At 52.3% G+C, this 922,746-nt stretch carries 826 protein-coding genes, 19 tRNA genes, 3 rRNA genes, 2 other RNA genes, 12 pseudogenes, 1 CRISPR repeat array and 1 other annotated feature (2 of these 864 running past the window's edge); of the genes and pseudogenes, 518 read left to right on the forward strand and 344 right to left on the reverse strand.

Annotated elements, in window-relative coordinates:
- From HV314_RS04705 to HV314_RS04745, 9 genes are all read left to right on the forward strand, one after another.
- Window positions 1–568, forward strand: the 3' portion of a protein-coding gene (locus HV314_RS04705; RefSeq protein WP_016807931.1) for a DUF3085 domain-containing protein. The gene continues 35 nt to the left of window position 1, outside the view; 568 of the gene's 603 nt are visible here — the last part of the coding sequence; the start codon falls outside the window, past its left edge; it ends in the stop codon at window positions 566–568.
- Window positions 569–635: 67 nt separating this feature from the next.
- Window positions 636–983, forward strand: coding sequence for a hypothetical protein (locus HV314_RS04710; RefSeq protein WP_016807930.1), 348 nt, complete (start codon window positions 636–638; stop codon window positions 981–983).
- A gap of 81 nt (window positions 984–1,064) precedes the next feature.
- On the forward strand, window positions 1,065–2,051 hold the full coding sequence (locus HV314_RS04715) for an ArdC family protein (protein ID WP_016807929.1): 987 nt from the start codon (window positions 1,065–1,067) through the stop codon (window positions 2,049–2,051).
- A 105-nt stretch (window positions 2,052–2,156) separates the two neighbouring features.
- On the forward strand, window positions 2,157–3,089 hold the full coding sequence (locus tag HV314_RS04720) for a DUF1281 domain-containing protein (protein ID WP_016807928.1): 933 nt from the start codon (window positions 2,157–2,159) through the stop codon (window positions 3,087–3,089).
- Between the two features lie 338 nt (window positions 3,090–3,427).
- The gene (locus tag HV314_RS04725; protein ID WP_016807927.1) at window positions 3,428–5,986 is read left to right on the forward strand and encodes an AAA family ATPase; all 2,559 of its coding nucleotides are present in this window, start codon (window positions 3,428–3,430) and stop codon (window positions 5,984–5,986) included.
- Window positions 5,987–5,997: 11 nt separating this feature from the next.
- A complete protein-coding gene (locus HV314_RS04730; protein WP_029591439.1) occupies window positions 5,998–7,854 on the forward strand; it encodes a DUF2357 domain-containing protein in 1,857 nt (618 codons plus the stop codon).
- 310 nt (window positions 7,855–8,164) lie between these two features.
- Entirely contained in the window at window positions 8,165–9,673 is a 1,509-nt protein-coding gene (locus tag HV314_RS04735; protein WP_029591438.1) for a UvrD-helicase domain-containing protein, read from the forward strand.
- Between the two features lie 66 nt (window positions 9,674–9,739).
- Window positions 9,740–11,359 (forward strand): TraI domain-containing protein, encoded by a 1,620-nt coding sequence (locus HV314_RS04740; RefSeq protein WP_016807924.1) that lies wholly within the window; start codon window positions 9,740–9,742, stop codon window positions 11,357–11,359.
- A 60-nt stretch (window positions 11,360–11,419) separates the two neighbouring features.
- Window positions 11,420–12,451: a tyrosine-type recombinase/integrase gene (locus HV314_RS04745; RefSeq protein WP_016807923.1), complete on the forward strand. Its 1,032-nt coding sequence runs from the start codon at window positions 11,420–11,422 to the stop codon at window positions 12,449–12,451.
- Between the two features lie 195 nt (window positions 12,452–12,646).
- On the opposite strand, the gene HV314_RS04750 is transcribed toward HV314_RS04745, so the two are convergent.
- A tRNA-Phe gene (locus tag HV314_RS04750) sits at window positions 12,647–12,722 on the reverse strand.
- Between the two features lie 105 nt (window positions 12,723–12,827).
- Complete coding sequence (locus HV314_RS04755; RefSeq protein ID WP_181547455.1) at window positions 12,828–13,535, reverse strand: DUF554 domain-containing protein; 708 nt, start codon at window positions 13,533–13,535, stop codon at window positions 12,828–12,830.
- A gap of 468 nt (window positions 13,536–14,003) precedes the next feature.
- Here HV314_RS04755 and HV314_RS04760 point away from each other — a divergent pair, with 468 nt between their 5' ends.
- The gene (locus HV314_RS04760) at window positions 14,004–16,139 is read left to right on the forward strand and encodes an ornithine decarboxylase (RefSeq protein ID WP_181547457.1); all 2,136 of its coding nucleotides are present in this window, start codon (window positions 14,004–14,006) and stop codon (window positions 16,137–16,139) included.
- A 55-nt stretch (window positions 16,140–16,194) separates the two neighbouring features.
- Here the strand turns inward: HV314_RS04760 and HV314_RS04765 are convergent, their stop codons facing one another.
- The 4 genes from HV314_RS04765 to mutY form a co-directional block, all read right to left on the reverse strand.
- Window positions 16,195–17,451, reverse strand: coding sequence for a nucleoside permease (locus tag HV314_RS04765; RefSeq protein WP_016154411.1), 1,257 nt, complete (start codon window positions 17,449–17,451; stop codon window positions 16,195–16,197).
- Between the two features lie 210 nt (window positions 17,452–17,661).
- Complete coding sequence (gene mltC / locus HV314_RS04770) at window positions 17,662–18,747, reverse strand: membrane-bound lytic murein transglycosylase MltC (RefSeq protein WP_016154410.1); 1,086 nt, start codon at window positions 18,745–18,747, stop codon at window positions 17,662–17,664.
- Between the two features lie 94 nt (window positions 18,748–18,841).
- Window positions 18,842–19,117, reverse strand: a complete 276-nt coding sequence (locus HV314_RS04775; protein ID WP_016154409.1) for an oxidative damage protection protein — start codon at window positions 19,115–19,117, stop codon at window positions 18,842–18,844.
- 27 nt (window positions 19,118–19,144) lie between these two features.
- A complete protein-coding gene (mutY, locus tag HV314_RS04780) occupies window positions 19,145–20,197 on the reverse strand; it encodes an A/G-specific adenine glycosylase (RefSeq protein ID WP_103928601.1) in 1,053 nt (350 codons plus the stop codon).
- A gap of 160 nt (window positions 20,198–20,357) precedes the next feature.
- On the opposite strand from mutY, the gene trmB reads away from it, so the two are divergent.
- The 5 genes and pseudogenes from trmB to HV314_RS27545 form a co-directional block, all read left to right on the forward strand.
- On the forward strand, window positions 20,358–21,077 hold the full coding sequence (trmB, locus tag HV314_RS04785; protein WP_016154407.1) for a tRNA (guanosine(46)-N7)-methyltransferase TrmB: 720 nt from the start codon (window positions 20,358–20,360) through the stop codon (window positions 21,075–21,077).
- A complete protein-coding gene (locus HV314_RS04790; RefSeq protein ID WP_016154406.1) occupies window positions 21,077–21,403 on the forward strand; it encodes a YggL family protein in 327 nt (108 codons plus the stop codon). The genes trmB and HV314_RS04790 overlap by 1 nt, the downstream gene beginning before the upstream one ends.
- A 49-nt stretch (window positions 21,404–21,452) precedes the next feature.
- Window positions 21,453–22,172 (forward strand): DUF2884 domain-containing protein, encoded by a 720-nt coding sequence (locus HV314_RS04795; RefSeq protein ID WP_016157447.1) that lies wholly within the window; start codon window positions 21,453–21,455, stop codon window positions 22,170–22,172.
- A gap of 188 nt (window positions 22,173–22,360) precedes the next feature.
- The gene (gene ansB / locus HV314_RS04800; RefSeq protein ID WP_016154404.1) at window positions 22,361–23,407 is read left to right on the forward strand and encodes an L-asparaginase 2; all 1,047 of its coding nucleotides are present in this window, start codon (window positions 22,361–22,363) and stop codon (window positions 23,405–23,407) included.
- Between the two features lie 119 nt (window positions 23,408–23,526).
- A pseudogene (locus HV314_RS27545) lies at window positions 23,527–23,639 on the forward strand (DUF1202 family protein); the annotation flags it as partial.
- Window positions 23,640–23,664: 25 nt separating this feature from the next.
- Here HV314_RS27545 and hemW read toward each other — a convergent pair.
- From hemW to HV314_RS04830, 5 genes are read right to left on the reverse strand one after another with little or no spacing between them, the layout of a single operon-like run.
- Window positions 23,665–24,801, reverse strand: coding sequence for a radical SAM family heme chaperone HemW (hemW, locus tag HV314_RS04810; protein WP_181547459.1), 1,137 nt, complete (start codon window positions 24,799–24,801; stop codon window positions 23,665–23,667).
- Entirely contained in the window at window positions 24,794–25,387 is a 594-nt protein-coding gene (locus HV314_RS04815; RefSeq protein WP_016154402.1) for an XTP/dITP diphosphatase, read from the reverse strand. Before HV314_RS04815 ends, hemW begins: the two co-directional genes overlap by 8 nt.
- Before the next feature lie 7 nt (window positions 25,388–25,394).
- Entirely contained in the window at window positions 25,395–25,685 is a 291-nt protein-coding gene (yggU, locus tag HV314_RS04820) for a DUF167 family protein YggU (protein WP_005123286.1), read from the reverse strand.
- On the reverse strand, window positions 25,682–26,248 hold the full coding sequence (locus tag HV314_RS04825; RefSeq protein WP_016154401.1) for a YggT family protein: 567 nt from the start codon (window positions 26,246–26,248) through the stop codon (window positions 25,682–25,684). Before HV314_RS04825 ends, yggU begins: the two co-directional genes overlap by 4 nt.
- A gap of 18 nt (window positions 26,249–26,266) precedes the next feature.
- Window positions 26,267–26,971: a YggS family pyridoxal phosphate-dependent enzyme gene (locus HV314_RS04830; protein WP_016154400.1), complete on the reverse strand. Its 705-nt coding sequence runs from the start codon at window positions 26,969–26,971 to the stop codon at window positions 26,267–26,269.
- Window positions 26,972–26,988: 17 nt separating this feature from the next.
- Here HV314_RS04830 and HV314_RS04835 point away from each other — a divergent pair, with 17 nt between their 5' ends.
- Complete coding sequence (locus HV314_RS04835) at window positions 26,989–27,969, forward strand: type IV pilus twitching motility protein PilT (RefSeq protein WP_016154397.1); 981 nt, start codon at window positions 26,989–26,991, stop codon at window positions 27,967–27,969.
- Here HV314_RS04835 and ruvX read toward each other — a convergent pair.
- From ruvX to metK, 8 genes are all read right to left on the reverse strand, one after another.
- Window positions 27,966–28,382, reverse strand: a complete 417-nt coding sequence (gene ruvX, locus HV314_RS04840; RefSeq protein WP_003825428.1) for a Holliday junction resolvase RuvX — start codon at window positions 28,380–28,382, stop codon at window positions 27,966–27,968. The two genes, HV314_RS04835 and ruvX, sit on opposite strands and share 4 nt — an antisense overlap.
- Window positions 28,382–28,945 carry a YqgE/AlgH family protein gene (locus tag HV314_RS04845; RefSeq protein ID WP_016154395.1) on the reverse strand — a complete coding sequence of 188 codons (564 nt, stop codon included), beginning with the start codon at window positions 28,943–28,945 and terminating at the stop codon, window positions 28,382–28,384. Before HV314_RS04845 ends, ruvX begins: the two co-directional genes overlap by 1 nt.
- A gap of 176 nt (window positions 28,946–29,121) precedes the next feature.
- Window positions 29,122–30,069, reverse strand: a complete 948-nt coding sequence (gene gshB / locus HV314_RS04850; protein WP_016154394.1) for a glutathione synthase — start codon at window positions 30,067–30,069, stop codon at window positions 29,122–29,124.
- 12 nt (window positions 30,070–30,081) lie between these two features.
- Window positions 30,082–30,813, reverse strand: coding sequence for a 16S rRNA (uracil(1498)-N(3))-methyltransferase (rsmE, locus tag HV314_RS04855; RefSeq protein ID WP_016154393.1), 732 nt, complete (start codon window positions 30,811–30,813; stop codon window positions 30,082–30,084).
- Window positions 30,814–30,888: 75 nt separating this feature from the next.
- Window positions 30,889–31,596: a deoxyribonuclease I gene (endA, locus tag HV314_RS04860; RefSeq protein ID WP_016154392.1), complete on the reverse strand. Its 708-nt coding sequence runs from the start codon at window positions 31,594–31,596 to the stop codon at window positions 30,889–30,891.
- Between the two features lie 94 nt (window positions 31,597–31,690).
- The gene (locus HV314_RS04865; protein WP_016157438.1) at window positions 31,691–32,188 is read right to left on the reverse strand and encodes a SprT family zinc-dependent metalloprotease; all 498 of its coding nucleotides are present in this window, start codon (window positions 32,186–32,188) and stop codon (window positions 31,691–31,693) included.
- A gap of 77 nt (window positions 32,189–32,265) precedes the next feature.
- The gene (gene galP, locus HV314_RS04870; protein WP_016154390.1) at window positions 32,266–33,660 is read right to left on the reverse strand and encodes a galactose/proton symporter; all 1,395 of its coding nucleotides are present in this window, start codon (window positions 33,658–33,660) and stop codon (window positions 32,266–32,268) included.
- Between the two features lie 397 nt (window positions 33,661–34,057).
- A complete protein-coding gene (gene metK, locus HV314_RS04875) occupies window positions 34,058–35,212 on the reverse strand; it encodes a methionine adenosyltransferase (RefSeq protein ID WP_003027071.1) in 1,155 nt (384 codons plus the stop codon).
- A 538-nt stretch (window positions 35,213–35,750) separates the two neighbouring features.
- On the opposite strand from metK, the gene HV314_RS27295 reads away from it, so the two are divergent.
- The 4 genes from HV314_RS27295 to speB all read left to right on the forward strand — a co-directional run bounded on the left by HV314_RS27295 (window position 35,751) and on the right by speB (window position 39,159).
- Window positions 35,751–35,888 (forward strand): hypothetical protein, encoded by a 138-nt coding sequence (locus HV314_RS27295; RefSeq protein ID WP_269149342.1) that lies wholly within the window; start codon window positions 35,751–35,753, stop codon window positions 35,886–35,888.
- Between the two features lie 91 nt (window positions 35,889–35,979).
- Entirely contained in the window at window positions 35,980–36,111 is a 132-nt protein-coding gene (gene yqgB / locus HV314_RS04885) for an acid stress response protein YqgB (protein ID WP_049041971.1), read from the forward strand.
- 8 nt (window positions 36,112–36,119) lie between these two features.
- Window positions 36,120–38,096, forward strand: coding sequence for a biosynthetic arginine decarboxylase (gene speA, locus HV314_RS04890; protein ID WP_016154389.1), 1,977 nt, complete (start codon window positions 36,120–36,122; stop codon window positions 38,094–38,096).
- 142 nt (window positions 38,097–38,238) lie between these two features.
- A complete protein-coding gene (speB, locus tag HV314_RS04895) occupies window positions 38,239–39,159 on the forward strand; it encodes an agmatinase (protein ID WP_049282160.1) in 921 nt (306 codons plus the stop codon).
- 111 nt (window positions 39,160–39,270) lie between these two features.
- Here speB and HV314_RS04900 read toward each other — a convergent pair whose 3' ends face one another.
- Window positions 39,271–40,029 (reverse strand): M48 family metallopeptidase, encoded by a 759-nt coding sequence (locus tag HV314_RS04900; protein WP_016157437.1) that lies wholly within the window; start codon window positions 40,027–40,029, stop codon window positions 39,271–39,273.
- Between the two features lie 279 nt (window positions 40,030–40,308).
- Here HV314_RS04900 and tkt (HV314_RS04905) point away from each other — a divergent pair, with 279 nt between their 5' ends.
- The 11 genes from tkt (HV314_RS04905) to HV314_RS04955 all read left to right on the forward strand — a co-directional run bounded on the left by tkt (HV314_RS04905) (window position 40,309) and on the right by HV314_RS04955 (window position 52,708).
- Window positions 40,309–42,300 (forward strand): transketolase, encoded by a 1,992-nt coding sequence (gene tkt / locus HV314_RS04905; RefSeq protein WP_016154386.1) that lies wholly within the window; start codon window positions 40,309–40,311, stop codon window positions 42,298–42,300.
- A 316-nt stretch (window positions 42,301–42,616) separates the two neighbouring features.
- Entirely contained in the window at window positions 42,617–43,060 is a 444-nt protein-coding gene (gene cmtB, locus HV314_RS04910; RefSeq protein ID WP_181547461.1) for a PTS mannitol transporter subunit IIA, read from the forward strand.
- A gap of 27 nt (window positions 43,061–43,087) precedes the next feature.
- Window positions 43,088–44,467, forward strand: a complete 1,380-nt coding sequence (locus HV314_RS04915) for a PTS mannitol transporter subunit IICB (protein ID WP_016157435.1) — start codon at window positions 43,088–43,090, stop codon at window positions 44,465–44,467.
- A gap of 24 nt (window positions 44,468–44,491) precedes the next feature.
- Complete coding sequence (locus HV314_RS04920) at window positions 44,492–45,769, forward strand: zinc-binding dehydrogenase (RefSeq protein ID WP_181547463.1); 1,278 nt, start codon at window positions 44,492–44,494, stop codon at window positions 45,767–45,769.
- Window positions 45,766–46,737, forward strand: coding sequence for a class II fructose-bisphosphatase (glpX, locus tag HV314_RS04925; RefSeq protein WP_131346837.1), 972 nt, complete (start codon window positions 45,766–45,768; stop codon window positions 46,735–46,737). The genes HV314_RS04920 and glpX overlap by 4 nt, the downstream gene beginning before the upstream one ends.
- A 15-nt stretch (window positions 46,738–46,752) precedes the next feature.
- Window positions 46,753–47,262 carry an MltR family transcriptional regulator gene (locus HV314_RS04930; RefSeq protein WP_016154381.1) on the forward strand — a complete coding sequence of 170 codons (510 nt, stop codon included), beginning with the start codon at window positions 46,753–46,755 and terminating at the stop codon, window positions 47,260–47,262.
- On the forward strand, window positions 47,259–47,969 hold the full coding sequence (locus HV314_RS04935; protein ID WP_181547465.1) for a nucleoside/nucleotide kinase family protein: 711 nt from the start codon (window positions 47,259–47,261) through the stop codon (window positions 47,967–47,969). The genes HV314_RS04930 and HV314_RS04935 overlap by 4 nt, the downstream gene beginning before the upstream one ends.
- 287 nt (window positions 47,970–48,256) lie before the next feature.
- Window positions 48,257–49,285, forward strand: coding sequence for an erythrose-4-phosphate dehydrogenase (epd, locus tag HV314_RS04940; protein ID WP_016154379.1), 1,029 nt, complete (start codon window positions 48,257–48,259; stop codon window positions 49,283–49,285).
- A 39-nt stretch (window positions 49,286–49,324) separates the two neighbouring features.
- Window positions 49,325–50,488: a phosphoglycerate kinase gene (gene pgk, locus HV314_RS04945; RefSeq protein WP_003027032.1), complete on the forward strand. Its 1,164-nt coding sequence runs from the start codon at window positions 49,325–49,327 to the stop codon at window positions 50,486–50,488.
- 88 nt (window positions 50,489–50,576) lie between these two features.
- A complete protein-coding gene (fbaA, locus tag HV314_RS04950) occupies window positions 50,577–51,656 on the forward strand; it encodes a class II fructose-bisphosphate aldolase (protein WP_003027029.1) in 1,080 nt (359 codons plus the stop codon).
- Window positions 51,657–51,847: 191 nt separating this feature from the next.
- Window positions 51,848–52,708 carry a small-conductance mechanosensitive channel MscS gene (locus HV314_RS04955; RefSeq protein ID WP_016154372.1) on the forward strand — a complete coding sequence of 287 codons (861 nt, stop codon included), beginning with the start codon at window positions 51,848–51,850 and terminating at the stop codon, window positions 52,706–52,708.
- 41 nt (window positions 52,709–52,749) lie between these two features.
- Here HV314_RS04955 and dctP read toward each other — a convergent pair whose 3' ends face one another.
- The gene (gene dctP / locus HV314_RS04960; RefSeq protein ID WP_181547467.1) at window positions 52,750–53,796 is read right to left on the reverse strand and encodes a TRAP transporter substrate-binding protein DctP; all 1,047 of its coding nucleotides are present in this window, start codon (window positions 53,794–53,796) and stop codon (window positions 52,750–52,752) included.
- A gap of 200 nt (window positions 53,797–53,996) precedes the next feature.
- Here dctP and argO point away from each other — a divergent pair, with 200 nt between their 5' ends.
- The 3 genes from argO (at window position 53,997) to srsR (ending at window position 56,531) form a co-directional block, all read left to right on the forward strand.
- Window positions 53,997–54,632, forward strand: coding sequence for an arginine exporter ArgO (gene argO, locus HV314_RS04965; protein ID WP_016157426.1), 636 nt, complete (start codon window positions 53,997–53,999; stop codon window positions 54,630–54,632).
- Between the two features lie 93 nt (window positions 54,633–54,725).
- Window positions 54,726–55,448: an oxidative stress defense protein gene (locus HV314_RS04970; protein ID WP_029139653.1), complete on the forward strand. Its 723-nt coding sequence runs from the start codon at window positions 54,726–54,728 to the stop codon at window positions 55,446–55,448.
- 186 nt (window positions 55,449–55,634) lie between these two features.
- Entirely contained in the window at window positions 55,635–56,531 is an 897-nt protein-coding gene (srsR, locus tag HV314_RS04975) for a LysR family transcriptional regulator SrsR (protein ID WP_016154369.1), read from the forward strand.
- On the opposite strand, the gene HV314_RS04980 is transcribed toward srsR, so the two are convergent.
- The 5 genes from HV314_RS04980 to argP all read right to left on the reverse strand — a co-directional run bounded on the left by HV314_RS04980 (window position 56,528) and on the right by argP (window position 63,067).
- A complete protein-coding gene (locus tag HV314_RS04980) occupies window positions 56,528–57,994 on the reverse strand; it encodes an acetyl-CoA hydrolase/transferase family protein (protein ID WP_181547469.1) in 1,467 nt (488 codons plus the stop codon). The genes srsR and HV314_RS04980 overlap by 4 nt on opposite strands.
- A 24-nt stretch (window positions 57,995–58,018) precedes the next feature.
- A complete protein-coding gene (scpB, locus tag HV314_RS04985; RefSeq protein WP_016154367.1) occupies window positions 58,019–58,804 on the reverse strand; it encodes a methylmalonyl-CoA decarboxylase in 786 nt (261 codons plus the stop codon).
- A gap of 10 nt (window positions 58,805–58,814) precedes the next feature.
- Window positions 58,815–59,810, reverse strand: coding sequence for a methylmalonyl Co-A mutase-associated GTPase MeaB (gene meaB, locus HV314_RS04990; protein WP_181547471.1), 996 nt, complete (start codon window positions 59,808–59,810; stop codon window positions 58,815–58,817).
- Complete coding sequence (scpA, locus tag HV314_RS04995) at window positions 59,803–61,947, reverse strand: methylmalonyl-CoA mutase (protein ID WP_181547473.1); 2,145 nt, start codon at window positions 61,945–61,947, stop codon at window positions 59,803–59,805. Before scpA ends, meaB begins: the two co-directional genes overlap by 8 nt.
- Window positions 61,948–62,173: 226 nt before the next feature.
- Window positions 62,174–63,067, reverse strand: coding sequence for a DNA-binding transcriptional regulator ArgP (gene argP, locus HV314_RS05000; protein ID WP_003825477.1), 894 nt, complete (start codon window positions 63,065–63,067; stop codon window positions 62,174–62,176).
- 170 nt (window positions 63,068–63,237) lie between these two features.
- On the opposite strand from argP, the gene rpiA reads away from it, so the two are divergent.
- Both rpiA and serA read left to right on the forward strand, forming a co-directional pair.
- Entirely contained in the window at window positions 63,238–63,897 is a 660-nt protein-coding gene (gene rpiA, locus HV314_RS05005; protein WP_016154364.1) for a ribose-5-phosphate isomerase RpiA, read from the forward strand.
- A gap of 270 nt (window positions 63,898–64,167) precedes the next feature.
- The gene (gene serA, locus HV314_RS05010) at window positions 64,168–65,400 is read left to right on the forward strand and encodes a phosphoglycerate dehydrogenase (RefSeq protein WP_016154363.1); all 1,233 of its coding nucleotides are present in this window, start codon (window positions 64,168–64,170) and stop codon (window positions 65,398–65,400) included.
- 382 nt (window positions 65,401–65,782) lie between these two features.
- Here serA and HV314_RS05015 read toward each other — a convergent pair whose 3' ends face one another.
- The 3 genes from HV314_RS05015 to zapA form a co-directional block, all read right to left on the reverse strand.
- Window positions 65,783–66,379, reverse strand: coding sequence for a 5-formyltetrahydrofolate cyclo-ligase (locus tag HV314_RS05015; RefSeq protein ID WP_016154362.1), 597 nt, complete (start codon window positions 66,377–66,379; stop codon window positions 65,783–65,785).
- A gap of 19 nt (window positions 66,380–66,398) precedes the next feature.
- A non-coding RNA gene (ssrS, locus tag HV314_RS05020) (6S RNA) lies at window positions 66,399–66,582 on the reverse strand.
- 41 nt (window positions 66,583–66,623) lie between these two features.
- The gene (zapA, locus tag HV314_RS05025) at window positions 66,624–66,953 is read right to left on the reverse strand and encodes a cell division protein ZapA (RefSeq protein ID WP_003026980.1); all 330 of its coding nucleotides are present in this window, start codon (window positions 66,951–66,953) and stop codon (window positions 66,624–66,626) included.
- 167 nt (window positions 66,954–67,120) lie between these two features.
- On the opposite strand from zapA, the gene HV314_RS05030 reads away from it, so the two are divergent.
- The 8 genes from HV314_RS05030 (at window position 67,121) to HV314_RS05065 (ending at window position 77,382) form a co-directional block, all read left to right on the forward strand.
- Complete coding sequence (locus tag HV314_RS05030; protein ID WP_016157420.1) at window positions 67,121–67,699, forward strand: YecA/YgfB family protein; 579 nt, start codon at window positions 67,121–67,123, stop codon at window positions 67,697–67,699.
- A gap of 24 nt (window positions 67,700–67,723) precedes the next feature.
- Entirely contained in the window at window positions 67,724–69,049 is a 1,326-nt protein-coding gene (gene pepP / locus HV314_RS05035; RefSeq protein WP_181547475.1) for a Xaa-Pro aminopeptidase, read from the forward strand.
- Window positions 69,046–70,224, forward strand: a complete 1,179-nt coding sequence (gene ubiH / locus HV314_RS05040; protein WP_019077635.1) for a 2-octaprenyl-6-methoxyphenyl hydroxylase — start codon at window positions 69,046–69,048, stop codon at window positions 70,222–70,224. The genes pepP and ubiH overlap by 4 nt, the downstream gene beginning before the upstream one ends.
- Window positions 70,225–70,363: 139 nt before the next feature.
- Complete coding sequence (ubiI, locus tag HV314_RS05045; RefSeq protein WP_181547476.1) at window positions 70,364–71,566, forward strand: FAD-dependent 2-octaprenylphenol hydroxylase; 1,203 nt, start codon at window positions 70,364–70,366, stop codon at window positions 71,564–71,566.
- A gap of 451 nt (window positions 71,567–72,017) precedes the next feature.
- The gene (gene gcvT, locus HV314_RS05050) at window positions 72,018–73,112 is read left to right on the forward strand and encodes a glycine cleavage system aminomethyltransferase GcvT (protein ID WP_153646916.1); all 1,095 of its coding nucleotides are present in this window, start codon (window positions 72,018–72,020) and stop codon (window positions 73,110–73,112) included.
- A 25-nt stretch (window positions 73,113–73,137) separates the two neighbouring features.
- Window positions 73,138–73,527 (forward strand): glycine cleavage system protein GcvH, encoded by a 390-nt coding sequence (gene gcvH / locus HV314_RS05055; protein ID WP_003026965.1) that lies wholly within the window; start codon window positions 73,138–73,140, stop codon window positions 73,525–73,527.
- Window positions 73,528–73,703: 176 nt separating this feature from the next.
- Complete coding sequence (gcvP, locus tag HV314_RS05060) at window positions 73,704–76,577, forward strand: aminomethyl-transferring glycine dehydrogenase (protein ID WP_019077632.1); 2,874 nt, start codon at window positions 73,704–73,706, stop codon at window positions 76,575–76,577.
- Between the two features lie 61 nt (window positions 76,578–76,638).
- On the forward strand, window positions 76,639–77,382 hold the full coding sequence (locus tag HV314_RS05065) for an SDR family oxidoreductase (RefSeq protein WP_016154354.1): 744 nt from the start codon (window positions 76,639–76,641) through the stop codon (window positions 77,380–77,382).
- A gap of 94 nt (window positions 77,383–77,476) precedes the next feature.
- Here HV314_RS05065 and bglA read toward each other — a convergent pair whose 3' ends face one another.
- Both bglA and HV314_RS05075 read right to left on the reverse strand, forming a co-directional pair.
- Window positions 77,477–78,910, reverse strand: coding sequence for a 6-phospho-beta-glucosidase BglA (gene bglA, locus HV314_RS05070; RefSeq protein WP_181547477.1), 1,434 nt, complete (start codon window positions 78,908–78,910; stop codon window positions 77,477–77,479).
- A 120-nt stretch (window positions 78,911–79,030) separates the two neighbouring features.
- Complete coding sequence (locus HV314_RS05075; RefSeq protein WP_003838265.1) at window positions 79,031–79,759, reverse strand: MurR/RpiR family transcriptional regulator; 729 nt, start codon at window positions 79,757–79,759, stop codon at window positions 79,031–79,033.
- 52 nt (window positions 79,760–79,811) lie between these two features.
- On the opposite strand from HV314_RS05075, the gene yqfB reads away from it, so the two are divergent.
- Together yqfB and trhA are read left to right on the forward strand one after the other, a co-directional pair.
- A complete protein-coding gene (yqfB, locus tag HV314_RS05080) occupies window positions 79,812–80,123 on the forward strand; it encodes a N(4)-acetylcytidine aminohydrolase (protein WP_016154352.1) in 312 nt (103 codons plus the stop codon).
- Between the two features lie 163 nt (window positions 80,124–80,286).
- Window positions 80,287–80,946: a PAQR family membrane homeostasis protein TrhA gene (gene trhA / locus HV314_RS05085; RefSeq protein WP_049282171.1), complete on the forward strand. Its 660-nt coding sequence runs from the start codon at window positions 80,287–80,289 to the stop codon at window positions 80,944–80,946.
- 79 nt (window positions 80,947–81,025) lie between these two features.
- Here the strand turns inward: trhA and ygfZ are convergent, their stop codons facing one another.
- The gene (gene ygfZ / locus HV314_RS05090) at window positions 81,026–82,006 is read right to left on the reverse strand and encodes a tRNA-modifying protein YgfZ (protein ID WP_103928567.1); all 981 of its coding nucleotides are present in this window, start codon (window positions 82,004–82,006) and stop codon (window positions 81,026–81,028) included.
- A 257-nt stretch (window positions 82,007–82,263) separates the two neighbouring features.
- Between ygfZ and sdhE the strand changes: the two genes are divergently transcribed.
- Together sdhE and HV314_RS05100 are read left to right on the forward strand one after the other, a co-directional pair.
- On the forward strand, window positions 82,264–82,530 hold the full coding sequence (gene sdhE / locus HV314_RS05095; protein WP_016154349.1) for an FAD assembly factor SdhE: 267 nt from the start codon (window positions 82,264–82,266) through the stop codon (window positions 82,528–82,530).
- Window positions 82,511–82,918 (forward strand): protein YgfX, encoded by a 408-nt coding sequence (locus tag HV314_RS05100; protein ID WP_016154348.1) that lies wholly within the window; start codon window positions 82,511–82,513, stop codon window positions 82,916–82,918. Before sdhE ends, HV314_RS05100 begins: the two co-directional genes overlap by 20 nt.
- Window positions 82,919–83,018: 100 nt before the next feature.
- Here HV314_RS05100 and fldB read toward each other — a convergent pair whose 3' ends face one another.
- Window positions 83,019–83,540, reverse strand: coding sequence for a flavodoxin FldB (fldB, locus tag HV314_RS05105; protein WP_016154347.1), 522 nt, complete (start codon window positions 83,538–83,540; stop codon window positions 83,019–83,021).
- A 113-nt stretch (window positions 83,541–83,653) separates the two neighbouring features.
- Between fldB and xerD the strand changes: the two genes are divergently transcribed.
- From xerD to lysS, 5 genes are all read left to right on the forward strand, one after another.
- A complete protein-coding gene (gene xerD, locus HV314_RS05110) occupies window positions 83,654–84,550 on the forward strand; it encodes a site-specific tyrosine recombinase XerD (RefSeq protein ID WP_016154346.1) in 897 nt (298 codons plus the stop codon).
- A gap of 23 nt (window positions 84,551–84,573) precedes the next feature.
- Window positions 84,574–85,287: a bifunctional protein-disulfide isomerase/oxidoreductase DsbC gene (gene dsbC / locus HV314_RS05115; protein WP_016154345.1), complete on the forward strand. Its 714-nt coding sequence runs from the start codon at window positions 84,574–84,576 to the stop codon at window positions 85,285–85,287.
- A gap of 5 nt (window positions 85,288–85,292) precedes the next feature.
- Window positions 85,293–87,026 (forward strand): single-stranded-DNA-specific exonuclease RecJ, encoded by a 1,734-nt coding sequence (gene recJ / locus HV314_RS05120; RefSeq protein ID WP_016157413.1) that lies wholly within the window; start codon window positions 85,293–85,295, stop codon window positions 87,024–87,026.
- A 217-nt stretch (window positions 87,027–87,243) separates the two neighbouring features.
- Window positions 87,244–88,342, forward strand: a protein-coding gene (gene prfB / locus HV314_RS05125) for a peptide chain release factor 2 (RefSeq protein ID WP_100250065.1) whose coding sequence is annotated in 2 segments (ribosomal slippage) — window positions 87,244–87,318 and window positions 87,320–88,342 — 1,098 coding nt in all. Because the reading frame shifts where the segments join, the coding sequence is not laid out codon by codon here.
- Window positions 88,343–88,351: 9 nt separating this feature from the next.
- Window positions 88,352–89,869, forward strand: coding sequence for a lysine--tRNA ligase (gene lysS / locus HV314_RS05130; RefSeq protein WP_181547478.1), 1,518 nt, complete (start codon window positions 88,352–88,354; stop codon window positions 89,867–89,869).
- Between the two features lie 85 nt (window positions 89,870–89,954).
- Here the strand turns inward: lysS and idi are convergent, their stop codons facing one another.
- Window positions 89,955–90,503, reverse strand: coding sequence for an isopentenyl-diphosphate Delta-isomerase (gene idi / locus HV314_RS05135; RefSeq protein WP_181547479.1), 549 nt, complete (start codon window positions 90,501–90,503; stop codon window positions 89,955–89,957).
- A gap of 166 nt (window positions 90,504–90,669) precedes the next feature.
- Between idi and actS the strand changes: the two genes are divergently transcribed.
- From actS to vexE, 12 genes are all read left to right on the forward strand, one after another.
- Window positions 90,670–91,428: an amidase activator ActS gene (actS, locus tag HV314_RS05140; RefSeq protein ID WP_046274955.1), complete on the forward strand. Its 759-nt coding sequence runs from the start codon at window positions 90,670–90,672 to the stop codon at window positions 91,426–91,428.
- Window positions 91,429–91,507: 79 nt separating this feature from the next.
- Window positions 91,508–91,581: transfer RNA gene (locus HV314_RS05145), tRNA-Gly, on the forward strand.
- 1,259 nt (window positions 91,582–92,840) lie between these two features.
- Window positions 92,841–93,368 (forward strand): Vi polysaccharide biosynthesis protein TviA, encoded by a 528-nt coding sequence (locus tag HV314_RS05150; RefSeq protein WP_047499323.1) that lies wholly within the window; start codon window positions 92,841–92,843, stop codon window positions 93,366–93,368.
- 257 nt (window positions 93,369–93,625) lie between these two features.
- Entirely contained in the window at window positions 93,626–94,903 is a 1,278-nt protein-coding gene (gene tviB / locus HV314_RS05155) for a Vi polysaccharide biosynthesis UDP-N-acetylglucosamine C-6 dehydrogenase TviB (protein WP_181547480.1), read from the forward strand.
- Window positions 94,904–94,905: 2 nt separating this feature from the next.
- Window positions 94,906–95,946 carry a Vi polysaccharide biosynthesis UDP-N-acetylglucosaminuronic acid C-4 epimerase TviC gene (gene tviC, locus HV314_RS05160; RefSeq protein WP_181547481.1) on the forward strand — a complete coding sequence of 347 codons (1,041 nt, stop codon included), beginning with the start codon at window positions 94,906–94,908 and terminating at the stop codon, window positions 95,944–95,946.
- Window positions 95,947–95,975: 29 nt separating this feature from the next.
- Window positions 95,976–98,471, forward strand: a complete 2,496-nt coding sequence (gene tviD / locus HV314_RS05165; RefSeq protein WP_181547482.1) for a Vi polysaccharide biosynthesis protein TviD — start codon at window positions 95,976–95,978, stop codon at window positions 98,469–98,471.
- On the forward strand, window positions 98,471–100,207 hold the full coding sequence (tviE, locus tag HV314_RS05170) for a Vi polysaccharide biosynthesis glycosyltransferase TviE (RefSeq protein WP_181547483.1): 1,737 nt from the start codon (window positions 98,471–98,473) through the stop codon (window positions 100,205–100,207). The genes tviD and tviE overlap by 1 nt, the downstream gene beginning before the upstream one ends.
- Before the next feature lie 45 nt (window positions 100,208–100,252).
- Window positions 100,253–101,320, forward strand: coding sequence for a Vi polysaccharide ABC transporter protein VexA (vexA, locus tag HV314_RS05175; RefSeq protein WP_016157405.1), 1,068 nt, complete (start codon window positions 100,253–100,255; stop codon window positions 101,318–101,320).
- Between the two features lie 9 nt (window positions 101,321–101,329).
- The gene (gene vexB / locus HV314_RS05180) at window positions 101,330–102,124 is read left to right on the forward strand and encodes a Vi polysaccharide ABC transporter inner membrane protein VexB (RefSeq protein WP_181547484.1); all 795 of its coding nucleotides are present in this window, start codon (window positions 101,330–101,332) and stop codon (window positions 102,122–102,124) included.
- A 25-nt stretch (window positions 102,125–102,149) separates the two neighbouring features.
- On the forward strand, window positions 102,150–102,845 hold the full coding sequence (gene vexC, locus HV314_RS05185) for a Vi polysaccharide ABC transporter ATP-binding protein VexC (RefSeq protein WP_181547485.1): 696 nt from the start codon (window positions 102,150–102,152) through the stop codon (window positions 102,843–102,845).
- Between the two features lie 22 nt (window positions 102,846–102,867).
- Entirely contained in the window at window positions 102,868–104,172 is a 1,305-nt protein-coding gene (gene vexD / locus HV314_RS05190; RefSeq protein ID WP_115190269.1) for a Vi polysaccharide ABC transporter inner membrane protein VexD, read from the forward strand.
- Between the two features lie 19 nt (window positions 104,173–104,191).
- Complete coding sequence (gene vexE / locus HV314_RS05195) at window positions 104,192–106,174, forward strand: Vi polysaccharide transport protein VexE (RefSeq protein WP_181547486.1); 1,983 nt, start codon at window positions 104,192–104,194, stop codon at window positions 106,172–106,174.
- Window positions 106,175–106,402: 228 nt separating this feature from the next.
- Here vexE and HV314_RS05200 read toward each other — a convergent pair whose 3' ends face one another.
- Complete coding sequence (locus HV314_RS05200) at window positions 106,403–106,939, reverse strand: GNAT family N-acetyltransferase (RefSeq protein ID WP_181547487.1); 537 nt, start codon at window positions 106,937–106,939, stop codon at window positions 106,403–106,405.
- A 962-nt stretch (window positions 106,940–107,901) separates the two neighbouring features.
- Here HV314_RS05200 and pgaA point away from each other — a divergent pair.
- From pgaA to HV314_RS05230, 6 genes are all read left to right on the forward strand, one after another.
- The gene (gene pgaA, locus HV314_RS05205) at window positions 107,902–110,364 is read left to right on the forward strand and encodes a poly-beta-1,6 N-acetyl-D-glucosamine export porin PgaA (RefSeq protein ID WP_181547488.1); all 2,463 of its coding nucleotides are present in this window, start codon (window positions 107,902–107,904) and stop codon (window positions 110,362–110,364) included.
- Between the two features lie 9 nt (window positions 110,365–110,373).
- Window positions 110,374–112,395 carry a poly-beta-1,6-N-acetyl-D-glucosamine N-deacetylase PgaB gene (pgaB, locus tag HV314_RS05210; protein WP_016157399.1) on the forward strand — a complete coding sequence of 674 codons (2,022 nt, stop codon included), beginning with the start codon at window positions 110,374–110,376 and terminating at the stop codon, window positions 112,393–112,395.
- Window positions 112,392–113,726, forward strand: a complete 1,335-nt coding sequence (pgaC, locus tag HV314_RS05215; protein ID WP_075847468.1) for a poly-beta-1,6-N-acetyl-D-glucosamine synthase — start codon at window positions 112,392–112,394, stop codon at window positions 113,724–113,726. The genes pgaB and pgaC overlap by 4 nt, the downstream gene beginning before the upstream one ends.
- Window positions 113,723–114,229 carry a poly-beta-1,6-N-acetyl-D-glucosamine biosynthesis protein PgaD gene (gene pgaD / locus HV314_RS05220; protein WP_049041934.1) on the forward strand — a complete coding sequence of 169 codons (507 nt, stop codon included), beginning with the start codon at window positions 113,723–113,725 and terminating at the stop codon, window positions 114,227–114,229. Before pgaC ends, pgaD begins: the two co-directional genes overlap by 4 nt.
- An 82-nt stretch (window positions 114,230–114,311) precedes the next feature.
- Window positions 114,312–114,542, forward strand: a complete 231-nt coding sequence (gene yjdI, locus HV314_RS05225; protein WP_016154303.1) for a 4Fe-4S mono-cluster protein YjdI — start codon at window positions 114,312–114,314, stop codon at window positions 114,540–114,542.
- Between the two features lie 11 nt (window positions 114,543–114,553).
- On the forward strand, window positions 114,554–114,826 hold the full coding sequence (locus HV314_RS05230) for a GNAT family N-acetyltransferase (RefSeq protein ID WP_016157396.1): 273 nt from the start codon (window positions 114,554–114,556) through the stop codon (window positions 114,824–114,826).
- 42 nt (window positions 114,827–114,868) lie between these two features.
- Here HV314_RS05230 and HV314_RS05235 read toward each other — a convergent pair whose 3' ends face one another.
- The gene (locus HV314_RS05235; RefSeq protein ID WP_046276120.1) at window positions 114,869–115,798 is read right to left on the reverse strand and encodes a LysR substrate-binding domain-containing protein; all 930 of its coding nucleotides are present in this window, start codon (window positions 115,796–115,798) and stop codon (window positions 114,869–114,871) included.
- Window positions 115,799–116,189: 391 nt separating this feature from the next.
- Here HV314_RS05235 and HV314_RS05240 point away from each other — a divergent pair, with 391 nt between their 5' ends.
- The 7 genes from HV314_RS05240 to HV314_RS05270 all read left to right on the forward strand — a co-directional run bounded on the left by HV314_RS05240 (window position 116,190) and on the right by HV314_RS05270 (window position 124,693).
- Window positions 116,190–116,795: an ankyrin repeat domain-containing protein gene (locus HV314_RS05240; RefSeq protein ID WP_181547490.1), complete on the forward strand. Its 606-nt coding sequence runs from the start codon at window positions 116,190–116,192 to the stop codon at window positions 116,793–116,795.
- A 126-nt stretch (window positions 116,796–116,921) separates the two neighbouring features.
- Window positions 116,922–117,710, forward strand: a complete 789-nt coding sequence (locus HV314_RS05245; protein ID WP_181547492.1) for a DUF2877 domain-containing protein — start codon at window positions 116,922–116,924, stop codon at window positions 117,708–117,710.
- Window positions 117,688–119,235, forward strand: coding sequence for an acyl-CoA synthetase FdrA (gene fdrA / locus HV314_RS05250; RefSeq protein ID WP_016157393.1), 1,548 nt, complete (start codon window positions 117,688–117,690; stop codon window positions 119,233–119,235). The genes HV314_RS05245 and fdrA overlap by 23 nt, the downstream gene beginning before the upstream one ends.
- Window positions 119,235–120,653 (forward strand): DUF1116 domain-containing protein, encoded by a 1,419-nt coding sequence (locus tag HV314_RS05255; RefSeq protein WP_016154297.1) that lies wholly within the window; start codon window positions 119,235–119,237, stop codon window positions 120,651–120,653. Before fdrA ends, HV314_RS05255 begins: the two co-directional genes overlap by 1 nt.
- A 117-nt stretch (window positions 120,654–120,770) precedes the next feature.
- A complete protein-coding gene (locus HV314_RS05260) occupies window positions 120,771–122,321 on the forward strand; it encodes a xanthine permease (protein WP_181547493.1) in 1,551 nt (516 codons plus the stop codon).
- Window positions 122,322–122,347: 26 nt separating this feature from the next.
- Entirely contained in the window at window positions 122,348–123,298 is a 951-nt protein-coding gene (locus tag HV314_RS05265; RefSeq protein WP_047499340.1) for a carbamate kinase family protein, read from the forward strand.
- A gap of 12 nt (window positions 123,299–123,310) precedes the next feature.
- Window positions 123,311–124,693: an amidohydrolase family protein gene (locus HV314_RS05270; protein WP_181547495.1), complete on the forward strand. Its 1,383-nt coding sequence runs from the start codon at window positions 123,311–123,313 to the stop codon at window positions 124,691–124,693.
- Window positions 124,694–124,738: 45 nt separating this feature from the next.
- On the opposite strand, the gene HV314_RS05275 is transcribed toward HV314_RS05270, so the two are convergent.
- A complete protein-coding gene (locus tag HV314_RS05275) occupies window positions 124,739–125,620 on the reverse strand; it encodes a nickel/cobalt efflux protein RcnA (protein WP_142418179.1) in 882 nt (293 codons plus the stop codon).
- A 120-nt stretch (window positions 125,621–125,740) separates the two neighbouring features.
- On the opposite strand from HV314_RS05275, the gene rcnR reads away from it, so the two are divergent.
- Window positions 125,741–126,013: a Ni(II)/Co(II)-binding transcriptional repressor RcnR gene (rcnR, locus tag HV314_RS05280; protein WP_016154292.1), complete on the forward strand. Its 273-nt coding sequence runs from the start codon at window positions 125,741–125,743 to the stop codon at window positions 126,011–126,013.
- A 53-nt stretch (window positions 126,014–126,066) separates the two neighbouring features.
- On the opposite strand, the gene HV314_RS05285 is transcribed toward rcnR, so the two are convergent.
- A complete protein-coding gene (locus tag HV314_RS05285) occupies window positions 126,067–127,296 on the reverse strand; it encodes an amino acid permease (protein ID WP_029139645.1) in 1,230 nt (409 codons plus the stop codon).
- Window positions 127,297–127,438: 142 nt separating this feature from the next.
- A complete protein-coding gene (locus HV314_RS05290) occupies window positions 127,439–127,894 on the reverse strand; it encodes a multidrug/biocide efflux PACE transporter (protein WP_016154290.1) in 456 nt (151 codons plus the stop codon).
- A gap of 101 nt (window positions 127,895–127,995) precedes the next feature.
- On the opposite strand from HV314_RS05290, the gene HV314_RS05295 reads away from it, so the two are divergent.
- From HV314_RS05295 to kduD, 4 genes are all read left to right on the forward strand, one after another.
- Entirely contained in the window at window positions 127,996–128,880 is an 885-nt protein-coding gene (locus tag HV314_RS05295; RefSeq protein WP_016154289.1) for a LysR family transcriptional regulator, read from the forward strand.
- Between the two features lie 102 nt (window positions 128,881–128,982).
- A complete protein-coding gene (locus HV314_RS05300; protein ID WP_016157388.1) occupies window positions 128,983–130,161 on the forward strand; it encodes an acetyl-CoA C-acetyltransferase in 1,179 nt (392 codons plus the stop codon).
- A 484-nt stretch (window positions 130,162–130,645) separates the two neighbouring features.
- Window positions 130,646–131,482: a 5-dehydro-4-deoxy-D-glucuronate isomerase gene (gene kduI / locus HV314_RS05305; RefSeq protein WP_103284181.1), complete on the forward strand. Its 837-nt coding sequence runs from the start codon at window positions 130,646–130,648 to the stop codon at window positions 131,480–131,482.
- A gap of 57 nt (window positions 131,483–131,539) precedes the next feature.
- Window positions 131,540–132,301 carry a 2-dehydro-3-deoxy-D-gluconate 5-dehydrogenase KduD gene (kduD, locus tag HV314_RS05310; RefSeq protein WP_016154286.1) on the forward strand — a complete coding sequence of 254 codons (762 nt, stop codon included), beginning with the start codon at window positions 131,540–131,542 and terminating at the stop codon, window positions 132,299–132,301.
- Between the two features lie 144 nt (window positions 132,302–132,445).
- Here kduD and HV314_RS05315 read toward each other — a convergent pair whose 3' ends face one another.
- Window positions 132,446–132,772, reverse strand: a complete 327-nt coding sequence (locus tag HV314_RS05315; protein WP_016154285.1) for a cupin domain-containing protein — start codon at window positions 132,770–132,772, stop codon at window positions 132,446–132,448.
- 137 nt (window positions 132,773–132,909) lie between these two features.
- Here HV314_RS05315 and HV314_RS05320 point away from each other — a divergent pair, with 137 nt between their 5' ends.
- Window positions 132,910–133,617, forward strand: coding sequence for an aspartate/glutamate racemase (locus HV314_RS05320; RefSeq protein WP_016154284.1), 708 nt, complete (start codon window positions 132,910–132,912; stop codon window positions 133,615–133,617).
- Here the strand turns inward: HV314_RS05320 and HV314_RS05325 are convergent.
- Window positions 133,589–134,524 carry a LysR family transcriptional regulator gene (locus tag HV314_RS05325; protein WP_181547497.1) on the reverse strand — a complete coding sequence of 312 codons (936 nt, stop codon included), beginning with the start codon at window positions 134,522–134,524 and terminating at the stop codon, window positions 133,589–133,591. The two genes, HV314_RS05320 and HV314_RS05325, sit on opposite strands and share 29 nt — an antisense overlap.
- 118 nt (window positions 134,525–134,642) lie before the next feature.
- Here HV314_RS05325 and lysA point away from each other — a divergent pair, with 118 nt between their 5' ends.
- On the forward strand, window positions 134,643–135,899 hold the full coding sequence (gene lysA, locus HV314_RS05330) for a diaminopimelate decarboxylase (protein ID WP_016154282.1): 1,257 nt from the start codon (window positions 134,643–134,645) through the stop codon (window positions 135,897–135,899).
- 51 nt (window positions 135,900–135,950) lie between these two features.
- Here lysA and HV314_RS05335 read toward each other — a convergent pair whose 3' ends face one another.
- The gene (locus HV314_RS05335) at window positions 135,951–136,961 is read right to left on the reverse strand and encodes a LacI family DNA-binding transcriptional regulator (protein ID WP_131379997.1); all 1,011 of its coding nucleotides are present in this window, start codon (window positions 136,959–136,961) and stop codon (window positions 135,951–135,953) included.
- 13 nt (window positions 136,962–136,974) lie between these two features.
- Complete coding sequence (gene galR / locus HV314_RS05340; RefSeq protein ID WP_016157382.1) at window positions 136,975–138,003, reverse strand: HTH-type transcriptional regulator GalR; 1,029 nt, start codon at window positions 138,001–138,003, stop codon at window positions 136,975–136,977.
- Window positions 138,004–138,601: 598 nt separating this feature from the next.
- Between galR and aas the strand changes: the two genes are divergently transcribed.
- Complete coding sequence (gene aas, locus HV314_RS05345; RefSeq protein WP_016154280.1) at window positions 138,602–140,761, forward strand: bifunctional acyl-ACP--phospholipid O-acyltransferase/long-chain-fatty-acid--ACP ligase; 2,160 nt, start codon at window positions 138,602–138,604, stop codon at window positions 140,759–140,761.
- A complete protein-coding gene (lplT, locus tag HV314_RS05350) occupies window positions 140,754–141,959 on the forward strand; it encodes a lysophospholipid transporter LplT (RefSeq protein ID WP_181547499.1) in 1,206 nt (401 codons plus the stop codon). The genes aas and lplT overlap by 8 nt, the downstream gene beginning before the upstream one ends.
- Before the next feature lie 100 nt (window positions 141,960–142,059).
- Here the strand turns inward: lplT and HV314_RS05355 are convergent, their stop codons facing one another.
- The 4 genes from HV314_RS05355 to mutH form a co-directional block, all read right to left on the reverse strand.
- Entirely contained in the window at window positions 142,060–143,100 is a 1,041-nt protein-coding gene (locus HV314_RS05355) for an NADP(H)-dependent aldo-keto reductase (RefSeq protein WP_181547501.1), read from the reverse strand.
- A 106-nt stretch (window positions 143,101–143,206) separates the two neighbouring features.
- Entirely contained in the window at window positions 143,207–143,425 is a 219-nt protein-coding gene (ygdR, locus tag HV314_RS05360; protein ID WP_000758660.1) for a lipoprotein YgdR, read from the reverse strand.
- Window positions 143,426–143,569: 144 nt separating this feature from the next.
- Complete coding sequence (locus tag HV314_RS05365; RefSeq protein WP_016154277.1) at window positions 143,570–144,283, reverse strand: TerC family protein; 714 nt, start codon at window positions 144,281–144,283, stop codon at window positions 143,570–143,572.
- A gap of 75 nt (window positions 144,284–144,358) precedes the next feature.
- Window positions 144,359–145,054 carry a DNA mismatch repair endonuclease MutH gene (gene mutH, locus HV314_RS05370; RefSeq protein WP_181547504.1) on the reverse strand — a complete coding sequence of 232 codons (696 nt, stop codon included), beginning with the start codon at window positions 145,052–145,054 and terminating at the stop codon, window positions 144,359–144,361.
- 684 nt (window positions 145,055–145,738) lie between these two features.
- Here mutH and rppH point away from each other — a divergent pair.
- The 12 genes from rppH to recD all read left to right on the forward strand — a co-directional run bounded on the left by rppH (window position 145,739) and on the right by recD (window position 164,108).
- Window positions 145,739–146,269 carry an RNA pyrophosphohydrolase gene (rppH, locus tag HV314_RS05375; protein ID WP_003825602.1) on the forward strand — a complete coding sequence of 177 codons (531 nt, stop codon included), beginning with the start codon at window positions 145,739–145,741 and terminating at the stop codon, window positions 146,267–146,269.
- Between the two features lie 12 nt (window positions 146,270–146,281).
- Entirely contained in the window at window positions 146,282–148,528 is a 2,247-nt protein-coding gene (gene ptsP / locus HV314_RS05380) for a phosphoenolpyruvate--protein phosphotransferase (protein WP_016157379.1), read from the forward strand.
- Between the two features lie 164 nt (window positions 148,529–148,692).
- Window positions 148,693–149,568 (forward strand): prolipoprotein diacylglyceryl transferase, encoded by an 876-nt coding sequence (lgt, locus tag HV314_RS05385; RefSeq protein ID WP_003825606.1) that lies wholly within the window; start codon window positions 148,693–148,695, stop codon window positions 149,566–149,568.
- Between the two features lie 6 nt (window positions 149,569–149,574).
- Window positions 149,575–150,369 (forward strand): thymidylate synthase, encoded by a 795-nt coding sequence (gene thyA / locus HV314_RS05390; protein WP_003033990.1) that lies wholly within the window; start codon window positions 149,575–149,577, stop codon window positions 150,367–150,369.
- 183 nt (window positions 150,370–150,552) lie between these two features.
- Window positions 150,553–151,038 (forward strand): prepilin peptidase-dependent protein, encoded by a 486-nt coding sequence (locus HV314_RS05395; RefSeq protein ID WP_181547506.1) that lies wholly within the window; start codon window positions 150,553–150,555, stop codon window positions 151,036–151,038.
- Window positions 151,029–151,592: a prepilin peptidase-dependent protein gene (locus HV314_RS05400; protein ID WP_181547508.1), complete on the forward strand. Its 564-nt coding sequence runs from the start codon at window positions 151,029–151,031 to the stop codon at window positions 151,590–151,592. Before HV314_RS05395 ends, HV314_RS05400 begins: the two co-directional genes overlap by 10 nt.
- Complete coding sequence (locus HV314_RS05405; protein WP_016154272.1) at window positions 151,589–151,996, forward strand: DUF2509 family protein; 408 nt, start codon at window positions 151,589–151,591, stop codon at window positions 151,994–151,996. The genes HV314_RS05400 and HV314_RS05405 overlap by 4 nt, the downstream gene beginning before the upstream one ends.
- Window positions 151,981–152,304: a prepilin-type N-terminal cleavage/methylation domain-containing protein gene (locus HV314_RS05410; protein ID WP_181547510.1), complete on the forward strand. Its 324-nt coding sequence runs from the start codon at window positions 151,981–151,983 to the stop codon at window positions 152,302–152,304. Before HV314_RS05405 ends, HV314_RS05410 begins: the two co-directional genes overlap by 16 nt.
- A gap of 12 nt (window positions 152,305–152,316) precedes the next feature.
- A complete protein-coding gene (gene recC, locus HV314_RS05415; protein ID WP_181547512.1) occupies window positions 152,317–155,685 on the forward strand; it encodes an exodeoxyribonuclease V subunit gamma in 3,369 nt (1,122 codons plus the stop codon).
- 179 nt (window positions 155,686–155,864) lie between these two features.
- A complete protein-coding gene (ptrA, locus tag HV314_RS05420; protein ID WP_016157372.1) occupies window positions 155,865–158,753 on the forward strand; it encodes a pitrilysin in 2,889 nt (962 codons plus the stop codon).
- Entirely contained in the window at window positions 158,746–162,291 is a 3,546-nt protein-coding gene (gene recB / locus HV314_RS05425; protein ID WP_181547514.1) for an exodeoxyribonuclease V subunit beta, read from the forward strand. The genes ptrA and recB overlap by 8 nt, the downstream gene beginning before the upstream one ends.
- Complete coding sequence (gene recD, locus HV314_RS05430) at window positions 162,288–164,108, forward strand: exodeoxyribonuclease V subunit alpha (RefSeq protein ID WP_181547516.1); 1,821 nt, start codon at window positions 162,288–162,290, stop codon at window positions 164,106–164,108. The genes recB and recD overlap by 4 nt, the downstream gene beginning before the upstream one ends.
- Window positions 164,109–164,154: 46 nt before the next feature.
- On the opposite strand, the gene argA is transcribed toward recD, so the two are convergent.
- Window positions 164,155–165,486 carry an amino-acid N-acetyltransferase gene (argA, locus tag HV314_RS05435; protein ID WP_181547518.1) on the reverse strand — a complete coding sequence of 444 codons (1,332 nt, stop codon included), beginning with the start codon at window positions 165,484–165,486 and terminating at the stop codon, window positions 164,155–164,157.
- 235 nt (window positions 165,487–165,721) lie between these two features.
- Between argA and amiC the strand changes: the two genes are divergently transcribed.
- Entirely contained in the window at window positions 165,722–166,975 is a 1,254-nt protein-coding gene (gene amiC / locus HV314_RS05440; protein WP_016154266.1) for an N-acetylmuramoyl-L-alanine amidase AmiC, read from the forward strand.
- Between the two features lie 74 nt (window positions 166,976–167,049).
- Here amiC and HV314_RS05445 read toward each other — a convergent pair.
- The 3 genes from HV314_RS05445 to HV314_RS05455 form a co-directional block, all read right to left on the reverse strand.
- Window positions 167,050–167,126 (reverse strand) — tRNA-Met (locus HV314_RS05445).
- A 34-nt stretch (window positions 167,127–167,160) separates the two neighbouring features.
- Window positions 167,161–167,237: transfer RNA gene (locus tag HV314_RS05450), tRNA-Met, on the reverse strand.
- A 34-nt stretch (window positions 167,238–167,271) separates the two neighbouring features.
- Window positions 167,272–167,348 (reverse strand) — tRNA-Met (locus tag HV314_RS05455).
- A gap of 205 nt (window positions 167,349–167,553) precedes the next feature.
- Here HV314_RS05455 and mltA point away from each other — a divergent pair.
- Both mltA and tcdA read left to right on the forward strand, forming a co-directional pair.
- Entirely contained in the window at window positions 167,554–168,651 is a 1,098-nt protein-coding gene (gene mltA / locus HV314_RS05460; RefSeq protein WP_019077597.1) for a murein transglycosylase A, read from the forward strand.
- A 39-nt stretch (window positions 168,652–168,690) separates the two neighbouring features.
- Window positions 168,691–169,497 (forward strand): tRNA cyclic N6-threonylcarbamoyladenosine(37) synthase TcdA, encoded by an 807-nt coding sequence (tcdA, locus tag HV314_RS05465; protein ID WP_019077596.1) that lies wholly within the window; start codon window positions 168,691–168,693, stop codon window positions 169,495–169,497.
- Window positions 169,498–169,544: 47 nt separating this feature from the next.
- Here the strand turns inward: tcdA and csdE are convergent, their stop codons facing one another.
- Together csdE and csdA are read right to left on the reverse strand one after the other, a co-directional pair.
- Window positions 169,545–169,988: a cysteine desulfurase sulfur acceptor subunit CsdE gene (gene csdE, locus HV314_RS05470; protein ID WP_181547520.1), complete on the reverse strand. Its 444-nt coding sequence runs from the start codon at window positions 169,986–169,988 to the stop codon at window positions 169,545–169,547.
- Complete coding sequence (csdA, locus tag HV314_RS05475; protein WP_181547522.1) at window positions 169,988–171,193, reverse strand: cysteine desulfurase CsdA; 1,206 nt, start codon at window positions 171,191–171,193, stop codon at window positions 169,988–169,990. Before csdA ends, csdE begins: the two co-directional genes overlap by 1 nt.
- Before the next feature lie 192 nt (window positions 171,194–171,385).
- Between csdA and HV314_RS05480 the strand changes: the two genes are divergently transcribed.
- The 4 genes from HV314_RS05480 to rlmM all read left to right on the forward strand — a co-directional run bounded on the left by HV314_RS05480 (window position 171,386) and on the right by rlmM (window position 174,401).
- The gene (locus HV314_RS05480; RefSeq protein WP_016154261.1) at window positions 171,386–171,613 is read left to right on the forward strand and encodes a YgdI/YgdR family lipoprotein; all 228 of its coding nucleotides are present in this window, start codon (window positions 171,386–171,388) and stop codon (window positions 171,611–171,613) included.
- 363 nt (window positions 171,614–171,976) lie between these two features.
- The gene (gcvA, locus tag HV314_RS05485) at window positions 171,977–172,894 is read left to right on the forward strand and encodes a glycine cleavage system transcriptional regulator GcvA (protein WP_016154260.1); all 918 of its coding nucleotides are present in this window, start codon (window positions 171,977–171,979) and stop codon (window positions 172,892–172,894) included.
- 18 nt (window positions 172,895–172,912) lie between these two features.
- On the forward strand, window positions 172,913–173,308 hold the full coding sequence (locus HV314_RS05490) for a DUF423 domain-containing protein (RefSeq protein ID WP_003034037.1): 396 nt from the start codon (window positions 172,913–172,915) through the stop codon (window positions 173,306–173,308).
- Window positions 173,301–174,401 (forward strand): 23S rRNA (cytidine(2498)-2'-O)-methyltransferase RlmM, encoded by a 1,101-nt coding sequence (gene rlmM, locus HV314_RS05495; RefSeq protein WP_003034040.1) that lies wholly within the window; start codon window positions 173,301–173,303, stop codon window positions 174,399–174,401. The genes HV314_RS05490 and rlmM overlap by 8 nt, the downstream gene beginning before the upstream one ends.
- Before the next feature lie 35 nt (window positions 174,402–174,436).
- Here the strand turns inward: rlmM and fucR are convergent, their stop codons facing one another.
- From fucR to fucI, 4 genes are all read right to left on the reverse strand, one after another.
- Complete coding sequence (fucR, locus tag HV314_RS05500) at window positions 174,437–175,165, reverse strand: L-fucose operon activator (RefSeq protein WP_137352548.1); 729 nt, start codon at window positions 175,163–175,165, stop codon at window positions 174,437–174,439.
- A gap of 57 nt (window positions 175,166–175,222) precedes the next feature.
- Complete coding sequence (gene fucU / locus HV314_RS05505) at window positions 175,223–175,645, reverse strand: L-fucose mutarotase (RefSeq protein ID WP_019077593.1); 423 nt, start codon at window positions 175,643–175,645, stop codon at window positions 175,223–175,225.
- Between the two features lies 1 nt (window position 175,646).
- On the reverse strand, window positions 175,647–177,065 hold the full coding sequence (gene fucK / locus HV314_RS05510) for an L-fuculokinase (RefSeq protein WP_151222360.1): 1,419 nt from the start codon (window positions 177,063–177,065) through the stop codon (window positions 175,647–175,649).
- 99 nt (window positions 177,066–177,164) lie between these two features.
- Window positions 177,165–178,940 (reverse strand): L-fucose isomerase, encoded by a 1,776-nt coding sequence (gene fucI / locus HV314_RS05515; protein WP_047357907.1) that lies wholly within the window; start codon window positions 178,938–178,940, stop codon window positions 177,165–177,167.
- Between the two features lie 463 nt (window positions 178,941–179,403).
- Here fucI and HV314_RS05520 point away from each other — a divergent pair, with 463 nt between their 5' ends.
- The 7 genes from HV314_RS05520 to fucO all read left to right on the forward strand — a co-directional run bounded on the left by HV314_RS05520 (window position 179,404) and on the right by fucO (window position 187,578).
- The gene (locus HV314_RS05520; protein ID WP_019077590.1) at window positions 179,404–180,903 is read left to right on the forward strand and encodes a sugar ABC transporter ATP-binding protein; all 1,500 of its coding nucleotides are present in this window, start codon (window positions 179,404–179,406) and stop codon (window positions 180,901–180,903) included.
- 3 nt (window positions 180,904–180,906) lie between these two features.
- Window positions 180,907–181,890: an ABC transporter permease gene (locus HV314_RS05525; protein ID WP_003034055.1), complete on the forward strand. Its 984-nt coding sequence runs from the start codon at window positions 180,907–180,909 to the stop codon at window positions 181,888–181,890.
- A gap of 73 nt (window positions 181,891–181,963) precedes the next feature.
- Entirely contained in the window at window positions 181,964–182,914 is a 951-nt protein-coding gene (locus HV314_RS05530; protein ID WP_016157361.1) for an ABC transporter substrate-binding protein, read from the forward strand.
- A 53-nt stretch (window positions 182,915–182,967) separates the two neighbouring features.
- On the forward strand, window positions 182,968–184,548 hold the full coding sequence (locus HV314_RS05535) for an FGGY-family carbohydrate kinase (RefSeq protein ID WP_047414355.1): 1,581 nt from the start codon (window positions 182,968–182,970) through the stop codon (window positions 184,546–184,548).
- A gap of 66 nt (window positions 184,549–184,614) precedes the next feature.
- Window positions 184,615–185,613, forward strand: a complete 999-nt coding sequence (locus tag HV314_RS05540) for a LacI family DNA-binding transcriptional regulator (protein ID WP_016154251.1) — start codon at window positions 184,615–184,617, stop codon at window positions 185,611–185,613.
- A gap of 141 nt (window positions 185,614–185,754) precedes the next feature.
- Window positions 185,755–186,402 (forward strand): L-fuculose-phosphate aldolase, encoded by a 648-nt coding sequence (fucA, locus tag HV314_RS05545; RefSeq protein ID WP_003034062.1) that lies wholly within the window; start codon window positions 185,755–185,757, stop codon window positions 186,400–186,402.
- A 27-nt stretch (window positions 186,403–186,429) separates the two neighbouring features.
- Window positions 186,430–187,578 (forward strand): lactaldehyde reductase, encoded by a 1,149-nt coding sequence (gene fucO / locus HV314_RS05550; protein WP_016154250.1) that lies wholly within the window; start codon window positions 186,430–186,432, stop codon window positions 187,576–187,578.
- Window positions 187,579–187,669: 91 nt separating this feature from the next.
- On the opposite strand, the gene xni is transcribed toward fucO, so the two are convergent.
- The 5 genes from xni to queF all read right to left on the reverse strand — a co-directional run bounded on the left by xni (window position 187,670) and on the right by queF (window position 194,162).
- Window positions 187,670–188,425 carry a flap endonuclease Xni gene (xni, locus tag HV314_RS05555; protein WP_016154249.1) on the reverse strand — a complete coding sequence of 252 codons (756 nt, stop codon included), beginning with the start codon at window positions 188,423–188,425 and terminating at the stop codon, window positions 187,670–187,672.
- A gap of 137 nt (window positions 188,426–188,562) precedes the next feature.
- Window positions 188,563–189,930 (reverse strand): L-serine ammonia-lyase, encoded by a 1,368-nt coding sequence (locus HV314_RS05560; protein ID WP_016154248.1) that lies wholly within the window; start codon window positions 189,928–189,930, stop codon window positions 188,563–188,565.
- Window positions 189,931–189,983: 53 nt separating this feature from the next.
- Complete coding sequence (locus tag HV314_RS05565) at window positions 189,984–191,273, reverse strand: HAAAP family serine/threonine permease (RefSeq protein ID WP_016154247.1); 1,290 nt, start codon at window positions 191,271–191,273, stop codon at window positions 189,984–189,986.
- Between the two features lie 562 nt (window positions 191,274–191,835).
- Window positions 191,836–193,200, reverse strand: coding sequence for a nucleotide 5'-monophosphate nucleosidase PpnN (gene ppnN, locus HV314_RS05570; protein WP_003840366.1), 1,365 nt, complete (start codon window positions 193,198–193,200; stop codon window positions 191,836–191,838).
- Window positions 193,201–193,313: 113 nt separating this feature from the next.
- On the reverse strand, window positions 193,314–194,162 hold the full coding sequence (queF, locus tag HV314_RS05575) for an NADPH-dependent 7-cyano-7-deazaguanine reductase QueF (protein ID WP_016154246.1): 849 nt from the start codon (window positions 194,160–194,162) through the stop codon (window positions 193,314–193,316).
- Window positions 194,163–194,230: 68 nt separating this feature from the next.
- Here queF and syd point away from each other — a divergent pair, with 68 nt between their 5' ends.
- The 8 genes from syd to HV314_RS05615 all read left to right on the forward strand — a co-directional run bounded on the left by syd (window position 194,231) and on the right by HV314_RS05615 (window position 202,634).
- Window positions 194,231–194,776, forward strand: a complete 546-nt coding sequence (gene syd, locus HV314_RS05580; protein WP_016157357.1) for a SecY-interacting protein — start codon at window positions 194,231–194,233, stop codon at window positions 194,774–194,776.
- A 631-nt stretch (window positions 194,777–195,407) separates the two neighbouring features.
- Window positions 195,408–195,737, forward strand: coding sequence for a YqcC family protein (locus tag HV314_RS05585; RefSeq protein ID WP_016154244.1), 330 nt, complete (start codon window positions 195,408–195,410; stop codon window positions 195,735–195,737).
- Entirely contained in the window at window positions 195,737–196,519 is a 783-nt protein-coding gene (gene truC / locus HV314_RS05590; RefSeq protein ID WP_003825671.1) for a tRNA pseudouridine(65) synthase TruC, read from the forward strand. The genes HV314_RS05585 and truC overlap by 1 nt, the downstream gene beginning before the upstream one ends.
- A gap of 19 nt (window positions 196,520–196,538) precedes the next feature.
- Window positions 196,539–196,988: a flavodoxin gene (locus HV314_RS05595; protein WP_016154242.1), complete on the forward strand. Its 450-nt coding sequence runs from the start codon at window positions 196,539–196,541 to the stop codon at window positions 196,986–196,988.
- Window positions 196,989–197,353: 365 nt separating this feature from the next.
- Window positions 197,354–198,706, forward strand: a complete 1,353-nt coding sequence (gene gudP, locus HV314_RS05600) for a galactarate/glucarate/glycerate transporter GudP (protein ID WP_016154241.1) — start codon at window positions 197,354–197,356, stop codon at window positions 198,704–198,706.
- A gap of 2 nt (window positions 198,707–198,708) precedes the next feature.
- Window positions 198,709–200,049: an enolase C-terminal domain-like protein gene (locus HV314_RS05605; protein ID WP_029139643.1), complete on the forward strand. Its 1,341-nt coding sequence runs from the start codon at window positions 198,709–198,711 to the stop codon at window positions 200,047–200,049.
- 20 nt (window positions 200,050–200,069) lie between these two features.
- Complete coding sequence (gudD, locus tag HV314_RS05610; protein ID WP_181547524.1) at window positions 200,070–201,410, forward strand: glucarate dehydratase; 1,341 nt, start codon at window positions 200,070–200,072, stop codon at window positions 201,408–201,410.
- Between the two features lie 81 nt (window positions 201,411–201,491).
- Window positions 201,492–202,634, forward strand: coding sequence for a glycerate kinase (locus HV314_RS05615; RefSeq protein WP_016154238.1), 1,143 nt, complete (start codon window positions 201,492–201,494; stop codon window positions 202,632–202,634).
- Between the two features lie 59 nt (window positions 202,635–202,693).
- Here the strand turns inward: HV314_RS05615 and barA are convergent, their stop codons facing one another.
- Window positions 202,694–205,441, reverse strand: a complete 2,748-nt coding sequence (gene barA, locus HV314_RS05620; protein WP_181547526.1) for a two-component sensor histidine kinase BarA — start codon at window positions 205,439–205,441, stop codon at window positions 202,694–202,696.
- Window positions 205,442–205,498: 57 nt separating this feature from the next.
- On the opposite strand from barA, the gene rlmD reads away from it, so the two are divergent.
- The 5 genes from rlmD (at window position 205,499) to eno (ending at window position 213,302) form a co-directional block, all read left to right on the forward strand.
- Entirely contained in the window at window positions 205,499–206,797 is a 1,299-nt protein-coding gene (rlmD, locus tag HV314_RS05625) for a 23S rRNA (uracil(1939)-C(5))-methyltransferase RlmD (RefSeq protein WP_181547528.1), read from the forward strand.
- Window positions 206,798–206,897: 100 nt separating this feature from the next.
- The gene (gene relA / locus HV314_RS05630; protein ID WP_047357898.1) at window positions 206,898–209,132 is read left to right on the forward strand and encodes a GTP diphosphokinase; all 2,235 of its coding nucleotides are present in this window, start codon (window positions 206,898–206,900) and stop codon (window positions 209,130–209,132) included.
- A 130-nt stretch (window positions 209,133–209,262) separates the two neighbouring features.
- The gene (gene mazG / locus HV314_RS05635) at window positions 209,263–210,054 is read left to right on the forward strand and encodes a nucleoside triphosphate pyrophosphohydrolase (protein WP_016154234.1); all 792 of its coding nucleotides are present in this window, start codon (window positions 209,263–209,265) and stop codon (window positions 210,052–210,054) included.
- A gap of 224 nt (window positions 210,055–210,278) precedes the next feature.
- On the forward strand, window positions 210,279–211,916 hold the full coding sequence (gene pyrG / locus HV314_RS05640; protein ID WP_016154233.1) for a glutamine hydrolyzing CTP synthase: 1,638 nt from the start codon (window positions 210,279–210,281) through the stop codon (window positions 211,914–211,916).
- Window positions 211,917–212,003: 87 nt separating this feature from the next.
- On the forward strand, window positions 212,004–213,302 hold the full coding sequence (gene eno, locus HV314_RS05645) for a phosphopyruvate hydratase (protein WP_003034129.1): 1,299 nt from the start codon (window positions 212,004–212,006) through the stop codon (window positions 213,300–213,302).
- 55 nt (window positions 213,303–213,357) lie between these two features.
- Here eno and HV314_RS05650 read toward each other — a convergent pair whose 3' ends face one another.
- A complete protein-coding gene (locus HV314_RS05650; protein ID WP_103928539.1) occupies window positions 213,358–214,182 on the reverse strand; it encodes a MurR/RpiR family transcriptional regulator in 825 nt (274 codons plus the stop codon).
- A 165-nt stretch (window positions 214,183–214,347) separates the two neighbouring features.
- On the opposite strand from HV314_RS05650, the gene HV314_RS05655 reads away from it, so the two are divergent.
- From HV314_RS05655 to queE, 3 genes are all read left to right on the forward strand, one after another.
- Window positions 214,348–215,904 (forward strand): maltose/glucose-specific PTS transporter subunit IIC, encoded by a 1,557-nt coding sequence (locus HV314_RS05655; protein ID WP_181547530.1) that lies wholly within the window; start codon window positions 214,348–214,350, stop codon window positions 215,902–215,904.
- Window positions 215,904–216,593, forward strand: a complete 690-nt coding sequence (locus HV314_RS05660) for an N-acetylmannosamine-6-phosphate 2-epimerase (protein WP_016154230.1) — start codon at window positions 215,904–215,906, stop codon at window positions 216,591–216,593. Before HV314_RS05655 ends, HV314_RS05660 begins: the two co-directional genes overlap by 1 nt.
- A 71-nt stretch (window positions 216,594–216,664) precedes the next feature.
- Window positions 216,665–217,336 carry a 7-carboxy-7-deazaguanine synthase QueE gene (queE, locus tag HV314_RS05665; RefSeq protein ID WP_043017395.1) on the forward strand — a complete coding sequence of 224 codons (672 nt, stop codon included), beginning with the start codon at window positions 216,665–216,667 and terminating at the stop codon, window positions 217,334–217,336.
- Between the two features lie 52 nt (window positions 217,337–217,388).
- Here the strand turns inward: queE and HV314_RS27300 are convergent.
- The 3 genes and pseudogenes from HV314_RS27300 to queD form a co-directional block, all read right to left on the reverse strand.
- Window positions 217,389–217,514 (reverse strand): annotated as a pseudogene (locus HV314_RS27300) (hypothetical protein); the annotation flags it as partial.
- Between the two features lie 96 nt (window positions 217,515–217,610).
- Window positions 217,611–217,688: pseudogene (locus HV314_RS05670) on the reverse strand (hypothetical protein); the annotation flags it as partial.
- An 81-nt stretch (window positions 217,689–217,769) separates the two neighbouring features.
- Complete coding sequence (queD, locus tag HV314_RS05675; protein ID WP_016154218.1) at window positions 217,770–218,132, reverse strand: 6-carboxytetrahydropterin synthase QueD; 363 nt, start codon at window positions 218,130–218,132, stop codon at window positions 217,770–217,772.
- A gap of 305 nt (window positions 218,133–218,437) precedes the next feature.
- On the opposite strand from queD, the gene cysJ reads away from it, so the two are divergent.
- The 11 genes from cysJ to cas2e all read left to right on the forward strand — a co-directional run bounded on the left by cysJ (window position 218,438) and on the right by cas2e (window position 231,485).
- Window positions 218,438–220,237: an NADPH-dependent assimilatory sulfite reductase flavoprotein subunit gene (gene cysJ, locus HV314_RS05680; protein WP_115190297.1), complete on the forward strand. Its 1,800-nt coding sequence runs from the start codon at window positions 218,438–218,440 to the stop codon at window positions 220,235–220,237.
- Entirely contained in the window at window positions 220,237–221,949 is a 1,713-nt protein-coding gene (gene cysI, locus HV314_RS05685) for an assimilatory sulfite reductase (NADPH) hemoprotein subunit (RefSeq protein ID WP_016154216.1), read from the forward strand. The genes cysJ and cysI overlap by 1 nt, the downstream gene beginning before the upstream one ends.
- 83 nt (window positions 221,950–222,032) lie before the next feature.
- On the forward strand, window positions 222,033–222,767 hold the full coding sequence (cysH, locus tag HV314_RS05690) for a phosphoadenosine phosphosulfate reductase (RefSeq protein ID WP_053389702.1): 735 nt from the start codon (window positions 222,033–222,035) through the stop codon (window positions 222,765–222,767).
- A 191-nt stretch (window positions 222,768–222,958) separates the two neighbouring features.
- Window positions 222,959–225,646, forward strand: coding sequence for a CRISPR-associated helicase Cas3' (cas3, locus tag HV314_RS05695; protein ID WP_181547532.1), 2,688 nt, complete (start codon window positions 222,959–222,961; stop codon window positions 225,644–225,646).
- A gap of 18 nt (window positions 225,647–225,664) precedes the next feature.
- Window positions 225,665–227,227 (forward strand): type I-E CRISPR-associated protein Cse1/CasA, encoded by a 1,563-nt coding sequence (gene casA, locus HV314_RS05700; RefSeq protein WP_181547534.1) that lies wholly within the window; start codon window positions 225,665–225,667, stop codon window positions 227,225–227,227.
- Complete coding sequence (gene casB, locus HV314_RS05705; protein ID WP_104651262.1) at window positions 227,220–227,825, forward strand: type I-E CRISPR-associated protein Cse2/CasB; 606 nt, start codon at window positions 227,220–227,222, stop codon at window positions 227,823–227,825. Before casA ends, casB begins: the two co-directional genes overlap by 8 nt.
- 14 nt (window positions 227,826–227,839) lie before the next feature.
- Window positions 227,840–228,898 (forward strand): type I-E CRISPR-associated protein Cas7/Cse4/CasC, encoded by a 1,059-nt coding sequence (gene cas7e / locus HV314_RS05710; protein ID WP_181547536.1) that lies wholly within the window; start codon window positions 227,840–227,842, stop codon window positions 228,896–228,898.
- Window positions 228,899–228,907: 9 nt separating this feature from the next.
- Window positions 228,908–229,627, forward strand: a complete 720-nt coding sequence (gene cas5e / locus HV314_RS05715; RefSeq protein ID WP_181547538.1) for a type I-E CRISPR-associated protein Cas5/CasD — start codon at window positions 228,908–228,910, stop codon at window positions 229,625–229,627.
- Window positions 229,627–230,283: a type I-E CRISPR-associated protein Cas6/Cse3/CasE gene (gene cas6e / locus HV314_RS05720; RefSeq protein ID WP_181547540.1), complete on the forward strand. Its 657-nt coding sequence runs from the start codon at window positions 229,627–229,629 to the stop codon at window positions 230,281–230,283. The genes cas5e and cas6e overlap by 1 nt, the downstream gene beginning before the upstream one ends.
- Window positions 230,283–231,197, forward strand: a complete 915-nt coding sequence (gene cas1e / locus HV314_RS05725) for a type I-E CRISPR-associated endonuclease Cas1e (RefSeq protein WP_181547544.1) — start codon at window positions 230,283–230,285, stop codon at window positions 231,195–231,197. Before cas6e ends, cas1e begins: the two co-directional genes overlap by 1 nt.
- A gap of 3 nt (window positions 231,198–231,200) precedes the next feature.
- Window positions 231,201–231,485 carry a type I-E CRISPR-associated endoribonuclease Cas2e gene (gene cas2e / locus HV314_RS05730; RefSeq protein ID WP_046274804.1) on the forward strand — a complete coding sequence of 95 codons (285 nt, stop codon included), beginning with the start codon at window positions 231,201–231,203 and terminating at the stop codon, window positions 231,483–231,485.
- Between the two features lie 93 nt (window positions 231,486–231,578).
- Window positions 231,579–233,501: direct repeats of the CRISPR family, unit length 29 nt; unit sequence GTGTTCCCCGCGCCAGCGGGGATAAACCG.
- Window positions 233,502–233,535: 34 nt separating this feature from the next.
- On the opposite strand, the gene HV314_RS05735 is transcribed toward cas2e, so the two are convergent.
- Window positions 233,536–234,582: an aminopeptidase gene (locus tag HV314_RS05735; protein ID WP_049282616.1), complete on the reverse strand. Its 1,047-nt coding sequence runs from the start codon at window positions 234,580–234,582 to the stop codon at window positions 233,536–233,538.
- A 254-nt stretch (window positions 234,583–234,836) separates the two neighbouring features.
- On the opposite strand from HV314_RS05735, the gene cysD reads away from it, so the two are divergent.
- From cysD to HV314_RS05785, 10 genes are all read left to right on the forward strand, one after another.
- Complete coding sequence (cysD, locus tag HV314_RS05740) at window positions 234,837–235,745, forward strand: sulfate adenylyltransferase subunit CysD (RefSeq protein WP_003034152.1); 909 nt, start codon at window positions 234,837–234,839, stop codon at window positions 235,743–235,745.
- A 9-nt stretch (window positions 235,746–235,754) separates the two neighbouring features.
- The gene (cysN, locus tag HV314_RS05745; protein WP_016154213.1) at window positions 235,755–237,182 is read left to right on the forward strand and encodes a sulfate adenylyltransferase subunit CysN; all 1,428 of its coding nucleotides are present in this window, start codon (window positions 235,755–235,757) and stop codon (window positions 237,180–237,182) included.
- Window positions 237,182–237,787 (forward strand): adenylyl-sulfate kinase, encoded by a 606-nt coding sequence (cysC, locus tag HV314_RS05750; RefSeq protein ID WP_019077557.1) that lies wholly within the window; start codon window positions 237,182–237,184, stop codon window positions 237,785–237,787. The genes cysN and cysC overlap by 1 nt, the downstream gene beginning before the upstream one ends.
- A gap of 47 nt (window positions 237,788–237,834) precedes the next feature.
- Window positions 237,835–238,158: a DUF3561 family protein gene (locus HV314_RS05755; RefSeq protein WP_016154211.1), complete on the forward strand. Its 324-nt coding sequence runs from the start codon at window positions 237,835–237,837 to the stop codon at window positions 238,156–238,158.
- A 215-nt stretch (window positions 238,159–238,373) separates the two neighbouring features.
- A complete protein-coding gene (ftsB, locus tag HV314_RS05760) occupies window positions 238,374–238,685 on the forward strand; it encodes a cell division protein FtsB (RefSeq protein WP_003034163.1) in 312 nt (103 codons plus the stop codon).
- 18 nt (window positions 238,686–238,703) lie between these two features.
- The gene (gene ispD / locus HV314_RS05765; protein WP_181547546.1) at window positions 238,704–239,414 is read left to right on the forward strand and encodes a 2-C-methyl-D-erythritol 4-phosphate cytidylyltransferase; all 711 of its coding nucleotides are present in this window, start codon (window positions 238,704–238,706) and stop codon (window positions 239,412–239,414) included.
- Window positions 239,414–239,893, forward strand: coding sequence for a 2-C-methyl-D-erythritol 2,4-cyclodiphosphate synthase (gene ispF / locus HV314_RS05770; protein ID WP_016154209.1), 480 nt, complete (start codon window positions 239,414–239,416; stop codon window positions 239,891–239,893). Before ispD ends, ispF begins: the two co-directional genes overlap by 1 nt.
- Complete coding sequence (truD, locus tag HV314_RS05775) at window positions 239,890–240,939, forward strand: tRNA pseudouridine(13) synthase TruD (RefSeq protein ID WP_016154208.1); 1,050 nt, start codon at window positions 239,890–239,892, stop codon at window positions 240,937–240,939. The genes ispF and truD overlap by 4 nt, the downstream gene beginning before the upstream one ends.
- Entirely contained in the window at window positions 240,920–241,681 is a 762-nt protein-coding gene (gene surE, locus HV314_RS05780) for a 5'/3'-nucleotidase SurE (protein ID WP_181547548.1), read from the forward strand. The genes truD and surE overlap by 20 nt, the downstream gene beginning before the upstream one ends.
- A complete protein-coding gene (locus tag HV314_RS05785) occupies window positions 241,675–242,301 on the forward strand; it encodes a protein-L-isoaspartate(D-aspartate) O-methyltransferase (RefSeq protein WP_003034172.1) in 627 nt (208 codons plus the stop codon). Before surE ends, HV314_RS05785 begins: the two co-directional genes overlap by 7 nt.
- A 32-nt stretch (window positions 242,302–242,333) precedes the next feature.
- On the opposite strand, the gene HV314_RS27305 is transcribed toward HV314_RS05785, so the two are convergent.
- The gene (locus tag HV314_RS27305; protein ID WP_223307949.1) at window positions 242,334–242,561 is read right to left on the reverse strand and encodes a hypothetical protein; all 228 of its coding nucleotides are present in this window, start codon (window positions 242,559–242,561) and stop codon (window positions 242,334–242,336) included.
- Between HV314_RS27305 and nlpD the strand changes: the two genes are divergently transcribed.
- Window positions 242,464–243,546, forward strand: coding sequence for a murein hydrolase activator NlpD (nlpD, locus tag HV314_RS05790; protein ID WP_230330220.1), 1,083 nt, complete (start codon window positions 242,464–242,466; stop codon window positions 243,544–243,546). The genes HV314_RS27305 and nlpD overlap by 98 nt on opposite strands.
- A 62-nt stretch (window positions 243,547–243,608) precedes the next feature.
- The gene (gene rpoS / locus HV314_RS05795) at window positions 243,609–244,601 is read left to right on the forward strand and encodes an RNA polymerase sigma factor RpoS (protein WP_000081498.1); all 993 of its coding nucleotides are present in this window, start codon (window positions 243,609–243,611) and stop codon (window positions 244,599–244,601) included.
- Between the two features lie 79 nt (window positions 244,602–244,680).
- On the opposite strand, the gene mutS is transcribed toward rpoS, so the two are convergent.
- The 10 genes from mutS to HV314_RS05845 all read right to left on the reverse strand — a co-directional run bounded on the left by mutS (window position 244,681) and on the right by HV314_RS05845 (window position 258,664).
- Entirely contained in the window at window positions 244,681–247,242 is a 2,562-nt protein-coding gene (gene mutS / locus HV314_RS05800) for a DNA mismatch repair protein MutS (RefSeq protein WP_080859142.1), read from the reverse strand.
- Between the two features lie 410 nt (window positions 247,243–247,652).
- On the reverse strand, window positions 247,653–248,258 hold the full coding sequence (locus HV314_RS05805) for a hypothetical protein (RefSeq protein ID WP_181547035.1): 606 nt from the start codon (window positions 248,256–248,258) through the stop codon (window positions 247,653–247,655).
- 136 nt (window positions 248,259–248,394) lie between these two features.
- Window positions 248,395–249,045, reverse strand: a complete 651-nt coding sequence (locus HV314_RS05810; RefSeq protein ID WP_181547550.1) for a Crp/Fnr family transcriptional regulator — start codon at window positions 249,043–249,045, stop codon at window positions 248,395–248,397.
- The gene (locus HV314_RS05815; RefSeq protein WP_000019441.1) at window positions 249,027–250,007 is read right to left on the reverse strand and encodes an IS5-like element ISKpn26 family transposase; all 981 of its coding nucleotides are present in this window, start codon (window positions 250,005–250,007) and stop codon (window positions 249,027–249,029) included. The genes HV314_RS05810 and HV314_RS05815 overlap by 19 nt, the downstream gene beginning before the upstream one ends.
- Before the next feature lie 138 nt (window positions 250,008–250,145).
- Window positions 250,146–250,811 (reverse strand): fimbrial biogenesis chaperone, encoded by a 666-nt coding sequence (locus HV314_RS05820; RefSeq protein WP_223949822.1) that lies wholly within the window; start codon window positions 250,809–250,811, stop codon window positions 250,146–250,148.
- Between the two features lie 83 nt (window positions 250,812–250,894).
- Window positions 250,895–251,455, reverse strand: a complete 561-nt coding sequence (locus tag HV314_RS05825) for a fimbrial protein (protein WP_094760812.1) — start codon at window positions 251,453–251,455, stop codon at window positions 250,895–250,897.
- 931 nt (window positions 251,456–252,386) lie between these two features.
- Window positions 252,387–252,941: a LuxR C-terminal-related transcriptional regulator gene (locus tag HV314_RS05830; RefSeq protein ID WP_165500013.1), complete on the reverse strand. Its 555-nt coding sequence runs from the start codon at window positions 252,939–252,941 to the stop codon at window positions 252,387–252,389.
- A 60-nt stretch (window positions 252,942–253,001) separates the two neighbouring features.
- Window positions 253,002–256,448, reverse strand: a complete 3,447-nt coding sequence (locus tag HV314_RS05835) for an autotransporter outer membrane beta-barrel domain-containing protein (RefSeq protein ID WP_181547552.1) — start codon at window positions 256,446–256,448, stop codon at window positions 253,002–253,004.
- A gap of 11 nt (window positions 256,449–256,459) precedes the next feature.
- Window positions 256,460–257,629 carry an autotransporter strand-loop-strand O-heptosyltransferase gene (locus HV314_RS05840; protein ID WP_094760809.1) on the reverse strand — a complete coding sequence of 390 codons (1,170 nt, stop codon included), beginning with the start codon at window positions 257,627–257,629 and terminating at the stop codon, window positions 256,460–256,462.
- Window positions 257,630–257,866: 237 nt separating this feature from the next.
- Entirely contained in the window at window positions 257,867–258,664 is a 798-nt protein-coding gene (locus HV314_RS05845) for an EAL domain-containing protein (RefSeq protein ID WP_181547554.1), read from the reverse strand.
- A gap of 282 nt (window positions 258,665–258,946) precedes the next feature.
- Here HV314_RS05845 and HV314_RS05850 point away from each other — a divergent pair, with 282 nt between their 5' ends.
- Both HV314_RS05850 and HV314_RS05855 read left to right on the forward strand, forming a co-directional pair.
- The gene (locus tag HV314_RS05850; protein ID WP_326928839.1) at window positions 258,947–259,354 is read left to right on the forward strand and encodes a winged helix-turn-helix domain-containing protein; all 408 of its coding nucleotides are present in this window, start codon (window positions 258,947–258,949) and stop codon (window positions 259,352–259,354) included.
- Between the two features lie 40 nt (window positions 259,355–259,394).
- Window positions 259,395–260,027 carry a DUF6904 family protein gene (locus HV314_RS05855; RefSeq protein WP_001567369.1) on the forward strand — a complete coding sequence of 211 codons (633 nt, stop codon included), beginning with the start codon at window positions 259,395–259,397 and terminating at the stop codon, window positions 260,025–260,027.
- 28 nt (window positions 260,028–260,055) lie between these two features.
- Here the strand turns inward: HV314_RS05855 and HV314_RS05860 are convergent, their stop codons facing one another.
- Entirely contained in the window at window positions 260,056–261,459 is a 1,404-nt protein-coding gene (locus tag HV314_RS05860; RefSeq protein WP_001567368.1) for an ISNCY-like element ISKpn21 family transposase, read from the reverse strand.
- 151 nt (window positions 261,460–261,610) lie between these two features.
- Between HV314_RS05860 and HV314_RS05865 the strand changes: the two genes are divergently transcribed.
- Both HV314_RS05865 and HV314_RS05870 read left to right on the forward strand, forming a co-directional pair.
- Window positions 261,611–262,087 carry a hypothetical protein gene (locus tag HV314_RS05865; RefSeq protein ID WP_181547556.1) on the forward strand — a complete coding sequence of 159 codons (477 nt, stop codon included), beginning with the start codon at window positions 261,611–261,613 and terminating at the stop codon, window positions 262,085–262,087.
- Window positions 262,074–262,565 carry a hypothetical protein gene (locus HV314_RS05870; protein WP_181547558.1) on the forward strand — a complete coding sequence of 164 codons (492 nt, stop codon included), beginning with the start codon at window positions 262,074–262,076 and terminating at the stop codon, window positions 262,563–262,565. Before HV314_RS05865 ends, HV314_RS05870 begins: the two co-directional genes overlap by 14 nt.
- A gap of 75 nt (window positions 262,566–262,640) precedes the next feature.
- Here the strand turns inward: HV314_RS05870 and HV314_RS27550 are convergent.
- The 3 genes and pseudogenes from HV314_RS27550 to HV314_RS05880 all read right to left on the reverse strand — a co-directional run.
- Window positions 262,641–262,758, reverse strand: a pseudogene (locus tag HV314_RS27550) (VapC toxin family PIN domain ribonuclease); the annotation flags it as partial.
- Between the two features lie 409 nt (window positions 262,759–263,167).
- Entirely contained in the window at window positions 263,168–263,680 is a 513-nt protein-coding gene (locus tag HV314_RS05875) for a hypothetical protein (RefSeq protein ID WP_016154204.1), read from the reverse strand.
- On the reverse strand, window positions 263,680–264,579 hold the full coding sequence (locus HV314_RS05880) for a winged helix-turn-helix domain-containing protein (RefSeq protein WP_326928840.1): 900 nt from the start codon (window positions 264,577–264,579) through the stop codon (window positions 263,680–263,682). The genes HV314_RS05875 and HV314_RS05880 overlap by 1 nt, the downstream gene beginning before the upstream one ends.
- A 342-nt stretch (window positions 264,580–264,921) precedes the next feature.
- Between HV314_RS05880 and HV314_RS05885 the strand changes: the two genes are divergently transcribed.
- Window positions 264,922–265,524 carry a helix-turn-helix domain-containing protein gene (locus HV314_RS05885; RefSeq protein ID WP_181547560.1) on the forward strand — a complete coding sequence of 201 codons (603 nt, stop codon included), beginning with the start codon at window positions 264,922–264,924 and terminating at the stop codon, window positions 265,522–265,524.
- A gap of 228 nt (window positions 265,525–265,752) precedes the next feature.
- Window positions 265,753–266,550: an EAL domain-containing protein gene (locus HV314_RS05890; protein ID WP_019077553.1), complete on the forward strand. Its 798-nt coding sequence runs from the start codon at window positions 265,753–265,755 to the stop codon at window positions 266,548–266,550.
- Window positions 266,551–266,658: 108 nt separating this feature from the next.
- Here HV314_RS05890 and sitD read toward each other — a convergent pair whose 3' ends face one another.
- From sitD to HV314_RS05910, 4 genes are read right to left on the reverse strand one after another with little or no spacing between them, the layout of a single operon-like run.
- On the reverse strand, window positions 266,659–267,510 hold the full coding sequence (sitD, locus tag HV314_RS05895; protein ID WP_016154200.1) for an iron/manganese ABC transporter permease subunit SitD: 852 nt from the start codon (window positions 267,508–267,510) through the stop codon (window positions 266,659–266,661).
- Window positions 267,507–268,364 (reverse strand): iron/manganese ABC transporter permease subunit SitC, encoded by an 858-nt coding sequence (gene sitC, locus HV314_RS05900; RefSeq protein ID WP_016154199.1) that lies wholly within the window; start codon window positions 268,362–268,364, stop codon window positions 267,507–267,509. The genes sitD and sitC overlap by 4 nt, the downstream gene beginning before the upstream one ends.
- 2 nt (window positions 268,365–268,366) lie before the next feature.
- Window positions 268,367–269,182: an iron/manganese ABC transporter ATP-binding protein SitB gene (sitB, locus tag HV314_RS05905; RefSeq protein WP_019077551.1), complete on the reverse strand. Its 816-nt coding sequence runs from the start codon at window positions 269,180–269,182 to the stop codon at window positions 268,367–268,369.
- Complete coding sequence (locus HV314_RS05910) at window positions 269,179–270,096, reverse strand: metal ABC transporter substrate-binding protein (RefSeq protein ID WP_019077550.1); 918 nt, start codon at window positions 270,094–270,096, stop codon at window positions 269,179–269,181. The genes sitB and HV314_RS05910 overlap by 4 nt, the downstream gene beginning before the upstream one ends.
- A gap of 188 nt (window positions 270,097–270,284) precedes the next feature.
- On the opposite strand from HV314_RS05910, the gene HV314_RS05915 reads away from it, so the two are divergent.
- A complete protein-coding gene (locus HV314_RS05915) occupies window positions 270,285–270,629 on the forward strand; it encodes a nitrous oxide-stimulated promoter family protein (RefSeq protein WP_003825888.1) in 345 nt (114 codons plus the stop codon).
- Window positions 270,630–270,754: 125 nt separating this feature from the next.
- Here HV314_RS05915 and HV314_RS05920 read toward each other — a convergent pair whose 3' ends face one another.
- Window positions 270,755–271,183 carry a TOBE domain-containing protein gene (locus tag HV314_RS05920; RefSeq protein ID WP_016154196.1) on the reverse strand — a complete coding sequence of 143 codons (429 nt, stop codon included), beginning with the start codon at window positions 271,181–271,183 and terminating at the stop codon, window positions 270,755–270,757.
- 44 nt (window positions 271,184–271,227) lie between these two features.
- Window positions 271,228–272,643, reverse strand: a pseudogene (gene flhA / locus HV314_RS05925) (formate hydrogenlyase transcriptional activator FlhA); the annotation flags it as partial.
- A gap of 60 nt (window positions 272,644–272,703) precedes the next feature.
- Here flhA and HV314_RS05930 point away from each other — a divergent pair.
- Window positions 272,704–273,866, forward strand: a protein-coding gene (locus HV314_RS05930; RefSeq protein WP_085947771.1) for an IS3-like element IS3 family transposase whose coding sequence is annotated in 2 segments (ribosomal slippage) — window positions 272,704–272,965 and window positions 272,965–273,866 — 1,164 coding nt in all. Because the reading frame shifts where the segments join, the coding sequence is not laid out codon by codon here.
- Between the two features lie 30 nt (window positions 273,867–273,896).
- Here the strand turns inward: HV314_RS05930 and HV314_RS05935 are convergent.
- The 6 genes and pseudogenes from HV314_RS05935 to hypA all read right to left on the reverse strand — a co-directional run.
- Window positions 273,897–274,568 (reverse strand): annotated as a pseudogene (locus tag HV314_RS05935) (formate hydrogenlyase transcriptional activator FlhA); the annotation flags it as partial.
- Window positions 274,569–274,774: 206 nt separating this feature from the next.
- On the reverse strand, window positions 274,775–275,785 hold the full coding sequence (hypE, locus tag HV314_RS05940) for a hydrogenase maturation carbamoyl dehydratase HypE (RefSeq protein ID WP_016157324.1): 1,011 nt from the start codon (window positions 275,783–275,785) through the stop codon (window positions 274,775–274,777).
- The gene (gene hypD / locus HV314_RS05945) at window positions 275,782–276,903 is read right to left on the reverse strand and encodes a hydrogenase formation protein HypD (protein ID WP_181547562.1); all 1,122 of its coding nucleotides are present in this window, start codon (window positions 276,901–276,903) and stop codon (window positions 275,782–275,784) included. Before hypD ends, hypE begins: the two co-directional genes overlap by 4 nt.
- Complete coding sequence (hypC, locus tag HV314_RS05950) at window positions 276,903–277,175, reverse strand: hydrogenase 3 maturation protein HypC (protein ID WP_003037411.1); 273 nt, start codon at window positions 277,173–277,175, stop codon at window positions 276,903–276,905. The genes hypD and hypC overlap by 1 nt, the downstream gene beginning before the upstream one ends.
- Entirely contained in the window at window positions 277,166–278,038 is an 873-nt protein-coding gene (hypB, locus tag HV314_RS05955) for a hydrogenase nickel incorporation protein HypB (RefSeq protein ID WP_016154192.1), read from the reverse strand. Before hypB ends, hypC begins: the two co-directional genes overlap by 10 nt.
- A 52-nt stretch (window positions 278,039–278,090) precedes the next feature.
- Window positions 278,091–278,462, reverse strand: a complete 372-nt coding sequence (gene hypA / locus HV314_RS05960) for a hydrogenase maturation nickel metallochaperone HypA (protein ID WP_016154191.1) — start codon at window positions 278,460–278,462, stop codon at window positions 278,091–278,093.
- A gap of 198 nt (window positions 278,463–278,660) precedes the next feature.
- Here hypA and hycA point away from each other — a divergent pair, with 198 nt between their 5' ends.
- The 9 genes from hycA to hycI all read left to right on the forward strand — a co-directional run bounded on the left by hycA (window position 278,661) and on the right by hycI (window position 286,537).
- Window positions 278,661–279,119: a formate hydrogenlyase regulator HycA gene (gene hycA, locus HV314_RS05965; protein ID WP_016154190.1), complete on the forward strand. Its 459-nt coding sequence runs from the start codon at window positions 278,661–278,663 to the stop codon at window positions 279,117–279,119.
- Window positions 279,120–279,260: 141 nt separating this feature from the next.
- Window positions 279,261–279,872 (forward strand): formate hydrogenlyase subunit HycB, encoded by a 612-nt coding sequence (gene hycB, locus HV314_RS05970; RefSeq protein WP_016154189.1) that lies wholly within the window; start codon window positions 279,261–279,263, stop codon window positions 279,870–279,872.
- Window positions 279,869–281,695 (forward strand): formate hydrogenlyase subunit 3, encoded by a 1,827-nt coding sequence (gene hycC / locus HV314_RS05975; protein ID WP_016154188.1) that lies wholly within the window; start codon window positions 279,869–279,871, stop codon window positions 281,693–281,695. Before hycB ends, hycC begins: the two co-directional genes overlap by 4 nt.
- A gap of 2 nt (window positions 281,696–281,697) precedes the next feature.
- The gene (locus HV314_RS05980; RefSeq protein ID WP_046274832.1) at window positions 281,698–282,621 is read left to right on the forward strand and encodes a respiratory chain complex I subunit 1 family protein; all 924 of its coding nucleotides are present in this window, start codon (window positions 281,698–281,700) and stop codon (window positions 282,619–282,621) included.
- Window positions 282,622–282,638: 17 nt separating this feature from the next.
- Window positions 282,639–284,348, forward strand: a complete 1,710-nt coding sequence (gene hycE, locus HV314_RS05985) for a formate hydrogenlyase subunit HycE (RefSeq protein WP_181547564.1) — start codon at window positions 282,639–282,641, stop codon at window positions 284,346–284,348.
- 9 nt (window positions 284,349–284,357) lie between these two features.
- Window positions 284,358–284,900, forward strand: a complete 543-nt coding sequence (hycF, locus tag HV314_RS05990; RefSeq protein ID WP_016154185.1) for a formate hydrogenlyase subunit HycF — start codon at window positions 284,358–284,360, stop codon at window positions 284,898–284,900.
- Window positions 284,900–285,667 carry a formate hydrogenlyase subunit HycG gene (gene hycG / locus HV314_RS05995; RefSeq protein WP_003037388.1) on the forward strand — a complete coding sequence of 256 codons (768 nt, stop codon included), beginning with the start codon at window positions 284,900–284,902 and terminating at the stop codon, window positions 285,665–285,667. The genes hycF and hycG overlap by 1 nt, the downstream gene beginning before the upstream one ends.
- Window positions 285,664–286,074 carry a formate hydrogenlyase maturation HycH family protein gene (locus HV314_RS06000; protein ID WP_003037385.1) on the forward strand — a complete coding sequence of 137 codons (411 nt, stop codon included), beginning with the start codon at window positions 285,664–285,666 and terminating at the stop codon, window positions 286,072–286,074. Before hycG ends, HV314_RS06000 begins: the two co-directional genes overlap by 4 nt.
- Complete coding sequence (hycI, locus tag HV314_RS06005) at window positions 286,067–286,537, forward strand: hydrogenase maturation peptidase HycI (protein WP_181547566.1); 471 nt, start codon at window positions 286,067–286,069, stop codon at window positions 286,535–286,537. The genes HV314_RS06000 and hycI overlap by 8 nt, the downstream gene beginning before the upstream one ends.
- A gap of 74 nt (window positions 286,538–286,611) precedes the next feature.
- On the opposite strand, the gene HV314_RS06010 is transcribed toward hycI, so the two are convergent.
- Window positions 286,612–286,851: a SymE family type I addiction module toxin gene (locus tag HV314_RS06010; RefSeq protein ID WP_016154182.1), complete on the reverse strand. Its 240-nt coding sequence runs from the start codon at window positions 286,849–286,851 to the stop codon at window positions 286,612–286,614.
- A gap of 272 nt (window positions 286,852–287,123) precedes the next feature.
- Between HV314_RS06010 and HV314_RS06015 the strand changes: the two genes are divergently transcribed.
- Window positions 287,124–287,588: an OB-fold putative lipoprotein gene (locus tag HV314_RS06015; RefSeq protein ID WP_181547568.1), complete on the forward strand. Its 465-nt coding sequence runs from the start codon at window positions 287,124–287,126 to the stop codon at window positions 287,586–287,588.
- A gap of 76 nt (window positions 287,589–287,664) precedes the next feature.
- On the opposite strand, the gene HV314_RS06020 is transcribed toward HV314_RS06015, so the two are convergent.
- Together HV314_RS06020 and ascF are read right to left on the reverse strand one after the other, a co-directional pair.
- Complete coding sequence (locus HV314_RS06020) at window positions 287,665–289,089, reverse strand: 6-phospho-beta-glucosidase (RefSeq protein ID WP_181547570.1); 1,425 nt, start codon at window positions 289,087–289,089, stop codon at window positions 287,665–287,667.
- Between the two features lie 22 nt (window positions 289,090–289,111).
- Window positions 289,112–290,566 carry a PTS cellobiose/arbutin/salicin transporter subunit IIBC gene (ascF, locus tag HV314_RS06025; protein ID WP_046274835.1) on the reverse strand — a complete coding sequence of 485 codons (1,455 nt, stop codon included), beginning with the start codon at window positions 290,564–290,566 and terminating at the stop codon, window positions 289,112–289,114.
- Between the two features lie 264 nt (window positions 290,567–290,830).
- Between ascF and HV314_RS06030 the strand changes: the two genes are divergently transcribed.
- The 3 genes from HV314_RS06030 (at window position 290,831) to hypF (ending at window position 294,870) form a co-directional block, all read left to right on the forward strand.
- Window positions 290,831–291,844 carry a LacI family DNA-binding transcriptional regulator gene (locus HV314_RS06030; protein WP_181547573.1) on the forward strand — a complete coding sequence of 338 codons (1,014 nt, stop codon included), beginning with the start codon at window positions 290,831–290,833 and terminating at the stop codon, window positions 291,842–291,844.
- Window positions 291,845–291,989: 145 nt separating this feature from the next.
- Window positions 291,990–292,535 (forward strand): electron transport protein HydN, encoded by a 546-nt coding sequence (gene hydN, locus HV314_RS06035; protein WP_003037366.1) that lies wholly within the window; start codon window positions 291,990–291,992, stop codon window positions 292,533–292,535.
- Between the two features lie 94 nt (window positions 292,536–292,629).
- On the forward strand, window positions 292,630–294,870 hold the full coding sequence (gene hypF, locus HV314_RS06040; RefSeq protein WP_181547575.1) for a carbamoyltransferase HypF: 2,241 nt from the start codon (window positions 292,630–292,632) through the stop codon (window positions 294,868–294,870).
- 109 nt (window positions 294,871–294,979) lie between these two features.
- Here hypF and norW read toward each other — a convergent pair whose 3' ends face one another.
- Window positions 294,980–296,113 (reverse strand): NADH:flavorubredoxin reductase NorW, encoded by a 1,134-nt coding sequence (gene norW / locus HV314_RS06045; RefSeq protein ID WP_115190308.1) that lies wholly within the window; start codon window positions 296,111–296,113, stop codon window positions 294,980–294,982.
- Window positions 296,110–297,558: an anaerobic nitric oxide reductase flavorubredoxin gene (gene norV / locus HV314_RS06050; protein WP_016154175.1), complete on the reverse strand. Its 1,449-nt coding sequence runs from the start codon at window positions 297,556–297,558 to the stop codon at window positions 296,110–296,112. The genes norW and norV overlap by 4 nt, the downstream gene beginning before the upstream one ends.
- A gap of 190 nt (window positions 297,559–297,748) precedes the next feature.
- Between norV and norR the strand changes: the two genes are divergently transcribed.
- Window positions 297,749–299,266 carry a nitric oxide reductase transcriptional regulator NorR gene (gene norR, locus HV314_RS06055; protein WP_181547577.1) on the forward strand — a complete coding sequence of 506 codons (1,518 nt, stop codon included), beginning with the start codon at window positions 297,749–297,751 and terminating at the stop codon, window positions 299,264–299,266.
- Here the strand turns inward: norR and gutQ are convergent.
- The 7 genes from gutQ to srlA all read right to left on the reverse strand — a co-directional run bounded on the left by gutQ (window position 299,263) and on the right by srlA (window position 304,227).
- Window positions 299,263–300,228, reverse strand: a complete 966-nt coding sequence (gene gutQ, locus HV314_RS06060) for an arabinose-5-phosphate isomerase GutQ (RefSeq protein WP_016157311.1) — start codon at window positions 300,226–300,228, stop codon at window positions 299,263–299,265. The genes norR and gutQ overlap by 4 nt on opposite strands.
- The gene (srlR, locus tag HV314_RS06065) at window positions 300,221–300,994 is read right to left on the reverse strand and encodes a glucitol operon DNA-binding transcriptional repressor SrlR (RefSeq protein ID WP_003037350.1); all 774 of its coding nucleotides are present in this window, start codon (window positions 300,992–300,994) and stop codon (window positions 300,221–300,223) included. Before srlR ends, gutQ begins: the two co-directional genes overlap by 8 nt.
- 70 nt (window positions 300,995–301,064) lie before the next feature.
- Entirely contained in the window at window positions 301,065–301,424 is a 360-nt protein-coding gene (gutM, locus tag HV314_RS06070) for a transcriptional regulator GutM (RefSeq protein ID WP_016154172.1), read from the reverse strand.
- A gap of 98 nt (window positions 301,425–301,522) precedes the next feature.
- Complete coding sequence (gene srlD / locus HV314_RS06075) at window positions 301,523–302,302, reverse strand: sorbitol-6-phosphate dehydrogenase (protein WP_003037345.1); 780 nt, start codon at window positions 302,300–302,302, stop codon at window positions 301,523–301,525.
- Between the two features lie 17 nt (window positions 302,303–302,319).
- Window positions 302,320–302,682, reverse strand: a complete 363-nt coding sequence (gene srlB / locus HV314_RS06080) for a PTS glucitol/sorbitol transporter subunit IIA (protein WP_016157310.1) — start codon at window positions 302,680–302,682, stop codon at window positions 302,320–302,322.
- Window positions 302,683–302,695: 13 nt separating this feature from the next.
- Window positions 302,696–303,667 (reverse strand): PTS glucitol/sorbitol transporter subunit IIB, encoded by a 972-nt coding sequence (gene srlE / locus HV314_RS06085; protein ID WP_016154170.1) that lies wholly within the window; start codon window positions 303,665–303,667, stop codon window positions 302,696–302,698.
- Window positions 303,664–304,227, reverse strand: coding sequence for a PTS glucitol/sorbitol transporter subunit IIC (gene srlA, locus HV314_RS06090; protein WP_016154169.1), 564 nt, complete (start codon window positions 304,225–304,227; stop codon window positions 303,664–303,666). Before srlA ends, srlE begins: the two co-directional genes overlap by 4 nt.
- A gap of 264 nt (window positions 304,228–304,491) precedes the next feature.
- Here srlA and mltB point away from each other — a divergent pair, with 264 nt between their 5' ends.
- The 15 genes from mltB (at window position 304,492) to luxS (ending at window position 315,892) form a co-directional block, all read left to right on the forward strand.
- On the forward strand, window positions 304,492–305,571 hold the full coding sequence (gene mltB, locus HV314_RS06095) for a lytic murein transglycosylase B (RefSeq protein WP_181547579.1): 1,080 nt from the start codon (window positions 304,492–304,494) through the stop codon (window positions 305,569–305,571).
- A 191-nt stretch (window positions 305,572–305,762) separates the two neighbouring features.
- Window positions 305,763–306,260: a nicotinamide-nucleotide amidase gene (gene pncC, locus HV314_RS06100; protein ID WP_016154167.1), complete on the forward strand. Its 498-nt coding sequence runs from the start codon at window positions 305,763–305,765 to the stop codon at window positions 306,258–306,260.
- A 92-nt stretch (window positions 306,261–306,352) separates the two neighbouring features.
- Window positions 306,353–307,417, forward strand: a complete 1,065-nt coding sequence (recA, locus tag HV314_RS06105) for a recombinase RecA (protein ID WP_016154166.1) — start codon at window positions 306,353–306,355, stop codon at window positions 307,415–307,417.
- Window positions 307,418–307,486: 69 nt separating this feature from the next.
- Window positions 307,487–307,987: a recombination regulator RecX gene (recX, locus tag HV314_RS06110; protein ID WP_016154165.1), complete on the forward strand. Its 501-nt coding sequence runs from the start codon at window positions 307,487–307,489 to the stop codon at window positions 307,985–307,987.
- A gap of 128 nt (window positions 307,988–308,115) precedes the next feature.
- Complete coding sequence (alaS, locus tag HV314_RS06115; RefSeq protein ID WP_047357857.1) at window positions 308,116–310,743, forward strand: alanine--tRNA ligase; 2,628 nt, start codon at window positions 308,116–308,118, stop codon at window positions 310,741–310,743.
- A 238-nt stretch (window positions 310,744–310,981) separates the two neighbouring features.
- Window positions 310,982–311,167 carry a carbon storage regulator CsrA gene (csrA, locus tag HV314_RS06120; protein WP_000906486.1) on the forward strand — a complete coding sequence of 62 codons (186 nt, stop codon included), beginning with the start codon at window positions 310,982–310,984 and terminating at the stop codon, window positions 311,165–311,167.
- 336 nt (window positions 311,168–311,503) lie between these two features.
- A tRNA-Ser gene (locus HV314_RS06125) sits at window positions 311,504–311,596 on the forward strand.
- Between the two features lie 3 nt (window positions 311,597–311,599).
- Window positions 311,600–311,676 (forward strand) — tRNA-Arg (locus tag HV314_RS06130).
- 60 nt (window positions 311,677–311,736) lie between these two features.
- Window positions 311,737–311,813: transfer RNA gene (locus HV314_RS06135), tRNA-Arg, on the forward strand.
- 192 nt (window positions 311,814–312,005) lie between these two features.
- Window positions 312,006–312,082, forward strand: a tRNA-Arg gene (locus HV314_RS06140).
- Between the two features lie 192 nt (window positions 312,083–312,274).
- Window positions 312,275–312,351 (forward strand) — tRNA-Arg (locus HV314_RS06145).
- A 250-nt stretch (window positions 312,352–312,601) separates the two neighbouring features.
- Entirely contained in the window at window positions 312,602–313,168 is a 567-nt protein-coding gene (yqaB, locus tag HV314_RS06150) for a fructose-1-phosphate/6-phosphogluconate phosphatase (protein ID WP_049270940.1), read from the forward strand.
- The gene (locus tag HV314_RS06155) at window positions 313,165–313,593 is read left to right on the forward strand and encodes a YqaA family protein (RefSeq protein ID WP_047358814.1); all 429 of its coding nucleotides are present in this window, start codon (window positions 313,165–313,167) and stop codon (window positions 313,591–313,593) included. The genes yqaB and HV314_RS06155 overlap by 4 nt, the downstream gene beginning before the upstream one ends.
- A 77-nt stretch (window positions 313,594–313,670) precedes the next feature.
- Window positions 313,671–315,227, forward strand: a complete 1,557-nt coding sequence (gshA, locus tag HV314_RS06160) for a glutamate--cysteine ligase (protein ID WP_016154161.1) — start codon at window positions 313,671–313,673, stop codon at window positions 315,225–315,227.
- 149 nt (window positions 315,228–315,376) lie between these two features.
- Entirely contained in the window at window positions 315,377–315,892 is a 516-nt protein-coding gene (gene luxS / locus HV314_RS06165; protein ID WP_016154160.1) for an S-ribosylhomocysteine lyase, read from the forward strand.
- Window positions 315,893–316,033: 141 nt separating this feature from the next.
- Here the strand turns inward: luxS and emrB are convergent, their stop codons facing one another.
- From emrB to HV314_RS06235, 14 genes are all read right to left on the reverse strand, one after another.
- Window positions 316,034–317,572 carry a multidrug efflux MFS transporter permease subunit EmrB gene (emrB, locus tag HV314_RS06170; protein WP_016154159.1) on the reverse strand — a complete coding sequence of 513 codons (1,539 nt, stop codon included), beginning with the start codon at window positions 317,570–317,572 and terminating at the stop codon, window positions 316,034–316,036.
- Between the two features lie 16 nt (window positions 317,573–317,588).
- Window positions 317,589–318,761 (reverse strand): multidrug efflux MFS transporter periplasmic adaptor subunit EmrA, encoded by a 1,173-nt coding sequence (gene emrA, locus HV314_RS06175; RefSeq protein ID WP_016154158.1) that lies wholly within the window; start codon window positions 318,759–318,761, stop codon window positions 317,589–317,591.
- Between the two features lie 130 nt (window positions 318,762–318,891).
- Complete coding sequence (gene emrR / locus HV314_RS06180; protein WP_003037300.1) at window positions 318,892–319,422, reverse strand: multidrug efflux transporter EmrAB transcriptional repressor EmrR; 531 nt, start codon at window positions 319,420–319,422, stop codon at window positions 318,892–318,894.
- Between the two features lie 90 nt (window positions 319,423–319,512).
- A complete protein-coding gene (ygaH, locus tag HV314_RS06185; RefSeq protein WP_016154157.1) occupies window positions 319,513–319,848 on the reverse strand; it encodes an L-valine transporter subunit YgaH in 336 nt (111 codons plus the stop codon).
- Window positions 319,838–320,575, reverse strand: a complete 738-nt coding sequence (locus HV314_RS06190; protein WP_019077531.1) for an AzlC family ABC transporter permease — start codon at window positions 320,573–320,575, stop codon at window positions 319,838–319,840. Before HV314_RS06190 ends, ygaH begins: the two co-directional genes overlap by 11 nt.
- 122 nt (window positions 320,576–320,697) lie before the next feature.
- Entirely contained in the window at window positions 320,698–321,882 is a 1,185-nt protein-coding gene (locus tag HV314_RS06195; RefSeq protein WP_047358817.1) for an MFS transporter, read from the reverse strand.
- A gap of 179 nt (window positions 321,883–322,061) precedes the next feature.
- Window positions 322,062–323,057 carry a glycine betaine/L-proline ABC transporter substrate-binding protein ProX gene (gene proX, locus HV314_RS06200; protein ID WP_016154154.1) on the reverse strand — a complete coding sequence of 332 codons (996 nt, stop codon included), beginning with the start codon at window positions 323,055–323,057 and terminating at the stop codon, window positions 322,062–322,064.
- Window positions 323,058–323,125: 68 nt separating this feature from the next.
- Entirely contained in the window at window positions 323,126–324,190 is a 1,065-nt protein-coding gene (gene proW / locus HV314_RS06205) for a glycine betaine/L-proline ABC transporter permease ProW (protein WP_016157302.1), read from the reverse strand.
- Window positions 324,183–325,385 (reverse strand): glycine betaine/L-proline ABC transporter ATP-binding protein ProV, encoded by a 1,203-nt coding sequence (proV, locus tag HV314_RS06210; RefSeq protein ID WP_016157301.1) that lies wholly within the window; start codon window positions 325,383–325,385, stop codon window positions 324,183–324,185. The genes proW and proV overlap by 8 nt, the downstream gene beginning before the upstream one ends.
- 354 nt (window positions 325,386–325,739) lie before the next feature.
- A complete protein-coding gene (gene nrdF, locus HV314_RS06215) occupies window positions 325,740–326,699 on the reverse strand; it encodes a class 1b ribonucleoside-diphosphate reductase subunit beta (RefSeq protein ID WP_181547581.1) in 960 nt (319 codons plus the stop codon).
- A gap of 10 nt (window positions 326,700–326,709) precedes the next feature.
- Window positions 326,710–328,854 (reverse strand): class 1b ribonucleoside-diphosphate reductase subunit alpha, encoded by a 2,145-nt coding sequence (nrdE, locus tag HV314_RS06220; protein WP_181547583.1) that lies wholly within the window; start codon window positions 328,852–328,854, stop codon window positions 326,710–326,712.
- Window positions 328,827–329,237, reverse strand: a complete 411-nt coding sequence (gene nrdI, locus HV314_RS06225; protein WP_016157298.1) for a class Ib ribonucleoside-diphosphate reductase assembly flavoprotein NrdI — start codon at window positions 329,235–329,237, stop codon at window positions 328,827–328,829. The genes nrdE and nrdI overlap by 28 nt, the downstream gene beginning before the upstream one ends.
- Complete coding sequence (nrdH, locus tag HV314_RS06230; RefSeq protein ID WP_016157297.1) at window positions 329,234–329,479, reverse strand: glutaredoxin-like protein NrdH; 246 nt, start codon at window positions 329,477–329,479, stop codon at window positions 329,234–329,236. The genes nrdI and nrdH overlap by 4 nt, the downstream gene beginning before the upstream one ends.
- Before the next feature lie 225 nt (window positions 329,480–329,704).
- Window positions 329,705–330,136 (reverse strand): carboxymuconolactone decarboxylase family protein, encoded by a 432-nt coding sequence (locus HV314_RS06235; RefSeq protein WP_016154147.1) that lies wholly within the window; start codon window positions 330,134–330,136, stop codon window positions 329,705–329,707.
- Between the two features lie 90 nt (window positions 330,137–330,226).
- On the opposite strand from HV314_RS06235, the gene pdxR reads away from it, so the two are divergent.
- Together pdxR and HV314_RS06245 are read left to right on the forward strand one after the other, a co-directional pair.
- A complete protein-coding gene (gene pdxR, locus HV314_RS06240; RefSeq protein WP_046274850.1) occupies window positions 330,227–331,561 on the forward strand; it encodes a MocR-like pyridoxine biosynthesis transcription factor PdxR in 1,335 nt (444 codons plus the stop codon).
- Window positions 331,562–331,685: 124 nt separating this feature from the next.
- Window positions 331,686–332,036 carry a DUF2002 family protein gene (locus HV314_RS06245; protein WP_016154145.1) on the forward strand — a complete coding sequence of 117 codons (351 nt, stop codon included), beginning with the start codon at window positions 331,686–331,688 and terminating at the stop codon, window positions 332,034–332,036.
- Window positions 332,037–332,072: 36 nt separating this feature from the next.
- Here HV314_RS06245 and alaE read toward each other — a convergent pair whose 3' ends face one another.
- Window positions 332,073–332,522: an L-alanine exporter AlaE gene (gene alaE / locus HV314_RS06250; protein ID WP_181547585.1), complete on the reverse strand. Its 450-nt coding sequence runs from the start codon at window positions 332,520–332,522 to the stop codon at window positions 332,073–332,075.
- A 557-nt stretch (window positions 332,523–333,079) separates the two neighbouring features.
- On the opposite strand from alaE, the gene stpA reads away from it, so the two are divergent.
- A complete protein-coding gene (gene stpA, locus HV314_RS06255) occupies window positions 333,080–333,481 on the forward strand; it encodes a DNA-binding protein StpA (RefSeq protein ID WP_019077523.1) in 402 nt (133 codons plus the stop codon).
- Window positions 333,482–333,517: 36 nt separating this feature from the next.
- Here the strand turns inward: stpA and HV314_RS06260 are convergent, their stop codons facing one another.
- The 3 genes from HV314_RS06260 to HV314_RS06270 all read right to left on the reverse strand — a co-directional run bounded on the left by HV314_RS06260 (window position 333,518) and on the right by HV314_RS06270 (window position 334,614).
- Window positions 333,518–333,697, reverse strand: coding sequence for a hypothetical protein (locus HV314_RS06260; protein ID WP_016154141.1), 180 nt, complete (start codon window positions 333,695–333,697; stop codon window positions 333,518–333,520).
- An 80-nt stretch (window positions 333,698–333,777) separates the two neighbouring features.
- Window positions 333,778–334,305: a rhodanese family protein gene (locus HV314_RS06265; protein ID WP_181547587.1), complete on the reverse strand. Its 528-nt coding sequence runs from the start codon at window positions 334,303–334,305 to the stop codon at window positions 333,778–333,780.
- A 9-nt stretch (window positions 334,306–334,314) separates the two neighbouring features.
- Window positions 334,315–334,614 carry an ArsR/SmtB family transcription factor gene (locus HV314_RS06270; protein ID WP_016154139.1) on the reverse strand — a complete coding sequence of 100 codons (300 nt, stop codon included), beginning with the start codon at window positions 334,612–334,614 and terminating at the stop codon, window positions 334,315–334,317.
- 184 nt (window positions 334,615–334,798) lie between these two features.
- On the opposite strand from HV314_RS06270, the gene HV314_RS06275 reads away from it, so the two are divergent.
- Window positions 334,799–334,957, forward strand: a complete 159-nt coding sequence (locus HV314_RS06275) for a YqaE/Pmp3 family membrane protein (protein WP_003037242.1) — start codon at window positions 334,799–334,801, stop codon at window positions 334,955–334,957.
- Between the two features lie 96 nt (window positions 334,958–335,053).
- Window positions 335,054–335,503 (forward strand): peptidoglycan-binding protein LysM, encoded by a 450-nt coding sequence (gene lysM, locus HV314_RS06280; protein ID WP_016154138.1) that lies wholly within the window; start codon window positions 335,054–335,056, stop codon window positions 335,501–335,503.
- Between the two features lie 12 nt (window positions 335,504–335,515).
- Here lysM and csiR read toward each other — a convergent pair whose 3' ends face one another.
- The 9 genes from csiR to HV314_RS06325 form a co-directional block, all read right to left on the reverse strand.
- Window positions 335,516–336,202: a DNA-binding transcriptional regulator CsiR gene (gene csiR, locus HV314_RS06285; protein ID WP_047358821.1), complete on the reverse strand. Its 687-nt coding sequence runs from the start codon at window positions 336,200–336,202 to the stop codon at window positions 335,516–335,518.
- Between the two features lie 45 nt (window positions 336,203–336,247).
- Window positions 336,248–337,648, reverse strand: coding sequence for a GABA permease (gabP, locus tag HV314_RS06290; RefSeq protein ID WP_181547589.1), 1,401 nt, complete (start codon window positions 337,646–337,648; stop codon window positions 336,248–336,250).
- Window positions 337,649–337,801: 153 nt separating this feature from the next.
- Window positions 337,802–339,085 carry a 4-aminobutyrate--2-oxoglutarate transaminase gene (gene gabT, locus HV314_RS06295; protein WP_019077521.1) on the reverse strand — a complete coding sequence of 428 codons (1,284 nt, stop codon included), beginning with the start codon at window positions 339,083–339,085 and terminating at the stop codon, window positions 337,802–337,804.
- Between the two features lie 25 nt (window positions 339,086–339,110).
- On the reverse strand, window positions 339,111–340,559 hold the full coding sequence (gene gabD, locus HV314_RS06300) for an NADP-dependent succinate-semialdehyde dehydrogenase (RefSeq protein WP_016154134.1): 1,449 nt from the start codon (window positions 340,557–340,559) through the stop codon (window positions 339,111–339,113).
- A gap of 23 nt (window positions 340,560–340,582) precedes the next feature.
- Entirely contained in the window at window positions 340,583–341,851 is a 1,269-nt protein-coding gene (gene lhgO, locus HV314_RS06305; RefSeq protein ID WP_016157289.1) for an L-2-hydroxyglutarate oxidase, read from the reverse strand.
- 19 nt (window positions 341,852–341,870) lie between these two features.
- Window positions 341,871–342,848 carry a glutarate dioxygenase GlaH gene (gene glaH, locus HV314_RS06310; protein WP_016154132.1) on the reverse strand — a complete coding sequence of 326 codons (978 nt, stop codon included), beginning with the start codon at window positions 342,846–342,848 and terminating at the stop codon, window positions 341,871–341,873.
- 240 nt (window positions 342,849–343,088) lie between these two features.
- The gene (locus HV314_RS06315; protein WP_016157288.1) at window positions 343,089–343,802 is read right to left on the reverse strand and encodes an MgtC/SapB family protein; all 714 of its coding nucleotides are present in this window, start codon (window positions 343,800–343,802) and stop codon (window positions 343,089–343,091) included.
- A gap of 31 nt (window positions 343,803–343,833) precedes the next feature.
- Window positions 343,834–345,069 carry an MFS transporter gene (locus HV314_RS06320; RefSeq protein ID WP_181547591.1) on the reverse strand — a complete coding sequence of 412 codons (1,236 nt, stop codon included), beginning with the start codon at window positions 345,067–345,069 and terminating at the stop codon, window positions 343,834–343,836.
- 11 nt (window positions 345,070–345,080) lie between these two features.
- Complete coding sequence (locus HV314_RS06325; protein WP_016157286.1) at window positions 345,081–345,905, reverse strand: MBL fold metallo-hydrolase; 825 nt, start codon at window positions 345,903–345,905, stop codon at window positions 345,081–345,083.
- A 337-nt stretch (window positions 345,906–346,242) separates the two neighbouring features.
- Here HV314_RS06325 and HV314_RS06330 point away from each other — a divergent pair, with 337 nt between their 5' ends.
- Window positions 346,243–348,417 carry an extracellular solute-binding protein gene (locus tag HV314_RS06330; RefSeq protein ID WP_016157285.1) on the forward strand — a complete coding sequence of 725 codons (2,175 nt, stop codon included), beginning with the start codon at window positions 346,243–346,245 and terminating at the stop codon, window positions 348,415–348,417.
- Window positions 348,418–348,473: 56 nt separating this feature from the next.
- Here the strand turns inward: HV314_RS06330 and HV314_RS06335 are convergent, their stop codons facing one another.
- Complete coding sequence (locus HV314_RS06335; RefSeq protein WP_047414795.1) at window positions 348,474–349,076, reverse strand: short chain dehydrogenase; 603 nt, start codon at window positions 349,074–349,076, stop codon at window positions 348,474–348,476.
- A 98-nt stretch (window positions 349,077–349,174) separates the two neighbouring features.
- Here HV314_RS06335 and HV314_RS06340 point away from each other — a divergent pair, with 98 nt between their 5' ends.
- Window positions 349,175–350,065 (forward strand): LysR family transcriptional regulator, encoded by an 891-nt coding sequence (locus HV314_RS06340; protein WP_016157283.1) that lies wholly within the window; start codon window positions 349,175–349,177, stop codon window positions 350,063–350,065.
- A 43-nt stretch (window positions 350,066–350,108) separates the two neighbouring features.
- Here HV314_RS06340 and HV314_RS06345 read toward each other — a convergent pair whose 3' ends face one another.
- Genes HV314_RS06345 through HV314_RS06355 form a run of 3 tightly spaced genes read right to left on the reverse strand, consistent with a single transcriptional unit; the run spans window position 350,109 to window position 353,060 of the window.
- Window positions 350,109–351,623 (reverse strand): tripartite tricarboxylate transporter permease, encoded by a 1,515-nt coding sequence (locus tag HV314_RS06345; protein ID WP_181547593.1) that lies wholly within the window; start codon window positions 351,621–351,623, stop codon window positions 350,109–350,111.
- 10 nt (window positions 351,624–351,633) lie between these two features.
- Window positions 351,634–352,068, reverse strand: coding sequence for a tripartite tricarboxylate transporter TctB family protein (locus HV314_RS06350; RefSeq protein ID WP_087050849.1), 435 nt, complete (start codon window positions 352,066–352,068; stop codon window positions 351,634–351,636).
- Between the two features lie 14 nt (window positions 352,069–352,082).
- On the reverse strand, window positions 352,083–353,060 hold the full coding sequence (locus HV314_RS06355; RefSeq protein ID WP_080859118.1) for a Bug family tripartite tricarboxylate transporter substrate binding protein: 978 nt from the start codon (window positions 353,058–353,060) through the stop codon (window positions 352,083–352,085).
- Window positions 353,061–353,213: 153 nt separating this feature from the next.
- Here HV314_RS06355 and tctD point away from each other — a divergent pair, with 153 nt between their 5' ends.
- Together tctD and HV314_RS06365 are read left to right on the forward strand one after the other, a co-directional pair.
- Window positions 353,214–353,888: a transcriptional regulator TctD gene (gene tctD / locus HV314_RS06360; RefSeq protein ID WP_016157281.1), complete on the forward strand. Its 675-nt coding sequence runs from the start codon at window positions 353,214–353,216 to the stop codon at window positions 353,886–353,888.
- Window positions 353,875–355,326 carry a sensor histidine kinase gene (locus tag HV314_RS06365; protein WP_181547071.1) on the forward strand — a complete coding sequence of 484 codons (1,452 nt, stop codon included), beginning with the start codon at window positions 353,875–353,877 and terminating at the stop codon, window positions 355,324–355,326. Before tctD ends, HV314_RS06365 begins: the two co-directional genes overlap by 14 nt.
- Here HV314_RS06365 and HV314_RS06370 read toward each other — a convergent pair.
- The 4 genes from HV314_RS06370 to HV314_RS06385 are packed head-to-tail and all read right to left on the reverse strand — an operon-like array spanning window position 355,319 to window position 360,288.
- Window positions 355,319–356,401, reverse strand: coding sequence for a fimbrial protein (locus HV314_RS06370; RefSeq protein ID WP_181547596.1), 1,083 nt, complete (start codon window positions 356,399–356,401; stop codon window positions 355,319–355,321). The genes HV314_RS06365 and HV314_RS06370 overlap by 8 nt on opposite strands.
- Before the next feature lie 10 nt (window positions 356,402–356,411).
- Window positions 356,412–358,964, reverse strand: coding sequence for a fimbria/pilus outer membrane usher protein (locus tag HV314_RS06375; RefSeq protein WP_181547599.1), 2,553 nt, complete (start codon window positions 358,962–358,964; stop codon window positions 356,412–356,414).
- Between the two features lie 13 nt (window positions 358,965–358,977).
- Entirely contained in the window at window positions 358,978–359,649 is a 672-nt protein-coding gene (locus HV314_RS06380; protein WP_181547601.1) for a fimbrial biogenesis chaperone, read from the reverse strand.
- Window positions 359,650–359,703: 54 nt separating this feature from the next.
- Window positions 359,704–360,288, reverse strand: a complete 585-nt coding sequence (locus HV314_RS06385; RefSeq protein WP_181548090.1) for a fimbrial protein — start codon at window positions 360,286–360,288, stop codon at window positions 359,704–359,706.
- A gap of 1,050 nt (window positions 360,289–361,338) precedes the next feature.
- On the opposite strand from HV314_RS06385, the gene HV314_RS06390 reads away from it, so the two are divergent.
- From HV314_RS06390 to HV314_RS06440, 11 genes are read left to right on the forward strand one after another with little or no spacing between them, the layout of a single operon-like run.
- Window positions 361,339–362,754 carry an undecaprenyl-phosphate glucose phosphotransferase gene (locus HV314_RS06390; protein ID WP_181547603.1) on the forward strand — a complete coding sequence of 472 codons (1,416 nt, stop codon included), beginning with the start codon at window positions 361,339–361,341 and terminating at the stop codon, window positions 362,752–362,754.
- On the forward strand, window positions 362,744–364,030 hold the full coding sequence (locus tag HV314_RS06395; protein WP_181547605.1) for an outer membrane beta-barrel protein: 1,287 nt from the start codon (window positions 362,744–362,746) through the stop codon (window positions 364,028–364,030). The genes HV314_RS06390 and HV314_RS06395 overlap by 11 nt, the downstream gene beginning before the upstream one ends.
- A 1-nt stretch (window position 364,031) precedes the next feature.
- Window positions 364,032–364,589, forward strand: coding sequence for a polysaccharide biosynthesis/export family protein (locus HV314_RS06400; RefSeq protein ID WP_016154118.1), 558 nt, complete (start codon window positions 364,032–364,034; stop codon window positions 364,587–364,589).
- A gap of 2 nt (window positions 364,590–364,591) precedes the next feature.
- Complete coding sequence (locus HV314_RS06405; protein WP_181547607.1) at window positions 364,592–366,721, forward strand: GumC family protein; 2,130 nt, start codon at window positions 364,592–364,594, stop codon at window positions 366,719–366,721.
- On the forward strand, window positions 366,718–367,929 hold the full coding sequence (locus HV314_RS06410) for a lipopolysaccharide biosynthesis protein (RefSeq protein WP_094762191.1): 1,212 nt from the start codon (window positions 366,718–366,720) through the stop codon (window positions 367,927–367,929). The genes HV314_RS06405 and HV314_RS06410 overlap by 4 nt, the downstream gene beginning before the upstream one ends.
- Window positions 367,926–369,296: a capsular biosynthesis protein gene (locus HV314_RS06415; RefSeq protein ID WP_181547609.1), complete on the forward strand. Its 1,371-nt coding sequence runs from the start codon at window positions 367,926–367,928 to the stop codon at window positions 369,294–369,296. The genes HV314_RS06410 and HV314_RS06415 overlap by 4 nt, the downstream gene beginning before the upstream one ends.
- 4 nt (window positions 369,297–369,300) lie before the next feature.
- Window positions 369,301–370,290: a glycosyltransferase gene (locus HV314_RS06420; RefSeq protein WP_181547611.1), complete on the forward strand. Its 990-nt coding sequence runs from the start codon at window positions 369,301–369,303 to the stop codon at window positions 370,288–370,290.
- Between the two features lie 14 nt (window positions 370,291–370,304).
- Window positions 370,305–371,516, forward strand: coding sequence for a glycosyltransferase family 4 protein (locus HV314_RS06425; RefSeq protein ID WP_131379894.1), 1,212 nt, complete (start codon window positions 370,305–370,307; stop codon window positions 371,514–371,516).
- Between the two features lies 1 nt (window position 371,517).
- Window positions 371,518–372,630, forward strand: a complete 1,113-nt coding sequence (locus HV314_RS06430; RefSeq protein ID WP_016157268.1) for a glycosyltransferase family 4 protein — start codon at window positions 371,518–371,520, stop codon at window positions 372,628–372,630.
- 2 nt (window positions 372,631–372,632) lie between these two features.
- Entirely contained in the window at window positions 372,633–373,040 is a 408-nt protein-coding gene (locus HV314_RS06435) for a hypothetical protein (protein WP_016154111.1), read from the forward strand.
- A gap of 31 nt (window positions 373,041–373,071) precedes the next feature.
- Entirely contained in the window at window positions 373,072–374,463 is a 1,392-nt protein-coding gene (locus HV314_RS06440) for a DUF4832 domain-containing protein (protein ID WP_181547612.1), read from the forward strand.
- Between the two features lie 40 nt (window positions 374,464–374,503).
- Here the strand turns inward: HV314_RS06440 and galE are convergent, their stop codons facing one another.
- The 6 genes from galE to melR all read right to left on the reverse strand — a co-directional run bounded on the left by galE (window position 374,504) and on the right by melR (window position 381,457).
- Window positions 374,504–375,520: a UDP-glucose 4-epimerase GalE gene (galE, locus tag HV314_RS06445; protein WP_094762195.1), complete on the reverse strand. Its 1,017-nt coding sequence runs from the start codon at window positions 375,518–375,520 to the stop codon at window positions 374,504–374,506.
- Window positions 375,521–375,580: 60 nt separating this feature from the next.
- Complete coding sequence (locus HV314_RS06450) at window positions 375,581–376,519, reverse strand: glucosamine inositolphosphorylceramide transferase family protein (RefSeq protein ID WP_181547614.1); 939 nt, start codon at window positions 376,517–376,519, stop codon at window positions 375,581–375,583.
- 258 nt (window positions 376,520–376,777) lie between these two features.
- The gene (locus HV314_RS06455) at window positions 376,778–377,413 is read right to left on the reverse strand and encodes a carbonic anhydrase (RefSeq protein ID WP_016154107.1); all 636 of its coding nucleotides are present in this window, start codon (window positions 377,411–377,413) and stop codon (window positions 376,778–376,780) included.
- 154 nt (window positions 377,414–377,567) lie between these two features.
- On the reverse strand, window positions 377,568–378,740 hold the full coding sequence (locus HV314_RS06460) for a MalY/PatB family protein (protein WP_181547616.1): 1,173 nt from the start codon (window positions 378,738–378,740) through the stop codon (window positions 377,568–377,570).
- A gap of 124 nt (window positions 378,741–378,864) precedes the next feature.
- Window positions 378,865–380,325, reverse strand: a complete 1,461-nt coding sequence (gene nhaC / locus HV314_RS06465; protein WP_181547618.1) for a Na+/H+ antiporter NhaC — start codon at window positions 380,323–380,325, stop codon at window positions 378,865–378,867.
- Between the two features lie 193 nt (window positions 380,326–380,518).
- Complete coding sequence (gene melR, locus HV314_RS06470; RefSeq protein WP_016154104.1) at window positions 380,519–381,457, reverse strand: transcriptional regulator MelR; 939 nt, start codon at window positions 381,455–381,457, stop codon at window positions 380,519–380,521.
- Between the two features lie 309 nt (window positions 381,458–381,766).
- On the opposite strand from melR, the gene HV314_RS06475 reads away from it, so the two are divergent.
- Complete coding sequence (locus HV314_RS06475) at window positions 381,767–382,267, forward strand: anti-virulence regulator CigR family protein (RefSeq protein WP_094762066.1); 501 nt, start codon at window positions 381,767–381,769, stop codon at window positions 382,265–382,267.
- Between the two features lie 79 nt (window positions 382,268–382,346).
- Here HV314_RS06475 and HV314_RS06480 read toward each other — a convergent pair whose 3' ends face one another.
- Window positions 382,347–384,095 (reverse strand): sigma-54 interaction domain-containing protein, encoded by a 1,749-nt coding sequence (locus HV314_RS06480; RefSeq protein ID WP_181547620.1) that lies wholly within the window; start codon window positions 384,093–384,095, stop codon window positions 382,347–382,349.
- 376 nt (window positions 384,096–384,471) lie between these two features.
- Here HV314_RS06480 and dpaL point away from each other — a divergent pair, with 376 nt between their 5' ends.
- The 6 genes from dpaL (at window position 384,472) to HV314_RS06510 (ending at window position 394,263) form a co-directional block, all read left to right on the forward strand.
- Complete coding sequence (gene dpaL / locus HV314_RS06485; RefSeq protein ID WP_425594250.1) at window positions 384,472–385,686, forward strand: diaminopropionate ammonia-lyase; 1,215 nt, start codon at window positions 384,472–384,474, stop codon at window positions 385,684–385,686.
- Between the two features lie 36 nt (window positions 385,687–385,722).
- Window positions 385,723–386,907, forward strand: coding sequence for a YgeY family selenium metabolism-linked hydrolase (locus tag HV314_RS06490; protein WP_047499508.1), 1,185 nt, complete (start codon window positions 385,723–385,725; stop codon window positions 386,905–386,907).
- 67 nt (window positions 386,908–386,974) lie between these two features.
- Entirely contained in the window at window positions 386,975–388,567 is a 1,593-nt protein-coding gene (locus HV314_RS06495; protein WP_080859110.1) for an N-acyl-D-amino-acid deacylase family protein, read from the forward strand.
- Window positions 388,568–388,645: 78 nt separating this feature from the next.
- Window positions 388,646–389,932, forward strand: coding sequence for an MFS transporter (locus HV314_RS06500; protein ID WP_016157257.1), 1,287 nt, complete (start codon window positions 388,646–388,648; stop codon window positions 389,930–389,932).
- Between the two features lie 469 nt (window positions 389,933–390,401).
- Complete coding sequence (gene evgA / locus HV314_RS06505) at window positions 390,402–391,016, forward strand: acid-sensing system DNA-binding response regulator EvgA (RefSeq protein WP_016157256.1); 615 nt, start codon at window positions 390,402–390,404, stop codon at window positions 391,014–391,016.
- A 4-nt stretch (window positions 391,017–391,020) separates the two neighbouring features.
- Window positions 391,021–394,263, forward strand: a complete 3,243-nt coding sequence (locus HV314_RS06510; protein WP_181547622.1) for an ATP-binding protein — start codon at window positions 391,021–391,023, stop codon at window positions 394,261–394,263.
- A gap of 74 nt (window positions 394,264–394,337) precedes the next feature.
- Here the strand turns inward: HV314_RS06510 and HV314_RS06515 are convergent.
- Window positions 394,338–394,964, reverse strand: a pseudogene (locus HV314_RS06515) (YfdX family protein).
- A 280-nt stretch (window positions 394,965–395,244) separates the two neighbouring features.
- On the opposite strand from HV314_RS06515, the gene HV314_RS06520 reads away from it, so the two are divergent.
- The gene (locus HV314_RS06520; protein ID WP_049040331.1) at window positions 395,245–395,841 is read left to right on the forward strand and encodes a DUF308 domain-containing protein; all 597 of its coding nucleotides are present in this window, start codon (window positions 395,245–395,247) and stop codon (window positions 395,839–395,841) included.
- Window positions 395,841–396,188: an HdeA/HdeB family chaperone gene (locus HV314_RS06525; RefSeq protein WP_016157253.1), complete on the forward strand. Its 348-nt coding sequence runs from the start codon at window positions 395,841–395,843 to the stop codon at window positions 396,186–396,188. The genes HV314_RS06520 and HV314_RS06525 overlap by 1 nt, the downstream gene beginning before the upstream one ends.
- Window positions 396,189–396,549: 361 nt before the next feature.
- Here HV314_RS06525 and HV314_RS06530 read toward each other — a convergent pair whose 3' ends face one another.
- From HV314_RS06530 to HV314_RS06545, 4 genes are all read right to left on the reverse strand, one after another.
- Window positions 396,550–399,666 carry an efflux RND transporter permease subunit gene (locus HV314_RS06530; RefSeq protein WP_181547624.1) on the reverse strand — a complete coding sequence of 1,039 codons (3,117 nt, stop codon included), beginning with the start codon at window positions 399,664–399,666 and terminating at the stop codon, window positions 396,550–396,552.
- A gap of 28 nt (window positions 399,667–399,694) precedes the next feature.
- The gene (locus HV314_RS06535; protein WP_016157251.1) at window positions 399,695–400,852 is read right to left on the reverse strand and encodes an efflux RND transporter periplasmic adaptor subunit; all 1,158 of its coding nucleotides are present in this window, start codon (window positions 400,850–400,852) and stop codon (window positions 399,695–399,697) included.
- A gap of 278 nt (window positions 400,853–401,130) precedes the next feature.
- On the reverse strand, window positions 401,131–401,697 hold the full coding sequence (locus tag HV314_RS06540) for a Slp family lipoprotein (RefSeq protein ID WP_181547626.1): 567 nt from the start codon (window positions 401,695–401,697) through the stop codon (window positions 401,131–401,133).
- A 285-nt stretch (window positions 401,698–401,982) separates the two neighbouring features.
- Window positions 401,983–402,339 carry a hypothetical protein gene (locus HV314_RS06545; RefSeq protein WP_080859106.1) on the reverse strand — a complete coding sequence of 119 codons (357 nt, stop codon included), beginning with the start codon at window positions 402,337–402,339 and terminating at the stop codon, window positions 401,983–401,985.
- A gap of 308 nt (window positions 402,340–402,647) precedes the next feature.
- Here HV314_RS06545 and HV314_RS27310 point away from each other — a divergent pair.
- The 5 genes and pseudogenes from HV314_RS27310 to HV314_RS27560 all read left to right on the forward strand — a co-directional run.
- Window positions 402,648–402,740, forward strand: a pseudogene (locus tag HV314_RS27310) (phage tail protein); the annotation flags it as partial.
- A pseudogene (locus HV314_RS27315) lies at window positions 402,727–403,046 on the forward strand (hypothetical protein); the annotation flags it as partial. The pseudogenes HV314_RS27310 and HV314_RS27315, both read left to right, overlap by 14 nt.
- A 15-nt stretch (window positions 403,047–403,061) precedes the next feature.
- Window positions 403,062–403,619 (forward strand): annotated as a pseudogene (locus tag HV314_RS06550) (phage tail protein); the annotation flags it as partial.
- Window positions 403,619–403,957: a hypothetical protein gene (locus HV314_RS27555; protein WP_373369326.1), complete on the forward strand. Its 339-nt coding sequence runs from the start codon at window positions 403,619–403,621 to the stop codon at window positions 403,955–403,957. The pseudogene HV314_RS06550 and the gene HV314_RS27555, both read left to right, overlap by 1 nt.
- Window positions 403,958–403,960: 3 nt before the next feature.
- On the forward strand, window positions 403,961–404,200 hold the full coding sequence (locus tag HV314_RS27560) for a tail fiber assembly protein (RefSeq protein ID WP_373369327.1): 240 nt from the start codon (window positions 403,961–403,963) through the stop codon (window positions 404,198–404,200).
- Window positions 404,201–404,282: 82 nt separating this feature from the next.
- Here the strand turns inward: HV314_RS27560 and waaZ are convergent, their stop codons facing one another.
- From waaZ to rdrA, 16 genes are all read right to left on the reverse strand, one after another.
- Window positions 404,283–405,044, reverse strand: a complete 762-nt coding sequence (gene waaZ / locus HV314_RS06560; RefSeq protein WP_181547628.1) for a 3-deoxy-D-manno-oct-2-ulosonate III transferase WaaZ — start codon at window positions 405,042–405,044, stop codon at window positions 404,283–404,285.
- Between the two features lie 39 nt (window positions 405,045–405,083).
- Complete coding sequence (locus HV314_RS06565; RefSeq protein ID WP_181547630.1) at window positions 405,084–405,344, reverse strand: helix-turn-helix domain-containing protein; 261 nt, start codon at window positions 405,342–405,344, stop codon at window positions 405,084–405,086.
- Between the two features lie 654 nt (window positions 405,345–405,998).
- Window positions 405,999–406,328, reverse strand: a complete 330-nt coding sequence (locus HV314_RS06570) for a TA system toxin CbtA family protein (protein ID WP_181547632.1) — start codon at window positions 406,326–406,328, stop codon at window positions 405,999–406,001.
- A gap of 20 nt (window positions 406,329–406,348) precedes the next feature.
- Window positions 406,349–406,666 carry a type IV toxin-antitoxin system YeeU family antitoxin gene (locus HV314_RS06575; RefSeq protein ID WP_063844051.1) on the reverse strand — a complete coding sequence of 106 codons (318 nt, stop codon included), beginning with the start codon at window positions 406,664–406,666 and terminating at the stop codon, window positions 406,349–406,351.
- A gap of 18 nt (window positions 406,667–406,684) precedes the next feature.
- Window positions 406,685–406,906, reverse strand: a complete 222-nt coding sequence (locus HV314_RS06580) for a DUF987 domain-containing protein (protein WP_181547634.1) — start codon at window positions 406,904–406,906, stop codon at window positions 406,685–406,687.
- A gap of 8 nt (window positions 406,907–406,914) precedes the next feature.
- Entirely contained in the window at window positions 406,915–407,397 is a 483-nt protein-coding gene (locus HV314_RS06585; protein ID WP_181547636.1) for a JAB domain-containing protein, read from the reverse strand.
- An 8-nt stretch (window positions 407,398–407,405) separates the two neighbouring features.
- Window positions 407,406–407,864 (reverse strand): antirestriction protein, encoded by a 459-nt coding sequence (locus HV314_RS06590; RefSeq protein ID WP_181547638.1) that lies wholly within the window; start codon window positions 407,862–407,864, stop codon window positions 407,406–407,408.
- Window positions 407,865–407,949: 85 nt separating this feature from the next.
- Window positions 407,950–408,186 carry a DUF905 domain-containing protein gene (locus HV314_RS06595; protein WP_181547640.1) on the reverse strand — a complete coding sequence of 79 codons (237 nt, stop codon included), beginning with the start codon at window positions 408,184–408,186 and terminating at the stop codon, window positions 407,950–407,952.
- Window positions 408,187–408,263: 77 nt separating this feature from the next.
- Complete coding sequence (locus HV314_RS06600; RefSeq protein WP_181547642.1) at window positions 408,264–408,674, reverse strand: hypothetical protein; 411 nt, start codon at window positions 408,672–408,674, stop codon at window positions 408,264–408,266.
- Window positions 408,675–408,740: 66 nt separating this feature from the next.
- Window positions 408,741–409,178, reverse strand: coding sequence for a hypothetical protein (locus tag HV314_RS06605; protein WP_038434461.1), 438 nt, complete (start codon window positions 409,176–409,178; stop codon window positions 408,741–408,743).
- 41 nt (window positions 409,179–409,219) lie between these two features.
- Window positions 409,220–409,756, reverse strand: coding sequence for a DUF4339 domain-containing protein (locus tag HV314_RS06610; RefSeq protein WP_181547644.1), 537 nt, complete (start codon window positions 409,754–409,756; stop codon window positions 409,220–409,222).
- 25 nt (window positions 409,757–409,781) lie between these two features.
- Window positions 409,782–410,492, reverse strand: a complete 711-nt coding sequence (locus tag HV314_RS06615) for a DeoR family transcriptional regulator (protein ID WP_181547646.1) — start codon at window positions 410,490–410,492, stop codon at window positions 409,782–409,784.
- Between the two features lie 208 nt (window positions 410,493–410,700).
- Complete coding sequence (locus HV314_RS06620; protein WP_181547648.1) at window positions 410,701–411,525, reverse strand: DUF932 domain-containing protein; 825 nt, start codon at window positions 411,523–411,525, stop codon at window positions 410,701–410,703.
- Window positions 411,526–411,621: 96 nt separating this feature from the next.
- The gene (locus HV314_RS06625) at window positions 411,622–412,485 is read right to left on the reverse strand and encodes a GTPase family protein (protein WP_047358927.1); all 864 of its coding nucleotides are present in this window, start codon (window positions 412,483–412,485) and stop codon (window positions 411,622–411,624) included.
- 217 nt (window positions 412,486–412,702) lie between these two features.
- Complete coding sequence (gene rdrB, locus HV314_RS06630; RefSeq protein ID WP_047358926.1) at window positions 412,703–415,372, reverse strand: antiviral RADAR system adenosine deaminase RdrB; 2,670 nt, start codon at window positions 415,370–415,372, stop codon at window positions 412,703–412,705.
- Window positions 415,372–418,059, reverse strand: coding sequence for an antiviral RADAR system adenosine triphosphatase RdrA (gene rdrA, locus HV314_RS06635; RefSeq protein ID WP_047358925.1), 2,688 nt, complete (start codon window positions 418,057–418,059; stop codon window positions 415,372–415,374). Before rdrA ends, rdrB begins: the two co-directional genes overlap by 1 nt.
- A gap of 636 nt (window positions 418,060–418,695) precedes the next feature.
- Here rdrA and HV314_RS06640 point away from each other — a divergent pair.
- From HV314_RS06640 to HV314_RS06650, 3 genes are read left to right on the forward strand one after another with little or no spacing between them, the layout of a single operon-like run.
- A complete protein-coding gene (locus HV314_RS06640) occupies window positions 418,696–421,005 on the forward strand; it encodes a tellurite resistance TerB family protein (protein WP_181547650.1) in 2,310 nt (769 codons plus the stop codon).
- A 3-nt stretch (window positions 421,006–421,008) separates the two neighbouring features.
- Entirely contained in the window at window positions 421,009–422,325 is a 1,317-nt protein-coding gene (locus HV314_RS06645) for an ATP-binding protein (RefSeq protein WP_047359257.1), read from the forward strand.
- On the forward strand, window positions 422,322–424,517 hold the full coding sequence (locus tag HV314_RS06650; protein ID WP_047359258.1) for a DEAD/DEAH box helicase: 2,196 nt from the start codon (window positions 422,322–422,324) through the stop codon (window positions 424,515–424,517). The genes HV314_RS06645 and HV314_RS06650 overlap by 4 nt, the downstream gene beginning before the upstream one ends.
- A 372-nt stretch (window positions 424,518–424,889) precedes the next feature.
- On the opposite strand, the gene HV314_RS06655 is transcribed toward HV314_RS06650, so the two are convergent.
- Both HV314_RS06655 and HV314_RS06660 read right to left on the reverse strand, forming a co-directional pair.
- Complete coding sequence (locus HV314_RS06655; RefSeq protein WP_181547652.1) at window positions 424,890–427,826, reverse strand: DEAD/DEAH box helicase; 2,937 nt, start codon at window positions 427,824–427,826, stop codon at window positions 424,890–424,892.
- A 565-nt stretch (window positions 427,827–428,391) separates the two neighbouring features.
- Entirely contained in the window at window positions 428,392–430,143 is a 1,752-nt protein-coding gene (locus HV314_RS06660; RefSeq protein ID WP_117380723.1) for a hypothetical protein, read from the reverse strand.
- Window positions 430,144–430,241: 98 nt separating this feature from the next.
- Between HV314_RS06660 and HV314_RS06665 the strand changes: the two genes are divergently transcribed.
- The 3 genes from HV314_RS06665 (at window position 430,242) to HV314_RS06675 (ending at window position 432,975) form a co-directional block, all read left to right on the forward strand.
- Window positions 430,242–430,463 carry an AlpA family phage regulatory protein gene (locus tag HV314_RS06665; RefSeq protein WP_047358995.1) on the forward strand — a complete coding sequence of 74 codons (222 nt, stop codon included), beginning with the start codon at window positions 430,242–430,244 and terminating at the stop codon, window positions 430,461–430,463.
- 29 nt (window positions 430,464–430,492) lie between these two features.
- Complete coding sequence (locus HV314_RS06670; RefSeq protein WP_181547654.1) at window positions 430,493–432,001, forward strand: DUF3987 domain-containing protein; 1,509 nt, start codon at window positions 430,493–430,495, stop codon at window positions 431,999–432,001.
- A gap of 296 nt (window positions 432,002–432,297) precedes the next feature.
- On the forward strand, window positions 432,298–432,975 hold the full coding sequence (locus tag HV314_RS06675; protein ID WP_032733614.1) for an inovirus Gp2 family protein: 678 nt from the start codon (window positions 432,298–432,300) through the stop codon (window positions 432,973–432,975).
- 88 nt (window positions 432,976–433,063) lie between these two features.
- Here HV314_RS06675 and HV314_RS06680 read toward each other — a convergent pair whose 3' ends face one another.
- The 8 genes from HV314_RS06680 to smpB all read right to left on the reverse strand — a co-directional run bounded on the left by HV314_RS06680 (window position 433,064) and on the right by smpB (window position 452,820).
- Window positions 433,064–433,537: a hypothetical protein gene (locus tag HV314_RS06680; RefSeq protein WP_032724395.1), complete on the reverse strand. Its 474-nt coding sequence runs from the start codon at window positions 433,535–433,537 to the stop codon at window positions 433,064–433,066.
- Window positions 433,538–433,736: 199 nt separating this feature from the next.
- Complete coding sequence (locus tag HV314_RS06685; RefSeq protein ID WP_047358992.1) at window positions 433,737–434,978, reverse strand: integrase; 1,242 nt, start codon at window positions 434,976–434,978, stop codon at window positions 433,737–433,739.
- A 204-nt stretch (window positions 434,979–435,182) separates the two neighbouring features.
- Window positions 435,183–435,546: a transfer-messenger RNA gene (ssrA, locus tag HV314_RS06690) on the reverse strand.
- 72 nt (window positions 435,547–435,618) lie between these two features.
- A complete protein-coding gene (locus HV314_RS06695; protein ID WP_085951071.1) occupies window positions 435,619–436,782 on the reverse strand; it encodes an HlyD family efflux transporter periplasmic adaptor subunit in 1,164 nt (387 codons plus the stop codon).
- Between the two features lie 7 nt (window positions 436,783–436,789).
- On the reverse strand, window positions 436,790–438,976 hold the full coding sequence (locus HV314_RS06700; protein ID WP_181547655.1) for a type I secretion system permease/ATPase: 2,187 nt from the start codon (window positions 438,974–438,976) through the stop codon (window positions 436,790–436,792).
- On the reverse strand, window positions 438,973–440,382 hold the full coding sequence (locus HV314_RS06705; protein WP_047358991.1) for a TolC family outer membrane protein: 1,410 nt from the start codon (window positions 440,380–440,382) through the stop codon (window positions 438,973–438,975). The genes HV314_RS06700 and HV314_RS06705 overlap by 4 nt, the downstream gene beginning before the upstream one ends.
- A gap of 100 nt (window positions 440,383–440,482) precedes the next feature.
- Window positions 440,483–451,756: a BapA/Bap/LapF family large adhesin gene (locus HV314_RS06710; RefSeq protein ID WP_181547657.1), complete on the reverse strand. Its 11,274-nt coding sequence runs from the start codon at window positions 451,754–451,756 to the stop codon at window positions 440,483–440,485.
- Between the two features lie 581 nt (window positions 451,757–452,337).
- The gene (gene smpB, locus HV314_RS06715; RefSeq protein ID WP_003031211.1) at window positions 452,338–452,820 is read right to left on the reverse strand and encodes an SsrA-binding protein SmpB; all 483 of its coding nucleotides are present in this window, start codon (window positions 452,818–452,820) and stop codon (window positions 452,338–452,340) included.
- Between the two features lie 154 nt (window positions 452,821–452,974).
- Here smpB and ratA point away from each other — a divergent pair, with 154 nt between their 5' ends.
- A complete protein-coding gene (ratA, locus tag HV314_RS06720) occupies window positions 452,975–453,418 on the forward strand; it encodes a type II toxin-antitoxin system toxin RatA (RefSeq protein WP_196406178.1) in 444 nt (147 codons plus the stop codon).
- On the forward strand, window positions 453,402–453,698 hold the full coding sequence (locus HV314_RS06725) for an RnfH family protein (protein ID WP_181547659.1): 297 nt from the start codon (window positions 453,402–453,404) through the stop codon (window positions 453,696–453,698). The genes ratA and HV314_RS06725 overlap by 17 nt, the downstream gene beginning before the upstream one ends.
- 50 nt (window positions 453,699–453,748) lie before the next feature.
- Here the strand turns inward: HV314_RS06725 and bamE are convergent, their stop codons facing one another.
- The 3 genes from bamE to nadK all read right to left on the reverse strand — a co-directional run bounded on the left by bamE (window position 453,749) and on the right by nadK (window position 456,868).
- The gene (gene bamE, locus HV314_RS06730) at window positions 453,749–454,093 is read right to left on the reverse strand and encodes an outer membrane protein assembly factor BamE (protein WP_003826401.1); all 345 of its coding nucleotides are present in this window, start codon (window positions 454,091–454,093) and stop codon (window positions 453,749–453,751) included.
- Window positions 454,094–454,242: 149 nt separating this feature from the next.
- Window positions 454,243–455,904 carry a DNA repair protein RecN gene (recN, locus tag HV314_RS06735; protein WP_094169247.1) on the reverse strand — a complete coding sequence of 554 codons (1,662 nt, stop codon included), beginning with the start codon at window positions 455,902–455,904 and terminating at the stop codon, window positions 454,243–454,245.
- Between the two features lie 85 nt (window positions 455,905–455,989).
- Complete coding sequence (nadK, locus tag HV314_RS06740) at window positions 455,990–456,868, reverse strand: NAD(+) kinase (protein WP_016154073.1); 879 nt, start codon at window positions 456,866–456,868, stop codon at window positions 455,990–455,992.
- Window positions 456,869–456,990: 122 nt separating this feature from the next.
- Between nadK and grpE the strand changes: the two genes are divergently transcribed.
- Window positions 456,991–457,584, forward strand: a complete 594-nt coding sequence (grpE, locus tag HV314_RS06745) for a nucleotide exchange factor GrpE (protein ID WP_003031221.1) — start codon at window positions 456,991–456,993, stop codon at window positions 457,582–457,584.
- 50 nt (window positions 457,585–457,634) lie between these two features.
- On the opposite strand, the gene HV314_RS06750 is transcribed toward grpE, so the two are convergent.
- Window positions 457,635–458,924 (reverse strand): HlyC/CorC family transporter, encoded by a 1,290-nt coding sequence (locus tag HV314_RS06750; protein WP_008785520.1) that lies wholly within the window; start codon window positions 458,922–458,924, stop codon window positions 457,635–457,637.
- A gap of 18 nt (window positions 458,925–458,942) precedes the next feature.
- Window positions 458,943–459,734, reverse strand: a complete 792-nt coding sequence (locus HV314_RS06755) for a cytochrome C assembly family protein (RefSeq protein WP_003031224.1) — start codon at window positions 459,732–459,734, stop codon at window positions 458,943–458,945.
- A 165-nt stretch (window positions 459,735–459,899) separates the two neighbouring features.
- On the opposite strand from HV314_RS06755, the gene ffh reads away from it, so the two are divergent.
- The 5 genes from ffh (at window position 459,900) to rplS (ending at window position 463,531) form a co-directional block, all read left to right on the forward strand.
- Window positions 459,900–461,261 carry a signal recognition particle protein gene (gene ffh / locus HV314_RS06760; RefSeq protein ID WP_003031226.1) on the forward strand — a complete coding sequence of 454 codons (1,362 nt, stop codon included), beginning with the start codon at window positions 459,900–459,902 and terminating at the stop codon, window positions 461,259–461,261.
- Between the two features lie 253 nt (window positions 461,262–461,514).
- A complete protein-coding gene (gene rpsP / locus HV314_RS06765; protein WP_003031228.1) occupies window positions 461,515–461,763 on the forward strand; it encodes a 30S ribosomal protein S16 in 249 nt (82 codons plus the stop codon).
- A gap of 18 nt (window positions 461,764–461,781) precedes the next feature.
- Window positions 461,782–462,330, forward strand: coding sequence for a ribosome maturation factor RimM (gene rimM, locus HV314_RS06770; RefSeq protein WP_003031230.1), 549 nt, complete (start codon window positions 461,782–461,784; stop codon window positions 462,328–462,330).
- 44 nt (window positions 462,331–462,374) lie between these two features.
- Window positions 462,375–463,142 carry a tRNA (guanosine(37)-N1)-methyltransferase TrmD gene (trmD, locus tag HV314_RS06775; RefSeq protein ID WP_016157187.1) on the forward strand — a complete coding sequence of 256 codons (768 nt, stop codon included), beginning with the start codon at window positions 462,375–462,377 and terminating at the stop codon, window positions 463,140–463,142.
- A gap of 41 nt (window positions 463,143–463,183) precedes the next feature.
- Window positions 463,184–463,531, forward strand: a complete 348-nt coding sequence (gene rplS, locus HV314_RS06780) for a 50S ribosomal protein L19 (protein ID WP_002914145.1) — start codon at window positions 463,184–463,186, stop codon at window positions 463,529–463,531.
- Window positions 463,532–463,658: 127 nt separating this feature from the next.
- Here rplS and HV314_RS06785 read toward each other — a convergent pair whose 3' ends face one another.
- The 4 genes from HV314_RS06785 to HV314_RS06800 form a co-directional block, all read right to left on the reverse strand.
- Complete coding sequence (locus HV314_RS06785; protein ID WP_047358988.1) at window positions 463,659–464,141, reverse strand: OmpA family protein; 483 nt, start codon at window positions 464,139–464,141, stop codon at window positions 463,659–463,661.
- 10 nt (window positions 464,142–464,151) lie between these two features.
- Window positions 464,152–465,378: a diguanylate cyclase DgcN gene (gene dgcN, locus HV314_RS06790; RefSeq protein ID WP_181547661.1), complete on the reverse strand. Its 1,227-nt coding sequence runs from the start codon at window positions 465,376–465,378 to the stop codon at window positions 464,152–464,154.
- Entirely contained in the window at window positions 465,371–465,889 is a 519-nt protein-coding gene (locus tag HV314_RS06795) for a YfiR family protein (protein WP_016157185.1), read from the reverse strand. The genes dgcN and HV314_RS06795 overlap by 8 nt, the downstream gene beginning before the upstream one ends.
- A 158-nt stretch (window positions 465,890–466,047) precedes the next feature.
- Window positions 466,048–466,422 carry a DUF2799 domain-containing protein gene (locus tag HV314_RS06800; RefSeq protein ID WP_047358987.1) on the reverse strand — a complete coding sequence of 125 codons (375 nt, stop codon included), beginning with the start codon at window positions 466,420–466,422 and terminating at the stop codon, window positions 466,048–466,050.
- 215 nt (window positions 466,423–466,637) lie between these two features.
- Here HV314_RS06800 and aroF point away from each other — a divergent pair, with 215 nt between their 5' ends.
- The gene (gene aroF, locus HV314_RS06805; RefSeq protein ID WP_016154067.1) at window positions 466,638–467,708 is read left to right on the forward strand and encodes a 3-deoxy-7-phosphoheptulonate synthase AroF; all 1,071 of its coding nucleotides are present in this window, start codon (window positions 466,638–466,640) and stop codon (window positions 467,706–467,708) included.
- A 10-nt stretch (window positions 467,709–467,718) separates the two neighbouring features.
- Entirely contained in the window at window positions 467,719–468,840 is a 1,122-nt protein-coding gene (gene tyrA / locus HV314_RS06810) for a bifunctional chorismate mutase/prephenate dehydrogenase (RefSeq protein WP_016154066.1), read from the forward strand.
- A gap of 101 nt (window positions 468,841–468,941) precedes the next feature.
- Here the strand turns inward: tyrA and pheA are convergent, their stop codons facing one another.
- The 4 genes from pheA to bamD form a co-directional block, all read right to left on the reverse strand.
- Window positions 468,942–470,102, reverse strand: a complete 1,161-nt coding sequence (pheA, locus tag HV314_RS06815) for a bifunctional chorismate mutase/prephenate dehydratase (protein ID WP_016154065.1) — start codon at window positions 470,100–470,102, stop codon at window positions 468,942–468,944.
- A 22-nt stretch (window positions 470,103–470,124) separates the two neighbouring features.
- Window positions 470,125–470,250, reverse strand: a sequence feature (Phe leader region).
- Window positions 470,202–470,249 carry a pheA operon leader peptide PheL gene (gene pheL / locus HV314_RS06820; protein WP_100250063.1) on the reverse strand — a complete coding sequence of 16 codons (48 nt, stop codon included), beginning with the start codon at window positions 470,247–470,249 and terminating at the stop codon, window positions 470,202–470,204. It overlaps the preceding feature by 48 nt.
- A 102-nt stretch (window positions 470,251–470,352) precedes the next feature.
- On the reverse strand, window positions 470,353–470,691 hold the full coding sequence (gene raiA / locus HV314_RS06825; protein ID WP_003031244.1) for a ribosome-associated translation inhibitor RaiA: 339 nt from the start codon (window positions 470,689–470,691) through the stop codon (window positions 470,353–470,355).
- 268 nt (window positions 470,692–470,959) lie between these two features.
- On the reverse strand, window positions 470,960–471,697 hold the full coding sequence (bamD, locus tag HV314_RS06830; protein ID WP_016154064.1) for an outer membrane protein assembly factor BamD: 738 nt from the start codon (window positions 471,695–471,697) through the stop codon (window positions 470,960–470,962).
- Window positions 471,698–471,828: 131 nt separating this feature from the next.
- On the opposite strand from bamD, the gene rluD reads away from it, so the two are divergent.
- The 8 genes from rluD to HV314_RS06870 all read left to right on the forward strand — a co-directional run bounded on the left by rluD (window position 471,829) and on the right by HV314_RS06870 (window position 483,448).
- The gene (gene rluD / locus HV314_RS06835; protein WP_181547663.1) at window positions 471,829–472,809 is read left to right on the forward strand and encodes a 23S rRNA pseudouridine(1911/1915/1917) synthase RluD; all 981 of its coding nucleotides are present in this window, start codon (window positions 471,829–471,831) and stop codon (window positions 472,807–472,809) included.
- Window positions 472,806–473,537, forward strand: coding sequence for a purine nucleoside phosphorylase YfiH (yfiH, locus tag HV314_RS06840; RefSeq protein ID WP_181547665.1), 732 nt, complete (start codon window positions 472,806–472,808; stop codon window positions 473,535–473,537). The genes rluD and yfiH overlap by 4 nt, the downstream gene beginning before the upstream one ends.
- Window positions 473,538–473,666: 129 nt before the next feature.
- Window positions 473,667–476,240 (forward strand): ATP-dependent chaperone ClpB, encoded by a 2,574-nt coding sequence (clpB, locus tag HV314_RS06845; protein ID WP_047499529.1) that lies wholly within the window; start codon window positions 473,667–473,669, stop codon window positions 476,238–476,240.
- 416 nt (window positions 476,241–476,656) lie between these two features.
- Window positions 476,657–478,198, forward strand: a 16S ribosomal RNA gene (locus HV314_RS06850).
- An 85-nt stretch (window positions 478,199–478,283) separates the two neighbouring features.
- Window positions 478,284–478,359: transfer RNA gene (locus tag HV314_RS06855), tRNA-Glu, on the forward strand.
- Window positions 478,360–478,578: 219 nt separating this feature from the next.
- Window positions 478,579–481,485, forward strand: a 23S ribosomal RNA gene (locus HV314_RS06860).
- 96 nt (window positions 481,486–481,581) lie between these two features.
- Window positions 481,582–481,697 (forward strand): 5S ribosomal RNA (gene rrf / locus HV314_RS06865).
- The 16S, 23S and 5S rRNA genes sit together here with 1 tRNA gene alongside, the layout of an rRNA operon.
- Window positions 481,698–482,149: 452 nt before the next feature.
- Entirely contained in the window at window positions 482,150–483,448 is a 1,299-nt protein-coding gene (locus HV314_RS06870) for an MFS transporter (protein WP_016154060.1), read from the forward strand.
- On the opposite strand, the gene HV314_RS06875 is transcribed toward HV314_RS06870, so the two are convergent.
- The 5 genes from HV314_RS06875 to trxC all read right to left on the reverse strand — a co-directional run bounded on the left by HV314_RS06875 (window position 483,445) and on the right by trxC (window position 489,167).
- Window positions 483,445–483,717, reverse strand: a complete 273-nt coding sequence (locus tag HV314_RS06875) for a YfiM family lipoprotein (protein ID WP_231040545.1) — start codon at window positions 483,715–483,717, stop codon at window positions 483,445–483,447. The two genes, HV314_RS06870 and HV314_RS06875, sit on opposite strands and share 4 nt — an antisense overlap.
- 95 nt (window positions 483,718–483,812) lie before the next feature.
- Entirely contained in the window at window positions 483,813–485,168 is a 1,356-nt protein-coding gene (gene pssA / locus HV314_RS06880) for a CDP-diacylglycerol--serine O-phosphatidyltransferase (protein ID WP_131346585.1), read from the reverse strand.
- A gap of 114 nt (window positions 485,169–485,282) precedes the next feature.
- Entirely contained in the window at window positions 485,283–487,943 is a 2,661-nt protein-coding gene (locus tag HV314_RS06885) for a bifunctional acetate--CoA ligase family protein/GNAT family N-acetyltransferase (RefSeq protein ID WP_181547667.1), read from the reverse strand.
- Between the two features lie 36 nt (window positions 487,944–487,979).
- Window positions 487,980–488,678, reverse strand: a complete 699-nt coding sequence (tapT, locus tag HV314_RS06890; RefSeq protein WP_181547669.1) for a tRNA-uridine aminocarboxypropyltransferase — start codon at window positions 488,676–488,678, stop codon at window positions 487,980–487,982.
- Between the two features lie 69 nt (window positions 488,679–488,747).
- Window positions 488,748–489,167: a thioredoxin TrxC gene (trxC, locus tag HV314_RS06895; RefSeq protein ID WP_003037559.1), complete on the reverse strand. Its 420-nt coding sequence runs from the start codon at window positions 489,165–489,167 to the stop codon at window positions 488,748–488,750.
- Between the two features lie 207 nt (window positions 489,168–489,374).
- Between trxC and HV314_RS06900 the strand changes: the two genes are divergently transcribed.
- Complete coding sequence (locus HV314_RS06900; protein ID WP_016157178.1) at window positions 489,375–490,454, forward strand: tRNA/rRNA methyltransferase; 1,080 nt, start codon at window positions 489,375–489,377, stop codon at window positions 490,452–490,454.
- A 33-nt stretch (window positions 490,455–490,487) separates the two neighbouring features.
- Here HV314_RS06900 and ung read toward each other — a convergent pair whose 3' ends face one another.
- A complete protein-coding gene (gene ung / locus HV314_RS06905; protein WP_016154055.1) occupies window positions 490,488–491,177 on the reverse strand; it encodes a uracil-DNA glycosylase in 690 nt (229 codons plus the stop codon).
- A 317-nt stretch (window positions 491,178–491,494) separates the two neighbouring features.
- On the opposite strand from ung, the gene grcA reads away from it, so the two are divergent.
- Window positions 491,495–491,878 carry an autonomous glycyl radical cofactor GrcA gene (gene grcA / locus HV314_RS06910; protein WP_003037563.1) on the forward strand — a complete coding sequence of 128 codons (384 nt, stop codon included), beginning with the start codon at window positions 491,495–491,497 and terminating at the stop codon, window positions 491,876–491,878.
- A 112-nt stretch (window positions 491,879–491,990) separates the two neighbouring features.
- Here the strand turns inward: grcA and srmB are convergent, their stop codons facing one another.
- Window positions 491,991–493,319 carry an ATP-dependent RNA helicase SrmB gene (gene srmB, locus HV314_RS06915; protein ID WP_181547102.1) on the reverse strand — a complete coding sequence of 443 codons (1,329 nt, stop codon included), beginning with the start codon at window positions 493,317–493,319 and terminating at the stop codon, window positions 491,991–491,993.
- Between the two features lie 130 nt (window positions 493,320–493,449).
- Between srmB and trmN the strand changes: the two genes are divergently transcribed.
- Complete coding sequence (gene trmN, locus HV314_RS06920) at window positions 493,450–494,187, forward strand: tRNA(1)(Val) (adenine(37)-N(6))-methyltransferase TrmN (protein ID WP_016154053.1); 738 nt, start codon at window positions 493,450–493,452, stop codon at window positions 494,185–494,187.
- Here trmN and nadB read toward each other — a convergent pair.
- Window positions 494,172–495,794, reverse strand: a complete 1,623-nt coding sequence (gene nadB / locus HV314_RS06925) for an L-aspartate oxidase (RefSeq protein ID WP_047358259.1) — start codon at window positions 495,792–495,794, stop codon at window positions 494,172–494,174. The two genes, trmN and nadB, sit on opposite strands and share 16 nt — an antisense overlap.
- 305 nt (window positions 495,795–496,099) lie before the next feature.
- Between nadB and rseD the strand changes: the two genes are divergently transcribed.
- The 12 genes from rseD to acpS all read left to right on the forward strand — a co-directional run bounded on the left by rseD (window position 496,100) and on the right by acpS (window position 505,738).
- Window positions 496,100–496,222 (forward strand): rpoE leader peptide RseD, encoded by a 123-nt coding sequence (rseD, locus tag HV314_RS06930; RefSeq protein WP_223306697.1) that lies wholly within the window; start codon window positions 496,100–496,102, stop codon window positions 496,220–496,222.
- The gene (gene rpoE, locus HV314_RS06935; RefSeq protein ID WP_003037573.1) at window positions 496,219–496,794 is read left to right on the forward strand and encodes an RNA polymerase sigma factor RpoE; all 576 of its coding nucleotides are present in this window, start codon (window positions 496,219–496,221) and stop codon (window positions 496,792–496,794) included. Before rseD ends, rpoE begins: the two co-directional genes overlap by 4 nt.
- A 31-nt stretch (window positions 496,795–496,825) precedes the next feature.
- A complete protein-coding gene (rseA, locus tag HV314_RS06940; RefSeq protein WP_019077408.1) occupies window positions 496,826–497,476 on the forward strand; it encodes an anti-sigma-E factor RseA in 651 nt (216 codons plus the stop codon).
- Entirely contained in the window at window positions 497,476–498,432 is a 957-nt protein-coding gene (rseB, locus tag HV314_RS06945) for a sigma-E factor regulatory protein RseB (RefSeq protein WP_016154050.1), read from the forward strand. Before rseA ends, rseB begins: the two co-directional genes overlap by 1 nt.
- Window positions 498,429–498,893, forward strand: coding sequence for a SoxR-reducing system protein RseC (gene rseC / locus HV314_RS06950; RefSeq protein ID WP_094761041.1), 465 nt, complete (start codon window positions 498,429–498,431; stop codon window positions 498,891–498,893). Before rseB ends, rseC begins: the two co-directional genes overlap by 4 nt.
- Before the next feature lie 215 nt (window positions 498,894–499,108).
- Window positions 499,109–500,908, forward strand: coding sequence for a translation elongation factor 4 (gene lepA / locus HV314_RS06955; protein ID WP_003037577.1), 1,800 nt, complete (start codon window positions 499,109–499,111; stop codon window positions 500,906–500,908).
- A gap of 15 nt (window positions 500,909–500,923) precedes the next feature.
- Window positions 500,924–501,898 (forward strand): signal peptidase I, encoded by a 975-nt coding sequence (gene lepB, locus HV314_RS06960; RefSeq protein WP_016154048.1) that lies wholly within the window; start codon window positions 500,924–500,926, stop codon window positions 501,896–501,898.
- Between the two features lie 269 nt (window positions 501,899–502,167).
- A complete protein-coding gene (rnc, locus tag HV314_RS06965; RefSeq protein WP_003037579.1) occupies window positions 502,168–502,848 on the forward strand; it encodes a ribonuclease III in 681 nt (226 codons plus the stop codon).
- On the forward strand, window positions 502,845–503,750 hold the full coding sequence (gene era, locus HV314_RS06970; RefSeq protein ID WP_003037581.1) for a GTPase Era: 906 nt from the start codon (window positions 502,845–502,847) through the stop codon (window positions 503,748–503,750). Before rnc ends, era begins: the two co-directional genes overlap by 4 nt.
- 132 nt (window positions 503,751–503,882) lie before the next feature.
- On the forward strand, window positions 503,883–504,611 hold the full coding sequence (gene recO / locus HV314_RS06975) for a DNA repair protein RecO (RefSeq protein WP_016154047.1): 729 nt from the start codon (window positions 503,883–503,885) through the stop codon (window positions 504,609–504,611).
- Window positions 504,612–504,626: 15 nt separating this feature from the next.
- Window positions 504,627–505,358 (forward strand): pyridoxine 5'-phosphate synthase, encoded by a 732-nt coding sequence (gene pdxJ / locus HV314_RS06980; RefSeq protein ID WP_181547672.1) that lies wholly within the window; start codon window positions 504,627–504,629, stop codon window positions 505,356–505,358.
- The gene (gene acpS, locus HV314_RS06985; protein WP_003037588.1) at window positions 505,358–505,738 is read left to right on the forward strand and encodes a holo-ACP synthase; all 381 of its coding nucleotides are present in this window, start codon (window positions 505,358–505,360) and stop codon (window positions 505,736–505,738) included. Before pdxJ ends, acpS begins: the two co-directional genes overlap by 1 nt.
- Before the next feature lie 40 nt (window positions 505,739–505,778).
- Here acpS and HV314_RS06990 read toward each other — a convergent pair whose 3' ends face one another.
- Together HV314_RS06990 and HV314_RS06995 are read right to left on the reverse strand one after the other, a co-directional pair.
- On the reverse strand, window positions 505,779–506,039 hold the full coding sequence (locus HV314_RS06990; protein WP_003037590.1) for a YfhL family 4Fe-4S dicluster ferredoxin: 261 nt from the start codon (window positions 506,037–506,039) through the stop codon (window positions 505,779–505,781).
- A 55-nt stretch (window positions 506,040–506,094) separates the two neighbouring features.
- Entirely contained in the window at window positions 506,095–506,943 is an 849-nt protein-coding gene (locus HV314_RS06995; RefSeq protein WP_016154045.1) for a MurR/RpiR family transcriptional regulator, read from the reverse strand.
- Window positions 506,944–507,060: 117 nt separating this feature from the next.
- Between HV314_RS06995 and murQ the strand changes: the two genes are divergently transcribed.
- The 4 genes from murQ to tadA are packed head-to-tail and all read left to right on the forward strand — an operon-like array spanning window position 507,061 to window position 510,522.
- Complete coding sequence (murQ, locus tag HV314_RS07000; protein ID WP_016154044.1) at window positions 507,061–507,954, forward strand: N-acetylmuramic acid 6-phosphate etherase; 894 nt, start codon at window positions 507,061–507,063, stop codon at window positions 507,952–507,954.
- Window positions 507,955–507,963: 9 nt separating this feature from the next.
- Window positions 507,964–509,328 (forward strand): PTS transporter subunit EIIC, encoded by a 1,365-nt coding sequence (locus HV314_RS07005; protein WP_181547674.1) that lies wholly within the window; start codon window positions 507,964–507,966, stop codon window positions 509,326–509,328.
- Between the two features lie 3 nt (window positions 509,329–509,331).
- On the forward strand, window positions 509,332–509,967 hold the full coding sequence (gene yfhb, locus HV314_RS07010) for a phosphatidylglycerophosphatase C (RefSeq protein WP_016157167.1): 636 nt from the start codon (window positions 509,332–509,334) through the stop codon (window positions 509,965–509,967).
- A 57-nt stretch (window positions 509,968–510,024) separates the two neighbouring features.
- Window positions 510,025–510,522, forward strand: coding sequence for a tRNA adenosine(34) deaminase TadA (tadA, locus tag HV314_RS07015; RefSeq protein WP_046275235.1), 498 nt, complete (start codon window positions 510,025–510,027; stop codon window positions 510,520–510,522).
- Between the two features lie 48 nt (window positions 510,523–510,570).
- On the opposite strand, the gene mltF is transcribed toward tadA, so the two are convergent.
- Window positions 510,571–512,121 (reverse strand): membrane-bound lytic murein transglycosylase MltF, encoded by a 1,551-nt coding sequence (gene mltF / locus HV314_RS07020; protein WP_016154040.1) that lies wholly within the window; start codon window positions 512,119–512,121, stop codon window positions 510,571–510,573.
- Between the two features lie 257 nt (window positions 512,122–512,378).
- Between mltF and purL the strand changes: the two genes are divergently transcribed.
- The 5 genes from purL (at window position 512,379) to glnB (ending at window position 520,756) form a co-directional block, all read left to right on the forward strand.
- A complete protein-coding gene (purL, locus tag HV314_RS07025) occupies window positions 512,379–516,266 on the forward strand; it encodes a phosphoribosylformylglycinamidine synthase (RefSeq protein WP_181547676.1) in 3,888 nt (1,295 codons plus the stop codon).
- Between the two features lie 560 nt (window positions 516,267–516,826).
- Window positions 516,827–518,257 (forward strand): two component system sensor histidine kinase QseE/GlrK, encoded by a 1,431-nt coding sequence (gene qseE / locus HV314_RS07030; RefSeq protein WP_181548091.1) that lies wholly within the window; start codon window positions 516,827–516,829, stop codon window positions 518,255–518,257.
- A 22-nt stretch (window positions 518,258–518,279) separates the two neighbouring features.
- Window positions 518,280–519,023: a two-component system QseEF-associated lipoprotein QseG gene (gene qseG / locus HV314_RS07035; RefSeq protein WP_181547678.1), complete on the forward strand. Its 744-nt coding sequence runs from the start codon at window positions 518,280–518,282 to the stop codon at window positions 519,021–519,023.
- Complete coding sequence (glrR, locus tag HV314_RS07040) at window positions 519,023–520,357, forward strand: two-component system response regulator GlrR (protein WP_304412487.1); 1,335 nt, start codon at window positions 519,023–519,025, stop codon at window positions 520,355–520,357. The genes qseG and glrR overlap by 1 nt, the downstream gene beginning before the upstream one ends.
- 60 nt (window positions 520,358–520,417) lie before the next feature.
- The gene (gene glnB, locus HV314_RS07045) at window positions 520,418–520,756 is read left to right on the forward strand and encodes a nitrogen regulatory protein P-II (protein ID WP_002914032.1); all 339 of its coding nucleotides are present in this window, start codon (window positions 520,418–520,420) and stop codon (window positions 520,754–520,756) included.
- Here the strand turns inward: glnB and HV314_RS27565 are convergent.
- Together HV314_RS27565 and hmpA are read right to left on the reverse strand one after the other, a co-directional pair.
- Window positions 520,753–520,848 (reverse strand): annotated as a pseudogene (locus tag HV314_RS27565) (hypothetical protein); the annotation flags it as partial. The gene glnB and the pseudogene HV314_RS27565 sit on opposite strands and share 4 nt — an antisense overlap.
- A gap of 3 nt (window positions 520,849–520,851) precedes the next feature.
- A complete protein-coding gene (gene hmpA, locus HV314_RS07050) occupies window positions 520,852–522,042 on the reverse strand; it encodes an NO-inducible flavohemoprotein (RefSeq protein WP_181547680.1) in 1,191 nt (396 codons plus the stop codon).
- A gap of 326 nt (window positions 522,043–522,368) precedes the next feature.
- Between hmpA and glyA the strand changes: the two genes are divergently transcribed.
- Entirely contained in the window at window positions 522,369–523,622 is a 1,254-nt protein-coding gene (gene glyA / locus HV314_RS07055) for a serine hydroxymethyltransferase (RefSeq protein ID WP_003835277.1), read from the forward strand.
- A gap of 78 nt (window positions 523,623–523,700) precedes the next feature.
- Here the strand turns inward: glyA and hcaD are convergent, their stop codons facing one another.
- From hcaD to hcaE, 5 genes are read right to left on the reverse strand one after another with little or no spacing between them, the layout of a single operon-like run.
- Complete coding sequence (gene hcaD / locus HV314_RS07060) at window positions 523,701–524,903, reverse strand: phenylpropionate dioxygenase ferredoxin reductase subunit (protein WP_181547682.1); 1,203 nt, start codon at window positions 524,901–524,903, stop codon at window positions 523,701–523,703.
- Between the two features lie 9 nt (window positions 524,904–524,912).
- Entirely contained in the window at window positions 524,913–525,725 is an 813-nt protein-coding gene (gene hcaB, locus HV314_RS07065) for a 3-phenylpropionate-dihydrodiol/cinnamic acid-dihydrodiol dehydrogenase (protein ID WP_019077395.1), read from the reverse strand.
- The gene (gene hcaC / locus HV314_RS07070) at window positions 525,722–526,042 is read right to left on the reverse strand and encodes a 3-phenylpropionate/cinnamic acid dioxygenase ferredoxin subunit (protein WP_016154025.1); all 321 of its coding nucleotides are present in this window, start codon (window positions 526,040–526,042) and stop codon (window positions 525,722–525,724) included. Before hcaC ends, hcaB begins: the two co-directional genes overlap by 4 nt.
- A complete protein-coding gene (gene hcaF / locus HV314_RS07075) occupies window positions 526,042–526,560 on the reverse strand; it encodes a 3-phenylpropionate/cinnamic acid dioxygenase subunit beta (protein ID WP_016154024.1) in 519 nt (172 codons plus the stop codon). Before hcaF ends, hcaC begins: the two co-directional genes overlap by 1 nt.
- Entirely contained in the window at window positions 526,557–527,918 is a 1,362-nt protein-coding gene (gene hcaE, locus HV314_RS07080; protein ID WP_047416457.1) for a 3-phenylpropionate/cinnamic acid dioxygenase subunit alpha, read from the reverse strand. Before hcaE ends, hcaF begins: the two co-directional genes overlap by 4 nt.
- Window positions 527,919–528,053: 135 nt before the next feature.
- On the opposite strand from hcaE, the gene hcaR reads away from it, so the two are divergent.
- The gene (hcaR, locus tag HV314_RS07085) at window positions 528,054–528,947 is read left to right on the forward strand and encodes a DNA-binding transcriptional regulator HcaR (RefSeq protein WP_046275228.1); all 894 of its coding nucleotides are present in this window, start codon (window positions 528,054–528,056) and stop codon (window positions 528,945–528,947) included.
- A 3-nt stretch (window positions 528,948–528,950) separates the two neighbouring features.
- Here the strand turns inward: hcaR and HV314_RS07090 are convergent, their stop codons facing one another.
- The gene (locus HV314_RS07090; RefSeq protein WP_046275227.1) at window positions 528,951–530,144 is read right to left on the reverse strand and encodes an ROK family transcriptional regulator; all 1,194 of its coding nucleotides are present in this window, start codon (window positions 530,142–530,144) and stop codon (window positions 528,951–528,953) included.
- 114 nt (window positions 530,145–530,258) lie between these two features.
- On the opposite strand from HV314_RS07090, the gene HV314_RS07095 reads away from it, so the two are divergent.
- The 4 genes from HV314_RS07095 (at window position 530,259) to HV314_RS07110 (ending at window position 537,115) form a co-directional block, all read left to right on the forward strand.
- On the forward strand, window positions 530,259–533,525 hold the full coding sequence (locus tag HV314_RS07095) for a DUF5107 domain-containing protein (protein WP_181547684.1): 3,267 nt from the start codon (window positions 530,259–530,261) through the stop codon (window positions 533,523–533,525).
- A gap of 72 nt (window positions 533,526–533,597) precedes the next feature.
- On the forward strand, window positions 533,598–535,037 hold the full coding sequence (locus tag HV314_RS07100; RefSeq protein WP_046275225.1) for a sugar porter family MFS transporter: 1,440 nt from the start codon (window positions 533,598–533,600) through the stop codon (window positions 535,035–535,037).
- Window positions 535,037–535,879, forward strand: coding sequence for an aldose 1-epimerase (locus HV314_RS07105; protein WP_046275224.1), 843 nt, complete (start codon window positions 535,037–535,039; stop codon window positions 535,877–535,879). The genes HV314_RS07100 and HV314_RS07105 overlap by 1 nt, the downstream gene beginning before the upstream one ends.
- Before the next feature lie 87 nt (window positions 535,880–535,966).
- A complete protein-coding gene (locus HV314_RS07110; RefSeq protein ID WP_181547686.1) occupies window positions 535,967–537,115 on the forward strand; it encodes a 3-phenylpropionate MFS transporter in 1,149 nt (382 codons plus the stop codon).
- Here the strand turns inward: HV314_RS07110 and csiE are convergent.
- The 7 genes from csiE to HV314_RS07145 form a co-directional block, all read right to left on the reverse strand.
- Window positions 537,110–538,387, reverse strand: coding sequence for a stationary phase inducible protein CsiE (csiE, locus tag HV314_RS07115; protein WP_181547689.1), 1,278 nt, complete (start codon window positions 538,385–538,387; stop codon window positions 537,110–537,112). The two genes, HV314_RS07110 and csiE, sit on opposite strands and share 6 nt — an antisense overlap.
- 247 nt (window positions 538,388–538,634) lie before the next feature.
- Complete coding sequence (locus HV314_RS07120) at window positions 538,635–539,234, reverse strand: KpsF/GutQ family sugar-phosphate isomerase (protein WP_181547691.1); 600 nt, start codon at window positions 539,232–539,234, stop codon at window positions 538,635–538,637.
- Window positions 539,231–540,868, reverse strand: a complete 1,638-nt coding sequence (locus tag HV314_RS07125; protein ID WP_003847100.1) for an FGGY-family carbohydrate kinase — start codon at window positions 540,866–540,868, stop codon at window positions 539,231–539,233. Before HV314_RS07125 ends, HV314_RS07120 begins: the two co-directional genes overlap by 4 nt.
- Before the next feature lie 17 nt (window positions 540,869–540,885).
- Window positions 540,886–541,839: an ABC transporter permease gene (locus HV314_RS07130; protein WP_003037658.1), complete on the reverse strand. Its 954-nt coding sequence runs from the start codon at window positions 541,837–541,839 to the stop codon at window positions 540,886–540,888.
- Window position 541,840: 1 nt separating this feature from the next.
- Window positions 541,841–542,830, reverse strand: a complete 990-nt coding sequence (locus HV314_RS07135; protein WP_008785467.1) for an ABC transporter permease — start codon at window positions 542,828–542,830, stop codon at window positions 541,841–541,843.
- Window positions 542,823–544,331, reverse strand: coding sequence for a sugar ABC transporter ATP-binding protein (locus HV314_RS07140; protein WP_016154014.1), 1,509 nt, complete (start codon window positions 544,329–544,331; stop codon window positions 542,823–542,825). The genes HV314_RS07135 and HV314_RS07140 overlap by 8 nt, the downstream gene beginning before the upstream one ends.
- 103 nt (window positions 544,332–544,434) lie before the next feature.
- Window positions 544,435–545,418 carry an autoinducer 2 ABC transporter substrate-binding protein gene (locus HV314_RS07145; RefSeq protein ID WP_003037665.1) on the reverse strand — a complete coding sequence of 328 codons (984 nt, stop codon included), beginning with the start codon at window positions 545,416–545,418 and terminating at the stop codon, window positions 544,435–544,437.
- A 420-nt stretch (window positions 545,419–545,838) separates the two neighbouring features.
- Between HV314_RS07145 and HV314_RS07150 the strand changes: the two genes are divergently transcribed.
- Together HV314_RS07150 and HV314_RS07155 are read left to right on the forward strand one after the other, a co-directional pair.
- Entirely contained in the window at window positions 545,839–546,477 is a 639-nt protein-coding gene (locus HV314_RS07150; protein WP_181547120.1) for a DUF1007 family protein, read from the forward strand.
- The gene (locus HV314_RS07155; protein ID WP_016157141.1) at window positions 546,468–547,448 is read left to right on the forward strand and encodes a nickel/cobalt transporter; all 981 of its coding nucleotides are present in this window, start codon (window positions 546,468–546,470) and stop codon (window positions 547,446–547,448) included. The genes HV314_RS07150 and HV314_RS07155 overlap by 10 nt, the downstream gene beginning before the upstream one ends.
- A gap of 84 nt (window positions 547,449–547,532) precedes the next feature.
- Here HV314_RS07155 and suhB read toward each other — a convergent pair whose 3' ends face one another.
- Complete coding sequence (gene suhB, locus HV314_RS07160; RefSeq protein ID WP_181547694.1) at window positions 547,533–548,336, reverse strand: inositol-1-monophosphatase; 804 nt, start codon at window positions 548,334–548,336, stop codon at window positions 547,533–547,535.
- Window positions 548,337–548,454: 118 nt separating this feature from the next.
- Between suhB and trmJ the strand changes: the two genes are divergently transcribed.
- The 11 genes from trmJ (at window position 548,455) to sseB (ending at window position 557,263) form a co-directional block, all read left to right on the forward strand.
- Window positions 548,455–549,186: a tRNA (cytosine(32)/uridine(32)-2'-O)-methyltransferase TrmJ gene (trmJ, locus tag HV314_RS07165; RefSeq protein WP_016157139.1), complete on the forward strand. Its 732-nt coding sequence runs from the start codon at window positions 548,455–548,457 to the stop codon at window positions 549,184–549,186.
- 217 nt (window positions 549,187–549,403) lie between these two features.
- Window positions 549,404–549,895, forward strand: a complete 492-nt coding sequence (gene iscR, locus HV314_RS07170; protein ID WP_005120405.1) for a Fe-S cluster assembly transcriptional regulator IscR — start codon at window positions 549,404–549,406, stop codon at window positions 549,893–549,895.
- Window positions 549,896–550,062: 167 nt separating this feature from the next.
- Complete coding sequence (iscS, locus tag HV314_RS07175) at window positions 550,063–551,277, forward strand: cysteine desulfurase (protein ID WP_016154009.1); 1,215 nt, start codon at window positions 550,063–550,065, stop codon at window positions 551,275–551,277.
- Between the two features lie 25 nt (window positions 551,278–551,302).
- Window positions 551,303–551,689, forward strand: coding sequence for a Fe-S cluster assembly scaffold IscU (gene iscU, locus HV314_RS07180; RefSeq protein ID WP_002913991.1), 387 nt, complete (start codon window positions 551,303–551,305; stop codon window positions 551,687–551,689).
- Between the two features lie 20 nt (window positions 551,690–551,709).
- Window positions 551,710–552,033 carry an iron-sulfur cluster assembly protein IscA gene (gene iscA / locus HV314_RS07185; protein ID WP_181547696.1) on the forward strand — a complete coding sequence of 108 codons (324 nt, stop codon included), beginning with the start codon at window positions 551,710–551,712 and terminating at the stop codon, window positions 552,031–552,033.
- Window positions 552,034–552,141: 108 nt separating this feature from the next.
- The gene (hscB, locus tag HV314_RS07190; RefSeq protein ID WP_016154008.1) at window positions 552,142–552,657 is read left to right on the forward strand and encodes a co-chaperone HscB; all 516 of its coding nucleotides are present in this window, start codon (window positions 552,142–552,144) and stop codon (window positions 552,655–552,657) included.
- Between the two features lie 15 nt (window positions 552,658–552,672).
- A complete protein-coding gene (hscA, locus tag HV314_RS07195) occupies window positions 552,673–554,523 on the forward strand; it encodes a Fe-S protein assembly chaperone HscA (protein WP_047416438.1) in 1,851 nt (616 codons plus the stop codon).
- A gap of 1 nt (window position 554,524) precedes the next feature.
- The gene (gene fdx / locus HV314_RS07200; RefSeq protein WP_003037690.1) at window positions 554,525–554,860 is read left to right on the forward strand and encodes an ISC system 2Fe-2S type ferredoxin; all 336 of its coding nucleotides are present in this window, start codon (window positions 554,525–554,527) and stop codon (window positions 554,858–554,860) included.
- 11 nt (window positions 554,861–554,871) lie between these two features.
- Window positions 554,872–555,072: a Fe-S cluster assembly protein IscX gene (gene iscX, locus HV314_RS07205; protein WP_003037694.1), complete on the forward strand. Its 201-nt coding sequence runs from the start codon at window positions 554,872–554,874 to the stop codon at window positions 555,070–555,072.
- A gap of 60 nt (window positions 555,073–555,132) precedes the next feature.
- Window positions 555,133–556,416 carry an aminopeptidase PepB gene (gene pepB / locus HV314_RS07210; protein WP_181547698.1) on the forward strand — a complete coding sequence of 428 codons (1,284 nt, stop codon included), beginning with the start codon at window positions 555,133–555,135 and terminating at the stop codon, window positions 556,414–556,416.
- A 70-nt stretch (window positions 556,417–556,486) separates the two neighbouring features.
- Entirely contained in the window at window positions 556,487–557,263 is a 777-nt protein-coding gene (gene sseB, locus HV314_RS07215) for an enhanced serine sensitivity protein SseB (RefSeq protein WP_049270026.1), read from the forward strand.
- 222 nt (window positions 557,264–557,485) lie between these two features.
- Here sseB and sseA read toward each other — a convergent pair whose 3' ends face one another.
- Complete coding sequence (gene sseA / locus HV314_RS07220) at window positions 557,486–558,337, reverse strand: 3-mercaptopyruvate sulfurtransferase (RefSeq protein WP_016154005.1); 852 nt, start codon at window positions 558,335–558,337, stop codon at window positions 557,486–557,488.
- 207 nt (window positions 558,338–558,544) lie between these two features.
- Between sseA and HV314_RS07225 the strand changes: the two genes are divergently transcribed.
- The 13 genes from HV314_RS07225 (at window position 558,545) to HV314_RS07285 (ending at window position 578,256) form a co-directional block, all read left to right on the forward strand.
- The gene (locus HV314_RS07225) at window positions 558,545–563,479 is read left to right on the forward strand and encodes an alpha-2-macroglobulin family protein (protein WP_181547700.1); all 4,935 of its coding nucleotides are present in this window, start codon (window positions 558,545–558,547) and stop codon (window positions 563,477–563,479) included.
- Window positions 563,480–565,792, forward strand: a complete 2,313-nt coding sequence (pbpC, locus tag HV314_RS07230) for a peptidoglycan glycosyltransferase PbpC (RefSeq protein WP_181547702.1) — start codon at window positions 563,480–563,482, stop codon at window positions 565,790–565,792.
- A gap of 136 nt (window positions 565,793–565,928) precedes the next feature.
- Window positions 565,929–566,360 (forward strand): nucleoside-diphosphate kinase, encoded by a 432-nt coding sequence (gene ndk, locus HV314_RS07235; protein WP_003037710.1) that lies wholly within the window; start codon window positions 565,929–565,931, stop codon window positions 566,358–566,360.
- 256 nt (window positions 566,361–566,616) lie between these two features.
- A complete protein-coding gene (locus tag HV314_RS07240) occupies window positions 566,617–567,783 on the forward strand; it encodes a bifunctional tRNA (adenosine(37)-C2)-methyltransferase TrmG/ribosomal RNA large subunit methyltransferase RlmN (RefSeq protein ID WP_016154002.1) in 1,167 nt (388 codons plus the stop codon).
- Window positions 567,784–568,067: 284 nt separating this feature from the next.
- Entirely contained in the window at window positions 568,068–569,057 is a 990-nt protein-coding gene (gene rodZ, locus HV314_RS07245) for a cytoskeleton protein RodZ (RefSeq protein WP_047358237.1), read from the forward strand.
- A gap of 26 nt (window positions 569,058–569,083) precedes the next feature.
- Complete coding sequence (gene ispG / locus HV314_RS07250) at window positions 569,084–570,202, forward strand: flavodoxin-dependent (E)-4-hydroxy-3-methylbut-2-enyl-diphosphate synthase (protein WP_016154000.1); 1,119 nt, start codon at window positions 569,084–569,086, stop codon at window positions 570,200–570,202.
- A 110-nt stretch (window positions 570,203–570,312) separates the two neighbouring features.
- The gene (hisS, locus tag HV314_RS07255; protein ID WP_019077380.1) at window positions 570,313–571,587 is read left to right on the forward strand and encodes a histidine--tRNA ligase; all 1,275 of its coding nucleotides are present in this window, start codon (window positions 570,313–570,315) and stop codon (window positions 571,585–571,587) included.
- Between the two features lie 13 nt (window positions 571,588–571,600).
- Window positions 571,601–572,221, forward strand: a complete 621-nt coding sequence (locus tag HV314_RS07260) for a YfgM family protein (protein ID WP_016157128.1) — start codon at window positions 571,601–571,603, stop codon at window positions 572,219–572,221.
- A gap of 10 nt (window positions 572,222–572,231) precedes the next feature.
- On the forward strand, window positions 572,232–573,410 hold the full coding sequence (gene bamB, locus HV314_RS07265; RefSeq protein ID WP_016153997.1) for an outer membrane protein assembly factor BamB: 1,179 nt from the start codon (window positions 572,232–572,234) through the stop codon (window positions 573,408–573,410).
- 118 nt (window positions 573,411–573,528) lie between these two features.
- Window positions 573,529–575,001: a ribosome biogenesis GTPase Der gene (gene der / locus HV314_RS07270; protein ID WP_181547704.1), complete on the forward strand. Its 1,473-nt coding sequence runs from the start codon at window positions 573,529–573,531 to the stop codon at window positions 574,999–575,001.
- A 300-nt stretch (window positions 575,002–575,301) separates the two neighbouring features.
- Window positions 575,302–576,843, forward strand: coding sequence for a peptide MFS transporter (locus HV314_RS07275; protein WP_047358235.1), 1,542 nt, complete (start codon window positions 575,302–575,304; stop codon window positions 576,841–576,843).
- A 63-nt stretch (window positions 576,844–576,906) separates the two neighbouring features.
- Window positions 576,907–577,989, forward strand: a complete 1,083-nt coding sequence (locus HV314_RS07280; protein WP_181547706.1) for a Gfo/Idh/MocA family oxidoreductase — start codon at window positions 576,907–576,909, stop codon at window positions 577,987–577,989.
- A 51-nt stretch (window positions 577,990–578,040) separates the two neighbouring features.
- Window positions 578,041–578,256: a zinc ribbon domain-containing protein gene (locus HV314_RS07285; protein WP_016157125.1), complete on the forward strand. Its 216-nt coding sequence runs from the start codon at window positions 578,041–578,043 to the stop codon at window positions 578,254–578,256.
- Here HV314_RS07285 and xseA read toward each other — a convergent pair.
- On the reverse strand, window positions 578,253–579,626 hold the full coding sequence (xseA, locus tag HV314_RS07290) for an exodeoxyribonuclease VII large subunit (protein ID WP_181547708.1): 1,374 nt from the start codon (window positions 579,624–579,626) through the stop codon (window positions 578,253–578,255). The two genes, HV314_RS07285 and xseA, sit on opposite strands and share 4 nt — an antisense overlap.
- A 160-nt stretch (window positions 579,627–579,786) precedes the next feature.
- Here xseA and guaB point away from each other — a divergent pair, with 160 nt between their 5' ends.
- From guaB to HV314_RS07305, 3 genes are all read left to right on the forward strand, one after another.
- Window positions 579,787–581,253: an IMP dehydrogenase gene (gene guaB / locus HV314_RS07295; protein ID WP_181547710.1), complete on the forward strand. Its 1,467-nt coding sequence runs from the start codon at window positions 579,787–579,789 to the stop codon at window positions 581,251–581,253.
- A gap of 63 nt (window positions 581,254–581,316) precedes the next feature.
- Window positions 581,317–582,894 (forward strand): glutamine-hydrolyzing GMP synthase, encoded by a 1,578-nt coding sequence (guaA, locus tag HV314_RS07300; RefSeq protein ID WP_016153990.1) that lies wholly within the window; start codon window positions 581,317–581,319, stop codon window positions 582,892–582,894.
- Window positions 582,895–583,085: 191 nt separating this feature from the next.
- Complete coding sequence (locus tag HV314_RS07305; RefSeq protein ID WP_181547712.1) at window positions 583,086–584,339, forward strand: tyrosine-type recombinase/integrase; 1,254 nt, start codon at window positions 583,086–583,088, stop codon at window positions 584,337–584,339.
- On the opposite strand, the gene HV314_RS07310 is transcribed toward HV314_RS07305, so the two are convergent.
- The 12 genes from HV314_RS07310 to HV314_RS07365 all read right to left on the reverse strand — a co-directional run bounded on the left by HV314_RS07310 (window position 584,336) and on the right by HV314_RS07365 (window position 590,386).
- Complete coding sequence (locus HV314_RS07310) at window positions 584,336–584,509, reverse strand: hypothetical protein (RefSeq protein WP_247868342.1); 174 nt, start codon at window positions 584,507–584,509, stop codon at window positions 584,336–584,338. The two genes, HV314_RS07305 and HV314_RS07310, sit on opposite strands and share 4 nt — an antisense overlap.
- A gap of 2 nt (window positions 584,510–584,511) precedes the next feature.
- Window positions 584,512–584,913 (reverse strand): chromosome partitioning protein ParB, encoded by a 402-nt coding sequence (locus HV314_RS07315; protein WP_124326212.1) that lies wholly within the window; start codon window positions 584,911–584,913, stop codon window positions 584,512–584,514.
- On the reverse strand, window positions 584,910–585,503 hold the full coding sequence (locus tag HV314_RS07320) for an MT-A70 family methyltransferase (protein WP_181547714.1): 594 nt from the start codon (window positions 585,501–585,503) through the stop codon (window positions 584,910–584,912). The genes HV314_RS07315 and HV314_RS07320 overlap by 4 nt, the downstream gene beginning before the upstream one ends.
- Window positions 585,500–585,679, reverse strand: coding sequence for a DUF1317 family protein (locus HV314_RS07325; RefSeq protein ID WP_080860053.1), 180 nt, complete (start codon window positions 585,677–585,679; stop codon window positions 585,500–585,502). The genes HV314_RS07320 and HV314_RS07325 overlap by 4 nt, the downstream gene beginning before the upstream one ends.
- On the reverse strand, window positions 585,672–585,971 hold the full coding sequence (locus HV314_RS07330) for a PerC family transcriptional regulator (protein ID WP_000041116.1): 300 nt from the start codon (window positions 585,969–585,971) through the stop codon (window positions 585,672–585,674). Before HV314_RS07330 ends, HV314_RS07325 begins: the two co-directional genes overlap by 8 nt.
- Window positions 585,972–586,080: 109 nt before the next feature.
- Window positions 586,081–586,329: a helix-turn-helix transcriptional regulator gene (locus HV314_RS07335; RefSeq protein WP_000816432.1), complete on the reverse strand. Its 249-nt coding sequence runs from the start codon at window positions 586,327–586,329 to the stop codon at window positions 586,081–586,083.
- Window positions 586,330–586,375: 46 nt separating this feature from the next.
- On the reverse strand, window positions 586,376–587,317 hold the full coding sequence (locus HV314_RS07340; RefSeq protein WP_181547716.1) for a RecT family recombinase: 942 nt from the start codon (window positions 587,315–587,317) through the stop codon (window positions 586,376–586,378).
- On the reverse strand, window positions 587,314–588,135 hold the full coding sequence (locus HV314_RS07345; RefSeq protein ID WP_181547718.1) for a PD-(D/E)XK nuclease-like domain-containing protein: 822 nt from the start codon (window positions 588,133–588,135) through the stop codon (window positions 587,314–587,316). Before HV314_RS07345 ends, HV314_RS07340 begins: the two co-directional genes overlap by 4 nt.
- Window positions 588,132–588,434 carry a hypothetical protein gene (locus HV314_RS07350; RefSeq protein WP_136397552.1) on the reverse strand — a complete coding sequence of 101 codons (303 nt, stop codon included), beginning with the start codon at window positions 588,432–588,434 and terminating at the stop codon, window positions 588,132–588,134. The genes HV314_RS07345 and HV314_RS07350 overlap by 4 nt, the downstream gene beginning before the upstream one ends.
- Window positions 588,435–588,441: 7 nt before the next feature.
- Window positions 588,442–589,419, reverse strand: coding sequence for a hypothetical protein (locus HV314_RS07355; RefSeq protein ID WP_181547719.1), 978 nt, complete (start codon window positions 589,417–589,419; stop codon window positions 588,442–588,444).
- Window positions 589,416–589,565 carry a hypothetical protein gene (locus HV314_RS07360; protein ID WP_168733105.1) on the reverse strand — a complete coding sequence of 50 codons (150 nt, stop codon included), beginning with the start codon at window positions 589,563–589,565 and terminating at the stop codon, window positions 589,416–589,418. The genes HV314_RS07355 and HV314_RS07360 overlap by 4 nt, the downstream gene beginning before the upstream one ends.
- A gap of 224 nt (window positions 589,566–589,789) precedes the next feature.
- Window positions 589,790–590,386: a helix-turn-helix domain-containing protein gene (locus tag HV314_RS07365; protein ID WP_181547721.1), complete on the reverse strand. Its 597-nt coding sequence runs from the start codon at window positions 590,384–590,386 to the stop codon at window positions 589,790–589,792.
- A 155-nt stretch (window positions 590,387–590,541) separates the two neighbouring features.
- On the opposite strand from HV314_RS07365, the gene HV314_RS07370 reads away from it, so the two are divergent.
- The 14 genes from HV314_RS07370 to HV314_RS07430 all read left to right on the forward strand — a co-directional run bounded on the left by HV314_RS07370 (window position 590,542) and on the right by HV314_RS07430 (window position 598,347).
- On the forward strand, window positions 590,542–590,775 hold the full coding sequence (locus HV314_RS07370) for a hypothetical protein (protein WP_003037808.1): 234 nt from the start codon (window positions 590,542–590,544) through the stop codon (window positions 590,773–590,775).
- 147 nt (window positions 590,776–590,922) lie between these two features.
- Window positions 590,923–591,123 carry a hypothetical protein gene (locus tag HV314_RS07375; RefSeq protein WP_052930708.1) on the forward strand — a complete coding sequence of 67 codons (201 nt, stop codon included), beginning with the start codon at window positions 590,923–590,925 and terminating at the stop codon, window positions 591,121–591,123.
- A gap of 15 nt (window positions 591,124–591,138) precedes the next feature.
- On the forward strand, window positions 591,139–591,909 hold the full coding sequence (locus tag HV314_RS07380) for a DnaT-like ssDNA-binding domain-containing protein (RefSeq protein WP_181547722.1): 771 nt from the start codon (window positions 591,139–591,141) through the stop codon (window positions 591,907–591,909).
- A complete protein-coding gene (locus HV314_RS07385; RefSeq protein WP_181548092.1) occupies window positions 591,906–592,691 on the forward strand; it encodes a replication protein P in 786 nt (261 codons plus the stop codon). Before HV314_RS07380 ends, HV314_RS07385 begins: the two co-directional genes overlap by 4 nt.
- 117 nt (window positions 592,692–592,808) lie before the next feature.
- Window positions 592,809–593,153 (forward strand): DUF1064 domain-containing protein, encoded by a 345-nt coding sequence (locus HV314_RS07390; RefSeq protein WP_181547723.1) that lies wholly within the window; start codon window positions 592,809–592,811, stop codon window positions 593,151–593,153.
- Between the two features lie 61 nt (window positions 593,154–593,214).
- Complete coding sequence (locus tag HV314_RS07395) at window positions 593,215–593,763, forward strand: hypothetical protein (RefSeq protein WP_181547724.1); 549 nt, start codon at window positions 593,215–593,217, stop codon at window positions 593,761–593,763.
- Window positions 593,760–594,041, forward strand: a complete 282-nt coding sequence (locus HV314_RS07400; protein ID WP_086550266.1) for an antitoxin — start codon at window positions 593,760–593,762, stop codon at window positions 594,039–594,041. Before HV314_RS07395 ends, HV314_RS07400 begins: the two co-directional genes overlap by 4 nt.
- Entirely contained in the window at window positions 594,038–594,640 is a 603-nt protein-coding gene (locus tag HV314_RS07405; RefSeq protein ID WP_181546034.1) for an ead/Ea22-like family protein, read from the forward strand. The genes HV314_RS07400 and HV314_RS07405 overlap by 4 nt, the downstream gene beginning before the upstream one ends.
- A 1-nt stretch (window position 594,641) precedes the next feature.
- Complete coding sequence (locus HV314_RS07410) at window positions 594,642–594,917, forward strand: hypothetical protein (RefSeq protein WP_181546032.1); 276 nt, start codon at window positions 594,642–594,644, stop codon at window positions 594,915–594,917.
- 10 nt (window positions 594,918–594,927) lie between these two features.
- Entirely contained in the window at window positions 594,928–595,725 is a 798-nt protein-coding gene (locus HV314_RS07415) for a DUF551 domain-containing protein (protein ID WP_181547725.1), read from the forward strand.
- Entirely contained in the window at window positions 595,725–595,847 is a 123-nt protein-coding gene (locus tag HV314_RS27320) for a hypothetical protein (protein ID WP_000030836.1), read from the forward strand. The genes HV314_RS07415 and HV314_RS27320 overlap by 1 nt, the downstream gene beginning before the upstream one ends.
- Window positions 595,840–596,178, forward strand: a complete 339-nt coding sequence (locus HV314_RS07420) for a hypothetical protein (RefSeq protein WP_181547727.1) — start codon at window positions 595,840–595,842, stop codon at window positions 596,176–596,178. The genes HV314_RS27320 and HV314_RS07420 overlap by 8 nt, the downstream gene beginning before the upstream one ends.
- 22 nt (window positions 596,179–596,200) lie before the next feature.
- Entirely contained in the window at window positions 596,201–596,875 is a 675-nt protein-coding gene (locus tag HV314_RS07425) for a terminase small subunit (RefSeq protein ID WP_181548093.1), read from the forward strand.
- Entirely contained in the window at window positions 596,872–598,347 is a 1,476-nt protein-coding gene (locus HV314_RS07430) for a terminase (RefSeq protein WP_181547729.1), read from the forward strand. Before HV314_RS07425 ends, HV314_RS07430 begins: the two co-directional genes overlap by 4 nt.
- 35 nt (window positions 598,348–598,382) lie before the next feature.
- Here HV314_RS07430 and HV314_RS07435 read toward each other — a convergent pair whose 3' ends face one another.
- Window positions 598,383–598,658, reverse strand: coding sequence for a hypothetical protein (locus tag HV314_RS07435; protein ID WP_181547731.1), 276 nt, complete (start codon window positions 598,656–598,658; stop codon window positions 598,383–598,385).
- A 60-nt stretch (window positions 598,659–598,718) separates the two neighbouring features.
- Here HV314_RS07435 and HV314_RS07440 point away from each other — a divergent pair, with 60 nt between their 5' ends.
- The 15 genes from HV314_RS07440 to HV314_RS07510 all read left to right on the forward strand — a co-directional run bounded on the left by HV314_RS07440 (window position 598,719) and on the right by HV314_RS07510 (window position 614,485).
- The gene (locus HV314_RS07440; protein ID WP_181547733.1) at window positions 598,719–599,078 is read left to right on the forward strand and encodes a hypothetical protein; all 360 of its coding nucleotides are present in this window, start codon (window positions 598,719–598,721) and stop codon (window positions 599,076–599,078) included.
- A gap of 526 nt (window positions 599,079–599,604) precedes the next feature.
- The gene (locus tag HV314_RS07445; RefSeq protein WP_000334867.1) at window positions 599,605–599,811 is read left to right on the forward strand and encodes a hypothetical protein; all 207 of its coding nucleotides are present in this window, start codon (window positions 599,605–599,607) and stop codon (window positions 599,809–599,811) included.
- Between the two features lie 14 nt (window positions 599,812–599,825).
- Window positions 599,826–601,496: a portal protein gene (locus HV314_RS07450; protein ID WP_181547735.1), complete on the forward strand. Its 1,671-nt coding sequence runs from the start codon at window positions 599,826–599,828 to the stop codon at window positions 601,494–601,496.
- Window positions 601,493–601,789: a Bbp19 family protein gene (locus HV314_RS07455; RefSeq protein WP_181547737.1), complete on the forward strand. Its 297-nt coding sequence runs from the start codon at window positions 601,493–601,495 to the stop codon at window positions 601,787–601,789. The genes HV314_RS07450 and HV314_RS07455 overlap by 4 nt, the downstream gene beginning before the upstream one ends.
- 2 nt (window positions 601,790–601,791) lie before the next feature.
- Window positions 601,792–602,502 carry a peptidase gene (locus HV314_RS07460; RefSeq protein WP_181547739.1) on the forward strand — a complete coding sequence of 237 codons (711 nt, stop codon included), beginning with the start codon at window positions 601,792–601,794 and terminating at the stop codon, window positions 602,500–602,502.
- 14 nt (window positions 602,503–602,516) lie between these two features.
- Window positions 602,517–603,503 carry a major capsid protein gene (locus HV314_RS07465; protein ID WP_181547741.1) on the forward strand — a complete coding sequence of 329 codons (987 nt, stop codon included), beginning with the start codon at window positions 602,517–602,519 and terminating at the stop codon, window positions 603,501–603,503.
- Between the two features lie 51 nt (window positions 603,504–603,554).
- Window positions 603,555–603,995, forward strand: coding sequence for a Bbp16 family capsid cement protein (locus HV314_RS07470; RefSeq protein WP_080160427.1), 441 nt, complete (start codon window positions 603,555–603,557; stop codon window positions 603,993–603,995).
- Window positions 603,996–604,005: 10 nt separating this feature from the next.
- Window positions 604,006–604,431: a hypothetical protein gene (locus HV314_RS07475; RefSeq protein WP_181547743.1), complete on the forward strand. Its 426-nt coding sequence runs from the start codon at window positions 604,006–604,008 to the stop codon at window positions 604,429–604,431.
- A gap of 51 nt (window positions 604,432–604,482) precedes the next feature.
- Window positions 604,483–604,806: a capsid staple protein gene (gp10, locus tag HV314_RS07480; RefSeq protein WP_003037867.1), complete on the forward strand. Its 324-nt coding sequence runs from the start codon at window positions 604,483–604,485 to the stop codon at window positions 604,804–604,806.
- On the forward strand, window positions 604,806–605,411 hold the full coding sequence (locus tag HV314_RS07485) for a hypothetical protein (protein ID WP_181547745.1): 606 nt from the start codon (window positions 604,806–604,808) through the stop codon (window positions 605,409–605,411). The genes gp10 and HV314_RS07485 overlap by 1 nt, the downstream gene beginning before the upstream one ends.
- Complete coding sequence (locus HV314_RS07490) at window positions 605,411–607,888, forward strand: hypothetical protein (RefSeq protein ID WP_181547747.1); 2,478 nt, start codon at window positions 605,411–605,413, stop codon at window positions 607,886–607,888. The genes HV314_RS07485 and HV314_RS07490 overlap by 1 nt, the downstream gene beginning before the upstream one ends.
- A complete protein-coding gene (locus tag HV314_RS07495) occupies window positions 607,888–608,352 on the forward strand; it encodes a hypothetical protein (protein ID WP_181547756.1) in 465 nt (154 codons plus the stop codon). Before HV314_RS07490 ends, HV314_RS07495 begins: the two co-directional genes overlap by 1 nt.
- A complete protein-coding gene (locus HV314_RS07500; RefSeq protein WP_057520420.1) occupies window positions 608,352–608,894 on the forward strand; it encodes a virion core protein, T7 gp14 family in 543 nt (180 codons plus the stop codon). The genes HV314_RS07495 and HV314_RS07500 overlap by 1 nt, the downstream gene beginning before the upstream one ends.
- A 12-nt stretch (window positions 608,895–608,906) precedes the next feature.
- Window positions 608,907–611,597 carry a transglycosylase SLT domain-containing protein gene (locus HV314_RS07505; protein ID WP_181547757.1) on the forward strand — a complete coding sequence of 897 codons (2,691 nt, stop codon included), beginning with the start codon at window positions 608,907–608,909 and terminating at the stop codon, window positions 611,595–611,597.
- The gene (locus HV314_RS07510; RefSeq protein ID WP_181547758.1) at window positions 611,597–614,485 is read left to right on the forward strand and encodes a hypothetical protein; all 2,889 of its coding nucleotides are present in this window, start codon (window positions 611,597–611,599) and stop codon (window positions 614,483–614,485) included. Before HV314_RS07505 ends, HV314_RS07510 begins: the two co-directional genes overlap by 1 nt.
- Before the next feature lie 52 nt (window positions 614,486–614,537).
- Here HV314_RS07510 and HV314_RS07515 read toward each other — a convergent pair whose 3' ends face one another.
- The 3 genes from HV314_RS07515 to HV314_RS07525 form a co-directional block, all read right to left on the reverse strand.
- Entirely contained in the window at window positions 614,538–615,080 is a 543-nt protein-coding gene (locus HV314_RS07515) for a DUF2335 domain-containing protein (RefSeq protein ID WP_149911320.1), read from the reverse strand.
- 497 nt (window positions 615,081–615,577) lie between these two features.
- Window positions 615,578–615,943: a hypothetical protein gene (locus tag HV314_RS07520; RefSeq protein ID WP_181547759.1), complete on the reverse strand. Its 366-nt coding sequence runs from the start codon at window positions 615,941–615,943 to the stop codon at window positions 615,578–615,580.
- Complete coding sequence (locus HV314_RS07525; RefSeq protein ID WP_181547760.1) at window positions 615,940–616,284, reverse strand: Arc family DNA-binding protein; 345 nt, start codon at window positions 616,282–616,284, stop codon at window positions 615,940–615,942. The genes HV314_RS07520 and HV314_RS07525 overlap by 4 nt, the downstream gene beginning before the upstream one ends.
- Window positions 616,285–616,394: 110 nt before the next feature.
- On the opposite strand from HV314_RS07525, the gene HV314_RS07530 reads away from it, so the two are divergent.
- The 3 genes from HV314_RS07530 (at window position 616,395) to HV314_RS07540 (ending at window position 618,024) form a co-directional block, all read left to right on the forward strand.
- The gene (locus HV314_RS07530) at window positions 616,395–616,556 is read left to right on the forward strand and encodes an Arc family DNA-binding protein (RefSeq protein ID WP_181547762.1); all 162 of its coding nucleotides are present in this window, start codon (window positions 616,395–616,397) and stop codon (window positions 616,554–616,556) included.
- 70 nt (window positions 616,557–616,626) lie between these two features.
- Window positions 616,627–617,574, forward strand: a complete 948-nt coding sequence (locus HV314_RS07535) for a phage antirepressor N-terminal domain-containing protein (protein WP_181547764.1) — start codon at window positions 616,627–616,629, stop codon at window positions 617,572–617,574.
- Window positions 617,575–617,622: 48 nt separating this feature from the next.
- Complete coding sequence (locus HV314_RS07540; protein WP_181548094.1) at window positions 617,623–618,024, forward strand: hypothetical protein; 402 nt, start codon at window positions 617,623–617,625, stop codon at window positions 618,022–618,024.
- 28 nt (window positions 618,025–618,052) lie between these two features.
- On the opposite strand, the gene HV314_RS07545 is transcribed toward HV314_RS07540, so the two are convergent.
- A complete protein-coding gene (locus tag HV314_RS07545) occupies window positions 618,053–618,313 on the reverse strand; it encodes a hypothetical protein (protein ID WP_181547766.1) in 261 nt (86 codons plus the stop codon).
- Between the two features lie 195 nt (window positions 618,314–618,508).
- Here HV314_RS07545 and HV314_RS27325 point away from each other — a divergent pair, with 195 nt between their 5' ends.
- From HV314_RS27325 to HV314_RS07570, 5 genes are all read left to right on the forward strand, one after another.
- Window positions 618,509–621,040 carry a hypothetical protein gene (locus HV314_RS27325; RefSeq protein ID WP_326928842.1) on the forward strand — a complete coding sequence of 844 codons (2,532 nt, stop codon included), beginning with the start codon at window positions 618,509–618,511 and terminating at the stop codon, window positions 621,038–621,040.
- A gap of 373 nt (window positions 621,041–621,413) precedes the next feature.
- A complete protein-coding gene (locus HV314_RS07555; RefSeq protein WP_001275998.1) occupies window positions 621,414–621,818 on the forward strand; it encodes a putative holin in 405 nt (134 codons plus the stop codon).
- Complete coding sequence (locus HV314_RS07560) at window positions 621,805–622,113, forward strand: phage holin family protein (RefSeq protein ID WP_016046623.1); 309 nt, start codon at window positions 621,805–621,807, stop codon at window positions 622,111–622,113. The genes HV314_RS07555 and HV314_RS07560 overlap by 14 nt, the downstream gene beginning before the upstream one ends.
- Complete coding sequence (locus HV314_RS07565; RefSeq protein ID WP_181547768.1) at window positions 622,103–622,729, forward strand: glycoside hydrolase family 19 protein; 627 nt, start codon at window positions 622,103–622,105, stop codon at window positions 622,727–622,729. The genes HV314_RS07560 and HV314_RS07565 overlap by 11 nt, the downstream gene beginning before the upstream one ends.
- Window positions 622,726–623,214 (forward strand): DUF2514 family protein, encoded by a 489-nt coding sequence (locus tag HV314_RS07570; RefSeq protein ID WP_181547770.1) that lies wholly within the window; start codon window positions 622,726–622,728, stop codon window positions 623,212–623,214. The genes HV314_RS07565 and HV314_RS07570 overlap by 4 nt, the downstream gene beginning before the upstream one ends.
- 672 nt (window positions 623,215–623,886) lie before the next feature.
- On the opposite strand, the gene HV314_RS07575 is transcribed toward HV314_RS07570, so the two are convergent.
- Window positions 623,887–624,090 carry a YfgG family protein gene (locus HV314_RS07575; protein WP_047416419.1) on the reverse strand — a complete coding sequence of 68 codons (204 nt, stop codon included), beginning with the start codon at window positions 624,088–624,090 and terminating at the stop codon, window positions 623,887–623,889.
- Between the two features lie 350 nt (window positions 624,091–624,440).
- Between HV314_RS07575 and HV314_RS07580 the strand changes: the two genes are divergently transcribed.
- Window positions 624,441–626,711, forward strand: coding sequence for a bifunctional diguanylate cyclase/phosphodiesterase (locus tag HV314_RS07580; RefSeq protein ID WP_181547772.1), 2,271 nt, complete (start codon window positions 624,441–624,443; stop codon window positions 626,709–626,711).
- Here the strand turns inward: HV314_RS07580 and ppx are convergent.
- From ppx to purM, 4 genes are all read right to left on the reverse strand, one after another.
- Window positions 626,691–628,232: an exopolyphosphatase gene (gene ppx / locus HV314_RS07585; RefSeq protein WP_016153985.1), complete on the reverse strand. Its 1,542-nt coding sequence runs from the start codon at window positions 628,230–628,232 to the stop codon at window positions 626,691–626,693. The two genes, HV314_RS07580 and ppx, sit on opposite strands and share 21 nt — an antisense overlap.
- Before the next feature lie 4 nt (window positions 628,233–628,236).
- On the reverse strand, window positions 628,237–630,303 hold the full coding sequence (gene ppk1 / locus HV314_RS07590; RefSeq protein ID WP_003835119.1) for a polyphosphate kinase 1: 2,067 nt from the start codon (window positions 630,301–630,303) through the stop codon (window positions 628,237–628,239).
- A gap of 211 nt (window positions 630,304–630,514) precedes the next feature.
- The gene (purN, locus tag HV314_RS07595; RefSeq protein WP_047501589.1) at window positions 630,515–631,159 is read right to left on the reverse strand and encodes a phosphoribosylglycinamide formyltransferase; all 645 of its coding nucleotides are present in this window, start codon (window positions 631,157–631,159) and stop codon (window positions 630,515–630,517) included.
- Window positions 631,156–632,193: a phosphoribosylformylglycinamidine cyclo-ligase gene (purM, locus tag HV314_RS07600; protein ID WP_019077369.1), complete on the reverse strand. Its 1,038-nt coding sequence runs from the start codon at window positions 632,191–632,193 to the stop codon at window positions 631,156–631,158. Before purM ends, purN begins: the two co-directional genes overlap by 4 nt.
- Window positions 632,194–632,488: 295 nt before the next feature.
- Here purM and HV314_RS07605 point away from each other — a divergent pair, with 295 nt between their 5' ends.
- From HV314_RS07605 to HV314_RS07620, 4 genes are all read left to right on the forward strand, one after another.
- Window positions 632,489–633,919 carry a 6-phospho-beta-glucosidase gene (locus tag HV314_RS07605; RefSeq protein ID WP_109018231.1) on the forward strand — a complete coding sequence of 477 codons (1,431 nt, stop codon included), beginning with the start codon at window positions 632,489–632,491 and terminating at the stop codon, window positions 633,917–633,919.
- Between the two features lie 184 nt (window positions 633,920–634,103).
- A complete protein-coding gene (upp, locus tag HV314_RS07610; protein WP_003835110.1) occupies window positions 634,104–634,730 on the forward strand; it encodes a uracil phosphoribosyltransferase in 627 nt (208 codons plus the stop codon).
- Between the two features lie 95 nt (window positions 634,731–634,825).
- Window positions 634,826–636,115, forward strand: a complete 1,290-nt coding sequence (gene uraA, locus HV314_RS07615; RefSeq protein ID WP_016157119.1) for a uracil permease — start codon at window positions 634,826–634,828, stop codon at window positions 636,113–636,115.
- Between the two features lie 95 nt (window positions 636,116–636,210).
- Window positions 636,211–636,912 (forward strand): DnaA inactivator Hda, encoded by a 702-nt coding sequence (locus HV314_RS07620; RefSeq protein WP_200049399.1) that lies wholly within the window; start codon window positions 636,211–636,213, stop codon window positions 636,910–636,912.
- A gap of 35 nt (window positions 636,913–636,947) precedes the next feature.
- On the opposite strand, the gene arsC is transcribed toward HV314_RS07620, so the two are convergent.
- Together arsC and bepA are read right to left on the reverse strand one after the other, a co-directional pair.
- Window positions 636,948–637,307, reverse strand: a complete 360-nt coding sequence (gene arsC, locus HV314_RS07625) for an arsenate reductase (glutaredoxin) (RefSeq protein WP_046275209.1) — start codon at window positions 637,305–637,307, stop codon at window positions 636,948–636,950.
- Between the two features lie 86 nt (window positions 637,308–637,393).
- Window positions 637,394–638,857: a beta-barrel assembly-enhancing protease gene (gene bepA, locus HV314_RS07630; RefSeq protein ID WP_047501595.1), complete on the reverse strand. Its 1,464-nt coding sequence runs from the start codon at window positions 638,855–638,857 to the stop codon at window positions 637,394–637,396.
- A 226-nt stretch (window positions 638,858–639,083) separates the two neighbouring features.
- Here bepA and HV314_RS07635 point away from each other — a divergent pair, with 226 nt between their 5' ends.
- From HV314_RS07635 to iadA, 4 genes are all read left to right on the forward strand, one after another.
- The gene (locus HV314_RS07635) at window positions 639,084–640,148 is read left to right on the forward strand and encodes an AI-2E family transporter (protein ID WP_016153975.1); all 1,065 of its coding nucleotides are present in this window, start codon (window positions 639,084–639,086) and stop codon (window positions 640,146–640,148) included.
- A 166-nt stretch (window positions 640,149–640,314) separates the two neighbouring features.
- Window positions 640,315–640,974: a nucleoside recognition domain-containing protein gene (locus HV314_RS07640; RefSeq protein ID WP_181547774.1), complete on the forward strand. Its 660-nt coding sequence runs from the start codon at window positions 640,315–640,317 to the stop codon at window positions 640,972–640,974.
- 1 nt (window position 640,975) lies between these two features.
- Complete coding sequence (locus HV314_RS07645; RefSeq protein WP_181547775.1) at window positions 640,976–641,437, forward strand: YjiG family protein; 462 nt, start codon at window positions 640,976–640,978, stop codon at window positions 641,435–641,437.
- An 11-nt stretch (window positions 641,438–641,448) separates the two neighbouring features.
- On the forward strand, window positions 641,449–642,612 hold the full coding sequence (iadA, locus tag HV314_RS07650) for a beta-aspartyl-peptidase (protein ID WP_181547777.1): 1,164 nt from the start codon (window positions 641,449–641,451) through the stop codon (window positions 642,610–642,612).
- 115 nt (window positions 642,613–642,727) lie between these two features.
- Here the strand turns inward: iadA and bcp are convergent, their stop codons facing one another.
- Together bcp and HV314_RS07660 are read right to left on the reverse strand one after the other, a co-directional pair.
- A complete protein-coding gene (gene bcp / locus HV314_RS07655; protein WP_003835095.1) occupies window positions 642,728–643,198 on the reverse strand; it encodes a thioredoxin-dependent thiol peroxidase in 471 nt (156 codons plus the stop codon).
- On the reverse strand, window positions 643,198–643,770 hold the full coding sequence (locus HV314_RS07660) for a glycine cleavage system transcriptional repressor (RefSeq protein WP_019077363.1): 573 nt from the start codon (window positions 643,768–643,770) through the stop codon (window positions 643,198–643,200). The genes bcp and HV314_RS07660 overlap by 1 nt, the downstream gene beginning before the upstream one ends.
- Window positions 643,771–643,915: 145 nt before the next feature.
- On the opposite strand from HV314_RS07660, the gene dapA reads away from it, so the two are divergent.
- From dapA to ypfH, 6 genes are all read left to right on the forward strand, one after another.
- On the forward strand, window positions 643,916–644,794 hold the full coding sequence (gene dapA / locus HV314_RS07665; protein ID WP_016153972.1) for a 4-hydroxy-tetrahydrodipicolinate synthase: 879 nt from the start codon (window positions 643,916–643,918) through the stop codon (window positions 644,792–644,794).
- A 16-nt stretch (window positions 644,795–644,810) separates the two neighbouring features.
- Window positions 644,811–645,845, forward strand: a complete 1,035-nt coding sequence (gene bamC, locus HV314_RS07670; protein ID WP_016153971.1) for an outer membrane protein assembly factor BamC — start codon at window positions 644,811–644,813, stop codon at window positions 645,843–645,845.
- 111 nt (window positions 645,846–645,956) lie between these two features.
- Window positions 645,957–646,670, forward strand: a complete 714-nt coding sequence (gene purC, locus HV314_RS07675; RefSeq protein ID WP_003835086.1) for a phosphoribosylaminoimidazolesuccinocarboxamide synthase — start codon at window positions 645,957–645,959, stop codon at window positions 646,668–646,670.
- Window positions 646,671–646,798: 128 nt separating this feature from the next.
- The gene (gene ypfJ / locus HV314_RS07680; RefSeq protein ID WP_016153970.1) at window positions 646,799–647,665 is read left to right on the forward strand and encodes a KPN_02809 family neutral zinc metallopeptidase; all 867 of its coding nucleotides are present in this window, start codon (window positions 646,799–646,801) and stop codon (window positions 647,663–647,665) included.
- A 15-nt stretch (window positions 647,666–647,680) separates the two neighbouring features.
- Window positions 647,681–649,696, forward strand: coding sequence for a tRNA(Met) cytidine acetyltransferase TmcA (locus HV314_RS07685; protein ID WP_181547779.1), 2,016 nt, complete (start codon window positions 647,681–647,683; stop codon window positions 649,694–649,696).
- Between the two features lie 73 nt (window positions 649,697–649,769).
- The gene (gene ypfH, locus HV314_RS07690) at window positions 649,770–650,468 is read left to right on the forward strand and encodes an esterase (protein ID WP_181547781.1); all 699 of its coding nucleotides are present in this window, start codon (window positions 649,770–649,772) and stop codon (window positions 650,466–650,468) included.
- Window positions 650,469–650,516: 48 nt separating this feature from the next.
- Here ypfH and HV314_RS07695 read toward each other — a convergent pair whose 3' ends face one another.
- From HV314_RS07695 to HV314_RS07705, 3 genes are read right to left on the reverse strand one after another with little or no spacing between them, the layout of a single operon-like run.
- A complete protein-coding gene (locus HV314_RS07695) occupies window positions 650,517–650,717 on the reverse strand; it encodes a YpfN family protein (protein WP_003835080.1) in 201 nt (66 codons plus the stop codon).
- A gap of 27 nt (window positions 650,718–650,744) precedes the next feature.
- Window positions 650,745–651,872 carry a succinyl-diaminopimelate desuccinylase gene (dapE, locus tag HV314_RS07700; protein WP_016153967.1) on the reverse strand — a complete coding sequence of 376 codons (1,128 nt, stop codon included), beginning with the start codon at window positions 651,870–651,872 and terminating at the stop codon, window positions 650,745–650,747.
- Window positions 651,873–651,875: 3 nt separating this feature from the next.
- Window positions 651,876–652,232 carry an ArsC family reductase gene (locus HV314_RS07705; RefSeq protein WP_016153966.1) on the reverse strand — a complete coding sequence of 119 codons (357 nt, stop codon included), beginning with the start codon at window positions 652,230–652,232 and terminating at the stop codon, window positions 651,876–651,878.
- A gap of 389 nt (window positions 652,233–652,621) precedes the next feature.
- Here HV314_RS07705 and ypfM point away from each other — a divergent pair, with 389 nt between their 5' ends.
- Window positions 652,622–652,681 carry a protein YpfM gene (ypfM, locus tag HV314_RS07710; RefSeq protein WP_001386977.1) on the forward strand — a complete coding sequence of 20 codons (60 nt, stop codon included), beginning with the start codon at window positions 652,622–652,624 and terminating at the stop codon, window positions 652,679–652,681.
- A gap of 75 nt (window positions 652,682–652,756) precedes the next feature.
- Here the strand turns inward: ypfM and acrD are convergent, their stop codons facing one another.
- Entirely contained in the window at window positions 652,757–655,870 is a 3,114-nt protein-coding gene (acrD, locus tag HV314_RS07715; protein ID WP_047501604.1) for a multidrug efflux RND transporter permease AcrD, read from the reverse strand.
- Window positions 655,871–656,054: 184 nt separating this feature from the next.
- Window positions 656,055–657,752 (reverse strand): nitrate/nitrite two-component system sensor histidine kinase NarQ, encoded by a 1,698-nt coding sequence (gene narQ / locus HV314_RS07720; protein ID WP_181547783.1) that lies wholly within the window; start codon window positions 657,750–657,752, stop codon window positions 656,055–656,057.
- Between the two features lie 263 nt (window positions 657,753–658,015).
- Here narQ and aegA point away from each other — a divergent pair, with 263 nt between their 5' ends.
- The 3 genes from aegA (at window position 658,016) to HV314_RS07735 (ending at window position 661,895) form a co-directional block, all read left to right on the forward strand.
- Window positions 658,016–659,995, forward strand: coding sequence for a formate-dependent uric acid utilization protein AegA (gene aegA, locus HV314_RS07725; RefSeq protein WP_181547785.1), 1,980 nt, complete (start codon window positions 658,016–658,018; stop codon window positions 659,993–659,995).
- 157 nt (window positions 659,996–660,152) lie between these two features.
- Window positions 660,153–660,728 (forward strand): GDP-mannose pyrophosphatase NudK, encoded by a 576-nt coding sequence (gene nudK, locus HV314_RS07730; RefSeq protein WP_016157107.1) that lies wholly within the window; start codon window positions 660,153–660,155, stop codon window positions 660,726–660,728.
- Between the two features lie 123 nt (window positions 660,729–660,851).
- On the forward strand, window positions 660,852–661,895 hold the full coding sequence (locus HV314_RS07735; protein ID WP_016153961.1) for a DUF1176 domain-containing protein: 1,044 nt from the start codon (window positions 660,852–660,854) through the stop codon (window positions 661,893–661,895).
- Here the strand turns inward: HV314_RS07735 and tkt (HV314_RS07740) are convergent.
- Window positions 661,885–663,879 carry a transketolase gene (gene tkt / locus HV314_RS07740; RefSeq protein ID WP_181547786.1) on the reverse strand — a complete coding sequence of 665 codons (1,995 nt, stop codon included), beginning with the start codon at window positions 663,877–663,879 and terminating at the stop codon, window positions 661,885–661,887. The genes HV314_RS07735 and tkt (HV314_RS07740) overlap by 11 nt on opposite strands.
- A gap of 280 nt (window positions 663,880–664,159) precedes the next feature.
- Between tkt (HV314_RS07740) and maeB the strand changes: the two genes are divergently transcribed.
- The 18 genes from maeB to eutR all read left to right on the forward strand — a co-directional run bounded on the left by maeB (window position 664,160) and on the right by eutR (window position 681,373).
- Window positions 664,160–666,439: an NADP-dependent oxaloacetate-decarboxylating malate dehydrogenase gene (maeB, locus tag HV314_RS07745; RefSeq protein WP_016153959.1), complete on the forward strand. Its 2,280-nt coding sequence runs from the start codon at window positions 664,160–664,162 to the stop codon at window positions 666,437–666,439.
- Window positions 666,440–666,599: 160 nt separating this feature from the next.
- Window positions 666,600–666,935, forward strand: coding sequence for an ethanolamine utilization microcompartment protein EutS (gene eutS, locus HV314_RS07750; RefSeq protein WP_003037995.1), 336 nt, complete (start codon window positions 666,600–666,602; stop codon window positions 666,933–666,935).
- Window positions 666,936–666,947: 12 nt separating this feature from the next.
- The gene (eutP, locus tag HV314_RS07755; RefSeq protein WP_016153958.1) at window positions 666,948–667,427 is read left to right on the forward strand and encodes an ethanolamine utilization acetate kinase EutP; all 480 of its coding nucleotides are present in this window, start codon (window positions 666,948–666,950) and stop codon (window positions 667,425–667,427) included.
- The gene (gene eutQ, locus HV314_RS07760) at window positions 667,405–668,109 is read left to right on the forward strand and encodes an ethanolamine utilization acetate kinase EutQ (RefSeq protein ID WP_137351741.1); all 705 of its coding nucleotides are present in this window, start codon (window positions 667,405–667,407) and stop codon (window positions 668,107–668,109) included. Before eutP ends, eutQ begins: the two co-directional genes overlap by 23 nt.
- A 9-nt stretch (window positions 668,110–668,118) precedes the next feature.
- Window positions 668,119–668,922, forward strand: coding sequence for an ethanolamine utilization cob(I)yrinic acid a,c-diamide adenosyltransferase EutT (eutT, locus tag HV314_RS07765; RefSeq protein WP_019077358.1), 804 nt, complete (start codon window positions 668,119–668,121; stop codon window positions 668,920–668,922).
- Complete coding sequence (gene pta, locus HV314_RS07770; protein ID WP_016153955.1) at window positions 668,919–669,935, forward strand: phosphate acetyltransferase; 1,017 nt, start codon at window positions 668,919–668,921, stop codon at window positions 669,933–669,935. Before eutT ends, pta (HV314_RS07770) begins: the two co-directional genes overlap by 4 nt.
- A 36-nt stretch (window positions 669,936–669,971) precedes the next feature.
- Window positions 669,972–670,265 carry an ethanolamine utilization microcompartment protein EutM gene (gene eutM, locus HV314_RS07775; RefSeq protein WP_003835054.1) on the forward strand — a complete coding sequence of 98 codons (294 nt, stop codon included), beginning with the start codon at window positions 669,972–669,974 and terminating at the stop codon, window positions 670,263–670,265.
- A 114-nt stretch (window positions 670,266–670,379) separates the two neighbouring features.
- Window positions 670,380–670,667: an ethanolamine utilization microcompartment protein EutN gene (gene eutN, locus HV314_RS07780; RefSeq protein WP_016153954.1), complete on the forward strand. Its 288-nt coding sequence runs from the start codon at window positions 670,380–670,382 to the stop codon at window positions 670,665–670,667.
- An 11-nt stretch (window positions 670,668–670,678) separates the two neighbouring features.
- Window positions 670,679–672,082: an aldehyde dehydrogenase family protein gene (locus HV314_RS07785; protein ID WP_016153953.1), complete on the forward strand. Its 1,404-nt coding sequence runs from the start codon at window positions 670,679–670,681 to the stop codon at window positions 672,080–672,082.
- A 12-nt stretch (window positions 672,083–672,094) separates the two neighbouring features.
- On the forward strand, window positions 672,095–672,934 hold the full coding sequence (eutJ, locus tag HV314_RS07790; RefSeq protein WP_016153952.1) for an ethanolamine utilization protein EutJ: 840 nt from the start codon (window positions 672,095–672,097) through the stop codon (window positions 672,932–672,934).
- A complete protein-coding gene (gene eutG / locus HV314_RS07795; RefSeq protein WP_181547788.1) occupies window positions 672,924–674,111 on the forward strand; it encodes an ethanolamine utilization ethanol dehydrogenase EutG in 1,188 nt (395 codons plus the stop codon). The genes eutJ and eutG overlap by 11 nt, the downstream gene beginning before the upstream one ends.
- Window positions 674,112–674,138: 27 nt before the next feature.
- Complete coding sequence (gene eutH, locus HV314_RS07800) at window positions 674,139–675,371, forward strand: ethanolamine utilization protein EutH (RefSeq protein ID WP_016153950.1); 1,233 nt, start codon at window positions 674,139–674,141, stop codon at window positions 675,369–675,371.
- Window positions 675,368–676,771 carry an ethanolamine ammonia-lyase reactivating factor EutA gene (gene eutA, locus HV314_RS07805; protein ID WP_046275198.1) on the forward strand — a complete coding sequence of 468 codons (1,404 nt, stop codon included), beginning with the start codon at window positions 675,368–675,370 and terminating at the stop codon, window positions 676,769–676,771. The genes eutH and eutA overlap by 4 nt, the downstream gene beginning before the upstream one ends.
- An 11-nt stretch (window positions 676,772–676,782) precedes the next feature.
- Window positions 676,783–678,144 carry an ethanolamine ammonia-lyase subunit alpha gene (gene eutB, locus HV314_RS07810; protein ID WP_003038029.1) on the forward strand — a complete coding sequence of 454 codons (1,362 nt, stop codon included), beginning with the start codon at window positions 676,783–676,785 and terminating at the stop codon, window positions 678,142–678,144.
- Between the two features lie 20 nt (window positions 678,145–678,164).
- Entirely contained in the window at window positions 678,165–679,061 is an 897-nt protein-coding gene (gene eutC / locus HV314_RS07815) for an ethanolamine ammonia-lyase subunit EutC (protein ID WP_181547790.1), read from the forward strand.
- Between the two features lie 9 nt (window positions 679,062–679,070).
- The gene (gene eutL / locus HV314_RS07820; protein ID WP_181547792.1) at window positions 679,071–679,730 is read left to right on the forward strand and encodes an ethanolamine utilization microcompartment protein EutL; all 660 of its coding nucleotides are present in this window, start codon (window positions 679,071–679,073) and stop codon (window positions 679,728–679,730) included.
- Window positions 679,731–679,741: 11 nt separating this feature from the next.
- Complete coding sequence (eutK, locus tag HV314_RS07825; RefSeq protein ID WP_016157100.1) at window positions 679,742–680,272, forward strand: ethanolamine utilization microcompartment protein EutK; 531 nt, start codon at window positions 679,742–679,744, stop codon at window positions 680,270–680,272.
- A gap of 48 nt (window positions 680,273–680,320) precedes the next feature.
- Entirely contained in the window at window positions 680,321–681,373 is a 1,053-nt protein-coding gene (gene eutR, locus HV314_RS07830; protein ID WP_016153944.1) for an HTH-type transcriptional regulator EutR, read from the forward strand.
- Between the two features lie 67 nt (window positions 681,374–681,440).
- Here the strand turns inward: eutR and hemF are convergent, their stop codons facing one another.
- Complete coding sequence (gene hemF / locus HV314_RS07835; protein WP_019077353.1) at window positions 681,441–682,340, reverse strand: oxygen-dependent coproporphyrinogen oxidase; 900 nt, start codon at window positions 682,338–682,340, stop codon at window positions 681,441–681,443.
- A gap of 2 nt (window positions 682,341–682,342) precedes the next feature.
- A complete protein-coding gene (amiA, locus tag HV314_RS07840; protein ID WP_016153942.1) occupies window positions 682,343–683,212 on the reverse strand; it encodes an N-acetylmuramoyl-L-alanine amidase AmiA in 870 nt (289 codons plus the stop codon).
- A 211-nt stretch (window positions 683,213–683,423) separates the two neighbouring features.
- Between amiA and HV314_RS07845 the strand changes: the two genes are divergently transcribed.
- The 6 genes from HV314_RS07845 to HV314_RS07870 all read left to right on the forward strand — a co-directional run bounded on the left by HV314_RS07845 (window position 683,424) and on the right by HV314_RS07870 (window position 689,126).
- Window positions 683,424–683,849, forward strand: coding sequence for a GNAT family acetyltransferase (locus HV314_RS07845; protein ID WP_047501622.1), 426 nt, complete (start codon window positions 683,424–683,426; stop codon window positions 683,847–683,849).
- The gene (locus HV314_RS07850; RefSeq protein WP_181547794.1) at window positions 683,836–684,285 is read left to right on the forward strand and encodes a DUF2919 domain-containing protein; all 450 of its coding nucleotides are present in this window, start codon (window positions 683,836–683,838) and stop codon (window positions 684,283–684,285) included. Before HV314_RS07845 ends, HV314_RS07850 begins: the two co-directional genes overlap by 14 nt.
- A gap of 59 nt (window positions 684,286–684,344) precedes the next feature.
- On the forward strand, window positions 684,345–684,920 hold the full coding sequence (locus tag HV314_RS07855) for an RpoE-regulated lipoprotein (RefSeq protein ID WP_016153940.1): 576 nt from the start codon (window positions 684,345–684,347) through the stop codon (window positions 684,918–684,920).
- Between the two features lie 94 nt (window positions 684,921–685,014).
- Complete coding sequence (gene yfeX / locus HV314_RS07860; protein ID WP_181547796.1) at window positions 685,015–685,914, forward strand: porphyrinogen peroxidase; 900 nt, start codon at window positions 685,015–685,017, stop codon at window positions 685,912–685,914.
- A 456-nt stretch (window positions 685,915–686,370) separates the two neighbouring features.
- The gene (gene argH / locus HV314_RS07865; RefSeq protein ID WP_019077352.1) at window positions 686,371–687,747 is read left to right on the forward strand and encodes an argininosuccinate lyase; all 1,377 of its coding nucleotides are present in this window, start codon (window positions 686,371–686,373) and stop codon (window positions 687,745–687,747) included.
- Between the two features lie 62 nt (window positions 687,748–687,809).
- Complete coding sequence (locus HV314_RS07870) at window positions 687,810–689,126, forward strand: anaerobic C4-dicarboxylate transporter family protein (protein WP_016153937.1); 1,317 nt, start codon at window positions 687,810–687,812, stop codon at window positions 689,124–689,126.
- A 121-nt stretch (window positions 689,127–689,247) separates the two neighbouring features.
- On the opposite strand, the gene HV314_RS07875 is transcribed toward HV314_RS07870, so the two are convergent.
- Window positions 689,248–690,564, reverse strand: a complete 1,317-nt coding sequence (locus HV314_RS07875) for an anaerobic C4-dicarboxylate transporter family protein (protein WP_181547798.1) — start codon at window positions 690,562–690,564, stop codon at window positions 689,248–689,250.
- Between the two features lie 144 nt (window positions 690,565–690,708).
- Here HV314_RS07875 and HV314_RS07880 point away from each other — a divergent pair, with 144 nt between their 5' ends.
- The 7 genes from HV314_RS07880 (at window position 690,709) to cysM (ending at window position 697,330) form a co-directional block, all read left to right on the forward strand.
- A complete protein-coding gene (locus HV314_RS07880) occupies window positions 690,709–691,365 on the forward strand; it encodes a FadR/GntR family transcriptional regulator (RefSeq protein WP_181547800.1) in 657 nt (218 codons plus the stop codon).
- 174 nt (window positions 691,366–691,539) lie between these two features.
- Window positions 691,540–692,331, forward strand: coding sequence for an SDR family oxidoreductase UcpA (gene ucpA, locus HV314_RS07885; RefSeq protein WP_016153934.1), 792 nt, complete (start codon window positions 691,540–691,542; stop codon window positions 692,329–692,331).
- A 156-nt stretch (window positions 692,332–692,487) separates the two neighbouring features.
- Window positions 692,488–693,504 (forward strand): sulfate ABC transporter substrate-binding protein, encoded by a 1,017-nt coding sequence (locus HV314_RS07890; RefSeq protein ID WP_016153933.1) that lies wholly within the window; start codon window positions 692,488–692,490, stop codon window positions 693,502–693,504.
- Window positions 693,505–694,338 carry a sulfate/thiosulfate ABC transporter permease CysT gene (cysT, locus tag HV314_RS07895; protein ID WP_003038061.1) on the forward strand — a complete coding sequence of 278 codons (834 nt, stop codon included), beginning with the start codon at window positions 693,505–693,507 and terminating at the stop codon, window positions 694,336–694,338.
- Complete coding sequence (gene cysW, locus HV314_RS07900) at window positions 694,338–695,213, forward strand: sulfate/thiosulfate ABC transporter permease CysW (protein WP_181547802.1); 876 nt, start codon at window positions 694,338–694,340, stop codon at window positions 695,211–695,213. The genes cysT and cysW overlap by 1 nt, the downstream gene beginning before the upstream one ends.
- The gene (gene cysA / locus HV314_RS07905; protein ID WP_016153931.1) at window positions 695,203–696,300 is read left to right on the forward strand and encodes a sulfate/thiosulfate ABC transporter ATP-binding protein CysA; all 1,098 of its coding nucleotides are present in this window, start codon (window positions 695,203–695,205) and stop codon (window positions 696,298–696,300) included. Before cysW ends, cysA begins: the two co-directional genes overlap by 11 nt.
- Before the next feature lie 118 nt (window positions 696,301–696,418).
- Window positions 696,419–697,330 carry a cysteine synthase CysM gene (gene cysM / locus HV314_RS07910; protein ID WP_049270092.1) on the forward strand — a complete coding sequence of 304 codons (912 nt, stop codon included), beginning with the start codon at window positions 696,419–696,421 and terminating at the stop codon, window positions 697,328–697,330.
- A gap of 91 nt (window positions 697,331–697,421) precedes the next feature.
- On the opposite strand, the gene HV314_RS07915 is transcribed toward cysM, so the two are convergent.
- Both HV314_RS07915 and ptsJ read right to left on the reverse strand, forming a co-directional pair.
- A complete protein-coding gene (locus HV314_RS07915; protein ID WP_016157091.1) occupies window positions 697,422–698,138 on the reverse strand; it encodes a type 1 glutamine amidotransferase in 717 nt (238 codons plus the stop codon).
- A 13-nt stretch (window positions 698,139–698,151) separates the two neighbouring features.
- Complete coding sequence (gene ptsJ, locus HV314_RS07920) at window positions 698,152–699,444, reverse strand: MocR-like B6 salvage transcription factor PtsJ (protein ID WP_131351107.1); 1,293 nt, start codon at window positions 699,442–699,444, stop codon at window positions 698,152–698,154.
- 82 nt (window positions 699,445–699,526) lie between these two features.
- Between ptsJ and pdxK the strand changes: the two genes are divergently transcribed.
- Window positions 699,527–700,393, forward strand: a complete 867-nt coding sequence (gene pdxK / locus HV314_RS07925; protein WP_047499829.1) for a pyridoxine/pyridoxal/pyridoxamine kinase — start codon at window positions 699,527–699,529, stop codon at window positions 700,391–700,393.
- Complete coding sequence (locus HV314_RS07930; protein WP_016153926.1) at window positions 700,390–700,629, forward strand: hypothetical protein; 240 nt, start codon at window positions 700,390–700,392, stop codon at window positions 700,627–700,629. Before pdxK ends, HV314_RS07930 begins: the two co-directional genes overlap by 4 nt.
- Before the next feature lie 76 nt (window positions 700,630–700,705).
- Here HV314_RS07930 and crr read toward each other — a convergent pair whose 3' ends face one another.
- From crr to cysZ, 5 genes are all read right to left on the reverse strand, one after another.
- Window positions 700,706–701,215, reverse strand: coding sequence for a PTS glucose transporter subunit IIA (crr, locus tag HV314_RS07935; RefSeq protein WP_000522253.1), 510 nt, complete (start codon window positions 701,213–701,215; stop codon window positions 700,706–700,708).
- Window positions 701,216–701,255: 40 nt separating this feature from the next.
- Window positions 701,256–702,983 (reverse strand): phosphoenolpyruvate-protein phosphotransferase PtsI, encoded by a 1,728-nt coding sequence (gene ptsI / locus HV314_RS07940; RefSeq protein ID WP_016153925.1) that lies wholly within the window; start codon window positions 702,981–702,983, stop codon window positions 701,256–701,258.
- Between the two features lie 45 nt (window positions 702,984–703,028).
- Entirely contained in the window at window positions 703,029–703,286 is a 258-nt protein-coding gene (gene ptsH / locus HV314_RS07945; RefSeq protein ID WP_002913505.1) for a phosphocarrier protein Hpr, read from the reverse strand.
- Window positions 703,287–703,669: 383 nt separating this feature from the next.
- Window positions 703,670–704,641 carry a cysteine synthase A gene (gene cysK / locus HV314_RS07950; RefSeq protein WP_005121957.1) on the reverse strand — a complete coding sequence of 324 codons (972 nt, stop codon included), beginning with the start codon at window positions 704,639–704,641 and terminating at the stop codon, window positions 703,670–703,672.
- Between the two features lie 163 nt (window positions 704,642–704,804).
- Window positions 704,805–705,566, reverse strand: a complete 762-nt coding sequence (cysZ, locus tag HV314_RS07955; protein WP_016153924.1) for a sulfate transporter CysZ — start codon at window positions 705,564–705,566, stop codon at window positions 704,805–704,807.
- 230 nt (window positions 705,567–705,796) lie between these two features.
- Here cysZ and zipA point away from each other — a divergent pair, with 230 nt between their 5' ends.
- From zipA to HV314_RS07970, 3 genes are all read left to right on the forward strand, one after another.
- Window positions 705,797–706,765 (forward strand): cell division protein ZipA, encoded by a 969-nt coding sequence (zipA, locus tag HV314_RS07960; protein WP_181547804.1) that lies wholly within the window; start codon window positions 705,797–705,799, stop codon window positions 706,763–706,765.
- A 71-nt stretch (window positions 706,766–706,836) separates the two neighbouring features.
- Window positions 706,837–708,852, forward strand: coding sequence for an NAD-dependent DNA ligase LigA (gene ligA, locus HV314_RS07965; RefSeq protein ID WP_016153922.1), 2,016 nt, complete (start codon window positions 706,837–706,839; stop codon window positions 708,850–708,852).
- A 1-nt stretch (window position 708,853) separates the two neighbouring features.
- Entirely contained in the window at window positions 708,854–709,072 is a 219-nt protein-coding gene (locus tag HV314_RS07970) for a DUF3820 family protein (RefSeq protein WP_003038102.1), read from the forward strand.
- Here HV314_RS07970 and HV314_RS07975 read toward each other — a convergent pair.
- Window positions 709,069–710,067 carry a bile acid:sodium symporter family protein gene (locus HV314_RS07975; protein WP_016153920.1) on the reverse strand — a complete coding sequence of 333 codons (999 nt, stop codon included), beginning with the start codon at window positions 710,065–710,067 and terminating at the stop codon, window positions 709,069–709,071. The genes HV314_RS07970 and HV314_RS07975 overlap by 4 nt on opposite strands.
- A gap of 89 nt (window positions 710,068–710,156) precedes the next feature.
- Here HV314_RS07975 and HV314_RS07980 point away from each other — a divergent pair, with 89 nt between their 5' ends.
- Window positions 710,157–711,083 (forward strand): LysR family transcriptional regulator, encoded by a 927-nt coding sequence (locus tag HV314_RS07980; RefSeq protein ID WP_046274444.1) that lies wholly within the window; start codon window positions 710,157–710,159, stop codon window positions 711,081–711,083.
- A gap of 25 nt (window positions 711,084–711,108) precedes the next feature.
- On the opposite strand, the gene HV314_RS07985 is transcribed toward HV314_RS07980, so the two are convergent.
- Window positions 711,109–711,870, reverse strand: a complete 762-nt coding sequence (locus HV314_RS07985) for a nucleoside-specific channel-forming Tsx family protein (protein WP_181547806.1) — start codon at window positions 711,868–711,870, stop codon at window positions 711,109–711,111.
- Between the two features lie 256 nt (window positions 711,871–712,126).
- Here HV314_RS07985 and xapA point away from each other — a divergent pair, with 256 nt between their 5' ends.
- From xapA to HV314_RS08005, 4 genes are read left to right on the forward strand one after another with little or no spacing between them, the layout of a single operon-like run.
- Window positions 712,127–712,960: a xanthosine phosphorylase gene (gene xapA / locus HV314_RS07990; protein ID WP_131379735.1), complete on the forward strand. Its 834-nt coding sequence runs from the start codon at window positions 712,127–712,129 to the stop codon at window positions 712,958–712,960.
- A 56-nt stretch (window positions 712,961–713,016) separates the two neighbouring features.
- Window positions 713,017–714,273: a nucleoside permease gene (locus tag HV314_RS07995; protein WP_181547158.1), complete on the forward strand. Its 1,257-nt coding sequence runs from the start codon at window positions 713,017–713,019 to the stop codon at window positions 714,271–714,273.
- A 56-nt stretch (window positions 714,274–714,329) separates the two neighbouring features.
- Window positions 714,330–714,488: a XapX domain-containing protein gene (locus tag HV314_RS08000; protein ID WP_181547160.1), complete on the forward strand. Its 159-nt coding sequence runs from the start codon at window positions 714,330–714,332 to the stop codon at window positions 714,486–714,488.
- 51 nt (window positions 714,489–714,539) lie between these two features.
- Window positions 714,540–715,424 carry a LysR family transcriptional regulator gene (locus tag HV314_RS08005; protein WP_016153915.1) on the forward strand — a complete coding sequence of 295 codons (885 nt, stop codon included), beginning with the start codon at window positions 714,540–714,542 and terminating at the stop codon, window positions 715,422–715,424.
- Between the two features lie 95 nt (window positions 715,425–715,519).
- Here HV314_RS08005 and HV314_RS08010 read toward each other — a convergent pair.
- From HV314_RS08010 to HV314_RS08025, 4 genes are all read right to left on the reverse strand, one after another.
- Window positions 715,520–715,595, reverse strand: a tRNA-Lys gene (locus HV314_RS08010).
- A 4-nt stretch (window positions 715,596–715,599) separates the two neighbouring features.
- Window positions 715,600–715,675 (reverse strand) — tRNA-Val (locus HV314_RS08015).
- Window positions 715,676–715,721: 46 nt separating this feature from the next.
- Window positions 715,722–715,797 (reverse strand) — tRNA-Val (locus HV314_RS08020).
- A gap of 46 nt (window positions 715,798–715,843) precedes the next feature.
- Window positions 715,844–715,919, reverse strand: a tRNA-Val gene (locus HV314_RS08025).
- Window positions 715,920–716,177: 258 nt separating this feature from the next.
- Here HV314_RS08025 and gltX point away from each other — a divergent pair.
- A complete protein-coding gene (gltX, locus tag HV314_RS08030) occupies window positions 716,178–717,593 on the forward strand; it encodes a glutamate--tRNA ligase (RefSeq protein ID WP_005130009.1) in 1,416 nt (471 codons plus the stop codon).
- 56 nt (window positions 717,594–717,649) lie between these two features.
- Here gltX and HV314_RS08035 read toward each other — a convergent pair whose 3' ends face one another.
- Both HV314_RS08035 and HV314_RS08040 read right to left on the reverse strand, forming a co-directional pair.
- On the reverse strand, window positions 717,650–718,042 hold the full coding sequence (locus HV314_RS08035) for a MerR family transcriptional regulator (protein ID WP_016153914.1): 393 nt from the start codon (window positions 718,040–718,042) through the stop codon (window positions 717,650–717,652).
- 1 nt (window position 718,043) lies between these two features.
- Entirely contained in the window at window positions 718,044–718,406 is a 363-nt protein-coding gene (locus HV314_RS08040; protein WP_016153913.1) for a YfeC-like transcriptional regulator, read from the reverse strand.
- A 221-nt stretch (window positions 718,407–718,627) separates the two neighbouring features.
- Between HV314_RS08040 and HV314_RS08045 the strand changes: the two genes are divergently transcribed.
- Both HV314_RS08045 and HV314_RS08050 read left to right on the forward strand, forming a co-directional pair.
- Window positions 718,628–718,703, forward strand: a tRNA-Ala gene (locus tag HV314_RS08045).
- Window positions 718,704–718,745: 42 nt separating this feature from the next.
- Window positions 718,746–718,821: transfer RNA gene (locus HV314_RS08050), tRNA-Ala, on the forward strand.
- Window positions 718,822–718,974: 153 nt separating this feature from the next.
- On the opposite strand, the gene nupC is transcribed toward HV314_RS08050, so the two are convergent.
- Entirely contained in the window at window positions 718,975–720,177 is a 1,203-nt protein-coding gene (gene nupC, locus HV314_RS08055; RefSeq protein ID WP_016153912.1) for a nucleoside permease NupC, read from the reverse strand.
- 273 nt (window positions 720,178–720,450) lie between these two features.
- On the opposite strand from nupC, the gene HV314_RS27570 reads away from it, so the two are divergent.
- The 3 genes from HV314_RS27570 (at window position 720,451) to HV314_RS08065 (ending at window position 723,391) form a co-directional block, all read left to right on the forward strand.
- The gene (locus HV314_RS27570) at window positions 720,451–720,525 is read left to right on the forward strand and encodes a hypothetical protein (RefSeq protein WP_418135078.1); all 75 of its coding nucleotides are present in this window, start codon (window positions 720,451–720,453) and stop codon (window positions 720,523–720,525) included.
- On the forward strand, window positions 720,522–721,760 hold the full coding sequence (locus HV314_RS08060) for an Nramp family divalent metal transporter (RefSeq protein WP_016153911.1): 1,239 nt from the start codon (window positions 720,522–720,524) through the stop codon (window positions 721,758–721,760). The genes HV314_RS27570 and HV314_RS08060 overlap by 4 nt, the downstream gene beginning before the upstream one ends.
- Before the next feature lie 83 nt (window positions 721,761–721,843).
- Entirely contained in the window at window positions 721,844–723,391 is a 1,548-nt protein-coding gene (locus HV314_RS08065; protein ID WP_181547808.1) for a hypothetical protein, read from the forward strand.
- On the opposite strand, the gene HV314_RS08070 is transcribed toward HV314_RS08065, so the two are convergent.
- From HV314_RS08070 to mgrA, 5 genes are all read right to left on the reverse strand, one after another.
- Window positions 723,384–724,595, reverse strand: coding sequence for an N-acetylglucosamine-6-phosphate deacetylase (locus tag HV314_RS08070; RefSeq protein WP_047358786.1), 1,212 nt, complete (start codon window positions 724,593–724,595; stop codon window positions 723,384–723,386). The two genes, HV314_RS08065 and HV314_RS08070, sit on opposite strands and share 8 nt — an antisense overlap.
- Window positions 724,588–725,940: a class-II fumarase/aspartase family protein gene (locus tag HV314_RS08075; protein WP_181547810.1), complete on the reverse strand. Its 1,353-nt coding sequence runs from the start codon at window positions 725,938–725,940 to the stop codon at window positions 724,588–724,590. Before HV314_RS08075 ends, HV314_RS08070 begins: the two co-directional genes overlap by 8 nt.
- A 16-nt stretch (window positions 725,941–725,956) precedes the next feature.
- Window positions 725,957–727,516 carry a PTS transporter subunit EIIC gene (locus tag HV314_RS08080; RefSeq protein WP_019077337.1) on the reverse strand — a complete coding sequence of 520 codons (1,560 nt, stop codon included), beginning with the start codon at window positions 727,514–727,516 and terminating at the stop codon, window positions 725,957–725,959.
- Window positions 727,517–727,917: 401 nt separating this feature from the next.
- Window positions 727,918–728,247 (reverse strand): DUF2502 domain-containing protein YpeC, encoded by a 330-nt coding sequence (gene ypeC, locus HV314_RS08085; RefSeq protein ID WP_016153906.1) that lies wholly within the window; start codon window positions 728,245–728,247, stop codon window positions 727,918–727,920.
- Window positions 728,248–728,375: 128 nt separating this feature from the next.
- Window positions 728,376–729,374, reverse strand: coding sequence for an L-glyceraldehyde 3-phosphate reductase (gene mgrA, locus HV314_RS08090; RefSeq protein ID WP_016153905.1), 999 nt, complete (start codon window positions 729,372–729,374; stop codon window positions 728,376–728,378).
- 182 nt (window positions 729,375–729,556) lie between these two features.
- On the opposite strand from mgrA, the gene HV314_RS08095 reads away from it, so the two are divergent.
- Window positions 729,557–731,209, forward strand: coding sequence for an alpha-keto acid decarboxylase family protein (locus HV314_RS08095; protein ID WP_181547812.1), 1,653 nt, complete (start codon window positions 729,557–729,559; stop codon window positions 731,207–731,209).
- On the opposite strand, the gene HV314_RS08100 is transcribed toward HV314_RS08095, so the two are convergent.
- Window positions 731,210–732,445, reverse strand: a complete 1,236-nt coding sequence (locus HV314_RS08100) for an ion channel protein (RefSeq protein WP_047416352.1) — start codon at window positions 732,443–732,445, stop codon at window positions 731,210–731,212.
- Between the two features lie 204 nt (window positions 732,446–732,649).
- Between HV314_RS08100 and glk the strand changes: the two genes are divergently transcribed.
- The 6 genes from glk (at window position 732,650) to ptsP (HV314_RS08130) (ending at window position 740,093) form a co-directional block, all read left to right on the forward strand.
- Entirely contained in the window at window positions 732,650–733,615 is a 966-nt protein-coding gene (gene glk / locus HV314_RS08105; protein WP_016153902.1) for a glucokinase, read from the forward strand.
- A gap of 221 nt (window positions 733,616–733,836) precedes the next feature.
- Window positions 733,837–734,163 carry a PTS fructose transporter subunit IIB gene (locus tag HV314_RS08110; RefSeq protein WP_003028254.1) on the forward strand — a complete coding sequence of 109 codons (327 nt, stop codon included), beginning with the start codon at window positions 733,837–733,839 and terminating at the stop codon, window positions 734,161–734,163.
- Window positions 734,164–734,183: 20 nt separating this feature from the next.
- On the forward strand, window positions 734,184–735,431 hold the full coding sequence (locus tag HV314_RS08115) for a PTS fructose transporter subunit IIC (protein WP_047416349.1): 1,248 nt from the start codon (window positions 734,184–734,186) through the stop codon (window positions 735,429–735,431).
- Between the two features lie 17 nt (window positions 735,432–735,448).
- Complete coding sequence (gene ypdF / locus HV314_RS08120) at window positions 735,449–736,534, forward strand: aminopeptidase (RefSeq protein ID WP_104651190.1); 1,086 nt, start codon at window positions 735,449–735,451, stop codon at window positions 736,532–736,534.
- Window positions 736,534–737,574 (forward strand): aminopeptidase, encoded by a 1,041-nt coding sequence (gene ypdE, locus HV314_RS08125; RefSeq protein ID WP_181547813.1) that lies wholly within the window; start codon window positions 736,534–736,536, stop codon window positions 737,572–737,574. Before ypdF ends, ypdE begins: the two co-directional genes overlap by 1 nt.
- A gap of 23 nt (window positions 737,575–737,597) precedes the next feature.
- The gene (gene ptsP, locus HV314_RS08130; protein WP_181547815.1) at window positions 737,598–740,093 is read left to right on the forward strand and encodes a phosphoenolpyruvate--protein phosphotransferase; all 2,496 of its coding nucleotides are present in this window, start codon (window positions 737,598–737,600) and stop codon (window positions 740,091–740,093) included.
- A 77-nt stretch (window positions 740,094–740,170) separates the two neighbouring features.
- Here the strand turns inward: ptsP (HV314_RS08130) and HV314_RS08135 are convergent, their stop codons facing one another.
- From HV314_RS08135 to HV314_RS08150, 4 genes are all read right to left on the reverse strand, one after another.
- Window positions 740,171–740,359: a hypothetical protein gene (locus HV314_RS08135; protein WP_032931709.1), complete on the reverse strand. Its 189-nt coding sequence runs from the start codon at window positions 740,357–740,359 to the stop codon at window positions 740,171–740,173.
- Between the two features lie 99 nt (window positions 740,360–740,458).
- The gene (locus HV314_RS08140; RefSeq protein WP_181547817.1) at window positions 740,459–741,322 is read right to left on the reverse strand and encodes an AraC family transcriptional regulator; all 864 of its coding nucleotides are present in this window, start codon (window positions 741,320–741,322) and stop codon (window positions 740,459–740,461) included.
- A gap of 15 nt (window positions 741,323–741,337) precedes the next feature.
- Window positions 741,338–742,072: a two-component system response regulator YpdB gene (gene ypdB, locus HV314_RS08145; RefSeq protein ID WP_016153896.1), complete on the reverse strand. Its 735-nt coding sequence runs from the start codon at window positions 742,070–742,072 to the stop codon at window positions 741,338–741,340.
- A 14-nt stretch (window positions 742,073–742,086) separates the two neighbouring features.
- On the reverse strand, window positions 742,087–743,784 hold the full coding sequence (locus tag HV314_RS08150; protein WP_029139619.1) for a sensor histidine kinase: 1,698 nt from the start codon (window positions 743,782–743,784) through the stop codon (window positions 742,087–742,089).
- A 387-nt stretch (window positions 743,785–744,171) separates the two neighbouring features.
- On the opposite strand from HV314_RS08150, the gene alaC reads away from it, so the two are divergent.
- Window positions 744,172–745,410 (forward strand): alanine transaminase, encoded by a 1,239-nt coding sequence (gene alaC, locus HV314_RS08155; RefSeq protein WP_016153894.1) that lies wholly within the window; start codon window positions 744,172–744,174, stop codon window positions 745,408–745,410.
- 65 nt (window positions 745,411–745,475) lie between these two features.
- Here alaC and ypdK read toward each other — a convergent pair whose 3' ends face one another.
- Window positions 745,476–745,547, reverse strand: coding sequence for a membrane protein YpdK (gene ypdK, locus HV314_RS08160; RefSeq protein WP_010723117.1), 72 nt, complete (start codon window positions 745,545–745,547; stop codon window positions 745,476–745,478).
- Window positions 745,548–745,890: 343 nt separating this feature from the next.
- On the opposite strand from ypdK, the gene HV314_RS08165 reads away from it, so the two are divergent.
- Window positions 745,891–746,505 (forward strand): lysozyme inhibitor LprI family protein, encoded by a 615-nt coding sequence (locus tag HV314_RS08165; RefSeq protein ID WP_104651192.1) that lies wholly within the window; start codon window positions 745,891–745,893, stop codon window positions 746,503–746,505.
- Window positions 746,506–746,546: 41 nt separating this feature from the next.
- On the opposite strand, the gene lpxP is transcribed toward HV314_RS08165, so the two are convergent.
- Entirely contained in the window at window positions 746,547–747,467 is a 921-nt protein-coding gene (gene lpxP, locus HV314_RS08170) for a kdo(2)-lipid IV(A) palmitoleoyltransferase (RefSeq protein WP_019077327.1), read from the reverse strand.
- Between the two features lie 442 nt (window positions 747,468–747,909).
- Here lpxP and HV314_RS08175 point away from each other — a divergent pair, with 442 nt between their 5' ends.
- Window positions 747,910–748,152 (forward strand): DUF2545 family protein, encoded by a 243-nt coding sequence (locus tag HV314_RS08175; protein WP_016153891.1) that lies wholly within the window; start codon window positions 747,910–747,912, stop codon window positions 748,150–748,152.
- An 83-nt stretch (window positions 748,153–748,235) separates the two neighbouring features.
- Here HV314_RS08175 and pgtP read toward each other — a convergent pair whose 3' ends face one another.
- Window positions 748,236–749,627 (reverse strand): phosphoglycerate transporter PgtP, encoded by a 1,392-nt coding sequence (gene pgtP / locus HV314_RS08180; protein WP_016153890.1) that lies wholly within the window; start codon window positions 749,625–749,627, stop codon window positions 748,236–748,238.
- 421 nt (window positions 749,628–750,048) lie between these two features.
- On the opposite strand from pgtP, the gene pgtC reads away from it, so the two are divergent.
- From pgtC to pgtA, 3 genes are read left to right on the forward strand one after another with little or no spacing between them, the layout of a single operon-like run.
- On the forward strand, window positions 750,049–751,242 hold the full coding sequence (gene pgtC, locus HV314_RS08185) for a phosphoglycerate transport regulator PgtC (protein ID WP_423064588.1): 1,194 nt from the start codon (window positions 750,049–750,051) through the stop codon (window positions 751,240–751,242).
- Between the two features lie 11 nt (window positions 751,243–751,253).
- Window positions 751,254–753,248, forward strand: a complete 1,995-nt coding sequence (gene pgtB, locus HV314_RS08190; protein ID WP_181548096.1) for a two-component system sensor histidine kinase PgtB — start codon at window positions 751,254–751,256, stop codon at window positions 753,246–753,248.
- Window positions 753,238–754,485, forward strand: a complete 1,248-nt coding sequence (gene pgtA / locus HV314_RS08195) for a two-component system response regulator PgtA (protein WP_181547819.1) — start codon at window positions 753,238–753,240, stop codon at window positions 754,483–754,485. The genes pgtB and pgtA overlap by 11 nt, the downstream gene beginning before the upstream one ends.
- Before the next feature lie 104 nt (window positions 754,486–754,589).
- Here pgtA and HV314_RS08200 read toward each other — a convergent pair whose 3' ends face one another.
- Window positions 754,590–755,129 carry a DUF2058 domain-containing protein gene (locus HV314_RS08200; RefSeq protein ID WP_016157066.1) on the reverse strand — a complete coding sequence of 180 codons (540 nt, stop codon included), beginning with the start codon at window positions 755,127–755,129 and terminating at the stop codon, window positions 754,590–754,592.
- A gap of 374 nt (window positions 755,130–755,503) precedes the next feature.
- Here HV314_RS08200 and HV314_RS08205 point away from each other — a divergent pair, with 374 nt between their 5' ends.
- A complete protein-coding gene (locus HV314_RS08205) occupies window positions 755,504–757,402 on the forward strand; it encodes a methyl-accepting chemotaxis protein (RefSeq protein WP_016153885.1) in 1,899 nt (632 codons plus the stop codon).
- Window positions 757,403–757,468: 66 nt separating this feature from the next.
- On the opposite strand, the gene HV314_RS08210 is transcribed toward HV314_RS08205, so the two are convergent.
- Entirely contained in the window at window positions 757,469–758,500 is a 1,032-nt protein-coding gene (locus HV314_RS08210; protein WP_019077319.1) for an isoaspartyl peptidase/L-asparaginase family protein, read from the reverse strand.
- Window positions 758,501–758,817: 317 nt separating this feature from the next.
- On the opposite strand from HV314_RS08210, the gene HV314_RS08215 reads away from it, so the two are divergent.
- Window positions 758,818–759,444: a DNA-binding protein gene (locus HV314_RS08215; protein WP_181547821.1), complete on the forward strand. Its 627-nt coding sequence runs from the start codon at window positions 758,818–758,820 to the stop codon at window positions 759,442–759,444.
- 53 nt (window positions 759,445–759,497) lie between these two features.
- On the opposite strand, the gene HV314_RS08220 is transcribed toward HV314_RS08215, so the two are convergent.
- Window positions 759,498–759,569 (reverse strand) — tRNA-Arg (locus HV314_RS08220).
- Window positions 759,570–759,644: 75 nt separating this feature from the next.
- Window positions 759,645–760,586: a formate/nitrite transporter family protein gene (locus HV314_RS08225; RefSeq protein ID WP_181547823.1), complete on the reverse strand. Its 942-nt coding sequence runs from the start codon at window positions 760,584–760,586 to the stop codon at window positions 759,645–759,647.
- Window positions 760,587–760,874: 288 nt separating this feature from the next.
- Between HV314_RS08225 and mlaA the strand changes: the two genes are divergently transcribed.
- Entirely contained in the window at window positions 760,875–761,630 is a 756-nt protein-coding gene (gene mlaA, locus HV314_RS08230; protein WP_003028190.1) for a phospholipid-binding lipoprotein MlaA, read from the forward strand.
- Between the two features lie 59 nt (window positions 761,631–761,689).
- Here mlaA and fadL read toward each other — a convergent pair whose 3' ends face one another.
- The gene (gene fadL, locus HV314_RS08235) at window positions 761,690–762,970 is read right to left on the reverse strand and encodes a long-chain fatty acid transporter FadL (RefSeq protein WP_094761655.1); all 1,281 of its coding nucleotides are present in this window, start codon (window positions 762,968–762,970) and stop codon (window positions 761,690–761,692) included.
- 371 nt (window positions 762,971–763,341) lie between these two features.
- On the opposite strand from fadL, the gene HV314_RS08240 reads away from it, so the two are divergent.
- From HV314_RS08240 to sixA, 4 genes are all read left to right on the forward strand, one after another.
- On the forward strand, window positions 763,342–763,626 hold the full coding sequence (locus HV314_RS08240) for a YfcZ/YiiS family protein (protein WP_003834838.1): 285 nt from the start codon (window positions 763,342–763,344) through the stop codon (window positions 763,624–763,626).
- Between the two features lie 176 nt (window positions 763,627–763,802).
- Window positions 763,803–765,113, forward strand: coding sequence for an acetyl-CoA C-acyltransferase FadI (gene fadI, locus HV314_RS08245; protein ID WP_181547825.1), 1,311 nt, complete (start codon window positions 763,803–763,805; stop codon window positions 765,111–765,113).
- Window positions 765,113–767,260, forward strand: a complete 2,148-nt coding sequence (gene fadJ / locus HV314_RS08250) for a fatty acid oxidation complex subunit alpha FadJ (RefSeq protein WP_181547827.1) — start codon at window positions 765,113–765,115, stop codon at window positions 767,258–767,260. The genes fadI and fadJ overlap by 1 nt, the downstream gene beginning before the upstream one ends.
- Window positions 767,261–767,468: 208 nt before the next feature.
- Window positions 767,469–767,954 carry a phosphohistidine phosphatase SixA gene (gene sixA, locus HV314_RS08255; protein ID WP_003028179.1) on the forward strand — a complete coding sequence of 162 codons (486 nt, stop codon included), beginning with the start codon at window positions 767,469–767,471 and terminating at the stop codon, window positions 767,952–767,954.
- Window positions 767,955–768,034: 80 nt separating this feature from the next.
- Here sixA and smrB read toward each other — a convergent pair whose 3' ends face one another.
- Window positions 768,035–768,586, reverse strand: a complete 552-nt coding sequence (gene smrB / locus HV314_RS08260) for an endonuclease SmrB (RefSeq protein WP_181547829.1) — start codon at window positions 768,584–768,586, stop codon at window positions 768,035–768,037.
- 166 nt (window positions 768,587–768,752) lie between these two features.
- On the opposite strand from smrB, the gene prmB reads away from it, so the two are divergent.
- From prmB to HV314_RS08290, 6 genes are read left to right on the forward strand one after another with little or no spacing between them, the layout of a single operon-like run.
- Entirely contained in the window at window positions 768,753–769,685 is a 933-nt protein-coding gene (gene prmB / locus HV314_RS08265) for a 50S ribosomal protein L3 N(5)-glutamine methyltransferase (RefSeq protein WP_016157058.1), read from the forward strand.
- Between the two features lie 39 nt (window positions 769,686–769,724).
- Window positions 769,725–770,810, forward strand: a complete 1,086-nt coding sequence (aroC, locus tag HV314_RS08270) for a chorismate synthase (RefSeq protein ID WP_003028170.1) — start codon at window positions 769,725–769,727, stop codon at window positions 770,808–770,810.
- A 3-nt stretch (window positions 770,811–770,813) separates the two neighbouring features.
- Window positions 770,814–771,638: a penicillin-insensitive murein endopeptidase gene (mepA, locus tag HV314_RS08275; RefSeq protein WP_181547831.1), complete on the forward strand. Its 825-nt coding sequence runs from the start codon at window positions 770,814–770,816 to the stop codon at window positions 771,636–771,638.
- Window positions 771,638–772,447, forward strand: a complete 810-nt coding sequence (locus HV314_RS08280; RefSeq protein ID WP_016153874.1) for a sulfite exporter TauE/SafE family protein — start codon at window positions 771,638–771,640, stop codon at window positions 772,445–772,447. Before mepA ends, HV314_RS08280 begins: the two co-directional genes overlap by 1 nt.
- Window positions 772,447–772,995 (forward strand): elongation factor P hydroxylase, encoded by a 549-nt coding sequence (locus HV314_RS08285; RefSeq protein WP_047358771.1) that lies wholly within the window; start codon window positions 772,447–772,449, stop codon window positions 772,993–772,995. Before HV314_RS08280 ends, HV314_RS08285 begins: the two co-directional genes overlap by 1 nt.
- Before the next feature lie 32 nt (window positions 772,996–773,027).
- A complete protein-coding gene (locus HV314_RS08290; protein ID WP_016157057.1) occupies window positions 773,028–773,306 on the forward strand; it encodes a YfcL family protein in 279 nt (92 codons plus the stop codon).
- Between the two features lie 122 nt (window positions 773,307–773,428).
- Here the strand turns inward: HV314_RS08290 and mnmC are convergent, their stop codons facing one another.
- Window positions 773,429–775,429: a bifunctional tRNA (5-methylaminomethyl-2-thiouridine)(34)-methyltransferase MnmD/FAD-dependent 5-carboxymethylaminomethyl-2-thiouridine(34) oxidoreductase MnmC gene (gene mnmC, locus HV314_RS08295; protein WP_181547833.1), complete on the reverse strand. Its 2,001-nt coding sequence runs from the start codon at window positions 775,427–775,429 to the stop codon at window positions 773,429–773,431.
- Window positions 775,430–775,588: 159 nt separating this feature from the next.
- Between mnmC and fabB the strand changes: the two genes are divergently transcribed.
- Window positions 775,589–776,809, forward strand: coding sequence for a beta-ketoacyl-ACP synthase I (gene fabB / locus HV314_RS08300; protein ID WP_016157055.1), 1,221 nt, complete (start codon window positions 775,589–775,591; stop codon window positions 776,807–776,809).
- A 53-nt stretch (window positions 776,810–776,862) separates the two neighbouring features.
- Here the strand turns inward: fabB and HV314_RS08305 are convergent, their stop codons facing one another.
- Together HV314_RS08305 and HV314_RS08310 are read right to left on the reverse strand one after the other, a co-directional pair.
- Window positions 776,863–777,387, reverse strand: a complete 525-nt coding sequence (locus tag HV314_RS08305; RefSeq protein ID WP_181547835.1) for a YbjP/YqhG family protein — start codon at window positions 777,385–777,387, stop codon at window positions 776,863–776,865.
- 274 nt (window positions 777,388–777,661) lie between these two features.
- A pseudogene (locus tag HV314_RS08310) lies at window positions 777,662–777,912 on the reverse strand (helix-turn-helix domain-containing protein).
- A gap of 400 nt (window positions 777,913–778,312) precedes the next feature.
- Between HV314_RS08310 and HV314_RS08315 the strand changes: the two are divergent.
- Window positions 778,313–779,491 (forward strand): MFS transporter, encoded by a 1,179-nt coding sequence (locus HV314_RS08315; RefSeq protein ID WP_016153865.1) that lies wholly within the window; start codon window positions 778,313–778,315, stop codon window positions 779,489–779,491.
- Here HV314_RS08315 and flk read toward each other — a convergent pair.
- Entirely contained in the window at window positions 779,488–780,489 is a 1,002-nt protein-coding gene (flk, locus tag HV314_RS08320; RefSeq protein WP_016153864.1) for a flagella biosynthesis regulator Flk, read from the reverse strand. The two genes, HV314_RS08315 and flk, sit on opposite strands and share 4 nt — an antisense overlap.
- 108 nt (window positions 780,490–780,597) lie before the next feature.
- Here flk and pdxB point away from each other — a divergent pair, with 108 nt between their 5' ends.
- From pdxB to hisP, 15 genes are all read left to right on the forward strand, one after another.
- Entirely contained in the window at window positions 780,598–781,734 is a 1,137-nt protein-coding gene (gene pdxB / locus HV314_RS08325; protein ID WP_046275568.1) for a 4-phosphoerythronate dehydrogenase PdxB, read from the forward strand.
- Window positions 781,735–781,801: 67 nt separating this feature from the next.
- On the forward strand, window positions 781,802–782,815 hold the full coding sequence (locus HV314_RS08330) for an aspartate-semialdehyde dehydrogenase (RefSeq protein ID WP_046275569.1): 1,014 nt from the start codon (window positions 781,802–781,804) through the stop codon (window positions 782,813–782,815).
- Window positions 782,815–783,627: a tRNA pseudouridine(38-40) synthase TruA gene (truA, locus tag HV314_RS08335; RefSeq protein ID WP_047358767.1), complete on the forward strand. Its 813-nt coding sequence runs from the start codon at window positions 782,815–782,817 to the stop codon at window positions 783,625–783,627. The genes HV314_RS08330 and truA overlap by 1 nt, the downstream gene beginning before the upstream one ends.
- 24 nt (window positions 783,628–783,651) lie before the next feature.
- The gene (locus HV314_RS08340; protein ID WP_016153860.1) at window positions 783,652–784,311 is read left to right on the forward strand and encodes a DedA family protein; all 660 of its coding nucleotides are present in this window, start codon (window positions 783,652–783,654) and stop codon (window positions 784,309–784,311) included.
- Between the two features lie 149 nt (window positions 784,312–784,460).
- Window positions 784,461–785,375 carry an acetyl-CoA carboxylase, carboxyltransferase subunit beta gene (accD, locus tag HV314_RS08345; RefSeq protein ID WP_016153859.1) on the forward strand — a complete coding sequence of 305 codons (915 nt, stop codon included), beginning with the start codon at window positions 784,461–784,463 and terminating at the stop codon, window positions 785,373–785,375.
- A gap of 192 nt (window positions 785,376–785,567) precedes the next feature.
- Window positions 785,568–786,836, forward strand: coding sequence for a bifunctional tetrahydrofolate synthase/dihydrofolate synthase (gene folC / locus HV314_RS08350; protein ID WP_032931705.1), 1,269 nt, complete (start codon window positions 785,568–785,570; stop codon window positions 786,834–786,836).
- Complete coding sequence (dedD, locus tag HV314_RS08355; protein ID WP_016153857.1) at window positions 786,826–787,488, forward strand: cell division protein DedD; 663 nt, start codon at window positions 786,826–786,828, stop codon at window positions 787,486–787,488. Before folC ends, dedD begins: the two co-directional genes overlap by 11 nt.
- 221 nt (window positions 787,489–787,709) lie before the next feature.
- A complete protein-coding gene (gene cvpA / locus HV314_RS08360; protein ID WP_005129678.1) occupies window positions 787,710–788,198 on the forward strand; it encodes a colicin V production protein in 489 nt (162 codons plus the stop codon).
- A 33-nt stretch (window positions 788,199–788,231) separates the two neighbouring features.
- A complete protein-coding gene (gene purF / locus HV314_RS08365) occupies window positions 788,232–789,749 on the forward strand; it encodes an amidophosphoribosyltransferase (protein WP_005129677.1) in 1,518 nt (505 codons plus the stop codon).
- Window positions 789,750–789,844: 95 nt separating this feature from the next.
- The gene (locus HV314_RS08370) at window positions 789,845–790,414 is read left to right on the forward strand and encodes a UbiX family flavin prenyltransferase (RefSeq protein WP_049042592.1); all 570 of its coding nucleotides are present in this window, start codon (window positions 789,845–789,847) and stop codon (window positions 790,412–790,414) included.
- Window positions 790,415–790,702: 288 nt separating this feature from the next.
- Window positions 790,703–791,485, forward strand: coding sequence for a lysine/arginine/ornithine ABC transporter substrate-binding protein ArgT (argT, locus tag HV314_RS08375; RefSeq protein WP_006683634.1), 783 nt, complete (start codon window positions 790,703–790,705; stop codon window positions 791,483–791,485).
- Between the two features lie 247 nt (window positions 791,486–791,732).
- Window positions 791,733–792,515 carry a histidine ABC transporter substrate-binding protein HisJ gene (gene hisJ, locus HV314_RS08380; RefSeq protein ID WP_181547837.1) on the forward strand — a complete coding sequence of 261 codons (783 nt, stop codon included), beginning with the start codon at window positions 791,733–791,735 and terminating at the stop codon, window positions 792,513–792,515.
- A 186-nt stretch (window positions 792,516–792,701) separates the two neighbouring features.
- A complete protein-coding gene (locus HV314_RS08385; protein WP_016153853.1) occupies window positions 792,702–793,388 on the forward strand; it encodes a histidine ABC transporter permease HisQ in 687 nt (228 codons plus the stop codon).
- Window positions 793,385–794,092, forward strand: coding sequence for a histidine ABC transporter permease HisM (gene hisM / locus HV314_RS08390; RefSeq protein WP_003028116.1), 708 nt, complete (start codon window positions 793,385–793,387; stop codon window positions 794,090–794,092). Before HV314_RS08385 ends, hisM begins: the two co-directional genes overlap by 4 nt.
- 13 nt (window positions 794,093–794,105) lie before the next feature.
- Window positions 794,106–794,879 carry a histidine ABC transporter ATP-binding protein HisP gene (hisP, locus tag HV314_RS08395; protein ID WP_043017062.1) on the forward strand — a complete coding sequence of 258 codons (774 nt, stop codon included), beginning with the start codon at window positions 794,106–794,108 and terminating at the stop codon, window positions 794,877–794,879.
- A gap of 18 nt (window positions 794,880–794,897) precedes the next feature.
- On the opposite strand, the gene HV314_RS08400 is transcribed toward hisP, so the two are convergent.
- The 4 genes from HV314_RS08400 to yfcG all read right to left on the reverse strand — a co-directional run bounded on the left by HV314_RS08400 (window position 794,898) and on the right by yfcG (window position 797,465).
- Window positions 794,898–795,428: a GNAT family N-acetyltransferase gene (locus HV314_RS08400; protein ID WP_016157046.1), complete on the reverse strand. Its 531-nt coding sequence runs from the start codon at window positions 795,426–795,428 to the stop codon at window positions 794,898–794,900.
- A 71-nt stretch (window positions 795,429–795,499) separates the two neighbouring features.
- The gene (locus HV314_RS08405; protein WP_016153850.1) at window positions 795,500–796,393 is read right to left on the reverse strand and encodes a TIGR01777 family oxidoreductase; all 894 of its coding nucleotides are present in this window, start codon (window positions 796,391–796,393) and stop codon (window positions 795,500–795,502) included.
- A 19-nt stretch (window positions 796,394–796,412) separates the two neighbouring features.
- Window positions 796,413–796,775 (reverse strand): dihydroneopterin triphosphate 2'-epimerase, encoded by a 363-nt coding sequence (gene folX, locus HV314_RS08410; RefSeq protein WP_016153849.1) that lies wholly within the window; start codon window positions 796,773–796,775, stop codon window positions 796,413–796,415.
- 54 nt (window positions 796,776–796,829) lie between these two features.
- Window positions 796,830–797,465: a GSH-dependent disulfide bond oxidoreductase gene (gene yfcG / locus HV314_RS08415; protein WP_016153848.1), complete on the reverse strand. Its 636-nt coding sequence runs from the start codon at window positions 797,463–797,465 to the stop codon at window positions 796,830–796,832.
- Window positions 797,466–797,599: 134 nt separating this feature from the next.
- On the opposite strand from yfcG, the gene yfcF reads away from it, so the two are divergent.
- The 3 genes from yfcF to yfcD are packed head-to-tail and all read left to right on the forward strand — an operon-like array spanning window position 797,600 to window position 799,462.
- Complete coding sequence (gene yfcF, locus HV314_RS08420; RefSeq protein ID WP_016153847.1) at window positions 797,600–798,244, forward strand: glutathione transferase; 645 nt, start codon at window positions 797,600–797,602, stop codon at window positions 798,242–798,244.
- Window positions 798,245–798,299: 55 nt separating this feature from the next.
- Window positions 798,300–798,851 carry a phosphodiesterase gene (yfcE, locus tag HV314_RS08425; RefSeq protein WP_016153846.1) on the forward strand — a complete coding sequence of 184 codons (552 nt, stop codon included), beginning with the start codon at window positions 798,300–798,302 and terminating at the stop codon, window positions 798,849–798,851.
- A 56-nt stretch (window positions 798,852–798,907) separates the two neighbouring features.
- Window positions 798,908–799,462, forward strand: a complete 555-nt coding sequence (gene yfcD / locus HV314_RS08430; RefSeq protein ID WP_006683645.1) for an NUDIX hydrolase YfcD — start codon at window positions 798,908–798,910, stop codon at window positions 799,460–799,462.
- A gap of 56 nt (window positions 799,463–799,518) precedes the next feature.
- Here the strand turns inward: yfcD and yfcC are convergent, their stop codons facing one another.
- The 3 genes from yfcC to ackA form a co-directional block, all read right to left on the reverse strand.
- Window positions 799,519–801,039 (reverse strand): putative basic amino acid antiporter YfcC, encoded by a 1,521-nt coding sequence (gene yfcC, locus HV314_RS08435; protein ID WP_181547839.1) that lies wholly within the window; start codon window positions 801,037–801,039, stop codon window positions 799,519–799,521.
- Between the two features lie 200 nt (window positions 801,040–801,239).
- The gene (gene pta, locus HV314_RS08440) at window positions 801,240–803,384 is read right to left on the reverse strand and encodes a phosphate acetyltransferase (protein WP_016153844.1); all 2,145 of its coding nucleotides are present in this window, start codon (window positions 803,382–803,384) and stop codon (window positions 801,240–801,242) included.
- A gap of 75 nt (window positions 803,385–803,459) precedes the next feature.
- Complete coding sequence (gene ackA / locus HV314_RS08445; RefSeq protein WP_016153843.1) at window positions 803,460–804,662, reverse strand: acetate kinase; 1,203 nt, start codon at window positions 804,660–804,662, stop codon at window positions 803,460–803,462.
- A 339-nt stretch (window positions 804,663–805,001) separates the two neighbouring features.
- Between ackA and yfbV the strand changes: the two genes are divergently transcribed.
- The 4 genes from yfbV (at window position 805,002) to HV314_RS08465 (ending at window position 808,615) form a co-directional block, all read left to right on the forward strand.
- Complete coding sequence (yfbV, locus tag HV314_RS08450) at window positions 805,002–805,457, forward strand: terminus macrodomain insulation protein YfbV (RefSeq protein WP_016153842.1); 456 nt, start codon at window positions 805,002–805,004, stop codon at window positions 805,455–805,457.
- Window positions 805,458–805,540: 83 nt separating this feature from the next.
- Window positions 805,541–806,035 (forward strand): YfbU family protein, encoded by a 495-nt coding sequence (locus tag HV314_RS08455; RefSeq protein ID WP_016153841.1) that lies wholly within the window; start codon window positions 805,541–805,543, stop codon window positions 806,033–806,035.
- Window positions 806,028–806,705, forward strand: a complete 678-nt coding sequence (locus HV314_RS08460) for a sugar phosphatase (protein ID WP_085951065.1) — start codon at window positions 806,028–806,030, stop codon at window positions 806,703–806,705. Before HV314_RS08455 ends, HV314_RS08460 begins: the two co-directional genes overlap by 8 nt.
- A gap of 77 nt (window positions 806,706–806,782) precedes the next feature.
- Window positions 806,783–808,615 (forward strand): SLC13 family permease, encoded by a 1,833-nt coding sequence (locus tag HV314_RS08465; protein ID WP_019077293.1) that lies wholly within the window; start codon window positions 806,783–806,785, stop codon window positions 808,613–808,615.
- A 52-nt stretch (window positions 808,616–808,667) separates the two neighbouring features.
- Here the strand turns inward: HV314_RS08465 and yfbR are convergent, their stop codons facing one another.
- Entirely contained in the window at window positions 808,668–809,267 is a 600-nt protein-coding gene (yfbR, locus tag HV314_RS08470; protein WP_003028083.1) for a 5'-deoxynucleotidase, read from the reverse strand.
- A gap of 95 nt (window positions 809,268–809,362) precedes the next feature.
- Entirely contained in the window at window positions 809,363–810,580 is a 1,218-nt protein-coding gene (alaA, locus tag HV314_RS08475; protein ID WP_005129483.1) for an alanine transaminase AlaA, read from the reverse strand.
- 928 nt (window positions 810,581–811,508) lie between these two features.
- Here alaA and lrhA point away from each other — a divergent pair.
- The 14 genes from lrhA to nuoN all read left to right on the forward strand — a co-directional run bounded on the left by lrhA (window position 811,509) and on the right by nuoN (window position 828,032).
- Window positions 811,509–812,447 (forward strand): transcriptional regulator LrhA, encoded by a 939-nt coding sequence (gene lrhA / locus HV314_RS08480; protein ID WP_016153838.1) that lies wholly within the window; start codon window positions 811,509–811,511, stop codon window positions 812,445–812,447.
- Window positions 812,448–813,074: 627 nt separating this feature from the next.
- On the forward strand, window positions 813,075–813,518 hold the full coding sequence (gene nuoA / locus HV314_RS08485; protein WP_003028077.1) for an NADH-quinone oxidoreductase subunit NuoA: 444 nt from the start codon (window positions 813,075–813,077) through the stop codon (window positions 813,516–813,518).
- A 15-nt stretch (window positions 813,519–813,533) separates the two neighbouring features.
- Entirely contained in the window at window positions 813,534–814,196 is a 663-nt protein-coding gene (nuoB, locus tag HV314_RS08490) for an NADH-quinone oxidoreductase subunit NuoB (RefSeq protein ID WP_003028075.1), read from the forward strand.
- A gap of 85 nt (window positions 814,197–814,281) precedes the next feature.
- The gene (nuoC, locus tag HV314_RS08495; protein ID WP_016153837.1) at window positions 814,282–816,084 is read left to right on the forward strand and encodes an NADH-quinone oxidoreductase subunit C/D; all 1,803 of its coding nucleotides are present in this window, start codon (window positions 814,282–814,284) and stop codon (window positions 816,082–816,084) included.
- Between the two features lie 2 nt (window positions 816,085–816,086).
- Window positions 816,087–816,587 (forward strand): NADH-quinone oxidoreductase subunit NuoE, encoded by a 501-nt coding sequence (gene nuoE / locus HV314_RS08500; protein WP_003028069.1) that lies wholly within the window; start codon window positions 816,087–816,089, stop codon window positions 816,585–816,587.
- Window positions 816,584–817,921 (forward strand): NADH-quinone oxidoreductase subunit NuoF, encoded by a 1,338-nt coding sequence (gene nuoF / locus HV314_RS08505; RefSeq protein WP_016153836.1) that lies wholly within the window; start codon window positions 816,584–816,586, stop codon window positions 817,919–817,921. Before nuoE ends, nuoF begins: the two co-directional genes overlap by 4 nt.
- A gap of 80 nt (window positions 817,922–818,001) precedes the next feature.
- Window positions 818,002–820,728 (forward strand): NADH-quinone oxidoreductase subunit NuoG, encoded by a 2,727-nt coding sequence (gene nuoG, locus HV314_RS08510; RefSeq protein ID WP_032931989.1) that lies wholly within the window; start codon window positions 818,002–818,004, stop codon window positions 820,726–820,728.
- Window positions 820,725–821,702, forward strand: coding sequence for an NADH-quinone oxidoreductase subunit NuoH (gene nuoH / locus HV314_RS08515; RefSeq protein WP_181547841.1), 978 nt, complete (start codon window positions 820,725–820,727; stop codon window positions 821,700–821,702). The genes nuoG and nuoH overlap by 4 nt, the downstream gene beginning before the upstream one ends.
- Window positions 821,703–821,716: 14 nt before the next feature.
- Window positions 821,717–822,259, forward strand: coding sequence for an NADH-quinone oxidoreductase subunit NuoI (gene nuoI / locus HV314_RS08520; protein WP_005129470.1), 543 nt, complete (start codon window positions 821,717–821,719; stop codon window positions 822,257–822,259).
- A gap of 11 nt (window positions 822,260–822,270) precedes the next feature.
- Window positions 822,271–822,825, forward strand: coding sequence for an NADH-quinone oxidoreductase subunit J (nuoJ, locus tag HV314_RS08525; protein ID WP_016153833.1), 555 nt, complete (start codon window positions 822,271–822,273; stop codon window positions 822,823–822,825).
- Window positions 822,822–823,124 carry an NADH-quinone oxidoreductase subunit NuoK gene (nuoK, locus tag HV314_RS08530; protein WP_006683663.1) on the forward strand — a complete coding sequence of 101 codons (303 nt, stop codon included), beginning with the start codon at window positions 822,822–822,824 and terminating at the stop codon, window positions 823,122–823,124. The genes nuoJ and nuoK overlap by 4 nt, the downstream gene beginning before the upstream one ends.
- Complete coding sequence (gene nuoL / locus HV314_RS08535) at window positions 823,121–824,962, forward strand: NADH-quinone oxidoreductase subunit L (protein ID WP_016153832.1); 1,842 nt, start codon at window positions 823,121–823,123, stop codon at window positions 824,960–824,962. Before nuoK ends, nuoL begins: the two co-directional genes overlap by 4 nt.
- Before the next feature lie 76 nt (window positions 824,963–825,038).
- Window positions 825,039–826,568 carry an NADH-quinone oxidoreductase subunit M gene (gene nuoM / locus HV314_RS08540; RefSeq protein WP_016153831.1) on the forward strand — a complete coding sequence of 510 codons (1,530 nt, stop codon included), beginning with the start codon at window positions 825,039–825,041 and terminating at the stop codon, window positions 826,566–826,568.
- Window positions 826,569–826,574: 6 nt separating this feature from the next.
- Window positions 826,575–828,032: an NADH-quinone oxidoreductase subunit NuoN gene (gene nuoN / locus HV314_RS08545; RefSeq protein WP_016153830.1), complete on the forward strand. Its 1,458-nt coding sequence runs from the start codon at window positions 826,575–826,577 to the stop codon at window positions 828,030–828,032.
- A 92-nt stretch (window positions 828,033–828,124) separates the two neighbouring features.
- On the opposite strand, the gene HV314_RS08550 is transcribed toward nuoN, so the two are convergent.
- Complete coding sequence (locus tag HV314_RS08550) at window positions 828,125–829,129, reverse strand: chemotaxis protein (protein ID WP_016157041.1); 1,005 nt, start codon at window positions 829,127–829,129, stop codon at window positions 828,125–828,127.
- A gap of 64 nt (window positions 829,130–829,193) precedes the next feature.
- The gene (rbn, locus tag HV314_RS08555) at window positions 829,194–830,111 is read right to left on the reverse strand and encodes a ribonuclease BN (protein WP_181547843.1); all 918 of its coding nucleotides are present in this window, start codon (window positions 830,109–830,111) and stop codon (window positions 829,194–829,196) included.
- A gap of 67 nt (window positions 830,112–830,178) precedes the next feature.
- Between rbn and HV314_RS08560 the strand changes: the two genes are divergently transcribed.
- From HV314_RS08560 to pmrD, 9 genes are all read left to right on the forward strand, one after another.
- Window positions 830,179–830,640, forward strand: a complete 462-nt coding sequence (locus HV314_RS08560; protein ID WP_016153827.1) for a GNAT family N-acetyltransferase — start codon at window positions 830,179–830,181, stop codon at window positions 830,638–830,640.
- A 63-nt stretch (window positions 830,641–830,703) separates the two neighbouring features.
- A complete protein-coding gene (elaB, locus tag HV314_RS08565) occupies window positions 830,704–831,009 on the forward strand; it encodes a stress response protein ElaB (protein ID WP_003027683.1) in 306 nt (101 codons plus the stop codon).
- A 104-nt stretch (window positions 831,010–831,113) separates the two neighbouring features.
- Entirely contained in the window at window positions 831,114–832,412 is a 1,299-nt protein-coding gene (menF, locus tag HV314_RS08570) for an isochorismate synthase MenF (protein WP_181547845.1), read from the forward strand.
- Between the two features lie 84 nt (window positions 832,413–832,496).
- Window positions 832,497–834,167: a 2-succinyl-5-enolpyruvyl-6-hydroxy-3-cyclohexene-1-carboxylic-acid synthase gene (gene menD, locus HV314_RS08575; protein WP_049042370.1), complete on the forward strand. Its 1,671-nt coding sequence runs from the start codon at window positions 832,497–832,499 to the stop codon at window positions 834,165–834,167.
- Window positions 834,164–834,922: a 2-succinyl-6-hydroxy-2,4-cyclohexadiene-1-carboxylate synthase gene (gene menH / locus HV314_RS08580; RefSeq protein ID WP_181547847.1), complete on the forward strand. Its 759-nt coding sequence runs from the start codon at window positions 834,164–834,166 to the stop codon at window positions 834,920–834,922. The genes menD and menH overlap by 4 nt, the downstream gene beginning before the upstream one ends.
- 14 nt (window positions 834,923–834,936) lie before the next feature.
- On the forward strand, window positions 834,937–835,794 hold the full coding sequence (gene menB / locus HV314_RS08585) for a 1,4-dihydroxy-2-naphthoyl-CoA synthase (RefSeq protein ID WP_053389241.1): 858 nt from the start codon (window positions 834,937–834,939) through the stop codon (window positions 835,792–835,794).
- Window positions 835,794–836,756, forward strand: a complete 963-nt coding sequence (menC, locus tag HV314_RS08590) for an o-succinylbenzoate synthase (protein WP_181547848.1) — start codon at window positions 835,794–835,796, stop codon at window positions 836,754–836,756. Before menB ends, menC begins: the two co-directional genes overlap by 1 nt.
- Window positions 836,753–838,177 carry an o-succinylbenzoate--CoA ligase gene (gene menE / locus HV314_RS08595; protein ID WP_181547850.1) on the forward strand — a complete coding sequence of 475 codons (1,425 nt, stop codon included), beginning with the start codon at window positions 836,753–836,755 and terminating at the stop codon, window positions 838,175–838,177. The genes menC and menE overlap by 4 nt, the downstream gene beginning before the upstream one ends.
- Before the next feature lie 95 nt (window positions 838,178–838,272).
- Window positions 838,273–838,536: a signal transduction protein PmrD gene (pmrD, locus tag HV314_RS08600; RefSeq protein ID WP_181547852.1), complete on the forward strand. Its 264-nt coding sequence runs from the start codon at window positions 838,273–838,275 to the stop codon at window positions 838,534–838,536.
- 2 nt (window positions 838,537–838,538) lie between these two features.
- Here the strand turns inward: pmrD and arnF are convergent, their stop codons facing one another.
- From arnF to nudI, 8 genes are all read right to left on the reverse strand, one after another.
- Window positions 838,539–838,925 carry a 4-amino-4-deoxy-L-arabinose-phosphoundecaprenol flippase subunit ArnF gene (arnF, locus tag HV314_RS08605; RefSeq protein ID WP_016153820.1) on the reverse strand — a complete coding sequence of 129 codons (387 nt, stop codon included), beginning with the start codon at window positions 838,923–838,925 and terminating at the stop codon, window positions 838,539–838,541.
- Window positions 838,925–839,260: a 4-amino-4-deoxy-L-arabinose-phosphoundecaprenol flippase subunit ArnE gene (arnE, locus tag HV314_RS08610; protein ID WP_181547854.1), complete on the reverse strand. Its 336-nt coding sequence runs from the start codon at window positions 839,258–839,260 to the stop codon at window positions 838,925–838,927. The genes arnF and arnE overlap by 1 nt, the downstream gene beginning before the upstream one ends.
- Window positions 839,257–840,915 carry a lipid IV(A) 4-amino-4-deoxy-L-arabinosyltransferase gene (gene arnT, locus HV314_RS08615; RefSeq protein WP_181547855.1) on the reverse strand — a complete coding sequence of 553 codons (1,659 nt, stop codon included), beginning with the start codon at window positions 840,913–840,915 and terminating at the stop codon, window positions 839,257–839,259. The genes arnE and arnT overlap by 4 nt, the downstream gene beginning before the upstream one ends.
- The gene (gene arnD / locus HV314_RS08620) at window positions 840,912–841,814 is read right to left on the reverse strand and encodes a 4-deoxy-4-formamido-L-arabinose-phosphoundecaprenol deformylase (protein ID WP_047359217.1); all 903 of its coding nucleotides are present in this window, start codon (window positions 841,812–841,814) and stop codon (window positions 840,912–840,914) included. The genes arnT and arnD overlap by 4 nt, the downstream gene beginning before the upstream one ends.
- A complete protein-coding gene (gene arnA / locus HV314_RS08625; RefSeq protein ID WP_181547856.1) occupies window positions 841,811–843,793 on the reverse strand; it encodes a bifunctional UDP-4-amino-4-deoxy-L-arabinose formyltransferase/UDP-glucuronic acid oxidase ArnA in 1,983 nt (660 codons plus the stop codon). The genes arnD and arnA overlap by 4 nt, the downstream gene beginning before the upstream one ends.
- Window positions 843,790–844,773 carry an undecaprenyl-phosphate 4-deoxy-4-formamido-L-arabinose transferase gene (gene arnC, locus HV314_RS08630; protein WP_181547857.1) on the reverse strand — a complete coding sequence of 328 codons (984 nt, stop codon included), beginning with the start codon at window positions 844,771–844,773 and terminating at the stop codon, window positions 843,790–843,792. The genes arnA and arnC overlap by 4 nt, the downstream gene beginning before the upstream one ends.
- Before the next feature lie 2 nt (window positions 844,774–844,775).
- Window positions 844,776–845,915: a UDP-4-amino-4-deoxy-L-arabinose aminotransferase gene (gene arnB, locus HV314_RS08635; RefSeq protein WP_181548097.1), complete on the reverse strand. Its 1,140-nt coding sequence runs from the start codon at window positions 845,913–845,915 to the stop codon at window positions 844,776–844,778.
- Window positions 845,916–846,180: 265 nt separating this feature from the next.
- Window positions 846,181–846,606: a nucleoside triphosphatase NudI gene (gene nudI, locus HV314_RS08640; RefSeq protein ID WP_016153813.1), complete on the reverse strand. Its 426-nt coding sequence runs from the start codon at window positions 846,604–846,606 to the stop codon at window positions 846,181–846,183.
- 318 nt (window positions 846,607–846,924) lie between these two features.
- Here nudI and HV314_RS08645 point away from each other — a divergent pair, with 318 nt between their 5' ends.
- The 6 genes from HV314_RS08645 to yfaU all read left to right on the forward strand — a co-directional run bounded on the left by HV314_RS08645 (window position 846,925) and on the right by yfaU (window position 853,144).
- Complete coding sequence (locus HV314_RS08645) at window positions 846,925–847,467, forward strand: YfaZ family outer membrane protein (protein WP_016153812.1); 543 nt, start codon at window positions 846,925–846,927, stop codon at window positions 847,465–847,467.
- Window positions 847,468–847,546: 79 nt separating this feature from the next.
- On the forward strand, window positions 847,547–848,749 hold the full coding sequence (locus tag HV314_RS08650; protein ID WP_181547858.1) for a nicotinamide mononucleotide deamidase-related protein YfaY: 1,203 nt from the start codon (window positions 847,547–847,549) through the stop codon (window positions 848,747–848,749).
- A gap of 218 nt (window positions 848,750–848,967) precedes the next feature.
- The gene (locus HV314_RS08655) at window positions 848,968–849,750 is read left to right on the forward strand and encodes an IclR family transcriptional regulator (RefSeq protein WP_131346457.1); all 783 of its coding nucleotides are present in this window, start codon (window positions 848,968–848,970) and stop codon (window positions 849,748–849,750) included.
- A gap of 13 nt (window positions 849,751–849,763) precedes the next feature.
- Window positions 849,764–850,969 carry an L-rhamnonate dehydratase gene (rhmD, locus tag HV314_RS08660; RefSeq protein ID WP_016153809.1) on the forward strand — a complete coding sequence of 402 codons (1,206 nt, stop codon included), beginning with the start codon at window positions 849,764–849,766 and terminating at the stop codon, window positions 850,967–850,969.
- Window positions 850,970–851,025: 56 nt separating this feature from the next.
- Complete coding sequence (locus tag HV314_RS08665; RefSeq protein ID WP_019077274.1) at window positions 851,026–852,315, forward strand: MFS transporter; 1,290 nt, start codon at window positions 851,026–851,028, stop codon at window positions 852,313–852,315.
- 25 nt (window positions 852,316–852,340) lie between these two features.
- A complete protein-coding gene (yfaU, locus tag HV314_RS08670) occupies window positions 852,341–853,144 on the forward strand; it encodes a 2-keto-3-deoxy-L-rhamnonate aldolase (protein ID WP_181547859.1) in 804 nt (267 codons plus the stop codon).
- Window positions 853,145–853,187: 43 nt separating this feature from the next.
- Here the strand turns inward: yfaU and HV314_RS08675 are convergent, their stop codons facing one another.
- The 4 genes from HV314_RS08675 to glpA form a co-directional block, all read right to left on the reverse strand.
- Window positions 853,188–854,102, reverse strand: a complete 915-nt coding sequence (locus HV314_RS08675) for an Rpn family recombination-promoting nuclease/putative transposase (protein ID WP_016153806.1) — start codon at window positions 854,100–854,102, stop codon at window positions 853,188–853,190.
- A gap of 183 nt (window positions 854,103–854,285) precedes the next feature.
- Window positions 854,286–855,476, reverse strand: a complete 1,191-nt coding sequence (gene glpC, locus HV314_RS08680; RefSeq protein ID WP_181547860.1) for an anaerobic glycerol-3-phosphate dehydrogenase subunit GlpC — start codon at window positions 855,474–855,476, stop codon at window positions 854,286–854,288.
- Window positions 855,473–856,732, reverse strand: a complete 1,260-nt coding sequence (glpB, locus tag HV314_RS08685; RefSeq protein WP_046275944.1) for a glycerol-3-phosphate dehydrogenase subunit GlpB — start codon at window positions 856,730–856,732, stop codon at window positions 855,473–855,475. The genes glpC and glpB overlap by 4 nt, the downstream gene beginning before the upstream one ends.
- A complete protein-coding gene (gene glpA, locus HV314_RS08690) occupies window positions 856,722–858,350 on the reverse strand; it encodes an anaerobic glycerol-3-phosphate dehydrogenase subunit A (RefSeq protein WP_016157025.1) in 1,629 nt (542 codons plus the stop codon). The genes glpB and glpA overlap by 11 nt, the downstream gene beginning before the upstream one ends.
- Window positions 858,351–858,620: 270 nt before the next feature.
- Here glpA and glpT point away from each other — a divergent pair, with 270 nt between their 5' ends.
- Window positions 858,621–859,979 carry a glycerol-3-phosphate transporter gene (glpT, locus tag HV314_RS08695; RefSeq protein ID WP_016153802.1) on the forward strand — a complete coding sequence of 453 codons (1,359 nt, stop codon included), beginning with the start codon at window positions 858,621–858,623 and terminating at the stop codon, window positions 859,977–859,979.
- Window positions 859,980–859,982: 3 nt separating this feature from the next.
- A complete protein-coding gene (gene glpQ, locus HV314_RS08700; protein WP_016157024.1) occupies window positions 859,983–861,050 on the forward strand; it encodes a glycerophosphodiester phosphodiesterase in 1,068 nt (355 codons plus the stop codon).
- A gap of 172 nt (window positions 861,051–861,222) precedes the next feature.
- Here glpQ and yfaE read toward each other — a convergent pair whose 3' ends face one another.
- The 4 genes from yfaE to ubiG form a co-directional block, all read right to left on the reverse strand.
- Entirely contained in the window at window positions 861,223–861,477 is a 255-nt protein-coding gene (gene yfaE / locus HV314_RS08705; RefSeq protein WP_016153800.1) for a ferredoxin-like diferric-tyrosyl radical cofactor maintenance protein YfaE, read from the reverse strand.
- Window positions 861,477–862,607, reverse strand: coding sequence for a class Ia ribonucleoside-diphosphate reductase subunit beta (gene nrdB, locus HV314_RS08710; protein ID WP_016153799.1), 1,131 nt, complete (start codon window positions 862,605–862,607; stop codon window positions 861,477–861,479). Before nrdB ends, yfaE begins: the two co-directional genes overlap by 1 nt.
- A gap of 112 nt (window positions 862,608–862,719) precedes the next feature.
- A complete protein-coding gene (gene nrdA, locus HV314_RS08715) occupies window positions 862,720–865,005 on the reverse strand; it encodes a class 1a ribonucleoside-diphosphate reductase subunit alpha (protein WP_016153798.1) in 2,286 nt (761 codons plus the stop codon).
- Between the two features lie 443 nt (window positions 865,006–865,448).
- A complete protein-coding gene (gene ubiG / locus HV314_RS08720) occupies window positions 865,449–866,177 on the reverse strand; it encodes a bifunctional 2-polyprenyl-6-hydroxyphenol methylase/3-demethylubiquinol 3-O-methyltransferase UbiG (RefSeq protein ID WP_016157023.1) in 729 nt (242 codons plus the stop codon).
- 158 nt (window positions 866,178–866,335) lie between these two features.
- Here ubiG and gyrA point away from each other — a divergent pair, with 158 nt between their 5' ends.
- Window positions 866,336–868,972, forward strand: a complete 2,637-nt coding sequence (gyrA, locus tag HV314_RS08725) for a DNA topoisomerase (ATP-hydrolyzing) subunit A (RefSeq protein WP_049281471.1) — start codon at window positions 866,336–866,338, stop codon at window positions 868,970–868,972.
- A 43-nt stretch (window positions 868,973–869,015) separates the two neighbouring features.
- Here the strand turns inward: gyrA and HV314_RS08730 are convergent, their stop codons facing one another.
- The 6 genes from HV314_RS08730 to atoS all read right to left on the reverse strand — a co-directional run bounded on the left by HV314_RS08730 (window position 869,016) and on the right by atoS (window position 876,282).
- On the reverse strand, window positions 869,016–870,200 hold the full coding sequence (locus tag HV314_RS08730) for an acetyl-CoA C-acetyltransferase (protein ID WP_181547861.1): 1,185 nt from the start codon (window positions 870,198–870,200) through the stop codon (window positions 869,016–869,018).
- A 30-nt stretch (window positions 870,201–870,230) separates the two neighbouring features.
- A complete protein-coding gene (locus tag HV314_RS08735; protein ID WP_016153794.1) occupies window positions 870,231–871,553 on the reverse strand; it encodes a TIGR00366 family protein in 1,323 nt (440 codons plus the stop codon).
- The gene (locus HV314_RS08740) at window positions 871,550–872,200 is read right to left on the reverse strand and encodes a 3-oxoacid CoA-transferase subunit B (RefSeq protein WP_016157021.1); all 651 of its coding nucleotides are present in this window, start codon (window positions 872,198–872,200) and stop codon (window positions 871,550–871,552) included. The genes HV314_RS08735 and HV314_RS08740 overlap by 4 nt, the downstream gene beginning before the upstream one ends.
- Window positions 872,201–872,202: 2 nt before the next feature.
- Window positions 872,203–872,862 (reverse strand): acetate CoA-transferase subunit alpha, encoded by a 660-nt coding sequence (gene atoD, locus HV314_RS08745; RefSeq protein WP_019077263.1) that lies wholly within the window; start codon window positions 872,860–872,862, stop codon window positions 872,203–872,205.
- 199 nt (window positions 872,863–873,061) lie between these two features.
- Window positions 873,062–874,447: an acetoacetate metabolism transcriptional regulator AtoC gene (gene atoC, locus HV314_RS08750; protein WP_019077262.1), complete on the reverse strand. Its 1,386-nt coding sequence runs from the start codon at window positions 874,445–874,447 to the stop codon at window positions 873,062–873,064.
- The gene (gene atoS, locus HV314_RS08755) at window positions 874,444–876,282 is read right to left on the reverse strand and encodes a two-component system sensor histidine kinase AtoS (RefSeq protein WP_181547862.1); all 1,839 of its coding nucleotides are present in this window, start codon (window positions 876,280–876,282) and stop codon (window positions 874,444–874,446) included. Before atoS ends, atoC begins: the two co-directional genes overlap by 4 nt.
- 168 nt (window positions 876,283–876,450) lie before the next feature.
- Here atoS and rcsC point away from each other — a divergent pair, with 168 nt between their 5' ends.
- Entirely contained in the window at window positions 876,451–879,297 is a 2,847-nt protein-coding gene (gene rcsC / locus HV314_RS08760; RefSeq protein ID WP_181547863.1) for a two-component system sensor histidine kinase RcsC, read from the forward strand.
- 111 nt (window positions 879,298–879,408) lie between these two features.
- Here rcsC and rcsB read toward each other — a convergent pair whose 3' ends face one another.
- Both rcsB and rcsD read right to left on the reverse strand, forming a co-directional pair.
- Complete coding sequence (gene rcsB, locus HV314_RS08765; protein ID WP_003027592.1) at window positions 879,409–880,059, reverse strand: response regulator transcription factor RcsB; 651 nt, start codon at window positions 880,057–880,059, stop codon at window positions 879,409–879,411.
- Window positions 880,060–880,075: 16 nt separating this feature from the next.
- A complete protein-coding gene (rcsD, locus tag HV314_RS08770; protein ID WP_047359202.1) occupies window positions 880,076–882,745 on the reverse strand; it encodes a phosphotransferase RcsD in 2,670 nt (889 codons plus the stop codon).
- Between the two features lie 738 nt (window positions 882,746–883,483).
- Here rcsD and HV314_RS08775 point away from each other — a divergent pair.
- The 6 genes from HV314_RS08775 to mgtE all read left to right on the forward strand — a co-directional run bounded on the left by HV314_RS08775 (window position 883,484) and on the right by mgtE (window position 890,807).
- Window positions 883,484–884,584, forward strand: a complete 1,101-nt coding sequence (locus tag HV314_RS08775; RefSeq protein WP_016153787.1) for a porin OmpC — start codon at window positions 883,484–883,486, stop codon at window positions 884,582–884,584.
- A gap of 115 nt (window positions 884,585–884,699) precedes the next feature.
- Complete coding sequence (gene apbE / locus HV314_RS08780) at window positions 884,700–885,752, forward strand: FAD:protein FMN transferase ApbE (RefSeq protein ID WP_016153786.1); 1,053 nt, start codon at window positions 884,700–884,702, stop codon at window positions 885,750–885,752.
- 79 nt (window positions 885,753–885,831) lie between these two features.
- Window positions 885,832–886,896 (forward strand): bifunctional DNA-binding transcriptional regulator/O6-methylguanine-DNA methyltransferase Ada, encoded by a 1,065-nt coding sequence (gene ada / locus HV314_RS08785; RefSeq protein ID WP_181547864.1) that lies wholly within the window; start codon window positions 885,832–885,834, stop codon window positions 886,894–886,896.
- Window positions 886,896–887,546 carry a DNA oxidative demethylase AlkB gene (gene alkB, locus HV314_RS08790; RefSeq protein WP_016153784.1) on the forward strand — a complete coding sequence of 217 codons (651 nt, stop codon included), beginning with the start codon at window positions 886,896–886,898 and terminating at the stop codon, window positions 887,544–887,546. Before ada ends, alkB begins: the two co-directional genes overlap by 1 nt.
- A gap of 75 nt (window positions 887,547–887,621) precedes the next feature.
- Window positions 887,622–889,265, forward strand: coding sequence for a multidrug ABC transporter permease/ATP-binding protein (locus tag HV314_RS08795; RefSeq protein ID WP_181547865.1), 1,644 nt, complete (start codon window positions 887,622–887,624; stop codon window positions 889,263–889,265).
- A 105-nt stretch (window positions 889,266–889,370) separates the two neighbouring features.
- On the forward strand, window positions 889,371–890,807 hold the full coding sequence (mgtE, locus tag HV314_RS08800; RefSeq protein WP_016153782.1) for a magnesium transporter: 1,437 nt from the start codon (window positions 889,371–889,373) through the stop codon (window positions 890,805–890,807).
- Here the strand turns inward: mgtE and HV314_RS08805 are convergent.
- Complete coding sequence (locus HV314_RS08805) at window positions 890,770–892,017, reverse strand: SulP family inorganic anion transporter (protein ID WP_181547866.1); 1,248 nt, start codon at window positions 892,015–892,017, stop codon at window positions 890,770–890,772. The two genes, mgtE and HV314_RS08805, sit on opposite strands and share 38 nt — an antisense overlap.
- Window positions 892,018–892,295: 278 nt before the next feature.
- Between HV314_RS08805 and mqo the strand changes: the two genes are divergently transcribed.
- A complete protein-coding gene (mqo, locus tag HV314_RS08810; protein WP_016153779.1) occupies window positions 892,296–893,957 on the forward strand; it encodes a malate dehydrogenase (quinone) in 1,662 nt (553 codons plus the stop codon).
- Between the two features lie 47 nt (window positions 893,958–894,004).
- On the opposite strand, the gene eco is transcribed toward mqo, so the two are convergent.
- On the reverse strand, window positions 894,005–894,502 hold the full coding sequence (eco, locus tag HV314_RS08815; RefSeq protein ID WP_029139607.1) for a serine protease inhibitor ecotin: 498 nt from the start codon (window positions 894,500–894,502) through the stop codon (window positions 894,005–894,007).
- Between the two features lie 413 nt (window positions 894,503–894,915).
- On the opposite strand from eco, the gene napF reads away from it, so the two are divergent.
- From napF to HV314_RS08890, 15 genes are all read left to right on the forward strand, one after another.
- Window positions 894,916–895,407 carry a ferredoxin-type protein NapF gene (gene napF / locus HV314_RS08820; RefSeq protein WP_131405173.1) on the forward strand — a complete coding sequence of 164 codons (492 nt, stop codon included), beginning with the start codon at window positions 894,916–894,918 and terminating at the stop codon, window positions 895,405–895,407.
- Window positions 895,397–895,660, forward strand: coding sequence for a chaperone NapD (gene napD, locus HV314_RS08825; RefSeq protein WP_016153776.1), 264 nt, complete (start codon window positions 895,397–895,399; stop codon window positions 895,658–895,660). The genes napF and napD overlap by 11 nt, the downstream gene beginning before the upstream one ends.
- Window positions 895,657–898,143: a nitrate reductase catalytic subunit NapA gene (gene napA, locus HV314_RS08830; protein WP_016153775.1), complete on the forward strand. Its 2,487-nt coding sequence runs from the start codon at window positions 895,657–895,659 to the stop codon at window positions 898,141–898,143. Before napD ends, napA begins: the two co-directional genes overlap by 4 nt.
- 6 nt (window positions 898,144–898,149) lie before the next feature.
- The gene (napG, locus tag HV314_RS08835; RefSeq protein ID WP_016153774.1) at window positions 898,150–898,845 is read left to right on the forward strand and encodes a ferredoxin-type protein NapG; all 696 of its coding nucleotides are present in this window, start codon (window positions 898,150–898,152) and stop codon (window positions 898,843–898,845) included.
- Window positions 898,832–899,695 carry a quinol dehydrogenase ferredoxin subunit NapH gene (gene napH, locus HV314_RS08840; protein ID WP_016153773.1) on the forward strand — a complete coding sequence of 288 codons (864 nt, stop codon included), beginning with the start codon at window positions 898,832–898,834 and terminating at the stop codon, window positions 899,693–899,695. The genes napG and napH overlap by 14 nt, the downstream gene beginning before the upstream one ends.
- Window positions 899,692–900,141, forward strand: coding sequence for a nitrate reductase cytochrome c-type subunit (napB, locus tag HV314_RS08845; protein WP_016153772.1), 450 nt, complete (start codon window positions 899,692–899,694; stop codon window positions 900,139–900,141). The genes napH and napB overlap by 4 nt, the downstream gene beginning before the upstream one ends.
- A 9-nt stretch (window positions 900,142–900,150) precedes the next feature.
- The gene (gene napC / locus HV314_RS08850; protein WP_003027548.1) at window positions 900,151–900,753 is read left to right on the forward strand and encodes a cytochrome c-type protein NapC; all 603 of its coding nucleotides are present in this window, start codon (window positions 900,151–900,153) and stop codon (window positions 900,751–900,753) included.
- A 20-nt stretch (window positions 900,754–900,773) separates the two neighbouring features.
- Window positions 900,774–901,394 carry a cytochrome c biogenesis heme-transporting ATPase CcmA gene (gene ccmA, locus HV314_RS08855; RefSeq protein WP_016153771.1) on the forward strand — a complete coding sequence of 207 codons (621 nt, stop codon included), beginning with the start codon at window positions 900,774–900,776 and terminating at the stop codon, window positions 901,392–901,394.
- Window positions 901,391–902,050 carry a heme exporter protein CcmB gene (ccmB, locus tag HV314_RS08860; RefSeq protein ID WP_181547867.1) on the forward strand — a complete coding sequence of 220 codons (660 nt, stop codon included), beginning with the start codon at window positions 901,391–901,393 and terminating at the stop codon, window positions 902,048–902,050. The genes ccmA and ccmB overlap by 4 nt, the downstream gene beginning before the upstream one ends.
- Before the next feature lie 76 nt (window positions 902,051–902,126).
- Window positions 902,127–902,864 (forward strand): heme ABC transporter permease, encoded by a 738-nt coding sequence (locus HV314_RS08865; protein WP_016153769.1) that lies wholly within the window; start codon window positions 902,127–902,129, stop codon window positions 902,862–902,864.
- A complete protein-coding gene (ccmD, locus tag HV314_RS08870) occupies window positions 902,861–903,073 on the forward strand; it encodes a heme exporter protein CcmD (protein ID WP_016153768.1) in 213 nt (70 codons plus the stop codon). Before HV314_RS08865 ends, ccmD begins: the two co-directional genes overlap by 4 nt.
- Window positions 903,070–903,549, forward strand: coding sequence for a cytochrome c maturation protein CcmE (gene ccmE, locus HV314_RS08875; protein ID WP_016153767.1), 480 nt, complete (start codon window positions 903,070–903,072; stop codon window positions 903,547–903,549). The genes ccmD and ccmE overlap by 4 nt, the downstream gene beginning before the upstream one ends.
- On the forward strand, window positions 903,546–905,501 hold the full coding sequence (locus tag HV314_RS08880; protein ID WP_016153766.1) for a heme lyase CcmF/NrfE family subunit: 1,956 nt from the start codon (window positions 903,546–903,548) through the stop codon (window positions 905,499–905,501). Before ccmE ends, HV314_RS08880 begins: the two co-directional genes overlap by 4 nt.
- Entirely contained in the window at window positions 905,498–906,055 is a 558-nt protein-coding gene (dsbE, locus tag HV314_RS08885) for a thiol:disulfide interchange protein DsbE (RefSeq protein WP_003834613.1), read from the forward strand. The genes HV314_RS08880 and dsbE overlap by 4 nt, the downstream gene beginning before the upstream one ends.
- Window positions 906,052–907,101: a cytochrome c-type biogenesis protein CcmH gene (locus HV314_RS08890; protein ID WP_181547868.1), complete on the forward strand. Its 1,050-nt coding sequence runs from the start codon at window positions 906,052–906,054 to the stop codon at window positions 907,099–907,101. The genes dsbE and HV314_RS08890 overlap by 4 nt, the downstream gene beginning before the upstream one ends.
- A gap of 59 nt (window positions 907,102–907,160) precedes the next feature.
- On the opposite strand, the gene narP is transcribed toward HV314_RS08890, so the two are convergent.
- The 4 genes from narP to HV314_RS08910 all read right to left on the reverse strand — a co-directional run bounded on the left by narP (window position 907,161) and on the right by HV314_RS08910 (window position 910,186).
- Window positions 907,161–907,808: a nitrate/nitrite response regulator protein NarP gene (narP, locus tag HV314_RS08895; RefSeq protein ID WP_016153764.1), complete on the reverse strand. Its 648-nt coding sequence runs from the start codon at window positions 907,806–907,808 to the stop codon at window positions 907,161–907,163.
- Between the two features lie 207 nt (window positions 907,809–908,015).
- Window positions 908,016–908,092: transfer RNA gene (locus tag HV314_RS08900), tRNA-Pro, on the reverse strand.
- A gap of 74 nt (window positions 908,093–908,166) precedes the next feature.
- On the reverse strand, window positions 908,167–909,927 hold the full coding sequence (yejM, locus tag HV314_RS08905; RefSeq protein ID WP_016153760.1) for an LPS biosynthesis-modulating metalloenzyme YejM: 1,761 nt from the start codon (window positions 909,925–909,927) through the stop codon (window positions 908,167–908,169).
- A gap of 31 nt (window positions 909,928–909,958) precedes the next feature.
- A complete protein-coding gene (locus HV314_RS08910) occupies window positions 909,959–910,186 on the reverse strand; it encodes a YejL family protein (RefSeq protein ID WP_003027506.1) in 228 nt (75 codons plus the stop codon).
- A 134-nt stretch (window positions 910,187–910,320) separates the two neighbouring features.
- Here HV314_RS08910 and yejK point away from each other — a divergent pair, with 134 nt between their 5' ends.
- Entirely contained in the window at window positions 910,321–911,328 is a 1,008-nt protein-coding gene (gene yejK / locus HV314_RS08915; RefSeq protein WP_016157002.1) for a nucleoid-associated protein YejK, read from the forward strand.
- 121 nt (window positions 911,329–911,449) lie between these two features.
- On the opposite strand, the gene rplY is transcribed toward yejK, so the two are convergent.
- Window positions 911,450–911,734: a 50S ribosomal protein L25 gene (rplY, locus tag HV314_RS08920; protein ID WP_016153758.1), complete on the reverse strand. Its 285-nt coding sequence runs from the start codon at window positions 911,732–911,734 to the stop codon at window positions 911,450–911,452.
- Window positions 911,735–911,858: 124 nt separating this feature from the next.
- Window positions 911,859–913,619: a DEAD/DEAH box helicase gene (locus HV314_RS08925; RefSeq protein ID WP_181547869.1), complete on the reverse strand. Its 1,761-nt coding sequence runs from the start codon at window positions 913,617–913,619 to the stop codon at window positions 911,859–911,861.
- A 150-nt stretch (window positions 913,620–913,769) separates the two neighbouring features.
- Here HV314_RS08925 and rsuA point away from each other — a divergent pair, with 150 nt between their 5' ends.
- The 3 genes from rsuA to HV314_RS08940 all read left to right on the forward strand — a co-directional run bounded on the left by rsuA (window position 913,770) and on the right by HV314_RS08940 (window position 916,361).
- Entirely contained in the window at window positions 913,770–914,477 is a 708-nt protein-coding gene (gene rsuA / locus HV314_RS08930; RefSeq protein ID WP_016153756.1) for a 16S rRNA pseudouridine(516) synthase RsuA, read from the forward strand.
- 15 nt (window positions 914,478–914,492) lie between these two features.
- Entirely contained in the window at window positions 914,493–915,683 is a 1,191-nt protein-coding gene (locus tag HV314_RS08935; protein ID WP_016157000.1) for a Bcr/CflA family multidrug efflux MFS transporter, read from the forward strand.
- 333 nt (window positions 915,684–916,016) lie between these two features.
- Window positions 916,017–916,361, forward strand: a complete 345-nt coding sequence (locus HV314_RS08940) for a YejG family protein (RefSeq protein ID WP_029139605.1) — start codon at window positions 916,017–916,019, stop codon at window positions 916,359–916,361.
- A gap of 3 nt (window positions 916,362–916,364) precedes the next feature.
- On the opposite strand, the gene yejF is transcribed toward HV314_RS08940, so the two are convergent.
- The 5 genes from yejF to HV314_RS08965 form a co-directional block, all read right to left on the reverse strand.
- The gene (yejF, locus tag HV314_RS08945) at window positions 916,365–917,954 is read right to left on the reverse strand and encodes a microcin C ABC transporter ATP-binding protein YejF (protein ID WP_181547870.1); all 1,590 of its coding nucleotides are present in this window, start codon (window positions 917,952–917,954) and stop codon (window positions 916,365–916,367) included.
- A 1-nt stretch (window position 917,955) separates the two neighbouring features.
- The gene (locus HV314_RS08950) at window positions 917,956–918,981 is read right to left on the reverse strand and encodes an ABC transporter permease (protein WP_016153752.1); all 1,026 of its coding nucleotides are present in this window, start codon (window positions 918,979–918,981) and stop codon (window positions 917,956–917,958) included.
- Entirely contained in the window at window positions 918,981–920,075 is a 1,095-nt protein-coding gene (locus tag HV314_RS08955) for a microcin C ABC transporter permease YejB (protein ID WP_016153751.1), read from the reverse strand. The genes HV314_RS08950 and HV314_RS08955 overlap by 1 nt, the downstream gene beginning before the upstream one ends.
- Window positions 920,076–921,890, reverse strand: a complete 1,815-nt coding sequence (locus tag HV314_RS08960; RefSeq protein WP_181547871.1) for an extracellular solute-binding protein — start codon at window positions 921,888–921,890, stop codon at window positions 920,076–920,078.
- Window positions 921,891–921,989: 99 nt separating this feature from the next.
- On the reverse strand, window positions 921,990–922,746 hold the end of the coding sequence (locus HV314_RS08965; protein WP_181547872.1) for a cyclic di-GMP phosphodiesterase. It continues 803 nt past the right edge of the window; the window shows 757 of its 1,560 coding nt (coding positions 804–1,560); the start codon falls outside the window, past its right edge — the gene reads right to left on this strand; its stop codon occupies window positions 921,990–921,992.

The following is a 922,746-nucleotide window of genomic DNA, read 5'->3' on the forward strand; positions in this document are numbered from 1 at the left end:
CCTGCTAACCGCCCGTATGCAGGGAGGCCAGCTTCACCTGGCAAAGGATGAGGGTGTTTATCTTATGCCGGCCACCGGTGCCTGGCAGGGCAACGATCCGGTGCCGCGTATTGCGTATGCCGCAGGGTGTCACCCTCAGAAAAATGAGGACTGGTACGACACGGCACGCCTGCTTGCCGGCGGCGATGATTTCATTGAATCACTGTCGATAAGCGACGCGGTAGCCACCTCTGTACTGTCCGGCAGGACGGACCTGAGGCTCCTGATTACCGACACACAGATACAGGTGCTCACCGCTGCGACTGACCGGGTGAAAGTGGCGCAGTATCGCCAGAAGGCCGATCAGCTTTTGGCGAGTGCAGTCTGTCACTTCAGTGCCTGTGTCGGGCCTGATGAACTCTGCCGCTGGCGTGAAAACGCCGTGCGTCTGCTGACGCAGGCGGCCTTCATCAGCTGTAAGCGGGCGAAGCCTGAAGATCATCAAACTTTTCTGAACGCCTGTGGCAGGCTGCAGGCCAGGTTATCGCAGGTGACCCCGCAGGGGGCGCTGCGAATAACCGGACGTTAATTCACCCCGGCAGGGACTTTTCCTGCCGGAAAGATTCCTGCCTCTTTCTGAACCGAAGGAGGCCCGTATGGGACTGGATATTTTTCTCTACAGCCAGCACCGGCAGATCGTCGCAGTACCGGCACCGTATCATCCGGTGTGTGAACTGAGCCGCGATTTTTCACTGATTACCTGGCTGGATAAGCACGTCGGTGAGGTGGAAAACGCGACCTGTCTGGAACTGTCACGCGAGCATATTCAGCAACTGAAAGAGAGGCTGGACTGTGCGATTGCGACATTTACAGAGGGGAATGAGGATAATCCGCTTCTTCAGCGCCGGCTGCAGTACGTTTTCACCCTGCGTGACAGGCTGGAAAGCCTGCTCAGTGATTTTGACTTTGAACATGAATACCTGTGGTTTTATGCCGCATGGTAACTGACCTCTGAATTTCCCGTCGACGGGCGTATCTCTGCGCTCGCCGGCGCAGGGGTATGCCTCTGATTAAAGGTATATCTCATGAAAAAAACGACTTCACGCAAGGCGGCTCGCCGTCCGGCAAAACCGACTGACCTTTATCGCCAGATCACCGACCGCATTGTTGTCGCGCTGGAAAACGGCGTAGCGCCCTGGCGTAAGCCGTGGCGCGCGGCTGCCGGCAGCGGTCTGGCCGGTCTGCCCCTGAATGCCACAACCGGACGTCACTACAGCGGCGTGAATGTCCTGCTTCTCTGGATGTCAGCGGAAGAGCAGGGTTTTCGCAATAACCGCTGGATGACTTACCGGCAGGCGCAGCAGGCTGGCGGGCAGGTGCGTAAGGGTGAGAAAGCCACCCTGGCGGTGGTTTATAAGGACTGGACGAAGCAGGCAGAGGATCGCGAAGGCAACCGCCTTTATGACAGTGACGGTAAACCGCTGATGGAAACCGTGCCGATGCTCAAACCCCTGCAGCTGTTCAACGCTGAGCAGTGTGAGGGGTTGCCGGCAGAGGTTGCGGCTTCACCTGAGCAACCACCGACGGTGGATGAGGACGGCATACTCTGTCCGGACGTGATGAACAGGGTGATCCGGATGTTTAACGCCACTGGGGTTAAAAACCGGATGCTGCCTCAGAACCGGGCATATTACCGCCCGCTGACGGATGAAATTGTGATGCCGATGGCTGAGCAGTTTTTTACGGAAGCGGACTGCTGGTCCACGCTGTTGCATGAGCTTGTACACAGTACCGGTCATGCGAAGCGACTTAACCGGGAGGGGATAACCTCCTCATCCCGGCAGTTCGGGGACCCGGTGTATGCCTTTGAGGAGCTCATCGCCGAAATGGGCAGCGCGTTTTTGTGTGCTCAGCTCGGCGTGTTCGGTGAGGTTCAGCACGACAGCTATGTGGACCACTGGCTGAAGGTGCTGAAATCTGACAAAAAGGCCCTGTTCCGCGCCTGCCGGCATGCCCGGGAAGCGTCGGAATATCTGCTGGCACTGCCTGAAAGTCAGGCTGTGGCGGCGTAATTAACTTATCCGGTGACGGTTATTCCGTAACTGTCGCCGTCCCGTGAGGACACCGCTCCTCACGGGGCTGTGTCCTCTTTTTTTTATGAAAGAGGAGTATTCACTATGTCCGAATGGTGTCATAACCGCCTGGAAATCACCGGTAAATCAGTCTGCATCGATGTCATGCTGCAGTGGATAAACGGCACTGACGTACCGCGTCACCGCCACGCAGTGCAGCAGAGCATACAGCTGTTTCTGGCTGGCGCGGCGGGGATACTCAAGCCGGTGCGGACCACGTCGTATCCGCCCTGTCAGGGGCTGGTCCGTGCAGGCACCGGGCTTTCCACTGCGGCCAATCAGGCGTTTGAAAGCTGGCTGGCGCTCCTGCTGAAGGATGCCATCCTCGATGCGGAAACCATCAGAGCCGTGGACCGGCTTTATCACCAGTCAGGTCTGGGCGCGCTGAAATGGGAGAATATTCCCGACCCGGCACGTGAGGTTATGGCGGAGCTGATTGCCAGACAGTATACCGACTGGTTTGGTCTGGTCAGCGCCGGCGATGAGTCTCATGCTGCAACTGCCTGGGAGCGGCTCAGCCAGTATCCTGAACGCTCCCAGCCCTGCGATATGCTGGCCGTCATACCTACGCGGCTGGCAGCAGAGCTGAACGGCTCCGGGGGGCTGATGTCCGGTGTGTCGACCACAACCAGCCTCTACTGCCGGCAGTACGGCATGGAGTGGCCGGCCGGGCACAACGTCAACTGGCAGCGCCATACGCCTAACAGTCTTACGCTGCAGATGGATATGCCCTGGCTCCCGCCGTCAGGTGAGGTTGTCGGGGAAATCTCAGCGGTGTTTGACTGCGAGGTGCGTCACAGCTACAGCGAGCCCGTGAGCGGGCTCAGCGGTTACGACTGCTATGACGGCGGTGAGCATGTTGACGGACACAAAGGCGCGTCCGGCGCGCCTCAACCCGGACAGGTGCTTTATCTCGTCAGCGATGAGCCCGCTTCACCGGCTCAGGAACCTGCATCATATCGTGAGGTCCGGGGGTAAAAGCCTGTTCCTCCGTTGACTCAGCCACGGCTCTGCCGTGGCATTTTTTTCTCAGCCGACGGCCAGTTGACCAGGATATGTATTCCTTTTTATTGTGGCTTCAAACGGAATAATTAACCATTTGAATTTAATGATAATTCTTTTTGGCGAGCTAAGGAGTTCAAATCAATACCTGCCACTTACCAAAAACAAGAAGTTTTCAACTACCATCCATTGCTAAATGTTTCAAGTCGTTCTATAAGGAATGCTCATAATTAAGCTAATTCTTAATAATGATTTCAACATGTTAATAGTAGCATATTAATATTAACGTTTCTTATGGTTTCGAATGAGGTTCTATGAACAGGTTATTGGTTATAAAGGAAGAAAATCATACAGTTAACCCTGATATGGGGCTTGTGATTCCTGTTGCTTATCTTGATGAAAATGGAAATTATGAAAAAATTGATCCTAGCGATTTTCCTAATGGAGGAATATTTATTTCCAAAGGATTTTTGAATATAAGCCAGCAGTTTGGATATGATGAATTATTTATTCTTAATGAATATTACGAAAGCAATGATGATGACTGGAAAATTAATACAAGACATCAAAAGCATTTTGGACTTGGAAGTAAAGTAGAAAGGCTCGATAAAAGCTACTTTATTCCAATTATAAAATCTGCTCTCCCCGATATAAAAACAGGTTTCCTTGGTCATGATATTGACGCCCCTAGCGCTCAATTCTTTATTGAGAATGAGGGCTATGTATATGGACCGTTTAAAGCCTCCAAACAAGATAACAATTGGCAATTATCTCCTTTATCTACACCGTCACCCTTACAGCTTAAACAAGACCATATAGCAAGGTTTGATTTAAAGGAAATTATAGCTAATGATTTTTCTTATGAGTTAATTATTAAAGGTGAAGTTAGAAAATATATTAAAAATTTGAAAGACCTCTCCAGTTTATTGTTTGAGCAAAAAGATTACATTTCAGATACAAGGCTTGTTTCTTACTTCACCAAAAATGGATTTGGAAATGGATTTTCGAAAAATAAATCTCCTTTAGGAAAAAGTGAAGCGCAAAAGTTGTCGCAAGGGATTGATGAGTATGTTAAGAAGAATAAAGTATTAGAGAATAGCGAGCGTCTTAAAAGACTTAAGGAGCTACTTGGAGAATTTTTAGATTCAAGTCCATTCGGCCAAGAGATTGTTCAAGAGTTTTTAGCAGAAAGTAGGGATGGCAGGCTTTATTTAGATGATTATTTCAGCAAAAATAAAGACCTGCTGGTTAAGCAAAAGTCTAAAGAACTAGAGGAAGTTACTCGAGTACAGAAGAGTAAATTAAATAAAGAGATAAGTGATTTAGAAAGGCTAATAACAAATAAAAAAGCAGAATTAGATTCTGAATTAAAAAATGTTGAATATGAAAAGGTCAGGGCTAGAGAAGAACTTGAGAGAATAAAAAAACAGTCTGCTGAAGATGCTCATGACCTTCTCCTTCAAAAACAGCAGGCTTTGACGGAAAAAAATGCTGAGTTAGAAGAAAACATTAAAAATGCAAGCATTAAGCTTGAACAATTCTACTCAATGGAGTCTAGGGTAAATGATTATAATTCTCTGAATGAAGAAATAAATTATCTGAAAAGGCTTAAAGAGGATATTGAAAAAGACAAAGAATCAGCTGAGAAAGCACTTAAACTTAAAAAAGCAACTTTGAACTCTCCACAGCTTCTGGAAAAAACTGTAGAGATACAAACAATACAAAACCTCAAAACTCTCTTGAATGGTGGCAGGGCAAGAGAAAGCACGCCGAAAATATATAAAACAAAGATAAATCCATCAACTATCGAACTGAATAAAGAAAACAGAAAAGAATACATTAATTACTTAGTTGATTCATTTAGCAACGATAATGGAAGGAATTTTTCATTTGATGAAATGGCGAATTTAATTATATGCTTGAATCAATCATTCATGACAATTTTATCAGGCCCTCCGGGAACAGGAAAAACCTCCACGGCTATTAGATTAGCTCAAAATATGGGCTTGACTAATGGTGAGAATACATACAATACTAGTAACTTTATTAATATTCCAGTCGGAAGAGCTTGGGTATCAAGCCGAGACATCTTAGGATTTTATAATTCCTTAAAAGACGTTTACCAGCCAGCCCGTACAGGTCTTTATGAGTTTTTGAAGAGTGATCATAATCCAGATTATTTGAAAATAATTCTACTTGATGAGGCCAACCTGTCTAGCGTCGAACACTATTGGTCAGACTTTCTAGGTATGTGTGATCCCGAAGGAAGAAATAGAAAAATTGATTCTGGCATTCCATCTGAAGACGAAAGATATATTACCGTGGCTGATGGTGTGCGTTTTATAGCAACTATTAACAATGATGCGTCAACTGAACGTTTATCGCCAAGGTTAATCGACCGGGTACCCGTAATAGGTTTAAATCACAACGCAGAATTTAAATCGAACGTTATAAGATCTTTAGCATTTGAAGGCGCTGTGAAAAACGAATGGTTGGAAAGTTGTTTTGATGTGAGCTTATATGAGTCTTCTTTTACGACGGAAGAGGAGAACTTACTTGATGAAATAATAGAAATATTAAAAGCTCCTCTTACCAGAACTACTTCTGTTAGAGTCAGTCAAAGAAAATATAATGCAATGAAGAGGTATTGCTATATTGCTAATGAAATCGAAGGGTTACAAGTTCAGCCTCTAGATTTTGCAATAAATCAGCACGTTTTGCCATTGATTGAGGGGTACGGTGCAGGTTTCAAAGAAAGATTGCACAATCTTGAGCAAAAGCTTGTGGAGTTTGATCTTCATATTTCTAAAGCAACACTTAGAAATATAATAAATAATGGTGATATTTATAGCGAATCTTACTCTTATTTTTAGGATTGTTGATTATGAAAATTAAGGTTTCAATTTTAGGGGGGAAGCGTCAGGGAGATGCTTTTGAACTGAAGTTAATCGATGAAAAAATCAACTCATCATTATTCATTCTTGAAGATGAAGCTATAGAAATAGCCTTTACGAGTGAAAACTATTACGAAAAGATTTCTTTGTTATTATACGAAAATGAAGTGGAACCTACTTTAATCGAACGTGTAGGCGAGCTTTGGACTTACAGATGGCTTCCCAAAAGGCTAGGGCGTTTTTCATATGAATGTTTTTTCCATAATTACTATGGAATAGCCGAATTAGTACTTGAAGCTCAATACGGTGAAAGGACTGAACTTTTTAGTTTTCAATCGATAGAAGTTCTGGCAAAAAAGTTAAATGCAGAGCGAGTTGATAAGATGCTGAACTATATAGCAAAAATCGATAGTAATGCTCTTTGTGCTTTTTTCAGAGTAACTCGGCGGAAAGCAGGTTTCAAAAATGGGGATACTCCTGCTGAAATTTTACTAGAACAAATTGAAAGCATTGTCGAAATAACGACAACCCTGATAAGAAAAATAATACAAAGACCTATTTCTAAATTAACAAGTCGGGAGAAATATGTTTATCCGAGTGACAACACAAATATTGATGATTTGACGCTGTCATGGCTATGTAGCAACACTGATGAGCTATTTGAAACAGATTCATATGAAAGTGCAATTTTGGAGTTTAACGATGAGCTTTATGGGGCGAGAAAGCTTATTGAGCACCAGGCAGTAGAAGATTCTGACGTTTATGAAAATCAAGTTTTGCATGGTTTTGTTATGACTTTAATTCAAACCACTTCTTCTCTTCTTTCAGGCTTCAAAAACCCTGATAAGTATCCAAATAGAATAAATGGAAGCCCTTTAGGGTATGTTAGTTTTTTCTCTCAAATACAAAAATTTCAGAAGAGTATTAATGGGCGAAAAATTTTAAAATGCAAATCAATATTATCAGATTTACATTCTCTTAAAAGGATAATGGCAGAGGTGATGCCTGCAAAAAAACATATAATCGGAGTGCCCACGTTTACAATGAAAGCCAAAAAGGATCCTTTATACCTTTCTGTTTTCAAAAAGATCGTTGACTGGTACCGATTTGGGAAACCTGATTGGAGTGTTCAAGAAGAGTTATTATCCATACAAAGCATTCCAAAATTGTTTGAATACTATTCTCTTTTCTATATAAGAGAGATATTAGGACAGCATATAGGCTCTAAATCCGCGCCCGAACCAGTTAATGAATCAATATCATTTGTTTTTAATCTTAGAAAAGGGGCTACTCTAAAATTACTATATGAGCCAAAATATTGGATGGCCACCCATCCCATGGCAGACCTAAGAGGTTTGGTTAACAGTGAAGGATGGACAACTTACAATGGTATGGTGACTCATCGTTCTTCCTCAGGGAGATTTTCTAATCGATCTCCCGACTTTGTAATACATATTAGCAATGGGAATGGTATTGACAAGTATCTCATTCTTGATGCGAAGTATACTTCTACTGATAAAGCCTTTTTACATTATTTACCTGAGTTAACGCTTAAATATCTTCATGGACTTCATTCTATTTCAGATGCAAATAGTTCCATCATTGGTTTGATTATTTTAAATCCTGATGAGAAACTACTCATTAGAGATTTCCATAATTCATCATTTGATATTTATTCGGATAGGCCAGCTATGCCATTTTTATTATGCGCTACCATTTCTCCTGGGGAAGAGTATATAAGTAATAATTGTTTCCAACATTCTCTTTTAAAGATGGTAACTCTTATGGAGCAACGTGTTAACACAGAAGGTCAAGGTCGCTACTTAATGAACGTTTTAAGTGCTTAGGGGGATTGTAAAGTTTTACATTAAATATCTCCTGAAGAATTCTATAGATAAAAATAGTGCGTGAATAGCGGAGAGAGTGAATGAAAGACCAATTAAGATAATTGATAGCGATTATTGTTAACGTCAGCGCAAGTTTGTGGATGTTGCTAACTTGTCATGTATACGTAGTATAAAAAAATAAGATCATCATTTTTACGCTCCCGCTCGGGGGCGTTTTTTATCTTTGAAAAAAGGGATCTGGTTTTTTCTCGAAGTGCACGCTTCCCGCTGTCAGGCTGTTTTTTTACATCTGCTGCTGCGGGAGAACACAGTGACCTGGAAAACAACAGCCGAACAAAACGCCATCATCGAGTGGAAGGGCAATCATCTCGTGGTGAATGCCTTTGCCGGTACAGGTAAAACCTCCACTTTAGTGAGTTACGCTGAAGCCAACCCGGAAAGTAAAATGCTTTACCTCGCCTATAATCGCGCTGTGCGGGATGAGGCTGAACGCAAATTCCCCTATAACGTAGAGTGTAAAACGTCGCATCAGCTTGCATGGGCCCGTTTCGGCAAACATTTCCGTGACCGGCTGACAGCCAGTCTGCGCATTACGGATGTGGCCAGAAAGCTCAATACCCGCCACTGGGCGCTGGCGCGGCTGGCGCTCAGCGGGCTGAACATGTTCCTCTGCAGTGCTGACCCCGAGCCGGGGCTGATACATCTGCCGTCTGAGGATGATCGCCACGGTCTCGATGCCGGTAAAATTCTGGGGGCAATACAAATCCTCTGGTATGAAATGAGCCGTACTGATTCAGTCTTTCCCGTCACGCACGACACCTACCTTAAACTGTTCCAGCTCTCTCATCCTGACCTGTCAAAACGCTGGGACACCATCCTCTTCGACGAGGCACAGGACGCCAATCCGGTGACCAGTGCATTTGTACTGAATCAGCCCTGCCGGGTCATTCTGGTCGGCGACCGTTACCAGCAGATATACCGGTTTCGGGGGGCAGATAATGCACTGAGAGCCCCGCAGCTGGTGCAGGCAGACCGGTTGTGGCTGACAGCGAGTTTTCGGTTTGGCCCTGAGGTCGCGCGGATGGCCAACATCCTGCTTGAACGTGCCGGAGAGGAAAAGCGCGTGACAGGTAACGGGGGGCAGGATGCTGTCGTCAGCAGCCTTCCGGCAGGGGCTGAGCATATTGCTGTACTGAGCCGGACGGTATCCGGCGTGATCGGCAGTGCCCTGACGGCGAGCCTTATGGAGAAAAATGTCTTCTGGGTCGGGGGGATTGAAGGCTACAAAACAGAGGAGCTGGAAAACCTGTACTGGTTCTCCGCCGATATGCCTGAAAAGATGCAGTCCCCGCGCCTCAGCCGGGACTACCGGGATTTTGATGAATACTGCTCAATAGCAAAAGCCACACAGGACGTGGAGATGAACCAGGCCATTCGTCTTCTCGATGACTTTTTCCCACTACCGCAAAAGCTGGCCATCATGCGCCGTCAGGTGGTAACCCATGAGAAAGACGCTCAGGTCACGGTTTCAACCGCACACCGCAGCAAAGGGCTGGAATGGCCGGTGGTAATGCTGAGTGAGGATTTTACTGACATTACCGACCCGCTTCTTTCGCAGGATGAGCGGCAGGATGAGACTAACCTGCTGTACGTGGCTGTCACCCGGGCCAGAAGAACGCTTGTGCTTAACGAACTGATGCGCTGGCTGAGTGATGAAGGCGGGAAAAACCGCGAGACGACGCACGAAACCGTACCGTCCGGAAATGGAGAGAGCGCCGACAGGCACGAAGAAACGGGAAAAACTTCTGAGAGTGAGTAACTGGTTTTTTATGGTGAAGCGCGGGGAGTGTCACAACACTGGGCAGCCCTATACCAGGAGAAAATCATGCGCGACAGAATCAGGACCCTTAGGTTTCTGTTTTCAAAAGGTGAACCGGAACCAGCACATCATGTATCCGCTGTCACACCTGCCGGCTACCACACTCCGCGTACGGTCGATACGCTGTGCTGTAGTCCGTTGAGAAAAACCTGCCTGCAACAAATATGGGAAAACAGCTCACTTCCGGCGGATGTTTATCACCGGTTTTATATAACGCCACTGCATGGCTTACTGGCCAGGGTACAGAATGTGCCGGCAACACAGCAGGGAAGGTGGTCGCAGTCAGACGGCTTCGGGGACCTTACGCTGCAGTTCACAACCTGTGCGGTCAGACTGGCCAAAGGATACATGTTTCCACCCGGAGCTGCGCCAGAAGAGCAGGCAGAGCAAAACGTGATGTGGAATGCAGTCATTTTCTGGTCTGCACTGTTCTGGCATTTGCCGCTCCTGGCGTCTCTGGAGGGTGAGCTGCTTGATGGTAAAAGCTGGCTTCCGGGAATAACCGTTCCGGACTCACCTTATCGATTTCGCTTCCGGGAAGCTGACAACTCCTCAGCTTTTGCAGCGCTGGCAGCAGGACAACTTGTGCCAGCAGAGGCGACAGGATGGCTGGCAGAAAATCCCGAAGCTCTGGGCAATCTTACCGGGGCCTTATGGAACCAGCATCCGGCGATGCCACTTATTAGAAGCTTAATGAAGCAAGCTGCTGAAAAGGTGGAATCGCCTTCGCTGGAGGTATCCGGGGCAAATGAGAAAGTTAACACCCTCATAGAGCCGGCCCTTTCAGTTACGCAAACGCCGTCTGATCAAGAGATTGAATCAGAACCGTCAGTAGAAGCAAAACTTAAAACTGCATCGCCAGAAGTTCCAGATTTGCAGGGTATTCAACTCGCATCTTCTATTGCACCGGTGCCGATGGCTGATGACAGCAATCTCGTCAGCAATGAAAAGGCAGGCGAGATTACGGAATGTGATCCAAACGAAACAGAGAAGGCTGATACAGAGATGCTGCTAAGTCTGTTCAGTGCAATTGCAGAGCCTGATATGACCGGGACTGAAGCATGTGATGAAGAGCCTTCAATCAGTACGAGAGCAGAAAGTGTGCCAGAATTTTCCCCCCTTAATGAACTAAGTCCCGAAGCTGATAAGCCTGAGATAAATCAGACAGTAGCAGAAGACTCTTTCCCTGAACGCGCTGTAGAGGATAACATCCCTTTACACAGCATTAACATTGACGCACAAAAAACAGTGATAAAAAAACAGACTGGCACTGAATTTGTCAGGTGGCTTTCTGAAGGACTTAAGAGCAAGCGAATTGATATTAATCAGCCTGATTCGAGGGCGCATGCAGTTGCAGGGTTCATCTTTCTCAGGGTTCCGGACATATTTTATCTTTACATCAGAGAAAGCGGAGCAGAGCTAAGCAGGGATTCCATACAAATTGAATTTGAGAAGCTGCATATTCACAGGGTGCGCAGGGGAGAGCGTTTTATTAAAGCAAAACTGTACCACTCGCCTGGCAAAGAAGGCACGTTTAAACCTGTAAGTGGATATCTTGTCAAGACTACACACCTTTTCAGAGGGGCGTCTTCCCCTGAAGACAGCGGACTTCTGTCTTTCCTGTGAAGGAGGGGCAGTCCATGAGGGCCCTTAAGGGCAGCTTGATTTAGAAAAAGGAAATGCTGTATGTCTGACAAAAACCATTATACGACATGGGAAGAATTGCTTGAGGAGTACTTCTTCGCCCGAAACCTGCGAGCTGCAACAGAATGGAGCTACGCAAAGGTTGTAAAGGGATTCCTGAAATTTACGGGGGCAGACATAACCCCATCAATGGTTACACATCATGAAGTACTCAGATGGCGGCGACATGTACTCAGAGAAAAGCAACAATCGGCGCAGACCTGGAACAATAAAATTGCACATCTCAGGGCCCTCTATAACTATGCTATGGAAAGTGGTTTATTGCCTGCGGGCAAAAACCCTTTTAACAATTGCACTGTACAGCGGGACAGAAAGAAAAAGCGGACTTTAAACCGCTCTCAGCTAACCCGCCTTTATCTGATAATGCAGCAGGCTGAAATTGAATCCAACCGGAAAATTTTCGCACGTGGCGGTCGGAGTGCGCTTTACCCGGCCTGGTTCTGGATAACCGTCCTGGATACGCTCAGATATACGGGAATGAGGCAAAATCAACTGCTGCATATTCAGCTCAGGGACGTCAATCTGACAGAAGGTTATATAGATCTGCGCCTTGAGGGGAGTAAAACGCACAGGGAATGGCGCGTTCCCGTTGTTAAGCAGCTGCGTTTGCGGCTACAGCTTCTTCTTACACGGGCAACGGAGGCTGGAGCCGGGCCAAAAGATAACCTCTTCGATGTCAGTTTTTACATTGCCGGGAAAAAGGCAAAATTTGATAGGAATGATGTGACAGTGATGCATCAAAAGATCCGCTCCTTTTTTCGCCGTCTGTCAAAGGAATGTGGTTTTGCCGTTTCGCCGCACCGTTTCAGACATACCCTGGCTACAGAACTGATGAAAGCACCGGAAAGGAATCTTCAGTTGGTTAAAGATTTACTGGGTCATCGTAGCGTAAGCACAACAATGGAATATGTGGAACTCAATATGGACATTGTGGGAAAAACACTGGAAGAAGAATTGTCGCTGCACACAGATCTCTGTGTAGAAAGGGAATTACAACTATTGACACAAAACTGATTGACTGGGATTATTGCCAGTGATCGAGAACAGGGAGCCTGCGGACACAGGCTCCCTGACTTGAGGGACTGATTCAGAAACGTTAACCAGTGCAGATACGCCTACACCGGAGGACATTCCGTAATGACCGGCCCCTGTATTAACCGCCCGTTAAGGTTCTCATCTCTTAACCAGCGTGCTTTGATGCAAAATTAGTGGTGCCCGGACTCGGAATCGAACCAAGGACACGGGGATTTTCAATCCCCTGCTCTACCGACTGAGCTATCCGGGCAACGAGGCGCATTAAACCCGATTCGCTTCGCTTCGTCAACGAAATTTCTTCAAATCAATGCAGACTGCACAATCTATCACCACATTGCTGCTAATGCACGCATTCTCAGGCAAAAAATGCCGTCCAGGCGGCGGAAAGCGGCATTGCCAGCAGCAGGGCAGGAAGCATATTCACAACCGCAAACATTTTGATGCCGCAAATACGCAAACCGGTTGCCAGCAGCAATAGACCGCCTACGGCGCTGAAATCGGCCATCATAGCTGGCGTCGTCAGGGGTAAAATCAGTGCTGCACAGGTGGCAAGCGTTAGCTGGATTGCCAGCATCGGCATGCAAATGGCGGATACCGCGATTCCTAATGAGCAGGCAAAAATGATGGCCGTGAAGAAATCCAAAAATGACTTGGCGATTAAAATATTCGGGTCGCCGGTCATCCCTTCATGTATCGCACCGAAGATCCCGGTACCGCTGGCGCAAAACAGCACAATGATAGCCACATAGCTTTGAATAAAGGATTCGTGCGTTACGTTGGCGTCCGAGCGGGTGAAAAGCTGCTGCGCTTTGGCTACCGCAGCATTGATCCCTTTTTCCAGATGACAAAACTCGCCAATTAACGCGCCGACCAGCGTTGCCAGAACCATCACCGGTAGATTGGCGCATTTGATAACCAGCAAGATACCAATCCCTAACGAGGCCAGCCCGAAATTAGAGGTCATGGAGACCCGAATACGTTCTGGTATATGCTGGCTGAGCAGCGCGCCGAGAATGCCACCAAATAAAATGGCGCTGGCATTAATAAAGGGTCCGATTACCACATTTGCTCCTGCATACCCATCATCGTCTTGATACTAAAGGCAATTAGCTGGGTGAAATTATGTTTCAGATTGCATTATTATGCCGCAACTTTCGGACGAAATGCTTGCTTATCTGTAAGGTTTTCGCACAGGATTTTATCTTGCGCCTGTAAGTGAAAGGTGCCATGATTGCGCGAATTTTCTTCTGTCTGAATGGGGCTGCCTGGGATGATATTACTCCCCCTACATCGCCTTCAACATCGCCTTTTTGCGCGACGTTTGCCCCTTCCCGCGACTTATCTTTACGCTCCCACCATGCGGTGAGGGCAGCGCACGCTCACTGCAGGATAACAGTAAAATCAGAGGCTATCTGCTTTTACTGATGTCTGGCGGTCGGGGCTGGTAACCAGTTTGACCTGTCATTTCGTGGGCAAAGCCATGCGGCGTTGTCCGGGACTTTTGATTTTCCCGAAACGGGTTATTGCGCTTATGAAATCAATGAAAATTGCCGCCAGTAGTGAACTGGTTTCTCGTCTGTCCAGCCATCGTCAGGTGGTGTCGCTGGACAGTACCGATTTTACTGACGTTGCGGCAGTCGTCATTACCGTTGCGGACAGCCGCAGTGGGATCCTGGCTTTGCTGAAACGCACCGGTTTTCATCTACCTGTGTTTCTGTTCGCAGAGTCTGATGTTGATGTGCCTGCGGGCGTTAATGCGGTAATTCGCGGTCAGGCTCAGGACTGGCTGGAGCTGGAATCTACTGCCTGTCAGTATGAGGAAGAGCTGCTGCCGCCGTTCTATGACACGCTTACCCAGTATGTCGAAATGGGGAACAGCACGTTTGCCTGCCCGGGACACCAACACGGTGAGTTTTTTAAGAAGCATCCTGCGGGCCGACATTTCTATGAGTTCTTTGGTGAGAATCTGTTTCGCGCGGATATGTGCAACGCTGACGTTAAGCTTGGCGATCTGTTGATTCATGAAGGGTCAGCGAAACATGCGCAGAAATTTGCTGCGAAAGTTTTCCACGCGGATAAAACCTACTTTGTGCTGAATGGGACCTCTTCGGCCAATAAAGTGGTCACCAATGCGCTGCTGACGCGCGGCGATCTGGTGCTGTTTGATCGCAACAATCATAAATCGAACCACCACGGGGCGCTGATCCAGGCGGGCGCTACGCCGGTTTACCTGGAAGCGGCGCGTAATCCGTTTGGCTTTATTGGCGGCATTGATGAGCACTGCTTTGATGAGGAGTATCTGCGCCAGCAACTTCGAGAAGTTGCGCCGCAAAAGGCTGATCAACCGCGCCCGTTCCGTCTGGCGATCATTCAGTTGGGTACCTATGACGGTACGATCTATAACGCCCGGCAGGTGATCGACAAGATCGGTCACCTGTGCGATTACATCCTGTTTGATTCCGCATGGGTCGGTTACGAGCAATTTATCCCGATGATGGCCGATGGGTCGCCGCTGCTGCTAGAGCTCAATGCTAACGATCCGGGGATCTTTGTCACTCAGTCGGTACACAAACAGCAGGCCGGATTCTCGCAAACCTCGCAGATCCATAAAAAGGATAACCATATTCGCGGCCAGGCGCGCTTCTGCCCGCATAAGCGTCTGAACAATGCGTTTATGCTGCATGCTTCCACCAGCCCGTTTTACCCGCTGTTTGCGGCGCTGGACGTAAACGCCAAAATCCATGAAGGCGAGAGCGGCCGTCGGCTATGGGCGGAATGTGTGACGCTGGGGATCGAGGCCCGCAAAGCGATTATTACCCGCTGTAAGCTGCTTCAACCGTTTATTCCTCCGGTAGTAGATGGCAAACCGTGGGAAAGCTATCCGACACAGGTGATTGCCAGCGAGCGTCGCTTCTTTAGCTTTGAACCTGGTGCTAAATGGCATGGTTTTTCTGGATATGCACGCGACCAGTATTTTGTCGATCCCTGCAAACTGCTGTTAACCACTCCGGGCATTGATGCGCAAACCGGGCAATATACTGAGTTTGGTATTCCGGCGACGATTTTGGCGCATTATCTGCGTGAAAACGGTATCGTGCCGGAGAAATGCGACCTTAACTCGATTCTGTTCCTGCTGACCCCAGCAGAAAGCGCTGAGAAACTGGCGCAACTGGTCGCGATGCTGGCGCAGTTTGAACAGCATATTGAAGACGATACGCCGCTGGCAAACGTACTGCCCACCATCTTCAATAAGTATCCGGTACGTTACCGGGATTACACGCTGCGTGAACTGTGTCAGGAGATGCACTCACTGTACGTCAGCTTTGATGTGAAAGATCTGCAAAAAGCGATGTTCCGTCAGGAGAGTTTGCCTGCCGTGGCGATGAACCCGCAGGATGCTAACAGCGCCTTTATCCGCGGTGATGTTGAACTGGTGCGTATTTGTGATGCCGCTGGTCGCATTGCGGCAGAAGGCGCGCTGCCTTATCCTCCGGGCGTACTGTGCGTGGTACCGGGCGAAGTATGGGGCGGGGCGGTGCAACGTTACTTCCTGGCATTGGAAGAGGGCATAAACCTGCTGCCGGGCTTCTCGCCGGAGCTGCAAGGGGTTTACAGTGAAACGGATGCAGACGGCATTAAACGTCTGTATGGATATGTTCTGAAGTAAGCGTCATCTGACCAAATAGGGCCACCATCAGGTGACCCTATTTAATCAATAAAGATTAGTGCGCGATAGTCTGGGCACCTGCCGGAACGCGTACGTGTTTGTATTTAAACAGCGCAACGAAGGCAAAAGCCAGAACCAGCGAGTAACCTGCGAAGATCAGCCACACGGTCTGCCAATCGGTAATACCGTTCAGCGTATAGTGTTCAACTACTTTACCGCTCACCAGACCGCCCAGAATACAACCGAAGCCGTTGGTCATCATCAGGAACATGCCTTGTGCGCTGGCGCGGATTTCAGGGCGAACTTCTTTCTCTACAAACACGGAGCCAGAGATATTGAAGAAGTCGAAGGCACAGCCGTAAACAATCATCGACAGAACCAGCAGCACGGTACCAAACGGTGTTGGATCGCCGTAGGCAAACAGGCCGAAGCGCAGCATCCACGCCACAATACTGATAAGCATCACGTTCTTAATACCGTAACGGCTTAAGAAGAACGGGATGGTCAGGATAAACAGCGTCTCGGAGATCTGCGAAATCGACATCATCACCGACGCGTGTTCAACGATGAAGCTGCCGGAGAACAGCGGATTGTTATCGAAGCTGTGCAGGAAGGTATTACCGAACATATTGGTAATTTGCAGCTCTGCGCCCAGCATCATAGAGAAGATGAAGAAAATCGCCATCCGCTTGTTTTTAAACAGCGCGAAGGCATCCAGGCCCAGCATGGAAGACCAGCTCTGGTTTTTCTGCTGATTGGCGACCGGGATATGCGGCAGCGTCAGGGTGAACAGCGCCAATACGACGGACAGCGTCGCGCCGATATACAGCTGCATATGGCTCAGTTCAAAGCCGGAGAAGCTTACCGCCCACATCGCCAGAATAAAGCCGATGGTGCCCCAGATACGGATTGGCGGGAAGTCTGTAACAATATCCATCCCGGCTGATTGCAGGCGATAGTAAGAGATGGTGTTGATTAACCCCAACGTTGGCATATAGGCCAGGGAGTTAAGCAAGATCACAAAGAACATGGCGCCTGGCGTGGTGACTTCGGCTGCGGCGAACAGCGTTGCTGCGCCGACCAGGTGACAAATGGCGTACACCCATTTTGCACTGATCCATTTGTCAGCCACGATCCCTAACAGCGTAGGCATAAACACGGCGGCGATCCCCAGCGAGCTGTACACCGCGCCAATGGATGCACCATCAAATTTAAGGGTGACAAACATATAGGAGCCGAGGGTAGTGAGCCAACTACCCCATAAGCAGAACTGCAGAAACGAGAGAACTTTCAGCTGCAGCTTAAGATTCATGTTAATTTCCTCACACCGTAATGCGGATGAATGTTTTAAAAGGCACATTTGCCGTGGCTATATGATGTGATTCTATCAACGAGAGGCACTCTTTTTTTGTTACCTGTGACAAATATTTGCAAACAATTTCGGATTGCAAAGCAAAAGAGTGATGGAGTTAACGTTTTTCCCTCTTTAGGCCCCCGTTTTAGGGGGCAAGAGAGGGATACATTAGCGGCGACGATATGATTTTTGTGCGGAATTGACCTTGTAAAGATATCGGCGTGATTCAGCAGATGGGTGTCGGGTGGTCAGCGTTTGATAAACGTCTCCAGGGGACATGCTGTTAATGATGTTTGCGGCCTGAATTTTATCGTTCGAGAACACGCGCAGCACGCTGCCCGCTCCGCCGTTATACGCGGTGATCACCGCATAGCGACGCGAGGTCGGATTATCAATGCCGCCCAAATAGACATTATTCAGCATTGCCAGATAGGCAGTACCGGTATCAATGTTGCTGGCCGGGTCAAACAAGAAGCTACGGCTTGGCGTGCCTGAGCGCCCCTGGGAACGGAACACATCTTTTCCGGCGCTGTGTTGTACCACCTGCATGAGTCCCAGCGCATCGGCATGGCTGACCGCATACGGGTTAAACGAGGATTCGGTTTGCATGATGGCCAGAATCAGCGACTCGTCGACGCCATACTTACGTGAAGCCTGACGTACCATGCCGACGTATTTATGCGCGCGCTTATCAAGGTGATTTGGGACCAGATTGATCGTCACGCTATAGATGATACGCAAGCCATTGCTGCGCTTTTTCAGTCGCGTTTGTAGCAGGTAGTTGGCAAAGTTGGTTGCACGTCCCTCCCAACGAATAGGCTGGCCGGTATTATCGACTACCTGCCCGTACAGGAACGGCTCTTTGGAAATCTTAATGTCGTCGACATCGGAATAGAGGTCGATAGAACCCGGATCATCGCCCATCAGCAACGTCTTGATAATCGCTAGACGCAGATGTCCGGCTGGATCTGTCCCGGCAATGGTCTCGACGGTTATCGTACCGTCATCAAAATTGATATGGCTGCGGGTTTGATACTGATCGGTATACTTTACGTAGTCCTTCGGACCCGCAATCAGCACTTCCTTAAATCCCCACAGATTCTCAATGTTATGGGCAAATTGCCCCATCAGAATATCAAAACCGTTGGTATCCTTGACCCAGGCTTCGTTATAGGAATCGCCTTTTTTGGTCGAACTGGAACAGGAGATGAGCAACGGCGCGATAACGGCAAGCGCGAGAAATTTTTTCATCATTCCGGGAGTGCGTGTTGTGTTTGTTGTTGTATCGTTTTGCCGGATGGCGGTGCAAGCACCCTATCCGGCCTACGAGATTGCCAGCAAGCGATGCTTATTTTTTTTCTTCAGGCGTATAGCCTTCAATATGCACATCCTTACCTTCAAACAGGAAGTTAATCATCTCCTGTTCCAGTAACTTACGGTGTTCAACGTTCATCATATTGAGTTTCTTCTCGTTAATCAGCATGGTTTGTTTATGCTGCCATTGCGCCCATGCTTCTTTAGAAATCTCGTTATAGATGCGTTTTCCCAGATCGCCCGGGTACAGCTGAAAATCCTGTCCTTCTGCTTCGCGTTGCAGGAAAGTGCAAAAAATCGTTCTGCTCATAAAAAATCCTCTTTATCGACCGGTACGTTAAACCTGTGTGCCGACACGTAATTGCTGTAACAAACGCTCCACGGGGGCCGCCAGTCCGACCGACGGCGGTTGCGCTAAGTTATACCAGAGCGCGTTGCCTTCATCCATGCATGAGGTGAATGAGGACACGGGAAGCCACATAGGCACAATATCTAAGTGGAAATGGCTAAAGGTATGGCGAAACGCATTAAGTTGGGTCAGATTATCTGCGTTAATTTGCCGTTGCGCCAGCCAGTCGCGTAGCCCATCCTCATCATCAAACTGCGGAAAACAGTATAAGCCACCCCATAAGCCGCTGGGTGGTCGCTGCGCGAGCAACACCTCGTTTTCATGCTGCATCAGTAAAAAATAGCCCGTCCGTTCTGGTAATGTCTGTTTGGGTTTTTTACCCGGGTACAGCGCCCAGCTTGCATTGGCGCTCGCCACACAGCCATTTTCCAACGGACACAGGGAACATTTGGGTTTTGAGCGCGTACAGACCATGGCGCCTAAATCCATCATCGCCTGATTAAACCGCTCAACCCCATGGGCTGGCGTAACCTGCTCGCTCAACTCCCACAGTTTCTTTTCGACCTCTTTTTTACCCGGCCAGCCGCTTACAGCATAACAGCGAGCCAGCACACGTTTGACGTTACCGTCAAGAATCGGAAAATGCTGACCCAGGGAGAGCGAAAGGATCGCGCCTGCAGTTGAACGTCCGACGCCTGGCAGGGCGGCCACTTCATCAAAGGTTTGCGGGAATGAGCCGCCGTGCAGCGTCACAACCTGTTGCGCGGCTTTATGCAGATTACGCGCTCGAGCGTAATAGCCCAGCCCGGTCCATAAATGCAGGACTTCATCCAGCGGCGCATGGGCTAAATCCGTTACCGTTGGGAAGCGCGCCATAAAGCGCTCAAAGTAGGGGATAACGGTCGCAACCTGAGTTTGTTGCAGCATCACCTCAGAGAGCCATACTTTGTAAGGCGTCTTATCAATTTGCCAGGGCAGCGTTTTCCGCCCGTATTTGTCGTACCAGCTCAAAACCTGAGCCGAGAATTGAGACGCTTGCATGATTACCGTTTCATTATTGCCGGGGGCAAGATTGCAGCACAGCGGCAACGGGGTGTAAACCGGAACTTTCCGCTGCTCACTTTCTTCCTTTACTTGCATCCGGCAACTAACTTTGGATAATGCCCGTTTTCAGAACTCAAACACAGCAGACTAAACTTTTATGAAGAACGACGTCATTTCACCGGAATTTGATGAAAACGGCCGCCCGCTGCGCCGGATTCGTAGTTTTGTTCGTCGCCAGGGGCGACTGACGAAAGGGCAGGAACACGCGCTGGAAAACTACTGGCCGGTGATGGGCGTTGAGTTCAGCGAAGAACCTGTGGATTTCGCTGCGCTGTTTGGTCGCGATGCGCCAGTCACGCTTGAAATTGGTTTTGGTATGGGGGCTTCGCTGGTGGCGATGGCGAAAGCGCGTCCGGAGCAAAATTTCCTCGGCATTGAGGTTCACTCACCGGGCGTTGGCGCGTGTCTGGCTTCAGCTCATGAAGAGGGCGTCGAGAACCTGCGTGTCATGTGCCATGATGCCGTCGAAGTCCTGCATAAAATGATTCCTGACAATTCTTTATCTATGGTTCAGCTGTTTTTCCCTGACCCGTGGCATAAAGCACGTCATAATAAACGCCGTATCGTTCAGGTACCGTTTGCTGAGCATATCTTAAGCAAGCTGAAGCTGGGCGGCGTGTTCCACATGGCAACCGACTGGGAAGCCTATGCGGAGCACATGCTTGAAGTGATGTCCTCGATTGACGGGTATAAAAACCAGTCAGAGAGTAACGATTACGTACCGCGCCCGGAATCGCGCCCGGTAACCAAATTTGAACAACGTGGTCATCGTCTTGGCCACGGCGTATGGGACTTAATGTTCGAGAGGGTGAAATAATGGCAAAGAACCGTAGCCGTCGTCTGCGTAAAAAAATGCACATCGACGAATTCCAGGAAGTAGGATTTTCGGTTGCATGGCGTTTCCCGGAAGGTACATCTGGAGAGCAGGTCGATCAAATCGTTGATGATTTTATCAATGAAGTTATCGAACCGAACAAGCTGGCCTTTGACGGCAGCGGCTATCTGGCCTGGGAAGGTCTGATCTGTCTGCAGGAAATCGGCAAATGCACCGAAGAACATCAGGCTATCGTGCGTAAGTGGCTGGAAGAGCACAAACTCGAAGAAGTGCGCACCAGCGAACTTTTCGATATTTGGTGGGACTAAGTAGCAAAGGGTCGGCAAATGCCGGCCCAATTTGTATTGAGGGAAAGATATGATGCGCAAAACGCTGCTGGCGGCAGTCCTAACGTTCACGGCGATGGCCGCACATGCTGATTATCAGTGCAGCGTCACCCCGCGTGACGATGTGATTTTGAGTCCACAAACGGTACAGGTGAAGGGTGAGAACGGCAACCTGGTCATTACCCAGGCCGGTGATGTCACCTTTAACGGTAAACAGTACAACCTGAACGCCGCGCAGCGTGAACAGGCCAAAGATTATCAGGCGGCGTTGCGTAGCAGCCTGCCGTGGATTGACGAAGGTGCCAGAGCGCGCGTGGAGAAAGGTCGCGTGGCGCTGGATAAAATCATCGCCAAAGAGGTCGGCGAAAGCAGCAACATGCGTGGCCGCTTAACTAAGCTGGATGCGCAATTGAAAGAGCAGATGAACCGCATTATTGAACATCGCACTGACGGCCTGACCTTCCATTATAAGGCGATTGATCAGGTTCGCGCGGATGGACAACAGCTGGTCAATCAGGCGATGGGCGGTATTTTGCAGGACAGCATCAACGAGATGGGGGCGAAAGCCGTGCTCAAAGGCGGTGGTAATCCGCTGCAGGGCGTGCTCGGAAGCCTCGGAGGTTTGCAAACCTCAATTCAGAACGAATGGAAGAATCAGGAACAAGACTTCCAGCAGTTTGGCAAAGATGTTTGTGCCCGCGTCGTGACGCTGGAAAACGATCGTAAAACGCTGGTTAGCACTCTGAAATAATCTTCACCTCTTTTTAACGGCACAGAAACATTCTGTGCCGTTTTATTTTGTATTTTTCTGTTTTTTTGATATCCATCTCTAAGAATAACAATTTGATGGAGATATAAATCTGGTTAATTGGATGGCGTCACATTATTCATCTGTAAGATAGACATAATGCTGCAAATTCAAGTAACTGGAGAAATAACATGGAGTTTTTCAAGAGAACGGCACTTGCCGCACTGGTTATGGGTTTCAGCGGCGCGGCGCTTGCACTGCCAAACATCACTATTTTAGCTACCGGCGGGACGATTGCCGGCGGTGGTGACTCTGCAACAAAATCTAACTACACGGCAGGCAAAGTCGGCGTAGAAAATTTGGTTGATGCCGTACCTCAGTTGAAAGATATCGCCGTTGTGAAAGGCGAGCAGGTGGTAAACATCGGCTCCCAGGATATGAATGACGAAGTCTGGCTAACGCTGGCGAAAAAGATTAATACCGAGTGTGATAAAACTGACGGCTTCGTGGTAACACATGGTACGGATACCATGGAAGAAACCGCCTATTTCCTCGATCTCACCGTCAAGTGCAACAAGCCGGTGGTGCTGGTCGGCGCAATGCGTCCGTCTACGGGTATGAGCGCTGATGGCCCGTTCAACCTGTATAACGCCGTGGTAACCGCCGCAGACAAAGCCTCTGCCAACCGTGGTGTGCTGGTGGTGATGAACGACACCGTTATGGATGGTCGCGACGTGACCAAAACTAACACTACGGATGTCGCTACTTTCAAATCCGTTAACTATGGTCCGCTGGGGTATATCCATAACGGTAAAATCGACTACCAGCGTACGCCTGCGCGTAAGCACACCACATCCACGCCGTTCGATGTATCTAAGCTGACCGAGCTGCCGAAAGTTGGGATTGTTTACAACTACGCTAACGCCTCCGATCTGCCAGCCAAAGCATTGGTCGACGCGGGTTATGCCGGGATCGTCAGTGCGGGTGTAGGTAACGGTAATCTGTATAAAACCATTTTCGATACGCTGGCCACTGCCGCGCATAAAGGTACCGTTGTGGTGCGTTCATCCCGTGTACCAACGGGCGCCACCACCCAGGATGCTGAAGTTGATGATGCGAAATACGGATTTGTGGCGTCAGGCTCTCTGAACCCGCAAAAAGCGCGTGTTCTGCTGCAACTGGCTCTGACCCAAACCAAGGATCCTAAGCAGATCCAGGAAATGTTTAATCAGTATTAATCACTCCGGCCCCGGTCATCCGACTGGGGCGTTTTCTCAAAATCTTCTGAATATGCGTAACGATCAATTCGCTCATCATTTTTGTGGTTATGATGATTGCCGATCGTTATTTTGCATATTTATACACCTTAGTGGGATTGGTCGGGGATTATACATTTTTTGAAAGACCTAGACGAAAGACCATCCTGTAAAGTTTTCCGCCATGCTGACCACTAAAGGCACACCTGTCAATAATGCGCCCGTGGGCGCATCGAGCATCACTCCGCCAGAAACAGCTCCAGCAGCGAATTCAAAAATAGCTTACCGTGTTGGGTAATCTGCCAGTATTCATCGCATTCACTCAGATAGCCCTGGGCAATGGCCTCATCGATCTGTCGACGAATAACGTCTTCGGTAAGCCCGGTATATTGCGTGAACTCCGCGCGAGGCGCGGCTTCCAGCAGCCGGAAACGGTTCATAAAGAACTCAAACGGCTTATCGGCCTCGGCGACATCTCGCTGGCTTTCCAGATAACGTCCTTGCATGTATCCGCGCGGATGTCGCGTTTTGGTAGTGCGCAGGATGCGACCGTCAGGGAAAGTGACTTTGCCGTGCGCGCCGCAGCCAATGCCTAGATAGTCGCCAAAACGCCAGTAATTTAGGTTGTGCTGACACTGATAACCCGGTCTGGCGTAGGCTGAGGTTTCGTACTGCTGATACCCCGCGGCGGTCAGCAATTGGTGGCCTTGCTCAAAAATATCCCACAGCGCGTCGTCGTCCGGTAATACCGGTGGTCGGGACCCGAACAGCGTATTCGGTTCGATGGTCAACTGATACCAGGAAAGATGCGGCGGGTTGAGCGCGATGGCCTGCTGTAAATCGCCCAGTGCCTCTTCCAGCGTCTGATCCGGTAAACCGTGCATCAGGTCGAGGTTAAAGCTGCGTAGTCCCAGACCGCTCGCCAGGTGCGCTGCACGTTTGGCTTCTTCCGGCCCGTGAATACGTCCCAGACGTTCGAGTTTGGCGGAGCTAAAGCTCTGTACACCAATGGAGATACGGTTTACGCCAGCACGTTGATAATCCACAAAGCGATCGGCTTCCACCGTACCGGGATTCGCCTCCATCGTGATTTCTGCATCTGCGGCGAGATTCAGCCGTGCGCGCACGCCGTCGAGCAGCGTTTGCATTGCCGGGCCAGAAAGCAGGCTCGGCGTACCACCACCGATAAAAATCGTCTTTACCTCGCGGCCCTGGGCGTGGGCCACCTCAGAATCCAGATCGCTCAGCAGATGCTGCACATAGTCGTCATGAGGGACTTCGCCTTTAAGCGCATGCGAGTTGAAGTCGCAGTACGGGCATTTCTGCACGCACCACGGGATGTGTATGTAAAGACTTATCGGTGGAAGCTTAACCATTACGCAGGGCATCCAGCAGCAGCTTCAGCGCTTGTCCGCGGTGAGAAATCGCACTCTTTTCTTCGCGGGTCAGTTCGGCGGCGGTTTTCCCTTCAGAGGGCACAAAGAAGATTGGGTCGTAGCCAAAACCACCGTTTCCGGCAGGTTCACGGGCAATAACGCCCGGCCAGCGTCCGTGGCAAACCACAGGTGTTGGATCGTCTGCATGGCGCATATACACCAGCACGCAGTGGAATTGTGCCTGGCGCTTGTCATCAGGAACATCCTGCAGGGTGTGGAGCAGTTTTTCCAGGTTCTGCTGATCGGTTGCATCTTCGCCGGAATAGCGGGCTGAATAGATGCCCGGCGCGCCGCCAAGGGCATTTACCGCCAGACCGGAGTCATCAGCAATGGCGGGTAAACCGGTAATTTGCGCGGCATGACGTGCCTTCAGAATGGCGTTCTCAATAAACGTCAGCCCGGTTTCTTCTGCAGAATCAACACCCAGATCCGTTTGGGCAACAACATCAAGACCGAAATCACTCAGAAGAGAGGCGAGTTCACGCACTTTACCGGCGTTGCCGGTCGCGAGGACAACTTTTTGCATGGGATACCTAATCAGTTAGCGCCGCAATTTCGGGCGGGATCTGTTGCGGATGAATGATTTTAACCTGTTTGTGACGACCAAGCTCGCCCTTCTCAATGACGACCTGGCTTTTTGCCACACGGAACTGTTTGCCGAGAAACTTCACCAGATGGCTATTGGCTTGCCCATCAACCGGTGGGGCGGTAATGGCGACTTTTAGTTCGTCGCCATGTAAACCTACAATACTGTCACGGCTGGCTTTAGGCTGAATGTAGAGCCGTAAAACCAGACCGTCATCGCAGGGGGTAACGGCACTCATAGCGCCATCCACAGCCCCGGCAGCAGCATGTTACCTGTCGCCTGTAACACTTCTGCGATGCCCATGTTAATGACATACAGCAGCAGAACCAGGATCATTGGCGAGAAATCGATCCCGCCCATGCCTGGAAGTAAGCGACGAATAGGACGCAGCAGCGGATCCGCCAGTTGAATCAGCACGTACTCCACAGGGCTGCGGCCCTGGCTGACCCAGCTCATAATCGCCATCACCAGCAGAACCCAGAAAATCAGCAGTCCGATAGTCTTCAGGACAATCAGCACGGCGGCGATCCAGATGATCGGCTGGAACGTAACCACCTTAAACAGCACGATGGCCTTGATAAAGCTCAGAACGAGCGCAACTAATGCCGATGCGCTGTCAATTGGCCCCATCGGGGGAATGATACGGCGTAACGGCCCAATAATGGGCTGAGTGATTTTCACAATAAACTGCGAGAACGGGTTGTAGAAATCGCAGCGAGACCATTGCATCCACACGCGCAGCAGCAGCGCCATGGTATACAGCTCAATTACCGTTGAGAGCAGGAAGGTCAACGTATTCATGGTGTTCCTTAGTTTTCCTTATTTTTTAGTGTAATCACGAGCACCAAAAATGGCAGTGCCGATGCGCACCATCGTGCTACCCGCCGCAATGGCGGCATCCATATCATCAGACATCCCCAGTGAGAGCGTGTCGATACTTGGGTAACGTGTTTTCAACCCGGCAAATGCTACCGCCATTTGCTGTGCAACTTCAAACTGCCTTACATAATCTGACTCTGGCGCCGGAATCGCCATCAGACCACGCAGGGTAATGCGTGGCAGCGCGGCGACTTCAGCGGCCAGTGCGTCAAGCTCTGCAAGCGGAATACCTGACTTACTGTTCTCATCGCTGATATTAATCTGAATCAACACATTGAGCGGCGGCAGTTCCGCAGGGCGCTGTTCGCTCAGACGGGCAGCGATACGCAGACGATCAATCGTATGGCACCAGTCAAAATGTTCAGCGACCAGACGACTTTTGTTCGACTGCAGCGGGCCGATAAAGTGCCACTGCAGATCGTTAACGCCTTTTTCCTGAAAGTAGCGGATCTTATCCACCCCTTCCTGGACATAGTTTTCACCGAAGGCACGCTGCCCTGCGGTCATGGCTTCTTCGATGGCGCTCGCAGGTTTGGTTTTGCTGACTGCAAGCAACATAACTTCTTCTGAAGACCGCCCGCAACGCGTCGCGGCGGCTGAGATTTTGTCCCGGACATGTGCCAGGTTATGCGCGATATCGTTCATTTTCCGAGGATGTTCATATGAATATGGAAGAAATAGTGGCCCTTAGTGTAAAGCATAACGTGTCGGATCTACACCTGTGCAATGCATGGCCTGCGCGCTGGCGCATACGTGGAAAAGTCGAAATAGCACCATTTACTCCCCCTGACGTGGAGAATCTGCTGATGTGCTGGCTCAGTGAGCAACAACAGGTACAGTGGCGGGAACAGGGGCAGATTGATTTTGCCCTTACGTTGGCGGACTCCCGGCGTCTACGCGCCAGCGCATTTGCTCATCAACAGGGAACCTCGCTGGCGCTAAGATTGCTACCGCTTGAATGTCCTCGTTTAGACGATCTCCAGACCCCGGAGGCCATACCTGAACTGCTGCACGGTGAAAATGGATTAGTTCTGGTCACTGGAGCCACCGGCAGCGGTAAATCAACCACCCTGGCGGCGATGGTGGAGTACCTTAATCAACATATTGCGGGGCATATTCTGACGCTGGAAGATCCGATTGAATATCGCTACACCAGCCAGCGTTGTCTTATTCAACAGCGGGAGGTGGGCGTACACTGCGCTTCTTTTGCTGCCGGTTTGCGCGGCGCGTTACGCGAAGATCCCGACGTCATTTTGCTGGGCGAGCTGCGCGACGTGGAAACTATTCGTTTGGCCTTAACGGCAGCGGAGACCGGGCATCTGGTGTTGGCAACCTTACATACGCGAGGGGCGGCGCAGGCCATCGCGCGGCTGGTGGACACCTTTCCCGCACAGGAGAAAGATCCGGTGCGTAACCAGCTTGCAGACAGCCTGCGGGCGGTACTTTCGCAAAAGCTGGAGGAAGATAAGCAGGGAGGACGCGTGGCGCTATTCGAACTGCTCGTCAACACGCCCGCCGTGGGCAATTTGATCCGCGAAGGGAAAACGCATCAGCTACCCGGTGTGATTCAAACCGGGCAGCAGACAGGTATGCAGACGTTTGCACAAAGTCAGCAGCAGCGCCAGGCGCAGGGGCGACTTTAGTAGCCCTGCTCGAAATAGCTTTCAAGGATAATAACGGCAGAAGCGGAATCTACTTTGCCTTTATTCAACGCCCGGTATCCGCCTTGCTCAAACAGGCCTGAGCGGGCTTCGACGGTGCTCAAACGTTCATCGTGTAGCGTTACGGTTACGCCAAAGCGACCGTGAATACGGTTAGCGAATTTGCGCGCGCGCGCAGTAAGGGGTTGTTCGGTGCCATCCATGTTGAGCGGCAGGCCGACAATGATTTCGTCCGGCTGCCACTCTTTTAGCAGGCGTTCAATCAAACTCCAGTCTGGCGTACCGTCCTGTGCTTTGATGGCGGGCAAGGGTCTCGCCGTACCGGTAATGCGTTGACCAACCGCGACGCCGATACTTTTCGTACCAAAATCAAAAGAGAGTAATGTTCCGCTCATCAGGCGTGTCCCGCCACGCCAGGCATGGTCTGAATATCTATCCCGATAAGCTTCGCCGCATCGCGCCAGCGGTCGGCAATCGGTGTTTTAAATAAGATGTTGAGGTCTGCGGGAGCAGTGAGCCAGGCGTTATCCAGTAGCTCTTGTTCCAGTTGACCTTTTTCCCATGATGAATAGCCCAGCGCAACCAGCACTTCGGATGGCTGCTCCTGCGTACCCAGGGTTTCAAGTACATCGCGGGAGGTGGTGATGATAGTGTTATCTGAAATGCGAATACTGGAGGCAAAGCGTGACGGCGGGGTGTGTAGAATAAATCCACGGTCTTCCGCCAGCGGGCCGCCGAGCATCACCGGTTTGTCCAGACGAATGGCAGGATCGCGTGCTTCTGGAGTAATCTTCAGCTTTTCCAGAATCCCTTCAATTTGTAAGTTTTCCAGAGGTTTATTGACGATAATCCCCATTGCTCCGTTCTCATTGTGTTCACAGATATACACCACGGAACGGCGGAAAATCGGATCCTGGAGAGCAGGCATGGCAATTAGAAAGTGATGCTGTAAATTCATTGTCAGAGGTTCTGTTTCCTGGTTCAAAAAAGCAACAGAGCCCAGTATGTGGGCAAAGCGCGAAGATGTCACCCTCTGAAGATAGCTTTGCCGGATGGCGGCTTTGCCTTATCCGGCCTACGGGGTGCAAATGTAGGCCGGATAAGACGCGAAGGCATCGCCATCCGGCAACTTATTTATTTCTGCAAACGTGCCTCGATGGCGTCCATCAGCATACCGGTAATCGAAACCGGGAACTCCGCTTCAATTTCACGAATACAGGTTGGGCTGGTGACGTTAATTTCCGTCAGACGGTCGCCAATGATATCCAGACCGACAAAAATCAAACCTTTTGCTTTCAGCGTTGGCCCAATGCGACGTGCAATTTCCCAGTCGCTGTCGGTTAATGGACGCGGCTCGCCACGACCGCCGGCTGCCAGGTTGCCACGGGTTTCGCCGCCTTGTGGAATACGCGCCAGGCAGTACGGAACGGGTTCGCCATCGACCACCAGCACGCGTTTATCGCCGTCTTTAATTGCCGGCAGATAGTTCTGCGCCATGCAATAACGGGTACCGTGCTCGGTCAGTGTTTCGGCAATAACGCCAAGGTTCGGATCGCCTTCCTTCACGCGGAAAATAGATGCGCCGCCCATGCCGTCCAGCGGTTTGAGAATGATGTCGCTGTGTTTTTGCCAGAAGGCTTTCAGCTGCGCTTTGTTACGCGTGACCAGCGTTTCCGGCGTCAGGTCGGCAAACCATGCGGTGAACAGCTTCTCGTTACAATCGCGCAGGCTCTGCGGTTTGTTGACGATTAGCGTCCCTTTCTCCTCTGCACGTTCCAGAATATAGGTTGCGTAGATGAACTCGGTATCAAACGGCGGATCCTTACGCATCAGAATGACGTCCAGATCTGCCAGCGGGAGATCCTGCTCGCTATTGAACTCATACCATTTGTCGTAGTTCTGCTCTACGCTCAGGGTACGCGTACGGGCGCGGGCTTCACCGTTGATAAGATAGAGATCGGCCATTTCCATATAATGAATTTCGTAACCGCGACGTTGCGCTTCCAGCAGCATAGCGAAGCTGGAATCTTTCTTGATGTTGATGCTTGCGATGGGATCCATCACGATGCCGAGCTTGATCATTGTTCTTCTCCGTTAGCCCAGATCGCCAAAACGCACCTGTAGCGCGGTGATGGCGGTGAGCGCAGTTGTCTCAGTACGCAGAACGCGAGGTCCTAACAGAATATCAGTAAATTGATATCGTGCGGTCATGGCAATTTCATCTGCCGACAGCCCACCTTCGGGGCCAATCAGCAAGCGGATGCGTTCCACCGGGAGCGGCAGCGTATTGATGCTGGCGCTGGCGCGGGGATGCAGGTTCAGTTTCAGACCTTCATCTTGTTCGGCGCACCACGCTTCCAGATCCATCGCCGGGCGAATTTCAGGCACCCGATTACGACCGCACTGTTCGCAGGCGGCAATGGCGATTTTCTGCCACTGCTGGAGCTTCTTGTTCAGGCGTTCGCTGTCCAGTTTAACGCCGCAGCGCTCAGAAAAAAGTGGCGTAATGAGGCTTACACCCAGTTCAATCGATTTTTGGATAGTAAATTCCATTTTTTCACCCCGCGACATCACCTGGCCCAGGTGGATGTGCAGCGGCGATTCTCGATCGTCGAGTTCAGCGTTAAGCACCTTCACGTCCACGCTTTTCTTACTGGCGTGGGTGATTTCGGCGTCGAATACCTGATTGCTGCCATCAAACAGCTGTAGCGCCTGGCCTGGCCCCATACGCAGTACGCGGCCGATATGGTTGGCTGCATCTTCACACAGTGAAATTTGGCTGCCGGAAGTGAGTGGCTCAGGGTGATAAATGCGAGGAATGCGCATAGTTAAACATCCGCGTCATGGCCCTGGGCTGCAAAAGGCCAGGGCATGGTTAAAAAATATTGCTGCTAGTGTAGGTTAGCTCTTTTGCGCCTGGCAAGCGCGTTGCACATAGGGGTTATGGTTCCCCTGTACCTTCGCAATGCGTTCGTCGCGCTCACACTCCCAATCGGTGACCGGATACTGCTTATTCCAGGCATTAAAAAGCTGAGTTTGCTGGCGGGAGAGCGTCAGGTTGTATTGGTCGCGCATGTAAAAATAGGTACGCGCGATGGCGCCACGGGCGCGGGCTGGCGGCTCGGCAACTTTCTCTTTGAAGTCAACCTTCATGGTGCATTGTCCATATTGGCCTTCACCACCGTTCCACTGGCTGTACATAAAGTTTGCGCGATCGCCATTGACCTCACCCACCGCGGGCTGCAGGTTATGCATATCGCTTTCCATTTTGCGATAGACCGGATCTTTAGCGCAGTTTTTACGCCCTCCGTCCTGCCAGCACTGGCGCTGATGACCAAATTGCCAGGCGGGGACAACGTGTTCCCATTCAATTCGACTGGCGCGGTTTTCATTTTTTCGCACTTTATAGCCGCAGGATTCGAGGTCAACGACCCCTTTTTTTCCTTGCCAGTTAATTTTACATCCGCAATAGAAATCGCCTGGCGCATCGGCGTTAACTTTAACGCCTGCTGCTTTTGCCTGAGAAAAACTGTTGATGCCTTCGGCTAAAACCGAGCCTGAAAACGCAGCGGCTAACAGGGCCGCAGCAAAAGAAAGATTACGGTACATCACGAACTCCGTGTCAAAACGAGCCCGCAACGTAGCGAAAGTCATTCCTGTATGCAATCAGTTAGATCAGAAAAGTTCCTGATAATTCTGAAGATTATTCTGCAACCAGCGGTTCACCGCAGTGAACGCAGCGGTAGGTGGCTTCGCCGCGTACAACGCGGTTATGGCGGCGGACGGTCAGTTGGTGCTCCTGACACTTACAGCGGTATGTAAAGGTCTTACGCTGCACGGATTGCAGCTCAAACTGATGCGTGCGCCGGGCCGGTACGCCCAGCACGCTCTCCATCATCCATTTCCACTCTTTCCCGTGCGGCGGTACGCGGCCAAAGTGTTTCCACACCAGTAGATGCGCCAGTTCATGGGGCACCACTTCGTTAACGAACGCGTCAACATTCTCCATCAGCAAAACTGGATTAAGACGAATTTCGTAGGTTTGTAGCCACGCGGTACCCGCGGCGGTTCCGCGCTGTTGGTAAACCAGCTTTGGTTCCGGGTATTGGCGTTCGAGCTTGAGATTGGCCTGAGCGAGTTTTTCCCGCAGGCTGCGCATAACGGCTTGCTGGATGGCGATCGGGAGACGGGAGGTTTTCATAACGCCAGAGGATAGTGCGACAGGGAAGGGACTGCAAGAGGAAGGCTCCCTCCCACGGGGGAGGAAGCCTAACGAGATTAGTCGTGTGCGCCAATTTCGCGCAGTTTACGACCTTTCATCAGGTTACGTTCAATGTGTTCCAGAGAGACGTTTTTAGTTTCAGGGATCAGCCACAGGGTCAGGAAGATGAACAGTACGTTCAGGCCACCGTAGACCCAGAAGGTGTTGGCGCTGCCCAGCGAGTTCAGCATCGTCAGGAAGGTTGCGCCGACAATCATGTTGGCAATCCAGTTAGTTGCGGTAGAGCAGGTGATGCCGAAATCGCGACCTTTCAGCGGCTGGATTTCAGAGCACAGTACCCAAATCAGCGGACCGGCGCTCATCGCAAAGCCAACGATAAACATTAGCAGCATCAGGACAGCGAAGTATTGTGCGGCTGGCGAGTGAATACCCACGTGCATCATTGTACCCAGCACGCCCATACCGACGGCCATGACGATAAAGCCGAGGATCAGCGTAGGTTTTCGGCCCCAGCGGTCAACCAGGCCAATGGCGATAAAGGTTGCCAGCACGTTGGTCAGACCGACAATAACGGTCCCCCACATCTGTTCGGTGGTGTTGGTGTAACCCGCCAGCTCAAAGATTTTTGGCGCGTAATACATAATGACGTTCATCCCGGTGAACTGCTGCATCACCTGTAATAGAACGCCAAGGAAAACTGCGCGGCGGAAGTTGCTGTTTTCTTTAAACAGCGCCCAGCCGCTCTGCTTCACTTGCAGGCTTTCACGAATTTCATCCAGCTCGCGTTTGGCTTCAGCGCTGGTGTCACGCAGACGCAACAGAACGCGTTCGGCATCGACAAAACGACGTTTAGCCGCAAACCAACGCGGGCTGTCCGGCAGGAAGATGACGCCAACCAGCAGTAACAGGGCAGGGATGATGATCACGCCCAGCATCCAGCGCCATGCGCCGCTGTAGCTAAATGCCGTATCGGAAAGATACGCACCTAAAATACCGATGGTGATCATTAACTGATACATAGAAATCATGCTGCCGCGAATTTTTTCCGGGGCGATTTCGGACAAGTACAACGGTGCGGTATAAGACGCAACGCCGACTGCCAGGCCGAGCAGCACGCGGGAAACCAGCAGCACTTCAACGTTTGGCGCTGCGGCGGAGAACAGCGAACCGGCAACAAACAGGATTGCGCCGATCATCAGGCTTTTTTTACGCCCCAGCTTAAAGGAGAGCCAACCGCTGCCGACGGCGCCCACTGCCGCACCAAACATCATGGAACTCACCACCCATTCCTGAGTGTGTGGGGTAATTTGGAACTCGTCGGTGATGAATGGTAAAGCACCGGCAATAACACCGATATCCAGGCCAAAAAGTAATCCAGCCAGGGCTGCCAGGAAGCAGACAAAAAATGTCATGGCTTTGTTGGAATGCCCCGTTTTTTTATTGTCAGGCATGATGCCCTCCGTTGGGTAGCTAGTTTTGTTGATGTTAAGGGTAGGTGAGTACGGGGTAAAAAAATGCGAATCACATCACATTAGTGTAATCGGTTACACTGGCATTCATGTGGATTATTGTTTAATGAGTTGAAAGTTAACATTATTTATTATTATAGAATAAAGTTGATTGGCTGATTTTAAGACATTGCTGAAATATGATGTAACAGTGATGCAATGCTGGTAACGAAGAGATGTGAATTCAAGGTAGATAGAAATACTGTGCTATGTAATCGCTTTCATTTGTTATTGAAGCAAATGAAATTAGCGTGGTTATAGCGATGGGGGATGGGAGAGCAAATGACATAAAAAAGACCAGCATGAGGCTGGTCTTCATAAGCATTGAGCCGTCGGGGAATTACTTCAGACCGGCAGCTTCACGCAGCAGGGCGGCTTTGTCGGTTTTTTCCCATGGGAAATGTTCGCGACCAAAGTGACCGTAAGCGGCGGTTTCTTTGTAAATTGGGTGCAGCAGATCCAGCATCTGAATCAGGCCATACGGGCGCAGGTCGAAGAACTCACGCACCAGCAGGGTCAGCTGTTCTGAAGGCACTTTTTCAGTACCGAACGTTTCCACCATGATAGAGGTCGGTTCAGCCACGCCGATTGCGTAGGAAACCTGAATCTCACAACGGTCAGCCAGGCCAGCGGCAACGATGTTTTTCGCTACGTAGCGGGCTGCATAAGCTGCGGAACGGTCAACTTTAGACGGATCCTTACCAGAGAATGCGCCGCCGCCGTGACGGGCCATGCCGCCGTAGGTATCAACGATGATTTTACGACCCGTCAGACCGCAGTCACCCATTGGACCGCCGATAACGAAACGACCAGTTGGGTTGATGAAGAACTTGGTTGAAGCTGTCAGCCATTCAGTCGGCAGTACCGGCTTGATGATCTCTTCCATAACGGCTTCTTGCAGCGATTTCTGATCGATATCTTCAGAGTGCTGAGTCGACAGAACAACCGCATCGATACCGACGATTTTACCGTCGTCATACTGGAAGGTTACCTGGCTTTTTGCATCCGGGCGCAGCCAGGATAAGGTGCCGTTTTTACGCACTTCAGCCTGACGCTGCACCAGACGGTGAGCATAGGTAATCGGGGCTGGCATCAGCACGTCGGTTTCGTTGGTTGCATAACCAAACATCAGACCCTGGTCGCCTGCGCCCTGTTCCAGCGGATCCGCACGGTCAACACCCTGGTTGATGTCCGGAGACTGTTTACCAATCGCGCTCAGTACCGCACAAGAGTTGGCATCAAAGCCCATGTCGGAATGCACATAGCCAATTTCGCGAACCGTGTTACGGGTGATCTCTTCGATATCAACCCATGCGCTGGTGGTGATCTCACCGCCAACTAAAACCATACCGGTTTTGACGTAGGTTTCGCAGGCAACGCGTGCTTTCGGATCCTGCTCCAGGATTGCATCCAGCACGGCATCAGAGATTTGGTCAGCGATTTTGTCAGGATGCCCTTCTGATACGGACTCGGACGTAAAAAGGTGTTTTGCCATATTTAATTTCACCTAAGGAGAATGTAGTTAGCTCAAACTGTCGAGTGGAATAGCCATGTGTAGAAGATTCTACCATGAGTCTGCAGATGACGGACACTGGCAGTCTGAGTGTTAATCGGTATAGATGGATTAACATCTGGACGGCTATTTTAAGGCGGTTCTGCGCCTGATTTCCAGCTTTTTTTGATTGAGCTCGCATTGTACTGAAAATGTAACTGGAAATTTTTCCTGACGGTGCTGGCAATGCGCGTATTTATCTTTTGCTTTTTCGTACTGTTGTCGGTATAAAACGCGGCGCGCGGCTCATATCCGTCATACTTCAAGTTGCATGTGCGTTGGCAATACTCGCCCAGTCACTTACTCCTGTAAGCGCCCGGGGATTCACTGCGTTGCCGCCTTCCCGCAACTCGATTTATTGAGGATAGACAAAAAAGCACACGACGTTTTCATCGTGTTGCCACTTCCAGCCGGGTTAAAACTTTAGCTTTGGCTTGTGGGTTCGTTCCGTCAGGAGCAACCGTGGAGGTGATACGAGATAATGAACCGTTGTATTCTGCTGAATCTGTCGCACCGTTCTGGTGTACATATGTCCCCCGCAATCTGCATCTTGCATACCTGCCGATGTTATACCCATCTCGGCGCTTCTCAGGACTCCAGGGCCGGCAACGGTCACTAAGAACTGAACAAGGGCGCTCTTGGTAAACAAGAGTTTTCTCGTGGTTTCGCCGAACCGTCAGCATTAAGTTCGGTTACGTGTTTACATTGATATGAAAAAGAAACCGGTCGCACAGTCGGAGCGTCAGCACTATCTGCTGGAAATTCTGCCTGTATTTGGGTTGTTATCGCGTCTTCGGATTGCGATAGTAGTCAACTGTTTTACACTTGTTAATAAAATTTGAGGTTCGCTATGTCTGACGACATTTCTTTGGGTTCGCCTTCGTCAGCAGGCGAACACGGTGTACTACGCTCCATGCAGGAGGTTGCAATGAGTTCCCAGGAAGCCAGCAAGATGCTGCGTACTTACAATATTGCCTGGTGGGGTAATAACTACTATGACGTCAATGAACTGGGCCACATCAGCGTGTGCCCGGATCCCGACGTACCAGAAGCGCGCGTTGACCTTGCTGAGTTGGTGAAAGCCCGTGAAGCGCAGGGCCAGCGTTTGCCTGCATTGTTCTGCTTCCCGCAGATCCTGCAACACCGTCTGCGTTCGATTAACGCCGCGTTTAAGCGCGCCCGTGAGTCTTACGGCTACAACGGTGACTATTTCCTCGTTTACCCGATCAAGGTTAACCAGCACCGTCGCGTGATTGAATCGCTGATCCACTCCGGCGAACCGCTGGGGCTGGAAGCCGGTTCTAAAGCTGAACTGATGGCCGTTCTGGCTCATGCCGGAATGACCCGCAGCGTGATCGTGTGTAACGGCTATAAAGACCGCGAATACATCCGCCTGGCGCTAATTGGCGAAAAGATGGGCCATAAGATCTATCTGGTCATCGAGAAGATGTCTGAAATCGCTATCGTGCTGGATGAAGCTGAACGACTGAATGTTGTTCCGCGTCTGGGCGTGCGTGCGCGTCTGGCGTCGCAAGGGTCCGGCAAATGGCAGTCCTCCGGCGGAGAGAAATCGAAATTCGGCCTGGCGGCAAACCAGGTGCTGCAACTGGTAGAAATGCTGCGCGAGCGCGGTCGTCTGGACAGTATTCAGTTGCTGCACTTCCACCTCGGCTCACAGATGGCGAACATTCGTGATATTGCCACCGGCGTACGTGAGTCGGCGCGTTTCTACGTTGAGCTGCACAAGCTTGGCGTAAATATCCAGTGCTTCGACGTGGGCGGTGGCCTGGGCGTGGACTACGAAGGTACCCGTTCGCAGTCTGACTGCTCCGTAAACTACGGCCTGAACGAATACGCGAACAACATCATCTGGGCCATTGGCGACGCCTGTGAAGAGCACGGTCTGCCGCACCCGACGGTAATTACCGAATCCGGTCGGGCTGTTACCGCGCATCATACCGTGCTGGTGTCTAACATTATCGGCGTTGAGCGTAGCGAGCATACCGAAGCAACGCCTCCGGCTGACGATGCGCCGCGTGCCCTGCAAAGCATGTGGGAAACCTGGCAAGAGATGCATGAGCCGGGAACCCGTCGTTCGCTGCGTGAATGGCTGCACGACAGCCAGATGGATCTGCACGATATTCACGTTGGGTACTCTTCAGGCACCTTTAGCCTGCAGGAACGCGCGTGGGCAGAACAGCTCTATCTGAACATGTGTCACGATGTGCAAAAACAACTCGACCCGAGCAACCGCGCGCACCGTCCGATTATCGACGAGTTGCAGGAGCGTATGGCGGATAAGATTTACGTCAACTTCTCACTGTTCCAGTCGATGCCGGATGCGTGGGGGATCGATCAGCTGTTCCCGGTGATGCCGCTGGAAGGGCTGAACAAGGCTCCTGAGCGCCGTGCGGTGCTGCTGGATATCACCTGTGACTCTGATGGCGCTATCGACCACTATGTTGATGGTGACGGCATTGCGACCACCATGCCGATGCCGGAATACGACCCTGAGAACCCGCCGATGCTGGGCTTCTTTATGGTGGGTGCGTACCAGGAGATCCTTGGCAACATGCACAACCTGTTCGGTGATACTGAAGCGGTTGACGTGTTCGTCTTCCCTGACGGCAGCGTGGAAGTTGAGCTGTCTGACGAAGGGGATACCGTGGCGGATATGCTGCAATACGTGCAGTTGGATCCGAACACCCTGCTAACTCAGTTCCGTGACCAGGTGAAAAACACCGATCTGGATACCGAGTTGCAGCAGCAGTTCCTCGAAGAGTTTGAGGCAGGTCTGTACGGATATACCTATCTCGAAGACGAGTAATGCTGTTGGGGTTCGCTTGAACCTGAGCAAATTAACGGCGATAATTCGCCTATACAAGTAGTCACGTAAATCAATCCCTTCCTCGTCGGGCTTAACGACGCGGAGGGGATTTTTTTTCACCGATTTTAAAAGAGGTCAGTACATGAGCACCTTAGGTCATCAATACGACAACTCCCTGGTTTCTAACGCCTTTGGTTTTTTGCGTCTGCCGATGAACTTCATGCCGTACGACAGCGACGCCGATTGGGTGATCACCGGCGTACCGTTTGATATGGCAACGTCTGGCCGCGCGGGCGGTCGTCATGGTCCGGCTGCGATCCGTCAGGTTTCCACTAACCTGGCGTGGGAACACAATCGCTTCCCGTGGGACTTCGATATGCGCGAGCGCCTGAACGTGGTGGACTGCGGCGATCTGGTTTATGCGTTCGGTGATGCCCGTGAAATGAGTGAAAAACTGCAGGCGCATGCTGAGAAGTTGCTTTCTGCTGGTAAGCGCATGCTCTCTTTCGGCGGTGACCACTTCGTCACGCTGCCGCTCCTGCGCGCGCACGCTAAACACTTTGGTAAAATGGCGCTGGTGCACTTTGATGCCCACACCGACACCTACGCTAACGGCTGTGAATTCGACCACGGTACCATGTTCTACACTGCGCCGAACGAAGGTCTGATCGATCCGAATCACTCTGTGCAGATCGGTATTCGTACCGAGTTCGACAAAGATAACGGCTTTACCGTGCTGGATGCTTGCCAGGTGAACGATCGCGGCGTAGATGACGTCATCGCCCAGGTTAAGCAGATTGTTGGTGATATGCCGGTGTATCTGACCTTTGATATCGACTGCCTCGATCCGGCGTTTGCTCCAGGAACCGGTACGCCCGTGATCGGCGGTCTGACTTCCGATCGCGCGATCAAGCTGGTACGTGGTCTGAAAGATCTGAATATCGTCGGGATGGATGTGGTGGAAGTGGCTCCGGCCTACGATCAGTCAGAGATCACCGCGCTGGCGGCGGCTACGCTGGCACTGGAAATGCTGTATATCCAGGCGGCGAAGAAAGGCGAATAACGGGTTTCGGACTATTTTGCCGGATGTCGCTGACGCTAGTCCGGCCTACATTATTGCTGAATTTGTAGGCCGGGTAAGGCGTTCACGCCGCCATCCGGCACTGTTCGAGGATTATTTTATCCCGTCTGCGCTCATGCGATCGCGAATGTGTTGCGCACGTTCTGCAGATGCCGGGTGATCGTCAAACATTGAGCTTTGGCGTCCTGCTTCCAGTTTAGCCAGTTTCTCAAAGCTGGTGGCCAGGCCTGCCGGATTGATCCCACGTTTGCGCAACAAATCATACGAGTAATCATCCGCTTCGGATTCCTGACGCTGGGAGAACTGCGAGTTCACCAGTTTCTCGCCAAGATCGCCCAATTGCGACTGCGACAGGCTGCCGACAATGCCGCCAGCGGAAGCCGCTGCTGCACGTACGGCGTTAGTGCCCAGCGCGACCTGCATGCCTTTTTTCACGTGACCCAGCGCGACGTGGCCCATTTCGTGGCCGATCACCGCTTCGACTTCGTTATCGGTCATCATGTCCATCAGGCCGCTGTACACGCGGATACAACCGTTCGCCATGGCAAAGGCATTCACATCTTTCGCCATATAGACTTTGTAGTTCACCGGCTGGCCGTTAATGTTGTCGCCAAGCGCGGCGGCGATTTTGCCAAGACGCGTTGTGTACTCGCTGCTGGCAGGGGCGATAGTAGCCTTGCTGTCCATATCTTTACAGGCCTGATCGCTCAGCGCTTTTACCTGAGTATCGCTCAGACTATAGGCCTGAAAAGCCTCTGCGCCAGAAGAAAGCAGTCCGTTTGAGTCCATGTTCTGGCAGCCGGTCAATGCCGCCGCCATGCTCGTAGCAAGCAGTAAAGCGCGAATTTTCATTTTTTCTCTTCCGCACAAAGTCAGGATTTTTCTAAAAAATGCGTCGTTTGCAGGTAAACCGACGCTCGGCCTTAGTATAAAGAAAAGAACATTCAGCGGGCGAGAAGATTGCGCAACTTGCGCGCATGATCCAGAGATTTCTGAAGCGGTAAAAGGATGCTCCATGTACATGACACGCGGCTTGGGTTACATTGTTGGCACTTTTTTCCGGCGTAGCCCAAAACGCGCTGTCGTCAAGTCGTTAAGGGCTCAGCCTTCATTATCCGATCTGGAGTCAAAATGTCCTCACGTAAAGAGCTTGCCAATGCTATTCGTGCGCTGAGCATGGACGCAGTACAGAAAGCCAAATCCGGTCACCCGGGTGCCCCGATGGGTATGGCTGACATTGCCGAAGTCCTGTGGCGTGATTTCCTGAACCACAACCCGACTAACCCGTCCTGGGCTGACCGTGACCGCTTCGTGCTGTCCAACGGCCACGGCTCCATGCTGATTTACAGCCTGCTGCACCTCACCGGCTACGATCTGCCGATGTCCGAGCTGCAGAACTTCCGTCAGCTGCATTCCAAAACGCCGGGTCACCCGGAAGTGGGTTACACCGCGGGTGTTGAAACCACTACCGGTCCTCTGGGTCAGGGCATTGCGAATGCTGTGGGTATGGCTATCGCCGAAAAAACGCTGGCGGCGCAGTTTAACCGTCCTGGTCACGACATCGTTGACCACTTCACCTATGCTTTCATGGGCGACGGCTGCATGATGGAAGGTATCTCTCACGAGGTATGTTCCCTGGCCGGTACGCTGAAGCTGGGTAAACTGGTAGCGTTCTACGATGACAACGGCATCTCTATCGATGGCCACGTTGAAGGCTGGTTCACCGATGACACCGCTAAGCGTTTCGAAGCTTACGGCTGGCACGTGGTTCGTGGCGTTGATGGTCACGATGCTGACGCGATTAAGCGCGCAGTTGAAGAAGCTCGCGCTGTGACCGACAAACCGTCCCTGCTGATGTGCAAAACCATCATCGGTTTCGGTTCCCCGAATAAAGCTGGTACCCACGACTCTCACGGTGCGCCGCTGGGTGATGCAGAAATCGCACTGACCCGCGAACAGCTGGGCTGGAAATACGCGCCGTTTGAAATTCCGTCTGAAATCTACGCGCAGTGGGATGCGAAAGAAGCAGGCCAGGCAAAAGAAGCTGCATGGAACGAGAAGTTCGCTGCTTATGCGAAAGCCTTCCCGCAGGAAGCCGCTGAATTCACCCGTCGTATGAAAGGTGAAATGCCGTCTGACTTCGACGCAAAAGCGAACGAGTTCATCGCTAAGCTACAGGCTAACCCGGCGAAAATCGCCAGCCGTAAAGCGTCTCAGAACGCGATTGAAGCGTTTGGTCCTCTGCTGCCTGAATTCCTCGGTGGCTCCGCTGACCTGGCACCAAGTAACCTGACTCTGTGGTCTGGTTCTAAAGCTATCAACGAAGATACTGCCGGTAACTACATCCATTACGGTGTACGTGAATTCGGTATGACCGCTATCGCTAACGGTATCTCCCTGCACGGTGGCTTCCTGCCGTACACCTCCACCTTCCTGATGTTTGTGGAATATGCCCGTAACGCGGTGCGTATGGCTGCGCTGATGAAACAGCGTCAGGTGATGGTCTATACCCACGACTCCATCGGTCTGGGCGAAGATGGCCCGACTCACCAGCCGGTAGAGCAGGTAGCTTCGCTGCGTGTGACCCCGAACATGAGCACCTGGCGTCCGTGTGACCAGGTTGAATCTGCCGTTGCATGGAAATACGGTGTAGAGCGTCAGGACGGTCCGACCGCGCTGATCCTCTCCCGCCAGAACCTGGCACAGCAGGAACGTACCGAAGAGCAGCTGGCGAACATCGCGCGCGGTGGTTACGTGCTGAAAGATTGCGCCGGTCAGCCGGAACTGATCTTCATCGCTACCGGTTCTGAAGTTGAGCTGGCTGTGGCTGCCTGGGACAAACTGACCGCTGAAGGCGTTAAAGCGCGCGTGGTTTCCATGCCGTCTACCGACGCGTTCGACAAACAGGATGCCGCTTATCGCGAGTCCGTACTGCCGAAAGCTGTTTCCGCACGTGTTGCAGTGGAAGCGGGTATCGCAGACTACTGGTTCAAATATGTGGGCCTGAACGGCGCTATCGTTGGTATGACTACCTTTGGTGAGTCTGCACCGGCTGAGCTGCTGTTTGAAGAGTTTGGCTTCACTGTCGACAACGTTGTCGCGAAAGCAAAAGAACTGCTGTAATTTTGATTACAGGTGAAAACGGGTCGCTTATGCGGCCCGTTTTTTTAAAGTAAGTAAATTTATTTGGTCGTGCGCAACCTGAAAATGTAGATTTGCATCACAAATATGATATTTAGCGATGTTTTATATTTGTAACTTGAGTCACATTATTTCTGTTGACTTTTATATTTCTTTTCTCAATTCATTGTTTTTAAAGGCATCATCAAAAAACATTCTGCGCTGTATGTAGTTTTCTCCTCGATTGATTTCATTTCGCCGTGCGCGTATTTTATTTTTAACGCTAACTCGTACCCTAAAAATAAAATAAGGAAAATGTATGCGGCTGATTGATTACTTTCCCGAATCATCTATCTCAATAAAAAATTCAGCAAAGAACTGGCAGGAGGCAATTGACTTTTCTATGTCATCCTTACTTGCCAATCATTATGTCAATTCAGATTATATTCAGGCCATTAAAGACTCAACGATTAACAATGGTCCTTATTATATTTTAGCGCCAGGTGTCGCCATGCCGCACGCTCGACCGGAGTGTGGCGCGTTAAAAACCGGTATGTCATTAACGCTTCTCAAACAGGAAGTGAAATTTGCCGAAGATGATGAAGGTGTCAGATTATTAATCGGATTGTCGGCGGCTAATGCTGATTCACACATTGGCGCTATTCAGGCCTTAAGCGAATTATTATGTGAAGAGGAAGCACTAACCGCTTTGTTAGCGGCTAAATCAGAAAAACAATTGGCGGATATTATCGCTCAAGCATAATTAACGGTTTCCTTTCAGGACATTATTATGGAAAACAAGTCTGCTCGTGCCAAAGTCCAGGCTTTTGGTGGGTTTTTGACTGCAATGGTCATTCCTAACATCGGCGCATTTATTGCCTGGGGTTTTATTACCGCATTATTTATTCCTACTGGTTGGATGCCGAATGAGCATTTCGCCAAAATTGTCGGTCCGATGATTACCTATTTACTGCCCGTCATGATTGGCTCCACTGGGGGACATCTGGTTGGCGGGAAACGCGGTGCGGTGATGGGGGGCATTGGTTCTATTGGCGTTATTGTGGGCGCGGATATCCCGATGTTCCTTGGCGCGATGGTAATGGGGCCGCTTGGCGGTTGGGTGATTAAGCATATCGACCGTCTGCTGGAAAAACGCATTCCTGCAGGCTTCGAGATGGTTATCAATAATTTCTCTCTTGGTATTGCGGGAATGCTTTTATGCTTGCTGGGGTTTGAAGTTATCGGCCCGGCGGTTCTCATTGCCAATAATTTCGTGAAGGAGTGTATTGAAGCGTTGGTTCATGCGGGCTATCTGCCGTTGCTATCCGTAATCAATGAGCCGGCAAAAATCCTCTTTCTGAACAATGCCATCGATCAGGGGGTGTATTATCCGCTGGGGATGCAGCAAGCTTCTGAAACGGGAAAATCAATTTTCTTCATGGTGGCATCTAACCCAGGGCCGGGATTAGGTTTGTTACTCGGCTTTGCTATCTTTGGCAAAGGGATGAGTAAAAAGTCTGCGCCAGGCGCCATGATTATCCACTTCCTAGGTGGTATTCATGAACTGTATTTCCCGTATGTGCTGATGAAGCCTCTGACCCTGATCGCGATGATTGCCGGGGGAATGACCGGGACGTGGGTATTCCACCTGCTGGACGGTGGGTTAGTTGCGGGGCCAAGCCCAGGATCTATATTCGCCTATCTGGCATTAACGCCGAAAGGTTCTTTCCTCGCGACCATTGCAGGAGTCACTGCGGGAACCGTTGTTACTTTTGTTATTACCTCTGTCATCCTGAAAATGGAAAAGAACGTTGAAACAGAAAGTGAAGATGACTTTGCTGAATCAGCCAGAGCCGTCAAAGCAATGAAGCAGGAAGGGAAATTCTCTTATAAAAACATTAAACGTGTCGCTTTTGTCTGTGATGCAGGAATGGGTTCCAGTGCTATGGGGGCAACCACGTTTCGTAAGCGTCTGGAGAAAGCGGGATTGAATATTACTGTGACGCATTATGCTATCGAAAACGTTCCGCAAGATGCCGATATTATTGTCACCCATGCCAGTCTTGAAGGTCGTGTTAAACGTGTAAGTGAAAAGCCATTAGTGCTGATTAAGAACTATATTGGTGACCCATTGTTGGATGATTTATTTAAACGCATTACTGCGAACTAGCCTTCTTCTATTTTTGGAGTGAATATGAAAACGAAAGTTGCTGCCATATATGGCAAGCAGGATATTCGTATCCGTGAGTTTGAACTGCCTGCAATTACAGATAATGAATTGTTAGTAAGCGTAATATCCGATAGCGTTTGTTTGTCCACCTGGAAAGCAGCAGCATTGGGGAGCGATCATAAACGCGTACCGGACGATCTGGGAAATCATCCGGTTATTACCGGACATGAATGTGCAGGTATCATTGTTGAGGTGGGGAAAAACCTGACGGATAAATATAAGAAAGATCAGCGTTTTGTGTTGCAACCCGCGATGGGATTGCCAAGTGGATATTCAGCGGGATACAGCTACGAATATTTTGGCGGCAATGCGACATATATGATTATCCCGGAAGTGGCGATTAACCTGGGATGCGTTTTGCCTTACCACGGCTCTTATTTTGCCGCCGCCTCATTGGCAGAACCGATGTGCTGCATTATTGGCGCGTATAACGCGAATTTTCATACCACGCCTTACGTTTATGAGCATCGCATGGGGATTAAGCCAGGGGGGAACATTGCGCTTCTGGCCTGCGCCGGGCCGATGGGTATTGGTGCAATAGATTATGCCATTAACGGAAGTATTCAGCCGTCACGCGTGGTGGTGGTCGACATTGACGAAGCACGACTGGCGCAGGCTAAAAAACTGTTGCCCGTTGAGCTGGCGGCAGAAAAGGGGATTGAGCTCATCTATGTGAATACTACTGGCATGGATTCTCCGACAGCGATGCTGCGAGCGTTAACTCATGACGCAGGTTTTGATGATGTCTTTGTGTATGCGGCAGTGCCTGCAGTTGTTGAGATGGCTGATGATTTACTCGCGGAAGATGGTTGCCTGAATTTTTTTGCCGGTCCTACGGACAGTAACTTCAAAGTGCCGTTTAATTTTTATAACGTGCACTACAACAGCACTCACGTTGTCGGGACATCCGGTGGTTCAACGGATGATATGAAAGAGGCTATTGCGCTCAGTGCAACTGGCCAACTGCAACCGTCGTTTATGGTGACGCACATTGGCGGCCTTGATGCAGTTCCGGAAACTGTATTGAATTTACCGGCGATCCCCGGCGGTAAGAAGCTGATATATAACGGCGTTACCATGCCACTAACCGCCATTGCTGATTTTGCCGAGAAAGGGAAAACTGACCCATTATTCAAAGAACTGGCGCTGCTGGTGGAGGAGACGCACGGTATCTGGAATGAAAAGGCAGAAAAATACCTTTTGGCACACTTTGGCGTTGATATCGGGGAGGCGGCGATATGATGTCGCTGGCATGGCCGCTATTTCGTATCACGGAGCAGGCTGCACTGGCAGCCTGGCCGCAAACCGGGTGCGGCGATAAAAACAAGATTGATGGTCTGGCTGTGACGGCAATGCGGGAAGCATTGAACAGTATTGCCATTCGCGGACGCATCGTTATTGGCGAAGGGGAGATTGATCAAGCCCCGATGCTGTGGATTGGTGAAGAAGTGGGAACCGGCAGCGGACCTGAGGTAGATATCGCCGTTGATCCTATCGAAGGAACCCGAATGGTGGCTATGGGGCAAAGCAATGCGCTGGCCGTCATGGCGTTTGCCCCTCGCGGTAGTTTGTTACACGCTCCTGATATGTACATGAAAAAACTGGTTGTTAATCGGTTTGCGAAAGGGGCGATTAATCTGGCGCTGCCGTTGGCAGATAATTTGCGTAATGTGGCAGAGGCATTGGGTAAACCGCTGGAGCGACTGCGGATGGTGACGCTGGATAAACCGCGCCTTCAACCAGCGATTGCCGAGGCGACACGGCTTGGCGTCAAGGTCTTTGCTCTGCCCGATGGTGACGTGGCCGCCAGCGTGCTGGCCTGTATGCAGGAGAATCCTTATGATCTGATGTATACCATTGGCGGCGCGCCTGAAGGGGTTATTTCAGCCTGTGCGGTTAAAGCGCTGGGGGGCGATATGCAGGCTGAACTGATTGATTTTTGTGAAGCGAAAGGAAATAACGCAGATAATCGTCTGATTGCGGCACAGGAACATCAGCGCTGCGCGGAAATGGGCGTTGAGATCAACCGGATCTACGCGTTGGACGAACTGGTAGGGGGAAATAAGATCCTCTTTAGCGCGACAGGGGTCACGGGCGGAGATCTTGTGAAAGGGATCCAACAGGTTGCGAATGGTGTGCGCACGCAAACTTTACTGATCGGCGGCGCGGATCGAACGTGTAATATAATAGACTCTCTGCATTCATGGTGATTTATCGAGAAACGAATGACGACGCTGACAGAAGACGATGTGCTTGAGCAACTGGATGCTCAAAATAATTTACTCTCGTTTATGACGACGGCACATAACATTTTGCTCCAGGGCATTAAGCGCTTTCTACCGTCGCTGTTCGTTAATAACGATGAAGAGATCGTGGAATATGCAGTGAAGCCGTTACTCGCCCAGAGTGGACCGCTTGACGATATCGACGTTGCGTTACGTCTGATTTATGCGTTGGGAAAAATGGATAAATGGCTTTATGCCGACATCACCCATTTCTCTCAGTTTTATCAGTACCTGAACGAGCAGGATAATATCCCCGGTTTTGCCGATGACATTACCTGGGATTTTGTCAGCAACGTGAACAGTATCACCCGCAACGCAACGCTCTACGGTGCGCTGGAGTCGATGAAATTTGCCGACTTTGCTGCGTGGTCCGAAGTGCGCTTTAGCGCAATGGTCAAGACGGCAATGACGCTGGCAGTGACGGCGATTTTAAAGGAATTAACGCCGTGAAAATCAAACTAACGGTGAATGGGCTACAGGTTGAAGCACATTACCGTGATGATGAGATAGAGAACGTCCACAAACCGTTATTACAACAGCTGGCAAAAATACACGCCACTCACCCGCAGCGACGAACGATCGTTTTTCTCAGCGCACCGCCTGGTACGGGTAAATCGACGCTGACCACCTTCTGGGAATATCTCTCCCGTCAGGATCCTGGCCTGCCGGAGATCCAGACGCTGCCGATGGATGGCTTCCATCACTACAACACCTGGCTGGATGCTCATAACCTGCGAGCATACAAAGGTGCGCCGGAAACCTTTGATGTGGATAAACTTGCACAGAATCTACGTCTGATAAGGGAAGGGGAGGGCTCCTGGCCACAGTACGACCGGCAAAAACACGATCCGGTAGAAGCGGCTATAACAGTGATCGCGCCGATTGTGATTGTGGAAGGAAACTGGTTATTACGCGATGATGAAAGGTGGCGGGCGTTAGCTGAGTTTTGTGATTATTCGCTGTTTATTCGTGCTCCTGCCAACGCGCTCCGTACACGATTGGTAGGCCGTAAACTGGCGGGCGGACTATCACAAGCTGACGCTGAGGCGTTTTATGAGCGTACCGACGGACCGAATGTTCGTCGGGTACTGGAAGCGAGTCTGCCTGGTGACCTGACGCTGGAGATGCTGGAATCTGGTGAATATCGGATTGCGTGAAGGCCAATTATTCCTGTTAAGCCGTAATGATTATTACGGCTTACTGGAATAATTTCCCCCGGTCTCAGCGGGAAAAATGTGATGTACGTCAGATAACTGTTTTCTTTGGCTGGACAATCATTCCTTTTATTCCGCGTTTCGCTTATTCTAGCTGAAGCGTTTCAGTCGATTAAATGTTCGACAATTAACCAATTAGTCGCAGTTTGCGACAGGTAAGGTTTCCCTGAGCGATTTGCTGCATTACTCTGTCTGCCACATCGTTTCTGAGAAATCCTTGCAGGAGACCTATGACCGTACGCGTAGCGATTAATGGTTTCGGTCGCATCGGACGCAACGTGGTTCGTGCTTTGTATGAATCCGGGCGTCGGGCGGAAATCACCGTGGTGGCAATCAACGAACTGGCGGATGCTGCAGGCATGGCGCATTTGTTGAAATATGACACCAGCCATGGACGTTTTGCCTGGGATGTTCGTCAGGAACGTGACCAGCTCATCGTTGGCGATGACGCGATCCGCATTCTGCATGAGCGAACGCTCGATGCGCTTCCCTGGCGCGAACTGAGTGTCGACGTTGTGCTGGATTGTACGGGGGTCTTCGGCAACCGCGAACACGGCGAGGCGCATATTGCCGCTGGTGCAAAAAAAGTGCTCTTTTCACATCCTGGTAGTCACGACATCGACGCAACCGTTGTGTATGGCGTTAATCAGGATCAGCTGCGCGCTGAACACCGGATCGTTTCCAACGCCTCCTGCACCACGAATTGCATAATACCCGTCATTAAATTGCTGGATGATGCTTACGGCATTGAGTCTGGTACCGTCACCACGATCCACTCCGCGATGCACGATCAGCAGGTTATTGATGCCTATCATCCTGACCTGCGTCGCACGCGAGCGGCCAGCCAGTCTATTATTCCGGTTGATACCAAACTGGCGGCGGGCATCACGCGAATTTTCCCGCAGTTTAACGATCGTTTTGAAGCGATTGCGGTGCGTGTACCGACCATAAATGTGACGGCGATCGACTTAAGCGTGACGGTGAAAAAACCAGTAAAAGCCAGTGAAGTCAACCAGTTGCTGCAAAAAGCAGCACAAGGTGCATTTCATGGTATAGTTGACTATACGGAATTACCGTTGGTCTCTGTAGATTTTAACCACGACCCGCACAGCGCCATCGTTGATGGTACGCAAACGCGCGTGAGTGGCGCTCACCTGATCAAAACGCTGGTCTGGTGTGATAATGAATGGGGCTTTGCTAACCGTATGCTCGACACAACGTTAGCGATGGCTGCTATTGGTTTCAGGCTCGACGCTTGAGCGTCGACAAAACTTTATGAATCAACGAGAGGATTCACCATGTCTGTAATTAAGATGACCGATCTGGATCTGGCTGGTAAACGCGTTTTTATCCGTGCGGACCTGAACGTACCAGTTAAAGAAGGGAAAGTAACCAGCGATGCGCGTATCCGTGCTTCCCTGCCGACCATCGAACTGGCCCTGAAACAGGGTGCTAAAGTGATGGTAACTTCCCACCTGGGTCGTCCTACCGAAGGCGAGTACAACGAAGAATTCTCTCTGCTGCCGGTTGTTAACTACCTGAAAGACAAACTGTCTGCTCCGGTTCGCCTGGTAAAAGATTACCTGGACGGCGTTGAAGTCGCTGCCGGTGAACTGGTTGTTCTGGAAAACGTTCGCTTCAACAAAGGCGAGAAGAAAGACGACGAAGCACTGTCCAAAAAATACGCTGCGCTTTGCGACGTATTCGTAATGGACGCTTTCGGTACCGCTCACCGTGCGCAGGCTTCTACCCACGGTATCGGTAAATTCGCCGACGTAGCTTGCGCTGGTCCGCTGCTGGCTGCTGAACTGGACGCGCTGGGTAAAGCGCTGAAAGAACCTGCTCGTCCGATGGTGGCTATCGTTGGTGGTTCTAAAGTTTCTACCAAACTGACCGTTCTGGACTCTCTGTCAAAAATCGCTGACCAGCTGATCGTTGGTGGTGGTATCGCGAACACCTTCGTTGCTGCTCAAGGCCACAACGTCGGCAAATCCCTGTACGAAGCTGACCTGGTTGATGAAGCTAAGCGTCTGCTGACGACTTGTGATATCCCGGTCCCGACTGACGTTCGCGTAGCGACTGAATTCTCTGAAACTGCACCGGCTACGCTTAAATCCGTTAGCGATGTAAAAGAAGACGAGCAGATCCTGGATATCGGCGACGCTTCTGCACAGCAGCTGGCTGACATTCTGAAGAATGCGAAAACCATTCTGTGGAACGGCCCGGTTGGCGTGTTCGAATTCCCGAACTTCCGCAAAGGTACTGAAATCGTTGCTAATGCTATCGCAGACAGCGAAGCATTCTCTATCGCAGGCGGCGGTGACACCCTGGCAGCAATCGACCTGTTCGGCATTGCTGACAAAATCTCCTACATCTCTACTGGCGGCGGCGCATTCCTCGAATTCGTGGAAGGCAAAGTACTGCCAGCAGTAGCCATGCTCGAAGAGCGTGCTAAAAAGTAAGACATTGATGGGCAGGGAAACCTGCCCAATTATTAGCGCGCTGTCGAGCGCGCCCCCTTTCCAAGGCCGAAGATACAGGACTCGCAACATGTCTAAAATTTTTGATTTCGTAAAACCAGGCGTAATCACTGGTGATGACGTACAGAAAGTTTTCCAGGTAGCTAAAGAAAACAACTTTGCTCTGCCAGCTGTTAACTGCGTTGGTACCGACTCCATCAACGCCGTTCTGGAAACCGCTGCAAAAGTTAAAGCGCCGGTAATCGTCCAGTTCTCCAACGGTGGTGCTTCTTTCATCGCGGGTAAAGGCGTGAAGTCTGACGTTCCTCAGGGCGCTGCAATCCTGGGTGCGATCTCTGGTGCGCATCACGTTCACCAGATGGCTGAACACTATGGTGTTCCGGTTATCCTGCACACTGACCACTGCGCGAAGAAACTGCTGCCGTGGATCGACGGTCTGCTGGACGCGGGTGAAAAACACTTCGCAGCAACAGGCAAACCGCTGTTCTCTTCTCACATGATCGACCTGTCTGAAGAGTCTCTGGAAGAGAACATCGAAATCTGCTCCAAATACCTGGCGCGCATGTCCAAAATGGGCATGACTCTGGAAATCGAACTGGGTTGCACCGGTGGTGAAGAAGACGGCGTGGACAACAGCCACATGGACGCTTCTGCACTGTACACCCAACCGGAAGACGTTGACTACGCATACACCGAGCTGAGCAAAATCAGCCCGCGTTTCACCATCGCAGCGTCCTTCGGTAACGTACACGGCGTTTACAAGCCGGGTAACGTAGTTCTGACCCCGACCATCCTGCGCGACTCTCAGGACTATGTTTCTAAGAAACATAACCTGCCGCATAACAGCCTGAACTTCGTCTTCCACGGCGGTTCCGGTTCTACTGCTCAGGAAATCAAAGATTCCGTAAGCTACGGCGTAGTGAAAATGAACATCGACACCGATACCCAATGGGCTACCTGGGAAGGCGTTCTGAACTACTACAAAGCAAACGAAGCTTACCTGCAGGGTCAGTTGGGTAACCCGAAAGGCGAAGATCAGCCGAACAAGAAATACTACGATCCGCGCGTATGGCTGCGTGCTGGTCAGGCAACCATGATCACCCGTCTGGAACAGGCTTTCAAAGAACTGAACGCGGTTGACGTTCTGTAATTTACGCCGTCCAACGTGACATGAGGCCCGCAAATGCGGGCCTTTTTTATTGCCATTTCAATGTGCTGCTGACAGAGAATTCTGTGATCTGTTTGGCAAAATATGAGTTTATTGTTTACCCTTGTCAGGTTGCCAGTCCCGTTAGGGCGGCTTTATTTCTCCCGTTTGGGTAAGCAAAAAAGGAATATTGAATGGAAGATTTGAATGTTGTCGACAGCATAAACGGTGCGGGCACCTGGCTGGTCCGCAATCAGGAACTACTGTTGAGCTATGCCGTCAACATCGTTGCGGCCATCGCGATTGTCATTATCGGTATGATCGTGGCGCGTATCGTATCAAACACCGTTAATCGCCTGATGCTGGCGCGTAAAATTGATGCCACCGTTGCCGACTTTCTTTCTGCACTGGTGCGCTACGGTATTATCGCTTTCACGCTGATTGCCGCGCTGGGTCGCGTTGGGGTGCAAACTGCCTCCGTGATCGCCGTTCTCGGTGCCGCAGGTTTAGCTGTCGGTCTGGCACTGCAAGGGTCGCTGTCCAACCTCGCCGCAGGCGTGCTGCTGGTGATGTTCCGTCCGTTCCGCGCGGGTGAATATGTAGACCTTGGCGGCGTTGCGGGAACCGTGCTTAACGTGCAGATTTTCTCCACAACTATGCGTACCGTAGACGGTAAGATTGTGGTGATCCCAAACGGTAAAATCATTGCCGGGAACATCATTAACTTCTCTCGCGAGCCGGTCCGTCGTAACGAATTTATTATCGGCGTGGCCTACGACTCCGATATCGATCAGGTGAAAAAAATCCTCACTGATATCATCCAGTCTGAAGATCGCATCCTAAAAGACCGTGAAATGACGGTGCGCCTGAATGAGCTGGGCGCTTCCTCGATTAATTTCGTCGTACGTGTCTGGAGCAACAGCAGCGATCTGCAAAGCGTCTACTGGGATGTACTGGAGCGTATTAAGCGCGAGTTTGACGCCAACGGTATCAGCTTCCCGTACCCGCAGATGGATGTGAACTTTAAACGCGTGAAAGAGAACGCGACCGAGTAACTTCAGCTAAAAACGCCCGCCAGAGAGAGGCGGGCGTTGATTTATCTCGTCTTGTTAAGAATTGCGCTGACACCCTGCATCAGCTCGCCAACATCGTTTATTCCTTTACTTTCCTGTTGGGCAATCCATTCGGCCTGAACGTGCTGATACCCGGTAGCGGCTTGCCACGCATTCAGCTCGCTGTTGGTCAGGTAATGAACGTGTGCACCCTCTTTTGCCATCTTTTTCGCCATTGCGGTCAGGCTTGCGTCCTGCACTGCGCCAATACGCTTTTGCGTCATGGCGGCGGCCCGATTGATGGCTGCGCGATCTTTCACGTCCAGGCTATCCCAGACGTCTTTATTCATCACCAGAAGATAAACGTGTCCGAGCCAGAGCGAAGGGGAGAGCTGAATATAGGGGGCCGCCCGCTGGGCATGGATATCATCTCCGCTGTCGAGGTTAACCATCAGGCCGTCAAGCTGTCCGGTCTGAAGCGCATCGGTAATTTTTTCATTCCATGGCATGCTGACCGGCACGCCGCCCGCGTTGCGTAAAAATGATTGATGCCAAAAGCTGGCGGTCCGCCATTGGCTTGCATTCAGCTGTGCCAAATTGACGTTCGGTTTGGTAGTAAAAAATCCAACCGGATAGCCGAGGAAAAACTGAAGATTCACCAGATTGTTGTTTTCCAGCTCGCGACCAAACTGGCGATACTCGCGGAAAATCCGCTGAAAGGCGTTAACCTGCGCTTCACCACGACCCGGTCCGAGGGGGAAGCTCTTAAAAATCTGGTGTCGCGGCAGTTGTTCGGGCGTGTACTCAGGGACCACGATCCCCATATCCGCCACGCTGCCCTGGCCGATAGTTTTTAAGGCGTCATAGCTGGTGGACAGCTCGCCGTTCCAGTGAGCGTCGATTTTCAAACGTCCAAGCGACTCTTGTTCGATCGCGCGAAAAAAAGTCTCTTTTATGAGCCGGGTACGCATGTTGCCATATGGCTCGTGATCGGTATAGCGCAGCGTTCTGTCTGCGCTGGCGACAGTGGGCCACAAACTGGTAACTATCAGCGAGGCACAGAAGAGAAAAATGTTCGCGTTATGCTTCATACCCATTCCTTTGGTATAGACAGATTTATCTTTCAGCATACCTCGGGTAACGCACAATCGCTATTGTCAGAGACTGAATATGGAGGGGAGTGTGCGCGGTATTATTAATAATGCTAATTACTGATTAATATTATCCATTTCCTCTAATGAATCCCGCGCAGTATAGTCTGCCCACAAGACAATTATGTGAGATGTTTTACATGTTATCCTACTATTTTCAAGGGCTTGCGCTTGGTGCAGCCATGATACTTCCGCTTGGTCCACAAAATGCCTTCGTGATGAATCAGGGGATCCGTCGTCAGTATCACATCATGATTGCTTTACTCTGCGCCATCAGCGATTTAGTGCTGATTTGCGCGGGTATCTTCGGCGGTAGCGCCTTGCTGATGCAGTCGCCATGGCTGATGGCGCTGGTCACCTGGGGCGGGGTCGCATTTTTACTCTGGTACGGATTCGGTGCGCTAAAAACGGCGATGAGTAGTAATCTGGAACTGGCCAGCGCCGAGGTGATGAAGCAGGGGCGCTGGAAAATTATCGCCACTATGCTGGCGGTGACATGGCTCAACCCACATGTTTACCTGGATACCTTTGTGGTGCTCGGGAGTCTGGGGGGACAACTGGATGTTGAGCCTAAACGCTGGTTTGCACTGGGAACCGTCAGCGCTTCGTTCCTGTGGTTCTTCGGTCTGGCATTGCTGGCGGCCTGGCTGGCACCGCGTCTGCGAACTGCGAAAGCACAGCGCATCATCAATACGCTGGTAGGATTAGTGATGTGGTTTATCGCTTTTCAGCTGGCAAAAGAAGGTGTTGCGCACGTTCAAGCGCTGTTCAACTAAGTGTTGTCTGATGGACAACGCAGCGAGATCGGCTAAGCTTGCCTGCATGTGCCCTGAGTTTTGGGGTAATTAATGAAACATGGAGGAACGACCGTGAAGTTCAAAATAATGGCCCTGGCGGCATTAGTCGGATTCAGCGCACTATCGGTACAGGCAAATGAGTTGCCAAATGGACCACACATCGTGACTTCCGGAACGGCAAGCGTAGATGCAACACCAGACATCGCCACCCTGGCGATTGAAGTGAACGTTGCTGCAAAGGATGCGGCTTCCGCGAAGAAGCAGGCCGATGAGCGCGTGGCGCAATATCTGTCCTTCCTTGAACAGAACCAGATAGCGAAGAAAGACATTAGCGCTGCAAACTTGCGTACGCAGCCGGACTACGACTACCAGAACGGCAAAAGCATTCTCAAAGGCTATCGTGCGGTGCGCACCGTTGAAGTCACGCTGCGTCAGTTAGACAAACTCAACGCTCTGCTTGATGGCGCGCTGAAGGCCGGTCTGAATGAGATTCGTTCGGTATCGCTGGGCGTTGCCCAGCCGGATGCTTACAAAGACAAAGCGCGTAAAGCGGCGATTGATGATGCGGTTCATCAGGCTGAACAGCTGGCCGCGGGCTTTAATAGCAAACTGGGTCCCGTTTACAGCGTGCGTTACCACGTTTCCAATTATCAACCAAGCCCGATGGTACGGATGATGAAAGCAGATGCAGCGCCTGCAACCTCCGCTCAGGAAACCTACGAACAGCCGGTTATTCAGTTTGACGATCAGGTTGATGTCGTCTTCCAGATTGAGCCTACAGTAACCAATAAGTAGTCTTGATAAGGCGTAAGTCGCCATCCGGCAAGATTTTAGCCTGATGGCGATGCTTACGCGTCTCATCAGGCCGACAAAACATTCCAGCCGGTTTTTTCTGTGAGCAACTGTAAAAATGAGACCTCACATTCAGTCTTTTTTTTCGTGGTAATGAGGATAGGCCATAGCGATTTTTAAGGGGACGCTATGGATATTTTTATCTCGAAAAAGATGCGTAATTTCATTCTGCTGGCGCAAACCAATAACATCGCCAGAGCGGCAGAAAAAATACATATGACCGCATCGCCTTTCGGTAAAAGCATTGCTGCACTGGAAGATCAAATCGGCTATACGCTGTTTACCCGTAAAGATAACAACATCAGCCTGAATAAAGCCGGACAGGAGCTCTATCAGAAGCTGTTTCCCGTCTATCAGCGCCTCTCTGCCATTGATAACGAAATTCATAACGCCTCTTGTCGCTCGCGGGAAATCGTCATCGGTATCGATAATACTTATCCAACGATTATTTTTGACCAGTTGATTAGCCTTGGCGATAAATATGACGGCGTGACGGCCCAGGCCGTTGAATTCAGTGAGAATGGGGTGATTGATAATCTGTTCGACCGCAAACTGGATTTCATTATCTCGCCACAGCACGTTTCTCCCCGCGTACAAGAGTTGGAAAATCTGGCGATCAGCGAACTGTCTCCGCTGCGTCTGGGGTTTCTCGTTTCCCGGCGCTACGAAGAGAAACAGCCGCAGGATCTGCTGCGCGAGCTACCCTGGCTGCAAATGCGCTTCCAGAATCGCGCCAACTTTGAGGCGATGCTGGATGCTTATATGCGGCCCTGTGGGATCAATCCGACGATTATCTACCGTCCATACAGCTTTATGGCCAAGATTAGTGCGGTGGAGCGCGGGCAGTTTTTGACGGTGATTCCTCATTTTGCCTGGCGGCTGGTGAATCCGTCGACGCTAAAGTATTTCGACGCGCCCGGCAGCCCCATGTATATGCAGGAGTTTCTCTATTCGCTGAAAAATCATCGCTATACCGGCACCATGCTCCAGCATATTGCTGAAGATCGTGACGGTACGGCAAGTTAACCGAGCATCGATCCTGTCTCGAGAAGGTTGCGATGCAGATCGAACGCATGGCTGAGATCGTGATGGATATGCCCGCCGGGCGCTTTTTCCAGATAGCGGTGCAGGTAGTCCCGGTAAAGGGGATGCGCACAGTTATCGATAATCGTGTGCGCCCGCTGCATCGGAGATAACCCACGCAGATCGGCAATCCCTCGTTCGGTCACGATCACTTTAACGCTATGTTCGCTGTGGTCGACATGGCTGCACATCGGCACGATGGTTGAGATTTTCCCGCCTTTGGCAATCGACGGCGCCATAAAGATAGACAGGTAGGCGTTGCGCTCGAAATCCCCGCTGCCGCCGATCCCGTTCATCAGGTTCACGCCCGCAACGTGCGTGGAATTGGCATGGCCGTAGATATCAAACTCAAGCCCAACGTTGAGCGCAATGACCCCCAGCCGACGGATGATTTCCGGGTTATTGGAGATCTCCTGCGGGCGCAGCACAATTCGGCTGGCGAAGAAGTCCATGTTGTCGTAAATCTTCTGTAGCGACGGGGCTGAGATGGTCAGGCTGGAGGCGCTGGCACCGGTGATCTTGCCCGTTTCCAGCAGATGCACCACCGATTCCTGTAACACCTCTGAATACATCATAAAGGGCGGAATATCCGGATTCTCCCCCAGTCGCGCCATTACCGCGTTGTTGATATTGCCCACGCCGCTTTGTAAGGGCAGAAACTCTGCTGGAATGCGTTTGTGCGCCATTTCTGCCAGTAGGAAAGTGACGACGTTATCGGCAATTTGTTGGCTGACCGGATTGGTTTTATCCGACGCATTCCCGGCATCGGGCAGCTCGGTATCCACCACCGCTACCACTTTCCTGGGGTCTATCTGCACGCACTGACTGCCCACGCGATCCATGGTATGAAATATGGGTACGCTGTTACGCCGCGGCGGTGCGCCGGGTATTACGATGTCGGCAAACTCAGCCACGCGCGGATTATGGTAATGATTCAGCTCGATAATCACCTTTTTCGCCCGCAGCAGCCAGGTAGGCGCATTGCCAATACCGCTGGAAAGCCAAATCCGGCCATCCGGCGCAATGGCGGAAGCTTCAATGACGGCAACATCGATATCGCCAAAAAAGCCGTAATTAACCATCTGCGCGACTTCGCTCAAATGGAGATCGACAAACCTCACCTGGCCCTGGTTAATTTTCTCGCGCAGGCCAGATGAGGTTTGATAAGGCGCACGCCAGGAAACGGCATCCGCCGCGGATAATGCATCATCAGCGGCGGCGCCAATTGACGCCCCGGTCAGCAGGCGGATCTGAAAAGGCTGCCCGTCCTGATGCCGTTCGCAGGCGCGTTGGGCAATTGCGGTGGGTAACGCTTTTGGCGAACCCGCGGGGGTAAAGCCGCTGAACGCCACCATATCATCGTGCTGGATAATTTCTGCCGCCTGTTCGGCGCTCATCCGTTTCATGGCCGTCTCCTTCGTCGGACGTGATTAATGGCCAACAAAATTAGGTTTACGTTTTTCCATAAACGCGTTCATCCCTTCCTGATAATCCTCGCTGTCATACACCGCGCGGCGCATGCCCTGAATGCGCTCGAATTCGTCAGAGTTCATGGTGTGTGCTTCGCCCAACACGCGCAGTTCTTCTTTGATGACGGCGATTGCCAGCGGCGCTTTTTCCGAGATGTGATGCGCCATTTGCAGGGTGAAATCTTCCAGTTCCTCGGTTGGAACGACATGGTTGAGGATCCCGACCGCCATAGCGCGTTGAGCGGTGATGGGCGAGGCGGTAAAAATCAGCTCCTTAACGATGTGAAAACCAGCGTCGCGGGTCAGGTTGTGGATGCCCACCAGGTTATAGGGCACGCCGAGGTTGACCGGGGTCATGGAGAAGGTAGACGTACTGGCTGCGATGATCAGATCGGAACTCATGATCATCTCAAACGCGCCGCCCCAGACGCTGCCTTCAACCATGGAGATCACCGGCTTCGGATATTTTTGGATCATACGAGTTATCTGACGCAGCGGATCGTCATAAGAGAGCGGATCGCGACGTCCGGTGGGGAGTTCATGAATATCATGCCCGGCAGAGAACACTTTGGCCCCGCTCGGGGCGCGCAGAATGATGCAGCGAATGTCCGGACGATTGAGGTCGTTCAGCGCCTGCATCAGATCGTCAATAAACACTTTGCTCAGGGCATTGAGCTTGCGGGCGTAATTGAACTCAATGACCGCGACTTTCTGGATGATGACCACGTTGACGTATTGATAAGACATAATGTTCTCTTTATTGAAAGTAATGATGCTGGATAAATTCGCTGATGTGCCGCAGGCCGGTGCGCGGCGAAAGATCATTGTTTTTGACGGCCAGCAGCGTCTGCTGGAAATACCGGTCGAAATCATCCCGGGCAAACAGCAGATGCAGGGCTTCTTCTTCAGCCTGCTTGTGTAGCCATTCCACCGCCTGCTGCTGGCGGACTTTTTCCAGTCGACCGCTGGCGGTAAGGCACGTTTTAAAGTCGGTTATCGCCTGCCAAACCTCCTCAATGCCGCGTTTTTCCAAGGCACTACAGGTCAGAACCTGCGGCTGCCACTCGTCATATTTGCGGCGCAGAATATGCAGGGCGGATTCGTACATATGGCGGGCGATGGCAACGCTGGTACGGTTATCACCGTCGTCCTTGTTGATGACGACCAGATCCGCCATCTCCATCAGGCCTTTTTTGATGCCCTGCAAATCGTCGCCACCGCCGGCGATTTGCAGTGAGAGAAAGCAATCCACCATGCCTGCGACTTCGGTTTCTGACTGCCCAACGCCGACGGTTTCCACAATCACCACGTTGAAGCCAGCCGCCTCGCACAGCAGCATTAATTCGCGGGCGCGCTGGCTGGCGCCGCCTAAATGACCGCTGGAAGGAACCGGACGTATAAACGCAGATTCTGCGCGAGCCAGTTCCGTCATGCGGGTTTTATCACCCAGAATGCTGCCGCCGCTGACCGGGCTGCTGGGATCGACGGCGATCACCGCTACCCGTAACCCGCGGCGAATTAACAGCATGCCGAATACTTCCAGAAAGGTGCTTTTACCCGCGCCCGGCGTGCCGGTGATCCCCAGACGCAGGGCGTTACCGGTGAACGGCATAATCGCGTCCAGCAATTGCGTACTCAGCGGCTGGTGGCGCGGGTGATTGCTTTCGACCAGCGTCATCGCCTGGGCGAGCGTAGCACGTTCACCGAGTCGCAAGCGGCGGACGGTATCCTCAAGCGTGGCGGCGTTAATCATGATGCTGACTGATACGGGTTAACACATCGCGGACGCTGTCGAGCATTGGCGTGCCTGGGCCATAAATGGCTGCCACGCCATGTTCGTGTAGAAAAGCGTAATCCTGTGGCGGAATAACCCCGCCGGCGACGACGCAAATGTCTTCGCGTCCCCAGCCTTTGAGCGCGGTGACCAGCTCCGGGATCAATGTCTTATGACCCGCCGCCAGTGATGATGCGCCAACGACATGCACATCGTTTTCTACCGCCAGACGGGCAATTTCCTCCGGTGTGGAGAACATCGGGCTGAGATCGACATCAAAGCCGAGATCGGAGTAGGCGCTGGCGATCACTTTTGCGCCGCGATCGTGGCCGTCCTGACCCATCTTGGCGATCAAAATACGCGGGCGGCGGCCATTTTCTGCGAGGAATTGTTCAGTTTGCGCAACAATGGCATCGAACTCATCGGCGGATTTGTCGGACTGGTGATAGCTTTGCGCAATCACCCCAGTAACACACTGGCTGGGAACCAGATAACGGTCAAAGGCGGCCTCGAGCGCATCGGATATTTCGCCTAGCGTGGCGCGAACGCGGGCGGCGTTGACGGCGGCTGCCAGCAGATTTTCATTCTGCTGCGCGGCGTGGGTCAGCGCGGATAGCGCGGTTTTAACCGCATCATTGTCGCGGGTGGCGCGGATATGCTGCAGTGAGGCAATCTGCTCGTTGCGCACCTTCACGTTGTCGATCTCCAGCACCGACGTGTCGTCTTCTTTATCCAGCTTGTATTTGTTCACCCCGACGATAACGCGCTTACCCTGGTCGATCAGCGACTGTTCGCGCGCGGACGCTTCTTCGATCATCCGTTTAGGAAGTCCGGCTTCAATCGCCTTCGCCATGCCGCCTGCCTCATCAATCTGCTTGATGATCGTGCGCGCCTGCTTCACGATTTGATCGGTGAGTGATTCGACGTAATACGATCCGGCCAGCGGATCGACGGTGCGGCAGATCTCTGATTCTTCCTGAATGATGATCTGCGTATTACGCGCAATACGGGCTGAGAAATCGGTGGGCAGACCGAGCGCTTCATCAAAAGCGTTGGTATGCAGAGACTGAGTGCCGCCAAGCGTAGCGCCGAGCGCTTCAATGGTGGTACGTACCACGTTGTTGTACGGGTCCTGCTCGGTCAGGCTCCAGCCTGAGGTCTGGCAGTGGGTACGCAGAGCGAGAGATTTCGGGTTGGTCGCGCCAAAACTGCTGACCGCTTCGCTCCACAGATACCGTGCAGCGCGCAGCATGGCGACGTTCATAAACAGATCCATGCCGATGCCGAAGAAGAATGACAGGCGCGGGGCGAAGTCATCAATTTTCAGTCCGGCGGAAAGCGCGGCCTTGATGTAATCAATACCGTCTGCCAGCGTAAACGCCACCTGCTGTACGCAGTTTGCCCCGGCTTCACCCATGTGATAGCCGCTGATGCTGATGGTATTAAAGCGCGGCATGTTGCCTGAGCACCAGGCGATGATGTCGGCGATAATGCGCATGGAGGGTTTTGGCGGATAAATGTAGGTGTTGCGGCACAGGTACTCTTTCAGAATATCGTTCTGAATGGTCCCGGTGAGCTGTTCCGACATCACGCCTTGCTCCTGCGCCGCGACGATATAAAACGCCAGTACCGGCAGCACCGCGCCGTTCATGGTCATCGAAACGGACATCTTATCCAGCGGGATCTGGTCGAACAGCACCTTCATATCTTCGACGGTATCGATCGCCACGCCGGCTTTGCCGACGTCGCCCGCTACGCGCGGGTTGTCTGAGTCATAGCCACGATGAGTGGCAAGGTCAAAGGCAACGGAAAGCCCTTTTTGCCCAGCGGCGAGGTTACGGCGGTAAAAGGCGTTGGACTCTTTGGCGGTAGAGAAACCGGCGTATTGGCGAATCGTCCACGGCTGCGCGGTATACATAGTGGCGCGCGGGCCACGCACGTAAGGCGGCAGACCGGGCAGGGTGCCCGTGACTTCCAGATTATCGAGATCCGCTTCGGTGTACAGCGGCTTGATGGCAATCCCTTCCGCCGTTTGTCTTTCCAGCGACTCAACGGTTTTTTCCCGTCGACTGAGTTCTTTATTGGCGAGTGTTTGCCACTCCTGCACGTTTGCCATTTTTTGCTCCGTATTACGCAATAAGTTGAATCTTTGCGAATACGGTGTGCTTTTTCATTTGGCTTGTCGCCAGCAAAAAATAGCCAACAGGACGTCGTTTTTTGCCGTGTGGCGTGTTTTATTTTGTGATGTATTTCAAAGACGTGGCGGGAATAGCATGAAATGAGGGGAAAGGCTTGTAGGCCGGATAAAGCGTTACGCCGCTATCCGGCCTCTGTTCGAGGAATTAATCCTGACGCAGTACGTTGTGGCCATAGGCCAGCAGCGCGTCGGTGACGTTGCGCATCATGCGGCTTTCTGGCGCAAAGCGGTGCCAGTATAGCATCCGACGCTGGAACAGGCCTGGCGTTAAGTCGATAAGCTCACCGCTTTCCAGCTCTTTCTCAATCTGTAAGTGTGGGATCATGCAGCAGGTTGTTCCCTGACGGGCTAACTGGACGAAGGCTTCAGACGAGTTAACGATATGGCACGGTACGCTGCCCGGCGGCAGGTCGAAGTTTTGTTGCAGGAACGCCTGGTGCATATCATCAAGATGGTCAAACGCGACCGCCGGGGCTTTCAGCAGGGCGGAACGGGTGACGCCGTTTGGGAAATAACGCTCGGCGAAAGGTTTAGAGCCAACAAACAGGTAGTCCAACGCGCCCAATTTATCCACCAGACAGCTTGGCAGCGCCTGATGTTGAATACTCACCGCGCCGACTACTTCACCCCGACGCAGACGTTCCTGGGTTCGGGTTTCATCTTCAACCTGCAGGTTCAGTCGAATCGGTGAATTAGCCAGTACCGGGGCCAGCGCCGGAAGTAACCAGGTCGCCAGACTGTCGGCGTTCACCGCCAGCGAAAGCAGAAGCGGCGTCGAGCCGGTTTGTTCATCGCCCAGCCACTCGTCTTCCAGCAGTTCAACCTGGCGCAGAAGCGCCAGTAGTTTCTGTCCCTGTTCCGTTGGGCGCGGCGGTACGGTGCGCACCAGCAGCGGTTGTCCGAACATATTCTCAAGCTGTTTTATGCGCTGTGAAACCGCGGATTGCGTGATGCACAGCTTTTGCGCCGCGCGCTCAAATCCTCGTTCACGAATAACCGCATCCAGTGCTTGTAGTGTTCTGTAGTCCGGACGTTTCATTGCTTTGACGCACTCCTGAAATTTTTGCTTGTTCTGCACTATGACACAATTTTTGATTGGGTAAAGACGAAATCCGCCGCTTGCGAGCGGGTGTGGGGACATTTTTCTGCACAATGTTCTATAATGCGCGTGAATTTTCCCACCATATTCACACCACAGGCGAAACGATCATGACGCAGGATGAACTGAAAAAAGCAGTAGGATGGGCGGCACTTCAGTATGTACAGCCCGGCACCATTGTGGGCGTAGGTACAGGTTCAACAGCCGCACACTTTATTGATGCGCTGGGCACAATGAAAGGTCAGATTGAAGGTGCGGTATCCAGTTCGGACGCATCGACTGAAAAACTCAAAAGCCTTGGCATCCACGTGTTCGATCTTAACGAAGTGGACAGCCTCGGCGTATACGTTGACGGCGCGGATGAAATCAACGGTCACATGCAGATGATCAAGGGCGGCGGCGCAGCGTTGACCCGTGAAAAAATCATTGCTTCCGTGGCGAAGAAATTTATCTGCATCGCGGATGCGTCTAAAGAAGTCGATATTCTCGGTAACTTCCCGCTGCCGGTCGAAGTGATCCCAATGGCGCGCAGCGCTGTGGCTCGCCAGTTGGTGAAGCTAGGCGGTCGTCCTGAATATCGTCAGGGCGTCGTGACGGACAACGGCAACGTGATCCTCGATGTGCACGGTCTGGAGATCCTCGACGCCATCGCGCTGGAGAATGCCATCAATGCGATTCCAGGTGTGGTAACCGTCGGCCTGTTTGCCAACCGTGGTGCGGATGTCGCGCTGATCGGTACTCCTGACGGCGTGAAAACTATCGTAAAATGATCTGACGGGAGCGTCTTCTCCCGTTAAAAAAATTTTGGCAGGGCAAATTTGGTGACTTGTGTCACGTTTATAATATTGTCCTGCCGATCTCTCCAAAGAAAAAGTTATCGCCAGTATTTTCCTCTGACATTTCCCGTTGAATGACATTTCTTCAGCACGGCGACGCAAACGTTCATATTGCCGCAATATTATTTTTTGATATGTTGAAGAGACGGATGAAAATCCCACACACAACACATCAGTTTGAACAAAAAAGACAGGGTCGGGGAAATGGCAAAGGTATCACTGGAGAAAGATAAGATTAAATTTCTGCTGGTTGAAGGCGTGCACCAAAAAGCACTCGAAAGCCTTCGTGCAGCAGGTTATACCAACATCGAGTTTCACAAAGGTGCTCTGGACACTGAACAACTGAAAGAGTCCATCCGTGATGCCCACTTCATTGGCCTGCGATCCCGTACCCATCTGACTGAAGATGTGATTGACGCCGCAGAGAAACTGGTCGCGATTGGCTGCTTCTGCATTGGCACCAACCAGGTTGATCTAAGTGCAGCGGCAAAGCGCGGGATCCCTGTGTTTAACGCACCATTCTCTAACACACGTTCCGTTGCTGAGCTGGTGATTGGCGAACTGCTGCTACTGCTACGTGGTGTACCCGAAGCGAACGCCAAAGCGCACCGTGGCGTGTGGAATAAACTGGCTACCGGCTCTTTTGAAGCGCGTGGGAAAAAACTGGGGATCATCGGCTACGGCCACATTGGTACTCAGTTGGGCATTCTGGCGGAATCGCTCGGGATGCATGTCTTTTTCTATGATATTGAAAATAAACTCCCGCTTGGCAATGCCACGCAGGTACAGCATCTTTCCGACCTGCTCAATATGAGCGACGTGGTCAGTCTGCACGTGCCGGAAAATGCCTCCACCAAAAACCTGATGGGCGCGCGTGAAATTTCGCTGATGAAGCCGGGGGCGCTGCTGATTAACGCCGCACGCGGTACGGTTGTTGATATTCCTGCGTTGTGCGACGCATTAGCGACTAAACATCTGGCGGGGGCTGCAATCGACGTATTCCCAACCGAGCCGGCAACTAACAGCGATCCTTTCACTTCGCCGCTGTGTGATTTCGATAACGTGATCCTGACGCCGCACATTGGTGGTTCAACGCTGGAAGCGCAGGAAAACATCGGTCTGGAAGTAGCTGGGAAACTGACCAAGTATTCCGACAACGGGTCTACGCTGTCTGCGGTAAACTTCCCGGAAGTTTCGCTGCCGCTGCACGGTGGTCGTCGTCTGATGCACATTCACGAAAACCGTCCGGGCGTACTGACGGCACTGAACCAGATTTTTGCCGAGCAGGGCGTCAACATTGCCGCGCAGTATCTGCAGACTTCCGCGCAGGTAGGTTATGTGGTTATTGATATTGAAGCGGATGAAGATGTGGCGGAGAAAGCGCTGCTGGCGATGAAAGCCCTTCCGGGAACCATTCGCGCTCGTCTGCTGTACTGATTTCCTCTACATGGGCAGGCGGTTGACCTGCCCATCTTTCCTCTGATTTCCCTGCCTCAAAATCTCTTTCTGTAACGCATACATTCTGTTTTTCGAGCTTTGCCGCAGTTGGCAACTAAAGGCAGCGTTGCGTGTTGTACAGCAATAAAAGGAATTTACGATAGGGGCGCAGCATAGCGCTGAAACGGGAAAGCCCCTACCGAAGCAGGGGCTCTAAAAAGGAAAGGGACGATGATGAGATACGTCATCATGCTGCTGATCCTGTTAATCATCGCTTGGCCAGCATATTAACAGAGAGTACGCAGGAGGGAGGTTCGCCTCCCTCACCCTTCACCGAGGAATTTAGGTCAAAAAAACGGCGCTGTCAATCGGCAAAAAACGGCTACCACTCCCAGATTTTGGATGGCGTCACCACCGCTGGCAGCGGGATATCCCACTCTTCAACCGGCAATTTTTCTACTAACTGGCAGTCATGCGCGTAGCCCACGGGTTGGATCTTATGCTGCTGCCAGTTTTGTAGCGTGCGGTCGTAAAATCCACCGCCCATGCCCAGGCGTTGCCCGTCCTCATCAAATGCCACTAACGGCGTAATCAGTACGTCCAGCTTTGACAGTGGCAATACGTCGCGTACATCAAGCCGTGGTTCCTGGATCTTTAAGCGATTGGTCACCAGGTCGCTGCGCGGATGATAGTGCAGGAACAGTAAATTACCGGGACTGAAGGGATGAAGAACCGGAAGGTAAACGCGCTTGCCCGCTCGCCACAGCTGATCTATCAGCGGCTGGGTATCGAGTTCACCATCGAACGAGAGAAATACCGCCACAGTATGCGCGAGTACAACAGGGGGAAAACTGAGCATTCGGGTCGCGGCTTGCTGACCGTATTGTCGTTGCTGTTCAGAGGTCAACGCGCGACGACGCTGTCGAATCAGTTGACGAATTTCTTGCCGGGATAAAGGGAGTTCAGAAAGTAGTGTCATGGCTGTTGCCAGGTAGAAGGGAATCTCCGAGATGCCGCCGCAGGCTGTAACCCTTGAACCCTTGGTTCAAGGTGAATGCGTCGTCACAGTTTTAAGGCTTCTCGGACGGGCCGAGCATGCTCACCAACCATGGAGCGCCACATTCTTGTGGTATGAAATATCGGCTCAGGGGACTGGCCCGCTTGCAAACATCTCAGAGAAATTTTGTCTTCACGGTCACTCTACCACAGTAAACCGAAAAGTGTTATTCAAAGTTTTGGCCCGTTTTTTCGGTTATGCGACCCTGATCAAGCAACGCCTGTTCGATGGTCTGTTGTAGCATCCGAATACGTTGTTCCATGCTCGCCGCGTACTCACGCGTCTTCGCTTTTTCCTGAGTTAATTCATAGCTGATGTTCAACGCGGCGATGAAAACCAACTGCTCAGTATTTGTGACTCTAGTGCGAACTTTCAGATCTTGCAATCGCTGATTGAGATCGTCCGCAGCCTGATTCAACGCATCCCTTTGTTCAGGCGGGCAATTCACTCGCAGTGAACGGCCAAATATTTGGATATCGACGGGTTGTGCAGACATGCCACCTTCCTGCTGATTGACTGCGCTGCCTTCGTCTCCAGACCTTGGGTCCGCGAAGGGGCGACACTATAGCTACCCTGGTATCAAGATACAAGCCCTTTTCTGGTCCACCAGGGCCCAAAGTGGTAGCATACCATGAATATTCCTCCCTTTGATGACGAATGCTTATGTCTATACAGAACGAAATGCCTGGCTACAACGACGTTAGCCAGTTTTTGAACCAACAAGGGGCTGGATTAACCCCGGCCGAAATGCACGGCTTGATCAGCGGGATGATTTGCGGCGGCAACAACGACAGCTCATGGCAGCCGCTGCTGCACGACCTGACGAACGAAGGTCTGGCCTTCGGTCACGAGCTGGCTCAGGCACTGATGAAAATGCACTCTGCCACCAGCGATGCCCTCGAGGACGACGGCTTCCTTTTTCAGCTTTATCTGCCTGAAGGCGACGACGTTAGCGTGTTTGATCGTGCCGATGCGCTGGCGGGGTGGGTAAACCACTTTTTGCTGGGCCTTGGCGTTACGCAGCCAAAGCTCGACAAAGTGACCGGTGAAACCGGTGAAGCGATTGACGACCTGCGCAATATCGCTCAGTTGGGATATGACGAAGACGAAGATCAGGAAGAGCTGGAAATGTCGCTCGAAGAGATTATCGAATACGTGCGCGTAGCCGCCTTGCTGTGTCATGACACGTTTACGCGTCAGCAGCCGACCGCGCCGGAAGTCCGTAAACCGACTCTGCACTAAGAACGAAACGCAAAGGAGAGTGTGATGAGCGAGATATCTCAGCAAGAATTCCAGCGTCGTCGCCAGGCTTTACTGGCACAAATGCAGCCCGGCAGCGCCGCGCTGATTTTTGCCGCGCCTGAAGCGACGCGCAGCGCGGACAGTGAATACCCGTACCGCCAAAGCAGTGATTTCTGGTACTTCACCGGTTTTAACGAACCGGAAGCCGTGCTGGTGCTGATTAAAAGTGATGACACTCATAACCACAGCGTTTTGTTTAATCGGGTTCGCGATCTGACGGCGGAGATCTGGTTTGGCCGCCGTCTGGGCCAGGATGCCGCACCGGCAAAACTCGGCGTTGACCGGGCGCTGGCCTTCAGTGAAATCAACCAACAACTGCACCTGTTGCTCAATGGCCTGGACGCGGTGTACCACGCACAGGGCGAATATGCCTGGGCAGACGAGATTGTGTGCACGGCGTTGGATAAACTGCGTAAAGGCTCCAGACAAAATCTGCACGCACCCGCCGCGATCATCGACTGGCGTCCAATGGTCCATGAAATGCGCCTGTTCAAATCACCAGAAGAAATTGCGGTCATGCGCCGTGCCGGAGAGATCAGTGCGCTGGCGCATATCCGCGCGATGGAAAAATGCCGTCCGGGAATGTTTGAATACCAGTTGGAAGGGGAGATTCACCACGAGTTTACTCGCCATGGCGCGCGTTACCCATCCTATAACACGATTGTCGGCAGCGGCGAAAACGGCTGTATTCTCCATTACACCGAAAATGAAAGTGCAATGCGCGATGGCGATCTGGTGTTAATTGACGCCGGGTGTGAATACAAAGGTTATGCGGGCGACATTACGCGTACCTTCCCGGTAAACGGCAAATTTTCCCCTGCTCAGCGTGAAATCTACGACATCGTACTGGAGTCATTAGAGACCAGCCTGCGCCTGTATCGCCCGGGGACGTCCATCCAGGAAGTCACCGGCGAAGTGGTGCGCATCATGATTACGGGTCTGGTGAAGCTTGGCATTTTGCACGGCGAGATCGACCAACTGATTACCGAAAATGCGCATCGCCCATTCTTTATGCATGGTCTTAGCCATTGGCTGGGACTGGATGTGCACGACGTTGGCGTTTATGGTCAGGACCGCTCACGTATTCTCGAGCCAGGAATGGTGCTCACCGTCGAACCGGGGCTGTATATCGCACCGGACGCCGATGTGCCGCTTGCTTATCGTGGTATCGGCATTCGTATTGAAGATGACATCCTCATCACCGAGGACGGCAATGAGAACCTGACCGCCAGCGTGGTGAAGAAAGCGGATGACATTGAAGCCTTAATGGCTGCGGCGCGACTGCAATGAGCGTGATTATCGTTGGCGGTGGTATGGTCGGTGCGACGCTGGCGCTGGCCATTTCTCAGCTCAGCCACGGGACTCTGCCTGTTCACCTGATAGAAGCGAGCGAACCTGAAACTGACCGCCATCCAGGGTTTGACGCCCGGGCGATCGCGCTGGCGGCAGGGACCTGCCAACAGCTGGCGCGAATTGGCGTATGGCAGGCGATTGCCGATTGCGCAACGGCGATCAAAACGGTTCACGTCAGCGATCGCGGCCATGCCGGATTTGTGACGCTGGATGCGCAGGAATACCGTATTCCGGCGCTGGGCCAGGTGGTAGAACTGCACGATGTCGGGCTGCGTTTGTTTGCGCTGCTGCGTAAAGCGCCGGGCATCACGCTGCACTGCCCCGACCGTGTAGCCAGCGTGTCACGCACGCAGGAACGCGTTGAGGTTACGCTGGAAAATGGCGAGATGATTAATGGTCGCCTGTTGGTGGCCGCCGATGGCACGCGCTCCGCGCTGGCTACCGCCTGCGGCGTTGACTGGCAGCAACAACCCTATGAACAACTGGCGGTGATTGCCAACGTGACGACCTCCGTTGCGCATGACGGGCGAGCGTTCGAACGTTTCACGCAATATGGTCCGCTGGCAATGCTACCGATGTCTGATGGTCGCTGCTCGCTGGTGTGGTGCCATCCGCTGGAGCGGCGTGATGAGATTATGGCCTGGTCCGACGAACAATTTTGCCGCGAACTGCAAACTGCGTTTGGCTGGCGGTTGGGGCGTATTACCCAGGCCGGTAAACGCAACGCCTATCCGCTTTCATTAACCTCGGCGCAAAAAGCCATTACCCATCGTACTGTGCTGGTGGGGAACGCAGCACAGACGCTGCATCCCATTGCCGGACAAGGTTTCAACCTTGGTCTGCGCGATGTGATGAGCCTGGCCGAGACGTTGACGCAGGCGCAAAACTGCGCGGAAGATATCGGTGATTATGCGGTGCTGGCACACTATCAGCAGCGCCGCGAACGCGATCGCGAAACGACGATTGGTGTGACCAACAATTTGGTGTATTTGTTTGCCAATCGCTGGGCCCCGCTGGTCGTTGGGCGTAATGTCGGGCTGATGGCGATGGAATTATTCACGCCTGCGCGCGATGCGTTGGCGGAGCGGACCCTCGGTTGGGTTGCGCGATAGATATAACCTGTAGGCCGAATTAAAAAAGCAGGCCTGATTAGCGCAGCGCCATCAGGCAATGTCGCGGAAGTAATGCCGGATGGCGGCTTTGCCTTATCCGGCCTACGGTTTTTGATTGTCCTATTTTCAGGAGCAAACAGTGCAAAGTGTTGATGTAGCAATTGTTGGTGGCGGCATGGTGGGACTGGCGGTTGCCTGCGGCTTGCAGGGCAGCGGGTTGCGCGTTGCGGTGTTAGAACAACATGTTCCGCAGCCTTTGGCGGCGGATGCACCTCCTCAGCTTCGCGTATCGGCCATTAATGCCGCCAGTGAAAAACTGCTTAGCCGACTGGGCGTCTGGTCCGACATTGTTGCCCGTCGCGCTTGTTGCTACCACGGCATGGAAGTCTGGGACAAAGACAGCTTTGGGCGTATTGCGTTTGATGACCAGAGCATGGGCTACAGCCATTTAGGCCACATCGTTGAAAACTCAGAGATCCATTACGTACTCTGGCAAAAAGCGCAGCGTTCAGCGGATATTACGCTGATGGCGCCCGCTGAGTTACAGCAGGTAGCCTGGGGTGAGAATGAGGCATTTCTGTCCCTGAAAGATGGCGCAATGCTGACAGCTCGCCTGGTAGTCGGCGCCGATGGCGCTAACTCCTGGCTGCGCAACAAAGCGGATATTCCGCTCACTTTCTGGGATTACCGTCATCATGCGCTGGTGGCGACTATCCGTACGCAGGAAGCTCACGGCGCGGTTGCGCGGCAGGCGTTTCACGGTGAGGGGATCCTGGCGTTCCTGCCTCTCAGTGACCCGCACCTATGCTCTATCGTCTGGTCGCTCTCGCCGCAGGAAGCAGAACGCATGCGGCTGGCAAGCGTTGATGAGTTTAATCAGGCGCTGAATATCGCTTTTGATAATCGCCTGGGGCTATGCAGCCTTGAAAGCGAGCGTCAGGCGTTTCCGCTGACGGGACGCTATGCCCGTCAGTTCGCTGCTCATCGTCTGGCGCTGGTGGGGGATGCGGCGCATACCATCCACCCGCTGGCGGGTCAGGGGGTTAACCTTGGCTTTATGGATGCGGCGGAGCTGATCGATGAGCTGAAGCGGCTCCAGCGTCAGGGCAAAGATATTGGTCAGTATCTCTATTTGCGGCGCTACGAGCGCAGCCGTAAGCACAGCGCAGCGATGATGCTGGCCGGTATGCAGGGCTTTCGTGAACTGTTTGCAGGCGAGAATCCGGCGAAAAAACTGCTGCGTGATATTGGTCTGAAACTGGCCGATACCCTGCCAGGCGTAAAACCACAGCTCATCCGCCAGGCGATGGGACTGAACGATCTTCCTGAGTGGTTACGCTAGCGTCCGTAAGGACAATCTTAAGAGTTTGAGACCCGTCACACTTTCCACTCCCGGCCTGCGCGCCGGGGTGCTTCTCTCATTTGAAATAATCTAATTCCACGCCTTTTTCGCATTAGTTTTTTTAATATTACGTTTTTTTCATAACGCCATTTTTGACAATTTTTCCACATTTAATGTTGGTTGGTGCTATTAATTCCAGCTTGTATTTATTTTTTATTCTGATTATTTGCCGTGTGGATGGGGTTTTGTTCTGTCGGTGATTTTGCTGTTTTTGGCCATAAGCTAATGTGATGGTTAATTTTGCCTTATGGTTTAGCGTCTGTTTCGGTGGTAAGTTCAGGACAAAGAGAACGTTTGCGTCGTGGCCCCTGGAGCGGCTGCGGTGCTGGGTTTCGTGGCGAAAATTTCACCGCGAAAGAGTTGGTAGCCCCGCTTATTCAACGAGGAAAAGATGGCTCAACAGACTCCTTTGTACGAACAACACACGCTATGTGGCGCGCGCATGGTAGATTTCCATGGCTGGATGATGCCACTGCATTACGGTTCTCAGCTTGATGAACACCATGCTGTTCGCACCGATGCCGGAATGTTTGATGTGTCACATATGACCATCGTCGACCTGCGCGGTAGCCGCACCCGGGAGTTCTTGCGTTATCTGCTGGCAAACGACGTCGCGAAGCTAACGAAGACGGGTAAAGCCCTCTATTCCGGTATGCTCAACGCTTCGGGCGGCGTGATAGATGACCTGATTGTCTACTACTTCACTGAAGATTTCTTCCGCCTCGTTGTAAACTCCGCCACCCGCGAAAAAGACCTCTCCTGGATTACCCAACACGCTGAACCTTACGCCATCGACATCACCGTTCGAGACGATCTGTCGCTGATTGCGGTGCAGGGCCCAAACGCGCAGGCAAAAGCAGCCACATTGTTTACTGACGAGCAGCGTCAGGCGGTAGAAGGCATGAAGCCGTTCTTCGGCGTTCAGGCGGGTGATTTGTTTATCGCAACCACCGGTTATACCGGCGAAGCAGGCTATGAAATTGCCATGCCGAGTGAAAAGGCGGCAGACTTCTGGCGTGCGCTGGTACAAGCAGGTGTCAAACCTTGCGGTCTTGGCGCGCGCGACACGCTGCGTCTGGAAGCCGGCATGAACCTGTACGGTCAGGAGATGGACGAAGCCATTTCTCCGCTGGCGGCCAACATGGGCTGGACCATCGCGTGGGAACCGACTGACCGCGACTTTATCGGTCGGGAAGCGCTGGAAATGCAGCGTGAAAAAGGCCACGAACAGTTGGTTGGACTGGTGATGACCGAGAAAGGCGTACTGCGTAATGAACTGCCGGTGCGTTTCACCGATGCTTCCGGCAATCAGCAGGAAGGCATTATCACCAGCGGGACATTCTCCCCAACCCTGGGTTACAGCATCGCGCTGGCGCGTGTCCCTGCGGGTATTGGTGAGAACGCGATCGTACAGATCCGTAACCGCGAAATGCCGGTAAAAGTGACTAAACCTGTTTTTGTGCGTAACGGCAAAGCCGTCGCGTAATTCATCCTTTTTTGGAGATTGATTGATGAGCAACGTACCTGCAGAACTGAAATACAGCAAAGAACACGAATGGCTGCGCAAAGAAGCTGACGGCTCTTACACCGTTGGGATCACCGAACATGCTCAGGAGCTGTTAGGTGACATGGTTTTCGTTGACCTGCCCGAAGTTGGCGCAACCGTCAGCGCGGGCGATGACTGCGCCGTTGCGGAATCCGTAAAAGCGGCATCCGATATTTATGCGCCAGTAGGCGGTGAGATTGTTGCGGTTAACGACGCGCTCAGCGACTCCCCGGAACTGGTCAACAGCGAGCCGTATGCAGGGGGCTGGATCTTCAAAATCAAAGCCAGCGATGAAAGCGAAATTGAATCGCTGCTGGATGCGACTGCATATGAAGCTTTGTTAGAAGACGAATAAATACGCTTCATTCTTCACGTTGCAGGTGTGTTGGCTTTCTTGCACACCTCAGTTACTTACTGATGTAAGCTCCTGGGGATGTGCTGCGTCGCCGCCTTCCTGCAACGCGAATTTTTTGCGTATTCAGGTAAGTAGAGACACCTACGATTCACTGCACGTTTCAGGAACCATCGCCCATGACACAGACGTTAAGCCAGCTTGAAAATAGCGGCGCTTTCATTGAACGCCACATCGGACCGGACGCCGCGCAGCAGCAAGAGATGCTGAATGCGGTTGGCGCCGAGTCGTTAAACGCGCTGATCGGCCAGATTGTGCCGAAAGACATTCAGCTCGCAACCCCGCCACAGGTGGGCGAGGCGGCGACCGAATACGCTGCGCTGGCTGAATTAAAAGCCATCGCCGGGCGTAACAAGCGCTTCACGTCCTACATTGGCATGGGCTACACCGCCGTGCAGCTGCCACCGGTTATCCTGCGTAACATGCTGGAAAACCCGGGTTGGTACACCGCCTACACCCCGTATCAACCGGAAGTCTCCCAGGGCCGTCTGGAAGCATTGCTGAACTTCCAGCAGGTGACGCTGGACCTGACCGGCCTGGACATGGCTTCCGCTTCTCTGCTGGATGAAGCTACTGCTGCAGCTGAAGCCATGGCGATGGCCAAACGCGTCAGCAAACTGAAAAATGCCAACCGTTTCTTTGTGGCGGCTGATGTTCATCCGCAAACGCTTGACGTAGTGCGTACTCGTGCGCAAACTTTTGGTTTTGACGTCATTGTTGATGACGCGGCAAAAGCATTGGATCATCAGGATGTGTTCGGCGTGCTGTTGCAGCAGGTGGGCACCACCGGTGAAGTGCACGACTACAGCGCCCTGATGGCTGAGCTGAAATCCCGTAAAATAGTGGTCAGCGTCGCTGCCGACTTTATGGCGCTGGTACTGCTGACTGCACCGGGCAAACAGGGCGCGGATATCGTTTTCGGCTCTGCGCAACGCTTCGGCGTACCGATGGGCTACGGCGGCCCGCACGCGGCATTCTTTGCCGCTAAAGACGAATTCAAACGCTCCATGCCAGGCCGTATTATCGGCGTCTCCAAAGATGCAGCGGGTAATACCGCCCTGCGCATGGCGATGCAGACTCGCGAACAGCATATCCGCCGCGAGAAAGCGAACTCCAACATTTGTACCTCGCAGGTTCTGCTGGCCAACATCGCCAGCCTGTATGCCGTTTATCATGGCCCGGTTGGCCTGAAACGCATCGCTAATCGCATCCATCGTCTGACCGATATTCTGGCAGCCGGTCTGCAACAAAAAGGATTAAAGCTGCGTCATGCGCACTACTTTGACACTTTGTGTGTTGAAGTGGCCGATAAGGCTGCGGTACTGGCGCGTGCTGAAGCGGCAGAAATCAACCTGCGTAGCGATATCCATAACGCGGTAGGTATTACGCTCGATGAAACCACCACCCGTGAAAACGTGGTGCAGTTGTTCAATGTTCTGCTGGGAGACAGCCACGGTCTGAACATCGAAACGCTGGACAAAGACGTGGCGCTCGACAGCCGTTCCATTCAGGACAGCATGCTGCGTGATGATGCGATCCTCAGCCATCCGGTGTTTAATCGCTATCACAGCGAAACCGAGATGATGCGTTACATGCACTCGCTGGAGCGCAAAGATCTGGCCCTGAACCAGGCAATGATCCCGCTGGGATCTTGCACCATGAAGCTGAACGCTGCCGCCGAGATGATCCCTATCACTTGGCCGGAATTCGCTGAACTGCATCCGTTCTGCCCGCCAGAGCAGGCAGAAGGTTATCACCAGATGATCGGCCAGCTTTCCGAATGGCTGGTAAAACTGACCGGTTATGACGCAGTCTGCATGCAGCCGAACTCCGGCGCGCAGGGCGAGTATGCGGGTCTGCTGGCGATTCGCCATTATCACGAAAGCCGTAACGAAGGCCATCGCGATATCTGTCTGATCCCGGCCTCTGCCCACGGTACCAACCCGGCCTCCGCACAGATGGCGGGTATGCAGGTAGTGGTTGTCGCCTGTGATAAAAACGGCAACATCGATCTTGGCGATCTGCGTGAAAAAGCGGCGCAGGCGGGTGAAAACCTCTCCTGCATCATGGTGACCTATCCCTCTACTCATGGCGTGTATGAAGAAACGATCCGTGAAGTGTGCGACGTTGTGCACCAGTTTGGCGGCCAGGTTTATCTTGATGGCGCGAACATGAATGCTCAGGTTGGGATCACCACACCGGGCTTTATCGGTGCCGATGTCTCTCACCTTAACCTGCATAAAACATTCTGCATTCCGCACGGCGGCGGTGGCCCAGGTATGGGACCAATCGGTGTTAAATCGCATCTGGCGCCGTTCGTGCCGGGTCATAGCGTAGTACAGATTGAAGGGATGCTCACCCGTCAGGGCGCGGTTTCTGCGGCACCGTTCGGTAGCGCATCCATTCTGCCGATCAGCTGGATGTACATCCGTATGATGGGCGCAGAAGGTCTGAAGCAGGCAAGCCAGGTGGCGATCCTGAACGCTAACTACATTGCCAGCCGTCTGAAAGATGCCTATCCGGTGCTGTATACCGGTCGCGATGGTCGCGTGGCACATGAATGTATTCTCGACATTCGCCCACTGAAAGAAGAGACCGGCATCAGCGAACTGGATATTGCCAAGCGTCTGATCGATTACGGTTTCCATGCGCCGACCATGTCGTTCCCGGTAGCGGGTACGCTGATGGTGGAACCGACTGAATCGGAAAGCAAAGTGGAACTGGATCGCTTTATCAATGCGATGCTGGCAATCCGCGCAGAGATCGATCGCGTGAAAGCCGGTGAATGGTCGCTTACAGATAACCCGCTGGTTAACTCCCCGCACACGCAAAATGAGCTGGTCGCAGAGTGGAATCACGGTTACAGCCGCGAAATCGCCGTCTTCCCGGCGGGCGTAGCGAACAAATACTGGCCGACCGTGAAACGCCTTGATGACGTTTACGGTGACCGTAACCTGTTCTGCTCCTGCGTGCCGCTGAGCGATTATCAGTAATCGACTGATTCAGCTATCTTTTAAAGGCGCTTCGGCGCCTTTATTTTTGGGGAGAATAGTGATGGCTATAGCACTGGTTACGGGGGGCAGTCGCGGCATTGGTCGAGCAACCGCGCTGCAGTTAGCGCTAGAGGGTTACACGGTCGCCGTTAACTTTCATCACAATATTCGTGCGGCAACGGAGGTGGTGAACAATATCGCCGCTGCGGGAGGAAAGGCGTTTGCTCTGCGGGCAGATATCAGCGATGAAAGCCAGGTCGGGGCGATGTTTGAGTCCATTGACCGCGAGGGCGAGCCGCTGACTGCTCTGGTGAACAATGCCGGGATTTTGTTTGAACAGAGCACGGTGGAAAGTCTAACCGCTGAGCGTATTAATCGCGTCCTGGCGACTAATGTTACCGGCTATTTTCTGTGTTGTCGGGAAGCGGTAAAGCGCATGTCGTTTAAGCACGGCGGTCAGGGCGGGGCGATTGTGAATGTCTCTTCGGCGGCGTCACGGCTTGGTGCCCCGTTCGAATATGTTGATTATGCAGCCTCAAAAGGTGCGGTGGACACGCTCACCACCGGCCTCGCGCTGGAGGTTGCGGCGCAGGGGATACGCGTGAACTGCGTGAGACCCGGTCTTATCTACACGGAAATGCATGCGTCAGGCGGTGAGCCGGGAAGGGTGGATCGCGTGAAATCCATGTTGCCTATGCAGCGCGGCGGACAGCCGGAAGAGGTCGCGCAGGCGATTACCTGGCTGCTGAGTGAGAAGGCGTCTTACGTCACGGGTAGTTTTTTGGAGCTGGCCGGCGGGAAGTAATGCGTTGCTTGCCGGATGGCGGCGTAAATGTCTGCTCTGGTCTACAGGTTCAGTTCCCGTAAACCCGATAAGCGCAGCGCCATCCGGCTAAAAATTACAGATTCTCGCCGTTGCTGGCAATCACCGCTTTATACCACTCAAAACTTTTCTTACGCGAACGCGACATATCGCCAGTGCCGTCGTCGTGTTTGTTCACGTAGATAAAACCGTAGCGTTTGCTGTACTGGCCGGTGGTGAACGAGACGCAGTCGATGCAGCCCCACGGCGTGTAGCCCATCAGATCTACGCCGTCATACGTTACCGCTTTCATCATCTCTTCGACGTGGGCGCGCAGATAGTCGATGCGGTAGTCATCGTGGATGCTGCCGTCTTCTTCAACTTTGTCGTAAGCGCCAAATCCGTTTTCAACGATAAACAATGGCTTCTGATAACGCTCGTACAGTTCGCACAAGGCGTAACGCAGGCCGACCGGATCAATCTGCCAGCCCCAGTCGGATGCTTTGACGTGCGGGTTCGGCACGCTGCCCTCAAAACCGGAAATAGCATCGCCGCTACCGCCTTCCGCTTTTACCGCGTTGGTCATGTAGTAACTAAATCCGAGATAGTCGCAGGTGCCTTCACGCAGGATTTGTTCATCGCCAGCTTCCATTCGAATATTGAATTCGCGGCGCTCCCACTCGTTCAGTACATAAGATGGATAGTAGCCGCGCAGTTGAACGTCGGTGAATACATAGCGTTCACGCATCGATTCCTGCGCGAACATCACATCTTCAGGCTTACAGGAGAACGGGTATAGCGGGACCATTGCCAGCATGCAGCCGACTTTCATTTCAGGGTTGATGCGACGTGCGGCTTTCACCGCCAGAGCGCTGGCCACGAACTGGTGGTGCAGCACCTGGTACATAGTCTCTTCCGGGTTTTCATGCTCGGTATACACCACGCCGGAGCAGCAATAGCCAAACAGCGGTGCACGCCAGTTACGCTGGTTGTTGATCTCGTTGAAGGTCATCCAGTATTTGACTTTGTGCTTGTAGCGCTCAAGGACCACTTCAGCAAAACGGACAAAGAAATCAACGACTTTACGATTGGTCCAGCTACCGTACTGTTGAACCAGGTGTAGCGGCATTTCGAAGTGGGAAAGGGTGATGACCGGTTCGATATTGTACTTCAGCAGTTCATCAAACATGTCGTCGTAGAATTTTAGCCCTTCTTCGTTTGGCTGGGTTTCGTCCCCTTTAGGGAAGATACGGGTCCAGGCAATTGACGTACGGAAGCATTTGAAGCCCATCTCGGCAAACAGCTTAATGTCTTCTTTGTAATGACCGTAAAAATCGACGGCTTCGTGGTTGGGGTAGTACTTACCTGGCACGACGTCCTGAGTGATTTCTCGCGGAACGCCGTGTGCCCCCCCGGTCAGTACGTCGCAAATGCTGGGCCCTTTGCCACCTTTATTCCAGCCGCCTTCAACCTGATGCGCCGCAACCGCGCCGCCCCATAAAAAATCGTTTGGTAAGGTAAGTTTTTTCATCTGCGCTCAGTCTCAAATTAATACAATCTGATTTTGAGTCTAACAAAGGAAAGATAAATGTCACGATATAACAAAATAGCGTTAATGTGATTTGTTACATCAAAAAAACATATTGTTTTTTTACGCTATTCTTTTCGCCAGCTTGCGACCGAGTGATTCCAGAATATAAATAACGGGGATCTGCGTGGTTATATCGTATACCCCGGCAATGCGTGTCTGTGGAACGTGCCAGGAGAGATTAAAGTCGGCAAGTTTCGCGAGGCGCGAATGTTCATGGCTGGTGACCGACAGAACCTTACAGTTATGCAGACTGAACTGGCTGGCAAAGCGTAGGATCTCTTCGGTTTCTCCAGAAACTGAAAGTACGATCGCCAGCGCGTTTCTGGCCATATCATTAGTTACCGGGAAATAAGGGTCATCGATGTGGTTACTGAATTTTCCGACGTTTGAGAAAAAACGTGCGCCATATTTTGCCAGGGCTCCGGATGTTCCCGCCCCGACGAATATAATACGCTCGGAAGATAATATAATATCAACAGCCTGATCGAGTAGTTTGTCGAACTCGTCGTTATTGACGCCTTTAAAGAAGCTGATAATTTCGCTGGCACCGAAATTAGCCTGTTGCGGTTCATTCTGCTCTAAATATAATTTGAAGCGTACGCGAAATTCTGAGTAACCTTCACACTTAAGCTTGCGGCAAAAGCGCAGTACGGTGGTGGTGGAAACGCCCACGGCATCCGCCAGTTCGCGAATGGTCATGTACATGACTTTGTCACGGTTTTTGATGACATAGTTGTAGACCAGCATCTCAAGATTGTTGAGACTGGCGATGGCAGCGTGGGAGAACATACTCACAATGGCAAAACTCACTCATCAGACTTCATCTACAGGGAATAATAACATGCAGCCAAATGACATCACTTTTTTTCAGCGTTTCCAGGATGACATTCTGGCCGGACGCAAAACCATTACGATTCGTGACGAGTCCGAATCACACTTCAAAGCCGGTGACATTCTACGGGTTGGGCGCTTCGAAGATGAGGGGTACTTCTGCACGATTGAGGTTGTTGGCACCTCAACCGTCACGCTGGATACGCTGACGGAGAAACATGCTCGCCAGGAAAACATGACGCTAGAAGAACTTAAACACGTGATTGCCGAGATTTACCCGGATCAAACACAATTTTATGTGATTGATTTTAAATGCCTTTGATTTTAACGGTACGCCTGTTAGCTGAATATTAAAATATAATATCATGATTTTTATGGATTATTATTTAGTTGGCAAATATTTTAGCTAACAGGTGTTCACTGGAACCATTCTCAGTTACGCTAGAGGAGCAATCACGATAGTGTTCGTTTCTCGGGAGTAAAATATGGTTCAGAAGCCATTAATTGCGCAGGGATATTCGCTGGCAGAGGAAATAGCCAATAGCATCAGTCACGGTATCGGGCTGGTGTTTGGGATTGTCGGACTGGTATTGTTGCTGGTTCAGGCAGTGGATACCAACGCCAGCGCCATGGCGATAACCAGCTATAGCCTGTATGGCGGCAGCATGATCCTGCTGTTCCTCGCCTCAACTTTATATCACGCGATCCCCCATCAAAGAGCGAAAGTCTGGCTGAAAAAGTTCGACCACTGCGCGATTTATCTGCTGATTGCCGGGACCTACACGCCATTTCTGCTGGTGGGGCTGGATTCGCCGCTGGCACATGGACTGATGATTGTTATCTGGAGCCTGGCGCTGCTCGGTATTTTATTCAAACTGACCATTGCGCACCGGTTTAAGGTTCTGTCGCTGGTAACCTACCTGGCGATGGGCTGGCTATCGCTGATTGTGGTGTATCAACTGGCGGTTAAGCTGGCGGTGGGTGGTGTGACGTTGCTGGCAGTTGGTGGTGTGGTGTATTCGCTGGGCGTTATTTTCTACGTCTGTAAGCGCATTCCATACAACCATGCGATCTGGCACGGCTTTGTGCTGGGTGGCAGCGTTTGCCATTTCCTGGCGATCTACCTGTACGTGGGGCAGGCGTAATTATCATTACCCAGCAGTGCTGTGCTTACCGGGTCTTTAAAACGCGCGACCCGGTAAGATAAAGTCACCACCCGGCGATTTACTCTTCCAGCGAATACGGCAGCGGTACGATATGCAGCGTTTTCGCGTCGTCACGAACGCGGAACACGCTGTCGGCTTCCATGTCGTTATTCATCACAACCTGCACCAGTACCTGTCCATCCGCCAGTTGCACCGCGGCGAGTACGGTGCCGGTACGACGCCAGTTCTCACCCATTTTCAGCTCCAGGTCTTCACCTGCTTCTGGTACCCGACTGGCCGCACCTGCCAGCGTCCACATGGCACGTTTGTTGGCTCCGCGAAATTTTGCGCGAGCAACCATTTCCTGACCGGTATAGCAGCCTTTTTTAAAGCTGATTCCGCCCAGAGCCTGCAGATTGGTGGCTTGCGGAATAAACTGCGCGCTGTTGGCAGTATCAATCACCGGAATACCTGCTTCGATATCCAGCGCCAGCCACTGTTGGCTGTTATTTAACTCCGCTTCACCGCGCAGCTTCTCTACCAGGGTTTCCGCCGTTGCAATATCAACGATCAGCAGGAAACGCTCAGCGGGATGTTCGAACCACAATATGGTGGAAGAACCTTCAGTAATGACCTGCTTATCGCTGTTTGGTAATTCGCTAAAGAGATTGGCCAGCGCTGCGCGCGCCTGGAATCCCGCGACGCCCAGCAGTACGCGCTCGTCGTCCGGGGCAATCGCCACTTTCGAGAAGACCGCATATTTTTTCAGTTCGGTGAGCTGCGCATCGCGCAGATTACGTCGCTCAAGCCATGCAAAACCGTCACCCTGGCGGAACAGACGCAGGGGGCTCCACATTTTACCTTTAGCGTCACAATGTGCTGCCAACACGTGCTGATGCTCGGTCATCTGGCTGACATCTGCTGTGACCTGACCCTGAATATACTTCTCACTGTCGACACCGGTGATGGTGGCGAGCGCCCATTCATCGAGCGTCATTAGCGTCAGAGGCAAGCGCGTTGACGCGAAAGGCTGGCGAGGAGGAAAAGATATAAAAGCCATAATTAATGTCCTGATTTGCTTAACGCAGTGATAATGACTAATGGTAAAAGAGCTATGGCCCATTGCAAGCGGTTTAAACAGGCTATTTGTGCCATATATTAAGCTTTGCGAGGAGACATCCAAAAATGCTGAATCCTTTGACTTAATGTGGTTTTATTTAGCGAGCACGCTTCCGTTTGCTGATATTCCCGTAAATATGAGGGAAAAACACGTTACAATAGCGGGATACTTCGTTTTCGCGAGACAGGAAGAAGAACATGGATATTAACAACAAAGCACGTATTCATTGGGCATGCCGTCGCGGTATGCGTGAGCTGGACATCTCGATCATGCCGTTTTTCGAACATGAATATGACAGCTTAAGTGATGAAGAAAAACGTATCTTTATCCGTCTGCTAGAATGTGATGATCCAGACTTATTTAACTGGTTGATGAATCATGGGAAACCGGCTGATGCTCAGCTAGAGCAGATGGTGCGACTTATCCAGACACGGAATCGGGAACGTGGTCCAGTGGCAATCTGATTTACGCGTTTCATGGCGCGCGCAATGGCTTTCGTTGCTCATTCATGGGCTGGTCGCGGTATTTATTTTATTGATGCCCTGGCCATTGAGCTACACCCCATTATGGCTGGTTCTGCTCTCTCTGGTGGTGTTCGATAGCGTCCGTAGCCAGCGCCGAATCAATGCCTGTCAGGGCGAGATTCGGCTGTTGATGGACGGTCGTCTGCGCTGGCAAGGGCAAGAGTGGACTATTGCTAGCGCACCCTGGATGGTCAAAACAGGCATGATGCTGCGTTTACGTTCCGATGCCGGAAAACGTCAGCATTTGTGGCTGGCGGCAGACAGTATGGATGACGCGGAGTGGCGGGATTTGCGGCGGTTAATACTGCAACAGGCGAAGCAGGGATAATGCTGATGAATGCCTGATGGCGTGCAGCGTTAAGGTCTACGGTTCGGTGCGGCATGTAGGCCGGATATGGCGTTTACGCCTACATCCGGCAAAATGGTTATCAGGACCAGTGTTCGGCCATTTCACCAAGGATTTGCTCGCACCAGGCCTGAATGCGTTCATCGCTGAGATCGTACTGGTTTGTTTCATCCAGCGCCAGGCCAACAAACAGCTGTCCATCGGCAATGACGGGCTTATCGCTGGTAAATTCATACCCTTCGGTTGGCCAGTAACCAACAAATTTTACGCCTTTGGTGACCAGTTTATCGTGCAGCATACCCAGCGCATCCAGGAACCATTCACCGTATCCCAACTGATCGCCCATACCGTAAAGCGCAACAATTTTGCCTTCCAGGTTGAGGTCGTCCAGTTGCTCCCAGACCGCTTCCCAGTCCTCTTGGATTTCACCGAAATCCCAGGTTGGGATGCCTAAAATGAGCACGTCATACTGCTCCATTAAGGTCGGGGAATCATCTTTGAGGTTGTGCAGTGTCACCAGTTCGGGACCCAGGATATCGCGGATTTTTTCTGCTGCCATTTCGGTATAGCAGGTGCTGGAACCGTAAAAAAGACCCATGTTCATGACGTAAACATCTCAATTCTGCTGTAGCGTTGCGGGTAGTGTAACAGAATCGCCGCATTCTCGGCACAATGAGGCATAATGCATCAAAAATGAGAGTGAAATAAGGGGCGCGAGTGGAACAGGATCTGGCACGCATCGAGCAGTTTCTTGATGCCCTGTGGCTGGAACGAAATCTGGCGGAAAACACGCTAAGTGCGTATCGTCGCGATCTGACCATGCTTGTCGAATGGCTACATCACCGCGGCGCCTCGCTTGCGACCGCGCAGAGTGATGACCTGCAAGCATTGCTGGCTGAGCGGATGGATGGGGGATATAAAGCCACCAGTTCCGCACGCTTGCTCAGTGCAATGCGGCGTTTTTTTCAGCATCTGTACCGTGAAAAATATCGCGAAGATGACCCCAGCGCCTCGCTTGCATCACCTAAACTTCCGCAGCGTCTGCCCAAAGATCTCAGCGAAGCACAGGTCGAACGACTTCTGCAGGCGCCGCTGATAGAACAACCGCTGGAACTTCGCGACAAAGCCATGCTGGAAGTATTGTATGCCACAGGCCTGCGCGTGTCTGAACTGGTGGGGCTGACGATGAGTGACGTCAGCCTGCGTCAGGGCGTGGTTCGGGTGATCGGTAAAGGTAATAAAGAGCGCCTTGTCCCGTTAGGTGAGGAGGCGGTGTACTGGCTGGAAACGTACCTGGAGCATGGGCGTCCGTGGTTGCTTAACGGTGTATCAATAGATGTGCTGTTTCCCAGCCAGCGGGCGCAACAGATGACTCGTCAAACCTTCTGGCATCGTATCAAACACTATGCTGTGTTGGCTGGAATCGACAGCGAAAAGCTGTCCCCGCACGTCCTGCGGCATGCGTTTGCCACGCATCTGCTCAACCATGGCGCTGATCTGCGCGTGGTGCAGATGCTACTGGGGCATAGCGACCTCTCGACAACGCAGATTTATACTCATGTCGCAACGGAGCGCTTGCGGCAACTACATCAACAGCATCACCCGCGAGCGTGAGTGCTGACAGGAAAGGATAGGTTATGAAAAAACGTTTTATGATGTTCACCCTGCTGGCGACGGCGTTTTCCGGCATGGTACATGCAGACGATGCGGCGATTCGCCAGTCATTAGCGAAGCTGGGTGTTCAGAGTACCGAGATTCAGTCTGCTCCGGTTGCGGGCATGAAAACTGTACTGACCAATAGCGGCGTGCTGTACGTTACCGAAGACGGTAAACATATTATTCAGGGACCGATGTATGACGTGAGCGGTGCAAGCCCGGTAAACGTCACCAACCAACTGCTGATGAAGCATTTGAACGCGCTGGAAAACGAGATGATCGTCTACAAAGCGCCGCAGGAAAAACACGTCATTACCGTTTTCACCGACATCACCTGTGGCTACTGCCACAAGCTGCATGAAGAGATGAAAGACTACAATGCGTTAGGGATTACCGTACGCTATCTGGCCTTCCCTCGTCAGGGACTGGAAAGCCAGGCCGAGCAGGATATGAAATCTATCTGGTGTGCGAAGGACAAAAACAAAGCCTTTGACGACGCCATGGCTGGCAAAGATGTGAAGCCTGCGACCTGTAATGTGGACATCGCTAACCACTACGCGCTGGGCGTACAGTTTGGCGTCAGCGGTACGCCGGCGATTGTGCTGAGCAATGGCTATGTAGTGCCAGGCTATCAGGGCCCGAAAGAGATGAAAGAATTCCTCGACGCACATGCAAAACAAACCAGCGGTAAATAATTCGCGTGAAACAACAGATACAACTTCGTCGGCGTGAAGCCGACGAGACCGCCGAGCTACCTGCCGACTTGCCGCCATTACTGCGCCGTTTATACGCCAGCCGTGGCGTGCGCAGCGCGCAGGAGCTTGAGCGTAGTGTGAAAGGCATGCTGCCGTGGCAGCATTTGAACGGTGTCGAAAAAGCGGTTGAAATCCTCTATAACGCTTTTCGCGAAGGAACCCGAATCATCGTGGTCGGCGATTTTGACGCCGATGGCGCGACCAGCACCGCGCTCAGCATTCTGGCGATGCGCGCGTTGGGCTGCAGTAACGTGGACTACCTGGTGCCTAATCGTTTTGAAGACGGTTATGGCTTAAGCCCGGAAGTCGTTGATCAGGCCCATGCCCGGGGCGCTCAGTTGATTGTCACCGTCGACAACGGCATCTCGTCCCACGCGGGTGTTGAACATGCCAGAACGCTGGGGATCCCGGTCGTTGTGACCGATCACCATCTGCCTGGGGACACGCTGCCGGGCGCTGAAGCGATCATCAATCCTAACCTGCACGATTGTGAATTCCCGTCTAAATCGCTGGCTGGCGTTGGCGTGGCCTTCTATCTGATGCTGGCGCTGCGCACCTTCCTGCGTGACAAAGGCTGGTTTGATGAACGAGGAATTGCGCCGCCGAACCTGGCGGATTTGCTCGATCTGGTTGCGCTTGGTACGGTGGCCGACGTGGTCCCGCTGGATGCCAATAACCGCATTCTGACGTGGCAAGGCTTAAGCCGTATTCGTGCCGGAAAGTGCCGCCCTGGTATAAAAGCGCTGCTGGAGATTTCCAATCGCGACCCACTCAAATTGGCTGCCAGTGATTTAGGTTTTGCCCTCGGGCCACGGCTGAATGCAGCGGGGCGTCTGGACGATATGTCCGTTGGCGTGGCGCTGTTGCTGTGCGACAACATTGGTGAAGCACGTGTGCTGGCCAATGAGCTGGACGCACTCAACCAGACGCGTAAAGAGATCGAGCAGGGTATGCAGGCGGAAGCGCTGACTCTGTGTGAAAAGCTGGAGCGCAGTAGCGATACGCTACCGGGCGGTCTGGCGATGTATCATCCCGAGTGGCATCAAGGAGTGGTGGGGATTCTGGCATCGCGTATTAAAGAGCGCTTTCACCGTCCGGTAATTGCGTTTGCCCCGGCCGGTGACGGTACGCTGAAAGGCTCCGGGCGCTCGATTCAGGGGCTGCACATGCGCGATGCGCTGGAGCGCCTGGACACTCTTCATCCAGGTATGATCCTCAAGTTTGGCGGTCACGCTATGGCGGCGGGTTTGTCGCTGGAAGAGGCGCAGTTTGAGCGTTTCCAGCAGCGTTTCGGTGAACTGGTAACCGAGTGGCTGGACCCTGCCTTACTGCAGGGCGAAGTGGTGTCAGACGGTGCTCTGAGCGCGGCGGAGATGACCATGGAGGTCGCGCAAATGCTGCGTGATGCCGGACCGTGGGGACAAATGTTCCCGGAACCACTGTTTGACGGGCATTTCCGTCTGCTCCAGCAGCGTCTGGTCGGTGAGCGTCATCTGAAGGTGATGGTGGAGCCCGTCGGTGGTGGACCGTTGCTGGACGGTATTGCGTTTAACGTTGATACCACCTGCTGGCCGGATAACGGTGTTCGCGAAGTTCAGCTTGCCTACAAACTGGATATCAATGAGTTTCGCGGCAACCGCAGCCTGCAGATTATAATCGATAATATCTGGCCACTTTAGCGTCACTTTACACAAAATCATTCAAGCTGCATCGAGGCGGCAAGTGGATGAGTCTCCATGAGCGTACGAGTAGTACGTGACCGGGGAGAAATCGCGCAGCCAACAAAGAGGCAGCTTGAAGGATGATGTGTATATTCGCTATAAAAAAGGGTGTGGATTAGTTACAATCCCGCTCTTATAACCGCATTTTGACTAGTCCAATAAAAGAAATCAGACAATGTTTGAAATTAATCCGGTAAATAACCGCATTCAGGACCTCACGGAGCGCTCTAACGTTCTTAGGGGGTATCTTTGACTATGATGCCAAGAAAGAGCGTCTGGAAGAAGTAAACGCCGAGCTGGAACAGCCGGACGTATGGAACGAACCCGAACGCGCGCAGGCGCTGGGTAAAGAGCGTTCCTCCCTTGAGGCCATCGTTGATACGCTTGATCAGATGAGCCAGGGCCTGGAAGATGTCTCCGGCCTGCTGGAACTGGCTGTAGAAGCCGACGACGAAGAAACCTTTAACGAAGCCGTAGCAGAACTTGATACGCTGGAAGATAAGCTGGCCCAGCTGGAATTCCGTCGTATGTTCTCCGGTGAATATGATAGCGCAGATTGCTATCTCGATATTCAGGCTGGCTCAGGCGGTACGGAAGCACAGGACTGGGCAAGCATGCTGATGCGTATGTACCTGCGTTGGGCTGAAGCGCGCGGCTTTAAGACTGAAATTATTGAAGAATCTGAAGGTGAAGTGGCGGGTATTAAATCCGTGACCATCAGAATTGCTGGCGAATATGCTTACGGTTGGCTGCGTACCGAAACCGGTGTACATCGCCTGGTGCGTAAAAGCCCATTCGACTCCGGCGGTCGTCGCCATACGTCGTTCAGCTCTGCGTTTGTCTACCCGGAAGTTGACGATGATATTGATATCGATATCAACCCGGCGGACCTGCGTATTGACGTTTACCGCGCTTCTGGTGCGGGCGGTCAGCACGTTAACCGTACCGAATCTGCGGTGCGTATCACCCACATCCCGACCGGGATTGTGACGCAGTGTCAGAATGACCGTTCCCAGCACAAGAACAAAGACCAGGCCATGAAGCAGATGAAAGCGAAGCTTTATGAACTGGAAATGCAGAAGAAGAATGCCGAGAAACAGGCGATGGAAGATACTAAATCAGATATCGGCTGGGGTAGCCAGATTCGTTCTTATGTCCTTGATGACTCCCGCATCAAAGATCTGCGTACCGGGGTTGAAACCCGCAACACGCAGGCGGTGCTGGATGGCAGCCTGGATCAATTTATCGAAGCAAGTTTGAAAGCAGGGTTATGAGGAACCAACATGTCTGAACAACACGTACAGGGCGCTGACGCGGTAGCCGACCTTAACAATGAACTGAAAACGCGCCGTGAGAAGCTGGCGAGCCTGCGCGAGCAGGGGATCCCCTTCCCGAACGATTTCCGTCGCGATCATACCTCAGACCAACTGCATGCTGACTTCGATGCAAAAGAAAACGAAGAGCTGGAAGCGCTGAACATTGAGGTTTCCGTTGCTGGCCGTATGATGACCCGCCGTATTATGGGTAAAGCATCATTCGTTACGCTGCAGGATGTTGGCGGCCGCATTCAGCTGTACGTTGCTCGCGACGATCTGCCGGAAGGCGTCTACAACGAGCAGTTCAAAAAATGGGATCTGGGCGATATCCTCGGCGCGAAAGGTAAGTTGTTCAAGACCAAGACCGGTGAGCTGTCTATCCACTGCACCGAGCTGCGTCTGCTGACGAAAGCGTTGCGCCCATTGCCGGATAAATTCCACGGTCTGCAGGATCAGGAAGCGCGCTATCGTCAACGCTACCTGGACCTCATCTCTAACGATGAATCCCGCAATACCTTTAAAGTGCGTTCACAGATTATGGCTGGTATCCGTCAGTTCATGGTTGGTCGTGGCTTTATGGAAGTAGAAACCCCGATGATGCAGGTGATCCCTGGCGGGGCGGCAGCGCGTCCGTTTATCACCCATCATAACGCGCTGGATCTGGACATGTACCTGCGTATCGCACCGGAACTGTACCTCAAGCGCCTGGTGGTTGGCGGCTTCGAACGCGTATTCGAAATTAACCGTAACTTCCGTAACGAAGGCATCTCTGTTCGCCATAATCCAGAGTTCACTATGATGGAACTCTACATGGCTTATGCGGACTACAAAGATCTGATCGAACTGACCGAATCGCTGTTCCGTACACTGGCGCAGAACGTTCTGGGAACGACTGAAGTGCCTTACGGCGAAGAAATCTTTGACTTTGGTAAGCCGTTCGAAAAACTGACGATGCGCGAAGCGATTCAGAAATACCGTCCGGAAACCAACATGGCCGATCTGGATAACTTCGATTCTGCAAAAGCGATTGCGGAATCTATCGGCATCAAAGTTGAGAAGAGCTGGGGTCTGGGCCGTATCGTGACCGAAATCTTTGAAGAAGTTGCAGAAGCGCACCTGATTCAACCGACCTTCATTACCGAGTACCCGGCAGAAGTTTCTCCGCTGGCGCGTCGTAATGATGAAAATCCGGAAATCACCGATCGCTTCGAATTCTTCATTGGCGGACGTGAAATCGGTAACGGCTTCAGCGAGCTGAACGATGCAGAAGATCAGGCGCAGCGTTTCCAGGATCAGGTTAACGCCAAAGATGCAGGTGACGACGAAGCGATGTTCTACGACGAAGACTATGTTACCGCTCTGGAACACGGTCTGCCGCCGACTGCGGGCCTGGGCATTGGTATCGACCGTATGGTTATGCTGTTCACAAACAGCCATACTATCCGCGACGTAATCCTGTTCCCGGCAATGCGCCCGGTTAAGTAAGATGTGAAATGCCGGATGGCGGCTGATGCCTTATCAGGCCTACGATGCGTTATGTAGGCTTGATGGGCGTAGCCCCGTTAGGCAATCAATTCCCGTTGGCAAACTTGCGCAGTAACTCTCGCGCCTTAACATCTGAAACCTGCATTACCATCCACGGGCTAAAAGCCCACGGCGTCGCGTCAATCCCGCTTAAAACATCCTCAAGATTGCTCCACTGGGAATCCATCACTTCATCTGGGTTTAGCTGTAGCTCACTGACGATATGTGCGGCATAAACCGGGCATACTTCGTTTTCCACTATTCCACTCGGATCCGTGGCGCAATAACGAAAATCAGCATACACGGGGCTGAGCGAGTCGATGTCTGCACCCAGTTCGAAGCAAGCCCGGCGGATAATAGCGGCTTCGGTGGTTTCACCCAACTGCGGGTGACCGCAGACAGAGTTGGTCCAGACGCCTGGCCAGGCTTTTTTGTGCAGCGAACGGCGGGTGACCAGCAGTTGACCCTGCTCGTTAAATATCCAGCATGAGAAAGCAGAGTGCAGGGGGGTTGTGGCGGTATGCGCCGCATACTTTTCCAGTGCCCCACAGGGCTGGCCCTGCTCATTCAATAAAATGACATGTTCCTGTCGCATAGCGTCCACCATCAATCTTAAGCATTCACATTATATGCTGTATTAAGTCAGAATGATTAACAGAGGGTGTGAAATGCCAGAGTCGACGCTTCGTTGCGCGATATGATTTGGCATCCGGTTTCTGGCTGCTATGATAAAGCGTCTGAAAATGTTGCGAGGTATTGTTTTGAGTGCAGGACGCCTGAAGAAAAATGGCCTGAGTATCGCGATGCTGCTGTGTGTCGGTCTGCTGTTAGCAGGCTGTTCCGGGAGCAAGTCGTCTGATACAGGAAGTTATTCCGGCTCCGTGTATACCGTGAAGCGGGGAGATACGCTATACCGTATTTCGCGCGCCACCGGGACTAGCGTAAAAGAGCTTGCACGCCTGAATAATATTTCACCGCCCTATACCATTGAAGTGGGGCAAAAGCTGAAGGTCAGCGGCGGCGCGAAAACCAGTTCAGGCTCTGGCAAAACAACGACGAAATCCTCAACCAAAACGGCAGCGGTCAGACCATCTTCGTCCGTACCGCAATCCTCCTGGCCTCCGGTAGGGCAGCGCTGCTGGCAGTGGCCTGCCAGCGGTAAAGTGATTCTGCCTTATTCAACCGCGGACGGCGGCAATAAAGGCATTGATATCTCAGCTGCGCGCGGTACGCCGATTTATGCCGCCGGAGCCGGGAAGGTGGTTTATGTCGGTAATCAGCTACGGGGTTACGGTAATCTCATTATGATTAAGCACAGTGAGGACTACATCACTGCGTATGCGCATAATGACACCATGTTGGTGAACAACGGTCAAAACGTGAAAGCCGGGCAGAAGATCGCGACGATGGGCAGCTCGGATGCGACCACGGTGCGGCTGCATTTCCAGATCCGCTATCGGGCGACGGCTATCGATCCGCTTCGTTATTTGCCACCAAAGGGCAGTAAGCCAAAATGCTGACGGTGAATTAATCGCCAGTCAGTCAGTTAGTCCCTTGCCAAGAAGAGCGTAAGGTTTATAATCCCTTACGCACTCCAATGCGGGCGTAGTTCAATGGTAGAACGAGAGCTTCCCAAGCTCTATACGAGGGTTCGATTCCCTTCGCCCGCTCCACGACTTACTTCTCACAGACTCTCCTGATTCAATTATTCTTCGTAATCTCAATGTGTTTCTTTGTTTAACGGTCATACGGACTCAATGCACGACTATGCAGGCTAAAGCGATTGTGGGAGACGATAGGCTCCCCTGGCGGGAGATACCTCAGATACCTCAGATACCTCATATGAAACTAACTATCCACAGGGGCCAAAGAGAAATCTTTGACGCTCTCGGATAGTAGAGCTTTGTATATGCTGGTTAATCCTTTCAATTCGCGATACTGGTGTCTTAAATATCGCATTTCTCCCGTGGTACAAAAAATCAACTATCAATCAATTGAATTTATTTAAGAAATTTTAAGGAGTATGTTTGATTGTCTGTCTGAAAATATATCAACGCTAATATAGGTCACGTAGTTAATTGTTAGATTATAATTCAATAGTTATCTTTTTTGAACACGATATAAGATTGGTCATTCTTCATAAATAAGTAATGTATTCTTTTTGTAGGTCAATTTTCTCTAATCGGCAGTAACAGGTTTTAAATGGTTTAGACTTGGTATGATTTTACCTGGATAAAAATGGTGGACATCTATTTTGTTAAAAATATCTTCAGGAGTTTTATTATTAGTGATAATTCCACGAGGCGACTAGTTTTGTTCTCATTATCCTGTCACGAAATTATGTAGATACACAAAAATATACGAGTTAGTTTAGTACTTTGTACCATTTTGAATGCTTGCTATGCCGGGGGGCTCGTTAGCCTTGTGTATATTCTGGCATTGTTGTTGAAAAATATAGCAAATATAGTTAGATAGACTTCAGTTGTACTGATTAAAATCTCACACGGTATAGCTAAGAATTTAAAGGTAGAGATATGGGTGACAATTCAGTCAGGCTACCTTTAACCACAGTATGTATGCTGGTAATTTGTAAGAAAATGTTTCATTTTGTTTTGAGAATTTTCTCATTTTGAATAAAAGATGAAAGTGCGGTTTCACAGGTGGTGCTAATAATACAACCAATAATCGTATTGAAATGCCGGTATCCATTAGTAATTCAAATCTAAGAATGAGTGATTGATAGTTTTTAGCTATGAATGGCGAGGGGTTGATATCACATCCTTGTTGTGTAAAAGTTCATCTCATGTATTTAGCAATATTAATAAAATCAATTACTCGATTGTTAGGTATTTTTTAGAGGGTCGGTGTGCTTAAAAGTACATACTTACCTTTCCATGGATGAAATAGAGTTTTTTGAGGTTATGGAGGCTTCATGAAGTATCAACATTTCTGGCCACCTAATGATATTTACTTTGGGGGTGGTGCCGCTAGTGTTATTGATGAAATGTCACTGATTACAAACGAAAGAAATTATTTATTCGTGAATCTTAATCAATATAGCTTACGTAGCACCTTGGTTTTTTTCTCACGGAATAAAAATATCAATAAAATCATAATCATCATTTCCAGCTCACGGTTGATGCCTTTGGCTCTTTTTTGGTTGGATAATATCAAAAATGTTATTGCTGTTTTCGATACCTCAACATCTGTGTCGGAGATGATTAAGAAAATAAGCCTATATCGACGAAATGGTGACAAGATAACGGCAGGGCGAAGGGAATGTAACTTTAAGATTAGCAACAAAGATATCATGAAGATGAAGTACTTCTTAACCGAAAGCGGTATGGAGGAGCTTCAGGATAGATTTATGAACTCGCCGTCAACATTGTATCGTTGGAGAAAAGAGATCGCCCTTAAATTCGGCGTGCGAGACCCTCGATATCTTCTATTGCCAGAATAAAATGCTATGCGTTTTCTCATTAAGAATTACAATTAAAGATCCGATCTTTAATTGTTGTTTTAGAACGGATACTGCATACGACCTCCATTTAACTAAAATTAGGAAATATAAAATTTCTAGCCTTGCTTAGACTAGAAACTGTCGTGATTTCGATAAGAATAGATACGCTGGCTAAGAACGTCAGGGGCGGTAGCGTTCCAGAAAACATCTGGGATTTATTTAAAGTTAATAATTATTAAATAAGGGACTTATCAGTAATGATCAGCAAAGATGATGTAAAAATTGCCATTATTGGACTCGGGTATGTTGGCTTACCATTGGCTGCTGAATTTGGGAAAATTCGTCAGGTGGTTGGTTTTGATGTTAATCATAAACGTATACTCGAGCTAAAAGAAGGGATCGATGTCAATCTCGAAACCACAGAAGAAGAGCTACGTGATGCTCGCCATCTGACGTTTACCTCATCAATTGATGAGATCAGAGAATGCAATTTTTACATCATTACCGTCCCGACGCCGATCAACGATTATAAGCAACCAGATCTCACCCCTTTGATTATGGCAAGTGAAACTGTTGGCAAAGTACTGAGGTCGGGGGATATCGTGGTGTATGAATCTACGGTATATCCAGGGTGTACTGAAGAAGAATGCGTGCCGATCCTTGAGCGTATGTCAGCGATGACATTTAACAAAGACTTCTTTGTCGGATATAGCCCAGAGCGCATCAATCCCGGCGATAAAAAATATCGTCTGACAACTATCAAGAAAATTACCTCAGGTTCAACTGCAGAAACGGCCTGTCTGGTTGATGAGATCTATCGACAGATCATCACGGCAGGAACGTACAAAACGGAAAGCATTAAGATCGCGGAAGCGGCAAAGGTGATTGAAAATACCCAACGCGATCTCAATATCGCGCTGGTAAATGAATTGGCGATTATCTTTAACCGATTAGAGATTGACACTGAAGCCGTACTGCGAGCAGCGGGAAGTAAATGGAACTTCCTGCCATTCCGTCCTGGACTGGTTGGTGGTCACTGCATTGGCGTCGATCCCTATTATCTGACTCATAAATCTCAGGGCATCGGTTACTATCCGGAAATTATCCTCGCGGGTCGTCGACTGAACGATAATATGGGTAACTATGTTTCGGGACAGTTGATCAAAGCCATGATCAAAAAAGGGATTAATGTTGAGGGTTCTAACGTTCTGATTCTGGGTTTCACCTTTAAAGAAAACTGCCCGGATATCAGGAATACCCGCATTATCGATGTTGTAAAAGAGTTGGGCAATTACAGCTGTAATGTTGATATTTTTGACCCTTGGGTGGATGCTGAGGAAGTCGAAGAGGAATACGGGATTATACCTGTATCGGAAATCAAGGCGGCTTCTTATGATGCCATTATTGTTGCCGTTGGCCATGAGCAGTTTAAGAAGATGGGGAGTACTGATATTCGTGGCTTTGGAAAAGATAAACATGTGCTTTATGATTTGAAGTATATCCTTTCGCCTGAGCAGTCAGATGTGAGGTTATAATCATGACAGCCTATGATGAATTAAAAATACAACTCGTTCTTGAACCAAAACGTTGGCTTATTACTGGCGTAGCAGGTTTTATCGGCTCTGGATTATTAGAAGAACTACTCTATTTAAATCAAACAGTAATTGGGTTGGATAACTTTTCAACTGGCTATCAACATAATTTAGAGGATGTGCGTGCCGCTGTCAGTGAAGAACAATGGTCGCGGTTTACCTTTGTTCATGGGGATATCCGGTCGTTTGCCGATTGTCAGGCTGTTTGTGAGAATGTCGATTACGTTTTACATCAGGCCGCTCTGGGAAGCGTACCACGTTCCTTGCAGGATCCTATCACGACAAATAGCGCTAACATTGATGGTTTTTTAAATATGTTGACGGCGGCGAGAGATGCACATGTATCTGGTTTCACCTATGCCGCAAGCAGTAGTACTTATGGTGACCATCCCGATTTGCCTAAAATTGAGGAACGGATCGGCCGGCCATTAAGCCCGTATGCGGTTACAAAATACGTCAATGAATTGTACGCCGAGGTGTTTGCTCGCAGCTATGATTTTAACACTATTGGCCTACGCTACTTTAATGTATTTGGCCGTCGCCAAAACCCTAACGGAGCATACTCTGCAGTCATTCCTCGCTGGATACTATCGCTTCTTAAAGATGAACCAATTTATATCAATGGCGATGGTTCAACAAGCCGGGATTTTTGCTATATAGAAAATGTGATTCAGGCCAATTTATTATCAGCAACGACTAATGATTTAGTCTCAAAAAATAAAGTCTATAATGTGGCTGTTGGAGACAGAACTTCGCTAAATGAGCTTTATTATCTCATCCGCGATGGGTTGAATTTATGGCGGGACGAACATATTAGTGCTGAACCAATTTATAAAGATTTTCGTGACGGTGACGTTAAGCATAGTCAGGCAGATATTACCAAAATAAAAACATTTCTTTCATATGAGCCTGAGTTTGATATCAAAGAAGGACTTAAGCAGACTCTAAAATGGTATATCGATAAAAAGACTGCTTTGTATTCCTGAGTAAAACTACTCACTTTCCTTTCACGTGGATGAATTTAATGAAATCGTCAGGGATGTTTACGCTTACAGCCATTGGTAGTTGCCGTATTGTGAGTCCGGTAAAACGAGCTCAGCCTTATTTTAATTTCAAGGCTAATTTTAAAAGGATATATGGTTTTACGCATACGAGCAGCGAGGCATTACAGCAGGTTCGTTTTATTTTAGGCTTGATAGATATTCCTGAAAAGGTCCGGCCTTTTATTTTTAGACCTGCCGTAAATTATTCAAATACCGACGTTCATAGTCGTTCTGATTTCTATATCGTTGAGATTTCAAGTCAGAAGAAGATTATGGCCTATGGGTTCTGCTTACAAATAAATTATTTAACTCGTCATTTCTATGAGTTTTTTAGCCAAACAGAGCGGGCGCGTGTGTACTGGTCGCTGGCCACGCAAGGAAATCAACACAAACTGCTGGCCTATCTCAAAGACGATCCCTGTTTTGCCGGAATGTCGGAAGACGATCGTGCCTTATTAAGCAATATCAATGTCGAGCAGATGGATGAGCATGCTATCGAACAGGATATGATGGAAATCGTTCAGCTGCTTGGTCGCGATCGCGTTATGTTTATGACCCATGTTGATGCCGTGACTCGTGCTGGAACCGTCATTCAGTCCCGCAGTCGGTTGATTAAAAATGTCGAGACCATCGCCACCAGGATGGATATTCCCTGCGTTAATCCGACAAATTTGATGGAAAAGTGGGGGCAGAAACGAGCCCTGGAAAAAAATGGCGACGATCTTACTCATTATACCGACATGTTTGGTGATGCGATCGTTGCGGCTATTTTTAAGGGAGTGATCAATAATACTAATCATCATCTTGATGAGGGGCGACAAGAGAAACAGGACCAAATACGTGAGATTACCCTGTCGATCACTAAGCTGCTTGCCGATGGCGACATTATTGCTGCATCACAGCAACTTTTTGCCGCATTAAGAAATCAGCAGCAAGAGCCCGTTCTAATCCAACTTCGGTCCGTAATCTTCAGCCGTTTAGGTTATTATGAACAGGCTTATCAGGATATTAGTGATGTTGAGAAAATTATCGGTACGACGGACAGTACATTACGTTGTCGGCTGAGGTCTCTACATGGATTAGCGCGTTGGCGGGAAGCCTTATCGACGGCCGAGATGATGCTTTCCAATGAAATTGAAGATGAAGAAGTCCTTACCGTTGCCGCCGGCTCAGCCGATGCTTTACAGCTGTTTGATAAGTCATATCAATACTGGAAACGTGTACTGTTATTGAATCCTGAAACCCAAAGCGGATGGGTTAATTTCCTGAGCAGCACGCAATATTTCAATGATGGCAACGCATTCTCCGAAGCTTTCCATGCCGGCATTCAATCGCAGCGCCTAAATGATGCGTTTATGGAAACAGCGTTATCTTTGGCAATCAAATTCAGTGATGAATTGATTTTCATGCATGCGCTCGAGCAGCTACTCCGCCATGAGTCAGAATTTGCGCTGACGGTATTGTCGACGATTCATGATACCGGTCTCGTTATCCGCACAGCTTTCTGCATCAAGAATATGAGCTATCATCAGGCGCTTAGCACCTCGTATAAAGATAAACTCCACGACGTTTTTGAGGCATGGAACAATACTGCGCTGTCGCTACATTCGGTTGATGATTTTGTCTCACTGAGTACTTCGCTGGTCTACAGCTACTCTGCATTTATGGTTTATCCCCATGCACGTATTTCTCGCTTTAATAATGAAGTTAAAATGGCATGGCGCGAGAAATTAAGAGAAATGTATGAGCGTGAGGATTATGAAAATATCCTGGCAGGGGCGAAAATAGTGTGGCCACTTCTGGAGTTCGATCCCGTTAGCACCGTATATTGTGCAAGAACGCTGGTGAATCTTGGTGCCTGGAAAGACGCGTGCACGTTGGCCCATATGACCTTGATTCGTAATTCGAATATTACCAGCCTGCAGTCGATTATGTTACGCAGTATACGTCATATTAACGACATTCCGTTCCTCATTGATTTGATTGCTAACGTCATGAGCATTTCTCCATCATTCCAGAATGCCTCGATGAACGAGTTGTTTGAGAAAGAGTGTCGCAATGTTGCAACCAGAGCCCTTAAATATGTACGCCAGAAGAAAACGGAAGGGCGTCTGGATGAAGCATTGTCTGTATTGATTAGCTTGAAACGAATTGATCCTGATGTTTCTCGCCTGATGCGTGAATATAAGCAAATTATCAGATTATTTAATGAGTCACTGAAGGATGGCGGTAGCACTATCGCGTCTTATGAACATCTAGATTATGCGAAAAAATTACTCGTTTTTGATAGTGAAAATGCCTATGCCTTGAAATATGCCGCATTAAACGCAATGCATTTACGCGACTACACCCAGGCTTTGCAGTATTGGCAGCGACTGGAGAAAGTGAATGGACCAACGGAGCCGGTGACAAGGCAGATCTCGACCTGCATAACCGCATTACAAAAAAATACATCAGGGAAGTCGTAATGATTACGCAGGAAGAAAAGTTAGCTGCGCTAGGGAAAACGCTTTTAACATTGAAACAAGAGAAGAAGCTTGCGCAAGCTGTTGCGTTAATTGACAGCGAATTACCGGCTGAGGCTTTAACTTCATTAGCGATGCTAAAAAAAGCAGAATTTCTTCATGATTTCAATGAAACGGCGCGTGCATACGCTCTCTACGAAACGCTGATTGCACAAAACAATGACGAAGCACGTTATGAGTATGCGCGTCGTTTATATAATACGGGGCTAGCCAAAGATGCGCAGCTAATTCTTAAAAAGGTTAGCACCGGCGTGCAGAAAAAATATAACAATTATTTAGGCAAAATAAATAAGATCTGCGATTTGCTTGAACGCCTTGAAGGGGAAGCGATCCCTGTGGGGACCAACACCCGTATTATTGCAATGAAGCATGCCATCTTGTTCTATCGAAATCGTCAGCCGCGGCAGCTTCCCGTCGGATCTTTTGGTCGCCTTGCGCTCTGTACAGGCTCGCTAGGTAGCGGCGGTGCAGAGCGTCAGATTTCTAGGCTGGCTATTGAGATCGCCAGAAAATATCGGCAACAGGGGAAAATTGGCGGCCTGAAAGTAGAAGAGCCGGTAGAGCTCATTATTCGCTCCCTGGCACCGGAACTCAGGCAAGACTTTTTCCTGAAAGAAGTGCTGGAAGAACAGGTCGAGGTGCTTGAAATCGCGAAGGTTACCGGAAACTTCTTTGACGATACGACAATAGAATCTCCGGAGTTGCGCTTATTGCTCTCTCATCTGCCGCCGGTGTGTAACTACGGTATCAAGCATCTGGTCCCCCACTTATGCGAGCGCAAGCTGGATTATCTCTCCGTTTGGCAGGATGGCGCTTGTCTGATGATTGCGCTTGCAGCGCTGATTGCTGGCGTGCCCAGAATTCAACTGGGATTACGTGGCTTACCGCCGGTGGTGAGAAAGCGTCTGTTCAAGCCGGAATATGAGCCTCTCTACCAGGCGCTGGCGGTCGTGCCTGGCGTTGATTTTATGAGTAACAACCATTGTGTGACCCGCCATTATGCCGACTGGCTAAAGTTGGAGGCGAAGCACTTCCAGGTTGTATATAACGGCGTCTTACCGCCATCTACCGAACCCTCTTCTGAGGTGCCACATAAAATCTGGCAGCAGTTTACGCAAAAAACACAGGATGCGGACACGACTATTGGTGGCGTTTTCCGCTTTGTAGGCGATAAGAACCCTTTTGCATGGATTGATTTTGCAGCACGCTATTTACAGCACCACCCCGCCACACGCTTTGTGCTGGTAGGCGATGGTGATTTGCGCGCTGAAGCGCAGAAACGCGCCGAACAGTTGGGGATTCTGGAGAGAATACTATTCGTTGGCGTCTCGCGTGACGTGGGGTATTGGCTGCAAAAAATGGACGTATTCATTTTGTTTTCGCGTTATGAAGGGCTACCCAATGTGCTCATTGAAGCACAAATGGTCGGGGTGCCGGTGATTTCAACCCCTGCAGGTGGATCGGCAGAATGCTTTATTGAGGGTGTTTCGGGTTTCATTCTTGATGATGCACAGACGGTCAATCTTGACCAGGCTTGTCGCTATGCAGAACAGTTGGTCAATTTATGGCGCAGCAGAACCGGTATTTGCCAACAGACGCAGTCATTTTTACAAGAACGCTTCACCGTGGAACATATGGTGGGAACGTTTGTACAAACCATTGCCTCTCAGCCTCGTTAATTAATGGGCAGCATTTTTTCAGCTATTTCATTTATAAAATAAGTTATGAAAAAAATTATTATATTATTAACGACGTTTTTTCTGCTTTCGGGATGCACTATTCCCAGGGCGGTATTTAAATCCAGCCTGATTAATCAGGACGATCCTCATTATCATCTGGTCGAAGTCACGCCGACATTAAAACTGAGTGATGCCGATACTGTGCCGAAAACTATTGTCGATCCGGTCTTTGCCCAAAATAATTGGCACTGGACCTCTTTGGCTAAAGGCGATGTGCTGCATATCACTATTTTATCCTCGGGCGGGGCGGGGTATTTATCCAATAACGCGAGCGGCGACCGGGCGGATTTTGAAAATATTCTTGTGACTGACGGTAATATCGTTCAGGTGCCTTATGCCGGGATCATTCCGGTTACCGGGCTGGATGTGACACAACTGGCTGAAGAGATCAGAAAGCGACTTTCGCGCGTTGTCCTGAATCCTCAGGTGCTGGTGACGCTTACCGCCCGCACCGGAGCCATGGTGACGGTCGAGGGCAGCGGGAAAACGGGTCGCTACCCTCTCGAACAGAGTATGAATCGTCTTAGTCATTTTTTGGCAACGGCGGCGGCAGTAGAAAATACCAGCGCAGAGATGATGGAAGTTCACGTGACGCGCCAGCAGCATTATTTCAATGCGCGACTGTCAGATATTTATCAGTATCCCGGGCTGGATATTGTCTTACAGCCGGATGACCGTATCACTCTGCGTCAAGTGACCGAGTATGTTAATGTGCTCGGCGCGGCGGGTGTTCAGGGAAAACATGCTCTGGTTCAGCGTCATTCCAGCGTAGTGGATGCTTTGGCGCTGGCGAAAGGATTAAACGACAATCTTGCCGATCCGCAGGCGGTTTTTCTGTACAAGCATGACGAAGCGGAGCAAGCGAAACAGCAGATGCGTAAGCTGAATATCTATCATGTCGATATGAGCCAACCTGACTCGGTGTTTTTAGCACAGGCCATGCGGGTGGAGGACGGCGATGTTATCTATATCTCGAACGCCTCTTTGACTGATTTCGCTAAGGTGAAAGCCGCATTCGATAGCTTTTTGATCCGCGGCTCTAATTCTTTCTAACGTCGCCATATGAATATTTTGAAAAATAATACTTATTATTTTATGAAACTCATTACCGTCTATGAGTTAATCATTTTGTTAATGTCACGCGATATCAAAACACGCTATAACGGTAATTTGCTAAACTATATGATGGTGCTGGCCGTACCATTGGTATGGATAACCATTACCGTTATTTCTTTTCAATATTTAAATCGCACCGTGCCAATATTCACTGACGATATCAGCTTTGTTATTGCGGGTATATTACCGTATCTGTTATTTCGTTATACCATTACCGCAACCATGCGCACCCGTTCATTCTTTACATCGTTGGCGGTTGTCTCGCAGGTTAAGAAAAGACATGTGATTTTTGCTCTTGCCGCAGTCGAATTTGTTAATGCGGTTATCATTTATATTATTGTTTCATTAATTAACTTTCTTATCTTCTCCCGTTGGGAAGCCCAGAAACCGATCCTGATTTTTGAAGGGATGGTTATCGCATGGCTTCTGGGGTTATCGTTTGGTTACTTTTGTGACGCACTGTCTGAACGGTTTCCGCTGGTCTACAAAGCCGTTCCTGTAGTGCTAAGACCGATGTTTTTGATTTCAGCTGTCTTTTATACGGCGAATGAATTGCCCTATTCATTATTAAGCATATTCAGCTGGAACCCTCTACTTCATGCTAATGAGATAGTCAGAGAAGGAATGTTTGAGGGGTATGACTCCTTGTACCTTGAACCTCTTTACCCTCTGGCATTTTCCGCAACGTTATTCCTCGCGGGCATCATTTTTCACCTGATTTGTGACACTGAAAATCACTGACCTTAGCTTCAGGAGAGACGCGTTCGTGTTCGGTTTATTAGGTTGTACACGCTATTTTGAGTCTGATAAGGGCCCGCGGGTGGTCCTTGATAAAACAGATTTTATCATGGATTACCATGAGCATATCGGTATTCTGGCGGCCCCTGGTTCAGGCAAAACGACGCTAACCCGATTGCTGTGCGGTATAGATGCTCCTGATGAAGGGGATTTTATTGGGCTACGGGGTGATGCGCTCCCACTGGGGGCAAATGCTTTTGTTCTGCCGGGGTTAACCGGCGAAGAGAATGCGCGCATGATGGCCAGTCTTTATGGCCTGGATGGCGATGAGTTTTCACATTTCTGCTATCAATTGACCCAGCTTGAACGGCGCTATACCGACAGGGTGAGTGAATATTCTGTCACGATGAAAGCGCATCTGGCATTTGCCATTAATTTACTGCTTCCCTGCCGCCTTTATATTGCCGATGACAAGCTGTACACCGGGGATAATGCCACACAGTTGCGTATGCAGGCGGCACTAGCTTATGAGCTGCAACAGAAAGGGTTGATTGTGCTAACGCGCAACCCTCGGCTTATTAAAGAACACTGTCATGCGTTTGGCGTACTGCTGCATGGAAAAATTACGATGTGTGAAGATTTAGCACAAGCATCTGCGCTTTTTGAACAATATCAGTCAAATCAGGCGACGATTCAAACTGATGATTATTCCTTTGATATATAATTAGAAAATATACGGATAGAGTGTGGAAAATTCAGAACGTATTAAAAAATGGAAAGAGGAAAGGGCGAAGGTAGCAGAAGAAAGCCGAGCCTCGCGACTACAACAAAAAGAGGATGAACGCGCCCTTCGCCAGACGGAAAAAACGGCCGATGCGAAAAGTCATCATCGCCCAGACGCCGGGTGGTCCGCGACGGATGCTGATTCCGTCCGTAGAGCGTCATTGGTTATTAAAGAGCGGCGTGTTCAGCAAGCCAAACAATCGCTACGTCGGCTCTTTCTTTATATTGCTTTGCCGCTGCTGGTTATTATGCTTATGTCGTGGCTATTAACTTCGCGTTTTTATAGCGCGGATGCCACCTTTATTGTGCAAACTGATGCCAGCCAGGATAATTTTTCTGGAACAGCTTTCTTTGGTGCAGGCAATGAGATGTCGGAGGGCTTTCAGGTTCGCGAGTTTATACTTTCGAAAGAAATGATGGAGCGGATGGAAAAAGAGCTCGGTTTTTTATCTTATTTCGCGCAAGACGATATCGCATTATTTTCCCGCTACCACGCACCGCTGGGTATTAATGATGATCCTTATCGTTACTATTTATCGAAAGTCTCGGTTGCTGTCGATATTCAACAGGGCATGCTGCGTTTAAACGTCAAGGCGCGGAGTGCGAAACAGGCTGAGTTTTTTGCCCAGCGCATTCTGGCTTTTGCTGAACAGCACGTTAATACCGTTTCAGCGCGGATGCAGCAGGAACGGATTTTATGGCTGGAAAACGATGTTAAATCGGCCCAGGAGAATCTGGGGGCCGCTCGGCTTGAATTGCTAAAAATACAGCATATACAAAAAGATATTGAACCGCAGGAAACCGTGACCGCGATTTATCAATTAATTGCTGGCTTTGAAACGCAGTTGGCGGAGGCGAAAGCGGAATACGCGCAATTAATGGCTAATGGTTTGGATCAGAACCCCCTTATTCCTCGCCTGTCGGCCAAAATCAAGGTCCTGGAAAAGCAGATCGGCGAACAACGTAACCGCCTGTCAAATAAGTTAGGGTCGCAAGGTTCTTCAGAAAGTCTGTCCCTGTTTGAAGATCTTCGCCTGCAGAGTGAGATCGCCAAAACACGCTGGGAATCTGCCTTACAGACCTTACAGCAAGGGAAGCTTCAAGCGCTACGTGAGAGACGGTATTTGCTGATCATTTCTCAACCGATGGTGGTGTCTGACACCACTCGCTATGCCGATGGAACAAAGTGGTTACTGTTCTTCGTGTTGCTGGGCATCGCGTACCTGGTGACTTCTCTCCTGATAACCATCAGGCGGATGCGTGAATAAGGCGGAGTAAGGAAATACGATGAGCTTGCACTCTACATGTAAAAAAATATCGCCAACCACCCTGCTCAAACAAGAGGATTGGGAGGGGCTATGTCACTATTTCGGTCAGCATCCCGAAAAAGTACGAGATAGTGCTGGAAATGAGCAAAACATTCTTCTCTTCGCTATCGCGTGTTTGCGTAAAGATGAAACAGATGCCGCGCTGACTTTGTTGTCAGACCGTGTGCTGACGGCAAAGAATAGCCGTGATTTATTGCGACGCTGGGTTATTTCGCCGCTGGCATCACATCATCGGGACGCTGTACTACAGGTGGTTAACAAACTGCTGGCGGTGAATGTGTGCCAGCCGGAGGATGTCCTGCTGGTCGCAAGTGTGCTGCTTAAGAGTAAACAATATGCGACTGTTGCTGACTTAGCCGAGCGGGCATGGCTCGCTTTTTCGGGCAATAGCAAAATTTTTGCCCTCCATCTGCGCAGCCTGACGCTGGTGGATAAAGAGTTACAGGCAATCTCGTTGGCCAGAACACAGGCGCAGGAAGCTCCCCCGCGGGGAGATATGATTGAGACCTGCCTCCGTTTCTTAAATAAAAGCCGCCTACCAGAAGATCATGACTTGGCCCGCGCATTGCTCCCTTTCTTCGCGTTAGAAAGCCAGGAGTCGGCGGGGCTGGCGGTTGATACGCTGTGCGCTGTCGGTAAATATCAGGAAGCCATTCAGACTGGGGAGTCCGCATTAGGCCGTGGGTTGGATGGTGCGGCGCTGCGTCGTAGCCTGGGGCTTGCCTACTATCAATCCGGTCGCAGCCGGGAAGCGAAGCTTCAGGCCGCTGAGCATTGGCGTCATGCCCTGGATTTTAACCCTGATAATTTACGGATCGTGACCCTGTATGCCGATGCCTTAATCAGAACGGGTCAGAATGAGAAAGCCATTCCGTTACTGCAGCAGTCGCTCGCGACTCATCCTGATCTTCCTTATGTCAGAGCCATGTATGCCCGAGCACTGCGCCAGGTTGGGCAATACGCTGCTGCCAGCGATGAGTTTGTACAACTGGCAAGGGAAAAAGGGGCGACCAGTAAATGGAACCGTTATGCCGCGGCGGCGTTGTTACAGGCGGGGAAAACAAGCGAAGCGGAAAGCGTCTTTGAGCACTATATTCAGGCCAGAGCAAGCCATCTGCCTCAGTCATTCGAAGAGGGGCTGCTGGCGCTTGATGGGCAAATATCTGCCGTTAATCTACCGCCTGAGCGCCTTGACTGGGCATGGGAAGTTGCCGGCAGACAGTCCGGTATCGAGCGCGATGAATGGGAACGCCGGGCGAAGTGGGGGTATCTTGCCGATAATTATCTCCTCGACTGGCTTGAATGCCGTGGAGAGCAGGCCGACGAACCGATGTATCGGTTGGCCGATATATCGCATGTCGAGCAGTTTTTCCAACGGCTGCAGCTCGATAAGCGTGGTTGCATTGTTGTATCGGCTCATATGGGCGCAATGTATGCCGGGCCGATGATCCTCTCCTTGCTGGAAATGAACAGTAAATGGGTGGCTTCCACGCCTGGCGTGCTCAAAGGGGGCTACGGTGAGCGGTTGATTTCGGTTAGTGACAAAAGCGAAGCGGACGTGGTCAGGGCCTGCATACAGACCTTACATAGTGGGCAGTCGCTTGTTGTGGCGATCGACGGCGCGCTGAATTTGAGCGCGCCGACTATCGACTTTTTCGGCCAGCAGATTACCTACTCCACCTTTTGCTCTCGACTTGCCTGGAAAATGCACCTACCCACCGTATTTGGTGTTCCGGTGTGGCGAGACGGGCGCATCCATTTTGTTTTGGAGAAAATGGTCGATCCGCAGAGGTTCGAAAGCCAGTCTTCTTTTATTGAGCGCTGGAAAGACAATTACCTGAAATGTGTAACCCAAATCCTGAATAGCGGGCCGGAAAATCTGAGACTGTCGGGAGGGATTTGGCGAAATATCACGCGCAGGGATGAATCATCTTCGGGCTGAAAAGATGTTTGCCCCGCGATGCCTTTGGCGCACCAGGCGGGGCCGCCCGCTAAGTAAAACTGAGTTATTCGATTTAGAAAGCATCCGTTCATTAACGTTCGGGTGCTTTTTTCGTTCTAACGAGCTGAAAAACGGAGAATTATATAATAGCTACGTTATACCTGATTGTGGTTCTGTTTGTCTGAGGGTTACCAGAAGACAGTATCCTGAAGTCATCCCTTAGCGATGTTAAATAGCGGCATCGAAATCCGCTGGTAGCGTACTGTTACCTGTACCCAGGCTGCGTTGCATTAATACCGTATTAAGCCAGAGCCCATGCTTGAATCCAATGTTCGTCAGCGTGCCTATTTTCGTAAATCCGGCCTGCTGATGGACTTTCAGCGATCCCTGATTATTGCTGTCGCCGACGATAGCGATCAACTGCCGATAACCCTGCGTTTCAGCCCACTCAATTACATGGCGTAGCAACGCTTTTCCCACCCCCTGACGCTGTGCCGTCGGGTCAATATAAATCGAATCTTCGAGGGTATAGCGATAGGCATAACGCTCGCGGTAGCGGGTGAGATAGCAATACCCGATGACCTTATCTTCTTGCAATGCGACAACCCACGGCAGTTCCAGACTGCGGATTTTTTCCAGACGAGCTTGCATCTCGCGGGTATCCGGTGGGTCAGTTTCAAAGCTGCCGGTACCGTGAATAACATGATGGGCGTAGATATCGCGTATGGCGGGGATGTGTTTTTTTTCAGCGTTAACGATTTTCATTGACCAGCTCCCATTGGCATCTTTGTCCAAATTACCTCAAAGGCTGGAGGGAAGGTAAGTGCAAAAAATTATGCGTCTATACCCGCCATTCTTTAAGATGCATATGCGTTGGCTACGCTAGCTCACTTCAGTCACATAGTTCGCTATGCTCCTGGGGATTTACTCACTTGCCGCCTTCATGTAACTCGAATTATTTAGGGTATATAAATTATTTCCAATGTAAATAAGCTTTCAAATTGTAAGGGTAAAGTGAGTGGGGTTGATACTGTCAATAATACGCAAGGTTGGTAAATACATTAGCGAGTTGAGCAATGCACAATTCTTCGCGCACGTATTATGGCGGATACCAAAATACCAATTTTGGTAGATTGCAATGATAGGCTCAGGAAGTTGTTTGATTCTATTAAGTTTTTACTGTTTTTTTTACTGTACTTAGTTCTGCTTATGACTGTACCTTTAATTTCATTTTATCGACCCTGTTCGAAACTTAAAATTAGGTTATATTATTTACATTGTTATCTTTGTTGTTATCAGGGGCATTATTATCAGAACTTTCTCTATCCGCACACAATAGTTACCATGCAAACAGTTGCGCGGTGTAGCTATGCCAACTAGCAATAGTTATCATCGTCACAAGGTTTCGTCATGCAAACTTAATCTAAATCCAGAATTCAATCCCAAGAGTATTAGGATTATTTAGTCTAAAATACTTTTTTGTCTAAGAGTTTTCGTATCGCATAGCCACGAACTACGCTGAGTGATAAAATTTTCGAGTTTACGCCTGCTTTCCCACGATTAGAGGGCTAGGCGCGGGTAGTCAATAAGACGAAAGAGTTAATTGCTTCATAACCCTATTGCAAAATAAGCGGCAGTGCATCTTACATGGTCGGGTATCGTAAGTAACCGACTGTAATATATTGAAAACGCTTATTTTTACTCTGATGTAAGTTATAAGGGCAGATATGTTAAGTATGCGTCGACATGCCAACTTCATTAAACGTTTTAAGTCTTTAAGCTGTTTATTTACGGCAAGCGTTCTTTTCCCTATGCAAATCTCTGCAGCGACATCAGATTATGACGCTTTGGTTATTGAAGCGCGGGGTGGTAATAGTGCACCGTTATTGCGTTATCTAGAGGATCAGGGAAAGCAAAGCGCGCTAACGCCAAATCAGGTTGCCGACTGGCTGCAAGTTTCCAGTTGGGTTGATAACAACGATAAAGCCACTATTGAAATTTGGCAGCGCTATCGTGGGCAGATGGATGTGCCTGCACGCGGCAAAGTCGCCGCTGCACGTGCGTACCGTAACCAGAAAAACTGGAATGATTCATTGGCGGTATGGGAAAGCGTTTTACAGGAAGAGCCTGACAACGTTGACGTACGCACCGGCTGGATAATGACGTTGGCAGATGCTCGCTACAATCAGCAAGCCCTTACTGAAGCGAATAAATGGGCACAGGCACATCCGGGGGCTGACTCCGATGCGCTACTTGCCTACGTATATCATTCTCAGGGAAAAAACTGGGACGCGCTGTTGGTTGCCAGCCAGGCGGATGACGTTGATCCTGGCAACAAAAATGCAAAATCTACGCTGCTGTCTGCTCTGTCAGCAAACCGTGTTTCCGGGCCCGCCTTAAATATGGCGGAGGTAGTGCCTACGGCAGATCCTGTGAAGCGCCGCCTTGAGCTTGATGCGGCCGCCGAAATGGTACGTTCCTCCTATACGTCTGCACGTAATGAAGAAGAGCGGTTTATCGTGGCGGATAAAGCGCTGGCCCGTTATGACCAGTTGCTGGCTGCCTGGAAGGATGAGCCGTCCGCGCAGAATGATGTCCGTCGGGCGAGAATTGACCGCATGGGCGCTTTGCTGGTTCGTAAGCGAACGTCTGAAGTGATTAAGGAATACGAATCGCTTTCTGCGAGCGGCGAAGTGCCAAACTACGCAAAACGCTGGGTAGCATCGGCATGGTTAAGCGAACGCCAGCCAGAAAAAACCGAAGCGATGCTGATGAGCATCTACTACCCGAATGGACCGATTCCCGTTACGCCGCTTGGTCCTGAGGATCAACAGGATCTGTTCTACGCGCATATCGATAATGAAAACTTTGATGCCGCTAAAAAACAGGCCGAAAACCTAATCAAAGAGAGTCCGTACCTGAGGCGCATCTATGGTTCGCCAACGCCACAGCCTAACGATAACTGGCTGCTCGGACAGTCGATGCTGACGCAATATTATATTGCTGCCAATGAACTACCTGAGGCTGAAAATCTCGCAGAGCATCTGGCGCGAACAGGTTCAGGTAACCAGGGGCTGCGCATATCTTATGCCTCCGTTCTTGAAGCGCGTGGCTTGCCGCATGCGGCGGAGAAAGAGCTGAAGCTGGCGGAAGTGATTGAGCCAAGTAACCTGGAACTGGAGCGTCAGCAGGCTTATGTTGCGTTGGATCTCCAGGAATGGAGGCAGGCCGATGAACTGACGGATGACGTCATCGCTCGTAGCCCAGATGATGAAGCGACGCTGCGCCTCGCGCGTATTCGTGATGTCCACAAAATGTCGGAAGTGCGCATTAGCGGCACACAAGGGCTCTCGTCCGATAGCCCGGTCAGCGGTAAGAATGACTTCAACATCAATACTGCCATTTACAGTCCGCCAATTAACGACAACTGGCGATTGTTTACTGGATTCAACTTTGCTACTGGCGAATTTGAGGAAGGTAAAGGCATCAGCCGCGATCTGGCGGCGGGGGGGGAATGGACTTCCCGCGACTACTGGGCAGAAATGGAAGTCTCTGGCCGAAATTATGGCGATGGTCAGAAAATTGGCGGTCGTCTTTCCGGCTGGCATGACTTCAATGACAACTGGCGCGTAGGCGGTTCGGCCGAGCGCTTGTCGCGTAATACGCCACTGCGCGCGCTGCGTAGCGGCGTGTATGCCAACGGCGGCGATATGTTTGTTCGCTGGTATCAAAACGAACGACGTGAATATCAACTGTCGTTTGCCGCATCACATTTCTCAGATGGTAACGATCGCATCGAATACGGACTCAGCGGAAAAGAGCGCATGTGGACAACGCCGCGCTTCACCCTAGACTTTACCCCGGGCATCGGCGGGAGCACCAACACCAAAGAGAATGTGCCGTATTACAACCCGAAGAGTGATTTTTCCGTGGTACCTGGTCTGAGCGCGGAGCAGGTTCTTTACCGCCATTATGACACCGTGTGGACGCAGCAAGGTCTGGCTGGCGTAGGTGGCTATTGGCAGCAAGGCCAGGACGCTGGTGCCATCGTTCAGGTGGGATACGGACAACGGCTCAAATGGAACAACGTCGTAGATGGCGGGGTGATGCTGATTTGGGATAAACGCCCCTACGACGGTAAACGTGAGCGGAATATCTCCCTCGCTTTCGATTTAAATGTCAGGTTTTAAGGATTGTTCATGCTGAAAAGATGCCTGTGGCTTAGCGCATTAATCGCTGGCTGGTTGATGATTACCGCGTGCAGTAGCGCGCACAATACAACGCCTCGCTACGTTCCTCCCGCAGAGAGAACGCCGCTGACGGCGGATCATCCGTGGCCGAAAAATAGCTTCCTGGTGCTCGGTTACCACGATGTCGAGGATGGTGCCGCCGACCAACGCTATCTTTCTGTGCGCACCAGCGCGTTGAGCGACCAAATGGCCTGGCTGCGTGATAATGGCTATAACCCGATCAGCGTGCAGCAAATCCTGGACGCCCATGACGGTAAAATCGTGTTGCCGGAAAAAGCGGTATTACTCACCTTTGATGACGGATATAGCAGTTTTTATACCCGCGTCTGGCCGCTGCTGAAAGCCTATAACTGGCCTGCGCTCTGGGCGCCGGTAGGGAGTTGGGTTGATGCTCCCGCCAACAAAAAAGTCGATTTTGGCGGCTTAATGACGGCGCGAGATAAATTCGCCACCTGGAAAATGGTCGAAGAGATGGGCAAATCACCGTTGGTGGAAGTCGGTGCGCACACCTGGAATTCGCATTTCGGTGCACAAGCCAACCCGCAGGGAAGTAAAGAACCGGCGGTGGCGAACCGCCTGTATGATAAGAAAACCGGCACTTACGAAACGGATGAACAGTACACGCGCCGTATAAACGCGGATATCTCTCTCATCACCAACAAGATCAAATCGGTGACCGGGAAATCACCGCGCGCGTGGGTCTGGCCTTACGGGGCAGCCAACGGCACAACGTTAAACCTGGCTAAAGAGCATGGCTATAAGATGGCCTTCACGCTCAACGAAGGGTTGGCGAATGCCGCGTTTCTTGATGACATCCCGCGCGTGCTAATCTCTGATAACCCCTCTCTTAAGCGCTTTGCCAGCCAGGTCGCTCAGGTACGTGAACCGCAGACGATGCGCGTGATGCATGTCGATCTGGATTACGTGTATGACAAGGACCCGGCTCAGCAGAAGCGAAACATCGACAAACTTATCCAGCGCGTTTATGACATGCGTATTTCTCATGTCTTCCTGCAGGCCTACGCCGATCCGCAGGGTGACGGAAATATTCGCGAGCTCTATTTCCCTAACCGCTGGCTGCCGATGCGTGCCGACCTTTTTAACTATATCTCCTGGCAGTTACAAACGCGGGCAGGGGTGACGGTGTATGCCTGGATGCCGGTTCTGGCTTTCGATCTCGACGCTTCCATCCCACGCGTAACCGCCTGGGATCCGAAAACGGGACGTACAGCGATCAACCGCGAGAACTATGTCCGTCTGTCCCCCTGGAGCAGCGAAGCGCGTCAGCGCATCACTGAAATCTATGAAGACCTGGCCAAACACGCCAGCTTCAAAGGGATTTTATTCCATGACGATGCTTTCCTGACGGACTTTGAAGACGCGTCACCGGAGGCATTGGCTGCCTACCGCGCCGCAGGGCTTCCCGGAAGCATTGAGCAAATCCGTAGCAATCCCCAGGCGTTCGAGCGCTGGACGCGACTGAAAAGTAAGGTGCTGATCGACTTCACCAAACAACTGACCCAGGCGGTGCGTAATATTCGCGGTCCGCAGGTGCAAACGGCGCGCAATATTTACGCCATGCCGGTACTGGAGCCGGAGAGTGAAGCCTGGTTTGCGCAGAACCTGAATGATTTCCTCAATACCTATGACTGGACGGCACCAATGGCGATGCCTTTCATGGAGCAGATCCCGGCTAATGATGCCAACGCCTGGCTCGACAGATTAGTGAATGCCGTTGCACAAACGCCCGGCGCGCTGGACAAAACCGTGTTTGAACTACAGGCACGAGACTGGCGTAAATCCGGGGACGAGGCTGAAATCAGCGGAAAACAAATAGCCGAATGGATGCGCCAGCTGAAATTAAGCGGTGCAGGTAACTACGGCTATTACCCGGATGATTTCATCAGCGACAAACCTGAGATGTCAGAGATTCGCTCGACGTTCTCCTCATACTGGTACCCGCAAAAATGACCGATCGCATAATTGCTTTCCTGATACTTTGCCTGATGTTCAGCCTGCCGTTTGGCGTGGCGGTCATCTTTACAGGTGAAGTGATGTTGAACTTCGTCTTCTTCTGGCCCTTGTTTATGTCTGCTTTGTGGATAAGCGGCGGGGTCTATTTCTGGTTCTACCGTGAGCGTCACTGGAAATGGGGAGATGACACACCGCCACCGACGCTGGAGGGGAATCCGCTGGTTTCCATTCTGATCCCCTGTTTTAACGAAGGGATCAATGCGCGCGAAACCATTGAGGCCGCGCTGGCGCAGCGATATAAAAATATTGAAGTGATTGCCATCAACGATGGTTCAACGGATGACACCCACGACGTGTTGGAACAACTGGCGGTGGAATACCCCAGTCTGCGGGTGATTCATCTGGCTGAAAACCAGGGCAAAGCGCTGGCGCTCAAGACCGGGGCAGCAGCGGCGCGCAGTGATTACCTGGTGTGTATTGATGGCGATGCGTTACTGGACCGTGATGCCGTTGCCTATATTGTGGCGCCGCTGATCCAGTTCCCGCGCGTCGGTGCGGTGACCGGGAACCCACGTATTCGAACCCGCTCCACCTTAATCGGTCGGGTGCAGGTCGGGGAGTTTTCTTCCATTATCGGCTTGATTAAGCGTACTCAGCGAGTTTACGGGCAGATCTTTACCGTTTCCGGCGTGGTTGCTGCGTTTCGTCGTCGCGCGCTGGCCGAGGTCGGTTACTGGAGCCCGGACATGATCACCGAAGACATCGATATCAGTTGGAAGCTGCAATTGCGCCACTGGTCGATATTTTTTGAGCCGCGCGCACTGTGCTGGATCCTGATGCCTGAAACGTTAAGAGGGTTATGGAAACAACGACTGCGCTGGGCGCAAGGCGGTGCGGAGGTGTTTATCGTGAATATGCGCCGCCTGTGGTCATGGGAATATCGCCGTATGTGGCCGCTGTTTTTTGAGTTCTGTTTTTCTACCAGCTGGGCGTTTGCCTATGCGATCAGTATCGTGCTGTTCCTGTTAGGGCTGATGATCCCGATGCCGGACTCGCTGTATGTACAACATCTGTTCCCGCCTGCCTTTACTGGGCTAATCCTCGGCGTGGTGTGCTTGCTGCAGTTTGCGGTGAGTCTGATGATTGAGCGGCGCTATGAAAAAGGCATTGGCGCGTCGTTGTTCTGGATTATCTGGTTCCCGGTGGTGTACTGGATGTTAAGCCTGTTCACCACGCTGGTCGCTTTCCCGAAAGTAATGCTTAAACGCAAACGCGGCAGGGCGCGTTGGGTGAGTCCCGATCGTGGAATTGGGAGGATCGAATCATGAGCCAGCCGCTGATCTTTACGGAGCAGCGTTTGCTGCCGCGCATCATTGACGTGCTGTTAACGCTTTTTGCCTGGGTTGGCTTTTTATATTTGATCTATAAAGGGCTGATCACCGCTCTGGCGCACTCACCTTATATAGGCGTGCGACCCTTTTTCACCACGCTGGATACGGTCACGTTTTACATCCTTGTCGCGCTGGTCAACGGACTGGTGCTGATTGGTTGGGCGAAGTACAACCAGTTTCGTTTTCGGGTGGAACGTCGCAGTCGCAGGCCCGGACTGGAAGATCATGAGCTGGCGGAAAGTTTACGTATTACCCGGGAACTGGTGACAGAGCTGAACAAAGCGCGGGTGCTGACGGTTCACCATCATGAAAGTGGTGAAATCAGTCATATCGATGTGGACAGGGATATCGCCGATAACCGTCTACCGCCGCCGACGCCTGCGATGCTGGAGTATTTGCCGCCTGAGCCGCAGCCGTCGTGGCAGAAAAGGCCTGAGTGATATTTCTACTTTCAGCTGCTTCCTTCAGCCTCGCACAGGTCTATGATTAGACCCAGACAATAAAAAAATGCGAGGCAATGTCGTGGATAAGGAACTACTGGATGCCGGTTACCGGGCCTATACCGGCGAGAAGATTGACGTCTACTTCAATACGGCGATATGTCAACATTCGGGCAACTGCGTGCGGGGAAGCGCAGCGCTTTTTAACCTGAAGCGTAAACCGTGGATCATTCCGGATGAAGTGGATGTCGCGACGGTCATTAAAGTGATTGATACCTGTCCGAGCGGTGCGCTGAAATATCGCCAGAAATGAGTGAGGGGACCATGGAAATTCTTGCAGGCCACAACAAATTTTATGTTAACGATGCCGAAGGCAATCAGGTTGCCGAGATTGTCTTCGTGCCGACGGGTGAGCATCTGAGCATCATTGAACATACCGATGTCGACCCCAGCCTGAAAGGCCAGGGGGTCGGTAAACTGCTGGTGGCGAAGGTGGTGGAGAAAATGCGCGCCGAAAACCGCAAAGTTATTCCGCTGTGCCCGTTTGCCAAACATGAGTTTGATAAAACCCGCGAGTATGACGATATTCGCGCCTGATAATCTTACGTACGCCGGAAGGCATGACCGCCGTCCGGCGCATCACTCCCGATGCAGCAAATCCTGATAAATTCCCGTCAATACACCTTGTGGGCCAAACTCTTTTTTAATCCACTGGGTTACACGACCGGTGGCCGAATGCTGGGTCGCCAGCAGCATCCTTGAATCCTGACGCGGGTTGTGGATCTGCCGCGTGACCAGCAACGACTTTTCCATCGCCTCGCGTACCATATAGTCCGGCAGAAAACCGATGCCCTCACCCAGGATCTGGCACTGGCATTTGGTATTAAAATCAGGAACCAGAATCGACTCCTGTCCGTGTAACAGCCAGCCGACCTTCTTGTTGATGGTGTGCGCGGTGTCTTCCACCATGATGTTCGGGTACAGGCGCAGCTGGCTCTCAGAAATCGGTTCAGGCATAAAAGCCAGCGGATGATCCGGGGCAATCGCAAACGACCAACGGATCGCGCCGATCTCGGTGTAATCAATCCCCCCGCCGTCCAGTAACGTATCCGGCGCGCCGATAGCGATGTTGGCGAGGTTGTTAATGATCGAATCCCAGACGCCGTTATACACCTCGGTGGTGACGGTTATCTGGCAGGTTGGAAACTGTTTCTTGAGTACCTGCAGCAGTCGTGCCGTATGTTGAGGGGTATACAACAGTTGATTAATACAGATGCGTACCCGGGCTTCAATGCCCTGAGCAATGGTATCAATACTGCGCTTGATGGCGTGGAAATCGTTGAGCAGGTCGGTCGCCTTGCGAAACAGATAGCGTCCGGACTCGGTCAGCTCAATGCTGCGGGTACTGCGGGTAAACAGCACCACGTCGAGCCCCACCTCCATGCGCTTAATGGTGTAACTAATTGCTGATGTGGTTAAGCCAAGTTCCTCAGCCGCCTTGCTGAAGCTGCTGTAGCGGGCTGCCATCGTAAATGCCAGCAGGTTTTCCTCGGTAAAAATTGAATTCATCTTCCTCCCCTCCGGCGACAAACGCGCATCTGCGACGCGATGATTGTTGAATGTATTTGTAATCCTTATGCAGAGCAATCAGTTTTGAACAGAATTTAACACTAGTTTTACAATTGATTTGAAGGCAATCACACTTCTGTATATTAATTGCAGGCCGCTATCCGTGTAGCATCACGCCTGATTTTCCTGACAACTGATTAATGGCTAAAAGCGGCTCTGTCATAAGGAAAAGATTGCACTACAGCACGTTTTGTTCTCATTGTTAAATTTGATTCAATAATCGACACGCTTACGATGAATGAAATTTAAGCGGATATTATTCTCTGCACTCTGTTGCTATTCTCAGCTTATCGGATATTTAAAAAGTCTAAAAAACTGCAGGAGAGCGATTATGTCAGAGAAAGAACTCATTACTGAATTTCTGCTGGCGGCAGAGCAGGGTGATGCCGATGGATTAAAATCCTGCCTGGCAAAAAATGTGGATATTAATGCCACTAACCGCCAGGGGCGCACTGCCATAATTATTGCCAGCCTGAATAAACATTATGACTGTGTTTCTTTATTGATTGCTGCCGGTGCCGATATTAATAAACAGGATCAAACCTGTTTTAATCCATTCCTGATTAGCTGTCTGACTAACGATTTAACGCTGCTGCGTACCGTATTACCGGCCAACCCCGATCTTAATTGCCTGAGCCGTTTTGGCGGCGTCGGTATTACGCCTGCCAGCGAAAAAGGTCATGTAGAGATCGTACGCGAACTGCTGCTGCGTACCGATATCAATGTTAATCATACCAACTTTGTCGGCTGGACGCCGTTACTGGAAGCCATCGTGCTTAATGACGGCGGTGCGAAACAGCAGGAAATCGTCAAGCTGCTGCTCGAGTATGGCGCAAACCCGCACATGACGGATAAATACGGTAAAACCCCGCTGGAGCTGGCGCGGGAGAAAGGATACCACGAAATTTCCGAGCTGCTGATTGCGGCCGGAGCCTGACAGAGGAGCGCCACTATCGCTACGCCATCACGGCGATGCGTACGGGCGCTAACCGCAGACGGCGCGTTTCTCGCTTTCCGGGGAACGGGACGGGTTGAACAGGTTTTTTCCCGCGCGGTAAACCTGTTGATACCTGAACAGCAGCGGTTGCTGACGTTACTGAGTGAAGGTTGTGATAACGCGCCTAACAGCTGTCGGCTGGCGCTGACGCATTGTGAAGAGCTGTTTCACCCCGGTGAGAGAGTCAGTTTTACCGAATCGGGGATAGCCGTTGGCAACGATAAATGGATAGAAACTTCCGGTTGTCTGCCGTGGCGCATACCACAGTGGAGGCCTGATGCAATAAGCTTTGCTGCAATCCGCTGGCTGCGCTGGGAAGAGGTTATCCGCCAACAGCTAAGAAGCGCTGACACATTATTTCTGTACCAGGGTGATAACCCGTTTTATCTGGAAATCACCCGCCAATTACTGAGTCGCCGGCAAACATTACTGGCGGCGTTGCAGACAGGAGAAAATATCTCTACAGCGGTCAGCCATTTAATTGGTCTGGGGATTGGTCTGACGCCTTCATCTGATGATTATTTAGTGGGCTTAAGCACTATTTTATTTATTCCTGGACATCCACTGGGGAAATATCGTGATGAATTTTTAGCAGCCTTACAATGTGCCGGAAATAATACCACGCTACTCAGCAAAATAACGCTAGAGGAAGCCTTTCATCAACGTTATCGGGAAAGCGTCGGACGGCTGCTGAACCATATTATTACTGAGCAACAACCCGTTTCTACGCAATATATTACTGACATTAAAAATATCGGCTCAAGTTCTGGCTGCGACATGCTGTATGGCATGGCGGACGCCTGCGCCCTGAGCCACAGGTCCGGAGGGAATTATGTCGATCAGGATAGTTGTTAAAAAGAACACGTATTTTGATTCTGTCTCACTGATGTCTATCTCCACACGCGCAAATAAGCTCGATGGCGTTGAACAGGCGTTCGTGGCTATGGCGACAGAAATGAATAAGGGCGTACTGAAGAATCTCGGTCTGCTCACGCCTGAACTTGAAGAGGCGAAAAGTGGCGACCTGATGATTGTCATTAAAGGTGCCAGCGAGGCGGCGAACGATCAGACGCTGGTGGCGATTGAAGACTTGTTTACGCATAAAGAGCAAGGGGGGCAGCATGAAGCGCGCTATGCCACGCTTGCCAGTGCGAAGAAGCATGTTCCTGACAGCAACCTGGCGGTGATCTCGGTCAATGGTCTGTTTGCCGCGCGTGAAGCGCGTCAGGCGCTGCAAAATAACCTCAACGTGATGCTGTTTTCTGACAACGTCTCTCTTGAAGACGAACTGGCGCTCAAGCAGCTGGCGCATGAAAAAGGGCTGCTGATGATGGGGCCCGATTGCGGAACCGCCATTATTAACGGCGCGGCGCTGTGTTTTGGCAATGCGGTGCGTCGCGGCAACATCGGAATTGTTGGCGCCTCCGGTACCGGTAGCCAGGAGCTGAGCGTACGCATTCACGAGTTTGGCGGCGGGATTTCCCAACTGATTGGCACCGGTGGACGCGATCTGAGCGAAAAGATTGGCGGCCTGATGATGCTTGACGCGATTGGTATGCTGGAGGCCGATCCGCAAACCGAGATCATCGCGCTTATCTCCAAACCTCCTGCGCCAACAGTGGCGCGCAAAGTGCTGGAACGTGCGCGCGCCTGCCATAAGCCCGTCGTGGTGTGTTTCCTCGGACGTGAAGCCGCGCCTGCGGATGAAAACGGTCTGCTGTTTGCACGCGGCACTAAAGAGGCGGCGCTGAAAGCGGTACTGCTGACTGGCGTGAAAAAAGAGAGTCTGGATCTGCATCCGCTCAACTGGCCGCTGATTGAAGAGGTCCGCGCCCGCCTGACCCCGCAGCAAAAGTACATTCGCGGCTTGTTCTGTGGCGGCACGCTTTGCGATGAGGCGATGTTTGCTGCCATGGAAAAACATGCAGAAGTTTACAGCAACATTCATCCGGATCCGGCTTTTCGCCTGACAGATCTCAACCGCAGCGTGGGACATACCTTCCTTGATTTCGGAGATGACGATTTTACCAACGGTAAACCGCACCCGATGATCGATCCAACCAACCGCATTAGTCGTCTGTTGCAGGAAGCACGCGATCCTGAAGTCGGCGTGATCGTTATGGACTTCGTTCTTGGATATGGATCACATGAAGATCCGGTTGGCGTGATGATCGAGGCGATCGTCGAAGCCAAAGCGATCGCCGCCGCAGAGGGGCGTCCGCTTGAGATCCTCGGCTACGTGCTGGGAACCGATCTCGATACGCCGTCGCTGGAAAAACAGTGCCAGATGCTGACCGATGCAGGCGTGATCTGGGCGAGCAGTAGCACCAATACCGGATTGCTGGCGCGTGAATTTATCTGTAAAGGGGAGGAAGCCTGATGAGCCAGACACTGTTTAACCAGCCGCTGAACGTGATTAATGTCGGCATCGCGATGTTCAGCGATGACCTGAAAAAGCAGAATGTTCCCGTGACCCAGCTCGACTGGACGCCGCCGGGCCAGGGCAACATGCAGGTCGTGGCCGCACTGGACGAAATTGCCGATTCGCCGCTGGCTGACAAAATCGCTGCCGCTAACCAGCAGGCGCTGGAACGCATTATCCAGTCGCATCCGGTGCTGATTGGCTATGACCAGGCGATCAACGTCGTGCCGGGCATGACCCGCAACACCATCCTGCACGCCGGACCGCCCATCTGCTGGGAAAAAATGTGCGGCGCAATGAAGGGCGCGGTCACCGGGGCTTTGGTGTTTGAAGGGCTGGCGAAAGATCTGGATGAAGCCGCCGACCTGGCCGCCTCGGGTGAAATCATCTTCTCACCGTGCCACGAGCATGACTGTGTCGGTTCGATGGCGGGTGTAACGTCGGCGTCGATGTTTATGCACATCGTCGAGAACAAAACCTACGGCAACCGCGCATACACCAATATGAGCGAGCAGATGGCGAAGATCCTGCGCATGGGCGCGAACGATCAGAGCGTTATCGATCGCCTGAACTGGATGCGCGATGTGATGGGACCGATGCTGCGCGACGCCATGAAGCTGGCGGGCGAAATCGATCTGCGCCTGATGCTGGCGCAGGCGCTGCACATGGGCGATGAGTGTCATAACCGCAATAACGCCGGGACGGCGCTACTGATACAGGCACTGACGCCGTGGATTATTCAGACCGGCTATCCGGTTGAGCAGCAGCGTGAGGTATTCGAGTTCGTCCTCAGCAGCGATTACTTCTCCGGACCGACCTGGATGGCGATGTGTAAAGCCGCAATGGACGCCGCACACGGGATCGAATACAGCACTGTAGTCACGACGATGGCGCGTAACGGCGTTGAATTCGGTCTGCGCATCAGCGGCTTACCGGGTCAGTGGTTTACCGGTCCGGCGCAGCAGGTGATTGGCCCAATGTTTGCGGGCTATAAGCCCGAAGATTCCGGACGTGATATCGGTGATAGCGCAATTACCGAAACCTACGGCATCGGCGGTTTTGCCATGGCCACGGCACCGGCCATCGTGGCGCTGGTGGGCGGTACGGTTGAAGAGGCGGTCGATTTCTCTCGCCAGATGCGTGAAATCACTCTCGGCGAAAACCCCAACGTTACCATTCCGTTACTTGGTTTTATGGGCGTACCGACCGCTATCGACATTACGCGCGTGGGTAGCACCGGCATTCTGCCGGTGATTAACACCGCAATTGCGCACAAAGATGCGGGGATCGGCATGATCGGCGCCGGAATAGTCCATCCGCCGTTCGCCTGTTTTGAAAAGGCGATCCTCAACTGGCGCGACCGCTACTGCCAATAACAACAATCGGGGCTAACGCTGTTAGCCCCACAGTAGCGAAGCGAAAAACGTTGCTTACCTGCAGGGCTGGGCGATCCACGGGATCGCAAACGATGCTTAACCTGTTAAGGATATTCCATGAACAGCATAAAACTAGAATGGAAACGTGGTGACTGGGCTGCTTACTTTGGGCTGATGACCAACAACCTGACTAACCTGCTGACAATGATGGGGCTGCTCATTTTTGTCGTCGGGATCCCTACCGAAATTGTCTATGGTCGCATTGCGCCTGCCTTTGGTCTGGCGGTGCTGGTGGCCAGCGTCTGCTACGCCTGGTTTGGCCTGCAGATGGCAAAGCACACCGGGCGTAAAGATGTGACAGCGCTGCCGTCTGGGCCGAGCGCACCGTCAATTTTTACCGTGACCTTCCTGGTGCTAATGCCGGTATATCAGCAAACCAAAGATGCCAACTTTGCTATCCAGATAGCTCTGGTGTGGTGCTTTGTCGAAGCGTTGATCCTGGTCGGCTGCTCCTTCCTGGGCGAGACCATCCGCAAGATGATCCCGCGTACGGTATTACTTTCTTGTCTGTCCGGTCTGGGACTGTTGCTGCTGGCGATGAACCCGATGCTGCAGGCATTTGAAGCGCCGACCGTCTCTTTCATCGTCTTGTTGTTGATCTTCATTAACTGGTTCGGTAAGAAGCCGATTTTTGCCCGCATCCCCACCGGTTTGCTGCTGCTGATTGCCGGTACAGCGTTGGCGTGGATCTCCGGTTTGCAAAGCCCGGAAGCCATTAAATCTTCGATGTCTTCCTTTGGCTTCAACCCGCCGGAAATCCATGTCGACAGCGTCCTGCAGGGTTTGCCGCACGCGCTGCCGTACCTGGCTTCTGCGGTTCCTCTGGGTCTGGCGAACTACATTTTTGACCTTGAGAATATTGAAAGTGCGCATGCGGCGGGTGATGAGTACAACACCCGTAAAGTCATGATGGCGAACGGTTTTGCCTCCATGCTCGGCTGCATGCTGGGCAACCCATTCCCGGTGACCGTATATGTTGGGCATGCGGGCTGGAAAGCGATGGGGGCCAGCATCGGTTATACCCTCGCTTCAGGCATCACCATGTTCCTGGTACCGCTGTTTGGGCTGGGGGCGTTTATGCTCGCGATTATTCCGATGACTGCGATAGTGCCGATTCTGGTGTTTATCGGCGTGGTGACCGCCAACCAGGTGGTGCGAGAGACGCCCAAAGTCGAGGTTCCCGTTATCTTTATCTGCTTGTTCCCGTGGATCGCTAACTGGGCGTTGACCATCGTCAACAGCGTGATGGGCGCCGCCGGAACATCCGCGGGGAAACTGGGCAGCGACCTGCTGCACAGCAAAGGTGTCTATTACGATGGGCTGGTGCATCTGGGAAGCGGCGCGCCGCTGGCCAGTATGCTGTGGGGCTGCGTCGCTATCTTCGCCATTATGAATAAGCCGCTGCGTGGGGCGATTGCCGCAGCTTTTGGCGCGCTGTTATCGCTGTTTGGTGTGATCCACTCTCCGGCGGTTGGCTTTGCAGAAGGCAGTTCGATGATGTTTGTTGTGGCCTACCTGATGATGAGCGGCATGTTTGTCCTCAAGCATGTTCTTGATAGCCGTGAAGCGGTGACTGCCCCTGAGCAGGAACCGACGAAAACGACCTGAATCGCCTGTAAGCGGAAGATAACACTATGAAAGAACTTGTGGTCGTTGCCATTGGCGGCAACAGCATTATCAAAGATAACGCCAGCCAGTCGATTGAGCACCAGGCTGAAGCGGTGAAAGCGGTGGCGGACACGGTGCTGGAGATGTTGGCATCGGACTACAACATTGTGCTGACGCACGGAAACGGGCCGCAGGTGGGGCTGGATCTACGGCGTGCGGAAATCGCGCATGAGCGTGAAGGGTTGCCGCTCACCCCGCTGGCAAACTGCGTCGCCGATACGCAGGGCGGGATCGGCTATCTGATCCAACAGGCGCTGAACAACCGCCTGGCGCGGCGCGGTGAACAGAAGGCGGTTACGGTGGTCACGCAGGTGGAGGTCGACAAAAACGATCCGGGCTTCGCTAACCCGACCAAGCCTATCGGCGCGTTCTTTAGCGAAGCGCAGCGCGATGAACTGCAGCGGGTCAATCCGGGCTGGCGCTTTGTTGAAGATTCGGGACGCGGCTACCGCCGGGTCGTCGCCTCTCCGGAACCGAAGCGTATTGTCGAGGCTGAGGCGATCAAAACGCTGACCCAGCAAGGTTTTGTGGTGATTGGCGCGGGGGGCGGCGGGATCCCGGTGGTGCGTAGCGATCAGGGGGATTATCAGAGCGTGGATGCGGTTATTGATAAAGATCTCTCCACGGCTCTGCTGGCGCAGGAAATCCGCGCTGACATTCTGGTGATCACCACCGGCGTCGAACAGGTCTGTATTCATTTTGGCAAACCCAACCAGCAGGCGCTGGATACGGTGGATGTCGCAACGATGACCCGTTACATGCAGGAGGGACATTTCCCGCCGGGGAGCATGTTACCCAAAATCGTTGCCAGTCTGGCGTTCCTGGCGCGTGGCGGTAAGCGAGTGATCATCACCACGCCGGAATGCCTGCCGGCCGCACTGCGCGGCGAAACGGGCACCCATATTGTCCATTCCTGAGAGGAAATGTGAATGAAGGAAAGTAACAGCCGCCGTGAATTTTTAAGTCAGAGCGGAAAAATGGTGACCGCTGCCGCGCTGTTTGGCGCAGTGGCTCCAGTCGCGTATGCTGCTAATCCTGTCGGGAACACCTGCGGGGCGAAGAGCACAATGACGATTAACGATAAGCACTATTACCTGGATAACGTCCTGCTGGAAGCGGGGTTTGATTACGAAAACTCGGTGGTGGTGCATACCCGTACCGCGCTGCAAACCGTTGAAATTCAGGACGGGAAAATTGTTGCACTGCGTGAGAATAAGCAGCATCCGGATGCGATGCTGCCGCACTACGATGCGGGTGGAAAGCTGATGCTGCCCGCCATGCGCGACATGCACATCCATCTGGATAAAACCTTTTACGGCGGTCCCTGGCGTTCGCTGAATCGCCCGGCTGGCACCACCATTCAGGATATGATCCGCCTGGAGCAAAAGCTGCTGCCTGAACTCCAGCCTTACACGCAGGAGCGCGCGGAAAAGCTCATCGATCTGCTGCAATCAAAAGGCACCTCGATTGCCCGCAGCCACTGCAATATCGAACCGGTTTCCGGGCTGAAAAACCTGGAAAATCTGCAGGCGGTGCTGGCGCGTCGCCAGCCGGGTTTTGCCTGTGAAATCGTGGCGTTTCCGCAGCATGGCCTGCTGTTATCGAAGTCTGAACCGTTGATGCGTGAAGCAATGCAGGCGGGGGCGCATTACGTCGGCGGTCTGGACCCAACCAGCGTGGATGGGGCGATGGAAAAATCCCTCGACACCATGTTCCAGATTGCGCTGGATTACGATAAAGGCGTGGATATCCATCTGCATGAAACCAGCCCGGCGGGCGTTGCGGCGGTGAATTACATGGTGGAAACGGTGGAGAAAACGCCGCAGTTGAAGGGCAAACTGACCATCAGTCACGCATTTGCGCTGGCAACCCTGAACGAACAACAGGTGGATGCGCTGGCGAGCCGCATGGCGGCGCAGCAGATTACCATTGCCTCGACGGTGCCGATCGGTACCTTGCATATGCCGCTCAAGCAGTTGCGTGACAAAGGCGTGGAAGTGATTACCGGGACCGACAGTGTGATTGACCATTGGTCGCCGTACGGGCTTGGAGACATGCTGGAGAAGGCGAATCTGTACGCGCAGCTGTATATTCGTCCCAATGAACTCAACCTGTCGCGAGCGCTGTTCCTCGCCACCGGCGATGTGCTGCCGCTTAACGATAAAGGTGAGCGCGTCTGGCCGAAGGCGCAGGATGAAGCCAGCTTTGTACTGGTGGATGCCTCCTGCTCAGCGGAAGCGGTCGCGCGAATCTCCCCACGCACCGCGACCTTCCACAAAGGCCAACTGGTGTGGGGGAACGTCGCAAGCTAGCCTGGTTTGATGCGCAGCGGCAATCGCTGCTGCGCTCTCTGCTCGTTAACCGACGATCCCCATATAGCCGTGAATCCCCATATATAAGCCGACCATCGCGATAAGCGCGCTGGAAAAATAGGGCGCTTTGCGTGCCAGTGTGTTAAATCCGCTCCAGCGTTTGGCCGCCTGCTGCACGCTGATTGCCGCTCCCACGCCCACCGTTACAAGCGTTAGCGCCAGCCCGAGGCTGAAGCACAGCACCATGGTGGCACCCAGCGTGAAGGCTTTGAGCTGGATGCAAATCAGCAGTACCGTAATGGCGGCAGGGCAGGGGATCAACCCGCCGGTCAGACCAAACAATAATATTTGGCCGTTGGTGACCTCTTTGCCTGCAAAGCGGCGCTGAATATCGGTAGCATGTGCCCGCTCGTGGGCGTCCTGATACGCTTTTGAATCTTCGCTCAGTCCGGCCAGGGCGCTATGGTGATGATCATGTTCGTGATGATGGTGGTGAGCTTCACCGTGGTTATGATGGTGGTGATGGTCATCATGATCATGGTGATGCTCATGATCGTGGTCATGATGCGTCTGGGTCAGCCAGTTCTGTTCTCCCTGCCAGGTTCGCCAGAACATCCAGAATGCGGTCCCGAGAATAATAATCGCCGAGACAAACTGCAGCCAGGGCTCAACGGCCTGGGCAGTAAACGCTTTGCTGATATACATCCCGCCGAGCGCAATCAGCCATACCACTGCGGTATGCGACAGCGTTGCCGCCAGCCCCAGCATCACCGCCTGTTTGATGGTTCCCTTAATGGCAATAATAAAGGCCGCCATCATCGTCTTGGAATGCCCCGGTTCCAGACCGTGTAACACTCCTAATAGAATCGCGCTGGGAATGAAAAACCAGGCGTTGCCTTGCTGAAGAAGCGTAGAAAACTCACCCATGAGAATGATTCTTAGTTGTTTAATTTTGCCAGATTCTACTCCCCCCCAGTATTAAATACTACCCCCCAGTAGAATGACGATGGTATTGTCGCTCCAGCCAGACGTTGAAAAGGTATTGCTATGTCACATACGATCCGCGACAAACAAAAGCTGAAAGCCCGAGCCAGTAAGATTCAGGGGCAGGTAGCGGCGTTGAAAACCATGCTGGATGAACCGCATGAATGCGCGGCGGTATTGCAGCAAATAGCGGCGATCCGCGGTGCGGTAAACGGGTTAATGCGCGAGGTGATTAAAGGTCATCTGACCGAGCACATTGTGCATCAGGGCGATGAAATTAAGCGCGAAGAAGATTTGGATGTGGTTTTGAAGGTACTCGATTCGTACATCAAATAAGTCAGTTTAACGGCTCATCCACATACTGATGAATGAGCCGTTAAAAACACGTTCTAGCCAAAAAACATCACAGATACGCACAGCAGACCGACAATCAGGGTGATCAGATTTCCCACTGAACGGTACGGCTTTAGCGCCGGGATCAGATAGGTAGATAATGTCGGCATGATAAACAGAATCATGGCAATCAGCGGCCCGCTAATCGCGTAAATCATTGAAATTGCATTAGGGTTAATGCAGCAAATGATAAACGTAATGGTCGAAACCAGCATAATGGACAGGGCGCGGTTAAAGGCCCGGCTTTTCTTCACTCCCACCTGATGCAACGATGTTTTTACCACCTCGGTTGCCCCTTCAATCACGCCAAAGTAGGTGCCGAGGAACGATTTTGACATCGCCACGACGGCGACAATGATCCCAGAAATCGACAGCCATGCTGGTGCGTTTGGCATCATCGATAGCGCTGACAGAATGGTCACCCCTTCATTTTTCGCGTCCTCGATATAGTTTGTCGGAATCGAAAGCAAACAGCTGAAGACGAAAAACAGCACGCTCAGGCAGATGATGACGTAGGCTACCTTCATGATTTTTTTGCATTTACCCATGGCCTGCTCGCCATATTTCTCACGTCGGTCGATGGCGAACGTCGAGATAATTGGCGTATGGCTAAAAGCAAAAACCATCACGGGAATAGATATCCAAACCTGATGAAGCGTGTGCTGATCGAAAGACATCTGGCCGGTGAGTAGCGTTGGCTGCCAGCTTCCGGTCAGGTAGAGCGAAAGGAACAAAAAGTACGCGATGAGCGGGAACACCAGAAAACCCATTACCCGAATGGTTGCTTGTCGGCCCATCAGAAAAATCAAGTTCAGCACCAGCACCACGCCAAGACTGACCAGCATGCGAACACGCAGATCGATGGCGATATGTTTTGCCAGTTGTTCAGTGAGTGAATTAGTTATCGCCACGGCGTAGATCAGCACCACCACAAAGAAGGCAATAAAATAGAGGGTCGTGATCAGGCTGCCTATCTTTTTGCCGTAGTAGTGCGTAACTGCACCAGTGATCCCTTCACCTGCCGAGGTTTTTGAGGACAGGATAAACTGGCACAGCGCCTTGTGCGGCCAGTAGGTTAAAGGCCAGGCGACGAGTGCGGTGATAAACAGTACCACCGCGCCTGCAGAACCCAGCTGTATGGGGAGGAAGAGGGTTCCTGCGCCGACGGCAGTCCCATATAGTGCGAAGCTCCAGAGAGTCTCTTCTTTTGACCAAAATTTCGACATTATTTGAACGTATCAACTATAAAATAAACAAAAAGAAGCGCAATTTACCACAAATGGCAGGGGCTGGGGGAGGTGTCAACAAGCGGGCGAGTGAATGGATCAAAAGCCGGAACCGAGAAGATTCCGGCTATTGTTTGAATTATTAGGCAGTAACGCGCTGCTGGCGACGCTTCATAACGCGCTCGCGTAAAGTGTCATAAGCCCAGTTATAGAACATGGTGTATGGCAGGAAGAACAGGAAGAAACCTATTTCCAGCGTGAATGCCTGGAGCAGGCTGACGTTCAGCACATACGCCACGATGCTCACCCCGATGACAATAAAACCGCTCTCGAAGCCTAAGGCGTGGAATGCCCGCACTTTAGCCGTACGTTTTACCAGGTGCGACGGCCACAGTCGGTCAAACAGGGCGTTATAAATGATATTCCAGATCATCGCCGTCGTGGCGAGAAGAATGGTCAGTCCGCCCATTTCCAGCACCGAGCGCTGCATCAACCATGCGGTGGTTGGTGCGAGGATCGCGGTGGCAATGCCTTCAAAGCAGACGGCATGAAAAATTCGCTCCAGTAACGAGCGGCGTTGGACTGTATCGTGTTGCATAATCTAAAACCTTCTTTGATGCCCGGATAACGGAATGGTGGCAATTTTATCGTTTTATGTGATATCTAAAAGATAGTATCCATCGATAAAGTAGATAGTTCATGCGTTACTCTCCTGAAGCGTTAACGGCATTTGTGGAGACCGTTTCCTGCGGCTCATTTTCTGCTGCGGCCCGGCGGCTGCGTAAAAGTCAGTCCACCATCAGCACGGCCATTGCGCATCTGGAAGCCGATCTCGGTTTTGCGCTGTTTGACCGCTCATCACGTCAGCCGACGCTAACCGAAGAAGGTAAGCGGGTGCTGGGCTATGTGCAGGCAATTTTGACGGCCAGCGAACGTCTTGATGAGGCAGCAATTTCGCTGTCGGGTGAAACGGAAGCGCGTCTGACCTTCGTTTTGTCTGACACGCTGCATCCGGATGTGCTGGAAGAATTGATGGTGCAGTTTGACCACAAGTTTCCCCATACCGAGTTTGAATGTCTGATTGGCGAAGATGAAGACGTGATCGATCTGCTGCAAAAAGGACGTGCTCAGGTTGGGTTGATCGAAGCGCGGGAGGATTACCCGACCGACATGGGCGTCACGCGTCTGCCGATGCAAACCTGGATGGGATTATACGTTGCGGCATCACATCCACTGGCGACTCAAGAAAAACTGCAGTGGGAACAGCTACATACCTGGCGAGAGCTGCGGCTGAATACCTATCTGGAAAGCGGCACCAACGTGGCGCGCGGCCCCGTCTGGTCGGCGCCTAACTATTTGTTGCTGCTGAGTATGGCGGTGCAGGGATTCGGCTGGTGCGCGCTCCCTTGTGCGCTGGTGGAGGAGTTTGCGGCAGAAAAACCGCTGGTCCAATTGATGCTGCCCGGCTGGCCAAAGGCTATCTCAATCGATCTGCTGTGGAATAAGAAATCACCGCCTGGCGTGGCGGGAAGTTGGCTGCGCGACCATTTACAGCAGAGTGGCGTTCAGATGACCAATAAATGATACGAATTTCCTTTGTGATAAAAATCACCGTTTTTAAACAACCTTGATAACTCTTTTTAACAATCATCTACTATTGCGGTGTTATTTTGCGCTGAGGTGGTGATGAAAGAGGTTGTGATAGTCGGGGCGTTACGGACACCGATCGGCTGCTTCCAGGGGACGCTGGCGCGCCACTCTGCCGTTGAATTAGGTAGCATGGTAGTCAGGGCGTTACTGGAGCGCACGGGCGTGGATGTTCACGCTGTGGATGAAGTGATCCTCGGACAGGTGCTTACCGCTGGTGCCGGGCAAAACCCGGCGCGTCAGTCCGCCATCAATGGTGGGCTACCCAATACCGTCTCCGCCATCACCATTAACGATGTCTGCGGCTCGGGTCTGAAAGCGCTGCATCTGGCGACCCAGGCTATCCAGTGCGGCGAAGCCGACATTGTGATTGCGGGCGGACAAGAGAATATGAGCCGTGCGCCGCATGTCCTTACTGATAGCCGTACCGGCGCACAGTTGGGCAACAGTCAACTGGTCGACAGCCTGGTGCATGACGGCCTGTGGGACGCTTTCAACGATTACCATATGGGCGTTACCGCGGAAAATCTGGCGCGGGAATATGGCATCAGCCGTGAACTGCAGGATGCCTACGCACTGCATTCGCAGCACAAGGCGCGGATGGCAATTGACGCAGGGCGCTTTAAAGATGAAATCGTGCCGGTGGTAACGCAGCGTAATGGGCAATCGTTCGTGGTGGATACCGACGAACAGCCGCGCACCGATGCCAGCGCAGAAGGGCTGGCGCGTCTGGATCCTACCTTCGACAGGCTCGGTTCAGTAACCGCGGGCAACGCGTCATCCATCAATGATGGCGCCGCTGCGGTGATGATGATGAGCGAGGCCAAGGCCCTGGAGCTGAATTTGCCGGTGCTGGCCCGCATTCGTGCCTTTGCCAGCGTCGGGGTCGATCCCGCGCTCATGGGAATTGCGCCGGTGTACGCGACGCGCCGTTGCCTTGAGCGTGTGGGCTGGCAACTGGCTGATGTTGATCTTATCGAGGCCAACGAAGCCTTTGCCGCACAGGCATTGTCCGTTGGAAAAATGCTGGAGTGGGATGAACGGCGAGTGAATGTGAACGGCGGAGCCATTGCGCTTGGTCATCCGATTGGCGCATCTGGCTGCCGTATTCTGGTTTCACTGGTGCATGAAATGGTGAAGCGTCGGGCGCACAAGGGCCTGGCAACGTTATGTATCGGCGGTGGTCAGGGCGTGGCGCTCGCTATCGAGCGAGATTAACCACCCGAAGTTTTCTCTGCTTAAACGCCTTTCCCGCTGTATATCCCCTGCATCTATAAAAAAGCCCTCCAACAGGAGGGCAAGGCCAGTTACAGAAACATACACTCTAAACTCTGCTAACGTATCAAAACGGCGTTTCATTTCATGTGATTAACAGCGCACTTTGTTAGAAAAGGTGTGTGAACGACATGTGAGGCTGGCTGTATTTTCAATGTCTTATTCCTACCCCTCATGAACTACTCTTGTTTATTTTTATCTATCTAATTGTTTTAAATGATTTTATTGAAATCATGCCCGCGATTTATATGCGCTAGCGTGATCGCAATTACACTTTTGATAATAAGATGCAGAAAAAGTGAAACGCTGTTTTATTTGTAATTGAAAACCCATTCCGGGAGGGATATCATGAGCGCATAAGATAAAACGGAACAGCGTTTTGCTATTCGTTTAAGCATTCACGGTCAATTTATCACTGGAGGTAAATGTGGACGTAAGACAAAGCATCCATAGTGCGCATGCGAAAACCCTGGACACTCAGGAGCTGCGTAATGAGTTTTTGGTCGAAGAAGTGTTTGTCGCAGATGAATACACCATGGTCTACAGCCACATTGACCGCATCATTGTTGGCGGCATTATGCCAGTGGCCAAAACCGTCTCTGTGGGTGGCGAAGTCGGCAAACAGCTGGGCGTAGCCTACTTCCTCGAACGTCGTGAGCTGGGTGTGATTAACATCGGTGGCCCGGGCACGATTACCGTTGACGGCCAGTGCTATGAAATTGGTCATCGTGACGCGCTGTACGTCGGGAAAGGGGCCAAAGAAGTGGTATTCGCCAGCATCGATACGGCGAAACCAGCGAAGTTTTACTACAACTGCGCGCCGGCCCACACGACTTATCCAACCAAAAAAGTCACGCCAGCAGACGTTGCGCCAGTGACGCTGGGCGATGACCTCACCAGTAACCGTCGTACCATCAACAAATATTTTGTGCCGGATGTGCTGGAAACCTGCCAGTTGAGCATGGGTCTGACCGAACTGGCGCCGGGTAACCTGTGGAACACCATGCCGTGTCATACCCATGAACGTCGTATGGAAGTCTATTTCTATTTCAATATGGAAGAAGATACCTGCGTCTTCCACATGATGGGGCAGCCTCAGGAAACGCGTCATATTGTGATGCACAACGAGCAGGCGGTGATTTCGCCGAGCTGGTCAATTCACTCCGGCGTTGGCACAAAAGCTTATACGTTCATTTGGGGCATGGTCGGCGAAAACCAGGTCTTTGATGATATGGACCATGTAGCGGTCAAAGATCTGCGCTAGTTGCGGGCGATAGCCGTGCCTGCTGCGGCGGGCATTATAAAAAATTAAGGATTTACAATGATTTTGAATGCATTCTCTCTTGAAGGTAAGGTCGCCGTTGTGACCGGTTGTGACACTGGCCTGGGTCAGGGTATGGCGTTGGGTTTGGCTGAAGCGGGCTGCGATATCGTGGGGATCAACATCGTTGAACCGACGGAAACTATCGAACGCGTGACCGCGCTGGGGCGCCGTTTTTTAAGTTTAACCGCCGACTTGCGTCAAATTGACGGTATTCCGGCGCTGCTGGAGCGCGCAGTGGCAGAATTCGGTCATATCGATATTCTGGTCAACAACGCAGGTCTTATCCGTCGTGACGATGCGATCGACTTCAGCGAAAAAGACTGGGACGACGTGATGAACCTGAACATTAAGAGCGTGTTCTTTATGTCTCAGGCCGCGGCGAAGCACTTTATCGCTCAGGGTAACGGCGGCAAAATTATCAACATCGCCTCTATGCTTTCTTTCCAGGGCGGGATCCGCGTGCCGTCTTACACCGCGTCTAAAAGCGGCGTAATGGGCGTCACCCGCCTGATGGCGAACGAGTGGGCCAAACATAACATCAACGTCAACGCAATTGCGCCGGGTTACATGGCGACGAACAACACTCAACAGCTGCGCGCTGATGAGCAGCGTAGCGCAGAAATTCTCGATCGTATCCCGGCGGGTCGTTGGGGTCTGCCGAGTGACCTGATGGGGCCGATTGTGTTCCTGGCATCCAGCGCATCTGACTATATCAACGGCTATACCGTTGCGGTAGACGGCGGCTGGCTGGCGCGTTAATCCGCTTTCCAGAACCGACAAACCCTGCCCTTTGGCAGGTTTTGTCGGTTAAACATAAGGTGAATGTAGCAATACACCGGAGGCGACATATTCATTCCCTCTGGAACAACATTATGCCGCCAGGCAGATTACGAACAGATAAAATTACGCAGGCAGAAAATCTTCGCGCATGGGCGTAAAGGTATCGAGTAGCGTTCCCGGTTTTAAACAGACGCAGCCATGCATAATGTTGGGCTGTTTATATAGGGTATCGCCTGCCCTAACGACATGCTTTTCTTCGCCGATGGTAAATTCAAACTCCCCAGACAAAACGTAAGTCAGCTGCTCATGCGGATGATTGTGCATCGGGCCAATCGCGCCTTGCTCGAAGTTCACCTCAACCGCCATCATTTTACCGTCGTGAGCAAGAATACGTCGGGTAACGCCATTGCCCAGATCTTCAAGGGTGGTCTCTTTATGAAAAATAAACATCCGGTATTCCTGTAATTAAAACAATGTTTCATTAAACCTATATCAGAAATTTAAAAAAAGAAATGCACGCCAACAGATGTGGAAAGTTGATCACATCTTTGGTTCACTGGAGAGATAACAACAAATCAGGGGAAATGATGAAAACGATCGGTCTGTTAGGCGGTATGAGCTGGGAATCCACCATTCCTTATTATCGACTCATTAATGAAGGGGTAAAACAGCGTCTGGGTGGCCTGCACTCGGCACAGATTCTGTTGCACAGCGTAGATTTTCACGAGATCGAAGCCTGTCAGTCTGGCGGTGACTGGCAGCGGGCTGGGGAGATCCTCGCGCAGGCCGCCGCAGGGCTTCAGCAAGCTGGAGCGGAAGGGATTGTGCTGTGTACCAACACCATGCACAAAGTTGCTGAGGCGATTGAAACCGCCTGTGACGTGCCGTTCCTGCATATTGCCGATGCGACGGGTCGGGCCATACAAAAACAGCAGATGAGCAACGTGGCGCTACTGGGTACGCGCTACACCATGGAGCAGGATTTTTACCGCGGGCGCCTACAGACTGAATTTGGTATTAGCACGCTTATTCCTGAGGCTGATGATCGTCAGAAAATAAACCAGATTATTTTTGACGAGCTGTGCCTCGGTGAGTTTAGCAACGCTTCCCGCGACTACTACCTGAGCGTAATTGATCAGTTGGCTAAACAGGGCGCTCAAGGGGTTATCTTTGGCTGTACCGAGATTGGTCTGCTGGTTCCAGCCGAGCTAAGTCCATTACCGGTTTTCGACACCGCGGCAATCCATGCGCAAGATGCGGTGGCGTTTATGCTTTCGTCTGTGGATACAAAATAACCTCCAGCGGATCGATAAGTCTCGGGAGATGGGCTTGCAGATGCGCCGTAAAAGCATCGACCAGCGCCGAGGCAGGGCGATGAAGTGGGTGGATCAGGCTGACCGTAAAGGGTACCGAAATACTGAAGCGGCGGATAACCACTCCGCTGCTGGCATAATCCAGCGCGGTCAGTGGGTTTACCACCGAGATCCCCACGCCCGCCCGCACCATTGCACAAATTGAAGCGGCGCTGTGGGTTTCAATCACCATGCGGCGCTTCACCTGATGTTCGTTAAACAGGGTGTCCAGTAGCTGACGGTAACTGTCGGTCCGCGACAGGCTGATATAGTTCTCTCCCTGAAAATCCTGCGGCGTTAATACCGCTTTCTCGGTCAGCGGATGCCCCTGCGGCAGTACACACACTTCATCCAGCGCCAGCAATTCGGTGCGTTTCGTTCCGGCTGGCGTATGCAGCGTTTCCGTTAACCCCAGATCGTGGCGCTGCGCCGACAGCCACTCTTCCAACAGTGGTGACTCCTGCGGCACGATCTGAATGTTGACCTGCGGATAGCGCGCGAGAAATGGCTGCAGCAGCGGCGGTAAAAAGGACTGTGAAAATACCGGCAGGCAAACAATCGACAATTCACCTTGACGAAATTCGCGCAGGCTTTCGGCGGCGCTCACAATTCTGTCCAGGCCGTACCACGAACGTTGTACCTCTTCAAACAGACGTAAGCCTTGCACGGTTGGATGCAGTCGGCCACGCGTGCGTTCAAACAGCGTTAATCCCAGGACTTTTTCGAATCGGGCCAGTTCCCGGCTGACGGTGGGCTGCGAGGTATGTAGCATGCGCGCGGCTTCCGTCAGATTACCAGCGGTCATGATGGCGTGAAAAATTTCAATGTGACGCAGGTTAACCGCGGGCATAAGCAATCCTCGAATGAGCTGATCCATATCATTTTTGCATAGACTCAAGATAAAACGATATTTTTTATTCTTTTTGAGCTGTGGCGTAATCATAAAAAAGCCAATACCGGAGCACGCCATGCCACGCCCACTCAACAACACAGACACTGACCTGACCGCCGACAACCTGTTGCGCCTGCCTGCCGAATTCGGCTGCCCGGTGTGGGTCTATGATGCGCAGATTATTCGCGCGCAGATTGCCAAACTGAGTCAGTTTGACGTGGTGCGTTTTGCCCAGAAGGCATGTTCGAATATTCATATTTTGCGCCTGATGCGCGAGCAGGGCGTGAAGGTCGATTCCGTCTCGCTTGGCGAAATTGAACGCGCGCTGGCGGCAGGTTTTGTACCGGGCAAAGATGAGATTGTCTTTACCGCCGATATGATTGATGAAGCGACGCTCGCCCGGGTGCATGAATTGAGCATTCCGGTAAATGCCGGGTCGGTCGATATGCTGGAACAACTGGGCCAGCTCTCGCCGGGCCATCGCGTGTGGCTCCGCGTAAACCCTGGCTTTGGGCATGGACACAGTCAGAAAACCAATACCGGGGGTGAGAACAGCAAGCACGGTATCTGGTACAGCGATCTTCCGGCGGCGCTGGAGGTAATTCAGCGCTATAAGCTGAAATTGGTGGGTATTCATATGCATATCGGCTCTGGCGTGGACTACGCGCATCTGGAGCAGGTGTGCGGCGCGATGGTGCGTCAGGTAGTGGAATTTGGTCAGGATCTGGAGGCGATCTCCGCAGGCGGCGGTTTATCTATCCCGTATCGCGAAGGTGAAGAGGCGATCGACACCGATCACTATTTTGGATTGTGGAACGCCGCGCGCGATAGTATTGCGCGTCATCTGGGTCATGCCGTCAAACTGGAGATCGAACCAGGGCGTTTCCTGGTCGCGGAAGCCGGCGTGTTAGTGGCGCAGGTGCGCAGCGTGAAAGAGATGGGCAGCCGTCACTTTGTGCTGATCGATGCGGGCTTCAACGATCTGATGCGCCCGGCCATGTACGGTAGCTATCACCATATCTCTGCGCTGGCGGGGGATGGTCGTTCTCTGCAACAAACTCCTCAACGAGAGACCGTGGTGGCCGGACCGCTGTGCGAATCAGGCGACGTGTTTACCCAGCAGGAAGGCGGAAATGTGGAAACCCGTCTGTTGCCTGCGGTGGTGCCGGGTGATTATCTGGTTTTGCATGATACCGGGGCGTACGGAGCGTCAATGTCGTCAAACTACAATAGCCGCCCGCTGCTACCGGAGGTCTTGTTTGATAACGGCGTGGCGCGACTGATTCGTCGTCGCCAGACCATTGATGAGCTGTTAGCGCTGGAATTAATCTGAGTAAAGCAGGCCGGATAAGGTGCTTGCGTCACTATCCGGCTCTTTTTCATATTACTTAAAGTACGGTCCGAGCGTTACTGAGTCACGTAATACCAGTTTGCCGGTAAACGGAGGGATCGGCTCCACGCTCTCACCGTTGGCCAGACGTATAGCCTGGTCGATTGCCGTGGTTATCATGGTATCAATCGGCAGATAAACGGTAGATAACCCCGGTTCCAGCCATTTGGCGCTGGGCGCATCATCAAAACCAAACAGCGAGACGTCCGTCGGGATCCTCAGTCCGGCCTGATGTAACGCTTTTGATGCACCTAATGCCATGTCATCGTTACAGGCGAACAGGGCGCTGAATGTCACCCCTTCCTCCAGCAGTTCTCGACAGGCTTCATAGCCTCGCGTCATCGTGGAGTCGCCGTATTTAACCTTATCAGGATCCCAGGGAATACCGTTTTTTTCCAGAGCCTTACGATACCCCATCAGGCGGGATTTACCGGTAGGCGTATGGCCTGGCACGGTGATACAAGCAATATCGCTGTGCCCCTGCGAGATCAGATAATTGACCGCCTGATACGCCGCGTCTTCCTGCTCAAAGAAAATCGCGCGATCGCGGGCCTGACTGACATCACGGTTGATGACCAGCAAGGGCATCGCAATGCTGTTCATCAGCGACATAATCGCCTTTTCACTCATATAGCGGGTATAGAGAATAATGGCGTCGCACTGCCTGTCGGCCAGCATTTGCACGGCTTCCTGCTCACGCTCCGGCGTGTCGTGACCATCGGTGACGATCAACTGCTTGCCGTGAGACTCCGTCTGGCGCGAGGCCTGTTGCAGCAGGCGGCCAAAGTAGAATCCATCAAATGTGGAAACCACCAGGCCAATGCTGTTGCTGGTGCGATTCGCTAAAGAGCGCGCTAAAAAGTTGGGTCGATAATCGAGTGCCTGCATGGCCTTGAACACTTTCTGGCGCGTGCTCTCTTTTACCTGACCCGTTCCATTTAGTACGCGCGAAACGGTCGCTTTTGAGACGCCTGCGTGTCGTGAAACGTCCAACATCGTAGTCATGACGCAATCCTGGTTAATCGTTTGACGATGAGTTCCCCGGCTCTGTCAGCGCCGAAACGGAATGGCGACGCACCAGAGTTGGGTTAAAGACGTGGGTAATTTCAGGTGCGGGTCGCTTCTCCGCCAACGCGAGCGCCAGTTCAGCGGCCTGGGTTGCCATCGTCACGATGGGATAGCGTACCGTGGTCAGACGTGGGCGCACATAGCGGGAAATCAGCACATCATCAAAGCCAATCAGCGAGATTTCTCCCGGCACATCAATGCCGTTATCATTCAATACGCCCATGGCGCCAGCCGCCATTGAGTCGTTGTAGCAGGCTACCGCAGTGAAGTTTTTGCCACGACCAAGTAACTCGGTCATGGCCTGTTCACCGCCGCTTTCATCCGGTTCGCCGAACGTCACCAGTCGATCGCTTACCGGTATATTGCTCTCCGCCAGCGCGTCGTAATAGCCTTGCAGACGATCTTCCGCATCAGAAATACTGTGATTGGAACACAGGTAGCCAATGCGCGTATGGCCCTGTTGAATAAGGTGTCGGGTAGCGAGCCACGCGCCGAAACGGTCATCGAGGGCAACGCAGCGTTGTTCGAATCCCGGCAGAATTCGGTTAATCAATACCATGCCGGGGATTTGCTTCATTAATGAAGCCAAGTCCGCATCCGGGATGATTTTGGCATGGACAACAAGGGCCGCGCAGCGGTGGCGAATGAGCTGTTCAATCGCCTGACGTTCCTTCTGTTCATTATGGTAGCCGTTGCCAATCAGCAAAAAATTCCCGGTGTTATAGGCCACCTGCTCGACAGCTTTAACCATTGCCCCAAAGAATGGATCGGACACATCACCAACGACCAGACCGATGGTTTCAGTGGATTGTTGCGCCAGTGCACGCGCGTTCGCATTGGGGTGGTAGCTGAGTGATTCCATTGCACTCGTTACGGCCAGACGCGATGCTTCGCTGGCTTTGGGGGAATCATTGATCACTCGAGAAACGGTGGCGACTGATACACCAGCTAGTCGGGCTACATCCTTTATGGTCGCCATGATAGTACCTGTTGTGGGTAAACGCTTACATTCCGTCAGTGTTACGGAAAATGGCTGGCTGTTCAAGCAGATTGCCCGTCAGGACCTCGCAAATGTGAGCGCGCGCGAGCGAAGTAAGACAGAAAATAGAAAATGCTAATTTTTGCTTACACTTTGCGATGTGCTGTTGCGATTGTTCGCTGGTGGGAGAACTGAGCGGATTGCTAAAGTTGGGATCCCAGAGGTATTGATAGGTGAAATCAACTTTCGGGTTGATCACTAGAATTACACCAGCCTGCGCAGATGCGCAGGTTTTTTTTTGCCTTCAGCCTATCTGTAACAGTAACCGATAATTTACACAACTCGTTGCATTTGGGTTCATTCCTTTGCGTTTTCGTACTGGCGTATCTGGCTGCTGACGACCACAATCAAGATCCCAGAGGTATTGATTGGTGAGATTATTCGGTACGCACTTCGTACCTGTCTCTTGCACCGACCTGCGCGGATGCGCAGGTTTTTTTTCGGACTGTATTTACCTGTTTACCTGTCGCGCCCATTCCCCAACTCGTATACTCTCCCACCATTAATGTTTCTATAATTAATGGCACAGGGAGTTGAGATGCTATTTGGCTTTTTTCGTAATCTGTTTCGCGTGCTTTTCCGCGTTCGCGTCACGGGCAATGTCAGCGCGCTACAGGGAGAACGCGTTCTAATCACTCCCAACCACGTCTCATTTATAGACGGCATCCTGCTGGCGCTATTTTTACCGATTCGTCCCGTCTTCGCCGTTTACACCTCGATCAGCCAGCAATGGTATATGCGCTGGCTAACCCCGCTGATTGACTTCGTGCCGTTAGACCCAACCAAACCGATGTCGATTAAGCATCTGGTCCGTCTGGTCGAGCAGGGCCGTCCGGTGGTGATTTTTCCCGAAGGACGCATTTCGACCACCGGTTCGTTGATGAAAATATATGACGGTGCCGGGTTTGTCGCCGCGAAGTCGGGAGCGACGGTCGTTCCTGTCCGCATTGAGGGGGCTGAGCTTTCCCACTTCAGCCGCCTGAAAGGTCTGGTTAAACAGCGATTCTTCCCGCGTATCCAACTGCACATTCTACCGCCGACTCAAATGCCAATGCCGGAAGCCCCGCGAGCTCGCGATCGCCGCAAAATCGCCGGTGAAATGCTGCATCAAATTATGATGGAAGCACGCATGGCTGTACGCCCGCGTGAAACGCTATACGAGTCGCTGCTGGCAGCAAAATACCGTTTTGGCGCGGGCAAAAACTGCATTGAAGATGTTAACTTTACGCCGGACAGCTACCGCAAACTGCTGACTAAGACGCTCTTTGTGGCCCGTATTCTGGAAAAATACAGCGCCGAAGGTGAAAAAATCGGCCTGATGCTGCCAAATGCGGGGATCAGCGCGGCGGTCATTTTTGGAGCCATTGCGCGTCGACGCATTCCGGCCATGATGAACTACACGGCGGGCGTGAAAGGGTTAACCAGCGCCATTACAGCGTCTGAAATCAAAACGATCTTCACTTCCCGACAGTTTCTCGATAAAGGCAAACTCTGGCATCTACCGGAACAGCTCACCCAGGTGCGCTGGGTTTATCTGGAAGATTTAAAAGCCGATGTGACGTTGAGCGATAAGCTGTGGATTTTCTCACATCTGCTGGCACCGCATCTGGCGCAGGTGAAACAGCAGCCGGAAGAGGCTGCTGTGATCCTCTTTACGTCTGGTTCGGAAGGCCATCCGAAAGGCGTGGTCCACAGCCACAAGAGTATTCTGGCGAACGTTGAGCAGATTAAAACAATTGCCGATTTCACCGCCGATGACCGCTTTATGTCGGCACTGCCGCTGTTCCACTCCTTTGGCCTGACGGTGGGATTATTCACACCGCTACTGACCGGTGCGGAAGTGTTTCTTTATCCCAGCCCGCTTCATTACCGCATTGTGCCGGAGCTGGTATACGACCGGAACTGCACCGTGTTGTTTGGTACTTCAACGTTCCTCGGCAACTATGCGCGTTTCGCGCATCCGTACGATTTCCACCGCCTGCGCTATGTGGTGGCAGGCGCGGAAAAACTGCAAGACAGCACAAAGCAGCTATGGCAGGAGAAATTTGGCCTGCGCGTCCTTGAAGGCTATGGCGTGACGGAATGTGCGCCGGTTGTGTCGATCAATGTACCGATGGCGGCAAAATCAGGAACGGTAGGGCGCATCTTGCCTGGCATGGATGCCCGACTGCTGGCTGTTCCGGGTATTGAGGATGGTGGGCGTTTGCAACTGAAAGGCCCGAATATTATGAGCGGCTATTTGCGCGTCGAAAAACCTGGCGTGCTGGAAGTGCCGACGGCAGAAAATGCGCAGGGTGAGATTGAGCGCGGCTGGTATGACACCGGAGACATCGTCCGCTTTGATGAAAACGGCTTTGTACAGATCCAGGGGCGCGCCAAGCGTTTTGCTAAAATTGCCGGAGAGATGGTCTCGCTGGAAATGGTTGAGCAACTGGCATTGGCGGTATCTGCAGACAAAATGCACGCCACGGCGATCAAGAGCGATGCCAGCAAAGGTGAGGCGCTGGTGCTGTTCACTACCGACAGCGAACTCACGCGTGAAAAACTACAGCAGTATGCGCGAGCGCATGGCGTGCCTGAACTTGCCGTACCGCGTGATATTCGCCACCTGAAGCAACTCCCATTACTCGGCAGCGGTAAGCCGGATTTTGTTACGCTGAAAAGCTGGGTCGATGAGCCGGAAAAACAACATGATTGAGTCAGCGCACACTAACACTTCAATCTGGTCCAAAGGGATGATGTCCGTCATCGCCGCGCAGTTTCTGTCGGCGTTTGGCGATAACGCGCTGCTGTTCGCCACGCTGGCGCTGCTGAAGGAACAATTTTATCCGGACTGGAGCCAGCCAATCCTGCAAATGGTGTTTGTGGGCGCTTACATCCTGTTTGCGCCATTTGTTGGACAGGTGGCGGATAGCTTTGCCAAAGGCAGAGTGATGATGTTCGCGAACGCCCTGAAACTGCTGGGCGCGGCGAGTATTTGCTTCGGCATTAATCCGTTTCTCGGGTATACGCTGGTGGGGATTGGCGCGGCCGCGTACTCACCGGCCAAGTATGGCATTCTCGGTGAATTGACCACCGGTGACAAACTGGTGAAAGCCAACGGCCTGATGGAAGCCTCCACTATCGCCGCGATTTTGCTCGGTTCTGTCGCTGGTGGCGTTCTGGCCGACTGGCATGTGATTGCCGCGCTTTCTGCCTGTGCGCTGGCCTATGCTGGCGCCGTGGTGGCTAACCTGTACATCCCGAAACTGGCCGCGGCTCGTCCTGGCCAATCCTGGCATCTGGGGAAAATGACGCGCAGTTTCTTCTGCGCCGCCTCTTCGCTGTGGCGCAACGGTGAAACACGTTTTTCGTTGGTCGGAACCAGCCTTTTTTGGGGCGCGGGCGTCACGCTGCGTTTTCTGCTGGTGCTGTGGGTTCCGGTGGCGCTCGGCATCACCGATAACGCTACGCCGACCTACCTCAATGCCATGGTAGCGATTGGGATTGTTGTAGGTGCGGGGGCGGCAGCGAAGCTGGTGACGCTGGAAACCGTGTCGCGCTGTATGTCAGCGGGGATCCTGATTGGCGTCGTGGTGCTGATTTTCTCACTTCAGCATGCGCTGCTTCCGGCTTACGCGTTGCTGATGCTTATCGGCGTGTCAGGTGGCTTCTTTGTGGTACCGCTGAATGCGTTGCTGCAGGAGCGGGGCAAGAAAAGTGTCGGTGCGGGTAATGCGATCGCGGTGCAAAACCTGGGCGAAAACAGCGCGATGCTGCTGATGCTTGGGATTTACTCACTGGCAGTGCTGGTGGGGATCCCGGCGGTAGCGATTGGTATTGGATTCGGTGCGCTGTTTGCGCTGGCGATTGCGGCGCTGTGGATTTGGCAGCGCCGACAGCCTGGTACGAGATGAATGAACAATGAATGTGCCGGATGGCAGCGTCGCCTTATCTGGCCTACAGAGAGCTGCAATTTGTAGGTCTGATAAGCGTAGCGCCATCAGGCACTAACCGTCACGGTGCAGGATAGGTATACACCTGATGCACCGCTTCAATCTCTGCCAGTACTTCTTCGCTCAACTCCAGATGCAGGCTTTCAACGTTGGTTTTTAGCTGCTCCATCGTCGTGGCTCCCAGCAGGGTGCTGGCGACAAACGGCTGACGACGCACGAATGCCAACGCCATTTGCGCAGGATCCAGATTATGGCGTTTCGCGATATCCACATAGGCCGCAACGGCTTTTTGCGTTTGCTCGCCGCTGTAACGCGTGAAACGGCTAAACAGCGTATTGCGTGCACCGGCAGGCTTCGCGCCGTTCAGGTATTTACCGGTTAATGTACCGAAGCCAAGGCAAGAGTAGGCCAGCAGTTCAACGCCTTCATACTGGCTCACTTCCGCCAGTCCAACCTCAAAGCTGCGATTCAGCAGGCTGTAGGGGTTCTGGATGGTGGCGATGCGCGGCAGATCGTGTTTGTCCGCCAGGTGCAGGTAGCGCATCACGCCAAACGCGGTTTCATTGGACACGCCGATGTAGCGAATTTTCCCTGCGCGCTGAAACTCTGCCAGCGCGTCCAGCGTATCCAGCAGCGAAACGACTGGCGCAGAGTCCGTCCAGCTGTAGCCTAACTTACCAAAGCAGTTGGTCGGGCGCTGCGGCCAGTGAACCTGATACAGATCCAGGTAATCGGTTTGCAGTCTTTTCAGGCTGTCGTGCAGCGCTTCACGGATATTTTTACGGTCCAGCGCCTGATTCGGTCGAATACCGCTGTCGTTGTTACGTGAAGGTCCACTGACCTTAGAAGCAACGATTAGCTTTTCACGGCTGCCGTGTTTGGCGAGCCAGTGACCTACGTAGGTTTCGGTGAGACCCTGGGTTTCAGGACGCGGCGGTACCGGATACATCTCGGCAACGTCGATCAAATTTATGCCTTGTTCTACGGCATAATCGAGCTGTGCATGTGCGTCGGCTTCGCTGTTTTGTTCACCAAACGTCATTGTGCCCAGCCCCAGTGTACTGACTTCAAGCGAGCTGTGGGGTATACGGTGATATTGCATAGCCGTTTCCTTTTTATAATCACGACATAAGGATTATAAAAATGGCTGAGGGAAGAGAAAAAGGGAAGTAAAATTGTTAAGGCCAGCGCGCTGCTGACCTCAACCATCAGCGTTCAATGATTTGAGACACATCATCGCGATTAATCTGCATCGCATTGCCTTGCTGGTCGTGATAGCTCACCAGACCGGTATCATCGTCAATTTCTGGTTTTCCATCGGTCAGGATCATTCGACCATCTTTTGTCGCCATTACATAATCACTGCTGCATCCGGAAACGGCAAAAGCCAGTCCTACGGCGGAAATCAAAACTGCCCATTTTTTCATCTGCTTATCCTCACATGGCCTGCATCTGACAATAGTTTAGTAATAACGCGAAGTTGTGCATGGCGAAAGCAGTAAAATCTTAAACTGTGAGAAGAGGTAGGTGTGGCGCGCATTCGCTCCCCGTGCGGGGAGCGATGGATTTCATCAGAGCGGATTTTTTTTATTACGCCACAGGTTCAGGGTCTCTACCGCAATAGAGAAGAACATGGCGAAATAGATATATCCTTTCGGAACGTGGACGTCGAAACTTTCCAGAATTAGCGTGAAACCGACCAGAATCAGGAACGAGAGCGCCAGCATTTTTACCGAAGGATGGCGATCGACAAAATCGCCAATCGGGCGTGCAGCAAACATCATCACACCCACGGCAATCACCACTGCCGCCATCATGATAAACAGATGATCGGACAAGCCTACCGCAGTAATCACGGAATCCAGGCTGAAGATAATGTCTAACAACATGATCTGCACAATCGCGCCCAGAAAAGAGGAAACGCGGGTTTTCAGTCCCTCTTCCTCACCTTCAATGGATTCATGGATCTCCTTACTGGCTTTCCAGATCAGGAACAATCCCCCCAGTAGAAGGATCAGGTCGCGCGCTGATATTGCCTCGCCAAACACTTCGAATAGCGGGTTTGTCAGACGCGTTACCCAGGCGATAGAGGCCAGCAGTGCCAGACGCATGATCATCGCCGCTGCAAGCCCAATACGTCGGGCATGATTGCGTTGCGCTGTCGGGAGTTTGGCTACAACCAGAGAGAGGAAAATAATATTGTCGATCCCAAGAACGATCTCCAGCAGCGTCAGCGTACCGAGCGCAAGCCAGGCGTTAGGATCGGTTATCCATGCAAATAACATCGAACAAAGTCCTGCCAAAAAAAAGAAGCGGTAATTATAGGCCCGTAACGCGGCGGGTGAAAGACCGGACGGTGCCTATTGCGCCTGGAACAAGAAATGTCGCTCAAGCAATGCGCTCGTGAAGTTCTTTTTCAAGTAAAAACCGCGTGGTAGGGTCAGGATGGGTTCGCCATGGGCGCCAATGGCCTCGGTAAGCGCTCGGGCGTTGGCGGCTTTAGGACGCAGCTGTAGCACTTCCCCATGGCGGGCAGTGATGCGTTCGACGTGGCCTAACACTATCATGTCCATCAACTCTTCCCAGTCCAGACGCAATTGCCGGTCTTCTTCTTCATTCGGGCTCCACAGCAGGGGAGAACCGACGCGGCGCTCAGCCAGCGGGATGCTGCGTTCGCCTTCTACCGGGATCCACAGAACGCGTTTAAGTTTGTGCCGCACATGGCTGGTTTCCCAGGTAACGCCGGTATTGCCGGTTAACGGTGCCACGCACACAAAGGTGGTTTCCAGCGGTCTGCCAAGGCTATCCACTGGGATTGTTTTCAGCTCCACGCCCAGCGCCGCAAAATCCTGCTCCGGTTTGCTGCCCGCACTGGCGCCGAGCCAGATTTCCAGTAACACGCCAATCCAGCCTTTATCGCGCTTGAGATCCTTGGGGGTAACGAGTCCTGCCATTGCCGCCAACTCTCCCAGCGCGTAGCCCGAAAGCAGCTGTGCCTGGCTCAACAACTGGGCTTCAGATTCAGGGGGAGAAAGCAGCGGATGGAGTTCTGACATCGGGTTAACCCTTAGGTGAAAAAATGAGCAAAGATTTTATACCGTGTGGACAGAGTTTATCTTTTTCCACATGCTTTATTCAATTCTATGATTTATATTGGTTTTTAGATTCACATACGCAGAGTTGCGCAACAGCGAAGCGGGTTTTCCAATTCTGGTCACTGACAATGAACAGGATCTTACACCATGTTATCCACAGAAAGATGGGATAACTGTGAAAAACCCCCACTACTGTTTCAATTTACAGCCTTGACGTGCGACGAAAATCGAATTTTCACACAAATTGTGCCTAACTTATTGGCATAATCTGTGGATAAAACCAACGCTGGTCGATCTTTCATCAGCCTGAAGATCGTGTGCGTGATATACGTCACGTTTCTATGGGTTTATTTGCGCTGAACGGTTTTAACTTTATGAATATAGAAGACTATTTTTGATATGTGACGAATGTCTTATTCGGACTGTTCTGGGTTTTCCCATAGTAATTCCGTACTTCTTCACAACTATATCCACAGAAAAGGTGAATAAAATCGCCTTGCTTGCCCTTCTTCTGTTTATAACTCCGCCCTTAGCTGTGAGTTATTCAATTGTTATTAGAGTATCGCGCCCTTAACAGAGTGGTTTACCGCCTCTCTGGAGTGTGAAACAATCGTTTGTATATAAGGTTTATATTGAGGTAGTCCGGTGATTGATGACGATGGCTACCGCCCGAATGTAGGGATAGTAATTTGTAACCGCCAGGGGCAGGTCATGTGGGCCCGGCGATTTGGTCAGCACTCCTGGCAATTCCCGCAAGGTGGGATAAATGCAGGAGAGACAGCAGAGCAGGCGATGTACCGGGAACTCTTTGAAGAAGTGGGTCTCAGTCGTAAAGATGTACGGATCCTTGCTTCTACTCGTAACTGGTTGCGTTACAAGTTACCGAAACGTTTGGTGCGTTGGGACACGAAGCCGGTTTGTATCGGCCAGAAACAAAAATGGTTTCTTCTGCAATTGGTCAGCAGCGATGCTGAAATCAATATGCAAACCAGCAGTACACCTGAGTTCGACGGCTGGCGCTGGGTGAGTTACTGGTATCCGGTTCGACAGGTGGTGTCATTTAAACGCGATGTCTATCGCAGGGTGATGAAAGAATTCGCAAGTGTTGTCATGGCGCTTCAGGAGAGCACTCCTAAGCCGCAAAGCGCACCTGCGTACAGACGTAAAAGAGGTTAAGCTACGCAAATTATGCTCACCCGCCTGCGCGAAATAGTCGAAAAGGTGGCCAGTGCTCCGCGTCTGAATGAAGCGCTGAATATTCTGGTTACCGACATCTGTCTTGCGATGGATACAGAGGTCTGTTCGGTTTATTTGGCCGATCACGATCGACGTTGTTATTACCTCATGGCGACCCGGGGACTGAAGAAACCGCGTGGTCGTACTGTCGCACTCGCGTTTGATGAAGGTATCGTTGGCCTGGTTGGCAGGCTGGCGGAACCTATCAACCTCGCCGATGCGCAAAAACATCCCAGCTTTAAATACATCCCTTCGGTAAAAGAAGAGCGTTTTCGTGCGTTCTTAGGCGTACCGATTATTCAGCGCCGTCAGCTGTTAGGTGTGCTGGTGGTCCAGCAGCGCGAATTGCGCCAGTACGATGAAAGTGAAGAGTCTTTCCTCGTCACGCTCGCCACGCAAATGGCAGCTATTCTTTCGCAGTCGCAGCTTAACGCGCTGTTCGGCCAATACCGGCAAACGCGCATCCGCGCATTGCCCGCCGCGCCTGGCGTGGCAATAGCCGAAGGCTGGCAGGATGCGACGCTGCCGCTGATGGAGCAGGTCTATCAGGCTTCAACGCTGGATCCGGTGCTTGAGCGCGAGCGACTCACCGGTGCGCTGGAAGAGGCCGCGAATGAATTCCGCCGCTACAGCAAACGCTTTACCGCTGGGGCGCAAAAAGAAACGGCGGCGATTTTTGATCTCTACTCACACTTGCTTTCCGATACTCGTCTGCGCCGTGAGCTATTTGCGGAAGTGGATAACGGTTCGGTGGCCGAGTGGGCCGTTAAAACGATCATCGAAAAGTTTGCCGAACAGTTTGCCGCGCTGAGTGATAACTACCTCAAAGAGCGGGCCGGAGATTTACGCGCGCTGGGCCAGCGTCTACTGTTCCATCTTGACGACTCGATCCAGGGGCCGAATACCTGGCCGGAACGCTTTGTGCTGGTGGCGGATGAGCTTTCCGCCACCACGCTGGCGGAACTTCCTCAGGACCGCTTAGTCGGTGTGGTTGTCCGGGACGGCGCGGCCAACTCTCATGCGGCTATTATGGTTCGTGCGCTGGGTATCCCTACCGTCATGGGGGCCGATATCCAGCCGTCGGTGTTACATCGCCGTACGCTGGTAGTGGACGGTTATCGCGGTGAACTGCTGGTCGATCCAGAACCGGTATTGATCCAGGAATACCAGCGTCTTATCAGTGAAGAAATTGAGCTGAGCCGCCTGGCGGAAGACGACGTCAACCAGCCAGCACAGTTGAAAAGCGGCGAGCGCGTGAAGGTGATGCTCAATGCGGGCCTCAGCCCGGAGCATGAAGAGAAGCTGGGGAGCCGGATCGACGGCATTGGCCTGTATCGCACCGAAATCCCGTTCATGCTGCAAAGCGGTTTTCCTTCAGAAGAAGAACAGGTTGCGCAGTATCAGGGCATGCTGCAAATGTTTAACGACAAGCCGGTGACTCTGCGTACGCTGGATGTCGGCGCCGATAAACAACTGCCCTACATGCCGATCAGTGAAGAGAACCCGTGCCTTGGCTGGCGTGGGATCCGCATAACGCTCGATCAGCCGGAGATCTTTTTGATCCAGGTTCGGGCCATGCTGCGTGCCAACGCGGCAACCGGCAACCTGAGCATTTTGCTGCCGATGGTCACCAGCATTGATGAAGTGGACGAAGCGCGACGTTTGATTGAACGCGCCGGACGCGAAGTGGAAGAGATGATCGGCTACGCGATCCCAAAACCGCGCATTGGCATCATGCTGGAAGTTCCGTCGATGGTGTTTATGCTGCCGCACCTGATAAACCGGATAGACTTTATCTCGGTCGGAACCAACGATCTCACCCAGTACATTCTGGCTGTCGATCGTAACAATACGCGGGTGGCCAGCATTTATGACAGCCTGCATCCGGGTATGTTACGTGTGCTGGCAATGATTGCGCAGGAAGCCGAAAGAAGCGGTATCGATTTGCGATTGTGCGGTGAAATGGCGGGCGACCCGATGTGCGTGGCCATTCTGATCGGCCTGGGTTTTCGCCATTTGTCGATGAACGGTCGTTCCGTGGCTCGCGTTAAATATCTGCTGCGCCATATCGATTTTGATGAGGCGCAAACGCTGGCGCAACGCAGCCTGGAAGCGCAGATGGCGACAGAAGTACGCCATCAGGTGGCGGCTTTTATGGAACGCCGTGGCATGGGGGGACTGATTCGCGGGGGATTGTGAATCGGGGGCTGGTAACAGTAGGTATACATATCTTTTAACTGTAATCGGCATCCGCTGCGATCCCCATGTGCTATCATTCGCACCTTTGGAGCGCCTGCATTATGCAGGCGCGCTTATCAATTGCTGTCTGACTTCAGCGAAATAACAAGAACTTGTGGTGACAGATGACCAGTAGCTATCTGCATTTTCCGGATTTCGATCCGGTCATTTTCTCAATCGGACCCGTCGCGCTTCACTGGTACGGCTTAATGTATTTGGTGGGGTTTATTTTTGCGATGTGGCTGGCGACGCGCCGTGCTAATCGTCCGGGCAGTGGCTGGACCAAAAATGAAGTAGAAAATCTACTGTATGCGGGCTTCCTCGGGGTTTTCCTCGGAGGACGTATTGGTTACGTACTGTTCTATAACTTCCCGTTATTCCTCGATAACCCACTGTATCTGTTCCGCGTCTGGGACGGCGGGATGTCCTTCCACGGTGGGCTTATTGGTGTGATCCTGGTGATGATTATCTTCGCCAAACGCACCAAGCGTTCATTCTTCCAGGTTTCTGATTTCATTGCCCCGCTGATTCCGTTTGGTCTGGGCGCAGGGCGTTTGGGCAACTTTATCAACGGTGAGCTGTGGGGACGCGTTGATCCGAATTTCAAGTACGCCATGCTGTTCCCGGGCTCCCGTACCGAAGACATTTTACTGCTGCAAACTAACCCGCAATGGCAGTCTATTTTTGATACCTACGGCTCGCTGCCGCGCCATGCCTCACAGCTTTATGAGATGGCGCTGGAAGGCGTTGTGTTGTTTATCATTCTTAATCTGTACATTCGTAAACCGCGCCCGATGGGTTCGGTATCCGGTCTGTTCCTGATTGGTTATGGCGCGTTTCGTATTATCGTTGAATTCTTCCGCCAGCCGGATGCGCAGTTTACCGGCACCTGGGTACAGTACATCAGCATGGGACAGATCCTCTCAATCCCGATGATTGTCGCAGGCATTATTATGATGGTTTGGGCGTACCGCCGCAGCCCACAGCAACACGTTTCCTGAGGAACCATGAAACAGTATTTAGAACTGATGCAAAAAGTGCTGGATGAAGGCACACAGAAAAACGACCGTACCGGAACCGGAACGCTTTCCATTTTTGGTCATCAGATGCGTTTTAATCTGCAGGAAGGGTTCCCGCTGGTTACGACTAAACGCTGCCATTTACGCTCGATCATTCATGAACTGCTATGGTTTTTGCAGGGCGACACCAACGTTGCCTACCTGCATGAAAACAACGTCTCAATCTGGGACGAATGGGCGGATGAAAACGGTAATCTGGGGCCGGTTTATGGCAAACAGTGGCGTGCGTGGCCTACGCCAGATGGTCGCCATATTGACCAGATCACCACGGTGTTAAACCAGCTCAAAAATGACCCGGACTCTCGCCGAATTATCGTTTCTGCATGGAACGTCGGTGAGCTGGATAAAATGGCGCTGGCGCCGTGCCACGCGTTCTTCCAGTTTTACGTGGCGGATGGCAAGCTCTCCTGCCAGCTGTATCAGCGTTCGTGCGATGTGTTCCTCGGTTTGCCGTTTAACATTGCCAGCTACGCCTTGCTGGTACACATGATGGCGCAGCAGTGCGATCTGGAAGTGGGTGATTTTGTCTGGACCGGTGGCGACACGCACCTGTACAGCAACCATATGGATCAAACGCATCTGCAGCTTAGCCGCGAACCGCGCGCGCTGCCGAAGCTGGTCATCAAACGTAAGCCTGAATCTATCTTTGACTATCGCTTCGAAGATTTCGAAATTGAAGGCTACGATCCGCATCCTGGTATTAAAGCGCCAGTGGCTATCTAACCGGCTTCATGCTGTCACAACCGACGCCCGTGCGCGTCGGTTTTTTTTGTCTCAAATCGCGTTCTTCGGCGTGGGTTCCTGAAATATTGCAACGACCTGCAACGCGACAAATATTCCTCGTAGCTCGCCGTAGAAACCGAATTTCCCGCTCGTTATTCATTTTCCTCACGCCATACTGGCGGCATGAAAAAACAACACGGCTACACGCTTCTCGAAACCCTGATTGCGATGCTGATCGTCGCGATGCTGATCGTCGCGGCGCTTGGCGCCTCGGGGCTGTATGGTTGGCAGCGCTGGCAGCAGCAACAGCGGCTATGGCAAACCGCCATTCAGGTGCGAGATTACCTGCTGCAACTGCGTGAAGATGCTAACTGGCGTAACCGCGATCACGTCATCAGCGTGATTCGGGATGGCACATCCTGGTGTTTTGTCAGCTCTGCTGCTGTGCAAACCACGTGTCTACCCGTTTCGCCCTTGGTTTTTACACCGCCCTGGGACGATGTCGAAATGGCAGAGATAACGCCTTCACTGGCCTTTTTTGGTCTGCGCAATACGGCATGGGCTGGACATATTCGCCTGAAAAATACGACAGGGGAATGGCGCGTGGTGGTGTCAGGCTGGGGGCGAATCAGGCTTTGCGAGAAAGATGAGGCCAGGTTATGTCAGTAAATGAACGGGGCTTTTCACTCCTTGAGGTGCTGATTGCTATGGCGATTAGCAGCGTTTTATTGCTTAGCTCAGCGCGATTTTTACCCGCGCTGCAGCGAGAGATCCTGCGCAACACGCGCCAGTTAGCGCTTGAAGATGAAATATGGCGGCGGGTATACACCGTGGCGAAGCATCTTCAGCGGGCAGGGTACTGCCGCGGAAACTGTGTCGGAGAAGGGCTGGAGATATCGGCTAAGGGCGACTGTGTCATTGCGCGCTGGGATGCCAATAGCAACGGCATTTGGGAGAGCAGTCCCGCGAAAGAGGCCGATACGATTGGATTTCGTTTACAGGACAAGGTACTGGAGACCCTGCGGGGAGTAACGGACTGCAATGGAAAAGGGTGGGAGAAAATGACCGATCCAGCCACGATACAGATTGAGGCATTTCAGGTCGAACGTCTGAATATCAGCGGATATTCCCCGCTCCTTACGCTGCGTTTGCGCGGAGTGAACAATGCCGAACCACAAAAGGTTATTGAAGCAGTCTACAGCGTGACAGGATTCAACCTGTGAACCGTGAGCGGGGCGTTTCATCTTTAGCGATGGTCTTGTTGCTACTGGTGCTCGGTAGCCTTCTGCTGCAAGGCGTTAGCAGGCAGGAGTCCCGTTTTGCTTCGCGAGTGGTCACGCAAAGTCAGGCTCTGCAGCGCCAGGCGGTGGTGCAATCCGCGATGGAATGGGGGCGTATGCAGCCCTGGCGCTTACAACTCGCCGTACAGTGTCGGCGTTATACCACGCAGGATGCCGCGGTTTGCCTGCGACTGCTTACTAATAATTTCGTGCTGCTAATAGTCCATTATGAAGGGGTATCGTTATGGCGGCAGGGGGCGATTATTGATGACAATATCGAATATTCGGTGCATGGCTGGAGCGATTTTTGTCCGCTAAAGGAGCAGGCACTATGTCAGATCCCCTGAACAGACAGCATGGCTTTAGCCTGCCGGAAGTGATGCTGGCAATGGTGCTGATGATCATGATTGTGACCGCGCTGTCAGGATACCAGCGGGCGCTGATGAACAGCTTTATCATCAGAAACCAGTATCAGCAACTCTGGCGTCACGCCTGGCAGCAAACCCAGCTGTATCAGTTTTCATCGCCTTTGAACTGGCAGGTTAACCGAATGCAGACAACGAGCGCGGGATGTGTCAGCATCAACGTTAAAATTTCGTCACCCTTGGGCAGGCAGGGTCAGATGACGCGTCTGCATTGCCCGAATCGTCAGTAGTCAGGAGTCGCTATGTTAAGGGTCTACCACTCCAATCGTCTGGATGTGCTGGAAGCGTTAATGGAATTTATCGTTGAGCGCGAGCGGCTGGACGACCCCTTTGAACCTGAGATGATCCTGGTTCAAAGTACCGGTATGGCGCAGTGGCTACAAATGACCCTTGCACAGAAGTTTAGTATTGCCGCCAACATTGATTTTCCGCTGCCCGCGAGTTTTATCTGGGATATGTTTGTGCGCGTGCTGCCGGATATCCCGAAAGAGAGCGCGTTCAGCAAACAGAGCATGAGCTGGAAGTTGATGACGCTGTTGCCGCAATTGCTGGATGGCGATGACTTCGCATTGCTGCGCCACTATCTGACGGACGACACCGATAAACGTAAGCTGTTTCAGCTTTCCTCGCGCGCGGCTGACCTCTTCGACCAGTATTTAGTCTATCGCCCTGAGTGGTTGACCCAGTGGGAAGCTGGGCGACAGGTTGAGGGACTCGGTGAGTCTCAGGCCTGGCAGGCGCCGTTGTGGAAAGCGCTGGTGGAACACACCGAGGAATTGGGCCAGCCGCGCTGGCATCGCGCCAATTTATACCAACGATTTATTCAGTCTCTGGAAAGCGCGTCCGAGTGCCCGCAGGGACTGCCTTCTCGCGTCTTTATTTGCGGCATTTCGGCGCTACCGCCGGTTTATTTGCAGGCATTGCAGGCGCTGGGCAAGCACATTGATATTCATCTGCTGTTTACCAACCCTTGTCGCTACTACTGGGGAGATATAAAGGATCCCGCCTGGCTGGCGAAGCTGATGGCGCGTCAGCGTCGGCACAGCTTTGAAGAACGCCATCTGCCGCTGTTTCGCGATAGTCAGAAAGCCGAAGGATTGTTTAACAGCGATGGTGAACAGGATGTGGGCAACCCGATGCTGGCCTCGTGGGGCAAACTGGGGCGCGATTACATTTATTTGCTTTCAGAACTGGAAAATAGTCAGGAGCTGGATGCGTTTGTCGATATTACGCCTGACAATCTTTTGCATAATATTCAATCGGATATTCTGGAACTTGAAAGTCATGCCGTGGCGGGCGTTACGCTTGAAGAGTATTCGCGTAGCGACAATAAACGACGACTTGAACTAAACGACACCAGCGTGACTTTCCATGTTTGTCATAGCCCACAGCGCGAGGTAGAAATTCTTCATGACCGCCTGCTGGCAATGCTGGAAGCGGATCCCACGCTGACGCCGCGCGATATTATTGTGATGGTGGCGGATATCGACAGCTACAGCCCATTTATTCAGTCGGTCTTTGGCAGCGCGCCAGCTGAGCGTTACTTACCTTATGCGATTTCCGACCGTCGGGCGCGCCAGTCTCATCCTGTCTTACAGGCCTTTATTAGCCTGCTGTCGCTGCCGGATAGCCGTTTTGTCTCAGAGGATGTGCTGGCATTACTGGATGTGCCCGTGCTGGCGGCGCGTTTCAATATCGATGAAGAAGGGCTGCGCTATCTTCGGTTATGGGTCAATGAATCCGGGATTCGCTGGGGAATTGACGACGATAACGTGCGTGAACTGGAACTTCCGCCTACAGGTCAGCATACCTGGCAATTTGGTTTAACGCGCATGCTGCTCGGCTACGCGATGGAAAGCGCGCAGGGCGAGTGGCAATCGGTATTGCCATACGATGAGTCCAACGGTTTGATTGCCGAGCTGGTAGGGCATCTGGCCTCGTTGCTGATGCAGCTCAATCTCTGGCGTAGAGGGTTAGCGCAGGAGCGCCCGCTGGAAGAGTGGCTGCCCGTTTGTCGGGACATGCTTAATGATTTCTTCCTGCCGGATGCAGATACCGAAGCGGCGATGACGCTGATTGAACAGCAGTGGCAGGCCATTATCACTGAAGGTCTGGGGGCTGAGTATGGTGATGCCATACCGCTTTCTCTATTGCGTGATGAGCTGGCCCAGCGTCTTGACCAGGAGCGCATTAGCCAGCGCTTCCTGGCGGGGCCAGTTAACATTTGTACGCTGATGCCGATGCGCTCTATTCCTTTCAAGGTGGTGTGCCTGCTGGGTATGAACGATGGCGTTTATCCGCGTCAGCTTGCGCCGTTGGGCTTTGATTTGATGAGTCAAAAACCGATGAGGGGCGATCGCAGCCGTCGCGATGATGACCGCTACCTGTTTCTTGAAGCATTGATTTCAGCACAGCAAACGCTCTACATCAGCTACATTGGCCGCTCCATTCAGGACAACAGCGAGCGCTTCCCGTCGGTACTGGTGCAGGAACTGATGGACTACATCGGGCAAAGCCACTATCTGCCGGGCGATGAATCATTGACCTGCGATCAAAGCGAGGCCCGGGTAAAAGCACACATTACCCGTTTGCATACCCGTATGCCCTTTGATGCACAAAACTATCTGCCGGGCGAACAGCAAAGCTATGCCCGGGAATGGCTGCCTGCGGCGAGCCTGTCAGGAAAAGCGCACACGGATTTTGTCCAGACGCTTCCCTTTGAGATGCCTGAAACGCTGACGCTGGAAACGCTGCAGCGATTTTGGGCTCATCCGGTAAGGGCTTTTTTCCAGATGCGTCTGAGGGTCAACTTCCGCTCTGAAGAAAGTGAGATCCCGGAAACGGAACCGTTCACTCTTGAAGGATTAACCCGCTATCAGCTTAATCAGCAATTGCTTAACACGCTGGTTGAAGAGAAGGATGCTGAACAACTGTTTCGCCGTTTTCGTGCGGCGGGCACGCTTCCCTATGGGCCATTTGGCGAAATTCTGTGGGATACGCAGCGTCAGGAGATGCAGTCGCTGGCTGAACGCATTATCGCCTGTCGTCAGCCCTGCCAGAGTATGGAAATCGATCTTAACTGTAACGGCGTGCAAATCACCGGTTGGCTGCCACAGGTGCAAGAGGACGGTTTGTTGCGCTGGCGCCCATCTTTGATAAGCATTGCGCAGGGTGTGCAACTTTGGCTGGAACATCTTGTCTATTGTGCCAGTGGCGGTACGGGAGAGAGCCGGTTGTTCCTGCGTAAAGACGGGGAATGGCGTTTTCCGCCACTGGATGCAGAGCAGGCGCTGCTGTACCTGTCGCAGCTCATTGACGGGTATCGGGATGGCATGTCGTCACCATTGCTGGTATTGCCCGAAAGCGGCGGCGCCTGGATAAAAACCTGTTATGACGCCGCAAATGATGCCATGTTAGATGACGATGCAACGTTGCAAAAAGCGCGCAGTAAGTTTCTGCAGGCCTATGAAGGCAACATGATGGTACGGGGTGAAGGTGATGATATCTGGTATCAGCGTCTTTGGCGTCAGCTGGATGCGGCTACGCTGGAGACCATTGTTTTACAGTCTCAGCGCTACCTGTTACCGATTTTTCGCTTTAATCAGTCATGATGATTGTATAAAAATTGCGCAGTTCGATGGCTTCCACTATGATGCGCATTCTGTCACGGACTGATTCTTACAAAGAGAGGATGCTGGCTCGTTCAGCACATAGTCTTGCCCTGTTCAGACCACGTATTTATGCGTGCTTTGCTGTGAACAGGTGAATACGTTAATGATGAGGTTTGTGAATGCCCCGCAGCACCTGGTTCAGCGCATTACTGTTGTTCGTCGCCCTTTGGGTTCCCGTAAGTCAGGCAGATACCGGTTGGCAGCCTTTAGCTGAAACCATCCGTAAAAGCGATAAAGACACCCGCCAGTATCAGGCCGTGCGCCTTGATAACGGCATGGTCGTGTTGCTGGTATCCGATCCTCAGGCCGTGAAATCCCTTTCTGCACTGGTGGTTCCCGTGGGCTCGCTGGAAGATCCGGACGAGCATCAGGGGCTGGCGCATTATCTCGAACACATGTGTCTGATGGGCTCGAAAAAATACCCACAGCCGGACAGTCTGGCTGAATTCCTGAAAATGCACGGCGGCAGCCACAATGCCAGCACCGCGCCTTACCGTACGGCCTTCTATCTTGAAGTCGAAAACGACGCGTTGGTGGGAGCGGTGGATCGCCTGGCGGACGCTATTGCCGACCCGTTGCTGGATAAAAAATATGCCGATCGTGAGCGTAACGCGGTTAACTCCGAGCTGACGCTGGCGCGTACCCGAGACGGGATGCGTATGGCGCAGGTGAGCGCTGAGACCATCAACCCGGCGCACCCTGGCTCGCGTTTCTCCGGCGGAAATCTCGAGACATTAAGCGATAAACCGGGAAACCCGGTGGTGCAGGCATTACAAAAATTTCATGAAAAGTACTACTCCGCGAACCTGATGAAGGCGGTGATTTATAGCAATAAGCCGCTGCCAGAGCTGGCGCGGATAGCTGCTGACACCTTTGGACGCGTACCGAACAGAAATATCGCAAAGCCTGAAATTACCGTACCGGTAGTCACCGACGCGCAAAAGGGCGTCATCATCCACTATGTTCCGGCAATGCCGCGTAAAGTACTGCGCGTCGAGTTTCGTATCGATAACAACAGCGCGCAGTTCCGCAGTAAAACCGATGAGCTGGTGACCTATCTGATTGGTAATCGTAGCCCTGGCACGTTGTCTGACTGGCTGCAAAAGCAGGGACTGGTTGAAGGTATTCGTGCGGATTCCGATCCGGTGGTCAATGGGAACAGCGGCGTGTTAGCCATTTCCGCGACGTTAACCGACAAAGGGCTGGCGAACCGCGATGAAGTTGTTGCGGCAATTTTCAGTTATCTCAATCTGTTACGCGATAAAGGCGTCGATAAACGCTATTTTGACGAACTGGCGCACGTACTGGATCTCGATTTCCGTTATCCCTCCATCACCCGTGATATGGACTACGTGGAATGGCTGGCTGATACCATGATCCGCGTTCCTGTCGAACATACGCTGGATGCGGTGAATATTGCCGACCAGTACGATGTGAAAGCCGTTGAGCAACGCCTGGCGATGATGACGCCACAGAATGCACGTATCTGGTATATCAGTGCGAAAGAACCGCATAATAAAACCGCTTATTTTGTCGATGCGCCTTACCAGGTGGATAAAATCAGCGACAAAACCTTTGCCGACTGGCAGCAAAAAGCGCAGGGCATTGCGCTGTCGTTACCGGAGTTGAACCCCTACATTCCGGATGATTTCACGCTGATTAAAACGGATAAAAAATACGCTCACCCGGAACTGATCGTTGATGAGCCGGATCTACGCGTGGTGTATGCGCCGAGCCAGTATTTTGCCAGTGAGCCGAAGGCTGACGTCAGCGTGATCCTGCGTAACCCGAAGGCCATGGACAGCGCCCGCAACCAGGTATTATTCGCACTTAACGATTACCTGGCGGGGATTGCGCTCGATCAGTTAAGCAACCAGGCGTCGGTAGGTGGAATTGGTTTCTCTACCAACGCTAACAATGGGTTGATGCTTAACGCCAACGGCTATACCCAACGTCTGCCGCAGCTTTTTCAGGCGCTGCTGAGCGGCTATTTCAGCTACACCTCAACGGATGAACAGCTGGAACAGGCGAAATCCTGGTATGCCCAGATGATGGATTCTGCAGAGAAGGGTAAAGCCTACGATCAGGCAATTATGCCAGTGCAAATGCTTTCTCAGGTGCCGTACTTCTCACGCGATGAGCGCCGTAAGCTACTGCCTTCCATCACCCTGAAAGAGGTGATGGCGTACCGCGACGCCTTAAAAACCGGTGCGCGGCCTGAATTCCTGGTAATTGGTAATATGAGCGCCGCTCAGGCGACGACCATGGCGCGGGATATCCAACAACAGCTTGGCGCTAACGGGTCACAGTGGTGTCGCAATAAAGATGTGGTTGTGGACAAGAAGCAGTCCGTCATCTTTGAAAAAGCAGGCAGTAGCACGGACTCCGCGCTGGCGGCGGTATTTGTGCCAACCGGATACGATGAATACGCTAGTTCAGCCTACAGCGCCATGTTAGGGCAGATTGTTCAGCCGTGGTTCTACAATCAACTGCGTACTGAAGAGCAGTTAGGCTACGCTGTATTTGCTTTCCCAATGAGTATTGGCCGTCAGTGGGGAATGGGGTTCCTGCTGCAAAGCAATGATAAGCAGCCGTCTTACCTTTGGGAGCGTTATAAAGCGTTCTTCCCGACGGCGGAAGCGAAGCTGCGGGCGATGAAACCTGAAGAGTTTGCGCAAATTCAGCAGGCGATTATTGCGCAAATGCTGCAGGCGCCGCAAACGCTGGGGGAAGAAGCCTCACAGTTAAGCAAAGATTTTGATCGCGGCAATATGCGCTTCGATTCACGTGATAAAATAGTGGCTCAGATTAAACTGCTGACGCCGCAAAAACTTGCCGACTTCTTCCATCAGGCGGTGGTTGAGCCGCAAGGCATGGCGATACTGTCACAGGTTTCCGGCAGTCAGAACGGGAAAGCAGAATATGTGCACCCGGAAGGCTGGAAAGTGTGGCAGACCGTCAGCGCGTTGCAGCAAACCTTACCCCTGATGAGTGATAAGAATGAATGATGCCGCTGAGTCCCTTGATCCACTGCGCTTGCCCCTGACGGGCGAGCGCCTGATTGAAGCCTCTGCGGGCACCGGTAAAACCTTTACCATCGCCGCCCTGTATTTACGTTTACTGCTTGGACTGGGCGGCTCTGCCGCCTTTCCTCGTCCTCTGACCGTTGAAGAACTGCTCGTGGTCACCTTCACCGAGGCGGCCACCGAAGAGTTGCGTGGTCGAATTCGTAGCAACATTCATGAACTGCGAATTGCCTGCCTGCGTGAAACAACCGACAACCCGCTATATGCCCGTTTGTTAGATGAAATCGCCGATAAAAAACAGGCCGCTCAGTGGCTGCTATTGGCTGAAAGACAGATGGATGAAGCGGCGGTGTTTACCATCCACGGCTTTTGTCAGCGTATGCTCAGTCTCAACGCCTTTGAATCAGGCATGCTGTTCGAACAGCAACTGATAGAAGATGAATCGCTGCTGCGCTATCAGGCCTGTGCGGACTTCTGGCGTCGACACTGCTATCCACTACCCCGCGACATTGCGCAGGTGATTTTTGAAACGTGGAAAGGACCGCAGGCTCTGCTGAGAGACATCGATCGCTATCTGCAGGGGGAAGCGCCGGTCATCAAGGCTCCGCCGTCTGATGACGAAACGCTGGCTTCCCGACACGAACAAATTCTCGCGCGCATTAACCAGATCAAGCAGCAATGGCGTGATTCCGTTGATGAGCTGGATGGCCTGCTGGAAGCCTCCGGGATCGACCGGCGTAAATTTAACCGTGGTAACCAGGGTAAGTGGATCGAAAAGATCGGTGCATGGGCGCAAGAAGAAACCCAAAGTTATCAGCTTCCTGACGCGCTGGAGAAATTCTCTCAGCGTTTTCTGGAAGAACGCACCAAAGCGGGCGGAATAACCCCTCAGCACCCGCTGTTTGTCGCTATTGATGAACTGCTTAGCGAACCGTTAACTCTCCGCGATCTGGTGATCACCCGGGCGCTGGCGGAGATCCGTTCAGCGGTTGCCGAGGAGAAACGACGCCGCGGTGAACTAGGCTTTGACGATATGCTCAGCCGTCTGGATGCGGCGTTGCGCAGTGAAAGCGGCGATGCGCTGGCGACGGCTATCCGTACCCGTTTTCCGGTCGCGATGATCGATGAATTTCAGGATACCGATCCGCAGCAGTACCGTATTTTTCGCCGGATCTGGCAGCATCAGCCGGATACCGCACTGCTGCTGATTGGCGACCCAAAACAGGCGATTTACGCGTTCCGCGGCGCGGATATCTTCACCTATATGAAGGCGCGCAGCGAGGTCAGCGCACACTATACGCTCGATACCAACTGGCGTTCGGCCCCCGGCATGGTCAATAGCGTAAATACGCTTTTCAGCCAGATGGATGACGCCTTTATGTTCCGCGAAATCCCCTTTAGCCCGGTAAAATTTGCAGAAAAAAACCAGTCGTTTCGGTTTGTTTTACACGGTGAGACACAGCCAGCCATGAGCATGTGGCTGATGGAAGGGGAAAGCTGCGGCGTAGGCGATTATCAGAACTACATGGCCCAGGTGTGCGCCACGCAAATTCGCGACTGGCTTAAGGCAGGGCAGTCTGGCGCTGCGCAACTGGTCAGTGGTAAAACATCCAGTCCGGTACGCGCGTCGGACATCAGCGTACTGGTTCGTAGCCGCCAGGAGGCGGCACTGGTCCGTGATGCGCTGACGCAGCTGGCAATTCCCTCCGTCTACCTTTCCAACCGTGACAGCGTATTTGAAACGCTGGAAGCGCGGGAGTTGCTGTGGGTGCTGCAGGCGGTGATGACGCCGGAGCGTGAGAACACGCTGCGTAGCGCGCTGGCGACCTCAATGATGGGGCTGAATGCGCAGGATCTTGAAGCCTTAAATAACGACGAAAATGCCTGGGATGCGGTGGTCGAAGAGTTTGATGGCTATCGTCAGATCTGGCATAAACGCGGCGTGATGCCGATGCTGCGCGCGCTGATGACAACCCGCCAGATTGCGGAAAACCTGCTGGCGACGGCGGGGGGCGAACGCCGCCTGACCGATATTTTACATATCAGCGAACTGTTGCAGGAAGCGGGCTCGCAGCTGGAAAGCGAGCATGCGCTGGTGCGCTGGCTGTCCCAGCATATTCTTGAACCCGACAGCAACGCGTCCAGCCAGCAGCTCAGGCTGGAAAGCGACAAGCATCTGGTCAAAATCGTCACTATCCATAAATCTAAAGGGCTGGAGTATCCGCTGGTCTGGCTGCCGTTTATCACGAATTTCCGCGTCCAGGATCAGGCTTTCTACCACGATCGCAGCTCTTTTGAAGCCGTGCTGGATCTCAGCGATGCCGAGGAGAGCGTTGAGCTGGCTGAAGCGGAACGTCTGGCGGAAGACCTGCGTTTGCTCTATGTCGCGCTAACCCGTTCGGTATGGCACTGCAGCCTTGGCGTGGCGCCGTTGGTGCGACGTCGGGGCGATAAAAAAGGGGATACCGATGTGCATCACAGCGCCCTTGGTCGCCTGTTGCAAAAAGGTGAGCCGATGGATGCCGCGGGTCTGCGTAGTGCGATTGAAGCGTTGTGCAGTGATGATATTGCCTGCCAGACGCCTGCGCAGCCTGACGGTGAACGCTGGCAAGTTGCGCAGGCTGTTAGCTGCGAACTGAGTGCGAAAATACTGCAGCGTACGCCCGGCGATAGCTGGCGCGTGACCAGTTATTCCGGTCTGCAGCAGCGTGGGCATGGAATCGCGCAGGATCTGATCCCGCGACTGGATATTGATGCCGCAGGCGTTGGTGAGGTTATTGAAGAGTCAGGGCTTACTCCGCATCAGTTCCCGCGCGGCGCTTCGCCAGGTACATTCTTGCATAGCCTGTTTGAAGATCTCGACTTTACTCAACCGGTAGATCCGAGTTGGGTCGAGGAAAAACTGGCATTGGGCGGTTATGACGCGCACTGGACGCCGGTTTTGACCGAATGGCTGGATGCCATTTTGCAGGCGCCTCTCAACGAGACGGGCGTGAGTTTGAGCCATCTTTCCGCGGGTGAAAAACAGGTGGAGATGGAGTTTTACCTGCCGATTTCGCAGCCGCTGATGGCCAGCCAACTTGATGCGTTAATTCGCCAATACGATCCGCTCTCCGCGGGGTGCCCTGCGTTGGAATTTATGCAGGTACGCGGCATGCTGAAAGGATTTATTGACCTGGTTTTCCGCCACCAGGGGCGTTATTACCTTCTCGATTACAAATCGAACTGGCTTGGGGAAGACAGCTCAGCGTATACGCAGCAGGCGATGGCCTCTGCCATGCAGGCGCATCGCTACGACCTGCAGTATCAACTTTATACCCTGGCGCTGCATCGCTACTTGCGCCATCGCATTGCTGATTATGATTATGAACGCCATTTTGGCGGTGTTATCTATCTCTTCTTGCGTGGCATTGACAGTGAAAATCCGCAACAGGGAATTTACGCGACCCGACCTGACGGGGAGTTAATCGCCTTGATGGACGAGATGTTTGTCGGTGCGCCACTGGAGGAGATGTCATGACAATCCAGAAACGATTACTGGAAGCTGTGGAGCAAAAACAGCTCCGGCCTCTGGATGCTCAGTTTGCGCTGGCGGTTGCCGGAAATGACAACCCTGCCGTTGCGCTGGCGGTGGCGTTGCTTAGTCGTGAAGCAGGAGAAGGGCACGTCTGCTTACCACTTTCACGGTTATCCCTGAGCGAGGATGCCCATCCCCTTTTAAGCGCCTGGCTCGCTGAAGTGGGGGAGCCAGAAGACTGGACGGAATGTTTGCTGGCCTCCGGGGCGGTAAGTCGTGGTGAGCAACCCACACCGCTGGTGCTGCACGGTGATCGCCTGTATCTGAACCGGATGTGGCATAACGAACGGGCGGTGGCTCGCTTTTTCAGTGAAGTTAACCACGCCATTGAGGTGGATGAACAACGGCTGACCCACACGCTGGCGGCGTTGTTTCCACCAGCGGAAGGTGTTAACTGGCAAAAAGTGGCCGCTGCTGTCGCGCTGACCCGCCGGATATCGGTGATCTCCGGCGGGCCGGGGACCGGAAAAACGACAACAGTTGCGAGGCTTTTGGCGGCGTTGATTCAGATGGCGGAGGGAGAACGCTGCCGTATTCGTCTGGCGGCTCCTACTGGAAAGGCGGCAGCGCGCCTGACTGCCTCGCTGGGCGCAGCGCTACGAGAACTGCCGTTAACCGAAGAGCAAAAGAAACGCATTCCCGATGACGCCAGTACGTTGCATCGATTATTAGGCGCTCAACCAGGCAGTCAGCGCCTGCGCCATCATGCGGGAAACCCGCTGCATCTGGATGTGCTGGTGGTGGATGAAGCCTCGATGATTGATTTGCCGATGATGTCGCGCCTTATCGATGCGCTGCCGCCGCACGGGCGGGTGATTTTTCTTGGCGATCGTGACCAGCTCGCTTCCGTCGAAGCGGGGGCGGTGCTGGGGGATATCTGTGCTTTCGTCGGTGACGGGTTTACCCCGGAACGCGCCCGCCAGCTCAGTCGTCTGACCGGAAGCGCTATTCCGGCAGGTCTGGGAACTCAGGCCGCCGCTTTGCGCGACAGTTTGTGTCTGCTGCAAAAGAGTTACCGTTTCGGTAGCGATTCGGGAATCGGTCAGTTGGCTGCTGCGATTAATCGTGGTGACAAAGCCGCGCTCAAAACGGTCTTCCAGCAGGGGTTTAGCGACATTGAAAAACGCACGCTACATAGCAGCGAAGATTACGCCGCGATGTTGGATGAGGCGCTGGCGGGTTATGGGCACTATCTGGATTTACTGCGCGAGGGCGCTGAGCCGGATGCCGTCATTCAGGCCTTCAATGAGTATCAGCTGTTGTGTGCCCTGCGTGAAGGCCCGTTTGGCGTGGGTGGTTTGAATGAACGCCTTGAGCAGGTGATGGCGCAAAAACGTAAAATTCATCGTTCAACGCATAGCCGCTGGTATGAGGGAAGGCCGGTGATGATCGCGCGCAATGACAGTTCGCTGGGATTATTTAACGGTGATATCGGCATTGCCCTCGATCGTGGACAGGGCCTGAGGGTGTGGTTTGCGCTGCCGGACGGTTCTATCAAATCAGTCCAGCCCAGTCGCTTACCTGAACATGAAACCACCTGGGCGATGACCGTGCACAAATCGCAGGGATCTGAGTTTGACCATGCGGCGTTGATTTTACCGAGCCAGCATTCACCCGTGGTTACCCGCGAGCTGGTCTATACCGCCGTCACCCGCGCGCGCCGGCGTCTGTCACTGTATGCCGATGAGCGGATATTAAGTAACGCCATTGCCACCCGCACCGAACGTCGCAGCGGATTGGCGGCGTTGTTTAATCAATAAAATTCGTTGCCGGATAAGGCATTTATACCGCATCCGGCAACGACTACTACCCCAAATCCGCCATCAGCACCTTTGACCGCCGCTGATAGTTGTACATCTCTTTCTTGCTTTCCGGCAGCAGGTCGATATCCACCGGCGTGAAACCACGTTCCTGGAACCAGTGAATGCTGCGCGTGGTCAGCACGAACAGTTTGCTCAGTCCCATTTGCCGGGCCTGCGCGGCGATCCGCTCCAGCAATACTTCCCCGCGCGATGAGCTACGGTAGTCCGGATGCACCGCCACGCACGCCATTTCGCCAATTCTCTCCTCCGGGAAAGGGTACAGAGCGGCGCAGGCGATGGTCAGGTTATCGCGCTGAATAATCGTGAATTTGTCGATCTCCATTTCCAGTTGTTCGCGGGAGCGACGTACCAGAATGCCTTGTTGCTCCAGCGGACGGATCAGCTCCAGAATCCCGCCGATATCGTTAATGGTAGCGCGGCGGATCTGCTCGGCGCTTTCCATTACGATCTGCGTACCAATCCCGTCACGGGAGAACAGTTCCTGCAGCAATGCGCCATCTTCCTGATAGCTGATCAGATGGCAGCGCCGTACCCCACTGCGACAGGCTTTCACTGCCCCGCGCAGGAAGCGCACTGTGCCGGAGCTGTAATCGCCTTTCTCTTCCTGCAACTCAACGCGCGCCTGGGCTTCGTTAGGAAACAGCTCGGAAATAATATCGCCATCATCGTTGGTGACGCCCTGAGAGGAGCAAAAGCCGATCATTTTCTCTGCCTTCAGTTTGATAGCCAACTGTGTGGCGACCTCTTCTGAAGTCAGGTTAAAGCTCTCACCGGTGACGGAAACGGCGACCGGACCCATCAGCACAATCGCGCCACTGTCTAACTGACGGTGAATGGCATCTTCATCAATACGACGAATACGTCCGCTATGGCAGTAATCCACGCCGTCATCAACGCCCAGCGGCTGGGAGATAATAAAATTACCGCTGACCACATTGATGTGCGCCCCCTGCAATGGCGTATTATTCAGGCTCATTGACAGGCGGGCGGTAATATCAAGCTGAAGTAACCCTGCCGCCTGTTTGACCAGCTCCAGGGTTTTAGCGTCGGTAACGCGCGTATTCTTGTGGTACACCGGTTCATGATGATGCGCCGCAAGATTGGCATCAATCTGCGGTCGTGCGCCATAGACCACGACAAGGCGGATGCTGAGACTATGAAGAAGGCCAATGTCATTGACGATACTGGAAAAGTTTTCATGCTCGATGGCTTCGCCGCCCAGCATAATGACAAACGTCTTTCCCCGATGGGTATTGATATAGGGAACAGAATGGCGGAATCCCTGTACCAGTTCGGTTCTACGCTCCTTCACCACGGCACACCCTCATTGCATGATTATTCGTAATTTATGTATTTTTATTCTGTTTTGACGCTGTGCGCAAGCGTAATTTTTACCCATGCCGAAGATTTTTCTCAGTAATGCCGTGAATATAAAAAGAATGTTTACCCTTTTATAGATGACAGATTATGCGTCATTCGCTAAAGTTTCCGGTCAATTCAGACGTTTTACGTATTACCTCAATAAAGATTTCTTTTTGCTCGGGAGAAGCATGTCGGGATCCAATTCAGCAATCAGTCGCCGCCGTTTACTGAAAGGTGCGGGTGCTATGTGGCTTTTGAGCGTCAGCCAGGTTGGTCTGGCGGCCATGAGTCAGGTCGTTGCCGTACGTGTCTGGCCAGCGTCCAGCTATACCCGCGTCACGGTAGAATCTAACCGTCTGCTGAAATACAAACAGTTTGCCCTGAGTAATCCTGAGCGTGTGGTTGTGGATATTGAAGGCGTTAATTTGAACTCGGTGCTCAAGGGCATGGGTGCGCAGATCCGTCCTGACGATCCGTATATTAAATCGGCGCGCGTCGGGCAGTTTGACCCACAGACCGTGCGGATGGTGTTCGAGCTGAAACAGAATGTGAAGCCGCAACTTTTTGCGCTGGCTCCGGTGGCCGGCTTTAAAGAACGTCTGGTGATGGATCTCTATCCCGCGAATGCCCAGGATGTTCAGGATCCGCTGCTGGCGTTGCTGGAAGAATACAACAAGGGCGATCTGGACAAACAGGTGCCGCCTGCGCAAAGTGGCCCGCAGCCGGGTAAAGCGGGGCGCGATCGTCCCATTGTCATTATGCTCGACCCAGGGCATGGCGGAGAGGACTCCGGTGCGGTGGGGAAATACAAGACGCGTGAAAAAGATGTGGTGCTGCAGATTGCCCGACGCCTGCGAGCCCTCATAGAGAAAGAGGGCAACATGAAGGTCTTTATGACGCGAAATGAAGATATCTTCATTCCGCTTAAAGTCCGCGTGGCGAAAGCGCAGAAGCAGCGTGCAGACCTGTTTGTCTCTATTCACGCCGATGCATTTACCAGTCGACAGCCCAGAGGTTCGTCGGTGTTTGCGCTCTCGACTAAAGGGGCGACAAGCACCGCCGCGAAATATCTGGCGCAAACTCAGAACGCCTCGGATTTGATTGGCGGCGTCAGCAAGAGCGGCGATCGCTACGTCGACCATACCATGTTCGACATGGTGCAATCGCTGACCATCGCCGACAGCCTGAAGTTTGGTAAAGCGGTATTGAATAAGCTCGGTAAAGTTAACAATCTGCATAAGAACCAGGTTGAACAAGCCGGGTTTGCGGTACTTAAAGCGCCGGATATTCCGTCTATTCTGGTGGAAACCGCATTTATCAGTAACGTTGAGGAAGAGCGTAAGCTCAAAACTGCGACCTTCCAGCAGGAAGTTGCAGAGTCGATTCTGGCGGGGATCAAAGCCTACTTTGCCGATGGTGCGACGCTGGCGAGAAGGGGATAACAAAAAAGCGCTGAAAAGCGCTTTTTTTATGGACCACAGATACAAAAAAACACCCTTTAGGGTGTTTATAATGTTGGTTGCGGGGGCCGGATTTGAACCGACGACCTTCGGGTTATGAGCCCGACGAGCTACCAGGCTGCTCCACCCCGCGTCACCGTACTGCTTTATATTTTATCAAATTTGATTGGTTGCGGGGGCCGGATTTGAACCGACGACCTTCGGGTTATGAGCCCGACGAGCTACCAGGCTGCTCCACCCCGCGTCACCGTACTGCTTTTATTTCATCAAATTTTAATTGGTTGCGGGGGCCAGATTTGAACTGACGACCTTCGGGTTATGAGCCCGACGAGCTACCAAGCTGCTCCACCCCGCGTCCGTGGATGCGCACTATACTCTGCTCGCATTTTCATGCAACCCTTTTTTCACCTTGATCACGTTTTTAAGGTGAAAATGAACAAAAACAACGCATTCTGGATTGTTTTTTGCTCAAAATTTGCGTTCGGGTATGTATACGCATTTCATTAGGTTCGGGGGTTTGTTATCTTCGTCTCGCATTCAGGCAACATAAGACGAGAACAATGAAAGGACGTTGGGCAAAATATCTTCTGGCGGGAGCTGTCGTCGCGATGCTCGCCGCGTGTTCCTCAAAACCCACCGATCGTGGGCAGCAGTATAAAGACGGGAAATTTACCCAGCCTTTCTCACTGGTGAACCAGCCTGATGCGGTTGGCGCACCAATCAATGCCGGTGATTTCGCCGAGCAGGTTAATCAAATTCGCAGCGCTTCGCCACGTTTGTACGGCAACCAGAGCAACGTTTACAACGCTATCCAGCAGTGGTTACGTGCGGGCGGTGATACGCGCAGTATGCGCCAGTTTGGTATTGATGCCTGGCAAATGGAAGGGGCGGACAACTACGGTAACGTCCAGTTTACCGGTTACTACACGCCGGTTATTCAGGCGCGCCATACGCGCCAGGGCGAGTTTCAGTATCCTATCTATCGCATGCCGCCAAAACGTGGGCGCTTACCAAGCCGTGCCGAGATTTACGCGGGCGCGCTGAGCGACAACTACATTCTGGCGTACAGCAACTCCCTAATGGATAACTTCATTATGGATGTGCAGGGCAGTGGTTACATCGATTTTGGCGATGGCAGCCCGCTTAACTTCTTTAGCTATTCCGGGAAAAACGGCCACGCCTATCGCAGCATCGGTAAAGTGCTTATCGATCGTGGCGAAGTGAAAAAAGAAGATATGTCGATGCAGGCTATTCGCCATTGGGGTGAAACGCACAGCGAAGCCGAAGTGCGTGAGCTGTTGGAGCAGAACCCATCGTTTGTCTTCTTTAAACCGCAATCTTTTGCACCGGTCAAAGGGGCCAGCGCGGTACCGTTGATTGGCCGCGCATCTGTGGCTTCTGACCGCAGTATCATTCCGGCGGGCACAACATTGCTGGCGGAAGTCCCGTTACTGGACAATAACGGCAAGTTTACCGGGCAGTACGAACTGCGCCTGATGGTGGCGTTAGATGTGGGTGGCGCTATTAAAGGGCAACACTTCGATATCTATCAGGGCATTGGTGCTGACGCCGGACACCGTGCGGGGTGGTATAATCACTACGGTCGCGTGTGGGTACTGAAAACAGCGCCGGGTACGGGTAACGTGTTCAGCGGTTAATAGCCGGATGGCGCTCGATATTAATGAATTTGAGGTGTTATGTCTGTGGTTATCAGTGATGCCTGGCGCCAGCGTTTTGGCGGTACGGCGCGTCTGTATGGCGAAAATGCGCTGCAGTTGTTTGCCCAATCGCACGTTTGCGTGGTCGGGATTGGCGGGGTAGGGTCGTGGGCGGCGGAAGCGCTGGCGCGTACCGGTATTGGCGCCATCACGCTCATCGATATGGATGATGTGTGCGTCACCAATACTAACCGCCAGATCCATGCTCTGCGCGATAACGTCGGCCTGGCAAAAGCTGAAGTGATGGCTGAACGTATCCGTCAGATTAACCCGGAGTGCCGGGTGAACGTGGTCGATGATTTTGTCACGCCGGATAATGTTGCTGAGTATATGAGTGCGGGTTATTCGTATGTCATTGATGCTATTGATAGCGTGCGCCCAAAAGCGGCACTGATCGCCTGGTGTCGGCGTAACAAAATTCCGCTGGTGACCACCGGTGGTGCGGGAGGGCAGATCGACCCGACGCAGATACAGGTCGTTGATTTGGCAAAAACTATCCAGGATCCGCTGGCAGCCAAGCTACGCGAGCGACTGAAAAGCGATTTTGGCGTGGTGAAAAACAGCAAAGGCAAGCTGGGCGTGGACTGTGTGTTCTCGACCGAAGCGCTGGTTTACCCGCAGGCAGATGGCTCGGTATGTGCGATGAAGGCGACGGCGGAAGGGCCGAAGCGCATGGATTGCGCATCCGGTTTTGGCGCGGCCACTATGGTGACCGCCACCTTTGGCTTTGTTGCCGTCTCACATGCGCTGAAGAAGATGATGGCGAAAGCGGCGCGCCAGAGTTGATTGTGTTGTGCCGGATAAGGCGCGTTCGCGTCGCCATCCGGCAACCATCAAACCTGTCGGGCAGCCTCAAGAATCGCCGCGTTAAGAGCATGCAGCCCCTGGGTACGCGAGGCGCTGAGCTGCGCGCGTAAACCTAGCTCGTCAAATAATGCCATAGGCGAATGCGCCAGTAACTCGGCTGCAGTTTTACCTTCAACCGCCGTGAGTAATACCGCCAGCAGCCCGCGTACAATGCGACCTTCGCTGTCGCCGAAGAAATGCAAAGTACCATTCTCATGAAGGGTATGCCCCAGCCAAACGCGGTTTTCGCAGCCCGCGATCTCTTTGGCCTGTGCCTTTAGCGAATCCGGAAGCGCTGGCAACTGCTTACCCAGCAGAATCAGCTGGCGATATTTATCTTCCCACTGGGTGAGCGGGGTAAAGGTATTGCGTAACGTCTCTTCCGTTACGGTTGTGCCAAACGGGTGTCCGGCGAACAGAGGGCTTGTCATTAATCCACCAATATTTCCAGCGCGCGGTCAACGGCTGCGACCAACGCATCTACATCACTTTGCGTATTATAAGGTGCAAATGAGGCGCGTAGCGTCCCGGATACGCCCAGTTCTGCCAGCAGCGGTTGCGCACAGTGTTGTCCTGCACGCAGTGCAATGCCATATTCGGCCAGCAACGTCACCATGTCGCTGTGATGAACCCCTGCGAAATCAAAGGCTAACAGACTGGAGTCCTGGCAGCGGAAGGAGCGAAAGCCGGGGCGTTTCGCCAGTGCATCTTCTGCCAGCGTCGCCAGACCCCGGCTCCAGTTTTCGGCCTGCACCACGTCAACGTCCGCCAGCCATTCGAGCGCCGCGCTTAGCCCGATAACGCCAGCAACGTTAGGTGTACCGGCCTCCAGCTTCCATGGAGCAGCCTGGGTGGTGAAACCGTCAAAACTAACTTCGCTAATCATTTTACCGCCACCGAGCCAGGGAGACATGGCATCCAGCAGTTGCGGTTTACCGTACAGCACGCCAATGCCGGTGGGGCCATACAGCTTGTGGCCCGAGAACGCATAGAAATCAATGTCTAATTGCTGTACGTCGGCGGGGAAATGGACAATCCCCTGGGCGCCGTCCACCATCACCACCATTCCAGCCGCATGGGCGAGCGTAATGGCGCGGGCTAAATCCGGGCAACCGCCGGTAACGTTCGACATCTGCCCAAGCGCCAGAATGCGGCTGCGTGGAGTGATGAGTTGCGCGAGGCTTTCAACGTCTGGCAATAAATGGTCGTTAAGCGGTAGTCTGACGACCTTCGCCCCCGTTTGCTCCGCCACCATCAGCCAGGGCACGAGGTTGGCATGATGTTCTGCTGCGCTAACGATAATCTCATCACCCGGTTGTAACCGCGGTCGCGCATAGCTTTGGGCAACCATGTTGATCGCTTCCGTCGTACCGCGGGTCCAGACGATTGTTTTGTCATCCGGCGCATTAATCAGGCTTGCGACTTTTTCCCGCGCGGCTTCATAGCGTGCGGTCAGGCGCTGTGCTTCGGCAAACTGGCTGCGATGGACGTTCCCGGCGCTCAGGCTATAAAACTGATGGGTGGCCTCAATCACTGCCTGCGGCTTCAGTGCTGTAGCAGCGCTGTCGAGATAGACGCCAGCATCGTTGAGTGCGGGAAATTGCGCGCGAAACTGCGCGGGGTTAAAAGCGTTCATGGTATTCCTCAGTTCAGTAAACCGATCGTGGCGCAAAAAGGGCGCTGATACAAGGGGTGTGCTAACCATCGGAATACTCTGGATATCCTGGCAAAGTCCACGCAGTGTCTTATGCTATATATCGTTAGGCGAGCAATTTAGCCTGTTACGGAGTGTGTTTTTAATAGCATAAATCGCTTTAAGGAGAAAAAGATGAAAAAGACTGCCGCAATTATCTCTGCTTGTATGCTGACTTTTGCCCTGAGCGCCTGTTCTGGTTCGAATTACGTGATGCACACCAATGATGGTCGATCAATCGTATCTGATGGTAAGCCACAGACCGACAATGAAACGGGGATGATTTCGTATAAAGACGCTAACGGCAACAAACAGCAGATTAACCGTACCGATGTGAAAGAGATGGTAGAACTGGATAACTAACCGGTCGTCCATCGACAAAGAGTCGGACAAAAAAAAGCACCGCAATTTGGCGGTGCTACATTAATCACTATGGACAGACAGGGTAAATGTACAGGAAGTGAAAAAGGGTAGCTTTGCTACCATGGTCTGAATCGCAGACCAATTGCAAACACAACAACACAACATCACAACCGTAAGCCAAAAGCCCACCAGAACACGCATTCCGATAAAACTTTTCGTTCCGGCTTCAGGAAGTGCCGCCACTATAGGTATTTGCTGGTAGAACCTCAACGGACAATTTATAATGGCTCAGATAAAAAAAACTAATAGGTTACAACCTGTTGGTTAATTGTTAAATTCATTTAACATCAAAGCCTAAAAGTCATGTCAAAACGATTACCACCCCTAAATGCGTTGCGTGTTTTTGATGCTGCAGCGCGTCATTTGAGCTTTACTCGCGCAGCAGAAGAGCTTTTTGTGACGCAGGCCGCAGTAAGTCATCAAATCAAGTCACTTGAGGATTTCCTGGGGCTGAAGCTGTTTCGTCGACGCAATCGATCTTTGCTGTTAACGGAAGAAGGCCAAAGCTACTTTCTCGACATCAAAGAGATTTTTTCGCAATTAACCGACGCGACGCGTAAACTTCAGGCACGCAGTGCAAAAGGTGCGCTCACTGTGAGTTTATTGCCCAGTTTTGCAATCCAATGGATGGTTCCCAGACTCTCTAGCTTTAACTCAGCTTATCCGGGAATCGATGTCAGGATCCAGGCGGTGGACCGTCAGGAAGACAAACTGGCTGACGACGTTGATGTGGCGATTTTCTACGGACGTGGCAACTGGCCGGGTCTGCGCGTTGAAAAATTGTACGCAGAATATTTATTGCCGGTCTGCTCGCCGCTATTACTCACCGGTGATAAACCGCTAAAGACGCCCGAAGATCTGGCGAAACACACATTATTGCACGATGCGTCACGCCGTGACTGGCAAGCCTATACGCGCCAGCTTGGCCTGAATCATATCAACGTACAGCAGGGACCCATCTTCAGCCATAGCGCCATGGTGCTCCAGGCTGCTATCCATGGACAGGGAATTGCGTTGGCTAATAACGTCATGGCGCAATCCGAAATAGAAGCCGGACGTCTGGTCTGTCCGTTTAATGATGTTCTGGTCAGCAAAAACGCATTTTATCTGGTTTGTCATGACAGTCAGGCAGAACTGGGTAAAATAGCCGCCTTCCGTCAGTGGATTCTGGCGAAAGCGGCCACGGAACAAGAAAAATTCCGCTTTCGTTATGAACAATAATTTACGTAGGGTATTCACATGACCAGCCGTTTTATGCTGATTTTTGCCGCCGTAAGTGGCTTTATCTTTGTGGCGTTGGGCGCCTTTGGGGCACATGTTCTGAGTAAAACCCTCGGTGTCGTTGAGATGGGGTGGATCCAGACTGGCCTCGAGTATCAGGCGTTCCATACGCTGGCTATATTTGGCCTGGCCGTCGCCATGCAGCGGCGCATTAGCATTTGGTTTTACTGGAGTAGCGTGTTTTTGGCATTAGGAACCGTGTTGTTTAGCGGCAGCCTGTATTGCCTCGCGCTCTCGCATTTACGCCTGTGGGCGTTTGTTACCCCCGTCGGCGGTTTCAGCTTCCTTGTGGGCTGGGCGCTGATGTTAGTGGGCGCTATTCGATTGAAACGTAAGGGCGTTAGCCATGAATAAGGTTGTATTGTTGTGTCGCCCAGGTTTTGAAAAAGAGTGCGCCGCAGAAATTACGGATAAAGCAGGACGCCGGGAAATCTTCGGTTTTGCCCGCGTGAAAGACAATGCGGGTTACGTCATCTTCGAATGCTATCAGCAGGACGATGCCGAAAAGTTAGTGAAAGAGTTGCCGTTTAGCTCGCTGATTTTTGCCCGTCAAATGTTTGTGGTGGGCGAACTGCTGCAATATTTACCGCCGGAAGACCGCATTACGCCGATTGTCGGCATGTTGCAGGGCGTGGTAGAGAAAGGCGGCGATCTGCGCGTTGAAGTTGCTGATACCAATGAAAGCAAAGAGTTGGTTAAATTTTGCCGTAAATTTACCGTACCACTGCGCGCGGCGCTGCGGGAAGCGGGCGTGCTGGCAAAATATGAAACGCCAAAACGTCCGGTGGTTCATGTGTTCTTTATCGCACCAGGCTGTTGCTATACCGGCTATTCCTGGCCTGACAATAACTCCCCGTTCTACATGGGCATTCCGCGTCTGAAGTTCCCGGCCGATGCGCCGAGCCGTTCAACACTGAAGCTGGAAGAAGCGCTGCACGTGTTTATTCCAGCCGATGAGTGGGATGAACGTCTGGCTAACGGAATGTATGCGGTGGATTTAGGGGCATGCCCGGGCGGTTGGACCTATCAACTGGTTAAACGCAACATGTGGGTTTACTCCGTGGATAATGGTCCGATGGCGCAAAGCCTGATGGATACCGGACAAGTTACCTGGCTGCGTGAAGACGGATTTAAGTACCGGCCAAATCGCAATAACATTTCGTGGATGGTTTGCGACATGGTGGAAAAGCCCGCGAAGGTTGCCGCCCTGATGGCGCAGTGGCTGGTCAACGGCTGGTGTCGTGAGACTATCTTCAACCTCAAGCTGCCGATGAAAAAACGCTACGAAGAGGTGTCGCAAAACCTGGCTTATATTCAGGCACAGCTTGACGAGCATGGCGTAAATGCCCAGATTCAGGCGCGTCAGCTGTATCATGACCGTGAAGAAGTCACCGTGCACGTCCGTCGCCTGTGGGCTGCTGTTGGTGGTCGTCGCGACGAGCGATAAGGTAAAATTGCAGGCCGGATGAAGGCGTAAATGCCTCATCCGGCCTGTATTGTTTCAATTAGCGGCGTATCTGAAATAATATGCGTCACATCATCCAGATGCCCAATCCGGGCCTCCCCCGAACGATTAAATTTACTTTTATCGATCAGCAATAATGACTGCGCTGCGCGCTTAAGCAGAATGGACTTGAAGTCGGCATTGGTCGCGTTAGAGTCCCAAAGTGCGCCGTCGCTGTCGATCCCTACGCAGGAAAAAATAAACAGATCGATCTCGAGTGGTTTGAGCTGCGAGATGAGCGAGGGGTTAACATAGCAACCGTATTTACGCTCAAGGCGACCACCGGAGCTGATGAGCTGAAGGTGTTCGCGTTTAGCCAATTCCTGGCAAATGGGCTGGCTGTTGGTAAAGACGTGAATGTTGATGTCCGGTAACTGTCGCGCCAGGTACCAGCACGTTGAGCTGGCGTCCAGGGCTATCACCATACCTTCTTCGATCCATGCCAGCGCTTCGCGGGCAATATTCGCTTTGTGGGCATAGTGGCTTTTGAGTCGCATATGAAACGGGTCGCCGCTGTCCTGATTTTCCCGATGAATCACTTTGGCCCGCCCGTGATTGCGCAGCACTTTTCCCTGGGCTTGTAGCTCGCTGAGATCGCGGCGGATGGTCTCTTTGCTGACCTTAAGTTGCAAAGCAAGGGTTTCGGTTGTCAGATTTTTGTGGTTGGTAAGCAGATCTACGATCGCCTGCTGGCGCGCCGCTTTCATGTTCTGATCCTCATCTTATGATGAATGCCCGTAGCTGACGGGCATTCAGACCAGAGATTACGGGGTTACTCCTTTTTTTAATAGAATATTCCCGTACTTTGCCCGCTCTCCTGTGATAACGATCGCAAACGCCTGTTGCGCGCGTTCATAGAAGGCATAGCGGTCAATACGCGTGATGTCCGGGCAGGGGGTTTGCAGTGAAAGCGCCTGACGATAGCGGGCCTCGACGTCAGGATCGAGGGCATCGCCTTCAACAGCCGCCATCATCACCAGCGGTGGGGCATAGCTGTCCAGTTCAAAGAGCGGAATAATCGCCTGTAGCAGGTCGCTGACCAATAGACCGTCGGCGCGGATAACCTGCGGTCCCATGCTGTGGGCCGGAAAGTGGGCATCGGAAAATATAATCTCATCGCCGTGGCCCATTTCAGCCAGCACCTTCAGCAGGTCGGGCGAAATTAAGGGAGATATTGTTTTGAGCATGTTACTCAACTCCTGTTAGTTCGGATTCGGTTTGCGGATAGAAGTAACGGTACTGGTAGCGTACCTGCCCGCGTGCCTGTTCCGGTGAGGCAAATTCCCCAATGCCCGACCACGCAAACATTGCGGCACCTGCCACGGTGGTTTCGGCGTCATCCAGCACTTTGACAGGTATCCCGAGAACATTCGCTTTGATCTGATTCCACAACGCGTTACGGCTTCCCCCACCAACCAATAGCAGTTCTGTGGCCTGGAAATGACCGATTTTTTCCAGCGTATGGAGGTTTCGCTGCAGCTGTTCTGTCAGTCCTTCCAGCGCGGCGCGATAAAAGTGCCCACGGGTGGTATTGAGCGTAACCCCTTGCCAGCCCGCATTCTGACAGGCCAGCAGGTCGCAGTGCATCTTCACGCCTTCGGCGCCTGCCGGGATGGCCCTGGCTTCGTCAATCAGCGTCTGCCAGGGGGTGTCGGCAGTCCACAGCAGCTTACGCACCCACTCGAGTACACCGGAAGCCAGCCACTGCATGCCGGGGTTATTAAGTCCAGCCTGGCTATCCAGCTCACAAGTGGAACCCGCATATTGGCTGAGCTGGGAGGTATCCACCTGCGCACTGCGCACCATCAGAATTTCCCATGTGCCGGAAGAGAGCACCGGTTCATCTGGCTGGGCTCCAGCGCCAAATAGCGCAAACTGCGTGTCGTGTCCGGCAGAGATGACCGGAATTCCCGCCGTAAGCCCGAGCAAGCTGGCAGCCTCTGGTTGCAAAGCCCCAATCTGTTCGCCTGCTTCAACCAGGCGCGGGAACAGACGGCGCGGTATGCCCGTAGCTTGCAAAATGTCATGACTAAAATCGCGCTGCCGGATGTCCAGCAGCTGGCTGGTGCCCGCCATGGTGATATCTGTAGTGAACTCGCCGGTTAAACGGTGGTTGATAAGCGACGAGATAAACAACCAGGCGTGCGCCTGCTCCAGAAATTGCGGATGGTTTTCTTGCAGCCACACCAGTTTATACAGCGTGTTGAAGCTAAATGCGCCAACGCCGGAAATTTCCTGCAATTGCTGCGGTGATATGTAGCGGTGAATATTCTCCATCACCGCTGCGGTGCGTGGGCATTTCCAGCTAATCACCGGATACAGCTGCTTGCCGTTCTTATCAACCAGCGCGCCGTCTACGCCAAAAGTGGTGACGGCGATCCCGCGGACATGGCAGGCGGCCAGTTGCGTGCAGAGGCGCTGACAGCAGTCGGCGAAGCGTTGCAGAATGGCCTCCAGCGACCATTGATGCCAGGTACTGTTTTCTGTTGCGATGTCACTGGCGTTCGGGGTTGCTGCGCGGGCGACAATCTTTCCCTGTCGGTCAACGGCGATAGCCCGCACGTTGGTCGCGCCACAGTCGAGAACCAGGATAACGTCTTGTTTCATATTCGCTCCCCAAACGTAGCCGGATGGCGCAGCGCTTACCCGGCCTACAAAATTCACTGCGCAGGCCCGGTAAGCTTGCGCCACCGGGCCAGAGTCGCATTAACGCTTATACAGCGGGCCGTAGTTCTGGCAGGCGCGATAATCCTGGCCTTCCATATCCATACCATGGGCTGCCCAGGCTGAAGGGCGGTAAATTTTTTCGTCTTCCACGTTGTGCATACAAACCGGGATACGCAACATGGCGGCGAGCGTAATAAAGTCCGCGCCCACGTGACCAATCGTCAGTACGCCGTGGTTTGCGCCCCAGTTAGCCATGACGGAATAGACATCGCTGAACGGGCCTTTACCGGTTAAGCGCGGGGCGAACCAGGTGGTTGGCCAGGTGGAGTTGGTGCGCGCATCAAGCTGGTCGTGCATCTCTTTCGGCAATTCCACGCTCCAGCCTTCCGCGATTTGCAGCACCGGGCCCAGGCCTTTGATGATGTTGATGCGGGTCATGGTGAACGGCACGCCGCCCTCGGTCAGGAAGCGAGAAGAATAGCCGCCGCCGCGGAAGTATTCGTGAATAGCCGGACACCATTCGGTAGCCGCCAGGCAATCATCCGCCTCTTTCTGTGAGATTTCCCAGTGCGGCTTCATGGTCGGTTTCCCTTCGCCGTCGCGCTGTTTGCAGGAGCCATCCAGCGCTGCCGAGCCGGAGTTAATCAGGTGAATAATACCGTGCTCAGCAAGGCCGGTTAGCGGTTTACCTGTGACGCGTTCAACCGCCTCTGGCGACCAGTAGGTGCGCACATCGGCAAAGACCTGCGCTGTGCCGGTGAGTTGATGACCAAACAGCATCGCCACGCCGTTCAGGCTGTCGTTTTCGGTGGCGACAACGAACGGTTCGCGAATGCCGTTCCAGTCAAAGGAGCTGTTGAGCAGTGCTTCGGCGGTATCGCCATTCGGGTATTGATCGGTCCAGTGACGCTGGCCCTGGAAGCCTGCGGCAATCGCGTTGTACCCCAGCGACTCTTCAACCCGACCTTTGTCTGCCAGTTTCTGGTTACCCTGCATCATGTCGCGAATGCACATGGCCATCAGCAGACTCTCTTTCAGCACCGCACGGCTCTGCTCTGCGTTACGCTTATATTGCTGTGCGTTCTGATCTTCACCGTAGCGGAAGTTTTTATCCGCCCACGCCAGCGCCATTTCCAGCTCAGCTTCGTCATAGATTTTTTGGTCGATGCGACGACGCAGTTCGGTCATATCAACGGGTTGAACCTTCATTCCCAGCCAGGATTCAAAGAAGTTATGATCGACAATCGAGCCGGCAATGCCCATTGAAACGCCGCCTACGGACAGGTAGCTTTTGCCTTTCATACTGGCAACCGCCAGGCCCGCGCGGGCAAAGCGCAGCAATTTTTCTTCAACATCGGCAGGGATCGTGGTGTCACCGGCATCCTGTACGTCATGGCCGTAAATAGAGAAGGCGGGAAGTCCTTTTTGATTATGCGCAGCCAATGCTGCGGCCAGATAAACTGCGCCGGGACGTTCTGTTCCGTTAAAGCCCCAGATAGCTTTCGGGCGCATCGGATCCATGTCGATGGTTTCGCTACCGTAGCACCAGCATGGGGTAACAGTAATCGTCACGCCTACGTTCAGGCTGCTGAATTTTTCTTCACAGGCGGCAGATTCAGCCATCCCGGCAATGCAAGTGTCGGCAATCACACATTCAATTTGTGCACCACAGGCGTGACGAAGTTTCTCTGTGATCAGCGCAGCAGTGGCTTTTGCCATATTCATGGTTTGCTCTTCGAGCGATTCACGAACACCCATACGGCGCCCATCAATCACCGGACGAATTCCAATTTTCGGTAAGCTATTTTTGTTCATTCGAGGTTCCTCATCTCACTTTATGCCGTGCTGCAAAAGCGGATGTTGAACACCACCGTCGCAGTTGGCTGAATAACCCATTTTTGCTAACTCGAGTTAGCTTAGGTATTAGAGAGTTTTTTGCACAACTTTTTTGTTGTGGAACTGTGAGAGGCTTCACGAGAAGTGGTTAAAATTCGATCTGCGTCAAATAAACCAGGACGGGTATTTTCAATAAATTCTTTTTAAATTAATTGGTTGTAATAAATTGTCTGTTCAGCGTCACAGTTTTAAACCAAATGATTTGGCTATTTTGAGTAGCTAAAATAGCTTTAAAAGGCACTTCGCTAACTCGAGTTAGCATAATTGATAAAACGCATATGAACTTATAGGTAGTATTCGCATTAACGGTGACGATGGCTTCCTGGCAACGTTTTGCGCCTGATTCACTGATTGCAGTTTCTGTATATTGAGGAAAGCAGCAATGTCTGAAACATTTTTACAGATGAGTCATATTACGAAACGTTTTCCCGGCGTATTAGCGTTGAGTAATGTGGATTTTGCTTTACGCAAAGGAGAGGTTCATGCGCTGCTGGGTGAGAATGGCGCAGGAAAGTCTACGTTGATGAAGATTTTATCCGGTGTTTATCAGCCTGATGAAGGGGATATTATTTTTGAGGGACAACCTGTTACTTTTGCGAACCCGTTGAGTGCACAAAGCGCAGGTATCACCATCATTCACCAGGAGTTTAACCTTTTCCCTGAACTCACGGTGGAAGATAATATATTTATTGGCAGGGAGTTTTGCAAAAATAATCGCTGGCGTCTGGATGAAAAACAACAGCGACAGGCAGCTATCGATATTTTGCAAAAATTAAACCTGAATATCTCTCCAGAAACGCTGGTGGCCGATCTGACCGTCGCGCAACAACAAATGGTTGAGATTGCTAAAGCGATATCGGTGAATGCCAAGATTCTTATTATGGATGAACCGACGGCAGCGCTGACCGAAACGGAAATTGACAGCTTATTTCAGGTAACTCGTTTGCTGAAAGAACAGGGAACGGGCATTGTTTATATCTCGCACAGATTAGAGGAACTGGCGCTGATCGCCGATCGCGCGACGGTGATGCGGGATGGTCAGTTTATTGCCACTGTGGATTATGATGCGGTTAAAATTAGCGATCTGATTGCCATGATGGTTGGGCGCGATCTTGGCAATATCTATCCTCGCCGCGAACCTTTGGCTCAACGCAAGCCGGTGTTGGAAGTAAGCGGTCTGACGCGCAATGGCGTATTAAACAATATTGATTTCACTCTGTATCAGGGCGAAATTTTGGGCTTCGCCGGTCTGATGGGGGCAGGACGTACTGAGCTGGCGCGGGCGATTTTTGGTGCGGATCCCATTGATGGCGGAACCCTCAAGCTGAACGGTAACGTGACGGTAATTAAAGATATTCCTGATGCTATCAAACAGGGTATCAGCTATTTAACCGAGGACAGGAAAAAAGAGGGGCTGGCATTAGGACTGTCCGTTGAGCGCAATATTATGTTGGGCAATTATCCTGAGTATTCCGATCGTTATGGCAACGTGGACAGCAAACGTTGTCAGAAAACCAGCGAAGAACAGGTGAAAGCCCTACGCATTAAAACACCACATTTAGAACAGGCTGCTCTGAATTTAAGTGGTGGTAATCAGCAGAAAATTATTATAGCCAGATGGGTGTGTAAAGACACCGATATTCTCATCTTTGATGAACCCACTCGCGGTATTGATGTGGGTGCCAAACTTGAAATTTATGAATTAATGAATCGACTGGTGGCAAAAGGGAAGTCAATTATCATGATCTCCTCTGAATTACCGGAAGTGCTGGGTATGTGCGATCGCATTTTAGTGATGCGTAATGGACGTATTACCGGGGAGTTAGCTTCTGATGACGCCACACAAGAAAAAATCATGCAATATGCGACGTTAGAGGACTAATTTATGACTATCTCTGTAACCTCTTCAGACAGCAATAATAAGAAAATAAAAATTAACAAAGAACTTTTAATGCGCCTTGCGCCGCTTTTGAGTCTGATTATTTTAGTAATATTTTTTAGCTTTGGTTCGCCATTTTTCTTTAACACTGAAAACATCATGACAATCGCTCTGCAAACTTCAGTGATTGGCATTATGGCGATTGGCGTTACCTTCGTCATTATCACGTCAGGAATCGACCTTTCTCTTGGCTCGGTGGTGGCCTTTTCTGGTGTTGCGGTAGGCATCAGCGCCACGCTGGGATTGCCTCTGCCCGTATGTATTCTGGCCGGGGTGCTGGCCGGTGGATTATGCGGCTATATCAATGGTCTGCTGGTCACCAAAATGACTATCCCACCTTTTATCGCCACGCTGGGCCTGATGATGTCCGTCAGAGGCATCAATATGGTGATGACAGATGGTCGTGCGATTTATTTCGCTGATTACCCCACCTTCAAAATGCTGGCCCAGGGACGTTTGTTCGATGTGTTGCCTTATCCCGTTTTTTACCTGGTAGTGGTGGCGCTAATCGCCGCCTACATCCTGAAGAAAACGGTGATTGGTCGCTATGTTTACGCTGTGGGTAGCAATGAGGTGGCCGCACACCTTTCGGGAATTAAAGTTCAACGCGTCAAAATTTTCGTCTACGCCTTTTGCGGTCTGCTGACCGGGATCGCCGGCGTTATTCTGGCCTCACGTCTGAACTCTGGTCAGCCAACGGTTGGCGTGGGTTATGAACTGGAAGCCATCGCGGCGGTTGTTATTGGTGGGACGAGCCTGATGGGAGGAATTGGCACCATCGGCGGGACTATCATCGGCGCATTCATTATGAGCGTGTTGAAAAATGGTCTGAACCTGATGGGGGTTTCCCAGTTCTGGCAAATGGTGGCCATGGGCGTGGTGGTCATTGCGGCGGTTTATCTCGATACATTACGCAAAAAAATTCGTTGATTTACGCTCCCGGAAGTCACGGGGCATCATAACCCTGACGTTTAGGGTGACTCACTCAGAACGGAGTAAAACAATGAGAACCAGGAATTTTGTCTATGCGTTATCCCTGCTGGCCTGTATGACATCCAGCGTATTGGCTAAAGATATGAACCTTCCGGTGGTCAGTAAAGGTTTCCAGCATGAATTCTGGCAAACCGTAAAAATGGGGACGGAAGCGGCAGCAAAAGAGTCGGGTGATAAAACCAGCTATGTTGGCCCGGCGGATGAAACTCAGATTGCCGAGCAGATTCAGCTAGTTGAAAACGCGATGGCGCAAAAACCCAATGGGCTATTGCTGGCAGCGTTAGATGCCAATGCGCTGGCGCCATTAGTTGAGACCGCAAATTCACGCGGCATTAAAGTTGTGACGTTTGACTCCGGCGTGAATTCCGATATTCCAGTGAGCTTTGTCGCCACGAATAACCGTAAAGCCGGTGCTGAAGCGGCGGATGCACTGGCAGCGGAAGTGGGCAGCAAAGGTAAAGTGGGCATTATTGCGCACGTAGCGGGGACCTCCTCAGCGATTGAGCGTTCGGAAGGGTTTATTGCCCGCATGAAGGAGAAATACCCGGAAATCCAGGTGCTACCGGTCCAGTACAGCGATGGCGATCCGCAAAAAGCGATGGATAAAACCATCGATATGATCCAGGCCAACCCTGATATTGCAGGGATTTATGGCACCAATGAAGGCTCAACGCTGGGCGTAGCAAACGCCATTGATAGTCAAAACCTGAAAGGCAAAGTGAAAGTGATTGGTTTTGATAGCACCGAGGCAATCATTGCTTTCCTGAAGTCTGGGGTCATTCAGGGCTTTGTCGTGCAGGACGCTTATCAGATTGGCTACCAGGGTATCAAGACACTAAATGCAGCGGTATCGGGTCAGTCTGTACCGAAAGAAATTGATATTCCGGTTAAATTCGTTAATGCGAAGAACATTGACACCCCGGAAATTGACAAGCTGTTACACCCATTCGGTAAAAAATAACACCGTTGGGGCGAAGTGCTCGCCCCATCATTCGCCAGCGTCAGGGAGTTACTATGGGCAGTGGATATTTCCTCGGTGTGGATGTCGGTTCCGCCAGCGTCAGGGCTGGTGTCTTTGATGCCAGTGGCAAACGGCTGGCTTTTGCGACATATGCCATCTCGCAGTTTCGACCCGGTCCTGAGCGGGTTGAGCAGTCATCTGCAGAAATCTGGCAGCAGGTTTGCCATGCAGTGAAGGAGGCGGTGTCGTCATCCGGGGTTCGCATTGAGGAGATTCGCGCATTGGGATTTGATGCCACCTGTTCATTGGTGGCACTGGATGAACAGGGGCGGGGTCTGGCAGTTTCACCAGGCGAACCATCAGACCATAACATCATCATGTGGATGGATCATCGTGCGGCGCAGGAGACGCAACGTATAAACGCCACGCAGGATCCGGCTCTGCGCTACGTTGGCGGTGAAGTCAGCGTCGAAATGGAGCTTCCTAAAGTACTGTGGTTGAAAAACCATTTTCCAGCCACCTGGCAGAGTGCGTATCGCTTCTACGATCTGGCGGACTTTCTGGTCTCTAAAGCTACCGCCTGTGATGTTGCTGGTCTGTGCACGCTGACGTGTAAATGGAACTATCTGGCACATGAACAACGCTTTAGCCACTCTTTGCTTGACGCTGTTGAGCTAACGGATTTGTTGGGAAAAATCCCGTCGCGGATCCTGCCGCCAGGCGCCGCCGTTGGAACGCTTAGCGCCGATGCGGCCCAGGCGCTGGGGCTGACGACTGCAGTGGTCGTCGCTAGCGGAATGATTGATGCCCATGCGGGCGGAGTAGCGCTTGCTGGTGTTGAGCCTGAGGGGACGTTGGCGTTGATCAGCGGAACGTCAAATTGCCATATGCTGTGCAGCGAGCAGGAAATTCATACACCTGGTGTATGGGGGCCGTACTGGTCAGCCATGCTGCCAGGCTACTGGCTGACAGAAGGGGGGCAAAGTGCTGCTGGGGCGTTAGTCGACTGGACGCTTCAGGAGTCAGGAGCCAGCGCGGCGCTATTTCACAAGGCTGAGGCGCGGGGTTGCCATCCCATCGTTTTAGTTAATGAATGGGTCGCCGCACTTGAGGCGCAGGAGTCAGAGCCTGGTCGTTATTTGCATGTGCTGGCCGATCACCACGGCAATCGTTCACCGCGCGCGCGACCCGATGCCCGGGGGAGTGTTTGCGGTTTGACTCTTGAGCGAGGCGAGATGCAGGTTGCTCGTCTGTACCTGGCGACATTACAGGCGATCGCCTGCGGTACGCGGCATATTATGGAAGTGATGCGCGAAAACGGTCACACCATTTCCCGACTGACGCTGTGCGGCGGCGCAACGCATAACCCACTGTGGTTGCGAGAATATGCCGATGCCACCGGATGCGATATTCATCTGATGCAGGAAGAGGATGCAGTGACGTTAGGTGCGGCCATCACCGGCGCGGTTGCCTGCGGCGCGTGGGAAAATATTCCATCTGCATGCCAGGCGATGGTTCGATCAGGCGAGGTGATTAAGGCTAACCCGGCACGGCGGAACTTCTATGACCGCAAATATCAGGCTTATCTGATGATGTGGGATCAGCAGCAGGCGATTAACCAACTTATGCAGTAAGACAAAAGTTTAAAATACTTTTATGATTGTAGATTGACGTTTTTGGATGTGAACTGGGGCATATAAATGGCTAAAACAGTAGAACAGATAGCCAGCGATCTGAATTTATCGGTTACGACCGTACGACTGGTGCTGAACGGGAAAGCAGAGCAATATCGAATCAGTGTCAAAACCCAAACGCGTATTAATGAATATGTCGAGCGCTATGGTTACGTCATTAACCATTCAGCACGTAGCCTGAAATTGAATAAAACGGATACGTTGGGATTGATTGTGCCCAATATTTCCAACGTGTTTTTTGCCACACTCGCAGAAAAACTTGAGCAACGCTGTCGTCGTTCCGGTTATCAGCTAACGATTAGCTGTACCTATGACGATGTTGATTACGAAAATAAACTGACCAAAGCGTTAATAGCTCGCAATGTCGATGGCCTTTTTATTGTTCCCTCAACATTAGAGAATCAGCAGCACCATTTACGTCAGGTCAGAAAACCGATGGTGTTACTTGACCGTGATTTTAAGTATACCGATAACGCTCTGGTAGAAAGCCATAACATTTTGGGCGGCGAAAAATTGACGCAAAGTTTGTTTGACGCTGGAAAGTCGCCGATCTGGTTTTTGGTGGGAGATACCGGATTACCCAGCATCGGCGACCGTTTACAAGGTTATCTTAATGCATTGAACAATAATGGTATTTTGCATAGCGATTGGGTGCGCGAAGGTCCGGACAACACGCCCGAGGGAGGTTATCGACTGATGGATGAGTTGATCGGCGAACAGGGCTGTCCACAGGCATTTATCGCCTCATCATTACCCGTACTGGAGGGGGCCATTAATGCTATTCGTAATCGTTTTGGCACAATTCCACCTGAAATTAACATTGGGACATTCGATGAACACCCAATGCTGGGATTCCTCGCCAATAATGTCTGGTCAATGCAGCAGGATGAAAATGTTTGGGCGGAAAAAGCGTTCGATATGATGATGAGTGCTATTGATGACCAGCCAATTAAAGAAACTGTAAAAGTTGAGATGAAGCTTATTAAGCGCGTAAGACAACCTTAATACGCCGCTATAAATAAATCGGCCTACTGAACATGAATATATATGTTCAGTGGCTGCCAGTATCTGAAACCTGACCCGTCTTATTCTGCGGCTGCATTTTTCGCAATAAAGACGAGGGGAAACTGTACCCGGAGAATCATTATGGAAAGAATGCGTTTGTCGCGAGAAATCATTGAAACCTGCCTTGAAATGACCAGCCTTGGATTGAATCAGGGGACGGCGGGAAATGTGAGTGCGCGTTATGAAAATGGGATGCTGATCACGCCCAGCGGTATTCCTTACGAAAGACTTACTGAAAATATGATCGTGTATGTAGATAACGACGGGAAATATGATAAAGGACAATTACCCTCCAGTGAATGGCGTTTTCACCTGGCGGCATACCAGACGCGTCCCGATGCCAATGCGGTTGTCCATAACCATGCCGTACATTGCACGGCCGTTTCTATTCTTAATCGCCCTATCCCGGCAATTCACTACATGATTGCGGCGGCTGGGGGGAACTCTATTCCGTGTGCGCCTTATGCGACGTTTGGTACACGAGAGCTGTCAGAGCATGTGAGCGTCGCCCTGAAAAACCGTAAGGCAACGCTTTTACAGCACCATGGGTTGATTGCTTGTGAAGCGAATTTGGAAAAAGCACTGTGGTTGGCGCATGAAGTGGAAGTTCTGGCCCGCCTTTATCTGAGCACGCTGGCGATTGTTGACCCAGTGCCGGTGCTGGATGACGAGGAGATCGCTATTGTGCTGGAGAAATTCAAATCTTACGGATTACGCATTGAAGAGTAATTTCGCATAGCGAAAAGGAGAAATACGATGGCGAACAGAATGATTCTGAACGAAACGGCATGGTTTGGCCGGGGAGCTGTTGGTGCATTAACCGATGAAGTCATCCGTCGTGGTTATCGCAAAGCGTTGATTGTGACTGATAAAAATCTGGTGCAGTGCGGCGTTGTCGATAAGGTGACTTCCCGAATGGATGCTGCTGGTCTGGCATGGGAAATCTATTCAGGCGTTATTCCTAACCCAACCATTGCGGTGGTGCAGGAAGGGTTGGGTGTCTTTCAGCAAAGCGGCGCAGACTATCTGATCGCCATCGGCGGAGGCTCCCCTCAGGATACCTGTAAAGCGATTGGCATTATCAATAATAACCCTGAGTTTGCGGATGTACGCAGCCTTGAAGGGTTATCGCCAACACGCAACCCGAGCGTGCCGGTTATGGCTATCCCCACCACCGCGGGAACGGCAGCGGAAGTGACCATTAACTACGTGATCACTGACGAAGAAAATCGGCGTAAGTTTGTTTGTGTCGATCCCCATGACATCCCACAGGTAGCGTTCATCGATGCAGACATGATGGACGGCATGCCAGCGGCGCTAAAAGCCGCCACCGGAGTGGATGCCCTGACCCATGCTATTGAGGGGTACATCACGCGGGCGGCATGGGCGCTTACCGATGCGCTGCACATTAAAGCCATTGAAATGATAGCCGGGGCATTACGTGGTTCCGTTGCGGGCGATACCCAGGCTGGGGAAGCGATGGCGCTGGGCCAGTACGTGGCCGGGATGGGCTTTTCCAACGTTGGTCTGGGATTAGTGCATGGAATGGCACACCCGTTAGGCGCGTTTTATAACACGCCGCACGGCGTAGCAAATGCCATTTTGCTGCCGCACGTGATGCGCTATAACGCCGAATTCACCGGGGAAAAATTCCGCGATATCGCCCGGGTGATGGGAGTTAAGGTTGAAGGACTGACGCTGGCAGAGGCACGTAAAGCGGCAGTAGATGCCGTCTTCGCCCTTAACCGCGATGTAGGGATCCCACTGCATTTACGCGATGTTGGCGTACGTAAAGAGGATATTCCTGCGCTGGCACAGGCGGCATTGGACGATGTTTGTACCGGGGGAAATCCCCGTGAAGCGAATCTTGGGGATATCGTTGAGCTGTACCACACCGCCTGGTAATTTTTCAGCGTGACGGCGTGAAAGCCTTATCCGGCCTACCGGGGTGTTCGACGTGTAGGCCAGATAAGCACAGCGCCATTCGGCAACAGAGCTATCGCACCAACCGTAATTGCTGCAGGTTTCCGTCGATATGTAAGTCCGTTTGCAGCCGTGCGATATCGCGACACAGAAACGCCATCTCCTGGTGCATCTCTAGTTTCTTGCGCCACTTGTCCGGTACTTCATCAAGATGCGCGTAAATGCCTTCCAGATGTTGAAACTGTACGAGCAGCTGCGTGGCGCTTTTGGGACCAATACCTGCAACCCCCGGTACTTTCGAACTGCTGATCCCGGCCAGTCCCCAGTAATCAGGCAACTGCTGCGGCAGCACGCCAAACTCTTTCTCAATAAACGGTGCATCCAGCCAGCGCTTCTGGAAGTAGTCACGAATACGCAGCGTCGGGGAGAGCAACTGACAATAGCCTTTATCGGTTGAGACGATGGTAGCCTGATGTCCCGCCTGGCTCACTTTAACCGCCAGGGTTGCGGCTAAATCATCGGCTTCATTCCCGCTGGAGACCCAACAGCAGACGCCGCGCTGTTCAAAAGCGGCGCGTAAGGCGGGCATTTCCTGGTGCAATTCATCAGGCATCGGGGGGCGACCGGCTTTGTAGTCAGGCAACCGTTGGTGACGCCAGCCGCTGTTGCGCGCTTCATCATCGAATACCGCCACGGCGTGCGTAGGCTGACTGTGCACAATCAACTGATCGAGCGCGTGCTGGCACGTCTCTACGCAGGGTGAGCCCTGTACGGCGTGAATGCGGCGGATAAGGTTCAGTGCATCGACAATGAGCAGGTGGACGGCCACGGTGTTCTCCCTAACAAATAAGTTTGTAGGGTAACATTCACGGCGAGGGGAGGCGAGTGTTGCGAAATAGCGTTATCCGTAGACCGGATGGCGGCGAGCGCCTCATCCGGCCTACAGATCCTGAAACGTGGTGGGACTTAATCGCAGGTGACAATCTTCATCGCCAGACCGCCGCGAGATGTTTCACGGTATTTGGCGTTCATGTCTTTACCGGTTTCGTACATGGTCTCGATGACTTTATCAAGGCACACGCGCGGTTCGCTGGTACGGCGCAGCGCCATACGTGCGGCGTTCACTGCTTTAACCGAAGCAATGGCGTTACGCTCAATGCACGGTACCTGCACCTGGCCGGCAACCGGATCGCAGGTCAGACCCAGGTTATGTTCCATACCGATTTCCGCCGCGATGCACACCTGCATTGGGCTACCGCCCAGCAGTTCAGCCAGACCGGCCGCAGCCATGGAGCAGGCAACGCCGACTTCACCCTGACAGCCCACTTCGGCGCCAGAGATAGAGGCGTTCATCTTGTACAGTGAACCAATGGCGCTCGCGACCAGCATGTAGCGTGCCAGCGAGTTAGCATTCACTTCGCGGATAAACTTGTCGTAGTACGCCAGCACGGCAGGAACAATCCCGCATGCGCCATTAGTTGGCGCCGTAACCACGCGTCCACCGGCAGCGTTTTCTTCGTTCACGGCCAGCGCGAACATGTTGATCCAGTCAACAACCGCCATCGGATCAGTGGTGGTTTTGTCGCTGCTGACCAGCATACGACGCAGCGCCGCCGCGCGACGTGGAACGCGCAGTTTGCCCGGCAATACACCTTCGGTGGTGATGCCGCGCTCAATCCCGCTGCGCATGACGTCCCAGACGTTGGCGAAGTGTTGTTCCAGCTCTTCTTTGCTGTGCAGCGCCAGTTCGTTTTGCATCATCAGACCGGAAAGTGACAGGCCGGTTTCCTGGCAATGACGTTGCAAATCAGCCGCAGATTTATACGGATACGGCACGTTTACCGGAGAGTTGTTCGGTAAACCAAAATGTTCTTCATCAACGATGAACCCACCGCCAATGGAATAGTAAGTCTGGCTGTAAATGGCTTTTTCGCCCGCCAGTGCGGTAATACGCATCCCGTTTTCGTGCAGGGACAGATTGTCCGCATGGAAATTCATGCACTTGTCGACCGGGAACTCGACCTCATGTTGACCGTCCGCCAGCAGCAAACGTCCATGAGTATTCACATCCTGGATAAAGGCCGGGATGGCATCAATGTCTACGGTATCCGGCAGATTACCCGCCAGGCCCATAATAATCGCGATGTCGGTATGGTGACCTTTCCCCGTCAGAGACAAAGAGCCATAGACATCAACCACTACGCGGGTTACGTCAGTGAGAATTCCGCGTGCAATCAGGTCATCCGTGAATTGTTTGCCTGCTTTCATCGGGCCAACAGTGTGGGAGCTGGAAGGGCCAATGCCGATTTTGAAAATATCGAATACGCTAATCATGAGGCGTCCATTGTGTATCGAGGTGCGCCGCCCCGAGGAGCGGCGCAGGGGAATTAACTGAACAGAGAGTAGAAAATAGCGGAGATAGCGATCAGGCCCATAATCACAACGAAGACGTTGCTGATATGGCCGCTGTATTTACGCATTGCCGGTACTTTCTGAATTGCATACATCGGCATCAGGAACAGAATCATCGCGATGATTGGGCCACCCAGGGTTTCAATCATACCGAGGATACTTGGGTTCAGCGTCGCCACAATCCAGGTGGTTACCAGCATGAACAGCGCAGTGATTTTGTTCAGTTTGTTGATTTCGATGGTTTTGCCTTTGCCGCGCAGAGACTTAATCACCATACCGTTGAAACCTTCACGTGCGCCCAGGTAGTGGCCGAGGAAGGATTTGGTGATAGCGATAATCGCGATGATCGGTGCCATCCAGGCAATGATCGGCGCGTTAAAGTGGTTTGCCAGGTAAGACAGGATAGAGATGTTCTGCTCTTTCGCTGCAGCCAGATCCGCTGGGGTCAGGCTAAATACGCAGCTGAAGACGAAGAACATAACGGTCAGCACCATCATGATGTGAGCGAATGCCAGAATCTTAGAGCATTTCTTCTCAGCTTCATCACCGTATTCTTCACGCTTCGCCACGGCGAAGGAGGAGATGATTGGTGAGTGGTTGAAGGAGAACACCATTACCGGAATTGCCAGCCACAGGGTCAACAGCAGTCCGTTGCCGGTGGTTGCTGCAGAGTCAAAGGACAGGGTTTCCAGAACTGCACCGCTCCACTGAGGGATCAGGTACAGCGCCAGCAGCATCAGGGCGGCAACAAACGGGAATACCAGGATGCTCATCGCCTTCACGATCATCTGCTCACCGAAACGCACGATGGTCATCATGCCGACAATCAGGATCAGAGACAGGATTGCGCGCGGCGGCGGCGTAATTGCCAACTGGTGGGTCAGGAAGCTTTCGACGGTGTTGGTGATTGCTACGCTGTAGACCAACAGAATTGGGTAGATAGCGAAGAAGTAGAGCAGGGTAATCAGTTTTCCTGCGCCTACACCAAAGTGTTCTTCTACAACTTCAGTAATGTCTTCACCCGGATTTTTACCGGACAGCACGAAGCGAGTCAGGCCGCGGTGTGCAAAGAAGGTCATTGGGAAAGCGAGGATCGCCATGATGATCAGCGGAATCATACCGCCTACGCCTGCGTTAATCGGCAGGAACAATACACCCGCGCCAATCGCCGTGCCGTAAAGGCCCAGCATCCACATGGTGTCTGTCTTGCGCCATGCGCTGCGGGTCTGGCCCGTAACGATAGTGCTGGTTTGAGTGTTTTCCATCTATTTCTCCTGGAGGAAGCTTAAAAAGTCGGGTTTGGGGTCAATCCAATGAGAAAATACCCGACTGTAAATCGAAATTCGTTGAGCGATTTTTTATATAATTTTTCGCCGTAATAATTTGCGGGCGGAAAGATACATTTTAGTAATGAATGTATCAGTGATCGCGATCCCAAATGCAATAATCCACCTTTTATGTGGATAAATTTGGACCATTAATCTGTTAAAAAATAGTCAAAGCGAATTTACGGGCGCGAAGGCTAACATTAACGACATATATCATGAAAGCGAAGGCGCGAAGATACGAGCGTTACGCTGTAAAAACTGTTGTTTTTAGAGGATTTTGGCGACTAATAATAATTTCCTAAGATAAATCACGGTTGGGTTTTAAAGGTAATCGTTTGCGCAGCGCGTTATTTTTAATGAAACATCATCGGTATTTATATGATCGTCTGAGCTATGTGACTGGTATCACTAAAAAAAGCCGGGAGGCTGATGCGCCAAACCCGGCTTTGATATGGACAAAACTGTCACCGCGATAGCGTCTGCTGGCGGCTGTTGGAGGTTAGGCGCAAATCTCGTAGCAAGGGATATACGCGGAGCCAGGTAACTTCATACGATGCTGTGCAACAAAGCCCTGCAGGAGATCGTCCATGCGGCGCATCATTTCGCGGTCACCGTGGATTTTGTACGGGCCAAACTCTTCGATGGCGCGGATCCCGACTTCCTTCACGTTACCGGCTACAATCCCCGAGAACGCACGGCGCAGGTCTGCCGCCAGTACTTCCACGGGTTGATCCGGGTACAGCTTCAGGTTAGCCATGTTTTCATGGGACGGCTCGAACGGCATCTGCAAATCAGGCGCGATACGAATAGACCAGTTAAAGCTGTAGGCATCACCGGTGTCACGGCGGTTCTCTTTCACCAGCGGCATCGCTTTTTTCATCAGACGAGCCACTTCTGCTGCATCGTCTATGATAATGCGATAGTGGCGACGCGCATCTTCCCCCAGCGTGTGCACGATAAATTCGTCCAGCACGCGGAAGTAATCGGCGCTCTCTTTTGGTCCAGTCAGGATCAGCGGTAAAACTTGATCTTTGTTGGCCGGGTTCATCAGGATCCCCAGCAGATACAGCAGTTCTTCTGCTGTCCCTACGCCGCCTGGGAAGATGATTATACCGTGGGCGATACGCACGAACGCTTCCAGACGTTTTTCAATGTCTGGCATGATTATCAGTTCGTTAACCAGCGGGTTAGGCGGCTCAGCGGCAATGATTGACGGTTCGGTCATACCGATAAAGCGGCTGTCTTTGTATCGTTGCTGGGCGTGACCGACCGCAGCGCCTTTCATTGGCGCTTCCATCGCCCCCGGACCACAGCCGGTACAGATGTTCAGTTCGCGCAGGCCCAACTGGGTACCAACGCGACGGGCGTACAGGTACTCATTTTCGTTGATTGAGTGACCCCCCCAGCAGACGACCATGTTCGGCGCTTCACCCACGTGTAGCGCCCGGGCATTGCGCAGGATCGAGAATACCAGGTTGGTAATATGCACCGAGCTTTCAAGATCCAGATGCTGAAAGCGACCGGCGTTATGGATCTGGCCATTGACGAACAGAATGTCGCGCAGCACGGCAAACAGGTTGGCCTGCAGTGCGCGAATAATGCGTCCATCAACAAACGCATCTTCAGGTGGGTTGATCAGTTCCAGCTTCACGCCCCGTTCGCGGCGCAGCACGTTAATGTCGAAACTTTCAAAGCGTGACAGCAGCTCTTTGCTGTTGTCGGTCAAACTGCCGGAGTTCAGAACGGCAAGCGAACAGTTACGAAACAGTTGATACAGGTCGCTGCTGGCCGTGCGTTTAAGCATATCGACTTCCAACTGCGACAACATGTCCATTGAGCCAAGCGGGCTAATATGTGTAATCAAGTAAACTCCTTATGGGACGCAACACGTCATTCCCTGTTGATTACAATAGCCCTGGCTTATGACCTTTCACAACCTTGCGCGCGGAATCCGGCACGCAAAATTGAGAAAAAAGATTACTGACGTACCAGGCGCCCCGTTGCTGGGGTGAAATCGGTGTTGGTGCGCCATGGGTTAATGTCCAGGCCGCCACGTCGCGTGTAGCGCGCGTAAACGCTCAGTTTCTCCGGCTGGCAGAAGCGCAGAATGTCATTGAAAATGCGTTCCACGCACTGCTCGTGAAACTCATTATGGTGACGGAAGGAGACCAGATAACGCAGCAGCTTCTCGCGATCGATTTTTCGTCCGCGATACTGAATCTGTATGGAGCCCCAGTCCGGCTGGTGGGTGATCAAGCAGTTAGACTTCAGCAGATGGCTGACCAGCGTCTCTTCCACCGCTTTTTCACCGCCAACGGCATTTTCCAGATACTCTGTGCTGAACTGGTAGTTATCGATGACGATATCCTGATTGTCGATGCAGGTGCCGTTAAAGTGGGCTATCGGTTGTCCTTCCAGTTCGTCAAGACGGTACAGCGCTACGCTGACATCACCCTGAGCACAAGCGCGCAGATCGTTTTCCAGCGTCTGGCGTACCGCATCCCAGGAATCAAAACGCGTCTGGTTAAAACTGTTCAGGTAAAGCTTAAAGCTTTTCGATTCGATCAGATTTACGCTGGTGTAATCCAGTTCTACATGACCGACCGCTACCTGCGGTAAACCGTTGGCATTCAGCCATGACAGTTCATATAGCGTCCAGATATCGGCACCGTGAAAAGGCAGATTATCGGCCTGTAAATCCAGCGGGTCGCGGTTCAGGCTGCGTGGAACGCCCTGCAGCAGGCTGGCATCGTAATTGTCACGGTAATCTGTTGATTTACCAAGAGTCAGGCCGTCAAGCGCCTGATGATTTTCATAAGAGGACATGTTTCACCGTCATAAACCAGATACACTATGCGACAAGTGTATCCTAGCTTTTGTGAAGAGAGAAATCAGTGGACGAATTGACAGCGCAGGCGTTGACAGCCTTTACGACACGTTATTGCGACGCATGGTACGAAAAAAACAACAGCTGGCCCCTCAGCGAAGAGCTGTATGGCGTACCTTCTCCGTGCATCATTTCTTCCACAGACGATGCGGTATTCTGGCAACCTCAGCCTTTTGTCGGCGAAAAAAACCTCAATGCGGTTGAACGCGCCTTTGATATCGTGATACAACCAGCCGTTCACGCTTTTTACACCACCCAGTTTGCTGGGGACATGCACGCGCAGTTTGCGGATGAAAAACTAACGCTGCTGCAAACCTGGAGCGAAGACGACTTCAGGCGCGTTCAGGAAAACCTGATTGGTCACCTGGTTACGCAAAAGCGCCTCAAGCTGTCGCCTACGCTTTTTATTGCCACCCAGGACAATGAGCTTGACGTTATTTCGGTGTGCAATCTCTCCGGTGAAGTGTGTAAAGAAACGCTGGGAACCCGTAAACGAACGGTGCTGGCGGACTCACTTGCGGAATTTCTCACTCAGCTTAAGCCAGTTCTGTAATCCAGATTGCCCTGAACCTTGTGAGAGATCTCTTACAAACCCTGTAGGACATTGCCAGGTGATAAGTAAAGACTTAATGAACGGATAAAATAATTATTCCTTATTATTCATAAAGTTAATGTTTTATTGTCAACTTTCATACGAAAATAATCTTAAGGGAGTGTCTGTAAGCATCTTGTAAGACAAGGCGAAACAGGCGATTCTATATCTGTCGACAAGGAGTCGCACAACGAAGAGAACATCAGGATGATGGCTCTTCGGCAGGACACACCAGGACGGTGTTACAAGGACAGGCTTCAGGATGAAGCAAAGCGGAAAGCGCTGGATGCGTTAAGGGACACCTCCAGGATGGAGAATGAGAGCCGGTCAGGATGTTCGGCGGGTCAGGATGGCCAGGACACTTCAGGATGAAGTTTTCACATCGGGGTGATGTGAGCAGGATGCACAAGTTCAGGATGAACAAGGTCGCAAGACCACAGGAAAAGTTGTCACGGATGAGCAGGGAGCACTAAAAGTAGCTGGAACGCTGCGAAACGAACCGGGAGCACTGTTTTTACAGTGCTCCCTTTTTTTATTTCCCTTCACTAGTGCTATTCTTCGCGCCAGATTTTTCATCATTGAGGTTAATTTCATGACGACTCATGACCGTGTGCGCCAGCAGTTACACGCGCTTGAAGCGCTACTGCGTGAACATAATCACTGGCGGTTGGATGAGCCTGCAGAGCATCTGTTTACCAGCACGCAGCCTTTTTGTATGGATACCATGGAGCCGGTTGAGTGGCTGCAATGGGTATTGATTCCCCGCATGCATACGCTGATTGATAACGCTCAGCCGCTTCCGCAGGCTTTTGCCGTCGCACCGTATTACGAAATGGCGTTGGCAGCCGATCACCCGCAACGCGAAATTCTCCTGACGGCATTGCAGGAATTGGATGCACTGTTTACAAGTGATAACGCCTGATGCTGGAGATTCTGTATCAGGACGAATGGCTGGTCGCAGTTAACAAACCTTCGGGCTGGTTGGTTCACCGCAGTTGGCTCGACCGGGATGAGAAAGTGGTGGTGATGCAAACGGTACGCGACCAGATTGGTCAGCACGTTTTTACCGCCCACCGACTCGACAGACCGACTTCCGGAGTACTGCTGATGGGACTGTCCAGCGAAGCCGGGCGGTTGCTGTCCCAGCAATTTGAACATCATCAAATTCAGAAACGCTATCATGCGATTGTGCGTGGCTGGCTGATGGATGATGCCGTGCTGGATTACCCGCTGGTCGAAGAACTGGATAAGATCGCCGATAAATTTGCCCGTGATGATAAAGGCCCGCAGCCTGCCGTCACCCATTATCGCGGTTTGGCGACGGTTGAGATGCCGGTAGCGACCGGACGTTATCCGACGACCCGTTACGGATTGGTGGAACTGGATCCTAAAACCGGTCGAAAACACCAGCTCAGACGCCATCTGGCGCACTTACGCCATCCAATTATCGGCGACAGTAAGCACGGTGATTTGCGGCAAAACCGCAGCGCCGCTGAGCACTTTGGCTGTCAGCGTTTGATGCTTCATGCCAGCCAGCTTGCGCTGACTCATCCTTTCACCGGCGAACCGCTGGTTATTCGCGCCGGGCTGGATGATGTCTGGATGCAGGCGCTATCACAGTTTGGCTGGCGTGGACTTCTCCCTGAGAATGAAAGGGTTGAGTTCAGCGGGCTGTCAGGTCAGGATGAGCAGATAGATTCTTAAGTCCCTGGAGATTACGGTTATGGCGGAAATTGGAATTTTTGTCGGCACGATGTACGGAAACGCGTTGCTGGTTGCCGAAGAGGCCGAAGCTATTTTGACGGCGCAGGGTCATAAAGCCACGGTGTTCGAAGATCCCGAGCTCAGCGACTGGCAGGCATATCAGGAAAAATATGTGCTGGTGGTGACCTCAACGACCGGGCAGGGCGATCTGCCGGATAGCATCGTGCCGCTGTTTCAGGGGATCAAAGATAATCTCGGTTTCCAGCCAAATCTGCATTACGGGGTAATTGCGCTGGGTGACAGTAGCTATGTTAATTTCTGCAATGGCGGCAAGCAGTTCGATGCACTGTTGCAGGAACAAAGCGCCCAACGTGTAGGGGAAATGCTGCTGATTGACGCCAGCGAGCATCCTGAACCGGAAAGCGAATCCAATCCGTGGGTAGAAAACTGGGGAACCTTGCTTAAATAACCTTTCGCCCGGCAGCGCTTTGTTTGCACGGGCCTGTTACTCTCTTTTGGGTCGTAGGCCGGGTAAGGCGTTGCTACCCGGCAACAAATCGCCCACCAAACGCCAATTTCGTGAAGCATCTTCCATTCCCTTAGGCTTATGCCATAAACAACCTCATTTACCTCCCACAATGTTGTGTTTTTGCACGGTGAGGGTAAGAGGCACTCCTTCATATACTTTTCCCGTCAGTTCCCGAAAAGGCAGCGAGTCAGAATAAAACGGCCCTGAGCTGTACCAAAACTGCCACACACTAACCTCTCATTCTGATCACCCTACAGGTGCTGTACAGAATGAACTGGCGAAAGCCAAGATTCAGGAGTGCAACAATGAGTTCATTAAGTCAGGCGGCGAGCAGCGCGGAAAAACGCACTAACGCTCGCTACTGGATAGTGGTGATGCTGTTTATCGTCACATCCTTCAACTACGGCGATCGCGCCACCTTATCCATCGCCGGCTCGGAGATGGCCAAAGATATTGGTCTGGATGCGGTAGGGATGGGGTATGTATTCTCCGCTTTTTCATGGGCCTATGTTATCGGTCAGATCCCCGGCGGCTGGCTGCTCGACCGCTTCGGTTCAAAACGTGTTTACTTCTGGTCCATTTTTATCTGGTCGATGTTTACCCTGCTGCAGGGCTTCGTCGATATCTTCAGCGGCTTCGGCATTATCGTTGCGCTGTTTACCCTGCGCTTCCTCGTGGGGTTAGCCGAAGCGCCATCCTTCCCTGGCAACAGTCGTATTGTGGCGGCGTGGTTCCCGGCGCAGGAAAGGGGCACGGCGGTCGCTATTTTTAACTCGGCGCAGTACTTTGCCACCGTGATCTTCGCGCCAATCATGGGCTGGTTGACCCACGAAGTGGGCTGGTCGCATGTGTTCTTCTTTATGGGCGGTCTCGGGATTGTTATCAGCTTTATCTGGCTGAAGGTGATTCATGAACCGAACCAGCATCCGGGCGTAAACCAAAAAGAGCTGGACTACATTGCCGAAGGCGGAGCGCTGATCAATATGGATCAGGCGGCAGCCAAAGCCAAAGTGCCGTTCAGCGTGAAGTGGGGGCAGATCAAGCAACTGCTGGGCTCACGGATGATGATCGGTATTTATATCGGCCAATACTGCATAAACGCGCTGACCTATTTCTTTATCACCTGGTTCCCGGTTTATCTGGTACAGGCACGCGGTATGTCGATTTTGAAAGCTGGTTTTGTTGCCTCGGTCCCAGCCATTTGCGGATTTGCAGGCGGCGTGCTCGGCGGCATTATTTCCGACTGGCTGATGCGCCGTACCGGTTCGCTGAATATCGCCCGTAAAACGCCAATCGTACTGGGTATGCTGTTGTCGATGGTGATGGTGTTCTGTAACTACGTCAACGTGGAGTGGATGATCATCGGCTTTATGGCGCTGGCCTTCTTCGGCAAAGGTATCGGTGCGTTGGGATGGGCGGTGATGGCCGATACTGCGCCAAAAGAGATTAGCGGTTTGAGCGGCGGTCTGTTCAATATGTTTGGCAACATCTCCGGTATCGTTACGCCAATTGCTATCGGCTACATCGTAGGTACCACTGGCTCGTTTAACGGTGCGTTGATTTACGTCGGGGTGCATGCGCTGATTGCTGTAGTGAGCTATCTGGTGCTGGTAGGTGATATTAAACGTATCGAACTGAAACCTGTCGCAGGGCAATGATGATGACAACACAATCGAGTCCCATTATTACCGATATGAAGGTCATCCCGGTGGCCGGTCATGACAGCATGCTGCTCAATATTGGCGGGGCGCATAACGCATACTTTACCCGCAATATCGTCGTGCTCACCGATAACGCCGGAAATACCGGCGTCGGTGAAGCGCCGGGCGGCGAAGTGATTTATCAGACGCTGGTGGACGCGATTCCACAAGTGTTGGGCCAGGAAGTCGCGCGCCTGAATAAGGTGGTTCAGCAGGTGCATAAAGGCAACCAGGCCGCTGATTTTGACACCTTTGGCAAAGGTGCCTGGACCTTTGAACTGCGGGTTAATGCGGTGGCCGCGCTGGAAGCCGCACTGCTCGACCTGCTGGGCAAGGCGCTGAACGTGCCGGTCTGCGAACTGTTAGGGCCAGGCAAGCAGCGCGATGCGGTCACCGTGCTCGGCTATCTGTTCTACGTGGGAGATCGCAGCAAAACCGATCTGCCGTATCTGGACAGCACGCCGGGTAACCATGAGTGGTATCACCTGCGTCACCAGCAGGCGATGAACAGTGAGGCGGTGGTACGTCTGGCTCAGGCTTCGCAGGATCGCTACGGCTTTAAAGATTTCAAACTCAAAGGCGGTGTGCTGCCTGGCGAGCAGGAAATCGACACCGCTCGCGCGTTGAAACAATGCTTCCCGGATGCGCGTATTACGGTCGATCCTAACGGTGCTTGGCTTCTGGATGAAGCTATTTCCTTGTGTAAAGGGCTGAACGATGTTCTGACTTACGCCGAAGATCCGTGCGGCGCAGAACAGGGTTTTTCTGGCCGCGAAGTGATGGCCGAGTTCCGCCGTGCAACCGGCCTGCCGGTAGCAACGAATATGATAGCCACCAACTGGCGTGAGATGGGCCATGCGGTGATGCTCAACTCGGTAGATATTCCACTGGCCGATCCTCACTTCTGGACCCTTTCCGGCGCGGTACGCGTGGCACAGCTATGCGATGACTGGGGACTGACCTGGGGCTGCCACTCTAACAATCATTTTGATATTTCCCTGGCGATGTTCACCCACGTCGGTGCCGCTGCGCCGGGCAACCCAACGGCGATCGACACTCACTGGATCTGGCAGGAGGGCGATTGCCGCCTGACCAAAAATCCGCTGGAGATTAAACACGGAAAAATTGCGGTACCCGACGCGCCCGGCCTGGGCGTGGAACTGGACTGGGATCAGGTACAGAAAGCGCATGAAGCCTATAAGGCGCTGCCCGGCGGCGCGCGTAATGACGCAGGCCCGATGCAGTATCTGATCCCTGGATGGACTTTTGACCGTAAACGTCCCGTTTTCGGCCGCCACTAATTTTGAATAAGGACTTAATTATGAGCGCACAATTTACTACCCCAGTCGTAACCGCGATGCAGGTGATCCCGGTTGCGGGCCATGACAGCATGCTGATGAATCTGAGCGGCGCACATGCCCCGTTCTTCACGCGTAATATTGTGATTATCAAAGATAACTCCGGTCATACCGGCGTGGGTGAGATTCCCGGCGGCGAAAAAATTCGTCAGACCCTGGAAGATGCCATTCCGCTGGTGGTGGGCAAAACGTTAGGTGAATACAAAAACGTACTGAATGCGGTCCGCAATACCTTTGCCGATCGTGATGCCGGTGGCCGTGGTTTGCAGACCTTCGATTTACGTACCACTATTCATGTGGTTACCGGGATCGAAGCGGCCATGTTGGATCTGCTGGGTCAGCATCTGGGCGTTAACGTCGCATCTCTGCTGGGCGACGGTCAGCAGCGTAGCGAAGTTGAAATGCTGGGTTATCTGTTCTTCGTCGGTAACCGTAACGCGACGCCGCTGCCGTATCAGAGCCAGCCGGATGAGAAATGCGACTGGTATCGCCTGCGTCATGAAGAGGCGATGACCCCGGATGCAGTGGTGCGCCTGGCGGAAGCCGCATATGAGAAATATGGTTTCAACGATTTCAAACTGAAAGGCGGGGTGTTGGCCGGGGAAGAAGAAGCGGAATCTATTGTGGCGCTGGCGAAACGCTTTCCACAGGCACGCGTCACGCTCGATCCCAATGGTGCGTGGTCGCTGAATGAAGCGATTAAAATTGGTAAGTACCTGAAAGGATCGCTGGCTTATGCGGAAGATCCGTGCGGCGCCGAGCAGGGGTTCTCAGGCCGTGAAGTCATGGCGGAATTCCGTCGTGCTACCGGTTTGCCGACCGCCACTAATATGATCGCCACCGACTGGCGTCAGATGGGACATATGCTGTCGTTGCAGTCCGTGGATATCCCGCTGGCGGATCCTCACTTCTGGACTATGCAGGGTTCTGTCCGCGTTGCGCAGATGTGTCATGAGTTTGGGCTGACCTGGGGCTCGCACTCTAACAACCACTTTGATATTTCGCTGGCGATGTTTACTCATGTTGCGGCGGCGGCGCCGGGCAAAATTACCGCTATCGATACCCACTGGATCTGGCAGGAAGGCAATCAACGCCTGACCAAAGAGCCGTTTGAAATCAAAGGCGGCATGGTGCAGGTACCGGCGAAGCCGGGTCTGGGCGTGGAGCTGGATATGGATCAGGTTATGAAAGCTCATGAGCTGTATCAGCAACATGGACTGGGAGCGCGCGATGATGCCATGGGAATGCAGTATCTGATCCCGAACTGGACGTTTGATAATAAGCGTCCGTGCATGGTACGCTAAGCGAACTGGGACCGCTCCCACCAAGGGGCGGTTTTTCTCCTGGTGTATGCTTAACACAGTCAACATGCGTAAGGATGCTTTATGAAAATAGTAATCGCACCGGATTCCTATAAGGAAAGTTTGAGTGCGCTTGAAGTGGCAACGGCTATTGAGCTGGGATTTCGTGAGATCTGGCCTGAGGCGAATTACGTGAAGATCCCGGTCGCGGATGGCGGTGAGGGAACGGTCGAAGCGATGGTTGCCGCAACGCAAGGCCACCTTGTGCATGTTGATGTTACCGGCCCTCTGGGTAAAACGATTCAGGCATTTTATGGTTTATCCGGGGATGAGCGTTCGGCGTTTATCGAAATGGCGGCCGCCAGTGGACTGGAGCAGGTTCCCGCAGGTTTACGCGATCCGCTGAAAACGACCTCCTGGGGAACCGGGGAGCTAATCCGTCATGCGCTGGACGCGGGCGTTGAACATATCATTATCGGCATTGGCGGCAGCGCCACCAATGATGGCGGTGCCGGGATGGTGCAAGCGCTGGGAGCAAAATTACTGGATGCGCAAAATAACGATATTGCTCATGGCGGGACTGGCCTTGAATCACTCGCCCGGATTGATATTTCTCAGCTAGACCCGCGTCTTGCCGCGTGCCGTATTGAAGTGGCCTGCGATGTGACTAATCCGTTGACCGGTGAAGAGGGGGCCTCTGCGGTCTTCGGTCCGCAAAAGGGGGCGACGCCGGAGATGATTCTTCGTCTTGATCGGGCGCTCACGCATTATGCGCAACTCATTGCCCGCGATCTGGACGTCAACGTGCTGGAACTGGCGGGTGGTGGCGCGGCTGGCGGTATGGGGGCGGCACTGTATGCGTTTTGCGGCGCACAGTTACGCTGCGGTATTGAGGTCGTGACGGATGCGTTACACCTCGACGACTGCGTTGCGGATGCGGATTTAGTGGTCACGGGCGAAGGACGTATCGACAGCCAGACCATTCACGGTAAGGTTCCGGTTGGCGTGGCGAAGGTGGCAAAGCGTTACAACAAACCGGTTATCGGCATTGCTGGCAGCCTGACGGCTGATGTCGGTGTTGTACATGAGCATGGGCTTGATGCGGTTTTTAGCGTTATCTATACCGTTTGCACACTGGATGAGGCGCTGAAGAACGCGAGTGAGAACGTGCGAATGACGGCGCGAAACGTGGCCGCGACCCTGAAAGCGGGTCAGCAATTACGTTGAATGATGTGGCATGAAAGCCGGATAAGACGCGTGAGCGTCGTCATCCGGCAATCAGATCTTTACCCTAACAACCTCTTCGCTTCGCGCGCAACGTTATCCATTTCATCCAGAAGCTCTAAAAACTCAGGCTCCAGCTCTTCTTCTTTGCTCCCGCTACGTAATTGCTGCTCAATCAGCTGACACAGGTTTTTCATGCGGGGAACGCCGCTATAACCGCAACTGCCATGCAGTTTATGGATCATATCCACCAGTCCTTCAGGGTTTTCACCTACCAGCTGTTCTTCAATTTTGTTACGCACTTCGGGCAGAAAATCGAGCAGCATTTGCAGCATATCCCGCGCCAGATCGTTTTTACCGGCGGCTTGCCTTAACGCCAGTTGCCAGTCGAGTGTGGTATTCGGATTGACGACCGGTTCAACAGCGAGCGCCCTCAGCGATGTGCTCGCGCCGGGTTTGTAGCGTAACAGCAGATTATGCAGCTTATCTTCTTCGATAGGCTTCGCCAGGTAATCGTTCATCCCGGCGCTGAGCAGCTTCTCTTTTTGCCCGGCCATGGCATGCGCGGTGACCGCAATGACCGGCGTCTGTTGTTGATGAGGAAGCTGGTGGATCAGTTCGCAGGCGCGAATACCGTCCATGTCTGGCATCTGAATATCCATCAGGATGAGATCAAACTGCATCTGTTTGGCGCGATCCACAGCCTGATGTCCGCTGTCGCAGAGCACGACGTGCTGCACTTTATCTTCCAGCAGTGCGCCAATCAGCTTGAGGTTCGCCGGGTTGTCGTCCACCGCCATGACGGTCATCGCAATTTTGCTCTCGTCTAACAGTAGCGGAGCCGCGCTGTGGTTCAGTTGACAATACTCTGTCAACGCTGGCAGTAAGCGGGTTGAGGTTAGAGGTTTCAACAGGCACGCCGCCGCGCCGCCCTGCTTTAATTTCTCAGCGTTGATCTGCGCATGGCAAGGCAGAGCCAGTAACAAAAAGTCGGTCATCGCCGCTGCGCTTGCCAGCCGCTCATGCTGCATGGTGAGCGGTTCGCGTAAAGTGACCGGTATGCCAAGCAGCAGAATATCGTAGTGATCCTTCGGCAGTCCGGAGAATGAAGGGCTGTAAATCACTTCCAGCGGCGTTTCACTCAAGATATCTAACGTGCATTGCGCGGCTGTGGCGTTAGGTTCAACGTAGGCCAGCCGCTTTCCGGCCAGACAGTGCGTGGTTGAGCGATCCACGAGAACGTTAGGGTTGAGATCGAGGCTGATATGGAACCAGAACGTGGAGCCCCGGTTCGGCTGGCTGTGGAAGGAGATATCCCCGCCCATTTCATTGACCAGCTTTTGCGTAATGACCAGGCCCAGTCCGGTCCCGCCGTGGCGGCGGGAAATACTGGCATCGGCCTGGCGGAAGGCCTGGAACAGGCGTGACTGATCGCGCTCAGGGATGCCAATTCCGGTATCGCGGATTTGCACTTCAATTTGCACTTTCGTGTTACTGAGGGCGCGTTTCTCGACCAGAATGTCGATATTACCGCCTTCGGTAAATTTGATGGCATTGCCAACCAGATTAGTGATTACCTGCTGTAAGCGCAGCGGGTCCCCGATGACGTTGTCCGGCACGTCATTCTTAATATTTAGCGTCAGCTCAAGCCCTTTATCATGGGATGAGTGCGCTAACAGCGTGACGACGTCATCCAGCGTGCTACGCAGCGGGAATGGGATGCTTTCCAGAATCAGTTTGCCCGCCTCAAGTTTGGAGAAGTCGAGCACATCATTGATGATGGCCAACAGATTGTTGGCCGAGCGTTCAATCGTATTCAGGTGATCGCGCTGCGTCGTGTTGAGCTCGGTTTTAAGCGTCAGGCGGGTGAAGCCAATCACGCCATTCAGCGGCGTACGCAGCTCATGCGACATGTTAGCCAGAAACTCAGACTTAATACGCGCCGCTTCCTGGGCGCGTTTCTTCGCCAGATCCAGTTCGACGTTCTGGATTTCCATCTGCTCCAACGTTTCGCGCAGGTCAGAGGTGGCCTGGTCGATGTTGTGCTGCATCTCTTCATGGTAGGCCGCAAGTGACATCGCCATCGAGTTGATGCCATTTTTGAGCATATCCAGCTCGCCCAACATGAAACCTTCGACGCGGCTGTCGAGCTGTCCTCTACGTATTCGGTCAACGGTATTCACCATATTGCGAATCGGGCCAGTCACGTCGCGCATCAGACGCCAGCCAAAAATTAACGCAATACCGATACAAAACAGCATCATTACGCTGGAGATAAAGATCTCTTTATACTGCTGCAATCGTACTGACTTGAGGTCCAGCTCAAGCGCCACATACCCCAGCATATTTTCCGTATTTTTGGCGTCGCTGACGGCAGATTCATCCGGCGAATAGCTTTCCGATATAATTGGCGTTCGCAGGATCATAATATCCCCGAGCCGGGTGACGCTCAGCTTTCGGGGAAATGGTGAACCGGTTGCCAGCTGCATTTCAGACGGATCGAGATGAAAATTGGATGTGACAAACAGCCGGTTATTCTCGTCATAGACAGAAATTGCCCGCACGATATCGGAATGGCGACGATGCAGCACGCTGATAAGTTGGCCGATGGATTCTCTGTTTTGCAGATTCATGCCATATTCGCTGGAGACCGCGAGTGGCTCAATGATGCTGGTGCCAGCATCTTCCAGTTGACGCTGCAAGTCGTTATAGCGATGCACAACAAAAAAGATACTGAGCAGCAAACCAATCAGGACGGTCGGGGCCAGGATCAGAATCATCATGCGTGCGCGCAGGCTGTAGTTGGTCATGGAGTTCCGTTATGGGACAATTAGGGTCACACTGTTAAATAGAGAAATATCTCGTCGATGGCGCAATTCTACTCTGCAAAACGACGCGTGACGACGCGTCAGATCATAACCGCTACCGTCAATGACCTTGATCCTTTCGGCCAGGGCGTTGCTCGCCATAACGGAAAGGCGTTGTTTATACCGGAATTGCTACCTCAGGAAAGCGCCGAGGTGGTGATTACCGAAGATAAAAAACAGTTCGCCCGCGCGCAAGTAAAACGACGTTTAAACGACAGTCCGCAGCGTGAAGTGCCACGTTGCCCGCATTTTGGCGTGTGCGGCGGCTGCCAGCAGCAGCATGCCAGCATCTCGTTGCAGCAGCGTAGCAAAAGCGCGGCGTTGTCGCGTTTAATGAAATGTGAAGTGTCGGATGTTATAGCTGATACCCCGTGGGGCTATCGTCGTCGCGCCAGGTTGAGCCTGAACTATCGGCCAAAAGAACAAAAATTGCAGATGGGGTTTCGCAAATCCGCATCCAGCGACATTATCGATGTCAAACAATGCCCTATTTTGGTGCCCCAGCTTGAAGCGCTCTTGCCCCACATCCGGGCGTGTCTGGAAAGTCTGCAAGGGTTACGCCATCTTGGTCATGTCGAGCTGGTGCAGGCGGGGAGCGGAACCCTGATGATTTTGCGCCACACGGCGCCATTAAGTGTTCAGGACAAAGAAAAACTGGAATGCTTTTCGCATTCTCAGGGGCTGTCTTTGTTTCTGGCCCCGCAAAGCGAGATACTGGAATCAATATCAGAAGAGTCGCCCTGGTATGACTCAAATGGACTACGGTTAACCTTCAGCCCGCGTGATTTTATTCAGGTCAATGAAGGGGTAAACCAACAAATGGTGGTCCGTGCGCTCGAATGGCTGGATGTGCAACCTGAAGATCGCGTACTCGATCTGTTCTGTGGAATGGGTAATTTTACCCTGCCGTTGGCAACCCGGGCTGCAAACGTGGTGGGGGTGGAAGGGGTACCGGCGCTGGTGGAAAAAGGCCGGGAAAACGCGCTGAATAACGGATTACACAATGTGACATTCTTTCATGAAAACCTTGAGGAAGATGTTACCCGGCAGCCGTGGGCGAAAAACGGATTCGACAAAGTATTGCTCGATCCTGCGCGTGCGGGGGCTGCAGGTGTGATGCAACATATTATAAAATTAGAACCTATACGCGTTGTTTATGTATCCTGTAACCCGGCAACGCTGGCTCGTGACAGCGACGCTTTGCTCAACGCGGGATATGCCATACGGCGACTGGCGATGCTCGATATGTTCCCGCACACTGGACACCTGGAATCAATGGTCCTGTTTGAGCGTATGTAATGAATTTTGTACCCATTGGATTTCGGGTGGTAATGCAGCGTGAAAGACAATGGGTATGGCTTGTCGACTTCGACAGGCCAGGCCCCTTAAGGAGAGGACAATGGTTGCGGTAAGAAGTGCACATATAAATAAAGCTGGTGAGTTTGATCCAAAGAAATGGATCGCGAGTCTGGGGATCTCCAGCCAGCAGTCGTGTGAACGCTTAGCCGAAACCTGGGCGTACTGCCAGCAGCAGACACAGGGGCATCCGGATGCGGAACTGCTGCTGTGGCGTGGCGTGGAGATGGTAGAAATACTCTCCATGTTGAGCATGGATATCGACACGCTGCGCGCAGCAATGCTGTTCCCTCTGGCAGATGCCAACGTGGTCAGTGAAGACATCCTGCGCGAGAGCGTGGGCAAATCCATTGTTCATCTTATCCACGGCGTGCGGGATATGGCGGCAATACGCCAGCTTAAGGCCACTCATACCGATTCAGTCTCATCCGAACAGGTTGATAACGTTCGCCGCATGCTGCTGGCTATGGTGGATGATTTCCGCTGTGTGGTCATCAAGCTGGCGGAGCGGATTGCACATCTGCGTGAAGTGAAGGACGCTCCAGAAGATGAACGCGTTCTGGCGGCAAAAGAGTGCACCAATATCTATGCGCCGCTGGCCAACCGTTTGGGTATCGGGCAATTAAAATGGGAACTGGAAGATTACTGCTTCCGTTACCTGCACCCGGCTGAATACAAACGTATTGCCAAGCTGCTGCACGAACGTCGCATCGATCGCGAGCATTACATTGATGAGTTCGTCGGTCATTTGCGCTCAGAGATGAAAACGGAAGGCGTCAAAGCCGAAGTGTACGGACGTCCGAAGCACATCTACAGCATCTGGCGCAAAATGCAGAAAAAGCAGCTGGCCTTCGATGAACTTTTCGACGTGCGCGCGGTGCGTATCGTGGCGGAGCGTTTACAGGACTGCTATGCCGCGCTCGGGATAGTGCATACTCACTATCGCCATCTGCCGGATGAGTTCGATGACTATGTTGCTAACCCGAAACCCAACGGCTATCAGTCAATTCATACGGTTGTGCTGGGACCGGGCGGGAAAACCATTGAAATTCAGATCCGTACGAAACAGATGCACGAAGATGCCGAACTGGGCGTTGCGGCACACTGGAAATACAAAGAGGGCACCGCTTCCGGCGTGGCGCGTTCTGGTCATGAAGATCGTATTGCATGGCTGCGTAAGCTGATCGCCTGGCAGGAAGAGATGGCGGACTCTGGCGAAATGCTGGATGAAGTCCGTAGCCAGGTCTTTGATGACCGAGTGTACGTCTTTACGCCAAAAGGCGACGTTGTGGACTTACCTGCGGGCTCCACACCGCTCGATTTTGCTTATCATATTCACAGTGATGTGGGGCATCGTTGCATTGGCGCGAAAATTGGCGGGCGCATCGTACCGTTTACCTACCAGCTGCAGATGGGCGATCAAATTGAAATTATCACCCAGAAACAACCCAACCCAAGCCGCGACTGGTTGAACCCTAACCTCGGCTATGTCACCACCAGTCGGGGGCGTTCGAAGATCCACGCCTGGTTCCGTAAACAGGACCGCGACAAAAACATCCTTGCTGGCCGCCAGATCCTCGACGATGAGCTGGCGCATTTAGGCATTAGCCTGAAAGAAGCGGAAAAGCACCTGCTGCCGCGCTACAGCTTCAATGAGCTGGATGAGCTGCTGGCGGCGATTGGTGGGGGAGACATTCGCCTCAACCAGATGGTGAACTTCCTGCAGGCGCAGTTTAATAAGCCAAGCGCAGCCGAACAGGATGCCGCCGCGCTGAAACAGCTTCAGCAGAAAACGCAGGCGCCGCAGAGTCGCCGTAAAGACGACGGTCGCGTGGTGGTGGAAGGGGTGGGTAACCTGATGCACCACATCGCGCGCTGCTGCCAGCCGATTCCAGGCGATGAAATTGTCGGGTTTATCACTCAGGGCCGCGGTATTTCCGTGCACCGGGCGGATTGCGAACAGCTGACCGAGCTGCGCTCCCATGCGCCGGAACGTATTGTTGATGCGGTTTGGGGCGAAAGCTACTCGGCAGGATATTCGCTGGTGGTTCGCGTCCAGGCTAACGATCGCAGCGGCTTATTACGTGATATCACCACGATTCTTGCCAACGAAAAGGTGAACGTGCTGGGGGTTGCCAGCCGGAGTGATACCAAACAGCAGCTGGCTACCATCGATATGACCATCGAAATCTATAACCTGCAGGTGCTCGGGCGTGTGCTTGGCAAGCTGAACCAGGTGCCGGATGTGATCGACGCACGTCGTCTGCACGGTAATTAATTATTTTATAGGCCAGATAAGTTTGCATGCCTGATGAGGCGCGTTAGCGTTGCCATCAGGCATTGCCATGTTGCCGGATATCGGCTGTCGTCTTAGCTGGCCTCGCGTATTGAAATTTCAGGATATTCCAATGAATCAAATCGACCGACTGCTCGGTATTATGCAGCGCCTGCGCGACCCGGAAAACGGTTGTCCCTGGGACAAAGAGCAGACATTCGCCACTATTGCCCCTTACACCCTCGAAGAAACCTATGAAGTGCTGGACGCAATTGCGCGGGAAGACTTCGACGACCTGCGTGGAGAGCTGGGTGACTTGCTGTTCCAGGTGGTGTTTTACGCCCAGATGGCGCAGGAAGAAGGACGTTTCGATTTCAATGATATTTGCGCCGCCATCAGCGATAAGCTTGAGCGTCGCCACCCACATGTTTTTGCTGATGTTTCTGCCAGTAACAGCACTGAGGTGTTGACCCGCTGGGAGCAGATCAAAAGCGAAGAACGCGCCCAGAAGGCGCAGCATTCCGCACTCGACGATATTCCCCGTAGTTTACCGGCGTTAATGCGCGCCCAAAAAATCCAGAAACGCTGCTCTAATGTTGGCTTCGACTGGAAAACATTAGGACCGGTTGTCGACAAGGTTTACGAAGAGATCGATGAAGTCATGTTTGAGGCGAAGCAGGCTGTTGTCGACCAGGCTAAACTGGAGGAGGAAATGGGCGACCTGCTGTTTGCTACGGTCAATATGGCTCGGCATTTAGGCACTAAAGCAGAGACCGCATTGCAAAAAGCGAACGAGAAATTTGAGCGCCGTTTTCGTGAGGTTGAGCGAATTGTAGCGGCCCGGGGTCTGGAAATGACTGGTGTTGATCTAGAAACTATGGAAGAAGTCTGGCAACAGGTAAAACGGCAGGAAATTGATCTCTAAGGGATTTCGTCGGTCAAGGGCGATTTGTGTGATTTTTTAAATAACAAGCGCTTGATTTACGTCAAAAACATTTACCCCAAAGGGGCTATTTTCTCACTCCCGATGTTTATGTGAGCCTGGTGAAGAGGAGGAATAATGAAAGTTTGTGGCGCTCGTCATGTTCGGGTATACTACTTTCCCGTCTTGGTAATTCCATCGTTTCACCCTAACTTCTCAGGTCCAGCATGACAACGAACTATATTTTTGTGACCGGCGGGGTCGTATCCTCTCTGGGTAAAGGCATTGCCGCAGCCTCCCTGGCAGCCATTCTTGAGGCTCGTGGCCTCAACGTGACCATGATGAAACTGGATCCGTACATCAACGTCGATCCAGGTACTATGAGTCCAATCCAACACGGGGAAGTGTTCGTTACTGAAGACGGCGCTGAAACCGACCTGGACCTGGGTCACTATGAGCGTTTCATTCGTACCAAAATGACTCGCCGCAATAACTTCACTACCGGTCGAATTTACTCCGATGTCCTGCGCAAAGAGCGCCGTGGCGACTATCTGGGTGCAACCGTACAGGTTATCCCGCACATCACCAACGCGATTAAAGAGCGTGTCCTTGCCGGTGGCGAAGGTCATGACGTCGTTCTGGTTGAAATCGGCGGTACGGTCGGTGATATCGAATCCCTGCCATTCCTGGAAGCGATTCGCCAATTAGCGGTAGATATCGGTCGTGAACACGCGCTGTTCATGCACCTGACTCTGGTTCCTTACCTGGCCGCTGCCGGTGAAGTCAAAACTAAACCGACTCAGCACTCGGTAAAAGAGTTGCTGTCGATTGGTATCCAGCCTGACATTCTGATCTGTCGTTCCGATCGCGCGGTTCCGGCCAACGAACGTGCAAAAATTGCATTGTTCTGTAACGTGCCAGAAAAAGCCGTTATTTCAATGAAAGATGTCGATTCCATCTATAAAATTCCAGGCCTGTTGAAATCCCAGGGCCTTGACGATTATATTTGTAAACGATTCAGCTTGAACTGTCCGGAAGCTAATCTGTCAGAATGGGAACAGGTTATCTACGAAGAAGCGAATCCGGCAGGCGAAGTGACTATCGGTATGGTCGGCAAGTATATTGAACTGCCGGATGCCTATAAGTCAGTTATCGAAGCATTGAAGCACGGTGGTCTGAAGAATCGTGTCACCGTCAACATTAAGCTGATCGATTCGCAAGATGTCGAAACGCGCGGCGTTGAGATCCTGAAAGGTCTTGATGCAATCCTGATCCCTGGCGGCTTCGGCTACCGTGGTGTTGAAGGTAAGATCGCGACAGCGCGCTTTGCGCGTGAAAACAATGTTCCTTATCTGGGTATTTGCCTGGGTATGCAGGTTGCGTTGATTGAGTTTGCACGTAACGTAGTGGGTATGGATAACGCCAACTCCACGGAATTTGTGCCAGACTGTAAGTACCCGGTGGTGGCCCTGATTACCGAATGGCGCGATGAAGACGGCAACGTTGAAGTCCGTACCGAGAAGAGCGATCTGGGCGGCACAATGCGCCTTGGCGCCCAGCAGTGTCAGTTGAGCGACGATAGCCTGGTTCGTCAGCTGTACGGTGCGCCGACAATTGTTGAACGCCATCGCCACCGTTACGAAGTCAACAATATGCTGTTGAAACAGATTGAAGCTGCGGGTCTGCGTATTGCAGGCCGTTCCGGTGATGATCAGTTGGTCGAGATCATTGAGGTACCGAATCATCCGTGGTTCGTGGCCTGTCAGTTCCACCCGGAATTTACTTCCACGCCACGTGATGGGCACCCGCTGTTTGCCGGCTTTGTGAAAGCCGCCAGTGAACATCAGAAGCGTCAGGCGAAGTAAGAAGTAAAAAAGTTAGAACGGCAATGCACCCATCCGGGTGCATTGTTTGTCTGGAGTTTTAGTTTAACTTGTACTGAGGAAAATCTAATGTCCAAAATCGTTAAAATCATCGGTCGTGAAATCATCGACTCCCGTGGTAACCCGACTGTTGAAGCCGAAGTACACCTGGAAGGTGGTTTCGTTGGTATGGCAGCAGCTCCGTCAGGTGCTTCTACTGGTTCCCGCGAAGCACTGGAACTGCGCGACGGCGACAAATCCCGTTTCATGGGTAAAGGCGTACTGAAAGCTGTTGCAGCTGTTAACGGCCCAATTGCTCAGGCTCTGCTGGGTAAAGATGCTAAAGATCAGGCTGGCATCGACAAGATCATGATCGATCTGGACGGTACTGAAAACAAATCCAACTTCGGTGCAAACGCCATCCTGGCTGTGTCCCTGGCGAACGCCAAAGCAGCAGCTGCTGCTAAAGGCCTGCCGCTGTATGCACACATCGCTGAACTAAACGGTACTCCGGGCAAATACTCCATGCCGGTTCCGATGATGAACATCATCAACGGTGGTGAGCACGCTGACAACAACGTTGACATCCAGGAGTTCATGATTCAGCCGGTTGGCGCTAAAACCCTGAAAGAAGCCGTACGTATGGGTTCTGAAGTGTTCCATAACCTGGCTAAAGTTCTGAAAGCTAAAGGTATGAACACTGCAGTGGGTGACGAAGGCGGCTACGCGCCGAACCTGGGTTCCAACGCTGAAGCTCTGGCTGTAATCGCTGAAGCGGTTAAAGCAGCTGGCTACGAGCTGGGCAAAGACATCACCCTGGCGATGGACTGTGCAGCTTCTGAATTCTACAAAGACGGTAAATACGTTCTGGCTGGCGAAGGCAACAAAGCATTCACCTCCGAAGAATTCACTCACTTCCTGGAAGAACTGACCAAACAGTACCCGATCGTGTCCATCGAAGATGGTCTGGACGAGTCTGACTGGGACGGTTTCGCATACCAGACTAAAGTTCTGGGCGACAAAATCCAGCTGGTTGGTGACGATCTGTTCGTAACCAACACCAAGATCCTGAAAGAAGGTATCGAAAAAGGCATCGTTAACTCCATCCTGATCAAATTCAACCAGATCGGTTCTCTGACCGAAACTCTGGCTGCGATCAAAATGGCGAAAGACGCTGGCTACACCGCTGTCATCTCTCACCGTTCTGGCGAAACTGAAGACGCTACCATCGCTGACCTGGCTGTTGGTACCGCTGCAGGCCAGATCAAAACCGGTTCTATGAGCCGTTCTGATCGCGTTGCTAAGTACAACCAGCTGATTCGTATCGAAGAAGCTCTGGGTGAACAAGCGCCGTACAACGGTCGTAAAGAGATCAAAGGTCAGGCGTAATCCTGTTCTTTAACTCTTAACGTAAAAACCCGCTGCGGCGGGTTTTTTTATGCCTCTAAAGCAGTAGCGGTAAGGTCGCACTGGCGGTTTTCTGGCTCACATCACTGTACTTTTCATCCAGCGCAATCAGTGACGTGGTGAGCAGTTCTACCAACAGCATCACTCCCACCTTGGCGTTTAGCGCACCAGCACTCAACGGACCTTCTGGTTTGGCTGCGACCAGTTGAATATCACTCAGTGAAGCCAACGGACTGCGCGGCGTATTACTCAACGCCAGTACGCGCGCGCCTTGCTTACGCGCCAGTTTAACGACATGCAGCAGATCGCGCGTGGAGCCTGAGCTGGAAATCGCCACCACGATCGTGTCTTTGCTTAGCGTTGTGGCGTTCATGGCTGCGCGATGCATATCGCTGAACAATTGTGCGGGTTTGCCCAAGCGCAGGAGTTTGTAATGTAAATACTCCCCCAGAATGGCGCTGGCCGCTACGCCATAAATCTGTACCGACTGCGCCTGATGCAGCGCAAGAGCGGCTGCTTCAAGTAATGCTCTGTCGAGTAATTTTGCGGTGTCCTGCAGTGCTTGCACGGATTCATTGACCACATTGTCAATTTCATCCCCGCTGTGCTCTACCGGCTGTTCTTGCTGGAGATCGAGTGCCAGCGCCATTTTGAACTCGTTATAGCCCTTACACCCCAGCGTACGGCACAGCCGTGTGACGCTAGCTTCGCTGGTGTCGCTTTCACGCGCCAGTTCGGTAATCGTCAGGTAGACAACTTTTGCCGGATCGCTTAGCACAAACTCTCCCAGCTTCTGTTGTGTTCGGCTATATCCGTCAACGCTCTGGCGCAATCTCAGCAGCAGGTTTTCATTTTCTGACATGCAAAATCCTTAATGCGTTTCTCTGCTGATAGTGTGGCGGAAAGCAGGGGAGAGATGCCAGTCATTTTAAAAAAGTATGATCGGCTTCCTGGTTTTTGATGATAATTTTCATTTATAAAAATAATTATGGTAAAAATTTTCATCACTAGTCGGGGAGATGAAAAAATGATGCAAATGTTTAGCGGCGCCTCATCGGGTGCATGGTTTGAAAAAGCGCAGCGCTTCGGCAAATCCTTCATGCTGCCGATTGCGGTATTGCCCGCCGCGGGACTGTTGTTAGGGATTGGCGGCGCACTGTCGAATCCAAACACATTGACGGCTTATCCGTTTTTGGATGTCGACTGGTTGCAGGCAATCTTCACAATCATGAGCAGCGCCGGTTCTATTGTGTTTGCCAATCTTTCGGTGCTGTTCGCAGTGGGTGTCGCTGTAGGGCTGGCGAAAACGGATAAAGGTACCGCCGGGCTGGCGGCATTGCTGGCATTTTTGGTGATGAATGCCACTATCAATGCCTTATTGACCCTCAACGGGACACTGGCGCACGAGAACCCTGGTGCCGTTGGCCAGGGGATGACGCTGGGTATTCAGACGCTGGAAACGGGCGTGTTTGGTGGGGTGGTTATTGGTCTTGTCACCTGCGCGCTGCATAGCCGTTTCAATAAAGTCTCACTACCTCAGTTCCTTGGTTTCTTCAGCGGTTCGCGCTTTGTACCGATTATTAGCTCCCTTGCCGCGATTGTTGTGGGGGCTGTCATGACAGTGGTTTGGCCGCATTTCCAGAAACTCATTTTTGGGCTGGGTGGTCTGGTGGATGCGACGGGTTATCTGGGGACACTGTTGTACGGCTTCATCCTGCGTATGCTTGGCCCACTGGGTTTACACCATATCTTTTATTTGCCGTTCTGGACGACGGCGCTTGGCGGTAGCGAAATCGTCAACGGCCAGTTGGTTGAAGGTACGCAGCGGATTTTCTTTGCCCAACTTGCCGATCCGAATACGCAGCAGTTCTATGCGGGCACCTCGCGCTTTATGTCCGGGCGATTCATTACCATGATGTTTGGCCTGCTTGGCGCATGCCTGGCGATGTATCACACTGCCAAGCCGGAGAACAGAAAGCTTGTCGCCGGCCTGCTGTTGTCGGCAGCCCTGACCTCTTTCCTGACGGGGATCACTGAGCCTATCGAGTTCTCCTTCCTCTTTGTGGCTCCCGTGTTATATGTCATTCACGCCTTCTTCGATGGCCTGGCGTTTATGATGGCTCATATTTTACATATCACTATTGGGCAAACCTTTTCGGGTGGGCTTATCGATTTCCTCCTCTTCGGCGTCTTACAGGGGGAAGCCAAAACCAACTGGATGTACGTTCCCATGGTGGGGATACCGTGGTTCTTCCTTTACTACTTTACCTTCCGCTATTTGATCAACCGCTTTGGCTGGCTGACACCAGGGCGTGAAAACGTAACCCCAATTGAATCCGGTCTGCCTCAAAGTGAACGCGCAGCGGCAGTCATCTCTGGGCTGGGAGGCAAAGAGAATCTGGAAGAGGTGGACTGTTGCGCAACACGCTTACGCGTGACGGTGAAAGAGAGCAGCAAGGTAGATGAAGCGGCGCTGAAAGCGACCGGAGCACGTGGCGTTATTATTCGCGGTAACGGTGTTCAGGTGATTTATGGCCCGCATGTCACCATCATTAAAAACGAAGTCGAAGAGATCTTATCGTAATGAAAACTGTACTGGATTGCCTGAAAGGTAAATTAATCGTCTCCTGTCAGGCGCTGGAAAATGAGCCTCTGCACAGTCCATTTATTATGTCGCGTATGGCGTTGGCGGCAGCACAGGGCGGTGCGGTAGGTATCCGTGCGAACAGCGTGGTGGATATTCGCGCTATCAAAGAGATCGTCTCACTGCCGGTGATTGGGATTATCAAGCGCGATTATCCGGGTAGTGATGTGTTTATCACGGCCACCCTGCAGGAAGTGGATGAGTTGATGACCGTTGAGCCGGAAATTATTGCTCTGGACGCGACAGCGCGCCCGCGCCCTGGTGGGCAAACGCTGGAAGAACTGGTCGCACAAGTCCGCGCTCGCTACCCGTCCGTACTGCTGATGGCGGATATCGCCACTGTAGACGAGGCGGTGACCGCCGAGCGTCTGGGGTTTGACTGCGTGGGCACTACGCTCTACGGCTATACCGCTGACACTGTCGGGCATGTGCTGGCGGAAAACGACTGCGGTTTTTTACGTGAGGTGTTGGCTGCGGTCAGCATACCGGTCGTGGCGGAAGGAAACGTCGATACCCCGGAACGTGCTGCACGTTGCCTGGCATTAGGTGCCCATACCGTGGTGGTTGGAGGGGCTATCACGCGTCCGCAGCAGATTACGGCACGCTTTGCCGCGGCGATCGCCGCGTAAAGCATCGATGGGGCATGATACTTTGGCGGGGATCTGCGATAATTATCGTTTATCCCCATATTGAGAGCGCTATGCAGTACCCGATTAACGAGATGTTCCAGACCCTGCAAGGTGAGGGTTACTTTACCGGCGTCCCCGCCATTTTTATTCGTTTACAGGGATGCCCGGTTGGCTGTGCCTGGTGCGATACCAAACACACCTGGGATAAGCTTGAGGATCGGGAAGTCTCCCTGTACAGCATCCTGGCTAAGACCAAAGAGAGCGATAAATGGGGCGCGGCGAGCAGCGAGGATCTGCTGGCGGTCATTTTGCGTCAGGGCTATACCGCCCGTCACGTGGTGATAACCGGTGGCGAGCCCTGCATTCATGACCTGATGCCGCTGACAGACCTGCTGGAAAAGAACGGCTTTAGCTGCCAGATTGAAACCAGCGGTACCCACGAAGTGCGCTGTACGCCGAATACCTGGGTGACCGTATCGCCGAAGGTGAATATGCGCGGCGGTTATGATGTGCTGTCGCAGGCGCTGGAGCGTGCGAATGAAATCAAACATCCGGTTGGTCGCGTTCGCGATATTGAAGCGCTGGATGAACTGCTGGCTACGTTGAGCGACGACAAACCGCGTATCATCGCCTTACAGCCAATCAGCCAGAAAGAAGATGCCACGCGTTTGTGTATTGATACCTGTATCGCGCGGAACTGGCGTCTGTCGATGCAGACCCATAAATATCTGAATATTGCCTGATGATAATGGGTTTATCGGCCTGCATGTAGCACTCAATGCAGGCCGGACAACCTTATGCGTTCGACCAGCTCTGAATCGAATTGACGTTATTCAGGCCGCCATGCAGTACTTCATACGACTTTTTCAGGATCACATCGGTGTGCTGGGTTAAATCGCGGAAAATCCCTTTATCCAGCGCCAAAGTCTCTTTAATGCCATTGCGGTTGTCGAGGGACGAGGCAGAAATCCATAACGCTCGGCCAGCAGGTTGTTGCCCCTTCCGCCAGTACCACATAGCGGGCACGCAGCGTAAAGCACAAGCGGTGCCCGCTATCCCTGCACCGATAATAATAATATCGAAATCGTCAGACATGTTGTGCTCCAGATATCCAGAGCACATAACCCTAACAGAGTGTTAGTTAAGGAAAATTGACCGTCGCCACAGACGATACAATCATTCCCCGCGATACACGCAGCCTGCTGTGCAGGTCTCTTTCACCATTACGGCACTCAGCAGAGGGACAACCGGTTTAACCTGATCCCAAATCCATTTGGCCAGAACTTCACTAGTTGGGTTTTCTAAGCCGGGAATATCGTTCAGATAGTAGTGATCGAGTCTGTTGTAAGTTGGCTTAAACGCGGCTTTTAACTCAGAAAAATCCATGATCCAACCGGTATGCGGATCGACTTCACCGGTAATTTCAAGACGCACCATAAATGAGTGACCATGCAGGCGGCCACACTTATGCCCTTCCGGTACATGCGGCAGGCGGTGAGCGGCTTCGAAGGTGAAATCTTTAAACAAGGTGGTGGACATTTTTTACTCTCAAGAATGCGAAAAACCGCCGTAGGGTACCGTAAAGAGCGAATTTTATCATTAGTTAAAAGGGCGCTGAGTATCAGAACGACCTATTCATGATGGTAATATTTAATAATTATTGATATATCATATGGTTATCCAATCTGTTTTGCTGTTAATAACTATAACTAAAACAGGTTAGTTCATTTGGTTATTTGTTATTTCTATCCCTTCTTTAATTGTTACTATCCCCGCCGTTAACCTTATCTTCAGTTTGGGTTTTATTGCTGAAATCCGCTTTGCTTACTGGAACATGACAACGCATGACGACACAGGCCCCACCTTCCGCTCTGCTACCGCTAAACCCGGAGCAACTGGCACGCCTTCAGGCGGCCACGACCGATTTCACTCCCGCACAGCTTGCGTGGGTTTCTGGCTATTTTTGGGGCGTGCTGAATCAGCAGCCAGGCAGCAATGCGGCGACTCCTGCGCCTGCTGCTGAAATGCCTGGCATTACGCTTATCTCCGCCTCGCAAACCGGTAATGCGCGTCGTGTGGCGGAAGCTCTGCGCGATGATCTGATCGCTGCAAAGCTCAACGTCACTCTCATCAATGCTGGCGACTATAAATTCAAACAAATCGCCAATGAGAAATTGCTGATCGTAGTGGCGTCGACGCAAGGGGAAGGTGAACCGGCGGAAGAAGCCGTAGCGTTGCATAAATTCCTGTTCTCGAAAAAAGCGCCGAAGCTCGATAACACCGCTTTTGCCGTGTTTGGTCTTGGTGACACTTCTTACGAGTTTTTCTGTCAGTCAGGAAAAGACTTCGATGCAAAACTGGCCGAGCTGGGCGGTGAACGCTTGCTTGACCGCGTGGATGCCGACGTCGAATACCAGGGCGCGGCAGCCGAATGGCGTGCCCGTCTGGTTGATGTCCTGAAAGCGCGTGCGCCTGCGGCATCGTCTGTGCAAGTTGCTGCGAGCGGTGCGGTAAACGAAGTACACACCAGCCCGTACACCAAAGAAGCGCCACTGACGGCGTCGCTTGCGGTGAATCAGAAAATCACCGGTCGCGACTCGGAAAAAGATGTGCGTCATATTGAAATCGATCTCGGCGACTCCGGTCTGCGCTACCAGCCGGGCGATGCCTTAGGAGTCTGGTATCAGAACGATCCTGAGCTGGTCAAAGAGCTGGTTGAATTGCTGTGGCTGAAAGGAGATGAACCGGTCACGGTTGACGGCAAAACCCTGTCGCTCACCGAAGCGCTGCAGTGGCATTTCGAGCTGACGGTTAACACCGGCAATATCGTCGAGAACTATGCCACTTTAACCCGTAGCGACTCTCTGCTGCCGCTGGTGGGCGACAAAGCGCAATTGCAGCATTACGCCGCAACCACGCCAATCGTCGATATGGTGCGCTTCTCCCCAGCGCAACTGGACGCCCAAACGTTGGTTGATCTTCTGCGCCCGCTGACGCCGCGTTTGTATTCTATTGCCTCTTCCCAGGCGGAGGTGGAAAGCGAAGTGCACGTCACCGTGGGCGTGGTGCGTTATGACATTGAAGGTCGTGCCCGTGCTGGTGGCGCGTCCAGTTTCCTCGCCGATCGCGTGGAAGAAGAGGGTGAAGTGCGCGTGTTCATCGAACACAACGATAACTTCCGCCTGCCGGCTAACCCGCAGACACCGGTGATTATGATTGGACCGGGCACGGGGATTGCGCCGTTCCGTGCATTCATGCAGCAGCGTGCGGCTGACGGAGCCGAAGGCAAAAACTGGCTGTTTTTTGGCAATCCACACTTTACCGAAGATTTCCTGTACCAGGTGGAATGGCAGCGTTACGTCAAAGAGGGCGTGCTCTCGCGCATCGATCTCGCCTGGTCGCGCGATCAAAAAGAAAAAGTCTACGTACAAGATAAACTGCGCCAACAAGGTGCGGAACTATGGCGCTGGATAAACGACGGTGCCCACATTTATGTCTGCGGCGACGCCAATCGCATGGCGAAAGACGTTGAGCAGGCTTTGTTGGAAGTGATTGCCGAATTCGGTTCTATGGATATCGAAGCGGCGGATGAATTTTTAAGTGAGCTGCGCATTGAGCGCCGTTATCAGCGAGATGTCTACTAATGAGCGAAAAATACCCAGGACCATTGGTGGTCGAAGGCAAGCTGTCCGACGCTGAGCGTATGAAGCTGGAAAGCAACTATCTGCGCGGTACGATTGCCGAAGATTTAAACGACGGCCTGACCGGCGGCTTCAAAGGCGATAACTTCCTGCTGATCCGTTTTCACGGTATGTACCAGCAGGATGACCGCGATATCCGCGCCGAACGAGCCGAGCAAAAGCTGGAACCGCGTCACGCGATGCTGCTGCGCTGCCGTCTGCCGGGTGGGGTGATCACCACCAAACAGTGGCAGGCGATCGACACGTTCGCCCATGACAACACGATTTATGGCAGCATTCGTCTGACCAACCGTCAGACCTTCCAGTTTCACGGCATTCTGAAGAAGAACGTTAAGCCGGTACACCAGATGCTGCATTCGGTCGGGCTGGACGCGCTGGCGACCGCCAACGACATGAACCGTAACGTTCTGTGTACCTCTAACCCGTACGAGTCCGAGCTGCACGCCCAAGCCTATGAATGGGCGAAGAAGATCTCCGAACATCTGCTGCCGCGTACTCGCGCCTATGCAGAAATTTGGCTGGATCAGGAGAAGGTAGCGACCACCGACGAAGAGCCGATCCTCGGTCAAACCTATCTGCCGCGTAAGTTTAAAACCACGGTCGTAATCCCACCGCAGAACGACATCGATCTGCACGCCAACGATATGAACTTCGTGGCGATTGCCGAAAACGGCAAGCTGGTGGGCTTTAACCTGTTGGTCGGCGGTGGTTTGTCGATTGAGCACGGCAATAAGAAAACCTACGCCCGCACCGCGAGCGAGTTCGGCTATCTGCCGCTGGAGCACACCCTGGCGGTAGCAGAAGCTGTGGTGACAACGCAGCGCGACTGGGGTAACCGTACCGATCGTAAAAACGCCAAAACTAAATACACGCTTGAACGCGTTGGTATCGACACGTTCAAAGAAGAAGTGGAGCGTCGCGCGGGCATCAAATTTGAGCCGATCCGCCCGTACGAGTTCACCGGTCGCGGCGATCGTATTGGTTGGGTAAAAGGGATCGACAATAACTGGCACCTGACGCTGTTTATTGAAAACGGCCGTATCCTGGATTATCCGGGCCGTCCGCTGAAAACCGGCCTGCTGGAGATCGCGAAGATCCACAAAGGGGATTTCCGCATCACCGCCAACCAGAACCTGATCATTGCTGGTGTGCCGGAAAGCCAAAAAGCGAAGATCGAGAAGCTGGCGCGCGATCACGGATTGATGAATGCGGTGAAGCCGCAGCGTGAAAACTCGATGGCCTGCGTGTCGTTCCCGACCTGTCCGCTGGCGATGGCGGAGGCCGAACGTTTCCTGCCATCGTTCACTGATAAAGTGGAAGCTATTCTCGAAAAACACGGCATTCCTGACGAGCATATCGTGATGCGCGTTACAGGCTGCCCGAACGGCTGCGGCCGCGCGATGCTGGCGGAACTGGGCCTGGTGGGTAAAGCCCCGGGGCGCTACAACGTACACCTTGGCGGTAACCGCATGGGCACGCGCATTCCGCGTATGTATCGCGAAAATATTACGGAATCGGAAATTCTCGACTCCGTTGACGAACTGGTTGGGCGCTGGGCGAAAGAGCGCGAAGCGGGTGAAGGCTTCGGTGATTTTACGGTGCGTGCGGGCATCATTCGCCCGGTGCTCGATCCCGCCCGGGATTTCTGGGAATAAGGTGAAATTGACTTATCGGGTCTGCTGAATCTGTAGGCCTGATAAGCGCAGCGCCATCAGGCAAGGTAAACAGCGAGGAATTTATGTCCAAACTCGATCTCAACGCGTTGAACGCGCTGCCGAAAGTTGAACGCGTTATGGCGTTGGCACAAACCAACGACCAACTGGAAAAATTGAGCGCAGAGGATCGCGTGGCGTGGGCGCTGGAAAACCTGCCTGGTGAATATGTACTGTCATCAAGCTTTGGTATCCAGGCGGCAGTAAGCCTGCACCTGGTGAATCAGGTTCACCCGGATATCCCGGTGATCCTCACCGATACCGGCTATTTGTTCCCGGAAACCTACCAGTTTATTGATGAGTTAACAGACAAGCTCAAGCTTAATCTGCAAGTCTACCGGGCTAAGGAGAGCGCGGCCTGGCAGGAAGCGCGCTACGGCAAACTGTGGGAGCAGGGCGTTGAAGGCATTGAGAAATACAATGAGATCAACAAAGTCGAGCCGATGAACCGCGCGCTTAAAGAACTCAATGCGCAAACCTGGTTTGCCGGTCTGCGCCGCGAGCAGTCGGGCAGCCGGGCGCATTTGCCGGTGCTGGCTATCCAGCGCGGCGTGTTTAAAGTGCTGCCGATCATCGACTGGGACAACCGTACCGTTTACCAGTATCTGCAAAAGCACGGCCTGAAATACCATCCACTGTGGGATCAGGGCTATCTGTCAGTGGGTGATACCCATACCACCCGCAAATGGGAGCCGGGTATGGCGGAAGAAGAGACGCGGTTCTTTGGATTGAAGCGCGAGTGCGGATTGCACGAAGGGTGATCGTCTCATCAGCACCGGAAAATAGAGGGAAATATTTCTGGTGCTTATTTATTTAATTTATCTTATTCATATTTATTATTATCTTGCATAAATACTTTATTTTGCGCGTTAAGGTGTGATTCTGATCACCGATATTATTTCTTAGTCTGTAATCCTCTTAATATATTTGGATTCGGACTTGTTATTAATAAATGGCTAATTACGCACCTTATTTTGCTTACTGGGGAAAAACCAGTAAAAAGGAAAATATTCACGACCAGGGGGAGGCATACCATTTGCTGCCCTATCACTGTCTGGATGTGGCGGCCTGCGGTTGGCAAATGGTGATGCGCAATCGCTTTCATGCGGCAGATATCTTTGCCGAATTAGGTTTCTCCCGGGAAGAGGCTGCGCGCTGGTTTGCCTGGATACTGGGGCTCCACGATATAGGGAAATTCGCGCGGGGTTTTCAGCAGCTCAATAAGACGTCTTACCCGGATTTGGTGCCCGGTATCAGCGGGATTGGCTATCCTGAACGACACGACTCGCTGGGATACTGGTTCTGGCAGGGGTTGAGAAAAGCATGGCCCAATGCGTTACCTGCGTTAACACGCGAAAGTGAAAGAACGCTGGATATCTGGCTCAACGTCGTCACCGGTCATCATGGTCTTCCGCCATTAAAGGATGTCAAAGGAAGCGTTGCTTTTACCCCCGAAGACAAAGTGGCTGCCGAAGAATGGATGGCGGCGCTCTCTTCTCTCCTCAATGTCACTGATTTCCCCGACCGGTTTTGCGACAAAATCTGGCGTAAAAAACTCTGTCAACAAAGCTGGCTGCTGGCTGGACTGACAACGCTTGCGGACTGGATGGGATCGAACCAACATGATTTTCCACTGGTCAGTACCGTTATGCCAGATAGCGCGTACTGGCAGAGGGCCTTAGCACAGGCCACGTACGCGCTGGCGCAACTTCCTCAGCTTTCTTCGGTAGATACCCACCGTAATCCGGCCGATCTGTTCCCGTTTATTCAGCACTTAACGCCGCTTCAGCAAAGCGCTATGGACATAGCGATTTCAGCCGAAGGCCCACAACTTTTTGTACTGGAGGATGTGACCGGTGCAGGCAAAACGGAAGCGGCGCTGATCCTCACCCAGCGGTTAATGGCTCAGGGGAAAGGTGACAGCCTGTACGTTGGACTGCCGACTATGGCAACCTCAAACGCCATGTTTCAACGGCTGGCAACGGCTTATCGCGCGTTATTTGTAGCAGAGCAACGCCCGTCGCTGGTGCTGGCGCATGGCTCAAGCGACATGTCGGAGGCCTTCACGCATTCCCTGTGGTCATCGCGGAATGCCGGACAATCTGCCTATATACAGGATGAACAGGCTGCCAGCAGTGCCTGCAATATCTGGTTTGCTGATTCACGCAAGAAATCGCTGCTGGCTGAGGTGGGGGTCGGAACTCTCGATCAGGCATTAATGGCCGCCATGCCATTTCGTCATCAGTCTCTACGTTTGCTCGGGCTGTATCGCAAGATCCTGCTTATGGACGAAGTACATGCTTATGACAGCTATATGGTGCGTCTGCTGGAAGGGCTACTGACCTTTCATGCGGCTCAGGGCGGTAGCGTCATCATCCTGAGCGCCACGCTGCCCTCGTCTTTACGCCATACGTTACTGAATGCTTTCCAGCGCGGTATTAACGGTGCTCCCGTTATTGCCGATCAAAATGCAGGCTATCCCTGGCTTTCGCATCTCAGTTCGCAGGGGGTATCTGAACGCTATATTCCCACGCGTCCTGAAGTGGCTCGTCGCGTTGCGGTGCAGTGGCTCAACGATCCGGGCAGCGCCCGTGAACTGATCCTCCGCACCGTTGAAAGCGGGCAATGCATCTGCTGGATCCGTAACACGGTGGATGACGCGATTACCGTCTATCGCCAGTTGCTGGATAGCGGGCTTGTTCCACCAGAAAACCTGCTGTTGTTCCACAGTCGTTTTGCATTTATCGATCGTATGGCAATAGAAAATCGGGCTCTGGAATGGTTCGGAAAATCAAGCACGCCAACGTTGCGGCGTGGCAAAGTGCTGATCGCAACACAGGTTGTGGAACAGAGTTTGGATCTGGATATCGACGTCATGATTAGCGACCTGGCCCCGGTCGATTTATTGATTCAGCGCGCAGGACGTTTACAGCGCCATATTCGCGATCGACACGGGGCGCTAACCGGGCAGATGCCAGATGGTCGTCTGTCTCCAGCGTTGCACATTCTGGCGCCGGAGTGGCAACCGGAAGCGGAAAGTGGCTGGCTGGGTGAACATCTCAAAGGTACAGGCTATGTCTACGAAGACCACGCTTGCCTGTGGCGGACACAGGCAATATTGCGCGACAAAGGGGAGATTCGCATGCCGGAAGATGCCCGCGAACTGGTGGAAAGCGTATACGAAGCATGGATAGCCGCGCCCGTTGGCCTGCAAGCTCAGGAGGATAACGTTTACGGCAAAGATCTCAGTGTGAAGGCTGCCGCAAAGCAAAACATTCTGGATTGGGAAACTGGCTATCACCGTACCGCAAGCATGGCGGGATGGAGTGACGACGTGGAGCTTTCCACCCGATTAAGCGAGCCCACCGTCGATTTGTTTCTTGCCTGGCGGGCGGAGGGAGGCTCTCTGCAATCCTACGCCCGGCTGGAACCGTTTTCCTGGCAACAAAGTCGCCTCTCGTTGCGGGAAACGCTCTGGCAGAAAATTGCTGCTAACGCGCCGTGTTTGCAGGGGGAAGAACTCGAACATTTTCGCCACGAAATTCACAACCCGAAGGCACAGGTGCTGTTGCTTACAGAGGGGGATGCGTCGGCAGTTTATAGCAAGGCGTGGGGGTTATCGAGCCAGCATTTGCAGTAATTTATTTCAGGAGGAATCATGTTTTCACTTATCACGGAGCCCTGGCTACCGGTTATCGACAGGCAGGGGCAGCGGCGAAAAATTTCGCCAGGCGAGCTGGCTGATAATGACATTATCGAACTGGCGTGGCCGCGCGCAGATTTTCAGGGGGCGGCATATCAGTTATTGATTGGCCTGCTACAAACAGTATTCGCGCCGGAGGATGAAGAACAGTGGGAGGATATCTGGGAAGATGGTATTGATCCGGACCGCTGGCAAAAAGCGCTGGAACGCGTGGCGGTTGCCATGCAGTTTGGCCCACAGAAACCCGCTTTTTTGCAGGATTTTTCCGGGCTGGATGTTGAAAACAGCGCAATCGCCGGGCTGCTGATTGACGCTCCCGGCGGCAACGCCGTTAAGTTAAATAAAGATCACTTCGTAAAACGTCGCATTTATCGGCATTTTTGCCCGCACTGTGCGGTGATGGCGCTTTATACCGTTCAGACCAACTCCCCAGCGGGCGGCGCCGGGTTTCGTACCAGCATGCGCGGCGGCGGGCCGCTGACGACGCTGTTAATGCCATTTCAGCCAAATGAGCCGCTGTGGCACAAACTTTGGCTGAATGTTATGCCAGGGCAGCAGCAATGGCAGGATGAGCAACTGGCTCTGATTTTCCCGTGGCTGGCCGCAACCCGCAGTAGTGAAACGGCAAAAAATAGGGTGACGCCCGAAAATGCACATCCGCTCCAGGCCTATTGGGGCATGCCGCGACGGCTGGAGATTGATTTCAGCCATACGCAAAGCGGCGAGTGTGATTTGTGCGGCGAGCATCATCCTGCGTTGCTCAGCCAGATCCGCAGCAAAAACTACGGCGTGCAGTATGACGGCTGGGTTCACCCGCTTTCGCCGTATCGAAAAGCGCTGAAAGACGCGGCGTCACCGATGCTGGCGCTCAAGGGACAACCCGGTGGTCTGGTCTATAAAGACTGGCTGGGACTGACGATGACGACGGAAGATAAATTGAATTGCACGATCCCTGCACGCGTTGTGCTCGGGAATCCAGAACCGGGAGCTACCGGATTATGGTGTTTCGGTTTTGATATGGATAACGCCAAGGCGCGTTGTTGGTATGAGCATCGTTTACCTCTGATCGCTTTATCTGCCGATGAAGCTGAAAGTTTTAAAGACCTGCTTTCAATAGCGGTCGAACTGGCGATCTCCGTTCGACCTCTTCTCGTTCAGGCGCTTAAACAGGCCTGGTTCGGGAGTCCTAAAGAGGCGAAGGGGGATTTCAGTATAGTGGATATCGCCTTCTGGCAGCAGACCGAGCCAGGATTTCGTCAGCTATGGCAGACGTTAAGCCAACATCCTTCTTCTCTTCAGCCTCAGGCGCGCGCCGCGCTGCGGGAGTGGGGGGAGAACCTGCAACGCGGGTTGCTACAAATATTCGACCAGAGCGCTTTTACCAACCCCGATAATACGGCGGATTTGCAACGAATTTTGTCTGCCCGGCTCAGTCTTATCAAGAATGTCAAAAAACTCACCAGCCTGAAAACACTGAAGGAGCTCGCTATGGAACATAAGGAGCAGGCGAATGTTTGAAACTAACACCGGAAAAGAGCTGATTATCATCGACGGTGCGCCCGGCATTATTCGCCGTTGGTTTCGGAGTTTGCAGGAACGCAATAGCGTCGATGCTGCTTTTACAGGCAATGGTCGAGCCTGGCGAGCAGAGCTGCGTCATGCTGTTTTACCGTATGGGGCGCTCACCAGCCAGGCTTTTCATCATCTGAACCGTGCGCTGACGGGAGTTGAAAAGCAGGCCAGCGACAGACTGGCATTAGCCATTTTTACAGGCATTGCGGCCCACGCCCATCACGACAACGCTACCGGCTCTTTCGCCCGCCAGCTTGGTGAAGAGATTAAAAGCGGCCCCTGCCTTTCACGTCAGCGTTTCGATCGTCTGTTGGCGGTCAGAACCCCGGCGGAACTCTCCAGTCAACTGATTCGTGCGGTAAAACTGCGCGGTGACCAGGGCGTTAACCTTGTGTCGCTGGCTGACGGGGTTTTCTTATGGATGCGTGAATGGCAGGCGAAAGAAGCACATCTGGCGGCTGAAAGTAACCCCTTTAAGCGCCTCTCCGTACGCTGGGCCAGTGAATATCTGCAGGCTGGCGAAAAATCTCCCAGGAACAAATAAAAAGGATTTCACTCATGACGACATTTATTCAATTGCATATTCTGACGGCTTACGCCCCCGCTAACCTGAACCGTGATGATACCGGACGTCCGAAAACCGCCATTATGGGCGGAGTAGAACGCCTTCGGGTCTCCTCACAAAGACTCAAGCGCGCATGGCGTACCTCGGAAGTTTTTGAAAGCGCGCTTAGTGGACATATTGGCACCCGCACTCGCCGTCTGGGCAGTGAGATTTATAAACATCTGCTGGCTGGTGGAGTTGCAGAAAAGATGGCGCTTTCCGCCGCTGGAAAAATAGCCAGCCAGTTCGGCAAATTAAAAGCCGATAAAAATGCGAAGGCGGAAGAGAACCTGAATATCGAACAACTGGTGCATATCAGTCCGGATGAATACCGGCATATAAACCAACTGGTTGAAACGCTGATTGCGGATAAACGTGAACCGGAAGAGGGTGAGCTGAAGCTGTTACGTGAAACTGCCAGCGGCGTTGATATCGCGCTGTTTGGTCGCATGCTGGCGTCCAGCCCGGCGTTTAACGTTGAAGCCGCTTGCCAGGTGGCTCATGCTCTTGGCGTCAGCGCCGTTACGGTTGAAGAGGATTTCTTTACGGCAGTGGACGATCTGAACCGTAAAGAGGATGACGCCGGGTCGGCGCATATGGGTGAGAAGGGCTTCGCCTCTGCGTTATTCTATTCTTATATTTGCATCAGTCGCGACCTGTTACTGGAAAACCTCAACGGTGATGAAGCCCTGGTCGCGCGAACCCTTAAGGCGCTGGCCGAAACGGCGCTCACCGTCTCGCCAACCGGAAATCAGAACAGCTTTGCCTCGCGTGCTTACGCATCTTACGCACTGGTGGAAATGGGACGCCAGCAGCCTCGTGCGCTTTCAGTCGCTTTCTTTAATCCTGTTCGTGGAGAAGATCAGCAGACACAGGCCATTCAACGCCTGAAAGAGCAGCGGCAGAAGTTTGAACGCGCCTACGGGTCGCGTGAGGGGGAGCGCCACTATGAGATGAATGTGGAATCGGGCGAAGGTTCGCTTCAGGAACTGCTGGAGTTTGTCAGCCAGTAAGGAGTTGCGATGTCCCGCTATCTTGTTTTTCAGCTTTACGCGCCGTTGATGTCCTGGGGCGAAGCCGCCGTGGGCGAGGTGAGACACAGCAACGCTGTGCCCAGTCGTTCAGCATTATTGGGGTTGCTTGCTGCCGCCTGTGGTATCCGGCGTGATGCTGCTCATCTGGATGATTTTAACCGACACTACCATTTTGCCATACGACCGTTTTCTTCCCGCGAGCAATGGCTGCGTGACTATCACACTGTCGAAGTACCAAAAGAGAACAGAAAGCGCATTTATTTCACCCGGCGTGATGAGCTGGTTCTGGCGCCGGAAGATCTCAACACGATGATCACCACCCGCGAATATAGGTGCGATGCGCTGTTCCATATTGCTGTTCAGGAAACTGAAGGGGCAACGATAGTTCTGGAAAAACTGGCAGCTGCACTGGAGGAGCCTGTATTTCCTCTGTATCTGGGGCGAAAATCTTGTCCTCCAGCCCTGCCGCTGGCGCCGCTGATACTGGACGGAACGTTGGCCCAGGTTTTTTACCAGGCAGAGCAGGCGTTGATTTGCCCGGAACTGGCGGCAATCACTACCGCATCTGATCTTTGCTATTGGGAAGGCGAGCCGCAGGGCGTTGTGCCTGCTATTTCCGTTCAGAGAAGCGATCAGCCACTCAGTAAAGTACGCTGGCAGTTCACTACGCGTACTCAGTTTGCAGGCCAGCTCGGGGAGGAAAAATAATGTTTCTGTCACGCGTAACGCTGGACCTCGGCAAGCTAACGCCTGAAATGATGCAGAAGTGGCAGAGCGCCAGCCCCTATGCCAGTCATCAATGGCTCTGGCAGCTTTTTTCTCATCACGATGAACGCCGTTTTCTGTTTCGCCATGAGTCTGCAGAACGGGGCGAGCGTTTTTATGTGCAGTCGGATGTTCCACCTCTGGATGGGCATAATATTTTTGCCGTAGAGAGTAAACCGTTTCAGCCACATCTGACAAAAGGCATGTTTCTGTATTTTTCGCTACGCGCGAATCCCGTTATCACCCGATCCGGTAAGCGTAGCGACGTGATGATGGATGCCAAATACCAGGCAAAGCAGAAAGGGATACCTGCTGAACAACACTGGCCACTGCAAATCATCGCGGCGAATAACTGGCTACGCCGTCAGGGGGAACAGCATGGTTTCATGCTTCCTGATAAGCAGGATTACGTGGTGAGTTACCAGCAACAACGTTTCAGTCGACTGACCGGGGAACGTCCTATCAGTTTTGGCAGCGTTGATTTTGCGGGACTGTTACGGGTAGACGATGTGACGCGTTTCTCTCACGCTCTCAGGAATGGGGTCGGTAAAAGCAAAGCGCTGGGCTGCGGTCTGATGTTGATTCGGCGAGGGGAATAATGAATTGGCTACCGCTGAGCCCCATCCCAATGAAAGATCGTACCTCAATGATCTTTCTGCAATACGGGCAGATTGATGTGATCGACGGTGCGTTCGTGCTGATCGACAAAACGGGAATACGAACGCATATTCCGGTGGGATCGATAGCCTGCATTATGCTGGAGCCAGGCACGCGCGTTTCTCATGCCGCAGTGCGACTGGCGGCAACCACGGGCACCTTACTGGTATGGGTTGGTGAAGCAGGTGTACGACTGTACGCCTGCGGACAGCCGGGAGGCGCGCGTTCAGACAGACTGTTGTATCAGGCAAAGCTGGCGCTGGATGAAGAACTCCGGCTGAAAGTGGTGCGTAAAATGTTCGAATTGCGTTTTGGTGAGCCTGCTCCCAGCCGTCGCTCCGTTGAACAACTCCGCGGCATCGAAGGCGCGCGGGTACGCCAGAGCTATGCTCTGCTGGCAGAGCGCTACGGTGTGAAGTGGCATGGTCGACGTTACGATCCTAAAGACTGGAAAAAGGGCGACACGGTTAATCAGTGTATTAGTGCTGCCACATCCTGTCTTTATGGTATTACCGAAGCGGCGGTATTAGCCGCAGGTTATGCACCTGCTATTGGTTTTGTGCATTCCGGTAAGCCGCTCTCTTTTGTGTATGACATTGCTGATATCGTCAAATTTGATGGTGTTGTTCCGGTTGCTTTCGAGATTGCTGCCCGTGCGCCAGTCAGTCCAGATAAAGAGGTTCGTCTGGCCTGTCGGGATATATTCCGCAGCCAGAAAACGCTGGCGCGGATCATCCCATTGATTGAGGAAGTACTGGCTGCCGGGGAAATTGAAATCCCTAAACCTTTTGCAGATGCCCAACCTCCGGCGATCCCTGAGCCTGTTTCATTGGGCGATGCAGGGCACAGGGGGTAGCGCATGAGTATGCTTGTTGTTGTCACCGAAAATGTTCCTGCTCGTTTGCGCGGTCGTCTGGCTGTCTGGTTATTAGAAGTTCGCGCAGGTGTTTACGTTGGCGATACCTCACGTAAGGTGCGAGAAATGATCTGGCATCAGGTCACTACCCTGGCAGACGAAGGGAATGTTGTTATGGCTTGGGCGGTGAATAATGAGTCTGGTTTTGATTTTCAAACATGGGGTGAAAACAGGCGCATGGCGGTGGAACTGGATGGATTAAGGTTAGTGTCATTCCATCCTTCGTAAAATCAATGGGTTATAGTTCTTTAATAATGTGGAAAATTTGGTGAAATTTTTCTACGGCTATAATCCCTTTTAGATCAGTGATATAGTTTTAGAGTGTTCCCCGCGCCAGCGGGGATAAACCGATGGCGACGTGGTGAACGTATATTGCCAGCCAGTGTTCCCCGCGCCAGCGGGGATAAACCGTATTGTGACTTGGTTTTTTCATGTTATGCGTGGTGTTCCCCGCGCCAGCGGGGATAAACCGCTAACATTTCCGTCAGGAGTTTACTTTTCTGAGTGTTCCCCGCGCCAGCGGGGATAAACCGGTTAACCATGATTCTGATTGTCTTACCGAGCAGTGTTCCCCGCGCCAGCGGGGATAAACCGTTAACGTGCTCACTACCATTAACGCCGCCAGTGTGTTCCCCGCGCCAGCGGGGATAAACCGACCGCACCTTTTACGTCGAGCTCATGCCGCTGGTGTTCCCCGCGCCAGCGGGGATAAACCGCTCACGCCCACACCTTCAACATCAACAATCAGGTGTTCCCCGCGCCAGCGGGGATAAACCGCGCACATAGGAATTGCTGTGCCACATCGGCTGGTGTTCCCCGCGCCAGCGGGGATAAACCGGTCGCCACAAATTTCTTGCCTGTTGCGTCGGTGTGTTCCCCGCGCCAGCGGGGATAAACCGAGGCCGCGGCCGAACGGCAATTACAGGAGGTTGTGTTCCCCGCGCCAGCGGGGATAAACCGATGGTCATGGGGCCTCCTGCACAGGAGGTTGAGTGTTCCCCGCGCCAGCGGGGATAAACCGATGAACTGGGTAATAGAGAACGCCGATGATTTGTGTTCCCCGCGCCAGCGGGGATAAACCGCATGGAGGATTTTAAATGCGGCGAGTGATGGCGTGTTCCCCGCGCCAGCGGGAATAAACCGATGCGCAGCCTTGGGATTCCTGTATTGGGCCAGTGTTCCCCGCGCCAGCGGGGATAAACCGCCTACGACAGCCTGGTAGCATCCAATGTTTCGGTGTTCCCCGCGCCAGCGGGGATAAACCGTGGCGATGAGATCCGGCGTAAATCTGAGCATGGTGTTCCCCGCGCCAGCGGGGATAAACCGGCGCGGATATTTTCAATCAGTGGCGTAATGCTGTGTTCCCCGCGCCAGCGGGGATAAACCGGAGGCAGCAGGGCCGCTTGGTGGCGTGCTCGGCGTGTTCCCCGCGCCAGCGGGGATAAACCGTGCCAGCGTCATTTGTAGCGATATTAAGTCAAAGTGTTCCCCGCGCCAGCGGGGATAAACCGGAACGTATGTGGCGGCGTGGAGCATTTCAGGTGGTGTTCCCCGCGCCAGCGGGGATAAACCGACTTGCCAGATACGGTCAAAATCATTATTGACGTGTTCCCCGCGCCAGCGGGGATAAACCGTTCAGTAAACAAGCCCCGACAATCATTGACCGGTGTTCCCCGCGCCAGCGGGGATAAACCGGGATAAATTTTGGGGTAGATGGTCAATATTTTGTGTTCCCCGCGCCAGCGGGGATAAACCGTGACAACAAGCAAAAAAAGTAATGAGGTTATCGTGTTCCCCGCGCCAGCGGGGATAAACCGGCCGTTCGTGGGTCAACACCGATCCGGCTGCTGTGTTCCCCGCGCCAGCGGGGATAAACCGGCGTGTTTAATGTCCTGACCAATGCTGACGCGGTGTTCCCCGCGCCAGCGGGGATAAACCGATTTGTTGTTCGCGCTCTGACTGTTCATCAACGTGTTCCCCGCGCCAGCGGGGATAAACCGATTAATGAAGTTCGCATTGAGAAAGCACTCATGTGTTCCCCGCGCCAGCGGGGATAAACCGCTCGCTGCCTGCAGGCATTTGAACAATACTTCGTGTTCCCCGCGCCAGCGGGGATAAACCGACCGGCACGCAATTATTAAATAACCGGCTGTTGTGTTCCCCGCGCCAGCGGGGATAAACCGTTATTGCACTCGATGAAGCCAAACGATTCTGTGTGTTCCCCGCGCCAGCGGGGATAATCCACTTTGAAAGCAGAAATATTATGGGGCTGGATGGGTTACGAGGATTTTCCCGCTTTTGCCAGTTCTTTCACCAGCGGGAGCATAATGCGTACCACGTCGCGGCTACGGTGCTCTATCCTGCCCGGTAAGGCTTTATCGATATGCTGCTGGTTATCCAGTCGCACATCGTGCCAGCTGTTGCCTGCCGGGAACGAGGCGCTTTTGGCGCGCTGTTGATAGCCATCTTTCTTGCCCAGACTCCAGTTGGTTGCTTCAACGGAGAGCACGGCAATGCCCGCGTTGTCAAAGACCTCTGCATCGTTACAACATCCAGTACCTTTCGGATAGTTTTTGTTCAGTCCCGGATTGGTGCTGGCTACGATACCGCGGCTGTGCGCGATGGCCAGTGCCCGGTCGCGCGTCAATTTTCGCACCGCTTCCGGGGTTTTCTTACCGCTATTGAAATAGAGCTTATCGCCGACGATCAGGTTATCGAGGTTGATAACCAGCAGCGTATTTTTCTTCTCGGCGGCGCTCATTCGCTTCAGGATGTTCTCCGCGCCCAGTTTGCCTTCTTCCTCGCCGCTGGTGGCGATAAATCGAATGCCGTACTGCGTCGGCACGTCTTTGAGTTTTTCCGCCAGTTCCAGCATCACGCCAAGTCCTGCGGCGTTGTCATCAATACCTTGCAGGGTCAATCCACCCAGATTGGCATCGGAATCGGCGTCGCTCTGTGCGGCGTAGGTGTCGAGGTGCGCCATGATAATAATCTGCTGTGGCGCTTTACCCTCATGTGCGGCAATAACGGTACTCCCCGTGACGTTATGCCAGTTTTTACGGTTATTTTTGGCGGTATAAACATAACGGCTATTAAACGTTCGAATATCACTGCTGTAGCCCATCTGCTGAAATTGCTGACGAATATAATCAGCAGACAACATTTCTGCCGGAGAGCCCGTTACGCGGCCTGGGAAAAACGTTGCGATATATCGAGCCTGGGTATTTGCGATATCTCCAGGTTTGGAAGATGTTGCCTGTGCGGGAAGGATAAAGCACGCGCCGAGCGCCAGGATTGCAAGAAGGGGGCGCGTTGCGGAAAACATAATGAGTCCTTAAATACCAAGCAGAAATTTTTAGCCGCTAGTATGAAACCGTGATCGAGGTAAAACAATTTCATTTGCTCCTAAATGCCCGAAATTCGGTAGCTTAAGCACTTTTTGATATTTGCTTTTCCGGATCGTTATTCCTTTGAGGAACTACTCATTCCAATTCGTAATTTCATTCGCCCTCTTGCCCTCCCTATAGTCAGGTTATCTGAGCATCGTTAGCAAAATAACGGCATTACATAGGAACGGTTATGGATCAAAAACGACTTACCCACCTGCGGCAACTGGAAGCGGAAAGCATCCATATTATTCGTGAGGTGGCCGCCGAGTTTTCGAATCCGGTGATGATGTATTCCATCGGCAAAGATTCCAGCGTAATGCTGCATCTGGCGCGCAAAGCGTTTTATCCTGGCACGTTGCCGTTCCCTCTGCTGCACGTTGATACCGGCTGGAAATTCAGCGAGATGTACGAGTTTCGTGACCGCACGGCGAAAGCCTACGGTTGTGAACTGCTGGTGCATAAAAACCCGGAAGGGGTGGCGATGGGCATCAACCCGTTTGTTCACGGTAGCGCCAAGCATACCGATATTATGAAAACCGAAGGGTTGAAGCAGGCGTTGAACAAATACGGTTTCGACGCCGCGTTCGGTGGCGCTCGTCGTGACGAAGAGAAATCGCGTGCCAAGGAGCGCATTTATTCTTTCCGCGATCGTTTTCATCGCTGGGACCCTAAAAATCAGCGTCCGGAACTGTGGCATAACTACAACGGACAGATTAACAAAGGCGAAAGCATTCGCGTATTCCCGCTCTCCAACTGGACTGAACAGGATATCTGGCAGTACATCTGGCTGGAAAATATCGACATCGTGCCGCTGTACCTGGCGGCGGAGCGTCCGGTGCTGGAACGCGACGGCATGCTGATGATGATTGATGACGACAGAATCGATCTGCAACCGGGTGAAGTGATTAAAAAACGCATGGTGCGTTTCCGTACGCTCGGCTGCTGGCCGTTAACAGGCGCGGTGGAGTCGAATGCGCAGACGCTGCCGGAAATCATCGAAGAGATGCTGGTCTCAACCACCAGTGAACGTCAGGGCCGCGTGATTGACCGCGACCAGGCGGGCTCCATGGAGCTGAAGAAACGTCAGGGGTATTTCTAAGGAGCCGCCATGAACACGACACTTGCACAACAAATTGCTAATGAAGGCGGCGTCGAAGCCTGGATGGTCGCCCAGCAACACAAAAGCCTGCTGCGTTTTTTAACCTGCGGTAGCGTGGATGACGGGAAAAGCACCCTGATTGGTCGCCTGCTGCACGACACGCGTCAGATTTATGAAGACCAGCTTTCATCGCTGCACAACGACAGTAAACGTCACGGTACTCAGGGCGAAAAGCTCGATCTGGCGTTATTGGTTGACGGCTTGCAAGCCGAGCGCGAGCAGGGCATCACCATCGACGTGGCTTACCGTTATTTCTCTACCGAGAAGCGTAAATTTATTATTGCGGATACTCCCGGTCATGAGCAATACACTCGCAACATGGCGACCGGTGCGTCGACCTGCGACCTGGCGATCCTGCTGATCGATGCGCGTAAAGGCGTGCTGGATCAGACCCGTCGTCACAGCTTTATCTCCACGCTACTTGGGATCAAACACCTGGTGGTGGCGATCAACAAAATGGATCTGGTGAACTTTAGCGAAGAGACATTTAACCGCATTCGCGAAGACTATCTTACTTTTGCTGAACAGTTGCCGGGCAACCTGGATATCCGGTTTGTGCCGCTCTCTGCGCTGGAAGGCGACAACGTGGCTTCACAAAGCGCCAGCATGTCGTGGTACAGCGGTCCGACGCTACTGGAAGTACTGGAAACCGTTGAGATCCAACGCATAGTTGATACTCAGCCGATGCGCTTCCCGGTGCAGTATGTGAACCGACCGAATCTGGATTTTCGTGGTTATGCCGGGACGCTGGCCTCCGGTAGTGTGAAGGTAGGGCAACGCGTCAAAGTACTGCCATCCGGCGTTGAGTCGAGCGTGGCACGGATCGTAACCTTTGATGGCGATTTACAGGAAGCACATGCGGGTGAAGCGATCACCCTGGTATTGAAAGATGAGATCGATATCAGCCGTGGCGACCTGCTACTTGATGCCGGTGAAGCGTTACCTGCGGTACAAAGCGCTGCCGTTGATGTGGTGTGGATGGCGGAACAACCGTTGTCGCCTGGGCAGAGCTACGACATCAAAGTCGCCGGTAAGAAGACCCGCGCACGCGTTGATAACGTGCAGTACCAGATTGATATTAATAACCTGACCCAACGTGATGTTGAAGCGTTGCCGCTAAACGGCATCGGTCTGGTTAATCTGACCTTTGATGAGCCGCTGGTGCTGGATACCTATCAGCAGAACCCGGTTACGGGCGGGCTGATTATCATTGACCGCCTGACCAACGTTACCGTCGGCGCGGGGCTGGTACGTGAGCCAATCGTCCAGGAGCACACCGCGGCTTCTCAGTTCAGCGCGTTTGAGCTGGAGCTTAATGCGTTGGTGCGTCGCCATTTCCCGCACTGGGGCGCGCGCGATCTGCTGGGAGGAAAATAATGGCGCTGCATGACGAAAACGTCGTCTGGCATGCCCATCCTGTTACACCGCAACAGCGGGAACAACGCCACGGTCATCGTGGTGTTGTGCTGTGGTTTACCGGGCTGTCTGGTTCCGGTAAATCCACGGTAGCAGGGGCGCTGGAAGAGGCGTTGCACAAGCTGGGAGTGAGTACCTATTTGTTGGATGGCGATAACGTGCGCCACGGCCTGTGCAGCGATCTTGGGTTTAGCGATGCCGATCGTAAGGAGAATATTCGTCGGGTTGGCGAGGTGGCTAACCTGATGGTGGATGCGGGTCTTGTGGTGTTGACTGCCTTTATCTCTCCACATCGCGCCGAACGCAAAATGGTCCGTGAACGCGTTGGCGAAGGGCGTTTTATTGAGGTTTTTGTGGATACGCCGCTGGCAACGTGCGAATTACGCGATCCAAAAGGGCTGTATAAAAAAGCGCGGGCGGGTGAGTTGCGCAATTTCACCGGAATTGATTCCGTATACGAAGCGCCTGAATCGCCAGAGATTCACCTTGATGGTGAACAATTGGTAACAAATTTGGTACCCCAATTATTAGACCTGCTGAGGCAGGAAGATATTATCAGATCCTGAGACACCCGAGCTTGTATGCCCGGTCAGTCACGGTCACAGGATTAGATATGCGTAACAGCCATAACATTACTATTACAGAGTCAGATACCTTCGCCGCCGACGATGAAACCACCTGGTCACTACCGGGTGCTGTGGTCGGTTTTATCGCGTGGCTGTTGGCGCTGGGGATTCCGTTTCTGATTTATGGCCCTAACACACTCTTTTTCTTCATTTATACCTGGCCCTTTTTCCTCGCATTGCTGCCCGTGGCGATTGTCGCGGGTATTGCGCTGCACTCCCTATTGAAGGGGCTGTTGCTGCTGAGCATTACCTGCACCCTACTGGTGGTTGGGGCGATGTTTGGCGCGCTATTTCTGTGGTTGTTGGGTTAGGCAAACGCCTTTTTTTAACAATCGCTGATGTTGTTCACTCTCTGGTCATAATTCAAACCGTAACCAACAATGAGATTATGTTCTCCTTACACGGGGTATACGTAACAACGGGCAAATGTGGTACATTTGCCCGCGTTGTCGCGGCATTCCCGACCGTTGATGTAAAGTTGTCTGCGGAAGTTATGGGATGTTAATGCCGTTTTTCAGGGGGCAGGATGGGTAAACTAACGCTGCTGTTGCTGGCTTTATTGGTCTGGCTGCAGTATTCGCTGTGGTTCGGTAAGAACGGCATACATGACTATAGTCGCGTCAACGATGATGTTGCTGCGCAGCAAGCTACGAACGCGAAACTAAAAGCACGTAACGATCAGCTCTTTGCCGAAATTGACGATCTCAATGGCGGACAAGAGGCTATTGAGGAGCGCGCGCGCAACGAACTCAGCATGACTAAGCCGGGCGAAACCTTTTATCGTCTGGTGCCTGACGCGTCTAAACGCGCTCAGACTGCAGGGCAAAATAATCGATAAACCGTCCAGGGATTTAACATGGCAGCCACTTTATTGGACGTTTGCGCCGTGGTGCCGGCTGCCGGGTTTGGCCGCCGAATGCAAACAGAGTGTCCTAAGCAGTACCTCTCTATTGGCAATAAAACCATTCTTGAACACTCGGTTGATGCGCTGCTGGCTCATCCCCGAGTGACGCGAGTCGTTATCGCTATCAGCCCAGGCGACAGCCGCTTTGCCCAACTTCCACTCGCCGCGCATCCGCAAATTACCGTAGTGGATGGCGGCAACGAGCGTGCCGATTCTGTCCTTGCTGGTTTGCAAGCCGCAGGTGAGGCCAGTTGGGTACTGGTGCATGATGCCGCGCGTCCGTGTCTGCACCAGGATGATTTAGCCCGTTTGCTGGCAATCAGTGAGACCAGTCGCACCGGCGGGATCCTGGCGGCACCAGTACGCGACACGATGAAGCGCGCGGAGCCGGGCCGAACAGACATTGCCCATACGATCGATCGCACCGATTTATGGCACGCGTTGACGCCGCAGTTTTTCCCTCGCGAGCTGTTGCACGACTGCCTGACCCGTGCGCTCCACGAAGGCGCAACCATTACGGATGAGGCCTCGGCGCTGGAATATTGCGGCTTACACCCTCAGCTCGTTGAAGGACGGGCTGATAATATTAAAGTAACGCGTCCAGAGGATTTGGCGCTGGCCGAATTTTATCTGACCCGGACTACCCACCAGGAGAAGACATAATGCGAATTGGACACGGTTTCGACGTACACGCTTTTGGCGGAGAAGGCCCAATTATCATTGGTGGTGTGCGCATCCCGTATGAAAAAGGATTGCTGGCGCATTCTGATGGCGATGTGGCGTTACACGCGCTAACCGATGCTCTGCTGGGCGCGGCTGCGCTGGGGGATATCGGTAAACTCTTCCCTGACACCGACCCGACCTTTAAAGGTGCCGATAGTCGTGAATTATTGCGAGAAGCCTGGCGGCGTATTCAGGCCAAAGGCTATACGCTTGGTAATGTGGATGTGACAATTATTGCTCAGGCGCCGAAGATGCTGCCGCACATTCCGCAAATGCGCGTGTTTATTGCCGAAGATCTCGGCTGCCATATGGATGATGTTAACGTGAAAGCGACCACCACGGAAAAACTCGGTTTTACCGGGCGTGGGGAAGGGATTGCCTGTGAAGCGGTGGCGTTACTCATTAAGGCACCGAAATGACTGTGTTTGACGATCTGACGTATCTCCATGGCAAACCACTGGGCCATGGCGTCCTGAAAGCGAATCCGGAAGACTTTGTTGTCGTCGAAGATTTAGGCTTCGAACCGGATGGCGAAGGCGAGCATGTTTTGGTGCGCATCCTGAAAAACGGTTGTAACACCCGTTTTGTGGCTGACGCGCTGGCGAAATTCCTGAAAATTCACGCCCGTGAAGTGAGCTTTGCCGGGCAGAAAGATAAGCATGCGGTCACGGAACAGTGGCTGTGCGCGCGCGTACCGGGCAATGCAATGCCTGATCTAAGCAAATTTGAGCTCGAAGGCTGTAAAGTTCTGGAGTACGCGCGCCACAAGCGTAAGCTGCGTTTAGGGGCGCTGAAAGGCAACGAATTTACGCTGGTGTTGCGTGAAGTGAGCGAGCGAAATGACGTTGAAGCGCGTTTGCAGGCGATTAGCGAACGCGGCGTACCGAACTATTTTGGCGCTCAGCGTTTTGGTATTGGCGGTAGCAACCTGCAAGGGGCGCTGCGCTGGGCACAAAGCGATGCGCCGGTGCGCGATCGCAATAAACGCAGTTTTTGGTTGTCGGCGGCCCGTAGCGCGTTGTTTAATCAGATAGTCAGTGAACGCTTGAAAAAAACAGACTTTAATCAAGTTGTTGACGGCGATGCGCTACAATTATCCGGACGCGGAAGCTGGTTTGTCGCCACACAGGAAGAACACACTGAATTACAGCGTCGCGTCGATGAGAAAGAATTAATGATCACTGCGGCATTACCGGGCAGCGGTGAGTGGGGAACTCAGCGCGACGCACTGGCGTTTGAAAAAGCCGCTGTTGCTGATGAAACCGCGCTGCAGTCTCTGTTATTGCGCGAGAAAGTTGACGCGTCGCGTCGCGCTATGTTGCTGTATCCACAACAATTAAGCTGGAACTGGTGGGATGACGTAACCGTCGAGTTACGCTTCTGGCTACCGGCAGGTAGCTTCGCCACCAGTGTTGTAAGGGAACTTATTAACACAATGGGTGATTATGCGTATATTGCTGAGTAACGATGATGGGGTCCACGCACCCGGTATACAAACGCTGGCGAAAGCGCTGCGTGAGTTTGCTGACGTACAGGTGGTTGCCCCGGATCGTAACCGCAGTGGCGCGTCTAACTCGCTGACGCTGGAATCTTCACTTCGCACCTTTACCTATGATAACGGCGATATCGCCGTACAAATGGGTACGCCCACCGACTGCGTCTATCTGGGCGTGAACGCATTAATGCGTCCGCGTCCGGACATTGTCGTTTCTGGTATTAATGCGGGTCCTAATCTGGGTGATGATGTTATCTATTCCGGTACCGTTGCGGCGGCAATGGAAGGCCGGCATCTGGGATTCCCGGCGCTGGCTGTCTCACTTGATGGCCATAAACACTACGATACTGCTGCCGCAGTAACCTGTCGTATCTTACGGGCGCTGAGTCGTGAACCGCTGCGCACCGGTCGCATTTTGAATATCAACGTGCCGGATTTACCGCTGGATCAGATTAGAGGTATTCGCGTCACGCGCTGCGGCAGTCGCCATCCGGCGGATCAGGTTATTCCACAGCAGGACCCACGCGGTAATACCCTGTACTGGATCGGGCCACCGGGCGAAAAGTGCGACGCCGGGCCGGATACGGATTTTGCCGCCGTCGATGAAGGCTATGTTTCCATCACGCCGCTGCATGTCGATTTAACCGCATACGGCGCGCATGAAGTGGTTTCTGACTGGTTAGACAGCGTGGGAGTCGACACGCAATGGTAAGCAGACGCGTACACACTCTTCTTGAACAATTACGTGCGCAAGGCATCAGAGATGAGCTTGTCCTCGATGCGCTCGCCGCCGTGCCGCGTGAAAAATTCATTGATGAGGCGTTTGAACATAAGGCCTGGGACAATATTGCCCTGCCGATTGGTCAGGGGCAGACGATTTCGCAGCCTTATATGGTTGCGCGAATGACCGAACTGCTTGAGCTAACGCCGCAGTCTCGGGTGCTGGAAATTGGTACTGGCTCTGGCTACCAGACGGCGATTCTGGCGCACCTGGTGCATCATGTGTGCTCCGTTGAGCGCATTAAAGGTTTGCAATGGCAGGCGCGTCGCCGCCTGAAGCAGCTTGATTTACATAATGTTTCGACCCGTCATGGTGATGGATGGCAAGGCTGGCAGGCGCGAGCTCCGTTTGACGCTATCATTGTAACGGCAGCGCCGCCCGAGATCCCGACCGCATTGATGATGCAACTGGATGAGGGCGGCATTCTCGTTTTACCCGTGGGCGATGAGCACCAGTTTCTGAAGCGGGTGCGTCGTCGGGGAGGCGAATTTATTATCGATACCGTGGAGGCCGTACGTTTCGTTCCCTTAGTGAAAGGGGAGCTTGCGTAGATAGCGCTGCTGAATACCTGGAGTTTTCCTGGTTATTCTCGAAAGAGTAAGCGTATTGTGACGGGGCCTTGCACGGTGATTACGTCACTGGTTTTAACCAATTTTCCTGGGGGATAAATGAGCGCGGGAAGCCACAAATTTACCGTTCGCCGCATTGCGGCATTGTCACTGGTTTCACTATGGTTGGCTGGTTGTTCAAACACCTCGAATCCACCAGCGCCGGTCAGCTCGGTTAACGGTAGTGCATCAACGAACACCAGTTCTGGCATGCTGATTACGCCTCCACCCAAAATGGGCTCGACGTCGACGGTACAGCAGACGCCACAGATCCAGTCGGTGCAGCAACCAACTACACAGCCAACGCAAATCCAGCCTGTTGCTCAACAGCCTGTGCAGATGGAAAACGGTCGTATTGTATACAATCGTAAGTATGGGAATATTCCGAAAGGTAGCTACACGGGCGGCAGTACCTATACTGTTAAGAAAGGCGATACCCTTTTCTATATTGCCTGGATCACCGGGAACGATTTCCGTGACCTCGCACAACGCAATAACGTTCCGGCCCCGTATGGCCTGAATGTCGGTCAAACTCTGCAAGTGGGCAACGCGTCTGGCGCACCGATTACCGGTGGCAATGCCATCACCCAGGCGGATGCAGCACAGCAAGGAGTTGTGACCAACCCTGCACAAAATTCCACCGTTGCTGTTGCTTCGAAACCAACAATTACGTATTCTGAGGATTCAGGTGAACAAAGTGCTAACAAAATGTTGCCGAACAACAAGCCTGCTGGGACTGTGGTCACAGCGCCTGTAACGGCTCCAGCAGTTAGCACAACCGAATCAACTGCAAGCTCAACGTCGACTAGCTCGCCAATCTCTACATGGCGCTGGCCGACTGACGGCAAAGTGATCGAAAACTTTGCAGCTACCGAAGGTGGCAATAAAGGGATCGACATTGCAGGCAGCAAAGGACAGGCTATTGTCGCGACCGCAGATGGACGCGTCGTCTATGCCGGTAATGCGCTGCGTGGTTACGGTAATCTTATTATCATCAAACATAACGATGATTACCTGAGCGCCTACGCCCATAACGATACAATGCTGGTCCGGGAACAACAAGAAATCAAGGCGGGGCAGAAAATAGCTACCATGGGTAGCACCGGAACCAGTTCAACACGCTTGCATTTTGAAATTCGTTACAAGGGGAAATCCGTAAACCCGCTGCGCTATTTACCGCAGCGATAATTAGGCGGAACCAGGCTTTCACGTGCTAGTTCCGTTAGGGATCACGGGTAGGAGCCACCTTTATGAGTCAGAATACGCTGAAAGTTCATGATTTAAATGAAGATGCGGAATTTGATGAGAACGGAGTAGAGGCTTTTGATGAAAAAGCCTTGAGTGAAGAGGAACCCAGTGATAACGACCTGGCTGAAGAAGAGCTGTTATCGCAGGGGGCCACACAGCGTGTGTTGGACGCGACTCAGCTTTACCTTGGTGAGATTGGTTATTCACCACTGTTAACAGCCGAAGAAGAAGTTTATTTTGCGCGTCGCGCACTGCGTGGAGATGTCGCATCTCGCCGTCGCATGATTGAAAGTAACCTGCGTCTGGTGGTGAAAATTGCTCGTCGTTATGGCAATCGTGGTCTGGCATTGCTGGACCTGATTGAAGAGGGCAATTTAGGGCTTATCCGTGCCGTCGAGAAGTTTGACCCGGAACGTGGGTTCCGCTTCTCAACATACGCAACCTGGTGGATCCGCCAGACGATCGAACGGGCGATTATGAACCAAACCCGTACGATCCGACTGCCGATTCACATTGTAAAAGAGCTGAACGTCTATCTGCGTACCGCGCGTGAGTTGTCGCATAAACTGGACCACGAACCGAGTGCAGAAGAGATTGCTGAACAACTGGATAAACCGGTTGATGACGTCAGCCGTATGCTCCGACTCAACGAGCGTATTACCTCGGTAGACACCCCGCTGGGTGGCGATTCCGAAAAAGCGTTGCTGGATATTCTGGCCGATGAAAAGGAAAACGGTCCGGAAGACACCACGCAAGACGATGATATGAAACAGAGCATCGTCAAATGGCTGTTCGAACTGAACGCCAAGCAGCGTGAAGTGCTGGCACGTCGTTTTGGTCTGCTGGGGTACGAAGCTGCGACACTGGAAGATGTGGGCCGTGAAATTGGTCTCACTCGTGAACGTGTTCGCCAGATTCAGGTTGAAGGTCTGCGTCGTCTGCGTGAAATTCTGCAGACTCAGGGACTGAATATCGAAGCGCTTTTCCGCGAGTAAGCACAAGTTCTATCAAGAAAGGCCAGTCTCATTGAGACTGGCCTTTTTCTTTAGGGCTACCGCTATCGGGTTCTTTTTACTACACCAGACTTTTCAACCGGTAGATCCACTCCAGCGCCTGGCGAGGCGTTAGCGAATCCGGGTCGAGGTTTTCCAGCGCATCAACGGCGGGTGACGTTTCTTCCGGTACTGACAGCAGCGACATCTGCGTGCCGTCGACCTGGGTTGCGGCAACATTCGGCGCGATGCTTTCCAGCTCGCGCAGTTTTTGCCGCGCGCGTTTGATCACCTCTTTCGGTACGCCAGCCAGGGCAGCGACTGCCAGACCATAGCTCTTGCTCGCCGCGCCATCCTGCACGCTGTGCATGAAGGCGATGGTATCGCCGTGCTCTAACGCATCCAGATGCACATTAGCGACGCCCTCCATCTTCTCCGGTAACTGCGTCAGTTCGAAGTAGTGGGTCGCAAATAAAGTTAATGCTTTGATTTTATTCGCCAGATTTTCTGCGCATGCCCATGCCAGCGACAGGCCGTCGTAGGTGGAGGTGCCGCGTCCAATCTCATCCATCAGCACCAGACTGTTCTCGGTGGCGTTATGCAGAATGTTGGCGGTTTCGGTCATTTCTACCATGAAGGTGGAACGACCTGATGCCAGATCATCCGCCGCGCCCACGCGGGTAAAGATACGATCGATAGGCCCGATCTCGACTTTCTGTGCCGGAACGTAGCTGCCGATATAGGCCAGTAGCGCAATCAACGCAGTCTGGCGCATATAGGTACTTTTACCCCCCATGTTTGGGCCGGTGATGATCAGCATCCGTCGCTGAGGCGAGAGGTTAAGCGGGTTGGCGATAAACGGCTCGGTCAGCACCTGTTCAACCACCGGATGGCGTCCCTCGGTAATACGAATACCGGGTTTATCGGTGAAGATCGGACAGGTGTAATTCAGGGTATAAGCACGCTCCGCGAGGTTGACCAGCACGTCCAACTCCGCCAGCGCGCTGGCGCTCTGTTGCAAATCAGCCAGGTGTGGCAGCAGCATGTCGAACAGTTCGTCATACAGCTGTTTTTCCAGCGCCAGCGCTTTGCCTTTTGAGGTCAGAACTTTGTCTTCGTACTCTTTCAGTTCCGGAATAATGTAGCGTTCGGCGTTTTTCAATGTCTGGCGGCGTACGTAGTTAATTGGCGCCAGATGACTTTGCCCACGGCTGATCTGAATGTAGTAGCCGTGCACGGCGTTAAATCCTACTTTCAGCGTGTCCAGACCGGTGCGTTCGCGTTCGCGGATTTCCAGTCTGTCGAGGTAGTCCGTGGCGCCATCAGCCAGCGCTCGCCACTCATCAAGCTCTTCATTGTAGCCTGGGGCAATGACGCCGCCGTCACGTACGAGCACCGGCGGAGCTTCCACGACGGCACGTTCCAACAGTTCACGCAGCTCAGTAAACTCACCCATTTTCTCGCGCAGCATCTGCACGGGGGCGCTATCTACGTTTTCCAGTTGCGCGCGCAGTGCGGGTAATTGCTGGAAGGCATGACGCATACGGGCCAGATCGCGCGGGCGCGCAGTACGCAGGGCCAGACGCGCCAGAATACGTTCCAGATCGCCTACCTGACGCAGCACGGGTTGTAATTCGCTGGTGGTATCCTGCAGCGCGCCGATGGTCTGTTGGCGCTCGGTGAGGATTTTGGTGTCGCGGACCGGCATATGCAGCCAGCGCTTGAGCATACGGCTACCCATCGGTGTCACGGTGCAGTCGAGTACTGAAGCCAGCGTGTTTTCCACCCCGCCCGCCAGGTTCTGGGTGATTTCCAGATTGCGGCGTGTGGCGGCGTCCATGATGATGCTGTCCTGCTGACGCTCCATGGTGATGGAACGAATATGCGGCAGCGAGGTGCGTTGGGTATCTTTTACGTATTGCAGCAGACAGCCGGCAGCGCATAACCCGCGTGGGGCGTTTTCCACGCCAAAGCCAATCAGATCCCGCGTGCCGAACTGCAGATTTAACTGCTGACGGGCGGTATCAATTTCAAATTCCCACAGCGGACGACGACGCAGGCCGCGACGTCCCTCTATCAGCGAGGTTTCGGCAAAATCCTCGGCATACAGCAATTCAGCGGGGTTGGTGCGCTGCAATTCCGCGGCCATGGTTTCGCGGTCAGCGGGTTCACTGACACGAAAACGCCCGGAGCTGATATCCAGCGTAGCGTAGCCGTACCCTTTACTGTCTTGCCAGATGGCGGCCAGCAGGTTGTCCTGGCGTTCCTGCAACAACGCTTCATCACTGATGGTGCCTGGTGTGACAATACGTACCACTTTGCGCTCAACCGGGCCTTTGCTGGTCGCCGGATCGCCAATCTGTTCACAAATAGCAACGGACTCACCCTGATTGACCAGCTTGGCGAGGTAGTTTTCTACCGCATGATGAGGAATGCCTGCCATTGGGATTGGCTCGCCTGCAGATGCGCCGCGTTTGGTCAGGGAGATATCAAGCAGTTGAGACGCGCGTTTCGCATCGTCATAAAACAGTTCGTAAAAGTCGCCCATGCGGTAAAACAGCAGTATTTCCGGGTGCTGAGCCTTCAGCTTGAGATACTGCTGCATCATGGGGGTGTGGGAGTCTAAGTTTTCTATTGTACTCATCGGTTTATGATGTCCATTTTCTTAATTTTTAATGAGTTAGTGATTTTTGTGGTTATCATTAAGTTTCACGTTGTCTCATCGAATATCATGAAATCCTACATTTAAAGGTGGGTTAAAGTGTGCCTTGCCAACCTATACCTGGGTAAAATATGGGCATATACAGAGTAACCTACCTTGATGTTCATGACTGCATAAGGTGCATGATAACGGAGTCTTTATGGCAGGAAAACAAGAGGGAAAGCTACTTTCGTTTAAAGCGGTAGAAATGATGAAGCCTGGAGACAAAGATAAGTCCATAAATGACTCTGAGGTGACTGTTAAATCCGTGGTGATTCAACCTGTACGACAACCGGGGCGATACCTCAGTAAGGAGGCCATTAGACAGGCCTCGTCGTGAGGAGCGAATCTGCTTACAGATGTGGGGTCGGTCCATTATTCTGGAATACACCGGTATCAGGACGATGTTTCATGCAATTTATCTGCTGGAGTTCCTCAATGGTATATTCGCGGTACAAGAAATACTGGATTTGGGTACCGTATCTGAGGTTCATTTTCTGAGCCAAGGCAGATACCCGCTGATACACTGCTTTCGTTGAGCAGTGCAGAAGTTGGGATGTGGCAGTAATATTTATTTGTCGGCGTAACGCACAGGCTACGGAAATCTCGGTATGGGTAAGGTTACGTAGCTCCCGCAAAGAATCAATTATGGTGAGTATATGATAGACAGTATATCTTCGGCCTTCATTAATATACCGGATAAACTCCGTTACAGAGGCGGTTCTGGAGATACCCTCCAGTGATGAAAGCACCTTTGATAACATTCCACGGCCTTTTACAAAAATGATAGAATAGCCGTCGGTCAGTTCATTGCAAACACGATGTTTAATATCATGCAAGCTGAAGAAAGATTCAATATCAATAATACATAAGTTCTCTTCGCGCAGGCTATCTATTGGCATCAGCCCTCCCGCAGACCGGGTAAAAAAAATATCATCAGAGAATACGACAAACGACATTGGGCAAAACCTTAACTCTTTGTTTTTAAGAAAAATGAGTCCGGTGCTTTCCTCAAAGGGATACACTGGACAATAAATGATTTACTGATTTTTTGAGATGAAACTAAGAAATTACAAGAAGATCATCATTCAGACGCTATTTTTTGTCTGACACCATTAGCGTTATCTCTTTTTTATTTAGCATGGAAATAATCCCCTGATCCTTCAGGCTATCCAGGGCACGCGACAAGGTGGATATCGAAATGCCCAGAACCTGGGCCAGTTCTTTCTTACTGATCGGTAACTCAAGGTTGAGATGCTCAAAGCCATACTCTTTATAAGTGCGAGACAACAGTTGCAGGAAATATTGAACCTTCTGCAAAGTATCACTTTTGGTCAATACTGAAATAAATTGCTGTTTTTCCTGCGCCGAACGTGACAGGATCCTGACAATAAAATCTGTAAATCCTGGCATCAGCTGGCTCATTTCGTAGAAATGATCGCTTCTCAGTACGCAAACTTCTATTTCCGTTGCGGCCTGAATATCCTGCTGACAGTACCCGATGTGCAGCTCCTCCACGCCCATCACCTGTCCTGGCAAAACGATACCCATCAGCTGCCCGCGCGCATCGTAAACCTTAGGGAAGGTGCGAATAAGCAGGTCATTTCTTCCCAAGCTGACTCGCTGATTAAAATTTCGCGGATCTGGGCCGATTTTTTTCCCGCAAACACATCGAATCAGCCTATTTAGGCTATTTTTTCCACCATTTCTGGCGTTATTTCCGGTTTTTACTGAGATCTCTCCCACTGACGTATCATTTGGTCCACCCGAAACAGGTTGGCCAGGGTGAATAACATCGCCAGTTGGTTATCGTTTTTCAGCAGCCCCTTGTATCTGGCTTTCACGAAGCCGAACTGCCGCTTGATGATGCGAAACGGGTGCTCCACCTTGGCACGGATGCTGGCTTTCATGTATTCGATGTTGATGGCCGTTTTGTTCTTGCGCGGATGCTGCTTCAAGGTTTTTACCTTGCCGGGACGCTCGGCGATCAGCCAGTCCACATCCACCTCGGCCAGCTCCTCGCGCTGTGGCGCTCCTTGGTAGCCGGCATCGGCTGAGACAAATTGCTCCTCTCCATGAAGCAGATTACCCAGCTGATTGAGGTCATGCTCGTTGGCCGCGGTGGTGACTAGGCTGTGGGTCAGGCCACTCTTGGCATCGACACCAATGTGGGCCTTCATGCCAAAGTGCCACTGATTGCCTTTCTTGGTCTGATGCATCTCCGGATCGCGTTGCTGCTCTTTGTTCTTGGTAGAGCTGGGTGCCTCAATGATGGTGGCATCCACCAAAGTGCCTTGGGTCATCATGACGCCTGCTTCGGCCAGCCAGCGATTGATGGTCTTGAACAATTGACGGGCCAGTTGATGCTGCTCGAGCAGGTGGCGGAAATTCATGATGGTGGTGCGATCCGGCAGGGCGCTATCCAGGGATAATCGGGCAAACAGGCGCATGGAGGCGATTTCGTACAGGGCATCTTCCATGGCACCGTCGCTCAGGTTGTACCAATGCTGCATGCAGTGAATACGCAGCATGGTCTCCAGCGGATAGGGCCGTCGGCCATTGCCCGCCTTGGGATAAAACGGCTCGATGACAGCGGTCATATTCTGCCATGGCAGAATCTGCTCCATGCGGGAGAGGAAAATCTCTTTTCGGGTCTGACGGCGCTTAGTGCTGAATTCACTATCGGCGAAGGTGAGTTGATGGCTCATGATGTCCCTCTGGGATGCGCTCCGGATGAATATGATGATCTCATATCAGGAACTTGTTCGCACCTTCCCTAGCAAACTTATACGAAAAAGAGAACTGTTTTTCATCAGAATTGAACCTGGAGTCATTTATCTGGGATATCAGTGGATAGTGCTGAATCTCTTTGCGCCATAATCATCAAGCCAGGTAAGGCGATATTGCCCACCGGACTGAATTTTGCTGGACACCAGCGCGCAGCCAAACGGCGGAATAAACGCAGTCTCAGCCAGTAAATTATCTTTTCGGCTTTGCTTTAGCTCGCCCCCCTGCCAGGTCACGACCTGAGGGATGGTCATGTAATATGGCGAATTATTCTTCAGGCAGGTGTGACCGCCAGAAGTTGAAACGGTAATTTTCTCCGCTACGCTGCTGTCGAGATCGCTCAGTACATCCGGACGATAGAATAGTTTTATGCGGTTACGAATGGCCACCTGCAGGTAGCTATCACCACTGCCTTCAGGGACGGGAGGGACATCCAGAACGTTAAGCCAGAACACACTTTCGCGGTCTTTTGGCAGCGACTGGGTGTTCATCGCCGAGATTTTCAGAGCCTGTCCGGCGTGTCCGCTCATTTTTACGACCGGAGGCAGCAGAGAAAACGGCACTTTGACTTTCTCCGGCGCGGCGGAAGCATCGCCCTCGTCAATCCATGACTGGACCAGATGGGTTTGTTCGCTGTCGTTTACCAGTTGCACCGACACAAATTTGGCGCTGGCCGGATAAATAACACGCGTTTCGTTGATCACAACGCTTGCGCTGGCATTCATGGAAATGAACGTAGCCGCAAGAAAAAATATCAGAGTTTTCATAATGTCGTAGAGGAGAGCCGGGGAGACCCCGGCTGAATGAGTTAGTCGTAGCTGAAGGAATAAGTTGCGTCAGTAACTACTTTACCGGTTGTTACGGCCGCGCCACCGTAGTTGTAGTAGTTGGCATACATGGTCAGTGTGACGCCATCTTCGGTGGCAGCGTTAGCGGAACTCAGACCAGTATCGAAAGCGGTATCAAACGGTACGGCAGTGTTACCGTCTTTGGTTAGCGCAATACCCACACCCTCGGCGCCATTGTCGCTGTAGTTTTTCAGGTATTTAGCGTCATCCGACAGGTTGCTGCTGCTGAAAGTGATTTTAAGCGTTTTAGCTTCGTCCGATGCCGCAGAGCAGTTTTTCAGATTCATGGTGAAGTCTTTGGCGTTGGTTTTAACAACACCGGCGGTGGTGCCCATATCACCCACAGCGATAGGGGAAAGGTTTACCGTGAAGTCTGAACCGTTATTGGTCACCACGTTACAGGTGGTATCGGACACTGAACCGTTAAAGGTAATGGTGCCACCCGCTACGCCGGTTGATTCAGCTGCAAATGCAGAGCCGGAAACCATCAATGCCACTACGATGAATGTTTTGTTAAACATTTGTCTATATCCCATTTTCATAATCAAATTTACTTTTGTCAGTAGCGTGAAACTTTTTCCCTGCTCCCTGGTTCGCGCTACATCATCCCTGGCATCTGAACAGATGTTGATGATTCATTTCACCTTCTCTGGAGTGGCGCATTCGGTTGCAGAACAACATTTCGCGTCACGCTGTAAGGTTGGAATATAAAACCATTGTTTGAATATTTGGTAAATGCAAATATCGATCAAATTATTTTTTTAAGATTAAAACACTATTTTTAATGTTGTTTATAAATTTATATCATGAGCGAGGGGGTGAAGAGGCTAGCGTTAAGAAAGTAATTACTGGTTAGATGATGGGCAAAAGCTGCAAATGACGTTTTTGCAGAACAGCTGAATAGGCGAGCGAATAAATTAATTAACAAATTATTATCAAAAAAATAATAAAATAAACGCGTTAGATACAATTGCCGTGTCGGTTCTGGGCTAAAGTTGACTCCCGGGCAGGGCAATCAATCGGGTTATGAACATGATCAATACCTTTAAAGTAGTGCCAGGACAATTTCAGGATTGATACCAGGTGCCCAGAGATCCTGCAGCATGTACGGAATAAATGGGATAGCATCAGTTGTTTCAGCGGCAAGAGAACGTGCCAGTTTATCCTGTACACTCCTGTTGATTATTACCTCTTCGTCTTTCCAGTCGGGATTTTAGCTAATGTCAGCTAAAACAGCCCACCCTCAAATACTGAACACGGGCAACTGATCGTGGCATCAACAATGCGGTTAAATGTACCCGTTCCTGTGCTTCCACTTGCTATAAGTAACAACGTTCGAAAAGACCAGTTGGTGGTTGTCATTTCATCCAGTCCATTATCAAATACCCCCTGAAACCATCATTTTCTGCCTGCAGTCTTTAATGATCTGTTGATATTAAAAATCTCGGAGGTTCAGGGGAAAAGCCCTTCTCCGGTTTCAGCATCAAGGACAAACTCCGAGAAAATAAATTGTCTGACCTGCAGTATCGAACTGAGGTTAAACTTTTGCCTGATCTTGCTGGTATAGGTATAAACAGTTTTTGGCGACAGATGAATGTTTCTGGCAATCGCCAAGGTGTCGTCAGTATCACGCAGGGCAAAAAGTGTCTTTTTTTCTTGGCCTGAAAGCAAGCTGAGATCCCTGCAGCATGCAATATGATTTAACGCATATTGAGGTGAATGCGTCCTGCCGTCATTGAGTTGTTTTCGAAAGTCCATAAAGCACGATTTTCTGTATATCGTCACAAGCGGCTCAAGAACCCTTGAACTGACATCTTTGCCACCGATGAAGATTAACCCGTGCTTATCAGTCAGTTTCTTTCTTTTTAGCAGTCTGAAAATCGCGCCCAGGCTTCTGTACGATTCAATATCAACAATGCAGAGCTTCCTGGCGGGAGACACCTGTTCAAGGATGACAGACAACGCTTTCTTTAAATAAACATCTTTTGTCAAAATCATGTGAGACATAAACATATCCGGATATTTCATAGCGCAATGAATAAGGGCCCTGAGGCCCCTGAGATAACATCAGAATCCGATACGGATACCGGCCACACCCTGAACCGGCGTCTCCGTATGGCTGCCCTGACGATAATTAGCCTCGCCGTACAGCGTTACGTCCTTGCCGACACTGACCGATGCGCCCAGACCGTACTTGCCTGACGTGCCTTTGACGTTGTTGTCAAAGCGGTTGCGCGCATTGATGGTGACTTCATTTGAGTCTGCATACTCCTGCACGATCGCCGCTGACAGGTAAGGTTTAAATTCTGTCGCACCGAGGCTGAACTTGCCGGTCAGCTTCGCGCCGGCCTCACCCGTTACCGAGCGCGGCGTGCCGGTGTTACCCTTCATGCCGTTGCTCAGCTTTACGTCCTCACTGCTCATCTGAACAAACGCCAGGCGGGCATAAGGCGTGAGGCTCAGGTCGTCCCTCACATCAAACTGATAGCCACCTTCAACGGCTGTGCTGAGACCATACTGCGTCCAGTCACCGCCGGTTCTGCCGCCGTTGGTCATCACGGCTCTCAGTTTGTTGTTCAGGCGGTTACCTTTCACCACACCGTCAGCGTAGAAGCCGCTGGCATCAAACCATGTTGCATACAGGCCGATACCGTAGCTGTCGATTTTGCTTTTTCCACCGCGGGCATGCTTAACAGTGTTGTCGCTGTAAGACATGAATGCCCCCGTGACGAGGCTGCCGCGCGCAAAATCCGTCCGCGTGTCGGCACCGATTTCAATGCCGTTCTGATTAAGCTGATACGCCGCGCCGTTGCTGGTATCCGTATGGTTTTTGCTGCCAAGGTAGTGACCCCACACGTTACTTTCCGGTCCGGTTTTATCCAGATTTGTCCGGTACATGAGCAGGCCTTCCAGCTCGGAGTGGATGACATTCAGGCCGGCATTCGACATGGCCAGGATGGCGTCCGTTGCCGGGGTGGTCATCGGCTTCTTGTCGCCGCTTCCGCTACCGCCGGTATTGCCGTTGTCACCGCCGTCCGGATTCTCGCCGCCGCCCGGGTTTTCACCACCGCCCGGGTTTTCACCACCGCCCGGTTTTTCACCGCCGCCAGGGTTCTCACCGCCGCCAGGGTTCTCACCACCGCCAGGGTTCTCACCACCGCCAGGGTTTTCACCGCCGCCAGGGTTCTCACCACCGCCAGGGTTTTCACCGCCGCCAGGGTTTTCACCGCCGCCAGGGTTCTCGCCGCCGCCAGGGTTCTCGCCGCCGCCAGGGTTTTCACCGCCGCCAGGGTTCTCGCCGCCGCCAGGGTTTTCGCCACCGCCAGGGTTTTCACCGCCACCCGGATTCTCACCACCGCCAGGTTCTTCCGTCATCGCGCCCAGGTACCAGACGTTACCGCCGTTGAGACCGTCTTTATTCTGCTCGCTGAACAGGGTGTACATGTAGGTCCCGCCGTCAACCATGCTGGTGCTTCGCCCGTTAGCCGTGACCATTTCAAAATCAATGTCACCACCCTTCTCATGGATGAGGTTCACTGTGAGGTCGATGTGGTCTGAGATTTCTTTACCGGAGTCATTAACGGCAATGCCAAACTGGCCTGAACCCTGCTCGATGGTGACAAAGTTGGCTTTGCGGTCGGCCAGCGAGGTATTGAAAAGGAAGTTTCCGGTTCCGTTCAGTTCCGTAATAGTCAGTTTCGCGAATTCACCTTTGCTGTTGCGCAGGAAGTTGACGTTACCGCCGTTCATGGTGAGCTTATCGACCTGAGCCGGGGTATAACTGGCGGTGGTATTGGTAAGGTCGGCGACAGAGAGGGTGCCCCCCGTGATGCGCACGTCCGTTGCGACAGAGCCAGCGTCCATCAGCAGTTCACCACCGGCGTTCACTTTGGTTTCGCCGTCAGCCAGTGCCCCCGTCTGTAGCCACGACTGACCGCTATTGATGGTGGTGTCAATGGCTGTGCCGCCACTGTAGACTACCTGTGAGCCATTGTTGATAGTGGTGTTTGTGGCAGTGCCTCCGCTGTAGATGTGCTGCTCGCCACCGCTGATACTGGTGTAAGCGGCTGTGCCGCCACTGGAGACGTTTTGCCGGCCACCACTGTTGATGGTGGTGTCAGTGACAGTGCCCCCACTGTAGATGTGCTGCCCGCCACCGCTGATACTGGTGTAAGTGGCTGTGCCCCCACTGTAGATGTGCTGCCCGCCACCGCTGATACTGGTGTAAGCGGCTGTGCCCCCACTGTAGATGTGCTGCCCGCCACCGCTGATACTGGTGTAAGCGGCTGTGCCCCCACTGTAGATGTACTGCCCGCCACCGTTTTTGATGGTGGTGGCTGTGGCTGTACCATCCCTGTAGACGATCTGCTCGCCAAAGAAATTAATAGTGGTGTCAGTTGCTGTGCCGCCATTGGAGACAACCTGTTGGCCACCGTCGTTAATGGTAGTCCCAGTGGCCGAACCACCGCTTGATACATACTGCCTGCCAAGTTTGTTGATGGTAGTCTCAGTGGCTCTGCCACCATCAATGAATTGCCTGCCACCGATGAGGGTGGTGTTAGTGGCTGTACCACCGACGCTGATGTACTGGCCGCCACCGTCAATGGTGGTGTTAGTGGCTGTACCACCGACGCTGATGTACTGGAAGCCACCGTTAATGGTGGTGTCGGTGGCTGTACCGCCGGAGACGTACTGGCTGCCTCTGTTAATGGTGGTGTCGGTGGCTGTACCACCACTGGAGACGTGCTGCTTACCACCGTTGTTGATGCTGGTGTCAGTGGCTGTTCCCCCGCTGGAGATGTGCTGGAGGCCACCGTTATTGATGGTGGTGCCATTGGCTGTGCCGCCATTGTAGACGGTCTGGGTGCCGCTGTTGATGGTGGTATCGGTGGCCGAGCCCCCATTGAAAACGTACTGCCAGCCAGCGCTGCTAATAGTGGTGGCTGTGGCAGTGCCGCCGCTGGAGACGTACTGTACGCCACCTTTTACCGTGGTATCGGTAGCTGTGCCATCGTCGATGTACTGTTCACCCCCGATGTTGATGTGGGTGTAAGTTGCAGTGCCGCCACTGGAGACATACTGCCAGCCATCGTTGTTGATGATGGTATTAGTGGCTGTGCCTCCGTTGTAGACATATTGTACGCCAAAGCTATTAATGGTAGTGCCAGTAGCCGTACCGTCACTGGAGACGTTCTGCCGACCGCTACTGTTGATGATGGTTTCGCTGGCTGTGCCTCCGCTGGAGACGAACTGTATTCCACCACTGTTGATGGTGGTATCGGTGGCCGTATCTCCTGAATAAAGATTCTGATTACCCGAATTCCCGTCTACCGTCGTGCCCACATAATCCACAGCCATAACCGGCGCTGATGGCAGCAGCATTGCCCCCAGCAGTAGCGCCAGCGCGCTTTTCTTCGGCGCCAGCTTCGGGCGACTGGACCCGGTCGCAAGCTCAGAGGTGACCACCCACTGCTGGCGCGACTCGCACCAGACGGTGGTATATATCTTGTTCATAGTAACGCTCCTTAATTATCAACTAATCCTGCATGCAGACGGTCCACCATCCCTGTAACCTGTCGTCCGGTTATCAGTCGCGTGCACTCATACTGTCTTGGGGTATCCCTGTGATGCGGGCACCACAAAAAATCCTGGTGGTCAAAATCAACCGATGTGTCATCCCAGCAGCCGTTACAGCCATGACTGCTGAACACCCGCCAGGGAGTGTGAAATTCGCTGTTGGGTAGACTGAATCCGCTGATTAACACCACCGGAATGCCGGCCGCCCAGGCAAGCCATGACAGCCCGCTGCTCAGACCGATAAAGAAGCTCGCATGCCTTAACAGGTCCACCCGCTCCTGAAGCGGAATGTCGCCCGTGAAGTCTTCGGCACCATAGGGGATGTGGTTCCAGACGAAGCCCTGACCGTGATGGGCCTGGCGGTCAATGCACAGCACCCGGTATCCCAGTGATTTAAGGTGGGCTACCACCTCTGCCCAGCCGTGACCGTTGTTCCAGTATTTAGCCTGGTTGGTTGACTGCGCGGCGATGCAGACGTAGGGCTCCGCAATTTTTCGTTCTGCATCAAGCTTCAGGCGAGGCGGGCACTCCCGCGGGTCAACCCCGAGGATGTAACCGGCATTGCGGTGAAAGCCGACTTTCCTGAAATCAACGGGCTGATGAAGTGTGTCAGCCTTGAAGAAAAGACCGACGTACCAGGACGCGTAGGGATTGATTGTCCGGTGGGATTCTTTTGTGGAGAAGGTTATCTCCGGATATTGTGCGCTGAGCAGGTCAATGATTTCCTGCCCCATGACGCATTCAAGCTGGCACCGGTGCAGTTGACGAAATCGCTCGGCGTAAGGGAACCAGCCAAGCATATCGCCCAGAGTTCCGGTCGGGAAAAAGATGACGACCGGCTTGTCCTTCATGTCCAGTGTTTCATCCAGGACCGGATGCGCTTCTCCCTGGTGGAATACCTGAATGCGGAAACGGATGTAATATTTTTTGGTACTGGCGACCCACCCGCCGTCAGAATCACAGCTGAAAAGGATATTGCCGGAATCATCATCCATTAAAATGACATGCCATTTCCCTTCCGGAAGGTAAACACGCGCGCCGTAATTAAAGTCAAACAGAATACCTTCCGGTCCGGCACAGGTCGGAAATTCAGGAGGTGTTGCAAAGTTAGCTGACATATCTTATATATCCCTGGTGTTCATGTGCAGTCGATAAGGGGTCAGTCAATTGCACTGGTTTATATCTGTAATATTTTCCGTGACGGGCTGTGAGCCGTTTTTAACTCAGGCCCATAAGCAGTTCCGGATTAAATGTTTTGCGACTGTAAATGTATTTAAATCACCCTGCAGCTGAGGGCGTGATTTTTATTTTCCACTCAGTCAGTCATGTCCGGTCTGTTTACAGGGGTAAGGGTGTTAAATATGTTTGCAGAACTCGTGCATGCTGACGGGTTTTGAAAAAAGATAACCCTGAAAAACATTCACACCTTTATCTTTCAAAAGAGATAATTGTTCTTTATTTTCCACTCCCTCTGCCACAAGCTGGATTTGCAATCGTTCAGAGAGGGTTACGATTGAATCAATTACCGCGGAATAAATTAATGAACCGTTGCTGGCCACTGTAAGGCATTTATCAATCTTGATGGTTGAAAAACCCGAATGCTCAATATATTTAAGACACGAACTTCCGTTTCCGAAGTCATCAATCGCAAATCGCACACCTGCATCGGTAAGTTGTTGCATTGCGTCAAGCGCAAAGTCATCGAGATGCATCGTGCCACGTTCGACAATTTCAAGTAATACAGCAATGCGTCCTTCAAATGTTTTATTAAAATCGGTCACTGCTTCAATAACGTCCGGGGAATTCAGTTGTCTCGCACAGATATTGAAGGAAAGATAGAAGTCATCGGGAAGGGCTCCTTCATAGCCGTTGAAAAAAGTTTTAACATCAGACAGCAAAGAGCATGTCACATCATTAATCACCTCGCATGACTCCATTGCAGAGATGTATTTCTCCGGAGAGTGAAGGATTCCATCTTTTCGGATCCTCAATAACACTTCTCCGCCTGCAACCTTGTAAGCCCTGTAAACCGGTTGCACATAAGGCACAAACTCAGCTCCAGCCAGTTCTGCTGACAGGATCGACTCTCTTATCCGTGTTCCGGCCTTACTGAAGAAACGTTCTGCCTTCCTGAGCATGTTGGTGCTTATCATGGAGTTGCTCCTGAACCATGGTGGATCCGTTAACCTGGGAACTCTTCATATCCCGGATGGTGAATGGCAGTAATGCTGATGACTATTAGATGATAAGAACCTGCTCATTCTGCGAACAATCTTAACTGAGAAGAGTGGCAAATAAGTTCATGTATCGGCGTTAAGTTATTTTGCGGATTAAAATGCTAAAATATAAGTGATTTACAATCAATTAACCTGGTAATTAAGATATCCTGGCTGCGTATGGTATGCTTTGCAAAAGTCAGACGTAGTGATAATGAGGTGGAACAGGCGTTTTTTATCGCCTTACGTTCAGGATATTGGAGTGTTCATGTGGATTATTTAATCAGTTCTCTGGCCAGGTATCGTTCAGATGATGGCACAATCTGGCCGGTCTCGGATGAAGATTCTGTCATTATTCTGACAGCAACCATGAACAGACTTTTAGCCTATCTGCTGGAAAGACAGGGGCAGGTGATTAACCGGGATGAGCTGCTGGATAATGTCTGGGATTTACACGGTCTGCGTTCGTCAAACCACACCCTTAATAAATATATTTCCGAAATCAGGAAGTACTTTGTCAGCACAGGGATTCAGGCAGAATGTATTACCACTGTCAAGGCTCAATTGAAATGTCCGTTATCCAGCTCAATTAAAATGACCACTTTGATCTCTCATTCTCTTTACTGATAGACTTTCCTCCGACTGAAACAACAGGATGATTGAGCCCATGCTTCGATACGAGTTAACGCCGAACAATGCAGGTTTTATACTGTGGGGAGATTCAGAAGCCCTGAATGAATTACATGAACTCATTCATTACATCGTGGATGAAAGCCCACTGATTAAAGTTAAAGACGGATTTATGTTATCCCTTGCCTATGATATTCGTAAAGCACGGGAAGGTAATCGTCGTGTTGAGCAACATCAGTATGATCAACATGATACATATAAGCTTTATGGTGTTGAGCTTTTATGGCCTCTGGTCCTGGTACAGTCCTCAATACTCAGAAACTCAATGGGTTATATTCAGACAGACAAAAACCAGCTGTCTGTCATGTATGCCTTTGAATACCTGATAGAATCAGCATTAACAGAGTCTGAGAGAACAACGTCGAATGATATTATGCTAACAGTAAAATATGCATCAGACTCTGATTTTAATTTCATTGAGGATAATATTGACAGCAGGTGCTGCTATTTTATCAGCCTATCTCCGGAGCAAAGAAAAAAGCAGTTAATCAGTATTGTTCGTTCTTTTCATTCATTATGGGGTAAGTATGCCCGTGAAAAGCAGGACATAAAGATGCTGAACGAAATGAATAATACATCATGGGTCTGGCCGGACAATATCAACTGGTGAGCAACCACTGTCCGGCCAGTGAGTACCATCAGCGGGCTCTTTTACCAAAAATGTCCTCTGAACGTGACTGAAGCTGTTTGAGTGCTTCGAGCATGTCATCATTATCCAGTGAGCGCTGGGATTTCTTCCCTTCCTGCTTTGGCCGTCGTCGGGAAGGGCCATCTCCAGCGGGAATTGACTGAGAGCGCGTGTTATCCCGCTTGCTCTGCACCAGACTGATAAACTCCAGGGTTCGGCCAAGACGCTTGTTATCGACAATCGCGCCCTGGTCGATTTCTGACAGTCGGTCGTAGGTAGAGTAGGGAAGTAGCGTACCGTTCAGGCGCAGCTCTTTTCTGCCATCAGGATAGTGATACACATCGATATATTTACCTATTGCACGGCGACTCAGTTCGCTGTCTTCAATCAGGTACAACATTTTATCATATTGTATCGTCAACGATTTTGAGACTTTACGTTTTTCACGAACAGTGAAAATAAGCCCCAGGTCCTCATCATGTTCTACAGCACGGTGTACGTCAAAATCATGTCGCGGTACTTTGCCAAAACGGCGGTTATAGTCAGCCATATAGGCCTCAGCGAAGTCATTTGCAGCCTCCATTGAACAAATGCCCTGTAACCGCAGCTCTTTGACCAGACGATCCTGTAAAGTGAGGTGAGCTCGTTCTACACGCCCTTTGGCGGGACTGGTTTCTGCACAGATAGTCTGGATGTTCAGTTCATGCATGGCTCGCCCAAACTGAGTATGCCCGTCTCCGCCTGTGGCGTGTTTATTGTTAACACGAAAAACACCGGCTTTATCGCTGTACAGTGCCAGCGGTTTACCATGCTTATCGATATAGCGCCGCGTGGCTTCGAAGTAAGAAAACGTGGACTCCGATTTAACAAACAACAGTTCCATCAGTTTGCTGGTTGCATCATCAACATAGACCAGCGCGGTGCAGGCCGGGCCACGGCCTTCAAACCAGTCGTGATCACAGCCATCTATTTGTATCAGCTCACCAGTACACGGACGCCGGTACCGTGGTTGAGGGATCCTTGCGGCACGTTGTTTACGGGGAACCCATAAGCCAGCCCGCACCATGATGCGCCGGACAGTTTCTTTGCCAAGAAACAGTCCGTGGAGTTCTTCGAGCTTTTCACGCGCCAGAGTCGGACCGAAATCAGCATAACGCGTCTTGATCAGTTCCAGAGCCTGATCTGCGAGCCCGGGTGGCAACTGGCGGTTACCACGCATGCCACATCGTCTGCTGGCCATACCAAGCGGTCCGCCTTCACGGTAACGGGCAAGAAGTCTGCGGCATTGCCTGTCGCTGATACCGAGGTGCTCGGCCGCACGGCGCGTTGTGATGCGACGTTCAATGACGTCCTGTATAATCTTGATCCGGTTGATCTCTTTCAAAGTAAACACTCCTGAGCTTTCTGCGCTCATGATATGCCTCCCGGTAGTTTAAACGGACCAGTGAAGCTTACCATAGCGCGGACATCTGAATTGAGCCACAGGCGGACATTACTATTGAGCCATTACAACCACTGTGCCACGAATCGGTTTTATGTTTAATCAGGATATAGAGGTCGTGGTGATGACAGATACATTCCCGGTGCATGAGTCGGTTACAACGACGGACTGTACCGGAACCGGAATAAAACGGCGGTATTCTGCATTTTCGGCAAAACACAGAATAACCTTTAACATTCTGCTGTTAGCTATGTTTGCCGCCAGTGCCGCCATTTTTATTGCGGGCAGTCAGATCCCGGCAACAACCACATCGGCCCTGAAAGATATTCAGACCCATTTTCTGTTTAACTATCAGAATTGCCCGGTGTACACCATTCAGAAAAACTCCATTTCATTCCTTGAGAAAAAGAAGGACGTATTTGTCACCCTGGCCCGGCAGAATAATATTGACTGCCTGGACGGGGCTGTATTTCTTTATCAGGCGTCAGACGCTTATATTTATGGCAGTAAAGGCCGGGTATTTATCAGCAGATGTACAACGAAAGACAAGCAGTATATATCCTGCCTTAATAACTACTGGAATGGCTATGAAAGCAATTAAGATAAGTCGCCTCTGTGCAGCTGTCAGTCTGCTACTGGTCATGGCATCGTCCATCGGTTTCTATATGTACATGCTTAAGCGACAGAATGGCATGGACATCGACTGCAGCACGATCATTCGTTATAACCATCTTAACCCTGAATTTACTGCCACACTGAACCTCATCTTTCGTCTCGATAAACAATTCTCTGGTCAGGTTGTGTTGTCCGGATATATCAATTCTGAAGGTGACCACGAAACGGTTTCCAGGACGATTCATTTCGGTTACGAGGTGAACAGGCCAGGCGAAATTTCAGTGAGCAATATGCACTATGTCAAAAAATCACAGGACACCGCCAGTGATGAAATATTCAAACACAGCTTCTTTTATGTTCCGGAAGGCACTGTCCGTCAGATCAGGATCAATCCGTTGTTAAATGGCTGGTTGATTGAAAATCTGCAGTCGCCGTTTGCGCTTTGCGTGAATAAGGACAGGTAGCGATAAAGACAGCATACCCGACATGCTCAAAAACCATACCGGGTATGCTCAGAGGATACTCCAGGAGACTACGGCTTATTTTGCCCAGTCTTCCAGCGTGAGCCCCGGCACCCGCTCAAACTCCCTCACATTAATGGTCAGCAGCACACGCCGGCGGCGATAGCATGCCGGCAATCGCCGTGTCGTTCGGCCCAGTTGATAGCCGAGACCACGTCCGATCGCTGGCCAACACCGCCTGCTCCAGGCGCTTCAGTACGAATTACAGCTGCCCGTGCAGGATGAACGCTCAGATACAGGTGTCGAGCATATACGTTTTTTTCACAGGTCAGCCCGTCCTTCGTCGCTGACATCCTGCATTGATGAGGGGAAGAGATTATTGGAAAACCAGAAAGTTATAACGCTGGACGAGCAGGGTAACAATGTTCGCATAATCAGTGAGTTATGGTAGTGTAGATTAGAATGGGTTTTTTATATTATGAGAGAAAATAATCTTTATTAATCAGCATTAACACACCAAGGCATCATTGGCATGTGGTTCGTGAAGTCCGTATCAAGTGACTCTTTCAAATCGTTTTTGCTCTTATTTAATCTTCGCTTATTGATTATTCATTTTCCGGCAACGCATAATTCTGGCAGTACAGATAGGGGATCCCCTCTTTGGTAATCAAATACGTCTCTCTATTCAGCGCAAAAAAATCGACGTTGGATACGCTGGTGTTGGTCAGGAAGAAGTCGGGGAGGAGTTCCTGAATGAGACTGGCGGGTGCTGTTTCGCGATTGGAGATTTGGATTTTCTGCGAAATCCAAACCGGGCTTGAGCCGTAGCTGGATTGTGTAAAAAGTACCATGCGTTGCACGGTCTGCTCATTATTTTCGGCATCCTTGATAATGCCATCAATATTCACAATACCTTTGCTGCCGCCGGTTTTGATATCAATGATCCCTCGGAATGAGCTTGTATTGCGTACAATCTCGATGGCAGACCGACAGGTCAGATTATGTAACTGACCATTGTTTTTACTGTACCGGTAGACGGCGGTAACAATTAGCGCAGCAAAACAAAGCAACAGGATAATACCTGTCTGGATGCGGGGCGTTCGGGAATAAAAATTCATTAGCTATCATACCGTGGGTAATAAACCGACTGACAGGCATTTTCCTGCCTGTTTTTCATCGGTGAGCGACATACAAGCACGGATAATTTTTTGGATTCAGGGTAGGTGGTGATATAGATAAATTTATGGCTCTGACACAGCCCAGGATTTTTGTTGATAAATGCCGTATGTCGGGAGAAGTTACTGGCATCATTATTAAAATAATACTGACAGTCAGTGGGGGCGTTGTCTGCGGTGATATAGCCGGAGAAATAGTTATCACTGGTTTGCCACGGATACATTATAAGCACACAAATTGTCAGGGTAATGGCAAGTATTACCATTTCAGCAGTGGTTATCAAAGGTTGGCGCGCTGTGTCATCTGACAGTTCTTCTATGGCGACATCCGGCACTAAAGGTTCTGCTGTAAAAGATACGCTCTCCTCCGGAGTTTCAATCACCTGAATATTGAACTCTTCCTGGATGATCAGCCCTTTGCGGGGGATCGTGGTGATAAGCGGTTGCTCCAGTTCCAGCTGCAGCAAACTTTTGCGCAAAGAGAGGATGCTTTGATAAAAGGCGTTGAAGCTCACCTGGCGGTGATTTTTACCCCAGCCGAATTCCAGTAGTTCGTTTTGGGAAACCACTTGCCCACGATGTTGAATAAGTAATAAAAGACATAATGACGCCGAGTGTTTGAGTTTTATCCGCTGATTGGGTTGATCTATCCGCGCCAGCGATTGTGTAGCTGGCGTAAATATTATTATTTTTTCAATCAGATAACTGACATTGCCAGTCTCAGACATGATGTTTCTACTCTTGCTGGTGCGCCAGGCGGTTGGCGAGTCATGATACCACTTAGCCCATAAAGACCACCAGTATGGACCCGACCCTGCAGCGAGAACCGCGAAGTGTTTCAATTTCTTATCATAATATAACAACAATGATAACTTTTTAATGAAAATAAACTATATATAAATCAATGTATTGTATCTTTTTGGCTACATTGAAAAGAACAGAAAGATGAAATAAAGACGACAAAGATGATTGTCATTAATTCTTTATGGACAGCGTCATATACTGCCTGGCGCCACCACGCGAAAACAGCATGAGTCTGAACGCGTCAACGGCACCAGGGAATGCCGGTGGTAGATGTAGATGGGAATAAATGTCAGCTTGTTGGTGAGCTGACATTTATTTTTCGTGTTGAGTAAAAATCCACCCTCGTTTTGACAAAGCCATAATTTGCGGTAGAGAGTCCCATGTTCCAGAAAGATATTGAAAATGCTGTAGTGCTTGTTGGTGATGAAATGAAAAAGTCAGATAATGCCTGGCTGTCCTTACGCAAAAAACGCCAGCGTATTGATCTGAAGAGTGATGGAAATATCTTGTTTCTGGAGAAAGGGGCCGTCTCTGTTCATCGTGTGGAAAATGATTTAGTGATGGTAAGTATATCTGCACCGGCCATCCTCGGCTTGCCCCAAATGCGTACGGAAGTTGCCGGACACTATTTACGTTGTGATACCGATTGTGAAATGTGGGCGATGAGTGCACCCAATGCCGAACTTTTGTTCACTACGAAGAATCTTTGGAAACATGCATTTGATATTTTAACGCTACATCTGCAACGCTATTTTCAACGAGAAAAATTGCAATCGCATCGTACTATCCGTGAATTGATTATTGAACACCTGAAATATATTTGGTCGATGGAGCCTGAGATGCGTGAAAACACATCTGTGTATACATTCATTCTCGCTCGAAATCATATCTCACGCAGTGCTATCCACAAAGTATTGCAGGAGTTAGTGAGTGACGGAAAAATAATTATGAAGCGAGGGAAACTCTCTTTTTTTGTATGTTAAAGTTAACATTAAAAGCATCTGACGTGTTTTTTTGCACTCAGCTGGAATGATAATGAAAAAACTGGGTTTGTGATTTTTGTTGATTATCAGTATGTTGGTTTTTGTCTTTTTCTTCACCGCTGATGCCAGCTACGCGGAATGTCCATTTTTATCTATAAATTAGTATTTATTTATTAATTTGATATGAATATGATGTTCCCTCCAATAATAACAAAAGTCATATCGCCAATGACCAACGGCAGGCCGGAAAACCTTGAGGCACAGCATAGCCGACTGTTTGGCAACCCTACTACCGATACAACGGATGTTCGCGCTGCACTGCAAAACGCGTTGGATCACAATACCTTTGTCCTGCTGGCCCAGCCTATCGTCAGTACTCGTGGTGATGAATCCTATCATGAGATATTGATCCGCATGCTCAATGAGCACGGGGAATTTCTTTCCCCTGACCATTTTCTGTCGGTTGCACGCGACACAGGGTTAGCACCCGATATCGATCTTTGGGTTATTGAGAACACCCTGAAGTACATGCGCTACCATCCGCTGAGTTGTTTTTCCATTAACCTGGCGCCAGTGACGCTATGTCGTTCAGGTATCGTTGCAAAGATAACTGCGTTGTTGCAGGAATATGTGGTGATACCGCAACGGATTATTTTTGAGATAACCGAGGCTGATACCCTGTCAGATAAAGAACACACGGCAGATACACTACGCTTACTACGTCAATTGGGATGTCGGATCGCGATTGATGACTTCGGTGCCGGGTTTGCAAGCTATGAACGCCTGATGAACATTGAAGCAGATATTTTGAAGATTGATGGGTCTTTCGTTCGTGGGATTATAAAATGTGAGGTTAGTCGCTATATCATCGAATCTTTCTGCCGGGTTGCGGCAATGAAAGGTATGCAGGTTGTCGCCGAGTTTGTTGAAAGTGCCGAAATCCAGATGCACCTGGAACACATGAATGTCGGGTGGTTACAGGGATACCACATTGGCAAGCCACAACCGTTGTTCACGTTAGAGTAATCTATAATCCGTTTATTTAAACGTATCATCACGATGCTGTAATCTGCCGATAATATAACCTCCTGGCGGAGGCTATATTAATATCAAGAACATTAGCTGACCAATAATTTACGGATCCTGCAGCTGAAGCTGATTCTCTAAACGCCGATCGCGCAGGGTTGCATAAATAAAGGTAATCACAAACAGCAGAGAAAATAGTACGACTATGGTGGGAGCCGGCGCGCTGTCGATGAAAAATGACAGGTACACGCCCATGAATGAGGTAATGACCGACATCGCCACCGCCAGCCATAAGGCGTGGGAAAATTTCCTCGTCATTAAAATCGCGATGGCGCCAGGTGCAATCAGTAATGAAATTGACAAAATAATCCCTACCGATTTTAGCGTGGCGACAATCGTCAGGGCGATCATGCACAACAGGCCGTAATGCAGCAGTGCGGTGTTAAGCCCACTGGCCTTTGCCTGATGTGGGTCGAACGCATGCAGCAGCAAATCTTTCCATTTAAGTCCGATGATAAGCGCGATCCCCAGAGTAATAACCGCGGTTTGCATGATATCGCTTAACGATACGCCCAGCATGTCGCCGAACAGAATATGATCGAGATGGACTTCTGACTGGATAGAGACGTACAGCACCAGACCCGCACCAAACATCCCGGAGAAAACAATACCCATGATGGTGTCGCGCTTGATGCGGCTGTTATCGTCGAGGTATCCGGTCGCCACCGCGCAGAACAGACCGGCGATAAACGCGCCAATTGCCAGCGGGATGCCCGCAATCCACGCCAGTACAATCCCTGGGAATACCGCATGACTCATGGCATCGCCCATCAGCGCCCAGCCTTTGAGTACTAAAAATACCGACAGCAGCGCGCAGGGCACAGCGACGATGGTAGAGATGACCAGCGCATTAACCATAAAGCTAAACTGAAAAGGTTCCAGCAGCGTTGTTAAGATCATACTTGCTCCTTGTTCACCAGACGGGCGCGGCGGCGATTTGCCAGCAGACCGTGTTTTGGTGCGAAGACAAATGCCAGCAGGAACAGCAGCGTTTGCAGAACGACGATAATTCCGCCGGTTGCACCGTCCAGCCAGTAGCTTAGCCAGGCGCCAAAAAAGCTGGTCAGGCTGCCGAGCGCCACGGCGATGGTGAGCAGGCGAGGAAAACGATCGGTCAGCAGCCAGGCCGTCGCACCGGGCGTAACCACCAGGCAAATCACCAGAAAGGCGCCGACGGTTTGCAGTGCGGCGATCGTGGAAACGGAGAGCAGCGTAAAAAACAACAGCTTCAGCCGACCCGGATTCAGACCGATAGACCGCGCGTGGTTTTCATCAAAAAAGACCACCATCAGATCTTTCCACTTCAAAAACAGAATGGTCAGCGAAACCACGCCGATGATCGCCAGTTGCAGAATATCTTCCGGCGCAATCGCCAGGATGTTACCCAGAATAATGGTCTGGATGTTCACCGACATCGGATTAAGCGACACCATAAACAGCCCTATACCGAAAAAGGACGAAAAAATCAGCCCGATAATGGCATCTTCCTTCAGGCGTGAACGCTGATTGAGAAACAGCATGCTGCCCGCCGCCAGTCCACCGGAAAGAAATGCGCCCAGCGCAAAGGGAAGCCCTAACATATAGGCTCCGGCCACGCCTGGAACGATCGAGTGCGACAGCGCATCGCCAATCAGCGACCAGCCTTTGAGCATCAGATAGCAGGAGAGAAATGCGCACAGGCCGCCGACCATCGCCGAAACCCACATGGCGTTGAGCATGTACTGGTAGCCAAACGGCTCCGTCAGCCAGTTCATGATTACTCCCCCTCGCTTGCCGCGCGTCGCGAAATAAACGGACGTTCATCATCGGTAATCACGTGTTGTTCACCTCCGCTCAGCGCGACGTGACGCAGAACGCCGCTGAATGCCAGCTCGAGATTCTCGTGGGTAAAGGTGGTTTCGGTTGGCCCACTTGCCAGCACCGTGCCCTTAATCATCACCGTGTAATCGCAAAATTCGGTGACGGATCCCAGATTATGGGTAGAGACCAGCATGGTCCGGCCTTCATCACGCAGTTCACGCAGCAGATCGATGATCCGGGCCTCGGTTTTCACATCCACGCCGGTGAAGGGTTCATCCAGTAAAATAACCTGCCCGTCCTGTGCGATGGCTCTTGCCAGAAAAACGCGTTTTTTCTGCCCGCCGGACAGTTCACCTATCTGGCGATGGCGATAGTCCAGCATATCTACCCGCGCCAGCGCCGCATCCACGCAGTCGTGGTCGATCTGTTTTGGTCGACGCAGCCAACCCATATGGCCAAAGCGGCCCATCATCACTACATCTTCCACCAGTACCGGAAACGACCAGTCCACCTCTTCTGACTGGGGGACATAGGCGATAAGATTCTGTTTGAGCGCCTTATTAACCGGTTGTTGCAGAATAGATATTTCCCCTTTCGCCAACCGGACAAAACCCATCAGCGCTTTAAAAAGCGTTGATTTTCCCGAACCGTTTACGCCGACCAGAGCGGCAATTGAGCCGCCCGGAACCTGAAAAGTGGCATCCCGCAGCGCGGTGTGGCCGTTGCGATACGTCACCGTAACCTGATTCACGGTAATCGCAGATTGACTCATTTTTGGCTCCTTAACCCGTCGTTGATGCCGCTGACGATGGTTTCTGTCGTCACGCGCAGTAAATCCAGATAGGTCGGTACCGGACCATCGGCAGCGCTGAGCGAATCGACATACAGCACGCCGCCGTAATACGCGCCAGACTCGCGGGCGACCTGACGCGCAGGTTTGTCGGACACGGTGCTTTCGCTAAATACGGTAGGGATTTGATGTTTTCTGATCGCATCGATCACTTTGCGTACCTGCTTGGGCGTGCCTTGCTGATCGGCATTGATCGGCCATAGATACAGCTCTTTCAGGCCGTTATCACGCGCGAGGTAAGAGAATGCGCCTTCGCTGGTGACCAGCCAGCGTTTATCAGCAGGGAGCTTCGCCAGTTCTGCATGCAGTGGCGCCAGAGTCTGCTGGATTTTCGCTTTATAATTCTCCGCATTTTTCTGGTAGGTTGCGGCATGGTCGGGATCGTATTTCATCAGCGCATCGCGAATATTATCCACGTAGATAAGCGCGTTCTCCGCTGACATCCAGGCATGCGGATTCGGTTTGCCGTTGTATGGCCCTTCGCTGATACCCATTGGCTGCACGCCATTTGAGACCATGACCTCCGGTACGCCGGACAAATTTTGGTAGAAGCGGGCAAACCATAGTTCGAGGTTAAGGCCGTTGGAGAGAATAAGCTGTGCGCCTTGCGCCCGTTTAATATCCCCCGGTGTGGGTTGATATTCGTGAATTTCTGCCCCGGGTTTGGTGATGGAACTGACGTCCGCCGCGTCACCTGCCACATTGCTTGCCATATCGGCAATCACCGTAAAGGTGGTTATCACTTTGAACTTTTCTTTCGCCCAGGCAGGTGACAGCGTAAGCGCCGTTAACACGCTGGCAAGGAGAAATGACTTCAGATGGGGCAGATGCGGCATAGTATCCCTCACAACAAAGTGGTTAATTTATCATCGAATATAGCCTTTGCTATGTTATATAGCACATGGCATAAACAAATGAAAATAATTCTTATTTGCGTAGGGTGCTAAGGAATGTATCACCGCCAGGTAATAGTCCTGCGCTTAGTTAAGGTGTATTATTTATGCAACTTAATTATGGAGGCATCATGTCCGGCAAACGTATTGCACGTGAGAAAATGACGATCCAGAGAATGATCTCGCTGTATGAGAGCCAGTGTCCGCAGGCTTCAGATGAACCGGGGCATTACGATGCGTTGTTTGCCTATGCGCAAAAGCGCCTGGATAAATGCGTATTTGGTGAGGAAAAACCGGCCTGCAAACAGTGTCCGGTGCACTGTTACCAGCCCGCTAAACGCGAAGAGATGAAGCAAATTATGCGTTGGGCTGGACCCAGAATGCTCTGGCGTCATCCGATCCTGACCGTGCGTCATCTGATTGATGACAAACGTCCGGTGCCGGAGTTACCCGAGAAATACCAGCGGAAGAAGTGATTTAGCAATTCTATGCCGGATGGCGGCTGCGCCTTATCCGGCCGACAAAGACAAACGCACCAGTGGCGTAGGCCCGATAAGCGTAACGCTATCGGGCAATTTGGTCATGCGTTGACGAATGGATATTATGCTTTGGTGGCAATCAGAATGGCTGAGGCTTTGATCAGCGCAATAACGCGGCTGCCCTGACTCAGTTTCATCTCATGCTGACTTTCGTTGGTGACGACGGCAACAATATCAAAGCCTGCGTCAGTTTTGATATGCACCGTGGCGTTGACTGCGCCTTCGGTGACCTGGGAAACGCTACCGGCAAACTGGTTGCGGGCAGAGAATCTCAGACCGCAGTCTTCTGTTGCCAGCGTCACCCACGGCGCTTTAATCAAGGCAATCGCCTCTTTCCCTTTTGTCAGACCCAGCGCCTGCTGGCTGCTATGGGTCACAATCGCGACCAGTTTTGCGCCGCCAGCCAGCGTCAGTTCAACTTCATCATTCACTGCGCCTGTAGCGACTGCGCTCACTGTGCCGGTTAATTGATTACGTGCTGATACTGCCATACTGCCTCCTTTCGTTGAGATATCACCCAGTATAGCCACATTGGCTAAACCAGTGCGTCCTTATCAATGCCCAGGCGCTTCATGCGCGAGAGTAACGTTGTGCGTTTCAACCCCAGTCTTTGTGCCGCGCCTTTAGGACCGGCGACAACGCCATTGGTTTCTTTCAGAACGCGCATTATCAGCTGGTATTCATCTTCGCCATCCTGCGCGACTTCGGTCGCCACCGGCGGCGTAGACGGCGCCATAGCGATTACATCCGGCAGGGACAGTTGCAGCACGTTGCCCCGGGTGAGCAGAACCGCGCGTTCTACGACGTTTTCCAGTTCGCGCACGTTACCCGGCCATTCCATGCTGCTCAGCGTACGCAGGGCTTCGGCGGGAATGCTGTCGATATTGCGCCCCATCCGGCGGGCAATTTTGAAGGTGAAGGCTTTCACCAGCAGCGGAATATCTTCCGGGCGCTCGCGCAGCGGCGGCAGATGGATCGGGAAGACGTTCAGTCGATAGTAGAGATCGTTACGAAACTCGCGATCGGCGACCATCTTTTTCAGATCGCGGTTAGTGGCAGCGATCAAGCGAACGTCGGTCTGGATCAGCTTATTGCTGCCCAGACGTTCAAACTCCTGCTCCTGCAGAACGCGCAGCAGCTTGGGCTGAAGCTCCAGCGGCATGTCGCCAACTTCATCGAGAAATAACGAACTTTTGTCCGCCAGTTCAAAGCGTCCAATCCGCTGCGTGCTGGCCCCGGTAAATGCGCCACGCTCATGGCCAAACAGATCGCTTTCCAGCAATCCGGCAGGCATTGCCGCGCAGTTCATTTTCACCATCCGACGGGCGTTACGTCCGCTCAGGTTGTGAATTGCTCGTGCAATCAGCTCCTTACCCGTCCCGGTTTCACCAAGAATCAGGACAGTGCTGTCGCTTTGCGCCACCATTTCGACCTGTTTGAGTACGCTGTACATCGCTTCGCTGCGGCCAATGATTTCTCCGAACTCACTTTCCACGTTGTTGAGTTGTTCAGTCAGCGCCAGGTTTTCATCGACCAGCCGCTCCTTCAGGCGGTGGATCTCCTGGTAGGCGAGGGCGTTATCCACGGCGATCGCCACGCGTTCTGCGATTTGGCGCAGCAGTTTGAGATTGGCGGTGGTGAATACTTTCTCTTCGCATTGCGCCAGCTTAAGTACGCCGAGCATATTATTGCCGGACATCAGCGGCAGCAGGCACAGAGTCTGTAGCTGGTTGCCCCAGGTTTCGAACAACATTCTTTCGTAAGGGGCCAGGGTATCGCGTTCGCTCAGGTTAATCAGCAGCATCTCTTTACTTTTGAAGACCCGTTCAGAGAGCGTGCCGGCTTCGTCCACTTCACTTTGTTCGTGTGCCGGATGATGTTCATCCAGATAGTGAGTGGAATAAATGCTGAGCTTGTTTTTGCGATCGCTGCGTAACACGATGCTGTGATCTTACCCAGCAATAGTGGACACGCGGCTAAGTGAGTAAACTCTCAGTCAGAGGTGACTCACATGACAAAAACAGTATCAACCAGTAAAAAACCCCGTAAACAGCATTCGCCTGAATTTCGCAGTGAAGCCCTGAAGCTTGCTGAACGCATCGGTGTTACTGCCGCAGCCCGTGAACTCAGCCTGTATGAATCACAGCTCTACAACTGGCGCAGTAAACAGCAAAATCAGCAGACGTCTTCTGAACGTGAACTGGAGATGTCTACCGAGATTGCACGTCTCAAACGCCAGCTGGCAGAACGGGATGAAGAGCTGGCTATCCTCCAAAAGGCCGCGACATACTTCGCGAAGCGCCTGAAATGAAGTATGTCTTTATTGAAAAACATCAGGCTGAGTTCAGCATCAAAGCAATGTGCCGCGTGCTCCGGGTGGCCCGCAGCGGCTGGTATACGTGGTGTCAGCGGCGGACAAGGATAAGCACGCGTCAGCAGTTCCGCCAACACTGCGACAGCGTTGTCCTCGCGGCTTTTACCCGGTCAAAACAGCGTTACGGTGCCCCACGCCTGACGGATGAACTGCGTGCTCAGGGTTACCCCTTTAACGTAAAAACCGTGGCGGCAAGCCTGCGCCGTCAGGGACTGAGGGCAAAGGCCTCCCGGAAGTTCAGCCCGGTCAGCTACCGCGCACACGGCCTGCCTGTGTCAGAAAATCTGTTGGAGCAGGATTTTTACGCCAGTGGCCCGAACCAGAAGTGGGCAGGAGACATCACGTACTTACGTACAGATGAAGGCTGGCTGTATCTGGCAGTGGTCATTGACCTGTGGTCACGTGCCGTTATTGGCTGGTCAATGTCGCCACGCATGACGGCGCAACTGGCCTGCGATGCCCTGCAGATGGCGCTGTGGCGGCGTAAGAGGCCCCGGAACGTTATCGTTCACACGGACCGTGGAGGCCAGTACTGTTCAGCAGATTATCAGGCGCAACTGAAGCGGCATAATCTGCGTGGAAGTATGAGCGCAAAAGGTTGCTGCTACGATAATGCCTGCGTGGAAAGCTTCTTTCATTCGCTGAAAGTGGAATGTATCCATGGAGAACACTTTATCAGCCGGGAAATAATGCGGGCAACGGTGTTTAATTATATCGAATGTGATTACAATCGGTGGCGGCGGCACAGTTGGTGTGGCGGCCTCAGTCCGGAACAATTTGAAAACAAGAACCTCGCTTAGGCCTGTGTCCATATTACGTGGGTAGGATCAGCTGATGGCATCAATGTCGAAGTAGTGATGGATCTCTTTGGCGACTTCGCTGACCAGCTCATCAATATCCAGGCGGGAGAGTACAGCATTGGTGATGGCGACCAGGATGCGAAAGTTATCACGCTCACGGCACAGGAGATCGTAATCGACATTGTTGCTGACCCGGCTTTGAATTTGTTCAGCAACGACGCCGACTATTTGGGTGAAGGTCTGCAGCCGGTTGTACTCTTTTTCACTCCACGGTTGGTCTTCGTTACGGATAAATTCGCAACCGCCAAAGATTCGCCCATCTGCTGCCAGCGGTAGCAGGCAGTAGTGACCAAATTTAGAATACAGCCCGCCAGAGGCCAGCTGTGGCCAGGTTTCGCTAAACTCGTGATAGTTGCAGTGCAGCGCATCGGGGCGAGACAAAATACGGCGTACCGGGCCATGCGCCAGCACCGTTTCGTCTTCATAATCGATGGGGTTACCATTTTCACGCGTCGCAAAATAACGCGCACGCTGCGTTTGTGCCTGCCATAAGACAATAGCCGCGCAGTCGGCCAGCGCTGAACGCTTGACCAGTTGCGAAAGCGCCTCGCTGAGAGACGGCAGGTCGGGCTGCTGTAATAATGTACGAGTAATATCGAACAGGCCTTGCTGTCCGAGGTCACTCATCGGTGTATACGACATATTGCTTTTCCAGGAAAAGCACCGCAGAACGGTGCGAAAACGGTAAATGAATTATAGGTATAAGTCGTAAATTATTGCCGGACTGGTCCCGCTACTCGAACCGTAGACCCGATCGGCAAAACGCCATCAGGTGATAATGCAGCGTTAAGGCCGGATGTCGACGCAAATGCGTCTTACCCGGCCTACAGCTTGCTGCCAACCGGCTGTTAGCATATACGAGGTAATGGTTCGGCGTGTGGTAAATCGAGAGTGCGTTTCACGCCGTAGAGTCCGGCAAGACGCACACCTTTGCGTTCTACCACTTCACCAATCATTGCGGCATCGCGTCCTAACGGATGTGCGCGCAGCGCGGCAAGCACCGTTTCAGCAGCCTGACGCTCAACGGCAATCACCAGCTTGCCTTCGTTAGCAAAGTTAAGCGCATCCAGACCCAGCAGTTCGCAAACGCCACGCACCGCGGGCTTCACGGGCAGGGCCGCTTCAGACAGCTCAATACCAAACCCGCATGAGGCGGCAAATTCATGCGTTACAGCATTTACGCCGCCACGGGTCGCGTCACGCAGCGCCTTCACGCCGGGAATATCACGCAGCGTCTGGATAAGCGGTGTCAATACCGCGCAGTCGCTGACCAGTTCGCCATCAAGACCCAGCTGTTCGCGCAGGTTAAGGATAGTTGCGCCGTGATCGCCAAGCGTACCGCTGACCAGCAGCACATCGCCTGGGCCGAGGGTCTGTGCGCCCCAGTGAATGTTGGCGGGGATCGCCCCCATTCCGGCCGTGTTGATGAACAGCTTGTCTGCAGCGCCGCGCTGCACGACTTTGGTATCGCCGGTCACGATGGCGATGCCTGCTTCACGCGCGGTCGCCGCCATACTGTTGACGACGGTTTTCAACGTCTCCATCGGCAAACCCTCTTCGAGGATAAAACCGCAGGAGAGGTAGCGAGGGATCGCGCCGCTGACCGCCACGTCGTTAGCCGTACCGCAGATGGCCAGCTTGCCGATATTGCCACCTGGGAAGAACAACGGATCGATAACATAGCTGTCGGTTGAAAACGCCAGACGATCGCCTTCTGCGACCAGTTGCGCCAGATCCAGACGCGCCTGATCCTCTTGTTCTGCCAGCCACGGATTAGCAAAAGCCTCCATAAACAGACTGTTGATCAACTGCTGCATAGCCTGACCGCCGCTACCGTGGGCGAGTTGTACGCTGTTCATGCTTCACACTCCTGCTGACGATACTGATACCAGGCGGCACATGCGCCTTCTGAGGAGACCATCAGGGCGCCAAACGCGGTCTCCGGGTTACAGGTTTTGCCAAATAGCGGGCACTGATGCGGTTTGCATCTGCCGGTCAATACCTCGCCGCAACGCGCGCGCGGATCGTCATACACCTGCTGCGGCGCTGGCTGGAAATGCGCTTCGGCATCAAAGCGCTGATAGTCTGGCGTCAGGTGAACGCCAGAGGACTCAATGACGCCCAGACCGCGCCATTCGCTATCGCCATTGACGCAGAACACTTCGGCGATGGCCTGTTGCGCTAACAGGTTACCGGCGTCCGGCACCACGCGGCGATACTGGTTTTCAACCTGGCTATGCGCGGCAATCTTCTGTTCAATCAACATCACCACGCCCTGCAACAGATCGAGCGGTTCGAAACCGGCGACCACCAACGGACGATGGAAATCTGAAGCAATGAAATTATAGGCATCGGTGCCAATCACCATGCTGACATGGCCCGGCGCTAAGAAGGCGTCGATGCCATTGTCCGGCTGTTCCAGCAGGCTGCGCAGCGTAGGGATAAGCGTGATGTGCTGGCAGAAAAAGTAAAAGTTCTGCACGTCACGCTGTTTTGCCTGCTGAAGGGTGATGGCGGTGGTTGGCATTGTGGTTTCAAAACCCAGGCCAAAGAACACAACCTTACGCGTTGGGTTTTCCTGCGCCAGCTTCAGCGCATCCATCGGTGAATAGACGATGCGGATATCCGCGCCGCGCGCTTTGGCTTGTAGCAAAGAACCTTGTTTACCCGGAACGCGCATCGCATCGCCAAAGGTGCAAAAAATCACTTCAGAATGGCTGGCGATTTCCACACAGCTGTCGATTCTGCCCATAGGCAGAACGCAAACCGGGCAGCCCGGGCCATGAATAAACTCGACGTTGTCGGGCAACAATTGGTCGAGACCGAACTTGAAGATAGCGTGGGTATGACCACCACATACTTCCATGATGCGCAGCGGACGTTCAGCAGTGTAGGGGAGGTGTGCGGCACGTTCACACAGGTGCTCTATCAACTGCATCACCTGTTCTGGTGCGCGGTATTCGTCAACAAAACGCATTATTTTTCCTCGCCATACAACAACGCGCCGACATCCGGCTCAACGTCAAACATGTTTTGCAGCGCGTCGAGCGTGTCGCGCGCTTCAGCTTCATTAATGATGCTCATGGCAAAGCCGACGTGGACCAGTACCCACTGGCCCAGACGGGGTTGACCGTGTTCATCGCAGCTTCCGACCAGCGTCAGGTCGACGTCGCGCTGAATACCGCAAACGTCGACTTTGGCCTGGTTGCCATCAATGGTGCGGATTTGACCCGGAACACCTATGCACATCGCTGCGTCTCCAGCCAGGAGAGCCATTGGTCCATGCCTTCGCCACTGGTGGCGGAAATCAGGATAATCTCAATTTCCGGGTTCACTTCCCGGGCGCTGGCGATGCACTTTTCTACGTCAAAATTGAGGTACGGCAGTAGGTCTACTTTGTTGAGCAGCATCAGCGACGCGGCGGCAAACATATGCGGGTATTTCAGCGGCTTGTCTTCGCCTTCGGTGACGGAAAGCACCGCCACTTTATGGCGTTCGCCGAGGTCGAAGCTGGCCGGGCAAACCAGGTTCCCGACGTTTTCAATGAACAGGATGCCGTTGTCTTCAAGCGGCAAACGTGGCGCGGCGTCAGCAATCATTTGTGCGTCAAGGTGGCAACCTTTACCGGTGTTGACCTGGATGGCGGGCGTACCTGTGGCGCGAATACGGGCGGCATCGTTAACCGTCTGCTGGTCGCCTTCAATGACGGCGCAAGGCACGCTGTCTTTAAGCTTCATCAGCGTTTCGGTCAGCAGCGTGGTTTTACCGGAGCCTGGGCTTGAGACAAGGTTTAATACCAGATGTTGACGGGCAGCAAAGCGTGCGCGGTTGCGCTCGGCCAGACGGTTGTTTTTATCCAGCACGTCAATTTCCACTTCCAGCATCCGGCGCTGACTCATGCCTGGCGCGTGGGTGCCTGCTTCACCGTGACCGTAATGCAAATCGCCTTCTTCGGTCTGGCTCGGTGTGAAACTGGAGGTCTTCACCCCGGTAATATTCAGCGCCGGACGAGCCGCTGGGGCAAATGGCGCGCTGCGAAACGCCGAGTGGGGATTATGCTCATCACCCTCTATATAAAGGTTGCCTTCAGCGCAACCACATGTCGTACACATCGCTCACTCCTGATTTATTACTTGCGATACTTCAGTTGCCGGATGATGACGCTTAGGCGTCGGCATCCGGCGCTGGAGTTTCATCTATTTCAATACGTCGAATCTGTAAGCCGTCATCGGCCACAATTCTCAGCATATCGCTGTTGCATTGCGGACATCTGCGCACGCGTTGCGTCAGTAAGGTGACGTATTGCTGACAAGATTCGCACCAACATTCGGCTTCTTGTTCTTCGAGGTGGAGTTTACAACCTTCTGCAAGGGTCCCGCGGCATACCAGATCAAAACAAAAGGCGAGAGCGCTGGTTTCTACGCAAGAAAATGCGCCAATTTTGAGCCAGACCCCAGTTACTCGTTGAGCACCGTATTGCGTGGCCTGTTGTTCAATCAATTCCAGTGCCCGTTGGCAGAGGGTTATTTCGTGCATACCGCCTCCTATGAAGTTGCCGTATTAAAAGCAATAAACATGCCAGCTTGAATTTTTTCTATCGTGACAATGACGACGATGACGAAATGACATGTCGTCACCGCTCTTTGATTTTTTATCTATATGAAAATTAAGGTTTTAAATTTTGGCATGAAATGTGCTTAAAGCTGTTCATCTCTGCTAAACGGGTAACCTGACATGACTATTTGGGAAATAAGCGAAAAAGCCGATTACATCGCTGAACGGCATCGTCGCCTACAGGACCAGTGGCGTATTTACTGCAACTCGCTGGTTCAGGGGATCACCCTGTCAAAAGCGCGTTTGCATCATGCAATGAGCTGCGCACCGGACAAGGATCTCTGCTTCGTCCTTTTTGAACACTTCACTATCTACGTCACGCTGGCGGACGGCTTTAACAGCCACACCATCGAGTACTACGTTGAAACGAAAGACGGTGATGATAAGCAACTGATTGCACAGGCTGAGTTGACCATCGACGGTAAGGTTGATGAGCGTATCAGCAACCGCGATCGCGAGCAGGTGCTGGAGCACTATCTCGAAAAAATCGCCACCGTCTACGACAGCCTCTATACCGCGGTTGAAAACAATATGCCGGTGAATTTAAGCCAGCTGATTGAGGGACATAGCCCGGCTTAAGCCTTGGGTGTGCCCACTTTTGTCATGATGCGCTTTCATACTGCGTCACGACGTTTAGGGAATGGGCATGTCGAAAAATGTCGAAATGACATTTTCCAGACATGTTTTCGTCAAAAATGACTATCACCTGAGGAATGCCTGGTGAATCGTTTTGTAATTGCTGACTCCACTCTTTGCATCGGCTGCCACACCTGTGAAGCCGCCTGCTCAGAGACACATCGCCAGCATGGCCTGCAGTCAATGCCGCGCCTGAAAGTGATGTTAAATGAAAAAGAATCCGCCCCGCAGCTTTGCCACCATTGCGAAGATGCGCCTTGCGCCACCGTTTGTCCGGTTAATGCGATTAATCGCGTTGATGGTGCCGTGCAGCTGAATGAAAGCCTGTGTGTAAGCTGCAAACTGTGCGGGATAGCCTGTCCGTTTGGCGCGATTGAGTTTTCCGGTAGCCGTCCGCTGCATATCCCGGCAAACGCCAATACGCCAAAAGCGCCTCCGGCTCCGCCAGCGCCTGCCCGCGTGAGCACGTTGCTGGACTGGGTTCCGGGTATTCGCGCCATCGCGGTGAAATGCGATCTGTGCAGTTTTGACGAGCTTGGTCCGGCCTGCGTACGCATGTGCCCGACCAAAGCCCTGCACCTGGTGAGTAACGTGGATATTGCCCGCGCCAGCAAACGTAAGCGTGAGCTGACTTTCAATACCGATTTCGGCGATCTCACCTTGTTTCAGCAGGCTCAGAGTGGGGATGCAAAATGAGCGCAATTTCACTGATTAACAGCGGCGTGGCCTGGTTTACGGCGGCTGCGGTTCTGGCATTTCTGTTTTCATTTCACAAACCGCTGAGCGGCTGGATTGCCGGGGTTGGCGGTGCGGTTGGCAGCCTGTGTACAGCGGCTGCGGGTTTCACCGTACTGACTAATGCCCTGGCTTTAAGCGGTGTGATGCCGTTTATTGGTCACAGTGTGCAAATTACCCCGTTGAACGCTATCTGGCTGATTACGCTGGGCCTGTGCGGCCTGTTTGTCAGCCTGTACAACATTGACTGGCATCGTCATCCGCAGGTAAAAGCCAACGGGCTGCTGGTGAATCTGCTGATGGCCGCGGCGGTATGTGCGGTGGTTGCCAGCAACCTCGGAACGCTGGTGGTGATGGCGGAAATCATGGCGCTGTGTGCCGTGTTCCTCACCGGCTGCAGCAAAGAGGGCAAACTGTGGTTTGCGCTGGGCCGCGTCGGCACGCTGCTGCTGGCTATTGCCTGCTACCTGGTGTGGCAACGCTACGGCACCCTGGAGCTGCGCCTGCTTGACCTGCGCGCACAGGAGCTGCCGCTCGGGTCTGATATCTGGCTGCTGGGCGTGGCGGGTTTTGGCCTGCTGGCCGGGATTATTCCGCTGCACGGATGGGTGCCACAGGCACACGCCAACGCCAGCGCACCGGCGGCGGCGCTGTTCTCTACCGTCGTCATGAAAGTGGGTCTGCTGGGTATTCTCTCCCTGTCGTTGCTGGGCGGTAATGCGCCGCTGTGGTGGGGCATTACGCTGCTGGTGCTGGGAATGATCACCGCGTTTGTCGGCGGTCTGTATGCGCTGATGGAACACAACATTCAGCGTCTGCTGGCATACCACACGCTGGAAAACATCGGCATTATTCTGCTGGGTCTGGGCGCAGGCGTAACCGGAATTTCCCTGAATCAACCTGCGCTGATTGCGCTGGGTTTGACCGGCGGTCTGTACCACCTGGTAAACCACAGCCTGTTCAAAAGCGTTCTGTTCCTGGGCGCAGGCAGCATCTGGTTCCGTACCGGTCATCGTGATATCGAAAAACTGGGCGGTATAGGTAAACGTATGCCGGTTATCTCTCTGGCGATGCTGGTTGGCCTGATGGCGATGGCCGCACTGCCGCCGCTGAACGGTTTTGCCGGTGAGTGGGTTATCTACCAGTCCTTCTTTAAGCTTGGCAACAGCGGCGCGTTTGTCGGTCGTCTGTTAGGACCGTTACTGGCGGTAGGACTGGCGATTACCGGCGCGCTGGCGGTGATGTGTATGGCGAAAGTCTATGGCGTTACGTTCCTTGGCGCACCGCGCACGAAGGAAGCTGAAAATGCCTGCTGCGCGCCAATCCTGATGGGCGTTAGCGTAGTCGCGTTGGCTATCTGCTGCGTGATTGGGGGCGTTGCTGCGCCGTGGCTGCTGCCGATGATCTCCGCTGCCGTTCCGCTGCCGCTGGAAACCGCGAACACCACCGTTTCTCAGCCAATGATCACGCTGCTGCTGATCGCATGTCCGCTGCTGCCGTTTATCATCATGGCGATTTTCAAAGGCAACCGTCTGCCATCGCGTTCACGCGGTGCGGCATGGGTGTGTGGTTACGATCACGAGCAGTCAATGGTCATTACCGCACACGGTTTTGCCATGCCGGTGAAAGAAGCCTTTGCACCGGTACTCAAACTGCGCAAATGGCTGAATCCGGTATCACTGGTTCCGGGCTGGCAGAATGCGGCTGCACCGGTGCTGTTCCGTCGCCTGGCGCTGATTGAGCTGGCGGTACTGGTGGTGATTGTGGTTTCACGAGGAGCCTGAGAATGAGTGTTTTATATCCGTTAATTCAGGCGCTGGTGCTGTTTGCCGTTGCGCCGCTGCTGTCCGGTATTACCCGCGTGGCACGTGCGCGTTTGCACAATCGCCGCGGTCCGGGCGTTTTGCAGGAATACCGCGACATTATCAAACTGCTGGGCCGTCAGAGCATTGCGCCTGCGGATTCCAGTTGGGTTTTCCGCCTGACGCCGTTTGTGATGGTGGGTGTGATGCTGACTATCGCCACCGCGTTGCCGGTAGTGACCGTTGGCTCACCGCTGCCGCAACTGGGCGATCTGATCACCTTAATTTACCTGTTCGCCATCGCTCGCTTCTTCTTCTCTATCGCGGGCCTGGATACCGGTAGCCCGTTTACCGCTATTGGCGCCAGCCGCGAAGCGATGCTCGGCGTGCTGGTTGAACCTATCCTGCTGCTGGGTCTGTGGGTAGCGGCGCAGGTTGCTGGCTCAACGCATATCAGCAATATCGCCGATACCATTTATCACTGGCCTGCTGCACGCAGCATTCCGTTGATTCTGGCGCTGTGCGCCTGTGCTTTCGCCACCTTTATCGAAATGGGCAAACTGCCGTTCGATCTGGCAGAGGCAGAGCAGGAGCTGCAGGAAGGTCCATTGACCGAATACAGCGGCAGCGGTTTTGCGGTGCTGAAATGGGGCATTAGCCTTAAGCAACTGGTCGTTCTGCAAATGTTCGTTGGCGTGTTCCTGCCGTGGGGACAGATGGAAACCTTCACCTCGGGTGGGCTGCTGCTGGCGCTGGTGATTGCCGTCGTCAAACTGGTTCTCGGCGTGCTGGTCATCGCCCTGTTCGAAAACAGCATGGCGCGTCTGCGTTTTTGCGCCACTTCACGCGTGACCTGGGCCGGTTTTGGGTTTGCGTTTTTAGCGTTCGTCTCCTTGCTGGTGGCGTGATTTAAGAGAGTTTGAGCATGTCTGAAGAAAAATTAGGTCAACAATATCTCGCGGCGCTGCACCAGGCCTTCCCGGGCGTCGTGCTGGATGAAGCCTGGCAGACCAAAGATCAGCTGACGATCACCGTCAAGGTGAACTACCTGCCGGAAGTGGTGGAGTTCCTGTACTACAAACAGGGTGGCTGGTTGTCCGTGCTGTTTGGTAACGACGAACGTCAGCTGTGCGGTCATTATGCCGTGTACTACGTGCTGTCGATGGAGCAGGGTACCAAGTGCTGGATTACCGTGCGCGTTGAAGTCGATGCCAATAAGCTGGAGTTCCCGTCCGTCACGCCGCGCGTGCCTGCTGCGGTCTGGGGCGAGCGCGAAGTGCGCGATATGTACGGTTTGATCCCGGTTGGTTTGCCCGATGAGCGTCGTCTGGTACTGCCGGATGACTGGCCGGACGAACTCTACCCGCTGCGTAAAGACAGCATGGATTATCGCCAGCGCCCCGCGCCGACTACCGATGCTGAAACCTACGAGTTCATCAACGAACTGGGAGACAAGAAAAATAATGTAGTGCCGATTGGCCCACTGCACGTCACCTCTGATGAACCTGGTCACTTCCGTCTGTTTGTTGACGGCGAGAACATCATCGACGCCGACTACCGTCTGTTCTATGTCCACCGCGGCATGGAGAAGCTGGCGGAAACCCGCATGGGTTACAACGAAGTGACCTTCTTGTCCGACCGCGTGTGCGGCATTTGCGGCTTTGCGCACAGCACCGCCTATACCACCTCCGTCGAGAACGCGATGGGCATCGTCGTGCCGGAACGTGCGCAGATGATCCGCGCCATTCTGCTGGAAGTTGAACGCCTGCACTCGCACCTGCTGAACCTCGGCCTGGCCTGTCACTTTACCGGTTTTGACTCCGGCTTTATGCAGTTCTTCCGCGTGCGTGAAACTTCCATGAAGATGGCGGAGATCCTCACCGGGGCACGTAAAACTTACGGTCTGAACCTGATCGGCGGTATTCGTCGTGATCTGTTGAAAGAGGATATGATCCAGACCCGTCAACTGGCGCAGCAGATGCGTCGTGACGTGCAGGAACTGGTCGATATGCTGCTCAGCACGCCGAACATGGAACAGCGTACCGTAGGTATTGGCCGTCTGGATCCGGAGATTGCCCGTGACTTCAGTAACGTCGGCCCGATGGTGCGCGCCAGCGGCCATGCGCGTGACACCCGCGCCGATCACCCGTTTGTGGGCTATGGTCTGCTGCCGATGGAAGTTCACAGTGAGCAGGGTTGCGACGTTATTTCTCGTCTGAAAGTCCGTATCAATGAAGTCTACACCGCACTGAATATGATCGACTTTGGTCTGGACAACCTGCCAGGCGGCCCGCTGGCTGTGGAAGGTTTCACCTACATTCCACAACGCTTTGCGCTGGGCTTTGCTGAAGCGCCGCGCGGGGATGACATCCACTGGAGTATGACTGGCGACAACCAGAAACTGTATCGCTGGCGCTGTCGCGCGGCGACTTACGCCAACTGGCCGACGCTGCGCTACATGCTGCGTGGCAACACCGTTTCCGATGCCCCGCTGATTATCGGTAGCCTCGATCCTTGCTATTCCTGTACCGACCGTATGACTGTGGTCGATGTGCGTAAGAAGAAGAGCAAAGTCGTGCCGTACAAAGAACTTGAGCGCTACAGCATCGAGCGTAAAAACTCGCCGCTGAAATAAGGAATCGCCATGTTTACCTTTATCAAAAAAGTCATCAAAACCGGGGCGCCGACATCGTCGTATCCGCTGGAGCCGATTGCGGTCGATAAAAACTTCCGTGGCAAACCGGAACACAATCCGCAGCAGTGCATTGGCTGTGCGGCCTGTGTGAATGCGTGCCCGTCGAACGCGCTGACGGTAGAAACCGATCTGGTCACCCATGAGCTGGCGTGGCAGTTCAATCTCGGCCGTTGCATCTTCTGCGCCCGCTGCGAAGAAGTCTGCCCGACGGCGGCAATCAAGCTGTCGCAGGAGTATGAACTGGCGGTGTGGAAGAAAGAGGATTTCCTGCAGCAGTCCCGCTTTGCGCTGTGTAATTGCCGCGTATGTAACCGCCCGTTTGCGGTACAAAAAGAGATTGATTACGCCATTGCGCTGCTTAAGCACAACGGTGACAGCCGTGCGGAAAACCACCGTGAAAGCTTTGAGACCTGCCCGGATTGTAAGCGCCAGAAATGCCTGGTGCCGTCTGACCGTATTGAACTGACTCGCCATATGAAAGAGGCCAGCTGATGAGCAATTTATTAGGCCCACGTGACGCCAACGGTATTCCGGTACCGATGACGGTGGATGAATCCATTGCCAGCATGAAAGCGTCGCTGCTTAAAAGCATCAAGCGTTCAGCGTACGTTTACCGTGTGGACTGCGGCGGCTGCAACGGCTGTGAAATCGAAATCTTCGCTACGCTTTCTCCGCTGTTTGATGCCGAACGTTTTGGTATCAAAGTTGTACCATCACCGCGCCATGCGGATATCCTGCTGTTTACCGGCGCGGTAACGCGTGCCATGCGCTCTCCGGCGCTGCGCGCCTGGCAGTCTGCGCCAGATCCGAAAATTTGTATCTCTTACGGTGCCTGCGGTAACAGCGGCGGTATCTTCCACGACTTATACTGCGTATGGGGCGGCACGGATAAAATCGTACCGGTGGATGTGTATATTCCTGGTTGTCCGCCAACGCCTGCGGCTACGCTGTACGGTTTTGCAATGGCGCTGGGTCTGCTGGAACAAAAAATTCACGCGCGTGCGCCAGGTGAACTGGACGAACAGCCGGCTGAAATTCTGCATCCGGACATGGTTCAGCCGCTGCGCGTGAAGGTGGATCGTGAAGCCCGCCGTCTGGCGGGCTACCGCTACGGTCGCCAGATTGCTGATGACTATATGACACAGTTAGGGCAGGGCGAGCATCAGGTGGCGCGCTGGCTGGAAGCGGAAAACGATCCGCGTCTGACCGAGATCGTCACGCATCTTAATCATGTTGTCGAAGAGGCGCGTATCCGATGAGTGAAACGGTGGTGTTCAGTCAACTGAGCCGTAAGTTTATTGATGAGAACGATGCAACGCCCGCTGAGGCGCAGCAGGTTGTCTATTACAGCCTGGCGATTGGTCACCACCTTGGGATCATCGATTGCCTGGAAGCGGCGTTAACCTGCCCGTGGGATGAATATCTGGCGTGGATTGCCACGCTTGCTGAAGGCAGTGAAGCCCGCCGGAAAATGGAAGGCGTGCCGAAGTACGGCGAGATCGTCATCGATTTCAACCATGTGCAGATGCTGGCGCGCGCGTTCGATGATGCGCGTGCCGTGCAGACCCCGCAGCAGCAGGAGTGGAGCAAGCTGATGCTTAGCATGCTTCACGATATCCACCAGGAAAGCGCCATCTATCTGATGGTGAGGAGACATCGTGACTGACGTTTTATTATGTGTGGGTAACAGCATGATGGGCGATGACGGCGCGGGGCCGCTGTTGGCCGAAATGTGTGCTGCAAATCCTCAAGGTCAATGGGTTGTCATCGACGGCGGTAGCGCGCCGGAAAACGACATCGTCGCCATCCGTGAGTTGCGTCCGCAGCGTCTGTTGATTGTGGATGCCACCGACATGGGGCTAAATCCTGGTGAAATCCGCATTATCGATCCTGATGATATTGCCGAGATGTTCATGATGACCACCCACAACATGCCGCTGAACTACCTGGTCGATCAGCTGCAAGACGACGTTGGCGAGGTGATTTTCCTTGGCATTCAGCCGGATATTGTCGGTTTTTACTACCCGATGACACAGCCGATCAAAGATGCGGTAGATACCGTTTATCAGCGATTAGCCGGGTGGGAAGGACACGGTGGGTTCGCTGAATTAGAGGCACCGGAAGCCTGAGCCTGAGGGCACTGAATACCGGATGGTGTGTCGCATTACCACCATCCGGATAACGTTGACACCCTGGAAACAGACTATTCACCCGCTTGTTCAATAATTAATTTCCCCTGCGTAACCGATACTTTTACCGACGTGCCCGTTGGGAACCCCGCCTGTTCCAGCCAGTCTCCGTTCATCGTGAGTGAAGCATGGCGGCTTATACGTCGTGTAAAACCGGTTTTGCGATCTTCATGCCGTACTCTGACATAGCTGACTTTAAAATGACGTAATGGCTTGTTGATAACCGCTTCGGCATTACCATTTTTACCAGACATTAACACTCCCTTGTTACGAATAAAACGATGGAAAACTACTGAATAAAATGCCAGTAAAAAGGCGGGAGGGCAAACCCGAAACTGGAAGGCAGATCCAGAAAATAGAATGCAAATAATGAAAAAGATGAGAAGTTGATAATAGCTGGGGGGAGAATATTCTCTTCTTTTACTAATACGGGAGTTATATTATATTTCGGCGTTGTTCAGGGAGGTTATATACTCGAATTATTTAGAATTTGAATATATGGGAAATTAATATACAGGAGTTATTTATGCGTTCAGGTATACGTTTGGTAAATTTAATTATTATTTCCTCTCTTCTTAGCGGGTGCGAGACGGCGGCTGACGCGTTCTTCTCTGCGGGAGACCGATTATTTCAACCGGGGGAGTCATCAGCTGCGTCAATGCCAACCTTGTCCGTCGCTGATTTTGTCGCGCCCTATACCTTAAATCCTGTTAAAGCCAATAAGGACTATCTTGGTGAATGGGTGAAGCTGCGGGGCGTGGTCATTGATATTCGTAAGGTTAATGGTATTTCCAATGCTTATTCTTATCTTGTCAGCCTAAAAGACGAAAATAATAAAACGAACCACGTGATTCAGTTCCAGTTTGGCTCCCATAATAGTACGAATGTTGAGTCATTACAGATTGGCCGGAGCGCGACAATTATTGGTCAGGTCCACGCGTTGGGCGAAGCGCCTTTGCCGCTGCTGCAAAATCCTAAAGTTGTACAATAAAAATGATAACAGACAGCGGGTATATATATTCTGAATAATACGTGTAGCCGGATGGCAGTGTCACCCGGCAACATTGTTATTCCAGATCGGTCCCGTTGCTCGCAATCACTTTCTTATACCACCAGAACGATTTTTTGCGTTTACGCGCTAACGTGCCGTTGCCCGCGTCATCGCGGTCCACATACACAAAACCGTAGCGTTTGCTCATCTCACCGGTTGAGGCTGAAACCAAATCGATACAGCCCCAGGTGGTGTAGCCCAGCAGCGGCACGCCATCTTCAATAGCATCTGCAATGGCGCGAATGTGCTCGCGTAAATAGCTAATGCGATAGTCGTCATTGATTTCGCCGTTAGCATCGATCTCATCTTTCGCCCCCAGCCCGTTTTCCACCAGAAACAACGGCTTCTGGTAGCGGTCATACATCATATTCATGGTGATGCGCAGACCGAGTGGGTCGATGCCCCAGCCCCATTCGCTGGCGGCAATGTACGGATTACGCAGCGACTTCACCACGTTAGCGGCGCTGGTATTGCCAGTATTCATTTCAGCGGAGGCGCAGCGCGATGCGTAATAGCTAAACGAGACGAAATCGACGGTGTTTTTCAGGATATCGTCATCTCCCGCCGCTTTTTCTATCACCACGCCTTTTTCGCGAAACACACGGGCAGAGTAAGCGGGGTAAGCCCCGCGCGCCTGCACATCAATAAAGAACAGGTTTTCGCGGTCTTTTTCCAGCGCGGTCCACACATCTTCCGGTTTACAGGAATAAGGATAAAAATTACCGCCCGCCAGCATACAGCCGACCTGGTTTTGCGGATTAATTTCATGGGCTATTTTAGTTGCCAGAGCGCTGGCAATCAGTTCGTGGTGGGCGGACTGATATTTCACCTGATCCTGATTTTCACCTTCTTCAAACACCAGTCCGGCGCCAGAAAAAGGGCTGTGCAGCATAATGTTGATTTCGTTGAACGTTAGCCAGTACTTCACCAGACCGTCAAAGGCCTCGAAGCAGGTACGGGCGTAGCGGGTAAAGAACTCTACCATTTTGCGGTTACGCCAGGAGCCATACTCGCTGACCAGATGCATCGGCACATCGAAGTGACACAGCGTAACTAACGGCTCAATACCGTATTTTTTACACTCGGCAAACACGGCCCGGTAAAACGCGATACCCTCTTCATTTGGCGTCAGCTCGTCGCCGTTAGGGTAGAGACGGCTCCAGGCAATGGAAGTACGAAAAACCGTAAACCCCATTTCCGCCATCAGCGCGATATCTTCTTTATAGCGATGATAAAAGTCGATTGCCTGATGGCTGGGATAAAATTCGTCATCCCGCAGCGTAAAGCGTTTTTCCTGACCCAGTTTGACGGCCATGCGGTTTGTGCCGTGGGGGATCATATCGACGGTGGTCAGCCCTTTGCCGCCTTCCCGGTATGCCCCTTCAGACTGGTTGGCGGCCAGTGCGCCGCCCCATAAAAATCCTTGCGGAAAAACAGACATAGTTAACCTCAGTTCATACCAGTCAAATGCTGGCTCTATTGATATTGCCTGGTTGCGCGGCCTGGTTTTTTCTGGCCTGCGCGGCTGCATCTTCGACAGGAATATCTTCAAAGCCGAGGAGCAGTGTTAATACAAAGGAAAGCACGACCGCCAGCGCCATCACGCCAAACACCCAAACGATGGTCATCGGATTGGCGGGATCGAAAAACTGTACGCTGGTGAACAAGCCTGGAGCCGCCATGGAGTGGCTCGCCAGTCCGGCCATTCCGGCAACGGCACCGCAGATAAAGCCGCTGATAAGACTCGCAATCAGTGGGCGTTTCAGGCGGATCGCCACGCCATACAGCGCGGGTTCGGAAATGCCTGCCATGATGGCCGAGGCGGCTGCCGCTAACGCCGTCTGACGCAGTTCCGGGTTTTTGGTTTTCCATGCCACTGCCAGCGATGAACCGCCCAGCGACAAATTGGCACCGATTTCCGACGGCATCACCATGCCTTCTTTTCCGGTTTCGGCAATGGTCTGAATAATGGTTGGCGTGAAGACGCGGTGCATACCGGTCATCACCAGCAGCGGCCACAATGCGCCCATAATGGCCACCGACAGCCAGCCGAGATAGCCGTGAATGGTATAAACCAGTGCTGAAATTGCACTACCGATCCAGATACCGATCGGGCCAATGATGACGATGGCGAGTGGGGCGGCGATCAGCACGATTAGCATCGGTTTAAGGAAGTTTTTGGTTACCGCCGGAGTGATGCGATCGACCCAGCGTTCGATGTAGGACAGACACCAGGTCATGACCAGCGCCGGGATCACCGTGTAGGTGTATTTCACCGCCGTCACCGGGATCAGGGCAAACTCAACGTGCTCACCCTGCGCGGCCTTCGCCATCAGTTCGATGAAGCTGGGATGCACCAGTACGCCAGCGATGGCGATTGCCAGCGACATGTTGGTTTTGAATTTTATGGCTGCTGAGGCGGCGACCATCAGTGGCAGGAAGAAGAAGGCACCGTCGCCGATTACGGTCAGAATAGTGAGCGTGGACGATCCTTTCACCAGCACGCCGGTCATTTCGAGGATCATTGCCAGCAGCTTGAGCATTGATCCGCCGATAATAGCCGGGATCAACGGGGACATTGTGCCGATCAGCGCGTCGAGGATCCCCGCACCAATCCGCTTCAGCGTCAGCCGAGGTTTGGTTTGCGGCTCTGCAGGTTGCATATTGGCAGGTAACAGGCTGACTACCTCGCGATACGCCTGCGAAACGGTGTTGCCGATGATCACCTGGCACTGGTTATCGCTGCGCACCACGCCGAGCACGCCAGGGAGCGTCTTCAGCGTCGTGCTGTCGACCTGCGAGTCATCTTTGATAACGAAACGCAAACGGGTCATACAGTGGGTCACTGCTGTGATGTTGTCCACGCCTCCCAGAGCCGTCACAACCGAGCGCGCCAGCGCTGCATAATTTTTGGACATCGGATTTAATCCTGTTTTATCAGTAGAGTACGTTATGTTTTATCCGTTCACGTTGGTCGCTTTTCTGGGTTGATGAAACACAGATAGGAAACCGGTTCCACAAAATCATGTTTAAATTACACGTAATGGGCAAGTTTTAATTTTGATCATTTTTTATAATTGTGACTCCGATCACCAGATGTCAGCGTTTGCAATTTAGCAGCAAGGACAGCGGCGAAACGGTGCAGTACACTGCGTCACATTGAGAGAAAAGGGATGAGTAATATGACCACGATGCTGGAGGTGGCGAAGCGTGCCGGGGTGTCAAAAGCGACGGTTTCCCGGGTGCTTTCCGGGAATGGCTATGTCAGCCAGGAAACCAAAGACCGCGTGTTTCAGGCCATTGAAGAGAGTGGTTACCGCCCTAACTTGCTGGCACGCAGTCTGGCAGCGAAAACCACGCAGACGCTGGGTCTGGTGGTAACTAACACCCTTTATCACGGCGTCTATTTCAGCGAACTGCTGTTTCATACCGCGCGGATGGCGGAAGATAAGGGACGCCAGTTGTTGCTGGCTGACGGTAAGCACAGCGCAGAGGAAGAGCGTCAGGCGATCCAGTACCTGCTCGACCTGCGCTGTGACGCGATTATGATCTATCCGCGTTTTCTTAGCGTGGATGAGATAGACGATATCATCGACGCCCACGCCCAGCCGATTATGGTGCTTAATCGGCGGCTGCGGAAAAATACCAGCCACTGCGTGTGGTGTGATCAAAAGCAAACCAGTTTTAATGCTGTTACTCAGCTCATTGCCGCCGGGCACAAAGAGATTGGTTTTATTACTGGCTCGATGGATTCGCCTACCGGCGTGGAGCGACTTTCAGGCTATAAAGACGCGCTGGCACATCATGGCATTCCGCTTAATAGTGATTTGATTGTTAAAGGGAAATGGACGCCATCCTGCGGCGCAGCGGGAGTCGAAACTTTGCTTTCGCGTCAGGTCAATTTTACCGCGCTGGTGGCCAGCAATGATGATATGGCGATCGGTGCGATGAAGCAGTTGCACGCGCATGGCGTGAGCGTCCCTGCTCAGGTGTCGGTGATTGGCTTCGACGATATCGCCATCGCGCCATACACTATTCCGGCGCTTTCCAGCGTCAAAATCCCGGTAACGGAAATGATTCAGGAAACGATAGGCCGCCTGATCTTTATGCTGGATGACGGGGCGTTTACGCCGCCAAAAACCTTCACCGGTGAACTCATTCAACGCGACTCTGTTGCGCCGCTCGTTTTGCGCTGACGGCTGTCATTTGTCATCGTCACTAGTGACGATGACACGGCTTCTCTGCATTCATCAAAATAAAAAACCTTTAATAACAGTTAATTAAATTCTGGCACGATTTATGAATGCTTCGGCAGATAATCTGTCATTGCTGGAGAAATTGATGAACCGTTTCATCATTGCAGACGCCAATAAATGCATTGGTTGCCGTACCTGTGAAGTGGCCTGCGTGGTATCCCATCAGGATAACCAGGACTGCGCATCGCTGACCCCTGAAACCTTTTTACCCCGCATTCACGTCATCAAAGGCGTTAATGTCTCCACGGCGACGCTGTGCCGCCAGTGTGAAGACGCGCCGTGCGCTAACGTCTGCCCGAACGGTGCAATCAGCCGTGATAAAGGCTTTGTCCACGTGATGCAGGAGCGCTGCATTGGGTGTAAAACCTGCGTTGTGGCTTGCCCTTATGGCGCAATGGAAGTGGTCGTGCGTCCGGTTGTTCGTAACAGCGGGGCAGGTCTGAACGTCCGGGCAGAAAAAGCCGAAGCCAATAAGTGTGACCTGTGCCACCATCGTGAGGCCGGTCCTGCCTGTATGGAAGTCTGCCCGACTCACGCGCTGATTTATGTGGATCGCAATAAGCTTGAGCAACTGAGCGCTGAAAAACGCCGTCGCGCGGCGCTGGATTCCACGGCATCTTTGCTGTTCTGATATCTGAAAATCCGCGTAAAATACGTGCCGGATAAGGCGAAGCCGCCATCCGGCAAACGGACATTTCAGGGATACAATACCGCGGGAATTCATCATGACAATAAACAACCACTCCGGCGTACAGCTGCGTATTCGCGGTAAGGTACAGGGCGTCGGATTTCGCCCCTACGTCTGGCAACTGGCGCAGCGGTTACAGCTACATGGCGATGTGTGTAACGACGGTGACGGTGTGGTTGTGCGTATACAGGAAGATCCGGCAGAGTTTATTGCGCAATTGCATCAACACTGCCCGCCGCTGGCGCGCATTGACAGCGTTGAGAGCGAACCGTTCGCCTGGACGCAGCCGCCTGCCGATTTCTCGATTCGGCAAAGTGCTGGCGGAACGATGAATACGCAAATCGTTCCGGATGCCGCGACCTGTCCAGAATGTCTGGTTGAAATGAACACCCCCGGCGAACGCCGCTATCGTTATCCCTTTATCAACTGCACCCACTGTGGCCCGCGCTTTACGATTATCCGCGCCATGCCCTACGATCGCCCGTTTACCGTGATGGCGTCATTCCCACTCTGTGCGCAATGCGATAAAGAGTATCGTGATCCGTACGACCGTCGCTTCCATGCCCAGCCCGTTGCCTGTCCGGCATGCGGTCCCCACCTCGAATGGTTTAGCGCGGGTGAGCGGGCGGAGAAAGAAGAGGCGTTGCAGGCGGCAGTATCGCGCCTGAAAGCGGGCGGTATTGTGGCCGTTAAAGGGATCGGTGGGTTTCATCTGGTGTGCGATGCACGAAATGATGACGCCGTAGCGCTGCTCAGGCTGCGCAAACACCGTCCGGCAAAACCTTTGGCAGTGATGTTGCCCGGTGATGACGGACTGCCTGAACCCGCTCGTCGTTTGCTGACAACCCCAGCCGCGCCGATCGTGTTAGTGCAGAAACGCTATGTCGCAGCATTGAGCGAGGGCATTGCGCCAGGGTTAACGGAAGTGGGCGTCATGCTGCCAGCGAATCCGTTGCAGCATTTGCTCTTACAAGAGATGAATTGTCCGTTGGTAATGACCTCAGGCAATCTCAGCGGCAGACCGCCCGCTATTACCAACGCCCAGGCGCTGGAAGATTTACACGAAATTGCCGATGGTTTCCTGCTGCATAACCGCGAAATTGTGCAGCGGATGGATGACTCTGTGGTACGCGACAGTGGGGAGATGCTGCGTCGTTCACGGGGTTACGTGCCGGATGCGGTGGCGCTGCCGCCAGGATTTCACGACGTGCCGCCGATGCTTTGCCTGGGCGCAGATCTGAAAAATACCTTCTGCCTGGTGCGTGGTGAACAGGCGGTTATTAGCCAGCATTTGGGCGATCTCAGCGATGACGGCATTCAGCAGCAGTGGCGTGATGCGCTGCGCCTGATCCAGAACATTTATGACTTTACGCCGCAGCGTATCGTGCATGATGCACACCCTGGTTATGTTTCCAGCCAGTGGGCCAGCGAAATGAATCTGCCAACCGAAACGGTGCTGCATCACCATGCGCATGCCGCTGCGTGTCTGGCCGAGCACGGCTGGTCGCTCGATGGTGGCGACGTGATTGCTCTGACGTTAGACGGTATCGGCATGGGGGAAAACGGCGCGCTGTGGGGGGGAGAGTGTTTGCGGGTCAACTATCGTGAATGCGAACACCTTGGCGGCTTGCCAGCGGTAGCGCTGGCGGGGGGCGATCTGGCGGCAAAACAGCCGTGGCGCAATTTGCTCGCGCAGTGCCTGCGTTTTGTTCCTGACTGGCAGCGCTACCCGGAAACATCGGTGCTGCAACATCAAAACTGGAACGTGCTGGCGCGCGCCATTGAGCGGGGGATTAACGCACCGCTGGCGTCATCGTGCGGACGGCTGTTTGATGCCGTTGCCGCCGCGCTTCAATGTGCGCCGGAATCGCTGAGTTATGAAGGTGAGGCGGCCTGCGCGCTGGAGGCGATGGCATCGCAATGTGCTGGCGTTGAGCACCCTGTCACGGTGCCGCTTGATGGCAATCAGCTGGACTTAGCGGTTTTTTGGCAGCAATGGCTGACCTGGCAGGTCAAACCTGCCGAAAGAGCGTGGGCGTTTCACGACGCGCTGGCGCGTGGGTTTGCCACCCTGATGCGTTTGCAGGCCGAAGAGCGGGGGATTAAGACGCTGGTATTCAGCGGAGGTGTGATGCATAACCGCTTATTGTCAGCCCGGCTGGCGTTTTATCTTCATGATTTTACCTTACTGTTCCCGCAGCGTTTACCGGCGGGCGACGGCGGGTTGTCGTTGGGGCAGGGCGTGATTGCCGCGGCGCGGGCGTTGGCGCAAAAATAAAAAAGCCCCGGGACTGGCGGGGCAAGAACAACAGGTCGGGGCATACCGACAAGTGGCAACGCACATCCATGTGCGTGAGGTTAATAAATCAAGCAACGGTATCCTGTACTTACACGGGCAGCGTTTTCAGCAGCGCAAAGGCCTCTTTCATGCGGTCTTCGCTGACGACAAAGGCACATAGCTGGCCTGCGTCGTTCATCCCTCTGGCCACTATCCCTTGCGCTTCGGCGGCAATATGCCAGTTCAGATCGCGGCGCTGGGTTTCCCCAGCCAGATGCAAGGGTAATTCCGGCGTTTTGACTTTTACCAGCATGGCAGGCAACTTCAATGGTGCATTGCCGCCGAGCAGGTTTTTCGCCAGATACATGGCGCTCAGCTGAATCGGTTGCAGGAACGGGAGTACCTGACCGTTAATTTCCGCACAGTCGCCGAGAGCATAAATGTCCGGGTGACTGGTTTGCAGGTAGCTGTCGACGCAGACGCCACGATTGATGTTCAATCCGGCGCGACGCGCCAGCGCGGTTTCAGGGCGCAGACCCGTAGCGGCGATCACCGCATCGACTTCTACGCTGCGGCTACGATCGAGCGTGGCGCGAATCCCCGACTCCGTTTTCTCCAGCCCCTGAATCTGCGACTTCAGCAGCAGGTGTACGCCCATATCGGTCAGACGATGCTGTAAGCGACTGCTTACTTCTGGCGGCATCAGCGAAGCCAGAATGCTGGCGGCGTTGTCGATAAGCGTCACCGCTTTACCAGCACGACAAAAATCCATCGCCAGTTCGCTGCCAATCAAGCCGCCGCCGACAATCAGCACCCGTTGGGCGTCACGCAGTTGTGTTTCACAGGCGCGATACTCTTGTTGGCTGTTCAATGTGAGCATTAACTCACGTCCGGTAATCGGCGGTACGAACGCCGACGCTCCCGTCGCCAGCACCAGTTTGTCGTATGGCCACTGTTGCTCCTGGCTTTTCACTACGTGAGCATCGGCATCGATGTCGGTTACCCAGGTGTGCGGGAACAGGCGCAAATTAAACTGTTCGGCAAACTCCCCCGCCGACTGGCGGGTGAGGTCGTCTGCACGTTGCGACTGACTGATAACATGGCTGAGATCGGGCTTGTTGTACTCATCCATACTGTCTGCAGCAATCAGGGTTAGCGGGACATTTGCATCCTGCTTACGGATATTTTTGACTAACTGGCGGGCGGCGAAGCCTGAACCAATAATGACAATTCCGCGGCTCATTTTGCCTCCGTTGCCAGTACGTCAAAGACGTCTTTACCTAATGAACATTCCGGGCACAGGAAGTTATCCGGCACGTCGCTCCACGGTGTTCCCGGCGCGACATCCTGCAGCGGTTCACCTTTTGCCGGGTCGTAAATCCACTGGCATACGCTGCACTGCATGCTTGGACCAAGATCAGCGGCAGCCGCAGCGGCACAGGCGCACTCTTCCTCTTTGGTTGCCGTTTTGACGATTGTTTCCGGCAGCGGAGCAAGCGCCCACTGACGTGCGATTTCACGGCCATGCTGGCGACACAGTTCCAGCGCGTCCAGATCCGGACGCCATTTCGCTTTCAGACTCAGCGACATCTCGAAACCGGCATCCTGCAAGCGTGTGGACAAACGGTCTACCGCGCCGCCGCTCCAGCCGTGTGAACCAAAGGCGCTGGCGCGTTTGTTACGAAAACGCAGGCCGGTCATCTCTTCTACCAGACCAGCGATTTTTGGCATCATTACGTTATTCATCGTTGAAGTACCAACCAGCACGCCTTTAGAGCGGAAGACGTTAGTCAGGACTTCGTTTTTGTCGCTACGGGCGACGTTAAAGATTTTCACCGCCACGTTCGGGTCAACTTCGTTAATGCCCTGGGCAATGGCGTCCGCCATCATGCGGGTGTTGTTGGACATGGTGTCGTAGAAAATGGTGATACGGTCTTCCTGATAGTCAGCCGCCCATTTCAGATACATTTCAACGATTTGTGTCGGGTTGTCGCGCCATACCACGCCGTGGGAAGTGGCAATCATATCCACCGGCAGGTTGAAGCCGAGAATCTCAGTGATTTTCGGTGTCACCAGACGGCTGAACGGCGTCAGGATGTTGGCGTAGTAACGCTGGCACTGTTCGAACAGTTCGGTCTGGTCAACTTCGTCGTTAAACAGACGTTCATCACAGTAGTGCTGGCCGAAGGCATCGTTACTGAACAGCACCGCATCGCCGGTCATGTAGGTCATCATGCTGTCAGGCCAGTGCAGCATCGGTGTTTCAACGAAGATCAGTTGCTTACCGTTGCCAATGTCCAGCGAGTCGCCGGTTTTCACCACGTTGAAGTTCCACTCCGGGTGGTGGTGGTGCCCGTTGATAGAGTCAATAGCGTTGGCTGTGCAGTAAATTGGGGTGTCAGGGATGCAGGACATCAGCTCAGTCAGCGCACCGGCATGGTCCTCTTCCGCGTGGTTAATGATGATGTAGTCGATATCTGCCAGGTCAATTTCACTGCGCAGGTTCTGCACGAATTCACGGCTAAACTTGTGGTCTACTGTATCGATCAGGACATTTTTTTCTTCACGGATGAGATAGCTGTTGTAGCTGCTACCGCGCAGCGTTTTATATTCAGTCCCGTGGAAATCACGAACTTCCCAGTCACGTTGGCCAACCCAATGAATGTTATTTTTAACCAGAATAGACATAGCAACCTCAGTAATTAATTCAGCGTTTTTCTAAAAAAGATGTTTTGCTTATTGCAGGTTGCGTGCCAACTTTTTATTTGTTGATTTTAAAGGGTTTGTTTTTTAATGCCTATAAGGTAGTAGTCAAAATGACTATTCATTTTATTGTCAATATGACAATATGAATTGTCAAAATGACAATGAGGTCGTCATGAGTTTTTCCGTAGACGTGCTGGCGGGTATCGCCATTGAATTACAAAGCGGTATTGGACATCAGGACCGTTTTCAACGCCTGATAACCACCTTGCGTCAGGTGTTGGAGTGCGACGCGTCGGCATTGCTGCGCTATGAGTCGCGACAGTTTATTCCGCTGGCGATCGATGGGCTGGCGCAGGACGTTCTCGGCAGGCGCTTTACCCTGGAAGGGCATCCTCGTCTGGAGGCGATTGCCCGCGCCGGGGACGTGGTTCGTTTCCCTGCCGACAGCGATTTGCCAGACCCTTACGATGGGCTGATTCCGGGCCAGGAGAGCCTGAAGGTACACGCCTGCATTGGCTTACCGCTGTTCGCCGGTCAAAATCTGATTGGCGCGTTAACGCTGGATGGCATGGAGCCCGATCAATTCGATGTTTTCAGCGATGAAGAACTTAGGCTGATTGCCGCGCTGGCGGCGGGCGCACTGAGCAATGCGCTGCTGATTGAACAACTGGAAAGCCAGAATATGTTGCCGGGCTCGTCGACAGCCTTCGAGCAGGTGACTGAAACCCAAATGATTGGCCTGTCGCCCAATATGCTGCAGTTGAAAAAAGAGATTGAGATTGTGGCGGGATCCGATCTCAACGTACTGATTAGTGGCGAAACGGGGACCGGGAAGGAGCTGGTAGCTAAGGCTATCCATGAAGGTTCGCCGCGCGCGGTGAATCCGCTGGTGTATCTGAACTGCGCGGCGTTGCCGGAAACCGTAGCGGAAAGTGAGCTGTTTGGTCACGTAAAAGGCGCCTTTACCGGGGCTATCAGCAATCGTAGCGGTAAGTTTGAAATGGCTGACAATGGGACGCTGTTTCTCGATGAGATTGGTGAGCTATCGCTGGCGTTACAGGCTAAGTTGCTACGTGTGTTGCAGTACGGCGATATTCAGCGTGTGGGTGACGATCGCAGCCTGCGCGTGGATGTTCGGGTGCTGGCGGCAACGAACCGTGATTTACGGGAAGAGGTGCTGGCCGGGAATTTCCGTGCGGATTTGTTCCACCGTCTGAGCGTCTTTCCTCTTTTCGTACCGCCCCTTCGTGAACGCGGCGAAGATGTGGTACTGCTGGCCGGTTATTTTTGCGAACAATGTCGGCTGCGGCTGGGACTTTCCCGCGTGGTGTTAAGTCCCGGCGCGCGTAGCCATCTGTTGAATTATGGCTGGCCCGGGAACGTGCGTGAGCTGGAACATGCCATTCACCGGGCGGTTGTTCTGGCAAGGGCCACCAGGGCAGGGGATGAAGTGGTGCTTGAGGCGCAGCATTTTGCCCTGCAGGATGAAACCCCGGCTCCGCAGGCGGAGGTTGTTGCGGAGATCCCGCAGCATCGCAACCTGCGTGAGGCAACGGAGTCATTCCAGCGGGAGATGATCCGCCGGGCGTTGGCGCAAAATAATCACAGTTGGGCGGCAAGTGCGCGGGCGCTGGAAACAGACGTCGCCAACCTGCACCGGCTGGCGAAACGTCTGGGGCTGAAGGATTAGATAATACCTGCCTGATAGAAATCCTGCAGGTTGATAGCACCGGTGAGTTTACCGTTTTCATCTACCACCGGTGCGGCAGTGATTTTGCGCTTCATCAGGATCTCTTTGGCGTCAATGGCGCGGCTCTGGGCCTGCAGCGTAATGCCATTATGGGTCATTGCTTCGCTAACCTGAGTGGTGAGCGCTCCGCCGCCAACCAGCCAGCGGCGCAGGTCGCCGTCGGTAAAGACGCCTTTCACCAGCGACTCGTCGTCGCAGACTGCCACCAGGCCAAGACCCGTACGGCTTAGTTCCAGCATCGCGTCCATGACGCTGGTGGTGAGCGTCACCTGCGGAATGGCATCGTCACGGCGCATCAGATGATGCACTTTATTTAGCAGACGAGCGCCCAGCGCACCCGCCGGATGCGAGCGGGCAAAATCTTCTTCGTTAAAGCCGCGCGCCTGCATCACGGCGATTGCCAATGCGTCGCCCATCATCAGAGTGTTCACGGTGCTGGAAGTCGGTGCCAGGCGCATCGGACAGGCTTCGCGCTCAACGGAAATATCCAGCACGGCTTTGGCTGCCAGACCCAGTGGTGAGGTCGGTTTTCCGGTCATTGCCAGCAGAGCGACGGACTTGTCTTCCAGGCGCGGAATGATGAGATCCAGTTCTTTTGCGCCGCCGGAGTAGGAAATAAACAGCATGACATCACGGCTTTCAATCATCCCTAAGTCGCCGTGCAGCGCTTCAGCCGGATGCACAAAAAAGGCGGGCGTGCCGGTACTGGCGAGGGTCGCGGCTATTTTTTTGCCAATATGGCCTGATTTGCCAATCCCGGAGACAATCACTTTGCCTTCGCAGTGGATGATAGTATTGGCGGCGCGGACAAAATCATCGCCCAGTCGTTCAGGCAGTCGGCTGGCTTCCTGTAGCTCCAGCATTAACGTCTGACGGCCCGCGTTCAGTAGTGCATCACTCATTGGTTTCTCCGGTTATGATCACTTCAATCCCTTTTGCTTCCAGCGCCTGACGAAACGCAGGGTCGATACCCGCATCGGTAATCAGCTTGTCGACGCTTTCCAGACTGCACACAACATTGGGGCTTTTGCGCCCAAATTTTGACGAGTCAGCCATCAGAATCACTTCGCGAGCGGCATTGCACATCGCTTTACTGACGCTAAACACCTCATTAAAGGTGGTCACGCCGGCATTGAGGTCAATGCCGTCGGTGCCCATGAAGAGTTTATCAAAGCTGAACTGCTCAAAGGCGTTTTCTGCCAGCTGACCGTGAAATGACGCAGATTTTTTGCGAAAGGTCCCGCCGGGCATCAGGATAGTTTGCTCGTTGTCCAGCTCTGAAAGGGCGTTAACAATGTGCAGACTGTTGGTCATGACGGTGATGTTGCTAAAGCGGGTGAGCATCGGCACCATCTGCAATACGGTGCTGCCCGCATCCAGAATAATCGAGTCGCCATCGTGAATAAAACGGACGGCGGCTTCGGCAATCTGCTCTTTTTTATGCGTATTGATTAGCGTTTTGTGATCGATTGGCGGGTCGGATTCATCTTTATTTAATACCACGCCGCCATAGGTACGAATGACGGTTCCGGCATTCTCCAGAATGACCAGGTCTTTGCGAATGGTCGTGCCGGTTGTGTCAAAGTAGTGGGCCAGTTCTTCAACCGAGCATTTTCCCTGCTTTTGCAGGTGCTCCAGTATGGCCGCCTGTCGCTGACGAGGTTTCATAGGCGTGATTACCCTGACTTATTAGGTTGCAAAATGATAATTTCGCAAGCTATTAGCATTCACAACGAAATTACCCATGTTTCAGTTTAAGCGCCAATGATAGTGCATTCTGCGCTAACGGATCATGGGGAAAGATCACATCAGGCTGTAAATCATCAAGATGTTTGCCCATTATCGTGGCAATTTTACCGGGCCTGGCAAATACAGTAAGACCTTTCATAAATAACGAATCGGTAACCCGCTGCTGTTCATCCAGCGCGATGGCGACCACCACGCGGGGTTTAAACCGTCCACCGGAACGACCTACGCCAACCCGACCCCGCTGGCAGAGTTGATCAAACGCCCGGTTAAAGCGGGATATTTGCCAGCCACCGAGCGCCAGTTGCAGGCACCAGGCGATAGCGGCGACGGTAATCAGTGCGGAAACCATAATGTGCTCCTTTGATTTTGCCGGATGGCGGCTGTGCCTTATCCGACACAGATGTGTGTAGGCCCGGTAAGCGCAGCGCCACCGGGCAATCATGTTTCTTAGAACATCACCTGACCACCGGTCACGTTAATGGACTGACCGGTGCAGTAAGAGGCTTTCGGGCTGGCGTAAAACAGCAGCATGTTCAGCACGTCCTGATAATCGCAGCCGCGCTTAAGCGGAACCTTATCAATGTAGTACTGCTCGACTTCGTCTGGCTTAAGGCCAAGCTTGGTCGCATATTGCGGTAATAATGACTGAAACATCGGTGATTTCAGCAGATTGCCGAGCATCAGTGAATGCACGGTGATCCCGTACTCTGCCAGATCCAGCGCCAGCGACTGGGTTAAACCTACGCCGCCAAATTTTGCCGCGCTATAGCCTGAGTTGTGTTTACTGCCCACTTTCCCTGATTTGGAGTTGATCTGGATAATGCGTCCCTGGACGCCATCGCGGATCATCAGGCGTGAAAATTCACGTGCGCAGAGGAAGTAGCCGACCAGATTCACCTGCAGCGAGCGGTCGAAATCCCCAAGCTGAAAGTCGCTGATAAACGCGGCTTTTGCGATACCCGCGCTGTAAACCAGCAGATCGACGCGGCCAAATATTTCATCCACTCCGCGCGACAGCGCCAGCACACTCTGTTCGCTGGTGGCATCAGCGCCAAAACCGTAGGCGGTGCCTTCGCCAAACTCGGCGTTAATTTCCTGCGCGACGTTGGCGGCTTTATCGCTTTGGATATCCACCACCGCGACGCGGTACCCTTCTGTCGCAAGCCCACGGCAAAGGAATGCCCCCAGGGTCTGGCCTCCACCAATGACAACGGCAACCTGATTCATCTTTATCTCCTTCAATCTTAAGCAATAAACTTCAAAATACAGCCCGGCGCGATACCGTCCGGTACGGGGCCCGCAACGTGTACGGTGCCGGGAAATTCAGCTTCACTCAGTCCGTCAAAACGCAGAGTGATATGCCCCAGTTCACGTAAGTTTTGTTCCGCCACGCTGCCAACGGCTGTGACCGGGTAGTGATGCTGGCCTAGCTCAAATTGGATCCCAGCCTGCAAAGAGCCGTTCAGCTCCCCATGGCAATGGATGAAGCAAAATTCTTCGATATCCGCAGGCGCGCCTTCACGAAAGGTAATTAGCATCTGGTCGCAGAGTGCATCCGGGGCGCTCTGGCCGATGCGGGTGATGGTGGTTTCATAAATCACGGTCATTTTTGAGTGCCTCTTATTGGTAAATAAAGCCGGAAACAAACCAGGCGATGAGAACGGTCGGTGCGCCGGTCAGAAAACGACTCACCAGTACGGATGGCACACCGACGCGGACCGTGTCCTGGCGCGCTTCGGCTAGCGACAATCCGACTGGAATAAAGTCGCATGCCGCCTGAGCGTTAATGGCGAACAAGGCAGGTAGCGCCAGATGCGGAGGAATGTTCCCCAAACCAATCTGTACGCCGATCAGGACGCCGATCACCTGGGCGATGACCGCACCAGGGCCGAGGAAAGGGGACAGCAGCGGGAAAGAGCAGATTAGCGCCAGGGTTACCAGCCCCAGCGGATGGCTGGCCAGCGGTGCGAGTCCATGGGCAATCCAGTCCCCCAGGCCAGACGCCATAATGATGCCGATCAGCGCCGAGACGAACGCCATAAACGGCAGAATGGTTTTCAGGACGGTATCGATAGTGTCTCGCCCGGCCTGAAACAGAACCGCAACGGCTGAACCCATTCCCATGCCGACTTTTGCCAACAGACCGTCGCTTTGTTCGGTAATTTTCTTGCTGGTGTCGTACTCGCGACCCATCGTGCTGTTTGCAGGCGTTGGCGCAGCGGATGCTTCACCGATAACGGTAATGTTTTCTTCTTTCACGCCAGAGACATAGATATCTTCGATAATATATTGGGCCAGCGGACCGGATTTACCCGTCGCGTGAATATTCACTGTTGGTATACGACGTTTTGGATAGATCCCGCAGCGCAGCGTGCCGCCGCAGTCGATGATCGCCACGCCAATTTCGTTCTCTGGCGGCTCGCCTTCTTTGAAGCCATCAACGGCCTGCCAACCTGTCAGGCTGGCTATCCTGTCGACTATTGCGGGGCGAGTCCCTGCGGTGATATAGACAATTTTCTTGCCTGGCACGGCATCCAGTTCAAGCGGGCCGCCCCAGCCGCCGGTGCCTTTTTCAATACGAATACGCGTCATGATGCAGCTCCCGCCAGATGTACTTTCTGCTCAAGTTGAATGCCCATTTTTTTCTCAAAGATGGTGGTGGTGAAATCGGTCACCCAGCCGCGGAAGAAGTTGGTCACCAGGCCGACCAGCAAATAGCTCACCGCCAGCGGGCCGAGCGGAAGACCCAGCGTGGTCAGACCGCTGGCGATCCCCAGATAGACGAACAGCTCACCGGGATTGATGTGGGGAAATAAGCCGTTCATTGAATGGCAGCTGTAAGAGGCGGCTGCGTAGTAGCTGGGCTTGAACTTTTCCGGCATAAAGCGGCCCAGGCTCAGTGTCATAGGATTACAAAACACAAATGTGCCGATGCACGGCAGCAGTAGATAGCGGGACAGCGGGTTTCCGGCGCAGCGCTGGGCAAAACGTTCAATACGTTGCTGACCGATAAAGTTAATCAGCGCATTCATGATGACCAGCAGACTGATCAGCAGAGGCAGAATACCGGTCACCATGCCGGTAAACACCTCTCCGCCTTTCTGGAACAATCCGATAAACCACTCAGCACCGAGTGTGATGGTGTCGATCATTATTCTCTCCTGTAGGGGTTTTAGTTATCTTGCCAAACGGTAACTAATTTTAATCAGATCGAAAGATTTAAAAGTGTTATTTTGATCGCAAAATGAAAGATAAATATTTTAATTTGAAAGATTGTGCGTAAGGACGCGCAAATGTGCCGGTCAGGAGTGCAAGAGGGGGGAAATTCTGTGAAGGAGAGCGACTACTGCTTCCTTGTGTGGCGGAGGATGCTTTACCATACTTCTCCCAGGCTGAATTTGTTTAATGGATGTCTCATGTTCAAGCGTCGTTATGTAGCGTTACTTCCCCTTTTCGTATTGCTTGCTGCTTGTAGCAGCAAACCTAAACCTTCAGAGACTCAAACGACTACGGGTACGCCATCCGGCGGCTTCCTGCTTGAGCCACAGCACAATGTCATGCAAACGGGCGGCGATTTTGCCAATAATCCGAACGCGCAGCAGTTCATCGAGAAAATGGTGAACAAGCACGGCTTTGACCGCCAGCAGCTGCAGGAGATCCTGTCGCAGGCCAAGCGTCTGGACTCGGTATTGCGTTTGATGGACCGCCAGGCGCCGACGACTCAACCGCCAGCCGGACCTAACGGTGCATGGCTGCGGTATCGTAAACAGTTCATCACTCCGGATAACGTGCAAAACGGTGTGGCCTTCTGGAACCAATATGAAGATGCGCTGAACCGTGCATGGCAGGTCTACGGCGTACCGCCGGAAATTATCGTTGGCATTATTGGCGTAGAGACTCGCTGGGGCCGCGTGATGGGTAAAACGCGGATTCTGGATGCGCTGGCGACGTTGTCGTTTAACTATCCTCGTCGTGCGGAATATTTCTCTGGTGAACTGGAAACCTTCCTGCTGATGGCGCGAGATGAAAGCGACGATCCGCTCGATTTGAAAGGTTCTTTCGCAGGGGCGATGGGCTACGGCCAATTTATGCCATCTTCCTATAAACAATATGCCGTTGATTTCAATGGCGATGGTCACATTAACCTGTGGGATCCGGTTGATGCTATCGGTAGCGTGGCGAACTATTTCAAAGGCCACGGCTGGGTGAAAGGCGATATGGTTGCGGTTCCGGCGAATGGCCAGGCGCCTGGGCTGGCGAACGGCTTTAAAACCCAGTACAGCATTTCTCAGCTTGCCGCCGCAAGCCTGACGCCGCAGCAGTCTCTGGGTAATCATCAGCAGGCCAGCCTGCTGCGACTGGATATCGGTACCGGTTATCAGTATTGGTATGGACTGCCGAACTTCTACACCATCACCCGCTATAACCACAGTACCCACTATGCCATGGCCGTGTGGCAATTGGGTCAGGCGGTCGCGCTGGCGCGCGTGCAGTAATCATTTGTTATCGGTCTACAGGGGCAATCCCTTGTAGACCGAATAGGCTATCCTGGTGCGTTATCCGGTACTCTTTTGAATGCGGTTTATCTATTTTCTGAATGCCCCTCGTAAAATTGTCTCCTCATCCCCATCTTGGTTATGAAAGTGCTATCTTGTCCGGCATATTTTTTTAACTGACAGAGGCTGAAATGACCGACAGTGAACTGATGCAGTTAAGCGAGCAGGTTGGCCTGGCGTTGAAAGCGCGCGGGGCAACCGTGACGACGGCGGAATCCTGCACCGGCGGCTGGGTAGCTAAAGCAATTACGGATATTGCCGGCAGCTCCGCCTGGTTTGAACGCGGGTTTGTGACCTACAGCAATGAAGCCAAAGCGCAGATGATTGGCGTGCGCGAAGAGACGCTGGTCCAGCATGGGGCGGTGAGCGAACCTGTGGTGGTGGAGATGGCGATTGGCGCGCTAAAAGCGGCCCGCGCGCATTTCGCTGTTTCGATTAGCGGCATTGCGGGGCCAGATGGCGGCAGTGAAGAAAAGCCCGTGGGGACGGTATGGTTCGCTTTTGCCAGCGCGAGCGGCGAGGGGATTACCCGCCGGGAATGCTTCAGCGGCGATCGCGATGCGGTACGTCGACAGGCGACCGCCTACGCGTTACAAACCCTGTGGCAACAATTTCTACAAAACACTTGATACTGTATGAGCATACAGTATAATTGCCCCAACAGAACATTATCTATCACGTTTCGCGGTTTAACCCGAAAGCGGCATGACAGGAGTAATTAATGGCTATCGACGAAAACAAACAGAAAGCGTTGGCGGCAGCGCTGGGTCAGATCGAAAAGCAATTCGGTAAAGGCTCCATCATGCGCCTGGGTGAAGACCGTTCCATGGATGTGGAAACCATCTCCACTGGTTCGCTTTCTCTGGATATCGCATTGGGCGCGGGCGGTTTGCCAATGGGCCGTATCGTTGAAATCTACGGGCCTGAATCTTCCGGTAAAACGACGCTGACCCTGCAGGTTATTGCTGCCGCACAGCGCGAAGGTAAAACCTGTGCGTTCATCGATGCGGAACACGCACTGGATCCCGTCTATGCGCGCAAGCTTGGCGTTGATATCGACAATCTGCTGTGCTCTCAGCCGGATACCGGTGAACAAGCGCTGGAAATCTGTGATGCGCTGGCGCGCTCCGGTGCGGTTGACGTTATCGTTGTCGACTCCGTTGCCGCATTGACGCCGAAGGCAGAAATCGAAGGCGAGATTGGTGACTCTCACATGGGCCTTGCGGCACGTATGATGAGCCAGGCCATGCGTAAGCTGGCCGGTAACCTGAAGCAGTCCAACACGCTACTGATTTTCATCAACCAGATCCGTATGAAGATTGGCGTTATGTTCGGTAACCCGGAAACCACCACCGGTGGTAACGCCCTGAAATTCTATGCTTCTGTTCGCCTGGATATCCGTCGTATTGGCGCGGTGAAAGAAGGCGACAACGTGGTTGGTAGCGAAACCCGTGTTAAGGTTGTGAAAAACAAAATTGCAGCGCCGTTCAAACAGGCTGAATTCCAGATTCTTTACGGTGAAGGTATCAACTTCTACGGCGAACTGGTCGATTTGGGCGTGAAAGAGAAGCTGATTGAAAAAGCCGGTGCATGGTACAGCTACAACGGTGAGAAAATTGGTCAGGGTAAAGCGAATGCCACTAACTGGCTGAAGGAAAACCCGGCAACTGCGAAGGAAATTGAGAAGAAAGTACGTGAGTTACTGCTCAATAACCCGGATTCAAAACCAGACTTCTCTGTTGATGACAGCGGTGAAGATGTAAAAGAAACGAACGAAGATTTCTGATAATCTGACGTTATCGCACATAGAAGGGCTGCATACGATGCAGCCCTTTTCCATTTCTGAAGGCTCACTATGACAGAAGCAACTTCCCGCCGCTCCGCTTATTCCCGACTTCTTGACCGCGCTGTACGTATACTGGCGATGCGCGATCACAGCGAGCAGGAACTGCGGCGTAAGCTGGCCGCTCCGGTGATGGGAAAAAATGGACCGGAAGACATTGATGCAACGCCGGAGGATTACGACAAGGTCATCGCCTGGTGTATTGAAAGTCGTTATCTGGATGATGACCGCTTCGTTCAGCAGTTTATCTCCAGCCGTAGCCGTAAAGGTTATGGACCCGCGCGCGTGCGTCAGGAATTAAACCAAAAAGGGATTTCGCGTGAAGCCGTTGAACGAGCCATGCGCGAGTGCGAAATTGACTGGGCAGCACTTGCGCGCGCGCAGGCCATTCGTAAATACGGAGAACCTTTACCTGTAGATTTTTCAGATAAGGTAAAGGTCCAGCGTTTTTTGCTCTACCGTGGCTATCTGATGGAAGATATTCAGGCAATATGGCGAAATTTTGACGATTGAGCGCATACGGGATTTTACTTCCCAGTAAAGAAAACTTATCTTATTCCCACTTTTCGATTGCCAGAGGCGCAGTTTACGTGCCGATGCTGGTAATGACATTTCGTTAGCTTGATTTCTTCAGGATAATTATGAGCAAGAGCACCGCTGAGATCCGTCAGGCGTTTCTCGATTTTTTCCATAGTAAAGGACATCAGGTAGTTGCCAGCAGCTCCCTGGTACCGAACAATGACCCTACTTTGTTGTTTACCAACGCCGGGATGAACCAGTTCAAGGATGTGTTCCTTGGCCTCGACAAGCGTAATTATTCCCGCGCAACCACCTCGCAGCGTTGCGTGCGGGCGGGCGGTAAGCACAACGACCTGGAAAACGTCGGTTACACTGCACGTCACCATACTTTCTTCGAAATGCTGGGCAACTTCAGCTTCGGCGATTATTTCAAACATGATGCTATTCAATACGCATGGGAACTGCTGACCGGTGAAAACTGGTTTGCCCTGCCAAAAGAGCGTCTGTGGGTCACCGTCTATGAAACTGACGATGAAGCCTATGAAATCTGGGAAAAAGAAGTCGGCATTCCGCGCGAACGTATCATCCGTATCGGTGATAACAAAGGCGCGGCTTATGCTTCCGACAACTTCTGGCAGATGGGTGATACCGGCCCTTGCGGTCCTTGCACCGAAATTTTCTACGACCATGGCGACCACATTTGGGGTGGCCCTCCGGGAAGCGCAGAAGAAGATGGCGATCGCTACATTGAGATCTGGAACATCGTCTTCATGCAGTTCAACCGTCAGGCTGACGGTACCATGGAACCGCTGCCGAAGCCGTCCGTGGATACCGGTATGGGCCTTGAGCGTATTGCGGCCGTGCTGCAACACGTTAATTCCAACTATGAAATCGACCTGTTCCGTTCACTGATTGAGTCCGTGGCGAAAGTCACCGGCGCGACCGATCTGAGCAACAAGTCGCTGCGCGTTATCGCTGACCATATCCGCTCCTGTGCATTCCTGATTGCCGATGGCGTTGTCCCGTCGAATGAAAACCGTGGTTATGTGCTGCGTCGTATCATTCGTCGCGCGGTACGTCATGGCAACATGCTGGGCGCGAAGGATACCTTCTTCTACAAGCTGGTTGGTCCGCTGGTGGACGTCATGGGCTCCGCAGGTGAAGAACTGAAGCGTCAGCAGGCTATGGTTGAGCAGGTTCTGAAAACCGAAGAAGAGCAGTTTGCGCGTACACTGGAGCGTGGTCTGGCGCTGCTGGATGAAGAACTGGCAAAACTGTCCGGCGATACACTGGATGGTGAAACCGCATTCCGTCTGTATGATACCTACGGTTTCCCGGTTGACCTGACGGCAGACGTTTGCCGCGAGCGCAACATTAAGGTTGACGAAGCGGGCTTTGAAGCTGCAATGGAAGAACAGCGCCGTCGCGCGCGTGAAGCCAGCGGCTTTGGCGCAGACTACAATGCGATGATTCGTGTTGATGGTGCCTCTGAATTTAAAGGCTACGAACACCTGGAACTGAACGGCAAAGTGACCGCGCTGTTTGTTGATGGTAAAGCGGTAGACGCAATTAACGCAGGTCAGGACGCAGTTGTCGTACTGGATCAGACTCCGTTCTATGCGGAATCTGGTGGTCAGGTTGGCGACAAGGGTGAACTGAAAGGCGCAGGCTTCGCGTTTGCCGTGAGCGACACGCAGAAATATGGCCAGGCCATTGGTCACATCGGTAAGCTGTCTGCGGGTTCTCTGAAAATTGGCGATGCAGTACAGGCTGATGTTGATGACACTCGTCGTGCGCGCATTCGCTTGAACCACTCCGCAACGCACCTGATGCACGCGGCGCTGCGCCAGGTACTGGGCACGCATGTGGCACAGAAAGGCTCGTTGGTTAACGATAAAGTGCTGCGCTTCGACTTCTCTCATACTGAAGCTATGAAGCCTGCTGAAATCCGTGCCGTTGAAGATCTGGTGAATGCGCAAATTCGTCGCAATCTGCCGATTGAAACGAACATCATGGATCTCGAAGCGGCGAAAGCCAAAGGCGCAATGGCGCTGTTTGGCGAGAAATATGACGACCACGTGCGTGTTCTGAGCATGGGGGATTTCTCTACCGAACTGTGTGGTGGTACTCATGCCAGCCGTACGGGTGATATCGGTCTGTTCCGTATTGTGTCTGAGTCAGGCACTGCGGCGGGCGTTCGTCGTATTGAAGCTGTGACCGGTGAAGGCGCTATCCAAACCGTGCATGCTGAGAGCGATCGCTTAAGCGATATTGCGCAGCTGCTGAAAGGCGATAGCCAGAATATTGGTGACAAAGTTCGTTCCGTACTGGAGCGTACGCGTCAACTCGAAAAAGAATTGCAGCAATTGAAGGAACAGGCTGCGGCGCAGGAGAGTGCAAATCTCTCCAGCAAAGCGGTTGATATCAATGGCGTGAAGCTGCTGGTCAGCGAACTCGCGGACGTTGAGCCGAAAATGTTGCGTACCATGGTTGATGATCTGAAAAATCAACTGGGGTCTACCGTTATCGTTCTGGCAACGGTAGTGGAAGGTAAGGTTTCTCTGATTGCGGGTGTGTCTAAGGACGTGACAGATCGCGTGAAAGCAGGGGAACTGGTTGGAATGGTCGCTCAGCAGGTAGGCGGTAAGGGTGGTGGTCGTCCGGACATGGCGCAAGCCGGTGGTACGGATGCTGCGGCTCTGCCAGCAGCGTTAGCCAGTGTGAAAGGCTGGGTCAGCGCAAAACTGTAATAATTATAAGCGTAAGTCGACGCTGCGGACTTCAATCCGCAGCGTTTGTATCAACGCTATCGACAACGATAAAGTCAGGTTGAAGTTGTGTATATCGGCTAAACTTAGGTTTAACAGAATGTGATGCCGTGACTGCTTACACTTAGGTGTTTGTCATCGCTTACTTTTTGGCGTTATATGATGGATAATGCCGGGATACAGAGAGACCCGACTCTTTTAATCTTTCAAGGAGCAAAGAATGCTGATTCTGACTCGTCGAGTTGGTGAGACCCTCATGATAGGCGATGAGGTCACCGTGACAGTTTTAGGGGTGAAGGGCAACCAGGTGCGCATTGGCGTAAACGCCCCGAAAGAAGTTTCTGTCCATCGTGAAGAGATCTACCAGCGTATCCAGGCTGAAAAATCCCAGCAGTCCAGTTACTAAGGTTTTCGCGTCTCACCTTTCTGGTGAGGCGCAACCTGATTGAATTATCCCTTTTCTTCTCTTTTCTTCTTCGTCTTCCTCATTTTTTCGATTCTCATCCGCGTATTGCCTTTCCCTGCGATTTTTCCGTTTGTTCATTGCCTCAGGAAATTGCCAATTTATCTGTTGATAAAACACTCTTTTTGCCGTTTTTGCAGACTAATTGCGCGTGAAATGTGCAAACGATAAAAGCGCTGGAAAAATTGTTTGACTTATAAGTCCCAGAAAGTAATATGTGCGCCACGCAGCGACGATGAGCAGAAACAAGTTCTTCGAAGCACTCGCAAGAGGCGTGTTGGTGAGGTGGCCGAGAGGCTGAAGGCGCTCCCCTGCTAAGGGAGTATGCGGTCAAAAGCTGCATCCGGGGTTCGAATCCCCGCCTCACCGCCATTTGCATCCGTAGCTCAGCTGGATAGAGTACTCGGCTACGAACCGAGCGGTCGGAGGTTCGAATCCTCCCGGATGCACCATATTATTTGATAGCGCTTTAGCAGCGGCATCAAATCTGCAGTAAAGTAAGTTTCCCTGATGCATCCGTAGCTCAGCTGGATAGAGTACTCGGCTACGAACCGAGCGGTCGGAGGTTCGAATCCTCCCGGATGCACCATCTTCTCCGAGATAACAGCAAAACTGTTGTTTCATGGTCTGCGAGATAATCGTGAGTACCAGGGAGGATAACGTTGCTTCAGCAACGGCCCACAGGGCGAGGCGCAGCCGAGTAATCCTCCCGGATGCACCATCTCTTACTTGATATCGCTCATTACGATATCAATATCGGCAGTAAAGCAAGTTTCCCGATGCATCCGTAGCTCAGCTGGATAGAGTACTCGGCTACGAACCGAGCGGTCGGAGGTTCGAATCCTCCCGGATGCACCATCTTCTCCGAGATAACAGCAACACTGTTGTTTCATGGTCTGCGAGATAATCGCGAGCACCAGGGAGGATAACGTTGCTTCAGCAACGGCCCACAGGGCGAGGCGCAGCCGAGTAATCCTCCCGGATGCACCATCTTACTTGATAGCGCTTTAGCAGCGACATCAAGTCTGCAGTAAAGCAAGTTTCCCTGATGCATCCGTAGCTCAGCTGGATAGAGTACTCGGCTACGAACCGAGCGGTCGGAGGTTCGAATCCTCCCGGATGCACCATCTTCTCCGAGATAACAGCAACACTGTTGTTTCATGGTCTGCGAGATAATCGTGAGCACCAGGGATGATAACGTTGCTTCAGCAACGGCCCCAGGGCGAGGCGCAGCCGAGTAATCCTCCCGGATGCATCATCTTCTCTCCTTTGAATCATTTCCACATACTCCCGGAACACCCCCTTAATTCGCTGTCAGCGACAAAATCAATCAATTACGATAAAATAACGTCTGGTCATTCGGCTTGTGAGAAGACGATGTACGAACGTTATGCGGGTTTGATTTTTGATATGGATGGCACCATCCTGGATACCGAGCCAACGCACCGTAAGGCGTGGCATGAGGTATTGGGGCATTATGGATTACGTTTTGATGAACAAGCCATGGTCGCCCTCAATGGCTCCCCAACGTGGCGTATTGCCCAGTCGGTAATTGAATTGAATCATGCCGATCTTGACCCTCATGCATTGGCGCGTGAAAAAACCGACAAGGTGAGAAGTATGCTGCTGGATAGCGTCCAGCCTTTGCCATTGGTTGACGTCGTGAAAGCCTGGCATGGTCGTCGTCCTATGTCGGTAGGTACGGGGAGTGAAAGCGCGATTGCGGAAGCTCTGCTCGCACACCTTGGGCTGCGTCGCTATTTTGATGCTGTAGTCGCAGCCGATCACGTACAACACCATAAACCTGCTCCTGATACGTTTTTGCTCTGTGCCGAACGTATGGGGGTTGCTCCGGCGCGCTGTGTCGTATTTGAAGATGCCGATTTTGGACTGCAGGCGGCGCGTGCCGCAGGAATGGACGCGGTGGATGTCCGGTTATTGTGAGTGATGGACTATCGCTCCTGTCACTGTTTGCCAGCAGTTTTCTCAGCGCTACGCTATTACCCGGCAATTCTGAAGTTGTTTTAGTTGCTTTGCTGGTCTCTGGGGTAAGTCATCCCTGGGTCTTAGTCTTAACAGCAACAATGGGTAATAGCCTTGGAGGGTTAACTAACGTTATCCTTGGGCGTTTCTTTCCATTGCGTAAAACATCGCGCTGGCAAGAAAAAGCCACTGGCTGGCTGCGGCGCTATGGCGCTGTCACACTATTATTAAGCTGGATGCCGGTTGTGGGTGATTTACTGTGCCTGTTAGCTGGATGGATGCGCATCTCGTGGGGTCCAGTACTTTTTTTCTTATGCCTTGGCAAGGCGCTGCGCTATATAGTTGTCGCAGCGGTTACGACGCAAGGCATTATGTGGTGGCACTAATTGTGTTGTGAGATAGCCTTCAGGGTAACCAATACCATTATGCTAATTAAAACGATTTTGACAGGCGGGAGGTCAATTTGATCCCGGACGTATCACAGGCGCTGGCCTGGCTGGAAAACCATCCTCAGGCGTTAAAGGGGATTCAACGTGGGCTGGAGCGCGAAACGCTGCGCGTTAATGCAGATGGGTCATTAGCAACGACAGGCCATCCTGAGGTGTTAGGCTCAGCACTAACGCATAAATGGATAACCACTGACTTTGCCGAAGCGCTGCTGGAGTTTATTACGCCTCCAGGCGACGACATTGAGAAAATGCTCACGTTCATGCGCGACCTGCATCGGTATACCGCCAGGAATCTGGGCGACGAGCGTATGTGGCCGTTGAGCATGCCTTGCTATATTGCCGAAGGCCAGGATATCGAACTGGCGCAGTACGGTACGTCGAATACCGGTCGTCTGAAAACGCTGTACCGTGAAGGCCTCAAAAACCGTTACGGCGCGCTGATGCAGACTATCTCCGGCGTACACTACAATTTCTCATTGCCGATGGCTTTCTGGCAGGCGAAATGTGGCGTAACGGACGGCGAAGATGCTAAAGAGAAAATCTCCGCGGGTTACTTCCGTCTGATCCGCAACTACTACCGTTTTGGTTGGGTGATCCCGTACCTGTTTGGCGCCTCTCCGGCCATTTGTTCCTCTTTCCTGCAAGGAAAACCGACAACCCTGCCGTTTGAAAAAACCGACTGTGGGATGTATTACCTGCCGTATGCGACGTCGCTGCGTCTGAGTGATTTGGGCTATACCAATAAGTCGCAAAGCAATCTCGGAATTACGTTTAACGATTTGCATGAGTATGTGGCAGGATTAAAGCGCGCGATTAAAACCCCTTCCGAGGAGTACGCGGCGATCGGTCTGGAGAAGGACGGTAAGCGTCTGCAAATCAACAGCAACGTTCTGCAGATTGAAAATGAGCTGTATGCGCCTATTCGCCCGAAACGCGTCACTCGTCGTGGCGAAACGCCTTCTGACGCGCTTCTGCGTGGCGGTATTGAGTACATCGAAGTTCGCTCACTGGATATCAACCCGTTCTCACCGATCGGCGTGGACGAGCAGCAGGTGCGTTTCCTCGATCTGTTTATGGTCTGGTGTGCGCTGGCCGATGCCCCGGAAATGAGCAGCGATGAATTGCTGTGTACGCGTAAAAACTGGAATCGGGTGATTCTTGAAGGTCGTAAGCCTGGGTTGACGTTAGGTATTGGCTGTGAAACAGCCCAGTTCCCGTTGCCTAAGGTAGGGAAAGATCTGTTCCGTGATCTGAAACGCGTGGCACAAACGCTGGACAGCATCGATGGGGGGGAGGAGTATCAAAAGGTCTGTGATGAACTGGTTGCCTGTTTTGACAACCCAGAACTGACTTTCTCTGCCCGCATCCTACGGTCTATGATTGATGAAGGCATTGGCGGCACGGGTAAAGCGCTGGGTGAGGCTTACCGAAATCTGCTGCGTGAAGAGCCGTTAGAAATATTGCAGGAAGCGGAATTTATTGCTGAAACCGAGGCTTCAAAGCGTCGTCAGCAGGAGATCGAAGCGGCTGATACTGAGCCGTTTAGCGTGTGGCTGGAAAAGCACGCTTGATACAAAAGAAAAAGGCCACTCGGGAGTGGCCAAAATTTCATCTCTGAAAACAGGGATGATGATAACAAATGCGCGTCTTTCATATACTCAGACTCGCCCCGGAACAAAGAGTTCAGATTATTTTCAAAAAATTTATCGGAGGTGGCTAAATGCCGTTGTTAGATAGTTTTACTGTCGATCACACCCGGATGGAAGCTCCCGCGGTCCGGGTTGCAAAAACGATGAACACCCCGCATGGCGACGCAATCACCGTGTTTGATCTGCGTTTCTGCATTCCGAACAAAGAAGTGATGCCTGAGAAAGGTATCCACACGCTGGAACACCTGTTTGCAGGTTTTATGCGTAACCATCTCAACGGCAACGGCGTGGAGATTATCGATATCTCTCCGATGGGATGCCGCACTGGCTTTTACATGAGCCTGATTGGTACGCCAGACGAGCAGCGTGTTGCCGACGCGTGGAAAGCGGCGATGGCGGACGTGCTGAAAGTGCAGGATCAAAACCAGATCCCGGAGCTGAACGTTTACCAGTGTGGCACGTATCAGATGCACTCTCTTAGCGAAGCACAGGATATCGCACGTCATATTCTGGAGCATGATGTACGCGTTAACAGCAATGAAGAGCTGGCGCTGCCGAAAGAGAAACTGCAGGAACTGCATATTTAGTCATACTGATTAGTTGTTCCAGTATTTAAATTAACCTCGGCTTATAACCGGGGTTTTTTATTGCCTCCCCTCAACCATATCCCTGGGAGGTGGTTTACGGGGCAATAAAAAAGGGATCCGCAGATCCCTTTTATCAGATATTTAGTGCGCGCCACCGCCGCCGCCGCCCGCACCGAAGGGTGGTTTGGCAAACCACACCAGGCCAAGCAAGACCAGGAAGATCCCCGCCGACATCCAGAAGATTTCGTTGGCGGAAATAATCAGTCCCTGATTGGTGATCTGCTGGGCTATCCAGCCTGACGCCTGCTGGTGCGTCATCCCTAAATCCTGCAGCTTATCGTACATTGCCTGCGCATTTGGATTGTAAGGATTAACGGATTCCGTTAACTGCGCATGGTGAAGTGACTCGCGGTTAGTCCACATCGTCGTCGTAATTGATGTGCCAATAGAGCCGGCCAGCGTTCGCGTAAAGTTCGACAAACTTGATGCCGCGGCCAGACGCTCAGGCGGTAAGCCGGACAGCGTGATAGTCGTCAGCGGCATAAAGAAGCAGGCTACCGCGAAACCCTGAATAAACTGTGGCCAGGCCGATGCGCCAAAGTCCATACCCGGTTCGAACGTCCACGCACGCCAGTAGAAACAGACGGCGTACATAATAAAACTGAACGTAACTAACCGACGCATATCAAGCTTGTGTGCGAAGCGGCCGATAATCGGCGATAAGATCACCGGAATCACCCCAACCGGCGCTGACGCCAGACCGGCCCAGGTTGCTGTATAGCCGTATACCTCCTGCAACAGCTGCGGCAGCAGGACGATTGCGCCGAAGTAGAGCATATAGGCCAGACTGATACACAGACAGCCGATGGTAAAGTTGCGCGACTTAAACAGCGAGAGGTCGACAATGGGGTGCTCGTCAGTAAGCTCCCAGACGATCAGGAAGCTGATGGCGACAACAGCGACCACCGTCAGGATGATAATCTCCTGAGAGGCGAACCAGTCCAGCTCTTTGCCGCGGTCGAGCATAATCTGCAAACTGCCGATACCAATGACCAGCAGGGCCAGACCAATGGCATCGATGCGCCGCTGCTCGGTTTTGGTTTCCCGACCGCGCAGGGTTTGCAGGGTCATCAATACCACCGCAGCACCGATTGGCACGTTGATGAAAAATATCCAGCCCCAGTGATAGTTGTCGCTGATATAGCCCCCAAGAATAGGGCCGCATATCGGGGCAACAATCACCGTCATCGACCATAGCGCCAGAGCGATAGAACGTTTGGCGGGAGGATAGTTATTCAGCAACAAGCTTTGTGACAGCGGAATTAATGGACCGGCGACAATCCCCTGGATTACGCGGAAGAAAATCAGCATGTTCAGGCTGGTGGACATCCCGCATGCCCATGACGCAATGACGAAGGCGATAGTTGACCACATGAATAGCCTTACTTCGCCAAAACGCTTTGCCAGCCAGCCGGTGATCGGAATCGAGATAGCGTTCGCCACCCCGAATGAGGTGATCACCCAGGTTCCCTGGCTCAGTGAAGAGCCGAGGTTCCCGGCGATAGTGGGGATCGCCACGTTAGCAATGGTGGAGTCCAGCACCTGCATGAATGTCGCCAGGGACAGCGCGATCGTCATAATGACGAGCTGCGCGCCTTCCAGCGGTTTTTGCTGTTGCATCACACGCACCTTTGAATTAGCCCGCGTTGGCCTGCACGATCTCTTCGATCATCTTATTGACCGGAGCAAGGTTGATTTCCCGTGCATTACTTTCTGATACCGGCGTGGTGCGAACCTGGCTTGCCAGAATTTGTCCGTCACGATTTGAGGTATCTACCGTAACCAGCGTAGATAAACCGATACGCAGCGGATGCTGCGCCAGCTGCTGTGCATCCAGTTCAATACGCACCGGCAGACGCTGGACGACTTTGATCCAGTTACCCGTTGCGTTTTGTGCTGGCAGCAGGGAAAAGGCGCTGCCCGTACCCATATCCAGCCCGACAACCTTACCGGTATATTTCACGTCGTCGCCGTAAATATCGCTGATAACGGTCGCAGGTTGACCGATACGCATGTGCGCGAGCTGTGTTTCTTTGAAGTTGGCATCCACCCACAGGTTAGTGGCTGGAACGACCGCCATCAGCGGCGTGGTCGGGCTGATTTGCGCTCCCGGCTGCACGGAACGACGGGAAACATAGCCAGTCATTGGGCTGACGATTCTGGTTCGTTCCAGCGCCAGCCAGGCATTGCGCACTTCAGTGGCAGCCTGTTGCACGGCGGGCTGGTCTTCCAGCTTACTGCCGAGAATCATCGCCTGGTTGGCATTATATTGTTGGATAGCCACATCAAGCTGAGCCTGAGCGCTGGCGACGGCATCACGCGCATGTTGCAGCTCTTCGCGGCCAATCAGGTTGGCGTTGCCCAGCGGGACACGGCGATTAAAGTCGCTTTGTGCCTGCGCCAGCGCGGTTCTCTGCACTTCAATGCTTGCTTGTAACTGCTTGCTATTGATCATCAACTGGTGCGTCTGACGCACGCTGGAAGCCAGCGCAGTTTTGGCTTTTTCAAATGCCTGCTTTGCGTCCGTCTGGTCGAGGGTGACCAGCACATCGCCTTGTTTTACAAAGTCAGTGTTATCAGCCCAGACTTTCGTCACGCTGCCTGATACCTGCGCCATGATTTGAACCTGGTTCCCTGCCACGTACGCATCGTCTGTCTCTTCGACATGACGCAGTACTAAAAACCAATAAATCCCATATGCCACGGCAATGATAATAAAGAGCAAGGTCAGAAGGAGCAGCATACTTTTACGTTTGCCATTCTTCTTGACCGGTTGCTGCGGGGTTTGAGTCTCCGCATTTACGCTCATGTTGTTCTCCACGATCTTCTTTTTTTTCACATCGGCTGAGCCGACCTGTTTATCAGACAGGCCAGCAGTATGCGTGCTGGCCTGTCGGTTTTTTCATTTATAAATCTGGATTTCTGAGCGAGTCGGCGCGTTAGCGCAACGCTTCTAATACCGCGCCATCCTGCTCCATCTGGTCAAGACGGGTCAGAAGTTTACGGGTAATTTGCTCAAGCTGATCTTTTTCGGTGGTGCTGAGAGATGACCAAAGCTGATGCAGGCAATTATGCTGAGGCGGTAACACCTCTTGCAAAAATGCGTGGCCTTTCTCGGTCAATTGCAGATGCAGACAGCGGCGATCGTTATCGCTTTCGCGACGTTCGATCCAGCCACGTTTTTCTAACTCATCCGCAATGCGGGTTGCGTTAGTGCGTGACGAGCCAAGCGCGCAACTCAGTTCAGAAGGCTGAATACTGTGGTTTTCCTGAGACTCCAGCGTAATCAACGCCATAAACAATGTCTCGTTAATCCCTTGAGCTTTCAGCATCTTATTGCGGTTTTCCAGCAGCTTGCCCTGCATGTGCATGCATAGACGAGTCAGAAGCACTTCCTGATAAGGGAACTCTTCGTAGCGGCTGGCGCGAAATTTTAGCATTTGTTCAATGGGCGTAAACGAACTATCCATTTGGGTATAACCTCATTAATTTCAGCCGATATAGTAACGACAGTGACAAATAAAGTAAATGTATTATTTATTTAAAATGATTGTTTTTATCTATAAGACAATCAGCATTTTCCAGGCTAATCCATAGCCCAGAGCACTCAGTAAGGTTGGAATGATGATGCTGCGGGTCTTATAGAAGCTTGCGCCCAGTATGACAAACCCCACCAGCGTAGGCACGAACCGACGAGAATCGTGCATCACTTCTGGCGCGGTAGACACCACCAACAGGGCGCAAATTGATGCAATGCCAATGGTGTCGAGTAATATGCCCGTCGCGCCGCGCTTCGTCGGGCGAACATTGCCCACTCCAAGACGGAGCGGCAAATAACGAAAACAGTAGTTAACGCAGCCGACCAGCAGGCCAAGCAGCAAGACCTCATAGCTCATCGGGACCTCCCTGCCAAAATGACTGGATAAGAGCCGTCAGGCATCCGCAGACAATGCCTGCAAGGATAGCGGCAGGAATGGAAAACAGCATGACGCCAGCCAGCGCGCCGGCCAGTGCTGCAGTTACACAAAGTGCTTGTTGACGCTGGAAAGAGGCGAGCAGGAAGCTCATGAACAGCGCCGGGAGCATGAAGCCCAACGCCGCTTCAACTGCCGGGTAATCCTTGAGTAAACCACTACCGGAAAACGCGCCGATCACCGTGCCAAACACCCAGGAGGCCCAGGAGCATAGCGCAATGCCGATCATCCAGTTTTCACTCCAGCGCCGGTTATCCCGTACCAGCTTCGCCGTGGCGGCGGCAAAGACTTCATCGGTGAGGCCAAAGGCCCACAGCGCGCTTTTGGGTTTGCTCAGTCGCTGGGCGATTCGGCTGCGCAGGGAAGGTCCGTACAAAACATGGCGTACATCCATGGCCATGACGGTCAGTGCGGCGACCCACAAAGAACTGCCTGCGGCGAGCATTGTGGTGATGACAAACTGGCTGGCTCCCGCATAGATAATGCAGGAGAAAAACACGCTTTCAACCGGAGTAAAGCCAAGGCGAGTGGCATTGAGACCAAATGCAAAAGCGACCGGAATATAGCTGATGACTATTGGCAGGCTGTCTTTGAATCCTTCAGTTAGCGTCGCAGAACTGGGTTCAGACTGGGATATCGGGCTTTCCATAGGGTTATAGGTTTCATTACCGAAATTAATATAACTTGGTTCAATGAGTTATAACCTTAGCAGACTGATGGGCTCCTTAACACCCTGCGGAGCCCAATCAGCGGTAAACATACGCTATATGCTTAATTTACGGCTTCCTGACGGTGATATCCTCGCCACCAGACCAACAGGTTGAGTAGGGCAACGGTCGTACCGGCCAGACAAACGCCAGCCCAACCGGCATGCTGCCAGGCGGAGGCCGAAATCAGCGAACCAGCAGCCCCGCCAATAAAATAGCTGGTCATGTATCCGGCGGTCAGGCGATTACGTGCGTCCGGATGTATGCGATAGATAACCGTCTGGTTGGTGATATGCACACCCTGAACGGTGAGGTCCAGGACCAGGATACCGATAATCAGCATTGGTACGGAACTATGCCCTAACCAGATAGCCCACCAGGAGAGCAGCAGTAATAACAGACCTGTGGTCGTGGTGAGATGTGATTTTCCCTTATCGGCAAAACCACCTGCCGGACGCGCGCCTAACGCCCCTGCGGCCCCTGCCAGGCCAAACAGCCCGATCGTTCCTTCGGAGTAGTTAAACGGCGGCGCGGCGAGCAAAAACGCCATAGAGGTCCAGAGAATACTGAAATTGGCAAAGGTCAGGCAGCCCAGCATCGCGCGGGTACGCAGCAATTTATCATGGATAAACAGGCTGAATACGGAGCCTAACAGTTGCGGATAGTTGAGATGAGTATCTGATTTCATCTTCGGCAGACCGCGCCACAGCGCAATCGCCATCAGCGCCATTAATATCGATGCGACCCAAAATACGGTGCGCCAGCCGCCAAGATTGGCCAGTAATCCCGCCACGGTGCGCGCCAGCAGGATACCCAGCAGCAGGCCGCTCATAATGGTGCCGACAACTTTACCGCGCTTATCCGGCGTGGCAAGCGTCGCCGCCAGCGGAACCAGAATCTGTGCCACTACCGAGAACAACCCGGTCAGGGCGGTGCCGAGGATCAGCATGCCCAGCGACTGGCTACTGGCGGTAATAAGCATGCCGCCTGCCGCTAACAGCGTCATGGAGACGATCAGCATCCGACGTTCAAACATATCGCCAAGCGGTACTAAAAACAGCAGGCCGGCGGCATAGCCGAGCTGGGCCGCGGTGACGATAAAGCCAGCGGTACTGGCCGATAGCGAAAAGTTACGTGCGATGGTGTCGAGCAGCGGCTGCGCGTAATAGTTACTGGCGACGGCGAGGCCGGTGGCGATAGACATTAACAGGATCAGCGAAGGGCTAAGTCCCTGAGTGGTTTTCGTCATGGTTTTCAACTGAAAAATGGGTTGCAGAAAACAATCATAACGTAAGTGATTAAATGTTGCTGATTTGTTGGGTGATGGATTGTGCGGTTGGGAGGAGGGCGTGTAGGCCGGATAAGGCGCATCGCGCCACCATCCGGCATTGGTGTGATGGCGCTACGCTTATCAGACCTACGAGGGGGTTATTTCTGCGCAGCCAGCGCTTCTTTCACCCAGCCATCAAACTGTTGCTGGTGGGCTTTGATCCAGCCGTCAACGTGACCCTGCACGTCGGCTTCAGATGCTTTCCCGTCGTGCATCATCGCGTTCTGCGCGTTGATATCCGCCAGCGGCAGCTTCATGACGGCAAACAGTTTCGCCGCAGCCGGGTTTTTCTCCGCCCAGGCTTTGTTGGCGACGATATGCATAGTGTTCACCGGGAAGCCGTAGTTGGCGCCGTTTGGCAGCTTGGTATCAATGTCTTTCTGCTCGCCTGGCAGGGAAGAGAACGGCACCTGCAGCCAGACCACATCTTTACCCGGTTTCATTACGTCGCTCACCCAGTACGGTGTCCAGGTGTAGTAAAGAATGGGTTTGCCTTCTTTAAAGCGGGTAATGGTGTCAGCCATCATCGCCGCATAGTTACCGTGGCTGACCTCGACGGTTTTTTCCAGATCGAAGGCTTTGTTCTGGTGGTTGATCACCGCTTCGCAGCCCCAGCCCGGCGAGCAGCCCATCATGTCTGCTTTTCCGTCGCCGTTGGTGTCAAAGATTTTGGCGATCTTCGGATCTTTTAACTGGGCAATGTTGGTGATTTTATACTGCTCAGCGGTTTTTTTATCGATCAGATAACCTTGCGCGGCACCCGTAACGAATACCCCCTCGCGATAGAACTTTTTGTCTCCGCCCGCTGCGGCATACATATCATCATGCAGCGGCTGCCAGTTCACAGCGGTAAAAGTTGCATCGCCAGAGGCAATGGAGGTATAGCCGACGTTGTAGTCAACTTCGCTTGTTTTGTTAACGGTATAACCCAGTTTCTCCAGCGCACGGGCGACCAGTTGCGTCTGGAAGGATTCTTCAGAGATAGTGCTCTGGATTGGCTGTACAGTGATGCCTTTGCCTGGCAGATCGGCAGCGAAAGTGCTGGTGGAGACAAGGGTGGCAAACGCTGTGGCAATAATGACGTTCTGTCGCATCGTTGTTCCTTAATTATTGGAGGGACGTATAGGCCCGGTAAGCAATGCGCCACCGGGCAACGGGTGAATTACTTCGTGAATGGGCGAGTGATAAGGCCAACGGGACCGGTGGTGTACCAGCGACGGTTGCCACGGCTACGGGCGTCGCGACCGACAGCCTGCGTCAGACGGTCGAGAATGATGGCGAGGATCACGATCCCAACCCCGCCGACGGTGGCAAGCCCCATATCCAGACGACCGATTCCGCGCAGAACCATCTGACCCAGTCCGCCGACGGCGATCATCGACGCGATGACGACCATTGAGAGCGCCAGCATCAGCGTCTGGTTGACCCCGGCCATAATGGTAGGCATCGCCAGCGGGAGCTGCACTTTAAACAGCATCTGGCGCGGGCTGGCGCCAAATGAGCGCGAGGCTTCAATCAAGTCGGCTGGCACCTGGTTAATCCCCAGAATGGTCAGACGCACGATTGGCGGCAGGGCGAAGATAATCGTCACCACCACGCCCGGGACGTTGCCGATACCAAACAGCATGACGATCGGCACCAGATAGACGAACGCCGGTGTGGTTTGCATGGCGTCCAGCAGCGGACGAACAATTTTTGCCGCCCGTGGACTGCGCGCCAACCAGATCCCCATCGGCAGACCGATCACCACGCAGAACAGCAGCGCGGTAAGTACCAGCGCCAGGGTGATCATGGCCTGCGACCACGCGCCGATGGCTCCGATTGCAATCAATGAAATCAGCGTAGCAACGCCCATTCCAACGCCGGAAATCTGCCAGGCAATCAGAGCGAACAGGATAATCGCCACCGGGGCTGGCATACCCAACAGAAGCTGCTGGAAGCCGTTGAGAATATAATCCACCGGGACTCGAATGCCCTGGAAGACCGGACGGAAATGGGTAACGACCCAGTCGATCCCTTCTGTGACCCAGCTATCCAGAGGGATCAGCGTTTTATGGAACGGATCCATAATATTGAAATGCTCTGGCGCCGGCGCGGGTGCGCTGGTCAGCCAGTCTGCGCCACCGCCGTCAGCTGGCGCGCCTGATGGCGTACTCCAGGCATCGGCGGTTTGTGCGGCACTGTCGGCCGCTGGTGTGGTATCCCACGGATTGGTTTGATCAGCCATTGTTTGCCCCCTCACGATCTAAAGCCTGTAACAGCATGCGTTTTGAAATGATGCCCACATACTGTTGTTCCTCATCAACAACCGGCACCGCGCACGGGGCCTGGCCGACATGAGAAAGCAACTCGCTGAGAGGAGTTTGCGCATCCACGGCTAACGGCTCATCGATCAATGCCGCTTCAATACCTTGCGCCTGACTTAATGCTGTTTTTAAAGAGTCGATAGAGACAACGCCGACGAATTTATTGCCGCGCTCGATCACGTAACCATATTCGCGATCTTTGTCCTGCAATAATTGCAGCGCTGAACGTGGACCGACCCCGGGCGTTTTACGAATTAAACCTTCAGGGCTACGACGTGAAATATCTTTGGCACTAAAGACCTGGCTAATATCAACGCCGCGGAAGAAGGTGCGTACATAATCATTGGCCGGATTATTCAGGATTTCATCTGGCGTGCCGACCTGGACCACTTCACCGTTTTGCATAATGGCAATTCTGTCGCCAATACGCATAGCTTCGTCGAGATCGTGGGAAATAAAGACCACTGTACGTTGATGTTTCGCCTGTAGTTTTACCAGTTCATCCTGCATCTCGGTACGAATTAACGGATCGAGGGCAGAAAAGGCCTCATCCATTAATAAGATGTCAGGGTTTATGGCTAATGCACGGGCGAGGCCCACACGCTGGCGCATCCCTCCGGAAAGTTCATCCGGGTATCCGTGAGCATAATTCTCCAGACCAACCTGACGCAGCGCATCTAACGCTTTTTCACGACGTTCATCCGCGCCAACACCGGCTAATTCCATGCCGAATGCCGTATTGTCCAGGACCGTCATGTGCGGCATCAGGGCAAAGGACTGGAAAACCATCGCAATCTTTTTTCTGCGCACCTCGCGAAGCTCAGCATCGGATATCCGGGCGATGTCTACGCCGTCAATCAATACTTGCCCGCGGGTGGGTTCAATCAGGCGATTGAGAAGGCGTACCATTGTGGATTTACCCGAACCGGATAATCCCATGATGACAAATATCTCGCCTTCTTCAATGGCCAGACTGGCGTTCTTAACGCCAAGCGATAGCCCTGTTTTATCCAGAATCTGCTCTTTTGAAAGTCCTTTTTCAATATATTTGAAAGCTCTCTGCGGATGCTCTCCAAATATCTTATAGAGATTTTTAACTTCTAATTTAATTGCCATGCAATAGAATGATTCCTGTTATTTGTTTATATCGATATATTACCTGATGGAAATAGTGACCTTTTTCTACCCTAACATACTGAGAATCTGAGACAACCCTGAATTTGTTTGTGGCACGAATATTGCCGAAGGCCATGTGGCGGGACTTCCCGTGATATAAGGGCTGAGCGCGAATGTGAATGGGGTAATATTTTTTGTAAATGGCAATGAAAAGTCGCCTGAATTGCTGAAATGCAGGCGAATAATGCGGCTGATATTGAGTGTAGATCACACAATTATATTTGCACGACAAAAGTGTGATCCTGTTAAAATATTTCCGCGAAAAATGTACGGTATTTCCCGCGGAAATGAGTGCTAGAAATTCCAGTCGTCGTCTTCAGTTTCGACAGCTTTTCCCATCACGTATGATGAGCCGGAACCCGAGAAGAAATCGTGGTTTTCGTCAGCGTTGGGCGACAGCGCGGCAAGGATTGCCGGGTTAACCTCCGCCATTTCTGGCGGGAATAATGCCTCATACCCCAAATTCATTAATGCCTTATTGGCGTTGTAGCAAAGGAAGGATTTGACGTCATCCACCCAGCCGGTTTCTGCATACAATTCTTCCGTATAACGCGCTTCGTTATCATACAATTCCATCAGCAGGTCGAGGGCAAAATTCTTTAACTCCTCGCGTGCGGATTCAGAAATGTGCTCCAGACCTTTTTGATATTTATAACCAATGTAATACCCGTGAACTGCTTCATCACGAATGATCAGACGAATGAGATCGGCGGTATTGGTCAGTTTTCCGCGGCTGGAGAAATACATTGGCAACCAGAAGCCGGAATAGAACAGGAAGGATTCCAGAAACACGCTGGCAATTTTTTTCTTCAACGGTTCGTCGCTGGCGTAATGTGTCAAAACGATCTGTGCCTTGCGCTGGAGTGGGGTATTTTCTTCACTCCACGCGTAAGCCGCATCCACGTCTTTGGTCTGGCAAAGAGTGGAGAAAATTGAGCTGTACGAACGGGCGTGCACCGCTTCCATAAAGCTGATATTCGATAGCACCGCCTCTTCATGCGGCGTTAACGAATCGGCCATCAATGCTGGCGCACCGGCTATGTTCTGAATGGTGTCGAGCAGCGTCAGCCCGGTAAAAACGCGGATAGTCAGCTGCTGTTCGGCGGCGTTCAACGTTTGCCAGGCCGGGATATCGTTGGAGAGCGGGACCTTTTCCGGTAACCAGAAGTTACTGGTCAGGCGATTCCAAACCTCGAGATCTTTATCATCCTCAATCTTGTTCCAGTTGATGGCACTCACGCGGGATAATGTCATGTTGTCCTCCTTACAGCGCGCATGACACGCAACCTTCGATTTCGGTTCCTTCCAGCGCCAACTGGCGTAGTCGGATGTAGTACAGCGATTTGATGCCCTTACGCCAGGCGTAAATCTGCGCTTTGTTGATATCGCGAGTAGTGGCGGTATCGGGGAAAAAGAGCGTCAGTGAAAGCCCCTGATCGACATGCCGCGTTGCTTCAGCGTAGGTATCAATGATTTTTTGTGGACCAATCTCGTAGGCATCCTGATACAAGGCCAGATTCTCATTGGTCATAAACGGGGCAGGGTAGTAAACGCGCCCGGTTTTGCCCTCTTTGCGAATCTCCACTTTTGACACGATCGGGTGAATGCTTGATGTCGCATGGTTGATGTAGGAGATAGAACCCGTTGGCGGAACCGCTTGTAAATTCTGGTTATAAATGCCGTAGCGCATGACATCTTCACGCAGCTGCGACCACATTTCGCGCGTTGGCAGCGTAATGCCGCTGGCGGCAAACAGTGTGCGAACCTTGGCAGTTTTTGGCTGCCAGTCGCCCTGCAGATACTGGTTAAAATACTCACCGCTGGCGTAGCGGGACTGTCTGAATCCGGCAAAGGTTTTGCCGCGTTCCCGGGCGAGCTTCATCGACGTATTCAGCGCATGCCAGGTGATGGTGTAGAAATAGAGATTGGTGAAATCCAGCCCTTCAGGTGAGCCGTAGGCGATACCTTCCCGTGCCAGATACCCGTGCAGGTTCATCTGCCCAAGACCGATAGCGTGCGATGCGCTGTTCCCGGCCTCAATTGAGGGTACGCTGCGGATATGGCTCATGTCCGAAACGGCCGTTAAGCCGCGAACCGCCGTTTCCACTGTGCGACCAAAGTCTGGCGAATCCATGGTATGAGCGATATTCAACGAGCCGAGGTTGCAGGAGATATCGTGCCCTGTTTGCGCGTAATTGAGGTTTTCATCGTAGGTGGAAGCGCTGTTAACCTGCAAAATCTCTGAGCACAGGTTGCTCATATTGATACGACCGGCAATTGGATTAGCGCGATTCACCGTGTCTTCAAACATGATGTAAGGGTAGCCGGACTCGAACTGGATCTCGGCCAGCCGCTGGAAGAAATCGCGGGCGTTAATGTATTTTTTGCGCACTCGTTTGTCGGCAACCAGTTCGTCATACCGTTCAGTTACGGCGATATCACCGAATGGTTTGCCGTAAATGCGTTCCACGTCATACGGTGAAAACAGAGCCATTTGGGCATTTTCTTTGGCTAACTGGAAGGTGACATCCGGGATCACCACACCAAGCGAGAGCGTTTTGATACGGATTTTCTCGTCGGCGTTTTCACGTTTGGTATCGAGAAAACGCAAAATATCCGGATGATGCGCGTGCAGATACACCGCGCCTGCACCCTGACGCGCCCCTAATTGATTCGCATAAGAAAACGCATCCTCCAGCATTTTCATTACCGGGATCACCCCAGAGGACTGGTTCTCAATGCGCTTAATGGGGGCACCTGCCTCACGCAGGTTAGAGAGCAAAAATGCCACGCCGCCGCCGCGTTTGGAGAGTTGCAGCGCCGAGTTGACCGCCCGTCCAATTGACTCCATGTTGTCTTCAATGCGTAACAGGAAGCAGGAAACCAGCTCGCCGCGTTGCTGTTTACCGCAGTTTAAAAAGGTTGGCGTGGCGGGTTGAAAACGCCCGGAGAGCATTTCATCGGTCAGTTGCAGAGCGAGCGCTTCATCGCCCTGCGCCAGCGTGAGCGCCACCATCGTTACGCGATCCTCAAAGTCTTCGAGATAGCGCTTCCCGTCGAACGTTTTCAGCGTATAGCTGGTGTAGAACTTCCATGCGCCGAGGAACGTCTGGAAACGGAATCCGCTGGCGTGGGCGTGGGCGAATAGCTTCAGCACAAACGCGCGATCATAGCGGGCTAACACGCTGGCATCGTAATAGCCTTCATCCACCAACGTGTCCAGACGCGCCTGCTGGCTGGCAAACGCCACCGAGTTGGGGCGGACGTGGGCGGTAAAGAATGCCTCCACCGCCTGATGGTCTTTGTCGAACTGAATGCGCCCGGCCTTATCGTACAGATTCAGCATGGCGTTCAGGGCGTGATAATCCAGCGTCTGCTGTGTTACACGTTCTGCGGTTGTCGTTGCCAAAATTCGCTCACTCCTTTTTGCACGTTGTCGATATCGCTTTGGGTGCCCATCAGCTCAAAGCGATAGAGCCACGGCACGCCGCATTTTTGTGAGATGACATCACCCGCGCGACCGTAGGCGTCCCCGAAATTGCGATTGCCGGAGGCGATCACTCCACGGATTAACGCCCGGTTGTGCGTATCGTTTAAAAAGCGGATCACCTGTCTCGGGACCGCGCCAGCTGTACCGCCGCCACCGTAGGAGGGCACGATTAAAATGTAAGGTTCGTCTACCCGGATCCGCTCGCGTTCGTTAAGCGGAATGCGGATGGCAGGCAGCCCCAGACGCTGCATGAAGCGGTGCGTATTTTCGGAGCTGCTGGAAAAGTAGACGAGCTGACTCATGCGCTGGCCACTTGAGGAGCCGGGCGCAGACGGTTGATCATGTCCGGGCGAAATCCTGACCAACTGGTTTCCCCTGCGACCACGACCGGTAACTGACGAAAGCCTTGATCGCGCAGGCGATCAGCCATATCGGGGTGTAAATCGACGTTAACCATCTCAAAGTCAAACCCGCGGCTTTCCATCGCCCGCTTAGTAGCGTGGCACTGAACACAGTTGTTACGAGTGTAAATAACAATGCGCATGATTCGTATTTCCATCTAAAAGTAAAAGAATGACGCGATAGAGGGCGTCAGGTTGTGTGTGTCTTGATAGAGGAGATACTAGATGTAGTTTTAAAAAGATTCAACCATACAAGATATGGTAATTTTAGATTGATGAGGGCATGGGTGATGAGCCTGACGGAGGAAGTGATAGGAACTATGGCAGGTTGCCGGATGGCGTTTATGTCGCCATCCGGCAGCGCAGAATCACATGCGCATCCCTACCGCCAGACGGTTAAAGCAGTTCATCAGGCTAATAGCAAACGTCAGATCGCTAATCTCTTTCGCGCTAAAATGGTCGAGCAGCGGCAAATAAACGTCATCTTCGGCATGGGTGCTGGCTATATGGGTGACGGATTCGGCCCACGCCAGCGCCGCACGCTCCTGCTCGCTGAAGTGATGACTCACCCGCCAGCCTGCCAGCGCGTCCAGTTTGGCCTGCGCAACACCGGATTTGCGCAGCGCCTTACTGTGCATTTCCAGGCAAAAGGCGCAGCCGTTGATTTGCGAGACTCGCAGGTAAATCAGTTCCGTCAGCGTAGGTTCCAGCGCGCAGTTTTCCAGCGCTTTGCTGGCCTGAACCAAAGCGTTATAGATTTCAGGACTGAGTTCATAATAGGGCTGGCGTAACATTGTCATGGTATTTCTCCTCGTTTGGATGACCCGCAATGTAGCACTATAATGGACTGCTATAGAGAGCCATATTGTTGCCAAAAAAGCAGACCATAAATGCCACGCTATCAGCAAATCGCCCGTCAGTTAAAAAACGCCATTGAGAAAGGTGAACTAAAGCCTGGCACAAGATTGCCCTCCAGTCGGACCTGGGCCCAGGAGCTGGGGGTATCACGTTCGACGGTGGAAAATGCCTATGCAGATCTGGTGGCGCAGGGCTGGCTCACGCGGCGCGGGCAGGCAGGAACATTTGTCAGTGAGCAACTGCGACCGGAAAACGCACCTGTGTCTCCCGCCATCTTCGCCGGAGAAAACCCCAGGCCGCAGCCTTTTCAGATGGGATTACCCGCACTCGATCTCTTCCCGCGGGACGTCTGGGCGCGGGTGATGGGGCGGCGTTTACGCACCCAAACGCGTTTTGACCTGGCCGTGGGCGATGTTTGCGGCGAACGGGTTTTACGTCAGGCGATTGTCGATTACCTGCGCGTCTCACGCAGTATTGAGTGCCAGCCGGAGCAGATTTTTATTACTTCAGGCTACGCGGCATCAATGACGTTAATCCTGCGCGCTCTGTCTCAACCCGGTGAGGGGATGTGGGTCGAAGATCCTGGCTTTCCGTTGATTCACCCCGTGGTGGCTCAGGAGCGCATTGAGCTGATGCCGGTGTCGGTTGATGCCGATGGCCTGGATGTCTGCGCTGGGATCCGTGACTACCCGCAGGCGCGTTTTGTGCTGCTCACACCCGCACACCAAAGTCCGCTGGGCGTCGCCCTGTCATTAGACCGTCGCCACCAACTGCTTGAATGGGCGACTCGGGCGCAGGCGTGGATCATTGAAGATGATTACGACAGTGAATTTCGCTACCACGGTAAACCGTTGCCGCCGCTAAAAAGTCTGGATGCGCCCCAGCGGGTGATTTATGCCGGAACGTTCAGCAAATCGATGTTTCCGGCTTTGCGCACGGCATGGCTGGTGGTACCCCTGACTCAGGTCGAACATTTTCGTCAGCAGGCGGCGCTAACGGCCTGTAGCGTTCCGGTTTTATGGCAGCAAACGCTGGCGGATTTTATGCAAGATGGCCACTTCTGGCGGCACTTAAAACGTATGCGCCAGAATTATGCCCTGCGACGTCAATGGATGGAAAACGCGCTGAGCGAACAAGGATTTAACGTCATTCCTCAGGAAGGAGGGATTCAGCTGGTGATAACTGTCGACGGAGATGATGTTGCGCTAGTGCGCAAAGCGAATCAGGCCGGGCTGGCGGTTCAGGCGTTAAGCCGCTGGCGAATAACTTCAGCAGGAAAGGGGGGAATATTGCTGTCGTTTACTAACATCAGCTCGGTGGAAATGGCGCAGCAGGCGGCGTATCAACTGCGGATGTCGCTGACATAATTCTGCGCGGTTCTTAAGATATTCGTCCCACCATCGCCACTCGTTTATGGACTTTTCTGAAAGCGTTGCTAATGCTGAATCAGGTAAGGTAAGCCCGCAGTAAAAAAGATAACGAGGAAAATATATGTATTTACGACCTGATGAGGTGGCGCGCGTACTTGAAAAAGTGGGCTTTACCGTCGATGTAGTGACGCAAAAAACGTACGGCTATCGTCGTGGCGAAAATTATGTGTACGTTAACCGTGAAGCACGTATGGGACGTACCGCATTAGTTATCCATCCCACGCTAAAAGAGCGCAGCTCTTCGCTGGCGGAACCTGCGACGGATATTAAAACCTGCGATCACTACCAGCAATTCCCGCTATATTTAGCCGGAGAGACTCACGAACATTATGGTATTCCGCACGGCTTCAGTTCGCGAATTGCGCTTGAGCGTTATCTGAGTGGGTTGTTTGGTGACGTTAGTTCAAACTAATAATGCGACTGGCAGGGCCAGTCGCGAAGAGATGTGTCAGGCTTTAGCCTGGTGATAGCTGCTGACCTTAAACAGGCGGCGGCAATAATCAAGAAAGTAGCCATAGACCGCGCCCATCAGCATTGATACCACGATGTTCGAACTTACTGCAGCCATAATCTGGTGCCAGTCTGCGCCAACCGTCAATAGAATAATCACATACACTGGTGACTGGAAGGTGACATAAGCCAGCACGTCCGCCAGATTTTTCCCCCATCCTGCTTGCGTGGCTTTACGCGCCGCGCGCATAAACAAATCGCGATACATGCCGTATGGCCACGCGATCAGTATGTTGACGGGGATAGCCACCAGTCTGGAGTACAGAGACTGTTCGAAGCTCATTCCAGAAAGGAATATTTCGATCAACATGTTCACGACAGAACAATAAACAACCATCGCGAACGTGTCTGCTACTGCATGACGCAAGCGTGACTGCGGAGAGAACATGTTAATGCTCCTTGTAAAAAGGGAAAAAAAGGTTTTGAATACCTTCTTGCTAGTGATTTGTCTTGCTGCTTTCGCGTTTGAATAGGATATCTGCCTGGATAATAACTAGCAACTAGCTTAAAATTTTTATTTATTACCTTTTTGTCGATAAAATGCTCTGCAATGGTTTGTTTTTTGTTCGTTTCGGTATTTTCGTTGCTGATTTAATTAAAGGTATTTTAGATCAATGGGTTATGGAAATTTGTTTTTCTGAATTTTTTGCGCTCCTTTTCTCAATGTTGACTAATGTGCAATATGTATACGCACCGGCTCCGCGCGATGTTGTGGCCTGTTTCTCGAGTGATACCCTGAGACTCCTTGCAGGTATATTTATAGCGACTAGCAGAGGAATAAAATATATCGCATGGTCGATATCAAAATGGATGCTATAAATAACTGGATTAGCTTTTTTGATTAGTAATATGCGAATAAATTAGACTGGAAATATAATAATCAGTTGCATACAATATTTAGGGTAATACCGTTTTTATGTTTTACGTTAAAGAGGTTTTGTTAATATGAGTTCAATGTTAAAAAACTTAAATAATATCCGCTCGCTGCGTGCAATGGCTCGTGAATTTTCCGTTGACGTGCTGGAAGATATGCTTGAAAAATTCAGGGTAGTGACCAAAGAACGCCGCGATGAAGAAGAACAACTACAGCGCCAACGTGCAGAACAGCAGGAAAAAATTAATACTTTGCTGGCGCTGATGCAGGCAGACGGGATCAATCCGGAAGAACTGCTGAGCATGACGCCTGCGACGGCACGTTCAGTTAAAAAACGTCAGCCGCGCCCGGCGAAATATCGTTTTACCGATCTCAATGGTGAAACAAAAACATGGACCGGACAGGGTCGCACACCGAAGCCAATTGCCCAGGCGCTGGCTGCCGGTAAATCTCTTGATGACTTTTTGATCTGATTATTAATGCGGTGAGGGCGACCTCACCGCTTATTTTCAGCAAACGCCAAAATCACCCTCTTCGGTATATCGCGTCACGTCAGCTGCTTTCAGCGTGAATTTTTCGCCGCTTTCATTACTGGCGTGTACCGCCACAATGTGATCGCCATTGACTTCGACAACTTTCAGTTTAGGTCCACCCATGCGTGGTTGAACCAGATCGCCAGGTTTAAACATATTGCTCTCCTTTATTTATCGCAGAACTCACCATAGATCACGTCAATCAGCGGGTACAGCGCAGTTTCAATGATTACCGCTTAATGAGTACGTCGGTTCCAGGGCATGATATCCAGCAATCGCGCCATGCCGCAAAAGCCGGTCACGCCAGCGAGTATTAGCCCGGCACCCACAAAACCGCTCAGCAGGAAGAAGGCGCTGCTAACGGTGTAGCCCAGAATGACGCCGAGTAAGGCAAGGCTGCCTGCGGCTATCTGCACCTGGCGCATCAGCGGTAACGGTTGTGAACGATCTTTTGCCACCGGAAAACCTGCGGCTTTCCAGCCGTCAATGCCTCCTTCCAACAACCAGACCTGCGCAGGCGCGGCAATAGCGTTCAGTTTTGTCGCCGCGTTTTGTGTACGTTTGCCTGACTGGCAGTGAAAAATCACCTGCCCGGCGTGTAAATTCGCAGGCAGCGATCCCTGCTCTAGCGTAGGTAATGGCGCCAGATGCGCCTCCGGAATATGCTCGTACAGATACTCGTCAGCATCGCGGATATCAATCAGTTTTGCGCCTTGTGCGACCAGCGTCTGCGCCTCGCGTGGGGAAATCGTCCCAATGGTCATGATGGCTCCTTATGGGCAATACAGTGTTTTTAATGTGGCGATCAGTGAATTCACGGCCGCATTTTTGATGGAGTACAGGATGCGCTGGGCATCGCGTTGGCTGTCTATCAGGCCCTCTTCACGCATACGCGCCAGATGCTGCGAAGTGGCGGAAGGACTCAGGCCGGTAACACGGGCTAATTCGCCCGCGCTGGTACCGGGTGAGCCGCAGAGCATGCACAAAATCAGCAACCTTTTCGGGTTACTCATCGCTTTTAGCAGGGCGGCAGCCTGCTCAGCGCTGGCCTGGAGTTGTTCAAGTTCAGTCATATGTATTTAAGCATGTTCTAAATTAAGCTTATTCTAAAATAAACAGTCAACGTACGCCAGCGTAAAGAGCGTAAAGGAGGGTAAAACAGCAGGGGAAGGCTGGCAGAGTTAGGTACACTGACTATGCTTAGAGATAAAATCTCTTTTTAAACAATGAGTAACTTTTTGCTTGTATGGAGTGTGTATGGGTTTCTGGAGAATCGTTTTTACTATTATTCTGCCCCCGCTTGGCGTGCTGCTGGGGAAGGGGTTCGGCTGGGCATTTATCCTCAATATTGTTCTGACGCTGCTGGGCTACATCCCGGGTCTGATCCACGCCTTCTGGATACAAACGCGTAACTAATTATCTTTCAACTACGGCGCTCTGGCGCCGTTTTCTTTGCGCTCCTTTCTCCTCTGCTACACTTCCTGGTGTTGATTGTTAACTACCGAGGTGGATATGGGACTCTTTAATTTTGTAAAAGATGCGGGTGAAAAACTGTGGGATGCGGTTACTGGCAACCATGACACTGCCGATCTGGCAAAAAAGGTACAGGAACACCTGAACAAAACGGGCATCCCGGATGCGGATAAAGTGAACGTCCAAATTAACGAAGGTAAAGCCACCGTTTCTGGCGATGGATTAAGTCAGGAAGCGAAAGAAAAAATCCTGATTGCGATTGGTAATATCTCTGGTATTGCCAGCGTCGACGATCAGGTAAAAACTTCTGCGCCGGCGAGTGAAAGCCAGTTTTATACCGTAAAATCAGGAGATACCCTGAGCGCTATTGCCAAACAGGTATACGGTAACGCCAACCTGTATAACCAGATATTTGAAGCGAATAAACCGATGCTGAAAAGCCCGGATAAAATTTATCCAGGGCAGGTTTTGCGTATTCCAGAACAATAAGAATGTTCAGGCTTATTGCGTCAGCAATTTGCCGGACATCGCTTGTTGAATAATCGGAATAGGCGTCAGCAGGTGCTGGCGCATTAATTCGCTGGCACGTGCGGCATCGCGTGCCAGAATTGCTTCGGTCAGCGTTTGGTGCTGATCGTGTTTATCTTCCAACATCTCCACCGACAGCACCGTCTTTCGCAGCCAGATAAACCGGTAGCGCGCCGCCAAATCGAATAGCCGTTCGCGCATTTGCAGCAGATACTGTGAACCGCAGCCAGCGACAATTGCCGAGTGAAAAGCCTGATGGCGCTGATCCCACTCGTCGAGCATCTGTTCACTGGCGTCAACGGCTTCAAGCTTGCCGAGCATATGCGCCCGCGCCAGAATTTCAGCTTCCCAGGCGTCGCCGCCGCGTTCAATGGCCAGCGCGACCAGCATGGCTTCCATATTGGCGCGGGCATCGAAAATATCGAGCAACTCCTGTTCGGACATTGGGGCGACACGATACCCTTTCTGATTGACCACCGTGACCAGCCGCTCGGCAACCAACTGCGAAAGCGCTTCGCGTAACGGTCCCACGCCAAGCTCATAGCGTGAGGTCAGCAGGCTCATACGCAGTTTTTCATCAGGCTGATACACACCGCGGATGATGTCGTTTTTCAGCCAGCGGTATCCATCAATGGCCGTCGGTTGGGGAATGGCGGTCATGGTCTTACTCCTGAACGGTTTTCCCGGCCTGCGCCGGGAAAAGGTTTAATGCGTATTTTGCAACGGTGCTTTTTGCCACGATAGCAGTTTTTTCCAGCGTGACATAATAGGCACGGTGCAAATAATTCCTATGGCTAACAACCCGGTAGAGATAACTTCCAGTTGTTGAGCCGGGCGAAAGAGCATCACCACCAGCACAAAGATAATAAAGGCGATTACCAGCCAGGTAAGCCACGGATAGAGCCACATTTTCAGTCTAATTTCACCGCCTCGCGCCAGCAGGATTTTGCGCATCCGCAGTTGGGAAATTGCAATCACCAGATAAACCAGCAGGGCGATGGCGCCAGAGCTGTCGATCAGGAATTTGAACACCTTGGCCGGGGCGTAATAGTTGACCACCACGGTGAGGAACGCGGCACCCGTAGACAGCAACACCGCCACATAAGGCGTTTTACTCCGGTTCGTTTTACCCATAAAGGCGGGAGCATCGCCACGACGGCTCAGGGAGTAAAGCATACGCGAGGACGTATACAGCGCGGAGTTCAGACAACTGGTTACCGACAGCAATATGACACAGTCCATGATCAGCTTCGCGTGTGGGATATGCAGTAATTCCAGCACCGAGCGGTAAGAGCCCACCTCTTTCAGTCCCGGCATGTTCCACGGAATCAGCGCGACGACCACGAAAATAGAGCACAGATAGAAGATGGAGATACGCCAGATAACCGAGTTGGTGGCGCGGACGATGTGCTTATCCGGGGTGTCGGACTCGGCGGCGGCGATAGTAACAATCTCTGCGCCCATAAAGGAGAACATGGTGATTAGCATCGCGCTGATCACCGCGCCAAAGCCGTTGGGCATGAAGCCGCCCTGATCCCACAGACGCGAAACTCCGCTGACCTCGGCATAGGGATAGAAACCGCTAATCGCCACCGCGCCGAGAGTGATAAACGCCAGAATGGCAATCACTTTGCACAGCGCCAGCCAGAACTCGAACTCACCGTAATTTTTGACGCTCAGCAAATTACTGCCGGTTAATGCCAACGTGATAACCAGAGAAAACAGCCAGATAGGAATGCCTGGAACCCAGGAGTGCAGAATGATGGCGGCAATATTCGCTTCCAGCGGGATAACCAACACCCAGAACCACCAGTACAGCCAGCCGATGGTATAACCCGCCCACGGGCCAATGGCCTTATCGGCGTAGGTGGAAAAGGAACCGGTATCCGGGGTGGCAACGGCCATTTCGGCCAGCATGCGCATAATCATCACCACCAGCAATCCGGCGAACAGATAGGCCAGTAATACTGCGGGACCGGCTTCTGCAATCGCCACGCTTGAACCCACAAACAAACTTGCGCCGATAACCCCGGCAATAGACAGCATGGTGACGTGGCGTGATTTCAGCCCGCCCCCTAAATCATGTGATTGTGACACTTGCCCCATCTTTTAAACCTCTCGAAAGTATTTCACTTGGGAGAGCACCCCGGCATTCCCGCGCCGGGGCACGCGTATTTATTGTTATTGACCCTGTCTGCCGGATGGCGGCTCCGCCTTATCCGGCCTGAGGATTGCGTTTTTTATTGGTCGAATGCGGTGTTAACCCTGCTTCGCTTCGGCAAAACACTGAGCGATAATGTCCAGCCCCTGGCGGATTTGGGCATCTTCAATGGTCAGTGGGACAAGAATGCGCAGTACGTTGTAGTAAGGTCCGCAGGAGAGCAGGATCAGCCCTTTATCGCGCGCACGCGCGACGATTTCCGCAGTCAGTTTGGCGTCTGGTTTCGTGTGATCGCCGTCTTCAAACAGTTCGATTGCGATCATCGCTCCCAGCCCGCGTACATCGCCAATCTCGCGGTGGCTTTCCGCGATAGCCAGCAGGCCTTCGCGCAGGGTTTGCCCCAGGTCGTTGGCTTTTTGCAGCAGATTTTCCTGTTCGAAAATATTCAGTACCGCCAGTGCGGCGGCGCAGGCAATCGGGTTACCGGCATAGGTACCGCCCAGACCGCCCGGTGGGATAGCGTCCATGACTTCGGCGCGCCCGGTCACTCCCGCCAGCGGGAAGCCACCGGCAATAGATTTGGCGAAGGTGGTGAGATCGGGCGCAACGCCCATCTGCTCCATAGCGAACAGCGTACCGGTACGGCCTGCGCCGCTCTGTACTTCATCGGCAATCAGCATGATGCCGTGCTCGTCACAAATGGCGCGCAGACGTTGCATAAAAGCAGGAGAGGCGGCGTAAAAACCACCTTCGCCCTGGACGGGCTCAATCACGATGGCGGCAACATCTTCCGGAGCGGCATCATTTTTGAAGATACGGTGAATGCTGGCGATAGCATCGTCTTCACTGATGCCGTGCAGCGGGCAAGGATAAAGCGCACGATACACGTGGCCCGGCATCAGTCCCATTCCTGCAGAGTACGGATTTACTTTCCCGGTCAGCGACAGGGTGTAGTGGGTTCGACCGTGGTAAGCGCCGCTGAAGGCGATAGTGCCGGTTCGTTTGGTGGCGGCGCGGGCTATTTTCACCGCGTTTTCCACCGCTTCCGAGCCGGTTGTCACCAGCAGGGTTTTTTTGGCGAAATCGCCCGGCACTTTCTTATTCATGATTTCGCACAGCTCCAGGTACGGCTCATAGGCCAGCACCTGGAAACAGGTATGGGACAGCTTTTTCAACTGTGCTTCTACCGCAGAGACGATCTGCGGGTGCAGGTGGCCGGTGTTCAGCACCGCAATACCGCCAGCAAAATCGAGGAATTCACGGCCTTCAACGTCCCAGACTCGACAGTTTTCTGCACGCTCGGCAAAAATAGGGTGGATTTGTCCTACGCCACGGGGAACGGCGTTGCTGCGACGTTGCATAAGTTCTTTGTTGGTGCTCATCAGGTGTTCTCCAGTATTTATTTTATTAAAGGCCGATGCACATATATTTGATTTCTAAGTAGTCTTCGATGCCGTATTTCGATCCTTCACGGCCAAGACCGGAGGCTTTGATTCCCCCAAACGGGGCGACTTCGTTGGAGATAATGCCGGTGTTAATCCCGACAATGCCGTATTCCAGCGCTTCGCCAACGCGAAAGACGCGGCTCAAATCACGGGCGTAGAAATAGGCGGCCAGACCAAACTCAGTGTCATTAGCCTGAGCGATGACGTCAGCCTCGTCCTTAAACCGGAACAGCGGAGCCAGCGGGCCGAACGTCTCTTCTTTGGCGACCTTCGCGTTGTCAGGCACATCCACCAAAATGGTGGGCTGGAAGAAGTTGCCGCCGAGTGCGTGAGGTTTGCCACCCGCGATAATGCGCGCGCCTTTATCCAGAGCATCGGCGATGTGTTCCTGCACTTTGGCTACCGCTTTCTCGTCGATCAGCGGTCCGGTGGTGACGTCAGGTTGCAGACCATCACCGAGGTGCAGTTTGCTCACTGCCTGCTGGAGTTTTTCGGCAAAACGGTCATACACGCCGTCCTGCACGTACAGGCGGTTGGCGCAGACACAGGTTTGGCCTGCGTTACGGAACTTCGATGCCAGTGCGCCTTCCACGGCTTTATCAAGATCGGCATCGTCAAAGACGATAAACGGCGCATTGCCGCCCAGCTCCAGCGACACTTTTTTGATGTCTTTGGCGCACTGCTGCATTAACTGACGGCCAATTTCGGTTGAGCCGGTAAATGACAGCTTGCGTACCAGCGGGTTGCCGGTCAGCTCGTTGCCGACCGCGCTCGCTGAACCGGTCACCACACTGAAAACGCCTGCCGGGATCCCGGCGCGATTGGCAAGCTCTGCCAGCGCCAGTGCGGAGTAGGGGGTCTGGCTGGCCGGTTTAAGCACCATTGTGCAACCAGCCGCCAGCGCCGGACCAGCTTTGCGGGTAATCATCGCCGCGGGGAAGTTCCACGGCGTAATCGCGGCGGTAACGCCGATCGGCTGTTTGATGACGATTAGGCGTTTGTCGGCCTGGTGGCCGGGGATCGTATCGCCATAGATACGTTTGCCCTCTTCGGCAAACCACTCAATAAAGGAAGCGGCATAGGTGATTTCACCTTTGGCTTCTGCCAGCGGTTTACCCTGTTCCAGGGTCATCAGACGGGCGAGATCGTCCTGATGCTCAATCATCAGGTTGAACCAGCGGCGCAGGATGTTGGCCCGCTCTTTGGCGGTCAGCGCACGCCAGGCGGGCAGAGCGCGGTTAGCGGCGTTAATCGCTTCGCGGGTTTCATCCGCCCCCATTTTCGGTACGCTACCTAATTGCTGACCGTTGGCGGGGTTGGTCACCGCGATGGTCTCGCCGCTGTTGGCGTCACGCCAGTTGCCGTCGATCAGTGCCTGCTGGCGAAATAAGGTTGGATCGTTAAGTTGCATAATTGCGTCCTGTCTAAATCGTTTTAACGGGTGAATGCGGCGTGTAATGTTTCCACGCTACGTGCCGCACGTAGCGTGCGTCCGGGATTACTCTGGTTCTCCAGCAGCGCATGAACTTTGCTGACAATATGCGCGCCGATAGGGATCGCCGATGTTGCTGCCGGAGAAGGCGCGTTACAGGTGTGAATTGAGCGTGGCGTGGTGACAAACAGGAAATCGTCGATTAGCTTGCCGTCCGGTGATACAGCCTGTGCCCGCACGCCAGCAGGCCAGGGCTGCAGATCCTTGAGCGTGAGACTCGGGCAGTACTTTTGTACCAGCCGCAGATAACCGCTTTTGCACAGCGAATTCTTCATTTCGCCAAGTCCTGAGCGCAGGTTGTTTTGCAGCACGCGACGAATGCCGGAAGAGCTGAGGATCTCCAGCGTATCGCTGAGCGAGAAGTCGCGTTTACGGTAGCCTTCACGTTTAAATGCCAGTACCGCGTTGGGGCCCACGGTGACGCTGCCGTCAATCATCCGGGTCAGATGAACGCCGAGAAACGGCATCGCCGGGTCGGGGATGGGGTAGATCAGATGGTTGACTATCTGGTTATGTTCTGACGCCAGACGGAAATATTCGCCACGGAACGGACAGATGATAAAGCCGGGTTCAACGCCGAGCATTTTCACTAGTCGGTCCGCCATCAGGCCAGAGCAGCTAATCAGCGTCGCTCCCTCAAATTCCTGACCCTGACGGGTATGTACGACAACGCCCGCAGCGTGCTCTTTTAGCGCGCTGACCTCAGCGTTGTAGATAATCTCACCGCCTTTGGCCTGAAATATCTTCGCCATCGCGGCGGTGACTTCGCGGTAGCTGACGATCCCGCTCGACGGAACAAAAATACCGCCCAGCCCGGTGATGTTGGGTTCACGCTCGCGAAGCTCCTGCGCATTCAGCCATTCGCGCTCAAGGCCGTTAGCGGCGGTGCGATCCCACAGCGCGCGCATGCGCTCCATTTCCAGTTCGGAGGTGGCAACCAGCATTTTTCCGCAGACGTCGTAGCGGATGCCGTTTTGGTCGCAAAAGGCTTTTGTGGCGCGATTTCCGGCCAGGCAAAACTGCGCTTTCAGGCTACCAGGGGTGTAATAGACCCCAGCATGAATTACGCCGCTGTTGTGGCCCGTCTGGTGACAGGCCGGGCCGGACTCTTTTTCCAGCAGCGCGATTCTGGCGTCCGGATAGACATCAATCAGCTGCATGGCGGTCGACATGCCGATAATGCCGCCGCCAATAATCACAAAATCATACATCCGCTTTATTCCTTCGCGCTTACTGATGGGTCTGGTAGTGGTTTGTCGCATAAGCGAAATAACCACGCTGGCGCATCAGTTCGCGGCGCAGGTCAGGATGTGAAGTGAAGCGATCGCGACCGTGCAACCAGAACAGGTTGTTGATTAGCAGGAATTTACCGACTGAAACCGGAACGGAAATAATGGCCTTGCTGGTTTCCAACGCATCGGACAAATCGCTCAGCCAGACGCCTTCTTCATAATCTTTAGGCTGGACGAACTGGTCGATGTAGCGCATCACCGGGCGGCCCTGCTGGTCAACGTCAAACACCGGATGGAACACTTCCTGGCTGACGTTTTTGCTTGGCGGTGCGGCAAAGCGCATGGCGCGACGCGCCAGCGGGTGGGTAAAGTACTGATCCAGATGTTCCCAGTCGTCGAGGTGCAGCAGCAGCGAGTTACCGCCGGTCATGTTCTGCTCGTCAATCTTCATCATCAGCACATAGTCGGTGATTTCTTCGAGGTAGGTTCCGTCGTTATGCAGCTCCATTACACGGTGCGGCTGGCGCAGATAGCTGTCTGAGTTATCAACGTTTTTCACCACAAAACGGGCATAGTATTGACCGCTCATCGCGTCAAAATTGGAGCGCCCGATAAGATGCGCTACCGCCGTCGCCAGCTTGACCATCTCTTCAGCCTGTGCGACATCATCCACGCCAACGGCGTTGATCAGCAGTGCGCCTTCGGCACGATCGAGCAACGTTTTCAGCAGCAAAGGCTGCAACTGATTACCGCACAGGTCGTCGAGGATCTTGCCCACTTTGAAGCGCAGGAAGGATTTGTATTCCAGTGCCTGCACCGGCCACTGCGCTACGGCTTTCAGAAATTGCTCAGTGGTCTCAGCGGAAAAAGTCAGCTCCAGCAGGCGTGGGGACTGGGCTGATGGTTTCAATGTGAAACCGCTGTAGTGCTGGGCTGGATCATCAGCGTTCGGTTTTACGGCAGTCAGTGCGTTCATCAAATCGTTCCTCTCAGTAGATTGTCAGGGAGATATGGCGCAGCTCGTTTCGTAGCCATAAATTAAAAATATCTACATTTTTGAAAAACGCGCACAGAATGAGCTTGTTTGTTTATTATTTGTGATCAAAAACAACAATTATTTAACATTATAAAAAGTAAGTATTTAGAGGCTGGATGGAAGCTGAGTGGCTATTTCAGGGGCGAACCCCCCTGATTTTAAAGAAGAATATAAGGTGTATTAATGTTCAAGTGCGATGGCGCAGACGTGTTCAACATGAGTCAGATCGTGGTATAAGTCGGGCAAGGTCATCTTTTTACGTATTACGATTTTGAGATTAACCTCAATTTTGCCCTTCTTGATATCCCTGATCGTGATGTTTTCAATAATGTTTTTCTGTTGATGAATGCGGGTTATCAGATTTTCGAGAGCGTCGCGTTGATCAAGAATGACCCGCACTTTTACTTTTCCGGGAAACTGGTTTCTGGTCTGTAAGAAAATAATGAATGGGCTTAGTTTGATGGCGAGTAAAAATAAAGCCGTGGCAAAAAAAGCATGAAAATAAAAACCGGCTCCACAGGTGATTCCCACCCCTGCAGATGCCCAGACAATTGCTGCAGTAGTAAGACCAGAGATAGCATCGTCATGTCGGTGCAAAATGACTCCCGCACCGAGAAAACCAACGCCGCTGATAATCTGGGCCGCCAGGCGCATAGGATCGCTACGGATATTCATCGAAATTTCAGCATAGTATTCAGCAGATTGTATTGATACGACAGTTAACACACAGCTGGCTACGGATAAAATAACGCAGGTTTTGAAGCCGACCGGTTTCCCTTTCGATTCCCTTTCCAGGCCAATAATGCCACCCAGAATAAATGCAATGCTGATTTTGATGATCGTAGTTAAAGGCAACAATCCTTGCTCATTGATGATGGCGGCCAGATTATTCATGCAATTACCTTAATGAGAGAGTCTTTAACGATCAGGAGTTTGCTTTTTTCAATGTGAGGTCCGTTTTGCGTTTGGAAATATCGTCCCGGAAGAAAATCAGGAAGAATACGCTGACCACTGCGGCAACGCCTGCTGAAACTAGCCAGAATGTTTCCCATTGTGGTAACGACTCTGGACCTTGTTCCGTCACGGTGTTATTAAAGATTTTCCCGCATACGGTAGAAGCAAATAGCAGACCAACGCCGTTGGAGACGATAAATCGCAAGCTTTGGGCTTGTGCTTTGATCTCTGGCGCGGCTTTACGGTCAACATAAATGTCGCCCACGGTAAAGAAAAAGTCCCAGCAGAATCCTTGTAACATCAGGCCGATCAGCACAAACATCATGTTGGCATCCAGCGAAGCATTAGCAAATAATAGTGTGCGGATAATCCAGCAAACGGCGCCTAACATTAGAGTTATTTTGAAGCCAGCTTTCAGTAAGAAGAATGACAGCAGGAACATGAAAATGACTTCACAGGCGATGCCAACCTGCATCATTGAAGCGGCGTTATCGAATCCAAGCGCTTTTAAAAAGACCGGGATATAGGCGGAATAAGCCGTTTTTGGGATCATCAGGACAAAAATACTGAGCATCAAAACTGAGAAACTACGGTCTTTGAAGAGCGCCAGAGCGTCCAGACATAACAGATCGCGAAGCGTAAACACGCTTCCTTTTGCTTTCGGTGGGGTGTTTGGCAACGTAAAACAGTACAGGCCGAGAACGACACCTGAGGCCGACGCAATATACCAGGTGATGGTATTTCCAGAATAACCCATTTCACCAATGATAAAGCCGATGACCATAAAGCCAAATGTGCCGAATACACGAATAAATGGGAAGTATTTTACCCCGTTAATGTGGCTGAAACTGATACTGTTAGCCAGCGCAGTTGTAGGATAAAACAGCAGACCAACCAGGAAAATCATGGTCAACGTCATACCTGTGTTGTGTGCCTCAATAAATTGTGGAACAAACAACAGTACACCAGCATTAATTAAATGCAGGATCGCCATGACTTTTTGTGACGAAAAGAAGCGGTCGGCGACCATGCCAATAAATAGCGGGGAAAGAATAGTCGCCAGGCCAAGCAAGGCATAGGATGAGCCAATAATTGTCGCCATACCATAGGTGCTCAATACCAGCCCCATGGTCATATTCCAGGCACCCTGCATGAAATATTGTATGAACATCATAATCAACAGGCGTGGTGTTTTATTAAGGTCCATATTGCATATCCTTATTGGTTGATGCTCAGGTTAAGCCCGTCCCAGGCGACAAGAATGTTTTCTTTGTCGCATGCCGCAATGAGATCGTCGTGCAGCAGACCTCCGCTGTGTGAAATATGCGAGACGATAAGTTGGCTATTTTTCTCAAGGCAACCCAGTTCCGCAAGCCTGTCTCTGGCGGCGAAGACTGTTTCCAGACTCATGTGGTTATTAGTACGATTATCACCATTAAAACCGTAGGTGCATTCCAGGACAGCCAGATCGATTTTTTTCCCTTTCAACCACTGCCATGTGAGCTCAGGAAACCAGCCTGAATCATGTCCGTAGAAAATGGACTGACCTTCCTTTTCGATAAACCAGGTATAACAAAGCTCCCACTTGGCATGGTTAGCCAGTAGTGGAGTGATGCGGTATCCGCGAGTTTCAACGGTCACGAAGGGAACCAGACAATGAAAAGCAAATCTTTCAGCGCTGTAGCCCGGTAACACTTGGGCGGCACCGTTAATTGCACGGTCATTACCAAAAATGTGCAACGGATGAGTAATCTCAAATCCGTACCCTTCCATCCGGCTAAAAAGATCGCCGACGTTGAAATGATCGGGGTGAGTATGTGTGAACAATAGCGATCTGATCTCTGTTGCGTCCAGGCCATCTCGCAGCAGTTGCTGACTGAATTCAGGCGCGACGTCAATGAGCAGTTCATCGTCGATAATGGCTGAAGAGTGTGTGCGTAAGTCTTTGCCTTTACGAATGCGGGCTTGCTGGCAGTGCTCACAACGGCAAAAAGGATTGGGGATCCCTTCAGATGCAGCGGTTCCCAGAAAATGAATCTTCATGTTTCCCTCTTAATGACAAATGTGATTGTTGTTTTTTTAAGCGTTAATGTAATAAAACATAATTGGAACGTGTCAATTATGATTCCGGCGTTTTATATGAACAATGATCTTTTGCTTTAGAAGTGATCCTCTTCAAATATTATAAAATTTATATATGTATTTCATCGTGTTAAGAATTTAATGTCATGAGTTTTGTCTATGAATAGCGTCAGGCTTTTATTTTGACATGCATTATAAAATGCACTTTTTAGTTTTGTAACGTTCAAATTCATGTGCTGGAGATAGTTTCCTGATGAGTGCCGTGCTAGCATCAAAGCATCAGGGGAAGGATGTAAAAATGCCAACTATCAAAGACATAGCAAGAATTGCCGGTGTGTCGCATGGGACTGTTTCGAATGTGCTCAATGGCAGAGGGAATGTAAGCGTCGAGAAAATTGAAGCGGTTCAACGTGCAGCCCGAGAAGTTGGCTATCAGTTGAATGCGCAGGCGCAATCGTTGAGAGCCAGCAAAAGTCAGGGAGTGGCATTGATTCTGCCCGACATCAATGCCGAGCAGTATTTTCAACTCTATCGGGGATTGCATCAGGTCTGGCAGCCTTCATTAAGCGAACCGATTGACCTTTACCTGACCAATGATCTGCCCAATCTTGAGCTGGAGATCCTGCAAACGCTGGCGGCAAAGTCTTACCAGGCCATTGTCTCAGTCAGTTGCCTGAATGACAGTCAGCCCTATTACGACTTGCTCAGACTCTCTCCGGAGAATGTTCTGTTTGCCTATCGCCAGCCTGTCGGCGCAGTTTGTTATTTTAGCCTTGATTATGTGACTGCAGGCGAAGAAATAGCGAGAAGGGCGCTGGCACAGCAGCCGGGCCATATTGGCGTTTTCTGTGAACGTCTGGAATTTTCCCACAGCGCGCGCTTCACTCAAGCGATACAGGAAACCTGCCGGGAATTAAGTCCGCTTACAAAGCTGACGATTTTACCTGCACATGCCAGTGAAGCTAACACCGTCGCTTTTGACTTTTTTCGTGGGGCAATTCCCGATCTGTTTATTGTCCAGGACTCTGAGAGAACGCGAGCACTAACGCAAGCAGCCTGGTTTGGTAGCTCCCAGTCCTGCCCGCCGATATTGCAACTGAGTGATAATCTTCCTGCATCTTTCGACGGGATCACAAGCTACCAGATGGATTATGGTCGTTTGGGGACAACTATTGCCTCCAGTATTCGCCAGCCCAAAAGTAAAGAAAAGCATCGTATTCTGACGAATTGCGGTTTTTCCTGGAATGGTCAGTACGTGCCGCCGCCTGAGAAAGAGGCGACGCTGAATATGTTAATTTTACCGAGTCCTTCGACTGATGCGTTGAAGAAACTATTACCCCATTTTTATCGCCAGACCGGTATTAAGGTAAATCTTGCGGTTTATCCCTATGATGAAGTTTTTGAAATTCTCTCCCATCTTCATCTACATCCTTATTACGATTTACTGCGAATCGATATGGCGTGTTTTCCCTGGTTTGCAGAGAAAGCACTATTACCGCTGGAGTCCGTCTCTTCTGAGCTTCCGTTACTGCTGGAACACTTCTCTGAGCAAATTCAACAGCACTTCAGCATAGTAAATGGGACGGCATGGGCAATACCTTTTGATGCCAGTATGCAGCTTCTGTTTTATCGACGAGATCTGTTTGAAGATGCGACGATTAAACGGATGTTTTATGAAGCAACGGGAAAAGAGTTAACGCTTCCAGAGAGCTTTGCGCAATTTGATGAGATAGCGGCTTTCTTTAGTCAATTACATCAGCCAGAAAACAAGCAGCGCCCGATGGGAACGGCGGTGACGCTAGGAAGCTCAGGGCTTATCGCTACTGAGTATCTGCTGCGTTACTACGCGCTCGGTGGGCGTTTGGTGCGTGAAGGCGAGCCGGTACAGCTCGAGCCTTCACTTGCCACTGCTGCACTTGAACAATATCTACAACAACTTTCTATAGCCGTGAACCTGCCCGGAGAGTGGTGGAGTGACGCGGTAAAACAGTTTGAGCGTGGAAATCTTGCCATGCTGATCATGTATCTCAATTTGTTTAACGATGTGGCGCACACCGCCATAGCTCCCACAATTGGCTATGCGCCCGTTCCGGGGCAACTTCCACAATTGGGGGGCGGCTCCATCGGAATGTCCCGCTACAGTAAAAAGAAAAAACAGGTTGAGCAGTTCTTTCATTGGCTCTATTCCGATGAAATTGCCCGCCATCTGGTTCTGCTGGGAGGGAATAGCGCCTGGTCTGGAATATGTCACGACCAAAACGTTCTCAATCTCTACCCGTGGTTTAATTTATTGAATGAAAAAGGTATGACGGGAATAAGGGAGTCTGAGGGAAGTAAAGGTGAACCTTTCAACCTGCGCCAGGCAGAGATTATTATCGGGCAAGGTGTGACGAATGCGATTAACGGCATTATGGATGTCATCCAGGCCGTGGAATATATCAATGCGCGAATAAGAAACGAAACGGGTGCCTGAAAATAGGCAGCGCCTCGCCTCTTACTGATGACGTAAGAGGCGAGGTAATGCTTTGATCAGTAACCGACTTTATAAATGCGCCCGGTTTGGATGCCTTCCACGCTGCGGCGATAGGCATTGGCAACGGTAGCGGCGGGGACGCTTTCAAAGCCTGGGAAGAAACCATCGTATGCTTCGGCGGATTCACTGAGTACGGTTGGGCTTATCAGGTTAATGCGCTGACCACGACCTAGCTCACAGGCAGCAGCGCGCACAAATCCTTCCAGTCCGGCATTGATCGTTGCCGCATTCGCCCCTTGTGCGATGGGTTCATGGGCGATAATGCCGCTAATTAGCGTAATCGAGCCGCCATCATTGAGGAAATGTTGCCCGGTTAATGCCAGACGTATTTGGCCTAACAGCTTATCCTGTAATCCCTGATTAAAGTCCTCGTCGGTCATTGTCGACAGCGGGCCAAAGAACAGGTTGCCGGTGGCGGAAACGATCGCATCTACCCGACCGACTTTTTCAAACAATGCCTCGACACTCTCCTGCGAGGTGATATCGACCTGGTAATCTCCCTGCGTGCGACCTACGCGGATCACCTCATGTTTACGGCTTAACGTTTCTGTGACTGCGCGCCCCACTGTACCGCTGGCACCAATAATGACGATTTTCATAACCACCTCCAGAATAGTGTGAGCCGCTATTCTTTAATGAAAATGAAATCGGATAAACTGGCTATAAGTTAGATGATTACTAACCAGAGGTTTGTAATATGGATAAGCTGCGCGGCATGGAAACGTTTATCGCCGTGGTGGAGAGCGGAAGCTTTACCTCCGCGGCAACAAGACTCGAGATGTCTGCGGTGATGGTGGGAAAATATATCACCCAACTGGAAGCACAGCTCGGCACGCGTCTGCTGGAGCGCAATACTCGCCGCCAGAGCCTGACTGATGCCGGGCGTGTCTATTTTGAAGAAGCCCGCCGCGTGCTGGAGCAGGTGTCGATAGCTGAGCGTTCGGTAGAGCGTCTGCGGCTGGCCCCTGCGGGGACGCTGCGCATTAGCGCGCCTACTTCTTTTGGCGCTTGCGTTATCTCGCCGCTGGCCGCTGCGTTTTTACAGGCCTGGCCAGAGGTGCGCATTGAGCTGGATCTGACCAACCGGATGGTTGATCTGGTGAATGAAGGCGTCGACCTGGCGATCCGTATTGGCGATATCCATCAGACTGATGTGGTGGCGAAATACCTGTGCCCTTACCGTATGGCGATCTGTGCATCAAAGGATTATCTTGCCCGTCATGGCACGCCCCTTACGCCAGCGGATCTGGTGGATCATCTGTGCCTGTCCCATACCGTATGGACGGCTCGCAACGAATGGATACTGCCTGGCGTGACGGGCGAAGTCAGATGGAAGCGTGATGCGATCCTGCGCTGTAACGATGGTCATGGCCTGCGTATGGCGGCGGTAGCGGGGGCTGGACTGTTATTGCAACCGGAGGTGCTGCTGGCGCAAGAGTTGGCTACCGGGAAACTGATTCGGATACTGGAAAAGTTTACGCCGCAGCCGCGGCCGATTCATCTACTGTGGCGACAAGATTTGCGTCCGCTGCCTAAGCTGACGCGGTTTGTTGAGCACGTACTCAGTGCCGTTCAGGAATTAAGATGAAAATGCCGGATAAGGCGCGTCAGCGCCGCTATCCGGCATATTATTAGCTGATATCCACCTGCGGTTTGCTGTTACGTTTACGAATCAGGCGTAGCACTGGCGGGACCACGATAACCACTACCGCCATCACCAGCAGCACTTTCGCCACGCCGCTGGCCCACAGAATATCCATATTACCGTTACTGATAGACAGCGCCCGACGCAGGTTCTGCTCCAGCATTTCCCCGAGAACGAAGCCTAAAATCAACGGCGACATCGGGAAGTGCATTTTGCGCAATATGTAGCCCAGCACGCCGAGGGCAACCATCAGCACCAGATCGAAAGTGGTGCTGTGGACGGCATACACGCCCACCGCGGAGACTGCCGCAATAGCCGGTACCAAAAACCACAAGGGGATGGTCAGCATACGGGTAAACAGGCCGATCAACGGGATGTTCATCACCAGCAGCATCACGTTAGCAATCAGCAGCGCCGCAATCAGCCCCCAAACGATATCCGGCTGTTCGGTGAACATGGCCGGACCCGGGGTGATATTGTACAGCGTCAGCGCGCCCATCATCACCGCCGTGGTGCCGGAGCCCGGTACGCCGAGCGTCAGCATCGGGATAAAGGAGCCACAGGCCGAGGCGTTGTTGGCGGCTTCGGGGGCCGCCACGCCGCGTATATCCCCTTTGCCGAAGCTGTCGCTATTGCCGCTGAGCTTTTTCTCGGTCATGTAGGTGATAGCACTGGCAATGGTTGCGCCCGCGCCAGGCAGGACGCCGACGAAAAAGCCAATCACCGATGAACGCAGGGTTGCGCCAACGCACTGCGCACCTTCTTTAGCGTTAAATAACATGCGGCCCGTTTTACGCACCAGCGTCTGGCCACTGCTGGTATGTTCCAGCATTAACAGTATTTCAGAGACTGAGAACAGCCCAATCACTACCACGATAAACTGCACACCGTCGGAGAGATGAACGCTGTCAAAGGTAAAGCGATAAACCCCGGTATTGGCGTCTACGCCAACGGTCGCAAGGCCGAGACCGATAAGCGCTGCCAGAAATGATTTCAGCGGGTTTTGCGCCATCATGCTGCCAAGGCAGGCAATGGCGAAAACCATTAAGGCAAAGTATTCCGCCGGACCGAAGGCCAGCGACCATTGGGCTAACGCCGGGGCAAACAGAATGATGCCGCCGATAGCGATAAGCGAACCAATGAAAGAGCTGACCGCCGAGATAGAGAGCGCAACGCCGCCGCGGCCTTGCTGCGCCATCGGGTAGCCATCCAGCGCGGTCATAATCGCCGCCGCATCGCCGGGAACATTCAGCAGGATGGAGGAGATACGTCCGCCGTATTCACAACCTATGTAGACCGTAGCCAGCAGGATCAGCGCAGATTCTGCAGGCAGATGCAAAGCGAAGGCCAGAGGCAGGAGGATCGCCACGCCGTTAATGGGTCCAAGACCAGGCAACAGCCCGACAATGGTACCGACAAAACAGCCAATCAGGGCGATGACCAGGTTTTCCGGCGTCATGGCCACCGCGAAACCCTGAGAAAGATAAATCCAGGTATCCATCGTTTCTCCGTTAACCCAGCCAGGCGCCGAGTGGTAAGGTGACGTCAAGCAGTCGGTCAAAGGCATACCACAGCAGTATGCCGAGTACCGCGCCGGAAATCCCCGCAGCCGGAATGGTTGCGCCGAACAGCATGCCAATTACCACGGTGAGAATGGCGGTGGCGATGGGAAAACCGAGCCATTCGAAACCCCAGGCGTACATCAACAGAACAATCACCATCGTCAGCAGCTTTTGCAGAACGTGACGGCGGGGCCAACTGATGGTGTCGGGATGGCGCAACAGCAGCGCCACGGCGCATACCAGCATCAGGCTGATAATGCCAAGCGGAAAGGGACGCGGCCCAACCGGCTCATAGCTGTATTCGCTGGTGATTTGCCAGGCCACGAACAGCCCGGCTATGCAGAGCAACAGCCAGATACCTGCAAAAATACGATCGCTCATCATCTTTGCCTCTGCGCTTATTTCGCCAGACCGAAGGCTTTCGCCTGCTCACGGTAATCCGTGACCTGCTTTTTCACGTATTCGTCGAGCTGCTTACCGCTCATGTTGAATTCAAACAGGCCGCGCAGATCGCGCTGCTTTTTAAACTCATCGGTCTGCTGGAGTTTATTAAAGGCATCAACCCACCACTGATACTCGGCGTCGCTGACTTTTGGTCCAACGTAGAAGCCACGAATGATGGGCCACACGAGGTCGTAACCCTGCTCTTTGGCGGTTGGTACGTTAGCTAACTGGCCTGGCAGACGTTCATCAGAGAACACGGCGAGCACGCGGATTTTGTCGCCGCTAAGATAAGGCACCATCTCGCTGAGATCGCCGGAAACCACCTGTACGTGATTCCCCATCAGCGCGGTGACCGGTTCGCCGCCGCCCTCAAAGGCCACATAGCGCATCTTATGTGGATCGACGTTGGCTTTTTGCGCCAGCAGCGCCGACTTCATCCAGTCCTGACTACCGATAGAGGCGCCTGCGCCAATGACCACGCTGTTAGGATCTTTCTCCATTGCCGTCAGCAGATCTTTCAGCGTTTTCCATGGTGAGTCCTGGCGTACGGCAATCATGCCGTAGTCAGTGCCGACACTTGCCAGCCAGCGGACATCATCAACGCCGTAGCGACCAAACTTCCCTTGTGACAGGTTCAGCAGCGAGCCGCCGGAGAATGCCACTACGGTACCCGCTTCAGCCGGACGTTGCGCGACGATCGCGTTATAGGCCACGGCGCCAACGCCACCGGGCATGTAGGTAACGCGCATCGGTTTTTCGATAGCGCCGGTTTCCATCATGCTCACTTGAATCAACTTACAGGTGAGATCGAAACCACCGCCAGGTTTAGCAGGGGCGATACATTCTGTGCGCGATGGCGCTTGTTCCGCCAGAACAGAGGTACTCATCAGTAAAATGCTTGCAGTAAGGGTACGAAGTAACTGTTTTTTCATTGTTTATCCTCACGCCGGAAAACCGGATTTTCGGGTACGGAAGAAGATTTTTGTGATTATGTGAGCCGATGTGTAGCAGTTCGGTTGCGTGATTGTTAAAACATTAACCTTTCAATTCCCTTTCAATGCGGCAGAAACTTTACAGGATGTGATATGCGTCTCTTATTAGCGGAAGATAACCGTGAGTTAGCTCACTGGCTGGAGAAAGCGCTGGTGCAAAACGGTTTTGCCGTCGACTGCGTTTTTGATGGCCTGGCGGCCGACCATCTTTTACATAGCGAAACGTACGCGCTGGCGGTGCTGGACATCAATATGCCGGGACTGGATGGTCTTGACGTCGTTCAGCGCCTGCGCAAACGCGGGCAGACGCTTCCTGTGCTGCTGCTGACGGCGCGTAGCGCGGTGGCCGATCGGGTGAAAGGATTGAACGTCGGGGCCGATGATTATCTGGCAAAACCGTTTGAAATCGAGGAGCTGGATGCCCGGCTGAGGGCTTTGCTACGCCGCAGCGCGGGGCAGGTGCAGGGCATACAGCAACTGGGCGAACTGGCGTTTCACGATGAGGGCTATTTTCTGTTGCAGGGGCAGCCGCTGGCGCTCACGCCGCGCGAACAGGCATTGCTGACGGTGCTGATGTACCGTCGATTGCGACCGGTTTCGCGTCAGCAGTTGTTTGAACAGGTCTTCAGTCTAAACGATGAGGTCAGCCCCGAAAGCATTGAATTGTACATCCATCGTCTGCGTAAAAAGCTACAGGGAAGCGATGTGCGCATCGCCACGCTGCGCGGGCTGGGCTATGTGCTGGAGCGTAGCGATGAAGTGGGTTAAACCCCAATCGTTGTACCTGCAACTGCTGATGTTTCTGGGTTTGCCGCTCATGTTGTTGTGGGGGTTGTCGGCATTTAACAGCTATGTCAGCGCGCTACAGGCGGCGACGCAGGCGTATGACCGGACGCTGCTCTCGTCTGCCAGAACCGTCTCCGAGCGACTGGTGGTGCACAACAAACAGCTGGAAGTGAATGTGCCGTGGGTGGTGCTGGACAGCTTTGAGCTGAATATGAACGACAGGTTGTATTACAAGGTGGTCGACCCGGCGGGGAAGGTTATCTCAGGTTATGACGATTTACCTGCGATGCCGCCTGCGACATCGCGTACGCGACTTTATCCGGCGCTGGCGTGGTTTTATCACACTGAATATCGCGGGGAGGCAATTCGCGTGGCGCGTCTGCTGCAGCCCGTCAACGAGGGCGGCATTATCGGCATGGCCGAGATTTATGTCGCCGAAACGCTGCAATCGCGACGTTACCTGGCGCGACAGTTGCTGTTTTCCTCGTGGGTTTCGCAAGGGCTGCTGGTGCTGCTCACGCTGGTGCTGGTCGGCTGGCTGCTGCGTCGGGTGTTACGCCCGATGCGCCAGCTGTCATCGCTGATGGTGCGTCGCGAGCCTGGGCTGTTGACGCCGCTGCCGGAGCTACTGCCGTGGTCGGAAACCCGTCTGTTGATTGTGGCATTCAACCGTTATCTGGACCGACTACGCGGCCTGATCTCTCGCCAGGAGCGCTTCAGCGCGGATGCTTCCCATCAGCTTAAAACGCCGCTGGCGGTGCTAAAAACTCAGGCGGCGGTGGCCCTCGCCAGCCAGCAGCCGCAGCAATGGTATGAGAGTCTGCAAGCCATGAGCTCCACGCTGGATAACACCATTCAACTGACGGAAAGGCTGTTACAGCTGTCGGCTGTGAAGCGCAAAGAGCAAGGAGAAAGGCACTTCTCGCCGGTTAATTTGTATGAGGTGGTGCAAAGCAGTTGTTTCACGCGACTGGCGCAGGCGCGCAGTAAAGGGATCGATCTGGGCTATGAAGGGGAACAGGATGCGGTGTGGATTGAGGGTGATGAAGTCCTGCTTGGCGAACTGTGCGGGAATCTGCTGGATAACGCACTGAAATACACGCCGCCGCATGGTGTGGTAACCGCCCGTCTGCTGCGAAAAGGAGAGGCGGTGGTGCTGGTGGTTGAAGATAGCGGGCCGGGTATCGATGAGCAGATGGTGCACCAGGCGCTGCTACCGTTTCATCGCCTTGATAACGTCGGTAATGTCCCTGGCGCCGGGATAGGCCTGGCGCTGGTCAACGACATTGCTCGTCTGCACCGCACGCACCCTCAGCTATCACGGAGTGAAGCATTAGGCGGGTTAAGCGTACGACTGCGGTTTTTATGCCTGGTGCGAGACGCGCAGGACGATCAGCATCGTCCTGCGTCTGTTATTTAAAGGTCACCGTCGCATTGACAGGGATACTAAATGTGCCGGGTTGGGGAGGATTCTTCAGCCAGAACAGGGTTGCCATGAACTCTTTGCGTCGGCTGTCGCTCTGGTTGGTAAACGCGCTGCTGGCAAAATCGATACGGTTGCCGCTGATAATGTCCCCGGAGCCGGGTTGTGCAGCATCCTGGAGCGTAACGCCGATATCTGGCGTACCCTGACCGGTAAAAACTGCGCCGCTGTTGCTCGTGGTGCCGGTAAACGTTACCGCGTAGTTGATGCCGCGACATTCATGCTTCCCGGCGGCTTCTGCGGCAATAACGGCAAACTGTTTACTGTGGCTGTTATCTTTTCCCACTTTTGCTTCGGTAATGCTGATCCTGCCAAACTCGACGGTATCCGTTCCTTTGTCAGAGCTGATAGAGACGATCGGTTCGCAGTTGATATAACTGATGTTATTCAGGCCATTAAGCGCGGGGCCAAAGTTTTTGGCCGGATTGCTGGTGGAGCAATGCGAACCGCAGGCGTTAATGCTGCCAATACCGTCGACGACGAAAACTTTGTTGATGGTGCGACCGGCCAGCGCAGGCAAAGGATCCGGGAGTTTTCCGGTAGCGACCAGACTGAGGTTAAAGGTGAAAGAAAATGTTTGTGGGCGCGCCACACAGTCACTGGAATGTCTGTGGCTATAACTATTGCAGTAGCTGTCTGAACCTATTCGGGGCAACGTTGCATGATATTGGGTGGCGACGGCCTGGGCGCTTTGATCGTAGGGGCGACCATCAATGCTCACCACCAGTTTCATATTGGTTCCCTGCAGAAAATTCGCAAACTCATGGTCGGGGTCGATGTAGATTTTGGCGGCTTCGCCGTGGGGCATATAGTCTGTGTCGCTGCAAGTGACGCTAACGGTTTGTCGATTGGACACCCAAACGGTGTCCCCGGCGGTGGTACTGTGGCTGATTTTAATGGGATCAACCTGTACGGAGATGTTGTTTGCTTTACAGGTAACTGCATAGCTTGCACTACTGAATATCGGCAAACAAAGCAGCACCACAAGTTTAACTATTTTTAACGGATTCATTGATTGCACCTTACGAGCCGACGCACTGGGCGGTAATTTGTGTATATCCGATTTTCTTCACCGGCTGGTTATGGTTATCCGGCATTTGAATAAAGCAGTGTTCATTTGCATGGGAGCCCCAGCGCACTTCCAGGCGAGAATTGTCTTCCACGCCGCTGGCATACAGTGCGCCATGCATACCGACCAGACCGTGGCTACGACCTTTGGTATCTCGTACGTTCGCGCCGACCGGGGGGGCAATGTTGCCGGGCATGACGGCATTGACCAGATAGTTGCGGCCACTGAAGGTTTCAAACACCACTTTGCCGATGGCTTTCTCTGTTGGAACAATTTTTTTCTGTGCCTGCGGAATATCCAGCCCGGCACCAATATCAGCGGTATTCAGACTCACCACGTTGTAATGCCATGCGTCTGCTGCGGTAAGGACCGCATAGCCGTTACCGTCAATTGCCACGCCATTTTGTTGCTGGATATGGACACCGTCGGCATTTTTGGCCTCGACCAACACCATGGTATCGCCAGGAGAGTGCATGAGCGTCACGCCGCCTGCGTGCAGCATTGCCCCGCCGCTGATGCCCATATTCATATTCTGGTAGTTGCGTCCTGCGCTGTAGCCCCCCTGAACATTCATCTTGTCGCCTTGCCAGGCGGCGTTAACCCCGGCAGAGGAATCCTGTCGATCGGTGGTACTGCCCTGAACGCCCCAGCTCAGACGATCGTCAAATGCTGTATTGCTGTAGCTGGTGGAGTAGCTGTCGCCATTCTGCTGGCTATGCATGAGGTTGGTGGAGACAAAGCCGCGGCTATCCATGAAATCGAATGGAATGGAAAGCGTCAGGTTGATACTGCGGTCCTGGTAGTCGTACTGGTTACGGGTATCCTGTACATAAACGCTCCAGTTGATTTTCCCCAGTGTATCGTTGTAACCCAACTGTATCGTGCGGTCGTGACTCCCGTTGTGCCAATAGTTTTGCTGGCTGGCGCTGACGTAAAGAGAGGCGTTATCCCACAAACGCTGGTTAACAGAGACCTCAAAACGTTGGCGGCGATTATTGTAGTTAGTGGTGTAGTAGTGCTTTTTGTTGTGCTCTTCGCCAGGAAAACGCAGCTGTTGATTCGGGTCGTCATAGGCGATGTCGTAATAGCCCGAGGACCAGCTGTTATGCTCGTTAATGGTGTCGCTAAAGCTGTAATAACCGGAGGTATTGTAGCGGTAGCCTACCAGACGGAAATCCGTACCGTACTGGTTTAGCGATTTGGAGTATAAGAAACGGTAACTTTGTCCTGTGGACGTATCTCCACTGGCAAGCTGCGCTCTGGCGGTAGTGATATCGAAAGAGATCGCGCCGAACTGGTGCAGATCCTGCGCGATCCCGGTGGCAATCGCATTATAGCTTTCTGCGGTCAGGAAACCACCGTACAACGTGGAGCCAAAGCTGAGACCATAACTCAATGTGCCTTGAACAAAGCGGGGCCGCCAGCCGCCGCTGTAACCGTCGCGGTATTCCCCTGCCGTAAACTGAAAGCGGCTGTTACCTGCACGCAGCATGTTCGGGACCGCCGAATAAGGCACAGTGAAATTACGCCGACTGCCATCGGCTTCAATAACGCTGACGTTCAGGTCGCCGCTTTGGTTGCTGGGGTTAATATCGTCGATGTCAAACGCGCCTGGCGCGACGTTTTTGCTGTAAATCAGATAGCCATTTTGACGGATTTCGATTGTGGCATTGCTATTGGCGACGCCGCGAACGACTGGTGCAAAATCGCGTTGGCTATCAGGCAACATGTTTTCATCGCTGGTGAGTTGTGCCCCGGTAAACTGGATGCTGTCAAACACATCGTCGTCCGTATATGTTTGCCCGAAGCGCAAGCGGCTACGCAGCGCAATAATATTACGTTCCACCCACGTGGAAACCGCCTGCCATTGACGGCCTGAACCGCTGGCATAGCTGAAAGTAGACTGGTTGCGAAAATGCCATCCCGCCAGATTTATACCGTTGGCAAAACTGGCAAAAACAGAGTCATGATCCTGACCCTGTTCAATCAGGTGCGTCGTATTGGCGTTGTAGCCGACAAAAGCGGCATTAATCCCATCGTCATAGGCCGATTCAGGCACGGCGTCATGCGCAGTCGAAAGCAGAAACGCTTCTGGTACTGAAATATCAATGCGCTGGTAGTTTGCATCTGCCGTCAGGCGACTGTTTGCGATCAGCGCCGTGAGCTCCACGCAGGTATCGGCGTTACCCTCGGGGATTTTAATCCCGTATTTGCGCAGATCGTCCGCGCTCAGGCAAGGTTGCGGCTTGCCTTGTGGTTGACGTCTTTTAAAGTCAACATTACGCGTTTCGACGAAGCTATGGTCAAGATATATATCGTATTCAAACGTACCTTCGCTAAGTCCGTCATTACGGGCTATTTGCACTACGGAGGTAATATTTTGCGTACCATGTACAAAACGGGTATTAAACTGCGGCGTGCTGCTGGCGTATGCAGGTATGCACACGGCCAGCGTTGACAGCGTAAAGAGGGTGTACCGTTGCGGGTGCTTATTTTTTTTCATCATGTGCAACCCCAACTTAATTGCAAGATACCGGGACGTTATTAACCGCGTTAGTGCCGCCGTAATCATCTACCCAGCTAAAACCGATATGGCTGACTTTTTGCTGTGACAACGCAAACGTGCGTTCGCCATGCGGATTAATCATGTCGGCATCAATGTTTTGGCCGTTAATATGTAATTGCGTCAGGGAGATATGTAATGGCGTCGCATTGACCGCCCGCAGAGTATGACCGTGGCACTGCCACTGTAATTTCTCAACGGCTTCAGGTAGCGTCATATTCAGACCAGCAGGGCGATAAAATAGTTTGATGCGAATACGCTGCGCCAGCTGTAAGGTATTTTCTTCATTCTCGATGGTGGGGATTTCCTGCACATTAATCCACACTACAGATTCAACATCCTCAGGAAAGCCGTTGCCCTGATAAATAGCTCGCAACACGGCTGATTTATGGCCGTCAAGTTTCAGGATCGGGGGCGTAATTAACATTGGCAGATTGGCTGGCGTCTCATCCGGATTACCATTATCCAGCCACGTCTGTACCATATATGGCTTGTCTGTATTATTGTTGACGTCAAACATCGCCGCTTTATCGTTCTCATTATAAATAACGCGTGTTTGACCCAAATTAATTGCGCTGTGAGCGGTGCTAACCACACACAGCAACAGGTAAAAGAATATTTTATTCATCAGGTGCACTTTCCAGGTTCAGGGAAGAGTGCCATCCATAGCAATCAACGTCCGTTATTTATAAATGACGGTGTAATTCATATCCGCAGTGATCGTGCCTGCCGCAGGCAGCGTTGCGCCAATTTGCTGATATTTGGCGACCAGATCGATTTGTGCATCGCCATTTTGATCTGCTGTTAAGCTCACCTCATTACTACCGGAAGCGAAATCGAGGGCATGACCCGCTTGATCCACTTCGATGCCAACATCGGTGGCAGAAGCCGAGCCACGTTTCGCTTCCAGAAGTGCTGTATTACTGCCAGGGGTTTTACCAGTAAAGACCACCACATAGCCGCTTCCTCCAGTTACCCCACTACAGCCGCTAAACTGCAACGTAAACGGAGTATCACCGGTGCTAGAGCCCGCGCCGCTAAATAGCTGGTTGGTAACTTGTGGCAATGCCACTGTTTTACCTGGCTGGTTTGCTGTGCTCACCACGCAGGTACTGGCAACAATTTCACCGGTAAAATGGACCGTCGCGGTGGCTTTAGAACCTGTTGCGGCAGTGGTAACGTAATTCGCAACTGGGCCAGTATTAGCGCCAGCATTAGCGGCAAACAAAGCGACCAGTACACTGCTGGTAAGTGCAGTTTTCATCATCATAACTCCGTTAAATTTATTATTTACCCAGAAAAGTACTTGTCAGAGGCACAGATTCAGCTGGAGTTCATCAACGTCAAAAAATGATGTAGGACTTCATTTGAAAGAAATGATTAACGTGCGTAAATTGCTCAACAAGTAATCCGGCGCGGATATTATTTATTTGCGAAAAATAAGTAAACAAAATTTTTTGGCATGATTGAATGGCTTTGGAAGGTGTTTTTATATATATCTTAACAAAAGTGCATACATTATTGTCAATAATTCGTTGGGTTGATTTACGCCGCTTTTAACAAAATTTTAATGCTGTCATTTATTCTCTTCTCTTTATTTTAAATCGATGTGTTGGTAAGCGCTGAAAATTCTGATGTTAAAGTTGTGTTCATGCAGAATGTTGACATTAGTAATATGTAACACGCATTTTCTCAATGATTGGCTATCGTTTTAATTTAAGCCATGCTTGCCGCTTCTACTCATCGGAGTTGCTACAATTATTTAAACTAAATTTTTTTTACTATTCGTTTTTTTTTTGAATTTTGAGCGTGAAAATGAAAGCAATCGCATACTCTTCGTAAAATACCTTATTTATAATAAGGTTGCTAATCATTGCTTTGTAAATGTGTTACTAAGTTATTTTTATGGTGGGTATTATAAATAGACTTATTGATTTCTTCTTGTCGCTCTCCAGGACTCTCATCACTGACCATAGCGCAACGAGGTTTGGACAAAGTATTGCTTTTTGTAAGGTTAAGCCGTTGTCAGGCGATCATCATGTGATTCTACCCGTGGTAGCTTATGAATTGTGAACTGTCAATGACGTTTATGTTGCATTTTATCATTTTTTATAATGATAAAAATAAAAAAGAACATTAATAAATAATCAATTGAATCATTGGGTTGTATTTGTGTGGTGCGAAACTCATCACATTGTATTACATTGTTTTTTACATTTAATGACGGTGTGCCATTGCGTTTTTAAGACTTGTGATATAATTAGCAACATAAATGAGGAAAAAAACAATTAAAAATCAATAAATAATGGGCTGAGATATGCTTAAAAAATCGCTAAAGATTAGCAGCCACGGATATCCAGTCTTTTTAAAGCTGGTCGATTTCATTGTAATCAATGCGACGTTAATTTTTAGCGCCCATCTGTTAGGTCTGGCGCCATTTAACACCATTGCCATTCTGAGTATTCTCTTCTCAGTCTTTTTCTTACTGTTTGCTGAATACATTAAAATTTATCAACAAAAGATTAAGACGATCGGTTTACGTAATCAAAAACGGTTGGTTTTTTGTACGCTGCTGGCGATTTTTTTTAACGAACTGGTCAGCATGACGGTGGCTGAACCCGAGTCTCTCGGCTACTTAGACAAACTGCCTTCCCCCTTTTATTCAGCGATTATTTACTGGTACTTCATCCCATTACCTTTTCTTTATTACATTCGCTTTTTCATTTTTAAATATTCAACGAAAAAGAGTATGCGCGTGGCGATTATTGGTCTGACCGACAATGGTCTGGCTGCAGAAAACGCGTTAATGGATGAATACGCTAATATCACATTGGATCTGGCTTTTTATGATGAGCGCGCCTTATCCCGCTGTGGCGATATCGTCGATAAGGTAAAAAGCCCCTTTCGTGGGCCGGTGATCAATCTGGTTGAGGAAGCCCGGCAGGGAAATATAGACGAAATCTACATCGCTTTACCGATGGTAGCTTTACAGCGCATTCGTCATTTTTTGGCGATGATGTCAGACACTACCGTAGATACGTATATTGTTCCTGACTTCTATACCTACAGTAACAACATGTCCAAGCTACGCTCCATTCACAACCTGCAAACTATTGGAATTTTTAGTTCGCCGTTTGAAGGGGCGGGTTCGTTTATCAAGCGGGCGGAAGATTTGGTGCTTGGCAGCATTATTATGGTGATGATTTCTTCGCTAATGTTGGCCATTGCCATTGGAATCAAACTTACTTCCCGCGGGCCAGTCTTTTTCAAACAAGATCGGTATGGTCTTAGCGGGCAAAAAATTAAGGTCTGGAAGTTTCGCTCGATGCGCGTTATGGAGAACGCCGATACGGTTATTCAGGCCACTAAAAACGATCCGCGGGTAACCAAATTCGGTAGTTTCTTACGCCGCACCTCACTGGATGAACTGCCGCAATTTATCAATGTATTGCAGGGAAGTATGTCGATTGTCGGTCCCAGACCTCATGCGGTTACGCATAATGAGCAGTACCGTAAACAGGTCGAAAATTACATGATCCGCCATAAAGTTAAGCCTGGGATCACCGGGCTTGCGCAGATCAACGGTTTCCGCGGGGAAATCGATGCGCTTTATAAGATGGAAAAAAGGGTTCAGTACGATATTGAGTACATTCAAAACTGGTCTTTATGGTTGGATATAAAAATTATTATTAAAACTATTTTTAAAGGATTTATCGGTAAGAATGCATACTAAATTACTCGTGATTACCGGAATCGTGATATCGCAGCCCGTATGGGCTGATTTAACACCGAAATCACACATTGGCTTTGCGGGGATCGACTTCCAGGGCAAGGTCGCTGTGGACTATGGTTATAATGATAACGTGTCTTATCAGCCACATAGCAGAGATGCTATCGGTTCCTCGTTTCAGAGCGCAGCGCCCGTTTTGAGTATGATCGGAGAGCGCGGTCAGGATAAGTATTTACTGATGTACTCCGGTGATTATCGTAACTACTCAAGCGATTCCGCTGATAACTATAACGATCATTTTTTCCGTTTTAACGGTGCCTGGCGCTATGGGCTCAAGCACGGCTTAACACTCAATCTGGAGGATACGCTTGGGCACGAATCCCGCGGTCGAGGGATCACTGAGGGGTTTCTACCGGGTCAATTCGAGCAGTATGGGATTAAATCTCCGCTGACGACGAATTTTATTAACAGTGAATTGCGCTACAGCTATGGCGCGCCGGATGGGCGCGGGAAAGCGGAACTGGCGTTGTTATACAAAAAACTGACGTTCGGCAATACGTCTGACGCCCAGGAGAGTAGTGAAGATTTCTACAATTACATTCAGGAACAGGAATGGCACGAAAATAGCCTGGTGGCAGAAATTTTTGACCAATACACATCCAGAACGCGTTTTCGCTATAGCTTTATTACAAACCAGCGTCACTATGATAACAACTCAGAAAAAGACACTAATGAGTATTATTTGCTGTATGGCCTGAAGTCGCAGTTGACGGGAAAAACCAATGTCGACATGAATATTTCATGGTTGTACAAGACATTTGAAAACAACGCAAACTCGCATGATTTTAATGGTCTAAACTGGGATATAAAAGGGGAGTGGAAGCCGTTACAACAGTCTGTTTTCACGGTGCATTCAGCGCAAAGCATTAAAGACCCATCGGAAGTTGGGGGATATATTTTAGTCACCCAGTATGGTCTTTCTTACCAGCACTTCTGGTTAGGCAACCGTTTCTCTACCTTGCTGGATTACTCATACACTTCAGAAGACTATCAAAAACAGAATAAAGATCGGCATGATAAAGATGGGGTATTTAGCGTAACCATGAGCTATGACTACACACCGTCGGTCAATTTTGAGATTAAATATCAAATAGATACGTTGAATTCGAATAAGGATACTGATTCGTTTTATATCGGTCCCAACGACAATCAGGAAGTCATCAGAACGTTGGGTTATGATAATTCTATGATTATGCTTAAAGCTAAGGTTCAGATCTAAAATGAAAATAATAGAACTGTGCGCGGTTTTGCTATTCAGTATCCTGATGGTCGGATGCACAACGTCCAGCCCGAGATTAATGGACGATCCTGCTACTGTTCAGCAGGATTACCGACTTGGGGCAGGGGATACTGTCAATATCGCTGTTCATGGTCAACCCGATATGACGATGCGGTTTATTTTGGATAAGAGTGGGGAGATTAATTTCCCGTTTGTTGGTGCTCTTATATTAAAAGATAAAACTGTTGAACAGGTGACTAACGAATTAACTCAACGCCTGACTGGAGATTATTTTACTACTCCGATGGTGACGGTGAGTATTGCCGAGTTCCGTAAATACTATGTTTCTGGCGAGGTGAAAAGTCCGAATGGATTCGCTTATGAGCCAGGACTTACCGTCGAGAAATCTATTGCGCAGGCGGGGGGATTTACAGATCGTGCTGACCGTCAAGATATCAACATTCGCCTGTCAGGTAGCAATCAGCTGCTTGAGAATGTTGATTTAACGCACTCTGTTCATCCTGGGGATGTCGTGATTATTGGCATGGGGTTCTTCTGACGATGAAACTATCAATAGTGGAAAACGGCAAAAAACGAGAAAGCACTGTTGAATTCTCCCGCTTTGCCAAAGCGCTGAAAAAGAACGCCTGGAAAATCGCGCTGGCCGGTATCGTTGCCGGGGTCGTGGCTTATCCGTTAATCAGCATGATGTCCTCAAAGTATGTATCAACGGCGACGGTGCTGATTAAGGCGCAGGCCGATAACGTTTCTCCGTTCCCACAGGTTGATGGTTTCGATTCAACGCGCAGTGGTTACTACGAAACGCAATATGCGTTGATGCATTCACGAATTGTGCTCGAGCAAGCCGTTCGCGATATGAAGCTGGATGAAAACCCGGCATTTACCGGGGAAAAAGCCGATGCTCAGGGCGCTGATAGCAGTGAAAGTCGGCAACTGAGAATGGAGCTGGCGCTGAAAACGTTGTCGAAAAACCTGAATGTCATCGGTATTCGGACAACGAACCTCGCCTCTATTACCTATGAATCGACTTCGCCCCAGGTTGCGGCTGATATCGCCAACGGCGTCGCGCAGGCTTTCATCAACTATACGCTGGAGCAAAAGCGTCAGAAAGTAGAGAAAGCCCGCGAGCTGAATTATGAAAAAATGGAAGAGATTCAGAAGTCGATAGCGAAGCAAAAAGAAGAGATGGAAAGCTATCTGAAAAATGCCGGGCTGTTGACCTTTCGCGGTATCGATGGTTTTGAAACTGAGCAGTTAAGTATCGTGACCAATCGTCTGGCCGACGCGACCCAACGTCGTGTTGCCGCTGAATCCGTTTATAACGAAGTGAATGGAGCAGGGAAGTCCGCCGAGAGCGTTATCTCGCTGCCTTCGGTCTCTAACCACGCTCAGATTCAGGATCTGCGCATTGCGCTGATTCAGGCGCAGCGTACGTTGTCTGAACTGCGCAAAGTTTATGGGCCAAAAAACCCCGCCATTTTAAAAGCAGAGGCCGATGTTCAGTCGATCCAAAGCCAAACCGGACGGGTGTTGGGTGAGCTGAAAGTCGGCTTACGTCAGCAATATCTGGCGGCGCTGGCGGATGAAAAGAACTATCAGCAACAGGTTGAACAGCAGAAAGAGATCTTCCAGAAAATGGCGTCAAAACGGGATGTCTGGAACGGCCAAAAACTGTCGTTAGATAAAATGGAAGACCTGTATAAATCGCTCTATCAGCGTACTCAGGAGCTGTCGCTGTCCGGCGTGAATGCCGATGCGGTGTTATACGATCCCGCAGTTCCCACATTAAAACCGGCGAAGCCGAATAAATCACTGCTGTTGGTGATGGTGGTCATGCTGGTGGTCGTGTTTAGCATCATGTATTTCATTGTCAAAGCGGCGATGGATAACTCAATCGCTAGCCTGAGTCGCATGAAAAAGCGCCTCAACGTTAGCCCGCTGGGTGAAATCCGTCATTTTAGTGGAACCTCAGGGCGTGCGCAAGTGCGGGACATGATCCTGAAGAACCCGCTGAATGCTGATATTGTGCACGGTATCCGTACCCGGATTATGCTGGATAATCGTCCATTACAGACGCTCGCCGTGGCATCGACGGAACACGGTGATGGGCGTTCTTTGTTGGCGAATCTGTTAGCGAACTCCTTTAGTTTTGACCAGAAAACGCTGCTAATTGATGCGGATTTCTTTAATACGGGCGGGCTTTCTTCTGAACTGGCATCAGCCACATCCGCAGGCCTGGCTGAGCTGCTGCGCGGAGAGACTCAGCTGGAACAGGCGCGGATCACGCTCAGTGATAATCTCGACTTTATTGCGCACGGCAAGAGCACCATCTCTTCTTTACTGATGTTGTCGTCGGAGCACGTTGAACCCTTAATGCGCGAACTGAAATCGCATTATCAGCGCATCATTATTGATGTTGCTGCTGTGAATCAGAGCCAGGATGTTCAACTGATCAAACGTGCCGTCGATGGGGTTGTTTTCATAGTGAAAGCCGGGGTGGAGTCGGCGGGACACATCGCCAGCGCGCTGGATAGGATTGAGGAAAATAACGGCGTGGTGATTGGCGCGGTACTCAATGCGGTTGAAGAAAAAGATCTTGAAACCCAGGAGGGTCTGCGTTCACTTAACTTCAGTACCGATCAACTGATGACGACGCCAGGCCGGGTATGAGTCTACTGAAGAGCGCTTCCACGATAGCCGGTTCATCAGTCATCTCGCAGTTGATTGGTGCGCTGTCTATCTGGTTGATTTCGCACAAGTACGATATGGCTGAGGTGGGGCTTTATGCGCTCAATTACAGCATCGCCGTGGTGGGCGCGCAGGTGTGTACCTTTGCATCGCAGCTTTTAATTCCAAAACAGCACGACGACGAACTGGTACAGAACGTCGTATTTTGCCTGCTCCAAAGCACGATCATTGCCTTACCGTACGCCGTACTGACAGCGTGGCTGTTTCACCAGAATATCCTGTTCCTTTATTTGCTGACGCTGGCGACGGCGTGGGTTTTAATCTCGGAAAACCTGTCGCTGCGCACGGCCAATTTTCGTTTTCTGATTTTCCAGCGCATCTCTGTCTCTGTTGTGGTATTACTTTCGGTTCTGGTTACGCATCAGGTGCAACTGTTTTATTGGTCATGGGCCTGCGCGACGATGGTGCTGACCATAAGCTGTATTTTGCATTCGTTTGATATTCGCTCTGTGGCGGCCAGACATTTGCGACCTGCCAGTAACTGGCATTTTTTCAAACAAAATATCCATCACATTACCAAAGTCGGTAGTGCGGAAGTGCTGGCGATGGCCAGCAGTAATTTGCCGATTATGTTGATTAACTTTTGGTTCTCGGCGCTGACGGCAGGTTATTTTTCCGTGGTTAGCCGCTTTTGCCTGGCGCCGGTGGTGATCATCGGCAACGCAGTGCGCAATACTATTTTTTCCAAGTGGTCTATCGACTTCAGAAATAACACCTTTAATTATCAGGAATATACCAGGGTGCGGATGCTACTGTTGGTTCTGGGGGTTATCTGTACTCTCGGGGTGTTTATTTTCTATCCAATAGTGATGCGTCTGGGCTTTAGCGAAGACTGGATTAACTCCATTGAGACGTCGCGCTACATGTTGCCCTATTTATTCCCGGCGCTGGCGATAAGCCCTCTGACGGTGATTGAGCTTATTTTTGGTTCCCACCGCTATTTTCTGCGTATCCAACTGGAACAGCTGGCGATTGTGTTATTCGCATTTGTCGTCATTCCCTATTTTCATAAAGATTATGCCACGTCGGTTATCCTGTTTTCTTCACTGACATTTATTCGCTACGCCTTCATTTATCTGAAAATGAATAAGCGAGCCAATCTTCTGAAAGATAAGCCGGTGATACTATGACGCTGAATACCGGATACTATTTACAGGTTTTTAGCTTTGTCACGCTGATCCTGTGTGGCCTGGTGCAATACTTTACCGGCATGCAGTCGGTGCTGTGGATCCCCTTTTTCCTGACCCTGTTGATGGTGGGATTATTGGTGATGCAGACGCGTGATGGCTCGCTGCAGCTGGATGCGCAGGAGACGATTGTCCTGGCGTTGTATTTTTCGTTCCTGATACTGGCCGGAACATCGACGCTGATTCAGGGCGGAATCACCGTCGCGATTGTGGCATTTAAAAATGAAATCGCATTGTCACTGGTGATGATCTGTTTGCTGCTGGGATTTTGCCGGGAGTCGCAGATTTACCGTGCAACGCGCTATCTGTACTGGGTGTTTTACGCGCAAATCCCGGTAATGATTTATCAGGTTTTACTGGTCGTTCCCCAGCGCGTTGCGGTGCGTGGCGAAGATGAGAAATGGGACTCTGTGGTTGGCACGTTTGGCGGTGACCCCATGGGGGGCGGTAACACTGCTGCGATGGGCCTGTTTTGCCTGTTGATTATGTCGTTAAAAGTCTCTGAGTATAAGCACGGGTTGACCACGTTCAAGTCCATGGCGTTGCACATTGTTCTTGGGATCGGGCTATGTATTATTGGTGAAGTGAAGTTCGTCATTCTGCTGTCACCTCTGTTCCTCGCGTGGGTGTGGATCTCGCCGAGCTACGTCAAAGACGTCAGTAAGGTTAATCTGAAGACGCTGTTGGTTATTGTGGCGGGCATGCTGCTGCTTATTAGCCTGTCGATAGTGATCCTCGCGTACTATTATTCTTCCGCGTTTGGCGGCGATCCGTCGAAAAGCTCGTTAAGCATTTTCATCGACTCCTTAAGCTATATCTTTGACCCGAACTACATCATGTCTACCGGGGAGTTAGGGCGCTTTACGACGTTCCTGTTCTGGTTGAAAAATAACGATCTGTGGGGGCTTTCAGGAACGTTATTTGGTTATGGGCTCAACGCCACAAACAGCGGGAGTACGGTGTCGCCGGGCTTTTTGAATATCATTTATAACTTAATTCTCGACTCGACTTCCCTGAGTATGCTGCTGTGGGAAGTCGGGGTGATCGGCACGTTACTTTTTATTAGCTTATTCATTTATATCCTGAAAGTTTGTCAGCCAAAGCCATTACTGACGCTTGAACAACTGGACCAGCAGGATCTTCAGTTGCTGAGCTTTGCACCGGCGTTTAACGCTTTTGCTATCAGTTGCTTAATTAGCTTACCTTACAGCCAGATACTGATGATTACACCGATGTTACAATTCCTGTTCTATTTATCACTAGGATCAAGTTTAGTGATTCGTCGAACCGTCCTTCGCTGTGTAGGGTAATTGTATGGACCAAAAACCGTTTATTTCAGTGAGTATTAAAACACTCAATGAATCTGAATGTATTGAGAAAACGATAGACAGTATCCGCAGGCAGCTTGTTGATTATCCACATAAAATTATAGTGGCAGATAGCCTGTCAACGGATAACACCCAACAGCTTGCGATCGATAAAGGGGCGACCGTGGTCTCTTTAACTGACCCAGGCGATCGTTGCTGCGGCGTCGGGCATCAGTTAGGTTATCTGTATAGTGAAGGGGAATATCTGTTGCTGATGGACGGCGACATGGAGCTGGAAGAGGGCTTTGTGGATCAGGCTGTCGCTTTTTTGCAGGCTGAGCCGGAATATGCAGGTGTCGCGGGAACCGTTGAAATGGACGATGCCGTTAACTATGAATTTAAATCGCGTAAGCAGCGTATTAGTAAAATCTATCCGCTTGGAGATAGCGACCATTTAGGCGGTGGTGGGTTATATCGCCGCTCTGCGATTGAGAAAATTGGTTATCTCACCAACCGTAATTTGCACGCTTATGAAGAAGCTGAACTTGGCCTGCGTTTGCTCGATGCGGGTTATAAACTACGCCGTCTGAATATTCCGTATTTTATTCATACTTCGCATACCATGCCGACCTTTCAGATGCTGAAGCACCGCTGGAAAAGTGGATACTATCAGGCACCGGGCGAGCTTTTACGTTGTGCGTGGGGAAAACCTTATTTCGGCAAAGCGTTAAAAATGGTTAAGAACGAGGCGATTTTTTCTGTGTATCTGATTGCCTTGTTTATTGCGGCGGTGACCTTCAATCTCGAACTTTTCGATATTGCATTTCTACCCTTGCTAGCCTTTATTATCTTGAAAACCGTGCAGAATCGATCGTTATTGAACGGATTGCAGAGCGTAATGAACCTGGCCGTGCTTTCTGCGGGACTTGTTAAAGGGTTGACTAAACCAGTACGCGATCCGTTGACTCCGCCTGACAGTAAAATCATTCATGAATAACTAAGGCTGGCGCAATGAAAGTTTTATTAGTGAATAAGTTTTTTTTCATTAAAGGCGGCGCGGAAACCGTTTATTTTCAAGAGCGCGAGATGCTGAAACAGGCCGGAGTGCAGGTTATTGATTTCTCGATGCAGCATGAGAACAATTTCCCTTCGGACTATGCGGATTATTTCGTCAGCAATGTGGACTACCACCAAGAGAGCAATCTGCTGGGCGGGCTCAAAACGGCGGTTAACTTTATTCATAATTCGCAGGCCTGCAAAAAGATGCTGGCGCTACTACAAAAAGAGCGTCCGGATATCGTCCACTTCCATAACATTTACCATCAGTTAACGCCGGCGTTGATTAAAGTGGCCCGCAATTTTGGCTGCAAAACGGTGCTGACCGCGCATGACTATAAAATCGTCTGTCCTGCCTATTCCATGCTGCGCGACGGTAAAGTGTGTGATTCCTGTATTACCGGGACGGTTTTCAATGCCTTCAGGTATCGTTGCCAGGAAGGCTCTGCTTCAAAAAGCCTCCTGCTCTCTTTAGAGGCGACCTGGCAGTATATTGCGCAAAATTACCAGGCGCTGGATGTGATCGTTTCGCCGAGCGTCTTTTTACGCGGCGTATTGTTGCGTACGCTGCCGAATTCGCGCATTGATGTCATCGTCAATGGCGTTGATGACAGCCGTCCTCTGGATGAGGTAAGCGATGCGGGCTATATGCTGTACTTCGGTCGCCTGAGCCGTGAAAAGGGCGTGGCAACGTTATTGGCGGCGCATGAGAAAATGCAGAACAAAGCGCCGCTGAAAATTGTGGGGCACGGTCCCCTGCACGACGAATTAGTCGCCCAATACCCGGACGTTGAGTTTTTAGGTTATGTGCAACAAGGGGAAGCTCTCGATAACCTTATTAAGCATGCACGGGCAGTGATCCTTCCTTCAGAATGCTATGAAAACTGTTCTATGGCGATATTAGAGGCGATGTCCTTAGGCAAGCCGGTGATCGGATCGCGCATCGGCGGTATCCCGGAACAAATTCGTGACGGAATCGAAGGGATTTTATTCGAACCTGGCAATGCGCAGGAGTTAGCAAATGCGATGGATGCACTGGCCGACTCGCCAGAGAAGGCGCGGGTCATGGGCTTACAGGGTCGTGCGCGATTGAGTGAAAAATATGCGCTGAGTAAACATATGGATACTCTACTGGCGCTCTATAAAGAACTGCTGAGCAGGCCATAGTATGAGTAAAAAAATAACGGTTTTTGGTACGCGTGGTATTCCTGATGTATTGGGCGGGGTGGAGACACACTGTCAGAATCTATATCCTGCCATTAAGCAGCAGTTGGACGTTGATATTTGCGTGATTGCACGCTCGCCGTATGTAAATTACAAACGATCATTATATAAGAAAGTTGAAACCTACGCGCTGTGGGCACCCAAAAAGCGCTCGCTGGAAGCGATTGTCCATTCCGTTTTAGCGGCATTTAGGACAAGTATCGACCATTCAGATATTGTGCATGTCCATGCTATCGGACCTGGGCTTGTGATCCCCTTATTACGCATGTTAGGGAAGAAGGTGGTGTTCACCCACCATGGACCTGATTACGATCGTCAAAAATGGGGATTCGTTGCTAAAAAAATATTGCTGCTGGGTGAGCGTTGGGCTGTGAGATATGCCAACGAAGTGATTGTGATTTCTGAGGTTATTAATCAACTGATCCAGAAAAAACACGCTCGCTATGATGCGCATTTAATTCACAATGGCGTCAACGAACCGCGGTCGTTATCTGCGCTGACCATCGACAATACGCTCTCCCGCTTTGGGCTGCAGCCGAAAAACTACCTCGTGGTGGTTGGGCGATTTGTGGAAGAAAAAGGGATGCATGATGCCATCGCCGCCTATCAGCGCAGCGGTTTAACTATGCCGTTAGTGTTAATTGGCGATGCGGATCATCCGACCGAATACAGCATTCGCCTCAAAAAGCTTGCCGCGGACACCCCTGGCGTTGTGATGACGGGGTTCTTGCGTGGTGATGAGCTTCAGGCGGTGTTTTCCCAGGCACAGCTGTTTGTGATGCCTTCATACCATGAAGGATTGCCCATTGCGCTGCTGGAAGCAATGTCATTTTCTCTTCCTGCCGTCGTCAGTGATATTCCGGCTAACCTCGAAGTTCAACTGCCGTCCGAGGCCTATTTTAAGGTGGGGGATGTGACCAGCCTGGCCGAAAAATTAACCGAGTGGGCGGCAACCAATAGCGTGGACTATCGTGTATATTTGCAAAACTATAACTGGCATGAAATCGCCAAAAAGACGATTAACGTCTATCACTCAATTGATAAAGATATAGGTTAATTTTGACCAGTCCTCAAAATCGTCCTCCCGTCATCGAACGATTTTATGCTCATCTTGACGAGCCGATTGCGCAAGGGTTGACCCCTGAACAAAAAGAAGGGGTGGAAAAAGCGATCCTGGCCTCGACTCTGACTTCGCGGCATCAGATCGATATTCGCCGAAGCTTTCCCTTTTTCAGTAAACGCTATTATCTGGTTTTTTTGTTTGGCAGAGATTTGCGTCGGCAGCATCGTCAGGAATCGACCCTGTCGAGAATATTGCTCACTTTTTTGCTGCTGATTGCCGTGTTGTTCGTTACCTGCTGCGTATTGCTGACGCTGTATATGATCAAATCAGCATTAGGTATTGATGTGTTCCAAAATTTTCATGTGGGTATATGGGACTGGTGGTTAAGTCTGAAAAACCGCTAGCGTAAACAAACCTGTGGAGGGCGTCACTGCGATGAAGTGTAAATGGGTTTCTGCGCTGTTGTTGATGTCCTTTCCGTTGGCGGTTATGTCTGCATTAACGACCGTAACCCCCAAAGCATTAACGGGCCCGCTAACCAATCCGGGGATTGGCGTGGCAAGTTTTCATCAGGGGTACGGTGAAACGCTGGGTCTGGCGGATTATCCCAATACCGGATTTGAATACGAGCGATTTTACTGGCGAGAGCTGGAGCCTGTTGAAGGTCAGTATAATTTTGCGCTGGTGGATGATGCCTTCAAATACGCGGTAGCGCATCGTCCCGCGATGAATGTCGGGCTGCGGTTTATGGTGCTTGCCGATCCGGGGGATGGCACAAAAATTCCCGATTGGCTGATTAAAAAAGGCGTGAAAGGCCGCTGGACGCCCGATAATAAAACATTTATTCCGGATTTAAGCGACCCGCTGTTTATTGAGTACAGCCAGCGTCTGCTGAACGCATTCGGAAAACGCTACGACGGTAATGAGAATCTCGCTTTTGTGGATATCGGCATGGTGGGGGCCTGGGGTGAATGGCATAACAGCAATTTCCCTGATCTGAAACCACTGTTGGAGCAGTACACCACCGCGCAGTTAGACCGCTACGTCGCAATGCACTTTTCTGCCTTCCCTTCGACGCCGAAAATAATGTTGATGAGCGGTGGGCAAAGCCTGGCGAATGCGGTGGCGCGAGGGGCTGGATGGCGGGCGGATTGCTGGGGTGACCTGCGCGTATTTTCGGACTCCTGGAGCCATATGGCCGATGATTACCCGCAGCGATTACTGGCAGCACAGCAGAGCTATTCGGGGTTTAATGATACCTGGAAACGTGCGCCGGTCAGTCTGGAAATCTGTTCATATATGCAGGACTGGAAGAACACCTTCCACTATACGCGTGCCGAAGTGCAGGGCATTTTTGACTGGGCGGTCAAGCAGCACGCCAGCACGATCAACCTGAAATCGAGAGCGATACCCAGCGATTATCGACCGATTGTTGATGATGCGCTGACCAAACTGGGCTATCGGTTTCGCTTAGCGTCTCTGAGCCATGAGTCCGTGTGGGACGGCGGACAAACGTTGAGGTTGAACAGTACCTGGTATAACGAAGGTATCGCACCGATTTATCTGCCCTACACGCTGGCTTTTCGTGTGGTGGATAGCGCCAATAAGGTGGTGGCGCAGGGGAATGCGGCGGATGATATACGACGTTGGCTCCCGGGCGTTTATCAGGTTAGCTACGCATTGCCCATGCCGGGTCGACTGGCGAAAGGGCAATACGCCATTGAGGTTTCGATGCTGGATAAATCCGGGGCGGCAAGAATTAACTTTGCCAACGAAGGAAAGCAGAGCAGCGGCTGGTATCGCGTATCAACGATAACGGCACACTAGCCCGTCACTGCAACGAGCCTGAGGCTCGTTGCCGGGTACATCAGATGTTATAACCATTCGGGTTGTTTTTTTGCCAGTTCCAGGTGTCACGCATCATTTCATCAAGGTTGTAGATGGCCTTCCAGCCTAACTCTTTGTATGCCAGTGACGGGTCAGACCAACATTCGGCAATGTCGCCGGGCCTTCTGTCGACAAATTGATAGCTTATTTTTTTCTGCGCCGCTTTTTCAAACGCCTCAATCAGATTAATCACGGAATAACCGACCCCGGTACCGAGATTAATCACCTTGTAGGCAGCGCCTTTGTTCTGGCTATCCAGCGCGGCTAAATGGCCGGTCGCCAAATCCATGACGTGGATATAATCACGAACGCCGGTGCCGTCGGGGGTTGGATAGTCATTGCCGTACACCGACACGGTTTTCAGCTTACCAATCGCAACCTGGGAGATGTACGGCACCAGGTTATTGGGGATACCGTTGGGAGCCTCACCAATTCGACCCGAAGTATGGGCGCCGACTGGGTTGAAATAGCGCAGGCAGGTAATGCGGAAGTCGGGCTGCGCGCGGGAGAAATCGGCCAGAATCTGTTCGACCATTAATTTAGAGGTACCGTACGGATTGGTGGTACCCCCCGTACGCGATTGCTCGCTCAGCGGCACGCTTTCCGGATTACCGTATACCGTAGCTGATGAGCTAAAAATGAATCGATTAACGCCTGCGGCCAGCATCTCATCCAGTAAAACCAGCGTTCCAGTGACGTTGTTTTCGTAGTAAGCAAGGGGTTCTTTTATCGACTCGGAAACCGATTTGAGGCCCGCAAAATGAATGACATCGGTGATGTTATGGTTGGCGAAAATGTTTTTTAATGCCTGCCTGTCGAGAACATCAGCGATATAGACAATGGGTTCCCTTCCTGTGAGTTCCGCGACCCTGTCCAGCGAGATTCGGCTGGCGTTTGCCAGATTATCGATGACAACGACATCATCGCCTCTTTCCAGTAGCGTTAAAACAGTATGTGAACCAATATAACCTGCACCACCAGTGACAAGAATAGCCATATGGACTCCAGAAAATGCGATGAAAATGGGCATTGATTCACGTCACTATCATAGAAAACGCTATTGGTGACGCCTGGCAAGGTAATAATTTCGGTAACTCACCATACACTTGTAAGATATTTTTCTAAGTATAGATAAAAAGCTGAATTTGTTTATTTTTGTATCATAGGCAATATAGTTACTTGAGAAATTTAGCGTGTGAACGCCGTCACTGTGGTTGATCGACGAATTGATTTGTTCGATCAGATTCTCATCAAAAGTAGCGTCATTCAGTGTGACTAATTCTTTGATGTAGATAGATTTTCCATATGTTTCAGGTGTGCATTCCTGGGTTAAGAAATACATTTTTTTATCGACAAGATAAGGCGCACCCGCTCCCCGATGATGATGATTGCTCACCTTCAATGCAGGAGTAATTCTCTGCCACTGTCCGTGGAGATGCTCTGCCGAATGAATAATTATTTTATTATCCATGGTGGTCGACATAAGATAGCAGGTCTCATTCATTGAAAGAAAAATGTTATCTGTCACTTCGGTGTCAGAGATTAGAACTTTAATTTTCTTCCAGCGTGTAGGAAACTCTACTGACTGAAACAGTATCACTTCTTTTCTTTCTGATGATTCAGGAATCATGAAGAGCTGATCGTTAATATTAATCAGGAACGGAAATGACAAATGACACATCAGGTCGTCAAAACCTTCAAGTTTCACGTCATCAATTTCAACCAGTTCACTATCAAGAATACGGCATCGGAGCGTGCCTTTCGAGTTGCGAAAGCTAAAAGCTTCATAAAAAACATACAGTTTATCATCTTTTTCAATAAGAAAAGGATCGGCTTGAAACGTATATTCCTTTTTTAACTGCTGTGCAGCGGATTTATTTAATATATCCAGTGTGTTATTTGGGAATTGGTGTGTACCATGATCCTTAATAATCATGATATCCCATGATTCATGATAAAATAACATGTTTATTATTCGTTTTAATTTCGCTTGCATTTGCGTCAGCTCCTTTTTATCGCCTGCACCATTATCAGAATTGATATCGCTGCTAGATAATTTTGATAAAACACTCAGGTGAACAGCTGTTTTACTCTAAATATATGCAATCTGTTGCAATACTGAATGGATGAGCTAAGGCCAATGCAAAAGCAAAACATCAACGGCTATTTAAAAAACTAGCTGCAAGTGCGTTTTTTGTCTATAGCACAAAAGTAGGTAAAAGCTCTCCAGAGCATCCTTGCTCTAGTGGACGATTTACTCGAAATGCACCTGCGGGTTATCAGCAAGGGAAACGTAGGTTTTGCTGTTTTTATCCAGGGTACGGATTTCACCGCTTTCGATGTCATATACCCAGCCGTGCAGACGAAGCGCATTATTTCGCAGCCCAACCGCGACGCAAGGATGCGTTTTAATATTATTGAGCTGTGCGATAACGTTTTCTTCCACCATGGCGTTAACTTTATCGATTGGGTTATCCCAGGTTTTCTTCTCAACCACGGCTTTCGCGGCATCGGCATAGTGCAACCAGTGAGCCACAGCGGGCATCGGATCCAGAGGTTGGCTATCGGCAATGGCTTTCATCGCGCCGCAGTTGGAGTGTCCGCAGATGACGATATCCGTCACGCCAAGTGCGACAACCGCGTATTCAATCGTAGCAGATACGCCACCGGGTTCCGGTCCAAAAGACGGAACGATATTACCGGCGTTGCGGATAACGAAAAGCTGTCCGGGCTCTTGCTGAGTAACGAGTTCTGGCACCAGGCGGCTATCGGAACAGGAGATGAAAAGCGCTTTGGGATTCTGGCTGGATGCCAGGCTGCGAAAGAGTTCCTTACGTTGAGGGAAAATCTCTTTTTGGAAGTTGAGGAAGCCCTCAATGATATGTTGCATAGCAGTGTCTCTTTTCTCTGTTTAAGCAGGTTATGATGAAGATCACACTTTCCAGTTTAACACCAGCCGACAGAACGGAAAAACTTTATAGCAGTTCTGCAACATCTTTGTATAGTTTTGCCCCACCGTGGCGGGGCAAAGAGTGTGATGCGCGCTACGCGTTCTGTCGTTTTTGGTACGCCGCTTTCAGTTGGTTCATCGCTTCTACCAGTACCGAGCGCGGGCACCCAACGTTGAGTCTCATGTGACCCTCTCCGCCGGGGCCATATTGCGCGCCTGGTGACAGACCCAGTTTTGCGTCCTGCACAAAAAATGCGCTTAGCTGTTCATCGCTAAGATTCATTTTTTCCGCGTTCAGGAACAGAAGATACGATGCGCCGCCATACACAATGGAGATTAAGGGACAGTGCTTTTCAATTTCACTTTTAACAAACGCCACATTGTCGGCCAGGTAGGCTAATAATTTTTGGTGCCAGTCGCCACAATAGGTAAAGGCGCTGTAAATGGCCGCCTGCTGTAATGAATGTGTCTCGGCAAGGTAGCAGTTATCCAGGAAACCATAGAACTGATGGCGTAATTCATCATTTTTAATAATGGCAATTCCGCCCTGGATCGCCGCCGTGTTGAAGGTTTTACTGATTGAGGTCAGCACGATTGACTGGCTCCCTGTCGCTTCGTCTAAAGTAAAAAACGGCAGATGGCGCTTGCCTGGCAGGGTTAAATCACTATGCACTTCATCTGAGAGAATAATGACGCCAGCTTGCTGACAATAGTGACTTACTTTTTCCAGCGTTTCCCGCGACCACACCATACCGCCTGGATTATGCGGCGAAGGGAAAAGAAACATTTTGCACTGCTTGAGTTTTTCGCTGAAATCATGCCAGTCAAATTCGTAATGACCATCTTCCTCAATGAGGCGCGTTTGAATCAAATTCCTGCCGCTGGTGTTTACCAGATTAGGGTAGGGGTCATATATTGGCGTACAGGTTAAAATATTATCGCCTGGTCGGGTAAACACCATCAGAGAGAGCACGATAGTTTTTATGACGCCGGGAATAAAATGCAACCAGTGTGGCTTTATGTCGACATCATACTGTTGCGCATACCAATGAATAACGGACTCTTTCCATTGCGGATAATCCAGGTTGTAGCCTTGTACTGGCTGCGATACCACTGAACGCAGTGTGCTCATGATTGGCTCTGGCGTCACAAAATCCATATCTGCAATCCACAGCGGTAATACATCGGTGGTGCCGTACATCTGTTGTAATTGACCGTATTTACGGCAATTAACATCCCTTATGACAATATCATCAAACAAAGACATTGCTGACTCCTGGACAGTCTCTGAAAAATAGTTTAAGCAACGCAACAGTGAAGAATATTTCTGTATATCTAATCGATATATTAAATTTACCCTGGTGGTAGCCAATATTTAGCTATTTATTAGCCTATGATTTTTGCTCAACCATATGCTCTGTAGCTTCATTTGGTTCATATTTAGCAATACCAATACCGGTGGCCGCCCACAGCAGGGCAAAGATGATGCCGCTGTAGCAGAGGATTGCCCATGGCAAATAATCAAGCGTCGCCACGCCCAGCATCGTGGCGCAATAAACGCCTGAGGCAGACCAGGGGATAATCGGTTCGACAACGGTTCCCGCATCTTCGGTAGTACGCGAGAGGTTCTTTGTCGCAAGCCCTCGTTTTTTATATTCTTCTTTAAAGGCATCGCCGCACAGCAGCAGTGGCAAGGTTCCATTTGCCGTACAGGCACAGATGGTGAACGTCGTCACAATCGTGGTGGCCACCAGGCGGAATGTGGATTTAACGCCTTTCGTGAGCGCGTTTATCACGGTGTGCAAAGAGCCTGTCGCACTCATTGCGCCGGCAAAGCTGAAGGCGCTGAAGACGGTGACGAAGCTGCTAAACATTGAAATGGCGCCGCCTCGTTCCAGTAAGCGCGAAACATCTGATGATAGTGTTGGCTGGTTATCTCCGGTGAGCATCGCGAGCTTAAAACCGCTAACCACGGATTCGCCAACCGATGATGCGGTAAATTGCTGAAAGGCTAATGCCAGAATCATCGAGACTATTGTGGATAAAAAGAGCATCGGGATTGGCGGTCTTTTTGACAGTGAGCCATACAAAACGATGATCGGTGGCAACAGTAGAAGAATGTTAAAGTGATAAATCTGGCCGATAGCGTTCATCAAGTTGGTGATATTGGCTGGCGCGCTGGATGAGGCATCAATGCCCATGCCCATATAGCTGTATACGACGCAGCAGATAATAAATCCCGGGCCGGTGGTCCACAGCAGATGGCCGATATGCGAGTACAGGTTTACACCGGCAGCCAGCGCCGCCATGTTGGTTGAGTCAGAAACCGGAGAAAGCTTATCACCAAACCAGCAGCCGGAGACAATAGCGCCAGCAGCAATGGGCAGCGAAACATTCAGACCAATCGCTACGCCAATCATGGCGATCCCGACGGTTCCGATGGATCCCCAGGAGGTGCCGGTACAGACTGAGATCAGCGCTCCCAGCATAAATGCTGAAATATAGAAATACTGCGGGTTAATCCACTTCAGACCATAATAAATCATCATTGGAATAGTGCCTGACACCATCCATGCGCCAATTAAGAAACCGATACTGGCGACGATTAATATGACAGGAAGCGCTTCAGATATTTTATTGCAAATAGATTGTAGAATGTCATCCCACGTGTAGCCGTGAGTGATGGCGATAAACGAGGCGGTTGCGGTTCCCACGAGGATCATGGGTTCAGCACGAATATTGAAGATAAAATATCCGATGCTAATGCCACCCAGCATGACTATCATGGGTAAAACTGACCAAAAGAAAGACAATGGCTTTCTGTTGTTGGCGGTGCAGCTATTTAATTCCATAATTCCATCCCAATCGATAATGGTTGAACACGTCAAATAAATACCTGCTACAGGTCACCCATAACTGAGTAACATAGTTGCCAGAGTTCATGGCTGAACCCTATTTTATTAACTGCTGCAGATTATCTATTTTGACCTGCTATTCTGATGCTTATATTTTGGTTGTAAGGTAAGAGTGAGTTTGACGAATAAATTACCCCTCGGCATAAGGTGAATGATTTCGGCGCTGTTGGCTCAGTTTGCGATACTGCTGCGGCGGCATGCCGACGTATTTATGAAATGAGCTATAAAAACGGCTGCTGGATCGGAAACCTGCAATTGTAGCGATATCCAGAATTGTTTTATCCGTATCGCTAAGCAAAGCCCGCACATGGTTGATGCGCATTGCGGTAATATACTGTTTCATTGTTAGTTGCATCACGCGATGAAAAATGCCCATCGCATAATTTGGGTTGAGCTTAACGTGTTCGGCAATAGCATCGACCGTAAGCTGTTTGTCGCAGTTTGCGGCAATAAACTCCAGCATCTGGCTGACGTAAAACTGTGAATGCCGTGAAATACTGTTTTTCTGGGTGCGCGATGTTTTGTTACCCAGCACTGGCCGCCAGCCAGCGAGGCTAAATCGCTTGAGCATCAGGGCAATCTCATCAATGGCTAATTGACGAATTTGCTCATTGTCGCTGTTGAGTTCACTCTGCCAGCGCTGTACTTCAAAAGCACTCAACTGCTGCGAGGCAAGCGACGTAATCACCATCCCATGCGTCACGTGGTTGATCAGTTCCCTGTCCAGCGGCCAGGACAAAAACAGATGCATCGGTAAGTTGAAGATGGCCATCTGTTTACAGTGCCCGGCATCCGTCAGCTGATGGGGGGTGCAGGCCCAGAACAGCGTGATAAAGCCCTGTTTGCTTTTCACCACTTCGTCATTGAAAAGGTACTCCACATCGCCATCAAACGGCACATTCACTTCAACCTGACCGTGCCAGTGGCTGTAGGTCATGGCCAGCGGAGCCCGCAGCTCGACGTCCATCCGCTGATACTCTGAGTAGAGCGCCAGCGGACTTCGCGACTTTTTTTCATAGCTGCGACACATATGTGGGTCGAGCGGCAGCTGCGGGGTACTTTTTGCCATTATGGGTGGGTTCCTGAATAGTGAATCTGACCATGGGTAGCGCCAAAGCATGAACATAGCTTAACCGAAAAAAAACGCCGTTTTCTCTCCATTTTCGCGAAGTTATTCCCAAAAACTCAGATCCTGTGCCTGTCGCTTGCCGATCTGAGTTAACGGGAATGGCGGTTTTTAATTTAAAAAACGGTCAATCAAAGCTGCTCACTTTGCAAAACGACAGCGTTTTTCTGCCAATAAATCGGATTCATAGCGATAGCCAATATTCACGCAATACCATACATTTTGTATGTATCCATATCTTAAGGAATCATCATGTCCAGGCTCCGTACTTTAGCAACGGCTTTAGTTGCCGTTGCCGCGATGTCGATGTGCGCTATCCCCGTTTCGGCTAACCCCGGTAATGGCAACGGAAATGGTAATAGCGGCAACCATGGTAATAGTGGGAATAAGGGTAATAGCAGTCATAGCCAGAAAGGAAATCCAGGCTCAAAAAACAACTCGCAATCGGAACAGCGTAAAAATTATGGCAAGCCGGACCATGTTGATAGTGATATTAGCTATAACGTGGCCAGGCAGTATGCCGTCAGATATGGTTTGACGGGATATAAGTCACTGCCTCCGGGCATCGCCAAAAATCTGGCGCGAGGAAAACCACTTCCTCCGGGGATCGCTAAGAAAAGTGTCCCATCCTCGATGCTGAATCAACTGCCGTATTACCCGGGTTATGAATGGCAGGTTGTTGGCGACAATCTGGTGTTGATTGCACTGAGCACGGCAATTGTCACCGCGGTTATCAATGGTGTGTTTGATTAAGTATCCCTGTACTTAATTTGCTCTGTTATACCCACCACAAGCCCGCGCTACGCGGGCTTAATTGTTAAAAAAATAGGGCTCACAAACCATACAGTTTTATTTTTCGATAGAGCGTGGCAATACTGACTCCCAGTTCTGATGCAGCCTGTTTTTTGCCCTCCACGCTTGAACCAAATCGCTGAATGGCATTTTCGATAGCGTCCCTTTCCGCTTGTTTTCCTTGGATCGCCAGCTGTCGGGGTTGTGCGGTCATCGTGGTTTTCCTGCTGTCAGCCGGGGAGAGTAAATAAGGGGGCAGATGGCTGGCGTTGATCCCAGCGGCTTCTCCGCGCATCACAAAAATGTATTCGATGACGTTGCGTAATTCGCGAATGTTCCCCGGCCAGTGCCAGGCATAAAGGCGATTAATAACGTCATCGGGCAGTTTTTGCGGTGAACGCTGGTAACTGACCGAAAACTCATCGGCAAAGTATTGTGCGAGGACGGCGATATCAGCCCTGCGTTCACGCAGGGAAGGAAGCACCAGAGGGACGACATTCAGGCGATAGAAAAGGTCTTCGCGAAACTGATTATTCTCCACCATCGCGCTAATATTTTTGTTGGTCGCGGCAATAATGCGCACATCAATATTAATGATGTTATTAGAACCCACGCGGGTGATCGCTTTTTCCTGCAACACCCTGAGCAGCTTGGCCTGCAGGTGCAGCGGCATATCGCCGATCTCATCCAGAAACAGGCTGCCGCCGTTGGCCAGTTCAAATTTCCCCATTCGTCCTTTGGGATCTGCACCGCTAAATGCACCGCGTACATAGCCAAACAGTTCGCTTTCCAGTAGTTGCTCGGGGATTGCCGCGCAGTTGATTGTCACGAAAGGGGCGGCTTTACGGGGGCTGTTTTGGTGAATGGCAAATGCCACGACCTCTTTACCCGAGCCGCTTTCCCCGGTGATGAGCACGCTGGCGTAGCTGTTGGCAATTTTGCTAATGGTGCTTCTGAGTTGCTCCATTGAGGAAGAGTGACCAATCAGCCGCACCTGCGTGTCAGACTCGTAAGGGGATGGAGTAAGGTTACTCAGGTAGTCGTGCGCATCACGAAAGATGACCATCGTTAAGCGATCGTTATCCAGCGAGGAGAGCGAAATTTGTTTGCACAGTACATGGTGTTTCTGGCCTTCAAGCGTCAGCCATGCTTCTTCATCGCCATACAAACTGTCCCCGGTTGTTTCAATGGTCAGCGGTAATCCCTGAACTTCGCGGTTGAGAATGCGATCGGCTGAATGATTGGCATGCCAGATAAGACCATTGCCATCAATTGCTACAACGCCGCGGTCCATGGCATCGATCAGACGCCGAAATGCGCCGAGGGTTTCCTGCGCGCGTAAACGCTCCAGACATTCAAAGACCTTACTGGAGATCATCACCGCGATTTGCTCAATAAAAGTGACAAATTTATCAATCTGGCTCAATAACGCGTCACGCTGCGCCTGGGTTGAGCAAATAATTCCGATCACGCCAATCACTCGATTGTTGAGAAAAATTGGTGCGTTCAAATCCAGCATTTCAGAACAGTAGTGGTGTTTTTCACATAACTGACACAGCGGATGTTCGCCGGGGTTTTTGATAAGAACCGTTTCTCGGACCTGCAAAACGTGGTGGTAGATGTAGCCATTTTTTGCCACGTTTTCATTGAGCATATGTCGGTATTTACCGGTGCCAGCGATGCGCATTAAGGATTCATCGATGATTTCAACATCCGTTCCGGTTATGCCAGAAATAGCGTCGGCATAATTGCAGATATCATCCTGAATATTGCTGAGTACTGAAATCATGGTACATCTCCGGCAGCGAGTGGCATTTCTCAAGGGAGATGATAAATATGCGAAGCAATGCAAAAATGATTTGCGAAAAATCAATCTACTGCTCTGTTTTTGGATGTTTTTTTTATTTTATCTTCCGCGATCACACTATTTATCAATTGTGAGAATTTATCAAACGAGGCGATAAACTAACGCTGTGGTATTTTTCAGTGCCCATCTCGTTTTCTTTTTAATTATTTGAAAATAAAGACTTTATTAAAATATTTATAAGGTTTTACTCGATTAATAAAAAACTGGTAAGCATTTTGCTCTATTTGCAATACCGATAGCGTAACTATCTCTGTATACGTCTATTACAGGGAGTGAAATACCAGAACAATGAGGTTTTATGATGCAGGAAAACTTATCATTTTTTATCAACCAGACGCCGTTTACCGAACATCCAAACGCGCCGCTGGCACCGTTTAGTCGCCAGGAACTGGTAAAAGCGTTGAATTTTCATCGGTCTATTCCGGGTTATGCGCCGACGCCGTTATATACGCTGCCGGCTCTTGCACAAAAGCTGGGTGTTAAAAATATCTATCTCAAGGATGAGTCTCAGCGTTTTGGCCTGAAAGCCTTCAAAGCGTTAGGCGGCTCCTATGCGATGGCGTGCCATATCGCGGAATTAATCGGCAAGGATATCAGTGAACTGCCGTTTGACGTGATGACCAGCGAAGAGGTACGCCGCGATCTCCAAACCGTCACGTTTGCCACCACCACCGATGGCAACCACGGTCGCGGTGTGGCGTGGATGGCGCGCCAACTGAAGCAAAACGCCGTGGTTTATATGCCGAAGGGCTCTTCGCAGCAGCGTTTGACCTCCATCCGTAATGAAGGCGCTACCGCTGAAATCGTCGATATGAACTATGACGATGCGGTTCGCATGACCGCGGAACAAGCACAAAAGCATGGCTGGATTGTGGTGCAGGATACCGCCTGGGAAGGGTATGAAAAAATCCCGCAGTGGATTATGCAGGGCTACGGCACGCTGATGCTGGAGGCGATAGACCAGCTGCATCAGGTTGCGCCGACGCATATTTTTGTTCAGGCAGGCGTTGGCTCGTTTGCCGGAATGGTGCAGGGAATGGTGACGGCAGCCTGGGGTGCACACCGCCCGAAAGTGATCGTCGCTGAAGCGTTAATTGCCGATTGTCTTTACCGCTCTGCCCGTTCTAAAGAGGGGGATGCAATTGCGGTGGGCGGCGATTTGCAAACCGTGATGGCTGGTCTCGCCTGCGGTGAGGCGAACAGCATCGGCTGGAAACTGCTACGTGATTATGCCAACGCATTTGCCTCCTGCCCTGATGAAGTCGCAGCGCTGGGCATGCGCATGCTGGGTAATCCGTTGGCGGGCGATCCGCAGATCGTATCCGGTGAGTCCGGCGCGGTCACTTCCGGTCTGCTGGCGCTGCTGATGACCTCACCTGAACTGGCGCAAACGCGTGAACAACTGGGGCTGGATGCGCATTCCCGCGTGCTGTTGGTCAGTACCGAAGGCGACACCGACCCACAACAATATCTGGATATTGTCTGGGGCGGTCAGTACCCGGGCATCAAATAACACATTTCCTGATTGAGAGAAATAACGGAGAAACCCATGTTATCTGCAAAACGTATTGATGAAGTCATTAAAAACTGTCAGGCGCTGATCCAACAAAAAAGTTATTCCGGTCAGGAAGGGGAAGTGGTTAATGCCATAAAAAAAATGATGCAGCATTACCAGTTCGATGACATCCACGTTGATAAGTACGGCAACATTGTGGGCGGCATTGTCGGCAATCAGCCGGGGAAAACGCTGGTTCTCGATGGACATATCGATACCGTGCCGGTCAACGAAGAGAAGTGGAGCCGCAACCCGTACGGCGGCGATATCGACGATGGCAAAATTTATGGTCGCGGTACAACCGATATGAAAGGTGCCGTGGCGGCGATGATTTCCGCCGTGGGTTTTTTCGGCCAGGACAATCAGCGTAATTTTGCCGGCAAAATCTACGTTGCCTGCATCGTGCATGAGGAGTGCTTTGAAGGTATTGCTGCCCGGCTGGTCAGCGAGCGCTATAAGCCGGACTACGTGATCATCGGTGAAGCTTCCGAGTTAAACCTGAAAATTGGTCAGCGTGGCCGCGCTGAAATTGTGGTCGAAACGTTTGGTAAACCCGCGCACTCCGCCAACCCGCAGGCAGGCATTAACGCGGTGTACAAAATGGCGCAATTGATCGACAAAATTCGCACAATCACTCCGCCCACGCACCCGGTACTGGGGCCTGGCATTCTGGAGCTTACCGACATTAAATCTTCGCCATACCCGGGAGCTTCGGTAGTGCCGGATTATTGTCGCGCAACCTACGATCGTCGTTTGCTGGTGGGTGAAACCAAAGAAAGTGTTATTGCCCCACTGGAAAATGCGCTTGCGGAACTTACCGCACAGGATCCGCAGTTTAAGGCCCGTGTCTCCTACGCGGTAGGTCAGGAGTCTTGCTATACCGGTGCCACGATTGAGGGCGAGCGCTTCTTCCCGGGCTGGGTGTATGACGAGTCTGACGAATTCGTGCAGGCCGCTCTGGCTGGCGTTCGCGAGGCCGGGTTTAATCCAACCATCACACAGTACTCATTTTGCACCAACGGCAGCCACTATGCGGGCGAAGCGGGAATTAAAACTATCGGCTTCGGACCTTCACGCGAAAACCTGGCCCACACCATCGATGAATATATCGAGATTGATCAGTTAACCGGCTCGGCCAGCGGCTATTACAGCATCATTCAGACACTCTATCGCCAATAAAAAGAAAGATAACAACCTCTTACCTTACAAGTGGTGTCGTGAAGCGATACCGCTATGGAGAATAACGATGAAAACCATTTTCAAAAACGGAAATGTAATCGATGGGACGGGCAGCAAAGGCAGAATTGCCGATGTGATGGTTGACGAAGGACGCATTGTCGCAATCGGTCAAATTGACGTTGGCGTTAATGAACAGGTTATTGACGCAACGGGAAAAATTATTTGTCCTGGTTTTATTGATACCCATACGCACTCTGACCTGTCGGCCATTATTAACCCCGCGCTGTCGGCAAAAATTCGTCAGGGTATTACCACCGAGCTGTTAGGGCAGGATGGTGTCGCCCTGGCGCCGTTGCCTGAAGAATATATTCCGGCCTGGCGTAAAAATATCGCCGGACTGGATGGCGATACCGACAAAATAGACTGGAAATATAAAAACACAGACGGCTACCTCAATCTGCTGGCATCGCGTCATCCGGCGACAAACCTCGCGTATTTAGTTCCGCATGGCAACGTACGCATGGAAGCCATGGGCCTGGATGGGCGCCCCTCTACTCGTGAGGATGTGGCGAAGATGTGCGAAATCCTTGAGCGGGAGTTACAAGCAGGGGCGTTTGGTCTTTCCACTGGGCTCATCTACATGCCTTGCGCCTTTGGCGATACCGCCGAAATGATTGAACTGTGCAAAGTGACGGCGAAATATGACGGGATCTTTGTGGTGCATCAGCGCAGTGAAGCGGACGATATTATCAACTCAACGCAGGAACTGATTGATATCGCCACCGCCACTGGCGTCTGGCTGCATATTTCACATATGAAGGTTTGCGGTAAGAAAAACTGGGGGCTGATTGACCAGATGCTGGGCATGTTGGAACAGGCGCAGGAAGAGGGGATTCGTATCTCTTTCGACCAGTATCCGTATGTGGCGGGCAGCACGATGCTCGGCGTGATCCTGCCGCCGTGGGTCCACTCCGGTGGCACTGACAAATTACTTGAGCGGCTGGCCTCGCCTGAACTGCGCGCCAAAATGATCGACGATATTCAGCAGGGCATTCCTGGCTGGGATAACTTTATCGATTTTGCCGGGCTGGACCAGATTTTTGTCACCAGCGTAAAAACGACAAAAAACCAGGATGCCGTCGGTCTGAACCTCGTTCAGTTGGGCGAGCTACGCGGAAAAGATCCGTACAACGCCACCTTCGATCTGCTGTTTGAAGAAGAAAACGCCGTTGGGATGGTCGACTTTTACGGTACTGAAGAGCATGTGATTAAGTTCCTTTGCCGTCCTGAGCAAAACGTCTGTACCGACGGTTTAATGGGGGCTGGCAAACCGCACCCGCGCGTGTTTGGCGCATTCCCTCGTGTGCTCGGTAAATATGTGCGTGAAGAGGGATGTCTGAGCTGGGAAGCGGCAATCCGTAAGATGACTGGCAAACCCGCTGAGGTATTAGGCCTGCAGGATCGTGGGCTGCTGAAAGTGGGTTATGCGGCGGATATTGTGATGTTCGATCCTAACACCATTGCCGATAAGGGCACTTTTGTTGAACCCAATCAATATCCGGAAGGGATTGAAATTGTCATGGTTAATGGGCGCATTGCCTTAATCAATGGCACTGAAAGTTATGCCTGTAGCGGTACGGTTATTAGAAAACAATATTAATAAATAACGCTAAACACGCATTGATTTATCGCGACCATTTATGGCCGCGGTAGATCACTACACCTTAAGGACATCACAATGAACCTACAAACGTCTTTACCTTCAGGTAAACCAAAGACCTGGAAAGCAAGGTATACCGTCCTGACATTGATCTGGCTGGCGTGGCTGCTCTCTTTTCTCGACAGAATGGTGATGAGCGTTTCTCTCCCTTATATCGGCAAAGATTTAAATCTGGATACGACCCAACAAGGGTTAATTATTAGCGCTTTTTTTATTGGTTATGCCGCGTTTCAAATTCCCGGCGGTTTACTGGCGGATAAGTTTGGTTCGCGCAAAATCATGGCCATCGGTATTGCCTGGTGGTCTGTTTTCACCAGCTTAACCGGTGCCGTGTTGACGCTGCCGCTAATGCTGGCCGTTCGCTTCTTCTTTGGTGTTGGTGAAGGTTGTTTCCCGTCGGCTTCCTGGAAGATGATATCAACCTATTTCCCGTCGAAAGAACGTGGCCGCGCCACGGCGATTCAGTCAACGGTAAACACCTTAGGCCCGGCGCTGGCGGTAGTGGTAGCCGCAAGTATAATCGGGGCCTTTGGCTGGCACATGGTCTTTATCGTGCTAGGTATTCCGGGTCTGTTTATCGCGGCGGGGATCTACTTTTTTACCCGCGACAATCCGAAAGATCACCCCGCAATTACGCAGCAGGATCTGGCGGAACTGGCTGCTGACGAGCAGGGAAGCCTGCAAAACACCAGCGGCATCGCGTTTAAAGACGTCCTCAAAATGCCGGTGCTCTGGCAAATGGCGAGTATCTGGTTTTTGTTTGATATCACCTTCTGGGGCTTTTCAACCTGGCTGCCAAGCTACCTGATCACCGTTCGTGAGTTTTCTCTGGCAAAAACCGGCGTCATGGCGGCCATTCCCTTCCTGTTTGGCGCAGGCGGAACGTTGTTAGGCGGCTATTGCTCAGATAAATTTAAACCCCAGCGTAAAACGTTGTATGTCGTGACCTCCGTTATTGCCGCGGGTTTCCTGTACCTGACCTTCAGCGTGAGCAGTGCAGATATGGCGGTGGTTTATCAGTGTATTTCAGCCCTGTTCATGTTCTTCGCCATGGCGACATTCTGGGGCATTCTGATGGACACCATTCCCAGCAACATCATGGGGCGGGCATCCGGGATCGTTAACTTTGGCGGTCAGATGGCGGGAGTCGTTTCTGCACCTATCATCGGCTGGCTGATTCAAAGCAGTGGTGGAAGTTATAACAGCGCCTTTATCTTTATGATTGCCGCGCTGTTATGTTCTGCCGTCGTTACGCTGACCGTGAAAAGCTCCCATGCTATTGGGGCGTTGCCCAGTAAAGCCTGATTCATGACTGACTCCTGTGGCTCTGTTGTTTCCTGAGCCACAGGGCGTTTTACTATCAAATCAGCAGGTTTATTATCTTTTTCTCCAGATTTGACCTGGTATAAAAATGATTCTTAGATAGCTATTCTGCATATACACCTTTGCCGTTGTGATGAAAACTCCCCCTGGTTATATGACCCCGGCCATTAAGAATGAATCATAATAAATGAGGGATTTATCCTACGCATGTAGGAATATTCCTTTTGGTTGTGTTAATGGTTTGATATTTAGATAGGCTCAAGGTTTAAAATTTGTAAAATACAGTGTTGCATTTATGCCTTATTCTTCGTTTTTATAAAAAACTAATAAATATACGTGTGAATGTGTTAGGATTTACCTGATAACGCCTTATTTTTATAAATTATAATGCTTAAGGCTCACCTGCTCGATAGCCATCGCCTCTCTTTATTTATCGGGATTCTTATACGCAATGAACGCGATAATCGTTGATGATCACCCATTAGCTCGCATAGCCATCCGCAACTTACTCGATACTAATGGTATTACCGTAACCACCGAGCTCGACAGCGGAGAGCATGTGGTCCAAACCGTTGAGAAAACTAAGCCGGAGTTACTGATTATTGATGTGGATATTCCGGGCATCAGCGGCATCGAAGTGCTGGAGCAACTGCGAAAGCGGCACTATGCTGGTGTAATCATTATCATTTCAGCCAAAAATGAATTTTTTTACGGCAAACGTAGCGCCGAATACGGTGCCAACGGATTTGTGAGTAAAAAAGAGGGTATGAATAATATTCTTGCCGCAATCGAAGCTGCAAAAAATGGGTATAGCTATTTTCCCTTTTCCCTTGAGCATTTTACTGGCTCATCTGTCAGCGAACAGGATAAGCTTGATACGTTGTCGACCCAGGAAATGAGAGTGTTGCGTTATATTCTTAACGGTATGGATTACAGCACTATTGCCAGCAAAATGAACATCAGTAATAAAACGGTAAGCACCTATAAAAGCCGTTTGATGGAGAAATTAGATTGCTCGTCATTAATGGAAATTTATGATTATGCGCAAAGAAATAAAATAGGATAGAGTAATGCTGGAACGCTTGTTTATTTTTTTGATGGTCATATTTACCATCGGGTTTTCTACGGGTGTAAGCTCAGCCCGGCAAGTTGAGCTAAAAAGTAACTATAATACCTCAGTACAACATATCGGCTTGAACAGGGAAGAAACAAACTGGTTAGCGCATAAAAAAACCTTGGTTGTTGGCACCTGGTTACCGGAAGTCTCCCCCATTGTTTATCAAAATAGCGGTGAATATTATCGGGGCGTCAACGCGGATTATCTTGCGCTAATGCAAAAGAATCTCAATATAAAAATTGTTATAAAGCAGTATGATAATGAGCAAGAAGCGCTGACCGCACTTGCCAGTAACGATGTAGATACATTGATAACTCAGCTGTCCCGGCGACAAGATGTCGGCGGCCATTTATTGCGCACTTCGGCATTACTGACGACGTGGCCGACGCTTGTGACCTCGCTAAAAAACACCATGCTGCCGCTGACCTCGGAGCATCAGGTTAGCGTCGCGTGTGTGCGAGATTGTCCTTTTCTTGATGTTATCCAGGATGCTTTTCCTGAAGCTAAAGTCTCATTTTTCGACGACGAGTATCAGGCCATGGCATCGGTAGTGAACGGTGATAACCAATATTATATTGGGAACAATATCACCAGCAGTCATTGTGTCTCCCGATATTTTTCGCAATCACTGGTTATTACGCACTACTTTGATAAACAAGAGCAATATAATTATTTTGTGGTGAAGGACGACCAGCCAGTATTAAGAAATATTCTTGATGGTTTCATTACGTCAATCAGTAATGAAATTCATATGCAGGTCATGCAGAACTGGCTGAACCGCGGTAACCTTGCTTTTCTGAATGCGCCTATTCCTTTTACCGATCAGGAAAAAGCGTGGCTGAAGAAGAAACATACTATTCGCATTCTTATCAATCCAGATTACCCGCCTTACACGCTTGTCGATCGCAGCGGTGAGTTACGTGGAATTCTTGGCGATTTGCTGAATATTATTCATCTGCAAACGGGGATTGATTTTGAGCCGGTTTTGGCCAACACCAAAAGTGAACAGACCAAACAAATAAGCGGCGAACGATGGGATATGTATCCCACTATCACCCTGACAAATCAAAATCAGCACAATTCGACCTTTAGCGATCCGCTGATGAATGTGGCATTTGTGATTATCACTTCCCGCGATGAAACGGCCGACTCGTTACTGAATACACCGATCCGTATTGCGTTGCCCGCCGGACATGTTTTGGAAAGTGACCTGAAACAACGCTACCCGCAGGCCACCTGGGTGGATGCTGATACTGGCAGCGTCGCGATGACTATGCTCAGGGATGGCAAGGTTGACGCGGCAATTGCTACCGAATTGTCGGCAAGGTTCATGGTCGATCATGACTATCAGAAAAACATGCACTTTTTTAGGCTACCAGATATGCCTGGCGCGTCGGTGAGCTTTGCGGTTTCTCCCCACGAGCCCATGTTGAAGTCCGTAATGGATAAAGCGCTGCAGGCGATACCGCCGCGTGAGATTTTGCAGATGACGGAGAAGTGGTCGAAAATTTCTAATACGCAGGTCGATCTCTGGAGTCGGTATAGCAAACAGTTCTATCAACTGGTGGTGTTTGCGCTGTTGCTGATAGCAATTAGCCTGATCTGGGGGATCTCACTCTCCCGTGAGGTAAATAAAAGAAAACAATCGCAGCGGCAGCTGGAAGAGCAGCTTCATCTCAAAGAGGCATTGTCTCAAGAACTGGAAACCGAAAAAAATAAAGCGATTGAAGCAACCAAGGCCAAAAGTCGCTTTCTTGCGAGCATGAGCCATGAATTACGTACCCCTGTCAGCTCGATTGTGGGCTTTCTGGAATTACTGTCGAGCTCAGAACTCAGCCCGGCACAACGAAAAGAGGCGATTGCTCTTACCGCAGCGACAGCCCAGTCACTGCTTGGGCTGATCGGTAAGATTCTGGACGTTGATAAGATTGAGTCTGGTAAATATCAGGTTGTTCCTCAATGGACGGATCTCTCGCAGCTCATTGAATTGCAGTGTCACTCTTTTGATGCCTTAGCCAGACAGAAAGGCGTTACGCTTGCTTGCGTAAGCCAGTTGCCGGCAAACGAGCGGGTGTTTGTCGATCAACAAGCTTTGCGGCAAATTCTCACCAACCTGGTGGGCAATGCGCTGAAGTTTACCGAGCAGGGTAGCATTCATGTGACGGCCCGTTTAACACCTGACGGGGAGAATCACGGTACCCTGACCATCGCCATTAGCGATACCGGTTGCGGGATTAGCGAAGAGGAGCAGGCCGGGCTGTTTCGTCGCTACGCTCAGGGGCGCTGTGGGCGTCAACAAACGGGGTCTGGTCTGGGATTATTTATCTGCAAAGAGCTGGTGACGCTGATGGGCGGTACGCTGGAGCTGATGAGCGTTCCGGCGCAAGGAACCACGTTTACCATAACGCTGCCGGTTGAGACAGCCCGCCAGTCAGTTGTACCGGATAGCAACACGCCGGGGGCGCTGTTGCCGCTGCCGTGTCTGTCTATTTTGATAGCAGATGACAACCCGACCAATCGCCTGCTGCTTAAGCGACAGTTGAACGCCATTGGTTACAGCGTGGATGAAGCGTGTGATGGTGAGGAAGCCGAAGCCAAACTGGCTAAAAAATCATACGACCTGTTGATAACCGATGTGAATATGCCGAAGAAGGACGGGTTTGATCTTGCGGCTTCGTTACGTCGTCAGCAGCCTCATTTACAAATATGGGGACTGACGGCCAGCGCGCTCCCACAGTCACGTGACAGGTGTCTGCAAAACGGCATGAATTTGTGTCTGTTTAAGCCCGTGTCGATTCAGACACTGACGCATGAATTAAGCAAAATCGAAACCGGTTATTCGTCTCCTTGTGCAATCCGGCATCTGAAATTCAATGTCTTGACGGAAAATACCGGCGGCGATCGCGCATTAATGAACGAGATACTCGAAACATTCCGCGAGGCAACGTTTAGCGATTTACAGGCGGCCGAGAAAGCCGTTGAGCAAGACGAACCCCAGCTGTTTTTGCGAGCCCTTCACCGGTTGCATGGTTCGGCGCAAATTCTGGGCATTACTGCTCTTCAGACGCTATGCGAACCTTTTGAATCGATGCGACATGACGATCTTCCTCTGGCAGTACGCCAGGAAGCATTACAGAAGATTGTTGCCGTCATGCGGGAAATTGAGATTGAGATTAACAGTCTGATTAGCCATTAACCCCCCTGATCGGGTTGCCGTAGCAACCCGATCAGGAGAGAAAGTCCTGGTTCAACACTCCGTAGTGCTGAGTATTACTGGCCTGCGCCCAGCATCTCGCTATCGATCACAATGCCTTCTTCAGCACCCTTTAACACAAGGTTTGCTTCATAGTATTTACCTGAAGACAGCAGTTTTTGAGCGCTGGCAACGGCTTTACGCGTCTGATTCAGGGGCATCAGGTATTGGGTCTGAAGCACGCTGATACCCGCCAGTTGCAAGGTATCCACAGCACCTTTCCAGTCGCCTTTAGCCATTTTGCCATTCGCTGTATTGATAGCGGATTCTTTAGCTGGGGTGGCAATATAGTCTTCTGACAGCGCAATCGTAGCGTTAATAATCACGTACTGATCGTCAATCATCTTGGCTTTAGGCGCAGCTTTTACAAATTTCGCCCAGTCGTGGCTGTCACCTGCAAGCAGGGAAGCGGCGTCATCGGTTAATTTTTTAGCACTGTCAGGCTGTCAATGAAACAGGGCCAGACGGGCAAGCTGAATATCACGCATCGCGTTTGCACCTTGTACTGCGACCTGCATAATATCGGCAGCTTCTTTTTGTACATTGGCGGTAGCAGTTTGTGCCGGCGTGGTAGTGGTAGCTGCCAGTACCGGGGCTGAGCCCATCATGGTTGCAAGCAGACCTGCAAGAATAATCTTTTTCATTACTTTCTCCTGAATAAATTTGGTATATCTCACCAAACGAAATAAGCATATTAAATAACTTCGAAGAGTGGAATCAGAGCCAGGATAGAATAATGAGCGTTTAATCTTACAGGTGTCAGACGTCTGACACGTGTAGGATTATACAGATAATGACATTCCTTTATTCTTATATACGAATTCGGAGGGAAAGTCTTATCATTCCATTGTAAGTGATATGTATTAAGTGAATATTACTCTTTTATTAGTAGGTTACATTGCGTTTCTATGTAACGGAGGATGTATGTTTGTTTTTAATCAGCAAAGCCTGAAAGCATTTAATGAAAAAACACTATTTCATTATAAAAGACACGCCACAATCATGGCCGTGCTGTTGTTGGTTTGCGGCATCTGCTGCTTAATCTATCCAATCGCTGCAGGTGTTTACTTAAGCTATGCAACAGGTTTTATGTTCCTGGTGTGCGGCTTCTATTCTATTTACAGCCTGTTTTCCTCGGGTAAAAAGCAGTTGAAAGCCAAATTTACCTATGCCTTTTTTGCTATCGCATGGTTGCTGCTGGGATACTGTTTCCTCGAAAATCCTGTGATAGGTATGAATTCATTGGCAATGGTTTTTTGCTGCCTGTTTATTCTTGGCGGGATTTTTCGTGTTGCTTCCGGCGTCAAAATGTTCCGCAGTCCGGGCTATGGATGGAATATTTTTATCGGTATTTTTGACCTGCTTATTGCAGCCGTATGGCTGAATATGGATCCCGACCGTTCTTATGTGTTTACCTCCATCTTTATAGGCGTTGAGATGATTTTTAGTTCTTTGGCTTTTATCAGTCTGCGCAGAAATGCGTCGTTGGTACAAACTGAAAAACTCGCCGATAAAAATTAATGCTACTTCTGGAGCGCATTGTGAATATTAAATTGATTGTCTCTACAGCTATTCTTATGGCCTCTGTTATGGCGCCGATGAGCCGTGCTTTTGCTACACAGGCAACGGAAGCGGCGCCACAAGATATGACCTGTAAAGAATTCGTTGATATGAGTCGGCAATACATGACAGCAATTGCCTTTGTGATTGTTAATAAAAATTCGGACTTTAAAGGCGATGATTATGTTCCCCTGCATGAGGTGGAAACTGTCGCTGTACCCAAGATGATTAAAATGTGTCATCGACACCCTGATACTAAATTGGGCGAGCTGGCCGTAAATCTGAAGGGTTCCGGTCTGCACTATTGATTACCCGTTTTGATAGCCTGGCATGAGTCAGAATTGACAACCTCTGTACCTACCTTAGTTGTTACCCTACAAGAAAAAATCCCCGTAATGTTTACCCTGCTATCCACGAGAAATTCGCTGGATAACAGGGCCCGCTAACAACCGTAGACCTGATAAGCGAAGCGCCACAGGGCATTGATTACCCGCAGAGCAGAGGGACTCAAGTGTGGTGGAGAATGCCACTCTTAACGTAGTCACTGTATCGTCGCTGTAATGAAATGAAGAACTTAAGGTGAACGGAACCCTTTCTCTGAGAGAGCATTGAGAATCCCTGGGATTTAATAAACTTATCCCAGGGATAATCACGTACGAGGGCAGGGAATCAGCGCCGTGTTTTGAATCGCGCCAGCATGTTTTCTACGAGAACAAAGAACAGCGGAACAAAGTAGATCGCCAGCACTGTTGCGGCCAGCATCCCACCAATAACACCCGTACCGACGGCATTTTGCGCACCAGAGCCCGCGCCGTTGCTTATTGCCAGAGGGATAACCCCTAAGATAAAGGCCAGTGACGTCATCAAAATAGGGCGTAAGCGCATTTGCGCGGCCTCTACTGCGGCTTCAAGCGGCGTTTTTCCTTCCTTTTGCATGATCTCGACGGCGAACTCGACGATCAGAATGGCGTTTTTAGCCGAGAGCCCCATGGTGGTGAGCAGGCCTACCTGGAAGTAAACATCATTGCTCAGGCCGCGCAAGTCGGTCGCCAGCAAAGCGCCGACCACCCCGATTGGCACAACCAGCATTACCGAGAACGGTATCGACCAGCTTTCATACAGTGCCGCCAGTGCCAGAAATACGACGATCAGCGAAATGCCGTACAGCATTGGTGCCTGGTTTGTGGACAGCGCCTCCTGATAAGACAGACCGGTCCAGGCATAGCCGACGCCCGCGGGCAGTTTGTTTATCAGCGATGCCATAAATTTCATCGCATCGCCGCTGCTTTTCCCTTCGACCGGCTGGCCCAGAATTTCCATTGCAGGCTGACCGTTGTAGCGTTCAAGGCGGGGAGAACCGTAGGTCCACTCGGTGGATGAGTAGGCCGAAAGCGGCGTCATGGCGCCGGAGGCATTACGTACGTACCAGTGATTGATATTATCCGGCAACATACGGAACGGCGTATCGGCCTGGACATACACTTTTTTAACGCGTCCCTGATTCAGGAAATCATTGACATAGCGACTACCGAACGCCGTGGAGATGGTCTGATTGATATCCGATAATGCAACGCCCATGGCTTCTGCCTTCGTGGCGTTAACATGAATGCGGAACATCGGTGTATCTTCCAGACCATTCGGGCGCACCCCGTCGACCTCACCGGACGACTGGTTGGCCAGCGCCAGAAGCTTGTTTCGGGCCTGCATCATTTTTTCATGCCCAAGGTTACCGTTATCCAGCAGCTCCATGTCAAAACCTGAAGCCGTTCCCAGTTCTGCAACAGCGGGTAAATTAAACGGATAAACGACGGCATTATTGATGGTGCTTAAGGCCATCATCGCCCGTCGAATAATGGCGGTGACTGAGTTTTCTTCACCAACGCGTTCTGACCACGGTTTCAGGCTGATAAACGCCAGACCGTTGTTTTGCCCCTGGCCGCTGAAACCAAATCCGCCTACGGTGAAAACCGAAGCGACATTTTTCTGTTCTTTCGTCAGGTAGTAATCCGTTATTTCCCCGAGCACTTTGCTGGTGTTCACCATCGTTGAGCCCGAAGGCAATTGCGCGGTGGTCATGAATACCCCCTGGTCTTCTTCAGGCAAAAAGGAGGTCGGGGTACGTAGAAACAGCACAATCATGCCCGCGCCAATCACTAAGTACACGACCATATAACGGCCTGTGCAACGTAGCAGTTTACGGGTGCTATCCGTGTAGTGCTGAGTACATTTCTCCATAAAGTGATTGAAACGGGTAAACAGAAAATGTGTGTTTACTTTTTCTCCCTCGTGGGATTTCAACAGCATGGCGCAGAGTGCTGGCGTCAGGCTCATCGCCACAAACACCGACAGCAGCATGGAGGAGATTAAAGTGATAGAAAACTGACGGAAAATTTCACCGGTTGCTCCGCTCATAAATGCCATCGGCATAAATACGGCGGATAACACAACGGCAATACCGACCAGCGCTCTCTGCAACTGGCCCATCGCTTTATGTGTCGCCGCTTTTGGTGACAAGTGTTCTTCGGCAATAATGCGTTCTACGTTCTCAACCACCACGATGGCATCATCGACTAACAACCCTATCGCCAGCACCATGCCAAACATCGTGAGCGTATTAATCGAAAAACCCGCGACGTCGAGTATCGCAAAGGTGCCAAGGATCACTACCGGAACGGCGATTGTGGGGATAAGCGTTGCGCGGAAACTTTGCAAAAACAGATACATGACGAGGAATACCAGAATGATTGCCTCGATCAAAGTATGAAAAACCCCCTGAATCGAAATTTCGATAAACGGAGTGGTGTCATAGGGATAAACGGTTTTCATGCTGGCCGGAAACCAGGCCGATAATCTGTTCAGCTCCTGTTTGACTGCCTGGGATGTTTCCAGGGCATTCGCGCCAGCGGCAAGTTTAATTGCAATCCCGGCGGCGGGTTTACCGTTGTAACGTGCAACCGTTGCATAATTTTCCGCACCCAGCTCAATTCGCGCGACATCGCGCAGCAGAACCTGGGAACCATCTTGCTGAACTTTAAGGAAGATCTTGCCAAATTCATCGGTAGTTTGCAGGCGCGTCTGGACGATTATCGACGCATTTAGCTGCTGATCGGCTGACTGAGGCATGCCTCCCAACTGCCCACCCGATATCTGATTGTTCTGAACTTTGAGCTGGGTAATGACGTCCTGAGGTGTGAGGTTATACTTGTCGAGCTTTTGCGGATCCAGCCAGATACGCATGGCGTATTGCGAACCGAATAACTGTACGCTCCCCACCCCGGCAGTGCGGCTTATTGGGTCTTTGATGTTCGAGGCCACATAGTCGGCAATATCATATTGGCTCAGGCTGTTATTATCAGAGATAAAGCCGGCGACCATCAAAATATTGCTGCTGGATTTATCAACACTGATCCCTTGCTGCTGTACTTCCTGCGGTAAAGAGGGCATCGCCAGCTGCAGTTTATTCTGTACCTGAACCTGCGCAATATCGGGTGACGTGCCCGTTTTGAAGGTCAGGATAATCGACGCATTACCTGCCGCATCGCTGGTGGATGACATATACATCAGGCCATCAAGACCATTCATATTCTGTTCAATCACCTGAGTCACGGAGTCTTCAACGGTCTTTGCGTCTGCCCCTGGGTAGGCAGCGCTGATGGTAATGGTTGGGGGAGCAATTTGTGGATACTGGGCGATCGGCAGGTTCATTATCGCGATACCGCCCGTAAACATCATGATAATGGCGAGCACCCAGGCGAAAACCGGGCGCTCAATAAAAAAGTTGGCCATGAAGAAAGTGTCCTTAATACCTGAAATATTACTGTTCAGTTCCCGCGTCAGGAGTGGTCAGTTTTGAAGGGAGGACCCGGGCTTTGATTCCCGGACGAATTCTTTGTAATCCGGACACAATGACCCGATCGCCGGGGCGTAATCCTGCGGTCACCAGCCATTGATTGCCAACGGCCTTCACGGCGTTTATTTCGCGCAGTTGCACCACGTTTTGCTGGTCAAGGATCAGCGCGGTGGCTTTTCCTTGTTCGTTATGCGTAATCCCTTGTTGGGGGACCATCAAAACATTCTGCTGGCTGCCTTCGTCCAGCAACGCTGTGACATACATGCCGGGTAAAATTTCACCTTCAGGATTGGGGAACACGGCGCGCAAAGTCACCGATCCGGTGGTCTCATCGACGGCGGGATCAGAAAACTCAAGCGTACCGGTATGGCGATAGGGTTTGCCGTTTTCCAGCATCAGCTCAACAGGAATTTTGCCTTGTTGCTGGGCAATTTTGCCGTTGGCTTTCTCTTCTTTCAGGCGTAAGAAATCTTGTACTGACTGTGTTAAATCAACATAAATCGGATCCAGCCGCTGAACGGTGACCAGCGCGTTTTCCTGATTTGCGGTGACCAGGGCACCCACGGTTACGGAGGATTTACCGCTGATGCCATCAATCGGTGAGGTGACATTAGCGTAACGAAGGTTGATGGTGGCCTGCTCAAGATCCGCTTTGGCGACGGCGACATTGGCTTCTGCTTCATTAAGCTGTGAGCGTGTCGTGTCGTAGTCCTGGCGGCTGACGTAATTGGATTTTATTAACGCTGACTGCCGATTTAATGTCAGACGCACATTATTGGCCGTCGCCAGTGCCTTTGCCAGCGCGCCTTTGGCTGAATCCAGTCGTGCCTGCAGCGGGGCTGGATCAATTTGATACAGTGACTCTCCTTTGCTGACTTTATCACCTTCAATAAAGTTGCGTTTTATGATGATCCCACCAACCTGAGGGCGGATTTCGGCGATCTCGAATGAAACCGCGCGACCTGGAAGTTCACTTTTAATATTCACTGAAGAGGGCGCTAAGGTAACAACGCCGACCTCAGGCTCCATCGCGGTGGTTTTTACTGCAGGTTTATTATCGCAGGCGGTGATGATGACGCTACTAAAAAATAATGGTATCAACAGTAAGCATTTTCTGTTCATAGTAATCCCTGAATAAATCGTAAACACCAATGTTCTTTTATTACAGGCAGGGTGGGAGAGTTATCGGTAAATAACAAAAGATGCTCAGGCATGAGATGGCTAAAGCCCATTTTTTCGCTCAAGTGTTAGCGGGTAAAATTATATGTAACAGGAAGAATGCGTGCTAAGCGAAGGATCTCATAAAGCAGGATGGCGCAATAAGGTCAACGCGGGGTAATGTGCTGGGCGTTTGTCAGTACCCGACTCCGGTATATATTCGCGCCATCTTACTACAGAGATTATTTCACTAGCTCCTGAGTTACCTGAGTTACTGTATTAGCGTAATAGGGGGCGCCCCACATGGGTTCAGGCCAGAACGCGCCATAGCCGTAATCCCACATATTATAGGTGGTGTTGACTGACTCCGTTAAATGCCAAACCTGAATACCTTGTAAATCAACTTTAACAAAGTTGTACGGGACTTTGTTGATGAATCCTGGTTCATCTCCTTGAATTGTCCCCAAAATAGTAACGAAATGGTTTCTGTAGTTTACCGGATCGAGAAAACCTTTCTGCTGGGCAAGAATACGCCCCTGATAGCTCGCGTCTATTTGCGGTTTAGCATAGTTGTTCAGTGGCAGAACAGCGATTTCCAGTAATGTATCCGTTTTGGTGTTAATCACATTGATGACTTTACCCCCAAAGCGGGCCTGCTGACCGGTATATAATCCCGGTTGGTTATGCACGGAGATAAAGTTTTTTTGTATATCTGGTTGATTATTACCTTTGATATTCTCAGGAATTGAAGCACATGATGCCAGGGTGAAAGCAAGGGCAACAATTATCAACCCTTTTGTTTTTTTCATTTTACTTTCCTGCTAAAAAAAGACAGGCCTATAGTAACCCTTTGCTCATTATTGTCAGCAAACGTGCCGTTGATTATCTAAAATTAATATTATTGTAGCTTATGGTAATAACAGACTGTATTTTATCTGGTCGCTGGATGAGGGCGAAAGTGTGTGGCGACAGGTCCAATGCGTTACCGTGGCCCAGCTCTGGTTTAGCCTGGCGGGTAGGCAATCCTGGATTACGGCTCATTACTTATAAAAAAAACCGCGAAAGCGGCTTTTTATTATTGAATGGCTGGAAGATTACTCGCTGACTTTTTTCTCAACGGAGGCAGCACCTTCTTTGGTCTTATTCCAGCCTTTCTCGGTACCTTCTTTTGTTGCATTCCAACCTTTTTCAGTACCTTCTTTGGTTGTATTCCAGGCTTTTTGTGAGCTTTCACTCACTTTACTGCTCAGGTCATCTTGTTTACCTTCAGCAGCATGTTTTGCTTTTAACTGTTGCTCTTCGCCCTGATTCTGCGCCTGATGCAGTTTTTCTTTTGCGGTATTGGCATTTTCGTGCGCGGCGGCTACATCATTATCAGTTGCGTGTGTTGTCGCGGCAATAACGGGAGAAGCCAACAGAATTGCAGATAATGCGATAATTGTCTTTTTCATAATATCCTCGCTTAGCGTTATAAGTTATTAGCGTGATTAAGCATGGCACACGAACGAAGCGCTGGCTTTAGGAAAAAACTGTAAGTGCTGATGACGGTATTTATCCATTTTGTGCAGCTGTGAGCGATCAATACGGTAATTTTGTGGTGGGTCAAAAAGCCGCATTCAGTGTTAGGTTAAATAATAATTAATTATCGTTATTAAGCATGGATATATTAAGTATATGTAAGCACACCCGTTTTAACGATCCGGCCAGTGGTATAGAGTTGCGATAATGCGCCAGCGACCGCGGGTGTCTTTTTGTTCATACCGTTGCGGAATGTGTGATCGACAAACTTGCTCCGTCGCACACCGTTGTTGTTTTTGCCTATCCGGAAGGAACAGAAGATGCATCGAATTGATACTGCTACGGCTCAGGTTGATAAATTTGGGCCGGGGAAAAATGGCTTTACGAACGGAGACCAGGCAACCGGCCGCCGGATCTTAACAGTGATATGTGGGATGCCGTACAGGAAGAGATTTGCAGTGTCGTGGAAGGTGCTGGTGAGACCCTTGAAAAAGGGAAACATACCCAGTTATTTGAGGCGATACAGTTGCTGGTAGGGAGTGGTGTGGGTAATGCCTTGTTAAAAGCGCAAAACCTTGCAGATCTCCAGGATAAAGCAAAGGCAAGAAGTAATCTGGCATTAGGGGAACTGGCGACGCTTGGGTTAAATGATGTTTACCCTGTTGGCGCGCCAATTCCGTGGCCGTCTGACTCAAATCCATCCTGATTATATGCTCTTATGCAGGGGCAGGCGTTTGATAAAACGAAGTATCCAAAATTAGCGCTGGCCTATCCCTCGGGGATTATTCCTGATATGCGCGGCCAGACGATAAAGGGCAAGCCAACCAGCGGTCGGGCTGTTCTGTCGCAGGAACAGGACGGCATTAAATCACATAACCATAGCGCTACGGCTGCAAATACGGATCTGGGAACAAAAGCGACAACGCCATTTGATTACGGGACAAAAACAAGTAATAGCACAGGCGCTCACACCCATGGAGTATCTGTTTATTTCCTTAATACATCGGTGCAAACGGGATTAGTCGGTGCAGGGGGTGCTGGAACTCAGCAAACGGCGTCAGGTGGTGCTCACTCCCATACAACACCAATTGGTGCACACAGCCATAACGTTACTTTGGGCGCACACAATCACGCAATTACGGTCAACGCTGCGGGCAATGCAGAAAATACCGTAAAAAATACCGCATTTAATTATTTAGTGAGGCTTGCATAATGACTTTTAAAATGACTGATTTGGATCTGATTATTACCATCTATAACCTTTCCGCAGATACAAACGAATTTATCGGTAAAGGTGATGGCTTTATTCCGGCGTATACGGGTTTACCTGCCTATTGCACTGATATTGCCCCGCCTGATTCGCCGGATGGCTTTGTTGCCGTGTTCGATGATCAAACAGGTAAATGGGCGCTTGTCGAAGACCATCGCGGGAAAATTGTTTACAGCATCCAAACGGGGGAAGCAACCACAATTAACCAGTTAGGCGCACTATCTGATGATGTTGTTTCCATCGCACCAGAAGGCCATTTTGTGAAATGGGACGGAAAATAATGGATACACGACACGGAGGCAGAAAAAGTGGCGCAGGTTACTCAGGCGACGCAACAAAAAGAAAGTCTGCTGATGCTGGCAAAATCAGAGATTGACTGGCGTCTGGATGCTGTTGGTGAAGGAATGGAAACGGAAGAGAAAACCGCCGCGTTGTCAGAATGGAGAAAATACCGCGTTCTGCTTAATCGCATTAAGCCAGCCGATGCGCCAGATATTGACTGGTCTGTTTCGCCATGTGATTAACACTTGTTGCGATAGATATGATAAACACGTCTATCGCATTCAACCACAGAATTTAATATGAGTTAATACGACCTAAATACATTTAATTTAAAATGTTATCGGTGCTCATGAATGGTATTACTTCATATGGGATAGCTGTTTTATCTGAGAGGTTGAAAATATTCCCACGATGCTTTTTCATTAGAAAAGTAAAGGATTTCAATATAAAATCAAAATCCGTGGGTAATGTTGTAGGTTGTGGTTTACCTTCGCTATAAAACCTCTCACATTTTCCTTTCATGTCCAAACCTGAGAAGTAAATTTTTTGGAATTTAAGTGTTATTGCTAGTTGTAATGCACTAAATGCAACCGTCGCACTACCGAAATGACCATGATATACATCGGTTGAGAAAGCAATTACTTTTTCTTTACGTGATACAGAACATTTTATAAAAATGTTTTTATTGATTGCCGATTTTATTTTGTATCTTATTTTCCTTCCAGGACCACCCCTTGATCCACAAAATTCATTTAGGATAAAACATGTATTAAGTAAGTTTTCTCTTTCTGTAGGTGTTGCCCGTTTAATAACATCATGGCTAATGAAAGTATACTTGGCATAAGATGAATATTTAAGAAAAAGATTCTTGTTATTTTCATAATATGAACCATCACAAACAATATATGCCAACACTGGAATATTGTGGTCTAGTAAGTAACCTGTGCTACCATTGACACTAATGACGCTTTTTGAACGCAATAGTTCCAAAGGTGTGCAAAGTGATGATGGACCAGACAAATAAATAATACAGTCATCAGAAATGGTTTTCCTTATTGTTTGTAATTCTCTGTGTGTGATTTTCATTTGGTTACCATAGGAAAGTAATTAAATTAAACAGCACATTTATAACTTAGCACCGATTTCACGCATTTTATTTAACACTTCATTTAATTCATTTTTATCTAGTGTTAATTGAGCTGCAATAAAAAAAAGTATGTGCGGTGATATCGCGCGCGGCGACTCACCGCCTGTATATTTTCTCCATTGGCTGTTGCTTGCTACACCAGCCAGATCTGCCATTTGTGTGCCGGTATAACCAAGCTGTTCTTTGAGCTGGTTAAGGTCTTCTGGAGTAGGGGGGTCGTAGTCATTAATCAGTCGCATATATCACCTGTATAAAAGCCCCTTTCGGGGCTTTATATTAGAATAATTTGAGCAGTACAGTGGTAATTGTTGCTACCGCCCCGATAAGCCCTGAAGCAACAACAATCGGATACTAGGCTGATTCGCGGTTAAGCTTTGAAGTTTCTGCCATCAGCTTGGCGATTTCCGCATGGATTTTTTCAAGTTCGGCGGTTGTTATATCGTTAGTGCTCATTGTTCATCCTTTCGGGTTCGGGCTGCGGCCTTTCCGCTACCTCATGCAAAGAATAATAGCCCCTTTGGTGCTAGGAGTCAATTCTTCATATCAAAGATACAAAAAAGCCCGCAAAGCGGGCTTCTTCATCGCAAAGGAGCCGCGGCTCCTTTGCGTATCCTTTTTTGTCTCCTCACCGTCTGGTCGGTGTCCTGCTGAGACTGCTAACATCCTGTTTTTGTTAGTGCTGTCCTAGCACTGTCGCTGGCGGAGTCTGAATTGGTTTTGTAAATTGTTGTTTATTGGCTGAAAACCTTCAGTTCAATTTTCATTTTGGTCCCATTGTTGGTCCTAAAAGAAAATGTCAGGTTTTTTGCAGGGGAGGGGAGGTTACAGCAGGAGTCTCTTCGTCTACGAGATTAGCATTTTGCTTTCCTTTAATCTGCTCTGTATTTAAGCGTTTATTTCACATTAGTTTTTAGCAAGCCGGTAGAGCGCCTTGCTCGTAGAATATCCACTACGGAAATATACGGGGTTTGTTCTTGCCACGAAAATCCCTTTCGGTCGATACGAACCAGTTCGTACTTTTCGACAAGAAAGTTCACCGCATCGCTTAGCGATACTCCAGCATTAATATGTTCCTGAATAACTGTATTATCACTGAACGGCGTGTCGTTTAGCGTCAGGCCATAGTGTTGTTCCAGCAGGCGTGTCAGTAACATTTGCCAGACAGCCACGGGCGACAGACAGGGCTTCGTCGCCCGTGAAATTGTAGCAGGTAGAGTTTTCATGTTTGCTCTCGTGAAATTCGTTAGCGTTGAGTGGGATAGACGGCGATGTATACATAGCCGCAACTGCCAAGAGTGTCGGCTTCGCAGGTGAAACCGTTGTGGTACAGGGTGACACAGTGGGCATGGCGGGGATTCATTTCACCAGTGGTCAGCATCGATTCCATCTGGCTGATAAAGTGCGGGAATGTTTCATCCAGCTTCCGGCATTCAGCGTCACTGAATTTACCGGTGATACTGGCCCGGTCAGCCAGATAGTACAGCCGGTTGCCCTCCTGTACCAGACGGGCTCCCAGACGCGGCGTGGTATCCCGCTGCAGGCCCCATGTAATGTTGCTCATTTATAACCACCTTTATTGTCAGTTCAGAGTGATACCCATCAGACAGGTATAGGGACCGTTGCGGTCCTGGCGGCGTTCGGCGTATACCGCCAGCACGCCGGGAATGTCAGGAACGGCCAGACCGGTGTAATGACAGATACTGCCATGCCACTGGTATCTGCCGGTGCAGTATCGAAAAATGCGGGAGGCCGGATGCTGACGGTAAATCGTCATCGCCCGGCGTTTACTGATAATTTTCATGTCATACCTCAAAGCAAACCGTGTTCAGCAAACGACAATATCTGCGTGCCACCGACAATGAGATGGTCAGGAACACGGATATCAACGAGCTGAAGCGCCTGCACCAGACGCTGCGTGATGGACTTATCTGCCTGGCTGGGTGTGGTGTCACCGGAGGGATGGTTATGCGCCAGTATCACTGCTGCCGCATTGAAGTACAGGGCGCGTTTGACCACCTCACGGGGATGCACCTCGGTGCTGCTAATGGAACCGGCAAACAGAGTTTCGTGGGCAATCAACTGGTTCTGCTGGTTCAGATACAGCACCATAAACTCTTCGCGCTCCAGCCCCGCCATTTTCAACCGAAGCCAGTCGCGGGCGGCCTGAGTAGAGGTGAATGCCACGCCTGTTTCGCGCAGGTGTCGGTCAAGCAGGGTTAAGGCGCGTTTTACAATATGTTTTGCGGTCAATGGAAGTGCCGGAGTCTGTGGGATAAGTGACTGTTCCATCATGAATATCCTTAATCAATAATGCGAAAAATGGCGTGGAATTCAGGATGCTGCAGGGCGTAATACCGCAGGCGGTAATAGTGCTCTGTCATGGCATCGCATTCGGTGCGACAGGCGTGATGGCTGTATTCAATCATGCAGATAGCAATACCTGCGGCTTCTGCGCTCATTTGCGCACCATTGCCGTTCATGCCGTTGAACAGATACCATTTATCGTCACCGTCAGCATCAGGGGCCATAAACGCGCCGCCATTACGGAGCGTGTAAAAGGACCAGATACCACCGCTGTACTCATCACAAAAGCGCTCCATCCAGGCGAAAATACGGGGTTCCAGCGATATCCACTGCGGGATATCGCCAAAATACAGCGGCCAGAAATCGAGACGCTGCTCGTCAGGTACCAGGGTTGCAGTAAGGTCAAATTGAGGTTCATTAGCGGACATCAATTCTCGCTTAGTTTGTGTCGTCATGGATATTCTCCGTCAATAAAAACGCCAGCGACGATGGCTGGCGTATGGGAAATAAAGGACATGCAGGGATGATGAATAGGTGTGGTCAGTAGGAGGATGCTCTGAGGATGCCTGACTTGCGGATATAACGGTTAAGCCCTTCACCAGCATCAGGTTCAAAGCACCACGCCCGCCAGACCATTCGACCTTCAGAGTCACGAACCACCAGGCGGAAGTGGCTGCGCTGGTCATCTTCAACAGCGATATTTTTATACCGGCGGGTAACCGCTTCAGCCTGCTGTCGGGTGAACGGTCCCGGTGGCAACATATGAGATTCAGACATTCGGTGTACCTTAAAAGCAAAAGCCCCTGACGCAGACGCGTTAGGGGCTTTGGGAGTATGCAGGTGTCGGGTGATTGTCAGTAACCGGTTTGTACCTTATACAGCCGCAGGGTTTTGCTGCCCCGTACAATTTTCACATACAGGGCATTATCTTTCGTGCCACGCACAAAACCGGCCTGCACATCGCCCTTACAGTCACCACCATCGTAAGGAATGTTGACACCGGTCTGGCGCACGAGGTCGATAATCCCGAAGCTTAAGTCTTCACAGGCCGGGCCCGGCAGGTCGTGAATCAGGGCAAATTTATGGTCGTCGCTGACACCGGTCAGTGAGCACATGGAGGTGTTGATGTCGTTTCCCTGGCACCAGTACTCCTGGCCGGGATTGTCTTTATCCATCAGGCTTGCCGGAAGCTGAGCGGCACCGGCACTGAATGCGGCAAGTGACAGAATGAGGGCGGGTACAGCAGAGGTCAGTATTTTCAGCATGGTTTTCTTCCTGAATTAATCCAGCCCGCTGTCGGGCAAAATGAGGGAGGTTGGTATCGAGTGTTATCAGAAGCGCCGGTAGCGAAACAGCTCTTTGCCCTGGTAAAGTGCCACCAGGTCGTCATATTCCGGCTTCTTCTGGTTGGGCTTAAAGGTCACTACCGTGCCCGGACGGCACAGGTCTTTTACGGTGAGACCGAATTTCTTGTCCGGAGTAATGGTGAATCCCTTCGACACATCGTTGTGCATGATAGTTATCCAGCCCCACAGGCCACCTTCGCAGTCTTTAAAAGGTGCTGAACGCACCGTGACCATCCCGCCCTGACGGTCAACAGACATGGCTTCGCATTTTCCGGTAACCTGACGATGCGCATCACACCAGAAAATATTCCCATTGTTGTCATTGACGACTGCAGGTAGCGTCCGGTTATAGGGCTGGGCCTGAGCCCCTGCACAAAGCAGAAGGCTGCCGGTAATGCCCAGTATTTTAATTAGTGTTTTCATTACGTTGGTCCTTAACAGAGAAAGTATCAGGTAGCGGTGATTCAGGCCCATACGGTCAGGGCCAGCATCACAATCCATACCCAGAAGTAAGCCGGTTTCTGACCGAGGGTTTTCGCCCGACGCCACAAATAGAACGGCACCAGCCAGGCCAGTTTGCCGAACATGGTGGTATCCACTCCGGCATTACGCAGGCGTCGCTCATCGAGATACCCCAGAGCGATATTGAGCAGCAGCGTGATAAACCAGTACTGCCCGCCCGAGACAGCCTCATATGCCTCGTCAAAAGACATTCCGTTCAGCCCTGCAGTCCACAGCTCGAGCGCATAACCAATGAAGGGAGCAAATGCCAGCGTCCATGCCACTCCACCCGGAATGCGGTTCCCCGGCAGCGCTGGTGGTGTGGTGCTGTGGAGTAGCGCTGAAGCCAGCGGGGTGGCGGAGACCGGTTGCCAGTCCGGCATGCCCTGTCGCCACACCAGCGTGGCAGCGGTGAGTTCACCGCGCGCAATCAGGCCAGTGATGTCGTCCTCGGTCACATTGTCGTGACGTATGCCATTTTTCTCGTAATGCCAGGTCATAGCTTTTCCTTCTTAACAGAGGTAATTAAATCAGTGTGTTGTCCGGCTTCTCCTCAGAGGGACCAGGAGACAGGACTTCGCGGATACAGCTGAAGTGCGGAAGGGCCTGGATAAAGCCCGCCTGTGTGGTTAACTGGCAGAGACGTTTTCGCGGGGTAAAAGTGGTGTTCAGAACTGTCACCGCATGGATGGTCGCCAGAGGATGCACGGTGATATACCCGTTAAGTTCACCAGTGAGGTACCAGCAGCCGTCGAGTGATATCAGGCGGTATGGGGCCAGCCCGTCACAGCGCTCTCCCTCGGCCAGCAGCAGTACCCGCTGGCAGGCGGTAATGGCACTGACGAGACGGTAGAACACCAGTGAGATGGCCGGGGACACAGAATGTGGCGGCTGCCATACCAGACACGGCATCCCTCCGGCAGTGAGCAGCATGCCAGCCAGACGCCGGTCCAGCCCCGGAAAAATATCGGCCAGTCCTGCCCGGTGAGCAAAGGTCAGTGCATCCAACTCGCCCTGTACGCCCCCACCGGTGCTGCGCAGGCGGCATTGCCCCCGTCGATACTCAAGGTCGAGGTATATCAGCCGTTCGCGAAAATCCCGTCGCAGGGTACGGACTGACACACCAAACTCTGCAGCAAGCCGCGCCATGTTCAGCGTTTCACCGGCAACCAGGCGGCTGATTATCAGTGACAGCCTGACAGCCAGCCGGTCATGACGGCGCTCTGCCTGTGTCATCTTAAATCTCCGTAATAGTTAACTGACTGAATATGAAATGATTCTAAAGAGGGGGGCGGACAGGTTATGGACACGGGATGAACTATTTTTTATCTGCCTCCGGAAGCAGGCCCGACGCGGCACACCGTGAGATGCGGTGAAAAAACACTCAATCCAATGGAGGCAAAACGGACAGGGAGTGTCCTTTCCTAACATGCTGATAACAAGCTCAGGACTGAAACCCACTCAGCATCGCTTCAGCCATCACCCAGAGAGCCCGGTTGAGCCTCACATCTCCGTCGATACTACGCACGGCACGGGTATGCGTTCGCCCGCCTTTTGCACTCCGACCACTGAGCCCGCCCTTAATCAGGTTCTCCTGAATACGCTGGTATGTGGTCCATAGATCATTGCTCTCATCCTGCCAGCGGCGTGGGGATAGTATCTGAGGTGCTGTCACCGGCTGGTGGTCCTCACCGAAACGGTACGTCAGTGCAGCCTGTGCCAGAGCCTGTTGTGCAGGTGGCGGCAGCATCAGCGACTGCATGGAATCTCGCTTCTCTTCCACACGGTCAAAAATACCCAGCACTTCATACGCCCCCTCAATCACCTGACTCACGACATCTCCTTTGTGCGGCACCCGCACCTCGCCAAACGACTCACCGCAGACGAGTCCGTTCTGGCACACCGCACGGAATAATCCCGGCAGCATCTGATACGAGCTGGTGCCGTCATGAGAGTTGAGCAGAATGATTTCCGGGACTTGCTTGTCGGTAATTTGCCCCTCCCGACGCAGGCGCAGCATGTGCTTTGTGTGCTCGCGGCGACCTGGGTCACGCACTCTGGTCTGACAGGCAAAGAAGGGCTGAAAGCCTTCGCACTGCAGACTATCCAGCAGGGATATGGTGGGTATATATGTGTATCGTTCACTGCGGGATTCGTGTTTGTCCTCGCTGAAAACACTGGGCACTACACGAAATAGCTCTTCGCGGGTTAACGGACGGTCACGACGGATAAGATTTGATGCGCCAAAGCGCGAAGCCAGACGTGTCATAAGCAGACTCCTCATGATGGGAAAATAAAGACAGAAAAGCCCTGCCGCTCAATCGCGGCAGGGCTCAGGAAACTACGGGTTAGAGGGGGTAAGTGTTCAGAAGAAGAAATTCCAGACGGCACGAGCGACCGATACCACGGTGTCGCGTGCAGCCTGAATGATTGCCCGTATTGGGGGTGGTATCAGTGGCATGGAACTTATTGTGTCCAGTACCGAGCCGACCGTTTCACCAAAATCGTCACGCGCTTTTTTATTAACGGCATTGGTACGAAGCGGAGCACTAAGCTGTACTGCCACCGGACTGCTGGCCTCACGTGGTAAGCAACGGATCATCCGTTCAGACATCACCCGCAGCCCCCACTGCAAACGTACCGACACCGCACAGACAGGGTTTACAGGTTGGAATAGCTCATGTAACAGGCCGATTTTGCGGCTGATGTTTTGTTTCTGTTCAGTGGATAATTTATCACCACCGCTGGTGGGTTCAGCTTTATCTGCCTGACTGATAACAAATAGCATCTTATGCCGGTATGCCTCACCTATCACCTGTCGGTAAAAATATTCATCCACCGCCAGTGCCCGGTCATCGGCCTTAATCAGCCACAGTATCAAGTCGAGCCGGGGAAGTTGTTCACGGTACAGCGTGGCATACTCGCTATCGCGAACGCCACTTTCGCCCACTCCGGGCAGGTCCACGATGGTCATATAGCGCTTTCCCAGCTGCAGGCGAAAGCACAAGGGCTCGCGTGTGCAGGCTGTAATATCATTGACTGGCGACACCTCCCCGGCAAACAGGGCATTGCACAAGCTGCTCTTACCCGCGCCGGTTTTCCCCATAATGCCTATTACAGGCTCGTAGTGGGTTAACTGATTTATCTGCTGCAGAATGCGTTCAGATACCCACTGGGGCAGACCAGAAAGCGAGTTCTGCATGGGCAGCAGGCCGTCAGAATTTTTCATCGCAACTCCTTTAAAATATAAAATAAAAAAACGGCAGAACAGTGAAGTTCTGCCGTTATGTTCAGAGAAATAATATATATTTGAATATTTTTAAAAGTTTAGTATTTGCTTTGATAGAGGAGTGCGCCGAATAATATAAATTGCATATTTTCGCGAAGACTTAGAGTCGCTAGACATAGTCAATTTAAAAATTTTTTTGGCAACATGCTCTCACTAATTAAATTGGCTCAAATACTTGCCGGTGGTTGCGATGAAATTGCTCAAGACTGTACTGTCGCAGTGTTTCCAGCCAGCGTTCGGCTACAGTGCGGCCAACCTTCAACTCCAGTGCAGCTTCACGTAACAATAGGAATTCTGTGCGTAGTGTAGTCGGCATAATACCGGGATCGTCGGTATTCACAAGCACTCGTACCGGCCCACGCCGCAAGCCATAAAGATTGGCTTCCGCACCGTTATCAAGTACAGATTCATCAGGTGGATGCCACCGGAAGATTGGGTGCTCAGCATGCGACTTTAACCGCGCAATATAAACATTGGATGTTGGATTAGCCTCTATGATTAGTCCCAACTGATCGTATTCGTTCAGCAACCAGTCCTGCAATGCATGCATAAAATCTAGTTCGGCTGTGGTTTCCACATCCTCGAGAAGATCGTTGTTGTGCTTACTACCAAAATGGGCTTGCACTAGGCTTTCATCACCCACTCGAATAACCACTAACTGTTTTTCCTTCCCACTACTCAACCATTCATGACGTGCAAAATACAGTTTACTTGCCATACTCGTACCATTGACTAATTGTTTATGGTCCGGTAGGGCGATACTTTCCTTTGATTGCAATGGCCAATCATTACGTAGTCCTTGCCAGCTGTAATGGCAGTTTCGTCGCAATAACCATGATGCAAATAAATCATCTGCTGTCGCGGATCTTAAAGGTGAACTATCAAAATCAGCAGGGCTAGAACCCAAACTATGTAGACTCATTGGATCCGGTACCTGCCACCAGCAGGACTCGCGCCAAAAACGGGCAATACGCCTAGTAAGCAGCGGTAATACCTGCTGAGCCAAGGGCAAACATGCACTCAGTAGGCTAGCGTGGTGCCATAGCCATACAAGATTATCCAGATGCTCATCAAGCGTCAGGATCATCTCACCTTGCCGTTTTGCCCAACGTTTGGGGTCAATGCCTAGCGCTAAGGCATGTCCTAGTCGATCTCCCTCGCGCATTTGACAAAACTGCACTGTTTCGTCTACATGTCGCATTCCTGAGGCGGGATGGGCGTAATCTTCTCCGGCATGGATGCTCAGATGAAAACCAGAGCAAGCCAACTCACCAGCCTGTTTCGATTTGAAGCCACTGCGCAGCCAGCGTAGTACCGGTGCAAACCATTCGATCTTCAACGCATTTTCATCACCAGCCACGTCCAACCCGCGAAACCATCGCGCTGGCTGAAAGCGGAAATTAGAGTTTAGATTTCCTCCCATGAATTCGGATGCAACCCAGCCAGACCCGCTTTGCAGATTACATACGAGGTCTTCAGCTTGTTTCCATAACCCCTTAATATCCGGTCTCGCATGCTGGTTTTTTTGATGTGTGGCAGAACGCAAGAAATGGCCGCAAAACTGCCACTTTTCCAGCGCGTGCATGCTCGCTAACGCCTTTGTATCCAGTGGTATCTCATGTTCGCCAAAAATATATGGTGGCTTGGGTAATTGCAGTCCTTCTCTCGCTATTAATTCTTTGGCGATTCTCTTAGCGAATTTTGGAGCAAAGACTGAAGGTGTGCTTTTTATCTCTGCCACGTCTCCCTGCCCCATCCATACACGCTGGACTCTGCTTGCAATATCACCTCCACGTCCAAGTGCTGGTTTGAAGTAACGTTCAACAAAACGTGTTAGCCCTTGACCATCCATAATCAGAGTACGGCGTAGAAGGTTAACGGTCTGCCAAAAGCACAAAGTGGCGGCACGTTGGAGTGGGTGGGTATTAGGTGAACGGTAGAGGCTGCACAGATACAAATATAGCCATAACCAACGGTTGGCTCGACCATATTGCATAGTACGAGCGAATTCACCCAACAGCCATTCGGACGAACCAATTTTAGCCGCAACGAATCGATTGGCGAGCACTTCCCAGTTGGGTAATTCTTTTGGTTCATCCATTCGAGTGGATAGGGTATTAAGAATACTTGGCCATCCTTGCTCCTTATCAAGGAGCAAAATCAATAACTGCCGCGCCCTTCTTTGTAGAGGCTGCAAAATCTCGTGTTGTTCTTCTTGCCAAAATCCATCTCTTTGACTAAGTGTCTTCTCATTTTTGCTCAATAAATGACCATCAAGGATAATGCAATCAGTAGTGATCCCTCCCCAATGTACATGCCCTTCAGCAAAAGGCTGGGAGGGATTGCTCGAAGGTGCGAAAAACGTTGTTTGGGCAGATAGAACGCGGTGAATATCATGGATGGCTGGCTGCGGGATATCTTCCAACCACTGAGCCAAGTGCCAACCAACCAGAAGAGTTGGATCCAACCCTGCCGCAAGACGCACATATGCCTTAACCTCACGCTCTCGGTAACTGAGCAGATCGCCATTTCGCAGCAATAGTCGTTGTTGTAAGTCATGCAGCCAAGGTAACTCTGGTGTCAGCAACAACTCACCAGCACACATTTTCCCCATCAGCTGACGAACATCGGTAAGTCGATGCTCTCTCGGATAACGAGCCTCTACACCCTCGACTAGTAAATGGTAGAAACGATCTTGAAGTTTTTCCCAAAAACCAGCTATAAATCCTTCAGATGTTGGCTGTAAACTTTGCCACAACCATGCAGCCAATCTTTCATCACCATAAAAGCATTCGGCGGCGTGTTCGCTTAGGGTTCTCTGGAGCATTAGCTATTATTTTCCGGATGCAATTTAGTTAACCGTGTTTTGAGATTTTTCACGATAATATCATTTACCCCAAATTGAGCTTCAAGATTTTCCAAGAGCTCCCTTGCTGAATCAGGATCATCTTTTAGTTGAAGTTCGATTTTCGTCCAAGGGATCCTGTCTGTTTCAGGTAAATTAAGTTCTTCTAACAATACCTCTTTGGCAGTGCGTACAGAGGGCCATTCAACCTCAATCAACTCATCAATCCATTTTCTCAGAGGGTGTTCTGCCAGACAATAACTGATAGTTCGGGTACTTTTTCCGTATGTACTTCGAATTTGGTAGGGCTCATTATCATTTTCAATTTGCGAATTACTAGGTGCAAAAGGGCCCACATTGATGTTGAAATGGTCATTCTTTTCAAAATTATTTAGTTTGTCTGCATTTAGATTGGTAGTTGCAACCACATTAGGTAAACCAAATAATTCACCTTTTTCAAAACTGCCAAATGCAGACCAAGTTGCGTAAAAAGTATGAGCCACCATATTCATTGCAATCCCAACATTTTTCATGCCACTAGGGATTTTCTCGTTACTAGCAAGTTGGCTATATACCTTGTTAAACACTTTATAGACCAGCCAGGGTGAAAGTTCGACTTGCTCAAGATTGTGCTCTTTGCGCCAATTATCAATATCATTTTGCAAAACAACAATTGGATCAAATTCATCACTAGGCTCTGCTACTGTTTCCGCTTCACCAGTTATATTTTGTACTCCTGTTGTGCTTCTATTTTCAGTCTTTAAGTAATCAATCAACAGTGTTTTAGTGGGGGCCAATGCTCGGGTGGAAAAGAATGGTGCACGACTCAATATAGTCTGCAAGTCTTCACGAGAAATAGGGCCTGCAATACTGGAAATAATTAGTTCAAAGATACGACCAATATTCAGAAGCATGGTTTGTTTAGCATTGGTATAGAAGTTGTACTGAACAAGCAGGTTGATCAAAAATGTAGCCTTCTTCTTCCCTTCATCATTTAGAACAATCCTCTCAATCATACCTTGATAATCCCATGCTGTAGCTGCATTAATGCCGACTTCTGCCACAGGATAAGGTAAAATGGTTTGATGAGATTTTAGACCAATAAGCCATTCTTCAGGTAAGCGTTCTTCCAGTGCACTTGCCCATGCTGATAGATCAGAAGTTTTGTCAAAAAAAGCAAGGTTAGCTGTATTATGTGTTAGTGGTTGGAATAGAGGTGTATCAAAAATACTGCCTTGACGTACTAATGAATCAGTATTTGTCCAATTTTGCCAGTATTGTTTGGCGATTAGCACCAGATAAACCGCACCAGCTTTGGATTCAAAACGGAAATAGTCCGCCATTTTTACGGCCAGATCATTTTTCGTTATGTTGTTTTTATTATCATTCTCTACCTTGTCAAATGAATAATCAACTGGCGATAGTTCTTTCATTTTTTCGGTAAATAGTTTGTACGCATCGGTATACTCTCGCTTTGATTTTTCGCTTAGCTCTTTATGCTTATCCTGAAACGCTGCCATTACTTCTAATGGCACCGTTGGCATCTGCCAAACTCGGCGAACTTCCAATTCATTTTTAGCGGTACGAATTGCATCAGGTAATAAAGCAATAAAACTGCTGCAATGGCCAATCAGTTGGGTTAAGCTGCGAATAGACGGTATTGGTAAAATAATACGGCTATCCTCTTGTCCATTTACAGGTCCAGATATAAAAATTTCCAACCAGGCGATGAAATTACGCAATGGCATAATGTCACCGAACTTTTCGCTACGTAAATAGATGTCTGTCTGTTGCCAATAGCTGCTGACTGCTGGCATAGTCAGTCTACGCGGGAAAGGTAGAATTTTTCTTTGGTATTCTTCAGCTAATTCCAGTGACCTTTCATACGCTGACTCCGCTAGGTAGTCCGAGTCTTTTATCAAACGTCCATGAAAATCACGCCAAGTCACTTCATGATATAGAGCCCGGTCACCACTGACGATTGGTAGTACATAAGGCGTTGTCATATAGCGGCGGATTATTTCTAGGTTTTCAAAAGCTCGATTAAGAGAAGTGTCTACGTCGTCAATCGGTAGAACCAGCAGCTTTTTACCTAGAAGATGCACAGCTTCACGAAAAAAGTCTTGCACGCTGTCGGCTAGGTGTTTATTACCATACATAGCACGTACTTTGTCCATGCCAGAGTGTTCTTTCTGTGTATCGACCGCTTCCAACGTGTGTGCGAGCTTGTCTAAAGCTCGGTTGAGCGCACGTGACTGTTCAGGTTTGTTGCATTGAGCCTGTTTTATCCCATCGTCGTGCAGAACTGCCGCCACTATGATATGAAGGAACAATGATTCGCCGTCCTCCAGAAGGGTTGGATCGATCGGTTCCATAATGTGGATATCTGAAAGCAGATCATTATGTTCCAGTTCAAGATAACGTTTGAGGTTTACCAGCACGGCTGTTTTGCCAGTGCCACGTGCTCCATCGATCGAGATAGCATTGTGTGCTCGCAACTCGTTTAATGATTTGTCTTTTGCCTCGATTGCACGATTCCTCGCTTGCCGGATCAGTACTGCCAATTGCTCGTAAATTTCCTCACGAGGTAGCAAGGTATTGGCGTCATGAAGCACGGCAGTTTCGCCGACATTGAGTGGGATATATTTGTTTTTCTCTTGCTGAGTCATATGCGGCACCTGGTATAAGCCTCTCGGCAATATGCCGCGGCATGTAATAACTATCTATTATCTTACAATTAACGTCGTAAAGATTGTTAGATGACAAAAGTATTTTCATGATTGATATTCAGATTACTGACATAAGTCAGCGGAGATACTTAGTTATATGTGATCTATCTCTCATTTTTAAGTCACGGAAATGTTACCAATGTCCGCTTTGGTATTAAGAGGGCAAAGTGAATTGCTTCTTGCCCCATGAGTGAAATGGGGAGATTAGAGATGATGTTGATCTGGCCTAAAAGATTTTGCAGCTAAACACATTGTCACTCTGCTCAGCGTATCGGGAAGTTTCACGATGTAGCGACCAGCTCTAGCTCTTTGGAGCAATCGCTTGCATATTAAAGCAGCAGCAACACAACCCGATTCGGAGGCGAATAGCCCAACAGAAATTCGTACATTTTGAACACACCTTCTGGTTCACATGCTTAATCAATAATTATTTCTTTTAAATCAATAAATTAATTTTGATTGCATTTTGGTTTGAACCCTTGCGATTTAGACGTATTATTTTAAGATTAATCCACTTGCCCAACCTTCATTGCTGCTTGTGAGTGTGCGTGAGGAATGATTTTAAGGTTATATATCATGGAGTTATTGAAGTTTCTGGCAGCGATTTTAGTAATTTACTTGTTGTTTTTTAGAAAGAAAAAACGTAAATCTCCAAAGTCTTATGCTTCAAGCCCCGTGAAAGCACCGCCAAAAGAATGGATCGCTGACATCAAGAAAAAAGAGACGGTTGTGCGAAACGATGATAGTGAAGATAACAACCTTGCAACCTTTACATTGAGTGGCGGCCGGGGTGTTGAACTTCGGGAGACAACCAATCATTACCAGAGCACCTCAAAGTCAGTAGGTGCATTAGCTCGCTGGGTACTTCCGGGTGAAATGATAACTGTAGCTGGTGTAACAATTAGCGGTGGCCACATTTACATGGGGCAACGTATGAAGCCCTCTAGTCAGGAGTCAGGCGGCTATTATGACGATGGAAGTGAGGCATCATTAATTGATGATACATGTAAGATACAACCCACTTCGTATCTTTACGAAGACAGTTCATTAGGATACTGGCCCAGTTTTTCCTCTCTTTCCCCTGAAGCACGCGGTGCGTATGTTAGTTGGCTTGCCAGCGATAGGTCCGACCCATCGTGTCCTATAGGCTATGTTTTTATATACCTCTACGGTCTGGAAAGAAAAGCGCTTGTAGATTCCACTTACCAAAAATTCCCTGCTGCTGAGTTCAGCAGCCTGTTCAATGAAGTCGCTCGGTTAAGATCGGTATTCATTGAGAACCGCTCCTTCCGTGTATATTCGACGCAATTGCTCGAAGCCATGTCTATTCTGCGTCCGGATTTGGGTTTAACCACTGTGCTCGATAGCGATTCTGGTTTCAGCAACGGCATGCAATTTAAGCTGGCTCTGGCAAAAACTGTACATGAAGGAGTTCCTGTATCAGCTGAACTGGCATTGAACTGGGTAATAAACCATACCGAGTATTCGCTGCGTACCCCGGCTCGCCGCTGTGCTAAAGAGTTTGCTGCGCTTTTCAAACGGCGTTACACCCTCAAATATGGTGAAGGGATGGTCGTTAAGGCGAATAAAACGCGCCTAAGGTTAGATTACACACCAGCAAGTCCTAGTTTGCGAGGTGTCCGACTTCCTGTTCCTGACCTGCCTGATCCAAGTGCATTGAAGGGACCTGTCCAAAAAATTATGGCCCTTGCTGACATATGTACAGATGAACTTGATGCTTACAGTCGCTACCTTGGCCGGAAAGGTACGTCAGTCAATGATACGGCTGCAATTATGTTGCTCCCTTCAGAGATCGTTAATGAAAGCGCAGAAAAAATATTAAGCTCATTCAAACGCTGGGCTGATGAGGCGATCCTCGAAAAAGAGGGGCGAGTATCAGTTGCTGACTTTTGGGCACATATGAATGCCAGCTGTCCAACTAAAATCAATAAAAAAGAGGCCGACTTGATGCAGGCCTTTGCTCTGAAGATGGGTTACGGTCTGGCACCTGACCCGTATTATCACCATGTGAAGGCGGATGTTGATGGGACACTTGTTCTATTCCCTGCCGCCGAAGGTGGACGCTTCTCACCTTCTCCTGAATTTATCTCAGCAGTAATGACGCTCAGATTAGGGGCGATGGTCGCCTTGATTGACGATTCCCTTGATCAAGCTGAACAGAAAGTTCTTGAGAATGCCATCAACAACAATCCTATCTTCACCGATGATGAAAAGCGCTCTCTACATGCGTACTTAACGTGGCAGCTTCATACCCCAGCCAATATGACGGGAATGAAAAGCAGGGTTGAGTTGATGGGGGCTGCGGAAAAGGCTGCTGTGGGTAAAGTTATCGTTAGTGTTGCCTGCTCAGATGGAACAATAGCGCCTGCCGAAATTAAACAGCTTGAGAAGATTTATTCAAGTTTGGGTCTGGATCCCTCATCTGTCTCGAGCAATATCCATCAGCATTCTGCAACTGAACATGATCTCGTCTCGTCTGTACCAACTGATCAGCCAACGGCAGGGTTCACACTGGATGCTAATGTACTTGCCCGACACGAATCTGCCACGGATGATGTTCGTAAATTACTGAACACAATTTTCACCGAAGAAGAACCGGAAGAGCCAGAAAGCGCACCTGCCTCATTAACGGAGGCGGGGGGCCTTGATTCCGCACATAGCCAGCTTTATCGCAGTTTGCTGGAGAAAGAACAGTGGTCCCGGAAAGAGGCGACAGAATTGTGCGGAAATTTGAACTTGATGCTCGGCGGTGCGCTTGAGGTGATCAATGACTGGTCCTATGCGGTGGTTGATGCTCCGGTACTGGACGATACCGATGATGATATCTGGGTTGACCTGGAAATTGCCAAAGAATTAGAGGGATAGTGAATGTCTGTAACACGTATAAGAGTGAAAGAACGCGACGCTATTATTCAGTCACTTAAGTCAGGTGTAACGCCAAGGATAGGCATTCAGCATATCCAGGTTGGCCGCGTGAATGAGATCACCGCTCTCCATCAGGATATTGAGAGGATTGCTGACGGTGGTGCAAGCTTCAGACTTATCATCGGTGAATATGGTTCTGGTAAAACGTTCTTTCTGAGTGTTGTGCGCTCTATTGCGCTGGAGAAGAAGTTGGTGTCAGTCAGTGCTGACCTTTCTCCTGACAGACGTATTCACTCATCGGGAGGTCAGGCTCGTAATCTTTATTCTGAGCTCATGAAAAACATGTCCACCAGAAACAAGCCGGATGGTAATGCGTTACTTAGCGTTGTTGAAAGGTTCGTTACGGAGGCAAGGAAGGAAGCTGACACGGACGGCTCCGAGGTTTCATCAGTTATTCATAAACGCCTGGCAGCACTATCAGATATGGTCGGTGGATATGACTTTGCGAAGGTCATTGATGCATTCTGGCGGGGGCATGAGCAGGATAACGAAACGCTAAAATCCAATGCCATTCGCTGGTTGCGTGGAGAGTACACTACTAAAACTGATGCCCGTCACGATCTCGACGTTCGGACTATTATCTCAGACGCTTCATTCTATGACTCTTTGAAGCTGATGAGCCTTTTTGTCCGCCAGGCTGGCTATGCCGGTCTTTTGGTCAGCCTCGACGAAATGGTGAACCTCTTTAAACTGAATAATACGCAAGCAAGAACAGCGAACTACGAACAGATTTTGCGGATCCTGAATGACTGCCTGCAAGGTTCAGCCGAGAACATTGGTTTTATCCTCGGGGGGACGCCAGAGTTCCTTTTCGATCCGCGCAAAGGTCTTTACAGCTATGAGGCGCTCCAATCACGTCTGGCGGAAAATCGGTTCGCGCAAAAAGCAGGAGTGATTGACTACTCGTCTCCTACTTTGCATCTTGCCAGCCTCACCCCTGAGGAACTGTATATTTTACTGAGAAATCTTCGCCATGTTTATGCAGGCGGAGATCCAGAGAATTATCTGATTCCAGATGAGGCACTGACTGGATTTCTGCATCACTGTAGTAAAACCATTGGAGATGCTTACTTCCGTACCCCCCGTAATACCATAAAAGGTTTCTTGGACATGCTGGCCGTGCTGGAACAAAACAGAACGATGAATTGGCAAACACTAATCGAGGGTGTGGCGATTGAAGAGGACAGGCCCAGCGATATGGATGACGCCATTGTAGAGGAAAGCGATGACGATGACGGACTGGCGAACTTCAAACTATGAGCAGTGCCTATGATAGTCTCGATCCCCGCGTCCGTAAGTGGGTTTACAAGCAGGGGTGGTCTACATTAAGGCCCTTGCAGGAGAGTTCTATCCCGGCAATTTTAGCCCGTGATCGAGACGTGCTAATCAGTGCAGGCACAGCAGCGGGTAAAACAGAGGCTTTCTTTCTTCCTGCCTGTTCGGCAGTTGCAGATCTCACTAATGGATTTGGCATCGTCTATATCAGTCCGTTGAAGGCATTGATTAACGATCAGTACCGTCGTCTTGAGAGCCTTGGAGATGCATTGGAAATGCCAGTGACTCCCTGGCACGGGGATGTGCCACAAAGCAAAAAGAAGAAGGCTCGGACAAACCCTGCTGGCATTTTACTGATTACACCTGAGTCACTTGAGTCTTTGCTCATAAATTCAATGGGCTGGCTCAAACAGGCGTTTTCTTCAGTCGCATACATCGTTATTGATGAGTTTCATGCTTTTATTGGCTCAGAGCGTGGTGTACAGCTGCTTTCTCTGCTCAATAGAATTGACCATGTGCTAGGACGCCAGGTAAATCCAATTCCCCGCGTTGCGTTGAGTGCCACGCTGGGGGAACTGGAGAAAGTGCCCGAAATGTTGCGCCCGGACAAACGACTCCCCTGCGTAACTGTTACAGATAGTAATAGCACGGCCACTCTTCAGGTACAGGTCAAAGGGTACCTGGAGCGAGTGAACCAAAAAGAGGAAGAACTTCAGAGTTCAGCTGAACATGACGTTTGCGCTGACATTTTTAGACTTTGCCGTGGCGATTCTCATTTGGTCTTTGCAAACAGCCGAAAGCGCACTGAAAGTATTGCGGCAACGCTGAGCGACATGTGTGAGGAACAAATTGTTCCGAATGAATTTTTCCCCCACCATGGTTCCCTTGCCAAGGAATTACGTGAGGCGCTTGAATCTCGTCTTCAGAAAGGTAATTTGCCCACAACTGCTGTTTGTACAATGACGCTTGAGTTGGGAATTGATATCGGTAAGGTTAAGTCGGTTATCCAAGTTACGCCTCCGCATTCTGTTTCCAGTCTGCGTCAGCGTATGGGACGTTCTGGGCGACGCGACTCCCCATCAGTTCTAAGAATGCTAATTACAGAAAATGAGCTTACTGTAACTAGCAGTATCGTTGACCACCTACGGCTGCAGTTGGTCCAGTCGATGGCAATGATCAGATTGATGATCTCTAAACAATGGTTTGAACCAGCAGATGCTCGACAGATGCATTATTCCACGCTGTTGCACCAGATTCTTGCTATTACGGCACAATGGGGCGGAGTTCGTGCCGACCAGCTCTGGTCACAACTATGCCAGACAGGGCCGTTTAGAAATGTAGATTTAAACGATTTCAAAAGTCTGCTTAAACATATGGGAACCTGTGGCCTGCTCACTCAACTTGCTAGCGGCGAAATGGTTGTTGGGGCAGAGGGTGAGAAACTGACTAACCATTACACGTTTTATGCCGTGTTCAATACACCGGAAGAGTTCCGCATTGTCACCGGAAACAGAACCCTTGGAACAGTGCCTGTGGACTCCCCACTGCTACCAGACCAACATATCATCTTCGGTGGGCGGCGCTGGAAAGTGACAGAGATCGAGACAGAGAAAAAAGTTATCTATGTAGAGGCGACCAAAGGCGGTCAGCCACCACAATTTAGTGGGGGAGGAATGTCTGTTCATGATGCCGTACGTCAGGAAATGCTCGCTATCTATAGGGAAAGTGATTACCGCATAGCGATAGGTAGCAAGAGAGTCGATTATGCCGATTCTGCCGCCAGAAATCTATTTGCTGAAGGCTGTAGTAACTTTCGGCATTATGACCTGCAAAATGAATATTTTATTACGAGCGGGCAACACTGTTACGTAATTCCCTGGATGGGGGATAAAGTTGTGAATACGATTACAGCCTTGCTCCTACGCTGTGGTTTTAAAGCAAATTCGTTTGCTGGTGTTATAGAAATCGATAATTCAAGTGTAGCTTCCGTTCAGCACGCGCTTAAAGAAATACTGTTGTCAGGCTTGCCATCTGCATTTGATCTTGCTACAGATGTTCCAGAAAAGCACTTGGATAAATATGATGATTATTTACCAGAATCCCTTCTTGCGAAGGGATTTGGGGAAAGGGCGTATGATATAGCAGGTGCACGCATCTGGCTGCAAAAAAATCTTTAGTAATATAATGTTGTATTTAGGGTTTAAATAAGTTAACTATATCCTAAATTTATTTACCTGTTAATTTGCTAGGCTTCAACCCCGGGGTGTTGCCAGGTGTATCTTTATTATCACGTCGACGTTGATCCGGTTTTCCTGTCGATTTAGCAATTGGCTTTGGACCTGGTTTTAGACCCATGATAGTTTTCCTTTTGAAATTTAAGAGAAAGACTCTCAGCATCAATATTATTGATGTTTTGAAAATTATCAATGGAAGCGAGCAATGTTTCAATAATTAACTCTAAATATGCGAACAGTGTCAGCTTTTGGGACTAAGTGGTTAGATCTGATGGAACTGACCACTTAGTCCCAAAATATAATATATTTATAAGTTTAAGGGCTAACGATAACTCTTATATCCGATCCGGAAATACTTTTAATGTATGAGTAACTCGTTCCAAGCACTGCTAACTGACCGCTAGAAATTTTTGTAGCTGAAATAGCAGGTTGTACTATAGCAAACCTGAAAACCAGTTCGTGATCATGACACTTATTTCGCAATATCTCGAGTTGTTCTGGGAGTCCCTTTAGGATTCTATCAAAACCGATTGGAAGCGACTTTTGATAACGATCCATCAAACGATCAAAAAACTTCTCACCCGTATATAACCATTTTACAGATCTGGATGCCTGACCACACACTTCGTAAACATCGTTCACGCGGGCTCCTGGTATAGCCACTCCATCAGTCAAGGAACAATATTTGCAGTGAAATAAATCAATATGAATGACATTTTTACTTTCACGAATTGCAACGAGATCGGCGATTTCACCTGCACCATCATCATTGAATACTATACTGTAATCATCAGCAATCTTGTTGTAAGTAAATCCCTGTACACTATCAAAGCGTTTTTCTGCACGCATTGATTCCTGATGAATTTTAGTTGTCCCCCAATCCCATACCTCAAGTAGAGAGATTGGCAGTTTTATATCTACACTGTTGGGCGAGAAATAACGATAATTACCTAGAAGCATTGACCCATCGACACTTAGTAGCACCAGTGGTTCGCTATCCAAGTATTCATCTAACGGAACCTCTTGAGATAATGAAATTTTCAAACCGGGGCAGTGTGTTTTGTAACCATCCTCCAATAGCTTAATATTGATCTTTGTAATTAGATGTTCCAATCCATCTGTATCTGCGACGTACACAGGAATACTTAAAGTTAGGTCATCATCATAATTTGGCTTGCCCAGAACAATATCAAGAAGGTTGAACCTCTCTCCCTGAAAAATAAGAGATATTTTTTGTTCATTCTCGATTGCTATGGACTCAGGCCAGTCTGAGTAAAAAAGGCCATCAGGCCATTTTTGCTCAATTTTCTCTGCTCGCATGACATTCTTCAATAAATCACTTGGGTCTATTGTTTTATCATTAAGTTTCTTAGAGATATTTTTACACCATTCGACCCAATAATTAATTGGTGATGAGTTCATCTCCCAAATTTTACCTTTGTGCGAGCAACCAACTGTAGTTCTATCACCTTGTTCGAAACCAGTTGCAAAAACGTTGGATTTCTTTGCACTACCTTTTTCAATCTCACTGATTACTTGATTGATGTCGTGACCTACATGCATCGTAAATCGGAGATCCTTTCGGGCACGAGATAAGCCTACGTTTTGCAATTTCATTAACTTAATATTGTGGAGCGAGCGAAATGTCGGTTCACCATTAATACGTACAGGTTCTTTAGCCACTAAATTAAGGAATCGGTTAGATTGCATGTCATCACCCGATGTGTGAATAAAAAGTGTGTTCTCGGGTTTGTTGTAAAATGCCAGATATAAGAGCCAGTTGGTGTCGAAAATAGCTTCAGTTTGAGCCCATCCAACAAGTGTTTCTCGTTTTGTTACTACGATGACTGTATCTGCTTCATCATTAATGGAAATATATTGTAACTTCTCTCTGTTGCCAGACATTTCATTTGCTCTTTCCGGCATCCAGTTCTTGGGGGAAAGATGATAGGCTGTTGCACTAATCTTTGGATTTGGATTCAACCCAAAGATAGTATCTGCGTCTTTCTCATCTGAAAACTGCCCACTGAATGACTCTTTTTCTATTTCCTTACTAACTTTTTCTTGACTAACATCCCGGATCACAGAACCCCAGTCAGCACTCTCTTTATAGAGCTCTGACATTTGGTGATCAGTCTTTTGGTTTGCAATGTTGGCAACAAATTTTGCGTTCCCAAGAGAATTATCAACCCTAGTTAACCGGCCAATAAACTGTAATGTGACTGCAGGGCTTCTGTGCTGATCATGAATAGCAGCGATTTTAAGTTCAGGCAAATCAAAACCTTCCCCTAGCATGTCCACACAAACGATGATTCGGTATTTTTTCAGGACAATCTCTTCGAAAATTCTAGCTTGGTTTGGAACTTTGCTATGTATTAATACCGGGTTAAGATCCGCATGAGTCCTGTAAATTTCGAAGAGGGCTTCAGCTCGTTTTTGTGATTTAGCCCGCACTAACATCAGATGGTTATAGCCCGCTTGTATATCTTTTCTCAATAGCTCTACAGCCTGATCTGCTATAGCTTGGTCAGAGCGATCTAAATTGTATTCCCGTACTGGGTGAAATTCGATGCTTTTGAAATAGCCATCATTTTGAGCATCGCGAAGAGGGTAGTTATAAATAATTTTTCCTTCTAATGCTAAACCATCTTCTCGAAATGGAGTTGCGGTAAACTGAATACATGGTTTCCCGTTGAAAGATTTTTTGATACGGCCCCAACTTGTTGCTGCAACGTGATGGGCTTCATCTATTAGAAGGTGACTACAGATTCCTACCAAAGCTTGCAGTGCATCCTTATCGAATAGTTGGAGGGCTTGCGGAGTAGCTACAATAACATTTGCTTTAGCAAGCTGAAGAACTTCTTGTTCAGACATTCCCGAGTTGATTACTTCGACTACAGGGTTTAAAGCCGTATCAGATATGGCTCCCACAGTGCGAAGTGTTACGAATTTTTCGCATTTACCAGATATTTGAGTTCTCAGAGCATCTGATGGAACCAGAATTAAGGTTCTAGACATTTTGCCTGCAATGAGCAGGGCAAGCATTGTGTCAGTTTTTCCTGTACCCGTAGGCATTACGACCGTTGCCGGGGAGGAAGGGTCAACCACCAGATGCCCCAGCGTTGCATAAATAGCAGCTAATTGGGGCTTACGTAGACCGGGAGTGTTGGTCAAGGGTACTGCAAGACTGAAATTAAATCGGTGATCCTGCCAACTTTGAAAGACATCCGTATAATTAGCTACTTCGCTCATAGACTTTTCCTAGGTTAACGACAAAGGAAGAATTCGGATCTCTATATTACCATGAGGCTAATACCTCTTTTAGAGGTATATTGTGACGAACCCGATAATTGAGCGAAAAACATATCTTAATTTTGTAGGGATTGTTACAACCTGCTACATGTAGCAAGTTGTAGCAGGGTACCGAGGCAGACTACAGAAATTTCACGGAGAAATGTGTCAATTATGTTAATAGCACTCTGAGTGAGGATAAATACCTCACTCAGAGTGCTATTAACAGGCTAATCCGCCTAAGCGTGAACACTGGCTTGTGCCAAAATTACGGTAATCGCTGTAAATATTCTTGGTACTGGTTTACGCCAGATACGCCAGTCGAATCAGGAAACGCCAGTAGGCATGAAATATGATCGACCCGTTAGCTGAAATAAATAACATACTCATCTATCTCTGACCCCTGCTACAGCTGCTACACGTAGCAGCTGTAGCAGGGGAAACATAAAGCGTTATTTACTTTTTCTGACTGAACCAGTACTTCTCTGTTGACGTATGGATACGTTTCCCTTTTCCATAATTTTCCCTATCTACGTTTTTCTGATGCAATTCTCAAAGCCCCACATACCTTTTCCCGAAGACGTTTTGGCTTCTCTGTTACTCCGGCAAATATCCTAATGTGTCCTAGTTCTTCTCCAGGGCATCTCAAATAACTAATAAAAACATTGATGCTACTCAGGAAATTATAAAGTGTGCATTTATCAAGTACGCCAACCAGGTTTTCATTCAATTCGCGAGCTGTTAGTGTTTTATTTTTTACTATAAACCCGGCCAGTTCATTACTATCAATACTATCACCTGTTTCGCAAACCAGGGAATTTAGCTTACCCAGCGCAAATTCTATTTCATTAAGAAGCCCGAATATAGATTGCGGACAGACTTCAGACGGTGAATCCTCAGATAAGTAACTTACCTTTCTTATCATGTGGTTGTACATTTTTATTGCACGCATGATCGTCATGTTATCTGCAGATAGTACAACATTACTATCAGTTTCTCCTGTAGTTACAGGTATAAAATCAGTAAGGGTACCTTGATTACTCAAAGTACTGTTTATCACGGATAGTAATGTTTTGTTTCTTATTTTTTTTCTTTCCAGTTTTACTTTTAATGCCATTTTGATAACTGAAAAGGCTGAAGGCAGATAACCAATAGGTAAGCTATCTAATGGGATTTTGTTTACAAGACAGAAGGCTTCGTATATTTTATTTTGACTGAGAAAAGTGATGATTTGCAAAAGTTGGGAGTAAGGCTTTAGTACATCTGAGTTAGTGGCGGCATTGAGACTGGATTCCATTTCGGCTAAATCCCACTTAGTGTATTTGTTGCCTTCACTAATGTTGAAAATAAGCCATTTTAATTCGTGAACGTAGCGATACGGTTTCTCCTCTATCATTACCGAAATCGGTCGGACTGCTTCGTTATAAAATGGGAGTGTGATATAGTGTAATAGTCGTTCATCATACCCTTTGGAATAAAGATATCGACATAGAATGCCAAAGCTAGTGTTGTAATTAACGCCATTGCTCACCGTATGTCGGTAATGCATGGATATTGCTGCGACAGCAGAGGTCTTGCGTTCAAATGCAAGTAACACGTTAAGTGAAAGATAAGCTTTTTCAATTTTATTTAAATTCAGAAAATTGAGTTTTATGTTCTTTTCAGAGATGTAACTTTCATCATACTCTAAACGGCAATCTTTTATTATTCTCCTTATAGTCGCTTCCTTCTGTCCACTACTTGCTTTAATGTCATTAATGAAACTAATTAGTGGTGCCAGATGATCCGTGTAGTGAAACTCAAGTGTGCGAATATATTCTCGAAGGTATTCCTTTACTCCTGAATAAATCTTTCTTTTATCAGCGCTTCCGTGTGGGCAGTGTATGCTGATTAAAAAACGATGAATATGGTAATAGAAATGCATTTCATCATCGGGGGGAAGAGAATTATAGACGTCTAATGCTACTATGGGAGGCAATGCGACCTGAAGGTATCGCTTTGTGATTTGGCTATTATCTAGATGAGAAAAGACCGGAATATGCATTAGCGCGTTATATAGTTGCTCGTATTTGTAAAAAACTTCGCGTCTTTCTTCGAGGCTGAAGACTTCATTGCTGTCAATTATTCTTATTAAATCGTTATAGCCTTGATCGAAAAAATTCTGATGAAAGGAAAAACTGCTGTTTCCACGCACTTCACGCCGTTCGTCATCTTTTTCAAACAGGCCAAAGCACTGGTAAAGACGATACATCATATCAGCAAAAGCATGAGTCCCCACGTTCCCTCCGGTTGGTTTCCGTTTTTTGACGGGGACAGTATCTCAGATGGTGTGAGAAAGTCGAATCCAGCTAAAGAGGTCCAACAGGAGGAGTGAAAATGCCGAATATTAGTGAACAAAAAGCACACCCGCTGCGCATCCTGCGCATGACTGAGCTGACCATGATGCTTGGGATATCTCGCTCAAGCATCTACGAAAAACTGAATCCAAAATCCAAGTATTACGATGCCGAGTTTCCTAAACCGGTCCGACTAGGGGCCGCATCAGTAGGATGGCGATCTACTGCTATTGACGAGTGGATCGCTTCCCGAACCGTTTAATTTTTTGCAAAAAAATAAAGGATGATGCAATGAGAAATAAAAACAAAATTAATCATGAGCTTAACCTGAAATTTGACATTCTGCCACGTCATATCAGGCATTGGGCTTCGCATTTGCAATACATAACTGGAGTGGCTATTGAGATAATCATTGTTACGTTATTAGCCTTTTTAGGGCTGGCCTGTCAGGATTTGTACTGTGTTCAGTTAAAGAACAAGCAGCGATCCCTTCTGGCCTTATACCTGCTGCTGCTTTCAAGATCTGGCAGTGGAAAATCAACAATATTCAGATTGTTGAAGGCCCCCTTTGCACAACAAGAGCGGGAGTTTGAAGATGCTTATCGTGCTGAGCTTAAAGCATTTGAGCGAATAAATATTCTTTGGGAGGCAGAGTTTAAAGTACTAAAAAGGCTTTATAAAAAGTCTCTGAGCAAGGGGGAAGATACTACCGAAACGAGTAAGAAAATTGAAGAATGTATTGGCCGACAACCGAAAGCGCCAGTAAGAAAGGTCATTATCACAACGAATCCGACAAGCGAAGCGCTCGCAAAATCAATTGGGCTGGGGTATCAAAATAAGGCGCTTTTTAATGACGAGGCAACCGCAGTGTTCAAGGGGAGTGTGTTCAACAATCCCGCGCTTCTCAATACATACTGGTGTGGAGACAAAGTTACAATAGACAGGGCTGCCACTGAAAGCTTTGTTATTGAAAATTATGTATTTTCATTTTTTTTAGCGATGCAGCCTCAACCATATGACAATACCAGCAGACAGAAAAAAGCAAACATGAGAGAGACTGGATTGCAGGCACGTACACAGATGATAGACATGGAGCAGATTACTGAACCGTGCATAATCAATGGTCATTACACTCATAGCGAGGCGGTGCTTTCTGAATTGTACTCAGTGATAACGCGGCATATAAAAGCGGGGGTGAAGCGAAGAGAAAATGGTGATGAACTAATAACACTTACTCTGGCCCCGGATGCCCAGGAACTGCTGGATAAAACATCGTTAAGTTTGCAGCAAAAGATGAAACCTGGAGGTTCCTTGTATCACTACGATGATGTAGGTGCCCGGATTATCGAGCAGGGACTCAGAATGGCAGGCATTTTTCAGGTTTCTGGTGAACCCGGTTCGACAATAATAACAGAGGAAAATTTGTTATCAGCTTTGAATTTGATGGATTGGTTTGTCAATCATGCAATCGCAAAAATTGATTCTGCAAGAGAGCTTAGTGATGAAGAGAAAATATTATTCTGGATGGAATCGCAACTTGTCGAAAATGGTTCCTACGATTTCAGAAGAAATGACATTATCAAAAAGGGTCCAAGATCCATAAGATGCTCTGAGCGGCTTATGCCATCATTAGAAAAGCTTGAATCAAAAGGAATGGTGCAGCTATTCGAAGAGGCAGGTATCAATTATGTCAAATTTATCGGTTCAACAATGAACCCTGTCGAACTGGCAGCGAGGACCAACACGCCAATACACCAGACTGGCTCGCTGACACTGAGTAAGTTAGCTCGACCAGAATAACTTCAGAGTTATTTTGATTTTATATCAGCTAGTTAGATATATTTTTTACCCAAGCATACTGCGGCTTCCCTCATCACCACGTAGTTGCCTTGGGCACCTAGAAAGGTCCGGTATATGTAATATATGTCTGCATTGTATAGGTATCTATATCAATCATGAATAAGCATATAAAACATAGTAGAACATGTCAGTAGTCAAGGTGAGTCTAATGTAAAAGGGCATCGTAACCTTAGCTTAAACCATCCCACAATAACCTGGGTAGTTATCGGCTACCCATTACTCAGTGAACTCATATTATGAAATCACCGTATAAATTAACTGAAAAGCAGTTTAAGTTCCTGCAACAGGAAGCAGCGGAAAAATATAACTCCCTTATATCAAGCTATATGCTCCGTAGAGCATATGACGTGACATCTAATTTTTCAGAGAAACATGACCGGATGTTCACGTTACGGGCCGACTTTCGGTTTGCTCAGTCCCATGTGCCTGGAGAGCCAGATATGCCGATATGCTTTCAGAAAGATGATGAGAAAGCCATTACTCGGGCTATAGAATCCCTGAAAAGCCAGCTACGGGAAGAGCACAAGCGCTCTGGCAGGGCTGGTGAGCCTACACCACTCGGCTATATCTGGGCCAGGGAACGTGTTACCGGGGAACGCCCTCACTACCATCTGGTTCTGCTATTCAACAAAGACGTTTATGGTTATCTGGGAGATTATACAAAGCCTGACGCTGATAATATGGGGACCCGTATTCAGAAAGCTTGGTGCAGTGCAATAGGGCTAAGTTATCCTTACTATGCCAGTCGGGTTGAATTCCCGAAAAATCACAGCGCCTGGTTCACCCGGCAGGATGCGTTAACGTTAAGTCCCGATTATTACGACTTCCTGCTACGTGTTGCTTACCTAGCAAAAACGTACAGTAAAGATTCCCATGACGGCTATCGTAACTTTGGCACTAGTCAGTTAATATGACGGCAGCTGAGAGGCCTTTAGAGCTTATGATGCAGACTTGCCGATAAAAGCGCAGGTTTGCATCTATTTCTTGATTCTATTTCCACCATCACCTGACAAGCTGGCGATAATCACATTCCATCTCATCGATGAAATCATCACCGATTGTCGGAAAGCCATAGCTCAAATGCTCTTTCCCTTTAATTTCAAATAAATTATAGAGATAGCTATCCTTTTGGTTAGCGACGTGAACAGGCATAAAGGGCCTGTTTCTTACGATATTTTCGTTTAGTTTACTGGCGTTGATGATGTTGTATTGATCTCCGGTGATATCAATAACGTAATTTTCCACTTCCAGCCAGAAGTGAGTTATTGCGCCATTTTTACCGGTGACTCCAGTGACCCCTTTCAATTCCAGTTCGGGCCATAATTGCAGAAAGTGGAAGGAAAGTAACATTGAGCAAAGCTTGCAACTCATTACCGGGAAGCCGTGAGGTACAAGGTAGGTTGTTGACGGATCACATGTTTCGAGTATCTTTCGAAACCTATTCGCCTCTTCACGTGCAGTCTCAATGGTAAACAATATTATCCCCTGATTTAGCATACGAGTGTTTGTAAGCATACGTACCAATGGCAGGCTCCTTAGGATTTATTCAGCGTAGTATGAGTCAATGCTGTCCGGTCGAATCATACGTGAAGCCTAGGGAGTTAGACTTTATATAACTGGATTGCGCCATTACCGCACACTCCTGTTTTTCGCTTGTGTGGATTAAGAATTGGTCTTATCCAGTTAGCTTTAATGTTGTTAATTCAACGTCAGTGAGTCTGCCACTATCTGCCTTTTTCACAAAGTAAGCCCACCACTGCATCATCGGACGACGTTGCTCAAGGTAATCACTGCGGTTGTAAGCGCGACGAACCTCATTTTTGTCCACATGAGCCAGTGCTGCTTCAATGACATCAGGCGGAAATCCTTTCTCATTGAGTGCTGTACTGGCGATAGAACGTAAGCCGTGTGAAACGAGTACGCCTCCTAAGCCAGCACGCTTCAGTGCGGCATTAACTGTTTGGCTGTTCATTGGCTGGGTTGGTTTGATGCGACTGGGAAAGATAAATTCACGGCCACCACTGAGTGACTTCATCATTTCCAGAATAGAGAGAGCCTCATTGGATAGTGGAACCGTATGGTCCCGGTTCATCTTCATTCGAGCTGCAGGAATTTTCCATTCGCTAGCATTGAAATCGATCTCATCCCATCGAGCCTCAGCAGCTTCGGCAGGGCGGGTAATGGTGAGAAGCTGCCACATGAACAAGCACCGCGTTGACACACTGATACTTGCTGTACGCATTGTTTGCATTAACTGTGGAAGCTGATCCGGACGGATACTCGGCATGTTTTTCTTTTGCGGTTTCTCGAACGCTTTTCCGATATTTACACTGGGAACTGCATCAATCAGGCCTGTGTTCTGCGCATAAATCATGACTTCGTTAATACGCTGACAAAGGCGTCGGACTGTCTCTAATGCACCTCTGGCCTGGACCGGCTGCACTGCTTTAACCAGAGTATGGGCCTTAATCTCAGTGACACTGATATCACCGATTGCTGGAAAAATATCTCTCTCAAGTGAGCGCCAGATATCGTCGGCATAGCCTTCTGTTACGCTGGCTTTCTTCACATTCCACCAACGCTGGGCAACTAGCAAGAAAGTGTTGGTTTTAGCCTCTTGAGAATTTCTTACCTGTTCTTTCTGATGTTCCTGAGGATCAATGTCTTTCGCCAACAAAACTCGAGATTCAGCTCTGAGTTTACGCGCATCAGAAAGGGATATGGCAGGGTATGCACCGAAGCTCTGTTTGGTTCGCTGCTTGGTCAGAGGCCGATAGTAACGGAACTGCCAGAGCTTACTACCACTGGACTTGATTAATAGAGTAAGCCCGTCACCATCATACAGCTGGTAATCGGTAGCTTTAGGTTTGGCGGCTTTGATTTCCGTATCGGTTAACGGCTTGGTTTTTCTTGCCATGGGGGAGTCTCCATGCGTTTAGGCCCAACGAAAACAATAGAGCTTTTCGTTGGGCCTATCAATGGGCCTAAAAGGTTCGGATTTAATTAGTTCTCTTCGGACTTCGCGGGACAAATTGAAGGCACAAAAAAGCCCGCAGGGCTTGTGCCGTGCGGGCTCTTAGGACTTCATCGGATGACTCTGGTAATCACCGATGGAGAATTTTGGTGGAGCTGGCGGGAGTTGAACCCGCGTCCGAAATTCCTACATCCTCGGTACTACATGCTTAGTCAGTCTTTACATTCGCCTGGCACCTGCGGACAGACACGCCACTACCAGACTAGCCTGATTAGATTTAACGCTTCAACCCCAGGCAGGGCCTCCACGCGATCTCTTTTGGGTTTGACCTCTCTTTGATCCCCGTCTTAAGAGCGGAAGCTAGGGAGAGAGGGCTCAGAGCAGGTTATTAAGCTGCTAAAGCGTAGTTTTCGTCGTTTGCGACTATTTTTTTGCGGCTTTTTACGAGGCCAACCGCCCCTCGGCATGCACCTTGGGTTTCGCGAATCCCGTCGAATCCAGAATCAGCCCCAATGTGTTAGAGCAAGTATAACAGACTTGTGACACGCGTGACCAGCCCCCGCAACCCCTAATCCTCAAGGATTTACCGCTCGCGCAGCGCTTCTTTTGCGCGATTAAACGGTTTGATTAAATAGTCGACGATGGTTTTTTCACCTGTTTTTATATCCACTGTGGCAATCATTCCCGGTACGATGGAGAAATGGCGTCCCAGTTTGTTCTGTAAGAAGTCCTGATGGGTGCGGATAAACACGCGGTAGTAGAATATTTCCGGTTTCACTTTGTCTTGAATAGTGTCCGGGGAAATAGTTTCGACTACGCCTTCCAGACCGCCGTAAATCGCGTAGTCATAAGCGGTTATTTTCACCAGCGCCCGTTGGCCGGGGTGGATGAACGCGATATCGCGCGGAGACAGGCGGGTTTCAATCAGCAGATGATCGTCCAGCGGTACAATCTCCATCATCTCGCCATTGGGCGGGATAACGCCGCCAATGGTAGTGACCTGGATGTTTTTCACAATACCGCGCATCGGCGCGCGCACGGTCAGGCGGGTGACGGAATCCTCGCGTCCTTTCAAAATAGCCGCCAGCATATCCACTTCGGCATTGGCTTTTGACAGCGCTTCCCGCGCCTGCACGAAGTATTGTGAGCGCAGATCGGTGATTTTTAATCCCAAATCGCTTTTTTGTCGTTGCAGGCGCAGCACTTCAACGTGGCTGGCGGCACCACTTTTTTCCAGCCGTTGGGTTATGGCCAGCTCTTTATTTACCGAGACCAGCGCATCCTGCAGTTCTGCCATAGAATCAGCGAGCTGCGCGCGGCGACTTTTATACAAGCGTGTTTCGGAGGCGATGAGATCCGGCCAGGCGCGTAGTGAAGCGGGAAACACGAGCGGCAGATCGTTAACTTCGGCATTGAGCCTTGCGCTGGAAGCCAGTGAGGCGCGATAGCGGGCGGCGCTCTCCCCAACGTTGGACTCAGAGCGAGTGGGGTCGAGGCGCGCGACAATCTGATTAGCCTGTACTTTATCTCCTTCGCGTACCGTGAGCTCGGCGAGAATACCGCCATCCAGCGACTGCAAGACCTGCTCGCGCGAGCTGGGGATTACCTTCCCGCTGCCGGTCGAGACTTCATCCAGCTTGCCGAAATACGCCCAGATACCCAGGACGGCAAACAGCAGTGTGCTGAGCAGAATAATGCGGCTGGCCCCGGAAAAACGGTGCTCGCGACGGATATCGAGGTCGTCCATGGCAGCGTCATGCGGATTGGTTTTCATTTTTCCACTCCCGACCGTGAGTAGGGGCTGGTGCCCGGCTCGCATTCAGCGCCTGCGCTTTCGGGGCATCCATGACCAGTTGACCTTCTTTTAACACCACTACGCGCTCGACCAGCTCCAGAACCGGCACGCGATGGGTGGCGACAATCAATGTTCGGTTGCCCAGCCACTGGTTCAGGCGCTGAATAAACTCTCGTTCGGTATGTTCATCCAGCGAGGCGCTGGGTTCGTCGAGCAGCACGATATTGGGCGATCGCAGCAGCATTCTTGCCAGCAGGATCGACTGCCGTTGTCCACCGGACAGGCCGTTGCCGCCCTCCATAATGGGGTGCGCCAGCCCTTTGGCGAGTTGTTTAACGAAAGCCGCCGCGCCGCTGACCTCCAGTGCTTCGAAGATCTGCGCGTCGCTGGCATGCGGTGCGCCGAGGGTCAGGTTCTCGCGCAGGGTGCCGAAAAACAGCCGCGCATTCTGACTGAGAAAACCGATATTGCGGCGTAAATCGGCCATATCAATTTGCGCCAGGCTCAGGTTATCGAGTCGAACATCGCCCTGGATAATCTCTACGCCACCCGCCATGGCCTGTAGCAGTGTTGATTTCCCGGCGCCGTTACGCCCGAGGATCGCCACCCGTTCGCCGGGCATGACCTCCAGACGCGAGATGCGCAGCGGAACGCGTTGATCGTCGCTGTGGTAGCGAAAGTGCGCGTTTTCAAACAGATAATGGCCGTGAAAAATCTCCTGATGTACCCGGTCTTCATCGTACTGCGTTTCGGTGGGAAGCTGCATGATGCTGTCTAACCCCATCTTCGCCGCCTTGACCTGCTGCCAGCGGGCCAGCACGCCGCACAGGTTCGCCATCGGGGCAATCATTCTGGAACCGAGCATCGACGCGGCCACCACCGCCCCGGTGGTCATTGTGCCTTCAATGACCATCGGCGCGCCGAACATAATGATGGCGGCGTAGACCAGGCTTTGTACCGACATGCCCCAGCCAATCAGCCCCTGAGTCAGCTTGCGCGTGCGCAGCCCGGACTCTCCGGTAATACGGATGTAGCTGTTCCACTGTTGTAAAAAGCGGTTTTCCGCCTGCATCAGCTTGATATCTTCCAGCCCCTGAACGCTCTCGACCAGCACCGCGTTGCGCAGGGTGGATTCATGCGCTGCCTGGTTGGCGAGTACCGCCAGTTTCTTCTGTAACAGCAAACCAGGCAGGATCATCAGCAGGGCCGCGACGGGGGCTATCCACGCCAGCGGCGGGGCGATAAAGGCCAGCACCACGATAAACAAAAAGAAAAACGGCAGATCGACAAGGGTCGACAGGGTTGAGGAGGTGATCATCTCGCGAACCTGTTCCAGCTCGCGCAGTTGAGAAATAAAGCTCCCCGTCGAGCGGGGAACGGCGCTGTTGCGCAGCCGCAATGCGTGGCTGAACACGCGATCGGAAATGCGCATATCAGCGCGTTTGCCGAGCAGGTCCATTATGTGGGTACGCGCTTCGCGCAGCAAAAAGCCAAACAGCACCGCCACCAGAACGCCGGTGGAGAGAACATACAGCGTTGGATAAGACTGGGCGGGGATCACCCGATCATAGACCTGCATCGAAAAGATAATCCCGGCGAGCGACAGGACGTTAATCAGAAAGGCGGCAACCATGACCGGCAGGTAAGGGCGGATGTCCTGTAACACCAGTTCGCGCATCCAGTCGGGCCTGAAGCGCGAAATATAGCGGTCTACCCGACTGTCCTTCAGCGCCGACAGCGGGCGCAGCGCGGTAATGCTCACGATCTCCGGCAGAAGTTCTGCAACTGTGAGTCGGTTACGCTGGCCCTCTTCGGCGATGATAAAAACATCCAACGCATCTTCACCGTTGAAATGTTCTATCACCATCAGTTGGCCGTCGCGCAGTTCCGCCACCACCGGCAGACGCCACTGGCCGAACGCCTGCGTGGCAGTATCCAGCGCATGAAATGACAGCCCCGCCTGACGCGCCAGCTGCGACAGGGCCATAGCTCGGTTTTTTCCCGCAAACCACGGGGCGTTGGCCTGGATTGCGCCGGGCGAACAGGTAACGCGATAGTGGCTGGCAATATGCGTCATCGCCTGCGCCCACTGGCTCAGGGCGTGTTCGCCAATCGCATCTTCCGCATGTGTATCGACGTCGCTCATAGCTTTATCTCCACCGATTGAATACTGCGGTTATTTAAGGCGAACGCCTGGCGAAGCGAGCCGGTGTTATAGAGGCAGTTCAACTGGAGCTGGCGCAGCTGGTTTTGAGTCTGGAGTTCAGCAAAACGGGCCTGATATACCTCCTGCTCGGCGTTAAGCACGTCGAGCAGTGGGCGTGACCCGAGGTCCAGATACTGCTGTTGATAAAGCTCGCGCGTTTGTTCACTCAGCCGTTGCTGGCGACGCAGGATCTGCAGGGCAGTAGCGAGGCTCATCGCCTGGCTGCGGGATTCCAGTAATTTCTGCCGCACTTCAAGTCGGGTACGCTGGATGGAGTACTGTGCAGACTCTACCGCGTGACTGGCGGCGTTGCGTCTGGCGGTGAGTCCGCCCCCCTGATACAGCGGCATCTCGACTTTTACCCACGTGGAGTACTGGGTTTTGTCGAGCACCTCATGGCTGGGGTATTTGTCGTTGAGATAGTGCTGAACCGACGGCTCCAGGGAGATAGTGGGCGTCATCTGCGCGTTGGCGTAATCGAGATTTGCCTGGGCCACATTCGCCTGCGCCCATGCCGCCAGCACCGCAGGAACCAGCTTATCGTCCGGTTTGACCACATCACAACTGCTGTCCAGTTTGACCGGAAATTCGTTGCTGATGCCGTTAAGCGAGTTCCAGCCGAGGAAGCTCATCAGCGTTGCCTTGCTGCTGTCGAGATTGGCCTGATACTGCGCCAACTGAGAACGTGCAGACTCGATACGCGCATCGGTTTGCACCACGTCGGATAGCGAGGTTGCCCCTTCATCATTGCGTTGACGGGTCAGCCGACCAATACCGTTCAAGGCGCTGAGCTGCTCTTCGGCGGCGTCCACCATTTGCTGCCACGTCTGCACCTGGACTATCGCGTTGGCGGTTGCGTGGGCGATGGTATCAATACTGAGTAACACATTCGCCTGCTGTTGTGCGGATCCGGCGGTTTCAGCGCGGACCTGGCTTGCCACTTTGCCGAAGTCGTACAGCATTTGCGACACTGAAATAACCAGGGCCGGGCTAAAGCCGTGATCGGTATAAGTATTGCTGTAACCGTTGTTCATCCCGGCAGAAACCTGAGGGTAATATTTTGATTTCGCCACGTCGATCTGCTCATTTTGTGAGAGCAGTTTGCCGATGGATTCATGAATAGAAGGATGCCAGCTCACGGCGCGACTCACTGCGTCGTTGAGCGTCAGGCTGCCGGGGGCGGCGGCGCTCAGCGGCAGATCGGCAACCGCGCCGTCCAGCGAGGGCAGCATCTGGCTGGTGGCCAGGCCTTCCGGCGTAATAATTTGCGGTTCATCTTCGGCATTCACCCGCAGGGTACAGAGCGTTAATGCCAGCAGTAAGGCAACAGGCGCGACATTTCTCATAGTTTATCCCTTACAAAATACGGCAGCGACGACTGTTATTGCCCCGGACGTCATGGCATCCGGGGCTGTAGTTATGGCGCTTTAACGTTATGCGTTAGCTTCAGGGCACAATGTGATTTTGTTGCACCAGCTCATCGAGCGTGGTGTGGACGTTCTCCAGCGTTATGAGATTGGTTGAGTGATAAGTGTTGCCGGTACCGTCGCGGTCGATGGCAATCACCGTGTTGTTACCGCTGGTGGTCACGGTGAGGTAGTTGCCGAGCGTAGCGTTCTGCCCGTTCCAGCCCACCAGCAGGTCGCCGATATCGATTTTGTCACCCTGGGCCAGCGAGAAGTTGGTCCAGGTATCGGTAGGTCCAACGCCAACATTGCCAACGTTACCACCGGTAGCATCGTTGGCGTTGAGCAGGTGATAAATCAGCGTATCGCCGTAGACACTGCCGGTAAAACGATCGGCATCCACGGTGCTTACAACCTGCGGATTCATGTTGATGGTCAACGTAGCGGTATCGGTATGCCCATTCTGATCGTTTAGGGTGTAAGTAAATGTCTCTTTGGTGAGGATGGTGGAAAGTGAGACATCGCTGTTGAGGGCGTAGGTGTAATGACCATCAATGCCAATGGTCAGTTTGCCGTACAGCCCGTTAATGATGGCGCTGGTCGTGCTGCTCAGCGGATCCAGCGTGGCGGTGCTACCGCCCGTGCCGCTCACCGTCAGCAAGGTATGCACGCTGGCAATATGGTCCCCGTCATAAATGTTGCCGGCGACGCTGTTTGCCGCGGACGTTTCGACGTTCTGCAGGTCGATTATCGTGCCTTTCACGCTAGGGGTGATGGTGATATTCCCCAGCCCTAAAGCCCCGACGCTGCCGGTGTAGTCGAGTCGATAGTTACCGGGGTGCAACATGATCCCCAGGGCAATATCGATATTGCCGCCAATAAGCAATCCACCGTTGAATGAGTTACTGGCAACCTTGACGTTGTTGCTGTCATACAGCGCCCAGGTGACGGTCAGTCCGCCCAGCGTCAGACCTGAAGCAACGTTAAAATGCAGTATGGCGTTTTGCACCGCCGTTCCCGTCGCGACCTCAATGACGCCAGTGCCATTTTGTGAGGTGGGAGAAAGGAGTTGGGCGTTCCAACTGGCGTTCCCGACGCTGTTGTCAGCAAACAATCTGGAGGTGTCCGCCTGCGTGGTGACCGCCATCGTGCTGCTGACGTCATTTACGGCGTCCAGCGGCTGCGGCGTTGGTTTGATATTCAGCGAGGCGCTGCCGGTATCGCCGTTTGGTGCTCTGACCTTATACACAAAGCTGTCCGGGGTGTTGATACCGTCTGCACCCAGTCCGCTTCTTAGCGTGTAGGTGTAGTTCCCCTTCGCATCGATAGTCAGCGTGCCGTACTGCCCATTAATAGTGGTAGTGCCCGTCCCGTTAACGACGATACCGTTTACTTCGGTGATAACGGTATTGGCCGGAGCCGAGTCGTTGACCAGCAGATTGCCATTGGTTGTCGCACTCAGGCTGTCGACGGCGTAGGTGTGATCGGCCTGAATATTCAGGGTATAGCTGGTCAGCAACGTCAGGCCGCCGGAAGCGTTAAGCAGGAACAGATAATCGCCACCTGGTAGCGTAATGGTATACGCTGACGAACTTCCGCCCAGTAGGGCGGTGACCCAGTTTGGCTGTACCCGGTACTGCTCATACTGCTGAATTGACTCGTTGAAGCGATAAACATAGAGATCGAAGCCGCCAAGCGTCACGCCGAGAACATTCGCCTGTACGGTCAGCGTGCGGGTTGCGCCATCGTCAACGTTAAACTTAATCGGGTTAGTCAGACCGTTGACCAGACTGACGTCCAGCACATTGCCGAGTCCGACGCTGGCGAGCGTGAAGCCGGTTTGTTGTGAAGGCAAGTGGTCAACCGCGATGACTTGCGTTCCGTAAGTCAGCACTGCTGCATCGTCTGCCGCGGTTACCGTGCTGGTGGTTGGGGCCTGACCGAGCGTTACCACCAGTTTTGCCGAGGAGTGATCGCTGCCATGCGTCAGCGTGTAGGTGAAGCTTTCGGAGCGCCCATACACCGAGATTGACGTATTGGTCAGGGTATAGGTGTAGCTACCGTTCTGATTGATATGCAGAATACCGTATTTCCCTTGCACATCAATGCCGCCCGCCGGGATATTCACAACGTTGCCGTTACCGTCGGTGATGGCGGTGACCAACGTGCCGGAAGGCGCATTATCCTGCCCGTTGGCGGGATCGGTATCTGTGATGATGTTCCCGGATTCCGTGGTACCGCCGATGATGGTCCCTGCGCTGGCTTTCACCACCGAGACATCAAGGCTGGTGTATGCGCCGGTCGCCAGCAGGTTGGTGTTGTAACTGACCACGCGGTAATCACCGCCAGTCAGCCCGCTGTAATTGAGCGTTACGCCCGAGGCGCCCAGGGTGAGCAGGCTGGCGAAGTCTGGTTTCCCGGTATCCACCACCGTTACCCAGGCATTCAGCCCGGTGTCAAAGCGTTGGATGACGATCTCCAGCGTGTTTAACAGCGACAGCACCACGCCGGTCGCGGCGGCATTGATCGTAATGGACCCGCTGCCGCCAGAAGCGATGCTGAAATTAACGCTTGCCGTATCGTTCCCCAGCACGTTGGCGACATTCCCCAACGCATTAACCAGCAGGAAACCATAATCGCTTTGATGATCGGTGCTGACGATAACATCGGTTTGCAGCGGCAGACTGGTGACGTTGTCTTCAGCCTGCAGCGGCAATACCGGTGCGATAGCGCTTGTCGGCGATGAGGTATTGCCCGCCGCATCGGTCGCCGTGGCGGACAGCGACTGGCCTTCAATCTGGCGAACCGGCAGGTTGACGCTGTAGACACCGCTGCTGTTGGCGATTGCCGTCACGCTGGTGCCGCCGGGCAGGGAGATAGTGACCGTGCTTCCCGCTTCGGCGACGCCGCTGACGGTGCCGCCATCGGCGCTGATCAGTATCGTTGGCGCGGTCGGTGGCGTGGTGTCCACAATCACGCTGAACGAACTGGACAACCCGCTTGCGCCGTTGGCGTTTGTTGCAGTGGCGGTAAACGCGTGGTTACCTTCGCTGAGCGCCCCGGATGGGGTAAAGCTCCAGATCCCGTTACCGTCTGCGGTCGTGGTGCCCATTAGCACGCCGTTGTTGTACAGGCTGACGATGGCGTTAGCCTGCGCCGTTCCGTTGAGCGTTGGCAGCGTATCATTGGTGGTTTTGCCCGCCGCGACGGGCCCCGTGATCGTACCGACGTCATCGAGAACGGTGGCAATAACCGGCGCAGGCGGTACGCCAGTAAACGGTGCCAGAACGTTACCCGCCGTGCCGATGTTGCCTGCGGCATCCTGGGCGCTGACCTGCAGCGTTTGCCCACTGATTTGCGGTGGGTTCAGCGTGAAGGTGAAATTACCGGAGGCGTTGGCGGTTGCCGTGCCGAGCACCGTTCCACCGCTGGAGGTAATAATGACCGTGCTGTTTGGCTCGGCAACGCCGGTGAGCGTGGTACCGTTGGCGTTTACCGCCAGCCCTGTAGGAATGCCCGGGGCGACGGTATCGACCACGATCGCTGCCGCAGACGATATGCCACTGGTATTACCCGCACTGTCCGTTGCGGTGATGGTAAAGGAGTGAGTACCTTGTGCCAGCGCGGTGGTTGGGGTGTAACTCCAGTTACCGCTGCCGTCCGCTGTCACGCTGATGACAAAGCTGCCGTTATCGTAAATATCGACCCGCGCGTTGGCTTCTGTGGTGCCGTTTAATGTTGGGCGTGCGTCGTTGGTTGGCTGATTAGCGCCAATCGCCCCGGTGTTTGGCCCGACGTCGTCAATAATGCTGCTGATTGAAGGCTGCGTCGGCGCCGTGGTGTCGACCACCACGCTAAAGCCTGCCGTCGCACTGCTGGTGTTGCCCGCCGCATCAGTCGCGGTGACGGTGAAGGTGTGCGATCCATTCGTCAGCGGCGTAGTTGGGGTAAACGACCAACTGTTATTACTTTGCACCAGCGCCGTACCCAGCAGGGTGCTTCCATCATAGATGCTGACGGTGCTGCCTGCCTCGGCGGTACCGTTCAGCGTCGGGCGCGCATCGTTGGTCAGTTGTCCGTTGTTGAGCGCCGCATTGAACACGCCGCCTGCGATATCATCCACCACTGAGACCAGCAGCGGGGCGGATGGCGCAATGGTGTCGACATTAATAATAAACCCGCCGGAGGTAGGACTTACGTTTCCGGCGGCATCGGTGGCGATAGCGGTAAACACATGCTGACCGTTACCCAGCGCGGCAGGCAGATATTCCCAGGTGCCGTCTATCGCCGCAGTTACCGTTGCCAGCAGTGTGCCATTATCGTAGATGGCTACCCGGGCACCGGCTTCCGCCGAGCCGTTGAGTACGGGACGGGTGTCGTTGGTAAAGGCCCCGCTCGACAGCGTTCCGGTTCCCGGCAGCACGTCATCAAAAGCCTGGATAATCGTTGGCGCAAGCGGGGCGACGGTATCAACAACGATGTTAAATCCAGCGGACGTGGGGCTGACGTTTCCGGCAGCGTCGGTGGCTGTCACCGTCAGCGCGTGGTTACCGTTGCCGAGCTCGGTTCCTGGCGTGAAGCTCCAGGCGCCCGTGCCATCCGCTGAGGTAAAGCCGATAAACGATCCGTTATCGTAAACTCTTACCGTGGAATTGGCTTCAGCCGTGCCGCTAAGCGTCGGGAGTGGATCGTTCGTGGCCTGACCGTTGTTCAGATTACCGATCAGCGGGCCGACATCATCTGCAACCTGAGTAATCGCTGGCGTACCAGGCAACACGGTATCCACGATAAGCGCGAAGCTATTGGATGGCTGGCTGGTATTACCGGCGCTGTCGGTGGCGGTGACGGTCAGCGTATGCGGACCGTTACTGAGTGCATCCGTTGGGGTTAAGCTCCAGGTGCCGTTAGCCCCAACGGTGGTGGTGCCGATGGGCTGACCATCGCTCAGGACGGTAATGGTCGCGCCAATTTCACCGGTGCCGCTCAGGGCGGGACGGGATTCATTCGTGGTCTGCCCGTTGGTTATCGGGCCTGTTGTCGGTGCGGTGCTGTCCTGAACTGAGCTAATGACCGGGATTGACGGGGCAACTGAGTCCAGCTCAATAGTAAACGATGATGATACTCCGCCGGAGTTACCTGCCTGATCGGTGGCAACGGTGGTGAATATATGTTGTCCCTGTCCCAGTGGTGCATCCGGTGTGAAGCGCCAGTTGCCTGACTCGTCCACCTGCGCTGTACCGATGGCGACGCCATTATCACGGATCGTGATGATGGTACCGATCTCGCCTTTGCCGTTCAGCGTAGGCTGCGCATCGTTTGTCAGTTGTCCGTTGGTCAGCGCTGTATTGCCAGGCTGATCGTCAATTACGGAGGTAATGGTCGGTGCCGCTGGCGGCAGCGTGTCGACGACAACCACAAACGGTGGCGTTGCCGGGCTGATATTGCCCGCGCCATCTGTGACAGTGGCAGTCAGCGAGTGGCTGCCTTCACCGAGAGCAGGCGCAGGCGTAAAGCTCCAGTTGCCGTTTTCATCGCTGATGGTTGTGCCAATGACCGCCCCGTTATCGCGGATGGTAACAATCGAATCCGCCTCGGTAACGCCAGCAAGCGTTGGGGTATTATCGTTGGTCAACTGCCCGGAGGTCAGGATTTGGGTTGTACCAACGTTGTCCGTGACCGTCACAATTGAGGGGGCATTCGGCACCAGGGTATCGACAATGATCTGGAAATCACCGGATGGATCTCCCTGGTTGCCTGCGGCATCTGTTGCGCGAGCGGTAAAGATATGGTCGCCTTCTCCCAGCGGAGCGGTCGGGGTAAAACTCCAGAATCCGTTGCTGTTTACCGTGGTAGTGGCATAAGCGATGCCATTATCGTAAAGGGTGATGGTTGCCCCCGCTTCGCCGGTTCCGTTAAACGTCGGGCGTGAATCGTTGGTAATTTGCCCTTTATCCAACGATCCGGTGCCAGGGGCAATATCGTCAATAATGCTGGTGATAGTTGGCACCTGTGGGGGCGTGGTGTCGATGGTGATTGCGTAGTTGGGCGACAGACCACTTGGGGTACCGTCCACCGTTTGTGAAACCGTGAAGTTATAGGTAATGCCGTTAGTCAGCGCAGTGGGTAGCTGATAACTCCATGCGCCAGACACGGCATCGGCGGTTACCGTGGCGATGGATGCGCCATTTTGATAGATAGTCACCGATGCCCCTGCAGTGGCGGTCCCTTGTAGCAGCGGTAAGGTGTCGTTGGTGGTTTTACCGTTGCCAATCACCCCCATGATGGGCGCGATGTCATCAACGATCTCAAGAGTCGGTGGATGCGGAACGCTGGAGGTAGCGGCGTTAAACGTTGTCGGATCGCTTTGATTTCCGGCGGTATCCTGAGCGATGGCGTTGAGCGCCTGGCCGGTTGTTTGCGCTGGCGAAATGGTGACAGCAAAGTTACCAGAACCGTCTGCCACCCCCTGGCCGAGAATGGTGTTACCGCTGCGAATAATCACGGTGCTGCCGGCATCGGCCGTACCGCTTACCAGCGTCCCGTTAGGATCTACGCTGGTAACCGTAGGCGTTGCAGGCGGCAGGGTATCGACAATCACCGTCAGCGGGTTATCTGCAGCCAGTGAGTTACCTGCAGCATCCACGGCGCCGAACGTCAGTGTGTGAGAGACGTTAGGCGTGAGGGGAACATCCACACTCCAGGTGCCGTTAGCAGCAACGGTAGCCGTAGCAATTGCGACGGGATTATTGCCATCGAAAATTAACACTGTACTGCCCGGTGTGCCGGTCCCGCTAATGGTCGGGGAGGTATCGTCCGTGACGCTGCCACTGGTTAGCGAACCGGTAAAGATTCCAACGTTATCCTGAATATCCGTTACCTGCGGCAACGTCAGCTTCGTGTTGTTAACCGTAAACGAAATGCTGTTTGAATTGTCGCTGATGTTACCTGCCGGATCGGTTGCGGTGGCGCTTAACGTGTAGCTTCCGTTCGCCAGCGCAGTCCCTGGCGTAATACTCCAGGTTCCGCCAGCCACCGTTGTAGTACCGATCACCGTCCCCCCGTTATACAGGGTGATGGTATCCCCGTCTGTGCCAGTACCGCGAATGGTTGGCGTGGTGTCATCAGTCACGGCATCTGTCGCAAGGTCGCCCGTGGCGTCACCGACATTATCGTTGGCGGCGATAATCACCGGAGGTGCAGACGGCGTCGTGTCGATGTTCAGTGTTATGGCGTTAGATGGCAGGCTGACGTTGCCTGCTGGATCGGTTGCGGTGAGAGTTACCTGATAACTACCAGGAGCAACCGGTGCTGACGGAGTGAAGCTCCAGGTACCGTCTGCACCTACTGTTGCTGTTCCCTGCAATGGGGGAGTACCAGCAAGATAGAGGGTAATCAGATCCCCGACGTTCCCCGTGCCGCTAAAAGTTGGCGTGGTGTCATTGGTGTTGCCATTAGTGACCACACCCGTTACCGGAGCCACATCGTCGGTAATGATTGGCGCGGCTGGTTGTGCGGGAGGCGTATTGTTTACTGTCAGAGTAAAGCTTGCCGACGGGATCCCCGTGTTGCCTGCAACGTCAGTCGCCGTGGCGGTAAATTTATGCGGCCCGTCGGCGAGTGAGGTTGGGGTAAATGTCCAGGTGCCGTCTGGCTGTACGGTGACGGTGCCAATAGAACCGCCATTATCATAAATCGTAATCTTCGCGCCGGGCTCGCCGGTTCCGGAGAGTTCGGGATTCGAGCTCTTGGTACTGCTGCCGTTACTCAGCGTTTGTAGATTTGTCCCAATAAGACCTTCTGCGGAGCTGATAACCGGGGCAACTGGTGGGGTGGTATCAATCGTCAGCGTAAAGTTCCCGGCATTGCTGGCGTTGCCTGCAGCGTCCGTGGCGATAGCGGATAAATTGTGTGCGCCTTCACTGAGCGGTTGGCTGAGTTGAATACTCCAGGTGCCGGCGGGTAAAACCGTTGTGCTGCCAATTGGCGTGGAACCCTCATAGAGGGTGATTGTAGAACCGGCTATTCCGGTTCCTTTCAGCTCTGGTAAGGTATCGTTTGAACGGCTTCCGGAAGGCAGATCGATCGGCGCATTCCCAACGTCGTCGGTGGCAGCCAAAATGATAGGATCGCCTGGCGGTTGAGTATCTACGGTAACGCTGACCACCGTGGGTGAGGTGATGACATTACCGGCAGCATCGGTTGCCGATACCGTAAACTGATGAGTGCGATCGCTGAGCACCTGATTTCCCGGAACGGTATAGCTCCAGGTGCCTGAACTGTCGACAAGAATAACCGTCATCAACAGACTGCCATCGTACAGGCTCACCAGTGAACCTGGTTCACCGGTACCCGAGAGGGTTGGCGTGTTATCGTTAGTGACCCAACCGTTATTTGCAACGTTGCCCGTAATGCTGCCAACATCATCGTTAACCAACGTTATTACTGGAACGGTTGGGGCGATGCTATCGACAATAATTTTCCAACTGGCGGCGCTGCTGGTGTTGTTGGCAGCGTCTGTTGCCGTCACCGTAAATACGTGCGCGCCCTGGCTTAGTGCTGCGGTGGGCGTATAGTTCCAGTTACCGTTGTTATCAGCGGTAACGGTCGCAAGCAGGGTGCCATTATCATAAATTTTGACCCGCGAACCTGCTTCGGCGATGCCTTCAATTTTCGGTTTATCGTCGTTGGTTAACCCATTGTTATTGATGGGGCCAGTGAAATCGTCAACATCATCAGTAACGGCAATAATAACTGGCTGGTTTGGTGCAGTGATATCCGGAGCCAACGCGGAGGTAGGCTGACTCTCGTTATTGCTGCTGTCCGTTGCGGTGACTTTTACCGTTTCGCCGTTCTTTTGCGACGGCGCTATAGACACGGTGAAATTGCCGCCGCTGTCAGCCTGGCCTATGCCAATCGGGTTACCGTTGCTGTTTTTAACGGTGACGGTGCTTCCCGCTTCAGCATGTCCGCTTACAGAACCGCCGTCTCCGGCGACGGTGACGCCGGTTGGCGCATCAGGTGCCGTGGTGTCCGGTGCGTTGACAGAGGCGTCGTCGCCCTTGTTGCCTGCGGTGTCGGTCGCATTTGCCGTAAGGGTCTCGCCGTTGGTTTGCGGCGGAACCAGCGTTGCGGTGAAATCCCCATCCGTATCGGCAGTTGCCGTACCAATGATATTGCCATCTGGATCCAGAATATTGACCGTACTGTTGGGTTCGGCCTTGCCGGTGACCTGGTCGCCAGTGCCATTAACTAGCAGGTTTGTTGGGGGCTGTGGCGCGGTAATGTCTGGTGCAAGCGCTGTTTCAGGCAGGCTTGGGTTTCCTGCCGGATCGGTTGCGATGGCTTCAATGGTTTCGCCATTGGTCTGTGGTGGGTTAATGGTGATGGTAAATGAGCCGTCCGTTCCGGCGACGCCGCTGCCGATCTGAGTTCCGCCACTGCCGGTGATAACCACGGTATTGCCTGGATCGGTCGTTCCGGTGACGACAGTCCCATCCGCAGATACGTTGAGATCATCAGGTGGCGACGGTGGCTGGGTGTCGATGTTGATATTGAACGCTGGTGACATGCCTCCTGTACCTGACTGGTTTGTCGCGGTGGCGCTGAAGGCGTGTAGCTCATCTGATAACGGGGAGCTGGAAGTCCATGTCCAGTTACCGTTACCGTCAGCCAGTACGCTGTCGATAATTGTGCCGTTGTCGTAAATAGTCACTGTGCTGTTGGCGTCGGCAGTGCCAGAGAGCGTGGGGGTATTATCGTTGGTGGCCTGATTATTGCTCAATGGTCCGGTTGAGGGGGCAAAATCATCCATTATGCTGACGATAACGGGCACGCCCGGGTAGCCAGAGTTGGTGGCATTGAAAGAGGTATCTGGCCCGATGTTGCCTGCCTGGTCCTGAATTTTCGCGATCAGCGCTTCACCGTGCGTCTGTGAGGGCGAAATCGCGATGACGAAATTGCCGGTTTGACCGACCGTTGTTGAACCCAAAACCTGATTATTACTGCCGATGATAATGACCAGGCTTCCCGCCTCAGCGCTACCGGTTACCGTTGTACCTTCCGGATTAACGGAGGAAATGACTGCGGCTGCAGGCGGGGTGGTATCAACGGTGAATGTCGGCACGCGCGTTTCCGCGCTCACGTTACCCGCGGCGTCAGTTTGCGTCAGCGTCAGATTGTGAACACCATCGCTGAGCGGAATGTCTGGTGTAAATGTCCAGTTCCCATTGTCATCCACCCGGACCATGCCGATCAGAATGCCGTTATCAGAAATGCTGATGAAACTACCTACTTCGCCTGTGCCCGTGAGCGTCGGCGTGGCATCGTCGGTTACGCCGTTATTGGCGATAAAGCCGGTAATGGAACCGACATTGTCGGTTTCCTGAGTGACCACGGGGGCGTCGGGGGCAAGCGAATCGACAATAATTTCCCAACTGTCCGACATGCCGCTGCTGCCAGCACCGTTTGAAGCGCTGACGGTAAACTGGTGTGTGCCGTCTGCCAGAGGAGAGGATGGCGTAAACGACCAGTTGCCGTTGGCATCGATTGTGACCTGGCCTATTTCGACGCCGTTATCAAAAATATGTAATGTGGCATTCGCGGGGCCGGTGCCCTGGAGTGTCGGCGTATTATCGTTGGTGGATTCCTGCTGATTGACAGGGCCAGTAATCAGCTCCTGGTTATCGATTATGCTGGTGATAACGGGGACGTCTGGCCTGTTAGGGGTTGTCGTTGGCGGTGTGCCGCCATCACCGTCACCGTCACCGTCACCGTCACCGTCACCGTCACCGTCGCCATTACCGTTACCGTTACCGTTACCTTCGCCGCCGTTGCCATTGCCGCCGCTACCATTGCCGTTCCCGGCATTACCGTTTCCAGCGTTATTATCGCTCCCGCCGCCGCCACCACCCGCAGCGAGGCCAATCCCGCCAGCGACAGCGATCCCGCCAAGAACCCACGGCCAGACGGCGCCGCCTTCATGACTGCCTTCGGCCGTCATCAGCGGTGTGAGATCGTCCAGGTGCTGGAAATGGAATGCTCCGTCAGTATCCTGAACCCACCACAGTGCGCCATTACTGTCCTCCAGAACAAGTTGGTTTTGCGCTTCACCTTTTCCGAGGTAGAAATTTTTAATGGTGATGATTTCACCTGAGCGGAGTGTGACAACCAGATCCTGATTAACGCGCGTGAGTTGACTCACCTCCTCACGCGACACAGACAGTTTCACGATTGAAGGTGAACTGAGCGTAACTTCAGAGGCTTCAACATTTGTGGAAACGCCTGTTAATTTTGATACAACGGCGAGTAGACGCATATGTTCACTCCTGATGGCATGCCGGGAGTATTAATCCGCAACAGCGCGCTGGGAAAATGAGCAGACAGGGGCTCCGTTCATCATAAAGATGAATTTACACATGTAATTTCATTGATTAGGTCACATAGATGTTAGTTTATTGATTAAATACGTCCGGGCCCTTTCTGCTGAATAGTTCTTTCGTATTAGATGATATAGTCAGAAAGAAAGTATTCTGCAACTTATCCATATTAAAAAAGTAATTAGTCATTTGGAAAGGATACTTTTTAGTTTGCTTTTAACGGTTGTTTTTATTGTAAGTAATTGTATTTAAATGGTTTTGTTTTTATTGAAATGAACACCAATATAATAAACAACAGTAATAATAGTGTTATTAAATAAATGGAAATATGAATGCTATGGTCTTGAACTTTTATATTATTGGACTATAGACCGCAACGGTAATGACAGGGGGGTTATTTCATATCTGAACGATTCAGCATAAATAAACTATAAATGAGGTGAATGTATTGTGTGGGTTTCGATAACTAAAAAATAAGAACCAGTCTCAGGAGGGGAGACTGGTCACAGGGGAGTAGCGTTTAGCGGCCAGCATTTTTCATGATACGCGCTTTATCTAACTGCCATTCGCGTTCTTTCACATCAGAGCGCTTGTCGTGCTGTTTCTTACCTTTCGCAACGCCAATTTTCACTTTGCACCAGGCATTCTTCCAGTATAACGAAAGCGCAACGACGGTATAACCATCACGATTCATACGACCATACAGGGAGTCGAGTTCACGCTGGTTTAACAACAGTTTACGGGTTCGGGTGGGGTCGCATACCACGTGTGTTGAGGCCACCGCCATCGGCGTGAAGTTGGCGCCAAACAGGAACGCTTCGCCGTCTTTGAGTATGACATAGCTGTCGCCGATGTTGGCTTTACCCGCGCGCAGGGATTTGACTTCCCAACCTTGCAGGGCGAGTCCTGCTTCGAACTCTTCTTCAATAAAGTATTCGTGTCGTGCGCGCTTGTTTAGCGCGATTGTGGCTGAGCCAGGTTTGTGTGCTTTTTTCTTCGTCATAATGCCGCTCAGTATAGGTAATCTGGAATCGAAAAACACCCCATTTCATCCAGCGGGGCGCAAGGCGCTATCTTAGCACGAGTTAGGCTATAGCGTTTTTTTTAGCGGGTGATAAATGGTATTATTTGTGTGATTGATATTGATGGGAATTGTTATGCCTCAGATTAGCCGGACCGCTTTAGTACCCTACAGTGCGGAACAGATGTATCAGCTAGTGAATGATGTTAAGTCCTATCCTCAGTTTTTGCCGGGTTGCACCGGTAGCCGCGTACTGGAGTCGACTCCGGGACAAATGACGGCCGCTGTGGATGTCTCGAAAGCAGGGATCAGTAAAACGTTCACCACGCGCAATCAACTGACCAGTAATCAGAGCATTCTGATGCATCTGGTCGATGGGCCGTTCAAGAAGCTGATTGGCGGCTGGAAGTTTACGCCACTGAGTCATGAAGCGTGTCGTATTGAATTTCACCTTGATTTTGAGTTCACCAATAAGTTAGTCGAGCTGGCGTTTGGCCGTATCTTTAAAGAACTGGCTTCAAATATGGTGCAGGCCTTCACGGTTCGCGCGAAAGAGGTTTACAGTGTCAGCGTCGGCTAAAATTGTCGTTGAAGTGGCGTACGCGCTATCCGAGAAACAGTATTTACAGCGCGTAACGCTGCAGCAGGGCGCAACGGTGGAAGAGGCTATCCGCGCTTCCGGGCTGCTGGAATTACGTACCGATATCGATCTCAGTAAAAATAAAGTGGGTATCTACAGCCGTCCGGTAAAGCTTGCTGATGTTCTGCATGACGGCGATCGGGTGGAAATTTACCGACCACTGATTGCTGACCCAAAAGAGCTGCGCAGACAGCGAGCAGAGAAATCCGCTAAAAAGTAACAGACAATAAAAAAGGTGCTCATTGAGCACCTTTTTTTGATCTCTCAAACCTACTTGTTATCGGTCAAAGCGGGTTTGTTATCAATGTTGGTCAATACGCCGCTGCTGTTAAAGGTCAGCGTCAGCGTTTGCTGGGTTACGCCTTCATGTCCAGGTTGCTGACGGAACACATAAAACCAGGTGTTAGTGCCAAAAGGATCGGACATCATTGGTGTACCCAGAGCATAAGCAACCTGCTGTTGCGTCATACCCGTGCGCACTTTAGCGACATCGGTAGGTGTCAGATAATTTCCCTGGTTGATGTCAGGGCGGTAAACCACTCGCTCCAGAGTGGAACAGCCTGCAGTCAACATCAGTAGTACTGCTGCAGCAGCAGTCAGCGTTTTACAGCGCATAGTGATTTGATTCCTTTTCGGGCCCGAGCAGTACGCGGCTCATATGTAATATGCCGATGATAATAGACCTTTCACCACTTTAAAACCTTTTGCTGTCGGGTCGGTCGGCGATTTTATGTTGAACTCAGACCTTCACAAGGTAAAAAAGTTTATGCCGCCAGCAGTTCTTTTGCATTTGCGAGGGTATTGCGCGTCACTTCGCTACCGCCAAGTAGACGGGCTAATTCCTGCAGGCGCGCGCGTTTATCAAGCGGCTGCATGTGTGTTTCCGTCATCGCGCCATCTGTTTCTTTGCTGACATAGAAATGTTGATGACCACAGCCCGCAACCTGCGGCAGGTGAGTAACACACATTACCTGCGTTGACTCGCCCAACTGTCGCAACATTTTACCCACTACCGCAGCCGTCGGGCCGCTGATACCAACATCCACCTCATCGAAAATTAGCGCAGGCGTTTCCATCTTACGTGCTGTAATGACCTGAATAGCCAGCGCAATACGTGACAGTTCCCCGCCGGAAGCGACTTTCGCAATTGGCTGTAACGGCTGACCTGGGTTAGTGGTTACTTTAAACTCCACGCGATCGGCACCGTCTGCGCTCAGATGGTGCTCCTCAAATTTCACATCAATGCAAAAGACACCGTGCGGCATCGAAAGAGCATGCATGCTCTCTGTAATAAGTTGTCCCAGTTCCTGCGCATAATGCTGACGCTGTTGGTGCAGCATTTTTGCCGTTTCCAGCGCCTGCTGGTGGTGATTGTTCACCGCCAGGGTTAAGGTTTCGAGCGAGTCGGCCTGATCGTCCAGTTGCTGTTGTTCATCCAGCAGCGACTGATAGAACTGTGGCAGCACTTCAGGGGCAACATGATGCTTACGCGCCAACGAGATTTGCCTGGAGATACGCTGTTCGAGTTCGAACAAGCGGTTAGGGTCTAAATCCAGACGATCGCAATAGTGGCGCAGCTCGTCGCTGGCTTCGCTGAGCTGGATGGTGGCCTCTTCCAGCATATCCAGAATACCTGAAAGTTTGCCGTCCATGCCTGCCAGTTCAGTGATCAGGTGTTTTGCGGTGTACAGTTGGCTTTGCAGATTGATGTCTTCACCATCTGCCAGGATAGCCAGCGCCTGTTGGCTGGTGGTGAGCAATTGCCCACTGTTAGCCAGGCGCTTGTACTCTTCATCAATTTGCTCAAACTCACCCGGCTGCGGATTGAATTCGTTCAGTTCCTTTAACTGGTATTGCAACAATTCCGCCCGGGCTGCGCGTTCCAGGCTTTGTTGCTGATGATGCGCCAGGTCACGACAACTTTGGTGCCATAGTTGGTAGCGCGCAGCCATTTCCTGGGTCAGAGAGGCTTCATTGGCGTAACCATCAAGCAGGGATTTTTGGTGTTCTGATTTTGTCAGGAGCTGATGCGCATGCTGGCCATGGATTTGAATAAGTAACTGGCCCAGCTCGCGCAACTGCGATAACGGAACGGCGGTTCCGTTAATAAATCCACGGGAGCGGCCATCGCTGCTGATAACGCGACGCAACAAACACTCACGGCCTTCCTCAAGCTGGTTCTCTTCCAGCCAGCGCAGGGCTGCGGGGGTATCTTTTAAGGCAAAACGGGCGCAGAGGTCGGCTCGCATGGCGCCTGCACGCACCATGTCTGCGTCTGCGCGTCCGCCCAGACACAAACCGAGAGCATCAATGGCAATGGACTTACCCGCACCGGTCTCACCGGTGATAACGGTCATTCCGTTCTGGAAATCGATCTCAAGTTCACGAACGATAGCAAAATTGCTGATTGTCAGTTGTGCCAACATAGCTGTTTTCCTGTATGAAAAACCATAACTGTAATTTCATACAGTATAAACTGGTTTTTTATACAGTAAAGAGGTTGGCGTTAAATTAGAATAATTTTTTTGACCAACCAAGCTTAGTGCTTAATGTGTTGAAATAGCTGTAATCTTTTGGATGTATCAGGTTTAGATGATAATCACAGCGGCGAATCAATACGTCTTCACCTTCCTGTATAGGTAGGGCGATTTGGCTGTCACAGCTGATCTCCAGATCGTTACGGCGATGAGAAAAGCGCAGGCGAATGGTGCTGCTACTGTTGATCACCAGCGGTCGCGCGGAAAGCGTATGCGGAAACATGGGTACCAGCGTAATGGCATCCAGAGAAGGCGTCAGAATTGGGCCTCCGGCAGAGAGCGAGTAGGCGGTAGAGCCGGTCGGCGTGGAGATAATCAGCCCATCTGAACGTTGGGAGAAGGCAAAAATTTCATCGATATAGACTTCAAATTCAATCATGTGCGCCACTTTCCCAGGGTGCAGCACAACTTCATTGATGGCAGTGCTAATGCGCTTCTGGCAATCCTGTTGACACACCTGAGCTTCGAGTAAAAAGCGCTTTTCGCTGATGTAGTGGCCTTCCAGCACGTCAGCTAACTGTTGTTGGGCATTGTCTGGGTCAAGGTCGGTCAAAAAACCGAGGTTGCCGCGGTTAATGCCAATAACCTTGATGTCATAACGTGCCAGGGTGCGTGCGGCGCCCAGCATATTGCCGTCGCCGCCGACTACCACGGCGAGGTCTGCCTGTTGGCCAATTTCTGCGAGCGTGCCGGTTTTCACATTTTTCAGCTGCAGTTCGTGGGCGATTTGTTGCTCAACGATAACCTCATAACCTTTGGTGCACAGCCAACGGTAGAGCATTTCATGTGTGGTCAGTGCAGTGGGGTGACGTGGATGCCCCACAATGCCAATACACTTGAAATGTTTGTTCATTTTCTCGAGGTCCTTGTAACGAAGATTAGTGACAATGTGAGTACTTCCCTTGAATCCCTGAATCTGATCCCCATAATAAGCCAAGTTAGCGAGATGAATGCGAAAAAAACGCGGAGAAATTCATGAGTAGTAAAGAACAGAAAACGCCTGAGGGGCAAGCCCCGGAAGAAATTATCATGGATCAGCACGAAGAAGTTGAGGCGGTTGAATCAGACGCTTCTGCTGAGCAGGTGGATCCGCGCGATGAAAAAATTGCGAATCTGGAAGCTCAGCTTGCTGAGGCCGAAACTCGCGAGCGCGACAGCGTGTTGCGTATCAAAGCGGAAATGGAAAACCTGCGTCGTCGTACCGAACTGGACGTAGAAAAAGCGCATAAGTTTGCGCTGGAAAAATTCGTCAACGAACTGCTGCCGGTGCTGGATAGCCTGGACCGCGCGCTGGAAGTGGCGGACAAAGATAATGACGCTATGGCGGCGATGGTTGAAGGTATTGAGCTGACCCGTAAGTCAATGCTGGATGTCGTGGCGAAGTTTGGTGTACAGGTGGTTGCGGATATCGATGTGCCGATGGACCCGAACGTGCACCAGGCAATTGCAATGGTAGAGTCCGACGACGTTGCTGCCGGTAATGTGCTGATGGTAATGCAAAAAGGCTATACCCTGAACGGACGTACCATCCGCGCCGCGATGGTCTCTGTGGCGAAAGCCAAAGGCTAATCAGCCTTCAGGCCGGGTAATGCTCACGCGCTACCCGGCCTGAATTACTCTCACTGGTCCGACACGCTTTCCCGTAGCGGTTTGACCGGCAATACCTGCACCTGTTTAATCATATTGTCCTGCACGTCGAGAATATCGATATCGTACTGTCCAATACGCACACGCGTGCCAGCAACCGGGATCTCTTCCAGCGCTTCAAGAATAATACCATTCACGGTACGTGCGTCATCTTCCGGCAGGTGCCAGTTAAACGCCTTATTGATTTCACGAACGTTGGCGCTGCCGTCAATGATCACCGAGCCATCATTCTGCGGCGTTACCTCTTCGGCAAGCGTGGGTGACATTGAAGTGGTGAAGTCGCCGACAATCTCTTCCAGAATATCTTCGACCGTGACCAGCCCCTGAATATCGCCATATTCATTAACAACCAGACCCACTTTCTTCTTGTTTCGCTGAAACTTAATGAGCTGGGTGCTGAGAGGCGTACCTTCCGGGACGTAATAAATTTCGTCGGCGGCACGTAACATAGTCTCTTTGGTGAACTCTTTTTTCTCTGCCATCAATCGCCAGGCTTCACGTACGCGCAGCATACTGATGGCGTCGTCCAGCGAGTCGCGGTACAGCACAATACGGCCGTGTGGAGAGTGCGAAAGCTGACGCACGATTGACTTCCAGTCATCGTTAATATCAATGCCGATGATTTCGTTACGCGGGATCATGATGTCATCGACGCTGACTTTTTCCAGATCCAGCACTGACAGCAGCATATCCTGGTTACGGCGTGAAATTTGCGAGCGCGATTCATTCACCAGCGTTCGCAGTTCATCTTTACTCAGCGAACCGCTCACCACGATATCCGTTTTGATGCCCATCATGCGCATAAGTAGCCGCGTGATGGTGTTGAGTAGCCACACCAACGGCATCATCAGAATCTGCAGTGGAGCCAGCAGTACACTGCTCGGATAGGCGACTTTTTCCGGATACAGCGCGGCAATAGTTTTGGGCAGTACTTCGGCAAAAACCAGCACGACAAACGTCAGTACCCCAGTGGCAATAGCGACACCCGCATCGCCATACAAGCGCATACCGACAATGGTGCCGAGCGCGGAGGCCAGAATATTCACCAGATTATTACCGATGAGCACCAGGCTTATCAGGCGGTCCGGCTTACGAAGTAGCTTTTCAACGCGTTTTGCCTGACGATTCCCCTGCTTGGCCCGATGACGTAGACGATAGCGATTCAGGGTCATCATTCCGGTTTCAGAACCGGAAAAATAGGCGGAAATGACCACCATGATGAGAAGCGTGATAATGAGCGTGGTGGTGGAGATGTGTTCCACGTAGGGTTCCTTAAAGATTTAACTCACGAACTGCTGCAGGATACGACTGCCGAAATAGGCCAGCGTTAGAATGCCTGCGCCTGCGACGTTAAACCATACGACGCGACGTCCGCGCCAGCCTTCATGGTAATGCCCCCACAACAGAACGATATAGACAAACCATGCCACGATAGAGAGAACGGCTTTATCAATGTTCTCGGTACTGAACAGGTTATGCATGTAAAACAGGCCAGTGCACAGGGTGAGCGTCAGCAGAACCACGCCAATTTGGGTGATATGAAACATTTTCCGCTCAATACTCATTAGCGGCGGCATCTCATTGCTGAAGGCCAGTTTTTTGTTTTTCAACTGGTAGTCGATCCATGCCAGTTGCAGCGCATACAGTGCGGCGATAATCAGCGTGGCGTAAGCGAATAGCGATAGCCCGATGTGAATCATCATGCCCGGTGTAGCTTCGAGATGGGTGATGAACTCGTTCGGCATAAACGTGGCGAAGGCCAGGTTGATTAGCGCAAAGGCGTAGACAATGGGCAGCAATAGCCAGCCACGATTGCGGGAAGCGACGATAGTCATTACCGTACAGATCATCAGGCTAACCAGTGAGCCGACGTTCAACAGACTCAGGTTTTGTCCGCTTTCACCGCCGGGCAGAATTCGCGCTTCCAGGGCGATAGCATGACTTACCAGCGCGACGACCGCAGAGAGAATAGCCATACGCCGCCAGCCGCTGTTTTTTTGCAGCAGAGCGGGAATAATCAGCGCAAGGCTGACTGAGTAGGCGACAAGGGCGAGCAGAGCAAAAACGGGCATATAGGTGTCGACAGTTGGCCAGTGATAAAGAAAAGCAGTATAGCGTTACGTGACCGCTGCTCCAACCGTTGCATAACAACAAAGGCGGCTTCATGTTATACTGCGACAAATTTCTGTTGATGTGTCGCTGTCGCGACCGACCGTTTCCACCCCAGGCGAGAGACAATGTTTGATAATTTAACCGATCGTTTGTCGCGCACGCTGCGCAATATCAGTGGCCGTGGACGCCTTACTGAAGACAACGTTAAAGAGACGCTGCGCGAAGTGCGCATGGCGCTGCTGGAGGCTGACGTAGCGCTGCCGGTAGTGCGTGAGTTTATCAATCGCGTAAAAGAGAAAGCGGTTGGTCATGAAGTTAACAAAAGCCTGACGCCGGGTCAGGAGTTCGTCAAGATTGTCCGTAACGAACTGGTTGCGGCAATGGGCGAAGAAAACCAGACCCTGAATCTGGCTGCACAGCCGCCAGCCGTTGTGCTGATGGCTGGTCTGCAGGGGGCGGGTAAAACGACCAGCGTCGGTAAGCTGGGGAAATTCCTGCGTGAGAAGCACAAGAAGAAAGTGCTGGTGGTCTCCGCGGACGTTTATCGCCCGGCGGCGATAAAACAGCTGGAAACGCTGGCCGAGCAGGTCGGTGTGGACTTCTTCCCGTCGGATGTCGGCCAGAAGCCGGTCGATATCGTTAACGCCGCGCTGAAAGAAGCTAAACTCAAATTCTACGACGTGCTGCTGGTGGATACCGCCGGTCGCCTGCACGTTGATGAAGCGATGATGGACGAAATCAAACAGGTCCACGCTTCTATCAAGCCGGTTGAAACGCTGTTTGTGGTCGACGCCATGACCGGTCAGGATGCCGCGAATACCGCAAAAGCCTTCAACGAAGCGCTGCCGTTAACCGGTGTCGTGCTGACCAAAGTTGATGGTGATGCTCGTGGTGGTGCGGCGCTCTCTATTCGTCATATCACCGGCAAGCCAATTAAATTCCTCGGCGTCGGCGAGAAAACCGAAGCGCTGGAGCCGTTCCATCCGGATCGTATTGCTTCGCGTATTCTCGGCATGGGTGACGTGCTGTCGCTGATCGAAGATATCGAAAGCAAGGTTGACCGCGCGCAGGCAGAGAAATTAGCCAGCAAGCTGAAAAAAGGCGACGGCTTCGATCTCAACGATTTCCTTGAGCAGCTCAACCAGATGAAAAACATGGGCGGCATGGCAAGCCTGATGGGCAAGCTGCCGGGCATGGGGCAGATCCCAGACAACGTGAAATCGCAGATGGACGATAAAGTGCTGGTGCGTATGGAAGCCATCATCAACTCGATGACGATGAAAGAACGCGCTAAGCCGGAAATCATCAAAGGTTCCCGTAAACGCCGTATTGCTGCCGGCTGCGGTATGCAGGTACAGGACGTAAACCGCCTTCTGAAACAGTTCGACGACATGCAGCGCATGATGAAGAAAATGAAGAAAGGCGGTATGGCGAAGATGATGCGTGGCATGAAGGGTATGATGCCGCCAGGCTTCCCTGGTAGATAAATATATCGGGCTACCTAATTTGCCTTTTTGACGCCGGGGTGGGCTCGAAATGCTCACATACTGCATGTACGTTCCGCTTTCTGCGCGCACGCCGACGCCAAACTGGCTGCAATGGTAACGCCCTGGTATAAAGCCTCATCACATGTTGATTGCTTTTTTCCCAGAAATCAGTAAAATTTTCGGGCTTTTAATATGACACCCGGGCTCCGTTCCTCGATGGGGCCTGGGTGTTTTATTCACACAAGAGGATGTTATGGTTACTATTCGTTTAGCTCGTCACGGCGCTAAAAAGCGTCCGTTCTACCAGGTTGTTGTTACCGACAGCCGTAATGCACGCAACGGTCGCTTCATCGAGCGCGTTGGCTTCTTTAACCCAATCGCTAGCGAAAAAGAAGAAGGCACTCGCCTGGATCTGGATCGCATCGCTCACTGGGTTGGCCAGGGCGCGACTATTTCTGATCGCGTAGCTACGCTGATCAAAGCAGCAAACAAAGCAGCTTAATCTGTCACGGTGGTCATGATGAGCAAGCAACTCGCCGCGCAGGCTCCTGTGGAACCCATCGTTTTGGGGAAAATGGGGTCTTCTTACGGTATCCGTGGTTGGCTCAGAGTGTTTTCTTCCACTGAAGACGCCGAAAGCATTTTTGACTATCAGCCCTGGTTTATCCAGAAGGCGGGTCAGTGGCAGCAAGTACAGCTGGAAAGCTGGAAGCACCACAATCAGGATCTGATCATCAAGCTGAAAGGCGTTGACGATCGTGATTCGGCGAATCTACTGACAAATTGCGAAATTGTCGTGGATTCCTCGCAGTTGCCAGCGCTGGAAGATGGTTCCTACTACTGGAAAGACCTTATGGGCTGCCAGGTAGTGACCACTGAAGGTTACGATCTCGGTAAAGTCGTCGATATGATGGAAACCGGTTCGAATGACGTCATTGTCATTAAGGCAAACCTGAAAGATGCGTTTGGTATCAAGGAACGTCTTGTACCGTTCCTCGATGGGCAGGTTATCAAGAAAGTCGATCTCGCTACTCGTACTATCGAAGTAGATTGGGATCCTGGTTTTTAAACCACCGGATAAACGGTAAAAGTCGGCGTTATGGGGATTGGCTTGTGTTTATAGGTATCGTTAGCCTGTTTCCAGAAATGTTCCGCGCAATTACCGATTACGGGGTAACTGGCCGGGCAGTAAAAAATGGCCTGCTGAACATCCAGAGCTGGAGTCCTCGTGACTTTACTCATGACCGGCACCGTACCGTGGACGATCGTCCTTACGGCGGCGGACCGGGGATGTTAATGATGGTGCAACCTTTACGGGACGCCATTCATGCAGCAAAAGCTGCGGCTGGTGAAGGCGCAAAGGTGATTTATCTGTCACCTCAGGGACGCAAGCTTGATCAAGCGGGCGTTAGCGAACTGGCCACGAATCAAAAGCTGATTCTGGTGTGTGGTCGCTATGAAGGAATAGATGAGCGCGTGATTCAAACCGAAATTGACGAAGAATGGTCAATCGGCGATTACGTTCTCAGCGGTGGTGAGTTACCAGCAATGACGCTGATCGACTCCGTTTCTCGGTTTATTCCGGGAGTTCTGGGTCATGAAGCTTCAGCAATCGAAGATTCGTTTGCTGATGGGTTGCTGGATTGCCCGCACTATACCCGACCTGAAGTGTTAGAACAGATGGAAGTACCGGCAGTGTTACTGTCGGGGAACCACGCTGAGATACGTCGCTGGCGTTTAAAACAGTCGCTGGGCCGGACCTGGCTTAGAAGACCTGAACTTCTGGAAAACCTGGCTCTGACTGAAGAGCAAGCAAGGTTGCTGGCGGAGTTCAAAACGGAACACGCACAACAGCAGCATAAACATGATGGGCTGGTCTGAGACCCCCAAATATCAGTTTACCCAGGATAAGAGATTAAATTATGAGCAACATTATTAAGCAACTTGAACAAGAGCAGATGAAGCAGGACGTACCTTCCTTCCGTCCGGGTGATACCGTGGAAGTGAAAGTATGGGTTGTTGAAGGTTCCAAAAAACGTCTGCAGGCATTCGAGGGCGTGGTTATCGCTATTCGTAACCGCGGTCTGCACTCTGCATTCACTGTTCGTAAAATTTCCAACGGCGAAGGCGTTGAGCGTGTCTTCCAGACTCACTCTCCGGTAGTTGACAGCATTGCTGTTAAACGTCGTGGTGCTGTTCGTAAAGCTAAACTGTACTACCTGCGTGAGCGCACTGGTAAGTCTGCTCGTATCAAAGAGCGTCTTAACTAAGATTCGCGCAAGCGACATCCTGTTAGAAAAGGGCTGGCCGAAAGGCTGGCCCTTTTTTTATTCCGACCTTACTCTTTTGTTTTATTGCAATTGGATGGCTGCGCGGCGCGCAGCCAGTTGAGGACTTTTACGGCGTAGCGATCACGACTGCAACCCGGCGGTTTTCAGCACGACCTTTTGACGTCTGATTACTGGCAATCGGGTATTTTTTCCCGAGTCCCTGAGTTGTCAGGTTAGAGCGGGGAATATTGGCGCCCTGTGCCCAGGCATCGGCGACCACATTCGCGCGTTTGAGCGACAGCGCTTCGTTGTAGCTGTCTTCGCCGTAGTTATCGGTATGACCATCCATACGCGCATGGTTTAACCCGGTAGCTGCCAGTTTGGATGCCATTTCCTGGATCTGCTTTTCACTTTCAGGGCGGAGCTTATAGTCGTTTTTGTCAAACAGGATGTTGTCAGACAGACCAAGAGACCAGTCTCCGGAAGCTTCGGTAAATCCGTACGATTTCATGGCTGCAATTTGCTCCGGGGTAAATTTTCCCTGAGGTGCCTGACAGCCTGCCAAAATCAGTAAAAGCAGAAGAAACGGGGATGATAGACGTTTTAGCATGTGTAAGTCCTTATTTTTTAATAATGCGTTCAGAACGCAAATTTTTGGCCTGATACATATTTTTATCGGCAAGTTCTTGTAATTTCTCGGCAGAGGCATGTTCCCACGTCAGCGCAAAACCAATGCTGAGTGTCATGCTTGCCTGATGACCGTTATGCAGGTCAAAAGGTCGGTTAAACTCGTGTGACAGTGCCGCGCAGATCCGCTGAACTTCGTATTCAGAGTGAACGCTGTACAGCACCATAGCGAACTCATCGCCGCCAAGTCTGTAGGGGTGATGTCGATTACCACCAAACTCGGCCAGCCTGTTTGCAACTTCAATCAGGACCCGATCCCCCGCTGCGTGGCCCCAGGTATCATTAATAAATTTAAAATTATCACCATCAAGGAATAACAGTGCGGAGCTGCTGTGGGCGGCATGGTCATTCATCAGGGCGTTAATGCTGCTGCGAAATGCGGCGCGATTCGCCAGGCCGGTCAGCGGATCGTGTAGCGCCGTACGCAAAAGCTGGGCGTTCTTTGCCTGCAGTTTAAGTTGCCACTCCTCCATCTCGTCCAGAAGACTATTAAAATCCTGGGCAAAAAGGTGAAACTCTTCAATGCGCTCTTCTGAAACGCGCCGTGAAAAGTTACGGTTGGTACGAACATCATGTACCACCTCGGTTATATTTTGCAGGGCTTCCACGACGCCATTATGTAAATAACGAGTGAGCATTAATGCAATGCCAGAGGCCAACAGAATGCACCCGGTAAGGACGGCCAGCGACAAATAGATGAAATGGCTGATAACACTATCGCGCGCAGTCAATCGCACTTCGCCGATGACGTTGCCATTATGCAAAATAGGTTGAGTGACCGGTTGTGGGAACAGCCAGTGGCTGATAAGTCCGCTGATTTTTTCAGTGCTATCCTGCGCGTTATAGCGCCAGGTGGCGATCACCTTCTGGTTTTTATTACGAACTTCTGCAACGGAAAATTGCCCCTGCTGGCCCAGTGCTGCCAGCGTTTCAGTGGCCGCGACGCCATCAGAAAAAACTAATGCTGCTTCAAGTGTGCGGGTCATGGTTGCAGCGGTCAGATCCAGGTTCTTTTGCGCATACTGTCTCAATGCCAGCACCGAAGAAATGCTGAGCAGCAGCCAGATCAGCGTCATAGTTACCAGAACGCTGATTATGCTGATACGCCGTAATGTCCGCTTAAACGTCGGGCGTGTTATGGGAGAATGGCCCTTATCCATGCTTCTGATTCCGTGCAAGCATTAATACGTCCGGACTGACCCTTACGCCACTGCGTGAAAGGGAATCCATATTTACGGAAAATCTCACATCTTCATCTTTAATTATGAGGCAAAAGGCGCTGCCAATAACGCATTCGGGGTTCTGTTCGGCAATTAATAGCAATGCCTTAGACGGATATTTATTCTTTAATTCCACCTGATAAGTAGGGGATTCTTTTCCAAAATAAAAACCGTCACACTGCGAAACTAATATTTCTTGTTCCGTACGAATGATGACGGGAAGATAGGGTAATGCTCCGGCACTGGTATCTCCCAGGACACTGGAAAAACGCGATGAAGAGAAAATACACAGTTTGGGGGGCCCGGAAAGTGCAGGCCAGCGCGTATAACTAACGATGCCGGAAACCATAGCGCGTACAGATTTTGCTTCTTCCGTAACGCTTTGGGCGTACAGCGGTAATCCGGTCAGGAGCAGTGCCAGTAGAAGTATGAGTCGGTAAGAATAGCTCATGAATAGTTACCTACCAGCGTTTGCCGTAAAACGTCGAAATACATTCAAGATTATTTAGGACAAAATAACATTATTTTCCTAAGCCGTCATTATGCCAGGTGGAAAGCTATTAGTGATTTAAGTTAAATCTTAGTAATTTATAAAATATAAGCTATTGTTTAATTTAATCTTATTGAGGTGGCACCTTCGTTTGCTCCTTTTTGCCAGGCACTGTGTAACTGGTCAATATTTTCGACCGTATCACAACTTGAGGGAAAGGTTTTCCCGGTCAAACCTCTGGCGTAAACAAAATCCGGCTGGCAGATTTTACGTTGTCCCTCGGCATAACCCTTAAGATATTCCGTACGATCGACTTCGGGGTCATTGTAGTTGTCGGCAAGAGTTTCATTATCTTTAACGGCATACCCCGAAATGGCATCTTGTATTCCGGCGTCGTACCAGGCGGTTCCCGTCCATGTGGGGGCGTGGGTATAAGGATCTATCTGACATCCGCTAAGAAGTAATAGAAATAGAGTGCTGATGAGTTGCTTCATTGCCTGTACTCCCTCGTTTTTTTAAGCATAGTGGATCTCAATACCGGATGGTGTAAATTTTAATGTACGCAATGGAGGGCGTGTTCTGTCATTAAAGTGTGTGTTGTAAATTAAAATTTACGGTTTGTGGATTGAAATCTTTACCTGTTGTGTTATCGTTATCACCTCCTCGCTGAGGACCAACTATCGCAAACGAGCTAAACAGGATCACCACCATGCAAAAAGACGCGCTGAACAACGTACATATTACCGACGAACAGGTTCTGATGACTCCGGAGCAGCTGAAAGCTGAATTCCCGCTGAGCCAGGCGCAAGAAGCGCAAATCTCCCAGTCGCGTAAAACCATTTCAGATATTATCTCTGGTCGCGATCCGCGCCTGCTGGTGGTATGTGGCCCGTGTTCCATTCACGATCCTGAAATGGCTATTGAGTACGCTCGTCGGTTTAAAGCCCTTGCCGCAGAGGTCAGCGATAGCCTCTACCTGGTGATGCGTGTCTATTTTGAAAAACCCCGTACCACCGTCGGCTGGAAAGGGTTAATTAACGATCCTCATATGGATGGCTCTTTTGATGTTGAAGCCGGCCTGAAAATTGCGCGTCAGCTGCTGCTTGAACTGGTGAATATGGGACTACCGCTGGCAACTGAAGCGCTGGATCCCAATAGCCCGCAATACCTGGGCGATCTGTTTAGCTGGTCTGCAATCGGTGCGCGTACCACGGAATCGCAGACTCACCGCGAAATGGCTTCCGGTCTTTCGATGCCGGTCGGCTTTAAGAACGGTACTGACGGTAGCCTGGCGACCGCCATTAACGCGATGCGCGCGGCGGCACAGTCGCACCGCTTTGTTGGTATTAACCAGGCTGGACAGGTTGCACTGCTGCAAACTCAGGGTAACCCGGACGGTCACGTGATCCTGCGCGGTGGTAAAGCGCCGAACTACAGCCCGGCAGATGTCGCCCAGTGCGAAAAAGAGATGGAGCAGGCGGGACTACGACCTTCTCTGATGGTAGATTGCAGTCATGGTAACTCCAATAAAGATTACCGCCGCCAGCCTGCCGTGGCTGAATCCGTGATTGCACAAATCAAAGATGGCAATCGCTCGATCATTGGCTTGATGATTGAAAGTAATATTCACGAAGGCAACCAGTCTTCTGAACAGCCGCGTAGCGAAATGAAATACGGCGTGTCTGTAACTGATGCCTGCATTAGCTGGGAAATGACGGATGCGCTACTGCGTGAAATTAGCCAGGATTTAAACGGCCAGCTGTCGGCGCGTGTAGCATAAGAGGTTGGTTATGGTTGCTGAATTGACCGCATTACGCGATCAAATTGATGAAGTCGACAAGGCGCTGCTGGGTTTACTGGCACGTCGCCTGGAGCTGGTGGCCGAAGTCGGTGAAGTAAAAAGCCGCTTTGGGCTGCCTATCTACGTGCCGGAACGGGAAGCCTCAATGCTGGCCTCCCGCCGGGCGGAAGCGGAAGCCCTTGGCGTGCCGCCGGACCTGATTGAAGATGTGCTGCGCCGGGTTATGCGCGAGTCTTACTCCAGTGAGAACGACAAAGGATTTAAAACGCTTTGTCCTTCTCTGCGACCGGTGGTGATTGTCGGCGGCGGCGGTCAGATGGGACGTCTGTTCGAAAAAATGCTCACCCTGTCAGGTTATCAGGTACGGATCCTGGAACAGCAGGATTGGGATCGTGCGCCGGAGATCGTCTCTGATGCTGGCATGGTGATCGTCAGCGTGCCGATCCATGTCACTGAGCAGGTGATCGCCAAATTACCGCGTCTGCCGTCCGACTGCATCCTGGTGGATCTGGCTTCGGTGAAAAATGGTCCTTTGCAGGCGATGCTGGCGGCGCACGACGGCCCGGTGGTGGGATTACACCCTATGTTTGGCCCGGACAGCGGCAGTCTGGCAAAGCAGGTCGTCGTCTGGTGTGACGGACGTCAGCCGGAAGCTTATCAGTGGTTTCTGGAACAGATTCAGGTGTGGGGTGCGCGACTGCATCGGATCAGTGCTGTTGAACACGACCAGAACATGGCATTTATTCAGGCATTGCGTCACTTTGCGACCTTTGCTTACGGTCTGCATTTAGCGGAAGAGAATGTTCAACTGGAGCAGTTACTGGCACTCTCTTCGCCGATTTATCGCCTTGAACTGGCGATGGTCGGACGTCTGTTTGCCCAGGATCCGCAGCTCTATGCCGATATCATTATGTCGTCTGAGAGTAACCTTGCGCTGATCAAACGCTACTACCAACGTTTTGGTGAGGCGATCGGTTTACTGGAGCAGGGCGATAAGCAAGCGTTCATCGACAGCTTCCGTAAGGTGGAGCACTGGTTTGGTGATTATGCGAAACGCTTCCAGAACGAAAGCCGTACTTTGTTGCGCCAGGCTAACGATAGTCGCCAATAAATACGATGCTTGATGGCAACGCTGATGCGTTGTATCAGTCATACAAGGATCGGCTAAATAGAATGCCGGATAAGCGTAGCGCCATCCGGCATTGTCAAACGTTAGCTTGGATCGACCGGCACCACATTCTCACTTGGATAGCAGCCAAGTACTTTCATCGAGCGCGTAATCTCACCTAACTCCTTCAATGCTTTTTGCATCTGGGGTGATTCCAGGTTGGCCTGGATATCAAGATAAAACATTTCCTCCCAGGGATTGCCGTGAATCGGGCGTGACTCCAGTTTAGTCATAATCAGATTATGGTTGCGCAGTACCAGCAGAGCTTCTACCAGCGCACCGGCTTGTTGTCCTGTCGCCATCAGCAACGTGGTTTTTGCTGGCACCTGATCGGAAACATTGATTGCCTTGCGCGCCAGTACCACGAAGCGGGTGATGTTTTGCGTCTGATTAGCTTCGATATGCTCAAGAACCTGCAAACCGTATAGTACGCCTCCGGCTTCGCTCCCCAGAGCCGCCACGCGCGGTGAGTTAGCCTGCGCAACTTTTTCCATCGCCGCCGAGGTGCTTTCGGTGTACTCAATCTTCCAGTGTGGGTAACGACTCAGGAATTTGCTGCACTGCTGGAATGGCTGCGGATGGCTATATACCGTTTCAATGGTCTCGAGATCTGTCGTGCCGGACACCAGTAGGCAGTGGTCAATCGTGATAGTCATCTCGCCAACGATAGACAGGCTGGTGTGCTGTAGCAGGTCGTAAACGTCGTTAATCCCACCGGAACTGGTGTTTTCAATCGGAACCACTGCGTAGTCAGCTTGTCCGGTTTCGACCTGATTAAAGATATCGGCAAATTTCGCGCAGCCGCTTTCTATAAATTGTTCAAAATGGCGGGCAGCATACTGGCGTGCGGCAAGATGAGAATATGACCCTTTTGGCCCAAGGAAAGCAACGCGTGCTGAGTGCGGGTTAATTTTGTTCAGATGCTGCTGGAGCAGTGCCTGCTGAGTCAGGACGGAGTCTTCGATTATGAGCTGGAACAGGCGAGTGATGTAGTGAGCATCAAGATGATGTGCTTTGCCAAGCTGAATCAGTCGGTCCAACAGATCGCGCTCACGGTCGATATCACGAACTGGACGATGTGAAAGGAGCTTAGCTTTGCCAACTTCTACGGCCAGTCCACGTCGCTCAGCCAGCAGGGCCAGTAATTTTTCATCCAGCGTGCTGATCTTATCGCGCAGCGCCAGCAATGGGTTTTCCGATGTCATAGTGTTGCCTTTCTTGTTATCAATAAAAAAGGCCCCCCGTTGTGGGAGGCCTTATTGTTCGTCTTCGCATTCTTTATCACACGACGAAACGCCTCCCATTCAGGGGAAGGTAAAAAAGAATGCGAAGAAGAACGGGACAAGTTTCATGTAATTTTCCTTTGGCTACGTCAGTAAAGTACCCGTACTGTTTTCACCCTGTCAACAAAAAACGCGCCCGGAGGCGCGTTGGCGATACACTCAATGTAAGGGACTACTCTTCTTCTGCTTCGACGAAGTTGGCGTCTTTGACTGAAGTTGTTGCACGACGGGCTTCGCCTTTGTGCTGCACTTTATTGAGCTGCCGTTCCAGCTTGTTGATCAAATCGTTAATTGCGGTGTACATATCCTCGTGTTTTGCGCTGGCGACCAGATGTCCGTTCGGTGTATTGATGGTGGCATCAGCAATGAAACCCTGCGGCTCCTTAGACAGAATGATATGTGGATTAATCAGATGAGTTTGCCATTTTTCGAGTTTGGCGAGACGGTCTGCGACATGCTGGCGAATTGCCGGAGTAATTTCCATTTGTTTACTGGTAATGTTCATTGTCATAAATTTTACCTCTTGTCTTTCCCGTCTTGGTGATTCCAGCATACCGTTCCTAATGTCAAAATGTGTGATATTAATCACATTTTTTTGTCGCTTTTTGTCAAGAAAACCTTTTTGTGAGGCACCGCAGGAACAAGCGATTTTTTACTTGAGGAATACCTGAAAGAAGGCCATATTTGATGAGATGCGTTGCGGCTAAACCGCTTCAGTTGTGGTGTTTACGGATAAAAAAACGGCAGCCTTTGGGCTGCCGTTTGCATTCTGAGATAAATCAGGTATTGCTGCTGTTGGCGGCAATGATTTTCGCTACTTTTTCTGCCTGCGCATTCATCTGCATCTGGCGATAAGCATTTTCCATCAACGGCAGGGCATTGCGTGTTGCTTGAGTATCCGGGAAGTCGCGCAGCATGCCTTCTACACGGTTTACCACGGCAACCCATGCACCGCGGGCAGTGTAGTATTCCACAACGGAATATTCATACTTCGCCAGACGGTCTTTCAGGAATACCAGACGTTTGGTGGCGTCAGTGGTGTACTGGCTGTTCGGATAGCCACGTACCAGTTTGGAAAAGTCATTAAACGCAGCTCGGGCATGTTGCGGATCGCGATCGCTGCGATCAACACCAAAGAATCCTTGCAGTGCGCTATCATCCAACGCCATATTGGTCAGGCCACGCATATACATGACATAATCAATGTTAGGGTGTGTCGGGTTAAGACGAATAAAACGATCGATGGCAGCCTGAGCAAGTGGCAGATCGGCGTTTTTGTAGTAGGCGTAGATGAGATCTAATTGCACCTGCTGAGAATACGGTCCAAATGGATAACGGTTATCCAACGCTTCTAATTGCGTTATTGCCTGTTTCCAGTTACCGTCCTGCAGCTTTTGCTGAGCAGTCGCGTAGATTTCATTTGGCGGATTATCGGGCACCTCTTCCTTTGAACCAGAGCAACCCGCCAAAAACAGGCTCAACGTGGCTGCTGCCACCAGATATTTCATGCGCGTCATGACGTTTTGACTTTCCTCAAAATGTTTTACGGGAGATTCTCTGTTCCTGCTCCCGGTTAAGACCAGCTACAATAGCACACTATATTAAACGGCAAAGCCGTAAAACCCAACGTTAAACGAAGAAGCAGTTTATGGCACAACGAGTAGAACTCACCGCAACAGTCTCCGAAAATCAGCTCGGTCAACGCTTAGATCAGGCTTTGGCCGAATTGTTCCCTGATTATTCGCGATCGCGCATAAAAGAATGGATCCTTGACCAGCGCATACTGGTAAATGGCAATCTTTGCGATAAACCGAAAGAAAAAGTGTTGGGTGGAGAGCGCGTCTCCATCACTGCAGAAATTGATGAAGAGGTTCGTTTTGAGCCTCAGGATATCCCACTGGATATCGTTTATGAAGATGATGATATTCTTGTCATCAACAAACCCCGTGACCTCGTAGTGCATCCGGGCGCCGGTAATCCTGATGGCACGGTATTGAATGCATTACTGCATTACTACCCGCCAATCGCGGATGTTCCACGTGCTGGTATCGTGCACCGTCTGGATAAAGACACGACCGGATTAATGGTGGTGGCAAAAACCGTTCCGGCGCAAACGCGTCTGGTGGAGTCGCTGCAGCTGCGTGAAATTACCCGTGAGTACGAAGCCGTGGCGATTGGTCATATGACGGCAGGCGGAACCGTTGAGGAACCGATTAGCCGCCACCCGACTAAGCGTACGCACATGGCGGTACACCCGATGGGGAAACCGGCGGTGACGCACTATCGCATTATGGAACACTTCCGTGTGCACACGCGTCTGCGGCTGCGTCTGGAAACCGGACGTACGCACCAGATCCGCGTGCACATGGCGCATATCACCCATCCGCTGGTGGGCGATCAGGTCTACGGCGGTCGTCCGCGTCCACCGAAAGGCGCTTCTGACGAATTTATCTCCGTGCTGCGTAAGTTCGATCGTCAGGCGCTGCACGCGACTATGCTGCGTTTATATCACCCAATTTCAGGTATCGAAATGGAATGGCACGCACCGATTCCACAAGATATGGTGCAATTGATTGAAGTGATGCGCGCTGATTTCGAAGAACATAAGGATGATATTGCCTGGCTATGAGTAAGCTAATTGTCCCGCAGTGGCCGATACCGCAAGGTGTTGTGGCGTGTAGTTCTACCCGTATTGGCGGTGTTAGCATGCCGCCTTATGATTCGCTGAATCTGGGCGCCCATTGCGGCGACAACCCGGAGCATGTTGAAGAGAACCGCAAGCGGCTGTTTGCTGCGGGCAATCTGCCGTCAAAGCCAGTCTGGCTGGAGCAGGTCCACGGTAAGGATGTCCTGAAACTGACCGGCGAGCCTTATGCCTCCAAACGTGCGGATGCTTCTTACAGCAATACGCCTGGCACCGTGTGTGCAGTGATGACGGCCGACTGTCTGCCGGTGCTGTTTTGCAATCGCGCTGGAACGGAAGTCGCGGCGGCACATGCGGGTTGGCGCGGATTATGCGCAGGCGTGCTGGAAGAGACGGTGGCGTGTTTTGCCGACAAACCTGAAAACATTATTGCCTGGCTAGGCCCGGCGATTGGCCCGAACGCGTTTGAAGTGGGAGCAGAAGTTCGCGCAGCGTTCATGGCGAAAGATCCGCAAGCGGACCTCGCATTTGTACCGCATGGTGATAAATATCTGGCGAATATTTACCAGCTTGCGCGTCAGTGTCTGGTAAATATCGGAGTAGAGAACATCTACGGTGGCGACCGTTGCACCTTCAGCGAAAGTGAGACGTTCTTCTCTTATCGTCGCGACAATACCACGGGTCGTATGGCAAGTTTTATTTGGCTGATATAACCTAAAGAATCAAGACGATCCGGTACGTGTAATTTTCTTTTCACATAATTCAGGTCATTCACCTTGAATAATTGAGGGATGACCTCATTTAATCTCCAGTAGCAATTTTGACCTGTTATGGGAGGAGTTATGCGTCTGGATCGTCTTACTAATAAATTCCAGCTTGCTCTTGCCGATGCCCAGTCACTCGCATTGGGGCACGACAATCAATTCATCGAACCACTTCATCTAATGAGCGCCTTGCTGAATCAGGAAGGGGGATCGGTACGTCCTTTATTAACGTCTGCTGGCATTAATGCTGGCCAGTTACGTACAGCCATTGACCAGGCGTTGAGCCGGTTGCCGCAGGTAGAAGGTACCGGCGGTGATGTGCAGCCTTCTCAGGATCTGGTGCGTGTACTGAATCTTTGCGACAAGCTGGCGCAAAAACGTGGGGACAACTTTATTTCGTCAGAACTGTTCGTACTGGCGGCGCTTGAGTCACGCGGTACGCTGACCGATTTACTAAAATCAGCAGGTGCGACGACCGCGAATATCACTCAGGCAATTGAACAAATGCGTGGAGGTGAAAGCGTGAATGACCAGGGGGCTGAAGACCAACGTCAGGCCTTGAAAAAATATACCGTCGACCTGACCGAACGTGCCGAGCAGGGCAAACTCGATCCGGTTATCGGGCGTGATGAAGAAATTCGCCGTACCATTCAGGTACTGCAGCGTCGTACTAAAAATAACCCGGTGTTAATCGGCGAACCAGGTGTTGGTAAAACGGCCATCGTTGAAGGGCTGGCCCAACGAATTATCAATGGTGAAGTGCCGGAAGGCTTAAAAGGTCGCCGTGTGCTGGCGCTGGATATGGGCGCGCTGGTGGCTGGGGCCAAATATCGTGGTGAGTTTGAAGAACGCTTAAAAGGCGTGCTGAACGATCTCTCGAAACAGGAAGGCAATGTCATCCTGTTTATTGATGAGCTGCATACCATGGTTGGGGCGGGTAAAGCCGATGGCGCAATGGACGCCGGGAACATGCTGAAACCTGCGCTGGCACGCGGGGAACTGCACTGTGTAGGCGCAACAACGCTTGATGAATATCGCCAGTACATCGAAAAAGATGCGGCACTGGAACGTCGTTTCCAGAAAGTATTTGTAGCCGAACCTTCAGTAGAAGACACCATCGCGATTCTGCGTGGCCTGAAAGAACGTTATGAGCTGCACCACCATGTGCAGATCACTGACCCGGCGATTGTTGCGGCAGCTACGCTGTCTCACCGCTATATTGCCGATCGTCAGTTGCCGGACAAAGCTATCGACCTTATCGATGAGGCGGCATCCAGCATTCGTATGCAGATTGACTCCAAGCCGGAGGAACTCGACAGACTCGACCGCCGTATTATCCAGCTCAAACTGGAACAGCAGGCATTAATGAAAGAGTCTGATGAGGCGAGTAAAAAACGTCTCGAGATGCTCAACGAAGAGCTGGACGATAAAGAGCGCCAGTATTCTGAATTAGAAGAAGAGTGGAAAGCTGAAAAAGCATCCCTTTCGGGAACGCAAACTATCAAGGCTGAGCTGGAGCAGGCGAAAATCGCCATCGAACAGGCGCGTCGTGTCGGCGACCTGGCGCGGATGTCTGAACTGCAGTACGGCAAAATTCCTGAACTGGAAAAACAGCTGGAAGCAGCCACCCAGTCTGAAGGCAAAACCATGCGTCTGCTGCGTAATAAAGTCACGGATGCAGAAATTGCAGAAGTGCTGGCGCGCTGGACCGGGATCCCGGTTGCTCGCATGCTGGAAGGCGAACGGGAAAAACTGTTGCGTATGGAGCAGCAGTTGCACAGCCGCGTGATTGGCCAGAACGAAGCGGTGGAAGCCGTTTCTAACGCCATCCGTCGTAGCCGTGCTGGCTTGTCCGATCCAAATCGCCCGATTGGTTCGTTCTTGTTCCTCGGCCCAACCGGTGTCGGTAAAACTGAACTGTGCAAAGCGCTGGCAAACTTTATGTTCGACAGTGATGATGCCATGGTGCGTATCGATATGTCCGAGTTTATGGAGAAACACTCGGTGTCTCGTCTGGTCGGGGCGCCTCCGGGATATGTCGGCTATGAGGAAGGTGGATATCTGACAGAAGCGGTACGTCGTCGTCCTTACTCTGTCATCCTGCTGGATGAAGTGGAGAAAGCGCACCCGGATGTGTTCAATATTCTGTTGCAGGTGCTTGACGATGGTCGTCTGACTGACGGGCAGGGGAGAACGGTCGACTTCCGTAATACGGTTGTCATCATGACCTCGAACCTGGGGTCCGATCTGATTCAGGAACGCTTCGGTGAGCTGGACTACGGCCACATGAAGGATATGGTCCTGGGCGTCGTGAGCCATAATTTCCGCCCGGAATTCATCAACCGTATAGATGAAGTTGTTGTATTCCATCCGTTGGGTGAGCAGCACATTGCTTCTATTGCACAGATCCAACTGCAACGTCTGTATAAACGTCTGGAAGAGCGTGGCTATGAAATTCATATCTCTGACGAGGCGCTTAAACTGCTGAGTGCGAATGGTTACGATCCGGTGTATGGCGCACGTCCACTCAAACGTGCTATCCAGCAACAGATCGAAAACCCGCTGGCGCAGCAAATTCTGTCTGGTGAGCTGATTCCAGGCAAAACGATTCGGCTGGAAGTGAATGACGATCGCATTGTGGCAGTGCAGTAAGTCACAAAACGACAATAAACGAGCCCTGTGGGGCTCGTTTTTGTTTAAAAACAAAGCAAAAATCAATGTAATGGTTTAAAAGTAGTCGCTTGATAAGTTTTTTGTATTTTTAACTTGTCAGCCTGAAATAACTCCCTATAATGCGCCTCCACTGACACGGAACAACGGATTACAAACCGCCGGGTCAGCGGAGAAAAGCGAAAATAAACGCTTGACTCTCCAGCGGGATGGCGTAATATGCACACCCCGCGCCGCTGAGAAAAAGCGAAGCGGCACTGCTCTTTAACAATTTATCAGACAATCTGTGTGGGCACTCGAAGATACGGATTCTTAACGTCGCAAGACGAAAAATGAATACCAAGTCTCTGAGTGAACACGTAATTCATTACGAAGTTTAATTCACGAGCATCAAACTTAAATTGAAGAGTTTGATCATGGCTCAGATTGAACGCTGGCGGCAGGCCTAACACATGCAAGTCGAACGGTAGCACAGAGGAGCTTGCTCCTTGGGTGACGAGTGGCGGACGGGTGAGTAATGTCTGGGAAACTGCCCGATGGAGGGGGATAACTACTGGAAACGGTAGCTAATACCGCATAACGTCGCAAGACCAAAGAGGGGGACCTTCGGGCCTCTTGCCATCGGATGTGCCCAGATGGGATTAGCTAGTAGGTGGGGTAACGGCTCACCTAGGCGACGATCCCTAGCTGGTCTGAGAGGATGACCAGCCACACTGGAACTGAGACACGGTCCAGACTCCTACGGGAGGCAGCAGTGGGGAATATTGCACAATGGGCGCAAGCCTGATGCAGCCATGCCGCGTGTATGAAGAAGGCCTTCGGGTTGTAAAGTACTTTCAGCGAGGAGGAAGGTGTTGTGGTTAATAACCGCAGCAATTGACGTTACTCGCAGAAGAAGCACCGGCTAACTCCGTGCCAGCAGCCGCGGTAATACGGAGGGTGCAAGCGTTAATCGGAATTACTGGGCGTAAAGCGCACGCAGGCGGTCTGTCAAGTCGGATGTGAAATCCCCGGGCTCAACCTGGGAACTGCATCCGAAACTGGCAGGCTAGAGTCTTGTAGAGGGGGGTAGAATTCCAGGTGTAGCGGTGAAATGCGTAGAGATCTGGAGGAATACCGGTGGCGAAGGCGGCCCCCTGGACAAAGACTGACGCTCAGGTGCGAAAGCGTGGGGAGCAAACAGGATTAGATACCCTGGTAGTCCACGCCGTAAACGATGTCGACTTGGAGGTTGTGCCCTTGAGGCGTGGCTTCCGGAGCTAACGCGTTAAGTCGACCGCCTGGGGAGTACGGCCGCAAGGTTAAAACTCAAATGAATTGACGGGGGCCCGCACAAGCGGTGGAGCATGTGGTTTAATTCGATGCAACGCGAAGAACCTTACCTACTCTTGACATCCACGGAACTTGGCAGAGATGCCTTGGTGCCTTCGGGAACCGTGAGACAGGTGCTGCATGGCTGTCGTCAGCTCGTGTTGTGAAATGTTGGGTTAAGTCCCGCAACGAGCGCAACCCTTATCCTTTGTTGCCAGCGATTCGGTCGGGAACTCAAAGGAGACTGCCAGTGATAAACTGGAGGAAGGTGGGGATGACGTCAAGTCATCATGGCCCTTACGAGTAGGGCTACACACGTGCTACAATGGCATATACAAAGAGAAGCGACCTCGCGAGAGCAAGCGGACCTCATAAAGTATGTCGTAGTCCGGATTGGAGTCTGCAACTCGACTCCATGAAGTCGGAATCGCTAGTAATCGTGGATCAGAATGCCACGGTGAATACGTTCCCGGGCCTTGTACACACCGCCCGTCACACCATGGGAGTGGGTTGCAAAAGAAGTAGGTAGCTTAACCTTCGGGAGGGCGCTTACCACTTTGTGATTCATGACTGGGGTGAAGTCGTAACAAGGTAACCGTAGGGGAACCTGCGGTTGGATCACCTCCTTACCTTAAAGAAACGTTCTTTGTAGTGCTCACACAGATTGTCTGATGAAAAGTAAATAGCAAGGCGTCTTTCGATTGAGACTTCAGTGTCCCCTTCGTCTAGAGGCCCAGGACACCGCCCTTTCACGGCGGTAACAGGGGTTCGAATCCCCTAGGGGACGCCACTTGCTGGTATGTGTGAGTGAAAGTCGCCGACCGAAGTATCTCAAAACAGACTTTCGAGTCTCGTTTGAGATATTTGCTCTTTAAAAATCTGGATCAAGCTGAAAATTGAAACGACACACTGTTTCATTTCTCCGTAATAAGAAATGAAAAGCGGTGTGTTCGAGTCTCTCAAATTTTCGCAATGCTGAAGTGTTTTACGAAACATCTTCGGGTTGTGAGGTTAAGCGACTAAGCGTACACGGTGGATGCCCTGGCAGTCAGAGGCGATGAAGGACGTGCTAATCTGCGATAAGCGTCGGTAAGGTGATATGAACCGTTATAACCGGCGATTTCCGAATGGGGAAACCCAGTGTGATTCGTCACACTATCATTACGTGAATACATAGCGTAATGAAGCGAACCGGGGGAACTGAAACATCTAAGTACCCCGAGGAAAAGAAATCAACCGAGATTCCCCCAGTAGCGGCGAGCGAACGGGGAGCAGCCCAGAGTCTGAATCAGCATGTGTGGTAGTGGAACGGTCTGGAAAGTCCGGCGATACAGGGTGACAGCCCCGTACACAAAAGTGCATGTGTTGTGAACTCGAAGAGTAGGGCGGGACACGTGGTATCCTGTCTGAATATGGGGGGACCATCCTCCAAGGCTAAATACTCCTGACTGACCGATAGTGAACCAGTACCGTGAGGGAAAGGCGAAAAGAACCCCGGCGAGGGGAGTGAAAAAGAACCTGAAACCGTGTACGTACAAGCAGTGGGAGCCTCTTTATGGGGTGACTGCGTACCTTTTGTATAATGGGTCAGCGACTTATATTCTGTAGCAAGGTTAACCGAATAGGGGAGCCGAAGGGAAACCGAGTCTTAACTGGGCGTTAAGTTGCAGGGTATAGACCCGAAACCCGGTGATCTAGCCATGGGCAGGTTGAAGGTTGGGTAACACTAACTGGAGGACCGAACCGACTAATGTTGAAAAATTAGCGGATGACTTGTGGCTGGGGGTGAAAGGCCAATCAAACCGGGAGATAGCTGGTTCTCCCCGAAAGCTATTTAGGTAGCGCCTCGTGAATTCATCTTCGGGGGTAGAGCACTGTTTCGGCTAGGGGGTCATCCCGACTTACCAACCCGATGCAAACTGCGAATACCGAAGAATGTTATCACGGGAGACACACGGCGGGTGCTAACGTCCGTCGTGAAGAGGGAAACAACCCAGACCGCCAGCTAAGGTCCCAAAGTCATGGTTAAGTGGGAAACGATGTGGGAAGGCACAGACAGCCAGGATGTTGGCTTAGAAGCAGCCATCATTTAAAGAAAGCGTAATAGCTCACTGGTCGAGTCGGCCTGCGCGGAAGATGTAACGGGGCTAAACCATGCACCGAAGCTGCGGCAGCGACACTATGTGTTGTTGGGTAGGGGAGCGTTCTGTAAGCCGTTGAAGGTGTGCTGTGAGGCATGCTGGAGGTATCAGAAGTGCGAATGCTGACATAAGTAACGATAATGCGGGTGAAAAACCCGCACGCCGGAAGACCAAGGGTTCCTGTCCAACGTTAATCGGGGCAGGGTGAGTCGACCCCTAAGGCGAGGCCGAAAGGCGTAGTCGATGGGAAACAGGTTAATATTCCTGTACTTGGTGTTACTGCGAAGGGGGGACGGAGAAGGCTATGTTAGCCGGGCGACGGTTGTCCCGGTTTAAGCATGTAGGCGGAGATTCCAGGTAAATCCGGAGTCTTGTTAACGCTGAGGTGTGATGACGAGGCACTACGGTGCTGAAGTAACAAATGCCCTGCTTCCAGGAAAAGCCTCTAAGCATCAGGTAACACAAAATCGTACCCCAAACCGACACAGGTGGTCAGGTAGAGAATACCAAGGCGCTTGAGAGAACTCGGGTGAAGGAACTAGGCAAAATGGTGCCGTAACTTCGGGAGAAGGCACGCTGATATGTAGGTGAAGTGATTTACTCATGGAGCTGAAATCAGTCGAAGATACCAGCTGGCTGCAACTGTTTATTAAAAACACAGCACTGTGCAAACACGAAAGTGGACGTATACGGTGTGACGCCTGCCCGGTGCCGGAAGGTTAATTGATGGGGTTATCCGTAAGGAGAAGCTCTTGATCGAAGCCCCGGTAAACGGCGGCCGTAACTATAACGGTCCTAAGGTAGCGAAATTCCTTGTCGGGTAAGTTCCGACCTGCACGAATGGCGTAATGATGGCCAGGCTGTCTCCACCCGAGACTCAGTGAAATTGAACTCGCTGTGAAGATGCAGTGTACCCGCGGCAAGACGGAAAGACCCCGTGAACCTTTACTATAGCTTGACACTGAACACTGGTCCTTGATGTGTAGGATAGGTGGGAGGCTTTGAAGTGTGGACGCCAGTCTGCATGGAGCCAACCTTGAAATACCACCCTTTAATGGCTGGTGTTCTAACGTAGACCCGTAATCCGGGTTGCGGACAGTGTCTGGTGGGTAGTTTGACTGGGGCGGTCTCCTCCTAAAGAGTAACGGAGGAGCACGAAGGTTAGCTAATCCTGGTCGGACATCAGGAGGTTAGTGCAAAGGCATAAGCTAGCTTGACTGCGAGAGTGACGGCTCGAGCAGGTGCGAAAGCAGGTCTTAGTGATCCGGTGGTTCTGAATGGAAGGGCCATCGCTCAACGGATAAAAGGTACTCCGGGGATAACAGGCTGATACCGCCCAAGAGTTCATATCGACGGCGGTGTTTGGCACCTCGATGTCGGCTCATCACATCCTGGGGCTGAAGTAGGTCCCAAGGGTATGGCTGTTCGCCATTTAAAGTGGTACGCGAGCTGGGTTTAGAACGTCGTGAGACAGTTCGGTCCCTATCTGCCGTGGGCGCTGGAGAATTGAGGGGGGCTGCTCCTAGTACGAGAGGACCGGAGTGGACGCATCACTGGTGTTCGGGTTGTCATGCCAATGGCATTGCCCGGTAGCTAAATGCGGAAGAGATAAGTGCTGAAAGCATCTAAGCACGAAACTTGCCCCGAGATGAGTTCTCCCTGACCCTTTAAGGGTCCTGAAGGAACGTTGAAGACGACGACGTTGATAGGTCGGGTGTGTAAGCGTAGCGATACGTTGAGCTAACCGATACTAATGAACCGTGAGGCTTAACCTTACAACGCCGAAGATGTTTTGGCGGATGAGACATCGAAATTCAGCTTGATTACAGATTACATCGACATGCGAAAAGTGTGTTGATAGACAGAATTTGCCTGGCGGCTGTAGCGCGGTGGTCCCACCTGACCCCATGCCGAACTCAGAAGTGAAACGCCGTAGCGCCGATGGTAGTGTGGGGTCTCCCCATGCGAGAGTAGGGAACTGCCAGGCATCAAATAAAAGCGAAAGGCCCGGTCGAAAGACCGGCCTTTTGTTTTATCTGTGGTCTGTCGGTGAGTGCTCTCCTGAGGAGGACAAATCCGCCGGGAGCGGATTTGAACGTTGCGCAGCAACGGCCCGGAGGGTGGCGGGCAGGACGCCCGCCATAAACTGCCAGGCATCAAACAAGTGAAGAAGCCCATCCTGCCGGATGGGCTTTTTTGCGTCTGCAGGGAGTGAAAACTGCCGGAGGCAGCGTACCGTTTTATCCAGCCCATAAAAGCCCACTCTATTTCAAACCGATTTTTCTCTTTCTCGAACATATCTGAATCCTTTCTCTGCTAATGAAAATCGTGATCTTTCTCTCATAATAAATTATAACAATTATATAACATTTATTTCACCAAAAAAGACACAACCACCATTGATAAATTAATGCAATCGTTGGCAGGGGTACAATTCTAATGGCTGATAGCAGTGTAACTGAGAACGGGGCGCTGGCAGACGGCGATACTCGGCGTCGTATATGGGCGATTGTCGGAGCATCGTCAGGGAATCTGGTCGAATGGTTTGATTTCTATATCTATTCTTTCTGCTCTCTCTATTTTGCTCATATCTTTTTTCCATCAGGAAACACCACCACGCAGCTCTTACAAACAGCCGGAGTTTTTGCTGCAGGCTTTCTGATGCGACCGATTGGCGGATGGCTGTTTGGTCGCATCGCGGATAAGCACGGGCGTAAAAAGTCGATGCTGCTGTCAGTTTGTATGATGTGTATGGGATCGCTGGTGATCGCTTGTCTTCCGGGATATGAAACCATCGGTACCTGGGCTCCTGCTCTATTGCTGCTGGCTAGGTTATTTCAGGGGCTGTCTGTCGGTGGTGAATACGGGACCAGCGCTACCTATATGAGTGAAGTAGCCGTTGAAGGTAAGAAAGGTTTTTATGCTTCCTTCCAGTACGTGACGTTAATCGGCGGGCAATTACTGGCACTGCTGGTTGTGGTCATATTACAGCAAACGTTAGAAGACTCAGCGCTAAGATCGTGGGGTTGGCGTATTCCATTTGCGTTGGGTGCCGTACTGGCTATTGTTGCGTTATGGCTGCGTCGACAGTTGGATGAAACCTCGAAACAGGACGTTCGTGCGCTGAAAGAAGCTGGCTCTCTGAAAGGTCTGTGGCGTAATCGCAAAGCCTTCATCATGGTGCTTGGCTTTACCGCTGCTGGCTCGCTGTGTTTTTACACGTTCACAACTTACATGCAGAAGTACCTGGTTAACACCGCCGGTATGCATGCCAATGTAGCCAGTGGGATTATGACGGCGGCACTGTGTGTGTTTATGCTGGTGCAACCGTTGTTCGGTGCCTTGTCAGATAAAATTGGCCGACGTACTTCAATGCTGTGTTTTGGCGCGTTGGCCGCGATTTTCACCGTCCCCATTCTGACTGCGTTGCAAAGCGTGACGTCCCCGTATATGGCGTTTGCTCTGGTGATGTGTGCCTTGCTAATTGTGAGTTTCTATACGTCAATCAGCGGTATTCTGAAGGCCGAGATGTTCCCGGCACAGGTGCGCGCTCTGGGGGTTGGATTATCTTATGCGGTGGCCAATGCTCTGTTTGGTGGCTCAGCCGAATATGTTGCGTTATCCCTGAAGTCTGTCGGTATGGAAACAACATTCTTCTGGTACGTTACAGCACTGGCAATAGTCGCATTTTTGGTATCGCTGATGCTGCATGGGAAGGGGAAAGGTCTGCGCCTCTAGTGATGTGCCAGTTGCCAGACCGCATAGCCGGTAGACGCGCCTGCAACATCCCAGGCGAAGTCTTTCCAGCTCCAGCCGCTCCCAGCTGGGCGGCTGTCCCATAACTCTTTTGACGCGCCCAGGCTGACAGAGAACATCAGGCCGATAGCCGCGCTGCGATCGCGGCTGTTGCCCTGATGTTGAGCATATTCGTTTCCAGCTGCGGAGAGCATAGCGGAGGCGATAAAGTGTTGAGCCTTGTCTTGTCCGCTCCAGCGGTCGTTTGCCATGTGGCTGCAGCCAGAAATGGCCAGGATACTGAAAAGAATAAACAAGCGCACCGTTGCCTCCATAGGAAAAACCCCGTCACTGGACGGGGTCTTGGTTACAGAATACGGCTAATTAGTCTGTCGATACGGATACGGCGTAGTCGACGGATGAGCTTACGCACTTTGACTGGATAGTCGGCAATGCTTTGCAGGTCGCGATAGTGCTTAACGACGGTGGTATGCGTGCGAATAAGCTCCAGTTCTTTATCGCGCTGGGGAGTCAGCTCTTGCTTCGGATCGTGGATAAGGATGGCGTTTTCCAGATCCAGACGCCAGGCGCGAGGGTTAAGGTTGTTGCCGGTGAGCAGCATCCATTTATCATCAACCCACATGCCTTTCAGATGATAGGTGTTGTCATCATCTTTCCATAAGCGCACGACCAGTTGGTCGGTATTCACGTAATATTGCAGTCTGCTCAGGAAACGGCGCAGGTTAATTTCATACAGGTAGGGTAGCGCGCCGATTATTTTAAATGGCTCATCTTCTGGAATGAAAAAGTCGTTGGCGGTTTTATCACCGACAATGATCTCGACCTTTTTGCCTTCACGCAGCAGCTGAATGATATTGCGCACCAGTATAGCGGGCAGGTTGAAATAAGGGGTACAGATTGTGAGCTTGTGCTCCGCGCAGGGCATAAGGTGGAAAATGGTCTTATTTAACAGACTGGATTTTCCAAGGCCTACCAGAGGCGTTACCGAAAGCTGTTCATTATCCGCATCACCCTGAAAATGGAATGACGCATCGCGCAGTTCCTGACGGTACAGGCGGATGTCGTTTTTAATTTCCGGGCTTTTAGGGCGATTAATATCATCAAGGCGATTAACGCCGCGACCGTTCATCAGGTTCTGCGTGACCCAATCGAACATGATATCGGCCATTTGCGCGTTGCGAATCAACTGATAACGGTCATAGCGATATTTATCATGCTGATGCAGATAAACATCATTCAGGCTGGCCCCGCTATACAGGACGCTGTCATCGATGATAAAGCCTTTAAAATGCAGGACGCCAAGCGCTTCTCGGGTGTTAATCGGAACACCGTAGACAGGAATATCAATACCTGGGTTTTCTTGTGCCATTCGGCAATACCAGTCAGCGTTGGTATTCGATGCCGCAGCACCAATACGTCCGCGCTGGGCTCGGTGCCAGTCGACAAGCACCCGGACATCCAGTTCAGGACGCTGCCGTTTTGCCACATAGAGCGCGTCGAGTATGCCTTTGCCACCGTCATCCTGTTCCAGGTACAGCGCAATAATGCAGATCCGTCGCGTCGCGCTGGCTATTTTTTCCAGCAGAGTCTCCCTGAAATTAGCGGGAGCATAAAAGAAATCTACATCATCAACTGACTGAGAAATCTTGGGTAGTTGGGCAAGGTGTTGTTGATGTTTATTACGCTTAAATTTTGACAACATCACAGTGCATTTCTTCTCTGTTCATTGAAGGGTCCTCTGTGCTATGCAGACGACATAATCGGGTAATGATACCACCAGTACCTATTAATGTGGTCAACATTTCCAGTACCTTACTCACGATTCCTCAAATTGGGCCAGATTAAGCGTTAGCCCAACAATTCCCTCTTCGAGTTGGACGTCAACAGCGAACCCGAGTTTCCGGGCCAGGGCGACCATCCCACGATTGTTTGGCATCGTAATACCATTCAAACGTCTAAGTCCGTGATCTCGGGTATATGCAATTAATTTTTCCATCAACCGGCGACCCAGTCCAAGCCCTTTGAGATCTGAACGAACCAGCACGGCGAACTCGGCGTCAATGTTATCAGGATCCGAGATTGCTCGCGTTACGCCGAGGATCTCTTGCTGATTGTTTTTACAGCGTACCGCAACAAAGGCCATTTCCCGATCGTAGTCGATCTGCGTCATATTGGCTAAATCTTCGTGGGTAAATTCGTTGATCTCACTGAAATAGCGATAATAAAGATCTTCTTTTGTTACCTGAGAAATGAACTGCTGCAGATGAGGTTCATCCTCGGGCAAAATAGGGCGGAACAAGCAACGCTCGCCGTTCTTCAACTCCACCCATTCTTCAAGCTGATGGGGGTAGGGACGTATAGCCAGCCTGCTTTCGTTATCGCCCGTGAAAGGGGCAATGTCCAGCGTGACATCCAGCGCGGTAAATTCACCGGCGGAGGCCAACAGCGGATGAATATCCAGACGCTGAATTTCCGGACAATCGACGATCAGATTGGAGACCTGCACCAGAAGCTGACTTAACCCGGCGATATCCAATGGGCGTAATGCGCTGCGAGCGCGGATCTTTTTATTTTTGATCCCCTGGATCACCAGATAACGCGCCAGATTCATGTTCAATGGCGGCAACGCCACCACGGCTTGCTCTTCTGGTCGCCACTCAACTCCGCCTTCACCAAGCATAATCAACGGGCCAAATACCGGGTCATGTTCAACGACGACGCGCAGCTCCTGAGCGCCAGCGCGATTCGCCATACTTTGAACTAATAAACCGTGAATGCGCGCCTGCGGCCAGGCCATTTTTACCCGATCAAAAATCGCATTGGCTGCCTGCTGCACCTCTGTTGCTGTCCGCAGGTAGAGCATTACCCCCTGAACTTCTGATTTATGCGGGATATCAGGAGAACGCAGCTTTAGCGCCACCGGGTAACCGATTTGCTCCGCGATGTGTACGGCTTCAGCGCTGTCGCTGGCGATCCACGTAGGCAGCGTGTGTAAGCCATAGGCTTGTAAAATCGGCTGCACTTCATGGGTATCCAGCGACGTTGCTCCTTCAGCAATCGCCTGCTGTAACAGATTATGCGCCTCGGCGGTGTTGGTGGTCAGGTAATCGGGCAGCGCAGGGGTTTCCCGCAGTTGCTTCTGGTTACGCCGGTACTCCACCATATGCATAAACGCGGTGATGGTGCCTTCTGGCGTGCGGTAGGTAGGTAATCCGGCTTCGCTAAACAGTCTACGGGCTTCCTGGGAGGAAAATTCTCCGCACCAGTTGGTCAGCAACGAGACGAACTTACCGCGGGGATGACGTTTTACCGCCTCGATTAACGCTTGCGCGCTTTCTGTTCCCGGGGCGGCTGCGCTGGGTGAGTGAATCACCATCAGTGCGTCGAAATCCTGACTGGCGAGCAAGATATCCAGCGTCTTAACGTAGTGTTCGCTGCTGGCGTCGTCACGCAGATCCAGCGGGTTGGCGATATCAATATGTTCAGGTAACACATCGCGTAATTTCTGGCAGGTATCTTCACTCAGTGTCGCCAACTTGCCATTTTTTGACCACAGCTCATCTAATGCCAGTGCGGCAGGCGCGGCCCCATTGCTGATGATCATCAGCCTGTCGCCGCGCAGTGGACGCATGTGGCTCAGGGTTTCTACCGCAGAGAACAGCTCGTGAGTGTCTTGTACGCGTAATAAACCGGCGCGCTGGATAGCCGCGTCCCACGCAGGGTCCATCCCTGCACTGGTATGCAGTAAACGCTGCGCAGCCGGACTGCGACCGCTCTTAATCACCAGAATGGGTTTATTGCGCGAGGCGCTACGGGCGGCGGAGACAAAGCGCCGGGCATCACTTAAATGTTCGAGATACAGTAATATCGCGCTGGTTTTACTGTCGCGCGCCAGGTAATCCAGTAGTTCATCAACGTCGATATCAAGGCTGTCGCCCAGCGCGATAAACCAGGAAAAACCCATGTCGCGCTGCTGCGCCCAGTCCAGAATGGTGTTGGAAATCGCCGCTGACTGGGAAATAAATGCCAACTTACCGCGCTTGATGGGGACGGGAGAAAAGCTGGCGTTAAGCCCCTGCCAGGGCGCGAGAAGTCCCAGGCTGTTGGGGCCTAGCAGACGTATGTTGTAGCGTGCGGCGCAGGCCAACAATTCCAGGTGCTGCGATGCGGGAGCTGAAAGAATAATGCAGGTTTTACAGCCTTTCTCGCCAAGCGCTTCGAGTAATGCCAGGTTGCGGCTGGCATTGGTGCACAACACGGCAAGGTCTGGGCTAAAAGGCAGGCTGTTGATATTGGGCCAGGCCAGGACGCCCAATACCGCTTTCCATGCTGGCGTCACTGGTAAAACAGGTCCATTGAAACCGCCGGCAAGCAGGTTACGCATCATCAGGTAACCTGCGCGATTAGGCTTCATTGACGCCCCAATCACCGCAATGGATTTCGGTCGCAGTAGTGCTTCCAGACCACGCTGACTCATATCGGCTTCCTTAATGACACCAGTGACCGAATGATTTTAAACGCTTTCTGGCGAGTCTGCTGTGACGCTTCCCTGATGTTGAGTTTTTCCTGCCAGGTAGCGGGTTTTAAAGCGAGTAAAATGATCGCTCAACCCCTCCGCAGCTTGTGTATCGCCCGCCAGATCCAACAACGCGATGGCCACTTCGGCAGTACAGTATTGCCCTTCGGCGTGAATGCCACGCAGGCGGTAAGCGGAAAGTCGCGATAAATCAACGGAGATCACCGGCAGGTTATCAAGGTACGGGCTTTTGCGGAACATTTTACGCGCTTCAGGCCAGGTACCATCAAGCATGATAAACAACGGTGGTTTACCGGTTGGTGGCGCGAAAATCACTTCACGCTCTTCGCCCGCATAGGATGCCGGGAATACAACCATCGGCTGGTAATCCGGATTTTTCACCAGTTCGAGCAGCGCCTGCGGCGGTTCGGTGCGTGACCACTGAAAAGCCGTGGTATCGGGCAAAATATCGGCAATCAAACGTCCCGTGTTGCTGGGCTTCATCGGCTCGGTATCAAACATCACCAGACAAAAGCGGCTTTTGGCCTCAGACGGCACCAGCGTTGCACACAAGCAGAGCTTCAGCGGCAGCAGGCAGCGCTGACAGCGGCGAATGCGATTACCTCGGGCAAGGAAAGGACGCGTGGCGCGCGCGAGGCGCTCAGCGCGTAACTGAAGAACAGCGTTATCGGTCATGGGAGAACACGTTGAAAAACGCTATTGTCGCAGAGGTGAAAACGGGGCACAAGATGCGCCCCGTAGAGATTATAATGATTCGTTAAGCCAGCTATCAAACGGGGCTTTAGGTACGGCGCCATTAAGCATGTCGACGATTTCACCTTTTCTGAAGATCATAATGGTCGGGATGCTGCGGATACCGAAACGGGCGCTGAGTTCTCGCTCGGCTTCTGTATTCACTTTAACAAAACGCACTTTACCGCTACGCTCTTCCGCGACATCTTCAAAAATCGGGGCGAAGTTACGGCATGGACCACACCAGGGGGCCCAAAAATCAACCACCACCGGGAGATCGTCTTTTAACAGTTTATCCAGTGTTTCACCGGTCGCATTGATCACCTCCCCATCAAACAGGTCGTGACCACAGCGTCCGCATTTAGCCGCTTCCTGGACACGATCGTCGGGGATGCGGTTGATAGCCTGGCAGCTGGTACAAACGGTATTCATAACTAACCTCTGGATGAGTGGAGTGGACTTCACGGCAGTAACGCCAGTATGTTTCTATTATGTTACATATTATCGGGGAGTCTGTTCTAAACAACAATGCGTTTTATTCAATGAGTACAATAGTCCTTAGCTTTTAAATGAAATAATGGCTAACGACGTGCACATCGGGTAATCTTCGCGCTTCGCGCAGAGCAGGTGGAGAAAAACATGAGCGACGAACTGAAGAATAAAAACGGCAAGGTCAAAGTGATGTACGTCCGCAGTGACGATGACTCGGACAAACGCACCCAAAATCCACGTACTGGTAAAGGCGGCGGTCGCCCCGGTACTTCCCGAGCCGAAGGCGGTCGTCGCCCTGCCCGTGATGACAGAAAGGGTCCGAACAGCGAACGTGGTCGTGAACGTGGTCGTGGCCGCGATGTAGAACGCGACCGTGGACGTGAAGATTCACCATGGCGTACCGTGTCCCGCGCACCGAATGATGATGCAGCAGACAAAGCCGATCACGGTGGTATCAGCGGCAAAAGCTTTATCGATCCTGAAGTATTACGTCGTCAGCGCGCGGAAGAAACCCGTGTTTACGGTGAGAATGCCTGTCAGGCTCTGTTCCAGAGTCGTCCGGACGCTATTGTTCGCGCCTGGTTTGTTCAGAGCGTAACCCCGCGCTTTAAAGAAGCATTACGCTGGATGGCGGCGAACCGCAAAGCCTACCACGTGGTTGACGAAGCCGAGCTGGCGAAAGCCTCCGGCACTGAACACCATGGCGGCGTCTGTTTCCTGATCAAAAAACGTAACGGTACTACTGTTAAGCAGTGGGTTGGTCAGGCCGGGGCGCAGGATTGTGTGCTGGCCCTCGAAGACATTGCTAACCCGCACAACCTGGGCGGCATGATGCGTAGCTGCGCGCACTTCGGTGTGAAAGGCGTGGTGGTACAGGATGCGGCGCTGTTGGAATCAGGTGCGGCTATCCGCACCGCTGAAGGCGGAGCTGAGCACGTTCAGCCGATCACCGGTGACAGTATTGTCGATGTGCTGGACGACTTCCGTAAAGCAGGTTACACGGTAGTGATGACCTCAAGCGTGAAAGGCAAACCGCTGTTTACTACCACGTTGCCGGAAAAAATGGTGCTGGTATTAGGGCGTGAGCGCGAGGCTCTGCCAGAAGCAGCATGCTCAGCCGACGACCTGTGCGTGGCGATAGACGGTACGGGCAACGTAGAAACGCTCAACGTTTCTGTTGCGACCGGCGTGCTGCTCGCGGAGTGGTGGCGTCAGAACAAAGCCTGATAACAAAAATGCCAGCGATTCGCTGGCATTTTTTTACTCGCTTTCTGCGGGTAATACCGGCGTCCAGTCAATCGGCTTTTCACCTCGTTGTTCCAGCCACTCATTAGCCAGTACAAAGTGATTGCAGCCAAAGAAACCGCGATGCGCAGAGAGCGGTGATGGGTGCGGCGCTTTCAATACATGGTGACGCTGCGCATCAATAATCGCACCTTTCTTTTGTGCGTGTGAACCCCAGAGCAGGAATACCACGCCTTCCCGATGTTGGTTAATCAGGCTGATGACTTTATCGGTAAATGTTTCCCATCCCAGACTGGCGTGCGAATGTGCCTGCCCGGCACGGACGGTAAGCACGGTGTTGAGTAACAGCACACCCTGGCGTGCCCAGCTTTCCAGATATCCGTGCGTTGGGCGTGTGAAGCCAGGAATCGTTGCTTCCAGCTCTTTGTACATGTTCAGCAATGAGGGCGGGGTGGCAATACCGGGGCGGACAGAAAACGCGAGACCGTGTGCCTGGCCTGGACCGTGGTAAGGATCCTGCCCCAGGATGACGACTTTCACGTCACCAAGTTCGGTAAAGCGAAAAGCGTTGAATACATCTTTTTGTGGCGGATAAATTGTCATACCCGACTGACGCTCGCCCGCCACAGTATGCAGCGTGTTAACAAAATAAGGCTGTTGTTTCTCTTCTGCCAGCACATCGTGCCAGGTTAATTCGGTGGCCATCTCGCTCTCCTGCGAATTTTCGATCCCCCTAGCTTAACTGCTTCTTTCGACGTCGCAAAATTCTGTACATTTCTCAAGGGTCTACCCCTTAAAGATAGTTGAAAATTTATGTAAAAAGTTTAGCTGCGTATGTGGCGTAAGTTGATGTAAAACAATAAAATCCACCTATCACCACTTTTCATGTATGGTTTTTATTGATTTAAATCAAAGATTCAAGGGTGTGTGAGGGGTATATATACACTCAAGCAACAATGGTTTTACCAATTGGCCGGATGACGGCCAACCGAGATCAAATAATTTTGCCGGGGAGGCATCAAATGATTACAGGTATCCAGATTACTAAAGCTGCAAATGACGACCTGCTGAACTCTTTCTGGCTGCTGGACAGCGAAAAAGGCGAAGCACGCTGCATCGTTGCGAAAGCAGGTTTCAATGCTGATGAAGTCGTTGCTGTCAGCAAACTGGGTGAAATCGAATACCGTGAAGTACCGGTAGACGTACAGCCGGAAGTCCGTGTGGAAGGTGGTCAGCACCTGAACGTGAACGTTCTGCGCCGCGAAACTCTGGAAGATGCGGTTAAGCATCCGGAAAAATATCCGCAGCTGACCATCCGTGTTTCTGGTTATGCCGTGCGTTTCAACTCTCTGACGCCAGAACAGCAGCGCGACGTTATTGCTCGTACCTTTACTGAGAGCCTGTAAGGCTCACGGGGAATAACCCCGTCTAGCAGAGAATCTGAAAGCGGAAGATGCCAACGTATCTTCCGCTTTTTTGTGCACAAAAAAAGCCGGGCTAAACGGCCCGGCATTCGGTTTACTCTTTGTCGGACTGCTGGGTAGCAGCTCCGCTCGGCTTACGGCGTTTGCCGATATTTTTGGCGTCGCGGTGACGTTTTTTCACCCGCGGTTTCTCTTTCTCTTTTGCTTTTTGCTCGGCGCGCTTCGCCAGCACTTTCTTGGATGGCTTACCGTTAGATTTCTCACTTGGCGCGCGCGTGGTTGGACGCAGTTCGTCGATGACGCGTGCTTTCAGTGGCTCGTCAATATAGCGGCTCGCTTTGCCGAGCAGCAGATGGTCGTGGGCTTCAACCAAAGAGATCGCAGTACCTTTACGGCCTGCACGACCGGTACGGCCAATGCGGTGCAGATAGGCATCGCCGCTGCGCGGCATGTCGAAGTTAAAGACGTGGCTGACGTCAGGAATATCGATCCCACGAGCGGCAACGTCGGTTGCTACCAGCACGTTCACACGACCATCGGTCAGGCGTTTGATCGCTTCATTACGTTTGTTCTGCACCATCTCGCCTTCGAGATAGCAGTTATTAATGCCCGCCTGGCGCAACCAGCCTGCCAGCTCGTGCACACGCTCGCGTTTACGTACAAAAACAATCGAGCGGGTCGCTTCTGGCTGTTTTAACAAATGGATCAGCAGGGCCGTTTTGTGCTCGATGTCATCGGCACGGTAGTAAAACTGATGAATCTTCTTGCGTTCGCGGGTAGACGGATCCGCCGAAACTTCGACCGGATCCTCCAGCAGACGCTCAGCAAAATCTTTGATCGCATTGCCTTCCAGCGTGGCGGAGAACAGCATAGTTTGCTTACGCCAGCGGGTTTCTCCAGCGATATGCTCGATGTCTTGGGCAAAGCCCATGTCCAGCATGCGGTCTGCTTCATCGAGGATTAGTGTCTCAACCGCATGGCAGTCGAAGTTTTCTTCTTTAATGTACTGCAGCAGACGACCGGTAGTGGCGACCACGATGTCCTGGTTTTCGCTAAAGACTTCCATGTGGTTCATGTAAGCCACGCCGCCGGTAATCGTGGCGATATCCAGATGCGTATTCTTCGCCAGTTCACGGGCGTGTTCGGCAACCTGCATCGCCAGTTCGCGCGTCGGTGTCAAAATCAAAATGCGCGGCGGGCCAGATTTCTTGCGCGGGAAGTCGAGCAGGTGCTGCAACGCTGGCAGCAAATATGCCGCCGTTTTACCGGTGCCTGTCGGCGCAGAACCGAGTACATCACGGCCATCGAGCGCAGGCGGAATGGCGGCAGCCTGAATGGCGGTCGGGCGAGTGAAACCTTTTTCCTGGAGGGCATCCAGAAGGCTTTCATCGAGTTCAAGTTCGGAAAAAGTCGTTACAGTCATGTTCTACCTCTGAGTGGGGCGCTGATTATAGACGTTACGGCTGCAATCTTCATCTGTTTGTATGGATATACCTTCTCAGGTATTGTTTTTATCCTATGTTATCGTTTTTTTTCCAGGAAGGTTGTTCTTCATGCCCCAGTCTACATCCGTACTTAGACGTAATGGATTTACTTTTAAGCAGTTTTTTGTGGCACACGATCGTTGTGCAATGAAAGTCGGAACGGACGGCATTTTATTGGGGGCCTGGGCCCCTGTTGCTGGCGTAAAGCGGATCCTGGATATTGGTACCGGGAGCGGCCTGTTGGCGCTGATGCTGGCCCAGCGCACAGATGAAAACGTCATCATTGACGCTGTGGAGCTTGATGTTGATGCCGCGCAGCAGGCGCAGGAGAACATCGCGCAATCCCCGTGGATGCATCGCGTGAACGTTCATACGGAAGATGTGCAGCAGTGGGTACCGCGCCAGACCGTGCGCTTTGATTTGATCATCAGCAACCCTCCCTATTATGAACAGGGAGTGGAATGTGCCACGCCGCAGCGCGAGCAGGCTCGCTACACCACCACGCTCGATCATCAAGTATTGCTGACGCTGGCGGCAGACAGCATTACGGAAGAAGGTTTTTTCTGTGTGGTGCTGCCCGAACAGATTGGTAACGCATTTTCCCAGCAGGCACTGGGCATGGGCTGGCATCTGCGATTGCGCACGGATGTAGCAGAAACCGAGGCCCGACTACCGAATCGGGTACTGCTGGCATTCTCCCCGCAGGCCGGGGAGTGCTTTAGTGACAGGCTGGTGATCCGTGGGCCAGACCAACGTTACTCTGAAGGTTACACGGCGCTGACCCAGGCGTTTTATCTGTTCATGTGATGACTTAGCGGCGAGAGAATGGACGGGCCTGCCTCTGGAAGCTGTTCAGGATAATCCAGCGTATAGTGCAGGCCCCGACTCTCTTTACGCATCATCGCGCAGCGGACAATCAGCTCAGCAACCTGCACCAGATTGCGCAGTTCCAGCAAGTTGTTCGACACGCGGAAATGAGCGTAATACTCGTCGATTTCCTGTTGCAACATGGTGATACGGCGCAGGGCGCGCTCCAGACGTTTAGTTGTGCGCACAATACCGACGTAATCCCACATAAACAGCCGCAGTTCATGCCAGTTATGCTGAATCACAACCAGTTCATCCGGGTTTTCTACCCGGCTTTCATCCCAATCCGGGAGGGTGCTGACGCTGCGAGCATAAGGCATTCGCCTGTCGATATCTTCAGCCGCGGACCAGCCGTAAACTAGGCACTCCAGTAATGAGTTTGACGCCATCCGGTTGGCTCCATGCAGGCCGGTGTAACTCACTTCGCCGATCGCATACAGCCCGTCGACATCGGTACGGCCAAAGTCATCCACCATCACGCCGCCGCAGGTATAGTGCGCGGCAGGAACGATGGGAACCGGCTCTTTGGTCAAATCGATGCCCAGTCCCAGCAATTTTTCATAAATCATCGGGAAATGCTGACGAACAAATTCTTCCGGTTTATGGCTGATGTCGAGAAACATGCAGTCAGCGCCCAGGCGCTTCATTTCGTGGTCGATGGCGCGGGCAACAATATCGCGGGGAGCCAGTTCGCCACGCTCGTCAAAATCGGGCATAAAGCGCGAACCGTCCGGGCGCTTCAGATGTGCGCCTTCGCCACGCAGCGCCTCGGTTAGCAGAAAGTTGCGCGCCTGCGGGTGATACAGCGCCGTCGGGTGAAACTGGTTAAATTCCAGGTTGGCGACACGGCATCCCGCGCGCCAGGCCATCGCAATCCCGTCACCCGAGGAAATATCTGGATTGGTGGTGTATTGGTACACCTTTGACGCGCCGCCGGTGGCCAACACTACTGACTTGGCATGGCAGGTTTCTACGGCTTCTTTATTACGGTTCCAGATCCAGGCTCCGACAACCCGACGCGTTCCCGGCAGACCGATTTTATCGGAGACAATCAGATCGACGGCATTACTGCGCTCAAGAACCCGTATGTTGGGGTGATTTTGTGCCTGGCTGACGAGGGTGGTTTCGACTTCTTTACCGGTGGCATCCGCAGAGTGCAGAATGCGTCGATGGCTATGACCACCTTCACGGGTCAGGTGATAGCTCTCCTCACCGTTGGGCTGAACCTGCGTATCAAATAAGACGCCCTGATCGATAAGCCACTGAACGCAGGTGCGGGCATTGCTGGCGACAAATTCAACCGCATGGCGATCGCACAGGCCGGCCCCGGCAATCAGAGTATCTTCAACGTGGGAATCGATGCTGTCGGTTTCATCAAACACCGCGGCAATACCGCCCTGGGCATAAAATGTCGAGCCTTCGCTGACCGGACCTTTGCTCAGGACAATAACCTGATGTTTTTCGGCCAGGCGCAGCGCCAGTGAGAGTCCGGCAGCCCCGCTGCCAATGATCAGCACGTCACAGGATAATTCAGGAGTCGTATTCATGATTTTTGTTTAATTTACTAAACACTGTTTGGTCACCATAGCACCACATTGCGCGATACTGCACGTTTTATTTTTAAATGTGTTGCAGTGACTAAACATGAAAAAAAAGCATGACGAGGACGAAATGAGCAAAAATATTTTGTGAAGCAGGCCGTTAGCACCAGATTATGTGATGAAATAAAGTGGCCGTTGGGTTACTCTGCAAGCGGTGAAATGGGCATTTCTAAACAGATAGTGCGTCGATCGGATTATGTAGACTTATAATGAGAGATAAGACCTGTCTACAACATGACAAACAAAAAACAATGCGTAACGGAACTTTACGAAACTTGAGCACTCTAAGCATTTGCTTGCTCATAGTGAAGCTGATGGAGTGGCGTTTCGAAGGCGCGTGGAAATTTGGTTTGGGGAGACTTTACCTCGGATGAGCGAGCAGTTAACGGACCAGGTCCTGGTAGAACGGGTCCAGAAGGGAGATCAGAAAGCCTTTAACCTACTGGTAGTGCGCTATCAGCATAAGGTGGCGAGTCTGGTTTCTCGCTATGTACCGTCGGGCGATGTACCCGATGTAGTACAAGAAGCATTTATCAAGGCCTATCGTGCGCTGGACTCGTTCCGGGGAGATAGTGCTTTTTATACCTGGCTGTATCGTATTGCAGTCAATACAGCGAAGAATTACCTGGTCGCTCAGGGGCGTCGTCCACCTTCCAGTGATATTGATGCGATTGAAGCAGAAAATTACGAAAGTGGCGGTGCGCTGAAAGAAATTTCGAACCCTGAGAACTTAATGTTGTCAGAAGAACTGAGACAGATAGTTTTCCGGACTATTGAGTCCCTCCCGGAAGATTTACGCATGGCAATAACTTTGCGGGAGCTGGATGGCCTGAGCTATGAAGAGATAGCCGCTATCATGGATTGTCCGGTGGGTACGGTGCGTTCACGTATCTTCCGAGCGAGGGAAGCTATTGATAATAAAGTTCAACCGCTTATCAGGCGTTGACGATAGCGGGATACTGGAAAAGGTATTAGGCATGCAGAAAGAAAAACTTTCCGCTTTAATGGATGGCGAAACGCTGGATACTGAGTTACTCAAAGAGCTGACTCAGGACCCGGAAATGCAAAAAACCTGGGAGAGTTATCACCTGATTCGCGATTCCATGCGAGGTGATACCGCCGACGTTCTCCATTTCGATATTTCCGCCCGCGTAATGGCTGCCATCCAGGATGAGCCAGTACGTCAGACGGTGCCATTGATTCCTGAGGCCCAGCCAGCACCGCACCAGTGGCAGAAAATGCCATTCTGGAAGAAAATGCGTCCGTGGGCCGCGCAGCTTACCCAAATGGGTGTGGCCGCGTGTGTATCACTTGCAGTTATTGTTGGCGTCCAGCACTATAATGGGCAATCTGAAACGTCCCAGCAGCCCGAAACGCCGGTATTTAATACATTACCGATGATGGGTAAAGCCAGTCCGGTAAGCTTGGGTGTACCCTCTGACGCGACGGCCAGCGGCGGTCAGCAACAGCAGGTACAGGAGCAGCGTCGTCGTATTAATGCCATGTTGCAGGACTACGAACTGCAACGTCGACTGCACTCTGAACAGCTTCAGTTTGAGCAGGCCCAAACACAGCAAGCCGCTGTGCAGGTGCCAGGAATTCAAACTTTAGGAACGCAATCGCAGTAATGAAGCAACTTTGGTTTGCCATGTCACTTGTGGCTGGTAGCCTGTTTTTCTCTGTAAACGCCTCGGCCAATCCTGCGTCCGGGGCGTTGTTGCAGCAGATGAATCTGGCCAGCCAGTCGCTAACCTATGAGCTGTCATTTGTCAGCATCAATAAGCAGGGTGTTGAATCCCTACGTTATCGCCATGCCCGCCTGGATAACCGTCCGCTAGCGCAACTGTTGCAAATGGATGGACCGCGCCGGGAAGTGGTGCAGCGTGGCAATGAAATCAGCTATTTTGAGCCTGGTCTCGAACCGTTCACGCTGAACGGCGACTATATCGTTGACTCTCTGCCCTCTCTGATTTACACCGACTTCAAACGTCTTGCTCCCTACTATGACTTTATCTCAGTAGGTCGCACCCGCATTGCCGATCGGCTCTGTGAAGTGATCCGCGTAGTCGCCCGTGACGGTACGCGTTACAGCTATATCGTCTGGATGGACACGGAGACTAAGCTGCCGATGCGCGTCGATCTTCTCGACCGTGATGGTGAGACGCTGGAACAGTTCCGTGTTATCGCCTTTACCGTAAACAACGGCGTTAGCGATAGCATGCAGGCGCTGGCGAAAGCCAATCTACCGCCGTTGCTGTCAGTTCCTGCGGGCGAGAAAACCAACTTCAACTGGAGTCCGTCGTGGTTGCCGCAAGGCTTCAGTGAAGTTTCCAGCAGTCGACGTCCGCTGCCGACGATGGATAACATGCCGATCGAATCGCGCCTATATTCTGATGGCCTGTTCAGTTTCTCCGTGAACGTAAACCGTGCGATGCAAAACAGCGCCGATCAGCTGTTGCGAACCGGGCGTAGAACGGTTAGCACCAGCGTGCGTGATAACGCGGAAATTACGATTGTGGGCGAGCTTCCACCGCAAACGGCGAAGCGTATCGCGGACAATATTAAGTTCAGGGCTGCACAATGATTAAAGAGTGGGCGACAGTCGTCTCCTGGCAAAATGGTCTGGCGACGGTCAGCTGTGATGTTAAAGCATCATGTAGCAGCTGTGCTTCGCGGGCCGGATGCGGGAGCCGCGTGCTGAACAAACTTGGGCCGCAGACCACGCATACCATCGTGGTGCCCAGCGACGAACCCTTAGCGCCCGGTCAAAAAGTTGAACTGGGTATTGCCGAGGGTAGCCTGCTGGGTTCAGCGATGTTGGTCTACATGTCTCCGTTGGCGGGGCTCTTTCTCTTCGCGGCGCTATTCCAGGTGCTGTTTGGTTCCGACCTTGCGGCATTAAGTGGTGCCGTGCTGGGGGGCGTGGGCGGATTCCTGATTGCCCGTGGATACTCTCGTAAGCTTGCTGAGCGCGAAGCCTGGCAGCCGGTCATTCTGAACGTTGCTCTTCCACCCGATCTCATTCGCGTCGAAACCCATCAGTGATAGCTTTGCCTGATGGCGCTTGTGTCACCATCCGGCAAAAGTTTCACCGACTTTGCAAAGTTGTTTCCAGTTCCCGCTATCCTTGCTCTATGAACATTTCCTCGCCTCAGCGTTGTAGTGTAGAATGCGGCGTTTCACTTAAACAGACGTTAAGCTCAGATCAGCGACTTCTCAGAGCCTGCTCAGGCGGGCGTAAGGCACAATAATTACACTATATGAAGAACATACGTAACTTTTCAATCATAGCTCACATCGACCACGGTAAATCGACGCTGTCTGACCGTATTATCCAGATCTGCGGTGGCCTGTCTGACCGTGAAATGGAAGCGCAGGTTCTCGACTCGATGGATCTTGAGCGTGAGCGCGGTATTACTATCAAAGCGCAGAGCGTGACGCTCGATTTCAAAGCATCTGATGGTGAAACCTATCAGCTTAACTTTATCGACACCCCGGGCCACGTTGACTTCTCGTATGAAGTTTCCCGCTCGCTTGCCGCCTGTGAAGGCGCACTGCTGGTGGTTGATGCCGGACAGGGCGTCGAAGCACAGACCCTGGCTAACTGCTATACCGCCATGGAAATGGATCTGGAAGTGGTGCCGGTACTGAACAAAATTGACCTGCCAGCCGCCGATCCTGAGCGTGTGGCGGAAGAGATCGAAGATATCGTCGGTATCGATGCGACGGATGCCGTTCGCTGTTCGGCGAAAACCGGCGTTGGCGTCACTGACGTTCTTGAACGTCTGGTGCGCGACATCCCGCCGCCGGAAGGCGACCCGGAAGGTCCGTTACAGGCGCTGATCATCGACTCCTGGTTCGATAACTACCTGGGCGTCGTATCACTGGTGCGTATTAAAAACGGCACCATGCGTAAAGGCGACAAAATTAAAGTGATGAGCACCGGTCAGGTCTATAACGCTGACCGTCTGGGTATCTTCACGCCAAAACAGGTTGACCGTACCGAGCTGAAATGCGGCGAGGTGGGTTGGTTGGTTTGTGCGATTAAAGACATCCTGGGCGCACCGGTTGGCGATACCCTGACGCAGGCGCGTAACCCGGCGGACAAGCCGCTGCCAGGCTTTAAAAAAGTGAAGCCGCAGGTTTACGCCGGTCTGTTCCCGGTGAGCTCTGACGACTACGAAAACTTCCGTGACGCGCTCGGCAAGCTGAGCCTCAACGACGCCTCCCTGTTCTATGAACCGGAAAGCTCAACCGCGCTGGGCTTCGGCTTCCGCTGTGGCTTCCTCGGTCTGCTGCACATGGAGATCATTCAGGAACGTCTGGAACGTGAATACGATCTGGATCTGATCACTACCGCGCCGACCGTAGTCTACGAAGTCGAAACCACGGCGAAAGAGACGATCTACGTCGATAGCCCGTCCAAGCTGCCGCCGTTGAACAACATATACGAACTGCGTGAGCCGATTGCTGAGTGTCATATGCTGCTGCCGCAGGCTTACCTCGGTAACGTCATCACGCTGTGTATCGAGAAGCGCGGCGTACAGACCAACATGGTTTACCACGGTAACCAGGTGGCGCTGACCTATGAAATTCCGATGGCGGAAGTGGTACTCGACTTCTTCGACCGTCTGAAGTCAACTTCTCGCGGCTATGCGTCGCTGGACTATAACTTCAAACGTTTCCAGGCGTCTGACATGGTGCGCGTTGATGTTCTCATCAACAACGAACGTGTCGATGCGCTGGCGCTGATTACCCACCGCGACAACTCCCAGAGCCGTGGTCGTGAACTGGTCGAGAAGATGAAAGATCTGATCCCTCGCCAGCAGTTTGATATCGCGATCCAGGCGGCCATTGGTACGCACATCATCGCGCGTTCAACGGTTAAGCAGCTGCGTAAAAACGTTCTGGCGAAATGCTACGGTGGCGATATCAGCCGTAAGAAAAAGCTGCTGCAAAAACAGAAAGAGGGTAAAAAGCGCATGAAGCAGATCGGTAACGTCGAACTGCCACAGGAAGCCTTCCTCGCCATTCTGCATGTCGGTAAAGACAGCAAATAATCTTAAGGAGTTGGCATGGCGAACATGTTTGCCCTGATTCTGGTGATTGCCACACTGGTGACGGGCATTTTATGGTGCGTAGATAAATTCATCTTCGCGCCTAAACGCCGGGAGCGTCAGGCAGCAGCGCAAGCTGCTGCAGGTGATTCACTGGATAAAGCAACGCTGAAAAAAGTGGCCCCTAAGCCAGGCTGGCTGGAAACCGGGGCATCCGTTTTCCCGGTTTTAGCTATTGTGCTGGTGGTGCGTTCATTTATTTATGAGCCGTTCCAGATCCCGTCTGGTTCGATGATGCCGACACTGCTTATCGGTGACTTTATCCTGGTGGAGAAATTCGCCTACGGGATTAAAGATCCGATTTACCAGAAAACGCTGATCGAAACCGGCCATCCGAAACGCGGTGATATCGTGGTGTTTAAATACCCGGAAGATCCGCGTCTGGACTACATCAAACGTGCTGTCGGTTTACCGGGAGACAAAGTGACGTACGATCCGGTGGCGAAAGAGGTAACTATTCAGCCAGGATGCAGTTCCGGTCAGGCGTGTGAAAACGCGCTGCCGGTAACGTACTCTGATGTTCAGCCAAGTGATTTTGTGCAGACATTTGCGCGTCGTAACGGCGGTGAAGCGACCAGCGGCTTCTTTGAGGTTCCGCTGAATGAAACGAAAGATAACGGTATTCGCCTCTCCGAGCGTAAAGAAACGCTGGGTGAGGTAACGCACCGCATTCTGACCGTGCCAATCGCGCAGGATCAGGTGGGGATGTATTACCGCCAGCCAGGCCAGCAGTTGGCAACCTGGATCGTCCCGCCGGGACACTACTTCATGATGGGTGATAACCGTGACAACAGCGCGGACAGCCGTTACTGGGGATTTGTGCCGGAAGCGAATCTGGTTGGTAAAGCAACCGCTATCTGGATGAGTTTCGATAAGCAAGAAGGCGAATGGCCGACCGGTGTGCGCTTAAGCCGTATTGGTGGCATTCACTAATCGCTGATAATCGTTCACGTTGTCGTCATTATGGCGACAGCGTGAATTATTTCTCGGATAAATTCCCGCAGACTAACGACATCCCTTGTCGTTGTGTATAGAATATTCCCCCGAAGTTTGAGGTTGGCACCGACAGGTTGCCACGGCACACGAAACAGCGTTGGTTTGTGTATAAATGCATTCAGCCGAAGCGGGATGGCTAAGCGAAATGCGTATATCAGGTCTGTTTCGTGTGCTGAATTGTTGACGCATTCATTTATTGGTATCGCATGAACCCCATCGTAATTAATCGGCTTCAACGGAAGCTGGGCTACACTTTTAATCATCAGGAGCTGTTGCAGCAGGCATTAACTCACCGTAGCGCCAGCAGCAAACATAACGAGCGTTTAGAATTTTTAGGCGACTCTATTCTGAGCTTTGTTATCGCTAATGCGCTGTATCACCGTTTTCCGCGTGTGGATGAAGGTGATATGAGTCGCATGCGCGCGACGCTGGTTCGCGGCAATACGCTGGCTGAATTAGCCCGTGAGTTTGACCTCGGTGAATGTTTACGTTTGGGGCCAGGCGAGCTGAAAAGCGGCGGTTTCCGTCGTGAATCGATCCTGGCAGATACCGTTGAAGCTTTGATCGGCGGCGTCTTCCTCGACAGCGATATTCAAACCGTTGAACAACTGATCCTGAACTGGTATCAGACTCGTCTGGATGAAATTAGCCCAGGCGATAAACAAAAAGATCCGAAAACGCGCCTTCAGGAATATTTGCAGGGTCGCCACCTGCCGCTACCGTCCTATCTGGTGGTGCAGGTTCGTGGTGAAGCACACGATCAAGAATTTACTATCCACTGCCAGGTCAGCGGCCTGAGTGAACCGGTGGTTGGCACAGGTTCGAGCCGTCGTAAGGCTGAGCAGGCTGCCGCCGAACAGGCGTTGAAAAAACTGGAGCTGGAATGAGCGAAGAGAAAACTTACTGCGGATTTATTGCCATCGTCGGTCGCCCGAACGTCGGCAAATCCACCCTGTTGAATAATCTGCTTGGGCAGAAGATTTCCATTACCTCACGTAAGGCTCAGACAACACGTCACCGTATTGTTGGCATCCATACCGAAGGTGCGTATCAGGCAATTTATGTTGATACCCCGGGCCTTCATATGGAAGAAAAACGGGCGATCAACCGCCTGATGAACAAAGCGGCAAGCAGCTCGATTGGTGATGTTGAACTGGTTATTTTCGTTGTGGAAGGCACCCGCTGGACGCCGGACGACGAAATGGTGCTCAACAAGCTGCGCGACGGTAAAGCCCCGGTTATTCTGGCTGTGAACAAAGTGGACAACGTTCAGGAAAAAGCCGATTTACTGCCGCACTTGCAGTTCCTGGCAAGCCAGATGAACTTCCTTGATATTGTCCCGATTTCTGCCGAAACCGGCCTGAATGTTGATACCGTTGCGGGCATCGTGCGTAAGCACCTGCCGGAAGCCATTCATCACTTCCCGGAAGATTACATCACCGACCGTTCTCAGCGCTTTATGGCTTCTGAAATCATCCGTGAAAAGCTGATGCGTTTTCTGGGGGCTGAACTGCCGTACTCCGTTACCGTGGAGATTGAGCGCTTTATCTCTAACGAACGCGGTGGTTACGATATTAACGGTCTGATCCTCGTTGAACGTGAAGGGCAGAAGAAGATGGTTATTGGCAACAAAGGGGCCAAAATTAAAACCATCGGCATCGAAGCGCGTAAAGACATGCAGGAGATGTTCGAAGCGCCCGTTCACCTCGAGCTGTGGGTGAAAGTGAAATCCGGCTGGGCCGATGACGAGCGCGCGCTGCGTAGCCTCGGTTACGGCGACGACGTCTAATTTTTCATAGGTTATGGCTTTCGAGGTGCAGGAAGGCGGCAAGACCGCAGATCCTCGAGAGCTTACTCAAGTGAGTGACTGGGGTGAGTGGGCGCAGCCAACACACCTGCAGCTTGAAAGACGGCGGGTATGATGGAAGGATGGCAACGCGCTTTTGTCCTGCATAGCCGCCCGTGGAGCGAAACCAGTCTCGTGCTGGACGTCTTCACGGAAGAATCGGGTCGTGTGCGCCTGGTGGCTAAAGGCGCGCGCTCCAAACGTTCTAATCTCAAAGGCGCGCTCCAGCCTTTTACTCCATTGTTGCTTCGCTTTGGTGGACGTGGTGAGGTCAAAACCTTACGCAGTGCCGAAGCCGTTTCTCTGGCTCTCCCCCTTAGCGGTATCACACTGTACAGTGGCTTGTATATCAACGAGCTTATCTCTCGCGTACTTGAGTATGAGACCCGCTTTTCTGAACTCTTTTTCGACTACCTCAACTGTATTCAGGCGCTGGCTGGCGCGACGGGTTCGCCAGAGCCTGCGCTGCGTCGCTTTGAGCTGGCCTTACTTGGACATCTGGGGTACGGCGTCGATTTTACCCACTGTGCGGGTAGTGGCGAGCCGGTGGACGACACCATGACCTATCGTTACCGGGAAGAAAAAGGGTTTATCGCAAGCGTAGTGATTGATAACGCCACCTTTACCGGACGCCATCTGAAAGCACTCGAATCGCGGGAATTTCCGGATGCTGATACGCTTCGCGCCGCGAAACGCTTTACCCGCATGGCGTTAAAGCCGTATCTTGGTGGTAAGCCGTTAAAAAGCCGGGAACTGTTCCGGCAATTTATGCCAAAACGCGCAGTAAAAACAAAAAATGATTAACGAGGATGGATTGCCATGGCCGAATTACTGTTAGGCGTCAACATTGACCACATTGCCACTTTACGTAATGCACGCGGCACCGCATACCCTGACCCGGTTCAGGCGGCGTTTATCGTTGAGCAGGCGGGCGCAGACGGCATTACCGTGCACCTGCGTGAAGACCGTCGCCATATTACCGATCGCGACGTGCGCATTTTGCGCCAGACGCTGGATACGCGTATGAATCTGGAAATGGCGGTAACCGAAGAGATGCTGGCGATTGCCGTTGAGACTAAGCCGCATTTTTGCTGCCTGGTGCCGGAAAAACGTCAGGAAGTGACGACTGAAGGTGGCCTGGACGTCGCGGGTCAGCGTGACAAGATGCGCGATGCCTGCAAACGCCTGGCGGACGCAGGCATTCTGGTTTCGCTGTTTATCGATGCTGATGACGAACAGATTAAGGCCGCTGCTGAAGTCGGCGCGCCGTACATCGAAATTCACACCGGCTGTTACGCCGATGCGAAAACCGACGCTGAACAGGCCAGCGAACTGGCGCGTATCGCCAAAGCGGCGACCTTTGCCGCCAGCCTTGGCCTGAAGGTTAATGCGGGTCACGGCCTGACGTACCATAACGTTAAAGCCATCGCGCGGATCCCGGAAATACACGAGTTGAACATTGGCCATGCCATTATCGGCCGCGCGGTGATGAGTGGTCTGAAAGATGCAGTAGTCGAAATGAAGCGCCTGATGCTGGAAGCGCGTGGCTAATGGCGATTCTGGGATTAGGTACGGATATCGTGGAGATTGCCCGCATCGAAGCGGTGATCTCCCGTTCCGGCGACCGTCTGGCAAGACGCGTGCTCAGCGACAACGAATGGGCAATCTGGGAGACGCATCAGCAACCGGTGCGCTTTCTGGCGAAGCGTTTTGCGGTCAAAGAGGCGGCAGCAAAAGCCTTTGGTACCGGTATTCGCAACGGTCTGGCGTTTAATCAGTTTGAGGTCTTTAACGATGAACTCGGTAAGCCGCGTCTGCGGTTATGGGGGGAGGCGTTAAAACTGGCGGAAAAACTCGGCGTCGCACATATGCATGTGACGCTGGCCGATGAGCGTCACTACGCCTGCGCCACGGTGATTATCGAGAGCTAACGTTTCATCGGCCTGATAAGCATAGCGTCATCAGGCAACGTTACAGCTTATCGGCGTGGTGCATCAGTACAAACTTATCCCACAGCTGCTCTTCCGTTTCGACATGTGCCGGATCTTTCAAAATAGTATTAGGGATCGGGCACACCTTCTGGCAGGTTGGCGTGTCGTAATGGCCTACGCATTCCGTACACTTGTCGCTGTTAATCTCGTAAATGCTGTCACCCATCGAAATCGCCTCATTCGGGCATTCGGGCTCGCACATATCGCAATTGATACACTTTTTAGTGATTAACAGGGCCATCAGGAAACTCTCAAAACATCACAAATCGGGCGGGCATTATACGCGCATTCTTTGCTCAGACCAGTTTTTTTACCAGTGCTTCGCTGTGGCGAATGCGTTCCGGGGCATGCTCCAGATCTTGCTGCACCAGCGCCATAAACAGTAAATCAGTGAGCATCATTTGCGCATGGGTAGAGGAAATCGCTGCGCTGCGCGTGGCCTGTTCTTCAGCAATCGTGTACAGACAATGAGTTGCGCGCTGTTGCAGGGCGTTAGGGGTAAATCCGGTGATGGCGAGAATTTTGGCTCCGGCGCGCAACGTTTCATCCGCAGCCAGGTTGAGTTCGCGGCGTTCTCCGGTATACGAAATGGCCAGCAGCAGATCGTTAGGTGAAAGCGCCTGCACCGCCGCCAGCAGGGCGTGCATATCGCGTTCAACCACCGCGTTAAACCCAATCTTTAGCAGTTTCCAGGCAAAATTCTGCGCTACCAGACCCGATGCGCCAATCCCGGTCAGGATAATGCGCCGGGCTGAGCGCAGCATCGTGACGCTCTCTATCAGTTTCTCTTCGCTGTTGACGTCCAGCGTCGCATGCATCGCCGCCACGTTCTCTTTAATCAGCTTTTCGCCCACCATACGCATGGGGTCGTCACCGCGAATCTGATTATGCACCGGAATGGAATGAGGGTTGGGATTGCTGGCCAACGCTTCGCTAATCGCCAGTTTCAGCGCCGGAAACCCTTTAAAGCCCATCTTTTGCGCGAACTTCACCACGCTGGACTGGCTGACGCCTGCTTCAAAGGCCAGCTGCTGTGAGCTGAGATGACGCGCGGTATCCGGCTGAGCAAGAAGATAATCCGCAAGTTTTTTATCGCTTTGCGCGAGGTCCGGGTAACGCTGACGAATGCGAATTAAACAGTTCATGCTGTCTCCTGGCGAAAACGTGATGGCGATTGCAAAACAAAATTTCACTCGCCTGGATGAATATAATATTCCATTATGACAGATTATTATGAATTAAAAATTCCTAAGGAACAAAAAATGAATCTCGGTGCATTAGTTTCAGAAACCCGCAATCCACAGACCATGGATCTGGATGCGCTCTCAACGTTGGAGTTGGTTCATCGATTTAATCAACAGGATACGCTGGTAGCGGAAGCAGTAAAAGCAACTCTGCCTCAAGTTGCGTGCGCGGTCGATGCGGCAGCTAACGCGTTAAAAGCCGGTGGACGCATTATTTACATGGGCGCAGGTACCAGCGGACGTCTTGGAGTGCTGGACGCGTCTGAGTGCCCACCGACCTTCGGTGTACCGCATGGTCTGGTGGTTGGGCTGATTGCCGGGGGGCCGGGCGCGCTGCTCAAGGCGGTAGAAGGTGCGGAAGATAACCCGCAGTTAGGCGAAGACGATCTGCGCGCACTCAACCTTACCGCACAGGATCTGGTGGTTGGTCTGGCGGCTTCAGGTCGCACGCCGTATGTGATTGGCGGGCTGAAATATGCGCGTTCGGTGGGTTGTACGACGGCGGCTATTTCCTGCAATCCGGATTCTCCTGTCGCGCATGAAGCGGATATTGCTATCTCCCCGGTGGTGGGGCCGGAGGCGTTGACCGGGTCAACGCGACTGAAATCCGGCACCGCGCAAAAATTGGTGCTCAATATGATCTCCACCGGTGCGATGGTGAAATTTGGCAAGGTGTACCAGAACCTGATGGTGGATATGCAGGCAACCAACGTCAAACTGGTCGATCGGGCGTGCCGTATGGTGGTTGAAGCCACCGGCATTGCGCGTGAACAGGCGCAAGCGCTGTTAAAGCAGACTGATTTTGACGTTAAGCCAGCGATTTTAATGGCGCTCACCGGCCTGGATGCCGCTGCCGCCCGTGAAAAGCTTGCCGCTCACCAGGGTTTTTTACGCGCGGCGTTAGAACACTAAGAGGTGTATATGGATAAGACGGCGGTGCTGGCCAGCGACATTCTGCTGGGCGTAGGTGGAGAGCAAAATATTCTGCGCCTGGAAAACTGTATGACCCGCGTCAGGGTGGAAGTTCAGGATGACGATCAGATTGATATTCCCCATCTCAGGCAACTGCCCGGTGTTAGCGGTTACGTGAAGCAGGGCGCGCAGCATCAGATAATCGTCGGCCCCGGTAAAGCTGCCAAGGTGGTGGATGCCATGCGCTCCCTGATTGCCGGTGGCGGCGAGCGTGCAGATGTGAATAATATCGAGCGCACCAAATCAGAGGCCAAAGCGAAGTACAAAGCACCAATGAGCGATGCGCTGCGCAAGCTGGCGAACGTCTTTATCCCTCTTATTCCGGCGTTTATCGCCTCCGGCTTGATCACCGGCATTATTAACATCCTTAAGCGACCGGATATCGTGGGGGATTTTGCGACCCATTATCCGAATATGCTGGGGCTGATGGGCATATTTGGTAGCGCCGTGTTTGCCATCATGAATATTCTGGTTGGGGTGAATACCGCCAAAGTCTTCGGCGGCTCTCTGGCGATGGGTGGGGTGATGGCGGGGATCCTCTCCAGTCCGCAGCTGGCGCAGATTACCCTGTTTGGCGAAGCGTTGCAGCCGGGGCGCGGCGGGGTGATCGCAGTGCTGCTGGTGGTTGCGCTGATGTGTTGGATCGAGCGCAAATTCCGCGAGCTGTTGCCGGAATCGCTGGAGCTTATCCTTAACCCGCTGCTGACCACCATCATTACCGGGGCCATCGCGATTGTGGCGCTGCAACCGCTTGGAGGCTGGATTTCTGAATCCATCGCTCACGGCGCATCCTGGGCTATCGACCGCGGCGGGTTCCTGGTTGGTGCCATACTGGCGGGAACTTTCCTGCCATTGGTGCTCACCGGACTTCATCAAGGGTTGGTGCCCATCCACGTTGAGCTGGTACAGGCGCACGGTTATAACGCGCTCTTTCCTATCCTGGCGATGGCAGGCGTTGGACAAGTAGGGGCTGCGATAGCGGTGTTGATGAAAACCCGCAATGCGCGGCTTAAGAAAGTGATCAAAGGAGCGCTGCCGGTCGGGCTGCTGGGCATTGGCGAACCGCTTATTTTTGGCGTCACGCTGCCGTTGGGTAAACCGTTTATCGGTGCCTGCCTTGGCGGAGCGGTAGGCGGGGCGCTGATTAGCTACTGGAAGGTGGCGACGGTTATCACCTTTGGCATCTCCGGTTTGCCGCTGGCACTGACGATTGTTGCCGGAAAAGTGATGTTCTATCTGTTAGGCTATCTGGTAGCAGTTATCGCCGGGTTCCTGTTTACCTGGCTATTGGGGTTCAACGATCCAGAGGAATAAGGTTTGACCAATCACCAGCGCCGCGTTGTTTTTTTTGATTTGGATGGCACATTACACCAGCAGGATATGTTCGGTAGCTTTATACGTTATCTGCTGCGTCGCCAGCCGCTGAATGCGTTGCTTGTGCTGCCTCTGCTACCGGTGATTGCGCTGGCGCTGCTGATACAAGGGCGCGCCGCCCGCTGGCCAATGAGCCTGCTGTTGTGGGGATGCACTTTTGGTCGTAGCGAGGCGCGTCTGAAAGGGCATCAGGCTGACTTTGTGCGCTGGTTTCGCAGTAACGTGACGGCCTTTCCGCTCGTGCAGCAGCGGCTGACAACCTACCTGTTAAGCTCTGACGCCGAAATCTGGCTTATTACTGGCTCCCCGCAGTCGCTGGTCGAGCAGGTGTACTTCGATACGCCGTGGCTACCGCGAGTCAATCTGATCGCCAGTAAAATGGCGCGGGGATTCGGCGGGTGGGTGCTGCCTCTGCGCTGTCTGGGCCATGAGAAAGTGACGCAACTGGAACGCCACATTGGTGCGCCGCTTCAGCTTTACAGTGGCTACAGCGACAGTAATCAGGACAATCCTCTGCTCTCTTTTTGCCAGCATCGCTGGCGCGTCACGCCGCGCGGAGAGCTGCAACAACTCGAATAGAGTAAACGATAGCGTCTGTGTATAATGCGCCCGCTTTGATTACTGGAGTTACCCCCTTTGTCTGAAGTTGAATTTAGCCACGAATACTGGATGCGTCATGCTTTAACGCTGGCTAAGCGCGCCTGGGATGAGCGTGAAGTCCCGGTGGGCGCGGTATTGGTACATAACAACCGCGTGATTGGCGAAGGCTGGAACCGTCCGATTGGTCACCATGATCCGACTGCCCACGCTGAAATTATGGCGCTGCGTCAGGGTGGCCTGGTGCTGCAAAACTATCGTCTGTTGGATACCACGCTGTATGTCACTCTGGAGCCGTGTGTGATGTGCGCAGGCGCGATGGTGCACAGCCGTATCGGCCATGTCGTTTTTGGCGCGCGCGATGCGAAAACGGGGGCTGCCGGGTCATTAATGGATGTACTGCATCACCCTGGAATGAATCATCGGGTGGAGGTGACCGAAGGGGTGCTACGAGATGAATGCGCCACGTTGCTCAGTGATTTCTTTCGCATGCGTCGTCAGGAAATCAAAGCGCTGAAAAAAAACGCCAATTTGTAAATGCCGGTCTGATTGCCTGATGACGCTGCGCTTATCAGGCTTCCGAGGCTACTTGCCCTCTTTTTTCTGCGGTGAAAACAGCAGGGAAGGGGAGTGCGACAGGTAATTTGACGACGTCTGAGACAGAAACGCCGAAAGCGGCAATTCATCTTTACCTATTAGCTCTGCCGGCGTCACCGCCGGGTAATCCTGCGCCAGTTGCTGCGTTTCAAGCGCCCGTTTTTCTTTCTCCTGCAGATACCCCACCAGGCTAATCTGGTACTTACGGATATTTTCTACATAAGCGTAGGCTTCGTGGCCTCGCGCATAACCATAGGTCAGCTTGTTGTAATACGGCTTTTGGCTGAGCAGCGGCAGACGCTGTTTTACGTCGGACCAACTGTTCGGATTGCCTTTGGTTTTCACTGTCAGCGCCCGTGCATCCAGCATGTGCGCATAACCCATGTTGTAGGCTGCGAGCGCAAACCAGATGCGTTCCCCTTCGGGGACGGTATCGGGCACTTTACTCATCATATCCTGCAAATACCGTGCGCCGCCGCTGATGCTTTGTTCGGCATCGGTACGGTCAGTCAGTCCGAGACTTTGAGCGGTATTTTTGGTCAGCATCATCAACCCGCGTACGCCGGTCGGGGAAGTGGCCTGCGCGTCCCAGTGCGACTCCTGATAAGAGATTGCGGCGAGCAGTCGCCAGTCTATCTCCTGCGCATATTTCTCAAACAGCGGCTTAAGGTCCGGCAATACGCTGTCTACGGCGCGTAAAAAGGTGCGGGTATCAACATAGTCAAAATCATCGCCATGTCCGAGATACTTTTCTTCTAGCCGTGCCAGAGAGCCGTCTTCATTCATGGTGTTAAAAAAATCCAACAGGGCGGCAGACAGCGTGTTGTCATCGTCCAGGCGACTAAACCAGGTCACCGGCTGTTCGTCAGATACGTCCAGCGCTACGGCCAGTTCAGGATGTACGCGTTGGTATAAGCTGATGGCGACGGAATCGGCAATGGTGTAATCCAGCTTCCCGGCGATAACATCATCAAGCAGTTCAGTGGTGCCTTTTTTGTCATCCACCTTCCAGCTCAGATCGGGAAATTTATTCTCTTTAAGCAACTGGAGATCGTTAACCACCACGTGTCCCGGGGCGATGGTCAGCTGATTTTCGTTCACAGTGGCAAGAGTGCGCGGGCGGTATTGCCCAACCCGATACACCAACTGTTGTGAAACCGAATAGTAGGTCGGACCTGGCTGGTAATTTTTCACCCGCTCGCTGTTATATACCAGGCCTGCGGCTAACAGATCGGCATGACCGTTATCCAGGTCGTCAAAAAGCTGGCTGATGTTCTGGCGCACGGTGACTTTTAACTTCACGCCCAGGTAGTTGGCGAACGCCTGAGTCAGTTCATAATCCAGGCCGAATTTCTTGCCGTTGAGGGTCGCGTAAGTTAACGGCGAGTCGAGGGTACTGACGCGCAGTTCTCCCCGCGACTGAATGGCGGCGATACGATTTTCGGCTTTACCGAACCAGGGAATAGATGGCCAGAGGGCCGCTGCCAACAACAGCGTTAATATGCCGATGAACAGATAATTAATCTTTAATTTTTTCAATTAGTTAATTCTCTGAACCGTACGTTGTCTCTGCCTGCTGTGGTGATGATTAAGAAGTGAAGTCGTCATTAATGAGCGGCATTTTGCTTAAACTTGCGTCAGTTGGCAACTTATTCAGAAACCAGACCGCATTTGATGATAAGAGAAGGTCGTGATTTTATTTCGACGCAAACGGTTTCGTCGGCGCGGTAGATTCTTTATAATGACGTCCGTTTCCCCCACTTGGGCACACCGAAAGCTTAGAAGACGAGAGACTTATGATGGAAATTCTGCGTGGTTCACCTGCACTGTCTGCATTCCGTATTAATAAACTGCTGGCACGTTTTCAGGCTGCCAACCTCCAGGTCCACAATATTTACGCCGAGTACGTCCATTTTGCCGATCTGAATGCACCGTTGAATGAGGATGAGCACGCCCAGCTTGTACGCCTGCTGAAATATGGTCCTGCTCTTCACAGCCATGCCCCTGAAGGCAAACTGCTGCTGGTTACGCCTCGCCCTGGCACCATCTCCCCGTGGTCTTCTAAAGCGACTGATATTGCCCACAACTGTGGCCTGCAACAGATTAGCCGTCTGGAACGTGGCATTGCCTGGTATGTAGAAGCCTCTACGCTGACCGCTGAGCAGTGGCAGATGGTTGCCGACGAACTGCACGACCGCATGATGGAAACGGTTTTCTCTGCGCTGAACGATGCCGAAAAACTGTTTGTCCATCACCAGCCTGCGCCGGTCTCCAGTGTTGATCTGCTGGGTGAGGGACGCCAGGCGCTGATCGACGCTAACCTGCGTCTCGGTCTGGCGCTGGCGGAAGACGAAATCGACTATCTGCAGGATGCGTTTACCAAACTGGGACGCAACCCGAACGACATTGAACTGTACATGTTTGCGCAGGCTAACTCCGAGCACTGCCGCCACAAAATTTTTAACGCCGACTGGGTTATCGACGGTAAACAGCAGCCCAAGTCGCTGTTCAAGATGATTAAAAACACTTTCGAAACCACGCCGGACCACGTGCTGTCTGCTTATAAAGACAACGCCGCGGTAATGGAAGGTTCTGAAGTGGGCCGCTACTTTGCCGACCACAAAACCGGCCGCTACGATTTCCATCAGGAGCCAGCCCACATCCTGATGAAGGTTGAAACCCACAACCACCCGACGGCTATCTCTCCGTGGCCGGGCGCGGCTACCGGCTCCGGCGGCGAAATCCGCGACGAGGGTGCAACCGGTCGTGGTGCAAAACCGAAAGCCGGGCTGGTGGGCTTCTCCGTTTCCAACCTGCGTATTCCTGGCTTTGAACAGCCGTGGGAAGAAGACTTTGGTAAGCCGGACCGTATTGTTACCGCGCTCGATATCATGACCGAAGGTCCGTTGGGCGGCGCGGCATTTAACAACGAATTCGGTCGCCCGGCGCTGACCGGCTACTTCCGCACCTACGAAGAAAAGGTCAACAGCCACAACGGCGAAGAGCTACGCGGTTACCATAAACCGATCATGCTGGCGGGCGGGATCGGTAACATCCGTGCCGATCACGTGCAAAAAGGTGAGATCGTCGTTGGCGCCAAGCTGATCGTCCTCGGCGGCCCGGCGATGAACATCGGGCTTGGCGGCGGGGCGGCCTCCTCTATGGCTTCCGGCCAGTCTGATGCCGATCTTGATTTCGCTTCGGTACAGCGCGACAACCCGGAAATGGAACGTCGTTGCCAGGAAGTTATCGACCGCTGCTGGCAGATGGGCGATGCGAACCCGATCCTGTTTATCCATGACGTTGGCGCGGGCGGTCTGTCTAACGCCATGCCGGAGTTGGTAAGCGATGGCGGTCGCGGCGGTAAGTTCCAGCTGCGCGATATCCTTAGCGACGAGCCGGGTATGAGCCCGCTGGAAATCTGGTGTAACGAATCCCAGGAGCGTTATGTGCTGGCGGTTGCCGCTGACCAGCTACCGCTGTTTGACGAACTGTGTAAGCGCGAGCGCGCGCCGTATGCGGTGATCGGTGAGGCCACCGAAGAACAGCATCTCACACTGAGCGACAGCCACTTCGATAACCAGCCGATCGACATGCCGCTTGATGTGCTGCTGGGTAAAACCCCGAAAATGACCCGCGATGTGCAGACGCTGAAAGCCAAAGGTGACGCCCTGAATCGTGGCGAAATCTCGATTGCAGATGCGGTTAACCGCGTGCTGCATCTGCCGACTGTCGCTGAGAAAACGTTCCTCGTGACGATCGGCGACCGTACCGTTACCGGCATGGTGGCGCGTGACCAGATGGTTGGTCCGTGGCAGATCCCGGTAGCCAACTGCGCGGTCACCACCGCAAGCCTGGATAGCTACTACGGTGAAGCGATGTCTATCGGTGAGCGTGCGCCCGTTGCGCTACTGGATTTCTCGGCCTCTGCGCGTCTGGCGGTAGGTGAAGCGCTGACTAACATTGCGGCAACGCAGATTGGCGATATCAAACGCATTAAACTGTCGGCTAACTGGATGGCGGCTGCGGGTCACCCCGGTGAAGATGCCGGGCTGTACGAAGCGGTAAAAGCCGTTGGGGAAGAATTATGTCCGGCGCTTGGCCTGACTATTCCGGTGGGCAAAGACTCTATGTCGATGAAAACCCGCTGGCAGGAAGGTAATGAGCAGCGTGAAATGACTTCGCCGCTGTCGCTGGTGATCACCGCCTTTGCCCGCGTGGAAGACGTGCGCCACACGATAACCCCACAGCTCTCTACTGAAGACAACGCCCTGCTGCTGATTGACCTCGGTCTTGGTCACAACGCGCTGGGCGCGACGGCGCTGGCACAGGTTTATCGTCAACTGGGCGACAAGCCTGCCGACGTGCGTAACGTTGAGCAACTGAAAGGCTTCTACGACGCCATTCAGGCGCTGGTCGCGCAGCGTAAGCTGCTGGCCTACCATGACCGTTCCGACGGCGGACTGCTGGTTACGCTGGCGGAAATGGCCTTCACCGGTCACTGCGGTATTGACGCTGATATCCACTCTCTGGGTGACGATCGTCTGGCGGCGCTGTTTAATGAAGAGCTGGGCGCAGTGATCCAGGTTCGCGCTGCTGACCGTGCAGCGGTTGAGGTGTTGCTGGCACAACATGGCCTGGCAGATTGCGTGCACTATCTTGGCCAGGCGGTAACGGGTGACCGTTTCACCCTGAGCGCCAACGGTCAGCCGGTGTTCAGCGAAAGCCGCACCACGCTGCGCATGTGGTGGGCGGAAACCACCTGGCAGATGCAGCGTCTGCGCGACAACCCGGAGTGTGCCGATCAGGAACACGACGCTAAAACCAACGATGCCGATCCTGGCCTCAACGTTAAACTGTCGTTTGATATCAACGAAGATGTTGCCTCCCCGTACATCGCTACCGGCGCGCGTCCAAAAGTGGCCGTGCTGCGCGAGCAGGGCGTGAACTCCCACGTTGAAATGGCGGCTGCCTTCCACCGTGCGGGCTTTGACGCCATCGATGTGCATATGAGCGACCTGCTGGGCGGACGCATCGGTCTGGGTAACTTCCAGGCGCTGGTCGCTTGTGGCGGTTTCTCTTACGGCGATGTGCTCGGCGCAGGGGAAGGCTGGGCGAAGTCGATTCTGTTCAACAACCGCGTCCGTGATGAGTTCGAAACCTTCTTCCATCGCCCGCAAACGCTGGCGCTCGGGGTGTGTAACGGTTGCCAGATGATGTCTAACCTGCGTGAACTGATCCCGGGAAGCGAGCTGTGGCCACGCTTTGTGCGTAACCACTCCGATCGTTTTGAAGCCCGCTTCAGCCTGGTCGAAGTGACGCAAAGCCCGTCTTTACTGCTTGCCGATATGGTTGGTTCGATGATGCCGATTGCCGTTTCTCACGGTGAAGGCCGTGTGGAAGTGCGTGACGGCGCGCATCTGGCCGCGCTGGAGAGTAAGGGGCTGGTGGCGCTGCGCTACGTTGATAACTTCGGTAAGGTGACCGAGACCTACCCGGCTAACCCGAACGGTTCGCCGAACGGAATTACTGCCGTTACTACTGAAAATGGTCGCGTCACCATTATGATGCCGCACCCGGAACGCGTATTCCGTACCGTGAGCAACTCCTGGCACCCGGAAAACTGGGGCGAGGACAGCCCGTGGATGCGTATCTTCCGCAACGCGCGTAAGCAGCTCGGGTAATCAGCTCGATAACCCTTAAGCCCCTCTGCGTGAGGGGCTTTTTTTTGTCTGTCATTTTGTATGCCGCTATCCGACAATGCGTTTAAGTGTCGGGAAATCCCGACATAGGTGGGGTTACGTTGTCGCTAAAAAGAGACATTTAATTATATGATTTAAAATGAATTTGTTTTTAAGTGCTGTGGGTGTTGCTGATTGGCGACAGTAAGGGTGAAAAATAGCCAAAATCATTTTTCATATGAATAAGAACATTTTCTATATTTATCATTGTGTTAATAAAGTGTTTTGAATATTGGCACAGATGCTGCATAATATAACCCAGTGGCTCATTCACCTTCTTATGTCAGCCCCTTCGGGACGTGCTACATAAACTTCGAATGACGCACAACAAGGTGCCTGCCGTCCAACATCTGATATTAGCATCGCTCATATCAACCTTCGGGCGAAACGTCGAGTTAGGCACCGCCTTATTCCACAACAAAGCCGGGTTAATCCCGGCTTTGTTGTATCTGACGTTCCCCTCAGTTAGCATCAACCTATTCCTGTCCATTGAGAGTAACGCCTTGAAGCGCTGGTCTGTTTTCCCCCGATCTCTACGTCAATTGGTTACGTTGGCATTTTTGCTTATCCTGCTGCCGTTGTTAGTTTTGGCCTGGCAGGCGTGGCAAAGTCTGAATGCCCTGAGCGCGCAGGCGGCGCTGACGAACCAAACCACGCTGATTGACGCCAGACGCAGTGAAGCGATGACCAATGCCGCGCTGGAGATGGAGCGTAGCTACCGGCAATACTGTGTGCTTGATGACCCAACGCTGGCTAAGGTTTACCAGAGCCAACGTAAACGCTACAGCGACATGCTGGATGCGCATGCGGGCGTGTTGCCGGATACCAAGCTTTATGAGGCACTACGTCAGGACCTCAACGATCTCGCGCAGTTGCAGTGCACTAACAGCGGTCCTGACAGCGTGGCGGCGGCGCGGCTGGACGCTTTCGCCAGTGCCAATACTGAAATGGTACAAGCGACGCGCACGGTCGTCTTTTCTCGTGGGCAGCAGCTACAGCAGGAAATAGCCGAACGTGGGCAGTTCTTTGGCTGGCAGGCGCTGGTGCTGTTTCTTGTCAGCCTGGCGATGGTGTTGCTGTTTACCCGCATGATAATCGGTCCGGTGAAGGGCATAGAAAAAATGATCAATCGTCTGGGGGAAGGGCGCTCGCTGGGCGATAGCGTATTATTTACGGGACCCCGGGAGCTGCGCTCCGTGGGGCAGCGCATTATCTGGCTGAGCGAACGTCTCTCCTGGCTGGAGTCACAACGACATCAGTTTTTACGCCACCTGTCTCATGAGCTGAAAACGCCTCTGGCGAGCATGCGCGAAGGTACCGAGCTGTTAGCCGATCAGGTCGTTGGGCCGTTAACGCCAGAGCAAAAAGAGGTGGTCGGTATTCTCGATGACAGTAGCCGCAACCTGCAAAAACTGATTGAGCAACTGCTCGATTACAACCGCAAGCTGGCGGATGACGAGGTTGAGCTTGAACGTGTGGAAATCGCGCCGCTGGTGGAAAGCGTTGTTTCTGCACATAGCCTGCCCGCTCGCGCCAAAATGATACATACTGATGTTGCGCTTGCGGTGAACGCCTGCCTGGCAGAACCGATGCTATTGATGAGCGTGCTGGACAATCTTTATTCCAATGCGGTGCACTATGGCGCTGAATCCGGTAACATTTGGATCCGCAGCAGTTTGCATGGCTCAATGGTATACATTGATGTAATGAATACCGGCACACCGATTCCAGAAGCAGAACAGACCATGATCTTCGAGCCTTTTTTCCAGGGTAGCCATCAGCGAAAAGGGGCGGTAAAAGGAAGCGGGTTGGGGCTGAGCATTGCCAGAGATTGCATCCGCCGTATGCGGGGCAAACTGTATCTGGTTGATGAGCATGCGCAAAACGTTTGTTTTCGCATAGAACTGCCGCTATCTGCAGCGAAAAATCACTAAAATAAACCTAAGTCTGGTGAGTATGCCATACGTTGTTGTCCGAATGCTTAAACGACATTTTTTCCGTCGCGTCATCCTCGCAAGCCTGCCGTGTCTGGCGCTGGTAGGCTGCGTCCCGAACGCGGTGAATCATATTATCGGCGACCCCTCGCAGGAGAAAATTCCGCCTCATCAACTGGCGGACTACCTTGCAACCGACTGTAGCGATATCTGGTCGCTGTCTGGTCAGCCCACAGAGACCAATCCGCTGTACTGGCTGCGGGCGATGGATTGCGCCAATCGCCTGATGCCGGTACAGGCGCGTAGTGAAGCCAGCACGATGATGCCTGATACCTGGCAGGGGGCTTTCAGGCGCGGGATCCTGCTTGATAACGCCAACATTACGCCGCCTGAAAGGCGGGAGACGGTTACGCGCCTCGACGCATTAAACCCGCAAATTCCGCCACAGGTACGCCCGCTGTATCAGGTCTGGCGCAGCAGTCAGACGTTGCAGTTGCAACTGGCCGAAGAGCGTATGCGCTACAGCAAGCTTCAGCAGGCGTCAGACAGCGATCTTGATACGCTACGTCAGCAGCAGCAACATTTGCAGTCTCAGCTCGATCTCACGACCCGCAAGCTGGAGAATCTAACCGATATTGAACGCCAGCTTTCCACGCGCAAACCCGCCGGTAGTTACAACCCTGATGCGCCGCACGGGAACGAAAAAGTCACCCTACCTGATAACGAGGAAGGCGCAGCGCCGTCTGCCGATGAGGTCACGCCATGATAAGCCGTAAGCCCGCGCATCTGCTGCTGGTGGATGACGATCCCGGCCTGTTGAAATTACTTGGAATGCGCCTGACCAGCGAAGGCTACAGCGTCGTAACCGCAGAAAGCGGGCAGGAAGGGCTACGAGTGCTGAACCGTGAAAAAGTGGATCTGGTTATTAGCGATCTGCGCATGGATGAAATGGACGGCATGCAGCTGTTTACTGAAATCCAGAAAGTGCAGCCGGGAATGCCGGTTATTATCCTCACCGCTCACGGTTCCATCCCCGACGCCGTTGCGGCGACTCAGCAAGGGGTGTTCAGCTTTCTCACTAAGCCGGTGGATAAAGACGCGTTATACCATGCGATCGACGGGGCGTTGGAACAGTCTGCGCCTGCCGCTGATGACAGCTGGCGTGAGTCCATCGTCACCCGCAGCCCACTGATGCTGCGCCTGCTAGAACAGGCGCGCATGGTGGCGCAATCGGACGTAAGCGTATTGATCAACGGCCAAAGCGGAACCGGGAAAGAAGTTTTTGCCCAGGCCATTCATAACGCCAGCCCGCGCAGCCACAAGCCTTTTATTGCCATTAACTGTGGCGCATTGCCGGAACAACTGCTGGAGTCTGAGCTGTTTGGTCATGCGCGCGGCGCATTTACCGGCGCGGTGAGCAATCGTGAAGGGCTATTTCAGGCCGCGGAAGGCGGGACGCTGTTTCTCGATGAGATTGGCGATATGCCCGCGCCGTTGCAGGTTAAATTGCTACGTGTATTGCAGGAGCGAAAAGTCAGGCCGCTGGGTAGTAACCGCGATATCGATATTGATGTGCGGATCGTTTCCGCGACCCACCGTGATTTACCCAAAGCGATGGCTCGGGGGGAATTTCGCGAAGATTTGTACTATCGCCTCAACGTGGTGAGCCTGAAGATCCCGGCGCTGGCCGAGCGTACGGAAGATATTCCGCTGCTGGCAAACCATCTGCTGCGCCAGTCTGCTGAACGACACAAACCGTTCGTGCGCGCCTTTTCGACCGATGCCATGAAACGGTTAATGACCGCCAGTTGGCCTGGTAACGTGCGTCAGTTGGTTAACGTGATTGAGCAGTGCGTGGCGTTGACCTCTTCGCCGGTGATCAGCGACGCGCTGGTGGAGCAGGCGCTGGAAGGGGAGAACACCGCGCTGCCGACCTTTGTTGAAGCGCGTAACCAGTTTGAACTCAACTACCTGCGTAAGCTGTTGCAAATCACCAAGGGCAATGTGACCCATGCGGCGCGAATGGCGGGGCGCAACCGCACCGAATTCTACAAGTTGCTCTCTCGCCATGAGCTGGATGCAAACGATTTCAAAGAATAAATCTGCGGATTATGTTAGTTTTATTCGATCAAAAGACAGGCGACCTTTTCAAGGAATAGCATGAAAAAGATTGATGCGATTATTAAACCCTTCAAGCTGGACGACGTCCGCGAAGCGCTGGCTGAAGTCGGCATTACCGGTATGACTGTAACAGAAGTGAAAGGGTTTGGCCGTCAGAAAGGCCATACTGAGCTGTACCGTGGTGCGGAATATATGGTGGATTTTCTGCCGAAGGTAAAAATTGAAATTGTGGTCACCGACGACATCGTCGATACCTGCGTCGACACCATTATTCGTACTGCCCAGACCGGTAAAATCGGTGACGGTAAGATTTTTGTCTTCGACGTGGCACGCGTGATTCGTATTCGCACCGGTGAAGAAGACGACGCGGCAATCTAAGCCGCGCCGTGCTTGCCGGATGGCGGTGTAAACACCTTATCAGGCCTACAATATCCCGTAGGCCTGATAAGCGCAGCGCCATCCGGCATGAGTAATTACAAGACTTTATGCGGGCCGAAGCATTCGTAATGAATGTTCTCGTTTTTCACGCCCAGGCCGATCAGCTGCTTCGCGGCAAACTGCATAAAGCCAACCGGACCGCACAGATAAAACTGCATCGCCGGATCGCTGATTGCGCCTTCCAGTTTGTTCAAATCCATCAGACCAATACTATCAAACGCACCTTTCGCGCGATCGGCTTCGGTTGGCTCACGATACCAGGTGTGTGCGCTAAAGCGTGGCAGCGTTTTGCCCAGTTCATTCACTTCATCGGCAAAGGCATGTACATCGCCATTTTCTGCCGCGTGGAACCAGTTAACCTGCGCCGTATGATTCGCTTTTGCCAGCGTATCCAGCATCGCCAGCATCGGGGTTTGACCCACGCCTGCTGAAATCAGAGACACTGGGGTATCGGTCGCAACGTCCATAAAGAAATCGCCCGCAGGTGCAGCTAAGTGAACGACGTCGCCCACATTCGCATGGTTGTGCAGCCAGGTGGAAACCTGACCACCGTCTTCACGCTTCACGGCAATACGGTAGCCTTTGCCATCGGGTTTACGGGTCAGTGAGTACTGACGAATTTCCTGATGCGGGAAACCTTCCGGCTTCAGCCAGACGCCCAGGTATTGCCCCGGATGATATTCAGCCACTGCGCCACCGTCGACAGGTTCAAATTCAAAGCTGGTGATAAGCGCACTGCGTGGGGTTTTTGCCACGATGCGGAAAGGACGGGTACCTTCCCAGCCGCCATTTTTATTGGCATTTTCACTGTAGATCTGCGCTTCACGGTTGATGAAAACGTTCGCCAGCACGCCGTATGCTTTGCCCCATGCATCCAGAACTTCCTGGCCCGGACTGAACATTTCGTCCAGCGTTGCCAGCAAATGGCCACCTACGATGTTGTACTGCTCCGGTTTAATCTGGAAGCTGGTATGCTTCTGCGCGATTTTCTCAACGGCAGGCAACAGCGCCGCCAGGTTCTCGATATTGCTGGCATACGCGGCAATAGCGTTAAACAGCGCTTCACGCTGGTCGCCATTACGCTGGTTACTCATGTTGAAGATTTCTTTCAGCTCTGGGTTATGCGTAAACATGCGATCGTAGAAATGGGCGGTCAGCTTCGGGCCTGTTTCAACCAGCAGGGGAATGGTGGCTTTCACTGTAGCGATGGTTTGTGCGTCAAGCATACGGTCTTCCTTTATCTGAAATTTTAATGATGTATGTCAAATGCATCTTATAAAAAATACCCCTGCATTGTAAATGGTTCTTTGTCACTTTGCGTTGTAAAGGTTACATCGTGAAAAATCTGCATCACAAACCTGAAAAGAAATCCGTTGAAATTCAGCAGACCTTTGTTCTCCAAAGCCTTGCGTGCCGTGAAGGTAATCGTTTGCGTAAAATCCTTTGTCAAGACCTGTTATCGAAGAATGATTCGGTTATACTGTTCGCCGTCGTCCAACGGGACTGCCTTTTTAGGCCGAAATTCTATTGTTAGCTGAGTCAGGAGATGCGGATGTTAAAGCGTGAAATGAACATTGCCGATTATGATGCCGAACTGTGGCAGGCTATGGAGCAGGAAAAAGTACGTCAGGAAGAGCACATCGAACTGATCGCCTCCGAAAACTACACCAGCCCGCGTGTTATGCAGGCGCAGGGTTCTCAGCTGACCAACAAATACGCTGAAGGTTATCCGGGCAAGCGCTACTACGGCGGTTGCGAGTACGTTGATATCGTTGAGCAATTGGCTATCGATCGTGCAAAAGAGCTGTTTGGCGCTGACTACGCTAACGTACAGCCGCACTCCGGCTCCCAGGCTAACTTCGCTGTTTACACCGCTCTGCTGCAACCGGGTGATACCGTTCTGGGTATGAACCTGGCGCAAGGCGGCCACCTGACTCACGGTTCCCCGGTTAACTTCTCTGGCAAGCTGTACAACATCATCCCTTACGGTATTGATGAGTCCGGTAAAATTGACTACGAAGATATGGCTAAGCAGGCCAAAGAGCACAAGCCGAAGATGATCATCGGCGGCTTCTCTGCTTACTCTGGCGTTGTTGACTGGGCAAAAATGCGTGAAATCGCCGACAGCATTGGCGCATACCTGTTTGTTGACATGGCGCACGTTGCGGGCCTGATCGCCGCAGGCGTTTACCCGAACCCGGTTCCACACGCACACGTAGTGACCACCACCACCCACAAAACCCTGGCGGGTCCGCGCGGCGGCCTGATCCTGGCGAAAGGCGGTGACGAAGAGCTGTACAAAAAGCTGAACTCCGCGGTGTTCCCAAGCGCGCAGGGCGGCCCGCTGATGCACGTGATCGCGGCGAAAGCCGTGGCGCTGAAAGAAGCGATGGAACCTGAGTTTAAGGTTTACCAGCAGCAGGTTGCTAAAAACGCTAAAGCGATGGTGGAAGTGTTCCTGAACCGTGGCTACAAAGTGGTTTCTGGCGGTACTGAAAACCACCTGTTCCTGCTGGATCTGGTTGATAAAAACCTGACCGGTAAAGAAGCTGACGCCGCACTGGGCCGCGCTAACATCACTGTTAACAAAAACAGCGTGCCGAACGATCCGAAGAGCCCGTTTGTGACTTCCGGTATCCGTATCGGTTCTCCGGCTGTAACTCGCCGTGGCTTTAAAGAAGCGGAAGTGAAAGAGCTGGCTGGCTGGATGTGTGACGTTCTGGACAACATCAATGACGAAGCCGTTATCGAGCGCGTCAAAGGTAAAGTTCTGGATATCTGCGCACGCTTCCCGGTTTACGCGTAATTCTGCTTAACGCAAAACGAAAGGCCGCTGATGCGGCCTTTTTTAATGCCTGATAGCGCTGCGCTTATCAGGCTGCTATCACAACGACTTCAGCGCTACGCCTTCATCGCACAGCGCTTCCTCGCTTACTACTCGTCCTGAATGAATTAACTTACGCAGTGCGCGCACTTCGCGTCCGTTGTTGAGCGCTACTGCGCCAATTAGCTTCCCATCACGCAGGTGGAACCAGATAGCCTTGCCGTCATCCGGATTGCCACGACATAACCATGTTTGCCCTTGCATACCGCCAACAAATTGCAGATTGTCATTAAATTGGTCGGTCCAGAACCAGCCTGGCGTCTTCTCCGGCAACGGCAGATTAAGCATTGCGGCAGCGGCAATCTGTGCCTGGTTATTGGCATTTTCCCAGCTTTCTACCCGTTCTAACGAACCGTCGGGCTGGCGCGTTATCGCCACATCACCGGCGGCGAAAATCGCGGGATCGGAGGTGATGCATGCGGAGTCAACGATAATACCGTTAGCCGTCTCCAACCCCGCTTCGCGAGCCAGCGCATCATTCGCCACGATACCGATGCCATAAACCAGCGCATCGGCCTGTAGCGTCTCGCCGTTTTGCAGGGTAAGCGAGAGAAACTCTCCCGCTTCAGCGTGCTCAATGGCGCTGTTGAGCAACACCCGCACCCCTGCCTGTCGGTGGCGGTTTAGCAGATAGTCGCGCACCGGAGCAGGGGCGTTGCGACCCATTACCGTTGAGGCCAGCTCCACTAACGTCACCCGACAGCCGCGTTGGATCGCGCTGGCCGCTAATTCCAGGCCAATGGTGCCCGCACCGACAATCACAATCGACTTGCCCGGCAGCAAGGCACCGCACAGACGCTCGGCATCTGTGGCGTGACGCAGGGTAAAGCAACGTTCGCCCAGTTTATCCAGTAGCGGCAGCGGTCTGGCGGCGGCCCCGGTCGCCAACAGCAACTGCGACCAGCGGTAGGACTGACCATCGGCGAGCATCAGCGTGCGCGAGGTGCGGTCAATCTGACGCAGAGTGACGCCAAGATGCAACTGTACGTTGTTCTCCAGCCACCAGTCAGCGTTCAGGATCGGCTGTCGCTGTGGATTTTCGTCCAGCAGCATCGCTTTGGAGAGCGGAGGGCGTTCATAGGGCTGATACGGCTCATCGGAAAACAGATGCAATTCGCCGTTAAATCCTTGCTGACGCAGTGCGACGGCGGCCATTGCCGCAGCCTGACCACCGCCGACGATAGCGATAATTTTAGGGCTCATAACGCCTCCTCAGAGATCCAGTCCGGCGGCAACGTGACGAATACCGCGAATGCCCAAACCGGCATCGGCATTGATCATCACGCCACTCAATGTGCGATTGTTGCGCTTTGACGCCAGCATCACATACGGGCCGGTAAAATCCGCTGGCTCAGGAAAAAACTGCAACGGCAAAATGGCGGCGATTTTTTCCGGCGTCAGCGACTGCATAATCGACGTATCGCCCTGGCCCAGCGCCTGTGGGCCGCGCAGATCGGTCGCCATGCCGCACGGACCGACGCCGTTGACGCGCACCTTTGGCGCCAGCTCGTAGGCTAACTGGCGAATCAACCCGGTGGCGGCATGTTTAGAGGCGGTATACAACGGACCGCCGCCGCCGGGATACCACGCCGCGTTGGAAAGGGTAAAGATGATGTTGCCTTCGCTGGCGATAAGCGCAGGGGCGCAGGCTTTTGCGCCCAGCAGATAGCCCAACACGTTGACGTTAAACAGCTCATGAAAGCCGCTCTCCAGCGCGTCCGCTGGCGTATTGACCAGCGAGGCGTTGTGATCCCATATCCCGGCGTTGCCGATCAAACAGTCCAGCGTGCCGTAGCGCGCCAGAATTTGATCCACCGCGCGCTGATAGTCGGCGTAGCAGGTGACGTTGCCTTCTACTGCCAGCACATGTTCGCCAAAACGTTGGCGCAGGCTGGCGACTTTGGCTGGCGAAAGTTCCAGCGTGGCGACCCGCGCGCCTTCCTCAATGAAACGCTCGACCAGCGCCAGGCCAAGACCGGAGCCGCCGCCGGTGATAAAGACCACGTTATCGCGTAAATCGCTCATCTCGCGTCCTCTGGAATATCAACGAACACATCACTACCTTCCACGTACACCGCGTAGGTGGTCAGCGGATCGGTGGCAGGTAAACACAACGCCTTACCGGTTTTCAGGCAGAAACTGGCGGCATGTAGCGGGCATTCCACCGTCGCGTCGTCTTCCAGATAACCTTCCGACATCGAGGCATTACCGTGGCTACAGCGATCGTTAATGGCATAAAACTCGCCGCCAACGTTGAACAGCGCGATGACAGGCGAGGTGTCGAGCCGGAGCGCTTCACCCTCCGGCAAATCCCCTACGGGGCAGGCATAAATACGACTCATCAGAACAATACACTCAGGTTATGGGAGGTGATCACCGCTTGATCCAGCACGATCTCACGCTCCAGTAAGCGCCACTCATCGCCCGGTAAACGGCGCACTTTGTCCATGCGCATGCCGACGTAAAAGGTTTCATCGCGCTCTTTTTGCGCGCGATACAGCAGATAGTTAAGGCGCACGGCGAACACATCCGGCACTTCGGTTTCACTGACCTGACAGTTGCTGATCAGGTGCCGGGTACGCGACGGCGGCTCCTCTGCCCAGGCCATTCCGGTTTCCAGTCGCGCAATACGGCGTTCAAGCTGATCTTTATTGTCGTTAAAAATCCAGGTGGTTGGCGGCTGCACGCCTTTGCGACGATCGCGCGTCTGGGCATTGACCGTTGTGCGCATGGTATAGCGAATGTCGTCATCCAGCTGTGCCAGCCAGTCGCGAAACTGCCAGTCATCCAGCAGGCTGGCTTCATGGTAGAGAAACTGCGTAATGCGGTGATGCAGTTCCAGGGAAACTAAAGCACTCATTTCATCACCTCCTGCTGGTAAGCGGCGGTTTTTTCCTGCACTTCCTGCCAGCTTTCGCTGCTGAGTAAATCAGCCCAGCGCTGATACATGCCGCGGGCGGCGGTTTCTGAGAAGATGTAGTTGGTGATCCCCGGAATGCCGTCTTCACGACGTTTCTCCTGACCTAGCCCCATTTCCAGGCACAGTTTGCTATTACGCGCCCGATGCCCCTTCAGCAGTTTTTGAATTTCACTCCAGTTTTCCGAGTCGTCCTGCTCAAGGAATCCGGCGGGGCCAAAAGCGCGCGTAGCGCTGTTTTCAAATGCGGCTTTCACTTCATCAGAGGCGGCTTTATCGGTAATACAGAACGCCCACACTTCAACCTGATCAGGACCGCGCGGATGCCAGACGCGCAACGTAGCGGTACCATTGAGCCAGGAAAGTGTTGGAAAAATGTTGTTGTGACCGGCCAGACGCAGGGCACGAACCTTACCCAGACGCTGTTCAGCTTCCGCGTAGGTGTCGCGGTAGTAGCTGGAGACTTCGCCGTCGACCCACACGTTGGCATCCGGCTTTTCGGTAAAGAAGAAGCCGCTGCCGTGCCCGTCCTGGCCGAACTGTAGTGCATCTTTGGCGGTTTCCCACACCGGGCGAGCGGTTTGTCCGTCACCGAGGCGTTTATCGCTACCGTCGTCTTTTGCCCCCAACACCTGCACAGCGGAGGCATGACTGAACAATGCGTGATACTGATCGCTGGCAAACTGTTCGGCGGGGAATTTCCAGTTACAGTCGATGGTCCACTTCTGTACGCCGCCGACGATTTCTGTGCCGCCTTCGCGGCGGTCAAGCACACCGTCGAGATACCACGCGATGTCGCCGAGATAATCGCGTAGCGTGGGCGCGGTGGTGTCCCAGTTGCCGAAAATCAGCCCTTTATAGCTCTCTACGCCAGGAACTTCGTTCAGTCCCCAGTGCGATTTGCATAGCCCTTGCGGGTAAGCGCGAGGCTCCAGCGGGACGTCGATCAGCTCGCCATTGATACCGTACGACCAGCCGTGATACGGGCAGGTAAAGGCGCGAGTGTTCCCGCAGTCGGCGTAGCTGACGCGCATCGCCCGGTGGCGGCACTGGTTGAGAAACGCTTTGATGCTGCCGTCTTTCTGGCGAACCACCACGACCGCATCCTCGCCCATGTAGGTGTTAAAAAAATCACCGGCTTTGGGGATTTGGCTTTCGTGGGCGAGAAATAGCCAGCAGCGCCCGAAGATGCGTTCCAGCTCCAGTTGGTAAATTTCTGGGTCAGTATAAATCCGTGGGGTTACACGACCGTTTTGCGTGTCGATCAGTTGGTAGATGTCTAAATTTGAGGGTGTGGTCATATTTTTTAATCCTGAAAGATAAGATGTATTGACCTTCTATTTTTGTGCCATAAGGATGTTGCTGGTTAGTTATCAATCTGTGAAATAGTAAATTTCTACCAGTTGAGACATTTTTTCGATAACAAGGAGAAGGGCATGGAACTGAGGCACTTACGCTATTTTGTGGCGGTGGCGCAGGCGCTGAATTTCACCCGGGCGGCAGAAAAGCTGCATACCTCTCAGCCGTCGTTAAGCAGCCAGATCCGCGATCTGGAAACCTGCGTGGGCGTTCCGTTACTGGTGCGGGACAAGCGAAAAGTTGCGCTGACGGCGGCCGGGGAGTGCTTTTTACAGGATGCGCTGGCGATCCTTGAGCAGGCGGAAAATGCCAAAGTTCGCGCCCGTAAAACGGGGCAGGAAGATAATCATTTCGCTATTGGTTTTGTCCCTTCCGCTGAGGTGAATTTGCTACCGAAGGTGCTGCCCTTATTTCGTTTAAAACAACCGGATACACACATTGAGCTGGTAAGCCTGATAACCACCGAACAGGAAGAAAGGATCCTCAACGGAGAACTGGACGTGGGCTTAATGCGTCACCCGGTGTACAGCCCGGAGCTGGATTATCTGGAGCTGATTCATGAGCCGCTGGTCGTGGTGTTACCGGTGAACCATCCGTTAGCCAATGAGCAAGCGATCTCCGCAGAACAGTTACACGGCGTAAATTTTGTCAGTACCGATCCCGCTTATTCCGGGGCGCTAGCGATGATTGTCAAAAACTGGTTTCAGCAGCAGGAAAGCCAGCCCAATATTGTGCAGGTAGCGACCAATATTCTGGTGACCATGAATCTGGTCGGCATGGGGCTGGGGGTGACTTTGATACCCGGTTATATGAATAATTTTAATACCGGGCAGGTGGTTTTTCGGCCTATTGTTGGCGATGTTCCGACCATTGCCCTGCTGATGGCGTGGAAAAAAGGGCCAATCAAACCGGCATTGACCGATTTTATCGCCACTGTGCATGAACGTTTAGCCGTGAGCCTGGCGGAGTAATGACTACAGCTCGCTAAGCTGTGATTCGACATAAAGATAGCCAATTCCCATGAGTTGCTGAGGGCGATTAAGCTGACCGAAGCTTATCTGAGTTGCTCTGGCACGCGGGTTATCGCCGTGATCGAACGGATTAAACCCGGTTTGCTGTACCAGCGTATTGAGCCAGCTATCGCCAAATGCACAGCTACGACCATACAACCATATTTGATTAATGTTCAGTATATTCAAAAAATTATAAAGACTCAGGCCGATGGCGCTGGCGGCATGTTCGGCCCAGGCCTGAATGCGAACATCTCCGTGTTGCCAGGCAGTAATAAGCTGGTCGGTGGTGAGCGTTTCCGGGTCGTAAAGGGATGTCGGCTGCGATTTCATCCACACGCGGGCCTGCTTTTTCAACGCGCTCAATGACGCCACTGTTTCCAGACAGCCATAACGGCCACAGTCACAGGCGATCCCATCGGGATGAATGATGGTATGCCCAATCTGACCGCTGCCATACAGACTCCCGCGCCAGATGTTATCGTTAATCACAAACGATGAGCCAATACCGTAATCAACGTTAATCACGCAAAAATCACCGTTAGCCGCCGGGTTTTGCCATTTTTCCGCCAGCGCCAGCATCACGCAGTCATTATCCAGCCGGACCTGTACGCCGAGCATCTCCTCCAGCAGATATTTTATTTCCACCGGTGTTTTCCACGGCGCCTGAGGCATGGTTTTTGATGCGCCGGTTATCGGATCAACCTGACCGTGAACGCCAAGCGCCAGATTAATCGTGACCTCGGGAAATTGTCGACGATATTCCCGCCAGTGCGCCGCCAATGCTGTCAGCAGCGCTTTTGGCGATTCGGGGTTGATGACTTCATGCTGCCAGTCGCCGACGGCAACCAGCCGAGCATCCGCCAGTTGACTGGTGATGCTGGTGGGGGTGACGTTGATACACAGCGTCCAGGCACCTTTCTCTGGCAAATGATAGCTGCCACTGCTCAAACCGCGCTGGCTTAAAGTTTCTCGCGAATGGCTGATTCTTCCTTCATCCATCAGTTCTTCGAGGATATTGCTAACCGCCGGGATCGACAGGCTGGTGAGCTGCGCCAGCTGTGACTTGCTGAGCTGCTTTTCTCGCCACAGATGTGACAAAAAAATCTGTTTATTCGCCTGACGTACCCTGGCGTTGTTGAACCCCGAACGCTGCATTCACTTAACTCCCTTAACTATATTGCGTGAGCATTGCGCATTTTAACGCCACTTAACTGCCGCAGAATAGCATCAAGTTGAATTTTTACTTTTGTTTATTAAGTGGAGCGCGGCATGTACGGTTCAGTAAAAGTTTGGCAGGAAACGATCACCCTCCCCACGTGGACAGCGGGTGAAGAAGACGCCAACCCAATGTTTCTGGAAAAGCGAGTTTATCAGGGGTCTTCAGGAGCGGTTTATCCCTATGGCGTGATTGATACGCTGACCGGCAAACGTGAAATGCGCGACTATCAGGCGGTATGGATGGAGAATGACTTCATTCGCATCATGCTGCTGCCGGAGTTAGGCGGACGCATTCATCGAGCGTATGACAAAGTGCAGCAGCGCGACTTCGTCTACTACAACGAAGTGGTAAAACCTGCGCTGGTCGGTCTGCTTGGGCCGTGGATCTCTGGCGGCATTGAGTTTAACTGGCCGCAACATCATCGCCCGACCACCTTTATGCCGGTGGATTTTACGCAACAGCAGGGTGAGCAGGGCGAATACACCGTCTGGATGGGCGAGGTAGAGCCCATGCGTGGTTTACAGGTCATGACCGGATTCACGCTGTATCCGGATCGCGCGTTGATCGAGATAACCGGGAAGGTTTTTAACGGTAACGCTACCCCGCGCCACTTCTTATGGTGGGCGAATCCGGCGGTGAAGGGCGGCGACGATCACCAAAGCGTGTTTCCACCGGATGTGACGGCGGTATTCGACCACGGTAAGCGCGATGTCTCTGCGTTTCCCATCGCCACCGGCACATACTACAAAGTGGACTATTCGGCTGGCGTGGATATCTCGCGCTACAAAAACGTACCAGTGCCGACCTCCTATATGGCTGAAAAATCTGATTATGATTTTGTTGGTGCCTGGCATCACGGCGAGCGCGGTGGGTTGCTGCATGTGGCCGATCACCACGTTTCGCCAGGGAAAAAACAGTGGACTTGGGGTTATGGCGACTTTGGCGTTGCCTGGGATCGTAATCTCACTGATGACAACGGTCCGTATATCGAACTTATGACCGGGGTCTTTACCGATAACCAGCCGGATTTCACCTGGCTTGCGCCGTACGAAGAGAAAGTCTTCGTGCAAAACTTCCTGCCTTACAGCGAACTGGGTATGGTGCAAAACGCCAGCACGCAGTTGGCGCTTCGTCTGGTGCGTGAGAGTCGCCAGCTTTCTGTGGGCATTTATGCGATTGCGCCGTTACGCGATGTTCAGGTTACGCTTGCCGCACACGGGCAGCCATTCTATGAAAATACACTCACTCTGGAGCCGGGACAGAGCTGGCTGGCTGATGTGTCAGACAATGGCCATACCCGGGTGACAATGACCGTCACTAACGCCGATGGCGCTACGCTTTTGCAGTACGAAGAGCACATCGCGCAAGAGTTACCGCTGCCTTCGGCGGCCGTCGCGCCAGCACAGCCAGAAGCACTCTCTAATACCGATGAACTCTATTTTATTGGTCAGCATCTGGAGCAGTACAACCATGCCAGCCGCTATGCTGAAGATTATTATCGCCGCGCGCTGGATGTTGATCCGCTGGATTACCGCAATAATGTGGCCCTGGGGACGCTGGCGCTAAACCGCGCAGACTGGGCGCTGGCGGCGCATTGTGCGGGTAAGGCGCTGGAACGGGCGCATAAGCTCAATAAAAATCCGCGTGATGGCGAGGCGAGCATGCTGCTGGCCGCCGCACAGGAACGTCAGGGCGACAATGACAGCGCTTGGGATAATTATTATAAGGCCAGTTGGAGCGGCAACTGTCGGGATGCGGCTTTCTGGTCGTTAGCGCGTCTGGCGATGAAGCGTCAGGACTACGTTGGCGCGTTGGAAAAAGTCGAGCAGAGCCTGCGCTTTAACGGCAGTAATAACCTGGCGATGGGACTGAAAGCGCTGGCGCTGGCAAAACTTGATCGCATTCCGCAAGCCCTGGACTACATTCGCCAACAGCTGGTTGATTATCCTCTGAGCTACACCCTGCACTATGCGCGCTGGGCCATCTGTCAGGACGAGGCGACGGCGCAAGCGCTGATCTCGATTACCGGGCGGCGCGGTACCAACGCGTGTGAACTGGCAGGCTGGTTGATCTCATTGGGGCAAAAGGATGCTGCCCGTGGCGTGCTGGAACTGCTCGACAGCCAGGAAACGCTGCCTATGCTGTGGCGCGCCTCGCTAAGTGACAACCCACAACCCTTCATCGAACGTGCCCGAGAATGTCTGCAAAACCGCGTTCGTTTCCCCAATACGCTGGATGAAGTGCAGATGCTGCAAACCCTCGAACAGAGCGCTTTTGCCCGCTATTTACTTGGCTGTTTCTGGTACAGCAAACGGCGTTATGCCGAAGCGGTATCCTGCTGGCAGTTTACCCTTGCGCAGGAAGCGGATTTCGCTCCTGTACACCGCTTACTGGGGATCTATGCCTGGAACAAACTGCATGATGCGCAGCAGGCGATGCAGTATCTGTCGCAGGCCGTGGCACTGGAGCCGCAAAATGCCCGTTTCCTGTTTGAACTCGACTATCTCAAGAAGCTGATGGCGCAACCGGCTGAACTGCGCCTGCAGCGACTGGAAGCCAGCAAAGAGATTGTCTTCCATCGTGACGATCTGACGGTGGAACTGCTCAGTCTGTGGAATGGATTAGGGCGTTACGACGATGCCGCAGCAGTATTACGTGAGCGCGTGTTCCATCCGTGGGAAGGTGGTGAAGGCAAAGCCACCGGGCAATATCTGCTGAATCAGATGCATCGTGCGCTGGCTGCCATTCAGTCCGGTGACCCGCAAACCGCCATCGCGCAGTTGCAACAGGCGTTGCACTACCCGCAAAACCTCGGGGAGGGGCGTTTACCCGGACAAACGGATAACGATATCTGGTATTTACTGGGACATTGCGCGCAGCAGCAGGGGTGTTTTGATGAATCCCAGCGTTACTTCTCCCGTGCGACGCGCGGCGGTAGCACACTGGATGCTGGCCGTTACTACAACGACCAGCCTGTGGATTATCTCTTCTGGCAGGGTATGGCGCAGAGAAAACTTGGCGATGATGCTCAGGCGAACGCTCTGTTTAATAGCTTCCTGCAATGGGTTGAATCGCATCGCGACAATGTCCCGGATGTCGATTTCTTTGCCGTATCGCTACCCGATCTGGTGGTGCTGGATACCTCAGCACAAGCAAAACACCAGCAACACTGCCTGTTTATCAGTGTGCTCGGGCATCTGGGGTTGGGAAATAGTGCTGCTTGCCAGCGCGATCTTGACGCACTCCTGCAACTCAATCCGGCGCATGACAAGGCATTACTGCTACGTCACGCCATTAACGTAAGGCTTTTCCAGTAACACCCGAAATGGGTGGGGGCAACCTCACCCGAAACCTACTGTCCCCTGCGTTTCCCTGAAAGAGGAATCATAATGAATAACGCGCAGACACATTTAAAGATTGGTTACGTCTGGACTATCTGCCTGGTTGCGGCCTGCGGTGGTTTACTGTTTGGCTATGACTGGGTGGTGATCGGTGGGGCAAAACCCTTCTATGAAGCCTATTTCTCGATTACCGATCCAGCGCAATCCGGCTGGGCGATGAGTTCGGCTTTGGTCGGTTGTATCTTTGGCGCGCTGATTTCCGGATGGTGCGCCGATAAGTTTGGCCGAAAGATGCCGCTGATTCTCTCGGCGATCCTCTTTAGCGCTTCCGCCTGGGGAACTGCCGTCGCCAGTAATTTCGACATGTTTATTGTTTATCGCATCGTTGGAGGCGTGGGGATTGGTCTGGCGTCTGCGCTAAGCCCGTTGTATATCGCCGAGGTTAGCCCGGCTGAAAAGCGTGGGCGCTTTGTTGCCGTTAACCAGCTCACTATCGTGATTGGCGTACTGGCGGCGCAGCTTATTAACCTGATGATTGCCGAACCTGTAGCCTCAGGCGCTACGCAGCAGGCGATTGTGGAAAGCTGGAACGGTCAGACGGGCTGGCGTTGGATGTTTGGCGCTGAATTAGTGCCCGCGATAATTTTCCTGGTACTGATGTTCTTTGTACCTGAATCGCCGCGCTGGCTGGTGAAAGCAGGCAAAGCCGATCGTGCGCGTACCATGCTGCAGCGCATTGGTTCGGCGGAATATGCTGGTCAAACGCTGAAAGAGATTGAACATACGTTGCAAAAAGATAATCACAAGGTCGCGTGGTCAACGCTGTTACAACCGCAGATCAAACCGATCGTGATTATTGGAATGGTGCTGGCAGTGTTCCAGCAGTGGTGTGGGATCAACGTTATTTTCAACTATGCGCAGGAGATCTTCGCCTCTGCCGGATTCGACATCAACGGTACGTTAAAATCGATCGTGGCGACAGGGATCATCAATCTGGTCTTTACCCTTGCCGCTCTGCCGTTAGTAGACAAAATTGGTCGCCGTAAACTGATGTTGTTCGGGGCGTCAGGATTAACGGTTATCTATATGCTGATTGCCGGGGCGTACGGGTTGGGCATTATGGGTTGGCCGGTTCTGGTTCTGGTGCTGGCGGCGATCGCTATTTATGCCCTGACGCTGGCCCCGGTGACCTGGGTGCTGCTGTCTGAAATTTTCCCTAACCGCGTCCGCGGGCTGGCGATGTCGCTCGGTACGCTAGCGCTGTGGATTGCCTGCTTCCTGCTGACCTATACTTTCCCGCTGCTCAATGCGAGTCTGGGCGCGTCGGGAAGCTTCCTGTTGTACGGTGTGATTTGCGCGATGGGATTCATGTATGTTCTGCGTAATGTTCCGGAAACCAAAGGCGTGACGCTGGAAGCGCTGGAAGAGCAGCTGGCGGCGCAGCATACGAAAGTTGGCGCATCAGCCCAACAACGAAGCGCTCGCTAATGGATGGTCTGCTGATGCTACAAAACGCACATCTGCGGATGTGCGTAGATCCGCAGGGCGGTTCGCTATTAAGTCTGGTTTCGTTACAACATCAACAGGCAATTTTACGCGAAGGTCATGGTCAGCAGCCCGGTGATTGCGGCCTGTTCCCGATGCTGCCGGTCGCGAATCGGGTGGCGGGAAATCGTTTTATGCTGCGCGGTGAAGAGGTGGTGTTACCTCAACATGGCGCAGATGACACCTTTTTCCTGCACGGTGACGGCTGGCTGCAACGCTGGCAGGTTATCACCGTGACCCAAAGCGGTTGTTTGCTGCAGTTGCGCAGTTGGCATCCCTGTGGCTATGACTATACGGCGCAACTTTGCTATCAACTGGAAACCTCAAGCCTGCACGTCTCGTTGACGCTCACCCATTGCGGTGAACAGCCGATGATTTATGGCTGTGGGTTCCATCCGTTTTTCGCTTTTGATAAGCACAGCACGGCGCAATTCACCACCGGCGGCTACTGGCCGGAGGGGGAACAGCATCTGCCGCTGGAATGGCAACGTGAAATCCCTCCAGCGGCGGATTTCATGTACGCGCAATACGGCGAGGATAGCTGGCTGAACGTTGGATATTCTGGCTGGAGCGGGCGGGCCGTTATTCAGCGAGATGTGATGAAAGTCACGATTTTAGCGCAAACTCCATGGTTGATGCTGTTCAGAATGTCGGGTGAGGAGTTCTTGTGCCTGGAGCCGCAAACGCATCCGGTGAATGCCCACCACATGCAGGGGCAGCCGGGATTGCAGGTTTTAGCGCAGGGAGAACGCTGCCATTTTGCGATGCAGATTTGCGTCGAATAGGGCAAAATCATGTTATCTGCCTGTTAATGCTCTCTTGCGCCAGCCTGCGTTTGTCGCCAGACTATCGCCTCCAAACGGGAGGGATTCATGGCTTTGCATTCCACGCGCTGGCTGGCGCTCGGTTATTTCACCTACTTCTTTAGCTACGGTATTTTTCTGCCTTTCTGGAGCGTCTGGCTCGAAGGGCTGGGGCTGACGCCGGAAACCATCGGTTTACTGCTGGGCGCGGGGCTGATTGCCCGTTTTCTAGGCAGTTTGCTGATTGCGCCGCGCGTAAGCGATCCCTCTCGTCTGATCTCCGCTTTACGTATTCTGGCCCTGTTGACGCTGGTGTTTGCGCTGGCCTTCTGGGCGGGCACCAACGTGGCGTGGCTGATGGTGGTGATGGTCGGCTTTAACCTGTTTTTCTCGCCGCTGGTGCCGTTGACCGACGCGCTGGCCAACACCTGGCAAAAACAGATAACCATGGACTACGGTCGGGTAAGACTGTGGGGATCCGTTGCCTTTGTGATTGGCTCCGCGCTGACCGGCAAGCTGGTGAGCCTGTTTGACTATCGGGTGATCCTGGTGCTGCTGTCGCTTGGCGTCGCCTCGATGCTATTGGGGATGATGATCCGCCCGAGCGTGCAGCCAGCGGGGGAAAACCGTCAGCAGGAGAGCGCGGGATGGCCCGCCTGGCGCGCGTTGGTAACCCAAAGCTGGCGTTTTCTGGCCTGTGTGAGTCTGTTGCAAGGTGCGCATGCCGCTTATTACGGGTTCAGCGCCATCTACTGGCAGTCTGCCGGATATTCCGCTTCGGCGGTGGGCTATTTGTGGTCATTAGGCGTGGTGGCGGAAGTGATTATTTTTGCGCTCAGTCACAAGCTATTCCGCCGCTTTAGCGCGCGCGATTTGCTGCTGCTTTCCGCCGTTTGCGGCGTGGCCCGTTGGGGGTTGATGGGCTGGAGCACTGAGCTACCGTGGCTGATTGTGGTGCAAATCCTCCATTGCGGAACCTTTACCGTCTGCCACCTGGCGGCAATGCGCTATATCGCGACGCGCCAGGGCAGCGAAGTGATACGTTTGCAGGCGGTGTATTCTGCGGTGGCGATGGGCGGCAGCATCGCCATCATGACCGTATTCGCAGGCTACCTGTACCAGAATCTGGGCAACGGCGTATTCTGGGTGATGGCGCTGGTGGCGCTACCGGCAATCTTTCTGCGCCCGAAGGTGGTGGCGCAGCCTGCAACGTTATGATTCGAGGATTTTGCGGATCTGCTGCTGCTGATGCGGCGTAAGTGCCAGATCCGCATGAATCAACGGCGGTGAAAACAGCGGCAGCGGCGTGGTATACGGCGTAATAATCAGAGTGACTCCGCGTGGCGAACCCTGTTTTTGAAAGTCCTGCATCGGCATATGTTTTACGTTGAGCGGCAGCAGCGTCAGTTCGCGCAGCTGTTGCTCAATATGCGCTTCAAGTTGTTCATTGTTGCCGGTCAGCAGGATGATCTGCTTCTCGTGCAAATCCTTCTCCTGCATCAGCCAGGCACCGAAAATAACGGCGACCAGCCCGATCTCTTCTTCTGAAAACTGCACATCGTACTCCGCTTCGAAACCATGTATCGCCTCGCGGGTAGTACGAACCAGACGGGGATAAAGTCGGCTGAACTCCTCCGGCAGCGTGTTATCTATGCCAATGGCAAACACGCTGCGGTTAAGCGCCTGGGCAAGGTGAATATACAGCTGATCGTTCAGTCCTTGCTCATCGCTGAAGCGCACATTGCCATACTCGCGAAAACGTAGCACCAGCCTTGCAATAGCAAGGCGCAGGCGACGATCCTGCTGGTGGTTATCGCGCACGGGGTCGGGGATACGGAGCATTGAAAACAACAACGCCATAAACAGCGATTCGCCCGGCGGCGCACTCTGCATGACGTGGCGTTGCCAGTGGCGGCCAATTTCCTCAGCGAGCGGATACTCTGCGCAGGATTGCGCCCAGCGTTGCTGGAGCGGATTAAATTCCGGGGTGACTCCCGCGTGATGCTGTAGCAGACAATACTGTAAATACAGGCGCAGGAACTGGATGTCACGGTACTCAAACGGTTTCTGCAAGCGCCGGGAGCACAGATTAATGAGCGCATGCAGATTGGTGTCGTCATACAGCGTACGCGCGATACCTTGTTGTTTCAGCGCCATTTTTAATGCGGGTGTGAAATGCTGGGCGATGAAAGTCGGGCAGATCCGCAGACCGCGGCGCAGCCACTGCAACAGACACAGGCGCTGATTTAGCGGGGTCCCTTCGATCGTATAGCTGCCATTCAGCGCGGTGGTAATCGCGAGTCGGTGATAGCGCTGGATTTCGAGTCCTGCGCCAATAATATCTTCCTCAACAGTGGCATCATCAACGCCATTGAGGCTACTGAAGGTTTGAGCTGTAGCGATTTGCCCTGGCAGGAAAAGCGTCAGCAGCACCTGGCAACGGCGCTGGGGAGCGGAAAGTACAGATGGTGGAGCAAGCTTTGACATCATCTGTAGGATCTCCCGTAAGTATGTTTGATAAGAATAGCTAAAGTTTGCTCATAGATTTGGAGAATGGAATGCTTTCCACCAGGAATGCTGGAGAGCGTCACAGAATTTTTAACGTGCGGAACAGATAGCAGGAGTGGAACGCAGCGCGTTAACTGGCTTTTTCACTGTTTTATCTTCTATTGAGACATAAAAAAACCCGCCTGAGGGTGACGGGTTGAGAAGACGAGTGGAAATGCGCGGTCTGGTGTTACTGCTCGCGGCTCAGCGTTAATCCCACATCACCGCCAGGATGTACAGACAATAGCGTCTCTTTTGAGTAACCGCTTTCGCTCATCAGACAGGCGCAGGCGGCGTCAAAGATAGCCAGGACCAGTAAAATTGAGGTGGTGGCCAACATGTTCAACGGGTCGGCCTCACGCTGGATGCCGGTGGAAATCACCAGCCTCGACGCTTTAGCAATGGCTGAGTCGGCGTTTTCAGTCACGCTCAGGATGGGCACATTTCTCGCAGCCAGTCCGGGCAGCAGCCGAGTGAGTTCATCCGAATTTCCCCCGCGTGATAGCATAATGACCAGGTCGTCGGCGCGTAAAAAACCGAGATCGCCATGCGCCGCATCCGTCGCGTTGAGGTAAATCGCCGGACGTTCCACGCAGGCGAGCATGTGCGCAACTTTACGCGCCGCAATACCGGATGTACCGACGCCAGTGACGACGATTTTCCCCTGGCAACCGCGCAGCTCCGCCATTAGCGACTGCCAGACCGGTTCAGTCAGATGCTGTCCCAGACCTGCGAGGGCATCGCTATAGAGCTGAAATACGCCGGTGGCCTGAGACCAGGAGTCACTCATGCGTCCTCCTGCATCAGTTGGCGGTATTTCATATGATCCTGATACATCTCGTGGAATACCCGATATTTGCGATCGTAGTACTGCTTAATGCGATTGGTCTGCGGGGTGACCGTTTTACCAATCCGGCTCATCGCCGACATCGCTTCCGGGAACGTGTCGAACACGCCTGCGGCGATAGTCCCCATCATGGCGCCGCCCAGCAGCATGGCTTCGCTCTCTTCAGGCAGCAGCATGGCGCAACCGGTGGCGTTGGCATGCTCCTGAACGAAGATCGGGTTTTTCGTCCCGCCGCCGCTGGCCATAATCGTATCGATGGTGTAGCCGCTTTGGTTCATCGTTTCAATGATATGGCGCGTTCCCAGCGCAATGGCCTGGATGGTTGCGAGGTACTGGAGCGCCATATCTTCCGGCGTGCGGGACAGCTTCAGTCCGGTGATTGCTCCCGTGAGCGTGGGGTTAGCGCGCGGCGAGCGGTTGCCGTGGAAATAGGGCAGGATGTGCATGTCACGGGTCAAAAAGGCGATATCTTCCGGCTCACCAGCCATTTTACGCAGCAGCGCATTCAGCACTTCATAAATGGTTTGCCCCTGAGACTTAGCCTGCGTCAGCAGGGTTTCGTAACACGGGTGCGACTGAATAACGTGGTCGATTAACGCCCCGGTTGCTGACTGCCCGCCTTCATTGAGCCAGTATTCCGGCAGTACGGCTGAGTAGTAAGGGCCCCAGACGCCACCGATAAAACGCGGCTCTTTGGAAATTGCCATGTGTCCGGTGGAGGTGCCACCAATTAGCGCGACACGACGGTCAAAATCCGCCACCTCGCCGGAAACTCCGCTTGCGCCGAGCGTTCCGAGCGTGCCGGCGTGGGCATCGATTATCGAGACGCTGACCGCGGTCCCCGGAATCAATCCCATTTCGCTGGCGGCGCGCGCGGACAGCCCGTGACCGAGCGGTTCGCCCATGGTTTTCACGTAGCGACCAATTTTGGCAGCATCATGTTCCAGCAGGTCTTCCAGACCAATCTGGCGGAAGTAGCTGGCATCCCATTTGTCTTCATGGCCCATATAGGTCCATTTACACACTGTCGAACACAATGAGCGTGTGTCATCGCCTGTTGCGCGCCAGGTCAGGAAATCGGGCAGATCAAAGTAGTAACCCGCATTGGCCCAGGTATTGGGCATATGCTGCTTCAGCCACAGCAGCTTTGGCGTTTGCATTTCCGGGGAGATAATGCCGCCAACGTAGTCCAGCACCCGATGATGCAGGGCGTTAATGCGTTCAGCCTGGGTAATGGCGCGGTGATCCATCCACACAATGATGTTCTGTTCGCTGCGCCCGGACGGGCTGATGGTCAGCGGTTTACCTTCTTTATCCAGCACCACCAGTGAGCAGGTAGCGTCAAAGCCCAGACCTTTCACCTGGATTGGGTTGATATCTGACTGGTTAATCGCATCGCGAACCGCGTTACACACCGCCTGCCAGATGTTATCGGAAGACTGCTCAACAAAATCGGCCTGCGGGCGGTAAATCTCGATAGCCCGACTGGCCTGGCCGACCATTCTGCCGTTGAGATCAAACACGCCGGCACGGGCGCTTCCGGTTCCGACATCCACACCAATAAAGTAACTTGCCATAATTTTTTCTCCTGAAATCAGGCTTTACGATTCTGTAATGCGATAAAGAGGATCAGCACCGCGCCCCACAGCGCCATCGTCAGATAGCTGCTGACCCCCAGCAAGTTAAGGCCGCTTTCCAGCATTTGCAGCACAATCAGCGCCAGTACCAGGCCGATAATGCGCCCGAAACCGCCATCCGGGTTGATGCCGCCGAGGACAGAGGCAAGGATGGTGACCAGCAGGTATGACTCACCGTATCCGGCTTTTGCCGAGTTGAATTTCGCCATCATCAGAATGGCGGCGACCCAGCCGAGCAGGGCAGAAATCACGTACACGGAAATTTGTACCCGGACGGTATTTACGCCGCTGTAGCGGGTAGCCTGTTCATTGGAACCCACGAGATACAGACTGCGCCCAAGCGTGGTGTGCTCCAGCAGTACCCACAGCAGGATTGCCACCAGGAAAAAGAGCAGCAGCGCTACCGGAATACCGGCAATCGTGGCGTTACCAAGATATTGAATGGCGGTCGGGAAACCGGAAATCACTGTCCCATTGGAAAGCAGAATATTCAGCCCGGAGATAAGCGTCATCGTGCCGAGCGTGGCGAGAATCGGCGAAACCCCGACCCAGGCAATCAGCGCGCCGTTGAGCGTACCGATTGCGACCGCCACGGCAGCGCCTGCCAGCAGCGCCAGCACCAGAAACAGCGGGTTATCCGGATGGGTGACGATAATCGCCGCCATTACCAGCGAGCAGGCATTCGCTCCTGCAATTATCGACAGGTTTATGCCGCCGGTCAGCATGGTCATACCCATCCCGAGGGCCAGCATGCCAAGGATCGGCAGTTGCGAGCCAATCGACTGGAAGTTAGCGACGCTGAAAAAACGGCTGCCGAGCAGGGCCGAGAAGACCAGGGCGACGACCACAATAATGACGCATTGCAGACGAATGATGGCATCACCGGGTAAAAATCTGGCGATTGTTTTCATCTCAAAGCTCCCTTGCCAGTTTGCGTTTTTCGTTCCAGGCCGTGGCGCTAATGCTGACCAGGATAATGGCGCCGCTGAACACGGTGTGCCAGTAAGAGGAGACGCTGAGCAGCGTCAGGCCATTTTGTAAGAAGGCCAGCAGAACCACGCCGAGCAGGGTTCCGGTTAATGTGCCGCGTCCGCCGCTCATGCTGGTTCCGCCGAGCACGACCGCCGCCAGTACCGTCAACTCAAAGCCGAGCAGCGAATTGGGCGCAACTGACTGGGTGATTTGCGCCTGAACCACGGCGGCAACGCCTGCCAGAATACCCATGTAGCCATACACGTAGAAATGCAGCTTCAGCAGATTCAGCCCCAGGCGCGAAGCCGCATCACGATTACCGCCCATGGCGTAAACCTGACGGCCAAGACGGGTATAGTTCATCAGCACGGCGGTAAAGATGATCACAGCCGCCAGGCACAACAGGGGCAGTGTCAAGCCGTAGTCGTAGCCATCCGCCGCGGTGAACGAGAACCAATTGATGCCGTTCATAAACCAGTCCGGAAAGCCGTACAGCCAGGTGCCTTTGGTGGCGTACACCAGCAGACCGTAGTAAACGTTCAACGTGGCGATGGTAATGATGATGGCCGGAACGCGCAGCCAGTAGACCAGGAAGCCATTAATAAGTCCCAGCAGCAGACCCACCGCAATCGCGATGATTAACGCCAACGCGAAGTTGCCGCCGTGGCCGATAACCCAACTGGCCATCGCATACTGGGCTATCGCGGTCATCGCCGGAAATGAGATGTCGATCCCACCGGAAATCAGCACCACAAACAGCCCGCAGGCAAGGATGCCGAGAATCGCATAGCTGGTAGCCACATCCGTCAGGTTCCCCAAAGACAAGAACTCATCGGTGCTGATGCTCAGCCCAACGGCAAGGGCCACAACCAGCAGGCCCAGCCAAAATTCATGTTGCCCGATTAAACGGGAGAGATGCATCTTATTCATTGATTACCTCGACCACTTCAGCAATCTCCTCTTCACGGCACTGATGAGGATTAAATTCCGCCACCAGCCTGCCGCGACGCATCACCAGCACGCGGTGGCTGTTGTAATACGCTTCCGGGATTTCATCGCAAATCATCAGCACCGCCATACCCTGTTCCGCCAAATCGCGGGCTATCTGGTAAATACCCTCTTTGTTGGCGATATCTACGCCTACGGTAGGGGAGTCGAGGATCAGGATGCGGGGATTAGTCGCCACCCATTTGGCAATGGCGATACGCTGGGCATTACCGCCGGAAAGGGTTTTAACCGGCAGGTGTGGATCGGACACTTTGATATTCAGCTCGCGGATCAAGTCGGCGACCAGCTTTTGCGCTTTACGGTGATCGAGCAGGCCGCTGCCGGTATGCAGTTGATCAAACACCGTGACGATGGTGTTGTCGTAGATCGACTGCTCCATGATCAGCCCCTGCGTCAGGCGATCTTCTGAGACGTAGCCGATCCCATGTTTAATGGCATCATGGTTATTGCGAAGAGTGACCGGCTGGCCGTTAATGCGAATCTCACCGCTTTCTGGGTGCGTCATGCCAAACAGGCTCAGACAAAGTTCGGTGCGTCCGGCGCCCAGCAGGCCCACAATGGAGACAATCTCGCCGCCGTGCAGCGACAGATTAATGTTTTGGTATTTGCCTCTGCGGCTGAGGTTGCGCAGCTCCAGCAGGGGCTCTTGCTCAATAGCGGGTCTTTCCGGCAGCGGGCTATAGTGGAAGCGTTGTCCGGTCATCAGGAAAGCCAGCTCGTGGCTGTCGAGTTCGCTGGCAGGATAAGTGCCCACCAGTTTGCCGTCGCGCATCACGCTGATGCGGTCAGCCACTTCCATCACTTCATCCAGACGGTGGCTGACAAACACTACACAAATTCCGGCAGCTTTTAGTTCGTTAACGACCCGTAGCAGGCCATTAACCTCCTGACGGGTTAGCGAGGCGGTGGGCTCGTCCATAATCACCAGACGCGCGTCGGCGGCAATCGCCCGGCAAATGGCGACCAGTTGTCGGTCGGCAATCGAGAGTTTTTCAACCTTTTTATCGGGATCGATGTTCACACCGATGCGCTTCATGGCTGCCAGCGCCTGCTGCTTCATGGCGCCACGACGTACCCAGATATCGCCACCGGGCAGATAGCGGTTGACCGCGATATTCTCCGCGACGCTAAAGTTAGGGAACAACGACAGGTCCTGATAAATAACCTGAATGCCATAATGGGAAGAGAGCTGCGGCGTCAGGTGATGGAACAATTTGCCATCGAGTAAAATCTGCGCGCCTTTTTCCGGATGATAAACTCCGGAGATCACTTTAATAATGGTACTTTTACCACAGCCGTTTTGACCCGCCAGACAGTGAACTTCGCCTTTTCTCAGCGTCAGATTCACGTTATCCAGCGCCAGCACGCCCGGGAATTGTTTGCTGATATTCTCAAGAGTGATAAATGCGGTGGTGTCTGCCATGGACAATACCCCTGCGAGCGCCCGGATGGACGCTGAGTGTTAGTTTGGTTGATAGCGCCGGCCAGACGGCCGGCGTTAAGGTTCCCTGGTGTTGGCTAAAGCCTTAGAAACCAAGTGATTGTGCGTTGTCTTTGGTGACTTCGAGGATCTTGTTAAAGCGGATCACTTTCTTCTCCGTGTCGATATCGGCTTTCCCTAAACCATCGATACTCAGGTCGGCGTTAACTTCTTTGCCCTGCAACAGCTGATCGGCAACCGTTACCAGCGCGTAGCCCGCGTCTTTTGGATCCCACAGCAGCGCTTTTTTGATATCACCACGCATCAGGTAAGGTGCAGCCTGTGCTGGCATTGCGATCCCGACGACGGCGATTTTATCTTTGGCGCGTTTTTTCTGCACAGCCTGACCCGCACCGATTGGACCCAGCGAGCCGAAACCGATAATGCCTTTCATCTGCGGATAAGTTTTCATGAGGTCCAGCGTCGTGGCGTAGGATTTATCGATGCTTTCCGCAACCGGCAGACGTGAAGTGACCTCAAACATTTCCGGATATTTTTCTTTCTGGTACTTAATTGCATAATCCGCCCACGCGTTATGCAGCGGCACAGTTAGTGAACCGACATAGATGGCGTAACCCCCTTTGCCGCCCATGTTTTTTGCTAACTCATCGACGTTAGCCTGCGCGTATTTTTCACTATCGATGGTTTCGATATCCCATTGGCCAATTTGCTCATCCGGGGATTCGTGCGTCAGAACGACAATGCCTTTATCGCGCGCTTTTTTCAGTACTGGCTCAAGGACCTTGGCATCGTTCGGTACCACGATGATGGCGTTGACGTTTTTGGCGATCAGATCCTCAATCACTTTGACCTGCTGTGCCGGATCCGGCGTGGAAGGCCCGGTCTGGTAAGCATTCACATCCAGTTTTTTTGCTGCTTCATTAACACCGGTTTCCATCCGGTTAAACCACGGAATCCCGGTGACTTTGGCAACCACAGCAATTTCATATTTTTCCGCCGCAAAGGACGTGCCGGACAACATGCATGCAGAAACCAGGGTTGCACTGAGTAATGCGAGTTTGAATTTCATAGTTGTACCTTTCGTAGGGGGCAGGACATGTCACGGCGTGAAGTTAACAACGAATGGAAGAGGGAATGAATCACAAGTTTGGTGAATGTGATCTATGCCCATTATTGTAATTTTATGGAAAATAAACGGTTAAATATTGGTTAAATTTGCACGGAAATACACTCAGGGATTTAAATTCAGTGTTAATAAAACATTAAAATGAAACCATAAATTAACAAATTTTTATCATTTCACTTAAGTTGTGGCGACGAAAAGGTATTTGGGAGGATGTTGCTGAAGAAGAAATTGTTGAAATTGAGAACTGAATCGATACCGGAAAAGGAGGCTCAACATTTTTTCGTTCAATGGTATCCTCAGCACACTTTCGCCAAACACAGCATCATTATTTGTGGCGGTGTAGATTTTTCTCGTGGAGAACTCATGCAAGGCGTTAAACGTATCATTATGACGTTGTTTCTCGCGATCCTGTCCTTAGGCGCAGGTGCGCATCCCCACAGCTTTATCCATTTGAAAACCGAGGTAGTGAGCGAGAATGAGCAGTTCGTCGCGCTAAAAATGCGCTGGACGATGGATGAAATCACCTCGGCAGATCTGCTTTACGATGCGGGAAATGCCAAACCTGGTGATGAGATCTGGAAAAAACTGGCGGCAGAAGTGATGGCCAACGTCCTCGGGCAGCACTATTTCACCGAAGTGTGGCACGACGGGAAAAAGGTAAAGTTTAAAAACAGGCCGACGGAATATGGCATGGAGCGTGAAGAACATCAGGCAGTGCTGACGTTCGTGTTGCCGCTGGCAGAAGCTCAGCCGCTGAGCGGTCAAAAATATACCATTTCAACCTTCGATCCCACCTACTACGTTGATATGAGCTATGACAAAGACAGCGATGCCTGGCTGGCGCAGGCCATAAGTCAGCAATGCCGTATTTCAGTACATACGCCGACGCCGAATGAACAAATGCTGAGCTTTGCGCAGTCGCTGGATAAAGAAGACGCACCGCCGGAGGATATGGAGTTGGGTAAACAGTTTGCACAGACGGTGACGCTGCAATGTCCGTAGTTTATCAACAACGCGCCGCCAGACGCCGCTGGCTCACGCTATGGCCGCTGGCGGTGTTTTTACTGTTGGCTGCAGTCGGCATACTGTGGCTATGGCAGGCCTGGCCGCAGGTGATGATGAAGAGTGTCGTCTGGCAGCGCGACGTTAACCAGCAGATGAGCGGTTTGCTGAAAGCCGTTGCCGCCAATCCGGCCCAGGCCGGGGGATCGCTGCTGCTGTTTAGTTTTCTCTATGGCGTGCTGCATGCGTTGGGACCAGGACATGGAAAAGTCGTCATTACCACCTGGCTGGCAACGCATCCCTCGAAGCTGAGATCGAGTATTGGCCTGACGCTGGCCTCATCTTTATTACAGGGACTGGTCGCCATTGGGCTGGTGGTTGTGGTGCTCACCATTTTGCAGTTGCCTGCACGACAGCTACATATGAGTAGTTTCTGGCTGGAGAAAGGGAGTTATGCGCTGGTTGGCGTGTTGGGCGTTTTATTGTGCGTCCGTGCGCTGAAGAAATTGCGCCAGTTGCTGCGTCGCCCGAAATTTACCGCCTTCACGCCGCACCATGTGCATCACGAGGGCTGTGGCTGTGGGCATCAGCATTTGCCTGATCCTGAACAGCTGCAAAGCGGTGATGACTGGCGCGCCCGGCTGATGATCGTTTTGTCTATGGGAATGCGGCCATGCTCCGGGGCAATTATGGTTTTACTGTTTAGCAAAGTGGTTGGCGTTTTTAGCTGGGGCATGGCGTCGGCGCTGGCGATGGCGGCAGGAACCTCTTTGACGATTACGTCACTGGCTTTGCTGGTACACAGTTTCCGCTCGCTGGCGGTGAGACTTAGCGGACATAAAGCGCCGGTGCTGTGGCGACAGATTGGCTGGACGACGCTGGCATTAGCCGGTGGTGCGGTGCTGATTGCTGCTGCGGTAGTGATGTGGGTGAGCGCGGTGCCGGTGGGGCGAGGGATTAGACCGTTTTAATCAAAGCCGGATGGCGGCTTCGCCTTATCCGGCCTGTATCAACACGTAAGCCCGGTAAGCATGACACCACCGGGCTGTACTGAATTAACGCTTCAACGCGTCGCTCAGTTCGTCACGCATGTTAGCCAGCATGGCTTTCACTACGCGCGGATTACCTGCAACGATGTTGCCAGTCACCATATAGTTATGACCGCCGGTGAAGTCGCAAACCAGTGCGCCTGCTTCACGAGCAATCAGCTCACCTGCGGCGAAATCCCATGGTTTCAGACCGATTTCGAAGTAACCGTCAACACGTGCAGCGGCAACGTAAGCCAGATCCAGCGCAGCAGAACCTGTGCGGCGGAAGTCAGCGCACTCGGTAAACATCTTGCCAAGAATTTTCATGTAAGACGCGGCGTGCTGTTTCGCTTTGAACGGGAAACCGGTGGCGATGATTGTGCCGTCCAGATCGCGTGCGGTGCTGCCACGCAGACGGTAGCCGTTCAGCTGTGCGCCCTGGCCGCGGGTTGCGGTGAACAGTTCGTTACGCATTGGATCGTAAACAACGGCGACTTCAGTACGGCCTTTAATGCGTACTGCGATGGAAACCGCGAAGTGCGGCAGACGTTTTACGAAGTTGGTAGTGCCATCCAGTGGATCGATAACCCATTGAACATCCTGATCTTCACCAACATGCTCACCGCTTTCTTCGGTGATGATGGTGTGCTGTGGGTAAGATTTGCGAATTGTTTCGATAATAATCGCTTCGGCGGCTTTATCGACGTTAGTCACGAAATCATTGCTGCCTTTCTGGCTGGTTTCTACAGAGTCTGGCGTTTCGTAGTGTTTGGCAATTACATTACCCGCCTTGCGCGCTGCGCGCACGGCGATGGTCAGCATCGGATGCATCGGTCTCTCTCACTGGATGTTAAAGAACGGGAAAACGGCGCAGAGTATAGCAGCGAGTTCGGAATATGTCTTCGTTTTATGATAATATGCCCGAATAATCTTTAGCCGAAGAAATACAATGCTGCAAAATATTCGAATCGTGCTGGTGGAAACCTCTCACACTGGCAACATGGGCTCTGTGGCCCGCGCAATGAAAACCATGGGTTTAACTAATCTGTGGCTGGTAAATCCACTGGTTAAACCGGACTCCCAGGCCATCGCCCTGGCGGCAGGTGCCAGCGATGTGATCGGCAGCGCGCAGATCGTCGATACTCTCGATGAAGCGCTGGCGGGTTGCAGCCTGGTGGTGGGTACCAGCGCGCGCTCCCGTACGCTGCCGTGGCCAATGCTGGATCCGCGTGAATGCGGTTTAAAAAGCGTCTCTGAAGCAACGAACTCGCCGGTGGCGCTGGTGTTTGGACGTGAGCGCGTTGGCCTGACCAACGAAGAGCTGCAGAAGTGCCATTATCATGTCGCCATTGCCGCGAACCCGGAATACAGCTCGCTCAACCTGGCGATGGCGGTGCAGGTCATCTCTTATGAAGTTCGCATGGCCTGGCTGGCAACGCAGGAAAGCGACAAGACCGCAGAATACGAAGAAGCTGAGTATCCGTTGGTCGATGATTTAGAGCGTTTTTACGGTCATCTGGAACAAACGCTGCTGTCGACCGGGTTTATCCGCGAAGGACATCCGGGGCAGGTGATGAACAAGCTGCGCCGTCTGTTCACTCGTGCGCGTCCTGAGAGCCAGGAGCTGAACATTTTGCGCGGAATTTTAGCTTCTATAGAGCAGCAGAATAAAGGCAAGTAAGCGTCTTGATGCCGGATGGCTGCACGATTCCCAGGCCGGATTAGCGAAGCGCCATCCGGTAAATGAAAAAGGCACTGAAGGTTAAATACCTGACTAAATTAGTCAAGTAAATAGTTGACTGATTTAGTCGGGAATGTCAGACTTGCCCCTGCTATGCAATACCCCCATTTTACAATAAAAAACCCCGGGCAGGGGCGAGTTTGAGGCTAAGTAAGACATGAGACTGACATCAAAAGGGCGTTATGCCGTGACCGCAATGTTGGACGTTGCGCTCAACTCCGAAACGGGCCCGGTACCGTTGGCTGATATTTCTGAACGTCAGGGAATTTCCCTGTCATATCTGGAGCAGCTGTTTTCCCGTTTGCGTAAAAACGGTCTGGTTTCCAGCGTACGTGGACCAGGCGGCGGGTATCTGCTGGGTAAAGATGCCGGCAGCATCGCAGTAGGTGAAGTGATTAGCGCTGTTGACGAGTCTGTAGACGCGACCCGTTGCCAGGGCAAAGGCGGTTGTCAGGGCGGCGATAAATGCCTGACCCACGCGCTGTGGCGCGATCTGAGCGATCGTCTGACCGGTTTCCTCAACAACATTACGTTGGGCGAACTGGTGAATAATCAGGAAGTCCTGGATGTGTCTGGTCGCCAGCACACACATGACGCTCCACGCAGTACCCGCACGCAAGACGCTATCGACGTCAAACTGCGTGCCTAATAAAAATTACGCAATATCTTCTGGTTGCATCAAGGCAGCCAGAAAGATGAAGCGTAAAAAGTATTTCAGAATCAGGCCGGGGTGCCAGACGCCCCGTTAACTCGGTCGTACATCCAGCCGGTTGCCTGGTTCCTTGCATTGAAGCGATGTACGGAGTTTATAGAGCAATGAAATTACCGATCTATCTCGACTACTCCGCAACCACGCCGGTGGACCCGCGTGTTGCCGAGAAAATGATGCAGTGTCTGACCCTGGACGGAAACTTTGGTAACCCAGCTTCCCGTTCACACCGTTTCGGCTGGCAAGCTGAAGAGGCGGTAGATATCGCCCGCAATCAGATCGCTGATCTGGTCGGTGCCGATCCGCGTGAAATCGTCTTTACTTCCGGTGCGACGGAATCCGATAACCTGGCGATTAAAGGTGCAGCCAACTTTTACCAGAAAAAAGGCAAGCACATCATCACCAGCAAAACCGAACACAAAGCCGTGCTGGACACCTGCCGTCAGCTGGAGCGCGAAGGGTTTGAAGTGACCTACCTCGCCCCGCAGCGTAATGGCATTATCGACCTGAAAGAACTTGAAGCGGCAATGCGTGACGACACCATTCTGGTCTCCATCATGCACGTTAACAACGAAATCGGCGTGGTACAGGATATCGCAACCATCGGCGAAATGTGCCGTGCCCGCGGTATCATCTATCACGTTGATGCGACTCAGAGCGTGGGCAAACTGCCTATCGATCTGAGCCAACTGAAAGTTGACCTGATGTCCTTCTCCGGCCACAAAATTTATGGCCCGAAAGGTATCGGCGCGCTGTACGTTCGTCGTAAACCGCGTATTCGTATTGAAGCGCAGATGCACGGCGGCGGTCACGAGCGTGGTATGCGTTCCGGTACGCTTCCTGTGCACCAAATCGTTGGGATGGGTGAAGCTTACCGTATCGCCAAAGAAGAGATGGAAACCGAGATGGCGCGCCTGCGCACTCTGCGTAACCGTCTGTGGAACGGCGTGAAAGATATGGAAGAGGTGTACCTCAATGGTGACCTCGAGCAGGGCGCACCGAACATTCTCAACGTTAGCTTCAACTTTGTTGAAGGCGAGTCGCTGATTATGGCGCTGAAAGACCTGGCTGTATCCTCCGGTTCTGCATGTACCTCTGCAAGCCTGGAGCCATCCTACGTGCTGCGCGCGCTGGGGATGACCGACGAGCTGGCACATAGCTCAATTCGTTTCTCTTTAGGTCGTTTCACTACCGAAGAAGAGATTGACTACGCCATCAATCTGGTTCGCAACTCCATTGGCCGCCTGCGCGACCTTTCCCCGCTGTGGGAAATGTTCAAACAGGGCGTGGATTTGAACAGTATTGAATGGTCACATCACTAATCGGTACCGATAAGGAGAATTCATCATGGCTTATAGCGAAAAAGTAATCGATCATTACGAGAATCCACGTAACGTGGGCTCTTTTGACAACAGCGACGAGAACGTGGGCAGCGGCATGGTGGGTGCACCGGCCTGTGGCGACGTGATGAAGTTGCAGATCAAAGTCAACAATGAGGGTATCATTGAAGACGCGCGTTTCAAGACTTACGGCTGCGGTTCCGCTATTGCCTCCAGCTCTCTGGTTACCGAATGGGTAAAAGGGAAATCTCTGGACGAAGCACAGGCGATCAAAAATACCGATATCGCCGACGAGCTTGAACTGCCACCGGTGAAAATTCACTGCTCTATTCTGGCTGAAGACGCGATTAAAGCCGCGATTGCGGATTACAAAAGCAAACGTGAAGCAAAATAATTAAGAGTTGAGGTTTTATTATGTCGATTACCTTAAGCGACAGTGCAGCAGCGCGTGTAAATACCTTCCTGGCAAACCGCGGTAAAGGGTTTGGTCTGCGTCTGGGCGTGAGAACCTCCGGCTGCTCAGGTATGGCTTATGTACTGGAATTTGTTGACGAGCCGGCGGCTGAAGATTCCGTGTTTGAAGACAAAGGCGTAAAAGTCGTGATCGACGGTAAGAGCCTGCAATTCCTCGACGGTACGCAGTTAGACTTCGTCAAAGAAGGTCTGAACGAAGGGTTTAAGTTCACTAACCCGAACGTGAAAGACGAATGTGGATGCGGCGAAAGCTTCCACGTGTAACGCGCTTACTGATAACCCCACCGTGGTCGCCTGCGCGTGGGGTTTGTTTTACCTGACTCTCTGGTTTTGCCTCATCGAACAACAGAGAATCGATGCCCTGAGAATGTTATGGACTACTTCACCCTCTTTGGCTTACCGGCCCGTTATCAGCTCGATACTCAGGCGCTGAGCCTACGTTTTCAGGATCTGCAACGTCAGTATCATCCTGATAAATTCGCCAGCGGTTCTCAGGCGGAACAACTTGCTGCGGTTTCGCAGTCCGCCACTATCAACCAGGCCTGGCAAACGCTGCGTCATCCTTTGATGCGCGCCGAATACTTGTTGTCTTTACACGGCTTTGATATCCGCAGCGAGCAGCACACGGTGCGCGATACCGCGTTTCTGATGGAACAGCTGGAGCTGCGCGAAGAGCTGGACGAGATTGAACAGGCAAAAGACAATCAACGGCTGGATGCGTTTATGCAACGCGTCAGCGAAATGTACAACGTTCGCCATCAACTGATGGTTGAACAGCTGGATAGCGAGACGTGGGACGCAGCGGCAGATACCGTGCGTAAGCTGCGTTTTCTCGATAAACTGCGAAGCAGTGCAGAACAACTCGAAGAAAAACTGCTCGATTTTTAATTTCCGGAAGCGAAAATGGCCTTATTACAAATTAGTGAGCCTGGTCTGAGCGCCGCGCCGCACCAGCGTCGTCTGGCGGTCGGTATCGATTTAGGCACCACCAACTCCCTGGTTGCGACCGTACGCAGCGGCCAGGCCGAAACGTTGGCAGATCATGAAGGTCGCCACCTGTTGCCGTCAGTGGTTCACTATCAGCAACAGGGCTACTCGGTCGGTTACGATGCCCGCGCCAATGCAGCGCAGGATACGGCAAACACCGTCAGCTCGGTAAAACGCATGATGGGCCGCTCTCTGGCGGATATCCAGGCGCGTTACCCGCATCTGCCTTATTCATTCCAGGCGAGCGAAAACGGCCTGCCGATGATTGAAACCGCTGCCGGTTTGCTTAATCCGGTGCGCGTATCCGCTGACATTCTGAAAGCGCTGGCCGCGCGGGCAACCGAATCGTTGTCCGGCGAACTGGATGGCGTAGTGATCACCGTTCCGGCTTACTTTGACGATGCACAGCGTCAGGGGACGAAAGACGCCGCGCGTCTGGCAGGCCTGCACGTATTGCGTCTGCTGAACGAACCGACCGCTGCGGCGATCGCTTATGGCCTGGATTCCGGTCAGGAAGGCGTGATCGCGGTCTATGACCTTGGCGGCGGTACTTTTGATATTTCTATTCTGCGCCTGAGTCGCGGCGTGTTTGAAGTGCTGGCGACCGGCGGTGATTCCGCGCTCGGCGGCGACGATTTTGACCATCTGCTGGCCGATTACATTCGCGAGCAGGCGGGCGTTGCCGATCGCAGCGATAACCGCGTACAGCGCGAACTGCTGGATGCCGCGATTGCAGCGAAAATCGCACTCAGCGACGCCGATTCTGTGACGGTTAACGTGGCGGGATGGCAGGGTGAAATCACCCGTGAAACCTTTAATGAACTCATTTCCGCACTGGTTAAACGTACGCTGCTGGCCTGCCGCCGTGCGCTGAAAGATGCGGGCGTTGAGCCGCAGGATGTGCTGGAAGTGGTAATGGTCGGTGGTTCAACGCGCGTGCCGCTGGTACGTGAACGCGTCGGTGAATTCTTTGGCCGTACGCCGCTGACCTCTATCGACCCGGACAAAGTGGTCGCCATCGGTGCGGCAATCCAGGCGGATATTCTGGTCGGGAATAAACCGGACAGCGAAATGCTGCTGCTGGACGTTATCCCGCTGTCTCTGGGACTGGAAACCATGGGCGGTCTGGTGGAGAAAGTGATCCCGCGTAACACCACTATCCCGGTGGCGCGTGCGCAGGACTTCACCACGTTTAAAGATGGCCAAACCGCGATGTCCATTCACGTGATGCAAGGCGAGCGTGAGCTGGTGCAGGACTGTCGTTCACTGGCGCGTTTTGCGCTGCGCGGTATCCCGGCGTTGCCGGCAGGCGGCGCGCATATCCGCGTGACCTTCCAGGTCGATGCTGATGGGCTACTGAGCGTCACCGCTATGGAGAAATCCACCGGCGTTGAGTCCTCGATTCAGGTCAAACCGTCCTACGGTCTGACCGACAGTGAAATCGCCTCCATGATTCAGGATTCGATGAGTTTTGCCGAGCAGGACGTTAAAGCTCGTATGCTGGCAGAACAGAAAGTCGAAGCGGCACGCGTACTGGAGAGTTTATCCGGTGCGCTGAACGCTGATGCCGCGCTGTTAAGCGCCGCAGAACGTCAGGCTATCGACACCGCCGCCGCGCACTTGAGCGAGGTAGCACAGGGTGACGATGTTGACGCGATAGAACAAGCCATTAAAAACGTAGACAAACAAACCCAGGAATTCGCCGCTCGCCGTATGGACAAATCCGTCCGTAGCGCGCTGAAAGGCCATTCCGTGGACGAGGTTTAATATGCCAAAGATTGTTATTTTGCCTCATCAGGATCTCTGTCCCGATGGCGCAGTTCTGGAAGCTGAGACCGGCGAAACCATTCTCGACGTTGCCCTGCGTAACGGTATCGAGATTGAACACGCCTGTGAAAAATCCTGTGCCTGCACGACCTGCCACTGCATCGTACGTGAAGGTTTTGATTCTTTACCGGAAAGCACAGAAGAAGAAGACGACATGCTGGATAAAGCCTGGGGACTGGAGCCGGAGAGCCGTTTAAGCTGTCAGGCACGGGTAACAGAGGACGATTTAGTGGTCGAAATCCCACGTTACACAATCAATCATGCACGTGAGCATTAACAGAGGGTAGTATGGGACTGAAGTGGACCGATAGCCGCGAAATCGGCGAGGCGCTGTACGACGCGTTCCCCGATCTCGATCCCAAGACCGTTCGTTTCACCGATCTGCACCAATGGATCTGTGACCTGGAAGAGTTCGATGATGATCCACAGGCATCGAACGAAAAAATCCTTGAGGCCATTTTACTGGTCTGGCTGGACGAAGCCGAATAAGTCAACGGGCTGCCCACGGGTGGCCCGTTTTCCTGTATGCGCGAAATAAGGATAAATAAAATGACAGAAGCCATGAAAATTACGCTTTCCACGCAACCCGCTGACGCTCGCTGGGGTGAAAAGGCGACATACAGCATTAATAATGACGGTATTACCCTGCACCTGAACGGAAAAGATGATCTCAGCCTTATCCAGCGCGCCGCGCGTAAAATTGACGGCCTGGGTATTAAACATGTCCAACTGGATGGTGAAGGCTGGGATACCGAACGTAGCTGGGCGTTCTGGCAGGGTTACAAAGGACCAAAAGGCACCCGCAAAGTTGAGTGGGCCGCTCTGGACGAGGCGCAGCGCAAAGAGCTGGATAACCGTCTGAAGATTATTGACTGGGTGCGCGATACCATTAACGCACCTGCAGAAGAGCTGGGCCCGGAACAGCTGGCGCAACGCGCGGTAGACCTGCTGTGTGGCGTGGCCTGCGACAACGTCTCGTACCGTATCACCAAAGGTGAAGATCTGCGCGAGCAGAACTACATGGGGCTGCATACCGTAGGTCGAGGCTCTGAACGTCCGCCGGTGCTGCTGGCGCTGGATTACAACCCGACTGGCGACAAAGAAGCCCCAGTTTATGCCTGCCTGGTTGGCAAGGGAATTACCTTTGACTCCGGCGGATACAGCATCAAGCAAAGCGCATTTATGGACTCAATGAAGTCCGATATGGGCGGTGCGGCAACGGTCACCGGCGCGCTGGCGTTTGCCATCACCCGTGGCCTGAACAAGCGTGTGAAGCTGTATCTGTGCTGCGCGGATAACCTGATCAGCGGCAACGCCTTTAAGCTTGGCGATATCATTCACTATCGCAACGGTAAAAAAGTTGAAGTGATGAATACCGATGCTGAAGGGCGTCTGGTACTGGCCGATGGCCTGATCGATGCCAGCGCGCAAAAACCTGAATTGATCATTGATGCTGCCACGCTGACCGGCGCGGCGAAAACCGCACTGGGCAACGATTACCACGCGCTGTTTAGCTTTGATGACCAACTGGCCGCGCGTTTGTTGGCAAGTGCGGCGCAAGAAAACGAGCCGTTCTGGCGTTTGCCGTTGGCAGAGTTCCACCGTAGCCAACTGCCGTCAAATTTTGCTGAGCTGAATAATACCGGCTGTGCGGCCTATCCAGCGGGTGCAAGCACCGCGGCGGGCTTCCTGTCCCATTTCGTGGAAAATTACCAGCAAGGCTGGCTGCACATCGATTGCTCTGCAACCTATCGCAAAGCGCCGGTTGAGCAGTGGTCTGCGGGCGCAACTGGTCTGGGTGTGCGCACCATCGCGAATCTGCTGACCGCATAATTCACGACTGTATTGCCGGATGGCGCTAAGCTTATCCGGCTTACATGTATTCATCCAATTTGTGATACTTATGTCCGAAACAAAAAATGAATTAGAAACGTTGCTGGAGCAAGCAGCGACAGAGCCTGCGCATCGTCCGGCATTTTTCCGTACATTACTGGAATCCACCGTCTGGGTGCCGGGTACTGCCGCAGAAGGCGAGGCGGTGGTTGAAGACAGCGCCCTCGACCTTCAACACTGGGAAAAAGAAGACGGCACGACCGTGATCCCGTTCTTCACCTCCCTGGAAGCCCTGCAACAGGCGGTTGAAGATGAGCAAGCATTTGTCGTTATGCCGGTGCGTACGCTATTTGAAATGACGCTTGGCGAAACGCTCTTTCTCAACGCTAAACTGCCGACCGGCAAAGAGTTTATGCCGCGCGAAATCAGCCTGCTGATGGGGGAAGAGGGTAATCCGCTAAGCACCCAGGAAGTACTGGAAGGTGGTGAATCGCTGCTCCTTTCTGAAGTCGCTGAACCTCCGGCGCAGATGATTGACTCACTGACCACGCTGTTTAAAACCATTAAGCCGGTAAAACGCGCATTTCTCTGCTCAATCAAAGAAAGTGCGGAAGCCCAGCCGAATCTGCTGATTGGTATTGAAGCTGAAGGTGATATTGAAGAGATCATCCATGCTGCGGGTAGCGTCGCGACCGATACGTTGCCGGGTGATGAACCCATTGATATCTGCCAGGTGAAGAAAGGTGAGAAGGGCGTGAGCCACTTTATCACTGAGCACATCGCCCCCTTCTACGAACGCCGCTGGGGCGGCTTCCTGCGCGATTTCAAACAGAACCGGATTATCTGAGTGAAGGAAAGCCGCCACGAAGGATTATACCTCGCGCACTGAATAATTTTGCCGCTAACTCAGTTGGCTTTTTCTCCCTTAAAAGGGAGTATTAGTGCGCTACGATGAGCCTGCGTTGCTAAAGCAGCACAGCCTGCTGGAAAGGCCGCGAACCGGACTGGCACAAAAAAACCGCTCATTGAGCGGTTTTTTTGTGGGTGAAAAAGATGAGTAAATCAGATTTTATTGAGTCTCAGCCGGTTCTACCGGTAAATCGTTACGCGCGCCCCATTCGCTCCATGCGCCGTCATACAATGCGACGTTAGAAACGCCCAGCGTGGCAAGCGCCAGCACAACCACCGCTGCCGTGACGCCTGAGCCGCAACTGGCGATAATGGGACGGTCAAAGCTTACGCCATGGCTGAAGAAAATAGCATCCAGTTCGTCGGTAGTTTTCAGTTCACCGTCACGAACCAGCTCTGTCCACGGTACGTTAAGCGCACCAGGCACATGGCCACGCTTGAGGCCCGGACGCGGCTCGTCAACTTCGGCATTAAAACGTGCAGCCGGTCGGGCATCGACGATCTGCGCCGTTTTTTCATGACTGGCCAGCAGTACGTCGGTAACGCGCACAACCGCTTCAGGTGTAAATGCCACGTTAAATTCACCTTCCGGTAAATCCTCATTTCCTTCTTTGAGCATTAGCTCATCGCGCTGCCAGCCAGCCAGACCGCCCGCCAGAATGGAGACATTCTCGACACCAAATGTCCGCAGCATCCACCATGCGCGTGGCGCGGAAAACAGGTTGCCATCATCGTAGACAACCAGGTGTTTATCCTGATGAACGCCCAATTCGCGCATCGCTACGGCAAAGGCTTCCGGTCGCGGCATCATATGCGGTAGCGGTGACGTATGGTCGGAAAGCGCTTCAATATCAAAAAAGACTGCGCCAGGAATATGGCCCGCGCGATACTCCTCGCCAACATCGCGATCTTCCTGTCCTGGAGGTGCCATCCGGGCATCAAGAATTTGTATTTCCGGGTCGTCAATGTGTTCGGCAAGCCAGTCGGCAGCGACAAAAAAGGCGGTGGTCATAGGCATCTCCATTTTTACCAGGTTTTGGCAAATTGTCGGATGTTTAGGGCAATGCGACAAGTAAAAGAGGCTGATTTGTCAGGCGAATCCACATTAATCACGAAAAAATAGGACAACGTAGAACAGTTACTGGCTTCCACAGCCGAAAATCTGACGCATAATAGTTGTTCTACGTAGCTAACGGGCCACTACGGCCAGGGATGAAAAATGAAACATTTACGCGTAGCGGCCTGTATGCTGATGCTGGCACTGGTTGGGTGCGATAATAATAACGAAAAATCACCGACGGCTGCGAAGCTTGATGCGCCTGCACCGCAGACTGCGCCAGCAAAAGATAAGGCCCAATTACAAAAGCTGATTCAGCAAAGCCAGGGTAAGTCGCTGACGCTGCTTGATGCCTCCGAGGTCCAACTCGACGGCGCGGCAACGCTCGTTTTGACCTTTTCCATTCCCCTCGATCCGGAACAAGATTTTTCTCGCGTAGTGCACGTTGTTGATAAAAAAAGCGGCAAAGTGGATGGTGCCTGGGAGCTGGCGCCAAATCTAAAAGAGCTACGCTTACGCCATCTCGAACCTAATCGGGAACTGGTGGTTACCATTGAGCGTGATTTACTGGCGCTGAATAAAGCGACGTTCGCTATCGATTATGAAAAAAACATTACCACCCGCGACGTCCAGCCAAGCGTAGGGTTCGCTAGTCGCGGTTCGCTGCTGCCGGGAAAAGTGATTGAAGGGTTACCGGTGATGGCCCTTAACGTTAATAGCGTGGATGTGAACTTCTTTCGCGTGAAGCCTGAGTCGCTCGGTGCGTTTGTCAGCCAGTGGGAATACCGTAATTCGTTGTCAAACTGGGAGTCAGACAATCTGCTGAAAATGGCGGAGCTGGTTTATACCGGACGCTTTGACCTCAATCCTGAGCGTAACACCCGAGAGAAGCTGCTACTGCCACTGAGCGATATCAAGCCGTTGCAGCAAGCAGGCGTTTACATTGCGGTGATGAATCAGGCCGGACACTATAACTACAGCAATGCTGCTACGCTGTTTACGCTCAGTGACATTGGTGTCTCTGCGCACCGTTACCACAATCAACTGGATGTCTTTACGCAGAGTCTGGAAAACGGCGCTGCGCAGCAGGGTATTGAGGTCACGTTACTCAACGAAAAAGGGCAGACGCTAGCGCAGGCTACCAGCGACGCGCAGGGGCACGTCAAGCTGGAAACCGATAAAGACGCGGCCTTATTGCTGGCCCGTAAAGACGGGCAAACCACGCTGCTGGACCTGAAGCTCCCGGCGTTGGATCTGGCTGAATTTGATATTGCCGGCGCGCCGGGATACAGCAAGCAGTTCTTTATGTTTGGCCCCCGTGACCTCTATCGCCCTGGCGAAACGGTGATCCTCAACGGATTACTGCGAGATAGCGACGGCAAAACGCTGCCTGACCAGCCGGTGAAGCTGGAGGTCGTTAAGCCCGACGGACAGGTGTTACGCTCGGTAGTGAGCCAACCGGAAAACGGTCTGTATCGCTTTAGCTGGCCGCTGGACAGCAGCGCGCCAACCGGCATGTGGCATATTCGTGCCAATACTGGCGACAACCAGTCGCGGATGTGGGATTTCCACGTCGAAGATTTTATGCCTGAGCGGATGGCGCTCAATCTCACCGCCAATAAGATGCCGCTGGCTCCAACTGATGAAGTGAAGTTCTCGGTGGTGGGCTACTACCTGTACGGCGCGCCCGCCAACGGCAATGCTCTGCAAGGGCAGCTTTTCCTGCGCCCGCTGCGGGAAGCGGTGCAGGCATTACCGGGGTTCCAGTTTGGTAATATTGCCGAAGAAAATCTTTCTCGCAGCCTCGATGAGGTTCAGTTGACGCTGGATGACCACGGTCGCGGCGAAGTGACTACCAACAGCCAATGGCAGGAGACGCATTCTCCGTTACAGGTGATTCTGCAAGCCAGCCTGCTGGAGTCGGGTGGCCGTCCGGTGACGCGTCGGGTTGAACAAGCCATCTGGCCTGCGGATACGCTGCCAGGTATTCGTCCGCAGTTTGCGGCGAAAGCCGTTTATGACTACCGCACCGATACCACCGTCAATCAGCCTGGCGTTGATGAAAACAGCAATGCCGCTTTTGATATTGTGTATGCCGATGCGCAAGGCGAGAAAAAAGCGGTGTCCGGTTTACAGGTGCGTTTGATCCGTGAACGCCGTGATTATTACTGGAACTGGTCTGAAGGTGAGGGCTGGCAATCGCAGTTCGATCAAAAAGATCTGGTTGAGGGTGAGCAGACCCTGGATCTGAAGGCCGATGAGACCGGTAAAGTCAGCTTCCCTGTCGAGTGGGGTGCCTATCGCCTGGAAGTGAAAGCTCCGAATGATGCGGTGAGCAGCGTGCGCTTCTGGGCTGGTTATAGCTGGCAGGATAACAGCGACGGCAGCGGGGCAGTGCGTCCCGATCGCGTGACCCTGAAACTGGATAAACCCGGCTATCGTCCCGGCGATACCATGAAGCTACATATTGCCGCACCCGCTGCTGGCAAAGGTTACGCGATGGTGGAGTCCAGCGAAGGCCCGCTGTGGTGGCAAGAGATAGACGTACCGACGGATGGTCTTGATATCTCCATCCCGGTCGATAAAACCTGGAATCGCCATGATTTGTATCTCAGCGCGCTGGTGGTTCGTCCTGGCGACAAGTCTCGTTCGGCAACGCCAAAACGGGCAGTTGGCTTACTGCATTTGCCGTTAGGCGATGAAAACCGTCGTCTGGCGCTGGCGCTGGAAAGTCCGGCGAAAATGCGTCCAAATCAGCCGTTGACCGTCAAGATTAAAGCCAGCGTTAAAAATGGCGATGTGCCAAAACAGGTTAACGTGCTGGTCTCTGCCGTTGACAGCGGGGTGTTGAACATTACCGATTACGCCACGCCGGATCCGTGGCAGGCGTTTTTCGGGCAAAAACGCTATGGCGCGGATATTTATGATATTTACGGCCAGGTGATCGAAGGGCAAGGACGTCTGGCGGCGCTGCGCTTTGGTGGTGATGGCGATGAGTTAAAACGCGGCGGCAAGCCACCGGTTAATCACGTCAATATCGTGGCGCAACAGGCGCTGCCGGTGACGCTTAACGAGCAGGGCGAAGGTACGGTGACGTTACCAATTGGTGATTTCAACGGCGAGCTGCGGGTAATGGCGCAAGCCTGGACGGCGGATGATTTTGGCAGTAGCGAAAGCAAAGTGATTGTCGCCGCGCCGGTAATTGCTGAACTGAACATGCCGCGCTTTCTGGCGGGGGGCGATACCTCGCGCCTGACGCTGGACGTGACCAACCTGACTGACAAACCGCAAACGCTGATTATTAATCTCGCGGCCAGCGGTTTACTGGAGCTGATGGGGCAAGATCCCGCCCCGGTGAATCTGGCGCCAGGCGTACGGACTACGCTGTTTATTCCGGTGCGTGCGCGGGAGGGCTTTGGCGATGGCGAAATTCAGGCGCAAATTAGCGGTCTGAATCTACCGGGTGAAACGCTGCCTGTTCAGCATAAACAGTGGAAAATTGGCGTGCGACCGGCGTTCCCGGCGCAAACTGTTAATTACGGCGTCGCACTTCAGCCGGGCGCAACCTGGCAGCTTCCGGGCGAAGAACTGACGAATTTCTCTCCTGTGACGATGCAGGGACAACTGCTGTTCAGCGGTAAGCCACCGCTGAATCTGGCGCGCTATATCCGCGAACTGAAAGCTTACCCTTACGGTTGCCTCGAGCAAACGGCGAGCGGGTTGTTCCCATCCTTATACACTAATGCCGCGCAGTTGAAGGCGTTAGGTATCGCGGGCGACAGCGATGAAAAACGCCGTGCGGCAGTAGAGATTGGCATCTCTCGTTTACTGCAAATGCAGCGTGATAACGGCGGTTTTGCGCTGTGGGATAAGAACGGGTCGGAAGAATACTGGCTGACCGCGTATGTGATGGATTTCCTCGTTCGCGCGAATGAACAGGGCTATAGCGTCCCGGCAGAGGTGATTAACCGGGGTAACGAGCGGCTGCTGCGCTATTTGCAGGATCCGGGCATGATGTCGATTCGCTATACCGACGACGCATCAGCAAGCCGGTTTGCTGTACAGGCCTACGCCGCGCTGGTGCTGGCTCGTCAGCAGAAAGCCCCGCTCGGCGCGCTGCGTGAGATCTGGGAGCGTCGTGCACAGGCGGCTTCCGGTTTACCGTTGATGCAACTGGGGATAGCGCTGAAAAACATGGGCGACGCCAACCGCAGTGAACAAGCGTTGACGCTGGCGCTGAATACGCCACGTCGCGATGCGCAGCAGTGGATGGCGGATTACGGCAGTCAGCTACGTGACAACGCGCTGATGCTGGCATTGTTGGAAGAGAACAAGCTTAAACCTGAAGTGCAGAATACGCTGCTGAACACCTTGTCAGAACAGGCCTTTGGGCAGCGCTGGCTCTCTACTCAGGAAAACAATGCGCTGTTCCTTGCCGCGCGTACGTTACAGGACTTGCCTGGCTCGTGGCAGGCGCAAACGTCACTCTCTGAACAGGCGTTAGCCGGGGAGAAATCACAAACGCGTAATCTGGATGCTGACGCGCTGTCTACGCTGAACGTCACCAATACCGGTAATCTGCCGCTGTGGCTGCGTCTGGATGTGAGTGGTTACCCGCAAACCTCGCCGACGCCTGCCAGCAACGTTCTGCACATTGAGCGTCAGATCCTGGGGCTCGACGGGAACAGCAAAGCGCTGGATTCTCTGCGCAGCGGCGAACTGGTACTGGTCTGGCTGGAGGTGAAAGCCAGCCAGAACGTACCGGATGCGCTGGTGGTTGACTTACTGCCAGCCGGCCTGGAGCTGGAAAACCAGAATCTGGCCAACGGCAGCGCCAGCCTGCAGGACAGCGGCAGCGAGGTAGCGAATTTGCTCAATCAGATGCAGCAGGCGGATATCCAGCACGTTGAGTTCCGTGACGATCGCTTTGTCGCCGCGGTAGCGGTCAACGAAGGACAGCCTGTGACGCTGGTCTATCTGGCGCGGGCGGTAACGCCGGGGACCTATCAGGTTCCTGTGCCGCAAGTGGAGTCAATGTATGTTCCGCAGTGGCGCGCGACCGGTGCGACAGAGGGGCTTTTGATTGTCAGACCGTAAATGATGCGCGGGTTGGGGAAACGCGGCTGCTGGCTCTGGCTGGCAGCCGTTGCGCTATTGCTGGTAGCGGGGGGTTGGGCGGCAGATAAAATCTGGCCGCTGCCGCTTCACGAAGTCGATCCGGCACGTGTCGTGGTGGCTTACGATGGTACGCCGCTATGGCGCTTCGCCGACGCGGACGGTATCTGGCGTTATCCGGTGACTATTGATGAGGTGTCCCCCCGTTACCTTGAGGCGTTAATCAACTACGAAGACCGCTGGTTCTGGAAACATCCCGGCGTCAATCCGTTTTCAGTGCTGCGCGCGGCATGGCAGGACCTCTCCTCAGGTCGCGTCGTTTCAGGCGGCAGTACGCTCACCATGCAGGTCGCACGATTGCTCGATCCCCACCCGCGAACTTTCGGCGGCAAGTTCCGCCAGCTCTGGCGCGCATTGCAGCTGGAATGGCATCTTTCTAAGCGCGACATCCTGACGCTATATCTTAACCGTGCGCCGTTTGGCGGCACGCTGCAGGGCGTGGGTGCTGCGAGCTGGGCCTACCTTGGTAAATCACCCGCACAGTTGAGTTATTCCGATGCCGCGCTGCTGGCCGTGTTGCCGCAGGCACCGAGCCGTCTGCGCCCGGACCGCTGGCCGGACCGCGCTGAAGCGGCGCGCAATAAAGTGCTTGAGCGCATGGCGACGCAGGGCGTTTGGCCTGCCAGACAGGTGCAGGAGTCACGCGAAGAACCGGTCTGGCTGGCGCCCAGACAAATGCCGCAGCTAGCGCCGTTATTCTCGCGCATGATGCTGGGAAAAAGCCGGAGCGATAAAATCGTGACCACCCTTGACGCCGGATTGCAGCGCCAACTGGAAGAGCTGGCGCAAAACTGGAAGGGCCGCTTACCTGCGCGCAGTTCGCTGGCGATGATTGTGGTCGATCACACTGATATGAGCGTGCGTGGCTGGGTGGGGTCGGTAGATATGAATGACGACTCCCGCTTTGGCCATGTGGATATGGTGAATGCGATCCGCTCGCCGGGCTCGGTGCTGAAGCCGTTTATCTATGGTCTGGCGCTGGATGACGGATTAATTCATCCTGCTTCATTGTTGCAGGATGTGCCGCGTCGAACCGGAGATTATCGACCAGGGAATTTTGACAGTGGTTTTCATGGCCCGGTGAGTATGAGCGAAGCGCTGGTGCGCTCGCTAAATTTACCCGCCGTGCAGGTACTTGAAGCCTATGGCCCGAAGCGTTTTGCCGCATCGTTACGTAACGTTGGCTTACCGCTGTATCTGCCCGCAGGTGCCGCACCGAATCTGTCGCTGATTTTGGGCGGGGCAGGGGCCAGACTGGAAGACATGGCGGCGGCGTACAGTGCCTTTGCCCGTCAGGGAAAAGCGGGAAAACTGCGCCTGCAGCCAGACGATCCACTGCTGGAGCGTCCGTTGATGTCGGTAGGCGCGGCGTGGATTATTCGCCGCATTATGGCTGACGAAGCGCAACCGCTGCCGGATAACGCGCTGAGCAGAGTGGTTCCGCTGGCGTGGAAAACGGGTACCAGTTATGGCTATCGCGATGCGTGGGCGATTGGCGTTAACGCCCGTTATGTGATGGGGATCTGGACCGGCAGACCCGACGGTACGCCGGTGGTGGGCCAGTTTGGTTTTGCCAGCGCCGTGCCGCTGCTCAATCAGGTCAACAATCTTTTGCTCTCTCGCGGGACAAATCAGCCGGAGGATCCGCGCCCTGAATCCGTTAGCCGCGGCGTAGTGTGCTGGCCGGGCGGGCAGTCACTTGCGCCCGGAGACAGCAACTGTCGACGCCGTCTGGCAACCTGGCTGCTGGAGGGCAGCCAGCCGCCCACGTTGTTATTGCCCGAACAGGAGGGTGTGAGTGGCATTCGTTTCCCCGTCTGGCTGGATGATGAAGGCAAACGTGTGGCGGCGGATTGCCCGCAGGCGCGCGAACAAACGTTAATCGTCTGGCCTTTACCGCTGGAGCCATGGCTGCCGGAGTCAGAGCGCCGTGGGGCGAGATTACCGCCGGTTTCTGCCACGTGTCCGCCGCTGGGGCAGGATGCTTCGCTGCCGTTGCAGTTGACAGGGGTTCGTGATGGCGCGATTGTGAAGCGTTTACCCGGCTCTGCGCTGGCCTCATTGCCGGTACAAACCAGCGGTGGGACTGGCGATCGCTGGTGGTTTCTTAACGGTGAACGGCTGGATGAACGCGGACGCCGTCTTACGCTACGGCTGGCGACCAAAGGGGATTATCAACTGCTGGTGATGGATGACGCCGGACTGGTGGCGACGGTGAGATTTTCGTTGCAGTAGACCACCAGGTGACTTTTGTTGCTAAAATTCATCTTATTTTAAAGAAATGTTATCTTCGTCAATAGTCAATTGCCGGGATGCTCTTTATAATCCGCGCCAGGTAAACAACAACAAAACATCTTTTTCAGAGGTAATCATGGCTATTGAACGTACTTTTTCCATCATCAAACCAAACGCGGTGGCAAAAAACGTTATTGGGAGCATCTTTGCGCGCTTTGAAGCAGCAGGGTTCAAAATTGTCGGTACTAAAATGCTGCACCTGACCGTTGAGCAGGCGCGTGGCTTCTATGCTGAGCATGATGGTAAGCCGTTCTTTGACGGTCTGGTTGAATTCATGACCTCCGGTCCTATCGTTGTTTCTGTTCTGGAAAGCGAAAATGCCGTGCAGCGTCACCGTGATCTGCTGGGTGCAACCAACCCGGCGAATGCGCTGGCGGGTACTCTGCGTGCAGACTACGCTGATAGCTTCACTGAGAACGGTACTCACGGTTCCGACTCCGTTGAATCTGCCGCGCGTGAAATCGCCTATTTCTTCGGTGAAGGCGAGGTTTGCCCGCGCACGCGCTAATCTCCTGCGTCTTTCACATCGCATAGTTTTCTATGCTTTCGGGGAGGCTCGAACATGCCGCTTTCCTGCGATGCGAAATCCTTTGGAGAGGAATTAGCGATTTACATATTATTTTCGCTAATGCTTCGTGCAAACGTGGCATCCCTGCGCCAGACTTTGTACAATGCAACGCCCCGGAAGAGCAGAACGCTTGCCGGGGCGTTTCTTTTTAACCCTCCACGGGCCACAACGTGTAACAACGAGGCCGGAAAAAATTATGTCTGAATTAGTTAACACCTCTGAAGTCGTCATTCCTGCGGTTCCAAATAAAAATGGAAAAATCAACCTGCTGGATCTGAACCGTCAGCAAATGCGCGAATTCTTCAAAGATATGGGTGAAAAACCGTTTCGTGCCGATCAGGTCATGAAGTGGATGTACCACTATTGCAGCGACAACTTTGATGACATGACTGACATCAATAAGGTGCTGCGTAACAAGCTGAAAGAAGTGGCTGAAATTCGTGCCCCGGAAGTGGTGGAAGAGCAGCGTTCCTCTGACGGTACGATCAAATGGGCCATCGCGGTTGGCGATCAGCGCGTAGAAACCGTGTATATCCCGGAAGACGATCGCGCGACCCTGTGTGTTTCTTCACAGGTCGGTTGTGCATTAGAGTGTAAATTCTGCTCTACGGCGCAACAGGGCTTTAACCGTAACCTGCGGGTGTCGGAAATCATTGGTCAGGTCTGGCGTGCGGCGAAAATCGTCGGCGCGGTGAAAGCAACGGGCGTGCGTCCTATCACTAACGTAGTGATGATGGGGATGGGCGAGCCGCTGCTCAACCTGACCAACGTGGTGCCAGCGATGGAAATCATGTTGGATGACTTCGGTTTTGGGCTGTCCAAGCGTCGCGTCACGCTCTCCACCTCAGGCGTTGTCCCTGCGCTGGATAAGCTGGGCGATATGATTGATGTCGCGCTGGCGATTTCTCTGCATGCGCCGAACGATGAAATTCGTGACGAAATTGTACCTATCAACAAAAAGTACAATATCGAAACATTCCTTGGCGCGGTTCGTCGTTATCTGGAGAAATCCAACGCTAACCAGGGTCGTGTGACCATTGAGTATGTGATGTTAGATCACATCAATGATGGTACTGAACACGCGCATCAGTTGGCAGAGCTGCTGAAAGATACGCCGTGTAAGATTAACCTGATCCCGTGGAACCCGTTCCCTGGCGCGCCGTATGGCCGTAGCTCTAACAGCCGTATCGATCGTTTCTCCAAAGTGTTGATGAGCTATGGTTTCACTACCATCGTGCGTAAAACACGTGGCGATGACATCGATGCAGCCTGCGGTCAGCTGGCGGGTGACGTTATCGACCGTACCAAGCGTACTCTGCGTAAGCGTATGCAGGGCGACGCTATCGATATCAAGACCGTTTGATGTTGAGTGCACTACGGTATAATTCATGTACCGTAGTGCAACGTAAGCCAAATGAGGTTCTTTGTTGTTGTTGTCAGGTCAATAATAACGGTGCGTTTTTGTCGACTTTAAGGCAGTATGTAACGGCGCAACAAGCCTTTAGCCCTCAGGTTTACGTTGTTTTGTCTTTGATAGTCTGACCGTTTTATACTGTCTGACGAAGGTTAACTGACCAGATGTTTCGCGGTGTGGGTGAGCATTGTGGCTCGCCGTCATCAGAACCCAAATTTACGCAGCTGTAGCGAATGAATACTGAAGCCACGCACGACAAAAATGAAGCACTATCCACCGGCGTTCGTCTGCGCAATGCCCGTGAACAACTCGGATTCAGCCAGCAGGCAGTCGCGGAGCGACTTTGCCTGAAGGTCTCCACGGTACGTGATATTGAAGAAGATAAGGCACCAGCCGATCTCGCTTCAACATTCCTGCGCGGGTATATCCGTTCTTATGCGCGTCTGGTGCATATTCCTGAAGAAGAACTGTTGCCAGGGCTGGAAAAACAGGCTCCGATTCGCCCAGCCAAAGTCGCACCGATGCAGAGCTTCTCGCTCGGTAAGCGTCGTAAAAAACGCGACGGCTGGTTAATGACCTTTACCTGGCTGGTGCTGTTTGTCGTTGTCGGACTGACGGGAGCCTGGTGGTGGCAGAACCATAAAGCGCAGCAGGAAGAGATCACCACCATGGCCGATCAATCCTCCGCTGAGCTGAATGCCGGTAAAGATGGTGCGCAGAACGTACCGTTAGATACCAGCGCCGCAGCGGGCCAGGGTACTACCCCGGCTCCAGACGATGGCGCGGTGGCGGACGCAGCGCCTACGCCAGATGTTGCTGCAACCCCGGCACCTGCCGCTGATGCGCAGCAGAATGCCGTTGTGGCACCTTCTCAGGCTAACGTCGATACCGCAACTGCAGCGCCAGCTACCGCGGCGCCGCTGCCGACTGACCAGGCGGGTGTCACTACCCCTGCCGCCGATCCTAACGCACTGGTAATGAACTTTACCGCCGATTGCTGGCTGGAAGTGACCGATGCGACCGGAAAAAAACTGTTCAGTGGTATGCAGCGTAAGGACGGCAATCTGAATCTGACGGGTCAGGCGCCGTACAAACTGAAAATTGGCGCTCCGGCGGCAGTGCAGATTCAGTTCCAGGGTAAACCTGTCGATCTGAGTCGTTTTATCAGAACTAACCAGGTTGCGCGTCTGACCGTTAATGCCGAACAATCACCGGCTCAGTAACAGACGGCAATGCGGGAGATTTTTTAATGCATAACCAGGCTCCAATTCAACGTAGAAAATCGACACGCATTTACGTTGGGAACGTGCCGATCGGCGATGGCGCGCCCATCGCCGTACAGTCTATGACCAATACGCGTACCACAGATGTGGAAGCGACGGTTAATCAGATCAAAGCGCTGGAACGCGTCGGCGCAGATATTGTTCGTGTCTCTGTACCGACAATGGATGCCGCAGAAGCGTTCAAGCTTATCAAACAGCAGGTTAATGTTCCGCTGGTTGCCGATATTCACTTCGACTATCGTATCGCGCTGAAGGTGGCGGAATACGGCGTCGATTGCCTGCGTATCAACCCAGGCAATATCGGTAATGAAGAGCGTATTCGCATGGTAGTGGACTGCGCTCGTGATAAAAATATTCCTATCCGTATCGGCGTCAACGCCGGATCGCTGGAAAAAGATCTGCAGGAAAAATACGGTGAACCGACGCCGCAGGCGCTGCTGGAATCCGCTATGCGCCATGTGGATCACCTCGATCGTCTGAACTTCGATCAATTCAAAGTCAGCGTTAAAGCGTCTGACGTTTTCCTCGCCGTAGAATCCTATCGCCTGCTGGCGAAACAGATCGATCAACCGCTGCATTTGGGGATCACCGAAGCCGGTGGCGCACGCAGTGGGGCGGTAAAATCAGCGATCGGTTTAGGATTGCTGTTGTCCGAAGGGATCGGCGATACGCTGCGTGTCTCTTTGGCGGCGGATCCGGTGGAAGAGATCAAGGTTGGCTTCGATATCCTGAAATCGCTGCGCATTCGTGCCCGCGGGATCAACTTTATCGCCTGCCCAACCTGCTCGCGTCAGGAGTTCGACGTTATCGGTACGGTGAACGCGCTGGAACAACGTCTGGAAGATATCATTACGCCAATGGATGTTTCGATCATCGGCTGCGTGGTGAACGGTCCTGGCGAAGCGCTGGTTTCTACGCTGGGCGTCACGGGCGGTAACAAGAAAAGCGGTCTGTATGAAGACGGTGTGCGTAAGGATCGACTCGATAACGACGATATGATTACGCAGCTTGAAGCCCGCATTCGCGCCAAAGCGAGTATCCTGGACGAAGCGCGTCGTATTGACGTGCAGCAGCTTGAAAAATAACAACGTGATGGGAAGCGGCGTGCTTCCCGTGTATGATTGAACCCGCATGGCGCCCGCATTGTTCGGGTTAGCGCTGAGGGTTCATTTTTATATTCATAAAGAGAATAAACGTGGCAAAAAACATTCAAGCCATTCGCGGCATGAACGATTATCTGCCTGGCGAAACCGCCATCTGGCAGCGCATTGAAGGCACTCTCAAAAACGTGCTCGGCAGCTACGGTTACAGTGAAATCCGCTTGCCGATTGTAGAGCAGACCCCGTTATTCAAACGCGCGATCGGTGAAGTCACCGACGTGGTTGAAAAAGAGATGTATACCTTTGAGGACCGTAATGGCGACAGCCTGACGTTGCGTCCTGAAGGGACTGCGGGCTGCGTACGCGCCGGCATCGAACATGGTCTCCTGTACAATCAGGAACAGCGTCTGTGGTATATCGGGCCGATGTTCCGCCACGAACGTCCGCAAAAAGGGCGCTATCGTCAATTCCATCAGCTGGGTGTCGAAGTGTTTGGCCTGCAAGGTCCGGACATCGATGCTGAACTGATTATGCTGACCGCTCGCTGGTGGCGCGCGCTGGGTATTTCTCAGCATGTCAGCCTTGAGCTGAACTCAATTGGTTCGCTTGAAGCCCGCGCTAACTACCGTGATGCGCTGGTCGCCTACCTGGAACAGCACAAAGAGAAACTGGACGAAGACTGCAAGCGCCGTATGTACACTAACCCGCTGCGCGTTCTCGACTCCAAAAACCCGGAAGTACAGGCGCTGCTCAACGACGCACCTGCACTGGGCGACTATCTTGATGACGACTCTCGCGAGCACTTTGCGGGCCTGTGCAAACTGCTGGAATCCGCAGGTATTGCCTACACCGTCAATCAGCGTCTGGTTCGTGGTCTTGATTATTACAACCGCACCGTATTTGAGTGGGTCACCAGCAGCCTGGGCTCTCAGGGTACAGTGTGTGCCGGTGGGCGTTACGACGGTCTGGTAGAGCAACTTGGCGGTCGCGCAACGCCGGCCGTGGGTTTTGCCATGGGTCTGGAACGACTTGTTTTGTTAGTTCAGGCAGTTAATCCGGAATTTAACGCAGATCCTGTTGTCGATATATACCTGGTCGCTTCGGGGGCGGATACGCAGTCGGCGGCAATGCGGCTTGCAGAACGTCTGCGCGATGAAGTTCCTGGTGTGAAACTGATGACAAACCACGGTGGCGGCAACTTTAAGAAACAGTTCGCCCGCGCCGACAAGTGGGGCGCCCGCGTTGCACTGGTACTGGGCGAGTCCGAAGTGGCTGACGGTACTGTTGTAGTGAAGGATTTGCGCTCTGGTGAGCAAACGGCAGTAGCGCAGGATAGCGTTGCCGCGCATTTGCGCACTCTACTGGGCTAAGGAGAAGGACAGCGTGGAAATTTACGAGAACGAAAACGACCAGATTGATGCAGTAAAACGCTTCTTTGCTGAAAACGGCAAAGCGCTGGCTGTTGGGGTCATTTTAGGGGTTGGCGCGCTGGTTGGCTGGCGTTACTGGACCAGCCATCAGACGGAGTCCGCACGCTCTGCTTCTCTGGCATATCAAAATACGGTGACTGCGGTTAGCGCGGGTAAACCGGATAGTCTTCCTGCTGCAGAGAAATTTGCCGCAGAAAACAAAAATACCTACGGCGCGTTAGCTTCACTGGAACTGGCGCAGCAGTTTGTTGACCAAAATGAACTTGAGAAAGCCGCAAGCCAGCTGCAACAAGGCTTAGCAGCGACCAGCGATGAGAATCTCAAAGCGGTGATTAATCTGCGTCTGGCTCGTGTTCAGGTTCAGCTTAAACAGGCTGATACCGCGCTGAAAACACTCGACACCATTAAAGGTGAAGGGTGGACGGCCATTGTTGCCGACCTGCGCGGTGAAGCATTGCTGAGCAAAGGCGATAAACAAGGTGCGCGTAGCGCATGGGAAGCGGGCGTGAAAAGCGATGCCTCTCCTGCTCTGAGCGAAATGATGCAGATGAAAATCAATAATTTGTCCATCTGAGAGGGACCCGATGCAATTGCGTAAATTACTTCTGCCAGGGCTGCTTTCCGTTACCCTATTGAGCGGCTGTTCACTGTTTAGTGGCGAAGAAGATGTCGTTAAGATGTCCCCATTACCGGTGGTTGAAAACCAGTTTACTCCGTCTACGGACTGGAGCACCTCTGTAGGTAACGGTATTGGTGATTTCTATTCCAATCTTCATCCTGCGCTGGCGGATAACGTTGTCTATGCAGCCGATCGCGCCGGCGTCGTTAAGGCGTTGAATGCGGACGACGGCAAAGAAGTCTGGTCTGTTAATCTGGGTGAGAAAGACGGCTGGTTCTCCCGCGCATCTGCACAGCTTTCTGGCGGTGTAACCGTGTCCGGTGGCCATGTTTACATTGGCAGCGAAAAAGCGCAGGTTTATGCGCTGAACACCAGCGATGGTACCACCGCATGGCAGACGAAAGTTGCCGGTGAAGCGCTGTCTCGTCCTGTTGTGAGCGATGGCGTGGTATTAATCCACACCAGTAACGGTCAGTTGCAGGCCTTGAACGAAGCTGACGGCGCTATCAAATGGACCGTTAACCTCGACATGCCTTCTCTGTCTCTGCGCGGCGAATCTGCCCCAGCGACCGCCTTTGGCGCAGCTATCGTTGGCGGTGATAACGGCCGCGTAAGCGCCGTGCTGATGCAGCAGGGCCAGATGATTTGGCAGCAGCGTATTTCTCAGGCGACAGGTCCAACGGAAATCGATCGTCTGAGCGACGTTGATACCACGCCTGTTATCGTCAATGGCGTTGTCTACGCGCTGGCTTATAATGGTAACCTGACGGCGCTGGATCTGCGCAGCGGTCAGATCATGTGGAAACGTGAACTGGGCTCAGTGAATGATTTCATCGTCGACGGTAACCGTATCTACCTGGTAGACCAGAACGATCGTGTACTGGCGCTGACCACCGACGGCGGTGTGACGCTGTGGACGCAAAGCGATCTGCTGCACCGTCTGCTGACGTCCCCGGTATTGTATAACGGCAATCTGGTCGTGGGTGATAGCGAAGGCTACCTGCACTGGATTAACGTTGACGATGGCCGCTTTGTCGCCCAGCAGAAAGTTGACAGCTCTGGTTTCCTGACCGAGCCGGTCTCTGCTGATGGTAAACTGCTGATCCAGGCGAAAGACGGTACGCTGTACTCTATTACGCGTTAATCGTCCCGGCCGCTCGCTTTGAAAAACGGCTCCTGGTGCAGGGGCCGTTTTACTGTTTTTAACAACGGCGCAAAAAATGTGCCCGTTGTCTGATGATTTATTAAATGAGGCTTTAAACATGGTACCTGTGGTCGCGCTTGTCGGGCGCCCTAACGTTGGCAAATCCACGTTATTTAACCGTCTAACTCGCACCCGAGATGCGCTGGTTGCGGATTTCCCGGGTCTGACTCGTGACCGTAAGTACGGTCGTGCGGAAATTGAAGGCCGCGAGTTTATCTGTATTGATACCGGCGGTATTGATGGCACCGAAGACGGTGTAGAAACCCGCATGGCGGAACAGTCGCTGTTGGCGATCGAAGAAGCGGACGTTGTGCTGTTCATGGTAGATGCGCGTGCTGGCCTGATGCCTGCGGATGAAGCCATTGCGAAACATCTGCGTTCGCGCCAGAAACCGACGTTCCTGGTAGCCAACAAAACTGACGGACTCGATCCTGATCAGGCGGTCGTCGATTTCTACTCGCTGGGTCTGGGTGTAATTTATCCGATCGCGGCATCCCATGGTCGTGGCGTTCTCAGCCTGCTGGAGCATGTTCTGCTGCCGTGGATGGATGACGTTGCTCCTCAGGAAGAGGTGGATGAAGATGCAGAATATTGGGCGCAACTGGAAGCCGAAGAGAACGGCGAAGAAGAGCCTGAAGATGACTTCAACCCGCAGGATCTGCCGATCAAACTGGCGATTGTTGGTCGCCCGAACGTAGGTAAGTCCACGCTTACTAACCGTATTCTCGGCGAAGACCGCGTAGTGGTTTACGACATGCCGGGGACCACGCGTGACAGTATTTATATCCCGATGCAACGCGATGAGCGCGAATATGTGCTCATTGATACCGCGGGCGTGCGTAAGCGCGGCAAAATTACCGAAGCAGTAGAAAAATTCTCAGTTATCAAAACGCTGCAGGCGATTGAAGATGCCAACGTGGTGATGCTGGTGATTGACGCGCGCGAAGGAATTTCCGATCAGGACCTGTCGCTGCTGGGCTTTATCCTCAATAGTGGGCGTTCACTTGTTATTGTGGTCAACAAGTGGGATGGCCTGACGCAGGAAGTGAAAGAGCAGGTCAAAGAGACCTTGGACTTCCGTCTGGGCTTTATTGATTTTGCGCGTGTACACTTCATCTCTGCGCTGCACGGCAGCGGCGTGGGTAATCTGTTTGAATCGGTCCGCGAAGCGTATGACAGCTCCACCCGTCGCGTCAGCACCGCGATGCTGACGCGCATTATGACTATGGCGGCAGAAGATCATCAGCCGCCGCTGGTGCGTGGTCGTCGTGTGAAGCTGAAATATGCCCACGCCGGTGGTTATAACCCACCAATCGTGGTGATTCACGGCAACCAGGTCAAAGACCTGCCGGATTCCTACAAGCGTTATCTGATGAACTATTTCCGTAAGTCTTTGGATGTGATGGGGACGCCGATCCGCATTCAGTTCAAAGAAGGGGAAAACCCGTTTGCGAACAAACGCAATACGCTGACGCCGACGCAGATGCGTAAACGTAAGCGTTTGATAAAACACATCAAAAAAAGCAAGTAACCGTTGCTGATGCTGATAAAAACCCGTGCTTGTCGCGGGTTTTTTTTCGAAGTTCCATCGCCAGCCTCAGCCCGTGCGATGTCAATCACTATTCATTTTTTACCAAGTTTAAATCTAAGAAAGTAGACATTTGTCGAGTTTTCGTCTTAAAGTCCGGGGGCTGGTACTAGACAAAACTAGCCTTAGGTTATCAAATGGTTAAATAAATTTTCGCCGCATGTAAAAAATCGGTCAGATACGTAACTGGCTGGCGTACATCGCGGTGTTTACACACACGACGACATAACTTTCGGGAGAATTATGCAATCCTCTGTTAATCAAAAAGAAAGCCGAACTTTCTTCGGCCATCCTTATCCGCTCGGCTCGCTGTTCTTCACAGAGATGTGGGAGCGCTTCTCGTTTTATGGCATTCGCCCGTTACTGATCCTGTTTATGGCTGCTACCGTTTATGACGGCGGCATGGGGCTGGCACGTGAAAATGCCTCGGCGATTGTGGGTATCTTTGCCGGTACGATGTACCTCGCTGCGCTGCCGGGTGGCTGGCTGGCGGATAACTGGCTCGGCCAACAGAAAGCGGTGTGGTACGGTTCCATCCTGATTGCCCTCGGCCATCTGTCAATTGCGCTCTCCGCCATTATGGGGAACAACCTGTTCTTTATTGGTCTGATGTTTATCGTGCTCGGTTCTGGTCTGTTTAAGACCTGTATTTCGGTCATGGTTGGCACGCTTTACAAAAAAGGCGATGCGCGTCGCGACGGCGGTTTCTCGCTGTTCTACATGGGCATCAACATGGGGTCGTTTATCGCGCCGCTGATTTCCGGCTGGCTGATTAAAACCCATGGCTGGCACTGGGGCTTTGGCATCGGTGGTATCGGGATGTTGGTGGCGTTGATCATTTTCCGTGTATTTGCCGTTCCATCAATGAAACGCTACGACAGCGAAGTGGGGCTCGACTCCACCTGGAATAGCCCGGTAGTGAAACGTAACGGCGTGGGCGCGTGGCTGCTGGCGCTGGCCGTCGGTGCGGCGGTTATCGTTACGCTGATAGCGCAGGGCGTGATTGTAATTAATCCGGTCGCGGTTGCCAGCATGCTGGTGTACGTGATTGCAGCCTCCGTTGCGCTCTACTTTATCTACCTGTTCATCTTTGCCGGTCTGAACCGTAAAGAGCGCGCCAGACTGCTGGTCTGCTTTATCCTGCTGGTTTCCGCCGCGTTCTTCTGGTCCGCGTTTGAGCAGAAGCCAACATCATTCAACCTGTTCGCCAACGACTACACTAACCGTATGATCGGTGATTTTGAAATCCCGGCGGTCTGGTTCCAGTCGATAAACGCGCTGTTTATTATCCTGCTGGCACCGGTATTCAGTTGGGCATGGCCGAAGCTGGCAAGCATGAATATTCGCCCGAGTAGCATCACCAAGTTTGTGATCGGTATCCTCTTTGCGGCGGCAGGCTTCGGTCTGATGATGATGGCGGCGCAAAACGTTCTCAGTAACGGCGGGGCAGGCGTTTCTCCATTCTGGCTGGTGGGCAGTATCCTGATGCTGACGCTTGGCGAGCTGTGCCTGAGTCCGATCGGTCTGGCGACAATGACGCTGCTGGCGCCGGAAAGAATGCGCGGGCAGATGATGGGCCTGTGGTTCTGCGCCAGTGCGCTGGGCAACCTGGCCGCAGGTTTGATTGGCGGTCATGTGAAGGCTGACCAACTGGATATGCTGCCGGATCTCTTCGCACGCTGCTCGATTGCGCTGCTGATCTGCGCTGCGGTACTGATCATCCTCATTGTTCCGATTCGTCGCATGCTGGAGAATACGCAAACTAAACCGGCAACTAGCGCCTGATAACACCTCGATTGTGCCGGGGCAGACGTTATGTCCCGGCTATTCAATTAACGAGGTAAGAGCATGCTGTTAGGATTTGTTGGGCTTGGTGCAGTCGTTGAAACGGCATACTTGCCCGCATTACGTAATATGTTCGGTGATGCACTACGCTGTGTGGGATTTGATGTTCAATCCGCAAAGCAGCCCGCAGACGTGACACGCTGTGCGTTGCTCGCTGAACTTCTTGCAATGCCGCTTGATACCCTGTTTATTACCACCGCATCCATGCATCACCTCGATGTGCTTGAACAGGCGCTGGCGGCTCCCATCGCTCGTATTGTGGTCGAAAAGCCTATTGTCGCCACGCTTTCCCAAATTGAAAAACTGAAAACGCTGCTGACTCAACCGGATGCTGCCAACCGCGTGCTGGCACTCGACCATTGGATGGCACGCAATGGTGCAATGCAGCTGGCGTTGGGCAAACTCGGAGCGCAGTGGCAGGGCGATAATCCGCAACAGGCACTTGTCTCTCATTTTTCACACATTGTTAAAATCGACGGTTTTTTGCAGGAACCGAGCGGGTTTAACGCTGTTGGAGAACCCATTGCGCTTAACTTTGCCACCGGTGAGCCGGATACCCGTGAGCTTCGTCATCCGGACGGTGTGATTCTGGACATTGGCACACATGTACTGGCAATGCTGCGTGAAACAGTGCGTTACCTGGGCGGTAATGACAGTATGACCTTGCAGGTGAAAAGCGCTAAAGACCGTCTGGGACGTAATATTGTAGAGGGCGACCTGACCACAGCAGAAGGAGAGGCGCATCTGCAGGGACAGATTAGCGGCATTCCGCTGGACATCTGGCTGAATAAATACGCGGGGCCGGCTGGCGGACAAAAAGGCCTGCGCCTTTGTCTGCGCGATGGTCGTGTCATTAGCCATGATCGCCGTGGTGTCGAGGATGTGCTCGAATTGATTGACGGTGATGTTGTACAACGCTGGAGTCTGCCTGGTAGCGTATATGCCCATTGTCTGGCGGAGCATATTCTGGGCGCGCAAAGTCTGTTTGAACGCAGCCCACAGGAAGTGAGCCGCACGACGCAGCGCAGGCTGGAGGAAGTGGAGTGCCTGTTAACGTTACAGCAGCAGTTACGCGGGCGGCATTAAACGCATCGTGTTAAACTCAGCGCAGTAATGGATCCCTGTACTGGAGTCGCTATGTCTATTATTTGCCCGGATTGTCATGCAGAGCTGGAGCCGCAAAACGGTATGGCGCACTGTGATAACTGTAATAAAGATATTCAGTTAGAAGCGCACTGCCCGGAGTGCAATCAGCCACTGCAGGTGCTTAAAGCCTGTGGTGCGGTGGATTATTTCTGCCAGAACGGTCATGGCCTTATCTCGAAGAAACGCGTGGCGTTTGTGCCGCTTTAATCCTGTTTTTTCCTGCGTGTTTTCTTTGTCTTCGTGACAGCTCTCACTTCGCTTTCCACCCATCCGTCAGACAGGCGGGTGGTGAGCACATCACCTGCTGTAACCTGTTTAGTCTGTTTCAGCACTTCACCCTCTTTTGCGGTCGTCACGCTATAACCGCGGGCCAGCGTGGCCAGTGGGCTGACTGCCTCAAGATGGGTAACCGCGTTGCCAAAACGCTCGCGCTGTTCGCTTAAACTCGCACGGATATTTTCCGCCAGGCGGTATTCCAGTTGCTGAATGCGTGTTTGCGCACGGTAAATACGCGGCTGCGGGTTTTGCTGATTCAGACGCTGCAGCATGCGCTGCTGACGCTGATTTGCCTGTTTAATCTTATTCTCAAGTGCGAAGTTCATTCTCTGACGCAGTCGTTCCAGCACGGTCTGTTGACGGGCCAGACGCAGTTGCGGATGCTGCTGTTGCAAGCGGTGATGAAGCTGGGTAAATCGACGAGTACGATTGGCGAGGTAGTAGTCCATCGCCATCTCCAGACGCTGCTGACCATGCTGTATTTGACGCAGCAGTTCAAGCTGATTACGGCTGACAATTTCTGCCGCCGCCGACGGCGTAGGTGCCCGTAAATCTGCAATAAAATCGGCAATAGTGACATCGGTTTCATGGCCGACGGCGCTGACGACTGGAATGCGGCTGGCAAAGATCGCCCGTGCAACACGTTCGTCGTTAAAGCTCCACAAATCTTCCAGCGAGCCGCCGCCGCGCCCGACGATCAGCACATCGCACTCGCCCCGCGCGTTCGCCAGTTCAATGGCCCGAACGATCTGCCCTGGCGCATCATCGCCCTGGACTGCGGTCGGGTAGATAATAACGGGCAGGGAAGGGTCGCGACGCTTCAGGACGTGGAGGATATCGTGCAGCGCGGCGCCGGTTTTAGAGGTGATTACCCCGACGCAGTGGGCCGGTGAGGGCAGCGTTTTTTTGAACTGCTGATCGAATAGCCCTTCAGCCTGCAGTTTGGCCTTGAGTTGCTCATATTTTTGCTGCAGCAAACCTTCGCCCGCTGGCTGCATGCTCTCAACAATTATCTGATAGTCGCCGCGCGGCTCGTACAATGTAATGTTGGCGCGTACCAGTACCTGCTGACCGTGCTGTGGTCGGAACGTTACCCGGCGATTGCTGTTGCGAAACATCGCGCAGCGTACCTGAGCGGTGTCATCTTTGAGCGTGAAATACCAGTGACCGGAGGACGGCTGAGTGAAATTCGAAATTTCACCGCTGATCCACACTTGTCCCATTTCCTGCTCAAGCAGCAAACGAACCGTCTGATTCAGGCGGCTTACGGTAAAAATTGAGGTGGTCTGAGAGGATAACATGTGAGCGGGATCAAATTCTAAATCAGCAAGTTATTCAGTCGAAAGTAACATGCTCACAGAGGAGCGCAAGGTTTTTTTGCAAAAAAGTGTGGATGCAATCGGTTACGCTCTGTATAATGCCGCGGCAATATTTAATAACCTCCCAGGTGAGATATTGCCCATGCTACGTATCGCAAAAGAAGCCCTGACGTTTGACGACGTCCTCCTCGTTCCCGCTCATTCTACCGTTCTGCCGAATACTGCTGATCTCAGCACCCAGTTGACGAAAACCATTCGCCTGAACATTCCTATGCTCTCCGCAGCAATGGACACCGTGACGGAAGCGCGCCTGGCAATTGCCCTGGCTCAGGAAGGCGGCATCGGTTTTATCCACAAAAACATGTCTATTGAGCGCCAGGCGGAAGAAGTTCGTCGCGTGAAGAAACATGAATCTGGCGTCGTGACCGACCCACAAACCGTACTGCCAACCACCACTCTGCGCGAAGTAAAAGAACTGACCGAGCGTAACGGTTTCGCAGGCTACCCGGTAGTGACTGAAGATAATGAACTGGTCGGCATCATCACCGGTCGTGACGTACGGTTTGTGACTGATCTGAATCAGCCGGTTAGCGTCTACATGACGCCGAAAGAGCGTCTGGTGACCGTTCGTGAAGGCGAAGCACGCGATGTTGTCTTTGCCAAAATGCACGAAAAACGCGTCGAGAAAGCGCTGGTTGTTGACGACAGCTTCCATCTGCTCGGCATGATCACCGTTAAAGATTTCCAGAAAGCGGAACGTAAACCTAACGCTTGTAAAGACGAGCATGGTCGTCTGCGCGTTGGGGCTGCTGTAGGCGCAGGTGCGGGTAACGAAGAGCGTGTTGACGCGCTGGTTGCCGCTGGCGTGGATGTTCTGCTGATTGACTCCTCTCACGGTCATTCAGAAGGCGTACTGCAGCGTATCCGTGAAACTCGTGCTAAATACCCGGATCTGCAGATCATCGGGGGGAACGTTGCGACTGGTGCAGGCGCTCGCGCGCTGGCGGAAGCCGGCTGCAGCGCTGTTAAAGTCGGTATCGGCCCAGGCTCCATCTGTACTACCCGTATCGTTACCGGCGTCGGTGTACCGCAGATCACCGCCGTTTCTGACGCCGTTGAAGCGCTGGAAGGCTCAGGTATTCCGGTTATTGCCGATGGCGGTATTCGTTTTTCCGGCGACATCGCAAAAGCGATCGCTGCGGGTGCTTCTGCAGTGATGGTTGGCTCTATGCTGGCGGGGACTGAAGAATCTCCGGGCGAAATCGAACTGTATCAGGGCCGTTCTTACAAATCATACCGTGGTATGGGCTCTTTGGGCGCGATGTCCAAAGGTTCTTCCGACCGTTATTTCCAAAGCGATAACGCCGCTGACAAACTGGTCCCGGAAGGCATCGAAGGTCGCGTTGCGTATAAAGGTCGCCTGAAAGAGATCATTCACCAGCAGATGGGTGGCCTGCGCTCCTGTATGGGTCTGACCGGCTGTGGTACTATCGACGCGCTGCGAACAAAAGCAGAGTTTGTACGTATCAGCGGTGCGGGTATTCAGGAAAGTCACGTTCACGATGTGACCATCACCAAAGAGTCCCCTAACTACCGCATGGGCTCCTGATAAGTTTCCGCGCCCGGCTATATGCCGGGCGAATTTGTTTCACTTGCCTCGGAATTAGCGTCAATGACAGACAATATTCATAAACATCGCATTCTCATCCTTGATTTCGGATCTCAGTACACTCAGCTGGTTGCTCGTCGCGTACGTGAACTGGGCGTCTATTGTGAACTGTGGGCGTGGGATGTTACGGAAGCACAAATTCGCGAATTCAACCCAAGCGGTATCATTCTTTCCGGTGGTCCGGAAAGCACCACTGAAGAAAACAGCCCGCGTGCGCCGGAATACGTTTTCACTGCGGGCGTGCCTGTGTTCGGCGTGTGCTACGGCATGCAGACTATGGCAATGCAGCTCGGTGGTCATGTTGAAGGTTCTAACGAACGTGAATTCGGCTATGCGCAGGTTGAAGTTCAGACCGACAGCGCGCTGATCCGCGGTATTGAAGACTCTCTGACCGCAGACGGCAAACCACTGCTGGACGTGTGGATGAGCCACGGCGACAAAGTGACCGCTATTCCGGAAGGTTTCGTGACCGTTGCCAGCACCGACAACTGCCCGTTTGCCATCATGGCGCACGAGGAAAAACGTTTCTACGGTGTGCAGTTCCATCCGGAAGTTACCCACACCCGTCAGGGGATGCGCATGCTGGAGCGTTTTGTGCGCGACATCTGCCAGTGTGAAGCGCTGTGGACCCCGGCAAAAATTATCGATGACGCCGTTGCCCGCATTCGTGAGCAGGTTGGCACTGATAAAGTGATCCTCGGCCTCTCCGGCGGCGTTGACTCCTCCGTCACCGCGATGCTGCTGCACCGTGCAATTGGCAAAAACCTGACCTGTGTGTTCGTCGACAACGGTCTGCTGCGTCTCAACGAAGCTCAGCAGGTGATGGATATGTTCGGCGACCATTTCGGCCTGAACATCATTCATGTTGAAGGTGAAAAGCGTTTCCTGGACGCGCTGAAAGGCGAGAACGATCCGGAAGCTAAACGTAAAATCATCGGCCGCGTGTTCGTGGAAGTCTTCGACGAAGAAGCGCTGAAGCTGGAAGACGTTAAGTGGCTGGCGCAGGGAACCATCTATCCGGACGTGATCGAATCCGCGGCTTCTGCCACGGGTAAAGCGCACGTCATCAAATCTCACCACAACGTGGGCGGTTTGCCGAAAGAGATGAAGATGGGTCTGGTTGAACCGCTGCGTGAGCTGTTCAAAGACGAAGTGCGTAAGATTGGTCTGGAGCTGGGTCTGCCGTACGACATGCTGTACCGTCACCCATTCCCGGGGCCGGGTCTGGGCGTACGCGTGCTGGGCGAAGTGAAGAAAGAGTACTGCGACCTGCTGCGCCGTGCGGATGCTATCTTCATTGAGGAACTGCACAACGCTGACCTGTACAACAAAGTGAGCCAGGCGTTCACCGTGTTCCTGCCAGTACGTTCCGTTGGCGTCATGGGCGATGGCCGTAAGTACGACTGGGTTGTTTCCCTGCGTGCTGTTGAAACCATCGACTTTATGACCGCGCACTGGGCGCACCTGCCGTATGACTTCTTAGGCCGCGTCTCTAACCGCATTATCAACGAAGTTAACGGTATTTCCCGCGTGGTGTATGACATCAGCGGTAAGCCGCCAGCTACGATTGAGTGGGAATGATTTACAGCTAACTCACAGCTAATCATTTCTATTCAATTTAGCACTCAACCCTCTGTTTTTACAGGGGGTTTTCTTTATATCACATCATATCTATTCACTCTATCTCACATTTTTTGCCGGTACAGGTGACGGTATTACCCTAAAGGTATACTCTTCATACCGTCAAACCATGGATGCTTTACGGGTGAATTGTGCTTACTGATACCAAATTAAAAAACCTCAAGCCGCAGGACAAACTGTATAAGGTTTCGGATCGTGACGGCTTGTATGTAGCCGTGCTTACTTCCGGCTCTGTCTCGTTCCGGTATGACTACAGAATCAACGGACGCCGGGAAACGCTGGTCATCGGTCAGTATGGTCGTGACGGTATCAGTCTGGCGGAAGCGCGTGAAGAACTAATTGCTGCAAAGAAACTGTTGAAGGCAGGACAGTCGCCTGCTGCGGCTAAACGTGACGGTATCAAAAAGATCCGTGGGGCTGAGACATTCGCGGTACATACCGACAGCTATATGAAGCACGTCATTCTGGCTGACAGTACCCGCGCAATGAAACAGGCCGTTATCGAACGCGATATCATGCCGGTTCTGGGTAACAAGATGATGGCTGAGATAACCACCGGTATGGTGCGAGACCTGTGCGATCGCATTGTCGAACGTGGTGGCCGGGCTACAGCGGTGCAGGCCAGGGAAATTATCAGCAGCGTATACCGTTATGCCAATGACCGCGGGCACGGCCTGTTTAATCCGGCTGCTGAAATTAAGCCTTCATCGATAGCCATGTTTAAGCCGCGCGACCGCACACTGCAACCTGAAGAGATCGGCGTATTCTTCCGCGCTCTGGATCACGTCGGGACTATGGCCACGATGAAGCTGGCATTAAAGCTGGTGCTACTTACCCTGGTTCGTAAAAGTGAATTCACTCATGCCACATGGTCAGAGGTTGATTTCAAAAAATGGACGTGGACCATACCGTCAGACCGTATGAAGGGAAGCCGGGCGCACGTTATCTATCTGCCAAAACAGGCGCAGGATCTGATGATTGGCCTACAGATGTGCGCTGGTGGAAGTGAGTACCTTTTGCCTGGACGCTACTCGGTCAGCAAACCATTATCCAACGCCGCACTGAACAGGCTGATCAATGTTACTGTCGAATCGGTGAATGATGCTGGCGGGCATCTGGATAACTTCTCTGTGCACGACCTGCGCCGTACTGCCAGTACGCTTTTACATGAGGCCGGTTATCCATCTGACTGGATTGAAAAGGCGCTGGCGCATGAGCAGAAGGGCGTTCGTGCAGTGTATAACAAAGCGGAGTATGCCAGGCAGCGAGCCTATATGTTGCAGCAGTGGGCAGATATGGTTGATGCCTGGATTAACGGGGAGCACACCGATCTGGTGCCGTTCTCCCCGTCGAAGTTTGAGAAGTTGATGAGTGAAGGTTATTAATTTCTGGATTTTATAAATTCTCGCTGAAGCTCAACTGTCATTTGCAGTTCTTCGCATTTCTTGTGCAAGACACTATTTTCCGTTTGCAGCCAGTTAACTTGCGCGCTCTTCTGCACAATAACAGCGCGCTGCTCCTCCAACTGGCGGATTAACTCCGCCTCATTGAACATGGTCATATTCCACCACCAAAGATCCACTGATTGTTTGCGTGAGCTATGAACCGGCATGATGTGTCAGGAAGCAAAAGAGAATTAACCACCTCTCCAGTTTCAACGACGTAATAATTACTGTCAGTAACGTTATTTATTAGAAGTGCTTCCCGTTCTTCCACAGACATACCAGCAAGAATTTTCATGACCTTTTTCCCTATTGGCCGATAATCTGGAGCTACACCTGCAATTTTCGCAGCAGCATAATTATGATGACCATCCATAAGGATGGTGTATTGGGTACCACGAAGGACGATAGGGTAAACGTTAACAACAAAGCGCTTAAAACGTGAAGCTCTGTCATTCACGATATCCATATTTAAGTAGCGCTGGCTGCTAATCAGTACACCTTTGATAATAGTCATGCGGCCTCCACTTTCATCACGTCAATTGCGCATCCTGGCAGTAACTGCACCGCCGGACCGTCGCACTGATTTCCCCAAACATCGAAGCCATGCGACGACTGGCGGGCGAATAGCTCAATGCGCGGCACATCGCCAAGCAGTTGCACCAGTTTTTCTCGGATGACGTCAGGCTTGCGGGAGTTTTCCATGCGCGGTGCGGTGACGTGCTGGCATATTGAGGCATCCATGCGGGCCGGTAACTTTCCGCGCACCGCAAACAGGCAGTCTTCGCTGTTTGCCCTAGTCATATGACCCATACCAATCGCGCTGTTCCCCTTATGCTTGTTGGTCTTGTGCCAGGTGAATCCCTTCATGGTCATCAGCTTGAAGCCCCACGCCTCGACTACCTTCAACGCTTCAACCGGCTGCGTCGGCACCCACCACATAGCCAGCAAACAATCATCTGCGGCAAGATCCCACACAGGCAGACGGCAGATATCAAGCACGTTCATTACTGGGTATTTGAACCCAGCACCGCGCTCTCCGTCGGCTGCTTTGTCACGGTAAACCCAAGGCGGGTCGGCGTAGATAAGAGTGTATTTACCGGTCATGCTATACCTGCCTTAATTGGACGAACCTTAAGAGATTCATTCAGCTTTTCAGCCACTCTCTGAGCTGCTATAGGGTTGCGAATAATCAGTTTGGCTGGAGTTAACCAGCCTCCATACTTCATCGAATAAATTAGTGTCACCATTCCAACGGTGATATCGTCTTGCGGATTAGTCATACACCACCCCGCGACATCCGATCCCTGCGTATTCACCACGGCGCAAGCCATTACCTTTCGATATGCACTGATCACGGCGTATCGCTATTCTGGCGCGTTCAACCTCACCGACTGCTGCATCCATGCACAGCAACCAGAGCCTGGCTGCAATGCGGAACTGGCCTTTCGATTCACGTTCAACGGCGCGCTTTTCTACCTCCATCGCCGCCGGCGTTACAGCGACAACCTTTGATGCCTGACGCTGAGACACATAGTTCAGGTGATACTTTTCAAGACGGGTTAATTTGCTCATCGGATCCAGCCTTCTCTGAAAATTACCGCCAGCAGATACAGCCAGGCGGAAACGGCGGTCAGGAATAAGTACCATCCTGACCATTTTTCCCAGTGCCTGATCAGCGCTGTCATGCGGCGTTACTTACTGGGCGGTAAACGCGCTGATCAACCGGCGGCTTTTTTCCGGTGAACTCTGCGGGGCTGGTGGCCTGACGTTCATCAAGCCAGTTCTCAACCTCTTCAGCGTTCCATGCACAACGTTTATCAGTGATCCAGAAACGCTGCGGGAACTCTCCATTGCGCTCCATGCGGTCAATGGTGCTCATAGATACCGGCACCACTGCCATAAGTTCCTTTTTGCCAAATGCTCTTTTCATAATTACCTCTCTTGCATTTGCGACGCGCGTGGCGCCGCAGTGGTGGTTACATCGGTACTTCGTTCAGTTCGTCACAACGGATGGTGTAAACGTCAGTTGCTTTTGCCAGCAGGTCATCATCTCCTGCAAGTTTCTGAGCAACGTATTTGTACGCTTTGTCCAGGTCGGCCTGAGTGTTGTAGTTCATCGCCGCGCCGGAAAATGCGTGCAGAATCTCTTCAGGACCGCGATCGTCTTTGTGCTGCTGACGATCTTCCTGCTTCTGCTCAGGCTTTGAGTTGATCAGGCTGTTCATACCTTGAGCCGTTGCCGCTGGTGGCGTGATATCTCGCTCAACACGCGGTGTTGTCTCCTGCAATTCGTCGGGTGTATAGACGCCCATGATTACGTCAGGGCAGTGCAGGCGCGACCAGCGCTTGGTTGCCAGGTATGCAAGCTGTTGTTTAGGATCGCTCGCCCAAAGAGTTGAGTTGCGAACTTGGGCCTGAGACAGGAGCAATTCCAGAACGCGTGGTTCATCTTCACCTTTCATCGTTGCCCATACACGCACGCCGCATCCTGCTTCATCCTTCAATGTCCATGCTGGTGCAATGTAGGTATTTCCCTTCTGGGATGTTTTCTCTACAAACTTGCCGATCACGTTTTCCCACGGTCCGAACCACTCATAGTTGATGCGGTCTTTCGTTGGCGACATCGTGGTGATAACTGCATTTACCAGTTGGGCCTCATAACCGAGAGTGCCGCTGACGACATGAGTTTTCTGAGCGACGGCGAATGGGTTCATGCCCCACTGAGCAGCCTGCATTGCCACAGCCATGCAATCAGCAGGCTTTCCGGCGAGGTGAGCCGGTACGGTCACGCGGCTTTGAGACATAACCTCGGCAAATTTCATCAACTGGTTCAACCCTTCAGGGCTAAAAATGGTGGCAGCGGTTCCAGCGATAGCGGTATCTACTGGTGCATTCATGGTTGCGATATCGTTGCTCATACGTACATATCCTGTTTGCGTGCCCATTCAGGGCGTTTAATAATTTCCACTCCGCCCCATTCATCGCTGATGCGGCATTCGTGATAGGTGTTCAGATCCCGGCGGAATAACTGATGCCCGGCGTCAACATCCGGCGCATCCAGCTCGAATACGCGGACCGGGTATCGACCGCAGTCGATGGTTTCGCTCACAGCCAGGAAGAAGAATCCGTGTGGCTGCCCGGTTACTTTCAGTGCGCCTTCGCGGTACATTGCGTCCTGCACGTGATAGCGGAATTCCTCGATGTGACGCGCAAAGCGATCCATGTCTGCAACCTTTTTCACGTCGACGATCACGTTGTGCTCGTTCAACCACTTATCCGGACGGATTCGGCACAGTTCGGCAGTCTCTTCGTCATTCCAGTACATCGATGCTTCACAGTGGCCTGGGGCTTCCAGCATCCAGCGCGCCGCCGGGTGAGCCATTGCGCTGTCGCGCATCAGTTTCAGTTTCCGGCCCTGTTCGGCATCCATCACCGTCATACCCATACCGGCAACATCTTTCAGGAATGCTTCTTCATCGGCTTTACCCTGATTGGTGCGGCGGTTGAACTGTGGCGCCACGATGAAACGCTTATCGAATTCCTCCGGCTCAAGCAGCAGGCAGTGCAGAGCAGTACCCATGTCCAGTGCGGATTTCTTCTCTTCATCTTCCGGAGCAGCCTTCACCCATTTCAGAAGGGCGGGGTTCTTGGCCACCATATCCAGTTGTGACTTACTCACGCCGTCACCGGCGTGGTAGTCCTCGTTGCTGATGTCGAAATAGATGCCGGTATTCATGCCGCATTCCTTTTGCTGTCGATCTGGTCAGCCAGATCAAGACGAGCGATGACGCCAGTTAATTCACGTTTGAATGACGACATAAGCTCTTCGAAATCATCACTTTCAAATGCCGCTTCCATTACCTCATAACGAACGCCGGCACGGAGAATTGCTCGCTTGAATGACTCTTCCATTTCGCAACCAGCAACTGCTTCGATCAGCTCAACGTGGCGGTCGTACAGTTCAGATGACAGCTGGTAGTCATTGCTTAACTGAACTGCTATTTTTTTCAGGTTATTGAATTGCTGAATGTGCATAGCCACCTCAGTAGTTGATGGTTGTTGCTGGGACTTTCCCGCGAGCGATGGCGACAACACATGCCTTTGCCCAGTCTTCAGGAATGCCCTGGTCAATGAGAGCTTGGACCGCAGCAGCATTAATGGCCCGACGGTGCTCTACATCAGCAGCGCGTGATGCCGCTTCATCAGCGATGCGCTTCTCTTCCGCCAGACGGGCCGCTTCTTTCGCTTCGGCTTCACGTTTGATGCGCTCGGCTTCTTCCTGCGCCTTGCGTTGCTCAGCTGCGATAGCTTCCTGTTTTTCGCGCTCGGCACGATCTGTGGCTTCCTTCTTCTCTGCTTCAGCTTTTTGCTCTGCGGCAATACGTTCACGCTCTGCCTGCTCAGCCTTGAACTTTAATTCAGCCTCGCGACGGGCAGATTCGGCGCGTTCACGCTCGATTTTCTCTTCGGCTTCACGCCTGGCCTTTTCTTCCGCCTGGCGCTTCAACTCTTCTTCATGAGCAATGCGCTGGCGCTCTGCTTCTTCTGCTTTCTCCTTCGCTTCGCGGTCGAATGCGTCATTCATAAGCAGGGCAATTTCGTGATCTGATTCGAACTGCTTACGGTCGTTTTCAGCTTTAACTCGAGCAGCTTCTTCAGCTTTGATGCGCTCCTGTTCAGCTTCCCATTCGGTAGCCGGTCGGCGTATTTCTACCGCCAGTTCATCCAGCGCATCGCGTACTTTTTTGCGGCTTGCATCGACAAGAGCAGGGCGCTTTTTCATTTCAGCAACCAGATTTTTTCCAGCGTCGTCGATGGCTGTTTTAGTGCGACGCACGGTAGATGCCATGCTGATATAAACGCCGCGCCCCTTAACCGTGTTGACGTCACCAACTACCGATAACGCTTTCTGGCGAATATCAGCAATCAGGTTTGAGATGTACTCATCACTGATGAATGCCGCTTCCAGATCTGCAGGTGCCGGAAGTTGTACCAGCACCAGTTCTTTTGATTCGCTCACTTGCTCACCCCCATATCCATTTCCGTTTTTACCGCCAGCTTGCTGACGAATACCCAGATCATTGCTTCACCCAGCGTGCGGAATTTCCAGCTCATCAGCCCGCAAGCTGTAACGCAGTACCAACCGTTGATGACTTTCCACTGCATATGAACCTCACTATTACCAATTTGGTAATACATAAAGATGCAGGAAAGCCACGAAGTGGTGGTTTCTGCCTGAGCGATGTGCTCTTGTATTACCTTTTAGGTAATAATCGGATCAAAAAGTGATTATGTCAATAGGTATGACGAGAAAAAATTACCATTTTGGTAATTAATTGAGGCGCGAGCTTACCGCCATCGGGCAGGTAAAGCGTCAGAATGGCGGGGGATTACTTGCTTTTGTTCTGCTCAAACACGAAGTTGATGAATGAGGTGATCTTATTTTTCTCTTCCTGTGGCAGAGCTGCATACAACCGGTGGTCGTAGTCGATAACACCAGGAGCGCCAACGGGAATAATCATCTCGTATGCTTCATGCCCGAACGCGCGCGCCAGGGAGGAAAGAACGCCGATAGTTGTGCTGACTTCCGCTTTCATAATCCGGTTAACTGTGGCCGGGCCAATACCAGCTGCAACAGCAACTTTCTTTTCGGACGTCATTTCCGTGTTCTTTCTCATCCAGGCATTGAGCGTGGCGGCGGCCTGCTTCTCTACAGTCCATTCGCCATCTTCGGTGGCTGGAACAAAGTTATCTGCTGGAATGAATGCCAGGTCGTGATCGACATCAAGCCAGAACTTTTCTTTGCGCGCTGCTTCTTCGATGATGCGAGCGGCATTAGGCCCGATATTTTTGATACCAGTACACCATCGGTTGACCAGGTTCTGCGAACGCTTCACCCTTTCTGCAAAGCGCAACTGGGTATCATCGAAATCCCGGCGAATGATTTCGTTAAGGTTTTTTCGTCTTATGTCATAAATACTTTTCATAGCTATTGTATTTGTCCATTTAATGTTACCTAACTGACTAAATTTAAATGAATATTACCATAAAGGTAAAGTTACCATAACGGTAATAATCATTGATTTTTTCACCAGAAAGGTAATAATTCAGATATGAATAGACAGGCTGAGATAAGCAAAATATGAGTGACGAAAAAAAATTTGATTTCAAAAAGCACTGGCTGGGGCTGTCTCCTGATGAGCGTGAAGCATTTGCAGATGAAGCCGGAACCACCAGTCATTACATCCAGACGCACCTGACCGGGCGCCGCAAGATGCCAGGTAAGCGACTGATGGACGGACTTTTTAAAGCATGTCGTTCCCGAGAATGGACAAAGTCTAAACCTGAATTAGTGCTCTTCTTCTACGACCGATAATCCCTCCGAACACATCAATGCCGTCATCTCCTGGCGGCTCCTTCCTGCTTAAAACACCTTTCTGGTAATAAAAAACCATATACGGTTGATCTTTTTTTCTTCCTGCATCAAAATCATCGTAATAGTAAACGTTAATGAGGTTGTGCAATGGAGATTATTACTCGCCTTGACGCTGCAAAGGCAGGTCTTAAGCGTTATTACACCGGAAAACAGTGTAAGCATGGTCATGACAGTGAGCGCTACGTTTACAACGGGCACTGCGTTACATGCGCCATCAACACGAGCCTGCGCCGCCAGGCAGAAATAAAGCAGCTCATGGCCGAAGCCAGCCTGCAACACTCAAGCTGACGACAGGTATTTACCATGAGCAGACACGCAACAGAGTGGGCATGGAAAACAAATCCGGGCAGCTCATCACTGAAACTCATCCTGCTCTCGATGGCTGATCGAGCCGATGAATACAACCTGTGCTACCCAAGCATCGAACGCCTGGTTACCGACACAAGCCTGAATAAAAAAACAGTTCAGTCGGGGCTTATTTCGCTCATCGGAATGGGACTAATTTCAGATACAGGAGAAAGAAAAGGGGCAACAAGAAGGGTCCGGGTTTTCTCTTTAAACATACCCAAAAACGGTAATGTTACCAATATTGGGAATATACCCAAAAACGGGAAGTTGAATGATCCCAAAAACGGGAAGTTGAATGATCCCAAAAACGGGATGCAGAACCTATCAGTTAACCAGTCATATAACCAAGAGAAGGAGAGGGGCGATAAAACTGGGGGGTTAGTGCCTCAGAGAACAGACGCCAACAACGCCGTTATTAACAACTTTGTCCCTCCTGGTGGACTGGGACAATTCGGGAAATTTGTCATGCATGAGAACTGGTCACCATCGGATGATTTCCTCCGGGTGTCTTCATTGCAGGGCATTAACCTGGATTGCCAGCCAACACCACAGGAGCTTGCAGAGTTCAGGGTTTACTGGATGGCCGAGGGTAAGGCTTTCCACCATGCGCAATGGGAGCAAAAACTTGCCAGACGTCTGCAGATCAGCAGACAGAACAAACTGACCTCACCTGAAAACAACGTACCGCACTGGAACAGTCCAGAGGCGTGGGAGGATTTCCTGTGAATAACGTATTTACCGCCATCCAGAACCGAGACGGTGAGGCTATGGCCAGCTTAACCGGTTCAGACCGTCAATATGCAGGTAGCGACAACGTTGTGAACATCACGGCAGAGCGCCTTGTAGATGCCCTGTTTAAACAGCTTAAGCAGCTATTCCCGGCAGCTGAGCAGACCAACCTGAAGACTCCAGCGCAGGAGACAGCAGCAAAGCAGCAGTGGATCGCCGCATTCGCCGAAGGTGGCATCCGAACCCGTGAGCAGGTATCGGCAGGAATGCGACATGCCCGCGCCAGTGAATCACCGTTCTGGCCTTCGCCTGGGCAATTCATCAAGTGGTGCAAGGACAGCAAGATGGTGCTGGGGATCAGCATCGAGGACGTGATGGGTGAGTTTCACCGTTACGCCAAAGAGAAAAGCCTCCAGCCTGGAGGACCAGAGCGGTTCCCGTGGCGCCATCCGGTCATGTACTGGATTGTTTGTGATACTCGCCGGGCGATGTATCAGCGCCAACTGAGTGAGGCTGAAGTTGAGAAGCATGCCCGCAAGCTGCTGGATGAATGGTCGGCAAAAGTGGCATCCGGTCACCAGATTCCAGATCCAATACTCAGCATACAGGCCAAGCCAGAGCCAATGAGCACACCACTGACAGGCTCAGGTAACGCCTACCATCCACCAGGGCGAAGTTTCGGATGCATGCCGAACGCAGCCACCCTGGGAGGGTTAACACCGGCACAGTGGCTCATGGAGGAATACAGGCGAGGGAAGGCAGCAGGACTCATCAAGTAATACCAGCGCAGTAGCGCATTTTTTTACATCTCGTGAATTACCAAAAAGGTAATAAAATATGCACATTGCTATTGAAATTAACTCATTTGTGGTTTTAAATTACCTGAGAGGTAAATCATGAAAAGGCAGTTGCAGGCACTCGGAAGGCTCAATACTGGCCAGATGAATAAAACCGAATCGGCTTACTGCCAGCACCTTGAGTTACGCAAGCATGCCGGGGAAATAGCCTGGTATCGGTTCGAAGGTATCAAGCTTCGGCTGGCTGATAACACGTTCTACACGCCTGATTTCGCAGTGATACTCACCACCGGTGAGATGGAACTGCACGAGGTGAAAGGTTTCTGGACCGGCGACGCCAGGGTGAAAACCAAAGTCGCAGCAGATCAGTATCCGTTCCGCATCATCGGCGTGACGGTGAAGCCGAAGAAAGCGGGTGGCGGGTGGGGCGTCGAAGAGTTCTAAATCGACGATCCTTTTAGTTATCAAACTAATCAATAACTTATACGGGTAAGCGAGGGTAATAATGGGAAGTAATATCATTGAGTTAGCGAAGTTAGGACATGAGCGCACTGCTGAACTGAAAGCATCATGCGGTGCTGTCGACGTGCGCAGCCTGGCGCAACTGATTAGCGATCTGGCTACACAGCTTGAAGTGCAGTTTGTTCGCTCAACCAACATGGCAGTACAGCTCGCTAACGCCGAGAGCAAGTGCAGGGAGTTGGCGGCGGAGAATGCGGCGCTGAAGGCTGCGTCATCATGTTTGGTGTCTGAATACATGATGAACAAAGGCGCTGATAACGAATTTATCGCCTGCATTACTCCTTCGAAGAAAACCATTGGCACGGGCGGCGTCTGGGATATGTGGCGTCATCTTGACATGGCTCTCGACACAACCCCGGCAACCGAAGCTGTCCTGGCTGAAGCGCGGGCGCAGGAATCTAAGCGAGTTTACGAAAGCATTTTGGATAATCCGGCAGTAACGGACATGGGTTCTCTTGTTGATTGGCTTGAACAACATGCCGAGGACTCCGCATCGTTCGCCGCCCAGTTACGACAGGGAGCAGCGCTATGAGTAAGTCATACATCGTCATTCAGCAATACCTTTGGTGCAACGAAAACGGAGGTGGAATCGAGTACACATCTGATTGTGTCGAATTCGACAAACGTGACAAGGCCATTAAGCACGGCTTTAAGATGCAAGGCAGTGATGACTTCAATATCGGAGTAGTCGAAGCGGGTCGCTTGGTATCGTTTGACTGGATGAATAAACCGGTTGGGGAAAGCGGAGAATCAGCAGAAGTATTAGCTCAAATTGCAGAGGCTATCGGTCTCCAGGAGGCAGCCCAATGAGCAACATCGACAAACAGGCACTGCGTGAACGCTATTCACTGCAACCAGTACCGAAATGCCATATTTGCGACGCTGTTATGACGATAGCAAGGGCATCTGCCGGTGCTGTTATGTACGCATGTTCAGGTTGTACTTACGACGATAACGGAGCGCATTATGCGCCAGGAAGAAGCCCGGGTGATGCTCATTACTCAGCATCACGCGTAACGATATTCGAATCAGGCGACTCTGATGTGCTGGCGCTACTGGATGAGCTGGAATCCACAGAGAAGCGCAATACTGAATTACAGATAGAGAATGCATACATCCGCAACCGACACAAAGAACTGGACCTGTTAATCGGGAAAAACATTCTGGTCATGCAAGCTGCGATTATTGAGTGGCAGGCTACCGGTAATGCAACGACCGCGTTGGCATGGATTTATAACACGCTGTGGGGGCCAGGCGAGTTACCCAGCGAAGATGAAAAGGATGCACAGGCATATTTCGACCGCGAATATGCACCTATTGACGAAGAGTTGATGGCGCTTCACAAGTGGTTTTGGGAACAAAGTGAAGCTGAACGCGCCGCCGTTGGCATTGGCGTGAAGGGGGAGTGAGATGGAAAACGTTAACTTTGTAGTGCAACTACTGAAGAGTGACGAATGCGTAACGCTCATGGCCCACGCAGAAGTCAGTAAGGCTGAGCTTATCGACGAAGCCATTCGCCAGGGTGAGATTGAAGAATATGAGCGAGAACGCTTCGATAAGGCCGAGTTTTGCGCCTACAAGTGGGTGAAGGCAGTTCCGCGCGCTGGCTACTCAACCTACTACTACGAATCGCGTGAAGGTGTTCGCGGAGCATTCAAAGCAACCTGTCTACAGTATCTCTGGTGAGGACTAACCCATGACAACTAACCACCCGGCGCACGGTCCTGTATCACTCGATCGCCTGCACCAGATACGCGAAGTACTCAGCAAAGCATCAGCGCAAAGTGACGGCGGTAATCTCGGCTACGCAATGGCTGATGCTGTCAAGGTGATTGATGAAGTCCTGAATGCTGAGCCTGTGCTTTATGCCGCTGAGGAAACTCTGGCTTATGCAAAGATGGGTGAGCTTCACCTTAAGTGTCTGTCTCAGCCAATGGGAGATGCGGTAATTCCACTCTACACTACCCCGCCAGCGCAGGTGGTGCCGGAGAATTGCGTAACAGCAGAACACCGTCGCGTTATTGAAATGCTGCTCAATGTTTGCGGGGCCGCATTCGAACTCGCAGATGATAGCTGTCAGCAAGATGTTGATGGCGAAGAGTGCCACGTTGTTCCAGACGACGCATTTCAGAAGCTAAGTGATGCGCTGGACGAAATAGAAAACACTCTCCCGACAGAAGATGTCGACAGGTCAGACGTATTTCTTGCCTGGTCGGCAATGCCAAGGGCAGCGCTGAAATCTATTCTTCAGGCTGGCAACTCTCCGGTAACTCCGGATGGTTGGATTCCGGTAAGCGATCGAATGCCTGAAGCGCATGAACCTATTTACATATTTCATCCAGATTACGGCGTTGACGAGGGAGTTTGGTATGACAACCAGGAAGACGCATTTCTGTGGGACAGCGATCGCTCAAGATGCCGGACGATTGAAACCGTATCGCACTGGATGCCGATGCCTTCTCTGCCAGCAGCACCGCAGCAGGAGGTGAAGTGATGTCCAAGTGCGACGCTCTGCTTTACTCCATGATAATCGGGTTTGGTGTGGCTGCAGGAATCAGGGTTTACATCGCCTGGGAATCATTAATTAATCTGGCATGGAGTGCTATCCGTGGTTAAATCCGCAGCAGAACGCAAAGCCGCGCAGCGTGCCCGTCTGGCTGAAGCCGGTAACCGCAAGATGGAATTGCAACTCGACGAGCAGGAACTGGAAATGCTGGCGCGTAACTGCGCCGCCCGTCGCCCTGGTCGTGCGCCGTATGATATGAGCGAGTACATCGCGTTGCTTATCCGCCAGGATGATGCGCGGGTTCGTGGCCGTATCAAATCCATCAGCGCGAACCGGTGTGGAAAGTGCGGCGATTCACTGCCGGTTGATTCGTGTCCGTGTGACGGTGATTCGCAATGCTGGGTGACGCGTGGCTGGCATGAGACTAAATTATCAGTGTGACATGTCACGATATCGACAATAAATTGCAACGGCCGCCGACTATGGCGGCTTTGTTTTGCGTGTTACTATTACCAAAATGGTAATTATTACTTCGGTGGTAACAATGCCAGCAGAACCAAAAGCACCAAAACGCAAATCAACGCAGTACAAGCCACTTACAGCGATGCAGGAGGCTTACGCGCAGGAATATACCAAATGCCCTGAGAATCAGACTCAGGCAGCGATTAACGCAGGATTCTCACCTAATACGGCAGCGGTCAAAGCCAGTGTCATGATGCGTGATGAGCGCATCCAGAAACGGATCGCCGAGCTGATGGAGGAACGTAACAAGCGCCTGCGCGTCAGTGCTGATTACGTGCTGCTTCGCCTGGTGGAAATCGACCAGATGGATGTGCTGGATATCCTGAACGACGACGGCAGCCTTAAACCGATCCGCGAATGGCCGAAGATATGGCGCACCACACTGAGCGGTTTCGACCTGTCATCGACCATCATGAACATGGATGAGACCTCGATAGAGACAATCCTCAAAAAAATCAAATGGCCTGACAAGGTGAAGAACCTGGAGCTTATCGGTAAGCACGTCGATGTAAATGCGTTCAGAGAACGTCTGGAAATCGACGTCAAGATGACCATTGCTGAGAAGATGGCAAAAGCCCGTAAGAGGGTACAGGCTCAGGCTGGTGGTGAAGAATGACAGCAGCAGCCATGTCGCCGGAAGAGCAACTCGTCGAGGATATTGCCTCCTTCACGTATGACCCGCTGGGCTATTCGCTGTATGCGTTCCCGTGGGGCGAGGATGGTACAGAGCTGGCGCATGCCACCGGTCCCCGAAAATGGCAGGCCGACGCATTCCGCGAGATACGCGATCACCTCCAGAACCCCGCTACCCGTCACCAGCCGATAATGCTGGCCCGCGCATCCGGTCATGGCATCGGTAAATCTGCGTTCATCTCGATGCTGATTAACTGGGGCATGTCGACCTGTGAAGACTGCAAGGTAGTGGTGACCGCCAACACCGACAACCAGTTACGCACAAAAACGTGGCCGGAAATCATCAAATGGTCGAACCTGGCTATCACTAAGGAGTGGTTCACCTGCACCGCTACGGCGATGTACAGCAACGATCCCGGTCATGACAAACGCTGGCGCGCTGATGCTATCCCATGGTCTGAGCACAACACCGAGGCGTTCGCAGGGCTTCACAACGAGCGTAAGCGCATCATCGTCGTATTCGACGAAGCCTCAAACATTGCCGATCTGGTGTGGGAAGTTGCCGAGGGTGCGCTGACGGATGAAGATACCGAGATTATTTGGGTGGCATTCGGTAACCCGACGCGAAACACCGGGCGCTTCCGCGAGTGCTTCCGCAAGTATAAGCACCGCTGGAAGTGCGCACAGATTGACAGCCGCACCGTGGAAGGCACGAACAAGGCTCAGCTCGATAAGTGGATTGAGGACTACGGCGAGGAAAGCGATTTCGTGAAGGTCCGTGTACGCGGGATCTTCCCTGATGCGTCTGAACTCCAGTTTATCCCGACTGGCCTCACCGACGAGGCAATGAAGCGCGTAGTTACCGCTGGGCAGGTCGCGCACGCTCCGGTGATTATCGGTGTCGACCCGGCGTATTCCGGAGTGGATGACGCGGTGATATACCTGCGGCAAGGGCTGCACAGCAAAGTGCTCTGGACAGGCAGCAAGACAACCGATGATCTGATTATGGCGAAGCGTATCGCCGACTTTGAGGACCAGTACCAGGCTGACGCTGTATTCATTGATTTCGGTTACGGTACCGGGCTGAAGTCCATCGGTGACGGCTGGGGCCGTTCCTGGCAACTGATATCGTTCAGCGGAGGTTCCACCGATCCCCAGATGCTCAATAAGCGCGGCGAGATGTTCAACAGTTGCAAAACGTGGCTGAAAATTGGTGGTGCGCTGGATGATCAGGAGACGGCTGATGACCTGTCTGCGGCGGAGTACAAAGTCAGGGTGGACGGCAAGATAGTCATTGAACCGAAGGATGACATCAAAGAGCGGTTAGGCCGTTCTCCTGGCAAGGGTGACGCGCTGCTGCTGACGTTTGCTTTCCCGGTGTCGAAACGCATGAATATACCAGGACAGCAAAGCCAGCAGGGCAAGGCACTTACTGAGTACGATCCCTATGCATGAAAAAGCACGCGCATCGGCGGGCTGATTGTGACATGTCACGGCTTAAAAACTGTCGGAACAGATGGCGTTCTTTGGATAGTCTTAATTAGCTCACTTTCGTAATGATCTGCTCTTTGTTTCTGAATATTCATGTACTGAACGATGGCCTGTTGTTCAGTAATCGCACCATTCCTGAGCGCTGCAATAACCATCCTCGCATAAGTATCATGAGAAATTAAAGACTCAAGGTACTCAATAGCTGATGATCCTTTGTCCTGAATTTCCTGCTCGATAGCCATGCAGGATGGTGCTGGAGATGCGGTTGATACCATGATTTTCACCTTAAAAAAATGCCCACCGGAGTGGGCGAACTGGAAGCAAGGGTGCCTTCCATGGCAGTTACGGGTTTACAGCGCAACGTCATCGCAATGGCGTTCTGCTGTAAAAGTGACGGTGGTCAGCATCAAGGGAAACTGCCACCGCCAATAGCTACACAGCATCGTTATTATGGGCGCTTCATCACGGTCCTAAGGCGTGATTGGGTTGTGGTGGCCGGTGCTGATCTCCGGTATGTGGATTCGGTTCTGCCGATAATTACCACGCTACTTCCGCTTCGCTGCGCATCAGCCTGCGCATTCACCACAACGGAAAGAGCACTGCATGGTTTTACCATTACATCCGAAGATTTATCTGGTGTAGTCAATGCCCTTACCTGTTGTGTGCTGACCTTACAGCCAGCGTGGCTGGAATGAAGCCGCATAACGGCTTTTCACCAACTAGGCGGGATCACCATGAAAGAGCCGCCTCTTTAGCCTTTCATGCTCCCCATCTTTCCGGGTAGTCAATGCCTTCAGTCGGGCATGCGACCTTCGGTTATCGCTCCGTCGTCAGCGCCACTGTCCAGGACATTTAAAAGGACCGTCTCCAAGTGGTAACTCTTCCAGTCCCGCTAAGCACCCGGCTAGATGCTTAACGTGAATGGCTGATATCCTCGTCTCTTCCGAGGTTTCACACCGTATCGCCACGATGGTGAGTCGTCATGTCCGTGCTTACCTAACACTGGCTTGCACATTCCGGCTACCCGGCTGGGGAAGTAGCATCAATGGAACCCATCCGGACCGCTGCGGCACATGTGCCATATGCCGTACAACCACTGCGTTACATCGACATCAATTACCTAAAAGGTAATATCTGATGTTGTAAGTGTCAATAGCCTACGCTAAATAAATCATATGTGGTTAAATTGGTAATAATTTAATTACGTACGGAGCTATTGCTATGTGTATCGGCAGCAAGCCATCAGTGCCAGCAGCACCAGAAGTACAGGCCGCGCCACAGGAGCAGGATGCAGCAGTTGTCAGCTCTCGTGACGACGAAGAGCGCCGCCGCCGTGCAGCCGCTGGCCGCAGTTCCACTCTGCTGACTGGTGCACAGGGCGACACCTCAACCGCAAACACCAGCGGTAAAACGCTGCTCGGTCAGTAACGGAGTAGGCAGAGATGGCGGAAACCGAAAAAGAGCGTCTGCTGAAGCAACTCGCACAGTTGAAGAGTGAGCGCACATCGTTCGAGTCGCACTGGCGTGACCTGAGCGATTTTATCAATCCGCGCGGTTCCCGCTTTCTGACGTCTGATGTAAACCGTGATGATCGTCGTAACACTAAGATTGTTGATCCTACCGGCTCAATGGCTCAGCGCATTCTCTCCAGCGGCATGATGTCAGGCATCACCAGCCCTGCCCGTCCATGGTTCAAACTGGCAACACCAGACCCTGACATGATGGATTACGGACCGGTTAAAGTCTGGCTGGAAGTCGTGCAGCGCCGTATGAACGAAGTGTTCAACAAGTCGAACCTGTATCAGTCATTGCCTGTCATGTACACCAGCCTGGGTACTTTCGGTACCGCCGCTATGGCCGTGCTCGAAGATGACCAGGACGTTATTCGCACAATGCCTTTCCCGATTGGCAGCTACTACCTGGCTAACAGCCCGCGCGGCAGCGTCGATACATCCTTCCGCCAGTTCTCCATGACCGTGCGCCAACTGGTGCAGGAGTTTGGGCTGGATAATGTCAGCTCATCGGTGCGGGGGATGTGGCAAAACGGCACGTATGAAACGTGGATTGAGGTTAACCACTGCATTACGCCAAACATCAATCGCGACACCGGGAAGATGGACAGCAAGAACAAGCCGTTCCGCTCCGTGTACTTTGAGACTGGCGGCGACTCCGATAAGTTGCTGCGTGAGTCCGGCTTCGATGAATTCCCGATCCTGGCGCCGCGCTGGGAAGTTAACGGCGAAGACGTTTACGCATCTTCCTGCCCTGGCATGCTGGCACTCGGTCAGGTTAAAGCGCTTCAGGTTGAGCAGAAGCGTAAGGCTCAGCTCATCGATAAGGCCACTAACCCGCCGATGGTTGCACCTACCTCGCTAAAAACACAGCGTGTTTCCCTGCTTCCTGGTGATGTGACGTACCTCGACGTGTTGAGCGGTCAGGACGGTTTCAAACCTGCTTACCTGGTCAACCCGAATACCGCCGACCTGCTTGCTGACATTCAGGATACCCGCCAGACCATCAACAGCGCCTACTTCGTAGATCTCTTCATGATGCTGCAGAACATCAACACCCGCTCTATGCCGGTGGAAGCGGTGATCGAGATGAAGGAAGAGAAGCTGTTGATGCTTGGCCCGGTGCTGGAGCGCCTGAATGACGAAGCGCTTAACCCACTTATTGACCGCGTGTTCTCCATTATGGCGCGCAAGAACATGCTTCCGCCACCGCCGGACGTTATGCAGGGTATGCCGCTGCGTATCGAATACATCTCCGTGATGGCGCAGGCACAGAAATCTATCGGCCTCACCAGCCTTTCGCAGACCGTTGGATTCATCGGTCAGCTCGCACAGTTCAAACCTGAAGCACTCGACAAGCTCGATGTTGATGAGGCTATCGATGCGTTCTCCGAAATGTCCGGCGTATCGCCAACTGTAATCGTTCCGCAGGAGCAGGTGCAGGGTATTCGTGAAGAACGCGCCAAACAGGCACAAGCCGCACAGGCACTGGCAATGGGACAGGCCGCAGCGCAGGGAGCCAAGACTCTCAGCGAAACGCAGACAACTGACCCGAGCGCATTGACCGCTATGGCTAATGCAGCAGGAGCACCGCAGCAATGATGGATATCGACGACGAAGGCCGTAAAGCAGCGCTTGACGCTAGACAGCATCTTCTGGCGCAGCGCGATATCGACGACATCCAGTTCGTTATGGGAAGCGAGCAGGGCCGACGCGTGATCTGGTCACTGCTTGAGAAAGGTCAGGTGTTCGGAGCCTGCTTCAACGTAGACCCGCACATCACAGCATTCAACGAAGGGCAGCGCAACCTGGCTCTGGTTCTGTTTCAGCGCGTCATGACGCACTGCCCCGATCAGTATCTGAAGATGGCCGCAGAGGCCAGTGAACAGGAGTGACCATGAATTTATTTGAACGTTTGCTGCATCGCCGTCTTTGCAATGAGCAACCTGCTGATGGTGGCGCAGCTCCTGCTGCATCTGAACCCGCAGCATCAACTGGTGATAATCCGGCACCCGCTGGAGATCCGGCTAAACCAGAAGGCGATAAGCCACAACCTGGTGCTGAAGGCGACAAGCCTCAGGAAGAAAAACCTGCTGATGTTGATAAGCCAGAAGAGAAAAAGCCAGGCGAAGAAAAAGAGCAGAAGCAGGAAGGCGCGCCGGAGAAATACGAGTTCAAACCATCTGAAGGTCAGGAGCTTGATGCTGCTGCTCTGGAACAGTTCGAACCGATCGCCCGTGAACTGAACCTCACCAATGAGCAGGCGCAGAAGATGGTCGACCTGTACGGCACCAAGATCATGCCAATGGTCCAGCAGCAACAGGTTGAAGCATGGCAGAAAACCACCGAGCAGTGGGCTGCTGACGTTAAGGCAGACAAGGAGATCGGCGGAGATAAGCTCACCGGTAACCTGAGCGCTGCACAGCGTGCTCTTGCTCAGTTCGGTACGCCTGAACTGAAAGAATATCTGGAAGGCACTGGCCTGGGTAATCACCCTGAACTGGTGAAGGCCTTCGTCAAAGTCGGTAAGGCCATGTCAGAAGACGGCATGGTAACCGGGAAAGAAAGCGGTCAGCGTAGTGCTGCCGAAGTGCTCTATGGCAAATAAGAGAGGAAATAACCATGGCTGTTAAAGGCTTAACTGCGCTGACGCTGGCAGACTGGGGTAAGCGCATCGATCCAGACGGGAAAGTCGATAAGATTATCGAACTGCTTTCCCAGACAAACCCAATTCTCCTGGACATGATGATCATGGAGAGTAACTCTCCAACTGGTCATAAAACCACTGTACGCACTGGCCTTCCTGATGCGACGTGGCGTCTGCTGAACTATGGCGTACCGAACAGCAAAAGTACTACTGCTCAGGTTACTGATACGATGGGCATGCTGGAAACTTATGCAGAAATCGATAAGTCTCTGGCAGATCTGAACGGTAACACCGCTGAATTCCGTCTGTCTGAAGATCGTGCATTCCTTGAGGCAATGAACCAGAAGATGGCTCAGACCCTGTTCTATGGTGATACCAGCGTTAATCCGCAGCAGTTTATGGGGCTGGCATCCCGTTATTCCAGTAAATCAGCAGGTAACGGGCAGAACATTATCGACGCTGGCGGAACCGGCACTGATAACACTTCTATCTGGCTGGTTGTGTGGGGTGAAAACACTGTTCACGGTATTTTCCCTAAAGGCCAGAAAGCCGGCCTGCAGATGCAAGACCTCGGTGAGCAGACTCTGCGCGATTCTGCTGGTGGTCAATATCAGGGTTACCGAACTCACTACAAGTGGGATAACGGCCTGACACTGCGTGACTGGCGCTACGTTGTTCGCATCGCCAATATCGATGTGAGCGATCTGTCTGTTCCAGCTTCTGCTGCAAACATCGTCACCCAGATGGTTAAAGCGCTGCACCGCGTTCCTAACCTGAAGATGGGGCGCGCGGCTTTCTACATGAACCGCACCGTTGCTCAGGCGCTCGATCTGCAATCTCTGGATAAAGCTTCTCTGGCTCTGTCCGTCAAAGAGACTGAGGGCGAATGGTGGACCACTTTCCGTGGCATCCCAATCCGTGAAACCGATGCGATTCTGGAAACAGAAGCGCGCGTTGTTTAACGCCTGTTATTAACTGATGGGCCCTAACCGGCCCATGAATGGAGAAAGAAAATGATCCTCGACAAACTGTTGATGTTCTCCGAGAAGCAGGCGGTTACAGCTTCTGCTGCTTCTACGGATGTGATTGACCTTGGTCCTATCGACGGCACCCGCCGCGATATCGGCGTTGGTTATCCGCTGGAGTTCTGGGCAACCGTTGACACTACGGCTACCGCTGCCGGTGCTGCGACCCTGAACGTTCAGTTACAGACCAGCCCGGACAATTCCACCTGGACCACTATCTACGACAGCGGCGCTCTGGCACTGGCTGCGTTGACAGCTGGAAAGCGCCTGTTCTCTGCGAAGGTTCCGGCTGGGGTTCAGCGCTATCTGCGCGTGAACTACACGGTAGGTACTGGCCCGCTGACGGCTGGCGCATTTACCTCGGGTATTAACCTGGATGTTGATAACAACAGCCCGTACTACCCGACTCGTTCAAAAGTGACTGGCTAAGGGGATAGCGATGTCAGGTGAAAAAGCAAGATACCGCGTCCTGCGTTTATCACATATTCATAACAACCTATGGCCTGAAGGTTCTGAAGTTGAGTACGACGGTGAGCCGGGAACGGCGCTGGAGCCGCTGAACGATGCTGCACGTGCCGCAAAGGCTAAGGCAAAGCACAAAGGTGAACCAACTGCTGTCGTTGCTGAGCGGGAGCCGCTGAACGATGCTGCACGTGCCGCAAAGGCTAAGGCAAAGCACAAAGGTGAACCAACTGCTGTCGTTGCTGAGCGGGAGCCGCTGAACGATGCGGACAGCGCTGATGATGGTCTGGATAAACTCCGCGAAGAGTATGAGTTTCTCTTCAACGAGAAACCGCATCACAACGCTAAAGCCGAAACGCTCCGCGAGAAGATCGCAGATAAGCGTAAAGAACTGGGCGTCTAAGCCTCGCTAATCAAACAGGGGGCTTCGGCCCCCTTCTTGCAGGAGTCCGTTATGGATCTGGTAAACCTCAAAACCGGCACCGACACCTATCAGGATGAGGATGGCAAAACCCAGACTCGTGATGATTATCCGTGGGGCCTTTGCATTGAGTTGAACAACGAGACGCTCGCCAAGCTCAAGGCAACGCCTCAATCCGCTGGCACTGAAGTAATGATCACCGCAAAGGCAACTATTCGCTCAACGTCTACCCGCGAAACGGAAGATGGAATGCAGCATAACGCCAGTCTCCAGATCACTGATATGGCACTCAGCCCAGTATCCGGTGAGCAACCTAAATCAGCAGCGCAAACTCTCTATGGCGGGGAGGATGATTAATGGCCTCCGTTATCGAGATCTGCAACCGCGCGCTGAGCAATATCGGCAACAGCCGCAGCATTAACAGTCTTAACGAAGCCAGCAAAGAAGCCGGGCAATGCTCCCTGCATTATGATGCTTGCCGCGATGCTGCTCTGGCTGATTTCGACTGGAACTTTGCTACCAAGCGCGTTGCGCTGGCTGATACCAATAATCCACCTCCTGACTGGCAATACGCTTACCAGTATCCATCTGATTGCGTGCGCATAACCGAGATAATGCCGACCGGACTACGCAATCCTACCGCCGCTCAGCGCATTGAATATGTTGTCGGTTCAAATGAGGATCTGACAGGTAAGCTCATTTACACCGATCAGCCGAAAGCGTGGTTGAAATACGTAGCGCGGGTTACTGACGTCAATATGTATGACGCCATTTTCATGGAGGCGCTTTCATGGCGTCTGGCTGCAGCCATCAATATGGCGCTGACAGGTAGCGCAGATCTCGGTAACAACGCACTGACGATGTACAACCGTGTGATCATTAGTGCTGGTTCCCACAGCCAGAACGAATCACAGGAGCCACAACCGCCGGTAGATGAGTTCACAGCAGAGAGGTTGTCATAATGGCTTTTAGCTGGATTCAACCGAGCTTTGCCGGTGGTGAAATTGGTCCGTCACTGTACGGCCGCATTGATATGTCGAAGTATCAGGTGGCGCTTCGCAAGTGCGATAACTTCATTGTTCGTCAGTATGGCGGTGTCGAGAACAGACCCGGTACACGCTTTGTTGGCCCAGCTAAATATCCTGATCGCAAGTGCCGGTTAATCCCGTTTCAGTTCTCGACCGTCCAGACCTACGCGCTTGAGTTCGGTCATAACTATATGCGCGTCATTAAAGACGGCGCTTATGTTCTGACGACCAGCAATGTGATTTATGAGCTGGCAATGCCGTATGCTGATACCGACCTGTTCCGCATAAAATTCACGCAGAGCGCTGACGTTCTGACGCTGGTACATCCTGCATACCCGCCGAAAGAACTGCGCCGTTACGCACACGACAACTGGCAGATCGTCGATGTCACCACCAAAAACGGACCATTCGAAGATATCAACGTTGACGAGACAGTGAAGGTATACGCCAGCGCCAGCACAGGAACCATTACGTTGACGGCAAGTTCTGCCATCTTCGGTGCTGAGCAGGTCGGAAAATTGTTCTATCTCGAGCAGCCTGCTATTGATTCCGTACCGGTATGGGAAACCAGCAAGACCACAGCAATCAACGATGTGCGTCGTGCAGACAGTAACTACTACCGTGCCAATACTGCTGGCAAGACAGGGACACTTCGACCATCCCACACTGAAGGTATGTCGTGGGATGGCTGGGGCGGTACTGGTTCAGATGATACCGGGATCCAGTGGGAGTACCTGCACAGCGGTTTCGGCATTGCCAGAATCACAGCAGTGGCTGGCGATGGCCTGACAGCAACTGCCGATGTGGTGTCGTTCATTCCGTCTCAGGTAGTTGGCTCCACTAACGCAAGCTATAAGTGGGCGAAATACGCGTGGAACAGCGTTAACGGCTACCCGAGCACTGTTGTTTACTACCAGCAGCGCCTGTACTTTGCCGCGTCTACCGCGTACCCACAAACCATATGGGCGAGTCGCACCGGCGATTATAAGGACTTCGGCAAGAACAACCCGATTCAGGATGATGATCGCATTATCTACACTTACGCCGGGCGGCAGGTGAATGAGATCCGTCACCTGATTGACGTTGGTAATCTGGTTGCGCTGACTTCCGGCGGGGAATATACGATATCCGGGGACCAGAATAAGGTTCTCACGCCGTCAGCGTTCTCGTTCAGCTCTCAGGGGAATAACGGATCCAGTAACGTACCACCTATCGCAGTGGCTAACATTGCGTTGTTCATCCAGGAGAAAGGCAGCGTTGTGCGAGATCTGGCGTATTCCTTCGATGTTGACGGGTACCAGGGGACGGACCTGACGATACTGGCAAACCACCTTTTCCAGAAACACAGCATTGTTGACTGGTCCTTCTGCATCGTGCCGTACAGCAGCGCGTTCTGCATTCGTGATGACGGTAAATTGCTGGTGTTGACCTATCTGCGCGACCAGCAGGTTTTTGCATGGGCGCCACAATCAAGCGCCGGTAGGTACGAAAGCACCTGCTCCATCAGTGAAGGCAGCGAGGATGCTGTTTACTTCGTGGTTAACCGTACCATCAACGGACAGACAAAACGTTACATCGAACGCCTGTCCAGTCGCCTTTTCACCAATGATGAGGACGCGTTCTTTGTCGACTGCGGTCTGAGCTACGACGGGCGAAATACATCATCACGCACAATGACCATCAGCGGTGGAAGCGGTGACTGGAGCTATCAGGTTGATTACCCGGTTACTGTGAGTGGTGGGGCTTACTTCGTCGGTACGGATGTTGGCGCACAGATCCAGTTCCCATATACCGTCACGGATCCAGAAACTAACGAACCTGTATCCATGGAATTGCGAGGCGATATCATCTCCGTAACCAGTAATACCGCGGTTACCGTACGATTCAATCGCAACGTTCCGGCGATACTTCGCAATGTGGCCACAACTAACTGGCAAATGGCTCGCCAAACGTTCGGTGGCCTGTCGCACCTCGAAGGGCAGACGGTAAACATTCTGTCAGATGCCAGCGTTGAACCACAGAAAACAGTAACCGGTGGCTCTGTCACGCTGGAATCACCCGGCGCAGTTGTGCACATCGGTCTTCCTATTACTGCTGAATTCGAAACTCTGGATATCAATATCAACGGGCAGGAAACGCTGCTGGATAAAAAGCAGGTCATTCCTACTGTAACGATGGTGGTCAACGCAAGCCGAGGCATATGGGCAACAACTCCGGGTGGAACCTGGTATGAATATCCGCAGCGGGAATTTGAGTTCTACGACGATCCTGTTGATGACTCTACCGGCAAGGTTGAAGTAAAACTCGACAGCAACTGGAATAAAAACGGACGTGTTAAGGTTCGCCAACTCGACCCGCTTCCGCTTTCTGTTCTTGCTGTATTGCCTCGCCTTACTGTCGGTGACTTCTGATGATTAACGCTCAGATCGTACCCGCTACCGCAGAGCATATCGAAGCAATTATTCCACTTGTTCGTCAGGCAGATATTGACGAGTTTCTGGCAGCCAATGGATGGAGTCCGCGCCGCGTGCTAGAAACTGGTCTGCGCACGTCAACATTTTGCTGTGCCGGATTGATTAACGGTGAAGTGGTGACTGTCTTTGGAGTAGCACCAGCATCGATGATCGGCGGCAGCGGAATTCCATGGCTGGTGGGCACTGACGCACTGGAGAAATACCAGCGCACCTTCCTTCGCCGCTGTGGGAAAGTGGTCAATGCAATGCTTACTGTTTACCCGTATCTTGAAAATTATGTTGATGCACGTAACCACACTGCGCGCATTTGGCTTCACTGGCTGGGATTCACCATCGACGAAGCTCAGCCATACGGCATTAATAACCTACCGTTTCACCGTTTCCACATGGAGAGAAAATAATGTGCAGCCCGGCTATCGCTCTCGCTGGCGCCAGTGTCGCTTTAAGTGGCGTTTCAGCATACAACCAGTACCAGCAAGGTAAGTATTCGTCTGCTGTTGCCGAGCAAAATGCAGAAGTGGCCACGGCACAGGCACAGGATTCTATCAACCGTGGAAATGCTCAGGCTGATGAGGTTCGACGTCGCAATCGTCAGGCCGCCGGTACCCAGGCGGCAACCATGGGGGCTACAGGTGCAGATCTATCCACTGGTGTAGCGCTGGATATCTTTGGTGATACGGCTCAGTTTGGTGCACTGGATGCGCTGACAACGGTCAATAACGCTCAGCGTGAAGCGTATGGCTATCAGGTTCAGGCAGAAAACTACAAAGCTCAGGCCAGCTCAGCACGCAAGCAGGGGAATATGGGCGCATTCACTACATTGCTGACGGCACCTCTTCAGGCATATGGAGCGTACCAGATGGGCGGCGGAACGTGGTCGCCATTCACCCAAAGCAAAGCGGCACCGATCAGTGCAGCTATCGGCACGCCAACCGGTCGATAAGGAGAAACCAAAATGCCAGTTGTACCTACAGTTAACGGACGCCAGGTAGAAAGCAGAGGGTTTCAGTCTCCGGGGTTTCAGGCTTTTGATCAGCCAAACATCGATGATGCTATCGTTGATGCTGGAAGCAAAGCTATCAACGTTTTTGGTCAGGCTAAGCAGAGGGCTAATGTGGCTCTTTCCCAAGAGGCTAGTTTAAAGCTCAGTCAGGCTGAAGAAGATTTAAAGACCCAGCTATACAGCCTGAAGGGTCAGAACGCCCTTGGTAAAGGACACGAGTTTACGCAGCAATACGATGAGCAGATCCAATCGCTGTCTGCATCTTTACCTGATGACGCATCTCGCCAGATGTTCATGCAGCAGGCTCAGCAGCAACGCATCCAGTTTCAGGGTAATGTAGGTCGCTATGAGCAGGGGCAGGTTAACGAGTTTGAGAGTAATCAATACGATGCCACCAGACAGCTACAGATTCAGAAAGAGGCTGACTCATGGAACAACCCACAGGAGGCGGTACTAGCAAAAAATATCCGCACAGTAGCAACTGCAAGATTTGGCGCTTCAAGAGGGTGGTCACAGGAACAGATTCTGGCCGCCATTGAAAAAGATAACCTTGCCGCTACTGAGATGAGAGCGAAGAACTACGCGGTTGATAATCCACTGGGATGGATAAATGGCGAGTTTTCGGCAGATGATGCCGGCGGATTGGATATGCGTGCTGTCGGTATTGTCGAGTCTGGGGGAAAGCATCTTAATTCTGACGGTTCAATTATTACGTCTTCTGCCGGTGCTCAGGGGCGCTTTCAGTTGATGCCAGAAACAGGGAAAGAACTGGCTGCACGGCGTGGGATTCAATACAACCCGTCAGACGAAGAGCAGCACACCATGCTGGCATCGGATTTTGCTCAGGAATTGTCAAACAAATACGGTTCTGAATTGCTGGCTGGAGCGGCTTATAACTGGGGGCAGGGCAATGTTGACAAGCTTATTGAAAAGATTGGTGATCCAAGAAAAGGCGAGATATCTCAGGCCGACTTCATAAAACAACTACCATCTGAAACGCAGGGATGGATTTCACGGTACCGTAAAAATAAAACCGGTATGGACCCTGTTACAGTTTATCAGATTGATAATCTTGCAAACGCTCAGATTGAGAAGCAGAGAAAGCTGGTTCTTAATGAACTTGAGCCACTGCTGAATAATACAATGGCGCAGCTCAACAATGGTGAAGTGCCAGATGCCGTTCCATCGATCCCTGCCATTATGTTTAGCTATGGTGAACAGGGAAAGAAAATGGTATCGCAGCTTGATATTGCCATGGACAATGCAAAAACATTCCAGGCCATTCAGTACCTTTCACCAGAGCAGCAGCAACAGGAACTACTCAAAAAGAAACCTGAGGTTAACGATCCTGATTACGCTTTGAAGCTGGAAGCATATGGAAAGTTATCTTCTTTGGTTAGCCGGTCAAATGAAACCATACAGGCGCAGCGGGACTCACGTCGATTCAATGAAGCGCTTTCAATGGGTGAAAAGCTGGACCCTGCAAATAAGTCCATGCAGAAAGCTGCCGACTATACGCAGACTGCTCAGAATTTCAGAATTAACGACGGTTCTACGCATGACGGAGTCGTCCAGCTAGTAGCCCAAACCGGCATTATTCCATCGCAGGTTACATCACAGTTGTCTGCTATATCTCGATCTCGTAGTCCTGATGTTGTTAAGCAGGGGGCTGATCTGTTTAACCGCCTGTATGACGCAGATCCTGCTTCTGTCGGTGATATGCCTAAGGATATGCAGGGATTCTATCTTACCGTTAAACAGCTTACAGATTCTGGTATGGCCCCTGAATCAGCCATCGAACAGGCACAAAACCTGACTTACAACCAGACAGATGCGCTTAAGGCTCAACTGGCATCTACTCAAAGCACTAATGAGTATAAAAAAGACCGGGTTAAGGCGATGGACTCCGCCGTCAGCAATATGGCGCAATGGTTCCGCTTGGATCCATCAGCGGATGACCAGACGCCGGAAGCGGCCAGATTCCGCAATGATTATCAGGCGCTGTACGACATTAACTATCGCACCACTGGCGGCAATGCTGATGCGGCGAAGAAAATGACCAACCAGCAGATCGCCAGGACATGGAGCATCAGCGAAGTTAATGGCAGCGCGAAGCTGATGAAGTATGCACCAGAGGCGCTTTACAATTATGGTCCTTCCGGATGGCAGGCAGAGCAATGGAAGTCCGAGAAAGAGCAACTGATGTATGGCGATCGCAAAGACCAGATCGTAACTAGCCCAACACAGTTGGGTATTACTTCTGGTTCCGCTGGGCCCGTAACTACTAAAACTCCGGAGTCGCGCATTGGTGGTGAGCTTGAGATCACCCCAGATGTACTGACTGCGAGAAATGGTGATTACGCAATCATGGTACGGACGAAGGACAAAGACGGCATCGAGGCGGTCCAGCCGTTCTACGACAAATTTGGTAGCCCAATGCGCTGGAAACCATCTCTCGAAGAATGGGAGCCATATAAAAAATCTATACAGGAAAGGGAGCAAAAATATCAGGAAGAAATCATTAGGGGCCAGGAAATTCGCGGCTTTAAAGATAAGCACCGTGCGATAGATGAACAGTATCGCAGGTTCCACGATGATCGTGTTAATCGCTTCAAAAACTATTTCTCATGGAGTAATGAATAATGCCTGTGTATTCCTCGCCAGAAGAACTTAACAACGGGTTTACTCCTGCTGGCAGTGTCTTGCCCGCGCCAACCGGGTTTGATGTCCCTTTACCTGAAGGAACCAACCCGGAGCCGCAACAGCCAGAGCCATCTGTATGGGGCGCGGCATTCCGTCGTAATAACATTTTGAGCGGACTGTTCCGTCCTGCTAAACAGTTTGAGCCAGTAGAAGGATATAACCCCTATACAGATAAAAGCGAACTTCATGGTTATGAGCAATGGGGATCTGATTTCGCTGATTCTCGCTCGCCTGAGGAAACTGCTTGGTTGAAACAGCAGATCGACGACCAAAACGAAGATCAGGGAGTGCTTTATGATGCCGGTGGTGAAGGTGTTCTTGCCAGTATTGCCGCAGGTATGGTCGATCCTGTCACCGTCGCCTCGTTGTTTATCCCCGGCGCGCAGGGCGGCGCAGTGGCCCGCATAGCGTCACAGGCTGCAATCGGCGCGGTTGCAACAGCGGCGAGCGAGGTGGTGCTGAATAATCAGCAGATAACCCGAACCTGGGGGGAAAGTGCTGCACACGTCGCCGCGGGCGCTATGTTAAGCGGTATCTTTGCAACTGCTGGCGCGGCTATTTCCCCAACCGTCAGGAACGCGGCCACCAGAGAACTCGGTGACGCGCTGGATAACGCCAGCGTGACTGACTCTGTTGGACGTGCTCTGGATTCATCTCCGGACGGCGGCAGCGTCGGGGCAATGAGGATCAACGAAGCAAGTCTTGATGACCTGACCCTGGCGGGTGGTCCGGTAGCTGACGCTGCATTGCGGGCTGGTGGATATATGACGCCTTTGACCAGAACGATGACATCGCCATCACGAAACACCCGCGTGGCGGCGCTGGAGCTGGCGGAGAACAACTTTACGCTGCGCGGGAACGAGCGGGGCTATGCGAGCCCGGTCGCTGCTGAGACCCGAGTGCGCGCCTGGCGCCGCGAAGAAGCCGCTGTTGTTGTTACCAATAAGCATGCATATTCCCAGTATAAGGCCGGTGGTGGCGACATGAATTTCACCGCGTTCCGCGAAGAGGTCGGGAACGCAATGCGTAATGGTGACGTGCATGCAAACTCGCTGGTGCAGGACGCGGCGCGGGCGCTGCGGCAGGTAGTCGACAGGGTTAAGGTGGCGCAGCAGGAGCTGGGTCTTTTGCCGCCGGACGCCGAGCTGAAAGCTATCGGGCAGGCCAGCTATTTCCCCCGCGTCTACCGCGTCGGGAAGATCGTCAACGAGCGCGACCAGTTCCGCGACATCCTAGTTGGCTGGTGGTCAAGGGGGCCGCAGGCAATGTCGAGGGAGGACGCTGAAATAGTCGCCGACACCACCATTAATAAAATAGTCGGTGCCAGGATCCCCCAGGACTTCGTGAACGTTTTCACCGTTAAAGCACCGGGCAGCACGCGCTCAAGAACACTGAGTGTTCCCGATAGCCTGATGCGCGACTACCTCGAAAGCGATGCCAACTATGTCCTGCAGCGTCACATCCGTGAGACCACGCCCGAGTTAGAGCTAACCAGAAAATTCGGCAACAGCTCCATGGAACGGCAACTGAAAGACATCCAGGACGAATATGATGAGCTGATTCGCCAGCGACCGGCGGAGCAGGCGAGCCTGGCAAAGTCCCGTGAGAATGATATCCGGGATATAACTGCTATGCGTGACAGGCTGATTGGCACTTACGGCATGCCTGACGATCCTGCGTCATTCTTTATCCGCGCCGGGCGGGCGATGAGAAACGTTAACTTTGTCACAAAGCTTGGCGGCATGACGGTATCGGCTATACCTGATCTCGCCAGGGGGGTGATGACAAACGGCTTTACGAACACCATGAAGGGTTACGGCGCACTGATCTCCAGATCCCCCGCACTGAAGCTCGGCAGGGATGAAATGCGGAAAATGTCTGTGGGGCTTGAAACCGTGCTCAATACGCGATCCCGGTTGATGGCAGACTTGGTGGACAGCTCCACGCGGGCCAATGCCGTCGAAGCTGGGCTGGATAAGGTGACTGACGTATTTGGCAAGCTGACAATGATGGGGCAGTTCAACGACATCAACAAATCGATAAACGGCATGGTGACCTCGGACCTGCTCCTGTCCGGCGGCGTATCCCGGGCGAGGATGGCGAAGCTCGGCATTAACGACAATATGGCTCGCCGTATCAACGCTGAGTTTCATAAGCATGGCGAGGTGATTGACGGCTGGCATATCGGGAACTTTGAAAAGTGGGATGACCAGCACGTTGCCGGGGTGTTCCAGTCCGCTGTGCTGAAGGACAGCAACAACATTATCATCACCCCAGGCATTGGCGATACGCCACTCTGGGCCAGCAGCCCGGTCGGGCGAACTGTTTTCCAGTTCCGATCCTTCACCACCGCATCATACAACCGTGCCACGCTGGGCGGCCTGCAGGAGGGCAGTGCGCAATTCTACTATGGCGCAGCATTCCAGATAGGCCTCGGCGCGCTGACCTACGCACTGAAGATGGCAGCCAACGGCAGAGACGTTAACTGGGCACCGGAGAAACTGGCGCTTGAGGGGATCGACCGTTCTGGTATTCTCGGTCCGCTGATGGAATACAACAACATGGCGGAGAAGGCCACGGGCGGGATGATTGGGCTTGGCGCGCTGCTCGGTACTGGTACACAGTCGAGATATGCCAGCCGTGGATTTATTGGCTCGGCTCTTGGCCCAACGTTCGGCCTGCTGGACACCATTACTGATGTGACTGCTGGGGTGCTGAATGGTGACGCTGGTGACCGGGTGATGCATAATGTGCGAACACTTCTTCCTGGCAACAATCTGTTCTGGATCGCGCCGTTGATAAACCAAGTAGATCCAGGAATGAGGTAGTGTGACATGTCACAAAGGCCGCCGCACCCACAAAAAAAGCCCGCGACGCGGGCTAATCTTCTTCTGGCGTTTTATCTTCAGCATTCTTCTTTATGCTTGGTTTTTGCCGGAGAACAAAAATACCGGCTACTGCAACAACAGTGCCTATTACTGTTCCTGCCAGAACTTCATGACCAGTTAACCCAAGCATGGTGGCACATGCAACTGTAAAGATAGTAGCGCCAAGGCCGTATAATTGACCTCGCTTATCTCTGTTGATTGCGCCATCAAGGGCCTTTTCTTCCATTCTCTGACGGTGAGAAAACTCCTTCTCCGTCAACTGGAAGATACGTTCAGGGGCATCAGGTAGAATATCCTGATAGCCTCTAAGTAAATCGGGTGGTGGTAGTGGGCCCTGAAAAGCATGGTGAGCGACAACTATTTGTTGAATTTCAGGGCGGTCGAGCACCCTGGCAAAAGCATCAGGGTGTTGAATAATATCGTTACTAAGCTCTTCGTCTACTTCTTCAAATGCAGCGTTATCTTCTGGTTGACCAATAGAGCTTGGCGTATTTATTGAAGTCATCTGTGGTTGAGGTTTGTTTTCTTCCTGCATCTTCTTGGCTAACCTTTGATCCTTTAATGACAAATACCTTGCCCTTGGCCGCCTCGATCCTTCTACCATCCGATGTCGTGATGTGTCGGGCAAATCTAACCTCAGAACGCCTCATGTCATCTCCCACAGTTTTCATATCCCGGGAAACAACGCTTCCTTTGGCGTCCCTTCTGGCAAATCCCGAATAGTCAGAGCGAGGAGCGATACCCAAAGGGCTCCCTGACTCTAAAGCCAGCTCTTTGCTATATCTTCTGCTCATACATACCTCAATAGCTATAAGGCAACTAACGGCGCTATTCGACAAAGGTCGGATTACCTTTTGGGTAAGCTTAATCAAATTTGAGTAAGTGCGCAATGAAACCATACGAACTAAGGCGAACTATGGCGATTTGTGGCGAACAGATTTGAAGGCGCGTCCATGCGCCGTTGTCATCAGAACTTACCAGCCATGCTGTTGATGTACTGCGCGTGAGTCTGGATATCGCGCAGGCATTTGCTTATTTGAGAAATTTTCTAAACAGGAAGGAAATCAATAAAACACCGATGATTATGCTCAACACCCAAGCCGACATTACAAACTTAAACTCACTATAGCTTTCAACGCCAAAAATCTGTTTTTGCGCATCAATTTGCTGTTTTATAGCAAACGTTTCTTGTGGCGACATGGAGTCTACAAACTTCATAGCAAACGATTCATAGCCTGAAATTTCACCATTTATTTTGTATGGGTTATACCCTTTAACTTCAGGAAAATTTGGTATTGGAGCTAATGCGTCAACAATGCTAAATGGCTTGTGGTCCCCATCTGGCTGTGGATTTGTTGGTAAGCTGGGTCGCACCTCACCGGCAGTTATTGGTTTCATTTGATTTTCTCGCGCAATTTCACAAGCTCTGATCTTAATAGCACCAGCGGTGTCATCGCATCCACGATCGCGATAGTAAGTTTATCAAATTCCTTCTGCCACTCCTCACTGTTGCCATCATCAGGTAGTGATTTCGCCAGCTCCCGGTAACGCTCAACCAGTTCTTTGTGGCTGCCAATGGCAACAGCCGGGGCACCAGAAAGCGCATCCTCAATTATCTGCACGATCTCTGAGTTCATGGATCGGCCGTTGCTTTTGGCGCGTTCAGCTACGGCGTCGCGCATCCCATCGGGGAATCTAACCGTGAACTTATCCTGCGTCTGACTTGGGAATTTGTCCATTACGACCTCAAATAAAAAATATTGTAGAGGCTACTTGACTCTATCTGCAATCGTGGTAATTTGACTCTAGAGGCAAATAGCCTCCATGCAACCAAAGAGGAAATATTGAGATGGATAAGAACGACGCAAAACTGACCCTTCGTTACCCACAGCAGGTAAAAGAAGCGTTTAAGAAAATCGCAAAAGAAGAGGGGTTGTCTGAAAACTCAGCTTTAGTTCAGGCTCTTGTGTGGGCTTTGAAGTTCAGAGAGAAGATGGATCATGCTCAGTAAAAATAGTGAAGCCCAACGGTGGTCAGACCGTCAGGCTCCGAATTTGTCAGCAACTATCAGGTAAACCGACATGAATACTTTAGCACTGAAGCAAAATCATTGCACCATCAGCGTACCATTCCACGGTGCAGATCTGTTTGTTGTAAATCATAACGGCGAACCTTACACCCCGATGAAGCCGATCGTTGAGGGTATGGGAATGGACTGGATGGGGCAGTACACAAAGCTCAAACAGCGATTTGCTAAAGGTATAGAGGAAATCTCTATACCCACCGCAGGCGGCATGCAGAAGATGATTTGCCTCGCCCTCCGTAAACTGAACGGCTGGCTCAATACCATCAGCCCAAACAAGGTTAAGCCAGAAATCCGTGACCGCGTGATCCAGTATCAGGAAGAGTGTGACGATGTTCTCTACGAATACTGGACTAAGGGCCAAGTGGTTAACCCGCGCAAAGCTGTGAAAACTCAGCCGGGTAAAATCACCGCCGATCAGCAGTTCGCCATTAAAGAAATGGTTATGTCTCGCGGTCAGGCTCTTCCAAAAGATAAGCAGGCAAAGGCCATTATTACTATGTGGTCTGCGCTAAAATCACACTTTGGCGTTTCATATAAAAATATTGATGCCGGGCAGTTCAATGAAGCCGTTTCCCTCGTCGCCCGGATTCCTCTGGAAGGTGAGTTGATCACTGCAAGAGAATCCCTTCTTGTAGAAGAAAAATTGAGCGCAGAGGTAGTCGCTGCAATCCGTGGCGTAGTAAAAAATAATACGAAGCGGTATGAGGTCGCGCTTAAGCCTGGCTATCATGAACTGATTCATTCACCTGAAGGCGTTGCTGGTCTGACAGAGCACTCACTGTTGATGAACTTGCTTCGCCAAATGGACAAGGATGGGCATGATGTTGAAGGTGCATTCGCGGAGCTGACAACTCTCTTTTGTTATGTGAAAGGCGTAAGGCGCTGTATTGGCGACATTACAACGAGTACGCAGTACATTCTTAAACAGGTAAATGAGTTTTAATATTAATAAGGCCGAGAGATCGGCCTTAATTCTGAGGGGAATAAGGTGATGAACGGAAACAATGACCTTTGCTTTAAAGATAATGAGTCAGCATTTGATTATGCATGTAAATATTGCACAACTGATATTGCTGAAAGGCAGGGGCTTATTGCTCTTGTTATTACGGATCAGGAACCAGATGATGATGGTAACGCAATTTATGCTGTGAAGATTTCTTCTGATGATGGCGGGTTTATTGTGCCAGCTATTTTCATGAAAAATAAATCAGATGTAGGTACATCTCCTTTAAGTAAAGGAGACCTTGTTATCTGGGTTCCGTCTCAGTACTCAGACGAAATGGCAAAGACTTTAGGCGATAAACGTAAGGGATGGATGGGATATTTAGCTGCAAAGGCTGAGCCTAAATTGAGCCTGTCAGAAGGCTGGTGCATTAAAGAACGTTACATCTAATAAAATGGCCGCTTTCGCGGCCTTTTCTTTATGTGGTTTGTCTTCGTATCTGTTCAACACAGTAATCGAGATGCGTTTGCACATCCTTCATGGATAGTTGTGAGCTGGTGACATAGTTCACCAGTGCAGTAAGTTCGGCCAGCGGCCCGTCGACGTTGAATCCGTCTTTATCAAGTTCCCGCAATAAAGTCATAAGATGCGAGTTCTCCACCAGGGATATGACGCCTCCCGGCGTGTGTACTCTTTCATAAAATCCATCTTCCAGTGGATGGTGATACCGCTGTTGCATTAACCATTCTCCATACAAACACTGTATATATATACATATATCAGATGGAACATCGTTTCACCAGTATGATTTTTAATTACCTGTGAGGTAATAACTTGGTTGATTGCCTTTTGTGCGATTCATATATGGTTCATTGGGTAATAGAATGACCAGTAGTGCGGCGCGCCGGGTGCTGCGACTATCTGGAGTTACAACATGACGGTCTCAACCGAAGTCGACCACAATGAATACACAGGGAACGGTGTTACGACGTCATTCCCCTATACTTTCAGAATTTTTAAGAAGTCCGATCTCGTTGTGCAGGTTGTTGACCTGAGCGAGAACATTACTGATTTGGTTCTGGATACTGATTACACGGTGACGGTGGCTGGTGGATATACTGGCGGAAATGTCATCCTCACAACCGCTCTTGAAAATGGTTTTCGTATTTCTATAGCGCGTGAACTACCCGTTACCCAGGAAACAGATTTACGCAATCAGGGTAAATTTTTCGCAGAAGTGCATGAAGACGCTTTTGATAAGTTGACCATGCTGATACAGCAGGTACGCAGTCGGTTAAGATTGGCTCTTCGTAAGCCATCATTCGTGGCAAATTATTATGATGCTCTTGGCAACTACATCAGAAACCTGCGAGACCCTTCTCACCCGCAGGATGCTGCCACAAAAAATTATGCTGATACATTAAGCGCAACAAACGAATCTTATACTGATTCGTTGTTCAGTAGAACGTTACGTACAGGAGAAAGTATTACACAATTACCATCTATAGAGTTCCGTAAAAATAAAATTATTGGAATGGATGATAATGGCAATCCAATAATGATCATTCCTGAATCTGGAACGGCTTCAGAGGTACTTATTGAGTTGGCAAAGCCAACAGGAACCAGGATGATAGGTGATCCGTTAGAAGGTAATTTATATAAATCACTAAATAAAAGAATATACATATTAAATTCAGTGACTGATCTTCTTAACAAAGATTTTTCCGGCTTAGATGAAGAGTTGAATGTTTATACATATGCTAATAAATATTCAATAAATATTATTTCTGAATGGAAGGTTAATAAAACAAAGGATGATGATACATATTCAATTTCTTTACCTTCAGGATATTTTGCAAATTTAATTATCAAGCCTGAGATGAGCTATGCAGCGTTTGATTTTGGAAGTTCAGACCCGGTAAAAAATTCCGAATCGGTTGCTGAAGCTTGTAGAGTTGCTCGCGCAAATCATCTGATGAGCAAACTCACATTCCCGTCAGGAGTTTACGTTGCTGATAAGTTTGATTTAGATGTTGACCGTCGTGGGTTTACCTTTTCCGGTGCTGGAAATGACGCAACAATAATCATGTCAACGTCATCGGACATTTCAATGCACCACGTTGGAGTTGACCCGCGAGATAGAAACCGAGATAGATTACACTGGCACCAAATCGTTGAAGGTTTTACTATTAATGGAAATGTTTCTGATAATGGAGCTAATGCAGCAACTCGCGCTATATATACAGCTCCTTATGCAACTATAAAAAATAAATCAATAAACCACCGTATTAGTAACTACGATCTATTGCATCTTGTTTTGTATTGGTATGGTCACTCACAAGGAGCGATAAATGGTGTGACTTCAACAAAATACGGAATTCGCGTTCGCAACAATTCTATAAAGATTATGGGTTATATCGGTGGGGTTACAGGTCAGTGCACTGTTTCTATTGAAGGAATGAGTACGACACTCATCTCGGCTGTTGCTGTAGGAGATACTATCGTCACGGTCAATGATGCGTCTGGTTTCGACACATGGTTTGAGATCGCTTTTACCAATTCAACAGGCGGTGTAGAGACTCGTCGTATAACGGTAATCTCGGGAAATGTTCTGACACTTGATCGCGCAATGACCTCCGCGTTTCCTTCTGGAACAAAAGTTGAGGTTCCGCTTGTTGGAACAGCTGTAGTATCTTCTACAATAGAGACTGGAGAGATAAGAATTGGTGACAGCCAGTCAACATATTTGGCAGGTAATTATAGTGAAGAAGCAAAGATATACCTCACTAAGTACGTGCGAGCGTTAGTGATCACAGGAATGTCAACAGCCGAGGCATCCCCAGCCATTTCAATTAATGTGGATAAACGATCCTCTATCAAAATTGAAGGAAACGATACCACTTTTTCTATTGCTGTTAACATTACAGATCGCTCCGGGGTTGTGGGGGAGCGTATAGATTTATATAGTGCCCCTAAGCTGGATATTAGAATGAACACCCGTGTCCAAAACCCAATAATTTTGAATGGGGTATATGGATTCAGCAGCCTTCGTATTGAAAAAACGTTCGATTCAGTTTATAAGGATGATAGATTTACTAAGATGACTTTCTCAGGATTCAATCACGCTGCGCCTGCAGGAGGGTCAGTAACTGAAGTAATGAAGTTCTTCCAGGATGCTGTGCAGTTCGGTTTTGACGGTTACACGTTTGACCTGGATATTACGTGTCGTCGCGATGGTGCGTCGGCAGCTGTTACGCCAGGGCTACTGAAGCGATACGGAACATCATCTGCAGCACCGGCTGCGCAGAACTCCGCTCCGATAAGCCTGTTTTCCGATTTCAATTCCACAACTGGATACGATGTATTTATAGGATCCTCTGGTAACCGAGGGTCTATCCAAGTAAGGCCGCATCCGTCTGCTCCGATAAGTATTTCGTTAAGTGGAGTAGTTGAATCAATCATTTAAAATTCCGGCGCCATGGCGCCGGATATTCATTAATTAATTTTACTGAAAACGTTTCTTACAATTAATTTTGCACAAAAGAAATATGATAACTGTCAGATAAGACGGGCTCCCCATCTTTAGTTAAAGATACGCATGAATTTTTATCATGTACACTTTTGTTTGTGTCTATAAATTCAACGTTCTTTTACCAAGATAAGTCGCATCGTAGTCAAGCATCACAGCATTCTTGGTAACTGTGAAATTCGCATCATTATATACCAATTAGGTAATTTCGGTAAGAGTAATCTGATCGAAGGTAAACCATATACGGTTTATTGTGTATGATGAACTCACCAACTAAGGGGTTCATTATGCGCAGTAAATGGTGGTTGCTATGTCGGCACAGCTAACCAGTGAGTCTTTAAATCAGTGGCTTAGCATGGGTTCTCTGGCTGCAGTAATCGCAGGAGTTCCTCCCGAGGTGGCGCTTGGTGCTTTATCAGGTGCGGTAATATTTATTACCTCTGCCGTTGAGTATCCAATACGCCGCCGGGTTCTCCTGTCGATGCTCAGCTTCCTATGCGGGCTTCTTTTCTATAAACCAACTGCATCAATCCTTATCGGCGTAGCCAGCCTGATCCCAACTATCACGCAGGATTCATTCGAGAAAGGGATCGTCTTCTCTGCTGGCGCGTTCGTGTCGGCAATCGTCGCAGTACGTATTGGTATCTGGCTCTATCACCGCTCCGACAATCCACGCGATTTAATCCCGGGGAGAAAAGACGATGACAACTCATGAGCTGCTTTTACTGATTGCCAATGCGGTTATCTGTTCTGCGATAGCAATCCGCGTCGGAACCTTCCGGCGTAATGGTTCGCAACATCGTCGGTGGGGGGGGTGGATAGCCTACTTCCTTATCGTGGCATCTGCCAGCATCCCCGTCCGCGCCGCATATGCAATCTGGTATCACACACCAATGGCCGCTGATTTATCAGAGGTAATCATCAATGCTGTCATGCTTGCCGCCGTTCTGAAGACACGCGGTAACGTCGTGCAGATATTCAAAATATCGAGGTCTCAACATGGACATTAACCAGTTCCGGCGTGCTGCCGGTATTACTGAGCAACTGGCCGCGCGCTGGTATCCACATATCTCCGCAGCCATGAATGAATTTGGCATTACCAAGCCAGATGACCAGGCGATGTTTATTGCGCAAGTCGGTCATGAGTCCGGAGGGTTTACCCGGTTACAGGAAAACTTCAACTACAGCGTATCAGGACTGTCGGGTTTCATCCGCGCCGGGCGTATCACTCCAGACCAGGCTAATGCGCTTGGCCGTAAAACGTATGAGAAGTCTCTTCCGCTGGAACGCCAGCGCGCGATCGCCAATCTGGTGTACAGCAAACGCATGGGCAACAACGGTCCTGGCGACGGATGGAATTACCGTGGTCGCGGGCTTATCCAGATCACCGGTCTGAACAACTACCGGGATTGCGGTAACGGTCTGAAGGTTGATCTGGTAGCGCAGCCTGAACTGCTGGCACAGGATGAATACGCAGCCCGTAGCGCGGCGTGGTTCTTCGCCAGTAAAGGTTGTATGAAGTATCCAGGCGACCTGGTGCGCGTCACGCAGATTATCAACGGTGGCCAGAACGGTATCGACGACCGGCGATCGCGTTACGGTGCTGCCCGTAAGGCGCTGTTATGATCTGTTCATTAGTCAAAGCGTACTGGAAACAGTTGCTTATCGTGGTGATGCTTGCTGCTCTGGTAGTCGGTGGCATGGTTGCCTGGAATGTTCATGGCAACCGCCAGTATGACGCCGGGTATGCGCAAGCGCAGGCAGATCAGAAACAGGCTGATGATAAGGCCAGGTCACAACGTGATCAGGAGAAGACGCAAATTGAACGTGAAGCACAATCCCGTATCGATGTGGCGCGTATTGACGCTGAGCATGCTAATACCGCTGCTGACGGCCTGCGCGCCGAGCTTGACAAAACCAAGCGACTCGCCGAACACTATACCGGATCTTTCCCCACTGGCACGCCAGCCAGCAAGGTCATCGGTGTGCTCGCCGACATGCTTGAAGAAAGCAACCGATCTTACATCGCAGCAGCAGAAGAGGCTGAGCGATATAGGGATGCAGGACTCACATGCGAGCGGCAGTACGACTCCCTGAAAACGGGGTACTGATTTCCGGTGACGGTATATAAAACGGTATGAAAAATTCTGTTTCTTTAAAAGTTGTTACCAGTCAATTGCTTATGTGATTCGTAAATAATTGAGTGGGAATAATATTCCTCCCGTTTAGCGGTTTCTGAACCGGTAGTATGTAAAAGCCCTCTGTTTACAGAGGGCTTCTTATTGCGCGAATTTTATCGATGCGACTGTCCTGCTCGATAGTAGGGTTAATCACGCACTTAACGTCTGCGATCCATTCAACACCGCTTCTTATTTACGGAAATAATGAAAAGTACTCATGGTATTACCCTGTGGAATTTAATAATGGTAACAATTCAGATAAGCATTTAATTTCATGCTAAATATGAATGTTTTAGTCAGTGATATTTTCTAGCGATATTAATTAGCGTCTATTTGAGCGCAGTGTATCTTTTTTATATCCAGTACACTGGAACGTAAAAAAATCAGCGCGAATGGCGCGGTGAAGTGGGATTAAAAGATGGTGTATTTGTGCGAAAAACACGGTTGATTATCCGATATATCAGCACGTGTGGGCGGGCAAGACTGCGTGAAGTTTCATCACTCAAATCCCTTACCGGATGGTTAAATGTCAGGCGATTAGCCATCCGGTAAGGAATCTTAATGCTGTAGTATCATCGGCTCGGCTCGGCTCGGCGCGAGCGATCAGCGTACGTCAGTTTGTGCAGGAGATGCCTGTTGCGGCAGGGTGATCTGCTGAGATTCTTTTTTGTTCTGGTGGTGGTGCCACGCACCTATGGCGGAGTAGACGAAGCGTCCGAAGAAGAAAAGAAAGCTGATAAGCAGTACGATCCGGATCATGCGACTGTTAAATCGGTGTCGTTTGCGTAGGCTGGTAACCTGGCTCACAAAAGGTTCCTTGTAGTGTACCCAACTGAGGGCGATAGTCACATTAAGGCATACTGTGAGGGAATGGTCAATTTTTCGTTATGTAAAATTGCTTCAGTTGTTTTATCTATTTATGTTATGGAAATTAATATTATTATTTGCATTAATAATGAGATAACGATAAAAAACCATGAAAAGAGTAATAATTGATTAATGAGGGACTTATTTATTGATGTGTATCAAGCATCACCCTTTGCTGACAACTAAAATTGATGAGTCATTTTAATGTATTTAACTTTATCGTTTTAACGTCAGGTGGGATGCCTGTCCGAATACCCCCTGCAGGATGTGCGGGATTCTACTGAGCATCTATGAAACTCAATAAAAATTATATTGGTATTAGAGATAGATGGTGGGCGTTACCTCTCATCTTGCCTTCCTTGCTGTTGCCTATATTGAGCACTGCTAACACCTATGCCCATATTAGTACCGGGAACGTAATTCTTTTCTACCTGCCTTTAGCGCTGATGATTAGCCTGATGTTGTTTTTTGGCTGGGCGGCATTACCAGGAATTATCATTTCCATCATCTGGTACAAATATCCGCAGGTTGGGTTATTTGAAATGCTCTCAATAATTTCGCACTTTATAGTTACGATAGTGCTCAGTTGGGGAGGGTATAAAGTTTTTGCTCCCCGGCGGAATAACGTTTCTTACGGTGACTCCCACCTGATGTTTCAGCACATGTTTTGGCAGGTTTTCTGCCCGGCAACGCTGTTTCTGCTATTCTTCCATTTCGCCGCGTTTGTGGGCGTCTATGAGAGCAAATCCGGTATGGTGGGCGTTATGCCCCTTAATACCGGCACGTTGATCAACTATCAGGCCATGCTGGCCGGGAATCTGGTTGGGGTTCCACTGTGCTACTTTATAATTCGCACGATTCGTAATCCTTTGTATATCAGAGGCTATTTATCTCAATTAAAGCAGCAGTTTGATAACAAAGTTACCAAAACAGAGTTTGCGGTCTGGTTGATTATATTGACCATACTAATGACATTGTTGTGTATGCCGCTAGATGAGAAAAGCTCGATATTTAGCACGAATTATACCTTGTCACTGATGCTGCCCGTCATGCTATGGGGAGCTATGCGTTACGGTTATAAATTTATTTCGTTAATATGGATGCTCGTACTCATTACAGCAATTCATTATTATCAACGCTATATGCCTTGGTATTCGGGTTACGATGTGCAACTTGCCATTACCTCATCGAGTTACCTGGTTTTCTCCTTCATCGTGAATTTTATTGCCGTACTGGCAACGCGCCAGAGAATTGTCGCCAGACATTCTCATCGTCTGGCCTTCTTTGACCCCATGGTGCATATTCCGAATTTGCGCGCTTTGAACCGGGATTTGAGAAAGGCGCCATGGTCAGTGCTTTGCTTTTTGAGTGTTCCGGGTATGGAACTGCTGGTGAAAAATTACGGCATTATGCTGCGTATCCAGTACAAGCAAAAACTTGCCCAGTGGGTAAAGCCATTGCTGAAACAAGATGAGCATGTCTATCAGTTATCGGGTAATGATTTAGTTCTGCGTTTTAACACCGAGTCGCATCAGGAGCGTATTGAAGCGCTGGACAGGCATATCAAGCAGTTTCGTTTTATCTGGGATGGCATGCCTTTACAGCCGCAGGTGGGGATTAGTTTTTGCTATGTCCGTTCTCCTGTTAACCACATCTACTTGTTACTGGGGGAGTTAAGCACCATCGCCGAGCTTTCTCTGGCGACCAATGCGCCAGAGAATTTGCAGCGCCGAGGCGTGATGCACCTGCAACGTGACCTGAAAGATAAGGTTGCGATGATGAATCGTCTGCAGCTGGCGCTGGAGCACCATCGCTTTTTCCTGATGGCGCAGCCGATTTCAGGCGTGCGCGGCGATGTTTATCATGAAATTCTGCTGCGGCTAGAGGGGGATGATGGTGAAACCATCGGTCCTGACAGCTTCTTACCGGTAGCGCATGAGTTTGGATTGTCATCCAGCATCGATCTGTGGGTGATTGAAAATACGATGAAGTTTATGGCACAGAATCGGGAAAAAATGCCCGCCCGTCGGTTTGCTATTAACTTATCTCCCACATCGGTATGCCGGGCCCGGCTTCCGCATGACATCAACCAGCTACTGATTAAGTACAAAGTTGAACCGTGGCAGCTGATTTTTGAAGTAACGGAAAGTAATGCCTTAACCAATGCGGAACAGGCGCAGGCAACGTTACTGCAGCTGCAATCATTGGGCTGTCAGATTGCGATTGATGATTTTGGTACCGGATATGCCAGCTATGCGCGGCTGAAGAATGTGAATGCCGATATCCTGAAAATTGATGGCAGCTTTATTCGCAACATCGTTTCGAATAGCCTCGACTATCAAATCGTGGCCTCTATTTGCCATCTGGCGCGGATGAAAAGAATGCTGGTGGTCGCGGAGTACGTCGAAAGCGAAGAAATACGCAGTGCGGTAATTTCGCTGGGGATTGATTACATGCAGGGGTATTTGATTGGTAAACCGCAGCCGTTGCATGAAATGCTGGAAGAACAGGTGCCAGAAGAACTGGCACCTGCTGAGAGCTTATGCGGCGATATCGGGTGAACTCTCTTCTTCAATTTTGAGTCGCCAGCCGGTAACGGCTTCCCAGTATTGCTGCTCTTTTTCCAGATCGAGCAGCACCAGCGCATTCTGGCTAAACCAGTCATGCGGAAAGCGTAAGGTCCAGTGGTTGTCGTCGGTAATTAGGGTCAGCGTCGGTGGCGTGGTGGTCGCTTGTCGCTGATTATTCAGCAGCACGCCCAGTCGCAACAGCTGAATTAATGGCAGAAACTGTTTTTTCTTGAACAGCGTAAAGCGGGGCAAATCATCCAGTTTCACCGCTTTGCGATGATATCGAACCAGGGTTGCCATCATCAGCTGTTGTTCCTGATTGAAACCCGGTAAATCGCTGTTTTGGAGGATATACGCCGAGTGGCGATGTAAACCGCTGTGGTTGATGTTCAGCCCAACCTCATGCAGCATCGCCGCCCAGCGCAGCAACGCTTCCAGTTGTGGATTGGCCAGCTTTGGCTGCTGCGTATGCCACTGATCGTACATTTGCATCGTCGTTTCCAGTACGCGCCGGGCCTGTTCGCTGTCGATGTTGTACTGGTTCGCCAGGCTGCTCGCGGTACGGCTGCGAACGTCCTGGTGGCGAAAACGACCTTCCATTTCATACAGCACGCCTTCGCGTAGTGCGCCATCAGAAAGGCGGAGTTCGCGGATAGCCAGTGCGTCAAAAACGCCGCACAGAATCGCGAGTCCCGGCACAAACACCGCTTTTCGCTCTTCAGACAGCCCCGGCAGGCTGAGCGCATCGAATGACGCATGCTTCAGCACTTCAGTTCGCAGTTTGTCCAGGCGTTCAGGGGTGATAAAACCATCTTTCTCACCCATCTCCAGCAGCACTTCGTGTGCCGCTTTAATCGTGCCCGACGCGCCCAGCGCAACGTTCCAGCCCTGAATGCGAAACTGCCAGGTTAAGGTTTCAAGCTTTTGCGCTGCCGCCATGCGCGCACGCTGGAAGTTTTCCCGACTAATAGCGCCGCCCGGGAAATACATCTGAGCAAAACTGACGCAGCCCATACGACGACTTTCCACCAGTTTGGGCTCGAAATCTTCGCCGATCACCAGTTCTGTTGAACCACCTCCGATATCAATAACCAGCTTACGACCCTTTTCCGGCTGGGTGTGCTCCACGCCCATAAAAATCAGTCGGGCTTCTTCATTACCGGAAATAATCTCAATCGGGTAGGGGATAACTTTTTCTGCTCGCTTGAGAAAATCGGTCGCATTTAGCGCCTGACGCAAAGTATGGGTTCCCACGATGCATACGCTTGATGGGGGAAAGCCCTGCAGACGTTCGGCGAACAGCGACAGGCAGCTTAATCCGCGCTCCATTGCCTCTTCGCTCAGCTTGTTATCTTCGCCGAGGCCATCCGCCAGATGAACGCGCTGTTTCAGTCGCCCGATAATCTGCATTGCGCCATCAACCACGCGGGCAATGACCATATGGAAACTGTTTGAACCAAGGTCGACCGCAGCAAATTCCTGCGGTCGTGGAGTCTTGTCGTGTATTGGCATAGCGTTAGTCAGGTTGCTCGAGTGATTTGATGTAGTCGTATATCGCCAATTGTGACTGAACCTTACGGCGGTTTCCGCGCGGTACGTAGCGATTACTGAGTTCTTTATCGATGAAGCGAGCCTTCACCGTGTCGCTGAACAGGATATCGATAATATCCAGCACCCGTTGCTTAAGACGCGGGTCCAGCAGCGGGGTGGCGACTTCGATGCGATAGTCGATATTCCTGGTCATCCAGTCTGCGGAGGAGAGGTATACCTGCTTGTCGCCACCGTTTTCGAAGATATAAACCCGGTCGTGTTCAAGGTAGCGGTCAACTATGCTTATCACGCGAATATTGTCGCTAATGCCTTCCAGGTTCGGAATCAAAGAGCACATACCGCGAATCAATAAATTGACTGGCACGCCTGAGCTTGAGGCCGCATAGAGACGATCAACCAAGCCTTTATCGACCAGGTTATTCAGTTTTAGGGTGATACCGGAAGGCTGTCCTTGCTGCGCGTTGGCGATTTCTTTGTCAATCATCGCGTACAGCAAACGGCGCGAGTTCTGCGGAGAAACCAGCAGATAATCGAACGTCACCGGACGATACGGGTTCTCGATGAAGTTGAACACCCGACGAACCTCGTTGGTAATGCGTGAGTCGGCGGTAAGTAACGAATAGTCGGTATAGAGACGCGCCGTTTTTTCGTTGAAGTTCCCCGTCCCGATATGCGCATAGCGCACAACTTCATCACCTTCTTTACGCGAGATAAGGAACAATTTGGCGTGAATTTTCAGGCCCGGCGCGGAGAAGATGACGTGAACGCCTGCCTCGGTAAGACGCTTGGCCCAATGAATGTTGGCTTCTTCATCAAAGCGAGCCTGCAACTCCACCACCACGGTGACTTTCTTACCGTTGTGCGCAGCATGGATCATCGAATCAATGATGCGCGAGTCTTTGGCCACACGGTAGATGTTGATTTTAATCGCCAGCACGCTCGGATCGAAAGAGGCCTGGCGCAACAGTTCAAGAACGTGCTCAAAAGTGTGATACGGATAATATAGCAGCACGTCGCGTTCGCGAACGGCGTCAAAGCCGTTACGAAACTTCTCGTTATCGAACCAGATATGGCGCAAACGCGGTAGCGGTTTGTTCACCAGGTTAGCTTTGCCAACGTTGGGGAAATTAATAAAGTCTTTGAAGTTATGGTAACGCCCGCCAGGAACAATCGAGTCGTAGCGAGAAATCGTCAGCTTTTCACGCAGTACCTCGACCAGCGCATTGGGCATGTCGCGCTGATAGACAAAACGTACAGGCTCTGCGGTCAGACGCTGTTTCAGGCTGGACGACATCAGCTCCATCAGGCTCGATTCCATCTCGTGCACCAAATCGTATTCGGCGTCGCGAGTCATTTTCATCGAATAGGCGTTCAGCGCATCGTAATCAAAGAACCCTTTGAAAATGTCGTCAAGGCAGTAGCGTAAGATGTTGTCCAGCAGGATCATCGGTTTGCGACGGCGCGGGGTTTCCGGCGGTAGATTCACAAAACGGGGAACCTTGTCGGAAGGGATTTCCAGCAGCGCGTAGCGGATCGTATCGCCGCGGATAATTTCCACCGCCAGATAGGTGTAGTCATCTTTCAGAAACTGAACTAAATCCGTCTCGCGGTTGATCAGGATCGGTGTAATGTGCTGGCGAAGATATTGTTTGAAGTAGTGGCGTAACCAGCTCTGTTGATTGACCGACAACTGACGTTCATTGATAAGGAAAATCTGGTTGCGCGCCATCTCCAGCAGCAACTCGTTGTACAGGCCGTCAAATTCCTGATCGGCTTTTAATACGCGGGCCTGGATTTTACCTAACAGATGGCGGGAGTGAGAGTTTGAACCCTGTTCTTCGCTAATAATGATTCGGCGCTTCAGTTCGGCGAAACGAACCTTATAAAACTCGTCGAGATTATTGGAATAGATGCCTAAGAAACGCATCCGTTCGATCAACGGGTTTGACTTATCAGCAGCTTCCTGGAGTACACGTTCGTTGAACGCTAACCAGCTGAGTTCTTTCTCGATGTATAGCTTTTCCTGACCCATTACAACTTTTACTCCGTTTCATTCACGGGACACTACCGATTTATTATGGCGAGCATTGCTCTCAGATGTCCAACAGTGCCAGAAAAATATGACAATAAACCGTCTGATAGCAAAGAGAAAGGGGGGAGCGTAGATGAATACCGGAGATGTTAACCGGAAAAGGTATTTATGCCTGTAAACCGGATGGTGAGATCCGGTTTACAGGTTGATTTTATTCTTCGTCGGCGGCGTAGCCTTGTGGCGGCAGACGAACGCCGTCCAGCCATGCTGCGTTATCACGCATTTTCAGGCGACCATCAGTAAACCAGCTTACCACCAGCGGGTAAATGGTATGTTCCTGGGCCTGGACTCGTGCCGTGACATCATCTTCGCTGTCGCCTTCAAATACCGGAACCTTGGCCTGGAGAATAACCGGTCCGCCGTCCAGTTCATCGGTGACGAAATGGACGGAGGTGCCATGCTCTTCATCGCCGTTTTCCAGAACCTGACGGTGCGTGTGCAGGCCAGGATACTTCGGCAATAAAGACGGGTGGATATTCAGCAATCGTTCAGAATAGTGAGCAACAAACGTCGGACTTAGAATGCGCATATAACCGGCCAGCACCACGACATCGGGGGCATAAGCGTCGATCTCTTGTATCAGTTGCTGGTCGAATGCTTCGCGACTGGCAAACTGGGCGGCTTCCAGCGAGTGTGCAGGAATATTCGCTTCGCGTGCGCGCTCAAGGCCGAACGCATCGGCCTTGTTACTGAATACTGCACGTATGGTGCCATTGATTTTATTCTGTTCGCAGGCATCCATTATCGCCTGCAAATTGCTTCCGTTGCCGGAAATGAGCACCACAATGTTTTTCATTCAATGACCACACGCTGTTCGGAATCAGAAGCTTTGATGATACCGATTTTCCATGCGTTTTCACCTTTCTCATTGAGCAAAGCAAGGGCTTTGTCCACTTCAGAAGCTGGCAGGGCGATAACCATGCCTACGCCGCAGTTAAAGGTGCGATACATCTCATGCTGGCTGACGTTACCCGCCGTTTGCAGCCAGTTGAAGACGGCTGGCCACTGCCATGAAGATTCATCGATCACAGCCTGCGTGTTGTCTGGCAGAACGCGTGGAATATTTTCCCAGAAACCACCGCCGGTCAGGTGGGCAATGGCATGCACATCAACCTTCTCAATCAGTTCCAGAATGGATTTGACATAAATGCGGGTCGGGGCCAGTAAGTGATCGGCCAGCGGCTTGCCTTCAAGCTCGGTGGTTTCCGGGTCACAACCGCTGACTTCAACAATTTTGCGCACCAGAGAGTAGCCGTTGGAGTGCGGACCGCTGGAGCCGAGTGCAATCAGTACGTCGCCGTCAGCCACTTTTGAACCGTCGATGATCTCTGATTTTTCGACGACGCCAACGCAGAAGCCTGCCACGTCGTAATCTTCGCCGTGGTACATCCCCGGCATTTCAGCCGTTTCACCGCCGACAAGCGCACAGCCAGACTGCAGACAGCCTTCGGCAATACCGTTAATGACGCTGGCTGCGGTATCCACATCCAGTTTGCCGGTAGCATAGTAGTCGAGGAAAAACAGCGGCTCAGCGCCCTGAACCACGAGGTCGTTGACGCACATTGCGACGAGGTCAATGCCGATAGTGTCGTGGCGTTTCAGATCCATCGCCAGACGCAGTTTTGTGCCGACGCCATCAGTGCCGGAAACCAGTACCGGTTCACGATATTTTTGCGGCAATGCGCACAGCGCACCGAAGCCACCCAGACCACCCATAACTTCCGGACGACGAGTTTTCTTTACTACGCCTTTGATTCGATCAACCAGAGCATTACCTGCATCAATATCAACACCGGCATCTTTGTAGCTAAGAGAGGTTTTATCGGTCACTGCCTGCTTCCCCACATGTTTACTTGCAGTAAAAGTTAAATTCGGCGCAATTCTAACAGGGAAAGCAAACGTTTGCGAGCCTGCTCTGCATCAAGTTTTATGTGCTGATTTTTTCAGCATTTTACAATCATTTATCTATTTGTTTGAACTGCGCCACGAAAATGAAACCGGGTACAGTCTTGTGCTTGAAACCTGCCAGCTGAATACACAGTATCGTACTGAAACCGGTTTCTGTTTTCTGTTGCGGACTTCATCAACAGCGTTTTGCACAGAGTAATCACGAGAGGGGAAGGGTATGTCAGGATTTAAAGCAGATTTCATGTGGGGTGGTGCCGTAGCCGCTCATCAACTGGAAGGTGGCTGGCAGGAAGGTGGAAAAGGAATTAGCGTTGCCGATGTCATGACGGCGGGGGCGCATGGCGTGGCGCGTGAAATCACTGACGGTGTGATTGCTGGTAAAAACTACCCTAACCACGACGCCATCGATTTTTATCACCGCTATAAAGACGACATTAAACTGTTTGCCGAAATGGGGTTTAAATGTTTTCGCACTTCGATTGCCTGGACGCGTATTTTCCCCTTAGGCGACGAAGCGCAACCCAATGAGGCTGGCCTGCAGTTCTATGATGACCTGTTTGACGAATGCCTGAAATATGGCATTGAACCGGTGATTACGTTGTCGCATTTCGAGATGCCATACCATCTGGTGACGCAATATGGCGGCTGGCGCAACCGCAAACTTATCGATTTCTTTGTCCGTTTTGCCGCAGTGGTTTTTACCCGTTACCAGCACAAAGTGAAGTACTGGATGACGTTTAATGAAATTAACAACCAGGCAAATTATCACGAAGACTTCGCACCTTTTACTAACTCTGGCCTGAAATATCAGCCCGGTGAAGACCGCGAGCCGGTTATGTACCAGGCGGCGCACTATGAACTGGTGGCAAGCGCGCTGGCGGTAAAGGCTGCGCGTGAGATTAACCCGGCATTGCAGATAGGGTGCATGATTGCCATGTGTCCTATCTATCCACTGACCTGCGCGCCGGACGATATGATGATGGCGATGAACGCCATGCACCGGCGTTATTGGTTTACCGATGTCCATGTGCGCGGCAAATACCCGCGGCATCTTCTCAACTACTTTGCCCGGCGTGGCTTTGATCTTGATATCACTGAGGAAGACCGTCAGGCGCTGACTGAGGGTTGTGTCGATTACATCGGCTTTAGCTACTATATGTCTTTCGCAACGCAGGCCACGGCAGACAACCCACAGCTGGACTACGACGAGTCGAAAAGTCTGGTTTCCAACCCGTACGTGCAGAAATCGGACTGGGGCTGGCAGATTGATCCCGTCGGTCTGCGCTATTCGCTGAACTGGTTCTGGGATCATTACCAACTGCCGCTGTTTATCGTCGAAAACGGCTTTGGTGCGATTGACGTGCAGCAGGCCGACGGCTCGGTAGATGATTCCTATCGTATTGACTATATGGCCGCACATATCAGCGAAATGAAAAAAGCGGTAGTGGAAGATGGTGTGGACCTGATGGGTTATACCCCGTGGGGTTGTATTGACTTAGTCTCAGCCGGGACGGGGGAGATGAAAAAACGCTACGGCTTTATCTATGTTGATAAAAATAATGACGGAAGCGGAACGTTAGCACGCTCGCCGAAGAAATCTTTTTCATGGTATCAAAACGTTATCCAGACCAATGCTGAATATCTATAAAATTCATAGTATTGACAGCCAGCCCCGCCAATAATGCGGGGCTTGTTTTATACTCATCATCCAGACGCAAACGACTTTGGTTGATCCATATCAAGCGTATCCAGTGTTGCGCCAGAGACGAAAAGCGGTATAATCCGGCGATTTTTTTTTGTGGTTGCCACTCGTCTGAGGAAAGGAGAAGAGTATGAAGATCGTGGAAGTCAAACACCCACTCGTCAAACACAAGCTGGGACTGATGCGTGAAAACGACATCAGCACTAAACGCTTTCGTGAACTCGCCTCGGAAGTTGGCAGCCTGCTGACTTATGAAGCAACCGCTGGTCTGGAAACCGAAAAGGTGACCATTGAAGGCTGGAACGGTCCGGTTGAAGTTGACCAAATCAAAGGTAAAAAAATCACCGTTGTGCCAATCCTGCGTGCGGGCCTGGGCATGATGGAAGGCGTACTGGAAAACGTTCCGAGCGCGCGTATCAGCGTGGTTGGTATGTACCGTAACGAAGAAACGCTGGAGCCGGTTCCGTACTTCCAGAAGCTGGTATCTAACATCGATGAGCGTATGGCGCTGATCGTTGACCCGATGCTGGCAACCGGCGGTTCCGTTATCGCCACCATCGACCTGCTGAAAAATGCAGGCTGCACCAGCATTAAAGTGCTGGTCCTGGTTGCGGCACCGGAAGGTATCGCGGCACTGGAAAAAGCGCACCCGGATGTTGAGCTGTACACGGCCTCCATCGATCAGGGGTTGAACGAGCACGGATACATTATTCCGGGGCTCGGCGATGCCGGCGATAAGATTTTTGGTACCAAGTAAACGAATAAGTGAAAAGAAGCCGACTTTAAGAGTCGGCTTTTTTTTGAATATAACAACCCAAGGCTAATAACAAACAACACTCAGAGGAAAACACTATGACGCGCCGTGCTATCGGGGTGAGTGAAAGACCGCCGCTTTTACAGACAATCCCGCTTAGTTTGCAGCACCTGTTCGCCATGTTTGGCGCAACGGTACTGGTGCCAGTCCTGTTCCACATCAACCCGGCTACCGTTCTGCTGTTTAACGGCATTGGTACGTTGCTGTATCTCTTTATCTGTAAAGGTAAAATTCCTGCGTATCTGGGTTCCAGCTTCGCATTTATTTCCCCGGTACTGCTGTTGCTGCCGTTAGGATATGAAGTGGCGCTGGGTGGTTTCATTATGTGCGGCGTTCTGTTCTGCCTGGTTTCTTTCATCGTTAAGAAAGCAGGAACCGGCTGGCTGGATGTCATGTTCCCTCCTGCGGCGATGGGCGCAATCGTTGCCGTCATCGGTCTGGAGCTAGCTGGCGTCGCTGCGGGCATGGCGGGGTTACTGCCAGCAGAGGGACAATTACCGGATTCAAAAACCATCATCATCTCAATGGTGACGCTGGCGGTTACGGTATTTGGCTCTGTACTGTTCCGCGGTTTTATGGCGATTATCCCGATTCTGATTGGGGTGCTGGCCGGCTACGCGCTCTCCTTCGTGATGGGGGTCGTGGACACCACGCCGATTGCGCAGGCCCACTGGTTTGCTCTGCCAACGTTCTACACGCCGCGCTTTGAATGGGTTGCCATTCTGACCATCCTGCCGGCGGCGCTGGTGGTCATCGCTGAACACGTTGGACACCTGGTGGTAACGGCGAATATCGTGAAAAAAGATTTGATTCGCGATCCTGGCCTGCATCGTTCTATGTTTGCCAACGGCCTGTCTACGGTTATCTCTGGTTTCTTCGGCTCTACGCCGAACACCACGTACGGCGAAAACATTGGCGTAATGGCGATTACTCGTGTTTACAGTACCTGGGTTATCGGCGGCGCGGCAATTTTTGCCATTCTGCTCTCCTGCGTTGGCAAACTGGCGGCGGCGATCCAAATCATTCCGCTGCCGGTCATGGGGGGCGTATCGCTGCTGCTGTACGGCGTGATTGGTGCTTCCGGTATTCGCGTACTGATCGAGTCAAAAGTTGATTACAACAAGGCGCAAAACCTGATCCTGACCTCGGTTATTTTGATCATCGGCGTGAGTGGTGCGAAAGTTCACATTGGTGCCGCTGAGCTGAAAGGCATGGCGCTGGCGACCATTGTTGGCGTTTGTCTGAGCCTGATTTTCAAAGTTATCAGCCTGCTGCGTCCGGAAGAAGTCGTGCTTGACGCGGAAGATGCCGACAGTCCGCAACAGTAAATCTCTTACCGGGTGGCGATGCTGCCCGGTTCTATCACGACGTATTTCTGTGTTAAACTCAACGCGATTTTATGAAATCCTGGGTTGAGGTATCTCTGAACACACCGGCACAGCTCTCTTTGCCACTTTATCTTCCTGACGACGAAACTTTCGCAAGTTTCTGGCCGGGGGATAACTCCTCTTTACTGGCTGCACTGCAAAACGTGCTGCGTCAGGACCATAGCGGGTATATTTATCTCTGGTCGCGTGAAGGCGCTGGCCGTAGTCATTTGCTGCATGCAGCTTGTGCGGAACTGTCCGCGCGCGGCGATGCGGTAGGCTATGTGCCGCTCGACAAGCGTACCTGGTTCGTCCCCGAGGTGCTCGACGGTATGGAGCATTTATCGCTGGTATGCATCGATAACATCGAATGTGTGGCCGGGGATTCGCTGTGGGAAATGGCGATCTTTGATCTCTACAACCGCATCCTGGAGTCGGGGAAAACGCGTCTGCTGATCACCGGCGATCGCCCGCCAAGACAGCTGAATCTGGGGTTGCCGGATCTCGCCTCGCGCCTGGACTGGGGACAAATCTACAAGCTGCAGCCGCTTTCCGATGAAGATAAGCTGCAGGCGTTGCAATTACGCGCCAGACTTCGTGGGTTTGAACTGCCGGAAGATGTGGGACGCTTCCTGCTCAAGCGTCTGGATCGAGAAATGCGTACGCTGTTTATGACGTTGGATCAGCTTGATCATGCATCGATCACCGCCCAGCGTAAGCTGACCATTCCATTCGTAAAAGAGATACTGAAGCTGTAAGCGCCGCAGCCGAAGAGACTGCGGCAGGTTTCAGGTTAACCGATGATTTCCAGTACCTGCTCCGGCGGGCGTCCAATTCTCGCCTGGCCTTTGGCAACCACAATCGGGCGCTCCATCAATTTCGGGTTTTCCACCATTGCCTGAATCAGCGCATCTTCACTCAGATTTACGTCCGCCAGATTAAGTGACTTATAGAGATCTTCTTTCTGGCGCATCAGCTCGCGCGCGCTGGACATGCCCAGCATCTGCAACAATTCACGCAGGGTTGTGGCGTCAGCCGGGGTTTCCAGATACAACACCACTTCCGGGTCCACGCCGTTGGACTTCAGTAACTCCAGCGTTTCACGGCTCTTGGAGCAGCGTGGGTTATGGTAGATTTTAATCGCGTCTGACATGACTTCTCCTTGCATAACAATCCTGCCGGATGGCGACCAAAGGCCTTATCCGGCCTACATATCGCCATCCGGCAAGGGTTCGATAATTACATTTTCGTATACGGTTTAAAGCGCTCTTGCAGTTGGCGTAGCTGGTCGATACGGGCATCGTATCTGGCCTGCTGCTGGCTACCCAGCTTGACCTGTGAGCTTGCGCTGCTGAGCATCGAAATCGCCTGATCCAGACGTCCTGCGAGGGCATACCCTTCCGCGCGGGCCGCCAGCTCCTGATCGCGGTTGTTCAGGTTGGCTTCCGTTTGCGCTAACAGATCCCAGCCGTTAGGGTCGTTCTTATGGTTAAACGTATAGCGATTCAGGATGGTCGCTGCCTCTTTGGCTTGCCCGGCCTGTAAATACGCATTTGCCAGGTTGAGCTGCAGTACCGGGTTGGTGCGCAGGTCGCGGGCGTTTTTCAACCGATTAATGGCATCGCTGGTTTTCTTCTGGCCGAGATCGATATCCGTTGCCAGGTCGAGATACCAGGCATTGTTAGCATCTGCCGCCAGCAGCGGTTGCAGTGCTTTACGTGCCTCGTCATATTTACTGGCCTCCATTGCCTGCAATGCCCGGCCATACTGCGCCGCACGTTGCTCACGTATGTTGCCTTTCGACCAGTTACTCAGCAGGTCATCGGTCAGCTGGTTGCGACCAGAGTTGTACATGCCTAAGGTGCGTGCCTTGGCCAGATAAAAATCTTCTGAAGACTGGACGACAGCCGGACGCATTTGGTTGGCGCGGTTACGGGCATCCGACAGACGGCTTTCTGGCAGGGGGTGAGTCAGCAAAATTTCTGGTGGACGCGAAGAGTAACGGGCCTGATCGAGCAATTTTTCCAGAAACGTCGGCATGGCCTGGGGATCGAATCCCGAGCGTTGCAGTACCTGAATACCTATGCGGTCTGCTTCCTGTTCGTTTTGCTGCGTAAAGCTAATCATCCCCTGACGTGTACCCGCCAGCGTACCGGTCAGCGCCGCCATACCTGCTTGCGGGCTGGCCATCGCCAATAAAATTGACCCTAACGCACCCACCCACGTTAGCGGCGCGCTGCGTTTCTGGTCTTCCATTGCGCGCGCCAGGTGACGCTGCGTAACGTGGGAAATTTCGTGCGCCATAACCGATGCCAGTTGGCTTTCGTTATCGGAATAGCGGAACAGTGCGGAGTGCAAAACAACGTTGCCGCCAAAGAAAGCAAAGGCGTTGATTTCATCGTTGTTAATCAAAAAGAAGGTGAAGGGCGTTTTTACCGAGTCGGCGTGCGAGACCAGACGCATCCCCAGCGCATTAATGTATTGCGTCAGCAACGGATCGTTAATTAATGGCGCACTGCCGCGCAGTTGGCGTACATAATAATCGCCCATCTGCATTTCCTGTCCTATGGAAAGCGTACTCCCTGCCGAGGTTCCCATATCAGGCAGGGTGTCCGCGGTTTCTGCAAATGCGGGCGCAACCTGACCGATGGTCAGTGCAGCAATGAGGGTAGCAACCAGGTTTTTTTTCAACTGCCTGAACATAACCTCTGTCCTGTATTCTTTTTTGAGATAGCCATTTGACCAATGCCGTGAAGTATCGTTCACACTCCGCAAGCTTAGGGAGTGTAACTGCGAAACCTGACGATGAACACCCAGGAAAAATGTCTTTTCACTTTGCGTAATCCGCTATAAAAAGCGAAGTCTTTTTTGTGACATTTCGATACAATTCGGGATCGCAATCCCGCTATTGGATTCATGGAAGGGTTTTATGCTCGAAATGTTGATGCAATGGTATCGCCGCCGCTTTAGCGACCCCGAAGCCATCGCCTTGCTGATTATTCTGGTTGCCGGTTTTGGCATCCTGTTCTTTTTTAGCGGTCTTTTGGCGCCGCTGCTGGTCGCCATTGTGCTGGCGTACCTGCTCGAATGGCCGACAGTACGGCTGGAACATATTGGTTGTTCACGGCGTTGGGCGACATCGATTGTTTTGGTGGTGTTTGTCGGTATTTTGCTGCTGATGGCGTTTGTGGTAATGCCCGTTGCATGGCAACAGGGGATCTACCTGATCCGCGATATGCCCGGCATGCTCAATAAATTGTCTGATTTTGCCGCCACCTTACCGCGGCGTTATCCGGCGCTGATGGATGCGGGCATTATTGATGCGATGGCGGAGAATATGCGCTCGCGAATGCTCACCATGGGCGATTCGGTGGTGAAATATTCGCTAGCTTCACTGGTCGGATTGCTGACGCTGGCGGTGTATCTGATTCTCGTCCCGTTGATGGTGTTCTTCCTGATCAAAGATAAAGGACAAATGCTGAACGCTGTGCGTCGGGTGCTGCCGCGTAATCGCGGACTGGCGGGGCAGGTGTGGAAAGAGATGAACCAGCAAATCACCAACTATATCCGCGGCAAGGTGCTGGAAATGGTGGTGGTCGGCGTGGCGACCTGGCTCGGCTTCCTGCTGTTTGGCCTCAACTATTCGCTGCTGCTGGCGGTGCTGGTAGGCTTCTCCGTGCTGATCCCGTATATCGGCGCTTTCGTGGTCACTATTCCGGTGGTCGGTGTGGCATTGTTCCAGTTCGGGCTTGGCACCGAGTTCTGGAGCTGTTTTGCCGTATACCTGATAATCCAGGCGCTGGACGGTAATTTGCTGGTGCCGGTGCTGTTCTCCGAGGCGGTAAATCTGCATCCGCTGGTGATTATTCTCTCAGTGGTGATATTCGGCGGCCTGTGGGGATTCTGGGGCGTATTCTTTGCGATTCCTCTGGCGACGTTAATCAAAGCGGTAATGCATGCCTGGCCGGATGGTCAGGTCGTTGATGAACCCTAATCTGTTTGCTCCGGCGATGCAATGTCGCCGGAACCGAACTTGTCTGACCTCTATCCACACATTCTGAATAATCTCCTCTGGTGTCGTTTTTCTCTGCGTTTGTCTTTAACTTGACCCGCGTGATGTCTTTAAGTCACGCAAGGAATAAGGCCAACAGGAGAACAAAATGGGTCACAACACACACACGCAGCAGAAGGTGGGATGGGGCGGATATCTCGCTTTTTTTATTACGATTATTCTTTTTTCCGGCATGTTTGCGAAAAGTACCGAATGGTGGCGAGTCTTTGATTTCACCGTTCTCAACGGTGCGTTTGGGCAGATTAATGCGGCGGGGGACACGGCGGTCTCTTTTCGCGGCTCGGGCGGTATGGGCGCAAAAGACGGCTTCTTATTCGCGCTTGAGCTGGCGCCTTCCGTCATTCTTTCACTCGGGATAATTTCCGTCACCGAAGGGCTGGGAGGGTTGCGTGCGGCGCAGCAACTGATGACGCCAGTCCTGCGCCCGTTACTCGGTATTCCGGGTATTTGTTCGCTGGCGCTGATTGCGAATTTGCAAAATACCGATGCTGCGGCAGGGATGACTAAAGAAATGGCGGAAGAGGGCATTATCACTGAACAGGAACGTGCCATTTTTGCCTGCTGGCAAACCAGCGGCAGTGCGTGTATTACCAACTATTTTTCCTCGGGTGCTGCGCTGTTTACGATGGTTACCGTTCCGGTGATTACGCCGCTGGCGGTGATCCTTGTCTTCAAATTTGTGGGTGCGAACCTGCTGCGTTTGTGGATTGCGCAGCTGGAAAATCGCCGTACGCAGCAGGAGGCGTGAGATGACAACGCAAGTACGTAAAAACGTCATGGATATGTTTATCGATGGCGCACGGCGCGGATTCACTATTGCAACAACCAGCCTGTTGCCTAACGTGGTAATGGCGTTTGTGATTATTCAGGCGCTGAAGGTGACGGGACTGCTCGAGATTGTCGGGCGGGTATGTGAGCCGGTAATGGCGCTGTGCGGACTGCCGGGGGAATCTGCTACCGTACTGCTGGCGGCGGTGATGAGTATGGGAGGCGGCGTCGGTGTTTGCGCCAGCCTGGTTGTCGCCGGTACGCTTTCGGGACATGATGCTACGGTGCTGTTACCGGCTATCTACCTGATGGGCAATCCGGTGCAAAATGTGGGACGCTGTCTGGGTACCGCGGGGGTCCATCCCCGTTATTACCCGCTTATTATTGCGGTATGCGTAATTAATGCGCTGCTCTCTATTTGGGTTATGCAGGTTATTGCCTGACAAGGAAGGTTATGAACTGTTCCATTCTTAATTTGACGTTGTTCCAGCAGGGACACGTGTACGCGCCGGAAGATTTAGGACGCCAGGATATACTGGTGTCTGGCAGCAAAATTGTTGCCATCGCGCCGTCGATTTCCCCTGACGATTTTCCTGGCTGCGAGTGTATCAATCTTGACGGTGCGATTGTGTGCCCAGGATTTATCGATCAACACGTCCATCTGATTGGTGGCGGCGGAGAAGCGGGGCCGCACACCCGCACGCCGGAAGTGCGCTTGTCGCGGCTGGTTGAAGCTGGCGTCACCTCGGTGGTGGGATTGCTGGGGACAGATGGTATTACCCGTCACCCTGAATCGCTGCTGGCGAAAACCCGCGCGCTGGAATTTGAAGGCATCAGCGCATGGATGCTGACCGGGGCGTATTCTCTGCCTTCCCCGACCATCACCGGCAGTATCGATCGCGATGTGGCGCTGATCGATAAAATCATTGGCGTGAAATGTGCTGTTTCGGACCATCGTTCTTCAGCCCCGGACACCTCGGCGCTGGCAAACATGGCGGCGCAGTCGCGCGTTGGCGGATTGTTAGGGCGCAAGCCGGGGATTAGCGTCTTCCATATGGGCGACAGCCCGCGCATGCTGGAGCCGTTGTACCAGATCCTCGAAAGTTGCGATGTACCGATTACCAAGCTGCTGCCCACACACGTCAATCGTGCGGAACCGTTGTTTCAGTCGGCGCTGGAGTATGCCCGCAAAGGCGGTTATATCGACATTACCAGCAGCATTGATGAACCCGTCGACCCGGCCACGGCTATCGCCACGGCGCTACGCCAGAACGTGCCGCTGTCGCGTATTACCTTGAGTTCGGATGGCAACGGTAGCCAGCCGGAATTTGATGACTACGGTAATCTTACCGGCATCGGTGTCGCAGGGTTTGAATCACTGGCTGAAACAGTGCGCCAGTTGGTGAAGGTTCATGCCATACCGCTGGAACTGGCGCTGTGTCCGCTGACGCGAACGGTCGCAGAATTTTTGGGACTGGAACATAAAGGGCGTCTGGCGGTGGGATGCGATGCCGACATTCTGGTGCTCAATGATGCGCTTGAAGTTCATCACCTGTGGGCGAAGGGAAAAGCCGTCGTCAGAGAGAAAAAAGCCTGTGTAAAAGGGACGTTTGAATAAACGACGTTGATGCCGGATGGCGGCGTAAACGCCTTATCCGGCTACGGAGTTATGCGGATGGCGGCCTGATAAGACGCGTGGCGTCACCATCAGGCGCTATCCGGCAAAATGTAAATCAGGCGTTCTCTTTCAGCCAGTTCATTACCACGTCGTGGTGGTTGCTGGTTTTGAAGTCATCAAACACATGCTCAATTTTCCCTTCAGCATCAATCAGGAAGCTGATGCGGTGGATGCCATCATAGGTTTTGCCCATAAATGACTTCTCACCCCAGACGCCGAACTGCTCGCAAACCTGGTGATCTTCGTCGGACAGGAGCGTGAAGTTAAGGACTTCTTTCTCCGCGAATCGGGAAAGCTTCTCTGGTTTATCGGTGCTGATTCCCAGCACTTCAACACCTGCTTTTTTTAACTCATCCATGTTATCGCGCAGGCCGCAGGCCTGTACGGTACAGCCGGGTGTCATGGCTTTCGGGTAAAAATAAACCAGAACACGCTGTCCCTGGAAGTCGGTTAAATTTACTTGTTCTCCGTCTTGATCCGGCAAGCTAAATTTCGGTGCGATATCACCGGCTTTCAGTGGGTTCATTACTTAACTCCATCCTGTTCATCATGCTGTGAGTAATTGACGACGTTAATACTGCCTTGCGCATTGAGTTCTGTACAGAGTGCTTTAAACGCATCTTCAATATTTGCCGAATCATGTGACGCAGGACTATGTGCGGTAATTTGAATAAACAGCTGTGCCGCCTTTTCGTTCTCAGCCGGTTGCGTGCGTGAAACCAGTTCCGCAATATTCATTTGGTGGCTGTCAAACAGGGCGGTAAAGCGTTCAATCAAATGCGGAGAATCAGGAACATCGACCTGCACCCATACCGTAGCGGGCATCGCCGGACGGGGGCGTGCGGTCGTGCGCTTCATCACAATCAGTAAATCCAGCTCTGCACCTTTCAACGGCAAGGTTGATTCAATTAGGGTAATGGCATTCCAGGTGCCCGACAGCAACATGATAAACGTGAACTCGTCACCCAGCATGGCCAGTCGGCTGTCTTCGATATTACAGCCGCAACTGCTGACATGACGTGTGATGGTGTTCACAATTCCCGGGCGGTCAGCACCCAGCGCAGTAATGACCAGATAGTGTTGCGATGACGATGTCAAACCTGTTCTTCCTTTGAGCGGTGAGGTAATCATAAGGAAAGCATAAAAAAAACATGCATACAACAATCAGAACGGCTCTGGTCGCTTGCTTTTATTGTCGTACCAAACGTACCATTGAGACACTTGTTTGCACAGAGGATGGCCCATGTTCACGGGAAGTATTGTCGCGCTTGTTACGCCGATGGATGAGAAAGGTAAAGTCTGCCGGTCGAGCCTGAAAAAACTGATTGATTATCATGTCGCCAGCGGCACCTCGGCGATCGTTTCGGTTGGCACCACCGGTGAGTCTGCCACCCTGAGTCATGATGAACATGGCGATGTGGTGATGATGACCCTGGAGCTGGCCGACGGGCGTATTCCGGTGATTGCCGGAACCGGCGCTAATGCGACCGCGGAAGCCATTAGTCTGACGCAGCGTTTCAACGACAGTGGTGTTGTCGGCTGCCTGACGGTGACGCCTTACTACAACCGCCCAACCCAGGAAGGTTTGTTCCAGCATTTCAAAGCCATCGCTGAACATACTGACCTGCCGCAAATTCTGTATAATGTACCGTCCCGTACCGGCTGCGATATGTTGCCGGAAACCGTTGGTCGCCTGGCGAAAGTAAAAAATATTATCGCTATTAAAGAGGCCACGGGGAACTTAAGTCGCGTTCACCAGATCAAAGAGCTGGTTTCAGACGACTTTATTCTGCTCAGCGGTGATGACGCGACCGGATTGGATTTTATGCAGCTCGGTGGTCATGGCGTGATTTCCGTGACGTCTAACGTTGCGGCACGCGATATGGCCGAAATGTGCAAACTGGCGGCAGCCGGGAACTTTGCCGAGGCGCGGGTGATTAACCAGCGTCTGATGCCGTTACACAACAAACTATTTGTCGAACCCAATCCTATCCCAGTGAAATGGGCGTGTAAGGAGTTGGGACTTGTGGCGACCGATACGCTACGTCTGCCGATGACGCCAATCACGGATAATGCTCGTGAAATCGTCAAAGCGGCGCTTAAGCATGCCGGTTTGCTGTAAAGTTTAGGGAGATTTGATGGCTTACTCAGTACAAAAGTCGCGCCTGGCCAAGGTTGCGGGTGTTTCGCTTGTTATGTTGCTCGCGGCCTGTAGTTCTGACTCGCGTTATAAGCGCCAGGTGAGCGGTGATGAATCCTATCTGGAGGCCGCACCGCTTGCTGAGCTTCACGCTCCAGCTGGGATGATTCTGCCGGTTATGTCGGGTGACTATAATATCCCAGTCACCAACGGCAGCGGTGCCGTTGGTAAAGCGCTGGACATTCGCCCGCCGGCTCAGCCGTTAGCATTAGTCACCGGTGCTCGCACTCAGATCGCGGGTGATACGTCGACATTGCTGGTGGAAAATGGTCGTGGCAACACGCTGTGGCCACAGGTCGTTAGCGTCATTCAGTCTAAAAACTACACGATCACCAAACGTGATGATGCCAGCCAGACGTTGACCACCGACTGGGTTAACTGGAACCGTCTGGATGAAGACGAGCAGTACCGTGGACGTTATCAAATCTCGGTTAAACCGCAGGGTTATCAGCAAGCGGTAACGGTGAAACTGATTAACCTCGAGCAGGCGGGTAAACCCGTAGCTGATCCAGCATCAATGCAGCGTTACAGCGCTGAGATGATGAACGTTATCTCCGCAGGTCTGGATAAGAACGCCACTGATGCCGCGAATGCCGCGCAGAACCGCTCTGCCGCCACCATGGATGTTCAAAGTGCTGCCGATGACACCGGTTTACCGATGCTGGTGGTACGTGGACCGTTCAACGTGGTATGGCAACGTCTGCCGGCAGCGCTTGAGAAAGTGGGGATGAAAGTGACCGACAGCACCCGTTCTCAGGGCAGCATCGCCGTGACCTACAAACCACTGTCTGATAGCAACTGGCAGGAGCTGGGCGCAAGCGATCCGGGTCTGGTATCCGGCGACTATAAACTGCAGGTCGGTGATTTAGACAACCGCAGTAGCTTGCAGTTTATCGATCCGAAGGGGCATACCCTGACGCAAAGCCAGAACGACGCGCTGGTCGCCGTCTTCCAGGCAGCGTTCAGTAAGTAAAAATAAAGGGCTGGATAACTCCAGCCCTTTTTTTCTGATATGATACGCAAACGTGTGCGTCGGCAGAAAAACGCAATATTTATCGTTAATTCACACCCAGGAGTAATAAAGATGCAAAAGCAAGCTGAGTTGTATCGTGGTAAAGCGAAGACCGTATACAGCACGGAAAACCCGGACCTGTTGGTGCTCGAATTCCGCAATGATACGTCAGCAGGGGATGGCGCGCGCATTGAACAGTTTGACCGTAAAGGCATGGTGAACAACAAGTTCAACCATTTCATTATGACTAAACTGCAAGAAGCGGGCATTCCTACCCAGATGGAGCGACTGCTTTCCGATACTGAATGTCTGGTGAAAAAACTGGAGATGGTACCGGTTGAATGTGTGGTTCGTAACCGCGCAGCAGGCTCCCTGGTTAAGCGTTTAGGCGTTGAGGAAGGTATTGAACTGAATCCGCCGCTGTTTGATCTGTTCCTGAAAAACGATGCTATGCACGATCCAATGATTAACGATTCCTATTGCGAAACTTTTGGTTGGGTGAGCAAAGAGAATCTGGCGCGTATGAAAGAGCTGACCTACAAAGCCAACGACGTGCTGAAAAAGATGTTTGATGATGCCGGTCTGATTCTGGTCGACTTCAAACTTGAATTTGGTTTGTATAAAGGTGAAGTGGTCCTGGGCGATGAGTTCTCACCGGACGGCAGCCGTCTGTGGGACAAAGAAACGCTGGATAAAATGGACAAAGATCGCTTCCGCCAGAGCCTGGGCGGCCTGATCGAAGCCTATGAAGCCGTCGCGCATCGTCTGGGTGTGAAGTTAGACTAATCCTCCCCTGAGCCGGCGATCGCTCTCCGGCTCATCAATCCCGCCGATTTTGATTACTGTTTCTTATGGTAATCCTGTTCCGAACCGCCTACGATCATCATCATAATGAATAAAAAGTTGAGGTGATTATGCGCTGGCAAGGGCGTCGTGAAAGTGACAATGTGGAAGACAGACGAAATAGCTCCGGTGGCGGCCCTTCTATAGGCGGCCCTGGTTTTCGTTTGCCTAGTGGTAAAGGCGGCATCATCCTGCTGATTGTGGTGCTGGTGGCGGGATATTATGGCGTGGATCTCACCGGATTAATGACCGGCCAGCCAGTTTCCCAACAGCAATCATCACACTCCATCAGCCCAAATGATGATGAAGCAGCAAAATTCACCTCGGTGATTCTGGCCACCACGGAAGATACCTGGGGGCAGCAGTTTGAAAAAATGGGCCGGACCTACCAACAGCCGAAGCTGGTAATGTATCGCGGAGCGACGCGTACCGGCTGTGGCGCGGGTCAGTCCGTGATGGGGCCGTTTTACTGCCCGGCGGATGGTACGGTGTATATCGACCTCTCATTTTATGATGACATGAAAAACAAGCTGGGCGCCGATGGTGATTTTGCTCAGGGCTATGTTATCGCCCATGAAGTGGGCCACCACGTGCAGAAACTGCTGGGTATTGAACCGAAAGTTCGCCAGATGCAGCAGAATGCCTCACAGGCTGAGGTGAACCGTCTTTCCGTACGTATGGAACTGCAGGCGGACTGCTTTGCCGGCGTCTGGGGCAACAGTATGCAGCAGCAGGGCGTGCTGGAGTCCGGCGACCTGGCAGAAGCGCTGAACGCCGCTCAGGCCATTGGCGACGATCGCCTGCAGCAGCAGGGACAAGGACGCGTTGTGCCAGACAGCTTTACCCACGGCACTTCTGAGCAGCGGCTTAGCTGGTTCAAACGCGGTTTTGACAGCGGCGATCCGGGACAATGTAATACTTTTGGTAAAGGCATTTAAGCTACTGAGGCAGGGATGTCTGATAACACGGCGCTGAGCGCGTTAACTGAACAGATGGCCCAAGAAGGGATCCGTCGTCTGCTGATTATCAGTGGCGAGGGGAACTGGTGTCAGAAGCGGGCATTAGCGCTACGCGACACGTTACCCGGCGACTGGTTATGGGTGGGCGCACCCGCCCCTGCTGAGCCGAACTGTACGCCACAGGCGCTGCAAACGTTATTAGGCCGCGAGTTTCGTCATGCGGTTTTTGACGCCGGGCAGGGATTTGACGCTGCGGCGTTTGCCGCCTTAAGCGGAACGCTGATCGCCGGGAGCTGGCTGGTTTTGCTGACTCCCCCCTGGCATACCTGGCACACGCATCCGGACGTGGATTCACTGCGCTGGAGCGACTGTGGTGAACCTATCCCAACGCCGCACTTTGTTGAACATGTCAAACGGGTGATTTCCCGTGACGGACAGGCTCTGCACTGGCAGCAGCATCACGCAGTTTCCAGCCCGCGTTTTCCTGTTCGTGCAGTCTGGCACGCGGCAACCGGTGACCCTCAGCCTGAACAGGCGATGATTTTAACCCAGTTGCTGGATATGCCTCCCGGCGTGGCTGCGGTCACAGCTGCACGTGGCCGGGGTAAATCGGCTCTGGCAGGGCAATTGATAGCACGTATCAACGGGACCGCGATTGTCACCGCGCCTGCTAAAGCGGCAACGGATGTGCTGGCGCAATTTGCCGCAGAGCGATACTGCTTTATGGCCCCCGATGCGCTGTTAAGCAGTTCTGCAACCGCAGACTGGCTGGTTGTGGATGAAGCCGCCGCGATCCCCGCGCCGCTGCTGCACCAACTGGTTGCGCGTTTCCCTCGTACGCTGTTAACCACCACCGTACAGGGCTACGAGGGAACCGGCAGAGGCTTTTTGCTGAAATTCTGCGCCCACTTTCCCCATCTTCGACGCTATGAGTTGCAACAACCCGTGCGCTGGGCGCAGGGATGTCCGCTGGAGAAAATCGTCAGCGATGCGCTGGTGTTTGACGACGAAACCTTTGCGCATGCCCCCTTGGGGGAGCTTAACTTCTCGGCATTTGATCAACTCTCATGGCAGACAAACCCGGCGCTGCCGTTAGCGGTATATCAGCTACTTTCCGGTGCGCATTATCGCACCTCGCCACTGGATCTGCGGCGAATGATGGACGCGCCGGGTCAGCATTTTCTTCAGGCTTCGGCTGCTGACTCGGTGGCGGGTGCCGTCTGGCTGGTCGACGAGGGGGGATTATCCGCAGAATTAAGCCAGGCCGTCTGGGCCGGATATCGCCGACCAAGAGGAAATTTGGTTGCGCAGTCACTGGCGGCGCACGGCGGAGACCCATTGGCAGCGACGCTCGTCGGGCGGCGGGTCAGTCGAATTGCGGTTCATCCCGCACGTCAAAGAGAAGGTATTGGGCAACAGCTGATGCTGCAGGCCCGGCACTATTGCACGCAGTGCGACTATCTGTCCGTCAGCTTTGGTTATACGGCTGAATTATGGCGTTTCTGGCAGCGTTGCGGTTTTGTCCTGGTACGAATGGGCAATCATCGGGAAGCCAGCAGCGGCTGTTATACCGCTATGGCGGTGCTGCCCATCAGCGAAGCAGGAAAACGCCTTGCCTGGCGGGCGCACCAGCGCCTGCGACGGGATGCGGAGATTCTTGCTCAGTGGAACGCAGAGCGCATTCCGCTGGTACCGCTGAAAGAGACTACGCTTAATGAGGATGACTGGGGTGAGCTGGCTGGGTTTGCCTTCGCGCATCGACCATTACTGACATCATTAGGTTGTCTGAGTCGTTTGCTTGAGCGCAGCGAGTTGCCTCTTCCGGCATTGCGCGGGCGTATACAGGCTCAACGCAGCGATGCCGAATTGTGCCAACAGCTGAAAATATCGGGTCGCAAAGCGCTGTTGGCAGTTCAGCGCGCCGAGGCGGCGCAGGCCTTAAAACAGCTGGATGCTGAGCGTGAACAACGGCTACATAATCGCATTATGCAATGGCAATTTTTTCACTAACTTCTTCAATTTCCTGGCATGGTCATTGCGGTTAAGCGGCGTAGAATGATTCTCATCAGTTAAGGAGATCGCCATGAAACATGACCATTTTGTTGTTCAAAGTCCCGATAAACCCGCTCAACAGCTCTTGTTGCTGTTTCATGGCGTCGGCGATAACCCGGTTGCCATGGGCGAAATTGGCTCCTGGTTTGCGCCGCTGTTTCCGGATGCGCTAATCGTCAGCATTGGCGGGGCAGAGCCTTATGGTACGACTTCCGGGCGTCAGTGGTTTTCTGTACAGGGGATAACGGATGAGAACCGCCAGGCGCGTATTGACGCGATTATGCCGGTCTTTATCGAAACCGTTCGCTACTGGCAGAAGCAAAGCGGCGTTTCGCCTCAGGCGACCGCGCTGATTGGTTTTTCTCAGGGCTCGATTATGTCGCTTGAGAGTATTAAAGCCGAGGCAGGGCTGGCGTCGCGGGTCATCGCCTTTAATGGTCGCTATGCCACGTTGCCGGAGGTTGCAACTACCGCGACGACGGTGCATTTGATTCACGGCGGTGAAGACCGGGTGATTGAGTTATCTCATGCCGTTGCCGCGCAGGAGGCGTTAATACGCGCCGGTGGGGATGTGACGCTGGATATCGTCGAAAATCTGGGGCACGCCATTGATGAACGCAGTATGCAGTTTGCGCTCGACCACCTGCGTTTTACCGTACCGAAGCACTACTTTGATGAAGCGCTGAGCGGCGGTAAGCCTCACGATGATGATGTGATTGAGATGATTTAACCCGCAGGCCGGATGGCGATGTGAAACCGCCATTCGGCCTGCGTTGGCTTATTTCTTCGGTTGATCCTTGTTTGGCCAATCGTCGTCGTCATCCCATTTATCGTTAAAATCACGATGCGGGGGAAGCTCCGGCTTATTGGCAAGAAATTTCTTGTGGTCGACGCGCTTGAGATCTTTAATCACGTTCAGCAATACGCCTACCAGAAACACCAACACCAGAATCCACCAGTATTTTGCCAGCCAGTCCATGCTCATTTCCTCTTACAGGAACACTCATCAGGCGACGAGTTGCTCCATGATACGTTGATACATACGGGCAAGCAGCTGCAGGTCGGCGGCATTAACACATTCATTAATTTTATGAATGGTCGCGTTGACCGGCCCCAGTTCTACTACCTGTGCCCCCATGCGGGCAATAAAACGCCCGTCGGACGTCCCGCCTGTAGTCAGTAACTGCGGTTTAATCTCATTATAGTGCTCAATGGCGTTCACCACCGCATCCACCAGTTTACCGCGTGCGGTCAGGAACGGCTGACCGGAAAGCCACCAGTCGACGGTATAACGCAGCTGATGTTTCTCCAGCAGCTCCAGCACCCGGGACTTAATCATTTCATCGTTTAATTCGGTGCTGAAACGGAAGTTGAACTGGATAAACAGTTCGCCGGGAATAACATTGTTGCTGCCGGTTCCTGCCTGAATATTGGCAATCTGCATGCTGGTCGCCGGGAAGAATTCGTTGCCCTGATCCCACTCAATCGCCACCAGTTCATTGAGCATTGGCGCCGCGCGGTGTACCGGGTTATCGGCCAGATGCGGGTAGGCTACGTGGCCCTGCACGCCGTGAATGGTCAGATTGCAGGTCAGTGAACCACGACGCCCATTTTTCACCACGTCGCCAACGATTTCCGTGCTGGACGGCTCGCCAACCAGACAATAATCCAGTCGTTCATTGCGTGCCATAAGTGCTTCAACCACTTTTACGGTGCCGTTTTGGGCGCTGGCCTCTTCGTCAGAGGTTATCAAAAACGCCAGACGACCCTGATGGTTCGGATGCTGGGCGACAAAACGTTCTGCGGCCACGACCATTGCCGCCAGTGAGCCTTTCATATCGGCTGCGCCACGCCCGAACAACATGCCATCGCGAATAGTCGGTTCGAACGGTGGATTAATCCAGCGATCGACATCGCCGACAGGCACTACGTCAGTGTGACCGGCAAATGCCAGAGTCTCACCTTTGCCGCGCCATGCCCAAAAATTCTGTGTGTCACCAAAATCCATACGCTCAACGGTAAAACCTACCGCGCGCAGGCGTTCAATCATTAACGCCTGGCACCCGGCATCATCCGGGCTCAGGGAAGGACGGCGAATAAGCTGCTGTGTCAGCTCAATAACCGGGCACGACATAGACTATACCTCATTAAAAAACTGCGTATAACTGGATTCACTAAAGCCAAGCAGCATAGGCTTACCCGGCGCGCAGAGCAATGGGCGTTTGATAATTGCAGGCATTTCAATCATCAATGCAGCAGCAGAGGACGCATCGGTGATTTGGTTACGTGTGGCTTCATCCAGTTTGCGCCAGGTGGTTCCACGTGTATTGAGCAGCGCCTCCCAACCTAATTCGCTGATAAAGGCGTGTAATAACGCGTTATCCAGGCCGTCGACGCGATAATCATGGAAGCGGTAGTCGACCCCATTGTCTTCCAGCCAGCGTCTGGCTTTTTTAATCGTATCGCAATTCTTAATGCCGTAGAGGGTGATCATTTGAATCCTTATTGACGTAATTTGAATATTTATTCTCGTGTCCTATAAGCATGAATAATACATATTGTCATCGAACCGTTATAGAAAAATATAACATTGTTGTTGAATGGTGAATAATGATTCCTGAAAGTTCCAAAATCCACGGGAAACTGAAAATCAGAATTTGCCTGCTTGCATCAGCCTGTTTTTCCATCAGAATTGCCAAAGTCGTAGATGATGTATGAATATTTCAAAATATTGCAGTAAGTCACATAAAATTTATGGGGTTAGCGCATAGTGATTACATATACCCCCGAACACTGGAGGATGTAATCGCAACCATTGGTTAAATGATCTTCTTTTTATGATGATGATTTCGTAGAATGCCCATAATAATAAGAGAGGTTGTTATGATTGAACGTGAACTGGGGAACTGGAAAGACTTTATCGAAGTGATGCTTCGTAAATAATTTTCTGGAAGAAATTCATATCCTGCAAAGGATAATAAAAGGCGACTCAACGTAAGTCGCCTTTTTTGTGTCCGATTATTCTGGGCGTGGCTTCAACGGGAAGCGTCTGCGTACCAGCACAAAGAACAGAGGAACGAAGTAAATCGCCAGGACAGTGGCTGAAATCATCCCGCCCATTACGCCAGTCCCCACCGCATGTTGACCGCCGGAACCTGCGCCACTGCTGATGGTCATCGGCAACACCCCAAAGATAAACGCCAGTGACGTCATCAGAATTGGGCGTAAGCGTTGGCGACAGGCATGCAGCGTGGCGTCGAGCAAGTCGTGACCTTTCTCGTTCATCTCATTGGCGAATTCAACAATCAATATTGCGTTCTTCGCCGAAAGCCCGATAACGGTGAGTAACCCGACCTGAAAGTACACGTCGTTTTCCAGACCGCGCATCCAGGTAGCGAGCAGTGCGCCAATGACCCCCAGCGGTACAACCAGCATGACGGAGAAGGGAACCGACCAGCTTTCGTACAGAGCCGCCAGACACAGGAACACCACCAGCAAAGAAATGGCGTACAGGGCTGGCGCCTGAGAGCCCGACAGCCGTTCCTGGTAAGACATTGCGGTCCATTCGAGGCCGAATCCGGTCGGCAACTGGTGGACCAGCGATTCCATTATGTCCATCGCCGTACCGGTACTGACGCCTGGGGCGGCTTCGCCAACAATCTCGACGGCGGAGTAGCCGTTATAGCGTTCCAGACGCGGTGAACCCGTTTCCCAGCGCGACGTGGCAAAGGCCGAGAAAGGCACCATGCCGCCGCTATTATTGCGGACGTACCACAGATTGATGTCGTCCGGGAGCATGCGATATTTTGCCGCCGCCTGCACGTAAACCTTCTTCACGCGACCCCGGTCCATAAAGTCATTGACGTAGCTGGAGCCCCAGGCCGTTTGCAAGGTGTCGTTGATGTCATCAATGGAAACGCCCAGCGCCTGGGCTTTGCGCTGATCTATATCAATTTGCAACTGCGGGCTGTCGTCCAGACCATTATGACGAACGCGGGTCAGAGACGCGTCTTTCCCGGCCAGCTCAATCAGCTTGTCGCGCGCGGCCATTAACGCATCATGGCCCGCACCGGCGTGATCTTGCAGCTCCATATCGAAACCGGCAGAGCTCCCGAGACCGCTAATCGCCGGAGGACTGCTGGCGAAGACGCGGGCTTCCTTAATCTTATTAAAGGCTTTAGTCGCGCGCTCGATGATGGCGAAAGAGGTTCCGGTGGTGGTGTCGCGATCATCCCAGTCTTTTAAGCGGACAAACATCCGCGCCACGTTTTGACCGTTCCCGCCAGGGCCGGAACCGACCGTAGAAAAGACCGACGTAATGTTGTCTTTCTCATGGGTGAAGTAATACTTCTCCACTTCCTCAACCACTTTCAATGTTTGCTGCTGGGTCGAGCCGCTGGGCAACTGTATCGAGGTGGTAAACATGCCGCGGTCTTCGAGCGGCAGGAAGGAGGTTGGCAGGCGCAGGAACAGGAAAACCATACCACCGAGCAGCAGGCCGTAAATCAGTATCCAGCGCAGGCTGCGGTGCAGGATCCTGGCGACGCCTTTTTCATAGCGTTCGGCGTTGCGGTTAAACATCCGGTTAAACCAGCCAAAGAAACCGGTTTGCCCGTGATGCTCGCCTTTATGTAGCGGTTTGAGCAGAGTGGCGCACAGGGCAGGGGTGAGGATCATCGCCACCAGAACTGAAAGAACCATTGCGGAGACGATGGTAATCGAGAACTGGCGGTAGATAGCCCCGGTAGTGCCGCCGAAGAAGGCCATCGGGATAAACACCGCCGACAGCACCATGGCGATACCGACCAGCGCGCCCTGGATTTGCCCCATCGATTTCCGTGTCGCTTCCCGCGGTGAGAGGCCTTCCTCACTCATAATACGCTCGACGTTTTCCACCACCACAATAGCATCATCGACCAGCAGGCCGATCGCCAGCACCATCGCAAACATCGTCAGGGTGTTAACGCTGTAGCCAAAGGCGTAGAGCACGGAAAAAGTACCCATCAGGACGACGGGAACGGCGATTGTAGGGATCAGCGTGGCGCGGAAGTTTTGCAGGAACAGGTACATCACAAGAAATACCAGCGCGATCGCTTCCAGCAGCGTTTTCACCACGTCGATAATTGAGGCTTTGACAAAGGAGGTAGTTTCATACGCCACCTTGTATTCCAGCCCGTGCGGAAAATACTGTGAGAGCTCGTTCAGGCGGTCGATAACCAGCTCCGCAGTTGCCATTTCATTAGCACCGGAGGCCAGTTTTACCCCCAGACCGGAAGCCGGGTGGCCGTTGAAGCGGCTGAGATAGTCATACTTTTCCGCACCCATTTCGACCATCGCCACATCACCCAGTTTAACTTCTGAGCCGTCCTGGTTGACGCGTAGCGTAATCGCGCGGAATTCATCCGGAGTCTGCAGCAGCGACTGGGCGTTGATCGTCGCATTCAGCGCTTGTTTGTCCACCGAAGGCGTGCCGCCAAGTTGCCCGACGGCAATCTGCGCATTCTGTGATTCGATAGCATCGGTCACATCTTTGGCGGTCATCTGGAAGCTGTTAAGTTTGACCGGGTCGAGCCAGATACGCATGGAATATTGTGAACCGTAGGCGTCAATATCGCCCACGCCGTTTATACGACTGAGCGGATCCTGGATATTACTGGCGACGTAGTCGGCGATGTCCTGCTTATCCATTGAGCCATCGGTGGAGACGAAGGCGATGGTCAGAATATTGGTGTCACCGGTCTTGCGCACCGTGACCCCTTGATTCTGTACCGCCTGCGGCAGCTTACGCATTGCCGATTGCAGCTGGTTTTGCACCTGCTGGACGGCTTCATCAGGATCGGTTCCCGCGAGGAAGCTCAGCGTAACCGACGCCTGGCCTGTCCCGCTGCTCTGCGACGACATGTACATCAGATTATCGAGACCAGTCATGTTCTGCTCGATAACCTGGGTGACGGTATTTTCCAGGGTTTGTGCGGACGCGCCAGGGTAGTTCGCGGTTACCCGCACGTTTGGCGGTGCCAGATCGGGATATTGCTCAACGGGCAGCGAAAAAATAGCCAGGGCTCCTGTCAGGCACAACAGGATTGCTAACACCCAGGCAAAAATGGGGCGATCGATGAAAAAATTCGCCATTAAAAGGGGACCTCGTGTTTCTGCGTATCGTTATGGGTGTGAATTGCTTCACTTTAGCGGCAAGGTACGGGGCAAACGTGGAGAAAAAAAGAAGATAATGTAAATTATCATGCCCGTTTACAGCATACCTTTCGTGCCAACGCCGTCAGGCCTGGATCGAGAACCGACGGCGCTTTGCGGTTCTTTACGTTAGCTCTCCGTCGGATTCTGCCGAACGAAAACTGATGCTCACCAGCGTTCCCCCTCCGGAGGGTTGAGAGAAAGTCAGCGTGCCGCTCAGCCTTTCCGCCCGCTCGCGCATAATATTTAACCCATAGTGCCCCGAAGGCTCATGCGGCTCGCCAATGCCGATGCCGTTATCGCGAATATAAACCGTGTGATTACCATCCGGCGCGGTCACGCAACTGACGGCAATTTCGGTTGCGCTGGCATGTTTAATCGCGTTCAGCACCGCTTCACGGACGATCTGCAGCAGATGCACCTGCATTTGCGCGTCCAGCGCCAGGGTCGGTAACCGGCAATCAAGCGTCAGTTTAGCCGAGGTCTGATTTTGCAGCGTTTCCAGCATTTCATGCAGGGCGGAGGGGAGATCGGCCTGCTGTAAAGTCAGGCGGAAGGTGGTGAGCAGTTCGCGTAGCTGGCGGTAGGCGTCGTTCAGCGCCTGAGAGAAATCCGCCATAATGCTTTGCGCTGGGGCGTTATCTTCGGGAATCGAACGCTTCAGCAGCGTGAGCTGAATGCGTAAATAAGAGAGCACTTGCGCCAGAGAGTCGTGCAGCTCGCGCGCAATCGTCGCCCGCTCCTCCATTAACAACAGCTGCTGAAAATGTTTTTGCGCCTGGTTGAAGTACAACCCGCGACCCAGCATCGAGGAGACGCTGTTGAGCAGAGGGGTAGAAGCATTGACGTTCGGGCTTTGCCAGTGCAGTTCACCGTAGACGGTTTCCTGCATGGTGACCGGCAGGATCTGCATCGGCAGCTCGGGGCTTTTTGCGCCTTCGCTAATTCGCCAGTTATCTCCGACGGTGAGTTCCAGAAAATAGGCGGCGTCATGCTCGCGGACGATCTGTAAAATATGGCGGAAGCAGTGGACATCAATCTGACTGGTATTTAACGCCTGAGAGCACTGATACAACACTTCCAGACGACGATTAGCTTCGTGGAGATCGTGGGTCTTCTCAGCGACAGACGCTTCCAGCGAGCGGTACAGCTTGTGTAATTCACTCGACATCTGGCTGAAGGTCTTGCCCAACAACCCGAGTTCGTTGGGCAAATCAGTATCCAGCGAGGGGATGTCAAACTGACCGTGTTCAATGTGCTGGCTGGCCACCACCAGCTTATTCAGCGGACGCACCACCTGCTGGCGAATACGCCGTAAGGTAAAGAAAACGAGGGTGAAAATGCCGATCCCGCCCGCCAGTGAAATACCAAAAACCAGCATCACTTTGCGTTCGGCATAATGCTGCAGCGCCAGCACGAAGAGATCGATTTGATCGACATAGTTATTGATATTGCTCTGATACCAATTTAAATCGCCATCGATCAGACGGGCGTTCATTTCCAGCCAGTTTGCATGTAGACGTCCATAGCGACTTTTTACCGCTTGAGGCACATACCACGCGTTCAGGTTCTGTAGTGCTGGCGAGTTTAGCGCCTGCTGGAAAAGCTGGCGGTGAGCGTTAAGCTGCGGACTTTGGCTTTGCAGATCGTAACCCAGACGGTAACTTTGCATGCGCAATGAGCCAGCCACGTTGATGGCTTCGGCATCTCGTAAGCTGCTGGTCAGCGTGAGCAGCGCAATACCCGTTGAGAGAATCGACAACAGCACTATGTAGAAAAAAGCTTTAGCCAGACTGGCCGAGACCGGACGCTTTACCGTCACTTGTGCATCCTCACACAATACACGTCGCGCCTTAAAACAGCCCGAACGATGCGGTGTATTTGATAAATGTTAATAAAACGCCATGAAACTGGATGGTAACTGAAACGCAATTTCATATGCGATGAAATAAATTGATCTGCCACAGGTTCTGGATAAATAGTTGTGCTTCCTGGGCAAATGAACATTGCCGCTTCCTTCCGTGTCGGTTAATAACAACACTCATATAAAGAATAAGGTTTTTGCAACCAAAAAAGAAGGAAGCCATGAATCGTTTTATTATGGTTAATAGCCAGCAGTGCCTGGGATGCCATGCCTGTGAGGTCGCCTGCGTCATGGCTCACAATGGCGAGCAGCATGTCCTGAGTCAACGGCATTTCCAGCCCCGAATTACCGTCATCAAGCATCAGCAGCAGCGCAGTGCGGTAACCTGCCATCACTGTGAAGATGCGCCCTGCGCCAGAAGTTGCCCGAACGGGGCAATCATCCATGATAACGACAGCGTTCAGGTGAACCCGAAAAAGTGTATTGGCTGTAAATCGTGCGTCGTTGCTTGTCCTTTCGGCACGATGCAGATCGTACTCACTCCTGTCGCTAAAGGGAAGGTGAAAGCCACTGCGCACAAATGCGATTTGTGTCAGGGACGCGAACAAGGACCTGCCTGCGTAGAGAACTGTCCGGCACAAGCGTTACAACTGGTGACGGAAAATTCGCTTACTGGTCTGTCAAAAGCGCGCAGGCTACGCACCGCCAGTCTGGAAAGCCAGCCCTGGCACGCCAACGCCACCGATTTCGTTTCGCATAAAATTACCAAACGTGAGCAAATGCAGGCGACGCCTGCGCGTGGTGAGCCGGATAAGCTGGCAATTGAGGCCCGTAAAACCAGCTTTGAGGAGATCTATCTGCCGTTTCGTACGGCGCAGGCGGAACGGGAAGCGTCCCGCTGCCTGAAATGCGGCGACCACAGTATTTGCGAATGGACCTGCCCATTGCATAACCATATTCCGCAGTGGATTGAACTGGTCAAAGCCGGGAATATCGATGCGGCGGTTGAGCTTTCTCACCAGACCAACTGCCTGCCGGAAGTGACCGGGCGCGTATGTCCGCAGGACCGACTTTGCGAAGGGGCATGTACGGTGCGTAGCGAGCATGGGGCGGTCACTATCGGAAATATTGAGCGTTACATCTCTGATCGGGCCCTGAGCAAAGGATGGCGACCGGACTTAAGCCACGTGCAGAAAGTGGATAAGCGCGTTGCTATCATCGGCGCGGGGCCGGCGGGTCTGGCCTGCGCGGATGTGCTGGCGCGCAGCGGAGTCAGCGCCACCGTATACGATCGCCACCCTGAAATCGGCGGTTTGCTGACGTTCGGCATTCCGGCCTTCAAGCTGGACAAATCGCTGCTGGCCCGCCGCCGTGAAATCTTCAGCGCCATGGGTATTCATTTCGAACTTAACTGTGAAGTGGGTAAGGATGTGGCGCTGTCGGCGCTGCTGGAGGATTACGATGCCGTGTTCGTGGGCGTAGGAACCTATCGTTCCATGAAGGCGGATCTGCCGAATGAAGACGCGCCTGGCGTTTATGACGCGTTACCGTTCCTGATTGCCAACACCAAGCAGGTGATGGGGCTGGATGAACTGCCTGAAGAGCCGTTCATCGACACCGCCGGACTGAACGTGGTTGTACTGGGCGGAGGCGATACGGCGATGGACTGCGTGCGTACCGCGCTGCGTCACGGCGCACGCCAGGTGACCTGCGCTTATCGTCGTGATGAAGCCAACATGCCCGGTTCGAAAAAAGAGGTGAAGAACGCCCGGGAAGAGGGGGCTAACTTCGAGTTTAACGTCCAGCCGGTTGAGCTGGTGTTACATGATGATGGGCGAGTCAGCGGCGTGCGTTTTTTACGTACCCAGCTTGGCGAGCCGGACGCGCAGGGGCGTCGTCGCCCGGTTCCCCTCGCCGGGAGTGAGTTTGTCATGCCCGCAGATGCGGTGATCATGGCGTTTGGTTTTCACCCACATGGCATGCCGTGGCTGGAGACGCATGGGGTTAAGGTCGATAACTGGGGGCGCATTGCCGCCAATGTTGAAAGCGCATACCGTTATCAAACCAGTAACCCGAAAATCTTCGCCGGTGGTGATGCGGTACGCGGTGCGGATCTGGTGGTTACGGCGATGGCGGAAGGACGGCATGCCGCCCAGGGGATCGTCGACTGGCTGGGCGTAAAATCAGTCAAATCTCACTAAGTCGCTAAGAAGGCCGGATAAGGCGCGTTAGCGTTGCTATCCGGCTCTGTGCCGCATAATTGCCTGATGGTGCTTCGCTTATCAGGCCGACATTGCACCAAGACAAACCCGGTTTCACGGCGTAGTATTATTTCTCACTTCTTGCTGTGGAGCCGGTATGTCGCAAAAAATTACCCTCATCAAAGATAAAGTCCTTTCCGATAACTACTTCATCCTGCGCAATATCACCTATGACCTGACCCGTAGCAATGGAGAGGTGATTCGTCACAAACGCGAGGTTTACGATCGCGGCAACGGCGCCACTATCCTGCTGTATAACCCGGAGAAGAAAACGGTGGTGCTCATCCGCCAGTTTCGCGTCGCCACCTGGGTCAATGGTAATGAAAGCGGTCAACTGATTGAAACCTGCGCCGGGCTGCTGGATAACGACGAACCGGAAGCGTGCATTCGGAAAGAGGCCATTGAAGAGACCGGCTTTGAAGTGGGGGAAGTGCGTAAGCTGTTTGAGCTCTATATGTCGCCGGGCGGCGTGACGGAGATAATTCATTTCTTTATTGCACAATACAGCGACAGCCAGCGGGCAAATGCGGGCGGAGGTGTGGAAGATGAAGATATTGAGGTTCTGGAGCTGCCGTTCACCCAGGCGCTGGAAATGATTAAAACGGGTGAGATCCGTGACGGTAAGACGGTGCTATTGCTGAACTATTTGCAGTCGTCGCATCTCATGGACTAATGCGCGGGATTTATATTTCTTTACAAATTTTCGGCCAATCCGACGATTCTTATTGAGCCACATCAGTCGCGCAAGGAAGATACCGCTTAGGCTGTGTGTTTTGACTTCGGGGTTGTACCGTCCATGCGCTATCGCGTTATTTTACTTTTCCTGCTCGGGTTGTTACCCGTCCGTTTGCTGTGGGCCGCGCCCGCGCAACAGACGTTTTCTGACTGGCAGGTGACGTGCAATAACCAAAACTTTTGCGTGGCGCGCAATACCGGAGAACATCACGGCCTGGTCATGACCTTGAGCCGCAGTGCCGGGGCACATACCGACGCCGTGTTGCGTATTGAACTGGGTGGGCTGGAATCGCCCACAGCCAAAGAGAGCGATATTGCGCCACGTCTGCTACTGGATGGCGCGCCGCTCCCGCTTCGCGGCGAACACTGGCGTATTACCCCCTGGCAACTGATGACCGATGATCCGGCCACCATCAGCGCATTTTTAACAACCGTACAGGACGCGAAGGCGATAACCCTGCAAAAAGGGGCGCAAAACCTGTCCCTGGTCGGGCTAAAAGCCGCGCTGCTTTTTATCGACGCCCAGCAAAAACGGGTCGGCAGCGAAACCGCATGGATCGAAAAAGGCGACGAGCCTCCGCTCAGCGTGCCTCCCGCTCCCGCTTTAAAAGGCGTGGCTGTGATTAACCCAACGCCAACGCCTCTCACGCAACAAGAGCGCAGTGAATTGCTGGATTACGGTAACTGGCGGATCAACGGTATTCGCTGTTCGATCGATCCGCTGCGTCGCGAGATGCGCGTCACGGCCTTAACGGATGATAAAGCGCTGCTGATGATCGGCTGTGAAGCCGGGGCATATAACACCATCGATCTGGCGTGGGTGGTTTCACGTACTACCCCGTTGACGTCACGGGCGGTACGGCTAAGCCTGCCTTTTAAAACGGATGCGGAAAGTCGCGATATGGAGCTGACCAACGCCACGTTTGATGAGAAGTCGCGCGAGCTGGTAACCCTCGCTAAAGGACGAGGGTTGGCAGATTGCGGTATCCAGACCCGCTGGCGCTACGACGGCCAGCGTTTTCGTCTGGTGCGCTATGCCCAAGAGCCAAGCTGCGATAACTGGCATGGGCCAGATGCCTGGCCCACGCTGTGGATCACACGTTAAGCACCTTATGCGCTTTGTCGACAATGTTATCCACCGTAAAGCCGAAGAACGGGAACAGCTTGTCTGCCGGAGCCGACTCCCCATAACCCGTCATACCGACAATCGCCCCTTTCAGCCCAACATATTTGTACCAGTAGTCGGCAATTCCTGCTTCTACCGCCACGCGCGCGCTGACGTTTGAGGGGAGGACCGATTCCCTATACGCCTCATCCTGGGCGTCGAAAATATCGGTTGAGGGCAGAGAAACCACTCGCACGTTACGACCTTCACCGGTCAGTTTTTCCGCCGCCAGCAGCGTGATTTCCATTTCTGAACCGGTAGCAATCAGGATAACATCCGGCTTACCGCCGCCATCCTTCAGCACATAGCCGCCGCGGGCAATCTGCTGCACTTGCTCAGGCGTCCGCTCAACCTGCGCCAGATTTTGCCGCGAGAGGATCAGCGCCGTTGGCCCGTCATGGCGTTCGACCGCCAGCTTCCAGCCTACCGCCGCTTCAACCTGATCGCAGGGTCGCCAGGTGCTGAAATTAGGCGTCAGACGCAGGCTGGCGAGCTGTTCGACGGCCTGGTGCGTGGGACCATCTTCCCCAAGGCCAATCGAGTCGTGAGTATAAACCATGATTTGTCGGGCTTTCATCAGCGCCGCCATGCGTGCGGCATTACGGGCATATTCGACAAACATCAGGAACGTTGCGGTGTACGGTACGAAGCCCCCGTGGTGAGCGATACCGTTGGCAATCGCGGTCATGCCAAATTCCCGCACGCCGTAGTGGATGTAATTTCCTGCATGATCCTCTTTAAGAGAAGTGGAGCCTTTCCAGATGGTCAGGTTGCTGGGCGCCAGATCCGCCGAACCGCCAAGCAGCTCAGGCAGTATCGGCCCGTAGGCGTTCAGGGTATTTTGTGAGGCCTTACGGGTGGCGATTTTGGCCGGATTGGCCTGCAGCTCGGTGATATATTTCTGGGTCGTTTCTTCCCACTCTTCCGGCAGTCCACCGCTCATCCGGCGGGTAAACTCTGCCGCCAGATCCGGATGCGCATGTCGATAAGCGGCGAATTTCTCATTCCAGCTCTGTTGGGCTTTCTCGCCTTTTTCACGAGCGTCCCACGCCCGGTAAATCTCTTTGGGGATTTCAAAGGCAGGATGATGCCACCCCAACTTCTGCCGGGTCAGCGCCACTTCTTCTTCACCCAGCGCCGCGCCGTGCGCTTCTTCTTTCCCGGCTTTATTCGGTGAACCAAAACCAATCACCGTGCGGCAGATAATCAGCGACGGTTTATCGGTAACGGCCTGTGCTTCCTGAATCGCTTTTTTCACCGCCTCAGGGTCATGACCGTCAATCTCGTGCACCACATGCCAGTGATAGGCCTCAAAGCGTTTCGCGGTATCGTCGGTAAACCAGCCGTCGGTTTCGCCATCAATTGAGATGCCGTTGTGATCGTAAAAGCCGATGAGTTTGCCAAGTCCCAGGGTGCCCGCCAGCGAGCACACTTCGTGAGAAATGCCCTCCATCATACAGCCGTCGCCCATAAAGACCCAGGTATAGTGATTAACAATCTCGTGGTCTGGCTGGTTAAACTGCGCCGCCAGGGTGCGTTCTGCAATCGCCATTCCGACAGCGTTGGCTAAACCCTGACCCAACGGTCCGGTGGTGGTCTCCACGCCCGGTGTATAGCCAATTTCCGGGTGTCCTGGCGTCTTCGAATGGAGCTGGCGGAAGTTCTTTAACTCTTCGAGCGGCAGGTTGTAGCCGGAAAGATGCAACAGGCTGTAAAGCAGCATTGAGGCGTGGCCATTGGATAAAATAAACCGGTCACGATCGTACCAGGTGGGATCGGACGGGTTATGGCGCAGGAAATCGTTCCACAGTACTTCGGCGATATCGGCCATCCCCATTGGTGCTCCAGGGTGGCCGGAGTTAGCTTTTTGGACGGCATCCATACTTAGCGCACGAATGGCATTGGCAAGCTCTTTACGGGTCATAGGAAATACTCCTTGAAAAGTAAAGTGTTAGATGCGTGTTGTGATTCACACTTTTGAGATAATTGCGGGCGTTGTCAGCAAAAAGCATAGCAGACAAGCATGGTATTGCTGGCTTAAGCAGGTAACATAGATGTTATAAATTGATAACAAATTCTTTCTTTGAATGGTGAGAGTATGGGGACCTTCAAAGTTTGTGCCGTTGACTGAGGTGATAATGTGCGGCTCAGTAGAATGGTTACCCGCGCCACTTTTTTGATAGATACGTGAAAGGAACAACAAGATGGATGACCAGTTAAAACAAAGCGCCCTCGATTTCCACGAATTTCCGGTACCCGGTAAAATCCAGGTTTCTCCGACCAAGCCTCTGGCAACCCAGCGCGACCTCGCGTTGGCCTACTCGCCGGGCGTGGCTGCACCGTGTCTTGAAATTGAAAAGGACCCGCTGGCAGCCTACAAATACACCGCACGCGGCAACCTGGTTGCGGTTATTTCCAACGGTACTGCGGTTCTGGGCCTGGGTAATATTGGCGCGCTGGCCGGTAAACCAGTGATGGAAGGTAAAGGCGTTCTGTTTAAGAAATTCGCCGGGATTGACGTGTTCGACATCGAAGTTGATGAACTCGATCCGGATAAATTTATCAACGTGGTAGCGGCGCTTGAACCAACGTTTGGCGGCATTAACCTCGAAGATATCAAAGCGCCGGAGTGCTTCTACATTGAGCAAAAACTCCGTGAGCGCATGAATATTCCGGTATTCCACGATGACCAGCACGGCACGGCAATCATCAGTACTGCCGCAATCCTTAACGGTCTGCGGGTGGTTGAGAAAAATATCTCTGATGTGCGCATGGTGGTGTCCGGTGCAGGTGCGGCGGCGATTGCCTGTATGAACCTGCTGGTGGCGCTGGGTATGCAGAAACACAACATTGTGGTCTGCGACTCCAAAGGGGTGATTTACAAAGATCGTGAACCAAACATGGCGGAAACCAAAGCGGCTTACGCAGTGGTGGATGACGGTAAGCGTACGCTGGATGATGTCATTGACGGCGCAGACATTTTCCTCGGTTGCTCGGGTCCGAAAGTGCTGACGCAGGAAATGGTTAAGAAGATGGCGCGTGCGCCAATGATCCTGGCCCTCGCCAACCCGGAACCGGAAATCCTGCCGCCGCTGGCGAAAGAGGTGCGTTCTGACGCCATCATTTGCACCGGCCGTTCCGACTACCCGAACCAGGTTAACAACGTCCTGTGCTTCCCGTTCATCTTCCGCGGCGCGCTGGACGTCGGCGCTACTGCCATCAACGAAGAGATGAAACTGGCCGCGGTACACGCCATTGCTGAGCTGGCGCACGCCGAGCAGAGCGAAGTGGTGGCCTCCGCCTATGGCGACCAGGACCTGAGCTTCGGGCCGGAATACATTATTCCGAAACCGTTCGACCCGCGTCTGATCGTCAAAATCGCCCCTGCGGTGGCGAAGGCGGCGATGGATTCCGGTGTGGCAACGCGTCCGATTGCCGACTTTGACGCTTACATCGATAAGCTGACCGAATTCGTCTACAAAACCAACCTGTTCATGAAGCCGATTTTCTCTCTGGCACGCAAAGCGCCGAAGCGCGTGGTGCTGACTGAAGGGGAAGAGGCGCGTGTACTGCATGCCACGCAGGAGCTGATCACTTTAGGTCTGGCGAAACCGATCCTGATCGGTCGTCCGAGCGTTATCGAAATGCGTATCCAGAAACTGGGTCTGCAGATCAAAGCGGGCGTCGATTTTGAGATCGTCAACAATGAGTCAGATCCGCGCTTTAAAGAGTACTGGAGCGAGTACTACCAGATTATGAAACGTCGTGGTATTACCCAGGAGCAGGCGCAGCGTGCGGTAATTGCCAACACCACGGTGATCGGCGCGATCATGGTGCAGCGCGGCGAAGCGGATGCAATGATCTGCGGTACGATAGGCGACTACCATGAGCACTTCAGCGTGGTGAAAGAGGTGTTTGGTCATCGCGATGGCGTGCATACTGCCGGGGCGATGAACGCCTTGCTGCTGCCAAGCGGTAACACCTTTATCGCCGATACCTACGTTAACGACGATCCTACGCCGGAGCAACTGGCGGAAATCGCCGTGATGGCGGCAGAAACCGTGCGTCGCTTTGGTATCGAACCGAAGGTAGCGCTGCTGTCGCACTCCAACTTTGGTTCATCTAACTGTCCGTCGGCCAGCAAAATGCGCGAAGCGCTGGAGCTGATTAAGGCGCGTGCGCCAGAGTTGATGATTGATGGCGAAATGCACGGCGATGCCGCGCTGGTGGAAAGCATCCGTCATGACCGCATGCCGGACAGTCCGCTGAAAGGCTCAGCGAATATTCTGGTGATGCCGAATATGGAAGCTGCCCGTATTAGTTACAACTTACTACGCGTTTCCAGCTCTGAAGGCGTAACGGTCGGCCCGGTGCTGATGGGGGTTGCGAAACCGGTTCACGTATTAACGCCGATCGCTTCTGTTCGTCGTATCGTTAATATGGTGGCGCTGGCGGTTGTAGAAGCCCAAACTCAGCCGCTGTAATTTCACTTTAATTTATTTCCGGCGCGGGTTTCTCCCGCGCCTTTTTATTTCCCCTTTCTTAGTGATCCACTTCACCTTTTAAACATGGTTGCCGAATTTTGTTATTTACTCTGACAAAAAATTGCTACGATGAGGGCAGTTTTAGCGGAGGCGGTGAGCAATGGAAAAAGAACGCATTATTCAGGAATTTGTGCCGGGGAAACAGGTTACGCTGGCGCATCTCATTGCGCACCCTGGTGAGGAACTGGCGAAAAAGATCGGCGTTCCCGAAGCGGGCGCTATCGGCATCATGACGCTGACGCCAGGCGAAACCGCGATGATTGCCGGTGACTTAGCTATGAAGGCGGCAGATGTACATATCGGCTTTCTCGATCGATTCAGCGGTGCGCTGGTCATCTACGGCTCGGTAGGCGCGGTAGAAGAAGCGTTATTACAGACGGTAAGCGGTCTGGGTCGGTTATTAAATTTCACTTTGTGCAACCTGACAAAAAGTTAATCAGAGGCGGCGATGAAACGTATTGCGTTTGTCGGTACGGTGGGGGCGGGGAAAACAACGCTCTTTAATGCGCTACAGGGAAATTATTCCCTCGCCAGAAAAACACAGGCCGTGGAGTTTAATGAAAATGGCGATATCGACACGCCAGGAGAATATTTTAGCCATCCGCGCTGGTATCACGCCTTAATTACTACGCTGCAGGATGTTGATACGTTGATTTATATACACGCGGCAAATGATAAAGAAAGTCGCTTACCTGCCGGGCTGTTGGATATCGGCGCCAGTAAACGACAAATCGCCGTTATCAGCAAAACGGACATGCCGGATGCCGACGTCGCCGCAACGCGACAACTACTTCGCGGGATAGGGTTCCAGGAGCCGATTTTCGAACTCAACAGCCATGACCCGCGCAGCGTGCAGCACCTGGTGGATTATCTGACTGAGCTCAGCCAAAAGGAGGAAAGGGCAGGTGAAAAAACTCATCACAGCTAACGATATTCGTGCGGCCCACGCACGCGGCGAACAGGAAATGTCGGTTGTTCTGCGCGCCAGCATCATCACCCCGGAGGCGCGCGAAGTTGCGGAGCTGCTGGGCGTCACCATCAGTGAATGCGATGAATCCGCGCCAACCGTTGCTGCTGCCGCACCGGTTGCGGTGGATGATGGCAAAACGGAAAGCCAGCGCATTCGCGAAACCATCATTGCGCAGTTACCGGAAGGGCAGTTTACCGAAAGCCTGGTCGCCCAACTGATGGACAAAGTCATGAAGGAGAAACAGTCGCTGGAGCAGGGCGGAATGCAGCCGAGTTTTAACTCGGTGACCGGCAAAGGCGGCGTCAAAGTCATCGACGGCAGCAGCGTGAAGTTTGGTCGTTTTGACGGCGCACAGCCGCACTGCGTGGGTTTAACCGATCTGGTGACCGACCAGGACGGTAGCAGCATGGCCGCCGGGTTCATGCAGTGGGATAACGCTTTTTTCCCATGGACGCTGAACTACGACGAAATCGACATGATTCTGGAAGGCGAGCTGCACGTTCGCCACGAAGGCGAAACCATGATTGCTAAAGCCGGGGACGTGATGTTTATCCCGAAAGGCTCCAGCATCGAATTTGGTACGCCATCGACGGTGAAATTTCTGTATGTGGCCTGGCCTGCGAACTGGCAGTCCTGCTAAGGCGGATGTATGAAGGATTTCATTACCGAAGCATGGCTTAGAGCGAATCATACGCTCAGCGAAGGGGCTGAAATTCATCTCCCCGCTGACGCTCGCCTGACGCCATCTGCCCGGGAATTACTGGAAAGCCGACATCTGCGCATTAAGTATATCGACGAGCAGGGCAGCCTGTTTATTGATGACGAAGAACAGCAGCCGCAGCAGGTGCATGGTTTAACCAGCAGCGATACGCATCCACAGGCCAGTTGCGAACTGTGTCATCAACCGGTGGTGAAGAAAGCAGACACGCTGACGCATCTGACAGCGGACAAGATGGTCGCTAAAAGTGACCCGCGCCTGGGATTTCGCGCCGCGCTGGACAGCACCATCGCCCTGGCCGTGTGGTTGCAGATAGAGCTGGCGGAACCGTGGCAGCCGTGGCTGGCGGATATCCGTTCGCGTCTGGGCAACATTATGCGCGCCGACGCTATCGACGAGCCGCTGGCAGCACAAGCTATTGTCGGTTTAAGCGACGAAGATTTACACCGGCTTTCGCATCAGCCGCTGCGCTATCTGGACCACGACCATCTGGTGCCTGAAGCCAGTCATGGCCGTGATTGCGCGTTGCTTAATCTGCTGCGTACCAAAGTTCGTGAAACGGAGACGGTGGCGGCCCAGGTATTCATCACCCGTAGTTTTGACGTGATGCGACCGGACATCATGCAGGCGCTCAACCGCCTTTCCAGTACGGTCTACGTGATGATGATTCTGAGCGTAGCGAAGCATCCACTGACGGTTAGCCAAATTCAACAGCGACTGGGGGAGAAGCAATGATCATTGAACGTGCTCGTCAACTCGCCCAGCGCTCACCTGCACGGGTGGTGTTCCCGGATGCGCTGGATGTTCGGGTGTTGAAAGCGGCAAATTACCTGCATCAGCACGGTCTGGCACATCCTGTTCTCGTCGCCAGTCCGTTTGCGCTGCGCCAGTTTGCCCTCAGCCATCGGGTGGCGATGGATGGCATTCAGGTTATCGACCCGCAAAGCAACCAGTCCATGCGTGAAGAGTTTGCGCTGCGCTGGCTGGCCCGCGCGGGAGATAAAACGCCTGCAGATGCGCTGGAAAAACTCAACGATCCGCTGATGTTCGCCGCCGCCATGGTTAGCGCGGGTAAAGCTGACGTCTGTATTGCGGGCAATTTGTCGTCGACAGCAAACGTGCTGCGCGCTGGGTTACGCATTATTGGGCTACAGCCAGGCTGTAAAACGCTGTCGTCAATTTTCCTGATGCTGCCGCAGTACCTCGGGCCGGCATTAGGGTTTGCCGATTGCAGCGTCGTGCCGCAGCCCACAGCCGCACAGCTGGCGGATATTGCGATTGCCAGCGCGCAGACATGGCAGGCGATCACCGGTGAAGAACCGCGTGTGGCCATGCTGTCGTTTTCAAGTCAAGGCAGTGCTCGTCATCCTAACGTCGCTAACGTGCAGCAGGCTACGGAGATCGTTCGTGAGCGTGCCCCGCAGCTTACCGTGGATGGGGAACTGCAATTTGATGCCGCCTTTGTTCCGGATGTCGCCGCGCAAAAAGCGCCCGCCAGTCCGTTAAAGGGCAATGCCAATGTGATGGTCTTCCCATCGCTGGAGGCAGGCAATATTGGCTACAAAATCGCCCAGCGTCTGGGAGGGTATCGTGCCGTAGGTCCGTTGATCCAAGGGCTTGCCGCACCGCTTCATGACCTCTCTCGCGGCTGTAGCGTACAGGAAATTATTGAACTGGCGTTGGTGGCAGCAGTGCCGCGTCAGACTGACATGAGTCGTGAAAACGCCTCACACACACTGGTTGTTTAGGTCCCGTTCTGGACCCCTTAATGAGAGGAAAACACAATGGAAGCATTAGGAATGATTGAAACCCGGGGCCTGGTTGCACTGATTGAGGCTTCTGACGCAATGGTTAAAGCGGCACGCGTGAAACTGGTCGGCGTGAAGCAGATCGGCGGCGGTCTGGTTACTGCAATGGTCCGTGGCGACGTAGCGGCATGTAAAGCCGCAACGGATGCTGGTGCTGCTGCTGCACAGCGTATTGGTGAGCTGGTTTCCGTACACGTGATCCCGCGTCCGCATGGCGATCTGGAAGAAGTGTTCCCGATCAGCTTTAAAGGCGACAGCAACGACATGTAAGTCGTCCATGTGACGCCACAGACTTCATTGCTGGCGTCACCCTCTCTCCTTTTCACATTACCTTCTGCGGAGGGTAGGGGGAGGTTTTACCTGAAATATGCCACGGAGGCGCGTATGAAACTGGCAATCGTCACAGGACAAATTGTTTGTACCGTACGCCATCAGGGGCTCGCGCACGACAAGTTGCTGATGGTGGAAATGATTGATGCCTGCGGAAATCCCGACGGGCAATGTGCTGTTGCTATCGACAGCATTGGGGCGGGAACCGGAGAGTGGGTGCTGCTGGTCAGCGGAAGCTCAGCCCGTCAGGCGCACCGTAACGAATCATCACCTGTCGATCTGTGCGTGATTGGCATTGTTGATGAAGTGGTGGCAGGTGGTCAGGTGATCTTCCATAAATAAGGCAGAAAATCATGAATCAACAGGATATTGAACAGGTCGTGAAAGCGGTGCTGCTGAAAATGAAAGACAGCAGCCAACCCGTCAGTGCCGTTCAAGAAATGGGCGTTTTTGCCTCCCTGGATGACGCAGTGGCGGCAGCAAAACTGGCCCAGCAAGGGCTGAAAAGCGTTGCCATGCGCCAACTGGCTATCACGGCTCTACGTGAGGCGGGCGAAAAACATGCCCGAGAATTAGCGGAACTTGCCGTCACAGAAACCGGCATGGGACGCGTTGAAGATAAATTTGCCAAAAATGTGGCGCAGGCACGCGCCACGCCGGGCGTGGAATGCCTGTCTCCACAGGTTCTGACCGGTGATAACGGCCTGACGCTGATTGAAAACGCGCCGTGGGGCGTGGTGGCCTCGGTGACACCGTCCACCAACCCGGCTGCGACCGTTATTAACAACGCCATCAGCCTGATTGCGGCTGGCAACAGCGTGGTCTTCGCACCGCATCCGGCTGCCAAGGGCGTGTCTCAGCGCGCTATCACTCTGCTTAACCAGGCGGTAGTTGCTGCAGGCGGACCGGCAAACCTGCTGGTTACCGTGGCCAATCCGGATATCGAAACCGCCCAGCGTCTGTTTAAGTACCCAGGCATCGGCCTGCTGGTGGTGACCGGCGGTGAAGCCGTAGTGGATGCCGCGCGTAAGCACACCAACAAACGTCTGATTGCCGCCGGTGCGGGAAATCCGCCGGTGGTGGTTGATGAAACGGCTGATCTGGCACGCGCAGCCCAGTCGATCGTCAAAGGCGCTTCGTTTGACAACAACATTATCTGCGCCGACGAAAAAGTGCTGATCGTGGTCGATAGCGTCGCTGATGAGCTGATGCGTCTGATGGAAAGCCAGCATGCAGTCAAGCTGACCACGGCTCAGGCCGAACAGCTGCAACCGGTGCTGCTGAAAAATGTCGATGAACGCGGTAAAGGCACGGTCAGTCGTGACTGGGTAGGTCGCGACGCAGGAAAAATCGCTGCGGCGATTGGTCTGAACGTACCGGAGCAAACCCGGCTGTTGTTCGTCGAAACCTCTGCGACTCACCCGTTTGCCGTAACCGAACTGATGATGCCGGTTCTGCCGGTCGTGCGGGTCGCCAACGTCGATGAGGCCATTGAACTGGCGGTCAAGCTTGAAGGCGGCTGTCACCATACGGCGGCGATGCACTCGCGCAATATCGACAACATGAACCGCATGGCAAACGCCATTGATACCAGCATTTTCGTTAAGAACGGACCGTGCATTGCCGGTCTTGGACTCGGCGGCGAAGGCTGGACAACGATGACCATTACCACGCCAACCGGGGAAGGGGTGACCAGCGCACGCACATTTGTGCGTCTGCGTCGCTGTGTGTTGGTGGATGCCTTCAGAATTGTATAAGGAGTGAACGACATGGCGCACGACGAACAACGTTGGCTGACACCCAGATTGCTAAAAGCGGCAACGCTATGTAACCAGACGCCCGTAAAGAGCGATTCACCGCTGTGGCTGGGCGTGGATTTGGGGACGTGTGATGTGGTGTCGATGGTTGTCGACAGTGACGGACAGCCGGTTGCAGTTTGCCTGGACTGGGCCGACGTCGTGCGCGATGGCATCGTCTGGGATTTCTTCGGTGCGGTGACCATCGTTCGTCGCCATCTCGATACGCTCGAACAACAGTTGGGTTGCCGCTTTACCCACGCGGCAACCTCGTTTCCACCGGGAACTGACCCACGGATCTCGATCAACGTGCTGGAATCTGCCGGGCTTGAAGTCAGTCATGTGCTCGACGAACCGACCGCGGTGGCAGACCTGTTGCAGCTTGATAACGCTGGCGTGGTGGATATCGGTGGCGGTACCACCGGGATTGCGATTGTGAAGCGAGGCAAGGTGACTTACTCCGCCGATGAAGCGACCGGCGGGCACCACATTTCTCTGACGCTTGCCGGGAACCGTCGCATCCAGTTGGAAGAGGCGGAGCAGTACAAACGCAGCAACGGTAAAGAAATCTGGCCGGTGGTTAAGCCGGTCTACGAAAAAATGGCGGAAATTGTGGCTCACCATATTGCCGGTCAGGGCGTGGCTGATTTATGGCTGGCCGGTGGTTCCTGTATGCAGCCGGGCGTTGATGAACTGTTTCGTAAGCGTTTCCCGGAACTGCAGGTGCATTTACCCCAGCACAGCCTGTTTATGACCCCGCTGGCGATTGCAAATAGCGGAAAAGAAAAAGCGGAAGGAATCTATGCAAGCTGAATTGCAGACCGCGCTCTTTCAGGCATTCGATACCCTGAATCTGCAACGCGTAAAAACGTTTAGCGTTCCACCGGTTACGTTGTGTGGACTGGGAGCGCTCAGTACCTGCGGACAGGAAGCACAAACGCGCGGCCTGACGCATATGTTCGTCATGGTCGACAGTTTCCTGCACCAGGCGGGGATGACCGCCGCACTGGAACGCAGCCTGGCGATGAAAGGCGTGGCGATGACGCTGTGGCCATGTCCGGTGGGCGAACCGTGCATTACGGACGTCTGCGCGGCGGTCGCGCAACTGCGTGAATCGAAGTGCGATGGCGTAGTGGCCTTTGGTGGCGGTTCCGTATTGGATGCCGCAAAAGCCGTGGCGTTGCTGGTGACCAATCCCACCCAGACGCTGGCAGACATGGACGAGAGCAGCGCGTTACGCCCGCGTCTGCCGCTGATTGCCGTACCGACTACCGCCGGAACGGGTTCAGAAACCACTAATGTCACGGTGATTATCGACGCCGCGACCGGGCTTAAAAAAGTGCTGGCCCACGCAATCCTGATGCCGGATGTGGCGATTCTTGACGCCGCGCTGACGGAAGGTGTGCCCGCACACGTAACGGCGATGACCGGGATCGATGCGCTGACGCACGCTGTTGAAGCGTATAGCGCTCTGAACGCGACGCCGTTTACCGACAGTCTGGCGATTGGCGCGATTGCGATGATAGGTAAATCGCTGCCGAAGGCCGTTGGCTATGGTCAGGATCTGGCGGCGCGAGAAAGCATGCTACTGGCTTCCTGTATGGCCGGGATGGCGTTTTCCAGCGCGGGGCTGGGCCTGTGTCACGCGATGGCGCACCAGCCGGGTGCGACGCTGCACATTCCACATGGACAGGCTAACGCCATGCTGCTGCCCACAGTAATGGGGTTCAACCGCATGGTGTGTCGTGAGCGTTTCAGCCATATCGGACGGGCGTTAACCAACAAGAAGTCGGACGATCGCGATGCCATCAACGCCGTCAGCGAGCTGATTAGCGAAGTGGGCCAGACCAAACGACTCTCTGACGTTGGGGCAAAGCCCGAGCATTACAGCGCATGGGCTCACGCCGCGCTGGAGGATATTTGTATTCGCAGTAACCCACGCACCGCCACGCAGGCCGACATTATCGCGTTGTATGCGGCGGCACAATAAATACACATATGACAGGGAGTGAAGGTTATGGGAATTAACGAAATCATCATGTACATCATGATGTTCTTTATGCTGATTGCCGCCGTGGACAGGATCCTGTCGCAGTTCGGCGGTTCGGCACGCTTCCTCGGTAAGTTCGGGAAGAGTATTGAGGGATCGGGCGGCCAGTTTGAAGAAGGTTTTATGGCGATGGGCGCGCTGGGTCTGGCGATGGTCGGTATGACCGCGCTGGCACCGGTACTGGCGCATGTGCTCGGGCCGGTGATTATTCCACTGTACGAAATGTTGGGCGCGAACCCGTCGATGTTTGCCGGAACGCTGCTGGCGTGCGATATGGGCGGCTTCTTCCTGGCGAAAGAACTGGCGGGCGGCGACGTTGCGGCGTGGCTGTACTCTGGCCTGATCCTCGGGGCGATGATGGGGCCGACGCTGGTCTTCTCTATTCCGGTTGCGCTGGGGATTATTGAACCGTCTGACCGTCGTTATCTGGCGCTGGGCGTGTTGGCTGGGATCGTCACCATTCCGATTGGCTGTATTGCAGGTGGTTTGATCGCGATGTATTCCGGTGTCGAAATCAACGGGCAGCCGGTGGAGTTCACCTTCGCGCTAATCCTGATGAACATGATCCCGGTGCTGATCGTTGCCGTGCTGGTGGCGCTGGGACTGAAATTCATCCCGGAAAAAATGATCAACGGCTTCCAGATCTTCGCGAAATTCCTGGTGGCGCTGATCACCATCGGTCTGGCGGCAGCGGTGATCAAATTCCTGCTCGGCTGGGAACTGATTCCGGGTCTTGATCCTATCTTCATGGCACCGGGTGACAAGCCGGGTGAAGTGATGCGCGCCATCGAAGTTATCGGTTCTATCTCCTGCGTGCTGCTGGGTGCGTACCCAATGGTACTGCTGCTGACCCGCTGGTTTGAAAAGCCGCTGATGAGCGTCGGTAACCTGTTAAAAATCAATAATATTGCGGCTGCGGGCATGGTGGCGACGCTGGCGAACAACATCCCAATGTTCGGCATGATGAAGAATATGGATACCCGCGGCAAAGTGATCAACTGCGCTTTTGCGGTCTCCGCAGCCTTCGCTCTGGGTGACCACTTAGGTTTCGCCGCGGCCAACATGAACGCGATGATCTTCCCAATGATTGTCGGCAAGCTGATTGGCGGCGTGACGGCGATTGGTGTGGCTATGCTGTTGGTACCGAAAGACGAAGATGTTCCGGCACCAGCAGAAACCAACCCGGAGGCGCAATCGTGAATACTCGCCAGCTACTCAGCGTCGGTATCGATATCGGCACCACCACCACTCAGGTCATCTTCTCGCGCCTTGAGCTGGTCAACCGTGCGGCAGTGTCGCAGGTGCCGCGTTACGAATTCATCAAACGCGAAATTAGCTGGCAAAGCCCGGTGTTCTTTACCCCCGTTGATAAGCAGGGCGGGTTGAAAGAGGCCGAACTTAAGGCGCTGATCCTCGCCCAGTATCAGGCGGCGGGAATTGCGCCTGAGACCGTCGATTCCGGCGCGATCATCATCACCGGAGAAAGTGCCAAAACCCGCAACGCGCGACCAGCGGTGATGACGCTCTCTCAGTCGCTGGGGGACTTCGTGGTTGCCAGCGCCGGCCCGCATCTGGAATCAGTGATTGCCGGTCACGGCGCAGGGGCTCAAACCCTGTCAGAGCAGAAGTTGTGCCGCGTACTGAATATCGACATCGGTGGCGGGACGTCGAACTACGTCCTGTTCGATGCCGGAAAAGTCAGCGGTTCGGCCTGCCTGAACGTCGGCGGACGGCTGCTGGAAACGGACGGTCAGGGGCGGGTGGTGCATGCGCATCAGCCAGGACAGATGATTGTTGATGACGTATTTGGTCCAGGCACCGACGCCCGGACCCTCAATGCGGCGCAGCTTGTTCAGGTGGCCCGACGGATGGCGGCGCTGATCGTTGAGGTGATTGACGGCACGCTGTCACCGCTGGCGCAGGCGCTGATGCAAACCAGTCTGTTGCCGACGGGTGTGAAGCCGGAAGTGATTACGTTGTCAGGCGGGGTGGGCGAGTGCTACCGCAACCAGCCTGCCGATCCATTCTGTTTTTCCGATATTGGGCCGCTGTTAGCGACGGCGCTGCATGAACATCCGCGCCTGCGTGAGATGAACGTGCAGTTCCCGGCGCAAACCGTGCGCGCCACGGTGATTGGCGCCGGTGCGCATACGCTGTCGCTTTCGGGCAGCACCATCTGGCTGGAAGGTGTGGCGCTTCCGCTGCGCAATCTGCCGGTGGCGATTCCGGTTGATGAGGCTGATTTGGTGGCCGCCTGGCAACAAGCGCTGATGCAGCTCGATCTGGACCCGCAAACAGACGCTTACGTGCTGGCGCTACCCGGTTCGCTGCCGGTGCGCTACGCCGCGCTGTTAACGGTTATTGATGCGCTACTGGCCTTTGTCGCGCGCCATCCGAATCCGCATCCCCTGCTGGTGGTAGCCGAGCAGGATTTTGGTAAAGCCCTGGGCATGCTGTTACGCCCACAGTTACAGCAACACCCGCTGGCAGTCATCGATGAGGTGGTTGTCCGGGCGGGGGACTATATCGACATTGGTACGCCTCTTTTTGGCGGATCGGTTGTGCCGGTGACGGTGAAATCACTCGCATTTCCTTCCTGAGGGAACGACTTATGAAACTAAAGACCACATTGTTCGGCAATGTTTATCAGTTTAAGGATGTTAAAGAGGTGCTGGCCAAAGCCAACGAACTGCGTTCGGGGGATGTGCTGGCAGGGGTAGCTGCAACCAGTTCGCAAGAGCGAGTGGCGGCCAAACAGGTGCTGTCGGAAATGACGGTAGCGGATATCCGCAACAACCCGGTGATTTCCTATGAAGAGGACTGCGTGACGCGTCTGATTCAGGACGACGTCAACGAAACGGCCTATAACCGCATCAAAAACTGGAGTATCAGCGAGCTGCGCGAGTACGTGCTGAGCGATGAAACCTCCGTTGATGACATTGCGTTTACGCGCAAAGGATTAACGTCGGAAGTGGTCGCAGCGGTTGCAAAAATCTGCTCTAACGCGGACCTGATCTACGGCGGTAAGAAAATGCCGGTGATCAAAAAGGCCAACACCACCATTGGTCTGCCGGGCACCTTCAGCTGTCGTTTACAGCCGAACGACACCCGTGATGACGTGCAGAGTATTGCGGCACAAATCTACGAAGGGTTGTCCTTCGGGGCGGGCGATGCGGTGATTGGCGTTAACCCGGTAACCGATGACGTGGAAAACTTAAGCCGCGTACTTGATACCGTGTACGGCGTCATCGACAAATTCAATATCCCGACCCAGGGCTGCGTCCTGGCGCACGTTACTACCCAGATCGAAGCCATTCGTCGCGGCGCGCCGGGCGGGCTGATTTTCCAGAGTATCTGCGGCAGCGAGAAAGGCTTAAAAGAGTTTGGCGTTGAGCTGGCCATGCTGGATGAAGCGCGTGCAGTGGGCGCTGAGTTTAACCGTATCGCCGGGGAAAACTGCCTGTACTTCGAAACCGGACAAGGGTCTGCGCTTTCTGCTGGCGCTAACTTCGGTGCCGATCAGGTGACGATGGAAGCACGTAACTACGGTCTGGCGCGTCACTACGATCCGTTCCTAGTGAACACCGTTGTCGGCTTTATCGGGCCGGAGTATCTCTACAACGACCGTCAGATTATTCGCGCGGGTCTGGAAGATCACTTTATGGGCAAGCTGAGCGGCATCTCAATGGGCTGCGACTGCTGCTATACCAACCATGCTGATGCTGACCAGAACCTCAACGAAAACCTGATGATTCTGCTCGCCACCGCTGGCTGCAACTACATCATGGGCATGCCGCTCGGTGACGACATCATGCTCAACTATCAGACCACCGCTTTCCACGACACCGCGACCGTGCGCCAGTTGCTGAACCTGCGTCCGTCGCCGGAGTTTGAACGCTGGCTGGAAACCATGGGCATTATGGCAAACGGTCGCCTGACCAAACGGGCGGGCGATCCGTCACTGTTCTTCTGATGACGCGGGGATGACACACGATGGATCAAAAACAGATTGAAGAAATTGTACGCAGCGTGATGGCGTCAATGGGTGAGTCGCAGCCGCAGGCTCAAGCGCCGGCAGTACAAGCGCAATGCAGCACCACCCGGTGTGCCGCGCCGACCGGTGAAAGCTGTGCGATGGATTTAGGCTCAGCCGAGGCTAAAGCGTGGATTGGCGTTGAGAATCCGCACCGCGCAGAGGTGTTGACTGAACTGCGTCGCAGCACTGCGGCGCGTGTATGTACCGGTCGAGCCGGTCCACGTCCGCGTACCCAGGCGCTGCTGCGCTTCCTGGCCGACCACTCGCGTTCGAAAGATACGGTATTGAAAGAAGTGCCGGAAGAGTGGGTAAAAGCCCAGGGGCTGCTGGAAGTGCGCTCGGAAATCAGTGACAAAAACCTGTATCTGACGCGTCCGGATCTGGGGCGTCGTCTGAGTGCGGAAGCCATTGAAGCGCTGAAATCACAGTGTGTAATGAACCCGGATGTGCAGGTGATTATCTCTGATGGCCTATCTACGGACGCTATCACCGCTAACTACGAAGAGATTCTGCCGCCGCTGTTGTCTGGCTTAAAACAGGCCGGATTGAAGGTCGGGACGCCGTTCTTTGTTCGCTATGGTCGCGTGAAAATCGAAGATCAGATCGGCGAACTGCTGGGCGCGAAAGCGGTGATCCTGCTGGTTGGGGAACGTCCGGGCCTGGGCCAGTCGGAAAGCCTTTCTTGCTACGCCGTCTATTCGCCGCGTGTGGCGACGACCGTTGAAGCTGACCGTACCTGTATCTCGAACATTCACCAGGGCGGTACGCCACCGGTTGAAGCGGCGGCGGTCATTGTGGATTTGGCCAAGCGCATGCTGGAGCAAAAAGCATCCGGCATCAATATGACCCGTTAAGGAGGCATCATGCCAGCATTAGATTTGATTAGACCTTCTGTCACCGCAATGCGCGTGATTGCCTCGGTAAATGACGGTTTTGCCCGTGAACTTAAATTACCGCCACATATACGTAGCCTCGGACTCATCACAGCAGATTCTGATGACGTGGCGTATATTGCCGCAGACGAAGCGACAAAACAGGCAATGGTGGAAGTGGTTTATGGCCGCTCGCTGTATGCCGGCGCGGTGCACAGTCCCTCTCCAACTTCGGGTGAAGTGCTGATTATGCTCGGTGGACCCAACCCGGCAGAAGTTCGCGCAGGTCTGGACGCGATGGTAGCCAATATTGAAAGCGGCGCGGCGTTTCAGTGGGCGAATGACGCAGAAGATACCGCCTTCCTGGCGCATGTGGTTTCGCGTACCGGCTCGTATCTCTCGGCGACCGCAGGATGCCGGCTTGGCGATCCGATGGCGTATCTGGTGGCGCCGCCGCTGGAAGCGACATTTGGTATTGATGCTGCGCTGAAATCGGCCGATGTACAACTGGTGACTTACGTTCCGCCACCGTCAGAAACCAACTATTCGGCTGCGTTTATGACCGGTAGCCAGGCCGCTTGTAAAGCTGCATGTAACGCCTTTGCCGATGCCGTTCTGGATATTGCCCGTAACCCAATCCAGCGCGCGTAAGAGAGGTTGTGATGATCAATGCACTGGGATTACTGGAAGTGGATGGCATGGTCGCTGCCGTGGATGCGGCGGATGCCATGCTGAAAGCCGCGAACGTGCGCCTGCTTAGCCACGAAGTGCTCGATCCTGGCCGGTTGACGCTGGTGGTGGAAGGCGATCTGGCGGCGTGCCGCGCAGCGCTGGATGCCGGTAGCGCCGCTGCTGCGCGTACAGGCCGTGTTATCAGCCGTAAGGAAATCGGCCGACCGGACGATGATACCCAGTGGCTGATCGGCGGTTTTAAGCGCCAGCCGAAGAAACCAGAACAGAAGCCAGAAGTGAAAACAGATGTAAAAACGCAGAAGACGCAGGACGCCCCGTTGACGCCTGAATCCTCTGATCAACTTCTGACGCTGTTGGCATCGGTCCGTCAAGGAATGACGGCAGGGGAAGTGGCTGCCCACTTTGGCTGGTCACTTGATGAAGCCAGAAAGGCGCTGGAACAGCTCTTTTCTGACGGAGCGTTGCGTAAACGCAGTAGTCGCTATCGCTTAAAAAATTAACCTGTCGGAGGGCCGGGGGCTTCGTTGAAGCTTCCGGCTTAAAAGATCATGAAAAAGAACCGTACTGCAAACCTGCACCATCTTTATCATGAAGCATTACCCGAAGACGTTAAACTTACGCCGAAAGTGGAGGTGGACAACGTTCACCAGCGGCGAACAACGGATGTGTATGAGCATGCGCTGACGATTACCGCATGGCAGCAGATCTACGACCAGTTACATCCGGGAAAATTTCATGGCGAGTTCACGGAAATCCTGCTCGATGATATTCAGGTGTTCCGTGAATACACCGGACTGGCGTTACGTCAGTCGTGTCTTGTCTGGCCGAACTCTTTCTGGTTTGGTATTCCGGCCACGCGCGGCGAACAGGGATTTATTGGCACCCAGTGTCTGGGGAGCGCTGAAATTGCCACCCGCCCTGGCGGGACAGAGTTTGAACTGAGTACGCCGGATGATTACACCATTCTGGGTGTCGTCATTTCGGAAGAGGCGATTGCCCGTCAGGCCAACTTCCTGCATAACCCGGAAAGAGTGCTGCATATGCTGCGCAACCAGTCGGCGCTGGAAGTTAAAGAACAACACAAAGCCGCGTTATGGGGCTTTGTGCAGCAGGCGCTGGCGACGTTTAGCGAAAATCCGGAAAACCTCCATCAACCTGCGGTACGCAAAGTGCTGGGCGATAACCTGCTGCTGGCGATGGGCACTATGTTGGAGGAGGCGCAGCCGATTATCACGGCTGAGAGCATCAGCCATCAGAGCTATCGTCGCCTGCTGTCGCGTGCGCGGGAATATGTGCTGGAAAATATGTCAGAACCGCTGACTGTGCTCGATCTGTGTAATCAACTGCACGTCAGCCGCCGGACGTTGCAAAACGCCTTTCACGCGATCCTTGGTATCGGTCCGAATGCCTGGTTAAAACGCATTCGCCTGAACGCCGTACGTCGCGAGCTGATAAGCCCGTGGTCGCAGAGTACGACGGTGAAAGACGCCGCGATGCAGTGGGGATTCTGGCATTTAGGGCAATTTGCCACCGACTACCAGCAGCTGTTTGCGGAAAAACCTTCATTGACGCTGCATCAGCGCATGCGCCAGTGGGCATGATGCGATGAATGTGCCGGATGCGACGCAAATGCGTTTTATCCGGCCTGGGGGCTGGTATTGTCTGGGGCTACACCCAGTCGCGCACCTGAATAAACTCGCTAAGGGCGGCTTCCGGGCTGTTCGCTTCCGGCTGCCAGTCATACTCCCAGCGCACCAGCGGCGGCATCGACATCAGAATCGATTCCGTACGGCCGCCGGTCTGCAGACCGAATAACGTGCCGCGATCCCACACCAGGTTAAATTCCACATAGCGTCCGCGACGGTAAAGCTGAAAATTGCGTTCACGTTCGCCCCAGCTCATTGCTTTGCGGCGCTCAACAATAGGTAGATACGCTTCGGTATAGCCTTGACCTACCGCCTGCATAAAGGCGAAGCCGTGGTCGAAATCCGGCGTATTCAAATCATCGAAAAACAGCCCGCCAATGCCGCGCTGTTCGTTGCGATGCTTGAGGAAGAAGTAGTCATCGCACCACTTCTTGTAACGGGGATAAACGTCTTCGCCGAACGGCTGGCACAGATCTCGCGCCGTGCGGTGCCAGTGAACCGCATCCTCATCAAAGCCGTAGTAGGGCGTTAAGTCAAAGCCGCCGCCAAACCACCAGACCGGGTCAGTGCCCGGTTTTTCCGCGATAAAAAATCGCACGTTGGCATGACTGGTCGGAATGTAGGGATTCTGCGGATGTACCACCAGCGAGACGCCCATGGCCTCAAAGCTGCGTCCCGCAAGCTCGGGGCGATGGGCGGTAGCCGAGGCCGGCATTGCCTCGCCGTGAACGTGGGAGAAGTTGACGCCCGCTTGCTCGAAAATACCGCCGTTACGCAGCACCCGGCTGCGCCCGCCGCCGCCTGCTTCACGTTGCCAGTTATCCTCAACAAACTCGGCGCCGTCTACGGCGGATAACTGCTGGCAAATATCATCTTGCAGGCTGAGCAGGAACTGTTTTACGCGCTGTGCATCGGGCTTCATGGTTAACGTTTCTTCGAGTGTGCTTTCTGGTTATCAAACCAGTGGAAATAGCTGATGATGCCATTGGCGATAGCGGTGGCGATTTTCTGGCGAAATGCCGCCGTACCCAGCAGACGTTCTTCTTCCGGGTTGGTAATGAACGAGGTTTCGACCAGTACCGACGGAATTGATGGTGATTTTAGCACCACGAAGGCGGCTTGTTCCGTGCTGCGGCTGTGAAGACGGTGTACCGGCTTGATCTTCTTGAGAATATGCGAGCCTAACGTCAGGCTGTTTTTAATGGTATCCGTTTGCACCAGATCGAACAGCACCTGCTGCAGCAAATGGTCTTTATCGGTGGTCTTCTTCCCGGCCACTTCATCGGCCCGGTTTTCACGATCGGACAGATACTTCGCCATGGCGCTACTGGCACCGCGATTGGACAACGCAAAGACCGACGCACCTGCAGCGCTCGGATTGGTAAAACCATCGGCGTGGATCGACATGAACAGGTCCGCGCCATGCTTATGTGCGATCTCGACGCGATCGTAAAGCGGAATAAATGTATCGCCGGAGCGCGTCAGGCGCGCATCAATCCCCTGGTTGCGTAGAATCGAGCGCACGTTTTTGGCAATCGCCAGTACCACGTGCTTTTCCTTCGACCCATTGCGACCAATTGCGCCGGTATCAATCCCTCCGTGACCCGGATCAAGGACAACAACGCGCTTAGCGCCGGCTTTTTTCGCTTTCGGTTTGCTGTGTCCATTGCTGGTCTTAAGCGCTTCTTCTTTAGCGATGGCTTGCGACATGCCTGACAGCGTTAGGGCGGCCAGCCCGGCTTTCAACACCTGGCGGCGCGATGTGAGTGTTTTTAGTGGTTTAAAAGTGCTCATACGGCCTGAGTTGTAAAAAAAGGTTCTAAACGTTATATCGTATCGCGTTGTCCGTTGCGACGGATCGGGATAAGAATTGTTTTACTTTTCATTTCAATACGTGACAATTCCGTATTATGCCATTTTTTCCGCCGCTTCGCGTCAGATATTGGCTAAATCAGCCGTTCGCGCCATAATCGCTTTTTAACGTCCTGAAAAGGTAACCAATACCATGGAAATACGCGTTTTTCGCCAGGAAGATTTCGAAGAGGTGATCACCCTCTGGGAGCGCTGTGATTTGCTGCGTCCATGGAACGACCCTGAAATGGACATTGAGCGTAAACTCAATCATGACGTCAGCTTGTTCCTGGTCGCTGAAGTGAATGGCGAGGTGGTCGGTACGGTGATGGGCGGATATGACGGGCATCGCGGCTCGGCCTATTACCTGGGCGTGCATCCTGAGTTTCGCGGTCGCGGCATTGCCAATGCGCTGCTCAACCGGCTGGAGAAAAAGCTCATTGCCCGCGGTTGTCCGAAGATTCAAATTATGGTGCGTGACGATAATGACGTCGTACAGGGTATGTATGAACGTCTGGGTTATGAACATGCGGATGTACTCAATCTGGGCAAGCGTTTGATCGAAGATGAAGAGTACTGAGTTTCATCCGGCCGACTATGACGCTCATGGGCGTCTGCGCCTGCCTTTTCTCTTCTGGTGCGTGCTGCTGCTGCAGGCGCGCACCTGGGTTCTGTTTGTGATTGCCGGTTCTTCCCGTGAGCAAGGCAACACGCTACTGAATCTGTTTTATCCCGATCACGACGCTTTCTGGCTGGGTTTGCTTCCCGGCATTCCCGCGGTATTAGCATTTTTACTCAGCGGGCGACGCTTTGCGTTTCCGGTGGTATGGCGCTGGCTGCGAGGATTACTGATCCTCGCTCAACTGGTGCTACTGTGCTGGCAGCCGGTGATGTGGCTGGCAGGCGATCCGGTCAACGGCGTCGGGCTGGCGCTACTGGTGGCGGATGTCGTTGCGCTGATCTGGCTGTTAACTAATCAACGTCTGCGCGCCTGTTTTTCGCTCGAGAAAGAATAACGGCACTTTTTGGCGAAACCGGACTCCAAGCAACGTTGATAAATAAGGAAGGAAGTGAAATGAAATCACTGCGTTTGACTTTATGCGCGATGCCGCTGCTATTGACCGGGTGTTCAACGTTGTCATCGGTGAACTGGTCTGCCGCCAATCCGTGGAACTGGTTTGGTTCTTCAACGCAGGTCACTGAGCAGGGCGTCGGAGCGTTGACTGGCGCAACCCCGCTGGATGAAAAAACCATTGCTGATGCGCTGGACGGTGATTACCGCCTGCGTAGCGGGATGAAGACCGATAACGGTAATGTGGTGCGCTTTTATGAAGCGATGAAAGATGACAAGCTGGCGATGGTCATCAATGGCAATCAGGGAACGATTAGCCGTATTGATGTAGTCGACAGCGATATTCCCTCTTCTGCGGGTGTCGAAATCGGTACACCGTTTAGCGACCTTTACACTAAAGCCTTTGGTAATTGTCAGAAGGCGACTGGCGATGACAGCGCGGGCGTTGAATGTAAAGCTGAAGGAAGTCAACATATTAGCTACGTCTTTTCCGGTGAGTGGAGCGGGCCTGAGGGCTTAATGCCGTCTGACGATACGTTGAAAGCATGGAAAGTAAGCAAAATTATCTGGCGGCGTTAATTTGCGTCTGAACAAATCGGCTTGTTAAAAAAACAGGTAGAATAGCGCCCATCAATGCCACGATGTCGTGGCATCTTTTTTTTCAGGAGGAACAATGTCTCAGGTTCAGAGTGGCATTTTGCCAGAACATTGCCGTGCGGCGATTTGGATTGAAGCCAATGTTAAAGGCGACGTTGAGGCCCTGCGTGGGGCCAGCAAAACCTTCGCCGATAAGCTGGCGACCTTTGAAGCGAAGTTCCCGGATGCGCATCTGGGCGCGGTTGTTGCTTTTGGCAACAACACCTGGCGTACACTGAGCGGCGGCGTTGGCGCAGAAGAGTTAAAAGACTTTATCCCTTACGGTAAAGGTCTTGCGCCAGCCACCCAGTATGATGTGCTGATTCATATTCTCTCTTTGCGTCATGACGTGAATTTCTCCGTTGCACAGGCGGCAATGGAAGCCTTTGGCGACTTTATTGAAGTCAAAGAAGAGATCCACGGTTTCCGTTGGGTTGAAGAGCGCGATCTCAGCGGCTTTGTTGACGGTACTGAAAACCCGGCAGGCGTTGAAACGCGCCGTGAAGTCGCGGTTATTAAAGATGGCGTGGATGCTGGCGGCAGCTATGTGTTTGTGCAGCGTTGGGAACATAACCTGAAGCAGCTTAACCGCATGAGCATTCATGACCAGGAAATGATGATTGGGCGTACCAAGGAAGCCAACGAAGAGATCGACGGTGATGACCGTCCGGTTACTTCTCACCTGAGCCGTGTCGATCTCAAAGAAGACGGTAAAGGACTGAAAATTGTGCGCCAGAGCCTGCCATACGGCACCGCCAGCGGTACGCACGGCCTCTATTTCTGTGCCTATTGCGCCCGTTTGCACAACATCGAGCAGCAACTGCTGAGCATGTTTGGCGACACTGACGGCAAGCGCGATGCGATGCTGCGTTTCACTAAACCGGTGACCGGCGGCTATTATTTCGCGCCATCGCTGGATCGTTTGCTGGCCCTGTAATTTTTTTATGCCAGATGGCGCTGATGCCGCCATCTGGCACAATATAGCTCTCCCCCGAATCACCCAACGTCCGCTATGCTGATAATGCACTCGCGTTGACGCTTATCCTGAAAAATCACCTCCCACGTTCATTATTATTTACCTGCCAGTTTCTCGGTTATGACAACGGTATTAAATGGAATTATTTAGAATTAATAAACTATTAATACCAATTTATTACTTTAAAAATTCTGAATATATCTGAATTAAATCACAATTTAAATGTGAGGAAGATCAGGTTTTTTAATGCAATTTATGAAAACAAAATAAATAATAAGTGTAATTAATTTCTCTATAAATTGATTTAATGCCTTCATTTGTTGACAATTAAAATGACTGTCTTGTAATCTGAAAATGACCGAAAAATAACGGAATTTATATTTAACCATTTTGCAACAAAGGGTCATCGGAGGTTTTATGTCTACAAAATTATGGGGTGGGCGTTTTGATATGCCTACAAATAAACTGGTCGAATCTTATAATGCGACAATTATGCTGGAACAACGTCTCTGCCCTTTTGATATTCAGGGGAGTATTGCTCACGCCACTATGCTGGGCCGTCAGGGGATTATCACGCAGGATGAAGCGAATGCGATTATTGGCGGGTTAAGGCAGGTCAATAAAGAGATTGAGGAAGGGCAATTCGTTTTTGATACCGTTGATGAAGATATTCATATGGCGATAGAAAGACGTATGACAGAAATAATTGGTCCTGTAGGCGGGAAGCTACATACCGGCCGCAGTCGTAATGACCAGACGACTGTCGATTCGAAAATGCACATGAGATCGACTATTCGTGAAATTCAGCAGGATATCGTTCATCTACAAAAAGTTATTATCAGCAAAGCTGAAAATAACATTAATGCGATCATGCCTGGCTATACTCATTTACAGACCGGTCAGCCTATTCTGCTGTCGCACTGGATAATGGCATATTATTGGATGTTACGCCGTGACTGGACTCGTTTTGCAGACCTTTATCAACGCATGGGGGAATGCCCTTTAGGTTCAGCAGCCCTTGCCGGTACTACTTTCCCCATTGATCGTGATTTCACGGCTAAAGAGCTTGGCTTTGACAAACCGACTGAAAACAGTATTGATTCTGTCAGCGATCGTGACCATATGGTTGAATTCACTGCCGCCGCTGCTATGTGCTTTATGCATCTTACCCGTTTGTCAGAAGAACTGGTTTTATTCTCAAGTCAGGATTTTAAATTTATTGAGCTTTCAGATGATTTCTGTACCGGTTCCAGCATCATGCCACAGAAGAAAAACCCCGACGTGGCTGAAAAAATGCGCGGCAAAGGGGGGCGTATGTACGGAAATCTAATGGCGATGTTGACCATTATGAAAGGTATCCCTCTGGCCTATAATACTGATATGAGTGAGGATAAAGAGCAGGTCTATGACTCTATGGATACCTTACAGACCAGTCTGAAAATTATGGCGCCGATGCTCGAAAAAATGGTTATTCTTTCAGATAATACTCGCAGCGCAGCGGCAAGAGGATTTTCAAACGCAACCGATATGGCTGACTACCTGGTTCGTAAAGGCATTCCTTTTAGAGAAGCTCACCATATTGTTGGCAGTGCTGTTAATTACTGTATAAAACATAGAAAAATGTTGGAAGAGCTTACCCTGGATGAATTCCACACATTTGATGATAAAATCGAAAATGATATTTATGAGAGTATATCTCTCGAAGCATGTATTAAATCAAGAATGTCTTATGGTGGCACAGGGACTGATGCTGTTAAAAAACAGATTGAAATTGCTAAATCATATTTAAACTAATCCCGAGCATAGTAATTAATATCTCCCGGATGCAATATCCGGGAGACGCTTTGAGGTGAAAAATGGATGCTTTATTTTTTATACAATTATTTATTGTACTCGCCTGTATTGGTATAGGCGGGCGTTATGGCGGAATGGGGCTGGGTGCTGGTGGAGGACTTGGTGTTGCAATATTAGTTCTGGGTTTTGGACTAAAACCCTCCGCACCATCTATTACTGCAATGCTAATTATTATTTGTGTGATTGGCGCTGTCAGCGTATTACAGGCCGCTGGTGGGCTTGATTATCTGGTGCGCGTGGCTGAAAAATTACTCCGTAAAAAACCACAGGCAATTACTTTTGTTGCCCCCATATTAACTTCTATATTTACGCTATTCTGTGGGACTACTTACGTTGCTTTCTCTTTGTATCCGGTTGTCGCTGAAGTTGCTGCTGAAGCAAAGGTCCGTCCGGAGCGAGCGTTGTCTGCAACGGTTATTGCGGCCAGTGTCGCGGTTGCTGCCAGTCCGATGAGTGCGGCAACCGCGGGGATGCTGGCTATTCTGCATGAATATGCCGGGATTAGCCTTGGGCAAATACTGACGATTGCTCTCCCATCATTCTTTATGGCAGCTATTGTTACCAGCTTTTCAGTTTATAAACGCGGAAAAGAGCTGGAGGATGATCCGGAATTCCAGAGGAGAGTTGCTGCTGGCGAATATGAGTTCATGCATACTGAGCAGAAAAAAGAATTTGTTGCTTCAGCTGGCGCTAAAAAAGGTGTCGTTATCTTTGCGATTGGTGTGGTACTGGTACTTATTTTAGGTTCTTTTACAGAGTTACTCCCTTCCTGGGATGGAAAAAGACTGTCAACCCCAATGGTTATTCAGATGGTCATGTTGACAGCCGCTTTGTTTATTATGATTGTCAGTAAAGTACCAAGTAGTACCTTGAATAGCGGCTCAGTCTTCCGTGCAGGTTTGATGGGAGTGGTAGCAATACTCGGTGTTTCATGGATGACGGCGACGTTTTTTGATGCCTATCAGCCAGAACTGATTAAGGTTTTTGGTGGCATTGTCAATGATGCACCAATGCTATTTGGTGTGGTTGTATTCTTGTTCTCGCTGGTCATTATGAGCCCGGCGGCGACGGTAGCCGCCATCATGCCACTCGGTGTTACCTTAGGTATTCCAGCCCCGTTTCTTATCGCTATTTTTGCTTGTACCTGTGGTGACTTTATTATACCTGGAGCAAATCAAATCGGCTGTGTTGCATTTGATCGAACAGGTACCACAAAGATTGGACGCTTTGTTGTCAACCATAGCTATATTCGTCCGGGCTTTGTGATGGTTATCTCTCAGGTAATTTTTGCTTATCTCATTGCTCAGGTTGTTCTGTAAAGTACATTCTATGGAAAATTGCAGTGGCGCTATTCAGAAGTAAGTAACAGGCATCCTCTCTGAATTCATTCAGTGGGGATGCCATGAAGAAAAGGTTTACCACAATTAAATTGATCTCTCACTACATCAGCATTTTGGAAAAAAGGAAGCAAAAAAGAGTTGATGCTACAACGGTGACAAGACCAGGTAGCATGTAGCTGTGATTAACCACATACTTGCCAATTCGAGTTGTCCCGGTACGATCAAACGCCACACAGCCAATCTGTGCCCCCCCTGGAATAATGAATGATCCACAAGTCAGCGGGAGCAGGGCGACCAGGGTTTCTGCCGGATATCCCATTAACACGCCAGCGGGGAGTAGCGCTACGGCAGTCGCTGCGGGGCTATAAATTACGGCTGAAAGACCAAAAACAATAATGCCGAACAAGACTGGATTCTGGAAACCGTGGAAAGCCGTGTTAAATAATTCGTGCCATGCCTCAAAAAAGGAGTTCATCATCCATGACAGACCAAATATGGCGACAACACCCACAAGACCTGCTTTAAAGACGGAACCTGAATCGAGTTTTGACGGAGAAATTCGACATACCATCATAATAATACATGCTGTTGTCAGCATAACTATTTGCAGCGTGGTAGGGATACTCATACGCTCCATTCCGGTACCGTTATTCCATTCAGGACGTAATTCAGGAATTGAACCCATAAGTACGACCAGAATGATACCGGTAAGGAAAATCAGCAATCCTCTCTTCGCCTCTTTTGTCACTATATTGGCTGTTCGCTCTTCAGCTTTTACTGATTCAAACTCACCTTCAGCAACCCTGCGTTGGAATTCCGGATCATTTTTAAGCTCATGACCTCTTTTAAAGACGTACAGGCAGCCGACAACGCAGCCAAGGAACGTTCCGGGAACGGTGACTAACAAGATATCTAAAGCAGAGACATGTAATCCAGCAAGGACAGCAATTGTCCCTGTAACGACCGCACTGACCGGGCTGGCAATAAGCCCAAAATTGGCAGCGATTACTGACATCGACATGGCTCTCTCTGGCCGTACTCTGGCATCTGCTGCAATTTCAGCAATGACTGGATAAACCGAAAAGGCAACATATCCTGTTCCGCAGATAGCAGTAAAAAGGTAAGCGACTGCGGGGCCGAGGAAAGTGATCGCGCCCGGCCACTTTCTGAGGATCCGTTCTGCCATCGTAACGAATAAATCAAGCCCGCCAGCCGCCTGGAGGATTGTGATGCAAGTGATAACCGCAAGGATAATAGAAATAACAGTGAAAGGAGGTGAGTCGGGAGGGAGTCCAAAACCAAAAGTCAGGATAGCGAGTCCTAACCCGCCAGCAGCCCCCAGGCCAATCCCACCAAAACGCCCACCTATACCGATACATATAAGTACTATCGCAAACTGAGTTACGAATAACACCATAATTAATTCCTTTTTATTAACAAATGGCTTGGTATAATTTGAATAATAGGGGCTATAATCTTACCATAACAGTATATTAAGCAATCTAACTTATTAGATTATTTATACTCATCAGTTTTGCAGCACTTTAATCCGAGAGTGTTTATGGATAACAAAAACGAACTGTTTGAAAGTATTAAAAATTATCTGCTTGATGAAGCTAACCGCAATGCTGATGGTCGCATTGAAACTGAAACTGAGCTTGCCGTTCGTTTTAATACATCAAGATATAAAGTTCGTCAGGCGCTTAGCACACTGGTACAGATGGGAATGTTGGAACGATCTCCTCGTCGTGGCAGCGTCATGAAGAATTTGGAACAGCACAACATAAATCACCAGTTGTTAATGCAGTTTGATTTGTCTGGGTTTGATATCACAGAATTTACAGAGGCAAGGATCCTGATTGAATGCGCGATTATCCCTCTGGCAACGCGTAGAATTTTCCCGGCGATGCTCTCCAAACTTGAAAATGAGCTAAGGCTTATTGAAGAGAATGCGGATAACCCCCAGGTGGCCGATCGTCACGATAGAGATTTTCATTTGCTCTTGCTACAGGCGAGTGGCAACCGGGTGCTGCAGGTTTTCTCTGATGTCCTCATTACTTATTTTGAGAAAACAAGGGAGTCGTTACCTGCGAACGATCGTCAGTATTTTCTTGATACGGCGGCAAAACAGAGGGAAATACTGTTTCATATTAAAAAAGGGGATGCGCAGATGGCATCGGAGTTGATGAGAGCACATTTGCTGGAAAAACGGCTTTAAGTCTTCTGTTAACCTGGTCAGAGCATGTTTACCGTTGGGTCCCCGCAACGCCGGGGATTTTTTTTACCTGAGATTAACCTGATTTAGTGAGCTATTCCTCAGCACTTATTTGTTATTGCTGTATCTTCTGCGTGAATGAAGCGAATGCTTCATATTCAAAAGGAGAATATTGAAATGGGAAAACTCACGGGCAAAACAGCATTGATTACGGGCGCATCTCAGGGTATTGGCGAAGGGATCGCCAGAACATTTGCCCGCCATGGCGCGAACCTAATCCTGCTGGATATCTCCGATGAGATTGAAAAACTGGCGGATGAGTTGGCTGGGCGCGGGCACCGTTGCACCGCCGTTCACGCTGACGTCAGAGATTTTGCGTCGGTCACGGAAGCGGTAAAACGCGCGAAGAAGATTGAAGGCAAAATCGATATTCTGGTCAACAATGCGGGCGTATGTCGCCTCGGCAACTTCCTTGATATGAGCGATGAAGATCGCGATTTCCACATTGATATCAACATTAAAGGCGTCTGGAATGTGACGAAAGCCGTTCTGCCGGAGATGATTGCGCGCAAAGACGGGCGCATCGTAATGATGTCCTCTGTGACCGGCGATATGGTTGCCGATCCGGGCGAAACGGCCTACGCGCTGTCGAAAGCCGCAATCATCGGTTTGACCAAATCTCTGGCGGTGGAATACGCGCAGTCCGGCATTCGCGTTAATGCTATTTGCCCGGGCTACGTTCGTACGCCGATGGCGGAAAATATCGCTCGTCAGTCTAATCCGGAGGATCCTGAATCCGTATTAGTCGAAATGGCAAAAGCGATCCCGATGCGCCGCTTGGCCTGCCCACTTGAGGTCGGTGAACTGGCGGCATTCCTGGCGTCGGATGAGTCCAGTTACTTAACTGGCACGCAAAACGTGATTGATGGCGGCAGCACCCTGCCTGAAAGCGTTAGCGTCGGCGTCTGATTGATGCCGGTCTCCTCCCCGTGCGCTGGGGAGGAGGTACCCTTATTCTCTTTTCAACTTTCAAATCATCAAACGGTATATAAAACCGTTACTCCTTTAGCACTGGTTATAAATATGATGACCATAAGAAAGTCATTAAATTTATAAGGGTGCGCAATGGCCGTTAACTTACTGAAAAAAAGAACCCTGACGCTGGCAGCAATGCTGCTGCTGGTGGGTCAGGCGCAGGCAACGGAGCTGCTGAACAGTTCATACGATGTCTCTCGCGAGCTGTTTGCCGCCCTTAACCCGCCGTTTGAACAGCAATGGGCGAAGGATAACGGCGGTGACAAACTGACGATTAAACAATCTCATGCCGGGTCATCAAAACAGGCGCTGGCGATTCTGCAGGGGCTGAAAGCCGATGTGGTGACCTATAACCAGGTGACCGATGTGCAGATCCTGCATGACAAAGGCAAGCTGATTCCGGCCGACTGGCAAAGCCGTCTGCCGAATAACAGTTCGCCATTCTATTCCACCATGGCGTTTTTGGTGCGTAAGGGTAATCCGAAGAATATCCACGAATGGAACGACCTGGTTCGCCCGGACGTGAAACTGATTTTCCCGAATCCGAAAACCTCCGGTAACGCGCGTTATACCTATCTGGCTGCGTGGGGCGCGGCAGATAAAGCGGATGGTGGGGATAAAGCCAAAACTGAACAGTTCATGACCCAGTTTCTGAAAAACGTGGAAGTGTTTGATACCGGCGGTCGCGGGGCAACCACCACATTCGTGGAACGCGGCCTGGGCGATGTGCTGATCACCTTTGAATCAGAAGTGAACAACATCCGTAAACAGTATGAAGACCAGGGCTTCGAAGTGGTGGTGCCGAAGGTCAACATTCTGGCGGAGTTCCCGGTGGCCTGGGTAGATAAAAATGTGCAGGCTAACGGTACTGAAAAAGCGGCAAAAGCTTACCTGAACTGGCTGTACAGCCCGCAGGCGCAAACCATCATTACCGATTTCTACTACCGCGTGAATAACCCGCAGGTGATGGACAAACTGCAGGATAAATTCCCGCAGACCGAACTTTTCCGCGTGGAAGACAGGTTTGGCTCGTGGCCTGAGGTAATGAAAACGCACTTTGTCAGCGGCGGTGAGTTGGACAAACTGTTGGCGGCGGGGCGTAAGTAAATGTTTGCTGTTTCTTCCCGACGCGTGCTGCCCGGCTTTACCTTAAGTTTGGGCACCAGCTTACTGTTTGTCTGCCTGATTTTGCTGCTGCCGCTTAGCGCGCTGGTGATGCAATTGGCGCAAATGAGCTGGGCGCAATACTGGGATGTGATTACCAACCCGCAGGTGGTGGCGGCTTATAAAGTGACGCTGCTGTCGGCGTTTGTGGCGTCGATTTTTAACGGCGTGTTTGGTTTGCTGATGGCGTGGATCTTAACCCGCTATCGCTTTCCGGGCCGTACGCTGCTGGATGCGCTGATGGATCTGCCGTTTGCGCTGCCTACGGCGGTAGCAGGTCTGACGCTGGCATCGCTGTTTTCGGTCAATGGTTTCTACGGCGAGTGGCTGGCGAAGCTGGATATTAAAGTGACCTACACCTGGCTTGGCATTGCGGTGGCGATGGCTTTTACCAGCATTCCATTCGTGGTGCGTACCGTGCAGCCGGTGCTGGAAGAGTTAGGTCCGGAGTATGAAGAAGCGGCGGAAACGCTCGGCGCTACGCGCTGGCAGAGCTTTCGTAAAGTGGTACTGCCGGAGCTGTCTCCCGCGCTAGTCGCGGGCGTTGCGCTCTCGTTTACCCGCAGCCTCGGTGAGTTTGGCGCGGTTATCTTTATCGCCGGAAACATCGCATGGAAAACGGAAGTGACCTCGCTGATGATTTTTGTTCGTTTGCAGGAGTTTGACTACCCGGCCGCCAGCGCGATTGCATCTGTGATCCTCGGGGCTTCGTTGCTGCTGCTGTTTTCAATTAACACCCTGCAAAGTCGCTTTGGTCGACGCGTGGTAGGTCACTGATGGCAGACATTACCCAATTGAAACGTTATGGCGCACCCCGCATCAACTGGGGGAAATGGTTTCTGATCGGCACGGGCATGCTGGTATCCGCCTTTATTTTGCTGGTGCCGATGGTTTACATCTTCGTGCAGGCGTTCAGCAAGGGGTTGATGCCGGTATTACAGAACCTGGCTGATCCGGACATGCTGCACGCCATCTGGCTGACGGTGCTGATTGCGCTGATTGTGGTGCCGGTGAACCTGGTGTTTGGCGTGTTACTGGCCTGGCTGGTGACCCGCTTTAACTTCCCTGGACGCCAGTTGTTGCTCACATTACTGGATATTCCATTTGCCGTTTCACCGGTGGTCGCTGGCCTGGTCTATCTGCTGTTTTACGGCTCTAACGGCCCGCTTGGCGGATGGCTGGATGAACACAACCTGCAAATTATGTTTGCCTGGCCGGGAATGGTGCTGGTGACGGTGTTCGTGACCTGTCCGTTTGTGGTGCGCGAACTGGTGCCGGTGATGTTAAGCCAGGGCAGCCATGAAGATGAGGCGGCGGTTCTGCTTGGCGCCTCCGGCTGGCAAATGTTCCGTCGCGTTACGCTGCCGAATATCCGTTGGGCATTGCTGTACGGTGTGGTGCTGACCAACGCCCGTGCGATTGGCGAGTTTGGCGCGGTATCGGTGGTTTCTGGCTCGATTCGCGGTGAAACCTTGTCTCTGCCGTTACAGATTGAATTACTGGAGCAGGACTACAACACAGTCGGCTCCTTTACCGCCGCGGCGCTATTAACGCTGATGGCGATTATTACCCTGTTTTTGAAGAGCATGTTGCAATGGCGCCTGGAAAACCAGGAGAAACGCGAGCAGCAGGAGGAAAATCATGAGCATTGAGATTGCCAATATTAAGAAGTCTTTTGGTCGCACCCAGGTGCTGAACGATATCTCGCTGGATATTCCTTCAGGTCAGATGGTCGCCCTGTTGGGACCTTCTGGATCGGGCAAAACCACGCTGCTGCGCATCATCGCCGGGCTGGAGCATCAGTCCAGCGGGCATATCCGTTTCCACGGCACTGACGTTAGTCGTTTGCACGCCCGCGACCGTAAGGTGGGGTTCGTGTTTCAGCACTATGCGCTGTTTCGTCATATGACTGTTTTCGACAATATCGCTTTTGGTCTGACTGTTCTGCCACGGCGTGAGCGCCCGAATGCGGCGACGATCAAAGCAAAAGTGACCAAACTGCTGGAGATGGTTCAACTGGCTCATCTGGCGGACCGTTTCCCGGCACAGCTTTCCGGGGGGCAAAAGCAGCGCGTGGCGTTGGCGCGTGCGCTGGCGGTAGAGCCGCAGATCTTGTTGCTCGACGAGCCGTTTGGCGCGCTCGATGCTCAGGTGCGTAAAGAACTGCGTCGCTGGCTGCGTCAGCTGCATGAAGAGCTGAAGTTCACCAGCGTGTTTGTTACCCACGATCAGGAAGAAGCGACGGAAGTCGCAGACCGCGTGGTGGTGATGAGCCAGGGTCATATCGAGCAGGCCGATGCGCCCGATCAGGTATGGCGCGAACCGGCTACCCGTTTTGTCCTGGAATTTATGGGTGAAGTTAACCGCCTGCAAGGGACGATTCGCGGTGGACAATTCCACGTGGGCGCACATCGCTGGCCGCTGGGCTATACGCCTGGCTATCAGGGCCCGGTGGATCTGTTCCTGCGTCCGTGGGAAGTGGACGTCAGCCGTCGTACCAGTCTGGATTCGCCGTTGCCGGTACAGGTGCTGGAAGCCAGCCCGAAAGGACACTACACCCAATTAGTTGTGCAACCCTTGGGGTGGTATAACGAACCGCTGACGGTGATTATGCAGGGCGATGATTCCCCGAACCGCGGCGAACGTCTGTTTGTTGGGCTGCAAAATGCGCGTTTGTATAATGGCGACCAGCGTATTGAAACGCGTGAAGAGGAACTTGCCCTGGCGCAAAGTGCCTGATAGGTTAATTCGTATAGTTATCATCCGGTGGCGCTGCGCTTACCGGGCTTAACGGGTGGTGCATGACCTGTAAGCCGGGTAAGCGCAGCGCCACCCGGCATTTTATTGAGCTGAAAACGTGAACACATTAGAACAAACAATTGGCAATACGCCTCTGGTGAAATTACAACGTCTGACGGCGGAAAACGGCAGTGAAATTTGGGTCAAGCTGGAAGGCAACAATCCCGCAGGTTCGGTGAAAGACCGCGCGGCGTTGTCGATGATCGTTGAAGCGGAAAAGCGCGGGGAAATTCAGCCAGGCGACGTGCTGATTGAGGCTACCAGTGGTAATACGGGTATTGCGCTGGCGATGATTGCCGCGCTGAAAGGCTACCGCATGAAGCTCCTGATGCCAGACAACATGAGCCAGGAGCGACGTGCGGCGATGCGTGCTTACGGGGCTGAACTGGTTCTGGTGACCAAAGAGCAGGGGATGGAAGGGGCGCGTGATTTAGCCCTTGAGATGGCGCAGCGCGGAGAAGGTAAACTTCTCGATCAGTTTAATAATCCTGATAACCCGTATGCGCACTACACGACTACCGGACCCGAAATCTGGCAGCAGACGTCAGGCCGTATTACCCATTTCGTCTCCAGCATGGGGACGACAGGCACCATTACCGGCGTATCGCGTTTTCTGCGTGAACAGGACAAACCCGTCACCATCGTTGGCCTGCAGCCGGAAGAAGGCAGTAGTATTCCGGGCATTCGTCGCTGGCCAGCGGAATATATGCCGGGCATTTTCAACGCCTCGCTGGTGGATGAGGTGCTGGATATTCATCAGAACGATGCGGAAAACACCATGCGTGAACTGGCCGTTCGCGAAGGGATTTTTTGCGGAGTGAGTTCTGGCGGCGCGGTTGCGGGCGCGTTACGCGTGGCGCGCGCGACACCGGGGGCGGTGGTGGTGGCGATCATCTGCGATCGCGGCGATCGCTACCTTTCCACCGGGGTCTTTGGCGAAGAGCATTTCAGCCAGGGATTAGGTATTTAATTTGTAGGCCTGATAAGCGTAGCGCTAGCAGGCAACCGTACGGCACGCTCGCCGGATGACGACGCAAAGTGTCTTCTCCGGCCCGCACTGTTCAATCGTTACGTTTTTCTACCAACTTATCAAGGAATTGCCACAGCGTCTCATTCATCTGCTGGTAATCCCAGGTGCGCATCTCTTCAACAGCGCGAATAAAGCGCTTCCCTTTCGCTTCGGCCAGTTCTTGCTCAGAGTGCTGAATTAATCCTTCGACCGCTTCGGCGGTAAACTCCATATGGCACTGAAAACCATAGACGAAATTACCGTATTGCACTATTTGTCGCGGACATCCCTCGCTTGTGGCAAGAATTGTCGCCTGGTCGGTTAATCCCGGCATGTCATTGTGCCAGTGACCCACGTTGAGCGGTGAGCCGAAATGGCTGAACAACGGATGCTGTTGGCCTGCCTCGGTCAGGGCGATCGGATAGTGACCAATCTCTTTTTCCGGGCTTTGGCACACCTTCGCGCCCAGTGCTTCGCCGATTAACTGCGACCCCAAACAGATCCCCACCACGATTTTACGTGCCGCAATCGCCTGGTTTATCAGATGTTGCTCTGCCTGAGAGTCAAAGTATGGGCACTCTGCGAGCGTGGTGCGGGGTGACTGCGGCCCACCAAATACCACCAGCATATCGAAGCCATCGGCATTAGCGGGAACAGTTTCTCCGGCGTAAACGCGCGACCAACTGATGGTATAGCCGCGTGATTCGGCCCACGGCAGGTACGCGCCAGCAGATTCGAAAGACTCATGAATAACAAAATGAACTCGCACTTTTTCTCTCCTGTTAGCGCTTTAGCGCCTGATGGATATCAGTCGCCAGCTTATCAATGTCGCTGTCTGCTAATGTTGACAGCGTAATGCGCAAGCCATGCGCAGGCGTATTGACGCCAAACACTTCGCCTTCACGTACCAGCCAGCCGGACTTTGCCAGCGCAAAAGCGATCGCCTGGCTGTTATCTTCTAGCGGCAGCCACAGATTAAGACCGTCGCAGTCGGGCAGCGTAATGCCATGAAGCCGCAGAGCCGCTGTCAGCTTTTGCTGCTGGGCGGCGTAAAACTGCTGAGTTTGCGCCAGCGTGTGTTGATAAGTCTCGTCACTCAGGCAGGCGCAGGCCAGATCCTGCAGCAGATGGCTGACCCACTGACTGCCGGCGTTGAGCCGTAAACGCAGTTTCGCGGAAGTGAGTGGATCGCTGGCAACGATGGCCAGGCGTAAATCCGGGCCTAAAGTTTTCGACATTGAGCGGACAATCGCCCAGTGCGTGGTTTCCTTCGCAATCACCGGATACCAACGACATGCGGACAGCAGCGCAAAGTGGTCGTCGACGATCACCAGCGTCTGCGGATAGCGGGCCAGGATTTCCTGCAATTGCGCCGCGCGGGATGCGCTCAGACTGCATCCTGTCGGGTTATGGGCGCGCGGCGTCAGAATCACTGCCCGCGCGCCTTTCTGTAGCGCGATTTCCAGCATGTCTGGCTGCATGCCTTCGCTGTCAACGTTGACCGGACTGGCGGAGAATCCGGCATAACGCAGCATGTTGATGCTGCTCAAAAAGCATGGATCTTCTACCACTACGCTGTCGCCAGGCAGTAAATGGGCGCACAGTAGGCGCTCAATGGCATCAATGGCGCCGCTGGTGATATCAATTTCTCCCGTGGCTGGCATCGCATCTTGCATCCATTGCGCGGCCCACGCCTTAAGGCCGGGTGATACAGCGGCATCACCGTACAAACGAGGATTCTTATTTATTTGCGCGAAATAACGGCTGAGATCGGGAAGACGCGCGGGGGCTGGATTACCGCCGGAAAGATCGATAAGCGCGGTATCCGGATTGCCGCCTTCCAGCGCAACGGGGGCTGAAATCCCCTTGATTACCGTGCCGTTACGTCCCTGGCTTTGTGCCAGCCCGGAGGTGACCAGGCGTTTATAAGCCGCCGCGACAGTATTACGGTTAACGTTCAATGCTGTTGCCAGTTCACGCACCGGCGGCAACGTTTCTCCTGCCGCCAACGTGCCTGTAGCGACATGTTGACGAATACTGTCAAAAATTTCGTTAGCGGTTTTTCCGTCGATCATTATTGACCTATGACAAAATGAATTTTAGCATATGACGATAATAGTGAGGCGTAAGCCCGCTGTCCAGCGAGAGGAGAAATTTATGGAGCAGGGGAGTGATATTCAGTCAGTGCTCTTCGGCGACAAGCATCGGGCGTTACAGACCGATATCGTCGCCGTCCAGTCACAGGTGGTCTATGGCAGCGTAGGCAACAGCATCGCCGTTCCAGCCATTAAAGCGCAGGGATTACGCGTGACGGCAGTGCCAACGGTGCTGTTCAGTAATACCCCGCATTATGAAACATTTTACGGCGGCGTTATTCCAGCCGACTGGTTTAGCGGGTATCTCCGCGCCTTGAATGAGCGTGATGCTTTACGCGAGCTGAAGGCGGTGACGACAGGCTATATGGGCAGTGCAGAGCAAATCGCTCTGTTAGCACAGTGGCTGAAAACGGTGCGGGCTACGCATCCGACAGTGTGCATTTTGGTTGACCCGGTGATTGGCGATACGGACAGCGGTATGTATGTAAAAGCTGAAATTCCGCAGGCCTACCGTCAGCACCTGCTGCCGCTGGCTCAGGGACTGACGCCGAACGTGTTTGAACTGCAAATGCTGAGCGGAAAGCCGTGTCGTACGCTTGATGAAGCCATCACGGCGGCGCAATCGCTGCTTACCGAAACGCTGAAATGGGTGGTGATCACCAGTGCGCCGGGGGATAGCGAAGATATTATTAACGTGGCGGTAGTGACGGCTGAAACGGTTGAGGTGTTCGCTCATCCACGGGTTAAAACGGATCTGAAGGGAACTGGCGATCTGTTTTGTGCTGAGCTGGTGAGCGGTATTGTGCTGGGTAAAGCGCTGACAACCGCGACGCACGATGCAGCACAGCGCGTACTGGAAGTGATGAAATGGACCAATCTGTGCGGTTGTGATGAGTTAATTCTGCCACCGGCAGGGGAGGCGCGATGAAGAGTTACCGGCTGGTGGTTCGCCAGAATGGGCGTATGGTTGGACATTTTGACACCAGCGGGGCAACGGCGCTGGAAGATATCTGTGTGGCGCGGGCCATGTTTGGCATCGCGGGTGGCTACAATTGTGAACTGTTAGTGGCGGATTCGGAGCGACGGATGCTGGAAAGCGGGCCGGAAGGGATGAAAATCCTGATGCGCGAGGCGTGTTACCGACCAGTCACCTCACAAATTTAGCGTTATCCGGCAGATTTTGAGGTCTGCCAGATAAAAAAATGGCGCCATCAGGCGCCATTCTTCTCTGCAGCAAGAATTACTTCTTGATGCGGATAACCGGAGTTTCACCCACTGTCACGCTACCGGACAGTTTGATCAGCTCTTTGATTTCGTCCATGTTGGAGATAACAACCGGAGTCAGGGTAGACTTGGCTTTTTCTTCCAGCAGCGGCAGATCGAATTCAATAACCGGGTCGCCCACTTTAACGCGCTGACCTTCTTCAGCGATGCGCTTAAAGCCTTCGCCTTTCAGTTCAACGGTATCAATACCGAAGTGAACAAACAGCTCAATGCCGCTGTCGGATTCGATAGAGAAAGCGTGGTTGGTTTCAAAGATTTTGCCGATGGTGCCATCAACAGGGGCGACCATTTTGTTACCGGTTGGTTTGATAGCGATGCCATCACCAACGATTTTTTCAGCAAAAACTACATCCGGCACGTCTTCGATGTTGACGATCTCGCCAGAGAGCGGAGCAACAATCTCAATAGTTCCGGTGTCTTTCTTATCATCAGAAACCAGAGATTTCAGTTTATCGAACAAACCCATGATCTTCTCCTAAGCAGTAAATTGGGCCGCATCTCGTGGATTAGCAGATTGTTTTTTCTTCAATGAACTTGTTAACCAGCGTCATTAACTCGTCCGTTGTCGGTTGAGCAAGAGCCTGCTCTGCTAACACCTTCGCATCTTCGAAGTTCGTGTTACGGATAATCTTCTTAATGCGCGGGATAGAAATGGCGCTCATAGAGAATTCGTCCAGACCCATCCCCAGCAACAGAAGTGTAGCACGTTCGTCGCCTGCAAGCTCACCACACATGCCAGTCCATTTGCCTTCCGCATGAGAAGCATCAATAACTTGCTTGATCAGCGTCAGCACAGATGGCGACATCGGTTGGTAAAGGTGTGAAATCATATCATTACCACGGTCAACTGCCAGGGTGTACTGCGTTAAATCATTGGTGCCGATACTAAAGAAATCAACTTCTTTGGCTAAATGACGCGCAATTGTTGCCGCTGCCGGTGTTTCCACCATCACGCCAATCTCAATGCTTTCGTCAAATGCTTTACCTTCGTCGCGCAGTTCCTGTTTGTAGATTTCGATCTCTTTGCGTAGTGCGCGCACTTCTTCAACAGAGATGATCATTGGGAACATGATGCGCAGTTTGCCGAAAGCAGAGGCGCGCAGGATAGCGCGAACCTGATCCCGCAGGATCTCTTTACGATCCATGGCGATACGTACGGCACGCCAGCCCAGGAACGGGTTCTCTTCTTTCGGGAAGTTCATGTACGGCAGCTCTTTATCGCCGCCGATGTCCATGGTACGGACGATGACCGCCTGAGAGCCACAGGCTTCAGCAACGGCTTTATATGCGGCAAACTGTTCTTCTTCAGTCGGCAGCGATTCACGGTCCATGAACAGGAATTCGGTGCGGTACAGACCAACACCTTCGGCGCCATTACGCTCAGCGCCTTCAACGTCACGAACGGTACCGATGTTGGCGCAAACTTCTACCTGATGTCCGTCCAGCGTGATAGCCGGGAGATCTTTCAGCTTAGCAAGTTCCGCTTTCTCGGTAGCAACCTGCTCCTGAACGGCGCGCAGTTGCTCAATAACTTCGTTGGTCGGATTGACGTAAACCTGGTTGTTTACGGCATCCAGAATCAGATAGTCGTCGTTTTTAACCTGAGAGGTGACGCTACCCGTACCTACGATGGCAGGCAGTTCCAGAGAACGCGCCATGATAGAAGTATGGGAAGTCCGTCCGCCCGCGTCAGTGATGAAACCCAGCACCTTGTTCAGGTTCAGCTGTGCGGTTTCTGACGGGGTCAGGTCTGCGGCTACCAGGATAACTTCTTCCTGAATAGCGCTCAGGTCGATAATAGCCAGACCCAGGATGTTACGCAGCAGGCGTTTACCGATGTCACGTACGTCAGCCGCACGTTCTTTCAGGTATTCATCATCCAGCTCTTCAAGGGCTGTGGCCTGACCTTCGATAACTTCATGCGCAGCTGCATCAGCCGTCATGTGCTTATCTTTAATCAGGGCTATGATTTCCTGCTCCAGCTCCTCATCTTCGAGCAGCATGATATGCCCTTCAAAGATGGCTTCTTTTTCTTCACCGAACGTTTCACCAGCTTTGGTTTTGATCGCTTCCAGTTGCGCAGATGCCTTGGCACGACCGCTCAGAAAACGTTCAACTTCCTGATCAACCTTGTCGGCAGAAATTTTTTTCCGGTCAATGACGATCTCGTCTTCTTTCAGCAGCAATGCTTTACCGAAAGCGATACCCGGGGATGCTAAAATGCCTGAAATCATAACCCTACCTTACTTGTGACTGATATTTAAAAGAACTCGTTGAACTTACTCGAGTTCAGCCATCAGTTTAACCAGATGCTCAACTGCTTTCTGCTCGTCTTCACCTTCTGCGGACAGGGTGACAACGGTACCCTGAGTCAGGCCCAGAGTCTGCAGTTTAAACAGGCTTTTGGCGCTAGCGCTTTTGCCGTTGGAAGTCACAGTAATTTCAGAAGTAAAGCCTTTTGCTTCTTTAACAAACTGAGCAGCAGGGCGAGTATGCAGACCGTTCGGAGCGGTAATGGTAACTTCTTGCTGGAACATTATATTTCCCCAACTTATAGGTTTAGTGTTGTGGAACTAAAGTCTAGCCTGGCGGTTCAACTTTAGCCTGTATTGTTAGCATCGGCGTAAACTGGACGCGACACAAAAGGAGTTCGGTGCAATCCGTTGCTGGCAACTTCTTGCCGCTGACGTTTCGTTCGTCATTAAACATTATGCCGCGAAAGGAAGAGTTGAACCAAATCATAAAATCGATTCAGCTAGCGCTTTTCCTGTAACGATTAATTTCGCGCATCAAAATAATTAGTTTGGTTAAATACCAGTTCCGGCGGGTTGAATCAATGCCAGGAGAGTTGAAAATTTGAAGCAGGCCACAAAAAAGCACCCCAAAGGGTGCTTTTTTACGCGTTTTTAACATGCTGGCATTACTGTTGCAGTTCTTTCTCTGTGAAGAGATCGGCAAACAGTGCAGTGCTCAGATAACGCTCACCCGATGACGGTAGGATAACCACAATATTCTTATTGGTAAAGGATTCATCTTCCTGGAGCTTAAGCGCGGCAGCCACGGCTGCGCCAGAAGAGATCCCCGCCAGAATACCTTCTTCTTCCATCAGGCGGCGCGCGGTAGAAATAGCTTCATCATTGGTGATGGCAACGACTTTATCGATAAGCTTCAGATCAAGGTTGCCAGGAATGAAGCCCGCGCCAATACCCTGAATTTTATGCGGGCCAGGTTTGAGTTCTTCACCCGCCAATGCCTGGGCGATAACAGGGGAGTCTGTAGGTTCTACCGCGACGGTGATCAGATCGGTTTTGCCTTTAGTGCCTTTAATGTAACGGGTCACGCCAGTTAGCGTGCCGCCGGTGCCAACGCCGGAAATAAAGACATCAACCTGGCCATCGGTATCTTCCCAGATTTCCGGGCCGGTGGTTTTTTCGTGAATTTCCGGGTTCGCCGGGTTGCTGAACTGCTGCAGCAGCAGGAATTTTTCCGGATCGCTGGCTACGATTTCTTCCGCTTTCTGAATTGCGCCCTTCATACCTTTTGCGCCTTCAGTCAGCACCAGGTTCGCGCCCAGCGCTTTTAAAAGCTTGCGGCGCTCAATGCTCATGGTTTCCGGCATGGTCAGAGTCAGTTTGTAACCACGGGCGGCGGCAACGTAGGCCAGCGCAATCCCCGTGTTGCCGCTGGTCGGTTCTACCAGCTCAACGCCCGGTTTCAGTACACCACGTTTTTCGGCATCCCAAATCATATTGGCACCGATACGGCATTTGACGCTAAAGCTTGGGTTGCGTGATTCCACCTTCGCCAGAATGCGTCCGTTACCGATACGGTTCAGTCGAACCAGCGGCGTATGACCGATAGTCAGCGAGTTATCTTCAAAAATCTTACTCATGGCCTGTCCTTAACTGTATGAAATTGGGATACCGCTTCAGCATACCTGTTGAGAAAGTATGGGGAAGTAAGGAATTCGCATATCTATATGCTGATGAGAAATAATGCGTAGCAGTATGGAATAAGAGCGGGCATAAGCCAGCCCGCTTTTACACATTTTTGCATTACTTCCATAACGCATGCTTAGCACGATAGCAGTCTACCCACATCGCCGTGGCACCACAAACCGCTACCGGCATGATGAACAGATTGAGCACCGGAATCATGGTGAACAGGCTGGTCAACGCGCCAAACTGCATATTGGTCACCTTGCGCGTGCGCAGCGCGACGCGCATCTCCTTAAAAGGAACCTTATGGTTATCAAAAGGATAATCGCAGTACTGAATAGCCAGCATCCACGCGCTGAACAGGAACCACAGGACCGGGGCGACGGTCTGCCCAATGCCTGGAATAAAATACAGGATCAGCAACACGAAGGCGCGCGGGAGATACCACGCCAGCTTTTGCCATTCGCGTTTCATAATGCGCGGAACGTCTTTCATAATGCCGAGAATACCGGTGTCGGGCGGTGTTGCGCCCGTTAAGCGCGCTTCCAGCTGTTCAGCCAGCAGACCGTTAAACGGTGCGGCAATCCAGTTGGCGATAGTGGAGAACAGGTAGCCGAATACCAACAGCACGGAAATGGTCACAATCGGCCACAATAAATAGCTGAGCCACTGAAGCCAGTCAGGGACGTGACTCATCAGCGCGGGGACCCAGTTACCGAGTTGTGTAAATAACCACCAGAATGCGCCGCCCATCAGCAGGATATTCACCAGCAAAGGCAGAATAACAAAACGACGAATGCCCGGTTGGGTGATGAGCTTCCATCCCTGAGAAAAGTAATAAAGGCCGCTGCGAGGTACAACTGCAGATGATGAAACCATGGTCAGGACGTACTCCTTGTTATATAAGCTCTGGTAAACTGTGCGTATCTTACCGGGTTGTTGAGCGTTAAGCTGTTCGGAAATGTTCGAAAAAACAGCAAAAAGCACAATTTTGTTCATCTTTATGCCGTGAAAGCCAAGAGTACACTTGCACTTGGCGTAATCGACAAATACTCTTAGTGAGTAAATGTTTGCCGTGGTGGCAAGGTGTTAGAACAACAGAGAATATAATGATGCAGGATTTGCGTCTGATATTAATCATTGTTGGCGCGATCGCCATAATCGCTTTACTGGTACATGGTTTTTGGACTAGCCGTAAAGAGCGGTCTTCTATATTCCGCGATCGCCCACTGAAACGCATGAAGTCTAAACGTGAAGACGAGGATTCGTTCGACGACAACGTCGAGGAAGACGAAGGCGTGGGCGAAGTTCGCGTTCATCGTGTGAATCATGCTCCCGGTAATGCGCAGGAACATGGTGTTCCTCCTCAGTCGCCGCAACACCAGTACCAGCCGCCTTATGCGTCTGCTCAGCCGCGTCAGCCTGCACAAGCGCCGGTACCGCCGCCGCATGTTCAGCAGCCGCAGCAGCCGGTGCAACATCAGCCTGTTCAGCAGCCACCTGTGCAGCAACCTGTTGCCCCGCAGGTTCAGCAACCTGCTCAGCAAGCACCGCAACCTGCGCCGCAGACCTTCCAGCCAGCAGAGCCTGTCGTTGAACATCAACCGCAGCCCGAGCCGGTAGTAGAAGAAGCGCCTGTTGCTGAAAAACCGCAGCGTAAAGAAGCGGTCATCATTATGAACGTTGCTGCTCATCATGGTAGCGAGCTCAACGGGGAAGTGCTGCTCAACAGCATTCAGCAGGCCGGTTTCAAATTTGGCGATATGAATATTTTCCATCGTCATTTGAGCCCGGATGGCAGCGGTCCGTCGCTGTTCAGCCTCGCTAATATGGTTAATCCGGGAACGTTTGACCCAGAAATGACCGGCGACTTCAGCACCCCTGGCGTGACTATTTTTATGCAGGTTCCGTCCTACGGGGACGAGCTGCAAAACTTTAAGCTGATGCTGCAGTCCGCACAGCACATTGCCGATGAAGTGGGTGGTGTGGTGCTCGACGATCAACGTCGCATGATGACGCCGCAGAAACTGCGCGAGTATCAGGACCGCATCCGCGAAGTTAAAGAATCTCTCGCCTGATTTTCCTCTGGCGTGACATTTCCTTTCTAAACCCCCGCCTGTCGGGGGTTTTTTATCATTGATGGTGCGATATGGAATCAATCGAACAACAACTGACAGAACTGCGAACCACGCTTCGCCATCATGAGTATCTCTACCATGTGATGGACGCGCCGGAAATTCCCGATGCGGAATACGATCGCCTGATGCGCGAACTGCGCGAACTGGAAGCGCAGCATCCGGACCTTGTTACCCCCGACTCGCCAACCCAACGCGTTGGCGCCGCGCCGTTAACCGCGTTCAGCCAGATTCGCCATGAAGTGCCGATGCTGTCGCTGGATAACGTGTTTGATGAAGAGAGTTTTCTCGCCTTCAACAAGCGCGTGCAGGATAGGTTAAAGAGTACCGATAAACTGACCTGGTGCTGTGAACTGAAACTGGACGGCCTGGCAGTCAGTATCCTGTATGAAAACGGTGTGCTGGTCAGCGCTGCAACGCGTGGTGATGGCACCACGGGTGAGGATATTACCTCTAACGTGCGCACCATTCGCGCGATCCCGTTAAAATTGCGTGGCGAAAACATCCCTTCACGTCTGGAAGTGCGCGGTGAAGTGTTCCTGCCGCAGGCCGGATTTGAAAAAATTAACGAAGAGGCCCGCCGCACTGGCAACAAAGTGTTTGCTAACCCGCGTAACGCAGCGGCCGGTTCATTGCGCCAACTCGATCCGCGTATCACAGCGAAGCGACCGCTTACTTTCTTCTGCTATGGCGTTGGTGTGTTGGAAGGCGGCACGCTGCCAGATACCCATCTGGGCCGCCTGCTGCAATTTAAAGAGTGGGGCCTGCCGGTAAGCGACAGAGTGGCGCTTTGCGACTCCCCGGAGGAAGTACTTGCTTACTATCACAAGGTTGAAGAAGACCGACCAACGCTGGGATTTGATATCGATGGCGTGGTGATCAAAGTCAACTCCATGGCGTTGCAGGAGCAACTGGGCTTTGTTGCCCGCGCGCCGCGCTGGGCTGTGGCCTTTAAGTTCCCGGCGCAGGAGCAGATGACTTTCGTACGCGATGTTGAGTTTCAGGTTGGACGTACCGGGGCGATTACCCCCGTCGCCCGCCTTGAGCCGGTCCAGGTTGCCGGGGTGCTGGTCAGTAACGCAACGCTGCATAACGCTGATGAAATCGAGCGTCTGGGGTTGCGTATTGGCGATAAAGTCGTCATTCGCCGTGCGGGCGATGTCATCCCGCAGGTGGTGAACGTCGTGCTTTCTGAACGCCCGGAAGATACCCGCGAAATTGTGTTTCCAGCGCATTGTCCGGTTTGTAACTCTGATGTTGAACGTGTGGAAGGCGAAGCGGTTACTCGCTGCACCGGCGGTTTAATCTGTGGAGCACAGCGTAAGGAATCGCTGAAACACTTTGTTTCCCGCCGCGCGCTCGATGTTGACGGTATGGGCGACAAAATTATCGATCAACTGGTCGAGAAAGAGTATGTCCACACGCCGGCGGATCTTTTCACCCTGACCGCCGGTAAACTGACGGGGCTTGATCGTATGGGGCCGAAGTCGGCGCAAAACGTGGTCAATGCGCTGGAAAAAGCGAAAGAAACCACGTTTGCCCGTTTCCTCTATGCGCTAGGCATTCGTGAAGTCGGCGAAGCTACGGCTGCTGGTCTGGCGGCGTATTTTGGCACGCTTGACGCGCTGGAAGCCGCTTCCATTGAAGAGCTGCAAAAAGTGCCGGATGTCGGCATTGTGGTGGCGACGCACGTGTTTAATTTCTTCGCCGAAGAGAGCAACCGCGAGGTAATTGTTCAACTGCTGGCGCAGGGGATCCACTGGCCAGCGCCGGTGGTCATTAACGCTGAAGAAATCGACAGCCCCTTCGCAGGTAAAACAGTGGTGCTGACCGGGAGCCTGAGCCTGATGTCGCGCGATGACGCCAAAGCGAGACTGACCGAGTTAGGTGCAAAAGTGGCCGGTAGCGTGTCGAAGAAAACCGATCTGGTGATTGCCGGTGAAGCAGCGGGTTCGAAACTGGCAAAAGCACAGGAACTGGGTATTGCCGTGATCGATGAAGCTGAAATGATCCGCTTACTGGGTGCCTGAGATGGAAAAAGAGCAGCTGGTTGAAATCGCCAATACCGTGATGCCCTTTGGCAAATATAAAGGGCGTCGGTTGATTGATGTCCCGGAAGAGTATCTGCTGTGGTTTGCCCGTAAGGATGAATTCCCGCCGGGCAAGCTTGGCGAGCTGATGCAAATCACGCTGCTGATTAAAACTGAGGGGCTGACGCAACTGGTGCAGCCCCTGAAACGTCCTCTTTAAGCCTTCGCGGCGCGGCTTTTCTGTTGCGCCTGCAATGCGTCCGTCTGTTGCTTGTAGCGACGCGCCAGCACGGCGCACACCATTAGCTGTATTTGATGGAAGATCATCAACGGCAGCACCATCATCCCAATCACCGAAGTCGGGAACAAAATATTTGCCATTGGGATCCCGTTCGCCAGGCTCTTTTTCGAACCGCAGAATACAATGGTGATTTCATCAGCTTTGTTAAAGCCGCATTTGCGCGCAACAAAGACATTTATGCCAATCACGATTGCCAGCAGTATGATGCTGACCACCACGATAAACAGCAGTGAACCCACCCCCACTTTGTGCCAGATCCCGTTAACGACGGCTTCACTGAAGGCGGAGTACACCACCAGCAAAATAGAGGATTGATCCGTTTTCGCGATCCATTTTTTATGTCGAGAAACCCAGTTTCCAATCCACGGGCGTGAAAGGTGACCCAGCACGAACGGCAGCAGCAGCTGCAACATGATTTTTCCCACCTGCTCCAGGCTGCCTTCTGCGCCGTGCATATTCATCACCAGCCCTACCAGCAGCGGCGAGAGAAAAATACCCAGCAGGCTGGAGGCCGAAGCAGAACAAACTGCGGCGGCAACGTTACCGCCCGCCAGCGACGTAAAAGCGATGGCCGACTGCACAGTGGCAGGCAAAATACACAGGTACAGGAAACCGGTGTACAGCATCGGGTCAACGTTGACCGGCGCCCACCAGGCGAACAGAACGCCGAGAACCGGGAAGACAACAAACGTGCTGCACATCACCCACAGATGCAAACGCCAGTGGCTACCACCGGCAATAATGGCTTCACGCGAGAGTTTCGCTCCGTGCATAAAAAACAGCAGGGCAATGGCGGCGGTGGTTAGGCCTTCAAAGAAAGGCACAAAACCACCTTCGGCCGGGAAAAAGGACGCCAGCAAAACAACGGTAATCAGCGTTATCGTGAACGGATCAAGAATACGAAAAAGTTTCATAAAGACTCCTGAAATTCGGTAGTAACATTTTGCTTTTTTCCGTTTGAGAAATAAAATTGATTTATTGCATCCATATATGAATCGAATAGATGAATTACTCTCTGCGTCAGTTGCGTATCTTTGTCACCGTCGCTCAGGCCAAAAGCTTTAGCCGGGCGGGGGATATCATCGGCTTAAGCCAGTCGGCGGTCAGCCATAGTGTCAAAGAGCTGGAAGGGCAGACAGGTGTGCGGTTATTGGACAGAACGACGCGGGAAGTGGTGCTGACGGAGGCCGGACACCAGTTGGCGGCGCGGCTGGAACGTATTCTGGATGAATTGCACAGCACGCTGCGCGAAGCCGGACAGGTAGGAACGCAGTTAACCGGCACGGTGCGGGTTGCCGCCAGCCAGACGATCTCTGCTCATCTTATTCCGCAGTGTATTGCCCAGAGTAATCAGCTTTATCCGGCTATCGATTTTGTGCTGCACGACCGGCCACAGCAATGGGTGCTGGAGAGTATTCGCCAGGGAGAAGTGGATTTTGGCATTGTGATTGATCCCGGCGCAGTCACCGATTTGCAGTGTGAAGCCGTGCTGTCCGAACCGTTCCTGCTGCTGTGTCGACAGGATCATCCGTTAGCCCGACGAGAGTGGGTGAACTGGCAGGATTTGTATCACGAACGCCTGGTGCTACAGGATTATGCTTCCGGTAGTCGACCGCTGATCGACGCTGCGCTGGCCCATTTTTCCATTGATGCCAATATCGTTCAGGAGATTGGCCATCCCGCCACGCTGTTTCCGATGGTTGAGGCGGGGATTGGCATCAGCGTGCTGCCCGCGCTGGCGCTCCCCTTACCGCAGGGCAGTCACTTGCAGGTTAAGCGCCTGACGCCGGTTGTTGAACGGCAACTGATGCTGGCCCGACGTAAAAACCGCTCTTTATCAACCGCTGCTCAGGCGCTGTGGGATGTGGTGCGTATGCAGGCCAGTGAATTAACCGCAGCCCGCGCCCGCGATCCGTTGTATCAGTTATAATTCTCTGCCCGGCTGGAGTAATGCGTTAAAACAAGTACTTAAGAGAATAAATAATACCGTCCTGCAGGAATGATTCACCCAGTTTATTATCAGCGTAACGATACTGAATTCCAGCGGTCAGATGTGGCGTCGCGTTCCACCAGAATGCGACAGCACCGTTGATTCCATCCCTACCGCCATTACCAGCAGCGTAGGTTGCATCGCGGTCAAATTCGTATTCGTTCCAGTTCGTCACACAGAATTTCTCACTGCCCAGCAGAAAGCTATATCCGGCCACCCAGCCCATGACATAACCATTATCCCCGGTGTAATAGGTCTGATCGGTATAACGTTTAGCAAAAAAGGGTTTAAACCAGTACCCATTGCCGGTGAAGTTATAACCTAACCCATACAGAAACATATCATCATGGAAGTTAGCGCGATTCGGTGAACCGTAAGTCCCGTAAGCATGGAGGTAGAGGTTTAATCCTGTATCACCGAGATAGATACGGTTGGTATTTTTGAAAGTATAACGCTGTTCGCTGCCGGGTTTAGCGTGACGGCCATTGTAGAAATTCTCCCAATCGAAGAAGCCGTACATTTCTCCCCAGCTAAAGTTCGCTCCGCCTTCAAGCTCCAGATACCCAAAGTCATCTTTATGGGATTTTTTACTGGTTTTTTCTGTAGTTTCTGATGTCCAGTCGAGATAATGCAGGCCGATATCGGCGAATCCACTTTTAAATTCCGCATGGGATAACGCGGGAATAATGAGTAAAGAAGAGAGTGTCAGAGTAAGGTTTTTTTTCATAGCATATTTCCCTATGCCAATAGTTATTAATGGTTTAATTAAAAATAAGTAATTTATAAAAATGAAAGCGTCATATTTTTAATATGAAGAGCAGATAACCACCAATACTTTTTTGTCTCTTCATTAATACAGAAGCGATCTAAATCTATCGATATCAAATGACTATTGATGGCACGTGAAAAGTGTATTGGTCAGTGCAGGGCGAAGGTCGTTATAAAAAAGGAGTCAAATTTAACCCGATAGAACAAGGATACTTATGTCTCACGATTTTTTTTCTCATAATCCTGAATATTGTGTTGATATTATTCGTGCACACACACCGGAGTTTACCCCGCGAGTCGCGTTTATTTTGGGTTCCGGCCTGGGGGCGCTGGCGGAGCAAATTGAAAATGCGGTCGCTATCTCTTATGAAAAACTTCCTGGTTTTCCTGTGAGCACCGTTCACGGTCATGCAGGAGAACTGGTACTCGGGCATCTGGCGGGCATTCCTGTTGCGTGTATGAAAGGGCGTGGCCATTTTTATGAAGGTCGGGGTATGACGGTTATGACCGATGCCATTCGCACTCTGAAATTACTGGGCTGTGAAGTGTTGTTCTGTACCAATGCGGCAGGATCTCTGCGTCCGGAAGTTGGTCCAGGAAGTCTGGTGGCGTTACGCGATCATATTAACACCATGCCGGGCACGCCGATGGTCGGCGCGAATGATGATCGTTTTGGCGATCGCTTCTTCTCTCTGGCAAATGCTTACGATGCAGATTACCGCGCCATTCTTCAGACTGTTGCGACAGAGGAGGGATTCCCCCTCACCGAAGGCGTATTTGTTTCTTATCCGGGACCGAACTTCGAAACCGCGGCAGAAATACGCATGATGCAGATTATTGGCGGCGATGTGGTCGGAATGTCAGTGGTGCCGGAAGTCATTACCGCTCGTCATTGTGGCCTCAGCGTGGTTGCCGTCTCTGCGATCACCAATCTGGCGGAAGGGTTAGGAGATGTAAAACTGTCCCATGCGCAAACGCTGGCCGCGGCTGAACTTTCCCGTCAGAACTTTATTAATCTGATTTGCGGCTTTTTACGCAAGCTGGCCTAAACACACAATAGCAAAGGCTCCTTTTGGGAGCCTTATCTCACGGCAAGGAATAAAAAATGGGTATTACGTCCCGCTTAAAAATCATGTCGTTTTTGCAATATTTTATCTGGGGTAGCTGGCTGGTTACCCTGGGTTCTTACATGATTAACACTCTACACTTTACCGGTGCAAATGTGGGTATGGTATACAGCTCGAAAGGGCTGGCAGCGATTATTATGCCTGGCATTATGGGGATTATCGCTGACAAATGGCTGCGTGCCGAACGCGCTTATATGTTGTGCCACCTGGTCTGCGCTGGCGTGTTGCTGTATGCCACCACTGTTACCGATTCTGATACCATGTTCTGGGTGATGTTAGTTAACGCGATGGCCTATATGCCGACGATTGCGTTATCGAACAGTGTTTCCTATTCCTGTCTGGCGAAAGCGGGTCAGGATCCTGTGACGGCATTTCCACCCGTACGCGTTTTTGGCACGATAGGTTTTATTGTGGCCATGTGGACGGTGAGCCTGATGGGCCTGGAGCTCAGCAACGCGCAATTGTATATCGCCTCCGGTGCGTCGTTGCTGCTCGCGCTTTATGCACTGACGTTGCCGAAAATTCCTGTTGCGCAGAAAAAAGAATCTGCCACGCTTGCCAGTAAACTGGGGCTGGATGCGTTTGTGCTGTTTAAGAACCCGCGTATGGCAATCTTTTTTCTGTTTGCCATGATGCTGGGAGCTGTGCTGCAAATAACCAATGTCTTTGGTAATCCGTTCCTGCATGATTTTGCCCGTAATCCTGAGTTTGCTGACAGCTTTGTCGTGAAGTATCCCTCCATTTTGCTGTCTGTTTCTCAGATGGCGGAAGTGGGCTTTATCCTCACTATTCCATTCTTCCTTAAACGCTTTGGCATTAAAACGGTGATGCTGATGAGCATGCTGGCGTGGACGCTGCGCTTTGGCTTCTTTGCCTTCGGCGATCCTTCTCCGTTCGGTTTTGTGCTGCTGCTGATGTCGATGATCGTTTACGGTTGCGCGTTCGATTTCTTTAACATTTCCGGGTCAGTATTTGTCGAGCAGGAGGTTGACTCAAACATTCGTGCCAGCGCTCAGGGGCTGTTTATGACGATGGTTAACGGTGTTGGTGCGTGGATTGGATCAATTTTAAGTGGTATTGCCGTGGATTATTTTTCTATAGATGGCGTTAAAGACTGGCAAACCATCTGGCTGGTTTTTGCCGCGTATGCGCTGGCTCTGGCTGTTGTCTTTGCATTGTTCTTTAAGTATCAGCACCAGCCAGACAAATTGTCGACCAAATCATTGGCTCATTAAATTTATTTAACTGGCGAGAGGATTCTCGCCATTTCATTTCAAAACAAGGATTTCATGTGAAAGAGAACATTCTTTCCTCAGGCATTGGGTTTGGCATTGGCGCATTATTTACTTTATGCCGAATACCTATTCCTGCACCAAATGTTTTGCCCGGGGTTTTATCTATTGTTTTTATGTATATTGGGTATCTTGTCGTTAAATCTATTTTTTACTAAGCAATGTGGTAGATTCCAGACGTTATCCCTTATTCCTGGAGTGCAGCAGAGATGGAACGAGCCCACCGAATCGATCTGAAGTTATTGCGTTATTTTCTCGCTGTTGCAGAAGAATTGCATTTTGGCCGGGCTGCTGCCCGGTTAAATATGTCACAACCTCCCTTGAGTATTCATATCAAAGAACTTGAACAGCAACTTGGCACCTTGTTGTTTATTCGCCATTCCCGCAGCGTTGCGTTAACCCATGCAGGAAAAATTCTGATGGAGGAGTCGCGTCGTTTGTTAGCCAGTGCAAATCAGGCTATGGCGAGAGTGGAGCAGATTGGTCGCGGCGAAGCGGGGCGTATTGAGCTGGGTGTGGTGGGGACGGCGCTGTGGGGAAGAATGCGTCCTGCAATGCACCACTTTTTGAAAGCAAACCCCAATGTTGAGGTACTGTTTCGCGAAAAATCACCAGGCATGCAAATGGCGCTGTTAGAGCGTCGGGAGCTTGATGCAGGGATCTGGCGCATGGCTATTGAACCAGCCGTTGGTTTTACCAGCCTACGTCTCCATGAATCTTCATTTATGGTTGCAGTACCGGAAGATCACGTACTGGCCTCAAGGGATGCTGTTTCGCTGGCGGCGCTGCGCAACGAATATTTTGTCACGCTTCCTTCCGTACATTCCGATTGGGGCTTTTTACAACGTGTATGCCAGCAGGCGGGCTTCTCGCCAATGATAATTCGTGAAGTTGTTGAGCCCCAGACAGTACTGGCGATGATCAGTATGGGAATCGGGATAACGTTGATGGCTGATGGTTATGCGCAAATGAACTGGCCCGGCGTGGTGTTCCGGCCGTTAGAGGAACGGATTCCGGCGGATTTGTATATTGTCTATGACCAACAACAGGCCACGCCAGCGTTAACGAAGCTGATTGATGCGTTGGTGGGGTAATAAGCATTGCAGGATGTGCAGCGCATCAGGAAAGCTGGTTCTGAGCTTGTGAATCGCAGATAGCAAAAAGGCGCCTTTAGGGCGCCTTTTTACATTGGTGGGTCGTGCAGGATTCGAACCTGCGACCAATTGATTAAAAGTCAACTGCTCTACCAACTGAGCTAACGACCCGAAGTGGTGGGTGATGACGGGATCGAACCGCCGACCCCCTCCTTGTAAGGGAGGTGCTCTCCCAGCTGAGCTAATCACCCACTTCGGTACTTCACATTTTAACAAGAAATCCAGCTGGCGAGAAAGTGGTGGGTGATGACGGGATCGAACCGCCGACCCCCTCCTTGTAAGGGAGGTGCTCTCCCAGCTGAGCTAATCACCCACTTCTCAATTTCTTGTTTTACACGGCGGAGACTACGTAAAGTAGTTGGTGGGTGATGACGGGTTCGAACCGCCGACCCCCTCCTTGTAAGGGAGGTGCTCTCCCAGCTGAGCTAATCACCCCCGCTGTGTGGAGTCGCATTATAGGGAGAGTTGAAAATGAGTCAACGCATTTTCTAAAGAAATTGTTCGTTCGTCGTAAATTTAAACAAAACGATCGCAAAACAGTCCGTGCGGCATGATTTGTATACGAAAATGGCAAAGCGTAATGTTCCAACCTGAACAACATTGAGGAATCAGACCACGGTGATAGAATACGAGCCTGATAATCTTCCCTGGATTTGCCGGTTGTCGGCATCTTTATAAACGTAAGGCCATTTCATGAAAATCAAAACTCGCTTCGCGCCAAGCCCGACAGGCTACCTGCACGTCGGCGGTGCGCGTACTGCTCTTTATTCCTGGCTTTTTGCACGTAACCATGGCGGTGAGTTTGTGCTGCGTATTGAAGACACCGATCTCGAACGCTCCACTCCGGAAGCTATTGAAGCCATTATGGATGGCATGAACTGGCTGAATCTGGAATGGGATGAAGGCCCGTACTTCCAGACCAAACGTTTTGATCGCTACAATGCGGTGATTGATGAAATGCTGGAAGCAGGCACTGCATATAAATGCTACTGCTCTAAAGAGCGTCTGGACGCGCTGCGCGAAGAGCAGATGGCGAACGGTGAGAAGCCGCGTTACGACGGCCGATGCCGCCACGGCCACGAGCATCATGCTGCTGATGAACCTTGCGTGGTACGTTTTGCCAACCCGCAGGACGGTTCCGTTATTTTTGACGACCAGATCCGTGGGCCGATCGAATTCAGCAACCAGGAGCTGGATGATTTGATCATTCGCCGTACCGACGGTTCCCCGACCTACAACTTCTGCGTTGTTGTCGACGACTGGGATATGGAAATCACCCACGTTATTCGTGGGGAAGACCATATCAACAACACTCCGCGTCAGATCAATATCCTGAAAGCGCTGAACGCGCCGGTGCCAGTTTACGCACACGTATCAATGATCAACGGTGACGATGGTAAAAAACTCTCCAAACGTCACGGTGCGGTCAGCGTTATGCAATACCGCGACGACGGTTACCTGCCGGAAGCGCTGCTGAACTATCTGGTGCGTCTGGGTTGGTCCAGTGGCGATCAGGAAATTTTCACCCGTGAAGAGATGATCAAACTGTTCTCCCTCGGTGCGGTGAGCAAGTCTGCGAGTGCGTTTAACACTGAAAAACTGCAGTGGCTGAACCATCACTATATTAATGCGCTGGCGCCGGAATATGTAGCAACCCATCTGCAATGGCACATTGAGCAGGAAAATATCGATACCCGCGTAGGCCCGCAGCTGTCAGAGCTGGTTAAACTGCTCGGTGAGCGCTGCAAAACGCTGAAAGAGATGGCGCAGAGCTGCCGCTACTTCTACGAAGACTTTGCCGAGTTCGACGCTGATGCAGCGAAGAAACACCTGCGTCCGGTTGCACGTCAGCCGCTGGAAGTGGTTCGTGACAAGCTGGCTGCGATTAGCGAGTGGACGGCAGAAAACGTGCACCATGCGATTCAGGCAACGGCTGATGAGCTGGAAGTTGGTATGGGTAAAGTCGGGATGCCGCTGCGCGTAGCCGTTACCGGCGCGGGTCAGTCCCCGGCGTTAGACGTTACGGTGCATGCGATTGGTAAATCCCGCAGCATTGAGCGTATTAATAAAGCGCTGGCGTTTATTGCTGAGCGTGAAAGCCAGCAATAAGACTGATTGACCGATGAAATAACGGCAGGAGCGTATCCTGCCGTTTTTTTTGCCTGTTATTCAGACTCATCAATACCCAAACGAGTAAGAAAAGTGCGAATACCTTCGCGCGAAATATACATCGCCAGCTTTTCTTGTTCCGTTGGGGACATGTTGTCCAGTGCGCTAATTATCTGGCGACACGCGTGGCTGCGTACTACGTGGGTGTATTCTGCCAGCGGTTCTTCAGCCTGATAAACTTCAGGGACTTTGCGAAAAGCGGGAATATTGAGCAGAAACGCGCGGACGCTGGAGTCAATATGAATCAGTCTGGCACGACCACCTTTAACGCCGGGAAACTTTTCGGTAGTCCAGTTTTGTTCTCTGATCCAACGATTGACGGTTTGTTTGGCAACTCCGAGACATTCCGCCAGCTCTTCGGTCGTCATTTTGCTGCGTAATTTTTTCATATTATTTGTTTTCGCGGATCCCTAAACGCTGTAATAAACCCGTAATGCCTTCACGCAGGATCAGTGAGGTAAACATTTTCTGTTCTGTCGGCGTCATTTCTTTGGCGAGCCTAATCAGCAGCGCTTCAACAGAGGTATCGCCGGATAACGATAAGTTATCTGACAAACCTTCGGCTGAACGCTCAGCGCTGCGAATGTATTCACGAACTTGTTCGGTGACGTGAACCAACCGGGCTTTACCGCCCTGAACGCCTGGTTTTGGTGATGTCGCCCAACCTTCTTTGCGTACCCATTTATTGATGGTCTGTCGGCTGTATCCGGTCAGATTAGCAAGTTCTTCTGGCGTCATCCGTTCCTTGAACATAACGATTCCCTGAATAGTCGTGGGGTTAATTAGTGGTTCATTTTATAGCACCATTTTAGTAGAAACCGTGACGCGTTTAACTACTGAATGCGAGTTGTTACGCAATGTTCTTCATTTGACTGCTTTTTCAGCGATTGGATTCTATGAGTTAATTTTGCCGTTGACACACGCGAAGGGAATTCATATGATGCCGCCCGTCAACTCGACAAGCTTTACGTAATGGGGCTATAGCTCAGCTGGGAGAGCGCTTGCATGGCATGCAAGAGGTCAGCGGTTCGATCCCGCTTAGCTCCACCAAATTTAATCCCAATGAATTTGGTACGTACGTAAAAGCATCGTGGGGCTATAGCTCAGCTGGGAGAGCGCTTGCATGGCATGCAAGAGGTCAGCGGTTCGATCCCGCTTAGCTCCACCAAAATTTAAACCCTCGCTGAAAAGCGGGGGTTTTTTGTTTCTGCATCCAGCCAGTTCTTACTCTTTATCTCTTTGGTTTGCTGAATCGCAGGCATAAAAAAACCGGGGAGAATCTGAATCTCCCCGGTTTTATCACTGCGACGTTGTCTTACGCTTACAGCACCAGTGCGGCGATAGATGCAGACAGTACGCTCACCAGCGTAGAGCCGTACACCAGCTTCAGACCAAAGCGAGAAACCACGTTACCTTGCTCTTCGTTCAGGCCTTTAATCGCACCGGCGATAATACCGATGGAAGAGAAGTTAGCGAAGGAAACCAGGAACACGGACAGGATGCCTTCTGCGCGCGGGGAGAGCGTAGCGGCGATTTTCTGCAGATCCATCATCGCAACGAACTCGTTGGAAACCAGTTTAGTCGCCATGATACTGCCCACCTGCAGCGCTTCGCTGGACGGCACACCCATTACCCATGCAACCGGGTAGAAGATGTAACCCAGGATGCCCTGGAAGGAGATGCTGTAGCCAAACCAACCGGTCACGGTGGCGAACAGGGCGTTCAGGGCAGCGATCAGTGCGATGAAACCAATCAGCATCGCCGCAACGATAATTGCCACTTTGAAACCAGCCAGAATGTATTCACCCAGCATTTCGAAGAAACTCTGGCCTTCGTGCAGGTTAGACATCTGGATATTTTCTTCGCTGGCATCAACGCGGTAAGGGTTGATCAGCGACAGCACGATAAAGGTGCTGAACATGTTCAGAACCAGCGCCGCAACCACGTATTTCGGCTCAAGCATGGTCATGTACGCGCCGACGATAGACATGGAAACGGTCGACATCGCCGTTGCTGCCATGGTGTACATACGGTTGCGAGACATTTTGCCGAGAATATCTTTATAGGCGATAAAGTTCTCAGACTGACCCAGGATCAGAGAGCTGACGGCGTTGAAGGATTCCAGTTTGCCCATACCGTTTACTTTGGATAACAGGAAACCAATCGCGCGGATGATTACCGGCAGTACGCGGATATGCTGCAAAATACCGATCAGGGCGGAGATGAAGACGATCGGGCAAAGCACTTTCAGGAAGAAGAATGCCAGGCCTTTATCGTTCATGCTACCGAAGACAAAGTTAGTCCCTTCATTAGCAAACCCGAGCAGTTTCTCAAACATCTCGGAGAAGCCTCTCACGAAGCCCAGACCGACATCAGAGTTCAGGAAGAACCATGCCAGTAACACTTCGATAACAAGCAATTGAATAACATAACGAATGCGGATTTTTTTACGGTCACTGCTTACCAGCAGTGCGAGTACCGCAACCACGGCAAGGGCCAGGACAAAATGAAGAACGCGGTCCATATTTGCTCCAAATATGAGGCAGGTTTAGTTTTCGTGCACATTCTATGTAACAACCATAAAGAAAACGAGATCAAACACACACTATAATAAGGACCTGTGACGAGATTCAAAATTAGTGATCGGTGATACACTTCCGTTATGTTTAGTATGGAAGTGAAAAGTTATGTCATTGTGCTATTCTCATAACAATAATTAAACATCTCGCCAGTATTTCCAGAATCCTTATCGATCCATAGACAAACGCTATCAGAGAAATCAACGTCACCCATTAAAATGAATTTGATAATCATTCTCAGTAGGCGTAGCTTGAAACATAGCAAAGGCTATGTTTCTGAGGCACTAAAATGACTAACGATCGCGTTGAGAGTAGCAGTGGGCGGGCAGCGCGCAAGTTGAAGCTCGCATTAATGGGACCTGCGTTCATTGCGGCGATCGGCTATATCGATCCGGGTAACTTCGCCACCAATATCCAGGCAGGGGCCAGCTTTGGTTATCAATTGCTGTGGGTGGTGGTCTGGGCAAACCTGATGGCGATGCTGATTCAGGTGCTGTCGGCAAAACTCGGCATTGCTACGGGTAAAAACCTGGCGGAGCAAATTCGCGATCATTATCCTCGCCCGGTGGTGTGGTTCTACTGGGTGCAGGCAGAAATTATCGCTATGGCAACAGACCTTGCTGAATTTATTGGCGCTGCGATTGGCTTCAAACTGATCCTCGGCGTCTCCTTATTGCAAGGGGCCGTACTCACCGGTATCGCGACGTTCTTAATTCTGATGCTGCAGCGTCGCGGTCAAAAACCGCTGGAAAAGGTGATTGGCGGCCTGCTGCTGTTTGTGGCCGCGGCTTACATTGTGGAGCTGGTTTTTTCCCAACCGAACTTCGCGCAGCTTAGTAAGGGAATGGTGATCCCAAGCCTGCCTAATTCCGAAGCGGTGTTCCTGGCCGCTGGGGTGCTCGGTGCGACTATCATGCCGCACGTCATTTATCTGCACTCTTCCTTAACTCAGCATTTGCACGGCGGAACACGCCAACAGCGCTATGCGGCCACTAAATGGGATGTGGCTATTGCCATGACGATTGCCGGATTTGTCAATCTGGCGATGATGGCGACGGCTGCCGCTGCATTTCATTTTAGCGGGCATACCGGTATTGCCGATCTCGATCAGGCGTATCTGACCCTTGAACCGTTGTTGAGTCACGCTGCAGCGACGGTGTTTGGTTTAAGCCTGGTGGCTGCGGGACTCTCTTCTACCGTGGTCGGTACGCTGGCGGGGCAGGTGGTGATGCAAGGGTTTATCCGTTTTCACATTCCGCTATGGGTACGCCGTACCGTCACCATGATGCCATCATTTATTGTGATTCTGATGGGATTGGATCCGACCCGTATTCTGGTGATGAGTCAGGTGTTGCTCAGTTTTGGTATCGCGCTGGCGCTGGTGCCGCTGCTGATCTTCACCAGCGACAGTAAGCTGATGGGGGATCTGGTCAATCGTCGTTGCGTTAAACAGATTGGCTGGGTCATTGTGATACTGGTCGTGGCGCTCAATCTCTGGCTACTGGCAGGCACGGCGATGGGGCTATAATCAACCGTGACTCGCGACGGGTCACGGTTTTAATTGAGCTTTGCCTCTATTATGTGCCCTGCATAATTAACTGGCAGGCGTTCATGAATCACTTTGATCTCTCTTTCCTGAAATATCTCCAGGACAACAGTCCGCTCCCCGTTGAAGAGGCCGTCGAGCGTTTCGGTAAAACGCTCTCCACGCTAAAACGGACAATGAAAGAGCTCAATGAACTTCTGCCAGAAAATGTACAGCTACATCAGGATAATCAGTTTATTACCACCCGGATTGGCTACAGCGAATACCGACAGTTTTTAGCGCGCGTCCAGTTTAATCGCTATATCACTACGGCAGAAGAAAGGGTGAAGGATCTCTTTGTGGCGCTCTGTTTGCACGATGTGGTGAATAAAAATGATTATTACAAAAAATTTTATGTCAGTGCGGGAACGGTAAAAAATGATAATCCCGTCATGATGAGCCTGGTGCAGGAACGCGATCTGATTGTGCAAAGTATCCCGCGTAAGGGCTCCCGGCTTGCGGGGGATGAGTTCCAGCTACGGCTGGCGGCGTGCATGACGATACTAAAAACGGTCGAAATTGGTGAGGATCACCGACTTATCGCCCACCAGGCCAATGAGCCGACAGGCCGTTCAATTGCCGAACAGTTTCTTCATGAGTGTGCTGCAGAGATAAACCAGGCGGCAGACTATTACGAAGATAAAATCAGTCCGGTCATCGCCCTGGGATATAACGGCAGAAAATACTTACTGGTCTATCTTAGCCTTGCCCTGCACCGTATCCGCAGGGGACACAGAATTACGGAGAGTTCGGCGGCTAAGTTTTTGACAACCTTTCCTTATGGCGTATTGCCTGATGCGGATGAAAATATCTGTCTGGATCTGCTGATTGCTTCACTGACGTTTACTCATCGCCCCTTCACATTATACGACGCCCGGCTGGTCTCTTACGTTAAGCGCACCTGTCACGCTTTAGCCGGATGTCTGGAGAACACCATTCACAATCAGCACGCCTGGTTTGCGGAGATTTATAATTTTATCTATGCCGCCATCATCCAGAATAAATTTCATCTCTGGTTCGATGATAAAAAGCTCCATGATGTCCAGCGACGCTATCCTGAGCTCTGGGATCATGTCCAGTATGCGGTGAAAGAGATTGAACATCACTGGCAAACGACCTTTTCTGCTATTCACCTGGCAACCCTGGTGCTGATTATCAAAAAGTATGCGCTCAAAAATCGGGTTGTTGGCGATAAGAAAAAGCGGGTCATTATTGTGACGAACTCGTCAGAGAGTAAGGTCGGCTATTTTAAAGAGATGCTTTTCTCCCGCTTCCATATTGAAATCCCCGCCTGCATCAACATCAATGAGATTGCGCGGCTTCAGCAGCTCGAATTCGACCTGCTGATTACCTTTACAAACAAGATATCGAGTCATCTCCGCTACGCCGGGCTGGATTATGTCAAAGTGAATTTCTGGCTCACGCAGGACGATCTCCTGTTATTACGCGAAAATGGACTTCCCTCCGCGCGCAAAAAAATACCTGCTGAGGACTTTATTCAGCAGGTTCAGGGAATGAGCCAGGAGGCGTTAAAAATTTTTCTTGATACGCATTACAGTGATATTTTTATTTAGCCAGAGGTTGCGAAACGCCGCGACACCAGACGGCTTCCAGGTTTAACTCTGCACCCAACACGAGAATATCGGCATCTTTTCCTGACGTCAGGCTGCCTTTTCTCGCATCAACACCCGCCAGGATAGCCGGATTAAGGCAGGCAATCTGCGCGGCTGAAACCCAGCCTTTTTCCAGCCTGTCGACCACATTTTTCACGGAGTCAAGAAAGCTCATCTCCAGTTTGCACACTTCGGACCACTCCGTGGGTGAAACCGTTCGGGTCTTTCCGCTGTGGTCGGTGATTTCAAGACAATGATTGTGAATGCGAAACGTCTCCTGGCGCAGGTAATGGTGGAATTCTGATCCTTCGGGAAAATCCACATATCCCAGACAATCGCTGACCATGACCAACCGGCGATCTTTTTTCAACCGATAGAGAATGTCGAACACTTCTGGTCGCAACGTAATCCCGCTCTGCTTTGCCACCTCGGCATACGTATTTTGATGGTACATCAGCGCCCCCACCACGCCAGGCTCCCGGTGATGCAGCCCGCGCATGGCGCTAAAGGCATGGGTAAAGTGGGTTAAACCGGCTTCAATGGCGAGGGTGGTTTCATCAAAGGTGGCGTCGGTATGACCGGCTGACACGGTGACGCCTGACTGGCGTAAATAGCGGATTAGCGCCAGGGCGCCCGGCAGTTCAGGTGCGAGCGTCATCAGACGGATATTTCCCCTCGCGGCGTGCTGATAGCGTTTGAATCCTTCGATACCGGGTGGTTGAATCGCGTCCTTGCTCTGCATTCCGCTGTATGCAGGGTTAATAAAGGGGCCTTCCATATGAATACCCACCGCTTCGGCACCATCTTCCGCTTTTGCGTCTGCAATCCAGTCTGCGGCGGTGGAAAGACTCTCCAGCAAGAACGTTTCCGGCTGGGTGGCTGATGTTGCAAGCCACGCGGTAACCCCGGCGTTAACCAGATCCCGGCTCATCGCCTGCAAAGAACGGCGTTCACCTCTCCAGGCAAACGACCCTCTCCCCCAGCCGTGAACGTGAATATCCACAAAACCGGGCATCAGCATGGCATGGCGATAATCGACGATTTTTCCTCGCGGTGTACTGTCGAGGCCAGAAATACGTCCGCTTTCAATATGCAGATAGCCGCTTTCGATTCCATTCGGGGTGACAATGCGTTCACTTGCCAGAGAAAGCAGGGGATCAGCCATTGTCTTTCTCCCATACGCGAACGGCCGTTTCCTCGGCGATTTCTGCGCAAAGGCCGATGTAGTGAGCAGGATCCAGCAGCGTATTAATTTCTGAGTCGCTAAAGTGCTGGCGAATAAGAGGGTCATCACGCAGCACATCAGCGTAGGGGATGCCTTCATGCGTGCTGCGCATTGCCAGTTGGTAGACGCGTTCATGTGCGGCATCTTTGCCCAGCCTTTCCACCAGCTGCATCATGATTTTTTCGCTATTAATAAGACCATGCGTTAACTGCACATTCTGGCGCATACGACCAGGATTGATGACCAGCGTCCGCGTCAACTCTTCGGCTCGCATCACAATCTCAGCCATTAACTCCATACTCTCCTGAATATTACCGTCAAAGATAAAGTAAGCGGAGCTGTCTGCTTCGAAGGGACGTGGGCTGACATACAGGCAGGAGGTCATTACTGAGTACAATTTCTGCGCGTTGGCGATGATCCCCTTCGCCAGTTTAGGATTCACTTTTTGCGGCATGGTGCTGCTGCCAACGGTGCCTTTAGTAAAGGCTTCTGAAACTTCGGCAAACTCTTCGCTTGAGGTCTGATAAACCTCTTCGGCTATTTTGTGTAACGTCGTCGCCAGCAGGCACAAATTACTAATGTATTCAGTGCGGTAAATGCGCGAGTTGCGGGAGGGAATCGCCATTGAATGCATTCCCAGCTTTTGGGCAACGCTATCCTGAACCCGGCGGCCGGTTTCACCGGTTGCGTGGAAGGCGCCCACGGCTCCCCCCATCATCACGGTAAAGACGCGTTTTTCCGCTTCCCGCATGCGCTGCTGGGCGCTCAGTAACTCATCAATCCACACGGCGGCTTTATAGCCCCAGGTGATGGGCAGCGCGTGCTTACCGTGGGTACGTCCGGCCATAATCGTTGCTTTATGGTCAGATGCCATCTTTGCCAGGTTACGCAGAATATCGTCCACAAAACCCTGCATGATGGTATCGAACTGCTTTGCCAGATAAAGTTGTGCTGTTTGCTGAATATTCTGCGTGGTGACGCCGTAATGCACGTATTTTCCGCTTTCACTGTCACAGGCTTTGACCAGCACTTTGATGACCGGAACGAAGCCGTGACCAATCTCGCGCAGCAGGCGTTCCATTTCCGTCAGGTCAATCTTATCCACGTGGCAGTTAGCGGTAATATTGACTGCGGCGCTGGCGGGGATCATGCCGTGTCCGGCCTGTGCCTGAGCCAGGGCGGCTTCAACATCGAGCCATGACTGTACCCGCGCTGGCTGTGCGAGCAGAGATTTCATTCCTCGATCGTCGATCGTTTTGCTTTTTGAATCATACAGTGCACGCATTACTATCTCCTTGAATTTATTTCGCACCGACGAGGCGGTCGTCTACCGCGTTACGGACAAATTCTACGTGTGGGCCGAATACCACATGAACATGGTTGCTGGAGGGGATAAAGGTTCCCAGCGAGCCAGATTCTTTAAGAATGGCCATGTCCATTTTTTTCTGATCTTTCAAATCAATACGTAACCGTGAAACGCAGTTTTCAACGCGCTTGATATTGTCTGTCCCGCCCAGCCCCTGAATCACCAGTTCGGCGACTTTGTCGTACTCTTTATTGTTCAGTAAGGTGCTGTCAGCGATTTCACTCTCGCGGCCTGGGGTCTTAATATCAAATTTACCGATCGCGAAGCGGAAGACGAAATAGAAGACAACAAAGTTAATCACGCCGAGGATAATTAAATTAATCCATTGGGTGTGTTCATACATCAAACCGAAAATACCAAAATCAAAAATGGTGCCGCGAATATAGCCGATGGAGACTTCCAGTAATTGCAGTGGAATGGTCAATAAGCCACAGAGTACCGCATAGACAATAAAGAGTTTTGGCGCGATAAACAGGAAGGAGAACTCCAGCGGTTCGGTAATATTCCCCAGCATGGCGGTCAGCACCACGGTCAGGATCATCCCTTTGGCAAATTTCTTATTCTTGAAATAGGCCATATGGTACATCGCCAGACCAATCGCCGGAACGCGGAACAGCGTCGTGAGCATTTGTGATGAGGCAAGATAGCTGGTGAGCGTCGGCATATACTCTTTCCAGGCCGGATGGGTGGGACCAAGCTCAAACAGGATTTTATTGATAGCGGGCAAAATACCGACATAGGTCTGCCCGTCAATCAGGTACGTACCGCCTGCCGCGGTGAAACGCACGGTGGAACTGAGGACGTGGTGCAGGCCAAACGGGATTAGCAGGCGATTGAGCGTCATATAAATACCTGCACCAATGTTGGGCGCCATCATTATGGTTGATATGGCGCGCATACCTGCGGTAAACAGATCCCAGATAAAAGGAATGATCAAGCCGACGGGAATGGAAAAAGCAATGGCTAAGATCGCGACGGATTTTTTACCGCTGAAAAAGGCGAAAGCGAGAGGTAATTGCAGCCGGTAAAAACGGTCGGTTATTTTAGCTGCCAGCAGCCCGGCAATAATGCCGCCCAGCGCTTCGATTTTTAGCGTCTGAATACCTAATACCATTCCCTGTCCGACCAAAGCCATATCCTCTTTCGCCAGCGTACCCGCCAGCTTAAGATGCACATGCATGGCGATAAGCAGAGTCAGGTAAGCCACGACGGACGCAAATACAGCAATCCCTTTTTCTTTTTTAGACATACCGTAGGCGACACCCATCGCGAACAGTAAAGGAATATTATTAAAAACGACGCTGCTGATTAATCCCAGAGAAGAGAGAATTGCTCTGAAAATTTCATTGCCCAGAAAGGGGAGTTTATCAATCATATAGCTCTGCCCTAACGCAGCGCTAATTCCCATGACCATCCCCACAGGCGCCAGTACGGCGATCGGTAATAATAGCGATCGACCGAATGTCTGAATTTCATTCTTAAAATTAGCATTCATAAGTTAATCCTGACGTGAATTCTCTTGAGGATAAGATACGTTCAGGAGATTTTTGCTCAAGGGCAAATAGTGAAAAATAAAAAGCGCAGGATTTGACCATAAAAAAGCAGCCTGCAGGTTAATGCTGGTCACTTAAGGATTGATTAGCTGCAAAGGTATTTTTTATTAAAGCGAAACGGATTGAACTGAAAGTCAGCGTACTGAAGCGATCCGAAGGAAGACGACATAAGGCGAATGGATCACGAAGTGACGATTTTTCCTGCCGGAAGCCTGGGTGGCAAGGGAGACGGTGAGCCTCCCTTGCCGTTACGGGAATGAGGGGTTCAGAGATATAATGAACATACGGTGAACGGAACCCTTTGCCATTGTTAAAAATTCTCTGTTACCACAGGTTCCTTTTCTTAATGACGATGCCCGTGACCGCCGCGCCCACGACCGCGATGGTCGTCACGGTCATTCCAGCCTTCTCGGTAGCCGCGTTCATAAGCTTTGCGTTTATCCCAGCCACGATGGTAGCCGTTGTCATGACGCCACCAGCGATTTTTGCGCCACTCATAGTTATGGTGCCAGTAATCCCGGTCGCGCCAGCGGCCGCCATCCCAGTAGTTACCGTAATTATCGCGATCGCCAATTTGCAATTTTATTGATGGCAGCAGGGTGATTTCGCCAGCGTTCGCGGCCAGCGGTGTAAAAGCCATTAAGACTGCCGCCAGAATCAGTGACCTGAACATGTTTTCTCTCCTTCACGATCGAGCCGTAGCCGGCCTGTTAACGTAATATTACGGGGCAGTAAAGCCCCGTTTCATCGCCACAACTCTTAAATCGCAAGTGAGAGCACTTTTTGTTAATAAATGTGTCTTTATTTCAACCGACTCAGAATGGCATCAATCTCCGCGCACTCTTCAGGCGTAAAGTGACGGTTTGCCAGCATACCGACGGCATCTTCAATTTGCGCCGGTTTACTGGCGCCAATCAGCACAGACGTAACTTTGTCTTCCCGAAGAACCCACGCGAGCGCCATCTGAGACAGCTTTTGTCCCCGTCGCTCTGCCAGTGCGTTCAGTGCTCGAACTTTTTCCAGTTTTTGTGGGGTGATCTGGTCCGGATTCAGAAAACGGCTGGTGCTTGCGGCGCGAGAATCCGCAGGAATACCGTTCAGATAGCGGTCGGTTAACTGCCCGCCAGCCAGCGGTGAGAAGGCGATACTACCGACGCCTTTTTCCTGTAAAAGTGACAGCAGGCTCTCTTCGACCCAACGCTCAAACATAGAATATTTGGGCTGATGAATAAGGCATGGCGTACCTAAATCGTCGAGTATTTCAATCGCTTGTCTGGCAAGTTCAGCCGGATAGTTAGAGAGGCCTACGTACAGCGCTTTGCCCTGACGGACGATATGATCCAGTGCACGCATGGTTTCTCTGAGCGGTGTTTCAGGGTCGGGGCGATGGTGGTAGAAGATATCGACATACTCCAGCCCCAGACGCTTCAGGCTTTGATCGAGGCTGGCAATCAGGTATTTGCGTGAACCCCAGTCCCCGTAAGGGCCTTCCCACATGGTGTAACCTGCTTTGGTGGAGATGATCAGCTCATCTCGCCACGGTAAAAAATCTTCCTGCAGGATGCGACCAAAATTTCGCTCCGCTGAACCCGGCGGTGGACCATAGTTATTCGCCAGATCAAAATGGGTGATCCCCAGATCGAATGCACGCTGTAACAGCGCCCGACTGTTCTCGACCTGCGTGGTATCACCAAAATTGTGCCACAACCCCAGTGATACAATCGGGAGCTTGAGGCCGCTCTGACCGCAGCGGCGGTACTCCATTGTCTGATAACGATTTTCAGCAGCCTGATAAGCCATGTAGCCTCCTGTCAGATAAGGTGTGAATTTGAGTGTATACGTTTACACAAGGCCAGCTGCAATTAAATTTAGGGATGAAAACTGTACATCTTGCTTTCCACCCCCTTCACAGCGACTTTCCTGGACAGTCATCACAGTTCTTCGATACTCAACATGAGGTTACCGTCAGAAGGAAAGCTGTCATGCAAACCCCGTATTCCGTTGCTGATTATCTGCTGGACAGGCTGGCAGGCTGTGGTGTTGGCCATCTCTTTGGTGTGCCTGGCGATTATAATTTGCAGTTTCTTGATCACGTGATTGAACATCCCAGCGTACGTTGGGTCGGGTGTGCGAACGAGTTGAATGCGGCTTATGCTGCGGATGGCTATGCCCGGGTATCCGGGGTGGGGGCGCTGCTCACCACGTTTGGCGTAGGTGAGTTAAGCGCGATTAACGGTATCGCGGGAAGCTATGCGGAATATGTTCCTGTTTTGCATATTGTTGGCGCGCCCTGTCGCGGTGCTCAACGTCGCGGGGAGTTGATGCATCACACCCTTGGGGACGGTGATTTTCAGCATTTTTATCGTATGCAGCAGGCGGTGACGACGGCCAGCGCAGTGCTGGATGAACAAAACGCCTGTTATGAAATTGACCGCGTGCTGCGAACAATGCTCATCGAACGCAGACCGGGCTATCTGATGTTACCTGCTGATGTGGCAAAACAGCGCACCACGCCGCCGAATGACATCCTGATTGTTCCTCTGAGCGAGCCAGAAAGCAGCGTGGCAGAAGCGTTTCGCTACCATGCCCGCGAGCGGTTACTGGACAGCCCGCGCGTAGCGCTTCTGGCAGACGTTCTCGCGCAGCGCTTTGGCCTGCAGCCGGTATTGCAACGCTGGATGGCGGAAACGCCGATGGCCCACGCCACGTTGTTGATGGGCAAAGGGCTATTCGATGAGCGCCATCCGGCGTTTGTCGGCACCTACAGCGCTGGAGCCAGCAGCGACTATGTACGTCAGGCGATAGAAGATGCCGACACGATAGTGTGTGTTGGCACACAATTTGTTGACACTCTGACCGCCGGGTTTACGCAACAGTTACCACAGGAGCGCACGATTGAGGTGCAGCCACATGCCTCACGGATTGGAAACCGTTGGTTTAATGTCCCGATGGAGCAGGCGGTAACCACCTTGCGGGAGCTGTGTCTGGAGATGTCTTTTTCACTGCCGCCAGAACGCCCGCCAGTTAGACGTATTCAGGTTGAGAAGGGACCTCTGACGCAGGAAAATTTCTGGTATACGGTGCAGCAGTATCTGGCGCCCAATGACATTATCCTCGTCGACCAGGGGACCGCTGCATTTGGCGCGGCTGCGCTCATGCTACCCGGTGGAGCGGAGGTGCTGGTTCAGCCGCTGTGGGGGTCTATCGGCTACGCGCTCCCGGCTGCATTTGGCGCGCAAACCGCCTGCCCGGACCGCCGGGTGATCCTGATTATTGGCGATGGTGCGGCGCAGCTCACCATTCAGGAACTGGGCTCTATGCTCAGAGACGGGCAATCTCCCGTTATTTTGCTGCTAAATAATGACGGCTATACCGTGGAGCGGGCTATACATGGGGCAAATCAGCGCTATAACGATATCGCTGCCTGGAACTGGACGCAGGTGCCGCAGGCGTTTCGTCGTGAATGTCAGGCGGAGTGCTGGCGTGTGGAGCAGGCGGTACAACTGGAAGAAGTGCTGGCCCGTTTGTCCCATCCGCAACGATTGTCGTTCATTGAGGTGGTACTACCGAAAGCCGATCTTCCTGAGCTATTGCGCACGGTGACCCGTGCGCTGGAAACGCGTAACGGAGGCTAACTACTTATCGGTACGCTCGGCGATCATCATCGGTTTGCCCGCCAGTAGCAGCCAGGCGGGCAGCATGACGATGCACAGCAGCGGCAGCAGGGTGGAATCTGGCACCACCACTGCTGCCATAAACAGGCTCAGCCAGGCGTCACGGGTGACGACCAGCACCAGTCCAAGAATCGCGCAGGAGACGGTAATGGCCGCTGGCACCGCTTCAACGTGGGCGTGCAGCATCAGGCCAAGCGCGACCCCAACGAATACTGCCGGGAAAATTCGCCCGCCGCGAAAACCACTCGCAGCTGCAACCACTAATGCCGCCAATTTGATCACGGCGAGCATGAAATAATCCGATGCTCCCAGCGTCTGGCTAAATGCCATTTGCTGCATTTCGTCCAGTCCTTTAAACAAGGTAAGCGGTCCGCCGATAACGCCTAAAATGCCGAGGATTAAGCCGCCAGCCCCAAGAATCAGGACCGGGTGTTTCAATCGATGTATTAAATGGTGTAAACGCGGCAGACACCAGACAGCCACCATCCCGGCGGCAATGGCGATGGCGGCAACGACCGCACCGCTGAGGATATCGATCACATGCATCTGCGTGTAGTGCGCGATAGGCAGTGAAAAATGGGGGTGAAAAAACAGACTGGTGGTCAGCGAGCCCGCGGCGGCGGCCATTAACGGTGCAAACAGGCGATCCCATAAGGGAACATTGTCCGAGCTATTCAGCGTTTGTGAAAAGACCAGCGCGGCGGCAACGGGGGTGCCAAATAGCGCGCCAATGGTGCCGGCAGAGGCGAGGATGGTCCAGTCCAGCTTAGCAATGCGGGGAAACATACGGCTGCCGAGCGCCACAGCCAGTGCGATATTCACGGTCATGATCGGGTGTTCCGGACCCAAACTGACGCCACCCGCCAGGCCGAGGATGAGCGCTGCCAGCAAGCCCGGAATTGCTGAGGTGGGGACCGGCATTCCAATTAACGGCTCACAGGCAGGATCCGGTCCTGCGTGACCCTGGCTGTAGCGAATAACTAACCCGACCATGATCCCCGTGAGCGTCAGCATGCCGATAATCCACAGCGGAGAGTCCTGGGCAATACCGATGCTAACGGGCAGGCGTTCCCACAAAAATTGCTGTAAAACGGACGCCACTTTCATCACAACGATCAACACCAGGCTGGAGGCAATACCAATAATTAGCGCAGGAGTTGATAGCAAGAGCATCGTTCTGGCTCGTGGATGAAGCATATTCTATTCCTTAAAACAGAGTCATAGACATAGTTTGCACAGCCTGCGCAACCGCATCGCTGCAAATGGTGCTGAAACGATAAAGTAATTATGTGATCTGGATCGATTTTCCACGGGCATCAGCCTTCAGGGCGTTGTTGTTATGCCCCCATGAATTTACAGTGTGGCAAAGATTTATTCTGACTTTAGCGGAGCAGTGGAAGAATGACAAAATATGCTTTAGTAGGTGATGTTGGCGGCACCAACGCGCGTCTTGCTCTGTGCGACATTGCCAGCGGCGAGATTTCGCAGGCAAAAACCTATTCCGGGCTGGATTACCCAAGCCTCGAGGCGGTAGTACGCGTATACCTGGATGAGCATAGCGTCAGCGTCGAGGATGGTTGTATTGCCATTGCCTGTCCGATAACCGGTGACTGGGTGGCAATGACCAACCATACCTGGGCATTCTCTATTGCTGAGATGAAAAAAAATCTGGGCTTCAGCCATCTGGAAATCATCAATGATTTCACCGCCGTGTCGATGGCGATCCCGATGCTGAAGAAAGAGCATTTGATCCAGTTTGGCGGTGCGGAACCTGTTGAAGGCAAACCGATTGCTGTCTATGGCGCAGGTACCGGACTCGGCGTGGCGCATTTGGTGCATGTAGATAAACGCTGGGTGAGCTTGCCTGGTGAAGGCGGTCACGTGGATTTTGCGCCTAACAGCGAAGAAGAAGGGATTATCCTTGAGGTCCTGCGTGCGGAAATTGGTCACGTTTCCGCAGAGCGCGTACTGTCAGGTCCGGGGCTGGTTAATCTGTATCGCGCCATCGTCAAATCAGACGGGCGCCTGCCGGAAAATCTGCAGCCGAAGGATATCACCGGGCGTGCGCTGGCTGATTCCTGTATCGACTGTCGTCGCGCGCTGTCGCTGTTCTGCGTCATCATGGGGCGTTTTGGCGGCGATCTGGCGTTAACGCTGGGCACGTTTGGCGGTGTGTACATCGCTGGCGGCATCGTACCGCGCTTCCTCGACTTCTTTAAAGCTTCGGGTTTCCGTGGTGGTTTTGAAGATAAGGGGCGTTTTAAAGCCTACGTACAGGATATTCCGGTATATCTGATCGTGCATGATAACCCGGGCCTGCTTGGTTCCGGTGCGCATCTGCGCCAGACGCTGGGCCATATTTTGTAAGACCAACGCCGGACGGTGCACAGCGCTTATCCGGTTTACATATATCCCGCAAAACCGCGTTTATTACGCGGTTTTTTTATGCCTGCCGCCCGCCTTTCCGACCTTCGTCACATTTCCGAATGGCGGGATTATTTGTCCAGTAAAAGCATTATTTGTCTGATAACGGTCGTTACTTTCCCCGGACCATAATTTCACTCGTTAACTATTACGAGGAAATGATTATGAGCAAAAAACTGATTGCCGTTTGCGCGTGCCCAATGGGGCTGGCCCATACCTTTATGGCGGCTCAGGCGCTGGAAGAAGCCGCGGTTGAAGCGGGTTATGAAGTGAAAATTGAAACCCAGGGTGCGGACGGAATTCAAAATCGCCTGACGGCGCAGGATATCGCAGAGGCAACGTTGATCATCCATTCTGTTGCCGTTACTCCGGAAGATAACGAGCGTTTTGAGTCGCGTGACGTCTACGAAATTACGTTACAGGACGCGATAAAAAATGCAGCCGGCATCATCAAAGAGATCGAAGAGATGGTTGCCGCTGAACAACAATAATCATCGACAGGGAATTACGTATGGCCATTAAAAAACGCAGTGCAACCGTTGTGCCTGGCGCATCTGGTGCGGCAGCGGCAATAAAAAATCCACCGGCCTCCCGCAATAGCTTCTGGGGCGAACTTCCGCAGCATGTGATGTCGGGTATTTCGCGCATGGTACCGACGTTAATTATGGGCGGGGTAATTCTCGCCTTCTCGCAACTGATCGCCTATAGCTGGCTCGATATTCCTGCTGACACCGGCATCATGGATGCGCTGAACAGCGGAAAATTCAGCGGTTTTAATCTCTCATTACTGAAGTTTGCCTGGCTGTCGCAATCTTTTGGCGGCGTGCTGTTTGGTTTTGCTATTCCGATGTTTGCCGCGTTTGTCGCCAACTCTATCGGCGGTAAGCTGGCGTTTCCGGCGGGGTTCATTGGTGGACTGATGTCCACTCAGCCCACGCAGATACTGAATTTTGACCCAGCGACGCTGCAATGGGCAACCAGTGCCCCCGTCCCGTCAACCTTTATTGGCGCGCTGATTATCTCGATTGTCGCCGGGTATCTGGTGAAGTGGATGAACCAAAAAATCCAGTTGCCTGATTTCCTGCTGGCATTCAAAACCACCTTTTTACTGCCCATTCTTTCCGCGATCTTCGTCATGTTGGCGATGTATTACGTGATAACGCCGTTTGGCGGGTGGATCAACGGCGGAATTCGTTCTCTGCTGACGGCGGCTGGAGAGAAAGGCACGCTGATGTACGCGATGGGGATTTCTGCGGCAACGGCGATTGACCTCGGCGGTCCGATTAATAAAGCCGCAGGATTTGTCGCCTTTAGCTTTACTACCGATCACGTTCTGCCGGTAACCGCACGCTCCATTGCCATCGTGATTCCTCCAATTGGCCTCGGGTTGGCTACGCTTCTCGATCGGCGCTTAACCGGCAAACGCCTGTTCAGCGCACAGCTCTACCCTCAAGGGAAAACGGCAATGTTCCTCGCATTTATGGGCATCAGCGAAGGGGCAATCCCGTTTGCGCTGGAAAGCCCCATCACGGCAATTCCATCCTATATGGTTGGCGCTATTGTCGGATCGACGGCTGCCGTCTGGCTGGGGGCGGTGCAGTGGTTCCCGGAATCGGCTATCTGGGCATGGCCGCTGGTCACTAACCTCGGCGTCTATATGGCGGGGATCCTGTTAGGTGCGGTGATTACGGCGCTGATGGTGGTGTTCCTGCGCAACATGATGTACCGCAAAGGCAAATTGCTGATTGAAAGCCTCTGATTAGAAGGATTGTGACCATGAGCTTACTTGCCTCGCTGCGTGACTGGCTAACGGCGCAACATCTCGATGCGATGCTGCTGTCATCGCGGCAGAATAAACAGCCGCATATGGGGATCTCCAGCGGTTCAGGGTTTGTGTTTATCAGCCATCAAAGCGCGCATATCCTGGTCGACGCCCGTTACTACACCGATGTCGCTACGCGTACTCAGGGCTATCAGATCCATCTACTTGATGGCGCGCAGACGCTGTATTCACGGGTGAATCACATTATTGCTGACGAAAAGCTGCAGACGGTGGGATTTGAAGGTGAGCAGGTAAGCTGGAATACGGTAAATGGATGGTCGGGCAAACTGCGTGCCCGACTAGTGAGTGCCGTGCCGGATGTGCTCCGGCAGGTAAAAACGGCGCAGGAGATAGCCTGCATTCGCGAAGCCTGCCGGATAGCTGACCTTAGTGCTGAACATATTCGCCGCTTTATTCAACCTGGCCTCAGTGAGCGCGAAATCGCCGCTGAACTGGAGTGGTACATGCGCACGCTCGGTGCAGACAAACCCTCTTTTGACACCATTGTCGCCAGCGGCTGGCGCGGCGCGCTGCCGCACGGTAAAGCCAGCGACAAGCGTGTCGAGGCGGGTGAGTTCATCACGCTGGATTTTGGCGCGCAGTATCAGGGCTATTGTTCGGATATGACGAGAACCTTTCGCATCCCAGACGCAAACCAGCCAGCGGAAGAAAGCCCGCTGTTTTCCGTGTATCAGATTGTCCTGGCGGCGCAGCGTGCGGCGGTGGCAGCAATTCGACCAGGTCGGCGTTGCCATGAGGTTGATGCCGCAGCCAGGCGGGTCATTACGCAGGCGGGCTATGGCGATGAGTTTGGTCACAATACCGGACACGCTATTGGCATTGAGGTGCATGAAAATCCCCGTTTTTCCCCCACCGACGCGACTCCTCTGGCGGCTGGCATGCTGCTCACCGTTGAGCCAGGTATTTATCTGCCGGGGCAGGGAGGCGTGCGTATTGAGGATGTGGTGCTGGTTACGCCAGACGGCGGCGAGGTGCTCTACACCATGGCGAAGACATTGTTACACACGGGAGAAGCGTAATGGACTTATCGCTACTGAAGGCGCTGAGCGAGGCGGACGCGATCGCCTCTTCAGAACAGGAAGTGCGGCAGATCCTGCTTGAAGAGGCGGATCGTCTGCATAAAGAGGTGCGCTTTGACGGCCTGGGATCGGTGCTGATCCGTCTGAATGAATCAACCGGTCCGAAGGTAATGATCTGCGCGCATATGGATGAAGTGGGATTTATCGTGCGCAGTATTTCCGGCGAAGGAGCGATCGATGTATTGCCGGTGGGAAATGTGCGTATGGCGGCCAGGCAATTGCAGCCAGTGCGGATCACCACCCGTGAAGAGAGCAAAATTCCCGGTCTGCTCGACGGAGTGCGCAGCGGTAATGACGTCAGTGCGCTGCAGGTGGACATTGGCGCGCGGTCTTATGACGAGGTACTTCAGGCCGGCGTACGCCCTGGCGATCGCGTCACCTTTGACACGACGTTTCAGGTTTTGCCGCACCAGCGAGTCATGGGCAAAGCCTTTGATGATCGACTTGGATGTTATTTGCTGGTGGCGCTGCTGCGCGAATGGCATAACGCCATTCTCCCATGCGAGGTCTGGCTGGTGGCCAGTTCCAGTGAAGAAGTGGGACTGCGCGGAGGACAAACGGCAGCACGCGCGGTCGGCCCGGATGTGGCGATCGTGCTGGATACCGCCTGCGGGGCCAAAAACTTTGATCATGGTGCGGCCAACCATCGGCAGATTGGTAATGGCCCGATGCTGGTGTTAAGCGATAAATCGCTGATTGCCTCGCCAAAGCTGACGGCGTGGGTTGAAAGCGTGGCCACCGATGCGGGCATTACCCTGCAGCTTGACATGTTCAGTAACGGCGGCACTGACGGCGGGGCGGTGCACGTAAGCGGTACGGGGATCCCCACGGTTGTCATGGGGCCAGCTACGCGGCATGGACACTGCGCGGCGTCGATTGCCGACTGCCGTGACATCATCCAGACGCAGCAGTTGTTGTCGGCTCTTCTTTCACATCTTACGTGCGAAACCGTGGTTCATCTGACGGATTTCAGGTGCTGATTTCGCGCTAATCAGGAGTTGTTATGCTAACGATTCAATTTCTTTGCCCGCTACCCAATGGCCTGCATGCGCGTCCGGCGTGGGAGCTGAAAGAGCAGTGCAGCCGGTGGCAAAGTGAGGTGATATTTCTTAACCATCGCCAGAACGCCAGGGCTGATGCGAAAAGCTCGCTGGCGCTGATTGGCACCGGGACGCTGTTTAATGACAGTTGTAGCTTAACCATCACCGGTCGCGATGAAGAACAGGCCCGGCGAGCGCTAGAGGAGTACCTCCTGCACCGGTTTATTGACAGCGACAGCGTTCAGCCGACGCCGGCGGAACTGGCGGCGCATCCGTTGCCGCGTTCGCTGATTCGCCTCAACCCAGACCTTCTTTATGGCACCGTGCTTGCAGGGGGCGTAGGGGCGGGTTCGCTCACGCTTTGGCAGAGCGATAATCTGGAAAGCTATCGCGCGATTGCGCCGAGTGCGGAAGACAATACCCGGCTGGAGCATAGTCTGGCGACGCTTGCCGAACAGCTCAATCAGCAACTGCGCGAGCGTGAGGGTGAGAGTAAAACCATCCTCAGCGCCCATCTGTCTCTGATTCAGGACGACGAGTTTGCCGGGAATATTCGTCGCTTAATGCTGGAGCAGCATCTGGGGTTAGGGGCGGCGATTATCGCCAATATGGAGCAGGTGTGCGACAAGCTGTCGGCCTCCGGTAGCGATTACCTGCGCGAGCGCGTTAGCGATATCCGTGATATCAGCGAACAACTGCTGCACATCACCTGGCCTGAAAGACGTCCGCGCAATGCGCTGGTGCTGAATAAGCCGACGATTCTGGTCGCTGAGGATTTGACGCCCAGCCAGTTTTTAAGCCTCAATTTGCAGCATCTGTCAGGCATGATCCTGGAGAAAACAGGGCGCACATCGCACACCCTGATCCTTGCTCGCGCGTCGGCTATTCCGGTGCTTAGCGGCTTGCCGCTGGAGGCCATTAGCCGCTATGCAGGCCAGCATGCGGTACTGGATGCCCGCTGTGGGGTACTGGCCATCAATCCAGACGATGCGGTTCGCGGTTATTACGCGATTGCGCAGAAGCTGGCCGATGAATGCCAGCGGCGGCAGGCGCTGGATGCCGCCCAGCCCGCGCTGACCAAAGATAATCAGCGTATTGACGTTGCAGCGAATATCGGTACCGCGCTGGAAGCGCCGGGGGCGTTTGCCAATGGCGCGGAAGGGATTGGGCTGTTTCGTACTGAAATGCTGTTTATGGACCGCGACAGCGCTCCCGACGAGCAGGAACAGTTTGAAGCCTACCAGCAGGTCTTATTGGCCGCGGGCGACAAGCCGGTTATCTTTCGCACCATGGATATTGGGGGGGATAAAAATATCCGTTACCTCAATATTCCGCAGGAAGAGAATCCGTTCCTGGGCTACCGCGCGGTGCGAATTTATCCGCAGTTTGCCGGACTGTTTCGCACGCAGCTGCGCGCCATCTTACGTGCGGCAACCTTCGGCAATGCGCAACTGATGATCCCAATGGTGCACAGCCTTGACCAGATTTTGTGGGTAAAAAGCGAACTGCAAAAAGCGCTGGTGGCACTGAAAGCCGACGGTTTACGCCATGCTCCGACAATTTCATTGGGGATTATGGTTGAAGTGCCGTCGGTGTGTTACATCATCGACCATTTCTGCGATGAGGTGGATTTCTTCAGTATTGGTTCAAACGACATGACCCAGTACCTGTACGCCGTCGATCGTAATAACCCGCGCGTTTCGCCGTTGTACAACCCGATTACGCCGTCGTTCCTGCGAATGTTGCAGCAGATTGTCCGCGTGGCGCACGAACGCGGTAAATGGGTGGGCATTTGCGGCGAACTGGGGGGCGAAGGACGCTATTTACCGCTGCTACTGGGCTTAGGACTCGACGAGCTGAGCATGAGCAGTCCACGTATTCCGGCGGTGAAAAGTCAGCTTCGTCAACTGGAGGGCCAGGCATGCCGTGAACTCGCCATACGGGCCTGTGAGTGCCGTAGCGCTCAAGAGATAGAAGATCTGCTAAACCAGTTTGCACCGCAGAAAGACGTGCGTCCGCTACTGGCGCGGGAGAACATCTTTGTTGGTGAATCTCTGAGTAACAAAGAGCAGGTGATTCAGTTTCTGTGCGGCAATCTGGGTGTTAATGGGCGAACTGAACATCCGTTTGAACTGGAGGAAGATATCTGGCAGCGCGAAGAGATAGTCACCACTGCTGTCGGTTTTGGTGTGGCTATTCCGCACACTAAGTCCCAGTGGATCCGCCATTCCAGTATCAGTATTGCCCGGCTTGCTCATCCCGTTGACTGGCAGTCAGAGATGGGCGAAGTGGAACTGGTTATCATGCTGACGCTGGGGGCTGATGAAGGCATTAACCACGTGAAGGTCTTCTCGCAGTTGGCGCGTAAGCTAGTGAACAAGCCGTTCCGCCAGTCGTTGTTTGCCACAGAAAATGCCGACAGTATTCTCGCGTTGCTGGAGGCGGAACTGACGTTTTAAGCTTCACTGAAAGAGCGCTCTCCAGCCTGCGACGATCTGGTTGCAGGCTGGATGAACGCGACCGGAAAGCGACATCATCAATGTGGCGCGTTTGGCACCGGCAGTTTCCCGGCTCTTAAGAGCGTCATTTCTTGCTTACAGAGCAGAACCACCGCCTGGCGAGCTTTAACACGGCGGGAGGTAAGGGCTCTTTTCACGGTCTGACGATCCGCACCTGATTCCAGCATCTGAAAACACATCAGGGAGAGTGCACGTCTGTTTTTCATCGCATATTCACTTTATTGAGTAAGCCTGCAGGGGGAGCTACATGCCGTTATTTTACAACGATGCAAACGGATATTACTAACCTGTTGGTGTTGTCTCACTTAACGTGCTGACTGAAAACGTACGCTGTACTCTCCCGGCGTCAGGCCAAACTGACGCCGGAACAGGCGGCAGAAATAATTACTGTCCTGATACCCGCACCGCTGTGCGACTTCGCTAATCGACAGATGGTATTTCTGTAAGATGATGCGCGCCTTCGCCATTCTGACCCACCGCAGGTACTCGACGAACCCCATGGTGCCGTGCTGGGCAAACACTTTTGACAGGTGGTTGGGCGTGATATTAAAAAACTGCGCTACGCTTTCCCGGGTCAGCGGTTGGGCATAGTTATCCTGCACCCAGTTACACATACTGTGATAGAGAAATTCAGCGCGCGGACGTTCTGTGTCAGGGCGGGTATTCACCACGCTACGACACAGATGCAGCAGGCTAAGCACCAGCGGCTGAATAATATCCTGGGCCTGAGCAGAGCGGCTTAAATGGGTTAATGCGGTGAGCATCGCCTCGCCTTCGCCGCGCTGCGGATGTGGTAACTCAATACGGCGGATCGGACGTAACAGCGATGCCGTTCGATTATCGTAAAAAGAGAGCCCCAGCCAGGCCGGAGAAAACACCAGACTCAGTAGCATCACGGGTTTATCGCTGCCGGGCAAATTCGCCGCTTTCGCCGGGATAAACAGCATGTCGCCTTCTGGCAGGCTATGCTGCTGTTTTTCCAGTTGATTACTGTATTCGCCACGCAGCACGATATCGAGGCGCGGAAGGTCAATACACAAACTGCCGGGCGGTAACGTGCTGGGCTGGGGCGCGAACCACACGCGGCCAAGACGCTGCGGGTTCAATACCAGGCCGCTGAACAGATCGGCGAAAAACTGTTGGTCTGCGGGGAGGCCTGGCTCTTTCATCGCTCTTTCTCTGTGCTATAAGTGCATTAACTGCCTGAACTCTTTCACTTTACTCCGACTCACCGGGATTTCAAATTCCAGATCTTTTAAGCGCAAAATGTAGGTGTTGTTAAACCAGGGTTCGATCTCGCGGATTTTATTCAGATTCACACAGAACGAGCGGTGGCAGCGGAAGAAATGCGAAGCAGGCAATTTGCTGCAAAATTCAGTGATGTTCATCGGCATCACGTACGATTCGCGCCGGGTGTAGACAAACGTCATCTTTTCATGGGCTTCTGCGTAGTAGATGTCGTTGATCGGGGTCACGATGATCCGCTCATCTTTGATCAGATTGATCGTATCGTTTTCGCGGGTCACCGGACTGGCAGGCGAGGTTCCCGTTTGCTGTTGCTGCCAGGCTGCTTCCAGCTTTTGCAGCATGCCGACGATGCGTGATTCCTGATACGGCTTCAGGATGTAGTCAAAAGCCTCCAGTTCAAAGGCTTCAACAGCGTGCTCTTTCCACGCGGTAATAAAGACAATAAAGGGCTTGTGCGCGAACTGGCTGATGTTTTGCGCCAACAGGACGCCATCCAGCGAGGGAATATTGATATCCAGAAAAATGGCGTCAACGCGGTTGTGCTGGAGGTATTTCAGCACGTCCAGACCGTCGTCAAATGTGCCGACAATCTCCATTTGGCTGTGCTCTTTTATCAGCCAGCTAAGTTCCTGTTGGGCCAGGAATTCATCTTCAACAATGATGACTTTCACGACTTCACTCCTGGTTAAAGCAACAATGTGGCCGGTGCGGCTGCGGGCGAGTGCTGATTAGGCACATAAAAGGCAATCTCAGTGCCTGGCTCCAGACGGCGGATATGGAGGCCCTCGCCGTAGAGCAGCTTAACGCGATGATGCACATTCAACAGACCAATTTTATTGCCCGGCATTTCATTGGATTCGACCCGTTCAATCACTTTTGGATCGATACCGTGGCCCGTATCCCGCACGGCAATTCGTACCCGATTACCGCACTCCGCAACGCTGATAGTGACCACCCCTTTTCCTTTGCAGGGCTGAATCCCATGGACGATAGCGTTCTCTACCAAAGGCTGAATCAGCAGGCTGGGAATATAACAGCTTACCTCTTCATCGATATCATAAATAACCGTCAGCTTGTCGCCAAAACGGGCCTGCTCGATGGCGATGTAATCCTTGATTTGATACAGCTCTTTTTTGATGTCGATCTGCTCATCGTCTTTTAATTCAATATTATAGCGAAGATAGCGCGATAAATTAAAAATCAGCTGGCGCGCAGTGTCTGGATTCAGCCGCACCGACGATGAAATTGCGTTCAGGGCGTTAAACAGGAAATGGGGATTTATTTTACTTTGTAGCGCACGCAGCTCTGCCTTATTTGCCATTTCGCGTAGCTGCTCCGCCCGGGAGACTTCCAGCTGAGTCGAGATAATTTGCGACAGGCCGATGGCCATTTCTTGTAGCGAGGAGGTTATCTGGTGGGCGTGACAGTAGTAGATTTTTAGCGTACCGGTGACAACACCTTTCTCCCAAAGCGGAATCACCAGCATGGAGTGTATTTCTGGCGTACGGTGCGCTTCATCATTGTTTTTAATGATGATTTTTCCGTAATTGATCGCCTGTTGCGTAGTCGGACTGACGAAATCATCATTATCGCGGTAGTTAAGTTCACCCACGCCAACGTAGGCCAGCACGTGCTGGGTGTTGGTAATAGCGACGGCATCAGCATGGATATCATGGCGAATAATTTCGCACACCTGGCGAAGCGATTCGCTATTGACCTGGCGAAAAAGCGGCAGAGTTTTGTTGGCGATATCCAGAGCCAGCTTAGCCTGCTTCGCGGCGCTGGCTTCTTTCTCGCCTTCCACGCTTTGCACCAGCATGACGATAAAACCAATGCAGACACTACCCAGAATCATTGGGATGCCGATTTTCGAAACGATATCCAGCCCCAGTTCGGTGGTGGGCGCCCAGGCGACGACGAGGATCATGGTCAGAGATTCGCACAGCATTCCGCCTAAAATACCCGCACGCCAGTGTTGCGCTTTGGGGATCCTACGGTTGATCCAGCCGGCAATGCAGCCTGCCAGAATGCTGGTGATAAAGCAGGGCAGGGCGGTTACGCCGCCGATGTCGATCAGGTAGCGGTGGGTGCCCGCGATCAGGCCTGTAATGATACCGACCCAGGGACCGAACAGAATTCCCCCTGACATGACGGCGATAATACGTACGTTAACCAGTGAGCCTTCAACCGGTACGCCGGACCAGGTACTGAACAGGGCAAACATTGAGAAAATCGCGGTAACGGCGAGCAGCTCTTTCGGGGAGTGGGCTGACTTGTGCAACAGTTCGCGAAACAGGCGGATACGAATCAGGAAAAACAGACAGAACAGCATCAGCGCTGCCCGGTCGAATACCGCCAGCAGCATATTGAATATTTCGTGCACGGGTGACTCTTGCGCAAGGGTTAAACCTCTATGATAGGTAACCTGAGGCTGGATGGCCAGCACCCGCGCAGCCTGTGGCTAATGGGGAAAAACCTTAATATTAAAAGGGGATTGTTGCATGATTGTTGTATTTACAATGCCTGTCCTGTCAACGGAGCGCGAAAAGTAATATGTTTAATAATAAAATGTTAAATGGTGGTAATTTTAAGCGGAGTGTGAAAAATTTTATTTCCTCATTTTTTCTGGCGCTTCCTCTTTTATCTCAATAAAAAATATTTTGTTTTGCCTCTCGACAGAAGGAAATTATTCAGGCTATTTTCTAAACGTGCCACCATTGTGGCAGCGTCGCTCGGACGGTCCGGGCGCTAACGTTAATCTGAGGATATTATGGCTGACTCCCGCCCTGAACGTCGCTTTACGCGTATTGATCGCCTTCCCCCTTACGTTTTTAACATCACTGCTGAACTGAAGATGGCTGCGCGTCGGCGCGGCGAAGATATTATCGATTTCAGCATGGGGAACCCGGATGGGGCCACGCCTCCTCACATCGTCGAAAAACTCTGTACCGTGGCGCAGCGCCCGGATACGCACGGTTACTCCACCTCGCGCGGCATTCCGCGTCTGCGTCGGGCGATTTCCCGTTGGTACCAGGAACGCTATGACGTTGAGATCGATCCGGAATCCGAAGCGATTGTGACGATTGGCTCGAAAGAAGGATTGGCGCACCTGATGCTGGCCACGCTGGATCACGGCGATACGGTCCTCGTACCGAACCCGAGTTATCCGATCCATATTTATGGCGCGGTGATTGCCGGCGCGCAGGTACGCTCAGTGCCGCTGGTCGAAGGCGTCGATTTCTTTAATGAGCTGGAGCGCGCGATTCGCGAAAGCTACCCGAAACCGAAGATGATGATCTTAGGTTTTCCTTCCAACCCGACTGCGCAGTGCGTCGAGCTGGAGTTCTTCGAAAAAGTTGTGGCCCTGGCTAAACGCTATGACGTGCTGGTGGTTCATGACCTGGCCTATGCCGATATCGTCTACGATGGCTGGAAAGCGCCGTCGATTATGGAGGTACCGGGCGCTCGTGATGTCGCGGTGGAGTTTTTCACCCTATCGAAAAGCTACAACATGGCGGGCTGGCGTATCGGTTTTATGGTAGGTAACAAAACGCTGGTGAACGCGCTGGCTCGAATTAAGAGCTATCACGATTATGGAACATTTACTCCGTTGCAGGTTGCAGCAATCGCCGCGCTGGAAGGCGATCAGCAGTGCGTGCGGGATATTGCTGAGCAATATAAACGTCGTCGAGATGTGCTGGTTAAGGGGCTGCATGAAGCCGGGTGGATGGTCGAGATGCCCAAGGCCTCGATGTACGTTTGGGCGAAAATCCCAGAGCAATACGCCGCGATGGGATCACTTGAATTTGCCAAGAAACTGCTGAACGAGGCGAAGGTATGCGTTTCGCCGGGGATTGGTTTTGGTGATTATGGTGATACGCACGTGCGCTTTGCGTTAATTGAAAACCGCGACCGTACCCGCCAGGCGATCCGTGGCATCAAAGCAATGTTCCGCGCCGATGGCTTACTGCCTGCCAGTGCAAAATCGGCCACTGAAAGTACCGACTAACAACACGTTTCCCCAAAAGCAAACAGGAGCCATCAGGCTCCTGTTTTTTTGCTGCGTCTTTTAATTTAGATCATCAGGGCGAAAGTACCGGCCCAAACGATGACCATAAAAGAAATGCCCATAAAGAAATATTTCACTTTTCATCTCTCCGCGTACCTGAGGTACGTCTAAATGAACATATGCTAACCTGACAGAGAGCTGATGCACGCGTAAACGAAATGGAGAATTCCCTTCGTTTGCTTGTCTGCATCACCTCAGAATTCTGAGCTTTTATGCTCCAGACGGCGCTAATGTACGCCTAAAAATGAGGTGAAACAAGAGGCATTTTTTTATTTAATTTTAATAACTTACAAGTGTCGTGATTCGGCGACAGTTTAATTTCTGTCGGTAATAAATTGCTATTGAGCGACGAAATGTTTACTCGGAGAATTCTCATATCTCCATGATGTTAATGCGGTTAATTTTTCGCGGAATGAGATTATGAAAAGGTTAAAAATGACCAGATTAATGATGTTAGCACTCGTTCTTACGCCAGTGACGTCGATGGCGGCCTCGCCAATGGCATTCAATTTCAGCTGCGCAAGTATTGGTGGTGTGAATAGTGATGGTAAAGGCAATATCTGGATTGATGGCACTAAGGCGACGGTAAAGGCCTTCAATGAAAATTACTGGGAAGCAAAAAGCGGTAACAATACCGTGTCTATCTCCCGTAAAGATGACGGGAATCCGGACGTTTCCTGGACCGGGCCTAATCGTAAGCACGGGATTTGCCTGCCTGAAGACAATATCGACTTTTCAGGGGCAAAGAAATCGACCAGCAACGGGCCTTCTTTTTCCTGTTCTGCGGTAGCAAAGGGCAGTATCGAAGAGGTTATCTGTCAAAGTCCTTCGCTCTCAGCCATGGATTTGGCATTGAACGGGGCCTACAAGCAGGCGCTGGTAAAATCGAGTAATAACCCGACGCTCAAAGCAGAGCAACGCGGCTGGGTGAAAGGGCGTAACGAATGCTGGAAAGATCAGGATAAGCCAGCGTGTATAGCCCGTAACTACAATGAGCGAATGGCTGAATTACAGAACAAGTGGGGCGTGAAGTAATTCAGGCGCAGAAAAAAAGAAAGGCCTTTCGGCCTTTCTTTTTAGATGTACAACGAGGCTTCACCCATCGGGCGAGTTTTGAAGCGACGGTGGATCCAGAGATACTGCTCGGGCGCGCGCATGATCTCTTTTTCGATAATTTTGTTCATATACGCCGCTGCCTGGCTTTCATCTGTTGGATAACCTTCCATTTCTGGCGTGATGAACAGGCGGTAACCGGAGTTATCTGCTTTTCTCACCATGGTTACGGTCAGCATCGCTGCGCCCGATAACCGTGACAGCACGTAAGTACCGTTGGTGGTCGCGACGTTTTTGACTGCAAAGAAGGGGGCGAATGAACTCCCTTTACGACCGTAGTCCTGATCAGGGGCAAACCATACCGCTTCCCCTTTTTTCAGGGCGCCGACAATACCGCGCAGATTATTTCTGCCGATCATGGCCTTGTTGGAGCGCATACGACCGCGGGTTTGGATCCACTCCATCAACTTATTGTTGTGCGGGCGATAGGTTGCCATCATCGGTTGGCAAAGTCCCATTACGCGACCACCCAATTCGAGTGACATAAAGTGTACGCCTACCACCATCACGCCACGGTTTTGCATCTGTGCGCGTTGCAGGTTGTCCAGCCCTTCTACATCAAACCATTTGCGTACCCGGCGATCCGGCCAGAACCAGGCCATACCCGTTTCAAGCAGCGCCATGCCGAGTGAACGGAAGTTCTCATCGACCAGTTTGTCTCTTTCTTCTTGCGACAGATTTGGGAAACAGAGTTCGAGATTTTTATGAGCAATAGATTCACGGCGCTTTAAAAATGGACGAGCCAGCGTTCCTGTACGGGTACCAAGAAAACACAATACGGGATAGGGAAGCTGTACCAGTAACCAGAGCACACCGACGCCAAACCATGTGAGCCAGTAGCGCGGATGCAAAAACGCGCGTGAAAATTTACATTGGGGGAACATAAGCACCTGTTGTTGATACGAAATAGGTGTATCGCGAAGATTCTTTAGTCTGCCGCTTTACAGTCTGTACTGATCGTTAGGCCGCCATGAACGACATTGGTTCCTGTAAAGAGTGTAAAACTGAGTCAGGACAAAACCAGGAAGGGGCATGAATGATCGGACGCTCAATGTACACCCGAATATTAATGTCAGCCAGAAATAATTACTCAAGATGCGTAAATGTTTTTACGGCGATTAAGGTCAAAAATGAGTCGATATATAATGCGTTGTTTTTATGACGATTAAATAAACGGCAGTCGAATAAATTATTAGTCAGCGATTGAGTGATTATTGTAACGAAAATGTTGCTTAAATTGCGAACTATTGGGAATTGTCTTAGAATATAAACTCAAGGGAGTGTAAGGACTTACGTAAATTTTTACGGCAAACAGGAGGTATCGCTATGTTCTATTTTTGGATCTTTCTCGCGTTGAGCATTCTGAGCGTCAGTTGCTATATCTGGCAGGTTATGGGGGCTGCGGCGTCAATAAGTGCTTTTATCGGCATGGCCATACTCACGGCATTAATTTACGTTTTTACTATGCAGTTGACCAATGGTAACGAGATGGTTACCGGATTATTCCTTTTTCTTGCCCCAGCATGCGGTTTGATCATCCGCTTTATGGTGGGTTACGGTAAGCAATAAATTATCACGTTGAGCTATTTATTCTTTATCTGAATGTATTGAGGTGCCAGCATCGCTGGCACTTTTTGCGAGACTGAAATCGGCTACCGGGCATCAGCCAACTGGAGTGACGCTTCCTCTTGCTGAGCGTTTTTCCGTTGTTGTTCGAGCTCCAGCGCGCCGCGATGGGAGAGGTAGCAGAACAGGATGCAGCATACAATCCCGCCCATCAACAGATAGAAGCCGCCATGCCATCCCATTTTATCGACCATCACGCCAAACAGGCTGGTTCCCAGCGATGCGCCAAAAATGTAGCTCATGAATCCGCGTAACCCTACCGCAGAACCTACTGCGAAGCTGGGGACGATTTCCATGGTCTGAACGGAGGCCAGGAACTGCGGAACATAAATCAGGCAACCCACGATGGCGGCAAAAATAGTGACCATCAGCAGCGATTCACTTTTCCAGTAACCGATCAGGCAGACGAAAATCAGCGCCATACAGATCATGGCCAGCGGCATGCGACGGCCTTTAAACAGTTTATCGGTGAGCCAACCCGCCAGTAATGTGGAAGGAATTGCCGCCCATTCGAAAAACAGAAAAGCTATGCTCATTTGCTCTTTCGAGAAATGTTTTTCGGTTAATAAATAAATTGGCAGCCAGCTAATCATACCAAAACGCACCATATAGACAAAAACGTCTACCAGTGAAACATACCAGGCATTCTTATTACGCAATACATAGGTGCAGAAGATCTGGAAGGCACTCATATTTTCTGGCGCCTGGACAGCGTGTCGGGAATTTAATACGACTTTTTCTTCCGGCATCATTTGTTCCAGAGCCGGTAAGCCCTCCTGGCGTGGTGAACCTTTCCCCAGCATCAGCACAATAAAAGCAAACAGTACGGCAACACAGGCCGGAACAATATAGCTGGCACTTTGCCAGTGTTCGCTCCCCAAAATGGCAAATGCGGCGCCAACAATCGGGGCGACAATACCACCGCCAACGTTGTGTGAGATATTCCAGAATGCGCCAACGCGTCCACGTTCTTTACGTGGAAACCAGTTAGCGATGGTAATAAATGAAGGGCCAACGCCCATCCCCTGAAACAAACCGTTGAAAACGACCAGCGCGGCAAATATCCAGAATCCGGTACTGAACCCCAGGCCTACGTTGACGATAGCGCACAGGATCAGGCCGCATGCCATGAAGACTTTCGGGCTGGCCTTGTCTGCCAGACTGCTCATAATGCCTTTACTGATCCCATAGGCAATAAGCATGCAGCTGCTGAGTAAACCAATCTGCGTAGCGCTGAGATCCAGATGCTCCTTCAGGTATGGAGTCGAAAGCGTGAAGTTATTGCGCACAATATAGTACGCAAGATAGCCAAGAAATACGCTGAGTAATGCCTGAATGCGGTATCGGCCATAAGTTGCCTGGACTTTCTCCGCCGGGACTTTATTCGCCGCTGGTCCTGCCTTAAATATTGATAACATATCATCACCTAATTTTTTATTGATGTGAATATCAGGATTTTTCGCAGTGAAGAGTGAAATAGACGGCAAAGAAACTCAAGTTAATGAAATGTGTCACTATTGACTCAATTTGCGGGCGGCGTGGCAGATTTTGACTCTTTTTTAATAATGGATTTTCAATTCTATTCTTTCACGGGCATTTTTATCATCGGCGTGTGCGGGTATTAACAAATTCAGGCTGCATTTTCGGGTATTCTTTACTGATGTCGTCACTTTCTGTTTGGTTATTCTACGAATAACCTTATTCTTCCCCCCAGCGGTGATAAACGGGTAAGTTTTGTCTCAATATTATTTTTTGTACATGTTGGTATTTATGAACGGGATCACAAACAGACAGTTGGGCCGGGGGCGTTTTTGGGCATTCTTGCTCTGTTTTATGTCGCTGTCGGCGAGCTGCCAGGTCCTGGGTAAAGAGCTGGTGATGGCGACCACCTTTTCCCCAGGGGCCACGGCCTGGATTATCCAGCGCTGGCAGACGGAGCCAGGGTCAGTGATGATTCGCACGTTAAACCGGACCAGCGGTTCGCTGGAACAGTTGCTGGATACTGCGAATGCAGAAAACGTCGATCTGATTTTGACCTCATCACCCATGCTGTTGCAGCATCTTCAGGAGCACCAGAAGCTGGCACCTTTCGATAATGCGCTGCCTGAAAGCCAGCGGCTGGTGCCAGACTCGATTCGCTCGACCTCCGTGGCTGTGGCGATATCAGGGTTTGGCCTGTTGATTAATCGTTCTGCGCTGGCGGCGCGGCATCTTCCGCCGCCTGCCGACTGGGGGGATTTAACGCAGCCTAAATATCAGAACGCGCTGTTGATGAGTAGCCCGTCGCGTTCCGATACCAACCACCTGATGGTTGAGTCGCTGCTGCAACAGAAAGGGTGGGAAGAGGGCTGGGCGACGCTGTTGGCCAGCGCCGGTAATCTGGTAACGATTTCATCACGCAGTTTTGGCGTGGCCGACAAAATTAAGAGCGGTCTGGGCGTGGCGGGGCCGGTTATTGATAACTATGCCAACCTGTTGCTTAACGATCCGCACCTTACTTTTACCTATTTCCCTCGCTCGGCGGTGTCACCCACCTATGTTGCCGTACTCAAGAATAGCCAGCACCCCAACGAAGCGCGTCGCTTTATCCGCTATCTGTTAAGCCCGGAAGGACAGCGGATCCTTGCGGATGCGAACACGGGGAAATATCCGGTCACGCAGCTCGCGCCTGATAACCCACGCGCCGCTCAGCAGGCTATTTTGATGAGCCAGCCCGCGCTTAATTATCGGCTGATCCTTAAGCGGCAACAGTTGGTGCAGCGGATGTTTGATACCGCCATCAGTTTTCGACTCGCGCAGCTGAAAGATGCCTGGCGGGCGCTATACAGTGCGGAAGCGCGCCTGAAACGCACGCTACCCGAAATCAGAGCATTACTGACCAGCGTCCCGATAGACGCCAGAAGTAGTGAAGATGAGGCCTGGCTTGCGCAATTTGAGAATAAAAGCGTAGCCGAACAGCAGATGATGGAGTGGCAGCTCTGGTTTCTTAAAAATCAGCGTCAGGCGATATCCAAACTGGAAGAGTTAAAATGAAAGGTGGTTCGATACTGCAACGCCTGCGCCAGCTCAGCATCAGCAGCAGCCTGCGGGGAGCGTTTCTGACGGGCGCATTACTGACGTTGAGCGTAAGCTGCGTCAGTTTGTACTCCTGGCATGAGCAGAGCTCGCAGATACGCTATTCACTTGATGATTACTTCCCGCGCGTATATTCCGCTTTTTTGATAGAAGGAAATCTCAACCTGGTTGTGGATCAGCTTAATGAATTCCTGTTGGCCCCCAACACCACGGTGAGGCTGCAACTGCGCAATCAAATTATTTCTCATCTGGACAAAATTGAGGTGCTGAGCCGGGGATTACAATCGGCAGAACAACAGCAGTTGGCGGTGATTTTGCAAGACAGTCGGGCGCTGATGGCGGAGCTGGACCGGGTGCTCTACAACATGTTCCTCGTGCGCGAAAAGGTGAGTGAACTCTCCGCGCGCATCGACTGGCTACATGATGATTTTACTACCGAGCTGAATTCGCTGGTGCAGGATTTTACCTGGCAGCAGGGGACGTTGCTGGATCAAATTGAGGCCAAAAACGGCGATGCAGCGCAGTATCTCAAACGTGCCAGAGAGGTACAAAACGAGCAGCAGCAGGTTTACACCCTGGCAAGAATTGAAAATCAGATCGTGGATGATTTACGCGACAGGCTCAATGAACTGAAGTCGGGTAGCGACGACGGAATGCTGGTGGAGAATCATATCCGCTATCTGGAGAACCTGAAGAAAACGGCGGATGAAAATATCCGTACCCTCGATGACTGGCCCAGTACTATCACCCTGCGGCAAACCATTGATGAGTTACTGGAAATCGGGATGATGAAAAATAAAATGCCCGATACCATGCGCGATTATGTCGCCGCGCAAAAAGCGCTCGTTGATGCTAACCATGCCAGAGAGGCAACGCTCGGGCGCTTTCGAACACTGCTTGAGGCGCAGTTGGGGAGTAGCCATCAGCAAATGCAGATGTTTAACCAGCGGCTGGAACAAATTGTTCGTGTCAGCGGTGGACTTATACTGCTGGCGACGCTGCTGGCGCTACTTCTCGCCTGGGGGCTCAACCATTACTTTATTCGTTCGCGTCTGGTGAAGCGTTTTACCGCACTCAACCAGGCCGTGGTGCAAATTGGTCTTGGCAGAACGGATGCCACCATCCCGGTTTATGGGCGCGATGAGCTCGGGCGCATCGCAGGATTGCTGCGCCATACTCTGGGCCAGTTGAGTGCGCAAAAAAATCAGCTGGAGCAGGAAGTGACAGAGCGCAAGGAGATAGAGTCCGATCTCCGGGCAACGCAGGATGAACTGATCCAGACGGCAAAACTGGCAGTGGTGGGACAGACCATGACCACGCTGGCGCACGAGATTAACCAACCGCTGAATGCGCTGTCGATGTACCTGTTTACGGCGGGAAGGGCAATTGAACAAGGACAATCCGCTCAGGCCAGAAGTACGTTAACCAAAGCGGAGGGGCTGATTACCCGTATTGATGCCATTATCCGTTCGCTGCGTCAGTTTGCACGTCGGGCCGAGCCGGGGGCGCCTTTGCATCCGGTCGATCTGCGACAAACATTCAGCGCCGCCTGGGAACTGTTGGCTATGCGGCATAAGCCACAGCAGGGTACGCTGACGCTTCCAGCTCAGAGTGTATGGGTGACAGGTGATGAAGTGCGTATTCAGCAGGTGCTGGTAAACGTACTGGCAAATGCGCTGGATGCCAGTCCGACTGGCGCGCAAATAGAGGTTCACTGGCAGGCTGAGGGCAGCCGATTGTGCGTCTTTGTCTGCGATAACGGCCCCGGCTGGCCTGAGGCGTTATTGCCATCACTGTTAAAGCCGTTTACCACCAGTAAGGATGTGGGGCTCGGTATTGGCTTATCGATTTGTGTATCGTTAATGGGGCAAATGAACGGCGAACTGCGCCTGGCGTCGACACCGGGGCGTCATGCCTGCGTCGTTCTGCAATTTAATCTGACGGATGTAAACGATGTTGTGTGATGACTATTCTGTTCTGCTGATTGATGATGATGCCGATGTTCTCGACGCTTACACTCTGTTGCTTGAACAAGAGGGGTACCGCGTCTACGCATGCAATAACCCTTTTGATGCCCGAAACTGGCTGCAGGCCGACTGGCTGGGGATTGTTCTGAGCGACGTGTGTATGCCTGGCTGCAATGGAATAGACCTGATGACGTTGTTTCATCAGGATGATAATCAGTTGCCTATTCTGCTTATCACCGGGCATGGCGATGTCCCGATGGCGGTGGAGGCAGTAAAGAAAGGCGCATGGGACTTTCTGCAAAAACCGGTCGACCCCGGCAAACTGCTGTCGCTGGTAGAGGATGCGCTGCGTCAGAGACAATCCGTGATTGCCCGTCGCCATTATTGCCAGCAAAAGCTTCAGGTTGAACTGCTCGGCTACAGCGACTGGGTCAATCAGTATCGTCAACGTCTGCAACACCTGGCGGAAACGGATATTGCCGTCTGGTTTTATGGCGAGCCCGGGACAGGACGTATGACCGGAGCCCGGTATTTGCATCAGCTTGGGCGCAGCGCTGATGGGCCGTTTATCCGCGGTGAACTGACGCCCGGGAACGCGGGACTACTCAATGACCTTATTGCACAGGCGCAAGGAGGAACGCTGGTCCTGAGCCATATTGAGTGCCTGACACGTGAACAGCAGCACCATCTGGTGCATCTGCAAAGCCAGGAGCGGCGTCCGTTTCGTCTGATAGGCATTGGTGACACATCGTTAGTGGAACTGGCGGCAACCAACCAGATTGTGGCCGAACTCTACTACTGTTTTGCGATGACGCAAATCGGTTGCCAGCCGTTGTCACAGCGTCCGGATGATATTGAGCCGCTGTTTCGTCATTACCTGCAGAAAGCCTGTCTGCGCCTGAACCATCCCGTGCCCGAGGTTGAAGGGGAGTTACTGAAAGGCATGCGGCGTCGCGTGTGGTTAAGTAATGTCCGGGAACTGGCGAATGCCGCCGAGCTTTTTGCCGTTGGGCTACTCCCGCTGGCTGAAACCGCGAATCCGCAGCTGCATCTGCCTGAACCAACACCGCTCGATCGGCGGGTTGAAGAGTACGAGCGACAGATCATTACTGAAGCGCTAAATATTCATCAGGGGCGCATTAACGAAGTGGCGGAGTATTTACAAATCCCGCGTAAAAAATTGTATTTACGCATGAGAAAATACGGGCTGAGCAAAGAACACTATAAGTTTTAGTCGACAGAATTGGGGGCGAAGGGACGTCGAGAGTATTTCGGTGGCGGCGTTGGCGCTCACCGAAATAGGCAACGGAAGTACGGGTGATTATCTGGTTGTTTTTCTTACCACATCAAATCATCAGGGATGACAAAATCAGCATACGGATCGTCTTCGTCCTTCGCTTCCTGGCTCAGCTCGCAATTTAAAACAATATAACTTGCATCGCGCTGCGCAATCTTGTCGGCGACGACCGCCGGGATAATGGCGTATTCGCTATCGTTGCCGCTTTCAGCCGTCAGTCGGGCAATGGCCAGACGGCCCTTGATCAGCTGAGACTGAGTCACCTTATCAACATAGACTTTTTTGATCAGGTTATTATCAGTAAAGTTGTAACCAATATCGCCACGGGTAATGGTGATTTTATTCATTTCAATCAGTTGCTTGATCTGGGCTTTATATTCTTTAGACAGCGCGGCCTGTTTCTGCTGTTCGCTGAGCTGCTTGTCGCGCTCAATTTGCGCTTTTTTATTCTCTTCAACCGCTTCTCTGGCTTCGCGAGCCTGAACGCGCGATTTCTTCGCCGTTCTTTGCACTTTGGCCACTTTTTTGCTGCTGACCAGACCTGCCTTAAGCATCTGTTCTTGTAGGGTAAGTTTTGTCATCGTCGCTTCTAATCCAATAAAATCGTTGTCAGGATTATAACCTTAACGTTCGGCGGGATGCCAGAAAATGGCCGTGCCACGACGGTTATCTCCAGTAGGTGTCACTGTTCTGTGTCTTACTCCCTTTCCGAATCGTGTTGATAGTTAACCCGTTTTTTAATAAGAAATAATATGCTGAATGATTTAACTAACTTGAGAATAGATATCATAAATATAAATATTCCAGTCATTTATCCTGATTGTCATAATCAAATAGAGTTATTTTGGCAGATATTTAATCTAAAAAACAATCAGTTGTCTCTTGATCAAATTTAAAGTGCAGCCTCATTGCGCCGATAACCATAATGAAAATATGGACAATGGAGGAAAGTGGCATGTGGTGGGTTTATCGAATGCCGATGAAAATGAAGTTAATAATCGCGCTACAACCACTATTATTGGCGTTATGTTGGTTTGCTGGTTCAGGAATATTGACGCGCATTGAGACAGAACGGCAGATGGAAAATATTGCTCAACTGACAGCGCTCGCGCGTAGTGCCGGAAATGTGGTGCATGAGCTGCAAAAAGAACGGGGAATGAGCGTCGGATTTCTGGGGGCAGAAGGGAAGACGTTCAAAGATGAGTTAACCGCGCAGCGGGCTTTAACCGATCGCGAGATCGAGGTCTTTGTGCGTTCACTGTCCGATACTGCATTACCAGAAGGGGATGCCGCCAATTCTGTCACCACGTTTAAGAAAAACATTCTGTCGCTTGCCACCATCCGGGAAAACGTCACGCGATTGGGGCTTCCGGCCTCCGATGTCGTTAAGTTTTATACTAATGTCATTGCTGATGTGCTGAGTTTTGTGGGCAGGTTGGGACAGTTGACGGATTCAGGCGAGATGGCGAACGCATTCGCCGCCTACTACAACTTGCTGAATTTGAAAGAACAAGCAGGTATTGAACGCGCGCTGCTGTCAAATATCTTTTCCTCCGGTCATTTCGCCGAGGGGCAGTTACATCAACTCAGTGATGTCGTCAGTAAACAGAACGTCTGGCTGGCACAATCGTTGCGTCTGAGCCCACCGGAACAGGCGGCCATGCTGGAAAGCCGCTTACAGTCCACAGAAGCGTCAAAAGCCCTCTCATTACGCGAAACCGCGTTTAGTCATGCCGCGAACGGTGGATTTGATGTCGATCCTACTGTCTGGTTCAAGGTTCAAACCCAGCGTATTGAAGTGATGCGGCAGATAGAAGATGTGACGGCGAATCTTCTGTTAGCGAATGCGGAAAAACTCGCGCAGGATGCACGAAAAAACTGGCAAATATATATGATTGTCAGCTTGTTAGCGCTCCTGGCATCATTGGCGTTCGCAGGGGCAATCGCTATCAATATGCATCGTCAATTTAGTGACACGCTCCGCAAGATTGCGGGTATGAACGGCGATCTGACGCAACGACTGGCGACCCCAGGGAAAGATGAGCTTTCCTCACTTAATCGCGCCTATAACACGATGCTGGAAAGTATTCAGCATATCGTCCAGGAGATTAAACAAGGCTCCGTGGTTTTATCCGATGCCAGCAGCAGTATTACGGCGGGTAATCAGGACCTGGCCCAACGCACGGATGAACAGGCAGCATCAATAGTACAAGCGGTGGCCAGTATGGAACAGCTCTCCACGACGATTACGCAAACGGCGGACAATGCCCGCGAAGCGGAGCATCTGACAATCAGGCTGGAAAAAGAGGTCCGCCAGGCCAGTAACGTCGCCAGTGCGGCAAATCAGAGCATGGGGGATATTCGTTCTTCCAGTGAGAAAATCTCGAATATTGTGACCTCGATAGACGATATTTCGTTTCAGACTAACTTGCTGGCGTTGAATGCGGCAGTGGAAGCTGCACGGGCAGGAGAGATGGGCAGGGGGTTTGCGGTTGTCGCCAGTGAAGTGCGGAATCTTTCGCAGCGTTGTGCCAAAGAAGCTAATCAGATCCGCGAGCTGGTCGCGCAGAATATGGTAAAAATTAGTGAGGGTGTTGAGCGGGTTACGGCGTCCGCTACCGCGCTAGAAGCCGCGGCGGACAATACCACCAGCATGAAGCAATATATTGCGGATATCGCTCGTGTAGCGACGGAACAATCGCAAGGGGTAACTCAGATTAACCTGGCACTGCGACCTATGGAGCAGGTCACGCAGCAAAACGCGGCGTTGGTTTCTCAGGCCGCAAGCGACAGCCAGCGCCTGGACAATCTGTCTGTCACTATGAAGGATCTGGTCAATCGTTTTGTTGTCTGACCTGACGCCGTTTAACCGACCCGGACAATATACCGGGTCGGTTCATCCCCTGGCGGGGAAATAGTATTAACGATAAATGGCTACAACGGGTTTTCCGTCATCGCCTATGGTTCCCCGGTACATACCTTCAGAGTTGAAGGACATGGTGTAATTACCGGCTTTATCAAGCACAATTACTCCACCGCTGCCATTCAGCGCCTTAACTTCATCCAGAGCATTCTGCGCTGCGTCTTTTAAAGGGGTATTGCGGTATTTCACCTGGGCTGCAATGTTATACGCGGTCAGCGTGCGGATAAACATTTCTCCTGAGCCGGTTGCGGATACCGCCACGGTTTCATTGTCGGCATAATTTCCTGCGCCAATGATAGGTGAATCCCCCACACGTCCGTAACGTTTGTTGGTCATTCCGCCTGTAGACGTTCCGGCAGCGAGATTACCGTCTTTATCCAGAGCAACAGCGCCGACAGTGCCATATTTATAGTCATACATCATTGGATCAGCGAACAGGGCAGCGCTCTTTCCATCGTGATCAAGGAGCACTTTTTCTTTTTTGATTGCATTCTGTAATTGCTGCCAGCGAAAATCTGTTTTGAAATAAGCAGGATCAACGGTTGCGAGTCCCTGTTCTTTTGCAAAGGTATCCGCGCCTGTCGAGACCATGAGAACGTGCGGGCTTTGAGTCATAACGGCATACGCCGCATTAATTGGGTTTTTAACCGTGGTTACACCGGCAACGGCACCGGCTTTTCGGGTTTTCCCATCCATAATGGACGCATCCAGTTCATTGCGGCCATCGTGGGTAAACACGGCACCTTTACCTGCATTGAAGAGAGGAGAATCTTCCATCACATTAATCGCTTTCTGAACGGCTTCCAGGCTGCTACCGCCTTTATTCAGAACCGCATAACCTGCATTCAGAGCTTCAGTGAGTTTTTCTGTATACTGCTTTTCCTGTTCTGGTGTGATGGTATCTTTTGTAATGGTACCGGCACCACCATGGATCACCAGCCTTATCGGCGATTGCGCGTCTCCCCATGCGGGAGCTGTCAGTAAGGTACAAAGGGTCAAAGTAGCGATACTGGTCTTGATTCTGATCATATGAATAAATTCCTTTTTTCTGAGTGATGAATCATTTCCGATAATGTTTCTCATTACCGGTATTAATCAGCCTGTTTATGGAGAACTTATTCCTGACAAACTGGCTAAAGATAAATCATGGCTATACTTCAATAATCATAATTTTGGTTAATTGATTTTAGTCAAAATATATTTTTAATGATTGATTTATCAAAAAATGAAGCGTTTCCGCAGAAGTTTCTATCATTCCACTGACCATACTCGCAGGCTTCCGGTTGCAGTCTGTCGCTGGTAAAGTGAGCAACCAATACCGAGATGTGGCCAGAAGGGAATTCCGAGTGACCGAACGTATTGATTATCAGACTGAAAAATACAGCTTTACTGAGGCGACTGAAAGTTCCCGTCTGGCTGGCCAGTGGGCTGATGTTATTGCTGAATGTCGGGAAATGAAGGCGGGTCCGGAAGAGCGTCTGCGTATTGCTTTATTGAATGTGGACTATGTGACCAGCTTTGAGCTGCCTTTCCGTTTGTTATTACTTCGTACCCCGCAACTGATTGCCAGCGTTCGTGAAGAGCTACAGCTTAGTCAGAAAAACGTAATCTTTAACGGCAAACGCTTTGGTTGTGTTTACAGCCTGAAAGAGAGTCTCGGCGGGATACCGGATGAATTTCAGTACCGCCTGTCGCATCGTATTCGACGCATTAATCGTGCAGGTTCAAGCGAAGCGCCATATCAGCAAATTGCTAAAACGGTAAAAGCACCGCGTGAGCGTCTGAAGCTGGCACTGGAATCAGGCCTTGATGTCACTGCTTTGGACGGGCTTTTCTGGTTTGGCAGCCAACGTATTGCTGCTGACGTACTGAGGCTGAGAAAATCAGGGATGCGGATAGCTACTGAGCAGACAATGGTGTCCGACAATCTTACTGCAACGGTGAGGAATGTGCCGTTTTATCGCCTGGTTTAGGGATGAACTGACAGGTAAATGAAAGGATTTAGCCGGATGCATTTAATTAAAAGTGTCCCCTGCAGGAATCGAACCTGCAACTAGCCCTTAGGAGGGGCTCGTTATATCCATTTAACTAAGGGGACGAAGCGGCACGAGTATAGCGTTTTTTACTCACAACGGTAAGCCTCAGGCCACCCAACTGCTCAAACCGTCACCATTCACGCCTGTTTTTTCTGGTTTTTCTGCTTTTGCTCATCCCGCCTGGCTTGCAACCTGGCTTCTTCTTTGCGTTTATTGCTCATATCATTGCGGATCTGCGCGTGGCTCATCAGCGCGAAGATAAACGTCCCGCCACAGATATTCCCGGCGAGCGTAGGGAGAGCAAAGGGCCAGAAGAAATCACTCCAGTGCAGCGTACCATTAAAGACCAGATAGAGAATTTCCACCGAACCGACGACGATGTGCGTGGTATCGCCCAGCGCAATCAGCCAGGTCATCAGAATAATAACCATAATCTTTGCCGCACCGGCGGCGGGAAACATCCATACCATTGTGGCAATTAACCAGCCAGAAATGATGGCGTTGGAAAACATCTCCGTTGGCGTGTTTTTCATCACATCCATGCCGATTTTGACAAAAGCATCGCGGGTTTCTTCATCAAAAATCGGCATATGCTCAAACGCCCATGCGGCAACCCCGGTGCCAATAATATTACCTAGCAGAACCACACTCCACAGGCGCATCAGCAGGCCAAAATTGCCGAGCGTAGGGTTTTGCATTACCGGCAGGACGGCGGTGACGGTATTTTCGGTAAACAGTTGCTGGCGGGCCATAATGACAATTATAAAGCCGAAGGTATAACCGAGGTTCTCCAGCAAAAATCCTCCAGGCACACCTTCCAGTTGCACATGAAAAATTCCTTTAGCCAGTAGCGAGGCGCCCATCGACAGTCCCGCAGCGATGGCTGACCACAGTAGCGCCATCGCGTCGCGCTCCATTTCTTTCTCCCCATCCTGGCGGATATGTTCATGGATCGCCATGGCGCGGGAGGGGAGTCTGTCCTCATCGACCTCAATCTTTTTACCCTCTAGCTTTTCGTCACTGTCGACCTGGAGTTCGTCGCTGTGCCGATCAATCTTTTCGTTCTCAATGTCATTCATAGCCGAATCCTGAATTAGCACGTATTGCTAAAGCGTAGCGGCTTTTGTCCGAAAATCAGCGGGAGAAAGTCTGAGATAGCAAAAATGGTAACGTTAGTTTTTATTGGGGTAGCTAGAATAGAGCCGCCGCGGAGTACGCATTACCAGGCTATGATCAAATCAGTAACACAGGGTATATAGACATCATTTGACGTGCTGTTACAATCGCTCACATCTAAACAGGCGGATACGTCATCGTTCCGTCATGGATGGCAATCAGCGATAGCCATAATACACAGGGAGACACTTATGAAGCTTCGCCTGTCGGCGCTTGCGCTGGGAACCACACTTTTGGTGGGGTGTGCGAGCTCTGGTACTGAACAGCAGGGGCGTTCGGACCCATTTGAAGGGTTCAACCGCACCATGTACAACTTCAACTTTAATGTTTTAGATCCATACGTTGTTCGACCGGTGGCAGTTGCCTGGCGTGATTATGTCCCGCAGCCGGCGCGTAACGGTTTGAGCAATTTTACCGGCAACCTTGAAGAGCCGGCCGTTATGGTCAACTACTTCCTGCAAGGCGACCCCTATCAGGGGATGGTGCACTTCACCCGTTTCTTCCTGAACACCCTGTTAGGTATGGGCGGATTTATCGACGTGGCGGGTATGGCTAATCCGAAGTTACAGCGCGTTGAACCACACCGTTTTGGTAGTACGTTAGGCCACTATGATGTTGGTTACGGACCGTATATGCAGCTTCCATTCTACGGCAGCTTCACGCTGCGCGATGATGGCGGCGACATGGTGGATACGCTGTATCCGGTACTGTCCTGGCTGACCTGGCCGTTGTCGATAGGTAAATGGACGGTTGAAGGGATTGAAACCCGCGCGCAACTGCTTGATTCCGACGGTCTGCTGCGTCAGTCTTCCGACCCTTACATCATGGTGCGAGAAGCTTACTTCCAGCGTCATGACTTTATTGCGAACGGTGGGAAACTCAAACCAGAAGAAAACCCGAACGCGAAAGATATTCAGGACGATTTAAAAGAGATCGATTCCGAGTAAGGAAGGATGAAAATAAAAAGGTGAGCTAAAAAGCTCACCTTTTTTATATCTGAAGAAAATCAGAATGCGTAGTTGAAGTTGGTACCGAACAGCCAGGCTTTACCTTCAGAATCGAAAGTATACGGGCCTTCTTTGACGGTCACTTTCTGACCGTGCATATAAGAAACGCCTACGTCAATAGACGCGTCATCATTGAAGGCGTAAGTGGTACCCGCACTCAACCACAGACGGTCCTGGTCCGGAATGGAGATGGAACGCTTGCTCGCAGGAACCGGGCTATCGTCATAGGCGATACCGGTACGGAAGGTCCAGCTTTTATCCATGTAATAAGTCGTACCCAGCGCGATGCGGTAAGAATCTTTGAACCCTTCTTCTTTATAGAACAGCGTCTGCCCGTTGGTGCCGGTTGCTTTCAGCTCCTGGAACTGACTCCAGCTGGTGTAAGCCATGCTGTAGTGAATAGCCCACTGTGGTGCAACGCGGTTGTAACCCGACAGTTCCCACATTTCCGGTAGGTTAAGCGTCAGAGAACCTGGGACGGTGGCGTTGGTGGTTCCCCAAGGGAACTCCGTGCCTGCGCCAGGTAACGCGTTGGCCTGGGTGCGGATGCCGCTCTTGTAATCGCCATCGAAGTCGATTTTGACTTCAGACCGATACGTTAAACCGTAGCGGTTATTTTTATCCAGCTCGTACAAAATACCGGCGTTCCAGCCGTAACCCCATTCGTCACCTTTCAGGCTGGCAATTTTCTGGCTGACTTTTGGCAATGCAGCAGTTTGTTCACCGGAATAACGCTCAATTTTTGCATCGGCATAGACGGCATTAAAACCAACGCCAAAGCTCCAGCTATCATTCAGACGGTAGGCACCGCTCAGGTTCAGGTTGACCGTTTTAAGATCGGTCTTCCCGCCGTATTCGCCGACGATGTAGCTGTCGTTAAATTCGGTTGCCAGGCCATAGTTTGACGTGACAGAAGCCCCCCAACCAAACTGTTCATTGATCGGCATCACGAAGTGAGCATTGGGAACCCACGCCGTAGGCGCGATGTTGTCCGCATCGGTGCTGCGACCGGTGTATGGCGATTTACCGGAAATATTCACGTCTGGATCGATATACACCGCACCCGCTGAAAAAGTAGGGCGGTCAAACATCATAATCAGCGCCGGGTTACGACTGGCGTTACCTGCATCATCTGCAATAGCGCCTTCACCCGAATATGCCCGGCCAAGGCCAGAGGAAGAAAATTCGTTTAACTGAAAGCCTGCAGACCAGGCCTGTGTGGAGATAATTGCCACTGCGACTGCGAGAGCAGACTTTGTAAACAGGGTTTTCTGGCTCATGACCATAACCTCATTGATTTATTTTTATACAAACAATGTTACATACCGTAACAGGAGCGCGAAGTGTAGGGTCTGAGGTACAACTTAGAAATCAGACCAGTGCCGAGAGTATAGGTCTGACCAGCTGAAATGTTGCAAGTATGTTTATAAATATTTTCAATTCTGATCTCGGAAACGCGATCCAGCTGGCAAAATTGCGGGTATGCACACTCACCTGTTTGGGTGATTTTTGTTTTAGATCATTTTTAAGTGTGATTTCGGTCACTTATCCCATTTCATACAATTAACGACTGGAGAGGCGAATAATGGGAGCGTAAAATATCCCCATCGTTTATCTGGCACCACAGGTGCGAATACAGAGGAAATCTACAATGAGTAAATGCAGTGCTGATGAAACCCCGGTTTGCTGCTGTATGGATGTTGGCACCATCATGGACAACTCCGATTGCACCGCGTCATACAGCCGTGTGTTCGCGAATCGTGCAGAGGCAGAAGAAACGCTGGCCGCTCTGACTGAGAAGGCGCGTGGCGTGGAATCTGAGCCTTGCCAAATCACCTCGACCTTTACTGAAGAGTCTGAAGGTGTGCGTCTGGATATCGACTTTGTTTTTGCCTGTGAAGCTGAAACGCTGATCTTCCAACTGGGTCTGCGTTAATCCCTTCTTTAAAAGCCCTTGTTACCCTGTAGCAAGGGCTTTTTCGTCACTGTCAGTGATTATTCACTGTGTCTTAGCTCCCACTTTCTTTTCTCCCTGCTTGGCTAAATGTAAAAAATTGGTTAAGACTGTGATCAGGTCAGACCACTTATTTTTATTTTTTACAGGGGAGTGTTATGAGTCAGGCTTTACCGCTGGTTACCCGCCAGGGCGATCGCATCGCCATCGTAAGCGGATTGCGTACGCCATTTGCCCGCCAGGCAACCGCGTTTCATGGCATTCCCGCCGTAGATTTGGGGAAAATGGTCGTTGGCGAGCTGCTGGCGCGCAGCGAAATTTCTGCTGATGTGATTGAGCAACTGGTCTTTGGCCAGGTGGTGCAAATGCCCGAAGCCCCAAATATTGCTCGTGAAATCGTGCTGGGAACCGGGATGAATGTGCACACCGATGCCTACAGCGTAAGCCGAGCCTGCGCCACCAGCTTCCAGGCGGTGGCGAATGTCGCGGAAAGCCTGATGGCGGGGACTATCCGCGCAGGAATTGCCGGCGGTGCGGACTCCTCGTCAGTTCTGCCTATTGGCGTTAGCAAAAAGTTGGCGCGGGTGCTGGTGGATGTCAATAAGGCCCGGACCACCGGTCAGCGTCTTAAACTTTTCTCCCGACTGCGCTTACGTGACCTGATGCCCGTACCGCCAGCCGTCGCCGAGTACTCCACCGGTTTACGCATGGGGGATACGGCCGAGCAAATGGCCAAAACTTATGGGATTACGCGAGAGCAACAGGATGCCCTGGCGCACCGTTCTCATCAGCGCGCCGCTCAGGCGTGGTCTGAAGGCAAACTGGCAGATGAGGTGATGACCACCTACGCGCCACCTTTCAAAGATCCTTTTTCAGAAGATAACAATATTCGCGGTAACTCTACGCTGGCCGATTACGCCAAACTGCGTCCGGCCTTTGACCGAAAGCACGGCACCGTTACCGCGGCGAACAGTACCCCGCTAACGGACGGCGCAGCCGCCGTAATTATGATGACGGAATCGCGTGCGAAAGAGTTGGGGCTGGTGCCGCTGGGATACCTGCGTAGTTTTGCCTTTACCGCCATCGATGTCTGGCAGGACATGCTGTTGGGGCCGGCGTGGTCAACGCCGCTTGCCCTGGAGAGAGCGGGTCTGACCATGGTTGATTTAACCCTGATCGATATGCATGAAGCATTTGCCGCACAAACGCTGGCGAATCTTCAACTGCTGGGTAGCGAACGTTTTGCCCGCGAAGTGCTGGGCAGGGCGCATGCCACGGGCGAGGTCGATGACAGTAAATTTAATGTGCTGGGCGGATCGATTGCCTATGGACACCCCTTCGCCGCCACCGGTGCTCGCATGATCACCCAAACCCTCCATGAGTTACGACGCCGTGGCGGTGGTTTTGGTTTAGTGACAGCCTGTGCTGCAGGTGGTCTGGGTGCGGCAATGGTTCTGGAGGCGGAATAATGGAAATGGCATCGGCTTTTACGCTAAACGTACGTCTGGATAACGTCGCTGTTGTCAACATTGATGTGCCCGGAGAGAAAATGAATACCCTGAAGGCGGAATTTGCCTCTCAGGTTCGGGTCATTCTGAAACAAATTCGCGATAACAAAGCATTACGCGGCGTGGTGTTCATTTCGGCGAAACCCGATAACTTCATTGCCGGGGCGGATATCAACATGATTGGTCGCTGTCGCAGCGCGCAGGAAGCTGAAACGCTGGCACGCCAGGGGCAGCAGATTATGGCGGAAATTAATGCCTTGCCGATCCCCGTTATCGCCGCAATTCATGGCGCCTGTCTCGGCGGTGGCCTGGAGATGGCGCTGGCGTGCCACAATCGTATTTGTACCGATGATGCTAAAACCGTACTGGGTTTACCGGAAGTGCAGCTTGGTCTGCTGCCCGGCTCTGGCGGTACCCAGCGGTTGCCCCGTCTGATTGGCGTCAGTACCGCGCTGGATATGATCCTCACCGGAAAACAACTACGCGCAAAACAGGCGCAGAAAGTGGGTTTAGTGGATGAAGTTGTACCGCATACCATTTTGCTGGAAGCGGCCGTAGAACTGGCCAAAAAGGACAGTCCCGCACACCGAACTCTGCCGGTGCGAGAGCGTGTGCTAGCGGGGCCGCTGGGGCGGGCGCTGTTATTCCGCATGGCCAGTAAAAAGACGGCGCAAAAAACGCAGGGCAACTACCCTGCAACAGAACGTATCCTTGAGGTCATCGAAACCGGCCTGGCGCAAGGCAGCAGCAGCGGTTACGACGCCGAAGCCCGCGCGTTTGGCGAACTGGCGATGACATCTCAGTCTCAGGGGCTGCGGCACATCTTTTTTGCCAACACCGATGTGAAAAAGGATCCCGGAAGTGATGTGAAGCCCGGCCCGCTAAACAGTGTAGGCATTTTGGGCGGCGGTCTGATGGGGGGCGGTATTGCCTATGTGACGGCCTGTAAAGGCGGCTTGCCAGTGCGTATCAAAGATATAAATGCCAAGGGAATCAACCACGCGCTGAAGTACAGCTGGGATCAGCTTGAAACGAAGGTTCGCCGCCGTCATATCAAAGCCAGCGAGCGTGATAAACAGCTGGCGCTGATTTCGGGATCAACCGATTACCGTGGCTTCGCTCATCGCGACCTGGTTATTGAAGCCGTATTTGAAGATCTGGCGTTAAAACAACAGATGGTGGCAGAAGTTGAGCAAAATTGCGCATCTCATACCATTTTTGCCTCTAACACCTCATCTTTGCCGATTGGCGATATTGCGGCGAACGCTGCCAGACCTCAACAAGTAATTGGTTTGCACTTCTTTAGCCCGGTGGAAAAAATGCCGCTGGTCGAGGTTATCCCGCATGCCACGACCTCTGAGCAGACAATTGCCACAACCGTTAAACTGGCGAAAAAGCAGGGCAAAACGCCGATAGTGGTCAGAGATAAGGCCGGATTTTATGTTAACCGCATTTTAGCGCCATACATTAACGAAGCTATTCGTATGCTGACCGAAGGCGAGCGGGTTGAAGCCATTGACGCCGCGCTGGTTAAGTTTGGTTTTCCGGTCGGGCCAATCCAACTTTTGGATGAGGTCGGAATTGATACGGGCACTAAAATTATACCAGTGCTTGAGGCTGCATATGGAGAACGTTTTAGCGCGCCTGCAAATGTTGTTGCTTCAATTTTGAATGACGATCGCAAAGGTAGAAAAAATGGTCGGGGTTTCTATCTTTATGGAGCGAAAGGGCGTAAAAGCAAAAAACAGGTCGACCCTGCAATTTATACGCTTATTGGCGTCCAGGGGCAGGGCCGACTCACCGCCGCGCAGATAGCCGAGCGGTGCGTCATGTTAATGCTCAATGAAGCAGCACGCTGTTTCGATGAGAAGATTATCCGCAGCGCGCGTGATGGCGATATCGGCGCTGTATTTGGTATTGGTTTTCCGCCCTTCCTCGGCGGCCCGTTCCGGTATATGGATTCGCTCGGCGCGGGTGAAGTGGTTGCTGCTCTGCAACGACTGACCACGCAATACGGCTCGCGGTTTACGCCGTGTGAGCAGTTATTGCAGATGGCGGAACGCGGTGAAAGATTCTGGAGTAATGGGGAAACTGACCTGAATTCATGAGGTCAAAGGTAGGATGAATCCGCACTGAATGTATGGGTCGCGCTCAAAATGTAAACAGAGATTGACTATACTTACGCCGTTGAGGTAAAAAACAGCGTTTCATTCGGTGAATGGATAAGGCACAATGCCGGCCACCACATCGTTACCACGGTCAATAGGGGCTGTGGATAAAGGTGTCGGTGATTCTGGTTAACAAAAGCGGTGCAATATGCAAGTTTTTATCATGCGTCACGGCGACGCAGCCCTCGATGCCGCCAGTGATTCGGTTCGTCCCTTAACCTCCTGTGGTTGTGACGAATCTCGCCTGATGGCGAACTGGCTGAAAGGTCAAAAAGTGGATATCGAACGTGTTCTGGTGAGCCCGTTCCTACGAGCCGAACAAACGCTGGATGTGGTGGGGGAGTGTATGAACCTGCCAACCGGTGTGGATGTTTTGCCGGAGCTGACTCCCTGCGGCGATGTCGGTCTGGTCAGCGCCTATTTACAGGCTCTGGCCAATGAAGGTATCGCCACGGCGCTGGTCATCTCTCACTTACCTTTAGTGGGGTATCTGGTGTCTGAACTTTGCCCAGGCGAAACACCGCCGATGTTTACCACATCAGCGATTGCCAGCGTAACGCTTGATGAGAGCGGGAAGGGTACTTTTAACTGGCAGATGAGCCCGTGTAACCTAAAAATGGCAAAAGCGATTTAAAAAGCCTGGAATCGGATAAGGCACAGCCGTCATCCGGAAAATCAAAGAGCCGCAAATGCGGCTCTTTCTGTTTTTCTGCATCAGGGAAGTTCGGGCGGTTGACACTCTTCCACTTCAATCAGCAGCAGCAGCGCGGCGTCGCCACCGTACTCTTTTGGCGCTTGATGAAAGGCCATCACGTGCGGATGCTGCGCCAGCCAGAGCGGCGTTTGCTGCTTAAGAATATGTTTTCCGTGGCCATGCATCACGCAGGCGCAAAACACATGCTCGCGACGACAGGCGGCAATCAGCGCGCCTAACTCCTGTTTGGCCTGCTGCTGGGTCAGCCCGTGCAGATCGAGAAACAGCTCCGGGGAGTAATCGCCACGGCGCATTTTCTTCAGTTCGAAATGGCTGACGTCGGCACGCAGATATCTTACCGGGCCGTCCGTATTCAGCAGCTGCTGAAACTCGTCCGAGAAATAGTGACTGGCATCAGCTTGTTCCTGCAGCAGCCTTTTAACCGGAACCTCGGTAATTTTTTTACGTAGCGGTCGGTGAACAATGGTGTCCTGTTTAATTTTACGCGTGCCGGTCATCAGCTGGCGAAACAGCGTCTGATCCTCCTCGCTGAGCGATGTTTTCTTTTTCATTCGAGAGTCTCATCTTTTATTTTTCGTTAGTTTAACCCGACTCGGCGGGCATCCGATCGCTTAAAACGCAATTTTCGCGCTCAGGCCCTGCGTGAATGCTGATTTATCGCCGTCTTCGTGGCAAACTAGCCGCCGAAATTAATACGAGCATGCCCTGGAGGAATACGTGGATAAAATTTTCGTCGATGAAGCAGTGAGTGAACTGCATACCATTCAGGACATGTTGCGTTGGGCGGTCAGCCGTTTTAGCGCGGCGAACATCTGGTATGGCCATGGCACGGATAACCCATGGGACGAGGCCGTACAGCTGGTGCTGCCGTCACTTTATCTGCCGCTGGATATTCCAGAAGATATGCGTACCGCGCGTCTGACTTCCAGTGAGCGCCATCGCATTGTTGAACGCGTGATTCGCCGCGTCAACGAGCGCATTCCGGTCGCTTATTTGACCAACAAAGCCTGGTTCTGCGGGCATGAGTTTTATGTTGATGAACGCGTGCTGGTACCACGTTCGCCGATTGGCGAGCTTATTAATAACCGCTTTGCGGGCCTTATTAATGAGCAGCCGCAGCATATCCTGGATATGTGTACCGGCAGCGGCTGTATTGCCATTGCCTGCGCCTATGCTTTCCCGGAGGCCGAAGTGGATGCGGTGGATATTTCCACCGACGCGCTGGCGGTGACCGAACACAATATTGAAGAGCACGGCCTGATCCATCATGTTACGCCGATCCGTTCCGATCTGTTCCGCGATCTGCTGAAAGTCCAGTATGACCTGATTGTGACCAATCCGCCGTATGTCGATGCGGAAGATATGTCCGATCTGCCAAACGAATATCGTCATGAACCTGAGCTGGGTCTGGCGTCCGGCAGCGATGGACTGAAACTTACCCGCCGCATTCTGGGTAACGCTCCGGACTACCTGTCAGATAACGGTATTCTGATTTGTGAAGTCGGAAACAGCATGGTACATCTGATAGAGCAATACCCGGATGTACCGTTCACCTGGCTGGAGTTCGACAACGGCGGTGAAGGTGTATTCATGCTGACCAAAGAGCAGTTAGTTGCTGCTCGCGAGCACTTCAGCATTTATAAAGACTAAATACACGCGCACATACACAACACTCATAACGGAGCCGTGATGGCAGGAAACACAATTGGGCAACTCTTTCGCGTAACCACTTTCGGTGAATCACACGGGCTGGCGCTCGGTTGTATTGTCGATGGTGTTCCGCCGGGCATTTCTCTGACAGAAGCTGACCTGCAGCACGATCTCGACAGACGCCGTCCTGGCACATCGCGCTACACTACGCAGCGTCGTGAGCCGGATCAGGTGAAAATCCTCTCCGGTGTGTTCGAGGGCGTTACCACCGGCACCAGCATTGGCCTGTTGATCGAAAATACCGATCAGCGTTCACAGGATTACGGCGCGATTAAGGACGTTTTTCGTCCAGGACACGCCGACTATACCTATGAGCAGAAATATGGCCTGCGTGACTACCGTGGCGGCGGACGCTCATCCGCACGTGAAACGGCGATGCGCGTTGCGGCCGGAGCGATTGCCAAAAAATATCTGGCGGAAAAATTCGGCGTTGAAATTCGCGGCTGTCTGACGCAGATGGGTGATATTCCGCTGGAGATCAAAGACTGGTCCCAGGTGGAGCTTAACCCGTTCTTTTGTCCAGACCCGGATAAACTCGAAGCGCTGGACGAACTTATGCGTGGGCTGAAGAAAGAGGGCGACTCCATCGGGGCGAAGGTGACCGTTGTTGCAAGCGGCGTACCAGCGGGTCTCGGCGAACCTGTATTTGACCGCCTGGATGCTGATATCGCTCACGCGCTGATGAGCATTAACGCCGTTAAAGGCGTTGAGATTGGCGACGGTTTTGACGTTGTTGCACTGCGCGGCAGCCAGAACCGTGATGAAATCACCAAAGAAGGTTTCCAGAGTAATCATGCGGGCGGCATTCTTGGTGGGATCAGCAGTGGGCAACAAATCATTGCTCATATGGCGCTGAAACCGACCTCGAGTATTACCGTTCCAGGGCGCACTATTAATCGCTTTGGTGAAGAAGTCGAAATGATCACCAAAGGTCGTCACGATCCGTGTGTTGGGATCCGCGCCGTGCCAATCGCCGAAGCGATGCTGGCGATCGTGTTGATGGATCACCTGCTGCGTCAGCGGGCGCAAAATGCGGACGTGAAGACCGATATTCCACGCTGGTAAGAGATGAAAAAAACGGCACTTGCGGCGCTGGCTCTGTTTGCCAGCACCGCCTGTCTGGCGGCGACGCCCTGGCAGAAAATTACCCATCCGGTTGCAGGCAGCGCGCAGTCTATCGGCGCGTTCTCCAATGGCTGTATTGTTGGCGCAGATACGCTGCCTGTACGGTCAGAACACTATCAGGTGATGCGCACCGATCAGCGCCGTTACTTTGGCCATCCGGATCTGGTGATGTTTATCCAGCGTCTGAGTAATCAGGCCAACAATCTGGGGCTGGGTACGGTGTTAATCGGCGATATGGGCATGCCGGCCGGTGGGCGATTCAATGGCGGTCACGCCAGCCACCAGACGGGACTGGATGTAGATATTTTCCTGCAACTGCCGAAAACCCGCTGGACCCAGTCGCAACTGCTGCGGCCGCAGGCGTTAGATCTGGTCTCACAGGATGGCAAACGTGTCGTGCCGTCACTCTGGAAGCCGGAGATTTTCAGCCTGATCAGGCTGGCGGCAAAAGATAATGAAGTCACGCGTATTTTCGTGAATCCGGCGATTAAGCAGCAACTTTGTCTGGATGCAGGGACCGACCGGGACTGGTTGCGTAAAGTGCGGCCATGGTTCCAGCATCGTGCGCATATGCACGTACGGTTACGTTGTCCTGCCGACAGTCTTGAGTGCGAAGATCAACCGTTACCACCACCGGGTGACGGCTGCGGCGCGGAGCTGCAAAGCTGGTTCGAACCTCCGAAACCTGGAACCACCAAGCCTGAGAAGAAGACACCGCCGCCGTTGCCGCCTTCCTGCCAGGCGCTACTGGACGAGCATGTACTCTAATGGATCATTTTGCCTCTCTGTTTATGGTGTCGCCACTGCTGTTAGGTGTGCTTTTTTTCGTGGCGATGCTGGCAGGTTTTATTGATTCTCTGGCCGGAGGCGGTGGTTTACTCACTATTCCGGCATTGATGGCGGCCGGGATGCCACCCGCGCAAGCGCTGGCCACCAATAAGCTACAAGCCTGTGGAGGATCTATCTCTTCCTCCCTCTATTTTATTCGCCGGGGCGTGGTTAATCTGGCGGATCAGAAGCTCAATATCTTCATGACTTTTATCGGCTCAATGAGCGGCGCGCTGTTGGTTCAGCACGTGCAGTCAGATATTCTGCGCCAGATCCTGCCGGTTCTGGTTATCTGTATTGGCCTTTACTTTCTGTTGATGCCGAAAGTGGGGGAGGAGGACCGACAGCGTCGGTTGCATGGGTTGCCTTTCGCGCTGGTGGCCGGGGGCTGCGTCGGCTTTTACGATGGCTTTTTTGGTCCGGCTGCGGGGTCGTTCTACGCGCTGGCCTTTGTCATGCTGTGCGGCTACAACCTGGCGAAATCGACGGCCCACGCCAAAGTATTAAATGCCACATCGAATATCGGCGGGCTGTTGCTGTTTGCCCTCGGCGGCAAAGTGATTTGGGCGACCGGATTTGTGATGCTCATTGGCCAGTTTATTGGCGCACGGATGGGCTCACGGCTGGTGCTCAGTAAAGGACAAAAACTCATTCGGCCAATGATCGTCATTGTCTCCGCCGTGATGAGCGCCAAGCTACTTTATGATAATCATGGACAGGAGATTCTCCACTGGCTGGGGATGAACTAATGAATAATACCCATCACTACGAACAGTTAATTGAGATTTTTAACGGCTGCTTTGCCGATGAATTTAATACCCGTCTGATTAAAGGCGATGACGAACCGATCTATCTTCCTGCGGATGCGGAATTACCGTATCACCGTATCGTTTTTGCGCATGGCTATTACGCCAGCGCGTTACACGAAATTTCACACTGGTGCATCGCCGGTAAGGCGCGGCGTGAACTGGTCGACTTCGGTTACTGGTACTGTCCGGACGGACGCGACGCGAAGACGCAATGCCAGTTTGAAGATGTGGAAGTGAAGCCGCAGGCGTTTGACTGGCTGTTTTGCATGGCGGCGGGCTACCCGTTTAACGTCAGTTGCGACAACCTTGAAGGGGACTTTGAACCGGATCGCGTGGTATTCCAGCGCCGTGTCCATGCTCAGGTGATGGAGTACCTGGAAAAGGGGATCCCTGAACGTCCGGCGCGCTTCATTAACGCGTTACAGAATTATTATCACACGCCTGAACTTAAGGCGGAACTATTCCCGTGGCCCGAAGCGCTCAACTGAAGTCGCTGCCACGTTTACAATGAGGAAAGAAGATGATCGCGGAGTTTGAATCACGCATTCTGGCATTAATCGACGATATGGTAGAGCACGCCAGCGATGATGAGTTGTTTGCCAGTGGCTATTTGCGTGGACACCTGACGCTGGCCGTGGCCGAACTGGACGCTGGCGAGGACCATTCCGCTGAGGCATTGTACGCCAATGTGACCAGCAGCCTGGAAAAAGCCATCAGCGCAGGCGAACTATCGCCGCGTGACCAGGCGTTAGTGAAAGAAATGTGGGACACTCTGTTCCAGAAGGCTACTGCACAATAATTGCGGTAAATTGTGCCGGATGGCGACGCTCTGGTGTCTTATCCGGCCAACCTTGTTGGGGGGGGTTGTAGGCCTGATAAGCGTAGCGTCATCAGGCCATGACGAGAGGGCATCCCATCCTTTTATTTCACCGCTTTACCCTTCAATAACTTCCTGACCCACAGACGATTTGGATTTAGCGCCGCCAGCGTGCTGGCATCCATGGGAATCGGTTCATTGCTCATTTGCGAAGCCAGAATTTCTGCACACAGCGGGGCAGTACACAGCCCGCGCGATCCCAGCGCGCCCAGCATAAATAAATCGGAATAAACTGGCGCGCTTACGGCGTGCTCTTTGTCTGCAGCAAGTGTGGTGTACTGGCTGAGCGTGGCGTCATAGTCCGCGACGTTGCCGACCATTGGCATGTGATCGCGCGTGGCGCAGCGCACCCCGCAGCGGGCGGCATTGTCACTAACGTCTACCTCTTTTGCCCACACAGCGTTCGGGAAGCAGTCGATTAAGCGTTGACGGTTTTGTTGCTGATCGTCCTCGCGATACGCTGTCTCTTCACTCCCACGATGATAGCTGGCGCCAATGCAGTGCTGCTGATTTTGCGGGTTGTGCGGCGTGAGGTAGCCGTCATAGCACAGCACCTGACGTAACGCTGAAAGTGCAGGTGTGGTGGGAATATGACTCACCTGACCGCCCACGGAGTACACCGGTAGCGGCTGCGTTTGCTCAAAGCCGCTAATGCGATGACCGTTAGCCAGAACGACTGCTGCGTGAGAGGCGGTTTCTCCACTGGAAAACTGCAATTGCCAGCTTGCTGTCTGGCGAGTCAGTGAGGCCAGCGTATGTTGGTAGCGGGTGCGTAATCCCAGGGTTGTTGCATACTCCAGTACCGCGGCGGTTAACTGCGCCGGGTACAGCCATCCTCCGGCCGGATACTGAATCCCGCCGCATCCGGTTTCCACCCCTGTCGTTTGTAAAACCTGCTGTGCGTCAACCCCGACGGCGAGCGCAGTGGGCAGTTCAAGGGACAGCATCTGGGTGATTTTTTGCTGGCTTTTCTCATCCCACGCGAGTTGCGTCACGCCGCACCAGTCATGCGCGAACTCAACGGGGAGGGCGTCATACAGTCGTCGGGCGAAGGTAAACGCAGTGGGGAAAAAGAGATTAATGGCTGCGTCATGTTTGCTAAGTAGGGGGTAGAGCGCCCCCTGGCGATTACCGGATGCGCCCCCGGCAGGTTTATCGTCGGCGCAATACAGCGTGACCTGCCAGCCGCGGCGCAATAACGCCAGTGACAGCAATGCGCTGGCAATTCCTCCACCAATAATGGCGGCTTCGCGCTTATCTGTTCCCGTACGCGCAAACCATGGCGCCGAGGACGTGAGCGCCTGAGTCTGTTCCATCACGCCACAGAGCATTTCGCGTTTGCGCCCAAAGCCTTTGCATTTTTGCATTGTAAATCCGGCTTCCTGCAACCCCCGACGTACAAAGCCTGCCGATGTAAAGGTTGCCAGCGTCCCGCCGGGACGAGCCAGTCGAGCCATCGCGTTAAACAGCGTTGGCGTCCACATATCCGGGTTTTTTGCCGGTGCGAAACCGTCCAGGAACCAGGCGTCCACCTTTTGATTCAGAGAGTCATCCAGCGTACTGGTCAGTTCGTTAATATCGCCAAACCACAGATCCAGCGTGACGCGCCCATCATCAAGCAGCAGGCGATGACATCCCGTCAGCGGCAGCGGCCATTGTTCTTGCAGTGCCGTGGCCCACGGGGCAAGTTCTGGCCAGTGCTGGTGGGCTAAGGTGAGATCTTCACGCGTCAGCGGATATTTTTCAAAGCTGATGAAATGTAATCTTTCCAGGGTAGCTTCAGGGTGGGTATCGCGAAAATCGGCAAATGCCTGCCAGAGCGTGAGGAAGTTAAGTCCGGTGCCAAACCCGCTTTCTGCCACCACGAAGAGGGGACGTGAATGCGCAGGGAATCGTTGGGCGAGATGGTTACCGCCGAGAAAGACGTAACGTGTCTCTTCCAGCCCGTTATCATTAGAAAAATAGACATCGTCAAAATCTCGGGAAACAGGTGTACCCTCAGCGTTGAATTCAAGGTTGGCAGGTTGTATAGCGTATTGTTTCACGTAAGTTACTCGTCTGACAGGCTGTGCCCCGATCTTAGCGATGAGTGCCTGGCTGCGCAAATTTCCACATAAAATGGCTGATCGGACTTGTTCGGCGTACAAGTGTACGCTATTGTGCCACTCGAAACTTTAAAATAGTGCGACTTACAGAGGTATTGAATGAAACGTGCAGTGATTACTGGCTTGGGCATCGTTTCCAGCATCGGTAATAACCAGCAGGAAGTCCTGGCATCTCTGCGTGAAGGACGTTCAGGGATCACTTTCTCTCAGGAGCTGAAGGACTCCGGCATGCGTAGCCACGTTTGGGGCAACGTAAAACTGGATACCACTGGCCTCATTGACCGCAAAGTAGTGCGCTTCATGAGCGACGCATCCATCTATGCATTCCTATCAATGGAGCAGGCAGTGGCTGATGCCGGCCTTGCTGCAGAAGATTACCAGAACAACCCGCGCGTTGGCCTGATTGCAGGTTCCGGCGGCGGCTCCCCACGTTTTCAGGTGTTTGGCGCTGACGCAATGCGTAGCCCACGTGGTCTGAAAGCGGTTGGCCCGTATGTGGTCACCAAAGCGATGGCGTCCGGCGTTTCTGCCTGCCTCGCAACGCCGTTCAAAATCCACGGCGTAAACTACTCCATCAGCTCTGCCTGTGCGACATCTGCGCACTGCATCGGCAACGCGGTAGAACAAATTCAGTTGGGCAAACAGGATATCGTTTTTGCTGGCGGCGGCGAAGAGCTGTGCTGGGAAATGGCGTGTGAATTCGATGCAATGGGCGCGCTGTCTACCAAATACAACGACGATCCATCAAAAGCTTCCCGTACCTATGACGCAAACCGCGACGGTTTCGTTATTGCTGGCGGCGGCGGTATGGTCGTGGTTGAAGAACTGGAGCACGCTCTGGCACGTGGCGCGCACATCTATGCGGAAATCGTCGGTTACGGCGCAACGTCCGATGGCGCAGACATGGTTGCTCCGTCTGGCGAAGGCGCAGTACGTTGCATGCAGATGGCGATGCACGGTGTAGACACGCCGATCGACTACCTGAACTCTCACGGTACCTCGACTCCGGTAGGCGACGTGAAAGAACTGGGCGCAATCCGCGAAGTGTTTGGCAATAACAGCCCGGCAATCTCCGCAACCAAAGCGATGACCGGTCACTCACTGGGCGCGGCTGGCGTGCAGGAAGCTATCTACTCTCTGCTGATGCTGGAACATGGCTTTATCGCGCCAAGCATCAACATTGAAGAGCTGGATGAGCAGGCGGCAGGTCTGAACATCGTGACCAAACCGACCGAGCAGGCGCTGACCACCGTGATGTCCAACAGCTTCGGCTTTGGCGGCACCAACGCTACGCTGGTTATGCGTAAGCTGAAGGCGTAAGTCTCAGCTTGAATACGAAAAAAGGGAGCCAACAGGCTCCCTTTTTACCGTGTTTACTTCGGCATTTTTTCGTATTCCGGCGCGATCTCAGCAGACCATGCTCTGGCTCGCGTAATCTCTCCGGCATTGTAAATGGGCTGCTCGTAATGACGACCCGCGTCCCGGACACGATAAATTTTCCACCGTCCTTCCTCCCAACGGGTATAAACCTCCAGTCGAATAGGGGCTGACTCAGTGCCTAACTGCAGGTTCAGTTTTTCACCGCCGAGGAATGGCTGCGCCTGTCCAACCCGCAATAGCGGGATCCATGCCGGTGCGTAATCCTGCACATACATAAAGTAGTCCGCTTGCACGATCTCCTGCTCATAGAGCGTATCAATTAGCGCCAGACGCCCGATAACCTCTTTGGCGACATAGCGTTGCAGTAATGCTGATGTTTCGCGGGGCGTATCCGGATCCTGAGTGTAGTTCTTCATCCACGAAAGATAGAACTGTTTCACATCCTGCGTGCTGTCACGGTGAGAAGGGGTACAGCCACAAATCAGCAGGATGAGAGCAATCAGTGGAAAGGTTTTCATTACTTCTTCCTGTAAATGGTGTATGACGGCTTTGCGGGTATATTCCGCACCGCGCCCTTGTGGATATGAACTCGCGTGCGATTTGGCGTAATTGATCGCCACCTTTTTATCCCAATCATAACGACTCCTGTTAATAACATACGTAATAGCAATTACGTGATGCTTTAACAGTATTTACGCAATTGGAAATGGCAAATAGTGCTATTAATATTCTCAATATATTAAGCTGGGATATTTATTGATTTATATGCTCGATAAATTACGAGTGATCTATTTAATATTCAGTATTACTTGTTTTATCCTCTGGCTGCTGGCGTGGATAGCATGCTGGCCAAATCACGTCTGGCGAGGTTTCGAGCGCCTGCGCAATGAACTGTTCCGCTCTGGGCCAGCTTCGGGTAAATACATTGCGCAGTGAATCGGGTGATAATCCAGCCGCACGAGAAAGATCTCCGAGCGTGATTCCTTTTTTTCCAGTGCACTTTTAATATCTGCACGATGCCAGTCTTGGCTTTTGTGTTCCATTCTGTAATCCTAAGGAAATGTGTTATCGGCGCCGATATTTTTCAGGGTATAAACCAGAGAAACAAAAGAATGTAACTTTCTTTTTTGTCACTGGAATATTGCCAGAATAAAACTGAAATTTCGCGCAAAAGAAAAAATATTTTTTATTCCACAGGCAGAAAGGAAAGAAACTAATGGCAAAAGGTTGGTCACGGTAAAGACGAAAAGTCGTCTTTACCGTGACCAACCTGGTGAGATTTCAGGGTTGACAAATTTAGTGGCTCACAGGCAGACTTCGCACTCAACATTATCTATCTGATAATGCGTAAGCGTTTAACGTTATCCAACGCACCTTAATCCTGAAAGTCAGGTAGAGGGGGCGTGGACATTCCTCGCCTTACTCTGCATTTTGGAGTAACGCATGACAGCTGTAACCCAACAAGAAAAAACACCTTCGGCGAACTTTTCGCTGTTTCGTATCGCTTTTGCAGTTTTCCTGACCTATATGACGGTCGGCCTACCTTTGCCCGTTATTCCTCTGTTTGTGCATCAGGAGCTGGGCTATGGCAACACCATGGTTGGTATCGCCGTAGGCGTACAGTTTCTGGCAACGGTATTAACGCGCGGCTACGCCGGGCGCTTAGCCGATCAATATGGCGCCAAACGTTCGGCGCTACAGGGGATGTTTGCCTGTGGGTTGGCGGGCGCGGCGTGGCTGTTAGCCGCGCTATTGCCTGTCTCTGTCCCTGTAAAATTTGCATTGTTAATCGTCGGGCGTTTGATCCTCGGTTTTGGCGAAAGCCAACTGCTCACCGGAACGCTGACCTGGGGGCTTGGGCTGGTCGGTCCAACACGCTCGGGTAAGGTGATGTCGTGGAACGGGATGGCGATTTACGGTGCGCTCGCCGCCGGTGCACCGCTGGGCTTGCTGATCCATAGCCACTTTGGCTTTGCGGCGCTGGCGGGAACGACAATGGTATTACCGCTGCTGGCATGGGCATTCAACGGCACCGTTCGCAAAGTGCCTGCTCATGCAGGAGAACGCCCTTCGTTATGGAGCGTGGTAGGGCTTATCTGGAAACCGGGCCTGGGCCTGGCGCTGCAGGGCGTTGGCTTTGCGGTGATCGGTACGTTTATTTCACTCTATTTTGTCAGCAACGGCTGGACGATGGCGGGGTTCACCCTGACCGCGTTTGGCGGGGCGTTTGTGTTGATGCGCATTCTGTTTGGCTGGATGCCGGATCGGTTCGGAGGCGTGAAGGTAGCCGTTGTCTCCTTACTGGTTGAAACCGCGGGGCTGATTCTGCTGTGGCAGGCCCCATCAGCATGGATTGCGCTGCTCGGGGCGGCATTAACCGGGGCAGGGTGTTCGCTTATCTTCCCGGCATTGGGCGTAGAGGTTGTGAAGCGAGTGCCCGCGCAGGTTCGCGGTACGGCGCTGGGCGGTTACGCCGCGTTTCAGGATATCTCCTACGGCATAAGCGGCCCGGTCGCCGGGGTGCTGGCCACCGCGTACGGTTATCCCTCGGTATTCCTTGCCGGAGCGATATCCGCCGTGGTGGGGATTGTTGTGACGCTGCTTACGCTGCGCAAAGGTTAAGCGACCAGCCAGAAAATGGCTAATGCGATCATTAACGCGACAAACAGCAGTCCCGGTCGTGCCGACAGAGATTTAACCGTTTCAATCATCGGCGCGAACGGGCTGTAAATAGGTTGAAGATGGCGCGGATCGTTTAGCTCGCGTTCCCGTTCTACGCGGCGCAGGAAGATTTGATTCAGCAAGTCCTGCACCTGCACCGTGGTCAGAATCGTTTGTGGTTGGATCTGATACGTCTGCTGCGCGTACTCTTTTATTGCCGTCAGCTCATTCGGCTCTAATGGCAGCTTCAGGGCCGCCTGGAGCGTTTGTAGCGTCGGGGCGCTTTGCAGGCTGAGCGTCTGGCGCGCCTGCAGCCAGGTGACCAGATGAGTAAACTGTTTGGCGGGGATCAGCTCACCGCTTTTTACGCCAGACAGCTCTAACATTGACTGCCAGATCATCTTACCTGACTCTCCCGTGGCCGCCGCCAGTTTGGTAACCAACTGGTTCAGCGTATTGTGCTCTGCGGGTAACAACGGACGATCGGTGGCCGGGCGCTGTTGCGGTTGCGGTATAGAAAGCTGCCCTTGTTGCAGCAGCGTGAGCACGTTCTTCAACTGCTCAGGCGTGAGCTGGCTGAGCGCCGTTTGCCCATACTGCTGACGGATAAAATCACTTACCGCCTGGCGGTTATTTCCCTGACTCAGTAATTCAGTGAGCTGTGAGAGAACCTGACGATTAGCATGATTTTGCTGAGCAACACCCAGCCGCTGATTCAGGTTTTGCTCCGCGGCAGGAAAGTGACGTGATTGCAGCGGCGTATCACTTTTGACGCCCAGATCGTGCTTCATTCCGGCCCACACCTCGGCGCTTTGCTGTTGGGTGAGTGAAATCAGACGGGTAATCAGTCGTTCCAGCACGGTACGTTGTTGTGTGGATAACGGTTGTTCACCCGCAGCAGAAGGGGCATTTTGGCCTTCGCCGGGAGGGCGTGCGGGTGTACCTGAAATGGGCTGCATCATCTCTGTTCCTTAAATCTGTGCTGACCAGGTCTCGCAGTATGCCTGGCGGCGAGATTATGGCACACTTGCCCGGTTAACTCTCGTTCTCAAACAGGTGCGAAAGACGTGAAAATCCTCGTTGATGAAAATATGCCCTATGCCCGCGAACTGTTCAGTCGTTTGGGGGAGGTCAAAGCGGTTCCCGGTCGCCCGATTCCCGTTGCCGAACTGGATGATGCGGATGCCTTAATGGTGCGCTCGGTGACGAAAGTAAATGAATCACTGCTTAGCGGAAAACCGGTTCAATTTGTCGGCACGGCAACCGCAGGCACGGACCATGTGGATGAAGCCTGGCTTGCGCAGTCGAAGATCGGCTTTTCCGCAGCGCCCGGCTGTAACGCGATTGCGGTCGTAGAATATGTTTTTTCAGCGTTGCTGATGCTGGCGGAGCGCGACGGGTTTGCGTTACGCGATCGTACTGTAGGCATCGTAGGCGTGGGCAATGTGGGCGGACGTTTGCAGGCACGTCTGGAAGCACTGGGGATCCGCACGCTGCTGTGCGATCCGCCGCGAGCCGATCGCGGTGACGAGGGAGATTTCCGCTCGCTGGACGAACTGGTAGAGCAAGCCGATGTGTTGACTTTCCATACGCCGTTGTTTAAAGACGGACCGTACAAAACGCTGCACCTGGCAGATGATGCGCTGATTAGCCGGCTGAAGCCGGGCACCATTGTGATCAACGCCTGCCGCGGGCCGGTCATCGACAATACGGCATTGCTGAACCGATTGAATGCCGGGCAGTCGCTGAGCGTCGTGCTGGATGTCTGGGAAGGGGAGCCGGATCTCAATGTGGCATTGCTGGAGAAAGCCGATATCGGCACGGCGCACATTGCCGGGTATACCCTGGAAGGAAAAGCGCGCGGCACCACGCAGGTCTTTGAGGCTTTTAGCAAGTTTATTGGTCGCGAACAACACGTTGCGCTCAATACCCTGTTACCTGCGCCGGAATTTGGTCGTATCACACTGCATGGCCCGTTAGATCAGCCAACGCTGAAAAGGCTGGTGCATTTAGTGTATGATGTGCGCCGCGATGATGCGCCGCTGCGTAAAGTCGCTGGAATTCCGGGTGAGTTTGATAAGCTGCGTAAAAATTATCTTGAGCGCCGTGAATGGTCGTCTTTATACGTGATGTGTGACGACGCAACGGCTGCTACCTTGCTGTGTAAGCTGGGTTTTAACGCTGTTCATCACCCGGCACATTAATGTCTTCTTAATGCTCCCTGTCGAATAATGCGACAGGGACGCTTACGTATTTCTGGAGTAAATCACCATGTCTGAAGGCTGGAATATTGCCATTCTGGGCGCAACGGGCGCCGTAGGCGAAGCCCTGCTCGATACGCTGGCTGAACGCCAGTTCCCGGTCGGTGAAATTTATGCGCTGGCGCGTAATGAAAGCGCAGGTGAGCATCTGCGTTTTAACGGTAAATCGGTCCTTGTTCAGGACGTTGTAGACTTTGACTGGACGCAGGCGCAACTGGCATTTTTTGTTGCGGGCGCTGAAGCCACCGCCGCATGGGTGGAAGAAGCGACCAATGCCGGTTGCCTGGTTATCGATAGTAGTGGCCTGTTCGCGCTTGAGCCGGACGTTCCGCTGGTGGTTCCGGATGTTAACCCGTTCGTACTGGAGGATTACCGCAACCGCAATGTGATTGCGGTCCCTTCCAGCCTGACCAGCCAACTGCTGTCTGCGCTGAAGCCGCTAATTGATGACGGCGGGCTGTCACGTATTACGGTGACCAATATTATTTCCGCTTCCGCCCACGGTAAAAAAGCCGTAGATGCGCTTGCCGGACAGAGCGCGAAACTACTGAACGGCATCCCGATTGACGATGACGATTTCTTTGGTCGTCAGCTGGCGTTCAACATGCTGCCGCTGCTGCCGGATCGCGAAGGTAGCGTGCGCGAAGAGCGTCGTATCGTCGATGAAGTGCGCAAAATTATGCAGGACGACGGGCTACTTATCTCCGCCAGCATCGTGCAGTCGCCGGTATTTTATGGCCACGCACAGATGGTGAATTTTGAAGCCCTGCGTCCGTTGGCGGCGGAAGAAGCACGCGATGCGTTTTCACGCGGTGAGGACGTAGTGCTGTCAGAAGAGACCTATATCCCGACGCAGGTTGGCGATGCGTCAGGTACTCCGCACCTTTCAGTTGGCTGTGTGCATAACGATTACGGGATGCCGGAACAGGTTCAGTTCTGGTCTGTGGCAGACAACGTACGCTTTGGCGGCGCGTTGATGGCAGTAAAAATTGCGGAAAAACTGGTGCAGGAGTACCTGTACTAATGTCTGACCTGCAACAGCCGTCAACCCATAAAATTGCGCTGGGCATAGAGTATGACGGCAGCAAATATTATGGCTGGCAGCGCCAGAACGAAGTGCGTAGCGTTCAGGAAAAACTGGAAAAAGCGCTCTCTCAGGTGGCGAATGAACGCATCACTGTCTTTTGTGCGGGACGCACGGATGCGGGCGTTCATGGCACAGGGCAGGTCGTGCACTTTGAAACGACTGCCCAGCGTAAAGATGCAGCCTGGACACTGGGGGTAAATGCGAATTTACCTGGTGACATTGCTGTGCGCTGGGTGAAAGCTGTACCCGATGATTTCCATGCCCGATTTAGCGCTACGGCTCGCCGTTATCGCTACATCATCTACAATCATCGGTTGCGCCCTGCGGTTTTAGGTAAAGGGGTAACCCATTACTATGAACCGCTGGACGCTGATCGTATGCATCGTGCGGCCCAGTGTTTGATTGGCGAAAATGATTTTACCTCGTTTCGGGCGGTGCAGTGTCAGTCGCGCACACCGTGGCGTAACGTGATGCACATTAACGTTGAACGTTTTGGTGCATATGTGGTGGTGGATATTAAAGCGAATGCCTTTGTACATCATATGGTCAGGAATATTGTCGGCAGCCTGATGGAAGTAGGCGCCAACAACCAGCCGGAGAGCTGGATAGCAGAACTGCTAGCGGCGAAGGACAGAACGCTGGCAGCGGCAACGGCGAAAGCGGAAGGACTGTATCTGGTTGCAGTAGATTACCCGGAACGGTTCGACCTGCCAAAGCCGCCTATGGGCCCGCTATTTCTGGCGGACTAATTTGAGTCGTATAAAGGCAAAACTATGGACCTGATTTACTTTCTTATCGATTTTATCCTGCACATTGATGTGCATCTGGCGGAGCTGGTTGCGGAATACGGTATCTGGGTATACGCGATTCTGTTTCTGATCCTGTTCTGCGAAACCGGGCTGGTGGTGACGCCGTTCCTGCCGGGAGACTCGCTGCTGTTTGTCGCTGGCGCGCTTTCTGCGCTGCCGACTAACGATCTCAATGTTCATCTGATGGTGATGTTGATGATTGTGGCGGCGATTATCGGCGATGCGGTGAACTACACGATTGGCCGTTTGTTCGGTGAAAAACTCTTCAGTAACCCGAACTCTAAAATTTTCCGTCGCAGTTACCTGGATAAAACCCATGCGTTCTACGAGCGTCATGGCGGCAAAACGATTATCCTCGCGCGTTTCGTACCTATTGTGCGTACATTTGCACCGTTTGTTGCCGGTATGGGGCACATGTCCTACCGTCATTTTGCGATGTATAACGTCGCAGGCGCGCTGCTGTGGGTATTGCTGTTCACCTATGCAGGCTATCTGTTCGGCGATCTACCGATCGTTCAGGAAAACCTGAAATTACTGATTGTGGCGATCATCGTCCTTTCCGTATTGCCGGGCATAATTGAAGTGATTCGCCATAAACGCGCTGCGTCACGGGCTGCAAAATAGAAAGTAACTCAGCGGTTCGACCACTTTTTTATCCAAAGTTTCGGGCTGTTATGTTTTAATGTGCAACATTCATGGTCTGTTAGGGGCAAAAATGGCATTATGCGCCCCTTATAACAAAGCTGACTAGGGTTCAGGCAGAAAGGTCACCAATGAGCTGGATTGAACGAATTAAAAGCAACATTACTCCCACCCGCAAGGCAAGCATTCCTGAAGGGGTGTGGACCAAGTGTGATAGCTGCGGTCAGGTTTTATACCGTGCTGAGCTGGAACGTAATCTTGAGGTCTGTCCGAAGTGTGACCATCATATGCGCATGTCGGCGCGCAATCGCCTGCATAGCCTGTTAGATGAAGGTTCTCTTGTGGAACTGGGTAGCGAGCTTGAGCCGAAAGATGTGCTGAAGTTTCGTGACTCCAAAAAGTACAAAGACAGACTGGCTTCTGCGCAGAAAGAAACTGGCGAGAAAGATGCGCTGGTGGTAATGAAAGGCACGCTGCACGGTATGCCGGTCGTTGCTGCTGCATTCGAGTTCGCGTTTATGGGCGGCTCCATGGGCTCTGTGGTCGGCGCGCGTTTTGTCCGTGCCGTTGAGCAGGCGCTGGAAGATAACTGCCCGCTGATCTGCTTCTCCGCTTCTGGCGGGGCGCGTATGCAGGAAGCGCTGATGTCTCTGATGCAGATGGCGAAAACATCTGCTGCGCTGGCGAAAATGCAGGAACGCGGTTTACCGTATATTTCTGTACTGACCGACCCAACAATGGGCGGTGTTTCTGCTAGCTTCGCGATGCTGGGCGATCTCAACATTGCAGAACCGAAAGCACTGATCGGCTTTGCTGGTCCGCGTGTTATCGAGCAAACCGTACGTGAGAAACTGCCGCCGGGATTCCAGCGTAGCGAGTTCCTGATTGAAAAAGGCGCTATCGATATGATCGTCCGCCGTCCTGAAATGCGCCTGAAACTGGCAAGCATTCTGGCGAAGCTGATGAATCTTCCTACGCCGAATCCGGATGAGCCGCGTGAAGGCGAGGTGGTACCTCCGGTTCCCGATCAGGAATCAGAGGCCTGATAGTTTACTCTATGGGTTTCGGGTTGCAGGCAGGCGATAAGAGAGTAGATCCCGATGAGCTTACACAGGTAAGTGATTCGGGTGAGCGAGCACAGCCAACGCATCTGCAACGTGAAAAACAACGTGTAAAAAAGGGCAGGCCGGTTGGTGCTGCCCTTTTGCTTTTCTCAACGTAAAGAATCTACAGCCATCATGGACAATAAACGTATTCCTCAAGCCGCGTCGCCCCTGGCATCGTGGCTTTCTTATCTGGAAAACCTGCACAGTAAAACCATCGATCTCGGCCTGGAACGCGTAAGTCAGGTGGCGCGCAAACTGGGTGTGTTGAAACCCGCGCCATTTGTTTTTACGGTGGCGGGAACCAACGGGAAAGGCACAACCTGCCGTACGCTGGAATCTGTGCTGACCGCAGCAGGTTATAAAGTTGGCGTTTACAGTTCGCCGCATCTGGTACGCTACACGGAACGCGTACGCGTGCAGGGGCGTGAACTGCCGGAATCAGCGCATACCGCCTCGTTTGCTGAGATTGAAGACGCGCGTGGCGACATTTCCCTGACCTACTTTGAATACGGTACCTTATCGGCGCTCTGGTTGTTTAAACAGGCCCAACTGGATGTCGTCATCCTGGAAGTTGGGTTAGGCGGTCGCCTTGACGCGACCAATATCGTGGATGCCGATGTTGCGGTGGTCACCAGCATTGCGCTTGACCATACTGACTGGCTGGGCCCGGATCGCGAAAGCATTGGTCGTGAGAAGGCGGGAATTTTCCGTGCAGAGAAACCGGCTATCGTCGGTGAACCGGAAATGCCTTACACCATCGCCGATGTTGCACAAGAGAGCGGGGCGATTTTGCAACGCTGCGGCGTGGACTGGCGCTATGTGGTCACGGAGAACGACTGGTCCTTTACGGACGATCACGGCACGTTGGCGCACCTGCCGTTGCCGCAGGTCCCGCAACCTAACGCCGCTACCGCACTGGCAGCACTGCGCGCAAGCGGGCTTAACGTCAGCGAGCAGGCCATTCGTGACGGTATTGAACAGGCTATTTTACCGGGGCGCTTCCAGATTGTGAGCGAGTCGCCGCGGGTGATTTTTGATGTTGCCCATAACCCGCATGCGGCGGAGTATCTGACCGGCCGTCTGAAAAAATTAGTGAAAAGCGGGCGTGTACTTGCGGTTATCGGTATGCTACATGATAAAGATATTGCCGGTACGTTAGCCTGGTTAAAAAGCGTGGTTGACGCCTGGTACTGTGCGCCCCTGGAAGGGCCGCGTGGAGCTACTGCAGAACAACTGCTGGAGCATCTGGGCAAAGGCTACGCCTATGACAGCGTGGCGCAGGCATGGTCTGCGGCGCTAGCTGAGGCGAAGCCAGAAGATACCGTGTTGGTGTGTGGATCGTTTCACACTGTCGCACATGTCATGGAAGTGATAGACGTGGGGAGAAGCGGTGGCGAGTAAGTTTCAGAATCGATTAGTCGGCACAATTGTGCTGGTCGCGCTGGGGGTGATTGTGCTCCCCGGGCTGCTTGACGGGCAGAAAAAGCATTATCAGGATGAGTTTGCGGCGATCCCGCTGGTGCCGAAACCCGGCGATCGCGATGAACCAGACATGATGCCTGCAGCAACGCAGGCGCTGCCGACGCAGCCACCGGAAGGGGCGGCTGAAGAGGTGCGCGCGGGCGATGCTGCCGCGCCATCGTTGGATCCGTCACGTTTGACGACGGCAAACAGCGCGGAGTTAGATCCTGTCCCCGCGCCTGTAGAACAGCCGAAACCCAAACCGAAGCCGCAGCCGGTTGCCGTCGCTCCGACGCCAGCACCGGCTCCAGCGCCGAAACCGGCCGCGGTGGAACCGCCAGCGCCAACCGGCAAAGCGTATGTTGTACAGCTCGGTGCGCTGAAAAATGCGGATAAGGTCAATGAGATCGTGGGTAAACTTCGTGGCGCGGGCTTCCGGGTATATACTTCCCCGTCAACGCCGGTGCAGGGTAAAATAACCCGTATTCTCGTAGGACCTGACGCCTCCAAAGATAAGCTGAAGAACTCGCTGGGCGAGCTGCAGAAGATCTCCGGTCTGAGTGGCGTAGTGATGGGGTACACCCCTAATTAAGGGATTGCGCTGTTCACGGCGCTGCTCTTAATTCAGGCCGGATAGGGCGTTTTTACCGCTATCCGGCAGTGCCCGAAGAGGCATAAAACGGTATGGCGTTGAAGATTTTTTCAGCGCCATTTTTATTTACGCGTGGAAAGGAAATCCCTACGCAAACGTTTTCTTTTTCTGTTAGAATGCGCCCCGAACAGGACGACAGGGCGTTAAATCGTGGGACACTTATGGTCTGGATTGATTACGCCATTATCGCGGTGATTGGTTTTTCCTGTCTGGTTAGCCTGATCCGTGGCTTTGTTCGTGAAGCATTATCGTTGGTGACTTGGGGTTGTGCTTTCTTTGTCGCCAGCCATTACTACACTTACCTGTCTGTCTGGTTTACGGGCTTTGAAGACGAACTCGTTCGAAATGGGATTGCTATCGCGATACTGTTTATCGCGACACTTATCGTCGGCGCTATCGTTAACTTTGTGATAGGCCAACTGGTAGAGAAAACAGGCCTGTCGGGTACCGACAGGGTGTTGGGGATCTGCTTTGGTGCTCTGCGAGGAGCGCTGATCGTCGCCGCCATACTGTTCTTTCTCGATACCTTTACCGGTCTGTCGAAAAGTGAAGACTGGAGCAAGTCGCAGCTGATCCCGCAGTTCAGTTTCATCATCAGATGGTTCTTTGACTATCTGCAAAGCTCGTCAAGTTTCTTGCCCAAAGTATAAACTTTGGGTTGTTGCTGAACGAGGAAAAGACGTATGTGCGGTATTGTCGGTATCGCCGGTGTTATGCCGGTAAACCAGTCGATTTATGACGCGTTAACGGTGCTCCAGCATCGTGGTCAGGATGCCGCAGGCATCATCACCATTGATGCCAACAACTGCTTCCGCTTGCGTAAAGCAAACGGAATGGTGAGCGATATTTTTGAAGCGCGCCATATGCAGCGTTTGCAGGGCAATATGGGCATCGGTCATGTGCGTTACCCAACGGCTGGCAGTTCCAGCGCCTCCGAAGCTCAACCTTTTTACGTCAACTCACCGTATGGCATCACGCTTGCCCATAATGGCAACCTGACCAATGCGCATGAGCTGCGTAAAAAGCTGTTTGAAGAAAAGCGCCGCCACATCAATACCACTTCAGACTCTGAAATTCTGCTGAATATTTTCGCCAGCGAGCTGGATAACTTCCGCCATTATCCGCTGGAAGCCGATAATATTTTTGCTGCTATTGCGGCAACCAACCGCCAGATCCGCGGCGCCTATGCCTGCGTGGCGATGATTATTGGCCACGGTATGGTTGCCTTCCGCGATCCTAACGGTATCCGTCCGCTGGTACTGGGTAAACGCGATATCGGGGATGGTCGTACCGAGTATATGGTGGCCTCCGAGAGCGTGGCGCTGGATACGCTGGGTTTTGAATTCCTGCGCGATGTGGCACCTGGCGAAGCGGTGTATATCACCGAAAAAGGTCAGCTGTTTACTCGCCAGTGTGCCGATAACCCGGTCAGCAATCCGTGCCTGTTTGAATACGTTTACTTCGCACGTCCTGACTCCTTTATCGACAAGATTTCCGTCTACAGCGCCCGTGTAAATATGGGTACCAAGCTTGGCGAAAAAATTGCTCGTGAGTGGGAAGATCTGGACATTGACGTGGTGATCCCGATTCCGGAAACCTCCTGCGATATCGCGCTGGAAATTGCCCGTATTCTCGGTAAGCCGTACCGTCAGGGTTTTGTGAAAAACCGCTACGTGGGTCGTACCTTTATCATGCCCGGCCAGCAGCTGCGCCGTAAATCCGTGCGCCGTAAGCTGAACGCCAACCGTGCGGAATTCCGTGATAAAAACGTGCTGCTGGTGGATGACTCCATCGTGCGCGGTACCACCTCGGAACAGATTATCGAGATGGCGCGTGAAGCCGGAGCGAAGAAAGTGTATCTGGCCTCTGCGGCCCCGGAAATTCGCTTCCCGAACGTTTATGGTATCGATATGCCTACGGCGACGGAGCTGATTGCTCATGGTCGCGAAGTGGACGAGATTCGCCAGATAATCGGTGCAGACGGTCTTATCTTCCAGGATCTGAACGATCTGATTGAAGCGGTCCGCGCTGAGAACCCGGATATTCAGCAGTTTGAATGTTCAGTGTTTAACGGCGTGTACGTCACCAAAGACGTCGACCAGCAATATCTCGATTTCCTCGACTCCCTGCGTAATGATGATGCCAAAGCAATTTTGCGTCAGAACGAAGCGGAAAACCTCGAGATGCATAACGAAGGGTAATGTTCTGTTGCAGGTCAGGACACATAGAGTGGACTGACTTGCAACTGCGCATAAAAACCTGCAAAGTCAGCCCTGAAGCAAGTAAGGGCGAAAAAATGAAACGACTCATTGTAGGGATTAGCGGTGCCAGTGGCGCGATTTATGGCGTGCGCCTGCTGCAGGTTTTGCGTGACGTTACTGATGTGGAAACCCATCTGGTGATGAGTGCTGCTGCCCGACAGACGCTGGCGCTGGAAACTGACCTCTCTGTACGCGATGTGCAGGCACTGGCGAATGTAAATCACGATACGCGCGATATCGCCGCCAGTATCTCTTCCGGCTCTTTTCAGACCGCCGGAATGGTAATATTACCTTGTTCAATCAAAACGCTTTCAGGCATCGTCCACAGTTACACCGATGGGCTGCTTACCCGTGCGGCAGACGTGGTGTTGAAAGAACGCCGCCCGCTGGTGCTGTGCGTGCGTGAAACGCCTCTGCATCTGGGGCATCTGCGGCTGATGACGCAGGCGGCAGAAATTGGCGCGGTGATTATGCCGCCAGTCCCGGCATTCTATCATCGCCCGCAAACGCTAGATGATGTGATTAATCAAACGGTTAACCGCGTACTCGACCAGTTTGATATCTCCCTTCCACAGGAGCTGTTCACCCGCTGGCAAGGGGCGTAAAACCGTTCCATCAGCGTGCAAAGAAACATCCGTTGCCCTGTTTCAGGGCAATTTTGTAACCGCGATCATATCCTCAACATTTAATTCGTTAAAACTCAACGAAACGCTGCGGTTCAACCGTCAGACCTGCTATCTTCAAAATCAGGACATTATTGCAACGTTTTATTAACATATTTAACGTCGAATATCCTCATCGACGCGAAAATGGCATAAGACCTGCATGAAAAAGTCTGCAAACACACAACACAACGTAAAACATAATAAAATTACGCCACTTGAGGGTTATGTATGAAGAAGACGGTTCTTGCTTTGTCTTTGCTGGTAGGACTCTCCGCCACCGCGGCCAGCTACGCAGCACTTCCGCAGACGGTTCGTATTGGTACAGATACAACGTACGCACCTTTTTCCTCTAAAGATGCCAAAGGCGACTTTGTCGGCTTTGATATCGATCTGGGAAATGAGATGTGTAAGCGCATGCAGATCAAATGTACCTGGGTAGCCAGCGACTTTGACGCGCTGATCCCGTCGCTGAAAGCGAAAAAAATTGATGCCATCATCTCCTCGCTTTCAATCACTGAGAAGCGTCAGCAAGAGATTGCGTTCTCAGACAAGCTTTACGCAGCAGACTCACGTCTGATCGCCGCGAAAGGTTCCCCAATTCAACCGACTCTTGATTCCCTTAAAGGTAAACATGTTGGCGTACTGCAAGGCTCGACTCAGGAAGCCTATGCTAATGACAACTGGCGCAGCAAAGGCGTAGATGTGGTGGCCTATGCGAACCAGGACCTTATCTATTCTGACCTGACAGCGGGTCGTCTGGACGCGGCGTTGCAGGATGAAGTCGCGGCCAGCGAAGGCTTCCTGAAGCAGCCTGCCGGTAAGGACTACGCTTTTGCTGGTCCGTCGGTGAAAGATAAAAAATACTTTGGTGACGGCACCGGGATTGGCTTGCGCAAAGATGATGCAGAGCTGAAAGCTGCTTTCGATAAAGCGCTGGGCGAACTGCGCAAAGACGGCACCTACGACAAAATGGCGAGCAAGTATTTTAACTTCAATGTCTACGGCGATTAATACGCCGCAACGGGGAATGGACTGCACCATTGCGGGTAACCATTACGGTGCATAATAAATTCAGTGCACTGTTTTGGTGCTTTTGTCGCTGTCTTAATAAGCATGAGTGCATACTTAAGCGCTTTTCATGCAAATAAATACCGCCGACAGGGTAGAATGCTTTGCCTTGTCGGCCCGATTAATGGCACGATAACTGCACCTGGTCCTGTAAAGATCCCCTATAAAAGACAGTCTGTTGAGGATAGTTATGAAAAAACTGGTGTTGTCTCTTTCTCTGGTCCTGGCTTTCTCCAGTGCTACCGCAGCATTTGCAGCCATTCCGCAAAAAATTCGTATCGGTACCGATCCTACTTATGCGCCGTTCGAATCGAAAAATGCACAGGGTGAATTAGTCGGTTTTGATATCGATCTGGCTAAAGAGCTGTGCAAACGTATCAATACACAATGTACCTTCGTGGAAAACCCGCTGGACGCGCTTATCCCTTCGTTAAAAGCGAAGAAAATCGATGCGATTATGTCCTCGCTTTCCATCACTGAAAAACGTCAGCAGGAAATCGCCTTTACCGACAAGCTTTATGCAGCCGACTCGCGTCTGGTTGTCGCTAAAGATTCTGCTATTCAGCCGACCATTGAGTCGCTGAAAGGTAAACGTGTTGGTGTGCTGCAGGGCACGACTCAGGAAACCTTCGGCAATGAGCACTGGGCGCCAAAAGGCATTGAAATTGTCTCTTATCAGGGGCAAGACAATATCTATTCTGACCTGACTGCCGGGCGTATTGATGCTGCTTTCCAGGATGAAGTCGCAGCCAGCGAAGGCTTCCTGAAACAGCCGGTCGGTAAAGATTACAAATTCGGCGGCGCATCTGTAAAAGATGAGAAGTTATTCGGCGTGGGTACCGGTATGGGGCTGCGCAAAGATGATAACGAACTGCGCGAAGCACTGAACAAAGCCTTTGCCGAGATGCGAGCTGACGGTACTTACGAGAAGCTGGCGAAAAAGTACTTCGATTTTGATGTTTACGGCGGTTAATCACCGCAGGTGCTGATAAAGCCCGTAGATTTTTGACGTGTTGAATTTATGCCTGATGGCGCTGTGCGTATCCGGTCTACAGCGATTTTGTAGGCCGGATAAGGCAAAGTCGCCATCCCGCATTTAACAGTTTGTCTGAAATCAAAAGAGGCTTATTACTCCACCACACACGACAGGACAGGCAGCATGTTGTATGGCTTTTCAGGTGTTATTTTACAGGGCGCAATTGTTACGCTGGAGCTGGCACTTAGCTCGGTGGTACTGGCGGTTCTGATAGGCCTTGTCGGCGCGGCAGCTAAGCTGTCGCAAAGCCGGGCGCTGGCGCTTATTTTCGAAGGGTACACAACGCTTATCCGCGGCGTGCCCGATCTGGTCTTAATGCTGCTCATCTTTTACGGATTACAAATCGCGCTGAATACCCTTACCGATGCAATCGGTATCAGCCAGATTGATATCGATCCGATGGTCGCGGGTATTATTACGCTCGGGTTTATCTACGGAGCCTATTTTACCGAAACATTTCGTGGCGCATTTATGGCCGTGCCAAAAGGACATATTGAAGCCGCGACGGCATTCGGTTTTACCAGTTCACAAATATTTCGCCGCATTATGTTCCCGGCGATGATGCGCTATGCCTTACCGGGAATTGGCAACAACTGGCAGGTCATTCTTAAGGCCACTGCGTTGGTATCGTTGCTCGGCCTGGAAGACGTAGTGAAAGCCACTCAGCTTGCCGGAAAAAGTACCTGGGAGCCGTTCTATTTTGCCGTAGTGTGCGGGGTCATCTATCTGGTGTTTACCACTGTTTCTAATGGTGTGCTGCTGTACCTTGAGCGCCGCTATTCCGTGGGTGTGAAGAGGGCTGACCTGTGATTGAGATTATTCAGGAATACTGGAAGTCCCTGCTGTGGACCGACGGGTATCGCTACACCGGCGTGGCTATCACCCTGTGGCTTCTGATTTCATCGGTGGTGATGGGCGGGATACTGGCGCTGTTTTTGGCAATTGGTCGTGTTTCCAGTAATAAATTTATCCAGTTTCCCATCTGGCTGTTCACCTATATTTTTCGTGGGACGCCGCTGTACGTCCAGTTGCTGGTGTTTTATTCCGGGATGTATACGCTGGAGATAGTCAAAGGCACGGACTTCCTCAACGCGTTTTTCCGCAGTGGGCTAAATTGCACCGTGCTGGCGCTGACGCTGAATACCTGCGCCTATACCACGGAGATTTTCGCCGGGGCTATTCGTTCCGTACCCCATGGTGAGATTGAAGCCGCGCGCGCTTACGGTTTCTCGTCGTTTAAACTGTATCGCTGCATTATTTTGCCTTCCGCGCTACGTATTGCGCTGCCGGCTTACAGCAATGAAGTTATTTTAATGCTGCACTCCACGGCGCTGGCATTTACCGCAACGGTGCCTGATTTGTTGAAAATCGCCCGCGATATCAACTCGGCAACGTATCAGCCGTTTACCGCCTTCGGTATTGCCGCTGTTCTGTATTTGATTATTTCGTATGTCCTGATCAGTCTGTTCCGTAAAGCGGAAAAACGCTGGTTGCAGCATGTATCCTCTAAATGATTCGAGTAACACGATGTCTGAAAATAAATTAAACGTTATCGATTTACATAAGCACTACGGCGAACATGAAGTGCTGAAAGGGGTATCGCTGCAGGCCAATGCGGGTGATGTTATCAGTATTATTGGCTCGTCAGGTTCCGGTAAAAGTACCTTCCTGCGCTGCATTAACTTTCTCGAGAAACCGAGCGCCGGGTCGATTGTCGTCAGTGGTCAGAACATTGGTCTGGTACGCGACAAAGACGGCCAGCTTAAGGTTGCAGACAAAAATCAGCTGCGCTTGCTGCGCACGCGACTGACGATGGTCTTTCAGCACTTTAATCTGTGGAGCCACATGACGGTGCTGGAAAACGTGATGGAAGCGCCGATCCAGGTGTTGGGGCTGAGCAAGCAGGAAGCTCGCGAACGTGCGGTGAAGTATCTGGCGAAAGTGGGTATTGATGAGCGCGCTCAGGGCAAATATCCGGTGCATCTGTCCGGTGGTCAGCAGCAGCGTGTCTCCATTGCTCGTGCGCTGGCGATGGAACCGGAAGTGTTGCTGTTTGATGAACCCACGTCGGCACTTGACCCGGAGCTGGTGGGCGAAGTGCTGCGCATTATGCAACAACTGGCCGAAGAGGGAAAAACCATGGTGGTCGTGACCCACGAAATGGGGTTTGCCCGTCATGTCTCCACGCACGTGATTTTCCTGCATCAAGGGAAGATTGAAGAAGAGGGCGATCCCGAGCAGGTATTTGGTAATCCGCAAAGCCCGCGTTTGCAGCAGTTCCTCAAAGGTTCGTTGAAGTAAGTCACCTGCCCGGAGGCGCTACGCTTTCCGGGCCTGGGATTTTAGCGCGTCGCACTCCAGACGATAAACCCAGTCGTCGTAGGCGATACCATCAATCTCATACGCCTTTTCCAGCACCTGCGTACGCACGAACCCCGTTTTTTCCAGAATCCGTATTGAGCCCTTATTATCCGCCAGTGCGTAAGCATTTATCGCCGTGACCGCCGCGTGCTCGAAGGCGTACTGGCACACCGCGCGTACGGCTTCGCTGGCAATACCTTTCCCCTGCGCCTGTGGCATGATGGCGTAGCCGAGGTCGGCTTCGTGCGGGTAGAGATGGCTGATTTGCAGACCAATATCGCCGAGCGGCGTCGGGTTGTTGTGCTCGCGGATGACAAAAGTGTGCTGTGCGGCAAGGCGTCTGGCGAATAACAGACGCGTATCTTTCGCCGGGGCGATGTTGCCCATATAGCGCATGACTTCAGGACATTCACGTAGTTTCTGGAAAAATGACCAGTCAGAAAACTGAAACAAAGAGAGGGTAAGTCGGGGAGTCGAAATTATCGCCATAACGTCGCCATTGCAGAAATCTGGCCTATAACCTTACCACCACAACGGCGACCGTGAATAGCGCTTAGGGGTTATCGGATGACATCCGCCAGCGCTTCTTCTAAATCGTACCAGCGAAACGCGAAACCGGACGCTTCCAGGCGTTTTGGCAACGCTCGCTGCCCGCCGAGAACCAGCACTGAAGATTCGCCCATCAGCAACCGCATTGCGGTGGCGGGAACGCGCAGAATGGCAGGACGGTTCAGGGCGTGGCCCAGCGCGTGGGCAAACTGCTCATTGTGTACCGGGTACGGTGAAACCATATTGAAGGGACCGCGCAGATCGTTATCCAGCAGCCAGAGAATTCCGTTGACCATATCATCAATATGGATCCAGGCCATATACTGGCGTCCGTTGCCAATTGGTCCGCCTAAGCCAAGACGAAACGGCGGAACCATTTTCGCCAGAATGCCGCCAGCAGAGGCCAGTACCACGCCGGTGCGCAGCATACACACGCGGGTTTTATCGCTTTGCGCAGTGCTGGCAATCTGCTCCCAGCGGGCGCACAGCTTATGGGTAAATTCGTTATGCGGCGGCTCTTCTTCTGTGACCACCACTTCGCCTAAATCGCCGTAGTAACCGGTAGCGGAACCGGAAATTAGCACTGCGGGCGGTGTCTCGCTGGCATTGATTAAATCGACCAGCTTCTGCGTGATGACCCAGCGGCTCTGACACAGGCGTTCCTTTTGCTGGGCACTCCAGCGCTTGTCCGCAATCGGCTCTCCGGCAAGGTTAATGACGGCATCAATGTCATTGAGATTTTGCCGCTCTTCCAGCCCTTTGGACAGCGTAACCCGGGAGTCGAGAATCTGACGCGCCTTATCTGGAGAACGGGTCACTACGGTTATCTGATGCCCCAGTTCCAGCAAGCGGGGGATCAGATGACGTCCAATCAGGCCAGTACCGCCGGTAATCAGAATCTGCATGTCGCCTCCCGGGTTATGTTTAGCGCTGCCAGCTCAGCGTCATAGAGACTGAGTCGGCGTAACGTAATGCGTGAAGTTTATCTATCTCTACTTGAGCATAAGTGACCCAGTGATGTTCGCGTGCGATATCGAGCACATCTTGAGTTAATTTTTCTAACAATGAGAAGCGGTTACCCTCTACGTGGGCAATGATGCTCTTGGTGATAGTGCGATAATTCAGCGCGTCGTTGATATCTTCGCTGGTACGGGCTTTGTCTGCCGGATAGTGAATGGCAATGTTGATGACGATATCCTGGCGGTTAAGGATCTCCTCTTCTTTGATGCCGATAAAAGTGCGCAGACGAAGGTTTTTTATACGAATAATTGCGTCAGGTTGTGACATTGCAGGTTTCCTCCATGTATGAACCTTTGCATGATACACGAGAACCGAATCGCGTCACCGCTTCTCACTTTGTGCTTGTTGCATGGCGCGTTCCGTTGCGGGACGCGTACGGATGCGTTCATGCCAGTTATTGACCGCCGGGTAGTTGTCGAGGTCGATGCGCTGACGCTGATGGGCGTGGATCCACGGCCAGCAGGCAATGTCGGCAATGCTGTAGTGATCGCCCCCCAGCCAGGGGGACGTTTCCAGACGTTTATTCATCACGTTGTACAGGCGCTGGGTTTCAACCTGGTATCTTTCAATGGCGTAGGGAATCGTTTGTGGGGCGTAGTGGCTAAAATGATGATTCTGGCCCAGCATGGGTCCGAGGCCGCTGACCTGCCAGAACAGCCACTGCAGCGTAGTGTGGCGTTCACGTAACTCACCGCTCAGCAGCTTACCGCTCTTTTCTGCCAGATAGAGTAAAATTTCTCCGGACTCAAACAGGCTGATGGGCTTTCCGCCGTCTACCGGGGCACTGTCGATAATGGCCGGGATTTTATTGTTTGGTGAGATTTGCAGAAAATCAGGGTGAAACTGGCTACCTTTGCTGATATCGACATGAATCAGACGGTATTGCAGCTGCGCCTCTTCAAGAAACAGCGTGATTTTGTGACCGTTTGGCGATGGAGTGTAATAGAGATCGATCATTTTCAGCGTCCGTTTTGTCATGAACCGGGTCATAACAAGTATAGAGCCTGTTGGCGTGCGTGAGTTTTCATCAAGTGACAGTGAGAGAAAGACTCTATATTTTGAAGGCAAGCCAATACATTTCAGAGGACATTATGAGCAAATCTGCAATTACGCTGTGGTCAGATGCCAATTTTTTCTCCCCTTACGTGCTGTCTGTTTATGTCGCTCTGCAAGAGAAAGGACTGCCTTTTACGCTGAAAACCGTTGATCTCAACAGCGGCGAACACTTGCAACCTTCATGGCAAGGGTATGCGTTAACGCGGCGCGTGCCGGTGCTTGAAATCGACGGTTTCGAGCTGAGCGAATCATCAGCGATTACTGAGTTCCTGGAAGAGAGTTTTGCGCCGCCGCAGTGGGAGCGAATCTACCCACACGATGTGCAAAAGCGCGCGCGGGCGCGCCAGGTTCAGGCGTGGATCCGCAGCGATCTGATGCCTATCCGTGAAGAACGCTCAACGGACGTAGTTTTTGCTGGCGTGAAGAAAGGTCCGTTAAGCGAAGCGGGAAAAGTCAGTGCGGAGAAATTGTTCGCCACTGCGAGCCATTTATTGAGCCACGGGAAGCAGAATTTATTTGGCGAATGGTGTATTGCCGACTGCGATTTAGCGCTAATGCTGAATCGTCTGGTCCTTAACGGCGATGAGGTTCCCGAAGCGCTTGCAGAATATGCCGCCTTCCAGTGGCAGCGCGCTTCAGTCCAGCGTTTTATCGCGCTTTCAGCGAAGCGTTCCTGCTGAAAAACGGGGCGTAATCCAGTATCATTACAAGGTACTTTTCAACGAGGAGTGAGTGATGAAACTGATGTTCGCATCGGACATTCATGGTTCGTTGCCAGCCACGGAACGCGTACTTGAACGGTTTGCCGCAAGCGGTGCGCAATGGCTGGTGATATTGGGTGATGTTTTAAACCACGGACCGCGTAATGCTCTCCCGGAAGGCTATGCGCCTGCGCAGGTTGCTGAGCGGTTGAATGCGCTGGCAGCGCGGATTATCGCTGTGCGTGGCAATTGTGACAGCGAAGTGGATCAGATGCTTCTGCATTTTCCGATGACCGCGCCGTGGCAGCAAATTCTGACAGAAAACCAGCGACTCTTTTTGACGCACGGGCATCTTTTTGGCCCGCAAAATATGCCGGCGCTCAACGTGGGAGATGTGCTGGTTTATGGGCATACACATTTGCCCGTGGCTGAGCGTCAAGGGGATGTTTACCACTTCAATCCCGGCTCGGTAAGCATCCCGAAAGGGGGCTTTGCGGCAAGTTACGGGATTCTGGATGATAATGTTCTCAGCGTAATGGCACTCAATGATCAAAGTGTTATTGCACAGGTCGAGATTAATCCGTAATTTACCCCACAAACATAAACGCGCCGTAAGAGCGCAAGAAAAAAGAAGGTTTCCTGATGGTGGAACAGCGTCGTTTGGCAAGTACGGAATGGGTGGATATTGTGAATGAAGACAACGAAGTCATTGCACAATCCAGCCGGGAACAAATGCGGGCGCAACGCTTACGCCATCGCGCAACGTATATCGTCGTGCATGATGGAATGGGCAAAATTCTGGTTCAGCGTCGTACTGAGACAAAAGATTTTTTGCCCGGCATGCTGGATGCCACCGCTGGCGGTGTTGTGCAGGCTGACGAGCAACTACTGGATTCAGCGCGCCGTGAAGCGGAAGAGGAACTGGGGATTGCGGGCGTGCCGTTTGCCGAGCATGGGCAGTTTTATTTTGAAGACCAGAACTGTCGCGTATGGGGCGGGCTGTTTAGCTGTGTTTCCCACGGACCGTTTGCGCTTCAGGAAGAAGAGGTTAGTGAAGTTTGCTGGCTGACGCCGGAAGAAATTACCGCGCGCTGCGACGAATTTACGCCGGACTCACTGAAAGCCCTGGCGCTGTGGATGACCCGCAACGCTAAGAATGAAGGGGCGAAAGCCGAAAAGCAGGAAGAAGCTGAGTAAAATCTGCTCATCCGGCCTACAGCGTCGAGAAATTGTGTAGGCCGGGCAATCGTTTTTTAATGGTAACCCATTATCTGCGCGCCAATTACCACCACGCTGGACATAATAAACAGCAGTCCCAACAGTGTGGCGCCTACCTTCAGCCAGTTACGAAAATCCACCCGACACACGCCTAACGTTGCCATCAGCGATGCCGATGTAGGATAGATAATATGACTGAATCCGTCGCCAAACTGGAAGGCCAGTACGGTGACCTGACGGTTTACGCCAACCAGATCGCCTAAGGGTGCTAATAACGGCATGGTCAATGCAGCCTGACCAGAGCCGGAAGTAACGAAGAAATTAAACACCGCCTGGAACAGCAGCATAAACCACGCCGCGATGGCGTTATCCAGCCCGCTGATGCCGTTGGCAATGCTGTGCAGCAGCGTGTTCAACACGCTGGCTTCACCCGCCTCTCCATTACCGACCAGCAGTAATATGCCCTTGGCAAAACCGACCAGCAGGGCAGGGGCAATCATCATTCGTGCGCCTTCAGTGAATGAGGAGGCCATGATGTTGACCGTCATGCCGTTGAGACGAAAGACCACGCCGATGATGCCAATTACCAGGCCCATGGTGAAGAACTGACTGGCGATCTCAGGAATAAACCACGCGTTGACGATAACCCCCCAGACAACCCAAATCATTACCGCGGTCAGCACCAGCAGCACCAGCCAGTCGCACAGCGTGAAGCGTCGTTCCACAACGTCGTCCTGCTGTTCGCGAAAGAAACGGTCGGATTCATGTACCCGGGACAAAAGCGGATTCTTTTTGATGCGCGCCGCATAGGCCAGCGTGAAGGTCAGACCTATCAGGGTCGCAATTACCCAGACAATGATACGCAGACCGGAACCAGAGAGCACCGGCACGCCCGCAATCCCCTGCGCGACGACCACGCAAAACGGGTTCATCCATGAGCTGGCAAATCCAATCTGAGTCGCAATATAGGTGACCAGAACGGTGGTGATACTGTCGTAACCTAACCGTACCATTAACGGTGCGATAATAATGGCAAAGGCGACCGCCTCTTCCCCCATGCCAAACACCGCGCCGCCTAATGAGAAGAGAACAAACAGCACCGGGATAAACAGGACTTCGTTTCCTCGCGTATGGCGGATGAGCGCCAGGATGCCGTTATCGATGGTTCCGGTACGCATAACGATGCCGAATGCGCCGCCAATCACCAGCATAAACATAATAATGCCGACGGCAGTGCCGAATTTAGAGCCGGAGGTTAACCCTTCAAACGGAAAATTCATCAGGCCAGGGCGCTCATCACCGGTGGTGAAAAACTGCACCCGGTGATACTGCTCTTCGCCCGCGTCGTTGGTCAGAATTCGAAAAGAATGGGGGTCGACCACCTTACGGGTTTTAGTTTGTCCATCAACCTGATACTGCACTTCCTGACTGTCGAACATCCCGACGGGAACAACCCATGTCGCCAGACTGGTTAAAATGGCAACGAAAAAAATAATCACCAACGTATCGGGCATCGCCCATTTTTTAGCTGGCTGTGTTTCTGTTACTGCTGACATGAAAGACTATCCCTGTTGCAATGCAAAAGAGGATAAGTATGCAAACAGGAGAATAGTTATTCATTGATGCAGCGCATCCTGGCAAATGTTTCAGAATATGCCAACGGGAAAAACAGGTATAAAAAAACCGGAAATATAAGCTATTTCCGGTTTAATAAGCAGAAGTGTTGCCGGATAAGACATCCGGCACACTCGACAGATTACTGCTGCTGTTGGGAAGACTGGATCGCGGTCAGAGCGATGGTGTAGACGATGTCGTCAACCAGCGCGCCACGAGACAGGTCGTTCACAGGCTTGCGCATACCCTGCAGCATCGGCCCGATGGAGATCAGGTCGGCAGAACGCTGTACCGCTTTGTAGGTGGTGTTACCGGTGTTCAGATCCGGGAAGATGAACACGGTAGCGCGACCTGCAACCGGAGAGTTCGGCGCTTTGGATTTTGCTACGTCAGCCATAACGGCGGCGTCATACTGCAGCGGACCGTCGATCATCAGGTCAGGACGTTTTTCCTGCGCCAGACGCGTGGCTTCACGAACTTTTTCTACGTCGCTACCTGCACCAGAAGTACCGGTGGAGTAGGAGAGCATTGCTACACGCGGTTCGATACCGAAAGCAATGGCGGATTCAGCGGACTGAATCGCGATTTCTGCCAGTTGCTCTGCAGTCGGATCCGGGTTGATCGCGCAGTCGCCGTATACGTAAACCTGATCCGGCAGCAGCATGAAGAACACGGAAGACACCAGGGAACTACCCGGTGCAGTTTTGATCAGCTGCAGCGGCGGACGGATGGTGTTCGCGGTGGTATGAACTGCACCAGAAACCAGACCGTCAACGTCGTCCTGTTCCAGCATCAGGGTACCGAGAACCACGTTGTCTTCCAGCTGTTCGCGGGCAACGGTTTCGGTCATACCTTTGTTTTTACGCAGTTCGACCAGGCGAGCAACGTAGCTTTCGCGAACCACATCTGGATCAACGATTTCTACGCCAGCGCCCAGCTCAACGCCCTGAGAGGCTGCAACGCGGGTGATCTCATCCGGGTTGCCCAGCAGTACGCAGGTTGCGATACCGCGTTCAGCACAGATAGCCGCCGCTTTAACGGTACGCGGCTCGTCACCTTCCGGCAGAACAACGCGCTTGCCGGCTTTACGTGCCAGCTCGGTCAGCTGATAACGGAACGCTGGTGGAGACAGACGACGGCTGCGCTCAGAGGTCGCGGTCAGGGATTCAATCCAGTCAGCGTTGATGTAGTTAGCAACGTATTCCTGAACTTTCTCAATACGTTCGTGATCGTCAACCGGAACTTCCAGGTTGAAGCTCTGCAGGCTCAGAGAGGTCTGCCAGGTGTTGGTGTTCACCATGAATACCGGCAGGCCGGTTTCAAATGCACGTTCGCACAGTTTAGTGATACGCGCGTCCATTTCGTAGCCGCCAGTCAGCAGCAGGGCACCGATTTCCACGCCGTTCATGGCTGCCAGGCATGCTGCAACCAGCACGTCAGGACGATCGGCGGAAGTCACCAGCAGAGAACCTGCACGGAAGTGCTCCAGCATGTGCGGAATGCTGCGTGCGCAGAAAGTCACAGACTTCACGCGACGGGTATTGATATCACCTTCGTTAACGATAGTGGCGTTCAGATGACGCGCCATATCGATTGCACGCGTTGCGATCAGATCGAAGCTCCATGGCACCGCGCCCAGAACCGGCAGCGGGCTGGATTCTTGCAGTTTAGCCGGATCAACTTTGATCACTTTCGCTTTGGAAGAGTCGTCGAAAATCTCGGACAGATCCGGGCGAGTACGGCCCTGCTCATCAACCGGTGCGTTCAGTTTGTTAACGATTACGCCGGTGATGTTGGTGTTTTTCGCGCCGCCGAAGCTGCTGCGAGTCAGTTCAATACGCTCGTTCAGCTGTTCCGGGGTATCAGTACCCTGAGACATTACGAAGACGATTTCTGCGTTCAGCGTTTTCGCGATTTCGTAGTTCAGAGACTGTGCGAACTGATGTTTACGAGTTGGGACCAGGCCTTCAACCAGTACAACTTCAGCGTCTTTAGTGTTCGCGTGGTAGTTCGCGATGATCTCTTCCATCAGCACATCTTTCTGATTGCTGGACAACAGAGATTCAACGTGGCTCATCTTCAGCGGCTCAGCGGCTGGCAGAGAAGAGTTAGCACGGACGATGCTGGTAGTCTGGTCTGGCGCATCGCCACCGGCACGCGGTTGAGAGATCGGCTTGAAGACGCTCAGACGAACGCCTTTGCGTTCCATTGCGCGGATCACGCCAAGGCTGACGCTGGTCAGACCGACGCTGGTTCCGGTAGGGATCAGCATAATAATACGGGACACGGTTTATCCTCTTTCGTTACCGTCGATGTAGACGGGTTACAAAACAGCACCGCCAGCTAGGCTGGCGGTGTGAAATCAGGCAGTCAGACGGCTCGCGTCTTGCGCGATAACCAGTTCTTCGTTGGTTGGGATAACCACCGCAGGACGGGTACCTTCTTTGTTGATGAAACCAGATTTGCCGAAACGTGCGGCCAGGTTACGTTCGTGGTCAACTTCAAAGCCCAGAACGCCCAGTTTGCCCAGAGACAGTTCACGAACCATCGCTGCGTTTTCACCGATACCACCGGTGAAGACAACTGCATCCAGACGACCATCCATCAGCGCAGTGTAAGAACCGATGTATTTCGCCAGACGGTGACAGTAAACGTCCATTGCACGTTTAGCGTCTTCTTTAGTCGCGTAGTTATCTTCAACATAACGGCAGTCGCTGGTGACTTCGGTCAGACCCAGCAGGCCGGACTCTTTGGTCAGCATTTTGTTGATCTGGTCAACGCTCATGCCCAGGGTGTCGTGCAGGTGGAAGATGATCGCCGGGTCGATGTCACCGGAACGCGTACCCATCACCAGACCTTCCAGCGGGGTCAGACCCATGGAGGTATCAACACATTTACCGTTACGGATAGCAGAAACAGAACCGCCGTTGCCCAAGTGGCAAGTGATGATGTTGAGCTCATCAACCGGTTTGTTCAGAATTTTTGCCGCTTCCTGAGTTACGAAGAAGTGGCTGGTACCGTGCGCGCCGTAACGACGAACACCGTGTTCTTTGTACAGGCTGTATGGCAGAGCATAGAGGTAAGACTCTTCCGGCATGGTCTGATGGAACGCGGTGTCGAACACAGCCACGTTTTTGTCTTTCAGATTCGGGAAGGATTTCAGCGCTTCTGCGATACCGATCAGGTGTGCAGGGTTATGCAGCGGTGCAAAAGAGGCTGCGTCTTTGATACCCTGAATAACAGAATCGTCGATAACCACAGAGCCGGTGTATTTCTCGCCGCCGTGAACAACACGGTGACCAATCGCAGTCAGCTGAGCAGACAGTTCTGGTTTTTGTGCCAGAATAGTATTAACGATAAAATTCAGCGCTTCACTGTGAGCGGCGCCTGCACCTAAAGCCGCTTCTTGTTTACCGCCGTCCATTTTCCACTTGATACGTGCTTCTGGGAGATGGAAACATTCGGCTAAACCAGAGAGGTATTCTTCACCGTTTACTGCATCGATGATGGCAAATTTCAGTGAGGAGCTACCGCAGTTCAGAACCAGTACTAACTTACTCGACATGGAAGTACCTATTTATGATACGTGGCTAAAAAAACGTCAGGAAGTCATAGAGCGTAGCGCATGATGACACCGACGTTTATGATTAACATCATGCGCCATAGTCTTTTTGGGCACGATGGAATAAATACCTTTGAGTCTATGTCATTTTGCGTATTTTTCAGCCAATGGCATACTATGTGTCAATTTGACGACTCAATGATTTTGGACTAAAGGCCTTACAGGCCGGCACAGGATACCTGAATGTGGGTATTAAAGACAAAATGTTTTGAACGATGTCCTTTGTAGTTGTTGTTTTGCACAAATTTTTTAATTTTTATATGTGAAGTTGAGGTAACCGCCATGTCGACACCGGATAATCGTTCCGTCAATTTTTTTAGCTTGTTTCGCCGGGGGCAGCACTATGCGAAGACGTGGCCAATGGAAAAGCGCCTCGCGCCAGTGTTTGTAGAGAACCGCGTGATCCGCATGACGCGTTACGCGATCCGTTTTATGCCGCCTATCGCCGTCTTCACCTTATGCTGGCAAATTGCGTTAGGGGGGCAGTTGGGACCGGCCGTGGCGACTGCGCTGTTTGCGCTCAGCCTGCCGATGCAGGGCATGTGGTGGCTGGGTAAACGTTCTGTAACACCGCTGCCGCCTTCAATACTCAACTGGTTCTACGAAGTTCGGGGTAAATTGCAAGAAGCCGGGCAGGCGCTCACTCCGGTAGAAGGAAAGCCTGATTATCAGGCGCTGGCTGACACGCTTAAGCGCGCCTTCAAACAACTGGATAAAACTTTCCTCGATGATTTGTAATTGACCCCTGATTACGCATATAAAAGAAGGCACAAGATGCCTTCTTTTTTTTCATCGCAGTAGTAGTGATACAGGAGTCCCAAATGGAAATGACCAACGCTCAACGTCTGATTTTGTCTAATCAGTACAAAATGATGACTATGCTCGATCCCACTAACGCCGAGCGTTATCGTCGTTTGCAGACGATTATTGAACGCGGTTACGGCTTGCAGATGCGCGAGCTGGATCGTGAGTTTGGTGAGCTGACGGAAGAAACCTGTCGTACGATTATCGATATTATGGAGATGTATCACGCATTACATGTGTCCTGGACTAATCTTAAGGACGCGCAGGCTATTGATGAGCGCCGCGTGACCTTCCTTGGCTTTGACGCCGCAACGGAAGCCCGTTACCTCGGGTACGTACGTTTTATGGTTAATGTAGAAGGTCGTTATACCCACTTTGATGCGGGTACGCATGGCTTCAACGCCCAGACCCCGATGTGGGAAAAATATCAGCGTATGCTAAATGTCTGGCACTCTTGCCCGCGCCAGTATCACCTGAGTGCGAATGAAATTAACCAAATCATTAATGCCTGAGGGGGCGAGCGTGCAGTGCAAAGGTTTTCTGTTTGATCTGGATGGAACGCTGGTCGATTCCTTACCCGCAGTAGAACGCGCGTGGTGCAACTGGGCCGATCGTTTTGGCCTCGATCACGCCGAGGTGCTCGGCTTTATTCATGGCAAGCAGGCCATTACCTCCCTGCGACACTTTATGGTGGGCAAATCTGAGGCTGAGATCGCCGCGGAATTCACCCGCCTGGAGCAGATCGAAGCGACGGAAACCGCGGGGATCACAGCGCTGCCGGGAGCGGTTGATTTACTCAACCACCTCAATAAAGCGGGTATTCCATGGGCGATTGTGACCTCCGGATCCATGCCGGTCGCACGAGCGCGTCATCGTGTCGCGGGGCTGCCTGCTCCTGAAGTGTTTGTCACCGCCGAGCGGGTAAAAAGAGGCAAACCCGAGCCTGACGCCTATCTGTTAGGCGCCCAGCTTTTGGGTCTTGCGCCACAGGAATGCGCGGTGGTGGAAGATGCGCCCGCTGGGGTGCTTTCAGGACTGGCGGCAGGGTGTCATGTGATAGCGGTCAACGCGCCTGTGGACACGCCGCGTCTGGATGAGGTCGATTTTTCGCTGACCAGTCTGGAACATATTTCTGTGACTAAACAGCCCAACGGCAATGTGGTCGTTGTAAGAAATACCTGAACATGATTTAGCCCCAGATTGTTGGGGCTTTTTTATGGCAGAATCGATCCATCCCTCTCATTTAACAAGGATATGTTGTGAACGGTGAATTGATATGGGTTCTCTCATTGCTGGCGATTGCCGTCGTCTTGTTTGTCACTGGCAGAGTGCGTATGGACGCGGTCGCTTTGCTGGTCATCATTGCCTTTGTTCTGAGCGGAACATTGAGCATCACAGAAGCCTTTTCCGGATTCAGCGATCCTAACGTTATTTTGATAGCGGCATTATTCATTATCGGCGACGGCCTGGTGCGTACCGGGGTGGCGACAGTAATGGGTGCCTGGCTGGTGAAGGTGGCTGGCAGCAGTGAAGTCAAAATGCTGGTGTTGCTGATGATTACCGTTGCCGGGCTCGGGGCGTTTATGAGTTCGACCGGCGTGGTCGCCATCTTTATCCCGGTGGTCTTAAGCGTTTCCATGCGCATGGAAATTTCCCCTTCACGCTTGATGATGCCGCTGAGCTTTGCCGGCTTGATAAGCGGCATGATGACGCTGGTGGCGACGCCGCCTAACCTGGTCGTCAACAGTGAACTGTTACGTGAAGGACTCAACGGGTTCAGCTTTTTTAGCGTTACCCCGCTGGGGCTGGTGGTTCTGGTACTCGGCATAATTTATATGCTGCTGATGCGCTTTATGCTCAAGGGGGAAGATTCCAGGCAGCCGGGAGACGGCTGGAAACGCCGGACCTTTCGCGATCTGATTAAAGAATATCGCCTGACCGGGCGCGCGCGTCGGCTGGCGATTCGTCCCGGTTCTCCTATGATTGGCCAGCGTCTGGATGATCTGAAGTTGCGTGAGCGCTACGGGGCAAACGTGATTGGCGTGGAACGCTGGCGTCGCTTTCGTCGCGTAATAGTCGACGTTAACGGGGTTTCTGAGTTTCGCGCCCGTGACGTATTGCTGATTGATATGTCCGCGGCCGATGTCGACCTGCGTGAATTTTGCAGTGAACAGTTTCTGGAACCAATGGTACTGCGCGGCGAATACTTCTCCGAGCAGGCGCTTGATGTGGGGATGGCCGAGATCTCTCTGATCCCTGAATCGGAATTGATCGGCAAAACGGTACGGGAAATCGCTTTTCGTACCCGCTACGGGCTGAATGTCGTTGGGCTGAAGCGCGATGGTGCGGCTCTGGCTGGAGCGGTGGTGGATGAGCCATTGCTGATGGGCGATATCATATTAGTGGTGGGCAACTGGAAGCTCATCACACTGTTGGGACAAAAAGGGCGTGATTTTGTCGTGCTGAATATGCCGGAGGAAGTCAGTGAAGCTTCTCCGGCGCACAGCCAGGCACCGCATGCGATTTTCTGTCTGGTGCTGATGGTCGCTCTGATGCTCACTGATGAAATTCCCAATACGGTGGCTGCGATCATCGCCTGTCTACTGATGGGGAAATTTCGCTGTATTGATGCCGAAAGTGCCTATAAAGCGATTCACTGGCCAAGCATTATTTTGATTGTCGGGATGATGCCCTTCGCGCTGGCTTTACAAAAAACCGGCGGTGTCGACTTGGTGGTGAAAGGGCTGATGGATGTCGGTGGCGGGTATGGCCCGTATGTGATGTTGGGCTGCCTGTTCGTGCTGTGTGCGACTATCGGGTTATTTATCTCCAACACCGCGACGGCGGTGCTGATGGCGCCAATCGCGCTGGCGGCTGCAAAGTCGATGGGCGTTTCACCGTATCCTTTTGCGATGGGGATTGCGATGGCAGCATCCGCAGCCTTTATGACACCGGTCTCTTCGCCGGTAAACACTCTGGTGCTCGGACCTGGCAACTACAGCTTTAGCGATTTCGTGAAGATTGGCGTACCGTTTACCATCATTGTGATGGCGGTGTGCGTGGTGATGATCCCGATGCTGTTTCCGTTTTGATTTTGTTGGCGGATGGCGACGGGGATATCTTCGCCGCCACCGGGTCATGCGTTTATAGCGGAGAATCCTGGCTGATTTCATCTAATGAGAGGTGAAAACTCGGGACAAACACGTCCATAAAGTAGTCCATCTCTTCGCTGCGTCGCGACTCCAGCGTTTTTTCCAGACGCGTCTTGGCAAGCAGAAATTCGTTATTACCGGCAGAGAGTTCCTCCAGACACTTCAGATACGCGCACAGGGCATCGGCCTGTTTAACAATCGATCTCTCTTCTTCACTTAAGGCATGCTCATCAATGAGCGGCGCAAAAATATCGCGCAGTTCATCAGGCACCATATCGACCAGTTTTTGCTGGGCAATTTTCTCTATCGCTTTATATTCCTGCGCAATCTGCGAGTTGAAATATTTCACCGGAGTAGGGAGATCACCGGTCAGCACTTCTGACGCATCGTGATACATCGCCAACAGAGCAATACGCTCAGCATTAACCTGACCACCAAATTTACGGTTTTTGATCGCGGCCAGCGCATGGGCAACCATGGCAACCTGCAGACTGTGTTCAGACACGTTTTCGGTGCGCACGTTGCGCATCAGCGGCCAGCGATTAATGAGCTTCAGACGGGAGAGGTGGGCAAAAAAATGGCTCTGCTTCATAACGACCCTTATATGATGGCAACCTAAGAGTCATTTTGCGCAGAGAAGGCTGTCAGATGCAAATACTCGTCATCCATCCGACAGCCTTTGTTTAATTACAGCTGGTGATACCCTGACAGGAAACGCTCAAATTTACTCAGCGACATTTCAATATCGTCAATACGCGGCAGCGTGACGATGCGGAAATGATCCGGCCACGGCCAGTTGAACGCTGTTCCCTGAACCAGCAGTACTTTTTCCTGCAGCAGGAAGTCGAGCACCATCTTCTGGTCGTCATGAATGTTGAAGCGTTTAGCATCAATTTTCGGGAACATATACAGCGCGCCGCGCGGTTTTACGCAGGAGACACCAGGAATGTCATTGAGCAGTTCCCAGGCGCGGTTGCGTTGTTCATACAGACGCCCACCAGGCATGATAAATTCGCTGATGCTCTGGTATCCGCCCAGCGCGGTCTGAATGGCATGTTGCGCCGGAACGTTGGCACACAGGCGCATAGAGGCCAGCATCTCAAGACCTTCAATATATCCTTTAGCATGTTTCTTCGGCCCGTTCAGCACCATCCAGCCCTGACGGAAACCGGCAACGCGATAGGTTTTTGACAGGCCATTGAAGGTGATGGTCAGCAGATCCGGCGCCATTGCAGCGATGGAGTGGTGTTCAGCATCGTCGTAGAGAATTTTGTCGTAAATCTCATCCGCAAAGATGATGAGGTTGTTCTGGCGAGCAATCTCAACAATCTCCATCAGCAGCTCTTTAGAGTAAACAGCGCCGGTTGGGTTGTTTGGGTTGATGATGACGATTCCACGCGTACGCGGCGTGATTTTGGCGCGGATATCATCCAGGTCCGGGAACCAGTCTGATGATTCGTCACACAGGTAGTGCACGGCATTACCGCCGGAGAGCGATACCGCCGCCGTCCACAGCGGATAATCAGGAGCAGGAACCAGCATTTCGTCCCCACTGTTCAGCAATGCCTGCATAGCCTGCACAATTAATTCAGAAACGCCGTTGCCGATATAAATATCTTCCACGGTTACGTCGCGCATACCACGGGCCTGGTAATGCTGCATAATCGCTTTACGGGCGGAATAAAGGCCTTTGGAGTCGCAATATCCTTGCGCTGTTGGCAAATTGCGGATCACATCCACCAGTATTTCATCTGGCGCTTCAAACCCGAATGGCGCCGGGTTGCCGATGTTCAGTTTCAGAACCTTATTGCCTTCTTCTTCCAGGCGCTTTGCTTCCTTCAGAACCGGGCCGCGAATGTCATAACAGACGTTTTCTAATTTGCTGGATTTTTCAATGGGGGACATGAACGTTGACCTTTTTAGCTGTGAATGCCACTCCCTGCCATGGAAGTCAGCCCAGCACAATGTACTCCCACGGCGGTGAGTTTTGAAGGGTCTTTAGTAGAAGATTTTGAAAAGCTATGAAGTGATAATTAACTGTTAACAACTAAATAATGTAAATATTATGAGATAATAATCTATCTGGATGCGTTTTGTTGGTAGTATGTTTTGTTTTATTGGTTTGGTTGTGGTGAATTGTTTGGTCAAAAAAAGTTAAACCTGTAAAGCGAAATGTCACGGGTGTCTAAGCTGGGGGAAGTAATTCGAAAATACTGAGGTTTTAACTGCGGGACCTGTTATCGGCCTGATCCGTACGTGATACGGTGTGAATTCATTGTTAAGCAGAATTAATGAATTGAAGAATTCTTAATTAATTATTATTTAATATTTAAACGACATTAAATTGAATGGGCCAATAATAGCAAAACCGCTGCTCTGACATAACACCTGGTAGCCTGGAATTATTCACGATAACACTTATAAATATAGTGGTTTTAGGTTAAGATAAGTCTCATGAAATGGTAAGTAGTCTGAATTTTAAGATAATTCAAATGTTTGTTGGTTGTTCCTAACACACTGAAAAGTTAGTTTTTAATGTGTAAATTATTGTTCGTTAACTTTTTTTTAAATTTACAAAATTTACATGTTTTCCCTAAGTCAGAATCATCCAGCAGCTAAAAATTCGGCTCTTTCTCGTTGCTATATTCCGATGAATATCACGGGAATTAAAATAGCCAGGAAAGAGAATTGTTTCGTTTGTTAAACCAAATACATCCTTATTTTCACTTGGTTACACTAAGCGAAACTGCGAGGGAGGTACATTACAAATGGAGTTGTTTGATTCCAAATGCACAGCATTAACCCGGTATGACCCGCGAGTAAGTGAAAAACTATGATAAATGCAAATCGTCCGATAATTAACCTCGACCTCGATCTGCTGAGAACCTTCGTTGCTGTTGCCGACCTGAATACCTTTGCGGCTGCGGCAGCTGCGGTATGTCGAACTCAGTCTGCGGTGAGTCAGCAAATGCAGCGTCTTGAGCAACTCGTGGGGAAAGAGTTGTTTGCGCGCCATGGACGCAACAAACTACTGACCGAACATGGTATACAACTGTTGGGTTACGCCAGAAAAATACTGCGCTTTAATGATGAGGCATGCTCATCATTAATGTTTAATAATCTTCAGGGAGTGTTAACTATCGGTGCTTCTGATGAATCAGCCGATACCATACTGCCTTTCCTGCTCAACCGAATAAGTTCGGTTTATCCGAAGCTTGCGCTGGATGTGAGGGTCAAGCGTAACGCCTACATGGTGGATATGCTGAAGTCGCAAGAAGTGGACTTGGTTGTGACTACCAACCGTCCTGGCGATTTTGAATGTCTGAATCTGCGTACCTCGCCAACGCATTGGTACTGTGCTGCCGAATATATTCTGCAAAAAGGTGAGCCGGTACCGTTGGTTCTGCTGGACGATCCGAGCCCGTTTCGCGATATCGTGCTGGCGACATTAAACGCTGCTCAGATCCCGTGGCGTCTGGCTTATGTTGCCTCAACCTTACCTGCGGTTCGCGCGGCGGTAAAAGCAGGGCTCGGCGTCACTGCACGGCCTGTTGAAATGATGAGTCCGGATTTACGCGTACTGGGCGCCGCCGACGGATTACCGCCATTGCCTGATACTGAGTATTTGTTGTGCTGCGATCCGTCCACGCAAAATGAGTTGGCAGAAGTTATCTTTAAGTCGATGCAAACGTATCAAAATCCTTGGCAATACAATCAGTTTACCCCGGAAGGGGGAGATGACTCGCTGATTGTTGAAGGCGACTTTGAGTAATCCGTCACAAAAAATCGTTTTAAAATGTTAGTGTAAAAAAGAGCCTCTGGTGATGAAAAAACATCCAGCGGCTCTTTTTTTATGTAAATATTGCCGCTTTATGTCATTTGCTATACTAAAACTTAACAAAATCAGAAGGTAAAAAAACGGCCTGACACTTGGCTGAAAAATAAGCAGCAGCGTTACTAATTGTTTCCATGTTAAAAAACTAGAGAAATTGTTGCTGTTTTTTATGGTGAATTAACAAAAGCGTGTCACAGATCAAGAAAATACTCCCATTTAGGGGGAGGCATCTGGGTGAATTCCTGTCAAAATAGGTGAGTATTATCTTTTTTACTTCACTACGGACACGATTCAACAACATTAAAAATGACCGATGATGCGATCGCAATTGGTCTAAATAGCACTTTATGTTAATGAAGTTGGAGCGGTGTAAAATAATGTGAGGAAACTTTTGTTAAAGTTGACAAAAGGTTATAGAAAGGAGTAAAAAACCCCATCAATTAGCTGTATAAAATGGTTTTTCACAGTGATTGTAAGGTTTTTTTTATTCCTCCCCATGAATCGATGTGGCGTTCATCTGCCGAAAAGAGCAGAGAATTTGGCGCTACTTTTGATGAGTAAGCAATGAGTATGTCAACATCCACTGAAATCATCGCTCATCACTGGGCATTCGCTATCTTTCTTATTGTTGCCATTGGCCTGTGCTGCCTGATGCTCGTCGGCGGCTGGTTTTTAGGTGGTCGCGCGCGCGCGAGATCTAAAAACGTGCCGTTTGAATCAGGTATCGACTCGGTCGGCACCGCCCGCTTGCGCCTGTCTGCCAAGTTTTATCTGGTAGCCATGTTCTTCGTTATCTTCGACGTTGAAGCGCTGTATCTGTTCGCATGGTCAACTTCTATCCGTGAAAGCGGCTGGATTGGCTTTGTGGAAGCTGCAATTTTTATTTTTGTGTTACTGGCAGGTCTGGTTTATCTGGTGCGTATTGGCGCGCTGGACTGGACGCCCGCGCGTTCACGCCGCGAGCGTATGAACCCGGAAACGAACAGTATCGCTAATCGTCAACGCTAACCGCGAGGCATTAAGATGGATTATACGCTCACCCGCATAGATCCTAACGGTGAGAACGACCGTTACCCCCTGCAAAAACAGGAGATCGTAACCGACCCCCTGGAGCAAGAAGTTAACAAAAACGTGTTCATGGGCAAGCTGCATGACATGGTTAACTGGGGCCGTAAAAACTCAATTTGGCCCTATAACTTTGGCCTTTCCTGCTGCTACGTTGAGATGGTGACCTCGTTTACCGCCGTGCATGATGTGGCCCGTTTTGGTGCGGAAGTACTACGTGCATCGCCGCGTCAGGCTGACCTGATGGTCGTAGCCGGAACCTGCTTTACCAAAATGGCGCCGGTTATTCAACGCCTCTACGATCAGATGCTGGAACCGAAATGGGTTATTTCCATGGGCGCATGCGCCAACTCCGGCGGTATGTACGACATCTATTCTGTGGTGCAGGGCGTTGATAAATTTATTCCGGTCGATGTGTACATCCCGGGATGCCCGCCGCGTCCGGAAGCGTATATGCAGGCTCTGATGCTGCTGCAAGATTCCATTGGCAAAGAACGCCGTCCGCTCTCCTGGGTGGTTGGCGATCAGGGCGTTTATCGCGCCAATATGCAGTCAGAACGCGAGCGTAAACGCGGCGAACGTATTGCTGTAACGAATCTTCGTACACCAGACGAGATTTAATTTGCGCCTGTCGGCAGCAGCACTTCCTTCGCTTATCACTACATAAATAGCGCGAAGCACTGCCGACCACCACGGACCATTTGCAATGGTGAACAATATGACCGACTTAACCGCGCAAGACGCTGTATGGCAAACACGGGATCACCTTGATGACCCGGTCATTGGCGAACTGCGCAACCGTTTTGGGCCGGATGCCTTTACCGTTCAGGCGACTCGCACCGGGGTACCTGTTGTTTGGGTCAAGCGTGAACAATTACTGGAAGTTGGCGATTTCTTAAAGAGACTGCCGAAACCTTACGTCATGCTGTTTGACTTACACGGCATGGACGAACGTCTGCGTACGCACCGCGAAGGGTTACCTGCCGCGGATTTTTCAGTTTTCTATCACCTGATCTCCATTGAACGCAATCGCGATATCATGCTCAAGGTGGCATTGTCTGAAAACGACCTGCGTGTACCGACGTTCACCAAACTGTTTCCGAACGCCAACTGGTATGAGCGTGAAACCTGGGAAATGTTTGGCATCGACATCGAAGGTCACCCGCACCTGACGCGTCTGCTGATGCCGCATACCTGGGAAGGTCATCCGCTGCGTAAAGACTACCCGGCGCGTGCGACCGAATTCGATCCGTTTGAGCTGACTAAAGCCAAACAGGATCTGGAAATGGAATCACTGACCTTCAAACCAGAAGAATGGGGCATGAAGCGTAGTTCCGAAAACGAGGACTTCATGTTCCTCAACCTCGGTCCTAACCACCCGTCTTCTCACGGTGCGTTCCGTATTGTGCTGCAGCTTGATGGCGAAGAAATCGTCGACTGCGTGCCTGACATCGGCTACCACCACCGTGGCGCTGAAAAGATGGGTGAACGTCAGTCCTGGCACAGCTACATTCCGTACACCGACCGTATCGAGTACCTCGGCGGCTGTGTTAACGAAATGCCTTACGTACTGGCCGTTGAGAAACTGGCTGGCATCACCACGCCGGATCGCGTCAATGTGATTCGCGTTATGTTGTCTGAACTGTTCCGTATCAACAGCCACCTACTGTACATCTCCACGTTCATCCAGGACGTCGGCGCGATGACGCCGGTCTTCTTCGCCTTTACCGACCGTCAGAAAATCTATGACGTAGTGGAAGCGATCACCGGTTTCCGTATGCACCCGGCCTGGTTCCGTATCGGCGGTGTGGCACACGATCTGCCGCGCGGTTGGGACAAACTGCTGCGTGACTTCCTCGACTGGATGCCAAAACGTCTGGATTCCTACGAGAAAGCCGCACTGCGTAACACCATCCTGAAAGGCCGTTCGCAAGGCGTTGCCGCTTACGGTAAGAAAGAAGCGCTGGACTGGGGTTGTACCGGTGCTGCGCTGCGTGCGACCGGTATTGATTTTGACGTGCGTAAAGCGCGTCCATACTCTGGCTACGAAAACTTTGACTTTGAAGTCCCGGTTGGCGGCGGCGTGTCCGACTGCTATACCCGCGTGATGCTGAAAGTTGAAGAGCTGCGCCAGAGTCTGCGCATCCTTGAGCAGTGCCTCAACAACATGCCGGAAGGCCCGTTCAAAGCGGATCACCCGCTGACTACGCCGCCGCCGAAAGAGCGCACGTTGCAACATATCGAAACCCTGATCACCCACTTCCTGCAGGTTTCGTGGGGACCGGTTATGCCGGCAAACGAGTCCTTCCAGATGGTGGAAGCGACCAAGGGTATTAACAGTTACTACCTGACCAGCGATGGCAGCACCATGAGTTACCGTACCCGTATCCGTACCCCGAGCTATGCGCACCTGCAGCAGATCCCGGTAGCGGTACGTGGCAGCCTGGTGTCCGACCTTATCGTCCACCTGGGTAGTATCGATTTTGTTATGTCAGATGTGGACCGCTAATTATGCACGAGAATCAACAACCACAAACCGAGGCTTTTGAGCTGAGTGCGGCTGAGCGTGAAGCGATTGAGCACGAGAAGCACCACTACGAAGACCCGCGTGCGGCGTCCATTGAAGCGCTGAAAATTGTTCAGAAACAGCGTGGCTGGGTGCCGGATGGGGCGATCTATGCGATCGCTGATGTGCTGGGGATCCCGGCAAGCGACGTAGAAGGTGTTGCCACGTTCTATAGCCAGATCTTCCGCCAGCCGGTAGGTCGCCACGTGATCCGCTACTGCGACAGCGTGGTGTGCCATATCAACGGCTATCAGGGGATCCAGGCTGCGCTTGAGAAAAAACTCAACATCAAGCCGGGGCAGACGACCTTTGACGGTCGTTTTACGCTGCTCCCGACCTGTTGCCTGGGGAACTGCGATAAAGGGCCGAACATGATGATCGATGAGGATACTCATGCTCACCTGACCCCGGAAGGCATTCCCGAACTGCTGGAGCGGTATAAATGAAAGACATTATCCGTACTCCCGAAACGCATCCGCTGACCTGGCGTCTGCGTGATGACAAACAGCCGGTCTGGCTGGACGAATACCGTAGCAAGAACGGCTACGAAGGTGCGCGTAAGGCCCTGACCGGGCTGTCACCGGACGAAATCGTTAATCAGGTAAAAGACGCTGGCCTGAAAGGGCGCGGCGGTGCGGGCTTTTCCACCGGTCTGAAGTGGAGCCTGATGCCGAAAGACGAATCCATGAACATCCGTTACCTGCTGTGTAACGCCGATGAAATGGAGCCGGGTACCTATAAAGACCGTCTGCTGATGGAACAGCTGCCGCACCTGCTGGTGGAAGGCATGCTGATCTCCGCGTTTGCGCTGAAAGCGTACCGTGGTTACATCTTCCTGCGTGGTGAATATATCGAAGCGGCTGTGCATCTGCGTCGCGCGATTGCCGAAGCAACCGAAGCCGGCTTGCTTGGCAAAAACATCATGGGCACCGGTTTCGACTTCGAACTGTTTGTCCACACCGGGGCAGGGCGCTATATCTGCGGTGAAGAGACGGCGCTGATTAACTCCCTTGAAGGTCGTCGTGCTAACCCACGCTCTAAGCCGCCGTTCCCGGCAAGCTCTGGCGCTTGGGGTAAGCCGACCTGCGTTAACAACGTCGAAACCCTGTGTAACGTACCAGCTATCCTCGCGAACGGCGTGGAGTGGTACCAGAACATTTCGCAGAGCAAAGATGCGGGCACCAAGCTGATGGGCTTCTCCGGTCGCGTGAAGAACCCTGGCCTGTGGGAACTGCCTTTCGGTACTACCGCGCGCGAGATCCTCGAAGATTACGCGGGCGGCATGCGTGATGGCCTGAAATTCAAAGCCTGGCAGCCGGGCGGCGCGGGTACTGACTTCCTGACTGAAGCGCACCTCGATCTGCCGATGGAATTCGAAAGCATTGGTAAAGCCGGTAGCCGTTTGGGCACCGCGCTGGCAATGGCCGTCGATCACGAGATTGGCATGGTTCCTCTGGTGCGTAACCTGGAAGAGTTCTTTGCCCGCGAGTCCTGCGGCTGGTGTACGCCGTGCCGTGACGGTCTGCCGTGGAGTGTGAAAATTCTGCGCGCGCTGGAGCGTGGCGAAGGCCAGCCTGGGGATATCGAGACGCTTGAGCAACTGTGTCGTTTCCTCGGCCCGGGTAAAACCTTCTGTGCACACGCACCGGGTGCGGTGGAGCCGCTGCAGAGCGCCATTAAATATTTCCGCGAAGAATTCGAAGCTGGCATCAAGCAGTCCTTCAGCAATACCCATCAGATTGGTGGTATTCAGCCGAACCTGCTGAAAGAGCGCTGGTAATAGCAGGGTAACCCTGAATCGCGATCAGAAATTCGATTAACGCTCGGTTTTAGACCGAGCCAACTGGAAGCATGCTGACTATGGCTACGATTCATGTAGACGGCAAAGAATATGAGGTCAACGGAGCGGACAACCTGCTGGAAGCTTGTCTGTCTCTCGGCCTTGATATTCCGTACTTTTGCTGGCACCCGGCGCTGGGAAGCGTCGGTGCTTGCCGCCAGTGTGCGGTGAAGCAATATCAAAACGCGGAAGACACGCGTGGTCGCCTGGTGATGTCTTGTATGACACCGGCCACCGAAGGCACCTTTATTTCAATTGATGACGAAGAAGCGAAGCAGTTTCGCGAAAGCGTAGTGGAGTGGTTGATGACTAACCACCCGCACGACTGTCCGGTCTGTGAAGAGGGCGGTAACTGCCACCTTCAGGATATGACCGTCATGACCGGTCATAGCTTCCGTCGCTACCGCTTCACGAAGCGTACTCACCGCAACCAGGACCTGGGGCCGTTCATCTCTCACGAAATGAACCGCTGCATCGCCTGTTATCGCTGCGTACGTTACTACAAAGATTACGCCGATGGTGCGGATCTGGGCGTCTATGGCGCACATGACAACGTCTACTTTGGTCGTCCGGAAGACGGTACGCTCGAAAGCGAATTCTCCGGTAACCTGGTGGAAATTTGCCCGACCGGCGTCTTCACCGATAAAACGCACTCCGAGCGTTATAACCGTAAATGGGACATGCAGTTTGCGCCGAGCATCTGCCAGCAGTGTTCTATCGGTTGTAACATCAGCCCGGGCGAGCGCTACGGTGAACTGCGTCGTATCGAAAACCGCTACAACGGTACCGTTAACCACTACTTCCTCTGCGACCGTGGTCGTTTTGGCTATGGTTACGTGAACCTGAAAGACCGTCCGCGTCAGCCGGTACAGCGTCGTGGCGATGACCTGATCACGCTGAACGCCGAACAGGCGATGCAGGGCGCGGCAGATATTCTGCGTCAGTCGAAGAAAGTGATTGGTATCGGCTCACCGCGTGCCAGCGTTGAAAGTAACTTCGCGCTGCGTGAACTGGTCGGTGCGGATAACTTCTATACCGGTATTGCCCAGGGCGAGCAGGAACGTCTGCAACTGGCTCTGAGCGTGCTGCGTGACGGCGGTATTCATACCCCGGCACTGCGCGAAATCGAGTCATACGATGCGGTTCTGGTCCTGGGCGAAGATGTCACCCAAACCGGCGCGCGCGTTGCGCTGGCAGTGCGTCAGGCGGTGAAAGGTAAAGCGCGTGAAATGGCGGCGGCGCAGAAAGTGGCCGACTGGCAGATTGCGGCAATCCTCAATATTGGCCAGCGCGCCAAGCACCCGCTGTTCGTTACCAACGTCGATAACACCCGTCTGGATGATATCGCGGCATGGACCTACCGTGCGCCGGTTGAAGATCAGGCGCGTTTAGGTTTCGCTATCGCCCATGCACTGGATAACAACGCACCGGCGGTTGACGGTATCGACCGTGACCTGCAAAACAAAATTGATGTCATCGTTCAGGCTCTTGCCGGGGCGAAGAAACCACTGATTATTTCCGGTACCAACGCCGGTAGCGCCGACGTGATTCAGGCTGCTGCCAACGTGGCGAAGGCGCTGAAAGGCCGTGGCGCAGACGTCGGGATCACCATGATTGCTCGCTCTGTCAACAGTATGGGGCTGGGTATGATTGGTGGTGGTTCCCTCGACGACGCGCTGACCGAACTGGAAACAGGTCGTGCTGACGCCGTTGTGGTGTTGGAAAATGACCTGCATCGCCATGCTTCAGCAACGCGTGTGAACGCCGCGCTGGCGAAAGCGCCGCTGGTACTGGTCGTTGACCATCAGCGCACGGCTATTATGGAAAACGCCCATCTGGTGCTTTCCGCCGCTAGCTTCGCTGAAAGCGATGGTACGGTAATTAACAACGAAGGGCGCGCCCAGCGTTTCTTCCAGGTCTATGACCCATCCTACTACGACAGCAACACCGTAATGCTGGAAAGCTGGCGCTGGCTGCACTCGCTGCACAGTACCGTGCAGAGTCGTGAAGTGGACTGGACGCAGCTCGACCATGTTATCGACGCGGTCGTTGAGAAGTTACCGCAGTTGGCGGGTATTAAAGATGCCGCGCCGGATGCAAGCTTCCGTATCCGTGGACAGAAACTGGCACGTGAACCGCACCGCTACAGTGGCCGTACCGCAATGCGCGCCAACATCAGCGTCCACGAACCGCGCCAGCCGCAGGACAAAGACACCATGTTCGCTTTCTCTATGGAAGGGAACAACCAACCGTCTGCGCCGCGTTCACAAATTCCGTTTGCCTGGGCTCCGGGCTGGAACTCCCCACAGGCGTGGAACAAGTTCCAGGATGAAGTGGGCGGTAAACTGCGTCATGGCGATCCGGGCGTGCGTCTGATCGAAGCTTCTGCAGATGGTCTGGATTACTTCACAACCGTTCCGGCGAGCTTCCAGGCTCAGGATGGTCAGTGGCGTGTCGCGCCTTACTATCATCTGTTTGGTAGTGACGAAATGTCCCAGCGTGCGCCTGTCTTCCAGACCCGTATGCCGCAACCGTACATCAAACTCAACCCGGCTGATGCCGCGAAGTTGGGAGTGAATGCCGGTACGCGCGTTTCTTTCAGCTACGATGGCAACACGGTTACGCTGCCGGTTGAAATCGCTGAAGGATTAACGGCAGGGCAGGTTGGTTTGCCAATGGGTATGCCTGGCATCGCGCCGGTTCTGGCTGGTGCACGTCTTGAGGATCTGCAGGAGGCACAACAATGAGTTGGATTACACCCGATCTGATTGAGATCCTGCTGAGCGTTCTCAAAGCGGTCGTGATTCTGCTGGTGGTGGTCACCTGCGGGGCATTCATGAGCTTTGGCGAACGTCGTCTGCTCGGTCTGTTCCAGAACCGTTACGGACCGAACCGTGTTGGCTGGGGCGGTTCGCTCCAGCTGGTTGCGGACATGATCAAGATGTTCTTTAAAGAAGACTGGATCCCGAAATTCTCGGATCGCGTCATCTTTACCCTGGCACCGATGATCGCCTTCACCTCGCTGCTGCTGGCTTTCGCCATCGTGCCGGTGAGCCCGAACTGGGTGGTTGCTGACCTGAACATCGGGATCCTGTTCTTCCTGATGATGGCAGGCCTCGCGGTATACGCGGTGCTGTTCGCAGGCTGGTCCAGTAACAACAAATACTCGCTTCTCGGTGCAATGCGTGCGTCTGCGCAGACGCTGAGCTACGAAGTGTTCCTCGGACTTTCCCTGATGGGCGTGGTGGCGCAGGCCGGTTCATTTAACATGACCGACATCGTCAACAACCAGGCTGATATCTGGAACGTTATTCCGCAGTTCTTTGGTTTTGTCACCTTTGCCATCGCGGGCGTGGCGGTGTGTCACCGTCACCCGTTTGACCAGCCAGAAGCCGAGCAGGAACTGGCCGACGGTTACCACATTGAATACTCCGGTATGAAATTCGGTCTGTTCTTCGTGGGTGAGTACATCGGCATCGTCACCATTTCTGCACTGATGGTTACCCTGTTCTTCGGTGGCTGGCATGGTCCGCTCTTACCGCCATTCGTCTGGTTCGCGCTGAAAACCGCGTTCTTCATGATGATGTTCATTTTGATTCGTGCGTCGTTACCGCGTCCTCGTTATGACCAGGTAATGTCCTTCGGCTGGAAAGTCTGTCTGCCGCTGACGCTCGTCAACTTGCTGGTAACGGCCGCTGTCATTCTCTGGCAGGCGCAATAAGGGACACAAAGACCATGACCTTAAAAGAATTGTTAGTAGGTTTCGGCACCCAGGTACGCAGTATCTGGATGATCGGCCTGCATGCGTTCGCGAAACGCGAAACGCAGATGTACCCGGAAGAGCCGGTCTATCTACCGCCCCGTTTTCGTGGTCGTATCGTTCTGACCCGTGACCCAGACGGCGAAGAGCGCTGCGTTGCCTGTAACCTGTGTGCGGTAGCGTGTCCGGTAGGCTGTATCTCTTTGCAAAAAGCAGAGACCAAAGACGGCCGCTGGTATCCGGAGTTTTTCCGCATTAACTTCTCACGCTGCATTTTCTGCGGCCTGTGCGAAGAAGCCTGTCCGACAACGGCTATTCAGCTGACTCCAGATTTCGAGCTGGGTGAGTACAAGCGCCAGGACCTGGTTTACGAGAAAGAGGATCTGCTGATCTCCGGTCCGGGTAAATACCCGGAATATAACTTCTACCGGATGGCAGGTATGGCAATCGACGGCAAAGATAAGGGCGAAGCAGAGAACGAAGCCAAGCCTATCGACGTCAAGAGCCTGTTACCGTAAGGAGAGGGGCAATGGAGTTCGCTTTTTATATCTGTGGCCTGATAGCCATTCTCGCAACCTTGCGGGTGATCACCCACACCAATCCGGTACACGCACTGCTGTACCTGATTATTTCGCTGCTGGCGATTTCCGGTGTGTTCTTCTCGTTAGGTGCTTACTTCGCGGGGGCGCTGGAAATAATCGTCTACGCGGGCGCCATCATGGTGTTGTTCGTGTTCGTGGTCATGATGCTCAACCTCGGTGGTTCTGAAATTGAACAGGAACGCCAGTGGCTGAAACCGCAGGTGTGGATTGGACCGGCGATTCTGTCGGCCATCATGCTGGCGGTTATTGTTTATGCCATTCTGGGTGTTAACGATCAGGGCATCGACGGGACGCCAATTAGCGCTAAAGCTGTCGGTATTTCCCTGTTCGGACCGTATGTACTGGCGGTCGAGCTGGCTTCGATGCTGCTGCTGGCAGGTCTGGTTGTAGCCTTCCACGTAGGGCGCGAAGAGCGTTCTGGTGAAGTGCTGAGCAATCGCACCGATGACCGCGCGAAAAGAAAAACGGAGGAGCACGCATGATCCCCTTACAACATGGACTGATCCTCGCGGCTGTCTTATTCGTACTGGGCTTAACCGGTCTGGTTATCCGCCGCAATCTGCTGTTTATGCTGATCGGGCTGGAAATCATGATTAACGCCTCCGCGCTGGCCTTCGTGGTCGCCGGAAGCTACTGGGGCCAGACCGATGGTCAGGTGATGTATATTCTCGCCATCAGCCTTGCGGCTGCGGAAGCGAGCATTGGACTTGCGCTGTTGCTGCAACTTCATCGCCGTCGCCAGAACCTGAACATCGATTCAGTAAGTGAGATGCGTGGATGAACATGCTTGCCTTAACCATTATTCTGCCATTTATTGGCTTTGTATTACTGGCGTTCTCTCGCGGTCGTTGGTCAGAAAATCTGTCCGCGACCGTGGGTGTCGGGTCGATTGGCCTGGCGGCGCTTGTGACCGCGTTTGTTGGCGTTGACTTCTTTGCTAATGGTCAACAGGCCTACAGCCAGCCGCTGTGGACGTGGATGTCTGTCGGTGACTTCAATATCGGTTTTAACCTGGTGCTGGACGGCCTGTCGCTGACCATGCTCAGTGTGGTGACCGGTGTGGGTTTCCTGATTCACATGTTCGCCTCCTGGTATATGCGCGGTGAAGAGGGATACTCCCGTTTCTTCGCCTACACCAACCTGTTTATCGCCAGCATGGTGGTTCTGGTACTGGCGGATAACCTGCTGCTGATGTACCTCGGCTGGGAAGGCGTGGGCCTGTGCTCCTATCTGCTGATCGGTTTCTATTACACCGATCCGAAGAATGGCGCTGCGGCAATGAAAGCCTTCGTCGTGACCCGTGTGGGTGACGTGTTCCTCGCCTTCGCATTGTTTATCCTCTACAACGAGCTGGGCACGCTGAACTTCCGCGAAATGGTGGAACTGGCGCCTGCTCACTTTGCAGATGGTAACAACATGCTGATGTGGGCAACCCTGATGCTGCTGGGTGGTGCGGTGGGTAAATCCGCGCAGTTGCCGTTGCAGACATGGCTTGCTGACGCGATGGCAGGTCCGACGCCTGTCTCCGCGCTGATCCACGCAGCGACGATGGTTACCGCCGGTGTCTACCTGATTGCACGTACTCACGGCCTGTTCCTGATGACGCCGGAAATCCTGCATCTGGTGGGGATTATCGGGGCTATCACTCTGGTACTGGCTGGTTTCGCCGCGCTGGTACAGACCGACATCAAACGCGTTCTCGCATACTCCACCATGAGCCAGATTGGTTATATGTTCCTGGCTCTCGGGGTTCAGGCGTGGGACGCGGCGATTTTCCACCTGATGACGCACGCCTTCTTTAAAGCGCTGCTGTTCCTGGCATCCGGCTCGGTTATCCTGGCCTGTCACCACGAACAGAACATCTTCAAGATGGGCGGTCTGCGTAAGTCTATTCCGCTGGTGTATCTCTGCTTCCTGATCGGTGGCGCGGCGCTGTCGGCTCTGCCGCTGATTACCGCAGGCTTCTTCAGTAAGGATGAGATTCTGGCCGGTGCGATGGCGAACGGTCATATCAACCTGATGGTTGCAGGTCTGGTCGGTGCGTTCATGACCTCTCTGTACACCTTCCGTATGATTTTCATCGTGTTCCACGGTAAAGAGCAAATTCACGCTCACGCAGGGAAGGGGATTACACATCATCTGCCGCTGATTGTGCTGATGATCCTGTCCACCTTCGTTGGCGCACTGATTGTGCCACCGCTGCAGGGTGTACTGCCTGCGACGACCGAGCTTGAGCATGGTCGCGTGATGACCCTGGAAATTACCTCCGGTATCGTCGCGATTGCAGGCATTCTGATCGCAGCATGGCTGTGGCTGGGTAAACGTACTCTGGTGACGTCGATTGCCAACAGTGCGCCAGGCCGTCTGCTGGGTACCTGGTGGTATAACGCCTGGGGCTTCGACTGGCTGTACGACAAAGTGTTCGTCAAGCCGTTCCTGGGCGTTGCATGGCTGCTGAAACGCGATCCGCTGAACGCAATGATGAACATTCCGGCGATCCTTTCCCGCTTTGCAGGTAAAGGCCTGTTGTTAAGCGAGAACGGCTATCTGCGTTGGTATGTAGCATCAATGAGCATCGGTGCCGTCGTTGTGCTGGCTCTGTTGATGGTACTGCGTTGATCGTAAAGTGAATTTTATCCAAATTCGTTGAAAATCAGGCCTCTATTAGGGGCCTTAAAAAGGAATAAAAATCGCCATGTTACTACCCTGGCTAATATTGATTCCCTTTATCGGTGGCTTCCTGTGCTGGCAGACCGAACGCTTTGGCGTGAAGGTGCCGCGTTGGATCGCGCTGATTACCATGGGACTGACGCTGGCGCTTGGCCTGCAACTTTGGTTGCAGGGCGGCTATTCACTGACGCAATCCACTGGCATTCCGCAGTGGCAGTCTGAGTTTGTCCTGCCGTGGATCCCACGCTTTGGCATCTCGATTCATCTTGCTATCGACGGTCTGTCGCTGCTGATGGTGGTGCTGACCGGCCTGCTCGGTGTTCTGGCGGTACTTTGCTCCTGGAATGAAATCGAAAAATACCAAGGCTTTTTCCACCTGAACCTGATGTGGATCTTAGGCGGCGTAATCGGCGTGTTCCTTGCCATCGACATGTTCCTGTTCTTCTTCTTCTGGGAAATGATGCTGGTGCCGATGTACTTCCTGATCGCGCTATGGGGGCATAAAGCCTCTGACGGTAAAACGCGTATCACGGCAGCAACCAAGTTCTTCATTTATACCCAGGCGAGTGGTCTGGTGATGTTGATTGCCATCCTGGCGCTGGTGTTTGTGCACTACAAAGCGACCGGCGTGTGGACTTTCAACTATGAAGAATTGCTGAATACTCCGATGTCCCACGGCGTGGAATACCTGTTGATGTTGGGCTTCTTCATCGCTTTCGCGGTGAAAATGCCGGTGGTTCCGCTGCACGGCTGGTTGCCGGATGCTCACTCCCAGGCACCGACCGCAGGTTCCGTTGACCTGGCAGGTATCTTGCTGAAAACCGCAGCCTACGGTCTGCTGCGCTTCTCCCTGCCGCTGTTCCCGAATGCGTCAGCGGAGTTTGCGCCTATCGCAATGTGGCTTGGCGTCATCGGCATCTTCTACGGCGCGTGGATGGCCTTTAATCAGTACGACATCAAACGTCTGATTGCTTACACCTCCGTATCCCACATGGGCTTCGTACTGATTGCTATCTACACCGGCAGCCAGCTGGCATACCAGGGTGCGGTGATTCAGATGATCGCGCACGGCCTGTCCGCAGCCGGTCTGTTCATCCTGTGTGGTCAGCTGTACGAACGTCTGCACACGCGTGATATGCGTATGATGGGCGGCCTGTGGGGCAAAATGAAATGGTTGCCTGCGCTGTCAATGTTCTTTGCAGTGTGTACGCTGGGTATGCCGGGTACAGGTAACTTCGTTGGCGAATTTATGATTCTGTTCGGCAGCTACCAGGTGGTTCCGGTTATTACCGTGATCTCGACATTTGGTCTGGTGTTTGCTTCTGTTTACTCGCTGGCGATGCTGCATCGCGCTTACTTTGGTAAGGCGAAGAGCCAGATTGCCAGTGTTGAACTGCCAGGGATGTCGCTGCGTGAGCTGTTTATCATCCTGTTGCTGGTCGTGCTTCTGGTACTGCTTGGCTTCTATCCGCAGCCGATTCTGGATACCTCGCATTCTGCGATGAGCAACATCCAGCAGTGGTTTGTTAATTCCGTTACTACTACAAGGCCGTAAATCGCCATGACAATAACTCCACAACACCTGATTGCGCTGCTACCGCTGCTGATCGTCGGCTTGACGGTGGTGGTTGTGATGCTCTCCATTGCGTGGCGACGCAATCACTTCCTCAATGCCACGCTGTCGGTCATTGGGCTTAACGCCGCACTGGTTTCGCTCTGGTTTGTTGGCCAGGCGGGCGCTATGGACGTCACCCCGCTGATGCGGGTTGACGGTTTCGCCATGCTCTACACCGGGCTGGTGCTGCTGGCGAGTCTTGCCACCTGTACCTTCGCTTACCCGTGGCTGGAAGGCTACGACGACAACCGGGAAGAGTTCTATCTGCTGGTACTGATTGCCGCGCTCGGCGGTATTCTGCTGGCTAACGCTAACCATCTGGCGGCGCTGTTCCTTGGTATTGAGCTTATCTCTCTGCCGCTGTTTGGTCTGGTTGGCTATGCGTTCCGTCAGAAACGTTCGCTGGAAGCCAGTATCAAATACACCATTCTGTCTGCCGCAGCGTCTTCCTTCCTGCTGTTTGGTATGGCGCTGGTGTACGCGCAGTCTGGCAACCTGTCGTTTGTCGCGCTCGGTAAGAGCCTCGGCGACGGTATGCTGCAAGAACCGCTGCTGCTGGCGGGCTTCGGTCTGATGATTGTTGGGCTCGGCTTTAAACTCTCGCTGGTTCCATTCCACCTGTGGACGCCAGACGTATACCAGGGCGCTCCGGCTCCGGTTTCCACCTTCCTGGCGACGGCGAGCAAAATCGCTATCTTCGGCGTGGTGATGCGTCTGTTCCTGTACGCACCGGTAGGTGATAGCGAAGCGGTACGGATCGTGCTGGGTGTGATTGCCTTTGCTTCCATTATCTTCGGTAACCTGATGGCGCTGAGCCAGACCAACATCAAACGTCTGCTTGGTTACTCATCTATCTCTCACCTTGGTTACCTGCTGGTGGCGCTGATTGCCCTGCAGAGCGGCGAGATGTCGATGGAAGCGGTTGGCGTTTACCTGGCCGGTTATCTGTTCAGCAGCCTCGGTGCTTTCGGTGTGGTCAGCCTGATGTCCAGCCCGTACCGCGGTCCGGATGCAGACTCTCTGTTCTCCTACCGTGGTCTGTTCTGGCATCGTCCAATCCTCGCGGCGGTGATGACGGTGATGATGCTGTCTCTGGCGGGTATTCCGATGACGCTGGGCTTTATCGGTAAGTTCTACGTACTGGCGGTGGGTGTGCAGGCTAATCTGTGGTGGCTGGTTGCCGCCGTGGTGGTGGGTTCCGCGATTGGTTTGTACTACTACCTGCGCGTTGCCGTGAGCCTGTACCTGAGCGCACCGCAGCAACTGAATCGCGATGCGCCGTCCAACTGGCAGTATAGCGCGGGCGGTATCGTGGTGTTGATTTCTGCTCTGCTGGTACTGGTGCTGGGTATCTACCCGCAACCGTTGATCAGCATCGTGCAGTTAGCGGCTCCGCTGATGTAATTCATCATGCTGTGATCGAAAAAGAGTCTGGACAATGTCCAGACTCTTTTTTTTACCTGTCTATACTCGTCATACTTCAAGTTGCTGGGGCGTCAGGCCGAAAGTTGACGGCTCACCAGCGGGCCGCTGATGCCTTTCGCTGTGCGATCCATCACTTCCTGAATGACTGAAGACAGCTCATTGACTTCGAATTTGGCCACGTAACCATCTGCTTTCACTCGGCGTACGTGATCTTCATTGGCGCTACCGGAAAGTGAGGAGTGGATAACGACCGGGATCTTCTTCAGGCGTTCGTCGGTTTTTATCTTACGGGTAAGCGTAAAACCGTCCATCTCCGGCATTTCCAGATCGGTGAGCACCAGCGCAATCTTCTCGCTGATTGGTTTACCTTCCGCTTCTGCTTCTTCAGATAGCTGTTGTATCTTTTCCCACGCATCCTGGCCCGTCACATGCATCAAGTGTGGAATCTCCATGGCGTTAAGCCCTTTTTCCAGCATCGCGCGAGCCACTTTGGAATCATCAGCCACAATCGCCACCGCACCCGGCGTAATGTTGAACTTATTGGTTTTCAGCTCTGTTGCGCGCAGGTCGTGGTTCGACGGTACAATATCGTACAGGATCTGTTCGACATCGAGCACCAGCGCCAGATTGTTAGTCTCTTTGTTGTCGTCCAGACAGGCGATACTGGTAATGTAGCGACCATTGACGGCTTTCTCGGCGGTATGCACCTGTTGCCAGTCCAGACGCATAATGTTTTCTACCGACTCCACCGCAAACGCCTGAACGCTGCGGGCATATTCCGTGATCAACAGGATGTTGAGTCCGGTCTCTGGCTTACAGCCCGCGACGGCAGGCAGATCAATCACCGGGATCACCTGATCGCGAATGTTAACCATACCCAGCAACGGGGCTTTCATACCTGCGGGACGCGTAAAGGTCGGCATCGGTACGATTTCACGCAGTTTGAATACGTTGATGCCAAACAGTTCTGATTTCTGCTCCTCGACGGATTTGCCAAGGCGAAACAGCAGCAGTTCAAAACGGTTAGACAGGGTTAGGTTTGTCCTGTCATCAATATCTTTCTGGAAATTGTTCATCCTGTCCTCAGTGTGAAAGCCAGCCTTTCCACTGTTATCGGCACTGAGGCGGAAAAATGGAGCATTAAACGGTGAAAATGGCGAAATCGTGAGCCAGTTCAGTGTCTGGAAATATCGCTTTGCACTCTTCGAGTAATCGCTGACAACCTCTTTCATCGTAGCGTGAGCTAACGTGGGTCATGATCAGGCGTCCCACTCCGGCCTCAAGCGCCAGCTGGGCGGCTTGTCGGGTCGAGCTGTGACCGCGGCTGTTGGCTTTTTCCTCCATTGAGGAGTCCAGTGTGGTTTCATGTACCATCACATCCACACCGCGTGCCAGTTCAATGGCGGACGCGCAAGGTCCTGTGTCGCCGAAAATAGCCACAGATTTTCCTCTGGTGGCAGGGGCGAGAAAATCGGCACCGTTAATCGCTCGACCATCCTCCAGCACGATGGTTTTCCCGGCTTTCAAATCCTGGAACCACGGGCCCGCTTTAACACCAGCCGCCTTCAAGGCGCTGGCGTCAAGTGCCCCCGGTTTGTCGTGCTCTTCAACACGAAAACCGTAGCACTCCAGCGGATGCTCCAGCGGGTACGCCGTTACTTTACGCAGGCCGTCATCGACAATTTCACCCGCGGTGATTTCGACAATATCCAGCGGATAATCGGTCCAGGAGCCGCTCAAACGCAAAGCCGTTTCGGTAAACTCTCGCAACCCCTTTGGTCCGTAAAGCGTCAGTGGCTGGACGTTCCCGGCCATTGAGCGACTGCACAGCAGCCCCGGTAAACCAAACAGGTGATCGCCGTGTAGATGGCTGATAAAAATACGCTCGAGTTTTCCAGGGTTAAATGGCGTGGGCAGCATCTGATGCTGCGTTCCTTCACCACAATCGAAAAGCCACAGCCCCGCCTGAGTCGGGTGTTGCAGATTCAGTAAAATTGCCGTTACATTGCGTGAGCGCGTGGGGACTCCCGCAGACGTGCCTAAAAATAGTAATTCCATCTTCGCGTTACACTTTTCGCCATCAATAAGGCAGGGTGTTCAGGTTATCACAACAAAGGGGCAGACTATGATTCACTGGCAAGATCTCCACCATGCAAAGCTCAATACACAGCAGTTGTACGCCATTCTTGAGCTTCGCTGTGCGGTATTTGTTGTTGAGCAACGGTGTCCGTATCAGGATGTGGATGGTGATGACCTGAGTGGTGAAAACCGGCACATTCTGGGTTGGCATAACGATGAACTGGTGGCGTATGCGAGGATTCTGAAAAGCGATGATGAGCTTGAGCCGGTCGTCATTGGGCGGGTGATCGTAAGCGAAGCGCTGCGGGGTGAAAAATTGGGGCAACAGCTAATGACTCAGACGCTGGCCTCCTGTACGCAGCATTGGCCGCACAAGGCGCTGTATCTGGGGGCGCAGGCACATTTGCAATCATTCTATGCGCGCTTTGGCTTTGTGCCGGTCACGGATATCTATGACGAAGACGGTATTCCACACGTCGGAATGGCGCGGGAAGCACATCAGGCGTAAACAGGCGCAAACACGCCTGATTGTCTATAGTTAGCGGGTACGTCAATAGAAAGGGAGAATAAAATGTCTTTTCATTCTTATGAATCACGTATCGATGACGATCTGGAATTATTGAGTGAAACGCTGGAGGAGGTGCTGCGTTCTTCCGGCGATCCAGCCGATCAAAAATACCTTGAGTTAAAAGCGCGGGCAGAGCGGGCGTTAGAAGAGGTGAGAAATCGCGTCAGCCATGCCTCTGACAGCTACTATTACCGCGCGAAGAAAGCCGTTTGCCGGGCGGATGATTATGTGCATGAAAAACCCTGGCGCGGAATCGGCGTTGGTGCCACGGTCGGTTTAGTGATGGGATTATTGTTAGCACGGCGATAAATTCCATTCCGTCAGCGCATTTGTACGTACTCCCTAACTGGGGGTACTGCTTTTTCTGCTCAGTACCCCGTATAATGTGAGGTTTTTAACAGGGAGAGGTCCGCGTGCATTCAATCACTACTGCGCTGGAAAGTCTGATGCGTCATTTGTCGCAAGAGATACCAGCAGCACCTGGAATTCGTATTTACGATATCCCTTTCCCACTGAATGATGCGTTTGACGCTTTAGGATGGCTGGCCAGTCAACCTGTCTGGCCCCAGTTTTACTGGCAACAGCGTAATGGCGATGAAGAAGCCGCCGTACTGGGCGCTGTTGCCACATTTTCCTCGCTCGAATTAGCCCAGCATTTTTTACACCAGCATGATGATAATCCTGACCTGCGTGTCTGGGGCCTGAATGCCTTTGAGCCTCAGCGCGGCCATTTGTTATTGCCACGGCTGGAGTGGCGACGTTGCGCGGGGGTGGCGAGCTTACGCTTACATCTCTATAGCGACGTGTCGCTGCGTGAAGACGCCGCGCAGGCGGTGGTGTTTATCTCATCGCTCGCCAACGTAAAGCCGCTGCCCGCATTGCGTCTGCGTTTGACGGGAGAACAGAACTGGCCGGATAAAACTGGCTGGACAGATCTGATAAAGCTCGCCACGCAAACGATCAATAGGGAACAGCTCGATAAGGTCGTGCTGGCGCGGGCGACCGATTTACAGTTTTCTCAGTCGGTTAACGCCGCGGCCGTGATGGCTTCCAGTCGTCGTCTAAACCTGAACTGCTACCATTTCTTTATGGCGTTCTCCGCAAAGTGTGCGTTTCTTGGTTCTTCCCCTGAACGGCTGTATCGGCGGCGTGACACGGCGCTGCGCACCGAGGCGCTGGCGGGAACTGTTGCCAACCACCCTGAGGATCATCGGGCCTGGCAGTTGGGGGAATGGCTAATGAAAGATGATAAAAACCAGCGCGAGAATATGCTGGTGGTCGAAGATATTTGCCAGCGTCTGCAAGGCTGTACGCAAACTCTTGATGTGCTGCCGCCGCAGGTGCTCAGACTGCGCAAAGTGCAGCACCTGCGCCGCTGTATCTGGACGGAACTGAATCAGGCTGATGATACGCTTTGTCTGATGCAACTCCAGCCCACGGCGGCAGTCGCAGGTATTCCGCGTGAGCTGGCGCGTGAATTTATCCAACAAAATGAACCGTTTGAACGCGAGTGGTATGCCGGTTCTGCGGGTTACCTTTCTCTGCGCCAAAGCGAGTTTTGCGTGTCATTACGGTCGGCGAAAATTAGTGAAAATGTGATACGCCTGTATGCCGGGGCAGGGATCGTGCGTGGTTCAGATCCTGAACAGGAATGGCAAGAAATAGACAATAAAGCGGCAGGACTGCGCACTTTATTACAGATGGAAGGGTAATGAGTTGTATATTACCGACTCATATCAAAAATCCATTTATTCGATTCTTTATACTGTGTCGCAATATTGATACCGGACAATCTCATGTCAGTAAGCGCATTTAACCGACGCTGGGCGGCGGTCATTCTGGAAGCACTCACTCGCCACGGCGTCAGGCATGTCTGCATTGCCCCTGGCTCTCGTTCTACACCGTTGACTCTGGCGGCTGCGGAAAACCCCGCTTTTATTCACCATACTCATTTTGATGAGCGTGGCCTTGGGCATCTGGCCTTAGGTCTGGCAAAAGTCAGCCGGCAGCCTGTCGCTGTGATTGTGACGTCCGGTACGGCGGTGGCAAATTTGTATCCCGCGTTGATTGAAGCGGGCCTGACCGGTGAAAAGCTGATTCTACTCACGGCTGACAGACCTCCTGAGCTTATCGACTGCGGCGCTAACCAGGCGATTCGTCAGGCCGGAATGTTTGCCTCGCATCCATCGCAAACGCTCTCTTTACCGCGCCCGACCCAGAACATTCCGGCTAGTTGGCTGGTATCCACCATTGATAACGCCTTAGCTGCGCTGCATAGCGGGGCGGTTCATATCAATTGCCCATTTGCGGAACCGCTGTATGGCGACATGGACGAAACGGGGATTGACTGGCAGCAGCGCCTTGGCGACTGGTGGCAGGATGATAAACCCTGGCTGCGTGAAGCGCGTCGACTGGAAAGCGACAAACAGCGTGACTGGTTTTTCTGGCGACAAAAACGCGGCGTTGTTGTTGCAGGCCGCATGAGCGCGGAAGAGGGCAAAAAGGTTGCGCAGTGGGCGCAGATGCTAGGCTGGCCGCTGATTGGCGATGTTCTGTCGCAAACCGGACAGCCTTTGCCGTGCGCCGACCTGTGGCTGGGAAATGCGAAAGCGGTCACTGAATTACAGCAGGCGCAGATTGTGGTGCAGCTTGGCAGTAGCCTGACCGGAAAACGGCTCCTGCAATGGCAGGCCAGCTGTGATCCGCAGGAATACTGGATTGTCGATAATATCGAAGGCCGCCTTGATCCGGCTCACCATCGTGGGCGCAGGCTGGTAGCGACGGTTGGCGACTGGCTGGAGTTGCATCCGGCGGAGAAACGTCAGCCCTGGTGCGTGGAGATCCCACGCCTGGCGCAACTGGCCTGGCAGGCGGTAGAAGCCCGTCGTGACGCGTTTGGTGAAGCGCAATTAGCCCACCGTATCCGCGAATACTTGCCGGAGCAGGGGCAACTGTTCGTGGGCAACAGTCTGGTGGTGCGCCTGATTGATGCGCTGTCGCAGCTTCCGGCGGGTTACCCGGTCTATAGCAACCGTGGCGCGAGCGGCATTGACGGCCTGCTGTCAACGGCAGCAGGTGTACAGCGCGCCAGCGCGAAATCGACGCTGGCTATCGTCGGCGATTTATCTGCGCTGTATGACCTCAATGCGCTGGCGTTATTGCGCCAGGTTTCCGCGCCGTTTGTCCTGATAGTGGTCAATAATAACGGCGGGCAAATTTTTTCCCTGTTGCCGACGCCAGCAAGCGAACGCGAACGGTTCTACCTGATGCCGCAGAACGTGCATTTTGAGCATGCTGCCGCCATGTTTAACCTTAAATACCAGCGCCCGGAAAACTGGGAGCAACTGGAGAGCGCGCTGACTAACGCCTGGCGTACTCCGGCGGCAACGGTGATTGAGCTGGTGGTAAACGAAACTGATGGGGCGCAAACCCTGCAGCAACTGCTGGCGCAGGTAAGCCATCTATGATCCTGCACGCTCAGGCGAAACTGGGCCAGACGGGATTTCCCTGGCTGGTTTTCCTGCACGGTTTTTCCGGTGATTGTCGGGAGTGGCAGACGGTTGGCGAAGCGTTTAAGAATTATTCGCGGCTGTATATCGACCTGCCGGGACACGGTGGCTCCGCTGACATCAGCGTGAGCGGATTCGACGACGTAAGCGCTTTGCTGCGTAACACGTTGCTTAGTTACAACATACTTAAATACTGGTTGGTAGGTTACTCTCTTGGCGGCAGAGTCGCGATGATGGCGGCTTGTCAGGAGATGCCAGGACTGTGCGGTCTGGTGGTTGAAGGTGGACATCCAGGCTTGCAAAGTGAGGAGGCGCGCGTTCAGCGTCGCCTCTCTGATGGTCGCTGGGCTGCGCGTTTTCGCGCTGAGCCGCTGTGCGAGGTGTTTATTGACTGGTATCAACAGCCGGTTTTTTCCTCGCTGAATGCGGCGCAAAGAGAAGCGTTGGTCGCACTGCGTAGCCAGAATAACGGGCATACGCTGGCGGCGATGCTGGAGGCCACCTCGCTAGCCGTACAACCTGATTTACGTGCGCAACTCACTACGCGCACATTTCCGTTTTATTATTTATGTGGTGAACGTGACGATAAATTCCGCGCTCTGGCGGCGGAAATATCCGTACCAAGCCATGTGATTCGTAATGCCGGACACAACGCGCATCGGGACAATCCCGCTGGCGTGGTGGACTGTCTGGCTCAGATTCTGCATCGCTGACTATAGGACATTTTATGATCTATCCTGATGAAACAATGCTTTACGCACCGGTAGAATGGCACGATTGCTCTGAAGGCTACACCGACATTCTCTACGAGAAATCCACCGACGGTATCGCAAAAATCACCATTAATCGTCCGCAAGTACGCAATGCCTTCCGTCCGGTCACCGTGAAAGAGATGATCCAGGCGCTGGCAGATGCTCGCTACGATGACAACATTGGCGTGATTATTCTGACCGGTGCTGGCGACAAAGCGTTCTGCGCAGGTGGCGATCAGAAAGTGCGCGGTGACTACGGCGGATACCAGGATGATTCCGGTGTGCATCACCTGAACGTACTGGACTTCCAGCGCCAGATTCGTACCTGTCCGAAGCCGGTAGTGGCGATGGTTGCAGGCTTTTCCATCGGCGGCGGCCATGTGCTGCACATGATGTGTGACCTGACCATTGCGGCTGAAAACGCCATCTTCGGCCAGACCGGTCCGAAAGTCGGTTCCTTCGATGGCGGTTGGGGTGCCTCTTACATGGCGCGTATTGTCGGTCAGAAAAAAGCGCGTGAAATCTGGTTCCTGTGCCGTCAGTACGATGCGAAGCAAGCGCTGGATATGGGCCTGGTAAACACCGTGGTTCCGCTGGTCGATCTGGAAAAAGAGACCGTACGCTGGTGTCGTGAAATGCTGCAAAACAGCCCGATGGCGTTGCGCTGCCTGAAAGCTGCACTGAACGCCGACTGCGATGGTCAGGCTGGTCTGCAAGAGCTGGCGGGTAACGCCACCATGCTGTTCTACATGACGGAAGAAGGTCAGGAAGGCCGTAACGCCTTTAACCAGAAACGTCAGCCGGATTTCAGCAAATTTAAACGGAATCCGTAATGCGTAGCGCGCAGGTATACCGCTGGCAGATCCCCATGGACGCGGGGGTGATTCTGCGCGACAGGCGGTTAAAAACGCGTGACGGGCTATACGTTCGCCTTTGTGACGGCGAGCGCGAAGGGTGGGGAGAGATCTCCCCGCTGCCGGGCTTCAGTCAGGAGAGCTGGGAAGAGGCGCAAACCGAGCTGCTGGCCTGGGTCAACGGCTGGCTACAGGGGGATTCTTCCTTACCGCAGCTGCCTTCGGTCGCCTTTGGCGCAAGCTGTGCGCTGGCCGAACTGGCTGGCGTATTGCCAGAAGACGCAGACTACCGTGCAGCGCCGCTGTGTACGGGCGATCCTGATGATCTGGTACTGCAACTGGCGGACATGCCGGGTGAAAAAGTAGCGAAGATAAAGGTCGGACTGTATGAAGCGGTTCGTGACGGTATGGTCGCCAACCTGCTGCTTGAGGCTATCCCGGAGCTGCATTTGCGACTTGACGCCAACCGAGCCTGGACGCCGTTGAAAGCCCAGCAGTTCGCGAAGTACGTTAATCCAGAGTACCGCGGGCGCATCGCTTTTCTCGAAGAGCCATGCAAAACTCGCGATGACTCTCGTGCTTTTGCGCGTGAAACCGGCATTGCCATTGCCTGGGATGAAAGCCTGCGTGAAGCGGATTTCATCTTCGAAGCCGAAGAGGGCGTCAAGGCAGTGGTTATCAAACCTACGCTGACGGGCAGTCTCGAAAAAGTGCGCGAACAGGTGGCAGCGGCGCATGAGCTTGGTCTCACCGCTGTTATTAGTTCGTCGATCGAGTCGAGCCTGGGCTTAACCCAACTGGCGCGAATTGCCGCCTGGCTGACGCCGCAGACCATTCCGGGGCTGGATACCCTGAGCCTGATGCAGTGCCAGCAGGTACGCACCTGGCCGGGTAGCGCATTGCCGTGTATCGATGTTGATGCGCTGGAACGCCTGCTATGACCCAGCGGGAAATGCCCGATAGCTTAAGCATATCGGGCCTGGTACAACCCGATGACTGGCCGTGGCGTCACTGGCGACAGGTTCGTGCAGAGGTGCCTGCTCTACGCCTCAACGATGAAGTATTAAGCTGGAGCGAGCTTTGCACGCGCGTTGACCATCTGGCCAGCGGTTTTGCCGCTCAGGGCGTGGAAGAGGGAGATGGCGTCCTGCTTCGCGCCTGGAATCATCCACGTGCTTTGCTGGCCTGGCTGGCATTGCTGCAATGTGGGGCGCGGGTTTTACCTGTTAACCCACAGCTGCCTCAATCGCTGCTTGACGCGCTGGTCCCGGACTTAACGCTGCGTTTTGCGATGGATCTGGAGACCGCTAATGTTCTCACGGGACTCCATCCATTGCAGATGCAGGCTGTGCCAGGCAAGCATGCCGCCGCGTGGTTACCCCAGCGTTTGAGTACGATGACGTTAACCTCAGGTTCTACCGGATTGCCAAAGGCAGCGGTGCATACCTGTCAGGCTCATCTGGCAAGCGCGCAGGGCGTGCTGTCATTAATGCCGTTTGACGCTGAAGATGATTGGCTGCTCTCGCTGCCGCTGTTTCATGTTTCCGGCCAGGGTATTTTGTGGCGTTGGTTGTTTGCCGGGGCACGAATGACCGTGCGCGACAAGCAACCATTGGAGCAAATGCTGGCTGGATGCACTCATGCTTCGCTGGTGCCCACGCAGCTGTGGCGCCTGCTGGTCAACAAAACGGCGGTAACGCTCAAAGCAGTGCTCCTGGGTGGCGCGGCAATTCCTGTTGAATTGACGGAACAGGCGCGCGAGAAAAGGATTCGCTGCTGGTGCGGTTACGGTTTAACGGAGTTTGCTTCTACGGTCTGTGCGAAAGAAGCGGATGGCCTGGCGGATGTGGGGTCGCCCCTGGCAGGCAGAGAAGTCAGAATCGTTGATGGTGAAGTCTGGCTGCGTGCCGCCAGCATGGCGCAAGGTTACTGGCGTAACGGGCAGCTGATTCCTTTAGTAAACGCGGAAGGCTGGTTTGCCACCCGCGATCGCGGGGTGTTGAAGGGCGGCAAGTTAACCATTGTCGGTCGGATGGACAATCTGTTCTTTAGCGGCGGGGAAGGCATACAGCCGGAAGAGGTGGAACGCGTGATTGCTGCGCATCCGCATGTTCTGCAAGCTTTCATTGTGCCGATAGAAGACAAAGAGTTTGGTCATCGCCCGGTGGCGGTCGTTGAGTATGACACCAATGCGGGTGACACAAATCTGGCAGAGTGGGTGAAAGATAAGCTGGCCCGCTTTCAGCAACCGGTATGCTGGCTGACATTGCCACCCGAACTAAAATCCGGAGGGATTAAAATCTCTCGTCGTGCGCTGTCAGATTGGGTAAGTGCTTCATTGTTCAAATTAAGCAAACAGTAATTACATTTCTCACTTTCGCCATTGCGTCGCTATTGTCATTTTGTTTATCTGCTTAAGTGTAACCTGTTGTGAAATCTTTTAACAAAAGGTGCGCTATGGAATGGCATGTGAAGAAGTCTTGCTGTCACAAAAAAGCAGGCAGGCTCTATATCGTACTTTGTGATGGCGGCGGTTCGCTAAAGATGCTGGCTGAGGCGCAATCTTCCGAGTGGGTTAAGCCCGGAGACCTCCTTTCACCGCTGAAAGATGCACTGTATTGCATTAATCGCGATACCTCACGGTTAATCAAAATAGTTGATGCCAGACAGTACATGTGTGACGAATGGGAACGCCTGTTACGACTGTCTGAAGATAAATAATCTCAGGGTTGGCGCTGGTGTGAAGGTAAAAAAATCGTCAGTAGCCCTGCCATGATGCACAGCACTCCGGCGAGCGCTTTCGCTGAAAATATTCCCTGCCAGCCGGGCAGGATCATTGATGCAACCCACACCAGTACATAGCTCAGGCTGAGCAGGGCATACGCTTTGCTCAGTGCGAGCTGGTGCAGCGCTTTATGCCAGCAAATCACCGACAGTAAATACCCTGCCAGTCCGGCATACAGAGCAAATGCGCCGACGCTAAGAGAGAATACGGCAGAAATGAATTGCTGCGGCTGCAGCATTGGCGGCAGATTATCCATCGCAAAGCCGAGACTCAACTGGGCGGCTGAAGTGATAATAACGCTGCATAATCCCCAAAAGATGCCCATTACACCGCACTCCCAAGAATAAAGATGCCGGTGATGATTAACCCCACACCCAGCCAGTGGCGCGGGGTGACGGGGTCGCGCCAGATTTTCCAGGCAGCCAGAGTCACCCATACAAAATTAAGACTCAGCATGGGGTAGGCGATACCGACCGGAATGTTCTGCAGCACCGCCAGCCATAGCAGCATGGCCAGACCGAGACTTGCCAGAGCAAGCCCAATCCATAGCGTAATGTGGCGTTTTCGCGCTCGAACGGGAACGGGTCGCGACGCCTGCTTCTGACATAACTGACCGCAGACGCTGAGCAGGCTGGCGAGAACTAAGGCTATCCAGATCATTTCGGCCGATACTGAATCAGGACCAGACGCCCCTGATTATCGATATAGTCAGCGGGAGGGATAGCAAGTCGATTAATATCTTCATCCTTATCGACTGAAAGCACGAGCGTAATGTTTCCTTGCTGACGATGTTGCGCTAACCACTCGGCAAAGTTCCCCCGACCGATAAAACGCCCTTGGGCATCCGGGTAGTTAAGGCCATATTTTAACTCGCCCGTTTGTCCGTACATTATGATGTCGTCACGCTTCAGGCTCCAGGCCAGCCCCGCGGCGACGCCAACGCTGTCGGTGAGAATATAACGGCTCGACTCCAGCGACTCTTTGGTCATCTCGACAAAAAATTGTGGCTGTTTAGATTCCATCACCCGGTCAGGAATGGAGAAGCCAAACAACAGTGCCAGGCCTAATGGACACAGCGCTGCGAACGTCCAGTTCTTCTCGCGGTTATTTAGCGTATACCAGCCAAAGAGCGTCCAGATGATAAAAATGCCCCACGCACAAAACACTTTATACGTTTCGATATGCGACCAGACCGGCGTCTTTAATGGACCCAGTGTAGAAACAATAAACGTGGCGACAATGCCGGTTACACCGAACAGAACGTTGATCCAGCCATTCACGCGCAGCGCGGTTGCGCCTTTTTGCGCGGCCTGCAGGCCGAAACGCGCCGTCAATATTGCCAGCGGCGCGAAGCAGGAAAGAATATAGGTCGGCAGTTTTCCTTTCGCGATGCTGAAAAACAGGATTGGCATGATAATCCAGCTTAGCAGGTACAGTGCGCTGCGCGGAACATCCCGTTCACGCCAGCCCGTACGCAGCGCGCCGGGGAGCAGCCCGAGCCACGGTAATGCGCCAGCCACCAATACCGGAATGTAGTACCAGACGGGGGCCTTATGTTGGGCATCCTCCTGCGCGAAGCGTTGAATATGTTCAACCCAGAAGAAGTAATGCCAGAAATCCGGCTCACGCCGGGCAATCGCTATTCCCCAAGGCAGCACAGTCACGATGCAACCGACTACTGCCAGCAGACCGTAGATAATGAGATCTTTCCAGCGCTTTTGTACGAAAACCCACGGCAGTACGCTGAGCACAGGAACGGCGAGTGCCAGGAAACCCTTGGTCATCACGCCCATGCCGCAGGTTAACCCTAACAGCAGAAAGGCGGTAATTTTGCGCATTCTGCTGGTGGCTTGCATCCCCTCCCAAAAGCAGCACATGCCCGCCATTAGCCAGAGCGCAATGATGGGATCAAGTACCGCGTAGGTGCCGATGCTGTAAACCGAAAAAAACGTTAAAAAGATAACCGAAGAGAGTACGGCGGTGCGCTTATCCCGCCACAACCGCATGGCAAGCCAGGCAACCATTAGCGCCGTCAGCAAAGTGGCAAAAATGGCTCCTGCTCTGACGCCGAAATTATTGGCGCCAAACAGCCATTGCCCGATGCTGTTTAACCAGTATCCGGCAATCGGTTTTTCAAAATACCGCAGCCCTAAAAAGTGCGGAACGATCCCGTCGCCAGAGGTCAGCATTTCCCGACTGATTTCGGCATAGCGCGTTTCATCAGGTTGCCACAGCAGGCGACTGTTGATGGGGAGAATAAAATACAGCGCAATAAAAGCGATAAATGCCAGGGTGTAGCGGACAGTATGTTTCATCTTGTCACGCTCACTGGTTGTTGGCGGCCGACCCATCCCTCTCTGCCGGGTATTTTGCCACGCACGATCTGCCCTGTTGGCAGCGAACTGACATCGTCCGGTAACAGGTCGCCGAGCGGGCAAAATGTTATCCCCATGTCTGCGGCGCGAGTAAGCAGCTCGTCAAAATTCTGCTGAAAGGCGATGCCTTCAACTTCCGCATGAATGGTATACACCGGTGTTCCTCTGCTCATCTGGATGTGGGAGAGAATGTAAGCGTTGAAGTCCACCGCCTGGACTTCCTGACCAACCACTTCATCCCAGGTGGGTAGCGTGACGGGAATTTGCGGCGTACCTGTTTTCCCGGACGTCAGCACCGGACGGAATAACGACGTTCCCCGACAGTCGCTGTTATAACGCAGATGGAACGTTTCTTTGGCGTGGACGACGCGATCGTCGGCACGCCATCCGGCAACGGCAGAACAAGTGACGGGTTGTCCGATAAGAGTTTCAAGGGCCGTGATGCCTCGTGAAATATCATCAATCAGCTGTTTGTCATTCCAGTTTCCGCTTCGCGCCTGCCAGGCATGGTGATCCCAGGCATGCAGACCGGTTTCATGAATCAGGGCGGTTTGCGCAATGATCGCCGCGTTGGCCAGGCCGATCTCTTTTCCCGGCCAGGCGGTTCCCGCCAGCAATATATCCCATCCGTAAAGTGATGCGGCGTTTGAGCGCAGCATCTTCCACAGAAATTGTGGTTTCACAAGACGCCAGAGATGGCGTCCCATGTTGTCCGGTCCAACGCTAAAGAAAAAACTTGCCCGCACGTTATGTCGGTTCAATGTCTCCAGCAGGCGGGGTACGCCTTCGCGCGTCCCCCTGAAAGTATCGACATCTATGCGCAAGCCGACTTGGGTCATGATGTGTGTTCCGTGATATTCACACTGCGTAAGAAGAAGTCCAGCGTCTCTTCTACCGTTTCCTGCATCTCAATGGTGGGCTCCCAGTTCAGGCAGCGTTTCGCATTGCGGATGTTGGGCTTACGATGTTCAACGTCTTGATAACCTTTACCATAGTAGCTGCTGCTTTCGACGTCACGGAAACCAGCAAACGGCGGGAAGTGGTTACGCAATGGATGTTTTTCAAAGCAGGTAAGCAGCATTTCTGCCAGTTCCTGAATACTCGCTTCGTTCTGCGGATTACCGATGTTGATAATCTCACCGTCGCAGCGTCCGCCTTCGTTTTCAATGATGCGGTACAGGGCTTCGATACCATCCCGAATGTCGGTAAAGCAGCGTTTTTGCTTGCCGCCTTCAATCAGCTTAATCGGTGAACCCTCCACCAGATTGAGGATCAGTTGGGTAATGGCGCGTGAGCTGCCGATACGCGCGGCGTTAAGGCTGTCCAGACGTGGCCCCATCCAGTTAAACGGGCGGAACAGGGTGAAGCGCAATCCCTCTTTTTCGCCGTACGCCCAGATTACGCGGTCCAACAACTGCTTGGAAACGGAGTAGATCCAGCGTGGTTTATTCACCGGACCGACGATCAGATTCGAGCTGTCCTCATCGAAGACTTTGTCGGTACACATGCCGTAGACTTCGGACGTTGACGGGAAAATGATGCGCTTACGGTATTTCACGCAGTAGCGAATGATTTTCAGGTTCTCTTCAAAATCGAGCTCAAATACGCGCAGCGGGTTGCGGGTATATTCGATTGGCGTTGCGATCGCCACCAGCGGCAGCACTACGTCGCATTTTTTAACATGGTATTCAATCCATTCGGAGTGAATGCTGATGTCGCCTTCGACGAAGTGGAATCGCGGATGCTGCAGAAAACGTCCAATGGCGTCACTGCCAATATCGAGCCCATACACTTCGTAATGATCTTCTTGCAGCAGGCGTTCGGTCAGATGGTTACCAATGAAGCCATTAACGCCGAGGATCAGCACACGGGTACGGCATTTGCTGGTGGCAACCGACTGGCTGTTCAGGCGAGAACCTGGTACCAGGCCCAGAACCTGCGCCAGTTGCGACCCTTGCATTGCAATACCATCGCCAGCTTGTCCGGTAATAATTTCCAGGGCGCCATCGCCGCAGGCGATCAGCAAAGGAGAAACGGAGATGACGGTACCCGGTTGGGCCGCTGAGTCATTTACGCAAACGCGCGATGACCAGACGGTGAACTTTTGTGTGCCGACATAGCTATATGCGCCCGGCCACGGATCGCTGACGGCGCGGACCTGGTTATGTAACTCTGCGGCAGGTGTGTTCCAGTCGAGGAAGCTATCTTCCGGTGTACGGCGACCAAAACAGGTAGCATCTGCTTCCTGTTGGGGGCGTTCTGCATAATCCCCGGTTTTAATCGCGGGCAGTGCCTGTTCCAGCAGCTGACGCGCAGCCTGGCACAATTTATGGTGCAGCGTTAACGCCACGTCATCCGGCGAAATAGCGACGCGCTGCTGGGCAATAATGGCGCCAGCATCCGCGCGTTTGACCATGCGGTGAAGCGTGACGCCGGTTTCGGTTTCGCCATTGACCAATACCCAGTTCAGCGGCGCGCGACCACGGTATTTCGGCAGCAACGAACCGTGCAGATTAAAAGCCCCCGCAGGCGCAAGACTGAGGATCTCATCACTCAGTAAATGACGATAGTAGAACGAGAAGATAACATCCGGCGCCAGTTGGCTAATGCGTTCAATCCACAAGGGATGATTGACCTCGTCCGGGGCGTAAACCGGAATTCCGGCGCTGGCGGCAAGGCGGGAAACCGATCCAAAAAATGCTTTTTCGCCCGGATTATCGGTGTGCGTGAAAATGGCAGCGATTTCATAACCTACATCCAACAAAGCCTGGACACCCTGACATCCCATATCGTGATAGGCAAATACGATGGCTTTCATGCGCGGTTTTCCTCGGTTGACTGTGTGGTTTGTGGGCGGATAACGTGTTGAACAAAATAGCGGGGGCGGGCGCGGACATCGTTATAGATGCGACCGATATATTCGCCGAGTAAACCCATGCCAATAAACTGTGCGCCGATAAAGGTAAACAGGACGGCAAACAGCATGAATACCCCTTCCGCGGCCCACTGTGGACCGAGCGTCAGACGCAGAACCACAAGCAGGATAGACAAGATAAAGCCAGTGGCGGCGATTACGCTGCCCAACAGGCTCAACATACGAAGTGGCGTTGTGGTCAGACAGGTCACCAGGTCATACATCAGGTTGATCAGACGCATAAAGCTGTATTTGGAGTCACCAAATTCTCGCTCTGCATGGTGTACCGGGATTTCCGTAGCACGCCGGGCAAAAATGTTGGCCAGAATCGGGATAAAGGTGCTGCGCTCCTGGCAATGCAGCATGGCATCGACGATGTGGCGGCGATAAGCGCGTAACATGCAACCGTAGTCACCCATCGCTTTACCGGTGGTGCGCTGAATCAGATGGTTAATCATTCGCGATGCGGTCTTACGAAATACGCTGTCCTGACGGTTCTGACGTACCGTGCCGACCACATCGAAGCCTTCATCTGCGGTGGCGACCAGCCGTGGGATCTCCTCCGGCGGGTTTTGCAAATCGGCATCCAGTGTGATGATCACGTCGCCGGTGACATGACTGAAACCGGCCATAATCGCCGAGTGTTGCCCGTAATTGCGATTCAATAAAATAGAAACAATATGGCTGTTCGGTGCCTGGGAAGCGTCCATCATCAGCTGTGCGGAATGGTCGCTGCTGCCGTCATCAATTAGCAAAATTTCATAGTCTTTGCCCAATTTTTCGCAGGCAGCGCTGGTACGTCTGATTAACTCTGGCAAGCTTTCCTGTTCATTAAAAACGGGAATGACCACCGAGACTTTTTTGATCGGTGCTGCTTCAAACATGGTTATTGTCCTGCAATCTCGCGAAGTGCCGTAATTACCCGCTGGGTGTCATCGGCGGTCATATCGGGGAATAACGGCAGTGAGCAAATGCGCGCGCTATTCCATTCTGTATTGGGGAGCGAAAGGGTAGTGAAGCGTTCGCGGTAATATTTTTGCGAATGGGCCGCACGAAAATGCAGACCGGTGCCGATATTTTTGGCCTTTAACGCTTCCATTAAGGCATCTCTGCTCAGACCGCAGCGGGCTTCGTCAACGCGAATGATGAACAGGTGCCAGGCGTGAACGTGCGCCCACTGGGGCAGACTCAGTGGTTGAAATGGCGTATCGGCCAGCGTCTGTTGATACTCGCGGGCAATTTGCGCCCGGCGTGAGTTCAGGTGTTCCAGTTTATTTAGCTGTACCAACGCAATGGCGGCGTTGATATCCGTGAGGTTGTACTTGTACCCTGGCGCAAGCACTTCGGCCTGCGGCGCCCGGCCATAGGTTTGTCGATCAAAGGCATCAACGCCCAGACCGTGAAACTTCAGGCTGCGAAGCCGTTGGGCAAGCTGGCTGTCGTCGGTAACGATCAACCCGCCTTCGGCGCAGGTAATATTTTTGATGGCGTGAAATGAGAATATTGCCGTGCCGCGCGCGCCGACATGACGACCTTTATACAACGTCCCTACGGCGTGGGCCGCATCTTCTATAATCGGAATGCCATAGCGTTCGCCAATGGCATAAATCGCGTCCAGGTCGGCGGGGGCGCCTGCGTAATGTACCGGAATAATGGCTTTGGTTCGCGGGGTGATGGCGGCCTCAATTTGCTCCGGTGTGACCATGAGCGTATCGCGGTCAACGTCGATCATGACTGGCGTCGCACCCAGCAGGACAATCATGTTGAGGGTAGAAACCCACGTCATTGACGGTGTAATAATCTCATCGCCTGCACCGATGTCCAGCGCCATCAGCGTGATGTGCATTCCTGCCGTAGCGGAGCAGACGGCGACGGCGTGTTGATTTCCCGTGAGCTGGCAGAAGGCTTCTTCCAGCTGTTGATTTTTCGGGCCGGTGGTTATCCATCCAGAGTCCAGAACCGTCTTCACAGCAGCAAGTTCTTCAGCCCCCATTGCCGGGCGAGAGAAAGGCAAAAAGTCAGGCATCATTATTCCTTCAAGCCATTTAACGCCACCGACGTTTTATTTTTAATGATAAACAGGGGCGTCGTTAATTATTTCATCAGGCTTCAAAGGGTAATGACGGAAGGTTAATTTATCCTTAAGAGTTTAAGGTTTGGGAAAGAGAGAGGAATAGCGTGTTTTTTATTTATCTTAATGAAAAAAAGATCATGTAGGTTCTTGAGTAGTTTGGGCGACATTGCTGTTATCTGCAGACTGATGAGCGCAATGCCGCTATTAAAATGATAACTTACAGTAACCCTTTCAAAGTTAACGTTTTACGCGTGGCGATATTTAAATCGTAAGAGCCGAGATCTTCCGCTTTAACCCAGGCGAATGCCTGGAATTCTTCATTAATCTTCACTTCACGATTAGCCGCCACACAATCGAAGATGAGATAAATCATATAAATCTCTTCCTGACTGCCATCGGCGTACGTTTTGGTGCGAACATCGTCACTGAAGGTCCATGGCGTAATATCTGATAACACCAGTTGTTCGCCCAGCTCTTCTCTTACTTCACGGCGCAAAGCTTCTTCAATACGTTCACCCGGTTCAACGCCGCCGCCAGAAAGCGCCCACTGACCGGGGAACACACCGCGGTCGTCAGCCATTTTGCACAGTAAATAACAGCCATCGTTTTGAATTAATGGGCAAACAATTGTTCTTTGGCGCATAAGTCGAATCCTTGTAGGGGGAGGTATAGAAAATTCCATCGTGCACGCATCTTACCTTTTGCTGGCGGTAGAAAAAACGCTTCATCGACGAATAACGCTGCTTTGGCAGGGAAAACAGGATGTTTGTAGAAAATGGCGTTCTGCTGCCCTCAGTGGCGTAATTGCTACAAGAATTTAACCTTATCTAAATCTTGTGAGTAGTATTTGCTTACAATATGTTATTGCATCGCTTTTTTAGTGCATTGATTCCTCGTGATCTAACAGTACAATTCACAGGTTTTGGGGCTATGTTTTGATTCTTGCTGGAAAGGATAGAAAATGAAAAAAAGTTTAATGTTGGGTTTTGCCGGAATGCTGTTTGTTTCCGCGTCGGCGAGCGCGATTAGCATCAGCGGCCAGGCTGGCGAAGACTACACCAACCTGGGGTTCGGTATGGGTACTGAGACCACCGGTTTGGCCGTCAGCGGTAACTGGATGCATAACGATGACGACGGCGATGCGGCCGGGCTGGGACTGGGTCTGAATATTCCTCTCGGTCCGCTGCTGGCAACGGTCGGTGGGAAAGGCATTTATACTAACCCGAATGATGGTGACGAGGGTTACGCGGCGGCGGTCGGTGGCGGTTTGCAGTGGCCGATTGGCGACAGCCTCCGCCTGTTTGGCGAGTATTATTACTCTCCCGATTCTCTTTCCAGCGGTATCGACAGCTATGAAGAAGCGAATGCAGGTGCGCGTCTGACCATTATGCGTCCGCTGAGCATTGAAGCCGGTTATCGCTACCTGAACCTGGCAGGCAAAGACGGTAACCGCGATAACGCGATTGCTGACGGCCCGTACGTTGGGGTTAACGCGAGTTTCTGATTTTTCCGGCGCGGCGTTCAGTCGCGCCTTCCCCCCTCCATGCGTTATAGTGTTTTCATCATAAAAGCAGGAGAACACGATGTTAAACGTGGAGATGCTATCCACCGGGGATGAAGTGTTGCACGGACAAATCGTCGACACGAATGCCGCCTGGCTGGCCGATTTTTTCTTTAATCAGGGGTTACCGCTAACCCGTCGCAACACGGTAGGTGACAATCTTGATGATTTGGTCGCCGTTTTGCGTGAGCGTAGCGAACATGCCGATGTACTGATCGTTAACGGCGGTCTGGGACCAACCAGCGATGATTTGAGCGCGCTGGCGGCGGCCACGGCAAAAGGTGAAGGGCTGGTGCTGCATGAAGCATGGCTCGCCGAGATGACGCGTTATTTCCGCGATCGTGGACGCGTGATGGCACCGAGTAACCGCAAACAGGCTGAGCTACCTGCCAGCGCGGAATTCATCAATAATCCGGTAGGAACCGCGTGTGGGTTTGCCCTGAAGCTTAACCGCTGCCTGATGTTCTTTACCCCGGGAGTGCCATCAGAATTTAAAGTTATGGTTGAGCATGAGATCCTGCCGCGTTTGCGTGAGCGTTTTTCGCTGTCTCAACCCCCGCTATGCCTGCGATTAACCACCTTTGGTCGTTCTGAAAGCGAGCTGGCGCAGAGCCTGGATCCGCTGCAATTGCCTCCGGGAGTGACAATGGGCTACCGCTCGTCAATGCCGATTATCGAACTAAAGCTGACCGGGCCGGATTCCCAACGGGAAGCGATGCTGGCGCTGTGGCCAGAAGTTAAGCGGGTTGCCGGGCAGAATATGATTTTCGAAGGTACGGAAGGTTTACCCGCGCAAATCGCCCGTACGTTGCAGGAACGGCAATACAGCCTGACGCTAAGCGAACAATTCACCGGTGGTCTGGTGGCGCTGCAGCTTTCGCGCGCGAATGCTCCGCTGTTGGCGAGCGAAGTGGTTCCGCCCCAGGAAGAAACGCTGGCGCAAACGGCACACTGGATAACCGAACGACGCGGCAACCATTATGCCGGGCTGGCGCTGGCGGTATCGGCTTTCGAAAACGAACATATTAACTTTGCGCTGGCAACGCCTGATGGAACGCATGCCTTACGCGTACGGCTGAACGCTAATCGTTATAGTTTGTCGATTCGTCAGGAAGTGTGCGCAATGATGGCGCTCAATATGTTGCGCCGTTGGCTCAACGGGCAGGATATTGCCACCGAACACGGTTGGATAGAAGTGGTTGAATCCCTGACGCTGCCTTCCTGACTTGCACTCTCTCACGCGCTTGTTATGGGAAGGCATTCTGGCCTTCCCGTTATCAGTCCAACCTGTTGTACTCTCTGTAAAAAAATCCGTGCGTTAGTTCACAATTATGCTCGTTTTTTCTCCAGCCAGCTGGAAGAACGAGAGGATTTGATGCGCTTCACAATTTTAACCCCCTTAACCTACCACACTGATTCCAGTATCTCAGACTGGAGTCCAGTATGTTGGAATCAAGCAAAGTTCCCGCGCTCACCAGGGCGATCGAAATACTCAATCTCATTGCGCGTATCGGCCCATGTAGCGCCGCCACCATCATAGAGTCGCTGGGTATTCCAAAAAGCACCGCGTACCTGTTACTTAACGAACTGAAGCGTCAGCGCTTTATCAGCATTGATCATCAGGAAAATTACTGCCTGTGGACCAAGCTGGTTGAGTTGTCCGGGCATGCGCTGAGCAAGATGGATTTACGTGAACTGGCGCGTCCCCGGCTGACACAACTGATGGATGAGACAGGGTTACTTTGCCATCTCGGGATCATCGACCACGAAAGCGCGTATTACATTCTGAAAGTGGAATCGTCATCCACTATCAGCGTGCGCTCCCACGAAGGGAAAAGTCTTTCGCTCTATCGCTCGGGTATCGGCAAATGCCTGCTGGCCTGGCAACCGGCAGCCGCACGAAAAGCCATTATTGAACAGCTGATATGGGAACAGGCAACGCCGACCACTATCACCAGGCCACAGCAGTTGAATGACGAGCTGGAGCGTATTCGACAGCGTGGATGGAGCTTTGATAATGGCGAAGATTATCCCGATGTTCGTTGCGTCGCAGCGCCTGTTTTTAACGCTAACAATGAACTGACCGCCGCGATTTCAGTGGTCGGCACTCGTCTGCAAATTAACGAAGAGAACCGTGATTATCTGGCCGGTAAAGCGATTGCCTGCGCCAGGGATATTTCACGCCTGTTGGGATGGAAAAGTCCCTTCGACTCACTCGCTTCATAAAAAGGAGAACACCATGACCCTACCTAAAATTAAACACGTTCGTGCCTGGTTTACCGGTGGTGCTACGGCGGATAAAGGCGCTGGCGGCGGCGACTATCACGATCAGGGCGCTAACCACTGGATTGACGATCATATCGCCACGCCAATGAGCAAATATCGTGAATATGAGCAATCGCGCCAGTCCTTTGGCATCAACGTATTAGGGACACTGATTGTTGAAGTGGAAGCTGAAAACGGACAGACCGGTTTTGCTGTTTCCACGGCAGGAGAGATGGGGTGCTTTATTGTGGAAAAGCATCTCAATCGTTTTATTGAAGGGAAATGCGTCAGTGATATCAAACTCATTCACGACCAGATGCTGGGCGCAACGATGTACTACTCCGGCTCCGGCGGTCTGGTGATGAACACCATCTCGTGCGTGGATCTGGCGCTGTGGGATCTGTTTGGCAAGGTGGTGGGTTTACCGGTCTACAAACTATTGGGTGGCGCGGTACGCGACGAAATTCAATTCTACGCGACCGGTGCGCGCCCTGATCTGGCGAAAGAAATGGGCTTTATTGGCGGCAAAATGCCGACCCACTGGGGGCCGCACGACGGGGATGCGGGGATCCGCAAAGATGCGGCAATGGTAGCCGACATGCGTGAGAAATGCGGTCCAGATTTCTGGTTGATGCTCGATTGCTGGATGAGTCAGGACGTGAACTATGCCACCAAACTGGCCCATGCCTGCGCACCGTCTAATCTGAAGTGGATCGAAGAGTGTCTGCCGCCGCAGCAGTATGAAGGCTATCGCGAGCTGAAACGTAACGCCCCGGCGGGGATGATGGTCACCAGCGGTGAACACCACGGGACGCTGCAGTCCTTCCGCACACTCTCAGAAACCGGCATCGATATCATGCAGCCGGATGTGGGCTGGTGCGGTGGGTTAACTACGCTGGTGGAAATTGCCGCTATTGCTAAATCGCGCGGACAGCTGGTGGTGCCACATGGTTCCTCGGTTTACTCGCACCACGCGGTAATCACGTTCACCAATACCCCGTTCAGCGAGTTTTTGATGACCAGCCCGGATTGTTCAACGATGCGTCCACAGTTTGATCCGATCCTTCTGGACGAACCGGTACCCGTCAATGGCCGCATTCATAAGTCGGTGCTCGACAAACCAGGATTTGGCGTCGAGCTTAACCGCGACTGCAATCTGAAGCGCCCTTATAGCCACTAATGACCAGTGCGTTGCCAATGCCACGGCAACGCCCTCATTTCTTTGAGGATCTTGCTATGAGTACCACGTTACTTGATGGTGTGGTGAAGAAAAACCGCGCCCGTTTGATTCCCTTTATGCTGGCGCTGTATGTGCTGGCGTTTCTTGACCGCTCGAACATCGGTTTTGCCAAAGAGACCTATCAGATTGATACCGGTCTGAGCAACGAAGCTTATGCGTTGGGCGCGGGGATTTTCTTTGTGGTTTATGCCTTTCTGGGGGTTCCTGCCAACCTGTTGATGCGTAAATTTGGTGCCAGAACCTGGATTGGTACCACCACGTTGCTGTGGGGATTCCTCTCTGCGGCGATGGCATGGGCGGATACTGAATCGAAATTCCTGATTATCCGTACTCTGCTGGGGGCGGCAGAGGCGGGCTTCTTCCCCGGTATGATCTACCTGACGTCCCAGTGGTTCCCCCAGCGTAACCGCGCCAGCATCATGGGGCTGTTCTACATGGGGGCGCCGCTGGCGTTAACCCTGGGATCGCCGCTTTCCGGTGCGCTGTTGGAGATGCACGGCTTTATGGGGCATCCAGGGTGGTTCTGGATGTTCGTTATCGAAGGTTTACTGGCGGTAGGTGCGGGCATTTTCACCTTCTTCTGGCTGGATGATACCCCGCAGCAGGCGCGTTTCCTGAGCGCGGAGGAAAAGTCGTTACTTATTAGCCAACTGACAAGTGAAGAGGAGAAAAAGGTCACTTCACGCCTGTCGGATGCGCTGCGTAATGGCCGTGTCTGGCAACTGGCGATTATCTATCTGACGATCCAGGTGGCGGTGTATGGCCTGATCTTCTTCCTGCCAACTCAGGTTGCTGCGTTGTTAGGGACAAAAGTGGGCTTTACGGCTTCGGTCGTGGCGGCAATACCGTGGGTGGCGGCGCTGTTTGGTACATGGCTTATTCCTCGCTACTCCGATCGCACCGGCGACCGGCGTAATGTTGCCGCGCTGACGCTGCTGGCGGCAGGAATCGGCATTGGCCTTTCTGGGCTGGTTTCACCGGTACTGGCGATTGTGGCGCTCTGCGTCGCGGCGGTCGGTTTCATTGCGGTACAGCCAGTGTTCTGGACGATGCCAACGCAACTTCTTTCCGGGACTGCTCTGGCGGCGGGGATCGGCTTCGTCAACCTGTTTGGTGCCGTTGGCGGCTTTATTGCTCCCATTCTGCGCGTCAAAGCCGAAACGGTGTTTGCCAGCGATGCGGCGGGCCTGCTGGTCCTCGCGGGCGTCGCGATTATTGGCTCGCTAATCATCTTTACGCTGAGTGTGAACCGTTCAGTTTCACAAGCAGGCGCTGCGCATCATTAATCTTATCTACGTTGTAAGGATCGTTATGAACGCATTGTTATCAAATCCCTTCAAAGAAGGATTACGCAAAGGGGAAGTCCAGGTCGGCCTGTGGCTTAGTTCGACCACCTCCTACATGGCGGAGATTGCCGCGACGTCGGGCTATGACTGGCTGTTGATTGATGGAGAACACGCGCCGAACACGGTGCAGGATCTTTACCATCAGTTGCAGGCGATTGCGCCTTATGCCAGCCAGCCTGTGGTTCGCCCGGTGGAGGGCAGTAAAGCGTTGATCAAGCAGGTGCTGGATATTGGCGCGCAGACGCTGCTTGTCCCGATGGTCGACAGCGCAGAGCAGGCGCTTCAGGTGGTTTCTGCGACTCGTTATCCACCGCTCGGCGAGCGTGGTGTCGGCGCCAGCGTGGCACGGGCGGCGCGCTGGGGGCGTATCGACAATTATATGGCCCAGGCTAATGAATCACTCTGCCTGCTGGTACAGGTCGAAAGCAAAGCGGCACTGGATAATCTGGATGCCATTCTGGACGTTGACGGTATTGACGGTGTCTTTATTGGCCCGGCGGATCTTTCTGCGTCGTTGGGCTATCCGGATAATGCCGGACACCCGGAGGTGCAGCGGATCATTGAGCATAGCATTCGCCGTATTCGCGCAGCCGGAAAAGCAGCCGGTTTCCTCGCTGTTGACCCAACAATGGCGCAGAAATGTCTGCAATGGGGAGCAAATTTTGTCGCGGTAGGCGTGGATACCATGCTTTATACCGAAGCGCTGGATCGCAGGCTGGCAATGTTTAAGCCAGGCCAGAGTACGCAAACGTTGAAAAGCAGTTATTAATATCGGGCCCGGTGGTGTAGCGCCATCGGGCCTGAAATAGCTCCTAATGGTGATGTTCTGTCACGTCGTCAGCAGAAAATCCGGTAATGGTCAGGACTGTCTCATGATCGATGCCTCGCTCCAGCATCATGCGGGCAATACGTAATGCTTCTTCTCGTGTTCCTTTTAGCCAGCCTTCCTGCAATCCATTGTGATGGCCTTCCTGGCGTAGTTTCTCTGCGATCGTCATCAATTTCTCCTTGTTATGGGGTGAGCGCCCGGCAATTTCACGGATAAATTCGCTGACATGAGAAGCCTCACCGCGCTGTAGCAGATAATTAAACAGCGTTTGCAACTGGCTGTCATTAACGGTACGAGTAACTAAAAGCGCGACCAGCCTGTCCACCAGTCCCATCAAATCGCGATCGCGGATATGTTTTTGCATCAGTTCAAGTAGAGCGATACGCCGATGCTGCATAATCTCGTCGTCAGATACCACAGTGATGTCCACTAGCGGAAATGCTTCTGAGTAAAGCTTGCGCGCCAGTTGTGGGTAATCAAATTCGTCCAGCCAGTTGAGCGACCACGGATACGGGCTCTGTTGCCCGTGATAAAAAAGCATGGGGATAACCAGAGGTAGCGTTCTGTATCCGGCATCCAGGTGATATTGCATGGCGGCAGTGGCATAACGCATCAGGCGAAATGCCATGTGTTGTACCGCTGTACTCTGATGTTCGATAACGCAGTAGATGTAGCCTTCACCTTCTCGGGTTTTTAACGACCACAATACGTCGGAATAGTAAGCACGGAGATCCTTTTCGATAAAACTGGTAGGCTCCAGCTTCAGCGTTTGCAGGTCACATATCTCGCGTAATGCGACGGGAAGGTGAATTTCAAGAAAATCGCGAGCCATCTCAGGATAAGAAATTATCTTTTTAAAAACCGCATCATGCGGTGTTGATGTTGCTGATTTAGCCATGGTAGTCCGTCACCAGAGGAAGAAGATGGCGTGACGGTACCCACGGATGACGCGGGCTGCATTCGTGGAATTGATTCTTTGCGTGGAGGAGTCAGAGATAAATACGTCCGGTTGCAACGTATTCAGTTATGTACAACGGCATTCGCAAAAATGCCCGGTAGCCAACGCCACCGGGCAACAGAATTAACCTAACGCTTTGGCAAGCAGGGTGATGGGGTGTTCGCAGCGCTTACTGGTAGACATCTCAATCTGCCATTTACAGGTTTCGCAGTCGGTGACGACGATATCAGCGCCGCTGTCTTCAATCTGGCGGAACAGCGGTGCGCCAATGGATTGCGATGTCGGGTAGTTTTCCTTTTTAAAGCCGTATGTCCCGGCAATCCCGCAACATTGCGAGTCCAGCACCGTTAGCTCCAGCCCTGGAATTTGTCGTAGCAGTTCCAGCGTGTAGAGCGTCCAGCCCATTTTCTCCATGTGGCATGGCGTGTGGTAGACCACTTTCAGTGGCAGCGTTTTCAGCGGCAGCGTTTTGCCTTCATCCAGCTTGCGCCACAGCCAGCGGGTTGCCAGTTCAATGTGTTCGCGTAGACCTGAGTTGTCGACGTCCAGCACTTCCGGATATTCATCACGCAGCGCAAAGGTGCAGGTTGATGAGGTGGCGATCACCGGAATGCCTTTACCGTCAATTGCTTCTCTGAGCGAGGCCACGTTGCTCACCGCCTGCTTACGCGCTTTATCTGTAAAGCCGTTGGCAATCAGCGGTACGCCGCAGCATTTCTCTTTGCTCAGCAGTTGCACCCCGGTTCCCATCGCATTCAATACTTTGATCAGATCTTTGCCGAGCTGCGGATGGTTGTAATTCACAAAACAGCCGTGGAAAAAGGCAACCTGATCCTGATATTGCGCTTGCTGTGCGGCAACGCTGCGATACCAGCGGCGGAAGGTGCCGAAAGAGTACTTCGGCAACGTACGGCGATGGTCGATTTTTAGCGCGTAATCCAGCAGCTGACGCACCGGTTTGAGTGAGGTGGCGGTATTCACTATCGGGGCTAACGGTGTGGACACGCTACCCATCAAATCGGTATGGCTTAAGACAAAGTTACGCAGCGACGGACGCGTTGTGTCGTATTTGGCGCGCGCGCGTTGGATGATATCGCCAATCTTCACATCTGACGGACAGGCTACTTCGCAACGCTTACAGTTGATGCAGTATTTCAGCGCATCGTCATATAACGCGCCATCTTTCAGGCGCAGACGCTCACCGTCCGGTCCGGCCTGTTTAGGACCAGGGTAGTTCGGATTGACGCGACTTACCGGGCAGGCCGTGGTGCACACCGTGCATTTGATACAACTTTCAAAACGTGTGTCGCTCATTGCTGGCCTCCTGCACGTTTCGCAATATGATGTGCGGCGTGTAAGGCGCTAACAGCGCACACGCCGCCTCCGCAACCCTGGGCGATAGGGTCGAATCCGCCGAGAACGGAACCGATGGCATACATGTTCTCTATCGTTTGTCCCGCCAGCGATGGGCGCAGCCCGGCATCGGTCGTAACGCCAAACTGCTGCCACGGTTGTGGGTCGAAGACGTCACGCTCATACCACTCGGCGCGGGTGGCGGTTTGTTGTACATCCAGCCCCAGGATAGGTTCGTAGATGGCCTCACGCGTGGCGACCAGCCCGCTGCTGAAGAAGCTGCCGCTGGCGAGCACGGCGAAACGTGGCCGCAAAGGAATATCGGCATGATTACGGGTCCAGATTTCGCTGACTACGCCGTCCTGACAGGTGATTTTCTTCACTTCATCACCCGGCATCCAGACGCCGCCCTGGCGCACAAACTGGCGCTGCAATTTGTTATGCAAACGCATACCCAGTACCGAAGGCGGGAGGGTCGGTAACAGCGTCAGCGAGCAGGGGAGACGCTCGTTAAGCCATTGCCAGAGCTGTTCATCCGCCAGACCGAAGCAGGCCGGCATAATTATCATGTCGCAGGTTTTTGCTACTGGCAGTAAAGCGTCATAGAGCAGTGACCATTTATCTTCGTTATCCAGCAGGCGCGCAATATTGACGGCGCGAAACTCGGTCGGGTTATCACGCAGGACATCCAGCTCAGGCAGATCGATTTCTGCCGTCTCGACGCTGAGATTGCGTTGACGCAGTGACGCCGCGGCGAGATGTGCCTGAAAATCCAGTAAACCGCTAATACCTACAACGCAGATACGCTGCGCGGACAGCGGCCAGACCGGAACTTCCGGGGAACTTAACCAGGTTGAGCGTAGCGTTCCCAGCGGGGTGATGCGTTGATGTGACTGATGTACCTTGCCTTGCAAATGCGTTCCGCATTCTTCGAGAAGATTTTGCGCCTGCTGGGCCAGCTCCAGGACGTTGTGCGTTCCGATGGTGCTGTACGGGTGCGCGGGTGCCTGAGTGCGCAGCGCATTCAGGCCTGCTTCTATATCCGTCACCGGTTGGCCATCGGGTAAGTTGCTGAGCAAATCCAGTGAGCCGGAGGAGAAATGCAGGGCGCTTTGGCCGCGAGTGACAATCGTGCAGCGTAAACCGCTTTTTTGCAGTTGCAGGCCGCACAGTAGTCCGGCCAGGCCGCCGCCGATAATGACGGTATCAAATTTCATCCTGGTGCTCCTTTTCCAGACCGCACAATCCCTGATAAACCCAGCGTGTGAATTCGCTTTCGCGCAGCGCATCTCCCCAGGCGATAGGCTGCACGCCTTTCCAGCGTTCATTGAGAAAATCGGAAAGCTGGGTGATAGATTGCGCGGCGGTGGTGACATTAAAACGTTGCAGCAAACCTGCGGCGCGGCAGGCACACAATTCGCCCTGGCAGGTCCCCATTCCAACACGGGTACGGCGACGCAAATCCAGCAGGCTGTTGACGGTCAAATTCTCGACGGCGTACTGCACTTCACCTGCAGTGACCGCTTCGCATTCACAGACCAGGCTGCGGTGCTGACGACCTTCGCTAAGCCACGCAGGGGTGCGATCGCCGTGACGGTAGACCGCTGAGCCGCGCAGTGGCGCGGGCAACGAGATCACGCGTTTAAGCGTATGCTCGGTCGATTCTTGTGAGCCAGGCAGCGCCGTGTCTGCCGTTGTGCAAGGTTGGGTATTGCCAAGCTTACGGCAAACGGCATCGGTGGCCCACTCTGCCATCAGGCGGTAGGTCATCAATTTGCCGCCGGTTATGGTGATAAACCCGTCCAGTCCGTCACGCTGGGCGTGATCGAACAGTACAATCCCACGACTGACGTTACGGCCACTTGGATCGTCGTCGCTGGCTACCAGAGGACGCACGCCGGAGTAGGCGCGTAAAATGCGCGTTTTCGCCATAATCGGCGCCAGTTTTTCGCCTTCACGCAGCAGTATATCGACCTCTTCTGCGGTGACGCGGTTGCTGTCGATATCATCGTAATCAATGTGCTGTGAGGTGGTGCCAATCAGCGAAATGGTATCACCGGGCACCAGGATATCGGCGTCAGACGGCTTACGACAGCGGTTGATGACATGCTGGTTAATGCGGTGATCCATAATCAGCAGCGAACCTTTGGCCGGGAACATACGGATGCTCAGGTCGGCATATTCCGCAATGCGCTGGCCCCAGATCCCGGCGGCGTTGACGACTACCGGCGCATGCAGAGACTGCATCTCACCCGTCAGATGATTGCGTACGTTCACGCCGCAAACCGTTGCCCCTTCACGAATCAGTCCCGTCACTTCATGCGCCGTTAAGATTACTGCGCCATGCTCACGCGCATCCAGCATGTTGGCGGCGGTTAAGCGGAAAGGATCAACCGTGCCGTCCGGCACTTTTACCGCGCCAATCAGCTGTGGGTTGACGGAAGGTTCGATAATGCGCGCCTGCTTAGGGTCAATGGCTTCTGCGCGAATACCAGCCTCTTCACAGGCGCGAATAAAGGTTGCCTGGAAGGAGAGTTCATCTTCCGGCAGGGTAATAAACAGACCATCCGTCGGCTCAACGCAATGACGGGCGATACGTTTGAGAATTTGGTTTTCGCTGATGCACTCCCGGGCAGATTCAGCGTCGGTGACGGCGTAGCGTGCACCGCTGTGCAGCAGACCGTGGTTACGTCCGGTCGCCCCTGTGGCGATATCGTGGCGTTCCACTAAGATGACGCGCAACCCGCGCAGCGCACAATCGCGTGCGATCCCTGCACCTGTTGCTCCTCCACCAATGATAATCACGTCACTTGTTTGCGAGTCGCGAATTTTCATTGTTTTTCCTCACAGTTCGTTTTTTATCATTTAGCCACATAAAAAACATGGATTGTTTGATTTCGCGCATAATCGCTCATTATTCGAAAATGAAACGTGATTTCGTGCGCCTTTATGAACATTTGTCATAAATCTGTAACAATATGTGCAGCGTTTCACATTTTTGTTATGTATCTTTCCTTAACATCGCGGCCACACTGGGAGCGGTAGGGTAGTAATGACGAACTGCAGTGTTTACTTCGAATGAAAGACGGCCACGGAGGCTACACTATGTTGAGCATTTTTAAACCAGCGTCACACACGGCGCGTTTGCCTGCAGCGGAGATCGACCCGACATATCGTCGATTACGTTGGCAGATCTTTCTGGGGATTTTCTTTGGCTATGCCGCGTACTATCTGGTACGTAAGAACTTTGCCCTTGCGATGCCGTATCTGGTTGAGCAAGGTTTCTCGCGTGGCGATCTGGGTTTTGCGTTATCCGGTATCTCCATTGCTTACGGATTTTCGAAATTCATCATGGGGTCCGTTTCGGATCGCTCGAATCCGCGCGTTTTCCTGCCAGCGGGTCTGATTCTGGCCGCCGCTGTCATGTTGTTCATGGGCTTTGTGCCGTGGGCGACTTCGAGCATTGCGGTTATGTTTGTGCTGCTGTTCCTCTGCGGATGGTTCCAGGGAATGGGGTGGCCGCCGTGTGGTCGTACCATGGTGCACTGGTGGTCGCAGAAAGAGCGTGGGGGCATTGTTTCCGTCTGGAACTGTGCGCACAACGTGGGCGGTGGTCTGCCTCCTCTGTTGTTCCTGCTGGGTATGGCCTGGTTCAATGACTGGAAAGCGGCGCTGTACATGCCTGCTTTCGGTGCGATCGTCGTCGCGCTGTTTGCTTTTGCTCTGATGCGTGATACGCCGCAGTCTTGTGGCCTGCCGCCTATCGAAGAGTACAAGAACGACTACCCGGACGATTACAACGAGAAAGCGGAAGAAGAGCTGACTGCGAAGCAGATCTTCATGCAATACGTACTGCCGAACAAACTGTTGTGGTACATCGCTATCGCCAACGTGTTTGTTTATCTGCTGCGCTACGGCATCCTGGACTGGTCCCCGACCTATCTGAAAGAAGTGAAACATTTCGCGCTGGATAAATCATCCTGGGCCTACTTCCTGTATGAATATGCGGGTATTCCGGGCACGCTGCTGTGCGGCTGGATGTCGGATAAAGTCTTCCGTGGCAACCGTGGTGCGACCGGCGTGTTCTTTATGACGCTGGTGACTATCGCGACTATCGTCTACTGGATGAACCCGGCAGGCAACCCGAACGTGGATATGGCTTGTATGATCATCATCGGCTTCCTGATCTACGGTCCGGTAATGTTGATTGGTCTGCATGCGCTGGAACTGGCACCGAAAAAAGCGGCGGGTACGGCGGCTGGCTTTACCGGTCTGTTCGGTTATCTCGGCGGTTCCGTAGCGGCGAGCGCCATTGTTGGCTATACCGTTGACTTCTTCGGTTGGGACGGCGGCTTTATGGTGATGATTGGCGGTAGCGTGCTGGCGGTTATTCTGCTGGTGGTCGTCATGATTGGCGAAAAACGCCATCACGAAGAGATCGCACTGAAGCGTAACGGGGGCTAATAGATGAAAACCACATTGAAAAGTCTCAGCGTGGCGCTAATGCTGACAGGTATTGTGGTGAGCAGCGCGGCGGTTGCCGCAGAAAAAATCGTGATTGCGCACCGTGGCGCCAGCGGTTATCTACCGGAGCATACGCTGCCAGCAAAAGCGATGGCTTATGCTCAGGGGGCTGATTACCTGGAACAGGATTTGGTGATGACCAAGGACGACCATCTGGTTGTCCTGCATGACCACTACCTTGACCGCGTCACCGATGTTGCCGAGCGTTTCCCGGATCGTGCGCGTAAAGATGGGCGCTACTACGCTATCGACTTTACGCTGGATGAGATTAAATCGCTGAAATTTACCGAAGGCTTTGATATCGAAAATGGCAAAAAGGTCCAGACCTACCCAGGGCGTTTCCCGATGGGTAAATCTGATTTCCGTGTGCACACTTTCGAAGAAGAGATTGAGTTTGTTCAGGGATTAAATCATTCAACCGGTAAAAACATTGGCATTTACCCGGAAATGAAAGCGCCGTGGTTCCATCATCAGGAAGGGAAAGACATTGCGGCTAAGACGCTGGAAGTGCTGAAAAAGTACGGGTACACCGACAAGAACGACAAGGTTTATCTACAGTGTTTTGATGTCGCAGAGTTAAAGCGCATTAAGAATGAACTGGAACCGAAGATGGGGATGGATCTCAATCTGGTACAGTTGATTGCGTACACTGACTGGAATGAAACTCAGGAGAAAAAGCCGGACGGTAGTTGGGTTAATTACAACTACGACTGGATGTTTAAACCGGGTGCCATGAAGCAGGTTGCGCAGTATGCGGACGGCATTGGGCCGGACTATCACATGCTGATTGATGAGAAGTCGAAGAAAGGCAATATCTCGTTAACGGGCATGGTACAGGACGCGCATCAGAATAAGATGGTGGTGCATCCTTATACCGTTCGTGCCGATCAACTGCCGGATTACACCACTGACGTAAACCAGCTGTATGACATTCTGTATAACAAGGCGGGCGTTGACGGGCTGTTCACCGACTTCCCCGACAAAGCAGTGACATTCCTGAATAAAGAGTAATGGCACAAGGTCTGTGATGCACCTCCGGTCACAGGCCTGGTTGGATCAAACGTTATTAACGGCTAGATAAGGCCGTCTGCCGTCAACGTGGCCATACCTACCTCCAGGAGAAATAAAGAGCTGCCGTCCATCGGCGGCTCTTTTTTAGTCGTAATTTTTATCCCGCCACGCGTTACAGCTCTATTTCAATATCACCTTTTGCCCGACAGCAGCAGGGCAAAATTTCGCCTGGCTGAATGAATGCCAGAGGTTCGGCAATCCAGTCGACCTGTCCCGCTACCAGACGGGTACGGCAGGAGCCGCAATAACCTGCGCGGCACTGGTATTCAACTTCAACATTGTGCGATTCGAGCGCGGCAAGCAGGGAAGGGTGTTCATCCTGGCACAGCAGTTGTGTGCCAGAGATGCGCAGAGTAACGCGGCCCATCAGAGCTGGAAGTTACTCAGGTCGTCGGTATCGACTTCCGAATCGATCTGGCCGACCAGGTAAGAGCTGACTTCCACTTCCTGCGGCGCAACCTGCACGTTATCAGACACCAGCCAGGTGTTGATCCATGGGATTGGGTTAGAGCGGGTCTGGAACGGCAAGTCGAGTCCGACAGCCTGCATACGGATGTTGGTGATGTACTCAACGTACTGGCACAGAATGTCTTTATTCAGGCCAATCATTGAGCCGTCACGGAACAGATAATCCGCCCACTCTTTTTCCTGCAGCGCGGCCTGTACGAACAGGTCGTAACATTCTTGTTTACACTCTTCGGCGATTTCCGCCATTTCCGGATCGTCCACGCCGCTGCGCAGCAGATTCAGCATATGCTGGGTCCCGGTCAAATGCAGGGCTTCATCGCGGGCGATCAGGCGAATAATTTTCGCGTTGCCTTCCATCAGTTCACGTTCGGCGAAGGCGAAGGAGCAGGCGAAGCTGACGTAGAAGCGGATCGCTTCCAGCGCGTTCACGCTCATCAGGCACAGATACAGCTTCTTCTTCAGTTCACGCAGGCTTACGACAACCGTTTTACCGTTAACGGTATGCGTGCCCTCGCCCAGCAAATGCCAGTAGCTGGTCATCTCAATCAATTCGTCGTAATAGCTGGAAATGCCTTCCGCGCGTTTCTGGATCTGCTCGTTGGTGACGATGTCATCAAACACCACCGCCGGATCGTTCACGATGTTACGAATGATGTGGGTGTAGGAACGGGAGTGGATCGTTTCTGAAAACGCCCATGTTTCCACCCAGGTTTCCAGCTCAGGGATCGAGATTAACGGCAGCAGCGCCACGTTCGGGCTACGTCCCTGAATGGAGTCCAGCAGCGTCTGATATTTCAGGTTGCTGATGAAGATATGCTTTTCATGTTCCGGCAGCGCCTGGAAGTCGATGCGATCGCGAGAAACATCAACTTCTTCCGGACGCCAGAAGAAAGAGAGCTGCTTTTCGATCAGTTTTTCGAAGATGTCATATTTTTGCTGATCGTAGCGGGCGACGTTCACCGGCTGGCCGAAGAACATCGGTTCCAGAAGTTGGTTATTTTTCGTCTGTGAAAAAGTGGTGTATGCCATTGATGTGAATCCTTTGTGGGATGAGTGCCGGATGGCGTTACAAGCACCCTTTCCGGCCTACAAACCAAGCTACTGTAGGCCGGGTGAGCCTGGTGCCACCCGGCATCGTTCATCAGATCTTACATGCGCCGCTTTCGCAGCCGTCGTCCTGAATGGACGGCACCAGATCGTCCTGAGAATCTTCCGCACCGTCACGGGTGTTTTGATAATACAGCGTTTTCACACCAAATTTGTAGGCGGTGAGCAGGTCTTTCAGTAACTGCTGCATCGGTACTTTTCCGGATGGGAAGCGCGACGGATCATAGTTGGTGTTGGCGGAAATCGACTGATCGATAAATTTCTGCATGATACCTACCAGCTGCAAATAGCCATCGTTGTTCGGCATTTCCCACAGCAGTTCGTACGCGTCGTGCAGGTGTTCGTAGTCCGGCACGACCTGGCGCAGAATACCGTCTTTCGACGCTTTGATGCTCACATAGCCGCGCGGTGGTTCAATACCGTTGGTGGCGTTAGAGATCTGCGAAGAGGTCTCCGATGGCATCAGGGCTGACAGCGTGGAGTTACGCAGACCGTGCGTTTTGATGGATTCGCGCAGTTGTTCCCAATCCAGATGCAGCGGCTCGTTGACAATAGCATCGAGATCTTTTTTATAGGTATCGATCGGCAGAATACCTTTGGAGTAGGTCGTTTCGTTAAACCACGGGCACGCGCCTTGCTCTTTCGCCAGCTCGTTAGAGGCTTTCATCAGGTAATACTGAATGGCTTCAAAGGTTTTGTGAGTCAGGTTGTTCGCGCTGCCGTCAGAATAACGCTTACCGTTTTTCGCCAGCCAGTAGGCGTAGTTGATCACGCCAATACCCAGCGTACGGCGACCCATTGCGCCGCGTTTGGCGGCAGGAATTGGATAATCCTGATAATCGAGCAGCGCATCCAGCGCGCGCACCGCCAATTCAGCCAGCTCTTCCAGCTCGTCCAGGCTGTTGATAGCACCGAGGTTAAATGCGGACAGCGTACACAGCGCAATTTCGCCGTTTTCGTCGTTAACGTCGGTCAGCGGTTTGGTCGGCAGGGCGATTTCCAGGCACAGGTTAGACTGGCGCACCGGAGCGACAATTGGATCAAACGGGCTATGAGTGTTGCAGTGGTCAACGTTCTGAATATAGATACGCCCGGTAGAGGCACGTTCCTGCATCATCAGTGAGAACAGCTCAACGGCTTTCACGCGTTGCTTGCGGATACTGTCGTCGTTTTCATATTTGGTGTACAGACGTTCGAATTCGTCCTGGTCAGCGAAGAACGCATCATACAGGCCTGGAACGTCGGACGGGCTGAACAGCGTGATGTCGCCGCCCTTCAGCAGACGGGTGTACATCAGTTTGTTGATCTGTACGCCGTAGTCCATATGACGCACGCGGTTGCCTTCGACGCCACGGTTGTTTTTCAGGACCAGCAGGCTTTCAACTTCCAGGTGCCACATCGGGTAGAACAGCGTTGCAGCACCGCCGCGTACGCCGCCCTGGGAGCAGGATTTTACCGCGGTCTGGAAGTGCTTGTAGAACGGAATACAACCGGTGTGGAACGCTTCACCGCCGCGGATCGGGCTACCCAGCGCACGGATGCGACCGGCGTTGATACCGATGCCGGCGCGCTGGGAAACGTATTTCACAATCGCGCTGGAGGTGGCGTTGATGGAGTCCAGGCTGTCGCCGCACTCGATCAGTACGCAGGAGCTGAACTGACGGGTAGGGGTGCGCACGCCGGACATAATCGGCGTCGGCAGCGAAATTTTAAACGTAGAAACGGCGTCGTAGAAACGTTTTACGTATTGCAGACGCGTTTCACGCGGATAGTTAGAGAACAGGCAGGCCGCTACCAGAATGTAGAGGAACTGCGCGCTTTCATAAATCTCACCGGTAACACGGTTTTGTACCAGGTATTTACCTTCTAACTGCTTCACCGCAGCGTAGGAGAAGGTCATATCACGGTCGTGTACGATGAACGAGTCCATCTGCTTGAACTCTTCTTCCGTGTAGTCTTCCAGCAGATGATTGTCGTATTTGCCCATTTCAACCATTTTCACGACATGGTCGAACAGTTTCGGCGGTTCAAACTCACCGTAGGCTTTTTTGCGCAGATGGAAAATCGCCAGGCGAGCAGCCAGGTACTGATAATCCGGTGCCTCGCGGGAGATCAGGTCGGCGGCAGCTTTGATGATTGTTTCATGGATATCGGATGTCTTGATACCGTCATAAAACTGAATGTGGGAGCGCAACTCGACCTGAGAAATCGATACGTTATTCAGTCCTTCTGCCGCCCAATCCAGAACTCGGTGGATTTTGTCGAGATTGATGCGCTCTGTACTACCATCACGCTTTGTCACCAGCAGACTCTGATTCATGTGGTTTTTTACCTGTCCGTGAAAGAAAAAATATCCCCCATATTATCCACAAAGTCATGTTGTGACTAAGTCTGTGGATAAATACTATATGTAGGGGTTGTTTGATAAAGTAGACGCTATATGGTGAGTATTCTAGTAGGGATTCTTTTCAGTACAAGAGTTGATTTTGAGGTTAAATTGAGGTTGCAAAAGGGTAATAATCGCTAAGTGCGCGTCTTATAAGGCCTGGCGAGGATGTCAATAATTGAGAAAAAAAATAGAAAATTTGATCGAGTGCTGATTTCTTCATCTAAGGCAAGGTAAGTTCTTATGACCTGGCGCAAAAATTGCCCTGACGATCCTACTCAGGATTGGTAGGCGATGCGCAGGCCCGAAAGCTGCGCACTATCAGGTACGGTGCCGGATTGCGGCGTTGCACGCCTTATCCGGCCGGGTGGAGGAGGTTAATCTGCTTGCGCGGTAGTGTGTAGCATATAGTTCACATCAACGCCGGGGCCGAGTTTAAAACTGTTGGTGATCGGGTTGTAGTGCAGGCCGGTCATATGACGCTCTTTCAGCACGGTCTGGTCAACCCACTCTAACAGTTCAGCCGGCTTAATGAATTTTTTCACATCATGCGTGCCTTTCGGCACCATACGCAAAATATATTCCGCGCCGACCACCGCCATTAGCCAGGATTTGCCGTTGCGATTAAGCGTGGAGAAAAACACTTCGCCGCCCGGTTTGACCAGTCTGGCGCAGGCCCTGACCACCGACTGCGGGTCCGGTACGTGCTCCAGCATTTCCATGCAGGTCACAACGTCATACTGATGCGCATGTTTTTCCGCATGTTCTTCAACCGTTTCTTGAACGTATTCCACCTGGATGCCACTCTCCAGCGCATGCAGTTTTGCTACCTGTAACGGTTCAAAGCCCATGTCCAGCCCGGTGACGGTTGCGCCTTCGCGCGCCATGCTTTCCGCCAGAATGCCGCCGCCGCAGCCGACGTCGAGTACCTTTTTACCAAACAGGCCGCCTGAGCGCTCCGTGATATAGCCCAGGCGCAGCGGGTTAATACGGTGCAGTGGCTTAAATTCACCCTCAAGATCCCACCAGCGTGACGCGACTGCTTCAAACTTGGCAATTTCTTCCTGATCAACGTTGTGAGTTACCGGAGGTTTTTCGGCATTCATTGGGGCTTCTACTCCTAAATTTGCGATGCAAATGAGTATATCAGCCTGACGGGATGAATAAAGCCTCTGTCAGGGGGAATCCATTTACCTGAATCTGCACGGATGTGTTATAATTTGCGACCTTTGAATCCGGGATACAGTAGAGGGATAGCGGTTAGATGAGCGACCTTGCGAGAGAAATTACACCGGTCAACATTGAGGAAGAGCTGAAGAGCTCCTATCTGGATTATGCGATGTCGGTCATTGTTGGCCGTGCGCTGCCGGACGTCCGAGATGGCCTGAAGCCGGTTCACCGTCGCGTACTTTACGCCATGAACGTATTGGGCAACGACTGGAATAAAGCCTATAAAAAATCTGCCCGTGTCGTTGGTGACGTAATCGGTAAATACCACCCTCATGGTGATATCGCCGTTTACGACACCATTGTTCGTATGGCGCAGCCATTCTCCTTGCGTTACATGCTGGTAGATGGTCAGGGTAACTTTGGTTCTGTCGATGGCGACTCCGCAGCGGCGATGCGTTATACGGAAATCCGTATGTCGAAAATCGCCCATGAGCTGATGGCTGACCTGGAAAAAGAAACGGTGGATTTCGTCGATAACTACGACGGCACCGAACAAATTCCTGACGTCATGCCAACCAAAATTCCTAACCTGCTGGTGAACGGCTCGTCCGGTATCGCGGTAGGTATGGCGACCAACATTCCGCCGCACAACCTGACGGAAGTGATCAACGGCTGCCTGGCATACATTGACGATGAAGACATCAGCATTGAAGGGCTGATGGAACATATTCCGGGTCCGGACTTCCCGACCGCCGCGATCATCAACGGTCGTCGTGGTATTGAAGAAGCCTACCGTACCGGCCGTGGCAAAGTGTACATTCGCGCGCGCGCGGAAGTCGAAGCGGATGCCAAAACTGGCCGTGAAACCATCATCGTCCATGAAATTCCGTATCAGGTGAACAAAGCGCGCCTGATCGAGAAAATCGCCGAGCTGGTAAAAGACAAACGCGTTGAAGGTATCAGCGCGCTGCGTGACGAGTCTGACAAAGACGGTATGCGCATCGTGATTGAAGTGAAACGCGACGCAGTCGGGGAAGTGGTTCTGAACAACCTCTACTCCCAGACCCAACTGCAGGTTTCTTTCGGTATCAACATGGTTGCGTTGCACCATGGACAGCCGAAAATCATGAACCTGAAAGATATTATTGCTGCGTTTGTACGTCACCGCCGTGAAGTCGTAACCCGCCGTACTATCTTTGAACTGCGTAAAGCCCGCGACCGTGCGCACATCCTTGAAGCGCTGGCGATTGCGCTGGCGAACATCGATCCGATCATCGAACTGATCCGCCGTGCGCCAACCCCGGCAGAAGCGAAAGCAGCGCTGGTCGCGCGTTCGTGGGAGCTGGGTAACGTTTCTGCCATGTTGGAACGTGCCGGCGATGATGCCGCGCGTCCTGAATGGCTGGAACCGGAATTTGGCGTGCGTGACGGTCAGTACTACCTTACTGAACAGCAGGCCCAGGCCATTCTGGATCTGCGTTTGCAGAAACTGACCGGCCTTGAGCACGAAAAACTGCTCGACGAATACAAAGAGCTGCTGGAGCAGATCGCTGAACTGCTGCACATTCTGGGCAGCGCCGATCGTCTGATGGAAGTCATCCGTGAAGAGATGGAGCTGATTCGTGAACAGTTCGGCGACGCACGTCGGACCGAAATCACCGCGAACAGCGCTGACATCAACATCGAAGATCTGATTAGCCAGGAAGATGTTGTCGTGACCTTGTCTCATCAGGGCTACGTGAAATATCAGCCGTTAACCGATTACGAAGCGCAGCGTCGTGGCGGTAAAGGCAAATCTGCAGCACGAATTAAAGAAGAAGACTTTATCGACCGCCTGCTGGTGGCCAACACCCATGACACGATCCTCTGCTTCTCCAGCCGCGGTCGTTTGTACTGGATGAAGGTTTATCAGTTGCCGGAAGCAAGCCGTGGTGCGCGTGGACGTCCTATCGTCAACCTGCTGCCACTGGAAGCTAACGAACGTATCACCGCAATTCTGCCAGTACGTGAGTACGAAGAAGGCGTCAACGTCTTCATGGCAACCGCCAGCGGTACCGTGAAGAAAACAGCGCTGACCGAGTTCAGCCGTCCGCGTTCAGCCGGTATCATTGCGGTTAACCTGAACGAAGGCGATGAGCTGATTGGCGTTGACCTGACGTCTGGTAGTGATGAAGTTATGCTGTTCTCTGCTGCCGGTAAAGTGGTGCGCTTCAAAGAGGGGGCTGTTCGTCCGATGGGACGTACCGCGACCGGCGTACGCGGTATCAAACTGGCGGAAAGCGACAGCGTGGTATCGCTGATCGTTCCGCGTGGTGAAGGTGCTATCCTGACCGTTACCCAGAACGGCTACGGTAAGCGTACGGCGGCGGAAGAGTATCCGACCAAGTCTCGTGCGACCCAGGGCGTTATCTCCATCAAAGTCACCGAGCGCAACGGTTCCGTTGTCGGCGCAGTGCAGGTTGAAGATACCGACCAGATCATGATGATCACCGATGCAGGTACGCTGGTGCGTACTCGCGTGTCGGAAATCAGCGTGGTAGGGCGTAACACCCAGGGCGTTATCCTCATCCGTACTGCGGAAGATGAAAACGTTGTGGGTCTGCAACGCGTTGCTGAACCGGTTGATGATGAAGAGCTCGACTCCATCGACGGTAGCGCTGCTGAAGGGGACGAGGATATCGCGCCTGAAGCGGAAAGCGATGACGATGCAGCGGACGACGCTGAAGAGTAATTAAGACGTGATAAAAAGGGCCGGAAATATCCGGCCCTTTTTTTTAATTCATTCGCTCCACTATCATCGCAATGCCCTGACCGCCGCCGATGCACAGCGTGGCCAGTCCAAGCGTTTGATCCCGTGCCTGTAGCGCATGCAGCAGCGTCACCAGTATTCGCGCGCCGCTGGCGCCAATAGGGTGTCCCAGCGCAATTGCCCCACCGTTGACGTTAACCTTTTGCGGATCAAATCCCAGCGTTTTACCGACGGCAAGAAACTGAGCGGCAAACGCTTCGTTGGCTTCGATCAGATCGATATCAGAAAGCTGTAAGCCACTCAGTTGCAGTGCCTTCAGCGTGGCGGGAACCGGCCCCATCCCCATCATAGCCGGAGCTACGCCGCCACTGGCCCAGGCTTTGATCCGCGCTAATGGCTTCAGCCCAGCCTCCAGTGCTGCGGACTCTTCCATTATCACTAATGCCGCTGCACCGTCGTTGATCCCCGAGGCGTTACCTGCGGTGACGGTTCCTGCTTTATCGAAGGCTGGACGCAATGCGGCGAGGCCTTCGGCCGTCGAGTCAGCTTTGGGGAATTCGTCACGCTCAAAGATGATGGTTTTCTTCCGTGATGACACGCTGACGGGCACGATTTCAGCCTCAAATGCGCCAGACTCGATTGCGGCAACGGCTTTACGCTGCGACTGTAGAGCCAGTTCATCCTGCATTTCGCGGCTGATGCCATACTCTTTGGCAACATTTTCTGCAGTGATCCCCATGTGGTAACCATGCTCGGCGCAGATCAGGCCATCGCGCAGAATCACGTCGGACAATTGCCCGTCACCGAGGCGATAGCCCCAGCGGGCTTTTGCATCTAACAGGTAGGGGGCAAGGCTCATGTTTTCCATCCCTCCCGCGACGATCGCCTGGGCTTGTCCGGCCTTGATAGCGAGGGCGGCAAGCGCCACGCTTTTCAGGCCAGAGCCGCACACTTTGTTGACGGTAAAGCCGCAAACGGTGTCGGACAGGCCGCTTTTTAATAATGCCTGACGCGCTGGGTTTTGCCCGAGTCCTGACTGCAGCACGTTGCCCATAATCACCTCGTCCACGCGCTGTGGGTCAAGGTGCGCGCGTTCAAGAGCGGCTCTAATGACGATTGATCCAAGCTCGACGGCACCCGTAGTTGCCAGTGCGCCGTTAAAACTGCCGATTGCGGTACGTGCCGCGCTGACGATGACACAGTTTTTCATTTTTCAGTTCCTTTAATTAAGTTGTTGCCGTCAGAACAAGGTCAATCCAATAACAAAAATGACGCCGGAGAAGAGCAGGGCGGTGATGCAGTAGCCCATAATGTCGCGTACTCCGAGACCGGCGATGGCCAGCGCGGGTAGCGCCCAGAACGGTTGTGCCATGTTCATCCACTGCTCACCGTAGGCGATGGCCATGACTGATTTGCCAAGATCGGCACCCAGCGCCTGAGCGGCAGGCATGACGAACGGTCCCTGAATAACCCAATGGCCACCGCCGGATGGCACGGCAAAGTTAATCAGGGCTGAACTGAAGAAAGTCATCAGTGGGAAGGTATCTTTGTTGGCAACGTTGATGAAAAATTCAGTAATGAGCCCACCGAGGCCGGAGTGCTCCATCATCAACTGAATGCCGGCATAGAAGGGGAATTGCACCAGAATCCCGGCGGTGCTGCGTGCCGCAGCACTGACGGCGCGCATATAGGCCATCGGCGTTTTGTGCAGCAGCAGACCGGCAATCATAAACATCAGGTTGACGGTATTGATGGTGATGTTGAAACCCTTCTCGGCAAAGTAGATACCCAGATAGGCAATCCCTAATGCACCGATGATCAGCGCCAGAATGCGGCTCTCTTCCAGTTTTTCAGATGGCGGCGCATCCGGCGGCAGTTTCTTTTGAAAATCAGCTTCTTCCAATAAAAGTTTCGGATCGATGCTCACCACATCTGAAGGTTTTGGCGTCATCATCCGGGTGATAAACGGCATCACCACAATCAGGCCGAGCGTGATGAAAATATTGAAACCGGTGAACAGGGTATCCGCGACAGGAATGAGGCCCGCTACGTGCTCGACCGGGTTGCCAGGCGTTGCCGCCAGCAAAGGCATTGAGCCGGAGAAGCCGCCGCCCCAGGTCAGGAACCCGATGTAGGCGCAGGCAATCAGTAACGGATAATCGGAACCCGGTACCCGACGAGCAACTTCGCGGGCGAACATCGCCCCGACCACCAGACCAAATCCCCAGTTAATAACGCAGGCAACTGAACCAAAAAAAGTCACCAGCATGACGCCCTGAGCGGGGGTTTTGGCGGCGGATGCCGCCGTACGCAGCAGGCTTTTCACCGGCCCGGAACTGGCTAACGCATGGCCGGTTACGATGATCAGCGCCATCTGCATACCAAACGCCAGAAGGTTCCAGAAACCGTCACCCCAGAATTTCACCATGCTGATGGGGGTCTGCGGCGTTAACCACAGCGCGATGCCAAAGGTCAGCAACGTTAATAACATGGCGAAAATCAGTGGGTCGGGCAGCCAGCGGCTGACTACCCGTGTCATAAAGCGAGCGATGCGGCCAATCATGCGTCACCTCGCAGAATGCGCAGATCGTCGGCAATTTCAAACTGTGCTTCGGTTTTTTCACATAGCGTGGCGATGTCGCATCCTTCGACGATTTCAGTCAGCCACATCTTGCCATCTATAAAGCGGAATACAGCCAGCTCGGTGACCAGCATATGCACAGCATGCTGCGCGGTGAGCGGCATGGTGCATTGACGCAGGATTTTTGCTGAGCCGTCTTTTGCGCAATGCTCCATGGCGATAATGACTTTACGCGCACCGGTCACCAGATCCATTGCGCCACCCATGCCGGGCACCATCTTGCCGGGAACCACCCAGTTGGCGAGGTTTGCCTGCTCATCGACCTGCAACCCGCCAAGCACACAGGCATCAACATGACCGCCGCGAATCAACGCGAACGACATGGCGCTATCAAACATCGCCGCGCCCGGCAAAATACCGCACGGTTGGCCGCCCGCGTTCACCAGGTCAGGATGGGCGGTGGTGACTGGGCCCAGCCCCAGAAAACCGTTCTCAGATTGCAGCGTAATGTGAATATCAGCAGGTAAGTAGTTGGCTACCATCGTTGGCAGGCCGATACCTAAGTTGACGATATCGCCATCGCGAAGTTCTTGCGCCACCCGGCGCGCAATACGTTGTTTAGCATCCATGATTAGCTCTCCTGTGGAATGACGATATGGTCGATAACGGCGGCGGGGGTCACAATCTGGTCAGGCTGCAGCTCCCCTGTTTCAACTATTTCGTCCGGTTCGACCAGCGTGATGTCAGCGGCGAGGGCAATCAGAGGGTTAAAGTTACGGGCGCTGAGCTGGTAGGTGAGGTTGCCAAGCATGTCAGAGCGGTGGGCGCGAATAAGCGCTAAATCGGCGCGTAAAGGGCGTTCAAGCAGCCAGGTTTTACCCTCAAGCGTCATGGTTTGCTTACCTTCTTCCACGATGGTGCCAACGCCCGTGGGGGTGAGAAAGCCGCCAAGACCCGCGCCGCCGCAGCGAATCTGTTCGATCAGGGTACCTTGCGGAACCAGCTGTACATCCATCTCGCCGGCAATCATGCGACGACCGGTTTCCGGGTTTGTACCAATGTGCGAGGCAATCACTTTGCTCACCCGCCCATTGACGATCAGGGGTCCGATACCGGTATCGACAAAGGCGGTATCGTTAGCAATCAGCGTCAGATCTCTGACGCCGGACTCCAGCAGGGCTTCAACCAGACGAGGTGGTGTGCCAACGCCCATAAAACCACCGACCATGATGGTCATGCCGTCACGAAAGAAGCCCGCAGCGTCTTGTAAGGTAATCAGTTTTGTTTTCATTATGTTTCCCTTTTTGCATACTCCATTTTGGGTACGCTCAGGGAATTGCAAGCAGGGTGCCAGAATGACTAAAGAAACGTATTAATGTTTAGTTGATTGAATTTATTGGTTTATTTTTGTGGTTTTGGTGAAAGGAGACCAGGAGGGGTTATGCAGAATTTTGCGCAGTGTGCAAAATTCTGCATAGCAAATTTGCGTATCAGGAACCTGATGGGTCGATGCCGTACTCTTGTAATTTATACATTAAAGCGCGACGGCTAATTCCCAGCATCAGCGCCGTGCGGGTGCGATTGCCGTCCTGATTGTCGAGGACTTCGAGGATAATTCGTTTTTCCTCACGTTTAATCTCTTCTTTCAGATTGCGTTCCCCGGAGTAAGTCGGTTTTGTTTCTGTTGTGGCGCTCACCGGGTTGCGCAACGGGTCGGGGAGATCGTCGGCAAAGATCACCGCACCGGTATTCATAACGACTGCACGTTCGATGACGTTTGACAGTTCGCGAATGTTACCGGGCCAGGGCCAGGCGGTGAGGATCGACATCGCCGTCGGGTCGATTTCGATAATATCCCGCTGATTTTCAGAGCTGAATTTTTGTAAAAAGTGGTTTGCTAATAAGGCAATATCTTCACGACGCTCGCGTAAGGGCGGCAAAGTCAGATGGATAACGTTGAGCCGGTAAAACAGGTCTTCGCGAAACGTTCCTTCCTTCACCATCGTTTGCAGACAGCGGTTGGTGGCGGCGACGATTCGAATGTCAACGCGAATGGTCTGGTGCCCGCCGATGCGTTCAAACTCCCTCTCCTGCAAAATGCGCAGCAGCTTGGCCTGCAGCACCAGCGGCATCTCGCCAATTTCATCAAGCAATAAAGTTCCCTGATGAGCGCGTTCGAACAATCCCTGGCGCAACGTCTGTGCCCCGGTAAACGCGCCTTTTTCGTGACCAAATAGCTCGCTTTCCAACAACGACTCCGGCAGGGCCGCGCAGTTAATTTTGATAAAGGGGCCATTGGCGCGTTTGCTGTTGTAGTGAATGGCGCGGGCGATCAGCTCCTTTCCTGTGCCGCTTTCACCGCTAATCAACACGTTTGCCTGGGAGAGAGCAATTTTCGCCGTGTCTTTACAGATATCCATCATACGCGGGCTGGTGGTCAGAATGTGTCCCCACTGCCAGCTGGTGGTCAACGCTTTATGCAGATTGCGGATTTCCTGTTTCATCTCCTGCAGTTGCAATGCGCGTTGAATCACCATGCTTAGCTCGTCGAGATCAAAGGGCTTAATCACGTAGTCGAATGCGCCGCTACGTAAAGCTTCTACTGCGGTTTCTACTTCAGCGTAAGCGGTCATCAGAATGACGGGGATCCGTGGTTGCTGCGTGCGCATAACTTTCAGCGCGTCGATACCGTCCATCTCCGGCATGCGAATGTCCATCAGCACCACGTCTGGCTGCGTTTCGCTAAACAGGCTCAGCGCGGCTTTCCCGTCGCTGGCGCAATGTGTCTCATGCCCTTGCAGGGAAAATGCGGTGGCAAGCATACGGCGAACATTTTCTTCATCATCAACGATGAGAATACGATAGGTCGTTTTCATTCTGACGGATTTCCCTGCGGGTTAAGAGGTAAAATCAGAGTGAATATCGCCCCGCAGCCAGGCTGGCTGGTTACGTGGATATCCCCCTGATGCGCGTTGATGATGCGCTGGCTCAGCGCCAGTCCAAGACCGGTGCCTGATGCTTTTGTCGTAAAAAAGGGATCGAATATTTTCTTCTGTATGGCGAGATCGATACCGTTGCCATTATCTTCAATCATCACGGCCTGTTGCGAGGCCGAGTATTGCCAGGTACGGATGCGAATTTCGCCTCGCGCAGCGATCGCCTGTACCGCATTGATTAAAATATTGAGGATCACCTGTTTGAGGAGTTCGCGATCGGCGACGATCGGCGGCAGGCTGGGATCTAATTCCGTTGTAAAGGCGATCCGTGCCTGCAGGCCAGCGGTTTGCACCAGGATTAGCGTCTCTTCAATGAGCGCATTGAGCCGAATCTGTTGCCACTGGCTTTGTCGTGGGCGAGAGAAATCTAACAGTTGCTGAATAACTTTATTGATGGAATCAATTTCATTCAGCACAACAGATAAATATTCCTGATGTTCCGGCAGCGAGGTTTGCTGGCGGATGATCTGGACGTAGCCACGAATTGCGGTCAGCGGGTTTCGCACTTCATGCGCGACGCCGGCCATCAGCTCACCCAGGGTGGCAAGCCTTTCGGTTTGCGCCAGTCGACGCTGGGTCTCTTTACGGGCGGTTAAATCGGAGAAAATAACCAGCGCGCCAATCAGCTCGCCGTGTGCGTTATGGATCCGACTGGTGGTTACACTGATCTCAATGGTGCGTTCTCGTCCTGGAAAGCTAATCTCCTGGGCCACATGTTCAGTACCGTGCTCAAGGGTGTCCAGAACCGGGCTATAAAACTGCGTATTGGCAAAGAGCGTCGCATAGGGCTGTCCGACCAGCTCATGCAGCGTGTAGCCTGTTATCTGTTCTGCCGCCGGGTTCATGGTGGTAACGTCGCCTTGCCTGTCGATGGCGATCACGCCATCTGCGGCATTTTCAATGATCAGATCGTTAAGGGTTTTGGTTTCCCGTAGCGTTTGTGCCAGCGCATTGACGCTACGGCTGATTTGTCCTAACTCGCCGGGGAGTTCAGGCAATCGGGTAGGGGTTTTTTGTGCCAGCGTGGAAAGCCCATCGGTGATGATGTCGATATTCGCACTGAGTCGGCGTGAGAAGTGCACGATGAGCAGCAGGCTACAGATGAGCCCGGCAACCAGTACGGCAATAATCCTGACGTCCATTCTCCAGGCCTGCTGGCGGATATCTTCGGTGAGCTCATTGGCCCAGATATACCCAATAACCTCTCCCTGGCGCGCTATTGGGATCATCGAGTTGAGTATGTCGCCGCGAACCTGTCGCCCGGAATAGACCACAGGCGCGTTGCTACTCATCACTTCGCGTCCGGGATGATCCTCGGTGATGGTGATACCTACGTTGCCTTGGTAAAGCGCGGAGGGAGCGTAGGTGATAATGGCATCCAGCGCTTTGTGATAATACCCGGCGCCAATGCCGGGAAACGCTTGCGTAATGCGCTCGGTGATGGGGGCCAACTCTTGATTAAGCGCGCGAATGCGTGCTTCACGCGGCAAATTTGGGTAGTGACTAAAGCGGTCGCCCAGCGCATCGTTTAGCAGGGTTATCACCGATGACAGTTTTTTCTCTTTTTCAGATAAGACTGCTGAACGGCCTTCAGTTTCTACGATATAACCTATAGATATCGTCGGAATGATGACCATCAGGATGGCCATCATGATCATTTGGTTGCGTAATCGTCGTGGGTATAACCGACGAGCCAGCCATCTCAGGTAGCGCATTCTGACATCCGTGCAGTGTTTTTCAGGCAAACGACGATTATCACGGGTTAAGACAATGGTTTCAGAGCGGTGTATCATATTCCCGTAAAGAGAGGGCATTGCGACGCCGGACATTTACCGCTACCTTAACCACACTCTATTAATGCCCTGAGGCGGAGCTTCGCCCCTTTGAAATACCTTGCTTCCGTTCATTCAACGCTAAAAGTCTCACGCTATCTGTTCAGGGCGTTGGCGCTCCTGATCTGGGGGCTAATCGCATTTGCCTCCGTTTTCTACATCGTGAATGCGCTGCACCAGAGAGAGTCCGAGATTCACCAGGAGCTTAACCTCAGTTCCGATCAGGCCCAACGTTACATTCAGCGCACCTCTGATGTGATTAAAGAGCTGAAATATATCGCGGAGAATCGCTTAACGGCGGAAAACGGCGTGATGTCGTTGCGCGCGCGGGATGATAAAACCGCCGTGCCAAACTTCGAGCCGCTGTTTGCCGACTCCGACTGCTCGGTGATGGGCAACGCCTGGCGAGGTTCGCTGGAATCGCTGGCGTGGTTTATGCGCTACTGGCGGGATAACTTTTCCGCGGCCTATGATTTGAATCGTGTGTTCCTGATCGGCAGCGACAACCTTTGCATGGCCAATTTCGGTCTGCGTGATATGCCTGTCGAACGTGACGGGGCGTTGAAGGCGCTGCATGAGCGCATTATTAAGTATCGCAATGCACCGCAGGACGAAAACGGTAATAACCTGTTCTGGATTAGCCAGGGGCCGCGGCCGGGGATAGGCTATTTCTATGCGCTGACGCCGGTTTATCTCGCTAATCGCCTGCAGGCGCTGTTGGGTGTGGAACAGCCTATCCGCATGGAGAACTTTTTCACGCCGGGCAGTTTGCCGATGGGAGTGACCATCCTTGATGAAAATGGTCATGCGCTGATTTCGCTCACAGGCCCAGAGGGGAATATTAAGGCTGAACCTCGCTGGATGCAGGAGCGCTCCTGGTTTGGCTATACGTCGGGTTTTCACGAACTGGTGCTGAAGAAAAACCTGCCCCCGTCATCGCTAAGCATTATTTATTCAGTACCGGTCGACCTGGTGCTGGAGCGGATCCGCATGATGATCCTGAACGCTATTCTGCTGAATGTGCTGGTTGGCGCGGCGTTATTTATGCTCACGCGCATGTATGAGCGGCGCATTTTTATTCCTGCGGAAAGCGATGCCCAGCGTCTGGAAGAGCACGAGCAGTTTAACCGTAAAATCGTGGCTTCCGCGCCGGTTGGGATTTGTATTCTGCGTACGATAGATGGCATTAACATCCTGAGTAATGAGCTGGCGCACACCTATCTCAATATGCTGACGCATGAAGACCGGCAACGGTTAACGCAAATTATCTGCGGCCAGCAGGTCAATTTTGTTGATGTGCTGACCAGCAACAATACCAATCTGCAAATCAGCTTTGTGCACTCGCGCTATCGTAATGAAAACGTGGCAATTTGTGTGCTAGTTGACATCAGCGCGCGCGTTAAAATGGAAGAGTCGTTGCAGGAGATGGCGCAGGCGGCGGAGCAGGCGAGCCAGTCCAAATCGATGTTCCTTGCGACGGTAAGTCACGAGCTGCGTACACCGCTGTATGGCATTATCGGTAACCTTGATTTGTTGCAAACCAAAGAGTTACCCAACGGAGTGGATCGCCTGGTGACGGCGATGAACAACTCTTCCAGCCTGCTGTTGAAAATTATCAGCGATATTCTCGATTTCTCGAAAATTGAATCTGAACAGCTGAAGATTGAACCGCGCGAGTTTTCACCGCGTGAAGTAATGAATCATATTACGGCTAACTATCTGCCGCTGGTGGTTCGCAAACAGCTGGGGTTGTACTGCTTTATCGACCCGAATGTACCGGTGGCGCTCAATGGTGATCCGATGCGTTTGCAGCAGGTGATTTCCAATCTGCTGAGTAATGCTATCAAGTTTACCGATACCGGCTGCATTGTGCTGCACGTGCAGTGTAACGAAGACTATCTCAGTATTCGCGTGCGTGATACCGGGGTTGGGATCCCAGCCAAAGAGGTCGTCCGCTTGTTTGATCCTTTCTTCCAGGTGGGAACCGGCGTACAGCGTAATTTCCAGGGAACCGGGCTTGGTTTGGCTATCTGTGAAAAACTGATCAGCATGATGGATGGGGATATTTCCGTCGATTCTGAACCGGGAATGGGTAGCCAGTTTATGCTGCGTATTCCGCTTTATGGCGCGCAGTACCCGCTGAAAAAAGGTATCGAAGGGCTTGTCGGCAAACGTTGCTGGCTGGCGGTGCGTAACGCGTCGCTGTACCAGTTTATTGAATCCAGTCTGGCGCGTAACGGGATGACGGTGCAGTGCTATGAGGGACAGCAACCGGATGCGGATGACCTGCTGATTGCCGACGATGTGCTGGACCAGGCGTGGCAGGGACGCGCTGCGGTTATTTTCTGCCGTCGTCATATCGGTATTCCGCTGGAAAGGGTGCCCGGGGAGTGGGTGCACAGCGTGGCATCGCCTCACGAATTGCCCGCGCTGTTGGCGCATATCTACAGCCTTGAGCTGAGTAGTGAAGAGCTTTCAACGGCGTTGCCAGCCCCGGATAAAGTTGCTGCAACTAACGATGACATGATGATTCTGGTGGTCGACGATCATCCTATCAACAGGCGTTTACTGGCCGATCAGTTGGGATCGTTGGGGTATCAGTGTAAAACCGCGAATGACGGCGTGGACGCACTCAATGTACTGAGTAAAAACCATATCGACATCGTGCTGAGCGACGTTAACATGCCGAACATGGATGGTTATCGCCTGACCCAGCGTATTCGCCAGTTAGGATTAACCCTGCCGGTTGTCGGCGTGACGGCCAACGCGCTGGCTGAAGAGAAGCAGCGTTGTCTGGAGTCAGGTATGGATAGCTGTCTGTCTAAGCCGGTGACGTTAGATGTATTGAAGCAAACGCTGACGGTCTATGCGGAAAGAGTGAGAAAGGCGCGGGAATAAAAGAGGCCGGATGGGGCGTTTGCCTTATCCGGCCTACGTAACACGCACAACATCGTGTCATTCGTAGGCCTGATAAACGCCGTGCCATCAGGCACGTCGATGTTAAAAGAATTACTCTTTGTCTGAAGGACTCAGCGTGACGGAAGAAAGGTAATTCAACAGGGCGATATCGTTTTCCACACCGAGTTTCATCATTGCCGACTTTTTCTGGCTGCTGATGGTTTTAATACTGCGGTTGAGTTTTTTCGCGATTTCAGTAACCAGGAAACCTTCGGCAAACAGGCGCAGAACTTCGCTCTCTTTCGGTGACAGACGTTTGTCGCCGTAACCGCTGGCGCTGATTTTTTCCAGCAGACGAGAAACGCTTTCCGGGGTGAATTTCTTACCCTTCTGCAGCGCGGCAAGCGCTTTCGGCAGATCTGTTGGCGCGCCTTGCTTCAGGACAATTCCTTCAATATCGAGATCCAGTACCGCGCTCAGGATTGCCGGGTTGTTGTTCATGGTGAGAACAATAATCGACAGGCTCGGGAAATGGCGCTTGATATACTTAATTAACGTGATCCCGTCACCGTATTTATCTCCCGGCATGGAGAGGTCGGTAATCAACACATGAGCATCTAACTTAGGCAAATTGTTGATCAGTGCAGTGGAGTCTTCAAATTCGCCGACAACGTTTACCCACTCGATTTGCTCAAGTGATTTACGAATACCGAACAGTACAATCGGGTGGTCATCGGCAATAATTACGTTCATAGTGTTCATGTATTGGGCTACCTTGCTACAGCAAGCTCTTGACGTAATCGTCAATGTCGCTGATGTATTTTTCTATACCTGGAGCATCTTTCTCTTGAATAAGATGTTCCAGCGCTTCACATAACTGCTTGCCGGGTACCAGATTAAGCATGGCAAACACGCCTTTCAGGCGATGGGCCGTTTGGGCTAACGCAGCGAAATCGCTGGTTGCTGCCTCAGTATACAACCTCTTAACATCATCCGGTACTGTGTCTACAAAGAGTGCATAGTAACCACTGGCATGAAGTTCGGCGTTTTCATCTCCGCCGAGGGGGAGTTCCTGGATCTCTTCTTGTGCCAGCTGCTCTTCTATCAGCTCGAGGACAGCTTCCTGCATAGCATTGCTCATATTAAAGTTGACGCGCAGCTGACCAGGGCCAATTTTCCGCACGCCAGACTCATCATCGCTTAAAAGAAGGCCTGAGGCAGTAAGATTAGACGGATTATCTGTTAAAAAGAGATCATATTCTTGACTATTCAACCGCTCATCAGGCGTGATGCAGGTTGCTCCCCAGTTCTCCAGTTGGCGTAATACGATGCTGCGTACGTCATTAGAGGTGACATCAACCATTATGCAGACGTCATCTAACAAACGCTCTTCACTTTCAGCATGTTGATCGTGCAGCGGCATTTTAACATGGACTATATAACGTGTTCCAAGTTCTTCCCGCGCTTTAATGTTCAGGTGTCCACCTAGCTTGCGGGCGAGCTGATCGCATAACCAGAACGTCAGCGGGTTGGCCTTGCTATACCGATCGCCCTGGGTGTCATTGATGAACGGGAAGTGCAGGTTATCAACTTCATTCAACGTGACACCTTGCCCGGTATCCAGAATGCGGAAGGTCAGGCGTTCAGTCTCCGACTCATCCTGGTCGACTTCCAGCGTGATTTTGCCAATTTGCGTGGTGGTTACCGCATATTGGATCAGCAACAGCAAAATACGGCGCAGGGCATCGCGGTCGCCGCGGCGTTCATCATGGGCGCTAAGGTGATTTTTAATCAGTAGCTGCAGCCCTTTACGTTTAATGGCTGGCAGAACCTCCGGAACCACGTCATCAATTAACGCCTGCACGGAAAACAGCGTCGATTCACTTTTCCAGGCGTCGCTTTCCAGCAGGTTGGCCAACTGGATTTCATCTACCATACGCACCAGAACGTCTGCCTGATTGGCCAGTTTCTGGCTGTCCGGGCTATTCAGTGCGGCAGCATTAGCGGCAAGTGTTTTCGCCGGGTCTTTCAGTGCGCTGCCGATATTCTGCATAAAGGCAGCCCGGGCCTGCTGGTTTTTCTCATACAGTCGCTGCGCTTGCTTCAGCTTCTTATTAACCAGCACTTCGCGGTCCTGGTCACGAATAATAAAGATCTGCGTTCTCGATGAGATCTGGCTGCGGAACAGCCGGATCTCATACAGCTCATTATTGATGGTGGCCTGAATCACCCCCTGATGCTGCTCCGCCATACTGGTAATGTTTTGCAAATTTAAATGCGGTAACAGGTGGTCGGCAATTTTATTGCTGATAACCGTGCGGTTTGCTTCTTGATCGTGCACCAGCAAGCCCAGAGGCAGCAAAGACACTATCTCTTCATTGATGGCGCGCAGAACACGCAGTTCATTATTTGCCGCAAGGTTTGGTGCCACTTCGGTGGAACGGGCAGGGAGGTGGCGAAAGGTGGTATAGCCAAACAGCGCCAGGGCCAACAAAGCAATGTTGAGTAACAGCGGCAGCAGAATGCTTTGCAAGGTGTCGAGCAGCAATGAGCCAAACGGAACCTGCCACACCAGCCGCATATCCGTTGAGTTTAGCGCCGAAGATATCTCAATTTTACTGTTGTTGAAATTAATGCTGACGCTGTCAGGCGACTCTTTTTCATTCAGATGCTCGGTTGTTGACGTGGCATCTGGAACCAGATGGAAGCTGTCCAGCGGCATGCCGGGTGGGATCAAGTCATTAATCGGCAGGTCAAAGGCGACAACCGTTGCCAGATGTCCAGGCTGATTAAAGGTCGTGCGTAGCGTGAAGTAATGCCCGTTCTGCCACGCCAGACGGCGCAGTGAAGAGAAGCTTTCACGTTCATCCAGTGCATTGGCCTGTTGTAACATTTCCGCGCGCCGTGAATCGACAATATTACCAATCGTCGACTCTTTAAAACCGGAAGTCAGATCTTTTAGCGGCAGCGTTGAGATAAGGATCAGGCTATTGTCCTGACCATTCAGGTAATACATAGACCACGGAACATTTTCCGCGCCCCACAGCGTATCAAGATAGGTTGAGATGCGTTGGGTCATCTCCAGCGTAGAACTGTCATGGGAACCGAAAATCAGCGCCTCGGTCTTTCTGCGCGGTTTCTCAAGATAATAGACGTCTTGTTTCAGACGCGTTTCCTGCAGTCCTTCTGCACCAGGTGAACTGGCCGTAGCGGCAATATTGTCATAGATTTGCCAGGTCACGTATCGCCAGGTATCGACCCTTTTATGAATGGCATGGGTGATATCGACAATCTGATAGCTCTTATCCTTTAACCAGGTGTTGACGGCGCTCTGGACCATAACGCCCATCATCACCAACAGCACAACGATCAGTAATAAGAAGAAACGGGTAATACTTCCCGGTAGCAGGGAGAATCGGGTAGAAGCCGTTGTGTCAGACTGACTCATTCGTGTTTATGACCTGTTAAACGACGCGAAAGATGATGGGGCAGTATAAAGGGTAATATATGAATTGCCACACTTACACCACGCCGGATGGCCCGCATTTTTTACGCTCCATTCTGTTGCAGCTATGACAATGCAAAGGTGTACAGTGGATAAAGGCGGGTACAAATATTTGTACGGAATGTATACATTTAGCATTAAATAACAAGAAATTATTAATCAGATTTATATCTGAATACGACGCAATGAGATAGTTAATAGTTGTTATAGTTTTGCATCGGTAGCACAGAACGGTAAGTTTTGTGTAAAGAAGGGTAAAAAAAAACCGAACGCGAAGCATTCGGTTGAAATAGGGGTAAACAGACATTCATGAATGAATGACGGTAATAAATAAAGTTAATGATGATAGCGGGTCTATTTTAGTTGCGAGTGAAGATTTTGTTTTGTCATTCAGTGCTATAACTATTTTTAAGGTAACCTATTGATTTTAAATTTAATTAAAATAGTTCTTGATTATTTGTGCTTATTTTGCCTGTTTTTTGATTTTAAAAAAGTTCCCTCGTATTAATATTTTGAAACACCTATGCCGATAAATGAAACACCTTAAAAGTTTTAGTATCATATTCGTGTTGGATTATTCTGTGTTTTTGCGGAGAATGAAGTTGCCGACTGGTTAATGACCTTAATCAGTATGCAGTGGCATAAAAAAGCAATAAAGGCATATAACAGAGGGTTAATAACATGAAAGTTAAAGTACTGTCCCTCCTGGTACCAGCACTGCTGGTAGCAGGCGCAGCAAATGCGGCTGAAATTTATAACAAAGACGGCAACAAATTAGACCTGTACGGTAAAGTAGACGGTCTGCACTATTTCTCTGATGACTCCACTAAAGATGGCGATCAGACCTATATGCGTATCGGCTTCAAAGGCGAAACCCAGGTTAACGACCAACTGACCGGTTACGGCCAGTGGGAATACCAGATTCAGGGTAACTCCTCTGAAAACGAAAACAACTCCTGGACCCGTGTGGCGTTTGCTGGTCTGAAATTCGCTGACGTAGGATCTTTCGACTACGGTCGTAACTATGGCGTAGTTTACGACGTAACGTCCTGGACCGACGTTCTGCCGGAATTCGGCGGCGACACCTACGGTTCTGACAACTTCATGCAGCAGCGTGGTAACGGCTTCGCGACCTATCGTAACACCGACTTCTTCGGTCTGGTTGATGGCCTGAACTTTGCCCTGCAGTACCAGGGTAAAAACGGTAGCCCGGAAGGCGAAGGTATGACTGGTGTGACCGGCAACGGTCGTGATGCGCTGAGTCAGAACGGCGACGGCGTTGGCGGATCTATCACTTATGATATCGGTGAAGGCTTCGCGCTGGGTACTGCAGTCACCAGCTCCAAACGTACTGACGAGCAGAACCGTCTGAACTTCGGTACCGGTGACCGTGCTGAAACCTACACTGGCGGTCTGAAATACGACGCGAATAACGTTTACCTGGCAGCACAGTACACCCAGACCTACAACGCAACGCGTGCGGGCAACCTGGGCTGGGCTAACAAAGCACAGAACTTTGAAGCTGTTGCGCAGTACCAGTTCGACTTCGGTCTGCGTCCGTCCGTGGCTTACCTGCAGTCCAAAGGTAAAGACCTGAACAATGGTTACGGCGACCAGGATATCCTGAAATATGTTGATGTTGGCGCGACCTACTACTTCAACAAAAACATGTCTACCTATGTTGATTACAAAATCAACCTGCTGGATGACAACCAGTTCACCCGTGATGCTCGCATCTCTACCGATGATATCGTAGCGCTGGGTCTGGTTTACCAGTTCTAATCTGCGCTCATGTCGTTAAAAGGCCCTGCGGGGCCTTTTTTAATGCCGTTTTTTCGTCGTACAAACAACGATTTTTGGTGTACTCTTGCGCCCGTTCGCATGAGGATAATTACGTATGGAAGTGAATTTCTATCGCGCAGCACTACTGGCTGTGACGATCTTTTTTGTCGGGTGCGATGAAGCCCCGAAACCTGCCCAGACCACACAACCTGCCACCGTTCTGGAAGGTAAAACCATGGGCACTTTCTGGCGGGTCAGTGCGGTGGGCGTAGATGCTAAACGCGCCGGGGAACTGCAGGCGAAGATCCAGGCTCAGCTGGATGCCGACGATCAGCTTCTCTCTACCTATAAAAATGATTCTGCGTTAATGCGCTTTAACCTGTCGAAAAGCCTGTCGCCATGGCCGGTTAATGATGCTATGGCCGATATCGTGACTTCGGCGTTACGCATTGGCGCAAAAACCGGTGGGGCCATGGATATTACCGTGGGTCCGTTGGTCAATCTGTGGGGCTTTGGCCCGGATCAGCAACCGGTGCATATTCCTACGCAGGCGCAAATTGACGCCGCAAAAGCGCAAACCGGGCTTTCACATCTGAAGGTTGTTAATGAGGCGCATCGGAACTACCTGCAAAAAGATTTGCCCGAGCTGTACGTGGATCTCTCGACCGTTGGCGAAGGTTATGCCGCCGATCATCTGGCACGATTAATGGAGCAGGAAGGGATCGCCCGTTATCTGGTATCCGTTGGTGGAGCATTGAACAGCCGCGGTATGAATGCAGACGGGCTTTCGTGGCGAGTCGCGATTCAGAAACCGACCGATCGCGAAAACGCGGTGCAGGCGATTGTCGACATTAACGGGCATGGCATTAGCACCTCCGGCAGCTACCGTAACTATTATGAGCTGGACGGTAAGCGCCTTTCCCATGTTATTGATCCGCAAACCGGTCGTCCGATTGAACACAACCTGGTGTCTGTAACGGTAATCGCACCAACGGCGCTGGAGGCTGACGGTTGGGATACCGGATTGATGGTTCTCGGCCCGGAAAAGGCCAAAGAGGTGGTGCGTCGTGAAGGACTCGCGGTCTATATGATTATAAAAGAGGGCGAGGGGTTTAAAACCTGGATGTCGCCGCAGTTTAAAAGCTTCCTGCTCAGCGAAAAAAATTAAAAAGCAAGATTGCGGGTTTTTGTATCCGGCTATGGGGACACACTGAGGCTAAGCGCTATGCTTAACAAAGGAGTCCATAATGAAAAATCGTTTACACATAACTGATGATGACCGCTGGCAGTCCGTTGTGGATCGTGACGCCGACGCTGACGGTCAGTTTGTTTTCGCCGTCCAGACCACCGGCATTTTCTGCCGTCCGTCCTGTCGGGCGAAACATGCGCTGCGCAAAAATGTCAGTTTCTTTGCCGATGCCCGGCAGGCGCTGGCCGCCGGTTTTCGTCCCTGTAAACGTTGTCAGCCGGATAAAGACAGCGCCCACCAGCATCGGCTGGAGAAAATAGCCCACGCCTGCCAGTTGCTGGAGCAGGAATCTCCCCTCACGCTGGACGAGCTGGCGCAGCAGGTGGCGATGAGCCCGTATCACTTACATCGCCTGTTCAAAGCCACAACGGGCATGACCCCCAAAGCGTGGCAGCAGTCCTGGCGCGCTCGCCGTCTGCGCGATGCGCTGGCGAAAGGCGTTCCGGTAACGCAGGCAATTCTCAACGCCGGATTTCCCGACAGCAGCAGCTACTACCGAAAAGCGGATCAGACGTTAGGCATGACCGCAAAGCAATTTCGTAAAGGTGGTGACAACGTTTCTGTACGCTATACCCTGGCAGATTGCACTCTGGGTCGCTGTCTGGTGGCGGAAAGCGAACGTGGTATCTGCGCGATCTTACTTGGTGATGATGACGCTACGTTGGTTGCGGATCTGCATGGGTTGTTTCCCGCCGCTAAGGATGTGCCAGCAGATACCGATTTTCAGCAGCGCGTGCGCGAAGTGATCGCCGCAATCAATGCGCGTGACGCGCCGTTATCGCTGCCGCTGGATATCCGGGGAACCGCATTTCAGCAGCAGGTGTGGCAGGCGTTGCGCGCAATTCCGTGCGGCGAAACGATGAGCTACCAGCAACTGGCCAGCGCCATCGGCAAACCGAAGGCGGTGCGTGCGGTGGCCAGCGCCTGTGGGGCGAATAAACTGGCAATCGTCATCCCGTGTCACCGGGTGATCCGCGGCGATGGCGCGCTTTCGGGCTACCGGTGGGGCATTGCGCGCAAAGCACAGTTACTGCAACGTGAAACGACTGGCGAGGAAACATAATGCTCGATCTCTTTGCGGATGCGAAACCCTGGCAGGAGCCGCTGGCGTCAGGCGCGGTTATTCTGCGACGCTTCGCTTTTGACTGCGCACCGTCTCTGCTGCAGGCGATAGCGGCTATCGCCAGACAGTCGCCGTTTCGCCAGATGGTGACGCCCGGCGGCTACACGATGTCGGTGGCAATGACCAACTGCGGTCGTCTGGGTTGGACGACGGATCAACATGGTTACCTTTATTCTCCTTTTGATCCGCTAACCGGCGCGCACTGGCCGCCGCTGCCGGATGCATTCGCTGACCTGTGCCAACAGGCAGCGACGGCGGCGGGCTATGCTGATTTTCAACCCGATGCCTGTCTGATTAACCGCTACACGCCAGGGGCAAAGCTGTCCTTACATCAGGATAAAGACGAACCCGACCTGCGGGCGCCGATTGTCTCGGTGTCGCTAGGATTGCCGGCCATCTTTCAATTTGGCGGCTTGCGCCGTAATGACCCCTTAAAGCGTTTGCTGCTGGAACATGGCGATGTGGTGGTGTGGGGCGGTACTTCGCGGCTGTTTTATCATGGGATCCAGCCGCTTAAGACGGGGTATCATCCGTTGACCGGAGACTGTCGCTACAATCTGACGTTTCGTCAGGCGGGTAAAAAAGAATAAAAATAAGAATTATTATTGATGTCAGCGAAGAGATGTTTAAACTGCGGGCTGTTATTACTTGTCCGGGTTGTTCGCATGGAACTTTTACTTCTTGTCTGGCGGCAGTATCGCTGGCCATTTATCAGCGTCATGGCGCTCAGCCTCGCCAGCGCCGTGTTGGGGATTGGGCTGATTGCGTTTATCAACCAGCGTCTGATTGAAACGGTCGACACCACGCTGATGGTGCTGCCGGAGTTTCTTGGCCTGTTGCTGCTATTGATGGTTGTCACTCTCGGCTCTCAGCTGGCGTTGACCACGCTCGGCCACCACTTTGTCTACCGTCTGCGTAGCGAATTTATCAAACGTATTCTGGATACCCACGTCGAGCGTATTGAACAGCTTGGCAGCGCCTCATTGCTGGCCGGTTTAACCAGCGACATTCGCAACATCACCATCGCCTTTGTTCGTCTGCCTGAGCTGGTGCAGGGGATTATCCTGACCATCGGATCGGCGGCGTATCTGGCGATGCTGTCGACCAAAATGCTGCTGGTGACGGCTATCTGGATGGCAATCACCATCTGGGGGGGATTTGTGCTGGTGGCGCGGGTGTATAAGCACATGGCTACCCTGCGCGAAACAGAAGACAAGTTGTACAACGATTATCAGACGGTGCTGGAAGGGCGCAAAGAGCTGACGCTCAACCGCGAGCGCGCCGAGCATATCTTTAATCAGATGTACGTCCCGGATGCCAAAGAGTACCGTCACCATATTATTCGCGCCGATACCTTCCACCTGAGCGCGGTCAACTGGTCAAACATTATGATGCTGGGCGCCATTGGCCTGGTGTTCTGGATGGCGAATAGTCTGGGCTGGGCGGATACCGCCGTGGCGGCGACTTACTCACTGACGCTGTTATTCCTGCGTACGCCGCTGCTCTCTGCCGTTGGCGCGCTACCAACCCTGCTCACTGCGCAGGTGGCATTCAACAAGCTGAATAAATTCGCACTGGCACCTTTTAAGGCCGAATTCCCGCGCCCAACCGCTTTTCCAAACTGGCAAACGCTGGAACTGCGTAACGTGGTTTTCCACTATCAGGATAATGCCTTTTCCGTAGGGCCGGTAAATCTGACGATTCATCGCGGTGAACTGATCTTCCTGATTGGCGGCAACGGCAGCGGGAAATCTACGCTGGCGATGTTACTGACCGGGCTATACCAGCCGCAGTCAGGTGAAATTTTGCTTGATGGTAAGGCCGTGGCCGTTGAAAAGCCGGAAGATTATCGCAAGCTGTTTTCCGCCGTGTTTACCGACGTCTGGCTGTTCGACAAATTGCTGGGGCCGGAAGGTAAAGAAGCCAATCCGCAGCTGGTAGCGAAGTGGCTGGAACATCTAAAGATGGGTCACAAGCTGGAGATGAATGATGGTCGCATCCTCAATCTGAAGCTGTCGAAAGGGCAGAAGAAACGCGTGGCGCTGCTGCTGGCTCTGGCGGAGGAGCGCGACATCATTCTGCTGGATGAATGGGCTGCCGATCAGGATCCCCATTTCCGTCGTGAGTTCTATCAAGTCCTGTTACCGCTGATGCAAGAAATGGGTAAAACTATCTTCGCCATTAGCCATGACGATCACTATTTTATTCACGCCGATCGTCTGCTGGAAATGCGTAACGGACAGTTGAGTGAACTGCTGGGCGATGAGCGTGATGCCGCCTCGCGTGACGCGGTGGCTCGTACCGCATGATCCCACATGCCGCCGGTTTTTTATCCACCCGGCGGCACTGTTTATTGTTATTTACATAAATCGGCATCATGATTAATGATATTTCATATAATGGATTTATGATTAATGCCTGTAACAAACAAAAACAGCGCCAGACTGCGTGATGAAGAGCGTGCGCGTCTTATCTGGCTGCTGACCACTGATAAAGCCGTTGTTTCAACGCTATTGGGCAAGCTTACCCTGGCTGAGCAATATGACGTCGGCACGTTAGCCGACGATATTGCTGAGGTAGGGGCGCTGGTCGCCCACCTGCCGCCGCCCGATCTGGCGGATACCCTCGAAGCATTACCTTCTGAAGAGCGTCACGCCCTGTGGCGGCTGGTCGAAAGTGAAAAGCGCGGTAACGTCCTGCTTGAGGCGTCTGAAAACGTCTGGGACGACCTGATCGATGAGATGAGCGATCGTGAGCTGCTGGATGCGTTGCAATACCTTGATATCGACGAACAGATTTATCTGGTTCAGCATCTCCCTCGTAACCTCACGGGTCGACTGTTGGCGACGTTACCGGCCGAGGAGCGGGCGCGCGTCCGCCAGGTGCTGCACTACGAGAAGAATCGCGTCGGTGCGATTATGGAGTTCGAAGTTATCACCGTGCGTCCGGACGTGACGCTGGAAGTGGTGCAACGCTACCTGCGGCGGCTGGGAAAAATGCCGGAGAACACCGATAAACTCTTCGTGACCGACCGCAATAAAGTGCTGGTCGGGGAACTGACGCTCACCTGTATTCTGCTCAATGACGTGCAGCGAAAAGTCAGCGAGGTGATGGAAGATGATCCGCTCACCTTTTCTCCGGAAGATATCGCCGAACACGCCGCGCGAACCTTTGAACGTGACGACCTGGTCAGTGCCGCGGTCGTTGACTCTTCAGGTAAACTGATGGGCCGTTTAACCATCGATGAGATCGTCGATGTGGTCTATGAAGAAACCGATACCGATCTGCGTCGAATGGGCGGCTTAAGCGCCGGAGAGGATGTGTTTGCCCCCGTCACGAAAGCGGTAAAAACCCGCTGGGCGTGGTTGGCCGTTAACCTTTGTACCGCCTTTATCGCTTCGCGAGTGATCGACGGCTTCGAACATACAATTTCGCAACTGGTCGCGCTGGCCTCGCTGATGCCGATTGTGGCGGGGATCGGCGGCAACACCGGGAATCAAACCATCACCATGATTGTTCGCGCGCTGGCGCTACAAAATATTCAGCCGGGAAACCTGACGTTTTTAATCCTGCGCGAAATGGGCGTGGCGTTGATTAATGGCCTCGTGTGGGGCGGAATTATGGGCGGCATTACCTGGTGGCTGTACGATGACATGGCGCTCGGCGGCGTGATGACCCTGGCGATGATGCTCAATTTGCTGATGGCGGCGTTGATGGGCGTTATTATTCCGATGACGATGGTGAAGCTCGGGCGCGACCCGGCGGTCGGCTCGAGCGTCATGATTACGGCAATCACCGATACCGGTGGTTTCTTTATTTTTCTCGGTCTGGCAACGCTGTTTCTGATGTAGCCGCACGTTTGCCTCTGACGATACGCGGCAGAATGAGCATCGTCATCACCCCGGCAACCACGCCAAGCGCCAGGTTGCCGGTTGACACCGTTGCCGCGACGGTCATCAGCATCACCAGCGTTTCAGTAACGGGGAGTTGCCGCAGCGTAGCGGGCTGGATGCTGTGCCAACTGAAGGTTTTCACCGCCACAATCACCATAATTCCCGCCAGCACCGACATGGGGATTTTCGCCATTACTTCGCTTAACCCAGTGACCAGCAACAACAGCACCAGCCCGGCGGCGACCGTCGAGATGCGGCTGCGTCCTTTGCCCATCTCGACGTTAACGATGGTTTGACCAATCATCGCACACCCGGCGATGCCGCCATAAAAACCGGCCAGAATATTGGCTATCCCCAACCCGGCGCTCTCGCGATTCTTATTCGACGGCGTAACCGTCAGGTCATCCACCAGACGGGCGGTTAACAGCGACTCCATTAATCCGACAAAAGCGATGCTCAGCGCGCAGGGCCAGATAATCGCCAGCGTTTGCAGGTTGAGTGGTACCAATAACTGCGTGAATCCCGGCAGGCCGCCGCGCATTGAACCTTCGTCACCGACGGTGGGTAATAGTTGTCCGCTGGTGACAGTGAACACCGTCAGCAGCACGATGGCGATAAGCGGCGCGGGGATCGCTTTAATAAACCGCGGAACCCACAGCACAATCAACAGGGTCAGGACAAACAGCCCCCAGATTAGCGGGCTTTTACCCCAGAAATGCGGGACCTGGGCAAAGAAAATCAAAATACCCAGCGCGTTCACAAAACCGGTCATGACGGCTGTAGGAATGAATCGCATCAGACGCGCCATCCCCAATACGCCAAACAGGATCTGAATAATCCCGGCCAGCACCACCGCAGGCAGGATGTACTGGACGCCGTGTTGATGCACCATCGGGCCAATCACCAGCGCGACCGATCCTGCCGCTGCGGTAACCATTGCCGGACGGCCACCTAAAAATGACATTGCCAGGCACAGTACGACTGAGGCTATCAGGCTGACTTTAGGATCGACGCCGGCGATAACGGAAAAAGAGATCACTTCCGGGATCAGCGCCAGGGCGGTTACCACACCGGCCAGCGTTTCGCGAACCAGTAAACGGGGTTGGCGCAGCACTGCGCGCGTCGCGTGCTCCGCTACTGCGACAGAGGAGGGTTGAGTGGCAGACATCGTTACTCTTAGGTCAAAAATGGCCCGATACAGCAGACCGACAGGCATCCGTGCGGTGAATAGCAAAGCGCAGCATAGTACCTGTCTGACGGACCGGTTTCCAGAAATGATTGTCAATAACCGTATAAACTATCAACGTATTAATAACATTTTTAAAAATTAAATATAATTTATAAACAATATTTAAATATTTTTACTTAAGTGTTACCGTTGATACCGCTCGATTTTCACCTGCATTAAAAGCAAAAAAGCGATACTAAAAGTAAGGCATTAACATTATGAAAAAAGTGACTGCCATGCTCTTCACCATGGCCGTTGGGCTGAATGTTGTCTCGATGGCGGCAAAAGCTAAAGCGGCGGAAGAGCAGGAAACGGATGTACTGTTGATTGGCGGCGGCATCATGAGCGCCACGCTGGGAACCTATTTACAGGAGCTGGAACCGCAATGGTCAATGACCATGGTTGAGCGACTGGATGGTGTAGCGCAGGAAAGTTCAAACGGCTGGAATAACGCCGGAACAGGCCACTCCGCACTGATGGAGCTGAACTACACGCCTAAAAAGGCCGACGGTAGCATCAGCATTGAAAAGGCAGTCGAAATCAACGAAGCCTTCCAGATCTCCCGCCAGTTTTGGGCCTATCAGGTCAATAATGGCGTAATGCATGAACCACGCTCATTTATCACCACCGTTCCGCACATGAGTTTTGTCTGGGGTGACGAGAACGTGAACTTCCTGCGTGCCCGTTACACCGCACTGCAGCAGAGCACGTTATTCCGTGGTATGCGTTATTCCGAAGATCACGCGCAGATTAAAGAGTGGGCGCCGCTGGTCATGGAAGGCCGCGATCCGAAGCAGAAAGTCGCGGCAACGCGTACCGAGATTGGTACTGACGTAAACTACGGCGAAATCACGCGCCAGCTGATTGCCTCGTTGCAGAAAAAGCCCAACTTTGCGCTGCAGCTGAGTACCGAAGTGCGTGGCTTTAAACGCAATGCCGACAATAGCTGGACCGTCACGGTCGCCGATCTGAAAAATAACGAAGCGGAACACGATATCAAGGCGAAGTTTGTCTTTATCGGTGCCGGTGGCGCTGCGCTGAAGCTGTTGCAGGAAACCGACATTCCGGAAGCGAAAGGTTATGCCGGATTCCCGGTTGGCGGGCAGTTCCTGGTTGCGGATAATCCGGACGTGGTGAATCGCCACCTGGCGAAAGTGTACGGTCAGGCCTCCGTTGGCGCGCCGCCGATGTCCGTGCCGCACATCGATACCCGTATCCTTGATGGCAAACGCGTTGTACTGTTTGGGCCATTCGCGACATTCTCCACCAAGTTCCTGAAAAACGGTTCATTGTGGGATCTGCTCAGCTCGACCACCACCTCGAACTTTATGCCGATGGTCAACGTGGGTCTGGATAACTTCGATCTGGTGAAATATCTGGTAAGCCAGGTGATGCTCAGCGATGACGACCGTTTTGCCGCGCTGCAAGAGTACTATCCGCAGGCGAAAAAAGAAGACTGGCGTTTATGGCAGGCGGGCCAGCGTGTGCAGATCATTAAAAGTGATGCGGAGAAGGGCGGTGTGCTGCGTCTGGGTACCGAAGTCGTCAGCGATAAAGAGGGCACCATTGCCGCGCTGCTGGGCGCTTCTCCGGGGGCATCAACCGCGGCGCCGATTATGCTGCATCTGATGGAAAAAGTGTTTAAAGATAAAGTGGCCAGCCCTGAATGGCAGGCGAAACTGAAAACCATTATTCCGTCTTATGGTACCAAGCTGAACGGTAACGTTGAAGCTACGGAACAAGAGCTGCAATACACCAGTGATGTTCTGGGGCTGAAATATGACAAGCCGCAGGCTGCTGATGAAGCGCCGAAACCTCAGCTGAAACCTCAGGCGCAACCGCAGCCTGAGCAGAAAGCTGTAGCGGATATCGCACTGTAAATAAAATGCCGGATAAGGCGGTACGCCGCCCTCCGGCACATTCTTACTTATCGCGCGACTGCGTCCTGAATCTTCTCTTCCGCTTTCCAGATACGGTATTTCACTTCCACGTTCTCCGGCGTATAGACCACAATCGGTAACTTGCTGTTGTAGCGCAGCATGCCGTCATCACCCAGATACGCGGTAATAAATTTCTTCTCTTTCTTACCGTCCGGGCAGGCCATCATGGTTGAAACCGGAGACGTCACTTTGTCGAAGACATAGTAGTCATATCCCCAACCTTCCAGCGTTTTGCTGTCCAGTTCTCCGCCCAGGCGGTGTTGGTTGCAGTCAACTTCCAGCGTTTGTCCGATCAGCAGTTCTACTTTCAGAGTAGATTCATCTTTCTCAGGAGTAAGCTGGATAACCTGGCGCTTCATACCCTTTTCCGCCTTAGGATAAGGGGCGACTTTTTCCAGCGGCTGAGCGCCGGCATCGTTACTGGCAGCCCATGCAGAGGCGCTGGCAAAGGCGGCGAAAAGTACGGCAGGGACAATTGTTTTCATCTTATTGTTCACAGTGTTTCCTTTCTTCTGTCTTATGAACGAGTCTGGGGCAGGTTAACATATTTACATAATCGATTAATCTGGATTTACTTATATTTTAAGTGCATTTGGTAGAGGTCTGCTTTCAGGGTAGCGATATATTCTAAGAATAATCTTAATTGTAAGATCATTCTCTTTTTGAGTTGTTCGTTATATACGGTTTTATATAACTCATTGAAATGTGAGCAAAAGCGCATTTTTTCCCGCCAACTCAACACTCCTTTGATCCGGCAACAGCATTTACCCCGATTGGGGTATGCACCTCTAACACATCCTGAAATATCTTACGACTAAAAATAACTACTCATAAATAGTGCAGTTTTTTATGTCGTTCAACCCGCCAGGGAAGGGCGTCATTATGGAAGGACAATGTCATGGTTGATTTATCCCGTCGAGGCATGTTGACAGGCAGTTGGCGAAACGCCAACTCAGGGATCCGTCCGCCCTGGAGCAAGGAAGACTCTCACTTTCTGGCCCATTGCCTTCGTTGTGACGCCTGCATCCAGGCGTGTGAAACCGACATCCTGCAGCGAGGCCAGGGCGGTTACCCGAGCGTAAATTTCAAACACGGCGAGTGTAGCTTTTGCTATGCCTGCGCAGAGGCCTGTTCTGAATCCCTTTTTCTTCCGCGCCACACCAGGGCATGGGATCTGAATTTTACGATTGGGGAAAACTGTCTCGCATATCAGTCCGTTGAATGTCATCGCTGTCAGGATAGCTGTGAACCCATGGCCATAACCTTTCGTCCCACGCTGTCCGGCATTTATCAGCCGCAGCTCGACAATCAGGACTGTAACGGATGTGGCGCATGTGTCGCTATCTGCCCGGTATCAGCCATTAACGCGGAGTACAACCATGGACAATAACTGGCAGGTCTGCAGCCTGGTCGTTCAGGCCAAAAGTCAGCATATCAATGATATCGCCACGCAGTTGCGTTCGTTCCCAGGTTGCGAAGTTGCACTCAGCGATGTGGAAAGCGGTCAACTGATCGTGGTGGTGGAAGCTGAGCACAGCGAAACGTTAATGAAAACTATTGAGTCAGTGCGCAACGTTGCGGGCGTGCTGGCGGTGTCGCTGGTTTATCACCAGCAGGATGAGCAAGGTGAGGAAACACCATGAAACTCAGTCGTCGTAGCTTTATGAAAGCTAACGCCGTTGCGGCCGCTGCGGCGGCTGCCGGGTTAAGCGTGCCGGGCGTAGCCCGTGCGGTAGTCGGTCAGCAAGAAGCCATCAAATGGGACAAAGCCCCGTGCCGTTTTTGCGGGACGGGCTGTGGCGTATTGGTCGGGACGCAGCAAGGGCGTGTTGTGGCATGCCAGGGCGATCCGGATGCGCCGGTTAACCGTGGGCTTAACTGCATCAAAGGTTACTTCCTGCCGAAAATCATGTACGGAAAAGACCGTTTAACGCAGCCGATGCTGCGCATGAAGGACGGTAAGTATCACAAAGAAGGCGAGTTCACCCCGATTAGCTGGGATCAGGCCTTTGACGTGATGGAAGAGAAATTCAAAACGTCCCTGAAGGAGAAAGGCCCGGAGTCTATCGGTATGTTCGGCTCGGGTCAGTGGACGATTTGGGAAGGTTATGCCGCTGCCAAATTGTTTAAAGCGGGTTTTCGTTCGAATAACATCGACCCGAACGCGCGTCACTGCATGGCGTCAGCGGTAGTCGGCTTTATGCGTACCTTCGGTATGGATGAACCGATGGGCTGCTATGACGATATCGAGCATGCAGATGCTTTCGTCCTGTGGGGCGCGAATATGGCGGAGATGCACCCGATCCTGTGGTCGCGCATCACCAACCGTCGTCTGTCCGATCCCAATGTTAATGTCGCGGTGCTCTCCACCTTCCAGCACCGCAGCTTTGAGCTGGCGGATAACGGCATGGTCTTCACGCCGCAAACCGATCTGGTGATCCTCAACTACATCGCTAACTACATCATTCAAAACAATGCGATCAACCAGGATTTCTTTAGCAAGCACGTTAATCTGCGTAAAGGCGTGACGGACATTGGCTACGGTCTGCGTCCAACCCATCCGCTGGAAAAAGCGGCGAAAAACCCGGGATCCGATGCCTCTGAGCCGATGAGCTTTGAGGACTACAAAGCCTTTGTTGCCGAGTACACGCTGGATAAAACCGCCGAAATGACCGGCGTACCGAAAGATCAGCTGGAACAGCTGGCGCAGCTGTATGCCGATCCGAAGAAAAAAGTCATCTCCTACTGGACGATGGGCTTCAACCAGCATACCCGCGGCGTGTGGGCCAACAACCTGGTCTATAACCTGCACCTGTTGACCGGTAAAATCTCCCAGCCAGGCTGCGGTCCGTTCTCTTTGACCGGTCAGCCTTCCGCCTGCGGTACCGCGCGTGAAGTCGGTACGTTCTCCCACCGTCTGCCTGCGGACATGGTGGTTACGAACGAAAAACACCGCGATATCTGCGAGAAGCACTGGAATATTCCGGCGGGGACCATTCCGGCAAAAATCGGTCTGCATGCCGTGGCGCAAGACCGTGCGCTGAAAGATGGCAAGCTCAATGTCTACTGGGCGATGTGTACCAACAACATGCAGGCCGGTCCGAACATCAACGAAGAGCGTATGCCGGGCTGGCGCGATCCGCGCAACTTCATCATCGTCTCCGATCCGTACCCGACGGTCAGCGCTCTGTCGGCCGACCTGATCCTGCCGACCGCGATGTGGGTAGAGAAAGAAGGTGCTTACGGTAACGCGGAACGTCGTACACAGTTCTGGCGTCAGCAGATTAAAGCGCCGGGTGAATCGAAATCGGATCTGTGGCAACTGGTGCAGTTCTCTCGTCGCTTCAAAACAGAAGAAGTGTGGCCGGAAGCGCTGTTGGCACAGAAACCGGAACTGCGCGGCAAAACGCTGTATGACGTACTGTTTGCCACGCCTGCAGTGACGAAATTCCCGGTGGCTGAACTGGCTGAAGATCAGCTGAACGATGAATCCCGCGAGCTGGGTTTCTATCTGCAAAAAGGGCTGTTCGAAGAGTACGCCTGGTTTGGTCGCGGTCACGGGCATGACCTTGCGCCATTTGACGATTACCACAAAGCGCGCGGTTTACGCTGGCCGGTCGTTGAGGGCAAAGAGACCCAGTGGCGCTACAGCGAAGGCAACGACCCTTACGTGAAAGCGGGTGAAAGCTACAAGTTCTACGGTAAGCCGGACGGCAAAGCGGTCATCTTCGCGCTGCCATTTGAACCTGCCGCAGAAGCGCCGGATAAAGAGTACGACCTGTGGCTGTCTACCGGACGTGTGCTGGAGCACTGGCATACCGGCAGCATGACGCGTCGCGTACCTGAGCTGCACCGTGCTTTCCCGGAAGCTGTGCTGTTTATCCATCCGCTGGATGCAAAAGCACGCGATCTGCGCCGTGGCGACAAAGTCAAAGTGGTTTCCCGTCGTGGTGAAGTTATCTCGATAGTTGAAACGCGCGGGCGTAACCGTCCACCGCAGGGGCTGGTCTACATGCCGTTCTTCGACGCCGCACAGCTGGTGAACAACCTGACGCTGGATGCGACGGATCCGCTCTCCAAAGAGACGGATTTCAAGAAGTGCGCTGTGAAACTGGCGAAGGTGTAACGCGTTATGTCCCGGTCAGCAAAACCCCAAAATGGCCGCCGCCGCTTTCTGCGCGATATGGTTCGCGCAGCGGGCGGACTGGCCGTCGTTGGCGTGGCGCTGGGGTTGCAACAGCAAACCGCACGTGCAACCGGCGTGCGGCTACGCCCGCCAGGCGCACTGAGCGAGGAGGCATTCGCCAGTGCCTGCGTGCGCTGTGGTCAGTGCGTTCAGGCCTGCCCGTATGACACGCTGAAGCTGGCGACGCTGGCCTCAGGGCTGGCTGCCGGTACGCCGTATTTTGTCGCGCGTGATATTCCCTGCGAAATGTGTGAAGACATTCCGTGCGCCAAAGTTTGCCCCAGCGGTGCGTTGGACAGGGACATTGAATCTATTGACGATTCACGCATGGGGCTGGCGGTACTGCTGGATCACGAAAACTGCCTCAACTATCAGGGATTACGCTGCGACGTTTGCTATCGCGAATGCCCGAAAATCGATGAGGCTATCACCCTGGAGCTGGACCGCAACATGCGTACCGGCAAGCATGCGCGGTTTATTCCAACCGTGCACAGCGATGCCTGTACCGGCTGCGGGAAATGCGAAAAAGTGTGCGTCCTGGAGCAGCCAGCAATAAAAGTGCTGCCCCTGTCGCTGGCGAAAGGGGAGTTAGGACACCATTACCGCTTCGGTTGGCTGGAGGGGAACAATGGCAAATCGTAAACGTGACGCCGGGCGTGAAGCGCAGGCAAAAAAAGGATGGTGGAAGAGTCATCGCTGGCTGGTGCTGCGTCGTCTGAGCCAGTTTCTGATACTGGCGATGTTCCTTAGCGGCCCATGGCTTGGCGTCTGGATCCTGCATGGCAATTACAGTAGCAGCCTGTTGCTGGACTCCATCCCGTTCACCGATCCGCTGATTACCCTGCAAAGCCTGGCCAGCGGACACCTGCCGGCGACGGTTGCGTTAACGGGGGCGGTCATCATCACGGTGCTGTATGCCCTGGCGGGTAAGCGACTGTTTTGCAGTTGGGTTTGTCCCATGAACCCTGTCACCGATTTAGCCAGTTGGTTGCGCAGAAGGTTTGACCTGAATCAGTCTGCAACCCTGCCGCGCCATATACGGTACGTCCTGCTGGTGGTTATCCTGGTCGGTTCCGCCGTGACCGGTACGCTGCTGTGGGAGTGGATAAACCCAGTCTCTTTGCTCGGACGGAGCCTGGTCATGGGATTTGGCAGCGGGGCGCTGCTGATCCTCGCGCTGTTTTTATTTGATCTACTGGTTGTTGAGCATGGCTGGTGCGGGCATCTTTGCCCACTGGGTGCGCTGTATAGCGTGGTGGGGAGTAAAGGTGCATTAACCGTTTCGGCAAAAGAACGTAACAGATGTAACCGCTGTATGGATTGTTTTCATGTTTGCCCGGAACCGCATGTGCTACGTGCGCCGGTGCTGGATGAGCAAAGTCCGGTGCAGGTAACCAGCCGCGATTGCATGGCCTGCGGTCGCTGTGTGGATGTCTGTTCTGAGGATGTTTTTACAATAACAACACGATGGAGTTCGGGAGCGAAATCATGAAAAGCCATGACCTGATTAAAGCGCTGAGTCAATGGACGGCTGCGCTGGCCCTGGTAGTCAGTGGGGCCGTTTGGGCTGCAAACGGAGTGGATCTGAGTCAGTCACCGGAAGTCTCAGGGACACAAGAAGGGGCGATTCGCATGCCGAAAGAGCAAGTGCGTATGCCGCTGAACTATGTGAATCAGCCGCCGATGGTTCCGCACAGCGTTGAAGGGTATCAGGTGACGACTAACACTAACCGCTGCCTGCAATGTCACGGTGTGGAAAGCTATCGCACCACCGGTGCGCCGCGCATCAGTCCGACGCACTTTATGGACAGCGACGGTAAGGTATTGGCTGAAGTCGCGCCGCGTCGTTATTTCTGCCTGCAATGTCACGTTCCGCAGGCTGACGCCGCGCCGATTGTTGAAAATACCTTCACCCCCTCGAAAGGTTACGGGAAATAAGAGGTCATTATGGAAAATTCTAACCGTAAACCAGGCTGGATTAAGCGCGTCTGGCAATGGTGGCGTCGCCCCAGCCGTCTGGCGCTCGGCACGCTGTTGTTAATCGGCTTTGTGGGCGGCATTATTTTCTGGGGCGGCTTTAATACCGGTATGGAAAAGGCCAATACAGAAGAGTTCTGCATTAGCTGTCACGAAATGCGCAATACGGTGTACCAGGAATACATGGAAACCGTACACTACAACAACCGTAGTGGTGTGCGAGCGACTTGCCCTGATTGCCACGTCCCACATGAGTGGGGTCCGAAAATGATTCGTAAGATCAAGGCCAGTAAAGAGCTGTACGCGAAAGCACTGGGGTTGATAGATACACCGCAGAAATTTGAAGACCATCGTTTAACGATGGCGCAAAATGAGTGGCGGCGTATGAAAGATAACAATTCGCAAGAGTGTCGAAACTGTCACAACTTCGAGTTTATGGATTTAACCGCCCAGAAAGGCGTTGCGGCCAAAATGCACGACCAGGCCGTGAAAGACGGGCAAACCTGTATTGACTGTCATAAAGGGATAGCGCACAAACTGCCTGATATGCGCGAAGTCAAACCGGGATTTTAACAGGATGTAGATAACCAGGTATGCTTGAAGCCAGAGAATTACTTTGCGAGCGGGATGACAGAATACTGTTCAGCGATTTGTCATTTCGCGTCAACGCAGGGGAATGGGTACAAATTACCGGCAGCAACGGCGCAGGAAAAACCACTTTGCTGCGGTTACTTACCGGGCTGGCGCGTCCCGACGCAGGGGAGGTTTGCTGGCAAGAGCAACCGCTGCATCACGTGCGGGACAGCTACCATCAACAACTGCTGTGGATCGGACATCAGCCGGGGATAAAAACCCGGCTTTCGGCGTTGGAAAACCTGCGTTTCTTCCACCATGACGGCGACGTCGCACAGTGTCTGGCTGCGCTGGCGCAGGCGGGGCTTGCCGGATATGAAGATATCCCGGTGAATCAACTCTCCGCCGGACAACAGCGGCGCGTGGCACTGGCCCGTTTGTGGCTGACCCGCGCCCGGCTGTGGATCCTCGACGAACCCTTTACCGCCATTGATGTGAACGGCGTTGAGCGACTGACTCAGCGTATGGCGCAGCATACGGAGCAGGGCGGTATTGTTATTCTCACCACCCACCAACCGCTCAATGTAGAGACCGATAAAGTGCGACGTATTGCGCTGACCAGCGAGAGGGCAACGCAATGATGTGGCGAATCTTCCGTTTAGAACTACGAGTTGCGTTTCGTCATAGTGCGGAAATCGCCAATCCTTTATGGTTCTTCCTGATTGTTATTACGCTGTTCCCGCTGAGCATTGGGCCGGAACCGCAACTGCTGGCGCGTATTGCGCCGGGCATCATCTGGGTTGCGGCGCTGCTGGCGTCGTTGCTGGCGCTGGAGCGCCTGTTTCGTGATGATCTGCAGGACGGCAGCCTTGAGCAACTGATGCTGCTGCCGCTGCCGCTGCCGGCAGTGGTGCTGGCGAAAGTGATGGCGCACTGGGTCGTGACCGGCCTGCCGCTGCTGATCCTCTCGCCGCTGGTGGCGTTGCTGCTGGGCATGGATATGTACGGCTGGAAAATTATGGCGCTGACCTTGTTACTCGGGACGCCGACGCTGGGCTTCCTCGGCGCGCCGGGCGTGGGGTTGACGGTGGGCTTAAAGCGCGGCGGCGTGCTGTTAAGCGTGCTGGTACTCCCGCTCACCATACCCTTACTGATTTTTGCGACCGCGGCGATGGATGCGGCTTCCATGCACTTACCGGTTGAAGGGTACATGGCGATTCTGGGCGCGTTGCTGGTCGGCAGCGCCACGCTAAGCCCGTTTGCCACAGCTGTGGCGTTACGGATCAGCGTGCAGTAGCGCAGTTGAGATATGCAGGCCGGGCAAGGCGCTCCGGCACAACGGATATTAATTTACGGAGTCTGGTGACTGAACTATGTGGAAAACACTTCATCAATTGGCGATGCCTCCTCGGCTCTATCAGATCTGTGGCTGGTTTATCCCGTGGCTGGCGATTGCCAGCGCGGTGGTACTGATAACCGGATTGATCTGGGGCTTTGGCTTCGCGCCTGCGGATTATCAGCAGGGGCAGAGCTATCGCATTATTTATCTGCACGTTCCGGCGGCAATCTGGTCGATGGGTATTTATGCATCGATGGCCGTTGCCGCGTTTATTGGCCTGGTCTGGCAGATGAAAATGGCCAATCTGGCTCTGGCCGCGATGGCGCCCATTGGTGCCGTGTTTACCTTTATTGCGCTGGTGACGGGCTCTGCATGGGGCAAACCGATGTGGGGCACCTGGTGGGTCTGGGATGCCCGACTCACCTCTGAACTGGTGCTGCTGTTTCTCTACGTCGGCGCCATTGCGCTGTGGCATGCATTTGACGACCGCCGTCTGGCTGGTCGCGCTGCCGGCATTCTGGTGCTGATTGGCGTGGTCAACTTGCCGATTATTCACTACTCGGTCGAGTGGTGGAATACGCTGCATCAGGGGTCGACCCGTATGCAGCAGAGTATCGATCCGGCAATGCGCGCGCCGCTGCGTCTGGCGATCGTCGGCTACCTGTTACTGTTTGTCACGCTGGCGCTGATGCGCATGCGTAACCTGATTTTGATGATGGAAAAACGCCGCCCGTGGGTGAGCGAACTGATCTTAAAAAGAGGCCGCCAATGACCCCTGCATTTGCATCATGGAGTGATTTTTTCGCGATGGGCGGTTACGCCTTGTATGTCTGGCTGGCTGTGGCGATGAGCATTGTCCCGCTGGTGGCGCTGGTGCTGCATTCTGCGTTACAGCATCGTGCAATCTTACGCGGTGTCGCGCAGCAGCGGGCGAGAGAAGCGCGCATGCGCGCGGCGCAAGTGCAACGGGAGGCGGCGTGAATATTCGACGTAAAAATCGGTTATGGATAGCCTGCGCGGTCCTGGCAGGTCTGGCTTTGACCATTTCGCTGGTGCTCTACGCGCTGCGTTCCAATATCGACCTGTTCTATACGCCGGGAGAGATACTCTACGGTAAGCGCGAAACGCAGCAAATGCCTGAAGTCGGCCAGCGCCTGCGCGTGGGCGGTATGGTTATGCCTGGCAGCGTAAAGCGCGATCCGCAGTCGTTGAAGGTGAATTTCAGCATCTATGACGCCGAAGGTGTGGTGGATGTCACCTATGAAGGCATTCTGCCGGATCTGTTCCGCGAAGGGCAGGGCGTCGTCGTTCAGGGCGAACTGGACGGGGGAAATCATGTGCAGGCCAAAGAAGTGCTTGCTAAACATGATGAAAATTACACCCCGCCGGAAGTCGAAAAAGCGATGCAGGAAAACCACCGTCGCCCGGAAAGTGTTTATAAGGATAAAACGTCATGATGCCTGAAATTGGCAATGCGCTGTTGTGCCTTGCGCTTGGCGTTGCATTACTGCTGTCGGTCTATCCGCTGTGGGGCGTAGCGCGCGGCGACGTGCGGATGATGGCCTCCGCGCGTCCCTTTGCCTGGGTACTGTTTATCTGTGTGATGGGGGCGTTCCTGATTCTGGTCAACGCCTTCGTGGTTAATGACTTTACCGTGACCTACGTCGCCAGCAACTCCAACACCCAGCTTCCGGTCTGGTACCGGGTGGCGGCGACGTGGGGGGCGCATGAAGGCTCGTTGCTGCTGTGGGTGCTGCTGATGAGCGGCTGGACGTTCGCCGTTGCGGCGTTCAGCCAGCGCATGCCGCTGGATATCGTCGCCCGCGTGCTGGCGGTCATGGGAATGGTCAGCGTCGGTTTCCTGCTATTTATTCTGTTTACCTCCAACCCGTTTGCCCGCACGTTGCCGAACTTCCCGATTGAAGGACGTGACCTGAACCCGCTGTTGCAGGATCCGGGGCTGATTTTCCATCCGCCGCTGCTGTACATGGGGTATGTCGGCTTCTCGGTCGCTTTTGCGTTTGCGATTGCTGCGCTGATGAGTGGACGACTGGACAGCACATTCGCCCGTTTTTCGCGTCCGTGGACGCTGGCCGCGTGGGTGTTTCTGACGCTGGGCATTGTGCTCGGTTCGGCCTGGGCCTATTACGAGCTGGGCTGGGGCGGCTGGTGGTTCTGGGATCCGGTTGAAAACGCCTCGTTTATGCCATGGCTGGTGGGAACGGCGCTGATGCACTCGTTGTCGGTAACCGAACAGCGCGCCAGCTTTAAAGCCTGGACGCTGTTGCTGTCAATCTGCGCATTCTCACTTTGTCTGTTAGGTACTTTCCTGGTGCGCTCCGGCGTACTGGTGTCGGTGCATGCTTTCGCCTCCGATCCGTCGCGCGGGATGTTTATTCTGGCCTTTATGGTGCTGGTAATTGGCGGCTCCCTGCTGCTGTTTGCGGTGCGCGGTCACAAGGTTCGCTCACGGGTGAACAACGCGCTGTGGTCGCGTGAATCACTGCTGCTGGGGAATAACGTCCTGCTGATTGCCGCCATGCTGGTGGTGCTACTGGGCACGCTGCTGCCGCTGGTGCACAAACAGCTGGGGCTGGGCAGCATTTCGATTGGCGAGCCGTTTTTCAACACCATGTTCACCTGGCTGATGGCGCCGTTCGCACTGTTGTTGGGGATTGGGCCATTAGTGCGCTGGGGCCGTGACCGACCGCGTAAACTGAAAACGTTATTGCTTATCGCGTTTGTCACCACCCTTGTTCTGTCGCTGCTGCTGCCGTGGCTGCTAGAGGATCGCATTGCCGCCATGACAGTGGTGGGGCTGGCGATGGCGTGCTGGATATTCGTACTGGCGATGTCCGAAGCGTTCCTGCGTATTTCCCGTGGGACAAAGCTGACGCCAAGCTACTGGGGCATGGTATCGGGTCACGTCGGGCTGGCGATTACCATTGTTGGTATTGCCTTTAGCCAGAACTACAGCGTTGAACGCGATGTGCGCATGAAAGCGGGTGATAGCGTTAGTATCCATAACTATCAGTTCACTTTCCGCGAAGTGAAAGATATTACCGGGCCAAACTACCGGGGCGGCGTTGCCATTATTGGCGTTACCCGAGACGGTAAGCCGGAAGCCACGCTGCATGCGGAAAAACGCTTCTATAACAGCACCAGTTCGATGATGACCGAAGCGGCAATTGACGGTGGATTCACGCGCGATCTGTACGCTGCGCTGGGTGAAGAACTGGATAATGGCGCATGGGCTGTACGCCTGTACTACAAACCGTTTATTCGCTGGATTTGGGCCGGAGGATTGCTGATGGCGCTGGGCGGGTTGTTCTGCCTGTTTGATCCACGCTATCGCCAGCGGACGCGTCCTCGCGCCGCGGTGCAAAAAAATGCGTCGGAGGCTGTATGAAGCGCAACGCACTGTTAATTCCGTTTATTATTTTTCTCATCATTGCGGCGGCGCTGTTGTGGCAGCTCGCGCGTAACGCTCAGGGGGACGATCCCACTAATCTGGAATCGGCGCTGATCGGCAAACCTGTTCCGACATTCCGCCTGGAGTCACTGGAAAATCCGGGTCAGCACTATCAGGCCGATGTGCTGACGCAGGGCAAACCGGTATTGCTGAACGTCTGGGCGACCTGGTGCCCGACCTGTCGCGCCGAGCATCAGTATCTGAATCAGCTGTCTGCGCAAGGCGTGCGGGTAGTGGGTCTGAACTATAAAGATGATCGTCAGAAAGCCATTGTCTGGCTCAAAGAGCTGGGTAATCCTTACTCATTAAGTCTGTTTGACGGCGACGGTATGCTCGGTCTGGATCTTGGCGTGTACGGTGCTCCGGAGACGTTCCTGATCGACGGCAAAGGCATTATTCGCTATCGCCATGCCGGCGATCTGAACGCCCGGGTGTGGGAGAGCGAGATCAAACCGTTATGGGACAAGTACAGTAAGGAGGCTGCGCAATGAGATTTTTACTGGGCCTGCTAATGCTGGTTATCTCGGGATCCGCGCTTGCGACTATCGACGTGATGCAGTTTAAGGACGAAGCGCAGGAGCAGCAGTTCCGCCAGCTTACTGAACAACTGCGTTGTCCTAAATGCCAGAACAACAGCATTGCCGATTCTAACTCGATGATTGCCACCGACCTGCGTCAGAAAGTGTACGAACTGATGCAGGAAGGAAAAAGCCAGAAAGAAATTGTCGATTACATGGTGGCGCGCTACGGCAACTTCGTCACTTACGATCCGCCGTTAACGCCGCTCACCGTGCTGCTGTGGGTGATGCCGGTGGTAGCGATTGGTCTGGGGGGCTGGATTATTTTCGCCCGTACTCGCCGACGCGTTCGGGTGAAACAGGAAGAGTTTCCTGACGATGTTATTCCGAATGGTAAGCGCGGTGGATTCGGGTTGTTTGTGCCTGGTATCGTGGTGGCGTTGGTGGTTGGCGCAGTAAGCTATTACCAAACCGGCAGCTATAAGCAGGTTCAGGTCTGGCAGCAGGCCACCGCTCAGGCTCCGGTGCTGCTGGAGCGGGCGTTGGATCCGAAAGCGGAACCGCTCAATGAAGAAGATATGGCGCGTCTGGCGCTGGGACTGCGCACACGTTTACAAGCCGATCCCGCAAATGTTGAAGGCTGGATCATGCTTGGACGCATTGGCATGGTTCTCGGTAACGCCAGTACGGCCACTGAAGCCTATGCCAATGCCTATCGACTGGATCCTAAAAACAGCGATGCGGCGCTGGGCTATGCGGAGGCGCTGACCCGTTCTTCCGATCCTGATGATAACCGTCGGGGAGGGGAGCTGTTACGCCAACTGGTGCGTGGCGAACATGCCAACGTGCGGGTTCTCAGCATGTACGCTTTCAACGCCTTTGAACAGCAGCGCTTTGGCGAGGCGGTTGCGGCGTGGGAGATGATGCTGAAACTATTACCTGCCAACGATACCCGTCGGGCGGTAATAGAACGGAGCATTAAGCAGGCGATGGAGCAGCTAACGCCGCAGGAGAAATAAGTATCCAGAATAGCCCCGATAGCGCTTCGCATATCGGGGCTATCCGGCCTCTTCATGGATTACTGCATTCCACGCGTTTGTAAAAACAGGATAGTGGCAGCAACGCGAGAGCGCACATTGAGTTTGCGCAGCAGGTTGCGAATATGCACTTTCACGGTCTGTTCGGAAATATTCAGCACTGACGCAATCTGTTTGTTCGACAGCCCCTGAGCCAGTTCATGCAATACATCCAGTTCACGTTCGGTGAGAATGCTGAAGGGATCTTCTTGTGCGCCGAACAGATCGCGTTCGCGCAGATATTCGCTGACGCGTGTGCTAAAAGCTTTACCGCCTTTGGCGCCGCTGCGAATGGCCTCCAGCAAGACTTCAGGATCGCTGTCTTTGAGTAAATAACCATCCGCGCCGGCATCAATTAAGGCGTACACATCGCTGGCGGCATCCGAGACGGTAAGAATAATAATTTGCGCGGTGACGCCATCCCGGCGCAGCGCATTCAGGGTGTCCAGTCCGCTCATGCCTTTCATATTGAGATCCAGCAGGATCACATCCAGGTCCAGACGGTTAGCCAGATCGATAGCGCTGGCACCGTCACCTGCTTCCGCGACTACGTTAAATGCGGGATCCAGTTGCAATAATTGACTAATTCCTCGCCGCATTAGTGGGTGGTCGTCGACAATCAGCACCCGAAAAGGCGTTGCTTCAGGCATACTATTCTCCTGAGTTTTTATTAGTATCATTATTGTTTTCAGCGCATCACTCGTCTAGTTTCATCGCGCTGATGAGAGGGTAAATTTTACCCCAATTTGTGCATGGGTAAGTAGTAAAACCTGTGCCAAAGGCCGGGGTAATAATAAGGAACGTGGAATCGCGGGCATAAAAAAACCAACCATGAAGGTTGGTTTTTCTGGGATTTTTGGTCGGCACGAGAGGATTTGAACCTCCGACCCCCGACACCCCATGACGGTGCGCTACCAGGCTGCGCTACGTGCCGACGCTATGGCTGCTAATACTACTGCTTTCCGCTGCGAATGCAAGGGGAAGCATCGCTAAGTGATTTATAATTAATCAGTTAGCAATAAATCGTTTCTCATCCGTCAGAACCTGTAGCAGCAGGCTTAGCTGCGGTTTCTGATCTTTTATTTTTTCGCCGCGTAAATCATAGGTCTGATAATTACCGTTGTTGTTCAGCACCAGCGTCATCTCTGGTGTAGTAACGGCCATCGTGCTGCCGTCGGCGGCGGTAACCCAGTAATGGCGGCGGTTTGCATTGAACAGATCCTGCCCCTGCGAGTATTCGTTAGCAGGCGTGCTGACGTGCAGCAGGCGCTGCATGAGCGTTGTCATCAGGTCTGTATGATCGGTCAGGCTATTGATGCGTTGGGCGGGCGTTCCCGGCCAGTGAATAACCAGCGGAACCTGCAGATGACCACGCGACCAGGCAAAATTGTTCTCTTCCTGAGTCAGCGGCACGCCCCGACCTGCGGTAATAATCACCACCGTGTTGTTCAGTTTACCGGAGTCGCGCAGGGCACTAAGAATACGGTTAATATTGGCATCCACATCCTGAGCGGCGCTGGCATAGCGTTTGGCAAAGTTCTTCTGGTTGCTGTTATCAAGGTTCGTCCCGTTAAAGGAGACCCACGAGAACCAGCGGTTATCTTCCTGCGCGTAGCGCCCCAGCCAGTTAATCCACTGGCTTGCGGTTTGTTCGTCAGATTGCGTTTGTACGCTTGGCATGGAGAAGTCTGACAGCAGCGCCTGGCGATACAGCGGGCTGGTAAAGCCATCCGAGGAGAATAGCCCTAACTGGTAACCCTGCTGGTTCAGTGCAGTAATAAGCGCCGCAGGCGTACGCGTCGACAAAATGCCGTCCATGTAGCTTGGCGAGACACCATAGAACAGGCCAAAGATCCCGTTATCCGTGGTGTTGCCTGAGCTCATGTGACGCGTAAACGAGATATTCTGCCCGGCGAATTCAGCCAGCGCAGGCATCTGTTTTTCAAAGCGTGAGTAGTTCAGACCGTCGACGGTAATCAGCAGCACGTTCTGACCGGTGCCCATATCGCGATAGCGCAGTTCGCTGAGCGGGTACTGCACGGAAACCGCTTCTGGATTGCCCTGTTCGATCAGGCGTCGCTGATACTCTTGCGCATCCAGCAGGCCATGTTTTTCCAGGAATTTACGTGCCGTCATCGGGTAGGAGAGCGGCAGATTCGCACGCTGCATGGTAATCGGGCGATAGAAATTGGCATCCGCCCAGATATACACCACGTGCGAGGCGATAAAGGAAACGAAGAAGAATGCTGCTAACGGTTTGGCAAAATGGCGACGACGCGTCAGGCTGCGCAGCTTTTGCCAGCTCCAGGTCGCAAACAGCATTTCAATTAACAGAATAACCGGTACGCTGATAAACATCAGCTGCCAGTCACGCGCCGCTTCATTCTGGTCTGGGTTGATGACCAGTTCCCAGACGATCGGATTGAGATGCAGGTGGAAGCGGGTAAAAACTTCGCTGTCGATTAGCAACAGCGTCATGCCAGCCGTCGCCAGAATAGCTGATAAGAATCGCATCAGCCTCTGGGACATGACGATAAACGTCAGGGGAAACAGGATCAGCAGATAGGTGGCGAACACCAGAAAGCTAAAATGCCCGACAACGCTCAGGTAGGAATAAACACGACCTGCAAGGGTTGTCGGCCAGTCGGCGACAAACAGGTAACGGCTACCGAGCACCATGGCCAACAGAATGTTGAACAAGGCAAACCAGTGCCCCCAGCTAACCATCTGGGAGACTTTCTCACGGTAGCGTTGACGATGAGTTACCATAAACTGTTGTTCGTTTCCCCGGAGCAGGCTCTTAATGCGCTTGGTCGTCGTTTACCGAAGACTGCAATGCGCGGGCAAAAGAGTTGGCAATCGCCTGGCGCTGGGCCGGTGCGATGCTTGTGTTGATAAGGTTAGTCACCATATTTCCCAGTACCATCAGGGAAAGGTCGGTCGGCGCCTTATGTTTTTCCAGTACGTTGAGCATCTCATTCAGCAGTTGTTCAACGTGTTCGTCACTATAGCGGGAAATTTGTGGCATAAATCGAAATCAGTCTGTTCATGAAAGGGCAACATATTACCGTACAGACAGTTTTTTTTCTGCTTTTTTATCTTCTATTGCGTCACTGCCCGGCAGGTGGTTGAATACCGCCCGGTCTAAAAGGAGAGTTTATCATGAGTCTGGATATCAACCAGATTGCCCTGCACCAGCTTATCAAACGTGACGAGCAGAACCTTGAGCTGGTCTTGCGCGATTCATTACTGGAACCGACAGCGACCGTTGTCGATATGATGGCTGAGTTGCATCGGGTGTACAGCGCCAAGAATAAAGCTTATGGCCTGTTTAGCGCAGAGAGTGAACTGGCGCAAACGCTGCGTTTACAGCGTCAGGGCGAAGAGGATTTTCTGGCCTTTAGTCGTGCAGCGACAGGGCGCTTGCGAGACGAACTGGCGAAATATCCTTTTGCTGATGGCGGCATTGTCCTGTTCTGCCATTACCGCTATCTGGCGGTAGAGTATCTGCTGGTCGCCGTGCTGAACAATTTAAGCAGTATGCGCGTCAATGAAAATCTGGATATCAACCCGACGCACTATCTGGATATCAATCATGCGGATATCGTGGCGCGTATTGATTTAACCGAGTGGGAAACCAACCCGGAGTCCACGCGCTATCTGACGTTCCTGAAAGGGCGGGTAGGGCGCAAAGTCGCCGATTTCTTTATGGACTTCCTGGGTGCCAGCGAGGGGCTTAACGCCAAAGCGCAAAACCGCGGCCTGTTGCAGGCGGTCGATGACTTTACCGCCGAGGCGCAACTCGATAAAGCAGAACGCCAGAACGTGCGTCAGCAGGTGTACAGCTACTGCAACGAGCAACTACAGGCCGGTGAAGAGATCGAGTTGGAGTCGCTGTCCAAAGAGCTTTCCGGCGTCAGTGAAGTCAGCTTCAGCGAATTTACCGCTGATAAAGGCTACGAGCTGGAAGAGAGCTTCCCGGCGGATCGCAGCACGCTGCGTCAGTTAACCAAATTTGCCGGAAGCGGCGGCGGGTTAACCATCAACTTCGACGCCATGTTACTGGGTGAGCGTATTTTCTGGGATCCAGCCACAGATACTTTGACCATCAAAGGTACGCCGCCGAACCTGCGCGATCAGCTACAGCGTCGTACCTCGGGCGGGAAATAAAGCCGTTTGCCGGATGGGGGCGTTAACGCCCCCATCCGGCTTGCGTGATTCATCTTTACCGCCAACAAAATCCCATAAAAAAACCCCGCCGAGGCGGGGTTTTTCTTCAACTTGTAAGCGATTACGCGCGAACGAAGTCGATGTGTGCCAGCTTCGGCTTGAACGGGTGACGCTGTACTGCCTGAGCTTTAACTTTCACTTCTTTACCGTCAACAACGATGGTCAGAACTTCGCTGTAGAATTCAGCTTTAGCTTGCATGTTCATAACTGCATCGTGATCCAGTTCGATAGCAACCGGGGCTTCTGCGCCACCATAGATGATTGCCGGGAACTTGTTAGCGGCACGCAGGCGGCGGCTCGCACCCTTACCCTGCTCTTTACGTACTTCAGCGTTGATAGTAAACATTTAAATCTCTCTTTAATAATTCCTGCTACAGGCGACCCAGCAACAGGTAAGTGATCTGCTTTGCGTATGCAAAAGCGGGCGAGATTCTATACTTAAACGGCTGGTACATCAATCAAAAGTACGATTAACCGCGTAATTCATGTGCCCGACGATAGCGTCCTTCATAATCGAAGACCTTTTCACGGACCTGCCAGTACTGACCTTTCATGCGCGCCACCACGAAATCAGGATGACGTAACAGCGCCTGCTGGGCGAGGATATCGGCGGCGGTTATCCAGCGTAAGGGAATGCCGGGCGTTCGGGTGTGCGGGCGAATAAACAGTTGCTCGAAAGCCGTACGCTGCGCGGGAGTATGCAGGCGAAAGCGTTCGCTAACGTCGGCACCATCTTCATCGTAATAGGTGATTTTTAGCCATTCGCCTTTTTCATCCTGGCCGTTTTGTAACACCATGCCGCTACAGCGCAGGACCAGCGCATCTTTGAGCCTGAGTGCGGCTTTCAGCATGTCATCCGGGTCAACCAGCACCGTGTCGCACTCCCGACAACGGCGGGCGGCGATATCATTTTCCGCGTTGCATTGTGGGCAGTTTTTAAAACGAAAACGAAAATCGCACTGTTCGCGATGGCCGTCATCATCTTCAAACCACCCCTGACAGCGGCGGCCAAAGTGTTCAATCAGCGTGCCGTCTGCCGTTGTTTTGCCCCAGAAGGTGTTTGCAAACCCGCAGGCGGGACAGAACACCTGCACCGGAACGTTATCGCTTTTTCCTTTCGGCGCCCCCACTTCCGGCGCGTAAAGATCGTGCGGGTTACCGGCATAATCGAGGATCAGACAGTCGGTTTTACCCGGCGCCAGGCGCAGGCCGCGACCGACAATTTGTTGGTAAAGGCTAACTGACTCCGTCGGGCGCAGAATGGCGATAAGGTCGACGTGCGGGGCATCGAAGCCAGTGGTCAGGACCGACACATTCACCAGATAGCGAAAGCGCTGGGCTTTGAACTCTTCAATCAGCACATCACGCTCAGCGCCAGGCGTGTCTCCGGTGATTAGCGCGGCATCGTCAGCAGGCAGCAGGCCCAGAATTTCTTTGGCGTGCTCCACTGTGGCGGCGAAAATCATCACCCCTTTGCGCGTCTGGGCAAACTCGACAATCTGGCTGATGATATGCGGCGTTATTCGCTGCTGCTTTTTCAGTTCCTGATTCAGATCCGTTTCGCTAAACAGGCCGTTACTCTGCGTCTGCAGGCGGCTGAAGTCATACTGCACTACCGGCATGTCGAGGCGTTCTGGCGGCGTCAGGTAGCCGTGTTTAATCATGTAACGCAACGGTAATTCATAAATGCAGTCACGAAACAGCGCTTTTTCATCGCCGCGCACCATACCGTGATAATGAAAGTGATAAATCCAGCCTTTGCCCAAACGAAAAGGAGTGGCAGTAAGCCCGAGCAGGCGTAAGTGGGGATTTACTTTGGTCAGGTGAGTGAGGATTTGCTGATACTGACTCTCGTCATCATCACCAATACGGTGACATTCATCGACGATAAGCAGCGAGAATTCTCCCTGAAAGGCGTCAAGATTACGCGCTACCGACTGTACGCTGCCAAATACCACTTTCCCGTGGCTCTCTTTACGCTTCAGACCTGCGGCAAAAATATCGGCTTCCAGCCCCAGCGCGCGATATTTGGCATGGTTTTGCGCGACCAGTTCTTTAACGTGCGCCAGTATCAGCACGCGACCACGCGCCACGCGGGCCAGTTCAGCAATCACCAGGCTTTTTCCCGCACCGGTTGGCAGGACGATAACCGCTGGCGTGCGATGGTGGCGGAAATGGTTGAGCGTGGCATCCACGGCTTCTTTTTGGTACGGGCGAAGAGTAAAAATCATGGGCTCATTAAGGTAAGCAGCAACAATGTATAGTATGCCATGAATCATTTCCCTTGAGGGATGGTGTAACGCCGCTATACTGGGCGGATAATCGTCCCACTTTTCGGGCGCAATCCCGCTTCTTGTTTTTTACAGGCAAAAATCACACTCATGCGACTTGATAAATTTATCGCTCAGCAACTCGGCGTCAGCCGCGCTATTGCCGGGCGTGAGATCCGTGCTAACCGCGTTACCGTCGACGGTGAAATCGTCAAAAACAGTGCCTTTAAGCTGCTGCCAGAACACGACGTAGAATATGACGGCAATTCCCTGATTCAACAAAATGGCCCGCGCTATTTTATGCTGAATAAACCTCAGGGTTATGTTTGCTCAACGGATGACCCGGATCACCCGACCGTGCTCTATTTCCTTGATGAGCCGGTTGCCTACAAACTGCATGCGGCAGGTCGCCTGGATATCGACACCACCGGACTGGTGCTGATGACCGATGACGGACAGTGGTCGCATCGCATCACTTCGCCACGTCACCATTGTGAGAAAACCTATCTGGTGACGCTGGAGTCGCCGGTGGCAGATGACACCGCCGAACAGTTTGCCCATGGCGTACAACTGCATAATGAGAAAGACCTGACCAAACCGGCCGTGCTGGAGGTTATTACGCCAACTCAGGTGCGATTGACCATCAGCGAAGGGCGCTATCATCAGGTTAAACGTATGTTTGCCGCCGTCGGTAACCACGTTGTGGAACTGCACCGTGAACGGATTGGTGACATCAAGCTTGATGAGGATCTGGAGCCGGGCGAATACCGTCCATTGACCGAAGAAGAAATCGCCAGCGTTAACTTAACCCCGCGTTAATTTCAGGAGCTAAATGTGACCACCCGGCAGAACTCGTCAATTGCCATTGTCTTTATCCTTGGCTTGTTAGCCATGCTGATGCCGTTGTCGATTGATATGTATCTTCCGGCACTACCTGTTATCTCTGAACAGTTTGGTGTGCCTGCAGGTAGCGCGCAGATGACCCTCAGTACCTATATTCTTGGGTTCGCGGTGGGGCAGTTACTCTATGGTCCAATGGCTGACAGCATTGGGCGCAAGCCGGTGATTCTGGGCGGGACGCTGGTGTTTGCGGCGGCGGCAGTTGCCTGTGCGCTGGCACAAACTATCGATCAACTGATCGTGATGCGTTTCTTCCATGGTCTGGCTGCGGCTGCGGCGAGCGTGGTTATCAACGCCCTGATGCGCGATATCTATCCGAAGGAAGAGTTTTCGCGCATGATGTCCTTTGTCATGCTGGTCACGACAATTGCACCCTTACTGGCACCCATCGTGGGCGGCTGGGTATTGGTATGGCTGAGCTGGCACTACATCTTTTGGATCCTCGCCGTGGCGGCTATTCTGGCGTCGGTGATGATCTTTACGCTGATCAAAGAGACCTTGCCGGTTGAGCGCCGCCAGCCGTTTCGCTTGCGTACTACTCTCGGCAACTTTGCCTCGCTGTTTCGCCACAAGCGTGTACTGAGCTATATGCTGGCCAGTGGGTTTAGTTTTGCCGGGATGTTCTCGTTCCTGAGCGCCGGACCTTTTGTTTACATTGAGATTAACCACGTTTCACCGCAGCATTTCGGCTATTACTTCGCGCTGAACATTGTTTTCCTGTTCGTGATGACCATCATCAACAGCCGCTTTGTTCGTCGGGTTGGGGCATTGAATATGTTCCGTGCTGGCCTGTGGATCCAGTTCGTGATGGCGGGCTGGATGGTCTTTAGCGCGCTGTTCGGGGTTGGTTTCTGGGCGCTGGTGGTGGGCGTTGCGGCGTTTGTTGGCTGCGTGTCAATGGTGTCATCCAACGCCATGGCGGTCATTCTGGATGAATTTCCGCATATGGCGGGAACGGCGTCATCGCTGGCAGGGACGTTCCGTTTTGGCATTGGCGCCATCGTTGGGGCACTGCTGTCACTGGCGACTTTTAACTCGGCCTGGCCGATGATCTGGTCGATAGCATTTTGCGCTACCTGCTCAATTCTCTTCTATCTCTACGCCAGCCGCGCCAAAAAACGGTGATCTATTACACAACCTGGGGGCGATAGGGCCTCCAGAGTTGATATACATCAACCGCAAATCTATCTGTTTCCCCGTTTATGTTTATTTTATGTAAAATCAATTTATGTAAAAAGTCACATCATTGTAGTTAAAAAGGTTGAGTTAGATCGCAGAAACGAGTACATATAGCGCGGAAATATGCCAGAACCGTTGAATAAATTTAAATATTTGGTTCGGAAAGTGGCATAAAGTCAGGGTGTAAACGTTTACGAACTGTTTAAAGACGTATTGTCAATGATGTGTTAATATTGATGTAAAATAATTGTGAAGTGATTGTACTTCCAGGGAAAGAAAGTGATGACATTACAACTCTCAATCGTTCATCGTCTGCCACAGTGCTATCGTTGGTCGGTGGGTTTCGCAGGTTCAAAGGTTGAACCGATTCCGCAAAACGGTCAGAGCAATGAGAACAGCCTGGTGGCGCTCAAATTGCTTAGCCCTGATGGTGACAGCGCGTGGTCAGTCATGCATAAACTCAGCCAGGCCCTCAGCGACATTGAGGTACCTTGTTCCGTGTTGGAATGCGAAGGGGAGCCGTGCCTGTTTGTGAATCGTCAGGATGAATTTGCCGCGACCTGCAGACTGAAAAATTTCGGCGTGGCCATCGCAGAGCCGTTTTCAAATAACAATCCGTTTTGAGCGTCAGCTTTGCGCGAGCAGCTGACGCGTATATGCCTGCTGTGGCGCGTTAAATACGTGCTCGCATTGTCCTTGCTCCACGACCTCTCCCTGCCTTAGCACAATAACCTGATGGCATAACGCGCGTACTACGTGCAAATCATGGCTGATAAAGATATAAGCCAGGCGATGCTTTTCCTGTAAAGACTTTAATAACGTCAGGATTTGCGCCTGTACGGTTCTGTCGAGCGACGATGTTGGTTCATCCAGAATGATCAGGGAAGGCTTGAGAATCAAGGCTCTGGCAATGGCTATGCGTTGACGTTGACCGCCGGAAAACTCCGCCGGGTAACGATGCCGCGTTTCGCTATCCAGTCCCACTTCCGCCATTACCGCTTTCACCTGCGCTTCGCGCTGTTCGGCTGACAGGGTTGGCTGATGAACGCGCAGTCCCTCCTCAATAATCTGTAGCACGCTCAGGCGCGGGTTCAGCGAGGAGTTGGGATCCTGAAAAACAACCTGAATGCGGTGACGTACCGGTAACAGCTGGCGGCGATTTAAGGTATGCAGCGCCAGGCCATCGAACACAATGCTTCCCTGTGAGGTGATTAACCTCAGTAGCGCCAGGCCGGTAGTGCTTTTCCCCGATCCTGACTCCCCGACCAGCCCCAGCGTTTCACCGGGGCGGAGGGAAAAACTGACGTTGTTAACCACAACGTTATGGTCCACCACGCGCTTCAGGATACCTTTACGGATGGGGAAGGCGACGCAGAGTTTTTCCACTTCCAGCAATGGAGCTTGCCCGGCAGGTACAGGCACCGGATCGCCGGAAGGTTCGCTGTTTAACAATTTCTGCGTGTAGGGATGCGTTGGCGCAGTGAGCAGCTGCGCTGCTCGATTTTGCTCAACGCACTGGCCGTTTTGCATCACCGCAACGGTATCGGCCAGTTTTTTCACAATGCTGAGGTTGTGGGTGATAAACAGTAATCCCATGTTCAGCTCGCGCTGTAACTCCCGCAGCAGCTGCAGGATTTGCGCCTGTACGGAGACATCCAGCGCGGTGGTCGGTTCATCGGCAATAAGCAGCTCCGGTCGCGTAAGCAGCGCCATGGCGATCATCACGCGCTGGCGTTCGCCGCCGGATAGCTGGTGCGGATAGTCTGCGAGACGTTTGGCCGCCTGACGGATGCCGACCCGATCCAGACAGGTCAGTATTTCTGCCCGCGCGGCCTCCCGACGCATTCCCCGATGCAGCGATAGCACTTCATACAGCTGTTTTTCAAGGTTGTGAAGCGGGTTTAGCGACACCATTGGTTCCTGGAAAATCATGGCGATTTTATTCCCGCGAACGCCGCGAAGCGTCTGCTCATCGGCATGAAGCAATGATTCGCCATGAAAACGGATGTCGCCGGAAAGGTAGACTGCGGGAGGGGTCGGTAATAACCGTAGAATAGAAAGCGCGGTCACGCTTTTACCCGAACCGGACTCGCCCACCAGCGCCAGAGTTTGCCCGGCTTCAACCCTCAGTGAGAGGGTATTGACCACGGTGCGCACGGTCTCCTGTTGGCGAAAACCTACCGATAAATTTTCAATAGCTAACAGCGGTTGTGTCATCTTAAATCGCCTTGTTGGGATCGAACGCGTCGCGTACCGCTTCACCAATAAATATCAGTAGCGATAATAGCAGAGCAACGGAGATGAACGCGGTGATGCCAAGCCACGGTGCCTGCAGGTTGTTTTTACCCTGTAACAGGAGTTCTCCCAGCGATGGCGATCCAAGCGGTAAGCCGAAGCCAAGAAAATCCAGCGAGGTCAGAGTGGTGATCGAGGCGCATAATATAAACGGTAAAAAGGTCAGGGCGGCGACCATCGCATTGGGCAGCATATGGCGCAGAATAATACTGCGATCGCTCACGCCGAGCGCCTGAGCGGCACGAATGTAATCAAAGTTTCGGGTACGTAAAAATTCCGCGCGTACCACGCCAACCAGGCTCATCCAGCCAAACAGCACGGTAATGCCCAGTAGCCACCAGAAGTTTGGCTGGACCACGCTCGACAGCAGTATGATCAAAAACAGCGTTGGCATACCTGACCAAACCTCAATGAATCGTTGCCCCCACAGATCCACCTTGCCACCATAATAGCCCTGGATTGCGCCAGCCATGATCCCCATCACGCTGGAGCACAGGGTTAGCATTAATCCGAACAGGACAGAAATACGTGTGCCGTAGAGGATCCGTGCCAGCACATCACCACCGTTGGCGTCCGTTCCCAGCCAGTTTTGTGCAGAAGGCGGGGAAGGGAAGGGCTTATCAGTGGCAAAGTTAATGCTGGTGGCTCCAAAGCGTATCGGCGCCCACAGGATCCAGCCCCGGTTTTCCAGGCGCTGCTGTAACCACGGATCCTGATAATCAGCCTGGGTCGCCAATGGTCCGCCGAAGTCGCTTTCACTGTAGTTTTTGAACAGGGGGAAATACCAGCTACTGTCGTAGCGCACCAGTAGCGGCTTATCATTGGCAATCAGTTCTGAACACAGGCTAAGGCCGAAGAGCAGTAGAAAAATCCACAGCGACCAATAGCCGCGACGGTTATGGCGAAAACGCGCCCAGCGGGCCTGATTGACGGGGCTTAATCGCGACATTAGCGTCCCTCAAAATCAATACGGGGATCGACCAGCGTATAGCTGATGTCGCTGAGGATATTCAGCAGCAGACCGATCAGGGTGAAGATATAGAGCGTGCCAAACATTACCGGGTAGTCACGTGATACGGTGGATTCATAACCCAGTAGTCCCAGACCGTTAAGCGAAAACATCACTTCAATCAGCAGCGAACCGGTAAAAAACATGCTGATAAATGTTGCCGGGAAGCCAGCGATTACCAGCAACATGGCATTGCGAAACACATGTTTCCACAGAATGTTTTTCTCGCTGACCCCTTTGGCGCGCGCGGTGACGACATACTGTTTGCGTACCTCATCCAGAAATGAGTTTTTGGTCAGCATGGTTAGCGCGGCAAACCCCCCAACCACCGTCGCCAGCACTGGCAAGGTAATATGCCAAAGGTAGTCGGTCACTTTCTGATACCAGGGCAGGGAATCAAAATTGGCGGAAACCAGTCCGCGAAGCGGGAACAGGTCGTAATAGCTGCCCCCGGCAAAAAAGACGATCAGTAAAATCGCAAACAAAAAGGCCGGTATGGCATAGCCAATAATAATGAATGCGCTGCTCCAGACATCAAATCGGCTGCCGTTGTGAACGGCTTTGCGGATCCCAAGCGGTATCGACACCAGATAGATAATGAGCGTACTCCATAGCCCCAGCGTGACGGAAACAGGCAGGCTATCTTTGATAAGCGTCAGCACTGAGGCGCTACGAAACAGACTGTCGCCGAAATCGAAACGAATATAGTCCCAGAGCATTTTGAAATAACGCTCATGAATGGGCTTATCGAACCCGTAACGGCGAGTGATTTCGGCGATCACTTCCGGGTCAAGACCACGGCCACCTCGGTAATTACTGTCGCTGATATTGCCGACGCCGGTTTGCGCGTGGCTGGCGCGAATGCCTTCACTACCCGCGCCGGGTAATGCCCCGCTTTGTCCGAACTCAATAGCGGCGACGGCCTGCTCAACCGGACCACCGGGGGCAATCTGCACGATAAAAAAGTTGATGGTGATGATGGCCCAAAGCGTTGGGATCACCAGTAGCAGACGTCGAATCAGATAAGCGCCCATTTATTCTCCCTGCCGTCTGGCTGCTGGCAGTTTCGCCGCTTTGTTAACGTCATACCACCAGTTGTCGAGACCAATGGTATAAATGGGGCGAATAGCTGGATGCGAAAACTTATCCCACCAGGCGATGCGATCCTCTGCCATAAACCACATCGGCAACATGTAGTAGTTCCACGTTAATACCCTGTCCAGTGCCCGACCGAGTGGGATTAGTTTGGCTTTATCGCCCTGCGCCGCGATGATTTGGGTGATCAGTTTATCAATCACCGGGCTTTGCACACCCGGGGAGTTATAGCTGGAGTCAATATATTCAGAGGCCCAGAGAATTTGCAGGTCCGAACTTGGCCACGGCATTGCGCGATACAATCTCGGCATCATGTCATAGTCACGACTGCGCAGCCGGTTTGTGATTTGTGAGTTATCAACCTGGCGGATGTTCATTGTAATGCCTAAGCGCTGCAGGTTGTGCTGGAACGGCAGCACCCACTGACTGTTACTGCCCGCCGGGAGCAACAGTTCAAAGCTCAGGGGTTTACCGTTGGCGCTGTTTACGCGCTGCTGTCCCTTAAGTACCCATCCGGCCTGCTCCAGTAAGGCATCGGCTTTCAACAGGTTGTCACGATCGTAGCCATCGCCTTTTGATTTCGGCGGCTGATAAATTTGGCTGAAGACCTCAGGAGGGAGATCTTTTTTCAAGGGCGCAAGTATCACCAGTTCATCCGCATCGGGGTAATTTTTAGCGGCATACTCGGTATTCTGAAAATAGCTGTTGGTCCGACTCCAGGCGTTATAGAACAGAGCTTTATTCATCCATTCAAAATCAAATGCCAGGGTGATGGCTTCTCGCACCCGTCGGTCGCTGAACACTGGGCGCTGAATATTAAACGCCAGCCAACGCGTATCCTGGGCGGATTCGTTTTTTTGCTCATCTTTGATGATGTAATGATTCGCGAAATTTTTACCGGTATAACGTGTCGCCCAGTTTTTAGCATCGTTTTCAAGACGCAGGTCAAACGCCCCGGCCTTAAACGCTTCAAAGGCGACGTTGTCATCCAGATAGTAGTCGTAGCGGATGGTATCAAAGTTCCAGCGGCCACGGTTGACGGGCAGATTAGCGGCCCAATAATCGTTGACGCGCGAATAGACAATGTACTGACCCATCTTCCATTTCGTGATGCGATAAGGACCGCTGGCGAGCGGAGGCGATGATAAGGGATCGCTGAGCTTATGATCTTTCCAGTATTTCTCTGGCATCACGGGTAATGAAAACAGGCTGAGCATGTCCTCTTTACCCGGTTTGGCTAATTCAATACGTACGGTTAATGGCGCGATCGCTTTTACCGTTGTTCCCTTGTAGACCAGGCGAAATTGCGGCACGCCTTCAGTCATAAATTTGTGGAAGGTGAATGCGACATCGCTGGCGGTAATGGGGGAGCCATCGTGAAAACGCGCTCGCGGATTGATGGCGATTTCTACCCAGGAATAGTCATCAGCATAGCGTGCGCTGTCGGCGATGAGCGGATAATAGCTGCCAGGTTCATCGTCAGAGGTAGTAAACAGCGTATCGTAAAGCGTTTCGGTACGTGCTCCGGGGTTACCGCGCATCGCATAGCGGTTGAAGTTATCGAACGTGCCGATGGCGGAGAGGGTGATTTGCCCGCCTTTGGGGGCCGCAGGGTTGACGTAATCAAAGTGATTAAAGTTAAACGCGTACTTCGGTTCGCCCAGTACGGCAAAAGCATAGCTTTCTTTGATGGACTGCGCCTCGGCGCTAAACCCGATGAGGGCGATAAACAGCAGCAATACGCGAGGGATCATTAAATGCGATTTCCTTTTCCTGCCACAACCCGACGGGCATCATGCCTGAAAGATAAGGGATGTGGCGGCGAGTGAGAGTATATGATTCGCATACTGCGATCACCACGTCGGCTTATTGGGCTGCGCCATCCAACGCACGAAATCAGCAAGTTTTAATGGTCGGCTAATCCAGTATCCCTGGAAAAAATGCACCCCACGATCGCGCAGCCAACGGGCTTGCTCAGGCGTTTCAACCCCTTCAGCCACCGTCAGCATATTAAGACGCTTAGAGAGTGTCAACACGGCGTCCAGAACCAGAGAGGTCAGGGTCTCTGTTCCAATGGCGTTAATAAAGCCGCGATCGATTTTCAGGTAGTCAACGGTAAAGCGTTCCAGATAAATCAGCGCGCTATGACCGGTGCCAAAATCATCAATGGCAATTTCAAAACCTGCTGAATGAAGCCATTCAAAAAGCTTTGTGGCCTCGTGTTGATTAAGCATATCCCGTTCGGTGATCTCCAGCACCATCTGGAAATGGTTTGCGGGAAGCGACGCCTGCAGGTGATGAATGTCGTCTTTAAACGTCTCGCCGTGCAGATGCGTTGGCGCGATATTGATCCCCAATTTTGCGCCAGCGGGTAACACTTTTTGCAGCATCGGTGCGTCCTGGGCTATCAACTTAAAGAGATGCTGGGTCAGCGGGACAATCATTTTCTGGGATTCGGCGTAGTGAATAAAAGCATCCGGAGGGATCTCACCCGTTGTCGGATGATTCCAGCGTAATAACACCTCTACACCTTTCACCTCCAGTGTCTGCACCTCTACCACGGGTTGGTACACCACATAAAACTGGTTATGTTTTATAGCGTTGAGGATA

The organism is Citrobacter sp. RHBSTW-00887 (genome assembly GCF_013728095.1).
Taxonomy (GTDB): Bacteria; Pseudomonadota; Gammaproteobacteria; order Enterobacterales; family Enterobacteriaceae; genus Citrobacter; species Citrobacter braakii.

What these genes read in the sequence shown, in the direction of transcription:
- HV314_RS06665 (WP_047358995.1), top strand. Translation starts at nt 430,242, where the DNA reads ATGCCGAATATTAGTGAACAAAAAGCACACCCGCTGCGCATCCTGCGC.
- tviD (WP_181547482.1), top strand. Translation starts at nt 95,976, where the DNA reads ATGAATTTAATGAAATCGTCAGGGATGTTTACGCTTACAGCCATTGGT.
- srlA (WP_016154169.1), bottom strand. Translation starts at nt 304,227, where the DNA reads ATGATCGACACCATCACACTCGGTGCTGAGTGGTTTATCGGATTGTTC.
- HV314_RS05915 (WP_003825888.1), top strand. Translation starts at nt 270,285, where the DNA reads ATGTCCGGCAAACGTATTGCACGTGAGAAAATGACGATCCAGAGAATG.
- HV314_RS04775 (WP_016154409.1), bottom strand. Translation starts at nt 19,117, where the DNA reads ATGAGCAGAACGATTTTTTGCACTTTCCTGCAACGCGAAGCAGAAGGA.
- HV314_RS04865 (WP_016157438.1), bottom strand. Translation starts at nt 32,188, where the DNA reads ATGAAAACCTCCCGTCTCCCGATCGCCATCCAGCAAGCCGTTATGCGC.
- argT (WP_006683634.1), top strand. Translation starts at nt 790,703, where the DNA reads ATGAAGAAGACGGTTCTTGCTTTGTCTTTGCTGGTAGGACTCTCCGCC.
- HV314_RS08880 (WP_016153766.1), top strand. Translation starts at nt 903,546, where the DNA reads ATGATGCCTGAAATTGGCAATGCGCTGTTGTGCCTTGCGCTTGGCGTT.
- HV314_RS05320 (WP_016154284.1), top strand. Translation starts at nt 132,910, where the DNA reads ATGAAAACGATCGGTCTGTTAGGCGGTATGAGCTGGGAATCCACCATT.
- speA (WP_016154389.1), top strand. Translation starts at nt 36,120, where the DNA reads ATGTCTGACGACATTTCTTTGGGTTCGCCTTCGTCAGCAGGCGAACAC.
- HV314_RS05910 (WP_019077550.1), bottom strand. Translation starts at nt 270,096, where the DNA reads ATGCCGCATCTGCCCCATCTGAAGTCATTTCTCCTTGCCAGCGTGTTA.
- HV314_RS08040 (WP_016153913.1), bottom strand. Translation starts at nt 718,406, where the DNA reads ATGTTCAAGGAACGGATGACGCCAGAAGAACTTGCTAATCTGACCGGA.
- ung (WP_016154055.1), bottom strand. Translation starts at nt 491,177, where the DNA reads ATGGCCACCGAATTAACCTGGCACGATGTGCTGGCAGAAGAGAAACAA.
- HV314_RS08370 (WP_049042592.1), top strand. Translation starts at nt 789,845, where the DNA reads ATGAAACGACTCATTGTAGGGATTAGCGGTGCCAGTGGCGCGATTTAT.
- HV314_RS05150 (WP_047499323.1), top strand. Translation starts at nt 92,841, where the DNA reads ATGAAGTATCAACATTTCTGGCCACCTAATGATATTTACTTTGGGGGT.
- fldB (WP_016154347.1), bottom strand. Translation starts at nt 83,540, where the DNA reads ATGAACATGGGTCTTTTTTACGGTTCCAGCACCTGCTATACCGAAATG.
- HV314_RS06410 (WP_094762191.1), top strand. Translation starts at nt 366,718, where the DNA reads ATGAGTCTACTGAAGAGCGCTTCCACGATAGCCGGTTCATCAGTCATC.
- glpT (WP_016153802.1), top strand. Translation starts at nt 858,621, where the DNA reads ATGTTGAGCATTTTTAAACCAGCGTCACACACGGCGCGTTTGCCTGCA.
- era (WP_003037581.1), top strand. Translation starts at nt 502,845, where the DNA reads ATGAGCGAAGAGAAAACTTACTGCGGATTTATTGCCATCGTCGGTCGC.
- HV314_RS06575 (WP_063844051.1), bottom strand. Translation starts at nt 406,666, where the DNA reads ATGAGCAACATTACATGGGGCCTGCAGCGGGATACCACGCCGCGTCTG.
- HV314_RS07325 (WP_080860053.1), bottom strand. Translation starts at nt 585,679, where the DNA reads ATGACTAATCCGCAAGACGATATCACCGTTGGAATGGTGACACTAATT.
- gudP (WP_016154241.1), top strand. Translation starts at nt 197,354, where the DNA reads ATGAGTTCATTAAGTCAGGCGGCGAGCAGCGCGGAAAAACGCACTAAC.
- HV314_RS08775 (WP_016153787.1), top strand. Translation starts at nt 883,484, where the DNA reads ATGAAAGTTAAAGTACTGTCCCTCCTGGTACCAGCACTGCTGGTAGCA.
- nupC (WP_016153912.1), bottom strand. Translation starts at nt 720,177, where the DNA reads ATGGACCGCGTTCTTCATTTTGTCCTGGCCCTTGCCGTGGTTGCGGTA.
- idi (WP_181547479.1), bottom strand. Translation starts at nt 90,503, where the DNA reads ATGCGACAGGAACATGTCATTTTATTGAATGAGCAGGGCCAGCCCTGT.
- HV314_RS08095 (WP_181547812.1), top strand. Translation starts at nt 729,557, where the DNA reads ATGCAAACCCCGTATTCCGTTGCTGATTATCTGCTGGACAGGCTGGCA.
- yfeX (WP_181547796.1), top strand. Translation starts at nt 685,015, where the DNA reads ATGTCTCAGGTTCAGAGTGGCATTTTGCCAGAACATTGCCGTGCGGCG.
- HV314_RS05030 (WP_016157420.1), top strand. Translation starts at nt 67,121, where the DNA reads ATGTCTATACAGAACGAAATGCCTGGCTACAACGACGTTAGCCAGTTT.
- HV314_RS07785 (WP_016153953.1), top strand. Translation starts at nt 670,679, where the DNA reads ATGAATCAACAGGATATTGAACAGGTCGTGAAAGCGGTGCTGCTGAAA.
- HV314_RS07095 (WP_181547684.1), top strand. Translation starts at nt 530,259, where the DNA reads ATGTACGGTTCAGTAAAAGTTTGGCAGGAAACGATCACCCTCCCCACG.
- HV314_RS06400 (WP_016154118.1), top strand. Translation starts at nt 364,032, where the DNA reads ATGAAAATAATAGAACTGTGCGCGGTTTTGCTATTCAGTATCCTGATG.
- HV314_RS06245 (WP_016154145.1), top strand. Translation starts at nt 331,686, where the DNA reads ATGTATTTACGACCTGATGAGGTGGCGCGCGTACTTGAAAAAGTGGGC.
- srlD (WP_003037345.1), bottom strand. Translation starts at nt 302,302, where the DNA reads ATGAATCAGGTTGCCGTTGTCATTGGTGGAGGCCAGACCCTGGGGGCA.
- nuoL (WP_016153832.1), top strand. Translation starts at nt 823,121, where the DNA reads ATGAACATGCTTGCCTTAACCATTATTCTGCCATTTATTGGCTTTGTA.
- fucK (WP_151222360.1), bottom strand. Translation starts at nt 177,065, where the DNA reads ATGAAACAAGACGTTATCCTGGTTCTCGACTGTGGCGCGACCAACGTG.
- HV314_RS04790 (WP_016154406.1), top strand. Translation starts at nt 21,077, where the DNA reads ATGGCAAAGAACCGTAGCCGTCGTCTGCGTAAAAAAATGCACATCGAC.
- HV314_RS05870 (WP_181547558.1), top strand. Translation starts at nt 262,074, where the DNA reads ATGAAAGCAATTAAGATAAGTCGCCTCTGTGCAGCTGTCAGTCTGCTA.
- HV314_RS08655 (WP_131346457.1), top strand. Translation starts at nt 848,968, where the DNA reads ATGTTGGAATCAAGCAAAGTTCCCGCGCTCACCAGGGCGATCGAAATA.
- gabT (WP_019077521.1), bottom strand. Translation starts at nt 339,085, where the DNA reads ATGAGCACCAACAAAGAACTTATGCAACGTCGCAGCAACGCCGTTCCC.
- aroF (WP_016154067.1), top strand. Translation starts at nt 466,638, where the DNA reads ATGCAAAAAGACGCGCTGAACAACGTACATATTACCGACGAACAGGTT.
- eutK (WP_016157100.1), top strand. Translation starts at nt 679,742, where the DNA reads ATGATCAATGCACTGGGATTACTGGAAGTGGATGGCATGGTCGCTGCC.
- thyA (WP_003033990.1), top strand. Translation starts at nt 149,575, where the DNA reads ATGAAACAGTATTTAGAACTGATGCAAAAAGTGCTGGATGAAGGCACA.
- cvpA (WP_005129678.1), top strand. Translation starts at nt 787,710, where the DNA reads ATGGTCTGGATTGATTACGCCATTATCGCGGTGATTGGTTTTTCCTGT.
- HV314_RS06535 (WP_016157251.1), bottom strand. Translation starts at nt 400,852, where the DNA reads ATGAACAGAAAATGCTTACTGTTGATACCATTATTTTTTAGTAGCGTC.
- HV314_RS05200 (WP_181547487.1), bottom strand. Translation starts at nt 106,939, where the DNA reads ATGAAAATCGTTAACGCTGAAAAAAAACACATCCCCGCCATACGCGAT.
- gutQ (WP_016157311.1), bottom strand. Translation starts at nt 300,228, where the DNA reads ATGAGTGATGCACTACTGAACGCGGGCCGTCAGACGTTAATGCTGGAG.
- HV314_RS07510 (WP_181547758.1), top strand. Translation starts at nt 611,597, where the DNA reads ATGCCTGTGTATTCCTCGCCAGAAGAACTTAACAACGGGTTTACTCCT.
- HV314_RS08225 (WP_181547823.1), bottom strand. Translation starts at nt 760,586, where the DNA reads ATGAATGACATTGAGAACGAAAAGATTGATCGGCACAGCGACGAACTC.
- trhA (WP_049282171.1), top strand. Translation starts at nt 80,287, where the DNA reads ATGGTTCAGAAGCCATTAATTGCGCAGGGATATTCGCTGGCAGAGGAA.
- HV314_RS06510 (WP_181547622.1), top strand. Translation starts at nt 391,021, where the DNA reads ATGCTGGAACGCTTGTTTATTTTTTTGATGGTCATATTTACCATCGGG.
- HV314_RS07410 (WP_181546032.1), top strand. Translation starts at nt 594,642, where the DNA reads ATGGAAAACGTTAACTTTGTAGTGCAACTACTGAAGAGTGACGAATGC.
- HV314_RS06655 (WP_181547652.1), bottom strand. Translation starts at nt 427,826, where the DNA reads ATGAGCGAAGTAGCTAATTATACGGATGTCTTTCAAAGTTGGCAGGAT.
- cas3 (WP_181547532.1), top strand. Translation starts at nt 222,959, where the DNA reads ATGGCTAATTACGCACCTTATTTTGCTTACTGGGGAAAAACCAGTAAA.
- HV314_RS06675 (WP_032733614.1), top strand. Translation starts at nt 432,298, where the DNA reads ATGAAATCACCGTATAAATTAACTGAAAAGCAGTTTAAGTTCCTGCAA.
- cysK (WP_005121957.1), bottom strand. Translation starts at nt 704,641, where the DNA reads ATGAGTAAGATTTTTGAAGATAACTCGCTGACTATCGGTCATACGCCG.
- HV314_RS06885 (WP_181547667.1), bottom strand. Translation starts at nt 487,943, where the DNA reads ATGAGTCAGCGTGGTCTGGAAGCACTACTGCGACCGAAATCCATTGCG.
- recN (WP_094169247.1), bottom strand. Translation starts at nt 455,904, where the DNA reads ATGTTGGCACAACTGACAATCAGCAATTTTGCTATCGTTCGTGAACTT.
- yfcF (WP_016153847.1), top strand. Translation starts at nt 797,600, where the DNA reads ATGAGCAAATCTGCAATTACGCTGTGGTCAGATGCCAATTTTTTCTCC.
- fucA (WP_003034062.1), top strand. Translation starts at nt 185,755, where the DNA reads ATGGAAAGAATGCGTTTGTCGCGAGAAATCATTGAAACCTGCCTTGAA.
- HV314_RS07105 (WP_046275224.1), top strand. Translation starts at nt 535,037, where the DNA reads ATGGATGGTCTGCTGATGCTACAAAACGCACATCTGCGGATGTGCGTA.
- HV314_RS07890 (WP_016153933.1), top strand. Translation starts at nt 692,488, where the DNA reads ATGGCCGTTAACTTACTGAAAAAAAGAACCCTGACGCTGGCAGCAATG.
- HV314_RS05525 (WP_003034055.1), top strand. Translation starts at nt 180,907, where the DNA reads ATGACTATCTCTGTAACCTCTTCAGACAGCAATAATAAGAAAATAAAA.
- HV314_RS07330 (WP_000041116.1), bottom strand. Translation starts at nt 585,971, where the DNA reads ATGAGCAAATTAACCCGTCTTGAAAAGTATCACCTGAACTATGTGTCT.
- cas1e (WP_181547544.1), top strand. Translation starts at nt 230,283, where the DNA reads ATGAATTGGCTACCGCTGAGCCCCATCCCAATGAAAGATCGTACCTCA.
- cas2e (WP_046274804.1), top strand. Translation starts at nt 231,201, where the DNA reads ATGAGTATGCTTGTTGTTGTCACCGAAAATGTTCCTGCTCGTTTGCGC.
- HV314_RS04725 (WP_016807927.1), top strand. Translation starts at nt 3,428, where the DNA reads ATGAACAGGTTATTGGTTATAAAGGAAGAAAATCATACAGTTAACCCT.
- HV314_RS06015 (WP_181547568.1), top strand. Translation starts at nt 287,124, where the DNA reads ATGCGTTCAGGTATACGTTTGGTAAATTTAATTATTATTTCCTCTCTT.
- cas5e (WP_181547538.1), top strand. Translation starts at nt 228,908, where the DNA reads ATGTCCCGCTATCTTGTTTTTCAGCTTTACGCGCCGTTGATGTCCTGG.
- napC (WP_003027548.1), top strand. Translation starts at nt 900,151, where the DNA reads ATGGAAAATTCTAACCGTAAACCAGGCTGGATTAAGCGCGTCTGGCAA.
- HV314_RS08735 (WP_016153794.1), bottom strand. Translation starts at nt 871,553, where the DNA reads ATGATTGGCCGCATCGCTCGCTTTATGACACGGGTAGTCAGCCGCTGG.
- amiA (WP_016153942.1), bottom strand. Translation starts at nt 683,212, where the DNA reads ATGAGCACTTTTAAACCACTAAAAACACTCACATCGCGCCGCCAGGTG.
- menD (WP_049042370.1), top strand. Translation starts at nt 832,497, where the DNA reads ATGTCAGTAAGCGCATTTAACCGACGCTGGGCGGCGGTCATTCTGGAA.
- HV314_RS27325 (WP_326928842.1), top strand. Translation starts at nt 618,509, where the DNA reads ATGACGGTCTCAACCGAAGTCGACCACAATGAATACACAGGGAACGGT.
- HV314_RS08455 (WP_016153841.1), top strand. Translation starts at nt 805,541, where the DNA reads ATGGAAATGACCAACGCTCAACGTCTGATTTTGTCTAATCAGTACAAA.
- purF (WP_005129677.1), top strand. Translation starts at nt 788,232, where the DNA reads ATGTGCGGTATTGTCGGTATCGCCGGTGTTATGCCGGTAAACCAGTCG.
- HV314_RS08115 (WP_047416349.1), top strand. Translation starts at nt 734,184, where the DNA reads ATGGCCATTAAAAAACGCAGTGCAACCGTTGTGCCTGGCGCATCTGGT.
- sdhE (WP_016154349.1), top strand. Translation starts at nt 82,264, where the DNA reads ATGGATATTAACAACAAAGCACGTATTCATTGGGCATGCCGTCGCGGT.
- ndk (WP_003037710.1), top strand. Translation starts at nt 565,929, where the DNA reads ATGGCTATTGAACGTACTTTTTCCATCATCAAACCAAACGCGGTGGCA.
- HV314_RS06235 (WP_016154147.1), bottom strand. Translation starts at nt 330,136, where the DNA reads ATGACAATGTTACGCCAGCCCTATTATGAACTCAGTCCTGAAATCTAT.
- gcvT (WP_153646916.1), top strand. Translation starts at nt 72,018, where the DNA reads ATGGCTCAACAGACTCCTTTGTACGAACAACACACGCTATGTGGCGCG.
- lepB (WP_016154048.1), top strand. Translation starts at nt 500,924, where the DNA reads ATGGCGAACATGTTTGCCCTGATTCTGGTGATTGCCACACTGGTGACG.
- rcsB (WP_003027592.1), bottom strand. Translation starts at nt 880,059, where the DNA reads ATGAACACTATGAACGTAATTATTGCCGATGACCACCCGATTGTACTG.
- hycF (WP_016154185.1), top strand. Translation starts at nt 284,358, where the DNA reads ATGTTTACCTTTATCAAAAAAGTCATCAAAACCGGGGCGCCGACATCG.
- HV314_RS06395 (WP_181547605.1), top strand. Translation starts at nt 362,744, where the DNA reads ATGCATACTAAATTACTCGTGATTACCGGAATCGTGATATCGCAGCCC.
- pyrG (WP_016154233.1), top strand. Translation starts at nt 210,279, where the DNA reads ATGACAACGAACTATATTTTTGTGACCGGCGGGGTCGTATCCTCTCTG.
- HV314_RS07565 (WP_181547768.1), top strand. Translation starts at nt 622,103, where the DNA reads ATGGACATTAACCAGTTCCGGCGTGCTGCCGGTATTACTGAGCAACTG.
- hcaC (WP_016154025.1), bottom strand. Translation starts at nt 526,042, where the DNA reads ATGAGTCGTATTTATGCCTGCCCCGTAGGGGATTTGCCGGAGGGTGAA.
- emrA (WP_016154158.1), bottom strand. Translation starts at nt 318,761, where the DNA reads ATGAGCGTAAATGCGGAGACTCAAACCCCGCAGCAACCGGTCAAGAAG.
- HV314_RS05840 (WP_094760809.1), bottom strand. Translation starts at nt 257,629, where the DNA reads ATGTCAGCTAACTTTGCAACACCTCCTGAATTTCCGACCTGTGCCGGA.
- HV314_RS06460 (WP_181547616.1), bottom strand. Translation starts at nt 378,740, where the DNA reads ATGTCTTTGTTTGATGATATTGTCATAAGGGATGTTAATTGCCGTAAA.
- csiR (WP_047358821.1), bottom strand. Translation starts at nt 336,202, where the DNA reads ATGACCGCCATTCCCCAACCGACGGCCATTGATGGATACCGCTGGCTG.
- srlB (WP_016157310.1), bottom strand. Translation starts at nt 302,682, where the DNA reads ATGACCGTGATTTATGAAACCACCATCACCCGCATCGGCCAGAGCGCC.
- mgtE (WP_016153782.1), top strand. Translation starts at nt 889,371, where the DNA reads ATGCCTGTAACAAACAAAAACAGCGCCAGACTGCGTGATGAAGAGCGT.
- HV314_RS06755 (WP_003031224.1), bottom strand. Translation starts at nt 459,734, where the DNA reads ATGCCCGTTTTTGCTCTGCTCGCCCTTGTCGCCTACTCAGTCAGCCTT.
- casB (WP_104651262.1), top strand. Translation starts at nt 227,220, where the DNA reads ATGTTTGAAACTAACACCGGAAAAGAGCTGATTATCATCGACGGTGCG.
- HV314_RS08330 (WP_046275569.1), top strand. Translation starts at nt 781,802, where the DNA reads ATGTCTGAAGGCTGGAATATTGCCATTCTGGGCGCAACGGGCGCCGTA.
- HV314_RS07005 (WP_181547674.1), top strand. Translation starts at nt 507,964, where the DNA reads ATGGATAAGACGGCGGTGCTGGCCAGCGACATTCTGCTGGGCGTAGGT.
- pta (WP_016153955.1), top strand. Translation starts at nt 668,919, where the DNA reads ATGATCATTGAACGTGCTCGTCAACTCGCCCAGCGCTCACCTGCACGG.
- nrdF (WP_181547581.1), bottom strand. Translation starts at nt 326,699, where the DNA reads ATGACATTATCCCGCGTGAGTGCCATCAACTGGAACAAGATTGAGGAT.
- HV314_RS07365 (WP_181547721.1), bottom strand. Translation starts at nt 590,386, where the DNA reads ATGAAAAGTATTTATGACATAAGACGAAAAAACCTTAACGAAATCATT.
- HV314_RS05815 (WP_000019441.1), bottom strand. Translation starts at nt 250,007, where the DNA reads ATGAGCCATCAACTCACCTTCGCCGATAGTGAATTCAGCACTAAGCGC.
- purC (WP_003835086.1), top strand. Translation starts at nt 645,957, where the DNA reads ATGCAAAAGCAAGCTGAGTTGTATCGTGGTAAAGCGAAGACCGTATAC.
- zipA (WP_181547804.1), top strand. Translation starts at nt 705,797, where the DNA reads ATGATGCAGGATTTGCGTCTGATATTAATCATTGTTGGCGCGATCGCC.
- galR (WP_016157382.1), bottom strand. Translation starts at nt 138,003, where the DNA reads ATGGCGACCATAAAGGATGTAGCCCGACTAGCTGGTGTATCAGTCGCC.
- HV314_RS08960 (WP_181547871.1), bottom strand. Translation starts at nt 921,890, where the DNA reads ATGATCCCTCGCGTATTGCTGCTGTTTATCGCCCTCATCGGGTTTAGC.
- grcA (WP_003037563.1), top strand. Translation starts at nt 491,495, where the DNA reads ATGATTACAGGTATCCAGATTACTAAAGCTGCAAATGACGACCTGCTG.
- HV314_RS07145 (WP_003037665.1), bottom strand. Translation starts at nt 545,418, where the DNA reads ATGAAATTCAAACTCGCATTACTCAGTGCAACCCTGGTTTCTGCATGC.
- hypC (WP_003037411.1), bottom strand. Translation starts at nt 277,175, where the DNA reads ATGTGCATAGGTGTTCCGGGTCAAATCCGCACCATTGATGGCAACCAG.
- sseA (WP_016154005.1), bottom strand. Translation starts at nt 558,337, where the DNA reads ATGACCACCGCCTTTTTTGTCGCTGCCGACTGGCTTGCCGAACACATT.
- HV314_RS04825 (WP_016154401.1), bottom strand. Translation starts at nt 26,248, where the DNA reads ATGAATACGTTGACCTTCCTGCTCTCAACGGTAATTGAGCTGTATACC.
- HV314_RS07110 (WP_181547686.1), top strand. Translation starts at nt 535,967, where the DNA reads ATGGCTTTGCATTCCACGCGCTGGCTGGCGCTCGGTTATTTCACCTAC.
- yfaE (WP_016153800.1), bottom strand. Translation starts at nt 861,477, where the DNA reads ATGGGCCGCGTTACTCTGCGCATCTCTGGCACACAACTGCTGTGCCAG.
- HV314_RS06480 (WP_181547620.1), bottom strand. Translation starts at nt 384,095, where the DNA reads ATGATTTCAGTACTCAGCAATATTCAGGATGATATCTGCAATTATGCC.
- nudI (WP_016153813.1), bottom strand. Translation starts at nt 846,606, where the DNA reads ATGCGCCAAAGAACAATTGTTTGCCCATTAATTCAAAACGATGGCTGT.
- recC (WP_181547512.1), top strand. Translation starts at nt 152,317, where the DNA reads ATGTTAAGGGTCTACCACTCCAATCGTCTGGATGTGCTGGAAGCGTTA.
- nrdH (WP_016157297.1), bottom strand. Translation starts at nt 329,479, where the DNA reads ATGCGCATTGTTATTTACACTCGTAACAACTGTGTTCAGTGCCACGCT.
- ubiG (WP_016157023.1), bottom strand. Translation starts at nt 866,177, where the DNA reads ATGAATGCCGAAAAACCTCCGGTAACTCACAACGTTGATCAGGAAGAA.
- HV314_RS06190 (WP_019077531.1), bottom strand. Translation starts at nt 320,575, where the DNA reads ATGGAAAGCCCGATATCCCAGTCTGAACCCAGTTCTGCGACGCTAACT.
- nuoM (WP_016153831.1), top strand. Translation starts at nt 825,039, where the DNA reads ATGTTACTACCCTGGCTAATATTGATTCCCTTTATCGGTGGCTTCCTG.
- eutT (WP_019077358.1), top strand. Translation starts at nt 668,119, where the DNA reads ATGAAGGATTTCATTACCGAAGCATGGCTTAGAGCGAATCATACGCTC.
- csiE (WP_181547689.1), bottom strand. Translation starts at nt 538,387, where the DNA reads ATGATGTCAAAGCTTGCTCCACCATCTGTACTTTCCGCTCCCCAGCGC.
- HV314_RS06430 (WP_016157268.1), top strand. Translation starts at nt 371,518, where the DNA reads ATGAGTAAAAAAATAACGGTTTTTGGTACGCGTGGTATTCCTGATGTA.
- arnF (WP_016153820.1), bottom strand. Translation starts at nt 838,925, where the DNA reads ATGGGCATCTTTTGGGGATTATGCAGCGTTATTATCACTTCAGCCGCC.
- yfbV (WP_016153842.1), top strand. Translation starts at nt 805,002, where the DNA reads ATGTCGACACCGGATAATCGTTCCGTCAATTTTTTTAGCTTGTTTCGC.
- rsmE (WP_016154393.1), bottom strand. Translation starts at nt 30,813, where the DNA reads ATGCGCATTCCTCGCATTTATCACCCTGAGCCACTCACTTCCGGCAGC.
- HV314_RS06390 (WP_181547603.1), top strand. Translation starts at nt 361,339, where the DNA reads ATGCTTAAAAAATCGCTAAAGATTAGCAGCCACGGATATCCAGTCTTT.
- dapE (WP_016153967.1), bottom strand. Translation starts at nt 651,872, where the DNA reads ATGTCGTGCCCGGTTATTGAGCTGACACAGCAGCTTATTCGCCGTCCT.
- HV314_RS06595 (WP_181547640.1), bottom strand. Translation starts at nt 408,186, where the DNA reads ATGTCTGAATCTCATATGTTGCCACCGGGACCGTTCACCCGACAGCAG.
- ackA (WP_016153843.1), bottom strand. Translation starts at nt 804,662, where the DNA reads ATGTCGAGTAAGTTAGTACTGGTTCTGAACTGCGGTAGCTCCTCACTG.
- nuoA (WP_003028077.1), top strand. Translation starts at nt 813,075, where the DNA reads ATGAGTATGTCAACATCCACTGAAATCATCGCTCATCACTGGGCATTC.
- napF (WP_131405173.1), top strand. Translation starts at nt 894,916, where the DNA reads ATGGTTGATTTATCCCGTCGAGGCATGTTGACAGGCAGTTGGCGAAAC.
- ccmB (WP_181547867.1), top strand. Translation starts at nt 901,391, where the DNA reads ATGATGTGGCGAATCTTCCGTTTAGAACTACGAGTTGCGTTTCGTCAT.
- fbaA (WP_003027029.1), top strand. Translation starts at nt 50,577, where the DNA reads ATGTCTAAAATTTTTGATTTCGTAAAACCAGGCGTAATCACTGGTGAT.
- pdxR (WP_046274850.1), top strand. Translation starts at nt 330,227, where the DNA reads ATGCCACGCTATCAGCAAATCGCCCGTCAGTTAAAAAACGCCATTGAG.
- HV314_RS07435 (WP_181547731.1), bottom strand. Translation starts at nt 598,658, where the DNA reads ATGGTATCAACCGCATCTCCAGCACCATCCTGCATGGCTATCGAGCAG.
- ypeC (WP_016153906.1), bottom strand. Translation starts at nt 728,247, where the DNA reads ATGTTCAGGTCACTGATTCTGGCGGCAGTCTTAATGGCTTTTACACCG.
- alaE (WP_181547585.1), bottom strand. Translation starts at nt 332,522, where the DNA reads ATGTTCTCTCCGCAGTCACGCTTGCGTCATGCAGTAGCAGACACGTTC.
- tyrA (WP_016154066.1), top strand. Translation starts at nt 467,719, where the DNA reads ATGGTTGCTGAATTGACCGCATTACGCGATCAAATTGATGAAGTCGAC.
- eutS (WP_003037995.1), top strand. Translation starts at nt 666,600, where the DNA reads ATGGAAAAAGAACGCATTATTCAGGAATTTGTGCCGGGGAAACAGGTT.
- HV314_RS07520 (WP_181547759.1), bottom strand. Translation starts at nt 615,943, where the DNA reads ATGAAACCAATAACTGCCGGTGAGGTGCGACCCAGCTTACCAACAAAT.
- glpA (WP_016157025.1), bottom strand. Translation starts at nt 858,350, where the DNA reads ATGAAAATTCGCGACTCGCAAACAAGTGACGTGATTATCATTGGTGGA.
- HV314_RS08165 (WP_104651192.1), top strand. Translation starts at nt 745,891, where the DNA reads ATGAAAAGGTTAAAAATGACCAGATTAATGATGTTAGCACTCGTTCTT.
- yqgB (WP_049041971.1), top strand. Translation starts at nt 35,980, where the DNA reads ATGAAAAAGAAACCGGTCGCACAGTCGGAGCGTCAGCACTATCTGCTG.
- trmN (WP_016154053.1), top strand. Translation starts at nt 493,450, where the DNA reads ATGCCCCAGTCTACATCCGTACTTAGACGTAATGGATTTACTTTTAAG.
- ascF (WP_046274835.1), bottom strand. Translation starts at nt 290,566, where the DNA reads ATGTCCAAAAATTATGCAGCGCTGGCGCGCTCGGTTGTGACGGCTCTG.
- HV314_RS06700 (WP_181547655.1), bottom strand. Translation starts at nt 438,976, where the DNA reads ATGAGCGACGTCGATACACATGCGGAAGATGCGATTGGCGAACACGCC.
- HV314_RS06415 (WP_181547609.1), top strand. Translation starts at nt 367,926, where the DNA reads ATGACGCTGAATACCGGATACTATTTACAGGTTTTTAGCTTTGTCACG.
- HV314_RS04740 (WP_016807924.1), top strand. Translation starts at nt 9,740, where the DNA reads ATGCGCGACAGAATCAGGACCCTTAGGTTTCTGTTTTCAAAAGGTGAA.
- arnE (WP_181547854.1), bottom strand. Translation starts at nt 839,260, where the DNA reads ATGATCTGGATAGCCTTAGTTCTCGCCAGCCTGCTCAGCGTCTGCGGT.
- hypE (WP_016157324.1), bottom strand. Translation starts at nt 275,785, where the DNA reads ATGAACAGCGTACAACTCGCCCACGGTAGCGGCGGTCAGGCTATGCAG.
- yfaU (WP_181547859.1), top strand. Translation starts at nt 852,341, where the DNA reads ATGAACGCATTGTTATCAAATCCCTTCAAAGAAGGATTACGCAAAGGG.
- HV314_RS07495 (WP_181547756.1), top strand. Translation starts at nt 607,888, where the DNA reads ATGATTAACGCTCAGATCGTACCCGCTACCGCAGAGCATATCGAAGCA.
- waaZ (WP_181547628.1), bottom strand. Translation starts at nt 405,044, where the DNA reads ATGAAAATCACACACAGAGAATTACAAACAATAAGGAAAACCATTTCT.
- cysJ (WP_115190297.1), top strand. Translation starts at nt 218,438, where the DNA reads ATGACGACACAGGCCCCACCTTCCGCTCTGCTACCGCTAAACCCGGAG.
- ptsH (WP_002913505.1), bottom strand. Translation starts at nt 703,286, where the DNA reads ATGTTCCAGCAAGAAGTTACCATTACCGCTCCGAACGGTCTGCATACT.
- HV314_RS07130 (WP_003037658.1), bottom strand. Translation starts at nt 541,839, where the DNA reads ATGAAAACAATCGCCAGATTTTTACCCGGTGATGCCATCATTCGTCTG.
- HV314_RS05805 (WP_181547035.1), bottom strand. Translation starts at nt 248,258, where the DNA reads ATGTCGTTTGTCGTATTCTCTGATGATATTTTTTTTACCCGGTCTGCG.
- yejF (WP_181547870.1), bottom strand. Translation starts at nt 917,954, where the DNA reads ATGACACAACCGCTGTTAGCTATTGAAAATTTATCGGTAGGTTTTCGC.
- gyrA (WP_049281471.1), top strand. Translation starts at nt 866,336, where the DNA reads ATGAGCGACCTTGCGAGAGAAATTACACCGGTCAACATTGAGGAAGAG.
- srlE (WP_016154170.1), bottom strand. Translation starts at nt 303,667, where the DNA reads ATGACGCGTATTCGTATTGAAAAAGGCACCGGCGGCTGGGGCGGCCCG.
- meaB (WP_181547471.1), bottom strand. Translation starts at nt 59,810, where the DNA reads ATGATTAACGCCGCCACGCTTGAGGATACCGTCCGCCGCTTGCGACTC.
- HV314_RS08560 (WP_016153827.1), top strand. Translation starts at nt 830,179, where the DNA reads ATGATTCACTGGCAAGATCTCCACCATGCAAAGCTCAATACACAGCAG.
- yejK (WP_016157002.1), top strand. Translation starts at nt 910,321, where the DNA reads ATGAGTCTGGATATCAACCAGATTGCCCTGCACCAGCTTATCAAACGT.
- tkt (WP_181547786.1), bottom strand. Translation starts at nt 663,879, where the DNA reads ATGACCCGTAAAGAGCTTGCCAATGCCATTCGTGCGCTAAGTATGGAT.
- rlmD (WP_181547528.1), top strand. Translation starts at nt 205,499, where the DNA reads ATGGCGCAATTCTACTCTGCAAAACGACGCGTGACGACGCGTCAGATC.
- eutP (WP_016153958.1), top strand. Translation starts at nt 666,948, where the DNA reads ATGAAACGTATTGCGTTTGTCGGTACGGTGGGGGCGGGGAAAACAACG.
- HV314_RS08910 (WP_003027506.1), bottom strand. Translation starts at nt 910,186, where the DNA reads ATGCCACAAATTTCCCGCTATAGTGACGAACACGTTGAACAACTGCTG.
- acpS (WP_003037588.1), top strand. Translation starts at nt 505,358, where the DNA reads ATGGCGATTCTGGGATTAGGTACGGATATCGTGGAGATTGCCCGCATC.
- folC (WP_032931705.1), top strand. Translation starts at nt 785,568, where the DNA reads ATGGACAATAAACGTATTCCTCAAGCCGCGTCGCCCCTGGCATCGTGG.
- HV314_RS06375 (WP_181547599.1), bottom strand. Translation starts at nt 358,964, where the DNA reads ATGATGAAAAAAAATAAGCACCCGCAACGGTACACCCTCTTTACGCTG.
- HV314_RS06195 (WP_047358817.1), bottom strand. Translation starts at nt 321,882, where the DNA reads ATGACGAAAACCACTCAGGGACTTAGCCCTTCGCTGATCCTGTTAATG.
- purN (WP_047501589.1), bottom strand. Translation starts at nt 631,159, where the DNA reads ATGAAAAACATTGTGGTGCTCATTTCCGGCAACGGAAGCAATTTGCAG.
- HV314_RS07845 (WP_047501622.1), top strand. Translation starts at nt 683,424, where the DNA reads ATGGAAATACGCGTTTTTCGCCAGGAAGATTTCGAAGAGGTGATCACC.
- fadL (WP_094761655.1), bottom strand. Translation starts at nt 762,970, where the DNA reads ATGAGCCAGAAAACCCTGTTTACAAAGTCTGCTCTCGCAGTCGCAGTG.
- HV314_RS06520 (WP_049040331.1), top strand. Translation starts at nt 395,245, where the DNA reads ATGTTTGTTTTTAATCAGCAAAGCCTGAAAGCATTTAATGAAAAAACA.
- HV314_RS07345 (WP_181547718.1), bottom strand. Translation starts at nt 588,135, where the DNA reads ATGAATACCGGCATCTATTTCGACATCAGCAACGAGGACTACCACGCC.
- qseG (WP_181547678.1), top strand. Translation starts at nt 518,280, where the DNA reads ATGCCATACGTTGTTGTCCGAATGCTTAAACGACATTTTTTCCGTCGC.
- bglA (WP_181547477.1), bottom strand. Translation starts at nt 78,910, where the DNA reads ATGAAAAAACTTACCTTACCAAACGATTTTTTATGGGGCGGCGCGGTT.
- ptsI (WP_016153925.1), bottom strand. Translation starts at nt 702,983, where the DNA reads ATGATTTCAGGCATTTTAGCATCCCCGGGTATCGCTTTCGGTAAAGCA.
- HV314_RS07995 (WP_181547158.1), top strand. Translation starts at nt 713,017, where the DNA reads ATGGGTATTACGTCCCGCTTAAAAATCATGTCGTTTTTGCAATATTTT.
- ispD (WP_181547546.1), top strand. Translation starts at nt 238,704, where the DNA reads ATGGCAGCCACTTTATTGGACGTTTGCGCCGTGGTGCCGGCTGCCGGG.
- HV314_RS07855 (WP_016153940.1), top strand. Translation starts at nt 684,345, where the DNA reads ATGAAATCACTGCGTTTGACTTTATGCGCGATGCCGCTGCTATTGACC.
- HV314_RS07335 (WP_000816432.1), bottom strand. Translation starts at nt 586,329, where the DNA reads ATGAAAAGAGCATTTGGCAAAAAGGAACTTATGGCAGTGGTGCCGGTA.
- HV314_RS05785 (WP_003034172.1), top strand. Translation starts at nt 241,675, where the DNA reads ATGGTAAGCAGACGCGTACACACTCTTCTTGAACAATTACGTGCGCAA.
- HV314_RS06265 (WP_181547587.1), bottom strand. Translation starts at nt 334,305, where the DNA reads ATGACCATTGGGACGATTTCCCCACGCGAGGCGCAGACGCTGGTCGCA.
- eutB (WP_003038029.1), top strand. Translation starts at nt 676,783, where the DNA reads ATGAAACTAAAGACCACATTGTTCGGCAATGTTTATCAGTTTAAGGAT.
- HV314_RS07340 (WP_181547716.1), bottom strand. Translation starts at nt 587,317, where the DNA reads ATGAGCAACGATATCGCAACCATGAATGCACCAGTAGATACCGCTATC.
- ptrA (WP_016157372.1), top strand. Translation starts at nt 155,865, where the DNA reads ATGCCCCGCAGCACCTGGTTCAGCGCATTACTGTTGTTCGTCGCCCTT.
- HV314_RS07400 (WP_086550266.1), top strand. Translation starts at nt 593,760, where the DNA reads ATGAGTAAGTCATACATCGTCATTCAGCAATACCTTTGGTGCAACGAA.
- HV314_RS06565 (WP_181547630.1), bottom strand. Translation starts at nt 405,344, where the DNA reads ATGCGACTGATTAATGACTACGACCCCCCTACTCCAGAAGACCTTAAC.
- HV314_RS08285 (WP_047358771.1), top strand. Translation starts at nt 772,447, where the DNA reads ATGAATAATACCCATCACTACGAACAGTTAATTGAGATTTTTAACGGC.
- glaH (WP_016154132.1), bottom strand. Translation starts at nt 342,848, where the DNA reads ATGAACGCACTGACTGCCGTAAAACCGAACGCTGATGATCCAGCCCAG.
- lrhA (WP_016153838.1), top strand. Translation starts at nt 811,509, where the DNA reads ATGATAAATGCAAATCGTCCGATAATTAACCTCGACCTCGATCTGCTG.
- tctD (WP_016157281.1), top strand. Translation starts at nt 353,214, where the DNA reads ATGCGTCTCTTATTAGCGGAAGATAACCGTGAGTTAGCTCACTGGCTG.
- napB (WP_016153772.1), top strand. Translation starts at nt 899,692, where the DNA reads ATGAAAAGCCATGACCTGATTAAAGCGCTGAGTCAATGGACGGCTGCG.
- ygdR (WP_000758660.1), bottom strand. Translation starts at nt 143,425, where the DNA reads ATGAAAAAATGGGCAGTTTTGATTTCCGCCGTAGGACTGGCTTTTGCC.
- HV314_RS07275 (WP_047358235.1), top strand. Translation starts at nt 575,302, where the DNA reads ATGCAATCCTCTGTTAATCAAAAAGAAAGCCGAACTTTCTTCGGCCAT.
- ispG (WP_016154000.1), top strand. Translation starts at nt 569,084, where the DNA reads ATGCATAACCAGGCTCCAATTCAACGTAGAAAATCGACACGCATTTAC.
- lgt (WP_003825606.1), top strand. Translation starts at nt 148,693, where the DNA reads ATGACCAGTAGCTATCTGCATTTTCCGGATTTCGATCCGGTCATTTTC.
- nuoB (WP_003028075.1), top strand. Translation starts at nt 813,534, where the DNA reads ATGGATTATACGCTCACCCGCATAGATCCTAACGGTGAGAACGACCGT.
- HV314_RS08385 (WP_016153853.1), top strand. Translation starts at nt 792,702, where the DNA reads ATGTTGTATGGCTTTTCAGGTGTTATTTTACAGGGCGCAATTGTTACG.
- napH (WP_016153773.1), top strand. Translation starts at nt 898,832, where the DNA reads ATGGCAAATCGTAAACGTGACGCCGGGCGTGAAGCGCAGGCAAAAAAA.
- yfcC (WP_181547839.1), bottom strand. Translation starts at nt 801,039, where the DNA reads ATGTCAGCAGTAACAGAAACACAGCCAGCTAAAAAATGGGCGATGCCC.
- HV314_RS07455 (WP_181547737.1), top strand. Translation starts at nt 601,493, where the DNA reads ATGATGGATATCGACGACGAAGGCCGTAAAGCAGCGCTTGACGCTAGA.
- HV314_RS05295 (WP_016154289.1), top strand. Translation starts at nt 127,996, where the DNA reads ATGCGTTACTCTCCTGAAGCGTTAACGGCATTTGTGGAGACCGTTTCC.
- HV314_RS07135 (WP_008785467.1), bottom strand. Translation starts at nt 542,830, where the DNA reads ATGAATAAGATGCATCTCTCCCGTTTAATCGGGCAACATGAATTTTGG.
- HV314_RS07150 (WP_181547120.1), top strand. Translation starts at nt 545,839, where the DNA reads ATGCAAGGCGTTAAACGTATCATTATGACGTTGTTTCTCGCGATCCTG.
- HV314_RS06795 (WP_016157185.1), bottom strand. Translation starts at nt 465,889, where the DNA reads ATGAGCTATTCTTACCGACTCATACTTCTACTGGCACTGCTCCTGACC.
- HV314_RS06615 (WP_181547646.1), bottom strand. Translation starts at nt 410,492, where the DNA reads ATGACACAGGCAGAGCGCCGTCATGACCGGCTGGCTGTCAGGCTGTCA.
- HV314_RS06340 (WP_016157283.1), top strand. Translation starts at nt 349,175, where the DNA reads ATGGATAAGCTGCGCGGCATGGAAACGTTTATCGCCGTGGTGGAGAGC.
- HV314_RS06530 (WP_181547624.1), bottom strand. Translation starts at nt 399,666, where the DNA reads ATGGCCAACTTTTTTATTGAGCGCCCGGTTTTCGCCTGGGTGCTCGCC.
- apbE (WP_016153786.1), top strand. Translation starts at nt 884,700, where the DNA reads ATGGAAGTGAATTTCTATCGCGCAGCACTACTGGCTGTGACGATCTTT.
- HV314_RS07380 (WP_181547722.1), top strand. Translation starts at nt 591,139, where the DNA reads ATGAGCAGACACGCAACAGAGTGGGCATGGAAAACAAATCCGGGCAGC.
- HV314_RS05885 (WP_181547560.1), top strand. Translation starts at nt 264,922, where the DNA reads ATGTTCCAGAAAGATATTGAAAATGCTGTAGTGCTTGTTGGTGATGAA.
- nrdI (WP_016157298.1), bottom strand. Translation starts at nt 329,237, where the DNA reads ATGAGTCAGCTCGTCTACTTTTCCAGCAGCTCCGAAAATACGCACCGC.
- HV314_RS06385 (WP_181548090.1), bottom strand. Translation starts at nt 360,288, where the DNA reads ATGATGAAAACTGCACTTACCAGCAGTGTACTGGTCGCTTTGTTTGCC.
- HV314_RS04760 (WP_181547457.1), top strand. Translation starts at nt 14,004, where the DNA reads ATGAAATCAATGAAAATTGCCGCCAGTAGTGAACTGGTTTCTCGTCTG.
- menE (WP_181547850.1), top strand. Translation starts at nt 836,753, where the DNA reads ATGACCCAGCGGGAAATGCCCGATAGCTTAAGCATATCGGGCCTGGTA.
- HV314_RS05890 (WP_019077553.1), top strand. Translation starts at nt 265,753, where the DNA reads ATGACCAACGGCAGGCCGGAAAACCTTGAGGCACAGCATAGCCGACTG.
- xseA (WP_181547708.1), bottom strand. Translation starts at nt 579,626, where the DNA reads ATGTTATCCTCTCAGACCACCTCAATTTTTACCGTAAGCCGCCTGAAT.
- mltA (WP_019077597.1), top strand. Translation starts at nt 167,554, where the DNA reads ATGAAAGGACGTTGGGCAAAATATCTTCTGGCGGGAGCTGTCGTCGCG.
- eutR (WP_016153944.1), top strand. Translation starts at nt 680,321, where the DNA reads ATGAAAAAGAACCGTACTGCAAACCTGCACCATCTTTATCATGAAGCA.
- HV314_RS05410 (WP_181547510.1), top strand. Translation starts at nt 151,981, where the DNA reads ATGTCAGATCCCCTGAACAGACAGCATGGCTTTAGCCTGCCGGAAGTG.
- HV314_RS06545 (WP_080859106.1), bottom strand. Translation starts at nt 402,339, where the DNA reads ATGAAAAAGACAATTATCGCATTATCTGCAATTCTGTTGGCTTCTCCC.
- HV314_RS07280 (WP_181547706.1), top strand. Translation starts at nt 576,907, where the DNA reads ATGCTGTTAGGATTTGTTGGGCTTGGTGCAGTCGTTGAAACGGCATAC.
- HV314_RS05395 (WP_181547506.1), top strand. Translation starts at nt 150,553, where the DNA reads ATGAAAAAACAACACGGCTACACGCTTCTCGAAACCCTGATTGCGATG.
- trmB (WP_016154407.1), top strand. Translation starts at nt 20,358, where the DNA reads ATGAAGAACGACGTCATTTCACCGGAATTTGATGAAAACGGCCGCCCG.
- iscU (WP_002913991.1), top strand. Translation starts at nt 551,303, where the DNA reads ATGGCTTATAGCGAAAAAGTAATCGATCATTACGAGAATCCACGTAAC.
- HV314_RS06525 (WP_016157253.1), top strand. Translation starts at nt 395,841, where the DNA reads ATGCTACTTCTGGAGCGCATTGTGAATATTAAATTGATTGTCTCTACA.
- HV314_RS07470 (WP_080160427.1), top strand. Translation starts at nt 603,555, where the DNA reads ATGATCCTCGACAAACTGTTGATGTTCTCCGAGAAGCAGGCGGTTACA.
- nadK (WP_016154073.1), bottom strand. Translation starts at nt 456,868, where the DNA reads ATGAACAAACATTTCAAGTGTATTGGCATTGTGGGGCATCCACGTCAC.
- HV314_RS05075 (WP_003838265.1), bottom strand. Translation starts at nt 79,759, where the DNA reads ATGTTCTCCCACGCTGCCATCGCCAGTCTCAACAATCTTGAGATGCTG.
- HV314_RS05260 (WP_181547493.1), top strand. Translation starts at nt 120,771, where the DNA reads ATGAACAGCATAAAACTAGAATGGAAACGTGGTGACTGGGCTGCTTAC.
- nhaC (WP_181547618.1), bottom strand. Translation starts at nt 380,325, where the DNA reads ATGGAATTAAATAGCTGCACCGCCAACAACAGAAAGCCATTGTCTTTC.
- ansB (WP_016154404.1), top strand. Translation starts at nt 22,361, where the DNA reads ATGGAGTTTTTCAAGAGAACGGCACTTGCCGCACTGGTTATGGGTTTC.
- HV314_RS06785 (WP_047358988.1), bottom strand. Translation starts at nt 464,141, where the DNA reads ATGCTAAAACGTCTATCATCCCCGTTTCTTCTGCTTTTACTGATTTTG.
- rseD (WP_223306697.1), top strand. Translation starts at nt 496,100, where the DNA reads ATGCGTAACGGAACTTTACGAAACTTGAGCACTCTAAGCATTTGCTTG.
- rdrA (WP_047358925.1), bottom strand. Translation starts at nt 418,059, where the DNA reads ATGACTCAGCAAGAGAAAAACAAATATATCCCACTCAATGTCGGCGAA.
- clpB (WP_047499529.1), top strand. Translation starts at nt 473,667, where the DNA reads ATGCGTCTGGATCGTCTTACTAATAAATTCCAGCTTGCTCTTGCCGAT.
- HV314_RS04815 (WP_016154402.1), bottom strand. Translation starts at nt 25,387, where the DNA reads ATGCAAAAAGTTGTCCTCGCGACCGGCAACGCCGGTAAAGTGCGTGAA.
- HV314_RS06705 (WP_047358991.1), bottom strand. Translation starts at nt 440,382, where the DNA reads ATGAGAAATGTCGCGCCTGTTGCCTTACTGCTGGCATTAACGCTCTGT.
- HV314_RS08400 (WP_016157046.1), bottom strand. Translation starts at nt 795,428, where the DNA reads ATGGCGATAATTTCGACTCCCCGACTTACCCTCTCTTTGTTTCAGTTT.
- kduD (WP_016154286.1), top strand. Translation starts at nt 131,540, where the DNA reads ATGATTTTGAATGCATTCTCTCTTGAAGGTAAGGTCGCCGTTGTGACC.
- glk (WP_016153902.1), top strand. Translation starts at nt 732,650, where the DNA reads ATGACAAAATATGCTTTAGTAGGTGATGTTGGCGGCACCAACGCGCGT.
- ppk1 (WP_003835119.1), bottom strand. Translation starts at nt 630,303, where the DNA reads ATGGGTCAGGAAAAGCTATACATCGAGAAAGAACTCAGCTGGTTAGCG.
- atoS (WP_181547862.1), bottom strand. Translation starts at nt 876,282, where the DNA reads ATGCGCTACCTGAGATGGCTGGCTCGTCGGTTATACCCACGACGATTA.
- eno (WP_003034129.1), top strand. Translation starts at nt 212,004, where the DNA reads ATGTCCAAAATCGTTAAAATCATCGGTCGTGAAATCATCGACTCCCGT.
- barA (WP_181547526.1), bottom strand. Translation starts at nt 205,441, where the DNA reads ATGACCAACTACAGCCTGCGCGCACGCATGATGATTCTGATCCTGGCC.
- murQ (WP_016154044.1), top strand. Translation starts at nt 507,061, where the DNA reads ATGAATCTCGGTGCATTAGTTTCAGAAACCCGCAATCCACAGACCATG.
- HV314_RS06335 (WP_047414795.1), bottom strand. Translation starts at nt 349,076, where the DNA reads ATGAAAATCGTCATTATTGGTGCCAGCGGTACAGTGGGGCGCGCAGTC.
- sitD (WP_016154200.1), bottom strand. Translation starts at nt 267,510, where the DNA reads ATGATCTTAACAACGCTGCTGGAACCTTTTCAGTTTAGCTTTATGGTT.
- nrdB (WP_016153799.1), bottom strand. Translation starts at nt 862,607, where the DNA reads ATGGCATACACCACTTTTTCACAGACGAAAAATAACCAACTTCTGGAA.
- ygfZ (WP_103928567.1), bottom strand. Translation starts at nt 82,006, where the DNA reads ATGGCTTTTATATCTTTTCCTCCTCGCCAGCCTTTCGCGTCAACGCGC.
- queE (WP_043017395.1), top strand. Translation starts at nt 216,665, where the DNA reads ATGCAGTACCCGATTAACGAGATGTTCCAGACCCTGCAAGGTGAGGGT.
- zapA (WP_003026980.1), bottom strand. Translation starts at nt 66,953, where the DNA reads ATGTCTGCACAACCCGTCGATATCCAAATATTTGGCCGTTCACTGCGA.
- HV314_RS06345 (WP_181547593.1), bottom strand. Translation starts at nt 351,623, where the DNA reads ATGGATACCTGGATTTATCTTTCTCAGGGTTTCGCGGTGGCCATGACG.
- HV314_RS07645 (WP_181547775.1), top strand. Translation starts at nt 640,976, where the DNA reads ATGACAACGCAAGTACGTAAAAACGTCATGGATATGTTTATCGATGGC.
- HV314_RS07375 (WP_052930708.1), top strand. Translation starts at nt 590,923, where the DNA reads ATGGAGATTATTACTCGCCTTGACGCTGCAAAGGCAGGTCTTAAGCGT.
- HV314_RS07870 (WP_016153937.1), top strand. Translation starts at nt 687,810, where the DNA reads ATGGATGCTTTATTTTTTATACAATTATTTATTGTACTCGCCTGTATT.
- HV314_RS05585 (WP_016154244.1), top strand. Translation starts at nt 195,408, where the DNA reads ATGACGACTCATGACCGTGTGCGCCAGCAGTTACACGCGCTTGAAGCG.
- emrR (WP_003037300.1), bottom strand. Translation starts at nt 319,422, where the DNA reads ATGGATAGTTCGTTTACGCCCATTGAACAAATGCTAAAATTTCGCGCC.
- cysC (WP_019077557.1), top strand. Translation starts at nt 237,182, where the DNA reads ATGGCGCTGCATGACGAAAACGTCGTCTGGCATGCCCATCCTGTTACA.
- pgtP (WP_016153890.1), bottom strand. Translation starts at nt 749,627, where the DNA reads ATGTTATCAATATTTAAGGCAGGACCAGCGGCGAATAAAGTCCCGGCG.
- HV314_RS05650 (WP_103928539.1), bottom strand. Translation starts at nt 214,182, where the DNA reads ATGTCAGAAAATGAAAACCTGCTGCTGAGATTGCGCCAGAGCGTTGAC.
- gcvA (WP_016154260.1), top strand. Translation starts at nt 171,977, where the DNA reads ATGTCAAAACGATTACCACCCCTAAATGCGTTGCGTGTTTTTGATGCT.
- crr (WP_000522253.1), bottom strand. Translation starts at nt 701,215, where the DNA reads ATGGGTTTGTTCGATAAACTGAAATCTCTGGTTTCTGATGATAAGAAA.
- aegA (WP_181547785.1), top strand. Translation starts at nt 658,016, where the DNA reads ATGAATCGTTTTATTATGGTTAATAGCCAGCAGTGCCTGGGATGCCAT.
- uraA (WP_016157119.1), top strand. Translation starts at nt 634,826, where the DNA reads ATGACGCGCCGTGCTATCGGGGTGAGTGAAAGACCGCCGCTTTTACAG.
- recX (WP_016154165.1), top strand. Translation starts at nt 307,487, where the DNA reads ATGACAGAAGCAACTTCCCGCCGCTCCGCTTATTCCCGACTTCTTGAC.
- yfiH (WP_181547665.1), top strand. Translation starts at nt 472,806, where the DNA reads ATGAGTAAGCTAATTGTCCCGCAGTGGCCGATACCGCAAGGTGTTGTG.
- eutL (WP_181547792.1), top strand. Translation starts at nt 679,071, where the DNA reads ATGCCAGCATTAGATTTGATTAGACCTTCTGTCACCGCAATGCGCGTG.
- HV314_RS07100 (WP_046275225.1), top strand. Translation starts at nt 533,598, where the DNA reads ATGAATAACGCGCAGACACATTTAAAGATTGGTTACGTCTGGACTATC.
- HV314_RS04955 (WP_016154372.1), top strand. Translation starts at nt 51,848, where the DNA reads ATGGAAGATTTGAATGTTGTCGACAGCATAAACGGTGCGGGCACCTGG.
- HV314_RS07445 (WP_000334867.1), top strand. Translation starts at nt 599,605, where the DNA reads ATGTGTATCGGCAGCAAGCCATCAGTGCCAGCAGCACCAGAAGTACAG.
- HV314_RS06405 (WP_181547607.1), top strand. Translation starts at nt 364,592, where the DNA reads ATGAAACTATCAATAGTGGAAAACGGCAAAAAACGAGAAAGCACTGTT.
- HV314_RS06605 (WP_038434461.1), bottom strand. Translation starts at nt 409,178, where the DNA reads ATGAAAACACTAATTAAAATACTGGGCATTACCGGCAGCCTTCTGCTT.
- ypdF (WP_104651190.1), top strand. Translation starts at nt 735,449, where the DNA reads ATGAGCTTACTTGCCTCGCTGCGTGACTGGCTAACGGCGCAACATCTC.
- HV314_RS08890 (WP_181547868.1), top strand. Translation starts at nt 906,052, where the DNA reads ATGAGATTTTTACTGGGCCTGCTAATGCTGGTTATCTCGGGATCCGCG.
- rpsP (WP_003031228.1), top strand. Translation starts at nt 461,515, where the DNA reads ATGGTTACTATTCGTTTAGCTCGTCACGGCGCTAAAAAGCGTCCGTTC.
- yfcD (WP_006683645.1), top strand. Translation starts at nt 798,908, where the DNA reads ATGGTGGAACAGCGTCGTTTGGCAAGTACGGAATGGGTGGATATTGTG.
- casA (WP_181547534.1), top strand. Translation starts at nt 225,665, where the DNA reads ATGTTTTCACTTATCACGGAGCCCTGGCTACCGGTTATCGACAGGCAG.
- pgaA (WP_181547488.1), top strand. Translation starts at nt 107,902, where the DNA reads ATGTTAAGTATGCGTCGACATGCCAACTTCATTAAACGTTTTAAGTCT.
- hycA (WP_016154190.1), top strand. Translation starts at nt 278,661, where the DNA reads ATGACTATTTGGGAAATAAGCGAAAAAGCCGATTACATCGCTGAACGG.
- HV314_RS05230 (WP_016157396.1), top strand. Translation starts at nt 114,554, where the DNA reads ATGGAAATTCTTGCAGGCCACAACAAATTTTATGTTAACGATGCCGAA.
- eutH (WP_016153950.1), top strand. Translation starts at nt 674,139, where the DNA reads ATGGGAATTAACGAAATCATCATGTACATCATGATGTTCTTTATGCTG.
- alkB (WP_016153784.1), top strand. Translation starts at nt 886,896, where the DNA reads ATGCTCGATCTCTTTGCGGATGCGAAACCCTGGCAGGAGCCGCTGGCG.
- truA (WP_047358767.1), top strand. Translation starts at nt 782,815, where the DNA reads ATGTCTGACCTGCAACAGCCGTCAACCCATAAAATTGCGCTGGGCATA.
- dapA (WP_016153972.1), top strand. Translation starts at nt 643,916, where the DNA reads ATGTTCACGGGAAGTATTGTCGCGCTTGTTACGCCGATGGATGAGAAA.
- ffh (WP_003031226.1), top strand. Translation starts at nt 459,900, where the DNA reads ATGTTTGATAATTTAACCGATCGTTTGTCGCGCACGCTGCGCAATATC.
- smrB (WP_181547829.1), bottom strand. Translation starts at nt 768,586, where the DNA reads ATGAAAAAGAAAACATCGCTCAGCGAGGAGGATCAGACGCTGTTTCGC.
- ptsP (WP_181547815.1), top strand. Translation starts at nt 737,598, where the DNA reads ATGCTAACGATTCAATTTCTTTGCCCGCTACCCAATGGCCTGCATGCG.
- HV314_RS07485 (WP_181547745.1), top strand. Translation starts at nt 604,806, where the DNA reads ATGGCCTCCGTTATCGAGATCTGCAACCGCGCGCTGAGCAATATCGGC.
- HV314_RS08205 (WP_016153885.1), top strand. Translation starts at nt 755,504, where the DNA reads ATGTGGTGGGTTTATCGAATGCCGATGAAAATGAAGTTAATAATCGCG.
- rseA (WP_019077408.1), top strand. Translation starts at nt 496,826, where the DNA reads ATGCAGAAAGAAAAACTTTCCGCTTTAATGGATGGCGAAACGCTGGAT.
- HV314_RS05530 (WP_016157361.1), top strand. Translation starts at nt 181,964, where the DNA reads ATGAGAACCAGGAATTTTGTCTATGCGTTATCCCTGCTGGCCTGTATG.
- hypB (WP_016154192.1), bottom strand. Translation starts at nt 278,038, where the DNA reads ATGTGTACGACATGTGGTTGCGCTGAAGGCAACCTTTATATAGAGGGT.
- iscS (WP_016154009.1), top strand. Translation starts at nt 550,063, where the DNA reads ATGAAATTACCGATCTATCTCGACTACTCCGCAACCACGCCGGTGGAC.
- HV314_RS06450 (WP_181547614.1), bottom strand. Translation starts at nt 376,519, where the DNA reads ATGCAAGCGAAATTAAAACGAATAATAAACATGTTATTTTATCATGAA.
- HV314_RS06580 (WP_181547634.1), bottom strand. Translation starts at nt 406,906, where the DNA reads ATGAAAATTATCAGTAAACGCCGGGCGATGACGATTTACCGTCAGCAT.
- HV314_RS04720 (WP_016807928.1), top strand. Translation starts at nt 2,157, where the DNA reads ATGTCCGAATGGTGTCATAACCGCCTGGAAATCACCGGTAAATCAGTC.
- HV314_RS07465 (WP_181547741.1), top strand. Translation starts at nt 602,517, where the DNA reads ATGGCTGTTAAAGGCTTAACTGCGCTGACGCTGGCAGACTGGGGTAAG.
- gcvH (WP_003026965.1), top strand. Translation starts at nt 73,138, where the DNA reads ATGAGCAACGTACCTGCAGAACTGAAATACAGCAAAGAACACGAATGG.
- gabP (WP_181547589.1), bottom strand. Translation starts at nt 337,648, where the DNA reads ATGGGGCAAGTGTCACAATCACATGATTTAGGGGGCGGGCTGAAATCA.
- HV314_RS05265 (WP_047499340.1), top strand. Translation starts at nt 122,348, where the DNA reads ATGAAAGAACTTGTGGTCGTTGCCATTGGCGGCAACAGCATTATCAAA.
- HV314_RS04920 (WP_181547463.1), top strand. Translation starts at nt 44,492, where the DNA reads ATGAAAACGAAAGTTGCTGCCATATATGGCAAGCAGGATATTCGTATC.
- proV (WP_016157301.1), bottom strand. Translation starts at nt 325,385, where the DNA reads ATGGCAATTAAATTAGAAGTTAAAAATCTCTATAAGATATTTGGAGAG.
- argO (WP_016157426.1), top strand. Translation starts at nt 53,997, where the DNA reads ATGTTATCCTACTATTTTCAAGGGCTTGCGCTTGGTGCAGCCATGATA.
- galE (WP_094762195.1), bottom strand. Translation starts at nt 375,520, where the DNA reads ATGGCTATTCTTGTCACTGGTGGTGCAGGTTATATTGGTTCACATACT.
- tviC (WP_181547481.1), top strand. Translation starts at nt 94,906, where the DNA reads ATGACAGCCTATGATGAATTAAAAATACAACTCGTTCTTGAACCAAAA.
- recA (WP_016154166.1), top strand. Translation starts at nt 306,353, where the DNA reads ATGGCTATCGACGAAAACAAACAGAAAGCGTTGGCGGCAGCGCTGGGT.
- glnB (WP_002914032.1), top strand. Translation starts at nt 520,418, where the DNA reads ATGAAAAAGATTGATGCGATTATTAAACCCTTCAAGCTGGACGACGTC.
- HV314_RS06020 (WP_181547570.1), bottom strand. Translation starts at nt 289,089, where the DNA reads ATGTCTGTTTTTCCGCAAGGATTTTTATGGGGCGGCGCACTGGCCGCC.
- ucpA (WP_016153934.1), top strand. Translation starts at nt 691,540, where the DNA reads ATGGGAAAACTCACGGGCAAAACAGCATTGATTACGGGCGCATCTCAG.
- HV314_RS06315 (WP_016157288.1), bottom strand. Translation starts at nt 343,802, where the DNA reads ATGAATAATCTGGCCGCCATCATCAATGAGCAAGGATTGTTGCCTTTA.
- iscR (WP_005120405.1), top strand. Translation starts at nt 549,404, where the DNA reads ATGAGACTGACATCAAAAGGGCGTTATGCCGTGACCGCAATGTTGGAC.
- pgaC (WP_075847468.1), top strand. Translation starts at nt 112,392, where the DNA reads ATGACCGATCGCATAATTGCTTTCCTGATACTTTGCCTGATGTTCAGC.
- cysN (WP_016154213.1), top strand. Translation starts at nt 235,755, where the DNA reads ATGAACACGACACTTGCACAACAAATTGCTAATGAAGGCGGCGTCGAA.
- HV314_RS04915 (WP_016157435.1), top strand. Translation starts at nt 43,088, where the DNA reads ATGGAAAACAAGTCTGCTCGTGCCAAAGTCCAGGCTTTTGGTGGGTTT.
- hycE (WP_181547564.1), top strand. Translation starts at nt 282,639, where the DNA reads ATGTCTGAAGAAAAATTAGGTCAACAATATCTCGCGGCGCTGCACCAG.
- fdrA (WP_016157393.1), top strand. Translation starts at nt 117,688, where the DNA reads ATGTCGATCAGGATAGTTGTTAAAAAGAACACGTATTTTGATTCTGTC.
- nuoC (WP_016153837.1), top strand. Translation starts at nt 814,282, where the DNA reads ATGGTGAACAATATGACCGACTTAACCGCGCAAGACGCTGTATGGCAA.
- elaB (WP_003027683.1), top strand. Translation starts at nt 830,704, where the DNA reads ATGTCTTTTCATTCTTATGAATCACGTATCGATGACGATCTGGAATTA.
- evgA (WP_016157256.1), top strand. Translation starts at nt 390,402, where the DNA reads ATGAACGCGATAATCGTTGATGATCACCCATTAGCTCGCATAGCCATC.
- HV314_RS08665 (WP_019077274.1), top strand. Translation starts at nt 851,026, where the DNA reads ATGAGTACCACGTTACTTGATGGTGTGGTGAAGAAAAACCGCGCCCGT.
- HV314_RS05015 (WP_016154362.1), bottom strand. Translation starts at nt 66,379, where the DNA reads ATGACACTACTTTCTGAACTCCCTTTATCCCGGCAAGAAATTCGTCAA.
- hemF (WP_019077353.1), bottom strand. Translation starts at nt 682,340, where the DNA reads ATGAAGCCCGATGCACAGCGCGTAAAACAGTTCCTGCTCAGCCTGCAA.
- aas (WP_016154280.1), top strand. Translation starts at nt 138,602, where the DNA reads ATGCTATTTGGCTTTTTTCGTAATCTGTTTCGCGTGCTTTTCCGCGTT.
- cysA (WP_016153931.1), top strand. Translation starts at nt 695,203, where the DNA reads ATGAGCATTGAGATTGCCAATATTAAGAAGTCTTTTGGTCGCACCCAG.
- HV314_RS05490 (WP_003034037.1), top strand. Translation starts at nt 172,913, where the DNA reads ATGACCAGCCGTTTTATGCTGATTTTTGCCGCCGTAAGTGGCTTTATC.
- HV314_RS07120 (WP_181547691.1), bottom strand. Translation starts at nt 539,234, where the DNA reads ATGAGTGACTCCTGGTCTCAGGCCACCGGCGTATTTCAGCTCTATAGC.
- HV314_RS04900 (WP_016157437.1), bottom strand. Translation starts at nt 40,029, where the DNA reads ATGAAAATTCGCGCTTTACTGCTTGCTACGAGCATGGCGGCGGCATTG.
- rpoE (WP_003037573.1), top strand. Translation starts at nt 496,219, where the DNA reads ATGAGCGAGCAGTTAACGGACCAGGTCCTGGTAGAACGGGTCCAGAAG.
- HV314_RS08005 (WP_016153915.1), top strand. Translation starts at nt 714,540, where the DNA reads ATGGAACGAGCCCACCGAATCGATCTGAAGTTATTGCGTTATTTTCTC.
- srsR (WP_016154369.1), top strand. Translation starts at nt 55,635, where the DNA reads ATGGATATTTTTATCTCGAAAAAGATGCGTAATTTCATTCTGCTGGCG.
- narP (WP_016153764.1), bottom strand. Translation starts at nt 907,808, where the DNA reads ATGCCTGAAGCAACGCCTTTTCGGGTGCTGATTGTCGACGACCACCCA.
- ispF (WP_016154209.1), top strand. Translation starts at nt 239,414, where the DNA reads ATGCGAATTGGACACGGTTTCGACGTACACGCTTTTGGCGGAGAAGGC.
- HV314_RS06600 (WP_181547642.1), bottom strand. Translation starts at nt 408,674, where the DNA reads ATGCTGAAAATACTGACCTCTGCTGTACCCGCCCTCATTCTGTCACTT.
- HV314_RS08955 (WP_016153751.1), bottom strand. Translation starts at nt 920,075, where the DNA reads ATGGGCGCTTATCTGATTCGACGTCTGCTACTGGTGATCCCAACGCTT.
- glpX (WP_131346837.1), top strand. Translation starts at nt 45,766, where the DNA reads ATGATGTCGCTGGCATGGCCGCTATTTCGTATCACGGAGCAGGCTGCA.
- HV314_RS06365 (WP_181547071.1), top strand. Translation starts at nt 353,875, where the DNA reads ATGAAGTGGGTTAAACCCCAATCGTTGTACCTGCAACTGCTGATGTTT.
- HV314_RS08240 (WP_003834838.1), top strand. Translation starts at nt 763,342, where the DNA reads ATGAGTAAATGCAGTGCTGATGAAACCCCGGTTTGCTGCTGTATGGAT.
- hcaF (WP_016154024.1), bottom strand. Translation starts at nt 526,560, where the DNA reads ATGAGTGCTTTAGTTTCCCTGGAACTGCATCACCGCATTACGCAGTTT.
- mutS (WP_080859142.1), bottom strand. Translation starts at nt 247,242, where the DNA reads ATGAGTACAATAGAAAACTTAGACTCCCACACCCCCATGATGCAGCAG.
- HV314_RS07500 (WP_057520420.1), top strand. Translation starts at nt 608,352, where the DNA reads ATGTGCAGCCCGGCTATCGCTCTCGCTGGCGCCAGTGTCGCTTTAAGT.
- scpB (WP_016154367.1), bottom strand. Translation starts at nt 58,804, where the DNA reads ATGTCTTATCAATACGTCAACGTGGTCATCATCCAGAAAGTCGCGGTC.
- csrA (WP_000906486.1), top strand. Translation starts at nt 310,982, where the DNA reads ATGCTGATTCTGACTCGTCGAGTTGGTGAGACCCTCATGATAGGCGAT.
- vexE (WP_181547486.1), top strand. Translation starts at nt 104,192, where the DNA reads ATGAGCTTGCACTCTACATGTAAAAAAATATCGCCAACCACCCTGCTC.
- HV314_RS04835 (WP_016154397.1), top strand. Translation starts at nt 26,989, where the DNA reads ATGAATATGGAAGAAATAGTGGCCCTTAGTGTAAAGCATAACGTGTCG.
- mqo (WP_016153779.1), top strand. Translation starts at nt 892,296, where the DNA reads ATGAAAAAAGTGACTGCCATGCTCTTCACCATGGCCGTTGGGCTGAAT.
- fdx (WP_003037690.1), top strand. Translation starts at nt 554,525, where the DNA reads ATGCCAAAGATTGTTATTTTGCCTCATCAGGATCTCTGTCCCGATGGC.
- HV314_RS07310 (WP_247868342.1), bottom strand. Translation starts at nt 584,509, where the DNA reads ATGTTCAATGAGGCGGAGTTAATCCGCCAGTTGGAGGAGCAGCGCGCT.
- HV314_RS06900 (WP_016157178.1), top strand. Translation starts at nt 489,375, where the DNA reads ATGAGCGACGAACTGAAGAATAAAAACGGCAAGGTCAAAGTGATGTAC.
- HV314_RS07240 (WP_016154002.1), top strand. Translation starts at nt 566,617, where the DNA reads ATGTCTGAATTAGTTAACACCTCTGAAGTCGTCATTCCTGCGGTTCCA.
- HV314_RS07125 (WP_003847100.1), bottom strand. Translation starts at nt 540,868, where the DNA reads ATGGCAAGTTACTTTATTGGTGTGGATGTCGGAACCGGAAGCGCCCGT.
- HV314_RS06495 (WP_080859110.1), top strand. Translation starts at nt 386,975, where the DNA reads ATGAAAACCATTTTCAAAAACGGAAATGTAATCGATGGGACGGGCAGC.
- HV314_RS07570 (WP_181547770.1), top strand. Translation starts at nt 622,726, where the DNA reads ATGATCTGTTCATTAGTCAAAGCGTACTGGAAACAGTTGCTTATCGTG.
- cas6e (WP_181547540.1), top strand. Translation starts at nt 229,627, where the DNA reads ATGTTTCTGTCACGCGTAACGCTGGACCTCGGCAAGCTAACGCCTGAA.
- recO (WP_016154047.1), top strand. Translation starts at nt 503,883, where the DNA reads ATGGAAGGATGGCAACGCGCTTTTGTCCTGCATAGCCGCCCGTGGAGC.
- HV314_RS06870 (WP_016154060.1), top strand. Translation starts at nt 482,150, where the DNA reads ATGGCTGATAGCAGTGTAACTGAGAACGGGGCGCTGGCAGACGGCGAT.
- vexB (WP_181547484.1), top strand. Translation starts at nt 101,330, where the DNA reads ATGAATATTTTGAAAAATAATACTTATTATTTTATGAAACTCATTACC.
- ppx (WP_016153985.1), bottom strand. Translation starts at nt 628,232, where the DNA reads ATGCCAATACACGACAAGACTCCACGACCGCAGGAATTTGCTGCGGTC.
- hscB (WP_016154008.1), top strand. Translation starts at nt 552,142, where the DNA reads ATGGACTACTTCACCCTCTTTGGCTTACCGGCCCGTTATCAGCTCGAT.
- arnB (WP_181548097.1), bottom strand. Translation starts at nt 845,915, where the DNA reads ATGCCTGACTTTTTGCCTTTCTCTCGCCCGGCAATGGGGGCTGAAGAA.
- HV314_RS08315 (WP_016153865.1), top strand. Translation starts at nt 778,313, where the DNA reads ATGACAGCTGTAACCCAACAAGAAAAAACACCTTCGGCGAACTTTTCG.
- hycG (WP_003037388.1), top strand. Translation starts at nt 284,900, where the DNA reads ATGAGCAATTTATTAGGCCCACGTGACGCCAACGGTATTCCGGTACCG.
- cysZ (WP_016153924.1), bottom strand. Translation starts at nt 705,566, where the DNA reads ATGGTTTCATCATCTGCAGTTGTACCTCGCAGCGGCCTTTATTACTTT.
- iscX (WP_003037694.1), top strand. Translation starts at nt 554,872, where the DNA reads ATGGGACTGAAGTGGACCGATAGCCGCGAAATCGGCGAGGCGCTGTAC.
- hydN (WP_003037366.1), top strand. Translation starts at nt 291,990, where the DNA reads ATGAACCGTTTCATCATTGCAGACGCCAATAAATGCATTGGTTGCCGT.
- csdE (WP_181547520.1), bottom strand. Translation starts at nt 169,988, where the DNA reads ATGACAAGCCCTCTGTTCGCCGGACACCCGTTTGGCACAACCGTAACG.
- surE (WP_181547548.1), top strand. Translation starts at nt 240,920, where the DNA reads ATGCGTATATTGCTGAGTAACGATGATGGGGTCCACGCACCCGGTATA.
- yggU (WP_005123286.1), bottom strand. Translation starts at nt 25,685, where the DNA reads ATGAGTGCCGTTACCCCCTGCGATGACGGTCTGGTTTTACGGCTCTAC.
- arnD (WP_047359217.1), bottom strand. Translation starts at nt 841,814, where the DNA reads ATGACCCAAGTCGGCTTGCGCATAGATGTCGATACTTTCAGGGGGACG.
- napA (WP_016153775.1), top strand. Translation starts at nt 895,657, where the DNA reads ATGAAACTCAGTCGTCGTAGCTTTATGAAAGCTAACGCCGTTGCGGCC.
- queF (WP_016154246.1), bottom strand. Translation starts at nt 194,162, where the DNA reads ATGTCCTCTTATGAAAATCATCAGGCGCTTGACGGCCTGACTCTTGGT.
- norW (WP_115190308.1), bottom strand. Translation starts at nt 296,113, where the DNA reads ATGAGCCGCGGAATTGTCATTATTGGTTCAGGCTTCGCCGCCCGCCAG.
- truC (WP_003825671.1), top strand. Translation starts at nt 195,737, where the DNA reads ATGCTGGAGATTCTGTATCAGGACGAATGGCTGGTCGCAGTTAACAAA.
- guaB (WP_181547710.1), top strand. Translation starts at nt 579,787, where the DNA reads ATGCTACGTATCGCAAAAGAAGCCCTGACGTTTGACGACGTCCTCCTC.
- trxC (WP_003037559.1), bottom strand. Translation starts at nt 489,167, where the DNA reads ATGAATACCGTTTGTACCAGCTGCCAGGCTATCAACCGCATCCCCGAC.
- HV314_RS05275 (WP_142418179.1), bottom strand. Translation starts at nt 125,620, where the DNA reads ATGGGTGAGTTTTCTACGCTTCTTCAGCAAGGCAACGCCTGGTTTTTC.
- HV314_RS05290 (WP_016154290.1), bottom strand. Translation starts at nt 127,894, where the DNA reads ATGCAACACGATACAGTCCAACGCCGCTCGTTACTGGAGCGAATTTTT.
- mltB (WP_181547579.1), top strand. Translation starts at nt 304,492, where the DNA reads ATGTTCAAGCGTCGTTATGTAGCGTTACTTCCCCTTTTCGTATTGCTT.
- HV314_RS04745 (WP_016807923.1), top strand. Translation starts at nt 11,420, where the DNA reads ATGTCTGACAAAAACCATTATACGACATGGGAAGAATTGCTTGAGGAG.
- HV314_RS06640 (WP_181547650.1), top strand. Translation starts at nt 418,696, where the DNA reads ATGGAGTTATTGAAGTTTCTGGCAGCGATTTTAGTAATTTACTTGTTG.
- HV314_RS06610 (WP_181547644.1), bottom strand. Translation starts at nt 409,756, where the DNA reads ATGACCTGGCATTACGAGAAAAATGGCATACGTCACGACAATGTGACC.
- galP (WP_016154390.1), bottom strand. Translation starts at nt 33,660, where the DNA reads ATGCCTGACAATAAAAAAACGGGGCATTCCAACAAAGCCATGACATTT.
- dsbC (WP_016154345.1), top strand. Translation starts at nt 84,574, where the DNA reads ATGAAAAAACGTTTTATGATGTTCACCCTGCTGGCGACGGCGTTTTCC.
- HV314_RS08080 (WP_019077337.1), bottom strand. Translation starts at nt 727,516, where the DNA reads ATGAATGCTAATTTTAAGAATGAAATTCAGACATTCGGTCGATCGCTA.
- HV314_RS06620 (WP_181547648.1), bottom strand. Translation starts at nt 411,525, where the DNA reads ATGACACGTCTGGCTTCGCGCTTTGGCGCATCAAATCTTATCCGTCGT.
- HV314_RS07505 (WP_181547757.1), top strand. Translation starts at nt 608,907, where the DNA reads ATGCCAGTTGTACCTACAGTTAACGGACGCCAGGTAGAAAGCAGAGGG.
- HV314_RS07460 (WP_181547739.1), top strand. Translation starts at nt 601,792, where the DNA reads ATGAATTTATTTGAACGTTTGCTGCATCGCCGTCTTTGCAATGAGCAA.
- HV314_RS07430 (WP_181547729.1), top strand. Translation starts at nt 596,872, where the DNA reads ATGACAGCAGCAGCCATGTCGCCGGAAGAGCAACTCGTCGAGGATATT.
- ruvX (WP_003825428.1), bottom strand. Translation starts at nt 28,382, where the DNA reads ATGAGCGGAACATTACTCTCTTTTGATTTTGGTACGAAAAGTATCGGC.
- eutM (WP_003835054.1), top strand. Translation starts at nt 669,972, where the DNA reads ATGGAAGCATTAGGAATGATTGAAACCCGGGGCCTGGTTGCACTGATT.
- atoD (WP_019077263.1), bottom strand. Translation starts at nt 872,862, where the DNA reads ATGAAAACAAAACTGATTACCTTACAAGACGCTGCGGGCTTCTTTCGT.
- HV314_RS05270 (WP_181547495.1), top strand. Translation starts at nt 123,311, where the DNA reads ATGAAGGAAAGTAACAGCCGCCGTGAATTTTTAAGTCAGAGCGGAAAA.
- trmJ (WP_016157139.1), top strand. Translation starts at nt 548,455, where the DNA reads ATGCTGCAAAATATTCGAATCGTGCTGGTGGAAACCTCTCACACTGGC.
- HV314_RS07850 (WP_181547794.1), top strand. Translation starts at nt 683,836, where the DNA reads ATGAAGAGTACTGAGTTTCATCCGGCCGACTATGACGCTCATGGGCGT.
- bamB (WP_016153997.1), top strand. Translation starts at nt 572,232, where the DNA reads ATGCAATTGCGTAAATTACTTCTGCCAGGGCTGCTTTCCGTTACCCTA.
- amiC (WP_016154266.1), top strand. Translation starts at nt 165,722, where the DNA reads ATGTCGGGATCCAATTCAGCAATCAGTCGCCGCCGTTTACTGAAAGGT.
- HV314_RS05595 (WP_016154242.1), top strand. Translation starts at nt 196,539, where the DNA reads ATGGCGGAAATTGGAATTTTTGTCGGCACGATGTACGGAAACGCGTTG.
- rplS (WP_002914145.1), top strand. Translation starts at nt 463,184, where the DNA reads ATGAGCAACATTATTAAGCAACTTGAACAAGAGCAGATGAAGCAGGAC.
- HV314_RS05400 (WP_181547508.1), top strand. Translation starts at nt 151,029, where the DNA reads ATGTCAGTAAATGAACGGGGCTTTTCACTCCTTGAGGTGCTGATTGCT.
- alaC (WP_016153894.1), top strand. Translation starts at nt 744,172, where the DNA reads ATGGCTGACTCCCGCCCTGAACGTCGCTTTACGCGTATTGATCGCCTT.
- HV314_RS07635 (WP_016153975.1), top strand. Translation starts at nt 639,084, where the DNA reads ATGCTCGAAATGTTGATGCAATGGTATCGCCGCCGCTTTAGCGACCCC.
- argP (WP_003825477.1), bottom strand. Translation starts at nt 63,067, where the DNA reads ATGAAACGTCCGGACTACAGAACACTACAAGCACTGGATGCGGTTATT.
- HV314_RS04930 (WP_016154381.1), top strand. Translation starts at nt 46,753, where the DNA reads ATGACGACGCTGACAGAAGACGATGTGCTTGAGCAACTGGATGCTCAA.
- cysW (WP_181547802.1), top strand. Translation starts at nt 694,338, where the DNA reads ATGGCAGACATTACCCAATTGAAACGTTATGGCGCACCCCGCATCAAC.
- rodZ (WP_047358237.1), top strand. Translation starts at nt 568,068, where the DNA reads ATGAATACTGAAGCCACGCACGACAAAAATGAAGCACTATCCACCGGC.
- HV314_RS07450 (WP_181547735.1), top strand. Translation starts at nt 599,826, where the DNA reads ATGGCGGAAACCGAAAAAGAGCGTCTGCTGAAGCAACTCGCACAGTTG.
- HV314_RS06270 (WP_016154139.1), bottom strand. Translation starts at nt 334,614, where the DNA reads ATGACTGAACTTGAACAACTCCAGGCCAGCGCTGAGCAGGCTGCCGCC.
- HV314_RS07390 (WP_181547723.1), top strand. Translation starts at nt 592,809, where the DNA reads ATGAAAAGGCAGTTGCAGGCACTCGGAAGGCTCAATACTGGCCAGATG.
- mltC (WP_016154410.1), bottom strand. Translation starts at nt 18,747, where the DNA reads ATGATGAAAAAATTTCTCGCGCTTGCCGTTATCGCGCCGTTGCTCATC.
- gcvP (WP_019077632.1), top strand. Translation starts at nt 73,704, where the DNA reads ATGACACAGACGTTAAGCCAGCTTGAAAATAGCGGCGCTTTCATTGAA.
- ypdE (WP_181547813.1), top strand. Translation starts at nt 736,534, where the DNA reads ATGGACTTATCGCTACTGAAGGCGCTGAGCGAGGCGGACGCGATCGCC.
- HV314_RS08210 (WP_019077319.1), bottom strand. Translation starts at nt 758,500, where the DNA reads ATGATCAGAATCAAGACCAGTATCGCTACTTTGACCCTTTGTACCTTA.
- gudD (WP_181547524.1), top strand. Translation starts at nt 200,070, where the DNA reads ATGAGCGCACAATTTACTACCCCAGTCGTAACCGCGATGCAGGTGATC.
- raiA (WP_003031244.1), bottom strand. Translation starts at nt 470,691, where the DNA reads ATGACAATGAACATTACCAGTAAACAAATGGAAATTACTCCGGCAATT.
- sitB (WP_019077551.1), bottom strand. Translation starts at nt 269,182, where the DNA reads ATGAGTCAATCTGCGATTACCGTGAATCAGGTTACGGTGACGTATCGC.
- HV314_RS08675 (WP_016153806.1), bottom strand. Translation starts at nt 854,102, where the DNA reads ATGGCTAAATCAGCAACATCAACACCGCATGATGCGGTTTTTAAAAAG.
- ypfH (WP_181547781.1), top strand. Translation starts at nt 649,770, where the DNA reads ATGAAACATGACCATTTTGTTGTTCAAAGTCCCGATAAACCCGCTCAA.
- sitC (WP_016154199.1), bottom strand. Translation starts at nt 268,364, where the DNA reads ATGAACTGGCTGACGGAGCCGTTTGGCTACCAGTACATGCTCAACGCC.
- napG (WP_016153774.1), top strand. Translation starts at nt 898,150, where the DNA reads ATGTCCCGGTCAGCAAAACCCCAAAATGGCCGCCGCCGCTTTCTGCGC.
- HV314_RS06425 (WP_131379894.1), top strand. Translation starts at nt 370,305, where the DNA reads ATGAAAGTTTTATTAGTGAATAAGTTTTTTTTCATTAAAGGCGGCGCG.
- HV314_RS05285 (WP_029139645.1), bottom strand. Translation starts at nt 127,296, where the DNA reads ATGTCGAAATTTTGGTCAAAAGAAGAGACTCTCTGGAGCTTCGCACTA.
- HV314_RS08950 (WP_016153752.1), bottom strand. Translation starts at nt 918,981, where the DNA reads ATGTCGCGATTAAGCCCCGTCAATCAGGCCCGCTGGGCGCGTTTTCGC.
- glpQ (WP_016157024.1), top strand. Translation starts at nt 859,983, where the DNA reads ATGAAAACCACATTGAAAAGTCTCAGCGTGGCGCTAATGCTGACAGGT.
- der (WP_181547704.1), top strand. Translation starts at nt 573,529, where the DNA reads ATGGTACCTGTGGTCGCGCTTGTCGGGCGCCCTAACGTTGGCAAATCC.
- upp (WP_003835110.1), top strand. Translation starts at nt 634,104, where the DNA reads ATGAAGATCGTGGAAGTCAAACACCCACTCGTCAAACACAAGCTGGGA.
- glpB (WP_046275944.1), bottom strand. Translation starts at nt 856,732, where the DNA reads ATGAAATTTGATACCGTCATTATCGGCGGCGGCCTGGCCGGACTACTG.
- HV314_RS07415 (WP_181547725.1), top strand. Translation starts at nt 594,928, where the DNA reads ATGACAACTAACCACCCGGCGCACGGTCCTGTATCACTCGATCGCCTG.
- HV314_RS06710 (WP_181547657.1), bottom strand. Translation starts at nt 451,756, where the DNA reads ATGCGTCTACTCGCCGTTGTATCAAAATTAACAGGCGTTTCCACAAAT.
- iscA (WP_181547696.1), top strand. Translation starts at nt 551,710, where the DNA reads ATGTCGATTACCTTAAGCGACAGTGCAGCAGCGCGTGTAAATACCTTC.
- HV314_RS06590 (WP_181547638.1), bottom strand. Translation starts at nt 407,864, where the DNA reads ATGACGACACAAACTAAGCGAGAATTGATGTCCGCTAATGAACCTCAA.
- HV314_RS07880 (WP_181547800.1), top strand. Translation starts at nt 690,709, where the DNA reads ATGGATAACAAAAACGAACTGTTTGAAAGTATTAAAAATTATCTGCTT.
- HV314_RS06320 (WP_181547591.1), bottom strand. Translation starts at nt 345,069, where the DNA reads ATGGACCTTAATAAAACACCACGCCTGTTGATTATGATGTTCATACAA.
- HV314_RS05325 (WP_181547497.1), bottom strand. Translation starts at nt 134,524, where the DNA reads ATGCCCGCGGTTAACCTGCGTCACATTGAAATTTTTCACGCCATCATG.
- HV314_RS05535 (WP_047414355.1), top strand. Translation starts at nt 182,968, where the DNA reads ATGGGCAGTGGATATTTCCTCGGTGTGGATGTCGGTTCCGCCAGCGTC.
- HV314_RS05835 (WP_181547552.1), bottom strand. Translation starts at nt 256,448, where the DNA reads ATGAACAAGATATATACCACCGTCTGGTGCGAGTCGCGCCAGCAGTGG.
- tcdA (WP_019077596.1), top strand. Translation starts at nt 168,691, where the DNA reads ATGTCTGTGGTTATCAGTGATGCCTGGCGCCAGCGTTTTGGCGGTACG.
- HV314_RS07555 (WP_001275998.1), top strand. Translation starts at nt 621,414, where the DNA reads ATGTCGGCACAGCTAACCAGTGAGTCTTTAAATCAGTGGCTTAGCATG.
- pncC (WP_016154167.1), top strand. Translation starts at nt 305,763, where the DNA reads ATGACCGACAGTGAACTGATGCAGTTAAGCGAGCAGGTTGGCCTGGCG.
- HV314_RS04765 (WP_016154411.1), bottom strand. Translation starts at nt 17,451, where the DNA reads ATGAATCTTAAGCTGCAGCTGAAAGTTCTCTCGTTTCTGCAGTTCTGC.
- rpiA (WP_016154364.1), top strand. Translation starts at nt 63,238, where the DNA reads ATGACGCAGGATGAACTGAAAAAAGCAGTAGGATGGGCGGCACTTCAG.
- cysI (WP_016154216.1), top strand. Translation starts at nt 220,237, where the DNA reads ATGAGCGAAAAATACCCAGGACCATTGGTGGTCGAAGGCAAGCTGTCC.
- argH (WP_019077352.1), top strand. Translation starts at nt 686,371, where the DNA reads ATGTCTACAAAATTATGGGGTGGGCGTTTTGATATGCCTACAAATAAA.
- hisP (WP_043017062.1), top strand. Translation starts at nt 794,106, where the DNA reads ATGTCTGAAAATAAATTAAACGTTATCGATTTACATAAGCACTACGGC.
- HV314_RS06330 (WP_016157285.1), top strand. Translation starts at nt 346,243, where the DNA reads ATGCCAACTATCAAAGACATAGCAAGAATTGCCGGTGTGTCGCATGGG.
- eutN (WP_016153954.1), top strand. Translation starts at nt 670,380, where the DNA reads ATGAAACTGGCAATCGTCACAGGACAAATTGTTTGTACCGTACGCCAT.
- pepB (WP_181547698.1), top strand. Translation starts at nt 555,133, where the DNA reads ATGACAGAAGCCATGAAAATTACGCTTTCCACGCAACCCGCTGACGCT.
- pgaD (WP_049041934.1), top strand. Translation starts at nt 113,723, where the DNA reads ATGAGCCAGCCGCTGATCTTTACGGAGCAGCGTTTGCTGCCGCGCATC.
- speB (WP_049282160.1), top strand. Translation starts at nt 38,239, where the DNA reads ATGAGCACCTTAGGTCATCAATACGACAACTCCCTGGTTTCTAACGCC.
- HV314_RS06475 (WP_094762066.1), top strand. Translation starts at nt 381,767, where the DNA reads ATGTCCAGGCTCCGTACTTTAGCAACGGCTTTAGTTGCCGTTGCCGCG.
- pgaB (WP_016157399.1), top strand. Translation starts at nt 110,374, where the DNA reads ATGCTGAAAAGATGCCTGTGGCTTAGCGCATTAATCGCTGGCTGGTTG.
- HV314_RS07985 (WP_181547806.1), bottom strand. Translation starts at nt 711,870, where the DNA reads ATGAAAAAAAACCTTACTCTGACACTCTCTTCTTTACTCATTATTCCC.
- rbn (WP_181547843.1), bottom strand. Translation starts at nt 830,111, where the DNA reads ATGGAATTACTATTTTTAGGCACGTCTGCGGGAGTCCCCACGCGCTCA.
- mutH (WP_181547504.1), bottom strand. Translation starts at nt 145,054, where the DNA reads ATGTCAGAACTCCATCCGCTGCTTTCTCCCCCTGAATCTGAAGCCCAG.
- HV314_RS06645 (WP_047359257.1), top strand. Translation starts at nt 421,009, where the DNA reads ATGTCTGTAACACGTATAAGAGTGAAAGAACGCGACGCTATTATTCAG.
- HV314_RS07980 (WP_046274444.1), top strand. Translation starts at nt 710,157, where the DNA reads ATGAATTACTCTCTGCGTCAGTTGCGTATCTTTGTCACCGTCGCTCAG.
- HV314_RS08280 (WP_016153874.1), top strand. Translation starts at nt 771,638, where the DNA reads ATGGATCATTTTGCCTCTCTGTTTATGGTGTCGCCACTGCTGTTAGGT.
- ligA (WP_016153922.1), top strand. Translation starts at nt 706,837, where the DNA reads ATGGAATCAATCGAACAACAACTGACAGAACTGCGAACCACGCTTCGC.
- hycC (WP_016154188.1), top strand. Translation starts at nt 279,869, where the DNA reads ATGAGCGCAATTTCACTGATTAACAGCGGCGTGGCCTGGTTTACGGCG.
- yqfB (WP_016154352.1), top strand. Translation starts at nt 79,812, where the DNA reads ATGCAGCCAAATGACATCACTTTTTTTCAGCGTTTCCAGGATGACATT.
- HV314_RS07405 (WP_181546034.1), top strand. Translation starts at nt 594,038, where the DNA reads ATGAGCAACATCGACAAACAGGCACTGCGTGAACGCTATTCACTGCAA.
- HV314_RS08925 (WP_181547869.1), bottom strand. Translation starts at nt 913,619, where the DNA reads ATGATTTTTACTCTTCGCCCGTACCAAAAAGAAGCCGTGGATGCCACG.
- HV314_RS06995 (WP_016154045.1), bottom strand. Translation starts at nt 506,943, where the DNA reads ATGAACTGTTTAATTCGCATTCGTCAGCGTTACCCGGACCTCGCGCAA.
- fucR (WP_137352548.1), bottom strand. Translation starts at nt 175,165, where the DNA reads ATGAAAGCGGCGCGCCAGCAGGCGATCGTAGATCTGCTTACCAACCAC.
- nuoI (WP_005129470.1), top strand. Translation starts at nt 821,717, where the DNA reads ATGACCTTAAAAGAATTGTTAGTAGGTTTCGGCACCCAGGTACGCAGT.
- eutJ (WP_016153952.1), top strand. Translation starts at nt 672,095, where the DNA reads ATGGCGCACGACGAACAACGTTGGCTGACACCCAGATTGCTAAAAGCG.
- HV314_RS06585 (WP_181547636.1), bottom strand. Translation starts at nt 407,397, where the DNA reads ATGATGGAACAGTCACTTATCCCACAGACTCCGGCACTTCCATTGACC.
- yqaB (WP_049270940.1), top strand. Translation starts at nt 312,602, where the DNA reads ATGTACGAACGTTATGCGGGTTTGATTTTTGATATGGATGGCACCATC.
- HV314_RS06440 (WP_181547612.1), top strand. Translation starts at nt 373,072, where the DNA reads ATGAAGTGTAAATGGGTTTCTGCGCTGTTGTTGATGTCCTTTCCGTTG.
- dsbE (WP_003834613.1), top strand. Translation starts at nt 905,498, where the DNA reads ATGAAGCGCAACGCACTGTTAATTCCGTTTATTATTTTTCTCATCATT.
- HV314_RS06380 (WP_181547601.1), bottom strand. Translation starts at nt 359,649, where the DNA reads ATGAATAAAATATTCTTTTACCTGTTGCTGTGTGTGGTTAGCACCGCT.
- HV314_RS08740 (WP_016157021.1), bottom strand. Translation starts at nt 872,200, where the DNA reads ATGGATGCTAAACAACGTATTGCGCGCCGGGTGGCGCAAGAACTTCGC.
- HV314_RS07490 (WP_181547747.1), top strand. Translation starts at nt 605,411, where the DNA reads ATGGCTTTTAGCTGGATTCAACCGAGCTTTGCCGGTGGTGAAATTGGT.
- HV314_RS07540 (WP_181548094.1), top strand. Translation starts at nt 617,623, where the DNA reads ATGAACGGAAACAATGACCTTTGCTTTAAAGATAATGAGTCAGCATTT.
- HV314_RS06875 (WP_231040545.1), bottom strand. Translation starts at nt 483,717, where the DNA reads ATGGCAAACGACCGCTGGAGCGGACAAGACAAGGCTCAACACTTTATC.
- nuoK (WP_006683663.1), top strand. Translation starts at nt 822,822, where the DNA reads ATGATCCCCTTACAACATGGACTGATCCTCGCGGCTGTCTTATTCGTA.
- HV314_RS07560 (WP_016046623.1), top strand. Translation starts at nt 621,805, where the DNA reads ATGACAACTCATGAGCTGCTTTTACTGATTGCCAATGCGGTTATCTGT.
- fadJ (WP_181547827.1), top strand. Translation starts at nt 765,113, where the DNA reads ATGGAAATGGCATCGGCTTTTACGCTAAACGTACGTCTGGATAACGTC.
- HV314_RS05605 (WP_029139643.1), top strand. Translation starts at nt 198,709, where the DNA reads ATGACAACACAATCGAGTCCCATTATTACCGATATGAAGGTCATCCCG.
- HV314_RS05755 (WP_016154211.1), top strand. Translation starts at nt 237,835, where the DNA reads ATGCGTAACAGCCATAACATTACTATTACAGAGTCAGATACCTTCGCC.
- HV314_RS07320 (WP_181547714.1), bottom strand. Translation starts at nt 585,503, where the DNA reads ATGACCGGTAAATACACTCTTATCTACGCCGACCCGCCTTGGGTTTAC.
- HV314_RS07475 (WP_181547743.1), top strand. Translation starts at nt 604,006, where the DNA reads ATGTCAGGTGAAAAAGCAAGATACCGCGTCCTGCGTTTATCACATATT.
- HV314_RS06540 (WP_181547626.1), bottom strand. Translation starts at nt 401,697, where the DNA reads ATGAAAAAAACAAAAGGGTTGATAATTGTTGCCCTTGCTTTCACCCTG.
- HV314_RS07970 (WP_003038102.1), top strand. Translation starts at nt 708,854, where the DNA reads ATGGAAAAAGAGCAGCTGGTTGAAATCGCCAATACCGTGATGCCCTTT.
- HV314_RS05830 (WP_165500013.1), bottom strand. Translation starts at nt 252,941, where the DNA reads ATGTCTCACATGATTTTGACAAAAGATGTTTATTTAAAGAAAGCGTTG.
- HV314_RS07370 (WP_003037808.1), top strand. Translation starts at nt 590,542, where the DNA reads ATGAGTGACGAAAAAAAATTTGATTTCAAAAAGCACTGGCTGGGGCTG.
- HV314_RS07525 (WP_181547760.1), bottom strand. Translation starts at nt 616,284, where the DNA reads ATGGACAAATTCCCAAGTCAGACGCAGGATAAGTTCACGGTTAGATTC.
- dgcN (WP_181547661.1), bottom strand. Translation starts at nt 465,378, where the DNA reads ATGGATAAGGGCCATTCTCCCATAACACGCCCGACGTTTAAGCGGACA.
- HV314_RS04845 (WP_016154395.1), bottom strand. Translation starts at nt 28,945, where the DNA reads ATGAATTTACAGCATCACTTTCTAATTGCCATGCCTGCTCTCCAGGAT.
- hcaD (WP_181547682.1), bottom strand. Translation starts at nt 524,903, where the DNA reads ATGAGCCCTAAAATTATCGCTATCGTCGGCGGTGGTCAGGCTGCGGCA.
- smpB (WP_003031211.1), bottom strand. Translation starts at nt 452,820, where the DNA reads ATGACGAAGAAAAAAGCACACAAACCTGGCTCAGCCACAATCGCGCTA.
- HV314_RS06670 (WP_181547654.1), top strand. Translation starts at nt 430,493, where the DNA reads ATGAGAAATAAAAACAAAATTAATCATGAGCTTAACCTGAAATTTGAC.
- nudK (WP_016157107.1), top strand. Translation starts at nt 660,153, where the DNA reads ATGTCGCAAAAAATTACCCTCATCAAAGATAAAGTCCTTTCCGATAAC.
- nuoE (WP_003028069.1), top strand. Translation starts at nt 816,087, where the DNA reads ATGCACGAGAATCAACAACCACAAACCGAGGCTTTTGAGCTGAGTGCG.
- HV314_RS06325 (WP_016157286.1), bottom strand. Translation starts at nt 345,905, where the DNA reads ATGAAGATTCATTTTCTGGGAACCGCTGCATCTGAAGGGATCCCCAAT.
- pepP (WP_181547475.1), top strand. Translation starts at nt 67,724, where the DNA reads ATGAGCGAGATATCTCAGCAAGAATTCCAGCGTCGTCGCCAGGCTTTA.
- HV314_RS06000 (WP_003037385.1), top strand. Translation starts at nt 285,664, where the DNA reads ATGAGTGAAACGGTGGTGTTCAGTCAACTGAGCCGTAAGTTTATTGAT.
- HV314_RS07545 (WP_181547766.1), bottom strand. Translation starts at nt 618,313, where the DNA reads ATGCAACAGCGGTATCACCATCCACTGGAAGATGGATTTTATGAAAGA.
- purL (WP_181547676.1), top strand. Translation starts at nt 512,379, where the DNA reads ATGATGGAAATTCTGCGTGGTTCACCTGCACTGTCTGCATTCCGTATT.
- ubiH (WP_019077635.1), top strand. Translation starts at nt 69,046, where the DNA reads ATGAGCGTGATTATCGTTGGCGGTGGTATGGTCGGTGCGACGCTGGCG.
- metK (WP_003027071.1), bottom strand. Translation starts at nt 35,212, where the DNA reads ATGGCAAAACACCTTTTTACGTCCGAGTCCGTATCAGAAGGGCATCCT.
- HV314_RS05540 (WP_016154251.1), top strand. Translation starts at nt 184,615, where the DNA reads ATGGCTAAAACAGTAGAACAGATAGCCAGCGATCTGAATTTATCGGTT.
- HV314_RS07090 (WP_046275227.1), bottom strand. Translation starts at nt 530,144, where the DNA reads ATGCAGCGTTCGGGGTTCAACAACGCCAGGGTACGTCAGGCGAATAAA.
- HV314_RS05520 (WP_019077590.1), top strand. Translation starts at nt 179,404, where the DNA reads ATGTCTGAAACATTTTTACAGATGAGTCATATTACGAAACGTTTTCCC.
- hypA (WP_016154191.1), bottom strand. Translation starts at nt 278,462, where the DNA reads ATGCACGAAATAACCCTCTGCCAACGGGCACTGGAATTGATTGAACAA.
- HV314_RS07875 (WP_181547798.1), bottom strand. Translation starts at nt 690,564, where the DNA reads ATGGTGTTATTCGTAACTCAGTTTGCGATAGTACTTATATGTATCGGT.
- HV314_RS08650 (WP_181547858.1), top strand. Translation starts at nt 847,547, where the DNA reads ATGTTAAACGTGGAGATGCTATCCACCGGGGATGAAGTGTTGCACGGA.
- fucU (WP_019077593.1), bottom strand. Translation starts at nt 175,645, where the DNA reads ATGCTCAAAACAATATCTCCCTTAATTTCGCCCGACCTGCTGAAGGTG.
- ygaH (WP_016154157.1), bottom strand. Translation starts at nt 319,848, where the DNA reads ATGAGCTATGAGGTCTTGCTGCTTGGCCTGCTGGTCGGCTGCGTTAAC.
- ypfJ (WP_016153970.1), top strand. Translation starts at nt 646,799, where the DNA reads ATGCGCTGGCAAGGGCGTCGTGAAAGTGACAATGTGGAAGACAGACGA.
- HV314_RS04710 (WP_016807930.1), top strand. Translation starts at nt 636, where the DNA reads ATGGGACTGGATATTTTTCTCTACAGCCAGCACCGGCAGATCGTCGCA.
- mepA (WP_181547831.1), top strand. Translation starts at nt 770,814, where the DNA reads ATGAAAAAAACGGCACTTGCGGCGCTGGCTCTGTTTGCCAGCACCGCC.
- HV314_RS05825 (WP_094760812.1), bottom strand. Translation starts at nt 251,455, where the DNA reads ATGTTTAACAAAACATTCATCGTAGTGGCATTGATGGTTTCCGGCTCT.
- nadB (WP_047358259.1), bottom strand. Translation starts at nt 495,794, where the DNA reads ATGAATACGACTCCTGAATTATCCTGTGACGTGCTGATCATTGGCAGC.
- rlmM (WP_003034040.1), top strand. Translation starts at nt 173,301, where the DNA reads ATGAATAAGGTTGTATTGTTGTGTCGCCCAGGTTTTGAAAAAGAGTGC.
- HV314_RS06990 (WP_003037590.1), bottom strand. Translation starts at nt 506,039, where the DNA reads ATGGCCCTGTTAATCACTAAAAAGTGTATCAATTGCGATATGTGCGAG.
- HV314_RS05480 (WP_016154261.1), top strand. Translation starts at nt 171,386, where the DNA reads ATGAAAAAGACTGCCGCAATTATCTCTGCTTGTATGCTGACTTTTGCC.
- norV (WP_016154175.1), bottom strand. Translation starts at nt 297,558, where the DNA reads ATGTCTATTCTGGTTAAAAATAACATTCATTGGGTTGGCCAACGTGAC.
- HV314_RS06800 (WP_047358987.1), bottom strand. Translation starts at nt 466,422, where the DNA reads ATGAAGCAACTCATCAGCACTCTATTTCTATTACTTCTTAGCGGATGT.
- vexA (WP_016157405.1), top strand. Translation starts at nt 100,253, where the DNA reads ATGAAAAAAATTATTATATTATTAACGACGTTTTTTCTGCTTTCGGGA.
- dpaL (WP_425594250.1), top strand. Translation starts at nt 384,472, where the DNA reads ATGATGCAGGAAAACTTATCATTTTTTATCAACCAGACGCCGTTTACC.
- glyA (WP_003835277.1), top strand. Translation starts at nt 522,369, where the DNA reads ATGTTAAAGCGTGAAATGAACATTGCCGATTATGATGCCGAACTGTGG.
- yfbR (WP_003028083.1), bottom strand. Translation starts at nt 809,267, where the DNA reads ATGAAGCAGAGCCATTTTTTTGCCCACCTCTCCCGTCTGAAGCTCATT.
- HV314_RS07580 (WP_181547772.1), top strand. Translation starts at nt 624,441, where the DNA reads ATGAAACTCAATAAAAATTATATTGGTATTAGAGATAGATGGTGGGCG.
- ptsJ (WP_131351107.1), bottom strand. Translation starts at nt 699,444, where the DNA reads ATGATCGACGGAAAAACCGCTAACGAAATTTTTGACAGTATTCGTCAA.
- proW (WP_016157302.1), bottom strand. Translation starts at nt 324,190, where the DNA reads ATGGCTGATCAAACCAATCCGTGGGATACCACACCAGCGGCCGACAGT.
- HV314_RS07155 (WP_016157141.1), top strand. Translation starts at nt 546,468, where the DNA reads ATGTCCGTAGTTTATCAACAACGCGCCGCCAGACGCCGCTGGCTCACG.
- HV314_RS07705 (WP_016153966.1), bottom strand. Translation starts at nt 652,232, where the DNA reads ATGATCACCCTCTACGGCATTAAGAATTGCGATACGATTAAAAAAGCC.
- arnA (WP_181547856.1), bottom strand. Translation starts at nt 843,793, where the DNA reads ATGAAAGCCATCGTATTTGCCTATCACGATATGGGATGTCAGGGTGTC.
- maeB (WP_016153959.1), top strand. Translation starts at nt 664,160, where the DNA reads ATGGATGACCAGTTAAAACAAAGCGCCCTCGATTTCCACGAATTTCCG.
- hypD (WP_181547562.1), bottom strand. Translation starts at nt 276,903, where the DNA reads ATGCGTTTTGTTGACGAATACCGCGCACCAGAACAGGTGATGCAGTTG.
- relA (WP_047357898.1), top strand. Translation starts at nt 206,898, where the DNA reads ATGGTTGCGGTAAGAAGTGCACATATAAATAAAGCTGGTGAGTTTGAT.
- nuoH (WP_181547841.1), top strand. Translation starts at nt 820,725, where the DNA reads ATGAGTTGGATTACACCCGATCTGATTGAGATCCTGCTGAGCGTTCTC.
- acrD (WP_047501604.1), bottom strand. Translation starts at nt 655,870, where the DNA reads ATGGCGAATTTTTTCATCGATCGCCCCATTTTTGCCTGGGTGTTAGCA.
- scpA (WP_181547473.1), bottom strand. Translation starts at nt 61,947, where the DNA reads ATGGCAAACGTGCAGGAGTGGCAAACACTCGCCAATAAAGAACTCAGT.
- bamC (WP_016153971.1), top strand. Translation starts at nt 644,811, where the DNA reads ATGGCTTACTCAGTACAAAAGTCGCGCCTGGCCAAGGTTGCGGGTGTT.
- menH (WP_181547847.1), top strand. Translation starts at nt 834,164, where the DNA reads ATGATCCTGCACGCTCAGGCGAAACTGGGCCAGACGGGATTTCCCTGG.
- nrdA (WP_016153798.1), bottom strand. Translation starts at nt 865,005, where the DNA reads ATGAATCAGAGTCTGCTGGTGACAAAGCGTGATGGTAGTACAGAGCGC.
- HV314_RS08795 (WP_181547865.1), top strand. Translation starts at nt 887,622, where the DNA reads ATGGAACTTTTACTTCTTGTCTGGCGGCAGTATCGCTGGCCATTTATC.
- mlaA (WP_003028190.1), top strand. Translation starts at nt 760,875, where the DNA reads ATGAAGCTTCGCCTGTCGGCGCTTGCGCTGGGAACCACACTTTTGGTG.
- folX (WP_016153849.1), bottom strand. Translation starts at nt 796,775, where the DNA reads ATGTCACAACCTGACGCAATTATTCGTATAAAAAACCTTCGTCTGCGC.
- arnT (WP_181547855.1), bottom strand. Translation starts at nt 840,915, where the DNA reads ATGAAACATACTGTCCGCTACACCCTGGCATTTATCGCTTTTATTGCG.
- tapT (WP_181547669.1), bottom strand. Translation starts at nt 488,678, where the DNA reads ATGACCGATAACGCTGTTCTTCAGTTACGCGCTGAGCGCCTCGCGCGC.
- ptsP (WP_016157379.1), top strand. Translation starts at nt 146,282, where the DNA reads ATGCTCACCCGCCTGCGCGAAATAGTCGAAAAGGTGGCCAGTGCTCCG.
- arsC (WP_046275209.1), bottom strand. Translation starts at nt 637,307, where the DNA reads ATGTCAGACGCGATTAAAATCTACCATAACCCACGCTGCTCCAAGAGC.
- HV314_RS06355 (WP_080859118.1), bottom strand. Translation starts at nt 353,060, where the DNA reads ATGAAAAAACAGTTACTTCGTACCCTTACTGCAAGCATTTTACTGATG.
- HV314_RS08405 (WP_016153850.1), bottom strand. Translation starts at nt 796,393, where the DNA reads ATGCAGATTCTGATTACCGGCGGTACTGGCCTGATTGGACGTCATCTG.
- ccmA (WP_016153771.1), top strand. Translation starts at nt 900,774, where the DNA reads ATGCTTGAAGCCAGAGAATTACTTTGCGAGCGGGATGACAGAATACTG.
- hemW (WP_181547459.1), bottom strand. Translation starts at nt 24,801, where the DNA reads ATGGTTAAGCTTCCACCGATAAGTCTTTACATACACATCCCGTGGTGC.
- yejM (WP_016153760.1), bottom strand. Translation starts at nt 909,927, where the DNA reads ATGGTAACTCATCGTCAACGCTACCGTGAGAAAGTCTCCCAGATGGTT.
- HV314_RS08060 (WP_016153911.1), top strand. Translation starts at nt 720,522, where the DNA reads ATGACTAACGATCGCGTTGAGAGTAGCAGTGGGCGGGCAGCGCGCAAG.
- HV314_RS08175 (WP_016153891.1), top strand. Translation starts at nt 747,910, where the DNA reads ATGTTCTATTTTTGGATCTTTCTCGCGTTGAGCATTCTGAGCGTCAGT.
- guaA (WP_016153990.1), top strand. Translation starts at nt 581,317, where the DNA reads ATGACAGACAATATTCATAAACATCGCATTCTCATCCTTGATTTCGGA.
- HV314_RS06260 (WP_016154141.1), bottom strand. Translation starts at nt 333,697, where the DNA reads ATGTTTAAACCTGGCGATCTGGTTCAACCACGCATGGGTGGACCTAAA.
- HV314_RS27320 (WP_000030836.1), top strand. Translation starts at nt 595,725, where the DNA reads ATGTCCAAGTGCGACGCTCTGCTTTACTCCATGATAATCGGGTTTGGT.
- HV314_RS07530 (WP_181547762.1), top strand. Translation starts at nt 616,395, where the DNA reads ATGGATAAGAACGACGCAAAACTGACCCTTCGTTACCCACAGCAGGTA.
- HV314_RS08305 (WP_181547835.1), bottom strand. Translation starts at nt 777,387, where the DNA reads ATGAAAACCTTTCCACTGATTGCTCTCATCCTGCTGATTTGTGGCTGT.
- luxS (WP_016154160.1), top strand. Translation starts at nt 315,377, where the DNA reads ATGCCGTTGTTAGATAGTTTTACTGTCGATCACACCCGGATGGAAGCT.
- eco (WP_029139607.1), bottom strand. Translation starts at nt 894,502, where the DNA reads ATGAAAACAATTGTCCCTGCCGTACTTTTCGCCGCCTTTGCCAGCGCC.
- HV314_RS04730 (WP_029591439.1), top strand. Translation starts at nt 5,998, where the DNA reads ATGAAAATTAAGGTTTCAATTTTAGGGGGGAAGCGTCAGGGAGATGCT.
- HV314_RS07350 (WP_136397552.1), bottom strand. Translation starts at nt 588,434, where the DNA reads ATGCACATTCAGCAATTCAATAACCTGAAAAAAATAGCAGTTCAGTTA.
- rpoS (WP_000081498.1), top strand. Translation starts at nt 243,609, where the DNA reads ATGAGTCAGAATACGCTGAAAGTTCATGATTTAAATGAAGATGCGGAA.
- eutG (WP_181547788.1), top strand. Translation starts at nt 672,924, where the DNA reads ATGCAAGCTGAATTGCAGACCGCGCTCTTTCAGGCATTCGATACCCTG.
- HV314_RS07930 (WP_016153926.1), top strand. Translation starts at nt 700,390, where the DNA reads ATGAAGAGTTACCGGCTGGTGGTTCGCCAGAATGGGCGTATGGTTGGA.
- HV314_RS05240 (WP_181547490.1), top strand. Translation starts at nt 116,190, where the DNA reads ATGTCAGAGAAAGAACTCATTACTGAATTTCTGCTGGCGGCAGAGCAG.
- HV314_RS08460 (WP_085951065.1), top strand. Translation starts at nt 806,028, where the DNA reads ATGCCTGAGGGGGCGAGCGTGCAGTGCAAAGGTTTTCTGTTTGATCTG.
- aroC (WP_003028170.1), top strand. Translation starts at nt 769,725, where the DNA reads ATGGCAGGAAACACAATTGGGCAACTCTTTCGCGTAACCACTTTCGGT.
- cas7e (WP_181547536.1), top strand. Translation starts at nt 227,840, where the DNA reads ATGACGACATTTATTCAATTGCATATTCTGACGGCTTACGCCCCCGCT.
- HV314_RS06625 (WP_047358927.1), bottom strand. Translation starts at nt 412,485, where the DNA reads ATGAAAAATTCTGACGGCCTGCTGCCCATGCAGAACTCGCTTTCTGGT.
- ftsB (WP_003034163.1), top strand. Translation starts at nt 238,374, where the DNA reads ATGGGTAAACTAACGCTGCTGTTGCTGGCTTTATTGGTCTGGCTGCAG.
- atoC (WP_019077262.1), bottom strand. Translation starts at nt 874,447, where the DNA reads ATGAAAACGACCTATCGTATTCTCATCGTTGATGATGAAGAAAATGTT.
- napD (WP_016153776.1), top strand. Translation starts at nt 895,397, where the DNA reads ATGGACAATAACTGGCAGGTCTGCAGCCTGGTCGTTCAGGCCAAAAGT.
- HV314_RS06010 (WP_016154182.1), bottom strand. Translation starts at nt 286,851, where the DNA reads ATGTCTGGTAAAAATGGTAATGCCGAAGCGGTTATCAACAAGCCATTA.
- HV314_RS05920 (WP_016154196.1), bottom strand. Translation starts at nt 271,183, where the DNA reads ATGGCAGTATCAGCACGTAATCAATTAACCGGCACAGTGAGCGCAGTC.
- menC (WP_181547848.1), top strand. Translation starts at nt 835,794, where the DNA reads ATGCGTAGCGCGCAGGTATACCGCTGGCAGATCCCCATGGACGCGGGG.
- xapA (WP_131379735.1), top strand. Translation starts at nt 712,127, where the DNA reads ATGTCTCACGATTTTTTTTCTCATAATCCTGAATATTGTGTTGATATT.
- queD (WP_016154218.1), bottom strand. Translation starts at nt 218,132, where the DNA reads ATGTCCACCACCTTGTTTAAAGATTTCACCTTCGAAGCCGCTCACCGC.
- HV314_RS06500 (WP_016157257.1), top strand. Translation starts at nt 388,646, where the DNA reads ATGAACCTACAAACGTCTTTACCTTCAGGTAAACCAAAGACCTGGAAA.
- hscA (WP_047416438.1), top strand. Translation starts at nt 552,673, where the DNA reads ATGGCCTTATTACAAATTAGTGAGCCTGGTCTGAGCGCCGCGCCGCAC.
- HV314_RS08100 (WP_047416352.1), bottom strand. Translation starts at nt 732,445, where the DNA reads ATGCTTCATCCACGAGCCAGAACGATGCTCTTGCTATCAACTCCTGCG.
- HV314_RS05335 (WP_131379997.1), bottom strand. Translation starts at nt 136,961, where the DNA reads ATGACTACGATGTTGGACGTTTCACGACACGCAGGCGTCTCAAAAGCG.
- HV314_RS05860 (WP_001567368.1), bottom strand. Translation starts at nt 261,459, where the DNA reads ATGAGCGCAGAAAGCTCAGGAGTGTTTACTTTGAAAGAGATCAACCGG.
- HV314_RS05865 (WP_181547556.1), top strand. Translation starts at nt 261,611, where the DNA reads ATGACAGATACATTCCCGGTGCATGAGTCGGTTACAACGACGGACTGT.
- epd (WP_016154379.1), top strand. Translation starts at nt 48,257, where the DNA reads ATGACCGTACGCGTAGCGATTAATGGTTTCGGTCGCATCGGACGCAAC.
- lysM (WP_016154138.1), top strand. Translation starts at nt 335,054, where the DNA reads ATGGGACTCTTTAATTTTGTAAAAGATGCGGGTGAAAAACTGTGGGAT.
- HV314_RS05980 (WP_046274832.1), top strand. Translation starts at nt 281,698, where the DNA reads ATGAGTGTTTTATATCCGTTAATTCAGGCGCTGGTGCTGTTTGCCGTT.
- mutY (WP_103928601.1), bottom strand. Translation starts at nt 20,197, where the DNA reads ATGCAAGCGTCTCAATTCTCGGCTCAGGTTTTGAGCTGGTACGACAAA.
- HV314_RS07315 (WP_124326212.1), bottom strand. Translation starts at nt 584,913, where the DNA reads ATGACTATTATCAAAGGTGTACTGATTAGCAGCCAGCGCTACTTAAAT.
- HV314_RS27295 (WP_269149342.1), top strand. Translation starts at nt 35,751, where the DNA reads ATGAACCGTTGTATTCTGCTGAATCTGTCGCACCGTTCTGGTGTACAT.
- HV314_RS04795 (WP_016157447.1), top strand. Translation starts at nt 21,453, where the DNA reads ATGATGCGCAAAACGCTGCTGGCGGCAGTCCTAACGTTCACGGCGATG.
- HV314_RS07535 (WP_181547764.1), top strand. Translation starts at nt 616,627, where the DNA reads ATGAATACTTTAGCACTGAAGCAAAATCATTGCACCATCAGCGTACCA.
- pssA (WP_131346585.1), bottom strand. Translation starts at nt 485,168, where the DNA reads ATGTTGTCAAAATTTAAGCGTAATAAACATCAACAACACCTTGCCCAA.
- lplT (WP_181547499.1), top strand. Translation starts at nt 140,754, where the DNA reads ATGATTGAGTCAGCGCACACTAACACTTCAATCTGGTCCAAAGGGATG.
- HV314_RS07225 (WP_181547700.1), top strand. Translation starts at nt 558,545, where the DNA reads ATGAAACATTTACGCGTAGCGGCCTGTATGCTGATGCTGGCACTGGTT.
- tkt (WP_016154386.1), top strand. Translation starts at nt 40,309, where the DNA reads ATGTCCTCACGTAAAGAGCTTGCCAATGCTATTCGTGCGCTGAGCATG.
- nuoG (WP_032931989.1), top strand. Translation starts at nt 818,002, where the DNA reads ATGGCTACGATTCATGTAGACGGCAAAGAATATGAGGTCAACGGAGCG.
- tviB (WP_181547480.1), top strand. Translation starts at nt 93,626, where the DNA reads ATGATCAGCAAAGATGATGTAAAAATTGCCATTATTGGACTCGGGTAT.
- pdxJ (WP_181547672.1), top strand. Translation starts at nt 504,627, where the DNA reads ATGGCCGAATTACTGTTAGGCGTCAACATTGACCACATTGCCACTTTA.
- rdrB (WP_047358926.1), bottom strand. Translation starts at nt 415,372, where the DNA reads ATGCTCCAGAGAACCCTAAGCGAACACGCCGCCGAATGCTTTTATGGT.
- mazG (WP_016154234.1), top strand. Translation starts at nt 209,263, where the DNA reads ATGAATCAAATCGACCGACTGCTCGGTATTATGCAGCGCCTGCGCGAC.
- HV314_RS06350 (WP_087050849.1), bottom strand. Translation starts at nt 352,068, where the DNA reads ATGATGAGCGATCGTATTTTTGCAGGTATCTGGCTGTTGCTCTGCATA.
- gltX (WP_005130009.1), top strand. Translation starts at nt 716,178, where the DNA reads ATGAAAATCAAAACTCGCTTCGCGCCAAGCCCGACAGGCTACCTGCAC.
- rplY (WP_016153758.1), bottom strand. Translation starts at nt 911,734, where the DNA reads ATGTTTACTATCAACGCTGAAGTACGTAAAGAGCAGGGTAAGGGTGCG.
- HV314_RS05855 (WP_001567369.1), top strand. Translation starts at nt 259,395, where the DNA reads ATGCTTCGATACGAGTTAACGCCGAACAATGCAGGTTTTATACTGTGG.
- cysH (WP_053389702.1), top strand. Translation starts at nt 222,033, where the DNA reads ATGTCCAAACTCGATCTCAACGCGTTGAACGCGCTGCCGAAAGTTGAA.
- endA (WP_016154392.1), bottom strand. Translation starts at nt 31,596, where the DNA reads ATGTACCGTAATCTTTCTTTTGCTGCGGCCCTGTTAGCCGCTGCGTTT.
- HV314_RS08200 (WP_016157066.1), bottom strand. Translation starts at nt 755,129, where the DNA reads ATGACAAAACTTACCCTACAAGAACAGATGCTTAAGGCAGGTCTGGTC.
- rluD (WP_181547663.1), top strand. Translation starts at nt 471,829, where the DNA reads ATGGCACAACGAGTAGAACTCACCGCAACAGTCTCCGAAAATCAGCTC.
- rnc (WP_003037579.1), top strand. Translation starts at nt 502,168, where the DNA reads ATGAACCCCATCGTAATTAATCGGCTTCAACGGAAGCTGGGCTACACT.
- bcp (WP_003835095.1), bottom strand. Translation starts at nt 643,198, where the DNA reads ATGAACCCACTGAAAGCCGGTGATATCGCACCGAAATTTAGCTTGCCG.
- HV314_RS08065 (WP_181547808.1), top strand. Translation starts at nt 721,844, where the DNA reads ATGAATCACTTTGATCTCTCTTTCCTGAAATATCTCCAGGACAACAGT.
- HV314_RS07685 (WP_181547779.1), top strand. Translation starts at nt 647,681, where the DNA reads ATGTCTGATAACACGGCGCTGAGCGCGTTAACTGAACAGATGGCCCAA.
- hypF (WP_181547575.1), top strand. Translation starts at nt 292,630, where the DNA reads ATGACAATAAACAACCACTCCGGCGTACAGCTGCGTATTCGCGGTAAG.
- serA (WP_016154363.1), top strand. Translation starts at nt 64,168, where the DNA reads ATGGCAAAGGTATCACTGGAGAAAGATAAGATTAAATTTCTGCTGGTT.
- HV314_RS06490 (WP_047499508.1), top strand. Translation starts at nt 385,723, where the DNA reads ATGTTATCTGCAAAACGTATTGATGAAGTCATTAAAAACTGTCAGGCG.
- glpC (WP_181547860.1), bottom strand. Translation starts at nt 855,476, where the DNA reads ATGAGCGACACACGTTTTGAAAGTTGTATCAAATGCACGGTGTGCACC.
- rseB (WP_016154050.1), top strand. Translation starts at nt 497,476, where the DNA reads ATGAAGCAACTTTGGTTTGCCATGTCACTTGTGGCTGGTAGCCTGTTT.
- gutM (WP_016154172.1), bottom strand. Translation starts at nt 301,424, where the DNA reads ATGGTTTCCGCACTGATTACCGTCGCCGCTATCGCCTGGTGCCTGCAA.
- pmrD (WP_181547852.1), top strand. Translation starts at nt 838,273, where the DNA reads ATGGAATGGCATGTGAAGAAGTCTTGCTGTCACAAAAAAGCAGGCAGG.
- HV314_RS06275 (WP_003037242.1), top strand. Translation starts at nt 334,799, where the DNA reads ATGGGTTTCTGGAGAATCGTTTTTACTATTATTCTGCCCCCGCTTGGC.
- HV314_RS07140 (WP_016154014.1), bottom strand. Translation starts at nt 544,331, where the DNA reads ATGGCAGACACCACCGCATTTATCACTCTTGAGAATATCAGCAAACAA.
- HV314_RS06570 (WP_181547632.1), bottom strand. Translation starts at nt 406,328, where the DNA reads ATGAAAACTCTACCTGCTACAATTTCACGGGCGACGAAGCCCTGTCTG.
- HV314_RS07285 (WP_016157125.1), top strand. Translation starts at nt 578,041, where the DNA reads ATGTCTATTATTTGCCCGGATTGTCATGCAGAGCTGGAGCCGCAAAAC.
- hcaR (WP_046275228.1), top strand. Translation starts at nt 528,054, where the DNA reads ATGGAACTGAGGCACTTACGCTATTTTGTGGCGGTGGCGCAGGCGCTG.
- accD (WP_016153859.1), top strand. Translation starts at nt 784,461, where the DNA reads ATGAGCTGGATTGAACGAATTAAAAGCAACATTACTCCCACCCGCAAG.
- rcsD (WP_047359202.1), bottom strand. Translation starts at nt 882,745, where the DNA reads ATGAGTCAGTCTGACACAACGGCTTCTACCCGATTCTCCCTGCTACCG.
- lysS (WP_181547478.1), top strand. Translation starts at nt 88,352, where the DNA reads ATGTCTGAACAACACGTACAGGGCGCTGACGCGGTAGCCGACCTTAAC.
- lhgO (WP_016157289.1), bottom strand. Translation starts at nt 341,851, where the DNA reads ATGTATGATTTTGTGATTATTGGCGGCGGCATTATCGGCATGTCGACC.
- srmB (WP_181547102.1), bottom strand. Translation starts at nt 493,319, where the DNA reads ATGACTGTAACGACTTTTTCCGAACTTGAACTCGATGAAAGCCTTCTG.
- HV314_RS05235 (WP_046276120.1), bottom strand. Translation starts at nt 115,798, where the DNA reads ATGAATTCAATTTTTACCGAGGAAAACCTGCTGGCATTTACGATGGCA.
- rimM (WP_003031230.1), top strand. Translation starts at nt 461,782, where the DNA reads ATGAGCAAGCAACTCGCCGCGCAGGCTCCTGTGGAACCCATCGTTTTG.
- HV314_RS07360 (WP_168733105.1), bottom strand. Translation starts at nt 589,565, where the DNA reads ATGCAGTGGAAAGTCATCAACGGTTGGTACTGCGTTACAGCTTGCGGG.
- HV314_RS08070 (WP_047358786.1), bottom strand. Translation starts at nt 724,595, where the DNA reads ATGGCTGATCCCCTGCTTTCTCTGGCAAGTGAACGCATTGTCACCCCG.
- HV314_RS08110 (WP_003028254.1), top strand. Translation starts at nt 733,837, where the DNA reads ATGAGCAAAAAACTGATTGCCGTTTGCGCGTGCCCAATGGGGCTGGCC.
- pheA (WP_016154065.1), bottom strand. Translation starts at nt 470,102, where the DNA reads ATGACATCGGAAAACCCATTGCTGGCGCTGCGCGATAAGATCAGCACG.
- sseB (WP_049270026.1), top strand. Translation starts at nt 556,487, where the DNA reads ATGTCCGAAACAAAAAATGAATTAGAAACGTTGCTGGAGCAAGCAGCG.
- HV314_RS08550 (WP_016157041.1), bottom strand. Translation starts at nt 829,129, where the DNA reads ATGAACAATTTCCAGAAAGATATTGATGACAGGACAAACCTAACCCTG.
- HV314_RS04980 (WP_181547469.1), bottom strand. Translation starts at nt 57,994, where the DNA reads ATGAAACGGATGAGCGCCGAACAGGCGGCAGAAATTATCCAGCACGAT.
- HV314_RS05255 (WP_016154297.1), top strand. Translation starts at nt 119,235, where the DNA reads ATGAGCCAGACACTGTTTAACCAGCCGCTGAACGTGATTAATGTCGGC.
- sixA (WP_003028179.1), top strand. Translation starts at nt 767,469, where the DNA reads ATGCAAGTTTTTATCATGCGTCACGGCGACGCAGCCCTCGATGCCGCC.
- bamE (WP_003826401.1), bottom strand. Translation starts at nt 454,093, where the DNA reads ATGCGCTGTAAAACGCTGACTGCTGCTGCAGCAGTACTACTGATGTTG.
- lepA (WP_003037577.1), top strand. Translation starts at nt 499,109, where the DNA reads ATGAAGAACATACGTAACTTTTCAATCATAGCTCACATCGACCACGGT.
- HV314_RS07395 (WP_181547724.1), top strand. Translation starts at nt 593,215, where the DNA reads ATGGGAAGTAATATCATTGAGTTAGCGAAGTTAGGACATGAGCGCACT.
- ratA (WP_196406178.1), top strand. Translation starts at nt 452,975, where the DNA reads ATGCCTCAGATTAGCCGGACCGCTTTAGTACCCTACAGTGCGGAACAG.
- HV314_RS07735 (WP_016153961.1), top strand. Translation starts at nt 660,852, where the DNA reads ATGCGCTATCGCGTTATTTTACTTTTCCTGCTCGGGTTGTTACCCGTC.
- cmtB (WP_181547461.1), top strand. Translation starts at nt 42,617, where the DNA reads ATGCGGCTGATTGATTACTTTCCCGAATCATCTATCTCAATAAAAAAT.
- srlR (WP_003037350.1), bottom strand. Translation starts at nt 300,994, where the DNA reads ATGAAACCTCGTCAGCGACAGGCGGCCATACTGGAGCACCTGCAAAAG.
- hmpA (WP_181547680.1), bottom strand. Translation starts at nt 522,042, where the DNA reads ATGCTTGACGCACAAACCATCGCTACAGTGAAAGCCACCATTCCCCTG.
- alaS (WP_047357857.1), top strand. Translation starts at nt 308,116, where the DNA reads ATGAGCAAGAGCACCGCTGAGATCCGTCAGGCGTTTCTCGATTTTTTC.
- rseC (WP_094761041.1), top strand. Translation starts at nt 498,429, where the DNA reads ATGATTAAAGAGTGGGCGACAGTCGTCTCCTGGCAAAATGGTCTGGCG.
- rsuA (WP_016153756.1), top strand. Translation starts at nt 913,770, where the DNA reads ATGCGACTTGATAAATTTATCGCTCAGCAACTCGGCGTCAGCCGCGCT.
- bepA (WP_047501595.1), bottom strand. Translation starts at nt 638,857, where the DNA reads ATGTTCAGGCAGTTGAAAAAAAACCTGGTTGCTACCCTCATTGCTGCA.
- HV314_RS08340 (WP_016153860.1), top strand. Translation starts at nt 783,652, where the DNA reads ATGGACCTGATTTACTTTCTTATCGATTTTATCCTGCACATTGATGTG.
- eutC (WP_181547790.1), top strand. Translation starts at nt 678,165, where the DNA reads ATGGATCAAAAACAGATTGAAGAAATTGTACGCAGCGTGATGGCGTCA.
- HV314_RS07605 (WP_109018231.1), top strand. Translation starts at nt 632,489, where the DNA reads ATGTCAGGATTTAAAGCAGATTTCATGTGGGGTGGTGCCGTAGCCGCT.
- HV314_RS07640 (WP_181547774.1), top strand. Translation starts at nt 640,315, where the DNA reads ATGGGTCACAACACACACACGCAGCAGAAGGTGGGATGGGGCGGATAT.
- HV314_RS06650 (WP_047359258.1), top strand. Translation starts at nt 422,322, where the DNA reads ATGAGCAGTGCCTATGATAGTCTCGATCCCCGCGTCCGTAAGTGGGTT.
- mgrA (WP_016153905.1), bottom strand. Translation starts at nt 729,374, where the DNA reads ATGGCTTATCAGGCTGCTGAAAATCGTTATCAGACAATGGAGTACCGC.
- HV314_RS05875 (WP_016154204.1), bottom strand. Translation starts at nt 263,680, where the DNA reads ATGAATTTTTATTCCCGAACGCCCCGCATCCAGACAGGTATTATCCTG.
- HV314_RS06420 (WP_181547611.1), top strand. Translation starts at nt 369,301, where the DNA reads ATGGACCAAAAACCGTTTATTTCAGTGAGTATTAAAACACTCAATGAA.
- grpE (WP_003031221.1), top strand. Translation starts at nt 456,991, where the DNA reads ATGAGTAGTAAAGAACAGAAAACGCCTGAGGGGCAAGCCCCGGAAGAA.
- HV314_RS05365 (WP_016154277.1), bottom strand. Translation starts at nt 144,283, where the DNA reads ATGTTATTTGCATGGATAACCGATCCTAACGCCTGGCTTGCGCTCGGT.
- HV314_RS04715 (WP_016807929.1), top strand. Translation starts at nt 1,065, where the DNA reads ATGAAAAAAACGACTTCACGCAAGGCGGCTCGCCGTCCGGCAAAACCG.
- fabB (WP_016157055.1), top strand. Translation starts at nt 775,589, where the DNA reads ATGAAACGTGCAGTGATTACTGGCTTGGGCATCGTTTCCAGCATCGGT.
- HV314_RS08730 (WP_181547861.1), bottom strand. Translation starts at nt 870,200, where the DNA reads ATGAAAAACTGTGTCATCGTCAGCGCGGCACGTACCGCAATCGGCAGT.
- HV314_RS05565 (WP_016154247.1), bottom strand. Translation starts at nt 191,273, where the DNA reads ATGGAAAACACTCAAACCAGCACTATCGTTACGGGCCAGACCCGCAGC.
- HV314_RS05560 (WP_016154248.1), bottom strand. Translation starts at nt 189,930, where the DNA reads ATGATTAGCGTATTCGATATTTTCAAAATCGGCATTGGCCCTTCCAGC.
- bamD (WP_016154064.1), bottom strand. Translation starts at nt 471,697, where the DNA reads ATGACGCGCATGAAATATCTGGTGGCAGCAGCCACGTTGAGCCTGTTT.
- dctP (WP_181547467.1), bottom strand. Translation starts at nt 53,796, where the DNA reads ATGAAGCATAACGCGAACATTTTTCTCTTCTGTGCCTCGCTGATAGTT.
- iadA (WP_181547777.1), top strand. Translation starts at nt 641,449, where the DNA reads ATGAACTGTTCCATTCTTAATTTGACGTTGTTCCAGCAGGGACACGTG.
- HV314_RS06695 (WP_085951071.1), bottom strand. Translation starts at nt 436,782, where the DNA reads ATGGACGACCTCGATATCCGTCGCGAGCACCGTTTTTCCGGGGCCAGC.
- csdA (WP_181547522.1), bottom strand. Translation starts at nt 171,193, where the DNA reads ATGAACGCTTTTAACCCCGCGCAGTTTCGCGCGCAATTTCCCGCACTC.
- HV314_RS05845 (WP_181547554.1), bottom strand. Translation starts at nt 258,664, where the DNA reads ATGATAAGCACCAACATGCTCAGGAAGGCAGAACGTTTCTTCAGTAAG.
- lysA (WP_016154282.1), top strand. Translation starts at nt 134,643, where the DNA reads ATGCCACGCCCACTCAACAACACAGACACTGACCTGACCGCCGACAAC.
- fucO (WP_016154250.1), top strand. Translation starts at nt 186,430, where the DNA reads ATGGCGAACAGAATGATTCTGAACGAAACGGCATGGTTTGGCCGGGGA.
- pbpC (WP_181547702.1), top strand. Translation starts at nt 563,480, where the DNA reads ATGATGCGCGGGTTGGGGAAACGCGGCTGCTGGCTCTGGCTGGCAGCC.
- nuoJ (WP_016153833.1), top strand. Translation starts at nt 822,271, where the DNA reads ATGGAGTTCGCTTTTTATATCTGTGGCCTGATAGCCATTCTCGCAACC.
- HV314_RS08075 (WP_181547810.1), bottom strand. Translation starts at nt 725,940, where the DNA reads ATGCGTGCACTGTATGATTCAAAAAGCAAAACGATCGACGATCGAGGA.
- HV314_RS07695 (WP_003835080.1), bottom strand. Translation starts at nt 650,717, where the DNA reads ATGGACTGGCTGGCAAAATACTGGTGGATTCTGGTGTTGGTGTTTCTG.
- HV314_RS08865 (WP_016153769.1), top strand. Translation starts at nt 902,127, where the DNA reads ATGTGGAAAACACTTCATCAATTGGCGATGCCTCCTCGGCTCTATCAG.
- gabD (WP_016154134.1), bottom strand. Translation starts at nt 340,559, where the DNA reads ATGCAACTTAACGATCCAACCTTATTTCGCCAGCAGGCACTGATCGAC.
- HV314_RS05355 (WP_181547501.1), bottom strand. Translation starts at nt 143,100, where the DNA reads ATGCAATATCACCGTATACCCCACAGCTCGCTTGAAGTCAGTACACTG.
- HV314_RS08035 (WP_016153914.1), bottom strand. Translation starts at nt 718,042, where the DNA reads ATGAAAAAATTACGCAGCAAAATGACGACCGAAGAGCTGGCGGAATGT.
- truD (WP_016154208.1), top strand. Translation starts at nt 239,890, where the DNA reads ATGACTGTGTTTGACGATCTGACGTATCTCCATGGCAAACCACTGGGC.
- rcnR (WP_016154292.1), top strand. Translation starts at nt 125,741, where the DNA reads ATGTCACATACGATCCGCGACAAACAAAAGCTGAAAGCCCGAGCCAGT.
- HV314_RS05820 (WP_223949822.1), bottom strand. Translation starts at nt 250,811, where the DNA reads ATGAATGCCAGCGCAAGCGTTGTGATCAACGAAACGCGTGTTATTTAT.
- HV314_RS05735 (WP_049282616.1), bottom strand. Translation starts at nt 234,582, where the DNA reads ATGTTTTCCGCAACGCGCCCCCTTCTTGCAATCCTGGCGCTCGGCGCG.
- HV314_RS05660 (WP_016154230.1), top strand. Translation starts at nt 215,904, where the DNA reads ATGAAAACTGTACTGGATTGCCTGAAAGGTAAATTAATCGTCTCCTGT.
- recD (WP_181547516.1), top strand. Translation starts at nt 162,288, where the DNA reads ATGACAATCCAGAAACGATTACTGGAAGCTGTGGAGCAAAAACAGCTC.
- hcaB (WP_019077395.1), bottom strand. Translation starts at nt 525,725, where the DNA reads ATGAGCGATTTACGCGATAACGTGGTCTTTATCACCGGCGGCGGCTCC.
- fadI (WP_181547825.1), top strand. Translation starts at nt 763,803, where the DNA reads ATGAGTCAGGCTTTACCGCTGGTTACCCGCCAGGGCGATCGCATCGCC.
- HV314_RS08135 (WP_032931709.1), bottom strand. Translation starts at nt 740,359, where the DNA reads ATGAAAAACAGACGTGCACTCTCCCTGATGTGTTTTCAGATGCTGGAA.
- HV314_RS08140 (WP_181547817.1), bottom strand. Translation starts at nt 741,322, where the DNA reads ATGAAAGAGCCAGGCCTCCCCGCAGACCAACAGTTTTTCGCCGATCTG.
- HV314_RS05615 (WP_016154238.1), top strand. Translation starts at nt 201,492, where the DNA reads ATGAAAATAGTAATCGCACCGGATTCCTATAAGGAAAGTTTGAGTGCG.
- nuoF (WP_016153836.1), top strand. Translation starts at nt 816,584, where the DNA reads ATGAAAGACATTATCCGTACTCCCGAAACGCATCCGCTGACCTGGCGT.
- HV314_RS05065 (WP_016154354.1), top strand. Translation starts at nt 76,639, where the DNA reads ATGGCTATAGCACTGGTTACGGGGGGCAGTCGCGGCATTGGTCGAGCA.
- cysT (WP_003038061.1), top strand. Translation starts at nt 693,505, where the DNA reads ATGTTTGCTGTTTCTTCCCGACGCGTGCTGCCCGGCTTTACCTTAAGT.
- fucI (WP_047357907.1), bottom strand. Translation starts at nt 178,940, where the DNA reads ATGAACAAAAATAGCTTACCGAAAATTGGAATTCGTCCGGTGATTGAT.
- proX (WP_016154154.1), bottom strand. Translation starts at nt 323,057, where the DNA reads ATGCGACAGAACGTCATTATTGCCACAGCGTTTGCCACCCTTGTCTCC.
- ada (WP_181547864.1), top strand. Translation starts at nt 885,832, where the DNA reads ATGAAAAATCGTTTACACATAACTGATGATGACCGCTGGCAGTCCGTT.
- HV314_RS05315 (WP_016154285.1), bottom strand. Translation starts at nt 132,772, where the DNA reads ATGTTTATTTTTCATAAAGAGACCACCCTTGAAGATCTGGGCAATGGC.
- HV314_RS07975 (WP_016153920.1), bottom strand. Translation starts at nt 710,067, where the DNA reads ATGAAACTTTTTCGTATTCTTGATCCGTTCACGATAACGCTGATTACC.
- HV314_RS06455 (WP_016154107.1), bottom strand. Translation starts at nt 377,413, where the DNA reads ATGCAACATATCATTGAGGGCTTCCTCAACTTCCAAAAAGAGATTTTC.
- hisJ (WP_181547837.1), top strand. Translation starts at nt 791,733, where the DNA reads ATGAAAAAACTGGTGTTGTCTCTTTCTCTGGTCCTGGCTTTCTCCAGT.
- HV314_RS05655 (WP_181547530.1), top strand. Translation starts at nt 214,348, where the DNA reads ATGATGCAAATGTTTAGCGGCGCCTCATCGGGTGCATGGTTTGAAAAA.
- melR (WP_016154104.1), bottom strand. Translation starts at nt 381,457, where the DNA reads ATGGCAAAAAGTACCCCGCAGCTGCCGCTCGACCCACATATGTGTCGC.
- HV314_RS04830 (WP_016154400.1), bottom strand. Translation starts at nt 26,971, where the DNA reads ATGAACGATATCGCGCATAACCTGGCACATGTCCGGGACAAAATCTCA.
- rhmD (WP_016153809.1), top strand. Translation starts at nt 849,764, where the DNA reads ATGACCCTACCTAAAATTAAACACGTTCGTGCCTGGTTTACCGGTGGT.
- gshB (WP_016154394.1), bottom strand. Translation starts at nt 30,069, where the DNA reads ATGATCAAGCTCGGCATCGTGATGGATCCCATCGCAAGCATCAACATC.
- lpxP (WP_019077327.1), bottom strand. Translation starts at nt 747,467, where the DNA reads ATGTTCCCCCAATGTAAATTTTCACGCGCGTTTTTGCATCCGCGCTAC.
- HV314_RS07440 (WP_181547733.1), top strand. Translation starts at nt 598,719, where the DNA reads ATGGCAGTTACGGGTTTACAGCGCAACGTCATCGCAATGGCGTTCTGC.
- gp10 (WP_003037867.1), top strand. Translation starts at nt 604,483, where the DNA reads ATGGATCTGGTAAACCTCAAAACCGGCACCGACACCTATCAGGATGAG.
- yfcE (WP_016153846.1), top strand. Translation starts at nt 798,300, where the DNA reads ATGAAACTGATGTTCGCATCGGACATTCATGGTTCGTTGCCAGCCACG.
- nuoN (WP_016153830.1), top strand. Translation starts at nt 826,575, where the DNA reads ATGACAATAACTCCACAACACCTGATTGCGCTGCTACCGCTGCTGATC.
- stpA (WP_019077523.1), top strand. Translation starts at nt 333,080, where the DNA reads ATGAGTTCAATGTTAAAAAACTTAAATAATATCCGCTCGCTGCGTGCA.
- HV314_RS06685 (WP_047358992.1), bottom strand. Translation starts at nt 434,978, where the DNA reads ATGGCAAGAAAAACCAAGCCGTTAACCGATACGGAAATCAAAGCCGCC.
- HV314_RS06030 (WP_181547573.1), top strand. Translation starts at nt 290,831, where the DNA reads ATGACCACGATGCTGGAGGTGGCGAAGCGTGCCGGGGTGTCAAAAGCG.
- alaA (WP_005129483.1), bottom strand. Translation starts at nt 810,580, where the DNA reads ATGTCCCCCATTGAAAAATCCAGCAAATTAGAAAACGTCTGTTATGAC.
- HV314_RS08290 (WP_016157057.1), top strand. Translation starts at nt 773,028, where the DNA reads ATGATCGCGGAGTTTGAATCACGCATTCTGGCATTAATCGACGATATG.
- norR (WP_181547577.1), top strand. Translation starts at nt 297,749, where the DNA reads ATGAGTTTTTCCGTAGACGTGCTGGCGGGTATCGCCATTGAATTACAA.
- ccmD (WP_016153768.1), top strand. Translation starts at nt 902,861, where the DNA reads ATGACCCCTGCATTTGCATCATGGAGTGATTTTTTCGCGATGGGCGGT.
- pgk (WP_003027032.1), top strand. Translation starts at nt 49,325, where the DNA reads ATGTCTGTAATTAAGATGACCGATCTGGATCTGGCTGGTAAACGCGTT.
- HV314_RS05300 (WP_016157388.1), top strand. Translation starts at nt 128,983, where the DNA reads ATGAAAGAGGTTGTGATAGTCGGGGCGTTACGGACACCGATCGGCTGC.
- tviE (WP_181547483.1), top strand. Translation starts at nt 98,471, where the DNA reads ATGATTACGCAGGAAGAAAAGTTAGCTGCGCTAGGGAAAACGCTTTTA.
- HV314_RS08645 (WP_016153812.1), top strand. Translation starts at nt 846,925, where the DNA reads ATGAAAAAAAGTTTAATGTTGGGTTTTGCCGGAATGCTGTTTGTTTCC.
- hcaE (WP_047416457.1), bottom strand. Translation starts at nt 527,918, where the DNA reads ATGACCACACCCTCAAATTTAGACATCTACCAACTGATCGACACGCAA.
- cysD (WP_003034152.1), top strand. Translation starts at nt 234,837, where the DNA reads ATGGATCAAAAACGACTTACCCACCTGCGGCAACTGGAAGCGGAAAGC.
- arnC (WP_181547857.1), bottom strand. Translation starts at nt 844,773, where the DNA reads ATGTTTGAAGCAGCACCGATCAAAAAAGTCTCGGTGGTCATTCCCGTT.
- pdxK (WP_047499829.1), top strand. Translation starts at nt 699,527, where the DNA reads ATGGAGCAGGGGAGTGATATTCAGTCAGTGCTCTTCGGCGACAAGCAT.
- menB (WP_053389241.1), top strand. Translation starts at nt 834,937, where the DNA reads ATGATCTATCCTGATGAAACAATGCTTTACGCACCGGTAGAATGGCAC.
- yfcG (WP_016153848.1), bottom strand. Translation starts at nt 797,465, where the DNA reads ATGATCGATCTCTATTACACTCCATCGCCAAACGGTCACAAAATCACG.
- HV314_RS07515 (WP_149911320.1), bottom strand. Translation starts at nt 615,080, where the DNA reads ATGCAGGAAGAAAACAAACCTCAACCACAGATGACTTCAATAAATACG.
- recB (WP_181547514.1), top strand. Translation starts at nt 158,746, where the DNA reads ATGAATGATGCCGCTGAGTCCCTTGATCCACTGCGCTTGCCCCTGACG.
- HV314_RS27555 (WP_373369326.1), top strand. Translation starts at nt 403,619, where the DNA reads ATGACTTTTAAAATGACTGATTTGGATCTGATTATTACCATCTATAAC.
- suhB (WP_181547694.1), bottom strand. Translation starts at nt 548,336, where the DNA reads ATGCATCCGATGCTGACCATCGCCGTGCGCGCAGCGCGCAAGGCGGGT.
- emrB (WP_016154159.1), bottom strand. Translation starts at nt 317,572, where the DNA reads ATGCAACAGCAAAAACCGCTGGAAGGCGCGCAGCTCGTCATTATGACG.
- flk (WP_016153864.1), bottom strand. Translation starts at nt 780,489, where the DNA reads ATGCAGCCCATTTCAGGTACACCCGCACGCCCTCCCGGCGAAGGCCAA.
- pgtA (WP_181547819.1), top strand. Translation starts at nt 753,238, where the DNA reads ATGTTGTGTGATGACTATTCTGTTCTGCTGATTGATGATGATGCCGAT.
- HV314_RS06370 (WP_181547596.1), bottom strand. Translation starts at nt 356,401, where the DNA reads ATGAATCCGTTAAAAATAGTTAAACTTGTGGTGCTGCTTTGTTTGCCG.
- HV314_RS08805 (WP_181547866.1), bottom strand. Translation starts at nt 892,017, where the DNA reads ATGTCTGCCACTCAACCCTCCTCTGTCGCAGTAGCGGAGCACGCGACG.